Genomic DNA, 751212 nt, shown 5'->3' with positions numbered 1-751212 from the left:
GTTGGGGGTGGAGAGGTTGGGGGAGGGGGTGGAGATGCCTAGGTTGGTTAGGCCGTGATCTTTGAGGTCGGAGATAATTAACTTGCTGTTTCGGAGGGGGCTTCTGGACTTCAGCTTCAAGTGCTAGGGCGAAAGTAGTGATGCTCAAACGAAGATCGATTGTGGTTAGTTTCGACCGACAGCGATCATCCAGAACAGCCGCCTCTGGCGTGGGTAGGAGCGACAAGTGGCTACGATTTCTGATTTCGGTTTCGCCACCGTCAACGCTTTAGCGCCGTGCTGTCTGGTGTATTGCGGGGGGCACCTTACAGATGGGTCATAGCATGCCTGAAAAAAAATGTAGCTTCCTATTTCAAAAAGCTGGCAATGTGCAATCATGGGCGTTCAAAGGACTGCAACGTTATGGTGATTCATGCGAGTTAAAGATGTATATCTGTCAAAGTTGTATGGAATTTATAATCACCATATATACTTAGATAATGATGGTCTTACCATCATTCATGGGCCAAATGGTGTAGGCAAAACAGCCGTACTTAAATGTTTAAAGTTTATATTAGATTGGGATTTGGTCGCGCTCTCGAAGATACCATTCCGGCTCTGTCGCATCGAGATGGACAATGGTTTGGTAATTACAGCTCAGCGCCAATCTAAATTAGCAGAAAATAAAACTGGCGTGTTTACCGGTGCTGTTGATGTAACCTTCCAACGCCCCGATGGTTCAATCGAACATGCTCAGGGTCTCGATACTAAAATGCTAGAGTTCTCGGAAAGCGTTGCCGAGTCCAAGCCTTGGCTATCTAAGCTAAAGAAAGGTTTATGGAGGGATGTACGTGACGGAACACTTGTTGAAGCTCATGATGTAATTGCTGAGTATCTTCCCGGCGCGAAGAAAAAGAAAAGGGCTAATTCGGCATACTTCGATAGCGTCCGCAATACTCTGTCGGTAAAAATCATTGATACGCACAGATTGTCTGGGCTTGCAAGTGAGGCAAATGGTGGTGCGAAGATTTTAGAATGCGTTAGTGATATGGTTAAACAGATTAAAATTGTTAATGCTGAATATGCGAAGCGAGCGCAGGAGCTTGATCAAACCTTTCCCCATCGATTGATTATGGAAAATCAGGCGACATATAGTACCGCAGAAGTAAAACAGCGCTTGCTTCGATTTGAAACTCGGCAATCCCAATTGAGCACTATTGGGCTTTTAGCATCTCTGGAAGGGCCTGTGCTGCCGTCCGATATTGACGCTCTGTCGGATGCAAAGCTCGAGGCGATAAGCCTCTTCGTTCAAGATAGTGAGAAAAAACTCGACTCATTCAATGAGCTTGCAATTCGCTGTTCAGCACTTCTTAAATTGATCGAAAATAAATTCACAAACAAGAAACTGGCAATCCGTAAGGATGAAGGCTTGGTTGTGTTGGATTCTTTTAATGGTCATCCCATACCTATCGAAGCGCTTTCCTCCGGGGAGCAGCATGAGATAGTGATAACGTACGAACTTTTGTTCAAGACTCCCGCGAATACTTTGCTATTAATTGATGAGCCCGAAATTTCATTGCATGTCGCTTGGCAAAAGACTTTTATTGAAGATCTGAAGTACATGTCCAGCATTGTAGGTTTCGACGCTTTGGTAGCGACGCACTCACCATTTATCGTTGGTGATCACTACGAAATTATGCAAGCGCTGGATGATGGAGATCGTGGGGAATGATTTGTACAAGGGAAGTCGGAGATATAATTTCAGAAATAAACATGACTATTGCTGCCGAGCCAAAAACAATTTTTTGGCTTTTGGAGGGAGTGACTGATATTAGGTTTTTCAAGCCTAGAATCGGTGGCGATACAAGTTTAATTGATTGCAATGGTAAGTATAAGCTAATTGAGGTTGTAAAACGTATTAACTCCAGCAAAACCCTGCAGAATATTCGGGCCATGGGTATCGTTGATAACGACTATGACTGGCTTACAGGCTATCTTCTTCCAGATAATGTAATTTCAACAGAGCCGCGAGATCTTGAAGGCGTTTTGCTACGAGCCAATTGCATCGAGAATGTTTTGGCGGAATACGCAGATGCCAACGCAGTTAGGCATTTCACAAAAATGAACGGATCAGTAGTAGATGCAGTCTTGAGTCGGGCAATGATATTTGGGAAAATTCGAGCGGCTAATAGTTTGACCGCTAAGGTAAGTCTGAAAGAGTTTAAGCCTATTCAGTTCTTTAGAGAAAACTGGACCTATGACGAAGATGCAGCTTTAGCTCGCGCTGTTCGATTAGGTGTCTGTAGTAGTCTTGAAGATCTCAGGGCTGTTATCGCTAATTTACCTGAAGTCCCCGCATGGCACTATGTCCGCGGGCATGATGCAGTTGATATTCTTTGCGGTGGGTTGCGATCTGTACTTGGTGGCCGAAAGGGTGTGTGTGCTGCTCATATTGAGCCCGTCCTCAGGCAATCATTTAGTGATGAGGATTACTTGAAGACCGAAATATATAGATCTTCAAAGTTATGGCATGAGCAGAAAGGGCTAGAGTATCCTTGTCGCTTGTATCCATAAAACAATTAAAATGGGGGTGATTTATTTCAAAAAAATAAATCAGCCCACTTTTTAGTTAAAAAAACCATTTCGTAGTTGGGCTGATTGATCGTTTTTACATAAAACCGGAGCCTCTCACTGGAGCACCAAGAGCGACACCGTCCCACAGAGGATGATGGAAGTCTGGTCCGCTGGCTCCTAGATCTGAAATGTCATGACATATTTGATAACGCGCGCCGTCAGACGAAATCAATTCAATGCTGACTAGTTCATAAGTATTAAAAGCATAGTTAAAGTCAGATGGCAGCTTGAAATCGATAGGGTGGCTTATATTAATTGGCAGAATCCGCCCTGGGTCGAGAAGGCAAGAAGTTATCTCGGCATCGTACAAAATCGTGAACGATTGATTTGATCTCATATGCCCGCGCTTATCAGGTCCTCTGAGAATCTCAACAGATTTTACATATAGTGCCTGTTTTCCGGTGTTGCTTAATGTGTATCGAAGATGTCTTATCGCAGGGCTAATAAGTCGATTCTTAGGCGTGTCGTAAATATTGTCTCCAAGTTGCGCTAGAACTGACTCAGGTGTAAATGTTCTTTCGAGAAGTATCAGCATCGCGCTGGAAGGTTTGTGCAGTTGAGAAAAATATAGCGCTGCGAACGAAACAAGCAATGCGCCGCCTGAGAGTGCTAATGTCATTAAATCTTTCGCTTCCATCTATAAACTCCATTTGCACCCCGCTATAAGCAAAAAGGGGGGGGGCTAACTTTTTTCTATTTCAAAATGGCAATGAATAATAAATGCTGGGAAGTAATTTTTTAATATCTATAGCTGAAAATAATGGTTTTGATCGATTTTGTACAAGTAAATTGGTTCTCTTTTGCTCTCTTTTTTTGTTTTTTTGCTTAATCATTTTTTAATAATCTTACAAGAAATGGGGGCGGATTTACTTTCGGAAAATAAACCCGTCCCCATTTTCAGTAGAATTGCTAATCCGCGCTTGCTTTCTTAGCAATTCCCTCAAGGTTTTCTCGAATCTTATTTAATGCAGCATCTAATCCTCGTTCCCAGAGAACTGAAGGGCTGGCAACTACAGTTTTCCAGGAGGCGCTTTGATACTCCCACTTTATCTCACTGGTATCAATTTCTGTTTTGTTCCAGCCTTTTTGAGTAAGCGAGGCGGTTGAAGATAAGATCATAATTTCGGTATGTGAGTGAATTAACCCTATGTATGTCCTGTAAGAGGGTAGTGAGGGGTTGTTGGAATCTAAAGAAATTACTACGGCCTCAATCGGCAGTGCTTCGGTAGATATAATAAAATAAGGACGACTCCTTTCTACCGTAAAAGCCTTTCCTGTATCGCCATACCCCAATAAGTTCATTGGGTTGCTTATTTTAGCTGTGTACGTCTCATGCTGTATATCAATAAAATATTTTTTTCCCAGCCTTGATTTTCTCCAAAAGCGGAAAACAACTTGGTCTGCGGGAGGTCTACAAGTTTTAAGCTTGTTAGAATCGTTTTTTTGTAAAATTTGCTTACTAACGTATCTGAGATTTTCTTGCTTGCTAGTAAATCAAAGCTAGTCTCTACCGCTGCAATTGCATCTGCGTGATCTACATGATTAGAGTCATTCTTTGAAATCTCATACTTCAGTATCTCCTCTATATTTTTTTCATTATTAAGTGGAGATAAGTCAATGATCCGTGCAGCACTTAATTCACGCATTTCTTCTGTGACTGCGCTGAATGTCTCTAGGCCGGACCCCTGATTAACAAAGTATGGAGTCTGGCTAGGGATTGATGAGAAAGCATCTGCCAAAGCAGCTTGAATATCTCTGTAAAGAATATCGCCGGTTTGTTTTGATAATGCCGACTCTATCCACGCAAAAGGGGACTGATCTATTTTTAGATTTTTTCTATAAAATAAATCAGTCCCCTTTTGATTCCTTTTGATTCTTTTTATTAGTCCCCTTTTTATTTGCACGATCCCAGTTGCATGCAGATCTATTGCTTGAAGCACTTTTCGTTGTGATAGGTGATGAACCGTTGGTCAATCACATGTTCGGAAACCTCGGTGATGTCTTCAATACGTAGGCTGCGGGCGCCATAGTCAAGTTCGACGTGACAATTCGGACATAAGCATATGAGGTTTGCTTCGATATCCGGCCCATTATGTGGTGCGCCGAGCGGTTGAAGATGATGCGCCTCTGCATAAAATAGGCCGGTCGGTAACTCGATTGAATGCTGGCATAGCTGGCATTTGTAGTCGTGTAGTAGTTTTATACGTCGGGAGAGGAGGCTATCGCGGATGATGCGGCTCACTGTGGTTTCTACGCGACCCGGTGGCTCTGTTAAATCAATCGCTGGCGGGGTAGGAGGCGGTGGATCATTCGCTATAAATTGTGCCCAGTCGAACTCCTTCGCTTTCCTGATTTCGCTTTCCCACCACGGGTAGTCTTCGTCTCTTCGACCGAACAATTTGAAGTAGCCTGGTCCGGGGCGCATCTTCTCGGGGTCGCGATCGATAATTAACCCTGTAATTGCAGGCAGCTCCAATTCAGCTGTCCAAGCTGCCAAATTATTCAAGCCTTGCGCCTGCAAGCTTTCGCCAAATGTTCCGCGCTCCATCGCTAGCCCTAGATCATCGTGAATTTTTTTGTACCCCACATAACCCTGTGGTCTGCCTGGCGTTATCTGTGGGAGCTTGCCAACGAGATAATTCAATAGAATCCGTCCTTGGCGGTCGAGTGTCATGTACCAATCTCCTTGAAGGTTGTCGTATCGTGCCATGCACTGTATTACAGCAAGAGGAATTTTCCTATTGAGGCAATTTCCATATCGTGTTATGCGTCGGACGGTTCGGCTGAAAAAATTTGCTGAGAGAGCCTGGGTGTCGTTCGCTCCCGCCAAATTTGTAGGCCATTCGAACAAAAAAGGGGAAAAAAAGCGGACCAAAAAAAGGGGGGCGATCTATTTTTTAGTCATTTTTTGAAAAATAGATCCGTCCCTTTTCTAGTCCCCTTTCTACTTACCTTCTCAGCCTCCGCGGTATTACACAGCGCTATTCGCCTTTCGATGCCTGAGAAAGTAGACTCCTCATCTGTTCCTTGGCAGCGTCCGTGAAAGCCATTATTGGACGGGCGACTTCGATTTTGTCCCCAAACTTTATGGAGTATTTTTTTAGGTACTCGGGGTCAATTGATTCTATATACCGATAGCAGTTCTTGTGGTACTCCTTGAGCCCCAGGGAGAGTTGTTCATGCGCGTGAGCGTACACGAAAGTGTCAGACTGTATGAATTGCCAGTCATTGTTTTCCGATGCAAGCAGTTTTATTTCGTCGTGGCTAGTTTTTTTGTAGTATATCAATAGGTACTTTGGTGAAATAGGCAGCGCGATAAAGTCCCAGTCCACAACGGGGATGGCCGGAGAGTGTCCAAGTTGCGACGTGGATTTACCATCGTAATTTCTTTGGATGACAGGTACATCCCCAATAATAAAGCTATTGGCTGGATCTTTAAAGAACATTACAGTCATGTCTTTTTTGGCCAGCAAAGACTCGTATAGGCCCACTCCTTTTAAAATGGAGTTCAGGAAGTCAGCTTGCAAGTCATTTTTAATTACTGAGTAATCCCCGTTAAAAGCAACTGAAATATCTTCTTCGAATTCTTCTAATTGTTTAAGCGTAACCGGAACTCTCAAGATTTGTGCGGAAACGAATCTTCGTAAGTTTCTATGATCATCGGATGTCAATGTATTGATCGACGCGCCACGTATGATATTGTCTATGGCAACTATACCTAAGTCGTCAATTTCACCAAAAAAACTTTTTTCGATACATGGTCCTTCATTAGCATACCTGTACAAATATTGCTGCCTAGCTACTTTCCCTATGCTACTGCTTAGGGGCTTTCCTGAGTTTTTTTCAATGAAGTTGATCTTCTTCTTGTTTTTGTCGAATGAAAAATTTCTGAGTAAGCCTTGGGGTATGTAATGGTGCTTTTTTGGTGTTGACATAAATCTGTGCTTCCATGTCTGATTGTGTCGTGTGAACAAGAAAATTGTAGTGCATTAAACTAATGCGAACAGTAATCAAAGAGCCGTCTATTTGTCCAGCCTTTGGGGATAATAAACCTGGCATGCCGCCATTAGAGAGTATTGCAGTGGAGTTGCGATAACCATAGATGGAAAAAGGGGGCGAGGGAAAAGGGGGCAGATTTATTTTCAGAAAATAAATCAGTCCTCTTTGTTGAAAGCGGACGCTCATGAGCGGCCGCTCCCGACCCATTGAAGAATAATAAGTGGTTTATAAAAGCAGTATTTCTAGGTGGGGGTGTAAATTTGCTTTAAATCTTGTAGTCGTCTGTGCTCGTCTTTTAGTTCAGTGCTTAGTTCATATTTTACATCGTCTGCCATTTCTATAACCTTTGGTAAAAGGTCGCTGCGTAGAGTTTGTAGTTCATTCCAGAACTTAATAAAGTCCGGATCACTGCCGTCGCACTTCAGGTTGTTAAGTTGGGGGTTGGCCGTCAGGAAGTTTCGGATGTTTCTATTCATATCAAGAAGGATTTTCGAAGCTGTCTCTCCCGGCTTCATTTGCCCTCTTGCGTTAGTGATTCGTGAGCGAATTTCAATAAGTGACTCTAATACCTGATCTGGGTGCTCGACATCCAAGGCCTCAAAAAAGACTCGCTTTCCTTCGAGGAAGCCCAAAAAACTAATGCTCTGGGCTATGTTTCGGCTGCGAGCATACAATTCAAAGTGCACTAAATCGAAATCTTTTCCAACTAGTTTCTGGACGAACTCTGAATGTGTTTTTTTCCATTCGTTTAGCATGGCTTCTGTGTAAAAACTCTGATCGCCATCAATCTTGTCATGGCAAATTTTGCAAAGCCAAATGCCATTAGTTGCCGATTTAAGATCGTCGTTCGTTAACGCCGTGCTTGGTCGTGGGCCTGTCGCACTTGCTGCATTAATATGCGCCGCTTCTGCGATTGCCCTAGCTTTGCCACTGGAAGTTGAATAGGAGGTGAATCTGCAACAAGTTGGATTGGAGCAAAACAAATGAGCCTCAAATGCTATTTGTTTTACAGTGTTAGGTGAAAAATTTACGCGTTTATTTTTTGTTGGTTTTTTTTGGTTCTTTGGTTTTTGTGTTGAGGTTTTGTTTGCGGGAGAACTATTTTTTTGTGCCATAGTGGTCGCTGTAATCGTCTTGGTGGTGATTTGAGTTTTGGATAATTAAATTCGGTGTCTCCGGTTTGTGGGCATTAATACGTTTCTGTTTTTTAAGGGGTCTTGGAGTGTAAATATATAGGTCTATTAAAAATTAGCGCATGTCATGTTTTTCTTGGGGTTTCTCTAATGTAAACAAGGCGACTACCGCCCAATCTAAAAGAGTGAGACTTTAACGTGGTTTTTACAGATGATTCCCATTCGAAGTTTATGTAAGGAAATCTTTTGGTTAGCGTAAAATCTTCGTCAAATGTAAAAAACATTTCAGGAATGTTTTTTATGGGTTTGTATTTCAATAGAATCTTTGATCTCTCCCACTCCTGTCCAAGATTGCTAATGACATTCAAGGCGGTTATTGCCTGCTCATAGTTGGATAGTTTAGATCTAAGAATTTTTGCTAATGATAATTTTTCATTTTTTCTCAATCTGGATGACTCAATGAAAACGTAAGCTGAATATAGGTTTCTGAAGTAGTGGGATAGTCGGTTTTGATGGCCTGAATATGTTTTTTTTGAATCTTTATTTGATCTTTTTGCTTCAATTATTGCGTCGTTTACTTTCTTTATTTCTTCTTGATTGTAGTGTTTTAAGGCCTTTGTGGTAACTACGTGAGGGCCAAAAAAAGTATACGTGTATGCGATGTCTATTCGACTGTTAATGTCCCATTCAGCGCCGTTAATGGATACTGCTTTTGTAATCCTGTATATCGCGTAGAACTCACTTAATACAAGAACAAGGGCATCTCTTCCTTTGAATCCATTAACTTGCATGGAGGACACGATTTCTTCGTGGGTCCTTAACATTTCAGCGAATACTTGATATGTCTTCGATCTATACTCGGTATGTCGCGTTGCTCGCCACGTAAGAAACACCGCAATTAGAGTGAATGCGCCAATCAAAGTGCCCCAAAAGCCACCTATATAGTCACCAAGTAGGCCGTAGTATTGCATGGCGTCTGTTTTGGTGCCGTCGACGAAGCTGGGAATTATTTTACTTATATCCATTTCTGTTTCTCTGCTATTGACTTAGTAAAAGTTTCGAAAGTTCATATGGCCTTTCGTTATCGTGTATTGAGGTACATGCCCTGCCTAGCAAGCCTCGGGGAAAAGGGGGGGGCGGAAAAAGGGAACTGATTTATTTCAATGGCTTGTCCCTTTGCTTTTTTAACTTACGTCACCGCTATTTAGCGTCTGAAGGCACATCCGGACATTCATCGATCCACCGCGTAACCGTCATGTCTTCAAGCTGCTCACCAATGGTGTCGACGCGTAAACAGGCACCTTTCTTTGAATAGAACAGGATGCAGCGCGAGCTATCAAACGAGCAGGTGTCGAGTTCCAGGAAATTCCGAGCGGCCAGCTCGCGCTCGACTCCACTGTATTCATAGCTATCGTTGGTGTGCATCCGGGTTGGCTTCCATCCTTGTTTGATCAACTTGGACCTGGCCGACAACAAGGGCTCATCGACGGCGATGCCGGCTGGCCCATATTTGTCGTTTGGCACTTGCGGGCCACCGGCAAACGCCAGGCTTGTAGCCGTGCAATAGATTGCGAGCAGCAGGAGGGCCGGGGTTTTCATTTAGTCGTTCCTCCAGCTGATTTGTAGCTCGCCAAAAATTTTGGATACTCGGCGAACGGTTGAGGTGGGTAGTGGTTTTTCTTGCCTGGCCCTTCCGGGAGTGCCGCCCACCTTGTGGCCGCCTTCGGCATTGCACCCGGAATGTCTCCGGCCTTGATTTTGTCGATCACTCCGAGGGTGCGAAGAATGTCGACGGTAATAAGGTCCTGGGTATGGGGCGAAAAGTCCGTCAGTCCCTGTTTCTCGCCGTACTCGCGCCATGTGGTAACGTTGATTTGATACAAGCCCGATGCCGTAGTTTTTCCGCCGTAGCCGGCGCCCGGGTGGGTGGACTCGTCAGTGAACGTCCATTTTCCGGTTTTAAAACCCTCGGCCCAGCCATGACCGTATTTCGCGTGATAGTCACCGCCTTCGGCTTCGCCAATGGCGAACAAGTAGGCTTTGACGTTTTTGTCCTTTAAATACTCTTCGTTCTCGGCCCGTCGTTTCTGTTTTTTTGCGTCCAGCTCTACAGTTTTCGGGGTTTCGTCTTTGACGGGCGTCACCGCTCTGGTGGCGACGGGAGACATCTTCCGGCCATTTCTGCTTACGACTTCAGCCATGCCTTAGTCCTCCAGAAACAGTTGGATTGTTTCGGGCAGGTGCGAACTCACTACATGCGTGTAGCCCATCTCATCACTTACGCCGTGTTCCAGGCTGCCATCAGCGCGTTGAATGGCATATTCAAGATTGGCCAATGGTTCGCCCGACTCTTGATCAACCAATCTGAACTTGTCGCTGAAGTGCACTGGCATCGACGTCAGGCCGCTGAAGGGCGCGGATACGACGGTGTCGCCAATGATGACTGTGCCGGAGCCTCCTACAACCACGTTGCCGTGGCCACCGGTACTGCCCTGAGTCGCGGCATTCAGCCCATTGATAAAAACCGTAGAGCTGACCGCTCCAGTGATTGGGCTACCGCACGCGGATTTATCGGTCATCCGAGCGGCGGGAAGGCCGTCGAAATTGACATTGGGGGAGCCACTGACAATTGGATTTGTGCCGTGCCCCGGGAGCGGGCAACTGGTGGGATCCGTCACTCGGGCTGCAGGTTTGCCACTCACGGGAAGTTCCTTTTCAAAGATTCAGTTGTCCTTGGCCTGATTGGATTAGAAATTCCGGCCACTGAGAGAGTGCGAACATCAAACGTTTGGCAGAGCAGGAAAGAGTGCTCTGGAGGGGAAGAGCATCAAACTTCCGCCACCCATGTACGTTTGCGTCGCACAGGATGCCTGAGGCAAATGTTGCGCTCAACAATTCTTACAATTCTTTGGTTGACGGGTTGTGAGTGATCTTCAATCGAGTTGCCGGTAATGCGTTTGCGTTCGGATCGGTTGGAGCTTTTTGTACGGAGAAAAACGCATTTGGCCGAGGTCGTCAGTCACACCTGACAACCTCGGCCATTTTCTTTCCGGCTGTTGATCTACAGCGCTCAGCCGCTTACGCCTTCACCTCAACATGATCCAACGCCTGATTCACCGCCAACTCGCTCAACATCACCAACTGCGCAATTCCGATCGCAGTCTTGCGATGAGCAGGCTCCAGTGTGGCAGCGAAGTTATTGAGCATTTCGCTCGCCGATCCCAGTGATTCGCTGGCGTTGGCCAGCAGGGATTCGGTGTTGTACGCCGGGTTGGCCAGGTACATGGGGTCGTGTTTGTGGTGGCTGCCCATGATCCGTTGTTGCGGGGTGAGGTAGTGGTCTAGGGCGCGTTCGGCGGCTTCGTTGAGGGTTCGGGAGTCGGGGAATTTGTAGGGTGAAACCGGATCAGTTTCGGGGGGATTGGGTGTCGGTTTGAACATAGATGTAACTCCTCATGCTTCAAAAAGGGAGGCCATCCAATTTCGCTACCAAACGAAGGTGGCGGCCATGCTCAGGTTGGTAGACCGGCACATGAGGAACCCGGCGCACCCGAAGGTGCCCTGTGCATGACCACCATAAAGCCGAGACGAAACGACGCCGCGAATGGTGATGCTGTGCAACTCTCATGTGCGGGCTACCAAACCCGATCACTGGTTTTCAGTGACCCGGAAACGATAAGACCCGCACCCCAGACGCACAAGCCGGCGGATTCTGGCGTAGTCGTAGGCAATGACGCAAGGCGTTGTAGCCTTGAGGAAGTAACGATGGGTGTCTTTAAACAGCATTCAAAAAATCGGTTAAACAAGCTATCGGCACAGCGTCCGTTCGTGCAGTAGAGGAGGCAGTCAGTGATCGAGAAGGGTGAAAAACCAATACAAGAGAAATGACCGTTAGTCGTAAACATCCGAATACCTGTCAGATCTGACAGGTGACGCTTCCTGCTGCCCACGATTGAATCACTCCGTCAAACCAAACCCACGAAACGGAGTTACTGACATGTCTACATCCAAGTCCAATGCAACCACACTCGCGATCCTTTCTATCAGGGATACCAACGGTGAAGTACATCAAAACGGAACAACCTCTGATACCAGTGTGACAGTCGCAGGTCGAGCTGAACCTGGAAAGAAGTTGAAGTGCGCGATGGAACAATCCCGAAAGGTACTGCCCCTGCTAACACAGCAGGCGATTGGTTACTGGTCTTAAGTGGGCTTGCTCTGGGGGCACACATGATTACGGCCTCTGCTGACGGTTCTGTGTCAGCTCCCAGAACATTTACAGTGGTTCAACAGTAGAAAATAGATTCAATGGTTGTGAGTGAAGATCGGGAGATTTGAGGCGCGAGGTCCTCAAGGATTCCGATCTGTGCCTTATACATCGTGCCTGACGTTTTTGAGCAGGCTAGGGGGGTTCCGGGCGGCTGAGCAACGTTTCAAGCCGAGCCAAAGGGGGCCGATCCTGACCCCGATCAAAAACCTGCACCCCAACCTTGAGCAACCGCCCACTCTCTGCCGCTGCGATCACCTGCTCACACCGCAACAACAACCTCCCTTGATCACACTCCATCGCCTTAACCCCCATCGGCAATTTCCCTTCCAACCGAAGTTCAGCCATCCGACTCTGCGCCGCAATCATCGCAATCGAGCGATCCCGCAAAACCCCGCTGCTCTGCGTCATCAACCCCGCCACGCGCACGGCGGCGGACATGGCGACGGCGATGATCGCCAGCGCGACGAGCACTTCAATCAGGGTGAATCCGGCTTGCGGGGAGGGGGTGCGCATCGGGGGCTCGGGCAGTCGGGCGGCCCTTGACGCTAACGCCCGTGCTTGACGGCTTGACGACGAAAACACCCGAGGATTTTCAACATCCCTGACATATCTTCTTGCAACACTGCGCGTCGAATCGAATCAAGCCAGGGAATGACGAGATGGATATCGCGCAGTTCAAACAGCCCAGTCGACCGAGCCGGATGCCTCGTGGGCAGCAGGGTTTCACGCTGATCGAGATCATGGTGGTCGTGGTGATTCTCGGGATTCTGGCGGCGATGGTGGTGCCCAAGGTGCTCGACCGGCCGGATCAGGCGCGGGCGACGGCGGCGAAGCAGGACATTGGCGGGTTGATGCAGGCGCTGAAGCTGTATCGCCTCGATCACGGCACTTACCCGAGCCAGAGCCAGGGCCTGAAAGTGCTGGTGGAGCGGCCGGCCGATGCGAAGAACAGCAACTGGCGTTCGTACCTGGAGCGCCTGCCGAATGACCCGTGGGGTCGTCCTTATCAGTACCTCAACCCCGGTGCCAACGGCGAGATCGACATCTTTTCCCTCGGCGCCGACGGCCAGCCTGACGGCGACGGTGTGAATGCCGACATCGGTTCCTGGCAGTTGTAAGGCCGGTCATGAACAGCCAATCGAACCAGCAGGGGATGGCGATCATCAGTGCGCTGCTGATTGCGGCGGTGGTCGCGGTGATCGCTGCCGGCATGCTGACGCGCCAGAGTGTTTCGACCCGGGCGCTGGAAGCCGAACAACTGCGGGTGCAGGGCCGTTGGGTGTTGCACGGCGGGTTGGAGATCAGCCGGCAATTGTTGTGGGATGCGCGGCAGCGTGATCCGCTGACCCGACTCGATCAACCCTGGGCGCAGCGGTTGAACACCCAGGGTTTCGAAGGGCGGCTGGAGGACGAGCAGGGCAAGTTCAACCTGCGCAATCTGGTGGCCAACGAGCGGATCGATGACGCGCAGGTGCAGGCGTTCGAGCGCTTGTGCGAGTTGATCGGTGTGAACAGCGGCTTGAGCCGGCGTATCAGTCAGCGGGTGATCGGCTCTTATCCGCACCTGTTGAATGCGCAAGTGGTGGACAAGCCTGTGGCGAAAAACACTTTCGACAGCGGGCGCGCCACATCGCCGTCCGCGTCGCGCAAACCGCAATCGCCGACCTTGCCGATGCTGCGCACGCTTGAAGACTTGCGCAGTGTCGACGGGGTCAACGATGCGGTGTTGGCGAAGCTCGCGCCGTACCTGACGGTGATTCCGGCGACCACTTGGCTCAACGGCAACACGGCCACCGCGCCGGTGCTGGCGGCGTATGTGCCGGGGCTGTCGCTGGAGCGGGCGCAGGCGTTGATCAATGAGCGTGACGCCGGGCGCTGGTTTATCAATCGTGGGGATTTCGTCAATCGCCTGCGCCTGCCGCAACTGGAGATCACCAGCGTCAAGGTCGGCATCACCAGCGACTGGTTCCGGCTGCGCGGGCAGGCGCGGCGCGATCAGCGACGAGTGAGCCTCGATGCGTTGTTGCATCGCAGTGAGGATCGGTTGCCACAAGTGATCTGGTCGCGGGTGGGCGTATGAGCCAGTTGCGCGTGAGTTTGCCGCCGCTGGCGGAGCTGAGCCTCGACAGTGAAGTGGAGTGTGCTTGGCTGGATCGTCAGGGGCAGGTCACCCGCCAGGAACGCGTGCGGCTTGGTGCGCTGCCGAAGCAACCGCTGGTGTGCTTTCTGCACCCATCGGACAGCCTGTTGGCGAGCATCGATTTGCCGCCGCTGCCCGCGAACAAAACTGCTGCGGCGGTGCAATGTGCGGCGCAGGCCTTGATGCTCGGTGACAGCGCCGAGATGCACATTGCCCACAGCACCCGCAATGAAAGCGGCCAAGTGCAGATTGCCTGGGTAGCACGCAAGGATTTGCAGCACCTCGGGCAGTTCGGTTTGAACCTCAAAGGCCTGTACCCGGCGGCCTATAGCTTGCCGGTGATGGCGGGCGGCGTCGGTTGCTTGCACGACGATCATCTGTTGCTGCGCCACGGCCCGAATGCGGCGCAGGTGCAGCCGATGATCGACGAAGCGTGGCTGCTGGAAACCGGTCTGCCGGCGCACTGGATCGGTGACGGCGCGCCTGAGGCGGTGCAATCGACGTTGGCCGACATACAGCAACTCGCCGGCCCGTTGCCGAACTGGGGCCTGCACGGCGGCATTCAACAACCGGGCACCGAACCTCGTGGTTGGGGCAGGGCGCTCGGTTGTTGTGCGCTGGCGTTGGGGGTGTGGGTGATCGGTTTGAACCTGTACGCCGCTCGCGAGGCCGGGCAGGGCCAGCAGCTTAAGGCGCAGATGGCGCAGCGGGTGAAGCAGGCGTTTCCCGAGTTGCCGGTGATCCTCAATCCGCTGCAACAGGCCCGTCAGCAAATCGCGGCGCGCCAGCAAGGCGCGGTGGATGCGCCGGGGCAGGATTTCACGCGGCTGGTGTCGCAGGCCGGCAGCGGCATGCCGTCCATGGCCGGTGCGGTACAGCGGCTGGAGTTTGTCGACGGTGCGTTGCAATTGAGCTTGCTGCCCGAGGCCCGGCGTTCGGGCAACGACAAGGATTGGCAAGGCACGCTGGCCCAGGCCGGCATCAGCATCAGCCCGAATGACGACGGCTGGGTCCTGCGCCCGGCCGGCGAGGCGACCGCCGCCACCGACAACGACGACAGCAGCGGAGCCGAAGATGAATAGCCCATCGCTTGCGAAATACCGCGCCGGCTGGCAGCGCTTCAATACTCAGTTGCAGGCCCGTTGGCAGCCGTTGGCCGTGCGGGAAAAACGCATGGTCGGTGGGATGGCGGCGCTGTTGCTGGGGCTGTTTGTGTGGGTGGCGTTGGTTCAGCCGCCGCTGAAGAAGATCGCCGCCTCGCAAGTCGAAACCCCGAAACTGCGCGCCCAGGCCGAAGCGCTGGAAGTGCTGTTGCGCGACGTCAGCGTGCGCCCCGACGGGCAAAACCTGGAACAGACGCTGCAGCAAACGTTGCAGGCCAGCGGACTGGGCGGCCATTACCAATTGGCGGCCGCGTCCGCCGGCTGGCAGTTGACCTTCGACGCGGCACCGGCCGACGCCGTGCTCGACTGGCTGCTGAGCCAACCGCGGAATTTTTCACTGCAAGTGGTCGAGGCTCGCCTGCAACGCGCAGACGACGCCGCGACCGATGACACCGCCGGCACTCTGTCGGGCACCGTACGCATGGATCAGGCGCTGGGCGCTAAGGAAGCTTCATGAAGGGGTCAGGGTCCAAACGCATGGCGTTGCCGATGCTGTTGATGGCATTGAGCGCGTGCAGCAACACCACGCCACCGAATCAACCGCCGCTGCTGGTGGACAGCGAACTCGGCCGGCCGCTGGCCAACACCCAGCGCAGTGGCGACGCGGTGCTCGACCGCGAGCGTGCGCAGGCTCAGGCAAGACCTGCGCCGAAGCAATTGCACAACATCACCGAACGCGCCCGCAGCGGCGGTTCGGCGCGCGGCACGACGTTGCCGGCCAATCCGTTGGGCGATCAACCGGTGACGCTGAATTTTGTCGATGCGGATATCCAAGCGGTGGTGCGGGCGTTGTCCCGTTCCACCGGCCAACAGTTTCTGGTCGATCCTCGGGTCAAGGGCAACCTGACGCTGGTCTCCGAAGGCCAGGTGCCGGCGCATCAGGCTTACGACATGTTGCTGGCGGCGCTGCGCATGCAGGGTTTCAGCGTGGTGGATGTGGGCGGTGTGGCGCAGGTGGTGCCGGAGGCCGACGCCAAACTGCTCGGCGGGCCGATCTACAGCGCCGACAAACCGGCCGGCAACGGCATGCTCACCCGCACGTTCCGCCTGCAATACGAGAACGCGGTGAACCTGATCCCGGTGCTGCGCCCGATCGTTTCGCCGAACAACCCGATCAACGCTTATCCGGGCAACAACACGATTGTCGTCACCGACTACGCCGAGAACCTCACGCGGGTCGCGCAACTGATCCAGGGCATCGACACCCCGAGCGCCATCGACACCGACGTGGTGCAGATCCAGAACGGTATCGCCGCCGACATCGCGCCGATGGTGGCCGACCTGCTCGATGCGCCGGGCAACGACCCGACGCAGAAAATCGCAGTGATCGGCGACCCGCGCTCCAACACCATCATCATCCGCGCCGGCAGCCCCGAGCGTACGGAGCTGGCGCGCAACCTGATCTACAAACTCGACAACGCCCAGAGCAACCCGAGCAATCTGCACGTGGTGTATCTGCGCAACGCTCAGGCCGGCAAACTGGCCCAGGCCCTGCGCGGTTTATTGACCGGCGAGAGCGACAGCGGCACCAGCGACAATGCGCGCTCGGTGCTCAGCAACATGGGCAGCTCCACCAACTCGGGCGGTGGGCAAAACGGCCAGAGCGGTACGCAAACCAACGGCAGCACCTCGACCACCAACAGCGGCAGCACCGGCGGCAGTTACGCTCAGGGCAGCAGCGCCACCAGCGGCAGCGGCAATGCGCAAAGCAGCGAACAGAACGTTGCCTTCAGCGCTGGCGGTGTGACCATTCAGGCAGACGCGACCACCAATACCTTGCTGATTTCCGCGCCGGAACCGCTGTATCGCAACCTGCGTGAAGTGATTGACCTGCTCGATCAGCGCCGCGCACAAGTGGTGATCGAAAGCCTGATCGTCGAAGTCGGCGAAGACGACGCCAGCGAATTCGGCGTGCAATGGCAGACCGGCAACCTCGGCGGCAAAGGCGTGATCGGCGGCGCCAACCTCGGCGGCTCGGGGATCAACGTCAACGGCAAGACCAGCCTCGATGTGCTGCCGCAAGGCCTGAACCTCGGCTACGTCAACGGCACCGTCGATATTCCCGGGATCGGCAAGATTCTCGACCTGAAAGTGCTGGCCCGGGCCCTGAAGAGCAAGGGCGGCACCAACGTGCTGTCGACGCCGAACCTGCTGACCCTGGACAACGAAGCGGCGAGCATTTTCGTCGGCCAGACCATCCCGTTTGTCAGCGGCAGTTACGTCACCGGCGGCGGGGGCACCAGCAACAACCCGTTCCAGACCGTGACCCGTGAAGAGGTCGGTTTGAAGCTCAACGTACGTCCGCAGATTTCCGAGGGCGGCACGGTCAAGCTCGACATCTATCAGGAAGTCAGCAGCATCGACGAACGCGCCTCGGCGGCGGCCAATTCGGCGGGGATCGTCACCAGCAAACGCGCGCTCGACACCAGCATCCTGCTCGATGACGGGCAGATCATGGTGCTCGGTGGTCTGCTGCAGGACGGCTACAGCCAGAGCAATGACGCGGTGCCGTGGCTCTCGAACATTCCGGGGCTGGGCGCGCTGTTTCGCAACGAACGCCGCTCGATCACCAAGACCAACCTGATGGTGTTCCTGCGCCCGTACATCATCCGCGACAGCGCGGCGGGGCGCAGCATCACGCTGAACCGTTACGACTTCATGCGCCGCGCTCAGGGCGGTCTGCAACCGGAGCGCAGCTGGGCGATGCCGGACATGCAGGCGCCGCAATTGCCGGCCACTGCCCAAGGCGTGCCAGCACCGGTGTCCGGCCCGCGCGCGACGATCAAAGCGGTGCCGCTGCAATGAGCGCATTGCCTTACGCCTGGGCCAAGGCGCAGCGGATTCTGCTGCGCGACGGCGTGCTGACGGTGTGCCCGTCGACGCCGGGCTGGTCGATCAGCGAGGTGCGGCGGCAGTTCGGCGCGGCCAGGCTTGAGCGGGTGCGCGATGACGAACTCGACGGCTTGCTCGCCACGGCCTACGCCGACACCGGCAGCGCGGCGGCGGTGGTTGGCGCGGCGGAAAACGAAGTCGACCTCGACCGCCTGATGCAGGACATGCCGGAAATCACCGACCTGCTCGACACCCAGGACGGCGCGCCGGTGATCCGCATGATTAACGCGTTGCTCACCCAAGCGGCGCGGGACGAGGCCAGCGACATTCACATCGAACCGTTCGAAACCCATTCGGTGGTGCGCTACCGGGTCGATGGCACCCTGCGCGACGTGGTCTCGCCGCGCAAGGCATTGCACGGTGCGCTGGTGTCGCGGATCAAGATCATGGCGCAGCTCGATATCGCCGAAAAACGCCTGCCGCAGGACGGCCGCATTGCGTTGCGCGTAGCGGGGCGGCCGATCGACATTCGTGTCTCAACCGTGCCCACCGGTCATGGCGAGCGGGTGGTGATGCGTCTGCTGGACAAGCAGGCCGGGCGCCTGCAACTGGAAACCCTGGGCATGGACGCGCAGGTGCTGGCCAAACTCGATCACCTGATCCGCCAGCCCCACGGCATCGTGCTGGTCACCGGCCCGACCGGTAGCGGCAAGACCACCAGTCTGTATGCAGCGCTGGCACGACTGGATGCGAGCACCAGCAACATCCTCACTGTGGAAGACCCGGTGGAATACGACCTGCCGGGCATCAGCCAGATTCAGGTCAACGCCAAAATCGACATGACTTTCGCCCTGGCGTTGCGGGCGATTCTGCGGCAGGACCCGGACATCATCATGATCGGTGAGATCCGCGACCTCGAGACCGCGCAGATCGCGGTGCAGGCTTCGCTGACCGGTCACTTGGTGCTCGCGACTCTGCACACCAACGACGCGGTGTCGGCAGTCAACCGCTTGGTCGACATGGGCGTCGAGCCGTTTCTGCTGGCCTCGTCGATGCTCGGCGTTCTGGCCCAGCGCTTGGTGCGGCGGCTGTGCAATCAGTGCAAACAGGAAGACCCGGCGACGCCCGGCACCTGGCGCCCGGTCGGTTGTGCGGCGTGCAATCACACCGGGTACAGCGGCCGGACCGGCATTCATGAATTGTTCTGCATCGATGACGACATCCGCACCCTGATTCACCAAGGCGCAGGGGAGCAGGCGTTGCGTGCGGCGGCGAGCAAGGCCGGGATGTTCAGCCTGCGCGAGGACGGCGAGCGCTGGATTCGCAGCGGTGCCACGGCGCCGGAAGAAATCCTTCGTGTGACACGGGACGCCTGATGAATCGCTATCGTTTTGAGGCCGCCGATGCCAGCGGCAAGATCGAGTCCGGGCATTTGGAAGCGGAGAGTCAGGGCGCGGCGTTTGGCGTGTTGCGCGGTCGGGGTTTGACGGCGTTGTCGGTGGAGAAGGAAAGCAATGTCTCCCAGCATGGCGGCGGTGGATTGTTCAGCGCCAGGCTCTCGGATAACGATCTGGCGTGGGCCACCCGCCAGCTGTCGAGCCTGCTCGGCGCCAGTCTGCCGCTGGAAGCTGCGTTGAGCGCCACGGTCGAGCAGGCCGAGAAAAAGCACATCGCCCACACCCTCAGCGCCGTTCGCGCAGACGTACGCAGCGGTATGCGCCTGGCCGAAGCGCTGGCGGCGCGGCCACGGGATTTTCCGGAGATTTACCGGGCGCTGATCGCGGCGGGCGAGGAGTCCGGCGATCTGGCGCAGGTGATGGAGCGGCTGGCGGATTACATCGAAGAGCGCAACAACCTGCGCGGCAAGATTCTTACCGCGTTCATCTATCCGGGCGTGGTCGGGCTGGTGTCGATCGGCATTGTGATTTTCCTGCTGAGTTATGTGGTGCCGCAGGTGGTCAGCGCGTTTTCCCAGGCGCGGCAGGATCTGCCGGGGCTGACGCTGGCGATGCTCAATGCCAGTGATTTCATCCGCGCTTGGGGCTGGTTGTGCGCGGGCGTCATGGCCGGTGCGTTCTGGAGCTGGCGTCTGTATCTGCGCAATCCGGCGGCACGCTTGAGCTGGCATCATCGGGTACTGAAGCTGCCGCTGATCGGGCGCTTTGTGCTGGGGCTGAACACTGCACGGTTCGCCTCGACGCTGGCGATTCTCGGCGGCGCCGGGGTACCGTTGTTGCGCGCGTTGGAGGCGGCACGGCAGACCTTGTCGAATGATCGTCTGAGCCTGAGCGTCAATGAGGCCACCGCCAAGGTGCGAGAGGGTGTCAACCTTGCGGCCGCGCTGAAAGTGGAGAACGTGTTCCCGCCGGTGCTGATTCACCTGATCGCCAGCGGCGAAAAAACCGGTGCGCTGCCGCCGATGCTGGAACGTGCGGCGCAAACCCTGTCCCGCGATATCGAGCGCCGGGCGATGGGTATGACGGCACTGCTTGAGCCGCTGATGATTGTGGTGATGGGCGGGGTGGTGTTGGTGATTGTGATGGCGGTGCTGTTGCCGATCATTGAGATCAACCAGTTGGTGCAGTAGTAGTGTGTCTGTTGGTTGGATGTTGTCTGTGCGGGCGCTATCGCTGGCAAGCCAGCTCCCACAGATTTTTGTGTTGGGAAGAAAATTGCATTAACAACACCGACCACTGTGGGAGCTGGCTTGCCAGCGATAGGGCCAGTCAGAGCAATAAATAATTCAGCATTTTTGCAAAGGATTCTCCATCACCCGAGCCTCGATCCAGCCATCCTCGGGTTCTCCTTTCTGTCATCTGCAACGGCCCTTCAAGGGCTGTGGCCGATTCCCCCGAAAAGCTTGCCGTAGACACTCCGCATAACCCTGAAAACACCCGAGAAAATCCCTCGAAAATCAGCCTGCACCTCCCGAGGTTTTTTCCTTTATCTGTCACCGGAAACTGCGAATTTCTCAGTGCGACTTAACCACGGACCCCGCAATGCGAAGGTCGGCGGTGAGTCTTCCCAGTGTCATGCAAGACCCCTGAAAACCTGTGTTCACACCCAACGTTGAAAAGGAGATTCTTCATGTTCAAGCGCACTCTGATCGCAGCTTCCCTGACCGTCGCTGCCCTGGCTTCCGCCCAGGCCATGGCCGCCAACGTAACCGGTGGTGGCGCGACTCTGCCTGCCGCTCTGTACAAAGGTTCTAGCAACAGCATCCTGCCAGCCAACTTCAGCTACCTGGGTACCGGTAGCGGCACCGGCAAGACCGCTTTCCTGACCAACAACTCGGCACTGTTCAGCACCACCGGTTCGGTTCACTTCGCCGGTAGCGACTCGATCCTCAGCGCTTCGGAAATCAGCACCTACAACACCAACTTCGGCGCTTCGTACGGCCCGCTGATCCAGCTGCCTTCGGTGGCCACTTCGGTTGCCATTCCGTACAAGAAATCCGGCCAGACCGCTCTGAACCTGACCAGCGCTCAGCTGTGCGATGCCTTCTCCGGCGCCAAAACCACTTGGGGCGATCTGCTGGGCACTTCCGACACCACGCCGATCCGCGTTGTTTATCGCAACGTTTCCAGCGGTACTTCGGAAATCCTGACCCGTCACCTGAACGCGATCTGCCCGACCAAATTCGCCACCAACTCCACCTTCACCAATGCGCGTCTGCCAGCCGGTTCGACCCTGCCTTCGAACTGGGTAGGCGTGGCCGGTACTGCTGACGTGGCCACTCAGGTCAACGCCGTTGACGGCTCCATCGGTTACGTCGGTCCGGACGGTGTGAACGCCGCCAGCAACGCAGTGGTTGCTCGCGTCAACGGCGTACAGCCAACCACCGCCAACGTTTCGCTGGCACTGGGTTCGGCGGCTCTGCCAACCACCCCTTCGAACCCTTCGCAGTGGGTTCCGGTTGTTCCTAACCCAGCCAGCGGTTACCCGATCGTGGCTTACACCAACTTCATCTTCGGCCAGTGCTACAAGGACGCCAGCGTGGCCGCTGATGTCAAAGCCTTCCTGACCACCCACTACAGCAACCCGGGCAACAACGCTGCCACCATCGCTCACAGCTTCACTCCGGTTCCAACCAACTGGAAAGCGGCTGTGACTGCCAACTTCGTCACCAACACCTCGGGCAACAACCTGGACATCAACAACGCCAGCGTCTGCAACGCTATCGGCCGTCCTTTGTAAGCCTCGCTTCACGGCAATGAAATGGCAGCAGCCTTCGGGCTGCTGCCATTTTTTTTGGCCGATCTACACCTCGTTCATGAAGTTTGTGTGACATCCGTTCGGTCGCGGCCCCCGCCAACCGCCTATGTCGTAACAGCAGGGGCAAGCTGACCTGCGGCCTCATGTGGCAAACAAAAAGGATCTCGTAGTGATGCTCGCTCGCCCATCCCGTCGCAGTACCCGTGTTCAGCCTCAGCAGCGCATGGCCGCCGATCCGGCGCTGTGGTTGCTCAAGCCCCTGGCGCAGGCGATTGCCTTGTGCCTGGTGGCGGGCAGTGCCGAGGCGGCGACCACTTTCAGTTCGGGATGGTTCGCCGCCAAGGGCGCGGCGCAACAGGCCGCCGCAGCACGCCCGAGCGTGGGCGGATTGCCGGGGATGACGCCACCGCTGGCGCAGCAGCAAAAGGCCAATCAGCAGCTGCAACGCTCGATTCAGACCCTGAACAACACCGTGGCTGCGATTGCGGCGCAACAGGCGGCGCAGGCGGCCGGTCGTGCGGCGGCGCTGGGCACGGTGCAGTTTGTGCCTGATGGTCTGGGCGAGGGCGGTCTGAAGGTCGATAACAGCCTCACGCAAGGTTGGCAGAACGCCAAGGGCCCGCAGCAGACTCAGGTTGATGGCAAGACCACGGTGAAGATCGAGCAGACCGCCGACAAGGCGATCCTCAATTGGGAGACCTTCAACGTCGGGCGCAACACCACGGTCGAGTTCGCCCAACAGTCGAACTGGGCGGTGCTCAACCGGGTCAACGATCCGAATGCGCGGGCCAGCCAGATTCAGGGCCAGATCAAGGGTGACGGCACGGTGATGCTGATCAACCGCAACGGCATCGTGTTCAGCGGCACCAGTCAGGTCAACGTGCGCAACCTGGTGGCGGCGGCGGCCAACATCACTGACATTCAGTTCCGCGACCGCGGCCTGTATTTCGACAGCACCGGCAGCCAACCGACGTTCACCGAGGCGGCCGGCAAAGTGCTGGTGGAGCGCGGCGCGTCCATCGAGACCGCGCGGCCGGCCAAATCGACCGATGCCGGCGGCTATGCCTTGCTGCTCGGCAGCGAAGTGCAGAACGACGGCAGCATCAACACCGGCAAGGGCCAGACCGTGCTCGGCGCAGGGGATCGCTTTTACATCCGCAAAGGCTCGGGCACTGAGGGCAATGGCTTCTCGACGACGTTCGGCAACGAAGTCACGCCGGGCTTCAAGACCGGCAGCGCTGCCGGCAAGGTCAGCAACAACGGCCTGATTCAGGCCGCGACCGGCGACATCACCCTGACCGGCCATGAGGTCGTGCAAAACGGCGTGTTGCTGGCCAGCACCTCGGTCGCCACTCGCGGCACGATTCATTTGCTCAATCCGGCCACCGACACCCAGGGCAGCGTGACGCTGGGGCAGGGCAGCGCGACGGCGATCCTGCTCGACAGCAGCGATCTGACCGCCCTCGACAGTCAGCATCAGGCGGCGCTGACGGGCGTTACACCGAACAACCGGATTCGCAGCGATCAGTCGCGCATTGATATCCAGAGCGGCGGCAGCGTCGAGTTCCAGAACGGTTCGATCACCCTCGCCACGGGCGGCCAGGTTGCAGTGGCGGCGCAGCGTCGCAGTCTGGTGCGTGACGGCGCATTGATCGATGTCTCCGGTGCCATCGGCGTGAAAGTCGCGATGGAATCCAACAGCATCAAGATCAACGTCCAGGGCAACGAGCAGCGCGATGCTTCGGTCAATCGCGATAAAGGTGCGCTCAACAGCAATGACATCTGGGTCGATGTGCGCGAACTGGTCTACGTCCCGGCCGGCACCAACGGCTACGCCACGGATCGCTGGTACACCGCTGGTGGTCTGCTGGAGGTCGGCGGTTACCTCGGCACCCAGGGCCACAGCATCGGCGAGTGGATGGCTCAGGGCGGCATGGTCAGTTTTGCCGGCAATGACGTGGTGACCGAGAAGGGCTCGCTGATCAACCTGTCCGGCGGCACGCTGGACGTACAAAGCGGCGAGATTCGCCAGAGCTGGCTGCGTGGGGCCGACGGGCGCCTGTATGAAGTCTCAAAGGCGCCGGGGGATCTGCTCTACACCGGGCTGTACAAGGGCTATGAAGACAGCAGTGAGCGCTGGGGCCAGACGAGTTATTACTACAACCCGTTGATTGCACCGTCCAGGCGTCAGGAGTCGGGTTACACCGTGGGTCGTTATGCCGGGCAACTGGTGATCGGTACCCGCAACGCCGTGCTTGAAGGTCAGATGCTCGGCGAGGTTTATCAAGGCGAGCGCCAGACCCAGGCCCCGCGTGCGGTGCTCGATGGCTATGCGCAGAGTCAGACGGCGCTGGCGCGGCGCGGGCAGTTGATTGTCGGCAGTTATGACCCGGCGTACGTGGCGGCTTCCGGTGGTTTGCTCTACGGCCTCAACCCGTTGTTCGATCAGGTGCAGGTCGGCGGCGAACGTCCGCTGGCCGGCGATGATCGGGAGCTGACCGGCGCCGTATCCGATGCGCGCAGCGGCAAGCTGTTTCTTGATGCCGGGCAACTCAGCGACTGGCAATTGGGCGCACTGAAAGTGGCGGCCAAAGAACGGATCGACGTGCAAGGTGCCGTCACCGTCGACCATGGTGGCGACATCACCCTTTACGGGCCGCAGGTGCAGGTCAACGCGAACCTGACCGCGCGCGGCGGCAGCCTGCACCTGGGCAACGTGCTCAATCAGCTCAACACCGATCGCCTCACCGACACCCGGCTCGTCGCACCGACCGGCAAGGCCACCCGCGTGAGTGTGGCCGAAGGGACACAGCTGGATACGCGCGGTCTGTGGAGCAACCTGCGCACCAACCCGGATGATGCCGCGAGCCTGGCGTATCTGGATGGTGGCGTGGTGTCGATCCGCAGCAGCGGCGATATCGAAATCGGTGCCGGCAGTCTGCTGGACGTGTCTTCCGGCGGCGCGATTCTGGCCAACGGCAAGACGCGCGGTGGCAAGGGCGGTGACGTGACGCTGGAGTCCAGCGCCTTGTCTGCGCCGGGGGACAGCCACCTGACCCTGGACGGTCAACTGCGGGGCTACGGTGTGTCGGGTGGTGGCCGTTTGCTGATTCAGGCGGGCGACATCCTCATCGGCCAGTCCGGTAAACCCCTCGCCGACAACACATTGCAAGTGCAACCGGAGCTGTTCGACAAAGGCTTCTCTGCCTACAGCCTTATCGGCCTCAATCGCCTCGACGTGGCGGACAACACCCGCGTTGACGTGTTGATGCCGGTCTACCGTTTTGGTGACGCAGCTGCGAATCAGGTCAGTGGCACCGCGCCGGGGCAGGCGCTGGAATTGTGGACGCCGACGCTTTATCAGGAAAATCCGCTCAAGGCGCAACTGACCCAGCGTGCCGGCGCCAGTCTGGCTTTGCAGGCCGGTTCCAGTGAGGTCGCGCTGGTCGATCCGACTCGTAACACCCTGACCCTTGGGCAGGGCTCGCGCATCAGTGTCGATCCGGGGCAACGCATCAATCTGCGCAGCGCCGGTCAGCTCACGGTCGATGGCCAGTTGAATGCGTGGGGCGGCACGATCGATATCCGTCAGCAGCAATTCGGCTCGCTCGATGTCGCTGATTCCTCGCAAACGGCAGACAGGCAAACCCACAACCGCTCGATCTGGATCGGCGAGCACGCGGTGCTGGACGTGGCCGGTCGCGTGGCCACCGGCATCGATGCGCTGGGAAGGGTGTATGGCCAAGTCGGCAAGGGCGGCTCGATCATCATTGGCGGCGAAACCGATGCGAAGAAGGCCACGGCCACGTCGGCCGACGCTTATGTGATCGTGCGAAACGGTGCGCGACTGGAGGCCTCCGGCGCACAAGCGATGCTGGATATCGCCGGACAGGGACCGACGCTGGTTGCAACGGATGGCGGGCGAATTTCGCTGAGTTCCTACAACAGCCTGTTCATCGACGGCGACCTGCATGCTGCGGCTGGTGGTGCCGGCGCGGCGGGCGGGCGACTGGACATTGCGCTGGAGACACCGATTTATCTGAGCAGAGACGCGAGCAACGACGTTCGCGTGCCGCGCGAAATCGTCATCGGCCAGGACGCCGGCCCGTCGCTGTTGCCGACGGGTCTGCAAGCGGGCGAAGCTGCGCCTGCGTTGCAATACGGGCGTGCCCGGCTGGGCGCCGATCAGTTGATGTCCGGCGGGTTCGATAACCTGAGTGTGCTGAGCAACGGTCTGCTGTCGTTCGACGGCAACGTCGATCTGCACATGAATCAAAGCCTGAGCCTGTATGCCGGGGCCTTGTCGCTGGCCGACGGCGCGCCAGACAACGTACGGATCAACCTGTCTGCGCCTTACGTGCGTCTGTCGGGTACGGGCAAATATTTCGAGGCTCCCGGCAACATCCGGCCACGGGTGATGAACAATCCGACCACCGAAGTGGCGCCGGCACACTTCACCGCCACGGCAGACCTGCTGGATCTGGGCAACAGTCTGTCGTTCGGCACGGCCGGGTCAATCGTGCAACTGAGCGGCCCGGCACTGGAGGTCGGGCGGCGAGGTTTTGAACAGGTCACGCTCGACAGTCGGGGCGATCTGCGCTTTCTGGCGCCCACCGGCAACGTCGAGAAAACCGAACTCTGGACGCCGGGCGACCTGAACCTGCGTGCCGCGCAGATCTACCCCGCCAGTGATGTCACCGCCGAGGTGCGCGTGGGTTATCAGAGTGTCCAGCGTGACGCCAATCCTGAGCGGACCCTGCGAATCAGCAGTTCCGGGGCGGCGCCGGCCGTGTTGCCTTACTCGGTCTTCGGCAACCTGACGCTCGCCGCCGCGCATATCGAGCAGGGCGGGGTGATCCGCGCGCCGCTGGGCATGATCAATCTGGGTGACAACCTGGTCCTCAACACCCGGACACTGCATCTGTTGCCCGGCAGCCTTACGTCGGCCAGCGCCGCCGGGCTGGTCATGCCTTACGGCGGCACCACCGACGGCATCGACTTTCGCTACAACGGCAAGTCCGTGCTGCTTCGAGGGATCACCGCCGAAACCGCTGGCGTGACGCTCACCTCGAAGTACGTCGATGTGCAAGGCGGTGCGTTGATCGACCTGTCGGGTGGCGGTGATTTGCGCGGTGCCGGTTTCGTATCCGGGCGTGGCGGTTCCACCGATGCCCGCTACAACCCGCTGGTGCGCAATGCCAGTGACGGCACCTTCAGCCTGCCGGGCCTGGCCAGCAACCCGGTGTACGCCATCGTGCCGGGGAATCAGAGTGCTTATGCGCCGATGCTCGCCGAGGCGGGGGCGGTCGATCCGCGCATCGGCCAGCAGGTCACCATCGGGGCTGGCGTGCCGGGGCTGGCGGCGGGCACCTATACGCTGCTGCCCTCGACCTTTGCGCTGTTGCCGGGGGCCTTCCGGGTCGAGGTCAACGGCCAGGCGGCAGCGGGCGCAACCAACGCTGCGCTGCCACTGCGCAATGGTTCGTGGACGAGTTCGGGACGGATGTCGATTGCCAATACCGGCCTGCGTGACAGCCTGGCAAGCCAGGTCATCCTGACATCCGCCGATGTGCTGCGCCGTTATTCGCAGTACAACGAGACCTCTTTCAGTCAGTTCATCCAGAGCGATGCGACGCGCCGGGGCGTGCCTCGGGCCCTGGCGCCCATGGACGGCAAATCCCTGAGACTGAATCTGTCCCAGGGTGCCGCACCGGGTAACGCGCTCGATTTCCACGGTCAGGCGCTGTTCCAGCCGGCCACGGGCGGCGTCGTCGGGTCGGCCGTGGTGCACGGCGCGGCGAACTTCGAAATTCTCGGTGCGGGGCATTCAATCACTGAAGGTTTTGCCGGTGTGTCGCTGTATGCCGACAGCCTCAATTCGCTCGGCGCCGGCCGCTTGACCCTCGGCGCGCAACCGACGATCGATTACAACACGTCGGGCAACATCATCGCGTTCAGCGGTGATACTGCAACGATCACCTTGCGTGACGGCGCCGTGTTGTCGGCACCCGAAGTGCTGCTGCGCACCACCCGGGCCGATGGCGGTATCACCCTCGAAGCCGGTTCGGGTATCAACACTCTGGGGCGCGGCAAAGCGCCTTACGATTCCAGCACCGGCTTCATCTATAAGCCGGGTGCGGCGGGGTTGCTGGTGGTGTCGAACGGCTGGACCAATGTGCTGGCGCCAGAATTGACCGTCAGGACATCCGGCGCGGGCAACATTCTCATCGGCCATTGCTCGACGGCAACGTGCAACAACCCGACGCTGCTCTATTCCAACGGCAGCATTACCGCCGCCACTGACAAGCAATTCGAACTCGACGAAGCGGTACGCTTCGGCACCCGCCATCTGACGCTGGCCGTGGGTTCGGTCAATGCCGGCAGTGCCGAGGCCTTGAGTGCCGCCGGCAACCGGGTGCCGACCGGTCTGACCCTGAACCAGAATGTCTTGAATCGCCTGTTGCGGGGCGATACACAGTTCGGCGCGCCGGCGCTGGAAACCCTGAGCCTGACCAGTCGCGATGCATTCAATTTCTACGGCAGTGTCAGCCTCGATACCCTGGATCCGCAGACTGGCGTCAGCAAACTGCAAAACCTGATCCTCAGCACCCCGGCCATTTACGGCCTGGGTGAAAGCGGCGACGTGGCATCCATTCGCACCGCCAATCTGATCTGGAACGGTGCGCCTCAGGATCCAGGCGCGGTGATCACGGGCGGCGCGGGCACCGGTCGCGGCGCGCTTGATATTCAGGCGCAACGGATCGAGTTCGGCTACGGCCCTGATCCGCAGGCCAATGGCCTGGATGTGAACAAGCGGTTGGTGCTGGGTTTTGCCGACGTCAATCTCACCGCCAGCGATCGCATCACCGCCAACCACAAGGGCAGTCTTGAGGTCTATCAGGCGCAGGGCGCTTTCGATCCGGTCACCGGTTATGCCCACAGCGGCGGCAATCTCACATTGCGGACGCCGTTGCTGACGGGAGAGGCGGGCTCGGTCAACCTGCTCAAGGCCGGTAATAACCTGAACCTGACGGGGGCCGGCACAGCGACTGCCGCCAATGCACTGGGGGCGCAATTGACCCTTGATGCGCGCAATGTCTTGCTGGACAGCCGCATCGCCCTGGCCAGCGGCAAACTGGTGGTCAAGTCCGAGGACGATCTGACCCTCGCCAGTGGCGCGAATCTGGACATGGCCGGTCGCACGTTGCCGTTCAACGATGTGAACAAGTACAGCTGGGGCGGTGATGTGGCGCTGTACAGCCGCGACGGCAATATCCGCCAGGTGGCGGGCTCGCGAATCGATCTGTCGGCGCAGAACCATCAGGCCGGTAACCTGAGTGCCGTGGCCCTGGCCGCCGATGCGGGCATGGTCGATCTGCAAGGCGATATCCTCGGTGCCAGCAGCGGCTATTACGATGCCGGCGGCACACTGGTGCCGTACAGGGCCGGTGGCGTGGATATCCGCGCGCAGCACCTCAATGGCGATCCGAGCCAGCAATTCGCGGCCCTCAATCAGCGTTTGAATGCGGGGCAAGTCTTTGGCAGCCGCAGCTTGCAGCTCAAGCAAGGCGATCTGTTGATCGGCGACGGGCTCAAGGCTGGCGAGGTCAATGTCTCGGTGGACAACGGCAAGCTGACGGTGGCGGGTCTGATCGATGCCAGCGGCGAGCGGGTCGGCAGTATTCGACTGTCGGCGCAAAACGGCCTGACCCTGGCGGGCAATGCGGTGCTTGACGCCCATGGCCGTGTGTTGCGGGTCGACAGCTACGGCAAGATTATCGACGCCCCGAACCGGGCGATGGTCGAACTCAACGCCGGACAAGGCGTGCTGACCCTCGGCAGCGGTGCGCGCATCGATTTGCGCCATGGAACCGAAGCCGTTCTCGGCACTCTGCCGGGGCAGTCCGACGGGTTGCTGCGCGGCACGCTGGAACTGAACGCGCCGCGTCTGGGGGCGGATGACATTGCGATCGAAGCCGGCGGCGCACTGAGCATTCAGGGCGCCCGCTCGATTGGCCTCAACGCCACGCGCCGCTATACCGATGCCAGCGACGGCACGGACCCGTCGGCCAGTGGACGGCCGTATCAGGTGATCGATCAGGCGTACCTCGATCGCATTCACGGCGACAGCACGGCGTTCATCAATGCGGCGCTGGCCAACGGCAACTTGCTGAACAACAAACTCGCCGGCCTGAACAACGCCACTTATGCCGATGCCTTCCATCTGCGGCCCGGGGTCGAGATTGCCAGCAAAACCGCCGACGGTGATCTGGTGGTGCAGGGTGATGTGGACCTGTCCGGTTACCGTTACGCCAGCCTGAATCCGCACACGCAGAAGACTTCGGTCTACGGCTCGGGCGAGGCGGGTAACCTGGTGATTCGCGCGGGCGGCAACCTCGATATCCACGGCAGCCTCAACGACGGTTTCGCGCCGCCACCGGAGACTGTGGACGATGCGGGCTGGAAATTACTGTCGGGGATTCAGCCGTTCGGCGGCGATCTGATCGTACCGGGAGCGGGCGTTACGCTCGCGGACGGTACGGTGTTCCCGATCGGCGCCACGTTGAACTACGACCTCCCGTTGCAAGCGATGACGCTGGCCAGCGGCACGCTGCTGCCGACCGAGGCAACGCTGGCGGCGCCTTACACCTTCGGCGCCGGCACGGTGCTCGCCGGCTCGGTTCGCGATGCTTCGGGCAACGTGCTGTATGCCGCCGGTACGCTGCTCGCCGACAGCGTGACTTTGCCCGCGGGCAGCCGGTTGGGAGCGGGTATCCGCTTGAATGACGCAACGGCGCTGCAAGCCTTGCGCTGGCCGAAGGGCGTGCCGCTGCCGGGCAGCGTCGAGGCCGGCGACAACGGGGTCAAGGGCGTGCGCCTGAGCGGTTCGCTGGCTCTGTTGCGCGGCTCGCTGATTCCGTCGATGACCGATGTCGTGCTGGCGGACGGTACGCCGTTCATCGAGTTGCGGCCATTGACCGGTACGACCCAGGGGCGCAATTGGGCGGTCGCCAGCCTGTTGCCGGCCGGCAGTGCGTCATGGTCGATGCGCGTGGTGGCGGGAGCCGATCTGAGCGCCGCGGATAGCCGGGCGATCAAGCCGGTGTCCAGCGATGGCAATCTGCGCCTGGCCGACACCCATTACGGCCTGACCGTGACAGAGAAACCGCCGACCCTGGTCTGGGGCGAGGGCAACCTGGGCGGCTTCACGCCCGGCGACCCCGTCCCCGAGGATCAAATGATGTGGTGCGACTGGGCGCCGAACTCCTGTGTGCCGGCACCGCGTTGGGTATGGGCACCGGACAACTGGATGGGCATGCCGCCTGGCTCGCCGATGACCGACGATGAAGTGCTGTCCTGGTGTGGCGCATTCCCGGAACTGTGCGTGGAAAACAAACCGGGTACCACCGTAAAGACCCACACCCAGATGTTCAGCGTGCTGCGGACCGGCACTGGTGATCTGGACGTGCTCGCCGCCGGCGATCTGAGCATGGATTCGCCGTATGGCGTGTATACCGCCGGCACTCAGTCCCAAGACATCGATCCGCGCTTCAACCAGCCTCGCGGACGGCTGTCAGACAACGGCTCGGTATTGGGCAGTGCGGGCGGCGCTTACGAAAAATGGGTCAGTGGCAGCGACAGCCTGTATCAGGCCTGGTACCCGCAGATGGGCGGCAACCTGACCATCAATGCCGGTGGCTCGATTGCGGGCGATGTACTGGGGCGTCGTGGTTTGTCGCAAACCATGGACACCCGTGAGCAGGTGCCGAGTGTGGCCGTGGGCAACTGGCTCTGGCGTCAGGGCACCGGCAACAGTGAGGTGCCGACCGCGTGGTGGATCAACTTCGGCAGCTATGCGACGCAACCGTTGCCGGATCAAAGTGTTGATACCGGCCCGTACCTGGTCGGTTTCACCGGTTTCGGCACCTTGGGCGGCGGCAATATCAGCCTGCGTGCCGGGGGCGATGCCGGCATGCTCAAGGCGATGGGCGACGGTAACAAGACCAACCTTTATCCGCGCGGGCAGGGGCTGGTCGTGGCGGTCGGCAGCACCGGGCGCGTGGGCAGCGATGGCAGCCTGCAATTGACCGGTGGCGGCGACATGGACATCCGCATTGGCGGGGTGGTCAATCCTTCATTACAGGCCCGGGCCGGAGAGAACGGCATCGGTGTCGCACAACACGATCTGCAAGGTGCGTTGATCAACCTGCGCGGTGCTGCGCGACTGGCCAGCGGCGCGCTCGGCGGGATCAATCTGCAATATGGCGCCGAAGCCTCGACCCAGGATCCTCGCGAAGTTCGCCCGTTCGACCCGTTCACGTCCACGATGGGCAGCGCCTCGGGTGGGCTGGTGCTGATTCCTGGGGATTCGGGGATGAGTCTCAGCACGCGCGGCGATCTGGTGTTGGGCGGCGCGGCGGACCCGGGTCGGGTGCGCCTGCAGAACTCCACCCCGTTCACTACGCAAGACGGTGTCGTCCATGAGGGCGGCGGCTTGACGGGCTTCTCGTTGTGGACCGATCACACCGCCATTGACCTGTTTTCGGCAGGGGGCAATCTCACACCGAGCACTCAACTGGGCGAAGTCACAGGTCAGGGGCCTGTCACAGGGCGCAATACGTCGCCGACCGATGGACGCTTCGTGTACCCGTCGATTCTGCGGGCGGTGGCGGCGCAAGGTTCGATTTATGCCGGACCTTCTGCAGTCTACAGCCAAGGCAGTGGTACGGTGCCGGCAACCGGGTATTCGCTGTTGCTGGCACCCTCCAGCACCGGGCAACTGGAGTTGCTGGCGCAGGACTCGATCTACGCCGGCGGCTATGCGATCAATCAGTCGGGCGCCAGTCCGCTGTCCATCGCTACGCCGTTCGCGCCGGCCTTCAACGGTTACGGCAACCACACGTCGGCCACGCCGATCATGAGCAATCACAACAGCGACGGGGTGTCGCCGGACAAGAATCTGCGCTATCCGTTATTCGCTTTCGGCGCCAACAGCTACTCGGGCTTGGGCGACGTCCACGCACCGGCGCGGATCTATGCCTTGAACGGTGATCTGGTGGGTGTTCGCAGCGGTGAAACGCTGACGTTCAGCTTGTCGAAACGTACCTGGTACGAAGCAGCAGGCCCGGTCTGGATGCTGGCCGGGCGCGATGTCGTGGCGTCCGGCACTTTCCTGGGCAACCCCACGACCGTCTCTTCTGCTGAGATGGGCGTACCGCCGTCCGAAACCATCACCTCGACCGGCAACCTGTTCGTGCATGACGACCCTCGGGACGTTTCGCGGGTATCGACAGGGCGCGACATCCTCTACAGCAGCTTCGACATCGCGGGCCCCGGCGTCCTGGACCTCAATGCCGGGCGCAATATCCTGATGGAAAACCGCGCCAGCATCACCAGCCTCGGCTCGTTGGTCGCCGGTGATCAGCGACCGGGCGCCAGTGTGGTGTTGCAGGCCGGTGTGGGCGCGCAAGGGCCGGATTATTCGCGGTTCATCGCCCGTTACCTGAACCCGCAGAACCTTGCCGACCCGAACGCATCGCTCAACGGTCAACCGGGCAAAGTGGTCAAGACATACCTCGACGAGTTGCAGAGCTGGTTGACCCTCGGTTACGGCTTCAGCGGCAACGCCGAACAGATGCAAGCGTTCTTCGCCGCGCTGCCGAGCGCCGAACAAGCGATCTTCGCCCGTCAGGTGTACTTCGCCGAACTGCGTGCCGGCGGTCTTGAGTACAACGATGTCGACGGCCCGCGCAAAGGCAGTTACCTGCGCGGTCGCAACGCCATTGCTTCGCTGTTTCCGACTACCGATGTGGCCGGCAATCCGATCCGCTACGACGGCGACATCACGCTCTACGGTGGTGCCGGGGTGAAAACCCTCTTCGGTGGCGATATCCAGATGCTCACACCGGGCGGCGGCCAGGTGTTCGGCATCGAAGGCGCCGCGCCGCCATCGACGGCGGGGATCATCACCCAGGGTTCGGGCAACATTCAGCTCTACTCCCAGGGCAGCATTCTGCTGGGGCAGAGCCGGATCATGACCACGTTTGGCGGCTCGATCCTGGGCTGGTCTGCCGAGGGCGACATCAACGCCGGTCGCGGCTCGAAAACCACCGTGGTCTACACCCCGCCGAAACGCGTGTACGACACCTGGGGCAACGTGACCCTGTCGCCATCGGTGCCGAGCACCGGTGCCGGTATCGCCACGCTCAACCCGATTGCCGAAGTGGCGCCGGGGGACATCGACCTGATCGCGCCGCTGGGCACCATCGATGCGGGCGAGGCGGGGATTCGCGTCTCGGGCAACGTCAACATCGCCGCGCTGACGGTGGTCAACGCCGCCAACATCTCGGTGCAGGGCAAGGCGACCGGCGTGCCGGTGGTCTCGGCGGTCAACACCGGCGCAATCACTTCGGCCAGTTCCGCTGCGTCGTCGGCCACCCAGGCGGCGGAAGACGTCGCCCGTCAACAACAAGCCGCCTCGCGCCAGAATCAGGCCTCGGTGTTCACCGTGCAGGTGCTCAGCTTCGGCAACGAACAACTGGCCCCGACTCGCGACGGCGCCAGCCGCGCACCGACACCGGGTTACAACGCGAACAGCCCGGTGCAGGTGCTGGGCGCCGGGGCGCTGGATGAACAGGCGAAACAGCAGCTGACCGAAGAGGAGCGGGGACAGCTGACGTTGTAAAGGACTCTCGTGTAGTACGCTTCGGGCGGCCGTTTGGCCGCCCTTTTTTTATGTAGATGAGGTTCGTGGGTATTGTCGTCGGGTGTGGACTAACGTCAGTATTTTGATGCGCCCGTTCACTCGATAGACCAGCAGATAGTTCGGATTGACCACCATTTCCCGAGTGCCTGGCGCTCGACCGGATCGGTAACCATAAGGGATTGATGAAAGCCTTTGCGTTGCTGCACCAACCTTGTGCTGCAGAGCCGCTGAAGCGTTGGAGTTGTATTGTTCAACGTAATCGATAATGTCAGCCAGATCGTCCAGAGCTTGATCGCTCCATTCAAGCGGCAGCGCGTCGATTCTTGCGTCTCTCTTCTAATAGTTGGTCGAGCCGCACCATGGCTTCCTCATGGGGAATGCCCGGGCGAGGATCATCCAGTACAGCCTGCACCTTGGCACGAAACCAGCGATCGTAGCTCTCTGCCTCTTCTTCGGATTCGAAGTCAGAGTAAAACGGGGAATGCAATATGCTCATAGTGATCTCCGTGATCAATTTCAGCAGTCTAAGGGGGAAAGGGCCCATTGTCGTCACTGGCAGACGATGCACCCCATGAGCCCTGTAGGAACCATGGGGTAGCGGCGCCCAGTATCTGCAAGTCCCCCCTTTGAAATCTGCCGGACGTTTCCCACCGTTGTCCGGCAATCTCGACCGCCGCTGTAGGCCTATTCCCACCCTCTGTTTTTCAGGTTTCCAGCCTACAAATCCGCGCGCGCCTTCCTACAAATGCACTCAGAACGCATACGGAATACTCACCTTCGCCCACAACATTTCGCCCTCTGGCCGGTTCTCCACGTCGAATTCCTTGGCCCAGCGGATCTCGGCGCTGGCGTACTTGAGGAAGGTGAAGTGCAGCGCCGGGCCGATGGCGAAGACCTTGCCGCGCACGCCGTCGCTCACGTCTTCGCCGGCGAACTGCACGGTGTGGCCGAACTGTTTGTCGTCGGTGGTCTGCTTGAGGTAGTAACCGTTGATGCCGAGCATCAGGTCGTCGGTGATCTTGTAGCTGGCCGAGTAATCGAAGTGGAAGATCTGCCCGGACTTGTAGTCGGTGTCCTTGTTCTTCTCGTTGAAGCTGTAGGTGGTTTTCATCGACACCTCGGTGCGCTCGGTCGGCAGCCAGGTGAAGGAGAACAGCGGTTTGTAGGTGTAGAAGTTGTTACTGGTGTTGGCCAGCCGATCGACGCTGTATTCGCCGGTGGGCACGGTGATTTCCACGGCGGCGCCGAGGGTCAGATCCTTGCCCATGTCCCACAGGATGATCGGCGCGATGGTGGTATCGCCCATGCCTTCACGGGTGTCGCTCAGGCCGAACACCGAGACTTCCTGCTTGAGCCACGGCTGGGCGATGTAACCGGCCAGACGTCCGCCGAAAATCCGCACCGGGCTCAGGTAGTCGAGGCGCGGGATGACGGCAGTGGATTCGATCTCGACATTCGGCACCTTGCCGCCGAGCGAACTGATGTTGAGCTTTCGTGACTTGTAATGGTTGTAGTAGAGGTTGAAGGCGACCATGTTCTCCGGAAGGCTGTCGACCTCCAGCGGCAGCATGAAAAAGCCGTCGGTGCCGGGGCCGATGTTGTCGACGCCGGCTTCGGTGGCCAGCACCGGCAGGGTCGCGGCGCAGCCGAGCAGGCTCAGCGCCAGTCGCACAGGGAATGTCGCGCGATTCGGGGTCATGTCCGTCCTCATTATTATTGTGTTTTGGGCGCAACGCCGGCACGCAGGGTGCTCGGCCACGATAGAAATAAGCTCTTGTCGCACAACAGGGCAGGGTATTGGCGGACACGGAAGGGGGCTTCTGCGGACAGTCCGCCAACCCTGTGCTAACTTCCTTCGACATAACCGGTTACAAAAATAACAATTCAGCGTGATCCGGGATGTCAGCCTCCATGAACGTAAAAGTCCAAGACCCCACCTTCGAACTGGCGCTGGTGTCGCCATTTCTCCTGCAAACCCTGGCCGAAGTCGCCGCCAACAAGGGCGTCGAGCCGCAGAGTCTGTGCCGTGGCCTGGGTTTTGATTTCGACGACCTGCAGGATCCGGCGCAGCGGATTTCCTATCGCCAGGCCGTGGCGATGATCCAGCGTGCGCTCAAGGCTTTGCCCAATCAGGGGCTGGGGCTGTGGGTTGGCGCGCAGAACGTGCTCGGTACGCTGGGTCTGCTCGGGCATGTGCTGTCGCTGTGCAAGACCTTGCGCGACGCGTTCGAGATCGGGGTTCGGCATCAGCACACTTCCGGCGGGATCGTGGTTTCCAGCGTCGATGTGGTGGGCGATCAGGTCTATGTCGATGTTGAGTGCCGGCTGCCGTTTGCCGAGGTGCAGGTGTTTGCGGTTGAAGAGTTTTTCGCCAGCCTGCTGGTCTATGGCCGGGCGCTGGTGGGCGAGACGTTCAAGCCGATTGCCGTGGAGTTCATGCACGCCGCGCCGGATTACCTGGATGAGTACCGGCGGTTGCTGGGGCCGGAGGTGCGCTTCGGGTGCCTGCACAACCGCATGTTGATCGACGTGCAATGGCTGGATGTGAACCTGCCCAACCATCATTCGCTGGCGCTGCGTCAGGCGGTCAAGTTGCTGGAGCTGGAAGCGGCGCAGGTTCACCAGAAACTCGATCTGATCCAGGCGGTGGAGCGGGCGATTGCCCGTGACTTGAGCCGGGGCAGCCATATTGAAAAGATTGCCGGCGACTTGAACATGAGCAGCCGCACCTTGCGCCGGCGGCTGACTGAACACTCACTGACGTTTGAAGCATTGCTGGAGCAAGTGCGTCAGGCGCGCACCATGAGTTTGCTGGCCAATCCTGAGATGCCGATCGAGCGGATTACCGAGGAAGTCGGCTATAGCGATGTGCGCAGTTTTCGCCGGGCGTTCAAGCGCTGGACGGGGAAAAGCCCGAGTGCGTGGCGCAGTGCTTCGATTTGATCTGAGACCGATGGCCCTCACCCCAGCCCTCTCCCGGAGGGAGAGGGAGCCGATTGGGGGATATTCGAGAGATACGCCGACCTGAAAGTTTTTCAGCGAATCCCTATTCAACTCTGTCTTTCACGTCGCTGTATCTCCAACAAACAACCCGGTCAGTTCCCTCTCCCTCCGGGAGAGGGCTAGGGTGAGGGGGCCTTTGAGGCTACCCAACCCATTTCAATCCCCCACAAACCCTCCGCCTACAGTTAAACTCCGCGCTCTTTCCAAGGAGTCGACATGAGTTACTACCAGCCGGGCATTCTCGCCACCCCTGTTCCGCCGCAAGCACGTCACCTGTTTTTCGCCCTCGAGTCGGTTGAAGCGCTGCCGCAGGCGATCGACAACCTGCTGAACCTGGTGGACGGCAAGTCGGCGGTGGTCGGTTTCGGTGAGTCCCTGGCCAAGGCTCTGAAGGTGAACATCGACGGCCTGCGCAGCTTCCCGGCGCTGACCGGTGTCGGCGTGGAAAACCCGTCGACCCAGCACGCGCTGTGGGTCTGGCTGCACGGCGTCGACCGGGGCGATCTGCTCAACCGCAGCACCGCGCTTGAGGCCGCGCTGGCCCCGGCGCTGCGTCTGGTGCAGATGCAGGAAGCCTTTCGCCACAAGGACGGCCATGATCTCACCGGTTATGAAGACGGCACCGAAAACCCGCATGACGAAGCCGCCATCGCCGCCGCACTGCAAAGTGACGGCGCGGACGGTCTGGTCGGTGGCAGCTTCGCCGCGATCCAGCAGTGGCAGCACGACCTCAAGGGTTTCCATGCGTTGTCCGCCGAGGACAAGGACAACATCATGGGTCGTCGCCTGAGCGACAACGAAGAGATCGACGATGCCCCGGTGTCCGCCCACGTCAAGCGCACCGCCCAGGAAAGCTTCGCCCCGGAAGCCTTCGTCGTGCGTCGTTCGATGCCGTGGATCGAAGGCGACCGCGCCGGCCTGATGTTCCTGGCGTTCGGCTTCTCCCTCGATGCCTTTGAAGCGCAACTGCGCCGCATGAGCGGTCTGGAAGACGGCATCACCGACGGTCTCTATCGCATCAGCCGGCCGATCACCGGCGGCTACTACTGGTGCCCGCCACTGCAAAACGGCCACCTCGATCTGCGCGCACTGCGCATCGGCTGAGGCACAAGCATGAACGTGGTGCGTTGGGGAATGATCGGTTGCGGCAGCGTCGCTGAACGCAAGAGCGGGCCGGCTTTCTACAAGGCGCCCGGATCGGCGTTGGTGGCGGTGATGGGGCGACGTCTCGAAGCGGTGACCGAATACGCCGCGCGCCACGGCATCGCCCGGACGTACACCGACGTCGATGCCCTGATCAACGACCCCGAGGTGGACGCGGTGTACATCGCCACGCCACCCGACAGTCACCACGCCTACAGCCTGAAGGTCGCCGCCGCCGGCAAGCATTGCTGCGTGGAAAAACCCATGGCGCTCAATGCCGGGCAAAGTCGCGAAATGCAGCAGGCGTTCGCCGATGCCGGTTTGCACCTGTTCGTCTCCTATTACCGCCGTTCGTTGCCGCGTTTCCAGCAGGTTCGGCAGTGGCTGGAGCAGGGCCGCATCGGCCAGGTGCGGCACTTGAGCTGGACGCTGACCAAGGCACCATCGCCCAAGGATCTGGACGGCAGCGCAAACTGGCGCATCGATCCGGCGGTCGCCGGGGGCGGGTATTTTGCGGATCTGGCCAGCCATGGTTTTGACCTGTTCCAGTACCTGCTCGGCGACATCGTCGAAGTCGCCGGTTTCACCGCGCGTCAGGCCGGGTTGTACGCGGCGGAGGATGCGGTCAGCGCCAGTTGGCGATTCGCCTCGGGCGCACTGGGCATGGGTTGCTGGAACTTTGTTGCGGACCGGCGCGAGGATCGGGTCGAGATCATCGGCAGCCAAGGGCGAATCGGCTTTTCGGTGTTCGACGAGCATCCGGTCGAGCTGCATGCCGACGAGGACATCAGCCTGGAAATCCCCCATCACGAACACATCCAGTGGCATCACGTACTCGGTATGAATGCGCAGATTCGCGGTGAGTCCCGGCACCCGGCAATCGCCGCCGAAGCCCTGAAGACTGATTGGGTCATGGATCAGATCCTCAAGCGCCACTGAAGGCGCATCTAAGGTTATGCCCAAACAATATTTCTCAAGCTTGTCATAACGTCTCTAAGATCACGTCATAACTCGTTATAACAAGTGATCCCGTGATGACCGATAACGTTCTCTCTCTTGGCAGCGTACCGCTGCACACCCAACTGCGCGACGTGCTGCGCGCCCGGATTCTCGACGGCGAATACCCGCAAGACAGCCAGATGCCGTCCGAAAGCGAGCTTGGCACGCTGTTCAAGGTCAGCCGCATCACCGTGCGCCAGGCCCTGGGCGATCTGCAGAAAGAAGGGCTGATCTTCAAGATCCACGGCAAAGGCACCTTCGTCGCCAAACCCAAGACCTTCCAGAACGTCAGCACCCTGCAAGGTCTCGCCGAGTCCATGACCGGCCGTGGCTACGAGGTGATCAACCGCCTGCGCAGCTTCAAATTCATCGCCGCCGACAAACTGGTCGCCGAGCGTTTGCAGGTTGCCGAAGGCGAAACTGTTGCGCAGATCAAACGCGTACGGCTGATCAATCGCGAGCCGATTTCGCTGGAAATCACCTACCTGCCCAAGGCGGTCGGCGAGCGTCTGGAGAAGGCCGATCTGGTCACCCGCGACATCTTCCTGATCCTCGAGAACGACTGCGGCATCGCCCTCGGCCATGCCGATCTGGCCATCGACGCGGTGCTGGCCGACAGCGACCTGACTCAGGCGCTGAACGTCGAGGCCGGCTCGCCGATCATGCGCATCGAGCGTCTGACCCACGACGCCAACGGTCAGCCGCTGGACTTCGAACACCTTTACTACCGTGGCGATGCGTTCCAGTACCGCCTGCGGATCGACCGGCAAAAAGGGGCCTGAACATGACCCGCAATACTCTCGAACAGGAATACGACATCGTCGTGATCGGCGGCGGCACTGCCGGCCCGATGGCCGCGATCAAGGCCAAGGAAAAGAACAAGGAACTGCGCGTGCTGTTGGTCGACAAGGCCAACGTCAAGCGCAGCGGCGCGATCAGCATGGGCATGGACGGCCTGAACAACGCGATCATCCCCGGCCACTCGACGCCCGAGCAGTACACCAAGGAGATCACCATCGCCAACGATGGCATCGTCAATCAGGCGGCGGTTTACGCCTACGCCACCCACAGCTTTGAAACCATCGAGCAGCTCGACCGCTGGGGCGTGAAGTTCGAGAAGGACGAAACCGGCGATTACGCAGTGAAGAAAGTCCACCACATGGGCGCCTATGTGCTGCCGATGCCGGAAGGGCACGACATCAAGAAAGTCCTGTATCGCCAGTTGAAGCGCGCGCGGGTGAGCATCACCAACCGCCTGGTCTGCACCCGTTTGCTGACCGACGAGGAGGGCGCCGTCAACGGTGTGATGGGGTTCGACTGCCGCACCGCCGACTTCCACGTGATCAAAGCCAAGGCAGTGATCCTCGCTTGCGGCGCGGCCGGCCGACTCGGTCTGCCGTCCTCGGGCTACCTGATGGGCACCTACGAAAACCCGACCAACGCCGGAGACGGTTACGCGATGGCGTATCACGCCGGGGCCGAACTGGCGAACCTCGAGTGCTTCCAGATCAACCCGTTGATCAAGGATTACAACGGCCCGGCCTGCGCCTATGTTACCGGCCCGCTCGGTGGCTACACCGCCAACAACAAGGGCGAACGCTTCATCGAGTGCGACTACTGGAGCGGGCAGATGATGTGGGAATTCCACCAGGAACTGGAAAGCGGCAACGGCCCGGTGTTCCTCAAGCTCGATCACCTGGCCGAGGAAACCATCCAGAACATCGAGGAAATCCTCCACAGCAACGAGCGCCCGAGTCGCGGCCAGTTTCACGCCAATCGCGGCACGGATTACCGCACGCAGATGGTCGAGATGCACATCTCGGAAATCGGTTTTTGCAGCGGCCACTCGGCGTCCGGCGTGTGGGTCAACGAGCGCGCCGAAACCTCGGTGAAAGGCCTGTACTCGGCCGGTGACATGGCCGCCGTGCCGCACAACTACATGCTTGGCGCGTTCACCTACGGCTGGTTCGCGGGTCACAACGCGGCAGAGTTTGTCGCCGGGCGCGAGTTCTCTGCGCTGGACGCCGAGCAGATCGCGAAGGAAAAGGCCCGGGTCTACGCACCGCTGGATCGCGAACACGGTCTGCCGCCAGCCCAGGTGGAGTACAAGCTGCGGCGCTTCGTCAACGACTACCTGCAACCGCCGAAAGTGACGAAGAAGATGGAAATCGGCCTGCAACGCTTCAGCGAGATCGAACGCGATCTCGACGAAATGAAGGCCAACAACGCCCACGAACTGATGCGCGCCATGGAAACCAGCGTGATCCGCGACTGCGCCGAGATGGCCGCCCGCGCTTCGCTGTTCCGCGCCGAAAGTCGCTGGGGCCTGTACCACTACCGCGTCGATCACCCGCAACGGGACGACCGCGAATGGTTCTGCCACTGCCATCTGAAGAAGGGCGAAGACGGGCGAATGACCAGTTTCAAGAAAGCCGTCGAGCCTTACATCATCCCGCTCGATGCCGAGGAAATGCAGGCCTACGACCGCCTTCGGGTCGGTGCTTTCGCCGCTTGAGGCATCACTAGAGAGAGTCCGAACCATGGCCTACCAAGCCCAGGAAATTTTCTTCCGCTCCAATGCTCCCGTCACCGTGGACGAGGACAAATGCATCGCCGAAAAGGGCTGCACCGTGTGCGTCGACGTCTGCCCGATGGACCTGCTGGCGATCAACCCGGCCACGCAAAAGGCCTACATGGCCTTCGATGAATGCTGGTACTGCATGCCGTGCGAAAAGGACTGCCCGACCGGTGCCGTCAAAGTGGACATCCCTTACTTACTGCGTTGACTGAATGGACGCTATCGCTGGCAAGTCGAATCGTCGCACCGCAGCTCCCACAGGGATCTGCAGTGGGGCACAAATATTGTAGACACCGAAGAAACTGTGGGAGCTGGCTTGCCAGCGATGAGGCCACCCCAGACAGCACAAAAGCCATCCGTAAACCCCGGACGCTGGATTCACCCAACACCCCTCGTTTCCCACCGCGCCCTGATCGCGGCGGAGACGAACATCCTGTAAATGATTCGAGGGGATTCAACCATGTTGCGTGCAGCAATCGCCGGTCTGGTACTGGCTTCGTTCACCCTGTCGGCCTCGGCCGAAACCATCCGCATCGCCATTGGCACCCAGGACACCACCATCAACTGTGCCGCCGGCGGTCTGTTGATCCGCGAACTGGGCCTGCTCGACAAATACCTGCCTCACGCCGGCGCCTACAAAGACGCCAAATATGACGTGCAGTGGAAAAACTTCACCAGCGGCGCACCGCTGACCAACGAGATGGTCGCCGGCAAACTCGACTTCGGCGCCATGGCCGATTTCCCCGGTGCGTTCAACGGTGTGGCGTTTGAAACCGCGGGTAAACACAGCCTGTTCATCAGCGTGCTGTCGGGCAGCATCAAGGGCAGCGGCAACGGCATCGTGGTGCCGAGCGCGTCCGGCGTGCAGTCGCTGAGCGAGCTCAAGGGCAAGACCATTTCCGTGCCGTTCGCGTCCACCGCCCACGGCATGCTGCTGCGCGCGGTGGCGGAGCAGGGCTGGGATCCGCTCAAGGACGTGAACATCATCGCCCAGCCGCCGGAGGTTGCAGGTTCCGCGCTGCAGGCCGGCAAGATCGACGCCCACGCCGACTTCGTGCCGTTCGCCGAACTGTTCCCGAGCCGTGGCTTCGCCCGCAAGATCTACGACGGCGCCCAGGCCAATGCGCCGACCTTCCACGGTGCGCTGGTCGATCAGGCCTACGCGAAAAAGTACCCGGAAATCGTCGTCGCCTACCTGCGCGCCAGCATCGAGGCCAATCAACTGCTGGCCGCCGAACCTGAGAAATACAGCGAACTGATCGCCAAGGTCACCGGCGTCGATGCCGAGGTCAACTACCTGTTCCACGGCCCGCTCGGCGTGCAAACCCGCGACCTGAGCTGGAAACCGGAATATCGCCAGGCCGTGGGCACGGCCATCGATACGCTGAAGCTGCTGAAGAAGGCCGATCGCGGGCTCGATTTGAATACCTTTATTGACGATCAATACATCCGTGCGGCGTTCAAGGCTTCGAATCTGGATTACACCGCGCAACTGGGCAACTACGCGCAGACGCCGTTGAAGTCGGTCGATGCGGTGACCGGGAAAGCCATTTCGGATTTCAGTCATGTTGCGGAGATCTGGGTGCGGGGGGAGGACAAGGTCCGGCGGTATGCCTCGGCTGAAGAGGCGTTTACCGCACTGGCCGGCCTGAAGTCGGAAGGCAAGAACATCCGGGCGGTGTATGCGCAGGCGAGTGACAGCGGGATCAAGTTGCTGGCGGAGCAGGCGTGGTTTGCCAGTGATGCGAAGGGGCGGCTCAGCGCGTTTTTGCTCAAGGGCCAGGCGCAGCAATTTGCGTCGGCGCAGGGCGGGAAAGTCCTCGACTTCACGGATGCCACCACCCAAGCCGTGGCCACCCGTTAACTCAAACGTAGATCGTTCCCACGCTCCGCGTGGGAATGCCGCCATGGACGCTCTGCGTCCGCTTTGGATGTGACGCGGAGCGTCACGGGATGCATTCCCACGCGGAGCGTGGGAACGATCAGAGGTGATATATGTTTTCACGCTGGATCCCCCGAGCCGCCTCATTGCTGCTCTGCCTGCTCTTCTGGCAACTCGCCGCCAGCCACCACTGGAACCTCGGCCTCGTCACCTTCGCCAACGTCCCGACCCCGTTGGCCGTGATCGAAGCCGCATTGGGCCTCGGCGACTCCGGCAAGCTCATCCAGCACCTGACCGCCAGCCTCGGCCGGGTCTTCGCCGGCTACCTCGCGGCGCTGGTGATTGGCATCGCCCTGGGCCTGGCCATCGGCCGTTCGAAGTGGGCCGAAGACCTGCTGCTGCCACCGCTGGAAGTACTGCGCCCAATCCCCGCCGTGGCATGGATTCCACTGGCCATCCTGATGTTCCCATCCTCCGAACTGTCGATGGTCTTCATCACCTTCACCGGCGCGCTGTTCCCGATTCTGCTCAACACCGTGCACGGCGTCGAGGGCGTCGACCCGCGCCTGATTGCCTCGGCCAAAAGCCTCGGGGCCGGGCGTCGGGCGATCCTGCTGGAAGTGATCCTGCCGGGTGCCGCACCGAGCATCATCACCGGCCTCGCCATCGGCATGGGCACCTCGTGGTTCTGTCTGGTGACCGCCGAAATGATCTCCGGCCAGTTCGGCATCGGTTACTACACCTGGGAGTCCTACACCATCCAGAACTACGCCGACATCGTGGTCGGCATGTTGCTGATCGGCGTGTTGGGCATGGGCAGCAGCCTGCTGATCAAACGCCTGGGCGGGCTGTTCACGCCCTGGCATCGACCACGAGGAAAAGCCTGATGAGCGTGATGCAAACCCCGGAAGGGCGGATCGATATCCGCCAGTTATCCATCGTCCTCGGCGAAGGCCGGCAAGCGTTTGAAGCGGTGCAGGGGCTGGACTGCCAAATCGAGCCCGGCCAGTTCGTGTGCATTCTCGGCCCCTCCGGTTGCGGCAAGTCGACCTTGCTCGGCGCGCTGGCCGGGCATCTGCAGCCCCATGGCGGACAGTTGAAAGTCGACGGCACCGACGTGTCCGGCCCGTCACCGCAACGCGGCATGGTGTTCCAGCATCACACGCTGTTCCCGTGGCGCACGGTGCGCGACAACGTTGCCTTCGGCCTGAAGATGCGCGGCATCGGCAAAGTCGAGCGCCATCGCGCCGCCGATGAAATCCTCAAACTGGTCGGCCTCGAAGGTTTCGCCGAACGCTGGCCGGATCAACTGTCCGGCGGCATGCAGCAACGGGTGGAGATCGCCCGGGTGCTGGTCAACCGGCCACGGCTGTTGCTGATGGACGAACCCTTCGGCGCACTGGACGCGCTGACCCGGCTGAACATGCAGGAACTGTTGCTGGACATCTGGACGCGGATTCGCACCACCGTGGTGTTCGTCACCCATGACATCGACGAAGCGCTGTTCCTTGCCGACCGCTTGCTGGTGATGAGCGCACGGCCAGGGCGAATCATCGAAGACCTGCGCCTGGATTTCCCCCGGCCACGCACCACCGAACTGGTCACCAGCCACGAGTTCTCGCGCCTCAAGCGCCACTGCCTCGACCTGCTGCGCCACGACAACGACCGACCGCTGCCGCGCCTCAATCCGCTCGGCCTGCCTCCCGAAAATTCCTTGCCGAGATTTGCCCTGTGACCTCATTTTTTGCTGTGACCGATAACGACGACATTCTTGCCCTGCAACCACGCCTGACCGCCGATGACGCCGGTGTACGGCGGATTGCCCTGATCGATCTGGCTGACCTCGAAGAACCGGACGGTCTGCTCTGGCTGGTCGAACGTCTGGCCGAAGACCCCGCCGAAGAAGTGCGTGCCGAAGCGGCGCGTTTGCTGGAGGCCTGGGAAGACGAGCCGGTGGTTGAAGCGCTGTGCCAGGCACTGACGGATCCGTCGCCGGCGGTGCAGGCCGCTGCGGCGCAGAGCCTGAGTCTGCTCAAGACCGAAGCGGCGGGCAGGGTGATTCTACCGTGGACCGCCCATGCCGAAACCGGCGTGCGGATTGCCGCGTTCCGGGCCTTGCGCGAGTTGCGTTTCTCCGGCGCTGCGTCGGCCGCGATTCAGGCGCTGAACGATGCCGACGCCAGTGTCCGCCGCGAAGCCGTCGGCGTACTTGGCTGGCTCAAGCAACTCGACGCGTTGCCGGCACTGGCCCGCCTGGCGAGTGATGACCCGGACACCGAAGTACGTCGCGCCGCCACCGGCGCCCTGGGCCTGGCAAGTGACGCCGAAGTGCTGCCCGCATTGCGCCAGGCCTTGCAGGATCAGGCCTGGCAAGTGCGCGAAGAAGCCGCGACCACCCTTGGCAAGGTCGGCCATACCGACGCGGGCCCGGCGCTGATCGAAGCCTTGGCCGACGACTACTGGCAGGTACGCCTGCGCGCCACCCGCAGCCTCGGGCGCCTCAAGTACGTCGCGGCCCTCGACGCGTTGATCGACACCCTCGGCCATCGCATCAGCAACCTGCGCAAGGAAGCCGCGCTGGCCCTCGGCGAACTGAACGATCGCGGGGCCGTGGCCGCGTTGCAGGCCGCGCAGGACGACGGCGACCCGGAAGTGCGCAAAGCCGTGCGGATTGCCTTGAGTCAGCTGCAATGAATCCGCTGTCGGTCGGTAATTCCCAAAGCGAACACCAGTTACGGCTGAGCTGGCCGGATGGCCGCGAGCAGCTTCTCGACCATGCCGAACTGCGCCGCCAGTGCCCGTGCTCGCAATGCCGGGCGTTTCGCCTGCGGGGCTCGCCGCCCATGGTTGACCCGCGTGTGCGGGTCATCGAATTGAACGCTCAGGGCTACGGCCTGCAACTGGTGTTCAGCGATGGTCACCAGCGCGGGATTTACCCGTGGGCCTATCTGGCGCAGCTGGAGGGGATCACTGTCCCGCCGTCATCGCCGGCCGACAGCCATGGAAAATATCCAGCCCCGGCTGATACAGCGACGTCCTGACTTCGAACAACCCGAGCACCGAATGGAACAGGTTGTCATGGCTCAGATCCGGCTGGCTGCTTTTGCCTTGCAGGCAGCCACGGTCGATGCCCAGTTGCGCCAGGGTGTTGTTGCCGAACCACATCACCATCGGCACATGGGTCTGCGCTTCCGGCGCCAGCGCATAGGGCGCGGCGTGCAGGTACAGGCCGTTCTCGCCAAGCGATTCGCCATGGTCGGACACGTACAGCATCGACGTATCGAGATGGTCCTGATTGCGCTTGAGCAGCTCGATCACCTTGGCCAGGAAATGGTCGGTGTAGAGGATCGTGTTGTCGTAGACGTTGACCAGTTCGTCACGGCTGCAACTGCCTAACTGATTGGTGTGGCAGATCGGTTTGAAGCGCTCCATGTCCTTGGGGTAGCGCTCGTAGTATTCCGGGCCGTGGCTGCCGTCGGCGTGCAGGACGATGATCGCGTTGCCCTTGAGGCTGTCGATGTAGCCTTGCAGGTCGGCCAGCAGCGCTTCGTCGAGGCAATTGTTGCCGTCGCAGAACGGTCCCGGCTGATTCTTCGCGATGTCGCGGTTCGGCACCCGCAGGCAGGTGCCCTTGCAGTCGCTGTTGTTGTCCAGCCACAGCACCTGCACGCCGGCCCGTTGCAGGATGTCCAGCAGGCCTTCGTAGGTTTTGCCTTTCTTGTCGCTGTAGTCCTCGCGGGGGAACATCGAGAACATGCACGGCACCGACACCGCCGTCGAAGTGCCGCAGGAATGCACTTGGGTGAAATTGAGGATGTCGAGTTTGCTCAGCTCGGGGTTGGTTTCGCGTTCATAACCGTTAAGCGAGAAATGATCGGCCCGAGCGGTTTCGCCGACCACGAACACCATCAGCGATTTCTTCTCGCGGGAGGCCGCCTTGGCGCTCATCACCGCGTCTTCGCCGATGGCCTGCACCACAAAATGCTTTTTGATCCCCAGCCGTTGCTTGGTGTATTTGCTGATCGCGTAGATGTAGTTGGTCGGGTTGATGAAGTGGGTGAGCTTGTCTTCCTCGCGAAAGATCGGCGCGTAGGTCGAATAGAACGCGCCCACCGAAGCGCCGATTACCAACACACAGGCGACGATCACCAGCACCTTGTTCAGCAAGCCCCGAAAGAACGGCCGATACACCACCGGCCAGCGCCAGATCAACACGGCCGGCAACACACCGAGCAACAGCACGTAAGCCAGCAGTTTGCCGCTGAACAGCGCGGTTGCTTCCCCGGGATTGGTTTCGAACACGTTCTGGATCATCACCGTGTCGATGGTGATCCCGTACTCGTTCATGAAGTACGCCGCGCAGGCCGAGAGCAGGGCCACCAGAGTCAACGCCGGTTTCAGCGTCCAGCGAAACGAGACCAGCGTCAGCAGCAGGGTGATCGCTGCCCAGAGAAACAGCCCGAAAGACGCGAAAAACGCCAGTTTCTGTGCGCCTTGCAAGGTGATCAGCGTTCCCAGTGCTTTCCAGGTCGCCAGGTTGTACAGCGCCACCAGTGCCAGGGAAAACAGCAGCACCAGGCGGGTTGGAGTGATGGACGGTAAACGCAGTCCTTTGCCCAAAGCCATTTCGATACTTTCCTCTACGTCAGTCGAAAACCCATACGGTTACGCGCGTAACTGTAGAAGAGCATTGGTAAAAATTCCGTAAACATCCGGTAACAAAATCACGGTAAGTGCAAAAAAAACGTGGGCGCCAGCAGGCCGGCTCCCACGGACAACTGCGGCGGTTCAGAAGGATTTGCTGACGCTGGCGACGACCGTCGCCGTGCACACGTCCTTGAAGCCCCAACTGCTCAGACACTGGCTCTGCGAAAGGTCGGTGTCGATGTAGCTCAGGCCGAGCACCACGCCGGCCAGGTTGTGGGTCAGTTTGACTTCCCACTCCCGGTAGGACTCTTCGCTATGGCCGGACGCCGAATACATATGCGGATCCTTGAAGTCCATGTTGCCGTAGCGCAGCTTCAGCCCGGAATCGAACGGCAATTCGGTTTCATAGCCGATGTAGCTGTAGAGCGAACTCTGTTTGCTGTCGATGCCCGGCGCGTCACTGGAGTAATAGGCCGCGAGTTTCACGCCGTAGGCGCTGAGAGTCGAATACACCTCGCTCTGGTTGAACTGGCTCTCCTTGGGATACGCGTATTTGATGTAGCCCAGATCCAGGCTCACGGCCTCGGTCGCCTGCCACAGCCAACCGGCGTAGTAATCGACTTCCTGACGGGTTTTCAGGCCGCCACCGAAATCGACGTTCGAACTCCAGGCGCCAAGGTACAGGCCGCTGCTGTGGGCCAGGGTCAGACCGGCCTGCACGGCCGGGTCGTTCTGGGTCTGGGAGATGCCGCGGGTGCGGTAGTCGCTGGCCAGGGTCAGGTCGACCAGCACCGCGAAATCATCGTTCAGGGGGATTGAGTGGCTGCTCAAAGGCAGCAGGCTCAAGGAAGTGAGGGCGAGCAGGGGCAAGGCTTTCATGTGAAGTCCCGTTGTTGTGGTTGTTATGGGCAGGAAGCGGGCAAGGCTGCGCCGGACCCCGGCGACGGGCGCGGGGTCGGGCAGCGGGTACGGCGATTGTTATTAGAGGGTAGGGGCGTAGACCTGGCGGCCGGCGAACCAGGTTTGCAGGACCTGAGTGTCATGCAGGGCCTTGTCGTCGACGCTGAATACATCGCGATCGAGCACGATGAAATCGGCCTGTTTGCCGGGGCTCAGCGAGCCGATCTGTTGCTCCAGGCCGATGGTCCGCGCGGCGTTGGCGGTGTAGGCGTAGAACATGGTTTCGCGGTCCAGGCGTTCGTCGGCGTTGAGCACGCCCAGCGGCCCGGTGCGGGTGATGGCCTGGGCCATGGCGTTCCACGGGTTCGGCGAGGACACCGGCCAGTCGCTGGCGCCGGCAATCGTCGCGCCTTGTTTGAGCAGCGAATGCGCCGGGTATTGATAGCGAAAGGCGAGGGCGCTGACGTAAGGCTTGATCATGTCGGTGGTGTAGTCGTCGGCGCTGGCCCACAGCAGTTGCATCGAGGCAATCACGTTCAGCGGCTTGAAGCGGGCGAACTCCTTCGGGTTGACCATTTGCAGGTGGGTGATCGAGTGCGTTACGCCGCTCTGCCGGTCCTTGCGCGCCTGGGCGATGCCGTTCAGCGATTCGCGCACCGCGCGGTCGCCGATGGCGTGGATGTGCACCAGCCAGCTGCGCTGATCGATGGCACTGACCAGTTCGCCGAAGTGCTGCGGGTCGATCAGCAACTCACCCTGTTTGTGCGAGTTGCTGTAGGGATCGATCATCGCCGCGCTCTGGGCCGGGTATTCGATCACGCCGTCAGCGAAGATCTTGATCCCCGGCAGCGTCAGGTTGGGGATGCCCTGAAACTGCCGGCGAACCTTGTCGAGGGTGTCGAGATCGGCCGGAACGCTTTTCGGGTTGGCCACCAGCAGCGCGGCGACGTGGGCAGTCATGCCGCCGCTTTCCGACAGGGCCTTGTAGGCCGGCAGCACGCCGACGGTTTTCTCGGTGGGCTTGAGGGCGAACACCGGCTCGCCCGGCGCGGCGTTGGCGGCGGGGTCCATCCACGCGGTGATACCGAGGCTGTTGTTGAAACGCACCGCCGATTGCGCTGCCTTGAGCATGTCGGCCGGGCTCGGCACTGGCATTTTCGAGGCCACCCGATCCCAACCGGCGTCGACCACAAAGCCGTCCGGTTCACCGTTGGGCAGTTTGCCGATGGTGTCTTTTTCTGCGTCCGGCAGGGTTTTCAGCAGCGCGGCGTCGATACCCGCACGTTTGAGCATCACATTGTTGGCCCATGCGGTGTGGTGATCGCTGCCGGTGAACACCACCGGCACGTCGGTCCATTCGCCGTGGTTGAAGATTTTGCCCAGCGCTTCAGCCTTGGCCCAATACGCCGAACTCATGCCGGCCACGCTCAACACATCGCCATGCCGGGCCTTGCCGTCGTCACGCCAGCCGCGCAGGCGTTTTTCCAGTTCATCCAGACTGACTACGTCGTCTTCCATATTGGCCGAGACCATTTCCAGTCCGCCGAAAATCGCGTGGGAATGGCTGTCGATCAGGCCGGGCATCAACGCCTGACCTTTCAGGTCGATGACCTGGGTGCCGGGTTCGATCAAGGCCTTGATCTGCGCATCGCTGCCGACTTTCAGCACCTTGCCGTTCTCCACGGCCAGCGCCTGAACCTTCGCTTGAGCGCGGTCGGCGGTGAAAATATTGCCATTGAACAGCACCAGATCGGTGGCGGCCATGGCTTCCATCGAGGCAAAACTCATAGCGGCGATCAGCAGATTTTTTGTGAAAAGCGGGATGAATCTTTTCATTGAACATTTCCTTGTTATTGCGTCTGATGGCCAGATTAGTGGCTGCCAACGCCCGACAGAACGCCTCCCTCACGAAAAACGTTTTTGCCTGAATGGAAAAAGCATGGACAAGTTGGGTGCATTGAAAATGTTCGTGGTCACCGCGCAGCTCGGCAGTTTCAGCCGCGCCGCCGAGCAACTGGGCAAGACCCCGTCGGCCCTGACCAAAGCGGTCAATCATCTGGAATCTGAACTTGGGGCGCGGCTGTTCGAGCGCAGCACGCGGCGGATTCTGCTGACCGAAATCGGTCGGCTGTATCTGGAAACCGCACGCCAAGTGCTGCAACGGCTGGACGAGGCCAGCGAGGAAATCGAGCAGTTGCAGCACGGTCTGCGTGGCAGCCTGAAAATCACCGCACCGCTGGCTTACGGGCGAGCGTTTCTCGATCAGGTGTGTGACGGCTTTTTGCAGCAATACCCGCAGATCAGCCTGCAAGTGGATTTGTGCGACGAATTCGTCAATCTGCTGGAAAGCGGTTACGACCTGGCACTGCGCGAAGGGCACGATGATTTGCCGGGGTTGATCGCGCGAGTGGTCGGCAGCAATCGCCTGGCGCTGTGCGGCAGCCCCGAATACCTGGCGCGCAAGGGCTTGCCGGTCACGCCGCAAACCCTCGATCAGCATGAATGGCTGCTGTACCGGCATCCGTTGCTCAGTCGCGAATTCTGGTGGGCCGAGCGCGACGGCCAGCGCCTGAGCCTGGCGCAACCGGCAGCGCCGCTGTTGCGCAGCGACAATTACGACCTGCTGTTGGCCAGTGCCCTGGCCGGGCGCGGCTTGCTGCATACACCATTGTGGAGCGCTGCGCCGTACATCGCCGACGGGCGACTGGTGCGGGTCATGGCGGATTACGAGATCGACCCGGACAGCTTTGGCCCGCACATTCTGGCGGTGTACCCGAGTCATCGGCGGGCTACGGCCAAGGTTGTGGCGTTTATCGACTACATCGCAGGCTTTCTCGCCGAACGCGGTTTGAACTGACTCCGAGCTTCTGATCGTTCCCACGCTCCGCGTGGGAATGCAGCCCGTGACGCTCCGCGTCACTGGACGCGGAGCGTCCCTAGAGGCATTCCCACGCAGAGCGTGGGAACGATCAGTTACAGGGTTTGAGCTGACTGGCGGTGCTTGTCAGGAAAATCCCACAGGAGTACAAATGTACTCCATGACGACTCTGACTCCCCGCCGTACCGCCATCCTGACCTTTATCCGCGAACGCATCGCCGAACACGGTCAGCCCCCAAGCCTCGCTGAAATCAGCGAGGCTTTTGGTTTTGCCTCCCGCAGCGTGGCGCGCAAGCATGTGCTGGCGCTCACCGAAGCCGGGTTTATCGAGGTCAACCCGCATCAGGCCCGGGGCATTCGCCTGCTCGGGCAACCGGCGCGACCGGAATTGCTCGAAGTCCCGGTGCTCGGCCGGGTGGCCGCCGGTGCGCCCATCGGTGCCGATGCCGACCTGCACAATCGGCTGATGCTCGATCCCGCGCTGTTCTCCCGCACGCCCGACTACATGCTGCGGGTGCAGGGCGATTCGATGATCGAGGACGGCATTCTCGACGGCGACCTGGTCGGCGTGCGACGCAACCCCGAAGCGCTCAACGGCCAGATCGTGGTGGCGCGGCTCGACGGCGAGGTCACCATCAAACGCTTCGAGCGGGTCGGCGATGAGGTTCGCCTGTTGCCGCGCAACCCGGCGTATCAGCCGATTGTGGTGCGGGCCGATCAGGATCTGGCCATCGAAGGGGTGTTCTGCGGTCTGGTGAGGCAAGGCTGATGGGTGCCGTCGTTGCGCTGGATACGCTGTTCAATGGCGGCCAGGTCTGGAAGGGCCGGCCTGCGCCACCGGCCGCCAGCCCGCAACCCACCGGGCACGCGGCGCTGGACGCAGCGTTGCCCAGTGGCGGCTGGCCGGAAGCGGCACTGAGCGAAATCCTGCTGGCCGGGCCCGGTGTCGGTGAACTGCAACTGGTGTGGCCGACCCTGGCGCGGCTGTCGGCGGCGGGGGAGCGCATTGTGCTGGTGGCGCCGCCGTTTGTGCCGTACCCGCAGGCCTGGGCCAATGCCGGGGTCGATCTGCGTCAGTTGTCGGTGATCCGGGCCAGCGAACGCGATGCCTTGTGGGCGGCGGAACAATGCCTGCGCTCGGGCAGTTGCGGCGCGGTGCTGTGCTGGCCGCACAAGGCCGATGACCGCGCCTTGCGCCGTTTGCAGGTGGCGGCGGAAACCGGCCAGACCCTGGCGTTCGCGTGGCGCCCCTTGAGCGAAGCGGTCAACCCGTCGCCGGCCGCGTTGCGCATTGCCATCGATGCGCGGCCGGCGCAGTTGCGCGTGCTCAAGTGCCGGGGCGGTCTGGCGCGCAGCGCACCGATTGCCTTCACCGTGGGGCATTGAGGTCGCCATGCGCTGGGTTTGCATTCTGTTTCCGCAATTGGCCCTCGACGCCGTGCTGCGTCAGCGGCCCGATCCCGAGCAGCCGTTGGCGCTGCTCAGCGGCCCGGCCCAGCGCCGGGTGCTGCAAGCGGTCAACCCGGCGGCGCGGGCCCTGGGCTTGCGTCCGGGGCAGTCGATGACCGCCGCGCAGGCCATGAGCAAAGGGTTCGCCACTGTCGATTACGATTCGGCCGAGGTCGAGCACTGGCAGCAGTTTCTCGCCGCCTGGGCCTATCGCTTCAGCGCCCAGGTCAGCGTGCATTACCCGCGCACCGTGGTGTTCGAGATCGAATCGAGCCTCGGTCTGTTCGGTTCCTGGGCGCAGTTCGAGGCACGCTTGCGCACGGAGCTGACCGAGCTGGGTTTTCGTCATCGCATCGTCGCCGCGCCCAATCCGGTGGCGGCGCGGGTGTTGGCCAACGCCTACGACGGATTGGTGGTGCCCGACGGTGAAGCCCTGCGTCATCATCTCGGGCAATTGGCGGTCGACCGCATCGGCCTTGAACCGAGCGTGGCCACGGCGCTGTCGCGCATGGGCCTGCGTAACCTCCATCAGGTGCAGAACCTGCCGCGTCAGGCCCTGGCCCGACGTTTCGAGGCACCGATGCTCAAGCACCTGGACACGCTGTTCGGTGCACGGCCGCTGGCGCTGGCGTTCTACCTGCCGCCGGATCGCTTCGACGTGCGCATCGAACTCAATTTCGACGTGCAGTCCCATCAGGCGCTGCTGTTCCCCTTGCGCCGCCTGACGTCCGATCTGGCGGCTTTTTTGTGCGGGCGCGACAGCGGCGTGCAGCGCTTCGATCTGCACCTGGAACATGCGGGGTTGCCGGACACGCTGATCAAGGTCGGCCTGCTCAGCGCCGAACGCGATCCGGCGATGCTCTTTGAACTGGCCCGTGGTCGATTGGAGCAGGTGCAGGTCGAAGCCCCGGTGCGCGGTTTTCGTCTGCGCGCCGAGGACCTGCCGAGTTTCGTGCCGCAGTTTCAGGAACTGTTCGACGACCGTCCGCAGCAGACCTTGCCCTGGGAGCAATTGCGCGAACGCCTGCGCGCACGGCTGGGGGATGAAGCGGTACAGGGCCTGCGCTTTCAGGCCGACCATCGCCCGGAGTGCGCGTGGCAGAACGCCGACGACAAACAACGTTGCCCCGCATTGCCGGGCGTGCAGCGTCCGGGCTGGTTGCTGGGCGAGCCGCAGTCCGTGCCGGAAGGTTCGGCGCGCATTCTCATGGGCCCGGAGCGCATCGAGTCCGGCTGGTGGGACGGTGACGACGTGCGCCGCGACTATTACCTGATCCAGAACCGCGCCGGCCAGCAAGGCTGGGCGTACCGGGCAGTGGGTGAGGTCGGCCCGTTGTGGCTGCAGGGCTGGTTCGCATGAACCAGGGTTATGCCGAGCTGCACTGCCTGTCGAATTTCAGTTTCCAGCGCGGCGCGTCCAGTGCGCTGGAACTGTTTCAGCGCGCGAAAAAGCACGGCTATCAGGCGCTGGCGATCACCGATGAATGCACCCTGGCCGGGATCGTCCGTGCCTGGCAGGCGGCTAAATCCGTGGAGCTGCCGCTGATCATCGGCAGCGAAATCCGTATCGAGAACGGCCCGAAACTGGTGTTGCTGGTGGAGAGCATCGAGGGTTATCAGGCGTTGTGCGGCTTGATCACCCAGGCTCGGCGGCGTACCCGGAAAGGTCAGTATCAAATACTGCGCGAGGACTTCAGCGAACCGTTGCCGGGATTGCTGGTGCTGTGGGTGCCGGATGCGGTCGATGACGTGGAAGAGGGTCGCTGGCTGAAGCAGACCTTCGGCGAACGACTGTGGCTGGCGGTGCAGTTGCATCGTGGGCAGAACGATCAGCAGCGGCTGGCCGCACTGCTGAGTCTGGCGGATGAACTGCAGATTCCAGCCGTGGCCAGCGGCGATGTGCACATGCACGCCCGTGGCCGACGGGCCTTGCAGGACACCATGACCGCGATCCGTCACCACGTCCCGGTGGCCGAAGCCGGATTGCGCCTGCACCCCAACGGCGAGCGGCATTTGCGCAGCCTCGATGTATTGCGCGAGCTGTATCCACAGACCTTGCTGAACGAATCGCTAAAGCTGGCCCGGCGCTGCACCTTCGATCTGGGCGAGTTGCGTTATCAATACCCCAAAGAGCTGGTGCCCGAGGAACACAGCGCCAGTTCCTGGCTGCGCCACCTGACCGAACAAGGCATCGCCTGGCGCTGGCCGCAAGGCGCACAACCCAAGGTGCTCAAGCAGATCGACGATGAGCTGGAGCTGATCGCCGAACTCGGCTACGAAAGCTACTTCCTCACCGTGCACGACGTGGTGCGCTTCGCCCGGGAGCAGAAAATCCTCTGTCAGGGCCGGGGCTCGGCGGCCAACTCGGCGGTGTGTTTCGCTTTGGGCATCACCGAGATCGACCCGGACCGCACCACTCTGCTGTTCGAGCGTTTCATGTCGAGGGAGCGCAACGAACCGCCGGACATCGACGTGGATTTCGAGCACGAGCGCCGGGAAGAAGTCCTGCAATACGTGTTTCGTCGTTATGGTCGCCGTCGTGCCGCGCTGACGGCGGTGGTCAGCACCTACCACGCCTCCGGTGCGATCCGCGATGTGGCCAAGGCGCTGGGGCTGCCGCCGGACCAGATCAATGCGCTGGCCGACTGCTGCGGTCACTGGAGCGATGAAACGCCACCCGTGGAGCGCCTGCGCGAGGGCGGTTTCGACCCCGAAAGTCCGCTGCTGCACCGGGTGCTGAGCCTGACCGGGCAACTGATCGGCTTCCCCCGGCACCTGTCGCAGCACCCCGGTGGTTTCGTGATATCCGAGCAACCGCTGGACACGCTGGTGCCGGTGGAGAACGCCGCCATGGCTGATCGCACGATCATCCAGTGGGACAAGGACGATCTCGACGCCGTCGGGTTGCTCAAGGTGGATATCCTCGCCCTCGGCATGCTCAGCGCGATCCGCCGCTGTTTCGACCTGCTGCGCCGTCATCGCCATCAGGACCTGAGCCTGGCCACCATCCCGCCTGAGGATCGCCCGACCTACGACATGATCAGCCGCGCCGACACCATCGGCGTGTTCCAGATCGAGTCCCGGGCGCAGATGTCGATGCTGCCGCGCCTGCGCCCGCAAACCTTCTACGACCTGGTGATCGAGGTGGCCATCGTCCGGCCGGGGCCGATCCAGGGCGGGATGGTTCATCCGTACCTGCGCCGTCGGAATCAGGAGGAAGAGGAAACCTATCCGTCACCGGAGCTGGAAGTGGTGCTCAAGCGCACCCTCGGTGTGCCGCTGTTTCAGGAACAGGTGATGCAGATCGCCATCGTTGCCGCCGACTATAGCCCCGGCGAAGCTGACCAGTTGCGCCGCTCCATGGCCGCGTGGAAACGCCACGGCGGGCTGGAACCGCACAAGGAACGACTGGCCGCCGGCATGAAGAAAAACGGCTACAGCCCGGAATTCGCCGCGCAGATCTTCGAGCAGATCAAGGGCTTCGGCAGTTATGGTTTCCCCGAGTCCCACGCTGCCAGTTTTGCCTTGCTGACCTATGCCAGTTGCTGGCTCAAGTGCCACGAACCGGCGGCGTTCGCCTGTGCGCTGATCAACAGCTGGCCGATGGGTTTCTACAGTCCGGATCAGATTCTTCAGGATGCGCGCCGGCATCATTTGCAGATCCGCCCGGTGGATGTACGCGCCAGTGACTGGGATTGCAGCCTGGAGCCGATTGCCGGCGAGCAACCGGCCATCCGCATGGGCCTGCGGATGATCAAGGGCTTTCGCGAGGAGGATGCCCGGAGCATTGAAAAGGCTCGGGCGAGGGGGGCGTTTGCCGATGTCGCCGATCTGGGTGAGCGGGCCGGGCTCGACAGTCGCGCCCAGGCGCTGCTGGCTGATGCCGGGGCGTTGCGCGGCCTGGCTGGTCACCGCCATCGGGCACGCTGGGAAGTGGCTGGGGTGCAGAAACAGCTCGGGCTGTTTGCCGGGTTACCGAGTCAGGAAGAGCCGGATGTGTTACTGCCGACGCCGAGTGTCAGCGAAGACCTGTTCACCGACTACGCCACCCTTGGTACCACGCTGGGGCCGCACCCGCTGACGCTGTTGCGCAACGAGTTGCGGGCGCGGCGCTGTCGCAGTTCCCGGGAGTTGCTGGAGGTCGAACACGGCCGGCCGGTCAGCGTGGCGGGGCTGGTGACCGGGCGTCAGCGGCCGGGCACTGCCAGTGGCGTGACCTTCGTGACCCTGGAAGACGAGTTCGGCAACGTCAACGTGGTGGTCTGGCGCGATCTGGCCGAGCGTCAGCGGCAGGTGCTGGTGGGCTCGCAATTGCTCAAGGTCGATGGCCGCTGGGAGCGTGAAGGCGAGGTGCGGCACCTGATTGCCGGACGCCTGAGCGATCTGACTCCGCTGCTCAACGGCATCCGCGTACAGAGCCGCGACTTCCACTGACAACCCGAACTGATCGTTGATCGTTCCCACGCTCTGCGTGGGAATGCCGCCATGGACGCTCCGCGTCCACTGTGACGCAGAGCGTCACGGTATGCATTCCCACGCGGAGCGTGGGAACGATCAGCACGAGCAGCACGCGGAGCGTGGGAACGATCAGCACGAGCAGCACACGGAGCGTGGGAACGAGTAATAGCTTTCAGCGCTGTGGCCAAAACCGCTCGCCACCCCCCGGTGCCTCCGTCCACGCTTGCAACGAGCGGGTCGGCAGGTCGAAGTAGTCCCGGGTCCGTGCATAACCATGCCCGCCCATGCGCCCGATCGCATCCAGCCCCAATTGATCGATGTACAGGGTTTTCGGATCGATCAACTCGTCGCGCACATGCGCCATCAACACCTCGCCAAAAATGATCTCCCGCGACTGGCCGATGTTCAGCGCCATCATCCGTCGACATTCCAGCGCCACGGGTGCTTCGCCGATTCGCGGGCATTTGACCGAAGTGCCGGGAATCGCCGTCAGCCCTGCTGCGGTCAACTCATCGAAGCCCGGCGCGAACGGCACGGCGCAGACGTTCATGGCCTCCACCAAGGCGTCACTGACGATGTTGACGGTGAACTCCTGATTCATCTGGATATTGCGCGTGGTGTCCTTCGGGCTCTGGTCGCCGTAGTTCTCCACGCCGAGCGCGAGAATGGGCGGGTCCGCCGACAGCGCATTGAAAAAACTGAACGGCGCGGCATTGACCCGGCCTTCGCCGTCGATGGTGGTGACCAGCGCAATCGGGCGCGGCACCACGCTGCCGATCAGAATCTTGTACTTTTCCCGTGGGCTCAGTTGGCTGAAATCGAAGCTGTGCATGGCAGTGTTCTCTAAAGAAGTGGATCGATGGCGCTCAACGGCGCCTCGGCGCTGTAGTCGTCGGCGAACGCAATGGCCGGCTGGAACAGGGTTTTCCAGTCCGGTCGGCCAAAGGTCCGGTCGCTGTGGCTGCGCATCAGTTTTTCGTATTGGCGCTGGGCCTGACGTTGCAGAGTGGGGTAGTCGACGCCGATGACCTGACCGTCGTGCATCACGCAGCGACCGTCGATGTAACTGGCGATGCAGTCGTCGCCGCGCCCGGCCAGCAGCAGGTTTTTCAGTGGATCGAACAGCGGGCCCAGGTGCAGGCCGCGCAGGCTGAACACGGTGATATCAGCCTTGGCGCCGGGTGCCAGGCGACCGAGGTCATCACGGCCCAATGCCTTGGCGCCGCCGAGGGTCGCGGCGTTGTACAGGTCGAGGCTGCTGGTCAGCGATGGACCACCTTCCATGAGCCGGGCGATGTTCAAACCGTGGCGCATGTTGGCCAGCAAATCCGCCGGCCAGGTGTCGGTGCCGAGGGCAAAGTTGATGCCTTTGGCCCGATAGCGGCCGAACGAATTCAGCGCCTCGCCATCACGGGCGAACACCAGCGGGCAGTGCACCAGACTGGCGCCGCCGTCGATGACCCGTTGCAAGTCGTCATCTCCCGAGGTGTAAATGCCGTGGGGCAACAGGCTGCGCGGGTTGAGCAAATCCAACCGCTGCAACCAGCCCAGCGGCGTGGTGCCGCGCAACTGTTCGACCATCGCTGCTTCGCCGGGCGCCTGACAGCAATGCAGACGCATCGGTGCGTTCAGTTCGCGGCTCAAGGCGGACGTACGCTGAAGCAGCGCCGGGGTGCAGGTCTGGATGCGATCCGGCAGCAGCGCACCGCGAATCAACCCGGCGTGGGCGCCATCGAAATCCTTGAAAAACCGTTCGGCCGCGTCCAGCCCCGCCAGGCCCCGAGCCTCATCCCAGTGATGGGCGAGGGTGCCGTCGGCGCGCCAGTAACTCATGCCGCTCATGTAGCAGGGGCCGAGATAGGTGCGCAGTCCCAGTTCGCCGGCCACGTCGGCGACCGCCGCGAACTCGTCGTAGGTCTCCGCCCATTCGCGGTAGTACATCGAGGTGATCGGCATCGCTGTGGTGATGCCGTTGCGGATCAACTGGGTGAAGGCGTAGCGGTATTTGAAGACCTCTTCTTCCGGGCTGAACGACTCGTGCGGGCCGGCGGCCAGATACTCCGCCGACCACATCCGGCCCATGGCGCGCTCGTCGCCGTTATCCAGGGTCAGCACCGTGGAATCGAGATCGCCGAGGGCGTCGAGGTCGATGAAACCGGGACCGATCAGCGCATTGCCGTAGTCGATCCATTGATCCACCGGCCCTTGGTATCCGCGCCCGACAAACTCGATCCGTGAACCGGCGAACACCACTTCACCATCGCGCCACAGCACATGTTGCGTGCCGTCGAAACCGACCACGCAACCGGCCTTCAGGCCGATCCGTTTCACAGACGGCTGCCCAGCAGACGACCGCCGCTGGCGATCAGTTCGCCGCCGCGATAGACCTGACGCACTGGCCGCGCGACTACCGCTTCACCAAGGGTTTCGACCGGCATCAGCAGAAAGTCTGCCGGCCGGCCGATTCCAAAACCATACTCTTCAACACCCAATGCGCGGGCACCGTTCACGGTCGCCGCGTCGAACGCCGCCGCCAGTTCATCGTCCTTGCCCAGGTCAAAACGGAACGCCAGCAGCATCGCCCGTTCCAGCATGTCGCCATTACCCATCGGCGACCACGCGTCACGAATGCCGTCGGAACCGAGGCAGACGTTGACGCCTGCCTCGCGCAGCGCCAGAAATGGCGGCACCGCGCAGTCGGCCGGTGCCGAACTCATCAGCGAAATCCCCAGCGCCGCGAGGCGTTCGGCGACCGGTTTGACCTGACTCCACGGCAGCATGCCGAGGCAATAGGCGTGGCTGATCATCACCCGGTTCTGCAGGTTGAAACGCTCGGTGTAATCGGCGATCCGGGCGATCTGCCACAGGCCCAGTTCACCTTTGTCGTGCAGGTGAATATCGACGCCGCGCTGGAATTCGCGGGCCAGTTTGAACACGAAATCCAGTTGCGCGATCGGGTCGTTGTCGATGCCGCAGGGGTCGAGGCCGCCGACATTCTCCACGCTCAAGGCCATGGCTTCGCGCATCAGTTCGGCGGTGCCGGGTCGGCTGATCAGGCCGGTTTGCGGGAATACCACCAGTTGCAGGTCGATCAGGTCGCTGTAGGTTTCGCGCAGGTGTTGCATGGCCTCGACGTGGCGCAGGCCGAATTCCGGGTCGATGTCGACGTGGCAACGCATCGTCAAAGAACCCCGGGCGATGCAGTTTTCCAGCAGGGCGCCGGCGCGTTCGGCGATCGGCGCCTTGACTTCACGCAGGACGCGGCGCTCGTTGCTGATGTAGTCCTTGAGCGTCGGGCCGGCGCTGTTCGGGCGCCAGGGCTGGCCGTACAGGGTCTTGTCGAGGTGGACGTGGCTTTCCACCAGCGGCGCGGTCAGGAGCTGGTTCTGGCCGTCGATGTCGGTGGCGGCCAGTGGAGCATCGGAGGCCGGGCGGCGTTGGGTGAACTTGCCGTTTTCGATCAGCAGGTCTTCGGCGGGGGCGCCGTAGGGGCGGATGTTTCTGAGCCAGCGGGGGTGGGACATTTCATACCTCTGTTTCTAGGTTGTCTGGGCGGGCCTCATCGCTGGCAAGCCAGCTCCCACAGGGATTGGTGTCGCTCACAGATCCAGTGTGAGAGTTGGCTTGCCAACGATGGCCGCAACTCGGTCTTGAGTCAGGTGATCAACCCTTGAGCTTCGACCAGATCCGATCCTGCAGCTCCCGCGCCTTGTTGCTGCATTCCTTCTCCGGCCGCAGCCGCGAGGCGTATTCCTCGGGCATGTTGATCGCGTCCATGACCTTCCATTTCGCATCCAGCAACTGATCGCTCTGAATCCCGTTGGCATAGGCAATCGCGTTGGACACGGCCGCCGCGTTTTCCGGTTTCATCATCCAGTCGATGAAAATCTTCGCGTTGCCTGGGTGCGGCGCGCTTTTCGGTACGGCGAAGTTGTCCTGGAACATTGCCAAGCCTTCTTTCGGGTACACGTACTTGATGGTGCTCTTCTGCAACGTGGCGCGGGCCGTCGAGCCGTTCCAGTTCTGCATCATGATCACTTCGCCCGAGGCCATGCGGTCGACGGTGTTGTCGGAGCTGTACATCTTCAAAAACGGTTTCTGTTTTTGCAGCAGTTCGAGGATGCGTTTGGCGTCCTGCGGGTTTTCCGTGCATTCGTCGACATTCAGGTAATGACTGGCGGCGTTGATCACGCTGCTGGAGGTATCGAGGGCGGCGAGCTGGCCTTGCAGTTCCTTGCGCGGCTCGAAGAATTCTTTCCACGAATCATCGAGCTTGCCGCCCGGTACCCGTGCGCTGTCATAGGAAAACCCGGTGGTGCCCCACAGGTACGGCGCCGAAAACTTGCGGCCCGGGTCGAAGCTTGGGTCGCGGAACGGGCCTTTGACGTACTGGAAGTTGTTCAGGGTCGGCGCGTCGATTTCCAGCAGCAGGTCCTGCTTGATCAGCGTCTGCATGATCGACTGCGACGGCACGATCACGTCATACGCGGCGCCGCCGGCCTGCAACTTGGCGAGCAGGGTTTCGTTGCTGTCATAGCCGTCCATGGTGACCTTGATCCCGGTCTCCTTTTCGAACTTGGCCAGCAGGTCCACCGGGTAGTAATCAGTCCAGTTGTAGAAAAACAATTCCTTGGGCTCGGCGGCGTGGGCGCCGAACGCGATGAAACAACTCAGGGCCAGACCGGATACTGCCAGACGCATGTTTTTCACTTTCATGAGCGCGCTCCAGGTTTATTGTTGTTTGCCGCGTTGGCCGAGCCAGAAGGCCAGCACCACCAGCACGATGGAAATCACCAGCATCAGGGTCGAAATCGCGTTGATCTCGGGCGTTACCCCGGCCTTGATCGCCGAGAAGATGTACACCGGCAACGTGGTCGAACCGGGCCCGGCGACGAAGAAGGTCATGATGAAATCGTCGAGGCTGACCACGAACGCCAGCACCGAACCGGACAACACCGCCGGCCACAGCAGCGGCAGGGTCACGCGGCGAAACACCTGCCACGGATTGGCGTACAGGTCGTTGGCGGCCTCCAGCAGGCTCTTGTCCAGATCGTTGAGCCGTGCGCGGATCGGCAGGTAGGCGAACGGAATGCAGAAGCCGATGTGCGCGACGATCACCGTCATCAGCCCAAGCTTGATCCCCAGCGCCATGAACAGCAGCAGGGTGGCCACGGCGGTGACGATCTCCGGCAGAATCAGCGGCAGGTTGATCCCGCCCTCGACCATTTTCTGTCCGTAGAACGGCCGGTAAGTCGCCAGGGCTGCGAGCAGTGCAATCGTCGTGGCGCAGACTGTGGCGATGGTCGCGACGATGATCGAATTCAGCGCTGCGGTCTGGATCGATGGATTGGCCAGGATCCGCCCGTACCAGGCGAACGAGAACTCGGTCCACACCGTCGCCGAGCGGTTGGCGTTGAAGCTGTAGGCGATCAACACCAGGATCGGCACGTACAGGTAGGCGAAGATCAGCAGGCTGATTTCCCGGGTTGCGGGGAGTTTTTTCAGGTGCAGAGAGATCATGCTTTCGCTCCCCGGTTCAGGGTTTTCGCCGTGCTACGGCTGTAGAGGGCGTAGAGCACCAGGGACAACAGCAGAATCCCCAGCAACAGGAACGACAGCGAACTGCCCAGCGGCCAGTTGCGCGCGGTGCCGAATTGCTGCTGGATCAGGTTGCCGATCATCAGGGTCTTGCCGCCGCCGAGGATCGCCGGGGTGATGAAGGCGCCGAGGCTCGGCACGAACACCAGCAACGCGCCGGCAATCACGCCAGGCATCGACAGCGGCAGGATGATCCGGCGCAGCGCATGCCAGCGGTTGGCGCCCAGGTCATAGGCGGCTTCCACCAGACGCCAGTCGAGTTTTTCCAGGGTCGAGTAGATCGGCAAAATCATGAACGGCAGGAAGCTGTAGACCAGACCGACGCTGACGGCGAAGTCGTTGTAGAGCAGGGTGATGCCGCCGGCACTCGGGAACAGCGCGTTGAGGCTCTGGGCGACCCAGCCCTGTTCGCGCAGGATGATCAGCCACGCGTAGTTGCGGATCAGCAGGTTGGTCCAGAACGGAATGGTGATGAGCAACACCATCAGATTGCGTCGGCGCGGGGTCAGGCTCGACATCCACAGCGCCACCGGAAAGCCGAACAGAAAGCACAACACCGTGGTGCCACCGGCCTGGAACACCGAGCGCAACAGCGCCTGGGCGTAGACCCAGTTCAGCTCCAGTTCGCCGTCAAAACCTTCCTGGAAAAACAGCTGCACATAACTCTGCAGTTGCCATTGAGCCTGCCAGTCGACACCACCGTAGGTGTTGCGCGGCAGCAGGCTGATGTAACCCATGATCCCCAGCGGAATGGCGATCAGGGCGAGCAGGGTCAACACCACCGGGCTGAGCAACAGCGCGCGGTTGAGGGAGGGGGAAGTGCTGCTGACGCTCATCTCAGGCCTCCATCAACAGGCAGGCCTGGGGCGGCAGGTGCACTGACACGCTTTCGCCGACGACGCGACCACGGTTCAGGCCTTCGTTGTTTTCCCGCAGCATGACTTTGATGTCGTTGTTCAAGCGGCACTGGTACAGCGTCGCGGTGCCGACATACAGCACCGCTTCGATCACACCGCGCAGATGATGCGGCTGATCCGCTGCAACCAGTTGCGAGCGCTCGGGCCGGAATGCCAGCTGCACGCTGCTGCCATTGACGCCTTGGGGCGGGCAGGGGATTTCCACCGGCATGCCGTTGGGTACGAAGATGTTTTCGTTGTGTTCGCCGCGTTTGAGTTGGCCGGGAAGGAAATTGATGTCGCCGATGAACTGGGCGACGAAGCGGTGCTGCGGGCGTTCATAGATGTCGGTCGGGGTGCCGATCTGCAGGATCTTGCCGGCGGACATCACCGCGATCCGGTCGGACAGGGTCAGCGCCTCTTCCTGATCGTGGGTGACGAAGATGAAGGTAATGCCGGCTTCCTGCTGCACGCGCTTGAGTTCGACCTGCATTTCCTTGCGCAGCTTCAGGTCCAGCGCCGACAGCGGCTCGTCGAGCAACAGCACTTTGGGCTTCGGCGCCAGGGCCCGGGCCAGAGCCACGCGCTGCTGCTGGCCGCCGGATAATTGCGCCGGTTTGCGCCCGGCCAGGTGCTCCATCTGCACCAGCGCGAGCATTTCGTCGACCCGTCCGGGAATCGCCTTGCGATCAAGACCCTGCATCTCGAGGCCGAAGGCGATATTCTGCGCGACACTCATGTGCGGAAACAGCGCGTAACTCTGGAACACCGTGTTGACCCGACGCTTGAACGGCGGCAGGTGATTGACCGTTTCGCCTGCCAGACGGATCTCGCCGTCGCTGACGTGTTCGAAACCGGCGATGGTGCGCAGCAGGGTGGTCTTGCCGCAGCCCGAGGGGCCGAGGAGGGTGAAGAATTCGTTGTCGGCGATGTTCACCGACACGTTGTCGAGGGCAGGCGCGAGGCCAGGGTCATCAGAATACCGCTTGGATACGTTACGCACTTCAATGGCTATTGGTTGACCCATAATGGTGCAATCCTCTAATTATTGTATGCAATATCTGAATGCAATTTAGAAATACCCGGATTAATCTGCTGGCGCAACCCCCCATTTCCCTGACTGAGTCGCTCGTCGGGCAGCGCTGCCAGCATTGAAGGAGTTTTCAGATGACCGAGAAAAAACCGGAAACCACGGTCGACCGCGTCTACCAAGGGGTTTACGAGGCGATCAGCAAACGTTCGCTGCGTCCAGGGATGAAGCTGGGCGAGGCGTCGCTGGCAGAATTGTTCAATGTCAGCCGCACGTCGGTTCGCGCGGCGCTCAAGCAATTGGAGGCCGACGGACTGGTCACCACCGAGCCCAATAAAGGTGCGTCGGTGTCGCTGCCCAGCGATGAGGAAATCCGGTCGCTGTTCGAAACCCGGCGTCTGGTCGAGATCGGTATCGTCACCGAACTGTGCCGGCGCAAGGACTCTGCGGTGATGCAGGACTTGCGCGATCATTTGCTGCTCGAGGACGAAGCCCACGAAGCCGGCGACCACGAGCGACTGATCCACCTGCTGGGCGAGTTCCACATCAAGCTCGCCCGCAGCCTGAATAACCCGGTGCTGCTCGACTGGTTCCAGAAGTTGATTTCCCGCGCCTCGCTGTACGCCGCGGCGCTGGATGACGACAGCCACGAAGCCTGTCGCGACGACGAACACCTGCGCCTGATCGAGTACATCGAGGCTGGCAATCAGAGCGCCGCCATCGAGCTGACCTGCATACACCTGGACGGCATCCAGAAGGCGATTCTCGACGTCGCTGCGAAGCTCAAGACCGGCTACCATCCGCTCAAACATCTGATCGAAGTCTGAACGTCGAGCCGGGGTGAAATCGGCTATACCTCTAATGAAACCATCGTTGCCCGATGCGCTCGAAACAGACGGGCGCGACGTTTGATCGCGCAGCGATAGATCCGGATCAACCACAAGGCGTTGAAGCAGCTGATGCAGTTTTTATCCGATAGCCATGGGTGTGACGGCTGGCAAGGCGAGATGGCCGGGCGAATCCGTGCGTTCGACTGGAGCAGGACCGATCTGGGCCCGCTCGAAACCTGGCCGGCCAGCCTGTGCAGCACAGTGCAATTGATGCTGGCATCGCCGCTGCCGATGGTCATGCTCTGGGGCCATGCCGGCTACATGATCTACAACGACGCTTACTCACGATTCGCCGGCGGACGACATCCCTACCTGCTCGGATCGCCGGTGGAACTGGGCTGGCCGGAGGTGGCCGATTTCAACCGGCATGTGGTCGACACCTGTCTGGCCGGCGGCACCCTGGAATATCGCAACAAGGTCCTGGTGTTGCTGCGCGACGGCGTACCCGAGGATGTCTGGCTCGATTTGTATTACAGCCCGGTGGCCAACGATGCCGGTGTGCCTTCGGGCGTCATGGCGATGGTGGTGGAAACCACTGAACTGGTGCTGTCCGAACGCTTGCGTCAGGCCGCCGAAGACGCTTATCGCGCCGATAACGAGCGGGTGCGACTGGCATTGAATGCCGGGGCACTGCTCGGCTCCTTTGTCTGGGACGTCAGAAACAACGTACTGTCGGCCGACGAGCGTTTCGCCCGGACATTTTCCTATCCGCCTGATCAAGACCTGAGCAATCTGCCGCAGCATATCGCCGAAGCGCACATTCACCCGGACGATCGCAATTGGGTAAAGGAGTGTGTGGAGAATTCGGTCCGCACCGGCGAGCCCTACAACGCCGAGTACCGGGTGGTGCGTGCCGATGGCAGTTGTCTGTGGGTGCTCGCCAGTGGCGCTTGCGAATTCGACGAGCAGGGCCGACCGTTCCGTTTTCCCGGTGTGCTGATCGACATTAACGAGCGCAAGGCGGCTGAAGAGTCACTGCTCAAGTTCACCCGCAACCTCGAACAGCGTGTCGCGGATGAAGTCGAGGCGCGCCTCGCCGCCGAAGAGCAATTGCGCCAGTCGCAGAAACTCGAATCCATCGGCGGCCTCACCGGCGGCGTGGCTCACGACTTCAACAACCTGCTGCAAGTGATCGCCGGCAACCTGCACCTGTTGGCGCGGCATGAACCGGACAATGCCAACGTCCAGCGTCGGGTCAGCGCTTCGCTGGCGGCGGTGGAGCGTGGCGCCAAGCTGTCTTCGCAACTGCTCGCGTTTGCCCGGCGTCAGCCGCTGTCGCCGGCCGTGTGCAATCCCCGGCAAATCTTCGACGGTGTGGGCGAGTTGCTGCAACGGGCGCTGGGCGAAACCATTCAGATCGACGTACAACTGCCGGACGAACCTTGGCACATCAACGTCGATCGCAATCAACTGGAAAACGCCATTCTCAATCTGGCGATCAATGCCCGGGATGCCATGAAGGGCGAGGGCACGATTGTGCTCGGTGCCTCGAATCTCTCACTGGATCGGGCGTTCTGCTCGGGCAAAGGCATCGTGCCGGGGGATTTCGTCCGGGTTTCGGTCAGTGACAGCGGCGTGGGCATTGCCCCGCACATGCTCGAGCAGGTGTTCGAACCGTTCTTCACCACCAAGGCCGACGGCCAGGGCACCGGTCTCGGTTTGAGCATGGTGTTCGGTTTCGTCAAGCAGAGCGGCGGTCATGTCGAGATCGACAGTCGGATCGGCGAAGGCACGCGGGTGCAGTTGTACTTCCCGCGCAGCCTGCGCCCCGTGCTTGATGACTCGCCGAGCGTCAATTATCAGCAGGCGGGCGGTCACGAGACGATCCTGGTGGTCGAGGACAACGAAGCGGTGCGCACCTCGGCGGTCGAGCTGTTGCGCGAAGAAGGCTACCGCGTGCTGACGGCCGGCAACGGTGACGCGGCCATGCAGATGTTGATGGAAGGCGCTCGGGTCGACCTGATTTTCACCGACGTGGTCATGCCCGGTCTGATCAAGAGCTCCGATCTGGCGGCGTGGGCCAAGGTGCAAATGCCGCCGGTGGCCGTGCTGTTCACCTCGGGCCACACCCGCGACATCATCTCGCGCAACCACCAGCTCAGTCCCGACACCCATTTGCTCGGCAAACCCTATGGCCCCGAAGCATTGCTGCAGATGATCCGTTCCGTGCTCAGCACCTGAGCTCCAATCCCCTGACCAAGGCTGGCCGATGACTTCCAGACGCAATTCCAGTTCTGCCGCCGGCATGGTTCGCGTGCGCGGTGCCCGTGAACACAATCTGAAGAACGTGGACGTCGACATTCCTCGCGATGCACTGGTGGTGTTCACCGGCGTGTCGGGGTCGGGCAAGTCGTCGCTGGCGTTTTCAACGCTGTATGCCGAAGCCCAGCGACGCTATTTCGAATCGGTGGCGCCCTATGCGCGAAGGCTGATCGATCAGGTTGGCGTGCCGGACGTCGATTCCATCGAAGGCCTGCCGCCGGCCGTGGCCCTGCAGCAACAGCGCGGCACGCCGAGCACGCGTTCGTCGGTGGGCAGCGTCACCACGTTGTCGAGCCTGATCCGCATGCTGTACTCGCGCGCCGGCAGCTACCCACCGGGTCAGCCGATGCTGTATGCCGAGGATTTTTCACCGAACACGCCGCAGGGCGCGTGCCCGCAATGCCATGGACTGGGCCGGGTCTACGAGGTCACCGAGGCGTTGATGGTGCCGGATCCGAATCTGACCATCCGCCAGCGCGCCGTAGCCTCATGGCCGCTGGCCTGGCAGGGGCAGAACCTGCGCGACATCCTGGTGACCATGGGTATCGATGTCGATATCCCGTGGCGCAAGCTGCCGAAAAAACAGCGTGACTGGATCCTCTTCACCGAGGAAACACCAACCGTTCCGGTGTACGCCGGGCTGACGCCGGAAGAAACCCGCGTCGCCCTCAAGCGCAACATGGAGCCCAGTTATCAAGGCACCTTCACTGGCGCCCGGCGCTACATCCTGCATACCTTCACCCATTCGCAAAGTGCGCTGATGAAGAAGCGCGTGTCGCAGTTCATGATCGGCAGCCTCTGCCCGTTGTGCGATGGCAAGCGCCTCAAGCGTGAGGCGCTGTCGGTAACGTTTGCCGGGCATGACATCGGCGAGTTGTCGCGGATGTCTCTGTTGCAAGTCGCCGAGGTTTTGCGGCCGGTCGCGGACGCGAGCTGGCTGGAACACGCCGATGAAACCGGTGAAACCCTGACCCACAGCCAGACCCGCGAAGCCCGGCAGCAGCGCGTGGCCCATGGCGCCAGCGGCCACGCCAACGCGCCGGACGTGCGCCATACGCCGAACCTGTCGCTGGAAAAACGCCTGGCCGCGCAGCGCATTGCCGAGGATCTGCTGGAACGGGTCAGCACCCTGACCGATCTGGGCCTCGGTTATCTGGCCCTGGAACGCAGCACGCCGACCCTGTCGTCCGGCGAATTGCAACGCCTGCGACTGGCCACCCAACTGGGCTCGCAATTGTTCGGCGTGATCTACGTGCTCGACGAACCTTCCGCCGGCCTGCACCCGGCCGACGGCGAGGCCCTGTTCGAGGCCTTGCAGCGTCTGAAGGCCGACGGCAACAGCGTGTTTGTGGTCGAGCACGATCTGGACACCATGCGCCGGGCCGACTGGCTGATCGACGTCGGCCCGGCGGCGGGCGAAAAGGGGGGGCAGATTCTCTACAGCGGCCCGCCGCCGGGGCTGGCGGCGATCGAGCACTCGCAGACCCGCGCCTATCTGTTCGCCGAACAGCAACGGCCGACCCGCGCCGCGCGCAAACCTTCGGGCTGGCTGAAGCTCGACGGCGTCACGCGTAACAACCTGAATAACCTCAGCGCCGAGTTTCCGTTGGGCTGTTTCACCTCGGTCACCGGCGTCTCCGGTTCCGGCAAGTCGAGTCTGGTCAGCCAGGCGCTGCTGGAACTGGTCGGCGCGCAGCTCGGGCGCAGCGTCGGTGACGCCGAGCCGGAAGAGCTCAATCTGGAAGACGATACCCCGTCTGCCAGCACCGGCCAGGTCAGCGCCGGGCTGGAGTCGATCAAGCGTCTGGTTCAGGTCGATCAGAAACCCATCGGCCGCACCCCGCGTTCGAATCTGGCGACCTACACCGGGCTGTTCGACAACGTGCGCAAGTTGTTCGCCGCGACTGACGAGGCGAAAGCGGCGGGCTACGACGCCGGGCAGTTTTCCTTCAACGTCGCCAAGGGGCGCTGCCCGACCTGCGAAGGCGAGGGCTTTGTCAGCGTCGAATTGCTGTTCATGCCCAGCGTTTATGCGCCGTGCCCGACCTGCCATGGCGCGCGATACAACCCCGAAACGCTGGCCATCCTCTGGCAGGGCTTGAGCATTGCGCAGGTGCTGCAACTGACCGTGGATGAAGCGGTGGTGGTATTTGCCGAGCAACCGGCGATCCGTCGTTCACTGGAAGTGCTGCGCGACATCGGCCTCGGTTACCTGCGCCTCGGGCAACCGGCGACCGAGTTGTCCGGCGGCGAAGCCCAGCGGATCAAACTGGCCACCGAGCTGCAACGCAATCAGCGCGGCGCGACGTTGTACGTGCTCGACGAGCCTACCACCGGTTTGCATCCGCGAGACGTCGACCGCTTGTTGGAGCAACTGGACAATCTGGTGAGCGCAGGACACACGGTGATCGTGGTCGAGCATGAAATGCGCGTGGTGGCGCAGAGCGATTGGGTAATCGACATCGGTCCGGGCGCGGGGGATCAGGGCGGCCGGATCGTCGTGGCCGGGACGCCGCAGAAAGTGGCGGCGAGCAAGAAGAGCCGGACTGCGCCGTTTCTCTCCAGGGCTTTGAGCCGCTGACTGCGTCGCATGGGCCGGCCTCATCGCGGGCAAGCCCGCTCCCACAGAGTCTGAGGTGTTCACGAATTTGTGTACGGCACAAAAAACTGTGGGAGCGGGCGTGCCCGCGATGGCGGCGTATCAGGCACCGTCGAGGGTGCGACGCACCTTGTCCAGCAGTGCGCTGATTTGAAACGGCTTGACCAGCATGTCCATGCCGGCTCCGAGGAATACCTGCCGGTTGATCGCGGTTTCCGCATAACCGGTCATGAACAGGATCGGCAGCGCTTCGCGCCAGCCCCGGGCAACGTCCGCCAATTCACGGCCGGTCATGCGTGGCAGACCGACGTCGGTCAGCAGCAGGTCGATCGACGCGTCGTTCTGCAAGCGTTCCAGCGCCGTTTCGATATCACCGGCCTGGGTGCAGCGGTAACCGGCGTCTTCCAGCACTTCGGTGACGAACAGGCGTACCGCCGGCATGTCTTCGACGATCAACACATGTTCGCCCGAGCCTTGCGGATCAATGGTCACCGGGGCCACATCGACAGCGGTCGGATCGCTGGTGGCCGGCAGCATGATCGTCACTTCGGTGCCGCGTCGCGCGACGCTGCGGATGTGCGCATCGCCACCGGACTGACGGGCAAAACCGTAGATCGTCGACAGCCCCAGCCCGGTGCCCTGGCCCAGCGGCTTGGTGGTGAAGAACGGCTCGAACACCTTGTCGATCACGTTGTGCTCGATGCCGGTACCGTCATCGCGCACCGATAGCGCCACGTAGGATCCATCGGCGAGGTTCGGGTCGCCGTGGGAGTACGCCGCGTAAGTGCTGACCCAGATATTGCCGCCCCGTGGCAATGCGTCCCGGGCATTGATCACCAGATTGAGCACCGCACTTTCGAGCTGAATCGGATCGACCAGCGCGATGGCGGCTTTGGTGGTCAATTCGAGCTTGAGGGCGATGCGTTCGCCGATGGTGCGCACCAGCAATTCTTCGAGCGAGCGGACGTGTCTGTTGATGTCGACCGGACGGGTGTCGAGGGGTTGCTGACGGGCAAACGCCAACAGGCGATGGGTGAGCGAGGCCGCGCTCCTCGCCGAGTTCAGAGCCGCTTCGGCGTAGAACTGGACCTTGTCCGTTCGGCCATCGGCAACACGTTTCTGGATCAGTTCGAGGCTGGTGATGATCCCGGTCAGCAGGTTATTGAAGTCATGGGCGATGCCGCCGGTGAGCTTGCCCAGCGCATCCATTTTCTGTACTTGCAGCAGTTGCGATTCGGCGCGTACCCGGTCGGCGACTTCCTTGGCCAGTTGCGTGGTGGTGTCGTCCAGCTGCGCCAGGTGCGAGCGCTCGCGATGACGGTGTTCGGTGACGTCTTCGACGAACACCAGGCTCAGCTTCGGAGTCCGATAGGGCGAAATCTGCCATTCGGTCTCGCGGACCTCACCCTGCACGCGCATGTTCAGCGTGCCCTTCCAGCGCTCGCCGTCCACCAGTCGCAGGTGCAGTTCGTCGAGGATCGCGCTCTGATCCTCGGCAAAGCATTCGCTGAGGGTCTGCGGGTCGCGATTATCCTGGATCAGCTGGGAAAAGGCGTGATTGCACTCATGGACTTTCAGATCGGCATCGAGCACCGCGATGGGGGCTGAGACATTGACGAAGATCTCGCGGAAACGCGCCTCGCTTTCGCGTAACGCGTTCTCCGTGTCACGCACCCGCAGCAGGGTGCGTAACGTTGCCAGCAGCACGTCGGGATCGACCGGATGAATCAGGTAGGCATCGGCCCCGGCATCGAGGCCGGTGATGATGTCGCCGGTCTGGATCGACGCGGCGGACACGTGGATCACCGGAAGCAGGGCGGTGCCCGGGTCGGTGCGCAGTTTACGCACGATGTCGAACCCGCTCATGTCCGGCAGGTTGACGTCGAGGATCAGCGCATCGAGCGACTGACTGGCAATCAGGGCCAGCCCCTCGCCGCCGGTGCCGGCCTCGAGCACTTCGTAACCGTGGCGCTCCAGCCGTCGGCGCAAGGCATAGCGAGTGGCGACGTTGTCATCGACGATCAACAGACGGATGTCATGTTTCATCGACGTTCTCCTGGGCAAGTGCCAGCGGAATGATCACGAAAAAACTTGAGCCCACGCCCGGCGTACTTTCGACACCAACCTCACCACCGAGCAATTCAGCGAAGCGTTTGCACAGCGACAGGCCGAGCCCGGTGCCGCGCAGGCGTTTTTGCAGCGGTGAGTCGACCTGAGAAAAGTCTTCAAACAAGGTGCCGTGCAGCTCCGCAGCGATACCGATGCCGGTGTCGCTGACGGCGAACCGCACCTTGCCCTCACCCTCAAGACGCGCCGAGATCCGGACCTCGCCACGGGTGGTGAACTTCAGCGAGTTGGAAATGAAGTTGCGCAGGATCTGCGCCAGCTTCTTGTCGTCGGTGTAAAGACGCGGGAGGCCTACCGGCTCTTCGAAAATCAGGTCTACGGCCGTGGCATCGACAATCGGCCGGAACATCCCCCGCAGTGCGGCGAACAGGTCGAACATGTCGAACCACGCCGCAGAAATGCTGATGCGTCCGGCCTCGATCTTCGCCAGATCGAGCAGGTCGTCGACCATGTCGCTGAGTTCCCGGGCGGCGGTGCTGACAAACGCCACCTGCTTGTGTTGCTCGGGGCTGAGGGGGCCGTCGAGTTCGTCGGCGAGCAGGCTGTTGATGCTCAGGATCGAGCCCAGCGGCGTGCGGAACTCGTGGCTCATGTACGACAGAAAACGGCTTTTCAGGTCGGATGCCTGGCGCAGTTGTTCGGCCTGAGTGTCGAGTTCGGCGTACAGGGCCAGCACGCCCTGATTGGTTTCGTCGAGCTCTTCGCGCAACGCAGCGGTTTCGCTCTGCAACTGGGCGATCAACGCAGCCTGTTCGGCGTTGTTCAAGGTCGGGGACTCAGTCATGGGCGGACTCCAGGGCAACCACCAGCACGGTGACATCGTCGCGCCCGCGGCAGAAGTCGCGGTGCAGGACGGTGGCAATCACGGCGGGATGGCGATGCACCAGACCGGGGTAATCCTGAAGGTTCCAGCGGGACTGCAAGCCGTCGCTATACATGATCAATAGATGTCCGTTCACGTGAGCATAGTCAAAAGGCTGGGCTTTTCTGTATTGGCCACCGACGATGCCCGGATGCGAGGCCAGTCCGCGCGACTTGTCGGAAGCGATCAGGCTGGCACCGATGTTGCCGACACCGGTGAACGACAGACTGGCACGGCCGGCGTGAAACTGCGCGAATGCCACCGCGCCGCCCCGGCTACCGATCATCTCACGGTGCATGTCTTCCATCAGCAGCGTCGGCGCACCGAACGGATTCAAGGCAAAGGCCTTTTCACCGGCGCGGGCCGCACGCTCGGCGTCCTCGCCATGGCCCAGACCGTCGACCACCAGAGCACTGACGTCAGCGCCGTGGATCGCCAGATGCCAGACATCACCGCAGGCCGGGTCGTTGTGCAGCGAGTGTTGGCTGACACCATACGGCATATCCACCTGCCGGTCGCTGCGTGGGTATAAACGAGCCAGCAGCACCGCGCCGCGATGATCGGCAAAAACATCGAAGACATCGGCCTGGCGTGCCACGGCGCCCAGGCCGATGCCCTGAGTACCGCCGGTGGAAAAACCATCGGCCATGCACGCATCCAGATCAAAGCCCTGCGCCCGGTCGACTGCAATCATCTCGATGCCGTCGTCACCCTGACGCGGCAACAGACGCAAGTGAAGTTCGCCGTGCCCGGCATGCTTGAGCACATTGCTCGCCAGCTCCGTGGCCACCAGCGCGACGCGGCCGGCATCGCTTTCGCCAAAACCGTGTTGCTCGGCCAGACGCTGGGCCGTACGCCGGGCATGGCCGATCTGGCTGCTGTCCTCGATCACCAACACCTGGGTCAATGTCCCGCTGATGTTCATGTCCATCGGGTGATCGTTATGCGAGTGCCTTTGCCGGGCTCGGTGTCCAGTTCGAATTCATCTACCAGTCGCTTGGCCCCGGTCAGGCCCAGGCCCAGACCGCTGCCGGAGGTCCAGCCGTCGGTCATCGCCAGTTTGATGTCGGGAATACCCGGGCCTTCATCGCGAAAGGTCAGGCGCAGGCCGACCTTGTGGTTGTCATCGAGGATCTGCCAGTCCATGTCTCCGCCACCGCCATACACCATGGTGTTGCGCGCCAGTTCACTGACGGCGGTCACCAGTTTGGTCAGGTCGATCAGGCGCATGCCGCACTCGGTGGCCAGCTTGCGCGCCGTTTGCCGCGCCAGCACCACATCCTGCTCGATGTTGATCGGTTGGGTACCGCTGCTGCGCACGGTCATTGCTGGCGTACTCGTTCCTGCAGCAGTTTCATTCCGCGCTCGACGTTCAGCGCGGTGCTGACGCCCGGCAGGTAAAGACCGAGCTCCACCAGCGTGATCGCCACTGCCGGTTGCATACCGACCAGCATGGTTTCAGCGTCCATGATTTTCGACAGGCCGGAAATGGTGCCGATCATCCGGCCGATGAACGAATCGACCATGTCCAGCGCCGAGATGTCGATCAGCACGCCGCGCGCGGAGGTCTTGCTGATGCGCTCGGACAGGTCGTCTTGCAGGGTGAGGGCGAGTTGGTCATGCATGTCGACCTGGATGGTCACCAGCAGGAAGTCACCCATCTGAAGAATCGGGATACGTTCCATTGTTCAGACCGTCTTGGTGAGGGTGATGCCCAGACGGGTCAGGGCCAGCTTCAATGCGTCGGCCAGATTGGCTTTGGTGACCACGCCTTGCAGGTCGAGGCCCAGGTGCACGATGGTCTGGGCAATCTGCGGACGCACGCCGCTGATGATGCAGTCGGCGCCCATCAGACGGATCGCGGTCACGGTCTTGAGCAGGTGTTGGGCGACCAGCGTGTCGACGGTTGGCACGCCAGTGATGTCGATGATGGCGATTTCCGAGCCGGTGTCGACGATGCGTTGCAGCAGCGATTCCATCACCACTTGGGTGCGCTGTGAATCGAGGGTGCCGATCATCGGTAGGGCGAGCACGCCATCCCACAGTTTGACCACCGGGGTCGACAGCTCCAGCAGTTCTTCCTGCTGGCGCTTGATCACCGCTTCACGGGACTTCTGGAACGTGCGAATGGTGTACAGGCCGAATGCATCGAACAGTTCGGAGATTTCCCAAAGCTGTTCGGCGAGCAGGGCGGGCTGGTCCCGATAATGGTTTTGCAGCAGGGCGAACAGCGGGCCCTTGAGCGAGAAAATGAAGCTGGCGGTCTGCTGGGAATCCTGACCGAGCTGGGCGCGGCTGTGGGAGAGTTTTTCGAGGAACTGGCGCATGCCTTCCCAGCCCGGCGCGGCGATGTTGGTGCCGCTGTCGTTTTCCAGGCCACTGACCACCAGTTGCAGGAATTCGCCGGTCTGTTGCTGTATGTCGTGTTCTTTGAGGTTGCGCGTAGCGCCGGTGGTTTGAAGCCCGTTGATCCATTCGCCCAGCAGTTGAACCTGATTGTTTTTAATCGCATTAAGTGTGCTGTTCTGCAGTGCTGCCATGTGCCTGTTGCTCCATTGCGAATTGGGGGCCGGATCTTCGGAAAATGACCGGCGCGAAGTGAATGACCCTGGCCGTTCGAAATAGTTGTTCGTTCCCGCGAGGATATTTTTGATCTGCCGCAAGCAATGCACCGGTAACTCTAGTCGGCGTGGCCGCAAATGCTGATCTTTTGCTTGCAACAAGGCCCCAACGCAAAGAGGCCGCGTCCAATGGAGGCGGCCTCTTTGAGTACCTGGCGGTTACTTGCTGGGGTGTTTGGCCTGTAGCTCTTTGGCGGCGGCCAGGTGTTTTTCCAGACCGGGCAACATTTTCTGCGCAAAGGCTTTGAGTTCGGTGGCGCCTTTGACCTTGTCGTCGGTCACGGTGTTGGCTTGTTTCTTGAACAGCTCGATGGTTTCTTCGTGCGCCTTGACCTGATTGTTGGCATAGGCGGCGTCGAACGACTCATCACGGACTTCGAGTATTTTTTCCTTGGCCTGTTTGACCAGGGTCGTGGTGTCCGGCACCTCGATGTCGTTGGCCTTGGCAATTGTCGCCAGTTCATCGTTGGCCTTGCCGTGGTCGGTGATCATCATGTTGGCAAACGCTTTGATGTCGGCGGATTGGCTTTTTTCCAGCGCCAGGCGACTGGTTTCGATTTCGGCGATGCCGCCGGCCGCTGCGTTATCGACGAAATCGTTGTCGGTGGCGGCAAAGGCCGAACCCATGCCGGTGCTGAGGGCGACAGCCAGAAAGAGGTGACGCAGTTTGAATCCGTCCATTGGTGTTTCTCCACGCAGGTTTTTGTGAGCGTTATTCAATGGAGGAAGTTCGCCGACCAAAGGTTTTATCGCATTTGCGAAAGGGCGACGAACGGACACCGCTGGTCTGACAGGTGGTCGACAGAAGTGGCCAACCGAGGCCATTCTGATACCTGGCCAGCGCAATCGGTCGCGTTGGCTGCCGATCAACTGACGGAGGTGTTCCATGCCGGTGACCCATGATTTGTTACAGGACTTGAAACTGACAAAGGAAGAGATCCAGCAACGACGCACCGCGGATCCACATCTGGATGCACTGATCAACAAGTATTCCCAGGCGGACGCCGAAGTCGTCAAGGCCGAGACGGCGACCTCGGATGCACCCAGCGACGACACCCTGAAGAAACTCAAAGAGAAACGCCTGCAGGTCAAAGACAAGATCGTCGAGCAGTTGCAGGCCCGATCCTGACCGTCAGTCGCGCCACCGGCCCTCGCTGGTGAAACGACTGGAACGATAGCTGCGACCGGCACCTCGAATGTTCAGAGTCTTTACATCGCGACTCTTACCGAGGTGCCTTATGAAAGATCCTAAATTTCCCAGTGAAGAGCAGGGTGCATTCGACCCGGTTCCTACCCATCCCGAGCCCAACAGTCCGGCGCACACCGTTCGTAGTCCTGAAGAAGAACGCAAGAGCGAGGAAGTGCCGGAGGATGAGGATCCGGACAAGTTCGATCGATCCAGTAACTGATAGTCCGCCATCGCTGGCAAGTCGAATCGTCGCACCGCAGCTCCCACAGGTTTTGCGTCGTCTGCAGATTCCGCGATCAACGCAGTAACTGTGGGAGCTGGCTTGCCAGCGATGACGTCAGCCGATTCATCACAAATCTCAAAGCCTCACTTCAAGGCGGCGTCCAATGGCATCCGCGCCATGTGCGTGGCCTTCAGCGAGCCGAAATACAACCACTCGCCATACTCGCGCACGGTGGTGATCGGCGAGTAATTGCCGGCACTGGCGTCCTGCAGATTGGCGATCACTTTGCCGTCCAGATCCAGCCCCAACACGAACCCGCGTTTCTCCACCGGTTTGGGCAGCACGGTCATGGCCCGCACGATCATCTTGCGTACGAACGGGTGTTCAGCGGTGCGGTCGAGCAGCGGATTGCGCGGCGTGTACAGCGCCACCCAGAACCGATCCCGGCCATTGAAGGCGAGGTTGTCCGGCAGCCCCGGCAGGTTGTCGATGAACAGATCGTGAGTGCCGGCCTTGGGGCCGGTCAGCCAGTAGCGGCTGATGCGGTAGGCGCCGGTTTCGTTGACCAGCACATAAGCGTCTTCCGGGCCGAGGGTCACGCCGTTGGCGAACTCCAGCTTGTCCAGCAACAGGCTGGTTTTTCCGGTCTGGAAGTCGTAACGCAGCAGGCGTCCGTCGCCGCCATGTTCGATGATCGCTTCGCCATCGTGACCGTAACCCCAGCGACTCGAGGCGTCGCTGAAGTAGGCGTAGTGTCCGGACTTGTCGATCGCCACGTCATCCGTGAAGCCGAACGGCAGACCATTGGCTTCGGTGGTCAGCGCCACCAGCTGACCCTGTGCGTCGAGGGACAGCAAACCCTTGACCCCGTCGGCGATCACCAGCAAACCGTTGGGATGCCGCGCCAGCCCCAGCGGCCGGCCGCCGGTATCGGCCAGCACCTTGCGCTGCTGGCCGTCGAGGCTGGTGCGCAGCAGGCGACCGTCGTGCAGGCCGGTGATCAGAAAATCGTTTTCCAGCAGCAGCGCTTCCGGACCTTCGATATTGCTCGGCCCGACCTGTGCAACACCCTTGAGCCGCTGGTTGTCAGCGTACTGGCCTTCGCTCAGCGAGGGCGCTGGTTGCGGCGTCCATGCCACGGGCTCGACCTTGGTCGGCATGAGCAGCAGGAACGCCACAACGACGACGATCAGCAACAACACTGGATAGCGCCACTTCACACGTGAGCTCCTGCAGGGGCCAGGTGCCGGGTGGCCATGTCGCGCAGGGCGAGCATCGAAGTCGCCGATTCGCGCTCGATGCGACGCTTGAGCAGCAGATGGTTGGCGATGCGCAGGCCGATGCCCTCGAACTGGTAATCGAGGGTGCGCACGAACCGCGTGGCACCGTCGTGCGCCGAGCATTCATAGGTCAGCTGCAACGACAGACCCTGATCACCCTGAGCCCGGGCACACCAGCGCCGACCGGGCAGGTATTCGGTCACCTCCCAACTCAAATGCCCCTCGCGTCCCCCGGCATGGATGTCCTCGTCGAATCGCGCGCCGGCATGCAGCGCACCGCTCGGGCCGTCGATCTTCAGCGAAGACGGATGCCACTCCGGCCAGCGACTGACGGTGGCGGCGTAAGCGAGGACGGCGATCGGATCGCCGGCAATGTCGACGGTGTGCTGCATGCGGGTCATGGGCGTTCTCGAATCGGTAAGAGGGGCGGTTTCCGGCTCCCAGTAAAGGGTGCCGAACAGATAGTCCATCAACGGAAAAACGATATTGAAATTGCGCTCCTGCATGCGTTCGCGACGGTGGTGCAACTCATGCAGACGGCGCATCTGGCGGATCCACGGCAGCCGGGTCAGCGGGTTCTGCGGCGGCAGATGCTCGCAGGCATGAAACACCTCGTAAGTCAGGTAACCGAACACCATGCAGCCGCCAAACAACCCGGCGACGTTGCTGTTGACCTGCGCAAACAGCCACCACAGGGGCAGGGAGATTGCCAGCGTGTGCAGCACGATCAGCCAGGCCGGGAACAGGATCACCCGCCAGTCGCGGGCGCCGTCGTAGGTCATGTGGCCGGGGGTGAAGAAGCTGTGATGATCGCCGGCATGCCGGGCGTAGAACATCCGCGCGAAGCGCTTTTTGTGGTGACCGAGGTGGCGGTGCACCATGTACACGCCGAAATTGAAGAACAGCAGGGTCAGTGGCACGGCCAGCCATTCCAGCGGTTGCACCTGGTGCACGCTGCTCCAGAACGCGCCGATGGCCAGAACACCGAACAGCAGCACGAATGCGCCGTGCAGCCACGGGTTGTAGCGGGGATGGATCGCCGCCCGATAGCGGCTGCGAAATGCCTCGGTGGTCTGCCTCACTGCGCTCACCTGCGGATATTGTCGTTATCCCGGCAGCGTAGCCGATCTCGCCGTTTGTGCAGGGCCAACCTTCAGGTCACAAGTGCCATGCTCCGGTGTATGGCAGCCGTCAGCTCAACGGGTTCCAGCGCTGCGACCAGTCGTCATCGGCCTTGATCACTTCGCGCAGCAGATCGAATGCCTGTTGCAGGATCGCCGAGTCGCGGTCGCGGGAGTAGACGAGGTAGGTCGGATAGCCGAATTCCGGGGCTTTGGTCACCGGCTCCAGTGCGCCGCTTTCCAGATAGGTGCGCACCACCCGGGTCCGGAAATAGCCGCTGCCGCCGTTCTCGAGGATGTATTGCAGGGCCAGCGGGCCGAGGTTGAAACTCAGGGCGGCCTTGGCCTTTTCCGGCAGGGCGGCGTCGTGCTGGCGGCGGAAGTCCGGGCCCCAGTCGATGTACACGTAGGGCGCAGGGCGGCCGGGCGTGGTCACCAGAATCAGTTTTTCTTCCAGCACCTGCTCGACCTGCAGCCCCGGCCAGTATTCCGGTTGATAGACCAGCGCGGCATCGAGCACCCCCAGTTCGAGCTGGCGCAGCAGGTTTTCGCCGTCGCGGATGTCCATGCGCAGGGCGTGACCGGGGATTTTCTCGCGCAATTCGGCCGCCCAACTGAGCATCAGCGGGTTGCACAGGCTGACCTCGCCACCGATGTGCAGCACGTTGTGATAGCCCTCGGGCAAAGGCAGGTCGCGGCGCGCCGCTTCCCAGGTCTGCACCAGTTGATTGGCGTAGACCACGAAGGCCTCGCCGTTGGCGGTCAGGCGTGCGCCAGCACGGTTGCGCACGAAGAGAGTGCTGCCCAACTGGCTTTCGAGTTTCTGCACCCGGGCGGTGATTGCCGTTTGCGTGACGAACAGCTTTTCCGCCGCCGCGGCGAGGCTGCCGTGGCGGACGATTTCCAGAAAGGTGCGGGCGAGGTCGATGTCCATGGGCGGGCCGGTGGTTGAGGTGCGCGCATTGTACGGGCAGCCCCGGGACCGCGTCATTGTTCAGTCAGCCACTTCGACTTCATGCACCCGCGCCCATTCCTCCACCAACCGCGCCGGCGTACAGCAAGTCTTGCGCTTGTACACGAAGTTGCGGCACTTCTCGGCAAACTGATTGCGGTTGTACAGCATGTCTTCCTGCATCTCTTGCAGCTCCGCCTCGCGGCATTGGCGGATCAGCGCATGATCGACCCGCAGCTTGCGTTCGCGCACCGGCGCATAAGTCGGATCACTCAGCACACTGTTGGCCCGTTGCAGCAGCCACAGCGAAAACTCGTCCGGGCAGCGCGGGCCGATTTCCTGGACCATGCCCAGTTGCAGCGCCTGAGCAGCGCTGACCGGCAGACAGGCCTGGGTCAGTTGTTCGGCCATGGCCGGGCCGACGGCGCGGGGCAGGCTGTAGGTCCAGTATTCCGAGCCGTACAGGCCCATGCTCTTGTAGTGCGGGTTGAGCACGATGTCGGCGCGGGCAAACACGATGTCGGCCGCCAGTGCGAGCATCACACCGCCGGCACCGGCATTGCCGGTGACCCCGCTGACCACCAGTTGCCGCGCGCTGAGCAATTCTTCGCACACATCATCGATGGCCTGGATATTGGCCCAGGCTTCGGCGCCTGGATCTTCTGCGGCCTGAATCACGTTCAGGTGCACGCCGTTGGAAAAACTGCCGCGCCCGCCCTTGATCAACAGTACCTGCGTGTCGCGGGACTTGGCCCAGCGCAACGCCTCGACCATGCGCCGGCATTGTTCGGTGCTCATGGCGCCGTTGTAGAACTCCAGCGTCAGCTCGCCGACCTGGCCGGACTCGCGATAGCGGATCGGCTGATACGGCTCGTCGCTGAATGGCGCGTTGGCAATCGACCAGTCCAGCACCGGCACGTGCGCCAGTTGCCCGGCCAGTACATGCCGCGCCGGACGCTTGAAGGTTTCCTCGCCCGGTTGCGGTTTGCGTCGCAACGAGCCGATCCACAGGCTGTGATCACCGGTCGCCACCAGCACCGCGTCGTCGTGTACCGCGAGAATTTCGCCGGGCATGCCGGTGCGCTGGTCGAGGTGCGCGTCGTATACGTAATACTGTCCGCCGGCGAGACTGGCGAGTACGCCGGGCTGGCCGTCCGCCGCATCGATGCAGCGCTTGATGAAGCGCGAGCAGTCATGCCAGCTGAAGGTGCGGTCGTCCTGTTTCATGTTCGGCTGCAAACGCCCGCGCACTTTCGGATCGTTGTAATCCAGCGCCACCGGCACGAAGCCGTCGATGAATTTCTCCACCACTTCACGGATGCAACAGATCGCCGCGTCGCTGACCCGGCCGTTGTACAGCTCGGATTTGCGCAGCCCCGTTGGCAGGTTGAATTCGCAGGTGGCCCAGACCGGGCCGGCATCCATTTCTTCCACCGCTTGCAGGGCGGTCACGCCCCAGGACGGCAGCTCGCGCATGATCGCCCAATCCAGTGCGCTGGCACCGCGATCGCCGACGATGCCGGGGTGGATGATGACGACCGGGCGCTGCGGATTGCTCCACAGTGCGTGGGGCACACGGTCCTTGAGGAACGGGCAGATCACCAGGTCGGCACCGCTGTTTTCAATCTGTTCGCACACGGCGGCTTCGTCGGTGAACAGCACCACGCTCGGCGAGTGCCCGGCCTGGCGCAGGTCCAGCCATGCACGCTGAGTCAGGCCGTTGAACGCCGACGACAAAAGAATGATGTTGAGTGATCGCATGATTGTTCTTCCTTGAAAGGTCAGCCGCAGGCTCCCTGTGAGCCGTCCGTGGCTATCGATGGAGGCGCAAGGTTAGTGACTGGCGTGGCTCGCGCCACTGATCGAGATCAACGTTGTGTCAGCCAATATTGCCGTGGCGACGACGTGCCTTATTCTCAAAGGTTTGCTGATCCTGATTTTTTATTACTTCAAATGTCTCAGGCGCTATTGCACAGTCGCATCCCTGATCACCGCCGGAAGATCCCGGCGTATCCATGGATTTTCGCAGCGGGTGGAACCCGTTTTCAGGGAGTAACGCATGGGGAGTCACAACCCGCATTACCAGGTCATCGGGCAGATGTTCCAAAAGGACTACCGATGGCTGTGCGCGGCGGTCAGCCGTACGCTCGGTTGCCCGCACAGCGCACAGGACATTGCTTCGGAAACCTTTCTTCGGGTATTGGCGCTGCCCGATCCGCTGGCAATCCGCGAACCCCGCGCGCTGTTGACCACGATTGCCCGGCGGCTGGTCTATGAAGGCTGGCGCCGGCAGGATCTGGAGCGCGCTTATCTGCAAAGCCTGGCGCTGGCGCCGGAACCGGTGCATCCGTCGCCCGAGGAACGGGAATTGGTGATCGAAACGCTGCTGGCGGTGGATCGCTTGCTCAACGGCCTGTCGGCCAAGGCCAAGGCGGCGTTTCTCTACCACCAACTCGACGGCCTGACCTACAGCGAAATCGGCGAACGCCTCGGCGTGTCCACCAGCCGCGTGCAGCAATACATGGTCGAGGCGTTCAAGCGTTGCTATCAGGCGATGCAGGCATGAGGCCGGACGAAACGCTGATCGACGAAGCGGCGCAATGGATGGCGCTGCTGCAATCAGGGCATGTCAGCTTGCAGGAGCGCGCCGCCTTCGACGCCTGGCGCACGGCGGATCCACGGCATCAGCAGATCATCGAGCAAATGGGCGGCGGGCTGAGCCTGCTACGCCATTCGAACCTGCGCGGCTTGCCGCGTGAGAGTGTGTTGCACAGCCTGAATGCGCCGTCCAGTCGCCGTCGATTCCTCAGCGGCAGTTTGAGCGTGCTCGGTATCGCGGTGCTGGCCGGTTTGCTCGGTCGACGTTATGGCTGGTTGCCCGAGGCCGGCGAGTTGACTACCGGTACCGGCGAGCGTCGGGAATTCACGCTGGAGGATGGCAGCGCCCTTACGTTGAATGCCCGCAGCCGCGTGGTACCACGCTTCAACAACATCGAGCGTTTGCTGGACTTGCGCAGCGGTGAACTGCTGATCGATGTGGCGAAAAATCTGGCCCGGCCGTTTGTGGTCGAAACCGAGCATGGGCGGATGCGTGCGCTCGGGACCAAATTCCTGGTGCAGCGCGGTGACGATTCGACGCGGCTGGTGATGCTGCATTCACAGGTCGAAGTGGTCACCGCCAGCGGCGCGCGGCAAGTGGTGGAGGCGGGCGAAAGTCTGCTGTTCAACGCTCAGGAAATCCTCGCGCTGGAACCCGGCAACGGGCAGGAGAGTGCCTGGGTCCAAGGGCGGCTTGAAGTGCGTGATCGGCCCTTGAGCGAAGTCATCGACAGCCTGCGCAGCTACCGTCGCGGCATCCTGCACTTGAGCCCGGAGGTTGCCGGTCTGCGTCTCAGCGGTCTCTATCCGCTGGACGACAGCGACCGCACCCTGCAACTGCTGGAGCGTTCGTTGCCGATCCGTGTCACCTGGCACAACCCGTACTGGGTCAGCATTGAAGCGCGGTTATAAATCCATAACTTCCCGGTCTATCCGTCCCCCTATAAAAAGCGCCGTGCCGCTGCTCATTCCCTGCAGACGCCTTCAACAGGGAAGCCCCTCGATGTTCTCATTCAAACAACAACAATTGTCCCGCCTGACGCTGGCCATCGTGCTGGCGGCGGGCATGGGTCCGGTCGCCGTTCAGGCACAAGACGCCGCCGCTCAGGTCTTTACCTTCGACATTGCCGCAGGGGCCCTCGACGAGGTGCTGCTGGACATCTCGCGGCAGACCGGCGTGCCGATTTCCTTCAGCCAGAATCTGGTGCAGGGCAAGCGCAGCAGCGCGGTACGCGGCGCATTGGGTGGACGTCAGGCGGTGGAGAAAGCCCTGATCGGCAGCGGTCTGCAAGTCGAGCAGGGCACCCAGGGCCTGAGCATTCGTCAGGCCGATGCGCCGAACGCCGCGCCCGTGAAAGCCGCCGCTGTGGCGCCCGCCAGCAGCGCCGATTACCGCATGGAAAAAGTCACCGTCACCGGCTCGCGGATCGCCCGTGCGCAGAGCGATGGTGCAACCCCGGTCAATGTCATCACCCACGAAGAAATGGAGGCGCGCGGCTACAAGAACGTCTACGACGCCCTCGCCACACAAACCCAGAACACCGGCATGACCCAGGGCGAAGACTACGGCAACACCTGGCAACCGGCGGCCAGCGCCCTCAACCTGCGCGGCCTCGGCCCCAACCACACGCTGGTGCTGATCAACGGCCGACGGGTGGCCGATTACCCGACGCCGTATGACGGCAAGGTCAACTTCACCAACCTGGCGAACATTCCATCGGCGATCATTGAGCGCATCGAAGTGCTCAGCAGCGGCGCTTCGGCGATCTACGGTTCGGACGCGATTGCCGGGGTGGTGAACATCATCCTCAAAGACAAAATGAATGGCGTCGACGTCAATCTCAAGGGCGGCACCAGCGAGCGCGGAGGCGGTGACAACCAGCGCTTGCAGATCAGCGGCGGCGGCAGTTGGGGCGACTTTGACGGTTTGTTCGGACTTGAACTGACCCACCGCGATCCGATCTGGGCCGATGATCGCGGCTTCATGCAGAGCGGGCCGCTGGCGGATGTCGGCTATCGGCGCGACCTGACCAATAATCGCTATCTGGGGCCCGGCTGTGGCGCCTATCAGGGCACGTTCGACAACAAACTGTTCAACAGCGGCGGACGTTGCCGCACCGACCAGATGTACAACGATTACTGGACGGTGCAGACGCAAAAGGAAAACTACGACGGCTACACCCGTGGCACCTGGCATTTCAGCGACAGTGGTCAGGTCTTCGCCGACCTGATGTACGGCCTCGATCACATCCAGAACAACACACGCGGCCCCAGCTTCACCTCGCCGGACTTCATCAACCAGAACAGCGGCAATCTGGAGCGCTGGTACCGCCGCTTCGGCGAAGAGGAAATCGGTGGGCGCACCAGCAACAACAGCAAGTGGCGCGACACCTCGTGGACCGGCACCCTGGGCCTTTCGGACAAGATTGCCGACACCGGTTGGAACTATGAACTGGCGGCCAACCGCTCGGAATACAAAAGCGTGCGCACCACGCGTTACACGCCGCTGTCGTCGATTCAGGATTTCTACCTCGGCCCGCAACTGGGCATCCGCGACGGTTACCCGGTTTTCGCGCCGGATGCCTCGCGCCTCGACCGGCCACTGACAACCCAGGAGTGGGAGCAGTTTCGCGGCAATCTGACGCAGAGCAGCAAGTCGGTTTCCACCAGCTACAACGCGTCGGTCAACGGCGAGTTGTTTGATCTGCCGGCTGGCCCGGTGGGGTTCGCCGGGGTGCTGGAGGCGGGCAAGCAGGAATACCGCATCGATCCGGATGACAGCCTCAACGACGGCAGTTTCTACGGAGTGACCCCGGCGCAAAGCTCCGGCGGCTCGCGCAAGCGTTACGCGGCGGGGGGCGAGTTCAGCATTCCGGTCACCGACACGGTGCTGGCGACAGCGGCGGGGCGCTGGGACCAATACAAATTCAGCGGCCGCACCGAACAACAGAAAACCTACAACCTTGGCCTGGAATGGCGGCCGGTAAACAGCCTGCTGGTGCGCGGCAGCTACGGCACCAGTTTCCGCGCCCCGGACCTGAACTACATCTATCAGTCCGACAGCAACGGCTACTACCCGGCGCAGATCGACTATTACGGTTGCAGCCAGGGCGTGGAGGGCGCCTGTGATCGCGGGCGGGTCGATTACACCCAGAGCGGCACGGCGGATCTGGAATCCGAACGCGGCAAATCCTGGACCTACGGTTTCGTCTGGTCACCGTCGCGCAATTTCGATTTCTCCACCGATTTCTGGCGGGTGGAGATCGATGACCTGCTGACCACCGTCGACGAAAACCGTCTGCTGCAGCAAGAGAACGAATGCCGCAATGGCACCCAGGACATCAACTCGGCCAACTGCCAGTCGACCCTGGCGCGCGTCGATCGCAATCCCGGCAATGCGGCCGTCGATCCCAATCAGTTGCAGCGGGTGCGGGTGAATGCGATCAACGCCGCCAGCGAACGGGTCAGCGGCCTGGACTTCAAGAGCAACATCCGCTGGGGCGCCGGGCAGTACGGTGCGTTCAGTTCGGCGCTGGGCTACACCCTGGTGCTCTCGCATTACTACAAGGAATCGGACGAAGCCCCGACCCAGGACTGGCGCACCTCGCGTACCAACTACGACTGGCGCAGCAAGGTCAACGCCAGCCTGACCTGGGATTACCAGAAGGCCACGGCAACATTGATGGGGATTCGCTACGGCTCGGTCACCAACGGCGCGGGCGACGGGCGTCTGTCGCCGTGGACGGTGTTCAACGCCAGTGCACGCTACAAGCTCAACGACCGGGCAAGCGTCGGGCTGACCGTGAACAACGTGCTCAACCAGGTCAAGCATGACGACTCGGCGGGGTGGCCGTATTACCCGACCGGCAACTACGACCCGTACGGGCGCCAGTGGTGGCTGGATGTGAGTTATCACTTCGGGAGTTGAATACGTAATGACGCCCGACAACGTCCTACGGAAGTTGCCGGGTTTCATGTGAAAGCAGGGATATTTCCGACGACTTTTTCAGGTTGGTCGTCGGAAGCGTGATCTATAGCATCGGCGATGACATTGAAGTCGTTAACGGCCTGATTACTCAGGCCTCTGATAATGGATTGATCATGCGAACTGCACACCTCGAATACGAAACGCCGGCTTATTCCGCACGCCAACAGTGGCGCGATGACCGTGCCAGGTGCCCCATGGAGGATGTCGCGTTGCCCAGCGCAAAAGTAACCCGGTTGGCGGGCTTGAAGAAGGTTGAGGGCAAACCTGTCGAATTGCTCGTGCATGGCCGGAACATCGGTGATGACGCCCTGCTGATTGTTCACCTTACCGATGAAGGTTTCGAGTTGAACGACGTCGTCGACATGCTTTCAACCTCCGAGCTTTACCAGCAAGGCGACGTGGTCAAACTCATCACTGGCAAGTCGGTCAGAACGGTACGGCGGCTGCTGAAGGAAGGCAAACCGGTACGGCTTGACCCGCAGCAGAGTGTCATCGCCTACCAATATGCATTGGTGCTGGAGTTGGCCATTCGGGCCTTCGGGGGGCAACCACGGGCGGAGGACTGGCTGCAGAAACCCTCTACCTATTTTCACGGTCATGTGCCGCTGGAGTTGACCCTGCATCCATTGGGTTTTCAGATGGTCGAGCAGTATTTGCAGCAGCTTATCTACGGGGTTTACCCATGAACCCCTTGCCGTGGGACAAGCATTGGTATGCCTGGCGGCTGGATCCCGAGGTTTACGGAGGCACGTGGGACAGCGGGATTGGATCGAAGCTGAAAGGCGGTCGCTGGAATATACCCGGACGACGCGTCGTCTACGCCTCAGTCGATCCTTCCTCGGCCATTCTGGAGGTGGCAGCCAACCGCAGTTTTGATGCCCTGGACCGCGAACCTTATGTATTGACGTGCTTTGAGGTCATCAGCGACGCGAAGGTGAAAATCGTGCAGCCCGAAGAGGTGCCGAACCCTTACTGGCTGAGCCCTGCACAGCCTTCACCCAATCAGCAATTGTTCGCCGACGCGTTGCTGGCCGAGCACCCGTTTGTACTGATTCCGTCGGCGGCAACCCGCCATTCGTGGAACTTGCTGGTGAGCTGCGACCTGGCAGAAGGGCAGTTCAGGATGGTCTCGCAGGAGCGGTTCGGCCTCGATACCCGCTTACTCGCGGAAATGGCGTTGGTCTGATGAAGCGTCATGCTGCATTTTGCATAACCTCAGCACCCAACGGTCTAAATCGCGCCCTATAAATCGTCATCCGCCATCGCACATCCCTGCATAAACCAAAACGCAGGGATGGCTGTTCATGATCCATTTTTCACCCGTTAAATCCCCTTTGAGCCTGGCCTTGCTGCTGGCGATCAACACATTGCCGGCGATTGCTGCCGACAGCAGTGCTACAGAACCGACCACCCAGTTGCAACGGATCGAAGTCACCGGCACCGCGATTCGTCGGGTCGATGCCGAAACCGCTGTGCCTGTCACCATCCTGCGGGTCGAGGAATTGCAGAAGCAGGGCGTGACCACCACCGAAGAGCTGGTCAGCCGTATCTCTGCCAACCAGTCGTCCGTAGGCTCCGGGCGTTCGGTGGGTTCTTCCAGCGGCGGCGCGTCTTATGCGGACTTGCGTGGCATTGGCCCGAACAAGACTTTGGTGCTGCTCAACGGTCGGCGTCTGAGCAACAACGCGACCAATGCGATCAATGGCTCTGGCGTCGACCTCAACACCATCCCGTTCGCTGCCATCGACCGGGTGGAGGTGCTGCGCGATGGCGCCTCGGCGCTATACGGCACCGATGCCATCGGTGGGGTGATCAACTTCATCACCAAGACCAGCCTCACCGAAGGCCAGATCAGCACCAGCTACGACACTCCGACCCACTCCGGTGGCGGTGAAAGCCGTAACGTCAGCGGCAGTTGGGGTTTTGGTGATTTGCAGGATGATCGCTTCAACGTTTTCGGCGTGGTGAGCTACGACAAGCAGAATCGCCTGGCGGCCGACGATCGCGGCTACACCTATAACTACCAGCCGGGACGCGGACTCGATTACACCTCCGGCACGGCATCGCCCGCCAACTGGAGCCAGGGCAGTAACGCCACCAACCCGCTGGCCGGTTCCGGTTGCAATGCGCCGGGGCTGTTGTCACGCAACGGCATCTGCCGCCAGAGCCTGTGGAATTACCTGGATCTGGTGCCGGAAACCGAAAAGACCTCCGCGTTCGCCAAGGCCACCGGCAAGCTGTCGGATGATCACAACGTCAGCCTCGAATACTTCTGGGCGCGCAACGAAAACCGAACGCAGATCGGCCCCGGCACTTTGATGGGCAATCAGGTCAATCCCGGCACGGCGTTCTATCCGGGTAACGGTATTACGCCCGGCCCGAGCGGTTTTGCCCTCGACCCGACGCAACCGGTGGACGTGAACTGGCGTGAAACCGCCGTCGGTGCCCGGCAGCATGAAGATGACAACACCGGTCAGCGCCTGCTGTTGAGCTTCGATGGCACGCTGGTGGGGTGGGATTACAACCTCGGCGCGTCGTACAACCAGAACAAGGTGGTCAACACGATTCGCAGCGGTTACGTGAACGACCGCGCCGTCAGCCAGGGCATCGCCAACGGTGTGATCACCCCGTTCGGCGCGCAGACCGCTGCCGGTTCGGCATTACTGGCAGCCAACGGGGTAAATGGCGATTACGCGACGGCAGTGGGCCGGGTCAAGGCGATTGACGGGCGCATTAGCCGCGAGATCGGCGACTGGTTCGGTGCAGGGCCTTCGGCGCTGGCGCTGGGCGGTGAGTACCGCAAGGAAGATTTCCATCAGGATTTCGCCGCGTTTGCCGGCGACGTGCAGAGCCTGGGCGTCGATCCCAACGGCAGTGTGCAAGGCGATCGCAGCGTCTCGGCCCAATACGCTGAGGTCAACGTGCCGGTGCTCGACAGCCTTGAATTATCCGCCGCGGTGCGCCACGACAAGTACAGCGATTTCGGCAGCACCACCAACCCGAAGTACTCGTTCCGCTTCCAGCCCTTCAAGGAACTGGTGGTGCGTGGCGCCTACAGTGAAGGCTTCCGTGCGCCGTCGCTTTATGAGTTGTACAACCCGACGTTTACCTCGTTCACCAATGCCAACTACAACGACCCGCGCCTGTGCGCCGGTGGCAACCCGAGCAACGGCGGGATCGCCAACCGCGACTGCGCCCAGCAGTTCAATCGCACCTCCGGCGGCAACACCGACCTGAGCCCGGAAACTGCGCGCAACGTCACCCTCGGTTTCGTTTATCAGCCGTTTGATCGACTGACCACCGGGCTGGATTTCTGGTGGATCGACATCGCCAACCAGATCGCCGAATTCCCAGAATCGGCGGTGTTCGAAAACCCGGAGCTGTACCCGGAGCGCCTGATCCGCAAGCCTGATGGTTCCATCGATCACATCGTCACCGGCCTCGCCAACCTCGGCAAGATCAAGACCAACGGCGTCGACGTGAGCTTCGACTATCGTCTGCCGAGCACACCGTACGGCGATTTCGGCATCGGTCTGCAAGGCACTTACGTCACCCGTTACGACTATCAGCAGCAGCTCAAGGGCGACTACATCGACAAGCTCGGCGATTTTCGTGGCGGCGACTTTGCTTCGGCCGGCGCCGTGGCTCGTTGGCGTCACAGCCTGACCGGCAGCTGGAACTACGGTCCGCTCGGTGCCAGCCTGACCAACCGCTACACCAGCGGTTACCACGACTCGGATCGCGAGACTCACGACTACGTCGGCTCGTACAACGTCTGGGACGTGGCCGGCACATACACCTGGCGCAAGACCCTGGCGGTGACCCTCGGGGTGAAAAACCTGTTCGACCGCGAGCCACCATTCAGCAACCAGACCTACACGTTCCAGAGCGGCTATGACCCGAAATACGGCGACCCGTTTGGCCGCACGCTGTACACGCGGGTCAATTACAAGTTCTGAGAATGATCGGTGACGGCGGGTTTTAGTAACACATGGTTCTAAACCCCGCCCTATAAAAAGGCCCGGCCTGTTGCACATCACAGTCAGGCAGGCGCGTGGTGAAAGGATCTGCCCATGTTTTCCAGAGTCATTCTGTTCAGCGTCGGTCTGTCGCTGAGCCCGGCGCCGTTCGCGGCGCCCCAGCACGCCCTCACGGTCTACGGCGAAGCCCCGAAATACGCCCCGGACTTCCAGCACCTGGCCTATGCCAACCCCGACGCGCCCAAGGGTGGAACCTTGCGCCGCTCTTCGCTGGAGAGCGGCCCGTTCGATCACCTGATTCCCTACATCGACAAAGGCACCGGCGTTGCCGACATCGACGGCTGGCTCTATGCGCCGCTGGCCTACCGCAGCAAAGACGAGCCCTACAGCGTCTACGGTCTGGTGGCGCAACGGATGGAACTGGACGCGGACCGGCGCTGGCTGCGCTTTTACCTCAACCCCAAGGCACAGTTCGAGGACGGCACGCCGATCACCGCCGAAGACGTGCGCTACACCTTCGAACTGTTCACCACTCAGGGTAGCCTCAAATATCGCCAACAGTTTCGCGATGTCGCCGAGGTGCAGGTCGAGTCGCCGACCCAGGTGCGTTTCGTGTTCAAGAACAACGAGAGCCGTACCTTGCCGCTGGATCTGGCGACGTTGCCGGTGCTGCCCGAGCATTGGTGGCGCACACGCAATTTCGCCGATGGCGCAGGCTTCGAGATTCCGCCGGGCAGCGGGCCGTACAAGGTCAGCGCGGTGGATGCCGGGCGCAGCGTGAGGTTTCAGCGGATCAAGGACTGGTGGGGCAGGGATCTGCCGATCACTCGCGGGCTCTACAACTTCGATCAATTGAGCGTGGAGTTCTTTGCCGACACGGACGTGTCGCGACAAGTGCTCAAGGCCGGTGGCTTTGATTACAACCGCGAGTTTTCCGCCACCAGTTACACCATCGGTTACGCCGGGGCGGCGCTGGAGCAGGGCAAGTTGCTGCGTGAACACCTCGCACCCGGCGCCGCGCAAGGTGCCCAGGGATTTGCGTTCAACTTGCAGAAGCCGGTGTTTCAGGATCGCCGAGTGCGGCAGGCGATCGCCATGCTCTGGGATTTCGAATGGAGCAACCGGCAGATGATGCGCAGTATGTACCTGCGTCAGCGCAGCTTCTTTTCCCACAGTGCGTTGTCGGCCACCGAGCTGCCGGATGCCGAGGAACTGAAAATCCTCGAACCGTGGCGCGGCAAGATTCCTGATGAAGTCTTTAGCCAGGTATTCGAAGCGCCGCGCACCGACGGCAGCGGCAACATCCGCGCGCAACAATTGCAGGCGCTGAAACTGTTGGAGGCCGCCGGCTGGACACCCCGAGGCGATCAACTGGTGAATGCCGCCGGCGAGCCGCTGCGATTCACCTTTCTCAACGGCCAGAAGGGATTTGAGCGTCTGCTGCTGCCGTTCAAACGCAACCTGGCGCAGATCGGCATCGGTTTCGATATTCGTCAGGTCGACACCGCGCAATACACCAACCGCGTACGCAGCCGCGACTACGACATGATCGTCGTCGGTTACCCGGTGAGTCAGGCGCCGGGGCGCGAGCTGTTCAACTATTTCGGCTCCGACGGCGCTGATGATCCCGGCTCCAACAACTACATGGTGCTGCGCGACCCGGCGGTGGATGCGCTGCTTGAAGGCGTGGTGCAGGCCGACAATCGCGAGAGCCTGCTGCGCCACGCCCATGCGCTGGATCGGGTGTTGCAGTGGGGCTATTACTGGATTCCCAACTACTACCCGCCGGGGATTTCCACGGTGTGGTGGAACCGCTTCGGTCGCCCGGCAATTGCGCCGCTGTACGACGCCGGCCTCGACACCTGGTGGGAAATCAGCCCGACCGCGCTGACCGCGACGCAAATGCAGCAACAGCAAAAGGAGTACGCCCATGTGGGGTTATAGCCTGCGGCGTCTGCTGCTGATCGTGCCAACCTTGCTGGCGATTCTGCTGGTGAACTTCGTGATCGTGCAGGCCGCGCCCGGTGGCCCGGTCGAGCAGGCTATCGCCCGATTGCAGGGGATCGGTGTCGGTGCGGCGGTGGGTGCCAGCCATGTCGAAAGCATTGGCGGCGAGTCCCGCGCGACCCGTGGGCTGGACCCGAAACTGGTGGCCGAGATCGAGCGCCAGTACGGCTTCGATAAAAGCGCCGGCGAGCGCTTGTGGCTGATGCTCAAGAGCTATGCGCAACTGGATTTCGGCAAGAGTTTCTTCCGGGGCGCGACGGTGACCGAGCTGATCTGGCAGAAACTGCCGGTGACCTTGTCGTTGGGATTGTGGGCGACGCTGATCACTTATCTGGTATCGATTCCGCTGGGCATTCGCAAGGCCGTGCACAACGGTTCGGCGTTCGATGTCTGGAGCAGCGCGGCGATCATCATCGGCTATGCCATGCCGGGGTTTCTGTTTGCGCTGCTGCTGATTGTGGTGTTCGCCGGTGGTACGGCGCTGGACTGGTTCCCGGTGCGCGGGCTGGTCTCGGACAACTTCACCGAGCTGTCGCTGTGGGGCAAGGTTGCCGATTACTTCTGGCATCTGGTGTTGCCGGTCAGTGCGCTGGTGATCGGTGGCTTCGCGACGCTGACGATCCTGACCAAGAACAGCTTCCTCAACGAGATCTCGCGGCTGTACGTGGTCACGGCCCGAGCCAAAGGCCTGAGCGAACGCCAGGTGTTGTACGGGCATGTGTTTCGCAACGCGATGCTGCTGGTGGTGGCGGGATTGCCCCAGGCGTTGGTCACGGTGTTCTTCGGCGGCTCGCTGCTGATCGAAGTGATCTTCTCCCTCGACGGTCTCGGCCGCCTGAGTTACGAGGCAGCGGTGTCGCGGGATTACCCGGTGGTGTTCGGCTCGCTGTTCATCTTCACCCTGTTCGGGCTCCTGATAAAACTGCTGGGCGACCTGTGTTACACGCTGGTCGATCCGCGCATCGACTTCACCGCGAGGACTGCCTGATGCCGACGCTTTCTCCCATCGGACAGCGCCGCTGGGCGCGGTTCAAGGCCCATCGGCGCGGCTGGTGGTCGTTGTGGCTGTTTCTCGCGCTGTTCGGCCTGAGCCTGGGCGGCGAACTGGTCGCCAACGACAAACCGTTGCTGGTGACGTATCAGGGCGAGTGGTATTTTCCGGCGTTCAAGCGCTACACCGAGCAGGATTTCGGCGGCGAGCTGCCGTTCCAGCCCGACTACCGCAGCGCCCAGGTGCGTGAATTGATCGAGGGGCAGGGCGGACGGATGTGGTTTGCGCCGATCCCGTTCGGCTACGACACGGCTAACTACGACCTCACTGAACCGGCCCCGAGCCCGCCCACCGCCGAAAACTGGCTGGGCACCGACGATCAGGCGCGGGACGTGCTGGCGCGGGTGATATTCGGCACGCGGGTCTCGCTGTTGTTCGCCCTGGCGTTGACGGCGGTGAGCGCGTTGATCGGTATCGCCGCCGGTGCCTTGCAGGGGTATTACGGCGGTTGGGTCGACTTGCTCGGGCAGCGTCTGCTGGAGGTCTGGTCGGGGCTGCCGGTGCTCTATCTGCTGATCATTCTGTCTGGCTTCGTCGAGCCGAACTTCTGGTGGTTGCTGGGGATCATGGCCCTGTTTTCGTGGCTAAGTCTGGTGGACGTGGTGCGCGCCGAGTTCCTGCGCAGCCGAGGACTTGAATACGTGAAAGCGGCGCGGGCGCTGGGTGTCGGCGACGTGCAGGTGATCGTGCGGCACATTCTGCCCAATGCCATGAGTGCGACCTTGACGTACCTGCCGTTCATCCTGACCGGGGCGATTGCGACGTTGTCGGCGCTGGATTTCCTTGGTTTCGGCATGCCCGCGGGCAGTGCTTCGCTGGGTGAGTTGATCGGTCAGGGCAAGAACAATCTGCAAGCACCATGGTTGGGGCTGACGGCATTTTTTGCCCTGGCGCTGATTCTTTCTTTACTCGTATTCATCGGCGAAGCCTGCCGTGATGCCTTCGACCCCAGGACTTGATATGCGTAAACATCTGATCGAAATACGCGACCTGCGGGTAGCGTTCAAAGGGCAGGAAGTGGTGCACGGCATCAACTTCGACATTTGCCCGGGCGAATGCCTGGCGCTGGTGGGCGAGTCGGGTTCCGGCAAGTCGGTGACGGCCCACAGCATCCTGCAATTGCTGGACCCGAATATCACGCAGATCGACGGCAGCATCCGCTACGGCGGCGAAGAGTTGCTAGGGGTGCACGAGCGCTATCTACGGCAACTGCGCGGCAACCGCATCGCGATGATTTTTCAGGAGCCGATGAGTTCTCTAAATCCGTTGCACAGCATCGAGCGGCAACTCGGCGAAAGCCTGGCGTTGCACAAGGGACTGGCGGGCGCGGCGGCGCGCAATCGGATTCTGGAGCTGTTGGAATTGGTGGGCATTCAGCGTCCGCGCGAGCGGCTGAAAGCGTATCCGCATCAGCTCTCCGGCGGGCAGCGGCAGCGGGTGATGATCGCCATGGCTCTGGCGTGCGAGCCGCAATTGTTGATTGCCGATGAGCCGACCACGGCCCTCGACGTCACGGTGCAGCGCAAGATTCTGTTGCTGCTCAAGGAGCTGCAACAGCGGCTGGGTATGGCGCTGCTGATCATCAGTCACGACTTGAATCTGGTGCGCACCATCGCCCAGCGGGTGGCGGTGATGCGCGCGGGCGAAATCGTCGAACAGGCGAGCTGCGAGCAGTTGTTCCGTGCGCCGCAGCATCCCTACAGCATCGAATTGCTCAACGCCGAACCCGGTGGCGCGGCGTTGTGCCGTGATGCAGCGGAGGATTTGCTCAAGGTTCGTGATCTGCATGTGCGTTTTCTGCTGGGCGGCGGGTGGCTGCGGGCCAAGTCGTATCTGCACGCGGTCAACGGCATCGATTTGAACCTGCAGCGGGGCAAGACGCTGGGCATTGTCGGTGAGTCGGGCTCGGGCAAGTCCACGCTGGGTCAGGCGATCCTGCGTCTGATCGACGCCGACGGCAGCATCCGCTTCAAGGGGGAAGCGCTTGAGCAACTGAGCGGCAAGCGCTTGCGTCCGCTGCGCAAACGCCTGCAAGTGGTGTTTCAGGATCCGTTCGGCAGCCTCAGCCCGCGCTTGTGCGTGGAGCAAATCATTGCCGAAGGGTTGCAGGTGCATAGTGATATGACTGCTTTTGAGCGCGAACAGGCCGTGATCGAGGTATTGAAGGAGGTCGGACTCGACCCGGCGACGCGTCATCGCTATCCCCACGAGTTTTCCGGCGGGCAGCGACAACGCATCGCCATCGCTAGGGCGCTGGTGCTCAAGCCGGATCTGATCCTGCTCGATGAGCCGACCTCGGCACTGGATCGCACCGTGCAGAAGCAGATCGTCGCGTTGTTGCGCCGATTGCAGGAGGAGCACGGTCTGACTTATCTGTTCATCAGTCATGACCTGGCGGTGGTGCGGGCGCTGGCCCATGATCTGATCGTGATGAAGGATGGCGAGGTGGTGGAGCGTGGCGAAACGGCCGGGTTATTCCATTCGGCCCGGCACCCGTATACGCGGGAGCTGCTGGCGGCGTCGTTTGTGACACCGGTCACGGCAGAAACCGGCAGCCAGGAGGGCAGACTTTCACCCACGGAGCAGATCCGGTAAATTTCCCGGCTCCGCTCATACAAGGATGTAGATGATGGCAAAACCTGCCGCGCGCCTCAGCGATCTCAATGCCTGCCCGATCACTGGACACAGTACCAACCCCAGCACCAGCGGTTCACCCAATGTGAACATCAATGGCATGCCCGTGCTGCGAGTCGGTGATACCACCGCCTGCGGTGACTCGGTCACCGAGGGCATCGGCAACATCCTGATCAATGGCAAGCCAATCGCCTTTCTTGGTAGCGCCACTGCCCATGGTGGAATGATCATTACCGGCTCCGGTGACGTTTTTGTCGGCACGCAGGTGGGCGAGGCTCCATTCACCCCGATCGTTACAGTGCCTAAACATAGCGAACGCTTCCAGTTGGTGGACGAGAACACCGGCGATGCCATTCCCGATATGCTTTATTGCATCGAAACCGGTGATGGCCAGCGTTTGGTCGGCCACACCGATAACCACGGCAATGCCGCGCGAGTGTTTACCGCCAATCCGACCTCCATAACCGTGCAATGGGGCAAGGAAGCAGCTGCGCATCTGGATGCTTTGGGTATCGATTACTAAGGAGGGTGACGCGTGGCAGCACCGAAAAAGAAACAGGCCCAGACCACTGACCAGCATGGGACGACTCAGGTCAAAGGTACGCTCGCCCAGGATTATGTGACGGTGGTGGGGGCTTCCTACATCAGTTTCATGGCCAATATCCGTGGTCAGCGCGGCAACATGATGAACTTCATCAATCAGGGTATACGGCAAATAAAAAACTATCCTGAGCCCACACCGAATTATTCCGTGCAAAGAGCATTTCTCATCTTCAAGGATGAATACGATCCGAAACTTCTCGCCGAAGTCAAAAAGATCGTGACGGAACGCTATAAGGCCGAGTACCGCGAATACGACAATATCTCGCAACTGGTCGATTTTGTGGTTTCGCGCAAGCGCAGGGGGCGTGAAATCAAGCAGATGGATTTCTTCTCACACGGCGTGGTGGGTGCTATCGAGTTTGGTTATGAACTCGACAAGCGTGAAAGTTACCGCTTGCGCGACGCCCAGGCCCGAATGTTTACACCCGATGCATTCGCTTATGGAGCCAGGATCTATTCCTACGCCTGTCGTACCGGGCTGGGAATCGATGCTGATTTGACGGTGAGAGAAAACGAGGATCCCCACTACGAACGCAGTCTGGCGCAGATTATGGCGAATGCGACCGGTGCCGTTGTGTGGGCATTTCCGCGACGCAGTCTGTATGACCAGACCTATGGAACCGACGAGGATCGTCAGGCTGTCGAGAAAGCACCTGCCCGCCAGGAAGCCGACAAGGCGGCGAGCCGTGCTTATCGCAAACAACTGAGTGACTATCAGCGACGCCTGGCTGCTCATCGAACGGCGCAAAAAAATCCCGAAGCGCAGTTACCGCACGAAACCGCTCCCGTTGCTCCGAAAAAAACCTTGTCGGAGAGAGATGCTGCATTGCTCAAACAGGCTCAGGGACGAGATCAATACAACAGCATCCTTGGTTATCCTCTGGATGCCGAAGGCGCTGTCCACCCCGTTCGATCCGGTAATACACCGGATGGCGTTCCAAAAAAGCTATGCGAATACAAACCCGTCAAATGACGACCACAACACGACTATCGAAGTGTTTCGCCGTAACCGCCCTGATTCTTGTGGTGGCAGGCATTGGCTATTTTCTGGTTGGCAAGGAAGACGACATGTCCTCAAAAGTGATGATGAATTACGGACTCTGGAGCCCTGAAGACAATCGTTTCGATGCATCTCGCTGGTTCGAAAGCGGAATGTACCGCCGGCGCACGACAGGGACGCCAGCAGAAATCAGCGTCGACACGATGCTGCGCAACAAACCACTGCCTGTAACACGAGAGATGAATGAGGATCTGGTGGCGATTGCAGGGGTTGCGCTCGAGTATGACTTTCCCGAAATCAATACGGACTCGCTGATCAACCATCCGCCACAATTGACTCAACGTGTCAGATATTGGGTTAGCAAGTTCGATCAGCCTGACAAGCCAGTTGATCTATACAACCTTTATCTTGAATTGGATGGGCAACGTTTTGTGATCACTTTCAGCAGGGATGCGCAGACAGGTGATCTGATCGACAACAACAGTGCGCGAAAGGTTTCGGTTGACCAGGAAGCAGATGCTGAATACCTACAGGTATTCAGAGCGATGGACGAAGCTGAACGCCCTCGGCACTGACCGACCCGATTTTTTCAAACCATAAAAAAATCCCGTTACAAGTACGGGATTTTTTATCAGACAGGCTCCGCAATATCGGAGCCGCGATCTTACGCCGGAAACAGCTCGGACAGTTTCATCGACAGCATCATGTCGCCTTCAACGCGCAGCTTGCCGCCCATGAACGCCTGCATGCCATCGGTTTCGCCGCTGACGATGCCTTTGAGGGTTTCGCTGTCCAGCACCAGCGTGCAGTTGGCATCCGGGTTTTCGCCTTCCTGGATATCGCAGGTGCCGTCTTTGACGATCAGGGCGTATTGCTTGTCTTCGTCAGTGATGTTGAAACCGAAGACCAGATCCAGACCGGCAGCGGCGGCTGGGTTGAACTTGGCTTGCATTGCTTTTACGGCATCAGCTACGGAGGTCATGGTTCGATCCTTTTTGGTTGATTGCAGCAGGGTCACAGTAATCCGGACTCAGCGAAAGGTGATGAGTTCCGGGGCCTTCAGCAGTTGCAGGTGTGCATGACTGTTGAAGGAAGCCAGCGCCACCTCGCGACCGCGGAACTTCAGCTGGTTGAGCGAGGTGTTGACGATTTGCCAGTTCAGTTCAAAGGCCTGCCGGGCAGGCATTTGGGTAATCAGGTGAAGCAGGGCGGTGATCGTGCCACCGGAGGTGAACACCGCGATTTTCTGGGTGTTGTCGGCCTGTTCGAGAATCCGCTGCAGCCCGGCCTGGACCCGCTCGACGAAACCCAGCCAGCTTTCCAGCCCCGGCGTGTCGTAGGTGCCGGCGAGCCAGCGTTCGATGATCAGGGCGAAGATGCGCTGGAACTCGCCACGGTTTTGCGCGGCGTTACGCAGGATTTCCAGGGCTTCGGGCTCTTCGGGCAACATGGCCGGCAGCAGGGCGCGGATCACGGCGTCAGCGTCGAATTCGTTGAAAGCGGAATCGATTTCCAGAACCGGAACCGACAGGCCGACGGCGGCGAACTGTTCCAGCGCGCTGTTGGCCGTATGTTGCTGGCGTCGCAGATCGCCCGACAGGCAGCGGTCGAAGCTGATTCCGAGTTCGGCGAGGTGACGGCCGAGGATTTCTGCCTGGCGTACACCGGTCGGCGACAGGACGTCATAGTCGTCTGCACCGAAGGAGGCCTGGCCATGTCGAATCAAGTAGATGCTGCCCACGTCCGCGTCGTCCCGGTACGTTGAAGGTTGAGGCGAGGTTATGGGGATGATGGTGAGCTGTCAATGAAAAAACATACGCTTGTTTGAAATGCCCGTTCCAGCCTTGTTGCCAGAGGTTTCACGGCTGGCCGACGGGCCGGTGCATGGGTATGCTGGAGCCAATTCCCGCGTGTGTTTCAAGACCGCGCATCGTTTGAAGGAGTCACTGTGGAGTTTTTGACTGAATACGCCAGTTTCCTGGCCAAGACCGTAACGCTGGTCATCGCCATTCTGGTGGTGCTGGCGAGTTTTGCTGCGTTGCGCAGCAAGGGCCGGCGCAAATCTGCCGGCCAGTTGCAGGTCAGCAAGCTCAACGATTTCTATAAAGGCCTGCGTGAGCGGCTGGAGCAGACCCTGCTCGACAAGGATCAGCTCAAGGCCTTGCGCAAGGGCCAGGCCAAGTCCGAAAAGAAACAGAAGAAGAAACCCGACGCCAAACCGCGGGTATTCGTGCTGGACTTCGACGGCGACATCAAGGCCTCGGCGACTGAAAGCCTGCGCCACGAGATCACCGCGCTACTGACCCTGGCCACACCGAAGGACGAAGTGGTCCTGCGTCTGGAGAGCGGCGGCGGCATGGTTCACAGCTATGGTCTGGCCTCGTCGCAACTGGCGCGCATCCGGGAAGCCGGCGTGCCGTTGACCGTGTGCATCGACAAGGTCGCGGCGAGCGGCGGCTACATGATGGCGTGCATCGGCGAGAAGATCATCAGCGCGCCGTTTGCGATTCTCGGTTCCATCGGTGTGGTGGCGCAGTTGCCCAACGTCAACCGCCTGCTGAAAAAGCATGACATCGATTTCGAAGTGCTGACCGCTGGCGAATACAAACGCACCCTGACCGTATTCGGCGAAAACACCGAGAAGGGTCGGGAAAAGTTTCAGGAAGACCTGGACATCACCCACCAGCTGTTCAAGAACTTCGTTGCCCGCTATCGCCCGCAACTGGCGATCGACGAAGTCGCCACCGGTGAAGTCTGGCTCGGCATCGCGGCGCTGGACAAGCAACTGGTCGATGAGCTCAAGACCAGCGACGAATACCTGGCCGAGCGTGCCAAACAGTCCGAGGTCTATCACCTGCACTACGCCGAGCGTAAGAGCCTGCAGGAGCGCATCGGCATGGCGGCCAGCGGCTCGGTGGATCGCGTGTTGCTGAGCTGGTGGAGCCGGCTGACCCAACAACGGTTCTGGTGAATCGGGCATAAAAAAACGCCGGTCGAATGACCGGCGTTTTTTTATGCCCCGGGGAATTACCGGCGACGGAACAGCGGCAGCGGTTCGTCAGTGGCGGCCTGATAGGTCACCGAAAAGTCCTTCAGGCTTTCAAGGGCGTCGTACGGGTCTTTGTCCGCGCGCAGGGCGAAGGCATCGAAGCCGCAACGGCGCATGTAGAACAGTTGGTCACGCAGCACGTCGCCAATTGCTCGCAATTCACCCTTGAAACCGTAACGGTCGCGCAGCAGACGGGCGTTGGAGTAATTGCGGCCATCAGTGAACGCCGGGAAGTTCAGGGCAATTACCTGGAACTCATTCACGTCGTCACCGATTTCCTCGGCTTCTTCGTCGGCGTCCAGCCACACACCCAGGCCGCCATCGCGGGCCTTGAGCATGCGGGCGTGTTCACGCCACAGTTGCAACGGGACGATCAGGTCGTCGCAGTTGCTGATTTCGTCGATGTTGAAATCCTTGGGCAGCAGGTGCCAGGTTTCGTCGACGACCTCGTTGTTCTTAATGATTCGCTGCATAGACGCGTTCCTTGAAGAGGTCGATGCCAATACGCTGGTAGGTGTCGATGAAGCGCTCGTCTTCGGTGCGCTGTTCCACGTACACGTCGATCAGCTTGGAGATCACGTCCGGCATGTCTTCCTGAGCGAAAGACGGGCCGAGGATCTTGCCCAGGCTGGCGTCACGGCTGGCGCTGCCACCGAGGGAGACCTGGTAGAACTCCTCACCTTTCTTGTCCACACCGAGGATGCCGATGTGGCCGACGTGGTGGTGACCGCAGGCGTTCATGCAGCCGGAGATGTTCAGGTCCAGTTCACCGATGTCGAACAGGTAGTCCAGGTCGTCGAAACGGCGCTGGATCGATTCGGCGATCGGGATCGACTTGGCATTGGCCAGGGAGCAGAAATCACCGCCAGGGCAGCAGATGATGTCGGTCAGCAGGCCGATGTTCGGCGTGGCGAAGCCACTTTCACGCAACTCGCCCCACAGGGTGAACAGCTGGCTCTGCTCGACGTCGGCCAGAATGATGTTCTGCTCGTGGGACGTGCGCAGTTGACCGAAGCTGTAGCGCTCGGCCAGGTCGGCGACCGCGTCGAGCTGCTTGTCGGTGATGTCGCCGGGTGCAACGCCCGTCGGCTTCAGGGACAGGGTCACTGCCACGTAACCTGGCTTCTTGTGCGCCAGGGTGTTGCGGGTGCGCCAGCGGGCAAAGCCCGGATGTTCTTTGTCGAGGGCGGCCAGTTCGGCGTCTTGATTGCTCAGCGCCTTGTAGTCCGGGTCGACGAAGTGTTTTGCCACACGATGCACTTCGGCTTCGGTCAGGGTGGTCTGCCCGCCGCGCAGGTGTTCCATTTCGGCATCGACTTTCTGGGCGAAGACTTCTGGAGTCAGCGCTTTGACGAGGATCTTGATCCGCGCCTTGTATTTGTTGTCACGACGGCCATAGCGGTTGTAGACCCGCAGGATCGCGTCGAGGTAGCTCAACAGGTCCTGCCATGGCAGGAATTCGTTGATGAACGCGCCGACCACCGGAGTACGACCCAGACCACCGCCGACCAGCACCCGGAAACCGAGTTCACCGGCAGCGTTGTGTACCGGCTCAAGGCCGATGTCGTGGACTTCGATGGCCGCACGGTCGGAGGTCGAACCGTTGACGGCGATCTTGAACTTACGCGGCAAGTAAGCGAATTCCGGGTGGAAGGTCGTCCACTGACGAACGATTTCGCACCACGGACGCGGGTCGATCAACTCGTCGGCTGCGACACCGGCGAACTGGTCGGTGGTGACGTTGCGCAGGCAGTTACCGCTGGTCTGGATGGCGTGCATCTGCACAGTGGCCAGCTCGGCAAGAATGTCCGGGATGTCTTCCACCGCCGGCCAGTTGAACTGCACGTTCTGGCGCGTGCTGATGTGGGCGTAGCCCTTGTCATAGTCGCGGGCGATTTTCGCCATCATGCGCACCTGGCGCGAGGTCAGCTGGCCGTAAGGCACCGCCACGCGCAGCATCGGCGCGAAACGCTGGATATACAGGCCATTTTGCAGGCGCAGGGGGCGGAATTCTTCTTCGCTCAGCTCACCTGCCAGATAGCGTCGGGTCTGATCACGGAACTGCTTGACGCGGTCCTCGATGATCCGCTGATCGTACTCGTCGTATACGTACATATAAGTCCTGTTCTCAGGCTTTGGCCACTCGGAAAACGCTGCGTTTTCGCTTGCTGGAGTCCGATGGTTCCTCTGCAATTCGGCGCGCACGGCCGCGCACTCCCTGAAGGAGCCGGGGCAATATACCCGTTTGCAGTTATGCGCAAAAGTGATGTTTGAGTATATGGAAAGAACCAAATCGCCTAACGAGAATGGCTGTCAACTAACCCCTGTTTGTCGTGCGGTCAATCATCGTCTTAACTGTGGTCGAGTCTTTCTGCAATCACCGATAAAACCGACAAGAGGCGATGCAATGAGCAACCCAACCAAAGCAAGGAAAAGCGATAGCAGTGTCGATGCCTGGGCGATTCTGTTCCTGATCATTCTGGTCGTGGGAACGGCAGTATTCTGGGTCAGCCATCAGTAAAACGACGCTTCCGGGCCCGTCTCCGACGATTGTCGGACAAAAAGCGGGATCAGGCGCTAATGGCCGGCGATTGAATGGCTATAATGCGCGGCCATTTTTCCCTGGGCCCGGACGCTTCATGTTCAAGTTTCTCCACCTCGGTCTGCTGCTGTTCGGCGCGGTTTTCGGTACCTGCGCGCGTGCAGAGTCGGTGCTGTTCCTGAATCCGGGTTCGACCCAGGAAACGTTCTGGCTCAGCTACTCGCAGTTCATGCAAGCGGCCGCCCGGGACCTGGGGATCGACCTACGCATTCTCTATGCCCAGCGCCAGCCGGAACTGACCCTGGCTCAGGCGCGACTGGCCCTGCAGGGGCCTGAGCGCCCGGACTATCTGGTGTTCGTCAATGAACAGTACGTGGCGCCGCAGATCCTGCGCATGGCCAATGGCAGCGGCGTGAAGCTCTTTATGGTCAACTCGGCACTGACGCCCAACCAGAAGGCGATGATGGCCGATCGTGCCGATCGCATCGGCAGTCTGGTACCCAACGATGAAGAGGGCGGCTACTTGATGATGAAGGAGCTGATTCGTCTGCATCCGGCTGTCGCGCCCGGTGAAAGCATCGACCTGCTGGCCTTTTCCGGTCTGAAGATCACACCCTCGGCCCAACTGCGAGAAAAAGGCATGCAACGGGCACTCGCCGAGCATCCTCAGGTGCATCTGCGGCAACTGGTCTACGGCGGCTGGACGCAACAGCGTGCCTACGAGCAGGCCAGGCAATTGCTGGTCCGCTATCCCAAGGTGTCATTGGTGTGGGCGGCCAATGATGAAATGGCCTTCGGCGCGATGCGTGCCGTTTCGGAAGCCGGCAAGGTGCCGGGCAAAGACGTGCTGTTCAGCGCGGTCAACACCTCGCCCGAAGCGTTGCAGGCGTTGGTTGACGGGCGGCTGAGCGCGTTGCTGGGCGGCCATTTCACCCTGGGTGGCTGGGCACTGGTCGAGCTGCATGATCACGCGCAAGGTGTCGATCTGAATCAGTACGGCGGTCGTGACCGACAGATTCCGTTGCTGCAACTGATCGATCGGGATCATGCCCGCCGAATCCTTGCCATGGGCGCCTCACCGGACTATGGCGTGCACTTTCGCAAGCTCTCGGCGAAAGGCCGTCCGGTTTCCTACCGCTATCCGTTCAATCTGCAGACACTGATGCACTGAGCGAGTCAGACGCCGGCCAGATGCACCACCAGTTGAACGATGCCGAACAGCGTCAGGGCGAATACTGCCGTGAACGCAATGCCCAGAAAGATGAAATGACTCGGCTTGCCGTGGGTGAAATCCCTCGCCCGGTTCTTGCCGCTTTGCACCCCGAACGCCGCCGCCATGACGCTGTGCAGCATCTGCCAGAAGGTCGGTGGTTTGTTGTCGACTGGATCGTCCATACATCCCTCGTCTCAAAGTGTGCCTGTTGAGCATAGTCAATCGGCCGACAGCGCGCGAAACCGTTGGTAATGCCTTGGTGGCACCGGCATAACTATCTACTGCGAACGGTCGCCCGCGAAATGGTGTGCTGACGCCTCATCCCACAGGAGAGGCGCCATGCCACCGATTCCCGCCGCTGATATGAGACCCGCGGCCTCACAGAGCATCCACGGTCCGTTTCTTGAACAGGCCATTCCCGATTGGCTGACGGACGCCACGGCGCAGCGACGTGCGGAGCTGGGCAGCGCCAACGCGGCACTGACGCCCGGTTATCGCCAGGCCACCGCGCAGCAGCGTCGCGCGTTGAACGACGCCGTTGTCGCCAGTTTCGTCGCCCAGTCCCGGCTGGACCGACAACTGTCATCCCTGCAAGACATCGACACCTTTGCCAGACCTTTGCTGACCAAGGCATTGCAGGAGCAATTTGGCGTGGAGATGGATGTCGATGTGATTTATCTGTGCCTGAACAAACCGGTTCAAATGGGGATCCTTTCGATAGAAGTGGGTGTGTTCGAGTTCATGAAACTGCCGCTGCTGCAGGCGGCGCTGCATAACTTTGCAGCCTCGGAATGTGAGCCTGAGGCGTTCCACGATTCCTCCGGTTTCTTGATCGAGTGGTGGACATCCGGTGTGCTCCTTCCCCTGCAAACCACGTTGACCGTTCCCGGGTTCATCACGCTATGCCGTTCGCTGGACATCGGCGCCAAGTATCAGGCCTACCTCAGGGGCTATCTCCACGCCGAAGAGGTGCAAGCGACCCTGCGGGACAATTTCATCGGCGCCGCCAAGACTGATCTGCGCGCTGCTGCCGAGCAGGCGCTGCTGTGCAACGACATCGAGCCTGCCGACTACTCGATGATCCTGTCGGTCATCGATGGCAACCGTCATCCTCGCCTGGGCAACAAGAGCGTCTGGTTTCACGAACTGAGCCTGATGAAGCATCGTATGACTGGATGCGTCTGTTTCTCGATCAGCGAGAATGATCGCTATACAGACGATTTGCTGCTCTATATCCCCCATGATCCCCGGCACCCGTTGAAGCGTTATACGCGCAAGCAACTGTGGGACATGTTCAGGAAGCGCTTCAGCGAACGCGACAGCGGCTCGTCGGCAGAGTTTGTGCCGACGGCGTATCAGCGGTTTTTCAGCCGTTTCGTGGCTTATGCCGATCGCGCGGACTATTTCAGTCAGTTCACTCGCGATGCCTCGGACGCATCCGCCGCCGGGCGTGTTGTTCTCAAGCTCCTTACAATGCTCAATCCCTTCACCGGCTTCACATCCGTCCATGAATGGCCGCCCCTGCGCCAGCAACCGCTCCCGGAGGACGACCCTTATCTGGCCCCGGCAGTCATTCCCCGCGAGGGCGACGACCCCGCATCCGAAAACGTTGACCTGTGGAACTATCTTTTCGAGCAACACCGCGACCGGCTCACTGCCGATGCCCGCAGTCACGCCGTACCCACGGCTGATGTCGATGCGAAAGTGCGCAGTGAGAAGCTCGCGGCATTGCTGAACATCGGCATGCTGGTGCTGACCACGGCAGCAGGGTTTGTACCTGTTCTGGGCGAGATCATGACTGGCGTCATGGTCGGTCAGTTGCTGGAAGAGTCCATTGAAGGCGTCATTGACTGGAGCGAAGGGGATCGCCAGGCCGCCAAGGCACACTTGATCGATGTCGCGGAGAATCTGGTGCTGTTCGGCGTGCTCGCCGGGGCCGGAAAAAGCCTGGGCGGCGTCAGACCGGCAACGGCTGCACCCGTGGTGGAAAAACTGCATCCGGTCACATTGGCCAGCGGCGAAACCCGGCTGTGGCGTCCGGATCTGACGGCCTATGAAAGCCCCGATTGGCATCTTCACCAACACGAACCCAATGCCCTGGGGCAATTGACCGAAGGGGAAAAAACCTGGATCCGGATCGAGGGCAGGGCGTACGAGAAGCACTGGGACAGGACAATCAAGCGCTGGCGAGTGCGGCATCCCCGCGATCCCCACGCTTATCAGCCGCCGCTCAGCCACAACGGCGTCGGTGCCTGGCGCCATACGCTGGAGCGTCCGTTGTCCTGGGATCGGCTGACGCTGCTGCGCCGCATCGGGCATCGAACCGACAGTCTTTCAGACACGCAATTGCTGGCCATCGCCGATATCGGCGGTGTCAGTGACAACGCTTTGCGCAAAATGCATCTGGATAACCTGCCGCCGCCGCCCGAACTGGCCGATGCGTTGCAATTGTTTGAAGCGCCTCGCGGCACTGCCGCGCCGGACGCGCGAATCATCAAGCTGCAAACGGCGTGCCCGGGACTCGGCGATGCCGCCGCCCGCGAGGTGCTGGCTCATGCCGATGCCGACTCGCTGGCGATCTTGCAAACCTCCAGGCCAGTCCCTCGCCGTCTGCTGGAGGAGGCGCGCTGGCACGCAAGTCAGGGGCGGGCGAGTCGCGCGTATGCCGGTTTGTACCTGGAGCATCCTTCAGCCGACAGTGGGCGTCTGGCTTTGCAGTTGCTCGAGAAACTGCCGGGCTGGCCGGGTGATGTGCGACTGGAGTTTCGCGATCGGCATCGACAGGGCGGGCTGCTTGAGGCGATTGGCAGCGAATCGGCGGCACACCGGGTGTATCTGGTGAAACAGGGGCCGTTGTTCCAGGCATTCAGCGAGCAGGCATCGAGCGCTCGGCTCGATCGGTTTTTCCCCGCGCTCATGCGCGCTTTGCCACGGCAAACAACAGAGGCGCTGGGGATATTCGGGATGACGGACGGCGCCAGGCTACAACGTGCGATCATCGATTACGCCACCGCTCACCCGGAGCAGGTTCGCGCCTTCGTGGTTCCACCCGGCCAGGGCGTCCGTGCGTTCACACCGCCAGTGCGTCTCGAAGGTCGTCGACTGGGGTATTTCGCCAGTGGGGAGGGCGCAGTAGGGCGTTCGGGTGTCAATCCTTCTCTGGTGATCCGATTGCTCGACGTTTATCCGAATCTGGATTTGCGACAGGCCAACGGCGTCATCCTCAGAGCGATGAGAGAAGGCCAAAGCGACGCGCAGATCATGCAAGGGCTGGTCGAACGCGCGCTTGAGTGGGAGCGCCTTGAATCAACGCTCGCTCAATGGGCGGTTCCCGGTGCGCATGTCGAAGAGCGCTTGCGAGCTGTGCGTCAGTTGAAGCAATGCTGGCGCAATGCACCACTTGCTGCCGAAACCCCGGGTTACAGTCACCTCGAGTGGATCTGCGACGACCCGCTGCCACCCATGCCGGGGACTTTTCCTCATGTGAAATCCCTGCGTCTGCAATCGCGCCGTTCAGATGCTGCACAAATGCGTGGATTCCTGCGCGCGTTCCCCGAGATTCGCCATCTCGATCTCAGTGAATGTGCGCTGACCACCAATCCCGTCCCCACCGATACCCGCGTGAAACTGGTGGAGCTCAACCTGTCCGGCAATCCGCTGTATCGGCTGGACGTCTCGAACATGCCGAACCTTAAAGTCCTGAACCTTCAAGGGACGCAACTGCAACAATGGCCACGGGCAGCCGAAGAGCTTCGGGCGCTGCGCTGGCTGGATCTGCGCAACACCCGCATCACCACGCTGGCGCCGCAAATGCTTGCCCGTGACGAACTGTTGATCAATACCAATCTGACCGGTGCTCCCCTTACAGACGAAACGCAAGTCCGCCTGCGGGCGGCACAACAACGGGTCGAGTCGACCCTGGGGCTGCCGGAGGGGGCGTTGGCAAGGTTTGCCCTTGAACCGATACCCGACCCTTACCCGCACCCCATCGAGACGGGGTCGCGCGTGGCCTCGCGGTTGTTGCCGCTGCCACCGGCATTGCCCGCTGAAGAGCATCCAGGTTCCTTCATCGCTCGCCTGCAGCGAATCATTCCCGAGTTGTCGGAGCAGGAGGCCATTGAAGCGGTCGAGTACCTGCGCATCGGCGTCAGCGACGAACAAGTCAGTGCGCGGCTCGCTGAGTGGAACCGGCGGTTCGACGTGATGACCCGGGAGTTGAATGGCTGGATCTTCGTCCGGCGCAGTTCAGAACAGCGTTTCAGGCATCCGCGAATTTCATCGGAAGGTCGCGGGGACGCGGCACAAAAAATCATCGAGTGCTGGCGACTGGGTCTGCTCGGTGAGGCTGGCGAGGCCGATTATGTGCTGGATCTGGAAGGCACTCTCGGTGTGGGAGCGTTGCCCAGGCTGCCGGAAGCCTTTACCCATGTGGCGGGCTTGAATCTGCGAGGGCTGGAACTGAGCGAGCAGGGCCTCAACGATTTCCTCCTGTCGTTCACGCAAGTTGAAACCCTGGACCTGGCTGCCAATGCACTGGAGAACCTGCCGCAAGCCATCGGCGACATGCAGCGGCTTGAGCAACTGGATCTGTCCGCCAATCGCTTGCAGGACGGGCGCACTGTCGTACAGCGGCTGGAGTCGCTGCAGCACCTCAGGCGCCTGAGTCTGAACTACAACCGTTTCAAATCCTTCAACGCCGCGTCTCTGGAGGCGCTGGAGCTGCTGGAACTGAATCACAACCGACTCAAGGATTTCAACGCAGCGATCCCGCCCTGGCTGGAGCGGCTGCATTTGAACGGCAATGACCTGAAGGAATGGCCGGCCGGGGTGCTGCACGCCGAGCGTCTGCATACGCTGAAGCTGTTCGGCAATCCGATCAGGGATATTCCGGCACAGGCGTTTGACGGCCGCCATGATGAACTGCTTGCCGGAACACATTTATCGGGACACTTGCGATCATTGTCGACAGACAGTCTGCAACGGATCCGCGACCATGCTGAGCGAACGGGCGCTCAGTCGGTGCTGGGAATATCCCGGGAGACGCTTGAGCAATGGCTGGCTGATCGCGAGTGGGAGGAACCGGACGGTTCCTCCTCTTCCGACGACTCGGACCGAATCTGATGGCTCAGTTGTCGTAGCCCAGATTGGGTGCCAGCCAGCGCTCGGTCAGGCTCAGTTCCTGGCCTTTGCGCGAGGTGTAGCTCTGCACCTGATCCTTGTCGACCTTGCCCACGGCGAAGTACTGCGCCTGCGGATGGGCGAAATACCAGCCGCTGACGGCTGCCGCCGGGAACATCGCGTAGTGCTCGGTGAGGAACACGCCGCTGCGACCGGCACGCATTTCCTGTGCTTCAGGGTCGAGCAGGGCGAACAGGGTGGCCTTCTCGGTGTGATCCGGGCACGCCGGGTAGCCGGGGGCAGGGCGGATGCCGGAATACTGCTCTTTGATCAGCGCCTCGTTATCGAGGGCTTCATCCTTGGCGTAACCCCAGTGCTCTTTGCGCACTTGCTGGTGCAGCCACTCGGCGCACGCCTCTGCCAGACGGTCGGCCAGGGCCTTGACCATGATCGAGTTGTAATCGTCGCCGGCGTCCTGATAAGCCTTGGCCACTTCTTCGGCGCCGATCCCGGCGGTGGTGATGAAACCACCAACGTAGTCGGTCACTTCGCTGTCCTTCGGCGCGACGAAGTCGGCGAGGGAGAAGTTCGGTTTGCCGTCGGTCTTGATGATCTGCTGACGCAGGTGATGCAGGCGCGCCATAGGCTTGCCGTCATCGCCGTACAGCTCGATATCGTCGTCGTGCACCTGATTGGCCGGCCAGAAACCGAACACCGCACGGGCACTGATCAGCTTCTCGTCGATCAGCTTGGTCAGCATCTCGCGGGCGTCCTTGTACAGCGCGGTCGCCGCTTCGCCGACCACTTCGTCTTCGAGGATGCGCGGGAACTTGCCGGCCAGGTCCCAGGAGATGAAGAACGGCGTCCAGTCGATGTACTCGGCGAGAACGTTGAGGTCGATGTTGTCCAGCACGCGGGTGCCGGTGAAGGTCGGTTTGACCGGGGTGTAAGTGGCCCAGTCGAACTGCGGCTTCTTGGCGATCGCGGCGGCGTAGCTCAGGCGTTCGGTGCGGGCGCTGCGGTTGGCGGTGCGCTCGCGGACGTCGATGTACTCTTCGCGGGTCTTCTGGACGAAACCGGCTTTCAGTTCCTTGGACAGCAACTGCGTCGCCACCCCCACGGCGCGGGAGGCGTCGGTCACGTAGACCACTGCGTCGTTGCTGTACTTGGGCTCGATCTTCACCGCCGTGTGCGCCTTGGAGGTGGTCGCGCCGCCGATCATCAGCGGCAGGTGGAAGTCCTGGCGCTGCATCTCGCGGGCCACATGGACCATTTCATCCAGCGACGGGGTGATCAGACCGGACAGGCCGATGATGTCGCACTTCTGCTCCTTGGCCACCTGCAGGATCTTCTCCGCCGGCACCATCACGCCGAGGTCGACGATGTCGTAGCCGTTGCAACCCAGCACCACGCCGACGATGTTCTTGCCGATGTCGTGCACGTCGCCTTTGACCGTGGCCATCAGGATCTTGCCCTTGGCTTCCGGCTTGTCGCCTTTTTCCAGTTCGATGAACGGAATCAGGTGCGCCACGGCCTGCTTCATCACGCGGGCGGATTTCACCACTTGCGGCAGGAACATTTTGCCGGCGCCGAACAGGTCGCCGACGATGTTCATGCCGGACATCAGCGGGCCTTCGATCACTTCGATCGGGCGCGCGAAGGACTGACGGGACTCTTCGGTGTCTTCGACGATGTGGGTGGTGATGCCCTTGACCAGCGCATGTTCCAGACGTTTGTTGACGTCCCAGCCGCGCCACTCTTCGGTCTCGGCTTCCTTGACGCTGCCGTCGCCCTTGTACTTGTCGGCGATGGCGAGGAGGGCGTCGGTGCCTTCCGGCGTGCGGTTGAGGATCACGTCTTCAACGGCGTCGCGCAGTTCCTGCGGGATCTGGTCGTAGATCTCCAGCTGACCGGCGTTGACGATGCCCATGGTCAGGCCGGCGCGGATCGCGTACAGCAGGAACACCGAGTGGATCGCCTCGCGCACCGGGTTGTTGCCGCGGAACGAGAACGACACGTTGGACACGCCGCCGGAGCTCAGGGCATACGGCAGCTCGTCGCGGATGTAGGCACAGGCGTTGATGAAGTCCACAGCGTAGTTGTTGTGTTCTTCGATGCCGGTGGCCACGGCGAAGATGTTCGGGTCGAAAATGATGTCTTCCGGCGGGAAGCCGACTTCGTTGACCAGAATGTCGTAGGAGCGTTTGCAGATCTCTTTCTTGCGCGCTTCGGTGTCAGCCTGGCCGGCTTCGTCGAACGCCATCACCACCACGGCGGCGCCATAGCGCTTGCACAGTTTGGCGTGGTGGATGAACTGCTCGACGCCTTCTTTCATGCTGATCGAGTTGACGATGCCCTTGCCCTGAATGCATTTGAGGCCGGCTTCGATCACGTCCCATTTCGAGGAGTCGATCATGATCGGTACGCGGGAGATGTCCGGCTCGCCGGCAATCAGATTGAGGAAGGTCACCATGGCCTTCTTCGAATCGAGCATCCCTTCGTCCATGTTGATGTCGATCACCTGGGCGCCGGCCTCGACCTGCTGCAGGGCGACTTCCAGGGCTTCGGTGTAGTTGTCTTCACGGATCAGCCGGGCGAATTTGGCCGAACCGGTGATGTTGGTCCGCTCGCCGACGTTGACGAACAACGAGCTGCGATCAATGGTGAACGGTTCCAGACCCGACAGGCGGCAGGCCTTGGGAATGTCCGGAATCTGCCGTGGCGCGTAACCGGCGACGGCTTTGGCGATGGCTTCGATATGGCCCGGCGTGGTGCCGCAGCAACCGCCGACGATGTTGAGGAAGCCGCTCTGGGCGAATTCTTCGATGACCTTGGCGGTGTCCACCGGCAGTTCGTCGTACTCGCCGAATTCGTTCGGCAGGCCGGCGTTCGGGTGAGCGGACACGTGAGTGCTGGCCTTGTCCGACAGCTCTTCCAGGTACGGACGCAGTTCGCGGGCACCGAGGGCGCAGTTCAGACCGACCGAAATCGGTTTGGCGTGGGCCACGGAGTTCCAGAAGGCTTCGGTGGTCTGGCCCGACAGGGTGCGGCCGGAGGCGTCGGTGATGGTGCCGGAAATCATGATCGGCAACTCGAAGCCCAGTTCTTCGAATACGCCTTGCACGGCGAAGATCGCGGCTTTGGCGTTGAGGGTGTCGAAGATGGTTTCGATCAGGATCAGATCCGCGCCGCCCTCGATCAGGCCTTTGGTGGCCTCGGTGTAGTTTTCGACCAGCTCATCGAAGGTGACGTTGCGATAGCCCGGGTTGTTGACGTCCGGCGACAGCGAGCAGGTGCGGCTGGTCGGGCCGAGAACGCCGGCGACGAAGCGCGGCTTGTCGGGGGTCTCGAGGGTTTTCGCGTCGGCGACCTTGCGTGCCAGACGGGCGCCTTCTACGTTGAGTTCGTAGACCAGTTCTTCCATGCCGTAGTCGGCCATGGAAATCTGCGTGGCGTTGAAGGTGTTGGTCTCGAGGATGTCGGCACCGGCATCCAGATAGGCTTTCTCGATGCCGCCGATCACGTCCGGGCGGGTCAGCACCAACAGGTCGTTGTTGCCCTTGACGTCGCTCGGCCAGTCGGCGAAGCGTTTGCCGCGATAATCCTGCTCTTCGAGCTTGTAGCTCTGGATCATCGTGCCCATGCCGCCGTCTAGAATCAGGATGCGCTCTTTGAGAGCTTGCTTGAGAGCTTGAAGGCGAACGCTGCGATCGGACATTGGGACTACTCGAAAAAGACCATGACGAAGGGGCGGGATCATAACAAACCTGTGCGGTTTTAGAGCATGTGGCGCTTTTGCATGAATATCGCTCATGTTGGTACGGGCGTCATAACGGTAGAATCGCGGCGTTTTTTCTTCAGGATCAGGATCAGGGACATGTCGTACCGCGTCATCAGCATTGCATTGCTGTTTTTTAGCTTTGGCGCGGCGGCGCAGAGTCCCGCTGTTTCTTCTTCTATTTCCTACACTCGAGACATCCAGCCGATCTTCACCGAAAAGTGTGTGGCCTGCCATGCGTGCTACGACTCTGCCTGTCAGTTGAACCTGGGCAGCGGCGAAGGTGCGGCCCGTGGCGCGAGCAAGATGCCGGTCTACGATGGCGAACGCACCCAGGCGGCGCCGACCACCCGGCTGTTCTATGACGCCTTCGGCAAACGGGCCTGGCAGCAGAAAGACTTCTATTCGGTGCTCGACGCCCAAGGTAGTCAGGCCGCTCTGATGGCACGCATGCTGGAGCTGGGACACAAAACGCCGCTGACACCCAACGCCAAGCTGCCGGAAGACATCGTCTTGGGCCTCAATCGCGAAAACCTGTGCGCGATGCCTGCGGAGTTCGACGGCTATGCTGGCGCCCATCCGAAAGAGGGCATGCCGCTGGCGGTGACCGGGCTGACCGATCAGCAATATCAGACGCTGCAGCGCTGGCTCGCTTCCGGTGCGCCGATCGACGAGCAAGGCCTGGCGCCAAGCGCCAAGGAGGCGATGCAGATCGTCCAGTGGGAAAACCTGCTCAACCAGCCTGGCGCGCGGGAAAGTCTGGTCGGGCGCTGGTTGTTCGAACACTGGTTTTTGGCGCACATCTATTTCAAGGACGGCGAGCCGGGGCATTACTTCCAGTGGGTGCGTTCGCGCACGCCGACCGGGCAACCAATCGATCTGATCGCCACCCGTCGCCCGAACGACGATCCGGGCACCCAGGTCTACTATCGCCTGTGGCCGGTGCAGGGCGTGATCGTGCACAAGACCCACATCACTTATCCGCTGAGTGCGGCGAAGATGGCGCGGGTCAAGAGCCTGTTCTACAACGGCCACTGGCAGGTCAACGCCTTGCCGGGCTACGGTCCGCAGAGCCGGGCCAACCCGTTCGCCACCTTCGAGGCGATCCCGGCGCAGGCGCGTTATCAGTTCATGCTCGATAACGCCGAATACTTCGTGCGCACCTTCATTCGCGGCCCGGTGTGCCGTGGGCAGATCGCGACCGACGTGATCCGCGACAACTTCTGGGCGCTGTTCCAGGCGCCGGAACACGACCTGTACATCACCGACCCGAACTATCGCGGCCAGGCCACGCCGTTGCTGGCCATGCCGGGGCAGAACGACGATGTCGGCAGTGTCCTGAGCCTGTGGCACAACTACCGCAACAAGCGAAACCAATACGAAGCCCTGCGCCGTGACAGCTACGCCGACCTGCCGGCACCGAGCTGGTCGACCCTGTGGGCCGGCAACGACAACGCCTTGCTCAGCATCTTCCGTCACTTCGACAGCGCTTCGGTGACCAAGGGCCTGATCGGCGAGGTGCCGCAGACGATGTGGCTGTTCGACTATCCGCTGCTGGAGCGCACCTATTACCAGCTGGCGGTGAATTTCGATGTGTTCGGCAACGTCTCCCATCAGGCGCAAACCCGCTTGTATTTCGACCTGATCCGCAACGGCGCCGAACAGAACTTCCTGCGCCTGATGCCCGCCGATTCCCGCGAAGGCTACCTCGACGATTGGTACCAGAGCAGCGGCCAGTTCAAGATGTGGCTCGATTACGAAGCCATCGACGACGACAAGCCGACCGCGCTGAAACTCGACGAGAAAGACCCGAAACACGATTTCGCCATGCAGTTGCTGGCGCGTTACGGCGATCTCAACGCGCGTCCGGATCCGATCAACCGCTGCGAAGACGCCTATTGCTCGCGCCCGAACATCGACCCGGCGCTGCAAAATGCCGAACAGGCGCTGAGTCGCCTGACTTCGCGCCCGGCGGCGGGGCTGAAAGTGATCGATCAATTGCCGGAAGCCACCATGCTGCGGGTTGAAACCCGCAGCGGCAAGCGCGAGGTCTACAGCCTGCTGCGCAACCGCGCCCACAGCAACGTGGCGTTCCTGCTCGGCGAATCGCTGCGTTATCAGCCGGGGCTGGACACGCTGACGATCTATCCGGGCGTGCTCAGCAGCTACCCGAATTTCATGTTCAACGTCCCGGCGGATCAGGTGCCAGCGTTTGTCGATGCGATGGAAAACGCCAAGGATGCGCCGCAATTCGAGAAGATCGTCGAACGTTGGGGGATTCGCCGCAGTCATCCGCAGTTCTGGTTCTATTTCCACGACCTGAGCCAGTACATCCACGAGACCGAGCCGGTGGAAGAGGGTGTGCTGGACATGAACCGGTACGAGAATCTTTGATCGTTTGACGCGAGCCTGCTGTCCCAATTTATGACTAGACACAAAGTTCCTGTGGGAGCTGGCTTGCCAGCGATGAGGGCGGTCCATCCGGCATTTAAGTGGCCTGACACTCCGCCATCGCGGGCAAGTCGAGTCGTCGCACCGCCGCTCCCACAGAGTTCAGTGGTGGTTCAGAAAGAGTGACGGGAGTGGGCAATGTTGATTTCAGTGCAGGCCCTGCGAGCGCTCGCCGCGTGGGCGGTGGTCTGCCATCACTTCATGCAGATTTTCTTCGACTTCGAGGCGCGCGGGCCGATCGGGCAGCTGTTCATCGACAAGGGCGCCGTGGGCGTCGATATCTTTTTCGTGATCAGCGGGCTGGTGATTTTCCTGTCCACCGAAGGCAAGGCACTGCCGCCGGCGCGGTTTCTGTTGTATCGACTGTTCCGTATTGTTCCGGCGTATTGGCTCTACACCGTGCTGATGGCGGTGCTGGTGGTATTCGCCCGGCCGCTGCTGCCGGATCAAACGGTGGACTGGAGCCATTTGCTGTTGTCGTTGCTGTTTATCCCGACCGAAAACCCCGGCGGCTACGGGATCTATCCGACTCTGAATGTCGGCTGGACCCTGAATTACGAAATGCTGTTCTACGTGTTGTTTGCCTGGGCACTGTTGTTCCGGCTGCAAGTACGCCTGCTGGTGGTCGCGGCGCTGCTGTTTGCGGTGTGTCAGGCCTGGACCGGGTTTGGCTGGGTCAGCGAGTTCTATCGCTCGGACATCGTTTATGAGTTCCTGCTCGGGATCAGTATCGGCATGTTCTATCGCCGCGGCTGGATCGGACCGGCGCTCTGGCTGCCGTTGCTGGGGATCGGTGCGGCATTAGTGGCGATCTATCATCTGCCGCCGGAACCCCGATTGCTCAATTGGGGCGTGCCCAGTGCGGTGCTGGTCATGGCCAGTATGGCGCTGGAGCGGCATGTCGAACGCAACAGGCTGCTCAAACTGCTGGGCGACTGTTCCTACTCGGTGTATCTGATGCATGTGCTGGTGCTGTCGGCCGGTGGTTATCTGGCCCGGCGCTACGGAATCAACCCGTATTTGATGTTTATCGTCTGTGCGCTGGCCATTGCTATCGGTTCGTGGCTGAGCTACGAATGGGTGGAAAAACGCAGTTATCAATGGCTTAGGGCACGGATTGACGGCGAACCTGGCGCTTAGCCGATTTGCGAACTATTCCTACGTAAATAGTAGGACTTTGTGCCGCGCGCCGATTGGCGTAAACTCCGCCTCAAGCCTGCGAGGAGTCTCCATGACCGCTATTACCATTACCGACGCCGCCCACGATTACCTGGCCGATCTGCTCTCCAAGCAGAACACCCCGGGCATCGGCATCCGCGTTTTCATCACCCAGCCTGGCACCCAGTACGCCGAAACCTGCATTGCCTACTGCAAGCCGGGCGAAGAGAAACCTGAAGACACGGCGCTGGGGCTGAAAAGCTTCACCGCTTACATCGACTCGTTCAGCGAAGCGTTCCTCGATGATGCCGTCGTCGACTACGCCACCGACCGCATGGGCGGCCAGCTGACCATCAAGGCGCCAAACGCCAAAGTGCCGATGGTCAACGCCGACAGCCCGATCAACGAGCGCATCAACTACTACCTGCAAACCGAAATCAACCCGGGGCTGGCCAGCCACGGCGGTCAGGTCAGCCTGATCGATGTCGTTGAAGACGGCATTGCCGTATTGCAGTTCGGCGGCGGTTGTCAGGGCTGCGGCCAGGCGGACGTGACCCTGAAGGAAGGCATCGAGCGCACCCTGCTTGAGCGCATTCCTGAGCTCAAGGGCGTTCGCGACGTGACCGACCACACGCAGAAAGAAAACGCCTATTACTAAGGTGTTCGCTGCGGCATGAAAAACGGCGCCCCGTGAGCGCCGTTTTTTTATGCGTTGATCGTTCCCACGTCGAGGCGTCGAACCGTCCGCGTGGGAATGCAGCCCGGGACGCTCCGCGTCCCATTCACGGTCGATAAAGGTGCGCATGTCCCGCACGATACAGCGACGACTCACTGAAGTGATCGCTGCCCAACACCCGCCCGACCAGAATCAACGCCGTACGCCGAAAACCCTTCGCCGCCACCTTCTCGGCAATATCTTCCAGCGTCCCCGTCACCCAGTCCTGATCCGGCCACGTCGCCCTATGAATCACCGCGATCGGGCAATCCGCGCCGTAATGCGGCAGCAGCTCAGCCAGGAGCTTCTCCAGATGATTGACCCCCAGATGAATCGCCATGGTCGCCCCGTGCTGCGCCAAATTGCCGAGCTCTTCACCGGCAGGCATCGCCGTCTTGTCCGCATAACGGGTCAGGATCACGCTTTGCGAGATGTCCGGCAGGGTCAGTTCGGCGCCCAACAGCGCGGCGCACGCGGCGGTAGCGGTCACACCGGGAATGATCTCGAACGGAATATCCAGCTCTCGCAAATGACGAATCTGCTCGCCAATGGCGCCATACAGACTCGGATCCCCCGAATGTACCCGCGCCACATCCTGGCCCTTGGCGTGGGCGGTCTTGATCAGGTCGATGATCTGTTCCAGGTGCAGTTCGGCGCTGTTGACCACGGTTTCAGCGCAATGACCTTCCAGCACTGCCGTCGGCACCAGCGAACCTGCATAGATGATCACCGGGCAACGGCGGATCAGCCGCTGGCCTTTGACAGTGATCAATTCCGGGTCGCCGGGGCCGGCGCCGATGAAGTAAACGGTCATCGTTGGATCCTGTAAAAAAGGGGCAGGCGGTGCTTCACAAGCCTTTCAGATGAAGAATGCTCATGATCGAAAGCGGGGATTATCGGGAATTTACGCCGCGCCGGCCAATGCCAGAGTTGCCTGAGCGTACTTTTGCCGGGAAATCAGCAGTTTTGCCGGGCCGCTGATCAACTGTTCAGCGAGCGCCAGCGCGGCACTTTCCGCCACGCCGTAGCAACCGGTGCGTTCGAAGGCGATCTGTGAATGATGACTCAAACGTTGCTGATAACTGGCCAGTTCCTCGCTACTGAAATACAGCAACGGCAGCGCCAGCTGGGCGGCGAGTTCCTGCAATCCGGGTTCGTCACGCTTGAGGTCGATGCTGGCGAGCGCCTTGACCTTCTCGAGGTCAATTCGATGGGCCTGCAAGGCCTGATCAAGTAATGCACGCAGCGTGCTGGCCGGGCAGCCGCGCTGGCAGCCCAGGCCGACCACGAAGGTCGGCGCTGCGCTGTCATCGGTCATGCGTGGTACTGACCTTCGCTTTTGCGGCGGAACAACCAGGCGCTGATCAGGCCCAGGGCCAGCCAGAACGCGACGTTGGTCAGCTGCGAAGCGATTTTGAACTGGGCTTCCAGGGCTTCCGGAGCGAGCATCGAATGCACTTCCGGTTGCGGCGCGCCGATCACGTGCGGCACGGCAAGGATCGCCACACCGAGGATTTTCATCAGCCAGTTGCGACTGAACGCAATCAAGGCCAGGCCGACAGCGGTGGAGGCGGCGGTGCCGATCCACCACATCTGACGCGAGGCCAGATCTGCGGCTGCGGTGCCCGGCAGCTCAGGCGGCAGACCCATGGTCGGCGCGAGCACGAAAGTCGCGTAACCGGCCAGACCCCAGAGCAGGCCTTGCGAAGTCTTGGTCGGCGCACGCAGGGTGTACAGACCTGCCAGCATCAGGGCAAAACCCACGGCTACCACCAGATTGCCGCCGGTGGTGGAAGCCACTCGCTGCCAGCCGTCTTCCGGCTCCCAGGCCTCGACATCGTGGGTGTGGGCGGCGGTGCCGGCGGCGTGTTCGTGAACTTCGGCAACTGGCTCGGCTTTCTCGAAGGTTTCGGCCTGCAGAATCAGCGGCGAAACCCAAAAGCTTTGCAGCAGCGTCAGGAGCAAGGCGGCCAGCAGGCCGGTGAAACCTGCGGTCTGCGCAATACGCTTGATCATGTCGTCAGGTCTCAGTGGCACGGGAACGCGGCGCTGTGGCGGGTATCGTGAGCGGCGTTGTGCACCGCTTCGATGTGCGAGAAACCGGCGAAGTACACCAGGCAGGCACCGAGGATCGACGCGCAGGCGGCGGCGGCCAGGCGTTGGCTCAGTGTGGTGGTGCTGGAGATCTTGTCCGAATTGCTGCCGGTGCTGCTGATGATCGACATGGCGCTTCCCTCTGGAGTGTCAGCGGGCGGATAGAGCGCATGAAAACCCCTGCGGCCGGGCACGCAGAGGTTCGAACAGCGCCCGCCCACCGCGGGTTTGTTATGTTCAGTGGCGATGTCGCGCACTGTGTGTTGCGGGCCGGTCTCCGGGCTCACGAGGGGTTGGCGTCTGGCCGACCTGCAAGCGTCACCTTCCCATGCCGGGGCACAGTGGATCTGACGCTTCGCTCGTTTACCGTTGCGGGGGCAGCACCGGACTGACATGGCTTTAGAGTAAAGCACATGATTCACCGGTTTCCCGTTTCACCCTGTGAGGGGCACCCGTAACAAGTTGTGTAGGAGACCATGAGGGGGAATTTGAGTCAATTGGGATTGGGATTGGGATTGGGATTGGGATTGGGATTGGGGGCAGATCCGTTGCTGCGGTTATGGCTGCTTAGGGTTCCGCCCTTACGGCGGGTCACTTTTTCCAAACGCCGAAAAAGTAACCAAAAAGGCTGCACCCTGACGTACGGCCCTCGCTGTGGCTCGGGTTCCTTCGCTCCGGGATTGATCCGGGGGCATCGCCTACGGTTTGCTTCGCTGCACCTCCTCTCGATGCATGCGGCTGCGCCGCATGGTCGCTGCGCTCCCACCCCCGGATCAATCCCTCCACTCAGCCTGCCGACGGGCCCTGCGATCAAAAGCGGTACTCGAGCTAACGCTCATCGTTTTGAGTGGGGGGAGCAGGGCGTGTTTGGCTTTGGTTTTGTGGTGGGTTTACCCCTCACCCCAGCCCTCTCCCCTAGGAGAGGGAGCCGATTTTTGTGCTTTTCAAAGTCTGAGTTCAACGCGGTATCGCACGTCGGCGTATCTCTTCCAAACACCCCGATCAGTTCCCTCTCCCTACGGGCGGTCCGACGTTTCGGGAGGGCTAGGGTGAGGGGGCTCTTGATCTGGCCTTTGCTCTAGCTCTGGCTCTGGCTCTGGCTCTAGCTTTTGATCTTTAGCCCCTTCGGCAGGCCGAGCGGAGGTGTCCATCAGGGGGTAGGCGCGCAGCGCCGTGCGGCGAAGCCGCATACATCGAGAGGAGGTGCAGCGAAGCAAACCGTAGGCGATGCCCCCTGATGGACACCGTAGCGAGGGAACACTGAGCCTAAGCGAAGTGCCGTACGCCGGGGCAAAAGCCTTTTGGTTCCTTTTTGGCGTTTGAAAAAGGGACTCGCTGTAAGAGCGAAACCGCCAGCGGCAGCACCCGAAGCAACGGATATGCCCCCAATCCCAAAATCCACCAACCATTGACCCATCCCCACACCCTGCGTAGCCTTGCGCTTTCGAGGTTCTTCGGCCCACGCCGAAGCTAAGAAGGGAACGCGGTCCAAGCCGCGGCTGCCCCCGCAACTGTGAACGGTGCTGTTCGCTGCCACGCCACTGCCAACTCAATCCAGAGCCAGCGGGAAGGCGCAGCGAATACCGGGCCAAGGCCCGAACACCGTCAGCCAGGAGACCTGCCTCGTCACAGATTCTCACTTTCAACCGGGCGGGGTGATCCGGTGGCGAACTCTCCAGGCACGCACCCGCGTTGCCGGTCTCGTCCCGTATGCCCGCCACCTTGCCAAAGGGCATCCGATGAAAACACTGGCCAAACTCCCCGTCACCATCGTCACCGGCTTCCTCGGCTCGGGCAAAACCACCTTGCTGCGGCACATGCTCGACAACGCCCAGGGCCGCCGTATCGCGGTGATCGTCAACGAGTTTGGCGAGTTGGGCATCGACGGTGAAATCCTCAAGCAATGCACCATCGGCTGCACCGAAGAAGAAGCCACCGGCCGCGTCTACGAACTGGCCAACGGCTGCCTGTGCTGCACGGTTCAGGAAGAGTTCTTCCCGGTGATGCGCGAACTGGTGGCCCGTCGCGGCGACCTCGACCACATCCTGATCGAAACCTCGGGTCTGGCCCTGCCAAAACCGCTGGTGCAAGCCTTCCAGTGGCCGGAAATCCGCAGTGCGTGCACCGTTGACGCAGTGATTACTGTGGTCGACAGCCCGGCCGTGGCCGCCGGCACCTTCGCCGCGTTCCCGGATCAGGTTGATGCCCAGCGCAAGCTCGATCCGAACCTGGATCACGAATCTCCGCTGCACGAACTGTTCGCTGACCAACTGGCCAGCGCCGATCTGGTGATCCTCAACAAGGCCGACCAGACCAGCCCTGAAGACCTCGCGCGCGTCCGTCTGGAAGTCGCCGAAGAGCTGCCGCCCGCAGTGAAAATCATCGAAGCCAGCAACGGTCGCCTGCCGCTGGACGTGCTGATCGGCCTCGGTGCCGGTTCCGAAGAACACATCGACAGCCGCCACAGCCATCACGATCACCACCACGGTGAAGGCGATGACGATCACGATGACCACGATCACGACGCCTTCGATTCGATTTCCATCGAACTGCCGCAAGCCGACGAAAGCCTGCTGCTCGACGCGCTGACGCAACTGGTGGTTCAACACGGCATCCTGCGCGTCAAAGGTTTCGCAGCGATCCCTAACAAGCCGATGCGTCTGCTGATCCAGGGCGTGGGTACACGTTTCGACAAGCACTTCGACCGTCAGTGGGGCGCCGATGAGGTGCGCGTGACGCGTCTGGTGTTGATCGGTCAGGAGCTGGACGCAGCCCAGCTCGAAGCGCAACTGCGCGCCGCGCTCAGCGTTTAAGCCATGCACCTGCTCAGGACCCAGCCCGGCGGTTTCGTGTCGGACGACAACATTGCCGACCTTGGACAAACCCCTGCCGAGCTGGTGATCCTGTGCAGCGGCGATTCCAGCCTCGCGCTGCTCGCCGAAGCCGCGCAGCAACTGCCCGACGATTACCCGAGCGTGCGGCTGGCCAACCCGATGCAGGTGCAGAACCATGCGTCGGTCGACCTGTACGTCGATGAAGTGCTGCGCCACGCCAAGGTCATTCTGATTTCGCTGCATGGCGGCATCGCTTATTGGCGTTATGGCGTCGAGCGGCTGGTCGAGTTGTCCGAGCGTGGCGTGCAGGTGATTCTGGTGCCGGGCGATGACCGTCCCGACCCGGAGCTCAGCGACCTGAGCACCGTGGGCGCCGAGGATCGCGACCGTCTCTGGCAGTTCCTGCGCCAGGGTGGTCTTGGCAATGCGCTGGACTTTTTCCACTGCCTGGCCAATCGCTGGCTGGCGCGGGATTACGTGTGGGGCGAGCCGCAAACGCTGCCGCGCACGGCGATTTATCACCCGAACAAAAACACCGCCGCACTGAGTGACTGGCAAGCCGATTGGCTGCCCGGTCAACCGGTGTCGGCGGTGTTGTTTTATCGCTCGCATTTGCAAGCGGCGAACACGGCGTTTATCGACGTGTTCTGCCAACGGCTTCAGGCAGCCGGACTCAATCCGCTGCCGATTGCCGTGGCCAGTTTGAAAGAGCCCGGCTGCCTGTCGGTGGTCGAGGACTGGCTGGATGAGGTGGAGGCATCGGTGATTCTGAACACCACCGGTTTCGCCCAGTCCAGCCCGGAAGCGCCGCATTTGCGGCCGTTTCGTCGCAACATTCCGGTGATCCAGGCGATCTGCGCCCAGGACAACGAGCCCGGTTGGCGCGACAGCGAGCAGGGCCTCGGTCCGCGGGATCTGGCGATGCACATCGCGTTGCCGGAGCTGGACGGGCGGATCATCAGCCGACCGATCAGCTTCAAGGACCTGGCCTGGCGCAGCGAGCGCAGTCAGTCCGACGTGGTGTGTTATCGGGCCCAGCCCGAACGCATGGATTTTGTGGCTGAACTGGCGCGACGCTGGGTCGATCTGGCGCGGGTGCCGAACGCTGAAAAGCGCATCGCCCTGATCCTCGCCAACTACCCGACCCGGGACGGGCGCATCGGCAACGGCGTCGGCCTCGACACGCCGGCCGCCGCGCTGAATATCCTGCGAGCGTTGCAGGCTGAAGGTTATCCGTTGCCGGCCGAACTGCCGGAAAGCGGCACCGAGCTGATCCAGCAATTGCTCGGCGGCGTCAGCAATAACCTCGACACCCTCGATCAGCGCCCGTGCCAGCAAAGCCTGACGATGGACGATTACCTGACGATGTTCAATGCGCTGCCAGAAGCCAATCGCGCGGCGGTGCTGGAACGTTGGGGTTCGCCGCAAAACGATCCGATGTGCCGTGACGGGCGAATGATGATCGCTGGTCTGCGTTTCGGCCTGACCTTCGTCGGCATTCAGCCGGCGCGGGGTTATCAGGTCGATCCGAGCGCGGTGTATCACGACCCGGATCTGGTGCCGCCGCACGCGTACCTCGCGTTCTATTTCTGGCTGCGCCAGACCTACGGCGCTCATGGCGTGATCCACGTCGGCAAGCACGGCAACCTTGAATGGCTGCCCGGCAAAGGTGTGGGCCTGTCGGAGAACTGCTGGCCCGACGCATTGCTCGGGCCGCTGCCGAACATCTATCCGTTTATCGTCAACGATCCGGGCGAGGGCGCCCAGGCCAAACGTCGCACCCAAGCGGTGATCATCGACCACTTGATGCCGCCGCTGACCCGCGCCGAAACCTACGGCCCGTTGCGCAATCTGGAACTGTTGGCCGACGAGTATTACGAAGCTCAGTTGCTCGATCCGCGTCGTGCCCGTGAGTTGCAGCGCGACATTCTGCAACTGGTGCGTGACACGCAGATTGATCGCGAATTGCAGCTGGATGCCGCCCTCGACAGCGACGCCGATGCGGCGATCTGGCTGCCGCGTCTGGACACTTATTTGTGTGACTTGAAGGAATCGCAGATCCGCGATGGCCTGCATATCTTTGGAGAGTCGCCGACCGGGCGTCTGCGCATCGACACATTGCTGGCGTTGCTGCGGATTCCCCGTGGCGATGGCAAAGGGGCACAGTCGAGTCTGTTGCGGGCGCTGGCCAAGGCGTTTCAGCTGGGGTTTGATCCGCTCGATTGTGCGCTTGCTGATCCCTGGACTGGCCTGCGCCCAATGGAACTGCAATCGCTGAGCAATGAAGTCTGGCGCACGGCGGGGGATACCCGTGAACGTCTTGAACTGTTCGCCACCCAGCTGATTGAGCAGGCACTCAACCCAAGTCAAGCCTTGCACAGTACCTGTGGGAGCGGGCTTGCCCGCGAAAGCGGTATGTCAGTGAAAGAGGTATTGACTGACGCGACGCCTTCGTCGGATCGCCGCCCGGGGACAAGCCCGCTCCCACAGGGTCCTCACTGGTCTGAGGTGAGTGCCATTCTTGCTCATCTGCGCGAAGTGATCGCCCCACGCCTCGACGCCTGCGGCCCGGCCGAAATGCGCGGATTGCTCGACGCGTTGAGCGGCCGATTCGTCCCCGCTGGCCCAAGTGGTGCGCCAAGTCGCGGTCGCCTCGACGTGCTACCTACCGGGCGCAACTTCTATTCGGTGGACGTGCGCAACCTGCCGACCACCACGGCATGGCGCATTGGTTTCCAGTCGGCGACCCTGATCCTCGAGCGACACCTGCAGGACCACGGCGATCACCTGCGCCAACTCGGTCTCTCTGTGTGGGGCACCGCGACCATGCGTACCGGCGGCGATGACATCGCTCAGGCCATGGCGTTGATGGGCGTGCGTCCGGTCTGGGCCACCGGCAGTCAGCGAGTCGACGATTTCGAAATTCTGCCGTTGAGCCTGCTCGACCGGCCTCGGGTCGATGTAACGCTGCGGGTCTCCGGATTTTTCCGCGATGCGTTCGCCAACCTGATCCGCCTGTTCGACGCTGCCGTGCAAGCCGTGGCCGAACTGGACGAGCCGGACGACCTCAACCCACTGGCCGCCAAAGTGCGCGCCGAACGCGAAGCGCTGCGCCAGTCAGGGCTGGATGAGGATGCTGCCCGGCGTCAGGCCGGCTGGCGGATCTTCGGTGCCAAACCCGGCGCTTATGGCGCGGGCGTGCAGGGCGCAATCGACGATCGTCTGTGGCAAACCCGCGAGGATCTGGCCGAGGTCTACCTGAACTGGGGCGCCTACGCTTACGGCGGTTCCGATGAGGGCACCGCCGCCCGCGAGCAATTCGTTCAGCGCCTGAGCCAGGTGCAGGCCGTGCTGCAAAACCAGGACAACCGCGAGCATGACCTGCTCGATTCCAACGACTATTACCAGTTCCAGGGCGGCATGCTTGCTGCCGTGGAAAGCTTGCGTGGCGAGGCGGCGGCCAGTTATCACGGCGATCACAGTCAGCCGGATCTGCCGAAGATCCGCACCTTGAAGGAAGAGCTGAACCGGGTCATCCGCTCCCGGGCGGCGAATCCGAAATGGATCGACGGGGTCAAGCGCCACGGCTATAAAGGCGCGTTCGAACTGGCGGCGACGGTCGACAATCTGTTTGCCTTCGACGCCACCACGCAACTGATCGACGATCACCAATACGCATTGCTGGCCGATGCGTATCTGCTGGACCCGGCGACCCGCGAGTTCGTGCGCGAGCATAATCCCCACGCACTGCGCGACATGACCGAACGCATGCTCGAAGCGCAGCAGCGCGGAATGTGGCAGGAACCGGGCGCCTACAAAGAGGCCCTGGAAAACCTGCTTCTGGACATAGAAGAAGAGAGCTGAGACTGAACATGACCGACACCCCGCATTTCCCGCTCTCCGCCGTGGTCGGCGCCGATGATCTGAAACTGGCGCTGTACCTGACGGCCATCGACCCGAAAATCGGCGGCGTGCTGATCGAAGGCCCGCGCGGCATGGCCAAGTCGACGCTGGCCCGGGGTCTGGCGGATCTGTTGGCCAGTGGTCAGTTCGTTACCTTGCCGTTGGGTGCTACTGAAGAGCGATTGGTCGGCACGCTGGATCTGGACGCGGCGTTGAGCGACGGTCGTGCGCAGTTTTCTCCGGGTGTGCTGGCGAAGGCGGACGGCGGCGTGTTGTACGTCGATGAAGTCAATCTGTTGCCGGATCATCTGGTGGACCTTCTGCTCGATGTGGCCGCCAGCGGCACTAACCTGATCGAGCGCGATGGCATTTCCCATCGGCATTCAGCGAAGTTCGTATTGATCGGCACGATGAACCCGGAAGAGGGGGAATTGCGTCCGCAATTGCTGGATCGTTTCGGCCTTAACGTCGCGCTGAGCGGTCATACGGCGCCGGCCGAGCGGGGGCAGATCATTCGTCGTCGGCTGGATTTCGACAGCGATCCGCAGGCGTTCTGTGCGCAGTGGGAGGCTGAGCAGCAAGCTCTGCGCGAGCGCTGCGAGAACGCCCGCAAGGTTTTACCGGGCATCCCGCTGGATGATGCGGCGCTGGCACAGATCACCGAGCGCTGCTTCGCGGCGGGCGTCGACGGTTTGCGCGCCGATCTGGTCTGGCTGCGTGCCGCGCGGGCTCATGCGGCGTGGCGCGGGGCTGAAACCATCGCCGAGCAAGACATTGATGCCGTGGCTGAGTTTGCATTGCGTCATCGTCGTCGCGAGCAGTCTTCATCCCCCGCACAGCCACCGGCGCAATCGCCGTCCGGCACTCACGCCGAACCGAGCGAAGGGCAGGGCCAGTGGGGAGAAATGCCGGCTCCGGCCCTCGCTACCGGCGCACGCCGCGAAGTACCTGTCTGGCCGCCACACCTACAAAAAAAGCCTTAGGCATTCGCCCCCGATCCGACGCGGGGGCGAATGCCAGACCCCGCGCCGGACGCCTCGATAACGGTCGCCAGGGCAAGCGTCACGCGGCTCGCAGCGGCTCGGTGAACTGGCCGGGAACCTTGCTCAACGGTCGCCCGAAAACCAGAGCGGATTTGCTGTTTCAACTGCGCACCCGCACGCCCCATGAACTGTGGCTGGTGATCGTCGACGCCTCGGCCTCGACCCGTCGCCATCAGGCACTGAGCGATGCCAAGGGCGTGCTTGCGCAACTGTTCGACGACGCTTATCGGCAGCGCGCGTGTCTTGCGTTGTTGACCGCGAGCGGCGCGGCGCCGAAATGGCAGGTGCAAGGGCTGAAGGCTTCCAGCGGGTTGCGCGCGTGGCTCGATGGATTGGGCGCGGGAGGCGGCACGCCACTGGTGGCGGCGCTGACGGAAGCCGGGCATTGGCTGACGGTGCGGCGAAAGCGTTTTCCCGCCGAACAACAACGGTTGCTGGTGATCACCGATGGTCGTTTGAAAGACTGTCCGCAGCTGCCAGCGCTGGCGTGTCCGGGCCTGTTGATCGATATCGAGCGCGGACCGATTCGGCTGGGTCGCGCGAAACAATTGGCGACAGCACTGGGCGCCGATTACCGGCATATCGACGAGTTGATGTCGGTCTGAGGGCTATGCTGCACTGAGGCCCAATCACAAGGAGTGAATCATGCGCGTACTGGTCGCCAATCCGCAGGACGATTTTCGCGTCAAGGCCTACGCCGGCACCAACGGCGTGCTGCTCGCCATGGACCTCGCCGAACCCCGCCGCAAAGGCTTGCTGGGGTTTGCCATCGAAAAGCAGCAGGGCGACAAACCGTGGCTGTTCCTGTTCAACAGCCTGACCTTTCCCGGCAGGGCCCATACCTTCCCGCAGCTCCACGCCACGCCGAGCGATAAGGCGCCGCTACAGAAATTCCGCTGGGCCGATTACGCGGTCAATCCGGGCATGACGATTCACTACCGCGTGCACCTGGCGTATGGTAAGCCGGATGCGCCGCAACTGGGTGAAGCCCTGGAACTGACAATCTGCTCCGACGACGGTCATCCCGCCAATCAGGGCGTAATCTTCAACCGCGCCGTGGCCGCCAGTCAGGCGTTTCAGCGCAAATTTCCCGATCTCGACGCACAGATCAGCGCCAACAAAAACATGCCCATCGAAGCCTGGCCCGATGCGGCGCGTCAGTGGCTGGAGAACGGTCTGCTCGGGCGCCTGCAAGGGTTTATCGAGCGTGCGGTGGACGGGCAGTGGGCGCTGGACATCGCGATCTACGAATATCAGTTGCAAGCCATCATCGACACGGTGAACGCGGCGTTCGAACGAGGTGTTCAGGTGCGTGTGCTGTATCACGCCCGGCCCGACGACGAAGACACAACGATCAACGAAGCGAGCCTTGTGAAACTGCCGGCGAGCAGCAAGCGCGGGCGGGTCACCCACAATATTTTCCATAACAAATTCATCGTCCTCAGCCGCCTCGACGCAGGCGGCGAACGTCAGCCGCAAGCGGTGCTGTGCGGCAGCACCAACTTCACCGCCAACGGCGTGTACCGCCAGGCCAACGTGGTGCATGTGCTGGACGATTCGGCGGTCAGCGCGAGTTACCTGAAAACCTTCGAGCAGATCTGGGCCGAGCCGGCGGACGTCGGCGCCACCCGCGACTGGATCACCCAACACAACCCGATGAGCCCGGCGCAACCCTTGTTCGCCGGGTTTTCGCCGCGCACCGGCGGCGCCGATCTGCGGGAGTTCGTCGATATCATCGAGGGGGCGAAAAAAGACCTGCTGTTCGTCACCGCATTCGCCTTGCCGGACGCGATTCTCAACGCATTGCTCGGCCAGCCCCACGACGACATCCTGCGTTACGGCCTGCAAAACACAGTCAGCCGCATCACCGGGTTTCACGCCGACCGAACCGCCGAATTCGCCGCCACCGCATTGCTCAACACCGGGCTGGAAGGCTGGCTGCGGGAGAACATGAAAGGCCAGAAGGGCAACTTGCTGGTGCACACCAAAGCGGTGGTCTCCGACTTCACCAGCGACAGCCCGACGATCATCAGCGGCAGCCACAACCTCAGCACCTCTGCCAGCACCGGCAATGACGAGAACTACCTGATCATTCGCGGCGACACCGATCTGGCGGACCGCTATGGCCTGGAGCTGCTGCGGTTCTACGAGCACTACCGTTTCCGCTACTTCGCGAAAAAACTGGCGTTGAAGCAGGTGCAGCCGTTGGCGGCGGATGACAGCTGGACCAACGATTACTACGTCGAGGGCGACCTGCGCCGGTTGTCTCGCCTCAGGTTTGCCGGGCGTTAGCCCTTAACATCCGTTGGTTGCCGATGCTGACAGGGACGGCGATAAGCTGGCGGCGTACAGATTTTGAAATGATTTCCAGCTGTAGGAAAAGTCATCTGAGCCTGTACGCTTCAAGGCCTTTTTTCATTCAGGATTTGCATGAACACCCTCTCGGAGCCTCCCAGTTCTATTCCAGGAACCCCGTTCCCCTCGCGCCACGGCGCGGTCTTGACGCACTCGCAACATCCGGTCTTCCGACTACCGACTATCGTTGTTGGCGCAGCCTTCGAGCTTTCGCGCCGCACTTTGCCGTGTCCGGCAGCCTGAATTCACCGACGAGAGATAGAGACAGATTATGGAATGGTTAGCCGATCCCACGGCATGGCTGGGCTTGTTGACACTGATCGTGCTGGAACTGGTACTGGGTATCGACAACCTGGTGTTCATTGCGATCCTGGCGGACAAACTGCCGCCGCATCAGCGCGACCGCGCGCGGATCATCGGCTTGAGCCTGGCGCTGATCATGCGTCTTGGCCTGCTGGCGAGTATTTCCTGGCTGGTCACCCTCACGGCACCGTTGTTCGAGGTGTTCGGCAAGAGCTTCTCCGGCCGTGACCTGATCATGCTGTTTGGTGGTGTGTTCCTGTTGTTCAAGGCGACCATGGAGTTGCACGAACGGCTGGAAGGCCATGTCGGCGAACGTTCGACCAACACCGCTTATGCGCTGTTCTGGCCGATCGTGGCGCAGATCGTCGTGCTTGACGCGGTGTTCTCCCTGGACGCAGTGATTACCGCCGTGGGCATGGTCGATGAACTGGCGGTGATGATGATCGCGGTGGTCGTGTCCATTGGTGTGATGATCGTTGCCAGCAAGCCGCTGACCCGCTTCGTCAATGCCCACCCGACGGTGATCATGCTGTGTCTGGGCTTCCTGATGATGATCGGTTTTGCCCTGACGGCCGAAGGCCTGGGCTTCCACATCCCGAAAGGTTATCTGTACGCGGCCATTGGTTTCTCGATCCTCATCGAGATCTTCAACCAGATCGCCCGCGCTCGTCGCAAGCGCTCGATGCAGGGCTTGCGACCGATGCGTGAGCGCACGGCTCACGCGGTGATGCGTCTGTTGGGTGGTCGCAAACTGGCGGTGGAAGAAGTCGGCGAGGAAATCTCCGACTTGCTGGACAACGGTGAAGCGCCGAGCACGGAGCTGTTCGACCGTCGCGAGCGGGTGATGATCAGCGGCGTGCTGCAATTGGCCGAGCGACCGATTCGTGCCTTGATGACGGTGCGCGCCGATGTCGATCACATTGATCTGGCCGACGACGCCGAGGCTATTCGTACACGGTTGATGCATTCGTCCTACTCGCGCTTGCCGTTGATTCGTAACGGCGCAGTGGATGAGCCATTGGGCTTCGTGCACAAGAAGGAATTGCTCAAGGAGTATCTGGCCGGCAACGAGCCGAACCTTGAACACTTGGCGCGCAAGACCGTCAATCTGCTGGACAGTTATTCGATCCTCAACGCACTGGAACAAATGCGTGCGGCCTCGACCCACATTGCCTTTGTGGTGAACGAGTTCGGCGACTTTGTTGGCGTGTTGACCATGACCGATATTCTCGAGTCGATTGCCGGCGAACTGCCGGACGCCAGCGAAATCGCTGGCCCCGACGTGGTCGAGGAGCAGGGCGGGTTTATCGTCAACGGTGCGTTGAACCTGACCCGTATCCGCGAACACACCGGTTTTCGCGCCGAACCGACCGAGGATTATCAGACTCTGGCCGGGCTGGTGATGAGTCTGCTGGATCGCCTGCCGATGAAGGGCGATCGTCTGCAGCATGAAGGCTGGGGCATGACCGTGATGGCGGTGGAAGAGCGTCGCGTGACGCGGGTGTTGCTGGTGCGTGAGGCGTGACGGCACTTTCATGAAAGGTTCCACCGTTTTGCGCGGTGGAGGGTGCAAAGGGTGCGGAGAGTGTCACGCAGCCAGTTCAGGTCATGGGCCGATTTGCGCGGTACAGCGGGGTGACGGGTTTTGCCGAGGAATTGGGTGAAGTCTTGCAGGAGGGATTCTTCCGAACCGATGCCTTTCAGTTTTTTGACCAGAACGCCTTCCTTGTAGAACAACACGGTCGGTGTGCCCTTGACATCCGGATGTCGACACGACTGTGCGGTATCGAGCATGAAGATATCCATCCAGGGCCGAAAGGGCTTGGCGATCTCAAGAAAGACCGGGCCGGAAAATTCGCAGGCCCCGCAGCGTTTGTTGAAAAAATACAGGACGACAAGGCGCCTGGCTTTCAAGACCTTCCGATACGTCGGGGGCAACGCTGAATATCGAGTCGGTGTCATCGTTGGAGCCTCCTTTATTCGATGTGCTGGATGGTACGACGTTAGGGCGCGCGCGGCCGTTGCCGCAACTGTCAGAGTTGACAGGTGCAGCCCGCGCCCAATCGTGCATCGCGCACCAGGATGTGGCCTGGATACCCGCCCTGTGTGGCGCAAAGTAGCGAAGTGATTAATCAATGTTGGTTGCAGCGTTTCGCAGGTTTCTTCCATCCCTTTGATTCAAAACAAAATTCAATCCTTTGCAGATTCCCCATGAATCCTGTGGCACACTTTCTGCTGTCTATTCCGTAGTAACAAACCGTGTTCCGGTATAGCGGAATAAACAATCCTCTGGAGTGCTTGCCATGCATCGCCGACCTTCCTTGTTCAATGCGTGTGTTTTTGTTCTCGCGGCTTCGTCCGCTGTCATGGGTATGGCCCAGGCGGCCGACAGCAAGCTCGACAGCGTCCTGGCCCGTGGAAAACTGATTGTGGGCACCGGCAGCACCAATGCGCCGTGGCACTTCCAGGGCGCGGACGGCAAGTTGCAGGGCTTTGATATCGACATCGCCCGGATGGTGGCCAAAGGTCTGTTCAATGATCCGAGCAAGGTCGAGTTCGTGGTGCAGTCGTCCGATGCGCGGATTCCCAACCTGCTGACCGACAAGGTCGACATGAGCTGCCAGTTCATCACTGTCACCGCCAGCCGTGCGCAGCAAGTGGCGTTCACTCTGCCGTACTACCGCGAAGGCGTCGGCCTGCTGCTGCCGAACAACAGCAAGTACAAGGAAATCGAAGACCTGCAGGCCGGTGGTGACGGCGTGACCGTAGCCGTGCTGCAGAACGTGTACGCCGAAGAACTGGTGCATCAGGCGCTGCCCAAGGCCAAGGTCGATCAGTACGACAGCGTCGATCTGATGTACCAGGCGGTGAACTCCGGCCGCGCCGATGCTGCCGCCACTGACCAGTCTTCGGTCAAATACCTGATGGTGCAGAACCCTGGTCGCTACCGTAGCCCGACTTATGCCTGGAGCCCGCAGACCTACGCCTGCGCCGTCAAACGCGGCGATCAGGACTGGCTGAACTTCGTCAACACCGCCCTGCATGAAGCCATGACCGGCGTCGAGTTCCCGACTTATGCCGCGTCGTTCAAGCAATGGTTCGGCGTGGATCTGCCATCGCCTGCCATCGGTTTTCCTGTCGAATTCAAATGATCCCGTGAGAGTGGGGCGCCCTGATGCGCCCCGCTCAAGGTACTGCCGACCATGAACTATCAGTTGAACTTTGCTGCCGTGTGGCGCGATTTCGACACCTTGCTGGCGGGGCTCGGTCTGGGCCTCGAACTGGCGCTGGTGTCGATCGCCATCGGCTGCGTGATCGGCCTGCTGATGGCGTTTGCCTTGCTGTCCAGGCATCGCGCCTTGCGGGTGCTGGCATCGGTGTATGTGACGGTGATCCGTAACACGCCGATTCTGGTGTTGATTCTGTTGATCTACTTTGCGTTGCCGAGCCTGGGGATCCGGCTGGACAAGATCCCGTCGTTCATCATCACCCTGTCGCTGTATGCCGGGGCGTACCTGACCGAAGTGTTCCGCGGCGGCTTGTTGAGCATCCCCAAGGGCCAGCGCGAAGCGGGGCTGGCGATTGGTCTGGGCGAGTGGCAGGTGAAGGCGTATGTCACCGTGCCGGTGATGCTGCGCAACGTGCTGCCGGCGCTGTCGAACAACTTCATTTCGCTGTTCAAGGACACCTCGCTGGCCGCCGCGATCGCGGTGCCGGAGCTGACCTATTACGCGCGCAAGATCAACGTCGAAAGCTACCGGGTGATCGAAACCTGGCTGGTGACCACGGCGTTGTATGTCGCGGCCTGTTACCTCATTGCCATGCTGCTGCGTTACCTCGAGCAGCGTCTGGCGATCCGCCGATAGGAGGCTGCGATGTACCAATCCCCTAGTTGGTTGCATGAGTTGTGGATCGCTCGCGAAGCCTTGTGGCAGGGCTTTCTGACCAGCGTGCAGGTGTCGGCGCTGGCGATTCTGTTCGGCACCGTCATCGGCGTCTTTGCCGGGCTGGTGCTGACCTACGGCAAGTTCTGGATGCGCGCGCCGTTCCGCTTTTATGTCGACCTGATTCGCGGTACGCCGGTGTTCGTGCTGGTGTTGGCCTGCTTCTACATGGCACCGGCGCTCGGTTGGCAGATCAGCGCGTTTCAGGCCGGCGCACTCGGGTTGACGCTGTTTTGCGGCTCTCACGTGGCCGAGATCGTGCGCGGCGCGTTGCAGGCCTTGCCACGCGGGCAGATGGAAGCCGGCAAGGCCATTGGCCTGACGTTCTATCAGTCCCTCGGTTACGTGCTGTTGCCTCAAGCGCTGCGGCAGATCCTGCCGACCTGGGTCAACTCGTCCACGGAAATCGTCAAGGCTTCGACCTTGCTGTCGGTGATCGGTGTGGCCGAGCTGTTGCTCAGCACCCAGCAGATCATCGCCCGGACGTTCATGACTCTGGAGTTTTACCTGTTCGCCGGTTTTCTGTTCTTCGTCATCAACTACGGCATCGAATTACTCGGCCGGCACATTGAAAAGCGGGTGGCCCTGCCATGACTCAAGCTCAAGTTTCCAACCTCCAGAACGCTCAGCCCCTGCTGGACATCCGTGGCCTGCACAAACAATACGGCGCGGTCGAAGTGCTCAAGGGCGTCGATCTGAGCATGCAGCGCGGCAACGTGGTGACGCTGATCGGCTCCAGCGGCTCGGGCAAGACCACGCTGTTGCGCTGCGTGAACATGCTCGAGGAATTCCAGGGCGGGCAGATCCTGCTCGACGGCGAATCCATCGGCTATGACGAACTCAACGGCAAACGCGTGCGCCACCCGGAAAAAGTCATTGCCCGTCATCGGGCGATGACCGGCATGGCGTTCCAGCAATTCAACCTGTTCCCGCACCTCACCGCGTTGCAGAACGTCACGCTCGGCCTGCTGAAAGTCAAAAAGATGCACAAGGACGAAGCCGTGGTCCTGGCCGAGAAATGGCTGGAACGGGTCGGTCTGCTGGAGCGGCGCAATCACTTTCCCGGCCAGTTGTCCGGCGGTCAGCAGCAGCGCGTGGCGATTGCCCGGGCGATTGCGATGAACCCGAGCCTGATGCTGTTCGACGAAGTCACCTCGGCCCTCGACCCGGAACTGGTCGGCGAAGTGCTGAACGTGATCAAAGGGCTGGCAGAGGACGGCATGACCATGTTGCTGGTGACCCACGAAATGCGTTTTGCCTTCGAGGTTTCGGACAAGATCGTTTTCATGAATCAGGGGCGCATCGAAGAGCAGGGGCCTCCCAAGGAACTGTTCGAGCGTCCTCAATCGCCGCGGCTGGCGGAATTTCTCAAAAGCACGCGGTTCTGACTTTTCACTTTTTCAATCAGGAGAAACACCCATGAGCATTACTCGTTACGGCACCGGCAGCACCGCCGCTGGCGGCCAGCCGCGTCCATTCGCCCGCGCCGTTGAAGCCGATGGCTGGCTGCATGTTTCCGGGCAGGTGCCGGCGGTGGATGGCGAGATCATTGTGGGCGGTATCGTCGAGCAGACGCATCAGACCATGAAGAACCTGATCGCGATTCTCGAAGAGGCCGGTTACGGCCTGGAAGACGTGGTACGTGCCGGCGTATGGCTGGACGATCCGCGGGATTTCAGCAGTTTCAACAAGGTCTTCGGCGAATACTTCAAGCCCGAACACGCACCGGCCCGGGCCTGTGTGCAGGCGAGCATGATGGTCGACTGCAAGGTCGAGATCGACTGCATTGCGTACAAGAAGAAGGCTTGAGTATCGACCGCTCCTGCGCAGAGCGTGGGAGCGATCTTTCGCGATAAACTCCCGGCACTTTGAATGGGAACCACTGAAATGACCGAAGACACCATCAAGCGCCGGGCACGCGGTCTGGACCGGGCGTTCGATATCCTCGATTTCCTCAAGGAAATCGGCCAGCCACTGCGCCCGAATGACATCGCCAACGGCATCGGCAGCCCGAAATCCACGGTCTACGAACTGGTGGCGTCATTGCTCGAGCGGCGGATTCTGGAGCCGGTGGGCAAGGACGGTCACGTCTATCTCGGTCGTCAGCTGTACTTCCTCGGCCAGGCGCATTTGCGCCATTTCGACCTCAGTCGCGAGGCCGATCACGCCTTGCAGGAGATCGTCAGCCAGACCCGGGAAACCGCGCAGATGTGCCTGCTTAACGGGCGCAAATACACGGTGGCACTGATGAAGGAGGGCGAGCGGCATTTCCGCATTTCTTCCGATATCGGCGAAAACGCGCCAATCCCGTGGACCGCCTCGGGACGCCTGCTGCTGGCGCACTTTAGTGACCAGCAGATCAGCGACTTGATCGACCCCGACGACTTCATCCTGCCGGATGGCGAACGCCTGCCGATGGAAACCTTTCTGGCGGAAATCCGTCAGGCCGGCATCGACGGTTTCTTCTCCTTCGACAGTGTCGCCGACACCTTTACCCACTGCTTCGCCGCCCCGGTCAAAGACCCTCAAGGCGTTGCCATCTGCACCCTGTGCATCGTCGCCCCGCGTGCCGATGCCAAGAACAATTACAACGACTATCGCCGGGTCTTGATCGAGAGCGCCAACAGCCTCGCCCGGCGAATCAACGAATAACCGCGCCTGCCTGCGGGCGCGACTGTGAGGAGTTCGACCATGACGACTGCCAACAACACTGCTGCCGTGGAAAAGGGCGATGCTGCCCTCGGCGCGCAACTGGTGCGTGACATCAGCCTGCCCGCGCTGGTGCTGCACCGCGAAGCGCTGGAGCACAACATCCGCTGGATGCAGACGTTCGTCAGCAACAGCGGCGCCGAACTCGCGCCCCACGGCAAGACCAGCATGACCCCGGCGCTGTTTCGTCGTCAGCTCGAAGCCGGCGCGTGGGGCATCACCCTGGCCAGCGCCACCCAGACCCGAGCTGCTTACGCCCACGGCGTGCGCCGGGTGTTGATGGCCAACCAACTGGTCGGTACGCCGAACATGGCGCTGATTGCCGATCTGCTGGCGGCCGATTCCGGCTTCGATTTCTATTGCATGGTCGATCACCCGGACAACGTCGCCGATCTGGGCGCTTATTTCGCATCGCGCGGTGTGCGTCTGAACGTGATGATCGAATACGGCGTGGTCGGCGGCCGTTGCGGTTGCCGCAGCGAGCAGGAAGTCATTGAACTGGCCAAGGCTATCGGTACGCAACCGGCGCTGGCCTTGACCGGTATCGAAGGTTACGAAGGCGTGATCCATGGCGATCACGCCGTCAGCGGCATCCGTGAATTCGCGGCTTCGCTGGTACGCCTGGCCGTGCAGTTGCAGGACAGCGGCGCATTCGCCATTGCCAAGCCGATCATCACTGCGTCGGGTTCGGCGTGGTACGACCTGATCGCCGAGTCGTTCGAAGCGCAGAATGCTGGCGGGCGTTTCCTCAGCGTATTGCGTCCCGGCAGTTACGTGGCTCACGACCATGGCATCTATAAGGAGGCGCAGTGCTGCGTGCTCGATCGTCGCAGTGACCTGCACGAAGGGCTGCGTCCGGCGCTGGAAGTCTGGGCCCACGTGCAGTCGCTGCCGGAGCCGGGCTTCGCGGTGATTGCCCTGGGCAAGCGTGACGTGGCGTTCGATGCCGGGATGCCGGTGCCGTTGCTACGTTACAAGGCCGGTGTGCTGCCGGCGGTGGGCGACGATGTCGGCGCCTGCAAAGTGACGGCGGTGATGGACCAGCATGCGTTCATGACCGTGGCGCCGGGCGTGGAGTTGCGCGTGGGCGACATCATTTCCTTCGGCACTTCGCACCCATGCCTGACCTTCGACAAGTGGCGCGTGGGGCTGCTGGTGGACGAGCAACTGTCGGTGATCGAAACCATGGAAACCTGTTTCTGATGATCGCGCTCAGTCCTTTGGGTCCGAACACCCCGCGCATCGCCCTGATCGGCGAATGCATGATCGAACTCCAGCAACGTGCCGACGGCAGCCTGCAACAGAGCTTTGGCGGTGACACGCTGAACACGGCGGTCTATCTGTCCCGCGCGATGGGCGACAAGGCGCAGGTCGATTACGTCACGGCGCTGGGCGACGACAGTTTCAGTGACGCGATGTGCCGCATATGGGCCGACGAAGGCATTGGTCTGGATCTGGTCCAGCGCTTGCCCGGTCGTTTGCCGGGCCTGTATTGCATTCAAACGGACGCTGCCGGCGAACGTCGTTTCCTTTACTGGCGCAACGAAGCCGCTGTGCGCGACTGCTTCACTACGCCAGCCGCCGCACCGATTCTGGCGGCGCTGGCGGATTACGACGTGCTGTATTTCAGCGGTATCACGCTGGCGGTACTCGGAGCCCTGGGTCGGGAAAAACTGATCGAGACCTTGATCGAGGCCCGCCAGCGTGACGCGCGGATCGTGTTCGACAACAACTACCGCCCACGCCTGTGGGCTTCAGTGGAGGAGGCGCGAGCGGCGTATCGCAGCGTGTTGCCTCACGTCGATCTGGCATTGCTGACGGTGGACGACGAACAGGCGCTGTTCCATTTCGAAGACTGTGACGCGGTGTTTGCAGCGTACGCGCAGATCGGCACGCCGGAAGTGGTGCTCAAGCGTGGCGCCGAAGCGTGCTTGATCCGTTGTGACGGGGAAGCGTTTGAAGTCCCGGCGCAGAAGGTCGAGACAGTGGTGGACACCACGGCGGCGGGGGATTCGTTCAGTGCGGCGTACCTGGCCAGTCGTTTGTCCGGCGCAAGCCCGGCGCAGGCGGCGGATGCGGGACACCGCTTGGCCAGTCAGGTCATTCAAGTGCCTGGTGCGCTGATCCCCAAGGATTGATTCCGATCCCTGAAGGCGCTGCCGAAACTCGCGCCTTCAGGGTGCTGGATCAGTCGCGGTAAAACACCTGCACCAGGTGATACCCGAACTTGCTCTTGATCGGCCCGTGCACGGTGCGCAGCGGTTTCTTGAAGATCACCGCATCGATCGCACCGACCATCTGCCCCGGCCGCACTTCACCCAGATCGCCGCCGCGCTTGCCGGACGGGCAGGTCGAAAATTTCTTCGCCAGCACATCGAACGCTTCACCGTTGGCAATGCGCTGTTTGAGTTTTTCAGCCTCTTCGGCGGTTTTCACCAGAATGTGGCGGGCTTGGGCTTTCATCGTGCAATACCTGTAGCGGGGTGACGGCGGGCGCGGATTATGCCTCAAGTCACGGGTTTTGGCTGAGCATCGTGCGGATCTTGCCGGCCAGTTGCTCGATGGAAAACGGCTTGGCGACCATGTCCATGCCGTCCTCAAGGAAGCCCTGACGCTCGGCGGCTTTCTGCGCGTAACCGGTCATGAACAACACTTTGAGCCCCGGACGATGTTGACGGGCGATCTCCGCCATTTGCCGACCGTTCATGCCCGGCAGGCCGACGTCGGTCACCAGCAGGTCAACCCGCAAGTCGGATTCGAGCAACGGCAGGGCACCCTTGGCATCTTCGGCCTCATGGGCGCGATAACCCAGCTCCTTGAGCAGGTCCATGACCAGCATGCGCACTGCCGGATCGTCCTCGACCACCACCACGGTTTCGCCAGTGGCGACAGCCGGAGCCTCGGCAACCGCTTCGATTGCCGGCAGCTCCGCTTCCAGTGCATACAAACGCGGCAAGTACAGGCGCACGCAGGTGCCCTGGCCCGGCAGGCTGTCGAGGCTGACGTGCCCACCCGATTGCTGGGCAAAGCCATAAATCATCGACAAGCCGAGACCGGTGCCTTGCCCGATGGGTTTGGTCGTAAAGAACGGATCGAACGCTTTGGAACGTACTGAAGGCGTCATGCCGGTGCCGTTGTCGCTCACCGCCAGCATCAGGTAATCACCGGCCTTGACCGGTTCGAGGGTGGTGATGTCGTTGCCGTCGAGGTAGACGTTGGCGGTTTCGATCAGCAGCTCACCGCCGTCAGGCATGGCGTCGCGGGCGTTGATCACCAGGTTGAGCAGGGCGTTTTCCAGTTGACTGACATCGGTGCTGACCGGCCATACATTGTCGGCCAGGCGCAACTTGAGCTCGATCGGATCACCCTTGGTGCGGCGGATCAGATCTTCCAGCGAATGGATCAGCTCGTTGACGTCGAGGGTCTTGCGATCCAGCGACTGACGCCGGGAGAACGCCAGCAGGCGGTGGGTCAACGCGGCCGCGCGGTTGGCCGAGGACACCGCCGCATCGGTGAAACGGCCGATTTCATCGGCGCGGCCACTGGCGATGTAGCGTTGCATCAGGTCGAGGCTGCCGATGATGCCGGTCAGCATGTTGTTGAAGTCGTGGGCGATGCCGCCGGTAAGCTGGCCGACCGCTTCCATTTTCTGCGCGTGGCGCAGAGCGTCTTCGGCGCGCTCGCGTTCGAACATCTCGTTCTGCAAGCGCTGGTTGGCCTGAGCCAGTTGTTCGGTGCGCGCACTCACACGCTCCTCAAGGGTTTCATTGAGGTTGCGCAGGGCTTCTTCGGTCTTTTTTCGTTCGGTTTCGTCGATCACGAAGATGTAGAAACCGTTCACTGCTCCATCCGCACCGTGGCGCGGCAGGTAATTCATCAAGGCATGCCGTTGGCTGCCGTCGCGGTGCGGCGTGTACAGGCTGAACGAGCAGGGGCGACCGGCCAGGGCTTCGGCGATGTACGGCGCCCGCAGGAAATAGGCCTCTTCGCCGATCACCTCGCGGATCGTGCGACCGTACAGCTCCTGCGGCGTGAGCCCGTACCAGTCGAGGTACGCGGCGTTGTTCAGGCGAAAGCGTTCCTCGTGGTCGACATAACTGATCAGGATCGGCATGGCGTTGATGATCAGTTGCAGCTCGGTCTGACTTTGCCGCAATGCCTGTTCGGTGTGCTTGCGTTCGGTCAGATCCAGCGCAGCGCCGAGAAAGCGCGTCGGCCGACCATGATGATCCTTGTAGCAACGCCCGCGGGCGAACACCCAGCGCAGCTCGCCGTTGGCCTGCAGCAGGCGGTATTCCTCGGCGTATTCGGTGCCGTGGGTAATGCAATGCTTGATACTGCGGGCGATCATTGCGCGGTCTTCGGGGTGCACGCCGTGCAGATACTCGCTGATCGGCAACTGACCGGCCAGCGCGGGATCGACACCGTGCAACTGGGCGAAATGCGCGTCGGCAATGAAGCGGTCTTCGCCGATGTCCCAATCCCAGGTGCCCACCGCATCGGTGGCTGCCAGCGCCAGTTGCAGGCGCTCTTCGCTTTCGCGCTGGGCCTTGAGGCTGTCTTCGGAGCGTTGTTGCAGTTCCAGGGCAATGCGTCGCCGTTCGTTGGTTTCGATGGCGGTGACCAGAATTCCGGCCACCTGCGCGCTTTCGTCGCGGATCGGGCTGTAGGTCAGGTCAAGCCAGAAGTCGGACTCCTGGCCGTCCCGTTGCAGGGTGAAGCATCGTTCGCTGTAGGTTCGTACCTGGCCCTGTAGGACGGCGCTGTAAATAGGGTCGGTAAAGTCTCGGAGTTCCGGCCATATCTGGTGCGCTGGTTGTCCGAAAGCGTGCGGATGCTTGTTGCCGGCCAGCAGCGCGAAGCCGTCGTTGTAGATCTGGGTCAATTGCGGGCCCCACAACAGCAGCATCGGCATCGGCGAGTGAATCACGATGTCCACCGCGGTGCGCAGGCTCTGAGGCCAGGTGCCGGCGGCGCCCAGCGGGCTGCGGCTCCAGTCGGTTCGGGCTATCAATGTCTGGGCGTCGTTGGTGTTCGGTACAGCGTTCATCACATCAATCCTGAGCGTCGGTCGGTGAGGCGGCGTCTACTATCCTAGTGCGGTAGACGCTGTAAGGCACGTCGCGTCACGGCGCGGTCTTGTGTTCATTGAAAGCTTCGCAGGTGCTTTTGGCCATGGAAATCGACGCACTGCTCAAACAACTGGCGAGCCGTCACGGTTCGGATCTGTTCCTGTCCACGGGCGCACCACCCAGTGCGCGGTTCGACGGGGTGCTCACGCCCTTGAGCGAGCAGCCCTTCAAACCCGGTGAGGTGGCCACTATCGCCGTCTCCCTGATGGACGCCGAACAACGACGGGAGTTCGACCGGGATCTGGAAATGAACCTGGCGATTTCCCGCACCGGGATCGGCCGCTTCCGGGTCAACATCTTCAAACAGCGCAACGACGTGTCGATCGTGATCCGTAACGTCAAACTCGACATTCCGCGATTCGAAGACCTCAAATTGCCAGCGGTATTGCTGGAAACGGTGATGCTCAAACAGGGGCTGATCCTGTTTGTCGGTGCTACGGACTCGGGCAAGTCGACCTCGCTGGCGGCATTGATCGATCATCGCAATCGCCATAGCAGCGGGCACATCATCACCATTGAAGACCCGGTGGAATACATCCATCGCCACAAAAAGTCGATCATCAACCAGCGCGAAGTCGGGGTCGATACCCGCAGCTTTCACGCTGCGCTCAAGAACACCCTGCGCCAGGCACCGGACGTGGTGCTGATCGGCGAGATCCGTGACCGCGAGACCATGGAACATGCGCTGGCCTTCGCCGAAACCGGGCATCTGGTCCTGTCGACTTTGCACGCCAACAACGCCAATCAGGCGCTGGACCGGATCATCAATTTCTTTCCCGAAGAGCGTCGCCCGCAATTGCTGCACAGTTTAGGCAATCATTTGAAGGCCTTCGTTTCCCAACGTCTGGTACGCACGCTTGATGGCCAGCGACGGGCGGCAGTGGAAGTCATGTTGGGGTCACCCACCATTGCCGACCTCATTCGTCGCAATGAACTGGGCGAGTTGAAAGTCATCATGGAAAAATCCACAGAGCTGGGCATGCAGACTTTCGATGACGCACTTTACAAGTTGGTGGTTGAAGGTGTTTTAAGTGTGCAGGAGGCACTTAAACATGCGGACTCAATCAATAATTTGAAGTTGAAGTTGAAGTTGGAGCGCCAGGGCGAGACGCCCACTTCAAGTGCGGGTGAGTGGGGGTTGGCTGATTGAAGGGATTGATTTCAGCCTCTGTTTGTCTGATTGAAATGTTGTCTCATGAATAACGGCTGGAAAGTTTGTTGGGTGGAAGTAGGATCGCCTCCGCCAAGCAGGCATACATTGTTATTCATGAGGGAGCTATGAGCTATAAAACGAACGAGAAATTTTTCAAGTATGCAGCCGGTATAGACGCACAACAGCGCCTTGATGCTGATGCGTTAGAGCGCAATCTGGTAGTGGCGGAACTTAAGTTGAGTCTGGCGAACAGTGCGACAGACCAGAAAATTCTGGGATGGGACTACCAGATCGAATTGCAAAAGAACTCCTCTCTGGATTTGATTCATGCGCCTGGCAAGGCGCTCTTGAGTCGCTTGACCCAAACAGTTGCCATGCGAAGTCTGTTGCTGGGCCTGACGCAGCAGGACCGACCGCCGATTTGCGTTGCTCAGTCGGGAAAAATGGAAGTATTCGCTCCAGATGGCTGGATTGATTTCAAGGATCACAAGAATCGCGAAGGGTTGGGATTCGATCACTCGGTGTTGTCGCTGATAACGGATATCGCCAGGGAAACGGGTGGGTATGTATGGACAGACAACGAACTTACCGTGGAACAATGGCTGGGGTTTCATGGCTATGATGTGCCCACTACGGCCGCTCAGCTGAATAATCTGATTGCTTACTTTGAGTTCGATTTTCCGGAAGTTGATGAACTTGGGAACTATAACGGGCAACTCATCGTGGACGATCAATCATTCATTACGCTGTCTTCCGAACAATGCCTGGCGATCAAAAACGTCACGTCTCGGCAATTATCCAGTCAATCCAGGTTGTTGGACAGTTTGATGTCGGGTTCCCGGATCGGGGTTGCAGTACATGACAATGCAGCGGTGTTGTTAAAACAAGTCATTGGCCATTCGATATCGCAGGACTGGGCGCGCTCATGCCTGCAGCGGTTGGGCTGGTATGGCTCGCAGGCGGGGCAGACGATGTCCGAGTCGCAACTTGACCAGCTGTTGATAACCGCGCTGTTGCTGGATATCAATCCATTTATCGGCAAGCCGCAGAACAGAAAGTCTGTCGGCAGTTACGAGATGTACTCGCCCCGTTATCTCGGCAGGCCGGCATCGGTTGTCCTGGAGGGATTGCGTGATCATATGGTGAGCAATCAATGGGTCAGGCACGATTCGGCACCGCTGGCGATTCACTTGTGTCTGGCACAGGTTGCCCCTGAATTCATTGTCAGGCAGATTCCGACCTCCATCACGATCGGATCACTCGAGTGGGTGGCGTTCTGTCGGGGTGTCGCTTTGGTCGAAGCAGTCGTTCAAGGCGCTGCGCGTGTGATGACTTATGCGCAGATCATGGCGTATGCGCAGCTGGAGCCAGTCAGTCAGGCGCTGGCCGATGTGCATACGCTGGCATTGATCGATCCGATCGTGGACTGGGCGTTGATCAACGCAGTCGTCACTGAAACCGAGCTGAAGCAGGACGAGCAGGCGACAACGCAGCGGGCCATCGTCGCCTATCAGCAGTACGTGGCTAATTTCTCTCAGGTCAGCATTGCCTATTCCACGCCACTGCCTGACCGCAGGGCCATCGCCAGGGCAGCGCTGGAGCCTGCCACCCCGGGTTGCGACTTTCTGGAAAAGCCGCGGCTCAATCAGCGTCCTGGACTTGGGGCGTCCCCGACCACCATGTCGATGATCGATCTGCACATGTCCGGCGATCTCACAACACAGCAGTGGAACTTTCGCCCTGTCTTTCCAGACAGCAAGACGCCCGATCTGCTATCCCAGATCACCGGCAGCAGACCTGCACTTCACGATCCATCGGTCGAGAGCATTTACCGTCGCTATCCACAACTGCTGCGGTTGGTAGATAACAATGTCGAATTCATCCGTCAGCTGCGCAGTCATCTGGACCAGTTGAACGAAGCCCTGGCCACAACCCTCAAGCTGGCGCTGTCGCGGATGTCCTATTTCGACCTGCAGGATGTGCTGCGCGGTGAATTGACGTTTCTGACCGTACGCGACTCTGCCGTCATCACTCGTACCACTCCAATAGGCGGGCCGTTGACCCGAGAAGAGCCCGTCGAGAGCCAGGCCGCAAAGGATGCCGCGACGGGACGGTTCGGTGTTGTCATGTGTGCCACCCATGGCGGCAAAACGAGTTGCTATGAAGTGTTCACCCTGCGGGGTGAAATCCACCGTAACGATGAACTGGCCAGACTGATCGTCAGCAGTGGCAAGCTCCAGGCCCCGGCCCGGGTGGATTTCAAGGGCGATCTGAAGACCCATGTAGCACCGACTCCCAAACAGCGGTTGCCGATCAATATCAAGTGCTACATCGAAGGCGTGGCGAATGATTTCAAAGTCACGCGCAGCGAAGCGATTATCGACAAGTTGATTGTGTTGTCTGCACCGACCACGCCTTCAAAACCGAAAAACAGCGAGTACCAGAATTTCTCTGACCCGCGGATCGAGCAGATTTCGGCTCTTGTCGTGTCGCGGCATCCGTTGATGACTTTTGAGCAACTGCGGGCGGCCGCTACTGTGCCCACGGAACTCGAACGTGAGCGGGCAAAGGGTGAAGTGGTGGCAACCTACATCGTGGATCTCGCCGTGCCATTCAAACGCTGCATTCAGGACCTCAGTTCCGGCGAACACAATCTGGTGGTCGACGGCCTCTACGGTTGCGCCATGGATGCCATTGCACTGGTGGGCACCGTTGCGGGTGTTGCCAGCAAAACAGCTTCGATCGTGTCAAAGGCTTCCTCGCTGACCACCAGACTGGGGCACCTCGCCAAGCTGGCAATTGCTACCGGGATTGCCATTTTCAACCCGCTGGATGACCTGCCTTCAGTCGTGCGCGGCACGGGCAAGCTGGTCTATAAGGGCGGGATGCGTTTGAGTCGGCAGACTCAGGAAATCATTGCGCTGGCCAAATCACAGATGAGTCATATCAAAGGCACTCACAAATCCGGGCGACTGCTCGGTACCCGTCACAACGCGATCGTCGGACAAGGCACCTGGCGCCCGAAAGCGGTCAGTGCCGACACCCTGACCGTTCTGGCTGCACGCGAAGACTTCCATTGGTACGCACTTGATCGCACGGGCAAGGCCTGGGGGCCAAAGCTGAGCCATTTCGCGATCGATTCGCCTTTCAGGGTGAGCCAATTCCATAAAACACTGCCGATCAGTTACACCCGGGCCGTCATCGAGAACAGCTTGCCGAAGGCCAAGGCGAAGATCGAACAGGCGATCAAGGCCCTTGGCGATCATGATTTCACCAAGGAACGGGATTTCATCATCAAGGCCTTTCTAGGCAGCAATACCTCGGATGCCAAGGACCGGTTGTTGAAATACCTGAAGCTGATCCGCACGGACTTCGCCGGTTTTTCACTGAGCAATCTGATCCTTGACCCGTACAAGGACAACGGCAATATCGCCTCCTTCAATCCGCAGTTGTACCGGCAATGGATCGCCGCCAGTGCCAACGAGCGACCCAAGGTGATGTTCATGGAAATCTATACGCGCAATCTGAACGCTCATTTCATCGGGCACGCCTACAACCACGCTGTAGTGGCGGATGACCTGATTCACGAGATGCTGCACGGTGCAGCGCAGACTGAAGATGTCAGCTACGCCAGCGATACCGCCAAGAGTGGCGAGGCTGACCAGATGCTGAACGTTGCGTCGCTGCTCAATCTTGCCAGCGGCAGACTTGCGATGGATGAGGACGGCGCCACGACGCAATACCACTCGGCAGCCAAGGCCGTTGAAAACGCTGACTCACTGGCCTTGGTCATCTCGTTGCTTGGCCAGTACTACACCGACAAACCGGAATTCGAGCGCAACCTCTACACGCTTGAAGCCTGTCTCGCGACCCGTCGCACCGGTGCGATTGCCGACCCGGTGGTGCTGACCCTGAACCGACCTGAATGATCCGTCTGCATTACAGAACAGCGCTCCTGGCACAGGAACGCTGTTGTCAGCTGTTCAATTCCGGTCGATCGCGAAACTGCTCGAGCGCTTGCGGATTGGCCAGCGCGTCGGTGTTTTTCACTGGTTCACCGTGCACCACATTGCGCACGGCCAGCTCCACCACTTTGCCGCTGATGGTGCGCGGAATGTCGGTGACCGCGACGATTTTCGCCGGTACATGGCGCGGCGTGGTGTTGGCGCGGATCACCTGGCGGATCTGCTGTTGCAGTGCCTCATCCAGCGTTAGGCCGTCCTTGAGGCGTACGAACAGCACCACCCGCACGTCATCCTGCCACTGTTGGCCGATGGCGACGCTGTCCAGCACTTGCGGGACTTTCTCCACCTGACGGTAGATTTCCGCCGTGCCGATGCGCACGCCGCCGGGGTTGAGCACGGCGTCGGAGCGGCCGTGAATCAGCATCCCGCCGTGGGGCAGCTGTTCTGCGTAGTCACCCTGGGCCCAGACCCTGGGGAACTGGCTGAAATAGGATTTGCGCAGCTTTTCGCCCTCGGGATCGTTCCAGAGTCCGATGGGCATCGCTGGGAAGGGGCGAGTGCACACCAACTCACCTTTTTCGCCGATCACCGGTTGCCCGGCGTCGTTCCATACTTCCACTGCCATGGCCAGGCTCTTGCCCATGATCTCGCCCCGGCGTACCGGCGTCAGCGGATTGCCGTTGACAAAGCAGGACACGATGTCCGTACCGCCGGACATCGAGGACAGGCACACATCCGGTTTGAAGTCGCGATAGACGAAGTCATAACTCTGCGGCGACAGTGCGGAGCCGGTGCAGAGCAGGGTTTTCAGGTGGCTCAGGTCGTAGCTTTCACGCGGTTTGATGCCGCTGCTTTCCAGTGTGGCGAGGAATTTCGGACTGGTGCCGAACACGCTGACCTGCTCATCGTCGAGCAGCTCCAGCAACCGCTCGTTGTCCGGGTAAAACGGTGAACCGTCATACAGCACCACCGCGCTGCCGACCGCCAGCGCCGAGACCAGCCAGTTCCACATCATCCAGCCACACGTGGTGTAGTAGAACAACCGGTCGCCGGGACCCAGATCGACATGCAGCCCGTGTTCCTTGGCGTGTTGCAGCAACACGCCGCCGGTGCTGTGCACGATGCACTTCGGCACGCCGGTGGTGCCGCTGGAATACAGCACGTACAGCGGATGGTCGAAGGGCACCGGGACGAAGTGCGGTTCATCGCCCGGTTCGTAGAAGTCGTCCCACAGCGTGACGTTGGCGGGTGTCCGGTAATCCGTGGCATGGGCGTGAGGTCGCGCGTAGGGCACGATGATCAGCTGTTGCAGTGACGGCAGCTGTTCGAGGATTTCATTGACCTTGACGGTCTGGTCGATCTCCTTGCCAGCGTAACGGTAGCCGGCGCAGGTGATCAGCACCTTCGGTTCGATCTGGCCGAAGCGGTCGATCACGCCGTGGGTGCCGAAGTCCGGCGAGGAGCATGACCAGATTGCGCCGAGACTGGTGGTCGCGAGCATCGCCACCAGGGTTTGCCAGGTATTGGGCATGCAGGCCGCAACCCGGTCGCCAACCACTACGCCGGCCGCTTGCAGGCTGGCCTGAAAACCGGCGACCTGGTGGGCCAGTTCGGCCCAGGTCAGCAGTTCACGCTGGCCGTTTTCCCCGATAGCGATCACGGCGATGGCATCGTCGCGTCGGCTAAGCAGATGCTCGGCGAAGTTCAGAGTGGCACCGGGAAACCACTCGGCACCCGGCATTTTCAGGCCTCCGCGCAGAACGGCGTCCGGTTGGGTGTGAAAACTGATGCCGAAGAAATCCACGATCGCTTGCCAGAACGCTTCGCGCTGGTCGATCGACCATTGGTGCAGCGCAGGGTAGTCGTCGAGCTTCAGGTGGTGGCGCTGATTGATGAAGCGCCGAAAGCCGTCCATGCGGGACCGGGCAATGCGTTTCGCATCGGGCTGCCAGAGAATGTCGGACATGGTTTGCCTCTTATTGTTGGTCAGAAGGCTCCCACGACAGCGTGGGAGCGATCATTTGCACGCTTACTGCGCGAGCCACCCGCCATCGATATTCCACGCTGCGCCACGCACCTGGCTGCCGGCCTCGCTGCACAGGAACAACACCAGTTCACCCAGGTGTGCAGGCGTGACGAACTCCAGCGATGGCTGTTTTTCGGCCAGCAAATCGTGTTGCGCCTGCTGCGGGTCGACGCCCTTGGCTGCGCGATCATCGATCTGCTTCTGCACCAGCGGCGTCAGCACCCAGCCCGGGCAGATGGCGTTGCAGGTGACGTTGCTGGCGGCGGTTTCCAGGCCGACCACCTTGGTCAGGCCGATCACCCCATGTTTGGCTGCCACGTACGCGGCTTTGCCGGTGGAACCGACCAGACCGTGCACCGAAGCGATGTTGACGATTCGCCCCCAGCCCTTGGCGCGCATGCCCGGCAAACTCAGGCGAGTGCTGTGAAACACCGACGACAGGTTGATGGCGATGATCGAATCCCAGCGCTCCACCGGAAATTCCTCCACCGCCGCAACGTGCTGGATACCGGCGTTATTGACCAGAATGTCCACGCCGCCGAACTCGCGCTCGGCGTAGGCGATCATGTCGGCGATTTGCGCCGGGTCGCTGACATCCGCCGGGTGATGGCCGACCTTGCCGCCGAACTGTTCGACTTCGGCGATCACCTTCGACGCGTCGCCAAAACCGTTGAGGATCAGGTTGGCGCCAGCCTTGGCCAGCGTCAGGGCGATGCCCAGCCCGATGCCGCTGGTGGAGCCGGTAACCAGTGCGGTCTTGCCAGAAAGAGTCGTCATCAATACCTCACACAATGCCAGTGGCGTAGAAAGTGCCGATCACCACGAAAACCGCCAGGGTCTTGATCAGCGTAATACAGAAAATGTCCTTGTAGGCCTCACGGTGAGTCAGGCCAGTGACGGCGAGCAGGGTGATCACCGCGCCGTTGTGCGGCAGGGTGTCCATGCCGCCGCTGGCCATCGCGGCCACCCGGTGCAGCACTTCCAGCGGAATGTTGGCGGCGTGGGCGGCGCTGATGAATTGTTCGGACATCGCCGCCAGCGCGATGCTCATGCCACCCGAAGCAGAGCCGGTGATACTGGCCAGCAGGGTCACGGTGATCGCTTCGTTGACCAGCGGATTGGGGATGCTCTTGAGCCAGTCGGCCAGCACCAGAAACCCCGGCAACGAGGCGATGACGGCGCCGAAACCGTATTCCGAAGCAGTGTTCATCGCCGCCAGCAGCGCACCGCTGACTGCGCTTTTGCTGCCCTCGGCTAGCTTGCTTTTGATCGCTTTAAAACCGAATGCCAGCACCATCAGGATGCCGACCAAAAGGGCTGCCTGCACCGCCCAGATCGCCGTGAGTTTGGCGATCTCGGTAGTGACCGGCGCGGCCATGCCCGGCAGCGCGAGGCTGTGGGTCTTGCCGTACCACTGCGGAATCCACTGGGTGAACAGCAGGTTCATGATGCCCACCGCCAGCAGCGGCGACAGGGCGATCCATGGGTTCGGCAGTTTCAGGTCTTCGGCGGTTTCCGGTTCGTTGCGCAGTTCGGTGCCGTAGCCTTCACCGGCACGCTGCGCCTTGTTGCGCTGGCGTTGCAGAAACAGCATGCCGGCGCAGAACACGAAAATCGTACCGATCACACCCAGCCACGGCGCCGCCCAGGCGGTGGTGTTGAAGAAAGTGCTGGGGATGATGTTCTGGATCTGCGGCGTGCCGGGCAGGGCGTCCATCGTGAAGGAGAACGCGCCGAGGGCGATGGTTGCCGGGATCAGGCGCTTGGGTATGTTGCTCTGGCGGAACATCTCCGCTGCGAACGGGTAGACCGCAAATACCACGACGAACAGCGAAACGCCGCCGTAGGTAAGCAGGGCGCAGACCAGCACGATCACCAGCATCGCCTGGCGGGTACCGAGCAAGCGAATCGCTGCCGCGACAATCGAGCGGGAGAAACCCGAGAGTTCGATCAGCTTGCCGAACACGGCGCCGAGCAGGAACACGGGAAAGTAGAGTTTGATGAAACCGACCATCTTCTCCATGAACACGCCGGTGAAGGCGGGGGCGACGGCGGACGGGTCGGTGAGCAGGACGGCGCCGAGGGCGGCAATCGGAGCAAAAAGGATAACGCTGTAGCCACGGTAGGCCGCGAGCATCAGCAGCGCGAGAGCTGCCAAGGCGATGATCACACTCATGGTGTGCTCCTTCGATTGTTATTTTTGTGGGTGGAACGGGTGCAGGTAGAGGCGTAAGCGAGAACTGTGCCAGATTCTTAACTTGTTGAAATTAAAGGAATTGGTTTGATTTTTGGTGGCGGCTTTCAAGGTTTTGTCTCTGTTTTGAGACTTCTATGACTGAGAGGACGCTTTCGCGGGCAAGCCCGCTCCCACAGTTGAGTGCGTTACCCTGTGGGAGCGGGCTCGCCCGCGATGCTTTTGATGTTGTCTTGATTTGGAGAGCTGTGTCTCCTTATTGAGACTCTGCGATCCCCAGCGCAATCATTTTCTTGTACAGCGTCGAGCGACCCAGTCCCAGCCGCTCAGCCGCCTCGATCACCTTGCCTCCGCATTGCACGAGGGTGGATTGAATCAACTGCCGGTCAAAACGCTCCCGGGCTTGACTGAAGGTCTCGTTGATTGCCGGTTCAGGCAGGGGTGCCAGCGTTCGTTCAACCGGTGTAAACGTTCCAATTGCAGAGCGAATGTCATCCGCCGTCAGCATCAAGTCATCGCTGAGCAACGCTGCCCGCTCCAGTACATTGCGCAGCTCGCGGATATTGCCTGGCCAGGCATGCTGACCCAGCAGCTCCAGCGCTTCGCGGTTCAGTTCATGTTGACTGCGCAGTTCTTCAAGAATCGCCTCACTGAGGGCCGGCAGATCGTCCAGTCGTTCACGCAGTGGCGGCACCTGAATTGGCAATACGTTGAGGCGGTAATACAAGTCGGCGCGGAACTCACCGCGCTTGATCGCCGCCTCCAGATCCGTCGAGGTCGCGGCAATCACCCGCACATCGCTCTGGATCACGTCGTTGGAGCCTACGGGTTCGAACTCCTTTTCCTGCAACACCCGCAACAATTTGCTTTGCAAGGGCAGCGGCATGTCGCCGATCTCGTCGAGAAACAGCGTCCCGCCCTGGGCAATCTGCAACTTGCCGGTGCGACCCTTGCGGTCGGCGCCGGTAAAAGCACCGGGGGCGGTGCCAAAGAACTCGGCTTCAAGCAGTGCTTCAGGAATCGCCGCGCTGTTGACGCTGACGAACGCCTTGTGTGCCCGAGGCGAAGCGCCGTGGATCGCTTGAGCCAGCAACTCCTTGCCGCTGCCGGTTTCGCCCAGCAACAGCACCGGCGACTCGGCACTGGCGCTGCGACGGGCACGGCGTTTGACTTCCAGGCTGGCAGCGCTGGTGCCGATGAAGTGGGCAAAATTGTATTTGGTCTGCCGGGCGCGCAGCAGCGAACGGGTCGAGGCCAGCTCTTCCTGCATGCTCAGGTAGCGCTTGAGCATTGGCGACAGCGCGCGCAGTTCGTCGAACAGGGCAAAACCGATGGCGCCGATCACCGACCCGGCGTCGTCATGGATCGGCAGGCGCATCACCACCAGCGGTTCTTTCGGGGTGTCCTGCATGTCCAGCAGAATCGGCCGACCGGTGCGTACCACTTCACGCAACAGGCTGCCAGGGATCACGCTTTCGCAAGGCTTGCCGATGGCCCCGGCGGCGGAATCGAGCCCGAAGCGCCGAGCGTAGCGCTCGTTCATCCAGACGATGTTCGCGTCGCGGTCGACAATCACCGTGCCCTCACTGGATTGCTCGATGATCTCGAACAACGAGCGAATCGCCAGGGTGCGAACCCGTTGGTAATCCTTGAGGCTTTCGGTGGTGTTCATCTGACTGATCCTGAATGTGTGCCGCCAGGCCTGGCCCTATCGCTGGCAAGCCAGCTCGCACAGGGCTTTTGGTCGTTCACAAATGTCGTGTACCCCCGATAAACCTGTGGGAGCTGGCTTGCCAGCGATAGCCGCGACTCGGTTCAAAGGCATGCGCTGATTATGCCTATCCCGGATGCGCCGCCGCCAACAGCTCTTTGGTATAGGGATGCTGCGGTGAGTCGAACACGTCATGGCTGGCACCGCTTTCCACCACCTTGCCGTCCTTGATCACGATCATGTCGTGGGCCAGCGCCCGCACCACGGCCAGGTCATGACTGATGAACAAATAGGTCAGGCCGTGTTTTTCCTGAAGCTGGCGGAGCAGGGCGACCACCTGTTTCTGCACGGTACGATCCAGCGCCGAAGTCGGCTCGTCGAGCAGGATCAGCGCCGGTTTGAGCACCAGCGCCCGGGCGATGGCAATGCGCTGGCGCTGACCACCGGAAAACTCATGGGGGTAGCGGTGACGGCTTTCAGGGTCGAGGCCCACTTCCTTGAGCACGCGGATCACCTGATCGTCGCACTCCTCGGCGGTGGACTGGCAATGCACCTCCAGCCCCTCGCTGATGATCTGCGCCACCGACATGCGCGGGCTGAGGCTGCCGAACGGGTCCTGGAACACCACCTGCATCTGGCGGCGCCACGGGCGCATCTGTTTCTGGTCGAGGCCGTCGAGGGCTGTGCCCTGGAAACGAATGCTGCCCTTGGAGTCGAGCAGGCGCAGGATCGCCTGACCGAGAGTCGACTTGCCCGAACCGGACTCGCCGACGATGCCCAGCGTTTTGCCGCGCTGGATGTTCAGACTGATACCGTCTACCGCGCGCAGGTATTGCTTGCGCTGGAACAACCCGCCGCCGACGGTGAAATCAACTCGCAGGTCATCGACTTCCAGCACATTTTCGCGTTCGTCCCGGGGCAGCGCTTCGCCTTCCGGTTCAGCGTTGAGCAACACGCAGCTGTATGGATGTTTCGGTTCGGTGAACAGGGTTTCGCACGGCGCCTGCTCGACGATCTCACCGGCCTTCATTACGCATACACGCTGGGCGATGCTGCGGACCAGATTGAGGTCATGGCTGATCAGCAGCAGCGACATGCCCAGGCGCCGTTGCAAGGATTTGAGCAGCAACAGGATCTTGCGCTGTACGGTCACATCGAGTGCGGTGGTTGGTTCGTCGGCGATCAGCAATTCCGGCTCGCAGGCCAGGGCCATCGCAATCATCACCCGCTGGCGCTGCCCGCCGGACAGCTGATGCGGATAAGCCTTCAGTCGCTCTTTCGGTTTCTTGATGCCCACCAGTTCCAGCAGTTCGAGGATCCGCGCCTGAGCCTCTTTGCCGCCGAGGCCGCGGTGCAGCAACAGGGTTTCGCCGATCTGCTTTTCAATCGTGTGCAACGGATTGAGCGAGGTCATCGGCTCCTGGAAAATCATGGCGATGCGGTTGCCCCGCAGATCGCGAAGGGTCTTGGGATCGGCGCCGACCAGTTCCTGTCCGCGATAACGAATACTGCCGGTCGTTCTGGCATCGGATTCGGGGAGCAGTTGCAGGATCGAGTGGGCCGTCACCGACTTGCCCGAACCCGACTCGCCGACCAGCGCCAGGCACTCGCCGGGGCGGATGTCCAGGCACAGGTTGCTCACCACGGTCTGGCCATGGAAGGCGACGCTCAGATCACGGATTTCGATCAGGTTGTCAGTCATTTCAAGGATCCGTTCATGAGCGCGGGTCAAAGGCATCGCGCAACGCTTCGCCGATGAATACCAACAGGGAAAGAATCAGCGCCAGGGTGAAAAACGCGGTCAAGCCGAGCCACGGCGCTTGCAGGTTCTGCTTGCCTTGACCGATCAGCTCGCCCAGCGACGCGCTGCCGGCGGGCATGCCGAAACCCAGGAAATCCAGCGCGGTCAGGGTGGAAATCGCCCCGGTCAGAATGAAGGGCAGGTAGCTCAGGGTCGCGTTCATCGCGTTGGGCAGGATGTGCCGGACAATCACTTTGCGATCGCTCAAGCCCAGGGCCCGGGCAGCCTTGACGTACTCGAGATTGCGCCCGCGCAGAAACTCGGCGCGCACCACGTCCACCAGTGCCAGCCAGGAAAACAGCGCCATGATCCCCAGCAGCCACCAGAAGTTCGGCTCGACGAATCCCGAAAGGATGATCAGCAGGTAAAGTACCGGCAACCCCGACCAGACCTCCAGCAAGCGCTGGCCGAGCAGATCGACCCAGCCGCCGTAATAGCCCTGCAGGGCACCGGCCGCGATGCCGATCAGGGCGCTGACAAACGTCAGCATCAGGGCGAACAGGATCGACACCCGCGCGCCGAAGATCACCCGGGCCAGGACGTCGCGCGCCTGATCGTCGGTGCCCAGCCAGTTGACCGAAGTCGGCGGGCTCGGTGCCGGTTTGTTGAGGTCGTAGTTCGGGGTGTCGTCACTGAACGGAATCGGCGGAAACAGCAACCAGCCACCGTCCTTGCGGATCAGTTTCTGCACGTAGTCGCTGCGGTAGTCGGCCTGGAACGGCAGTTGTCCGCCGAACTCCTGTTCGGTGTGACGCTTGAACACCGGGAAGTACCACTGGCCCTGATAACTGACGACCAACGGCTTGTCGTTGGCGATCAGCTCGCCGCCGAGGCTGAGCAGGAACAGGCCAATGAATAACCACAGCGACCACCAGCCCCGGCGGTTTTTCTTGAAGCGTTCGAAACGGCGACGGCCCAGAGGCGAGAGCTTGAACATCAGGCATTCCTCGCGGCGAAGTCGATGCGCGGGTCGACCAGGGTGTAGCACAGGTCACCGATCAGTTTTATCAGCAGGCCGAACAGGGTGAAGATGAACAGCGAGCCGAACACCACCGGATAATCGCGGGACACGGCCGCTTCGTAACTCATGCGCCCCAGGCCATCGAGGGAGAAGATCACTTCGATCAGCAACGAACCGGCGAAGAACACACTGATGAACGCTTGGGGAATGCCCGACACCACCAGCAGCATCGCGTTGCGGAACACGTGTCCGTAGAGCACCCGGTTTTCGCTCAGGCCTTTGGCGCGCGCGGTGACCACGTATTGGCGGGTGATTTCGTTGAGGAACGAGTTCTTGGTGAGGATGGTCAGGGTGGCGAAACCGCCGATCACCAGCGCCGTGACCGGCAGCACCAGATGCCAGAAGTAGTCGGTGATCTTGCCCAGTGTCGACAGGGATTCGAAGTTGTCGGACACCAGCCCGCGCACCGGAAACCAGTTCAGCGAGGTGCCGCCGGCGAACACCACAATCAGGAACATCGCGAACAGAAACGCCGGCATGGCGTAACCGATGATGATCGCCGTGCTGCTCCAGATATCGAAATGGCTGCCGTGGTGCACGGCTTTGCGGATGCCCAGCGGGATCGACACCAGATAGGTGATCAACGTCGCCCACAGCCCGAGGGAAATGGTCACCGGCATTTTCTGCAGGATCAGGTCGGTGACCGTGGCGCCGCGGAAGAAGCTTTTGCCGAAATCCAGTTGCGCGTAATTCTTGAGCATCAGCCACAGGCGTTCATGGGCCGGTTTGTCGAAGCCGTACTGTTTTTCGATGTCCTTGATCAGTTGCGGATCGAGGCCGCGGCTGGCGCGGGACGTGCCGCTCATGGTCTCGCTTGCACCGCCGCCGACACTGGCGCCGCCAATGCCTTGCAAATGGGCGATGGCCTGTTCAACCGGCCCACCCGGTGCGGCCTGGATGATCACGAAGTTGACCAGCAGAATGATCACCAGCGTCGGGATGATCAGCAGCAGGCGCCGCAGTATGTAAGCCCACATCAGTGCGGCCCTCCGGGTCTGCCACGGCTGATTTTCTCGGCCGTCATCTGCTGATTGGTCAGCGGCGTGCTGCTGATTTCCCACCAGCTCTCGATCGCTTCGTCATTGCTCGCCTGCACGGTGGGAATGCCGAAACGGTTCCACCACACAGTGGACGTGCCCGGCGGGTAATAGTTGGGAATCCAGTAGTAGTTCCATTGCAGCACGCGATCCAGCGCATGGGCATAGCGCAGCATTTCAGGCTGGGTCGAGGCGCGGATCAGGCCGTTGATCAAGGTGTCGACCGCCGGGTTCTTCAGCACCATGTAGTTGTTGGCGCCGGGATCGTTGGCCGACGCCGAACCGAAGTAGTTCAACAGCTCGCCGCCGGGAGAAGTGGTGACCGGGTAGCCGGTGACGATCATGTCGTAGTCGCGGCTCATCAGGCGGTTGACGTACTGCGAGGAATCGATACGACGGATGTCGAGGTTGATGCCGATCTGTTTCAGCGTGCGCTTGTAGGGCAGCAGCAGGCGATCCATGCCGTTCTGGCTGACCAGAAAGGTGAAACTCAGCGGCTCGCCGCGTTCGTTGACCAACTGGTCGCCATCGGGTTTCCAGCCGGCCTGTTCCAGCAGCTCCAGCGCTTGCAGTTGTTTGTCGCGGATAATGCCGCTGCCATCGGTCTTCGGTGCTTCGAAAACCCGGGTAAACACCTCGTCGGGAATCTGTCCGCGCAAGGGTTCGAGAATCTTCAGTTCGGCGGCGTCCGGCAACTGCCGGGCGGCCAGATCCGTGTTGGAAAAGTAACTCTGCTGGCGGATGTACATATTGCGCATCATCTGCCGGTTGCTCCATTCGAAATCCCAGAGCATGGCCAGCGCCTGGCGTACCCGACGATCCTGGAACATCGGCTTTTGCAGGTTGAACACGAAACCCTGGGCCGACTGCGGCGCCTCGGTGGCCAGATGAGCCTTTTGCAGGCGACCGTCGCTCAGAGCGGGGCTGTCGTAACCGATGGAGTAACCGGTGGCGGAGAATTCTCGGTTGTAGTCATAAGCGCCACCGCGCAAGACCTGGCGAGCGACGTCGGTGTCGCCGAAGTACTCGATGCTGAAATGGTCGAAGTTGTACAGGCCACGGCTGACCGGCAGGTCCTTGCCCCACCAGTCAGGGTTGCGTTCAAAGGTGATGCTGCGCCCGGAGTCGACTTTTCCGACCCGGTACGGCCCGCTGCCCAGCGGCGGTTCATAGCCGCCACCGCCGGCGAAATCACGGGTCTTCCACCAATGCTCGGGAAACACCGGCAGGGTCGCGATATCGAGCGGCAGGGTGCGGTTTTCGTTGCTCTTGAAATCGAAGCGCACGGTGAGCGGGGCTTCCACTTCGGCGCCTTTGACGTCGGCAAACTGGGTGCGATAACGCAGGCTGCCCTGAGTCATCAGCAAATCATAGGTGTATCGCACGTCTTCGGCGGTGATCGGCTTGCCATCGGCGAAGCGGGCCTTGGGATTGATAAAGAAGCGCAGGGACAGGCCGTCATCCGAGCGCTCCATTTTCTGCGCCACGAGGCCGTATACGGTGTAGGGCTCGTCGAGCGAACGCTGGGCCAGCGGGGAATACAGCAGGCCGTCGATCTGGCTGACGCCGATGCCTTTGTCGATATAGGGCAGGACATGGTCGAAGTGGCCGATTTCGATGGCCGAGCGGCGCATGGTTCCGCCCTTGGGCGCCTGGATATTGGTGTAATCGAAGTGACTGAAACCGGGCGGATACTTTGCCGGTTCGCCATAGACGGTCATCGCATGTTGCGGTGCGGCGTCCACACCGGTGATCCCAAGCAGCAGGGTCACGGCAGTGAACATCAATGTCGGGAAAGCCAGTCGCATTGTCAGCCTTAAAGCCGGGTAATCGATAAGCGCAATTTGTACGCGAGCGGCGCGCCGTTCGCCAGCGGTGCGGTGTAACCAAAACAAAACGGCCCGCCATCAGGCGGGCCGTTGCACAGCAGGTCGGACCGAATATCAGTCCTGACGGCTGGTGACTTCCAACAGGTGGTAGCCGAACTGGGTCTTCACCGGGCCTTGCACGACGTTGATCGGCGCGCTGAACACTACGGTGTCGAATTCCTTGACCATCTGGCCAGGACCGAACGAACCCAGGTCGCCGCCCTGACGGCTGGACGGGCAGGTGGAGTTGGCCTTGGCCACCTCGGCGAAATCAGCGCCACCTTCGATCTGGGCCTTGAGTTCGTTGCACTTGGCTTCGCTGGAAACCAGGATGTGGCGGGCAGTGGCTTTAGCCATGGGGAAACTCTCCAATCAAATCAGTAAAGGGGGGAGCCTACCGGAATCAGTGGCCGATTTCTCGGCAAAGTTCCGGTCGCTTGTCTGATATCGCTAGAGATCAGCTGCTTGCAAACGCAAGGCGTGCTCCAGGTAAAGCCCGATCGAATCGTGTGCCATGGCATATTGCCCGGTGGTTCGTCGCAGAGTGCCCAAGTGGTCGAGTGGGTAGTCGGAACGGATCACGGTCCCCAGGTGAGAGCTGAAACGACCGACAAAGCCGTCGTTCTGCGCGGGTTCTGTAATGAAGTATTCGGACAGGGTGCTGCAGATACTCCGGACCGGGTCGAGTGTCGGCCCGTCAAGCTCCGCTACGACACCACTCCACGAATAATAACGAACGCCATTTACCCACTCGGGACCTTGGCCGCCCCAGGTTTTGGGCAGGCCCTGGGGGTATTTGTCATTAAAGTTGCACACCCCTTCCGTAGTCAGCGCACCCAGCGCGGCCAGTGCACTGCGTGGCAATGTCGTATGCCCGCTGAGCAGGGACAGAAAGTCTGCAAACCTTGTCGCCACATTCTGGGCCACGAGCTCCGGCAGTCTTCCCGGTATCAGCGCCTTGCGCAGGAAGTCGGCCAGTTCCGAGCCATGATTGGGCCCGCTGACCGACGTCACAGAAGCGACGCAGTGTGGGGCAAGCGCTGCAGCGTAGCGTGCTGTGAGTGCGCCCTGACTATGACCGATCAGGTTGACTTTGGTCGCGCCTGTGCCTCTTAACACGGAGCCGATTTGCGAGAGCAGCTGCTCCCCGCGAACTTCATTGTCATGGACCGCCGACAGATGAGGCACAAACACCTGCACGCCGGCCGCTTTAAGCGCCTGTTTAACGTCATGAAACAGTTCGAAAGGTCCAATGCGCTCGAATCCGAACAGGCCATGCACCAGCAGAATGGGATGATTGGTTGTCGCATTTAGTAGCATTTTTCGTCCTTGATCGCAGAAGATCGTCGATGTTTTCTGCGTGCCACTCTAAAACAGTCGTGCGGCTTGGGATGCCTGAAGATTCGCCGTCACGCGTTGGAAACTGGAGCAATGTGTGTGTGAATTTTCACTTCTGGACGAAATCCACTTCGGAACATTTAGACAGCTCTCGCCTCGTTGGAAGTCGTTTTCCCATATTTGCCTACCTCCTCCAGCGCATTTGACTCAGGCCTGAAACGTGATGAGCTGACATCGGGTCGATGATGAAAGGCTTTAAATAGAAGCCCTTCGACGCGGCGTTCAGGCGACGTGTCATTTCCAGGGAGTGGAGAGACGACTGATGAATGATGCACAAGCTACGGTTTTGCAGGAAAAGGCCACAGGGATGGAGGGTGAGAGCGTTCGGTCGTTCGGGCAGTGTCGGGAGGTTGAACGGGAGTTGCCGTTGCCGGCACCTGCACTGGATTCAGTAAAGGGTGCGGTCGTTGATCCGTCATTGAGCAGGGTTGTCATCAGGATCGCGCCCTGGCCTGGAATGGTCTGCGGGGACAGGGTGGTCTTGAGCTGGCATGGCCTTGACATGGAAGGTTTGCCGTATCGCCACGACATTTCGCGATCCGTCAGTGAAGGGCAGCTGGGCAAAGATATGGTTCTGGTCGTACGGGACGTTCATATCGCGGCGCTGGACGGGGGCTCTCTGGAGGTGTTCTGGACGTTGACCAGCGTCACGAGGCCGGAGCCTGTCGCTTCATTGCGTCTACAGCTGGATGTCGGGGACGTCCGCTACAGTCTGTTGCCAGCCCTCATCGAGGATGCCGTCGGAGGCAGTCTCGATCCGGCTCGCGTACCTGACGGAACGACGGCCATCCTTCAACCCTATGCCGGCATGAGTGCAGGCGACCGGGTACAACTGATCTGGGAAGGGCCTTCACCGGAGGCATCGTTTCGAGACATTCTCATCGTGGAATTCTTTAGTGTGGGTCAGCCCCTGGTGTTCGGTATCGCTCCAGAGTTCATCGGCCCGCATCTGGGTGGCGAGGTGGTGGTCCGTTACTGTATTGAGCAGAACACCGGAGCAGTGCGCGAGTCAGGTGTAACGCGAATCAGCATTGCGCCATTGGTGCGAGGTGAGCTGCCGGCTCCTCAGGTGCTTGAAGCGGATGACGGCGTGCTCGATTTGGAGGATGCCATCGATGGTGTCAGCGTGTTGATCAGTGATGCGCGAGTGGAGGAAGGCGAACTGGTTTATCTGAAGTGCGACGGCGAGTCATTTTTTCACCGTGACGACCGGGAAATCCTGAGGGGGATGGCCATGCAGCCTCTGGTGTTCATTGTGCCCTATCGGTTCTGGCGCGAGCACGTGGGTACCGTCGTGCGGCTATCGTACTCGGTCGAGCGGCTGGACGACGTCAGTCAGCAGTCCGGGGTGATGTTGCTGCAAGTGAAGGCGTGACATCTATTGTGAACCTTGTCCCGCCCTCCGGTAGAAAACGCAGCGGAGGGCGGTGCTCATCATCAGGCCGAGGCCTGTTTTCGCAGGCGATGCGCCGCTTCGAGCAGCAACTGCCCGGTGGCTTCGAACCCAAGGCAGGCATCGGTAACCGAAACACCGTATCGAAGCGACTCGCTCAACGGTTGGCATCCTTCAAACAGGTGTGACTCAAGCATCATGCCGATCAGCGAACGATCGCCCTGCAAGCGCTGCTCCAGCACATCGTTGAACACGCCCGGCTGGCGGAGCGGGTCCTTGCCACTGTTGGCATGGCTGCAATCAACCATGATCCGGCTCGGGATTTTCAGGCGATTCAGTTCGGCGTTGATTCGGGAAACGCTTTCACGGTCGTAGTTCGGCCCTTGGTGACCACCACGCAACACCAGATGGGTGTCCGGATTGCCCGGTGTCTGGATGATTGCCGGGTGACCCTGGCTGTCGACGCCGAAGTGGCGATGGGGATGAGCTGCCGAGCGCATTGCATCGACGGCAATGGCGACGCCCCCATCGGTTCCATTCTTGAAGCCGACCGGCATGCCAAGTCCGCTGGCCATTTCACGATGGATTTGTGATTCGGTGGTACGGGCGCCAATGGCGACCCAGCTCAGTAAGTCGTCGAAGTATCCGGCAGCCATGGGCTGTAGCAGTTCTGTAGCAATCGGGAGCCCGAGGCGGATAATTTCCAGCATCAATTCGCGCGATAGCGTCAGGCCGGCCGCCATGTCGTCGCTGCCATTCAGATGAGGATCGTAGGCAAGTCCTTTCCAGCCGACGGTGGTGCGAGGTTTTTCGACGTAGGCACGCATCACCAGCAGCATGTCATCACGGACTTCGCTGGACAGTTGCGCCAGCTTCGCTGCGTATTCGAGTGCTGATTTTGGGTCGTGAATCGAGCAGGGGCCGACAATCACCAGCAAACGCGGGTCATGGCCATCAAGAATCGCACGAACCGCCTGGCGGTGGGCGATGACTTGCTGGTTCAGCGCATTGCTCAGCGGCAATTGCTGTTTGAGTTGCAGCGCACTCGGCAGACGCAGGGTCAATGCTTCGTTGGCCGGGTTCAGGGTGGACAGTGGCAGGGCAGAAACGGACGAGTTCATATTCGGTTTTCCTGGGCGGAGGGCGGGTGCTTCCCGCTCACTCGGCCCTACTGGAGTGTTCGACAATTGGCCGGATTGGCTACGTGTGTTGGCTTGCCACCTGTGGGTGACCGATCGGAGGCGGCAGGCTGTCCCGAGCGGAGGCTGGTAAATCGCCAAGCGGTAAAACTGTCGTAACGGTAATAAGTGGCGTAGTTCATTGGCTGAATCCTCAAAGTGTCTGGTGTATTGCTGAAAAAAGTTCGGGCCTGAAAAAACAAAACCCCCGGTCGGGAGGCCGACCGGGGGTTGAGAAATCTCTGGTAGGCGACCCGTTGAAGTGGGCGCCGTGTTGGGTATCAGGCGCGCCAGTGGCTAAACCAATACCCAAAATAAAAGCTTGCTGGAGCAGTACAGGCGCCATTCACCCGGGCAGCCGCAACCGAGCGCAAGGCGCTGGCGGTACGAAGCTGTGAAAGGGTGTCGAACATGAGCTGTCTCCAATGAGTGCGCCGAGCTTACTAGAGGCTGTTGCGCGTCAGCAATCAGAAAATGCTATCGAACGTGCAAGAGGGCTTCTATGGGGTGAGCGCCCGCCAAGGTGTGACACACTCTGCTTTCTGAGCTTGGGCTCAAGGAAGGGGCATGAATTTGAATAAGATCGAGGCAGAAATGAGTTTTCAGTTGCGCCAGGCAACGTCCGCCGACCTGTCGTTTGTACGAGAGCTGACTTGCCGAAACATGCTTCGGTACTACATTCACTATGACTTGCTGTGGCAGGACGAGGCGTTCGATGTCGCCTGGGCAGGGCGCGAAAACTGGTTGATCCTTCGCGAAGGCGAATTGACGGGGTATGTCAGTCTCAGTCGTGATGCTCGGGCCGTGTATATCCGCGAATTGCAGATCGTCGAAAGCGCTCAAGGCCAGGGCGCGGGATCCTGGGCGATCGATCAGGTTAGTGCGATGGCCCGGCTGGAGCGCAGGCCGGCGCTGCGCCTGACGGTGTTCAAAAACAATCCGGCGCAAAACCTTTATCGAAGAAAAGGAATGTTGGTGCAGGGCGAGGACGAGTGTTTCCTGCGAATGCAGCTCGATTTGAGTACACCTGTGCTCTGAAACCCACGGCCGGCAAGCCCCCGATGAAGAATTGAAACTTTTTATATGTCGCTTGCCGCTAGGTCTGCCCGGCACTTTTTGCTAAGGTGTCCGGCATCCCAATAAGACCATATCGCGAGGTGTCTGCTTGATTAGGGTGCTAGTGGTCGACGACCATGATCTCGTTCGTACAGGCATTACACGTATGCTGGCCGACATCGATGGCCTGCAGGTAGTGGGCCAGGCCGAGTCCGGGGAAGAATCCCTCATCAAGGCTCGTGAGTTGAAGCCCGACGTGGTGCTGATGGACGTCAAGATGCCGGGTATCGGCGGCCTGGAAGCCACGCGCAAACTGTTGCGCAGTCATCCCGACATCAAAGTGGTCGCGGTCACCGTGTGTGAGGAAGACCCGTTTCCTACACGGTTGCTGCAGGCCGGTGCGGCGGGTTATCTGACCAAGGGCGCCGGACTGCCGGAAATGGTTCAGGCCATACGCCTGGTGTTTGCCGGCCAGCGCTATATCAGTCCGCAAATTGCCCAGCAACTCGCCATAAAATCCTTTCAGCCGACCAACGATTCACCATTCGATGCGTTGTCCGAGCGGGAAATCCAGATTGCGCTGATGATTGTCGGCTGTCAGAAGGTTCAGATCATTTCCGACAAGTTATGCCTGTCGCCGAAAACCGTGAATACCTACCGTTACCGCATTTTCGAGAAGCTCTCGATCAGCAGCGATGTCGAGCTGACGCTTCTGGCAGTTCGTCACGGCATGGTTGATGCCAGCCTCTGATCATGACTGAAACCTTCGATTCAGGCGCCTTTCTGTCAACCGTCAGCGGGCGTCCCGGCGTGTATCGCATGTTCGACAGCGATGCGCGTCTGCTGTATGTCGGCAAGGCGAAGAACCTCAAAAAACGTCTGGCCAGCTACTTCCGCAAGACCGGCCTTGCGCCGAAAACCGCAGCACTGGTCGGGCGCATCGCCCAGGTCGAAACCACCATCACGTCCAACGAGACAGAGGCGTTGCTGCTTGAGCAAACCCTGATCAAGGAGTGGCGGCCGCCTTACAACATCCTGCTGCGCGACGACAAATCCTATCCCTATGTCTTTTTGTCTGACGGGCAATTTCCGCGCCTGAGCATTCATCGCGGGGCCAAGAAGGCCAAGGGCAAGTATTTCGGTCCCTATCCGAGTGCCGGGGCTATTCGCGAAAGCCTCAGCCTTTTGCAGAAGACTTTTTTCGTGCGTCAGTGCGAGGACAGTTACTACAAGAACCGGACCCGTCCGTGCCTGCAATATCAGATCAAGCGTTGCAAGGCGCCTTGTGTCGGACTCGTCGAGCCTGAGGTTTACGCCGAGGACGTGCGTCACTCGGTAATGTTCCTCGAAGGGCGCAGCCACGCATTGACCAATGAGTTGTCGACGGCGATGGAAGAGGCTGCGATCAATCTCGAGTTCGAGCGTGCCGCCGAACTGCGCGACCAGATTGCGCTACTACGCCGGGTGCAGGATCAACAAAGCATGGAAGGCGGAACGGGCGACATTGATGTGATCGCCGCGTTCGTCAATCCTGGCGGTGCCTGTGTTCATCTGATCAGCGTGCGGGGAGGGCGGGTGCTTGGCAGCAAGAATTTCTTCCCCCAGGTCGGGATCGAAGAGGACGTTGCCGAAGTCATGGCGGCGTTTCTGGGGCAATACTTCATCAGCAGCCCGGAACGCGACTTGCCGAGCGAGCTGATCGTCAACGTCGTGCATGACGACTTTCCTGCACTGATCGAGGCCATTCAGGCGCTGCGCGGACGTGAGTTGAGCATCAGTCATCGGGTGCGTGGCACCCGGGCGCGCTGGCAGCAACTGGCCGTGACCAATGCCGAACAGGCACTGGGTGCGCGGCTGGCCAATCGTCAGCACGTTGCCGCACGTTTCGAAGCGTTGGCAGAAGTGTTGAACCTCGACGAGCCACCGCAACGGCTGGAATGCTATGACATCAGCCACTCCAGCGGTGAAGCCACAGTTGCGTCCTGCGTGGTATTCGGCCCTGAAGGGGCGATCAAGTCGGATTATCGCCGCTACAACATCGAAGGCGTGACGGCCGGCGACGATTACGCCGCCATGCATCAGGCCCTGACCCGACGTTTCAGCAAGCTGAAGGAAGGTGAGGGCAAGTTGCCGGATATTCTGCTGGTGGACGGCGGCAAGGGGCAATTGTCGATGGCGCGTGATGTGCTCAACGAACTGGCTGTTCCGGATCTGATCCTGCTGGGGGTCGCCAAGGGGGCTACCCGCAAGGCGGGATTCGAGACTTTGTATCTGAATGATGCAGCAAACGAGTTCACCTTGCGGGGTGATTCGCCGGCGCTCCATCTGATTCAGCAGATTCGCGACGAGGCCCACCGCTTTGCAATCACCGGCCACCGTGCACGGCGCGGCAAGACCCGCCGTACGTCAACGCTGGAGGGTGTAGCGGGCGTTGGGCCAACCCGGCGTCGGGACTTGTTGAAACATTTTGGTGGATTGCAGGAGCTGTCTCGTGCAAGCATCGAAGAGATCGCCAAAGCACCGGGGATCAGCAAAAAGCTAGCAGAGTCGATTTATGCAAACCTGCATAGTGAGTAGAATGCCCATTCACCTCGTAGCCAGTTGTGCCGATGAATATCCCTAATCTGATTACCGTTCTCCGCGTCCTGCTTATCCCGATCTTCATTCTGCTGTTCTACCTGCCTTACCAATGGAGCTATATGGCCTCAAGTTCGGTATTCGCCTTTGCGGCGGCAACGGACTGGCTGGATGGCTATCTGGCGCGACGTCTGGAGCAAAGCACGCCGTTTGGTGCGTTTCTCGATCCTGTTGCTGACAAACTGATGGTGGCTGTTGCCCTGGTGTTGCTGGTGCAAGAACATGGCAACCTTTGGCTCACTCTGCCGGCCGCTGTCATCATCGGTCGCGAGATCGTTGTCTCGGCGCTGCGTGAGTGGATGGCCGAACTGGGTGCCCGGGCTCATGTAGCCGTGTCGAATCTGGGCAAGTGGAAAACCGCTGCGCAAATGCTCGCACTGGTTATCCTGCTGGCCAACCCAAAGGTTTTCAGTTTCTGGGTTTTCGTTGGTTATGCATTGCTGATGGTGTCGGCAGGCCTGACCCTGTGGTCGATGGTTCAGTACCTTCGCGCTGCCTGGCCACATCTGAAGACCGATGTTGAAAAGAAATAAAACTTTTTTGAATCAAAGGGTTGACGGGGCATCTGGAATCTATAGAATGCGCCACACCAAGCGGGAATAGCTCAGTTGGTAGAGCACGACCTTGCCAAGGTCGGGGTCGCGAGTTCGAGTCTCGTTTCCCGCTCCAATTTGTACAACGTTTGTTGTTGCGCTACTGACAGCAAATGTTTTGAGGCCGAGTAGCAAAATGGTTATGCAGCGGATTGCAAATCCGCCTACGCCGGTTCGATTCCGACCTCGGCCTCCACTATAAACAAGCTCCGTAGATCCATGATTTACGGAGCTTTTTTATTTGCATTGCTCTGAAGGATTTAGTCTTTGAAACGGCAACTGCAAACTTGCTTCACCGGGAAGTGATGTATATATTTCCCCCTCTGCCGCCGACGTGCAGTTCCTGTCAGGACTGTGAATCGTCATCAGAGCAAAGCAACACCGCGCTACCGCCCGAATGGCGAAACTGGTAGACGCATGGGACTTAAAATCCCCCGCTCGTAAGGGCGTGCCGGTTCGATTCCGGCTTCGGGCACCATGAATATCAAGGGCTTGCATGACATACCTCATGCAGGCCCTTTTTTGTGCTCAGACAAACGCCTGCCCGCTAAACCCTCTAGGTAAACGCTGAAGTCCAGCCATTGCAGTCAACCGCTCGATCCACTCCGAGCGCCAGTCAGACGCCGTGTGGGCAACCCTGGAATGGCGCGCCGCGCGCCGCGCCGCGTTGCGCTGGTTTTTCCGCGCATCCTTATAGGCATCGGTATTGCGGCAACTACGGCATTTCACTCGATTGAGTTCGCTGCTGGAGGAGAGGTTGGCGCCCTTGTGCCCGCAAGCCAGATGCCCGTCGACTTTGAAATGAATGACCATGAGACGTCTCCTTGGTGACGTGTAAAGGTTTTGACCTTTCACGACCAGGGGCGTTCTTTCATGCGCCAGCCGAATCGACGAACTATCTGAAGCGTGGCAGCGGCCGGTCGATCGGTTTGAGCGATGACAGGGTGCTTCGAATCAGCGGAGTATCCTTGTCGATATCGTTCAGCCGGTCGCGGATGCGCAGAGCGGTCGGGTGTCCGCCTTGATGATCGACCCAGTCGGCGATCTCTTTGCAGGCTGCCGCGAGACGCGCCTCCCGAGCCTCGAGCAAGGTCAGGAGAGTGGTGATGGACTCTTTTTCGGACATGGAACACCTCCGTTCATTAAATCCGCTCGGTGCCAGCAAAAAGCCCGCCAAGCACGAGCCTTCTGCCGTTGGGGGCGCTGCTCCTTCAGCTGGTTTGAGTATAGACCCGTAAATGACAGCTATCAGCCCGACGACTCGGGGGCGGTCACTCGCGAACTCGCTGCGTTGAGCCGATGGCATTCCTTGCGGGCGTCTTCTTCCTGATCGTAGCCATCGCCGATGAAACCGCCTGTTCGCGTATCGCAGATGCGATACCAGCCCAAGGCTTCGGCGGGTTCATGGAGGCTTTCTCCGGCGCGCCGGCCGTGGATGACAATCTTGTTGCAGCGCTTCACGACGAATATGTCTTCCATGGCTTCACCGCGGCTGATTCGTATCAGATCAACTATAGAAGCCCTGACCAATCGTGCAAAAAATAGGCAAGTCAGTTCGTCGGGTACAGTTGCCAGGCTGATCGGTGCCAGCGCAAGTGATGAGTTGGATTCAACGCCTCAAGGAAATCCTGATCATGGGAAACGGCGACAATGGTGCCTGGAAAAGTCTGCAACGCTCGTTCGAATGCTTCCACCGAAGGCAGATCCAGATGATTGGTCGGCTCATCCAGCAACAATAACTGCGCAGGATCCGTTCGCCACAAGGCCAGCGCCAATGCGGCCTTCAAGCGTTCTCCACCGCTCAATGAGGCGCAGGGCCCAGTGGCGCGGTTCGCATCCAGTTGCAAGTGGGCGAGATAGCTGCGCAGGGTGCCCTCGCTCAGCGCAGCTCCCTGCGTCATCAGCTGCTCGGTGATGGAGCGCTGATCGTCCAGTTGCGCCAATTGCTGATCCAGGAATGCGAAGGGCACATGTGTTGTGGCGATTCCCTCCAAGGGTGCCAGTTCCCCGGCAAGCACCTTCAGCAAGGTTGATTTGCCGCAGCCGTTTGGGCCGCTGACAGCGATCCGCATCGGGCCGTGGATCGCAAGATTGAGGGCATCGCCCGGCAGCCACGGCAATCGGGCCTCAATCAGCGTGCAGATCTGACGGTTGTTGGGCACGGCGCTCCCGGGCAAGTTAATCAGCACGCTGTCCTCGGGTTGCACCTTGGCGTAAGCGTCGCGCACTTGGGCATCCAGCTCGGACTTGCGGTCCTGATGTCCCTGACGGACACGTCCCATGATTTCCCGGGCGGCGCCCTTGATCGCGACGTATTCGAAACTGGCAATGTTGGCGGACTCGGCGTTACGGCGGGAGTTGGCGGCGTGACGCTGTATCGTGTCGTGCTCGCGGCGAAGTCGAATCCGCTCGCGCTGGCGTTCGCTTCTGGCCTGTTCAAGACGTGCTCGCGCTGCGGCTTGATGGATCCGTTGATGCTCGCGAAATGCCGTGTAATTGCCGCCGAATTCGACAGCCCCCGATGCGTTCAACTCGACGATTCGAGACATCCGGTCGAGCAGTTGCCGATCATGGCTGACGACGATCAAACCGGTTTGCCAGCGCTCCAGTGCACTCATCAGCCATTGCCGTCCCGATGCATCCAGATGGTTGGTCGGCTCATCGAGAATCAGCAGCGGAGCCCGGCTTAAAAACGCGCCAATCAGGGCAACGCGCGCTTGCTGGCCGCCACTCAGGTGCGCGGTCAAATCAGTAAAGGCGACGTTGCTCAGTCCGGCGTCATCGAGCAGGCGGCGCAAGCGGTCCGCCAGATCCCATTGTTCGCCAATGAGGTCGAAATCCTCGACTGAGCCGCAGCCCCGGTTCATTCGCTCCAGCGCCTGAAAAATCGCGGCGCTGCCGGTGGTCTCGGCGACCGTCTCGCCGGGTAGCGTGACAAAGGTTTGCGCCACGTAGGTCGTCGCCACGGCGCGCGTTACGCTGCCACTGGTGGGGCGCCAATGTCCGGCAATCAGGCGCGCCAATACGCTTTTGCCCACGCCGTTGCGCCCGACGATGGCAGTCGGGGTGTGATCGAATTTCAGATTGAGTGCAGTGAAAATCGTCTCGCCATTGGCGAACTGAAAACCCAGCTGGTTCAGGGAGACGAGTGCAGGCGTACGCGAGACGTGAGTCATCGGCACCTCCAAAAAATGTTGTGAACACTGACAAGCGCCATGAACGGCGTGTCGCGATTACATTTTTGAAGGCTTAGTTGTTCACTTCTGCGGTCGTCCTGGAAAGGTAGGAGGGCGTAGCCTAGTCGAGACAGCCGAAGGCTTCAAGTCGCGTCAGCCTGTTCGACCATCCGTTCAAGGAACAGCGCCAGCGCGACTTCTTCCTTGCGCAGGCCTTTGCGGATGCGTGGTTTAGGCAGTTCTGCCAGCGCTCCGAGCATGAAATGTTCGACCACCGCCGGGTGGATGTAGCATTTGCGACAGACCGCCGGCGTGTTGCCCAGCTGCCGCGCAACTCCCTTTACCATCTCGACTACATGTCGCTTGGCTTCGGCTTCGGATTCCCATTGCAGCTCCCGCAGAACCGCCAACGCCAGAGCGCTGCCGGCCCAGGTCCGGTAATCCTTGGCGGTGAAGTCCGCCCCGGTCAGGTTTTGCAGGTAGGCGTTGACGTCGGAAGAGCTGACGGTGTGCCGCTCGCCGTTTTCATCCAGATACTGAAACAGGTTCTGCCCCGGTATCTCAAGGCAGCGCTTGATGATTCGCGCCAGGCGCCGGTCCTTCACCGTGATCTGATGCTCGATACCGCTCTTGCCGCGAAACTGGAACAGGATCGCGCTGCCGTTGACCTCGACATGCCGGCTGCGCAGGGTCGTCAGGCCGTAAGAGCGATTGTCCCGCGCGTATTGCGTGTTGCCGACGCGGATCAGCGTGGCGTCGAGCAGCGTGATGACCGTTGCCATGACTTTATCGCGGCTGAAACCGGGCGAGGCCAGCAATGCCTCCAGCTGTTTGCGCAATTTGGGCAGCGCAAGACCGAATTCGCGCAGACGCGAATACTTGTCCGCATCACGCACTTCGCGCCAACGCGGGTGATAGCGATATTGCTTGCGTCCACGAGCGTCGCGACCGGTGGCTTGCAGATGGCCGCGCGGGTCGGCGCAGATCCATACGTCGGTGTAGGCGGGCGGAACGGCCAGCGAGTTGATGCGTTTGATCTCGTCAGAGTCGGTGATGCGCTGGCCTTCGGGGTTGAAATAGGCAAATTTTCCGCGCAGTTTTTTTCGGCTAATACCGGGCTGGGTGTCATCGACGTAATGCAGATCCGAAGGCAATACCTCGGTGAGCGCAGTATCGGGCATGGCGGATTTCCTTCGCGGCAGATCAGGCTGTTAAAGCCATTGACCGCACGCCATGACGGTCGTGCCCGCGGATTTACGCCAGCACCGCGACGGCCTTGATCTGGGCCCACAATGACTGGCCCGGATGCACGCCAAGCTGATCCCGCGAATAGCGAGTGATGCGCGCCAGCAGCGGTGTGCCCCCGGCATCAAGGCGAATGAGTACGTGCGCGGCGTTATCGGCCGGCTGTTCGCTGACGACCGTGACCGGCAGGCGATTGAGGATGCTGCTGAATTCGCTGTTTTGCAGGGTCAGGCTGATGTCGCGCGCATGTACCTTGCAACGCAGTCTCTGGCCCGTCGTCATCGGCGCGTGGGTCACGCGAATGTTCAGTGACGAGTCCGGCAGTTGCAGGGTGAGCAATTGATAGTCGGCATCGTAGCCACTGACCTGGCCTTCGATGATCACGCCGGCGTTACTGTCCATGGCCAGGGGTAGGTCGAGTCGCGCCAGGGTTTCGCCAATCGGGCCGCTGGCCAGCGCTTTGCCGTCGCTGAGCAGCACCAGATGGTCGGCGAGCCTGGCCACTTCGTCCTGCGCGTGGCTGACATACAGGACGGGGATTTCCAGTTCGTCGTGCAGGCGTTGCAGGTAGGGCAGGATTTCGCCTTTGCGCTGACTGTCGAGGGCGGCCAAAGGCTCATCCATCAGCAGCAGTTGGGGGCTGGTCAACAGCGCGCGGGCGATGCCGACACGCTGACGCTCACCGCCGGATAAGTTTTGCGGGTGACGATCGAGCAAGTGGCCGATCCCCAGCAGTTCGGTGGCTTGGGTCATGTCGACCCGGCGCTGCGCCTTGGGAATGCGCTTGAGGCCGAACTGCAGATTGGCCAGCACCGACAGATGCTCAAACAGGCTGGCTTCCTGAAACACATAGCCGAGCGCGCGTTTGTGCGGCGGCACGAAAATGCCTTTTTCGCTGTCCTGCCAGACTTCGCCATTGATGCGGATAAGCGCCTGCGGCGCGCGTTCGAGCCCGGCGATGCAGCGCAGGCATGTGGTCTTGCCCGAGCCGGACTGACCGAACAGCGCCGTCACGCCGCGACCGGGCAGTTGCAGGTCAACATCGAGGCTGAAGCGCGGCCAGGCCAGTTTCAGACGTGCATCAATCATCGATCAGCTCCAGCCCGCGCGGGTCTTGCGGCTGGAATACAGCGCCAGCAACACCAGAAATGAAAACACCAGCATCGCCCCGGCCAGCCAGTGCGCCTGCGCGTACTCCATGGCTTCGACGTGGTCGTAGATTTGTACGGAAACCACCCGGGTCTTGTCAGGAATATTCCCGCCGATCATCAGCACCACGCCGAATTCGCCGACGGTGTGGGCGAAGCCGAGGATTGCTGCAGTGATGAAGCCGGGGCGGGCGAGGGGAAGAATTACGCTGAAAAAGGTGTCCCAGGGATTGGAGCGCAAGGTTGCGGCCACTTCCAGTGGGCGGGTGCCGATCGCAGAGAAGGCGTTTTGCAACGGCTGCACCACGAACGGCATGGAATAGAGCACCGAACCGATCACCAGGCCGGTGAAGCTGAAGGTCAAGGTGCCAAGCCCCAGCCACTGGGTGAACTGGCCAATGAACCCGTTTGGGCCGAGCGCCAGCAACAGATAGAAACCGATCACCGTCGGTGGCAGCACCAGCGGCAACGCAACAATCGCGCCGATGGGGCCGCGCAGCCAGGAACGGCTGCGTGACAACCACAGGGCGATCGGCGTGCCGACGACCAGCAGGATCGCGGTGGTCAGAGACGCCAGTTTCAGGGTCAGCCAGATCGCCGCGAAATCGGCACTCGTCAGCGCCATTTACAGCTGGTAACCGTAGGACTTGATGACAGCAGCGGCTTTCGGGCCTTTGAGGTAATCAACCAGCGCCTTGGCAGCGGCGTTGTCTTTGCCTTTGTTGAGGATCACTGCGTCTTGCTTGATCGGGTCGTGCATGCTCGCCGGAACGATCCACGCCGAACCGCTGCTGACCTTGCCATCCTTGTAGATCTGCGACAGCGCGACGAAGCCCAGCTCGGCGTTGCCGGTGGATACGAACTGGTAGGCCTGGGTGATGTTCTGACCTTCGACGATCTTGGCTTTGGTGGCGTCGGTCAGTTTCAGCTTTTCCAGCACCTGAGTGGCGGCCAGACCATAAGGGGCGGCTTTCGGGTTGGCGATGGACAGGTGCTGGTACTGGTTTTTCTTCAGGACGTCGCCTTTGGCGTCGACGTAACCTTCCTTGGCCGACCACAGTGCCAGGGTGCCGATGGCGTAGGTGAAGCGCGAACCTTTGACGGTGTCGCCTTCTTTCTCGAGTTTTTCAGGGGTGGTGTCATCGGCCGAGAGGAACACTTCGAACGGTGCGCCGTTTTTGATCTGGGTATAGAACTGGCCGGTGGCGCCATACGCAGCGACCAGTTTGTGCCCGGTGTCTTTTTCGAAATCGGCGGCAATCGCCTGGATCGGTGCGGTGAAGTTGGCCGCGACAGCGACTTGCACTTCATCGGCCTGTGCCGCGCCGATGGCGAATAACGCGAGCAGGGCAGGGGCAAAACGTGAGGCACGATTGATCATGTAACGGCTCCGTGGGTGGCAAGTGCAGTGGGCAGTTGTTATTGGATGGGAAGACTGCGCCGATGCGAGGGGGTGAAACGCTATATATAGAAATATATAGCGAAATGCCGTCAAACGGGAAGCACTGGATTAAAACCGGGCGAGGGCGCCACGCTCCTCACCCGTTCAGGTTCATCACCGGGTCAGTTTTGCCAGAGCGCCTTCAGCCAGTTGCCGGGTCAATTCGGCGGTGCCGAGGTCTTTGCCGAGCGTGAAAGCCTGGCCGGCCCATAGGTTGCTGAATTCGGCTTCGCCCTTCGCGCGCAGCGGCATCAAGGCCCCACCCGCCAGCGGAAAGGCAGGAGCCTTGTCCGACATCGGGCCCAGCTCGCGCATCACCCGATTGAGAATCCCCCGCGCCGGGCGCCCGGTAAACAGATTGGTCACCGCCGTTTCGCTTTCCTTGGCGGTGCGCAAGGCCTTGTGGTGCGACGCACTGACTTTCGCTTCCGGAGTAAACAGATACGCCGTGCCGACCTGAACCGCCGAAGCACCGAGCAGGAACGCTGCCGCCACGCCGCGCGCATCGGCAATCGCACCGGCGGCAATCACCGGCACACTCACGGCGTCGACCACTTGCGGCACCAGGGCAAACGTACCGACCTGGCTGCTCAGGTCGTCGCTGAGAAACATCCCGCGATGGCCGCCGGCCTCGTAACCCATGGCGATGATCGCGTCGCAGCCGTTTTGCTCCAGCCAGATCGCTTCGTCGACGGTGGTTGCCGACGAGATGATTTTCGCGCCGGTCGCTTTCACCCGATCCAGCAAGGTTTTTTCCGGCAGGCCGAAGTGAAAACTCACCACTTCAGGGCGAAATTCTTCCAGCACTTCGCAGGCAGCCGCATCGAACGGCGCGCGGTTGGACACCGGCGTCGGTGCATCGAAGTCGACACCCAGTTCGCGATAGTAGGGTTCCAGCAGGTTTTTCCAGTCACGTGCCTTTTGCTCATCGGCGGCCGGCGGTTGATGGCAGAAGAAGTTGACGTTGAACGGTTTGTTCGTGCCCTGGCGAATGGTCTTCAGTTCTTCGCGCAGTTGCTCGATGGTCAGCATCGCGGCTGGCATTGAACCGAGCCCACCAGCGTTGCACGTCGCGATGACCATGGATGAGTTAGTGGCTCCGGCCATGGGGCCCTGGATGATCGGCAGTTCGATGCCGAACAGGTCAAGAATGCGGGTATCAGGCCATTGGCTCATGGAATAGCTTCTCCGACGACAAAACAGGGCAGGGACGGTAGCTGCTGGTTTTTTTAACGCAAAGCCAACCCCATGACCAGCACAGATTTGTAGCTTTTACAGCTGGCACCGGGTCGGCATTCGGGCCCGATTGGCTAAAGGTCGAGTGGGGCAAAATGTTGCGATGTGCTATTCCAGTGCCTCGACATCCTGAATTTCACCGGTAAGAGGCAGTCATGTTTAAAGGCATTGTGATCGATAAAGACGACAGCGGTTATCGCGCCAACCTGCAGGAAATCAGCGACGAGCAGTTACCGGAGGGCGATGTGACAGTGGATGTCGCTTACAGCACGCTGAACTTCAAGGACGGTCTGGCGATCACCGGCAGCAGCCCGGTGGTGCGCAAGTTTCCGATGGTGCCGGGGATTGATCTGGCGGGCACCGTCGAAGTCAGCTCACACCCGGACTACAAGGTTGGCGACGCGGTGCTGCTCAATGGCTGGGGCGTCGGTGAAAGCCACTGGGGTGGCCTGGCACAGAAAGCGCGATTGAACGGTGACTGGCTGATTCCGCTGCCCAAGGCATTCACCGCCGCGCAAGCCATGGCCATCGGCACCGCGGGCTATACGGCGATGCTGTGCATCATGGCACTGGAGCGCAACGGCGTGACACCGCAACAGGGCGAAGTGCTGGTGACCGGTGCCAACGGTGGCGTCGGCAGCTTTGCCATCGCATTGCTGAGCAAGCTGGGCTACCGCGTGGTCGCTTCGACCGGTCGGGTGTCGGAGCACGAATACCTGAAACAACTGGGCGCTGGCGAAATCATTGATCGCGCCACCCTGTCCGAGCCCGGCAAGCCGCTGGCCAAGGAGCGCTGGGCGGGCGTTATCGATTCGGTCGGCAGCCACACGCTCGCCAATGCCTGCGCCAGCACCCAGGCCGAAGGCACCGTGGCCGCGTGCGGTCTGGCGCAGGGCATGGACTTTCCCGCCTCGGTCGCGCCGTTCATTTTGCGAGGCGTGACGCTGGCCGGGATCAACAGCGTGACCCAGCCCAAGGCCCGCCGCATCGAGGCTTGGGATCGCTTGGCGAAGGATCTGGATTTTGCCCTGCTGCCGCTGATCAGCCATGAAATCGGCCTCGGCGAAGCTATCGACGCGGCACCGAAGTTGCTGGCGGGGCAGCTCCGGGGGCGGGTCGTGGTGGATGTGAATCGCTGATCACTGTCGGGTTTTGTCTTCGCGCTCGAGCAATTCTCGCTTGCGCTCCACGCCCCAGCGGTAGCCCGACAGATTGCCGTCGCTGCGCACCACGCGGTGGCACGGAATGGCCACCGCGAGACTGTTGGCGCCACAAGCCTGGGCCACTGCGCGTACGGCTTTTGGCGAGCCTATACGCAGGGCGATGTCTGCGTAGCTGGCGGTGCTGCCGACCGGTATTTCCCGTAGCGCCTGCCACACCCGTTCCTGAAACGCCGTGCCGCGCACATCCAGCGGCAAATCCAGCCCTATGGCCGGCGTTTCAATGAACCCGACGACGCGCGCGATCAGTTGTTCGAACTCCGCATCGGCGCCGATCAGGTTGGCCCGGCGAAACTGGTCCTGCAGGTCGCACACCAACTGGTGCGGATCGTCCCCCAGCAGGATCGCGCAGATTCCGCGCTCGCTCTGCGCCACCAGAATGGCGCCGAGCGAGCACTGGCCGACGGCGAAGCGGATGTCGTTGTTCTGGCCGGCGGCCCGGAAGTCGCCGGGTTTCATGCCCAGCACCTGATCGGCCGCCTCGTAGAACCGGCTATTGGAATTGAAGCCGGCGTCATACAACGCCTCGGTCACCGATCCGCCGTCCGCCAGACGCTGGCGAACCCGGCGCGAGCGATGCGCGGCGGCGTAGCCTTTGGGCGTAAGCCCCGTTGCGGCTTTGAAGACCCGGTGAAAATGGAAGGCACTCAGGCCGGCGGTCTCGGCGAGATCGTTGAGCGCCGGCAGGCTGTCCGACGCTTCGATCTGGCGACAGGCTGCCGCAACGGTAGCGGCGTGCTGCGCTGCGACTTCGGTCTGATCCTTGCTCACTCGTCTGCTTGGGCGATAGCCCGCGGCTTCGGCTTCTTCGGCGGTGTCGAAGAACTCGACGTTCTGCGGTTTCGGCAATCGCGCCAGGCTGCTGGGGCGGCAATAGATGCCGGTGGTTTTCACGGCGTAGACAAACTGGCCGTCCGCCCGAGGGTCGCGTGCCACGACAGCGGCCCAGCGTGGATCGTCTTCAGTGTTCAGCGAGGTGGAAAGCGTTTTCATGATGGAGAGTCCGTTGACCTGTTGAATGTCAGGTTAACCAGTGCCACCGGCCGGCACACTCCGACCCTTGCGGTCAAACTTTGCAGGATTATCCAGCGGTGCGAAACGTGAGGTTGAAACGCTGTTCGCCAAGGCGCGGGTGGCGGCCAGGCTTGATCGGCAGGATGCCGTGATAGCGCAGTCGGTCGACACCGCCCCAGATCACCATGTCGCCGTGCAGCAGCGAGATTTTCTGGCTCCTGTCACCTCGCGCGAAACCGCCGAACAGGAACGTTGCCGGCAAGCCCAACGACAGCGAAACGATCGGCGCTTCGTAGGCATTTTCGTCCTTGTCCTGATGTAACGACATTTTTGCGCCTGGGACATAACGATTGATCAGGCAGGAATCCGGCATGAAGTCGGCAAATCCGGCGCGTTTCGCTGCTGCCTGGGCCAGTTCGCGAAACACCTCGGGCATCGCTGGCCAGGGTTGATGGCTCACGGGATCTTCGGATGAATAGCGGTAGCCGCTTCGATCGGTGATCCAGCCCAGTGCCCCGCAACTGCTGGTGGCCACCGACATGCTGAAGCCCCCGGGCGTCATCATGTGGCGCAACGGGGCGCAGGCGATGATCGATTCCAGGGCCGGCAATAGCTGCTCGATTTGCGGCAGGGCAAAACCGCGCAGAACCCAGGATTGCTCGCCGATCTGTTCGGCGCGCCGAGGTTGTTCGGATTCTGTGTCGGCGAACAGGTCGAAGGTGGTTTGCATGATCGTCAGGTCGCGTCGTGGAAAATGATGCCCAGAGTATGCCGTGTTCCGCTGTGCAGTCGGCTGACGCCGTGGCGCATGGTCACCCGATAGTCACCGCGCACACCTTTGACCGGTCGCTGATTGACGGCAAAGATCAGCGCGTCGCCTTTTCTCAGGTCCATCACGAGTGGGCGCGACTGCATTCTCGGACGTTGCTCGGTCATGACGAACTCGCCACCGGTGAAATCAGCCCCGGGTGCTGACAGAAGAATCGCCACTTGCAGCGGAAAGACATGTTTACCGTACAGATCCTGATGCAGACAGTTGTAGTCCTGCGGACCGTATTGCAGCAAGAGCGGGGTAGGCCGCAGTTGACCGGCGGCATGGCAGCGCTCGAGAAACTCGCTGTGTCGCTCTGGAAAACGTTCCGGCAGACCCATTCGCTTATGCCAGCGGTTGGCCAGAGGCACGAGCCGTGGGTAAAGCGCGCTGCGCAGGCGTTCCACCACGGGAGGAAGCGGATAGCGCAGGTATTTGTATTCGCCGCGCCCAAAGCCGTGGCGGGACATGATCACTTGTGACCGAAACGGTTCGCTGTGCGGGTAAAGCGCACTCAACCGATCGCAGGTCTGCGGACGCAGCAGCGTGCGGATGACGGCGCAACCGTCGTGATCCAGTTGCTGCTCCAGGGCAATCCAGTCGAGCGCTTCGAGCGGGGAGGCGGGTGAGGGTGACATGCTGATTCCTTGGCTCACATTCAGGTATCAGTCTGAGCCGTTCACCCGGCTGGAACACTCCGTCGCTTGCGGTCGAATTGTCACCCGGTTCTTACAGGGCCTTGCTGACGCTGATGTCGCTGATCACATCGTTGCTCTGGCCGTGCAGAGCATCCAGTGCTGCCTTGGCTTCTTCCGGCGTGCCGTTTTCCAGTTGGGCGAACTCGAAGCGGCGCTCACCGTTGAGTTTGTACTTGATCACGTATTTGGTCGTTTGGGCCACGTTGATGCTTACCTGTCTGCGTTGGCGGAATCGCTCAGCTGAGTTTGGAGCTCGAGCGGCGAATGATCTTGATCGAGTTTGTCAGCGTCGGCTTGCGGGTCACGCTGATCGCCCGGCGGCTGACGGTGTCGATGGTGATGTTCCAGAAACCGGTGCTTGGGGCCGTGATGCGGGCCGGGAACGTGTCGAAAGCACCGCCGTGATAGGTGTGGCGGCCGCCATTCTTGAAGCTGCGGAAGTTGGCGTCGTTCATTAAACGGATATTGCAGGTTTGCGAGCATTGAATGACGACGATGTCGTCTTCGTTGAGGTGCTCGCGCTGGTGAATGAATTTCATGGGCGCCTCCAGAAGGGCTTTTTCTACAAAATCAAAACGATAGCATTGTCGATTGGCGCAGTTTATCAGCCCGGACGGGTTATTATCCGGCCGTCGGGCGCCGCTTTGACAATTAAAAACAGATATTCACGTTTCATGTGGGTTTAATACAGCAGGCCTCGGAGAAAAACGGCATACATGCTGTCGGAAGGTCTTTATTGGAGGTTTTGTATGAAGTGGGGTGTGGTGATTCTGCCATTGGCATTGGCAATGGGTGGTTGCGCAAGCGTTTCGGAAATCAATGAAACCCTGCCGACCATGAACGTCATTTCCGGCAAGAAACCCCATGAATATGCTCAGTGCCTGGCCGAAAAGCTGTCCAGCAGCCGGGGCGCCTTGCAGGTGGAGCGGCACAAGGATGAAGTCAGAGTGATCGTTCCGGGCAAGCTGGGGTCAGGCCCGGCTGCGGTGTTCGACATCGAGGATCGCTCGGGTGGCAGCAGTATCAAGTTGCATGAGCGGATGTCCAATGTACCGCTGCGCCCCTGGGATGTGCGCAAAGCCGCCACGGCCTGCATCTCCGGCTGATAGACTGTCGGCCGTCAGCATTTGATGCCGTCACAGCGTTGCTGAGGCGGCATTCTCATTTCTGGAGAAGTGAATGAAGAGAGAGCAGGTGCGGGAGCGACACAAGGAAGGGCTCATTGCGGCGACCCATGTGATCCAGAACCCGGCGAATCCGGGGGAGTGGATCGTGTTTTTCAAGAAAAGCGCCGGTCGCAGTTACTTCCTGGTCGACGATAACGACGAAGTCGAATCCTTCAACCGGCTCGACGACCTGATCGAGGTCGTGCGCGGGTTGGGGATCAAGTTCGCCGAAATTCACATGTAAGGCTATTTACACACAACCACCACGCTGCGGTTTTTGTAGTTGCCGACGTCGACGCCCAGCGTCTTGTCGCTTTCCTTGGGTGCTGGTGTGCCGTCGGTGCCGACGATGCGATAGCCGGTCCCGGCACAGGACGCATCAGCCTTTTCATAACAGCTGGCCCAGGAATTGGCTTCACCGGAGCAGTCGATGCTCAAGCCTTGTTCGCCGTTGTTAAGGTAGGTGGTCTGCGAAGTAGCGCAGCCGGCCAGGGCTGCGAGCGCAATCAGGGGCAGGCAGTTGATGAAATGGCTTTTTTTCATGGCAGTGTCGTCTTCGAGGAGGAGGGGGCTAGACGCTATGACAGCGCAGGCAGGAAAAGGTTATAGCGTTTGGCCACTTCTTTGTGCGCAGCCCAAAAAAAGCCCTGCGTGAAGGCAGGGCCGGGGTTTGTCGTCGCCGATCAGTCTTGATCCTTGCCGCGACGTTTTGGTGCTGCAGGCGTGTAATCGAGCACCGCGGCTACTTCAATCGCCATCGCTTCAGTGGGCAAAGGCCCGGACACATCTTCGCCGTTGGCGGCAGTGATATGCCACTGGCCATCTTTCGCCTTGGCGACGGTGTATCCGTTGATGATTTTTGCTGCAGACATCTAGCGGCCTCGTTGGCTGGTTCAAAGGCCCCATGATAACGGTAAATCGGCAATTGGGCGCAGGTCGATGCGGCGTACCGAGATCTTTGGGCTAAGCTGATTGCGCAGCCTCTGTATGCGGATTGAACTATCCGCCAGATTATTTCTCTATGTTGACATCGGTTAGCCAGCGCGGGGCATTGTAAGGTGCACGCCGCCTGATTAGACTGCGCCGAAACTCGTACACACAGCCCTTTCAAGGACTTATATGATCAAGAAATGCTTGTTCCCAGCAGCCGGTTACGGTACTCGCTTCCTCCCAGCGACGAAGGCCATGCCCAAAGAAATGCTGCCGGTGGTAAACAAGCCACTGATCCAGTACGGCGTCGAAGAAGCTCTGGATGCTGGCCTGAACGAAATTTCCATCGTGACCGGCCGTGGCAAGCGCGCCCTGGAAGACCACTTCGACATCAGCTATGAGCTGGAAAACCAGATCAAGGGCACCGACAAGGAAAAATACCTGGTCGGCATCCGCAAGCTGTTGGACGAGTGTTCCTTTTCCTACACCCGTCAGACCGAAATGAAAGGCCTGGGTCACGCAATCTTGACCGGCCGCCCACTGATCGGTGATGAGCCGTTCGCCGTGGTGTTGGCGGACGACCTGTGCGTCAACCTCGATGGCGACGGCGTACTGACCCAGATGGTCAAGCTGTACAAGCAGTTCCGCTGCTCGATCATCGCCATTCAGGAAGTCGACCCGCAAGAAACCAGCAAGTACGGCGTGATCGCTGGCGAAATGATCCGCGACGACATCTACCGCGTACACAGCATGGTCGAGAAGCCAAAGCCGGAAGACGCGCCGTCGAACCTGGCGATCATCGGCCGTTACATCCTGACCCCGGACATCTTCGACCTGATCGAACAGACCGAGCCAGGCAAGGGTGGTGAAATCCAGATCACCGACGCCTTGATGAAACAAGCCCAGAACGGCTGCGTGATGGCCTACAAGTTCAAGGGCAAGCGTTTCGACTGCGGTGGTGCTGAAGGCTACATCGAGGCGACCAACTTCTGCTTCGAGAACTTCTACAAGACTGGCAAGGCTTACTGATAGCGCCTTATCTGCTTGCACGAAAAAGCCACCTTCGGGTGGCTTTTTCATTTTCCGCCCCTATATCGGCAGGAGTGCTTGCCCAACGGGCGACGACGGGTATGCTGATCGCCTGCCGAGGAGATAGAAATGGCCTACGATTTTGACCTTTATGTGATTGGTGCCGGTTCCGGTGGTGTGCGGGCTGCGCGTTTTGCTGCCGGGTTCGGTGCGAAAGTGGCGGTGGCCGAGAGCCGTTATCTTGGCGGAACCTGCGTCAACGTCGGTTGCGTACCGAAAAAACTGTTGGTGTATGGCGCCCATTTTGCCGAAGACTTCGAGCAGTCTTCGGGTTTCGGGTGGAGTCTGGGTGAAGCGGATTTCGATTGGGCCACGCTGATTGCCAACAAGGATCGCGAGATCAATCGTCTGAACGGCATTTATCGCAATCTGCTGGTCAACAGCGGTGTGACCTTGCATGAGGCTCACGCGAAAATCGTTGGTCCGCACGAAGTCGAGGTCAACGGTGAGCGATACACCGCGAAGAATATTCTGATCGCCACCGGTGGCTGGCCGCAGATCCCCGAGATTCCGGGGCATGAGCATGCAATCAGCTCGAACCAGGCGTTCTTCCTCAAAGAACTGCCCAAGCGTGTACTGGTCGTCGGTGGCGGTTACATTGCCGTCGAATTTGCCGGGATTTTCCATGGCCTGGGCGCGAACACGACGTTGTTGTATCGCGGGGATCTGTTCCTGCGCGGCTTCGACGGTTCGGTGCGTAACCATTTGAAGGAAGAACTGACCAAGCGCGGTATGGATCTGCAATTCAATGCCGATATTGCCCGCATCGACAAGCAATCGGATGGCAGCCTGAAGGCGACTCTCAAGGATGGTCGCGTACTGGAAGCGGATTGTGTGTTCTACGCCACCGGCCGACGTCCGATGCTGGACAACCTGGGGTTGGAGAACACTGATGTGCAGCTCGACGACAAAGGCTTCATCAAGGTCGATGAGCAATACCAGACCACCGAGCCATCAATCCTGGCGCTGGGCGATGTCATCGGTCGTGTGCAGCTGACGCCAGTGGCGCTGGCTGAAGGCATGGCGGTGGCGCGACGTCTGTTCAAGCCTGAGCAATACCGTCCGGTGGATTACAAGATGATCCCGACGGCGGTGTTCAGTCTGCCGAACATCGGCACCGTCGGCTTGACCGAAGAAGAGGCGCGGGAAGCGGGTCACGACGTCGTGATCTACGAAAGCCGCTTCCGGCCGATGAAGCTGACCCTGACTGACTGTCAGGAGCGCACGCTGATGAAGCTGGTGGTCGATGGCAAGTCCGACAAGGTGCTGGGCTGTCACATGGTCGGGCCGGATGCCGGCGAGATCGTGCAGGGTCTGGCAATTGCACTGAAGGCTGGCGCCACCAAGCGTGACTTCGACGACACCATCGGGGTACACCCGACGGCGGCCGAAGAATTTGTCACCATGCGTACGCCGGTCGGCGCTTAAGTCTTTTTCAGTTCTGCTGCGTCTGGCGCTGCCGCAACGGTGGTGGCCAGGCGCAGACTGTTTTGCGCCTTGGTCAATTCCTTCTCCAATGACTGATTGAGCTGCGACTGCTCGTCGACGTTCTGCTTGAGCGTCTGGCTTTCCAGCAGAGCCACGCGCAGGCGTTCCTGGAGGAGGGTGCGCTCGCTGTCGACTCGAGATGCTTGCTCCAGCAGTTGATCCTGACGCTGATTGCTGTGCTTGAGCTGATCCTGCATCAGACTCAGTTCGCGTACGGTGCCGCGATTCTCGGTCAGCAGACGTTCGTTGTCGCGGTGCAACTGAGTGATCTCGTCCTGACGTACCAGGGCGCTTTGCTGCGCCTGGCGCAACTCCATCTGCAATTGTTGCACCTGGCTTTCATGACGGCTTTGCTCCTGCTCGCGCTGTTCCTTGATGGCGTTGCGATAGTGCTCAAGCGCATCGCGGGCGTGCAGGTGCTTCTCTTCCAGCGAGCGGATCTGCTCGTCCTTGTCCTGCAGGCGCAATTCAAAATCCGCCAGTGCCTGATTCAGCCCGGCGTTGCGGGTCTGCTCGGTCTGCAGCATTGAGCGTGTATCACTCAGTGCTTCGGATTCCTTGGCTAGCGCGGCAGTCTGAATGTCGTGTTTCTTCTCCAGTTGCGCATGATCCTGACGAAGCTGATTCAGTTCGTCCTCCAGTGCCTGACGCTGTTGCTCGTACTGCTCGCGTGCCTGATCAATCGGCTCTTGCGCCTGTTCTTTCAGGCGTTGTGCAAGGCGCGTGACGAGCGCCAGCAGTTCGTCATCGATGGGTTCTGCCGACGGATCCGCTGGCTCGCTGCCATCATCCAGTTCTTTTAGATAGCGATGAATCGTGGTTTTTGAGCCCGTATTGCCCAGCTCGATGCGTACTGCATCGATACTGGGGTGTTCGCCACGGGCGAGGATCGCTGCGCGCGCGATCTGGACTACTGCTTTGTTAACGCCGCCACGGGCCATATCTGCTCCTATCATTTCGTACTGTGGTACATGCCACTAAAGTACGCAGTGTACCATGTTGAAAATAAAGTGAAATAAGCGCCGATAAACGGACGGGATATACTGGTATTACCCCATGTGAAACCCATAAAATCCGTTTCCGCACGAACCCTCAGTACGCCACGAGAAAATCAGCCCATGAGCGATATCGATCGCTACTTGCAAGCAGCAACTCGCGACAACACCCGCCGCAGTTATCGCGCGGCCATCGAGCACTTCGAATCCGGGTGGGGAGGGTTCCTGCCGGCCACAGCGGACAGCGTCGCGCGGTATCTGGTGGCGCATGCGGGCGTGCTGTCGGTCAACACGCTGAAGTTGCGTCTGTCGGCACTGGCGCAGTGGCACAACAGCCAAGGCTTCGCCGATCCCACCAAGTCGCCGGTGGTGCGCAAAGTGTTCAAGGGCATTCGCGCCCTGCATCCCGCGCAGGAAAAACAGGCCGAGCCACTCCAACTGCGCGATCTTGAGCAGACCGTCGCCTGGCTTGAGCAGGAAATGAAAGACGCCCGGGAACAACAGGACCGGCCGCTGCTGCTCCGAGCCTGCCGCGACCGGGCGTTGATCCTGCTGGGCTTCTGGCGCGGCTTTCGCAGTGATGAACTGTGTCGGGTGCAGATCGAGCATGTGCAGGCGCACGCCGGCAGTGGCATCACCTTGTACCTGCCGCGCAGCAAAGGCGATCGAGAAAACCTCGGGCAGACCTATCAGGCCCCGGCGCTGCTGAAGTTGTGCCCGGTGCAGGCATATATCGATTGGATCACCGAGGCAGCACTGGTGCGAGGATCGGTGTTTCGCGCCGTCGACCGCTGGGGCAACCTGAGCGAAGAGGGGTTGCACGCCAACAGCGTGATTCCGTTGCTGCGTCAGGCCCTGGAGCGGGCCGGGATCTCCGCTGAGCGCTACACCAGCCACTCCCTGCGTCGCGGCTTCGCAACATGGGCCCATCAAAGCGGCTGGGATCTTAAATCATTGATGAGTTACGTGGGCTGGAAGGATATGAAGTCCGCCATGCGCTATGTTGAAGCGAGCCCCTTTCACGGGATGGCCCGGATTACGGATAAGCCGCTGTCGCCGATATCGTTTTCTTCTATTAATACCTTCAGCTAATAGCGAAAACAAATCAGCAGCATCAGGTTTGCCAATGAGCCATCCGTCGAGTGACTGGGTAGGATTCACCCATCGAATTCACAACCCTGACGGAGAGTCATCAATGCCTATCATCAACAGCCAAGTAAAACCGTTCAAAGCTACCGCGTTCAAAAACGGCGACTTCGTACAAGTCTCGGACGCTGACCTGAAAGGCAAATGGTCCGTAGTGTTTTTCTACCCGGCCGACTTCACTTTCGTTTGCCCAACCGAACTCGAAGACCTGGCTGACAACTACGCCGCCTTCCAGAAACTGGGCGTAGAGATCTACAGCGTTTCGACCGACACCCACTTTGCCCACGCTGCCTGGCACAACACTTCGCCAGCCATCGGCAAAATCCAGTACACCATGATTGGCGACCCGACCCAGGTCATCTCCCGCAACTTCGACGTGTTGATCGAAGAAGCAGGTCTGGCAGATCGTGGCACCTTCGTGATCAACCCTGAAGGTCAGATCAAAATCGTTGAACTGAACGATGGCGGCGTTGGCCGTGACGCTTCCGAGCTGCTGCGCAAAATCAAGGCTGCTCAGTACGTCGCTGCTCACCCAGGCGAAGTTTGCCCGGCCAAATGGAAAGAAGGCGAGGCCACACTGGCTCCGTCCCTGGACCTGGTCGGCAAGATCTAAGTCTGTGACACACGCAATGCAGGGCGGGACTCCGCACCTACTCAAGTAAGCTGCACCGCCCAATAGAAAAGCCCGGGCGAGATTCGCTCGGGCTTTTTTTCGCCTCAAATAAAGTCAGGAGATCGCCCGTATGTTGGACGCCAATCTTAAAGCCCAGTTGAAATCGTACCTGGAACGGGTCACCCAGCCGATCGAGATCGTTGCATCACTCGACGACGGTGCGAAATCCCGTGAAATGCTCGACCTGCTGAAAGACGTTGCCAGTCTTTCGCACCAAATTACCTTGATCGACAGTGGCGACGATGCACGCAAACCGTCGTTCTCGATCAACCGCCCCGGTGCCGACATCAGCCTGCGTTTCGCCGGCATCCCGATGGGCCATGAATTCACTTCGCTGGTGCTGGCCCTGCTGCAAGTCGGCGGCCATCCTTCGAAGGCCAGTGTCGAAGTGATCGAACAGATCCGCTCGCTCAAGGGCGAGTTCAACTTCGAGACGTACTTCTCGCTGTCCTGCCAGAACTGCCCGGACGTTGTTCAGGCATTGAACCTGATGGCCGTGCTGAACCCGAATATCCGCCACGTCGCCATCGACGGCGCGCTGTTCCAGGACGAAGTCAACGATCGCAAGATCATGGCTGTGCCGAGCATTTACCTGAACGGCGAAAACTTCGGCCAGGGCCGTATGGGCCTGGAAGAAATCCTCGCCAAACTCGACACTGGCGCCATCGAGCGTCAGGCGGAGAAAATCAGCGCCAAGCAAGCCTTTGATGTGCTGGTGGTTGGCGGTGGCCCGGCCGGTGCTTCGGCGGCGATCTATGCCGCACGTAAAGGCATTCGCACCGGTGTGGCGGCCGAGCGCTTCGGCGGTCAGGTGCTGGACACCATGGCCATCGAAAACTTCATTTCCGTGCAGGAAACCGAAGGCCCGAAACTGGCGACCGCGCTGGAAGAACACGTCAAGCAGTACGACGTCGACATCATGAACCTGCAGCGCGCCGACAAGCTGATCCCGGGCAAGAATGGCGAGCTGCATGAAGTCCACTTCGCGAGCGGCGCGACCCTAAAGGCCAAGAGCGTGATTCTGGCGACCGGTGCGCGGTGGCGTGAAATGAACGTGCCGGGCGAGCAGGAATACCGCAACAAAGGCGTGGCGTACTGCCCGCACTGCGACGGGCCGCTGTTCAAAGGCAAGCGCGTGGCGGTGATTGGCGGCGGTAACTCCGGCGTCGAAGCGGCCATTGACCTGGCCGGTATTGTATCCCACGTCACTTTGCTGGAATTTGACGTACAGCTGCGCGCCGACGCCGTATTGCAACGCAAGCTGCACAGCCTGCCGAACGTCACCGTGATCACCAGTGCGCTGACCACTGAAGTCACCGGCGATGGTCAGAAGGTCAACGGTCTGCGCTACAAGGATCGCAATACTGACGAGCTGCGCACTGTCGAGCTGGAAGGGATCTTCGTGCAGATCGGTCTGCTGCCCAACACCGCCTGGCTCAAAGGCACCATCGAGCTGTCGCCGCGCGGCGAGATCATCGTCGACAACCGCGGTGAAACCTCGATCCCCGGCATCTTCGCCGCCGGTGACGTGACCACTGTGCCGTACAAGCAGATCGTGATTGCAGTAGGCGAGGGCGCCAAGGCTTCCCTCAGCGCTTTCGATCACCTGATTCGCACGTCGGCTCCGGCGTAAATCCCGGGCCTGAAAAAGAAAAACCCCATCAGCGATGATGGGGTTTTTTCTTTGCGGGGGTGCTTTCTACCCAGGTTCAGCTTTACAGCGGCGCCGGCTGGATGATCTCGACCCAGTAGCCATCCGGATCCTTGATGAACGCCAAGCTCTTCATGCGGCCATCGGTCAGGCGCTTCTGGAAATCGCAGCCAAGTTCTTCAAAGCGCGCGCAGGCAGCGACGATGTCCGGTACCGAGATGCAGATGTGGCCGAAACCGCGCGGGTCGGTGTTGCCGTTGTGGTAGGCGAAATCAGCGTCGTTCTCGGTGCCGTGGTTGTGGGTCAGTTCCAGAATGCCGGGAATCGACTTCATCCACTCGGTGCGGGCGGCGGCGTCGGCCGGAATCTGCGATTTGTCGACCAGGGCGAGGAAGTACAGGCTGAATTCCGCTTCCGGGAAATCACGCTTCTCTACCAGCGAGAAACCCAGTACGCGGGTGTAGAAATCCAGCGACTTGGTGATGTCTTTGACGCGCAGCATGGTGTGATTGAACACGAAGTGGCGGGTTGCGCTGTCCGGGGTGGCGGTGACGCCAGGGAAGGTGTTCAGTTCTTGCAGGCTCATGGGCCCTCCGTAAAAAATTGGGGCGAGTGAATGGGCGCAATGATACGCATGCCTGGCAGCATCGCCAAACCGAAAGCGCGGGCTTGCCCTGCGAGCGGGCGGGCCTCAGACTTTACGGCTCAATCCGCGAGTGCCTCTGGTAATGATCCGACCGTTCAAATCGCTGTTCGTTTTCCTGGGTTTTTCTCTGCTGGCGCTCCCGGCCTTTGCCGAGGCGCCGAGCATCACCTGGCCCGCCGGCTGGGAAGTCGAGGCGTTACCCGAAACCTCCCCGCAAGTCTCCCGTCAACGCGCGGTGAAGACTGACGCCAATGGCAATCAGGTCATGGTGATGGAGTTGACGATGACCCGCGTGGAAAGTGGTCATCAGGTCAACTTGCAAGGCGTATTGCTTGAGATGCGCAAGTCGGTGCAGAAAGACTTTTTCCAGAGCGGTTATCAGAGTGTCTGCAACAAGGTTCACGCGAGTACGCTGGGCTCGCTGACAGCGCTTGAGACCACTTGTACGGTGACTGAAAACGGCCGTCATGTGTTGTCGCAAACATTGGTTGCAGCGGTCGAGGCGGATAAAGCCTATGTACTTTCGTATGCAGGGCAGGCGGAGGTTTATAAGGCCAGCGGCGACGACATAGTGGCTGCGCGAAACAGCTTGAAATTCTAGTCGTCTGTTCGGGGTCAGTCTGGTGTTAGATACCGGAACTGATTAAACATAAAGTTAATCTCCGGCTAACGGGGCAACATTCGGAAGCATAGTTTCAGCGCGAGAGCGATTTGAAACTCAACTTGCCCGCCAGAAAAATCGTTGCATTTGTTAAATATTGTCCGAAAAAAAGCCCTGCATATGCAGGGCTTTCATGTTTGCAAGGGATTAACCGCGCAACCAGGAGTCAACGGTGGCTGCACCGTATTGTTCCTTCCAGGCCTTCAGGCCGCGGTGATTGCCACCTTTGGTCTCGATCAGCTCGCCGGTGTGTGGATTCTGATAGACCTTGACCACGCGAGCGCGGCGGGTTTTAGGTGCGGCGGTCAGTTGCAGACCGGATTTCGCCGGGTTCGGATCGAGAATGGCGATGATGTCTTTCAGGCCTTTGCCGTAGGTTTTCATCAGCCCCTGGAGCTTTTCTTCGAATTCGATTTCTTTCTTGAGCCCGGCATCGTTCTTCAGCGATTCCAGCTGCTTGAGCTGTTCTTGAAGGGCCTTTTCAGCTGCACGAAATTCAGCGAGTCTGGACAATATCTTTACTCCAATAGTGTGTTTGGCTGATACCAACCGCAAACAAAGCTATAAGCCAAGAGCCTCGAAGCGACTCGGTGATAATGGCTCACCTGCCCATCTTGCAACAGGTAAGAAAAATTGTAGTAGTTAATGCGGCAAGAGTAAATCCTGACTTTTTCTTCATGTAACAACAAGGCTGTTTTGTATCAATTTGGTGCGGACTGTCGGCGAGTCAGGATTTATCCAGAGAAGTTAATGATGAGTTAATGCTTCGATGAAGTCTGCAGCCGGCATCGGTTTGCCGAAAAGGTAGCCCTGCAAAAAGTTGACATGGTGGGCGGCCAGATAATCACACTGGGCTTGCGTCTCCACACCTTCGGCCACAATGCCCAAATCCAGCTTGGTCGAGAGCTCAATGATGGTGTCCAGAATGTGCCGGGACAGGGCATCTTTATCGATCATGGCGACGAATGTCTGGTCGATTTTGAGGAAGTCGACATTGAATGTTCTCAAGTAGCCAAGACTTGAATGGCCGGTGCCAAAGTCGTCGATCGCGATCTTCACGCCCATTGCACGCAGCTGCGCGAACAGTTGATGGGTAATGTCGGACGGCTCGATCAGTTCGCGTTCGGTCAATTCCAGGACCAGAGTGATGCTGCCGGGCCGAAAGGCTGACAAAAATTCACGGCAATCCTCAACCAGCTCAAGATCGCGGCAGTGGCTGGCGGTAATGTTGATGCCGATGTGGAAGGGCGCCTCGAAGGTTGGTGACAACGGCCCCAGTATGGCCGCGGTCTGCTGCATCAAGGCGCGGGTCATCGGTACGATCAGCCCGGAGTGTTCGGCAAACGGTATGAACAGATCCGGACGCACCAAGCCTTCCTTGGGATGGTTCCAGCGCATCAGCACTTCCGCGCCCGACCACCGTTTACTGTCACCGTGCACCACCGGTTGAAAGTACGGAATGAATTCTCCTGCCTCCAATGCCCGACGCATCTCGTGACTGGGCGACGTCGAGCGCTTCTGCAGGGTGTAGCCGATCACCCCCGATACCGCACCAAAGAACATCAGCAGGCTGAACAATGGCGGATACTCTTCTTTCATGTAACGCCAGGTTTCTCCTGGCGCAAAAGCGGCTGTTACCGAGAACGCATAGTGCGATGAGTGCAAGGTACTTTGTGCAACCGGCAGCGCGGGCAGGGCGCCTTGATGCACTTTGCCGTCGGCGCTGAGCCAGTTGTTGCCGACTTGCAGGAGCAACAGTGTGTGTCGGCCGATCAGACGCAGGATGTTGCTCAGGTGATAGCCGTCCAGCGTGGTGAGCGCGCCGCCGCGGCCTTCGCTCAGGCGATAGACCAGCAGCGCGGTGTCAGGCGTGACCGGGTTGCCGTTCATGAGCCACAATTTGCCCTGGGCGTAATCGCCCGGATTCACGGCCTCCTTGAAGTCACCGAACAGCGAACTGCAATAGAGATTGTCGTCCCACACCAGATTGGTCGAGCGCACGAACGGGCGCCGGGTGACTTGTTCGCGTAAAGCCAGCTTGACGGTCTCGCAGGTCTGGCCGGCCAAAGGCAACAGTTCGCGGGCGGCTTGGGCGGTGTTGTCCAGCATCAATTCGAACTGACGCAGGGCTTCATCGGCGGTGTGTTGCGAACTCTGCTGAAGGGCGCGTCCGGCCTGCATATAAAGAATCACACTGCCGAGTGCGATCGGCAGCAAGCCGCACAGCAAAGTCATTATTATCCGGGTGCTGCGCTTGCGGCGGGGCCTGACAGTCAGTGGCATGGGCGCATCCTGTCGCAATGGAGTGGGGCTCTAGATGGCAGGCGAAGCGTGCGCGCAAAGCCCAGGGTCTGAGCCCATGATAGATGGCCAATGACGCCTGCGCTGCTCAACGGTAATCCAGCCGTGTTGCCAGTTGAATGAATGCCAGCGTGGCGGGCGATGCCTGGCGCTGATCCAGTACCGCCAGTCCGACCTGTCGAGTGACCGCAGGGGATAGCAGTCGCTTGACATAGCGCGGGTCTGGGTCGGAAGGCAACGAACCTTAGGCTACCACGGTCATCGCATCGCCCCGGCCAACGGCATCGAGGGTGTGAGCAACTGCGCGTAGCGATAGCGAATGTTCGGGCTCTGCCGGGCGGCGTTGAATAGGCGCGGAACTTTCTGGCGGGCATCTGGCTGTGCAACAAACCCCTTGCAGCGGGCCGAAAAAAGCGGATTTTATAGAGAGGGCAGACAACCCTATTTACGCTGTGTAGAATCGGGTTACGCATACAATAATAATCGTCTTCTGGCAGCAGAAGCCTCGCCCGCAAGAGCCTTGGGTCGACAATGAAGATATTCGGGTTTCAACTGATCTACGGTGACTTCCTCGCCCGCAGTGTGCGTGGCATCTCCTGTGCGCCACCCATCGGTCTCAGCATTACTGACAAATAACTCTGGTTAATTGATAAGAATGATGAGGCGCCAACCATGGCAGATTTATACGAAAACCCAATGGGCCTGATGGGCTTCGAGTTCATCGAGTTCGCATCGCCCACACCTGGCACCCTGGAGCCGATCTTCGAGATCATGGGCTTCACCAAGGTCGCGACCCACCGTTCCAAGAACGTGCACCTCTATCGCCAGGGCGCGATCAACCTGATCCTCAACAACGAACCCCACAGCGTTGCTTCCTACTTCGCGGCCGAGCACGGGCCGTCGGTATGCGGCATGGCGTTCCGGGTCAAGGATTCGCAGAAGGCTTACAAACGCGCATTGGAGCTCGGCGCCCAGCCAATCCACATCGAAACCGGTCCGATGGAACTGAACCTGCCGGCGATCAAAGGCATTGGCGGCGCGCCGCTTTACCTGATCGACCGTTTCGGCGAAGGCAGCTCGATCTATGACATCGACTTCGTGTTCCTCGAAGGCGTTGACCGCAACCCGGTCGGTGCCGGCCTGAAGATCATCGACCACCTGACCCACAACGTGTATCGCGGTCGCATGGCCTACTGGGCTAACTTCTACGAGAAGCTGTTCAACTTCCGCGAAATCCGTTACTTCGACATCAAGGGCGAATACACCGGCCTCACCTCGAAAGCGATGACCGCGCCGGACGGCATGATCCGCATCCCGCTCAACGAAGAATCGTCGAAGGGCGCCGGGCAGATCGAAGAGTTCCTGATGCAGTTCAATGGCGAAGGCATCCAGCACGTGGCGTTCCTCACTGACGACCTGGTCAAGACCTGGGATCAGCTGAAGAAGATCGGCATGCGCTTCATGACCGCGCCGCCGGACACCTACTACGAAATGCTCGAAGGCCGCCTGCCGAACCACGGCGAGCCGGTGGATCAACTGCAATCGCGCGGCATCCTGCTCGATGGCGCATCGGACAAGGAAGACAAGCGTCTGCTGCTGCAGATATTCTCGGAAACCCTGATGGGGCCGGTGTTCTTCGAATTCATCCAGCGCAAAGGCGACGATGGTTTCGGCGAGGGCAACTTCAAGGCACTGTTCGAATCGATCGAACGTGACCAGGTGCGTCGTGGCGTTCTCGCTACCGAGTAATCCGCATCAGATGTAAAAAAGCCCGGCCTGCAGAAATGCAGGCCGGGCTTTTTATTGCGCGTCTTAAGGGCGCCGTTGGCGCATCAAATGCTTGAACCCTTCGAACACCAGCACCACCACGGCGAGCCAGATCGGGATGTAGGTCAGCCATTCACCGGGTTTGATGCTCTCGCCGAGCAGCAGCGCCACACCGAGCAGCAACACCGGTTCCACGTAACTCAACAAACCGAACAGGCTGAACGGCAGCAAGCGGCTGGCAATGATGTAGACCACCAGCGCCGACGCACTGATCAGGCCGAGCAGCGGAATCAGCCACGTCAGCGCCGGGTACTGATCGAACACGCCGAAACCCTGTTCGCCGCCGCGCACAAACCAGTACGCCACCGGCAGCATCAGCGTCATGTCGACCCACAAACCGCCGAGGTTGTCGGTCTTGAGGTATTTGCGCAGCACGAAATACAACGGGTAACCGACGACCACCACCAGCGTCGCCCAGGAAAACCCGCCGACCTGATACAACTCGTTCAACACCCCGAGGCTGGCAAAAAACACCGCGACTTTTTGCAGGTACGACAGGCTTTCGCCATAAGCGATGCGTCCGGTCAGCACCATGGCCAGCGGCAACAGGAAGTAGCCCAGCGACACGTCGAGGCTGTAGCCATTAAGCGGCGCCCACATGAACAACCACAACTGCACGCCGAGCAGCGCTGACGAAACGACCAAGCCACCGATCAACTTCGGTAGCGCAGGAATCCGACGCAGCAGCTCCAGCACCCGCCGCCATTCGCCGGACAACAACATGAACACGGTCATGCAGGGCACGGTCAGCAGCATCCGCCAACCGAAGATTTCCACGCCGCTCAACGGGGTGAGCAACGAGGTGTAGTAATACATGACGGCAAACAGCGTCGATGCTGTCACCGATAAAACAATGCCTTTAGACAAACTGTCCTCGCGGGTGTGATGGTGAAACGGGGCGCGCAGGATACGTGGTTTTTGTGGTGAATATTGGCCGAGTGATCAATATTTCCAACATTCGACACAGGTCCCGTGAGAGCGGGAACCTGTGTCGAAGCATAGGTGCTTAAGCCTGATGCGGTTTGCGCCCCGACACAAAATGGCTCACATCATTAAACCCCGGCGTAGACGCATGCCCCGGCGTCACCAGCGAGTCGATAAACGCCTCATCCTCGGCCGTAATCTTCACCGCCTGCGCCTTGGTGTACGCATCCCACTGTTCTTCCGTGCGCGGCCCGACAATCGCCGACGTCACTGCGCCGTTGTTCAACACCCAGGCAATCGCAAACTCGACAATCCCGACCCCACGCTCCTGGGTGTATTGCTGAATCTGCTGGGCAATGCGCAACGATTCCACCCGCCACTCGGTTTCCAGAATCCGCTTGTCTTGCCGTCCGGCGCGGCTATTGGCGTCCGGGGTCACGTCCGGTGCGTACTTGCCGCTGAGCACGCCACGGGCCAGCGGGCTGTAAGGCACGACGCCGAGGCCGTAAGTCTGAGCGGCGGTGATCTGCTCGGTTTCGGCCTGACGGTTGACGATGTTGTACAGCGGCTGGCTGATCACCGGGCGATCGACGCCGAGTTTGTCCGCCACGCGGATCACCTCGGCAATCCGCCAACCGCGATAGTTCGACAGGCCCCAATAACGGATCTTGCCCTGGCGAATCAGGTCGCCAATCGCCGAGATCGTCACTTCCAGCGGGGTGTTGTGGTCTTCGCGGTGCAGGTAATAGATGTCGAGGTAGTCGGTGCCGAGCCGGGTCAGGCTGGCCTCCAGACCATTGAAGATGTGCTTGCGGCTCAAGCCGCTGCGGTTCGGCACGCCATCCACCGGGCCGAAACCGATTTTGGTCGCCAGCACCCATTCATGCCGATGACGGGCGATGGCTTCGCCGACGATCTCTTCCGAGCGGCCGTTGGTATAGACGTCGGCGGTGTCGATGAAGTTGATGCCCTGATCCCAGGCCTTGTCGATGATGCGCAGCGAGTCTTCTGCGCTGGTCTGCTCGCCGAACATCATCGTGCCGAGAGTGAGGGTGGACACCTGCAACCCCGAGTGACCCAGTGTGCGATAGCTCATGCCGAAATCCTTTTGTCGGTGGGAAAGCTTCCATCAAATACCAGAAGCGCCCGGCGCGGCAAAGTGAATTTATCGCCGCAACGCCTCGCAACGCTCGCGCAAAAACGCCTGCAACACCTTGACCCGTTCCGACACCTGCACCCGGTGCGGGCACAGCAGATTGAACGGCACGCTCTCGCCCAGCCAGTCATCGAATAGCGTCAGCAGCCGCCCGGCACGCACGTCTTCGGCCACGTCGAGCCAGGCCTTGTAGGCGATCCCGTGCCCGGCAAGCGCCCAGCGGCGGGCGACTTCGCCGTCGTCGCTGAGGTAGTCGCCGCGCACTTCGACCTCGACCGTTTCGTCCTCGCGATGGAAGCGCCAGGTGTTATAGGGCCGGCCGTTGCGCAGGTAGAGCAGGGCGCTGTGCTCGCTCAATTCGGCAGGATTTTGCGGTGTACCGTGGCGTTCCAGATACGCATGACTGGCGCAGGCCACGCGGCGATGCTCAGGCAGAATCGGCAACGCCACCAGCGTCGAATCACTCGGCACGCCAAAGCGCAGCGCCACATCCACCGTCTCGCGAAACAGATCCGCATGCCGGTCGTTGAGCAGCAATTGCAGTTGAATGTGCGGGTGCTCGCGCTTGAAACCGTCCAGCCACGGCAGCAACACGTTGCGCCCGAAGTCCGACGGCGCCGCCAGTTGCAACACGCCGCTCAGGCCTTCGGTCTGTTGCTTCAGCGCCTGTTCGCCCTCGGCCAATGTGGCCAGTGCCAGGCGCACGCTTTCCAGATAGCGCCGGCCCTCTTCGGTCAGACGCATGCTGCGCGTGGAGCGGGCGAACAGGCGGATGCCGAGGCGGGTTTCCAGGCGTTTCAGCGCAATGCTGGCGGCGGCCGGTGTCAACTCCAGCGCCCGGGCGGCGGCGGAAATGCTGCCGGAGTCGGCGGTACGGACGAAGATCTCAAGATCCAAAATCGAACTCATTGGTAAAAATCCTTTAAAGATCCTTCCGATTTACCGGGATTTTTCTGCGATTGGCAACCGGGGAAGATGCAATCTCCTCAAACCCACCGGAGAACTCCCTTGAAACCACTCGACAACCAGACTGTTGTGGTCATCGGCGGCAGCAGCGGCATTGGCGCCGCCGTCGCGTCGAACGCCGCGGAACGTGGCGCCCGTGTTTATTCGGTCGGGCGCCGTGTTGAAACGTCCGAAACCCATGACGGTGTCCGTCACGAAACTGCCGATGTCACCGATGACGCTTCGCTGCGTCAACTGTTCGAACGCATTGGCGCCCTCGATCATCTGGTGATCACCGCCGGGCCGAGCGTCAGCGCCAAGCCTCTGGCCGACAGCGATCTGCTCCAGGCGCAGCAGGCCTTCGACGTGAAATTCTGGGGCACCTTGCGCGCCATTCAAGCGGCACTGCCGTACCTGAGCGAGCGGGCCAGCATCACCCTGACGTCGGGTTTGCTGTCGCGCAAATTCGTAGCGGGGCAATTCATCAAGACCACGTTGAATGGCGCGCTGGAAGCTCTGGCCAAACAACTGGCCAAGGAGCTGGCGCCGCGCCGGGTCAACGTGATCAGCCCCGGCGTGACCGACACTGAAGCGTACGCCGGCATGGATGAGATCCAACGCACCGCGATGTTCGCCCGTACCTCGGCGGCGCTGCCGGTAGGCCGGATCGGCACGCCACAGGACCTGGCCGCCGCGTTTATGCTGGTCATGGAAAACGGCTTCATCAGCGGCAGCATCATTGATGTCGATGGAGGTGGATTGTTATGACCTGGCACTTCGATCACCTGGCGTTCAATGCGCCGGACGGGCAACCGATTCAGGACGCCTTCAATGTATTGCTGGGATTGACGCCAGGGCGGCGGCCTCCGTTTCCGTTTCCCGGGCGGTGGTTGTACCAGGATGGGGAGGCGTTGGTGCATGTGATTGAGCAGCCGGCGCTGGATGAGGCGGCGTTGAGTCATATTGCGTTTCGTACGGATGAAGACGCGGCGGTGGTTTTGAAGCGGGTGCAGGGCAGTGGACTGCCGTATCAGGTGGGGCAGGTGCCGGAGGATGGGATCTGGCAGATTTTTGTGCAAATGCCGGGGGGGGTGGTGCTGGAACTGGATGTAAAAACAAGCATTCTGTGACTCTCGTTCCCACGCTTTGCGTGGGAGCGATCTGAAATCAAGCCATAATTTTTTGGCTGCGGTACTTTTCACATCCAGCATATTGTCCTTTGGTTTTTGAACTTTTCAGTTCGATCAGCGCACTTGGCTATAAATGAGTGTTGGTTATTCCAAAATGCACGTGGAGACTGTCAGAACTGACAGTAGAAATTTTCTTCGCGACATACCAAACTTTATTCAAGTGCCAAGTGTTATTGCGATCAGTATTTCACCTGATATCAAACGTGCAAAATTTACTTCACTGAGTAAAACAGCCAGCCTGAATCGATCTACGTCAAAAGGAATAAATCATGCCTGTCAAACAGAATCAGCCACCGGCACAACTTCCGGCGCCCCTGCCAAATGCCCTTGCAACGGCTCTTGGCCCTGCCGCTCCCATGTTTCCGCCCGGGGTGCCAAAAGCCGCCTCGGCACCGATACTCGACACCTCGAATCGTGTTGTTCAGCACGCTCTTCCGGTTTTTGCAAGGAATGGGCAAACGCTCACTATATATTTGTCAAATACGACCCAGAACCAGTCCTGGACTCTTCACAGTGAGATACTAGATCAAAAATTGTTGTCAGCTATATTCAATGATCAGAACGGTATATACAGGTGGTCGGGGCTCTGGGGCGCGCTAACCAGTAATCAGGTCCCACTAGGGATCTATGACATAGTTATCACATATGCGACTTCTCCAACTTCGCTAGTCATCGTTTCGGCACCGTTAAACATTACGTATTTTTAATTAAGGCAAAAAGCCAGAGCGGGGACTGAGCCGGACAGCACGGCAAGGTCGTAATTAAAGATGCTGGTGAAGTCCAGTTATTTTGAAAGTTGATCAGTAGAAACAAGAAGCCTGCCTTTGTGGGGTATGTGAAAGCCAGGCAATCTGACCGATGTATCCAAAAATGCTCCCGTATTAAAGAAACGGAGCATTTTCGTCATGGGCTGCTCGGTGGCGGATTTATTTTTCGGAATCTTTTGTGCGTTTAAGTCTGGTGTTTAAGGGACACGTTCAGACACGCACCTCAGGCTACACAACCTTGCGCCGTTGCCTACGACTGCGCCAGAATCCGCCGGCTTGTGCGCTTATGGGCCGGGTTTTATCGTTATCCCGTCGCTGAAAAACAGCGATCGGGTTTGGTAGCCCGGATCTGACTTGTTGCGCAATTCACCGTATTCGGACGCTTATCCGTCCGTGCTTTTATGGTGGCCATGCGTGGGGCGTTTTCGAGCGCGCCGGTTCTCCAAGTCACCGGTCTACCAACCCGTGCATGGCCACCACCTCTTCGTTTGGTAGCGAAGTTTGATGGCTCCATTTTTCTGATTTGGAGATTCAAACGTGATCAAACCAACACCCAACCCACCCGAAGCCGATTCAACGTCCCCCTACGAAACCCTCGACTCCAAGAAATTCCACGAAGCCGCCGAACGCGCCCTCGACCACTACCTCAATCCGCTGCTCCCCAGAAAACCGTTGCTCAAACCCAACACCCGCTACCTCATCGCCCCCGGCATCGACAGCGAAGAATTGCTGGCCGACGCCTGCGAAACCCTGACCTCGGCCAAAATCATGGCAACCGACTTCGCCGGGCTGGTGGACGGCTCGCATCGGCATGTGCTGCTGGGGATCGCGCAACTGATCATGCTGGGGGAACTGGCGGTGAATCGGGCGCTGGATAATCTGGAGTTGAAGACAGAAACACCGCTGTAGCCAGATCCTTAGCCTGATCGTTCCCACGTCGAGGCGTCGAACCGTCCGCGTGGGAATGCAGCCCGGGACGCTCCGCGTCCCTTCCAGAGCTGGAACGCGGAGCGTCCCTTGAGGCATTCCCACGCGGAGCGTGGGAACGATCTAAATGAAAAACGGCCCGTAATGGGCCGTTTCTGTATTTCGACTAATGCTTAAGCCCGCAACGTTCGCGTCATCCGCAACGCCAGCAAACTCCCGCCAACAATCACACCCGCCAGCAGATAAAGCGCCGCGTCGGTCGACCCGGTGCTGTCCTTCACCCAACCCACGAGGTAAGGGCTGAGGAACCCGGCCATCTGTCCCATGGAGTTGATCAACGCCAGCCCACCCGCCGCAGCACCCGCGCTCAACATGGCAGTCGGCACCGGCCAGAACATCGGCAGACCGGTCAGCGCACCCATGGTCGCAATGGTCAGACCGAGAATCGCAATCGCCGGATTTGCCGCGAAGTTCACGGCGATCAGCAGGCCGACAGCGCCCATCAACATCGGCACCACCAAATGCCAGCGGCGTTCTTTACGCAAGTCTGCCGAACGACCCACCACCAGCATGAATACCGCCGCCAGCAGATACGGAATCGCACTCAACCAGCCAATTACCAGGTTGTCGCTGAAACCGAGGTTCTTGATGATCGACGGCAGCCAGAAGTTGATCGCGTACACGCCGCTCTGGATGCAGAAGTAGATCAGGCCGAAGGCCCAGATCGCCGGGTTCTTGAACACGGCGATCAGCGAATCGGAGGTGGTTTTCGGTTTGTTCGCCAGGTCTTCGGCCTGATCCGCTTCCAGCACCGCACGCTCATGCGGGGTCAGCCATTTGGCGTTGGCGAAGTTGTCGCTGAGCAGGAAGTAGGCGAGTGCGCCCAGCACCACGGTTGGAATGCCTTGCAGCAGGAACATCCACTGCCAGCCGGCCAGACCACCCTGGCCGGCGGCGAAGTGATTGAGGATCCAGCCGGAAAACGGGCTGCCGAGCAGGCCCGACACCGGAATCGCCGACATGAACAGCGCCATGATCCGGCCACGGCGGAAGGTCGGGAACCATTGCGAGAGATAGAGCACAACACCCGGGAAGAACCCGGCTTCGGCGGCGCCAGTGAACAGGCGCAGGGTGTAGAACTGGGTTGGCGTGGTGACGAAAAGCAGGCAGGTCGACAGCGTGCCCCAGGTGATCATCATTAGCGCAATCCAGCGCCGTGGGCCGAACTTGGTCAGCGCCAGGTTGCTCGGTACGCCGCACAGCACGTAGCCGATGAAGAAGATACCGGCACCGAGGCCGTACACGGTTTCGCTGAATTTCAGCGCATCGAGCATCTGCAGTTTGGCAAATCCAACGTTGACCCGGTCGAGGTAGTTGAACAGGTAGCAGATGAAGATGAAGGGGATCAAACGCAGGGTGATGCGTTTGTAGACGGCATTTTTATCGTCAACGATGGTCTGGGCGGCAGCAGCGCTCTGCGACATGGCGGCTCTCTCTTTATTATGATTTTTTGCGATGCAAAGGGTAACGTTGATCGCCCTGAGAGTCTCGGCCACCTTTGGCCGGATTGTCTTTGTGCCTGAGCACAGGGTTTGCTGCCAGACCCTGTGCGGGTGAACAACCGTCCGCGCCTGTTTTCAAGGATTTCAGCCCTTATGTTCGAACTCGATCACGACCTCGCCCAGGACATCGTCGACCGGGCCATGGCCATTTTGCCGTACAACGTCAACGTCATGGACAGCCAGGGCTTGATCCTCGGCAGCGGCGAGCCGGAGCGGATCAACACCCGCCACGAAGGCGCGCAGCTTGTTTTGGCAAACGGACGGGTGGTGGAGATCGATGCGCAGACGGCGGTGCATCTCAAAGGCGTGCAACCTGGGATCAATCTGCCGCTGTTGCTCGATCAGCGCTTGATCGGCGTCCTTGGCATTACCGGCGAACCGGAGCAGCTGCGCACTTACGCCGAACTGGTGCGCATGACCGCCGAAATGCTGGTCGGCCAGCGCAATCAGCAATCCGAACAGCAATGGCGGCGGCAACGTTGCGATGATTTGCTGGCCTTGCTGCTGAGCGAGGCGGGGGATTCGCCAAGGCTGATCGACGAGGCCCAGCAACTCGGGCTCAAGCCGCAACTGACACGAGTGCCGTATCTGTTCGAACTGGGTCTGGAACACGGGCCGGGGCAAACCGTCGAGGCGCTGAGTGCCTGGCTGATGTCGCGTTATCCGGACAGTTGGTGCGTGAGTTCGGCCAAGTCGTCACTGCTGTGGTGCCGGCCGGCGAGTCAGAACGTCGAGCATGATCGACTGCTGGAAAAACTCGATGGCCTGGGCTGGAACATCCTGCGCATTGCAGTCGGCGGACAGGCCGATGGGCTGGTCGGGCTGCGCCGTTGCTATCGGCGGGTCGGCGACTTGCTCGCCTATGGCCGCGAAGTGCTGCCGCGCTCACGGTTGCTGACCCTCAATCGCTATCGCTTGCCGGTGATGCTCTGGCGCCATCGCAACGACGATGCGCTGGATGAATTGCTCAAACCGTTACGCAAGGTCATCGCCAAGGACAGCAACGGCCAGTTGCTCGCGACCCTGCGCAGTTGGTGCGATCACGACGGGCAGAGCCAGGCCTGTGCCGATGCCTTGGGGATTCACCGCAACAGTCTGCGTTACCGGATGGAGCGGATTGCCGAGTTGAGTGGGGTCGATCCTCTGAAACTCGATGGCATGCTGGCGCTGTATCTCGGGGTGCAATTGCTGCCACAGACTGAATCGACTGCATGAGGTGTTCGTGAGGGCCCTATCGCTGGCAAGCCAGCTCCCACAAGTATCCGGGCGTGCACAAAATATGTGAACGATGCAAAAACCTGTGGGAGCTGGCTTGCCAGCGATAGGGCCGGGACATTCACCATCCATTCCAGAGCCTTTGTGAAAATGAACAATAAACGCCAATCCAACTTGTGCAGCGGACAGGCGTCAACGGGCAAGGCGACTGGCAGCATGAGGGGCATTGGAACTGGAGAAATCGCATGAAAATCGTCATCGCCCCCGATTCGTTCAAGGACAGCCTGAGTGCTCAAGGCGTTGCAGAAGCCATTGCGCTGGGCCTGGCGCAGGTCTGGCCGCAGGCGACGCTGGTCAAATGCCCGATGGCCGACGGTGGCGAAGGCACGGTGGAGTCGATTCTCGCCGCGTGCGAAGGCGAACTGCGCCGCACCCGCGTGCGTGGACCGTTGGGCGCAGCGGTCGAAGCCGCGTGGGGCTGGTTGCCGCACAACCGCACCGCAATCATCGAAATGGCCGAAGCCAGTGGATTGCAATTGGTGCCGCCGGGGCAGCGTGACGCATGCATAAGTAGCACGTTCGGCACCGGTGAACTGATCCGCGCGGCGCTGGATGCTGGCGCACAACGGGTGATTCTGGCCATCGGCGGCAGCGCCACCAATGACGGCGGCGCCGGCGCGATCCAGGCGTTGGGGGTGAAGTTGCTGGATACTCAAGGGCAATCATTGGTGCCGGGCGGATTGGCGCTGGCGCAACTCGCACGACTGGACCTGAGCGAACTCGACCCGCGACTGGCGCACGTCCGGTTCGACATCGCCGCCGACGTCAACAATCCGCTGTGCGGCCCCCACGGCGCCTCGGCGATTTTCGGCCCGCAGAAGGGTGCATCCCCGGCGCAAGTGCAGCAACTGGATCAGGCCCTCGGCCACTTCGCCGAACTCTGCGCGCAAGTGCTGGGCAAGGATGTTCGGGACGAGCCGGGCAGCGGTGCTGCCGGTGGATTGGGCTTTGCGGCCAAGGCGTTTCTCGGTGCGCGATTCCAGGCCGGTGTCGAAGTGGTCGCCGAGCTGGTCGGACTGGCCGACGCAGTAAAGGACGCAGATCTGGTGATTACTGGAGAAGGGCGCTTCGATGCCCAGACCCTGCGCGGCAAAACCCCGTTTGGCGTCGCACGGATCGCCAAGCAACACGGCGTACCGGTGATCGTCATTGCCGGCACCCTCGGCGAGGGCTATCAAGCGCTCTACGATCACGGCATCGACGCTGCATTCGCCGTCACCAGCGGCCCGATGACCCTCGAACAGGCCTGCGCCGAAGCACCGCGTCTGTTGCGCGAACGTGCCACCGATATTGCCCGCGTCTGGCGCATTGCGACTCCGGCCTGACCTGTCGCTCATCATGTAAAACAACGGGTGTTTCACCGCTGAAACACCCGCAACACTTTGAAAAATATTTCATCTTTCCCTGCAAATTTCCTCAAGCCTGGCCGATACAGAAATCAGGCGCACACAAGATTTTCCAAAACAGTGACGCCGGACTGACGCCCACTCCAAGGGCCAGTGATCACGGCATGGACGCTCGTAGTTTCAATCATCCGAGAGTCCTCCTATGTCCTTGCGTAATCTGAATATCGCGCCCCGTGCCTTCCTCGGTTTTGCCTTTATTGCCTTGCTGGTGATTGTGCTCGGCGTGTTCGCCGTCAACCGCATGTCGATCATCCGTCAGGCTTCCCTGGAAATGGACTCTACGCAGTTGCCAAGCGTCACCCAACTCGCGGTGGTTACGGAGAACGTGCTGCGCCTGCGGATTCTCTCGTTCCGCATTTTGGTCAACCGCGACCCGGCCGGTTTGCAGGAAGCCCAGACCCGCATCGGTGTGCTGGTGGACAAGGTGCGCACTGCTCAGGCCAGTTACGCGGCATTGCCGGCCGGTCCGCAGGAGCGCGCGTTATATCAGGAGTTTTCGACGACCCTCGACAACTACGTGCAGGCGCAAAACCAGATGATGGAGCTGTCGCGCCAGGACAAACTCGACGAGATGCGCGCCCTGATCAATACGAAGATCAAGGACGGCACCGACAAGATGGGCGAACAACTCAACAAGCTGATCGCGATCAACGCCGCCGACGCGAAGACCGCTTCCACTCAGGCGGGTGAGTATTACAACAGTGCCATTACCGGCATCATCGCCGTGTCTGTAATTGCCGCGTTGTTGACCGTATTGCTGGCCTGGCTGCTGACCCGCAGCATCGTCACCCCGCTGAACCGCGCCGTCGCTGCCGCGCAAACCATCGCTGGCGGCAACCTGACCAAAGCCATCGAAATCGACGGCAAGGACGAACCGGCGCGCCTGCTTGAAGCGCTGGCGGCGATGCAGACCAACCTGCGCAAGACCATCGAGCAGATTGCCGGCTCCGCCACGCAACTGGGCGCCGCCGCCGAAGAGCTCAGCGCCGTGACCGAAGAGGCCTCCCGTGGCCTGCAACAGCAGAACGACGAAATCGAACAGGCCGCCACCGCCGTCAACGAAATGACCGCAGCGGTGGAAGAGGTTGCGCGCAACGCGGTTTCGACTTCCGAAGCCTCGAACCAGTCGACCCACGCCGCCCGTGAAGGTCGCGATCAGGTGGTGAAAACCGTCGACGCGATCCAGACCATGACCCACGACGTGCAAAACACCGCGCAAATGATCGAAGGCCTGGCCGCTCAGGGGCGCGACATCGGCAAGGTGCTGGACGTGATCCGCGCCATCGCCGAACAGACCAACCTGCTGGCGCTCAACGCCGCCATCGAAGCGGCCCGTGCCGGTGAAGCGGGACGCGGTTTCGCCGTGGTAGCGGATGAAGTTCGCGCCTTGGCCCATCGCACCGCGCAATCGACCCAGGAGATCGAAAAAATGGTCGCCGGCATTCAGAACGGCACCGGTGAAGCAGTCGAGTCGATGCAGCAAAGCAACCAGCGCACCCAGACCACTCTGGAAATGGCTCGCGCCGCCGGCGTCGCGCTGGAGCAGATCACTCAATCGATTCACCAGATCAACGAGCGCAACCTGGTGATCGCCAGCGCCTCGGAAGAGCAGGCGCAGGTGTCCCGCGAGGTCGACCGCAACCTGGTCAACATTCGCGACCTGGCCACCCAATCGGCCGCCGGGGCCAACCAGACCAGCGCCGCGACCCACGAACTGTCGCGCCTGGCGGTGGATTTGAATGCGATGGTGGCGCGCTTTGTGATTTGACCTAGGGTGAAGGCTGGAGACCGCGCAATCAGGAGACGTACATGCGCTATTCAGCCTTGACCCAACGAATCGCCGGGGAGGGAGCAGCAGCCTGGCGGATTCACGACCGAGCGCTGGAGCTGCGCGCCGAAGGCGTCGATGTGTTGCTGCTGTCGGTGGGTGATCCGGATTTCGATACGCCGCTGCCGATCATCCACGGCGCCATCGACAGCCTGCTGGCGGGTGATACCCATTATTCCGACGTGCGCGGCCGGCTGGAGCTGCGCACGCTGATCGCCGAGCGCCATCGGCGCAGCAGCGGTCAGGACGTGGATGCCGGGCATGTGATCGTGCTGCCCGGCGCGCAATGCGCGGTGTATTCGGTGGCGCAATGTCTGCTGGATCCGGGTGATGAGGTGATCGTCGCCGAACCCATGTATGTCACCTACGAAGGCGTGTTTGGCGCTTGCGGCGCGACCGTGGTGCCGGTGCCGGTTCGCCCTGAGAACGGTTTTCGCGTTGACCCGGTGGATGTCGCAGCGCGGATCACTCCGAGGACGCGGGCCATGTTGCTCAACAGTCCCAACAATCCTTCCGGTGCGAGTCTGTCGCTGTTGATCTGGCAGGAGCTGGCGGCCCTGTGCGTCCGTCATGACCTGTGGCTGATCAGCGACGAGGTCTACAGCGAATTGTTATACGAAGGCGAGCACATCAGCCCGGCGAGCCTGCCGGGCATGGCCGAGCGCACCGCGACGATCAACAGCCTGTCCAAATCCCACGCCATGACCGGTTGGCGCATCGGCTGGATGATCGGGCCGAAACCGTTGGCCGAACATCTGGTGAACCTGTCGTTGAGCATGCTGTTCGGTCTGCCGGACTTTGTGCAGAAAGCGGCGCAGATAGCGCTGGAGAAAGATCTGCCGGAAGTGACGCAGATGCGCGAGGAATACCGCTTGCGTCGGGATCTGGTGTGCGAGCGCTTGCGCGGCTGTCCGGGGTTGTACCCGATCAAACCGGATGGCGGGATGTTCGTGATGGTCGATGTGCGTCAGACCGGGATCGGAGCGCAGGACTTTGCCGAGCAATTACTGGAGGGGTATGGGGTTTCTGTGCTGGCCGGTGAGGCGTTCGGGCCGAGTGCGGCGGGGCATATTCGCATCGGGTTGGTGGTGGACCGGGTGCGGCTGGCGGATGCGTGTTCAAGGATTGCTCTTTGTGCTGCGCAGCTTCTGCAAGTGCGCAGTGCCTGACCGCTTACGCTGATCGTTCCCTGAGGGTTTACTCCTGATCGTTCCCACGCTCTGCGTGGGAATGCCTCAAGGGACGCTCCGCGTTCCAGCTCTGGAAGGGACGCGGAGCGTCCCGGGCTGCATTCCCACGCGGAGCGTGGGAACGATCAACGTGAAGGATTCACCAGGTTGGCGGGTTTTTCACCGGCCAACGCCGCCAACAGATTCTCCACCGCACACCGCGCCATCGCTTCGCGCGTCTCATGGGTCGCCGAACCCATGTGCGGCGTCGCCACCACGTTGTTCAGCTGCAACAACGGCGAGTCATGATTCAGCGGCTCGCGCTCGAACACATCCAGCCCCGCCGCGCGAATCCGGTTATGCCGCAAGGTGTCGATCATTGCCGCCTCGTCTACAACCTTGCCCCGTGAGATGTTGATAAAGATGCTTTCCGGGCGCATCAACGCAAACTGTTCAGCACCGATCAAACCTTCAGTCTGCGCCGTCAACGGCAGGGTCAGGCAGATAAAATCCGCCTGCTGCAACAGGTCCTCAAGGCTGCGGTACTGCGCATCGAAGCGCGCCTCGACCGCCGGTTTGCGCGACTGGCTGTGATAGATCACCGGCATCCCGAACCCGAAATGCCCGCGCTGTGCCAGCGCCTCGCCGATCCGGCCCATACCGATAATGCCCAACGTCTTGCCGTGCACATCGGTGCCGAAATGCGCTGGGCCGATGCTGCGATGCCAGTGGCCGCCGCGCACCATGTTCGCCAGTTCGACCACGCGCCGTGCGGTGGCCAGGATCAGTGCGAAACCGGTGTCGGCGGTGGTTTCGGTGAGCACGTCCGGGGTGTTGGTCAGCAGGACCTTGCGCCGGGTCAGGTAGTCGATGTCGTAGTTGTCGACACCCACCGAGACGCTGGAAATCGCTTCGAGCTGCGGCGCCAGATCGAGTAGCGACGCGTCGAGTTTCAGGCTCGCACCGAGTAATCCGTGAGCACCGGGCAGGGCGTCGCGCAGTTTCATCAGACCTTCGGCGTCGAGGCTGTCGATCAGTGTCACCTCGACCTGTTCCTCAAGGCGCGCCATCAGTGCCGGCGACAGTTTTTTGTACAGCACAACCTGCTTTTTCATCGCAGTCATCTCTCCATCAATTCAGGAATGGGCCGGCTGCGGACGCGGTGCGACGCGCTTGGCCGTCACCCGGTCGCTGGCGCCGGGCTTGAGAAAAATCGTCAGCACCACCGAGAGCATCAGCGCGCCACTCATCAACAGATACGAAGCGCCGGGCGAACCGGTGGAGCTGTTCAGGTAACCGACCAGATACGAACCGCCGAACGAACCGAGCGCGCCCATGCTGTTGATCAGCGCCATGGCGCCGCCGGCAACGTTGGCCGGCAGAATCTCCGGGACGATGGCGAAGAACGGCCCGTAGGGTGCGTACATGCAGGCGCCGGCAATCACCAGCAGCGTGTACGACCACCAGAAATGCTCAGCGCCCAAGGCGTAGGAGCCGTAGAACGCCACCGAAGCAATCAGCAGCGGCGGCCAGACGAAGCGTTTGCGCTTTTGCAGTTTGTCCGAGCCCCAGGACACCAGCAGCATCCCGATCACTGCCGCCAGATACGGGAGGGCCGACAGCCAGCCGGCCTCGATCATGTCCATCTGCGCGCCGGCCTTGAGGATCGACGGCAGCCACAGCACGAAGCCGTAGACGCCGATGCTCCAGCAGAAGAATTGCAGCGCCAGAATGATCACCTTCGGCGAACGAAAAGCTTCTGCGTAGTTCTTCACCGCTTTGATCCCGACCTGTTCGGCGGCGAGAGCGCTTTCCAGATCGTGCTTCTCCTGATCGCTGAGCCACTTGGCCTGGGCCGGACGATCATCGGCCAGCTTCCACCAGATAAACGCCCAGAACACCGCCGGCAGGCCTTCGATGATGAACATCCAGCGCCAGCTGAAATGCTGCACCAGATACCCGGAAACCACCGACATCCACAGCATCGTTACCGGGTTGCCGAGGATCAGGAAGGTGTTGGCTCGCGAGCGTTCGGCACGGGTGAACCAATGGCACAGGTACACCAGCATCGCCGGCATCACCGCCGCTTCGACCACGCCGAGCATGAAGCGGATGACGATCAGCCAATAGGCGTTGGAAACCACGCCGGTCAGCGTGGCGAGCCCGCCCCAGAGAATCAGGCTGACGAAGATCAGCTTCTTCACGCTGTGCTTTTGCGCGTAGATCGCGCCGGGCACCTGGAAGAAAAAGTAACCGAGGAAGAACAGCGCGCCGAGCAGCGAGGACAGGCCCGGCGTGATCATCAGGTCGGCGGCCATCCCGGAGGCGGCAGCGAAGCCGTAATTGGCGCGGTCCAGGTACGCCAGGCTGTAGGTGATGAACACGATCGGCATGATGTACCACCAGCGGCGGGTGGCGAGGGTTGCGGTTTTCATGGTCTTGCTCCTGAGCTTGTTGTTTTTGTCGCAGCAGGTTCAATTGATTGGTTGTTGCTCGTTCCCACGCTCTGCGTGGGAACGCCTCCGGGGACGCTCCGCGTCCCATGTGACGCAGAGCGTCACGGGCTGCATTCCCACGCGGGAGCGTGGGAACGATCAGCGGTGAGTTCGGATCGGGTCGGCAAACCCTCCATGTCACCCCGGCTCTGCACCGCGCGACTGCCAATCCAGTTGGCGCGCCTGACCGCCTCGGGAAAACTCTGGTGCTCCAGCAGGGCGCTGATCATCCCGACCGCAAAACCATCGCCGGCGCCCACCGTATCGACCACGGTTTTGACCGGCACCCCGGCGACAAACCCCTGATCCAGGTGGGTGCGGTAATACGCGCCCTGAGGCCCGAGCTTGATCGCCACGGCTTCGGCACCCTGATCGAGATAGAACGCGGCGATATCCGCCGGGTCTTCAAATCCGGTCAGCAGGCGGCCTTCGCTCAACCCCGGCAAAACCCAGTGAGCGAGAGCGGCGAGTCGGTTGATCTCGGTGATCATCTCCCGCTCGCTGGCCCACAGGCTCGGGCGCAGGTTGGGGTCGAACGACACGCTGCGCCCGGCATTGCGCATGCGGGTCATCAGCTCACGGGACATTTCCCGTGCCGACCCGGACAGCGCCGGCGGAATCCCGGTGGCGTGCAGATGCCGGGCGCCGAGCAGTGTCGGGGTGATCGACTGCGGCGACAGATGACTGGCCGCCGAGCCACGACGAAAGTACTCGACCGTCGGATCGCTGCCGTCATCGTTGCGCGACTTGAGCTGGAAACCAGTCGGGTGAGCGTTGTCGACTTCGACATGGCTGCAGTCCAGGCCTTCGCGGGCCAGGGTTTCGACGACAAAGCGTCCCAGTGAATCGGCTCCGACACGGCTCAGCCACGCCACCTTGAAACCCAAGCGCGACAATCCTATGGCAACGTTGCTGTCGGCCCCGGCAATCCGTTTGTGAAACTGCTCGACGCAGGCCAGATCACCGCTTTGTTCGGCGACAAACATGGCCATGGTTTCGCCGAACGACAGAATATCGATCTCAGACATGAGCAGGCTCCAGGCGGGACTGACCGAGGCGGGCGAGGGCGGCGACGTGTTCGGTGGTCAGCTGCACCAGATCATCGCCCTGCAACGGGTATTCGGCGGCGCGCATGACCCCTTGGGCCATGTGCCGCAGCAGTTGTTCCCACAGATGCAGGTCGGTGGCGGCGGGCGGCACGGCCACCAGTTTGCCGTCGGCACGGCGGGCCACGGCTTTGCAATGCACGTAACCGACGTGACGGCCCAACAGTCGTGCGGCGCTGATGGCGGACTGGTCTTGCCACTGCCAGTTGCCGATGTCGAAGGTCATCTTGATCGGCAGGTTGTGTTGCTCGACGGCCGCGAAGAAACGTTGAAACGGTTCGATGCGCCCGCCGTGCAAGGTTTGATCGTTCTCCACCAGCAGTTGCACCGGGCTCTGCGCGAGGATTTGCCCCAGCGTCTGCAGATCGTTGTTGTCGGTGAAGAAACCAAGGGAAACCTTCAGCCACTTCGAGCCGAACGCTTCAGCGTTCTGCAACGCAGTGATGAGTTCGGGGTTGGGCCTTGATTGACCGGCCAGCCACAGTTCGGTGGGCGAGGAATAGATGCTTTGCAGGCCTTGAGCTTGTGTGGCGGTGGAGAGTTGTTCGGGGACTTCGATGGTCAGCAGTTCTTCGCGCCATTCAATGCGATTGGCGCCGGCAGCGGCCAGCACTTCGATGAACGAAGCCTGGCCACGGCGGCGAACGAGGTCGGCGCCGTAGCTGGAAAGGCTGATGGAAACGGCAGGTTTATTCATTGTTATCTACCTCTGAAACCGGTTTCATTTTTGTTCAAAAAAAATCAGTAAATTGTGTGTCGTTCTTTCGGGCCTCATCGCTGGCAAGCCAGCTCCCACAGATACGGGATCGTTCACGAAACTCAAGTACACCCGATTACCTGTGGGAGCTGGCTTGCCAGCGATGGGGCCTGATCAGTCAGCCGATTTCCCTTGGGTTGAACCGCGCTCAATCAGCACCGGCGCAAAATCCAGCGTCCGCGCCGCTTCATCATCTCCCCGCAACCGCTTGAGCAAGCACTCAAACGCCCGCGCACCAATCTCCTCCGTCGGCTGAGCGAGGGCGGTAATCCCGCTGCCCACCAACGGATACCAGTCCAGATCATCCAGCGCGATCAGCCCGACATCCTCGAACAACCGGCAGCCAATCTCGCGCAGTGCCAGGGTGCAAGCCAGCGCCGCCACGCCATTGGCGCAGAACAGGGCTTTCGGGCCGTTATCAGGTGTGTTCAAAAAGGTTTGAAGATCATTCGCAAGGCTCGAACCGGTTTCCAGCACCGTGCCGTTCATGCGTTGGCGCTGGCCAATCTGTTGCTGAAAACTGCTGACCCGCTCGATCCGCGAACTGGTGCCGTCATAGGCTTCGGTCACCAGCAGCACATCGCGATAGCCGCGCTGCTGCAGATGTTCGAGCGCCATTTCGACGGCTTGCGGGTTGTCCAGCCCGACCATATCGCTGTTCAGCCCTTCGACCTTGCGATCGACCAGTACCAGCGGCATTTCCCGCTTCAACTCATCCAGTTCATCCCGATGATGACCCAGGGTGTTCACGATCAGCCCTTCGATGTTGTAGGAGCGCAGTAGCGCCAGGTGCTGACGTTCCTGCTCGTCATCGCGGTCGGTGTTGCACACCACCAGGCTGTAACCGTGCCGGCGGCAGGCGGTTTCCACGCCGTGCATCACGGCAATCGAATAAGGGTTGCGGATATCGGCCACCAGCATGCCGATCAGGCGCGTGCGGCCGCGTTTCAGGCCTCGGGCCATTTGATTGGGGCGATAGCCGAGTTCGGTAATTGCCTGCTCGATGCGCTGGGCGATGGCATCCGAGAGCAGGGCGCGGTCGTCACCAATGAAGCGCGAGACGCTGGCCTTGGACACGCCTGCGTATTCGGCGACATCGAGCATGGTGACGCGGCTGCGCTGGGCGGCGGAGAAATCGTTCACGGATGGGTCTTCTTATTGTCTGAAACCGGTTTCAGAAAACACCATTTGTATAGCAGCCGTCAACTGATGTCTTGGGAATGAAGTTGAATCTGCTTCACGGTTTCCGACGGACGGTGGTTTTACCTGTCAGATCTGACAGTAGGCAACCACTGGATACGGGCGCTTAATTTCTTGCACGTGAAGGGCGAATGAAGAGCGAGAAGTGATCCATGTCAGCAGATGATCCCCGCGCCACAAGCAACGATCTCTTCGCAGGCATTTTACTCGATCTGCCTGGATTCGAAGGCGTCGACCCGTTGGATCCAGCCGGGACATTGCCGCCGGATGCGAAGCAAAACGGAATTGTCTGCATCATCAATATCTGGCCAGCGTTTCCTACACTTCCAAATACGCGTATTGATCGTGTCGAGATCTTTATCGTCGGCAATCCGAATTTCGTTGCATGGGCCGAATATGGTGCTGCCGACTATGCCCCCGAGTTTCATATTCGAATCAGGCCGGATTTGCTTCCCGATCTGCCTACATTTGAAATTTATTACACCGTGCGCTCGGTCAACCAGACAACGTCGCAACCACGGCGCCTGACGTTTGCGATTACACCGCCACCTCAGTTGTTGAAAGAAGCAACCTTTCCCGATGCAACTCTTTGGGGATATATAGGCTGTAAAAAAAACAACCCTCTGGATCCAGATGCTTTATTTATCTGGGAGGGAATACGCATTCTGATTCCATTCAATGACCTGTTTCAGCGAGGCGATGTGATCAGTCTTGCCTGGCAGGGATGGAATTCGTTGAATGGATCGGGAGCTGCGTTAACCCCCGAATTTTTTTTTACCGCTCCGGTAACGGATGTGGCCAACAAACGGCCGGTCTTGATCGTAATAAGACCGTTCACTGCACACATCGAACCTATGCGTGAGAACCATTCAGCGACGGCTAAATATCTGTTAGTGCGAAATGGAATTCCAGAATTCAGTTCTTTTACGGGTCTGGTGAAAATAGACAGAGTGATTCCTGGCACGAGTGGTTTTTGTTCGGATGCAAGCTGGATGAAATAAACATGTTGTTGTAACAGAAAGGCGACTGCTGTCGGCGATAACGCCCTTGTCGATGAAGGAAGTATTGATATCCATTGTTCAGAGTACTGGAGAACACACATGACAAGTTTTCAAACTGGAACCGCGGGGCAGGGTGGTGGGACCCTTTCTGCTCCTTTACCTGAATTGCCAGATGGCCGAGGCCCTGACCGGGATATCGTTCCCGTTACTGCCATTCCGGTGGGCGGGTCGCTTCAGCTATTACTGGATACAACCGTTCCTGATAACCGGCAAAATGGCGATCAGGTCGCAATAGATATAACGCGAACCCAGCCGCCTGCCGTTCCGACCCCCGCAGACTACACAAGGCTGCCACGAGTGACCCTGCCGGATATGCCGGTACGACCGGACAAATTTGCGTATTCAGTGCCCACGGAATATCTGGGGGAGGACGCAACACCCCCCGGCCCGACTACGTTCTGGGTGCGCTGCGTGTACTATGAACGTGGCCTGAACGCATTGACTTCGGCTTTCGTGCCGTTTCGGATTGACCGCACGGCACCCTGGCAAGAAAAACCGATCCAGACTCCGCCCAATCCTGGACAAAGGCCCGGCGTCAAATTAGCCCCGAGAGTGTCATTTCCCAATGCCCCTGGCGATCTGGACGATGCGTGGGCAGGTCTTCCGGAAAGCGCAAAGGGGTTGTTGGTTGCCATCGACACCACATATACCAATGCTCAACCGGATGACCACGTGCAGCTGTATTTCGCCAATCAACGAACCAATCCTCCGCAGGTGCCGCCTTTCTTCGAAGGTGACATGCCCGTCGATGGCGAGGTGTGGATTCCGATTGACGAGTTGAGGAAGATCACCAGCGGCAGGGCTTTCATCTGGTTCAGGATTCTTGATGTTGCAGGCAACGAAAGTGCGTGGTCAGTAAGTTTCAAAAACACTCGCTTTCTGCCGCTGCCCGAATTGGGGCCACTGCGCGTACCGACAAACGATGACGGTCTGATCGACCTGAACGATGCGCGTGCAGGTGTTACTGTCGAAGTCGATCGGCCGGTGAACGCACTCAATGATGATGAGGTGAGCCTGAAATGGGGAAGTCAGGCTGCCCAGGACCTGGAGTTCGGCACCCTGAACAAACTGGTTTTCACTATTCCATGGGCCGCTTTGAGCAAAGAGTATTTCGAGAATCAGACCGGCGCGAATTACGAGGTGCCTGTTCAGGTCAAAGCCGATTTGATGCGTAACTTAGTGTCTGTCAGTGAGGTGGATACGAGAGCAAACACTGACTTCTCGACGCACCCGCCTTATACCGTCGACCCACTTATTCCACCTCCAGTCGTCAATCCCGAGTTCCGAAAGGCTATCGTGCGGGGACAAGCCCCTGTTACCGATAACTTGCTGGGCCCACATGATGCCAATCAAACTGCCACGATATACATTGATGTCTCACCTGTTACTCCGGGTACTACCTTTCCAGACCCGGAAGATGGTGATCTGGTCACCGCGTATTTCCTCGGAGATGCGGGCGAAGTCGTCGTCGGCTCAATGCCGATGGACGTTACAAATATCAATACAGAGATTGAACTCCCTTTGCTTTATTCCATTGTCGGTCCCGGCGGTCTGGGGAAGAAGAAAGTTTGGTGGGTATATGAGAATCCCGGTCGCAACAACATTCAAACTTCGGCCGAAACCGATGTGACGGTCAATACGGTGGTCATTAATCTTGATCCGCCAGAGTTTGTTCGGCCGCTTGCAGACGGGACTGCCGATCCGTTCATTATTTGCGAAAGCCTGACCGTATCGGCCGATGATCATGTGGCCAGATTCCGTATTCCGCCAAACAACCACTTTGTCGACGGTATGCCTATCACGTTCAACTGGCGCGGATTCCGGACGGAGGATTATCAAACGCCGGCACCGTCCGATACGGAGTACACCGAAACCCGGAATATCAACGCGTCTGAATTGATCGCCGGGATGATTTTTGATGTCGGGCCTTATGATCCGGTGATCCGGGATGTACCAAGGCCTCCACCCGCTACTCCGGATCCTTCAGACTTCTACGCGGGTTATGTAAAAGTCTGGTATTCGACACCGACAGTTCCTACATCCGGTGTAACGGAAATGACGGTCTATTTGCTCAACGCAGACTTCCTGTACTGCGAATCAGAGCCGGGTTGGGATCCAGAGCCATAGCATCAATGCCAGGGCTGCATTCACCGGGAGAACAGTGCTCTCCCGGCGAATGCGGTTGCTCTGTCTTCGAAATTGCTGATAGCTCTTCATTCGGCAGGGATGAACCCTACCTGTAAAGAGGATTAGTCCTACATAGATGATTCGAAGTTGTAGGTATTCTCCGACGCCGCCAATGACGGACGTCTGATGGATCCATGCTGCGAACCGTCGTTCTCCCGTCCCGACAAATCTCAGAGAGAAGTTGTTATGAAGTTTGAAAAGATACCGGGATTGACGTTCATGAAATTTACTGGTGTGCTCACTTATGCAGTGGTGATAATGACCACTTCAGAGCCCGCTAATGCCCGTAATCTTCAACCGGGAGAGGTGGCGACCGTTTCCACAGGCGCTACACCCGAAGCCTGGTTTGTTCCCACGACCGCTACGCTGAATATCAACGGCGCCAGTGCACTGGATATTCAAGTCGGTGGCGGAGCTCTCAATGGCGATAACGCCACGACATCACAGATTGATGCCTCGGCAGGCGCTCGAGTCGACCTTGGCGGATCAACTGTTACCAGCACAGGTTTTGAAGCTGCGTTGGCGTTGACTGACAGCCTGGCCACCCTCTCGAACAGCACGTTGATCAGCCAGGGCGCTGCACTGACGCTGGCCCGGGATCTGCTGACCGCTGTGGGATCTACCGCCACTGTCACTGGCAGTACTTTGCATGGCGGGACATTCGGTGCAGCGGTAACTTCACTCAGCACATTGAATCTGATCAATACTCAAGTGAGCGCAACGGATGCGGACGGTATCGGGTTGGCCCTGTTTGGCGGGAATGCCAATGTAAGTGCCCGCAGCAAGATTACCGGCGGTCTCAACGGGGTCACTTTCGGGCAGGACACCGTAGCCAATCCCGGTGATGTCACTGGTCGAAGTCATTTAATACTGGATGACGCGACCGTCGAGGGGATCAGTGGCGCGGCAATTACTGTCGATTTGGCAACACCTGCTGGTCAGCCAGTGCTGATCGATGTCAACAACGGCTCTCGTTTGATCGGGGGTAATGGCAATATCCTCGAAGTAGTCGATGGAGCCGCTGCTCAGTTCCAGGTCGACAACAGTAAATTGTCCGGCAACATCGAAGTCGCTGAGGGGGGCATCGCCAGCGTTTCGTTGAGAAACGCCGCGACATTGGATGGCAACCTGATCAATGTCGATTCGGTAAAGCTTGATACCCAAAGCGTTCTCACCGGTAAGATCCAGGGCACCGGTGCGGGAGCGGTGGTGCTGGACAACAATGCCCGATTCACGGGTGCTGTTTCCGGTGTCAGCAGCATGTCGGTCAGCCGTGGTGCCGAATGGAACATGGCCGGTAGCAGTAACTCGGTCTCGCGCCTGGACATGCAGGGCGGTGCAGTGCGTTTTGGAACAGACCAGGCCTATAGTCAGCTGGATATAGCCACCTTATCGGGCAACGGTCAGTTTTTTATGCGCACGGACGTGGGTACTGCTCAGACGGATTTTTTGAATGTCACAGAGTCGGCAACGGGCCAGCATGGTTTGGTGGTGGAGGCTACCGCCAGCGAGCCCGCCAGTGGGGCGCTGATCAAAGTGGGGAACATCGCTTCCGGAGATGCGCAGTTTTCCCTGCAAAGTGGACAAGTCGATATTGGCGCCCTGGCCTACAAGCTGGTGAGAGAGGGCGAAGGGCTGTATCTGCAACCCGATGGGACCACACCGAGCACGGGTTCTCAAACCGCTCTTGCGATCTCCGGAACGGTGCCCACGGTCATTCAATCCGAGATGACCACCCTCAATACTCGCCTCGGAGACCGGCGCATGGCCGGCACTCAGCCCAGGGCACAATCGGAAGGGGCATTGAGCTCGAATGCTCAAGATTCGTCATCCGGTCTCTGGATTCGAACCTACGGTAATCAGTACAACGTAAAGAGCGCTTACGGTAACGGTTTCAATCAACACCAGACAGGTGTCTCGGTAGGGGTGGACAAAGCATTGCCATTTTGGGACGGCCAATGGTTGATCGGTGTCTTTGGCGGCTACAGCAACACGCGTCTGGATTTGGCGCGAGGCAGTTCCGGTACGATTGACAGTGGTTATGCAGGTCTTTACTTGACCTGGTTTGATCAAGCGACAGGTTATTACGTGGATACCGTCGGCAAGATCAACCGGTTCAATAACGATGTCAAAGTCACCTTGAGCGACGACACTCGAACCAAAGGCAACTTCAAAAACCTGGGTTTGAGCGGGACCGTGGAAGTCGGCAAGCACATTCCCTTGAACCACGGTTATTTCATTGAGCCTTCCGCGCAAATAGGTTTGGCAGCCGTCGAGGGCAAGCGCTACCACTTGGACAATGGCTTGCAAGTAGACAGCGACGAGACTCGTTCGGTGCTCGGCAAGGTCGGGATGACGGTGGGGAGTGAGCTCACGCTGGACAATGGCAGCAAGCTGCAACCACGCCTCCGTGCCGCTGTCAGCCACGAGTTCGTCAATAACAACCGCGTCAGTGTCAACGACACCAGTTTCAATAATGACTTGTCCAGTACCAGCCTGGAATTGACCGGGGGAATGAACTGGGTTCCGGTCAACAAAAAATGGCAGGTTTATGCGGAGGTTGGCACCAGTCGCGGTACGAAAGTTGACCAGGAGCTGGGGGGGAGTGTGGGGTTGAGTTATAACTTCTGAATGGGGTCGAAAATAGAAAGGAAGCTTGAAAGCTTCCTTTTTTTATGGGCTGTTGGGCGAGTTATCTTCGGATCTTGCTGAGGTCAACGATAACGAGGAACTCTCCAGAGATCGGAAACACATTGTCACCATCTGAACCGCCATGATCAAACAAACCCGTCCACGTTGCGGTCAGGTTTTTTTCGGTTTCATCGTATTGAAATGTGATGGTACCGCTTTCGGCCATGTGTAGGTCACCGTTCACCGGGTTGGAGTTATAGGTCACTCGGACATCGTCCATATTCTTGGATAGTGAAGCCGTTCCTGGCGCGGGCTTCGAGGAAAAGACAAATTCGATTGTCTGTGTCATTCCATTTTCTGTGTGCCCGGCTCTGAGCCAGTAAAACAGACCATCGGGAAACGCTTTTAACTCGAGTACAGGCACAGAGGTTGAGCGAAATTCTTTGAATGGCGGGATCTTGACGTGTCTGAAGCCTGGATTGGCATCGCCATTGATGGTGGCCGACAAGTACGGTTGTGCGGTAAGCGTTGGCGCGTAGGCTCGGGCTGCGAAGCTCATGAGTTTATCTCCATACAGAATGGTAAGAGTCATCCAAAGACTGACCGGTCCTACTTCTGGATGTTGTATGGAAGCTCAAAGAGGATGCGGCTGTAAACTGTCAGAGTTGACAGGTTACAGCCGTTTATTTTTGTGATTTTTTAGACTTCCTTTATTTCGGTTTTCATTCTGAGGTTTTCATTCAAAACCGACGAAAACACTGATGTTTTGGGCAACTCAACCAAACAAGCCGGCGGCGATGTTGATTGAAAACCCCAGAATCGCGGTGTTGAACACAAACCCGATCAACGACTGCGCCAGCACGATCTTGCGGATCTCCCGCGTGGCCACGCCGACATCCGCCGTCTGCACCGCCACGCCGATGGTGAACGAGAAGTACAGAAAATCCCAATAGTTGGGCGTCGTCAGGCCCTCGGCAAAACGCAGCGCCGGTTCCTTGCCATCCCAGGTATAAAACAGCCGGGCGTAGTGGACGCTGAAAATGACCCCGATCAGCAACCATGAGCCGATCACCGTCAACGCGGTAAAGCCGTAGTGCAGGAGCTTGTGGGAAGTTTGCAGGTCCTTGCTGCCGACCAGTTCCAGCGTGATGGCCGCCAGACTGGCCAGCGCCGCGATACACACCACGAACAACACCAGCCCGGCATTTTCATCCTCGACTTCGGCGATGCGTCTGACGTCCGGTGCTTTCGCGCGGGCTGTCAGCCAGAACATCAGGATCAGATAGGTCCAGACCCCGGCATTCCAGCCTATGAGGATTTTGCTGATGACGGAATCGGCGGGTACCAGCAGACCGACGGCAAGGCCGAACAGGGCAGCGGCAGAGAGGCGAGGGTGGGTGCGGGCAAGGAAGCGCATGGGGACTCAATGGCCAGGGTGGTTCAGACACCTTAGCCCAGCGCGGCGACCTGTGGCCACCGCGCAGGGAATGGTCAATCAATCAGGCTTGGCGATCCTGCGTACAAGTTTGATCACAACTACGAAGAACACCGGCACAAAGATTACCGCCAATGTGGCCGTAATCATCCCGCCAATCACCCCGGTACCAATCGCCTGCTGGCTCGCCGAACTCGCGCCCGTGGCAATCGCCAACGGCACCACACCCAGAATGAACGCCAGCGAAGTCATCACAATCGGCCGCAACCGCAGGCGCGCCGCTTGAAGCGTGGCGTCAATCAGGTCATGACCTTCGTCATACAGGCTCTTGGCAAATTCGATGATCAGAATCGCGTTCTTTGCCGACAGGCCAATGATGGTGATCAGGCCGACCTTGAAGAACACGTCGTTGGGCATTCCGCGCAGGGTCACCGCCAGCACCGCGCCGAGTACACCCAGCGGCACAACGAGCAACACCGATGTCGGAATCGACCAGCTCTCGTACAACGCAGCCAGACACAGGAACACGATCAGCAGCGAAAGCCCGAGCAGAATCGGCGCCTGACTGCCGGACAAACGTTCCTGCAGCGACAGACCGGTCCATTCCTGACCCATACCTTTCGGGCCTTGTGCGACTAGCCGTTCAATTTCCGCCATGGCTTCGCCGGTGCTGTGACCGGGTTTTGGTTCGCCGGAAATCGAAATCGCCGGGTAGCCGTTGTAGCGGGTCAATTGTGCCGGGCCTTGAGTCCACGTGGCTTTGACGAACGCCGACAACGGCACCATTTTCCCGGCGTCGTTGCGCACGTGCATTTTCAGCAGGTCATCGACCTGACTGCGGCGATCGCCTTCAGCCTGCACGACTACCCGTTGCATGCGCCCCTGATTGGGGAAGTCGTTGACGTACGAAGAGCCGATGGCGGTGGACAGCGCATTGCCAACGTCTGCGAACGAAACTCCCAGCGCATTGGCCTGTTTGCGGTCCACTTCCAGCTGCACTTGGGGGGCTTCAGCCAGGGCACTTTCACGCACGTTCATCAGGATTGGGCTTTTCTCGGCGGCGGCGAGCAGTTGGGTGCGCGCTTCCATCAAGGTTGCATGACCGAGGCCGCCGCGATCCTGCAGGCGGAACTCGAAGCCGCTGGACGTGCCGAGGCCATCCACCGGCGGCGGCAGCACGGCGAAAGCCACGGCATCCTTGATCTGGCTGAGGGCGATGTTGGCGCGGTCGGCAATCGAACTTGCCGAGTCGTCGCTGCCACGCTGCGACCAGTCCTTGAGCGTGGTGAACGCCAACGCAGCATTCTGGCCGCTGCCGGAGAAGCTGAACCCGAGAATCACGGTGCTGTCGCCCACGCCCGGTTCGCTGGCGTTGTGCGCTTCGATCTGCTCGACCACCTGCACCGTGCGGTTCTTGCTCGCACCGGGTGGCAGTTGAATGTCGGTGATGGTGTAACCCTGGTCCTCGACCGGTAGAAACGAGGAGGGCAGCCGCGCGAAGCACAGACCCAGACCCACCAGCAATACAACGTAGATCAGCAGATAGCGTCCGGTGCGTTTCAGTGCGTAGCCGACCCAGCCCTGATAGCGATCAGTCAACTGCTCGAAGCGGCGATTGAACCAGCCGAAGAACCCGGTTTTCTCGTGGTGTTCGCCTTTGGCGATCGGCTTGAGCAGCGTTGCGCACAACGCCGGGGTCAAGGTCAGGGCGAGAAACGCCGAGAACAGGATCGAGGTGGCCATCGACAGTGAGAATTGCCGGTAAATCACGCCCACCGAACCCTGCATGAAGGCCATCGGAATGAACACCGCGACAAGCACCAGCGTAATGCCGATGATCGCGCCGGTGATCTGGGTCATCGCCTTACGCGTCGCTTCTTTCGGCGACAGGCCTTCAGTAGCCATGATCCGCTCGACGTTCTCCACCACCACGATGGCGTCGTCCACCAGAATGCCGATGGCCAGCACCATGCCGAACATGGTCAGCACGTTGATCGAGAAGCCCAGCGCCAGCATCGTCGCAAAAGTACCCATCAACGCTACCGGCACAACCAGCGTCGGAATCAGGGTGTAGCGGATGTTCTGCAGGAACAGGAACATCACCGCAAATACCAGCAGCATCGCTTCGCCAAGGGTGTAGACCACTTTGGTGATCGAGACCTTCACGAATGGCGACGTGTCGTAAGGAATCTTGTATTCCACGCCGGCCGGGAAGTAGCGCGACAGCTCATCCATCTTCGCCCGGATCAAGGTCGCGGTGCTGAGGGCGTTGGCACCCGGCGACAGTTGCACACCGACGGCGGTGGACGGCTTGCCGTTAAGACGGGTGCCGAACTGGTATTCCTGGCTGCCGATCTCGACCCGCGCCACATCCTTGATGCGCACGGTGGAGCCGTCCGGGTTGGCCTTGAGCACGATGTCGGCGAACTCTTCCGGTGTCGAAAGCTGACCCTTGACCAGAATCGTCGCGGTGATTTCCTGAGTGCTCGGGTTCGGCAGATCGCCGATGCTGCCGGCCGAGACCTGGGCGTTCTGCGCGACGATGGCGGCATTGACATCGGCCGGTGTCAGGTTGAAGCCGATCAGCTTCTGCGGATCGACCCAGATCCGCATCGCCCGCTCGGCGCCGTACAACTGGGCCTTGCCGACCCCGTCGATGCGCTTGATCTCGTTCATCACGTTGCGCGCCAGGTAATCGCTGAGTGCCACGTCGTCGAGCTTTCCGTCGCTGGAAGTCAAAGTGATCAGCAACAGGAAACCGGCGGAGACCTTCTCCACCTGCAAACCTTGCTGATTGACCGCTTGCGGCAGGCGTGACTCGACTACCTTCAGGCGATTCTGCACATCAACCTGCGCCAGTTCCGGGTTGGTGCCCGGCTGGAACGTGGCTTTGATCGTGGCACTGCCGAGGCTGCTCTGCGATTCGAAATACAGCAGATGATCGGCGCCGTTGAGCTCTTCCTCGATCAGGCTGACCACGCTTTCGTCGACGGTCTGCGCCGACGCGCCCGGGTACACGGCATAGATTTCGATCTGCGGCGGCGCGACATCGGGGTATTGCGCCACCGGCAATTGCGGGATGGCCAGCGCACCGGCCAACAGGATGAACAGCGCGACGACCCAGGCGAACACCGGGCGGTCGATAAAGAACTGCGGCATAGAAGAGCGTCCTGCTTACTGACCAGAGGTCTGGGCAAGTGGAAGAGGGGTGTCGTCGATCTGCACCACTTCGCCCGGACGGGCGTGTTGCAGGCCTTCGATGACAATGCGGTCGCCGGCCTTGAGGCCGCCGGTGACGATCCAGCGGTCGTTCTGTACCGCGCCGAGCTGTACCGGCTGCTGGGCGACGCGCATCTGGTCGTCGACGGTCAGGACCTGCGCCACACCGGCGCTGTCACGTTGCACCGCGCGTTGTGGCACGGTCAGGCCATGCTGGATCACGCCTTGTTCCAGACGCACGCGAACGTAGCTGCCCGGCAACAGATCGAGATCCGGATTGGGGAACTCGCTGCGCAGGATGATCTGACCGGTGCCCGGATCGACGGTAATGTCACTGAACAGCAACTTGCCCGGCAGCGGATAGAGGCTGCCGTCGTCCTGGATCAGCGTGGCTTTGACCTGATCCTGGCCGACCTGCTGCAACTGGCCGGAACGGAATGCCCGGCGCAACTCGTTGAGTTCGCGGGTCGACTGGGTCAGGTCGGCGTGGATCGGGTTCAGCTGCTGGATCAGCGCCATGGGCGTGGTTTCGTTCTGGCCGACCAGCGCACCTTCGGTGACCAAGGCACGGCCGACGCGCCCGGAAATCGGCGCGGTGACGGTGGCGTAACCGAGGTTCAGCTTCGCGCGCTCGACGGCTGCCTTGTTGGCGGCAACGTCAGCGGCGGTCTGCCGGGCATTGGCGCGGGCGTTGTCGTAATCCTGAGCGCTGATGGCCTTGTCGTCGATCAACTGGGCGTAGCGCTGCTCCTGCAGTTTCGCCTGGAACGCGTTGGCCTCGGCCTTGCGCAGGGCGGCTTCGGCGCTGTCGAGGTCAGCCTTGAACGGCGCCGGATCGATGCGGAACAGCACGTCGCCCTTTTTCACGTCGCTGCCTTCGCGATAGGTGCGTTGCAGCACGACCCCGGCCACCCGAGCGCGGACTTCGGCGATGCGCGGGGCGGCAATCCGCCCGCTCAGTTCGCTGCTGATCGACAGGGGGCGCGCCTCAAGGGTTTCAATCCGCACGGTGGCCGGCGGCGCCTGTTCCTCGGCGTTGGAGGATTTATCACAGGCACTCAGCGTCAGCGCCAATGCGATCAGGCCGAGCCCGGCCAGCAGATTCTTCGACATGTACAACCCCCAATATTGATCTGCGCATCCTACGGACAGTCGCAGAGGGTAGCGGTGAAGCTTTGTAGGTGCTGTGTGAAATTGTGTAAGGGTTTTGCTCGGGGACGAGTGAGGGCGTATATCCTTTACGCCTTGATATTTATTGCGACAGATATGCCGTCTTCGCGGGTAAGTCGAGTCGTCGCACCGCCGCTCCCACAGTGATTGTTGGTTTTCACAACATCTGTTTTCACACTGGACCTGTGGGAGCGGGCTTGCCCGCGAAGAGGCCCTGCCAGTCGCCACAGCACTTTCTGGATCATCAATGCCCAACATTCTTCTGGTCGAAGACGACACCGCCCTCGCCGAACTGATTTCGAGCTACCTGGAGCGCAACGGCTATTCCGTCAGCGTGATCGGCCGCGGCGACCATGTGCGCGAACGGGCGCGGCTCAATCCGCCGGATCTGGTGATTCTCGACCTGATGCTGCCGGGCCTCGACGGTTTGCAGGTCTGTCGCTTGTTGCGCGCCGATTCGGCAACGCTGCCGATCCTGATGCTCACCGCCCGCGACGATAGCCACGATCAGGTGCTGGGCCTGGAAATGGGCGCCGACGATTACGTGACCAAACCCTGCGAGCCACGGGTTTTGCTGGCGCGAGTTCGCACCTTGCTGCGGCGCAGCAGCCTCGGTGAGCCGATGACCGCCAACGACCGGATTCTGATGGGCAACCTGTGCATCGACCTGTCGGAGCGCACGGTGACCTGGCGCGAACAGCCGGTTGAACTGTCCAGCGGCGAATACAACCTGCTGGTGGTGCTGGCTCGTCACGCCGGGGAAGTGCTGAGCCGCGACCAGATCCTGCAACGCCTGCGCGGTATCGAGTTCAACGGCACTGACCGTTCGGTGGACGTGGCGATTTCCAAGCTGCGACGCAAGTTCGACGACCACGCCGGCGAGGCGCGCAAGATCAAGACCGTGTGGGGCAAGGGGTATCTGTTCAGCCGTTCCGAGTGGGAATGCTGATTCGATGTTCAGAATCCTGTTTCGCCTCTATCTGGTGACAATCGTCTCCTACAGTGCGGCGATCTATCTGGTGCCGGATCTGGTAGTGATGGCGTTCAAGCAGCGATTCGTCACTTACAACCTCGACTATTCCCGAGGCCTGCAATCGCTGATCACCAAGCAGTTTCGCGCGGTGCCGCAGGATCAGTGGCCGGCACTCGCGGCGTCGATGGACAAGGATTTCCAGCCGCTGCACATCGTGCTTGCCCGTATCGATGACCCCGGCTTCACCGCCATCGAGAAAGAACGTCTGCGACGCGGCGAGAACATGGTGCGGGTCGGCGACTGGGGCTGGCGCACGCTGGCGGTCACGCCGCTGAACGACGAAATGGCGGTGCAGATGGTGGTGCCGCCGGATCCGATGGACGTGAGTCTGTTGTACTGGAGCATCAACGTGCTGATCGGCGCGAGCCTGCTGGCGTGCCTGTTGCTCTGGTTTCGTCCGCACTGGCGTGATCTGGAACGCCTCAAGGGCACGGCCGAACGCTTCGGCAAGGGCCATTTGAGCGAGCGCACGCAAATCGGCCCGAGTTCCAATATCGGCAGCCTGGCCCACGTGTTCGACACCATGGCCGGTGATATCGAAAACCTGCTCAATCAGCAACGGGATCTGCTCAACGCCGTGTCCCACGAGCTGCGCACGCCGCTGACCCGCCTGGACTTCGGCCTGGCGCTGGCGCTGTCCGACGACTTGCCGCAAGCCAGCCGCGAGCGCCTGCAAGGGTTGGTCGCGCATATTCGTGAACTCGATGAATTGGTGCTGGAGTTGCTGTCCTACAGTCGCCTGCAGAATCCGGCGAAGTTGCCGGAGCAGGTCGAAGTGTCGCTGGACGAGTTCATCGACAGCATTCTGGGCAGCGTCGATGAAGAACTGGAATCCCCGGAAATCGTCATCGATGTGCTGCTGCACAATCAGCTGGAACGCTTTTCCCTCGACCCGCGCCTGACGGCCCGCGCGATTCAGAACCTGCTGCGCAACGCCATGCGCTACTGCGAAAAGCGCATTCAGATTGGCGTGCAGGTTTGTCCGAAGGGTTGTGAGATCTGGGTGGATGACGACGGCATCGGCATTCCGGAAGATGAGCGGGAGCGGATTTTCGAGCCGTTCTATCGACTGGATCGCAGCCGCGATCGGGCGACCGGCGGGTTTGGCCTGGGCCTGGCGATCAGCCGCCGGGCGCTGGAAGCGCAGGGCGGGACGTTGACGGTGGAAGGTTCGCCGTTGGGTGGGGCGCGGTTCAGACTTTGGCTGCCAACCCCCATGTAATGCTCGTTCCCACGCTCCGCGTGGGAATGCATACCGTGACGCTCCGCGTCACAGTGGACGCAGAGCGTCCATGGCGGCATTCCCACGCAGAGCGTGGGAACGATCAGTGCGCTGGGTGGAAATTAGAGGATCTCAGTGGACTGGATCAACCCGACCCCGGCCACCTGCATCCGCTCGATCGCCGTCGCCAGCGAGCCATTCAAATCAATCGCCCGGCACGCATCCAGCACCACAAACGCATTGAACCCCGCCGCCCGAGCATCCAGTGCGGAGAACATCACGCAGAAATCCAGCGCCAGACCGACCATGTACACCGTGTCGATACCGCGTTCCTTCAGATAACCGGCCAGGCCCGTGGTCGTGACGCGATCCGCTTCCAGAAACGCCGAATAACTGTCGATGTCCGGGTTGCAGCCCTTGCGGATGATCAATTGCGCGTGGGGCAGATCGAGTCCCGTGTGAAACTCGGCACCGCGTGAACCCTGAATGCAGTGATCCGGCCACAGCGTCTGCTCGCCGTACGGCAGTTGAATCACGTCATAGGGCTGGCGGCCTGGGTGGCTGGAGGCAAACGACGCATGCCCGGCCGGGTGCCAGTCCTGTGCGATGACCACTTGCTTGAACTGCCCGGCGAGCCGGTTGATCAACGGAACAATCAAATCACCTTCCGGCACGGCCAACTGGCCGCCGGGAATGAAGTCGTTCTGCACGTCGATGACCAGCAGGGCTGTACGTGGCGAAATCGGCATAAATCCATCCTTCTGGGAAAATCACCCGAGCAGCATAGTGACAAAATTCTTTAAACGTTCAGCCGGGTCTTAAACATTTTTGCCATGTCCTCCAGCTCGGAAGCCGGGTGGTGGCCGATCAGCATCCAGGCGTGTTCGCGTTCGGTCCAGTACACCACGTTCATCCCGTGCCGACGTTCATGGGCCAGCGGCTGGCTGCCGCTGTTGGTGCGCGTGACGCAAAGCGCCAGCGGGCCGTGGGTGGCGTCGAGCCAGGTCATCTGGGCGATGGGCACTCCGTCGTACTCGAGCAATTGCGCGCGTTTGAACTGCGCGCCGGGCAGTTTCAGTTTCGCCGGCGACAGGTTTACGCCCAGCCGCGCGTCGACGGTTCGCAACTGCGCCTGTTGCGAGGCTTCATCGGTGGGCAGATGTTCGAGGGTCTGCGGCACATACAGCGCCATGTAATCGCCCACCCGTTCGCGCCAGTTGTGCGATTGCTGAGTTTGCCAGGCCAGGAACAAGCGGTCCGTCGCGACACCTGCAAGCGCCACGCCCGCTGCCGCTGCGCCGATGAACCAGCGCCGGCTGAAACCGGGTTTCTGCGGTGACGGCGCGGCATCGAGCCGGGCCTGCAAGCGATCGAGCGGCGCCTGTTGCGCCAGTTCGTCGTAGGCAGCCTTGAACGGCAGGTTGCTGCGGCTCAGCCATTGCACCCGCAAACTCAGCAGCGGATCGTCGGCGATGAGGCTGTCGAGCTGGCTGCGCTGTTCGCGGTCCAGTTCATCGTCCAGATACGCCACCAGTTGCTCGTCGGAAGGCGCATTCATTGCCGATCTCCTGCGGGGCTCTTCGGTACCGCTTGCAGCGGCGGGTATTCGGCCAGTTTCAGGCGCGCGGTGGCCAGCCGGCTCATGACTGTGCCGATCGGCACTTGCAGGATCTCGGCAACTTCGCGGTAGGACAGCCCCTCGACGTAAGCCAGATAAACCGTTTCGCGTTGGGTTTCCGGCAACGCATCGACCCGGCGGATCACCTGCGCCGCCATCACGTGGGTCTGCGCGGCGTATTCGCCATCGAACGTCAGCTGGCTGTCGGCGTCCGCCACGCCCTGGCCCTGGCGCACCCGGCGGGCGCGCACTTCGTTGAGCCAGATCGAATGCAGAATGCTCAGCAGCCAGCGATCCATGCGTGTGCCGGCCACATACTGCCCCGAACGCTCCAGCGCCCGCACGCAGGTGGCTTGCACCAGATCCTCGGCCACGTGCCGATTGCGCGACAGCAGCAAGCCGTAACGCCACAGGCGCGCCAGGTGTTGCCCGAGTTCGGCTCTGAAGGCCTGATCGCTGAAAATGTTCGCCTCCGCGTGTCGTGTCAGGTTTTCGATGAATCGTTGATGGCTTCGGCCAGGTCCCGGTATTCCTCGCAGGTCGTGCCGCAGATCTTCTGGATGTGCTGCAGCTGTTCCTGCGCCAGATCGACGCGGCCCTTGATGACGTAAGCCTCGCCCAGGTATTCGCGGACCTGCGCGTACTGCGGATCAAGCTTCACCGATTGCAGGTAATAACCGATGCCTTCGTCGGTGCGCCCCAGTTTGCGTGTGGCGTAACCGCGATAGTTGAGAGCCTTGGCGGTGTTCGGTTGCTCCAGCGTATCGAGCAGGGCCAGGGCTTCTTCATAACGGCCGGCCTTGGCCAGACGGTAGGCGTAGTCGGTCCGGTCGGCGTCGGGCACCAGATGGCTGGTCTGCATCACGCACTTCTGCGTCTTGGTGTCGAACACCTGGCCTTTCGGGCAGTTGGGTTTCTGCACCGGCTCGTCTTCATCGCCGTGGGCCAGGGCCAAAGGGCTGGACAACATCGCGGCCACCAGCAACGGGGCGGCGAACATAACGGAACGGATAGTCATGGGCAAGGCTCCACAGGGGGTCATGTTTCACTTTGAACACCACAGGGTGAACATTTATTCATTGCTTTGTCAGGCTTTGTTAAAGGAAAGCCCTTTTTCCGGCGCTATGCTGGTCATCGTTCGTCGTTGATCTGCAGTTCTACCATGGGAGTTTGGCCATGAAAGATCAGGTTCACCACTCGGCCGCCAGCGGCTACAAGACCGCTGCCGACACCTACGTCAAAGGCCGGCCCGACTATCCGCCGGCGGTCAGCGATTGGCTGACAGGCACACTGGGCCTCGATGGCCACAAGACCGTTATCGACCTCGGCGCCGGCACCGGCAAGTTCACCGGACGGCTGGTGACGACCGGCGCCCAGGTAATCGCCGTGGAACCGGTGGCGCAGATGCTGGAAAAACTGTCGCTGGCCTGGCCGCAGGTGCTGGCCGTCAGCGGTACGGCAACGGATCTGCTGTTGCCCGATGCCTCGGTGGATGCCGTGGTCTGCGCGCAGGCCTTTCACTGGTTTGCCAGTCGCGAGGCGCTGGATGAAATCGCTCGGGTCCTCAAACCGGGCGGCAAGCTGGGCCTGATCTGGAACCTGCGCGACACCCGGATCGACTGGGTGCCCAAGCTGGACGCCATCGTCAATGCGCTGGAAGGCGATACACCGCGCTTCTACACCGGCGAGTGGCGCAAGGCCTTTCCCCATCCGGGTTTCGGGCCATTGCAGGCGCAGCACTTTCAGCATGGTCATACAGGCTCGCCGGAAGATGTGATTTTCAACCGGGTACGCTCCACCAGTTTCATTGCCGCGTTGAGCGATCAACAGCGCGCGAAGATCGACGAGCAGATTACTCAACTGATTGCCGGCGAGCCGCAACTGCGGGGCAGGGAGGTGGTGACAGTGCCCTATGAGACCGCCGCCTTCGTCGCGGTGAAGAACGGCTAGAGTCCCGCATTTGGCCGAACCGCCGTGCTGATGCCTTGTTATAGTTCGGGCCTCATTTTCAGCCCGGTAAAGGATTTCTGCCATGACTCAATACACCGCCTTCAGCGTCGAACTGGCCGACAACATCGCCCATGTGCAGATCAATCGTCCGGAAAAGATCAATTCGATGAACGCCGCGTTCTGGAGTGAAATCGTCGAGGTGTTCCAGTGGATCGACGACACCGACGAAGTGCGGGTGGTGGTGCTCAGCGGCGCTGGCAAACACTTTTCCTCGGGCATCGACCTGATGATGCTGGCCGGCGTGGCCAATGAGCTGGGCAAGGACGTCGGCCGTAACGCGCGCCTGCTGCGCAAAAAGATCCTGACCCTGCAAGCCTCGTTCAATGCGGTCGACAATTGCCGTAAACCGGTACTCGCGGCGATCCAGGGTTATTGCCTGGGCGGCGCTATCGACCTGATCGCCGCCTGCGACATGCGCTACGCCGCCGAAGACGCGCAATTCTCGATCAAGGAAATCGACATCGGCATGGCGGCTGACGTCGGCACCCTGCAACGGTTGCCACGGATCATCGGTGACGGCATGCTGCGTGAACTGGCTTACACCGGTCGCACCTTTGGCGCCGAAGAAGCGCGCAGCATCGGCCTGGTCAATCGCGTCTACAGCGACAAGGACGGCTTGATCGAAGGCGTGATGGACATTGCCCGGGACATCGCCGGCAAGTCGCCGATCGCGGTCACCGGCACCAAGGAAATGATCAGCTACATGCGCGACCATCGCATTGACGACGGTCTCGAGTACGTTGCCACCTGGAACGCCGCCATGCTGCAATCCAACGATTTGCGCGTGGCCATGGCCGCCCATATGAGCAAACAGAAACCTGAATTTCTGGATTGAGAAACCATGACATCTCGCTGGACCACTGCAGTACTGGACACCGATCAACCCGGCGGCTGGGCCGTGGCGCGCAGCCCCGAGGGTTTCCTGTTCGATGACAACGGCGCGCTGTTCCCCCGGGAATGGCTCAAGCGCCAGGACTTGTCGATCCTGGCCGAGCACGGTATCGGTCATCTCGATGGCGAGCCGGTGTATCTGCTGGAACTGCACAGCACCAGCGAGGTGCCGGGCTGCAACTGGAAAGGCCTTCGGGCGTTCATGCTCGACGGCGATCACACGATCTACAAAGTGCTGGGTTACGCGGCGCAAATCGGGACCTGGGCCCGTGAGCACCGGTTCTGCGGCAACTGCGGTCAGGCCATGACCCAGGTGCCACGGGAGCGGGCGATGTATTGCCAGCCCTGCGATCTGCGCAGTTATCCGCGAATTTCGCCGAGCATGATCGTGCTGGTGACCCGTGGCGATGAAGTGCTGCTGGCGCGCTCACCGCGTTTCGTCACCGGGGTCTACAGCACGCTGGCCGGGTTTGCCGAACCGGGTGAGTCGGCCGAGGATTGTCTGATCCGCGAAGTGCGCGAAGAAGTGCAGATCGAGGTGAAGAACATCCAGTACATGGGCAGCCAGTGCTGGCCATTCCCGCACTCGATGATGCTCGGCTTCCATGCCGAATACGCCGGTGGCGAGATTGTCTGCCAGGAGGACGAAATCGAAGACGCCCAGTGGTTCAACGTGCACGATCTGCCGCCGTTGCCGGCGTCCAAATCGATTGCCCGATACCTGATCGACGTCTACGTGGCGCGGCGCTTAGGCCACGCTGAACCAGTGTTGCCAGGCTAGACGCACGGTCAACCCCAGTACCACGGTGATGAACACCGGACGAATGAACTTGGCGCCGCCGCTGATCGCGGTGCGCGCCCCGAAGAACGCGCCAACCATCACCGACAGGCCCATGCTCAGGCCGATGATCCAGTCCACTTGCCCGGAAAACACGAACACCGACAGCGCCGCAATGTTGCTGACGAAGTTCATGCTGCGCGCCACGCCGCTGGCCTTGACCAGATCGATCGGGTACAGCAGCAGACTGCTGACGGTCCAGAACGCACCAGTGCCGGGACCGGCCACGCCGTCGTAGAAACCGAGGCTGAAGCCCTGGGTCGATTGCCACTTCTTTTTGATCGGTGCGTCGCTGTCCAGCGGCGCTTTCGGCGTGCCGCCAAACAACAGGTATAGGCCACAGGCGAAGACGATCACCGGCAGCATCTTGTTCAGCCATTCGGCGGGCAGGTAATGGGCGACGATGGCGCCGGTCAGCGCACCGACCAGCGTGCCGACGATGGCGTGCATCCACTGCTTGGGATGGAACAGCTTGCGTCGGTAGAAGGTGAAACTGGCGGTGGCCGAACCGAAGGTCGAACTCAGCTTGTTGGTGCCCAACACAAGGTGTGGCGGCAAACCGGCCGTGAGCAGCGCAGGCGTGGTCAACAGACCGCCACCGCCGGCGATGGCGTCGATGAATCCGGCAATGAAAGCGACAAGGGCCAGAACGGCCAGGGTGGTGAGGTCAACGCTGAGTTCGAAAGGCATGGAATCGGCTTATTTCGGCAGGGCGCAGAGCTGGGCTGCGGGGAGGGCAGTCATGTTACTCATTTCCAGGTGTTGCGGCGACCCATATGGCCTCATCGCTGGCAAGTCCTTTCCCCGACTGTTCAACTGTTGCCCACCGAACAGGCACCCAACAAATCACCCTCCCACCATGCATGCCGATTGCCTGCATCCCCAATAAAACCGGGCCTCCTGTCGCTGGCACGCTTGCTGCTCTAGCTCACTCATCTTCATCAACTGTCCCGAGGACACGCCAATGAGTCAGCAAGCCGTTAAATTTGCCTACTGGGTGCCGAACGTCAGCGGTGGGCTGGTGGTCAGCAAGATCGAGCAGCGCACCGACTGGGGCATCGACTACAACCGCAAGCTGGCGCAACTGGCCGAAGCGGCGGGTTTCGAATACGCCCTGACGCAAATCCGCTTCACCGCCGGTTACGGCGCCGAGTTCCAGCATGAATCGGTTGCTTTCAGCCATGCGCTGCTCGCGGCCACCAGCAAGCTCAAAGTCATCGCCGCCATTCTGCCCGGGCCGTGGCAACCGGCGCTGGCGGCCAAGCAGTTGGCGACCATCGATCAACTCACCAACGGCCGGATTGCGGTGAATATCGTCAGCGGCTGGTTCAAGGGCGAATTCCAGGCCATTGGCGAGCATTGGCTGGAGCACGACGAGCGCTATCGTCGTTCGGAGGAGTTCATCCGTTCATTGCGAGGGATCTGGAGTCAGGACAACTTCACCTTCCGTGGCGATTTCTATCGCTTCGACAACTACAGCCTCAAACCGAAACCGCTGGGCCGCCCGGAAATCTTTCAGGGCGGCAGCTCCCGGGCCGCGCGGGACATGGCGGCACGGGTGTCGGACTGGTATTTCACCAACGGCAACAGCGTCGAGGGCATCAAGGCGCAGGTCGACGACATTCGCGCCAAAGCGGCGGCAAACCATCATTCAGTAAAAATCGGGGTGAATGCTTTTGTGATCGCCCGAGATACCGAGGAAGAAGCCAAAGCGGTGCTGGCGCAAATCATCGATCAGGCTGACCCGGAAGCGGTGAATGCCTTCGGTGATGCGGCGAAACAGGCGGGCAGGGCGTCGCCGGAAGGTGAGGGCAACTGGGCCAAATCGACCTTTGAAGACCTGGTGCAGTACAACGACGGCTTCAAGACCAACCTGATCGGTACGCCGCAGCAGATTGCCGAGAGGATCGTCGCATTGAAAGCGGTGGGGGTTGATCTGGTCTTGGCGGGGTTCCTGCATTTTCAGGAAGAGGTGGAGTATTTCGGCCAGCGGGTGTTGCCTTTGGTGAGGGAACTGGAAGCCAAAGCGCAATCGGTACAAACCGCTGAAGTCGCCTGAACACCAAAAAACTGTGGGAGCTGGCTTGCCAGCGATAGTGGTCTGTCAGTCAACTCAGGTGTTGAATGTTCAATTGCTATCGCCAGCAAGCCAGCTCCCACAGGGATCAGGTCGATTTCAAGTTACAGACCCAGTTCCGACAACCCCGGATGATCATCCGGGCGCCGGCCCAGTGGCCAGTGGAACTTGCGTTCGCTTTCCTTGATCGGCATGTCGTTGATGCAGGCATAACGCTGGAACATCAGACCGTTGTCATCAAATTCCCAGTTCTCATTGCCGTATGAACGGAACCAGTTGCCCGAGTCGTCGTGCCATTCATAGGCGTAGCGCACGGCGATGCGGGTGTCGGAGTAGGCCCAGAGTTCCTTGATCAGGCGGTAGTCCAGTTCCTTGGCCCATTTGCGGGTCAGGAAACCTTTGGCTTCTTCGCGATTGTTGGCGAATTCGGCGCGGTTACGCCATTTGGTGTCCAGGGTGTAGGCCAGCGACACGCGCTCCGGGTCGCGGGAGTTCCAGCCATCCTCGGCCAGACGAACTTTTTCAATGGCGGATTCACGGTTGAACGGTGGCAATGGCGGACGAACTTCGGCTGCAGTAGACATGTTTGTCTCCCGATCTATTAACAGTTAAACAACGTGTCAGGCTTATTAAGGCGTTACAGGTCCAATAACTTTCGCGCCATGCATTGCGCATTATCGGCGGCACTGTGATCACCCATCACAAGCGCTATGGTAATGGCACCGTCAATCAGGATCAGCAGCTGTTTGGCCAGCAGTTGCGGGTCCTCGGCACCATGTTCGGTACACAGCTCGCACAGGTAGTCGAGCAGTTTCTGTTTGTGGTCTTTGGCGACCCTGCGAACCGGATCCTCGGGATCGCCGGTCTCGCCACTGGTATTGATGAAGGCACAGCCCCGGAAGCCTTCCGAAGCGAACCAGCCCTTGAGCACGGTAAACAGGTTGAGCAGGCGGTCGGCCGGGGTTTCGGCCTGATCGACGGCGCTTCTGTACCAGTGCATCCAGCGCACGTCGCGGCGTTGCAGGGCGGCGACGGTCAACTCCTCCTTGTTGGCGAAGTAGCGGTAGATACTCTTTCTGGAAACACCGGCGGTTTTCACCAGAAGATCCATGCCGGTGGCCGCGATGCCACTTTTGTAGATCAACTTTTCGGTGACATCCAGAATGATGTCTCGGGTCGTGTCGTTGCGTGTGATTTCGTTCATGTGGCGAACAGTAGAACGATCGTTCTCCTTGGTCAAGCAGTTATTTTATGATCGCTCACTTGATCGTTCCCATGCTCTGCGTGGGAATGCAGCCCGGGACGCTCCGCGTCCCTTCCAGAGCTGGAACGCGGAGCGTCCCTTTAGGCATTCCCACGCAGAGCATGGGAACGATCATTAAAGGAGCGTGGGAACGATCAATCAGGCGGGAAGACCCAAAGGAGTTGATGGTGTAAGCTCTCGGGTTCTTCGGATTCGACCCATTGCGAGCCCTATGCCGTTGCTTTTCAAACGCTCTCTGCTGCCCAAACTGCGCAGCTTTCCGCTGACCGCCGAGGCCGTGACGATCCTGCCCGGTGCCGCCGATTTCCGCCGTTGCCTGCTGGAGAAAATCGCCCAGGCGACCCAGCGCATCTACCTCGTCGCGCTTTATCTGCAAAACGACGAAGCCGGCCAGGAAATTCTCGATGCCTTGCACGCCGCCAAACTCAAGCGGCCCGAGCTTGAAATCGCGGTGGTCGTTGACTGGCTGCGGGCCCAGCGCGGCTTGATCGGGGCCGGCAAGCAGCCGGGCAACTCGGCGTGGTATCAGGAAATGACCCGCACCCACCAGAGCGTGGTGCCGGTTTACGGCGTGCCGGTGCAGACCCGCGAGCTGTTCGGCGTGCTGCACCTCAAAGGCTTCGTGATCGACGATTGCGTGGTCTACAGCGGTGCCAGCCTGAACAACGTCTACCTGCACAAGTTCGACAAGTACCGTTTCGACCGTTATCACGTGTTGCAGAGCCGCGAACTGGCGGATTCGATGCACCATCTGGTCAAGCACGGCCTGATCGAATCCAAAGCGGTGCATCGCCTCGATCTGCCGAACCTGCCAACCACCCGCAGCCTGCGTAACGACATCGGCGACCTGCGCAGCCGTCTCAAATATGCGGCGTACGACACCAGTGCCGGCAGCGCGGCGCATACCGGCCTGTCGGTCAGTCCGTTGCTCGGCGTGGGCAAGAACAACCCGCTGAACCGGGTGATTCTGGAACTGATCGCCAGCGCGCAGAAGCAACTGACCATCTGTACGCCGTACTTCAACCTGCCGCTGGGGGTGATCCGCGAGATCAACCGGGCGCTGGCGCGTGGCGTGAAGATCGACATCGTGGTCGGCGACAAGACCGCCAACGACTTCTACATCCCGCCGAGCGAGCCGTTCAAGGTGATCGCCGCGCTGCCGTATCTGTACGAGATCAGCCTGCGCCGCTTCGCCAAGCGGCATCAGCGCAACATCGACAGCGGCCAGTTGAACCTGCACCTGTGGCGTGAAGGCGACAACAGCTATCACCTCAAGGGTATGTGGATCGACCAGCGCTACACGCTGCTGACCGGCAACAACCTCAATCCGCGGGCGTTCCGTCTCGATCTGGAAAACGCCTTGCTGATCGATGACCCGAAAGGCGAGTGGCTTGAACCGCGCCGCGTGGAGCTGGAAAACATCTTCGAACACACCACGCGGATCGCACGTTTCCAGGATCTTGAAGCCCTGCCGGATTACCCGGCGGGCGTGGCCAAGTTCCTCAAGCGCGTGAGCCGGGTGCGGGTCGAGCGGTTGCTCTATCGCATTCTTTAAAACCGGTCCACAAAAAATCCCCCGAACGCAGCACGCGTCCGGGGGATTTTTTTATGCGCGGACTCAGTTCAGACCGAGCTTGCCACGCAGTGTCGACAGGTCTTCCGCCAGGGTATTAACCGGGCCGACCAGCGCCTTGCGGTCGTTGTCCTTCACCTTGTCGTAAGTCTCGAAACCACCGTCCCTGGTCTTGTACTTGGCCAGGATCTTGTCCACGGTCGCGAAGTTCTTGTCGACTTTGGCGACGAAGGCCTTGTCCTGTTTCTCGATCTGCGGACGGAACAGGTCGACGATTTTCTTCGCGCCGTCGATGTTGCCCTGGAAGTCGTACAGGTCGGTGTGGCTGTAACGATCCTCTTCACCGGAGATCTTGGTCGCGGCGACTTCTTCGAGCAGCGCAGCCGCGCCGCCGACGACTTTCTCCGGCGGGAAGGTCAGGCCGGCGACGCGGGTCTGCAGGTCTTTCACGTCCTTGTTCAGGCCATCGGCCAGGGCGTCGAGATCCTTGGTGCTCTTTTCCGAGAACAGCGAGTATTCGATGCGGTGGAAACCGGTGAAGTCTTCGGCTTTCACGCCTTGCTCGTGGTCGTCGACGCGGGAGTCGATGGACGCGTCGAGGTCACTGAACAGCTCGGCGATCGGCTCGATCGACTCATAAAAAACGCGGGTTGGCGCGTAGAGCTTTTGCGCGGTGGCCAGGTCGCCTTTTTTCACCGCGTCGGTGAACTGCTGCGTGTGGCTGGCCAATTCATCCAGTTGTTCGGTGACGTAAATCTTGTAGTCCGACACCGGCCCCACCAGATCCAGTGGCGCGGTCGCGGCGAACGCCGACAGCGAGGTGTTGAGCAAACCTAAGGTCAGCAATAACGCGAGTGGCGTCTTTTTCATGGGGGCGGCTCCTGTTGAATGCTATGCAGTTGTTTTTGGTTGAGTAGCGTCGAGCAGCGAACGACCGATGAAGTCCTTGTCGCCCGTGACACCCGGCAGGGTGAAGAAGTAACCGCCGCCGACCGGCTTGAGGTATTCCTCCAGCGGTTCGCCGTTTAGGCGGGTCTGCACGGTGATGAAACCTTTTTCCAGATCCGCCTGGTAACAGATGAACAGCAGGCCCATGTCGAGCTGGCCGTTCTTGTTCACGCCGTTGGAGTAGTTGAACGGCCGGCGCAGGATCAGGTTGGCCTGGCTCGCGGCGGTGCGCGGATTGGCCAGGCGAATGTGCGCGTCGAGCTTGGTCAGCTTGCCTTCCGGGTCCTTGCTGTAATCCGGGGCTTCGGTTTCATGGCTGGCGCCCATCGGCGCGCCGGTGGTTTTCACCCGGCCGATGATGCTTTCCTGTTCCTGCAACGGCGTGCGGTCCCAGCGTTCGACAAAGTTGCGGATGATCCGCACCGCCTGATAACTGCCATGGGCCGCCCAGGCCGGTTCGTCGCTGCCCGGTTGCACCCAGACAATGCGATCCATGGCCTTGCCGTCGTTGGAATCCGGGTTGGCCGAACCGTCGCGAAAACCCAGGAAATTACGCGCCGATTGCGCCGGCACGCCGGGCTTGGCCGGGGCTTGCGGCGGCACGCTGCCTTCCTGCTTCCAGCGCACCAGCAGCAGGTCCGGCAGGTTTTTCACGATGTCGCGCAGGGCGTGGATGTTGGTGTCGGCGGTGTTGGAGCAGAACTGCAGGCTCAAATCGCCGTGGCAGCAATCGGCTTCCAGCGCATCGTTGGGGAAACCGACCATGCGCACCAGACGCTTGGGTTTGGCGGCGGCGAGGCCGAAGCGCTCGTCGAACAAGGATTCGCCGACAGACACGGTGATGGTCAGGTTGTCCGGTGTCACCACCGGGCCGAGGATGCCGGAATCCGGTGGCGGCAACTTCTGATCGATCTGCGCCACCGGGCCGCCCTTCATCAGGAATGCGATGCGCTCGTTGAGGGTGCGGAACAGACGCTCCAGATCTTCACGGTCGCTGGCCAGCACATCGAACGACACCAGCATGCCGGCCGCCGGACGCGGGGTGACGATGCCAGTCTGGTGCACGCCATGGAAATCGTGGTGATCCTGGGTCTTGTCGCTGCTCGGCGCTTCGGTGACTTGCGCAGGCGCGGCGGCCATCGCCGGGCAGCTCAGGGCAGTACCGGCCAGTGCGACGCCGGCGGCGCCCATGCCCATCAGTACGCGGCGACGTTGCAGGTTGAAGTGTTCGGAATCGTTCATCGGTAGTCGTCTTCTGCTTACAGGCCGGAGAGGCCGAGGGCGGGGTCAATGGCGTCGAGGGCGTCGGCCAGGGCCTTGGCCTTGTCGGCGATCTGCTTGCGTTGCTCACCGTTGACGGTGTCGTAACTGGTGTAGCCGTCCTTGACCTTGAAACCGTTCAGCGTGGTATCGAAATCAGTCAGCGCACCGTCGATTTTCGGCAGCAGGTCGGCGGCGGATTTGCTCAGCAGCGGGCGCAGCAGTTCGACGACTTTGCGCGCGGTTTCCTGATTGGCCGCGAAGCCGTTGAGATCACTGTGACTGTAGCGTTCCTCTTCGCCGCTGGCGGCGCGCACGTCGGCGAGGGTGTTGAGGTTGCGCACGACGATTTCCACCAGTTGCTCCGGCGGCAGCGACTGGGCCAGCAGTTGTTGTTTCAGCGTGGTGACGTTGTCGAGCAAGCCTTGGGCAATCGGTGTCAGCCCGTCGAGTTTGCGTTGCTGGAACAGCGCGTATTCGAGACGGTGGAAACCGACGAAGGCCGGATCCTGCTCGCGTTTTTCGAAGTAATCGGCGCGGGCGTTGATGCTGTTGTCCAGCTCGGCCAGGCGTTGTGCGGCCGGGGCCAGACGCTGATACGCGGCGCGGGCCGGCAAATACAACGCCTGGGCCTGGGCCAGATCGCCGCTATCGATGGCTTGATTGAGCGCCGTCACGGCTTTGATCAGCGCGCTGCCCTGGCTGGCCAGGTAGACGCGGAACTCCGACAGCGGCCCGACGAAGGCAACCATCGACGGCTTGGCCTTGGCGGCGGCATCCGAGGCGGCGGTCGGCGTCACGTGCAGGGTGCCGCGCGGGTTGCTCAGCAGGCCACAGGTGATGGCGTAGTCGCCGGGTTGCAGGTTGGCGTTGATCACCTGGCTCAGGCCCGGCGCGATGTTCTCGCGCTCTTCGATCACCAGCACTCCGTCGAGAATTTCCCATTCCACTGCCCGGTCGGAGCGGTTGACGATGCGGAAGCTGGCGCGGCCGGCCGGAACGGTGAGGGCGTTCGGCTCGCAACTGTGCGGATGGATGTTGACCACCACTTCGTCACGGTTGTGCTGACGTTTGGCGGCGGCCATTTTCGAGGCGTAGTAGAACAGGCCGCCGGCGGCGATCATCACGACCACCGAACCGGCCACCGCCCAGCGCAAGGCGCGGGGAGGCGAGGCCTGAGGAGTATTAGGCTTTGACATGAAGGCCCTTATTGGCTGGAAACGGAAGACGATTGGGCAGCGGGTTTGGGTGCTGGCATGAAGAACATGACCAGCGCCACCAGCAGATAAATCAGGTACGCGCCGAGGGTGCTGACGGTCGGTGCATCCTGATAACCGAACATGCCGGCCAGCACCGAGCCCAGCGGGCCATCCATCGGCAGCGTCGCGCTGAAGTCGAAGAGCACGGTTTGCAGGTGGTTCCACACCCCGGCTTCATGCAGGGCCTGCACCGAGTTGGCGAGAATCCCGGCGGCGACCACGAGGATGAACAGCCCGGTCCAGCGGAAGAACGCCGACAGGTTCAGGCGCATGCTGCCGCTGTAGATCAGGAAGCCGACGATCACCGCCAGAATCAGGCCGAGCAGGGCGCCGATCGGCGCGGCCGGGCCTTCGCTCTGCTGGAACACGGCGAGCAGGAAGAACACGGTTTCCAGACCTTCCCGGGCGACGGCGAAAAACACCATGGCAATCAGCGCGATGACCTGATGCTTCGACGCGGTCAGCGCATGATCGAGGGAGGCTTGCAGTGAATGCTTGATCGAACGCGCCACCTTGCGCATCCAGAACACCATTGAACTGAGAATGCCCACGGCCACCAGCCCGACCACGCCTTCGAACAGTTCCTGCTGCTTTTGCGGGAATTCGGCGCTGACCAGTTCCAGGCCACCGCCGACCAGCAATGCCAGCGCGGCGGCGAGAAAAACCCCGATCCACACCGCCGGCATCCACTGGCCACGGCCGGTCTGTTGCAGGTAGCTGGCGATGATGCCAACGATCAGCGCGGCTTCGATGCCTTCGCGCAACATGATCAAAAAGGGAACGAGCATTCGGCGATCACTGTGTAACGAAATGAGGTTACAAGTTGTAACATAATGAAAGTCATTCTCACATGGCATTCATTGACATTTAGCTGAACCGGAGCTGAACGAGTCTGAACATCCACGCCACCGAGTCAGCTGCGCTAAGATGCCCGCCACTCGAACAACAACAGGATTGCGCGCGTTCCATGTCGGAAAAAGACACCATCGCCATTCAACTGGTGCGCGAAGCACTGCTGCAAAGTTGTGCTCCGGGCGTGGCCACGGACGAAGTCTTGAGCAAGGTCGGGATCGATCCGGCGTTGCTGGCCACCGATGACGCCCGTGTGCCGGCCAGCCAGTACGCGCGGTTATGGCGCCTTTTGGCCAGGCGCGGCGATGACGAATTCTTTGGCATGGACCCGCGCAAGCTGAAATCCGGCAGCCTGGAATTCCTCTGCCGCAGCGCCATGGCCCAGCCGAACCTGGCGGCCGGGCTGAGCACGGGGTTGAGTTTCCTGTCGTTGATGCTCGAGCGCCTGCCGGCGCAACTGGTGCATCAGCAGAGTCTGGCGGAGATCGTTTTGCTGGAAGACGACCCGGAACCGCGCCGCGCTTTCACCTATTTCACCTACTGGATGATCGTCCACGGCGTGGCGTGCTGGCTGGCGGGGCGGCGAATTCCGATCCTGGCCATCGAGCTGCGCTGCCCGGCGCCGGATTTTTGCGATGACTATCGGGTGATGTTCTCGGAAAACCTGCGCTTCGACCGGCCGCGCACGCGGATGATCTTCGCCGCTGACGTGCTGGATCTGCCGATCAAGCGCAGCGCCGAGGAATTGAAGCGCTTTCTGGCCCATGCCCCGGCCAACATTCTGGTGAAGTACCGCGACCCGGAAAGCCTTGCGAGCCGGATCAAGCAGGATCTGAGGCAATTATCCGCAGATAAGTGGCCGGAAACCGACGCGCTGGCCCAGCAGTTGTGCATGTCGGCCTCGACCCTGCGTCGGCGACTGGCCGAGGAAGGGCAGACTTATCAGGGCTTGAAGGACAGCGTGCGCAAGGAGCTGGCGATCACCTGGCTGGCCGAGCCTTCGATCAGTTTTGCCGAGATCGCCACGCGGCTGGGGTTTGCCGATGCGAGTTCGTTCTACAAGGCGTTTCGCAAGTGGTCGGGGACCAATCCGGGGCATTACCGCAGCTTGATTCTCAACGAAGCGGTCTGATCCACCACAGACTCACCGCCCACCGCCAACTCTCGTTCCCACGCTCTGCGTGGGAATGCAGCCCGGGACGCTCCGCGTCCCTTCCAGAGCTGGAACGCGGAGCGTCCCTTGAGGCATTCCCACGCAGAGCGTGGGAACGATCATCGCGGCACGGCGTGGGAGCGATCAAAGTCCGGAACCTTGGCCAAACCAGTCATCCACTTTGAGGGCTTTGACCATTGCCGCAGGCGGCGTGCGGCGCGAGTATTCCTCTGTTGTTTACGGTTCCCCAACCTAATAAGAACAGAGGGATTCTGGCAATGCGCGATTACTTGTCTGCCACCGCACAGTTTGATTATCAGCACACCGTGGACGCCGCACTCAGCGGCACGCTCGAGGCGCTCAACGCCTGCGTCGAATGTTGTGACCGACACGCGCTGCCGGGGCGCATTGCGCTGTTCTGGGAAGGCCGCGATGGCGCCAGTGCGACGTACACCTTCAGCGACCTGCAGGACAAAGCCGCGCGTTTCGCCAATTTCCTTCTCGCCCAGGGCGTGCAGAAGGGCGACAAGGTCGCCGGTCTGCTGCCGCGCAACATCGAACTGCTGATCACCGTGTTCGCCACCTGGCGCATCGGCGCGGTATATCAACCGCTGTTCACCGCGTTCGGCCCCAAAGCCCTCGAGCATCGCCTGAACAGCTCCGGCGCCAAAGTCGTGGTCACCGACGCCGCCAACCGATCAAAACTCAGCGAAGTCGCCGACTGTCCGACGCTGGTCACCGTTGGCGGTCCGAAAGGCCAGGGCATCGTTCGTGGCGATTTCAGTTTCTGGGCCGAGCTGCCCAATCATTCAAATGTCTGCGAACCGCTGATGCTGACCGGCGAAGACCCGTTCCTGCTGATGTTCACCTCGGGTACTACCGGCCCGTCGAAGGCGCTGTCGGTGCCGCTCAAGGCCATCGTCGCGTTCCAGAGTTACACCCGTGACGCCGTGGACCTGCGCCCGGAAGATGCGTTCTGGAACGTTGCCGATCCGGGCTGGGCCTACGGCATCTATTTCGGCGTCACCGGCCCGTTGTCGATGGGCCATCCGATCACGTTCTACGATGGCCCGTTCACCCTCGAAAGCACCTGCCGGGTGATCAACAAGTACGGCATCACCAACCTCACCGGTTCGCCCACCGCGTATCGCCTGCTGATTGCCGGCGGCGACGAGTTCGCCAAGTCGATCAAGGGCAAGCTGCGCATCGTCAGCAGCGCCGGCGAGCCGTTGAACCCGGAAGTGATCCGCTGGTTCGCCGATAACCTCGGCGTGGTCATTCACGACCACTACGGCCAGACCGAACTGGGCATGGTCCTGTGCAATCACCACGGCCTCGAACACCCGATCCACCTCGGCGCTGCCGGTTTCGCCTCGCCGGGCCATCGTATCGTGGTGCTTGACGAGCAAAACAACGAACTCGGCGTCGGCCAGCCCGGCATCCTCGCCATCGACCGCACACAGTCGCCGATGTGCTGGTTCGCCGGCTATGAAGGCGTGCCGACCAAGGCCTTCGTCGGCAATTACTACCTGAGCGGCGACACCGTCGAGTGGAACCCGGACGGCAGCATCAGCTTCGTCGGCCGCAGCGATGACGTGATCACCACTTCCGGCTATCGCGTCGGCCCGTTCGACGTGGAAAGCGCACTGATCGAACACCCGGCCGTGGTCGAGGCGGCGGTGGTTGGCAAACCCGATCCGGAGCGCACCGAACTGGTCAAAGCCTTTGTCGTGCTCAACCCGCAATACCGCGCCGAACCAGCGCTGGCCGAAGAATTGCGCCAACACGTGCGCAAGCGTCTGGCCGCGCACTCGTACCCCCGTGAAATCGAATTTGTCAGCGAGTTGCCGAAAACCCTAAGCGGCAAATTGCAGCGCTTTATCTTGCGCAACCAGGAAATCGCCAAGGCTCAAGAGGCCGCGGCGCACAACGTTTCAGCTTGAATCAGGAAGTCAGTCATGCAGATCGAGAACAAGGTTTTTATCGTCACCGGCGGCGCGTCCGGCCTGGGTGCCGCCACCGCTGAATTGCTGGTGAACGCCGGCGCCAAAGTGATGCTGGTGGACATGAACGCCGAAGCCGTTGCCGCCCAGGCCCAACGCCTGGGCGCGCAAAGCGTGGTGGCCGACATCAGCAACGAAGCCGCCGCCGAAGCCGCCGTGCAGGCGACCGTTAAAGCCTTCGGCAGCCTCAACGGGCTGGTGAACTGCGCCGGCATCGTTCGCGGCGAGAAGATTCTTGGCAAGAACGGCCCGCACGCCTTGTCCAGCTTCGCCCAGGTGATCAACGTCAACCTGATCGGCAGTTTCAACATGCTGCGTCTGGCAGCCGCTGCGATTGCCGAAAGCGAAGCCAACGCCGACGGCGAGCGTGGTGTGATCATCAACACCGCTTCCGTTGCGGCGTTCGACGGCCAGATCGGCCAGGCCGCGTATTCGGCGTCCAAAGGCGCCATCGCCAGCCTGACTCTGCCTGCCGCTCGTGAACTGGCGCGCTTCGGCATCCGCGTGATGACCATCGCCCCGGGCATCTTCGAAACCCCGATGATGGCCGGCATGACCCCGGAAGTGCGCGACTCGCTGGCCGCTGGTGTGCCGTTCCCGCCGCGCCTGGGCAAACCTGCCGAGTACGCCGCGCTGGTGCGGCATATCATTGAAAACAGCATGCTCAACGGCGAGGTGATCCGTCTCGACGGCGCCTTGCGCATGGCCGCCAAGTAAGGAGGATTTCCCATGACCATCTCCAACGATCCGATTGTCATCGTCAGCGCCGTCCGCACCCCGATGGGCGGTTTTCAGGGCGAACTGAAAAGCCTGACCGCGCCGCAACTGGGCGCCGCTGCAATCAAGGCGGCGGTTGAGCGTGCCGGTGTCGCCGCCGGTGTGGTCGATGAAGTGTTGTTCGGCTGCGTGTTGCCGGCCGGTCTCGGTCAGGCGCCTGCGCGTCAGGCTGCGCTGGGAGCCGGGCTGGACAAATCCACCCGTTGCACCACGGTCAACAAGATGTGCGGTTCGGGCATGGAAACCGCCATTCTGGCCCACGACATGCTGCTGGCCGGCAGCGCCGATGTGGTGATCGCCGGCGGCATGGAAAGCATGTCCAACGCGCCGTACCTGCTGGATCGCGCCCGTGCCGGTTACCGCATGGGCCACGGCCGGGTGCTGGATTCGATGTTCCTCGACGGCCTCGAAGACGCCTACGACAAGGGCCGCCTGATGGGCACCTTCGCCGAGGATTGCGCCGAAACCAACGACTTCAGCCGTGAAGCGCAGGACGCCTTCGCCATCGCCTCGACCACCCGTGCCCAGCAGGCGATCAAGGACGGCAGCTTCAAGGCCGAGATCGTTCCGCTGACCGTGACCGTTGGCAAAGAACAGGTTGTGATCAGCAACGACGAGCAGCCGCCAAAAGCCAAACTGGACAAGATCGCTTCGCTGAAACCGGCCTTCCGCGAGGGCGGCACCGTGACCGCTGCCAACTCCAGCTCGATCTCCGACGGCGCCGCTGCGCTGGTGCTGATGCGTCAGTCGCAAGCGCAGAAACAGGGTCTGAAACCGCTGGCGGTGATTCACGGCCACGCAGCCTTCGCTGACACCCCGGGCCTGTTCCCGGTGGCGCCGATTGGCGCGATCAAGAAGCTGATGAAGAAAACCGGCTGGTCGCTGGATCAGGTCGATCTGTTCGAAGTCAACGAAGCCTTCGCCGTGGTCGGCATGGCGGCGATGACCCACCTGGAAATCCCGCACGACAAGCTCAACATCCATGGCGGCGCCTGCGCCCTGGGCCACCCGATTGGCGCGTCCGGCGCGCGGATTCTGGTGACCTTGCTCTCGGCCCTGCGCCAGAAAGGCCTGAAACGCGGCGTCGCGGCGATCTGCATCGGCGGCGGGGAAGCCACGGCGATGGCTGTCGAGTGCGTCTGAACCCGAGTTAAGGATTTGCCATGATTCCCAATGACGACCAACAACAAATCCGCGACATGGCCCGGCAGTTTGCCGAGGAACGGCTCAAACCGTTCGCCGCCGAGTGGGATCGCGAGCACCGCTTTCCGAAAGAAGCCATCGGCGAAATGGCCGGGCTGGGCTTCTTCGGCATGCTGGTGCCGGAGCAGTGGGGCGGTTGCGACACCGGTTACCTGGCCTACGCCATGGCCCTGGAAGAAATCGCCGCCGGCGACGGCGCCTGCTCGACGATCATGAGCGTGCACAACTCGGTGGGTTGCGTGCCGATCCTCAAGTTCGGCAACGACGACCAGCGCGAACGCTTCCTCAAGCCGCTGGCCAGCGGCGAGATGCTCGGCGCGTTCGCGTTGACCGAACCCCAGGCCGGTTCCGATGCCAGCAGCCTGAAAACCCGCGCTCGGCTGGAAGGCGATCACTATGTGCTCAACGGCTGCAAACAGTTCATCACTTCCGGGCAGAACGCCGGGATCGTGATCGTGTTTGCCGTGACTGATCCGAGTGCCGGCAAGCGCGGGATCAGCGCGTTCATCGTGCCGACCGACTCGCCGGGCTACAAAGTCGCCCGCGTCGAAGACAAGCTCGGCCAGCACGCCTCGGACACCTGCCAGATTCTGTTCGAAGACGTGAAAGTGCCGGTAGCCAACCGGTTGGGCGAGGAGGGCGAGGGCTACAAGATCGCCCTGGCCAACCTCGAAGGCGGGCGCGTCGGCATCGCTTCGCAATCGGTGGGCATGGCCCGCGCCGCGTTCGAAGCGGCCCGCGATTACGCCCGTGAACGTGACACTTTCGGCAAGCCGATCATCGAGCATCAGGCCGTGGCGTTCCGCTTGGCGGACATGGCGACCCAGATCGCCGTGGCACGGCAGATGGTGCATTACGCCGCCGCCCTGCGCGACAGCGGTCAGCCGGCACTGGTCGAGGCGTCGATGGCCAAACTGTTCGCCTCGGAAATGGCCGAGAAGGTCTGCTCGATGGCATTGCAAACCCTCGGCGGTTACGGTTACCTCAACGACTTCCCGCTGGAGCGCATCTACCGCGACGTGCGGGTCTGCCAGATCTACGAAGGCACCAGCGACATTCAGCGCATGGTCATTTCGCGCAATCTTTGAAAAGGAATCTGCACATGAGTTACGAAACGATTTTGCTGGAAACCCATGGCCGCGTCGGCCTGATCACCCTCAATCGCCCGCAGGCGCTGAATGCCCTCAACGCGCAACTGGTCAGCGAAGTGAATCGCGCGCTCGATGGGTTTGAAGCCGACGCGAACATCGGCTGCATCGTCATCACCGGCTCGACCAAAGCCTTTGCCGCCGGCGCCGACATCAAGGAAATGGCCGATCTGACCTACCCGCAGATCTACATGGACGACCTGTTCAGCGACAGCGATCGCGTGGCCAACCGGCGCAAGCCGATCATCGCCGCGGTCAACGGTTTTGCCCTCGGCGGCGGCTGTGAGCTGGCGCTGATGTGCGACTTCATCCTGGCCGGCGACAACGCCAAATTCGGCCAGCCGGAAATCAACCTCGGCGTGCTGCCGGGCATGGGCGGCACCCAGCGCCTGACCCGCGCGGTGGGCAAGGCCAAGGCCATGGAAATGTGCCTGAGCGGCCGCATGATCGACGCGGTGGAAGCCGAACGCTGCGGCATCGTCGCGCGGATCGTGCCGAGTGCCGAGTTGCTGGACGAAGCGCTGAAAGTCGCGGCGGTGATCGCCAGCAAATCGCTGCCGATTACGATGATGGTCAAGGAAAGCGTCAACCGCGCGTTTGAAGTGAATCTGACTGAAGGCGTGCGCTTCGAACGCCGCGTGTTCCATGCGGCGTTTGCAACGCAGGATCAGAAGGAAGGGATGGCGGCGTTTGTGGCCAAGCGGCCTGCCGAGTTCCAGGGCAAGTAACGCGGCGTATTCACTGACGCCATCGCTGGCAAGCCAGCTCCCACATTGGATCTGAGGTTTACACCAATCTCTGTGGGAGCTGGCTTGCCAGCGATGCTTTTGCCTTTTAGAGCTGATAGTTCTTCAACTCCCGAGCAATCACCATCCGCTGTATCTCGCTCGACCCCTCGTAAATCTGGGTAATCCGCGCATCCCGGTAGTACTTCTCAACCGGGTAATCCTCCAGATACCCATACCCGCCATGAATCTGAATCGCTGACGAGCACACCTTCTCGGCCATTTCCGAAGCAAACAGCTTGGCCTGTGAAGCCTCCGACAGACACGGCTTACCCGCCGTCCTCAGCCGCGCCGCGTGCAGGATCATCAAGCGTGCTGCGTTGATCTGCATCTGCATGTCCGCCAGCAGGTTGGCGATGCTCTGGTGCTCGACAATCGCCTTGCCGAACTGCACCCGATCACGGGCGTAACCCAGTGCAGCTTCAAACGCCGCACGGGCGATGCCCAATGCTTGCGCGGCGATACCGATACGTCCGCCTTCCAGGTTGGAAAGGGCAATCGCCAGACCTTTACCGCGTTCACCCAGCAGATTGGCTTCGGGAATGCTGCAGTTGTTCAGGGTCACCGCGCAAGTGTCGGAGGCGCGGATGCCCATCTTGTGTTCGGTGCGATCAACGATGAAACCCGGCGTATCGGTCGGCACCAGAAACGCCGAGATCCCGCGCTTGCCCAGATCCGGATCGGTCACCGCAAACACGATCGCCAGTTTCGCCCGCTTGCCATTGCTGACAAATTGCTTGGCGCCGTTGATTACCCATTGGCCGTCGCGCAGTTCGGCGCGGGTGCGCAGGTTGTGTGCTTCGGAGCCGGCCTGGGGCTCGGTCAGGCAGAAGCAGCCGATCACCGCACCGCTGGCCAGATCCGCCAGCCAGGTCTGTTTCTGTTCTTCGCTGCCGTAATTGAGCACCGGCCCGCAGCCCACCGAGTTGTGGATGCTCATGAAGGCGCCGGTGGCGCCGTCGCCGGCGGAAATCTCTTCCACCGCCAACGCATAGGCCACGTAGTCGACGTAAGTGCCGCCCCATTCCTCCGGCACCACCATGCCCAGCAGGCCGAGTTCGCCCATCTTCGCCACCAGACCGTCATCGATCCAGCCGGCCTTTTCCCAGGCTTGCGCGTGGGGGGCGATTTCGCCACGGGCAAAGTCCCGGGCCATGTCGCGGATCATTACCTGGTCTTCAGTCAATTCGAGATCGTGCATGGCTCAGCTCCCGCTCTCAGCGAAACCGTGGAAGAAACTCGCGACCTGTTCGGCGTGCAGTGCAGCCAGGGTCGGCGGATTCCAGCGTGGTGATTTGTCTTTGTCGATCAGCAAGGCGCGGACGCCTTCGATCAGGTCGCCGCGTTCGAACCATTGGCGATCCAGATGCAGTTCGAGGGCGAAGCAGTGTTCCAGGCTCAGGTGGCGGCCGCGACGCAGCATTTCCAGGGTCACGCCCATGGCCAGCGGCGAGCGAGTTTCCAGCAGGTCGGCGGTGGTGGTCGCCCATTCATGGCTGTCGGCGACGGTCACGGCGCGCAGTTGCTCGACAATGCTCGGCACGTCCGGCAACGCGAAGAAGTGGTCGATGGCCGGGCGCAAGGCTTCCAGCGGCGCATCCGGCAGGGTTTGCACGGCGTGGCGGGCCAGCAGGTTTTGCAGGTCTTTAAGCGGCGTGTCGTGCCACTCCAGGTGATCGAGTTGTTCGTCGAGGATGCCGAGTTTGCTGCTGTCCAGATACCAGTCGGCCAGCCCGCAATACAGCGCATCCGCCGCACGGATCTGCACGCCGCTGACGCCCAGATAAATCCCCAGCTCGCCGGCAATCCGTGGCAGGAAATAACTGCCACCGACATCCGGGAAATACCCGATCGCCACTTCCGGCATCGCCAGACGGCTCTTCTCGGTGACCACCCGCAGATCGGCGCCTTGCACCAGACCCATGCCGCCGCCGAGGACGAAACCGTCCATCAGCGCCAGCACCGGTTTGCGGTAATGGTGGATCGTCAGGTCGAGGGCGTATTCCTCGACGAAGAAATCTTCGTGCAGCGTGTCGCCGCTTTTGTGGCTGTCGTACAGGGATCGAATGTCGCCACCGGCACAGAAGGCTTTCTCGCCAGCACCGCGCAGCACGACCGCGTGGATATCGGCATCGGCGGCCCAGGCGTCCAGGTGTTGCTGGAGCTGGCGCACCATGTCGAGGGTCAGGGCATTGAGGCCGGCGGGGCGGTTGAGGGTCAGATGACCGATGTGATTGCGAACCTCGGCCAGCACTTCGTGCGGCGTGGCATCCATGGACGAAGTCCGCGGGGATGAAGCCTGAGCAGTCATCACTAACTCCCTGCTTTTATTGTCTTTATTCGAGAAGCTCGCGCGCGAGCGTTACCGGATCGTAACAGTGCAAATTTGCCGTGTACAACGGGGATATGTGCATGGGGTGTCTGCATTTTTGCCTTGTCTGGAAAGCGGCTTGCAGACGCTGACTCGAGTCCCTTTCATTACTCTGCGCGAAGCTGTGCCTGAAGGGTTCGGGCGCAAAGCAGCAGTGCTCGTCGGGCCTCATCATGGGCGGCCGGGTAGTTCATGAAACCGTGGCGCATCCCTGAAAACTCTTTGTGTTCGACAGTGACACCCGCGGCCCGCAGTTGCGCAGCGTAAGCACGGCCTTCATCGCGCAGGACATCAAGTCCGCAGGTGATGATCATTGTCCGGGGCAATCCATGCAGCGAGTCACTGAGCAGGGGCGACAGCCGTGTATCCACGCGCGATGTTCCGGGTGGCAGGTATTGGCCGAGGTACCATTCGAGCAGGTCGACAGTCAGTCCATATCCTTGCCCGAATCTCGTGTGGGAGCGGCGGCGAGTGTGACAGTCGAGCAAAGGGTAAAGCAGCAGTTGAAAGCATATACATGGCTTGTCACATTTAGCGTCGCGCTGGCTGATGACGGCGGCCATCCCGCCTCCTGAACCACCCCCTGCGACTGCAATGCTTGAAGTATCCAGCTTGCAATCGGCGCCTTGACGTGTCACCCACTTGAAAGCTGTCCAGCAGTCTTCCAGAGCTGTCGGAAACAAGTGTTCCGGAGGGCGGGCGTAATCAACGGCGACGACGGCGCAACCAGCCCACTCACACATCAACCGACAGAACCCGTCATGCGTGTCCAGGTCTCCCGTGACCCAACCACCGCCATGGAAGAAAACCAGCACGGGAAACGGCCCCTTGCCTGGTGGCGCGTAGAGACGCAGCGGCAGTGACCGGCCATGGCTTTCGATCGCCAGATCATGAACGCAGGTGACTTGCGCCTGACGCAACGCCGATCTGGCGTCCTCTACAGTCAACGAGGTTTCATCCACGGCCGCAGCCCTTGCCCGAACGGGCCTCTGCCTCGATCTCGATAACGTATTCAGGGCTGACCAGTCGAGAGACTTCCAGCAACATTGTCGTCGGTGGATGCCCTTCGAAAAACGCTTTGTGCGCCCGCGCGATTTCTGGCAAGAGATCCATGTTGGTGGTGTACATGCGCGTGGCAATGATGCGGGTACGATCCTCACCCAGTTGCTTTAGCGCCTGTTCGATGATTTTCAGACATCGCCGTGTCTGGGCATAGGCATCGCCGGGTTTGAAGGGCTTGCCGTTCTTGCGAAATGCCACCGTACCTCCGACCAGAATAGTGTTACCAGCCTTCACGGCTCTGCAGTAACCGGCAAGGCGTTCCCAAGGTGCTCCGGAATAAACACGTTTGAATTTCATGGTTCAGACTCCTGTTCCCAGATCGACCGGAAGCGTCTTCAACCCCCGGAACTGCAGGTTGCTGTTGCGCCACGTGGCAGGCCGCCGCGCGATGAGGTGCAAGTGGGGGAAGCGTTTCAACAGCGAGCTGAATACAATCTCGGCCTCAAGTCTGAACAGCGCCGTGCCCATGCAGAAATGTTCACCTCTTCCAAACGTCAGGTGCTCGTTCTTCGCACGACGAATGTCGAATTTGTCGGGATCGGGGAATTTTTCCGGATCACGATTGGCGGAGGCCCGGATCAGGTAAACCAGCTGTCCTTTTTTCATCGTGACGTCATCGATGGTGACGTCTTCCATCAGCAACCGATGGCTCAGGGAGCCGGCAGGATCGAAGCGCAGCATTTCTTCAATGAAGGAGCCGATCAATGTCGGGTCTGCCAACAGGGCTTCGAGTTGTTGGGGATGCTTCAGTAAATGCAACAGGCCGAGGCATAGCTGGTCTGCGCTGGTGGTATAACCCGCCACCAGAATGAACACGATCTGTGCCAGCACTTCATCAAGACTGGCGTCGCTGTTCTGGCCACTCTCCAGTACCCGGCTCACGAGATCATTCCTGGGTTGCCTGCGCCGTTGTTCAATGAGCTCAGCGAAAAAGGCGTACATTTCCTTGATGCCTTCCAGAGCCTGGTCCGGCCCCTGATCCGCGTCCTGGCTGCCGCCTAGAAACATGACGATGTCTCGTGTCCAGCGGCGAAGCCTCAATGCCTCGTCATCCTTCATGCCGTAAAGCCTGGCCAGAATCAGGGCGGGGACCCGGTCGAAGAGCGCGGTCTTCAAATCGGTCTGTCCGTGCAGGCGGGACAGCTCTCGATCAGTGATGTCTTGAATGATTGTCCGCAAGGCCTCGATGGAGCGAGGGGTGAAGGCATTGCCCAGCAAGTGGCGACTGGCCTTGTGAGTATCGCCATCCTGGGAATACATCCACCTGGACGCCAGCTTGATGAATTCGTTCAGATGCGTGCGCTTGTTTTCAGGTACACGTGCGTTGATCAGTTGTTGCATGCGGTTTGAAGAAAATCGTCGGGAATCGGCCTGTGCGGCGATGACATCGCAATAACGGGTCAAAAACCAGGCCTGTAAGTGTTCGCACCAGTACACCGGCTGATGTTTTCGCAGCCACGTATACGCCCGGTAAGGGTTACGAATCGTGTTGCGGTTCGAGAAGTCCGGCTTGTTGTCGTACAGCGGTTTTGTGAAGTGCTTTACGTAGTTCTTTTTGTCGATGGGGGCCCTGACCAGCTCTGACGGCGGTTTGAGCAGCTTGTTTAACAAGATCAGTTGAGCTTCGGTGGCGTTCTGCTCCAGCTTGGTGCTGGCAACAAGCTCCCATTCGTAAAGTTTCGGCGAAAAGACGTGGACGATGTCTTCGAATATCTCGGATGACACGAGCGGATGGTGTTTACCCTCATTGATGATCAGATCCAGCGCTCGAGCATAGGTGAGCGCAACCGCCTGGCGATGGGAAAAATCGCCGGCACGGCGACACTGATCGACAATCAGCGATTCAATTCGCTGGGCGATGTTCTCGTTGGCAAATCGTGGCCGGTTGATGGCGTCCCGTGCAACCTGACAGCACAGGATGTTGTTATCGCCCGCGAAGGTGGTGCTGATGCCGTGATCCATGACCAAAGTGACAATTCGGTTGTGATGGTGGAAGCCTTGCGAACCACAAAGCTCCCTGCATGCACTCATGACTTCGAGCCCCAGCCAGGTGCCGACACTTTTGACGACAGCGGCGAGAATATGCAGCTCCTTTCGCCGTGCTGGCTGATGCCAGCACGCTTCGAACCGCGACAGAACCGCCTGCTCCAGCAACTTCAGGGCCAATACCTTAAGTTGTTCGGCATACAGCCGTTGTCGGAAAAGTGCCTTGGTCAGGAGAGACTGGCTTCCCTCGTTCCCCTTGACCAGGCGATGGCAAGCGAAACGGTACGCCAGATAAACACACATGCTGGCGGCACCACGGGCGCCAGCGATGAGGAACAGGCGCTCCTGGATGAATGTCTGCATAGCGCTTTTCAGGCGATCCTTTGGCGGGATCTCACTGCTGAAAACGCCTTGCGCAGAAAACCTGGCATAGTGTTGCATCAGTGCGTCGAGTGGCAGCTTCATGTTGCAAAAACGGATGCCGGCAACTTGATTGGCGTGAATCCCTCCCTTGGGATCGCAGGTGGTGATCCTGACACCTGGCAGGAGCGGGCCATTCTCTTCCTCGCGAATTCGTACCCGAAACCAGTGCAAGCCCTCATCCACACCCTTGACGATCAGACGTCCCAGCACCATGACCACCACCGCCGCGTGCAATGCGTTGCCTATCCAGAACTTGCAGGACTGCGGCGTGGGTGAGTTCAAAATCAGGCAATGTTTGTGTGGGTCGTAGTTGATCGTGGTTTGCAGGTTAGCCACATCGGAGCCGCTGGCGATCTCCGTGCAACCAAAGGCGTAAACCGCTTTCAGTTGGCAGATTTCCTGGTGGTACTGCGCAATCTGGTGCTGACTGCCGTGTGCAAAAAATGCGTCGCCGGCAATGAAGTGGTCGACGATGCAGGCAAGCAGGGAGTAATCCACGGCACCGATCAATGCTGCACGTTCAAGCATCAACCGGAATTCAGACTGACGGGGTTGGCTCAGCCACATGGCATTGGTCATGAGACCGTTGCCGATGATTGCGCGCATCCGATCGATATTCAGATCCATGTATTCGCGCAGAGACACGCGATGGCGCTTTTCGGGGTCGAACAGGGGCTTTTGCAGCAACTTCAGCAATGGGTCGCTCATGAAACGGTCCTCTCGCAGATTTCGAAACCATGGATTCGAAAACCACCAGATTCACGGAGCTGGCGAAAAACACACGTGCCCGCATGCTACAGGCGGGGCATTTGGGCGGACTGCTGGTTACGCAGAAATGCGGTGTTTGAGGAAAGTAACGTTTCAGTCAAAGCGCAAAGCCAGCTCGCTTCTCAACAACGTTGAGCGTTTTTCCATAGCCAGACTACCGATGTCATCGCTACTGGACATTACAGCGGGCCAGACTTCCAAGTGAAAGGCAGACAAATCTGTGCGGTACAAAGCTGAAAGGTAGTCGTTGGTCATGTCTTGGCAAGGGCGTTCGACAACCTTCGGTCGGATCACGTATTACCTGCGACCACCCAGCACTTCACCAATGCTCCGCCGCTTGGCGTGCCGTTCACTGGCATGAATCAACTGTTCCAGATCCTCCGGCGTGACATCGATAAACGCCTCCATGTCCGCCAGTGCCAGTTTCAGATCCTCGGCCGTAATGGACTGAATATCCACCGGCGCCACGGCCGGCGCCGGTTCGGCGGGGCGTTTCGGGTAGCGGATGCGGGTGAGGTTGTTGTAGGCCAGTGCGGCCAGCAGCAGGCAGGCGGCGCTGAGCATCACCGGTTCCAGGGCTTTCCAGTCCATGGCGATGGTCATCGGGTCGGCCAGCACCATGGTCAACGCGACGGCGCCGGCCGGTGGGTGCAGGCAGCGCAGCCAGCACATCAGGATCAGTGCCATGCCCGCCGCCAGGCACGCGCTGCCGAGGGTTCGGCCGAGGACGTGGGCCACCAGCAACGCGACCACGCCTGCACACAGGTAGCCGCCGATGATCGACCACGGCTGGGCGAGGGCGCCGGAGGACACCGCGAACAGCAACACCGCCGAGGCGCCCAGCGGGCCGATCAAGTGGTGAGCCACTTCAATGCCGAACACCTGACTGCACGCCCATACGCTGAACAACGTGCCCAGCGCCATGCCGATGGCGGCGCGGCTCCATTCGGTGGGGCGGGTGTTGATGGCGGCGGGCAACCAGCGAGCGAGCATGCAGAATCGATCCTTTGCGAAATTCAGGGCAAAAAAAAGGACTTGTCCGTAAGCGCGGAAAGTCCTTCGAAGTGTTCCAACTATTGGGGGAGGAACGCGCACAGTGTGCCAATCAATCACGATGCTGACAAATTCATATAAATGCAGTTTCAGTGCATTATTTGTGAAGTAAAGCCACGCGCCGCCCGCTCATGAAACACAGGAAGCCGCCCATCGCCGTCAGTGCGCTGAGGGCGTAGAACATGGTCGGCGCCGGCGTGTGCATCAGCAGGAAACCGCAGATCACCGGGCTCAGCGCGCCGCCCAGCGCCGCGAGGTTCTGCGCGCCGTAATAGCTGCCGCGCAGTTCTTCCGGGGCCAGGGTGTCGACGAACAGGAATTCCGACGGGTAAATGATCATCTCGCCGAGGGTGAAGATGAACATCGCGATGCACCAGCTCACCAAGCTGTCGGCCAGGCTGAAACCAATCAAACCGAGGATGAACAGGCTGGTACCGGCGGCGATCCAGTAGCGCAGTTTCTCCCGGTTGAGGAAGCGGCCGATCTGGTACTGCAACAGGATTACCGCGATGGCGTTGCAGGCGAGCAGGGCGGCCATGGTTTGCAACGCGCGCTGCGAATCCTCGACCACCAGCAGGTATTGCGACAGGTACAACGTGAAACGCCCGTGAACCACGGTGCTGAGCAGGCAGCCGCAGGTGAACATGATCAACGTGCGGTCGTTTTTCAGGGTGATCAGGGTTTTCAGAAAGCTTTGCGGCTGGCCGATGGCGGCGACCGGGCTGGCATCCTTGGGAATCCCGATCATCAGGAAGATGCTGCCGAAAGCAATGCCGGCGGCTATCAGGAACGGCGCAATCGGGTAGACCCCGGCGATGACCACGCCGAGCATCGGGCCCGTGGCGTAGCCGATGTTGGTTAGCGTGTAGCGCAGGGAAAACGCCTTGGCCCGCTGACCCATGGGCAGGTTTTCACTGAGGATCGCCTTGGAGCCGATCAGGAACAACGCCGAGGCGGTTTCAGTGATGACCAGGGTGGCGGTCGTCAGGTACAGGTCTTTGGCGAAGGTCAGCAGTACGAAGCCGATGGCGCTGGAGAGCATTGCCAGAATCAGCAACCGGCGCTTCTCGAGCCGGTCGATGATGTAGCCGCCGTAAAGCGCAAGCAGGGTGGCGATGAACACCGCGATGCCCAGCAACAACCCGACGTCCTGTTGGTTGAGGCCGAGCTTGTTACTCAGGAACAAGGTGAGCAACGGACTGGTGATGGCGCGGCTGACGACGATGGTCAGCGAGACGATCATCAGGCGGCGGATAACGAGCGAGTAGGTGGCCACGGAAAATCAAATGTCCTTATTCAGATAGTATTTTGCTCGACTGGAAACCGCGTGGCCTCATCGCTGGCAAGTCGAATCGTCGCACCGCAGCTCCCACAGGATATTTCGGTGAACACAGATGCTGTGTACGAAACAAAATCCTGTGGGAGCTGGCTTGCCAGCGATGAGGCCAGTTCAAACGACACATTCATTCCATCAGCCACCGTTCCAGACCAGCCACCGAATCCAGCGTATCGAGCCGCCGCAGTTGATCGAGCAAGACTTCGGCCGTTTCCTGCGCCAACACCCGCAACGCCAGACTGAAAAACTTCTCCTCCAGCGTCGCCTCGCTCAGCGGATTGCCCGGCGCGCCCAGCGGAATCTCGACACACAGACTCGCCTCACGCCCGTCGCGGGTTCGCACGACGACCACCGGCTCGCCATCCTCCGACAGTCGCTCATCCACTTCAAGGCGAATGCGCGTCAGCCAGTGGGCAATGGGCGGATCGTTGCGCGGCTGTTCGTCGTAAGCCTCCAATCGGCAATGACCGTGCACCAGTCGCGCGGCGAGGGCGTAGGGCAGGCTCATCTGCGCAGCGGCCAGACTGCGGGTGTCGCGGCCGCCGCACATGTCGAGCAGAAACCCGCACAGGTTGACCTGCACGTCCTCCACCTGATCCGCGCTGACCTGCAATTGCTCCAGCAACAATCCGAGTGCATCGATGGACGAATGGGTGCCACGACATGCGGCGTAGGGTTTGATCGAACAGCGCGCGAGTTTCCACACCTGGCCCAATTCGGCATCCAGCGCATCCGGTTGCGAGCTGCCCGGTGCGAGGGTTTTGAGAAATCCACCCCAGACATCCTCGAACAACACCGACGGCCCGCTGACGCCTTCGCGGGCAAAACGCGCGGCGAGCAAGCCACCCTCGGCCGCCCGGCCACTGTGCAGTTTCTTGCTTTGCGAACCGTCATGGATGAACGCCCACAACCCACCGCTGAAACTGCCAGCGATGCCCAGCGTCGACACGGTTTGCCCGACATCCAGTGTAAATATCCGCGCACAGGCCGCCGCCGCGCCGAACACGCCGCAAGTGGCGGTGGAATGCCAGCCGGCGCCGTTGTGCGCCGAATAACTGCCGCAGGCTTCCAGCACCCGCCGGCCGATTTCGTAGCCGATCACCACGGAGGTGATGAACTCACGACCGTCCACCGCCCGATCCACCAGCGACAGCGCGGCCATCACCGCCGGCAGCACTACCGCGCCGGAGTGATCGCACCCGCCGGTGTCGTCCAGCTCCAGCGCGTGGGCGGCGATGCCGTTGAGCAACGCCGCATGCCCCGCACCGACGCGCAACGACGAACCCCAGACCAGCGCGGTGCCCGGCTCGGCGCCGAACACCTGCCGCGCCTGAAGCGCCACCGCACTGTCGGCCCCGGCCAGTGCTGCACCAAAGGTGTCGAGAATGTGCCGCTTGGCCTGTTCCACCAACGCTGGCGGCAGATCTTCAAACCGCGTTTCGACGCAAAACCGCGCCAGCCGCTGCATGCGTTCCGTCATTCGAGGTAGTCCCGATAATGGCGCTCATACACCGACGCCGGATGATCCTGCGCGACCGGCGCCGCCGTTTGCGCCCACCACTGCGCGACTTCGGCACCGGTGGCGATCCACACGTCGTCGTGTTGCTGAATGCCCTGTAGCAATTCGCGCAACACGCCGATGCGCCCGGGCGTAGCGATGATTTCCGGGTGCAGGCGCAGCACATAGCACAGGCCGAAACGGTGGAATCCGGCGAAGTCCATTTGCAGGTTGCCCAGGGTGTGGCTGTAAGAGGCGATCCGCGATTGCGCCGGCGGCACGGCCGGGCTCAGGTTGAAGGCGAAGTAAGGCTCGTCTTCCAGTTCGTAATGCAGCGGCAGCTCGACCACTTCCGGCGCCGTCGGATGCAAGAACGGCAGGTCATCGCCACGCCAAGATGACGACCAGAGAATGCCGTGATCTTTCAAGGCTTCGATGAAGCCCGGCGCGCCGTTACCCGCAGGAATCCGGAACCCGGTGGGATGCACGCCGGTTAATGTTTTCAGCGCTGCACAACCCTTGGCGACTTCCGCGCTCTGCGCCGGCAGATCCAGCGTGTCGTAATCCTGGTGGCGGTAACCGGCGCAGGCGATTTCATGGCCGTCAGCCTGAATCGCGGTGATCTGCTGCGGGTTTTCCTCGGCGACAATGCCGGGCACGAACCAGCTGCTGCGCACCCCGAGTGCCCTGAACAGGCCGAGCAATCGCTCGACGCCGCGTTGGGTGCCGTAGCGCCACACCGACAGTGTCTTGTCGCGCCCGGCGACTTCTGGGGCCTGAGTGAGAATGCCGTGGATGTCGTTGTAATCGACGGTCAGCACCACCGCGCAGCGTTTGCCGGCGGGCCAGAGTTTGCTGGAGTCAGCCATGGTGATGCTCCTTCAGCCACCAGCGGGCAACGTCGCGGCACGTGGCGAACCACACGTCATCGCGCTGGCGCATGTGTTCGAAGAGTTTCTCCAGCAACAGGATGCGCCCCGGTTTGCCGGTGATTTTCGGGTGGAACAGGGTGGTCAGGCACAGGCCTTCGTCCATCGCCCCGTCGTACTCGCGCTGCCAGTTGTCGAGGGTCAGCTCGTAGCTGGCGGTGCGGTCGAGGCCGGACGGGAAGTTCGGTGCGCGGGTGTAGGCGAGGGAGGCGTAGTCATCCATTTCCCAGCGGCCGGGGATTTCCACCAGCGGGGTGTCGTGGCCGGGGACGTTGACCAGGTATGGGCGATCATCGCCGCGCATGCTGCTGGAATAGATGACGCCGTTGTCGGCCAGCATCGCCGGGGTTTCGGCGCGCCAGTCGCCGGAAGGGGTGCGAAAGCCCTCGGCGCGGATGTGCAGGTATTGCCAGAACACGTCGCGGGATTTGTTCATCACGGCCTGCTGCTGGTCCAGCGTCAGGGCGTAGAAGGATTCGTGTTTGTAGCCGTGGTAGGCGACTTCATGACCGCGCTCGACGATGGCCTGGCACTGTTTCGGCCAGTTTTCCACGACCCAGGCGGGAACGAAGAAGGTGGTCGGGATCTTGAAGGCGTCGAGCAGGTCGAGCAGGCGGGGCAGGGCGCGGTAGGGGCCGTAGCCGCCGAAGCCGAAGTATTCGGGTTTGTGCCAGATCGAGTTGTTGAGCATGGCGTCGCCGGTCGGGCCGTCGAGGTCGAAGGCCAGGGCGAGGCAGGCTTTGTGCTGGTCGGGCCAGGTGGGTTGCAAGGAGGACATCGATAACTCTCCAACTGTTCACGACCCCTGTGGGAGCTGGCTTGCCAGCGATGAGGCCGGTACATTCAACATTGATGTCGACTGATCGAGCGCCATCGCGGGCAAGCCCGCTCCCACAGAGGAACCAGTTACTTGCCGGCGTTAATGGTCACGTCCTTGATCGCACCCAGCTCCAGATCCCACTTCTTCAGGATCGCGCCATAGCTGCCGTCATCCACCATGCTCTGCAACGCCACTTTCACCGCTTCACTCAGCTCCGGCTTCTTCTTGCTCACACCCAACCCGGTGAACTGCACGGAGATCGGCTGGCCGACCGTCTTGTACATGTCCTTTTCCTGAGTCTTGAGGTACGACAGGGTTTCGCTGCCCTGCATCGCCGCATCGATGCGGCTCTGGCGCAGTTGCGCACGGGCGTCGGCCGAGCCTTCGGTGCCGATCACGTTGATTGCAGGCTTGCCTGCGGCTTCACAGTTTTCCTTGCTCCACGCAGCGATTTCCGCCGGGAAGGTGGTGCGGCGGCTGGTGCCGACTTTCTTGCCGCACAGGTCGATGATCTCGTTGGTCGCCGCGTTCTTCTGCAAGGTGTAGAACTGCGGGCCGCTGGTGAAATAGTCGACGAAGGTCACGCTGGCCTGACGCTCGGCGGTGTCGGTCATGCCCGACAGAACCATGTCCACGCGCTCGGTGGTCAGGGCGTTGATCATTTGCTCGAAGCCGGTTTCCTGCCACTTGATCTTCACCCCGAGGCGTTCGGCCAGGGCGTTGCCCAGGTCGTAGTCAAGGCCGGTGAGCTTGTTGGTGGCCGGATCCTTGAAGTCCATCGGCGGATAGTTGGGCATGATCGCGACGACGATCTCGCCTTTTTCCTTGATGCTGGCCGGCAACTCGGCGGCCACGGCGAAACCGCAAGACATCAGGGAGGTGAGTACTGCTGGAATGACGAAGTTCTTCATGGACGTTCTCTTATGAGTGTTGTGAAGGCCAAAGGGGCCTCAGGTTCGAACGGCAGAAATGAAGCTTTGGGTGCGCGGGTTTTGCGGACTTATTAGTATTTCTTCGGGGCTTCCAGCCTCCACGATCTGCCCGCCGTCCATGAACACCATGCGGTTGGAAACCTCCCGGGCGAAGCCCAGTTCATGGGTGACGACGATCATGGTCATGCCGGTCTGCGCCAGATCGCGCATCACCGACAGCACCTCACCGACCAGTTCCGGGTCGAGTGCCGAAGTGGGTTCATCGAACAGCATCAGCTTGGGGCGCATGGCCAGGGCGCGGGCAATGGCTACCCGTTGCTGCTGACCGCCCGACAGTTCGATCGGGTAACTGTCGCGCTTGTCAGCCAGGCCGACCCGGGCCAGCAGTTCCAGGGCTTCTTCGTGCGCCTCCTTGGGCGAACGCTTGAGCACCTGGCACGGGCCTTCGATGATGTTTTGCAGCACGGTCATGTGCGGGAACAGGTTGAAACGCTGGAACACCATGCCGGTGGCCAGGCGCTGGCGGGCGATCTGTGACTCGTTGAGTTCGTGCAGCTTGTGCCCGACCACGCGGTAGCCGACCAGTTCGCCGTCGACCCAGAGGCCGCCCTTGTCGATCTTTTCCAGCTGGTTGACGCAGCGCAGCAGGGTGCTCTTGCCCGAGCCGGACGGACCGATGATGCACAGCACTTCGCCTTGCTCGACCTCGATGTTGATGTCCTTGAGCGCGTGGTACTGGTCGTAATATTTGTTCAGGCTCACGGCCTTGACGATGCTTCTCATGACGTATTCCTCAAGAACGCTTGCCGGCGCCGCGAGCGAAACGACGCTCCAGACGGCTTTGACCAAAGGACAGGACGGTGACGGTGGCCAGGTACCAGATACCGGCGACGATCAGCAGCTCCATGACCCGGGCGTTGGCGTAGTAGATGTTCTGGGCGTTGTAGAGCAGTTCCGAGTACTGGATGACGCTCGCCAGCGAGGTCATTTTCACCATGCCGATGAATTCGTTGCCGACCGGCGGAATGATGATCCGCATGGCCTGGGGCAGGATGATCCGGCGCAGCGCTTGCAGGCGCGGCATGCCGATCGACTTGGCCGCTTCGTACTGGCCGGTGTCCACCGACAGCAGGCCGGCGCGCACCACTTCAGCGGTGTAGGCGCCCTGGTTGATGCTCAAGCCGAGCAGGGCGGCCACGAACGGCGTCATCAGGCTCACGGTGTCGAGTTCGAACAGACCGGGAATGCCGATGGTGGGGAAGATCAGCGCCAGGTTGAACCACAACAGCAGTTGCAGAATCAGCGGCGTACCGCGAAACAGCCAGGTGTAGGTCACTGCCACGTAGCGCAGGATCGGGTTGGCCGACATGCGCATGATTGCCGTGATCACCCCGAACACGATGCCCAGCGCCATGGCCAGCACGGCCATGATGATCGTGTTGAACAGGCCCCACATGATCGCTTCGGAGGTGAGGAACTGGCCGATGTACGACCATTCGATCTTGCCTTCGGCGAAGGCCCGCACCAGACCGATGATCGCGATGACGATCACGGTGGCGAAGAAAATCCGCCCGTAATAACGCCGTGGCACATGCTGGTACTGGGTAATGTCGAACTGGTTTTCCGCCAGTTTGCGCTCCGCCTGGAGTCGTTCTGCCTGAGTCTGGCTCATGGTGTTTCTCCGAACTGTACTTTCAAATCCAACACTGGCCCTTGTGGGAGCTGCGGTGCGACGACTCGACTTGCCAGCGATTGCGTTGGGTCATCCAGCATCAATATCGACTGGCTGGACGCCATCGCTGGCAAGCCAGCTCCCACAGGGACCGCGGTGGTGTCTTAAAGGCGGAAGCCCTGGTAGTTTTCGGTCCACTGTTGTTGCGCGGCGAGGGCGGTTTTCAGGCGGCCGATCTGCTCGCGCACCTGTTGCGGCGCGGTGCCGCCCCAGCCGCTGCGGGCCGCGATGGCGGCTTCCAGGGTCAGGCTGTCACGCACGTCTGCCGTGAGGCGCGGGTCGATCTCGGCCAGCAATGCCGGTGAGGCTTCCCACAATTCGAGGTCGTGTTTCTCGCAGGCCTGCACCAGCGCGCCGGTGATTTCGTGGGCCTCCTTGAACGGCACGCCGCGCACCGCCAGCCAGTCGGCGACTTCGGTGGCGAGGGTGAAACCCAGTGGTGCCTGACGGCGCAGTTCCTCGACGTTGACGGTCATGGTCGCGACCATCCCGGCCATCGCTGGCAGTACCAGCAGCAGGGTGTCGACGCTGTCGAGCACGCCGTTCTTGTCTTCGCTGAGGTCGCGGTTGTACGACAGCGGCAGGGATTTGAGCGTCGAGAGCAGACCGGTCAGGTTGCCGATCAGACGCCCAGCCTTGCCCCGGGCCAGTTCGGCGATGTCGGGGTTTTTCTTCTGCGGCATGATCGAACTGCCGGTGGCGTAGGCATCGTCCAGATCGACCCAGCGGAACTGGCGCGACGACCACAGGCAGAACTCTTCGGCCAGACGCGAGATGTTGATCCCGAGCATGCTGGCGATGAACAGGAACTCGGCGACGTGATCGCGGCTGGCCACAGCGTCGATGGAGTTTTCGCAGACCCCGGCATAACCCATTTCCTTGGCCGATTGCTGCGGCTGACGAGCGATCGCGGAGCCGGCCATGGCTGCGGCACCGAGGGGCGACAGCGAAGTGCGGGCGTCCCAGTCCATCAGTCGCTGCACGTCACGCAGCATCGATTGCGCGTGGGCCAACAGGTGATGGGCGAACACGATCGGTTGCGCTTGCTGCAAGTGGGTGAAGCCCGGGCAGATGCTTTCGACGTGCTGCTCGGCCTGATCAACTAGCGCCGTTTGCAGGGCCAGCACTTCCACGGCCAGGGTGCGGACGTGATCACGCAGGAACAGGCGCAGGTCGTTGGCGGTCTGGTCGTTGCGCGAGCGGCCGGCGCGGAGCTTGCCTCCCAGCGCGCCGAGGCGTTCGGTCAGCAGGCGCTCGATGAAGGTGTGAACGTCTTCATCGTCCAAGGTCGGGGCGATGCGCCCGGCGGCGAAATCGGCACCGATGCCGTCCAGGGCTTCGATCATCGTGCGGGTTTCCTGCTCGTCGAGCAGACCGGCACGTTGCAGTTCCCCGGCGTGGGCCTTGGAGCCGGCCAGATCGTACGGCGTCAGCCGGAAATAGCGCTCGGGGCAACGGGACAGGGCCGCCAGGGCTGCGGACGGGCCGCTTTTGAAACGGGCGCCCCAGAGACGGTCGGTGGTTTGAGACATTTGTTGTTTTCCTCGTCGGTAACGCGAACTGAAATCGGTGTGCCGGGCCTGTCGAACACGCTGAAAAGTGAGCAGACGGAATCAGGCCAAAGCAGTTTTCTAGAGGGCAGTTGCAAAGAGACAAGAGCTGATCGAAGTGTCAGCTTTTAATGTTTGGCGATCAGTGAGTTGGCACTGATGTTCGGAATTTTCTGGCGGTTGCCAAGGCTGGTTTTCTGTGATCATTATTATTAGCCGGCGATGTTTTTGTTGTTGGACACAGATTGTTGAACATTGCGCCAGAGGTAAATCAGCATTATGGAAACCCCACTTTCCAATTCCGGAAACCCACCGGTCAAAACCGCTCACCGGGCACCTTTGGCCCTCAGCGGACTGGATTTCAAACTGCTCAAGGTGTTCAAGGCGGTGGTCGAGGCCGGCGGCTTCAGCGCGGCGCAAAACGAGCTGAATGTGGGCCTGGCCGCGATCAGCAAACAGATCTCCGACCTGGAAATCCGCATCGGCATGCGCCTGTGCACCCGGGGGCGCGAAGGGTTTCACCTGACCGAGGAGGGGCGTCTGGTGTATCAGGCGTCAATCGATCTATTTGCCTCGGTCGACAACTTTCGTGACCGGCTTAGTTCGGCGCAGAACGAACTTATCGGCGATCTCGGAGTGGGGGTGATCGACAATACGATTAGCGATGATAATTCACCGTTAGTTGCCGCGCTTAGAAAGATAAATGAACATTCACCGAAGGTAAGGTTTCAACTTCAGGCGACCCAGCTGGATGAAGTGGAAAGAGGCGTAGTTGAAGGGCGCTTGGTTGCCGGAATAGTCCCGGTATATCAAAAGCGCGAAGAGTTCGATTATTACCCGCTCTATGAAGAACGCTCGCAGGCCTACTGCGCGGTCGGCCACCCGTTGTTCGACATGCCGGCGGAGCAGATGGGCGGCAATGTGCTGCAGGACTACGAGTGCATCAACCACCGTTATGCGATCCATCGCGATAAGCTCAACTTCGCCCGCTACGACAGTTTTTCCGCTTCGGCGACCCAGGTCGAAGCGGTGGCACTGTTGATCAAAACCGGGCGTTTTGTGGGCTTTCTACCGCAACACTATGCCGCCACGCTGGTGGCCGCCGGGCAGTTTCGCGCGGTGTGCCCGGAGCTGATTCACTTCGACACGCCATTCAATCTGATCCTGCGGCACAACACCGTGCGCAGTCCGCTGGTCAAGGCGTTTGCCCAGGCGCTGGGGGTTGATCTCAAGGCGACGGCGTGAGCATCAGGCGCATGGCGCAACGTCGCTCGCCGGGCAATCCATGAGCGATTTCATCGCGCAATACATGCTTCAGACGCACGTCGATGTCGTTGGCGTTCAATAACGCAAAACCCATGCGTAGATAGAACGGTGCATTCCACGGCAGATCACGAAAGGTAGTGAGTGTCACCGCTCGAAGTTGCCACAGACGCGCCTGTTCAATCGCCGCCAACAGCAACTTGCGACCGACGCCCCGGCCCTGAAAGTGTTGGCTGACGGACAGTTCCTCAATGTGCAACTGTTGGTCGACCGTCACCGCCCTTAAAAAACCTGCAAGTTGCCCGTCGTTGTTTGGCGCGACCCACATTTCACCGCGCTCGATGGCCGGTAAATGCGCTGTTGCCTGAGGTACGTCGGCATCCGCCAGCCAGGCCAGTGACGGGTCGAGGCGAAACAACTCGGCGGCCGAACGCTCGATGGCGGGGAGGACGATGGCATCGGCTGCCAGGGCCTGTCGCACGGTAAAGGTCATCAGTCAGCGGTCCCTGTGGAAATCACGTCACGCAGGTTAAGGCGTCAGCCACAGCAACACATAATCGTTTTTGTCGAAACGCCCGCTCAGCACCGGTTGCAGCGCCCCAAGCGGTGTGCCTTGCAGGGCTTGATAGTCGCTGCGATCCATCATCAGCCACGCCGGCCCCTTGAGTGCTTCGAGCGCTTGCGTGGTTTCAGTGAACAGCGGTTGCAGATCCTGCTCGACGTTGACGATGAACTTGATGGCCTTGGCGTCCTTGCCCATGCCGTGCAGCACCAGCGGTGCGGGTTGCTCGTGGATCCGCACCATGGCGGCCTGGCTGAAGGATCGCGTGTCATACAGCTGGCGCTCCACCGGCTCGAACACCAGCGCGTACGCCGCCCAGACCGCCAGCACGGCGCTGAACGCGAGGACTTCGGTTCGCCAGCGCGGTAGCCACAACCGTGACAACGCGGCCACTTGCAGCAATCCGAGCACGACCAGTACCGGCGTCAGGCCGGTCAGCGACTCGGGAAACCGTCGCTTCGCTACCCATAACAGGACGATCAACAATCCGGGAATCAACAACCACAGCCCCTGTATGCCGACACGCAGCCAGGCAAACACCCGGCCATGCAGCACCTGAAACGGATACGCCGCAATGATCGCCGCCATGGGCAGCATCGGCAGCAGGTAACGGGCCTTTTTCGCCTGTGGAATCGACAGCCCGACCATCACGATCAACCCTGCAGCGGCGCAGTATTGCACCAGTCGCAAAGCCTGGCCGCGTTGCCGGGTCATGCTCAACCATGCCGCCGCCAGCGCGAGCAGTGCCAGCGGATAGGCCAGCGCGTAGTTGCCCAGGGAGCTGGTGAAGTAATACAGCGAACCGCTGACGCCTTCGCTGCCGTCCATGCGCCCCATGAACTGCATGCGGATCACGTCCTGCCGAAACGCCGGCCCGCCGCTGACCTCCGCCAGCCACAACAACAGCCCGACGCAGGCCGCCAGCAGCAGCGAAGCCAGCACCCCGAAGAGCAACAGGCGTGACCATTGGCGATCCAGCAGGTAGTAGCTGCACAGCATGCCGGTCGGCACCACCAGTCCGATCGGCCCGCGAATACCGAACCCCAGCAGCAACAGAATGAACACCAGCGGCCAGCGCCGACCGGCAGCGAAATGGTCGTGGGCATAGCCGAGGTAGAACACCGAAAACGCTACGGCGGCGAGCATCAGGTCCTGCGACACCGCGCGCGTTTCGGTGATGAAGGTGCTGGTGAGCATCAGCAACGCGATGCTGACGATCGCCCAGCGCACGGACGAGGGCGCGAGCAATCGATACATCAACGTCACGATCACCGCGCCGGCAACCGCGCTCGGCAGCCACGCTGTCAGGCTGTTGACCGTGCCGAACGGCAACGACAACAGCCAGATGAACAGCGTCGACAGCGCCGAATAATCGGCGTACGGCTCACCATAAGTGGTGGGAAACACGCTGGGCCCGTGTCGCAGCATTTCCTGGGCGAACAACACGAAGCGCGAGTCAAAACCGATGGGCGCCTGCCCGTACACGCCGGCGATGAACAGCAGAAACGCCAGCAGCCCTGCGATCAGGGACTGCCGGCGCAGGGCAGGGGTTAAACCGATCAAGCCACGTCCGAGGCGTGCGGCCACTGATGCAAAGGAATCGGCAGGGAGCGCGATTCGCCACGGCCCATCGGGAAATAATGGAAGCCGTTTCGGGCCAGGCGTTCAGCGTCGTACAGATTGCGACCGTCGAAGATCACCGGGGCCTTGAGGCGTTGTTGGATGAGGTCGAAATCCGGCGCCTTGAACTGCTGCCATTCGGTACAGATGATCAGTGCATCGGAACCGGCGAGAACCGATTCCGGGGTGCCCATCAGCATCAGTTTTGATTCGTCCGGGTACAGATGCTGGGTTTCCTGCATCGCTTCCGGATCGAATGCCCGAACATTGGCGCCAGCGGCCCACAGCGATTCGAGCAAGACCCGGCTTGGCGCGTCGCGCATGTCGTCGGTGTTCGGCTTGAAGGCCAGGCCCCAGACGGCGAAGGTCTTGCCGCGCAGTTCGCCCTTGTAGAACGCGTTGATGCGTTCAAACAGCTTGTGTTTCTGCCGCTGGTTGATCGCTTCCACCGCTTGCAGCAGATCGCTGGAGCAGTGCGCTTCTTCGGCGCTATGGATCAGCGCGCGCATGTCTTTGGGGAAGCACGAGCCGCCGTAACCGCAACCGGGGTAGATGAAGTGATAGCCGATACGGCTGTCGGCGCCGATGCCCTGGCGCACCGACTCGATGTCCGCGCCCAGGTGTTCGGCCAGTTCGGCGATCTGGTTGATGAAGCTGATCTTGGTCGCCAGCATGCAGTTGGCGGCGTACTTGGTCAGTTCGGCGCTGCGCAGGTCCATGAACATGATGCGATCGTGGTTGCGGTTGAACGGCGAGTACAGGTCACGCATCACGTCGCGCACTTCTTCGCGTTCGCAGCCGATGACGATCCGGTCGGGCCGACGGCAATCGGCGACCGCCGAACCTTCCTTGAGAAATTCCGGGTTTGACACGATATCGAACTGCAGCAGGCGCCCGGCCTTGACCAGGGCTTTGTCCAGGTGCGTGCGCAAGGTATCGCCGGTGCCCACGGGTACGGTGGACTTCTCCACCAGAATCAGTGGCTGCTCACGGTGCCGGGCCACCGCGTCGCCCACCGACAGCACGTAACGCAGGTCGGCCGAGCCGTCTTCTTTCGACGGGGTGCCGACGGCAATGAACGCGACCTTGCCGTGCTGCACCGCGAGTTTTTCATCGCAGGTGAATTGCAGGCGTCCGGCGTCCAGGCCTTCGCGGACCAGACTGGCCAGCCCCGGCTCGAAGATGCTGACGTGACCCTGGCGCAACAGCTCGACTTTTTTCTCGTCGATGTCCATGCACACCACGTCATGGCCGACCTCGGCCAGCACGGCGGCCTGCACCAGGCCGACATAACCGCTACCAAACACTGTGATTTTCATGGCGAACTCCTCAATTCGGGCGCACGGGCCGGACGAGTGTTGATGGTGATGACCCCGAGCATGACCAGCGCCACACCCAGTGATTTGGAGAAACTGAAGGATTCGTTGAACAGCGGCAGGCTCGCCGCCAGCAGGTACACCAGCGCGTAGCTGATGCTCAGCAGCGAATAGGCCCGGCCCAGCGGCAGATCGCGCAGGGCAGCGAGCCAGCAGAGCATCGACAGCGCATAGGCGAAGATCGCCGCCAGCACCACGACCAGCGCGACTGAGTCGACACCGGGCAGGGCCAGCCACTGATCCGGGCGGGGCAGGCGCGTCATGCTCCAGCGCATGCTCAGTTGCGCCCCGCTGACCAGCAGCACGCTGGCCAGGGCGAAGAAGATTCCACGGCACCGGTTCATGACTGTTGCCCCAGCAGCGCCACGCCACCAATCACCAGCACCACACCGAACCAGTGCTGAGCGTCGACGGGCTCCCTGAATACGAAGCGAGCGATCAGGGTGATGATCACGAAATTGAGGCTGAGCATCGGGTAGGCGATGCTGACCGGCAGGCGCTGCAACACCAGCAGCCACACCAGCAGGCCCGCGCCGAGGGCGAGCAGGGCCAGCCATAGCCACGGCGAGCGCAATTTGCGCGACCACGACAGGCTCGCGCCGCGCCAGCTCTCGACGGCAAATTTCTGCGCGACCTGGCCCAGGCAGGTCAGCAGGCAGGCGAGCAACAGCAACCACAGGCTCATGACGCCTCCTGCGGAAGAATCATGATCACCAGGTTGCCCTGCTCATAACGAACGCCGTCCTTGGGCAGTCTGTCGAGTTCGTCCAGTTCGTCTTGCCCCTTGACCCGCATCACCACGCCGACCGCACCGGTCTTGCGGGCTTGGCGCATCCACTGCTGCACCTGATCGGGATCGACCCGTTGTTGGATGCCGTCAGGATAGGCAAGGCCATATTTCAATTCGCCTATCGTGTTGTACAGCGCCACCTGCGGGCGTTTGAGGCGCCAGGACAGGGCCGACGCGGCGCCCAGGTCGTTGCTCAACAGGTGAGTGGCGCTCGCCAGTTCCGCTTGGTGGGCGAGGACGAACTGGTCGGGCATCTTGTTCGCCACCACCGATTTGGGCAGTGCCGCCGGCAGCAATGCGATCAGCAGCAGACTGCCCACCGCCGGCGCCGCCCAGCATTGCAATGGGCGGAAGGCCTGCAGCAGATTGCTGATGATCCAGCCGGTCAGGGCGATGAACACCAGCACCAGACTGTGCAATTCGTGGTCGTACAGCGGACGCTTGAGCTGCACGTAAACCAGCCCGATCAGCGTGACGATGCCCAGCAACAGATTCAGTAGACCATTGAGGCCCAGTGCCCGGCCTTGCTCCAGACGCAAGCGATCGGCCAGCGCGTGGCCCAGCAGCAACGCCAGCGGCAGCAGGCACGGCAGGATGTAGGTCGGCAGCTTGCCGTTGCTCAGGCTGAAGAACAGCAGCGGCATCAGCAGCCACAGGCCGAGAAACGCGATGCCGGTTTCGCGGCGGGTCTGCCACGCCTGCTTCAGCGCCACCGGCAGCATCCCGACCCACGGCAGACTGAAGGCCACCAGCAGCGGCAGATAGAACCACCACGGCGCGTCATGCTGCGCATCGTCCCCGGCAAAGCGGCGGATGTGTTCGTGCCAGAAGAAGAATCGCCAGTAATCCGGTTCCTGACCATGAACCGCCAACACCCACGGCAGGCTGACGATGATCGCCACCGCGATGGCCACCGGACCGTACAGCAGCAATTCCTTCCAGCGCTTTTGCCAGAGCATCCACGGCAACGCGATCAGCACCGGCAACAGCCAGGCGAGAAACCCCTTGGTCATGAAGCCCATGCCGCAGGCCAGACCCAGCACCGCCCAGCCGGCAACCCGCTGACCATTGGAACGGCTGTCGAGGGCAAACCACAACGCCACCAGACTCAGGTTGACCCAGAAGGTGAATTGCGGATCGAGGTTGGCGTAACCGGCCTGGCCAGCGACGATGACGAAACTCATGTAGAGCAGGGCGCAGATGAAGCTTTTGCGCGGCTCGTTCCACAAGCGTCGGGCGATGAGGAAGCACAGCAGCACGCTCAACCCGGTGCTCAGAGCCGAAGCAAACCGCACGCCGAACAGGTTTTGCCCGAACACGGCCTGCCCGATGGCAATCATCCAGTAACCGGCCGCCGGTTTTTCGAAGTAACGCAGGCTCATGAAATGCGGCGACACCCAGTTGCCGCTCAGCAGCATCTCCTGGCTGATCTGCGCATAACGGGTTTCATCGGGAATCCACAAACCATGGCTGCCCAGCGGCAGCAGATAAGCCAGCAGAAAAATCCCCAGCAACAGCGGCAATGCCCAGCGTTTGCTCATGCGCCTTGCACTCCCAGCCAGCCTTCGCGGCCTTCGAGTGCGCCGCGTTGCACACGGCCGACGGGCAGGGTGTTGAGAAACTCGGGCAGCAAATCGCCCAACGGTTGGAAGTGAATGTTTTGCTGGCGTGCCTCGGCCAGCAGTCGACGAAAATCATCGGCCATCAGAATCCCTTCTACTTCGGCGTGAATGGTGTAGACGTTGAGGTTTTCAGGGCGGAACCGGTCGAGGATGAAGGCGTTGAAATCCTTCGCTGCCACGCTCGGTCCGACCACTTCATCGAAGGTCGGCAGGTCCACCGGAATCTGCGGCGCACCGACTGAGCCATCGGCCAGCAACGGACGGAACACCCGCTGCCCACGGCAATCGCTGTTGTAGCGAAAGCCGAAGGCCTGCTTGGCTTCGATCACACGCTCGTCCGCGCGCCAACCGGCGGCGGCCGAACAGGTGACCTTTTCGCCAAGGATGTCGCCCAAGGTGTCGACGCCCTGACGGATCTGCTCGATCAGTTGCGCATCGCTCCAGCGCCCGGCATTGGCCTGCCAGCCGTGGTGATCCCATGCGTGCAGACCGACTTCGTGGCCGGCGGCCCGGGCCTGACGCATCAGGTGCCCGAGGTCGCGACCGATCGGCTTGCCCGGCCACGCCGTGCCGGCCAGCAGGATGTCCCAGCCGTACAGGCCGGCGGCGTTGGAGCGCAGCATCTTCCAGAGAAACTGCGGACGGATCAGGCGCCACAGATGCCGGCCCATGTTGTCCGGGCCGACACTGAAGAAAAACGTCGCCTTGATCTGCGCCTCGTCGAGCATGTCGAGCAGACGCGGCACGCCTTCACGGGTGCCGCGAAAGGTGTCGACATCGATGCGCAAACCGGCCTGCATCAACGCTTGCTCTCGATTTCGGCCATGGCCTCACGCAGGAAAAAGTCCAGCGTGTTGCCGATGGTCTCGCGCATTTCCACGGTCGGCGTCCAGTCCAGCAGGCGCTTGGCATTGGCGATGCTCGGCTTGCGGTGCTCGACGTCCTGGTAACCGGCGCCGTAGAACGCCTTGCTTTCCACGTCGCGGAAACCGGCGAACGGCGGGAAGTTGCTGCGCAGCGGGTGAGCCTCGAACTGGCGCAGCAGTTCTTCGCCCAACTGGCGGATGCTCGCTTCGTTGTCCGGGTTGCCGATGTTGATGATCTGGCCGTTGCAGACGTCGTTGTCGTTATCGATGATCCGCGCCAGTGCCTCGACGCCGTCGGCGATGTCGGTGAAGCAGCGTTTCTGCTCGCCGCCGTCGAACAGACGGATCGGCGTGCCTTCCACCAGGTTGAGGATCAACTGGGTAATGGCGCGGGAGCTGCCGATACGTGCCGAATCGAGGCGATCCAGCCGAGGGCCCATCCAGTTGAAGGGACGGAACAGGGTGAAGTTCAGGCCCTTGGCGCCGTAGGCCCAGATCACCCGGTCCAGCAGTTGCTTGGACACCGAGTAGATCCAGCGCTGCTTGTTGATCGGGCCGACGATCAGGTTCGAGCGGTCTTCGTCGAAGTGCTTGTCCTGGCACATGCCATAGACTTCCGAGGTCGACGGGAAGATCACGCGCTTGTTGTACTTGACGCAGTAGCGCACCAGTTTCAGGTTTTCTTCGAAGTCGAGCTCGAACACCCGCAGCGGGTTGCGCGTGTATTCGATCGGCGTGGCGATGGCCACCAGCGGCAGCACCACGTCGCATTTCTTGATGTGGTACTCGATCCACTCCGAGTGAATGCTGATGTCGCCTTCGACGAAGTGAAAACGCGGGTGGCTGCGCAGGCGGTCGATGGCGTCGGAACCGATGTCCAGGCCATAGACTTCGTAGCGCTCGTCACGCAGCAGGCGCTCGGACAGATGGTTGCCGATGAAACCGTTGACGCCGAGGATCAGCACCCGTGTGCGGCGCGGGCCACGGCCGGACTCGGCACCGCGCAGCAGCGAACCGTCCACCAGACCGAGTTCATTGGCCAGTTGCGGGCCGCTGAGGTACAGGCCGTTGTCGTTGCGCTGGCCGGCGTTGATCACCAGCGAGTCTTCACCGCAGGCGATGCGCAGCGGATCGACACTGATGACGCGGCCCGGCGCCTGACCTTCGTTGCCCTTGACGACTTCGGCACTCCAGACGATCAGCTTGTGCTCGCCCACGGCGCAGAAGGCGCCGGGGTAGGGCTGAGTCACGGCCCGCACCAGGTTGAACAGTTTTTCGGCCGGTTGCGCCCAGACCAGTTTGCCGTCCGCCGGGGTACGGCGACCGAACACGGTGGCTTTGGATTCGTCTTGCGGGGTCTCGGTGATTCTGCCCTGAAGCATCGCTGGCAGAGCATCGCGCAGGAGGTCGCTGGCGGCGATCCGCAGTTTGCCGTGCAAGCTCAGCGCGGTGTCGCTGCGTTCGATGGCCACGCGTTGCTGGGCCAGGATGGCGCCGGCGTCGGCGCGTTTGACCATGCGGTGCAGGGTGACACCGGTTTCGGTTTCGCCGTTGACCAGCACCCAGTTGGCCGGAGCGCGGCCACGGTAGCGCGGCAACAAGGAGCCGTGCAGGTTGAACGCGCCTTTTTTGGCCAGCGCCAGCAGGGGCTCGCTCAGCAGGTTGCGGTAGTAGAACGAGAAGATGTAATCCGGGTCGAGCTTGGCGATCCGTTCGATCCACAGCGGATGGTTGGCGTCTTCCGGTGCGTGAACCGCGATGCCTTTGTTGGCGCACAGTTGTGCAACCGAGGCGTAGAAGGCGTTCTCCTTGGGATCATCGGCATGGGTAAACACCGCCGCAATGTCATAGCCACTGTCGAGCAGGGCTTGAATGCCGGCGCAGCCAATATCGTGGTAAGCGAAGACAACGGTTTTTGCGCTCATGAGAGAACCTGATCGGACGTGGAGTTGGAAGTGAGGCCGTCAACGGTGATGGCGGGGGCCGGCGTGGCGGGATGGCCGCGCAGGACTTTTTCAATGAAGAAGCGTGGACGGGCGCGCACGTCGCTGTACATGCGGCCCAGGTATTCGCCCAGCAGGCCCATGCCGATGAACTGGCCGCCAGTGAACACGAACAGCACGGCGAACAGTACGAACAGGCCATCGCCGGCCCATCCGGCGCCAAACGCCAGGCGCATGAAGATCAGCGCCGCCGCGAACAGCACGCCGAGCCCGGCCATGGCGAAACCGACGATGCTCAGCAGCCGCAGGGGCGTGGTGGTCATGCAGGTGATCAAGTCGAACATCAGGTTGATCAGGCGCATCGGGCTGTACTTCGAATCACCGTGCTCGCGCTCGGCGTGGGCCACGGGGATTTCCGTGGTGTGGCGGGCGAAGCTGTTGGCGAGGATCGGAATGAACGTGCTGCGTTCGCGGCAGGCGAGCATCGCGTCGATGATCGTGCGGCGGTACGCGCGCAGCATGCAGCCGTAATCGCTCATGGCAACGCCGGTGGAGCGCTGCACGGCGAGGTTGATCAGTTTCGAGGGGTAGCGACGCAGCGCCGAATCCTGACGGTTGCCGCGCACGGTGCCGACCACGTCAAAGCCCTTTTCGGCCTCGGCCACCAGCCGCGGGATTTCTTCCGGCGGGTTCTGCAGGTCGGCGTCGAGGGTGATCACCACGTCGCCCTTGCACTGTTCGAAACCGGCCATGATCGCCGCGTGCTGACCGTAGTTGCGGTTGAGGATGACTGCCACGAACGGGCTGTCTTCGACTGACGCGGCGTCTTCGAGCAGTTGCGCGGAGGTGTCGCGGCTGCCGTCGTCGACCAGCACGATTTCGTAGTCATGACGCAGTTGCTGGCAGGCGGCTTGGGTGCGGCGCAGCAGTTCCGGCAGGCTGTCTTCTTCGTTGTAGACCGGGATGACGATCGACACGCAATGAATCGGATAAGGTCTCACGGGCGTTTCCCCATCAGGTGTTCAATGGCCCCGACGACCCGGTCCAGATCCTGGTCGGTCATGTCGGGAAACAAGGGAATCGAGCACAGCCGCGCCGAGTTCCACTCGGTGTCGGGCAGGGACAGGTGCGGATCACGCTGGCGATACCAGGTGTGCAGGTGGGTGGCGATGAAGTGGATGCCGGTGCCGATGCCTTGCTCCTGCAAACCCTTCATGAAGGCTTCGCGGTCCATGCCGCAGCGTTCGCTGTCGATACGCAGGATGAACAGATGCCAGGCGTGCTGCTGGGCGTATTGCGGCACGGCCAGCGGTTGCACCGGCAGGCCTTCGAGTTTTTGCAGGTATTGCGTGGCCAGTTCGGTGCGACGGGCGTTGATCGCGTCCAGACGCTCGAGCTGCACCAGGGCAATCGCGGCGTTGATGTCGGCCAGGTTGTATTTGAAGCCAGGCTCGATCACCTGGGCCTGGGGTTTGCGGCCATGGGTCAGGCGGTCGTACGCATCGACGCCCAGACCATGAAACTTGAGCATGCGCACGCGGCTGGCCAAAGCTTCATCATCGGTGACGAACATCGCGCCTTCGGCGCAGGTCATGTTCTTGATCGCGTGGAAAGAAAAGATTGCGGTGCCTTGCGAGCCGACGTGACGACCCTTGTAGCGGGTGCCGGCGGCGTGGGCGGCGTCTTCGATCACGGCGATACCGTGCTTGTCGGCCAGGGCGTAGAGCGGGTCGAGATCAAAAGCGGCGCCAGCGTAATGCACCGGAATGATTGCTTTGGTGCGCGGCGTGATGGCGGCTTCGATGCGCGCGGCGTCGGTCATCAGGGTGTCGCGGTCGACATCGACGAACACCGGCGTGGCGCCGAGCAGGGAAATCATGTTGGCGGTGGACACCCAAGTCTGCGACGGGGTGATGACTTCATCGCCGGGGCCGATTCCCAGTGCCAGTAACGTTACATGCATGGCACCGGTGGCCGAGGAAAGTGCCACGGCATGACGACTGCCGACGTACTGGGCAAACTGTTCTTCGAGGGCCTGGTTTTTCGGCCCGGTGGTGATCCAGCCGGAGCGCAGGACTTGCTCCACGGCGGCAATTTCTTCATCACCGATACTGGGGCGGGAGAAGGGGAGAAACGCCTGACTCATGCACACCTCATTGCAAAGAAAAAAGAAATAGATCCACAGAAAAATCGGATCCAATCAAAGCGTAGACGCGAAAAAATCCCTTGCATCAATAAGTTGCCAAGACGACATAACGTCGGGTTCGGTTGACTTTTCAGGCATTGCCCGGCAGCTTGGGCGGCGCCGGCACAGGACTCAGTGGAATTAAGGTTATGCCCGTTTTTGTGAAAGGAACATGAAAAACCGGTCGGCGAATCGTTTATCTGAAACCCATACAGCCACTGTTCAGACTTCTACCGTTTATCGCGGTTTTTAGTAGAAAAGTCCTACGGAAGTGTTCCCCTTATATTAAGAATGTTGCAGTTGTTAGTTGCTGTGTTGAACTGTTTTTACTCAAGGCCCGACGTTTGATTGACTTACCCGTTGCATCCCCCGACCCCCTGAAAACCAACCCGATGACTGTATATCTGGCGCGTCTGGCTCCCTCCAGCCAACTCACCATGCGTTACGTTTTACAAGATGCCGCCGACCGTCTCGGTTTCGAAGACATGAACGTCGAAGAAATTCCCTGGCATGCGCTGCAACCGGAAGATGTGGTTGCATTAGTCGCTGCATTGCGCGCCGACAATTACGCACCGAATACTTCTTCGCTGTATGTAAACGCCATTCGCGGTGTAATGAATGAAGCCTGGCGCATGAGCCTGATCAGCCAGGAACATCTATTGAAAATGCGCTCGGTCAAAGGCATTGCCGGCACGCGACTGTCTCAGGGGCGCAATCTGAAGCGCACGCTGATTCATGAATTGATGGAAGTCTGCGCCGCTGATCCACGGCCACAAGGTTTGCGCGATGCGGCGGTGATTGCGTTGTTGTACGGCACTGGCATGCGCAAGTCGGAGTCGGTGGATCTGGATCTCAATCAGGTCGATTTCAACGAGCGCAGTTTGTGTGTCACCGCCAAGGGCAATAAACAACTGATCAAGTACGCGCCAGCCTGGGCGTTCGCCAAGCTGAATGCCTGGCTGGAATTTCGTCGCTCGGAACTCAAGGAAGGCGAGAGCGACGACGCGTTTCTGTTCAACCGCATTCGCCGTGGCAGCCACATCACCCGCGAGCGCATCACCAAGCACGCGATCTATTACATCGCCCGCCAGCGCGGCACCCAGGTCGGGGTGAAGATCATGCCCCATGATTTCCGCCGTTCGTTCATCACCCGAGTGATCGAAGAACACGACCTGTCGATTGCCCAGAAGCTGGCCCACCACAGCAATATCCAGACAACCGCCAACTACGACGTGCGCGACGACAACGAGCGTCGCCGCGCGGTGGATCGTTTCGACTTGTAGGCAGTGCGTTTCGATCAGGAGGCGGGCGGGCAGCCGCGTGAGCCGGCGGACGCCTGGCTGATCAACGCGGCCAGACGTTTGACGTTGTTCTGCTGGGCGATCACCAGATCGTCGATGGTCGGCCCGGACGGGGTTTGCAGCAGCGAGCGGCAGGCGAGCAGGGCGTCGTCACCGGTGTTGGCCTGGCGCAGGCGCCATTTGACGTCGATCAGCCCGTACTGCCCGGGAATCGAATCGAAGCGTTGCACATCAATGCGCACCGAGGTTTTGCGCGGACCGCCGGCATTGCTCAGTTGATCCACCATCGCGCTGCGCAATTCATCACTGAGGCTCGCGCCCCACCATTCGGTCTCAAGGATCGCCAGGCCGCTGTTGCCCTGGCGGATCACGATTTGCGGCCGGTCGACCTGGGGCGGCACGCTGATGCCTTCGATGGTGATTTCCGAGCCGGCGCGGCCGGTCATCGGTTGCGTCGGTGTCAGGGTGTGAAAGCTGATCGGAGCGCTTTTACAGGCGCCCAGCAGCAGGCCGATCGCGAGCACGGTGAACTTCAGCTTTAAAGCCATGGGACAGCTCCTGTGCTCAATTACGCGGCGGCCCTTTGAGGTCCAGCGGCGCGGCGTTGTCGGGGCGGCCGCGAATCAACGATTCCGGATGACGGCCCAGATAATCGGACAGCTCACGCAGCGAACGGGACATGCGCCCAAGCTCGTCGAGAGTCTCGGTCAGTTGTTCGCGTTGCGGCGAATCTTCGGCCAGGGTCGAGCTGGCCGACTGCAGGGTCTTGCTCAGGTCGGCGAGGGTGTTCTGCACGCCGGGCAGGGTCCTGGCATTGAACTGGGTCAGGCCCTTGCGCAATTCCACGAGGTTGCTGTCGAGGTTGCCGGCAATCCGCTCCACCGGCAGTTTGTTGAGCTTGTCGATCATCGCTTCGAGTTTTTCCTGCAACTGTTCGAGGCTGCCGGGGACGGTCGGAACGCTGATCGGGCGAGCGGTGGGGTCGAACGCGACTTTTTCGGCTTTGGGGAAGAAATCCAGCGCGATGTACAACTGGCCGGTCAGCAGATTGCCGCTGCGAGCCTGGGCACGCAGACCGTTGTCGATAAAGGTGCCGATCAGGCGCACGGCAGCGGCTTCATCGTCCGGATTGTGGTCGAGTACCTTGAGCATCTTGATGTGGGCCTGGCCGAGGCGCTGCGGGTAAATCACGATGCCGACGTTGAGCGGGAAGCTGCGCTTTTTCGCGTCGAAGTCCAGGTTGACGCTCACCACCCGGCCGATCTCGATGCCGAGGAATTCCACCGGCGCATCGACTTTCAGCCCACGCAGGGCCTGATCGAAACGCAGGGTCAGGTACTGCGCTTTGCCGTTGGGCGGGGCGAGGGCGGTTTGCTGGTCTTCAAACAGGTCGTAGGTTCTTTCTTCGGCAGCGGCAACGTCGTTGGGGCTGTACTCCGGCGCGCGGAAGGCGATGCCGCCCACCAGCAAGGTCGACAACGATTCGGTTTTCACCGCAAAACCGTTGGCGCCGACGTTGACATCAATCCCGCTGGCGTTCCAGAACCGGGTGTTTTCCGTGACGTAGGCGTCGTTTGGCGCATGGATGAACACTTCGATGTTCACTCCTTTGCCATCGGCATCCAGAGCGTAGGCCACCACCTGGCCCACCGGGATCTTGCGGTAATAGACCGGCGAGCCGATATCCAGCGAACCGAGGTCCGAGGCATGCAGGTTGAAGCGTTTACCCGGTTCGCCGTAGGTGATCGGCGGTGGGTTCTCAAGGCCTTTGAAGTGCTTCGAACGCGAGTTGGACTGACCGATGTCGGCGCCGATGTAGTCACCGGACAGCAACGTGTCGATGCCCGAGACGCCGCCCGCACCGATGCGCGGGCGCACGACCCAGAACTGCGAGTCTTCGCGGGTGAAGGTTTCGGCCTGCTTGGCCAGTTTGATCGTGGCGTTGACGCTTTTCTGGTCGTCGCTCAGTTCGACATCCGTGACCTGGCCGATCACTACGTTGCGGTATTTGACTTCGGTCTTGTTGGCGGTCAGGCCGCTGCCGGTCTTGAAGGTGACGGTGATGGTCGGGCCTTCCTGCATCAGGTTGTGCACCACCAGCGAGAGGCCCACCAGCACCGCGACGATCGGCACGATCCACACCAGCGAAATGCTGAAACGCCGGGTCTTGATCGGCGCCTGGCCGGGCGCTCGCGGTTGATCGGCGGCTGACGACTCCATCCATGACCTCCAGGGTGTGTGGGCACTGAGCGTCAGGAACGCAAAAGCACTTCATCAATATAGAAGTGCTTCGCGATAGAGCAAATGCGCGGGGCGCTTTAACCGGCAGGCCTCATCCCAGCAGCTCCCGCAGGCGATACCAGAACATGCCCAGTGCCAGCAGTGGCGAGCGCAGCGCCGGGCCGCCGGGGAAGGTCATGTGCGGCACATTGCTGAACACGTCCATGCCCTGACTGTGGCCGGCATGAATCGCTTCGCCCAGCAGCCTGGCGCACCAGTGGGTGACGTTCAGACCGTGACCGGAATAGCCCTGGGCGTAGAACACGTTCGGGTGCTGCTTCAAACGACCGACCTGCGGGAAGCGGTTGGCGGTGATGCCGATCTTGCCGCCCCACTGATAGTCGATGCGCACATCCGCCAGTTGCGGGAACACCTTGAGCATCTTTGGTCGCATGTACGCGGCGATGTCCGCCGGGTCCCGTCCCGAATAATGGCAGGCGCCGCCGAACAGCAAGCGCCGGTCCGCCGAGAGCCGGTAGTAGTCGAGGCCGACTTTCTGATCGCACAGCGCCAGGTTCTGCGGAATCAGCTCGGCGGCGCGTTCCGCCGACAGCGGTTCAGTGGCGATGATGTAACTGCCAGCGGGCAGCACTTTGCCGCTGAGTTGCTGTTCAAGTTCATCCAGATGCGCGTTGCAGCCGAGCACAAGACTGCCGGCGCGTACCGTGCCGCTCTGGGTGCGGACTTGAACGGTCGAACCGTGGAGAATTTCCAGCACCGGGCTCTGCTCGAAAATCCGCACCCCGAGGGACGCCGCCAGCCGCGCTTCACCCTGCACCAGGTCGAGCGGGTGCAGATGGCCTGAGCCCATGTCGATCAGGCCGCCCTTGTAGACCCCCGCGTTCACTACTTGCTGACGAATCAGCTCAGGGGCGACCAGCCGCGTTTCATGGCGGTAACCCAACTGCGCCAGGCTTTCCTGCTCGGCCTTGAAGGCGTCGAACTGCGCCGGGGTGTTGGCCAGCTCGCAGAAGCCCCAGCGCAGGTCGCACTCGATGGCGTTGTCGGTGATGCGCTGGCGCACCAGCTCCACCGAATCGATCCCGGCCCGGTGCAGGTAGCGCACGCCTTCGCTGCCGACATGCCGGGCGAAGCCTTCGACGTCATGGCCGATCCCGCGAATCAACTGCCCGCCATTGCGCCCGCTGGCGCCCCAGCCGATGCGCCGGGCTTCAAGCAGGATCACCGAGAGTCCGCGCTGCGCCAGTTCAATGGCCGCGTTGACGCCAGTGAAACCGCCACCGATCACGCAGACGTCGGCGATCAGATCACCCGCCAGTTCCGGATAGGGTGTGCTGGCCCGGGCCGATGCGGCGTAATAGGAGTGTGCGTGTTCCTGGGTGTACTGATTCATTTGTTCGACTTCACTTTGCTCCAGGACCGGGTCATCAGACGCATGATCGACTGGGGCGGGGTAGAGGAGATGTATAGCTTGTCGAGGACTTCCTGGGACGGATAGACCTCGGGATTGTTGACCAGCTCGGGATCCATGTATTGCTTGGCCGCCGGGTTCGGGTTGGCGTAGCCGACCGAGGCGCTGACCTTGGCAATCACTTGCGGATCGAGCAGGTAATTGATGAAGGCGTGGGCTTCCTTGGTGTTGCTGGCATCAGCGGGAATCGCCAGCAGGTCGAACCACAGGTTCGCGCCTTCCTTGGGAATCGAGTACGCGATGTTCACGCCGTTCTTGGCTTCCTTGGCGCGGTTGGCGGCCTGGAACACGTCGCCGGAATAACCGAAGGCCACGCAGATGTCGCCGTTGGCCAGGTCGGACACGTATTTCGAGGAATGGAAATAGGTGATGTATGGCCGGATGCTCAGCAGTTTCTCTTCGGCCTTCTTGTAGTCTTCGGGTTTCTCGCTGCGCGGGTCCATGCCCATGTAGTTGAGGATCGCCGGGAACACTTCATCGGCGGAGTCCATCATCGACACGCCACACTGGGTGAGTTTCTTCAGGTTTTCCGGTTCGAACAGCACGGCCCAGGAGTCGATGTGATCGATGCCCAGCACTTGCTTGACCTTGTCGACGTTGTAGCCGATGCCATTGGTGCCCCACAGATACGGCACCGAGTGCTGGTTGCCGGGATCGTTTTTCTCAAGCAGGGCCAGCAGTTTCGGGTCGAGGTTTTTCCAGTTCGGCAGTTGCGAGCGGTCCAGTTTGAGGAACGCACCGGCCTTTACCTGACGGGCGAGGAAGTGGTTGGACGGCACCACCACGTCATACCCGGTGCGGCCGGCAAGCAGTTTGCCTTCGAGGGTTTCATTGGAGTCGAAAACGTCGTAGATCACCTTGATCCCGCTGGAGGACTGGAAGTCGGCGAGGGTGGTTTCGCCAATGTAATCGGTCCAGTTGTAGACGCTGACCTGGGGTTGGGCGAAGGCACCGGCACTGCACGCCAATGCCAGTGCGGCGGGAATCAGGGATTTCAACAGACGCATATCGACACCTCTTCGAATTATTGGATTTTTCAGGCGAGTACGGTCCTTGTGCTGATCGTTCCCACGCTCCGCGTGGGAATGCCTCAATGGACGCTCCGCGTCCGCTCTTGGGACGCAGAGCGTCCCGGGCTGCATTCTCACGCAGAGCGTGGGAACGATTGTGGGTTGGTTTTTGTTGTTTTAATCAGACGCTCAGCAACAGGAACTCCCGCTCCCAGGAACTGATCACGCGCTTGAAGTTTTCATGCTCGGCGCGTTTCACCGCGACGTAGCCGCGCACGAACTTGCTGCCCAGGTAGCGCGCGACGGTGTCGCACTCTTCCATCTGGGTCAGGGCTTCTTCGATGGTGATTGGCAGGCGCAGGTTGCGGCGCTCGTAGGCCCGGCCTTCGACGGCCGCGCTCGGTTCGATGCCTTCGACCATGCCGATGTAGCCGCACAGCAGGCTCGCGGCGATGGCCAGATACGGGTTGGCGTCGGCGCCGGGCAGACGGTTTTCAACTCGCATCGCCTCAGGGCCGGAGGTCGGCACCCGCAGGCCGACGGTGCGGTTTTCTTCGCCCCATTCGACGTTGACCGGTGCCGAGGTGTCCGGCAGGAAGCGGCGGAACGAGTTCACGTTCGGCGCGAACATCGGCAGCACTTTCGGGATGTACTTCTGCAGGCCGCCGATGTGATGGCGGAACAGGTCGCTCATGCTGCCGTCGGCATTGGCGAAAATCGGCTGGCCGCTGGCGATCTCGACCACGCTCTGGTGCAGGTGCATGGCGCTGCCGGGCTCGTCGCCGATCGGCTTGGCCATGAAGGTCGCGGTCACGTTGTGCTTGAGCGCCGCTTCACGCAGGGTGCGCTTGAACACGGTGATCTGGTCGGCCAGATCCAGCGCGTCGCCGTGGCGGAAGTTGATTTCCATCTGCGCCGGGCCGTCTTCGTGGATCAGCGTGTCCAGGTCCAGGCCTTGCAGTTCGCACCAGTCGTAGACATCTTCGAACAATGGATCGAATTCGTTGGCCGCATCGATGGAGAACGACTGACGACCGCTTTCGGCGCGACCGGAACGGCCCAGCGGTGCCTTGAGCGGCAAGTCCGGGTCTTCGCAGCGCTGGGTCAGGTAGAACTCCATTTCCGGCGCCACGATCGGCTTCCAGCCTTTGTCGGTGTACAGCTGCAGGACTTTCTTCAACACGTTGCGCGGCGACAGCTCGATCGGGTTGCCGAACTTGTCGAAGGTGTCGTGGATCACGATGGCGGTCGGCTCGATGGCCCACGGGATCACGTACACCGCGTCGCTCACTGGCTTGCAGACCATGTCGATATCGGCCGGGTCGAGCAGGTCGTAGTAGATGTCGTCGTCGACAAAATCCCCGGTTACCGTTTGCAGCAGCACACTTTCCGGCAGGCGCATGCCTCGCTCATGCAGGAACTTGTTGGTCGGTGCAATCTTGCCGCGGGCGATGCCGGTCAGGTCGCTGACCACGCATTCCACTTCGGTAATCTTGTGATCTTTCAGCCATGTGAACAGCTGATCGAAAGGGGCATTCATAAAGACCTCGTCGTTGGTTTTGTTGACGCGGGGGAAGTGCGATTTCATCTTTCGCAGGCTTCCCCTGTGGCGCGTTGACGACTATCTTGGGCGGGCCTTGTTGTTCCATCTATCCACTTTCAGCAGCACCAAAGCGCACCAAAAGAGTGCGCAAGGTCTCCCATGACGACGTGTAATCCGCTACAGGTTCAAGCGTTCAACACCGCCGATGTCACCGAGCAAATCCGCGCCACGCCGGGTTGGGTTCAGCATTACCAGCAAATGTCGCCAGGGCATTTCGCCGGGCAGATCCGCTATCTGGATTTGCAGGGTGTTGAGGTTTACGAAGAACAGATGAACACCCGGGTCGAGCAGAATTTCAGCGCGCCGCAAGGGTCGCTGGCGTTCTGTTTCGATCGCAGCGACAACGCGCTCTATCTGCTCAATGAAGAAAGCCGCAACATCTGGATCACCCCGGAGAACTACCAGGAAATCGCTGTGGTGTTCGGCCCGGAGTTCGTCCGCCGCAACGGCCTGGACATGGCCAGGCTGGAAGGTTTGTTCATGGCGCCGCTCAATGGCGCGCAGAACGGATTGTTCAGTCGCTGGTTAAGCTCGACTCTCACGAAGTTGTCGCAAACCCTTGATCAGCCAAGCAAAGAAGCGCTGACCCAGCAGTTGCTGGAGGACTGCCTGTTCATCCTCGACAACGCGAGCGTGTGTCTGGACGGTGGTGGCTTGCAGCGTCGCGCCGAAGAGCGAATCACCCTCAAGCGCGTGGGCGAGTGGGCAGCGGATTCGCCGGAAGAAACCGTCAATCTGCTTGAGTTATCGCGGGTCGCCGGAGTTTCCGTGCGCCAGTTGCAGCAGACCTTCAAGGCCTACACCGGGATGTCACCGAGTCATTGGCTGCGTTTGCGCAGGCTCAACAGTGCGCGGCGGGAACTGCTCAAGCGTTCAGCGGCGGACACCACGGTGGCGGAGGTCGCGATGAACTGGTCGTTCTGGCATTTGGGGCGTTTTTCAAGCAGTTATCGAGCGTTGTTCAAGGAGTTGCCGAGCGAGACGTTGAAGCGCTCGTCGTCCTCCTGACAGATGCATGCCTGAAATCGCCGGAAAAGAACGTGGTTTCACGCCAGCATATTAATTAGAATCACTCTCATTTGTATCCTTCAGGCAGGATCTGTTGAGATGATTGAAGCGGCGAAGCCACCGGAACACAGCCTGCACGACCTGTATCGCGACCATCGAGGCTGGCTGGAAAGCTGGCTGCGCCGACGCATGGGCAATGCGTGGGATGCCGCTGACCTGAGTCAGGATACGTTTCTGCGGGTGCTCGGCAGTTCGCAAGCGCTCGTCGATATGCGTGAGCCCCGCGCCTATCTGCTGACGGTCGGCAAGCGACTGCTGAGCAATTTCTACACCCGGCGCAGCCTCGAGCAGGCCTATCTGAATGCTCTGGCACAGCTCCCTGAAGACTGCGTGCCGTCCCCGGAGCAGCGCTGGATTCTGCTGGAAACCCTACAGGCGCTTGATGAATTGCTCGATGGCCTGCCGCGCGCCGTACGCCGGGCATTTCTGTGGAGTCAGCTCGAAGGCCTGGGCTACCGCGAAATTGCCGAACGCCTGCAAGTGTCCGAACGCACCGTCAAGCGCTACATGGCCCAGGCTTACGAACACTGTCTGCTGGTGGACATGTAATGCGCACGGCACCGTCGAGCGAGGCCCGTGAGGTCGCACGGGCCGCTGCACAGTGGTTGGCGTTGTTTGAATCCGGCGAGGCGACGGACGCCGATCACGCCCGATTGCAAACGTGGCTTAACAGTCACAGCAGCCACGAAAACGCCTGGCAAAAAGCCCAACTGTTGCGTCAACGCTTCTGCGAACTGCCCCCGGCGCTGGCGATGGCCACCCTGGACCGAGCGGATCCAGCGCGGCGTGCAGCGCTCAAACGCATGCTCGGCGTCGCTGCTCTGGTGCCGGCGGCCTGGCTGATCAGTCGTCAGTTGCCGCTGGATGTCTGGCGTGCGGATTTGCACACCGGTACTGGCGAACGCAAGAAATTGCCGCTGGCCGATGGCAGCTCGCTGCAGCTCAATACCGACAGTGCGGTGAACGTCGATCTTGCGGCCCGTCAGTTGACCCTGGTGCGCGGTGAAATGGCGTTCCAGGTGTCGGGCAGCGCGCCATTGACGATCCGCTCGCCATACGGTCGGATCACGGTCAGCGGCAGTGAAGTCTGCGTGCGGCTCGACGAGCGCACTTGTCAGGTTGCGGTGGTCAGCGGGGCTGTGCAGCTGCAACCCCTGCAAGGGCCGGGATTGACCTTGCATGCGGGGCAACGGATCAGCCTGCAAGCCAGTGGTGCTGGCCCGATTGGCACCTTCGACGCCATGCTGCCGGACTGGCGCAGCGGTGTTCTGATGGCGCAAAACCAGCCGCTTGGGGATTTTCTGCGTGAGCTGGGCCGGTATCGATCCGGATTGCTGCGCTGGGATCCGGCGCTGGAAACCCTGCGTGTCACTGGCAGTTTCCGTCTCGACAACACCGATCGCGTGCTGACCCTGCTGGCCGCGAGCTTGCCGCTGGACGTGCAATCTCGTACGCGTTACTGGGTCACTTTGGTGCCACGGAAAAATATCGGTTGAAGCCTGTCCCTTTTTTTCTCCTCGCTGGTCATTTCAGTCAAGTGAACTGAAAACGAGAGCTTCTCCCCATGTCCGCAGTATTTCCCAGCCGTATGCATCCATTGTTGCAGTTGAGCCTGATGCTGAGTCTGAGTACCAGCCCGTTGGTGATGTCCGAGAGCCGGGCCGACGACGCCCGTCGTAGTTATCAAGTCCCGGCCGGCAGCCTGAGTGCCGCGTTGACCCGCTTCGCGGGACTGGCCGGCGTCAATCTGTCAGTGGACCCGGCGCTGGTCAGCGGGCGCAGCAGTTCGGGACTGGCCGGTGATTTCGGGGTGGAAGAGGGCTTCGCCCGACTGCTTTCCGGTTCTGGCCTGCAACTGCAACCGGTGGGCGAGCAAGCCTACATTCTGGTGCCAGCGCCCGAGGGCGGCAGCCTGCAACTGGCGCCGACCTCAATTCTTGGGGCCCAGGACGCAAGTGGCGGGGATGTCTTCGCCGGCGGCGAGGTGGCGCGACGGGGTTCGCAAGGTTTGCTGGGCTCGCGGGATTTCATGGAAACACCGTTCAGCATGACCACCTACACCAGCGAGGCGGTCAAGAATCAGCAGGCGCGTACCCTGGGCGATCTGATCGCCAGCGATCCCTCCGTCCGCGCAACCAACCCGGCCGGAGGCCGCTACGAGCAATTCACCATTCGCGGTTTCAGCCTCTTCAACAGCGATGTCGCCTACAACGGCCTCTACGGCGTGCTGCCCACTTACACGATCGACATGGAAATGGCCGATCGCGTCGACATCCTCAAGGGCCCGAGTCAACTCATCAACGGTATCTCTCCGCGCGGCAGCGTCGGTGGCGGCATCAACGTCGTGCCGAAACGCGCGACCGACACGCCGATTACTTCATTGACCGCCAACTACGCGTCGAACAACCAGGTCGGCGGCGCGGTGGATGTCGGCCGGCGGTTTGGCGAAGACAATCAGTTCGGCCTGCGCTTCAACGGCGTGAAACAATCCGGCGATACCGAGTGGGATCATCAAAGTGTCGATCGTGACATGGCAGTGCTGGGCCTGGATTTTCGTGGTGAGCGCCTGCGCCTCTCGACCGATGTCGGGCACACGGAACGTGACACCGATGCGCCGCAGGAGCGGGTCCAAGTGGGCGCCAATGCGCGGGTACCGAGCGCCAGTGATGTGCGCCATAACTACGCGCAACCCTGGAGCAAGGCACGCACCAAAGACACGTTCGGTACGATCAACGCCGAGTTCGATGTCAATGATTCGACGATGCTGTACGGCGGCGTCGGCGCGCGAAAAAGCAATCACGATTTTCTTCGGCACGCGGTTTCGGTGACCAACAATGCGGGAGACTTCAGCGTCCAGCCCCGGGATTTCACCCGTGACGAAAACGTCCGTACGGCAACGGCCGGTGTGCGCAACTGGTTTCACACCGGACCCGTGAGCCACGAGATCAATCTGGCCGCCAGCTATTTCTACATGGACTTCGAAAACGGTGGCGCGCGTTACGCAGCGGCTCCGAGCAATCTCTATCACCCGGTGGAAACGCCGACGCCGGTGCGCCCTACACGGCAGGACCCCGAGGTCTACACCGAGAACCGCTTCAGCGGCGTGGCGCTGGCCGACACCCTGGGTTTCTTCGATGACCGCCTGCTGCTGACGCTTGGTGCCCGCTGGCAGCGCGTGAAGGTTGATGACTGGTCCGACAACGTCAAGGGCGACACCGCCTACGATGAGGAAAAGGTATCGCCCTCGGGTGGTCTTCTGTTCAAGGCCACCGAAAATTTGTCGCTGTACGCGAACTATATGGAAGGCTTGAGCCAGGGCAAGATCGCGCCGTCGACCTCCGTGAACGAGGACGAAATCTTCCCGCCGTTCATCAGTCGACAGGTCGAGGTGGGCGCCAAGTACGACGCCGGCTCGTTCGGCCTGACCGCGGCGGTGTTCCGGATCAAGCAGCCGGCTTACGAAACCAACGCCGTCACGCGGGTGTTCGGCCCCAACGGCAAACGGCAGAACGACGGTGTGGAACTGTCTGTGTTCGGCGAACCGCTCAAAGGCTTTCGACTGCTGGGTGGCGTCATGTATATCGACAGTGAACTGACCCATACCACCAACGGCACGTTCGACGGCAATCGTGCACCGGCGACGCCCAAGTACAACGTCAACCTGGGCGCCGAGTGGGACGTGCCGAACGTGCAGGGGCTGACATTGACCGGGCGGGGGATCTATTCCAGCTCGCAGTATCTGGATCAGTCCAACAACAAGGAAATTGACGCCTGGGAGCGCTTTGATGTGGGCGCACGGTACGCGTTCAGGGTCGACGAAAAGACCATCACGCTACGGGCCAACGTGGAGAATGTGGCGGACAAGCGTTACTGGAGCTCCGCCGGGGCTTCGGATGACAGCGAGCCGGGTTTGACGCTGGCGACGCCGCGAACCTATCTGCTGTCGGCGACGGTGGATTTCTGAGCGTTGAATTCAGCGAGCGCGCCGGGATTGGTCACGGGTAGCCGGCGCCAGTTGAAGTGCCCGTCATCCTCGTGACGGGCGCACACTAACCAATCCGGTTCTTGCGCATGATCGAAAAATTAAGCGCCGCAGCGACACACAGCCAGGCCAGATAGGGAAACAGGATCAACCCGGTGATCACGTCCAGGCGCAAGGCCAGGATCACCATCGTTGCGACGACCAACCACAACAGCACGAGGATGATCATCGCGGCAACGATCCGCTGCGCGCCGAAGAACACAGGCGTCCACAGTGTGTTCAGCGCAATCTGCGCCGCCCACAATGCCAGCACCTGTTCGCTGCCGGGAATCAGGGTCAAGCGGTAGCCAACCCAGGCCAGCAGCAGGTAGATCGTCGTCCACGCCACCGGAAACACCCAGTTGGGTGGCGTGAACTTCGGTTTGTTGAGCTGCGCGTACCATTGGCCGGGCTGGAAAACCATGCCGGTGGTGGCCGCCGCACCGCAGGCGATCAGGAAAATCAGGAAAGTCACCATTTCTTACTCCTTGGCCGCAGCCAGTCTGCCTCGGTTAATCCGCCGCAGCGGTCGTTCATTCGGATCTTGAGCACATCAATTCACTGACCCGCGCTACCAGTGTGTCGACCGCGAAGGGCTTGGTCAGCACCTGCATGCCAGGGCCAAGTTGACCGGCGCCGATCACTGCGTTCTCCGCATATCCGGTAATGAAGAGCGTGGTCAGGTTCGGGCGGATCTCCCGGCCGGCATCCGCCAGCTGCCGGCCGTTCATGCCACCCGGCAGGCCGACATCGGTGATCAGCAGGTCGATGCGCACGTTCGATTGCAACACCTTCAGTCCGGCAACGCTGTCGCCCGCCTCAAGCAGGTTGTAGCCGAGATCGCCGAGCACTTCGGTCAACAAGGCGCGCACGGTGGGTTCATCGTCGACCACCAGAATGGTCTCGCTGGCCTTGGGCACCACCGCCGGTGCGATGTGCTTGTCATCGTGGCTCTGCACGGGATCGCCACGGTGACGAGGCAGGTAGATGCACATCGTGGTGCCCCGGTCGACCTGCGAGTGCACGCGCACCTGGCCGCCGGATTGCTTGGCGAACCCGTAGATCATTGACAACCCCAGCCCGGTGCCCTGGCCTAGCGGTTTGGTGGTAAAGAACGGGTCGAAGGCCTTGGCGATGACATCGGCCGACATGCCGGTGCCGGTATCGGTGACACACAGACACACATACTCGCCCTCGGGCATGTCCAGCGCGCCGGCGGTCTCGGCGTCCATGATGCGATTGGCGGTCTCGATAGTGATGCGTCCGCCGTCGGGCATTGCATCGCGGGCGTTGATACACAGGTTGAGCAGGGCGTTTTCCAGTTGACTGGCATCGACCAGTGTCGGCCAGAGCACCGGCGAGCCGATGGTTTCCAGGAGAATGCTCGGGCCCACCGTGCGCTGGATCAGTTCGGTCATGCCGGTCATCAGCGTGTTGACGTCGGTGGGCCGCGGATCGAGGGTCTGGCGTCTGGAGAAGGCCAGCAGGCGGTGGGTGAGGGCGGCGGCACGCTTGACCGCGCCTTGTGCAGTCACCATGTACTTGTCGACTTCGCTCAAGCGGCCCTGATTGATCCGCGCGCCCATCAACTCCAGCGCGCCGGAAATGCCGGCCAGCAAGTTGTTGAAATCGTGAGCGAGGCCTCCCGTCAGTTGGCCGACCGCTTCCATCTTCTGCGATTGACGCAGTTTCTCCTCAGCCTGCATCAACTCGGCGGTGCGCGATGACACCCGTTGTTCGAGGGTGTCGTTGAGCGAACGCAACGCGGCAATAGCCCGGTCGCGCTCCGCCTCGACGGTGCGGCGCTCCTCGACATCAATCAGCACGCCGGGAAAGCGCAGCGGCGTTGCGTCCTCTGCACATTCAACACGCCCGTTCGCCTCGATCCACTGGTATCTGCCGTCCTCGCGCCGTACACGGTACTGATGGGAATAAGCGCCTCCACGACTAATGGCTTCGTCGATTGCCGTGGTCAGGCTATCGCGGTCGTCGGGGTGCACGCTGGTGATCACTTGTTCGAGGCTTAGGCCTTCACGCCCCAGTGCCGGGTCGAGATTGAACACCTGGGCGAAGCCTTCGTCGATGGCAAAACGGTCGGTCAGCAGATCCCAGTGCCAGGTGCCGATAATGGCGCCGGCCGCGAGCGCCAGTTGCACGCGCTCGACGTTCTCCCGGGCGATCGCCTCACTGGCTCGCAAGCGGTCTTCTGCCGCGCGCCGCTCGGTGACGTCGTTGAACAGGATCGCGATCTGCCGGTCGGCCGGGTCACCGACCCGCACCGCGCGCACGTCGAACCAGCGCTCGAAGGTATTGGCGTAGTTCTCGAAATTCGCCGGCTCCCCGGTCTTGGCCACGTGGCCGTAGGTTTCGAACCAGAAGCGTTCCAGATTGGGCGCGAATTCGGTCACCCATTTACCGCGCAGGTTGACCCCGCACTGGCGCTCGAACGCCGGGTTCGCCTCGACGAAGTAGTAGTCGACTGGCTCGTCGTTGGCGTCGAATTTGACTTTGACGATGGCAAACGCCGACTCGATGGTTTCCAGAATGGTACTGAAACGCTCTTCACTGCGGCGCAACGCCGTTTCGGCACTGCGCGAGCGCGTGAGGTCAAGCATCGCGCCGATCATGCGTTCGGCCTGGCCGGATTGATTGCGGATCAAGTGCCCGCGATCGAGCACCTCGGCATAGGAGCCGTCCTGACAGCAGAACCGATACTCCGCACTCCATGTCGTGCCGTCGCCTTCGATGGCGGCGCGGATCGATGCCTGCACCCGCGCCTGATCCTGCGGATGGATCCGCGAGAACCGCCAGTCACCGTTGGGATCAACGTTCTCCAGCGCGAAACCGTACGCCTGTTGCAACGCCTGGTTCCAGATGATCTGGTTGGTTTGCAGGTCCCAGTCCCACACCGCATCACTGGTGGCCATGACGGCCAGTCGATAGCGTTCCTTGGTTTCGATTATGGCGCGCCCGTACAGATGCTCCTGAGTACGGTCGCGGAGAATTTTCACGAAGCCCAAATGAGTCTGGTCTTCATCGTAGAGCGGCATCAGCTCGCCAGAGGCCCAGAATCGCTCGCCGTCCTTGCGCAAATGCCATCGCTCATCGTAGGCACGGCCTTCGGCAAGGGCGCGCTGCATTTCCTGTTCGACCCGGCCGGCGGCGCGGTCCTCAGGTGTGAAAAAGCAGGCCGCGCTCTGGCCGCGAACCTCTTCGGCGGACCAGCCCAGCACGTTGGTTGCGCCGCAGTTCCATTCCGTGATGTATCCGCCGAGGTCAGTGACGACCATCGCGAAATCCACTGCACTCTCGAAAACCGCGCGCTGCCGCGCCTCACTACGAGCGAGCGCGGCCTGACTGGCGTGCAGTCGCGCCGTGATGTCGCGCTCATTGTCGACTTCAGTGCTCTGCAAGGCGGCGCGTAATCGCTTGACCTCGGACTCGAGCGCTTCGCGACTAAGGTGTTTGAGGGTGTCCATCTCACCTTCTTGGTTGAATTTTTCAGGGGCCGATTTCAGAGGGTCGGACATGCCCGACAGGTGCAGTCAATATCGGGAAGCGTTGTGGCTGCTGATCCGTTGACAGGTTGCTTCGTCGTTAAGTTTCACTGATGGAGCAAGGTCGTATCGGGCTAGCACTGATTTCAAAACGATTCGCCGTTATCCAGCCGCGCCAACAATGCCTGGCCGCGTTGCCAGAGTGCCTGTTGTTTGGTTTCCGGCATGCGGTCGAGGTTCCTGTACATCATGCTCATGCGCTGATTGCCGCGCAGCAGCTCACCGTGGCGCATCAGGAAATGCCAATACAGCGCATTGAACGGGCAGGCATTGTCCGCCGTGCTTTCGCTGACCTTGTACGCACAACCGCGGCAGTAATCCGACATGCGATTGATGTACTGGCCGCTGGCGCAATAGGGTTTGGAACCGAGAAAACCGCCATCGGCATGCATGACCATGCCCAGCGTGTTGGGCAGTTCGACCCAGTCAAAGGCGTCCATGTAGATCGCCAGATACCACTCGCAGATCTGGCTCGGCGCGATGCCGGCGAGCAGTGCGAAGTTACCGGTGACCATCAGCCGCTGAATGTGATGCGCGTAGGCGTGCTGCAAGCTTTGCCCGATGGCGTGGCGCATGCAGTTCATCTGGGTGTCACCCGTCCAGTAGAACTCGGGCAGTGGCCGGCTGTTGCCGAACGAGTTGCCCAGTGCGTAATCCGGCATTTTCAGCCAGTACACGCCCCGCACATATTCCCGCCAGCCAATCAGTTGCCGGATGAAGCCTTCGGCGGCATTGAGCGCAACGCTGCCGGCCCAGTACGCCGACTCCACATCGCTGCACAGCTGACGCAGATCCAGCAGGCCGATGTTGAGCGCCGCACTGATGCGCGCATGAAACAGAAACGGCTCTTCACTGGCCATTGCGTCCTGGTAATCGCCAAACCCCGCCAGACCATAATCAAGAAAATACGCCCAGAGTGCCTGCGCATCGGCATGGGTGACGGGATAGTTGAAGTCATCGAGCGCGCCGTAGTGCTGGCTGAAGCGCGCCTTGACCAGTGCCAGTACATCGCGGGTGATGGCGTCGTTTTTGAACCGTGCCGGGTAGGGCGCTTTGACGCCCTTGGGCAGGGCCTTGCGATTCTCGGCATCGAAGTTCCACGCGCCGCCCACTGGTGAGCCGTCACCATTGAGCAGCAAGCGGCTCTTGCGACGCATCTCACGGTAGAAAAACTCCATGCGCAGCTGTTTTTTGCCCTCGGCCCATGCGGCAAATTCTTCGCGACTGCACAGAAAACGCGTATCGGCGTGCCAGTGGATGGGCAAACCGCATTCCTTGATCGAGTGCTCCAGTCGCCAGTCGCCACACTCGGTGATGTGCACTTGCTCGGCCTGCAACAACGCTTGCCAGCGCTTCAGCTCACCGGGCACCGAACCGCTGTTATCGGGATCATCCAGGGTCACGTATTCAACCCGCGTACCCTGATCCCGCAACGCCTGGGCGAAATGGCGCATGGCGCTGAAGATCAGGGCAATCTTTTGTGGATGGTGGGGCACATGACTGGCTTCTTCCATGACTTCAACCAGCAACACGGTGTCGCGCTCGGCGTCGAGTGCGTGTAATGAAGCCAGATCGAACGACAACTGGTCGCCCAGTACCAGACACAAGCGGCGGGTAACGTTCATTCAATGGAGCTCTGCGTTTTACGGTTCATTGGCTTGATTCGGGGCCTTGGCGGCGGAAGAACAAAGTCACCTGACCGACTTCCACCCCGAACTTGGACATGCTGGTGCGGTTGATCAACGTGTCCTCGTCCATCAAGTACATCCAGTCGTCCATGCTCATTTCATAGGTCGAGTCGTCGACCGGTACGTTCAGCCGATAACGCCAGTGAAGTGTGTTGCCCGCCACCTGGCCTTGGGCAACCCCTACGACATCACCGGCGCGGCCGCTCCAGCGTCCCTGGCCCTCGGGCGTCAATGTCCATACGCGGTGTTGGCGGGTGCCATCGCTGTACAGAAAGCGCTCGTCGAGAATCAGGTTGTTGCCTTCGCGACGGCTGATAATGTTGACTTCGAAACGCTTGGTCACTTCGCCGCCGCGCTTCTGAAACATTCCCCAGGCCTTGACGGGCTGGCTGAAAAAACGCTGCAGATCGAGGGCTGGTTGTTGATCGGCATAACGGCTGACATCCACGCTGGTGCAGCTTGCGATGCTGAGTAGCAGTGTCAATAACAGCACTAATCGAGTCATTGCTTTACTCCCTGATGGCAGAGGGGGTCGAGGGACCGCGCTGGAGATGCTTTCTTGTACGCCATGAAGCGCGCGTACAGGGTTGCGGCCGTCTAATTTCGCTCTCCCGCGGCAGTGTTGCGCGGCATGGCGGATCAGCACCCAAAATAATTGTACGAAGGTGGTAATTCTGTATAGGTTTTGTTCACGATAGGCGGAAAAAAGCCACCTGACAATCAAGCGGCAATTTTTTCGCGCAAATGCGCAGAACCGACATCACAAGCTGAAGGTTTGCCTGGGTAGCGGGGAGAGGGCGCGAATAGTGTTCACTGTGGTTTGCGGTGCTGTTGCCAGCAGGCGGAAAAAGGCCCGGATTCCTCCGGGCCAGTCATGCTCATCAGTGCGAATCCGCCTCGCTCGCGGCCTCGGCAGCGGATCTTTCCCTGCGCTTCTGGAGCCAACTGTAGAACGCATGCACGGGATGAAGGACGGCGGTGAGTACGCCGAGCAGCAGGATGGTGAAAAGGATGATCAGCGGGATGCTTTCGTGCGAGAACATGGTGGGTTACTCCTGTAGTCACTATGTCGTAACCCGCAGACTAGACGCATCGAATCCTGTTTTTGATGAATGAATGTTCATCCTTGAACGCTTCGGGTGTGTTACGGCGAATCTTATGGGTGCATTGTCAGAATGATTTTCCCGACAGTCCTTGAAGTCTCCATTCGCCGGTGGCATACGCCAGTTGCACGGCGCGGGATTGAATGCCGCGCATCCCTGGTTGCGCGGCAAGATAGTGTTTCGATATTCAGCAAACGATCAAGAGCATAACGGCGTGCTCACAACGCAAACGCAGTCCCGCGAGTATTCACAAAAAGCGAGTAGATCGAGTGACTGCTTGCCATGAACAGCCTGTTCCCTTCGCGCCCCCCGAAGCACAGGTTCGGGCAGCGCTCTGGCAGCGAAATATGCCCGATGGCCTTGCCCTGTGGGTTGAAAACCCGCACGCCGTCGAGTTTTTCCAGGTCGGCCCTGGGATCTCCATTGCCGCCCCAGCCGCACCACAGGTTGCCCGCTTCGTCGCACTTGATACCGTCGATTGCCGCATAGTCCAGCCCCTCGATGTGCTTGCGACGCTCGCCCAGTGTGCCGTCTTCCTTCACGGCAATGGCCCAGATCAAGCGATTGGGTTTGGCGCGACCTTCGACGACATACAGGGTTTTCTCGTCGGGAGAAAAGCACAGACCATTGGGGCCGTTCAGGTCGTCGATGACCCGAGTGACCTTTCTGCTCTCACCGTCGATGCGGTAAACGGCGTGGGGTTGGCTCGGGGTGATTTTGTGGCCTTCGTAGTTGTTGCCGGTCTGGAATGGCGGATCGGTAAACCAGATCGATCCGTCACTTTTGCAGACGATGTCGTTGGGCGAGTTGAAGGGCTTGCCCTCGAAGCTGTCGGCTAGCACGGTGGTCGTGCCATTGTATTCAGTGCGCGTGATGCGGCGGCCTTCGCTGGTGGTGGTAGAGCCTTCGCAGACGATAAGCCGCCCTTGGCGATCCCGGCACATCCCGTTGGAAAAGTTCGAGTGTTCACGGTACACGGTGAAGGTTTCGGTGATTTCATCCCAACGCATGATGCGATTATTGGGGATGTCGCTGACCAGCAAATAGCGGCCATCGCCGATCCAGACCGGTCCTTCGGCCCAGCGCATCCCAGTGGCAAGTTTTTCCACACTGGCGTTGAAAATACGCAAGTCGAGGAAGCTGTCGTCGAGGATGTGAATCAGTGGATCCGGGTAGCGTTGACTCAACGGTTCGGCGGCTTCAGCGAGACTGGGCAGCAAGGCAGAGCCGGTGGCGAGCGTGGCGGAAACAGCGAGGGATTTTTTCAGGAAGCTGCGGCGGGTATTGCCCTTTACCTGTTCAAGGCTTTCATGCTTGGCGGCCAGGGATGAGTCCATGTAGCGATCTCCGTGGTTTTATTTTTGTTGGGAGGCGTACTAATAACCCGTGATAGGACATCGTACAAGTTAATCATTTTCCAACCCCGACAGGGCTTGGCGTTGGAGGCGCGTCGGTTAAGGCTGAGGGCCAGGATTCCATATAGCCCAAGCGCAGCTTTTTATTCCCAAAACGAAGTTCATATTAATTTTATAGTGCGTTTTAATCTAATCAGGTTTTTCCTGATTGGAGCATTCGCACTTGAAGATCCCTACACATTTGACACTTGGCCTGGCGCTCGCCGTCAGTTGCTCTGCAGCATTCGCGGGGCCCACCCTTGATCGCGTGACGCAAAAAGGTGAACTCACCGGTGTCCTGATGGAGAGTTACCCGCCGTTCTCTTTTCTCAACGACCAGAACCAGCTCGACGGCTTCGATGTGGATGTCGCTAAAGCTGTGGCCGAACGTCTTGGGGTCAAGCTGAAACTTGAAACGCCTTCCTGGGACGTGATTGCCGCCGGGCACTGGAACGGTCGATACGACATCTGCGTGTGCTCGATGACACCGAGCAAGGCGCGGGCCGAAGTGTTCGACTTCCCCGTGGAGTATTACCAGTCGCCGGCGGTGATCGTGGTCAATGCAAAGGACAAGGACATTGCCACTGGCAAGGACTTGTCCGGCAAAAAAGTCGGTGTGATCAGTGCGTCGACTTATGAGGCCTATCTGAACAAGGATCTGGTCATTGAAGGCGCCGAGGACAAACCGTTGAGCTATCCATTCGACAATGTCCAGATCGCCCCTTACGACAACGAAACCGTTGCCTTCCAGGATCTCGCACTGGGTACCGGCGTGCGCCTGGATGCCATGGTCACCAACCTGATCACCGCGCGTGAACGCATCGCTCAGGATCCGCGCTTCAAGATTGCCGGAGATCCACTGTATGCCGAACCGAACGTCGTGGCGGTCGAAAAAGGCGATCCGCAATGGAATGCGAAAGTCACCGAAGTCATCGCACAACTCAAGACTGACGGCACGCTGAGCAAAATATCCCGCAAGTGGATCGGTTCTGATATCAGCCAATGACAGCCATCAATCCGCATCCGGCCAAAGCGGCTGTCAGCTCGCAAAAGCAGCCGCCACTGACACGTCAGCTATTCGGCTTTCGCACGCGCCTGTATCTGACGTGGGCGGCGCTGTCGGGTCTGGGCGTGTGGTTTTTCATGCGCTTCGATCTGAAGTTTTCGATCATTCTGGAGAAGTTGCCCAACCTGGTCGGCCTGCATCTGGGCCCGAACGGGTTCTTGCAGGGCGCTGCGCTGACGATATTCCTGTGTTTCTGCTCGATCTGGTTTTCGTTATTGCTGGGCTTTGTCACCGCGTTGGCCAGGCTGTCGAGCAGCGCCGTGGCGTTTGGTATCGCCAGCTTCTACGCCTCGTTCTTTCGCGGCACGCCACTGTTGATCCAGATCCTGTTGATCTATCTGGGGCTGCCGCAGTTGGGCGTGGTGCCGGGTGCAATCAGCGCCGGGATCATCGCGCTGTCGCTCAACTACGGGGCTTATCTCAGTGAGATTTTTCGTGCGGGCATCCTCGCAGTTGCCCCGGGTCAGCGCGAAGCAGCCGCCGCACTGGGCCTGAGGCCGGCCGCGACGTTCATCCACATCATCCTGCCGCAAGCCATGCGCACGATCATTCCGCCGACCACCAGCCAGTTCATTTCGATGCTCAAGGACTCTTCCCTGATTTCGGTCATGGGGGTCTGGGAAGTGATGTTTCTGGCGCAGTCGTACGGGCGTTCGTCCTACCGTTACATTGAAATGCTGACCACCGCAGCCGCCATCTACTGGCTGTTATCCATCGGTCTCGAACTGATCCAGCATCGCCTCGAACGCCATTACGGCAGAGGCTTCAAGCATCAGCGCTGAGCCATTTCGTTAAATGATTTCTTGCAGGAACCCCAATGTCCGATCCTAAACCTCTGCTGTTTGCACTCTATGAACAAGCCAGTGTCGGGTGCGGCGGTGCACCGAGCCTCTGGACGCACCCGGCTGACGAACGCCTGGCGATCAATTCGCTGGGCTACTGGTCAAACCTGGCGCGGATTGCCGATCAGGCGCACCTCGATATGTTGTTCTTTGGTGATGTGCTGGGTTTCTACGATGTGTTCGGCGGCAATGCCGATGCGGCGATGAAATGGGCGGTGGAGGCGCCGGCCAACGATCCGTTGATGATCATTCCGGCGTTGGCGGCCGTGACGGAAAACCTGGCGTTTGGTGTCACGGTGACCACCAGTTATGAGCACCCGTTTACCCACGCCCGGCGCTTCAGCACGCTTGATCACCTCACCAATGGGCGAGTGGGGTGGAATATCGTCACCTCTTACCTGTCCAGCGCCGCCCGCAATTTCGGGCTGGAGCAAATGATCAAGCATGACGATCGCTATGAGCGCGCCGAAGAGTTTCTCGATGTGGTGTACAAACTCTGGGAGGGCAGTTGGGCCGACGACGCCGTGGTGGCCGACAAGGCCCGCCAGCTGTATGCCAGAGGCGACCGGGTGCGACCGATCAATCACGAGGGTGCGCACTATCGCGTGGCCGGGCCGCACCTGACCGCTCCGTCTCCGCAGCGCACACCGTTGCTGATCCAGGCGGGCTGGTCGGGACGCGGTCGAGAATTCGCCGCCAAGCATGCGGAACTGATCTTCATCGCCAAATCCAACCCGCAGGAAATCCGTCAGGGCCTGGAAGACATCTGGGCCCAGGCGCAGGCGCGAGGACGTCAACGTGAAGACGTGAAATCGTTGACGGTGTTGCGCATCGTCACGGCCAAAACCGAAATCGAAGCCCAGCGCAAATACGACGAGCTGCAAAGCAACTATCACTTGCAGGCACAACTGGTCAGTTACGCCGGCGACACCGGCATCGACATCAGCCGCTACGCCGACAGCGATGCACTCTCGACGCACACCGAAGGCCTGACCTCATACGTGATGCGCCCCGATGGCAGTGGCAAGCCGCTGACGGCGGGTGATGTGAAAAAGCGCTTCGCCAGCGTTACTCGTGGCAGCGACCTGATTCTCGTCGGTACACCGCAGCAAGTCGCCGATCGCATCGAAGAACACGCGCGAATTTCCGGCACCAGCGGCTACATGCTCAACCCGTTGATCAGCCCGGGCAGCCTTGAGGACTTTGTCGAACTGGTGATTCCCGAACTGCAAAAGCGAGGGCTGTACCGGACTCAACCGCAAAGCGGCACCTTCCGTTCGCGGTTACGGGCAGATCACTCCAGCCACCTGCCTGACTCGGCCTATGGGGCTTCGTTCCGCTTCGACAAGGCGCTTTAGGGGAGGGGGGAGTCACGCGTCGTGCTGGGCGCAGTGACTCTCATAGAGCTTGCTTGACGTAGGCTTGCCGGGCGATGGATCACCATTCGTCAGCAAGAGGCCGTGCATCTTCTTGACAGTCAAGTCGTCGGAGGAAATACTCACCAAAAATTCATATAGATGACTAGATAACAAGGTAAATAAAGTCGATGAATTCTCTTTCCAGCGATGTTCGCCTGCCGCTTTACCAACGTCTGCGTGACCACTTGGCTGAGCAGATTGCCAACAATCGCTGGCGCCCGGGGGAGGCTATTCCCACCGAAGCCGCGCTCTCCGCGGAGTATCAGCTGTCCACCGGTACCGTGCGTAAAGCGGTCGACGCGCTGGTCAGTGAGGGCATTCTGGAGCGTCAGCAAGGTCGAGGCACCTTCGTTCGCCGGCCTCAATTTCAATCTTCGTTATTCCGTTTCTTCCGTTTTCAGACTGCTGCTGGTGAACGTAAGGTACCGGAGAGTCGCATCCTGTCGATCGAACCGATGATTGCGCCGTCGGCGGTGGCGCAGGCGCTAGGGCTGCCACCTGACGCGCCGGTCATTCGGATTGTCCGAGTACGTCTGCTCGATGTTCAGCCGGTGCTCGCCGAAGAAATCTGGCTGCCGCGCAGCCGCTTCCAGCCGCTGCTGGAGATTGACTTGAGTCGTCAAGGGCCGCTGCTGTATCCGATCTACGAAGAGGTATGCGGTCAGGTCGTCGCCTATGCCGAAGAAACACTCACCGCTGAATCAGTGAATGAGGTGCACGCGCGATTGCTGCAAGTACCAATCAGCAGCCCCGTGGTGGTGATCGAGCGTCTGGCGCGCGATTACGCGGGTACGCCCCTGGAGTGGCGCCGCTCCCGAGGGCATGCCGAACACTTTCGCTACAGCGTGGATATTCGCTAACCCCGTGCCTGGTTAGCGGATCGTTCAGCGGCGAGACGGTCGCCGCTGGTTTGATCGTTTTGTTTGAGATGACTGGCCCCGAAGCGGCGCGGTTCGCGCTCGGCTGCCTCACGTTCCGCCTATAAGGATAAGAATCATGTTCAGCTGGTATCGCCAAATCACTCCTCGGGAGCGCAAAACGTTTTGGGCCTGCTTCGGCGGATGGTCCCTCGACGCACTGGAAGTACAAATGTTTGGCCTGGCGATTCCAGCGTTGATCGCCGCGTTCGCCTTGACCAAGGGCGATGCGGGGCTGATCAGCGGAGTGACTCTGGTCACGTCAGCTATCGGCGGTTGGGTAGGGGGGACGTTGTCCGATCGCTACGGCCGGGTGCGTACGCTGCAGTGGATGATTGTGTGGTTCTCCTTTTTTACTTTTCTCTCCGCGTTTGTCACCGGCTTCAACCAGCTCTTGATCGTCAAGGCACTGCAGGGTTTCGGCATCGGCGGCGAGTGGGCAGCGGGTGCAGTATTGATGGCCGAAACCATCAATCCGCAGTATCGCGGCAAAGTGATGGGCACCGTACAAGGTGCCTGGGCTGTGGGTTGGGGGCTGGCCGTCGGAGTGTTCACACTGATTTATTCCCTCGTGCCGCAGGACATGGCGTGGCGCGTGATGTTCCTGGTTGGGCTGCTACCGTCGTTTCTGATTATCTGGGTGCGTCGTAATGTGGAGGAGCCCGACAGCTTCCAGCGTCTGCAAAAAGAAAACGCCATCCCGCAAAGTTTTTTCAAATCCCTGGCCGGCATTTTCCGGCCCGATTTGATCCGCGTAACGCTGTTCGGCGGTCTATTGGGGCTGGGTGCGCACGGTGGTTATCACGCGGTGATGACCTGGCTGCCAACGTTCCTCAAGACTGAGCGTAATCTGTCCGTACTGAATTCTGGTGGCTACCTGGCGGTGATCATTTTTGCGTTCTGGTGTGGATGTGTCGTCAGCGGCTTTTTGATCGATCGGATTGGCCGGCGCAAAAACATCGTCCTGTTCGCGCTTTGCTGTGTCATCACGGTGCAGAGTTATGTGTTCTTGCCGCTGACCGATACCCAGATGCTGTTCCTGGGGTTCCCGCTCGGCTTTTTTGCGGCCGGTATTCCCGCAAGCCTTGGCGCGTTGTTCAACGAGCTATACCCGGCAGACGTGCGCGGCGCCGGCGTCGGCTTCTGCTACAACTTTGGCCGAGTGCTTTCCGCGGTGTTCCCGTTCCTCGTCGGTCACATGAGCGACTCCATGTCCCTTGGATCTGCGATTGGTATCGACGCAGGGATTGCCTATGGCGTGGCGGTGATTGCGGCACTTTGTCTGCCGGAAACCCGTGGACGCAGCCTCGAAGCTTCGAATACATCGGTGGCAGTCACGATCAACGGCAACGAGAGTGCGCGGGCCTGACGCCCATTACCTTCTATTAGATGAACGCTATGACCGATACCTGCTCTATACCGATCACCGGCATCGACTCCCATGCTCATGTGTTCAGCCGTGATCTGAATTTGATCGGTGAACGGCGCTATACCCCTGATTACGACGCCACGCTTGAGCAGTATCTGACGCACTTGCACGCTCATGGCCTGAGTCATGGCGTATTGGTTCAACCGAGCTTTCTCGGCACCGACAATAGCTACTTGTTGGCGGCGTTGAGGCAAGCGCCGCAGCAGTTGCGAGGGGTCGTGGTGCTGGAGCCAGGCGTCAGTCGCGCCATGTTGAATGAGATGGATCAGTTGGGTGTGGTCGGCGTCCGTTTGAACCTGATGGGCAAGGCGTTACCTGATTTTCGTAACAGTGCCTGGAGAGCGTTTTTCAGCCACATTGCTGATCTTGACTGGCATGTCGAGTTGCATCGGGAGGTAAAGGATCTGCCGGGACTGATCCATCAATTGACGCCGTACGGTTTGAAGTTGGTGATCGATCACTTTGGCCGGCCGAATGCCAATTCGGGCATCGATCAGCCCGGGTTTTGCGAGTTACTGGAGTTGGGGTCGAAAGGTTCGATCTGGATGAAAGTATCGGGAATCTATCGTTTCGGAGGTACGCCGCAACAGAACATCAATTTCGCTCGAATGGCATTACCCCTGCTGGAACAAAGTTTTGGCCTTCGCCAGTTGGTGTGGGGCAGCGACTGGCCGCATACGCAGCATGAGCAAAGCATCGGTTTTCGCACCGTAGTCGATCAGTTAAAGGCCTTGGAGTGCTCGAGGCAGGTTAGCGATTCGCTGCTTGTGCAAGCCCCTCGAAGGTTATTCGGTTTTGCAAAAGGCAAAAGCTGAGACTTGCGCCTGCATTCGCAGATGTCCATTCATCTCACCTATTTAAATGAATACCTACAGAACGTTCGACGTACGACGTTGCAGTAAAACCTATCGTGCCTCATCGAGAAGTTCTGTGTAGTAGCAGCATATTCCAATTACAAAAGAGCAGATTCCATGGACACGTCATCCAATGCCGAAGTTGAAAGCACCCAAACGATGTTTGGTTTATCGCGTGCAACGACAGGCGTTACGGTTTCAAACTTCTCTTTCAAATCTGACTGCAGTTTGAGCGTCAGCCCAACCGAGATCCTTTCATGACTCCCTTAGATATAGACCTCTTACTGACCGCATTGGTGAGCGTCCTGGTGCTGGTGGGGCTCATCGTGTCGCGTCTCAAAATGCACCCGCTCCTGGCCTTGTTAGTGGTGTCCGTAGGTGTTGGCTTTGCAACCGGTATGGAGCCGGAAGCCATCGTCTCCCACGTGATGACCGGCGCCGGAAAGACACTGGGGGCAGTAGGGGTCGTCATCGCACTTGGAGCGATGCTGGGCAAAATTCTTGCTGACGCAGGCGTCACAGAGCAGATCGCCGAGGTCATCCTCAAGCGAACATCGGATCGAATGATCCCTTGGGCCATGATGATGGTTGCATTTGTAATTGGCATTCCCATGTTTTTCGAGGTGGGCCTGGTGATCATGCTGCCGCTGATCTTCAGCGTGGCGCGAAAGCTGGAAAGTCAGGCTCGCTTCAAAGGTTCAGCGTATGTGTATGTGGGGGTTCCGGTGATTGCGGCACTTGCAGCCATGCACGGGATGGTGCCGCCGCACCCTGGCCCCTTGACGGCCATCGCGGCGCTCAAAACCTCGGTTGGGCCCACAATGCTCTATGGTTTCCTTGCGGCAATTCCTGCAATGATCTTGGGCGGCCCGCTTTATGGCGCATTCATTTCGCCGCGTATGAGTACTCGGCCGGATCAGGTTTTGCTGGATCAGTTCACCCTGGCTGAAAAAGCCGACGATCAACCAAGCACCAGTGTATGGCTTGGCGTGCTGGCAGCCTTGCTACCGGCGATCCTGATGCTGGTTCATGCCGTCGCCGAGATGCTATTACCCAAGGGCAATGCGATCCTGAAGATGGCCAGTTTCTTGGGCAATCCCTTGATAGCCATGCTCCTGGGCGTGCTGTTCGCAGGGGCGAGTCTGGTACTCGCGCGATGTGGCGATGCGGGGCAATTGCGCGAATCCCTGGGCAAGAGCCTCAAGCCAATCGCTTCAATCATCATGATCATCGCCGGCGGTGGTGCCTTTCAGGAGTTGCTGACCAGCGCCAAGGTGGGCGATGCCATTGTGCATCTGACTCAACAGTCTGCGTTCCCTCCGCTGATCCTGGGCTGGTTGATTGCGATGCTGCTCTCGGTATCTACCGGTTCAGCCACTGTAGGTATCGTTGGCGCTGCTGGCTTGCTGGCGCCGCTTGCAGGTGCTGATCCAGGCCTCAACCTGCCTCTGCTTGCCTTGTCCATCGGCTGCGGCTCGCTGTTCTTCAACTATGCGAACCATGCGGGCTTCTGGATGGTGAAGGAATCCTTCGGCATGACGATGGGCGAAGCAACCAAGACCATTTCGGTGGTTCAATCCATCGTAGCTGTGGTCGGTTTGATTGTGGTGTTGATGTTGAATGCGGTTATCACAGTGGTTTGAGTCAGGATCTGTTCGCAGGTAGTGAATCTGCCCGGGCGTGTTCTTCAAGCCTGCACACATCACCCAACGAATCACGTTGCATCGACTGCAAGTTCTTTTCAATGGTTTCGCACAGAGCCTCCATTTGAATCTGGTGTTCGCTGTGGCGAAACGGGCTTTGCAGATCGGTGCCGATGCGTTCGATGGCCAGCAGCATGAATCCCACCACGGTCGACGCCAGCGGCGTGAACCAGCCCAGGGATTCGACCAGTCCCACCGGTACGATCAGGCAGAACAGCGAAATAAACAGCCGCGGAAAATAGACGTAAGGGTAGGGCAGCGGGGTATTGGCGATCCGCTCCATGCCGCCCTGACTGTTGGACAGGTCGACCAGCGTCGACTCAAGCCGCGCCAGGCGAATACTGTCCAGATGCCCGGCCTTGTATTCCTTGGCGAGCAAAGTCGCGGAGCCGGTGAGGATATCGTTGGCAAAGTTATTGGTCGTGCCACTGCGGGCGAACTCTTCGGCGGGAATAAACGCCCGCACCTCGTCGGGACAAGGCTGGCCTTGCAGATGCGCGGCGAGGCAGTTCACATACGCGACGTGGCGGCGCAGCAGAGTGGATTTGACCGGATTCACCTCGCCGCCGACGTCGTCCAGCAGCGTTAGCACCTGCCGGGCGAAGCTGCGGGAGTTGTTGATCATCGCCCCCCACAACGTCCGTGCTTCCCACCAGCGGTTGTAGGCGCTGCTGTTGCGAAAACTGATCAATACGATCAACGCCGAACCCAGCAAGGTCAGCGGCATCAGCGGCAGGTTCAGCTTGGCGTTGAGGAACAGCATGAAGTCGACGGTGACGGCGATGTCCCACAGCAGCAACCAGAACAGAGACCAGCCCACGTAGCCCAGGGTCTTGATGATCAGGCGGTATTTTTTGACGATGGCAGCTTTCAAACGGAAACCTCGTGTCGAGCAGTTTGCTTAAACGCTTAAGCTCGGACGACGCCTGGCATCGGCAGTTCCATGGTGAAGCAGCCAACCGTCAGTCAGTCTGCGAAGCCCGGCCATCTGAATGGTCAATGCTTGCGAGAAAAATCCTCGTATCCCGATTGGACCGCAGATGAACCACGCGGCAAGCTGATGCCGGCGTCGGCCTATGGCGCCTCGTTCCGTTTCGGCAACGCTGTTTGACGGGGACGGGAAGATTCGCCGCGAGCGCCGCGTGCCCCGGGCGCGGAACACTCCATCAAAACCGGGCTGAGTCTGCTGCTGCACGTCAGCCCGTCGATGAGTCGATCAAGCGTTGACCGGCACGGCTTTGGGCCTGCGATACAGGATCGTTGTCGCTGTGCGGCACGTCCAGCCGTCGGCACGCAACAAAACCAGATCGCTTTGAAAAGCACCTCCGGAAAACCGGGCGGGAAGGCCTAAGCTCATTCCAAAAAGATATTTATTTAATCTTTTTAAGATCGTTTAGCTTTTAGCAAAGGAAACGTGCAGCGCCTCGCTTGCGGCGTTTTTTTGCCTCAGGCCAACCCTGTCCGCAGTCATTGCCTGAGTCTCCTGTCCATTTTTTCTACCCTGAACGGCCACATATCTGGCCGTCAGCGGTTCGTTGCCCGGAGCCCTCGTGACACTTATTCAAACCTCTTTGGCAACGGTACAGGTCGACTTGCCTGAACGATTGGCCCCACCCATCGACGATAGCGCCGAGGAGGGCGATGTTGTCCTCGAACTGCGAGGCGTCACTAAAGCTTATCTGCGCAAAGGCGGGTCGCCGTTGCCGGCTGTCAACCATGTCAGCTTGAAGGTCCGGCGCGGCGAAGTGCTGTGCCTGATGGGCACCTCCGGCAGCGGCAAATCGACCTTGCTTCGCCATATCAATCGTTTGATCGAACCCACCAGCGGTGAGGTCTTGATTGAAGGTCAGGCTATCAGCGGCCTGAGCCACAAAGCGTTGCGGGATTTGCGCTCGCGGCGAATCGGCATGGTGTTCCAGCATTTTGGTCTTTTGCCCCATCGCACGGTGCTGGACAACGTTGCGCTGCCTCTGGAGCTGCGCGGCGAATCCGAGGCCGTCCGGCATGCAGCGGCCACGCGACAGTTGCAGGCGATGGGCCTGGAGGGATGGGGCGAGCATTATCCCCACGAGTTGTCCGGCGGTATGCAGCAACGGGTCGGTCTTGCGCGGGCATTGGTGACTGATCCGGATATTCTGCTGATGGACGAGCCTTTCAGCGCACTGGATCCGACCATACGGCGCGACCTGCAAAGCCACTTTCTGGCCTTGGTCCGCGAGCGCGGGATCACCACTTTGCTGGTCACCCACGATCCTGCCGAAGCGGTCCGTCTCGCTGACCGGATAGCGGTATTGCGCCAGGGACGTCTGGTGCAGTCGGGCACCCCGAAGCAGCTGCTCGAGACGCCGGCCGATGCTGAGGTCGCGGATTTTTTCCGCGATTGCCTTCCTGCCGCACCGGTATTGCACGATGCCGGTGGCGCGGTACGTCAGGCTCCCGAAACGGCACCGAAGGAGCAACCGGTTCAGCCGGGCTTGCGCGGCTGGCAAGCCCTGTTGCTCGGGCCGGCTGCGCTGGCGGCGCGGGGCCGAGGCGGGTTGTTCTGGCTCGGGTTCGCCGCAGAACTCGCGGCCCTGGCCACTGCGGTGCAAGGCATTGCGAGCGCATCCTGGATATCGGTCGTGGCGGGATTGGCCGTGCTGGCGGCCAGTCGTTTCACCGCGTATTCGCTGAGCCGTCAACCGGTGCGGCGCGCCGTTTCAAGTTGGGCGTTGCCGCTGGCGGTGCTGCTGGTCAGTCAGGCATTGGTGATCTGGCGGGTGTTGACGCCCGATACCACCCAGGCGCTTTTGCAGTTCCCGGCCAGCCGCCAGGCGCTGTTACTGACCGCCCAGAGCGTGGATGACTTTATCGGTTGGTCACAGGTGACGTTCGAGAGCGCTTTTGTCGGCGTGATCGTTGCGGTTCGCACGGTCATTGAAGGAATCGAAACCCTGCTCGGTTGGCTGCCCTGGCCGGTTTGCGCACTGGCGCTGGTATTGCTGGCCTGGCGCTCGGCGGGCCTGGCCCTGGCGCTCACCAGCAGCGCAGCGTTGTTGTATATCGGCCTGTTCGGGTTCTGGGAGCGGACAATTGCCACGCTGGCGCTGGTTGGTTCGTCGGTGCTGATCGCACTGGTGATCGGCGTACCCACCGGCATTCTGCTGGCGAAGCGGCCATTTGCCCGCAGGCTGCTCACGCCTTTGCTGGATGTCATGCAGACCCTGCCGACCTTTGTCTATCTGATTCCCGCTGTGGCGTTCTTTTCGGTGGGCAAGACCCCGGCGGTCATTGCGACGGTGATTTTTGCCCTGGCACCGATGATTCGTCTGACGTCCCTGGGCATTCAGGAAGTCCCGAAGGATGCCGTGGAAGCGGCAATCGCCCATGGAGCAAACCCCTGGCAGACCCTGATCAAGGTGCAACTGCCGCTGGCGCGACGATCCCTGTTGCTGGGGATCAATCAGACTATCGTCATGAGCCTGTCGATGGTGGTGGTTGCTGCCCTGATCGGCGCTGGAGGGTTGGGTTACGACGTCATGACGGCGTTGCGCAATATCAAGGGCGGCGAGGGCGTGTTGGCCGGCGTGGCGATCGTGCTGTGTGCATTGATCCCCGATCGAATCATTCAATCGAGCTTGCGCAAGCAAGACCATCTGCATAACTGAACAGTGAGACTTATCGTGGCAAAACATCTATTGCGTAACCTGAGTGCGGCCGCAGTGCTGGCTTCCCTGATCGTGCCGGCCAGCGTGATGGCCAAGGACAAAATTGTCATTGGCGAGCAGAACTGGACGGGGGCCATCGCCATTCAACACATTCTGGGTGAGGTGATCAAAACCCGTCTGGACGGTGATGTGTCGTATCTGGCCGGGGACGTGCCGGTGCTGTTCAGTGCGGCGGCCAAGGGCGACGGTTCTGTGGATGTGCTGACGGACATCTGGCTGCCCAATCAGTCCGCGGCTTGGGCCAAGTACGTCACCGACGGCACCCGCTCACTGGTACCCAATGCTCATCCTTATACCGGTGAACAAGGCTTCTACATTCCCGGTTATCTGCAGGACAAGTACGGCGTCAAATCGATCTACGATCTGAAAAAACCGGAAGTGGCCAAGCTCTTCGAGCCTTTGGGCGGCGGCAAGGCCGAACTGCTGGTGGGGCCGGCGGGCTGGGAGTCGACGTATATCGGCCAGATCAAGGCCAAGGATTACGGCTTCGCCGATAAATTCGAATCCGTGTCGACGGAAGCCTCGGTGACCTACGCCAAACTGGCCTCGGCTTACAAGGCGCAACGCGGCGTGGTGTTCTACGCCTACACCCCTGACTGGATTTTCTCGGCCTATGATCTGCGTCGCCTGGAAGAACCCGCGTTCGATGGCTACGCCCAGGACAACAAAAAAGAAGATCCTCTCTACAAGGCAGATGGCTGCTGGAAATTCGTCAGCCCGACCGTCGATCCTGACTGGCTGAACAAGAGCCACATCACCTGCGCCTTCCCGGATGCCAAGGTGTACGTCCTGGCTTCCACCGCACTGCAAAAGCGCGCGCCGAAAATTGCCGAGTTTCTGCAAAATTTCGCTATCGACCCAGCACAGTTGAACGGTTTGATCCAGAAGATCGAAAAGGAGAAACAGCCAGCAGACGTCGCCGCCAAGGCCTGGGTTCAAGCCAATCCTTCTACTGTTGACCAGTGGGTTGCAGGGCAGGCGCAGCAAGTGAGTTCAGCCCAATGACCAGAGCGAACGTACGTGTGCTCGATGGCGGCATGGGGCGCGAGTTGAAGCGAATCGGCGCACCGTTCCGTCAACCGGAGTGGTCGGCCCTCGCGCTGATCGAAGCGCCTGAGTATGTACTGCAGGCGCATCAGGCGTTCGTGACAGCGGGCGCGCGGATCATCACCACCAACAGCTATGCGGTGGTGCCTTTTCATATTGGCGATGAGCGATTTGCCGAGCAGGGAAGAGCGCTGGCTGAGCGCGCCGGACGGCTGGCGCGGCAGGCCGCCGGCGAAAGTACCGATGAGGTCACCGTGGCCGGGTCGTTGCCGCCGGCGTTGGGGTCGTACCGGCCGGATCTGTTCGATCATCAGCGTTCAGTAGCGATCCACCGCGAACTGATTGCCGGATTGCAAGCGCACGTCGATGTGTGGCTGGCCGAAACGCAAAGCTCCATTGCTGAAGTGCGGGCGGTGGTCGAAGCCCTCGGAACGGATCCCGCGCCACTCTGGGTGTCATTCACGCTGTTGGACGAAGAGGGCCGGGAACCGCGATTACGCTCAAACGAGGCCGTTGCCGATGCGGTTCGGGTGGCGGCTGAGCTGGGGGCCAAGGCGGTGCTCTTCAATTGCAGCCAGCCGGAAGTGATGGCCGCGGCCTTGATTGAGGCACGCGCTGTGATTGAAAACCTGGATCATCCTGTCGAACTGGGGGTTTATGCCAATGCTTTCCCCCCTGTCAGTGCCAAAGCCGAGGCCAATAGCGATTTGTTGGAAATTCGGCGCGATCTGGGCCCTGAGTCCTACCTGGACTGGTCGAAATCATGGGTTGCCGCAGGGGCCAGCATTGTCGGCGGATGCTGTGGGATCGGCCCGGAGCATATCGCCCAGTTGCATTTGCACCTGCAGTATCTAAAGGGTGAGGAGGCCGCGCATGAGTGATTTTTCAGGCGACGCTCTGTCAGAGCAGGCGACATTCGGTGCCGGCTGCTTCTGGGGGGCGGAAGCCTCATTCCGGGCATTGCCGGGTGTGCTCGACACCCGTGTCGGGTTCGCTCGGTCAGACCAGGGCGACGCCACCCTGATCGAAGTCGTGCAAGTCGACTTCGACCCCCGACTCATTTCCTACAGCCGTCTCGTCGAGCACTTCTGGACACTGCACGATCCCACGTCAGTCGACCGGCAGGGTGCGGACGTCGGGGCGAAATACCGTTCCGCGCTGTTTTTCAACAGTGCCGAGCAGGCCCAACTGGCGCTTGTCGCCAGGCAGCAGCTGGATGCCAGTGGCCAGTTGGGCAAGCCAGTGGCTACGGTGATCCTGCCACTGGGTGAGTTTCAAAAGGCGGATGAAGAACATCAGCGCTACCTAGAAAAGCATGGTGGCAGCGCCTGTTCCATTTGATGCATATGTCAAGTCGGCTCCAGGCAGCCGACGCGCGCTGGGCGTTATGGCGGTTGGCCGACTCGGTTAGCGACGTGCATAACGGCGTGGCATCCTGGCATAACCTCCATGGCTGCGGTCTCGCTGATCGCAGCCTGCATGTCTGGTTTTCGGGGGCTGGTGACATCATGAACATTTCTAACATGGCATCTGGTTTAACATAATATACATTACACGTAACAAAGTGTTACGACGCCAGCCCGGTTGCGCACACCATTTCAATCTCCAGCATCGCTCTCAAACTGTGAGGATCAGGTAAAAATTAGAAAATGGCATTTAAAGACTATACCTCCTTCAAAATCAACAAGATGCGCCTACACCAAGTTCAAGATTCGTCAAATTTTCCAACGATAGTTTAGCGCTAACCGATTCAGGGCTCTTATCGATTTTATCCGTTGTTTATCATTTGACGCGTCTAAATCAACTGTCTTCGATTCAACGGCATACAATTGAGTACCGATAATTAAACATTAGAACGAATCACCAGGCGGCATTTAAAAACTATAGTCGGTTATAGGCCCCATAACCGCTCTAGCACGGTAGTTTCAGCTGTCACAGCCCAAGCAGTTGCCTACGTAAATCCTAGACTTTTACCAAGGCTGGGCATCGTTAGCGATCCGTAGTTTCCGTTCCATTGCTTTTTACTAGTCCTCGGAGGTAATTTTTAGGACGGTTTGGCAACTTTGAGCATTCCTTAAAAAATGGAACCCGAAGACCTTAAACGTGTAAAGGCTTTCAGATCAAAGTTTTGGCCGAGCATGATTACCTCATGCATAAAAACTTCTGATCCCATAAATGTGGAATCTGCAACCTCAGTCAGCCCAATCACAAGTCGAGCTCGCCCGATTAGTACGTATAAGCGACACCGTGGCGATGTGAGTCGCGGATTCGCCTATTCGTTTGATTAAACGAGCTTTTTGGGGGCCGGCTCGCTTGTTTACGGTATTACTTACGTGGCGGATCCATCCGAAAGCACATCGTAGTGTGAAATCTGACGCATCCAGAATGGGGTTTTAGCCCCCGCTTCGCCCGCCGTGTCTGGGAGCTCAAAGCTCGGAAATTTTGTTCGAACCCTGGGGTTTGCCAGTCGAGATATTTGCTCCGATGATCGTTCGCGTTACGACGTCAACAGCGACCGCTATCATCGGATACGATAGGCGTTGCCCGCCCTTATCTACCAATAAAACGTCAAGATTAAAAGTGCAACTTTCAACAGGCTTCTCCATTTTCTGCACCCTGCTAGATTAGGTCGGAGCTTTTCAGAGCGTTATGGAGCCTCATGTCTGACGAATGACTTGCGCTCTTTAGAGTAGTCTATGCGCCACAATGCGCCAGAGGCACGTTGCAGGTTCTAAATGGAGAATATTGGCTAACTCAACTAAACATCCATTTAGTTGAGTTATTATTCATGTAAAATTCGACCGTGAAAGCAACCAGGAACCTCCATTCGTTCTAGCTCCTTGTTGCTTTCATGACTCGGCTGTTACTCATATCCCGACTTTTCCCTCGCAACATGTACTGAAGGCTGAACGTGCGCTTCGCCTGCTTCTCAATAAGCCAAAGGAAGCGTCAAGTCTTGACTGACGCCTCCTTCGAATGCCTTGGTATTCAACGATTGGCAAAGTACATTGTCACTTCAAAGCCAATGCGCAGGTCGGTATAGCTGGGTTTGGTCCACATAGTGCGTGCTCTCTCGGTTGTTTAATTGATAAAAAGCAGCATCCGTCCTTGTCCGCTGCGTAAACCTCGTGTTCGTTCAGAGATTGCCAGCCACCGGCTCCTTACCCTCATGAGCGTCCCAAGCCTGGTTGATCAGGTAGGCAAAAACGGCCTTGAGCTGATCATCGGTAAAATCCGCAAACGCTGGCATGCCGCCGCCTGCCTTGGAAAGTAAGCCCTGGCGCACGACGGCTTCGAAGAATTCGTAGCTCGGTGGTGGTGCGTAGATGAGGTTGGGCACACGGCCGCCAGCAGCGTTGCCGCGAAGACCATGGCACTCGATGCAACCGCTGCCCTCGAACAGTTTGCGGCCAAGGGGTGTCAGTGCTTCTGGCTGCCGGGGCGTGAGCGGCGCAGGTACCTTTTGCACTTGTGCGAACCCCGGGTAGTCCTTGACGCCGCCTAACTTGAACGCAAGTAGCCGTGGTGTAGTTCTGGCCTTCGGCGCAGAAGCCGCGTCTGCGTTCAGCGACCCCGTCGCTGCGGCGGTGCCAGTACCGGTCGCCAGCAGAACGTATTGTTCGCCATCCACCATGACGGTCGACGGTGCAGCCCGCACCGCACCACCGATCTCGTGACTCCACAGTGTCTTGCCCGTCGCCGCATCGAGCACCTGCAAGCGCCCGTCGCCAGTGCCTTGGAATATGAGACCACCGGCCGTATGCAGCAGACCGCCGTTGGTAGGCATCGGCAAGCGCGACCGCCACTTCACGCTATTGCGACGGACATCCCAGGCAACGGTTTCGCCGTAGGTTTCGTACTGGCCATCGGCAGAGCGCTGGATAGGCTCGAACGACTGGCCGCCTAGCGCAGAATCGGGATCATCTCTGACCAGGGTCGGCTGAGACATGGCAGGAATGAACACCGTCTCGTCGTCCGGATTGAAGGCCAGCGCTTCCCAGCCATGGGCACCCAAGCCATTGGGCAACTGCATGTACTGCTTGGCGTCATTGAGCCAATACTGCCCTTCCCGCTTCATGATCGGACGACCATTGGCATCCAGTCCTGAAGCCCATTCCATCGGCATGTAGGCACCGCCAGAAATGAACTTGCCGGTTTGCGCATCCAGGGCATAAGCGAAGCCGTTTTTCGGCACGCTCAGCACCGCCCGTTTCGACTGCCCATTGACGGTGATGTCGGCAATCATGATGCCGACGCTGGAGTCATAATTCCAAGCATCCTGTGGGGTTTGCTTGAAATGCCATTTGTACTCGCCCGTGCTGGCATCCAGGGCCACGATGGAGTTGGTGAACAGCTCATCGCCGGCCTGTTCGCCACGCTTGGATGGATCGAACGGTGCCGGCCCCCCTACCCCTATGTAGACCAGATTCAACTGTGGGTCATAGGTCATCGCATCCCAGGCACTGCCACAGCCGTGGGTCTTCGAGTACCAGTCTTTACCCCAAGTCTTGGCCGCATTCTCATACAGCGCCGATTGCGGCTTCGAGGGATCGTCAGGCACCGTGTAGAAACGCCAGCGATGAGCGCCGCTCTCGGCATCGAAGGCGTCGACATAGCCACGGGTGGTTCCGGTATCGAGGCAGGCATTGCCGGTGAACACCAAGCCATTGCCCACCCGTGGCGCCGCAGTAATCGCGTACATGTCGGCGGAGTCGCACGATGTCGCTTCCCACACTTTCTTGCCCGTGCGCTGGTCGACCGCGATCAGGCGGCAGTCACCCGAAGCTATGATGACATTGCTCCCACTCAGTGCCACCCCACGATTGAATCGACGCCCCCAATAGCCTGCAAATGAAGAGCCCTGCTGCGCATTCTCATCTTTGAAGTTCCAGATCAACTGACCGGTCTTTACATCGTTGGCAATGATCTGGCCGTTGGGTGCCCCTTGAAAAACAATACCGTCCTTGACCAGGGGGTTGCCCACCAGACCGTCACTGACCGGAAGGTCCACCCACCAGGCCAGGCCCAGTGAACTGACGGTTTCCTTGTTGATAGCCTTCAAAGACGAGGAATGCTGCATCTCGCTGGAGTTTCCAAGAAACTCCCAGTCTGTATTGGGTTTCTCAACCGGTTGTTCGTTCAGCTCGCAACCCGCAAGCGATGCAAACAGTGATGCGACGATTATTATTCTCATGCAACCCTCTGCCCTTATAAGCACCCATACCTGGATGACTGATGTGTCATCAATCATCCCATCGGTCCGGCAACCATTAGCGAACTGATCATATGACCTGATCAGTTGACCAGTTTCGGCCTGAGTATTTGATCAGCAATGCCGCGAGCGCGCTACAAGAATTTTTTAAGGCTTATAAATCAATTAGATAGGATCTTATCGAGCGCTGATATGCACCGTTTCAGGCTTCCCGCAGCGAACCACCGGACACCATGTCCAGCAGTTTGGCCATCACCTCCGACGCCCCTCCCTGCAAAAAATACTCGTCATGGCTGACCTCGAATCGCTGCGGGTTGATATGTGCAACCATTGCCCTGTACCTCAACGCATGCAGGGGCAACTCGGCGGCTGGGTAAACCAGCCCCGATGTTCCAACCGACAAAAACAGGTCGCACGTTTGGGCGGCATCCTTAGCCGCAGCCCATGCGGCCTCCGGCAGTATCTCCCCGAACCAGACAACACCGGGGCGAATGCATCCCCCGCACACCGCACAAATGGGTGGATCGATCCTGGAGCCGCCCTCGGCGAGCGATACCGAAGGCAGCGGTTCAGAGTGCTGCGTGTGGCAGTCAATGCACCGAGGATTGTGCAGGCTTCCATGCAGGTGAATCACACCGTGGCTACCAGCTCGCTCGTGAAGATCGTCAACGTTCTGCGTGATGACCGTCACCTTGGGTACGAGATTGGCCAGTTGAGCTATCGCTCGATGGGCAGTGTTTGGGCTCGCCTCAACCACCTTCATGCGCCGCCATTCGTACCAGCCCCAGCAGAGGCCTGGATCTGCACGAAATGCTTGCGCCGTTGCCAGCTTTGCTGCGTCAAAGCGCTCCCACAGGCCTGTCAGGGCGTCGCGAAATGTCGGGATACCGCTTTCTGCAGAGGCTCCAGCCCCTGTAAATACCACTACGTGCCTGGCGGCGCGCAGCCCTTGGGCAACCAGCTCTATCGACATATCTATCCCTGCCATGACGAATTGAAACGACGCGATCGGCGCATGAAGAAGGCATATGGAATCGTGGTCACCAAGCGTGCGGATCACCGCATTCTCATATCAAGAACGAAGCCCCCGTCATCAACATCCCGAATATCAACAGCGCCGTAGTCACCCGCGTACTGACCCGAAGCGTGGGTTGATGCTCGATCACCTTGCCAATCGCGAAGTACAGCCGCTCAAGAATCTGCTGCTCATCAAGATCTTTCGATTCGAATATCGAGTCGATCACCGACCCCGCATTCGGAAACGGATCGTGCAGGAACGGCGCTGCGTCAAATGCGCTTTGCTGCAAGGCCCGAGCCGAGAGCATGGCGGACGCGACCAGTGAACCCAGCGCCGTGATGGCAGCTCCCGCCTCCAGCAGGGTGATCATGTCGAGACTGGCCGAAACGCTGAAGCGCAGTATCGCGCCGTACAGCGTGAGCACGCCTGCCAACGCACCGAGCGACAGCGTGAACATCAACCGCAGATACACCGTCACTAAGCCCCGTGAGACGGATATTTGCTCAAGGTAGATTTTGACGAGCGTCTCGATGGTCAAGCGGCGTGCTTCAAAGGCAAAGCGACGTTCTTCTGCCGGGGTTACGGGTTGCATGAAGGCTCCTTGGAAACAGCAAAACAGGTGATCAGCTGAGTGAAGCAAACACTCATGAAGCGCTGTCGTCTTCGTTGAGCGGTGTGTTCCAGATCAACAACTCAAGCGCGGCGGCAATCTGGATGCGGTGGTCGGCAAACTCGATGGGCAACAGATCCTGAGCGCGCTCCAGGCGACGCAACAATGTATTGCGGTGAGTGCCCAGCACTTCGGCGGTCTGGGTGATGTTGCAGCCGTTGGCCAGAAACGCATGCAGCGCACGTTGAAGCACGGTGGATTCGGTCGCCAGCCGGCCAAGGGTGTTCACGACAAACTGTTTGGACGCTCGGGCATCCTGGGTCATCAGCGAAACCATCCGCACCTGATCGATACTGGTGATCGGCGGCGCGCCCGCCAACCTTCCCACCAGACTCTGCGTGGTCAGCGCTTCCAGGTGCGAGCGACGAAAGCCATTCAATCCCGCTGCGGGAGAACCGATAGCTGCGCGTATCCTGGGGAACGACTCCACCACACCTTGCAACAGGCCCTGATCCAAAGGTTTCGCCGCGCTGGCCCAGACCCACACGGTGGCCGGCCCGGCCAATACCACGAGGGGCGCGGTGGTTCCGGTCAGGCGAGCCAGAGCCCGCGCCATCTCTTCCAACGGGCGGATTTCAGCATCCTGGACTTCGCTCCAGATGACGTAGGCCGAGTGTTTTTGTTGCAGGGAGTAGCCCAGGCGCTGGCTCAAATGCTCAGTGTCCACATCACGGCCATCGAGCAAGCGGCTGACCAAGCTGCGCTTGTCGATCTGGTCGTGGTGGGTCAAGGCGCTCTTTTCTTCCAGGACGATCTGGGTGATCACCCGCATGTTGCCGGCAATGAACTCTGAGATGGAACGGGACGAGACCTCCAGCAGTTCTTCAAGCAGCACCGGATCCTGCGTCAGCCCGAATGCCATTTTCATCCACATTTCCCACGCCGCGCTTTGCGTCGTTCTGGCGGAGTTCATGAGGACCTCAGACAGGCCTCTGCGCGCAAGCTCGCGGGCGGTGTCCACCATGTCGGCGGACACATACGTTTCAACCGGTTCTCCTGGACGCTGCATGTTGGCATTCGCCCAGTGCAGCAGCTCTGAGCGATTGGCGCGCCGGCATGCCGCCAGAATCACCGGATCTTCCAGCAGCTTCTCATCCTCCGGGGATGAAAACAGTGACTGGTTCAGGCGCTCGATCCACTCCGGCGGCAGGCTCTGCGCCCTCTCCGCGCCTTTGCGCATCAGTTCGCGAACGGCTTGCGAAGGCCGTGGCCAAGGGGAAGCAGTGCTATTCATGTGATGTTCAATTAAACCCAAAAAAGCCGTTGGAATGGTGCACTTTGTATCTTGTCGAACAAGCCCGGCAAAAATAGCATGAGCCTACTGCCTGAGCCAAACAACCCTGAAGAGGCGCCCTGCTTCTCCCCACTTGTTGCGAATTTAGTGCAGTAAAAATCGTAATGGCCGGACTGCTCAGTGACACACTTTTATAAGTCACTGACAGCGAACCCGCCTGCGCGAAAAACGTTCCTCTTACTTGGAGTCGCTTCAATGTCCAGCGATCGCAATGCAACCAGCAGTCTGCCTGTCGTCAGCCGATCCCATTCAGCGCAAGAAATCGCCTCGCTCAGCGATCACGCCGGCGCGGTCATCATTCGAGGCTACATGACGCCCGAGCAAGTGGCGCGCATCAACCATGAACTGGACGCGCCACTCGCGGCCCTGGACGCCGGTTCGAAACATGAACATCAGTTGGTCAAGGATTTTCATGGTTATCAAACTAAGCGGCTCACCAACCTCATCACTTACAGCAAGACTTTTCGTGAAGAGATCCTGGACGACGACCTCTTTCACGAAATAGGCCGCGCACTTTACGAATCGAAGTGCGGTGACTGGTGGTTGACCACCGCGCAACTCATCGAGATCGGACCGGGCAACACCGCGCAAATGTTGCATCGGGACTCGGCTCAATATCATCCGTTTGTGGCCATGGACAAACATGCACCGCGAGCCATCACCAACCTGATGCTGGCACTCACCGACTTCACTGAGGAAAACGGAGCGACACGGATAATTCCGGGAAGCCAGGACTGGGACAACTTCGAGGATGTGGGATCGCCCGAGATGACCATCCCCGTCGAACTGAACGCCGGTGACGCCGTGCTGTTTGGCGGCAAAGTGGTTCACGGTGGTGGCGCCAACGTCACCACCGACCAGTTCCGCCGTGGCCTGACGATCCCGCTGCAGGCTTCGATCCTTACGCCCGAGGAAGCCTATCCACTCATCGTGCCGCTTGAGGTGGTCAGAACCCTCTCCCCTCGCGTGCAGAAGATCATCGGTTTCCGCTCGCAATACCCCCTTGCCAGTCCGGGCCTGTGGCAGCATGACTACGCGGATCTGGCGGACTATCTCAAGCTCTGACGGATGCAATGTCCGGGGGAAGGCCACCGCCTCCCCCCGAATCACTTTCAGTGCCCGGTCGAGGACGTGAGCAAGACACCCCGACGGGAAAACAGAACCGGCGCACCTTGCGAATCGAGCAGCGCCGCTGTCAGCGAAAGACCTTCCACCGACTGGCTCTCCTCGAAGCGCTCTCCCCCATCACTGCTTTTCAGCATCAGCCCGTCCAGTCCCACCGCCAGTACCGTGTCACCGGACAACGCCACGCCAGTGACGGACCCTTTGCTCTGCGTCGGTACCTTGCGAAAACCCCTGCCCTCGGTCGAACCGTGCATCAGCGTCCCGCGCTGGCCACCGACCAGCAAGCTGCCGTCGGCCAACACGGCACCGGACCACAGCGTGCCGTCGTAACCGGTGCTGATGTATGTCCAGCTTTTGCCCTCATCCTCGGAACGCAGAAGCTGCCCGTGTTCGGCGGTGGCATAGAGCTTGTGTTGGCCATCGGCAAACAACCCCATCAAATTGAGATCGGCCTTCTTCGAACCCGGCGGCGCCTGCAGCGTTTGCTCGTTCCATGTCAGCCCACCGTCATCGGTCGTCAGCACCAGCGACCAGAGCCCCACGGCGACACCCTGCTGTGCATTGAAGAAATGCACGGCGAACAGCGGACGATCCTCTTCATTGGACATCCGCTGGATCTGCCAGGAGTCGCCGCCGTCCGCCGTGACCAGAATCACACCCCAATGCCCCACGGCCCAGCCCTGTTTGGCATCGATGAACGACACCCCCGTCAACGGCGTGGACACCGGCACCGAGCCGGCCTGACGAAAGCTGTTCCCGTGATCATCCGACAACAGCACGATCCCATGATCGCCGACAGCAACCACCCGCTCGCCAGCCCAGGCAGCATCGAGCATGGTTGCGCGGCTGGCATGTTCCGACTGCAGCGCCGGCACCACCGGCAAGTGCGAAGCCTGCAAGGCAAACGGCGGCAGCAGCGTGGCGATCAACACGCCGATCGACAAAAAACCATTACGCATGACTCTCTCCTCAGTGCATCAGTGCGCCGATCATGCGCACGGGGCGCCTGCGCGGGAAAACCTGCTCCAGCCAAACCGCAAAGGCCGGCAGCACCGTCATGGCCATGACCATATTGACGATGAACATGAACGCTAGCAGCTTGCCCATGTCCGCCTGAAACTTGAGGTCGGAAAACGCCCAGGTGGCGACGCCGATCGCCAGGGTGATGGCAGTGAAGATCGTGGCCATGCCGACCTCGAGCAACGCATGTTCGACGGCTTTGGTGATGGGCTGACCGTAGGCCTGGTGCAGTTGCAGGCGGTTGTAGATGTAGAAGGCATAATCGACGCCGATGCCCACCGCCAGCACCATCACCGGCAACGTGGCGATGGTCAGGCCGATCTGCAACTCCTTCATGAACCAGTAGCCGATGAAGGTGCCGATGGTCAACGGCAGGCAGCAGACCAGCACCGCGCGCCAGTCGCGGTAGACGACGAAAACCAGCAAAGCGATGGCCGCATAAACGTACAGCAACATCGGCGTTTCGCTTTTTTCCACTTCTTCGTTGATGGCAGCGAGAATGCCGGCGTTGCCTGACGCAAGGCGAATCGTGACGGCGGATGACGGGTTTTCGCTACGGAAGGCCTTGGCCGCTTCCACCACCCGGTTGATCGTCGTGGCCTTGTGGTCAGCCAGGTACAGATGCACGGCAGACATGCTGCAATCGGCGCGCATCAGTCCGGGCGTGCGCGCAACTTCGGTTGCCAGCGCGGCGTAGTTCATCGGGTCGATGGGCACCGCGCCCATTTTCGGGTTGCCTTCGTTGTAGCCCTCGTTGAACTGGCGTAGGGTCGAGGAAAACGAGGCGACGGACAATACACCGGGCACGCCCTGCATGGCCCAGACGAAACGGTCCTGGTATTGACCCACAGTGACGTTCTCGCAGGCGGCCTGGCTGCCTTCGTCGGCGTTGTCGTGGTTGGCCTCGAACACCACGCTGAACCAGTCCAGGCCGATGTCGTAGTTGCTGGCGATGGACACAGCGTCGCGGTTGAAACGCGAGTCTTCGCGCAACTCCGGAGCGCCGGCCTGTAACGTGCCGACGACCCGATCGTGGCTTTGCCAGATCGCCACCACGAAGACCACCAGAGCCACGCCCAGCACCCACTGCGCGTTGCGCCGCTCGGCGAGTCGGCTCAGACCATGTAGCCAGCCGGTTCGACGCTGCCGGGAGACTTCCTGCGCGGCGGCATACTTGTCATCCACCTTGAGCATGGACGCCACCAAGGGCAGCATCACCAGGTTGGTAATGATCTTGTAGGCCACACCGAGCGAGGCGGTTATCGCCAGCTCGCGCACCATCGGAATGGGGATCATCAGCAACGTCACGAAGGACACCAGCGCCGTCACCAGCGCCAGAGTGCCGGGCACGAGCAGGCCGGTGAAACTTGAGCGCGCCGCCTGCTCGGCGCTCTTGCCGACGGCAATCTCACGCACGATGTAATTGATCTGCTGCACGCCATGGGAAACCCCGATGGCGAAAACCAGAAACGGCACCAGCACCGCCAGCGGATCAAGGCCGTAGCCCAACAGGCGCAGGCTGCCGAACTGCCACACCAACGACGTCAGTGAGCAGACCAGAGCGAGCAAGGTGAAGCGCAGCGAGTGGCAGTACCAATAGACCGCAGCCGCCGTCAGCAGCAACGCCAGCAGACAGAACTCCAGCACCGCCGACGCGCCATCGGCGATGTCGCCGATCTGCTTGGCGAAGCCGATCATCTGGACTTCGAAATCACCGTCCTCGAAGCGCTGGCGGATTTCCTTCTCCAGCGCATGGTTGAACGCCACGTAATCCAGATGGGCGCCGTTGGCGTCGAACTCATTGAGTTCGGCGGTGATCATCGCGCTGCTTTGATCGCGCGAGACCAGCGTGCCGATGAAACCGCCTTGCGCGCTGGAGTTGGCGATGGTCGCGATGATTTCATCGTCCAGATGCTCGGGCGTCACCGTCCCCGGCACCAAAGGGTCGGCGCGAAAGCCCTCTTCGGTGATTTCGTTGACGAAGGCATTGGGCGTCCACAGCGAACGCACGCTGCTGCGGGACACGCCGGGCAGGAAGGTGATCGCCTGGGTGACGTCGTACAGCCGCTTGAGGCCCGGCGCGCTCCAAATCACGCCGTTGCGGGCCTTGACCACGATCGTCAGGCGGTTCGCGCCCATCAGGTCGTTGCGGTAGGCCTCGAAGGTCTTGATGTATTCGTGGCCGATGGGCAGTTGCTTTTCAAAGCCTGCATCCATGCGCAGCTGCACGGCGAACCACGCAATGATCAGGGTAAAGACGGCCAGGCTCGCCAGCACCAGCCGACGATGCCCGAACAGGACGCCCTCGACGCGCGGCAGCAGGCCGCGCTTCCTTGCTTCAGTCAATTTCACAGAACCATTCACGGCTGGCCTCACAATGAGCGGGAGATCGCGATGCCGACATAATCTCGGTCACGGTAGAGCTGGTCGTAAGGCTTATCGCCGCCCATGAACTTCGCGTAGTTGAGGGAAACCTGCCAACTTGCCGGGTTGCGCACGAAGTTGAGGTACAGGTTCATGCTGCTGGCGTCTTCGGTGAAGGTCGCGGTGAGGTTCGGCGTGCGTCCCCCCAGCGAGCGTGAATAGAAGATGCCGGGCGTGACCTGCCAGCCCGGCAGCAACGTGCCGTCGTAGGTCAGGCTCATGTCCAGATTGATGCCCGAGGACGTCTTGTCACCGTGAGCCTTGGGCGGGATCGCCGGGTTCAGTTGCCAAGTGTTCAGGCCGGACGCGAGTGGCTCGCCGTTGACCTCGTCATGCAGCCCCGGGTACTTGATGACCACCAGTTCCGTCAGCAAGGTGCCGGTGCTGGCCCCGGTGAAGTCCAGCAACGTCGGCGAGTTGGACGGCGTGAAGCTGTACAGGCCGGTCAGGTGCCACTGGAATTTCTTTTCGTCCTTCCAGCATTTGCCGCCGTTGTTCGCGCACAGGTCAACGACCGGATTGAGCATCACCGAATCCTTGGGACGGTACGACAGCTCCGTGCCGACCGCCCAGTCGCCGATCGGCATGTTCGCGCTGACGCCGTACAGCATGCGGTCTTCCTGGTACTCCCAGGTGGGTGCCACTGCGAACGTATTCGGGTCGAGCACCGCCACGCGCAACGACGGCAACTTGTCGTGGTAGCGCAACACGTAAAACCCGTAGTTGATGTCGCTGTCTTCTGGCTGCCAGCGCAGCGAAATGCCCCACTGACCGCTGTCACGGGCCTTCTTGTCGGAGAACCCGTAGTCGCCCATGCCCTTGCCCAGGCCATTGGTCGTGGACCAGTAGCTGCCAACCGGCGGCAGTTCGCTCTTGTTCCAGCCGAACTGGTAGTAGGTCTCGATGTTCACCCCCGAACCCAGGCCAGAGGCAACGCTGAGCATCGGCGCCGGCAGCACCGCCTCCTTGAGCTGGACGCCGGGGCGTGCCAGGGCCTGATAGTCGTAAGCGTTGGTGTTGTTGATGCCGCCGGCCACGAACAGGCTTTCGCCCCAGTTGATCACCTGGTTGCCCAAGCGCGCCCGAACGCGCTGCTCACCCACATCGAAGCCCTTGCTCACCCATAGGTCGAGCAGTCGGGCCTTGAACGCAAGGTCGTCATGGGCCGAATCGCTGAGGCCATCGCTGCCGACGCTCGCGGGGGTGTTGAAGGACTGGGTGCCGGTGGTGTCGGTGGCGGCGAAGTCGCGGATCCAGCTGCCGCGCGCCATGAAGCTGACATCGTTGGGCATTTTGAGCAGTAGCTCATGCGTGCCTTTGAGGTAGTTGGTGAATAGGTCTCCGCGGTCGTAGTTCAGGTCGCCCTGGTCGGCGACGCCCGAGCTCTGGGCAAGGCAGCCGGAGGGCGCGTTGTGCCCGGTGATGCCCTGATTGATAAGGTTGCAGCCGCGCGACTCAGTGCGCAGGCCCATGCCTGCGGTGATCGTGGAGTCGAACGAGCCATGGATCGTTTCGGTTTCAAACGTGAAGCCCATTGCAAATGGGGTGACGCACGCGATGACAAGGCCTGAAGCTTTCGTAATTGTTTTTTTCATGCTGGCTCTCGATCTGACGACGTTCGTTAGCGTTCGCTGATGGCGCGCAGGTTATCGGAGGTAAAGAAGTCCCTTTTCAGGCGAGGGCTGGCGTTCTCCTCTGTGAGCCAGCGGATGTCGCTCTTGCCCGCACCGACCGTGGTCATGTCAAAGAGGTAGCGACCGTCCACCAGGTTGTACTGAATCTGGGCCTCGACGTCGCAGGCACCGGTTTCGAACACTGGTGTGGAGAGCCCTTCGCGCACTTTCCAGATCTGCCCTTGCTTGTCGTAGTCAACGGCCATCAATGCGTTCCAGCTGTCCTCGTCGATGTAGAACAGGCGCTTCGGTGCTTGGTGACGCATGCCCTGGCGCACGTTGGCCTCAACGACCCACACCCGATGCAGCTCGTAGCGGCGTGCCTGAGGCGCGACCGAGTCGTTACCGGCGAAGACTTCAACCTTGGCGGAAGTGTCATAGGCGCCGAACACGTTGTAGGGCACCAGCAACTCCTGTTTGCCGACCAGCTTCCAGTCGAAGCGGTCCATGGTGCCGAAGAACACGTTCCCCTCATCGACGGTGTACTGGTTGTCGAGGCCGATCTGCGGCGCGTCGTAGGAGTACGACGGCATGCGCCGCACACGACGCTGGCCGGGGAAGTAGTAGAACGTCGTGGCCTGTTCGCCGGCGACGGCGGTCTGCACCGCGGATTGACCAGCCAGTGCCGCCGGCTCCAGGTAGTTGAAGAAGGTCGCGTTCTCCAGGCGGCCGACGGACGAGAACAGCGCACTGCCCTTCTTGCCCCATGGCGTGAAGAAGAACGTGTCCACCGATTGGCGTGACCACTCCCCGCCCTTGCGCGGCGAAATGCCCGAAACGGCCCGCGGGATTTCGACGCCGACACCGCGGTAACGCATCTTCATGTTCCACATTACCTCAGCGCCGGTTTTGGGCATGGGGAACGGTATGCCCGGAACATGGGCTTCCTCAAGGGCGAGACCCGCTGCGTCGAGTTTGGCGAAGCCGATGTTCTGTCGGGTGTTGTCGGCAACGAAGTCCGGCGCGCCGCAGCTCCGGCGGGTCGGATAGACATCCATGCGGTAGCCGGGGATCTTCTTGAACAGCTCAAGCTGGCCAGGGGACAACTTGGCAGCGTATTGCGCGACGTTGTTGACATCAACGCTGTACAGCGGTTTGTCGCCCTTGAATTTCCAGAAATCGCCACGGACCTGGCCGTAGCTCCAGCCCGATCCTTGCGGGCCGGGCTGTGTCCAGGCGGGAATGTCTCCGCTTGGACTGGCCGCGACTTCGCCGCCCAAGGGGGTCAGCTTGGTCCCCAGTATGGCAGGGTCCACGCTTTCGGCCTGAGCCGAAAACACCACGGTCGCTGCCGCGATCCCCGCGATCATCTGCCGGATCGCAAAGCGGGAAAACAATGCGCCTGTTGGATGCTCAATCACGTTATTCATTGTAAGTTCCTCAGAAACGAAGTTGGGTCGCAAAGCAACTGGATCACTATCAAAGATGCCGAAACAGATCACTCATGCTGACGATCGGATGTTTGGCCGGTGGTGCGGATAAAGGAATTACAAACTGTATTTTCCATAGATATAAAGTGCCCATAATCAAGGCAACTCCAAGGCAAACGAATCCAGTCCGGCGCATATCAAACCTCCAGCATCAACTTTTTATTTTTTGAACCTGATGATGGTTCTATCGACTTTCCCGCTCCTGCGGATTTTGGTTTAAAGGGGACTCAAGAGTGATCGCGAGGCAATTTTCCGGGTTCTCTCCAGTGCGCCATACGCGTAGTACGACTGCACCATCGAATAGGACCAGGTTAGAAAAGCGCTAGTCATGAAGACCAACTTGCTGTCGTCCCCGGCGATGGGAAAAAAATCGTACCTAAGCGCCACGACCAGTCCGGCCACCCCGCCCAAGGCGGTTGCCAGTGCGTGTGCTATGGCGCCGGCGCGTACCAGCCGCCACGTGAAATAGCATAGGTACAAGGTGTAGAGGGACCACATGATCACGTAGAAATAAGGAAGCGCCGCTTGAGTGACGTCGGACAAATAGTAGAACGCCGTTGCGGCAAAACCTGCTACAAACAGGAAGACGTCCTGCGCGCGCGATGGTTTGTAGTTATGGGTAACAGCCATAAGTCCCATCGCGGCAATAATTGGCACCCCCACTCCACGGGAAAAAGCGTCGAGAAAAAGTGCGACGTTATAGTTGCCTTTCCAGCCAGTCGCAATATAAGTCGTGAAATTTGACGCCGAGATTCCGACGATCAAGAACTCCAAACCCAGCAAATAATTTCCTTTCCTGATGAAGCCCGTTCCATAACATAGTCCTGAAATCACTAGGACAATGCATGAGACCAATGCACAGATATCGACAAGTTCCAAAATGGCAGCCTCTTTGAGTGTTATTACGCCGCGCCTTCTACTACGTTTCAGTTGTTCCGGCCGCGCTCTTCAAGCACTTTGCGGTTGGTGCGCTCATCCATCCATTTGGCCGTCGCGAAGGCCGCTTTCAACGCACACCATTGCAGCGGCTCGGGCAGCGTCGAAGGCGTCTTGTGCTCCAGCGCCGTAAGGTGGGAGGGGTCCGTACCGTTGATCCGTGCGGCGAGGTAGGCTCCCATCAGCGATTGCGAGGCCAGTCCGTGGCCGGAGCAGCCTGCCGCATATAAGATGTTGTGTTTCTCGCCCGTCGTACCTACGACGGGCAATGCGTCGTAGGCCGCACTGATGTACCCGCTCCAGCTATGCTGGATGCCCAGGCCCTGTAACGTCGGAAACCGTTCGCGTAGCGCGCGTACCAATGCGGCATAGGCGTTGTCGTCAGGCACATTGGGCGTCTTCGAACCGTAGGCGTACCCCAGTTGTTTCGTGGTCAATACCATCGTGTTGTGGGCCGTCAGCCGGTGGCTCTCCATCGTGTAGTGCGGCGTGATTAGGCCTTCGCGGTTCTTCCAGCCCAAGGACGCCAATTGCTCCGCTGACAGCGGCTGGGTTTCTATCGCCGACACTCGAATCGCCGCCACCTTTTTGCGCAACAGCCCCAACTGAGGGGTGTAGGCATTGGTGGTCAGCACCATGATCGGTGCAGTGGCGTTGCCCGAAGCGGTCTTGCAGGTAATGAGCGGCCCTTCGTTGTAGGACAGCAGTGGCGTGCGTTCATACAGTTTCACGCCAGCGGCAAGTGCTGCACGGCGCAGGCCGTTGATGTACTTGCCTGGGTTCAGGGTGCCGCCGCGTTGCGCGCTGCCGAACAGAAAAGCGGGCGGGATTTCACGAGCACGCATTTCGACCCGGTCGATGAAGCGCGTCACCGAGCCCAGCTCATGCCCGAGCTTCATGTTTGCGCGCAGGCGTTTTTCCTGGGAAGGATGGACCGCTGCGCGAATGACGCCCGAGGGCGTGTAGTCGCAGTCGATGCCCAGCGCCGCCAGGCGCCCTTCCACATAGGTCACCCCGTCGTCATAGAGCCGAACGAACTGCCTGGCCCTTTCCACCCCGACGCGTTTGACGAACAAGTCGAACTCAATGCCCATGCTGCCCAGCAGATAGCCCGCGTTGCGTCCACTGGCACCGAACCCGGCGAACTCTTGCTCCAGCACGATAACCTTGGCTCCCTGCGCATTGAGTTCGAGGGCCGTAGACAGGCCGGCGAACCCGGCGCCGACCACAATCACATCCGCGTGTTCGTCGCCTTTGAGTTCCGGTTGCAGGTCGGCGGGACGTTCCACCCATCCACCCAGATTGCGAAATTTCATCGGTCTGGCCCCTATGTTGTCGATTGCCTTGTTCAAAACATTCATGTGTTTTCACTCTTGTCTTCGGGCACGACGGCACGCTCCATGAAAATGAAGTGCGCAGTTGTCTGTCGGTCAGCGTGCCGACCATTTTTGTGAAGCTGGGCCTGTCACCGCATGGCGCGAGTACGCTTAAATGCCTTTCCCGACCTCGGAGAACGTCTCCAGCGCCAGCAGTTCTTGTGGATCGCGCATCTGGCCGTCGACCTCGACCCAGCCGAGCAACGTGCTGCTCGCGCTCCAGCCCAGCAGGCGTTGCAGTTCATCGGGGAGTTGCCGGACGCGCTCGATGGGGAGCGAAAGGAAATGGTTTTCCTCCAGCCGCAAGAAGGCCAGGTCATAGGCCATGGTCAAGCCGGTTCGAGGATGCGCGGAAATGTTGGCGCCACCACCGTGGTAGACCGAGCCCAACCACAGCAGGGCAGAACCGGCTTTCATTTCGCCCGCAACGGTTTCCTCCTGAGTCGGCATTCGCTCGTCGTCCCAAGTGTGGCTGCCGGGAATGACGCGGGTTGCTCCGTTTTCTTCGGTGAAATCGGTAATGGCCAGCATCAATTGCAACCGGGCTTCGCGACCGAACTGAGGGTGGCGCCACAGGGATGTGGCATCATCGCGATGGAGTGGCTGCAGGCCCTGCCCAGGACCGATCTGGATCGCTTGGGTCATGCTGAGCTGGATATTGGGTTCGATTTCGATACGGTCGCTGCCCACCCACACGTGGGTCGGGGTCTGCAGGATTTTTTTTGCCGTTTCGATGAACAGAGGGTTCAGTGCAACCTCTACGGCGGTATCACTGCGTTCGAAAAGGCGCGCCACGCGTCGAGTCAGGGTGCCCGCAAAGTAGGGATCGGCACCGCAAGGCGTGATGTTCAGATAACGGTCGAGTTCTTCTTTCAAAGCCAGCAAGGTTTGCTGCGATACAAAGTTGGAGATGATCACCCCACCATCACGATTAATAGCTTCAACTACGACTTCAATCGATTCGTTACTGTTCAACGTTTTGAGTGTTCGTCTTTCCATTTTCAATTCCCACCATCAAGAAGAAATTCGATCAATCGATCAGATCAAATGATCAGGTCATTTGATTAAGGCAATTCGCATGCCATTTTTCAAAACTGCTTTAAATCGATAAAGTTGAAGGCGTTGATCTTCTGAGTTGTCTATAAGCGATACCAGGCTACTCACATTCCCTTGAATTTTGCGCTGCCGTGTCACTTCAATACGGGTACTTACGAAACACTTGTCGGGCGAAGAAGAAAACATTCATTCAGGCTAATTCGCTCATGGATTGAGACCCGGCCATGCGTTAGCATCTCTCCCCACAAATATTGAACCGGGTTACCGACGGGAACACCGAATAAGGAGGCTGAGCTTATGGCCAGAATGGGCGCGGAATTGCGTAGACAGGATTTCATCGAGGCCACCGTGAAGGTGATCGCGGAGTACGGCGCCGCCAACGCTACGACCCGCCGAATCGCTGCGCAGGCCGATTCTCCATTGGCGTCGTTGCACTACACCTTCCACACCAAGGACGAATTGTTCTATGCGGTGTACGAGTCGCTGATCAACACGCCGCGCCAGTCACTGGAGGTAACAGCAGGTGGCACCGCCGCAGAAACCGTGGGGGAAACGCTGCGCCAGGCGATCAACTGGTTCATGACCCACCCGGATCTGGCCATTGCCCAGTCCGAACTGTTCGCCTGGTCCCTGCGCAACAACCCGGCCATGGCGACCCGGATCTATGCCGATGCCGGCCAGGCAACCGAGCAGACCATCGCAAAGATCGAGGGTGTGAGGCTGGACAGCACCGCGTTGAACACCGTCAGTCGACTGTTCATCAATCTGCTCGATGGGCTGTTGATCGCTTGGTCCGCCCACGGCGACACGGAACGTTTGAAGGCGGAAACCGACACGGCCTGCCAGGCACTGGAACTGCTTGTGGCAACTTTTGAAACGTTTCCTAAGGCGGTCAGCGCCTGATCAAAATCTGATGCGCAACTCTTTCGCTTGAACTATTCAAATGAAAGAGTTGCGTCTGCTCTTGCTGTTTTGCAGGGATGAGCATTCATAATTGTAAAGGAGCATGAGAAAACTTTAGTTCAGCATCAAAGTTATAAACGACATGCCATTAAACAAAATAATTGTTGAAGCACGGCAGCCGACAAAAAAATAAAAATGCGAATCTGCTTAGTTAAAAAGAGGGGAGCCAAACCGCACTCCCCTAAATGAGACAAATGCTTGTTAAAGCATGTGCCCTGCCAATAACGAAACGAGTGTGCCATTCAGTAAGTTGGGAAAATCGTGCCCCATCCCCGGCAGAAGCACCAACTTCGATCCGGCAATAGCCTCAGCGGTGGCAAATCCTCCGCTGGTGGAAACCATCAGGTCTTTGTCCCCATGGATGACCAACGTGCTGCATCGAATCTGCTGCAGTTCCTGAGTGCGATCACCGGAATTAATGATGGCGCCGATCTGCCTTGCTGTTCCCACATTGTTCAGCTCATCCCCTCCGCGACCCCAGGCTTGTGCGGCGTAACAGCGCAGGCTGTCTTCGTTCCACTCCAGCGTGGAGCCGATGACACGCATGATGTCCACGTAATCGCGCACGCTTTCCTGCTCGTCCCTAGGTGGACGACGCAAAAGCTTCATCAGTGCCTTGAGTGCGGGCTGCCCCACGCGCAGCGATCCGGTGGTGGAAAAAATCGAGGTCAGGGTTTTGACCCGCTCCGGGTAACGCGCCGCCAATATCTGGGCGATCATGCCGCCCATGGACATCCCCACCACGTGCGCTGCTTCCAGTTGCAGGCTGTCCATCAGCCCGAGCACGTCATCAGCCATGTGGCCGAGGTCGTAGCCGTCGGTGGCCTTGCGGAAAAACTGCTGCAAGACCGTCGGCGGCGTCGCATCGGTGAAGAACGATCGCCCTGAATCACGGTTATCCAACGTGATGACGCGCAGCCCTTGGCTGACCAGGCCAGCGATGATCGCCGGCGGCCAGTAAGTCAGTTGCAATCCCAGACCCACCACCAGAATCACGGCTGGGTTGGTTTCAATCCCGTAACTGCGGTAACAGAGACTTCCCTTGCCGGGCAATTCACAGAAATGATCCTTGCTCATCGACCGTCACTCTCCATTGCCAGGCCGACGCTTTCTGGCTGACGGATAACGGGTGCCGAGGTGAACTTGAGGCAGTCTTCAGCCACCGTTCCGCGACGCAGCAATTTGACGTCGCGAAAGTAGTCCATCGACATGATCCAGGGTTCGCAAGGCCCCTGGCGCGGCATGCCGTCCAGGGCGCGCTTCACGTAGCCCGCACCAAAATCCAGCAGCGGACGGGTCTCGATGCCTTCGGGTGCCTGAGGCTCACAGACGGCATGACCCTGCTCGTCCATGAAACCCAGCAGGCGACAGAAGTGGTCGCACAGCAGGCACACCTTCAAGGTCCAGGACGAGTTGGTGTAGCCCACCGCAAAGGCGAAGTTCGGCACGCCGGACAGCATCATGCCTTTGTAGGCCAGGGTCTGGCTCAGCGTCACCGGTTGTCCGTCCTTGTGCAGCGTGATGCCGCCAAACATCTGCACGTTGAGACCGGTAGCCGTAACGATGATGTCCGCCTTCAGCTCCTTGCCGGATTTGAGCAGCACGCCCGATTCGGTGAATCGCTGGATGTGGTCAGTCTCCACAGAGGCCTTGCCCGAACTGATGGTCTTGAACAGATCCCCTTCAGGCACCGAGCACAGCCGCTGATCCCAGGGGTCGTAAGGCGGATTGAAATGCACATCCACTGGGAAGTCCTTCGGCAGTTCCTTGCGGGTGAGCCACATGAGCAGCTTGCGGGAAAGCTTCGGAAAGCGTTGGCAGAAGCTCCAGAACCCCAACGTGATTTTGGCGTTCTTCCAGCGGGTCAATGAATAGGCAGCCTGGGCAGGCAGCACCTTGCGCAGGAAGGCGGCTACGCCATCCTTGGCAGGCTGATTGATGATGTACGACGGCGTGCGCTGCAGCATGGTGATGCTCGCTACCTTGTCCGCCATGGCTGGAATCAACGTCACCGCCGTGGCACCGCTGCCGATCACGACCACATGCTTGCCGGCGTAATCCAGATCTTCCGGCCAGTGCTGCGGGTGAATGATCTGGCCCTTGAACTGCTCCGAACCTTCGAAGCGCGGGCTGAAACCCTGGTCATAGCGGTAATAGCCACCTGCGCCGAACAGCCAGCGGCACTGAATGGTACGCGTGACACCCAAGTGACCATCCTCGACCTGAACGGCCCACAGGCCTTTGTCGCTCTGCCAGTTGGCCGACACGACTTTCTGCTGGTACTGGATCAGCGGCGCCAACCCGTACTCATCGACCGTCTCTTTCAGGTACTCGAGAATGTCCTCGGCATCTGCCAGGGACTTTTCTTTGGTCCACGGCTTGAAATCGAAGCCGAAGGTGAACAGGTCCGAGTCGGAGCGGATGCCAGGGTAGCGAAACAAATCCCACGTTCCCCCGGCCCGCTCACGAGACTCAAGAATCGCAAAGACCTTGCCCGGCTGGTTGCGGCGCAGATAAGCCGCGGCGCCGATTCCGGACACCCCGGCGCCCATGATCAGGACGTCCAGCGGCTCGGTGGGAAGAACTGCGTGGGAAGACATGTCGCCTCCTGTTGTTGTTATAGAGACCTGATCAGTTGATCTGATCGTGCGATCATCGTAATTCGCGCCATCACCACGGAACAAGGTACAAAAAGCACCACGAATTGACTTCTTTGATGCGATTTGCACACTCACAAAGCAAAAGGCAAAACCGCTCCGATTTACGCTCACGCATCAGGGCTTTTTGTTTCATGCAGAATTTGAAGGGCTTTGGGACTGTAGCTGACCGGAAGAAAGCGGCATCACGCCGCAAGCGAGCGCCAAGCGGGAAATCGGGGGGGATGTCTGGAGGAGATGTTGCGAGGAGATGTTGCGAGGAGGAACTGACCACGCACCAGACTGAGCCGCTGGCACGTGGTCTCATGCATCGGCCGTTACAGCTGGGCCTTGCCCACCAACGGAATGCGTGATCCGGTATCCAGTATATCCGCCGCATCCAGTTGCTCTTCAATCTGCAGGAAGCGCATGGCGATGATTGGTGACATCTTGTCGGCGACCTCATCGATGTAGCGGTTCAGGATCATCTGCCGCTTGACGTGCAGGCTCTTGTAGGTCTTGATCATCTTCGACGCATCGTCATCGGTGACAGCCCCGGAGCCGTAAGCCCGCGCATACCCAAGCAGCAACTGGAACGTATCCCGGTTCAAGCCATCCATTTCGCCCCGGTAAAGGGTGTAGATCGGCCAGAAAGTTTCGGCCTGCGCGCCATCGAGCGCCATGTTGGACTCCACCATTCGCTTGCGCTTGTAATTCTGGGTTTCGAGCTGGTTGTTGATCTTCTCCTTGTTCTCGCTCATCACTTGGTGCACCGACGGCAACGGTTCCTGAGCCGGTGCGGCATGCGCGCAACCGACAACAAACAAAGCGGCAAAAATAAGGTGCCTGGACATCAGTTGACTCCTGTTGCGTTAATCAAAAAATACGGCGCGATCACTGCTCGGCCACCTTGAGAGAAATCTTCGGCGCCCACTCCAGCCAACGCTCATCGACGGCCTCGAATAGGGCGAAGGTCTGGCCCGGCCGGGCCGGTTCACCCATTTGTCCATTCTCCGGCGTGGCGAAGGCGATGCCGCCTGCCACCATGGCCTCCAGGGATTCGGTGCGCACCGAAACGCCCTTGAACAGCCCCGCTTCGATCCCGACCCCGCTGGCGTTCCAGAAACGGCTGCCGCTGTGCACCAGCGGCGCGTAACGCGGCTCGATCAGCACGCTGATCAACACCCGGTCCGCCTGCGGCCCCAGCGTCATGTCGACCACCTTGCCCACCGGCATCTTGCGATAGTTCACCGGGCTGCCGAGCTTGATCGAGCCTTTGTCCGCCGCGCTCAGGGTCAGCCGCAAACCGCTGCCCTGCCCCAACAGATTCGGCGCATCGGTCAGGGTCTGGAAATGTGTCTGACGCTCGCCCGGACGAGCACCGGCCAGCGCTTCGATGTAGGGACCGCTGACCAGCGTGCCGAGGTTTTCCGTGCGCAGCAGGCCCAACGCCGGGCGCTCTACCCAGAAGCGCGTACCGCTGCGGGCGAACGATTCGCCGTTGGGCAACAGGCGCACCTTGAGCTGTACCCCGGACAGGTCGGCCTTCAGATCGACGCTCTCGACCTTGCCGATCGTCAGTCCCTTGAAACGGATGGGCGTTCCTTCGCGCAGGCCATCGCCATCCTCCACGCTCAGCTGAATCTCCATACCTTGGGCCAGTGCGGCGTCTTCGTTGTCGTAGAGGGCGAATCGCCGATCCTTGCCCGAAGCCGGCGCTTTCAGATCCGGGGTGTCGAAAGCGATGCCGCCGTTGATCAGGGTCTGCAGTGACTCGCTCTTGACCTTCAGACCGGTCAAGTCACCGCTCAGGGTTACGCCGCTCGCGTTCCAGAACCGCGTGGAGCTGTTCACCAGACGTGAAAACTCGGGCTCGACGTTCACCCCGATCATCACCTGCCGGTTGTCCCCCGACAGTTGATAGCTCTGCACGCTGCCGACACGAATCTGCCGATAGAGCACGGGCGCGCCGACCTCGACCGAACCCCGCTTGTCACTGGTCAGCACTAGGTGCAGGCCCGGCGCATCCGTGTCCATGACCGGCGCCTTGGTGCGGACGCTGAACTCGCGTCGCGGCGCTCCGCTCTTGGCAAAGCGCACGGCAATGTAGTTGCCCTTGACCAACGCATCCAGGCCGGTGATCCCGGCCAGCGAGATGTTCGGCTTCACGGTCCAGAACTCGGTTCCCTCCAGCAACATGGCCTCGACCCGCGGGTCCATCGCCAGTTCGGCCGTGGCGCCGCTGAAGTCCTGGTTCATGTCGACGCTCTTGACCAGACCGACCTGCACGCCGTTGTACATGACCTGCGTCTGCCCCGGCTGGATGTCGCTCAGGTCCTTCATTTTCAACGACACTCGCAGGCCGACCTGGGCGGCGTCGTAATCCTCATACAGGCGAAAAGGCTTGCTGCTGTCCGTGGGCGGGCTGTCGCGGTGATTGTCCGGCGTGGCGAAGGCAATACCGCCGGCAGCCAGGGTCAACAGAGATTCGCTGCGCACCTTGAATCCCGACAAGCCGCCGGAAATCGACAGGCCGCTGGCGTTCCAGAAGCGCGTGTGCTTGCGCACCAGATCCGCGTAGGCCGGCTCGATGTGCACCTTGATCTCGATGGTGCGCTGATCCTCGGCCAGCTGAAAATTCTTCACCTGACCCACCAGAATCTGCTTGTAGAACACCGGGCTGCCCTGCTCCAGGGAGCCCAGGCGGTCGGCCTTGAGGGTGATGTGCAGGCCGGGGACTTTCTCGGACATGGGCGGCGGCTCCTTCAGGGCCGTGTAGGTACGAACGCCTTGGTCACCCTTGTCGCCCTTGGCCGGATCGACGGCGATGTAGACCCCGGAAACCAGCGTCTCCAGGCCGGTGACGCCCGCCAGCGACACCCGTGGCTTGACCAGCCAGAAGTGGGTGTCTTCGTTCAGGTAGTGCTGGGTTTCCTTGGTCATTTCGATGGTGGCGAGCACGCCCTTGATGTCGTCGCTGACATTCAATTCCACCACCTTGCCAACCGCGATGCCCTTGTACAGCACCTCGGTTTTCTTGGCCTGGATGCCGTCGCCGCTGTCGAAGCGCACCTGGATGATCGGGCCGGCTTCATCGTAGGCACGCCAGGTCAGCCAGGCGCCGATGACCAGGGCCAGCAGCGGCAGGATCCAGATCGCCGACCAGTTGGAGGTCGGGCGTTTCGTCGGGATGGGGAGGTCACTCATGTTCATTGTCCGCGTCGGTGTTGTCCCAAAGGAGCCGGGGGTCGAAAGTCAGAGCGGCGAGCATGGTCAGCACCACCACGCCGGCGAAGGCGGCGGCGCCGAGGTTGGCCTCGATGCGCGCCAGGTTGCCGAAGTTCACCAGCGCCACCAGGATGGCGATGACGAAGATGTCCAGCATCGACCAGCGCCCCACCCACTCGATGAAGCGGTACATGACGATCCGCTGACGGGCGGACATCGGCTGGTGTCGCTGCACCGAATAGAGCAGCAGCGCAATCCCGGCGAGCTTGAACGTGGGCACCACAATGCTGGCCACGAACACCACCAGAGCGATGGGGATCATCCCCAACTGCAGTAGGCTGACCACGCCGCTCATGATGGTGGCCGGCGCGCCCTTGCCGAGGACGCTCACCGTCATGATCGGCAGCAGGTTGGCCGGGACGTAGAGAATTGTCGCGGTGATCAGCAAGGCCCAGGTGCGCCGGATGCTGTCAGGGCGACGCTCATGCAGCAGAGCTTCGCAACGGCTGCAATGCGCCGACTGCGGGCCGTCGATGGGATTGAGTTGATGGCATTCGCCGCAGACCTGGATGCCGGCATCGATCGCACGCATGGCTACCCTGCCTTCGCGGCGTTCGCCGAAACATTGTCGACAGACATCGGATGCCCTTCCTGGGCCCGTGAATCTCCCCGCCCGATTGCGCGCACTGTGTCCATGACTCACCTGAGGCTTGATTGAAAACGGCGCGAATGCTACTTTTTAATCCATATTGAGTCAATTATGACTCATATGATTTATTATTACCTTGGCTTGCCTTTCCTGAGACCCTGCTCCCCGATGTCCGCCCTATCTGCTCGGCGCTTGCCGGACCTTCCTCTGGAAGCGTTACTCGCGTGTCATGAGTGCGACCTGCTCATGCGCCGCGACGCCCTCGCACCGGGTGAGAAATGCTGTTGCCCGCGCTGCGGCTTCGAACTGGCCGTGCATCGCCCCCACTGGCAGAGGCGATCTCTCGCGTTGGTACTGACTGCCCTGCTCCTCTACATCCCGGCCAATTTCCTGCCGATCATGTACCTGACCCTGCTCGGGCAGACCCGCAGCGAAACGGTCTGGGGCGGCGTGCTCGGACTGTTTGAAAGCGACATGCAGGGGGTCGCCGTGGTCGTGTTGCTGAGCAGCATGGCCATCCCGCTGCTCAAGCTGCTGTGCCAGTTGCTGGTGCTGTTGAGCGTGCGATTCAAGGTGGCGCGACGGGCCGGCCTGCAGCTGTACCGCAGTTATCACCACCTGCGCGAATGGGGCATGCTTGAGGTCTACCTGTTCGGGATCCTGGTCTCCATCGTCAAGCTGGTCGACATCGCCGACCTGAGCCTGGGCATCGGCCTGGCCTGCTTCGTCGCGCTGCTGCTGACCCAGATCTGGCTGGACCTGAGCATGCCGCCCCACCAGGTCTGGGAGGCGCTGTCCGACGACTAGCGCCGGGCAGCGCCCGCCGTCAGATCAGGCCTTGCAAACGAGCCCACTCCGTCGCGTCGTGCAGCGTTTTGCCGAATGCATCGAAGATGGCGTGAACGTCGTCTGCTGTGGTGATCAGCGGCGGGCAGAACGCGATCGTGTCGTAAATGGCACGCACGATCAGCCCGTGCTTGTGGGCCTGCCTGAAGACATAGCTGCCCAGGATCCCCGGTTGGCTGAACGGCTGCTTGCGCGCCTTGTCCGCCACCAGTTCGATCCCGCCCATCAGCCCCACGCCCCGGAAATCGCCCACCAGCAGGTGATCGGCGAAGGCTTGCAACTGCTCCTGGAAAGCGGGCGCCAAGCGCTGGACATGCCCCACCAGATCGCGCTCTTCGATGATGCGGATATTCTCCAGCGCTACAGCGGTGGCGACGGGATGGCCGCTGGCGGTCAAACCGTGCACGAATGAACCCAACCGCTCGCTCTGACGGATCAGCACGTCATGGAGGGCATCGGACATCAGCAGCGCCGCCAGCGGCTGGTAGGACGAGGTGAGCTGCTTGGACAGCACCATGATGTCGGGCTGAATCCCGTACAGCTCGCAACCGAACATCGCACCGAGCCTGCCGAAGCCGGTCACGATCTCGTCGATCACCAACAGGATGTCGTAGCGTTTGCATACCGCCTGGATCGCCGCCCAGTAACCCTTGGGTGGCGGCAGCACCCCACCTGCGGCGATCAATGGCTCGCCGATAAACGCGGCGATGGTTTCGGGACCTTCCGCCAGAATGTGTCGCTCCAGCTCTTGCGCCAGGCGCAATGAGAACCCCTCTTCCGACTCCCCCGGTTTGGCGAGACGATAATAATTCGGACAGGTCAGGTGGTGCACCGGAATCGCCGGCAGATCGAAATCGCGGTGGATCGACGGAATGCCGGTCAGGCTGGCCGACGCGACGGTGGTGCCGTGATAGGCCTGCTGGCGGGAAATGAACTTCTTCCTGGCGGGTTTGCCCCGTGCGTTGTTCACGTACCAGATCAACTTCACCACCGAGTCGTTGGCCTCGGAGCCGGAGTTGGTGAAGAACACATGGTTCAGATCGCCGGGCGCCAGTTCAGCCAGTTTTGCCGCGAGCGCCGCGGCTGGTGCATTCGTCTTGTGGCTGAAGGTGTGGTAGTACGGCAGCTGATTGAACTGCGCCATCGCGGCATCGGCCAGACGCTTTTCGCTGAAGCCCAAAGCCGCGCTCCACAGGCCCGACATGGCTTCAATGTAGGCGTTGCCCCCGTCATCGAACACCCGTATGCCCTCCCCCCCCCTGGCGATGACGAAAGGCCCCTCTCACCCTGCAGCTCCAGGTTGGTGTAGGGGTGGATCAGTGCGCATAGGTCGTCACGCACGGTTGGAGTCACACTGTTCATTCAATCGTTTTCCTGGTTCGACGGGTTGACGACAGCGCCCCACCGCAACGCCGGCCTCAACCTGCGCTGCCATGGAGCCTCACCGCTTTACTGGCCCAGTGCAGCAGCGACCGATTCAGTGAAAATCTTCAGGCCTTCAGCCAACTGATCGGTCGGTGTATTGATTGGCGGCATCAGCTTGATGATTTCCCCGTTCGGGCCGCAGCGGTCAGCCAGCAGGCCCGCCCGCAGGGCGCGTTGCTGGGCGTCTTTGGTCAGGGCGACGTTGCCGCGACCAAAGTCGATGCCGGCCACCATGCCTCGGCAGCGGGCACCGACGACGCCGCCGATTTCGGCGATGTCAGCCACGCCCCGCTCCATCAGCGCCATGTTCTCGGCCAGCAGCTTCAGGAACGCTTCTTCGTGCCAGTAACCGAGTGCGATCTGCGCCGTGAGGAACGCCAACTGGTTGCCGCGGAACGTGCCGATGTGATCGCCCGGCTGCCATACGTCCAGCGCCGAGCGGATCAGCACGATGGCCATCGGCAGGCCGAAGCCGCCAATGGATTTCGCACACGTCACCAGATCCGGCTGGATCCCGGAGCGCTCGAATCCGAAGAAGTCGCCGGTACGGCCACAGCCGGCCTGAACTTCGTCACAAATAAGGAACACGCCGTGATCCGAAGTCCACTGGCGCAGCCGTTGCAGCCAGAGATCCGAAGCGGCATAGACGCCCGCCTGAATCTGCACCGATTCCACGATGACCGCCGCAGGCAACTCCGTGCCGCTGGCTTGGTCGTCGGCGAGACGTTCGAGAAAACCGATGCTGTCGAACGCGCCGTACGGGCTGTCCTCGTAGGGCACGAAAATCACCTCGGAGGACAGCGCGGCGCCGCGTCGGGTGCGGTTTCCGGTGACGGCCAGAGCGCCGGCTGTCATCCCGTGATACGCCCCGTAAAAAGAAACGACCTTGCTGCGCCCGGTGGCCTTGCGCGCCAGTTTCAGGGCCGCCTCGACGGCGTCTGCACCGGTTGGGCCGGTGAACTGCACCTTGTAATCCCAGCCGCGCGGATCGAACAGGTCGCGCTTGATCGACTCCAGGAAGCGGCGCTTCATGCCGGTGTGCAGGTCCAGGGCGTGGGTCACGCCGTTGGCCGACAGGTAGTCGATCAAGGCATCGCGCATGCGCGGGTCGTTGTGGCCGTAATTGAGGGCGCCGGCCCCGGCGAAGAAGTCCAGGTAATCACGGCCATCTTCCGCGTGGATCTTGCTGCCCAGGGCGGTATCGAACACCACGGGCAGGTCGCGGCAATACATCCGCACGTTGGATTCGAGCTTTTCGAAGGTTTCAATATTGTTCATGCGTAGCCTCTTGCAGTGGGCCGAACGCCGCCGGTTAACGGCGGCTCCGGGGGATTCACAATCCCTTGTGTCAATGGAATAGAGGGAAACCTAGGCCAGGGCCTCCGGCACGGGGCTGCGGAAGAAACCGGTGCGGCACGCCAGGTAAACGACGCCGATGCCCAGCCAGGCGCAACCCAGGATCAGCGCATCCTTGTCCAGACTGATAAGCATCCAACCGGCGCTGATCACGCCGATGACCGGCAGGATCACGCCGCGCAGCAGTCCGGCGCCGTCCCGGTATACGGCATTGAAGGTGAGCCGCAACGCGCACAGGTTGACCGCCGTGAACGCGACAAAAGCGCCGAAATTCACCAGGGACGTGGCGGTGGCAATCGTCAGGGCGAAACCCACGGTGCCGAACGCCCCGGACAGCAGGATGTTGAACACTGGCGTGCGCAAGCGTGGGTGCAAGGTGCCGAAGAGCTTGCGCGGCAGCTGGTTGTCCCGGCCAAGGGCATACAACAGTCGGCCAACGCTCGCCTGAAACGACAGCCCCGCCGCGAAGTGCGCAATGATGATCCCCGCCAGCACTGCGGCGAAGAACACATCGCCGCCGATCATCCGGGCGATCTCGAACGCCGCGCCGTCCACGTTGGCGAACGCCATGGAGGGATGCGTCAGGTGCATGAAGTACGACGAACCCACATACAGCACCCCGCCAATCACCGCGACCAGCAGGATCGCCCGCGGAATCGTCCGGCGCGGATCCTTCGTCTCCTCGCTCAACGTGGACAGTGCGTCGAAGCCCAGGAACGAATAGGCGGCGATGGCCGCCCCGGCCATGGTCGTAGCGAACGGCACGTCTGCGTTGAAGAACGGCCTGCTCGACAGCAGCCCGCCAGGGCCGTTGGCTGCGACGATGTAGTGCCAGCACAGGCCGATGAAGACCGCGATGATCGCCATCTGCACGACCATCAGCATGATGTTGAACCGGTTGGCCACCTGGATGCCCAGCACGTTCAGCACCGTGCTGGAGACGATGAACCCGACGATCCACACCCACTGCGGCACATCCGGGAAGGCCATGTTGAGGTAGCTGGCCCCCAGCAGCCAGATCAGCATCGGAATGAAGAAATAGTCGAGCAACGCCGACCAGCCCACCATGAACCCGAGATTCGGGTTCAACATCTTGCGGGTGTACGTGTAGGCCGAACCGGCAGCCGGGAACACCTTGACCAACCGGCCATAGCTCAACGCCGTGACGATGACGCCCAGCGCCGCGATCGCATAAGACAAGGCCGTGGTGTTCTGGCTGGCCTGCGAAATCACCCCGTAGGTGCCGAACACGATCAGCGGCGCCAGGAACGCCAGACCGAAGAGCAGTACGGAAAACGGGCCCAAAGCGCGCTTCAACGAAGCATCGGAAGTTGATTGGCTCATGATCGGCGCCCTTAACCGGTGAAGGCGTGCGCGGCGACGATGATCCCGTGATACGTCTCCACGGTCATGGCCTTGGCATTACTGGGGTCCGAGAAGTTCTTCTTCGACTTGTCGGCGATGGTCAGGAAATCTTCTTCACGCACCCCGTTCACGTCGGCGAAGCGAGGGATGCCCAGCGCCTTGCTCAACTGGAACAGGTACTCGACCGCCGCTTGAGCGGCGCTGGCCGGCGCCAGGGTCGGATCGATGCCGAGTGCGTAGGCGACCTGGGCGTGGCGCAGAATGTCCGCATCGATGTTGTGACCGAACACAAACGGCAGGAAGATCGCGTTGCCCACCCCGTGCGGTGTGTCATACATGCCGCCGATGGCTTCGGAAATGCAGTGCACGCTGCCGACGTCGGCGTTGCCGAAGGCCATGCCGGCGATCAGGCTGGCCACCAGCATCTGTTCGCGTGCTTCGACATTGTCCGGTTCCTGTACGGCGGCCTTCAGGTGTTGGCTGATCAGACGAATGGCATGCAGCGCCAGGCCGTCACTGATCGGGTTCGACACCCGGCAGGTGAAGGCCTCGATGGCATGCGTCAGCGCATCCATGCCGGTCGCGGCGGCGATGGCCGGTGGCAATGTCGCGGTGATGTCCGAGTCGAGCAGCGCCAGTACCGGGCCGATCCGGTAATCCAGCAGGTTCATCTTAAAGTGGCGCGCGGTGTCGGTGATCACCGAGAAACAGGTCACCTCGCTGCCCGTGCCCGCGGTGGTCGGGATCGCCACGATCGGCAGCACCCCGTGCGTGAGTTTGAAGGAACCTTCGTAGTCCTCGATCCGCCCGTCGTGGGTCAGCAGCACGCTCAAGGCCTTGGCGGCGTCCATCGCGCTCCCGCCGCCGATGGCCAGCAGGCCGTCGATGCCTCGGCCCCGCAGTGCCTGCGCCGTGCGGTTGATGTCATCGCTGCGGGGGTTGGCCTTGACGTCCGAGATTTCCTCAAACGTTATGCCCGATGCTTCCAGACTGGCGTAGATGCCGGTCAACAGCCCGGCGGCCTTGACCCCGGCGTCCGTCACGATGAGGACGTGTGCAAGGCCCAGTTCACGCAGATGTTCGCCTGTACGCTCGCGCAGGCCAGGCTCCATGACGACTTTGGTGGGGAGTAGGAATTGGAATTTCATACGTACCTCTTGCCGGTCAGGCTCAGTTTTTGTCGTTGTTCAGGTTCTCGGCAGTAACATCTTTCGGGCTGTACGTCCTGCCCGGATCCCGGCGCGCTCAACGCCGGGTCACGTCCTGTGCAGATCTTGTTGTTATTCGATGGCAGCGATCAGGGTCCGGTGTTGGCGGTCTCCTGTTGTCGTGCCCACTCACGCAGCACGAATTTCTGAATCTTGCCGGTGGCGGTCTTGGGCAGCGCCGTCAAGGACACATGCCGCGGCGCCTTGAAGTGCGCCAGGCGCTCGCGGCACCAGCGGATCAGGTCGTCGCCGCTGATGTCGGCCTGCGCGTCGTTGCGCAAGGTGACAAAGGCATGCGGGGTTTCGCCCCAGCGCGGATCGGGCCGCGCCACCACGGCGGCCTCGATCACCGCCGGGTGCTGGTAGAGCACTTCTTCGATTTCCAGCGAGCTGATGTTTTCGCCGCCGGAAATGATGATGTCCTTGGCCCGGTCCTTGATTTCCACATAACCGTCCGGGTGCAGCACGGCCAGGTCTCCGGTGTGCAACCAGCCGTTGGCCAGGGCGTCGCGGGTGGCCTGCGGGTTGTCCAGGTAGCCCTTCATGACCGTGTTGCCACGCACCACCAGTTCGCCCAGGGTCGTGCCATCGGCAGGCACCGGGCGACCGCTGTCCATGGCCAGCACCGTGGCCTCTTCGAGCATCGGGTGGGCGACGCCCTGACGACTCATGAACCGAGCACGGGCCTCCGATGGCAGCTCGTCGACGCCCGGCTGCCACAAACAGAGGGTGCTGGGGCCGTAGCTTTCGGTCATGCCGTAGGCGTGTGTGATGCTGAAGCCGCGCGCCTCCATCGCTGCAATCACTGTACTGGGCGGCGCCGCCCCGCCGGTGATCACTGACACGCTCGCGGCCTTGTTCGAATGACCGCCCTGCCCGGCATGAGTCAGCATCGACATCACCACCGGGGCGGCGCTCAAGTGCGTCACCCCGTGCTCGGCGATGGCGGCATGGATCTCGTCGGCCTGCACCTTGCGCAGGCACACATGGGTGCCGCCGGACAGGGTCACCGCCCAGGTGTGGCTCCAGCCGTTGCAGTGGAACATCGGCAAGGTCCACAAGTAGACGCTGCGCGGGCCGAGCTGAAAAATCAGCGCCCCGGCGCAGGCATTGAGATAGGCGCCGCGGTGATGCAGAACCACGCCCTTGGGGTCGCCGGTGGTGCCCGAGGTGTAGTTGATGGCGATGGATTGCCATTCGTTCTGCGGCGCGGTCAACGGTCGGCCGGGATCACCCTGGGCCAGGAAACTTTCGTAATCCAGGTTGCAGTCCAGGTCCTGACCCGGTTCTTCAGCCTGGTCGTCGTCGATGCCCACCAACAGCGGCGGCGTATCGAGCAGATCCAGGGCCTGCCGGATCACCAGGCCAAACTCACGGTCGCAGAGCAGCACCCTCGCGGCACTGTGTCGCAGGATGAAAGCAATGCTGCGCGCCTCCAGGCGGATGTTGATGCACACCAGCACGGCACCGGCACCGGGCACGCCGTAGTGCGCCTCGAGCATTTCGGGCACGTTCGGCGCCAGGATGGCCACTCGGTCTCCCGGCTGTACACCGACGCGTTCCAGGGCGCTGGCCAGTGCGCGGCTGCGCTGGTGCAACTGGCCGTAGCTGTAACGCCGCTCACCGTAGATCACCGCATCGCGCTGCGGGTACACCTGCGCGGCGCGTTTGAGGAACGACAGCGGCGACAGCGGCACGTGGTTGGCTTCGTTGGGGGCCAGTCCGTGCTCGAAGGTCGAAGTCAGCATGAGCGCCCCTCCCTCAAGACATCGTCAAGGCATTGCACATCCATACACACCTCCTGTCCGTTGCTGGTTCCTGTTGTTCTTGCGTTCGGGCGCCTCACAGGCTGCTGCACAGATGCCCTGCGTCGACCACGATCTCAGCGCCGCTCATCGCCCGGCCCGCATCACTGGCAAGCAGCAGCAAGGCGCCGTCCAGATCCTGCGGTTGACTGAAGCGGCGACCGGGAATACGCAGGCGCAGCTTTTCGCCGGCCTCGCTGGTGAGAAAGTCTTCGTTCAGATCGGTCATCACATACCCCGGCGCCAAGGCGTTCACGCGGATCCCGTGGCGCGCCAGCTCAAGGGCCATGGCGCGGGTCAGGTGGGCCAGGCCGGCCTTAGCCGCCACATACGGCGCGATGGCGCCCGCCACCCGGCTGCCAAGAATCGAGGTGACATTGATCAGGCTGCCGCCCTGCCCGGCGGCGATCATCCGCCGGGCGCTTTCCTGGGCCACGGTCCAGGCGCCCTTGAGATTGGTGTCGAGCACGCAGTCCCAAGCCTGGTCGTCGCAGTCCAGCAAGGGCTGGCTGTCGCTGACCCCGGCGTTGTTGACCAGCACATCCAGCGGGCCGGCGGCATCGAGCACGCGGCAAACGTCATCGCGGCAGGTCACGTCGAGGGCAAAAGCTCTGGCCCGCCCGCCATCCTCCTCGATGGCCGCCACCAGCGTCTGCAACGGCGCAAGGCGCCTGGCCGTCACTACCACCTCAGCGCCGGCGGCGGCCAGGGTCATCGCGAAGTGACGGCCAAGGCCGCTGGAGGCACCTGTGACCAGGGCGCGACGCCCCTCCAGATCGAACAGTCGGGCAAGAGACGGCTGCATCACCGATCCACCAGACGTTGGTCGAGCAACTTCTTCGCCAGACTCATGCGGTGCACTTCGCTCGGGCCGTCGTAGATGCGAAACGGACGGATGTCGCGGAAGATCCGTTCCACCACAGTCTCCCCTGTAACCCCACGCCCGCCCAGGACCTGCACGCAACGGTCCACCACCCGCCACAACGCTTCGGCGCTGATCACCTTGGTCATGCTCGAATCGACGTTGCCGCGCCCGCCCTGATCCAGCACCCAGGCGCAGTGCCAGATCGCCAGGCGCACCACATGCAGATCCATCAGGTTGTCCGCGAGCATGAAGCCCACGCCTTGGTGCTCACCCAGTGGCTTGCCGAACGCATCGCGGATGCGGGCGTAGTCGCAAGCAATGTCATGGGCACGGCGAGCGGCCCCCAGCCAGCGCATGCAGTGGGTCAGACGCGCCGGCGCCAGACGCACCTGGGCGTAACGAAAACCTTTGCCGATTTCCCCCAGCACGTCGCTTGCCGGTATGCGCAGGTTGTCGAAACGCAACTGCCCGTGGCCGCCGGTGAAGCAACTGTCCAAAGAGTCCAGCTGACGTTCGTGGACAATCCCTTCGCGCTGCATGTCAGTCAGGAACATGGTCGCCGTACCGTCCTCCATGCGCGCCATGATGATGGCGAACCCGGCCCCCTCGGCCCCGGTGATCAGCCATTTGCGGCCATTGATCAAGTAATCGTCGCCGTCGCGGGTGGCGGTGGTGCGCAGCATTGAAGGATCGGAACCCGAACCCGGTGCCGGTTCGGTCATGGCGAAGCAGGAACGGACATGCCCCTGCACCAGAGGCCGCAGCCAACGGTCCTTCTGTGCATCGGTGGCCACCACGTCCATCAGATGGATGTTGCCTTCGTCCGGGGCATGGATGTTCAACGCCACCGGGCCCAGCGGCGAATAACCCGCCTCCTCGAACACGATTGCCTTGGCCGCATGGCTCAGACCCAGACCGCCCATCTCGGGGCTGGCATGGGGCGTCAGCAGACCGGCGGTCCGTGCGCGAGCCTGCAGCTCCACACGCAGCGCATCGCTCGGCCCGTGGGCGCCCTGGCGCGGATCGTTCTCGAACGGGATCACTTGCTCGGCGATGAATTCGCGGGTTTTGCGCTGCAGTTCAAGCAGCTCGCCCGGGAGGGTGAAATTCATGGTTATCCTTCTTTCTACTTGGCAGTCGGGAATGGATCGATGCGCAGCACTCACGGCACAGCTTTGGGGTTGCTGATCGCCAGTCGGGCGAGTGCCATCTGGCGCAGCGCCCGGGTCAACGAGCGCTGGTTTTGCGTTGAATCGTGACGGCCCTGGCGGATGTCGCGGGCCAGTTGTCGGCGCGCTTCATGCAACGGCGCCTGCGTGTCGCCGGTCAGGCTGCTCAGCAGAGCCAGCTCTTGACGGCGGGCATGGGCTTGCAGACAGCTTTCGCGAGAGGCGATGGCCATGGCATTGGCGATCATTCGTGCCGGGTAACGCAGCTCCCCCGGCAGCGCAGGCAGCAGCTGTTCCAGCAGGGTCTGCCTGGCGATTTCCAGCAGTTCATGGGCATTCGGCTGGCTCATGGCGCGTCTCCATCGGTCAGTTCCAGGATGTCGAGTTCGAGCTCCGGCAGCAGGCATGCGGTCAGCGCCAGTTCAAGGGAAGACTCGTCGCCGGACAGGTGGCGTTGACCTTGCTGCAAGGCGATCACGGCCCAGCGCAATGTCGCCATGACTTGCCAGTAATGCAGTTGGCTGGGTTCGATGCGCAGCGGCGACACCTCGTGATAGCCGCTCAGGAAATCGTCGAGCTTGCCAATACCACCCGCTTCCAGATCAGGCCGGCTGAAGCGCCAGCAACGGGCGGTGAACCAGCCAAGATCCTCGCAAGGGTCGCCCCAACCGGTGAACTCCCAGTCGAGCACCGCTTCAAGCCCCCGTTCGCTGGCCAGGTAATTGCCGGTACGGTAGTCGCGGTGCAGCAGGCAAAGGTCGTGGGTGTGCGGTGCATTGAGTTCACACCAACGCAGCCCCCACTCCAGTACCGGATAGGCCTCATTGAGGGTGTCGAGGTAACGGCGATAGGCGCTGATCGTGCTCAGGGCCGGCGACTCTTGCGGCACCGGCAGAAACGCCAGCGCCGGACACGGCGGTCGCAGCTGATGCAGATGAGCCAGGTTGGCGCCGAGTTGAGCGGCCAACCGCGTCTGGCCTTGGGGGCCAGCGTCGGCGCTGAGTAGGCGTCCTACTGCAACGCCCGGCACATGTTCCATCAGGAAAAACACCCGCCCATGAATGCTCGTGTCGCGGCATAGCCAGAGTGGCCGCGGCACTTTCACCCCGGCCTGATACACCGCTTGCAGCACCGCGAACTCTTGCTCACGGCCAAGGCTGGCCGGCAATGCCGAGAGCGCATCGCTGCGCAGCACCCAGCGCCGCGCACCGGCCCATGGACCGCCATCGATCTGTAATTCAAGCAGCCAGTTTTCCTGGATGGCGCCGCCGCTCAGGCGTTTATGGGCGCCGATGACCACTCGCGTGGCTTCCGCTTGCTGTCGGATGAACTCGACCAGAGGCCGAGCATCGGTCTTGGCTGTGGACGCATTATCAGCCTCAGTTCTGTTTTTGGAACTGCTCATGGATCGAAAGGCCCCGTTTGTACTTTTTAAAGTTGTTGGGTCACCTAGAGCAATGCTTGGGCCAACTTTGCCGCGATGGGCTGCAAGGCACGCCGATCGGGAGTTTGAGGTCAATGGAGATGCGGCATCGACTGAGTAAGCATTTCACAGATGAAAGGTTTTGATTCAGTATTGCGACATTTCAATTCTGAACAGGTCTCGCCATGCACTCCTCCGCCTCCAGGGTCGTCGTGCTGATCAGCCATTTGCAACGTCCTCGGCAACGCAGCCGCCTGGCCCAGGTGGTGGCAGGGCTTACCGGGGATTACCCCGACACCCGCATTGAAGTGCTCGACACTTCGGTGTCCGAAGCGCTGCAAACCGCGCGCGAGCTCGAACAGCGTGGTGAAGCCGACGTGTTCGTCTGCGCCGGTGCAACGGCCGCCTACCTGCGCAAACATTTGGCTCGACCGGTGTTGACAATGCACGTCGGTGGCGATGACCTGTTGCGTGCGCTGGGGCAGGCCCGCGAGCATTCACCGCAAGTGGCCTTGGTCAGCTACAACAGCATCAACCATGACTTGCAGGCCATGAATGCGCTGTTCACCGTGCAGGTTCACCAAGCCGCCTACACCACGCTGGAGCAAGCCCGCGAAGCGGTCGAGCATGCCGCCCGACTGGGCTGTCGCAGCATCATCGGCTCCTCGACAGTGGTGGAGCTGGCGCTGCAGGCCGGCCTGCACGGCGTGCTCTCGCTTAGCGAGGACACCGTACGTAAGGCCCTGGAAGAGGCTCTGGGCATCCTCGACAGCCAACGCATCGAGATCGCCAAACGCCGTCATTTGAACGCCGTGCTGCAGCACATCCCCACCGGCGTGGCGGCGGTAGACAACCATGGCGTCGTGCAATCGCTCAATCCGGCCCTTGCCCATTTGCTCGATCTACCGGCCGGCGAAGCGCTGGGCCGGCCCTTGCAGCAACTGTGTCCCGAACTGGACTTGCCGCAAGCATTACGGGATGGCAGCGGCGAGGAAAACCGGGTGATCAGGCTCGGTTCCCATGCCGTGGTCAGTAACCTGCTGCCCATCCTTGAGAGCGGTGAGCGCACTGGCCTCGTCCTGACCTGCCAGGACATCACTGCCGTGCAGCGCGCCGACCAACGCATCCGCTCCACACGCCGGCCAGGCGCATTCACGGCCCGCTATCGGCTTGAGCAACTGGCCGGCAACAGCCAGGTCAACCGCGACATGTTGCAATTGGCCAAGCGGTTCGCCGTTAGCCACTCGACGATCCTGATCACCGGCGAGAGCGGCACAGGCAAAGAACTGCTGGCCCAAGGCATCCACAACGAGAGCCCTCGGCGGCAGGGCCCGTTTGTCGGCATCAACTGCGCGGCGTTTCCGGAATCGCTGCTGGAAAGCGAACTGTTCGGCTACGAGGAAGGCGCGTTCAGTGGCTCACGCAAGGGCGGCAAGCCCGGCTTGTTCGAAACGGCGCACCGCGGCACGCTGTTTCTTGACGAGATCGGCGACATGCCGGTGTCGTTACAGACCCGCCTGCTGCGCGTGCTGCAAGAGCGCGAGGTGCTGCGCCTAGGCGGCACCGAGCCGATTTCCATCGACGTGCGGATCATCGCTGCCACCCACAGGAACCTACGCGCTGCAATGGATGACGGTGACTTTCGCAGCGACCTCTACTACCGGCTCAACATCCTGCGCTTGCAGACCACAGCGTTGCGCGACCGGCCCGAAGACATCGCCCTCATCTGCCAAGGTATCAGCCAGCGCCTGCTGGTACAGGGCCAGCCGCCGGGTGCCGCCGACATTCCGACCGCCCTGCTTCCGCACCTGATCCGTTATGCCTGGCCGGGCAATGTCCGGGAACTGGAGAACGTGATCGAACGGGCGATGCTCTCCGCTCGCGAGCTGCTGCACGGCGATGGCCTCGACGAGCATTACCTGGCCCGCGTGTTGCCGGAACTGTGCGAATGCCCAGCCCTGACGCCGGCTCCGAAAGCCTCTTCACGGGAATCGGATTTGCACATGATCGGCAAGACCGCGCAACTGCGGTATGTACAGGAGACGCTGGACAGTTGTCAGGGCAATCTCGATGAAGCGGCACGCCGCCTCGGCATCAGCCGGACCACATTGTGGCGACGGCTACGATCCGTGCAGTGAGAATTGAGAAAAAACTGTCTCAGATGAAATGCTTTGCTCGATTTCTGTTGTTTTCATTGCACCAATGAGCTTTTTCTGCACAATTCGAGGCACTGAAATTCGATCCGAGACCGAGTGATGTCCACCCTTACGCCCCAAGACGAACGACTCATCAAAGCGCTGGCCCTCGCCATCGTTGATCGCCCACGTGCGACGCTCAAGGAGCTGGCCGAATCCGCCGGCGTCAGCAAGGCTACGTTGCATCGCTTCTGCGGCACCCGTGACAACCTGGTGCTGATGATGGAAAGCCACGGCGAGACCGTTCTCAACCAGATCACCTCCACGACCAATCTGCTGGACGAAGAGCCTGCGCAGGCGCTGCGCAGTCTAGTCAATGCGCACCTGGCGCATCGTGAAATGCTGGTTTTCCTGCTTTTTCAGTATCGTCCCGACACGTTTTCGGACACTGATGAAGGCAACCGCTGGCATTTCTATCTCGATGCCCTTGATGCATTCTTTCTGCGCGGCCAGCAGTTGGGCACTTTCCGTATCGATATCACGGCGGCGGTCTTTACCGAGCTGTTCCTGACCATGATCTTCGCCATGGTTGATGCCGAACGCCGTGGGCGCGCCGCCAGTGCCAACTCGGCCAACGTCGTGGAACAGATGTTCCTGCATGGCGCTGCCAATCTCGCCCGTCCTCAATAACGTTCCACCAAGCAAAAAAAAGCCCCGCGACCTCTCGGTTCACGGGGCTGAATGGCTGGACGTGCCAACCCAAAGGAGCTGTTGTCAGGACTTGTCCGGCGACCAGCCTCCTCCCAGCGAGCGGAACAGATCGACCAGGGCAATTTGCCGCTGAGTGCTGACCTCGATAAATGCCGTTTCATTGACGAAACTGGTGCGCTGGGCATCGAGGTAACGCAGGTGACTGTCGATGCCAGCTTCATAACGTGCCTTGGCCAGTTTTAGGGTTTCGCTGCTGGTGTTGGCCAATGCGCGTCGGGCTGCTTCTTCCCGGCGCAGGGTGTCGGTGGCGGCCAGTGCATCCGCGACCTCGCGAAACGCCGTCTGAATCGTGCCCTCATAAGCCGCCACCGCCGAGTCCTTGCGCGCTTCCGCCAGGCTCAGGCCGGCACTGTTGCGCCCGGCATCGAACAACGGCAGCGACAGGTTCGGCACAAAACTCCAGGACCGCGAGCCGCCGTCGAACAAACCGGACATTTGCGCGCTGGACGTGCCGAAGCTGCCGGTCAGGCTGATACGCGGAAAGAACGCCGCCCGAGCAGCGCCGATGTCGGCATTGCGCGCCTGCAATCGGTGCTCGGCGGCGAGGATGTCCGGTCGGCGCTCGATCAAGGTGGAGGTGGTGTCGGGCGCAATGTCCTGAACCAGCATCGGCTCCGTCGACAGCCGTTCAGGAATCGACTTCGCTGCATCCTTGGTACCGAGTAACAGCACCAGCGCGTTGAAGGCCTGCTGTTTCTGCCGCAGATTGCTTTCCTGTTCGGCGCGGGATTGCTCGACCAGCCCCAGCGCTTCCTGATAGTCCAGCGCTGTAGCCGTACCGTTCGAGCGGCGCTGACTGATCAGCGCGAAGGAATATTCGCGGCTGATCAGGGTTTGTTGCGTCAGATCCAGACGACGCTGGGCGCCATCGTGAATCAGATAAGCCTGGCTGACTTCGGCGATCAGGGCGATTTGCGCGGCGCGGGCCGCCTCTTCGGTGGCCAGATACTCCTGCAACGCAGAGTCAGTGAGGCTCTTCACCCGGCCAAACAGATCCAGCTCGTACTCCGGCAGCGACACGCCGACCTGATAACTGCTGGCAACCCCCGCCAGGCCATTGCTGGCCAGATCCGCCGGCAGGCGCTGACGATTACCGGAAGCGTTGGCATTCAAGCCCGGAACCCGGTCGGCCCGCTGGATGCGGTACTGCGCCCGGGCTTGCTCGATGTCCAGAAGTGTCTGGCGCAATGAACGGTTGTTGTCCAGCGCGATTACCACCAGGCGGCGCAGTTCGGGATCGACGATAAACGTCTGCCACGCCAGTTGATTGATCGGACTGCCCTGCTTCGTCGCCTCTCCCGCCCAATGTTCCGCAACCGGCGCAACTGGACGTTCATAAGTCGGTGCCAGCGAGCAACCGCCCAACAGCATGGCGATCACCAGCGTAGAGAATGCTGAAATACGCATGGAATCACTCCTGAGCCAAAGCGGGTTGTTCGACAGGCGCGGGTTTGCTGCGCAACCGCGACAGCACCCAGACAAAACAGATCGGTACGAACAGCACGCCCAGCAATGTCGCGCTGAGCATCCCGCCGATCACACCGGTACCGATGGCACGCTGACTCGCCGCCCCTGCCCCGGTGGCCAGTGCCAGCGGCACTACACCGAGAATGAACGCCATGGAGGTCATGACGATCGGACGGAATCGCAGGCGTGCGGCCTCGATGGCGGCGTCACGCAGGCTGTAGCCCTTCTCCCACAGCTCCTTGGCGAATTCGACGATAAGGATCGCGTTCTTCGCCGCCAGACCGATGATGGTGATCAGACCGACCTTGAAGTACACGTCGTTGGGCATGCCGGCGACCATCACCGCGAGTACCGCACCGATGGCACCAATTGGCACGATCAGCATCACCGTCAACGGAATTGCCCAGCTTTCATACAGCGCGACCAGCAACAGGAACACCACGAGAATCGCCAGTGCGAACAGTTGCGTCGCTTGACCACTGGAAACCTTTTCCTGATACGACAGCCCCGTCCACTCGTAACTGAAACCTGCCGGCAATTGCGCGGCGATTCGCTCCATTTCCGCCATGGCTTCACCGGTGCTGTAGCCCGGCCCGGCGTCACCGACAATGCGGATCGACGGATAACCGTTGTAGCGCACCAGTTGCACGGGGCCTTCTTCCCAGTGCGTGGTGACGAAGGCGCTCAGCGGCACCAGATTGCCGGCGCTGTTGTGCACGTACAGTTTGAGCACACTTTCTGGGGTCATCCGGTCGCCCTGCTCGGCCTGCACCACTACACGTTGCTGACGACCAGAGTTGGTGAAGTCGTTGATCACTTCGGAGCCGAATGCGGCGGACAACGCACTGCTGATCGACTCGAAACTCACGCCCAGGGTGCGGGCCTTGTCACGGTCGATCACTACGCGCAATTGCGGCGACTCGGCCAGGCCTTCCATCATGGCGTAGAGGATTTTCGGGTTGCCGTGGGCCTGACCGAGCACCTGGTCACGGGCGGCGAGCAAGGCTTCGCGGCCGAGGCCAGCGCGATCCTGCAGACGCAGTGCAAAACCGCCGGAGTTACCCAAGCCATCAATCGGTGGCGGTGGCACCGCCATCACGGCGCCGTCGTTGGTCACGGCAAATTGTTCGTTCAGCGCCATGACCTCGGCCATCGCCGATTGATCTTCGCCACGCAGCGACCAGTCCTTGAACACCGGGAATGCAAGCGCCGCGTTATCGCCCATCCCGGAGAAGCTGAAGCCCGAAACCAGGAAAATCGACTGCACCGCGTCACGGGAGGCGAGGTAGCGCTCAAGCTGTTCGCCGCTCGCTTCGGTACGGGTACGGGTTGCGCCCGGCGGCAACTGGACGTCAACGATCATGTAGCCCTGGTCTTCCACCGGCACGAACGACTCCGGCAAACGCAGGTAGAAGTAACCGAGCATCGCGATAATGCCCACGTACACCAGCATCATCCGCCCGGCACGGGCGACCAGTCCATTGTTGAGGATCGAGTAACGCTCGGTGAGCCGCGCGAAGCCACGGTTGAAGGCGCCAAAGAAGCCGCGCTTTTCATGGTGCCCTTGAGGAATCGGCTTGAGTAGCGTGGCACACAGCGCCGGCGTGAATGTCAGCGCGAGGAAACCCGAGAACAGGATCGACACCGCCAGCGACACCGAGAACTGCTGGTAAATCACACCCACCGAACCGGACATGAACGCCAACGGCATGAACACCGCCGACAGCACCAGGGTGATACCGATGATCGCACCGGATACCTGGCCCATGGCCTTGATCGTGGCGTCGACCGGCGACAGGCCCTCTTCGGCCATGATTCGCTCGACGTTCTCCACCACCACGATGGCGTCGTCCACCAGAATGCCGATGGCGAGGACCATGCCGAACATGGTCATCATGTTCACCGAGAATCCCAGCAGGTACATCATTACCAGCGTACCGAGCAGGCACACCGGCACCACAATCGATGGAATCAGCGTGTAACGGATGTTCTGCAGGAACAGGAACATCACCAGGAATACCAGCACCATCGCCTCGATCAAGGTGTGAATCACCTTCTCGATGGCGACGTCGACGAAACGCGAAGTGTCGTAGGGAACGGAGTATTCAACGTCGTCCGGGAAGTATGCCGACAGCTCGGCCAGGCGTTCCTTGACGGCGGTCGCGGTCTGGATCGCGTTGGCACCGGGGGACAACTGGATCGCTGCCGCCACGGCCCGTTTGCCGTTCAGGCGCGAGTTGAAGTTGTAGCTTTCCTGGCCGATTTCCACGCGGGCGACGTCGCCCAGCTTGACCGTCGAGCCGTCCTCGTTGGCACGCAGGACGATGCGGGCAAATTCTTGCGGATTATCCAGCGTGCCTTTCACCGCCAGGGTCGCGGTCAGCTCCTGCTGGCTGCTGCTCGGCGTGCTGCCGAAGCTGCCGGCCGGCACCTGCACGTTCTGCCCGCGAATCGCGGTGCTCACATCGTCGATGGAGAGCCCGTAACCCACCAGTTTCTGCGGATCGATCCAGACCCGCATGGCGGCTTCGGAAGAGAAAAATTGCAACTTGCCCACACCCGGCAGCCGGCGCAGTTCGTTGTTGATGTTGCGCGCGGCGTAGTCGCCCAGCGCTGTCGTGTCGGTATGCCGGGAGCCTTCCTTATAGTTGAGCGCGTAGATCAGCAGGAAACCAGCGCTGGTCTGCTCCACCTCCAAACCTTGGGTAAGCACGGCCTGGGGCATGCGTGCTTCGGCCTTTTTCAGGCGGTTTTGCACATCGACCTGAGCGAGCTGCGGATCAGTCCCCGGCTGGAACGTCACCGCAATTTCGGCAATGCCATTAGAGTTGTTGGTCGACTCGAAATACAACAGGTTCTTGGCACCGTTCAGCGACTCTTCGATCACGCTGGTGACCGAGTCCACCAGCACTTTCGCCGAGGCACCAGGATAAGTCGCCGTCACCTTGATCTGCGGCGGCGCAACGTTGGGATACTGCGCCACCGGCAGCATCGGGATGACCAGCAGGCCGGCCAGAGAGATGAACAACGCCACCACCCAGGCGAAGTTCGGGCGTTTGATGAAAAACAGAGACATCAGGAAATCCTCGCGGCGACGGCGCCCTTACTGTTGCGGTTCAGGCGACTGAGCCCGGGTCTGTGACTGACCAGGCACGACCTTGGCTCCGGGTTGCAAACCGGCAAGACCTCCAACAATTACTTGATCGCCCGCCTTCAACCCTTCGCTGATCTGCCAGCGCGAACCCTGCATGGCGCCGGTGACCACACTGCGCGCTTCGACCCGCTCGTCTGCACCGACCACCATCACCTGGGCAGAACCATCGCTGCCCCGTTGCACCGAACGTTGCGGCACGAGAATGGCCTGGCTGTCGGTGCCCTGTGGCGTACGCACCCGGACATACATGCCCGGCAACAGCACGCCGTCGGTATTGGCGAATTTGCCGCGCAACGACACGTGCCCGGTACCGCGATCCACCGCGACATCGGTAAACATCAGCGAACCCTGACGCTCGTAGTTGGTACCGTCGACGCGAATCGACAGTGCCTTGTTGTCGTCAGCAGAGAGTTTCCCGTCCTTCAGCGATTCGCGCAGGCGCAGCGCGTCGGCAGCCGATTGGGTGAAGTCGACATACACCGGATCCAGTTGCTGAATCCGCGCCATCAACGTCGCGTCCCCCTGCCCGACCAACGCCCCTTCGGTGACCAACGCACGGCCGACACGGCCGGAAATCGGCGCCGTCACCGAGGCATACCCTAGGTTCAGCCGGGCACTTTGCAGATCGGCCTGGGCCGAACGCGTAGCTGCCTGAGCGCTGCGTAGATCCGCCATGGCGCTGTCGAAATCCTGTTGGCTGACCGCTTCGATCTTCACCAGCGGTTCATAGCGCTTGACCCGGGCCTGAGCTTCAAGTGCAACGGACTGGGCGCGGGCCAGTTCACCTTCGGCCCGTGACAACGCTGCGTTGAGCGGTGCCGGATCGATCTGGAACAACAGATCCCCGGCTTTCACATCCGCGCCCTCTTCAAAACGCTTCTGCATCACGATGCCCGGCACCCGGGCGCGCACTTCCGCGACGCGCATAGGTTCTACCCTGCCCGGTAGCTCTGATGTCAGTGCCAAAGGCTCGGTCTTCACCGCCACCACTTCTACCGGGCGTGCCACTTCCGCCACCGCCGCTTGTTCACTTGCCGGCCCACACCCGGCCAACGCAATGGCGACTGCCAGCGAACCCGCCATTCCTACCGCACGCAAACTGCCCATAACTCACCCAAGGCTTGATCGAATTTAGCGCGAATGCTACGTTTCATTGCATTATGAGTCAATAATGTCTCATGTGAGTATTTTGTGAATCTTGTATGACTGTCGCCAAGGTCCCGTGATGAACTCGATTTCCCATGATGAACAGCTGCTCAAGTCGCTGACCCTGGCCGTGGCCAACCGGCCGCGGGCGACGATGAAGGAACTGGCGCAACAGGCAGGCGTGAGCAAGGCCACCCTGCACCGCTACTGCGGAACTAGGGAAAACCTGACGGCCAAATTGGAGGAGCACGCCGAGGGCACGCTGAAGCTGATCATCGACAACGCCGGCCTACAGCACCTGGAACCGCTGGAAGCGCTGCGGCGATTGATCCGGGAACACCTCGCCCACCGCGAGCTGCTAGCCTTTCTGATGGCGCAATACCGACCTGACTTCCTCGACCTGGAACAGGGTGGCATGCGCTGGCTGTTTTATCTGGAGGCGCTGGACGGGTTCTTTTTGCGAGGCCAGCAGGCGGGGCTGTTTCGCATCGACATCACCGCGGCGATTTTCACCGAGCTGTTCATATCGCTGGTCTACGGGCTAGTGGATGCCGAACTGCGCGGGCGTGCGGCCCATGCGGATTCGGCACGGGTTGTTGAACGGATGTTTTTGAATGGGGGGTTGGCTGGCGAAGAGTGCTCTAAGCAATTCTCTGCAGGTGGAAAAACACTTTAGTGTTCTGAGGTATGTGGCGATCGACGGCCGTTTTTGGCCAAAAGCGGACGTTTGGCGTAGAGGAAAAAAACTATCCCCTTCATCCCTCTTGAGCATCGACCGGAATGACATTGGCACCTTTGTTAGCAAAGCGATATGACGAGCACGCTTGCCTGCAGCCTTTTTCATCTCAGCCTCTGTTTTGCCGACCATGCGCTGCTTCGACGAAAAGATATGTTATGGGCTGGTCAACTTCGGATTGGCAAGCATGTTCTCCTTGGTGTCTTGGTCAATGATATTGCGCAACGCTTCGAATAGTGGCGCGGTATTCGTATATTCTTTGCCATAAGCAAGATTGAATTCGTAATCGAAGTCCGGTGGATTCATGCCTTGGTTGTGCTGAAGCATTGTCTCCAGTTTGTCCAGAGCCTTGACGGCTTTCGCTTCTGGAGATGACGCGTTTTCGTAATCATCCCAGAGTGCCAGTATCTCGGATCTTAGCGATTCATCCAACGGTTTGGTCAAGAGTAATAGGTCGCTTCTTTCTTGATCGCTTTTATTGGGAAATGAGTCTTTATCAACGGCGGGAATGTCTCCACTGATGGCTTCTCCCAAGTCGTGAATGACACACATCTTGAGCATTTTCAGCCTATCAAGATTGGTCAAGTAATCCCCAAAGACCAAGGCCATCAAGCAAAGGCGCCAGCTATGCTCCGCCGTACTTTCTTTGCGCCCAGAAGAAGTGTGAGCGCTTCTGAGTACGTCTTTGAGCTTCTCCGCTTCACGGAGAAATTCGAGACGTCCTTTAATTTTTCCGATGTCCATGAATATCTCTGGCTCTGTCGCCGAGCAAGGTGTTGCTCAGCCATTCACATCAGACTAGATCTCGAGAGCAGCAGCGTCCACGCATAAAATATTCCGGACGACGCTGTCAAAGCGACTCAACCAGACGCGCTGCTGTTCCGTCGGAAAGAGAGATACGTGTCCAGCGACACAGACTTTGGCAGATCGGCACGATAAGCGAATCATTATTGCCCGTAAGAAACTCCAGCGCCGGAGGGGCAAAGCCCTCGCGCCAACCCAGTTTATCCAAGTCTGATTCTTTGGTCAGAATACTGGGCGTAGCGAAGCGCCATAGTGATTGTCCCAGCAGCTCGCTGACAGGCCTCGCGAACTGGGATTCTCGTGCAGATGAGCAAGCAAATAGACGGTGCGTCAGATCACAAATGAGATGAACTGGGCGTTTGCTTTCACGAACCATTCGGGCCAGCGCCTGATCCGCATCTGAAGTGAGGCGCGCGGCTAACAACTGCTCAAGCTTCTGTTGTGAGAGGGGGTCCAACTCCAGTACGCCATTTTCCCAACGTGAAATCGTCGATTGAGTGACGCGAAACAACTCCGCTGCGCAGGACTGTTTGACCCGGTGCAACTGGCGCCATCGCCTCAGCATGAGGCCAGGCAAGACTGGCTTTGGCAGCATTTCAGACATTTTGTATCAGAGAAAAACGGAAGGATTTCCAGTCTGAGCCATGCGACACCTGTCTGCAAATAAGTCAGATCAAATACAAAATTGGCGCTGTGTGCGCGAGCTGCGGATACTCCCCCGCAGAATGAATGAGTCTCGCCAATAGCAATCTGTCAGAGTGACCGTCTATGACCCGTAGCTGTCACCTGAAAAGTTCGCTTCCGGCCAGAAGCGGTCTTTGGGAACGACGCTTTAACATGTTGAAATCGCACCAGGTTAATGATTAGGTTGTTCATTTTCAGGAAGCATTTGTGAATGCCTGTTTTTGAGATTTTGCCGCTGGAAGCAATCGGCCCCGCACGGCTTGGCGCTTCACGTACCGCAGCAAGGGAAGCAATGTCTGTGAGTGGATTCCAGCTGGAGTGCTCCAATGGCCGCGTCGATTATTTCTGCGAATCTTCAATCCAGCTTGAGTACGGCCCTAGCGATGAAGTCCAGTTCATAGGCGTTTCCTGGAGCTCTCAACTCAACTTCACGTTTAAAGGGGTTGATGTTTTTGCTATCTCTGCGGCTGAGTTGTTCTCACTGATGGCTGCCTCGGACGATTCTGGCCCCCATGAGTTCGACCGTTACGAGTACTGCTTTCCGAACCAAATACTCACGCTTTGGGATGCTGATGAACAATATGACCGTCAACGCGGAGAAGAACGTGAGGTGTGGGGCCAAGTCGGGATCGGCAATGATGCGTATGTGGCAGCCATCGAAGCTATTGAGAAAAAGCTGTAACTGGCTCGCAGGAGTGGCGTATTGAAACGCTGCGATGGTGATAATCACTTTGGGCGACCGGTAGCTATGAGTCGATAGAAGCCTGTTATGACCGGCAGAGTTGGGTCGGTGGTTGCCCTTCTTGACAGGCGGGTTTCGGCCAAAAGCTATCGCTGAGAACGCTTCTTTAGTGCCAGAAAATAGTAGAAGGTAGTGTAGGCTATTCGCTGTTAGAGAGCACTCTCGCTGCCCTGCGAAGCTGCCAAGACATATGAGAAGGGACTTACCTCGATGGATGCTCATTCTGTAATCGCTAGAAATTCTTCTGACTGCGAGGAATACGACGACTATTCGTTTATAGGGCGATTGCACGAAGAATCAATCTGGGCTCACGATGACTACTGGATGCTGGAGTGGGCGCTATATCAACTCGCAATGGGCAAAAGCCCCTCCCAAGAGCTCTCTAGGCGGATTTTCCGCATATTCAGTTACACCTTTCTGTTATTCGGCTGCCACTTAGATCGTCGAGACAGTTTCAAGATTGAAAACCTCAAAAGGAAGGAGGTTTACGATCTTCGTGAAAGAATGCAGCTGGTTTTCGAAGGTTTTTTCGCTGGTAGAATGCCGGCAACCAGCATTTTTTCCGACCCCAATCCTCTGCTCGTCTCCAACCATCAAAGTTGACTGTTTCGGTTCGGTTTCAGCCGGTCGCGAAAGGCTGAAATCGGCCAGAAGCTGCCTCCTAGAAAGCTAACGCTGAGTGGTCACTCGTCAAACAAGGTCCAGCCATGGCAAATGCCGGCAAAGTCTTTAGCCGTAAAAAATAATGTCAGTTCCTTTGGGTCAAATTCTTTGTAAAGCCAATGCCCAGAAATCGGTCCTCTCGTTATCACGTATTCCAAGCGGTATTTTTGAACAGGCCCAAAACTGAAGGAGCGCGAATTCAACTCAAACCTGTCACCTCTGTTGAACGCCCATAGCTTTTCAACAAGGCAGTCATCAAGCACCACCTCTCCCGCTACCTCAACGAGATACTTTGAATGAAGTTTCTGTTGAAGCCTAACGCTTCTGGCCATACATCAACCTACCTATGAGCAGTCCGAGCATCGGCGCAATAATACTGGAACATGATGGTGGCCGCTTTGGGTTGAGAAAAGTTAGCCTTGGGCGTCCGCTTTTGGCCGAAAGCGCCCGCCCATGAACGGCTGCTTCTGGACGAATGAGGTCGATTTGAGCTCCGGGTTAGGTGCGACCTCCTTACGCAGGGCGCAAGCGGAAAAGTATGGCTGCCGTTCACCAAAATAATCCCAATAAATAAAATACAAAAAACAAAAGCAGGATATCTGACCAGCACACAAATGAGAGTAAATTCACAAGTTCTTCAACACTGACATGATCGCCACTAAGGGCAGAATAATTGGAAAATCTTTTGCGTGCAGACTTGTTTAGGAATGTTCTGATGGCTTTCATAAAAGCGGGCCGGGTAATTTATTCGAAACTTAAATTTAGCGACCTATTAGCTCATGAAATCAGATGCCCGCCTGCCGATATTCCTTTTTTTGCTATCCGCCACCTTCTCGACGACATCAGGCGCAGCCAGTTGTACGACCTCGACCCTTGAAACGATGCTTAGCATTCCCGACATGACGGTGCGGCACGACACACCGATTGGCGCCGAAATCGGCACAACTGTTGTGACCGGACCTATCAACACCTTCAATTGCACCAGCGGTTTCACCCACCAAGGGTTCTATGTGAAAGGCTTCGGACTGGCGTCTTCGCAAATCAACGGCCTGAACATCTACAAGCTTGGCGGCACGGACTCCGGCATCGGTTATGCGGTGTACGGCGAGCCCATCGACACCTGCAAGGGGTTCAAGCCGGTGACGGGCACAAGCGATATCGGCGGTGTGGATGTGCAGCGTCTGTGCCAGGCGCTCAATGGGACGTTTCCGACTCAGCCCATGCAGGCCGTTTTGAAACTGGTGTTCTATAAAATCGGCACAATCGAGCCAGGCAAAATGGCGTCTCAAATCGTAGGTGGCTTCGCCTTGATCAATAACCACACCACTTGGGTCACTCCGGAGTCACGTGTGCGGTCTTCCGCCTTCACCGTCAGCACGCTCGGCTGTTTCGTCGACAAGACCGACATCAGCGTGCCGCTGGGAGAGGTCGGCATGAAGCAACTGGCGAGCGCGGGCACGACAGCGGCAGAACAAGCGTTTTCAATACCCCTGAGCTGCGACGTCGGCACCAAAGTGAAATTGACCCTCAGTGCCGACAGTGCGGGCGTTTATGACAACACCAAGGGTTTGCTCAACCTCGCCAACGCCACCTCCGCCGAGACTGCCCAAGGGGTGAAGGTCCAGATTCTGTCCAATGAAACGCCCGTCACCTACGACAAGGCGCTGGATATCGGTACGCAAACCGCCACCGGCGCATTCACCATCGCGCTCAAGGCTCGTTATTACCGCAGTGCCGAGACGTTGAAATCGGGAACGGCCAACAGCAGCGTGACCTATACGATTACTTACGAATGACAGGCGGGTCACCCGACTCGCCAGTTTAAGAATCGTCTGATGTGCCCCTCTACGCTGCCCCGCTAGGGTGGCCGGATGAAACTTAAGAACTACCTGCACCAGATCAATCCGCTGCTGTCGACGCCGAATGCCGCGCGGCGCCTGCTGCGTATTTTCGGGCTGGTGTTGCTCATCGGCATTCTCAGTGGCGTCTACAGTTTTCTGTTGCTGACCTTCAACGCCGAGGTATCACGCCGCCGCAGCCACATGAGCAGCGCCATTGCCGAAGCGCACACGTTTTTCACCACCCGTGAGGCGCTGCTCGAAAGCCTCAGCCTGTCGGCCATCCGCAAGCCCCACGGTGTCAAACCGCAAGTATCGCCCGAGGAAGTGCATATAGCCCTGGGCTCCCAACGTGGCAAACAGTGGAGTATTTGGCTGACCGAGCGCATCAAGCAGTACCTCGTCAACAAGCAGGTCAACCTGCTCTACGTCAACAGTGGCGACGAGGTGCAGGTCCAACGCCTGTATACCGCCACGTCGACGGTCGCGGATTTCCCGCCGGCAATGCTGGCGCGTTTGCATACCCTGATCAGCGACCACACCGCCACGCGGGGTGAACTCTGGCTGACGCACCATTCGGCCAGCCATTCCCAGTTGTACATGTTCGTTCGCCTGGATACCCGTGACGCCGCCTCAGGCTGGCTCGGTCTGGAAATGGACGGTCGCGAAGTGTCGGGCGCTCTGGATGATCAAAGCGCCGGGCAGTTCATGATGTTCAACGCCGACGGCATGCTGGTGTTCAGCAACAGTGAGCCGGCGCAGCTCGGTCAAAACCTGCTGCAGATCCAGCGACAGAATTTTTTCGGCTTCGTCGGTGGAGGCTGGCTGCCCGATCATCTGGTGATGCGCAAACAACTGAAATCCTCGGACTGGCAATTGGTCTACTCGATCGACCTGCGTGACGTCGTGCTCGCGCTATGGCCACGACTGCTCGGCGCTCTGCTCTTTTGCCTGTTCAGTATCAGCTTGGTGTGGCTGTTGATCCGGCGTCTGGAATATCGCTTTATCGCCCCGACCATCAGCCGCATTCAGGCGCTGGTGGAAAGCGAACTGTTCAGCAGTGATGTGATTCAGACGGCACCGGTGGCCCTGTGCGTGTTACGGCGCACCAGCGGCCAGGTGGTCCTGGAAAACACCTTGTCGCAACAATGGTTGGGGCCGGGTGGTGAACGGGAGCGACTCAGTCCGCGCTGGATCCATCAGGCCTTCGATGCGCCGGATCCGCAGGTCACCGATTATTTCGAAACCGCCGACGGGCGTCACTTGTACCTCAGTTGCGCGCCAACCCGCTACAAGGGCGAAGACGTGTTGCTCTGCGCTTTCAGCGACATCAGCACTCGCACACAAATCGAAGAGGCGCTGGAGCAGGCGCGGCAGTTAGCCGACGCCGCCAACGAAGCCAAGACTCTGTTTCTCGCCACCATGAGCCACGAAATTCGCACGCCATTGTATGGCGTCCTCGGCACCTTGGAATTATTGGCGCGCACCGATCTGGACGCGCAACAAACCGACTACCTGCGCACCATCGAAGGCTCGTCGGCGACGCTGTTGCAGCTGATCTGCGACGTGCTGGATGTGTCCAAGATCGAAGCTGGGCAACTGGCGCTTGAGCTCAGTGAGTTTTGCCTGCACGAACTCGTTCATGAAGTGATTCAGGGCTACGCCGCGGCGGCCCATGGCAAAGGGCTGGACCTGTACGCCGTCATGGATCCGAAGCTGCCGGAACGGGTGATCGGCGACGTGTCCAGGATCCGGCAGATCCTCTACAACCTGTTGAACAACGCGGTCAAATTCACCGACACCGGGCGCATTGTGCTGCGGGTGATACCCCTGGGCCGCGACGCAGAACGGGTCAGCCTGTTCTGGCAGGTATCGGACACGGGCAGAGGCATCACCCAAGAAGACCAACTGCGCATCTTCGAGCCTTTCTACCAGAGCCGCGGCCACACCAACGTCATCGCGGGGACCGGGTTGGGGCTGCCGATCTGTCAGCGTCTGACGCATTTGATGAACGGCAGTATTCGCGTGGTCAGTGAGCCTGGCCTGGGCAGCAGTTTTTCGCTGACCCTTTCGCTTGAAGAGCCTTCGACGCCGATGTTGCCGACCAGCTTCCCCCCTCTTCTGCCGAGAGTCGTCTACGTGGTGTCGCCGATCCGCGAACTGGCGCAGTCCATGAATGGCTGGTTGCGCCGATGGGGCGCTCGCCCCCAGCTTGACCGACCTTCAAAGGCAGCCATCAGCCCCGGCAGCGTGTTGCTTGAACTTCACCCCGGGGCATTCGATCAGTGCCTGGATGCCGAGTGGAACGGCGCCCGGGTGATCGCCACCGCGGACGGTTACAACGACCCGCAATGGGGGGCCGAGGGCTGGGTGGTCAACCTCAATCACCTGCAAGCGATCCATCAAGCGGTCAGCCGCGCCCAGGGCGTGTCGGTCAATCGCCCCGAAGTTCAAGCCCCGAAGCGACCACTGAAAACCTTGCATCTGCATGTGCTGGTTGCCGAAGACAACGTGATCAACCAATTGATCCTGCATGACCAGTTGCAGGAACTGGGCTGCACCGCAGCGCTGGCAAGCAATGGCGAAGAAGCGCTGGCACTGTGGCGCAAAGGCCACTTCGACGTGATCCTGAGCGACGTCAACATGCCGGAGAAAAACGGCTACGAACTGGCACGTGAGTTGCGGCGCCTGGGCTGCACGGCGCCGATCATCGGCGCGACCGCCAATGCCATGCGCGGCGAAAAAGCCCTGTGCCTCGAAGCCGGGATGAACGATTGCCTGGTCAAACCCTTCACGCTGCAGGCCTTGTACAACCAACTGGCGCCTTACCAAAGAATTCCGTCATGAAACCCTTGAGCATTCTGGTCGTTGAAGACCACCCGTTTCAGCAACTGTACTTGCAGAACCTGTTCTGCGAGCTGGGCCCGTTCGATGTGCAATTCGCCGAGGAAGGTCGCGCGGCGCTCGACTGCCTGAAAAGGCAGGACTTCGACCTGGTGCTCACCGATCTGTTGATGCCGGGCATGGACGGCGTACAGTTCATTCAGGGTCTCGCCGCCTCGGGGTCGCGCCCGGCGCTGGCAATCATGAGCGCCGCCTCAAGACGCATGCTGACCAGTGCCAGCCTGGCTGCGCGCAATCTGGGCGTCAACGTCATCGGCCTGATTTCCAAACCGGTCAAGGCCGCGGCGCTGCGCAACCTGACCGATCAATTGGGCAGTCTGCGCCAGACCACCCTGCCCCTCTCCGGCCCGCGCATCGATCATCCGTCGATTGTCGAGGCGCTGGAAAACGGCGAGCTGCAGGCATGGTTTCAACCGAAGAAGTCGCTGGCCAACGGGCGCATCGTCGCCGCCGAAGCGCTGGTGCGCTGGCTTCATCCCGAACAGGGCGTCTTGCTCCCGGGCATGTTCCTGCCGGCCTTCAAGGCGTTCAATCTGGAGGAAGGCCTGCTCTGGCTAATTCTCGGGCAAGCGATCAAGGCCCAGGCGCAGTGGCGCACTCAGGGATACGTGATTCCGGTGTCGATCAACCTGCCGACCCATTTGCTAAACAGCCCCGACCTGGCCGATCGCATTCTTGCCTTTGTGCTCGAGCACCACGGGGTGCCGGCGATGATCTGTTTTGAGCTGATGGAATGCTCGATGCCCGAGGACATCAGTAATTTCTACGCCGGCGCCTGCCGCCTGCGCATGAAAGGCTTCGGTCTCTCCCAGGATGACTTCGGTCAGGGCTACAGCTCCTACATGAACCTGGTCTCGACGCCGTTCACCGAGTTGAAGATCGATCGTGCGCTGGTACAAGGCTGTAACGACAACGAGGAATTGGCCCAGGCGCTGACCAGTATCGTCACCCTGGGCCGACAATTGGGCCTGACCGTAGTGGCCGAAGGCGTCGAAACCGCACAAGAACTGGCAGTCTTGCGTAAGATCAACTGCACTCAAGTGCAGGGCTTCATCATTTCCCATGCCGTGTCGTCCCAGGACTTTCAGCAATTGCTGACGCGGGACGGTCCCGCCTTGACGGATTGATCACCCGGCTTTGCACAGCCACCGGTGCTCAACGCTTATCCCGGCATTCTCAGCAGGCTCGCTTTATGACTCAACCAAACACTCATCTGGAGAAACTGACCAGCAGCTCGTTGCGGATAAACACGGGGCTGGTGGTGCTCTGCGGGTTGGCGTCGCTGCTGATTGGTCTCAGTGCGTGGGGTTTGCACCGCATGGTCACAGAGCAGCGCGATGCCGTGCAGTTCCACTTTGCGCGGCTGATGGAAAACATCGGCGAACAGGATGTTTTCCTCAGCGCCATCGTTCGTGAGGCCGATAAGGGCGTCCCGCTGGACACCCATTTGCAGTTGTTCCAGCAAACGCCGCTGTTGAAGGAGGGAGCCGATATCTACAAGGCTCAAGAGCACTCCTTTTCCCTGCCGTTCAGCGTGAAGATCAACCCGGCGGCCATCGACACTCAAGCGCGAGGAGGCGTTTTCGCGTTGGGCGCCCATCTGGCCAGTTACTACAGCTCGTTTTGGTCGGCCTCGCACTATCAGTCGCCGCAGGTGTTTCTGTTCAACGTCCCGGACAATTTCGATATCGCCGTACCGGCTGCCGGGAAACTGCGCGGGGTCGGACAAATCCAGGGCGGCACCTTCGGCCAGGTCATGGCGCACGTCCTGCAGACGTTGCACGACGCCAACCCCCGACCTCTGGACAATGAGGTCCACTGGGTGCGCTACGACGCCCCGACCGAGGGTTCCGAGCCCCGCTCGGTGCTGGCGTACGTCAATGTCGATTTGCCGCCGAGCCAACTGAACATCGGCGGCGCCAGTTCCTGGGTCGTGGTCGCGTCGTTGCTGAATCTGTCGCAGATCAACGACATCGAGCGGATCATGGAGTGGTCGATCTACGACAGCTTCACCCTGACTGCGCCCAATGGGACCTTGCTGTTGGGTGCCGAACCGCCCGGAGCGGACTTGCGTGACGGGCTCAATGTTCGGCTCGACGGGCTGGTCTTCAAGATTTCCAGCGCTGGCGCGCAACCGTGGACGGCGGTGTATATCGTCGGCTTCACCAACTTCATCGACTACGCCTGGTGGCCGCTGATCGGTCTGCTGATGCTGATGCTTGCCGCCATCGGCGGCAGCTGGACATTCAATCGCTGGTACAAGACCCGCGTGGTCATTCCCGCACATCAGGCTCACGAACACATCGCCGAAAGCGAAGTGTTCAGCCGGGCAATCATCGACACCGCGCCGACCGGCCTGTGCGTGGTACGGCGCAGCGATCATGAAATCCTCCTGGAAAACCGCTGCATGCAGCAATGGCCGCGCAGCGACCGGCTGATTCGCGCCCTCAATCACAAGCGGCCGCTGACCCGCGCCGGCGAGACCGATCTGCAGGTTGAAGAACGGCATTACCACGTCGGGTGGGTCGACGCCCGTTACCGCGGCCAGGACGTGTGGATCTGCGCCTTCCATGACGTCACCCGACACATCGATGACGCAGCCGCCCTGGAAAGCGCCCGACGTGCCGCGGACTCGGCCAACGAAGCGAAAACCCGCTTTCTGGCCACCATGAGCCATGAGATCCGCACGCCGCTGTACGGTGTGCTGGGCACGCTCGAATTGCTGGGGCTGACCGAACTGGGCCCCCGCCAGCAAGAATACCTACGCACGATCCAGCGCTCGTCGACGACCTTGTTCCAGTTGATCAGCGACGTGCTCGACGTCTCCAAAATCGAATCCGGGCAAATGACCATCGAAGCCAAGGACTTCTGCCCGCTGGAGCTGACCGAGGACTCGCTGCGCGCCTACAGCGCTTTTGCCCAGGCCAAGGGCTTGCAGCTTTACGCCTGCATCGACCCGGCCCTCCCCGACCGGGTACGAGGCGACCCGCTGCGCATCCGCCAGATTCTCAATAACCTGTTGAGCAACGCGATCAAGTTCACCGACAACGGGCGCGTGGTGCTGCGGGCCAGGGTGGTGGATCACAAATCCGGCGTTGCACAGGTGCAGTGGCAGGTCAGCGATTCCGGGATCGGCATTTCACAGGCGCAGCAGGTGCAACTGTTCGACCCGTTCTATCAGGTGCGCGATGCCTCCAGCGAAGCCGGTGCGGGCCTGGGCCTGGCCATTTGCTGGTGGTTGTGCGAGTTGATGGATGGGCAACTTAAAGTCGTCAGTGAACCGGGGCTGGGCAGCAGTTTCTCGTTGCAACTGGGGCTGGCCTGCGTGGAAGGTGAGCTGACCGATTGCCCGGCGTTCGTCGCGCAGGCGCCGACACTCTACGTTCGGGCGCAGGCGCCGGAACTGGCGCAGCATTTCTGCGACTGGCTGACGCGCCTCGGACAGGACGCGCAGATCATCCATCCCGACAACCACCACGTGCCCTGCTCCGCGGCGCTGTTGCTGGATGTGATGCCGACCGGCGAGGCATCGCGCTGGCCCGGTCCTCGCGTCGTGGCCATGGCCGACGGTCCCAATCCGCCGGCGTTCACCGCCGACGGCTGGCGTGTCGATGCCCACGATGTTCGCGCCGTCGCCTGGGCTGTCCACTACGCTCGACAAGGCGCCGATTCGCAACGTGGTCCGGCGCTAAAGACGCCCGCACGACGCCTGGAGCTGAATATCCTGATTGCCGAAGACAATCCGATCAATCGGGCAATCATCAAGGAACAACTCGAAGCGCTGGGCTGTTCGGTGGTGGCGGCGGCCGACGGCGAACAGGCGCTGCACCAATGGCTGCCGGACGTGTTCGATCTTGTGCTGACCGACGTCAACATGCCGGTCATGAACGGCTATGAACTGGCCAAGGCGCTGCGCAGCAACGACCCGCAATTGCCGATCATCGGCGTCACCGCCAACGCCTTGCGCGACGAGGGTGAACGCTGCGCCGCCGTGGGCATGAACGCCTGGCTGGTCAAGCCGCTGAACCTGCACACGCTGCGATCGCAATTGCTCAAACACTGCAAAATCGCCGAGCCGTTGCCACTCGATGCGCCGGCAGCGGTGCCCGATTCGCCAGCGCCGGAGCAGCCCCTGCAGCTGTCGCCGAAAATGCGCGCCCTGTTTTTCAGCACCCTGCAGCAAGACATCGAGACAGTACGCGCCTTGCTGCACAACGACGATGCGCACGGACTCGCCCAGCAGTTGCACGGCATGGCCGGCGCACTGGGCGCCGTGCAGGCGAGCGGCCTCGCGCAGACGTGCGTGCAGTTGGAGAGCCGATTGCACGGCCAGTGCGTCACGCCTGACCTGGCCCGCGATATCAACGTTACGCTGGAGCGCCTGACCACGATGCTCGATGCTCTGGCGTAACCCGATTGAATTCAATAACACATCAGGGATAGTCGAACATGGCCACACTCAACGTCGTGATCGCGGATGATCACCCCATCGTTTTACTGGGTGTACGTGAGCTGATCGAACGCGATGACCGATTTCACGTCGTCGGCGAGGCGGTCTGCTCCAATGAGCTGATCGAATTGTTGCAGCAAAAGCCGGTTGATCTGGTCATCACCGATTTCAACATGCCTGCCGATTCGCCCTATGGCGACGGCCTCAAACTGGTGGAGTACCTGGGGCGGCATTTCCCTGACGTGAAGATTCTCGTGCTGACCATGATTTCCAGCCCGTTGATCCTGACGCGCTTGCATGAACTGGGGGTGGTCGGCGTGATTCAGAAAAACCAGCTGCACGACGACATACAGCGGGCCCTGAATTCGATCGCCGGCGGGCGCACCTTCAAAAGTGCGGTGCCTGAACCTGTCAGCGTCATGGAATCGAACCTGGCGCTGGACGAGAGGCTGTCTCGGCTCTCACCCAAGGAATTTGAAATCCTGCGCATGTTTGTCGCGGGACAAAGCGTCACCGCGATAGCACGAAGCCTGTCCAGAAGTGCAAAAACCATCAGCACGCAAAAAATCTCGGCGATGCGCAAACTTGAAGTGTCCAGTGATCAGGATCTGTTGACGTATTGCCTGGAGAACAAGGTTTTTCAATAACTCGCCTGGTTTAACAACTTGTCAGAAAGTTGTTCTAGGAATCGTCTGATGTCAGGTGTTACCCCCTCAGTCTTATATTCCGGATCGTGTTCTCCAACACAACTCATTCACGATCTAATGGATATCGACATGAAAAATCTTTCGCTGACGCTGCTGACACTGTCCATGCTTTCGGTTGCCGGACAATCCTTTGCAGCCGATCCCGTCACACCGACCAAAGCGGGCAGCGGCACCATCAACTTCACGGGCGTCATCAACAACGACGCATGCTCGGTCGAAAATATCGGCCTGAATAAAACCATTTCGGTACCGATGGGTGAAGTGTCGATCAAGGACATGGGCACCGCTGCCGCGCCAAAAGGCAGTGGCCGACTCAGTGCAGAAAACTTCGATATGAAGATCAACTGCAACGCCGGCACCAAGGTCGCGATGATCTTCGAACCGACCAAGGGCGCCGGCTCAGGCATCGTGACCGGTACTAAAGTGCTGAAACTGACCGATGGCGTTGGCGCTGCGAAAAACATCGGTATTGCCTTGCTCGACGCCAATGGCGATCAGATCGACCTGAGCTCGCCGGCCGCCGCCAAAATCGAAAACACTCTTCAAGACGGCAGCGCCACCCTGAAATTCTCCGCCGCCTACGTGACCACTGCCGATCCGAAAACCGCCGTTGCCGGCCGTGGTGACGCCACCCTGCCGTTCACCCTGCAATACGAATAAACCGCGCTCCAGGCTGACACTGTGCGGGGCGCGAGCGTCCCGCCTTTTTCTCATTTCCAGGCAATTTCGCATGTTTAAACGACACGTCCTTTCCCTGTGTATGGGCCTGCACTGCGCACTGATGGCAACGCAGGCGAACGCCGGTATCTCGCTGAGCGCGACCCGCGTTGTATTCGATGGCGATCACAAGGAAGTCAGTATCAAGGTCCGCAACAACGGCGACGACCTGTTGATCCAGTCTTGGATCGACAATGACTCGCCGGCGGCGGCGCCTTTCGCGGTGACGCCGCCGCTGGCGCGCATCCTCGCCAATGAGCAGCAGTTGCTGCGAATCATCTACGAAGGCACCGGCATGCCATCGGACAAGGAATCGGTGGTGTGGCTGAACGTTCAGGAAATCCCCCAGGCGGCCAAAACACAAAACACCCTGCAGTTGGCGGTGCGTCAACGCATCAAGGTGTTCTTCCGCCCGGCGGGCCTGGCCGGTAAGGCGTATCTGGCACCGACTCAGCTGCGTTGGCAGATCGGTGAACGCAACGGGCACGCCATGCTGACAGTCAGCAACCCGAGCCTGTATCACGTCTCGATGTCAGAGGTGTCCGTGCAGTCGGGTCAAAACAGGGAACTGGCGGTCGACTCAATGATGATCGCGCCGGGGGAAACCAAGACCCTGACGCTCAAAGGTAACAGCCACTCCACTTATACGACGCTCATCTTCTCAAGTATTAATGATTACGGCGCCCAGGATCGTTACAGCGCGACGTTATCGGGCAATACCGCCGTCAACGCCAAAGCCGCGCAGTAACACGCTCGCTTCACCTCTTGATTCCGACCATCAATCAAGTCTTCGTTCTCTGTAGCAATATAGGGCTGGGTATGTCTGTCTTCCCGCACAGTGATGTCACTTCGCTGAATAAACACGGCTGCCCGAAATACTCGGGATTCAATGCACTGTATCTGGCCATGCTGGTAAGTCTGCCGAATCTTGCAACCGCCGATGATGCCGTTGTTGCACCGCAGCAGGATCAACTCGCCCAGTTCAACACGTCCTTTTTAAAAGGCGTCGGATCAAACGTGGATTTGAACCTGTTGCTTTCGGCCAGCCGTGTTCTGCCGGGCAACTATCGCGTCGACGTGTACAGCAACGACGTATTGGTGGGCCGCCGAGATATCGATTTTCGCCGTTCACAAAAGACCGGCAGGGTCGAGCCCTGCCTGACGCTGGACCTGCTGCAGCAGCTGGGCATCAACATGAGCAGTCTCGAGGCGTCCGGGCAGCTCAAGCCGCAGGCGCCTGACACGTGCTACGACCTGCCAACCCTGATCGATCAGGCGACCGTCAACTATGACGCCAGCCGCCTGCGGCTTTCCATCAGCATTCCGCAGATCGCCATGCAACGGGGCATGCGCGGGTACGTCGATCCGGCCTTGTGGGACGCGGGTGTCCCGGCGGCGTTCATCAACTATCAACTGAGCAGTAACCGAAACAGCACCGATGCGTCGACGACAATCTCCAACAACCTGGGTTTGCGCAACGGCATCAACCTAGGCGCCTGGCGCCTGCGCAACGAGTCGAACATCAGCAGCCGGACCGGTCAGCCGAACACCTTCAAAAGCAACCGCAGCTACGTGCAGCATGACGTCACGGCATTGAAGGGACAGTTCAGCGCCGGCGACATCTTTTCCGACTCGCAGCTCTTTGACAGCGTGCGCTATCGCGGGCTGAAGCTGGACTCCGACGACGGCATGCGCGCCGACAGCGAGCGCGGCTATGCGCCGGTGATCCGTGGGGTGGCGCACAGCAACGCCACAGTGGAGATCCGCCAGAACGATTACATTCTCTACAGCACCAACGTGCCGTCCGGGCCGTTCGAAATCAGCGATATCTACCCGAGCGGCTCCAACGGCGACCTGCAGGTAACGATCATCGAAGCCGACGGCTCACGGCATGAAACCCGCCAGGCGTTTTCCAGCCTGCCAGTGATGGTACGCAAGGGCCAGGTCAACTACAGCGTTTCGGCCGGTCAGTACAAAAGCAATACCGAGGGGCTGGCCGAACCGAAGTTCGTCAGCGCTACCCTGGCCTATGGCATGACCAGCAACCTGACGGGCGTTTTCGGCATGCAGGCCACCGACCGGTTCAAGGCCATGTCGCTGGGCATGGGGCGCAACACGGCGTATGGCGCGGTGTCATTCGACTTGACCCACTCCTCCAGCGAGGCGCGCGGCCAGACCACCGACGGCAACAGTGTGCGGATGCTCTATGCCAAGACCTTTACCGGCACCGACACCAACTTCACCCTTGCCGCCTACCGTTATTCGACCGAGGGTTACCGCACCCTCACCGAGCACGTCGAAGATCAAAGCAACGAGCAGCAACGCCGTGGCAGCTCCAAGACCCGTACCGACCTGACCGTCAGCCAGAGCCTAGGCCGAAATCAGCAATTCGGCAGTCTCTATCTCAACGCGACTGATCAACGCTACTGGGGGCGTGGCGGCTCACGTAGTCTGTCCGCCGGCTACAGCAGCAGCTGGGGCGATGTCACCTACAACCTCGGCATCACTCAGACCCGGGACGTGGGCAATGACGGCCCGTCCAACAATGACACACAGATGAACCTTTCGCTGTCATTCCCGCTCGGATCCACGCCGCGCGCGCCACGGGCGTTTCTCTCGACCAACCGGCAAAAATCCAGCGACAGCAGTCAGTTGGGTGTAAACGGCTATCTCTCGGAAAACAGCGACACCTTCTACTCCCTGCAGGCGGGCACCAGCAGCAACGGCGGGCAGTCCGGTTCGGCGAGCATCAGTTCGCGTACTTCGTTTGTCGACGTCAATGCCGGTTACAGTCAAGGGCGTGGCTACACCTCGCAGAACCTGAGCCTCGCCGGCTCGGTGGTCGCCCACGCCGGCGGCATCAACCTGGGGCAAACTCTGGGCGAAACCTTCGCCCTCGCCGAAGTACCGGGTGTACCGGGCGGCGTCAAGATCAGCAGCTACAGCGGCACCGAAACGGGCCGCAATGGGTTTGCGGTGATACCCAACACGCAACCCTACCGAGTGAACTGGGTCAGTCTGGACACGCAAGACCTAGGCGCTGACGTGGAGATTGAAAACGCCACTCAGCAAGTCGTACCGAGGCGTGGTGCCGCTGTCCTGCTCCGCTACCCTTCACAAACAGGACGGCGGGTGCAATTCGAGCTCTTTGATGCGCTGAACAATCGGCTCCCCTTTGGCGCTATTGTGGAAAATGATGTCGGAAAACAGCTCGCCATTGCCGATCCTTCCGGCAAAGCTTTGGCTCTGGTACGGGACTCAAGCGCAACACTGACAATCAGGTGGGCAAAGGAGCAATGCCAGGCCAACTACAGACTGTCCGCACGAGATAAAGCGCTTAACTTTGAACGAGTTCCGTTGAAGTGTATTCCGTAAAAAGATTATCAATTAGTGTAGAAGCGTCTTGTCATGCACCGTCCGCTTTTGGCCGAAAGTAGTCCGTTACAAAAGCGAGCACGCCTGAACCTATAGAGCGTGAGGCGCTCGCGCGGGGGGAGCTAAGTGAATGGAATGCCTACGCCATGCCAATGGCGTGACTCCTTCGTTTCGGGTGAAGGTAGTGCAAAAGTGCGCCTGATCAGAGAAACCACAATCAAGGCTAATTTGCGTCAGACTGAGACGAGTTTCTTGAATCAATTGCTTTGCTTTGCTAATACGCTGTTGTCGAATCCACGCTTGGGGGGATACGCCTGTGGTTCGCTTGAAGGCGCGCGAGAAATGACTTCGTGTTAGAGAGCAGGCGCTGGCAAGCTCGGTCACTTCAACTGATTCGTTAAGGCGCACAAGAATCATTTTTTTCACCAAGCACTCACGCCAACGAGTCAAACCTCCCTTGATTTTCTGTCTATTTTCAATACTTTGCGTAGAAACTAAATTCTGATCGGAATGGGCCATAAAAGCTGTCCACAACTCGGGAAGCTTAATCATTCAAGGCAGATTGGTGATTGACGAGTTAATCGTTGTTAATTCTGCTCTCGTGAATTAGCGGCGTTTTCAAGCGTTATGTCGAGCGGCCGCTTGCGGACGTCCGCTTCTGGCCGGTTAGCAAGCCTCTTCTTGTCAGCCATCCTTGTCCTTCGACACGTGGAGGACTAATCATGAACACCTTCGCTACCTACAGCCGCCAGCCTTGGAACAAAGGAAAACTGGTCGGGCAGAAAGCTCCACTCAGACTGAGAGATATCTGGGCCATCCGGGTAAGGCTTCAAATTGCAGAACGAACCCGTGATCTTGCGCTCTTCGATCTGGCCATCGACAGCAAGCTTCGGGCCTGCGACTTAACCAAGCTTCGTGTGCGCGACGTCGCCCATGGCGAGCACGTATCATCACGCGCCATAGTGATGCAGCAGAAAACGCTGCGGCCAGTGCAGTTCGAGATCACCGAACAAACACGGTTTGCTATCGCGGCCTGGATACACCAGGCCCAACTCCGGAGCGAGGACTGCCTTTTTCCGAGTCAGCTGCATACCTCAGACCATCTATCAACACGTCAATACGCACGTATCGTCAAAGGCTGGGTGGAAGCCGTTGGCCTTGATCCAGCCATGTATGGCACTCACACAATGAGGCGTACGAAGGCATCGCTGATCTATCGCAGAACGAAGAATCTGCGAGCGGTTCAACTGCTGCTTGGCCATACGAAGCTGGAGAGCACCGTTCGATATCTGGGAATTGAAGTCGACGACGCCCTGGAGATGGCGGAACAGACCGAGGTTTGAATATGCATAGCGACGGTCGAGCTCTGACCGTCGCTATCCGGCCAGAAGCGGATGCTCGTGGCCGTCTTCGCTGATTGGACCCGGGATCACAAAGGCTATTCACTCACCAACTGAATGACTGTCTTGCCCTTGCCACGGCCTTCGGCGACCTGGCGAAAGGCCTCGTTGACGTCTGGCAGCGCAAAGTGGTGCTCATCCATGCGAATCGTCAGCTGACCTGCGTCGGCTAACGCGGCGGCTTCGCGCAGAATGGCGCCATGGTGTTCGCGGCCTTTCCCGGTGAGCAGCGGCGCCAGGGTGAAGACGCCCGAATACGTTGCGCTTTTGAACGACAACGGCGCCAAGCTGTGCTGGCCCCAACCCAGGCAACTCAGCACGTGCCCGGTATAAGCTTTCACGGCCTTGAATGAAGCATCCAGTGTGCTGCCGCCGACGGTGTCGTAGACGATGTCGAAACCTTCACCAGCCGTGTAGTGCTCGACATAGTCCTCGACGCTCTGTACCTGATAGTCGATCGCCGTAGCCCCCAGTGAGCGAATGAAGTCGAGACTAGCCGCCGACCCGGTGGCGTAGACGTCGGCACCGCGAGCCTTGGCTAGTTGCACAGCCATTTGGCCGACGCCACCGGCGCCGCCATGGATCAGCACACGCTGACCGGCGCGAACATTGGCATGATCGACCAGACCTTCCCATGCAGTGATGAATACCAAAGGCAATGCAGCCGCCTCACGCATGCTCAGGGCGCGTGGCTTGGCAGCGATCAGCCGGGCATCCACGGCGATGTACTCGGCTATGGTGCCCTGGGCGCCGCCGATCCCGCCGGGCATGCCGAAGATTTCCTGACCAACGATGAAACCCTCGACCGCTCCGCCCAGTTCGACAACCGTACCTGCGAGGTCCAGGCCGAGCACTGCTGGCAGGGTCTGGCGGGCATGCCCCTGCGCCGGCAGCGATTTTGGTGTCTAGCGGGTTGACCCCGGCGGCGTGAACCCTGACCAGTACCTGGCCCTGGCCGGGGACCGGGCGGACGATTTGGCGGACAGCCAAAGGGGCCTGAGCGGATTCCGCGACAGCGGCGAGCATGGTGTGAGTCATGACGGATACCTCTGATTGAGTTGACACCTGCAGATTGCAGCGCTTTCATCATTCCGATAAGAAGCCAAGTCGGCATATGACTTATTCCAGAAGGAGGCCGAAACGACGATGGACCTGTTCGATAGCATGCGCACGTTCGTTCGCGTCGTGGAGCGCGGATCTTTTTCCGCGGTGGCTCGCGAATTGAATATGGGCCAGCCAGCAGTCAGCAAGCAGGTGCGCGCGCTGGAGGAGTACCTGGGCGGATCATTGTTCGCTCGCAGCACCCGGTATCTGGCCCTGACCGATCAGGGGCAACGTTTTTACAACCATTGCCAGGAAATTCTTGGTCACCTGGAAACTGCCACTCGCGACTTCACCAGCGGTCAGGAGCAGATCGCCGGCCCTCTGCGCGTCGCCGCGCCGGTCAGCTACGGGAGGTTATGCATCGCGCCGTTGATAGGGACTTTCCTGCAGCGCCATCCCGATGTCCGGATCGATCTACGGCTGAGTGACCACAACGAAGACCTGCTCAAGGAGAACATCGACTTGGCGATTCGCATTGGCGTGGTGAAAAGCGAGGGATTGGTGGCAGTGCCGCTGGGCACAAGTCCGCGGAGGGTTTACGCCGCGCCCGACTACTTGGCTCGGCGCGGCGTGCCAGATGTGCCCGAGGAGCTGACAGGACACAATTGCATCGGTTTCACCTTGCTCGAGCATTACGATAGTTGGCACTTCCTGCACATCGCGCAGGAGCTCAATGTAGCATCAAGGGCAACGTCACCAGTAACAGCAGCGAGGCCATCCGTGAAATGGTTCTCTCAGGCTTGGGTATTTCCCTATCACCAGAGTGGTTGTTCACATCTGACGTAAAGCAGGGCAAGGTGCGTACCGTGCTCGACAATTATCAGGCCAGTGCTCTGCCTGTCAGCGCCGTGCTCAGTCGTGAGCGTCGACGTTCAGCGCGGACAATGGCGTTCATCGATTTTCTCCGCGAGCATTTATTGTAGAAACGTCTTGTCATGCATCGTCCGCTTTTGGCCCATTGCTGCCCATTGCGTGCGCGGTCTGGCTCTAGAGCTGGCACCGGTGCGAGTCAACACGCGGTCGCCGGGCCCGATCAACAACCCGATTCTCGGCAAGGCACTGGGTGAGGGGCGTGAGGCATTTATCGCCTCACTTGAGCAGGTTCTGCCCCTACATCGCCTCGGCACAGCAGAAGAGGCAGGCGCGGCAGCGGTGTTCCTGATGTGCAACACCTTCATGAACGGCGCCGTACTCAACATCGACGGCGGCGCACGCCTGGTTTGATCCTGCCCACCTTTTTGGAGAGCCTGAACATGACATCGTTATTTGATTCGGAGCGATGACAGCCGATACCCAGCGGTTGGCCGCGCGCAGCTTCCGCTATCAGCAACCGGCTACCCCGCAGTACGTCAACCCAAAGAACCAGGATGTCGCGGCATCCGAGTTGTTCGAGCGCTACCGGGAAGGTGCATTGGGGCCGCTGACGCTCCCACGTTATCGGTTGGAGGAGTCGGCTGAGGCCCATCACACGATTATCCAGCGCAAGCACAGCGGCTCGAGATCCTGCTGATGCTCTGGCCGTGCGGCATGAATGCCACAGGGCCGGCACAAACCGTTCCTGGCAGCATGGCGCCCGGACAGTTGGAACAGATGGGTGCGCTGCTGCCTGCGGCAAACCCGCTGCGCTTGAACAGCAATGGCAGAGCAGAGGCATTGGCGCCCTGATCTGCCGTCAGACGCCCTTGCTAGTCGCTACATCGACCATCTGATCCCCCACCAGCTCGCAACGACGGCGCCGATCAGTCCTGCGATCAGTAATTCCAGCCTGTCGAACTTGTCGAGCAGGCGCGGCAATAACTCCATGCGCTCGACTCCGTGTGCATGATGGAAACTAAAACCTCTACAAACGAATAGTTCACGTATAGATAAAATCACATTAAATGTGAGCAAAATCATCAATTTAGGAATTGTCAGACGATTCTTTGAATTTTCTCTAACAGCAAAAATCACTACCTCATGAGCCAAAAAGGAGCGGTAACTCGTGAGTTCGGTAGATATTTTTGTGATTGAGTACAAGCTCCATGGAAGACCGAAGTCTTTTGTCATCCGCACCAAGCTGATGAACAACGCAGAGGCTTGGCAGTGGGCGAGCTGCGACGCGGGTATTGCTCCGATACCCAAACCCGGACGCCCTCCTCTCAAGCGGTTCACAAAACCCATGGCAGAACGATTTGGAATCGCCGACGTAAAGTGGCGGGCCACTACTGCCGTCACCTGGGAGGACATCGGAGCGACGCAAATGGAGAAATAGTGCATCGCAGGGAGCGCTCTACATGTCGATAGAGCGCAGCTCAAACGAATAGGAGGACACATGAAATCCAGATCCAGATCCATAACCACATCCGATTGGTACGCAGCGACCGGGCGCAGTAATGAACTGTTTCAAGAGGCTGATCGACTCAATGCCATCGCCTACGAACTGCTAACCCATGCGGCCGACTCCCCCGAGGCAATGGAACGCTACAAAGACGCCAGAGATGCCGCGGATGCCAAAACGCTAGAAGGCAAAAAAGCTTGGGACGAGGCGAGAGGGAGACTTAACAGGCGTCAGTAAAAAAGCCCGCGCTGGGCGGGCAAAAGGGAATCCACTCGTTCAGGCCCCAGATTCAGGGTCGCTGGCGGGCATGCCGCGAAGCTCCTTCACCTCGCCGTCCTGGACATCTGTTGTGCCAGTCTTCACAGACACCGGGGCACTTGCGCCACTCCCGGCTTCCGGGTGTTCTGCAGATACAGGGTTTGTCGCGGCTACGTCCGTCATATTTTCATCAACGGTGCTTCGTCATCCGGCGGTAGCGGTACCGCCGAATCTTCAGGCCGAGGATCATGATCTGTTTCATTGTCATTCAACGTTTCACTGCCTGTTGCGATTGATTGCCTGGTGCATTCTCGTAGATTTCCATGATGCCTCTACGATCGGTGCACGGAAGTCCGTGCTTAAACGTGTGGAGAGTCAGGTCGCGACAAGTGCCGGTCATTGGACGAATGGCTGATCCGAGCGGCTTTATGCAAAAGGTCCTGATAGGAACGCTCGTCTTTCCGAGCTGTCGCCTGAGACCTTCTCAACCTCAACAACCTAGTAGAAAAATTGAAATAACAGCCTGATCACCCGGTCAAGAAAGATGAACGCAGTGAATCTGACGAGGTAACAGCAATGACTATCCAAGCAGAGACACTCGTACAACTGACCGAAGCGCTGCAGGAGCGTGGAATGATGCTGGTTTCAGATGTTCACTTCACGCGGGCGCCGTACCGCTACAAACATCGCTGGATCTGCATCGTCGAGTGACCATGCGCGCTGCCGGCGTTCTGGACGAAAATTCCAGCGCCGGCGCCTTTTCCCGCCGCGCCGCTTTTCAGCTGGTTCAGGATTCGAGCGGATCCCCCGGTGCATGACCATCCAGCGCAGGCATGGGATCAATTGCAATGCCCGCTACAGCGCTAATCCATTCCTTATAAGCAGCACTTTGAAGCGAGAGCGCTTCATCCCACTGCGTGCCGTAAATCTCACCCGCACCGACCAACATCATTAATCGCGTGGTCGCAGCATCGAGCTCGACCAAAAGGACATGGGCGCGGAATCTGAAGTCGTCTGACGGAATCATGGCTGTGCTCTATAACGGGGGCTGTCCTAGAGCCGGTGGGAAGATGGATTCTTGCAGGAGTTTCACGCAAAAACCTGTACATGCATGATTCTTTTGTACATCCGATACGCGGCAAGTTTCATCACTGAAACCGCGATCGACGAACTGTATCCGGCAATTTGCCAGCTTGTCGGTGTGCGGCGGGCGGGGAATGCGCAGGCCCAACGGCTCTGTCAGAGTGATAAGCAAAAGCCCTGATCATTCAGGACTTTTCGCTTCCTACAGGCATCAAGTCTGTTCAACCTTTGCAGATCGTCTGGGCCTGATCAGCCCTTGCTGTGCTCCGGCGACGAAGGCCCTTTGGTAATGCCGCGCGGCCCCGACACGCCCCAGATCACCACGCCAAGCAACGGCACGAGGAAGATCAGCGCGGCCCAACCGGCCTTGGTCGCGGACGGCTTGTCGCTGCGCATCACGCTGTTGAGTGCCCAAAGGTCCAACAGCAGGAGCAGGACCGCAGCGGCGATCCACAGATATTCGGTTTGCATGATGTTTTCCTCCATGTTGCTCTGAAACGCCACGGCATGCTTAATCGCCGTGGCGTTTTATATGGAGCGCTTCAACCCCTCATTTTTTTTCGAGGGTCGCCGCCTGATTACCGCCCTGTTCGGCAATCTTCGTCAGCTTTTCATCGGCGCCCTTTTCTTCTGCTAGCGTGGCTTGCAGCAAGGTGACGGCATCCTCGAGTTTCAGGTGTTTGGCCATCGCGATCAGCGTGCCGTAGCTGGCGATTTCGTAGTGCTCGACTTTCTGCGCCGCACCGATAAGCGCCGCGTCCAGCACCGCGCCTTTTTCGATTTCGTCGAGCAGCTCCTTGGACTCTTCGACCAGTCCTTCCATGGCTACGCACTTCATGCGTTTGAGTTTCAGCCCGGCCAGTTCCACCAGTTGGTCGATGCGTTCGATCTGGCCTTGGGTTTCCTCAAGGTGCGAGGTGAAGGCTTCGGCAAGCAGCGGATTGGTCGCGGCGCGCGCCAGGCGCGGCAAGGCTTTGGTGATTTGCTTCTCGGCGCTGTAAACGTCGGACAGCTCATGGATGAACAGGTCTTCAACAGTTTTTCTAGCCATTTCTAACTTCCTTCAGATGTTGGATAGTGTTTTGGGCGAGACGTTCAGCGTGTCCGCCAATGTGGCTTTCATTACAGGTGACTCACCCTGCCGAGCAGGTGTTCAAAGCATTTTTCGATTCATGGATTAAGTGTTATTGGTTCAGCCCAAAGCGGTATCGAGGAACATCATCACGCCGAAGCCCAGCATCAAACCGAGCGTCGCCGGCGTCTCGTGACCATTGCGGTGGGTCTCGGGGATGACTTCGTGCGACACCACAAAAATCATCGCCCCCGCCGCAAGCCCCAGCGCAATCGGATAGCCCAAGGCAAAGCCACTCGACACGCCCAGCCCGACCACCGCCCCCAGCGGCTCCATCAAACCGGAGCCGATCGCGATCAGTGCGGCGCGCCAAGCCGAGATCCCGGTGACGCGTAAGGCAAGCGCAACCGCGAGACCTTCGGGGATGTCCTGTATGGCAATTGCGGTGGTCAGTGGCAGGCCGACTTTCATGTCGCCATTTGCAAAACTGACGCCGATGGCCATGCCCTCCGGCAAGTTGTGCAGGGTGATCGCCAAGACAAACAGCCAGACGCGATTGATGCGTTGTGCATCGGGCCCGCGTCTGCCGATCTGCTGATGTTCGTGAGGCACGAAACGATCAAGACCGACCATCAAGCCAACGCCCAGGGCCAGTCCGCATACGACCACGCAGGCTGCCAGCAACGGATTGCCACACAGCGCTTGCGCGGCCCCGATACCCGGCAGGATCAGCGAGAAGGAACTGGCGGCCAGCATCATGCCGGCGGAGAAGCCGAGCATGATGTCCTGAGTGCGTGAGCTGATATCGCGCAGGATGATCGCCACTACCGCACCTAACGCGGTCGCACCGAATCCTGACAGGCCACCCAAGGTGGCCAGGCGCAGGTTTCCCTTGTCTGCGCCGACCAGCGCGGCGTAACCGCTAAACAACAGCAGGCCGGCGACCAGCAGCAGCGTTGCCCAGAACAAGATGCCCGGCCAACCTCCGCTGGACACCATGCTCCAGCCGTTGCGCTGCGGCGTTGGCGCCGACGATGAGCTGAGTGACATGTCTCCTCCTAACGTCCGGTAGAGCGTTTGCCGCTGGAGTCGAGCATGGATTGGCGCAACGTCTGGGCGATCCGCTGCGCGGTTCGATCAAACGACGTGACGCTTGCGTTAAACCAACTGGACAGCGACTGCGCCAGGTCGCTGCTGGAAACCCCGGAGTTCTGATTCATGTGCGGTACCTCGGATCTTATCGATTGAAAAACCGCACGCCGTTGCGGCATGCGGTTCCGCTCATCACGCGTCGGGTTGCCCCTGAACACCCGCGCCCAGATCGGCGCCAGTGATCGGGTTGCTGTCCGGGTCGGACATGGTTCGCGCTTTCATATCCAGCAGCAGCGCCTCTTCCTCGGCACTGAGCTGAACGCTGGCGCTGCCGTCGCCGCCATCCACCGCAGGCTCTGGACTTTCCACGAACTCCCAGTCATCGCCATGGTTCCATGGACCGCGCATGCTGCCCTCCCCTTGGGACATGTTGAAGTACACGTTGGTGAACTCCGGCATGCCGGGTTGTTTGCCCTGCGGGAAGTTTGGCTGGATCGCATGAAGGGCTTTTTCGAAGGACAACTGGTGCGCAATTTCGCGGGTCATCAGGAAGCCCAGCGCTTCCTTGACGCCGGGATCGTCAGTGACGTTCATCAGCCGTTCGTAGACGATTTTTGCCCGGGCTTCGGCGGCGATGTTCGAGCGGAAATCCGCTGTGGGTTCACCGATCGTATCGACATACGCAGCCGTCCATGGCACACCGGCCGAGTTGGTCAGCGGCGCGCCGGCACCGTACAGCAGACTGGTTATGTGCGAATCGTTGCCGGCCCCGTTGATGGCCCGGTACAACTCGCCCTCTTCTTCCACTCCTTCGGCCACTCGGCCTTTTGCGCCCTTGTTGAGCATGACGATGATGGAGCCGACGATTTCGAGGTGACTCAGCTCCTCGGTGGCGATGTCCATCAACAGATCCTTGCGACCCGGATCATCCTCGGCCAGCGCTTGAGTGAAGTAGCGCGAGGCTGCCGCCAGTTCGCCTTGAGCGCCGCCGAATTGTTCGAGTAGCAAGTTCGCCAGTCCCGGATTGGGTTCGGCAACACGCACGGTGTATTGAAGTCGCTTGTTATGTAAGAACATGACAAATACCTCAGGTTGTGTGAGATGAGATTCGTTATAAATTGCGTCACACAGTTCTGAATCGATACCGCGAACTAAAATTTCATTTTTTTGATCAAGGGCGACGAGTGGAAAACTGGAAAAGTTCTATTTATTTCTAACTTGCTGAATCAATGAACAATTGAGCACTGCTTTTAACGTTCCAAAATTATTTCTATCGACAATATTCACCTCGAGTTGTACAAAAGCAAATCTACTGTACAAGAAAAAGTCAATAACTATGGCCCTTTGCCTTGATTCCGAAGTTTAATATTTCGAAAAAATCAGGATGCAGACATGCCGCTTTCTTTCGATCCGCGCTTCAACGATCTTCTCCAGCGCCTCATTCTCATGGCGCCGCCCGTGGGCCAAATCAATCTGAATATGCTCGATTCCATTGAGCCTGAGGCGATTGCCAACCCGGACGAACTGGTTGCGACAATCATCGAAGTCAGCACCCGACTCGCTGCAAAAAAATCTGACGCGCCCGACCATTTTGTAGAACTATTGCTGAAGCTGGAAAGGATTAATGCGCTGCCTCACGACAAGGCACAGCACTTCACTGATCGTGTGCTGGCGTATAGCAGAGACAATAGATAAGCACGCAAAGACAAGTCGAAACCGAGACGTTTAAATTGCACTCGGATAAAAGTGCCTTCCGACTTATGAAGGCTATAAACAAGTCACCCGCAATTAAGTCTGCCAAGTGATTAGTCAAGTCTCGTTGGGAATCACCGAAATCTTCCCATTGCGCTCAATGATCGCAAACTTGATCTGCTCAATTCGTTCGATACCCTGACTGGAACGCGCGGCTTCCATGACATCCGCCTCGATCATCCGCGCATGCCGCAAACGCCGGTGCAGCAGTTTGCCGTTCTCGACGATGATCGTCGGTTCGCCGTCGATCAGCCGCGACACCCAGCCCGACCGCTGTTTGAGTAGAGAGAAACCGACGTCGATGGCGATCAGCGTCACGATCACCAGCATCGCGTTGGTCAGGGAGAAATCATCGCCCAGCAAAGCCTGCTGCGTGGCCTCGCCGATGATCATCAGCAGGACGAAATCGAAGGTGGTCAGGTCCGCCAGCGAACGCCGGCCGGCGATCTTGAACAGCACCATCAAAGCCCCGTACATCACCGCCGCACGCAGTACCGAGTCCATGGGTCACCTACGGAAAAATGAATTGAGAAAGCGTGACGCCGGCGGAGCCTGGCGTACTGATGTGGCTGCGATACAAGCCCAGGCCGTCGCCGCGCAAGCTCAGGTAAAGACTCACCTGGCCTTGCTTGTCGGCCTGCAGCCAGAAGCGCACGCCATCGGCCGCACTGCGACTGCGCAGCGGTTCCGGTTGCAGAGTGTCGATGCTGAAGCCCTGCAGCAGATCACCGGCCAGCTCAAGCTCCACCGTCGCTTCCGGCGCCGCTGTGAGGCTGATGCGCATTGAGTTGGTCGAACCGTTACGGTGGAACATTTCATACTGCACCCGGACGTGGCCATCCTCGGAGCGTACGTCGCGGCTGCTGATCAGGCCTCTGGAAAACAGTCCCGCCATGGCCAGCACCATCAGCAGCACCAAGGCATACCAGCCGCAGCGCTCGAAGCGCCAGACCTTCAGTTGATAGGGCATGTCTTCGCGAAACGGCACGTCCCGGCTGCGCAGATCAGGGTGGTCGGCATCGTCAGTCATCAACCGGACTCCTCGTCTCCTGCAGTGCCGCACGGTGAAATTGCTGTATCCCCTGCAGCGCGTACTCCGTGGCCTGGTTTTGCACCTCACAGCGACTGCCGGAAAAACGCATTTGCCGAGAGTAGACAAACTGCCCGGCTGCGCACTGAAAGGCCCAGGCGAAGCACACTGTTCCGGCAGGGATACCGTCGACGTCCTCCGGGCCGAGAATGCCGGTGGTCGCCACCGCCACATTCGTCCTGCTGTCATGCAACGCTCCCACCACCATCTCGCGGGCGACCTCGACGCTGGTCAGGTTGAAGCGCTCGATGGTCTGCGGGTTGACGCGCAACAGGCGCTGTTTGGCCTGCGGCGAGTACACCACGTACCCACACTCAATGAATTCACCACTGCCTGGCACCTCGGACAATAACGTCACAATCATCCCCGCCGTACAGGACTCGGCGGTGGTCAGGAGCAGTGAATGTTCGCGCAGATAATCAACAGTCGCTTCAGCAATGGACATGGCAGACTTCCAAAAACAGAACTGTCCGGTTGACCGTGGCGAGCGTATTTGAGTTTCGCTCGCTTATCCGCACGGCCGATCACTTGTCCGACTCGGCCGCCTTGTCTTTCTGGATCTGCAGCGACGCCTTGCTTTTGTCGCCGTCCTTGTTCGGCGCATCATTGGAACCTTCGAAACAGCCCTGCAACAGCAGCACTGAACAAAGCCCCAAACAGGCACAGATGGTTTTCATGATCGTCTCCCGCTCAATGATCCCGTGGCGAGGGGATCTCGCCACAGGTCTGCTTGCTTACACGGCCGGCACCAGCGGCGCCGTGCCGTCCGCTTCGGCCAGCGGCACATCGCTGCGGCCCGGTGTCAGGATGACCTTGCGGCAGTCTTCCTGTTTTTTATCAAAGATCTTGTAGCCCTCGGCCGCCTGCTCGAGTGACAGCCGATGGCTGATGATCGCGTCCGGTTGCAGGCGCCCGGTTTCGATATACCCCAGCAGTTCGGGCAGATAGCGCTGCACATGGGTCTGGCCCATCTTGAAAATCAGCCCCTTGTCGAAAGCATCACCAAACAGGAAGCCGTGGATAAACCCGGTATACACCCCCGGCACACTGACCGTGCCACCACGGCGCACCGCTGCGATGCACTGACGCAACGCCTTGCCGCTGCTGCCTTCGAGCTTGAGCGTGGCCAGCACGGTTTCGGTGGTGCTGCCCTTGGCCTCGAAGCCCACCGCATCGATCACGCCATCCACCCCACGGTTGCCGGGCGTCTGGCTGATGATGGTATCCGCCGGGTCGTCGTCCTCATCGAAGTTGATCGGGATCACGCCGTAGGTGCGCTGCGCATAGGCCAGTCGGTAGGCATGGTGATCGACCATGAAGATGCGCTCGACGCCAAGCATGCGCGCACACGCCGCGCTGAGCAGGCCGACCGGTCCGGCGCCGTAGATCGCCAGACTCGAACCTTCGCCGACGCCGGAATTGATCACCGCTTGCCACGCCGTCGGCAGAATGTCGGACAGGAATAAGACCTTCTCGTCTGCCAGCGTTCCCGGCACCTTGAACGGCCCAGTGTTGGCCTTCGGCACTCGCACCAGCTCGGCCTGACCGCCCGGAACCCCGCCGTACATTCGGCTGAAACCGAACAGCGCCGCCGGCGGTGGAATACGCTTTTTATTCATCGCCGCGCCCAGCCCGGCATTGGTGGTTTCACATGCTGCGTACAGCGCATGCTGACAGAAGAAACAGTCGCCGCAGGCAATCACAAAGGGGATCACCACCCGATCGCCGCGTTGCACCGCCGTCACGGCCGAACCGGTTTCCTCGACAATGCCCATGAACTCATGGCCGAAGATGTCGCCGTGCTCGACCGTGGGGACCTTGCCCCGATACAGGTGCAGGTCCGAGCCGCAGATGGCCGTGGCGGTTACTCGCAGGATGATGTCATCGGGTGCTTCAAGGATCGGATCCGGCACGGTCTCGACTCTGACGTCGTGGGCGCCTTGGTAGGTCATAGCTCGCATGGTGGAATCCTCTGGCGATGGAAGAATTGAAGAACAGCCTCTTCAAGTTCCGAAGGACTCAGCCAGCGCGAGTTCACTCTGTTTTGCATATTTCTGGATCAGTGGGACGGCGGCACCCGGACTTTGCCACTGAACACCCGGAAGCCATAGGTGTTGTAAATCAGGGTGACCGGCACCAGCAGCGCGAACCCCACCAGTACGAATATCTGACTGTTGCGACTCGAGGTCGCCGCTTGCAAAGTCAGGTCGGGCGGAATGATCAACGGGAACAGCGCGACCAGCATCAAGCCGAACGCCAGAACACAAACGCCAAGCGCGGCAAACAATGGCAGGCAGTCAAAGCGGCTGCGAAACCCTAGGAAAAAACCTGTCAGCAACGCGGCAGCGGTGAAGGCTGCCGGCAATCCGATCAAGGGCGAGATCAGGCGCTCGGCATATTGCGCATGCAGCGTCGATGTCCACAGCACCAGCACAATTAGCAGCCCGACCGTGACCCACGCCAGCACCTGCGCCTGACGTGCCGAGCGCTGCTGCAGTTCATCGACGGTCCGCCAATACAGCCAGCAGGCACCCAGCCACGTATAACCGCACACCAACAGCAGACCGCAAAACAACGGGAACGGACCGAGCCATTCCCAACCAGTGCCGCTGTATTGCCCGCCAGCGTGCGGAACGCCCTGCACCAGCGTACCGAGCACCACCCCCTGCGCCATGCCGGTCAGCAGCGAAACGCAGAGCAGGCCGGCATCCACCAGACGTTTCATCCGTGCGCTCGCGGCGTGATCACGAAACTCCAGGGCCATCGCGCGCAAGATCAACGCCAGAAACATCAGAATGATTGGCAGATACAGCGCCGGCAGCAGAATCGCGTAGGCCTGCGGAAACAATGCCAGCAACCCGCCTCCCCCGAGCACCAGCCAGGTTTCGTTGGCGTCCCAGATCGGCAGGATGCTCACGGCCATGGCGCGTCGGTGATCGCTGCGGCGAGTCAATCCCAACAGCACGCCAACCCCGAGGTCAGTGCCGTCGAGCAGCACGTAATTGATCACTGAGAACGCCAGGGCGCCGGCGCACAGCAGCGTGATCGCGTCAGTGTCCATGAGACTGTTCCTCAGGAGCGTCCGATTTCGTCGGGCAGGGTTGGCTGCGGACCGGGTTCGCCATGGTGCGGTGGCTCGCGCAACAGCCGCAGCAACACCCACAGCCCCACCGTGAAAATCACCAGATAGAAACCGAGGATCAGCCAGGTTGAGCCGAGCACCTGCGCCCGCGATACCGAGGACAGGCTGTCCTCGGTGCGCAGTAGCCCGTAAACGGTAAACGGCTGCCGGCCGACTTCGGTCACCACCCAGCCACTGAGCATCGCCAGAAACCCCGCCGGGGTCAGGAACGCGCTCGCCCATAACCAGCGCCGCGAAACATACAATCGCTGGCGCCAGCGCAGCACCAGACTGACCACCCCTTGCGCGAGCATCAGACATCCCAGCCCCACCATCAGTCTAAAGGCGAAGAACACCGGCGGCACCGGCGGAATGTCCTGCGGTGCAAATTCGTCGAGCGCGGCGATGGTGCTGCTCAGGTCGTGGCGCAGGTACAACGACCCGATACGCGGGATCGCCAGCTCCCAGTGATTGCGGTGCTCGTCCATGTCCGGCCAGGCGAAAATCCGCAGCGGCTCGCCAGCGCCTTGCACCGGGCGGGTCCACGAACCTTCGATGGCGGCGACCTTTTGCGGCTGCAGCTGCAAGCTATGGCGGCCGTGCAGATCACCGACCACGATCTGCACCGGCGTCAACAGCGCGATTACCCACAACGCCATGGACAATTGCACCCGGGCCCGCGGGTTATGCGCAGCCTTGAGCAACTGCCAGGCGCTGACGCCAGCGACGAATGTCGCGGTGCCGAGAAGCGCTGCCAGCGTCATATGCGCCAGGCGATAGGGAAACGAAGGGTTGAAAATGATCGCCCACCAGTCCGCTGCGTGAAAGCGCCCGTTCGCGTCGAGGGCGTAGCCGGCAGGCGTTTGCATCCACGAATTGGCCGACAGGATCCAGAACGCGCTGATCAGCGAGCCGACCGCCACCGCGCAGGTGGCGAAGAAGTGCAGACGCGGGCCAACCTTCTTCATGCCGAACAGCATGATGCCGAGAAAACCGGCCTCGAGAAAAAACGCCGCAAGAATTTCGTAAAACATCAACGGCCCGATAATGTCCCCGACCTGCGCCGAAAGCCGCGACCAGTTCAGCCCGAACTGGTACTCCAGAATCAGTCCGGAGGCCGTGCCGATCGCCACGGTCAAGGCAAAGACCTTGAGCCAGTAGCGGAAAATATCCAGATAGACCTCGCGCCCGCTCCTGAGCCACAAGCCTTCGAGCACCATCAGGAAATTCGCCAGGCCAATGGTGAACGCCGCCAGCACAATGTGGAAACTGATAGTGATCGCAAACTGCATGCGCGCGGCCATGAGTGCGGTATCGGCGGTTTCCATAGCACTCGCACCTCGTTGGTCAGCCTTGCTGCGCAATACCCGCCGAAGCACCTGCCAGAGCGTTCCGGTCGAAGATGTCGACCATTTATCAAGCACCGGAGCGCTTAATGCCGACCAGCTAAGAAGTAGAAAGGCTAGAAGATAACCTGTGGCGAGGGAGCTTGCTCCCGCTGGACTGCACAGCAGTCCCTGCTCTTGAGACAAAGAGGGGCCGCTTCGCGGCCAGCGGGAGCAGGCTCCCTCGCCACACGTACAGCGTTCACACTTAACTGACTGGCATTAGTCAGAGCGCTGTCTTTTCGAACCCTTCGTTAGGGTCTAGTCTTAGACCCGGCTTCGTCCGACGCCAGACGCCTCCGCCTGATTCAAGGACAATGATGAGACTGCACGAGTTCATCCTGACGCATATCGAATAGATTCTTTCTGCCTGGGAGCGCTTTGCCCGCGCCGTGGAAACCGCTCTGCCGCCTATGGATTCCAAGGGTTTGCGCGAGCATTCGGAGCACATCCAGAGAACCGTCGACGAAGATATACAAAGACCCCAGAGGAGCGGCAGCAGATCGCCAAATCACTGGGCCATGGTCCCGATGCGGAAGGCGATTCACCGGCCCAGAACCATGCAATGACGCGGTTTGTCGCGGGGTTTTCCATGGATCAGATGGTGTCGGAATATCGCGCGCTGCGCTCGAGTGTGCTCAGGTTGTGGCTGGCCCAACAGCGCGTGGATGACGTGCACGATGTGCAAGACATCATCCGCTTCAATGAAGCAATAGACCAAGCGCTCGTGGAGTCGATTGCGAGATACGGTAAAGCCGTGGAGAGCACGCGCAAAACTGTTTTGGACGTACTCGGTCATGACCTGCGATCACCGCTTGGGGCTGTATTGATGGCTAGTGACATGCTGCGTAAAAACGTCAATATGACTGACAGGGATCGGAGGCTGGCAGAGCAAATCAATGCGAGTGTAAGTAGAGCCAATCACATGGTCGGCGATTTGCTCGACCTGGCCCGCTCAAATCTCGGCTCGGGTATACCAGTCAATCCAGAAGAGACTGATCTATCGATTGTGTGCTCCGCTGTTGTTGAAGAGTTACGCACCGCGTTCCCTCAGGCACAGATCGTTTCGAATGTGAGTGAACGAGTAGCGGGGAGTTATGATCCGCGCCCGCATACAACAAGTTTTCACCAACCTGATCGGTAATGCGGTCAGACATGGTGACTCACTGCAACCCATCCTTGTGACTTTGTCTCAAGATGACCATTGCTCAGTCTTCAGCATGCAAAATCGGGGCGAACTCATACCTGCAAGCGTAATACCCCATCTTTTCAATCCCCAGGCGCGTTACTCAAGCTATGCAGCAACTGAAAAAGGATCGACCGCCGGCTTGGGGCTGGGACTGTTCATTGCGTCTGAGATCGTGACAGCCCATTGAGGAAAAATCGGGGTGGTTTCGACACCTGAGCAGGGCACTATCTTTAGTGTTCAGCTCCCAATCTTCCAGTGATCCATCTCACGTTATCTAGCTGGAAGCTCGTCACCGTCTACACTCAAGTTTGACCCTCATGACCTCTTCATACCCGCGTCCCCTCGGGCGGTTTGTTTATCGCATATCATATCCATTCTCTGCGGATAACGTTCAATGAATGACAGCTTATGGGCAATAACCAATGTTCATGGCCGACCGCTTTCGGCCAGAAAAGGACTGTTGAGATCGACACCTTCCGGTCATGAGCTGCCATTGGTGCCCCGCAGAATTGCCATTAGTAGCAAGTCTAAAAACTGCTTTAGGCCGTAGAAGGCGGTCAGATCTGTGACCTACGGATAGGGTGTTGGCTATCCTCGGAGCGGCTATCTATAGCGGCACGCAAATCATTCCAAGGCTTAAGTTCATTATCTGCGCTAGGGCATTTAGGCATATGTGCAAAATTGGTAGCGCCATCTGCTTCTGCTTGCCCAGCTCCGCAGGCCCTGCAAACAACCATTCCTTTGTTTAGAGCCCATTTTTTACTCCATGAAACGAGCAGTTCGGAGGTAGACATCAAAGACACCGGAGTAATTGTACAAAAATAAAATTCTGTACAATTATTCTGATTCCTCCTCCTGAAATGTCAACCCGTTGTCTACATTTTCCAGTTGGCCGATTGCAGGCCGCGGTAATAGGTGGCAACAAGCCAATGGCGGACGCTCACAAAACGACCACTACCGGCCAGAATCGGACATTGGCACGCGCCTGCTGACGGCCAGTAGCGGAAGATCGCGAGCGACAGCTAGCGGTCAAAAGATGATGCTTGTGGAACGTCGCTCTGCTCGGCCTGAAAACCTATTCAACTCACTATGCGATTGCCGGTAACAATGTAATGAATGTCAGCGCCCAGAGAGTGTATGTTGGCCAAATAGTCAGCTTTTGGGATTCGCACTCCTCGCTCATATTTATACTGAGCATCAGTGTTTACACCACCAACAGCTCCGAAATGGTGTTGAGTCATCTTCAGCTTGATCCGTTCCTCGCGTAACCGGTCGCCAATAGTGCTTGGACCCGTTCCGATGATTTCCTTGGCTCCTCGCCTAGTCACACTTGCCTGTTTGAAAGCGTCATCAATCTCCGAAGTGATCCCTTGAACAGCTTGTAACGCATCCTGAATGCGCTTCACTGCTTGCACTCCACCAACTTTTTCAACGGTAGCTAGCAGCCCTCGTAGCGCATCTGCGAAGCCTCGCTGGTTTTTGTGCAAGCGTTCAATTATCTCTGCTAGAGAATGCTTTGTAGGCATACCGCCTCCTTGTGCGCATAAGTCGGGATGCTATCAGCACCAGAGGAGGACGTGATTGGAGAGTGGGCCTGCCGCCGTGAATTTATCGCCATTGGGTCGATATCCGTGGTGCGCAACCGGCAGCTACCGGCCAATAGCTGCCGCTAGTAAAAGAAAAGCGAGCACCCCGTTTTCTATCTGAGGGAGCGAATAATCATTAGAATTTTATTGTAATCGTTGTAACGAGTCCTAATTTAAAAAAGCGACTTCACTTCGTGAAAATCGTAGCACTCTAGAACAGGCTGACTGATCAGCATGAAAGGTGCTTCTGTATGATTGACAGATTTCAGTCATCGAACGGCTCATATGCTCGACCTTGTTCGGTTAGCTCATAAACACCATCACCAACATCTACGATTAGTTTCATTTTCATGAGTTCATCTATTGCATCAGTAAGATGATGCTCGTCAGGTAGTGTTTGGCCCAGAGTCACGTTTTTCATTGTCAAAGTGAAAAAATTGCCTTGGACCTTTGAGATTATTTGGGATGATTTTCTAATCGCAATTTCCAGTATGGAGTCGGCCATTCTTGATGGGGGTTTTCTGGAGTTTAAATCCATATCAGCCTCTACCGATTCTAAACGATCTGAAACCGCACCTAAAATGTTAAGCGCATCACTCACAGATTTTACGATTGTCAGGCTTTTCCCACAATTAACACTAGCGAATTCATCCCTAAGAATCTTCTTGTTTTCTGTGAACGTCTTATCGTTTGATACGATTATCAAATCCTCATCACAGAATTCAAGCAACTCCTCCCACAGTAGCTCGTCGCAAACCGAGTGTCTATCAGGTGATATTGGCGGATTTCCTAGTATCTTCCGCGTTTTAGCCTTGGTGATAAGCTTCTCTTCCGTTTCTATAAAAGTGCAAATTTTAGTAAGGTTTTCGTATGCATCAAGCACAGGATCGTCTCCCGGCTTAGGTTCAAGCATTGCGTTAATCTTCCTCTCCAACTCTTTTCCAAGCTTGTGAACCTCGGATTGTAGACGCGTTGCTTTTTGATGCTCAACCATGTCTCGCACCACCGCCGTGGTGAAGATCGAGATGGATGAGGTTTTCTTAATCTCTTTAGCAAGATTAATTAATTGCGCCGTTCGATTTCGCTGAAACTCTCTATACCCTTGCTCTGAAATTATGAGTTTGTCTTTTAGTTTTTTTAGCTCTTCAAATAAAGACAACCTATCACGCGCACCTCGATAAAAATCAAGATATATATTCGTATCAACAAATAGCTTTGTCACTTTCATTCCTCGCCAGCAATTAAATTACAGTTCCTTCCAAAAAAAGGAGCATATATCCCACACCAGTAAAAACTTTCTAAAAGGGTGAGCTAGGCCTCCGTCGGGCAGAGTATTGCAGTATCCATACTCCTCGCGACTTATACGTGTATTACAGGGGATTGAGGGCATGGAAGCGGGATCTGGACTCCCAACAGACGTTTCCAGCAAGGGCATTAAGACTGTTATCACCTGATTACAGCATCTCTAAAGGTATGAACAGTATCAATCGCTGCACAACGCAAAAAGATTAGGAGACATTGACGGTAGCAATGGTACGTAAATGTCTACTCACGGACGTAGGCTTTTGGCCGGAAGACGTCAACCACAAACGACCGCTTCCGGCCGAAAGCAGTCGCTGATGCATGATTATTAATACCTAAACTAACAGCGCCATGTACTGGAAAAACTGGTGCTTTACTGACCATTAACGATTACGTATGTAGAAGCGAACCATATAGAGTCTTTTCCATTAATTTTATTCGCCCCTGATATATTAATATTCGAACTGAAGCTGCATTGTTGAATATCAGCTCCTTGCGCAGCATCTTTTGAGGACAAGGCTGAAAAAGTCACATAGTAAACACCGGGCTCCTTAACCGCAGCGAAGAAATTTAGATTTCGTTCGGATGCAATTGGAATCCTCAAATCGAAAAGAGGGCTATTTTTCACTTGTGGATTGTTGGATATTTTCTCATAGAGCAGAGGGAAAATCGTTTTATCAGCCCGCGCTTGCCCCTCAAAATTGTATGAGATCCTGCTTACTGATAGAGAGTCCGGACAAAGTTTAAAGTAGATAGCTTCGTTACTGCTATTTTTAATAGTTACTGTAGGGGTTAGATAATACCCATCACTAGCTTTAACCACTGAAACTTTTACAGATAAAAATGTAGACTCTGTATCTTTAATTCGCTTTTGGATATCCGCAAGCTCTGCCAAAGCCCGATCTTTCTGCTGTAGTGCGTCAAAGGTATATGCCCCCCAGAGAAGTGTTGCAAGCGCGCAAGAGGCTATAACAAAATTATTATAAGCTTGATGATGTCGTAAAAAATCGTACACGCGTGCGTGCAGGACGACTCTAAAATTATATATGGCAAACGCTAGGGCGATTAATGCCCCAAAACAGATAATCCATACCCACATGGTCGACATAATCCCTACCTGCTTGAGTATCGCGGAGTGCCATCTTGAGGGAACAGTTCCGGAGAAGGTTCTTGGTCTACGAAGGATCGATTCTGACCAGCAGGCTTCACCCAAAGCGCCTGCTTAACAGCTTCCAGATCCACATTGTCCTTAACAACTGGAAGGTTTTGCGTAATCACCGGAGTTACATCTTCCTTGATTCTCTCCAGCTCCGCATCTGCGAAAGCAATGGATTGATTAAAAAGCAGCGCCAGCCCAACAAGAAAAGCAACACCTGAGCGTAGTGAATTTGATTTAAAACCGTACCATATATCTCCAGGCGACATCATCACCTGTTGCGAAGTAAGGACTAACAAACTTTCTCGATCAAAACGCTTCATCACATCGAGAAGAGTTTCTAGAGTTACTTGATCACTTGAAAGATCAAAGCCCTCTTTATCCCCAATCATCAGAGACAAAACCTGAAGCCTATCCATAACTTCTGACAAGTTTTTTAATGAATGATGACTAAGGTCGCCAGCCTGATTGACGCGAAGACTACTATAATATGTTCCATCACTTACAAAAAAAGCACTCAACCAATGATGGATTTCTTTTGAGTTATCCCCCAGAGAAAATATTGCTTGGTAAGCGTGAAAGCTTTTAGCCAAAGTTACGGGAATTTTACTGCGCTCAATTGGATCGCCCCACGTTACAGATCTTCTAACGATGAATCGTTCAGAGTCAGAAAACGCTTGACTAGCAACGTAAGGATCTCCGCTAATTATTCCAGGATAGATATTAGATCCCGACAAAGTAAATACTACATCGCCAATAGCCATCTCTTTTAAAAAAGAAAGGACTTGTCCCCGCACATTGATCGTTAGATTTGGCTCTATTGCATCACAAATTGTGAAGACATCTTCACCCTTAGCTTCACGAAGAACCTCAAAGACATCTTCGTCAGGGGTAGAGTTATCAAGATGCGCCATTGCAATGCAGCCCATCTCGAGGAAATTGTTGATAAATCTATACCTGGATCCAGGTCTCACTACCCAGCACTTTGACTTCAGATTTGCGTGTCTAACAACAATATCGGAATCTTGTAGATCGTCCATGGTGTGATTTAACCCGTCTATTTTTTTGCGTACAAATTGGCGATGATAACAAAACTATAACGCCCATAAGATAATGTCAATATGCCTGCTCTAAAAATCGATGTCTTGTATGCTATAGAGGGCCAGATTCTGTTGTCGCACAATGCCGAACTACGAGCATAATTAATCCGTTGATTTTAAATAAATATCAACCCAGCATATTGGTGACTCAACGGTGGCGACGGGCGCGCCGCAAAACATTGCAAATAATTTTACTTTATTCTTTTTCCTCTTTGCCTAAGCAAGTCCGAAATGATTTTCCCTGTATATTTCCCCCTCATTTTTGCGACAAACAGAGGTTCAATATCTTGAGCAAACCCCATCAACCCTTGAAGATGGAGTATTGACTCCTCATCTAATTTATTTTGCACATAATGGTGAATCATCGAGCTAATTAATCGCTTCTTATCTCGACCTAAAGAAACATTGTTATCATTGGTTATAATTAGCCCAGTAATTCGGCGCTGCCTTTTCTTAGAGGCATACACTGTTTTTTCCGAATTTATTTTAAGTCTTGGATAGGGAATATTTTCAAGCACCTCCAAAATGAAGGCTTCCACGTCAAACATTACACCCTTATCATTCGTTGAGAACGTCAAATCATCGGCATACCGGGAATAGACTATACTTCGATCCCTGCACCAACCTTCCATTGCCAGATCAAAATAATACATTATTGAATTCGACAAAATTGGCGAGCTTGGAGCTCCAATACTTAGAGCAAGCCGCGAAGTAGATCGCTCTCTAACGCAACTGACTCGCGCGATATCCTTTATGCTTTGCGCTGTTAATTTCCCACATAGCACGTAAGACAAATGCTTTATCAAATCCAATTCAGTTATGGATCCGAAAAAGTTTGAAAAATCAAACTTAGCAATATAACTATTTTGCCTATGCCGCTCTGCGTTGTCCTTTATGCTTGAACCCTGTTTATATGCTGCAGCGCATTCGTGAACCGGAAGCTGAGCAAACAAACTTTCGATAAGAATACCTTGTATTACTTTGGTTTCTTTAGCGGGCTGTGCAATAGGCCTCATGCCACCAGATTTTTTGGGTATAAAATAACGTTTGTATGCATATGGTGCTCTTACTATCAGTCGAGCTACATCATGCTCAGACAAGGATAACACTTCTGACATATGCTTGCGAAAGTCATACAGGATCATTTATGGCCTCCCAGTTTCGCACGATCAATCGCTCTGTTTCGGTTCCTTTCTGCCGCTGTTATTTTATAATAATCAACACATTCAACACGCAATCGCAAAGGGTCAACAGCCATACCTGACTTTAAGACGAAGCGAAGGCTATGGAAAGTATCATCATCACATGCATAAAACGTTGAATCACTATACTCAATCTTTCTTACAAGTCTGAATTCCTGAAGAAGAAAAAGCTTTCGCCTTAGGTCGTCCCTATGCACCTCACGACCTAAGCTTCTTATTGAATCAATCAGCTCTTTTTCCTTAAGGGCGACAAACAATCTGAGCAATTCATAAATCAGCACAATAAGATGAATATTATTATGAACATTGAACGCCTGGGTTTTTTGAAGCTCTAATATTTCCGCAGCAATATCCTCAAGAACATCGCTTACTACATCATCAGATATGTCATTTGGAAATTTTGGACTCCAAGGATAAATTTTTACTCCTGTGCCATGCTTTTCTTTAATATGGCGAAGAATACCAAGATTGATAAATGAGCTAGCACCCGCATATTCTTCAGGAACAAAAACAATCAATTTTTTATTGAAGTCTGGCAACTGTGAAAATGCTCCCAGCTCAGCAATCGCACCTTCGCTTTCAACTGCGATAGCCACCAATGAGCACACACTACCGAGATCGGCTTCGAAATCCATCAGGTTTCTGAAGACACCATCTTCGTGCCAAGACTTTATTTCTTCGGGGCGGAATATATGCGGTGACACAGCCATTTGAAGCGCTTTGCGCTTCACTGCATCGCGAAGAGAACGGACTGGAGGCTCGTCAGCGTCCGCATGTTCCTTTTCCGGAACATGTCCCCCGCAAAGTAAAACGATTGGATTTTTTGAGAAATGAACCTTGCTCTGCTCAAGATCAACGTCTGCAAGAATTCTTTGTCGCGGATCCATGCGATGTGGGCTCTTTACCAAGAATCAGCCGCAGACAAGATCTGTGGACCGGAGTGAGCGAAGCGAGCGTAGGGCCGCAGATCTTGTCTGCGGAATAAAACAACGCAATGTAATTGAGTCTGGCGAAGCGCCTGACTAAGCAATGATGGAAACCATCAAGCTATGAACGCGTAAAGAGATGTCGAATCTAGATCAGAGTGCCATCACTGTCAACGGCTCGGTATTCTCCCCCAATCTTCATAAGACCAGACTGCTTTAGCGCAGGAGGTAGCCCTGCGGTCGCGTGCGAAGGTCCTCTTATGGCCGGTAGCGGTCGCTTGCCGACGTCCGCTTCTGGCCGATAGCAGTCGTTCTGTGGAACGAAAGCACCTCACTCTTGGCGATTATGTATTTTGGAACTTTTTCTGACTCGAGGCTTGCGCGCGACCTTAGGTAGCTCGCGCATATGAATCAACTGCCGCTCCAATGTTTCAGCCCTCGCGAACTGCGCGGTAGCCCTTTGCTGCGCTTGGCTGAGTTCGCTCTGAGACAGCTCCAGTTTTCGCTGAAGATCGTCACTCTTTCGGCTAGCGGCTTTTAACTGATTTGCAGCAGCCTTGCCCTCCTCCCGCGCGCGATCAATCTCGCGGTGAGCCCGATCTTCAACCCCGCGTACGTAGGTCTCTTGCGCGACACGCTCCAGCTCGGCCTTGAGTCGTAAAGCCTGCAGTTCCTGCTGCAATGCCTGATTATGCTGCTGGGTCTCGCGCCGCTCGTGCGCCACGCTCTCCCGCTGCTGTTGCATGTCTTCGATCTGTGTCTGACGTTGGGACAACAGCAGTTCCAAGTCAGCCAAACGTAGTTCGGCGGCCTGACGTCCCGCCACCGCCTCCGCCACCTGCTGGCGCGCCTTGGCCATGTCCTGACGCGCTTGATCTTCCGCCACCGCCATGCGTTCGCGCTCATCATTCAGCATTAGGCGCTGTTCGGCCAACGCTCGTTCGGCAACACCCTGCGCCAGGTGAATTGCCTGCTGCCACACCGCGACAAAGGCCTGTGATACCTCGCTTGGCAGCGTTGGCAGGCGAGTTTCACCGTTCAGCCGCTCGGCCAGGCGTGCCCACCATTGATCGAGCAACCCACCGACACGCGCCGGGCTGCCACGGCCCAGTTCCAGGCGTACCCGCTCCACCGTCGGCCGTTCACCCCGGGCCAACACTGCGTCCGCGGCGGCAAACACATCGTGTTCCGGTACTCCTACTGCCATGGCTGATCTCCGCGTATATTACGTCTGATAATTAAATGTTATCCGACGTTATTTTTTACATATTGGAATTATCATACGTTGAACGTATTAAACATTACAGATCAGTTGAGGCTGGTCGACGAAACGCCCCTAGACCCGCAAACCCTGGCGCTCCACGCCAAGGAAGCCGCGGCGGCGTTTATCGCCGCCGGCACCGCGGTCAATACCGTGCGCAGTTATCGCAGCGCCCTTGCCTACTGGTCGGCCTGGCTGCAGCTGCGTTATGGCCGGGCGCTGGGCGATGCGCCCCTCCCTTCGCCCGTGGCGGTGCAGTTTGTCCTCGATCATCTGGCTCGGCCATTGGCCGACGGCGGCTGGGCGCACCTGTTGCCGCCCGGCATCGACGCCGCCTTGGTCGCCGCTCGGACCAAGAGCAGGCTGGGGCCGCTGGCGTTCAACACGGTCAGTCACCGCCTGGCGGTACTCGGCAAATGGCACCGGATCAAGGAGTGGGACAGCCCGACCGAAGCGCCGGCGCTGAAAACCCTGCTGCGGGAGGCACGCAAGGCGCAGTCACGCCAGGGCGTGAACGTACGCAAGAAGACCGCGATCGTGCTCGAACCGTTGCAGGCGCTGCTCGCCACCTGCGATGACGGCGTGCGCGGCATTCGTGACCGCGCCCTGCTCCTACTGGCCTGGAGCGGTGGCGGCCGGCGACGTTCGGAAGTGGTCGGCCTGCAAGTCGGTGATGTACGCCGACTGGATGCCGACACCTGGTTATATGCCTTGGGCGCGACCAAGACCGATACCGGTGGCGTACGCCGAGAGAAACCGCTGCGCGGGCCGGCCGCCGCTGCGCTGACCGCTTGGCTAACCGCGGCGCCGGCCGAGTCGGGCCCGCTGTTTCGCCGGCTGTATAAAGGCAATACGGTGGGACGCACAGGATTGTCGGCCGACCAGGTGGCGCGCATCGTCCAGCGCCGGGCGAAGTTGGCTGGCCTGGAGGGCGATTGGGCAGCACATAGTTTACGCTCAGGCTTTGTTACCGAGGCGGGCCGTCAAGGCGTGCCGCTGGGCGAGGTTATGGCCATGACCGAGCATCGCAGCGTTGCCACGGTGATGGGCTACTTCCAGTCTGGTTCAATGCTCACGAGCCGCGCAACAACCCTTCTGACCTCAACCGGGATAGCCCAGGTTGACAGTGACAAGAGTGTAAATTCCGATTCCGACCCGAAATAAATTTCCAAGAAAGGCGGCGGCGCTCGAAAGCTCCACTTGAACCTTAGGCACCTGTCCACATTCCATGAATCGTGGACAACAGTTGATGAAGCTAAACTGAAAAGTCAACTAGCTAGTACTTTTGTTTTTCCGACGCACCGCGCTTCGCTGTACGTCCGATTGCAGGTCATGCATCGCTAACCAACAGTGAAGAGCACCTCGTCGCAGCCGTCTTTCGAGGAATTATCGTCGATGTCATAATATTCGCCACCTTCGGACAACGTATACACCACACAGGGCCTACCGTTCCGCGAGCGCCGAACAATTTGCTGTAGGCTCTCCATTCGCCACCCTTCAGAGTCATTCAGCCAGCTCGGACTCGCCAACCAAACGCCCTTGATGGCGAACGTAGGGCCGACCAAGGCGCTAAGAGCCTGGAGCTCGTCCATTTCCCACACCAAGGTTAGTCCACTCCGTAGCCCTGCTTCGACAGCGTGCCGCTCCTCTATGGCGACGCAAAACCAAGGCTCGTCAGATAAGTACTCAACACTCCTCCAGAGACGCCCCGCCTTGAGCATCCGGCCTGCTGGGTGTTCAAAATGATCGAGGGTTAAAAACATAGCGCACCAGGCAGTTTAAAATGAACACTATAGATTGTAGCCCTATAGGACTCTAAAAGGCTTCATCGTTCCTTTTGCAGGAACGAAAAAATGGAACTGAAGCAGGCATTTGGCGTGGCACTGAGACTGTTAAGGCAAAAAAACGGCCTTTCACAAGAAGACTTTTCAGACGTGAGTAGCCGAACCTATCTCAGCACACTGGAGCGAGGGCTTAAGAGCCCAACACTGGATAAAGTCCAGGACCTAGCCGGCGTATTGGACGTCCACCCGCTTACAGTCTTGACCAAGTGTTACCTTACGCAGGACCCAACCATTTCACTGGATGAGCTCTTCGGCCAGATCAAGAAAGAACTGTAGGTTCCGCACGAACGGATTCGCATCCGTAGATGGCAATCAGACAGCATCATCTCAAGTAGTGCTTGACGTGACTTAAAAACAATCGGAGTACAGGAAACATCCCTAGCACTTCATCATCAAACACGCGACGTATAGCCTCGTACGCTATATTAGGATAGGGGGCCACCTCTATACCCCAGATCTTCGATGGATGAAAACCAGCGATATTCTGAAAAGAGGCACGCAGTCTGAATCCGCCTTAAATCGCGTTCAGAAAAAACATCGAAAAGATAGCCGAGCAGAAACATCGCTATCATGCGCTGATATGGAGTACTCACGCCCACCCCCTTGCTAATACGCGCGCCAAAGGTTATCACCATGAGCAACACGATCCCGCCCGGTACTGAAATATGTACGCGCCAGCCCCCCCCCCCGCGCCCTCCAGGAAGGGTGAGATGTAAAAAATATTGCAGCAGATAATCAGTCCCTCTCACCATTAACGGACTAAAAGGTAATGCGTCCGTGGCGCGAAGATAACGTGCCGGGGTTCGTAAGCCGCAAAGCCATGACTGTACTTTGATGCCGAGATCTGTGCCGAGAAGCGCGATTGGGACGCCACCCCACTGCCGTGCCCGGGGGTAGTAGGGGTGATGTGGATCGAGTACTTGCTCTCGATTGGCAAACGTGCACCATGATTTTATGGATGGGACGGGATTCGATAAGTGCACCAACAGCAATCGATGCCTCATGCAAAATGGGGCGCTCACATAACACCACGTCTTTCGCCAGACAGGCAGGCCATAATTGCGTATATGTTCTCGTATACAGAGAGGGCAATAACTGAGCCGAAAACCAGTATGAAGCACCAAAGTGGTATCTGGCTTGAAGTAAGCGCTGATCAGATTTGGCGCACCCTGCAAGTGATGGCAAAGCACGAAGAAATCTCTGCTGGAAAAATCAAAATCGTAGTCGATATCTTCATCAAGCGAACAATAGGTTTCAGCCATTTCTTGTGTTATGCCGCGACAACCTTTATTTAAACTACAACGAAACAGCCACGAAGTTAACGTTTCGTCCGGAGCCGCGCGCGGATACCCTATCAGTTTCATGGCCTCGTTTAATCTCCTAAACATTCAAACTATTCAAAAGCGCAACGATGCAGGCTGACTATCCTGGAATATTCGGCGGTCTCGGTATCACCCCATGCACATAAGCGGAGTGCTGAATGCCCATTAAAAACGGTTCGATACGCAAGCGAACAGGGCGCGGTAGACGTGAAAATAACTTCCCTATATTGTCATATTCACTTTTTGTCGCACAGGGCGGACAGTAATATCCAAGCTCTTCTATATTTTTGTACCACTGATAACCAGATACGTTGGCAGCTTGAGCTAAACAACCAATTTGCTCTCGCTGAAATAGTTCAAAAACCCATCCGACCCATACGAGTGCGATCATTCGCTGGTACGGCGAGGCTGTGGCCGCACCCACCTCCATCGCCGTGGAATAGTCAATCTCCCCATGAATTGTATTTTGACTTGAATTGGAGAAACAGAAACGTGCAGGTCCAGGGGGGCGAAAAGTACTTTTGGCGGTCAAAAATATTTTCATCAGATTGTGCACTGTTCGGATAAGCCATCGAGTCTCGATAATTTCATCGCAACCCGGAAACTTACAGGTGTTGCAAGACTCTAGCATATTGACCCAAAGCTGAACCTGTGAACCGAGCTTTACCAATAACTTGAGGTTTGACGTCCCTCGCCACGAACTAAGATCTGCCTCAGGACGCGAACGACTTTCTTGGTGATGGGAAGCAAACGCCTGCCAAGGCTTATCGAAGCCTAAATAGCGACCATTTAGAAGCAATAACTGCTCGTGCCGACAACAAAACGGGGCGCACACATAACACCAAGATTTCCTCCAGGCTGGATAACCATACATCGCCACATCAGACCTCAAACAATGCAAACAAAAAGCGAATCGCTGGTGCGGGGAAAGCAGAAGGCTTGTAGCTGGATTGAAGTGGCTGGACTCAATGCCGACAGGCCAGTGTAGAGAGCTCTCCAATTCAAAAAATGCGGAACTTCTAAAGTCAAAATCCGCATCGCCAGTTAGACCGCACATCTGATAGTAACGTTCGCCCTTGCTTTCACTGAGTGGGCGACATTGAGGGTTCAGCGCACACCGAAAAACCCAAGACATAAATGTCTCATCTTCAATAGGAGGTGGCCACGTAGTCGACTCGAGCATGCTCACCCTCCCGAACCAAATTAACTTAACATTTATACGCCCAAGGGTTTAAAATTGCTTCCTGCATCGACTTAATCGAAACTTCCTCTTCGCCCCGTGATACAGCCAATATGGCGCCGTACTTTATCATCTTGACGATATTATCGGTTACTCCACCCGAATTGGTAAGTATGAATTTCACCTTGTCTGCTCCATAAAGCATTGAGGGCTTTAACAATGGGATGTTTTCTTCCAGAGCAGCCAAAAACTCACGGAAATTCTCGGACTTGGTCCATTTTTGGATTTCATGGATATGGTAGCGCCTGGACAACTGGGTATCATGCAATAGCGCATTTCTGGCCAGCGACGTTCCAAAACCAATCACTGATAACGAATAGGGCTCACCGGATAGCCCTTTCAAGATAGACAATATTTTTAGTTGTTCGCTGCGATTGGATATCAGTGCGTCGTGAAATTCATCGATCACAATGGCGCGAACTTTCCTTAACTTCACAAATTCCGCTAGCTCCTCCGGCACATTTGGCTTTAACCGGCTACGAGCTGAACGTGGTATACCCATGGCCTCCAACAAATGGTCTCTGAAGCTAAGGTTACCGGGATTTTCATTGAGCGCCATAAAAATGATCTGCTCCTCCCAATCCTTAGAGATCAGTTTAAGTTGGCGAATGATACTGGATTTGCCACTCCCTCCCTCCCCACACACCAACATACAAGGCGCAAGCGACTGACTAGGAGCCTGAACGATGTTTTTTATCATATTTAATATCTGTATGGATTGAGGGCAATCTATCCATACATCCTGTTGTATCGCCCTTATTCGCTCGGGAGCACTCATCTGCAAAAGATGACGCTTGGATGCTTTCACGTGATCATCATTCACTTAAACATCCTCGCTGGTGTAGGGTCTTGGCTTTTTCGAATAATCTAAATTGTCGTCGTACAGATCTTCCGCAATAAACTCCCTGCACGATTTCTGCCCGACATCAGTCAAATACTTCTGGTATTCCTTTATCGCAGCGGCTTGCTTTTTGATTTTTTTGGTCGTCCGGGCACTTCCTTGAATGAGCGTCTCATTTTGTTGGAAAGTTTTTGCGACCACCTCTTCCGATATCCATGCTAATTTTTTAGAATTACCAGCACTCAGCAGGTGCTCCTCTAAACTCAAATGGGATCCGGTTAGATCACTGTAGTTAGCCACTACATACTCGCCATTCAACTCCACCCATATAGTCAAGAGCGACAGCGGATCAAATTTTATCAAAACATTCTTAGTGCCTACGAACGGATTAAATCCAGGCGACCAGTAATACCGACCTTTAAAGGCGATACCTTTCGGTGATATACATCGCCGAACGCTTGGCATGAAATTCAATCTGAACCTCAGTGGCTCATGAATTAAAGGGGGCATTTTAATACTGCCGTCTGCATTTGCGAAGGCTTTATTCCAACAATCCCCAGGAGTCTGTTTGATTCCTCGATGCATGGTGGCGTGATAGATTACAACCTGTCCGGCAAACCATTTTGCGAACTCGCGGAGTGACAGGACAGATTTCCTTTCGCTGTCATAACCCTTACGCTGCTGGACATTTGAAAAGGTTGTGCCGGATAAGAAATGAACATTACTGGTCATCAGTGTACCGATAAGTCGTTCTACCGCCCCTCCGTAGTGCTTTTTCCCCGGAGGTCTAAATTCAGTTTTAATCCCATAAATTGAGCAGGCACGTTCTAGCGTGAGTGATCTGAATTCAACGGCATTGTCCATTTGGAGTACCTTCGGCACACCATAAAATGGATAAAGTAAATCTGAATTCTCGAGGCCTATTTGTTTCAGGTAGTGCTGTTTTGGAAAAGCTGCGTGGGTGATTGCGCAGGCAACGGAGACGGCCGATGGGGCATTAAATCCAATATAGTAGCCCAGCAAAACTCTGGTATGCACATCAATCACGACCGTGAGCCAGGGCCGACCAATTGGGATTCGGGACTCCTCGTCACAGAGTATTATATCAACTAGTGTATGATCTATTTGGGCCACTGCCAGTGGACCTGTTGTCGTTTGAGCCCCCGGTTTGGCGCCGTAGACTTGAGCTGCAGCTTCCGAGCCAAATCGCTTTGCATGAAGTGTCTTTCCGTCCAGCCTTTTTATCCTTGCGGTGACGGTTCCTATGCTGGGGATTGGCTCATGGTTTTCCACGCATGAAAAACGAACTTCAGACCAAACTTTGGCGTATGTGAGTCCTTTCCCAACTCGCTTTTTGTCTATCGCCCGCTGTATGAGTGCTTCAACCTCAGCAGAAATTTTTGACTCGCCTTTCTTTCTGCCTTTCCGCTTGGGCAACAGTGAGGCTATTCCGATATTTTCGTCATACGTCTTCAAAATTTGATAGAACCTTGCCTTTCTCACATTACAAACGCTTACTGCCATTTCGATCGTAATTTCTTTTGACAGATACTGCGATATTGCCAGAAATCGTTCTTCGGCGATTTTGATTTCCTTACTCGATGCACTTTCCAGAAAATCAATGAGATTATCTATTGGTACTATAGAGTCGTTACACTGTGCGGGCGGTAGCAACACAATGTTATCAACGGGTACCGAAAGCCTCCTCTTGTCTTTCAAACGCAAAATCTCGACCTCTGAAGGCGGCGTGCATTTGATAACCCTCGCCGGTTCTCCGGCGACGAGTACCATTAAACCTACTTCTAATGTAGAAAATTGCATTTGATAAATCCTTCGTGTAACACACAGGAAAGCCTCACCAAAAAAAGATATTTGATAATTGGAATTTGGCAACCTCAAAACTCAACTTTTTCTAACACTAGAATAGTAGATTTGATTTTATTCATGTTTATCATAAGGTTAATTCAATACTGCCCCCTCCATTTTACGAGTATTTATTTCCTAGCGCTGAAGTGCTAAAAACTAAAGAGCATTCACAGTGTCATTTTTCAATGGTAAACAGTGTCACATTTCAATGAATCCATTAGAAAAAATACACTGCTTCATTACTTTACATTGCCCCCCCCACCTCATCCCGATCGTCCACCTCCATACAGTGGCACTGACAAGCAGTTGCACCGGTGCTGTGCATGATGAATGTCTTATTAACGCTACGTAATCACCGAGCAAGCCCACTCGCCCACCAAAAAAACATGTCTTATCTCTATGTTCAACTTCGCAATTATGTATTTGATGAATTCCACAGAGGAATTGTCAGCTACGATGCTAACGTGACTAGTCATTTGTGTCAGATTCGACCAACGAACCTTGCAGCCATGGTCACCAGAAAGCGGGAGAAGGCCTGCGGTATAAAGAGGCAGTTGCATCCCCGCGCTCGCTGTGGCGCCCTGCGCACTTGGTTTTTCCAGCCTCGAGAAATTATGAATTTTTGCATAATTGCGCATAAAACTTGTTTTATGCAATTTTTTGCCAAGATTGAACCACAGCCAACATGTAAACTCTAAAATATTTCATTACTACGTCTTTTGGCGTTCGCCTTCTAATCGCTCCCAAGCATCCCAACCACCACTCTGGCTACTGCAACTCGTTTGTCTTGTTACTGCCTCCTTCATCAACAAAGCTAACGTAATGCATCAAACGTCAAATATGCGCGATTTGACCCCGCGTGCATTTGACTCGACCACTGCTTAGCGATGCTTCTGTCCACCGAGGCTATTGGATGCATTCCCGCCAAATTGAGATCTCAGAAATCTGCATCTGTGATGCGTGGGGCTATTAGCGTCGGCTCGACTGATCAGTATTGGTGATTTAAATCCAGCCACAGTAAGACACGTGACAGATCACAAAAAAACCATTTAAAAGTAGAGTTTTGAGAAATCACGCGGTTTTTATTCTAGCTTTTAATTGATAAAATCAATTTTACCTAAGCTCATCAGTAGGTTAATAATTTATAACTTTTAGCTGGCGCTCACACAAACGACCTGATCCTTGATGCCTGCAGATCCTCTATTTGAAATGTGCCGCTCTCAATCCTCGTCACGCGTCAGCATTTCAATCAGCGCTCGATGCTGCGGATACTGCGTTGTGAGTTTCCGTCGATTCCCGATTTCCATATCGGCGAAATCAAACCCTGGTGAAACCGCTTCGCTGATCAAACCAAATCCGTTCTCGCCATTCAGCAGTCTGGAGGCTTTCCAGATTCCGCCCGGTACGTGTAATTGCAAATGTTGTCCGGCCAGAACATCACTGCCCATCACCAACGTCTGCAGTGAGCCGTCTGCAAGGATCAGGCTGTATTCGATGGCGTCACCCAGATGGAAATAATGCAGGATGTCGGACTGATTGAAATGAAACTGGCCCACTGGCGATTCCGCAGTCAGCAAGTAGTAGATCGACGTCATCAGAAATCGTTGGCCACCTTCGGTTTCGAGCATGTCACGATGGTCGGCCTGATAGGTTCTACGAAAGAAACCACCTTCGACGTGAGGCTCAAGGTCCAATACAGCAACCAGATTTGACGCAGTAATCAGGCGTGGATTCATGACCTGCTCCGTGGGGATTAATACGTTGCGTAATAACTCTACTAAACGATCATTTAGTGTAGTTAGCTTCAATTCGCAGCTTAATCGAAGGTAATCCCCTCATTTTTTGTCGCGTTGACATGCCGAAGGCCCTTCTGCGCAAATCGCCGGGGATATATTTCGCGCTCCAGAAAACCAGCTTATCGCCGGTACCTTTTATTCATGTCTGCGACCCGTGGCCGGGACGAAATTTTCCCCCGTCCCGCCCTGTCTGTCGCCCTTAGATCTGACCACCATTGCGCGCAGCGACGGCAACGGTGGTCGGTGAATCGGACAGTGGAACGAAGCGTCGAGTGGCTCCATCCAGCGCATCGATGCAACCCGCTTCGATGTCATAGACCCAGCCATGCAAATTCAAGCGTCCTTGCTCAAGTGCAAGCGCCACCGATGGATGGGTGCGCAGGTTCGCCAGTTGGGCGATCACGTTTTCACGAACGAGGCCATCGAGCTTGTCGCGTGGTGTATCGAACTCATGCGCGGCATTGATCGCTTTCGCGGCGTCCGAGTGACGAAGCCAGTTGGCAACGGCCGGAAGATGATCCAGACACGTGCAGCGTGAAATCGCGCCCATCGCTCCGCAATCCGAGTGGCCGCAGATCACGATGTCCCGTACCCCGAGCACTGCAACCGCATATTCGACGGTGGCCGAAACACCACCCGGTTCAGGACCATATGACGGCACAATGTTGCCGGCGTTGCGGATCACGAACAACTCACCCGGCTCGCGCTGTGTGAGCAGTTCAGGCACTACACGACTGTCCGAGCATGTAACGAACAACGCCTTTGGGTTTTGCTCTGTCGCGAGCTGCCTGAAAAGCTCGACGCGTTGTGGATACACCTCGCGCTGAAACCGCAGAAAGCCATCAATAATGTCACGCATAAAGTCCTCCAAAGCCTGATTCCGGATGCCGAGACGAGCACTCGATGCCTTCGCGCCTCACTGGGTCGTGATTATCGCAGACGTTGCAGGCGAGTGCGCGACATCACATCACTCGAGCTTCGTTTCAAAACCTGTTACGACCAAAACCCCCTGTGCGGTTCAGCCGCCTCCCCCTCCAGCATCGGCCCCAACACACTGACCTTACGTTGCCCCTTGGCGAACACCTCGCGGCACGGCAGCGAGAACGTCGGATTCTCCGGATGGTCCCCCGTCAGTCCCAGCAATGCATGCTCCGACAAGGCATAGACCACCCGTCCGATCCCCGTCCAATACACCGCGCCGGCGCACATGCAGCATGGCTCGGCGCTGGTGTACAGCGTGCACAGTTCCAACGCCTGCGGCGACAGCAGTTTTGCCGCTGCCGCCGCTGCCACCAACTCGGCATGCTGCGTTGGATCACCTTCCGGGGGCATCGAGTTGTTCCCCGCTTCGACAATCACCTTGCCGTTGCGGTCGGCCACCAATGCCGCGAACGGATGGCGACCTCGTTGCTTCGATGCCTCGGACAAGGCAATGGTCTGGCGCAGTAACGTCAGATCAAGCGCGCTGATGCCAGCCGGGATGAGTTCAGTCAATTGATTCATGGGTAACTCCTGGGCAGTGGAAAACAAAAGTCAGTCGGCCAATTCAGCCGATGTAGCGCCGATGGTTTCGGTCGATTTTTTTTCATCGTTGAGCAGAACGTTGAGGACGATGGCGGTGATCGCTCCGAGGAAAATCCCGCTGTCGAGCACCAGTTTCAGGGTCGGGCCGACGTGTTCGAACAGCGCCGGAAAGGACATCGGCAGCACCCCGACACTCACTGACACGGCGACGATAATGCCGTTGCGCGTGCCCTCGAATTGCACCCGTGACAGTTCCTGAATCCCCGCCACCGTGGTCATGCCGAACATCACAATCGCGCAGCCACCGAGCACCGGCGTCGGCACCGCGGCGATCAATGCGCCGAGTTTCGGGAACAGGCCCATCAGCACCATGATTGCCCCGGCAGCGGCCACGACGAAGCGGCTTTTAACGTTGGAAAGCGCAATCAAACCGGTGTTCTGGGTGAAGGCGTTGTAAGGAAAGCTGTTGAACAAGCCACCGAGCATGGTCGACAAGCCATCGGCGCGAAATGCGTTGCCGAGGGTCTGTTGCGTGGTCGGTTTGCCGGTCAATTTGCCGATCGCCAGACAGTTGCCGGTGGTCTCGGCCATGATGACCAGCATCGCCAGGGTCATGATCAGAATCGGTACCGGCGCGAATTCCGGCGCGCCGAACGCCATCGGCGCACTCAGCTCAAACCACGCCGCTTCGCTGACCCGATTGAAGTGAGTCATGCCGCAAGCCGCTGCGATCAGGCTGCCGACAAACAGGCCAATCAGCACGCTGAGGTTGCCGATGAAGCCCTTGAATCTGGCGTAGATCACCAGCGTCATACTGACCGTGGCCAAACCGAGCAACAGGTTGGCGGGATTGCCAAAATCTGCCGCATCGGGATTGCCACCGCCCAGCCAGATCGCCGCGGCCGGCATCAGCGAGATGCCGATAATGGTGATCAGGCTGCCAATCACCACCGGCGGAAAAAACCGCAGCAATCGGCTGAACACCGGTGCCAGCGCAATGGTGAGAAAACCCGCCGCGATCACCGCGCCGAAAATCTGATTGAGGCCGAACTCCTTGCCGATCATGATCATCGGCGCCAGGGCGATGAACGAGCAGCCCTGAATCAGCGGCAGGCGGGCGCCGAACTTCCAGAAACCGAGAGTTTGAATCAGCGTCGCCACACCAGAGGTCAACAGGTTCGCGTTGATCAGCAACACCACCTGCGCCGAGGTCAGTCCCATCGCGCTGCCAAGAATCAGCGGTACCGCCACCGCTCCCGCGTACATCACCAGAACATGCTGCAAGCCAAACGTGAACAACTGTCGCAGTGGCAAAACCTCGTCCACCGGATGAATGCGTTGTGTGGTCATTTCACACGCTCCTGAAGGTGCGGCATCTGTTGAGATTGCGGGCATGCCCAAGGCGTTTGAAAGGTGCATCCGCCCCGGAGATCGTTTGAAGCGGGGCCATATTTGAACGTTTATTGCGATGAAACAAATTAGCAACCATCGCTTTTTCCGATGGCACGAATCTGGCTTCCGTTAGCCGCTCCAAACCTTCATTTTCGAACCGGGAGTTCTACGCTTGCGCTTCTCACTCGATCAACTGCTGATGTTCGTCCAAGTGGTCAAAAGCGGATCGTTTTCCGCCGCCGGGCGCAAACTGGGCAAGACCCAATCAACCATCAGCGCAGCGATTGCCAACCTCGAAACCGACCTTGGCGTCGACCTGTTCGACCGCAGCAACCGCAGCCCTGCCCTCACCGCCAGCGGCCACAAATTACTGGTGCAGGCCGAAGCCGTGCTCGAACGCTGCATGACCTTCGAAGCCCACGCCGACTGCCTCTCGGACAACGTAGAACCCAGCCTGACACTGGCCATTGAAACGCCGTATGGCCCGATCATGCCGGTGCTCAAAGCCTTCGAAGCAGCCTTCCCCTTTGTCGACCTGATCATCCGTCATCCGGTCCATGGCGACGTCAGCGAGCTGGTCAGCAGCGGCGAAGCGGTACTCGGTGTGGCGTTCTCGCAGCCCGGCTACCCCAAGGAGCTGGCGTTCCAGCAACTGGGCAAACTGATCATGCTGCACGTCTGCCATCCCCGGCACCCATTGGCGCAACTCGAAAACGTCACGTTAGAGGATCTGCACGTCCATCGCCGCCTGGCCTTCAGCGCCCACGCGAGCAAACTGCCGAGCAGCGAATACCTGCGTTCGACCCAGCTGTGGCAGGCGGAAAGTTATCTGGCGTTATTGGAGATGGTCCGCGCCGGACTCGGCTGGGCCACCCTGCCCCGCCAACTCATACAGCGTGAACTGGCCAAGGGTGAGCTGGTGGAACTGCAGCTCTCGGCGTATCCGCATACGGACTGGCAGATTGGTGTGGATTTGCTCTGGGCGCGGCAGCGGCCGCTGGGTAAGGCGGAGCGATGGCTGAAGGAGAAGTTGCAGGGCAACAAGGTGTATGAACGGGATCGCAACGGGCAGACCACCACGCTTTGAGGTCAATGTAGATGGAACAAGTCGCCTTACGCCTGCCCGAAGCTTTACCAATCCCCTGCTTCAGATTTGCGATAAACCACCATCGACCATCAGCTCCACGCCGTTCACGTAGCTGGCGTCGTCCGAGGCGAGAAATAGTGCCGCGCTGGCAATTTCTTCGGGTTGCGCCATGTAGCCCAATGGCGTGATTTGCTCGACGTGCTGGCGCAGCGCGGCGATGTCGCTCTCGCTCATTTTCAGCCCGTTGTCCATCAACGGCGTGCGGGTGAAACCAGGGCTCAACACGTTTGCGCGGATTTTGCGGTCCTTGAGCTCATTGGCCCACGTGCGTGCAAACGATCGCACCGCCGCCTTCGACGCGTTGTACAGACTCAATCCTTCCATGCCGTTGCTGGAGCAGATCGAGGCAGTCAAGACGATGGACGAAGCGTCTTTCATCAACGGAAGAAGCCTTTGAACGCTGAAGAAAACGCCTTTCACGTTCACGTCGAACATGGCGTAGTAAGCAGCCTCGCTGGTCTCTCCGAGCGGATTTTTCTCACAGATCCCGGCATTTGCGAACACCGCGTCCAGCCGGTCGTCGCGCGTTTGGATGGTCGCTTTGAGCGTATCGAGATCGGCCTGAAGCGAGACATCGGAAACCACCGCGACAGCTTTGTCGCCGAGTCTGGCAACTGCCGCCTCCAGCCTGTCTGCTGCCCGTCCAGTGATGTAAACGCGTTTGGCGCCCTCGGCGATCAAGGCTTGCGCGATGGAAAACCCGATCCCTGTGGAACCGCCGGTCACGACGGCAACCTGATCACTGAATTTACCTGACATGTCTGACTCCTCGGTCGTTGATGAAGGGAATGTCTGAAACGACCTGGCTCATGGTGAGCGTCAACGGCGCAGAACGGCACTGACACGAATCAACGTTGGCCGTGCAGTTTTGTAAGGCGAAAACGCAGGAGCGATTCCTTAAATTGGGACCCGGCGACCTGGTCCAAGCAGGCGCGAAGCCTTGCCCTTCGGTCGTCGTCAAACCTGAGTTTCCCTACAGGATGCCTGTCATGTCTCGAATCGAAATCGAAGTGCCCGAACCCCGGCGCTGGTTGATGTTTGCCATCTTGCTCGTCGGAGCGTTTCTGCCGCCCCTGGATTTTTTTATCGTCAACGTTGCCCTGCCCTCGATACAGGAGGATCTGGGGACAGGCTCCTCTGCCGAGCAAATGGTGATTTCCTCCTATGCAACGCTCTATGCCGTGACGCTGATTACCGGCGGACGACTCGGCGATCTGTACGGCCGCGGGCGGATGTTTTTCCTTGGCCTGTTGGGCTTCGCCGCCGCGTCGCTGATGTGCGGCCTGGCGGTTTCGCCGTGGATGCTTATCCTCGGACGCGCCTTGCAGGGTGTGACCGCCGCCGTCATGGCCCCTCAGGCACTTGCATCGGTGCAGGCGATTTTCCCAGTGTCGGAAAGACCATTGGCATTGAGCATTTACGGGGCCGTATTTGGACTGGCGTCTGTGATCGGTCAGGCATTGGGCGGTTTTTTGATTGAAGTTGATTTGCTGGGCATGGGATGGCGCGCGATCTTCCTGGTCAACCTGCCGATCGCGTTGCTGGTGATTGCGTTCGGCATCCGCGTGCTCAAAGAAACCCGTGCGCAGCACGCGAGCAAGCTGGATCTGGTGGGCACCGCGTTGTCGATGCTGACCCTGACCACCCTTGTGGTGCCGTTGATTGAAGGCCGCGAGGCGGGATGGCCGTGGTGGGCCTGGCTGTCGTTGGCCGCCAGCCCTGTGCTGGCGGTAGTGTTCTGGCGCTACGAGAACCGCTTGCACCGGGCCGGGGGAACGCCCATCCTCGCCCCGGCCGTACTGAATGCACCGGGCCTGGGGCGAGCGCTTCTGGTCGCGCTTTGCTTCTATTCAATCGGTGTGTTTTTTCTGATGTTCTCGATGTACATGCAAAGCGCATTGCATATGAGTGCACTGCACGCCGGCCTGATCTTTCTGCCGTTTGGCGCGGGATTTCTGCTCGGTCCCCTGTCGGTTCCGCTCCTCAGGCGCGTCCTCGGGGGCTACGTGAATCCGGTAGGCATGGGACTGGAAGTCGTCGGATTACTATGGCTGGGCTGGCTCGTGTCAGTGACACCGACTACCCTCGCCCCGCCCTTCACTTCCATGACGGTCATCCTGTTCCTGATCGGTCTGGGACAGGGGCTCGGCCTGCCGACGTTGATGCGCATGGTCACGGGCCGGGTAGCGCCGGCGTATGCCGGGATGATTGCAGGCATTACCAGCGCCACGCTGCAGATCAGCACATCGCTGAGCGTCGCACTGATTGGCGGTGTGTTTTATACCTTGCTGGGAGAACCGGCGACGGCGGTCAGCATCACTCATGCGTTCACGATCGCTGTTCTGTGCATCGCCGTTTGCCTGGCCGTAGGGGCAGCGATAAGCCTGACGTTAGCGCGCGAGCCAGCGACGGTAGCGCAAGCCTCGGCTGTTCGCCCGACCTGAGGCATGCTACCCCGCACCGATCATGCTGGAGGCAAGTTCAGCCAGTGCGCGCAGCCGGTCCATCTGGCGCAGGTCCTGGTGATACCCCATCCAGATGTCCCGCCCTGGCGGTGGCTCGTCCTCATCCAGCAGTCGCAGTCTCGACACGGAGTCACCGAGGACGCGGGGCAAAACGGCAACGCCCAGCCCCTTTGCGCACATCTGTGCCTGAACCGTACGGCTGCTGCTGGTGAACACGGTGCGGGCCAGCGGATAGCGTTGCTGCAGCCATTGCACGTCCGGGTAATGGGCCTGGGCGATGTTCATCAGGATCAGGCCCAACCCCTCGCCGTCCGGCTGCGGCGCCGGGGCATGCAATGCGGCGTAGAGCCCGTACGGCAGGGTCGTCAGCTTGCGGTGGACGATGTCAGGTTCGGTGAAAGGCACGATCCGGAAGGCGATGTCGGCATCCCGGCGGGCAAGGTCGAACAGCCGATGACCGGCTATGACTTCGGGAACGATCAACGGATAGCGCTGAACCAGTTCGCTGAGAACTGGCGACAAAACATGGCAGGCGAACCATTCGGCTGAGGATATCCGCAACAGGCCTTCAGGCTGATCACCATGCCCCGCCAGACGCCGCTCGATGGCCAACGCGCTGTGTTCCATGTCCTGCGCGAGACCGAGAATCCTCTCGCCACTGTCCGTGAGCACCAGCCCTTGAGCGGTCCGCAGGAAAAAGGCTTGCCCGCTGGTTTGTTCAAGCACCTGCAAGCGCCGTCCGACCGTCGGGTGACTGACCCCCAACTCCCTGGCGGCTCCGCCCAGCGAGCCGCTGCGGGCAATCGCCAGGAAGATCCGCATGTCACTCCAGTCCATGCCCTCGCCCCGTACAAAAATGAACATTGAGTGATCAGCTTATAGTTCAAGTAGATGGCTGTTCATGAATTTCGATTCAATCAGCCGATCCGATCAGCCTCGCGACAATGACTTCAAACGCTCCACCAGCGCGGCTTCGAAAATGATGTACAGCCTCTCGGCATCGCCGGCACGCAAGGCCCCGCCGGTTTCCAGTCCCAGTACAAACCCATCCGCCCGCGCCCCGGCCTTGACAGCAATGATCATCGAGTCTGCCCGGACAATCTGCGCCAGCAGTCGATCCGCTTCTCGCTGAATCTTGTCGCCCAACACCACGCCTTCCACATTGCCACCCAATACGTTCAATTAGACATCCAGTACATGACCGCGATAACCGCTGAAACCCAGATGATGGTCAATACAATCGAGTAACCAGCCAGTTGCTTGTCCATTTTCACCACGGCATCAATATGAATCTGAATGATGGGTCAGGATCGTCCGGCTCGCAACGGCAGCTCGTCCCCTTCATCCATCGCACTCCGGGTAAATGTCCGGACTCCGATTCGTAACAGAACCCCTTTCAGCGACAAGGGTCTGCTCTCTTACCTGTCCTCGGAAATCTATCCAATGTCCGCGCAACGCAGTCTCGTCATACTCGCTCGGGGCGGATACGCCGCTCGCGGAGTGCTTTATTTGATTATCGGCATATTCGCGTTATTGGCAGCCCATGATTCGACAAAACCCAAGGACAGTCACAAGAGCCTGGAAGCCTTGCTGAGCCAGCCGTTCGGCTATTTTCTGGTGGGCCTTGTGGTGACGGGCCTGCTTGCGTTTGCAGCCTGGCGTGTCCTGCAAGCGATACGCGATGTCGATCATCACGGCACGCAGCTCAAAGGTCTGGTGATTCGTGCAGGCCTGTTTGCAGGGGGTCTGGTCAACGGTGCTCTGGCGTTTTTTGCATTGGGACTGCTTGTGAGCGGTAGCCGCCGTTCGAGCCATTCCGCAGAGCAAACCAAGGATTGGCTGGCGCATCTTTTGTCGTGGGAACACTCGAATCTGTTGTTGTACCTGATTGCGCTCATCCCGCTGGGAGTTGGCATTGCTCACATCATCAAGGGCTGGAAGGCCTCGTTCGAGAAGTATTTTGAGGCCGACGAAGAGGTCATGCGCTATGTCCGTCCGGTATCTCGATTCGGCCTGATCGCCCGCGGCATCGTGTTTATGGAAATTGCTTTGCTGCTGGCCTTCAGCGGTTCCGCTTATCAAGCCATGGACCCGCCTGGCATGAAGGAAGCACTGGACGCGCTGCAGAATCTACCCGCTGGATGGCTTGTGTTGATGGTGATGGCCCTGGGGCTGATTGCGTTCTCGGTTTACAGTTTCTCGGAAGCGTGTTGGCGCAAGATCAATATGGATGTGCTTCAGTAACTGAAGTCATGCCCCAACTCACGCTGCATCCATTCCAGAAACCGCCTCACCCGTGGAAATCCCGCATGCGCCTTCGGGAAAACCAAGTGGTGTGCGGTGATCGGGGCACTCAGCCCGGGAATGACTTCGACCAACTCGCCGCGCGCCAGGTAGTCCTGCGCCAGCAGCGTGCTTTCCAGTGCAAATCCAAGCCCGTGGCTGGCGGCTTCGAGGGTCATGTAGGAGCGGTCGAAGCTCAAGGTATAGGGGCTTTCAGGGCGCGACAGCCCGTGTTGAGCAAACAGTTGCGGCCACTTGATCAGCGTCGCCTCCGACAGGATCAGGTTGCAGTCCAGCAAGTCGGCGACGGCGCGGATCGGGCGTTTTTCCAGAAGTTTGGGCGATGCGAGGACTGCGATTTTTTCGTTGCGCAACGTGCGCACTTCGAAACTTGGCCAGTTCGGCATGCCGTGGCGGATGTCCACGTCGATCTTGTCCCGACTGAAGTGCAGCGATTCATAGGAGCATGAGAGATTGAGCTGAATGTCGGGATGGCTCTCGCGAAACTGTTCCAGGCGCGGCATCAGCCACAGCAGGCCGAAGCTGGGTGACGAATGTAGTCGCAGGCAGTCGAGGCTGACATCACTGGTCGCGCGCTCTGTTGCCACCGCCAGGCTGTGCAGGATGCCGGAAATCTCGGACAGGTATTGCTCGCCTACCGGCGTCAACGTCACCCCTCTGGCCGTTCTGAGGAACAGCTGGCGCCCGATCATCGCCTCGAGTTTGGCCAGTTGGTGACTGACTGCCGAGGGTGTCAGGTCCAGCACTTCGGCCGCACGCGCGACGTTTCCAAAGCGCGCAGTTTGCTCAAAGGCCTGAATGGCTTTCAGGGGTGGAAGGATCGGCGGAGCTTCGCCAGATGAACTCATGATGAGGGTTGTTCCGCTGCAAGTGGCTGAGGCCGGGCGTTCGGCTATTCAAACACCACAACCGCATGTTGGCGAGTGCTGAATTTTTTTCAGCATCCAGTGAAGTTTGCGTTATTGCTCAGGGTCGTTACGGGAGACAAGCTGAGTCATCGGTTCTGCACGGACCGACTCAATAACAACAATCAGAGGTTTCTCCCATGCTTCTTCAAGGCAAAGTCGCGATCATCACAGGTGCTGCCTCCGCACGTGGTATCGGCCGCGCGACAGCTACGACCTTCGCTCAACATGGCGCCCGGGTGGTGATTCTGGATCTGGACGCATCCGCTGCCCGCGATGCCGCTGCCTCTTTGGGCGAGGGCCATCTCGGCCTGGCTGCCAACGTCGCCGACGAGTCTCAGGTGCAGCAGGCTGTCGCGACCGTCATCGAACACTTTGGCCGGATCGACATACTGGTCAACAATGCCGGCATCACCCAACCCCTCAAGACCCTCGATATCCGCCCCGGTGATTACGACAAGGTGCTGGACGTGAGCCTGCGCGGTACGTTGCTGATGTCTCAGGCGGTGATTCCGCTCATGCGCCAGCAAGCCAGCGGCAGCATCGTGTGCATGTCTTCGGTTTCCGCGCAGCGCGGCGGCGGCATTTTTGGCGGGCCTCATTACAGCGCCGCCAAGGCCGGTGTGCTGGGTCTGGCCAAGGCCATGGCGCGTGAGCTGGGGCCGGACAACGTGCGCGTCAACTCCATCGCCCCCGGCCTGATTCACACCGACATTACGGGCGGCCTGATGCAGGACGAACGCCGCCACGCGATCATCGACGGCATTCCGCTGGGGCGCCTGGGCGAGGCGCAGGATGTGGCCAATGCGGCGCTGTTCCTGGCCAGCGACCTGTCCTCCTATCTGACCGGCATCACCCTGGATGTGAACGGCGGCATGCTGATTCACTGACACACGTTGCGGGCCTCGCGGCCCGTGCGGTTCTGGATCGATGATACGGCCGGGCAGACTTGCCCGGCGGTCAATAAAAACAAGAGATCAGACCATGACTACCCTGTCGCTCGAAGCCGTTTCGGCGGTGCGTTCCAACGCCTACCGTAAAACCGCCTGGCGCCTGATGCCGTTCCTGATGCTGTGCTACCTGTGCGCCTACCTCGATCGCGTCAACGTCGGCTTTGCCAAACTGCAAATGATGAACGATCTGGCGCTCAGCGAAACAGTCTACGGGCTGGGCGCGGGCATGTTTTTCATCGGCTACTTTCTCTGCGAAGTGCCCAGCAACATCATCCTGCACAAGGTCGGCGCGCGAGTGTGGATCGCGCGCATCATGATCACCTGGGGCATTGTCTCCGCCCTCTTCGCCTTCGTCGAAACCGCCTGGCAGTTCTACGCCCTGCGCTTTCTGCTGGGCATTGCCGAAGCCGGCCTGGCGCCGGGTCTGCTGCTGTACCTCACCTACTGGTTTCCGTCCTACCGGCGTGCGCGCATGACGGTGTTGTGGTTCATCGCCATCCCGTTGTCGGGCATGGTCGGCGGCCCGCTCTCCGGGTGGATCATGAACCACTTCGCCGGCATGCACGGCTGGGCCGGCTGGCAATGGATGTTTGTGCTGGAGGCTGTGCCTACGGTGGTTGTCGGACTGCTGGTGCTCAGCTACCTCAAGGATGGCGTGCATCAGGCCAGTTGGCTCAACGACGACGAAAAAGCCCTGATCACCCGTGAGCTGGCGGAGGATGACCAGCAGAAAGTGACGCATGCATCCGTGGGCGAATTCATTCGTGACCGTCGCCTCTGGCTGCTCGCGGGGATCTATTTCTGTGTGGTGATGGGGCAGTACGCAATTACCTTCTGGCTGCCGACCCTTGTGCGTAATGCCGGGGTCTCCGATCCGATGAAGATCGGTTTGCTGACCAGCCTGCCCTACCTCTGTGCCATCGCCGCCATGTTGTTGGTCGGACGCAGTGGCGACAAACATCGCGAACGCCGCTGGCATCTCATCGTCCCGATGATCGCCGGGGCCATCGGCCTGACCCTCGCGGCGCTGATGGGAGGCAATGTGATGCTGTCCATTCTCAGTCTGTGCCTGGCGGCTTCCGGCATCCTGTCCGCGACCTCGCTGTTCTGGATGCTCCCGACCACGCTGCTCGGCGGTGTCTCCGCTGCCGCAGGCATCGCCGCCGTCAACAGCTTCGCCAACCTTGCCGGCTTCTGCTCGCCCTACCTGATTGGCTGGATAACCACACTCACTGGCTCCAGCGCTATCGGCATGTATCTGATCACCGGCGTATTGCTGGTCGGCGCCTCGCTGGTCCTGCGCATTCCCGCCGCCCTGGTCAATCGTTGATTCACAGGAGAATTCACCATGACTGCCAACCTTTCATTCACAACACCCCAGACGCTGGCCGAGCGCGCCCACAACATTCGCCGCCATGCCTTGCGCATGGGCCAGGTGCAAGGCCAAGGCTACGTCGGCCAGGCCCTAGGTGCCGCCGACCTGCTCGCGGTCGCCTACTTCCATGCGCTGAGCTATCGCCCCGAAGACCCGGCGTGGGAGCCGCGTGATCGGTTCTATCTGTCGATCGGTCACTACGCGATTGCGCTTTACGCGGCGCTGATCGAAGCCGAGATCATCCCGCTTGATGAGCTTGAAACCTACGGTTCGGATGACAGCCGATTGCCGATGTCGGGCATGGCCGCCTATACGCCGGGCATGGAAATCACCGGTGGCTCGCTGGGTCAGGGGCTGGGCATCGCCGTCGGGGCCTGCTTGGGTCTCAAGCGCAAGGACTCGACATCGTTCGTCTACAACCTGCTGTCGGACGGCGAGCTGAACGAAGGCTCGACCTGGGAAGCCGTGATGTCGGCCTCGCACTGGAAGCTCGACAACCTGATCGCCATCGTCGACGTCAACAACCAGCAAGCAGACGGCCATTCCAGCGAGATCCTGTCGTTCGAACCCATCGTTGATCGCTGGCAAGCGTTTGGCTGGTTCACCCAGCGCGTCGACGGCAACGACCTGAACGCACTGGTCAAAGCCTTCGATGCCGCCCGCCACCACCCTGGCACCCAACCTCGGGTGATCATCTGCGACACCACCATGGGCAAAGGTGTGCCCTTCCTCGAAAACCGCGAAAAGACCCATTTCATCCGCGTGGACGAACACGAATGGGATCTGGCACTGACCACGCTTGAAGAAGGAAAAAACCAATGAGCAACGCCGCCAACACACCGACTTCGACTGGCGAACCGATCAAGAAGCGCCTGACCACCTCGGCGATGATTGCCTCGATCGCATCAGAAGGTCAGGTCACCAGATCTGCACCTTTCGGACATGCATTGGCTGCACTGGCGGATCAGCGTCCGGACATCGTCGGCCTCTCCGCTGACCTGTCCAAGTACACCGACCTGCACATTTTCGCCAAGGCCCACCCGGATCGTTTCTATCAGATGGGCATGGCCGAACAACTGTTGATGAGCGCTGCCGCAGGCATGGCCCGCGAAGGCTTCGTGCCGTTCGTCACCACGTATGCGGTGTTCGCCTCGCGTCGCGCCTACGACTTCATCTGCATGGCGATTGCCGAGGAAAACCTCAACGTCAAAATCGTTTGCGGATTGCCCGGCCTCACCACCGGCTACGGCCCCAGCCACCAGGCCACCGATGACCTGGCGATCTTCCGGGCGATGCCCAACCTGATGATCGTCGACCCTTGTGACGCGCTGGAAATCGAACAGGCCGTGCCCGCCATTGCCGCGCATCAGGGCCCGGTCTACATGCGCCTGCTGCGCGGCAACGTGCCGCTGGTGCTGGATGAATACGGGTATCAATTCGAGATCGGCAAGGCCAAGACCCTGCGCACCGGTAACGATGTCCTGATCATCTCGACCGGTTTGATGACCATGCGCGCATTGGAGGCCGCCAAGGCGCTACAGACCGATGGCGTCGATGTCGCGGTGCTGCATGTGCCGACGATCAAACCGCTGGATGAACAGACCATTCTCGCCGAGGCCCGCAAGTCTGGCCGGCTGGTGGTTACCGCAGAAAACAGCTCGATTATTGGCGGGCTGGGTGAAGCGGTTGCCGGGGTACTGCTGCGCAACGGAGTGACGCCGACGTTCAGGCAGATCGCATTGCCCGACGCGTTCCTCGACGCCGGCGCACTGCCGACACTGCATGATCGCTACGGCATTTCCACCGACGCCGTCTGCGCGCAAATCAAGTCCTGGCTTTGACTGCTGCCTGATCGGGGCGCTTACGGATGAGCGCCCCGATCAGCTGGATTCTCTTGGCCGATCCGCCTGGCATCCCTTCGAACCGCCTGCGGCGGAACGCCAAACCCTCGCATGAATACTTCGCGCATGTGGCGACGGTCTCGAAACCCCGTTTCCTTCGCCACGCGGTCCAGGCTGTGACGACTTTGCTCGATCATCACGCGAGCGGCCTCCAGACGCAGGCTTTCCACGGCTTTGGCCGGTGACTGGCCCGTCTCGGCGGTAAATACCCGGGTGAATTGTCTGGGACTCAAGTGCACGACGTCGGCAAGTTCCTCCACGCTGAGCGGGCGGCTCAGGTGCGTACGCGCATACTCCAGCGCACTTTGAATACGGTCCGACTTTGGAGCAAGCGTGAGCAGTTCCGAATGCTGGGACTGCCCACCCGAGCGCCGTTGATGCATGACCAGTTTGTGCGCCACCGACCGGGCCATGTCGGTGCCCAGATCCTTTTCCACCATGCCCAGCGCCATGTCCAGCGCGGCTGTCATGCCTGCCGACGTCCAGACGGGACCGTCGACGATGAAGATCCGGTCTTCCTCGACCTCGATTCTTGGATGCAGCTCACGGAGCTTGTTCGCATAGGACCAGTGGGTGGTCGCCCTTCGATCGTCCAGAACCCCTGCCTGCGCCAGAACGAACGAGCCGGTGCACAGACCTGCTGTGCGTCGGGCTCCATCGACGAAGGCGCGCACGCTGGCCAGCACCTCTTCACCTGGCGGGTTCAAGGGGGTCAGCGTACCGGTAATCATCCACGTGTCGGCCAATCCCGGGGCGCCCAGAGGGAGCGTGTCGATGTACATGCCCAACGAAGAACGCACGGTTCCACCGCCGATCGAGAAGTTCTGGACCTTGTAGATCTCTTCCCCTGCAACGATGTTGGCGAACTCGAATACAGCCTGGGTTGCCAGGGACATCACCTGAAAACCCTCGGTAATCAGATAGCCGACGCGATGCATGACTGAACTCCTTTTTGAATGTCCTTAAACACTACCATATACGTCGTTTAAGACATCAGTCCCCTCCTTCATCATGGCTCCACACACAACCCACGGAGCTTGATCATGACGCAACAATACAAAGGCACTGCGCTCATCACCGGCGCGTCCACCGGAATCGGCTCGATTTACGCCGAACACCTTGCCCGCCGGGGTTACGACCTGGTGCTGGTGGCGCGCAACCGCGAACGTCTGAACGCACTGGCCAGTCGTCTGACCAGCGAAACCCGGCAGAACATCGAAGTGTTGCAGGCCGATCTTGGCCGCCCCGAGGACCTCGCCAAGGTAGAACGCAAGTTGCGTGAGGACGCCAGCATCACCTTGCTGGTCAACAATGCCGGCATCGGCACCCATACCGGCCTGCTGGAGAGTGATGTCGAGCGGATGGCCGAGATGATCACGCTGAACGTCACCGCCCTTACCCGCCTGACCTACGCCGCGATTCCAGGTTTTGTCGCCCGTGAACAAGGCGCCGTGATCAATATTTCCTCGATCGTCAGCCTGGCGCCGGAGCTGCTCAACGGCGTGTACGGCGGCAGTAAGGCCTACGTCACCGCGTTCACCCAGTCCCTGCACAAGGAACTCTCGGATAAAGGCATCCGGATCCAGGCCGTCCTGCCCGGCGCAACCGCAACGGACTTCTGGCAAATCGGTGGATTGCCTGTCGAACATCTGGATCCGGGCATCGTGATGTCGGCCCAGGACCTGGTCGCCGGCGCTCTGCAGGATTTCGACAACGGCGTGCTGATCTCCATCCCCTCGATGCACGACCTGCAAGGTTACGAGCGTTACGAAGCCAGCCGCCAGGCCTTGTTCTCCGAGCTCTCGAGCAACCGGCTCGCACCGCGCTACAACGCCAACTGATCGCTAAAGCCATCTGTCGTCAAGCTGCCAGCCCTCCCTGATGGAAGGCTGGCAGCTTTGTATTTTCCGCAAAATGCGGAAAGTCTTCCTGCGATCTGCTTCTGTCTGAAGAAGGTCTTCGTGCATAGCCTGTCACTGCCTTCTCGCGCTCACTGATTTATCGCGACTCGTGCTTGAAGGCTCCTCACATCACTGGCGCTCAAGGACTTGAACATGAACAGATTATTTAAAATCGCAGGCCTGGCCCTTGCGGTATCCGTAAGCGGCTTGGCCGTAGCGCAAAGTGATACGGGCAAAGGCGCCGCCATCGAACGTGTTTACGCGTTCAATGGGGCCATGCCGACAGGCGTGACGGTGACGAATACCTGAAGGTCAACTACGCGGACTATTTTCTTCACGATCACGAAATTCTGTAGGGTGCGGACGAAGTTTTTCAGCGTAATGGGAAAAATGATCATTGCCCAGCCGTCGCTCAGACGGCGGCGCTGTTAGCCATTAGTCTAATCAGCCCAGGCACCGGCGTAATCAATGCGCGAGCCATGCCTGTCATAAATCCCACTTTCCCTGACAGAAAAGCGACTTTCAACCGCATTTCAATATCGCTTGCAGCCTAACAGGCGCAAACCGTTCTCTGATCCGACGCTCCGCTGAGCAGCAAACTACACTTCATGCTGATTTAGTGATTTAACTAGGTAGTTACCTAACTATATAATGCTCGCCTCATTTCAACGGGACATTCAACGTGAAGCAGAGTCAACGCCTCTCGGGCATATCAACATTCATTCTGGTCGGGCTCGGCGTGATCATCGCCCTGCTCGGCCTGGCACTGGCTGCTGGCGGTGTGAAATTGGTCAGCCTGGGAGGCTCCTGGTACTTCCTGGTGGGTGGTCTGGTGATGGCCGTCTCCGGTCTGCTGATCGCGCGGCGCAAGCCTGCCGGTGCCTGGCTGTTCGCGGCGTTTCTGGTTGGGACCGCCATCTGGGCCGTGATCGATGCAGGGCTGGTGTTCTGGCCGGTGTTCTCGCGCCTGTTCATGTTCAGCGCGGTGGGTCTGGTGGTTGCGCTGGTCTATCCGCTGCTCAAGCGCGCCAATGGTGACGTTGCAGGTCGCGGTGCTTACGGCGTTGCGGCTGTTCTGGCGGTTGGACTGGCCGTGGCTGCCGGCAACATGTTCGTCGCGCACCCGACGGTCGCCCCTACCGGCACTGGCCCGGGCCTGACGCCGGTCGAGCCGGAGAAGGCGCAGAAGGACTGGGCCCACTACGGCAATACCGAAGGCGGCAGCCGCTTCGCCGCGCTGGACCAGATCAATCGCAGCAACGTCGACAAGTTGAAAGTCGCGTGGACCTACCATACCGGCGACATCGCCGAGAGCGACGGCAACGGTGCCGAAGACCAGCTGACTCCGCTGCAGATCGGCAACAAGGTGTTCATCTGCACCCCGCACAACAACCTGATTGCGCTGGATGCCGACACCGGTAAAGAACTCTGGAAAAACGCGATCAACGCTCAGTCCAAAGTCTGGCAGCGTTGCCGTGGCATGGCGTATTTCGACGCCAGCGCCGCCGTCGCCAAGCCGTCCAGCTCGCCAGTGAGCGAAACCCCGACCGCTCCGGTCGCCAACTGCACGCGTCGCTTGCTCACCAACACCATCGACGCCCGCCTGATCGCGGTCGATGCCGACACCGGCGAGTTCTGCCGGGGTTTCGGCAACAGCGGCCAGGTCGATCTGAAGGCCGGTCTGGGTGATGTCCCGGACAGCTACTATCAACTGTCCTCCGCGCCGCTGATGGCCGGCACCACTGTGGTGGTTGGCGGTCGTGTGGCCGACAACGTGCAAACCGACATGCCAGGCGGCGTGATCCGAGGTTTCGACGTCATGACCGGTGCCATGCGCTGGGCTTTCGACCCGGGCAATCCGCAGGATAAAAAGGCACCGGCCGATGGCAAAACTTATGTGCGCAGCACGCCGAACAGCTGGGCGCCGATGTCCTATGACCCGGCGACCAACACCGTATTCCTGCCGATGGGCAGTTCGTCCACCGACATCTATGGTGTCGAGCGCAGCAAACTGGATCACACCTACGGCGCTTCGATCCTCGCGTTGGACGCCAACAGTGGCGAAGAAAAGTGGGTATTCCAGACCGTGCACAACGACCTCTGGGACTTCGACCTGCCGATGCAGCCAAGCCTGATCGACTTCACCAAGGACGGCAAAACCGTACCGGCGGTGGTGATCGGCACCAAGGCCGGGCAGATTTACGTGCTCGACCGCGCCACTGGCAAACCGTTGACCGAAGTAAAAGAAGTGCCGGTCAAGGCCGCCAATATCCCCAACGAACCGTACTCGCCGACCCAGCCGAAATCGGTGGGCATGCCGCAGATCGGTGCCCAGCACCTGACCGAATCGGACATGTGGGGCGCCACGCCTTACGACCAACTGCTGTGCCGGATCGATTTCAAGTCGATGCGTTACGATGGCTTGTACACCGCGCCGGGCACTGACAAATCCCTGAGCTTCCCGGGTTCGCTGGGCGGCATGAACTGGGGCAGCATCTCCACTGACCCGGTGCACGGTTTCATCTTCGTCAACGACATGCGTCTGGGTCTGTGGATTCAGATGATCCCGTCGCAGAACAAGGCTCAGGCGTCTTCCGGTGGCGAAGCGCTGAACACCGGCATGGGTGCCGTGCCGCTCAAGGGCACGCCTTACGCCGTGAACAAAAACCGCTTCCTGTCGGTCGCCGGCATTCCGTGCCAGGCCCCGCCGTTCGGTACGTTGACCGCCATCGACATGAAAACCCAGAAAGTCGCCTGGCAAGTTCCGGTCGGCACCGTTGAAGACACAGGTCCCTTGGGCATCCGCATGCACCTGCCGATCAAGATCGGTCTGCCAACCCTCGGCGGCACGCTGTCGACCCAGGGCGGCCTGATCTTCATCGCCGGCACCCAGGACTTCTACCTGCGCGCCTTCAACAGCGCCAATGGTGAAGAAATCTGGAAAGCGCGTCTGCCGGTCGGCAGCCAGGGTGGCCCGATGACCTATGTGTCGCCGAAAACCGGCAAGCAATACGTGGTGATCACCGCCGGTGGCGCTCGTCAGTCGACCGACCGTGGCGACTACGTAATGGCTTACGCCCTGCCGTAAACCGTCGCGTTCGCCTTCGTTTCACTTGTGCGCGGCACCTTCGGGTGCCGCGTTGTTTCATGTCCTTCGCTCTGGATTTGCGCAATGTCATTGGCTGTTCGCTTTTCTCACGCCGGGGTTTTCACCGGCATGCTGTTCGGTCTCACCTGCGGCGCTGCCCTGCCCGCCCTTGCCGATACCGATTCGAACGTATTTACCCGCAGTACCCTGACCGGCGACTGGGGCGGCCTGCGCCACCAGTTCGATGAAGACGGCATCAAGTTCACCGGCGATTACACCGGCGAAACCGCCTACAACGCCGACGGCGGCCTGCATCGCTCGGCGCGTTACTCGCAAAACATCAAGCTCGGCGCACAGTTCGACCTGAGCAAACTGTACGGCGTGGACAACGCCGGCAAGGTTCAGCTGACCATCAACGATCGACGCGGCAACAGTGCCTCCGAAGACCTGGTCGGCAACCGTCTGCCGATCCAGGAAAACTACGGCGGCCTCTACACCCGCCTGACCGAGCTCAGCTACGAGCGCAGCCTGTTTACCCCGGCGCTGAACGTCAAACTCGGCTACATGGCCATGGGCAATGACCTCGGCGGCCTCGACAGCGGCATTCTCTGCAACTTCATGAACGCCGGTTTCTGCGGCCATCCGCTGAACATGTCCGGTGGCAGCGGCTGGACCAACTACCCCAACGCCCACCTCGGTGTGCGGGTGAAATACGACCTCTCCCCGGCCTGGCAACTGCGCGTAGCCGCGTTCAATGTCGACCCGGAAAGTAACGGCAACTCCAGCCGTGCCTGGCACCTGGGCCCGAAACACACCACCGGCACCGTGGTGCCGATCGAACTGGTCTACAAGCAGGCCGGCAAACTGCCCGGCGAGTACAAGGTCGGTTATTACTACGACAGCTCCGACGTCAAACGCATCGGCAGTGACAAGGAAGTGTCCGGGCGCGGCGGCCATTATGTCCTGATCGACCAGGCCGTCTGGGCTTCGGAGGTCTCTGAAGGTCGCAGCCTGCACGCCTTCGGCCAATACTCGGCGGCCAGCGAAGCGGCCTCGCCGTTCAGCAAGTGGTACGGCACCGGCCTCGTTCTGTACAAGCCTTTTGAGGGCCGTTCGCGTGACACGGTAGCGCTTGGCTACGGCCGCGCAGTGCCGAACCCGCGCAGCCGCGATGTGCTGCAAGACGCAGCGCTGGACAATGGCGCCGCGTTCCCCAACCTGGACAGCGCCGAACAATTGATCGAACTCGGCTACGGCTACCAAGCCACTCCATGGCTGACGCTGCGCCCAAATGTGCAATACATCATTGAGCCGGGCGCGTTCTCCGGCCAGGACATCGACAATGCGTTGGTGTTTGGATTGCAGGTGAAAGCCGCGCTCTGACACCATCCTTTGCCGACCACAAAAAAAGCACCCGAAGGTGCTTTTTTTGTGCGTGCCGTCAACGGAATCAACCCGCGAAGCTGGCCCGCGCTGCGTGCAGTTTCTTGTAGCTCTCGATCAGGCGCAGGTGCCGATCCAGCCCCTCCAGCTTCATGCTGGTCGGCGTCAGGCCGTAGAAGCGCACGCTGCCATTGACCGAGCCGATCGCCGCATCCATGCGCTCGTCGCCGAACATGCGGCGGAAGTTGGCTTCGTAGTCTTCCAGCTGCAGATCCTCGTCCAGCTCCATTTCCAGCACCACGTTGACCGCTTGATAGAACAAACCGCGCTCGACGGTGTTGTCGTTGTACTGCAGGAAGGCTTCGACCAGATCCTTGGCCTGCTCGTATTTCTGCAAGGCGAGGTAGATCAGCAGGCGCAGTTCGAGAATGGTCAACTTGCCCCATGGGGTGTTGTCGTCGAACTCGATGCCGATCAGGGTGGTGATGTCGGTGTAATCGTCCAGCTCGCTGTGTTCCAGGCCTTTGACCAGGTTGCGCAGGCCGACTTTGCTCAGGTTGTGCAGGTTGAGGATGTCGGCCCGGAATTGCAGCGCTTTGTTGGTGTTGTCCCAGATCAGGTCTTCTACCGGATAGATCTCCGAATAATCCGGCACCAGAATGCGGCACGCCTTGGCGCCGATGTGCTCGTAGACCGCCATGTAGACTTCCTTGCCCATGTCTTCAAGGATGCCGAACAGCGTTGCGGCCTCTTCGGCGTTGGAATTTTCGCCATTGCCGGAGAAGTCCCACTCGACGAATTCGAAGTCGGCCTTGGCGCTGAAGAAGCGCCACGACACCACGCCGCTGGAATCGATGAAGTGCTCCACGAAGTTGTTCGGCTCAGTCACGGCCTGGCCCGAGAAGGTCGGCTGCGGCAGATCGTTGAGGCCTTCAAAGCTGCGGCCCTGCAGCAATTCGGTGAGGCTGCGTTCCAGCGCCACTTCGAAGCTCGGGTGCGCGCCGAACGAGGCGAACACGCCGCCGGTGCGCGGATTCATCAGCGTCACGCACATCACCGGGAATTCACCGCCCAGCGACGCGTCCTTGACCAGCACCGGGAAGCCCTGCTCTTCCAGCGCTTGGATACCGGCGAGAATGCTGGGGTATTTCGCCAGCACCTCTTGCGGCACATCCGGCAGGGCCATTTCGCCCTCGAGGATTTCGCGCTTGACTGCCCGTTCGAAGATTTCCGACAGGCACTGCACCTGCGCTTCGGCCAGGGTGTTGCCGGCGCTCATGCCGTTGCTGAGAAACAGGTTTTCGATCAGGTTCGACGGGAAATACACCACCTCACCGTCGGACTGACGCACGAACGGCAGCGAGCAGATGCCGCGCTGGGTGTTGCCGGAGTTGGTGTCGAACAGGTGCGAGCCACGCAGTTCGCCGTCACGGTTGTAGATGCCGAGGCAATAGTCGTCGAGGATTTCCGCAGGCAACTCATCCTTGGCGCCGGGCTTGAACCAGCGCTCGTCCGGGTAATGCACGAACTCGGCATTGGCGATCTCTTCGCCCCAGAACTGGTCGTTGTAGAAGAAGTTGCAGTTCAGCCGCTCGATGAACTCGCCCAGCGCCGAGGCCAGCGCGCTCTCTTTGGTCGCACCCTTGCCGTTGGTGAAGCACATCGGCGACTGCGCATCGCGGATGTGCAGCGACCAGACGTTGGGCACGATGTTGCGCCACGAAGCGATTTCGATCTTCATGCCCAGGTCGGCCAGAATCCCCGACATATTGGCGATGGTCTGTTCCAGCGGCAGGTCCTTGCCGGCAATGCAGGTGCCCGCGCCGGACGTGGAAGCCGGCATCAGCAGGGCCTGGGCATCGGCGTCGAGGTTCTCGACTTCCTCGATCACGAACTCCGGCCCGGCCTGCACCACCTTCTTCACCGTGCAACGGTCGATCGAGCGCAGGATGCCCTGGCGATCCTTTTCGGAAATGTCCGCCGGCAGCTCGACCTGGATCTTGAAGATCTGGTTGTAGCGGTTTTCCGGATCGACAATGTTGTTCTGCGACAGACGAATGTTTTCGGTCGGGATGTTGCGGGTGCTGCAGTACAACTTTACGAAGTAAGCCGCGCACAAGGCCGACGACGCCAGGAAATAGTCGAACGGACCCGGTGCAGAGCCATCGCCCTTGTAACGGATCGGTTGGTCGGCCACCACCGTGAAGTCATCGAACTTGGCTTCGAGTCGGAGGTTGTCGAGAAAGTTGACCTTGATTTCCATGCGGGTTACCAGAATAGCGGGCTAAACAAATTGGCCGCCATTATCCGGCTTTTGAGCGTGAAGTCTTGTGCTTTGCGCAATCAATCCTGAGCCGGCCGACGGAACATGACGCTTGTTCACACATTCAACTCAGCACATGCGCTCAATCGCCGGCAGCCGATCCGCGTGAGCATGGCGTCACCTTCCGCCAATCCTGGTTGCTGACAAATGATGGTTTTATCCAAGCCGCGCCTCGCGCTCGCCTTAATGATTGGCGGGCTCGCCGATACCGCGTGCGCCAGCGGATTTCTCGACGACGCCAAGACCGAAGTGCTCAGTCGCAACTTCTACCTGAGCAACGATTACCGCTCACCCTCACCCGCCGGTAAGAATTACAAACAGGAATGGGCTCAAGGGTTTATCGGCACTTTCGCATCCGGTTTCACGGACGGAACCGTCGGGGTTGGTCTCGATGCCCACGCCTTTTATGGGCTGAAGCTCGATGGTGGCAAGGGCCATTCCGGTACGGGGCTGTTGCCGGTGGACAGCGACGGTCGTAGCGAAAGCGACTATTCCAGCGCCGGCGCTGCATTGAAGCTCAAGGCCTCGAACACCACCCTCGCCTTCGGTGAAATGACCGTGGAAACGCCGGTGTTCGACACCTCGGACAAGCGCCTGCAACCGGAGTACGCCACGGGTTTTCTGCTCGACAGCCGCGAGATCGAAAACGCGCGCGTCGTGGCCGGGCGCTTCACGGCGTTCAAGAACCAGGACAGTTCCTCCGGCAGAGGCGATTTCCAGGGTTATGGCGCCAGCACCCGAGGCGAAAGCATCAGTTTTGTCGGCACCGACCTGTTCAGCGACAGCCCGGTGGGCGGCGCGCTGTATGCGTCGGATCTGAGCGACACTTGGCGCCAGTACTACGCCAACCTGCATTTCAAACAGTCCGGTCTATTGCTCGACGCCAACGTCTACCACACCCGCGATACCGGACAGGCACTGGCCGGCGACATCGACAACACCGCGTTCAGCCTCTCGGGCAAATACACCTTCGGCGCCCACGCGGTGATGCTCGGCTGGCAACGCATCAATGGCGACACGCCCTTCGACTTCGTCGGTGGCGACTCGATCTACCTGGCCAACTCGATCAAATACGCCGACTTCAACGGTGCTCACGAGCGCTCCTGGCAAGCGCGTTACGACCTGGATCTCGGCGCCTTCGGCATTCCCGGGCTGAATTTCATGACCCGTTACGTTTCCGGCAGCCACATCGACGGCACCCACGCGCCCAAGGGCGGCGCCTATAACTCGTTCGACGCGGACTCCGGTGAATTTCAGCCTCAGCAAGGGGACGGCGGCAAACACTGGGAACGCGACATCGACCTGCGCTACATCGTCCAGTCCGGCGCGGCCAAGGATCTGTCGCTGCAGCTGTCTCAAGTTTCGCATCGGGCCAACAGCGCTCAGGCAGGCGATGACATCGACCGGATCTACGTGGTGATCCAGTACCCGTTGGGCTTTTGAGGGAAATTGGCGGAAGGCAGCCGGAGTCGAACCTGCCCGGGAACGGATGCCGTCCCCAACCGGGTTTGAAGCCCGGCCGCGCCACCGGGCGCGATTGCCTTCCTTGAAATCAGTCGGCGCCGGGGTTGGCCAGCGCACTGTCGGTGCGGATTTGCCGGCCTTCGCCGACGCGCCGGGTCAGGCCCAGCCGATCGAAGTATTCAAGGATCTGAATACTGCGCTTGCGTCCCAAGCCTAGCGCATCGCGGAAGGCCGTGACTTCGATCTGCGGATTTTCTTCGGCCAGGCGCAGCAGCACCGCCACCATTTGCCGCAGCGTGATGTCGCTGACAAACAGGTCGCGCACCACTTGGTGCATTACGCCAAGACGCGCCAGTTTGCGCAGCAGCAAACGCACGATCGCATCTTCCTGACCGACGACTTTCGCCACGTCACGTACCCACGGTGGATCGAAACCGGCCTGCTCGAACAATGGCTGCAGCGCCTGCCACAGGGTTTCGTCGTCGGTGCTCAGGCGCACTTGATGGTCGGGCAAATGCAGCCACGGGCCGCTGGCGGCCAGTGAACCGGCGCCGAGCAGTTCTTCCAGCAGGCTGATAAAGGTCGCGCGTTCGAGGCTCAAACCGCTGAAACGCCGCAGACGGTCACGATCCGGGCCCATCTGATCGGGCTCCAGCTCATGAAAGCGCGCCAGTTGCTCCAGCAGGGTGAACTTGAGCATGCCCCAGCGCTGCGCATTGAACAGCACCGGCCCCTGACGGGTTTCGATCAGGCGGACGTTGTCCGGCAGCGTCCAGCCGTCACGCGGACGATTGAACTGGCGCTCCAGGCGTTGCGGGTCGAGGCCGCTTGCGCTGTATTCCAGCAACGTCGGCAAAGCCTGTTCCAGCTCGGAGCTGATCGCCAGCACTCGCAGTTGCGCCAGCCGTTCCGGACTGCGCCGTTGGCGGGCCGGGGCGAAGGGGTCAAGGACGCGCCCGCCGCCGAGCGTTCGCTGGGCGCTGGCGTCACGCAGGATCAGCGGATCACCGTGGACGCCGTGCACCGGAGCGTTCGTCAGCAGTTGCGCAAACATGCGCTCGCCGGGCGCCAGGCTTGAACCTTCCAGCAAGGCGACCCGCGCGATCACGTCCTGCGTGCCGAGGTGCAGGTGCACCGGCTGGAAATGCTGGAAAATCCGCTCGCCCGGCAACAACCGGAATTCGATATCCAGCCGCTGGGTCGGTGCGTGCAGCCATTCGGCGAGCAACCATTGGCCGCGATGGATCTGCCCGAGTTCCAGACGATCCGCGCTGATGTTCAGGGCCACGCGCTGGCCGGCGAAGGCTTGTTCGGCGATCTGATTCTGCGCGTGCAGGCCCCTGACCCGCACGGTTTTGCCCGCCGGCCCGAGACTCAGCTTGTCACCCACGGCGACCGAGCCCGAAAGCGCCGTTCCCGTCACCACGATCCCGGCGCCGGCGACACTGAACGCCCGGTCGATGGCCAGGCGAAATCCGCCTTCGCGACTGCGCTCCTCGCCTTCTATCTGCAGCAACGCTTCGCGCAGCGCATCGACGCCCTCACCCGTCAAGCTGGAAACCGTCAGCAACGGTGCTTCGGTATAGGGCCCGGGTGCCAGCAGGCTTACAACTTGCCTGCGAACCTCTTCCACCCTGCCCGCCTCGACCCGATCACACTTGGTGATCGCCACCAGCGCCCGTGGAATGCCCAGCAGTTCGACGATCGCCAGATGCTCGCGGGTCTGCGGCATCACGCCGTCATCCGCCGCCACCACCAGCAACACCAGATCGATGCCCTGCGCGCCGGCGAGCATGTTGTGGGTGAATTTCTCGTGCCCCGGCACGTCGATGAAGCCGGTCAGCCCGGCGCCGGGCGCCAGTTCGGCGTACCGATAACCGAGGTCGATGGTCATCCCGCGCTCACGTTCCTGCGGGCGGCGGTCGCCGGTTTGCCCGGTCAGCGCTTGCAGCAGTGACGTCTTGCCGTGGTCGATGTGCCCTGCCGTGCCGACGATCATGTTTGCAACTGCCCGAGTTGCGCCAGCCACGCCGGTTCATCGTCGAGTTGCCGCAGGTCCAGCCACAGCGCGTCGTCATCGATGCGCCCGAGCACCGGGATCGGCAAGGCGCGCAACGCGGTTTCCAGATTCAGCAGGCAACGTCCGCGCAGGCGTTTCGATACCTGTGGGCGCAGGCACAACGCTGCGCTCGGCAGGCGCGCCACCGGTTGGCTGCCGCTGCCGATCATGCCCAGCGCCGGCTGCGCCGTGACGATCCAGCCCTCGCCCAACAGTTCGGACAAGGTCGGTCGCAGGCGTTCGGCCTGGGCCAGAATCTCGGCTTGCGGTCGGGTCAACAGGCGCAGGCTCGGCAAACGCTCGGCCAGACGATCCGGGTCGCGATAGAGCCCGAGCACCGCTTCGAGTGCGGCCAGCGTCAGTTTGTCGACCCGCAACGCGCGTTTCAGCGGGTTCTTCTTGATCTTCGCGATCAAGTCCTTGCGCCCGACGATCACCCCCGCCTGAGGCCCACCAAGTAGTTTGTCGCCGCTGAAGGTGACGATGTCGGCGCCATCGAGCAGCGCCTGACGCACCGTCGGTTCCGCCGGCAAACCCCAGCGGGTCAGGTCCAGCAGACTGCCGCTGCCCAGGTCTTCCAGCAGCGGCAGGTCATGCCGATGGGCCAACGCCGCCAGTTCGGAGGTCGGCACCCGGGCGGTGAAGCCTTCGATGCTGTAGTTGCTCGCGTGCACGCGCATGATCAGGCCGCTGCGTGGGCTGATTGCCGCCTCGTAGTCGCGTGCATGGGTGCGATTGGTGGTGCCGACCTCGTGCAGGCGCATGCCGGCGCGGCTCATGATGTCGGGAATGCGAAACGCGCCGCCGATCTCGATCAGTTCGCCCCGGGAAATGATGCCTTCCTTGCGCGCGCCGAGGCTATTGAGGGTCAGCAGCACGGCGGCGGCATTGTTGTTGACCACGGTCACGGCTTCGGCGCCGGTCAGCTCGCGGATCAGGCCTTCGATCAGATCATCGCGGTCACCGCGCTTGCCGCTGGCCAGATCAAATTCCAGATTCAAGGGATAGCGCGCCGCCAGTTGCACGGCGTCAATGGCTTCTTCGGGCAGCAAGGCGCGGCCGAGGTTGGTGTGCAGTACCGTGCCAGTCAGGTTGAACACCCGGCGCACCTGGCTGCGCTGCTTCAGCGCCAGACGCTCGGCAACCCTTCCGGCCAGCGCTTCAGGGCTGATTTCAATGACGGTCAGTTGCCCCGCCACCACCGCTTCGCGCAAGTCATCCAGTAACTGGCGAAACCCCGTCAACAGCGCCTCACGCCCGTAACGCTCGGCCAATGGCTGGCACGCCGAGTGGCGCAACAGGCTGTCAATCGACGGTAACCGCAGGGCAACACTCACGGACATCAGGCACTCCCGAAATCGAAATACGCCTGATGATGTTAGACCACCCTGCTTCTAGCGCAGCGCGGCTCGCTGAACCGGTACATAGGTTTGACTCAAGTCCGTGGCCCAGCCATCGAGTACGGCTTTCACGTTATCGGGCGTCATGACCTGTTTGTCGTTCTCAAGCGGCACGCCCTTGCCCTTGCGCACCACTTCGGCCACGACCTCGCCGGTGGAACCGTCCTCGAAGGACACTTCCGTGGCGATCTCACTGTCCCGGTCACGAATGCCGGTGGCGCTGCTCACCCCGGCCGCAACCAGCGTCACCGGCAGCCATTCATAAAAACGCAGACCCTGAGTACTGGCGGCGACCTGGGTGATGGCCGGTTTGACGATCAGCGTGTTCGGGCCGGGTTTCGACACCAGCGGCAGCACCTTGCCCAGCTCCAGCCTGAGGGCTGCGTCGTAATAATGCGTCACGCCCGACAAGGTGCTTTGTGGAATGCGCGACGAAGGCTGGGGCCGTGGATAGAACTGGCTCGGCGCCAGGTAAACCTGGGTGTAACGGCCCCTCGCCAATGCCGGGCTGACCCAGCTCAGGATCGTCTGCCCCGAAGCGGTCTGCCCTTCCTTGAGCACGCTGTAATCCCGCAGAAATCCGGCCTGCGGCTCGGTCGGTAGCTTCTTGCTGCTGCACGCCGACAGGCTGAGGGTGGCGGCAAACAACACGGCCAGTGAGCGATGGCTAGTCATCAATGGTGTTTCCTTGTTCAAGCGTGGACGTGGTTGTGCGGGGTGTTGTCGGAGCATTCGATGCGCAACTGGCCGTGGGTCATGATCCATTGGATGAATTCGGCGGTAGGAATCGTGTGCAGGTATTCGACCCAATGGGCCTCGGTCGGGCTGAACCGTTCGAAATAGCGGCGCAGGATCAACTGACTCTGATCGTTGGCCAGCCCCAGGCACGTCTCCTGGAACAGGATCGGCGTGTCCGGGCCCGGTGCGGTGGTGCGCTGGGTCAGGATCAACGGGCGCACGGCGCCATGGTCCCGGGTGATGTAGCCGCTGTTCATGTCCTTCATGTTGAGCCCCCTTGGTTGGAAGGCCTGCAGAGTGCCTGCGGATGTTTGCCCGACGATGTCCGGCTGATGTCCGCGCTGAAGGAATGTTGCAGGATTGAAATATATGACCGGCGCATCGAAATGGTTTTAGATGCGCTTCTTTTGGGTTCATGGATTGCGCAAACGTGAGCAGATTGCTGATCGTCGATGACGACGGGGAAATTCTGTCCTTGCTGAAGAAGTTCTTCGTTCAGCACGGCTATCAGGTCGATGTCGCCGCCCATGGCGAGGCCATGTGGGCGGCCATTGCGCAGGCGCGGCCGGACACCATCATCCTCGACCTGATGCTGCCCGGCGAGGGCGGCCTGAGCCTGTGCCAGAAGGTCCGGACGCAGATGGGCATTCCGATCATCATGCTCACGGCGATGGCCGAGCTGAGCGACCGCATTGTCGGCCTCGAACTGGGCGCCGACGATTACCTGACCAAACCCTTCGCCCCGCAGGAACTGCTGGCCCGGGTGCGCGCCCTGCAACGTCGGGTCGGTGAGAACACGCCGTCCGGCACCGAGCCTTCACGGCCGGTCATGGCCTTCGCCGGTTGGCATCTGGACATCACCTGCCGCGAACTGCGCTCGCCGGAAGGCGTGATGATTCCGATGTCCGCTGGCGAATTCGACCTGTTGCTGGTGTTGCTCGAACACCCGCAACGCATCCTGACCCGCGAACAACTGATCGACCTGACCCACGGCCAGGGCCACGACGCCTATGACCGCAGCATCGACGTGCAGATCAGCCGGCTGCGGCGCAAGATCGAACCGGACAGCAAACGCCCGGACCTGATCCGCACCGTGCGCAACGGTGGTTACATGTTCACCGCCAAGGTCAGCCGCTCATGATCGGCCGGATGCTGCGGCGCGATACCCTCAGCCGGCGGATTGCCCTGACAATCGTCGCGGCGATGCTCGCTTCGCTGCTGCTCAACGCGCTGTTCGTTCAGGTCGCGGGGATCTGGGCCCGGCCGCCGATCGAGCGCACCGGGCTGCTGGAACAGATTGCCGCTACTACCCGAGTGATCGAGGCTGCGCCGGCAAACCTGCGCCCGCAACTGGCCAGTGCCGCCAGCAGCCCGATACTTGAGGTGTTGTGGAAACCCCGTCGGGTCGACTTCGGTCTGCCGGGGGACGGCGAACAGGTCGAGGCCGGAAAAGTGCCGGCGCTGCGGCAATTGCTCGGCGATGACCGACAGATCGATGTGTTCAACCCCGATGACTGGCCCGCCGGCAGCCCTCGCGCGCATTACATGGCGCTGGTGCGGCTGGCGGATGACAGCTGGCTGTCGTTCACGCCGCCGGAGCGCAGTTGGGGCTTGAGCCTGAACGTGCGGATTGCCGTGATCGTTGCCTTGGGGCTGGTCGCCACCCTGTTGGTCGCCTGGCTCGCCACGCGGCAACTGGCCCAGCCGTTGCAGCGCTTTGCCCATGCGGCGCGGCGTTTTGGCGGGGATCTGAAAGCGCCGCCGATTCATCTCGAAGGCCCGCACGAAATCCGTCAGGCCATCGTCGCGTTCAATACGATGCAGGCGCAGATCCAGCATTTCATCGGCGAGCGCACCCACATGCTCGCCGCGATCTCCCACGATTTGCGCGCCCCGCTGACCCGGATGCGCCTGCGCAGCGAGTTCATGGAAGACCTCGACCATCAGGGCAAACTGATCCGCGACATCGAGGAAATGCAATCGATGATCAACGCCGCCCTGGCGTTCTTCCGGGAAGACACCCACCTGGAACAATCCACCACGTTCGATCTGTCGGAGTTGCTGCAAACCATCGTCGATGACTACCGCGATCAGCACATCGACATCGACTTCAGCGGTCCGGCGCATGTGGTGTATGACGGCCGGCCGCTGGGCATCAAACGGGTCATCGTCAATCTGCTGGATAACGCGGTGAAATACGGACAGCGACCCAGTGTGGCGCTGAGCAGCGATGACACATCGATCCGCATCGAGGTCATTGACGAAGGACCGGGAATTCCTGAGGACGCGCTGGAGCGGGTGTTCGATCCGTTCTTCCGACTCGAGACCTCGCGCAACCGTGACACCGGTGGCGTAGGGCTCGGTCTCTCGGCGGCACGAGGAATCATTCGTGAACAGGGTGGCGAACTCAGTTTGCGTAACCGCCGCAGCGGCGGCTTACGCGCACGGGTTGAGTTGCCGCACCGCTGAGGCCTATTCGTCGCCGGGTGCCAGCAACAGATTCGGCGCCAGGCGCTGATAGCCGTCCTGAGCCAGGCGCATGTCGAGCAGCAGACTGCCCAGATCCGCCGACAGCGCCTCGCCCTCCCCGTCGTTCTCCAGATACAGCAACTTCAAATAGCTGTTGCAGCCCGGACAGACTTCGGCGCGCAACGGCGCCTGATTGGCGGCGTGACGGTCATCCTCAAGGCTCAGGTATTCCAAGCCTTTGCTCTGTTCGCAATACACGCACTTGACCCGCACCACATGCCATTCGCAGGCGCACAGCGAACACACCAGATAACGCAGGCCGTTGTGTTTGCCACGATGGCGGATCACCCCGGCCATGGCCGGCGAGCCGCAGGCCGGGCACTGACTGAGGCTATCGCCGGGCGTCAGTTGCAGGTTTGGTGCGCTGAGCAGCCAGTGACTCCACGCCGCTTGCAGCGCCGCCCCGAGAAACGGCACCAGCGCCGCCGGCACCAGCGAATACTGGCCGCTGACCAGCGCCACGGCCCAGGCGCGCCACTGGCCTGGGCTGGCGATGCGCAGCGTGGTCACGGCCTCGACCACCGCCGGTTGCTCGGGGACGACATAACGCTGGAGCAAAGCCCCGAGATACAGCTGCCAGGTGTCCTCGCGAATCAGGGTGTCGGCGGCGAACGGCGGCATGCCGTGTTGCCGGCAGACTTCCAGCCGCTGTTCATCAAGCGGCGCGGTCGAGGGCGGATCATCGAGGATTTGCTGTTGGACACGGCACAAACCGGCGATCAAATGCAGGTAATCGGCCAGCGGATGCCCTTCGGCCAGACGCTCGAGACGCTGGGCCCGCAACAGGAACAGGTTGTGCGGCGGCAGGTGCAGAAACGGCGGCGAACTGGCCGCCGCTTCGATTTCTCCGGGTTCAAGGATGGTTGGCAAACGTCAGCCCTTTTTCGTGACCGGTCGCTCTGGCGGATCTTTGCTCTCCACCTCGCGATACCAGAGTGCATGGTGTTTCCTGGCCCAGGCGCGGCTGACCCAGCCGTGCATCATTGCGTCCACCGAGCCCTTGATCCAGATCCCGGCGTAGATGTGCACGATGATGCTCAGGATCAGCACAAACCCCGCCAGAGCGTGCAGCAGCATCGCCCAGCGGATCGTGGTGATGCCGAAGTAATGACTGAAATACGCGCGCCAGATCACCAGCCCCGTGAACAGCAATCCGAGCATGCACAGCAGTAAAGTCCAGAACAGCAGCTTTTGCCCGGCGTTGTATTTGCCCACCGCCGGCACGGTTTCCTCGTCGTTGACCAGCACCCGGTCGATGCGCCGCAGCCATTTCCAGTCGTTGTCGATGAAGAAGTTGGAACGCCAGAAGCGAAACACCAGACCGAGGAAGAACACGAACATCAGCACGCCCATGAACGGGTGCAGGATTCGCGTCCACGGCCCGCCGCCGAACAGATGGGTCAGCCAGAACATCGACGGATGAAACAGCGCCAGCCCCGATAGCCCGGCCATGAAGAACAGGATCGCCACCAGCCAGTGATTGGTGCGTTGGTTGGCGGTGTAGCGCAGGATCGTCTTGTTGCTCATGGCCGGTCCTCCCCGCGTGGGTCGAAGGTGTGCACCGCCGGATCGACAACGTGCACCGAGGTGTCGGGCGGTTCGGGATGTTCATCTTCCTCGACCCGGTTCGGGCCGATCCGCACGTAATGGAAGAACCCGGCCAGCACCGCCGCGCCCATGGCCAGCAGGCCCAGCGGTTTGCTGATGCCTTTCCACAAGCCCACCAGCGGGCTGATCTCGGGGTTGTCCGGCAGGCCGGCGTAGATTTTCGGGGTGTCGGCGTGGTGCAGCACGTACATGACGTGGGTGCCGCCGACACCTGCCGGGTCATACAGGCCGGCGTTGTCGAAGCCTCGGCTTTTCAGGTCGACGATGCGTTCGGCGGCGTGGGTCTTCATGTCGTCCTTGGTGCCGAACACGATGGCGCCGGTCGGGCAGGTTTTTACGCAGGCCGGTTCCAGCCCTACCGCCACCCGGTCCGAACACAGGGTGCATTTGTAGGCCTTGTGATCCTTTTGCGAAATGCGCGGGATGTTGAACGGGCAGCCGGTGATGCAGTAACCACAACCGATGCAGTGATCCTGATCGAAATCGACGATGCCGTTGGCGTGCTTGATGATCGCGCCGGGGCTGGGGCACGCCGCCAGGCATCCGGGCTCGGCGCAGTGCATGCAGCCGTCCTTGCGGATCAGCCATTCGAGGTTGCCGGCGTCGGTTTCGTGCTCGGTGAAGCGCATCAGCGTCCATGAATCGGCGCTCAAGTCCTGCGGGTTGTCGTAGGTGCCGTGGTTGTGGCCCACCTCGTCGCGCAGTTCGTTCCATTCCGAGCACGCGACCTGACAGGCCTTGCAGCCGATGCACTTGGTGGTGTCGATCAGCTTGGCCACCTGTTCCTGGCCGCGTATCGAAGGCGCCGGCGTGGTGGTGGCCGAGCGGGCAATGATGTCTTGGCTGGCCATCTAAAGATTCTCCATCAGAGCTTCTCCACGTTGACCAGGAATGACTTGGATTCCGGGGTCTGTGTATTGCCATCGCCGAGAAACGGCACGAGGGTGTTGGTCAGGTAACCGTGGCGAGTCAGGCCGGTGAAACCCCAGTGCAGCGGAATGCCGATCTGGTGCACCACCTGGTTGTTGACCTGCAACGGCCGGATCCTTTTGGTCACCACCGCCACCGCTTCAATGAACCCGCGCTTGCTGCTGACCCGCACCCGGTCGCCGGCAGCGATGCCCTTCTCCTTGGCCAGCACTTCACCGATTTCCACGAACTGCTCGGGCTGGGCAATCGCGTTCAACTTGCAGTGCTTGCTCCAGAAGTGGAAATGCTCGGTCAGCCGGTAACTGGTCGCTGCATACGGGTAATCCTTGGCCACGCCGAGGCTGCCCCACACCGAATCGAAGATCCTGGCCGCCGGGTTGCTGGTGGCTTTCTTGTTTTCCGGGTGCAGCGGGTTGATGCCGATCGGCGTTTCGAACGGCTCGTAGTGCTCGGGGAATGGCCCTTCGTTCATCTTGTCGACGGCGAAGAACCGCGCCACGCCTTCGGGGTTCATGATGAACGGGTTCATCCCGGCTTCCGGCGGCACGTCGGCCTTGTAGTCCGGCACGTCGGTGCCGCCCCAGGCCTTGCCGTTCCACCAGACCAGGCGCTTTTTCGGATCCCAGGGTTTGCCGGTGACGTCCGCCGAAGCGCGGTTATAGAGAATCCGCCGGTTGGCCGGCCAGGCCCACGCCCAGCCTTGATGCTGATGCATGCCGTAAGGGTCGTTGTTGTCGCGGCGGGCCATCTGGTTGCCGGCTTCGGTCCAGCTGCCGCAGAAGATCCAGCAGCCGGACGCAGTGCTGCCGTCATCCTTGAGCTGGGCGAACCCGGCCAGTTGCGAATTGCCCTTGATCGCCGCACCCGTGGCGTCGGTGAAATCAGTGGTGGCGTAGCCGTTGACCTCTTTGGCGATTTCTTCCGGCGAGGGTTCTTCGGCAATCTTGTACGGCCACGACAGCTTCAACAGCGGATCGGCGAATTTGCCGCCCTGGGCCTGATAACGCTCACGCAGGCGCAGGAACAGCGCGCTCATGATCTGCACGTCAGTGCGCGCCTCGCCGGGGCCATCGGCACCTTTCCAATGCCATTGCAGCCAGCGGCTGCTGTTGACAAGCGAACCGTCCTCTTCGGCAAAACAGGTGGTCGGCAGGCGAATGACTTCGGTCTGGATATCGGCGCTCTTCACATCATTGAACGGCCCGACGTTTTCCCAAAACTGCGAGGTTTCGGTGGCCAGCGGGTCCATCACCACCAGCCATTTCAGTTTGGCCAGCGCCGCCATCACCCGGTTCTTGTCCGGCAGAGCGGCAATCGGGTTGAAGCCCTGACACATATAGCCATTGACCTTGCCCTGCCCCATCAGATCGAACACCTTGAGGATGTCGTAGTTGGGGATGTCGAGTTTCGGCAGGTAGTTGTAGGCCCACTGGTTTTCGGCGGTGGCATTGGCGCCGTACCAGGCTTTCATCAGGCTGACGTGGAACTTGCTGTAGTTCTGCCAGTAGGACAATTGCCCCGGCCGCAACGGTACTTGTGTGCGTTTATGGATGTAGGCCGCGTAATCCTGCTCGGCATCGGTCGGCAAGGTCAGATAACCCGGCAGCGCGTTGGACAGCAGACCGAGGTCGGTCAGGCCCTGAATGTTCGAGTGCCCGCGCAAGGCGTTGACCCCGCCACCGGGCATGCCGACGTTACCGAGCAACAGTTGCACCATCGCCGCGCTGCGGATGATCTGCGAGCCGATCGAGTGCTGGGTCCAGCCCAACGCGTAAAGAATGGTCATGGTCTTGCCCGGTGCCGAGCAGGTGGCGATTTCCTCCCAGATTTTCTTCATGGCATCGACTGGCATGCCGCAGATCTGGCTCGCCAGGTCGATGTTGTAGCGGCTGTAATGCTGCTTCATCAGTTGATAGACGCAGCGCGGGTCCTGCAGGGTCGGGTCGACTTTGACGAAGCCGTCATCCCCCAGCTCGTAACCCCAGGTGGATTTGTCGGTATAGCTGCGTTTGGCCGCGTCGTAACCGGTGAAGAGCCCGTCCTCGAAGCCGAAACCGGCTCTGACGATGAACGACACGTCGGTGTAGTTGCGCACGTATTCGTGCTGGATCTTGTCCTCGGTCAGCAGGTAATTGATCAGCCCGCCCATGAACGCGATGTCGCTGCCGGTGCGAATCGGCGCGTAGTAATCGGCCACGGACGCGGTCCGGGTAAACCTCGGATCGACCACAATCAGCCGCGCGGCGTTGTGCGCCTTGGCTTCGGTCACCCATTTGAAGCCGCAAGGGTGGGCTTCTGCTGCGTTGCCACCCATCACCAGGATCAGATTCGCGTTGGCGATATCGGTCCAGGTGTTGGTCATGGCTCCACGGCCGTACGTCGGGGCAAGACTTGCCACCGTCGGGCCGTGTCAGACACGCGCCTGGTTATCGAACCCCAGCATGCCGAGACTGCGAATCACCTTGTGGGTGATGTAGCCCGCTTCGTTGGACGCCGCCGACGCCGCGAGGAATCCGGTGGTCAGCCAGCGATTCACCGTTTGGCCCTGGGCGTTCTGCTCGACGAAATTGGCGTCGCGGTCGGCCTTCATCAGGTCGGCGACGCGGTCGAGGGCTTCGTCCCAGGTGATCCGGGTCCATTCGCTGCTGCCGGGCTTGCGCACCTGCGGGTACTGCAAGCGGCCGGGGCTGTGAATGAAGTCCAGCAGGCCGGCGCCTTTCGGGCACAGCGTGCCGCGATTGACCGGGTGGTCGGCGTCGCCCTCGATATGGATGATGTTTTGCGCAACGTTCTTCGCCGCGTCGCCCTGGCTGTACATGATCAAGCCGCAACCGACCGAGCAATACGGGCAGGTGTTGCGGGTTTCATGGGTGTGGGCAAGCTTGAAGTGGCGCACCTGCTCGGCGAAGGCCTGCGTCGGGGCCATGCCCAACGCGCCCAGGCTAGAGCCTGCAAGGCCGATACCGGCGACCTTGAAGAACTGACGACGGCTGAGATCCATCGTGCACTCCTGATCAGGTGGAACCCGGTACTTGAGCCGGGTTTGTTCTGGACAATCACGGTGGCGGCACACAGGTACCGACTTTTTCACTGTAGACAATGCCCCCGCCGCCTGTGTGAAAACCGACCGTCGGGCAAATATATGAATATTTGTGGGAGCTGGCTTGCCAGCTCCCACAGGTAATGTGGCTCCCGCAGTACTTGGGGTTTATCATCGCCGGCACGACCCATCTCCGCCTTCAGAGACCGCGCATGACTTTCGATTTTGATCAGGTATTCGACCGCCACGACACCGGCAGCACCAAGTGGAGCCGCTATCCGGCCGACGTGTTGCCGATGTGGGTCGCTGACATGGATTTCGCCGCGCCGCCGGTGGTCATCGAGGCGCTGCAACAACGCCTGTTGCACCCGTTGGTCGGCTACAGCGTGGCTCAGGACAACCTGCGCGAGGCCATCGTCGCCGACCTCTGGAACAAGTTCGCCTGGCGGGTTCAACCCCAGGAGCTGATCTTCCTGCCGGGCGTGGAATCGGGTTTCAACATGGCGCTCAAGGCGCTGGTGCAACCGCAGCAGAACGTCGTGGTGCAAACCCCGAACTACCCGCCGCTGCGCCACGCGCCGGGCCATTGGTGCCTGAACAAGGTCGAGCTGGAATTCAACGCCCAGGCCGACGGTAGCTACGCCACCCCGCTGGACGCCTTGCGTGAATCCCTGCACGGCGGCGGTGCCCTGCTCCTGAGCAACCCGCACAACCCGATCGGCAAGGTCTTCGGCCGCGAAGAACTGCAAGCGGTGGCGGACATCTGCGTGGCGCAGGACGCCTGGATCATCTCCGACGAGATCCATGCCGAGCTGTGCTACGACGGCCGCGTCCACATTCCGACTGCGTCCCTGAGCCCGGAAATATCCCGCCGCACCATCACCCTGATGTCGGCAAGCAAGGCCTACAACATCGCCGGCCTCAAGACTTCGTTCATGATCATCCAGGACGCGGCCCTGCGCGAACGAGTCAACCACGCCCGTTGCGGCATGGTCGACAGCGTCAATCCGCTGGGCATGGAAGCAACGCGCGTGGCCTACAGCGAGGCCGGCCCGTGGCTTGAAGCGCTGAAACAATACCTGCAAGCCAACCGTGACTGGCTGGTGGACGCCGTGCGCAACCGCTTGCCCGGCGTGACCCTCAATGTGCCGCAAGGCACGTACCTGGCCTGGCTCGACTGTTCGGCGCTGGACCTGGACGACCCGCAAAAATTCTTCCTGGACCACGCCCGCGTCGGCCTCAGCCCGGGCCTGGATTTTGGCGATCAAAGCCAACAGTTCGTGCGCCTGAACTTCGGCTGCCCGCGTTCGATGCTGGAAGAAGGCATCGCGCGGATGGAGCGCGCCCTCAAGTCCCGCTAATCAAGTCAGGGCAAACCCGAGCGTCAATCAGATCGAACTCAGCGCAAACGGGCCGGGTCAACCGGCCTACTTGCCATGAGACCCGGAGATTGACGATGACCGACTATCCAAAACCCCCGTTCCCGAAACAGGCGCAACCGGTTCCCGGCTCCCAGCGCAAGATGGAGCCGTATCCTGATTGCGGCGAACAGAGCTACACCGGCTCCGGCCGGTTGGCCGGCAAGATCGCCTTAATCACCGGTGCCGACAGTGGCATCGGCCGTGCGGTGGCCATTGCCTTCGCCCGCGAAGGTGCCGACGTAGCCGTCGCCTATTTAAATGAACACGAAGACGCCAAGGAAACCGCGCGCTGGGTCGAACAGGCCGGCCGCCAGTGCCTGTTGCTGCCCGGTGACATTGCGCAGAAATCCCAGTGCCAGGCGTTGGTGGATCAAACCGTCGAGCGCTTCGGCCGCATCGACGTGCTGGTCAACAACGCGGCTTTCCAGATGACCCACGAAACCTTCGAGGAGATTCCTGACGACGAATGGGTGATGACCTTCGACGTCAACATCACCGCGATCTTCCGCCTGTGTCAGGCCGCCATCAAACACATGGGACCTGGCTCCTCCATCATCAACACCAGTTCGATCAACTCGGACATGCCAAAACCCTCCCTGCTCGCCTACGCCACCACCAAAGGCGCGATCGCCAATTTCACCGGAGGCCTGGCGCAGATGCTCGGTCCGCGGGAAATCCGCGTGAATTGCGTGGCGCCGGGGCCGATCTGGACGCCGCTGATTGTCTCGACCATGCCCGATGAGGAAGTGCAACATTTTGGCGAGCAAACGCCACTCGGGCGTCCCGGACAGCCAGTGGAAGTCGCGCCGATCTACGTGCTGCTGGCGTCTGACGAAGCCAGCTACATCACCGGCCAGCGCTACGGCGTGACAGGCGGCAAACCGATGCTCTGAGCCGCTTGCCAGAAAAAGTGAACCGCTGGACAAGGCGACCTCTCCATACCTTCATGGCCCATTCGGGTTGCGAGAGATCAGGAGGTCGTCATGTCCGCACCTATCGTCAAGCTCTTTACCCAGCCTAACTTCGCCTGGACCGATATCCGCCGCGAAGAAGAGGCGCATCCGCGTCATTACCTGGCCCATTTGCTGCTGCTGGCCCTTGTGCCGGCGGTGTGCCTGTTCATTGGCACCACCTATGTCGGCTGGAGCCTGGCAGTCGGTGAAACCGTGAGACTCAGCAGTGCCAGCGCACTGCAACTGAGTATTTTGCTGTACCTGACCATCGTGATTGGCGTGGTGATCATCGGCGGATTCATTCGCTGGATGTCGCGCACTTTCGATGCGCGGCCGACGCTCAATCAGTGCATCGGTTTCGCGGCGTACACCGTCACCCCGTTTTTCATCGCCGGTATCGCCGGCCTGTACCCGAGCCGCTGGCTGGCGGTGCTGGTGCTCGGCGCAGCGTCGATCTATTCGACATTCCTGTTGTTCGTCGGCCTGCCGACTTTCATGCACGAGCGCAAGGAACAGGGTTTGCTGTATTCGGCCAGTGTGTGGGGTGTCGCGCTGCTGGTGCTGGTGACGTTTTTGGTGTCGATGATTCTGCTGTGGTTCAACGTGCTGACGCCGGAATACCTGCGCACGACTGCAGGTTAGGCCGGTCATGTCGGGGCGGCATCGAACTGACCTTACGGGCCGCGCGTCATGAGCTTCATCATCTGGGTGGCGGTGCTCGGTGCCGTGCTGCTGACCCTGGCGCTGACGTCGTCGTACCTGCGCTGGATGCCGGTCACCACCTCCGCTGTCTGTTTGCTGCTGGGTGTCGGCATCGGGCCGGCCGGGCTCGACCTGCTGAAACTGCCGTTGAATGAAGCCTCTTTGTGGATGGAGCACCTGACCGAAGTCGCGGTGCTGTTTTCCCTGTTCGTCTGCGGTTTGAAGTTGCGTTTGCCGTTGCGCGACAAACGCTGGCGGATTGCATTCGGCCTGGCGGGCCCGGTGATGGTGCTGACGATCATTGGCGTCTGCCTGTTGCTGCATTTTGGCCTGGATCTCGATTGGGGGCCTTCGCTACTGATCGGGGCGATTCTGGCGCCGACCGACCCGGTGCTTGCGGCGCTGGTGCAGGTCAACGATGCGCGGGATGTCGACAGCGTGCGGTTCGGCCTGTCCGGCGAGGCCGGGCTCAATGACGGAATCGCCTTTCCGTTCGTGATCCTCGGGCTGTTGCTGCTGCACGGTGAAGGGTTTGCCGCCGAGTGGCCCGCCTGGGTTATGCGCAGCGTGCTCTGGGCGGTTCCAGCCGGTTTGCTTTGCGGGTACTGGATGGGCCGTGGCATCGGTCGACTGACCCTCTCGCTACGTATCCGCAACGATGACAGCACTCTGAGCCCGAATGACTATCTGGCCCTGGCGTTGATTGCGCTGGCGTATGTGGTGGCTGAATCCATCGGCGGCTATGGCTTTCTGTCGGTATTCGCCGCCGGCCTCGGCTTGCGTCAGGAGGAAGTCAAATCCACCGGCGCCCACCAACCGCCCGCCGAGCACATGGTGCAACCGGTGGTCGGTCATCAGAACGTCGAGCCGCAGCAGGCGGTGCACGGCAACACCGAGCGGCTGGAAGACAGTCAGGTCGCCGCCGGGATCATGATGGGCGACATGCTCGCGTTCGGCGGTCTGGTGGAACGGGCGATGGAGGTGTTTCTGGTTACCCTGCTGGGTGTGGTGCTGGTCAGCCACTGGGACTGGCGGGCACTGCTGGTTGGCGGCGTGCTGTTTTGTGTCATTCGCCCCGTCTGCGTGGGGTTGATGCCGTGGGGGGCGTTGCTGGCAGGACGCCAACGGTTATTGATCGGTTGGTTCGGCATCCGCGGCATCGGCAGTCTGTTCTACCTCTTCTACGCGCTGAACCATGGGCTGGGAGACAACATGGCCACATTGTGTACCGACCTGACCCTGTCGGTCGTGGCCCTGAGCATTCTGCTGCACGGCGTCAGCACCCAGCCGATCCTCGCGCGCTATGCGCGGCATAAAACACACAAACCCTGAACTCACTTCATCGACCGGGCAATGATCTCCACCAGATTCAGCTGATTGAACGGTTTCGACAGTCGCGGCAACCCCGCTGCAAATCCTTCGAGGCGTTCGGCATAGCCGGTGGCGAGGATGATCGGCAGATCCGGCTTGAGCAGGCGTACGGCGTGAGCCAGTTGCGCGCCGCTCATTTTCGGCATGGCCATATCGGTGATCATCAGATCGATCACCTCGCCCCGTTCGAACAGCTCCAGGGCCCGGGCGCCGGAGGTGGCACTGACCACCCGGTGACCAAGGTCTTCCAGCAGCAGAACCGTGCTGGTGAGTACCAGACTGTCATCATCGACCACCAGCACGCTAAGGCGCGGCACGGTATCGGTGGACGCATTCGAGCCAATCGATTTGGCCGCGGCGCCTTCGATGGCGACCGGCAACCACAGTTCAGCGGTGGTGCCCTGCCCCTTGGTGCTTTTCAGAATGAAGCGGCCACCCAATTGCTCGATGAATCCATGGACCATCGACAACCCCAGACCAGTGCCTTTGCCCAGCCCCTTGGTGGTAAAAAAAGGATCGGTCGCCGACGCCAGCGTGTCAGCGTCCATGCCTTCACCGGTATCGCTCACTCGCAGACAAACATAACGCCCGGCCGCCAGCGTTGAATCGTTCTGTTCGATGACCACTTCGGCTTCGGCACTGAGGGTGACGCTGCCGCCCTCGGGCATGGCATCGCGAGCATTGGTCGCCAGGTTGAGCACCGCCAGCTCCAGCTGATTACTGTCGGCCAGCACCGCTTGCAGGTCTTCGGGGAACTGCGTTTCGATGCGGATCCCCGGCCCCAGTGAACTGCGCAACAGCCCGGTAATGCCCTGTACCAGTTGCGGAATCTCGACAGGTTCGGTCTTGAGTTCCTGACGCCGGGCGAAGGCCAGCATGCGCTGGGTCAGCGACACGCCGCGCAATGCGCCCTGGGTGGCGTTCTCCAGCAGACGGCTGACTTTCGGGTCATCGCCGACCCGTTTGCGCACGATTTCCAGGTTGCCGAGGATCACCGTCAGCAAATTGTTGAAGTCGTGGGCAATGCCGCCGCTGAGTTGGCCGATGGCCTGCATCTTTTGCGCCTGGAACAGCGCCTCGCGGGTTTTCTCCAGGGCCTGTCGTGCCTGGGTGGCTTCGGTGACGTCGCGGGTGATCTTGGCAAAACCGAGCAAAGTGCCGGTGTCGCCGCGAATCGCATCGACCACCACATGCGCCAGAAACCGCGTGCCGTCCTTGCGCTGGCGCCAGCTCTTGCTTTCGAACCGGCCCTCGCGCACCGCCGTCTCCAGGGCACGCTGGGGTTCTCCGGCTTCCCGGTCTTGCGGGGTGTAGAACATCGAGAAGTGCCGGCCGATGACCTCCTCCGGCTTGTAGCCCTTGATCCGCTGCGCACCGGGGTTCCAGTTGGTCACCCGACCTTCAGGGCTGAGCATGTAGATCGCGTAGTCGGTGACGCCCTGCACCAGCAGACGAAACTGCTGTTCGCTCTGTTTGAGGGTTTCTTCGGCCATCTTGCGGTCGGTCAGATCGCGGGTGATCTTGGCAAAGCCGAGCAATTGCCCGCTCGGACTGAAAATCGGGTCGATCACCACATGGCACCAGAAATGCGTGCCGTCCTTGCGTACCCGCCAGCCTTCACCCTCGAACCGGCCTTCGCGAATCGCCGTGTCCAGCGCCCGCTGCGGCAAACCGTTGGCGCGATCTTCGTCGGTGTAGAACCTTGAAAAGTGCTCGCCAAGGATCTCGGCTTCTTCGTAACCCTTGAAGCGCTTGGCGCCGGAGTTCCAGCTGGTAATGATCCCCTCGGGGTCGATCATGTAGATCGCATAATCGACCACCGCATCGATCAGCAAACGAAAGCGCATGTCTTCGATTGCAGCGCACTTCTTGTTCTCGCTCATCAGGCTTGGCTCAAAGCAAATTCTCAATGACAGGAGTATGCGTCAAACCGGTGGAATGGACAGCTGCAAAAGCATACCGGGCAGGGCAAGGGACAGCAGCTCATCGCTGGACATATCTGACGATCCTGGCGTAAAGCGCATTGAAGAGGAAATCCGGTACCTGCGTCGCGTATTGCGTTGCTTTGGACAAGGCCAGATGGCTCTCCCTGACCATTTCATTACGCTCGCTTTCGCCATTGACCGATTTGCTGAAAATACGCTGATAGGCCTCGTAGCTGTAAGGCGTGAATGTCGAGGACATGGAGAGCCTGTTCTGGCTGTCCAGGCTGTATGTGCTGTGCGCGCGCAGGACCCGATCCTGCAAGGCCCCCAGGCCGCGTTCGTACAGAAAAATCTGCGATCCGCTGACTTTTTTGGCGGCCGCCTCCAGCGTGTACAGCACCGCATGAGCGTTACCAAGGCTGGTTTTCAGCACCGACGGTTTGACGAAACGCTCGAGTTCGCCCTTTTCGAGGCTTTTGAGCCCGCGTCGAACCCCGGAAATAAAGGCAAAGGGGTAGTTGCAGGCGACCACGTGCACTTCCAGCTGATAGCCGGCATTGGCGGCGTACTCAGGCAAGGCGGCAAATTCGATGGTGTCGAATGCGCACTCCAGAATGATGTTGAGTTTGTCTTTGAAGGCTCTTTCGAAAATCTTCTGGCACAGATCGCGGACGAACGTCTCTGTGTGTTCGTAGGCATGCAATACGCCGATTTTGATCATTTCCTCATATTGCGGATGCTTTTCCCGATACTGGGGAAGGTAAAGGCGAACATGGTTTTGATAGCGACCGGAAGGCAGCAGGCTTTTTTCCAGAAGGTAGGTTTTGCCCGAACTTTGCACGCCGGCAGTGACCAGCATCCGGGGTGTGGTCTCGGCCGTTACTGCGGAAAACAGCGTCGGGCTGAGGGTATCGAAAGCGGCAGTGACCTGCTCCGGCGTGTAGGTGTAGTGATAGGCAGTGGTGACAGACATGCAGTGATTTCCTTATCTCGTCTTGAGGGATACCGGTGACCGGCCCTTTGACTAAAGACCGGTTTTCTGACCTCATCAAAGACAAGATATTTACAACGTATGTCACTGTTTTATAGATGATTATTCCTACAGCCTGCGGTGAAAATCGCCCTGTTCAAAGTCCCGAAAACGTACGTCAACCCGACAGGTTTCCTGCGCATTCACTCCCTTCCAGCGACCACCAGCGCGGCAGCAACTGCCGAATCCGGCCCTCGGCAAAGCGATCATCGATCAGCATCACCACGCCGCGATCCTGCTGGGTGCGGATCACCCGTCCGGCGGCCTGTACCACTTTCTGCACGCCGGGGAACAGATAGGTGTAGTCGTAGCCGGCGCCGAAGATCGCGGCCATACGGCGTTTCATCTGTTCATTGACCGGGTTGAGCTGAGCCAGCCCGAGGGTGGCGATGAACGCGCCGATCAGCCGCGCGCCGGGCAGATCGATGCCTTCGCCGAACGCGCCGCCGAGCACGGCGAAGCCGATACCCTGACTGTCGGCGGTGAATTGATCGAGAAACGCCTGACGCGCCCCTTCGTCCATGCCTCGGGATTGCTGCCACCGGGTGATGTGTGGGTGCCGCTCGGCCAGCAACTGCGCGACCTGTTGCAGGTAATCGAAACTGCTGAAGAACGCCAGGTAGTTGCCCGGACGTTCACTGAACTGGCGGGCGATCAGCTCGACAATCGGTTCCAGCGACGCTTGCCGGTGCGTGAAACGGGTGGAAATCCGGCTGACGATCTGCACCTGCAATTGCTCGGCGCTGAACGGCGACTCGACGTCGATCCAGACCGTGTTGGCCGGCGTGCCGAGCAAATCCGCGTAATAGTGGCGCGGGCTGAGGGTGGCGGAAAACAGCACGCTGCTGCGCGCCGCCGTCAGGCGCGGGCCGATGAACGCCGCCGGCACCACGTTGCGCAGGCACAGTTGCGATAACGGGCGTTTGCGTTCGAGGTCACGTTTGCTGATGTCGAACAGGTAATGCGCGTCGAACAGTTCTGCCACCCGACCGAATTGCAGCATCTCGAAGTAGAAATTCTGCAATCCGCTGTCGAGTCCTTGCGGGTGATCGTTGAGGTAGTCGCCGATGCTCGCCGTGCAGGAAGAGAGAGCCTGCAGCAGTTTTTCCGGCGCCTTGTCGTAGGCCTGATACGGCGACAACTGGTCATTGTGCAGGGCGTTCCATTCGCGATTGACCCGTTGCAACGATTTTTTCAAGGCCTCGGGCGCGGTTTTGCGCACGCTGCCCAGTGTTGCCTGATCGAGCGTCGCGCTGTACATCTGCCGCCCGCGCTCGACCAGGTTGTGCGACTCGTCCACCAGCACCGCAACGTTCCATTGATTGAACTGGGCCAGACCGAACAGCAGCGCGCTGAAATCGAAGTAATAGTTGTAGTCCGCCACCACCACGTCGGCCCAACGGGCCATTTCCTGGCTCAGGTAATACGGACATACCGCATGTTGCAAGGCGACCTCACGCAGCGCGGCCTGATTCAGCAGGCGCAATTGGCTGGCGGCTTCGCGGGCAGCGGGCAAACGGTCGTAAAAGCCCTGGGCCAACGGGCAGGATTCACCGTGGCAAGCCTTGTCCGGGTGTTCGCAGGCCTTGTCCCGGGCGACCATTTCCAGCACTCGCAGGGGCAAGGTTTCGCTGTGATCGAACAGCACCTGCGCCGCATCCAGCGCCAGTTTGCGTCCGGGCGTCTTGGCGGTAAGAAAGTAGACCTTGTCCAGTTGCTGCGGCGCCATGGCCTTGAGCATCGGAAACAGGGTGCCTAGGGTCTTGCCGATCCCGGTCGGGGCCTGCGCCATCAGGCAGCGACCGGTGCTGACGGCCTTGAACACCGATTCGGCGAGGTGACGCTGACCGGGGCGAAACGCGGCATGGGGAAACCCCAATTGCTGCGCCGCCCGGTTGCGCGCTTCGCGGTGAATCATTTCCTGTTCGGCCCACGCCAGGAACAAACCGCACTGTTGTTCGAAGAACTGCCGCAGCGCATCGGCGCTGAACGCTTCGACCAGACAGGTTTCCTTTTCCGTGACGATGTCGAAATACACCAGCGCCAGATTGATCTGCTCCAGCTGCAAGCGACAGCACATCAACCAGCCGTAGATTTTCGCCTGGGCCCAATGCAGCGCGCGGTGGTTGGCCGGCTGTTTGCTCAGGTCACCGCGATAGGTTTTGACTTCTTCCAGGCAGTTCTGCGTCGGGTCGTAGCCGTCTGCCCTGCCCTTGACCTTCAATGGCCCGAATGCGCCCTCCAGCGCCACTTCGCTTTGGTAGGCGTCGTTGCGCCGGGACGCCACGGTGCGATGCCCGGCGATGCCCTCCAGCGCGGTCGGTGACGGGGTGAAGCGCAGGTCGAGGTCACCGGTTTTCGCGGTGAATTCGCACAGCGCCCGCACCGCAATGCTGTAGCTCAAGCGTCCTGCTCCGCCCATTGCACGTAACACACGGCGACCGGCATCCGGTGCGTGTTGCAGAACTCCAGCCAGCGTAGCTGGTTGTCCTGCAAACGATCGCCGGGGCCTTTGACTTCGATCATCCGGTAGGTCTTGTGCTGCGGCCAGAACTGGATCAGGTCGGGCATGCCGGCGCGATTGGCCTTGATGTCCAGCAGCAGACGGCTGAACCAGTGCTTGAGGTGTTCGGCCGGCAGACAGGCCAAGGCCTGCTCCAGCAGTTCTTCATTGAGCGCGCCCCAGAACACGAACGGCGACTGCACGCCCCATTTGGCGGTGAACCGCGCGCGGATGGTGTCGGCATAACGGCCATCGTCAAGTTCGGCCAGACAGGTCCGAAACAGCTCGGCGCGGCGGGGCTGGAAGTCTTCATTGAGCAGATCCACCGGCCCGCGCTGGAACGGGTGAAAGAACGCGCCCGGCAATGGCGCGAAGATCGCCGGCCAGCACAGCAGGCCGAACAGTGAGTTGATCAGGCTGTTTTCCACGTAATGCACCGGCCCCGTTTCTTCGTGCAGGTGCGCCTGAACGTGATATTCCACCGACAATGCCGGATCGAGACGCGGCAGGTGCAGATCCAGTCGTTCCACCATGCCCGGCGCCGTGCGTTTGATCGGCGGCCCGCCGAGCTTGCGCCGCAAACGCGGCAATATCCGTTGCAAGCCCTGCTGTTCGGTGGCGGTTTCCGGCGCCTGTTCGGCAATGACCGCCAGTTCCAGGGCCAGCGCGTATTCGGCGCTGCGTTCCAGCACGCGGATCATCCGCAACCGCGCGCCGGGATAGGCGCAGTCGCGATAGATCTTCAGCGCCAGGGCAAACTCGCCCAGGCGCTCGCAGTATTGGCCGATCTGGAACAACAGCTTGCCGCGCCGACGTTGCAGCCACGGGTTGTCAAAATGCAGCGCCGCGACCTGCTCGACGATCGGCTCCAGCGGCTCGCCAGCTTCGAAATACAGCTGGCAATCGTGCAGAAACAGGCATGCATCGACGTCGGCACGGCTGCGCAAGCCCCGGGAATCGGCGCTGAATTCGACTTTTTCGTAGGTGAAGATGCCAAGGTCGGCGAGTACGAACTCCGACCAGTCCTGATAGAGGTTGCCGAAGAACATCAGGCGAAAACGATCACACAGGTCCATCAGCGTCAGGCTGAACAGCCGGTCCGCCAGCGCCGGGCACCATTGCCGGAAACTGCGGGGCTCGGGGAATTGTTCGTGCAGCTGCGGCAGCCAGTCGACTTTCTTGCCTTTGGGCTGGTCGATGGCCGGGCCGAAGGCTTGCAGAATCTCGGCCTTGAGCAACACCTCGAATAGATCCGCCATCGACAACGGCGCCTGTTCATCGAGCCAGCCGTGATCCAGCAGCGGTTGCGCCGCCTCGGTGATGTCGCCGATTTCCGGATAATTCAGCTTGCCGGCGCGAAAATGCACGCCCTTGCGCATCACCATCCGCACCAGCAATCCCTGGGATCCGCGCGGCAGTGCCGTGAAGTCGCGAATGAAAGCGTGTTCCGCTTCGCTCATCACATCGGCATAACGAAGCTCAAGCCAATCAAGCACCTGGCGGAAGTTGTTGAGGTAATAGAACGGGTCGTCGAGGGGATTGGCAGTCACGGTAATTTCGGGGCCATGGCAAGCGAGTACTGGTTATGCGTACAGATACCAGCCTGCCCCGGCGGGCGCAAACGGAAAAAGATCAGTGGCACATTCATTACGGTTTTTTTCAGGTGGCCATCGAACTTTTCCGGGCGTAATGGCACCAACCGCGTTAGAGGCCGACAATGGTCGAAATGAACAGGAATGCTTGCTTATGAAAATCAAGACTCTCGGAATTCCGTTGGCTGTTGCAGCCTTGCTGACCCTGGCCGGTTGCTCGACCCCGACAGTGGTGACCTTGCAGAACGGCACCCAGTACCTGACCGAAGACATGCCCGATACCAAAACCGAGGATGGCTTCTACGAGTTCAAGGATATTTCCGGCGCCAAAGTCCGCGTACGTGCCGACGAAGTGGCCACGGTGCGCAAGGAAGACTGACGGATAAAACATCAAAAAAGGCTGCGTTCCTGTTGGAGCGCAGCCTTTTTTGCATTTGTCAGCGGGGTAATGCCATGCCCGGCAGGGAGCCGTCGCAACTGAAGGGGCGTTCGCCGCGGCGAACCAGTTCTTCCTGCAAGCGCTGGCAGCGCTGACGCTCCTGTTGCGCCATGCGGTCGATGCTCAGGTTGCCGGTCATTTCCGGCTCATGGTCTTCGCCGATGCGAACGGTCACGAACGGTTGTTCGGGCTGGATATGAAAGCGGCTTTTTTTTTCGACGGGTTTGGCGTCTTCGCTTTTGGCCGGCTCTGGCAGTTGATCGGGTGTCACGCCATAGCGGCTCAGAATCGAGCTGTGAGGCAGATCGGCCCAGGCATTGGCCGACAGCAGCACAAGCCCCGCAACACCGATATACCCCTTGAAACCTTTCACGTGTGAATCTCCTGTACTCGTTGGCGACCTTTAGATGACGAACGTTGCCGTCATGGCTTTAGGCCGCATTTCCTGTTGGTGCAGGGATTGGAGTCGGGGAATGGCTGGCGAGTCACTTTTGCTATGGGGAGGGAATACGCTCCCTCCCCACCTTGTCGTCAGGCGATCACGATCCCGTCGGCACTCAGGCTGTTCAACGCTACCCCGACCAGCGTCACCGAATCAGCACCGAATTTCAGCACCGTATCCTGCCCCACCGCCGTGGCATGGGCGCGGAAGTCGTCGCCCGGCAACACGCCCTGCACGCCGAGGAACACCAGTTTGTCGTTGGCGGTGTAACCCACCACGCGATCCTGGCCGAATGCGCCGTTGAACAGGAAGGTATCCGCCCCGCCACCCGACTCCATCAGATCATTACCGGCACCGCCGACGAACACATCGTTGCCCGCCCCGCCGATCAGATGGTCGTTGCCGTCCAGCCCGAACAACCAGTCACCGCTGGCCTTGGCCTTGAGGGTGTCGGCGCCGCTGGTGCCTTTCACGCTCGACTCGTATTGAGTGACGTTGTTGCCGACCTTCAAACCGGTCGCTGTGACGCTGTGGGTCACGTCGTCCTTGAACAGGCCCCAGAGAAAGCCCGGCTCCTTGGTGACGATGCTGCCGATGTCGCGGGTGATGCTGATCCCGCCGTTGGCATCGCGGATGTACAGGTTGCCGGCGCCGTCGTTGGCGAAGTCGAACTTGTTCACCGACTGTTGCAAATCGAGGGTGTTGTTACCGGCACCGCCGAGGATGACGTTGTAGCCCCCGCCATCGCGGAAGGTGTCGTTGCCGGCGCGCCCCTCCAGATAATCGTTGCCGCTGCCGCCCTGGATCAGGTCGTTGCCGTCGCTGCCGATGATGAAGGTGCTGCCCTTGTGGGTTTCGGCGTTGCGGTTCAGGTCCTGCACCCAGGTGTTGGCCCGCGCCGGATCCGACAGGTTGGCGACGATGATCGTCGAGTCCTTGCTGGTCAGGTCGTAGAACTTCGACTCGATCACCCGGTTCATGCCGTCGCCATAAGCGGTCGGCAGGTGCGAGATCCAGGTCGGAATGTTGACGATCGAGAACGGCAGCACGTTCCACGCCGCCGAGGCGTAATGGTCGTTGAAACTGACGATGTTGTCGGTCGCCGACTCCTTGGGTGCGTCATGCACGCCAAGCGAGGCACCGGTGAAAGTCGAGCCGTCGAGGGCGCGGAACACCGGGTCGTTTTCATAGCCGACGTTGAGCACCTTGTCGGTGCTGCTCTGGGTTGGCGAGGCGTAGGCGATGTAATTCGAGTCCTGGAAGAACCCGCCCCATTTGCTGGTGCTCAAGTCCGCCATGCTGTTGACCGCCAGCCCGCCGAGGCTGTGGCCGCTGACCAGCACGTCCTTGCCGCTCAGGCCGTTGGCCTTGGCAAAGGCCACCACAGCGTTCATCAGGTTGCCGAAGGCTTCGCCGACGTAGTTCCTGGCGTAATCCTTGGGGCCGAACGCGGCGAGCAAGTCGTTGATCACGTCACCGATGGAATCGCCGATCAGGATTTCCCGCGGGCCGCTGGTGCCACGAAAGGCGATGCCGATCTCCGTGAGACGGCCCTGAGCGTCGTATTTGCCGAGGATTTCCACCTGAGCGCTGGTGTAGCCGGCCTTTTCGCCGAAGAAGGTGCCGCGCGCGTCGGTCTTGCCCTCGTAACCCAGTTGCGAGGCGGTGATCGGGGTCCAGCCGGCTTTTTTCACCGCGTCGAGTGCGGCTTTTTCCGAATCGGGATTCCACGGAATACCGGGGATCACCCCCTGGGAATCCGTGCCGCCGATCAGCGCGGTCACCAGCGTGGCCGGCAAGCCGAGGCCGAAGCCGTTGTGCTGATAACCGACGGCAAAGCCGTTATCGAGGTTGTGATAGGAATACAGCGTAATGGCCATGGCATCGCTGAACAGCGCCTTGGATTCCGCCGTACCGAAGTTCTTGTAGTCATACACACCCATTGCTGTTGCCTCTCTTTTTGTTGGAATTGTTCAGAGATAGCTCACAACCAGAACGCCCCTCCCGAGGCGCCCCGGAGCATTTCAGTACAACTTTCGTTTGTCAGGCGAAGACGAAACTCGAATCCGACAGGTTAGCCACACCGACCCCGATCAGCGTCACGGCAAAGTCGCCAATCTTCAGCACGGTATCGCTTCCGGACTGCGACGCGTGTTGCTTGTAGTCGTAGCCCTGCCCTGCGCCTTCGACGCCCATGAACACCAGTTTGTCGCTGTCCTGGTAGCCATTGATCGCGTCGAAGCCGAAGGCGCCGCTGAACAGGAAGGTGTTGTTGCCACCCACCGCGCTCATCACGTCGTTGCCGGCACCGCCGACGAAGGTCACGTGGGCCTTGTCGCTTTGCAGGTGATCGTTGCCGCCCAGGCCGAACAGCCAGTCGCCGTCGGCGGTGGCTTTGAGGGTGTCGCCCATGGCGCCGCCGCTGAGCGAGTGGTTGTACTGGGTCAGTTCGGTACCGTTGGCCAGGCCTTTGGCGGTGACGGTCCAGGTGATTTCCTTGCTGCCCCACCACGAACCCGACTCTTTGCTCACTAGCGCGCCGATGTCGCGGGTCATGCTGATGCCGCCGTAGGCGTCACGCACGTACAGCGTGCCGTCGCCGTCGTTGGCGAAGCTGAAGTTCTGCAACGGCTTTTGCAGCTCGAAGGTATTGTGGCCCTGGCCACCGAGCAGGATGTTGAAACCGCCGTCATCACGGAAACGGTCATCGCCGCCCAGGCCTTCGAGGAAGTCGTTGCCCGCCCCGCCCTTGAGCCAGTCACCGCTGTCGGTGCCGATGATGAACGTGCTGCCGGTGTGCGGCTCGCCGCTGCGGCCCAGATCCTCGACCCAGGTCTTGCCCCGCGACGCTTGCTCAAGGTTGGAGACGATGATCGTCGAGTCCTTGTGCGTCAGGCCGTAGAACTTCGACGCGATCACCCGATTCAGGCCGTCGGCATACCCCAGCGAGCTGTGGGCCGACCAGTTCAGCGGGTTGGCGATGCTGAACGGCACCAGATTCTGCGCGGTGGACGCGTAGTTGTCGTTGAAGTTGACGATGTTGTCAGTGGTCGAATCGTGCGGTTTGTCGTGCTTGCCCATCGACGCGGTACTGAACGTGGTGCCGTCGAGCACGCGGAACACCGGGTCGTTTTCGTAGCCGATGTTCAGCACATTGGTGCCGGTGCTGCTCTGGGTCGGCGAGGCGAACGAAATGTAGTTGGCGTCCTTGAAAAAACCGCCCCAGTTGCTCGCGCTCAACTCCGCCACGCTGTTGACCCCGAGACCGCCGAGGCTGTGGCCGCTGATCAATACGTCCTTGGACGCAATGCCATGGGCGACGGCGAAAGCCGCCACCGATTTGAGCAGGTTATCGAAGGCGTTTTTCGCGTACTGGGTGGCGTAGTCCGACGGGCCAATGGCAGCCAGCAGGTTGTTTTTCATGTCGCCGAAGGTGTCGCTGTAACCCAGCCCGCCGGTGCCGCGGAAGGCCACGCCGATGCCGATCAGCTTGCCCGCGGCGTCGTACTTGCCGAGCACTTCGGCTTCGGCGCTGGTGAAGCCGTCCTTCTCGCCGAAGAACGTGCCCTGTGCTCCGACCTTGCCCTGATAGCCCAGCGCCGTGGCGCCGATCGGCTTCCAGCCTGTACCGGGCAAGGCCTGCCCGGTCGGCGTGTAGGCATACAGCGTCAGGGCGATGGCATCGCTGTACAGCGCTTTGCCGTCGGCATTTTTGTAATCGAACAGTCCCATGTTGTGCTCTCTCTTCCTTTAAAAAACGGCAGTTCTCGAAAGAACTGCCGTTACCCCTTAGAACTGCCAGTCCAGCGTCAGGCCCACGCCGTGGTCCTTTTCGTTGGAGCCGATCAGCCCGTTGTAGTCCAGGTTGACCCGGACATCGCGATTGAGCGCCAGACCGGCGCGTACGCCGACCACCGCTGCATCTCGATCCATCGACACACTTTGCACGGTGAACGCACTGTTGCCATTGACGAAGGCCAAGCGACTGTCAGCATCCACGCTGCTCAAGTTGTGCTGCCAGCCCAGGCTTGCACCCAGTTCCAGCTGGTGTTTCTCCGACAGGGCAAACGTGCGTTTGGCCCGCACACCGAGGGTCGACAGCACCACATCGCGGTTGTCTTCGCCGCCCTTCAGTGCGGCGGCATCACCCTTCTCGGTGAAGCTGTCGCTGTTGAGGTGCACGTAGGCCAGATTGGCGAACGGCTCCAGGTTCATCGGTTGCAGGCCCAGGTCGTAGGCCGCTTCGGTGAACAGTTGCGCGGTGGTCGCATCGCGCTTGGTTTTCTGTTTGCCGCTGACGCCACCGAACTGCAGGTCGCGTTTGACGTCGATGCGGTGCCAGCTGTAGGCCGCACCGGCAGTCAGACGCAACGCATCGATCTGATGCCCCAGGTACGCGCCCAGGTGATAGCTGTCGACCGAGGCGGACGAATGTGTCCCGTCTCCCATGCTCAACGAGCTGTCGCTATAACCGGTAACGAAACCCAGACGGGTATCTTCAGCGATCAAGCCGTCGACCCCGGCCAGCAGGCCGCCAATGGAGCTGGTGGAATCGGCGTATTTCGACCCGCCATCGCTCTTGCCCCACGCGCCCAACACTTTCAGCCAGGCGTTACTGCGGTCATCGGTTGGCGCGCCGGCATCGAACAGATCACGCTCGCGCAGACGTTCGCCCACGGCATCGCGCAGGTAGCGGCTGTCGTTGATCAGCAGCGTGCCGATGGCCGGGTGAATCTCGCCGGACAGTTGCTGGAAGGCCTCCTGCGCAGCGGCCGCCGACGGCGACAGCAACAGGGTTTCGAACAACGCATTGCCGGCGCCGAGGCGTTCGGCGGCAGCACCGACTGCGCGCTGGTTCGGGGTCAGGCCGACACTGGCGAACGAGGCGCCGTTGCGGCCGACGTCCAGTTGCACACCGCTTGCCGAGTACGCCAGGGTGCCGCCGAGGAACGCGTAGTCGGGCAGCACTTGGCCGAACTGCCCTTCAATGCCGCCCGCTGCCTGCAAGATGTTGAACTGGGTGCCGAGCAGGCTTTTCACTTCGCCGGTGGTCAACAGCGTCGGGCTGTTTTCCAGCGACATGGTTACGGTCGCGCCTTCGATCAGCGCTTTGCCGCCGGCGACGATCCGGTCGCTGCTGGTCGGCGACACTTCCACCGCATAGGTCGAACCTGGTGCGAAGGTCACGTCACCGGCCACGTTCAAGGTGCCGATGGAGTTGCCCGGCGCCACGGTACCGCCGCGGTTGGCGGTCAGCGCCGCGATCCGGCCGTTACCGCCAAGGATGCCGCCGTCATTGACCGTCACCGCCGATTGCAGCGAGCCATTGATTGCCAGTCGCCCCTGATTGACCAGGGTCGGGCCGCTGTAGGTGTTGTTGCCGGTCAGCACCAGAGTGCCGATGCCTTGTTTGGTCAGACCGCCATGGCCGGAGATGTTGTTGCGCCAGGTGTCGAGCCCGCAGGTGATGTCGTTGCACACGCGCTCGGTGGGTTTGCCCGCATCGATGATCGCGCCGATGCCCGGCAGATCGGCCACGAACTGGCCGGAACCGTAGGCGCCCTGGATGCGGAACTCTTCGGGAATGTCCTGCTCGGTGACGAACATCGCCGGGCCGTCGATGCCCTTGCGCAGGTTGATCATGCCCCAGCCGTACAGGGCGTCGATGCCCGGTGCGCCGAGGTCGGTGGCCGTGGTGCGCAACACGCTGGCGACCTGATCGCCGGTCATGTACGGGAAGCGCTCCATCAGCACCGCCATGGAGCCGGCCACGTGCGGCGCGGCCATCGAGGTGCCGTTGTAGTTCTTGTAGCCGGTGGTCAGGTTGTCGGCGTTGGTGCCTTCGATGATCGAACTGTAGATCTGCGTGCCCGGTGCCGAGACGCAGAAACTGGCGGTGTAGCCGCAGCGCGAAGAAAACGTACTCATGATGTACGGATTGGCGCTGGTCTGATCCGGGTTCCTCTGCAATGCGGCGACGGTGATCCAGTTCGGCGCGATGTCCGGCACGAAGTAACCGAGGCCGGCGATGGCGTCCGGGTTGTTCAGGTTGTAGTCGTTACCCGCCGCGAAGATCGTCACGATCCCGCTGCGTGCAGCGGCGATTGCGCCGTCGTAGGCGCCGCCGGGTTTGGTGCCCAGCAGTGTGCGGATCTCGTTGAACTGCAGTTGCGCGTCGTTGACGGTGAAGTGCGGATACGCCGGGTCACGGCCGCCGAGGTCGAAACGGTCGGTGATGCCGATCCCCCAGCTGTTGTTGATGATCCGCGCGCCGCTGGCGATCAGCGCATCCCAGCCGCCCTTGTACACCGCACCGTCGTTGCCGCGCACGATGCCGTCTTCCGGGCCTGGGTCGCCGTTGTCGGCGCTGATGATCTGCGCGCCAAACGCCACACCGTGCATCGGTCCGCCGTCTCGGCTGCCGGCGGCGATCCCGCCGACGTGGGTGCCGTGGGCGCCAAGCTTGCCGTCGGAACCGACCGAGGGCGAGCCGTCATAGCGGAACGCGTCCCCGGCTTTGACCGGAATGTAGGGGTCGGTGTATTCGCGGATCCCCGAGGTCACCAGGGTGATGACCTTGTTGCTGCCGGAAAACTCCGGATGCGCAGCGTAGACCGGTTGGTCGAAGATCCCGAGCTTCACGCCTTTGCCGGTGTAGCCGGCGGCGTAGGCGTAATCCGCGCCGATGGCGCCGAGGCCCCAGTCGGCCTTGAACTCGGCACTGCGCCAACTGCCCGGATCCCCTGCCCGGCCGCTTTCCACGTAAGGTGCCGCGTATGCGCTGCCCCAGGTGGTCATCGCGCAGAGCAAGGCAAAGTTCAGAGTTTTCAGGCGAAAGCCTCCACCCGATTGCGCGGGGGTGTTGTTGTTTTTCATCCAGCGACCTTCCTTAGTGATGTTGCGAAAAATCCGTGTGTTCAGCCCCGTGATCGTTCCCACGCTCCCGCGTGGGAACGCAGCCCGTGACGCTCCGCGTCACTGGACGCGGAGCGTCCCTAGAGGCATTCCCACGCAGACGGTTCGACGCCTCGACGTGGGAACGATCATCCGTGTGTCTAGAACTGCCAGTTCAGACTCAGGCCCACGCCGTGCTGCTTCTCGCGGCTGGCCAGTTGTCCGGTGTAATCGAGGTTCACCCGCACGTCGCGGGTCAGCGCCAGGCTGGCCTGCACGCCGATCAGCGCAGCGTCGCGCACCAGTGGCGAGCTTTCGACCGTGTACGGCGCGCTGCCGCTGGCGAAGCGCAAATGCTGCTCGGATTCGATGTCGGTCAGGCTGCGCTGCCAGCCCAGATGCCCGCTCACGTCCAGCTTCTGCGCGGACGGCAGGTCAAAGGTCTTGATCGCCCGCACGCCGAGGGTGCTCAGCACCGCGTCGCGCTGGTCGTCGCCGCTTTTCAGCGCGGCGGCGTCACCCTTCTCGGTGAAGCCGTCGGTGTTGATGTGCACGTAAGCCAGGTTGGCGAACGGCTCCAGGGCCAGCGGTTGCAGGTTCAGTCGATAGGCCGCTTCGCCGAATACCTGAGTGGTGGCGGCATCGACTTTGGCTTTCTGCTTGGCGCTGACGTTGCCGTACTGCAAGTCGCGTTTTACATCGGCGCGATGCCAGCTGTAGGCCGCGCCGGTGCTCAGACGCCAGGCACCGATGTCGTGGCCGGCGTAGGCGCCGAGGTGATAGCTGTCGACCTTGGCCGAGGAATGGGTGCCCGAGCCCATGCTCAGCGAACTGTCGCTGTAACCGGTGACCAGACCGATGCGGGTCTGCTCGTCGACCGCGCCGTCGACACCAGCCAGCAAACCGCCGATGGAAGTGCTGTAACCGGCGGTGTCGTGGCGCGAGTCGGTTGTGCCCCAGGCGCCGAGGGCCTTGATCCAGCCATTGCTTTGCGTGGCTTGGGCGTCATGCAGGCGTTCGCCGATGGCATCGCGCAGTTGCCGGCTGTCGTTGATCAGCATCGAGCCGAGGGCCGGGTAGATTTCGCCACTCAGCTGTTGAAAGGCTTGTTGCGCGTCGCTGGCGGTGGCCGACAACAGCAGACTTTCGTACACGGAATTGCCCGCGCCCAAACCCTCGACCGCCGTGGCCACGGAGCGCTGATTCGGTGTCTGGCCAATGCTGGCAAAAGACGTCGCGTTGCGCTCGACGTTCAAGCCAATGCCGTTGCCGCTGTAGGCCAGGCTGCCACCGATGAACAGATAATCCGGCAGCACTGCACCGAACCGGCCCTGAATACCGCCCGCCGCTTGCAGAATGTCGTACTGCCGGCCGAGCAGGCTTCTGGCTTCGGTGGTGCTGAGCAAGGTCGGGCTGTTTTCCAACGACAGACTCACGGTGGCGCCGTTGATGGAGGCGGAGCCGCCGGCGACGATGCGGTCGCTGCTGGTTGAAGACAGTTCCACGGCGTAAGTCGAACCGGGCGCGAAGGTTACGTTACCGGCCACGTTCAAAGTGCCGATCGAATTGCCCGGCGCCACGCGGCCGCCGCTGTTGGCGGTCAGTGCGCCGATCCGCCCGGAGCCGCCGAGGGTGCCGCCGTCATTGACGGTCACGGCCGAGGTCAGCGATCCGTTCACCGTCAGCAGACCGCCATTGACCGTGGTCGGCCCGCGATAGGTGTTTTCACCGGTCAAAATCAGTCGCCCGTCGCCGGACTTGATCAGGCTGCCTTGATAAACCCGAGCGGAAGCTGCTGCGTCACGGGCCATGCCCACGGCGTAATCAGTCTGATCCTGCTGGCTGGCGCCGGCCGGCACGCCGCTCTGCCAGCCTTTGTTTTGCAGGGTTTGCTGCCAGGTGCTGTGTTCGGCGAGGTCTTCGCCCTGGCGCTGGATCAGCGCCTTGTCGCTGATGTCGTTGCTCCAGACATCGCTTTGCCCGGCCGCCAGATTCGCGTTGAAAGCACCAAGCAATTGCCCCGGCCCGCGCATCGCCCGGTACAGGTTGGCCACGCCCCAGCCGACTCGTTCGGTCGGCGCGTCAGTCACCGAACCATCGAGTTGAGTGGCGGTGGTCAACAGCACTTCGAGAGCCTGCTGGTTGTTCATGTACGGGTAGCGTTCCATCACCAGCGCCAGTGCGCCGGTGGCGTGCGGGGCGGCCATCGAGGTGCCGGATTTGATCGCATAACCGCCGTCGGGAATGGTGCTGTCGATCTTCGCCCCCGGCGTGGTGATGCACCAGTATTTGGCGATGCCGCACTGGTTGTACTTTTGCTGATTGCTTTGGTCGAGTCCGGAGACCGCCAGCCAGTGGCCTTCCAGGTCTGGCTGAAAGTACGGCAGCGCCGAGCGCACGCTGGCATTCGGGTAGCCGCTGTTGCCGGCGCTGAACACGTTGATCACGCCACCACGGGAAACGTCTGCCGCCGCATCCAGCCAAGTGCCCTTGTTCCAGTGCTGGGCGTAAGCGGCGTGCAGGTCCGCGAGGGTTCGGTAACTGACATCCGGCGGCTGGCTGCCCCAGCTGTTGTTGATCGCTCGCACGCCGGCATCGGCCAGAGCGTCGTACACCGCTTTGAAGTAGCGCGGATCGGGGTTGGGGCCGAACAGAAAACTGTCGTTCTTGTTGGTGTTGCCGACATATATCTGCGCGTTGTATGCCACGCCATGCATACCGGTGCCATCGCGGGACGCGCCCATGGTGCCGACCACGTGGGTGCCGTGTGAATCGTTGTTCGGGTTGAGGGTGCCGTTGACGTTGAATAGCGAGCCATCGAGGTAGCTGCCGCTGGCCAGTACCGGGTGATAACGGTCGCTGGCGAACTCGGGATGGGCGGCGTCGAAGCCGGAGTCCAGCGCGCCGATTTTCACCCCCTTGCCGGTGATGCCGACGGCGTAGGCCTGATCGGCCTGCATCCGGCCAAGGCCCCAGTCGCGCAGGAATTCGGCGCTGCGCCAACTGGCCGGATCGCCGGGTTGTCCGGATTCTAGGTACTGCGCCTGAGCCTGGGTCGAAGAAATCACAAGCAGCAGGGTGCCGACCGAAATCGGCTTGATGCGTACGTCCATGTTCACCACTCACTTTTATTGTTTTATGCAGGTTTATTCTGCGGTGTTGCCCATTCCCCTCACCCCAGCCCTCTCCCCAAGGAGATGGAGCTGACCGAGGTGTCTTGCGTCATACATCGACCTGAAAAAACCGGGTCGATGCTGGATTCGGTGACGCCCGATCAGGTCGGTGTACCTCCAAAATATCCCCCGATCAGTCCCCTCTCCCTCCGGGAGAGGGTTAGGGTGAGGGCCGGTCTGAAGCCATGCACATCAACGCCGAGCCACACCAAACGCCTCATCCACCCGCGCCAGATCCTGTTCGCTCAAGGTGCCCGCGTAGTAATGCAACTTGGTCCAGGCCATAAGGTAGTCATAGCGGGCCTGGGCCAGATCACGGCGGGTGGTAAACAGTTGTTGTTCGGCGTTCAGGGCGTCGAGATTGGTGCGCTCGCCGCCGAGAATGCTTTGTTTGGTCGACACCACCAGCGCTTCGGCCGAGGCCAGGGCCTTTTGATAGGCGCGCAACTTGTTGACCCCGGACAGACACGCGCTGAACTGCCGGCGCAATTCGATCAGCGTCTCGCGGGTCTTGCCGTCCAGTTCGTATTCGGCCTGTTCCATGGTGCGGCTGGCCTGACGGGTCGAAGCCGACACGCCGCCACCGGCATACAACGGCACGCTGACTTCGAAACCGATGGTGTTGGTTTCGTAACGCTGGTTGTAGGTGTTGCCGCTTTCCGACTCGTTCTGGCGCATCGTGGCATAGGCGCTGACTTTCGGCAGGTGCCCGGCGCGGTTGCGCTCGACTTCGTACCGCGCCACTTCCACCGCCTGACGCTGGGACGCAAGGTTCGGGTTGTTGCTGACTGCCAGCTCATGCCAGGTGTCGTAGTTGGCCGGTATCAAGGCGAACGTCTGGAAGTTCTGATCCAGCGGCGCCAGATCACTGATGTCCATCGCCGGCACGCCTACCAATGCGCCCAGCTCCCGTAGCGCGGCATCCTGCTCGTCGCGGGCCTCGATTTCCTCGGCGGTCGCCAGTTCGTAACGCGACTCGGCTTCAAGGATGTCCGTACGGGTGCCCTCGCCCTGCTTGAACATATGCTCGTTCTGCTGGAACTGCTGCTCGTAAGCCTTTTTCTTGGCCTGCGCGATGTCGATCTGATCCTGGGCAAACAAGGCCTTGGTGTAGTTATCCAGTACGCGAACCAGCAGCTCCTGGCTCTTGCCGCGAAAGTTCTCATCGGCAAACAGCGACTGGGCCACGCCCTTGCGATAGGCCGCGTAGGCTTCGTAGTCGAGCAACGGTTGTTGCAGGGTCAGGCTTGAGCCGTAGCTGCTGTAATTACGCTCATCGGTGCGATTGCGCGCGCGTTCGTCGAGGGACGTGGCCTTCGACGAGTTGCGGCCCTTGTTGTAGTTGTAACCCAGTTTCGGCAACAGGCCGGCGCGGCCGATGGCACGGTTTTCGAGGCCGGCATCGCGCTCCTTGATCGCACCGAGGAACACCGGGTCATTGCGCAACGCCTGTTCGTAGATCTCGAACGGCCCCATGGCCGCCACTGCACTGTTGCCCGCGAGCAGCGCGAACGCTGCCGCCAGCATGGAAAGCTTATTCATACAGCCGAACATCCTTATTCTTCGGTCAACGCGGAACCGGCGCGGTCGAGCAGCGGCTTGAACAGGTAGTTGAGGAGTGAACGTTCGCCAGTGCGCACGAACATTTCCGCCGGCATGCCGGGCTTGATCACCAGCCCGTTGAGTTTTTCCATGGCCTGATCGCTGACGCTGCTGCGCAGCACGTAGTACGGCACGCCGGTTTTCTCATCGACCATCTGGTCGGCGGAAATCAGGCTGACTTCGCCGGGCACCCGTGGCGTCTTGCTCTGGTTGAATGCGGTGAACAGGATGTCGACCGGCAAGTGCGTGCCGACCTTGTCGATCAGGTTGATCGGCAGGTGGCCTTCGACTTCCAGGCGCGTGCCTTGCGGGACGATTTCCAGCAGGGTTTCGCCCTGACGCACCACGGCGCCTTCGGTGTGTACGCCGAGGTTGACTGCCACGCCATCGGCGGTGGCGAGGATTTCGCTGTGTTGCAGGTCGAAACCGGCGGAGGTCAGTTGCTCGGACAGCGTGACGCTTTTCAGTTGCGCGTCAGCCAGTTGAGTGCGGACTTCCTTCTGGTACTCCTCGCCGTGCTGTTGCAGCTTCAGGCGGGATTCAAGAATGCCCTGCTCTACCCGGCCACTTTCGCCAGTGTTCTCGGCCAGTTGCTGCTGCACCTGCGACAGCTGACGCTGATATTCCATCAACCGGTTGCGCGGGATGTAGCCGTTGTCGGCCAGCGGTTGCAGGTTGCTCAGTTGCTGTTGCAACGAATCGGCCTGCGCGTTGAGGTCAGTACGGGCGCGGCGCATGCCCGCCAGTTGCGCAGTGGCGCCTTCGATGCTGGCACGCAGGGCGGCCTGCTCGCGGGCAAACGCTTCGCGACGACTGCTGAAGAGTTGCCGTTGCCCTTCCAGCACCAGTGCCAGGCGCGGATCGGCGTTGTCGCTCAGTTCTGCCGGAAAGGTCACTTGCTTGAGGTTGTCACGCTCGGCCTGCCAGCGCGCGAGGCTGGCCCAGGCCATGCGGTATTGCGCCTGCAGCGACTGCACGTCGGCGGCGACCTGGGTCTGGTCGAGGCGGAACAGCGGCTGGCCCTGCTTTACGATTTCGCCTTCGCGCACCAGAATCCGGCTGACCACGCCGCTGCTCATCGACTGCACGGCTTTGCGTTTGCCCGACACCACCACAGTGCCTTGTACCGGAATCCCTTGATCCAGCGGCGCCAATGCCGCCCAGGTGAAGAAACTGCCGGCACCGACCAGCGCCAGAATCCAGCCCATGCGGGCGAAAAACTTTGCGTCGCGCTCCGGGCGCTCGGTGATGTAGTCGTGTTCCATCGTGGCTTCATTTTGCGTGTTCATGCTCGCGCTGCTCATACACCCGAATTCCTTGTCGTCGGCTGATACTGTCGGCTCATGCTGAGCCCGGCCGGTGCCTGCGCAGGTTTTTCATTTTGTTGTGGCGCGTTGCCGGACAGCGCCTTGAGCACATCGTGGCTCGGGCCAAAGGCTTGCAGGCGACCGTCGTTGAGCACCAGCAGCTTGTCAGCCTGGGCCAGTACCGAAGAACGGTGGGTCACCAGCACCACAGTGGTGCCCTGGGCCTTGAGCTGCACAATCGCGCTGGACAGCGCGGCTTCGCCGACGGTGTCGAGGTTGGAGTTAGGTTCATCCAGCACCACCAGGCTCGGGTTGCCGTACAACGCACGGGCCAGTGCCACGCGCTGTTTCTGCCCGCCGGACAAACCGCTGCCGTCCTCGCCCAGTTGCGTGTCGTAGCCTTGTGGCATGCGCAGGATCAGTTCGTGCACCCCGGCCTGTTGCGCGGCGGCCACGACCTTTTGCGGATCGGCTTCGCTGAAGCGGGCGATGTTCTCGGCGATGCTGCCGCTGAACAGTTCGATGTCCTGCGGCAGATAGCCAATGTACGGGCCGAGCTGATCGCGGTTCCAGCGGTGAATATCAGCGCCGTCCAGACGCACTGTGCCACCGAGGGCGGGCCATACGCCGACCAGCACACGCGCCAGGGTCGATTTGCCGGAGCCGGAAGCACCGAGCACGCCCAACACTTCACCGGCCCCCAAGCTGAAATTGACCATATGCAGGGTTGCGGCGCGCTGCCCCGGAGGACCGGCGCTGACTTGTTCGAAAGTGATCTGGCCTTTCGGCGCCGGCAGCGCCATGGCGTCGTCACTTGGCGGGAAGGCCTGCAGTAGCGCATCGAGGCGGCGGTAAGCCAGCTTCGCCCCGCTCCACTGCTTCCACACGGCAATCAACTGGTCGATCGGGCTCAGCACCCGGCCCATCAGGATGGAGCCGGCGATCATCATCCCGGCGGTCATGTCGCCCTTGATCACCAGCAGTGCGCCGAGGCCCAGCACCAGCGATTGCAGGCACAGACGCAGGGTCTTGCTCAGCGAGCTGATCACCGCGCCGGTGTCGCTGGCCTGATTCTGCAGGCCAAGGAAGCGCGAGTGCACCTGGAACCAGCGCTTGCGCAAGGCGCCGAGCATGCCCATCGCCTGAATGGTTTCGGCGTTGTGCAGATGGCTGGTGGCCAACTGGCTGGACTTCTGCGAGAAACCGGCGGCTTCGCCCAGCGGCTTTTTGGTCATGTATTCGTTCAGGCACGCCAGCGCGATCAGCAGCAGCGCTCCCGCTGTGGCGAGCACGCCGAGCCAGACGTTGAACAGGTAAATCACGAACAGGTACACCGGGAACCACGGCGCATCGAAGAACGCGAACAGCGCAGGCCCGGTGACGAACTGGCGAATGTGGGTCAGGTCGCCCAGGGACTGTCCGGCGTTACCCTCGCCCTTGAACAGATTGCGCTCGAACGCCGCCTGATAGACCCGCAGATTGAAACGGCGCTCGAGCTGGCTGCCGATGCGGATCACGATAAAGCTGCGCACCACCTCCAGCAGACCGATGAAGGCGAAGAAACCGACGACCATCAGCGACAGCATCGCCAGGGTGGTTTCGTTCTGCGAAGACAGCACCCGGTCGTAAACCTGAAGCATATATATGGAGGGCACCAGCATCAGCACGTTAATCAGTGCGGTAAAGCATCCGACGCTGATCAGAATGCTTTTATAGTCACCTAATGCCTTGAATAAGGGAGCGGTGGCTGGGGCCTTCGCCATCTTCATTGATTATTCCTGAAATGGTATTTCCCGCCCTGCTTGGCGAGACTTCAATTAATTGTCCGCATGGCGTGCGGGACATAAACCGCCAGTACCTGCTTACACTTCAACAACAACTTCGGCGATTAAAACCGGTCTGCGAGTTATTGCACTGTCGCTTATAACTGTAACGGGGCGCTTTATATTTAAACGGTCAGTCGGTTTCGGTCATTACGGCTGCTGCGAGGAACGCTCAAGTGTAATCACCAGGCCCGACTTCAAAGTGCTCAGATAAAGCCCTTCACGTTGTCGGCTGAAAAACTGGATTCTTGAGCCTTCCTTGCCGGTGATCGACAGACCGTCCGGATCGGGAAACCAGCCGATGGCGGCATCCTGCAACCACGCGCTCAGGCAATCGGCGCCCTTGCCCAAGGTCTGGTTCGCCTCGAGGTCGATCTGGCAGGTGTTCGACGGCTTGTCTTGCAGGGCTTGCGCTTCGGGGCTGTCACTGCGGGCGCTCAGGGTTGCCTGCCACTGCCCGGCAAATACCGATGGGTCTTCAAGTCTGAGGCTGCTTGCCATGGTTGTTTCTCCAGAAATCATCAGCATCGGCAACAGATACGCCGCCGCTTTGCGGGTAATAGCGAATTGGATCATAGGAAATTTCACTCCGGCACGTAGCCTTGCTTACCGGCCATGGCGATGCAAGTAAAGAAAACGGCGCATCACGCGCCGCTTTCCCGTGTTACGTCACGCCACGATGTCGCTGGTGGCTGCCTGGCCAACGGTACTGACCTGGAAATCAGCCACGCCGTGCCCGGAGAAGTCCACCGACAGCAGGCTGTTGCCACCCGAGGAAGTCAGGACCGCATCACCCGCCGCACCGGTGAAGGCGCTGACGAAGTGCAGGCCGGCGCCCTTGGTGATACCGGTCAGGTCGATTTTGTCCAGACCGCTGACGAAATCGAGGATCTGATCGATCGCACCCGGCTTGGAGTCGGAGCTGGCCGCGAACACAAAGGTGTCCGAACCCGCGCCGCCCCACAGCTTGTCAGCACCGCCGGCGCCCCAGATGATGTCGTTGCCGGCACCGCCTTTGAGCTCGTTGGCCGCGCTGTTACCGATCAGCAGGTCGTTGCCCGAACCGCCAATGGCGTTCTCGATGGTGACGCCCTTGGCGATGGACACGTTGCCCACCAGGCCGCCAACGTCGGAGAACGAGGCTTCATTGAGGTTGATCTTCTGGTTCTGGGTGAAGCCCGAGAAGTCGAAGGTGTCCTTGCCGCCCGCATCCCACACCGAGAACACCAGCTTGTCGGCCGACGACGAGGCGCTGAGGAAATCGCGACCTGCGTTGGAGTTGAAGCCGTAAGTGGTATCACCGGTACGGGTGGTCAGGTTGGCTCCGTAGAGCTTCTGGATCGCTGCGATGTCATCCATCAGCGGGCCGGAGGAATAGGCTTCCACGCCACCCTTGCTGAAGTTCTGACTGGTGTTGCTTTCGCTCCAGTAGCTCATGACGCTGTAGCCGCGGGTGTCTTGCCCGTAGGTGGCGTCGTTGTAGGTCGGGTTGCCGTTGCCGGCGTTGTAGTCGCCCGGGTGCGCCAGACCAAGGGTGTGGCCGATTTCGTGGGTCAGGGTCTGACGACCGTAGTTGTTCAGATCCGGATTCTTGTTTTGCGTGTAGCCACTGTTGATCAGGTACCACGACGTGCCGTCATAACCGGCGCCGGTGCCTGGCAGATAAGCGAACGCTGCAGCGCCATCCTGGCCACCGCTGTAGTTACCGAAGGTCATGTGACCGTCACCGCCCGAGGCTTTCTCGGTGAAGGTCACGTTGGCCACATCGGCCCAGGATTGCATGGCGAGCACGGCCTGGGCTTTTTGTTGGGTACTGAACTGACTGAACCCGCTGATCCCGTGCTTGTTCATCGTGCTGGACGATGCCGAGGTCAGGAACGTGTAGGTGAGCTCGATCTTGCCGCTGCCATCCTTGTCCTGATAGGCAGCGCCGTCGCGCAGCAGCTGGGTGGCGGCCTGGTCGACGGAGAAGGAGGGTTTGCCATTGACCGTGAGGTTGCCGCCACGATCGTACTGATGGCTGAAGCTATTGATCTGGTTATACGCCGTGCTGGTCGCTGCCAGAGGTTGCGGCGCCGCGCCCAGCTGGAAAGCCTGTTCGGCGGTATCAACAGCGTTAGCTTTTACTTTCGACATAAACACACTTCCTTGTTTAGCAATGGAACAGTTTTTGTCCGATAGCGACAACCCCTGGCGAGATTGTCCTATCACTCGCCCAATGAAGGCGTAAGAAACCTGACACAATTTGAAATCTGTCGTCTAGCGTTTTTTCGAGATCAAATTGAACTGTTCCGGGAAACTCCCGTAAACAAAGCGCGTGCCGCCGAAAGAATGTTGTAAGTTTGGTGAGCCTGCCTAATTGTCTGACGATTTCTTATTTAAATATTAAATATCGGTAAGTTGTTTTTTGTTAGCAACGTCTCACTTTGCTGCACTTTATCAGTGCGATGCCAGTGTATTGATATCAAGTAATTCCGACAGAACATAATCAGGCGAGGGCTGTGCCGCCCTCGCCTGTTTTTCTTCAGCTGCCAGTACGAATCTTGTTCCACACCCGCGTGCGGATCCGGTCGATGTTCAGCGGCATCGCTTCCAGCGCGAACAGCTTGCCCATCATTTCCGGGCTCGGATACACCTTGGTGTCATTCTTGATCGCCGGGTCGATCAGGCTATCGGCCTGCTCGTTGCCATTGGCGTAGTGCACGTAGTTGCTGATGCCGGCCATCACGTCGGGCTGCAGCAGGTAGTTCATGAATGCGTAGCCGGCCTTCTCGTCCGGCGCGTCGGCGGGCATGGCGACCATGTCGAACCAGATCGCGGCGCCTTCCTTGGGAATTTCGTAACCGATGTCGATGCCGTTCTTCGCCTCTTTGGCGCGGTTTTCCGCTTGCAGGATGTCGCCGGAGAAACCGACAGCCACGCAGATGTCACCGTTTGCCAGGTCGCTGGTGTACTTCGAGGAGTGGAAATAGCTGACGTACGGCCGCACTTTCATCAGCAGCGCTTCGGCTTTTTTATAGTCTTCCGGATTCTTGCTGTGGTGCGGCAACCCCAGGTAATTGAGCGCTGCCGGTAGCAGTTCCGGGCCGTTGTCGAGGATCGCCACGCCGCATTTCTGCAGCTTTTCCATGTATTCGGGTTTGAAGATCAGGTCCCAGGAGTCCACCGGCGCGTTGTCACCCAGCACAGCCTTGACCTTGGCGATGTTGTAGCCGATGCCGGTACTGCCCCACAGGTACGGAAAGCCGTGTTCGTTGCCCGGATCGTTAGTCTGCAAGGCCTTGAGCAACACCGGGTTGAGGTTCTTCCAGTTGGGCAACTGGCTCTTGTCGAGCTTCTTCAGCGCACCGCCCTCGATCTGCCGCGCCATGAAATGGTTGGAGGGAAACACCACGTCATAACCGGATTTACCAGTCATCAGCTTGCCGTCGAGGGTTTCGTTGCTGTCGTAGACGTCATAGGTGACGCCGATGCCGCTGGCCTTTTCGAAGTTCTTGGCGGTGTCCGGTGCGATGTAGTCGGACCAGTTGTAAACCTTGACCGTATCCGCAGCCTGAGCGAGGGAAACGGCGAGCATCAAAGGTGCGAGCGCGAGGGTCTTTCGGATCATGGATCGATTCCTGTATTGGCTATTGTTGTTGGCAGGCAATCAAAAGGATCAAAACGTCAGAAAATCAGGACATAGGTCTTGCGCACGGTTTCCTCGATGTCCCAGATCCCGAGCGTATTGGCCGGCAACATCAGTGCGTCGCCACCTTGTATGTGCAGGGTTTCGCCGCCGTCGTCCGGGGTGAACGTGCAGCGACCGGAAATGAAATGGCAGAACTCCTGAGCGGTGATCTGCCGGCGCCAGCGCCCCGGGGTGCATTCCCAGACCCCGGTTTCGACGCCGTCGTCGCGCTCGACGCTGGTGGTCGATGCAATCGCTACCGGCGTGCCGAGCGGTACGGCCACCGGATTGGACTCATCCAGTTGCAACGTGGCGGTGTTCTTGAATTGGGTGATGCTCATGGCGTTACCTGTCTCGTAGTAAAACGTTTAGTGCATGAAACCTTCCATGAATCCGGCCACCTGGCGGGCAAGCTTGCGCCGCCAGGGTGCGGTCGCCGGATTGGCCAGGGTCTGGTCTTCGTGGACGAAGCTTTTGATGATTGCGTTGTAGCCGAGCCAGCGGCACGGCTCGGGCTCCCACGCTCGCAGTGCGTGGATCCCGCCATCGGGCAACACCCATGGCTGATGCGTCAGCTCGGTGTCGCGCTCAAGAATCAGATCCGCCAGCGTCCGTCCGCCCAGATTGGAGGCGCCGACACCCTCACCGCCATATCCACCGGAAAGCGCGATGCCGTTGGCCCGGTCACACAGCATGTGCGGTTTGAAATGCCGGGACATGCCGAGGTTGCCGCCCCAGGCGTGGGTGATCTGCACGTTTTTGAGCTGCGGGAACAGTTCGCCGAACAGGTAGCGACGCAGCTCGACTTCATCGCGGGTCAGGTCGAAGTTGTGGCGCAGCTTGCCAGCGAACTGATAACCGCCACGGGCGCCGAAGATCAGCCGGTTGTCGGCACTGCGCTGGCCGTAAGTGACCTGACGGCTGAACTCGCTGAAAGCCTGGCCTCGGCTCAGGCCGATTGCGTCCCAGGTCGCGGCGGACAACGGCTCGGTGGCGACGATCAGGCTCTGCACCGGTAATTGATAACGGCCCAGCGGCGGCAGCGTGACGGAATAACCTTCGATGGCCGGGACGATCCAGCGGCTGCGCACGCCGGCCTTGTCGGTACGAAGGCTGCCGGCCTGCCAATGGGTCACCGGGCTGTTTTCGTAGATTTTCACCCCCATCCTTTCGACGGTTCGCGCCAGGGCGCGCACCAGTTTCGCCGGGTGAATGGTCGCCACGTGCGGCGCGAAGATCGCGCCATAGGGTTTGGCGATTCGCAGTTGCTGCGCCAGTTGCTCCGGGCTTAGCCAGCGGTAATCGTCGTCGGTCAGGCCCTGGGCGTGGAGCTTTTTCAGGTAGTCGCGAAGACTGGCTTCCTGCTCGGGATAGCGCGCGGCGCAGTACAGCACCCCGCCCTTGCGGTAATCACAGTCGATGCCTTCGCGTTCGAGGACGATTTCCACTTCATCGGGAATGCTGTGCAACAGGTCGAATGAAGCACGGCGTTGTTGTGGCGACAGCCCTGCCAGCAGGCGATCCTCACCCAACAGATTACCCATCAGCCAGCCGCCGTTGCGACCGGACGCGCCGAACCCGGCGGTTTGCGCTTCGATGATGGCGATGTTCAGGCTCGGCGCCTGTTGTTTCAGGTAGTACGCAGTCCACAGTCCGGTGTAACCGGCGCCGATGATCGCCACATCGACGTCCAGGTCCTGCGCAAGCGACGGGCGCGCGGTCAGCGGCTCGTCGAGTTGATCCATCCACAAACTGATAGTGCGCCACGCCGGCATGCAAGACTCCGCCAATCCAGGTTTCGATGGCGTCGATCCTAGAGGCAGAACTCAGGGATTGTCTTGCGCGCGTGTCCGCAAAGAAATTTGCTTCGCGTAGGCCTTGGGCGACTGGCCGGTGTGCTGGCGAAAGCAGCTATAGAAAGCCGACAGCGAATTGAAACCGGCGGCGAAGGCCAGTTCATCGATGCGCAGCGGCGGCGTGGCGTTGTCCAGCGCCTGCAACAGATGTTGCAGGCGCGCCTGATTGACGTAGCGGTAGAAGCTTTGCCCCAGCACCTGATTCAACAGGTAGGAAATCTGGTTACGGCTGTACCCGCACTCCTTCGCCACCCGTTGCAGATCGAGTTCCGGATCGAGATAAGGCTGCTGACGCTGGAAGTATTGTTGCAAGTCATCGGCCATGAAACTCAGCTGACGGGGCGACAGGCCTAGGCGACTCGTCGCCGGGCGCTGGCGGGTTGCCGTCAAGCTGTCGGCCTGTTCGCGCACCAGCGACGCATATTCGTTGACCCGCCAGATCTGTCCGTCCTTGACCGTGATCGCTTCACTGGAGCGAAACGACACCAGCCCGTTACCACCGCGCAACGTCACTTCGTATTGAATGAAGGCGGTGTTGCCGTCGATACGGATGCGGTCGCAATGCTCCAGCGCTTCGTCGGACTCGCGCGGCATGCTGACCCGGACGTACTCGCGCAACTCGTCGAGGCCGAGCACGCGGTTCTGGAAGAAATCGTTGTACTGGATGTCCGGGTGGTACAGCGCCATGACGCCATCCAGGTCCCGGTGTTTCCAGCACAGGTGATAGCGCATGACCGTTTCGGCCGTGGCCCGGCTCTGTTCCGGGCCGTCATCATCGGCGTGCATAAGAGACTCGTGGAAAAAGAATCGAGCTTGCCCAACTTCTGATGTTGCTTCAATAACCGACAGTGATAGCACTTTGCCGAAGATGGCGATGGACAGTGACTTACATCAAAAAAATCCCGGCAATCGCTAAATCGACTGAAAATTCTCACAGGAACTTCACATCCAGATGCTACTTTTAAAGGCAATCACCGGTTGGGCCAATGACGGCTCTTCCCACCTACCATGAGCGAACGGAAGCGCTCGATGAAGAAGGCGGGCAACACATGAATAAAGGGTCAAGCAAGGTCACGTTTCCCAATGCCTGCCAGCTGATGCGCTGGCATTTTCATCCCATGGGTTTCGAGGCGACCATGGATGCGCCGGGCAGTCTGGTCGCGCGTCTGTTCGATCGGGCCAGCGGCGAAACCCTGATCGCGATCGCCGGCATCCCCTGTGCCACAGTGATGAACGCGGCGGATGTGGAGCGAATAATCGAAGCCGTCGAGGACGAGCTGGAGGCATTCATTCCTCCGGAATCTCTCAAGAGTTATGCATAACTAGCTGATTTAAAATAAAAAGCCCGCTTTGCGCGGGCTTTTTCTTGGGCATTGGATTCAGGCCGTTTTCTTTTCCGGACGATGATCGACGAAGAACGGTTTGCCTTTGGCAACCCGGTCGGAAGCTCGAGGCATGTTGACTGCCTGCGTGTCTTGCGGCTCGACGTACCAGTAGCAATGGCTGACTGCGCGAGTGATGCCGACGTAGGCCAGGCGCAGGATTTCGTCTTTTTGCGCACTGTCATAAGGCTCGCTGTCGCCGGCCTTGCCCAGTCCGGCCATGCGATACACCTGATTCTTGTATGGCGAACTGGTCAGGTGCTGGCAATCGCCCAGCAGAAAAACCGCGTCGGCCTGCAGACCTTTGGCGCTGTGATAGGTCAGTTGTTTCAGTCGGCGGGACTCGTACGGCAAGCTCGAATCCACATTAACTACAGACTGAATATGCTGCTCTATCAATAATTTATCGCTGCTTTTTCGATATAGCATCAGGATTGAATCGCCCTTGCGGTAGTGTTCCGCCAGGCGCTGGCCGAGTGCCTGATCGTCGCGCTCCAGCACGTTGACTGGCTGCAACGGCCTCTCCTCGCCGCTGGCCTTGGCCTTCTTGCCCGGGATCGCCGGCGCTGCCCGGACGATGTGTTCCGCCGCGTCGATGATGTGCTGATGGCTGCGATAGTTGTCGCTGAGCATCACCCGGGTCGTTCTCGGCGACGGGAATTCCTTGTTGAATTCCATGAAGTAGCTCGGCGAACTGCCGCGCCAGCCGTAGATCGATTGCCAGTCATCGCCTACGCAAAGCAACGAGGATCGCTGCGCGCCTCGTCCGACGTGCATGGACGGGCCGCGACTACGGATTTCCGAGAGACTGGCGCGAATCCACGAGACGATTTGCGGCGAAACGTCCTGAAACTCATCGATCATCAGGTGCGACATTGGCCGCAACAGCTCATCGCTGAGCAGTTTGAAGTTTTCCGGTGAATGCTCGCTGAACAGCGCGAACATCCGGTTGTAAGTCATGACCGGCGGCTTCTGATCCAGAAGGTGATCTTCCAGCGCTCGCCAGAACAGACTTAAAGCCTCGAAGAAAAACCGGTCCGGATCATCCTTGGCGAAACTCATGCGGCCAACGGCGTCCGGCACATCCAGGCCCAGGTTCTCGATAAAACCGGCGGCGGCGACAAAACAGTCGAGCAACGGCGCGGACGCCAGCTCGCCCTTGACCTTGTAATCGAAGCCGGGACCGGCGCTGACATCGCCTGCTAGCGTGGCCAATAAACGCTTTGAAGATTCGTAATTATCCAGCCAAATCAGTGGCTTGCGACAGAAAGCTTGAAACAGGGTGCGCTTGACTGCCCACTCTGCACGCACCGTCAGCTTGGCGTTGGGACGGCAGACCTGCGGGTTTTCCCGAGGGTCGAAACCCAATACAACCCAGGCATCCAGACTTGGGATGTAGCCGTGGCAATGGAACGATGCGCCGTTGATTTCGAATGTCTGGCGGCTGGGCTCGATGCCCTTGATCGGCCAGGCGCCCGCACGCAGCCACATGTCCTCGATCATGTCGCACAGCTCTTCATCGCGGCGAGCGGCCAGCTCTGTCACGGCCACGCGCTTTTGCACATCCGGATGATCGCGTTCCAGCTCCTTGAGCTGCAAGGCGTGCCGGGACAGCGGCTGGATCAGTTGCGCAAAGCGCGGGTCTTCTTTGTAGAGACGGTGGTAACACGCGTTGAGCTGCTGGCGCTGCGCGTCGTTGATACGCAGATCGAACGGATTGCTGTCGACGTCTTCTTCCCCACCCTGCGGGCGGTGGCTGAGGTTTTCGAATGCCTGCAAGCGCTCGAACCCCGGCAGGCTGCGAACCATCGGCAAGATCCGCGAGTGGAAGGTGCGCACCAGATCCCGCGCGTCTTTCTGACTCAGTGCCCGGCCCCACAACGCGAACAGTTCGATCAGTTTTTTGATGAAGTCCCTGCGCGACTCGCGGGTGAAGGTCACCACGGTCATCGAATCGAGCTCGAAGCCCAGATAGTGAGTCAGCAGCAGGATCCGCAACACCAGCGTGGTCGATTTGCCGGCTCCGGCGCCGGCAATCACCGAGGTTGACGGGGTATCGCTGAAAATCATCTTCCATTGCGCAACGCTCGGCTGGGCGTGGGCTGGCAACAGACGCGCAACGTCGGCTTTCATGCGTTTCTTCAGTTCTGCGCCGAGCGGCAGGCGCCAGTCGTCGAACAGATGATTATCGATACCCGGAGGACGATGCTCGGTATTACGGCTGTCGCGGATCAACAAAACCTGGCGGCCTTCTTCCAGCCCGTCCGCCTTGCCTTCCTTGTACCCGTAATCCACGCCGGCGGTATGTCCGCTGCGAAAGCCATCGGCCTGACCATGCAGCCACGAGGCTCGGTGCTGGGCGCGCAGTTGCGTCAGGCCGTGGCCTAAGAAACGCGCCGCCAGGCGTTTGAACCAGGGCATCTCGGCCAGGGGGCGAAGTTCGGGAGGAAGATCGGGGGTGTGTTGCGCCACGCTGACGGACTCCGGATGTGAGGCTGTGGGGGGCTATGGTGTCTGCATTTGCTTTTTTGTTCTAGCGAAATGCTTACAGGTCATTGGTTTAGGCGATGAATTGAAGGTGGGATGAGACGGTTTCGAGCTTTTTATATATCCATTGATTCGATTGGAATGCCGCACTTTTTACGCTTTTTATCGATGTTTGACTGATAGATGATGCGTGCCATCAATCACCGGTCTCGCTTCGTGGCTCAGGCATCACGCCCCATGACGAACCTTTTGAGGAGACGATCATGCTTGAACTCAGACCCTTCAGCTCGCTGGGCGGCGCCCATCACGGCTGGTTGGATGCCCATCACCATTTTTCGTTCGCCGAGTACTACGATCCGCAACGCATGAGCTGGGGCAACCTGCGCGTGTGGAACGACGACATCATTGCCGCGGGTACGGGCTTCCCGACTCACCCCCACCGCGACATGGAAATCATCACTTACGTGCGTGAAGGTGCGATCACCCACCAGGACAACTTGGGCAACAAGGGCCGCACCGAGGCTGGCGACGTGCAAGTGATGAGCGCCGGCACCGGGATCGCCCACAGTGAATACAACCTGGAAGCCACGGATACCAAGATATTCCAGATCTGGATTCTGCCGACCGAAACCGGCGCGCCGCCGTCCTGGGGCGCCAAACCGTTCCCGAAAGGCGACCGGGAAGGTTTCGTAACGCTCGCCAGCGGCAAGACTGGTGACGACCAGAGCCTGCGCATCCGCGCCGACGCGCGTTTGGTGGCGGCCAATATCAAGGCCGGTGAAACCGCTGAATATCGCCTTGATGCCGGACGCCGGGCGTATCTGGTTCCCGCTACGGGTGTCATTGAAGTCAACGGCTTGCGCGCACAAGCTCGAGACGGTGTGGCAGTGGCTGATGAACAGGTGTTGACCGTCACGGCGCTTGAAGACAGCGAGATCGTGTTGGTGGATCTGGCCTGATCGGCGAATCGCGGGTACAAAAAAGGGCGACCTCAGGGTCGCCCTTTTCCGTTGCCTGGATTTACTGGGTGCTGATCGCACCGTCTACCAGCATTTGCGCTTCAGCCACCAGTTGCTTGAGGTGGTCGTCGCCGATAAAGCTCTCGGCGTAAATCTTGTAGATGTCTTCGGTGCCCGACGGACGTGCGGCGAACCAGCCGTTTTCGGTCATCACCTTCAGACCGCCAATGGCCTGATCGTTGCCCGGCGCTTTGCTGAGAATGCTCTGGATCTTCTCGCCCGCCAGTTCGGTCGAGGTGACCTGCTCCGGCGACAGTTTGCTCAGCAGGGCTTTCTGCTCTGGATTGGCCTTGGCGTCGACACGCACCGAGAACGGCTCGCCCAGCTCGTCGGTCAGCGCACGGTAGGCCTGGCTTGGGTCACGGCCGGTACGGGCGGTCATTTCAGCGGCCAGCAGGGCTGGAATCAGACCGTCCTTGTCGGTGCTCCAGACCCCGCCGTCCTTGCGCAGGAACGAGGCGCCGGCGCTTTCTTCGCCGCCAAAACCCAGCGAGCCGTCAAACAGACCATCGGCGAACCATTTGAAGCCGACCGGCACTTCGTACAGGCGACGACCCAGACGCTTGGCCACGCGATCGATCAGACCGCTGCTGACCACGGTTTTGCCCACGGCCGCATCGGCGCGCCACTGCGGACGGTTCTGGAACAGGTAGTCGATCGACACGGCCAGGTAGTTGTTCGGTGCCAGCAGGCCGCCGGACGGCGTGACGATGCCGTGACGGTCGTGATCCGGATCGCAGGCGAAGGCCACGTCAAAGCGTTCTTTCAGACCGATCAGGCCTTGCATGGCATGGCTGGACGATGGGTCCATACGAATCTGCCCGTCCCAGTCGACGGTCATGAAGCGGAACGTCGAATCGACTTCCTTGTTCACCACGTCCAGGTCCAGACGATAGTGCTCGGCAATCGCCGACCAGTAGCGCACCCCTGCTCCGCCCAGCGGATCGACACCCAGGCGCAGTTTGGCGCCGCGAATGGCATCGAAGTCGATGACGTTGATCAGGTCGGCCACGTAGGTGTTGACGTAGTCGTGACGGTGGGTGGTTGCGGCCTTGAGCGCCTGCTCGTAGCTGATGCGTTTGACGCCGGCCAGTTTGTTGGCCAGCAGTTCGTTGGCCTTGGCTTCGATCCACTTGGTGATGTGGGTATCGGCCGGGCCACCGTTGGTTGGGTTGTACTTGTAACCGCCGCTCTGAGGCGGGTTGTGCGACGGCGTGATGACGATGCCGTCGGCAAGACCCGTGGTGCGACCACGGTTGTAGCAGAGAATGGCGTGAGAAACCGCCGGGGTCGGGGTGTACTCATCGCCTTCGGCGATCATCACGGTCACACCGTTGGCCGCCAGCACTTCCAGGGCACTGGCCCCGGCCGGGGTCGACAGTGCATGGGTGTCGATACCGACGAACAACGGCCCGGTGATGCCCTGGGCTTCGCGATACAGGCAGATTGCCTGGCTGATGGCCAGAACGTGCCACTCGTTGAAACTCAAATCAAAGGAACTGCCCCGGTGCCCGGAGGTGCCGAACGCCACGCGCTGGGTGGAAACCGAGGCGTCGGGTTGCCCGGTGTAATACGCCGTAACCAGTCGCGGGATGTCGACCAACAGTTCTGCCGGTGCCGGTTTGCCCGCAAAAGGACTGAGTGTCATGCAAAACCTCTGAAATAGAGTGGTTCAGGAAATTGAAACCGAGTTTACTGGCAGTTCGTCCAGAGTGCGATGGGGTCTATTGCATACAGGCCGGGTGTTTTCGAGCATCCGCCCGCGGAGCCAGTCGTAACGCATCCCCAAGCAGTCCGACAAGTCTTAACAACTCGTGTTCGGCGCTGCCCGTCACGCTCACGCGCATGTATTGCGCGTGCAGCCCCTGAAGGCTGAACAGCTCCCCCGGCGCAATCAACACATGCTGCTTGAGCAAGCGTTGAAACACCGTGTCCATCGCAATCGGATGTGCAGAATGCAGCCAGATCGTTGCGCCTCCCTGAGGTTCGACGATCTGCACAATGTCGCCCAGACGCTCACGCATCAAATCGATCCATTGCGTTCGACGCTCCCTGAGCAAGTGCTTGAGCACCGGCAGATGCTGGTCGACTCGCCCGCTCGCATAGAGCCGGGCAATGGCCTTCTGGCGGATCGGCGACAGACGAAACGAACGCAGCAGGAAATGACGCTGCAGGTCTGCGCGCCACTGTCGCGAGATGACAAAACCGTAGGGCGCTTCGACCCCGATGATTTTTTCGAACATGGAAAAAACCAGCAGACGGTCGGGATCCACCAGCTCACGCAGGGGGTCCCCTTCAGCGTCGTCCAGCAATTCGCCATGACAATCATTTTCCAGCAGCCAGGTGCCATGACTCAGGAGCAAATCCGCGATGGCCTCACGGCAGGCCGGCGGGATACGGCTGCCGTGCGGCATGTTCAATCTGGAGGACAGCAGGATCAATCGCACCCGCTCGCTCTCAAGCAACCTTTGGAGGTTCTGCGGATCGCAGGCGCCGTCCGGCTGAAGCGGCAGCTCGATCACCCGAACCTCGGCGGACTGGAACAGGCGCAGGATCATCCAGTCGCATGGCGACTCGACCACCACCGTCGAGTGACGCAGCTCAAGGACAGCGATCAGGATCTCCAGCACCCCACGCAGATCGGCACCGATATAGACGTCCTCGGCGTGCCAGCAATGGTCGGCCGATGAGGTGTAGCGGGCGGCGAGCAGCGTGCGCAGCTCCAGTTCGCCGCAAGGCTGGGCCGGCGTCTGCAAGTGTCGTGGATACTGGCGCAACAGCTCTCGTTCAAGCATCAGCAAAGGCCGGTCAAGGGGCTGGATCGATGCCGGTTCATCGGCACTCAGTACCTGCATCCCGGTGCACCTGGCGTTGACGTAGACCGTTTCCAGCAAATCACTGCCGCGTCCGGGCGGCATGACCACCGATGTCGGCTGTGCGAAATATCCCGACTTGGCCACGGAATAGACCCGGCCTTCTTTTTCCAGCAATGCGTAGGCGTATTGAATGGTCGAGATCGATACGCCAAGCCGCTCGGCCAGCTGCCGTAACGATGGCAGTCGAATCGCGCCTTCACTACCCGGTTCGCTGATCAGTTGCGTCAGGTAACGATAGACCGCCTGATAGGCAAAATCGGATCCTCGCGACTCACTCATGAGCGGGCGCCTGCAAGCAGATCCCCGTGGTCGAGCAATACAAACACACTCAACCTTCCGCCGAACGGTCGCCCAGCGTGACTTCATGCTCGGGCAACTCGGGCGCTTTTGCGAGGTGATCGCCCATCGGGACCGCTTCCATTGCGTACAACCGGCTGATCAGTCGAAGGGGCAAGCCGCTGACATCTGTCATCCACTGCAGCACCTGCTCCGGCGCATGCAGGCCCTGCATGGCGCGGTGCAGCTCCGGCATGGCGACCAGCATCCCCGGATGACAGGTGCGCAGGAATCGCTCAAGGCCGGCGCCTGCGTTGATGAAGGGTGCGAACAACAGGCACACCAGTTGCGGCTCATCAAGGTCGAAGTTCTTCTGCAGGGCAGCCGCCGCCAGCGATCGGTGCTCTGCGAGATCAGCCAGATTGGCGAACGCGGATTCAAACCGCTCACAAACCTGCTCCGGCGTGTTCCTGCGACGCATCGTCGCCAGGCATTGCTGTTGATACTCCGAAACCCCGGCTTCATAGGTGCGCCCTTCGATGTAACTGGCCTGCAACCCTTTCAGATAGGCGCCGATCAAAGGATCGGCACACTCGCCGGTACGCGCTTCAAGCATCAGGTCGTCTGCCTGAAACCCGAGGAAGTCGCTGAGCAAGGGCCACCGCTCTTCCATTTTGCCCACCACCATATCGTCGATACCGATATAGCTGGTACGGCGACAGGCTTCGAATTCACCGAGCGGTCGCCACGGCACCCGGTCGTCCTGGCTATAAAGCTCGCGATAGCAATCACCGCCAAGGCTGTCGAGCAGACAGAACAGCTCTTCGAACCCGCCACCCTTGCGCGACAACTCGCCCAGGCCAACCTTGCGGACCGCCCGCTCCAGCCCATCCAGAAACTGCTCCTGACGGAGTGCGTTGTCGCTGCTGATCAATGCGTCGACCCCGTTGTTCCAGCGGGCGACCTGACCGTAGAACTCGGCGGTGCTCAGGTACAGGTCATCCCATAGGGTCAGCGCCTCATCCCATCCGCGGCGGTGCCCCACCATCAGCAGATTGAGTCTGCCGGCCTCGCGCCCCTCGTCGCAGACAGGCGCCAGATGGTTGAATGGCAGGATCTCGCGATGATCCACCATCAACAGCTCGACTCTCGGGTCGTCATGCAGAAACAGCGCACTGAAACAGCGATGCAGGTTGTGCAATGCCGAAGCCGGTACGCCATTGCTGCGCAGGGTAGCGACCCGCAACTGAAACGTGGCCGGTGCACGCCCGGCAATGCTCAGCTGGGCTGCACGTAAAAGGGCCAGGCTATAGCAACAATCGCGCGTGCCCGATTGAATCGCCAACACCTTGAAATCACCGATGCGATCCATGCCCCCGGCAGCGACCGCCAGCCTCTGGATCAGCAACTGCAACGCCGTGCGTTCAGCACGGGAAAAGAAACTCAGCAATCGTTGCAATACTTGCTGGTAGACATAATTCATTGCCTGATCATGGATCGTGCTCATCAGTACTTCACCCGGTATCAAAGGTTTATATCGCGCGATCACGAATGGTGAACGCACAATCATTCTTCATTAATTAATAGACGCTGAAATGCTAACACTTAAGTTTTTGTAGTTATTTGAAACAGTTGAGCGCGCGGCACTTTTGCTTGACCAACGGCAAGCCTGAAAGCCGCGCCGTTACTGGGCCCTTCGCGAGAACGCGTTTTCCTAGGAAACTTCTTACAAGCCCCTGCACATGATGAGCACAAGAAAAAAAGAAAGGATTACATGGCACCCCTACAAACATTAAACAAAAGTTTGAGGCGCGATGATAAACAGCCGCTTGATATTGCACGGAGCAAATAGAATGCACAGACATAGCTCATTCCTTGAGATGAAAGTAGTCATTCAATTATCAGGGTCTGGAGGGCAATTAGAAGATACAGATCGAGAGTAAAAACCAGTTCAGTTGCTGAACGTCCCCAGGTGTCTGACCCAGGGATTCTCGGTGTCTGAAGGATAAAACGCACAAGAGTCCGTGGGGCCACGGACTCTGATCGGGAAGGTCAGGCAGTTTCGATTTGCAAGGCAACCCGCTCGCGGCATGGGCACTCGTCCATGTAGCGGTGAGCTTCGACAAACTCGTTGAACGGGAACACGCGGGTCTTGAGCGGCAGCAGCACACGGTCGGCAGTGAGCTGGTTGATATCACGCAAGGCACGCTGCAGGGCGACGTGATCCTGAATGATGCCGAGCTCCGGCTTGCCGGTGAAATTGCCGATGCAATGCACGAAAAACTGAATGTTCTTCTGGAACGCTGCGCACGCTGGGAACGGCGTCTGGTTGCCTCCCTGCAAGCCGTACAGCACCAGACTGCCACGGGGTGCCAGCACATCGCCGAGCAGCGACATCTGTGGCCCGCCGAGACCGTCGAACACCACGTCGACACCACGGTTGTCGGTGATCTTGTTGATGCGCATCAACAGGTCTTCTTCTTCGGTGACGATCACTTTCTCGGCACCGAGAGACAGCAGGTACTCACGTTCCTCCGCCGTTTTGGTGGCGGCAATCACCCGCACACCCAGTGCTTTGCCCAACTGGACGAAGGATGGGCCGGCACAGTGGCTGGCGTCGGTCACCAGGGCGAACTGCCCGGGTTTGACTCGTGCCAGGTCAACGTAGCCAAAATAGGCGATCAACAGCGGCGTGTAATGCACGCTGGCTTCAATCGGGCTGAGCACGTCCGGATAACGGGTCAGCGCGGTGCGCGGCAGAACGATCAGTTCGCCGTAGACCGGGTAATCGTTGGGGCTTTCGGCCGGGAAGCTGGCCACCTTGTCGCCCACTGCCAGATCTTCGACGCCGTCGCCGATGGCTGTGACCACACCGGCCATTTCATGGCCCAGGCCTGAAGGCAGGCGCGCCTGGGACGACGCCAGATTCTGACGCCAGAGCGTGTCATACCAGCTGATGCCGATCGCCTCGACACGCACCTGCACTTCGCCAGGACCTGGCTGAGCAGCCGCATGCTCTTCGCATTTGAGCACCTCGGCCGGACCAAACTTGTGAAAACGGATCGTGCGGGACATCGCAAACCTCGTCAAAGTAACCTCTAATGCCATGAACTCTATCTGGGCTTTCCAGCCACGACTATCAGTGGCTATTAATAGTCGACATGCCTGTCATTGATTCCGCAGCATGGCCAGCATTGAAAAAATCCATGAAAAAACTGCTGCCACCTTCTCAGTAAAGCTGAATTACCCGGTGCAGAGTACCAGCCTTTCCCCGTAAGATTCATGCCGGCCATTGTTCTCATATGGCCACTCTCGTCAAGCTTGATGACTCTGCCAGGACTCCAGATGAATCGTAATGACCTGCGTCGTGTCGACCTCAACCTGTTGATCGTGTTTGAAACGCTGATGCATGAGCGCAGCGTGACTCGTGCAGCGGAAAAGCTGTTTCTCGGACAACCGGCGATCAGCGCGGCGCTCTCGCGTCTGCGCAGCCTGTTCGACGATCCTTTGTTTGTGCGCACCGGGCGCAGCATGGAGCCTTCCGCCCGCGCGGTGGAAATCTTCGCCCTGCTCTCCCCGGCCCTGGACTCGATTTCGACCGCCGTCAGCCGCGCGGCGGAATTCGACCCGGCCACCAGCACCTCGGTGTTTCGCATCGGCCTGTCGGACGACGTCGAGTTCGCGTTGTTGCCGATGCTGCTCAAGCGCCTGCGCGCCGAAGCGCCCGGCATCGTGCTGGTGGTACGCCGCGTCAACTACATTCTGATGCCGGGCCTGCTCGCCTCCGGCGAAATCTCCATCGGCGTCAGCTACACCACCGATTTGCCGGCCAACGCCAAACGCAAGGTTCTGCGCCGCAGCGCCCCCAAACTGCTGCGCGCCGATACTGTGCCGGGCCCATTGAGCCTGGATGATTACTGCGCTCGTCCACATGCGCTGGTGTCGTTTGCCGGTGACCTCAGTGGTTTCGTCGATGAGGAACTGGAAAAACTCGGGCGTAAACGGCACGTGGTATTGGCCGTGCCGCAGTTCAACGGCTTGGGTACGCTGCTGGCGGGCACCGACATCGTCGCGACCGTCCCCGATTACACAGCGGAAGCCCTGACTGCCGCTGGCGGCCTGCGCGCCGAAGACCCACCGCTGCCGACGCGCACGTTCGAGCTGCACATGGCCTGGCGTGGGTCGCAGGATAATGATCCGGGGGAGCGGTGGTTGCGGTCGCGGATTCAGATGTTCTTTGGGGACCCTGACAGTCTCTAGGCTTCCTTTGCGGCATCTCCTTGTTACGGACGGGTTCGAAACGGTTTGGCAATCCGGATCAAAGGTGCAACGCGGGCTTGGCCTGGCGAACGCCATGGACAGTAGGCACGCGGACACGCAGCGCAATCAGTAACGCGGCCAGCAGCATCAGCATGGCCGCCGCCACGAATACGGCGGCACTTCCTCCAAGGCTGAACATCGCGCCGCCAGCAGCCGCGCCCGTTGCGATGGCGGACTGCACAGAGGCCACCACCATGCCCCCGGCGCTTTCCGCCTGATCAGGTACCGCGCTGGCGACCCAACCGCCTGCCCCGGCACCGACGCCGGCAACAGCACCAACGCCAGTGCTGCGACGCCGACCAGCGCGGGCATCAATACCAGAGTGGCCAGAGGGTGGCGCTCCAGCAGCCTCCCGGCCAACAGCGTGCCGACGAAGTTCGCCACGCCGAACCCCAGCAGCATCAGCGACAGCCCTTGCGGACCGATGCCGGTAGTTCCTTCAAGAAATGGCCGAACATAAGTGAACATCGCAAAGTGCCCGCTGTGCACCAGTACACAACCGAACATGCCCATGGCGATGCCCGGGCGCAGCAATACCTCCAGAACGGTGCGCAGTCTTGCCGGCCGGCGCGGTGCAAGGCACGGCAGCGTGAGCGACTGGAAAGCCAGGGTCACCATGCCTACTGCCGCCGCTGCAAAGAACGCGCTGCGCCAGCCATATAACCCGCCCAGATAACTGCCCAGCGGCACCGCAACGACCGTCCCAATCGCTATGCCGCTGAAGATGATCGACAACGCCCGAGGCAACAAAGCACTCGGCACCAAACGCATCGCTACCGCTGCCGCCATGCTCCAGAACCCGCCAAGGGCAATACCCAGCAAGATGCGCATCAACAACAGCACCGCGAAGCTGGAGGAAACGGCGACCAACAGATTCGACGCCACCATCAACGTGGAAAAACCCAGCAACACCCAACGTCGATCGATGCCGCGGGTCAGGCCTGGCACCAACAGGCCCGCGAACAGCGCCACCACGGCTGTCACCGTTACCGCCTGGCCAGCCAGCGCTTCGGACACTCCCAGATCGTTAGCCATCAGCGTCAACAAACTCGCCGGCAGGTATTCAGCGGTCAGTAACCCGAACACACCCATTGCCAACGAGAAGACGGCCATCCACGCGGGCGTCGAAGGTTCCAAGTCCGCGCCGACGCCGCAATGGCGGTCGGATACGGTGTTACTTAAACAGTCAGTCATTGCACGGATCTCCCAATGTTCATTGCGAGCCGAAGTCTAGGCGCCGGAAATCGGATGATCTATGATCCAAAGTCTCTACTTTTTGATCAAAACACCTGAACAATGTCTGCAGATCAGTTTGCTCTCTCCTCGGACCTCATCAATGAACTATTGCGCGGCATGCGCCTGCGTGGCGTTGAATACCGGCGTATCCAGGCGGGTCCCACTTTTGGATTGAGCTTCGCGCAAAAGCCTGGGCACGCCTGGTTCCACTTCATGGCCGTGGGCAATGCGGAACTGCGAATGGAGGACGGCAACACCTACGCGCTGTCTGCCGGCAACGCCGTGTTCATCTCCCATGGTGCGACCCATCAACTGCTTTCCCATCCGGACGCGCCTGTTCAAGACATCGACGGTCTAGACGGCGAAACCTTGGGTGACACCATCAGTGCGGTGGATACCGGAACCGATGCCTGCCCCACGCCGAGCACTCTCTTGTTCAGTGGTTGCATGGAGTTTGAACTGGGCAGTATCCATGGGCTCGGCCGGCTGATGCCGGGCCTGATGCTGATTGATGCCGGCGGCCAGCGTTACCCCGGGCTGGTACCGATCCTGACCGCCATGGAACGGGAGGTCAGCGCCGCCCGTGTGGGGTTCGCCGGTATCCTCGCGCGGTTGGCCGACGTGGTGGCCGCCATGGTTGTTCGCGGCTGGGTGGAGTGCGCCTGCGGCAATGCTTCCGGGCTGATCGCCGCCTTACGCGATCCACGCCTGGCCGGTGCACTGCTTGCGCTCCATCAACAACCGGGCCGCGACTGGACCGTTGCGCAGTTGGCAGAGCACTGCAATACCTCGCGCTCGGTATTCGCGGAGCGCTTCCAGGTCACGATTGGCATGACTCCACTGCGCTACGTGACCGAACTGCGAATGCGGCTTGCAAGCCAGTGGCTGACGCTCGAAAGGCTGCCGATTGAAGAGGTGGCGCAGCGCTTGGGCTATACATCCCAGGCTGCTTTCAGTCGTGCATTCAAGCGCATTACGGGCAGGACACCGGGTTTGAGTCGCAAGGCGAGGCAGCCCGCGACTACTTGAAGTCCAGCGCAAGGAGTCAAGGATCCGCGCCTCTGAGTCACTTGCCGCCGGTTACGTCGAGGAATGTACCGGTCACAAATGATGCCTCTGCGCTGGCCAGCCACAAAATGGCCCGCGCCACCTCGTCTGGCTGCCCGCCCCGGCCCATCGGGATTGAGTCCTTGACCCGATCGACCCGCCCCGGTTCGCCGCCGCTGGCATGCATGTCGGTATAGATGTGGCCCGGGCGGACACAGTTGACGCGAATGCCCTCACGGGCCACCTCCTTGGCGAACCCGATGGTGAACGTTTCCAGCGCCCCCTTCGATGCTGCGTAGTCAACATACTCATTTGGACTGCCCAGACGCGCCGAAGCCGACGAGACATTGATCACCACGCCTCCCGCACCACCGTGCCGCAGAGACATGAGCTTCACAGCCTGCTGGGCGCACAGAATCGGCCCGAGCGCATTGACCGCAAAGATGCGTTGCATGCGTTCGAAACCCAGATCCTCAAGGCGTGACTGCTGCGCCAGCACGCCTGCGTTGTTGACCAGGACATCAATGCGCCCGAACGTGCGGTCGATCGCGGTAAAAAGACTCGCAACCTGCTCGGGATCGGCACTGTCGGCGCGCATCGCCAACGCCTTGCGCCCCATCGCTTCTATATCTGCCGCTACCGCCAGCGCAGCAGACTCATTGGCAACGTAACTGATCGCCACGTCGTAGCCCTGCTCGGCAGCGAGTCGGGCGGTGGCGGCGCCCACTCCTCGGCTGCCACCGGTAATCAGAATCAGCGGAGCCTGCGAGACGTTAACCATGAAACTACTCCTGAGCAGATGAAGCCGAGTCAGCCGATGATGATCGCGCCGCTGGCGATCACCACACAGGCCAGCATCCGGCGGACGGTAAGTGTTTCACCGAGGAACAGGTAGCCAAGCAGCGCCGCAAACAGCACGCTGGTTTCACGCAGGGCTGACACCGCGCCCAGCGGGGCTTCGTTCATCGCGTAAATAACGATTGCATAGGCAATCAAAGAGACCAGCCCGCCCATCGCTGCAGCGGGCATTCCGGGCCGGATCGAAAACAGGCTGCGGGCATCGCGCAGACCGATGTACACCGCCGGCATCAGTACGCCCCACAGAGCGCTCATCCACACCGTGTAGGCAAGCGGCGCACCGGAAAGCCGGGCGCCAATGCCGTCGACCACGCTGTAAGCCGCGATAAAACCACCGGTGCCCAGCGCATAAGGCAGGCTGGGCACCGACAGGCTGCGCCCCCGGAAGGCCAGCGAGATGATTCCGCCTGACACCAGCGCAATGCCGAGCAACTGGCCGGGGGTTATGGTTTCGCCGGCAAACAGCGCAGCGCCGAGCGTGATCAATGCAGGCGATGAGCCGCGCGAAATCGGATAAATCTGTCCCAGATCGCCGACCCGGTAACTGCGCACCAGAAACAGGTTGTAACCAACGTGCAGCAATGCCGACAGCAGCGCATACCCCCAGCTTTGAGGCGCAGGCGCCGCCATGAATATCGCGGCAACTGCACAGACCATCGCGATGGCAACGCACATCACCGTCATCGACCAAAGCCGATCGGCACCGCCGCGCAGCAATGCATTCCAGCCGGCGTGCAGCAGCGCGGCGAACAGGACAAGGAGGACGAGATGATTAGGCATTGGCCATTCTAGACAGCCTGAGCGGCCGGATTACAGAGAAGACTCCTCATTGCACCATGAGTGATTCTTCATGCCCTAAACCTGTCCGCCTTGCACTTTAAGCGCCTCACCGAGCAACCATTCGCGAAAACTCTCAATGTGCGGCTGCGTCTCAACGCCCTTGGGGCAAACGAAGTAATAAGCGAGCGGTGACTGAAACGGCACATCGAACAGCCGCACCAGACGGCCGTCGTCGATTTCCTTCTCGACGTGCCCGCTGCGCACCAGAGCAATGCCATGGCCGAGTAAAGCCGCCTCCACCGTCATATTGGTATCGCCAAACCTGACGCTTTCCCGCAGCGGGGAAAACGCCAGCCCGACGGACTGGAACCACGCTTCCCATTTCGGCGCCAGTTCGGCGCCGTCACGAGCCAGCAGCGGCAACTGCAGCAAATCGGCGGGACTGCCCGGCATTCCGACGCGTTGCAGCAGTTCGGGACTGGCCACCGGAAAAACCTGCTCACCGAACAAAAACTGCGAATAAAGACCGGGGTAGTTGCCCTTGCCCAAGCGGATCGCGACATCGGCTTCGCTGCTGGCGAAATGGATGACCTTGTCCGTGGTGTCCAGCGACACCAACAGTTCCGGGTGCTGGCGGGCCAGGCTCGGCAAGCGTGGCAGCAACCATTTCAACGCAAAGGAATACGTCGTACTGACGCTGAGCCGGACCCTGCCCTTTTGCTCACGCAGATCAGCCAGCGTCGCCTCAAGGCTCATGAAAAACTCGCGCACAATCGGCGCCAGGGTAGCGCCCGCAGGCGTAAGGCGTAACGACTTGCCCCTTTCAAACAGCTGCAAGCCCCATAGATCTTCCAGGTGTCGCAGCTGGTGGCTGACCGCGCTCTGGGTCACATGCAGTTCCTGCGCGGCGGCGGTGAACGTCGGGTGTCGGGTCGACACCTCGAAAGCACGCAAGGTCGCGGTCGGGGGTAGATCTCTCATAAGTAATGGGTCCGGGATCGGCAAAAATCGAAGTATGAATATCAAGTCATGTTAGAGCGAAAGTTCAGTGGTTGCCTCTTGCGCGTAACGGGACTCGCGATGATTGCGTATTGCTCCAGCAGCCGGGCGAGGTTTGAGTAAGCAATCGCCAGATGATCCGCCCCGAGCCGGCTCATCGCTTTTGCTGTGCGCCGTGCCTGTGCCGCGCTGATCGCCGGGACATCTGCATCGCGAGCCATCCGCCGAATGCCGGTACGAGCACATTGGGCGACGGCAGAGTCAGCGCCCAATTCGCAGGTTTTGTGATGCAGTTGGTTCAATTGCCTGCTCAATTGCAGTGACAGCCAGCCTGCTCGGTCATCGAGCGTGCTCTCGGTGCCAAGCAGATTTTTCAGTGTGACGATTCGATGCTGTTGTTGCGCTTGCCACTGCGGGTGATTGACAGCGCCTGCACGGCGCAGCAGTGACCGAACGCCCCGGTGGATCGAACGCTTCAGTGCTCGAACATCCCGGGCTCTGTCTCTCGGCATTATCTGGAAGGCCAACAGGCAGATGGCCATGGCCACGAACCAGGCGAGCGACTGATTCGCGAAATCAGCGAAATCATAGATTGCGGTTCCGCCCGTACTCACCAAGGTGTTAAAGCCGATCAGGTATGCAACCCCTTGCAACGCGTTGCGAGGCAGGCTCGTTGCGTGAATCCCGAACGACCAGAATGCCGCCAGCGACAGCAGCAACAGAGGGAAATCGTTGATCTGCGGCAGCAGCAGAAACTTGCACAGCGCAGCTGCGATCACGGCATAGAACGTACCCCGGATAAAACCGGCCATGCCTTGTTCAGGCGCGGGAGCGGTCGCCAGCAGCGTGCAGCAGGGTCCAACGACCGCCAACAAAGTGGGGCCCTGATCCCAGCCGCTGAGGTACCAGACTGCGCCGGTGGCCAACAGGGCGAGCAATGCTCTGCAGCCGTTGCGCGCGGCATCGGCGTAGTTGCGGTGGAAACTCACGGCCCTTACCGGTTCTCGGCGACGGTGATCGAGGCTGGAAAAGTGCTGCAAGGCTGCGCTCAGGTCGGCCAGTTGTTCGCCGAACGAACGTGGGCCTGGGGTTGCCCGCTTACAAGCGTCCACCCGAATACGCAGTTGGTCCACGATCAGGGCACAGGCGCGATAGTCTCCATCGGCATCGATCATCCGCTGGCTCAGCGCGTGCAACCCCGAGCTTGTTTGGGCGAGTAATGTCGCGTCGTTTTCCAAGCAGTGCCGGTCGTAGTGCATGTCGAGCACCACGGCTTGCAGGTGCGCCAGCCCTGCCTGAATGGCCGGTTGCCGCGCGCGAAGCAGCACAGACTCACCACGTCCGAGCCCTAACAGATCGTCCACTTTGCCGATATCAATGGCGAGCTGATGAGCCTGTGCAATCCGCTCGACACCCTGTTCGCCCGAGAGGCGCATCGCGAGTAGCCTTGCGCTGCGGGCACAGACCTCGGCGAGCGTGCGCCTGATGGTGTTTTCCATGGTTCTCGGACTGAACAGCGTGACCACCAGGCTCAGGCACAGCACGCCGAGTGCCACTGCTGTGCCGCGAGTCATGATGTGCTCGAAAGCCTTTTGCGGCGCGACAATGGCCGGCCCCAGCGCCAGGCAGACGGTATAACCGGCCACCACGGCGGCAGTGGCCTGGTAATGACGCAACACGGTCATCGTCGCCACACAGAAGCCCAGCCAAAGACCGATGCCCAGCAAGAACAGCAGCATCTGTTGCGCAAACAGCCCGGTCAGGACGCAGGCCGCGAGCAAACCTGCCAGCGTTCCCAGCATCCGATAGAAGCCCTTGCCACGAACCGCGCCTTGTACCGGTTGCACCAACAGCAACACGGTGGAAGCGCCCGAGAACGGCGAGTCCAGATGCAGCTCAAAGCCGAGCCACAGCGCCAATCCTGCCGCCAGGACGCCGCGTAATACGTAGGCGAAAGTGGCAGACATCCAGGGCCGAGGGATGGCCGCGAACAGCCGTATTGTCAGACGGGTCATCACATGAACGCCTGCAACCAATGGATCAGGCGCCAGCGCGGCAGCCCGTCGGGCTGCGTGACTTCGACGCTGGCGGTCATGCCCGCTGCCAGCTCCACGCCTTCCGGTACCTTGTCCAGTTCGATGCGCACCGGCACCCGTTGTGCCAGGCGAATCCAGCTGAAGGTCGGGCTCACCTCGGGCAAACCGCTGTCGTTGCGCACTTCATTGGTGTCCGCAATTCCTCGGCCCATGCTTGCGACATGACCTTCGAGCACCGGCGCGAAGCTCATCAGTTTGATCGACACCGGCGCACCGATACGCACTCCCGGCAGCTTGGTCTCTTCGAAGTAACCGGTGATCCAGAAACTGTGGCCGTCGACCACGAACAGGTTGGTATGCCCAGCCTCTGCGTAATCACCCGGATGCAGCCGCAGTTGCGTGACGTAGCCATCGACCGGCGAGCGGATCGTCGTGCGTTCAAGGTCGAGTTGTGCCTGCTCAAGATGACTGCGTGCCGCATCCAGCCGCGCTTGCGCCACCGCCAGGTCACGTGCGGCGTTGTCGACCTCTTCCCGGGCGATGGCCCCGGCCAGTTGTGCACGACGCTGGTATTGAGCGTTGCGCTGGTCGAACACGCTGCGTGACTCAGCCAACTCCGCCCTGCGCTGCTGCAGGGCCAATCGATAAGAGCGCACATCGATTCGATACAGCAGATCGCCCTTGGCCACCCGTTGGTTATCGCTGACCACCAACTGATCGATTTGCCCGGACACCTCCGGTGCAATCCGCACAACCTGCGCACTCACGCGCCCGTCCCGCGTCCACGGCGCCAGGACGTAAGCGCGCCAGAGTTGCAGGCAGAACATCAGGGCCAATGTACCCAACACGAGAGTGACGACAGGCTTGAGCATTTTGACTGCAGACATGGCGAACCTCGCTCAGTAATGGACGACCAGCGTCGACAGGACGATGAGCGAGACGAAGAAACGTGCCAGCGCGGGGTGCCACACTTTGTCCAGCCAATGACGGGTCAGACGTTCGATCAGGGTGTAGGCCAGGAACGCCACACCGAGGTAGATGAACAAAGGAGGAAAGTAGAGGTTGGCAATGGCGATTTCGTTAAGCATGGCGGGCATCCGGTTTGCAGATTTTCAGCGTTCGCCCGGAGTGGTCGGACGTGTCGAAAATGCTAGGGAATCACCGCACTTGCCGATATTGAGCAGACTGCCAAAATATAATCAAATCCAGACAACCTGCGACGTCTTCCATGGCCGAAACCCATCCCTTGCCTGTCGATCAGTTCGAGTACGACAACCTCGCGCAGCCTGCCGTCGCGCTGATGCTCGCCCCCCAGCGCAACGACAGTGAGTCCGCCGAACACACGCACCGCAAAGGACAATTGGTCGTGGCTTACCGCGGCGGCATTGTCTGCACGGGCGAAAATGGTGTGTGGATGGTCCCTTCAGGTTTCGGTGTCTGGATTCCCGGCGGTATTTCCCACAGCAACCGCGTAACGGCCAACGGTCAGGTGTGTTTTCTGTTCGTCGAACCCGACGCCGCCTCATTGCCCGATCACTGCTGCACATTGGCGCTGTCGCCGCTGATTCTGCAGTTGATCCTGCACCTGAGCGATCAGGCGCAGGATTACCGCGCTGACTCGCGCACCTCGCGGCTGGCCGGTGTGCTGCTTGAAGAGCTTGAACAAGCGCCGACCGAGCAGCTCTACCTGCCGCTGCCCGCTTCCAAACCATTGCGCAGGATCGCCCGAGCCTTGGCCCAAAACCCTGCCAACCGCGCCACCATGGCCGATTGGGCACAACAGGTGGCGATGAGCGAACGTTCGCTGGCCCGGCTGATAAAAGCCGAAACCGGACTCACTTTTGGCCAGTGGCGCAAGCAATGGCAGATCATCGTCGCGCTGCAAAGCCTGGCCGAGGGGCTATCCGTGCAAAGAACGGCGGAAGCGCTGGGCTACGAATCGGTCAGTTCCTTCATCAGCATGTTTCGCAAGACTCTGGGCAGCTCCCCCGCACGCTATCTGCGCAGCACCCCTATATCAGCGTTGGCTGATCGTTCAGCGTGAAGGATGCCGGGACCTGGCAACCTCGGCCGGGTATTTAATCGCCGCATAATCCTCACCGCGCAATTTCGCCTGCGACAGTTGCCGATCACGCAACACAGAATTGTCATCGAATCAATTGATAGCCTCCTAACGAAAGGTGCATGCTAGAGGGCTTTCCTCGGGCTTATATCATTCCGAATGATAGTTACCTTCGTGTCATTCGATTCGTTTGCCATCTACCCGCCGAGCATCATCCGCCCATCTTCAATACATTGGCGGATGCATCCATGGAACAATCACTCAAACATTTGCGCTTCCCGTTGGCTCTGTTGGCCGTGCTGGTGATGAGCGCGTGCGGCAAGACTCCGGAAACCGCCGCCACCATGCCCGCTGCCAAGGTCAGCGTGGCCAAGGTGCTGGAACAACCGGTCAACGAGTGGGACGAATTCACCGGGCGCCTCGAGGCGCCGGAAACCGTTGAAATCCGTCCGCGGGTCTCCGGCCAGATCGACGAAGTCGCCTTCACCGAAGGTGCGCTGGTCAAGAAAGGCGACCTGCTGTTCCAGATCGACCCGCGTCCGTTCCAGGCTGAGGTCCGCCGCCTCGAAGCTCTGGTTGCCCAGGCCCGCGCCAACGCCACCCGCAGTGAAAACGAAGCCGGCCGAGGCGAACGCCTGCGTGCCAGCAACGCCATCTCCGCTGAACTGGCCGACTCGCGCACCAGCGCTGCACAGGAAGCTCGCGCCGCTGTCGGCGCCCTGCAAGCGCAACTGGATCTGGCCAAACTCAACCTGAGCTTCACCCGCGTCACTGCGCCAATCAGTGGCCGCGTCAGCCGTGCCGAGATCACCGCGGGCAACCTGGTGACTGCCGACACCACCCCGCTGACCAGCGTGGTGTCCACCGACAAGGTTTACGCCTACTTCGACGCCGATGAGCGTGTGTTCCTCAAATACACTCAACTCGCCCGTCAAGGTCAGCGCGGCGCGACCACCCCGGTGTACATGGGCCTGTCCAATGAAGACGGCAACCCGCACCTGGGCCAGATGAACTTTATCGACAACCAGGTCAACCCGAAGACCGGCACCATCCGTGGTCGCGCGGTGTTCGACAACAGCGACGGCAGCTACACCCCGGGTCTGTACGCACGCCTGAAACTGGTCGGCAGCGGCACCTACAACGCCATGCTGATCAACGACGAAGCAGTCGGTACCGACCTCGGCAAGAAGTTCGTGCTGGTGATGGATGGCGACAACAAGACCGCTTACCGCGCCGTTGAGCTCGGTCCGAAGATCGAAGGGCTGCGTATCGTGCGCAGCGGCCTGAACAAGGACGACACGATCGTCGTCAAGGGTCTGCAACGGGTTCGCCCTGGCTCCCCGGTTTCGCCTGAAGTGATCCCCATGGCCAGCGAGCAAACCATTGCCGCTCTCGCTCAACAACGACAAGCGCTGGAAGCCAGCAACCTGCCCAAAGTCGCACCTGCCAAAGGCGCGCCGGGTTCGGTTGTGAAACTGGCTGCTGCGACCCCACGCGGTTAAGGGACGACAACTCCGATGAATTTTTCCCAATTCTTCATTTCACGGCCGATCTTCGCAGCGGTGCTTTCGCTGTTGATCCTGATCGCCGGTGCGATTTCGCTGTTCCAGTTGCCGATCAGTGAATACCCGGAAGTCGTGCCACCGACCGTGGTGGTGCGCGCCAACTTCCCGGGTGCCAACCCGAAAGTCATCGGTGAAACCGTGGCGGCTCCTCTGGAGCAGGCCATCACCGGCGTCGAGAACATGCTGTACATGTCCTCGCAATCCACCGCTGACGGCAAGATCACCCTCACCATCACCTTCGCTCTGGGCACCGACCTGGACAACGCGCAGGTGCAGGTGCAGAACCGCGTGACCCGGACCGAGCCGAAGCTTCCCGAGGAAGTGACGCGCATCGGTATCACCGTCGACAAGGCTTCGCCCGACCTGACCATGGTTGTGCACTTGACCTCGCCGGACAAACGCTACGACATGCTGTACCTGTCCAACTACGCGATTCTCAACATCAAGGATGAGCTTGCTCGCCTCGGTGGTGTGGGTGACGTGCAGCTGTTCGGTATGGGCGACTACTCGCTGCGGGTATGGCTCGACCCTAACAAGACCGCTTCGCGCAATCTGACGGCAACCGATGTGGTGACCGCGATTCGCGAGCAGAACCGTCAGGTAGCCGCCGGCCAATTGGGCGCGCCCCCTGCGCCGAATGCCCAGAGCTTCCAGCTGTCGGTCAACACTCAGGGCCGTCTGGTCTCCGAGGAAGAGTTCGAGAACATCATCATTCGCGCAGGTGACAACGGTGAAATCACTCGCCTGAAGGACATCGCCCGCGTTGAACTGGGTTCCAGCCAATACGCCTTGCGTTCGCTGCTGAACAACCAGCCGGCCGTAGCGATCCCGATCTTCCAGCGTCCGGGCTCCAACGCCATCGAAATCTCGAACGAAGTTCGCGGCAAGATGGAAGAACTCAAGAAAAGCTTCCCGCAAGGCATGGACTACAGCATCGTCTATGACCCGACGATCTTCGTGCGCGGCTCCATCGAAGCGGTGGTTCACACCCTCTTCGAAGCACTGATCCTCGTGGTACTGGTGGTGATCCTGTTCCTGCAGACCTGGCGCGCCTCGATCATTCCGTTGGTCGCGGTGCCGGTATCGTTGATCGGTACATTTGCGGTGATGCACCTGTTCGGCTTCTCGCTCAACGCCCTGTCGCTGTTCGGCCTGGTATTGGCGATCGGTATCGTGGTGGACGACGCCATCGTGGTGGTGGAGAACGTCGAGCGGAACATTGAACTGGGGCTCAACCCTTTCGATGCGACCAAAAAAGCCATGGGCGAAGTAACCGGCCCGATCATTGCCACGGCACTGGTGCTGTGTGCGGTGTTCGTACCCGCCGCGTTCATCTCGGGCCTCACCGGTCAGTTCTACAAACAGTTTGCATTGACCATTGCCATCTCCACCGTGATCTCGGCCTTCAACTCGCTGACCCTGTCGCCAGCGCTGGCCGCTGTGTTGCTCAAAGGTCACGACGCACCGAAAGACCGCTTCTCGCGAGTGCTGGACAAGATCTTCGGTGGCTGGCTGTTCCGTCCGTTCAACCGTTTCTTCGACCGTGCCAGTCATGGCTACGTCGGCACCGTGCGCCGGGTCATCCGTGGCAGCGGCATCGCCCTCTTCCTGTACGCAGGCCTGATGGTGCTGACCTTCTTCGGTTTCTCCAGCACCCCGACCGGTTTCGTACCCGGCCAGGACAAGCAATACCTGGTGGCCTTCGCGCAACTGCCGGACGCCGCGAGCCTGGACCGCACTGAAGACGTGATCAAGCGCATGTCCGACCTGGCCCTGAAACAGCCAGGCGTGGAAAGTGCCGTAGCGTTCCCGGGCCTGTCGATCAACGGCTTCACCAACAGCCCGAACGCCGGCATCGTGTTCGTGACCCTGAAACCGTTCGACGAGCGTAAAGACCCGAGCATGTCCGCCGGTGCGATTGCCGGTGCCCTGAACGGCCAGTACGCCGGGATTCAGGAAGCCTATATGGCGATCTTCCCGCCGCCGCCGGTACAGGGGCTGGGCACCATCGGTGGTTTCCGCCTGCAAATCGAAGACCGGGGCAACCTGGGCTACGAAGAGCTGTACAAGGAAACCATGAACATTATTGCCAAGAGCCATAACGTTCCGGAACTGGCCAACCTGTTCACCAGCTACACCGTGAACGTGCCGCAGGTCGATGCCGCCATCGACCGGGAAAAAGCCAAGACCCACGGCGTGGCCGTCAGCGACATCTTCGACACCCTGCAGATCTACCTGGGTTCGCTGTATGCCAACGACTTCAACCGCTTCGGTCGTACCTATCAGGTCAACGTTCAGGCAGAGCAGCAGTTCCGCCTCGAATCCGACCAGATCGGTCAGTTGAAAGTACGCAACAACAAAGGCGAAATGATCCCGCTGGCGACCTTCATCAAGGTCAGCGACACCTCGGGTCCGGATCGCGTGATGCACTACAACGGCTTCATCACCGCTGAAATCAACGGTGCGGCAGCCCCGGGCTACAGCTCCGGCCAGGCCGAAAAAGCCATCGAGAAACTGCTCAAGGATGAACTTCCGAACGGCATGACCTACGAGTGGACCGACCTGACCTACCAGCAGATTCTGTCCGGCAACACTGCGCTGTTCGTGTTCCCGCTCTGCGTACTGCTGGCGTTCCTGGTGCTCGCGGCTCAATACGAAAGCTGGAGCCTGCCACTGGCAGTGATCCTGATCGTACCGATGACCCTGCTGTCGGCCATCACCGGTGTGATCATCTCTGGCGGCGACAACAACATCTTCACTCAGATCGGTCTGATCGTACTGGTGGGACTTGCCTGTAAGAACGCGATTCTGATCGTCGAGTTTGCCAAGGACAAACAGCAAGAAGGCCTGGATCCGCTGGCAGCTGTACTGGAAGCCTGCCGCCTGCGTCTGCGGCCGATCCTGATGACCTCGTTCGCGTTCATCATGGGTGTTGTGCCACTGGTGTTCTCCAGCGGTGCCGGTGCCGAGATGCGTCATGCCATGGGTGTGGCAGTGTTCTCCGGGATGCTCGGTGTGACCTTCTTCGGTCTGCTGTTGACCCCTGTGTTCTATGTGCTGATCCGCAACTTCGTGGAGCGCAGCGAAGCTCGCAAAGCGGCCAAGGCGCAAAATCTTCAAAAGCCACTGGAGGCGCACCCATGAGTCTGAAAGTCTTCCTGCCGAGCCTGCTGGTGCTGGCCCTCAGTGCCTGCGCCGTCGGCCCTGACTACAAGACCCCGACGACGGAGGCGGCGAACATCACGTCCGCCACCGACGGCGCCGCCGGCCAGAAGAACTTCGATCGTTCGAAATTCGAAGGCATCTGGTGGCAGCAGTTCGACGATCCGACCCTCAACCAGTTGGTGACTCAATCGCTGCAAGGCAACCGTGAACTGCGCGTGGCATTCGCCCGCTGGAAAGCCGCCCGGGCGATCCGCGACGATGTCAGCAACGATGCGATGCCGACCATCACCAGCCGCGCCAGCAGCGATCTGGCCAAAGGTCAGGTCCCTGGCCAGACCACTAAACGAGTCAACAGCGAACGCTATGACCTGGGACTGGACATGGCCTGGGAGCTGGACCTGTTCGGCCGCATCCAGCGCAATCTGGAAGCCAGCGACGCCGACCAGCAAGCGGCTGAAGCCGATCTGTATCAGTTGCAAGTCACCATGATTGCCGAACTGGTGGACGCTTACGGTCAACTGCGCGGCGCTCAATTGCGGGAAAAGATCGCCCTGGCCAACCTGAACAACCAGCAGGAGTCACGCAAGATCACCATCAGCCTGCGTGACGCCGGCGTGGGCGATCAGCTCGATGTTGAACGAGCCGATGCCCGTCTGGCGTCGGTCGAAGCCAGCGTGCCACAGTTGCAGGCGGAACAGGCCCGGCAGAAAAACCGCATCGCCACCCTGCTGGGTGAACGTCCGGACAAACTGACCGTCGACCTGAGCCCGAAAGATCTGCCGTCGATTGCCAAGGCTCTGCCGATCGGTGATCCGGGCGAACTGCTGCAACGTCGTCCGGACATCCTCAGCGCCGAACGCAAACTGGCTTCGGCCACGGCGCGTATCGGTGTGGCCAAGGCCGATCTGTTCCCACGAGTCAGCCTCAGCGGTTTCCTCGGCTGGACGGCTGGCCGTGGTTCGCAGATCGGTTCCTCGGCGGCCAACGCCTGGGCGCTAGGCCCGAGCATCACGTGGGCAGCGTTTGATCTGGGCAGCGTGCGGGCCCGTCTGCGCGGCGCCGATGCCGATGCCGAAGGCGCACTGGCGACCTACGAGCAGCAAGTATTGCTGGCCTTGGAAGAGTCGGAAAACGCCTTCAGCGATTACGGCAAGCGTCAGCAGCGTCTGATTTCGCTGATCCGTCAGAGCGAATCGAGCCGCAAGGCTGCCGACCTCGCCGAGATTCGCTACCGCGAAGGCACCACCGATTTTCTGGTGCTGCTCGACGCCCAGCGTGAACGCCTGAACGCCGAAGACAGCCAGGCCCAGGCCGAAGTGGATCTGTACCGCGGCATCGTCGCGATCTACAAGGCTCTTGGTGGTGGCTGGCAGCCAGAGACGGTCGCCAGCAAGTAACAGTTTTTTAAAGAGCTCCTTTGGTTGGCCGCAACCAACCAAATTTTTTGCCCCGCGTATCATTCGGTCGCGGGGCTTTTTTGCGCCTGTCTTTCAGGGTTTTCCAGCACCGTAACTGTCGCTGTGGTGCCGGCTCTCAGTCGGTCCTTACCTGAATATTCGGGATCGATACCGATCCGCACCGGTACTCGTTGCGCCAGTTTTACCCAGGTGTAGCTGGGATTGATGTTGGCCAGCAACCGACTGCCCGGCGCGTTTTCCCGGTCAGCAATGGCGAAGGCGATGCTCTGCACGGTACCGCCGAATTTTTCCCCGCTCATCAATTCGATCCGCACCCGGTCACCCTCCTCGATCCTTGGCAGCTTGGTTTCTTCGAAATAGCCGCTGACATAAAAGGAGCTGCTGTCCACCAGCGCCAGCAAGGCACTGCCGGCCACCGCGTAATCCCCCTGACGGGTCAACAAATTGGTGACATATCCGCTGACCGGCGCTTCGACTCGGGTACGTTGCAGATCCAGTTCAGCCTGGGTCAGTGCGGCAATCGCCAACTGCACGTTGGCTTCGGCCAGGCCGAGATTCGCCTGATTGCGCAACAGATCGGCCTGGGCCACCGCCACGTCGGTGCTGGACTTCTCCCACTCTTCTCCGGAAATCGCGAACCCCTGCTTGAGCGTACGTCGCCGGCGCTCTTCACTCTGGCGCTGCTTGAGCAATGCTTCGCTGGCGACAATGGCCGCTTGCGACTGACCAAGCGTGGCCTTTGAGACCTCCACCGAGCGTTTCGCATGCTCGACGGCGAGGCTGTAGCGAGCCGGGTCGATCTCCAGCAACAACTGCCCCTTGTCGACATGCTGGTTGTCCTGCACCGCCAGCGTGACGATGCGGCCCGAGACGTCCGCTGACAGCGTCACCACATCCGCCCTAACCCGCGCATCCCGCGTCCACGGCGCCCGGGTGTAATGTTCCCAGGCGAACCAGCCAAGCACGATTGCCAGCAGCACCACTGCCAATGTCGTCAATCGAGTGAGCAACGTCTTCAAGGTTTCAGGCTCCCATCAACAGAATAAAGGTGGCGCATACACAGGCGTACAAGGCGCCTTCGAACAGGGCCTCATGCCAGACAAAGCGCAGGACGCCGAGCCGGCGCAACCCCCAGTCGAGCAGCAGAAAAACCGGTATGGCCAATAGCAGGGCCTGAGCAATGGGGGGCAGGTAAACGCCGCCGATCTCGAAATCAATGGGCAAGGACGGGCTCTCCTTCAGAACGGTCGGGCTGCAAATGCTCGCCATGTCGCTCCAGAAACGACACCACGATCAACAGGGCCACACGCATGCGAAACACCGACCACAAGTGTTCATGGGTGGCGACATGCAAGGCATCCAACTCATCGCCAAGCGCATGCAGCGTGGTCAGCAACGGTGTCAGGCGCACGTCCGGTCGGCCGGCGACGAAACGGCCGGTCTGACGCAATGCCGTCGACAGTTCTTGACCGAAAGCGTCCGTGAGCAATGTGTTGTTCTGTGCCTGTTGCCTGAGCTGGTGCATGGCCACACCCAGCGCCACGCAGGCGAGACTGATCTCATACAGACGTTGCATGTCCCGATCATTGGCGGCCGGCAACACGCCCTGCATCGAGGTCAGACGATCGACCATTCGACTTTCGAAGGCAAATTGCTCTTCGTCGCTGGCCGGGCTCTTGGTCAATTGGTAGACCTGCTCCCGCGCTTCGTTGTAGAAGCGCCGGATGCGCAGGGCCGGGCGGAACGGGAAAATCCAGGCGTAGACGATCAGAGCCAGCATCGCCGCGCTGACGTAGGCTCCGGCAAATTCGAACCATTGGATGGCGGTGTTCTGCCCGGTGCCGACGTTCTGCGGCCCGAGCATCAGGAAACTCGACAGGCCCAGGCCCATGCCGATACCTGCGGTGGCCGGGCTGGACAGTCCGACTGCGATCACATACAGCAAAGGCGCGAGCAGCAAGGCCAACATTTCGAAATCATTGATCGCCGGGACCAGCATGAACTGATAGAACGCCGATACCACCAGTGCCAGCCCCAACCCTCGGGCGTAACTCTGCGCGGCGATCAGGGGGCGCGGAAACGTCGCCATCAATGAACACAGAATCCCCACCAGAATCATCCCGCCCCGCGCGCCGTCCCAGGCGGTCTCGATCCAGATCAATCCGGCCACCAGCAACGCGCTGAAGGCGCGGATGGCGTTCATCGTCGCGAGGGTGAAATCCAGGTGCAAGGGGCTGGACTGGCCGCGGAACATGCAACTGGCTTCCCGCCCCTCCTGTATCGCGTCGCTCAACTCGAGAATCTGTTCCAGTTGTTGCAACAGCCGCGCCTGTTCCCAGCGCAACGCCCAGGCCAGCGAGCGCAGGGTTGCACTCATGTCTTCCGTCAGTTGTTCGGCCTTGTAGGCAAGTCCTTCGAACTGTTGTTGCAGCGCAACGAACTGATGTCGCGCCTCGGCTGGCAATGAGCGTCCTTGCTGTGCGAGCTGATCAAGAAGTACCAGCTCCTCGGCGCGCAATTGCTGGATATCCAACGGTAGATCGCCCTCCCAGCGTTCGGTGAGCAATTCCCGCTGATGACGCAACGCGGTCAGGCGCGAGGTCAGCAGCATCAGTTGATTACCCAGCAAGAGCACCAGATTGTTGGCACTGCGCAGGCGCGGGGCGTCGAAGTATAAATGCCGGCGCAGTCCTTCGAGGGCGCTGATTTCCCCCAGCAGTTGCATTTGCCGGCGCTGAAAGTCCGCTTCGCTTTCTTCGGTGCGCAACACGGCGGCAGCATGGGTAGCAGCCAGTCTGATGACCTGATCGACCTTCGCGAAATAGTTGCGTGATACCGCTTCGGGCCGCGCCGTCAGCAGGCTGACCACGCACACGCACGCCACCGCCAGCAAGGTTTCGGTAACCCGGGTGACCGCCAACAGAAAAGTGCCGTCCTGATCCGGAATCGCCAGCAGCGCCACTACCACGGCGGTATAACCGCTGAGCACGAACGCCTGGGAGCTGGTGTAACGCAGCAACGTGCCGCCGGCCGTGCACAGGGCCAACCACAGCGCCAGGGTCGTGATGAACGGCAACGGCGCCTGGGGGAAAATCGCCATCAGCACCACCGCTACCACCGCGCCAAGGGTCGTCCCGATGATTTGCCCGAAGCTGCGTGCCAGCGCCATGCCGGCCAGTGGCTGGCTGATGATCACCACCGCCATGATCGACCATTTCGGTTGATCCAGATCGAACAGGAACGCCAGGTACAAGGTCAGCAATCCGGCGACGATGGTGCGCAAACCGAACAGCAGCACTGCCTGGCTGGGGTGGATCACCGCTCTGAAGTAAATGAACAGGGATTGCATGGATAGCCTCGTCGAAACAACTTCTGAAAGCGTAGACACTGCATGGAGGGCATGACGGCTAACAGGGTGGACACGGGCTGTAGGTCGATTCAACGCTTGCAGTAGGTCATATCGGGCAGAGAGTTTGACTCACGGCGCGAGCTGACAGAAGCTTGCGACCTCCGCTACAAAACGAAAGTTTCGGAAATTCGCATGTCTCAGTCTCGCCGTTATTTGCTCATCAGCCTCGGCCTTGTGCTGGCCCTCTGCGTGGCCTGGCTGTCATTGCGCAGTACCGCGCCCGTGGTGCCGGAAGCGATCAAGCATGGTTACAGTGAAGCGCTGACCGCTGCTCGCGCCGGCCAGCCGGGGGCCGCGCGGGTTTTGTACCAGCAACTGGGACGTCCGGACCTGTCGGTCAAACGTCGCGTCTGGCTGCATGCGGAGTTGCCCAATTACCCGAGCCCCCAGGCCCTGAAACTGGCGGATGCCGATCTGCAAAACCAATCGCCGGAGGTCCGGCTGGCGGCAATAAAAAGCGTGACCGGCCTGGTGCCGGGCGGCCAGCGCAGTCTGCTCCTGGGCCCGTTGCTCGACGATGAGGATCAAACCGTACGCTTTGCTGCGATCAACGCCCTGCTCGGTTTGTCTCCGGATCAACTGGGCCTGTATTTTGCCCCGCTCCAGCAAGGCATCGACATGTGGGAGCAGGCGCTCAAAAGCCAGCCGGAAAGCGCCGCCAACTATGCGCAGCTGGCGCGCCTGTATCTGCACAACGCCGAACTGAAACAGGCACAGCAAGCACTGGAGCTGACCTTGCGCCTGGATCCCGGCAACCTTCCGGCGCTGGTAATGCAGATCGAAGTGCTCGACCGTCAGGGACAGAGCGATGCCGCCCGGCAACTGCTGGCCCGACAGCTGAAGGCCCAGCCCGATTCGGCCTATCTGCAGCATGCCCTGGGCCTCTGGCTGCTGCACCACGATCAACGCGAATATGCCCTGCTCGGCTTGTCCAAAGCCGTGGAACTGGAGCCCGACAACAAAGACTATCGCTACGACCTCGCCACCACCCTGCACAGCGCCGAAGAACTGGAAGCGGCGCAAAAGCAGTTGCAGGAAATCGTCCAGCGCCATCCTGCCGACCGCAAGGCGCGGGTGCTGCTGATCAATTACTGGAAAGAAAGCGGCCAGTTGCAGAACGTACAGATTCTGCTCGCTCAGCTCGAACAGATGAACCCGGACGATCCCTCGTTGCAGCAAGGCCTCTAGCGGTAATCTGGACACATCCGGCAAGAAACTCGGAACCGTGGTCTCGGCAAAGGGTCAAGTAATCAGGTAGTGCAAAACGGCGTCCGGCGCCCGCTGCCTCGTTTCCCCTAGTCATGAGAGGGCATTTTTTGTCTACATCGAACGCGTTGATCAGTGCAAAAGCCGCCACCGGCATCGAAGGGTTGGACGATATCCTGGCCGGTGGTTTGTCCCGCAGTCACGTTTTCTTGCTGGAGGGCGAGCCTGGAACCGGTAAAACCACAGTCGCGTTGCATTTCTTGCTGGCCGGCGCCCGTGCCGGCGAACGTTCGTTGTACATCACGCTGTCCGAAACCGAGCGCGAGTTGCGTCAGGGCGCGGCATCCCATGGTTGGGAGCTGAACGAAAATATCGAGATTTTCGAGCTGACTCCCCCGGAAAGCCTGCTCAACGCCGAGCATCATCAGAGCCTGCTCTACTCCTCCGACCTTGAACTGGGCGAGGCAACCAAACAGATTTTCGAAGTGGTCGAGCGCTTCAAACCCACCCGGGTCGTGCTGGACAGCCTGTCGGAAATTCGCCTGCTGGCGCAAAGCTCGCTGCGCTACCGTCGACAGATCCTGGCGATCAAGCATTACTTCGTGCGTTACGACGCTACGGTACTGCTGCTGGATGACCTGACCACCGAATCCCTCGACAAAACCGTTCACAGTGTCGCCCACGGCGTGATCCGCCTTGAAGAACTGACCCCCAACTATGGCGCTGAACGTCGTCGCGTGCGGGTGATCAAGTACCGTGGCCAGAAATACCGTGGCGGCTTCCACGACTTCACCATCATGGGCGATGGCGTGCACGTCTTCCCGCGTCTGGTGGCGGCGGAGCACCGCGGCGATTACCCACGGCTGCAACTGTCCAGCGGCATCCAGGAAATGGACGCCTTGCTCGGTGGCGGTATCGAAACCGGGTCCAGCACGCTGATTCTCGGACCGGCGGGCACGGGCAAATCCTTGATCGCGATGATTTTCGCGGCGGCGGCCGTGGCGCGTGGTGAAAAGGCCGCCCTGTTCATTTTCGACGAAGAGCTGGGCTTGCTGTTCGAGCGCATGAACAACATCGGCATTGACCTCAAGGCTTTGCAGGCCACCGGCAATCTGCTGATCGAACAGGTGGACGCCGCCGAATTGTCCCCCGGCGAGTTCTCTCACCGGGTGCGACGCTGCGTCGATGAAGGTGACATCAAGACCGTGGTGATCGACAGCATCAACGGCTATCAGGCCGCGATGCCGGAGGAAAACGCCTTGGTGCTGCACATGCATGAACTGTTGCTGTACCTGAACCGCAAGGGCGCCGCGACGTTCATGACCGTCGCCCAGCATGGGCTGGTGGGCGACATGCAGGCACCGGTCGACATTACCTACCTCGCCGACACGGTGATTCTGCTCCGCTATTTCGAAGCCCTCGGCAAGGTTCGCCGGGCAATTTCGATTATCAAGAAACGTACCGGCAGCCACGAATCAACCATTCGCGAGTACCGTATTTCCAAGCGGGGCATGACCATCGGTGAACCGCTGGACGCCTTCCAGGGCGTACTGCGCGGCGTGCCCACCTACCTCGGCGCAAGCAACCCGCTGCTTAAGGATGAAAACTTGTGACCGTCACCGTGCCGCTGTCGGAACGAGCACTGATCCTTGCGCCCCAGGGGCGCGACAGCCAGGTGGCGCTGATGATCCTCAACGAGGCCGGCTACGGTGGTCTGATCACGCCCGATCTGGCTACGCTCTGTGCCGAACTTGAACCCGGCGCCGGGTTACTGCTAATCGCCGCCGAGGCCCTGCGTGGCCCGGAGCTGGAATCCCTGCTGTCATATCTCGATCAACAGCCCGCCTGGTCAGACCTGCCGATTGTGCTACTGACACACCATGGCGGCTCAGGACAGGGCCCCTCGTCGCAGCTCAGCAAGTTGTTGGGCAACGTGACGTTTCTCGAGCGCCCTTTCCATCCGGTGACCTTGGTCAGCCTGATCTCCACGGCCCTGCGAGGGCGACGACGACAATACGAGGCCCGCGATCGCCTGATCGACCTGAGCAATAGCGAGCGGCGCCTGCAATCAACCCTCGAAACCCTCGAGCAACAAGTCGAGGAACGCACGGCGCAACTGCGGCACAACGAAGAAGCTCTTCGTCAGTCACAAAAGATGGAAGCGGTCGGTCAACTCACCGGCGGTATCGCCCACGACTTCAACAACATGTTGACCGGCATCATCGGCAGTCTCGAACTGCTGCGTCGGCGACTGGCTCGTGGCCGTCTTGACGACCTCGACAGCCTGATCGATCTCGGGGTGACTTCGGCCAACCGCGCCGCCGGCCTGACCCATCGTCTGCTGGCGTTTTCCCGTCGCCAATCGCTGGATTCCAAAGCCGTACAGATGAACGATCTGGTGCAATCGATGGGTGAACTGCTGCAGCGCAGCCTCAACGAAAGCGTTCAGCTGGACATGCGCCTGGATGAAGAATTGTGGGTGGCCGAGGCGGATCCGAATCAACTGGAAAGCGCCCTGCTCAATCTGGTGATCAACGCGCGTGACGCGATGCCCGATGGCGGCAACCTGGTGGTCGAGACCGGCAATCAGGTGCTTGAGCGGGATTTCACCGACGCTTACAGCAACCTGGAACCCGGCGATTATGTCGTTTTGAGCGTGACGGACAACGGCTGCGGCATGCCCGAAAGTGTGATCAATCGCGCGTTCGACCCGTTTTTCACCACCAAGCCGATCGGCCAGGGTACCGGCCTGGGCCTGTCGATGATCTACGGTTTCAGCAAGCAATCCGGCGGACATGTCTCGATCGACAGCAAAATCGACGAGGGCACTACCGTCAGACTCTATCTTCCGCGCTTCAAGGGCGAATCATTGCCTCACGCGCCAGCGCATACGGAGCAGGCGCCCGACGCCGTGGAAGGCGAAACCGTCTTGATCGTCGAAGACGACCCGGCCGTGCGCGTGCTGGTCAGCGCGGTATTGAGTGAATTGGGTTACAGGTTTGTCGAGGCCGGCGACGCTGACGGTGCCATGCCGATTCTGGATTCGGAACAACGCATCGATCTGCTGATCAGTGACGTCGGCCTGCCCGGCATGAACGGACGTCAATTGGCTGAAATCGGCCGGCAATACCGGCCAGACTTGAAGGTCCTGTTCATCACCGGTTATGCCGAGCACGCTGCGGTGCGCGGCGGGTTCCTCGACTCCGGCATGCAGATGATCACCAAACCGTTCACCTTCGATCTGCTGACGGCGAAGGTACGGGAAATGATCAAGAGCTGAGGCGGTTCACGCCTCAGGCCAGCAGTTCCTGAATCTTCTCCTGCAACACATCCAGATCGAACGGTTTTTCCAGGATCGGCGCCCGGCGAGTGATGGGGCTGCCGGTCTCGCGGATTTCCTGCGGATAGCCGCTGATGAAGATCACTTTCAGATCCGGGCGCAATTTGACAGCAGGCTCGGCGATCTGCACGCCCGAGATGCCGCCCGGCAAACGATAATCGGTAATCAACATGTCCAGATGCGGCTTGCTCGCCAGAATCTCGAACGCCTGCTCGCCGTTTTCGGCCTGCAATACGCGATAGCCCTGGCCTGACAGATAGTCTGTCAGGACCATCAGGATCACCGGTTCGTCCTCGACGACGAGTACTACATCTTGTGCATCTACGCTCATGGGAAGCCTTTGTTCGGTCAATAGCTGCTGATACGACCGTGTGGTCACTCAGAGGTTGCGTTTGTTTCGCCGTTTTCCTGGAGCGGCAGACAAACGCGAAACAGGGCGCCCTCGTTGATCTTGCTTTCGACGACGATGGAGCCGCCATGGGCGGCGACGATCTGCTCGGAAATGAACAGACCCAGCCCGAGGCCGGCCACCACCGTCTTGGCGGAAACCCGTTCGAACTGTTGAAAAATGCGTTTCTGGTTCTCCTCGCTGATGCCGATGCCCTGATCCTGAACTTCGACCCGGGCTTCGCTGCCTTCGCGATAGACCCGTACCTGGATCGGGCTTTTGCCGCCATAACGCAAGGCGTTGGTCAGCAGGTTCGACACGACCTGCTCGATGCGAAACTCGTCCCAATGCCCTTCCACCGGCTCAGCCGCTGTGAAGCTGACTTCCGTCTCGGCAGCTTCAATCTGCTGGCCGAAGTTTTGCAACACATTGCCTACCAATTGCGCGAGATTGAAACGAGTCGGTCGGATCGACAGCTTGCCTGTGCGGATCCGCGACACGTCGAGCATGTCTTCAATCAAGCGAATCAGGCTTTTGATCTGACGTTCGTCACGGTCCACCATCGCGTGCATCTTGTCGAGGGTGAACGCTGCCGCGTTGTCGCGGGCCAGATGCATCTTGCGCAACTGGGTTTCGAGGATAAGGCCGTTGAGCGGTGTGCGCACTTCATGGGCAACGATCGACATGAAATCGTCGCGCATGCGCACTGCCTGCTCCAGTTCGCCCTGGGTGCGCTGCAGTTGCTGCAGCAGCGCTTCCTGTTCGCGACGACTTTGCTCGAGGGCTTCGACCTGTTGCTTCATCGCCTTGCTCTGGCGGTACAGGTCGACGAAGACGTTGACCTTGCTCTTCACCGCATGGATATCCAGCGGCTTGTGCAGGAAGTCCACCGCGCCGCTTTCATAGCCCTTGAACGCGTAATTGAGTTCACGGCCGGCGGCGCTGACGAAGATGATCGGGATGTTCTTGGTTTTCTCGGTGCCGCGCATCAGTTCGGCCAACTCAAAACCGTTCATGCCGGGCATCTGTACGTCGAGAATGGCCATGGCGAATTCGTGTTGCAGCAGCAGCGACAGCGCTTCGTCCGCCGACAACGCTTTGTAGACGGTGCGGTCCTCGCGTTTGATCAGCGCTTCGAGGGCCAACAGGTTCTCGGGCAGATCGTCGACGATCAGCAGTTTTGCCTGGATATTACTCAGCATGCGATTCGTTCCAGCTCGACAAGCAGACGGCCGATGCCGTGTATGGGAAGGATGTAATCCGGTTGGTGCGTTTTCAGCGCCGCGCGAGGCATGGTGGCGACTTGCGCCTCTTCAGGGTCCTGCACGATGGTCAGCCCGCCCTGAGATTTGACCTGTGCCAGCCCCCGTGCGCCATCGTGGTTGGCGCCCGTCAGCAACACCGCCGCCAGCGCTGGCCCGTAAACATCGGCAGCGGACTCGAACAGGAAATCGATCGAAGGGCGCGAATGGTGCAAGCGGTCTTCAAGGCTCAGTGACAGGCTGCGATCCTGCTCCACCGACAAGTGATAACCCGGCGTGGCGAAGTACACCGTGCCGGGCGTGATGTCCTGTTTGTCGATGGCTTCGGCGACCGGCAGCTCCAGCCGCCGGGCAAACACCTCGGCGAGCTGGCTGCGACGCTCTTCCGGCAAATGCAGCACGATAATGATCGGTAACGCGAACCCGGCCCGCAGCGAGCCGAGCAAGGTCAGCAAGGCCTCGACGCCACCGGCGGAAGCTCCGACCACAATCGCCTCGACCCGAGGCAAATCCGCTGTACTGATCATGATTTGCGATAGATCCGCTCTTGTTTCACCAACGGTTCGAACTGGTTGGAATAGCTGGAAAAGTCCAGGGTTTCCTTGCTGCCCAACACCAGAAAACCGCGATGGCACAACGACTCATGGAACAATCCAAACGCTCGATCCTGAAGTTTTTTGTTGAAGTAAATCAACACGTTACGACACGAAATTAATTGAGTTTCGGAGAATACACTATCGGTCGCCAAACTGTGATCGGCGAAGGTCACGTTCTCGCACAGGCTCTTGTCGAAAATCGCGTAGCCATAGGCTGCAGTGTAGTAGTCGGCAAACGAGTGCTGGCCGCCCGCCTGCTGATAATTGGCGGTGTACGCACGCACATTCTCCATCGAAAAAATCCCTTGCTTGGCCTTTTCCAGCGAGCGCGGGTTGATGTCGGTGGCGTAGATGATCGTGCGGTCGAGCAGGCCTTCCTCGCGCAGCAGAATCGCCATCGAGTAGACCTCCTCGCCGGTACTGCAACCGGCGATCCAGATCTTGATCGACGGATAGGTCTTGAGCAGGGGCACCACCTCCTGACGGATCGCCAGGAAGTGCGACGGATCGCGGAACATCTCGCTGACCGGAATCGTCAGCAGTTGCAGCAACTGCATGAACGCCGTCGGGTCGTGCAGGACTTTCTCCTGCAAGGCCGAGATGGTCGCGCATTCGAACTGGCTCAATGCGTGCTGCACGCGGCGCTTGATCGACGCGCCGGAGTAATCGCGAAAATCGTAGCTGTACTTGAGATAAATCGCCTCGATCAGCAATCGCAGTTCGATTTCACTGTTCCGTTCAACGGGATGACTACGTTCCACTAAATGCGTTCCATCTTGGGTAACCACACGCGAATCAGCGAGAACAGGCGATCCAGGTCGATGGGCTTGGCCAAATAATCATTGGCGCCCGCCTGCAGGCAGCGCTCCTGATCGTCCTTCATGGCCTTGGCCGTCACCGCGATGATCGGCAGCTTGCGCCAGCGCGGATCCTTGCGGATTTCCATGGTGGCTTCATAACCATCCATTTCCGGCATCATCACGTCCATCAGCACCAGGTCGATGTCCTCGACTTCATTCAGTTTTTCAATCGCTTCACGACCGTTACGGCCGATCACCACGACTGCACCCTTGGTTTCCAGCGCACTGGTCAGGGCGAAGATGTTGCGTACATCGTCGTCCACCAGCAGCACTTTACGGCCTTCGAAGACCTTGTCGCGGCTGCGGGCGGTCTTGAGCATCTTCTGCCGTTCATGGGACAACTGCGATTCGACTTTGTGCAGAAAGAGTGTGACCTCGTCCAGCAGACGTTCTGGCGAGCGGGCGCCCTTGATGATGATCGAACGCGAATACTTGCGCAGTTCGGCCTCTTCGTCGCGGGTCAGGTTACGCCCGGTATAGACGATGACCGGCGGGAACGAGCAGATGTCCTCGGTGGACATACGCTTGAGCAGATCATTGCCGAGCATGTCCGGCAGCTTCAGGTCGATGACCATGCAGTCGAAGATCGTCGTGCGCAGCAGTTCCAGCGCGTCCTGCGCCAGGCCCACGGCAGTGATTTCGATGTCGTCGTCGCCAATCAGGCGGGCGATGCTTTCCCGTTGCAGATCATCGTCCTCAACCAGCAGCACGCGTTTGACCTTCTGGGTCAGCTTCGCTTCAAGACGGGCGAACACGTCCTTGAGCTCTTCGCGGGTGGTCGGTTTCACCGCGTAACCGATGGCACCCATGTGCATCGCCGCTTCGACGCGATCCTCCACGGAAATCACGTGCACCGGGATATGCCGGGTTTCGGCGTGTTCTTTCAGGCGTTGCAAAACGGTCAGGCCCGAGTGATCCGGCAGGCGCATGTCCAGCAGGATCGCGTCCGGCACGAACTCTTTCGCCAGGTCATAACCTTCATCGGCACCGTGGGCGACCAGGCACTGATAACCCAGTTCATGGGCCAGGTCGTAGAGGATATGGGCGAAATTCGCTTCGTCCTCCACCACCAGAATGCAGCGGCTATTGAACGGCGCTTTATCGCGGTCATCGTTGAAGCGCGGAATCTCGACAGAGGCCAGCGGCGAAACCGCTACAGCGGATGCCATGACCGGAGCTGCTGCTGGCGGGCTGAACGTCAGCGGCGCGACAGGCGCGTCGCCCGGTTCGCGGTAGTGCTGCGGCAGCACCAGGGTGAAGACGCTGCCCTGCCCCGGCGTACTGCTGACGCTGATCGAGCCGCCCAACAACGTCGCCAGATCCCGGGAAATCGACAGGCCCAAGCCAGTGCCGCCGTATTTGCGGTTGGTGGTGCCGTCCGCCTGGCGGAAAGCTTCGAAAATGCTTTCCTGTTGATCCGCCGCGATCCCGATCCCCGAGTCGCGCACGATAAAGGCGATGCGATCGTCTGGCTGGCCGGAGATGGTCAGGCTGACCGCGCCGTTTTCGGTAAATTTCACCGCGTTGGAAAGCAGGTTCTTGATCACCTGTTCCAGACGCTGGCGGTCAGTGAACAGCGTACTCGGCGCATCGGGTTGCAACTGGACACTGAATGCGAGTTGCTTGTCTGCCGCCAGCGGTTCGAACATCCCGCGCAAGCCATCGGCCAGACGTGCCACGCTGGTGTTTTCCGGCACCACTTCGAGTTTGCCGGCTTCCACCTTGGAAATGTCGAGAATGTCGTTGATCAGGTTGAGCAGATCGTTACCGGCGGAATAGATCGATTCTGCAAACTTGACCTGTTCGGCACTGAGGTTTTCCTGCGGATTTTCCGCCAACAGCTTGGCCAGGATCAGCGAGCTGTTCAGCGGCGTGCGCAGTTCATGGGACATGTTGGCCAGGAACTCGGACTTGTATTTGCTTGAACGCTGCAATTCCTCGGCACGTTCTTCGAGCTGCACTTGGGCCTGATTGAGCTCATTGTTCTTCTGATCCATGGCGTCACGCTGCTCGGCCAGGGTCTTGGCCTGTTCGGCCAGTTGCTCGTTGGTCTGCTCCAGCTCCACTTGCTGGGTTTCCAGATGCGCCTGGGACTCCTTGAGAATCCGCGACTGTTCTTCCAACTCTTCGTTGGCGGTTTTCAGCTCTTCCTGCTGCACCTGCAACTCTTCGTTGAGTTGCTGGGTTTCGGCCAGCACTTCCTGCAAACGCTGACGGTATCGCGCCGCTTCTATAGACGTGCCGATATTGCCGGCGATCAGTTCCAGCAACGCCACATCACGGTCGGTGAGTGGACGCAGGAAACCCAGCTCGATCACGCCGTTGACCCGGTCGTCATCGCTGGTCGGCACCACCAGAACGCTGTGCGGGAGACCTTCGCCGAGGCCGGAACTGACCTTGAAGTAGTCGGAGGGCACCGAGTCGAGACGAATCAGCCGAGCCTGCTGGGCGACCTGCCCGACCAGACCTTCTTCGCTGTAAATCGATTGGTTCTGTTGTTCCTGTTCGCGGGAGAAACCGTAAGTCGCCACGCGTTTGAGGCCGCCATGCTCCTCGCGCACATACAACGCGGCCACGGCGCTGCCCAGATACTGGGCGCAGAACTGCAGGATATTGCGCCCCAACAGATTGACCGTCAGTTGCCCCAGCACTTGTTCGGCGAGCTGGGTCTGGCCGTTGCGCAACCAGGCTTGCTGTTCCAGACGTTTTGCACTGGCCTCTTGCGCCGCCAGGGTCGCGGCATAGCTTTGCGACAGATTGAGCAAATCGCGCCTGCCGACATAGGCCAGCAGACCGCTGATGCCCGCCACGAACAGCAGATAAAGACTGATGCTCCAGACCGTGGTGCGGCGCACGTCTTCGTTACGGGAGGCACGCAGCAACTGTTCGGTTTCAATCACATCTTCGAACTGCTTACGTATCTCGTCGGTCAGGCGCTTGCCCTTCCCCGCTTTGACCGCCGACTTGTAATCGCCACTGGCGCGTTGCAGATCGATCATCGACTGCGCGTAATTCGCCCACTCGATTTGCAGCGCCTGAAGACGGCGCAGGCGGTCGGTCTGAGCCGGATTGTCCGCAGTCAGTTCGAGCAAGGTATTCAAAGCCACAGCGATGCGAGGCTTGGCCGTCTCGTACGGATCGAGGAAATGCTCGTCGCCGCTGAGCAGATACCCGCGCATGCCCGTTTCCAGGTCCACCGTGAGTTTCACTGCTTCGTTGGCGTTATTGATCACCCGGTCGGTGTGCTCCACCCACTGGATAACCGACAACAAATAAGTGATCAGCGAAACGAAGAACACGGCACTGATGACGCCGACGCCCAACGGCAGACTGACGTTGCGGCTCAGTAGTTTGCGAAACCGTTGCTCATCAACCGAAGACGGAGAGGACATGTGGCAGCCTTGTCGAACTGTTGAAAACCAGAGAGTTTGCCCCAAAAAGGCGGTATGGATCCATTTTTCTCACTGCTTTAGTGCTGTTTTCCTACATTTGCCTACGCCGAATCGCGGGCCAACAGGTATCCTTGCCCGCCCGTTTGCGCCTATTCTTTTTTGTATCCACTCGGGAACTTGTGGCCATGCGCCACTTACTCATGCAAGAGCCCGGCATTTTTGATCGACCGGCGCCCCACCCCATTCTTGAGAGCCGCCATTATGTCCATTACCACGCCCACCATTCTTGTAGTAGAAGACGACTCCATCGTGCGCATGCTGATCGTCGACGTGCTGGAGGAATTGGAGTTCGGGGTTCTGGAGGCCGATGGCAGCGAACAGGCGCTGGAAATCCTCAAGGATTTGAATCAGCACATCGACCTGATGATGACCGACGTCGGCTTGCCCATCATGGATGGCCGTCAACTGGCTACCGAAGCCCGCACACTACGCCCGACTCTGCCCATCCTGTTCGCCAGCGGTTACGCAGAGACGATTGAAGCGCCTGCGGACATGCACGTGATCGGCAAACCGTTTTCAATCGATCAGTTACGAGACAAAGTCAAAGCCGTACTTGAGTGTTCCTGAAAGTTTCAACTTCCATTGCCGACTATTCAAAGGGCGGATCCCGGGTCTGCCCTGACCAACTTAGAAACCAACTACAACTATTCATCAGCCGCAGAACAAAATTATTCTGCGGCCGTTCCGTAGTTGTGTTTTTTACGCACCACAAACTTTTGCATAACTGCCGAGGACAACTAATTCAGAATATAAACCAAGGATAAATTGCTTATGCAACTTGCACAGGGCACAAGCCTGCTGGATATAGACGACGCTGCATTCGATTTCGGGAATGTTGCCTCGCGTCGAAAGCTTGATCAAACAGAAAAATCCAGCATTGCTTCAAGCCTCTCTACCCTTGCAGGAAAACGCCCGGACACTGAACTCATCGACTTGCGCGACACCACGGTGCCCCGTTTGTCCGGCACGACGTTTGATAATGCCCTGGAATTTGCCCGCGTCGCTTTGTCAAAGATGCTTGAAACCGAGGACTTTGCTTTCCTTGCGCAGAAACATTCCCTGCCTGATGACACTGTTGTCTGTATTGATGAGCAGGCCAGGCTCAGGGTCCTGATCAAGGATGGATGGGTTGATATCACCAACGACTCCGCCATTAGCAGCGACTTGCTCAATGACATCCTGATGTTGGGGGACTGCGCGGTAAAAACCGGCGGCTGTGTTTTTTCCGGAGAGTTTTTTGCAGTCGAACAGTGGCTTCGCTTTCATGAATACACCCTGCCCGGCAATGTTGAACAAGTGCGTAATCTGGTTGAGTTTCTTCAGTTCGAAATTCCGCAAAGCCCGGATACAGCCGATTTTTATCAATTGCTGGGGGAACCCGTCGACTCGCCTTTTCACCTGTCGGCAGAGGCACGCAAAACCATCACGCTGGTCACTGACGAACTCACGCAAGGTCAGTCCAGTCTGTTGAAGTTCATTGCCACGGAAGATCTGCGCCAGGTGCCTGAAGTTGGTCGGCGCGAACGCGCGGCCGACCACCTGGAACGCTTTCTCGATTCGCCGAAAGCCAGGATGCTGGGTGAAGTTCTGCATCAGCGGCTGCAATGGCACCTGGAACAAGCTGACCGGGAAGTGGCGAAACGACAAATCAAATGTCTGGCAGCCACCGCGTTGATTCTCGATCTGAAAGTCGATGTCGAACGGCATGCGAAAACAATCGCCGGGTTTGCTCTGTATCAACCGGACAATGCTTTGAGGACCCCTTCGCAGGTGGTGCAGGCATTTGAAAAACAACTGATCGTCGAAACGCAGCTGGAACCTGAACTGGGGCCTTTGGCCGCACACCTGTTGCTGGCGGGCGCGGCACCCCAGTTCCTCGTTCAGCAAATGCCCGTCGAAGTGACGATCGGCAAGCCTGGATGGGTCATTCTGTCCCAGGCGGTCGCACTGATTGAGCTCGCCGCGCCCGGCGCTTCGCGTCTGATGACCTACGCCCGGGTGAAGGCATTTTCTGAACTGGCGCCCGTCAGTAGCGCTCAACGTGCGATGCACGAACTGGCAACCATCACACCGGTTATCCAGTGGGCAATGCTCAACGGTGTCTTGCCTGCGACGACCGAAAATGAATATGACGTAGATGCCTTCATCATCGCCGCCAACCGTTTCAGCGAATATGCCGAAGCATTGAATGAAGTCGAAACAGGTATTTCGGTTGTTCCGCCTGATCGACGGGAGTTGGCACTGCAAGCGCTGAAACGCGTTTTGCCGGCAGGCGATTATCTTGAACAACGAGTATTCAAAGCCAGGTTCGACCCGTCATTGGGTGAACGCAATATTCTGGAGTGGTTACTGCTTTATCATCCTGTCAGCCTGAGTAATGCAAACGGCGAACATTCAAAAATAGAGAGACTCCGTGTTTCCATCCTCGACCTCTACCTGTCAGGTGATCTGGTCGTTGACGGCAAGTTGACGGACAAGTTCATAACCACCGAGGCATTCAATCCCCCCGCTAACGCCTTCTCACGGCTCGGCGAACTGGAACCAATCGACTCGCTGTTCGACGAGGTTTTTGAGCAATACCATCAAACTTTGCAGAAGAGCCTCCAGTCCATCATCAAAATGGCAGTGTCAAACTTGCCCAAACGTGACAGGACAATGCTGGCCAATGGTTTCATCACGTTATATACCGTTCGAAAGTCGGTAAACACGCTCAATCCATTTGAAGAAACCCAACGCCATCGCAATGCTGCCAAGGGGCGTTACGGCATTATTCTGGGCTGCCAAAACGGTAAGGCATTCCATTGTTATGAACTGTTCTCTCTCAGGGGACTTTGTCGCGAGCGTCCGGAGCTGGCCGACATGTTGCGTTCCACCGGGGTTGTGTATGAAGAGCCTTCACTGTCCTACAAAGGCGCGGACACGGACTTTCAGCCCAAAAAACCCGAGCGCCAATGGCCTCTTGACCTCGATGCCTATCTCAATGGCAGCGAGCCGAAACACGGTGTGAAGTCTGGCGCGGTCGTGGAAAAGCTTTGGCATTTCACCCTGACGTCCGAGGCAGTGCATCCGGTCCCGCTTTTCTTTTCCGCAGCCTTCCAATCCTTGGCGCAGGGGGTACTGGGCAATCACCCGGTGGCCACTCGTGACGAACTGTATTCATCGTTGTACGCAAAGACCGAACTGCAGCAAATACGCGCCGAAAATGATCAGGTGAATGAAGCCATCATCAATGTCATCGTGCCTTTCAAGAAATGTGTAGAGGACCTGCGATCCGGTGACGCGTCTCAAGTAACCGAGGGCATCGGCGGCTGCATTCTCGACGGTCTGGCGTTGCTGGGACTGGTTGTCGGCTTCGGTGCCACGATTGCCGGCATCGCTGGCAAGACCACCTCGACGACCGCCAAGGCTCTGAGCATTGCCAAGGCAGGGGCGCATTTTTCGGTGTCCATTTTCAACCCGCTGGACGGGTTGCCGACGTTGGCTGTGCAAGGTGGGCGCCTGGCCAAAAAGGGCGTGCTGCTTCTGAGCAAATACGGGCTGAACACTCTGGAAACCGCCACCGGCCAGTTGCGCAAACTGACTGGAAGCGCGCAATCCTACGATCTGGTCAAGGCTGCGCAGAAATCAGACCTGTTTCAGGGTACCTGGAAGGCTGCGAATAATCCGGGGGATGCGGTCAGTCTGTTGGCACTTCAGCGAAACAGTGACTGGTATGCACTGAATCACAGGGTTGGCGGTGCCTGGGGACCCAAGTTGAGAAACCTTAAAGCCTCGCCCTTGGCGCCGCTTCGCCGACTCTTCGGTCGCTCGAAACCCTTCAGTTATACCCGGGCCTATGTGAAAAGAGCCCTGCCGACAGCCAAATCAAAACTCGATAATGCTGTTCTGATGCTCCTGGATAACGACAACGCTGACATGCGCGCGGTGCTCAAGCACGTCTTTGGCAATGATTCCGATGAAGTACTCAGGCATGTGAAAGCCAATTTGCACAACATGCGCAACGATCTGGATTACGTCACGCTTGCCAACATGTCGTTCAAAAAAGGCTCGGAAGCCAACGCTGCGTTGCGGCCGCCGGTTTACAGGCGCTGGAAGGCCAGCGTCCTCGACGGCTCGTACTTGAAAAACCCTCCGGAGCGATTTCTGGTGATCTACCCCGACGGACTGGACGACTATTACCGTATGGCCAAGTACGACGATGGCCGGATTGGAGATGTGTTGGTTCATGAAATGGCTCACGGCGCGCCGGACACACTGGACTTGTATTACGGGCAATTGAAACAGGCCGGCGCCGGGCCTGCCGATATGGACGTGGCCGGATTGCTGGATTTCGCCAAGGATGCTCACAAAGCGCACCCTAAAAACCTTTCCAATCCGCATTTCCGGGCCACTCATGATGAGGGCTTCGAGTTGTTGGGGCTTATTGAAAATACGCTGCCGTCGCTCGTTAAAAAGCATCCGGCATTGCTCAACGCCGATTCCTACTCACTGGCGGTATCAATGCTCGATCAGGCACGGACACACCGGGAAACGTTCTTGCTCAATCTCGCTCGCATTCAGAACGGCTTGAAAAACACCAACAGGCTCGGCTTCATCGACGGCTCGGTGCGACTCAAGCTGAGCAAGGCACCGATCTGATAAAAAGCGGATTGGCAGGCGCGCGCATTGTGTTCTAATTCGCGCGCCTTTTTTTGTCCCTTTGTCCCAGGAATCGTTACTCATGAGTCAGCCCGCAACCAAAGTCCTCGTCATTGGTTACGTCTGGCCGGAACCTCGCTCCTCCGCCGCGAGCGGGCATGTGATGCAGATTCTCGAGACGTTCCTGCGACAAGGCTGGCAAGTTACCTTTGCCAGCCCGGCCGGTACCGGTGAGCACCGTGCCGATCTGACTGCGCTGGGCATTCAGGAAGTACCGATCGAACTGAACAACAGCAGTTTCGATGTGTTTATCAGTGAACTGGCCCCGGACATCGTGTTGTTCGACCAGTTCATGATCGAAGAACAGTTCGGTTGGCGAGTGGAGAAACACTGCCCCGATGCCTTGCGCGTTCTGGAAACGTCGGACCTGCAGAGCCTGCGGCATGCTCGACACCAGCGCTTGAAAGATCGACTGAAGCTCAGCGACGACGCCAACGATTTCCAGGGATTGTTTGCCCCGGCGCTCGCCGAAGAGTTCGAACTGATGGCCGAAACCGATCTGGCCAAGCGCGAGATCGCCGCGCTTTATCGTTGCGATCTGAACCTGATGATCTCGCCAGTGGAAATCGAGTTGCTGGTGCAACAGTTCAAGCTGCCACCGGAGTTGTTGCACTGGTGTCCGTTGATGGTCGAACCACTCGGCACACCGTCAAAACCCTTCGAGGAGCGCGAGCACTTCCTCAGTATCGGCAATTTCCGTCACGCCCCGAACTGGGACGCCGTTCTGTGGCTGAAGACGACAGTCTGGCCGCTGATTCGCGAGCAACTGCCCAAGGCGCAATTACATGTCTACGGCGCGTATACGCCGCCCAAGGCAACAGCGCTGCACAATGCGTCCCAGGGTTTTCACATCATGAACTGGGCGGAGGATGCATTGCAGGTCATGTCCGATGCCCGGATTTGCCTGGCCCCCCTGCGTTTCGGCGCCGGCATCAAGGGCAAGCTGATCGATGCCATGCTCTGCGGAACGCCCAGCGTGACGACGCCGATCGGTGCTGAGGGTATGCTCACGGATCATCTCTGGCCAGGAGCCGTGACGCAGTCGGCGCGGGCGTTCGCCGATGCAGCGGTTCAGCTGTACAAGGACGAGGGGCTGTGGCAAACCGCTCAAACTCAAGGCAGCACGCTATTGCGTGATCGCTATCAACAATCGATTCATGGTCCCGCCCTTATTGAGAAAATAGAATATTGCCGTGAACATCTGGCGCAACTCAGAAAAAACAACTTCACAGGCAGCATGTTGCGTCATCATGCACACAAGAGTACCCAGTACATGGCGCAGTGGATCGAAGCAAAAAACCGGAACAAATGAGATGACGGAAATCTATAAAAACAATCACCAACAACTTGCATCAACCCACCAATAGCCATTAAAAAAGTTAAACGCTATAAACATCCTGCAAGCGCCATTCAAATAAAAACTTGAATTGCCAACAACTCTTTAAATCACGCAGGATGCATAAATGAGCAACAATAACTGGATGGGCTCAACGCCCGCCATTGATACACTGACAATCGCTGAACTGACATTGCCCGGCACCCACAACGCAGGCAGTGACTGGCGCGCCGACTACCCGTTCTACCCGTCTCGCCATTGGCTGGTATGTCAGCACGATACCTTTTACGCCCAACTGCACCATGGTTCCAGAGCGCTGGATATTCGCCTGAGCTACGAAGCCAGTGCCGAAGGTCCAAAAAAATTCATCCTTCACCATAATGGTTTTCGAAACTCTCGGACATTAGGGCAACTGATCAACGACGTAGAACTTTTTCTGCAAAAAAACCCAGACGAATTCATTGTTCTTGATTTTCACAAACTTGATGGCAAAGACTTCGACCACGACTACTTCAATAAAATAATGAGCAGTTTTCTCGGGCATCGACTTATCCCACGCTGGAACGCGGCGCTGAGCCTGCGAGAGCTGAAGCGCGCCAGCACGCAACAGCGAGTGTTTGCCGCCGGTCCAGGCATAGAACTTGATCACACGATATTCCACGAGTATGTAAGCCATAAGTGGTCAGGCACCGATACGACTTCGCCTGACGAGCTGAGGGCGTTCATCGGTAGTGTCATGCAGAATCCACCGGGCTCCTGGCGTCCCTGGTCGTTGTCCGCCACCAGTTATACCTACCTGGGCGGTCCCGTCGACATCCATGACCAGTTGAACGAATGGTTCGATCTGGACAACAGTGACTGGGCATTGAAGTGCAATATCATCAATGTCGACTTCATCGAAGAGTCGGACCTGGTAGAGATTTGCCGGATTGCCAACCTGATGAAAGCCCGGGAAAGGGCGCTCTGAGCGGCAATGGAAACTGGCGCAACCGACGAGGAACGAGGCATGATCACCGGGCGATAACAATAAAAGCGCTCTGCCATGACCCGAACAGCCCGCGTGACTGACCCTTCTTATGAGCTGATGGATGACCACAACGGGTTGTCCATCATCTATCGCCAGCACGGTTTCCCCTGCCCGCTGGTGCGCTGGCATTTTCACAAGGAGTACGAACTGCACCTGATCGTCGCCAGTTCGGGCAAGGTGTTCATCGGCGACTACATCGGCAACTTCTATCCGCAGACCCTGTTCCTGACCGGCCCGAATCTGCCGCATAACTGGATCAGCCAGGTGGCCGAGGATGAAGTGGTCGAGAAGCGCGACATGCTGGTCAACTTCACCGATGAACTGTTCGAAAGCGGCCATCAGGTATTCGCCGAACTCAAGACCCTGGCGCCGCTGCTCGAGCGTGCGCAATACGGCATCGAATTCCGCTCGCCGCAGACAATTCGTCAGGCCATGACCCTGATGCAACGCATCGCCGATTCAACCGGCATCACCCGTCTCGGGCACTTTTTCATCCTGATGGAATTGCTGGCGGCCTGCGACGACTATCAACTGCTGTCCGGCGCAACCACCCCGCAACTGGCCGACGAGCACAACATCGACCGCACCAACCGCGCGGTGGATTACATCTTCGCCCACTACGCCCGCGAACTACCCCTTGAGGAAGTCGCCGAGCACCTGGGCATGAAACCCACCTATTTCAGCCGCGTGTTCAAGCAGGCGACCGGGCGCAACTTCATCGAATTCGTCAATCGCCTGCGCATCAGTAAATCCTGCGAGTTGCTGGCTGATGGCGACAAGCCGGTGACCGAGGTGTGCTTCGAGTCGGGCTTCAATAATATTTCCAATTTCAATCGGCGCTTTCAGCAGCTCAAAGGCATGACGCCTTCGCATTACCGGCGGCTGGTGGTGCAGCGCCTGACCGAGCAAAACCACGGCTGAGCAGGAAAATCTGTACGGTTTCGCGCCTCTCGCCCTGCTGAAACGCCCTTCCCTGCGTTTATCGCGCCAATCCAGAGTGCAAAAAAGTATCGATTCGAGTGCTAGGGATGATTTGTCAGCCCTGCGCCAGAAGGCTGTAATCAGTGCACATTCTTCCCCCGCCGGAAGAACACAAAAACAATAACTGTCCTTCTGCCCCCGCCGGGTGCAGAAAAGGAGTGCACGATGCAACCCACTGCAAAAGCTCTGCTGGCCCTCACCTGCATGACCCTCAGCAGCGTCAGCCTTGGCGCCCAGACCCTGACCATTGCCACCGTCAACAACAGCGACATGATCCGCATGCAAAAGCTCTCGAAAACCTTCGAGACCGAGCATCCGGACATCAAGCTCAATTGGGTGGTGCTGGAGGAAAACGTACTGCGTCAACGCCTGACCACCGATATCGCCACTCAGGGCGGTCAGTTCGACGTGTTGACCATCGGCATGTACGAAGCCGCACTCTGGGGGGCCAAGGGTTGGCTGGAGCCGATGAAGGATCTGCCGGCCAGCTACGCCCTCGACGATGTGTTTCCGTCGGTGCGTGAAGGCCTTTCAGTCAAGGGTTCGCTGTACGCCCTGCCGTTCTACGCCGAAAGTTCGATCACCTATTACCGCACCGACCTGTTCAAGGACGCCGGCCTGACCATGCCGGAGCGCCCGACCTGGGAACAGATCGCCGGCTTCGCCGAAAAGCTCACCCACAAGGACAAGGAACAGTACGGCATCTGCTTGCGTGGCAAAGCTGGTTGGGGGGAAAACATGGCGCTGATCACCACCGTGGCCAACGCCTATGGCGCGCGCTGGTTCGATGAGCAATGGAAACCGGAATTCAACGGTCCGGAATGGAAAAACGCGCTGAACTTCTACGTCGACACCATGAAGAAATCCGGCCCGCCGGGCGCCTCCAGCAACGGTTTCAACGAGAACCTCGCCCTGTTCAACAGCGGCAAATGCGCGATCTGGGTCGATGCCAGCGTCGCCGGCTCGTTCGTCACCGACAAGACCCAAAGCAAGGTCGCCGATCACGTCGGCTTCACCTACGCGCCGCATCAGGTCACCGACAAAGGCTCGGCCTGGCTGTACTCGTGGGCGCTGGCGATTCCGACCAGCTCCAAGGCCAAGGACGCCGCTAAAGAGTTCAGCGCCTGGGCCACTTCCAAGGAATACGGCGAACTGGTCGCCAAGACCGACGGCATCGCCAACGTACCGCCTGGCACTCGCGCCTCGACCTACAGCGACGCTTACATGAGCGCCGCACCGTTTGCCAAAGTCACGCTGGAATCGCTGAAAGCGGCCGACCCGAGCAAACCGACCCTCAAGCCGGTGCCGTACATCGGCATTCAACTGGTGACCATTCCCGAGTTTCAGGGGATCGGCACACAGGTCGGCAAGCTGTTCTCCGCCGCACTGATCGGCCAGACCACGGTCGACCAGGCGCTTACCGCCGCCCAGCAAACCACCGAACGCGAGATGAAGCGGGCGGGTTATCCGAAGTAACTCGCCACTAAACCTGTGGGAGCTGGCTTGCCAGCGATTAGCGATATAACGGCCGACAGCAATGTTGACTGTGCTGGCCCCCATCGCTGGCAAGTCGAATCGTCGCACCGCAGCTCCCACAGGGATCGCGTCAATGTCAGGAAGGTTTTCTCTCCTGAACATGTACCTGCACCCAAACGGTTGTGATCACCATGAATACTTCAACTGCCAAAGCCCACATCGACCTGTCGCAGCCCCGGCGCAAAAGCCGCGTGGCCAATCCCGGCTGGTTTCTGGTCAGCCCTTCGGTGGCCCTGTTGCTGCTGTGGATGATCGTGCCGCTGGGCATGACCGTCTATTTCTCGATGATCCGCTACAACTTGCTTGACCCGGGCACCAACGAATTTGTCGGGCTGGAAAACTTCACCTACTTCCTGACCGACTCCGGCTTCATGCCCGGCGCCACCAACACTTTGCTGCTGGTAGGCAGCGTGCTGCTGATCAGCGTGGTGTTCGGCGTATTGATCAGTGCGCTGCTGGAGGCCAGCGAGTTCTTCGGTCGCGGCATCGTGCGGGTGATGCTGATTTCGCCGTTCTTCATCATGCCCACGGTCGGTGCGCTGATCTGGAAGAACCTGATCTTCCACCCGGTGTCCGGGATCCTCGCCTACCTCTGGAAACTGTTCGGCGCGCAGCCGGTGGACTGGCTCGCTCACTACCCGCTGCTGTCGATCATCATCATCGTCTCATGGCAATGGCTGCCCTTCGCGATCCTGATCCTGATGACCGCCATGCAGTCCCTCGACCAGGAACAGAAAGAAGCCGCCCGCCTCGACGGCGCCGGCCCGATCGCGATCTTCTGGCACCTGACCCTGCCGCATCTGGCACGCCCGATTGCCGTAGTGGTGATGATTGAAACCATCTTTCTGCTGTCAGTGTTCGCGGAAATTTTCACCACCACCAACGGCGGCCCCGGCTACGCGTCGACCAACCTCGCCTACCTGATCTACAACCAGGCGCTGGTGCAGTTCGACGTCGGCATGGCCTCGGCCGGCGGCCTGATCGCCGTGGTCATCGCCAACATCGCCGCGATCATTCTGGTGCGGATGATCGGCAAAAACCTGACTGACAAAGCCTGAGGCCTGCCATGACTCTTCAACAATCCCGCCGGCTGCAAAGCCTGCTGCTCGGCACGCTGGCCTGGGCCATCGCGATCATCATTTTCTTCCCGATCTTCTGGATGGTGCTGACCAGTTTCAAGACCGAAATCGACGCCTTCGCCACACCGCCGCAGTTCATCTTCACGCCGACGCTGGAGAACTACCTGCACATCAACGAGCGCAGCGACTACTTCAGTTTCGCCTGGAACTCAGTGGTAATTTCCTTCAGTGCCACCGCCCTGTGCCTGCTGATCGCGGTGCCGGCAGCCTACTCGATGGCGTTCTACGAAACCCAGCGCACCAAAGGCACGCTGCTGTGGATGCTCTCCACCAAGATGCTGCCGCCGGTGGGTGTGCTGATGCCGATCTACCTGCTGGCCAAGAGTTTCGGTCTGCTTGACACGCGCATTGCGCTGATCGTGATCTACACGCTGATCAACCTGCCGATCGTGGTCTGGATGGTTTACACCTACTTCAAGGACATCCCCAAGGACATCCTCGAAGCCGCCCGCCTCGACGGCGCCACCCTCGCCCAGGAAATGCTCCGCGTGCTGCTACCGATCGCCAAGGGCGGCCTGGCTTCGACCGTGCTGCTGTCGCTGATCCTGTGCTGGAACGAGGCGTTCTGGTCGTTAAACCTGACCTCGTCCAAAGCCGCGCCGCTGACCGCGCTGATCGCCTCCTACTCAAGCCCCGAAGGCTTGTTCTGGGCCAAGTTGTCGGCCGTCTCGACCCTGGCCTGCGCGCCGATCCTGATCTTCGGCTGGATCAGCCAGAAACAACTGGTGCGCGGCCTGTCGTTCGGCGCCGTCAAATAAGAATTCGCAAGAGGAGCGCCACCATGGCCAACCTGAAAATCAAGAATCTGCAAAAAGGCTTCGAAGGTTTTTCCATCATCAAGGGCATCGACCTTGAGGTGAACGACAAGGAATTCGTGGTGTTCGTCGGCCCGTCGGGCTGCGGCAAATCTACCCTGTTGCGACTGATCGCCGGCCTTGAAGAGGTCAGCGGCGGCACCATCGAACTGGACGGGCGCGACATCACCGAAGTCAGCCCGGCCAAGCGCGATCTGGCGATGGTGTTCCAGACCTACGCGCTGTACCCGCACATGACCGTGAAGAAAAACATGTCGTTCGCCCTCGACCTGGCCGGCGTACCGAAAGCCGAAGTCGAGAAGAAAGTCGGCGAAGCGGCGCGGATTCTCGAACTCGGGCCGATGCTGGAACGCAAGCCAAAACAGTTGTCCGGTGGCCAGCGTCAGCGCGTGGCCATCGGCCGGGCAATCGTGCGCAACCCGAAAATCTTCCTGTTCGACGAGCCGCTGTCCAACCTCGACGCCGCCCTGCGGGTGCAGATGCGCCTGGAACTGCTGCGCCTGCACAAAGACTTGAAAGCCACAATGATCTACGTGACCCACGATCAGGTCGAAGCCATGACCATGGCCGACAAGGTGGTGGTGCTCAATGGCGGCAAGATCGAACAGGTCGGCTCGCCGCTGGAGCTGTATCACAACCCCGCCAACCTGTTCGTCGCCGGTTTCCTCGGCACGCCGAAAATGGGCTTTCTCAAAGGCCAGATCGCGCGCATCGACGGCGCGAGTTGCGAAGTCTCGCTGGACGCCGGCACCCGCATTACCCTGCCGTTCAACGCGGCGAACCTGAGCGTCGGCAGCGCCGTGACCCTGGGCATTCGCCCGGAACATCTGGAACTGGCGCAAGCGGGCGACTGCACCCTGCAAGTCACCGCCGACGTCAGCGAACGGCTGGGCAGCGACACTTTCTGCCACGTCAAGACCAACGCCGGCGAAGCCCTCACCATGCGCGTGCGCGGTGATCTGGCGAGCCGTTACGGCGAACAACTGAACCTGCACCTGGACGCTGCCCACTGCCATCTGTTCGATGCCGACGGCGTGGCGCTGACTCGCCCGCTGCGCGCGGCCGCCTGATTTCGAGACTGACCCGATGAAACTGAACCAGCAAAACCTCAACCGCCTGGCCGCCGAAGTGAAACTGCCGGCGTACAGCCTCAGCGACACCCGCCAGGGCATCGCCCACATTGGCGTCGGCGGCTTCCATCGCGCGCATCAGGCGTATTACACCGATGCGCTGATGAACACCGGCAAAGCGCTGGACTGGGCGATTTGCGGCGTCGGCCTGCGCGCCGAAGACCGCCGCGCCCGGGACGATCTCAAGGAGCAGGACTACCTGTTCACCCTGTTCGAACTGGGCGACAGCGACGACACCGAAGTCCGCGTCATCGGCGCGATTCGCGACATGCTGCTGGCCGAAGACAGCGCCCAGGTGCTGATCGACAAACTCGCCGATCGGCAGATCCGTATCGTCTCGCTGACCATCACCGAGGGCGGTTATTGCATCGATGACAGCAACGGCGAGTTCATGGCGCACCTGCCGCAGATTCAGCACGACCTGACGAACCCGCAACAGCCGAAAACCGTGTTCGGTTTCCTCTGTGCCGCGTTGGCCAGGCGACGTGCGGCGGGCATTCCGGCATTCACGGTGATGTCGTGCGATAACCTGCCACACAATGGCGCCGTCACCCGCAAGGCACTGTTGGCCTTTACTGCTTTGCTGGATCCGGACCTCCACGACTGGATCGACACCAACGTCAGTTTCCCCAACGCCATGGTCGACCGCATCACGCCGATGACCAGCACCGCGCATCGCCTGCAACTGGCGGACAAACACGCCGTCGACGACGCCTGGCCGGTGGTCTGCGAACCCTTCGTGCAATGGGTGCTGGAGGACAAGTTCGTCAACGGCCGCCCGGCGTGGGAAAAGGTCGGCGTGCAATTCACCGACGACGTTTCACCCTACGAAGAGATGAAGATCAAACTGCTCAACGGCAGCCATCTGGCGCTGACTTATCTGGGCTTTTTGAAGGGTTACCGCTTCGTTCACGAAACCATGAACGACCCGTTGTTCGTGCGCTACATGCGTGCCTACATGGACCTGGACGTGACCCCGCAACTGGCGCCGGTGCCGGGCATCGACCTGACCGAGTACAAGGACACGCTGGTGGCGCGGTTTTCCAATCAGGCGATTGCCGATCAGCTTGAGCGTGTTTGCTCGGATGGGTCGTCGAAGTTTCCCAAGTTCACTATTCCCACGATCAATCGGCTGATTGCCGATGGGCAGGAGACCAAACGCGCGGCACTGGTGGTGGCGGCCTGGGCCCTTTACCTGAAGGGCGTGGATGAGAATGGCGACACTTACTCGATTCCGGATCCTCGGGCGGCGTTTTGTCAGGGGTTGGTGGCGGAGGATGCTTTGATCACTGGGCGGTTGTTGGGGGTCGAAGAAATCTTCGGTACGGTGATACCCCGTTCGCCAGAGTTTGTTGCGGCGTTTGAGTGGTGTCTGAACAGCTTGCGAGAAGAAGGCGTCACACAAACCCTGGAAAAGATTCTCGCCATCTGATCGTTCCCACGTCGAGGCGTCGAACCGTCTGCGTGGGAATGCAGCCCGAGACGCTCCGCGTCCCCTTCAACAGCGGACGCAGAGCGTCCATTGAGGCATTCCCACGCAGAGCGTGGGAACGATCTTTATAAGACAGGTTCACTCATGAACAACCAACAACTGTTCCTCGGCATCGACTGCGGCACCCAAGGCACCAAAGCCATCATCCTCGACGCCACCAGCGGTCAGGTGTTGGGCCAGGGCGCCGCCGCGCACACGATGATCAGCGGCGCCAACGGCCGTCGCGAACAAGACACCGCGCAATGGCTGGAAGCCTTCGCCCTCGCCACCCGCCGCGCTTTGCTGGCCGCGAATGTCGACGGCCAGGCCATTCTCGGCGTGGGCGTCTCCGGCCAGCAACACGGCCTGGTACTGCTTGACGACCAAGGCCAGGTCCTGCGCCCGGCCAAGCTCTGGTGCGACACGGAGACCACACCAGAGAACGATCAACTGCTCGCTCACCTGGGCGGTGAACAAGGCTCGCTGGAACGCCTCGGCGTGGTCATCGCGCCGGGCTACACCGTCTCCAAACTGTTGTGGACCAAGGCGCAACATCCGGATGTGTTCTCGCGTATCGCGCGAATCCTGTTGCCCCACGACTACCTGAATTTCTGGCTCACCGGCCGTGCGTGCAGCGAATACGGCGATGCGTCCGGCACCGGCTATTTCAACGTGCGCACCCGCCAATGGGATTTGCAGTTGCTGCGTGACATCGATGCCAGCGGTCGTTTGCAATCCGCGCTGCCAGAGCTGATCGACGCCCATCAAGCAGTCGGCACGATCCTGCCCGCAATCGCCGAACAGCTGGGCATCAACCCCAACGCGGTGGTGTCCAGCGGTGGCGGCGACAACATGATGGGCGCCATCGGCACCGGCAATATTCAGCCGGGGGCGATCACCATGAGCCTCGGTTCTTCCGGCACGGTGTACGCTTACGCCGAGACACCGAAGGTCAGCCCGGATGCGTCGGTCGCGACCTTCTGTTCCTCGAACGGCGGCTGGCTGCCGTTGATCTGCACCATGAACCTGACCAACGCCACCGGCGCGATCCGCGAACTGTTCAACCTCGATCTCGACGCGTTCAATGCCTTGGTGACCCAGGCCCCGATCGGCGCCGGGGGCGTAAGCATGCTGCCGTTCCTCAACGGCGAACGCGTGCCGCCCCTGCCCCACGCCACCGGCAGCCTGCACGGCCTGACCATCGATAACCTGACGCAAGCCAATCTGTGCCGCGCCGCTGTCGAAGGCACCACCTTCGGCCTGCGTTATGGACTGGATCTGTTGCGCCAGAATGGTTTACAAAGCCGCAGCATTTGCCTGATCGGCGGCGGTTCGAAAAGCGCGGTGTGGCGGCAGATCGTCGCCGACATCATGAACACCCCGGTGATTTGCACCGAGCAAAGCGAAGCCGCAGCCCTCGGCGCGGCGATTCAGGCGGCGTGGTGCAAGTCGTGGTCGAACGGCCACGAAGACACCCTGGCGGACCTGTGCCAGCGCTGCGTGAAGCTCGACCTGAACAGTGAAACCCTGCCGGTTGCCGCGAATGTTGCGGCCTTCCAGCAAGCCTATGAACGCTATCGACTGCATGTCGCAACCTTATAAAGAGCAAACAACTATGTACCTGGTGTGTGGCGAAGCGCTGTTCGATTTCTTCAGCGAAGACGATGCCGGCGGGCAGGCCTCGAAAGTCAATTTCAAGGCGATTGCCGGTGGCTCGCCGTTCAACGTGGCCGTGGGCTTGCGTCGGTTGGGCGTGGATTCGGCGCTGTTCGCCGGGTTGTCCACCGACTACCTCGGCCGGCGCTTGCAGCAAGTGCTGCAGGATGAAGGCGTAAGCCCGGATTACCTGGTGGATTTCGCCGCACCGACCACCCTGGCGATGGTCGCGGTGGGTGCCAACGGCTCGCCGCACTACAGCTTCCGTGGCGAAGGTTGCGCCGACCGGCAGTTGAATCAGGCGCACCTGCCGACGCTGGGCCCGCAAGTGCGCGGCCTGCACTTCGGTTCCTTCTCGCTGGTGGTGCAACCGATTGCCGATACCTTGCTCGCATTGGTGCAACGTGAAAGCGGCAAACGCCTGATCAGCCTCGACCCGAACGTGCGCCTCAACCCCGAGCCGAACATCGACCTGTGGCGTGAACGAATCGCTACGCTGGTGCCGTTGGCGGACTTGATCAAAGTCAGCGACGAAGATCTGAGCCTGCTGTATCCCGAGCAGGATCCGGCGCGCGTCATCGAAGGCTGGTTGCAGCATCGCTGCCAGGTGGTGTTCCTGACCCGTGGCGGTGAAGGCGCGACCGTGTTCAGCCGTGCCCACGGTTCATGGTCGGTGCCGGCAAGCTCGGTGAAGATTGCCGACACCGTCGGCGCCGGCGATACCTTCCAGGCCGCTTTGATCACTTGGCTGACCGAGCATGAGCTGGATTCGGTGGAAGGCGTGCAGCACCTGAGCCGCGAACAGATCGACGGCATGCTCGGGTTTGCCGTACAGGCCGCCGCCCTTACATGCAGTAAAACGGGTCCGGATTTGCCTTATCGCCACCAGTTGACCTGACCGCGTAGACTGGCGCCCTTTTTTGCACGACGGGATGACGGCTTTTGAATTCGGGGCGCGAGGTTGGACTGTTGGTATTGGCGGCACTGCTGACCGGTTGCGGAACATCGCCACCGCGTTCGCCGGAAAACCTCTGCGAGATTTTCCGGGAAAAAAGTGATTGGTACGACGCAGCGCAAGTCACGCAAAAGCGCTGGGGCGTACCGATCCAGGTGCCGTTCGCGATCATGTATCAGGAGTCCGGCTACCGCTATGACGCCAAGACGCCGCGCAAATACCTGTTGTGGGTGATCCCGTGGGGCCGGGTTTCGACGGCCTCCGGCTATGCCCAAGCCAAGGATGAAGTCTGGTCCGACTACCAGAAAAGCACCGGCCGATATAGCGCCGACCGCGAGGACTTCGACGACGCCATCGACTTCGTCGGCTGGTACATGGACAAGACCACCTCGATCAACGGCGTGTACAAGTACGACGCCTACAATCAGTACCTCAACTACCACGAAGGCTGGGGCGGCTTTCGCCAGAAGACCTACGCCAGCAAGGCGTGGCTGATGCCGGTGGCGCGCAAGGTGCAGAACCGCTCGGACATGTACGGTCAGCAATACGCAGCGTGCAAGGACGATTTGAATCGCGGGTTCTGGAGCCGGTTCTGGCATTGGCTCTGACTCTCAGTGCTCTTTAGGACGCCTTCGCGGGCAAGTCGAATCGTCGCACCGCAGCTCCCACAGGGATTTAGAGTGACCACAATTTAGTCAGCACCCGGGAAACCTGTGGGAGCGGGCTTGCCCGCGAAGGCGTCAGCTCAGACACCGCCAACCTATGGGTTACAACACCGAAAAGTTGTAACTCACAATCAACCGTGTCTCATCCACATCCCGAGCGAACTTCTCGTAGTTGGTGCGGTAAGTCGCATTACGCAACCGCAGGCTGACATCCTTGAACGTCCCGGTCTGAATCACGTACTTCAACTCGCTGTCGCGTTCCCACTCTTTGCCTTCCTGATCGCTGCCAGGCACCTTGATGTGGTCGCCGTTCACGTAACGAGTCAGGAAACTCAAGCCGTTGATGCCGATCGCCTTGAAGTCATAGTCGTATCGCAGCTGCCAGGAACGTTCCTGCGCGGCGGCGAAGTCGTTGACCTGCACGTAGTTCACCAGATACGGATTGCTGCCATCCAGATACGGCATCGAATTGTCGCCGTTCATGCGCTGCCAGCCGGCACTGAAGGTATGACCGCTGATGCCGTAGGACAGCATGCCGCTCAAGGCGCGGTTGTCGATGGAACCGGCTTTTGCATCACCGCTGTCGGCGCTCTTCAGCAAGCGCAGATCGGCTTTCAGCACACCGTCACCCAGTGGCTGATTGGCCAGCAGCCCCACGAAGTGCTGGCGATAGATGTCTTCCAGCTCGGCGTAGTGGTACTGCGCAGTCAGGCGATCGTTGATCTTGTAGTCGAAGCCGTACATGTCGAAATGATCGGCGGTGGTGTTGCAGGCATAGCGCTTGTTCTTGCAGTGCACGCGGATGTCTTGCGAATCGGTCGAATCCCGGGCGGTGTACTTGTCCAGCCGTGCGGCCATGAAGGTCAGGTCCTTCACCTCTTTGGAGGTCAGCATCGCACCGTTGAACATGGTCGGCAGCAGACGGCCGTCGTTGTATTTCAGCAGCGGCAGATCCGGCAGCAGCGCGCCGTATTTCAGCACCGTATCCGAGACTTTGACCTTGGCGGTCAGACCCATCTTCGCGTACTGACCTTTTGAACCGCGCGGGTTGTCGCCGCTGGACGGCAGCAGGCCGCTGTTGCTGCGATCCGGGCTGGAATCGAGCTGGAAACCCGCCATGCCCAGCGCATCGATCCCGAAACCGACGGTGCCTTCGGTATAGCCCGATTGCAGATTGAGAATGAAGCCCTGCGCCGACTCTTCACGCTTGGACGCGCCCTGATCACTGGAGGTGTGCCCGTCACGGAAATCGCGGTTGAAGTACACCGTGCGCGACTCGATCTTCGCCGTGGTGTCTTCGAAAAAACCGCTGGCCTGGACCTGCGCGGTAAAACCGGCGCACAGCACAAAGGCTCCGAAGCCAAGCGACTGGCGCGGGGTGATGAGGGGAAATGGGGGACGCATTGAAAACTCCAACAGAACAACGAATGCGCAGAAGCGCAAACAATCAGAAATAGCTCCCGTCCCGGGTCGATAAAGAACCAGGAGGCAGTGAACACGCGGGGTGAGCGGCAATGATGGCAGATGGCTTTGACGTGCCACAGACGACTTTAGTCTGAAACTGACTGGTTGTTCCCGGATGCCGGATGCGGCCTTCGCGGCAGATCGGTCCATCCGTAAGTGCCTGTTTTACCGGGCCCAACCGTGGGCCTAAGGGTTTTCCCTATGGGATCGGAGCACTGCCTCTACGGCATTTGCGCCTTGAACGAGGCCGTTTAATCCTGCACCATCCGCCCACGCTAATCCAAAGGACGGAAATCAAGGCATGCTGGACGCCAACGCTACCCACATTACCCTCACGCTCGAAGGCGCTTCCGCCGACCTGCAAGTCCTCAGTTTCACCGGTCGCGAAGCCCTCAACGAACCGTTCCGTTTCGACATCGAACTGGTCAGCGCCCGTCCCGACCTCAACCTTGAAGAACTCCTGCACAAACCTGGCTGCCTGACCTTCGGCGCCACTGGCGAGGGCAAGATTCACGGTCTGGTGTATCGCATCGAGCAAGGCGATTCCGGCAAGACCCTGACCCGTTACAGCCTGAGCCTGGTGCCGCAACTGGCCTACCTACGGCACAACCATGACCAACAGATCTTCCAGCAACTGACGGTGCCGAAGATCATCGCCCGCGTTCTGGAAGATCGCGGCATTCTGGCCAACGCCTATAGTTTCCAGCTCAGCGCCGTATACCCGGAACGCGACTACTGCGTGCAGTACGACGAATCCGACCTGCATTTCATCCAGCGCTTGTGCGAAGAGGAAGGCATCCACTTCCACTTCCAGCACAGCAGCAGCGGCCACAAACTGGTGTTCGGCGATGACCAGACCGTGTTCCGCAAACTGAAACCGGTCAACTACCAGCAAGACTCCGGCATGACCGCCGACAAACCGGTGATCAAGCGCTTCAACCTGCGTCTGGAAACCCGTACCAGCCGCGTCAGCCGCCGCGACTACGATTTCGAGAAACCGAAGATCCTGCCCGAAAGCGCAGTCAAATCCGCGTTCATGCCGGATCTGGAAGACTACGACTACCCAGGCCGCTTCACCACACGCGAGCGCGGCAAGTTCCTCTCGACCCGCGCGCTGGAGCGCCATCGCAGCGACTACAAACTCGCCGAAGGCAAAGGTGACGAGCCGACGCTCACGACCGGCCACTTCATGACCCTGGCCGAACACCCGCGCGCCGAATGGAACGATCTGTGGCTGCTGCTGGAAGTCTTCCACGAAGGCAAACAGCCGCAAGTGCTGGGCGAAAACGTCACCAGCGACGTCACCGACAACAAGAGCGATTTCCACCAGGGCTACCGCAACTCGTTCGTGGCCACCCCGTGGGACGCCCACTACCGCCCTGCCCTCGAACACCCGAAACCGAAAGTCCTCGGCAGCCAGACCGCGATCGTCACCGGCCCCGCCGGCGAAGAAATCCACTGCGACCAGTACGGCCGCGTGAAAGTGCAATTCCACTGGGACCGCGACGGCCAGGCCGACGACAAGACCACCTGCTGGCTGCGCGTCGCCAGCGGCTGGGCCGGCGCAGCCTACGGCGGCATCGCCATTCCACGGATCGGCATGGAAGTGCTGGTGACCTTTCTTGAAGGCGACCCCGACCAGCCGCTGGTCACCGGCTGCCTGTACCACAAGGAAAACGTCGTTCCGTACGATCTGCCGGCGAACAAGACCCGCAGCACCTTCAAGACCCTGAGTTCACCGGGCGGCAAGGGCTACAACGAATTTCGCATCGAAGACAAGAAAGGCGCGGAACAGATCTACATCCACGCCCAGCGCGACTGGGACGAGAACATTGAACACGATCAGAAGATTCGGGTTGGCAACGAACGGCATGACACCGTTGAAGCCAATGTTTTAAGTGAATTCAAGGTCGAGGAACACCGCATCACCCACTTGGATCGCAAGAGCGAAATGCGCGCCAACGACCACCTGACTGTCGGCGTGACCCAGCATGTGAAGGTCGGCACCGGTCAGTTTGTCGAGGCGGGGACGGAGATTCATTACCACGCCGGCGAGAAAGTGGTGATCGAAGGCGGGATGGAGCTCACGGCCAAGGCTGGCGGCAGTTTCGTTAAGGTTGATGCCGGTGGTGTGACAATCAGTGGTGCCGAGGTGAAGGCCAATACCGGCGGCGCGCCCGGCGCCGGCACCGGGATCGCAATTCTGCCGCCGCTGATACCACTCATTGCAGATCAGGCCAGAGCTGGAAGCGTGCTTAAAGCGAAAGTGATAGAAGAGCGTTTTGACGAACAACTAAAATTCGTGACGAAACTTGGTAAACCCGTCAAGTCCGTCAAGACAGCACTGATTATCCCTTCAGAAACAGCACCGCAAATATCAAAGAGCGATGCTGACGGGCTTCACCCAAGAGTGCAAACAGATTCCAAGGAGCCTGTGCAGGCTCACCTTGTATGGGACGAGCTGTCCGTTCCGTCTGGTGCCGATGATTATGAAGCGAGCCGGAACAAATGAGCACGCCACCGATTACTACATTCACCACCAACGACAAAAAATGTTCTGTACATGAAGTTGTCCTTGGTTGCGAAAAATTGTGGGCCATGGGGCAAGAAGAAGCGATACGACGCCTGAGCAAACAACGATCCTCAAGCTCAGGAAAGTACGAGCTGATCTCTGACTTCAGTGCACGGGCCGCTAGAATTGCGGCTGCTTATGCCGGCTTCTACCTCGAATCTGGCGAAGATGGAAAACCAGAACTAAAAGGCCGATTCTACTGGATGGGTTTGGCCGCTTTTGCAAGCAAGCAAGTTAAGTGTGGGCTGGACTTTATTCCCAATGATCCTTATCTCGCACTCACCCCGCCGATCGTACAGCCTCCCTTACGAATTGGTAAAAACTCCCTAGGGAAGGGAAATTTCTGGTTATTTCAAGATATTTTTGTTTGGCATTGGTTTTACGCAAAATATAAAGATCAGTTTGATGAGTGTGCTCCAGAGCGCAACGCGCGGAGCTGTGAAGGCCAGATAAAAACCAACATCGACAGCTTGCCCTGGGCAGATGACGCGCTGCCAATACTAAACAACCTGGCTGTAACCAGTGACGTTGTTAAAGGTTTTAAAGCAATAAAAGCAACCGAGGAGCTTTCTCAGGGACCCGCAAGAAGAAATGCCCAGCTGACCTCCTTGCTGGCCATCGCCGACCATGAACAACGTCGTATCCTGCAACCGTTGATTTATGAAAGCACTCCATTTAGAGCAACATTAAAAATGCAAGCTGGTTTCGAGTGGGCACCATTTGTACCGGTACGAGTCGCTGCGCTAAGTACTGCTTGCGATGTTGAGAATCCAGAGCTCAGAGTCCAGATGTCGGAAGGCGATCTCTACGACGAAACAGATCGAATGGAGTTTATTGGGTCCATCGCCAAGCAATACCACAAGCTCATGGGAGAACGAGAAAGCTACATGGAAGGCCAAATCAAAACGATTGCCACCTGGTCAAATGCCAAATGAAATTTTTATGGGTGTTTTTTTCAGGCCTGCTACTTGCTGCTTGCAACAATGGTGATTCCAACATGACAAATACACAAAGCCACATCGAAATAGAGCTACACGACAAAATAGAAAATATTGTACAAAGTACGCCATTAGAAATCTCCCAAGAATGCCTGAGCGAGTTAGATCTCTGCTGGTACAAGTTTAAAAGATCAGCAAATGAAAAAGACCTGCCTACCGTAACAGTAAAAAATTCAAGCACCTCACTTACAATTGAAAAAGCTACAAGCTTCACCATGGTGATAGACAAAAAAATCGGCGACACCATTGAAAACGTTGACATCACAGTGAGAGGCCTCCCTGACAACAGCCCGCATGAAAAACAAAAAGACTTCATTTATGACTTGCTAAAAAAAATAAAATCAGCTGGCTGGAAACACTATTTCTATCCAGGGGACCCTAGGATTTCCGGGTCTGAGATAGGAAAAATTCCCTCACCAGACGACGTATTGGGGCACTTGGTTTCCAGCCATCCCTGGCTGGACCCGGATTACGAGCTTGACATTGATCGCTGGCTGAAAATTGAATCATTTTACAATTGGTATTTTTACAATGATGGTGTCTATCTGACTTTTAAAGCCTGGCGCCGTGATTCCAAAGACACCCCGGACAAGACGGGCACATATTTACTATCGATGGAGTTCCTGAGCGAGCGCGACTTCTGGTCTTCAGGTTTTACCAAAGATGAAGAAAAGGCAAGATGGAAAGAGCTGTTGCCTGCTCAACTGAAGCGAGACCATGATGCGCGTATTGCTGCTGAAAACAATGCTCGTGCTGCGGGAATAGAAATCGATGAGAACTATAAAGATCCTGTTATAAAAGCAATTCAGTGAAATAGGCGTATGCACTGACCAACGAAAACCGTGGTGAATTTTCTTTGAAGTGCCTGCGCCTGCACATCTTTGTTTCCTTTCTTGTGGCGTGCTCGACTACTCATGGTGCTTCTATGCCCTATGAGGCTTGGCGACTGGGTTTCTCTGCACCCCACTATATGGAGGTCTGGATCGAGACGACCGACGTTGTAGATATCAAAGGCCAGGTTTATAGACGCGCGATGAGCGGCAATGCGGCTATCCAAAATTCACCTGGCAATTTAAGAAAACCAAAGGGCTGGCCGGAAAAGCCCGGTTGGGGCAAGGGAAAATATGTCACCGGCGCAGATCTCCCCAAAAAAATCTACGTTCGGTGGCAGTCTTTGGTTGAACCTCAAACCTATCAAATGGGCATAGACATCCCAGAGTCGGCTAGAGAAATCATGCGAAAAGAGGAGAACGCCTACTGCGCTGCCGATGGAAAATGGATTACAGGTTATCGAGAAGCTTTGGTCGTCGGACTTGCTCCAGGTGGTGTTGCCAAACTCTGGGCCCTCGGCCCATGCCTGACACCTGTTGAAATCACTCGCGTTCACGCTGAAATTGATCCGCGTGGTCCTTACGAAGGAGAGTCCGGAGGAAAACATCGTCCACTTTCCGCAGTGTCGAAAGCCTATGTTGAAAAATTTGGCGTGCCATATGGCTCTTGGTAATCAGAAAATAAGAAAACCATGGCCCCCTCTCATCCTTGCACTTGCGTGCCTCCCCGCTTTCGCCGAAACGAAGAAAACGCTACTGGACTGCCCGCTTTCAGATGGAACCACTGCCTCACTGCTGTCCGCTTCAAATGAGGACGGGCAGCGACTCTTCGTAAAACTCAACAACCAGACAGAAACTGCCTTCACTGACATGTCCGACTCGGACTTCGTCGGTGAAATTGCATTGGCAAAATGCACGGGCTCCGTTTTGATCTACGCCATGAACTATGGCTCTCCCTATTTGAAGGGCGCCGTTTTACGCAAGAATCCAGACAGCGGAACGCTGGAACGCATCGATTTTGCCGAAAAGGCCCTGCCGGTTTCTTTGTACCTGAGTGCTCGGGAGATGCGCCTGGTCATTCCCAACGATGGCTATGAAATCCCCGAAAAATTTGTCGTTTACGACTACATCACCCCAAAAGGCCAGCCGGAAGAACCCAAGGGAGTGAATACGGTACCCGATAAAAAAGGTTTCAAAGTCATCGATCTCAAATAATGACTCTGCGTTGGGCTTCGCGTTCTATTCGATCGTAGGGTCACTCCCCGTGAGAGTCTAAATTGCTCTGTTAGCTACTTTGAACCGGCGAAAGCACGGGCAGATAATTCAAGTTTTCTGCCCGTGAATGCTAGGCCGTCGCTCTAAAAATCAAACCGGCGCCTGCCAGTTCAACATTTTCTGCTGCGCAACCTGCAGCAGATCACTGCCATCCTGCGTCAGCAGGTACAGCGCATGGGTGATGTGGGGAATGTCCTGCACATCGGCGTGTTTGAAGCACAGGCAGTGCAGGGTTTCGAGCAGGTCGGCAGCGGCGCGGATGCGTTGCACGGCGGCTTCGAAGAGGTCTTTTGGGTTGGCTTGGGTGTCGATGACCAGCGGTGCGCTGTCAGTGACGCCGCTGTTGAGCGGGAGGTAGCGGGCGGAGCTTAATTTCAGGATTGGCATTGGAATTACTCAAGGCAGCTTGAAAGTAACCGCCAGCACCGTGACCAAACGATGGGGAGGCGGACTGTGTACAGGCTTGGTCAACCGAGAACCACCTGACTCGGCTCGCCCGAAGGCGACCCTGCACACAGCCGCCACAGCAATGCACTCCGCGGACACGAATGTCCGTCGGGGCGAATAATGGCACACATGCACAGGTGATTACGTTAGGTGACCAAACCTAAGTCGCTGATTTTGCAGCGACGCCAAACCATAACCGCCCCACTCCAGCCCCCGAAAGCAGATAAGGCATCCACCCTTGTAGGAATCCGCCGAGACTCCCCCGCGAAACAATCCCCGCCCAGACAGCCGGCGTTCAGCCCGGTTAACCATCGCTTAACGCCGTGGTCAAAAACTTTACTGAACCGCACATCCTCAGCCTCAGGCTGACGCCGAGTGCGGCAGGTTTGGCTGGCGATCCGCCGAACTCCATTTCCGTCGCACCGGAGTCCATCATGAACATTCGTCCGTTCCTGCTCACCACCGCCCTCGCCTGCACCGCGTTTGCCGGGCTGGCCCAGGCCAATGACACTTCCAAGGCTGTTCCCTATGAATACGGCATGCCGCTGCATGTCGCCAAAGTGGTTTCCCTGACGGAGCCGCCGACGCAGGAGTGCAAGGTCATCACCGCCGACATGAAGTACCTCGACAACACCGGTAAACCGGAAGAAATCAGTTACCGGAAATTATCTGACGCGTGCAGCTTCCAGAACTGACAGAAAGCTCTGATTTGCGGCTTTGCGGTAGGCGAGCACGGGTCTCGAGGGGTATGCTCGGGGCCCTCCTCACTGCCGCAAGGATTCGCCATGCAGTTTTCATTTCGCACGCTCTCGACCATCACCTTTTGCCTGTGTTTTCTGCTTTCTCTTGCATGGGGCCTGGCGCCACAGGTGTTGTTGGCGATCTGGAGCATCGAGTATTCAGAGGCAGCCGGATTCGTCGCACGGCGCAGTGCAGTGCTGTTTGCGGCTTTGGGGGTGATGTTTTATCTGGTGCGCAACGCGCCCGTGTCGATCGCGCGCAATGCGCTGAGCAACGGCTTTATCGTCGGCTGTTTTGGCCTGGCGGTGCTGGGGTTTGCTGAATGGCTCAACGGCCACGCCGGCCCAGGGATTCTGCTCGCGGTGCTGGTCGAGTTCGCGCTGGGCCTTGGCTTCTTGCAGGCCCGGCGCGTGACGGTCGAACTGGGTGAAACAGTCGGTTAGACGACTCGGGATCGCGGCATTGCATGATGGCTTGTCGATTGTTGCGCAAGATCCGAGCGCAACCCGGCGATCAGGCCGTTGATTTCGCGACAGCTGTTCAAGTGACTGGCATCGATGCCGCTCACCTGCAGCTCAACCTGATCGGTCTGGTGATCGCCATACACCTTGACGGTCATCGACAGATCCGGGGACAGCGTGCATTGGCAGCGTTTCGGTAGAAAGCTGCTTTCAATGATGTTGCGGAGTTCCAAGGCAGACAGAAACATGGCGAAACCTCTCCTTACTGTGAGACTGCCAATCAAGTATTCACGTCGACCGTTGCCACGGTTCCCACGGGTGTGTCCCCGCTGAATCCCTGGGTGTGACAAGCGGCTGTACTGCGAAATGCCCATTGGAGTGTAGGCGCCCGAACTCGGTGCGCTGCACCAAATCAACGCATAAAACGTGCCTTTTATCAGGTTGCATTCACCTCCTTGCAAATCAAAGGCTTGGGAAAAAGGCAGGCCACTGGCCAGTTGCAAAATGCAAGATTCGATCGTGCAGGCACTGCAATTTGCATGCGGCTGGCGGTTTGCATTCATCGCCCTTGGCAGTGAGAATGCCCGTCAACCAACGTACACCCGCCAGGAGGCTTCAATGGGAAATTTCACCGTCCGCGCGACGGCCGGCCTGATGCTCGCCAGCCTGTCCACCCTCACCCACGCAGCCAAACTTGAAGACACCGCGCCTTATCCGAAGGCCGAAGCGGGCTTCACTCGCCAGGTCATTCACCTGCCGCAGCAGGCCCAGGAAGAAAACTTCAAAGTCGAAATCCTCGCCGGCAAGACCCTCGAAGTCGACTGCAACCGCCAACGCCTGGGCGGCGCCCTCGAAGAGAAAAACCTCGAAGGCTGGGGTTATCCGTTCTACCGCCTGGAAAAAGTCAGCGGCCCGATGAGCACGCTGATGGCCTGCCCGCCCGGCACCCAGAAAAAACGCGCGTTTGTACCGGTGATCGGTGATGGCTTTACCGTGCGCTACAACAGCATGCTGCCGATCGTGATTTACGCACCGCAGGACGTCGAAGTGCGCTTCCGCATCTGGTCGGCCTCGGACAAGATTGGCGTGGCAATACCTGAATAATCTGCAAAGGAGCCGCAGCTTTGATTACCTGCCACGTCAGATACGTGATTGACCCCTATCAGTTGGACGCATTCGAAGCCTACGCCAAGACCTGGCTCGCTATCGTCGAACGGCTGGGAGGAACGCATCACGGTTACTTCCTGCCCTCGGAAGGCGCTAGCAATATCGCGTATTGCCTGTTCAGTTTCCCGTCGCTGGCGGATTACGAAAGTTACCGCCACATCGCTCTGACCGACCCGGAAAGCACGGCACTGGTGGCCGATCTGGTCGAAAAGAAGTTCATCATCAGCTACGAGCGCAGTTTTCTTCGCCCACTGCTGCCCTGAACGCTTCAACGCCGTTGGCAGGATGTACAAGGACGCGCGCAAGCGCGGACAGTCGGCCTGGTCGGTGGTGCCGTATCTGTTGCTGACGGCGGTATTTGTTTCGGTCGGGCCGTTGTTGTACCTGGTGGTCCGGGGCTTGCAGGATCGCAAGCGTTCGGCGCCGGTCATTTCGCCAGACGCCTGAGCCCGAACAGCATCCCGCCCGCCCCCAGCAGCATCGCCGCCAGAAACAACGGATACGACACCCACCACGGCGTCCCGGCGGTCATCATGCTGAACTCCGACATGCCGCCGATGCTCGCAATCAGGTTGAGCGGCAGGAACACCACGTTGATCAGCGTCAGTTTGCGCAGCAGGTTGTTCATGCTGTTGTTCATCAGGTTGCCCCGGGCGTCGATCAGCCCGGAGAACACCGTCGAATAGATTTCCGCCTGCTTGTAGCACTGATTGTTTTCGATGATCAGGTCGTCGATCAGGCCGATGGCTTCGCTACCGAAATGCTGTTTTTCCGCGTGATTGCGCAGCCGCGTGAGCACCGCGCCGTTGCTGTGCAAGGCGTTGATGTAATAGATCAGGCTTTCGCTGAGGTTGAACATCTGCACCAGATGCTGGTTTTGCATCGAGGCGTTGAATTTCTGCTGCAACTCCCGGGCGACCAGTTTGATCACCTTCAGATGCCCGAGGTAGTGATGGATGTTGTTGAACAGCAAGTCCAGCAACACATCCAGCGGCGTGTTCAATGGCTGGCGTGTGCCGACGCCGTGCAGCGGCGTGTCGTCGGTCGCGATCACCAGCAACTGGCCCGGCGAGAACAGCAAGCCGCAGGACGAAACCTCAAAGGCCAGGCTGCCACCGCCGGAATAGTTTTCCGGGCGTTTCCAGATCAGAAACAAGTGATCGGGGTGAAACTCGATCCGTGACACCTCGTCCGGGTCGAGCGCCGAAGCCAGCGCGTGTTCATCGAGTTTGAAGTGACTGTGGAGCAAGTCGCGCTCGGCAGCGTCGGGGTCGCTGAACAGCATCACCTCGGCGTCCAGCCGCTCGACCCGCTGCAAGGCGCCGTGATTGAGTGCAAAGCTGTTGATCATCGGCCGGTCACCAGGCCTGACCGCGGCGTTTCAGCTCAAGACGCCGCACGAACTCTTCCAGTACCAGCGAATACAGGTCGTCCTGCAGGTAGGCGTCTTCGATGCCGGCGTCGAGGTTCGGGTTATCGTTGACCTCGATCACCACCACTTTGTCGCCGGCCTGTTTCAAATCGACGCCATACAAGCCATCGCCGATCAGGTTGGCGGTCTTCACCGCCAGTTCCACCACCGCGCGCGGCGCCTCGTGGATCGCCAGCGTGCGGCATTCGCCGTTGACATCCTGGCCCTTGGCCTTGTGGTTGTAGATCTGCCAGTGGCCTTTGGACATGAAGTACTGGCAGGCAAAGATCGGTTTGCGGTTGAGCACGCCGATGCGCCAGTCGTACTCGGTGTAGAAGAATTCCTGGGCCAGCAACAGCACCGAGTGTTCGAACAGTTCGGCGGTGGCCTCCAGCAAGGCCTGCTGGCTCTCGACCTTGATCACGCCACGGGAGAAGCAACCGTCCGGGATCTTCAGCACCAACGGAAAACCGAGGCGTTCGCCGACCCGCTCGAAATCTTCAGGTCGCTCCTTGTAGAGAATTTCCGTGGCCGGCATGCCCAGTTGATGGCTGTTCAGCAGGTCGGTCAAGTAGACCTTGTTGGTGCAGCGCAGGATCGACGTCGGGTCGTCCATCACCACCAGCCCTTCGCTTTCGGCCTTCTTGGCGAAGCGATAAGTGTGGTTGTCAACGCTGGTGGTCTCGCGGATCAGCAAGCCGTCGTACTCGGCCAGCCTTGCGTAATCCTTGCGCTCAATCAGCTCGACATCGATGCCCATGCCCTTGCCGACCCGCACAAAGTTTTCCAGCGCGCGGGCATTGGACGGTGGCAAGGCTTCCTGCGGATCATGCAGGATCGCCAGGTCATAACGCGCCACTTGCGGCGAACGCGGAACACGCCAGATTTTGCGACTGAAGCCGTCCAGCGCATTGGCAAACTGATCTTCCTGATCGTCGCGCAACTTGTGCAAGGCGCCGGACTTTATGCCTTCGATGTGCCAACCGTTAGTTCGACGAAACTCAACTAACAGAATCGGACATGGAAATACTTCAAACAATTGCCGGGCCAGATCCTGCAACGGCTCGATATGGGTTCTGCCGAAATAAAGTGTCAGCGTAAAGCCTTCGGTATCGCTGTAGAGGTGATGGCTGAGGGCTTTTTCCAGAGTTTTATCCAGGTCGTCCAGCGCCAGGCCGTAAAGGGATTTTCGGGTCAGTTCGCTGATGGTCCGCACCGACGGAATCACCTTATGGCCCCTGGCTTCCGCCAACAGTGAGCAGTAGTAGCCGTGGCCCAGGTACTTGTAGCTGCGGCACAGGTTGATCACCTGCACTCGTTTTCCCGGTTCGTTATCGGGTGGTTGTTCGAGGTATTCCTGGGCTGTCAGGATGTCTTCGCTGGGGAAATACGAGGCCCAGTCTTCCTTGCGTTCGACGATGATCAACACTTGACTAGACGTTCTGATCTGCGGTTTTAAATAAGTTGCCGGTGGCAAACTTTGACTGGATACTTCGCGCCAATGACCCTGTACCGCTGACATAGAAATTGATCCGTTGGAGAACAAGACCTTTTCTATTAAGCACGAAGTTTTTCGAAAGTCCCGTTTCGTTACGCAACTTTTACGGTGGTCATATGAATGCTGTTTTTCGCCTGGCGGTCGTTGAGGATTTGCCCGCGTTGCTGACGCTGGAGATGCACTGTTTCACCACGGACCGGCTCACCCGCCGCAGTTTCCAATGGATGATCACCCGGGCCCACGGGCAATTGTGGGTGGCCGAACGCGACGGTCAACTGGCCGGTTATGCGCTGGTGCTGTTTCATCGCGGCACCTCGCTGGCCCGCCTGTACTCCATTGCGATTGCCCCCGAGGCACGCGGCGGCGGTCTGGGAAAACAATTGCTGCAACGGATCGAGGCCTGCGCGCTTGAGCACGACTGCGCCTATCTGCGGCTGGAAGTGCGCACCGACAACCCCACCGCCATCGCCCTGTACGAGCGCAACGGCTACCGGCGCTTTGCGCTGATCCATGACTACTACGAGGATCACGCCGACGCGTTGCGTCTGGAGAAACGCATTGTCCAGCACCGCGACTCACGCAACATCAAGGTCCCCTATTACCGACAAACCACCGATTTCACCTGCGGCCCGGCCTGCCTGCTGATGGCCATGGGAGCATTGCAGGCCGATCGCTTATTGGAGCGGCGCGAAGAGTTGCAGTTGTGGCGCGAGGCAACCACGGTGTTCATGACAGCTGGCCATGGCGGTTGCAGCCCGCAAGGCCTGGCATTGGCGGCGTGGCGCCGGGGTTTCAGAGTGCGTTTGCAACTGAGCATGAGCGGGCCGCTGTTTCTCGACGGCGTGCGCGATGCGCATAAAAAAGACGTCATGCGCCTGGTGCATGACGAGTTCATGGCGCAACTGAATGACACCGATGTCGATCAATCCATTGGCGTAACGATGGACGTACCCGCACTGCTGGCCAACGGTGGCCAGCCTCTGGTGCTGATCAGCAGCTATCGCCTGACCCGCTCGAAGTCGCCGCACTGGGTGATCGTTACCGATTGCGACGAAGACTTCGTCTACCTGCACGACCCGGATGTCGACCACAGCCAGCATCGCCAGCCCATGGACTGCCAGCACGTGCCGGTCAGCCATGGGGAGTTCGAGAAAATGTGCCGCTTCGGTCGTGGCAAATTGCGGGCGGCGGTGGTGCTCTACGCCCGGACTACTTGAGTCCGACCTTGTACAGCGAACCGTTGGACTCATCCGTCAGCACATACAGGTAACCGTCCGGCCCCTGACGTACATCACGGATCCGCTGTTTCAGTTCGCCCAGCAAGCGTTCTTCATGCACCACCTTGTCGCCGTCGAACTGCAAGCGGATCAGCTCCTGCGTCACCAGCGCACCGATGAACAGATTGTGCTGCCACGGCTTGAATCGATCGGCATCGTAAAAAGCCATACCGGTGACGCCCGGGGATTTTTCCCAGACATGGTGCGGCCCGACCGTGCCTTCGGCGGTCTTGCCCTTGGCTTCCGGGATCGGTTGCATGGAGTAGTTGATGCCGTGGGTCGCCAACGGCCAGCCGTAGTTCTTGCCGCGCTCGATGATGTTCACCTCATCGCCGCCGCGCGGGCCGTGTTCGTTTTCCCACAAGGTGCCGGTCCACGGATTGAGCGCGGCGCCCTGGGGATTGCGGTGGCCGTAGGACCAAATTTCCGGGCGTACGCCGGACTGACCGACAAAGGGATTGTCATCGGGCACCTTGCCGTCGGGGTAGATCCGCACGACCTTGCCTTGCAGCTTGTCCAGATCCTGTGCGGTCGGGCGGTCGTTGTTTTCGCCCAAAGTGATGAACAGATAACCGTCCCGATCGAACACCAGTCGCGAACCGAAGTGGTTGCCGACCGACAGTTTTGGCTCCTGGCGGAAAATCACCTGGAAGTCCTTCAAGGTTTTCAGGTCATCCGACAGGCGCCCGCGCCCCACCGCCGTTCCTGCCTTGTCACCCGCACCGCCGCCTTCGGCGTAAGACAGGTATACAAGGCGATCCTGTTTGAAGTCCGGTGACAGCACCACGTCGAGCAATCCGCCCTGCCCCTTGGCCCAGACATCCGGCACACCGGTGATCGGCGCGGACAGTTTGCCGTCAGCGTCTACCACACGCAGGTTGCCGGGGCGTTCGGTCACCAGCATGCCCTGGCGATCCGGCAGGAAAGCCAAGGCCCATGGGTGTTCAAGGCCTTGGGTAATCGTCGTGACTTCGAGGGTGCCCTGTTCGCTTTGCAGCTCTTTGGAAGCGGCAGCGAACGCCGGGGCGGCGATCAGTGCACTGGCACACAGGCCGGCCAGAAGGGTTTTACGCAACATGCACGATTCCTTTTGTTCGTGTGAAGGGCTGACAGAAACGGTTCTGCCATTCAACGGTTGCTCCCGCTGTCACGGGCTGGAGGATTGAGAATGAAGGTCGGTGGCTTGCTCGGGACCGAGCGCAGCGGCTGGCCATTGCCGATGCCGCGATTTTCCAGGGTCGGCGGACGCGGCACGGGAACGGTGTTCGGCCCGCGAACGGGCGGAGTGCCGGGCTGGGTGCCCTGCATGCTGTTGGGGTTCGCCCGGCGGATCGGGCTGTTGTAGGGATTGTTGCTGTTGCCGGTCGGACTTTGTGCCAGCAACAGCGATGTATGGCTTATTGCGCCATCGGCGTGAACCAGCCCGCCACTGAGGGCGAGCAACGCAATGCCAAGCAGGAAACGGTTCATGAACGGCCTCTTTCGGTGCGCAGGGACTAGAGCCTTCGAGTCCACGCTACGCCGTGGGTTCGCATTTGTTAACCCGTCACCGCTAAACAAGATGTAACACGGCTTGACCTGACGTTTAGCGGCACCCAGCAAACAACGGAAACTTTTACGTCGGGCCACGGGTCACCCGAACATCACTCGGAGAACAGCACATGGCTCGGGCAATCTGGAAAGGCGCAATCAGTTTCGGTCTGGTCCACATCCCCGTGGCGCTGGTCTCGGCGACGTCATCCCAAGGCGTCGACTTCGACTGGCTCGACAGCCGCAGCATGGACCCGGTCGGCTATAAACGGGTCAACAAGGTGACCGGCAAGGAAGTCACCAAGGAGCACATCGTCAAAGGTGTGCAGTTCGAAAAAGGCCGCTATGTGGTGCTCAGCGAGGAGGAGATACGTTCGGCGCACCCGGTTTCGACCCAGACCATCGACATTTTCGCCTTCGTCGACAGCGAGCAGATCCCGTTGCAAAACATCGACACGCCTTATTACCTGGCCCCGGACAAGCGCGGTGGCAAGGTCTACGCCTTGTTGCGTGAAACCCTGAGCAAAACCAAGAAGGTCGCCCTCGCCCGCGTGGTTTTACACACGCGTCAGTATCTGGCGGCGTTGATGCCCCTGGAGTCGGCGCTGGTGCTGGTGAAGTTGCGCTGGCCGCAGGAAGTGCGCGGCCTGGACGAACTTGAGCTGGGCAGCGAAGTGACCAAGCCGCAACTGGCCAAGGGCGAACTGGACATGGCCAAACGGCTGGTGGAAGACATGACGGCGGACTGGACACCCGAGGATTACAACGACGAGTTCGAAGACAAGATCATGGCGCTGGTGGACAAGAAGGCCCATGAAGGCAAGATCGAAGACGTCGAGACGGTTTCCGGTGAAGAAGAGCGCAAATCGGCCGATGTTATCGACCTGACCGAACTGCTCAAACGCAGTCTCGGCGGGAAAGCCCCGGCCAAACCGGCGAAGAAGACCGCCAGCAAGACAACACCGGCGAAGAAGACCAAAAAGGCCTCATGAAAATGAAATCGGGCGACTGTCTTTCAACAGTCGCCCGACTCATCAGATCAGAATGAAGATCGCCAGCAGACCGCCGAAGATCGCCCACTTTTCCATGTAATAGAGTTTGCGATTGCGCTTTTTCAGCTCTTTGCCGCGCAGGCGAATCTTGTAGATTTTGGTAAACAGGCGATTGATGCCACCGGTGCGGTCACCCGCATCGTTCGGTGCACCGGCCGCCGACATCACGGTGCGGCTGAACCAGCCGTTGAACGCCGCTGCCCAGCGATACTTCATCGGACGCTCGACGTCACAGAACAGGATGATGCGGTTCTGGTCGGTGGTGTTTTCCGCGTAATGAATGAAGGTCTCGTCAAACATCACTGCTTCGCCATCACGCCAGTGATAGCTCTCGCCATCGACGTTGATGTAGCAACCGGCATCGTTCGGCGTTTCCAGGCCAAGGTGGTAGCGGTACGAACCAGCATACGGGTCGCGGTGACGCACCAGTTTCGAGCCCGGTGGCAACTCGGCAAACATCGCAGCCTTGATCGAGCCGATGCTCTGCACCAGCTCAGTGGTGCGCGGGCACAGTTGCAGCGCCGACGGGTGGCTGTCGCCGTACCACTTCAGGTAGAAACGCTTCCAGCCGGTCTTGAAGAACGAGTTGAAACCGACGTCGTCGTACTGATTCGAGCGCTTGATCTCGCCAGCGCGCAGCAGGTTGCGGCCTTCCTCGCGAATTTCTTCCCAGTGGGCCTGCAACGGGCTCAGATCGGGAAAGTCCTTCGGATCGAGGTACGGCGTGTTGGGCTTTTTCGAGAACAGATAAAGGAAGCAGTTGATCGGTGCCAGAAACGAAGAGTGATCGCTCAGTTGACGACCGAGTTTGTGTCGTACGCGCCCGCGCAAGTGCACGTATGCAATGGAAATGACATATACAGCGGCAATGATGAGTTTCACGAAAATCGTCACACGTCAGAAGTGAACAAACTGCGCGCCTTTCGGGCTGTGGCCCAAGGTCTGTGGCAGTGGTCTGAAATCAAAAAAAACGTCCCGGTGGCGCATCCTTGAGCCCATGCCGGACAAGGCACTGGGTGAATGGATGGCATTTTAGCCACAGTTTGTAACCAATAGTGAACCTTCATCTGTGAAAAACTGTCTCGCGATTGCTCCAAACGGCAATCGGAATGTCAGCGCCCTATCGTTTAAAGAGCCAGACCAGTACAATCGCCGCCAAACTTTACGCGCCCCCTTGGTTGATGACGGGATAGTCCCGCCTCAGCGCACTTCGACTCGGGCCAAGCGCTCCGGCTGCACCCTCGCTACTCAGCACGCTTCGCAGGAAAAACCTTTGATTTCTACAGCTAACATCACCATGCAGTTCGGCGCCAAGCCGCTGTTTGAAAACGTTTCGGTCAAATTCAACGGCGGCAACCGCTATGGCCTGATCGGCGCCAACGGTTGCGGCAAGTCGACCTTCATGAAAATCCTCGGCGGCGACCTCGAGCCGTCCGGCGGCCAGGTCATGCTCGAGCCCAACGTACGCCTGGGTAAACTGCGCCAGGATCAGTTCGCCTACGAAGAATTCACCGTGATCGACACCGTGATCATGGGTCACGAAGAGCTGTGGAAGGTCAAGGCCGAGCGCGACCGCATCTACTCGCTGCCGGAAATGAGCGAAGAAGACGGCATGGCCGTGGCCGAGCTGGAAACCGAATTCGCCGAGATGGACGGCTACACCGCCGAATCCCGCGCCGGCGAACTGCTGCTGGGTCTGGGCATTCCGCTGGCACAGCATTTCGGCCCGATGACCGAAGTTGCGCCAGGCTGGAAACTGCGTGTTCTGTTGGCTCAGGCACTGTTCTCCGATCCGGAAGTGCTGCTGCTCGACGAACCGACCAACCACCTGGACATCAACACCATCCGCTGGCTGGAAACGATTTTGACGGCGCGTAACAGCACCATGATCATCATTTCCCACGACCGTCACTTCCTGAACAGCGTCTGCACCCACATGGCCGACCTGGACTACGGCGAGCTGCGTCTGTTCCCGGGCAACTACGACGAGTACATGACCGCGGCGACCCAGTCCCGCGAGCAATTGCTGTCGGACAACGCCAAGAAGAAAGCCCAGATCGCCGAACTGCAAACGTTCGTCAGCCGCTTCTCGGCCAACGCCTCGAAAGCCAAGCAGGCCACTTCCCGCGCCAAGCAGATCGACAAGATCCAGCTGGCCGAGGTCAAGCCATCGAGCCGCGTGAGCCCGTTCATCCGTTTCGAACAGACCAAGAAGCTGCACCGCCAGGCCGTGACCATCGAGCAGATGTCCAAGGGCTTCGACGGCAAGACCCTGTTCAAGAACTTCAGCTTTACCGTTGAAGCCGGCGAGCGCGTGGCGATCATCGGCCCGAACGGTATCGGCAAGACCACGCTGCTGCGCACGCTGATGGGCGAACTGACCCCGGACGCAGGCACGGTGAAGTGGACCGAAAGCGCGGAGCTGGGCTACTACGCACAGGACCACGCCCACGACTTCGAAGAGGACGTCAGCCTGTTCGACTGGATGGGTCAGTGGACTCAGGGCGAGCAAGTGATCCGTGGCACCTTGGGTCGCATGCTGTTCTCCAACGACGAGATCCTCAAGTCGGTGAAGGTGATTTCCGGTGGTGAGCAAGGTCGCATGCTGTTCGGCAAGCTGATCCTGCAAAAGCCGAACGTGCTGGTGATGGACGAACCGACCAACCACCTGGACATGGAATCGATCGAGGCGCTGAACCTGGCGCTGGAAAACTATCCGGGCACGCTGATCTTCGTCAGCCACGACCGTGAGTTCGTATCGTCCCTGGCCACGCGTATCATCGAGCTGAGCCCGAACGGCGTGACCGACTTCAGCGGCACCTACGACGATTACCTGCGCAGCCAAGGCGTAGTGTTCTGAGTCGAATCGAGCGGTAAATAGAAAGCCCTGTCCTTGTGACGGGGCTTTTTTTTGCTCATTGCTGATCGTTCCCACGCTCTGCGTGGGAATGCCTCAAGGGACGCTCCGCGTTCCAGCTCTGGAAGGGACGCGGAGCGTCCCGGGCTGCATTCCCACGCGGAGCGTGGGAACGATCAGCGTAAGGACGTGGAAACGATAGTTAGCCTGCTTTCTTTTATTTCAGCGCCACGCCATGATGCGGACTCTCCCACCGCCGCCCGCGAACGAGTCCTCATGTCTGCGCAGCAACTGCCACCGCAAAGCTCCATGGCGATCACCCTGCAGATCGTTTCCATCGTTTTCTATACCTTTATAGCCTTCCTCTGCATCGGCCTGCCGATTGCGGTGCTGCCCGGCTACGTGCACGAACAACTGGGTTTCAGTGCCGTGATCGCGGGGCTGGTCATCGGTTCGCAATACCTGGCCACCCTGCTCAGCCGGCCGATGGCCGGACGGATGTCGGACACCGTCGGCACCAAACGGGCGATTGTGTATGGCTTGTCGGGGATTGTGCTCAGCGGTGTGCTGACGCTGATTTCGACGCTGCTGCAGAGCTTGCCGCTGTTGAGCCTGTCGATCCTGATTGTCGGTCGCTTGCTGCTGGGGATCGCCCAAGGTCTGATTGGCGTCGGCACCATCAGTTGGTGCATGGGCCAGGTCGGTGCCGAACACACCGCGCGCTCGATTTCCTGGAACGGCATCGCGTCCTATGGTGCGATTGCCATCGGCGCGCCGCTGGGCGTGGTGATGGTCGCCGATTATGGTTTCGAGAGCCTGGGCATTGTGTTGTCACTGCTCGCGGCCGGCGCCTTGCTGCTGATCCGTAACAAACCGTCGGTGCCGGTGGTGCGCGGTGAACGGCTGCCGTTCTGGGCGGTGTTCGGGCGGATAGCACCGTTCGGCGCCAGTCTGAGCCTGGCGTCGATTGGCTACGGCACGCTGACCACCTTCATCACCCTGTATTACCTCAATCGCGGCTGGACCGGCGCGGCGTACTGCCTGACGGTGTTCGGCGTATGTTTCATTCTGTCGCGGCTGCTGTTCATTTCCGCCATCGGCCGTTTCGGCGGATTCACCTCGGCAATTGCCTGCATGACTATCGAAACCGTCGGCCTGGTACTGCTGTGGCTGGCGCCTTCGACCGCGTACGCCTTGATCGGTGCCGGTCTGGCAGGATTCGGCCTGTCGCTGGTGTACCCGGCGTTGGGTGTCGAGGCGATCAAGCAAGTGCCCAACTCCAGTCGCGGCGCCGGGTTGAGTGCCTATGCGGTGTTTTTCGATCTGGCGCTGGCGATTGCCGGGCCGTTGATGGGTGCGGTGGCGCTGAACCTGGGGTATTCGTGGATTTTCTTCAGTGCGGCCATGCTGTCCGTAACCGGACTGGCGTTGACCCTGCTGCTCAAGCGCCGGGCCATGGCGTAAGCGCTCACTGATCCGCCGTCTGCATCCCCGCGCGGGTCGGCCGGCCCAAGGCATGGGAGAAAAACCGTCCGGCCTCGGATATCAGGTTGCGGTGGATGTCTTCGCGGTCCACGCCATCGGCATCGGTGCACAGGGCCGGCATCGCACGAATCTGTTCCTCATTGCATGGCGCCATGAACACGAAGTGCCCTGCCCCAGCCAGCAATTTGAAATCCGGTGCCGTTGGCAGTTTGCGCGCCAGAGCGGCGGCGTTTTTGTCGAAGGCCACCAGTTTGTCGCCGTCACCGCTGTAGAGCAGCACCGGCACATGCACATCGGCCAGCGTATGGCGACCGAACTTCAGGCTCAGCGGCGCCATCAGCAGCAACGCATGCACGCGCGGATCGGCCACCGGTTGCAGATCGTCGCGGTCAACAATCAACTCACCCTGAGTGTTGCAGGCGTCGCGGTCATCCGGACGTTCCTGGCAATAACGGCGCAGACGATCCAGATCCGGCTGCGCGCCGGACAGAATCAACGCCGTTTCCCCACCCGCCGAATAGCCGATCACGCCAACCTGTTCGGCGTTCACGTACGGCGCGAGCATGCGGTCGCCCAACGTCGCGGTAATCGCTTCGGAAATCTGGATCGGCCGGCCATAAAGATTGCTCAACGTGCCGAGGCGGCTGTGATCCCTGGAGTTGTCGCCGGGGTGAATCACCGCCACCACCACAAAGCCCTTGCGTGCCAATGATGTGGCCAAATCGTGCAGCGCCAGTGGCGTGCCGGTGTTGCCGTGGGACAGCATCAGCATCGGGAAACGGCCGATGGCGACTTTGGTGTCTTCGCCGGCCTCGACCGAATAGCCTTCGAGCAGGCTCATGTGTTCGCGGTCGCTGGAGGGATAGAACGCGATGGCGCGCATCGGCTGCAGGTCGAGCGGATCGAGAAACGTCATCTCGTGATAACCGACGCTCCAGCGCGGATGTTGCCCAGGCGCAGCGTGCACTGAATTCAGGCTGCCGAGCAGGCAAATCAGTAACGCTGCACAAAGACGCATCATGGGATGCCCCACCCTGTTGTTACTCAATCGAAAGATCCGTTGTGTTCGACGTCCGAGATTCCGAGGTTCGGTGATCCGGCGCGACGTTGCACTCAGACGTTGATCATCGGACTGCATAACCCGGGCCAGATTATGTAACAGTCAGAAACAAAAAACTCCGTACCTGGCCCTTGCAGAACCAGAATACAGAGTTTTTTGGGGTTTTCCTGAACAGCAGCTGTTCTTTATGCAAGCCTTACGCGGCGGCGAACAACTGCTCGTCGATTTTCGCTTGAGCAGCGCTCATGGCGTTGTTGCGTACTTCTTCGCCATAGGCCAGGCCTTCGGCACGAACCACTTCGATGTCGGTGATGCCGAGAAAGCCGAAGACCAGTTTCAGGTAGTCTTCGTGGGCCACGCCCGAAGCCTGACCGGCGTGGATGCCGCCAGCGGTGGACACGATCACCACTTTCTTGCCACCGCACAGGCCTTCAGGGCCGGCTTCGGTGTAACGGAAGGTCTGGCCGGCGACGGCGATGCGGTCGATCCACGCTTTGAGCTGGGTCGGCACGGTGAAGTTGTACATCGGGGCAGCGACGACGATGGCGTCGGCGGCGATGAATTCGGCCAGGGTGGTGGCGCTCAGTTCGGCTTCGTGCTGTTGTGCGGCGTTGCGCAGTTCAGCGGCGGTGCCGGCGGCAACCAGAGTGGTCGACGAGAAGTGGCTGATGGCGTCGGCGGCCAGGTCGCGGTAAGTCACGACAGCGCTTGGCTCGGCAGCTTGCCAGGCTTTAGTGACTTGACTGCTCAACTGACGGGAAGCGGAGTTGTCGCCCAGAATGCTCGAATCGATGTGCAGCAGTTTCATGTGGAATCTCCTGGAATGAATCGCCGGTGGCGACGGAATGGAGACAATCCTACCGACGAAACCAATAGCTGATTAGACGGCAACAATGCGATAGTTTGTCCCACTGATAGAACAGTCGGATTTCTCCATGCAAGACCTCAACGATCTCTACTATTTCGCCAAAGTGGTGGAGGCCGGCGGATTCGCCGCCGCCGGCCGCTTGCTCGGCATTCCCAAGTCACGCCTTTCGCGGCGCATCGCCGAGCTGGAAGAGCGCCTCGGCGCACGTCTGCTGCAACGCACCACTCGCCAACTGAAGCTGACGGCGGTCGGCGAACGCTATTTGCGTCACTGTCAGGCCATGCTGCTGGAAGCGGAAATGGCTGATGAAACAGTGGCCAGCATGTCCAGCGAGCCCCGAGGACGCTTGCGGGTTTCAAGCCCGACGGGGCTGGCTCATGAAATGTTGCCGGTGGTGATCAGCAATTTCCTTGGCAAATATCCTCAGGTGCAACTGGAAGTCACCTTGATCAATCGCCGGGTCGACCTGATTACCGAAGGCATCGACGTGGCCCTGCGCGTACGCGAACACGGCGATGAAGAACCGATGCTGGTGACCCGCCGCTTGCGTCAGGCGCAAATGGTGGTGGTGGCGAGCCCTTCCTTTGTCCAGGGTCTGGAAATCAATCATCCGCAGGATTTGAAAAACCTGCCGGTGCTGGGCGCTCTGGAAGCCGATCGCATGGTGCATGTGCGCCTGCTCGATCAGCACGGCAAGAGTTGTGATCTGGCGCTGGAAGCCCGGCTGGGGATCGACGATTTCATCGTGCGCAAGGCGTGTGTGCTGGCCGGCCAGGGTTTCACCCTGTTGCCGATGATGTATTGCGAAGCGGAGTTGAATAACGGCACGCTGGTGCAATTGTTGCCGGACTGGTCACTGCCCGGCGGCTGGCTGCAAGCGGTGTATCCGCATCGGCGCGGGGTGATGCCGGCGGTGCGCGCGTGGATCGATCATCTGGTCGAATCGTTCAATGCCTGTGGAGAACGGCTGTTATGAAACAAGGGAAGATGAGCGAGAAGGACGTCGCAGAGTTCTGCCTGGCCCTGCCCGGTGCCCGGGAAGACTACAAATGGGGTGGCGTGCGGGTGTTTTCGATTGCCGGCAACAAGATGTTCGCCTTGCAGGGATTGCGTGGTGATTCGCTGGCGTTCAAGGTCGACAAGGATCTGTTTCTCGGTCATTGCGACCGGCCTGGCATTCACCCGGCGCCGTATCTGGCCCGGGCGCAGTGGATCATCATGCACCCGCCCTACCCGCTGGGCGCCGAGGAATTGCAAGGCTTGCTGCAGCGTTCCCATCAACTGGTGGTGAGCAAGCTGCCCAAGCGCGTGCAGGTCGGTTTGCTGCTCTAGAACAGCGCCAGCAGGTTCGAACCCAGAAACAATTGATCGATCCAGAACACCTGGTGCAACGCGACGATCATCCAGAACAGCACCTGAAAAGACACCTTGCGCGTCTTGTGCCGGAAGACCTGCTGGGCGATCAACGCACCCGGCCAGCCTCCCGCCAGTTCTACCGCGTGCAGGATGTTTTCCGGTGTGCGCCAGGCGTCGGCCCGCGCCTTGCGCTTGTCCGCCCAGTACAGAAAAAACGCCAGCACGCTGACCAGCCCGTAAGCCGTCAGCGGCACGAGAGAAATCCCGCGCAGCCACATCGACAACGAGCCGAACAGTGGCAGCGCGCAGACGATCAGCAGCACCACCAGCTTCAATTTCAAGTGCTGGATATTGCCACCGGAAGGACCGCGATCCGGGCGGCGTGCGCGCGAGTCACTCATGGCTGAGCGGCCGTCCAGTCGACCCAGCCAAACTGCCACGTTGCCAGAATCACCAGACCGAAGACGATCCGGTACCAGGCAAACGCTGCGTAGCTGTGGCTGCCGATGAACTTGAGCAGGCCGCGCACCGCGATCATGGCGAAGATAAACGCGGTGACGAAACCGATCGCGAACACGGGAAAATCTGCCGGCACGAACAGGTCGCGATACTTGTAGCCCGAATACACCGCCGCACCAACCATGGTCGGCATCGCCAGGAAAAACGAAAACTCGGTGGCAGTCTTGCGCGACAGGCCGAACAACAGGCCACCGATGATGGTCGAGCCGGAGCGCGAAGTGCCGGGGATCATCGCCAGGCATTGGGCGAAGCCGATCTTCAGCGCATCCGTCCAGCGAATGTCATCGACCGTTTCGGCGTGCACTTCATGCTGACGCTGCTCGGCCCACAACATCACGATCCCGCCCACCACCAGCGCGGCGGCCACGGTGATCGGGTTGAACAGGTAATGGTGAATCAGGTCGGCGAAGATCACGCCCAGCGCCACGGCGGGCAGGAAGGCGATCAGCAGGTTGGCGGTGAAACGCCGGGCGCTCGGCTGGGTCGGCAGGCCAATGACCACGTCGAGAATCTTGCGGCGGAATTCCCAGACCACCGCGAGAATCGCACCGAGCTGGATGATGATGTTGAACGCCATGGCCCGCTCGCCTCCGAAATCGAGCAAGTCGGCAACAATGATCTGGTGTCCGGTACTGGAAATGGGCAAAAACTCCGTCAGCCCCTCTACAACTCCTAGAATCAGTGCCTGCAAGGCCGTCCAAAGATCCATCAATCCCCCAGAGAGCGATGCACAAAGGCATGCCCCGATAGTATTTTTTACGTTCACTGCGTTCAGCGTAGCTGGTTAAAGCTGTACCGATTCCGCACGCACAGGATCCACACGAAACAGTCAAAATTCCGTGAAAAATCAATTTGGATTCAGGTTTTCACGCGCGGGGCCGAAATCCTAACAGACAAGCCGTAATAGCGCTGCCGCGTTCTACGACTTGGGTCGCGTATGCCCGGTCACCGAAACGTGGTTGGATGCTGGCGGTGGTTTATTACAAGAAAAAGAATCCGGAGTGACAGCGTTATGAACAGCTTGCGCAGTGTGTCGATCAGCCGACGCTTGTGGCTCATCTTGATTGTGGCCGTGGTCATGCTGTTGACGTTGGGCGTGTTGATGCTCAAGCAGATCCATGATGACCTCTACCATGCCAAGGCCCAGAAAACCCAGCATGTGGTGCAGACCGCCAGCGGTTTGCTGACGTACTACCAGAGCCTCGAAGCAGCAGGAACCCTGACCCGCGACGTAGCGCAGAAACAGGCGCTGACCGCGATCCGTGGCCTGCGTTATGACCAGAACGATTACTTCTGGATCAACGACCTCACGCCCGTGATGGTCATGCACCCGACCAATCCCAAGCTTGAAGGCCAGAACCTCTCGGCTATCCGCGACCCTGACGGCTTTGCGGTGTTCAACGAAATGGTCGCCATCGCCAAGGCCAAAGGTGCCGGCATGGTCAACTACCGCTGGCCCAAGCCGGGCGCCAGTGAACCGGTGGCCAAGACGTCGTACGTGAAACTGTTCGAGCCTTGGGGCTGGGTGATCGGTTCCGGCGTTTACGTCGATGACGTGCAGGCCGAGTTCCAGGGTCAGGTGATCAAAGCATCGGTAGTCGGGTTGGTCATCGCGGTGATCATGGCGCTGCTGGTGATTCTGATTGCCCGCAGCATCGTTCGTCCGTTGCAGGAGACCGTGAACGCCATGGCCAACATCGCCAGCGGCGAAAGCGATCTGACCCGCAGTCTCGATACCCACGGCCAGGACGAAGTCACTCAACTGGCCCATCACTTCAATGCCTTCACCGCCAAGCTGCGCCGAGTGATCGGTGACTTGCAGGTGTCGGCCAGCGCATTGGGCCAATCATCCAGCGAACTGGGCAACGATGCGGCGCAAGCGCAGCAACGCAGCCAGCAGCAGTCGCAGCAGATGGAGCTGGTGGCCACCGCGGTCAACGAAGTGACCTACGGCGTGCAGGACGTGGCGAAAAACGCCGAGCACGCGGCCAGCGAAATGCGTGACGCCGAGGCTCAGGCCCAGCAAGGCCAGGTCAACATCGACGGCAGCCTGCAGCAGATCGACAAGTTGTCAGGCACCATCGATCAGGCCGTCGAAGTGATTCGCACGCTGGCGACCGAGAGCACGCAGATCGGCAGCGTGCTGGAGGTGATCCGCTCGATTGCCGAGCAGACCAACCTGCTCGCCTTGAACGCCGCGATTGAAGCGGCTCGCGCCGGTGAACAGGGTCGCGGTTTTGCGGTGGTTGCTGACGAAGTACGTTTGCTGGCTCAGCGCACGCAGAAGTCCACGGCGGAAATCCAGACGATGATCGAACGCCTGCAAAATCATTCCGAAGCCGCCGTGAAGGTGATCGGCGACAGCAGCAAGGCTTCGCAACTGACCATCGAACAGGCCGGCCTGGCCAGTGCGAGCCTGAATGCCATCGGCCAGGCCCTGCGCAACCTCAATGGTCTGAACGCCTCGATTGCCAGCGCAACGCTGCAACAGGCGCACGTGGTCGAAGACATCAACCAGAACGTCACCCAGGCGGCGGGCCTGTCCCACAGCACCGCGCTGGCGGCCGAGCAGTCGAGCGTGGCCAGCGTGAAACTCGGCCAGCTCAGCGAACAACTGAACGGGCTGCTGCGCCAGTTCCGAGTCTGATCCCTGCAACAGGTGGGAACTCGTTTCCCACCTGTTTTTCGGTACAATCCGCTCCCTCATTTATTCCCCCAAGGATCCTGCATGTCCGGGCTAGAACTGTTTGCCGCCGCCCTCGGCGTGATCGCCGTGTGGCTCACGGTCAAACAGAATCCGTGGTGCTGGCCGATCGGGCTGGTCATGGTGTCGCTCTACACCTGGGTGTTCTTCGAGGTGAAACTGTATTCAGACATGTTGCTGCAGGTGGTTTATGCCGGACTGCAAATCTATGGCTGGTGGCAATGGACCCGAGCCGGGACGATGCATGACGGGCGCGAGGTCAGTCGGCTCGACACGCGCTCGATAGTGCAGGGACTGGCCATCGGCACTGTCGGCAGTCTGCTGCTGGGCGCTGCGATGGCCCATTGGACCGACGCGGCGCAACCGTGGCTCGACGCAGCGCTGACCGGTTTCAGCCTGGTCGCACAATTCTGGATGGCTCACAAGCGTCTGCAATGCTGGGCGTTGTGGTTCGTGCTGGATGTGATCTTCGTCGGCCTGTTCCTTTATAAAGGGCTGTACCTCACGGCGGCGCTGTATGCCCTGTTCACCCTGATCGCGGTGCAAGGCTGGCGCGAATGGCGTGCCGACCCGGCGTTGCAACGATGAAAGTGATTGTCCTGACCGGCCCCGAGTCCACCGGCAAGAGCTGGCTGGCGGCCGGAATCCAACAGCAATTCGGCGGTTTGCGAGTGGACGAGTACGTGCGCTGGTTCATGGAGCAGAACCCTCGCGATACCTGCCTGGCCGATATTCCCGAGATCGCTCGCGGCCAGTTGCAGTGGGAAGATGCGGCACGCGCGCAGCAGCCGCGCCTGCTGATTCTCGATACGCATCTGTTGAGCAACATTCTGTGGAGCCAGACCCTGTTTGGCGACTGCCCGCCGTGGCTGGAAGGCGAATTACTGGCCCGTCATTACGACTTGCACCTGTTGCTCTCTCCCGAACAGATCGAGTGGACGGACGATGGTCAGCGCTGCCAGCCTGACCTGGATGAACGGCTCGCGTTCTATCACGCCACTCGAACCTGGCTGCAGAAACATCATCGGCCCTTGCAGATCATTCAGGGCAACTGGGCCGAACGCCAGCAGCAAGCCTTCAAAGCGGTTCGCGACCTGCTCGCGAACTGACCCGGTTTTCGGGTTGGTTGACCCGGTGCATCCCCTGTTTTGGGGTCAAAGTGTCCGTTCCTGAAACACTCCTGCGGATGCAAAGTGCCCGTCTCAGCGCCCTTCATCCCTTTGTCATGCGACTTGTTACGCAATTGAAACACCTGCGCGCAAACCCTTGTTCCAGAGCTTTGCAACGGCATAAGGGGGTTGCGAAGGCAGTGACTTGTTTCAACGATGAAACAGCTTTTGTATCGGGCCTGCGCTCGTCAAACCCAACGCATTGAAATTTAAAGACATTTCAAAAGCGGCACAGCTTTCGCTCTCTCCTTCACAACGCTGAACAGGCTCAGCCCACTGAAGAAGGAATTGCCGTCGTGGGGAATATCAATAAAGCCTTCACCTGCCTTCTGCTGATCGGATCAGCCGCCAGCACTTTCCTCAGTTTCAACGTTCAGGCCGAAGGCAATGGCGTGATCGTGCTCAATCGTGACGTCCAGCCGATCCCGATCGGCCGCAGCGGCGGCAAAGACCCGTATCCCACCACCGTCAATGCCAATCCTTCGGGCCGCATCGGTCAAGCAATGACCAGCACCGAACTCAACGACGGTGAATTTGCCAGTGTAGCCAGCGGATCCTCGATTCGCGGAAGTATCACTACCCCGACTTCGAACATCCCCGGCATGAACACTGTGACCAATCCGAATGGCTTGCCTGGTATGGGAGGCGGTCACGGCGGCGGTGCCGGCGGCTCGATCTCCAATACCGTCAACCGTGCCATGAGCTCCGGTCTTGCCCCTCTGACTCGCATGGCTGGAGGCCAATAAATGAATCGCTCTCTGCTCTTGCTCGCCCTCCTCGGCTGCACCAGCGCTATGGCTGACCCGAGTTCCGTGAACAACGCGAACATTCAGGAAACCGGCATCCAGTACCGCGGCAACTACAACGTCAACCAGGCTGCCGGCGACCAGATGCAACAGACCAACACCAAAGCGATCGCCATCGGCACCAGTGCCAGCGCGACCACGAGCGTCATTCAGCACATCAATACGCCCGCCGACCGCACTGGCAATGCCAGCGCCAACATCGGCGGCAACTCTTTCACTAACGGCAACGGGATCCTGGGCGTGAACCAGGGCGCCGGGGCCAATAACCAGATGGCCAACGTGACGCGCGTCAGCATCAGTGCTGCCCCGCAGAGCGTTGACGATAGCGCCCTTTCTCAACAGAACGTGGCGTTGTTACCGAGCTCAGGAGCAACTGGTACCTCACCCGGCAGTCGCCAGGTCACGACAAGTGATCAGGCCTTCACCGGCAGCCGAGGGGTAATCCAGGTGAACCAGAGTGCCGGGGTGGGGAACCGAATGGCTAACACCCTGAGCATCCGGGTCGCTGACTGACCCAAACAACAAAAGCAGTGCAATTAGAAAGTACCAACACTTAACCAACTAATAAGCACGGAGAAACACCATGAAACCTACAATGGCCCTCAAACCACTGGTTTTCGCACTCGCAGCAGTGATGGCAATCGCAGCACAGGCAGGCGGTCGTGATGATAATCACGGTCATGGTAACGGGCATGGCAACCATGAACCAAAAGGCCCAACCCTGGAACAACTGCTGCAAATCGGCGCTGGCGCCGGGGCGGCAGTGCTCGACACGCAAAGCAGCTCTGGCAACCTGGTCGGCAACCAAGGCACCAAAAATGATGCCTCCGTCCGCGACTCGGCCAATGGCACCAACGGCAACGTTGGCATGAACAACACCGCCGGCGATGGCAACCAGCAAGACAATGCCGCCGCTCTGGCCACTGCCGATGAAAGTTTCATCTTCGGCTCTGCGGTGTCGGTCTCCAGCGCAACTCAAGTCAACACCAACAACGCCGTTGCGAACTACTCCACCACCAACAACGCCAACCTCAACAACGTAGGTAACGGCGGTTCCGGCAACATTGGCGTGAACAACAGTGCCGGCAACTTCAACCAACAGAAAAACAACCTGGCAATTGCTGTATCGGGTGGTCGTGTAGCTAACGCCGCTGCTGCTGCGAACCAAACCTCCACTGGCCTGACCGTAGCCAACAACGGCACTCAAACCTACAAAAAAGATACCCTCACCGGTACTTTCGCCGGGGCTGGCGCGTTCTACGCGAAGGGCACTGCGAAAATCGAAGACGACGATCACGGTCATGGCGGATATGGCAATAACGACAGAGGCCATGGTGGCGACAAAGATCAAAAAGCCAAATTCGAGGCAGTGGGCGTATTCGGCCTGGCAGGTGTGACCACTCAACAAGTGATGACCCCTGATGGCTGGAAAAACCCTGTGACCAACAACGCTTCCATCTCCAATGTTGGTAACAACTTCTCGGGTAACGCTGGTTACAACAACGCCGCTGGTGTTGGCAACCAACAAAGCAATACGCTGTCCATCGCCGCAGGTTGCAAATCCTGCATGTAATCGCGATCGAAACGAAAGCCCCGGAAACGGGGCTTTTCCTCAGTCCGCAAAGGCGTATCGATCATGCGTAAGACTGCCCTCCTCGCTCTGCTTTGCTTCTGTGGTCTGACCCAGGCTGCCCAGATGCCCGTTGCTGCCTTGCCTGGCGGCACGCTTGTCTACAAGAACGTGCAAAGCATTCGTGAGCGCAAGTTTGCCGACATCGTTGAACAGAAAACCGACTTCAGTTGCGGCGCCGCCGCTCTGGCGACGGTATTGCGCCAGGCTTATTGGCTCGACGTCGATGAAGAGCACATCATCAAAGGCATGCTGGTCAACGCTGACCAGGACCTTGTCCGTACTCAAGGTTTCTCCATGCTCGACATGAAGCGCTACATAGAAAGCATCGGCATGCGCGCCAGGGGCTACAAGATTCCACCGGAAAAACTCGACGCAGTCACGATCCCGGTGGTGGTACTGATGGAAATTCGCGGCTACAAGCATTTCGTGGTGATGCAGCGGGCGGACAAGGATTGGGTTTACATCGGAGACCCGGTTTTAGGACACAAACGCTACTCCCATGATGACTTTGTCAAAGGTTGGAACGGCATTGTCTTTGCCATCGTCGGCCCCGGATATGACAAGGCCAATGCCTTGCGCAGCCCTCCGGTACCGGTGACGGCCAAGAACAAGCTGGATGCCTTCAACCCGGTCAAAGATGCTGAATTGATGGACTTCGGGTTCATACAGAGCGACTTCTTTTAATCGCCGATTACAAGATTGGGGCTGGATGTCCCGGGAGCAGCAGATGAAAACCTCATACTGGCTGGCCGCCGCCTGTCTGGCAGCGAGCGCATCAGGCTATGCCAATGCAGGATTCAAACCCATCGAAATCAAGGACCAGGAGCTCGCAGAGCTGCGCGGTCGTTATGTCATGCCGGGGCGGATCATCAGCTTCGGCGTCGTCATGAGCAGTACCTGGCGCAACGCCAGTGGAGATCTGATCGGGGCATCGGCCACGATGCAATTGCAGGCCGCTTCGATAAAACCTGAATTCTACGTCTCGACCATCAAGGAACACGGCAACGGCAATACCCCGGAACTGGGGACGGGCTCGGTCGTGGGTGGCGCGGGACTCAACTCCAGCCAGGGCGTAACGCAGAGTGTGCGCGCCGCTGGCGATGGCAACGCCGCCTACAACAACGTTGCGATCAACGTCAAAGAAGCCAGTCAGGCACCCGCCCTGGCGCCCGCCCAAGGCCAGGCCTTGATGGCCGGCCAGACCATTTCCGGCAGCAACGGTGCCGGCAGCGTCGCGGTTTCAGCCACAAATGGCGGTGTGCAAATGGCCATTCAGGCCTCCGGCAATCAGGGTACAGCCTTGCAACAGGTCGCCCAGGGTGGACTGTTGCAAAACACCCGTCTGCTGGGTAACGCGAACGTAGTCAACAACCTGACACAACTCAACGTTGTCCTTAACAATAACGGCATGAGTGCCGGCGCACTGGACTGCAACCTGACTCAACTCAGGGCACTACGCAACATCGGATATTGAACTACGCTGAGTCTCGATCATTGGGCTTAAAGGGACGGCTTATTCATGTATCGATCAGTATCACTGCGTGCCGCTGTATGTTTGAGTACTCTTCTACCGGCGGCAATGCTGCAAGCAGCACCTGATGCCGATGTCGAAGCCCTGAAACAGGAACTTCTGGAGCTTAAGCAACGATACGAAGTACAACAGAAAGCCCTGGCGGTGCTCGAACAGCGGGTCCGGCAGGTCGAAGAACAACCTGCCTCTCCACCCCCAAAACGCCTGGCCAAATCGCCTTCGGACATGAAAGGCAACCGGGTCGCCACCGGCACCGGGGCTGCAGCGGCTTCGGGGGGCGCCGCCGGGGGTAGCGGCGCATCCTATGGCCAGTCACTGGCCGACGATTCGCAACCGGCACAGAGTGTGTCCAACCTGTACGACGAAGCCAGCGGTTTCTTCGGCGGCGGCAAGTTCAGCTTTGAAACCGGCGTGACCTATTCGCGCTACGACACCCGCCAGCTGATTCTCAACGGTTTCCTCGCCCTGGACTCGATTTTCCTCGGCAACATCAACCTCGACCGGATCAAGGCCGACACCTGGACACTGGATCTGACGGGCCGCTACAACTTCGACAACCGCTGGCAGTTCGACCTGAACGTGCCGGTGGTCTACCGCGAATCGACCTATCAGTCCGGTGGCGGCAACGGCGGTGCATCCAACGTCACCACCGAACAGGACGTCAGCCGCGACCCGACTCTCGGCGACGTCAACTTCGGCATTGCGTACAAGTTCCTGGACGAGTCGGTCAACACCCCGGACGCCGTGGTTTCCTTACGGGTCAAGGCGCCTACGGGCAAGGACCCGTTCGGGATCAAGCTGCGCCAGACCGATGCCAACTCGAACCTGTTCGTGCCTGACACCTTGCCTACCGGCAACGGTGTCTGGTCGATCACCCCGGGCATCTCGCTGGTCAAGACGTTTGACCCGGCCGTGCTGTTCGGCAGTCTGTCCTACACCCACAACTTCGAGGAGTCGTTCGACGACATCAGCTCCACGGTCAACCAGAAAAACCCGGGCAAGGTTCGCATCGGCGACAGCTTCCAGATTGGTGCAGGTGTTGCCTTCGCACTGAACGAGAAGATGAGTATGTCGTTCTCCGTGTCTGACCTGGTGCAACGCAAGAGCAAGCTGAAACAGGATGGCGGGGATTGGGAATCGGTGGTGTCCAGCGACGCCAACGCCGGTTACTTCAACGTCGGCATGACCATCGCGGCCACCGACAACCTGACCATTGTGCCCAACCTGTCCATCGGCATGACGGACGATGCCCCGGACTTCTCCTTCAGCCTGAAATTCCCGTACTACTTCTAGACCGCGACATCATGAAAAGGCCCGCTGCGACTTGCATCGCAGCGGGCCTTTTCAGCTTCCTGACCTCAGGAAGCACCGCGCCCTAGCGGATCTGGTGCTTGTGCAGCAAACGATAGAAAGTCGGCCGGGAAACCCCCAGCACTTTGGCGGCAACGCTGAGATTGTCGCTGTGCCGGTTCAGCACATCACACAACGCCTGGCGTTCGGCGCGGGTCTTGTAGTCTTCCAGGGTGCCCATCGGTGCCGCGATCGACTGCTGGCTGATCAGCCCCAGGTCACGGGCTTCGATTTGCCGCCCTTCGGCCAGCACCAGGCCTCGACGCACCCGGTTGGCCAGTTCGCGGACATTGCCCGGCCAGTCGTGTTTGCCCATGGCGATCAGCGCGTCTTCACTGAAGCTGCGCGGACGACGGCCGGTTTCATGGCTGTAGAAATGGGAAAAGTGGTTGGCCAGCATCGACAGATCGCCGTGGCGCTCGCGTAACGGCGCGGTCACCACTTGCAGCACATTGAGCCGGTAGTACAAGTCTTCGCGAAAGCGCTTCTTCTCGATGGCGGCTTCGAGATCAACGTGAGTCGCCGCCAACACCCGCACATCGACCGGAATCGGCTGACTGCCACCGACCCGTTCAATGTGTTTTTCCTGAAGAAAGCGCAGCAGATTGGCTTGCAGTTCCAGCGGCAGATCGCCGATTTCATCGAGAAACAAGGTGCCGCCGTTGGCCGCTTCGATACGCCCGACCTTGCGCTGATGGGCGCCGGTGAACGCGCCTTTCTCGTGGCCGAACAGTTCGGACTGGATCAAATGCTCGGGAATCGCCCCGCAGTTGATCGCCACAAACGGTTTGCTGTGGCGTTGCGACTGCCGGTGCAGGGTGCGGGCGACCAGTTCTTTACCGGTACCGCTTTCGCCGCGAATCAACACCGGCGACTCGGTGGGGGCCAGTTTGCTCAGCAGCTTGCGCAGCTCGCGGATCGGTTTGCTGTCACCCAGCAGCTCATGTTCCTGCTGATCGACGTGTATCGTGCCCTGACCGCGCAGGCGCGCCATGCCGAACGCGCGGCCGAGGGTGACCTGCACCCGCGACACGTCAAACGGCAAGGTGTGGAAATCGAAAAACCACTCGCAGACGAAATCACCGACGTTCTGCAAACGCAGCACTTCCTGATTCAACACGGCGATCCATTCGGTACCACTGCGGCTGATCAGCTCTTTGACGGCTTCGGGACGTTCCAGATGAAAAGGCTGTAAACGCAACAGGCCTACATCGCACGTTCGGTCGGCGGCATTTTCCAGGCTGCAACTGTCGACGTCCCAACCTGCAGCACGTAAACCCGGCAATAATCGGTGACAGTCGTCGCACGGGTCGACGACCAGTAAACGTCGTAATGCAGGCGCTTCGTTCATGACTGTTCCTTGGCGCCAAATTTTAGGAAATGATCGTAAAAACAGTCATTTGGCAAACCTGACTGTTACATTAGCAAGAATTTGACGGCGTCTTGTATCGATTGCTTATAGGTATACAAGTGAAGCGGTTATAAGAAGCGGCTTTATTAGTTAGCTATCGACTTGATTCTTTCGCCAGGCTTTCAAAATCTCTCTGAATATTGAGTGTATGAAAGAAAGTCGAAATTTCTTCAGATTCCGTGTGACCTGTCAGCGGGTTGCGTGCATCAGTACAAGTAACTCGCCGAACGGTCAGCCCAACCGACGGCACATCACTTGATTGGGCACTATAGAGAGAAGACCCCAATGAACGCCCCGCTCCGTATCAACGAAGCTCTTTTGATCGCCAACCGCGCATTCAAACCTTTCCAATGCGTCGCCTGGGCACCGCAAGACGGGAATGGCGAACTCTGCCTCACCGTGATCGACCGCACCAATTCCCACATCGGTCGCACCCAGATCCCGAGCAGCGCCTACTCCGATCCGGCGCAACTTGAACACCTGCTGCAACAGGCCCGCGCCGAACTAAGCGAAGAAGGCTATGCGTTGCAATCCTGGTCGATGCCGCACTGATATTTGTGGGTAATGCGGATGACGTTCAAGTCATCCGCCCTCTTCTGCTAGTTGCGAATCCATTTCCAACTTCAGTCTTTCTGTACAACTTTCTTCAATACTTTCGCGCCTGAATACTTGGCAGGCTTGCGACTGGTTCAAAAAGACACTGTTCTGGCACAGTGCGACCCTCCACCTGTTAATTCTGTCAGTTGTACTTGCGCGTATTCAGGGATTGAATGTCTCCCTCATGCAGTTACCCGTTCCGCCTCCCGGAAATCGGTCGACTCGCAAGGAGAAGCATGCATGTCAACCCAGACCGCTATCGCACTCCCGACGCTAGCGAATAACGCCGGACAACTCGACAAGACCTTTTCCAGCAACGGCCTGGCTCAGGTTTATTTCGCCGGCAGTACGTCCAGCCTGATCCAGAGCGTGGCGCTCGACGCGCAGGGCAGGATCCTGGTCGCCGCCAAGGTGGGCACTGCTCAAGGCAGTTGTTTCGGTCTGGCCCGTCTGCTTGAGGACGGCTCGGCGGATCTGGGGTTCGGCTTTCAAGGCAGCGTGATAGGCCGGTTCGCTGCCGGTTTCGAAGCCACCGGCGGCAAGGTTCAAGTCTTGCCCGACGGGCGGACTCTGCTGGCGGGCCTGCACTACGAATCAGAACATCGCACCCTGCCCGCCCTGGCGATGTTCGATGCCCAGGGCCGACCTGCCCCGGACTTCGGCGACAATGGTCGGCAAATCGTCCGCCTGCCCGGTGACCTCTCCATGGGCGCCCGCGATGCATGGCTGCCACCGGGCGTTCCGGGCGCAGAAGCCTGCGACTTCGCAGTGCAACCGGATGGCCACATCCTGCTGATCGCCAATCATCACTTCGAGCTGGCCGATCACGTCGGCATGTTGATCCGCCTCAAACCCGACGGCAGCCTGGACCCATCCTTCAATGGTCGCGGCTTCGTCATGGTTCGCCACTTGCTGCTCAATACCTGGCTGGGCAGCGTGCTGCTGCAAGAAGACGGAAGAATCGTGGTGGGCGGCTCCATCGACTTTCCGCAGGAAGGCCTGCTTGCACGCTATCTGCCGGACGGGCAGCTCGACGAACGTTTTGCGGTGGACGGCTTCATGGCCTTCAAAGTCCAGGGACGCAGTGCTCTGGTCAATCAAGTCATCGAATCAGCGGAGCATTTGCATTGTTTTGGCAGCAGTCGCGATCCGATCCGATGCATGGCCCTGTCTGTCCACGGCAACGGTCGCCCCGATTTGCACTGCAATGACGGTCAGCCGCATCTGCTGGATATCGGACCCAGCGGCTGCCAGTGGAGCGCGGCGCAGGTAATGCCGGACAGTCGCATCGTTGCGGTTGGCGCGACGATCGGCGGAGTTGAAGCCGACTTCATCATCGCCCGCTATCTGGTCGACGGCCGCCTGGATCGAAGCTTCGGTTCCGGCAATGGCTGGTTGCGCACGCGACTGGGCCGCAGCCTTGATACCGCCACATCAGTGGCGATACAGCCCAATGGCGCGATTCTGGTGGGCGGCTATTCGCTCGATGGCAACTACCGCGCAGTAGTGGCGCGCTATCTGAATCACTGATGCGAATCTTCCCACACTTGATCTTCCCCATGGCTTACGGCAACTTGCGCGCTTCTTAATACAAGGAGCAGCTGATGTCCGGTTCGATGGCCCAGGCGTTCGCGCACAATTTTCTCGGGCATTCGCCCCGCTGGTACAAGGCGTGCATCGTCGGGTTTCTGATGCTCAACGCACTGGTGCTGTGGAGCGTCGGCCCGGTCGCCGCTGGCTGGTTGCTGGTGATCGAGTTCATTTTCACCCTCGCCATGGCGCTCAAGTGCTACCCGCTGATGCCCGGCGGCTTGCTGCTGATCGAAGCGCTGCTGCTGAAAATGACCACGCCCCAGGCACTGTACGAAGAGTTGCAGCACAATTTCCCGGTGATTCTGCTGTTGATGTTCATGGTCGCCGGCATCTATTTCATGAAAGACCTGTTGCTGTTCCTGTTCTCGCGCCTGTTGCTGGGCGTGCGTTCGAAGGCGCTGCTGGCCCTGATGTTCTGCTTTCTGTCGGCATTTCTTTCGGCGTTTCTCGACGCACTGACCGTCACCGCAGTGATCATCAGCGCCGCCGTCGGCTTCTATTCGGTTTACCACCGGGTGGCTTCCGGCAACGATCCGCGCCAGGACAGCGAATTCAGCGATGACCGGCATCTGCCCCAACTGCATCACGAGGATCTGGAACAGTTTCGCGCCTTCCTGCGCAGTCTGTTGATGCACGGCGCCGTCGGTACTGCACTGGGTGGCGTCTGCACCTTGGTTGGCGAACCGCAGAACCTGTTGATCGGCCACGAGATGGGTTGGCACTTCGCCGAGTTTTTCCTGAAGGTCGCACCGGTTTCCCTGCCGGTTCTGCTCGCGGGACTGGTGACGTGCGTGTTGCTGGAGAAACTGCGCTGGTTTGGCTACGGCACGCTGCTGCCGGATAACGTACGTGCCGTGCTGGCCAACTACGCCGCCGAAGACAATGCCGAACGCACCCCGCGTCAACGCGCCGCCCTGCTGGTGCAAGGCTGCGCTGCGTTGATCCTGATTGCAGGTCTGGCATTCCATATCGCGGAAGTCGGCCTGATCGGCCTGATGGTGATCGTGCTGATTACCGCCTTCACCGGGATCACCGACGAGCACCGTCTGGGCAGCGCATTCAAGGACGCCATGCCGTTCACCGCGCTGCTGGTGGTGTTTTTCGCCGTGGTCGCGGTGATTCACGACCAGCAACTGTTCGCGCCGCTGATCCAGTGGGTCCTGGCACTGCCGGCCGAACAGCAACCGGGGATGCTGTTCATCGCTAACGGCCTGCTGTCGGCGATCAGTGACAACGTGTTCGTTGCCACGATCTACATCACCGAAGTGAAGCAGGCGTTCCTGTCCGGGCACATGAGCCGCGAGCATTTCGAGACACTGGCGATTGCGATCAACACCGGCACCAACCTGCCGAGCGTGGCGACGCCCAACGGTCAGGCGGCGTTTCTGTTCCTGCTGACGTCGGCGATTGCACCGCTGGTACGGTTGTCGTACGGGCGGATGGTGTGGATGGCGTTGCCTTACACCGTGGTGATGGGGCTGCTCGGCTGGTATGCCGTGAGCTACTGGCTGTAGAAACAACAACGGGAGCCCTGGGGCTCCCGTTTTTTTATACATAAATCAGCGCGGCAAGATGTACTGCTCGATGGCTTGCGCCACGCCATCCTCGGTGTTCCGCCCGGTCACCACGTCGGCCTGACGTTTCACCGCGTCCTCAGCCTGGCCCATGGCGATCGAGAGACCGGCAACATGGAACATCGCCGGATCATTGCCGCCATCGCCAATCGCCGCCGTTTGCGCCAGCGGCACACCGAGGTGTTCAGCCAGCGTGACCAGCGCCGAGCCCTTGTTGGCCTCGACCGCCGTCACGTCCAGATACACCGGCTGCGAACGCGACACCTGCGCCATGCCCTCGACCTTCGGCAGCAACCGCGCCTCCAGTTCGATCAGCAGCTCAGTGTTGTTGCTGGTCGCCACAATCTTGTCGATGCGCTCCAGATACGGCTCGAAGCTCTCCACCACCACCGGCGGATAACCGAGCCCATGCTGCTCGCGCGGCACCATCGGCCCGTGCGGATCCTTGAGCAGCCAGTCGCCACCGCTGAACACCCAGATTTCGACATCCGGCTGATCGGCGAACAGTGCCAGTGCGGTCAACGCTGCCGTGGCCGGCAGGTAATGCGCGACCAGAATGCTGCCGTCCGGATTGACGATCGTGCCGCCATTGAACGCAGCGGTCGGCAGATCGACGCCCAGGGCTTCGATTTGTTGCAGCATCGCTTTGGGCGGCCGCCCCGTGGCGAGACTGAACAACACGCCCGCTTCGCGCAGCGAACGAACCGCGTCGATAGTGCGCTGACTCAGGCTGTGATCGGGCAACAACAGCGTGCCGTCCATGTCGCTCAACAGAAAACGGATCGGCTCACTCATCCGAGACCATGCCAGACGCGACCATCGCGAGTCAGCAGATCATCGGCGGCTTTCGGCCCGTCTTCGCCAGCGGCATAACTCTGCACGCTCGCGTCCTGTTGCCAGGCGTCGAGGAACGGCTGCACCGCGCGCCAGCCGTTCTCGATGTTGTCAGCACGCTGGAACAGCGTCTGGTCGCCGGTCAGGCAGTCATAGATCAGGGTTTCGTAGCCGGTGGACGGCTGCATTTCGAAGAAGTCCTTGTAGGCGAAGCCCAGTTCGATGTTGGCCATGTTCAGCGCCGGCCCCGGCCGTTTGGCCAGCAGGTCGAACCACATGCCTTCGTTGGGCTGGATCTGGATACGCAGATAGGTCGGCTGCAATTCATCGACCTCGGTATCGCGGAACTGCGCATACGGCGCCGGTTTGAAGCAGATGACGATCTCGGTGTCGCGCACGCTCATGCGTTTGCCGGTGCGCAGATAGAACGGCACGCCGACCCAGCGCCAGTTGTCGATCATCACTTTCAGCGCCACGTAGGTTTCCGTGGTGCTGTCGGGAGAGACGTTGTTTTCATCGCGGTAACCGGCCACCGGTTTGCCAGCGACTTCGCCGGCGCTGTATTGGCCGCGTACCGAGTTTTCTCGCGCTTCCTCGATGGTCCAGGGGCGAATCGCGCCGACCACCTTGGCCTTCTCGCCCCGCACCGCATCGGCGCCGAACGCGGCCGGCGGCTCCATCGCCACCATGGCCAGCAACTGGAACAGGTGATTGGGCACCATGTCCCGCAGGGCGCCGGTGTGTTCGTAAAAACTGCCACGGGTTTCGACGCCGACGGTTTCGGCAGCGGTGATCTGCACGTGATCGATGTAGTGGTTGTTCCAGAACGCTTCGAACAGGCTGTTGGAGAACCGGCTGACCAGAATGTTCTGCACGGTTTCCTTGCCCAGGTAGTGATCGATCCGGTAGATCTGCTTTTCCGACATGACCTTGAGCAGGCAGGCGTTCAACGCCTCGGCGGTTTGCAGGTCGGAGCCGAACGGTTTTTCGATCACCACCCTTCTGAAGGCTTCCGGGGTTTCTTCGAGCAATCCGGCGCTGCCGAGACGGCGCACCACTTCGCTGAAGAAACGTGGCGCGGTGGCCAGGTAGAACACCGCATTGCCAGTGCCGCTGTCGGCGATTTTCGCCGCCAGGGCCGAATAAGTGCTGTCGTCCAGGAAATCGCCCTGGACGTAGCTGATGCCTTTGGCGAGTTTGGCCCACAAGGACGGATCAAGCATCTGATCGCCCTTGCCGACCTTGGCTGCCACCTCGGTGCGGATGAAGTCTTCAAGCTTTTGCGCGAAGGCTTCATCCGTGATGGCGTTGTGGTCAACGCCAACGATCCGCAGGCCATCATCCAGCAGGCCGTCGCGACTCAGGTTGTACAGCGCCGGCATCAGCAGGCGCTTGACCAGATCACCGTGGGCGCCGAACAGAAACAGCGTGGTCGGTGGCGCGGGTTCTGCCTTGGATTTCCTGCGGATCGTATGGGTCATTTCTTCGGTGTCTCCACGTGGCCGCCGAAGCCGAAGCGCTGGGCCGAAAGAATCTTGTCGCCGAAAGTGCCCTGGCCGCGGGAGCGGTAGCGCGAGAACAGCGAGTTGGACAGCACCGGTACCGGCACCTTCTGTTCCATGGCCGCTTCGATGGTCCATTGACCTTCGCCGCTGTCAGCCACGGAGCCGGAGAAACCGTCGAGTTTCGGGTCGACCGCCAGGGCATCGGCGGTCAGGTCGAGCAGCCAGGACGACACCACGCTGCCACGACGCCAGACTTCGGCGATGTCGGCCACGTTCAGGTCGAAACGCTGGTCCTGCGGCAAAAACTCGCTGGACTTGGTCTTGAGGATGTCGAAGCCTTCGGCGAAGGCCGCCATCATGCCGTACTCGATCCCGTTGTGGATCATCTTGACGAAGTGACCGGCACCGGCGGGACCGGCGTGGATGTAGCCGTGCTCGGCGCGGTGGTCATCGGACTTGCGGTCCCTGGTGCGCGGGATGTCGCCCATGCCCGGCGCCAGCGAGGCGAACAGCGGGTCCAGACGCTTAACGGTCTCGGCATCGCCGCCGATCATCATGCAGTAACCGCGCTCCAGGCCCCAGACGCCGCCGGAGGTGCCGACGTCGATGTAGTGCAGGCCTTTCTCGGCCAGGGTCTTGGCCCGACGGATGTCGTCCTTGTAGTTGGTGTTGCCGCCATCGATGATGGTGTCGCCCGCCTCGAGCAGATGGCTCAGGGTTTCGATGGTGTCTTCAGTCGGTGCGCCGGCCGGCAGCATGACCCACACCGCACGCGGCTTGGCCAGGCCTGCGACCAGTGCAGGCAGATCGGCGACGCCGGTAGAGCCCTCGGCGGCCAGGGTGTCGACAAAGGCGGTATTGCGGTCGTAAACAACGGTGGTGTGACCGTTGAGCATCAGACGTCGCGCAATATTGCCGCCCATGCGGCCCAGTCCAATAATCCCGAGTTGCATGTGCTGATGCTCCTTACTACAAATAAAAGTGTGTCAAAGGTTATAGCCCAACGTAACTCCTGGAGCTTAGTCCAGAGCGTCGGTGTGAAGTTTCCGGGCATTGTGCCCGATCCAGACTGATAACGTCGGGAAACGTGCCGAAGACACAACGACCATGAAAAATAAAAAAGTTCCATTCACGAGCAAAAGAAATCAAAATCGGCGCCGATAGCAGATCAAGGCTCCAAACCGGGGGCTGATCTGCAGTTGAGACACGCCATTTGCGAGGTGAGCAATGGGCACAGTACACACAGCAATGCCGCCACAAACCCTGTACGTCACTATCCGTCGCGATGAATTGCGGCAGTTGAAAGATGAACGCGATCAGCTCAAGCAGGAACTCGCGCAATTGCGCCTGCTGACCCAGGGCGCCGAGCCACAGCCTCTGCCGCGCGTACAGCGCTCGCCCCACGCCTGATCTCCCCCGCCCGCTTCGGGAGCGGCCATCGCCGTTCCCGACATGCTGCACCTCTGGCCCTTTTCGGCAACTAACAAAGTTTTCACATCCGCTTGTTGATACTCCGGCGCATTCTGGCCGTGCGTGTGTGCACGGCCTCCGTTCGTCGGGTTCATGCGCCGGTTGCATGAAGCGCCCGGCGGTGGATGTGACGACTGAGCTGGAGTGCTGAATGGCGGTGTTCAAACGCAGCAAAACGACTGCGACAGGTTTCGACTGGGCCGGTTTCATCTGGCTGTTCGTGTTCTTCTGGTACTTCTCCGGTATCACCCAACTGCTGATCCAGTTGACGGGCACCTCAGGGTTCACCGGGTTCCGCCAGGCTTTCGTGATGAGCGCCGTGTGGCTCGCGCCGATGCTGCTGTTCCCCAAACGCACCCGCCTGCTCGCCGCCGTGATCGGCTTGGTGCTGTGGGCCTGCTCGATGGCCAGCCTGGGTTACTTCTTCATTTACCAGCAGGAATTCTCCCAGAGCGTGATCTTCATCATGTTCGAGTCGAACGTGTCCGAAGCCGGCGAGTACATGACCCAGTACTTTGCCTGGTGGATGGTTCCGGCGTTCCTCGCGCACACCGCGTTCGCGTATTTCCTGTGGACCCGCCTGCGTCCGGTGTACCTGCCCCGTGGTCAGGCATTCGTCGCTGCCATGGCGATTCTGGTGGCCGTGATCGGTTACCCGCTGGTCAAGCAGACGATGCGCACCGGCAGCTTTGCCCAGGGCTTCGAAAAATTCGAAACCCGCATCGAGCCGGCCGTGCCTTGGCAGATGGCAGTGGCGTATCACCGCTATCAGGAAACCCTGGCCGACATGCAGGGCATGCTGCACAGCGCGAGCAAGATCCCGCCACTGAAAAATCTCAAGGACGCGGGCGCCAACCAGCCGGCGACCCTGGTGCTGGTGATCGGCGAGTCCACCAACCGCCAGCGCATGAGCCTCTACGGTTACCCGCGTAAAACCACGCCGGAACTGGACAAGCTCAAGGATCAACTGTCGGTCTTCGACAACGTCATCACCCCGCGCCCGTACACCATCGAAGCGCTGCAACAGGTGCTGACCTTCGCCGACGAAGAAAACCCGGACCTGTACCTGTCCACGCCGTCGCTGGTCAGCATGATGAAGCAGGCTGGCTACAAGACCTTCTGGATCACCAACCAGCAGACCATGACCAAGCGCAACACCATGCTCACGACCTTCTCCGAACAGGCCGACGAGCAGGTGTACCTGAACAACAACCGCAACCAGAACGCCGCGCAGTACGACGGTGATGTGATCGAGCCGTTCAACAAGGCCCTGGCCGACGCGGCGCCGCGCAAATTGATCGTCGTGCACTTGCTCGGTACGCACATGAGCTACCAGTACCGTTATCCGCCGAGCTTCGACAAGTTCCAGGATCGCAACGGCGTTCCGGCCGGTGTGCGTGACGATCAGGTGCCGACTTACAACAGCTACGACAACGCGGTGCTGTACAACGATTTCGTGGTATCAAGCCTGATCAAGGACTACGCCAAATCCGATCCGAACGGCTTTTTGCTGTACCTCTCCGACCACGGCGAAGACGTGTTCGACTCGGTGGGCCACGGCACTCTGGGTCGCAACGAAAACAAGCCGACGGCGCCGATGTACACCATTCCATTCATGGCCTGGGCCTCGCCAAAGTGGCGTGAAACCCACAACTGGAACTTCACCGGGGATTTGAGCCGGCCCTACAGCAGCTCACACCTGATCCACACCTGGGCGGATCTGGCCGGTTTGAGTTTCGATGAGCTGGATCGCAGCAAGAGTCTGGTCAGCGACAGCTTCAAGCCGCGTCCGCTGCTGATCGGCAACCCTTATGAACGCGAACAGCGGGCCCTGATCGACTTCAGCCTGATGAAGCCGAAAAAACCCGCCGCCACAGAAGTGGTGCTGCAGCAGTAACGAGAAGGGCCGGAAACGGCCCTTTTTTCGTCTGACTGAAACACCTTCAAATAATAATATTTCTCGTTTGGTACTAAATCGCCCCCTTCACCTTCGTCTTTGAACAAACGGAATTTTTCCCTCAAAGACAAGGAGTCGGCTGCGATGTTCGCGCCCATCACCCGTTCCATGACCCTGACCCTTGGCCTGTGCAGCGTTGCATTGAGCCCGGATCTGCTGGCTGAAACCGACACGGAAAAACAGTCGCCCGCCGCTGCCCCGGCACTCGAGCTGGCGTCCATCAGCGTTACCGCCCAGGGTCTTGGCAGCACCACTGAAAACACCCACGCCTACACCACTGGCGCCATGAGCACGGCGACGCGGTTGAACCTGTCGATCAAGGAAACCCCGCAATCGGTGTCCGTGGTCACCCGTCAGCAGATGGATGATTTCAAGCTCGGTACATTGTCCGAGGCCATGAGCCAGACCACCGGCATTGTGGTGCAGCACAACGATTCGGATCGGGTCAGCTACTCATCCCGCGGCTACTCGATCAACAATTTCCAGATCGACGGGATGCTCAACACCTTCCAGTACATGAAGTCCGATTCGGACACCATCATCTACGACCGCATCGAGGTCGTGCGCGGCGCCACCGGCCTGACCACCGGCGCAGGCGACCCGTCGGCGACCATCAACATGGTGCGCAAGCGTCCGACCGCGCAGTGGCAGGCTCAGGCCGGCGCCAGCGGCGGCAGCTATGACGATTACTACAGTTACGTCGATGTCGGCGGCCCGCTGGCCTTCGACGGACGGTTGCGCGGGCGCAGTGTGCTGGCCTATCGCGACCAGGGATCGTTTCGCGACAAGTACGCCCTCCAGCGGGAAGTCGGCTACGGCATTCTCGAAGCGGACCTGACCGATTCCACCGTACTGGCCGTCGGCTATGACTATCAGGACAAACAGGTGCAAGGCTCCTCATGGGGCACCTTGCCGTACTGGAACGCCGATGGCAGCAAGGCCGGACTCGGACGCTCGACCAACATGGCGACGTCCTGGAGTTCCTGGCCGCTGCGCGACAAGACCGCGTTCGCCACCCTCGATCAGACCCTGGCCGGCGACTGGCACCTGAAAGCCGCCTACACCCACCGCAAGAGCGACACCGACGGCAAGGTCTACTACGCCGGTGCCGGTTTTCCCGAGCCTGATCGCAGCGGCATGACCGCCTACACCTCGCACATGATTGGCCCGCAGCGGATGAAGGCGTACGACTTCAACCTGTCCGGCCCTTATTCACTGCTGGGTCGCGAACATCAGATGATGATCGGCTATGGCGAAGCCGAACGCAGCTCCAGCTCGCCCTATACCGCAGACGGAGCTGTTGCACGCGACTACAGCACCATCCGCGACTGGAAATACATGGGCGACATCGCCAAATTCCCGGACACCGTGACCGGGCTCACCAGCGCCAAAGACAGTACGCAACAAAAAGCAGGTTATCTGGCGACCCGCCTCAGCCTGACGGACGAGTTGCACGCCGTACTTGGCACCCGCTACGGCAGCTGGAAGGCGTCAAAAACGGCCAACACCTTCGACGACAACCTGCGACTGGAAAGCGTCGATGCCAGCCGCCAGCAGCACAACGACATGTGGACGCCCTACGCCGGTCTGCTCTATGACCTGACGCCGGAATACACCGTTTATGTCAGTTACACCGACATCTTCAAACCGCAGACCTACCGCGACGCCAACCGCAAGTTCATCGAACCGATCGTCGGCAGCAACTATGAAGTCGGGCTCAAGGGCAGCCTGCTGGACGAACGCCTGAATCTGGCCACCGCCATTTTCTGGAGCAAGCAGGACAACGTCGCCGAAGTCGATGACTCGGTTCTGCCTGATCCAGTAACCCAGGAAGAGTTCTACAAGTCCGGTGGCAAGGGCAACAAGGTCAACGGTTTCGAAGCCGAGGTTTCGGGTGAGATCCTCGACGGCTGGAACATGACCGCCGGCTACACCTACACCCACTCGGTCAACGGCGAGAAACAACGCAGCAACACCAATCAACCGCTGAACCTGTTCCGCCTGTCCACAGCCTATCGCCTGCCGGGTAACTGGAACGCTCTGACGGTGGGCGGCGCGGTGAATTGGCAGAGCGACGTCTACGGCAACTCCAATCGCCCGGTCGGACGCGGCGCCAATGGCCGGATCATCACCGAGCGTGCGCGGATCAGTCAGGACGCCTACACGGTGGTGAAGCTGATGTCGCGTTATGAGTTCGACAAGCACCTGTCGGCGTCTCTCAACGTCGACAACCTGTTCGACAAGAAGTATTACGACAACGTCGGTTTCTACAACGGCGTGTTCTGGGGCGATCCGCGCACCGTGACGCTGAGCCTCGACTGGAAACTCTGACACCCTTCCCTCGCGACCTGCACGCGTCACTCACGCGTGCAGCGTTCGTCCAATACCCCGTCAATCCTTACACTGAACGAGCGTTAACCCTTGGTTAATGCCCTCGGTGGACACTGCGCCCCGAGGCTTAGATTCATGGACGAACGGCTCCGACATTTTTCGTAGGAGGCACCATGAAAACCACGACTGCAATCCTTGCCGGTCTACTCACCCTCGCATCCGCCAGCGCATTCGCTGAAGGCGGCGCCGAGCGCATGAGACATTACTGGGCCAATTTTCCGGTCCACTCTGCACAAAGCCAGCAGGCTGATACGAAGTCTGACGAACTCAAGGTTCCGGACGACCAGACCGCCCAGGTCACCGAGTCCTATCGCCCTTGAGCGAACGCTTTACCGATGGACCTGCGATGGCTCGGCTCTGGCCTCGCAGATGACAGTTGGGCGCCCTTTCCGGGCGCCTTTTTTTATGCCTGCAGATCTTGGATCGGCAGAATCCGAGACATCAGTGGCCCCAGATAAGCTCTTCGGTCCAGCCCAGTTCGGCAAAATCCTCGGCTCGCAGACTGGATTCGCCGGCACAGAAAAACTCGTCCAGTTGCGGCGGTTTCACCGAGGTGCCACTGAGCATCGCGTGGACCTGGCCACGGTGGTGGATCTGGTGCTCGAACAAATGCGAAATCATCCGCAGACGACTGTCGTGCTGCGGCGTGTCGCGGGCGATGGTAACGATGCGCCCAAGATCGGCATCGCGCAGTTGCTCGCAGTAGGCGATCAGCCGCCGGTCGACATGGGCCTGTTCGCGGCGCAAGGCCTGCGCCTCGGTGAAGGGCTCGTCAGCGTTGAAGAACACGTAGCAATCGGGATGCGGTTCGTCACCGCGCAACTCACGCTCCAGCGCGTCGACGTAGAACCAGTCGCAGGTGAGGATGTGATTGAGGGTCAGGCGGATGCTCGGGAAGAAACTGACCCGTGGCGCCGCCAGCTCCGCGTCATCAAGCTGGCTCCAGGCCTTGGCCAGTCGATGGTTGGCCCAGGCATTCTGATAGGCCATGGTCAGCAAATGGTGGGACAGTGGCTGAGTCATGTCGCGCCCTCCGTGTTTTCAGATCTCGGCGAAGCGTTGCAGCTGCATCTCCTGCAAGCGGCTGAGGGTCCGGCGGAACGGGAATTCCAGGTAGCCCTCGGTGTACAGCGCGTCCATCGGCACTTCGGCCTCGATGTACAGCGGCACCTTGCGGTCGTAGCACTCGTCGACCAGCGCGATGAACCGGCGCACGCCGTCGTCATGCACCGACAGTTGCGGCAATTCGCGATCACCGGCCATCACCCGCTCCGCGCCATCCTCGGTGCCACGGGCGATCCGCCCTTCGCGTTTTTTCGCGCTGAGGTTCGGCACCTCGCTCAACAGGATAGCCCGGTAGGTGTCGCACAGCGCGATGAAATCCATGGCGGCGAACGGTTGCTCGCACAGGTCGGCGTAACGGCACCACAGCACCGAATCGCTGGCCTGCACTACGTTCAGGGCGCGGTAACCCACCGGCACCGGTTCGGCACTGACGGTTTGCCCGGCGGCCAACGCGTCGAACACCTGGCTTAGTGCGCTGCCCTGCCCCGGTGATGCGACCCAGTAACGCTGCTCGATGGCGCCGGGGTGCAATCGGTGATCTTCGGCGCCATTCACCGCAACCACTTGCATGTGCTGTTTGATCGCGGTGATCGCCGGCAGGAAGCGGTCGCGGTTGAAGCCGTCGGCATACAGCTGATCCGGCGGCAGGTTGGAGGTACAGACCACCACCACGCCTTCGTCGAACATCACCTGAAACAAGCGCCCGAGAATGATCGCGTCACCGATGTCATTGACGAACAACTCGTCGAAACACAGCACCCGCACCTCGGCCGCCAGCTCACGGGCCAGCGCCCGCAACGGATCGGCGATCCCGGTCAACTGAAAGGAGCGCTGATGCACCCAGCCCATGAAGTGATGAAAGTGCTGCCGCCGCGCCGGCACCCGCAGGCTTTGATGGAATTGATCCATCAGCCAGGTCTTGCCGCGCCCGACCGGGCCCCACAGGTAAACGCCGGTGACCGAACGGGCACCGGCGTGCAGGGCTTCATGGCATTTTTGCAAGGCCCAGACCGCGTGTTCCTGGGCTTCATCCTGGATGAAGCCCTTGTGGTCGACGGCGTATTGCCAGGCGCTCAAAGGGGAGTCGAAAGTCATGCGCGGCAGTATGCCACGATGGCTACAGGGAAATATCCAGCCGAGCGATTTTGCCCTGTTCGTTGAGGCGGAACGTGTAGCGCAGCTCCAGCGGGCTGCCGGGGAACGTTCCGGAGATCAGCCCTTGCACCAGCACTTTACCGGTGCGCTGCTGGACGCCGAGTACTTCGACCCGTGGCTGATAGCGCTGGGCGGTGTCCTGCATCCAATTGGCAATGGCCTGCGGGCCGACCTGATGATGGCCTTCATCGAACACATGGGCATCCTCGGCAAAAAAACTGCCGACCCGGGACGTATCGCGAGCATTGGCGGCGTTGATGTACTCAACGATGGCCGGGGCGAGTATCGAGGTGGGGTGGAACATGGTTACAGCTCCTTTTTTCGGGTTCTGTCGCCATCCTAGAACAGCCCTGCGTCAATTCCTGTCAGGAGTGAAACGGCCGTTTTCGTCCAGTTGCATCTGCCGTTGCCAGATGCGCAACAGGTCGCTGCGACGCCCCGGATAGCGCTCGCCCTGCAGGCTGGCGGCGGCAATCCGGTCGGTGCGAAAGGTGCGATAGGCGCCGCGCAACTCGCACCACGCGACGATGATCCGCACCTCGTTGAGAAAGCCCAGCGCCAGCGGCCAGATCAAGCGCTGGCTCTGCACCTGCTGCGCATCGGCGTAATCGATGTGCAGCTTGGCCTGATCGCGGATCGCATGGCGGAAAACGTTCAACGGCACCGCGTTCTGCGGAAAGCCGTAGCCCGGCGGCCCGGGCATGACCGTCGGATTGCGCAGCGCCTCCTGGGCCTGCGGGTCCAGCACGGCAGCGATTTTCGCCAGCGCGTCGGCGGCGGCTTTGCTCAGCACCTCATCCCCACGCTGATCGACATAACGCAGGCCCAGCACGATGGCTTCGGTCTCGTCGGCGTTGAGCATCAGCGGGGGTAGAAACAGGCCGCTGCGCAACACATAACCGATGCCCGCCTCGCCGTGGATCGGTGCACCGAGTGCGGTCAGTTCGGCGATGTCGCGATAGAGCGTGCGTTCGGAGATTTCCAGCTCGGACGCCAGCGTCGCGGCGGTCACCGGGCGTTTCTTGCCACGCAGCACTTGCAGCAGGGTCAACAGGCGAGTGGTTCGCGACACGGTGAGAGGCTCCGGACAAAAGTTTGCCGGAGCTTAGCAGAGCCTGGTGTCAGAAATTGTCAGGAGTTTTCACCAGACTCGGAGGGGATCACGCGTCGACTTTGTGCCGGGCCGCGTACAGGCAAAGCATCTCCATGGCCAGGGTTGCCGCCGCCAGCGACGTCACGTCCGCGTGGTCGTAAGCCGGGGCCACTTCCACTACGTCCATGCCCACCAGATTGATCCCGCGCAGGCCGCCAAGGATCTCCAGCGCTTGCACCGTGCTCAACCCGCCGCAGACTGGCGTACCGGTGCCCGGTGCGAAGGCCGGATCCAGGCAATCGATGTCGAACGTCAGGTACACCGGGTTATCCCCGACTCGCGCACGAATGGCCTCGACGATCGCTTCGCAGCCGCGCCGATGCACTTGCCGCGCGTCCAGCACCTGAAAGCCCTGATGATCGTCATTGGTGGTGCGCAAGCCGATCTGCACCGAACGCGCCGGATCCACCAGCCCTTCCCGCGCCGCATGCCAGAACATGGTGCCGTGATCGACCCGTTTACCGCCCTCGTCCGGCCAGGTGTCGCTGTGGGCATCGAAGTGGATCAGCGACAGCGTGCCGTGCTTGCGCGCATGCGCCTTGAGCAGCGGATAACTGATGAAGTGGTCGCCGCCGAAGGTGAGCATCGCGCTGCCGGAGCTGAGAATGTGCTCGGCGTGGGCCTCGATGCTTTCCGGGATGGTGTGCGGCGAGCCGTAATCGAAGTCGCAATCGCCGTAGTCGATCACCGCCAGATGATCGAACGGGTCGAACGCCCATGGCCAGTGCCGTTCCCAGGCAATCCCGGTGGACGCTGCACGAATCCCGCGCGGCCCGAAACGCGCGCCCGGACGGTTGCTGGTCGCGGTGTCGAACGGCACACCGCTGACCGCCACGTCCACGCCGCGCAGGTCGCGGCTGTAGCGCCGGCGCATGAAACTGGTGATCCCGGCATAGGTACTTTCGGCAGCGGTGCCGTAGAGGCTGTCACGGGTCAGGGCCTGATCGTTTTGCATGGGCACGTCCATCGGTGTGTTCCTGTTGTTATGAAGGGCTATTGGCGGCTACGGAAAGTGGTCCACAAGCGCGTGCGCTGGCGCATGTCCTTGAGGCTCATGCTGCGGTCGGCGTACAGCCGCTCGCGCACGTCGGGTTTCGGGTAGATGTCCGGGTCGTTGCGCACCGCTTCATCCACCAGCGGCGTGGCGGCCTGGTTGGCGGTGGCGAAGAACAGCGTATTGGTCAGCGCCGCAACGGATTCGGGGCGCAACATGAACTCGATGAAGGTGCGCGCGGCCTCGGGATGCGGCGCGTCTTTGGGAATGGCGAGGTTGTCCTGCCACACCAGCGTGCCTTCCTTGGGAATCCGGTAAGCAACCTCAAACGGCTTGTTGGCCTTGCGCGCCTGATCGGCCGCCATGCTTGCGTCACCGTTGTAGGTCAACGCCAGGCACACGCTACCATTGGCCAGATCATTGATCTGCCGGCCGGTGGCGACGTACAGCACCGAGGGCTGCAACTGCTGCAACAAGGCGTCGGCGGCGGCCAGATCGGTCTTGTCGGTGCTGTAGGGATCCTTACCGAGATAGTGCAGCGCGAGGCCGATCACTTCCTGCGGCGAGTCGAGAATGGCGATCCCGCAATCCTTGAGTTTGCTGGCGTATTCAGGCTTGAACAGCAGATCGAGGCTGTTGAGCGGCACGTCCGGCAGCCGCTGTTTGACGGCCTCGACGTTCATGCCCAGGCCGAGGGTGCCCCAGGTGTAAGGCACGCCGTAGCGGTTGCCGGGATCGACCGCCGCCAGTTTTTCCAGCAGATCGGGATCGAGATTGGCGTAACCCTTGAGCCCTTCGTGGGGAATTTCCTTGAGCGCTCCAGCGGCCAGACCTCGGGCCAACACGCTGGACGAAGGCACCACCACGTCGTAACCGCTGCCGCCGGTGAGCAGCTTGGTTTCCAACACCTCGGACGTATCGAAGGTGTCGTAGCGCACGTGAATGCCGGTTTCCTTTTCGAAGCGCTGCAAGGTTTCCGGTGCCACGTAATCGGCCCAGCTGTAAAGATTGAGCGTCTTCTCTTCGGCCTGGGCGGCGATGGAGACGGTAAGCAACAACGCGGGGAAACACAGCTTGAAGACGGGAGCCATGACGAACACCTGACCGAAGGAAGTGGTGGCAGGATGCGCCGTCGGATACATTCGAGAAATACCAAGTTTGTTAACCTGACTTTATCCCGGAGTAATGTGATGCTCGGTCAACTCCACGATGTCGATCTTCAGCTTTTGCGGCTGTTTCTCGGCGTGGTCGAATCCAACGGCTTCAGCGCGGCGCAGGGTGAACTGGGCCTGAGCCAGTCGAGCATCAGCCAGCAAATGGCCAAGCTGGAAACCCGCCTCGGCTACCGGGTGTGCAACCGGGGCAAGGGCGGCTTCAGCCTGACACCCAAGGGCGAGCAACTGTTGATTGCCGCCCGGGCACTGTTCGATTCGATCGAAACCTTCCGCCATCAATCCAACGGCGTCGCCGGGCGCTTGATCGGCGAAGTGCGGCTGGGTCTGTCGGAAGCGGTGGACCAATCGGTGCTGCAACGGGTGGCCGATGCGATCCGGCGTTTTCGCGAACGGGACGAATCGGTAAGGATCGAGCTGATCAGCGCCATGCCCGGCGAAATGGAGCGTCTGCTGCTGCAACAGCGGCTGGACCTGGCCATCGGTTACTTCTCCCAGGTGCAGAGCGCGTTCGACTACCGCGAATTGTTCAGCGAAACCCAGCACCTGTACTGCGCGCCCGGCCATCCGCTGTTTACCGACGAGGCGCCCGATGATGCGGCGTTGCAGGCCTGCGACCGGGTCGATCACCCGTACAGGTTTCTGCGCAGTGACGAGCCGTTCCAGGGCAAGGTCTGCTCGGCACGCTCGGAGCAGGTCGAAGGCACCCTCGCCTTCATACTGTCAGGCAAACACGTCGGTTATCTGCCCAACCATTACGCGCGCCAATGGCAGGACAAGGGCCTGTTGCGGCCGGTGCGCGAAGGCGAGTTGAGCTTTGACGTGGCGTTCCATCTGGCCCGCCATCGGGCGCAAGTGCCCGGCGATGCGCAGAAGGCTTTTGAAGAAGACCTGCTGTCAGCCTTTGGTCGAACCTGAGCATTTTTTGGAACGCGGAGCGTCCCCGGCTGCATTCCCACGCAGAGCGTGGGAACGATCATGCGTTGCCCTCGCTCCCCTCTTACGGCATCCTGCGCACCCATTTTCCGACCCGGCCCCGCATTGCGGCACGCAAACCACCATGACCGTCTCTGAAAAAGCCCCGCGCAACAACGATCTGATCTACGGCCTCAACGACCGTCCGCACTTCACCGCAACGGTGTTTGCCGCCCTGCAACATGTGCTGGCCAGCTTCGTCGGCATCATCACCCCGACCCTGATCATGGGCGGCGCCCTCGGCCTGCAAAGCGAAATCCCGTACCTGATCAGCATGGCGCTGTTCGTCTCGGGCCTTGGCACCTTTGTTCAGGCCAAGCGCTTCGGCCCGGTCGGTTCGGGGCTGCTGTGCCTGCAAGGCACCAGTTTTTCCTTTATCAGCGTGATTCTCAGCGCCGGTTTCATGGTCAAGGCCCGGGGCGGCGGCACCGATGAGATTCTGTCGACGATCTTCGGCGTATGCTTCTTTGCCGCGTTTATCGAAGTGGTGCTGAGCCAGTTCATCGGCAAATTGCGCATGCTGATCACCCCGGTGGTGACCGGCACCATCATTACTCTGATGGGCCTGTCGCTGATCAAGGTGGCGATGACCGACATTGCCGGCGGCTTCGGCGCGGCGGATCTGGGCGCGGCCAGTCATGTATTCCTGGCAGCGCTGGTGCTGGGCACCATCGTGGTGTTGAACCGGGTTGACGTGCCGTTCCTGCGGTTGGGCGCGATTGTTATCGGCCTGACCCTCGGCTACGTGGTGGCGTGGCTGATGGGCACCGTGGATTTCGCCAACCTGCCCGAAGTGCCGGTGGTCAGCGTGCCGGTGCCGTTCAAATACGGTTTCAACTTCGACTGGGTGGCGTTCGTGCCGGTGGCGGTGATTTTCCTGGTGTCGCCGCTGGAAGCGGCCGGTGACCTGACTGCCAACTCGATGATTTCCCGGCAACCGGTGAAAGGCCCGCTGTACATTCGCCGGATCAAGTCCGGACTGCTCGCCGATGGCCTCAACTCCGCGATGGCGGCCGTGTTCAACAGCATGCCGATGGTGACTTTCGCCCAGAACAACGGGGTGATTCAGCTCACCGGCGTCGCCAGCCGTTACGTTGCGTTTTTCATTGCCGGTCTGCTGGTGCTGCTGGGGCTGTTCCCGATGATCGGCGCGGTGCTGCAACTGATGCCGAAACCGGTGCTCGGCGGCGCAGAGCTGGTGATGTTCGGCACCGTGGCGGTGGCCGGGATCAAGATCCTCGCCGAGGCCGGCCTGCATCGGCGCAACATGCTGATCGTGGCGATTTCCGTGGGCATGGGCCTGGGCATCGCCGCCGTGCCGGAAGTGCTGCGCGAACTGCCGCAGGCGTTGCGCAACATCTTCGAATCGCCGATCACCGTCGGCTCGCTGTGTGCCATCGTGCTGAATATCTTCCTGCCGGAAGAATTCATCGAACTGGAAGAAGATGACTTCGACCCGGAAGCCTCTATCCTTCAGGTCATGGAAAACCCCGACCTGCCGGCCAAAGCTGAACCCGCCGCGCCGGCCGCTGTCGCACAGTTGAACCGCTGATCCTGTCCGCTCGATAAAAAAAGGGCTGATACGGCAACGGTTCAGCCCTTTTTCAGTGAGAGAGCATCAATGCGCCGCTTCCACGCCGTCATCCTGTCCCTGCTTCTGCTCTCCCTCAGCGCCTGTGCGCTGTTCCCCAACCGCGACCCGGTGAACATCAACGTGGTCGGCCTCGAACCGCTGCCGAGCCAGGATCTGGAAGTGCGCTTCGCGATCAAGCTGCGGGTGCAGAACCCTAACGAAACGCCCATCGACTACAACGGCATCGCGCTGGATCTGGAGGTCAACGGTCACTCGCTGGCGTCGGGTGTGAGCGATCAGACCGGCTCGATTCCACGGTTCTCCGAAACCATCGTCAGCGTCCCGGTGAGCATTTCCGCGTTCTCGGTGCTACGCCAGACCCTCGGCCTGAGCCAGACCCAAACCCTCGACAACCTGCCCTATGTGCTGCGCGGCAAACTGGCCGGCGGGTTGTTTGGCACGATGCGCTTTGTCGATACCGGCAAGCTCAGTCTGCCAAGGGCCAGTGCTGCCACCTGGTAAACCGCACCGTCGTCAAGCGGTGAAACGCACACCGGGTTTCGCCCGCTCGTCGACGCTCAACTCGAACACATCCGGCCGTGCATAGTGGCCGACCACGTCGTAGTCGTAGCGGGCGCGCACCAGTTCTTCGGTGTCGATCTCGGCGGTGAGCAAGCCGGCCTCGCCGCGCAACGGCCCGGCCAATACGTCGCCCATCGGCCCGACGATCACGCTGCCGCCGGCGATCAGCGGTCGATCCCCCGACCAGTTGGCGATCTCCACACCCAGTTCATTCGGCGAGGCCTGGACCTGGCAGGCGCTGACCACGAAGCAGCGCCCTTCATGGGCGATGTGACGCATGCTGACCTGCCACATCTCGCGTTCGTCCACGGTCGGCGCACACCACACTTCAATGCCCTTGGCGTACATCGCCGTGCGCATCAGCGGCATCATGTTTTCCCAGCAGATCACCGCGCCGAGCTTGCCGACCTGAGTGTCGAGCACCGGCAGCGTCGAACCGTCGCCCTTGCCCCAGATCAGCCGTTCGGTGCCGGTCGGCATCAATTTGCGGTGCTTGGCCACCAGGCCTGCCTGCGGATCGAAATACAGCGCCGTGCAATGCAAGGTGCTGCCGGCCCGCTCGATCACGCCGATCACCAGATTGGCCCCGGTACGCGCCGACAGCCCGGCCAGCGCTTCGGTTTCCGCCCCCGGCACATCGATGGCGTTGGCGAAGTAACGGGCGTAGGCCTCGCGCCCTTCCGGCAAGCGATAACCCAGCTGCGTGCCGAAGCCCTCGCCTTTCGGGTAACCACCGAGCAAGGCTTCGGGCATTACCACCAGCGCGGCACCGGATTCGATGATCGCGGTTTCCCAGCTGAGGATCTGTTCCAGGGTTTCAGCCTTGCCACCGGGCAAGGCGCCGATCTGCAGGGCGGCAACGATTGATTTGGGCATGGCGGTCACTCCGTGAAGTTCAGGTGTTGCTGATTCTCCGACGCCACGGGATCATGAATAAAGACCGATCCACTGCTGAATGATATGAGCCAGATGAATATCGCAACCGTTGACCTCAACCTGCTGAAAGTCTTCGAAGCCCTGCATGAAGAGTCCAGTGCCAGCCGCGCGGCGTTGCGTCTGGGCGTGACTCAGTCGGCAGTCAGCGCAGCCTTGCGCCGGTTGCGCGAGGTGTATGGCGATCAATTGTTCGTGCGTACCGGACGGGGTTTGGCCCCGACGCTCAAGGCCAACCAGTTGAAACCGGTGGTCAGCGATGCCCTGAACAAATGTCGGCAAAGCCTGGCCATGGTCGACCCGACCGCCAATCACTACGACGGACGCTCGGTCACTGTGGGCCTCTCGGACGACTTCGAGATCGCTTACGGCCGGCGGCTGATCGAGGAAATCGCCAGCCGCGCGCCGAAACTGCGGCTGATCTTTCGCCAGACCCACAGCCAGATCGTCGCCCGGGCGCTGATGGAGCGCAGCATCGATCTGGCAATCACCGCCGGCGGATTCGCCGAACGGCTGCTCAGCCGTCAGGTGTTGGGTGAAGGGGGTTATGCGTGTCTGGTGGATCCGGCGAGCCTGGCGCCGGGCCAGCAGCAGATCGATCTGGAGGAGTTTGTCACTCGCGAGCACCTGCTGGTGTCGTCGGGCGGTTTTATCGGGATCACCGATGAAGGGCTGGCAGCGCTGGGCCGGACTCGCCGGGTCTGCGCCTCGACCACGCATTTCGCCGCGTTGCCGCACCTGCTCAAGGGCAGCGATGCGGTGGCGACCATTCCGACCCACGCCGCGCAGGCCATTGCTTCAATGAGCGGGCTGGCGCTGTTGCCCTGCCCGCTGGCGCTGCCGCGCTACCCGATCGAACTGGGCTGGCGCACCAGCACCCAGATCGATCCGGTGGTACTGACGGTGCGCGAAGCGATAGGCGCCAGTTTCAGAACCGAGTGATTACTTGTTGGCCGCCATCAGGCGATTGACTTCACTGCGCACCATGTTGGCGAATTCCGGCGGCGACATGCCGTCCAGTTCGGCGCGCACGAATTCGGCCCATTTACCCTTGCGCTTGGAGCGCTCGCCAAACAATCGTGCGGCTTCGCCCTTGGCTTTGCCCAGATTGTTCTGCCAGAGTTCGAACAGTCGGGATTTTTCATCTTCCAGCGCGGCGCGCTCTGCGAGGGATTTGTCGGCCAGATTGAAACTCATCGGGAATTACCTGCTGCATGAAATGGCGACATCTTACACGCTGGACGGAAACCTCTGACGCTGGTTTTTGCTCCGGATGGAAAATCGCTGCAACTTTTCAAGGCGCGCCACACTCCATTGTTCACTGTCCATTCACCTGCAAGGAGTCACCCAATGGCCCGGAAAACCGCCGTTCAAGCCGCCGAAGACCAAATCAAGGACCAGGCCTTCAGCGAACTTCAGGCGCTGATCGAAGAGTCGGAAAAACTGCTCAAGAGCAGTGCCTCGCTGGTCGGCGAGGAAGCGGAGACCCTGCGCGGGCAAATCGCCCAGAAATTGCAGCAGGCGCTCGATTCGGTCACCAGCGTGCGTGACCGCACCAAACCGGCGGTGGACGCCACCGAGAGCTACATCGGCGGGCATCCGTGGCAGACCGTGGCGATTTCCGCCGGGTTCGGTCTGGTGGTCGGATTGCTGCTCGGTCGCCGCTGAGCGCGAACAAAAAAGGCGAGCCCTTGGGCTCGCCTTTTTCATGCCCGGCAAAAACTTACTCGCCGGCCAGTTCACGCAACTGCGACAGGGTCTGTTGATCCAGCTCAATCCCTTTGGCCAATGACTTGGCCCGCTGCAAATGCCGCCGATCACCCGGCAAACGCTTGAGCCCTACCCCGTGCATCTGCCGCACCAGTTCCTGACTGCGTTCGGCGAAGCTTTGTCCGGCGGTCTTGCTCGGGTCGATCACGATCAAAAGCTGACCGGTCCACGGTGTCTTGGCCCCCGGATGGTTTTTCCAGTCGAATTCGAACGAGAAATTGCCGCCAGTCAGCGCGGCGGCCAGCAGTTCCACCATCATCGACAGCGCTGACCCCTTGTGTCCGCCAAACGGCAGCAAGGCGCCGCCTTCCAGAATCGCCTTAGGGTCGCAGGTCGGCTGGCCGAGGCTGTCGACGCCCATGCCTGCCGGCAGTTTTTCGCCCTTGCGTGCAGCAATCTGCACGTCGCCATGGGCGATGGCGCTGGTGGCCAGGTCGAACACGATCGGCGCACCGTCGGCCCGTGGCGCGGCGAAGGCGATCGGGTTGGTGCCAAACAATGGCCGGTCGGCGCCGTGCGGCACCACGCAGGTCATGCTGTTGACCACGCTCAGCGCCACCAGACCTTCGTCGGCGAAAGGCTCGACATCCGGCCACAGCGCGGCAAAGTGATGGGAATTGCGGATCGCCAACACCGCGATCCCGGCGCTGCGGGCCTTCTCCACCAACAGTGGACGCGCCGCCGCCAGCGCAGGCTGGGCAAAACCGTTGTCGGCATCGACGCTGACAAACCCGGAAGCCACATCCTCGACTTTCGGTACAGCCTTGCCGTTGACCCAGCCGCTGTTGAGCGTTGAGACATAGCCGGGGATCCGGAATACGCCGTGACTGTGCGCACCGTCCCGCTGGGCATTGGCGCAATTGGTGGCCAGGGTTCTGGCGACTTCGGCCGAGGTGCCGTGACGGGTAAAAATCCTTTCCAGCAGTTGAGTCAGCTCGTCCAGGGACACCGTGGACGAGACCGCATGATCGTGTGGCGCAGACATCTGAAGCTCCAGAGTAATTATTGGAGGGAACAACAGCGAACGAACAACCCGCAACCGGATTAACCACATGCAGCCGGTAGCCTGTCAACCCCGTGATGCGGATCGCACCTGACGCAATATCCATGTACCACCAGCCGATCCCGGCCGCCTTTCAATCTTGAGCCTCAAACCTTCCGTGCGTGCAAACGCCCTCAGCGAGACTCGACGATGTCAGCCCCAACCCCTCCCTTGTTATTCCCCGAAGCCATTGATTCACCGGGACTCTGGCCCGAACTGGGCAAGGCACACGGCCTGCGCGAAAAGGATTTTCGCTGGCTCGCCCATGCCCGGCTGGCGTCGGCTGCCCTGCGCAGCCAGCAGACGCCACCCATGCGTGCCGAACGCCTGCTGCTGAATGTCGCTAACCAGACTCCCCAACCGCTGCCCGGCGCCTTCATGCTCGGGGAGACACCGGATGACAAGGGTGTGATGCTCTACACCCCGTACGACGGCCTCAAAAAACACCACAGTCAGCAATCCCTGAAGGTGCAACTCGAACGACGCCTCAACGACGCCGATGAGCAGGAGCCTCTTTTGGCATTTCTGGCCGAGCCCCAACGCAAGCGTCTACTCGACGCCGGGCCCCTTTCGGTGAGCTTCAGCGTTATCGACGGGGATATATTCGAAGAGCAGCGCGCAAGCCTCGAGCAAGGCCAGGCATTGAACACCGAAGCTCTGTGCGCCGAACTGCAAGCCATCGCCACGCTCACGGACATGCTCGAAGCCATACTCGATAACGTGCTCAAGCCTCATTTCGGGAATTTGCGACAAACACATACACGTGTCAGTTTCCGTCCGCTTGCCAGTGACAGCGCCCGCCCCATGGAATTGACCGACAGGCACTGGCCCGAATCCATGAGCCTGAGTGAGGCCGTACTGGCGTATTACCGACATCAGCACTGGCCGGCGGGCCGGCAACCGGTGTTTTCCAATCCGGGCAGAAAACCGGCAATTGACGATCAGACCGTCTGGGAAGACGTCGTCAAGAACACTTCGGGACGGTTGCCGGTGCTGCTGTTTCGCGAACTGGAAGGTTTCTGGGACGCCCCCTCCGCCGTTGGCACCACCCGTCGTGTCTTCTTCGCTCGAGTGCTGGAAGACCAGGCACGCTGCGAATGGATGCTCAAGCGCGAAGCCGGGATCCTCGATCGCGAGCAGTTCAACACCGTGCATCAACTGATACGCCCGGTTTCGTCCGCCGCCCGTTTTCCTGTGGTGGAGAGCGTACGGCTGTGGGAACACGCCGCCAATTACGTGGAACTGGCGGGTTCGCTGATGATCAGCGAACCTCACGCGTTTCTTTATACGCCCGCCCAGGGCCTGCAATTGCTCGAGGACTACGAAGATCTCAAGCAGACGCTGCAGGACAAATTTCTCGCCAGGGGTCACGAAGACGAGCTCTTCGGATTGTTGAACCTGGATGAGCAAAATCGCTTTCTCGGTTTCGATCAACCCAAGGTATCGGGAGAACGGATCGTCGGGGAAATCTTCAAAATCCTGTTCGAGTCGATCATCACCAAGCAACGACAGAACATCGAATATGCGTTGCAGGTGTTTCGACACAGCGACGGTGCCGTGAACCTTCACGCGCTGTTCGACAAAAGTCTGGATATCCGCTCGATGATCCATGAACGGTTGTTGCAGCGGGACACGAGGGGACGCTGGAGCACACACCCGGTGATCGCCGGCGACCGGCAACCCTCTGCTGTGCTCACGGAGAAGGCCCTTGCGGCGGTGAAGACCTTCCGTTCGGTTGAGGGTCCCCTGGTCAACCGGCTTGCCAGTCAACCCATGAAGAATCGGGCCATCCAGCGTTACTGGCTGGAAACCATGAAGCCGGATCTGGCACACGCCTGGTTTGTCGGCATTAACGGTGAGGCCAGGCTCCGCCGATTGAATGCAACTCTGCCGGCCTGGGCTGAAGCGATCGTCAATACTGTGATCAGCGCCGACCGCCCCACCCGCACGCAGCGCGAGGCGCTCAACGGTTTCCGCCCGGATGCCTATTCGCTCACACTCGAAAGTCCCGGTGAACGCCATCTGGTGCGCCTGGCACATTGCATCCTGTTAACCGAACGTGGAGGCCTCGACGAACAACACTCGGGGTTTGCAGTGCTATGGACGCCTTCACAGGGGCTGGAGGTTTTCGACAGCGTGGCCAGTGTCCGCAGGCAGTTGAACCGGCGACTCCTCGACGGTACACAACGCCTTGCTTTGCTGGAAAACATCCTTGCATCACAGTTCCAGACCCATCAGCGATATACCCTGGGACCGCTGCTTTTCATTGGCGGCAACGTGCTGCTTGATCGCATGGAGTCGAGCATCGAGCATTACCTGGATCGATGCGAACAGGTGCGCTCACGGATCACGGACCAGACCCGCCTGGAAAGGGCTCTGGAACAACTGCGCGGGACGACGATCAACACCAACCTGCCTCTGGCAGCCAGCCATGCGCAAGCCATCGCCACCGCACAGACATTGCCCGCCTGGCTGGGAATGGCGCCGGTAATGGAACAGAAAAGGCACGTTGAATTGCTGGAACAGTGGTACCAGGGCGTTTCGAACGATCAGGATTACCTGACGGGCGTGCCGACTTTGGTCAGCCACGTAGAACAGACGCTCGCGACCTTGCTCGGCCAGCGCTTTGCGGGGCATCGGCTCGATCCGCGAGAAATGGAAATCACCCCTCACCTGGCGTTGGCCGGCCCCCCGCAGACGCTGGTGGAATTCGCCCTGAACCACATCAACGTCGCCCAGGGAACGGGCTTTCGGGTGTCATCGAAAAACCGGCAGACGATGCCGGCCGGGCTGGATCAGGGAGCGGTGACGCAATTGCTGCTTTCACTGGCGATACCGACAAGCTTCAGCGCAAAAGTGGCCGGTTCACTGTCGATCGACACGGCCGAAGGTCGTGAGCGCAAGCAGCGCTTTTTCCGTCAGCTGCCCTGGCAACTGATGCAACAGGCCCATGCCCTGAAACTGCAGCAACGGCTGTGTGACACCGCCTTCGATTACGTACGTCAGGTGCTGGACATGCCCGACGGTATTGCCCGGGCCGCCGCAGAGGTGCCGGCCATTGCCTGCCCGCTTTCGCTGATCAAGACCGAAGGCACGCCAGCGGTCATCGTTCCCGGAATGCATGTGTTCACGGCCGGCGGCGAAAACAGAGAGCCACTGGTGCTCTACGCCCCCTATGACGAACAGGTCTTTCACGAATTCGATGACGAAAAATCGCTGATAGCGGCGTTGAACGTCCCCGGACATTTGCAGAACCTCTTGCTGCGCCGCCTGCCAGAAGCCGAGCGCGCGCTGTTTCGCAGCCTGCTGGAATCCACACTGGGGCAGACCAGTGAAATGAGCCTGGACTTGCGAGCAATCACCGGCAACCTGCTGGAGTACCTGTACACCGACAATCTCAAGTTGCTCACCCAACTGCTGGGGACCCAGAAACAGAGCGAAGCGCAGACTGACTGGGAGACAGCAAAAGTTCTGCTCAGCGATGAAATCAAACAGGTTCCCGGTTTGCTGCCGGGCAAGCTTGCCGTCATCCCTTTTCTCTGGAAAGCGTACGACGAGTTCAAGGACTCGGCCGAAGCACTGCAGGATCATCACTGGAAACGCGCGCTGCGGTCTTTTATCGGGGGGGCGGCGCAAATGGTGATGATGGGGCTTTTGCCGCAGATGTCGGCCGAGACCTCCATCGCCAGTGATGCCGTCGAGCAGCAAAGCACAGACGCAGCCGAAACCATGGCGAAAAACATGGAAGAAACGACCACGCCGGATAGGGCCGACATCGAACCCACTTCGCCTCGACGCACGCAGCTGGGTCCTTTCGAGGCGAGGGAGGTGGCGCTGGAGGATCTCGTCTTCAGCCCCAGGCTGAACACCTACCGGGATGTGTCGAACAACCGCCATTACGCCGTGATTGAAGGCAAGGTCTACCCGGTCGTTCAGAAGGGTGAAGCCTGGCAACTGCGCAGCCCGGATCAATCCGGCCCGATGATTCAGATCAGCGAATCACGCCAGGTCATCATTTCACCTGGTCAGACCGTTCACTACGGCCAGGCCATCAGGAAACTCGCCGAACGCACGACCATTACCCGATTGCGCCGCAATATGTTGAACATCGAAGCCCACGGGATGAATGAGATTCGCCTCAAATACCCGCAAAAAGCCCAGGAGTTGGTGCATGCAATCGACCTCGCCCGGCGCTATGCCTTTTATTGCCTGCATAATCTGGTTCCGCTCACCAGGGGTATAGCCAACCCCCGGGTCAGCCTTTTTCTCGAAGGCTTTTTTGATGTGCCGAAGATTACCGGCGAAATGCTCAAAAAAATCGGCACCGCCATCATCCCCATCTGCAAAGCCCTGGTGGACCCCGCTGATGAGTTGTTGGAAACAGAGCGCTTCGTCGTCGGTTCCAACAAGTATCTGCCCGATGTGATTGCGTTTGTCCTGGATGGCGACCAGAAGCGATTGGTGCACTTCACCGAACACTTTTTCGACCAGCAATTGGACGCATTCAAACCTTTTATGCAGGTGCCATTCGATGTCGACGGGCATGCCCAGGCATCCACCTTGATTCACGAGTTTTCCCATCAATTCAGCAAGACGATGGATATCGCAACATTGCGTGCACGTGAGCCGTTCTGCGACCTGATATCGACCCTCACTCCGGATGGCTTGAGGTTGTACGAGGATCTGGAGTTCGATCAGAGCTCAGCCTTGTCACTGAGTACGCCACGAGAGCAACTGTTTGCCGAATGGAACACCACCCTCAAAACCTGGATGGGGATCGACAAGATTGCGGACATGCAACTGATCTACGATGAAGTCCTGCAACTGACCGGCGCCAAAAACCTTCCTGAAGCGCGCAACGCCTTCCTTGATCGACAAAATCCCGACGTTCGCATCAAGGTGATCCTGCGCAATGCCGACTCCGTCACCCGGCTGATCTGCGAAATCGGGCGGCAACTCGACCCCATGCAATCGCCCTGAAACAGACGAAAAAAATGCGCAGGTGCAACACCTGCGCATTTAGTGCCTTTGGGAGCCGAATCAGTCCTTCTGATCCCGCAGCACATTGCCCGAAGCCCCATCGATACGGAATTCGTACACAACGCCATCGGCCTTGCGCCCTTCCCCTTTCCAATAACCGTCGTTGTCGGCCTCGATTTCGTAGACTTCGACATAACCGGCCTTGGTTTTCACGATCTCGATGGCTTTTTCAATGGTGATCCATCCAGCGCCCGGGCGGTCGGCCAGGGCTGCTCCGGCGCTCAGAAGACTGGCAGTCGCGACGCAAGCGGCGAGGGTTCGTTTGATCATTTTTCACTCCATTTGTGGATACTGTTCACGGGCAAGTCCTGGTTTTTTGGGGCGCCTGCGCGCAAAAAAGTTCCACGTTTTGATGGGTAAATGCCATGACGATGTTCTCGGCACCTTCCCCTGAAGGTTAGAATGCGCGAAATCAGGATGAGTCAATGACCCAGAACACCCTCTCGGAAGCCGAATACGATGCGATCACCGATGCCGCCGCGCATTGGTGCATGCGTCTGCATGCCGTCGACTGCACTGCTGAAGAGCGCCAGGCGTTCGAACAATGGCGTGATGCGCACCCGCTTCACGCGTTCGAGTATGAGGCGATGCTGGAAATCTGGGAGGTGGCTGAGCACTTGCCGCGCCCGGAACCCGCACCGGTCGTGCCGATTCGCCAACCCGCCAGCTCATGGCGCCGGTACGCAGTGGCGGCTTCGGTCTGTGCCCTAGCATTGCCGCTGGCCGCCTGGGCCGGATGGAACCTCGGCTGGCTCCCCAACAGCTATCAGCATTTTGCAGCGACCGACAATGTCCGCCATGTCACCCTGGGCGATGGCAGTCAGGTCGAGCTGAACCTCAACACCGAGCTGACCTACAGCAATTACAAGGACGAGCGTCGCGTCACGCTGAAAAAGGGCGAGGCGTTCTTCGAAGTCAGCCATGACCTTGGCCACCCCTTCATCGTCAGGGCGGCCGAAGGCAGGATTCGCGTCACCGGCACCCGCTTCAACGTCTGGATGTATGAGGATCAGGTCAAGGTGAACCTGATTGAGGGCTCCGTGCTGGTCACCAGCAACGCCCGCCTGAGCGGCGACGGCTTGCGCCTGGGCCCCTCGATGCAGGCTCGCTACAAGCACGGCGACGACATGCCGCAAATCAGTCAGACCTACGCCAACGACAATTCGCTGGCCTGGCGCAGCGGCAGACTGGTGCTCGACAACCTGTCGCTGAACGAAGCGTTGCCGCAGATCAATCGCTATCTGGACAAACCCCTGATGCTCGCCGACAACTCGACCGGCTCGATCCGGGTCGGCGGGATCTACAACATCAAGGAACTGAACAGCTTCGCCAGTACCCTGCCCAAAGTCTTGCCGGTCTTCCTGACCCGCAACAAGGACGGCAACCCGGTCATCAATCCGATGCCGCAACAGCCGCCAAAAAACTGAAGGCCGTTCCCGTGAGGGAGCGGCCTTCTGCTTTGGCGGTTGTAGACGGGTTGAACAGCTGATTACTGCGCCGCCACTTTCCCCGTTTTTTCCAGATCATCGCGTACGGTCTGCACCTGATACTGCGGATCGGCCTTGATCTGCTGCTCGGTGAATGGCAAAACGCTCCACTGTTTTTTCGAGAAGGCCTCGGTCTGGTCACGAGAATATTTCGACGCCGGATCGCTGGACAGCGAGAACGCCAGCAGGCCCTGGGCATGCGGCCCTTTGTCATCGAACGTCACGACTTGCAGGTAACTGGTGCCGCTGACCACTTCGAGCCTGCCATCTTCACGGGGCACGCTCTGAATGGCGTTGTAAATGCCCAACGTTCCGGGGCCACCGTGGATCGGCGTTTGCTGACCGCCACTGCTGACCACCTGCACATCGCCCCAACGGGTTTTCTTGGTCAGGCCCATTTTGGCGGCCGTCGCGGCCGACGCCAGCATTGCCTCGCGCAATGCCTTGGCCACTTCCGGCTTTTCAATAGCCAGCCCGCGCGGTGTGTGTTGCGCATCCTTCGGATCGAATGCCACGCGCCAGGCCTGCGGCGATTGCTGCATCGCTTGCATGATGCTCTGGAAATACACCAGGCCAACGCCCGACTCCAGATTCGCCCGGCCGTCCCACGCTTTCAGGCTGCTGCACACTGATTTCAACGCGGCTTCAGACTGGGAAGCGCAGAACTTCAACAGATCCGGTACTACCTGAGTCGCGAGAAACACCTGATCGTCCATCACCATGTGTTGCAGGTCCTGCACCGACACCGGCCCTTTTTTGCTCAGGGTCGCCAGACGATCGAGCGCAAAGCGCGAACGCAGGCCCAGTGGCAGCCCGTCCTGGCTGATCAGTGGCGAGTAACCAGTCAACGGTTGCGCCGGATTGGCCAGCCAGGCCGAGTCGTTGGAGTGCTGGACGAAGTCCTTGCGCAACAGCTGTGGCAACTGGCTGGAGGCGTAAATGCCCTTCTGTGCGGCTTGCGGGTCGATGTCCCAGGCGCAAGCGCTGTTGGAACCGTCGAGCACGATCATTTTCAGACCGGCGCGCGGGTCGCTGCACTTGGCCAGTTTGTCGGTACTGACGTTTGGTACCACCGACAGGTTCATGTACAGCGTCTGGCCTTTGTCATCCACCGCCAGGGTGTTGACCCACGGGATGCCCTGGATCGTGTGCACCGAATCCTGCAGATCCTTGAGATTGCCGGCGCGATTCATGGCGTACCACTGCGTCAGCACCCGGTCGTTGTCCAGGTTCGCATCGCGCAGGCTATAGGCGTACTGGTTGTCCCAGTCGAGCTTGCCGGGCCACTGCACGATCGGGCCGAACTGTGAGCTGTAGACGTCACGGGAAACCGGCACGACCTGGCCGTCCGCCTGTTTGACCTGCGCCGTGACGGTCTGTTTGCTCAGCGGCAACGACTGGCCGTCGAGCAGGTAACGGGTCGGATCCTTCGGATCGAGTTGCAGGCGATACAGGGTGAAATGCTTGGACGAGTCGACGGTGTGGGTCCAGGCCAAGTGCTGGTTGAAACCGATGTTGATCATCGGCAGACCCGGCAGCGCCGCGCCCATCACATCGAGCTTGCCCGGAATGGTCAGGTGCATCTGATAGAAGCGCATGCCGCCGATCCACGGGAAATGCGGGTTGGCCAGCAACATGCCGCGGCCATTGAACGAGCGCTCGCTACCCACCGCCACCGCGTTGCTGCCGCGGTCCAGCGCGAAGCGTTGCTGGCGCGTTTCAGCCAGTTGGTAAGCCCGGACATCGTTTCCAATCTGCGCAGTGGCCTGCGGGGGTGTAGCACCTGCCAAGGCTTCGGCGAACTGACCGACACCGCCCTCGACCAGCAGGCGACGGGTCAACTTCACCAGGTCTTCGGCGGCGATATCGCGCACCCACTCACCCTGGCACTGTTGCGGCAGCCCCTGCTGGCGACGCTCGGCCAGGTAACGGTTGTAGCCGGCGGCATAACCTTCCACCAGATCACGGACTGCGACCGGCTGCGCCTGCCAGAACGCATTCACCGCTTGCGGGGTGTTGAGCCACTGGAAGAACACATCGCTGATGCGGTTCTCGCGTTCTTCGACCGTCAATTGCTCCGGCCCGAAGTACCGCGACCGCTCGCCATTGACTGTCACGATTTCGTTGGCCAGCAGGCACAGGTTGTCCTGCGCATAGGCGTAACCGATGCCGAACCCGAGACCGCGTTCGTTTTCCGCGCGAATGTGCGGTACGCCAAAGCCTGTGCGACGGATATCCGCGCCGGTCTGAACGGACGGGCTGAACGCCTGCGCCGACAGACTCAGCCCGAGAAACAGGCCGGCAAGGGTCAGTCCGGTGAATTGCCTGGAAATAGTCACGCTCGCTCCTGATCGAAAAATCGAAGAGCGAACCGCCCGCCATCGTGAATACATCGGGCCCGGCTCGCTCTGAAATCACCCACGCGTCACGCGCAATGAGCCTGTCCAGAAAACGAAGCCGCGGGAAAAAAATTTAGTCGGTCACACACCCGTTTCGTGCCGCAATCACGGGGAAAAGACGAAACGACGACAAATTTTCTACATTTTTCGCTTCATGATTTGTCGAGCTGAAACGTCTTGTTTAGAGAGAGCACGAAAAACCTTTCCTGATCAGGCTCTGAAAGGAGAAATCGCATGTACCACCCACCCCTACCATCGGAAGGTAGCCAGACCCCACAAGGAGCGCCCATGGGTTCGCACGCCGACGTATTCGGGCAACGGGTCGAGCGTCATGGCAACGAACGCATCCGTTTGCTGCTCAAGAGTTTCGGCCTGCGCACCAGCCTGATTCGCCTCAAAGTCATCGACACCCTGCTGGTCGCCGCCGAGGAAGACCGTCGCCTGGGTGTGCGTGGCGTGCATAGCCAACTGCTGGATCTGGACATTCCGTTGTCCTTCCTCAGCGTTCGTGAAGTGCTCAAGCGTCTGTGTGCCGAAGGCGTGATCACATTCAACGACGACAAGAGCTACAGCCTCCATCCCCAGGCTGCCGCGGTGCTCAACAACGATTGAAGCACCCGGCAGAGGCCGTCAGGGCTTGACCTTGCGGCGCATCACGCCGTTGATCACCACGACTACCACCGCCACACCGATGGCGATGTACTGGAACGTTTGCTCGCTGAGCTTGCCGGCGTTTTGCAGCCAGGACAGGCCGAGCATGATCAGCAGTACGGCGACGGCGATCAGAATCGAATATATCAAGCGTTGCTTATGGGTCATTACAGGTTCCTGAACCGTTGGAATGTATCGGGTTTGTATCGGCGTTGATGCCATGCACATACCGTTTGACGGGGATGCGCCGCTGTAAACGGGGTCTCATGTTACAGCCGATGAAGAGCTTTGGCTTCAAACGGCGTTAACCATGAGGATCCTTGAAATGCTACGTCGAATCACCTGGCTGATTCCTGTCCTTGCACTGCTGACGCTGAGCGGCTGCATCATCTTCCCCCACGGCGGCTGGCATGGCGATCATCGCCACTATGCGCCGGCAGGCCCGGGCTACTACTACCATCGTTAAGCCATTTCCCTGAGCGACAGGGCGACAGACGACCGCTCAAATACAACAATGTATGTAAGACGAATCAAAATGCCCACGCAAATGTGGGCATTTTTTGTAGGACTTTATTCTCCTTAAGGTAAGGCAATTCCAACGCGCTTGTAGAAGTTCTGCCATTCGCAACATCATGCAAAGCCAGGTCACGGATGGACATACCAATGGCGTAGGAACAATCACTCCCCGTCCCTACCCTTTGCGCTCCTTCTCCACTGCCGTGGTTGCGCATGCAAAGAACTCTCATCAACCTCCCGCCACTCCGGGCGCTGGGTTTCTGTCTGGCCATTACACTGTTCGAATGGTTGACCTATATGGCCAGCGACATGGTCATGCCGGCCATGCTGAACGTCACTCAGGATCTTGGAGCCGATACCGCTCATATCCCCAACGCATTCAATCTCTATCTGATCGGCGGGGTCTGCCTGCAATGGCTGATCGGCCCGTTGTCCGACCGGTTCGGCCGACGCCCGCTGTTATTGGCCGGTTGTGCGCTGTTCGGTGCAACCTGCGCGGCCACCGTCGCCACGCCCGGCATCGAAGTGTTCAACGCCCTGCGACTGTTGCAAGGCATGGGCCTGGGATTTGTCGTGGCGGTCAGCTACCCCGCGTTACAGGAAGTCTTCTGCGAGGCGGATGCGGTGCGACTGATGGCATTGCTGGGTAATGTCGCACTGCTTTCGCCCCTGCTCGGTCCACTGCTCGGCAGCCTGCTGCTGGAATGGCTGAGCTGGCGCGAGCTGTTCCTCGGTCTGGGCCTGATCGCAACACTGACCTGGATCGGACTGTATGCCTGCATGCCGGAGACGATCGGCGTAGTCCGCCACGACGGCGGCCAACAAGCGCCGATCCCATTCTCGCTCGGCCAGCTGAGCAGCCGTTATCTCGCACTGCTGCGCAATCACCGGTTCGTCGGCATCTGCCTGGCTCTCGGGCTGATGAGCCTGCCGCTGATAGCCTGGATCGGACTGGCGCCGCTGCTGCTCGTCCAGTTGCTCGGCCTGACCACACGGGAATATGCGCTGTGGCAGATTCCCGTGTTCTCGGCGGTCATTGTCGGCAATCTGATCCTTGATCGATTGCTGGCTTCGCGGGATCTGCCGCAATTGATTCGTCTGGCGCTCTGGCCATTCTGCCTGGGTTTGCTGACCTTGATCGCCGCGGCACTGACCAGCCTTTCCCTTGCCGGATTGATGACCGGCCTTGCGCTGTATGCCGTGGGACTGGGCATGAGCAACGCCGCGCTGTACCGCCTGGCACTGTTTTCCAGCGATGACAGCAAAGGCCTGGTTTCTGCCTCGATCGGCATGATTTCGATTGCGGTGATGGGTGTCGGCGGTTCATTGATTGCCGCCATCGGCGGCGGTACCCGCCTCGAATCCTTCGCCATTTGGGCGGCGCTGGGCGGCCTGCTCAGCCTGCCTCTGCTGTACCGGTTTCTGCCAAACGTCCCGACAGACTCCGCTTCTTCAACATAACGCCAAGGACGCATGATGAACCCTTTCCCCTACAGCGACGCGCTCTGCGCGTTGACGCAACCCTATTGCCCGGATTCCGTGCCGGACGGGCTGTTTAACCAGGCCATGGCCGAGATCAGCCGGTTTCATAGCCAGCACACCCCCGGCTACGAACACTGGCTGAACGCCAATGGCTTGATCGTGGACGACCTGGAGCACCTTGATGACTGGTCTCGGCTTGCGCCCATTTTTGCCAGTTTCTTCAAGCGACAGCCCTTGCTCAGTGCCACCGGAGTGGACGCACTGGAACTCACGTCTTCCGGGACCAGTGGCGAGAAAAGCCGCATGCGTTATGACCAGCGCAGTCTGGGCGCGGCCCAGAACATGGTCGGGCAGATCTTCCGGCACTATGACTGGGACACCCCGCACACCCCATGCAATTACCTGCTGCTGAGCTATGAACCCGAAGGCAGTATCAGCCTGGGCACATCGTTTACCGATCAGTTTCTGTGCCGGTTTGCGCCCGTCAATCGCGTGGCCTACGCACTGCGCCGCACAGGCGGCGGACATGAATTCGACGGCTTCGGCGTGATTGCCGCCTTGCAATCCTTCGCCGAAGAAGGCTTGCCGGTGCGCATCTTCGGCTTCCCGGCCTTTCTCTGGCAGACCCTGCAACGCATGCAGGCCACCGGGGTGGCGAACCTGCAACTGGCAGAAGGCTCGCTGACGCTGTTTGGCGGCGGCTGGAAAACCCAAATGGCACACGAAATTCCCCGTCAGCAACTGTATGAACGCATTCATCGCCAATTGGGCATCGAGATATCTCGCTGTCGTGACGGTTATGGCGCCGTCGAGCATGCGGTGCCGTATCTCGAGTGTGCTCACCATCATTTCCATGTACCGGTCTATTCGAAGGTTTTCGTGCGTCATCCCTCCGATTTTTCAGTTCAGCCCTATGGGCGTCAGGGCTTGCTGAGCTTTGTCTCGCCCTACATTTCATCAAGCCCGGCACACGCGGTGGTCATGAGCGATCTCGCCACCCTGCATCCTGGCGCCAGTTGCGGCTGTGGTCTATCCACCGACTGGTTCGAACTGCATGGCCGTGCGGCCACCACGGCCGGCCGAAGCTGCGCGATGGCTGCCTCTGAATTATTGGGGACGCACTGATATGTACCTGATCAACGGAAAACTTCACGACGACTGCACCCTCGACGCCGCACTGCAAGAGCTGGACCTGGATTTGCCACAACGATTGGCCAAGGCGCTCGATACAGCGACCGTGCTTGGTGCAGCAGCCACTTTTGCCGAGCGTCTGCAAGACCCGGGCATGGCAATGCCCATCGGTCCCGAGCAACGCCAGACACTGATCGAGTTCTGCCAGCCGGATGCGTTGCGGCGCAAGCTTGAGCGCGAACTCGGCGAGCAACCGGGCAGCCTGCGTCGCCTCGACTATCACCCGTCACGCTTTGAACGCTGGAGCCCGCTGGGACTTGTGGTTCACATCACCCCCGGCAATGCACCGTTGCTGGCCTTTTGCGCGGTGATCGAAGGCCTGCTGGCCGGCAACGTCAACTGGTTGCGTCCCAGCAGCAGCGATCAGGGGATGACGGCCCAATTGCTTCATGGACTGGCACAGTGTGATGCGACCGGTCAGATTGCCGGACATGTCGCCGTCATTCCGGCAGGCACCGCACAGATGGGTCAATTGTGCCGACGGGCCAACGGCGTCTCCGCGTGGGGCGGTGAATCCGCGCTGCAAGCGATCCGCCAGCAACTGGCGCCCGGCTGCCGCTGGATCGACTGGGGCCATCGCATCAGCTTCATCTACCTGACGCCGGCAGCGGTCACGCCAGAAGCGCTGGACGCCGTGGCCGATGAAGTCTGCCGTCTGAACCAGCAGGCCTGTTCCAGTCCGCAATGGCTGCTGGTGGACAGCAACGACGAAAACATCCTGCGCGCCATCGGCGATGACCTGGCCGAGGCGTTCGAGCGTCGATCCCGACACTGGCCGGTCCTGCTGCCTTCGATTCAGGAGGCCTCGGAAATCACCACCCGCACGGCGATGGCGCGACTGGCCCAGAGCTTCTCCGAGGTCGACGGCCAGGTCTGGCAGACACCGGACTGGCGCGTCATCTGGACCCACAACCAGCAACTTGCGCCCTCGCCGCTGTTTCGCAGCCTGTTGCTCAAGCCACTGCCACGGGCGCAGGTCAGCGAGCAGCTGTTGCCCTGGCGCAACGTACTGCAAAGCGCCGGGCTGATGTGTACAGAACACGAAATGGCTGAGCTGGCTCAAACACTGATCGCTGCGGGTGTCACGAGGATCACTCCGGTGCAAGCGATTCACGACGGCTACGAAGGCGAACCCCACGACGGCGTGTATGCGTTGCAGCGCCTGAGCCGTCGCGTATCGGTAAGCCTGCCGGCCACGGCGCTGGCAACCCGTGCCACGCTCGATCCTCTGCCGACACCACCCTCGGTGGCCAATCTGCCGATCATGAGCAAAGACGCCTTTGTCACCCGCCCCATCCACCCGGCGGCGCGGTTGTATTTCCGCTCCGGCGGCAGCAGCGGCGCCCCGGCGTTGGCCGGTTACAGCTACCGCGATTTTGATCGACAGATGCGCGCCAGCGCCGACGGACTGTTCGCAGCGGGCCTTGATCCGAAACGCGACCGGGTAATGAATCTGTTCTTCAGCGGCGGGCTGTACGGCGGTTTCTTCAGTTTTTCCAAAGTACTGGAGATGCTGGGGGCCACGCACCTGCCGATGGGCGCGCCGGCCGATGACGATTACAGCGAGATCGCCCGGTTGATCATCGATCAGCGTGTCACCGTGCTGGTCGGCATGCCCAGCACGCTGCATCGTTTGTTCCTCAACGAGCAGGCACGGCTGAGTGCCTATGGCGGGATCGAAAAGGTCTTCCTCGGTGGCGAACACCCCGGCAAGCAAAGCCTCGCACTGATGCGTAGCTGCGGCGTCAGGCTGATCCGCTCGGCCATTTACGGCAGTGTCGACGCCGGACCGCTCGGCCATGCCTGCCCCGCCACCGGCGATGGCGTGTTTCATCTGATGAGCGATATCCAGCATCTGGAGATCGTCGAATTCGAGGCTGATCGACCGGTGACCGACGGCGAAACCGGGCGTCTGGTGTTCACCTCCATCGAGCGCGAAGGACAGGACATTCAGCGCTACGACGTCGGTGACAGCGGTCGCTGGATTCCCGGTGTGTGTGAGTGCGGGCTGCCCACGCCACGTTTCGAGCTGCTGCAACGTCATGGCAGGCTGATGCGCATCGGCACGGATTTTATCTGCCTGTCGCAATTGGCAGAGCATCTGCAGACCGAATTTCAGTTGATTCTCGAACATGCCCCGGACGGCCTGGAGCGCATGCGCTTTCGCTGCCCACGGCAACCTGATGATGTACAGCGTCGCCTGCTGGACTATCCGACCTTGGCCACGCTCATCCAGACAGGGCTGCTTAGCGTGGAAGTGGAGGTCTGCGGCAGCGACCGGTTCACCCGCAACAAGCACAGCGGCAAGACGCCTCTGCTGATCGACAACCGGGGCATTGGCCCCAGCGCAGACAGGCAAGGAGCGGAACATGAACACACGGTTTGAACTGCAAGAGCTGGTCACGTTTGCACGACAGCATTCCGGTTTTTATGCGCGTCACTTCGCCGAACTTCCCCAGCCGATCACATCACTGGAACAACTGCCGGTGATCGACCCCGTGGAATACTGGAAAGGCAGTCATGACCTCGACCAGTGGCCTGTACTGACGGCACCGCTGAATGACGCACTGGTTTTCAAGACCGGAGGCACCACCAGCGCCGGCAAGTTTTCACTGTTCCGGCGTGAGGAATGGCGGACGCTGGTAACGGACTTCGGCCGCAGTCTCGGCGCCCGGTTGAGCGCCGGAGACCGGGTCGCCAACCTGTTTTTTGTCGGTGATCTGTATGCCAGCTTCATCTTCACCCACGACGCGCTGGCACATGTGCAAACCGAGGTCGTCGAGTTTCCCTTCACCGGCCATGTCGACTCGAACATCCTGGCCGATGCGATTGCCCGGCACCGGATCAACGTGCTGGCGGGTCTGCCGGCACATCTGCTGAGTTTCGCGGCGTGGCTTGAGCAACATGACCGGGTCCTGGCAGGCGTCACCGCCCTGCTCTACGCCGGTGAAAGCCTGTTTGACGCCCAGTTGCAACGGCTGGCGCGGGTTTTCCCCAGCGCCGGCGTAGCCTCGATCGGATACGCCAGCGTGGACGCCGGATTCATCGGTAGCAGTCATCGTGACTGCGCCATCGGCGAACATCGGGTTCCCGAATGTCACGCAGTGCTGGAAATTCTCGACGAGCAGACCGGTGAACCGATCGAAGAATGCGGTCGTGTCGGACGCCTGGTGATGACCAACCTCACGCGCCGGTTGATGCCGTTGATCCGCTACCCCGTCGGTGATCGCGCGTGCTGGCGAGAGTCGTCCGGCGCGCCCCGGCGCAAGTTCGCGCTGATGGGCCGCTGCGCCGACAGCCAAAGAGTGCGCGTGGGCATTCTGACTCTGCTGCCGCAATCGATCGGCGAAACCGTGCGGCGCGTTACCGGCAGCGACGATTGGCAACTGCTGATCGAACAGGACGGCGCCATGGATATCCTCAGCCTGCACTGGGCACCGGACGCCCTGTCACCGGCAAACGCTGAAGCCGAACAGACGCTGCACAGAGCCTTGATCGAAGACTATCCGTTGATCGAACAACTGAGCGCCGATCGCCTGATGGCGTTGCGGATTCGCTGCTGTACGGTTCAAGAACTGGTATGCCATCCACGCTCCGGCAAACGGCAGCGCGTGCTGGACCGGCGCATCTATAACGGCTCCGGCCAGGAGCGTTGCTGATGGAAACGATCACCCTGCGCGGATATCGCACCAGTGACGCCCAGGCGGTCAGTCGCCTGTTCAGAACTATCTATGGTGACCACTACGCCCAGCCGCATGTTTACCTGCCCCGCATGATCAGCCAGAACCATGCCGACGGCCGCTGGCACTCATTGGTGGCGGTGGCGAACGATCAGGTGGCGGGCCACGCCACGTTGATTCTCGACAAGCAATCATCCATCGCCGAACTGGCGCTGAGCGTGGTGGATCCTCAGAACCGTGGCCAGAACATTGCAACGCAACTGAGCCGGCGCTTGCTGACGCATGCGCAGGCGCTTGGCTATCGGGGTGTCACGATCAAGCAAGTGACCCATCACCCCTATTCGCAAAAAATGGCCGCCCGCCTTGGTTTTCAAAATACCGGCTTGTTGCCCGATCACGCACCGTCACCCTTTGGCGGCGTGCTGACCGAATCGCTCGTGCTGGGTTACGTCCCTGTCGACGGCTTTCAGCGGCCACTGCCGGCCTTGACCTGGCCAGACGAATGCCGTGAGTTCATGCAGCAGTTGTGCGACGTGTTCGGAACGCAATTGAACGTGGCGCCGTGGATCGGCGCTCCAGCGCAGCTGGAACAGCGCTGGGGGCGATATGACGGGGTTTTCAGCGAAGTGGATGAGAGCTTGCTCAAACAGCTGCAGCAACTGCCCACCCATTGGCTGATATCGATCCGGCTCAGGCTGGCCCAGGGTTTCGACACTGCCTGGCGCCGGTTATCAACGACGGGTTTCGTGTTCAGCGGACTGGCGCCCGATGACAAAGGTGAGGGATGGCTGGCGTTGTTTCATAGAGGGTTCCAGCCAAAATCACTGACACTGCATTGTCCGCACATGCAGCGGCTGCATGACGACATGCAGCAACGGATCGCCCCGCTTGCGGATTTTCAGATTTGCGGCAACCGCCCATAAACGAAAAGGCCCGCTCCGTTACCGGTGCGGGCCTTCTGGTCACGCCTTGGCGCTGACGCCAGCGTCGGTCGGAGGCTTGCGCTCGCCGCCCTGCCCGTAGGTCTGCAGGTTCTGCAGTACATAAATGGCTTTCTTGTACTCGGGGATCAACGTATTGGCGTACTTGTTGCCCTTGAGATTGTTGGTCTGGATGGTATCCAGTTGCGTCGCGAAATACTCCAGCGCATTGAACTTGGCGTCCGGATCCTTCTGAATGCCGAAGCGATCAAACTTGTCGCCGGCGTTGAGCAGAGTAATGGACGTGACTTCGGAAATCAGGCCACGGCTGCGCAGCATTGCACTGAGGCTGCCCAATTGTTTGGCCGAAACATTGGTGGGATCGAAACCCTTGATGTTCTTGTGCAGCCCCTGCTTGTCCATCTCCGCGATGCTGATTGCGTTGGGGTCCTTGCCAACCTGGGCCAGCATCTGCTTGACCTTGACACTTTGAGAAACCGGTTTGCTCGAGCTTCCTGTGTCTCGAACCAGCAAACCCGCCTTGGGTTGCCAGGCACCGGTATAGCCGATAGTCATGAGCAAGCTCCTTGCGAGGAAAACATGAAAAATTCCTTGATGAACGACTTTTGAGTTGCCCGGAGTATCGGCCGGCAACCTGATGGCTCCAACTCATTTCTGCACCTTTTTACAATTTTTGTACATTCACGATACAAACCGATAACAGCTCCGGAAATACGGGACCAGAGCGTTCATGACAATGTGATGAAAGTGGGTTTATCGCTCTAATGTTCGGGACAGTTACTTCTCATGTATCAGGCCGGATACGTTCCACCGGTCGGGATTGTAGCTTTTAGGACGCAAGTACCTAAAGCTTCCCGAAGTCGCGACGATACGTTAGGAAACCCGCGCTGTTTTTTCCCTGCCCACAATAAGAATCCCTGCTCAAGGACCGGTTTCCATGCCCGCATTCCGCACCATTCAGGCTCGCTACACGCTGTTTCTGGTTCTGTTCATTCTGTTGTTGTCGGTGCTGACCGTGGTCGGCATCAGCCAGTTGGTCGCGCCCAAGCTGCGCCATACCGAAGAACAGGTGGTGCTCAACCGCATTGCTGAAGTGGCCGAACAGATTCAGGGCGAATTGAACAAGGTTCAGGCGCAACAGCGCAGCATCACCCAGACCATCCCGCTGCTCGACAGCGCAGCCATCGACACCGTATTGCCGGGGCTGGTGGATCAATACGGCGAGCTCAAAGTATTCGGCGGCGGCATCTGGCCGTTGCCCGGCCAGCGTGAGGCCGGACGCAACAAGTTCAGTACGTTCTGGCACCGCGACGCCTCCGGCAAGCTGGCGGTGAACACCTTCTGGAACAGCGACGCTGCGCCCAACTATTACGACCAGAGCTGGTACAAGGGCGGCATGCAGACCCCGCGCGGCCAATGCGCCTGGGCCGCTGCTTATAAAGATGATGCCAGCGCCGAGCCGCGCACCAACTGCGCCATGGCCATCCAGAAAAACGGCAGCGCCTGGGGCGTGTCGACCATCGACGTGACCCTGGGCTTCTTCAACGATCTGGTGGCGCGCAAGGAAAAAGACCTCAACGCCGAAATGCTGATCGTCGAGGCCGACGGCAAGATCATCAGCAACAGCTCGCGCATCAGCGGGCCGATTGTGCTGAAGAACATCAGTGAACTCGCCGGTGGCTCGACCTTCGCCAGCCAGGTCAAGGCCGGGCTGCAAAACCGCGATCAGGCGCAGCGCGTCGAGTTCGACAACCACGGTGAAGCCAGCACCTTCTTCATGCGCCCGATCGAAGGCACCCCGTGGTTCCTCGCCACCGCCCTGCCAACCAAAATGCTCACCGCCCAGCGTGACGATGTGCTCAGCAGCCTGAGCCTGTTGCAGATTCCGCTGGTGATCCTGCTGGTACTGTTGCAGGTCTACGCAATCCGCCAACTGGTTTCGCGCATGAAAGCGCTGAAAGCCAACATCGATTCGCTGTCCAGCGGCGATGCCGACCTGACCCGGCGCATCACCATTCGTGCTGAAGACGAACTCGGTGCCATCGGGCACTCGGTCAACACCTTTATCGCCTACCTGCAGAACATGATCGGCGAAGTGACCCAGGCCACCGGCGCGATGGCCTCGAGCCTCGACAGCCTGCAACGCACCTCGGCGCACACCAGCCAGATTCTGGCGCGCCACGCGTCGGAGACCGACCAGACCGTTACCGCGATCAACGAAATGAGTTCGACCGCCGAAAGCGTCGCGCAAAATGCTGCCGAAACCGCTGCCTTCACCCAGCGCGCCAATGAAAACGCCGACCGTTCCCGCATCGTGGTCGGTGAAGCGTCAGGCAGCGTAGTGGCGTTGATCGACGAAGTGGCCAGCGCCACCCACAAGGTCGAAAGCATGCAGCAGGATGCCCAGCGCATCACCGAAATCCTCGGCGTGATCGGCGCCATTGCCGGCCAGACCAACCTGCTGGCACTCAATGCCGCCATCGAAGCAGCGCGGGCCGGTGAACAGGGTCGCGGTTTTGCCGTGGTGGCGGACGAAGTGCGTGCCCTCGCCGCCCGCACCCAGGCCAGCACCTCGGAAATCAACGAGATGTTGAGCCGTCTGACCCAAGGCGTCAGTTCGTCGGTCAGCGCCATGGAAAACACCCAGGCCAGTTGCCAGTCGGCCGCCGATGCCACCACCCGGGTCAACAGCGGGCTGGACGAAATGGCCGGTGCGGTCAGCCACATCAACAGCCTCAGCACCCAGATCGCCACCGCCGCGGAACAGCAAAGCGCGGTCACCGAAGAGATCAACCGCAGCATGGTGCAGATCCGCCACATGGTCGATGAACTGGTGGAAAGCGGCCAGGCCAGCGAACTCAACACCCGCCAGTTGCTGGAAGCCAATAGCCGGGTGAGCGCGATCATGGGCCGCTTCAAGGTTCGCTGACCGTTTTGTCATCTTGCGCTCAGTGGCCTGTCAGCTTTGATCTACGATCATGTTGGCAGGCCTGCCTCGTATCACTTGGAAACACTCCGTTGATGCCAGGCAGGAAAAACCGGTCAAAATGCCTTCCTTTTTGACCGTTCTTCCTCTGAGCCGAGAGCCCTCCATGCGAAACCATCTGCGTCTGGCCGCCCTGAGCGCGCTGTTCATTTCCTCCCTGGCGCAAGCCGCCGACCTTATCCCGATCGAAGTCCACCGCGACGCCAACTGTGGCTGCTGCAAAAAGTGGATCAGCCATCTGGAAGCCAATGGCTTCAAGGTCGAAGACCACGTCGAAAGCGACATGAGCAGCTTCAAGCAGCAGCACGGCGTGCCGCCGCGTCTGGCGTCCTGCCACACCGCGATCATCAACGGCAAATTCGTCGAAGGCCATGTTCCGGCGGAACAGGTGCTGGCCCTGAGCAAGCGTGACGACCTGCTGGGCGTCGCCGCGCCGGGCATGCCGATGGGCTCGCCGGGCATGGAAATGGACGGCATGAGCGACGCCTATCAAGTGATCGGCCTGAAGAAAGACGGCGCCGACGTGGTGGTGGCGGATTACCCGGCCCATTGATGACGGCGGGTTATCTCGGGCTGTTCATGGCCGCGTTTGGTGCGGCGACCCTGTTGCCGCTGCAATCGGAAGCCGTGCTGGTCGGGCTGCTGGTCAGCGATCGTTACTGGCTTTGGGGCCTGCTGGCCGTGGCGACGCTGGGCAATGTCCTCGGTTCGCTGGTGAACTGGTGGCTGGGGCGCCGTCTGGAACGATTTCAGGATCGGCGCTGGTTTCCGGTCAGCCCCAGGCATATGGAGCGCGCCCGTGCTCACTATCAGCGTTACGGTCACTGGTCGCTGCTGCTCAGTTGGTTGCCGGTGATCGGCGATCCGCTGACGTTGATCGCCGGGGTCATGCGCGAACCTCTCGGGCGATTCCTGTTGATCGTCACTCTCGCCAAAGGCGCCCGCTACGGGGTGCTGGCGATGCTCACCCTGGGCTGGCTCGGTTGAACGATCGGGCCCGGGGATTGCCTGTGTTTAACGTCGACCTAATCCGGCCGTTCCAGCATCGGCCGATTTCTTGTGGAGTTGTCCTATGTCTGTGTCGCTGACCCGCTGGCTACCCGGCCTGTTGCTGACCGCCGCCCTGCCCCTGCTTGCTCACGCCGAAGGGCCGCAATACGGCCCGGAACTGCAAGGTTTCGATTATCCCTACACCCTCAAGCACTTTGCCTTTCAGTCCCAGGGCAAGTCGCTGCAGATGGGTTACATGGACGTCGCCGCCTACGGCAAGGCCAACGGGCGCACCGTGGTGCTGATGCACGGCAAGAATTTTTGCGGCGCGACCTGGGACAGTTCGATCAAGGCCCTGAGCGAAGCCGGTTACCGGGTGGTTGCCCCGGATCAGATCGGTTTCTGTACCTCCAGCAAACCCGATCATTACCAGTACACCTTCCAGCAACTGGCAGCCAACACTCAGCAGCTGCTCAAGGCGCTGGGCATCCAGAAAGCCACCCTGCTCGGCCACTCCACGGGCGGTATGCTCGCCACCCGTTATGCGCTGCAATATCCGGATCAGGTCGAGCAACTGGCGCTGGTCAATCCGATCGGTCTGGAAGACTGGAAAGCCCTCGGCGTGCCTTATCGCAGCGTCGATCAGTGGTATCAGCGCGAACTGAAAGTCACCGCGCAGGGCATCCGCGACTATGAACGCACGACCTATTACGACGGTCGCTGGAAACCCGAATTCGACCGTTGGGTGGACATGCTCGCCGGCCTGAGCAACGGCCCGGGCAAGACTCAGGTCGCATGGAACTCGGCGCTGATCTACGACATGATCTTCACCCAGCCGGTGTACTACGAGTTCAAGGACCTGAAGATGCCGACCCTGCTGCTGATCGGCACCTCCGACACCACCGCCATCGGCAAGGACATCGCGCCGCCCGAAGTGAAGGCTAAAATCGGTAACTACGACGTGCTGGGCAAGCAGGTAGCGAAACTGATTCCTCAGTCCACGCTGGTGGAATTCCCCGGCATGGGCCACGCCCCGCAGATGGAAGAGCCGGCGAAATTCCACGAGGCACTGCTCGGCTGGCTGGACAAAACCAATCCCGTTCGTTGAAGAGGTAACGCTGATGGCGGTGCAGATTGCGGTGATCGATGACTGGCAGGACGTCGCGCGGGGCGTAGTTGACTGGTCGATGCTCGACAGTCTCGGCGAAGTCACCTTCGTCCATGAGTACCCGGCGGACAACGCCACGCTGGCCGAGCGTCTGGGCCGGTTCGAGGTGATCTGCGTGATGCGCGAACGCACGCGCTTCGATGAAGACCTGCTCAAACGCTTGCCGAACCTGAAGCTGCTGGTCACCGGCGGCATGCGCAACGCGGCGCTGGATATGCCGGCCGCCGCCCGTCTCGGGATCAAGGTCTGCGGCACCGACAGCTACAAGCACGCGGCGCCGGAACTGACCTGGGCGCTGATCATGGCTGCCACCCGCAATCTGGTGAACGAGGCCAACGCTCTGCGCGCCGGTCAGTGGCAGCAAGGCCTCGGTGGCGACCTGCACGGCAAGACCCTCGGCATTCTCGGGCTCGGTAGTATCGGCCAGCGGGTGGCGCAGTTCGGTCAGGTGTTCGGCATGCGTGTGATCGCCTGGAGCGAAAACCTCACCGCCGAGCGCGCTGAACAGGCCGGTGTCACCTATGTCAGCAAGCAGCAGTTGTTCGAACAGGCTGACGTACTGTCGGTGCACCTGGTGCTCAGCGATCGCAGCCGGGGTCTGGTCGATGCGCAGGCGCTGGACTGGATGAAGCCGACCGCCCTGCTGGTCAACACGGCGCGCGGGCCGATTGTCGATGAAGCGGCGCTGATCAAGGCCTTGCAGAAACAGCGCATCAGCGGTGCGGCCCTCGACGTGTTCGATCAGGAACCGCTGCCGGCACTGCACCCGTTTCGCACCCTCGACAACGTGCTGGCCACGCCCCATGTCGGGTATGTCAGCCGCCAGAACTATGAGCTGTTCTTTTCGCAGATGATCGAAGACATTCAGGCCTGGTCAACCGGAGAACCCGTGCGCCTGCTCAACTGAGCCTGCTCACCTTCGCGGGCAATTCCTGCCCGCGAGGCAGCACCCGCTGACCACCTGCCAACACAAGTGTCCGCACCGCAACAGTGCATTCGCACGTTTCCGGCGCCCGAAATCGTGACCGCCCGGTCACCATTTTGCATCATCGACGTCGCCTGACATGCACTTCGTCGGGGCGCACCCCCTCCCGAAGCCACGGATTTCGTGAGCCTGCAACAGATTGTCGAACAATTCATCCGATCGCCCTGGCCCGCTCTAGGATCTGGCCTAGACTGGATTTCGCGGGGTAAAACCGGCCGGTCACAAAGTCAAAAATTCGTCGAAACTTTTGCAGATCGCGGCGGGTCATCTGATAGGCAGGGCCAAAGCGACTGGTTCAAGTCTTGCAATGGCCACCTCACCCATTCTGCTTGCACGTGTCGGGTAGTGTTTGCTCACCGATGCGTGGCGTGTTTGCGCCCGGCCACAGGACCTGGCCATGGACATCGCATGTTCAAGACAAGAATCAGATCAAAAAGACGGGAGATTCATATGATCAGTGCGGCATTGGAAATTCAGGGAGAACGGGCTCATCAGCCGATGGGTGAATCGAGCACTTTAAGCGTTCCCGGCAGCCGATCGATCAGCGTCCCGATCACCAAGACACTGACGCCGATAGCCAGTCAGAACCCCAACAAGAAAAAAGTATTGTTCGTGACCTCGGAAATCGCCGACCTGGTAAAGACCGGCGGTCTGGGAGACGTTTCTGCCGCCCTGCCCCGTGCAATGGCGCATCTGCACGACGTCCGGGTGTTGATCCCGGGTTACCCGCAAGTCATGAACAGCGAGAATCCGATCCACATCATCGGCGAACTGGGTGGCCACGCCGCGCTGCCGCCCTGCAAGATCGGGCGCATGGACATGCCCGACGGTCTGGTCATTTATGTGTTGATCTGCCCTGAACTGTACGCCCGTGACGGTGGCCCGTACGGCGCCAACAATGGTCGCGACTGGCCGGACAACCATATCCGTTTCGCCCGTCTGGGTCTGGCCGCCGCCGATATCGCCGCCAACCTCGCGCAAATCCACTGGTGCCCGGATCTGGTGCATGCCCACGACTGGCCGGCCGGTCTCGCGCCTGCCTACATGCACTGGCGCGGGCAACGCACGCCGACCCTGTTCACCATTCATAACCTGGCCTATCAAGGCGTGACCAGCCTCGGCTCTTGCCCGGAGCTCGGGATTCCCGCCCATGCCCTGCAACAGGAAGGCATGGAGTTCTACGGCAAGATGTCGTTCCTCAAGGCCGGCATGGCTTATTCGAGCCACATCACCACGGTCAGTGCCACTTACGCGCAGGAAATCACTACCCCGGATTTCGGCTGCGGTCTCGACGGTTTTCTCGCCGCCAAGACCCAGCAAGGCTTGCTCAGCGGCATTCCCAACGGCATCGATGAGAGCTGGGACGCTGCCACCGACCCGCACCTGTTCGCGCCATTTGCCATCGGCGACTGGGAAGGCAAGGCCATCAACGCCGCCCACGTGCGCGAATTGTTCGGCCTGAACGAGTCCGAAGGTCCTCTGTTTGCAGTGGTCTCGCGACTGGTCTATCAAAAAGGCCTGGACCTGACCGAAGCGGTGTCGGAATACATCGTGCAGAACGGTGGCCAGATCGCGATCATCGGCCGTGGCGAGCCTGAAGAAGAACAGGCCATGCGTGAACTGGCGCTGCGCTTCCCCGGCCAGATCGGCGTGCGCATCGGCTTCAATGAAACCGACGCCCGACGCATGTTCGCCGGCAGCGATTTCCTGCTGATGCCATCGCGTTATGAACCGTGCGGTCTGAGCCAGATGTACGCCCAGCGTTTCGGCTCGCTGCCGGTGGCGCGCAACACCGGCGGGCTGGCCGACACCATCGAAAACGGTGTTACCGGTTTCCTGTTCAATGAATCCACCGCCGACAGCTACCGCGAGGCCCTGAGCCGAGCGTTCAAGGTGTTTGCCTTTCCCGAACTGCTCAACGCCATGCGTTGCCGGGCGATGGCCGCACCCTTCAACTGGTGCAAGGCAGTCGAACCTTACGCCGAACTCTACGAACGACTGGTGGCCAAGGCGCTGGGTAAAACGCACCACAAATAACCAGGGAGGTTTTCAACGATGCCGTCACGGACACCTGAAAGCTGGCCCCACGGCGCGATCATGCTGGATGCCGAGCACACCCAATTCGCGCTGTGGGCGCCGGATGCATTTTACGTCAGCGTCGAGCTGGACAACGGCCAGTCCCTGCCCATGCTGCCCCAGGGCGAGGGCTGGTTTGTCATCAAGACCCGCTGCCCTGCCGGCAGCCGCTACCGTTTCAACATCGATGGCGAACTGGAGGTCCCCGACCCGGCCTCCAGGGCGCAGGACGGTGATCTCGACCGCCACAGCGTGGTGGTCGATCCGCACCGTTATTCCTGGCGCAACACCACGTGGCAAGGGCGCCCCTGGAATGAAGCGGTCATTTATGAACTGCATGTCGGCGCGCTCGGCGGATTTGCCGAAGTCGAGCAGCATCTCTCACGCCTCGCGGAGCTCGGCATCACCGCCATTGAACTGATGCCGATCGCGCAGTTTCCCGGCGATCGCAATTGGGGCTACGACGGCGTGTTGCATTACGCGCCACAAGCCAGTTATGGCACACCTGAACAACTCAAACATTTGATCGACAGCGCCCACGGTTATGGCCTGGCGGTGATCCTCGACGTGGTCTACAACCACTTCGGCCCCGACGGCAATTACCTGCATCGCTACGCCAAAGGCTTTTTTCGCGAAGACAAGCACACCCCATGGGGCGCGGCCATCGATTTTCGCCGTCGGGAAGTGCGGGACTTCTTCGTCGAAAACGCCTTGATGTGGCTGCTGGAATACCGTTTCGACGGCTTGCGCCTGGATGCGGTGCATGCCATCGAAAGCCCCGACTTTTTGCCGGAACTCGCACGTCGCATACGTCAGCAGATCGACCCGTCCCGGCATGTGTGGCTGACCATCGAAAACGAACTCAACCAGTCCAGCCTGCTTGAGGAAAATTACGACGCGCAGTGGAACGACGATGGCCACAACGCCCTGCATGTATTACTGACCGGTGAAACCGACGCCTACTACGCGGACTATGCACTGCAACCCACCGAACAACTGGCCCGCTGCCTGAGCCAGGGTTTCGTGTTTCAGGGTCATATCACGCGCCACGGCGAACCCCGTGGCGAGCCAAGCGAGCATCTGCCATCCACTGCTTTCGTGTTGTTCCTGCAAAATCACGACCAGATCGGCAATCGCGCCTTCGGCGAGCGCCTGCATCAATTGGCCGAGCCGCGCGCGGTGGATGCTGCGACAGCGTTGTTGCTGCTGTCGCCGATGATTCCCCTGATGTTCATGGGCGATGAATACGCGGCCCAACAGCCATTTCTGTTCTTCACCAGCCACCATGGCGAACTGGCGAAACTGGTGCGCCAAGGTCGGCGTAATGAGTTCGCGGCATTCAGTGCCTTCTCGGATCCGCACAAGCGTGAACAGATTCCCGACCCCAACGCCGAGCAGACCTTTCACGCCTCACAACCGCGCCTGACGGGTAACGGCACGCCTCGGCAACAGGCGACGCTGGCGTTGTATCGCCAGCTTCTGCAACTGCGCCATCAATACATCATTCCCAACCTGTCCGGCACTCAAGCCCTCGGCGCCCAAGTGCTGGGGCCTGGCGCCGTCAGCGCACGCTGGCGCCTGGGCGATGGCAGCGAGCTGCGAATCGACCTGAACCTCAGCGATACGCCAGTGGTCAACCTTCCACAGACCGAGTCGGTGTGGCTGTTTCGCCAGCCACCCGACACAGGCCTGTTGGATGAGGGGCAACTGCCCCCGTATTGCGCGCTCGTCAGCCTCACGGCCGCAACCCCTTTGCCCCCCTTGGATGGAGAGCGCCTATGAGTGATGCGCAACTGGAAATTCTCGCCAGCCGAGCCGGCCTTGCCGTCGACTGGATCGACGCCAACGGGCGAGCGCAAAAAGTCGCCCCGGCGGTGCTGCGCAATGTGCTGATCGGCCTCGGTCACCCGGCCGGAACGGCTCAGGAAATCGACGCCAGCCTGCTCGAACTGCAACAGGTACAGGAAAATCGCCAGCTGCCCCCGCTGCTCACTGCCGATGTCGGCGTGGGCGTGGATCTGGCTCGCTATTTCGAACCCGAGACCCCTTGCGAAATTCACCTGGAAGACGGCTCGCGCCTGAGTCTCAAGCTGGATGCCGAGTCCGTATTGCCCGGCGAGATACCGGTCGGCTATCAGCAAGTGCACATCGCCGATCAGCAATTCACCCTGGCCGTGGCACCGGAACGCTGCTTCAGCGTAGGTGATGCCGTGGACAGCCCGATCCCGCGCGCGTGGGGCCTGAGCGTGCAGCTTTATGGACTGCGCCGCGCCGGCGATGGCGGTTTCGGCGACACCCAGGCCCTGGAAGAACTGGCCCGGGTGGCCGGTGAACGTGGCGCCGATGCCTTGGCGATCAGCCCGCTGCACGCGATGTTCAGCGCCGACACCGGGCGCTACAGCCCTTACTCGCCGTCCAGTCGGCTGTTTCTCAACCCGCTGTACGCCGCACCGGGCGCGATCCTCGGCGAGCGCGCGCTGCGCGATGCGATTGACGCGGCCGGGCTGACCGAGCAGTTCGAGCAACTGGAAAACCTGAAACTGATCGACTGGCCGAAAGCGGCCGACGCCAAACTGAAACTGCTGCAAGCCTTGTACGACGGCTTCATAAGCGGCGAACACCCGTTGCACGCCGACTTCTCCAGCTTTCGTGATGCCGGCGGCGAAGCGCTGGAAAACCACTGCCGCTTCGAAGCCATCCAGGAAATGCGCGCGGCCCGTGGCGAGAGCCTCGACTGGCGCCAATGGCCGGAGCACTGGCACGACCCGCGCGGCGCTGCCCTCGGCGCATTTGCCGAGGAATACGCCGAGCGCATCAGCTACTTCGCGTTCTGCCAATGGTTGATCCACCGCTGCCTGGAGCGCGCCCAGACCGCCGCCCGCAGCGCCGGCATGGGTATCGGCCTGATCGCCGACCTGGCGGTGGGTGCCGACGGTGCCGGCAGCCAGGCCTGGAGTTTTCAGGACGAGTTGCTCGCCTCGCTGACCGTCGGCGCGCCGCCGGACATCCTCAATCGCTCAGGCCAGGGCTGGGGCATTTCCGCGTTTTCCCCGGAAGGTCTGGTGCGCAACGGCTTTCGTGCGTTCATCGACATGCTGCGCGCCAACTTCGCCCACGCCGGCGGGCTGCGCATCGACCATGTCATGGGCCTGCAACGGCTGTGGGTGATTCCCAACGGCGCGGTCCCGGCGGACGGCGCCTACCTGTATTACCCGGTGGATGACCTGCTGCGTCTGCTGACCCTCGAATCCCATCGTCATCAAGCGATCGTGCTTGGCGAAGACCTCGGCACCGTGCCCGATGGCCTGCGGGAAAAACTCATCGCCCGCGCCATGCTTGGCATGCGCGTGCTGTTGTTCGAGCAGGACAACACCCATTTCAAACCGATCCTCGACTGGCCGGACAACGCCCTGGCCACCACCAGCACCCACGATCTGCCGACCCTCAACGGCTGGTGGCACGGCCGCGACATCGACTGGAATGCGCGACTGGGACTGATCGACGCCAACGGCGAAATCGACTGGCGCCGTTACCGCGAACGGGAGCGTGAAGGCCTGCGCAATGCCCTGAGCCAGGACCCGCAAAACTTTCGCGAGGAATCCCACGAGGCCGATCAGGTGGTCGACGCCGCGGTGCGTTTCCTCGGCCACACCCGTGCGCCGCTGGTGCTGCTGCCGTTGGAAGATGCGCTGGGGCTTGACGAGCAGGCCAACCTGCCCGGCACCATCGACACCCACCCCAACTGGTCGCGCCGCTTGCCGGCCACCAGTGAGACGCTGCTCGACGGTGTCGACGCCGCAAGACGCCTGGAACTATTGGCGTGTGCCCGCCTTCAGGCAGCCGAGCGTGACCAATGAGTGCATTGCCTATCCAGACCCTGCGCGCCACGGTTCGCCTGCAATTTCACCGAGGCTTCACCCTTGATCAGGCGGTGCCGCTGGTGCCGTATTTCTCTCGACTCGGCATCAGCCACATTTATGCCTCGCCGCTGCTGGCCGCGCGCGCCGGCTCCATGCATGGCTACGACGTGGTCGATCCGACCCGGGTCAATCCGGAACTCGGCGGCGAACCAGCCTTGCGTCGTCTGGTCGCCAGCCTGCGCGAGCACGGCATGGGGCTGATCCTCGACATCGTCTCCAATCACATGGCGGTCGGTGGCGGTGACAACCCGTGGTGGCTCGACTTGCTGGAATGGGGCCGACTGAGCCCCTACGGCGAGTTCTTCGACATTCAGTGGCACTCGCCCGACCCGCTGATGGAAGGCCAGTTGCTGCTGCCGTTTCTCGGCAGCGACTACGGTGTCGCATTGCAGGACGCGACTCTGCCGCTGCTGTTCAATGCCGAGAGCGGCACTTTCCATGTCGAGCATTACGAGCATCACTTCCCGATCTGCCCTACTGATTACGGCGAACTGCTCAGATCCAATGACGCCCCGAACGATACGCTCAATGCGCTCGCCGACCGTTTCAGTACGCTGAGCTATCAGACCGACGCCCGCGCGCTGGCCCTGCCGCTCAAGGAAGAACTCCAGCAACTGGCCAGCGACCCGCACATTCTGCAAGCCATTGAGCGCAACCTGACGCACTACGATTCGAAGACCGGAGAAGGTTTTCAGCGCCTGCACCAATTGCTGGAACGGCAAAGCTATCGCCTGGCGAGCTGGCGCACGGCGGCGGATGACATCAACTGGCGGCGCTTCTTCGACATCAACGAACTCGGCGGTTTAAGGGTCGAGCGTCCGGCAGTGTTCGAGGCCACCCACGGCAAGATCTTCCAGTTGATCGGCGAAGGCCTGATTGACGGCCTGCGCATCGACCACATTGACGGCCTCGCCGACCCGCGCGGCTACTGCCGCAAGCTGCGCCGTCGTCTTGACCATCTGGCGCCGGGCCGGCACTTGCCGATTTACGTCGAGAAGATTCTCGGCGACGGCGAAACCCTGCCCACCGACTGGTCCGTGGACGGCAGCACCGGTTATGAATTCATGAACCAGTTGTCGCTGTTGCAACACGACCCGGACGGTGAACATGTGCTCGGCGACTTGTGGCAACGCCGCACCGAGCGCTCGGCCGCGTTCATCGAAGAAGCGCAACTGGCGCGCCAGCAGATCCTCAACGGTTCGCTGGCCAGCGATTGCGAAAGCGTTGCTCAGGCCCTGCTGCAAGTGGCGCGCGACGACCTGATGACCCGCGACCTCACGCTCGGCTCAATCCGCCGTGTGTTGCAGGCGTTGATCGTGCACTTCCCGGTCTATCGCACCTACATCACCCCGATGGGCCGCTCGGCGCGCGACGAGGTGTTTTTCCAGCAGGCCATGGACGGTGCGCGGCAGACATTGAGCGAAGCCGATTGGCCAGTACTGGACTCCGTAGCCGGTTGGCTTGGCGGCCAGCCATGGCGGCGCAAACCTCGTGGTCGCTCGCGCAAGATTCTGAAGCACGCCTGCGTGCGCTTTCAGCAGCTCACTTCCCCGGCCGCCGCCAAAGCGGTGGAAGACACCGCGCTGTATCGCTCGGCGGTGCTGCTGTCGCGCAATGACGTCGGTTACAACACCGAGCAGTTCAGTGCGCCGGTCAGCGACTTTCACGCGGTGAACCAGCAACGTCTGGCGAGCTTCCCGGACAACCTGCTGGCCACCGCCACCCACGACCACAAACGCGGCGAAGACACCCGCGCGCGACTGGCCGTACTCAGCGAACGCAGCCACTGGTACGTCGAGCAGATCGAGCTGTGGCGCGCCCTCGCCCGGCCGCTGCGCCATGACGATCAGTTGCCGTCGTCGGCGGACGAATTGATCCTCTATCAGGCGCTGCTCGGCAGCTGGCCGCTGGACTTGCATGACGACGATCAGGCCGGGTTTGCCGATTACGCCAAGCGTGTCTGGCAGTGGCAGCAGAAAGCCCTGCGCGAAGCCAAGCTGCAAAGCAGCTGGAGTGCGCCGAACGAGGCTTACGAAAACGCCGCTCAAGCGTTCACCGAACAATTGCTGCTGGCTCCCGAAGGAGAACTGCTGCGCGGGGCGCTGGCCAAGACCGTCAACAGCATCGCGGCGGCCGGCGCCCTCAACGGTCTGGCGCAAACCTTGCTGCGCATGACCGTGCCGGGGGTGCCGGATCTGTATCAGGGCAACGAGTTCTGGGATTTCAGCCTGGTCGATCCGGACAACCGGCGGCCAGTCGACTATGCCGCCAGGCAGCAGGCGCTGGAAGCACCAGGGCCGGTTCAGGAACTGTTGGAGAACTGGCGCGACGGGCGAATCAAGCAAGCATTGATCGCCGAGGTGCTGCGCCTGCGCGCCGACGACACCGAGTTGTTTCGCCGTGGTTCGTACCAGGCCCTCGAGGTACTGGGCAGCCAGGCGCACAACGTGCTCGCGTTTGCCCGCGAGCATGGGGAGCGACGGATCATCGTGATCGTGCCGATCCGTTGCGCAACATTGTTGGAAAACAGTGCTGTGCCGATGGTTGATGCGCTGCGCTGGGGCGATACACGGGTGGTTTTACCGTTCGACGCCTCTAACGAAAATCTGAAGGGACTTTTTTCGAGCACCGCAGTCACAAAAAACAGGGAGCTGCAGGTCAGCGCCGCGCTGGGGGATTTCCCGGTCAATCTGCTTATCCAACACGTCTAGCAGCATGAGTTCAGTTCAGGAGCATTGCGATGAGTACCGACGATAAACGCATCCGCGAATTCGCCTATCAGATCTGGGAATCGGAAGGTAAACCCGAGGGCCAGGACGCCCGCCACTGGGAGATGGCGCGCAAACTGGCCGAAGCCGAGGCATTGGCGCCGAAAAAATCGCCGAAGGCTGCCGGCAGTAAAACCGCCGGCAAGACCACCACCAGCAAAGCTGTCGAGGGCAAGGCAACTGCCGCCAAACCCAAGGCCACGACGGCCAAGGCCAAGCCTGCCGGTGCCGCCAAAGTGATTCCCCCGGGCGAAAAAGCCGCCGAGAAAAAGCCCCGCGCGCCGCGCAAGCCGCCTGCGGTCTGACGCTCCCCGAACCATTGATTTGAATAACCGTGTGGCGGGTTCGCTCGCCACCGAGGGCTTACTCGTCCTCGAAAAACATCTACCCCCCGATTTTTTGCAGGAGCACCTATGACCCGTCCAAAGAAAGCCGAGCCCGCCGCGCACGCCGAACCCTCGCGCATCCGTGAAGGCCTGCCCTTCCCGCTCGGCGCGACCTGGGATGGTCTGGGGGTGAACTTTGCGCTGTTTTCCGCCAACGCCACCCGCGTTGAACTGTGCATTTTCGACGATGCCGGCGAAGTTGAACTCGAACGCATCGAACTGCCGGAATACACCGATGAGATCTACCACGGCTATCTGCCCGATGCACATCCGGGCCTGATCTACGGCTACCGGGTCTATGGCCCGTACGACCCGGCCAACGGCCACCGCTTCAATCACAACAAGTTGCTGATCGACCCCTACGCCAAGCAGTTAGTGGGCGAGTTGAAATGGTCCGAGGCGCTGTTCGGCTACACCATCGGCCATCCGGACGCCGATCTCAGCTTCGACGAGCGCGACAGCGCGCCTTTCGTTCCCAAGTGCAAGGTCATCGACCCGGCCCACACCTGGGGCCACGACCACCGCGTCAGCGTGCCGTGGGACAAGACCATCATTTACGAGACCCATGTGCGCGGCATCAGCATGCGCCACCCTTCGGTGCCGGAAAATGTGCGTGGCACGTTTGCCGGGCTGATGGTCGACGATGTGCTTGAACACATCCGCAAACTGGGTGTGTCGACCGTCGAACTGTTGCCGATCCACGCTTTCGTCAACGACCAGCACCTGCTGCACAAAGGCATGACCAATTACTGGGGCTACAACAGCATCGCGTTCTTCGCCCCGGATCCGCGCTATCTGGCCAGCGGCAAGATCGCCGAGTTCAAGGAGATGGTCGCGCACCTGCACGACGCCAATCTCGAAGTGATTCTCGACGTGGTCTACAACCACACCGCCGAAGGCAACGAGCAAGGCCCGACCCTGTCGATGCGCGGGATCGACAACGCCTCGTACTACCGCTTGATGCCGGACGACAAGCGCTTCTACATCAACGATTCCGGCACCGGCAACACCCTCGACCTGAGCCATCCGTGTGTGCTGCAGATGGTCACCGACTCGCTGCGCTACTGGGCCAGCGAAATGCACGTCGACGGTTTCCGTTTCGATCTGGCGACCATCCTCGGCCGTTATCACGACGGTTTCGATGAACGCCACAGCTTCCTCGTGGCCTGCCGCCAGGACCCGGTCCTGCGCCAGGTGAAAATGATCGCCGAGCCTTGGGACTGTGGTCCCGGCGGCTATCAGGTGGGCAAGTTCCCGCCGGGCTGGGTCGAGTGGAACGACAAGTTCCGCGACACGGTGCGCGCGTTCTGGAAAGGCGACGACGGCCAGCTCGCCGACTTCGCCAGCCGCATGACCGCGTCCGGAGAAATGTTCAACCAGCGCGGTCGCCGGCCTTATTCGTCGGTGAATTTCGTCACTGCTCATGACGGCTTTACCCTCAACGACCTGGTGTCCTACAACGACAAGCACAACGAGGCCAACGACGAAAACAATCAGGACGGCAGCAACAACAACCTGTCCTGGAACCACGGCGTCGAAGGGCCCACCGACGACCCGGAAATCAACGCGCTACGCCACCGGCAGATGCGCAACTTCTTCGCCACCCTGCTGTTGTCACAGGGCACACCGATGATCGTGGCCGGCGACGAATTCGCCCGCACCCAGGACGGCAACAACAATGCCTACTGCCAGGACAGCGAAATCGGCTGGGTCAACTGGGACCTGAGCGAGGACGGCAAGGCGCTGCTGAAATTCGTCAAACGCCTGATCAAGTTGCGCCTGGCGTATCCGATCCTGCGCCGCGGGCGTTTCCTGGTCGGCGAATACAACGAAGACATCGGCGTCAAGGACGTGACCTGGCTTGCGCCGGACGCCACCGAAATGACCACCGAGCACTGGCATGATGCGCAGAACCGCTGCATGGGCATGCTGCTCGACGGTCGTGCCCAGGAAACCGGGATTCGCCGCAAGGGTGGCGACGCCACGCTGCTGCTGGTAGTCAACGCCCATCACGACATCGTCAACTTCACCTTGCCGGAAGTACCCGAGGGCAGTTTCTGGACGTGCATGATCGATACCAACCAGCCAGCGATCCGTGGCCAGGAGCGTTTCGAGTTCGGTCATGAGTACTCGGTCACCGGACGCTCGCTGCTGCTGTTTGAACTGCAACGTGAAGAAGAGGACTGACATGGACTTGTCCGCCTATCTCTCACGGCATGCCAGGGACTACCGCGACACGGCTGCTCTTGGTCTGTGTTTGCGGCAAATGGTCGAAGCCGGCCTCGATCGCCTGCCGTTGCCCGGCAGCGGTCGTACGCTGGAGCGCTGGCAACGGCTGTCCGAGGTCGGCGGGCATGATCTGGGGCTGTGCAAACTCTACGAAGGCCATACCGATGCCTTGGCGATCATCGAGCAACTCGGTGGCTCGCCGACGCCCGGCAGTACGTGGGGCATGTGGGCGGCCGAACCACCGCAGGCGCGGGTTCGGGTCAGCCGTTCGGGACATATGGTGCAGCTGGATGGGCGCAAGGCCTGGTGTTCCGGGGCGGCGGTGCTCAGCCACGCCCTGCTGACGGCATGGGATGAGGAGGATCGTCAGCAACTGGTCGCAGTGGCGCTCGATCAACCGGGCGTCACCGTCACCGATCAGGGCTGGCAAGCGGTCGGCATGGCGGCCACCGGCAGTGTCGAGGTGCTGTTTGACGAGGTCGAGGCTCAGGCGATCGGTGAGCCTGGCGACTACCTGCAACGGCCGGGATTCTGGCAGGGCGGGATCGGAATCGCCGCGTGCTGGTACGGCGCCGCCAGGGAGATCGGCGAACGCTTGCACCTGCACTGTGCGCGGCGTGAAGAGCCCCACGCGCTGGCCAGTCTCGGCGCCGTCGACAGCGCCTTGCACGGCGCAGCTCAAGCGCTGCGCGTCAGTGCTCTGGACATCGACAGCGATCCCCACGGCAACGCCGAGTTGCTGGCCCGCCGTGTTCGCGCCGTGGTCGAGGATGCCGCCGAACAGGTAATCCGCGAGACCGGTCGGGCACTTGGGGCCGGGCCGTTCTGCAAGGATCCGCACTTCGCCCGGCTGATGGCCGATTTGCCGGTGTATCTGCGTCAGAGCCACGCCGAACGTGATCTGGCGGCACTGGGCCAACTGATTGCACAGCAACCGCGCGAGGGTTGGGCCCTATGAAGCGCAATCCGATCGTCGGCGAAGGAACCTCCCTGCACGAATGGCAGGGCTCACGCCATCTGGCAGCGGTAGACAGTGTCGACATTCTCGACTTGGTACCACCGGGATCGCGGGCGGTGGTGATCGCGCCGCATCCGGACGACGAGGTGCTCGGTTGCGGCGGACTGTTGCAAGGGCTCGCAGCGGCGGGACGCACCCTGCAATTGATTTCGGTCACCGATGGCAGCGCCAGTCATCCGGGCTCGGAGCGCTGGCCGGTGGAGCGCCTGAGCGTCGTGCGCCCGCAGGAATCCGCCGAAGCCCTGCGCCGCCTCGGACTGCCCATGCACCAGTTGCAGTGGCTGCGCGGCGGCTTCCCCGACACCCGGGTCGCCGCGCGCGAGTCGATGTTGTGTGACTACCTGACCCGCTACCTGCAAGCCGATGACGTGATCTTCACCACCTGGCGCGAAGACGGCCACAGCGACCACGAAGCCGTAGGCCGCGCCAGCGTCGAAGCGGCTCGGCGCGTGGGCGCGATTTGCCATGAGCTGCCGGTCTGGACCTGGCACTGGGCAACCCCGGAAGACGCCCTCGTGCCCTGGGAGCGGGCGCGCAAGATTCTGCTCAGCCCGGAGCAAATCGCACGCAAGCGTCACGCGGTGCACGCCTTCGCCAGCCAGCTGGAAGGCGATCCCGAAGCAGGACTGGCTCCGGTGCTCGCGCCCTACGTCATTGATCGACTGCTGCAACCTTTCGAGGTGGTCTTCTTATGAGTGTCGAAGATCGCTACTTCGAAGGCCTGTTCGCGGGCAATAACGATCCCTGGGGATTTCGCCAGCGCTGGTATGAGCAGCGCAAACGCCTCGTGACCCTGGCAGCACTGCCCCGCCCGCATTACCGGACGATCTTCGAACCCGGTTGCGCCAACGGCGAACTGAGCGCCGCGCTGGCCGAACGCTGTGATCGGCTGTTGTGCTGCGACACCAGCGCCGCCGCGGTCAATCTGGCGCGCACCCGGCTGAGCCTGTTCGACCACGCCGACGTCCGTCAATGTCGGTTGCCTGGCGATTGGCCGGCGGAAAAATACGACCTGATCGTATTCAGCGAAATCGGCTACTACCTTGACCGGGAGGATCTGACGGAAGTCATCCGTTGCATCAGCGATTCGTTGGCGGCGGACGGTCAATTACTGGCCTGTCACTGGCGCCCGCCCATCGAAGGCTGCCCGCTCAATGCACGACAGGTTCACGACCTGATTCACGAACAGTTGCACCTGCCGCGACTGGTCCTGCATCAGGAAGCGGATTTTCTGCTGGAAGTCTGGAGTCGCGAACCGCGTTCGGTGGCCGCACTGGAGGGTTTGCGATGATTGGCATCCTGATCCCGGCACACAACGAAGAAGAGTGGCTCGATGACTGCCTGCTCGCCGCCTTGCGCGCCGCCGAGCATCCGATGCTGGCCGGTGAACCGGTGGAGGTCCTGGTGGTGCTCGACAGTTGCACCGACCGCTCGGCGCTCATCGTCAGCCAGTACCCCGTGCGGGCGCTGAGCATCGAGGCGCGCAACGTCGGCCAGGCGCGGGCCATCGGCGCTCAACAATTGCTTGAGCGCGGTGCGCGCTGGATCTCCTGCTCGGATGCCGACAGCCGCGTCGCCGAGGACTGGCTGGTGCAGCAACTGGGGCTGGGCACCGATGCCGTATGCGGCACGGTGACGGTCGAGCAGTGGCATGACACGTTCGATGAGGCCGCACAGATTCGCTATCACGGTCATTACCAGGCCTGCGAAGGACACCGACACATCCATGGCGCCAATCTGGGCGTCAGTGCGCAAGCCTACGTGCGCGCCGGCGGCTTCGAACCGTTGTCCTGTGACGAAGATGTGCAGCTGGTGCGCCAACTGGAGCGTTCAGGGGCCAGCATCGCCTGGAGCCATCGCCCGCAAGTCATCACCAGCGCCCGTCTGGATAGTCGTGCACGGGGTGGTTTTGGCGACTATCTGCGACAGTTGGCACAGACTGAATAAAAAAAAGCGGATCAGATTGATCTGTGACGCGACGAACCGCCCGTCTTGAGCAATACTCTGCTGCGCAGCAATCCAGGGTTCGGAGCGCTGCCGGGCTATCCACCAGCCTTCACGGGTCGTACACGCTTCGCATGGCGCGCACGACTGAGGGCGAGACACAACAAGGACGTATCACTCATGAAACCGTTATCCCTCAGCGAAAACGGCCTGCCGGCGCAGATCTGGAACAGCGCCCCGCAGCTCGACAACATTCCCGTCATCAACACTCACACATTAGTGCCACCCGGCGCCCGCGCCGTGGTCATTGCCCCGCATCCCGGCGATGAAGTGGTGACCTGCGGCGGCCTGCTGCAACTGCTTTCCAGCCTGGGGCATCCCTTGCAACTGCTGTCGATCACCGATGGCAGCGCCAGTCATCCGGGCTCGCGACAGTGGTCGGAGAAACGCCTGAGTGTGTTCCGCCCCCAGGAAAGCGTCGAAGCCCTGCGCCGTCTCGGTTTGCCGATGCACAGCCTGAAATGGGTGCGCGGCGGGTTCACTGACAACGCCCTGCTCGATCAGGAACATCAGCTGACCGATTTCATCGCCCGCTACCTGCGCCCCGGTGATGTGGTTTTCAGCACCTGGCGCGAAGATGGCACCGCCGATCATGAAGTGGTTGGCCGGGCCAGTGCCAAGGCTGCGCAACTGGCCGGCGCGACCTATCATGATGTGCCGGTCTGGGCCTGGCACTGGCCGGAACGGGATCAGGCGCAGATCCCGTGGCATCGCGCGCGCAAGCTGCGGCTCGACACCTGGACGGTCGCGCGCAAGAGCCACGCCACCCATGCCTACGCCAGCCAGCTCAACGGCGAACCGGCGATCGGTATTGCGCCCCTGCTGCCCAAGTCGATTCTGGAACGCATGCGCCTGCCTTACGAGATCGTCCTGGTCGATTGACGGCGGACGCGGGCAGCCACTCAAAGTGAACTGCCCGCGCCCGGATCAGTCGCATGAACAGGCCGTCATGATTCAGAGGAGTGAACGTGTCCAGCGATCCCAAGCGTCATGCCGTCGACGCACAGACCTCCACGCCGTCCGACATCCATCGCCTGCGGGTGCTCACGGTCAACACGCACAAGGGTTTTACCGCGCTCAATCGACGTTTCATCCTTCCGGAGCTGCGTGAAGCGGTGCGCAGCACCTCGGCCGATCTGGTGTTTCTGCAGGAAGTGGTCGGCGAACACGAGCGACACTCCAGCCGCTACAACGAATGGCCGCAAACCTCGCAGTACGAATTCCTCGCCGACAGCATGTGGAGCGACTTTGCCTACGGCCGCAATGCGGTGTATCCCGATGGCCATCACGGCAACGCCCTGCTCTCGAAATACCCGATCCGCGAGTACCGCAACCTCGATGTTTCGATCACCGGTCCCGAACGGCGCGGGCTGTTGCACTGCGTCCTGGATGTGCCGGGTCATGCCGAAGTACATGCCATCTGCGTGCACCTGAGCCTGCTCGAAAGCCATCGGCAATTGCAGTTGCAGCTGCTCTGCCAATTACTCGAATCCCTGCCCGAGGATGCCCCGGTGATCATCGCCGGCGACTTCAATGACTGGCAGTTGCAGGGCAATGTCGCCCTCGCCCGTCGCGACTACTTGCACGAAGCCTTCGAACGCCATCACGGCCGCCCGGCCAAGACCTACCCCGCGCGTTTCCCGTTGCTGCGACTGGACCGGATCTACCTGCGCAATGCCAGCAGCCACGACCCGCAGATCCTCGGCAGCAAACCGTGGACACATCTGTCGGATCATTTGCCGCTGGCTGTCGAAGTGCATTTATAGCGCAATACTGACAGCCGTCCTCACCCGTACAGCGATGCGAAACCGGTTGCCGATCCCGGTCTGGCAGACCGACTGTCGGTTACAAAACGTCTCTGCCTCGCGGCTTGCGCAGCGATTAGGCCTACAAACAAGAACTTAGATAAATGCGCAAAAACAGAAGCTTGCATCATCCGATTTGACTCGACCGCTCATCGTTCAATTTCTTGACGCAACGACTCATGTCTTCTTAGCTCTACCTTACTACCCCCGGAAATACTACTCGGGGCGAGCCTCAGGTCACTCGTCAAAACGGACGGCCTCGGGCTCGCCACGCTCCATTCGGTCGCCCCTCGTTCGGGGTAGGAGAGACGCCAAGGCGAGATACTGCATGCGCTAGCAAGGTAGACCTCCATGAAAACCTCACTCACCTCACAAGAGATCAAAGTTACCTTTTGCACCGTTTCAAGTTCTATCTTGCTGTGCTCGTCCATGGAGGCGCAGGCGGGTCCTGCCGAGGACGAGACCACGTCCTGGTATCGCCAGGACATTCCGGTCATGACTCTTCCCGCCACGGTCGTGACGCCGGGGCCGCAACGTCTGGGCCCGCAGCCGGACCTGCGAGGCGCGAAGCTGATCACCGAAGACCTCGCCCCTTCGGCCTGGGAGCAGCTCTACGGAGAGACCTCCCGCCAGGCGCAAACCGATGCACTCAGCCAAGGCTTCGCCATGCCCGGCACTGGCGACTTCAAAGGCCCCGCCGTGCTGACCCTGAAAAGCAGCAGCGGCCACACCCAGCAGGTCGGCCTGATCGGCGGGGTCAATCAGATCAAGGCCAATGGCAGCGGACTGATCACCAGCCGCGCCCTCGCCGATCCGAACACCGACACCCTCAACCTGCAAGGTCAGAGCCTGGGCGCCTACTACAGCTTGAGTGGCCCACAGGGCTGGCACGTTGACTTGTCGGCCAGTGGCGGTCGGGTCAGCGGTTTCAGTCGGAACGAGCAAGGTGCACGCCTGGCCACCGAAGGCAGCGCGATGACGCTGTCGGTAGAAGGCGGATTCCCGATCGGTCTGGGTGAAAACTGGGTGGTTGAACCGCAAGCGCAATTGATCAACCAGCGCATCACTCTGGATACGCCGTACGCAGGCTCGGGCAACGCCTCTTCCAGTGACATTACATCGTGGAGCGGCCGGGTCGGTGCGCGCTTGAAAGGCAGCTACGATCTGAACGGGTTGCCCGTTGAGCCCTACGTGCGCACGAACCTGTGGCACACGGTGTACACCGGCGACACGGTGACGCTGGATCAGGTGGACAAGATCAGCAGCAGCCGCAAGTCCTCGACTGTGGAAGTCGGACTGGGACTGGTGGCCAGAATGACGCCGACAGTGAGCCTGTATGTCAGTGCCGACTACAGCAGTGATGTGGACGACAACGACCTGAACGGGTTGATTGGCAGCCTGGGGGTCCGGATGCGCTGGTGACTTCTTCTGCATGATCGTTCCCACGCTCTGCGTGGGAACGATCTCGCGTGGGTCAGCCCTCGGGCTTGAGGATCAAAACTGCCAATGGCGGCAAATTCAGCTCCAGCGACAACGCCTGCCCATGGCTCGCGACCTCTTCGGTGAACGCCCCGCCCCCGTTGCCGTAGTTGGAACCGGCGTAGGTGTCGGCGTCACTGTTGAGCAACTCCTTCCAGCGCCCGGCAAACGGCACGCCCACGCGGTAAGACTGACGCGGCACCGGGGTGAAGTTGGCCACCACCAGCACCGGCGTGCCGTCCTTGCTCCAGCGCAGCCATGCGTAAACGCTGTTGATCGCATCGTCGCCGATCAACCACTGAAAGCCTTGCGGCGCATCGTCCTGCTCGTGCAGCGCCGGCTCTTCGCGATACAACCGATTGAGGTCGCTGACCAGTTTCTGCACGCCTTTGTGTTCCGAATATTGCAGCAGATACCAGTCCAGCTGCTGATCATGATTCCACTCGCGCCACTGGCCGAACTCGCAACCCATGAACAACAGTTTCTTGCCCGGATGGGTCCACATGAAACTCAGGTACGCGCGCAGATTGGCGAACTTCTGCCAGCGATCGCCGGGCATTTTGTCGATCAGCGAATGCTTGCCGTGCACCACTTCGTCGTGGGAAATCGGCAGGATGAACCGCTCGGACCAGGCGTAGACCAGGCCGAAACTCAACTCGTTGTGGTGATGGGCGCGGTACACCGGATCCTGCTGAATGTAGTGCAGCGAGTCGTGCATCCAGCCCATGTTCCATTTGTAGGCAAAACCGAGACCGCCCTGTTGGGTGCTCTGGCTGACGCCCGGCCACGCCGTGGACTCTTCGGCGATCACCAGCGCGCCCGGCGCTTCCAATGCCACCACGTCGTTCAAGTGCCGCAGGAAATCGATGGCTTCCAGGTTCTCGCGACCGCCATGACGGTTCGGCACCCACTCACCGGCCTTGCGCGAATAATCACGATAGAGCATCGACGCCACAGCATCGACCCGCAGCCCGTCGATATGGAAATGCTTGAGCCAGTGCAACGCCGACGCCAGCATGTAGCCGTGCACTTCGGTGCGGCCAAGGTTGTAGATCAGCGTGTCCCAATCCTGGTGGAAGCCTTCCAGTGGATTACCGTATTCGTAGAGCGCGGTGCCGTCGAATTGCGCAAGGCCATGGGTATCGGTCGGGAAATGCGCCGGCACCCAGTCGAGAATCACACCGATGCCGGCCTGGTGGCAGGCATTGACGAACTCGCCGAACTGCTCGGGTGTACCGTATCGCGCACTCGGAGCGAACTGCGACAGCAACTGATAGCCCCATGAACCGCCAAACGGGTGCTCCATGATCGGCATCAGTTCGATATGTGTGAAGCCCAGTTCCTTCACATAGGGAATCAGCCGCTCGGCCAGTTCCGGCCACGTGTACTGGCGCGCCACTTCGCCCAGATCGTCGAGTTCGCATTGCCAGGAACCGGCGTGCAACTCATAGATCGACAGCGGCGCATTGTGCTGCTGATGTTCGCGGCGGCCGCTCATCCAGTCGTGATCTTGCCAGTCGATCTGCAACGGTGCGGCGACTTTTGACGCAGTGTCCGGCGGCAGACTGGTGGCCAGTGCCATCGGGTCGGCCTTCAGCGGCAGAATGCCGTGGGCGCCGAGGATTTCGTACTTGTACAGTTCCCCTGCTTGCAGGCGCGGAATGAACAATTCCCACACGCCAGACGGATGCCGCAGGCGCATCGGATGCCGCCGCCCGTCCCAGACGTTGAAATCGCCGACCACCGACACCCGTCGGGCATTCGGTGCCCACACCGCGAAACGCACGCCATCAACGCCATCGACGGTTTTCAACTGCGCACCGAGGCAACTGCTGAGGTCGCGGTGATTGCCTTCGGCAAACAGGTACAGGTCCATTTCACCGAGCAACTGACCAAAGCTGTAAGGATCTTCCGCGACCTGCTCGCCACCGGCCCAGCGAGTACGCAACAGGTATGGCCGCGCGTGCTCGAAATGGCCGACAAACAGCCCCGGCGTTTCGGTGGCGTCCAACGGGCCGAGCTCTTCGCCACTGTTCTTGTCCAGCACCGAAACACTCAACGCACCAGGCAGATACGCCCGGATAAATTGCCCGCCGGCACCATCGCCGTGGGGGCCGAGAATGGAAAACGGGTCGTGATGTTCTGCACGCACCAAGGCATCAATGTCTTTTGCAGTGGGCAGCAATCTTTCTTTAGCGCGACCCTGTTCCTTGTTCGAGAAACTCATGACTACTCTCCACCAAGATCGGAAAAGGGTTTTAGCCCCGTCAATAACCCGTACAGACCGTGCAGCGGCACGGGCAGCCAGGTGGGGCGATTTTCGGCTTCATAGGCCACTTCGTAGGCCGCTTTCTCCAGACCGAACAACGCCAGCGCGGCGTCGGCACCTTCAGGATCCTGCCAGGCATGATCAAGACTAGCTGCCGCTTGGCGATATGCCTGGAGAAACGCGTCCCGTGCTTCACGCAAGTACCGCTCCGTGACCCGGCGACGCGCGGCTTCAGTCTCGGGACTGTTGTCGACGTTGTGCACGTTCAGGGCCATGGCTGCGGCATAGTCGAAGGAACGCAGCACCCCGCTGACGTCCTTGTACGGGCTGTGCTTGCCTCGGCGCTCGCTCAATGGCCGCGCCGGTTCACCTTCAAAGTCGATCAAGTACGCATCACCCTTGATCACCAGCACTTGTCCCAAATGCAGATCGCCGTGGACACGAATCCGCAGCCCGCCAGCCGAACGTTTTGCCAGTTCCTGCACATGGGCCAGAATGGTTTTTTTGTGCTCGAGCAGCCGAGCCACAAGCTTCTGATCCGCCGCATCAAGTTCGCCCTGATGCTGTTTGAGCAGCTTCAGCGCATGCTCGACCTGCGCCGCGACATCCTTACCCGTCGCCTGCGCATCCTTGGCCGAACTGACTTGCGGCGCGAAGTCCCGGTTGTCGCTCGGCGCTGCCAGCACCTGATGCATTTCCCCCAGACGCTGGCCGAGCATCCCGGCGAAATCCTTCAGCTCACCCAAGGCGTTGTAGTGCTGCGCCTGCTCGGACACGGCGTCGGCCAGCTCGTCGCGCAGCGCCCGTTCGAGGTTGTTCTGCGTCCATTCCCAGGCATCGCCCTGATTGCTCAGATAACCCTGCGCAATCATCAGCAGGTTGTCCTCGCCATCGATGCCACGGCGAATCACCGAGCCCAGCAGCGGAGAGATATTGGCAAATCCTGCAGCGGTCAGGTAAGCGCTCATCTCCAGTTCCGGGTGTACGCCGGACGCGACTTTTCGGATCAGCTTAAGTACCAGACTGTTGCCGATCACCACCGAACTGTTGGATTGCTCGGCAGACAGGTAGCGCACTTCGGATTCAGCACCCAGGCCGAGTGTTTCCAGATGCGGCGTTGCCTCGAAACGGATCTCGCCGTCACTGGATTCGAGCACCGTGCCGCCCTGCATGCCTTGCAGCACCGCGCGAACAAACGCTTCAAGGCTGAAAGCATCGGTGATCAACCCGACCTGGCGCACCCGGCGCACTCGGGCCAGGGCAAGTTGTTGCGGCAACGCCGGCCCGACCTGATCTTCGGCAATGAAGCCGAACGGCAATTGATAACGACTGGTCTGCCCGCCGCTCTGCACTTCGATTTCGCTGAACAGCACCGGATGCTGTGCATCGCCGAAGCGCACGCCGTAGGCCAGCTTCACGTGTTCGATGGCAGTGTCCTTGCCGGCGAACCAGCGGCGGTTCTGCAGCCAGCTCGGCAGAATCGCCTGCTCGAGGGTGGCCCGGGACGGCGCTTCGAGCAGCTCTTCCATGCGTTTTTTCAGTACCAGCGTGGTGAAGTCCGGCAGGCTCTGCGCCGGTTCGACGTGCCAGCTCGGCATCTGGTTTTCCGCCGCCAGGCCGAACCAGTAAAAACCGTAAGGCGGCAGGGTCAGCAGGAAACTCAACTGGCCGATGGGCGGGAACGCATTCCCGCCGAGCATCTCCACCGGCACCATGCCAACGTAGGCCGACAGGTCGAGCTCCACAGCCTGAGCACTGCGCGACACGTTGGCCACGCACAGAATGATTTCGTGCTTGCCGTCCGGCCCGGTGTATTCACGGGTGTAGGCCAGCACCCGGCGGTTGGCCGGCGAAAGCATTTTCAGCGTGCCGCGCCCGAATGCCTTGGATTGCTTGCGCACCGCCAGCAGGCGGCGAGTCCAGTTCAGCAGCGAATGCGGGTCACCGGCCTGGGTTTCGACGTTGACCGATTGATAACCGTATTGCGGGTCCATGATCGGCGGCAGTACCAGACTGGCCGGATCGGCGCGGGAGAAACCGCCGTTGCGGTCGATCGACCATTGCATCGGCGTGCGTACACCGTCGCGGTCGCCGAGGTAGATGTTGTCGCCCATGCCGATTTCATCGCCGTAATACAGGGTCGGCGTGCCGGGCATCGACAACAGCAGACTGTTCAGCAGCTCGATGCGGCGGCGGTCACGCTCCATCAACGGCGCCAGACGGCGGCGGATGCCAAGGTTGATCCGCGCACGACGGTCAGCGGCGTAGTAGTTCCACAGGTAGTCGCGCTCCTTGTCGGTCACCATCTCCAGCGTCAGCTCATCGTGGTTGCGCAGGAAAATCGCCCATTGGCAGTTGGCCGGGATTTCCGGGGTCTGACGCAGGATGTCGGTGATCGGGAAGCGATCTTCCTGGGCCAGCGCCATGTACATGCGCGGCATCAACGGGAAGTGGAACGCCATGTGACACTCGTCACCATTCACGCCCTCGGCGTCGGTGTCACCGAAGTACAGCTGGGTGTCTTCCGGCCATTGATTGGCTTCGGCCAGCAGCATGCGATCGGGGTAGTTGGCGTCGATCTCGGCACGGATCTGCTTGAGGACGTCGTGGGTTTCCGGGAGGTTTTCGTTGTTGGTGCCGTCGCGTTCGATCAGGTACGGAATCGCATCCAGGCGCAGGCCGTCGATGCCCATGTCCAGCCAGTAGCGCATCACCGACAGCACGGCTTTCATGACTTGCGGGTTATCGAAGTTGAGATCCGGCTGGTGCGAATAGAAGCGGTGCCAGAAGTACTGACCGGCCACCGGATCCCAGGTCCAGTTGGACTTTTCGGTGTCGAGAAAAATGATCCGGGTGCCGTCGTATTTCTGGTCGTCATCCGACCACACATAGAAGTCCCGCGCGGCCGAACCGGGCTTGGCCTTGCGCGCGCGCTGAAACCACGGGTGCTGATCGGACGTGTGGTTGATGACCAGCTCGGTGATGACCCTCAACCCGCGTTTATGCGCCTCGGCAATGAAACGCTTGGCGTCGGCCATCGTTCCGTAATCGCTGTGGACGCCTCGGTATTCGGCGATGTCGTAACCATCGTCGCGACGTGGCGAGGGGTAGAACGGCAACAGCCAGATGGTGTTGACGCCAAGATCGGCAATGTAATCGAGTTTGGCGATCAGGCCGGGAAAGTCGCCGATTCCGTCGTTATTCGAATCGAAAAAGGATTTGACGTGAACTTGATAGATGACCGCGTCCTTGTACCAGAGCGGGTCCTTGATGAAGGTGGCTGCCTTGGGTTTCTTCGCCATGTGAAACTCCTGTTGAATTCAATAAGGGCGTCCTGCGCAGATCGCTGATCGTTCCCACGCTCTGCGTGGGAATGCATACCGGGACGCTCCGCGTCCCAAAGCGGACGCAGAGCGTCCATGGCGGCATTCCCACGCGGACGGTTCGACGCCTCGACGTGGGAACGATCAGGAACCGATCAAGTCGATCAGGAAGAAGTGATCCGCCAGATTCCGAACGGCTGATACGCCGGGTCGATCCGCATGAACTGGTACTTGCCGTGCCAGTCCCAGCGATGGCCGTTCATCAGGTCTTCGCCGTGGGTGGTGGCATCGTCCGGCAGGCCCATTTCCCACAGCGGCAGCTCGAAATTCGCCTCTTGCACGTTATGCGGATCGAGGCTGACGGCGACCAGAATGAAGTTGCTGCCGTCTGCGCTGCGCTTGCCGAAATAAAGAATGTTGTCATTCCAGGCGTTGTAGATCTTCAGGCCCAGATGACTGTGCAGCGCCGGATTCTGCCGGCGGATGCGGTTGAGCTGGGCGATCTCCGCAATGATGTTGCCGGGCTGGTTGAAGTCGCGGACGCGGATCTCGTACTTCTCCGAATCAAGATATTCCTCCTTGCCCGGCACCGGCGCCGATTCGCACAGCTCGAACCCCGAATACATGCCCCACAGGCCCGAGCCCATGGTCGCCAGCGCCGCGCGGATGAGAAATCCGGGACGTCCCGATTCATGCAGGAACGCCGGGTTGATGTCCGGGGTATTGACGAAGAAATTCGGCCGGTAGCACTCGCGCCACGGCGACTCATTGAGCTCGCTGAAATAGGTCGCCAGTTCGGCCTTGGTGTTGCGCCAGGTGAAATAGGTGTAGCTCTGGGTGTAACCGACCTTGCCCAGCCGCGCCATCATCGCCGGGGTGGTGAAGGCTTCGGCGAGGAAAATCACTTCCGGGTACAGGGTGCGTACATCGGCGATCAACCATTGCCAGAACGGCAGCGGTTTGGTGTGCGGGTTGTCGACGCGAAAGATCTTCACGCCCTCCTGCACCCAGCCGACCACAATGTCGCGCAACTCGACCCACAGGCTCGGAATTGCTTCCGGCGCATAGAAGTCGACGTTGACGATGTCCTGGTATTTCTTCGGCGGGTTCTCTGCGTATTTGATCGTGCCGTCCGGCCGCCAGTTGAACCAGCCCGGATGCTCCTTGAGCCACGGGTGATCCTGGGAGCACTGGATGGCGAAGTCGAGGGCGATTTCCAGACCGTGGTCTGCGGCAGCAGCTACCAGCCGACGGAAGTCCTCACGGGTGCCGAGCTGCGAGTGAATCGCTTCGTGGCCACCCTCCTCGCTGCCGATCGCATACGGGCTGCCGGGATCGTCCGGGCCGGCGGTCAGGGAATTGTTGCGGCCCTTGCGATGGCTGCGGCCAATCGGGTGGATCGGCGTGAAGTACAACACGTCAAAACCCATGTCCTGAATCATCGGCAGGCGCGAGTGCACATCATTGAAGGTGCCGTGGCGGGCGGGATCGTCGGTGATCGAGCGGGGAAACAGTTCGTACCAACTGGCGAATTCCGCCAGTTCGCGCTCAACGTCCACCGGGAATTCCGCACTGATGCTCAGGTAGGCGCGGTGATCGGCCTCGGCCATCAGTTGCGCACTGCGCGAGTGCAGGAACAACGCAACCTGCTCGGTTTCGAGCAGTCCGGACAATTCGTGGTGCAAGGCTGCCAGTTGTTCGCTCAGCTGACCTTCGCTGCGCTCGGCAGCTTGCTGCACCATGGTGCGTCCTTCTTGCAGCTCGAGGCTGACCGGAACGGCGGCGGAGTGTTTCTTCTCCAGTTCGTATTGAAAACTGGCGAACTGGTCGATCCAGGCTTCGATCAGAAACAGATATCGGCCCACGCGCTGTGGCTGGAAAACGCCTTTCCAGCCGTTATTGCCCTGATCGGACATGACCTCGGTTTGCCAGGTTTCATCGCCCTCTTCGCGCCAGCGGATGCGCACCGCCAGTTTGTCGTGACCGTCAGCGAACACCTTGCTGGTGACGACGATCTCCCGGCCTGCGATTGCCTTGACGGCGAACTGTCCGCCGTCGAGGGTCGGCGCGGTGTTTTCTATGACGATGCGCGGCAGCAGCAGGGCCTGCGACAGCGGTATATGCGGGTTGTAGCTCTGTTCCGAGGGTTTTTCAGCAGTCATTGAGCATCTCTCCTTAACGCCCCAAGGACGCTCGTTTGCCTGTTTGGCGGTCACGGCCGGGCCTGCGCCCGATGATGAACTCTCTCAGGTTCCGAGCGACTGACGCCGGGAAAAGTTCACAGGGATTTGCCCCGCCACAAAATCGGATCGATTTCGCAGTGAAGTGGTCAATCCACTTAAGCACTTCCCACGCCAAGTGCCACACGGAGGTTCACCCGATGACTATCCCGATTCCAGCCGAAACACCCGATCCGAACATCGACAAACCGACCCTGCCCGAGACCGAGCCGCAACCGATTCCCGAACAGGAACCGCCTGGCTCCACGCCCCCGCCCAAGGAAGAACCGCCGACGACCATGCCGCCGGTAATCGTCTGATCAGCGCGGGTCGTTGTGGTCTTTCTCGATGCGGTCTTTTTCGATGTGATCCTTTTCGAAGACTCTGACGATCCGTGGCATGACACTGAAGATCCCCAAAGCGAGCAACGTACTGAGCAGCGCCGTCGCCTCGCGGCCCAACCCGGCCGCGACGCCGATGGCGGCGGTCATCCACAGGCCGGCGGCGGTGGTCAGGCCCTTGACGTGGCCTTCGTCACCTTCGTGGTTCTTGAGGATGGTGCCGGCGCCGAGAAAGCCGATCCCGGCAATAACACCTTGTACCACCCGGCTCATGGCGTCGGCCTGGGACCCGGACAATTGCGGCACCAGTACAAACAGCGCCGCGCCGAGTGCCACCAGCATGTGCGTTCGCACCCCGGCGGCCTTGCCCTTGTGTTCACGTTCAAAGCCGAGAATCCCGCCCAATATCGCCGCCATCAGCAGGCGCACGGTGATCCGGGTCAGCTGCGAGGCGTCGCCGATGTCGGCGAATTCCGCTTGCAGGGTTTCCCACACTTCATGCCACCAGGCGTTCATCGTCCAGTCCTTGTAATGAATTGATAAAGGATGGACAGCGCCGACCATTAATCGGTTGCGTAGAACGATCGGCGCAGCGCAAGCCCTAAAGGTTCAGATCCCCTGTGAAAAAGGACTACCCCATGCCCCTTCGTATCGATGAAAGCAATCCGGACTCGAAAGTCTGTTTTTTCACCGTGGAAAATGGTGAGGAGATTCGTATCTGCGACACGCTGGAAGTCAGGACAGATAGCGAAAAAGCCATGTCGTTCGTCGAGGTGGAAGGACGGCGCATCTACGTTACCGAAGCCGAAGCGGATGCATTGACCGTCGCAGGCGCCCGGGATGGACGCAAACACCTGAAGGCCGACGACAGTGATTCGGTGATTTGACTGACCCCGGTCAAGAACCGGCTCAGGCGTCTGGGATAGGCATCTGCGCCTTGGCCTGCGGGCTGCTTCAAGTTGTCGCAGGCGTGCGTGCAAATGTCATCTGATACGCTTTTTATTGAAATACCTGAGTCTGTTATGCAAACAGATCGACGCTCATAGTTCATCGGCCTGATGGAGGCTGATGAGCGAACGACCATGAGCGAACGAATCCCCGTCCGAACCGTAGAAGCATCTCCCCGGATAAAAAAAGTACCGGCGCGCCCAATGAAGGCGAAACACGCCACCAGCGACAACCAGATCTTCACCCGCAGCTTCACCGGCCTGTTCCGCACCTTGCGCATGAGCGGTGCGGGGTTTCTGTTCCTGCTGTTTTTCGGCACGGTGTGGCTGAACTGGGGCGGTCGTCAGGCGGTGCTCTGGGACCTTTCCGAAAGCAAATTCCACATCTTTGGCGCAACCTTCTGGCCGCAGGATTTCATTCTGCTGTCAGCGCTGCTGATCATCGCCGCGTTCGGCCTGTTCGCTATTACTGTGTTCGCCGGCCGGGTCTGGTGTGGCTACACCTGCCCGCAGAGTTCGTGGACGTGGATCTTCATGTGGTGCGAGAAGATCACCGAGGGCGAGCGCAACCAGCGCATCAAGCTGCAAGCGGCACCGTGGAGCCTGAACAAACTCGCACGGCGTGCGGCCAAGCACACGCTGTGGCTGGCGATCAGCGTGCTGACCGGGCTGACCTTCGTCGGCTATTTCACCCCGATCCGGCCGCTGGCCGAAGAACTGCTGACCTTGCAGATCGGTGGCGTCAGTCTGTTCTGGGTGCTGTTTTTCACCGCCGCCACCTACATCAATGCCGGTTGGCTGCGCGAAGCGGTGTGCATGCACATGTGCCCGTATGCGCGGTTCCAGAGCGTGATGTTCGACAAGGACACCCTGACCATTTCCTACGACGCCGCCCGTGGCGAAAACCGTGGCCCGCGCAAACGCGAGGTGAAACCGGCCGAAGCCGGCCTCGGCGATTGCATCGATTGCCAGTTGTGCGTGCAGGTCTGCCCGACCGGCATCGACATCCGTGACGGCCTGCAAATGGAATGCATCGGCTGCGCGGCGTGCATCGACGCCTGCGATTCGATCATGGACAAGATGAATTACCCCCGCGGCCTGATCCGCTACACCTCCGAGCGTGAATTGCAGGGTGGCAAGACGCACTTGCTGCGCCCGAGATTGATCGGCTACGTCGCGGTACTGGTGGTGATGATCGGCGCCCTCGCTCTGGCGTTGGTCGAACGGCCAATGGTGTCGCTGGACGTGACCAAGGACCGTGGTCTGTTCCGTGAAAACGGTCTGGGCCAGATCGAAAACATCTACACCCTCAAGGTCATCAACAAGACCCAGCAACGCCAGGACTACAACCTGAGCCTGGTGGACGGCGACGGCTTCCAGTTGCAAGGCAAGACCGAGCTGAGCCTGGCGCCGGGCGAGATCGTCGATGTGCCGGTGTCGGTGGCAATGACCACGGAACGCGCGGCCAGCAGTTCGCAGACCTTGAGCTTCAAGATTGCCGACAGTGATGAGCCTGAGATTTATAGCGTGGCGAAGAGCCGGTTTGTTGCGCCGATGAATCGGTGAGCCGTTAGAATCTCCCCCCTCACCCCAGCCCTCTCCCCCGAGGGGGCGAGGGGGAAAGGGAGCAGATCTCAGTTGCTTGCAAACCCGAGTTCGACTCCGGACTTTCAAGTCGGCGTAACTCAAACAAACAACTCGTTCAGTCCCCTCTCCCTCCGGGAGAGGGCTAGGGTGAGGGGGCTTTTCCCTGACACTCTACACATTCAACCAGCACCAAGGCCCCCGATGAAACGCTACGAAAAATTCGCCGACGACATCGCTGAACTGATCCGCTCCGGCGTCCTCGGCCCCGGTCAGCGGGTGCCGTCGGTGCGCTACGCAAGCCAGACTTACGGCGTCAGCCCGTCCACGGTGTTCCAGGCCTACTACCTGCTGGAACGTCGCGGCCTGATCCGCGCCCGGCCGCGCTCCGGCTACTTTGTCAACACGCACGCCCCGAGCCCGTTCTCGGAGCCGGTGATCAGCAGCCAAGTCAACGAGTCCACCAAGGTCGACGTCAGCGAACTGGTGTTCTCGGTGCTCGAGTCGATCAAAGACCCAAGCACCGTGCCCTTCGGCTCGGCATTCCCCAGCCCGACCCTGTTTCCGCTGCAACGCCTGTCCCGCTCGCTGGCCAGCGCCGCCCGGGAGATGGACCCGCGCATGGTGGTCACCGACATGTCGCCGGGCAACCCGCAACTGCGTCGGCAGATCGCCCTGCGCTACATGGTCGGCGGCCTGATGCTGCCGATGGAAGAACTGCTGATCACCAACGGCGCCCTCGAAGCGCTCAACCTGTGCCTGCAAGCGGTGACCGAACCCGGCGATCTGGTGGCCATCGAAGCCCCGGCGTTCTACGCCAGCCTGCAAGTGCTGGAACGGCTGAAACTCAAAGCCGTGGAAATCCCTGTTCACCCGCGCGACGGCATCGACCTCGGCGTGCTCGCCCAGACGCTCGAGCGGCACCCGATCAAGGCCTGCTGGTGCATGACCAGTTTCCAGAACCCGATGGGCGCGACCATGCCCGAGGCCAAGAAACAGGAACTGGTGGAACTGCTGAAACAGCATCAAGTGCCATTGATCGAAGACGACGTCTACGCCGAACTCTATTACGGCCAGCAGGCGCCGAAACCGGCCAAGGCCTTCGACACCGAAGGGCTGGTGATGCATTGCGGCTCGTTCGCCAAGAGTCTGGCCCCCGGCTATCGCATCGGCTGGGTCGCCGCCGGGCGCTACGCGCAAAAGATCGAACGGCTGAAGCTGATGACCTCGCTGTGCGCCTCGATGCCGGCCCAAGCGGCCATCGCCGACTATCTGCAACACGGTGGCTACGACCGTCACCTGCGCAAACTGCGCTGCGCCCTCGAAGAACAGCAAAGCGCGATGCTCGCGGCCATCGCCCGTTACTTCCCGGCGCAGACGCGCGTGAGCCAACCGGCCGGCGGCTACTTCCTGTGGCTGGAACTGCCACCACAGATGGACTCGTTGAAGTTGTTTCAGATGGCGTTGGCGCAGGGGATCAGCATCGCGCCGGGGCCGATTTTTTCGCCGACCCAGCGCTTTCGCAATTGCATCCGACTGAACTACGGCAGCCCGTGGACCGAGGATACGGAGAAGGCGATGGAGACCTTGGGGCGGATTGTGCGGTCGTTCTGAAAGACCGCTGATCGTTCCCACGCAACCAGTTCAACGCCTAGACGATGATCGTTCCCACGTCGAGGCGTCGAACCGTCCGCGTGGGAATGCCTCAAGGGACGCTCCGCGTTCCAGCTCTGGAAGGGACGCGGAGCGTCCCGGGCTGCATTCCCACGCGGAGCGTGGGAACGATCATAGAGGTCTAACGCCCGCCGCCGAGATCGACGAAAGTCCCGGTGGCATACGAGGCCTTGTCCGACAGCAACCAGACAATTGCCTCAGCCACCTCATCCGGCCGTCCGCCCCGGGCCATCGGGATCGCCGACTCCAGCTTGCTGACCCGATCCGGATCGCCGCTCAAGGCGTGGAAATCGGTATAGATGTAGCCCGGACGCACCGCGTTCACCCGAATCCCCTCGCCCGCCACCTCCTTTGACAGACCGATAGTGAACGTATCCAGCGCGCCTTTGGACGCTGCGTAATCGACGTATTCGTTAGGCGAACCCAGCCGCGCGGCGACCGAAGAAACGTTGACGATGCTGCCGCCCTGCCCGCCGTGTTTGGGCGACATGCGCAGGATCGCGTGCTTGGCACAGAGAATCGGCGCCAGCACGTTGGTTTTCATGATTTTGAGAATGCGGAATTCGGACATTTCGTCGACCCGGGATTTCTGCCCCACGGTGCCGGCGTTGTTCACCAGGGCAGTGACCCGGCCCAGCTCTGTGTCGACCCGATGAAACAGCGCGATCACTTCGTCTTCGATACTGACGTCAGCACGGACGGCAATGGCCGTGGCGCCGCGTTCCCGAACCTGATCGAGCACATGGTGGGCGGCCTGTTCGTCCGTCTGGTAATTGATGCAGATCCGATAGCCTTGCTCGGCAGCCAACAGCGCGGTGGCGGCGCCAATTCCACGACCACCGCCGGTGATCACAATGACTTTATCCATGCTGGCCTTTCCCCCGATACACACGTAACAGTCGGGGCAAGAATAACCGTCATTGCAGGGTTTTGCATGACCTGCGATTAGCGGCTCAGCTCACCGCCAATGGTTTGCCGCGCGCGACATCCTGCAGAAAGCGATCCGCCGGCATCGGGTGACCGAGCAGATAACCTTGCAGTGAATCGCAGCCCAGTTGCGTGAGGAAGTCCTGTTGCGAGTCGGTCTCCACTCCTTCAGCCACGATGCGCAGACCGAGTGCCTGACCGAGGGCGACGATTGCCGAAACGATCGCCGCATCGTCGCTGTCATGTTCCAGATCACGGACGAAACCGCGATCAATCTTCAGCTCGTTGGCCGGCAGGCGCTTGAGATACATCAGGCTGGAATAGCCCGTGCCGAAATCGTCGATGGACAGATCGACGCCCATGTCGGACAGCTCCTGCAACACCGTCATGCTCGCATCGGCGTCGCTCATGGCGGTGGTTTCGGTGATTTCCAGGGTCAGGCTGTTGGCCGGCAAATGGTGGGTGGCCAGGGCCTTGGCCACGCTGCGCACCAGTCCGGCGTGGCAGAACTGCAACGCCGACAGGTTCACCGCGATCCGCCATTCGGTGTGGCCCAGTACATACCACTCGCGCATCTGCCGGCAGGCTTCGTTGAGCACCCACTCGCCAATCGGAATGATCAGACCGGTTTTCTCTGCCAGATCGATGAACGTGTCCGGCATCAGCATGCCGTGAACCGGATGCTCCCAGCGCAACAACGCTTCGGCACCGACCGGGTGACCGTCAGCGGCGTGGAATTTGGGTTGGTAATGCAGGCAGAACTCGCTGTGCTCCAGTGCTGCCCGCAGGTCCTGCAACAGTTGCAATTGCTTGCGCGCGTTACTGTTCATCGAAACGTCGAAGAAGCTGTAACCATTCTTGCCGCCGCCCTTGGCGTGGTACATCGCGGCATCAGCGTTCATCAACAGTTCCTGGGCGCTCTCCCCGTTGCCGGGGTACAGGGCGATGCCGACGCTGGCAGAAATCTGCAGCTCATGTTCGGCGACCCGGAACGACTGTGCGATCAGGCCGACCTGACGTGCCGCCAGGCCCAGTGCATCGTTGGGTTCGGCCAGACGCACCAGCAGGACAAACTCGTCGCCGCCGATCCGCGCCAGCGTGTCGAGGCTGCGCAAATCTTCACGCAAGCGCACCGCCACTTCGCGCAGCAACTGGTCCCCCATGTGGTGACCGAAAGCGTCATTGACCGGTTTGAAGCCGTCCAGATCGATGAACATCAGCGCAAAGCAGCCACCCTGCTCATTGACCTTTTTCATCGCCTGATTGATCCGGTCGTCCAGCAACATCCGGTTCGGCAGGCCGGTCAAGGGGTCGTGCAGGGCCAGTTGGGTGAGTTCGCGGTTGGCCACGGTCAACGAATGGGCCAGATCAGCCGTGCGGGCTTCAAGACGCGCGTCGAGAATCGAAGTCAGCAGCGCAATGGCCAGTACCGCCAGCGTGGTGATCAGCACCAGATTGTCGAGGCCGTTGCCGTTCAGGCCACCGAGCGCCGCACCGCAGAAACTGCCGTCGGGAAACCGCGCCGCCGCCATCCCGGTGTAGTGCATGCCGACAATCGCCACGCCCATGACAATCGCCGCACCTGCGCGAAACAGCCGCACGTAAGGTGATTGCTGACGCAGGCGGAAGGCGATCCACAACGCTGCTGCCGAGGCGCCGACGGCGATCAACAGCGAGGCGCCAAACAGCGTCGGATCGTAGTCGATGCCCGGTTGCATGCGCATCGCGGCCATGCCGGTGTAGTGCATGGCGCTGATGCCGGCGCCCATGATCAACGCGCCAAAGGCCAGCTGCCAGGCCGGCAGTTTCGGCTGGCTGACCAGCCACAGGGCAAAACCGCAGGACAGCACGGCAATCAGCAATGAGAGCGCCGTGATTGAAATGTCGTAACCGAGGCTGATCGGCAGCTTGAATGCCAGCATGCCAATGAAGTGCATCGACCAGACGCCGATGCCCATGGCAAACGCCCCTCCGGCCGTCCACAAATGCACGGCGCGGCCCTTGGCAGTAGCAATGCGCCCGGTGAGGTCGAGCGCGGTGTAGGAAGCGAGGATCGCCACACACAGCGAAATGAAAACCAGCGTGAAGGAATAGCTACCGATGAGCATGAGGATTCTCGTGACCACCCCGCCGTACTGCGTCCGTTCTCGGCGGGGCCAAATGCGGCGATTGTACTGATTGCGCGGAAGAACGCACTGACAAAGTAATCAAATGGCCATCAAGCCGATGAAACGCTTGTTTGATCGTCTGACAAGACTCTGGAGTGCTGCTTTGACAGAGCGTCCGCCCTCGCCCGCAGATCGTTCCCACGCTCTGCGTGGGAACGATCATGGCGCTGCGTCAGCGGTTATCAGTGGTTTCCAACTGCCCATCCCACCCACCACCCAACGCCGCAATCAACTGCACGCTGGCAATCAAACGGCTCTGCAACACGTTCAACACACTGCGCTCGTTGCTCAACGCCGTGGCCTGCACCGTCACCACGTCGAGATAAGCAATCACCCCGGCCTTGTACTGATTTTCGGTCAGGCGCAACGAATCCCGTGCCGCTTCGAGGGCTTCCTGACGCACGGCCGCTTCATCCTCGTAAACCTTCAACTGCACCAGATAGTTTTCCACTTCGCGGAAACCATCGAGCACGGTCTGGCGGTATTTGGCCACGGTCTGGTCGTACACTGCCTCGGTGCGATCGACTTCGGCCGAGCGGATGCCGCCATCGAACAGCGGCAGGGTCATTTTCGGCCCCACCGACCAGAAGCGGTTCGGCAGGCTGATCAGGTTCTGCGAGGTACTGCTGCTGTAGCCGCCGCTCAGGCTCAGGCTGAAATCCGGGTAGTACGCAGCCTTGGCCACGCCGATGTTGGCGTTGGCAGCGATCACCGAGCGCTCCGCCGAGGCAATGTCCGGACGGCGTTCGAGCAACTGCGACGGCAGGCTCAGCGGGATCTGCGGGAGCTTGGGAATGTCCTGAGTCTCGGCAATGTTGAATTCGGCAGGCGGCTGGCCGGTCAGTACCGCGATGGCGTTTTCGAACTGCGCCCGTTGCCAGATCAGGTCGACCAGATCGCCCTGGGTGGTTTTCAGCTGGGTCTGTGCCTGCGCCACCGCGTCACGCCCGGAAACCCCGGCGTTGTATTGGTTCATGGTCATTTTCAGCGAGCGCTCGTACGCCGCCACTGTCGATTCGAGCAGGCGTTTCTGCTGATCGATCACCCGCAATTGCAGGTAGTTCTGCACCAGCTCCGACTGCTGGCTCAGACGCATCGCCGCCAGATCGGCGTAGCTCGCCTGGGCACTGGCTTCATTGGCTTCCAGGCCCCGACGCAATTTGCCCCAGACATCGGCTTCCCAACTCACGCCCAGTTGCGCGTTGTACGTGTCACGAATGCCGCTGGAGGAACTGCTCAGGCTCGAACTGCTGCTGCCGGTGCCCTGGCTGGAGCGGGTCTTGCCGGCACTCAGATCAACGCTCGGATAAAACGCCCCGCGTGCACTGCGCACCAAAGCCTGGGCCTGACGGTACTGGGCCTCGGACTGGGCGACGGTCTGGTTGGAGCTGTTGAGCTTCTCGATCAGTTGGTTGAGCTGACGATCGCCATACAGCTCCCACCAGGCGCCGCGTGCCAGGGAATCGCTCGGATTGGCCTGACGCCAGCCTTCGGCTTCCTTGTACTGGGCGATTTCGGCGGTCTGCGGGCGCTGGTAGTCCGGGCCGACGGCGCAGGCACTGAGCATCGCCACGCACAGAGACAGGCTCAGCAGACGCGAGCCGCGGACACTGGCCAGTTGGATAAGCGAACGGTCATTCATAGCGGAGTTTCCAGAGCGGCATCGGTGCGCACGCCACGCCACCTGTTGAAACGATGGCGCAACTTGTCGAGATAGAGGTAAACCACAGGCGTGGTGTAAAGGGTCAGCACCTGACTGAAAATCAGCCCGCCGATGATGGTCAGGCCCAGCGGTTGGCGCATTTCCGCGCCTTCGGCCCGGCCCAACAGCAACGGCAACGCGCCGAGGATCGCCGCCAGCGTGGTCATCAGGATCGGCCGCAGGCGTTGCAGACAGGCGCTGCGAATCGATTCCAGCGGCGCCATGCCTTGATGGCGTTCCAGTTGCAGCGCCAGGTCGATCATCAGGATCGCGTTCTTCTTCACCACCCCGATCAACAGGAACAGCCCGAGCAGCGAGATCAGGCTGAACTCGCCGCCCAGCACATAGATCGACAGCAACGCGCCGACCCCGGCCGATGGCAGCGTCGACAGAATCGTCAGCGGGTGAATGTAGCTCTCATACAGCACGCCCAGCACCAGATACACCGCCAGCAGCGCACCGAGGATCATGAACGGCTGGCTCTTCTGGGTGGCGGCGAATGCATCGGCGGTGCCGGCCATTTTCACGATCACGTCTTCCGGCAGACCAAGCCTGGCAATCGCCCGCTCGATGGCGGCACTGCCCTGCTCCACCGTCACGCCTTCGGCCATGTCGAAGGAAATGCTCTCGGAAGCAAACTGGCCTTCGTGACTGACCCGGTCGTCTTCCAGGCTGTTTTCATAATGAGCGAAAGTCGACAGCGGAATCCGCGCACCGTCGGCGGTGATCACCTGAACCTGCTTGAGCGTCACCGGATCCTGGGCGTATTTCGGATTGACCTCCATCACCACCTGATACTGGTTGAGGCTGTCGTAGATCGTGGAAATCTGCCGCTGGCTGTAGGCGTTGTTGAGCACCGCCGTGACCATTTCCATGTCCACGCCCAGGCGTTTGGCCTGATCGCGGTCGACAATCAATGTCACCTGCTGCGCGCCCGCGCCTTCCCGGGCGTCGATGGCCGTCAGCTCGGGCAAGGCCCTGAGCGCGGTGACCACTTTCGGGTACCACTCGCGCAACTCACCCAGATCACCGCTTTGCAGGATGTAGCTGTACTGCGAAGTGGTCTGCTCGCGACCGCCGCCGAACTGCAAGTCCTGGTCGGCCATCAGCATCAGTTGCGCACCGGCCACCTTGGGCATTTCCTTGCGCAGACGCTCGATGACCTTCTGTGCCGAGATATTGCGCTCCTTGATCGGTTTCAGGCGCACCAGCATGAAGGCGTTGTTGGTGCCGTTGGTGCCACCAATGAACCCGGCCACACTCTCGACCGCTTCGTCCTTGAGCACGGCGCGGCGGAACGTCTCCATTTTCGGCTGCATCACACTGAACGACAGGCCGTCGTCACCGCGCACGAAACCGATCAACTGGCCGGTGTCCTGCTGCGGCATGAAGGTCTTCGGCACCACCACATACAGGGCGACGTTCACTCCGACGGTGATGATCAGGCTGAGCAAGGTCAGGCGACGGTGGCGCAATACCCAGTCGAGGCTGGTGGCGTACTTGCCGACCATCCAGTCGTTGGTGCGGCGGCTCCAGCGTTGCAGGCGGTTTTCCTCACCCGGCTTATGGGGTTTGAGCCAGCGGGCGCAGAGCATCGGGGTCAGCGTCAACGAAACCACCAGCGACACCACGATGGCCGCCGCCAGGGTGATGGAAAATTCGCGGAACAGGCTTTCGATGATCCCGCCCATGAACAGGATCGACAGGAACACCGCCACCAGCGAGACGTTCATCGACAGCAGGGTAAACCCGACTTCCTTGGCCCCGAGGTACGCGGCCTTCATCGGCTTGACGCCTTCGTCGATGTGCCGGGAAATGTTCTCCAGCACCACGATGGCGTCGTCCACCACCAGCCCGGTGGCGAGGATCAGCGCCATCAGCGACAGGTTGTTCAGCGAGAATCCGTAGAGGTACATCACCGCAAAGGTGCCGACCAGCGACACCGGCACCGCCAACGTCGGAATCAGGGACGCGCGGAAATTACCGAGGAACAGGAACACCACCAGAATCACCAGGGCCACGGCAATCAGCAGGGTCATTTCCGCTTCGTGCAAGGTGGCCTTGATCACCGGCGAGCGATCCATCGCCAGGTTCAGTTTGACGCTGGCCGGCAGTACCGCCTGCAACGCTGGCAGCTGCGCCTTGATCTCGTTGACCGTCTCGATGATGTTGGCGCCGGCCTGACGGTTGATCACCAGCAACACCGCCGCGTCATCGTTGAAAAAACCACTGTTGTAGCGGTCTTCCACGCCGTCGCTGACCTTGGCCACATCTTTCAGGCGCAGGGCCGCGCCGCCGTTGTAGTGGATGATCAGCGATTCGTAATCCTTGGCTTTCTCCAGTTGATCGTTGGCCTGGATCTGCCACAGACGCTGATCGTCCTCGACCGAGCCCTTTGGCCGGCGCACGTTGGCTTCGGCGATGGTCTTGCGCACATCGTCCAGCGCCACGCCGTACTGGTTCAGCGCCTGGGGTTCGAGTTCGATGCGCACCGCTGGCAACGAGCTGCCGCCGATCTGCACTTCACCGACGCCCTGCACCTGAGACAGGCTCTGGGACAGGATGGTCGAGGCCAGGTCATAGAGCTGGCCTTTTTCCAGTACGTCCGAAGTCAGCGACAACACCATGATCGGTGCCTGCGACGGGTTGACCTTCTTGTAGGTCGGCATGCTGCGCATCCCGCTCGGCAGAAGGTTGCGCGAGGCGTTGATCGCCGCCTGCACTTCCCGCGCCGCGCCGTTGATGTCGCGGTCGAGATCAAATTGCAGGATGACCCGGGTCGAGCCCTGGCTGGAACGACTGCTCATGGTGTTGACGCCGGCGATGGCGCCGAACGAGCGCTCCAGCGGCGTGGCCACGGTGGACGCCATGACCTCCGGACTGGCGCCGGGCAGGCTGGCCTGCACCACGATCACCGGGAAATCCATTTGCGGCAGCGGCGACACCGGCAGCAGGCCGAAGCTCACACCGCCCAGCAGCATGATCGCCAGGCTCAGGAGCATGGTCGCCACCGGGCGCTTGATGAAAGGACCGGACAGGTTCATGGCTGTTCCACCGGCTCCACGGCCGAAGGAGCACGGCCCCAGCGCCGGCCGAGACGATCGAAGTACAGGTAGATCACCGGGGTGGTGAACAGTGTCAGCACCTGACTCACCAGCAACCCGCCAACCATCACCAGACCCAGCGGTTGACGCAATTCAGCGCCGGAGCCGGTGGCCAGCATCAACGGCACCGCGCCAAACAGCGCCGCCAGCGTCGTCATCAGAATCGGCCGGAAACGCAACAGCGCCGCCTGATAGATCGCCTGCTCCGGCGCCATGCCCTGGGTGCGTTCGGCGTCGAGGGCGAAGTCGATCATCATGATCGCGTTCTTCTTCACGATACCGATCAGCAGAATGATGCCGATGATCGCGATCATCCCCAGGTCATTGCCACTGAGCAGCAACGCCAACAAGGCCCCGACCGCCGCCGACGGCAAGGTCGAGAGAATGGTGATCGGGTGAATGTAGCTCTCGTAGAGCACGCCGAGCACGATGTACATGGTCACCACCGCCGCCAGAATCAGCAGCAAGGTGCTCGACAGCGATGCCTGGAACGCTTCGGCGGCGCCCTGGAACTGGGTCTGCACGCCGATCGGCATGCCGATGTCCTTCTGCACCTGCTCAATGATGTCCACCGCATGCCCCAGCGCCACGCCGGGTGCGAGGTTGAACGACATCATCACCGCCGGGAACTGGCCGATGTGGGTGATCGCCAGTTGCGCCTGCCGTTCCTCGACGTGGGCCAGGCTCGACAATCGCACCTGACCGCCGTCGGTGGTCTTGACGTGAATCTGATCCAGCGCCTGCGGGCCGATCTTCTCCCCGGCCTGAGCCTGCAGCACCACGCGGTACTGACTGGCCTGGGTGTAGATGGTCGAGATCTGCCGCTGGCCGAACGCGTCGTACAGCGCATCGGTGATGTTCGACACCGACACGCCCAATCGTGAAGCGGCGTCGCGGTCGATCACCAGGAACACCTGCAAGCCCTTGTCCTGCAAGTCGCTGGCGACGTCGGTCAGTTCCGGGCGCTGGGCCAGGGCCTCGACCAGACGGCCGCTCCACAGGCTGAGCAATTCGGAATCCGGCGACGACATGCTGAACTGGTATTGGGTACGGCTGACGCGGTCTTCGATGGTCAGGTCCTGCACCGGCTGCATGAACAGGCGGATGCCCACCAGTTTGTCCAGTTGCGGTTGCAGGCGGGCAATCACTTCAGTCGCCGTCAGATCCCGCTGGCCATGGGGCTTGAGGTTGATCAGCAACCGACCGCTGTTGAGCGTGGCGTTGTCGCCGTCGACACCGATGTAGGACGACAGGCTTTCCACCGCCGGATCTTCCAGAATCACCTTGGCCAGCGCCTGCTGACGCTCGCCCATGGCGGCAAAGGAAATCGACTGCGGCGCTTCGGAAATGCCCTGGATCACCCCGGTGTCCTGCACCGGGAAGAAGCCCTTGGGCACCACCATATAAAGGAACACGGTCAGGGCCAGTGTGCCGATGGCCACCAGCAGGGTCAGCGGCTGATGCTTGAGCACCCACTGCAACTTGCGCCCGTAAGCGGCGATCATCCAGTCGATGAACGCACCACTGGCGCGGTAGAAACGGCCCTGCTCATGTGCTTCCGGCTCACGCTTGAGCAGACGCGCGCACATCATCGGCGTCAGGGTCAGCGAGACCACCAGGGAAATCAGGATCGCCACCGCCAGGGTGATGGCGAATTCGCGGAACAACCGCCCCACCACATCGGCCATGAACAGCAGCGGAATCAGAACCGCAATCAGCGACAGGGTCAGGGAAATCAGGGTGAAACCGATCTGCTTCGCGCCCTTGAGCGCGGCCTGCATCGGACTGTCGCCCTCCTCGATGAAACGCGCGATGTTCTCCAGCATCACGATCGCATCGTCGACCACGAAACCGGTGGCGATGGTCAATGCCATCAGCGTCAGGTTGTTGACCGAGAAACCGGCCAGGTACATCACGCCGAACGTACCGATCAGCGACAGCGGCACGGCCACCGACGGAATGATCGTCGCACTGGCGCGGCGCAGGAACAGGAACGTCACCATCACCACCAGCGCAATGGCGATAAGCAACTCATGTTGCACATCGGTGACGGAGGCGCGGATGGTCTGGGTGCGGTCGGTCAGCACGACCACGTCGAGACCGGCCGGCAGGTTGTCGGTGATGCTCGGCAGCAGTGCCTTGATCCGGTCGACCACCTCGATCACGTTGGCGCCCGGTTGACGCTGGATGTTCAGCAGAACAGCCTGATTCTGGTTGGCCCACGCCGCCAGACGCTCGTTTTCGGCACCGTCGACGATCTGCGCGACATCCTTGAGCCGCAGCGGCGCGCCGTTGGCGTAGGCCAGGATCAGGTTGGCGTAATCCTTGGGCGACGTCAGCTGGTCGTTGGCGTCGAGCATCGACACCCGGGTCGGGCCGTCGAAGTTGCCCTTGGGCTGGTTGACGTTGGACGCACTGATCAGCGTGCGCACGTCCGACAGGTTCAGGCCATTGGCCGCGAGGGCCTCCGGATTGACCTTGATCCGCACCGCCTGACGCTGGCCGCCGGCGATGCTGACCATGCCGACGCCGCTGATCTGGGCGATTTTCTGCGCCATGCGCGTATCGACCAGATCATTGAGTTTGGGCAGCAGCATGGTTTTCGAGGTGATGGCCAGGGTCAGCACCGGGGTGTCCGCCGGGTTGACCTTGTTGTACACCGGCGGCGCCGGCAAGTCGGTCGGCAACAGGTTGGTCGCGGCGTTGATCGCGGCCTGCACCTGCTGTTCGGCGACGTCCATGTTGATGTCGAGGCTGAAACGCAAGGTCAGCACCGACGCTCCGCCGGAGCTGGTCGAGGCCATTTGCGTCAGGCCCGGCATCTGCCCGAACTGGCGTTCCAGCGGCGCGGTGACGGCGCTGGTCATCACGTCCGGACTGGCGCCCGGATACAGGGTCATGACCCGGATGGTCGGGTAATCGACCTGCGGCAAAGCCGAAACCGGCAGCAGGCGATACGCGATCAGACCGGCCAGCACGATGGCCAGCATGCTCAGCGTGGTGGCGACCGGACGGAGGATGAACAGGCGCGAAATGTTCATGCGCCCTTCTTGGCCTTGTCAGTGACCGTGGCGTCAGGCGCGGTGGCGGCGGACTTGCCTTGCAGGTGTTCGGTCGGGGTGGTCGGCACATCCTTGCTCTCGTTGACCACTTCCACTTCGCTGCCTTCCTTCAGGCGGTCGGTGCCTTCCAGCACCACCCGGTCGCCGGCCGCGAGGCCTTCGGTGACCACCGTGTTTTCGCCGTCGCTGGCACCGATCTTCAACTGGCGGATGGTGACTTTCTTGTCACCGTCCAGCGCGTAGACGAAAGTGCCGTTGGTGCCGAACTGAATGGCCGCCGACGGCGCCAGCACCACACCCTTCAAGGTGTCAGCCAGCAAGTGAACGTTGACGAACTGGTTGGGGAACAGCGACTGATCGCGGTTTTCGTAGCGCGCCTTGAATTTCAGCGTGCCGGTGGTCACGTCGATCTGGTTGTCGAGGCTTTGCAGCACGCCAGTGGCCTGCAGTTTGGTGTCGCCGCGATCCCAGGCTTCGGCCGGCAGTTTGGCGCCGCTGCGATAGCGGGCGAGCACGGTGTCCAGACTATTTTCCGGCAGGGTGAAGGCGACACTGATCGGTTGGGTCTGAGTGATGACCGCCAGGGAGGTCGTGTCGTTGGCCGCCACGAGGTTGCCGACGTCAAGTTGACGCAGGCCGACGCGACCGGCGATCGGTGCACGGATCTTGGTGAATTCGAGATTGAGCTTGGCGTCGTTGACCGCCGCCTGATTGGTTTTCACGGTGCCGAGGTATTGGCCGACCAGCGCTTCAGCGGTGTCCAGCGTCTGCTTGGCGATGCTGTCTTCCTTGTACAGGCCGCGATAGCGCTCGACGTCGACCTGAGCGTTTTTCAATTGCGCCTGATTCTGCAGCAAGGTGCCTTCGGCCTGGAGCAAGGCGTTCTGGTACGGGCGCGGATCGATCTCCGCCAGCAGGTCGCCGGCCTTGACCATCTGCCCTTCCTCGAAATAAATCTTCACCAGTTCGCCACCGACCCGGCTGCGCACATTGATGGTGTTGAGCGCCGTCACCGTGCCCAGGGCCTTGTAGTACAGCGGGAAGTCCCCGGTGACTGCCGGCGCCACGCGCACCGGAATCGGCCCCGCAGCGCCGCCGAAGCCCGGACGCATCATCCCCGAACGACCGGTGTGGCCGGCCTGCGCCTTCTCGCCGCCCTCCTTGTGGGTCGAACCGGACGGCCAGAATTTCCAGCACAGACCGGCAATGACCAGCAGGACAAGCAGGCTCAACAGCCAGCGACGGGAGTTTCGGGAAGACGATTGCATGGACTGATTAACCATTGGGCGCGTGGGCTTCTTTTACGGGAGGCTGAACGATAAGCACTGGCCGGGATTTAGCAAAGCAGCTTTACCGGCAATTTACCTTCCACTTACGTTTCAAGGTGTGAGGCAAAACACTGATACACAAATGAAAACGGCCTGGACAGGGCCAGGCCGTTAACAATTGTAAAGCGCTTGTTTCAGAACACTTATTTCAATACAGCCAGTGCCGCATCGTAGTCAGGCTCTTCTGCAATTTCCTTGACCAGTTCGCTGTGCAGGACGTTGTCGTTTTCGTCCAGAACAACCACCGCACGGGCGGTCAGGCCTTTCAGCGGGCCGTCAGCGATGGCCACACCGTAGTTCTGAATGAACTCGGCGCCACGCAGGGTCGACAGGTTTTGTACGTTTTCCAGGCCTTCGGCACCGCAGAAGCGAGCCTGGGCGAACGGCAGGTCAGCCGAGATGCACAGCACCACGGTGTTGGCCAGCTCGTTGGCCTGGGCGTTGAACTTGCGCACGGAAGTGGCGCAGGTCGGGGTGTCGACGCTTGGGAAGATGTTCAGCACTTTGCGCTTGCCGGCGAAGTCTTTCAGGGTGACGTCGGACAGATTGCCGGCTACCAGGGAAAAGGCTGGCGCCTTGGAACCGGCTTGTGGCAGTTGGCCGTTGACTTGAACCGGGTTGCCTTTGAGCGTGACTTGAGCCATGAACGGAGTCCTTCTTAACGTTGTTGGGAAAGCATGCAAGAGGCGGAAGTTAACCACGAAATTGTCCGACGACCTATGCCTGAACCGAAATTGTCATGTGTTGGCACACAAAACTGGATACACGCTCTCCAGTGCCGGCCACAGCCGTGTGTCCAAAGGAAGTGAAGCTTGTGAAAGCGACAATCTGCGGCTTTTCTTTAACGACCTGTCGATTCAGACCCCGGCCGTTCGACTAAGCCATGAATCCTTCACTCACCTGCGGAGAAACACCATGCGCTTCATGATCATTGTCAAAGCCAGCCACGACTCCGAAGCCGGCGTGATGCCCAGCGAGCAATTGCTGACCGAAATGGGCAACTACAACGAACAGCTGGCCAAGGCCGGTATCCTGGTTTCTGCCGACGGCCTTCACCCCAGCAGCAAAGGCGCCCGCGTGCGCTTCAGTGGCGAAAACCGCAGCGTGATCGACGGCCCGTTCGCCGAGACCAAAGAGCTGATCGCCGGTTACTGGATCTGGGACGTGAAATCCAAAGAAGAAGCCATCGAATGGGTCAAGCGCTGCCCGAATCCCATGCCCGGCACTGAATCGGAAATCGAGATTCGCCAGGTGTTCAGCGCGGAAGATTTCGGCGCCGAGTTCACGCCGGAACTGCGAGAGCAGGAAGAACGCATACGCGAGCAAGCCAAAAAACACTGAGCCCCCCGAATCGAGAACGTGAGCATTTTCTGCATGGCCGAAGACGACTGAGCAAGACACGGGGACTTTTCGACGCGAAACAGGTAGGGTGCGCAACATCACAATGCCACCACTGGATCGCGTCGCGGGTTTTATGGAGTTGTCATCGCAATGAGTTGCTGGACCGTCCTTGGCCTGTCGGCCGACGCCGATGTGCGCGCTATCAAACGCCAATATGCCGTCCTGCTCAAACAGACCCGCCCCGACGACGACCCCGAGGGCTTCCAGCGGCTGCGCGATGCCTATGAGCAGGCGCTGGCGTACAAGGAATGGCAGCAGTATCACGAGCAGAATCAGGATGAAGAGCAGGAACAGGGCATTGAAGAATCCTGGGACCTGAGCGGCCTGACCGTGGTCGAGGTCGATGCCCTGCAATTGGCGACCCGTTCGCTGGACGGGCTCAGCGTTGAAGAGCTGAATCATCGCCATGCCGTCACCCTCGAACAGGGTTGCGCGCATTTCTTCGAAGACACGGTGCTGCATCATTGCATTGAACACCCTGAGACTTCGCAGACGCTGGTGGACTGGGCCATCCCGACCTTCTTCTGGTTCAGCGCCTGGCAACGCCTCGAGCTGGACGAGATATCGATCGACCTGTTGCTGGATCAACAACGCGCGCGTATTGCGCAACCGATGCGTGATGCCCTCGAACGGGAAGACGTTGAAGGTTTCCTCCAGGCCTACGAGCGTTGCGGGGAGCACAACTGGCTCGCGAATGCACTGCAACAGGAATGGTTCAACCGGATGCTCAGCCATTTGCTGCTGGATGCGCCAGTCTGGTCTCCCGAGCTTTTCGAACGGGTGCGCGCCGGTCAAGGCTGGCACGGCTGCACCGCAAATCCCTGCCCTGACGGAGAATGGCAACGCCTGCTGGCTCGTCAGAATGCGCCGCTTTTCCTGGCTCACCAGCAACAACTGGCCACGGAGCCCGCCGTCACCCCCGAGCACCGCGCCGCCCGCCTGCTGCTGGGCACCGGCTCGTTCAGCGCCCGCCGCGCACTGGCCCGACGCCTGCACGAGGACGACTGGGCGCAGTGCCGCAAGTTGAGCTCCGAGCTTTACGCCAACCACCCCAAGGTCTGCGCACAGATGCCCGGCGGCACAGCGTTTTTCTGGCGCGACTGGGAACTGAGCTTCAATGACTGGCCGACCTACGTGGGCGTGGTGCTGGCCTGCCTGATCGGCGCGTTCACCCATTACATTCCGCTGGGCATTCGCCTCAGCGGGCTGATCAATATCGTCATGATCTCGACCGTGGTGTTCGGCGTGATTGTGGCCGGGCTCAATTGGCTGGTGCACAACGTTGCCCATCGCGTATGGCGGCTGGATGACCGGCTCAGCGCTGGCCTCTGCCCGCGCTTCCTCAAAGACTCGCCGCCATTCGGCGTACTGCGCGACTTCATGCCCGGCGCGCTGATGGTGGCCGGGCTCGGCTGGTTTTTCGGCCCGATTGCCGGCGTGGTGTACGCCGCGACCCTGGCGACCTTCGGACTGGTGCGCCGCTGGCAGTCCAGGCCCCGGGTGTCCTGGGAAGAGAGCCGTCCGGCCATGAAGGTCGGCGTGACGATCTTCGGCATTCTGGTGCTGGCCCTCGTGCTCGGCGTATTCAAAGTGGTCGCCAGCCAAGGCACGGTCAATCGCAATCAGGGCCTGCAACCCTGGACCGAACGCCTGTGCAGTCGCTTGCCGGCCACCACCGCCGAATGCAGCGCACCGGCCACCGTCGAACAGTGGTACGGCAAGGAGGCCCGCCCATGAGCTCGAGAATGATGTTTTGCCTCGGTATTTTCTTCGCGCTGGTGATAATGGCGCTGACGAGTGCGACCCGTCCTTTCCTGCAACTCGATCTCTGGCTGGACGGGCGCGATGCGCCGGTCACCGCCCAGGCCAATGCCCTGAGCCCGGTGATCGCCTGCGTCAACCGGATCGACGTGCAATGGCGAGCGGCCTACGACCGCTACAAGAACCCTCAACCGCCCTTGCCCCGCGACCAGCGCTGGTTGAAGAGCCTCAATGATTTCGACGACAGCGACGCATTCAATGTGCGAGACATTCAGCGCGATGTCTGCGGTCAGGGCCTCACGGAAAAACTCGAACTGTTGGCCTGGCAGCCTGAACTGGCGCGACAAACCAACGAGTATGTCCAGGCACTGACTCACGTCACGACCATCATTGCACCCACGCGGTTTTACCGAGAGGCGAGTTTCGTCTCCAGCTCGCAACAGCCCTCCACTGGAGAGCTGGCGGCGATCGAGCGCGTTTCACAGGAATACATCGGTGCTTCCACGGCTTTGCGGCAAAGCCTGCTGTCCCTCGATGCCGCGCAGCGTCCCGAACAGCTCAAGCTGATCGAAGCGCGTCTGGGCAGGGACATTCACTGGTACTTGCTGGCGTACATGATTCAGGCGCGGGAGACCGTCGACGTGCTCGACGAAGCGATGAAAAACCGCACCCTCACTCCGAAATTGTTGGCCGATACCACCGCGAAGCTGCAACAGGCCTGGAACCGCCGCGAACCCTGGCTCGCACCGCGCACGGGTGGATTCCAGAACAAGACCGATGCCGCACGGGACCTGTGGCTGCGCATCGGCGAGCCGGGGCAAAACTATCTTGAGGCATTGAACACCCTGCAAGCCGACTGGCACAACCACGCCAAGCCCGAACGTTTGAGCGAGGACTACTACGCCGTGACCCGCCGTTACGACGGTTTGCTCAGCCATTACAACCGACTGGCGCGCGCCAGCTTCTGACGCCGTGCGCACGCCGGATCGCCCTCAGGGACGACCCGGCGTGCCGGTCTTACTTGGCCTTGAGCTTGAGGTAGGACTGATGCAGATCCGAGGCCCAGCCATCGATCACGCTTTTCACGTCATCGGCCTTCATCACCTGCGAATCGTTTTCCAGCGGTTTGCCGGTGCCTTTGCGCACCACCTGCGCCGCCACCTTGTTGGTGCCGCCATCGAGGAACACCGCTTCGGTCGCCAGCGTGGTTTCCTGATCGCGAATGCCGCTGGCGGTGCTGACCGCTGCCGCCACCAACGCCACCGGAATCACTTCATAGGCATGCAGGCCTTCGGTCTTGCTGCTGACGGCGGTGATGGCCGCGCGCACCACAATCACACCCGGCCCGGGGCCCGAGGCCAGCGGCAGGGATTTGCCCAGTTCACGCTTGAGCGCCTGATCGTAGTAGCTGGTGATGCCGTTGAGGGTCTGCTGCGGAATCTTCACGGTGGGTTGCGGTTTGGGATAGAGCTGGGTCGGTTCGACGTAGAAGCTGGTGAATTTGCCGATGTCGACTTTCGGGTCGATCCAGCGCATCACTTCGGCCCCCGACGGGGATTTGGCCTCCCTCAGCTGGCTGTAGTCCTTGAGGAAGCCTGAGTACTCGTCGGGTGCGACGGTTTTGCTGGAGCAACCCACCACGCCCAGCGTGGCAATGCACAGGGTGCTCATCATTACGGCTAGCTTCATGCTGTAACTCCTGTCGGAAGGCCGAATTTATTGCGTCGGGGGAGTTACAGGTATAGCTAAATTCGCGCCGTTTGCGATCAGAAACCCCAATATTGCACAACGTCAGTTCCGGACCTTTGAAAGGTCCGGACCATCACGGGTGCTCAAGGCTTTCTTCTACCAGCTCGAAGTCTCGCCACTCCTCAACGCCATTTCCCGCCGGCTGTTGGCCCGCATCGCCTTGATCAGCGATACCGTGCCCACCAGCAAAATCGCCGCACCGAACAGAAAATCAATGTTGTACAGCTGGAAATCCTGCACCGGCCCCACCAGCACCGTGCGCACCACGCCGATTCCCACCAGCGTGGCGAGGAAGTCGATCCCCGGTTCATCGCGGTAGAACACCAGCAGCAACGGCAGGCACAGCACCAGCAGCATCAACAGCACCACGACCTTGAACGAGCCTTTGCGCTCGACGCTGAACGCGCATTCGTGGGGGCCGTAGGCCTTGTAATCCTCGTCGCGGATCATCGAGTTTTTCTCGTTGATGTAGTCGGCGCGGTTGTACTTCTGGATCGGCGTGAAGGTGTTGGACATCTCCATCAGCGTGGTGATGTTCTTGAAGCGCAGGTCGATGCGCTCGCTGCCCTTGAGGTAATACAGCACCGGTTTGTAGCCGTAGCGATAGGTGTCGAAGGGAAATTCGGTGACCCGGCCCTGGACGCTGATCGGGCGCGATTCTAGTTCGGCGAAGGCGCTCTTGTCGGTCGAGGCCAGGTTGCGGCTCAGGGGCAGGACTTTCACCTGTTCGAGGAAGATCGGCGTGACACCGAACGACCACTGCAAAGGTTCCAGGCGCAGACGCAGTTCGTTGCGGCCCAGGTCGTAGCGGTTGAAGGTGCGCTCGGAGACCACCACCGCGCCGCTGAGCATGAACTCGCCGCGCAGGTTGTTGGTGATGCGCAGGGTCAGCTGATCCTTGCCCAGCAGCGCCGCTTCGGTGTTCGGCGGCGTGCCGCACCACGCGGTGCTTTCGCCGACGCCACCGAGCTGACCGCCACGGTTTTCGTTGAATACGTAGATGTAACCGGCCCACAGCGTCACCATCAACAGCAACGCGGTGATGCCCAGAATTTTTTTGCCCGGACTCACTGATCAGACTCCCTTCTTCGTTCCGTCGTCCAGCCGAAAACCCGCTGGCGACGGGGACTCTACCAAAAGGCCACCATCGACCCAAGGAAAAATCCCCGATTCATCAGGGTTCTAAGGGTTTCCCCTGCATCACCGGCGCCGGAACAACGGTCGCGGCTCGATCACCGAGCGCCCGTACAACACGCTCATCCCGGCCAGGCCCTTGAGCGCATCCTCGGCGGATTTGTCCTCGCGCACGGCGAAGCTGTCGAAACCGCACTGGCGCATGTGGCTGAGCTGGTCGCGCAGTACATCGCCGATGGCGCGCAACTCGCCTTTCCAGCCGAAACGACTGCGCAGCAGATAGGCCTGGCTGTAGGCGCGGCCGTCGCGAAAGCTCGGGAAGTCGAGGGCGATCAGGGGCAGCGAGGCCAGCCATGGCAGCAGGCTTTCAACGCCGTCGTCCGGGCCCAGCCAGACCGCGTGAGTCGAGGGTGATTCGAGCCAGTGGGCCAGCGGCAGAATCAACATTTCAGTACTGTCAGCCGTTTCGGGCGAGCGGATCAGCGTCCACGGATCATCGAGCACGATCCGCGCCCCACTCGCCTCCATGCGCAACAGATTGTTCATGCCGGCACCTCCAGCGCTTTCGGGTAGACCCGTTCCTTGAACGGCTCCAGTCCGATGCGCGCCACGGTATCGACGAACAGTTCTTCGGCCTCGCGATAACGGACGAAGGTGCCGATGATCCGCTCGATCACCTGCGGCACTTCGGCGGCGCTGAACGACGGGCCGATGACTTTGCCCAGTGCGCTGTTTTTGCCCTGCGCGCCGCCGAGGGTGATCTGGTACCACTCGCTGCCGTTTTTATCGACGCCGAGAATCCCGATATTGCCAATGTGGTGATGGCCGCAGGCGTTCATGCAGCCGGAGATGTTCAGGCTGATGTCGCCCAGATCATGCAGGTAATCGAGGTTGTCGAACCGCGCCTGAATCGCCTGGGCAATCGGGATCGATTTGGCGTTGGCCAGCGCGCAGAAATCACCGCCGGGGCAAGCAATGATGTCGGTCAGCAGACCGACATTGGCGGCGCCCAGCCCCTGCTCTTTCGCCAGTTGCCACAACGCGAACAGCTCGGACTTGGGCACGTCCGGCAAGACGATGTTCTGCTCGTGGGCGATGCGGATTTCGCCGAAGCCGAAACGCTCGGACCAGTCGGCCACGGCCTGCATCTGCGCATCAGTCACGTCCCCCGGCGGCGCGGCCAGGCCCGGTTTGGTCGACAGCACCACGCTGGTGTAGCCCGGCACTTTATGCGGTTGCACGTTGCGCGCGACCCAACGGGCGAACGCCGGGTTCTCCGCCAGGTGCGTGCCGAAATCCAGATCGGTGCCCGCCAATGTACGATAGCTCGGCGGCACGAAAGCACTGGCGACCCGCTGGTATTCATCCTCGGTCAGTTGCGCCGGGCCGTCCTTGAGGTGTTGCCATTCCTCCTCGACCTCTTTGGCGAACGCTTCGATACCCAGCGCCTTGACCAGAATCTTGATCCGCGCCTTGTACTTGTTGTCGCGCCGGCCGTGGCGGTTGTAGACCCGCAACACCGCCTCGACATAGGACAGCAAGTGTTGCCACGGCAGGCCATCGCGAATTTGCAGACCGAGAATCGGCGTGCGCCCCAGACCGCCGCCGACGATCACCCGCAGCAGCATCTGGCCGTCGCGACCGGGGTAAAGGTAGAGGCCGATGTCGTGCATCATGATCGCCGCGCGATCCTGCGTCGCCGAGCAGATGGCGATCTTGAACTTGCGCGGCAGGAACAGGAATTCCGGGTTGATCGTTGACCATTGCCGCAGGATTTCGGCCAGCGGACGCGGGTCGATCAGCTCGTCCGCCGCGACCCCGGCAAAGGCTTCGGTGGTGATGTTGCGCACGCAGTTGCCCGACGTCTGGATCGCATGCATGTTGACCTGCGCCAGACGTTCGAGAATGTCCGGCACTTCGTGCAGTTCGATCCAGTTGAACTGCATGTTCTGCCGGGTGGTGAAGTGGCCGTAACCACGGTCGTAATCCCGGGCGATGCTCGCCAGTGTGCGCATCTGTTCGGCGCTCAAGGTGCCGTAGGGAATCGCCACCCGCAGCATGTAGGCGTGTTTTTGCATGTACAGGCCGTTCTGCAGGCGCAGCGGCAGGAACTCTTCTTCGCTCAACTCCCCGGCCATGAAGCGCTCGACCTGATCGCGAAACTGCGCAACGCGCTCGAACACCAGCGCCCGGTCGTAATCATCGTATTGATACATGCAGCGGCTACCTCATCAGTTTTGATCACGGTCAAAACACAGGATTTTTTACGACTATGGACGAGCGGCGCAGCACGCAACAGATTCACCTGAACGCATAAAAACCGTATCAGGGCGCGTCAGATGGCCGCAGGCAGCGCCTTGATCTGATCCGCATAAATGAACAATTCCTGAGCCTGTTTTGTTTCCGGTGGGGTTTCTACAGTGCAGCTCGTGCCAGACCGGGTGGCCTGGCAAGACTTTGCAACCGTGGATGAACTGACCATGAGCACAGCAACAATCGGACAGGCTTATAACTACAAGGTCGTCCGCCAATTCGTCATCGCGACTGTTTTCTGGGGTGTCGTGGGCATGGCGATGGGGGTATGGATCGCCTCGCAACTGGTATGGCCGGACATGAATCTGGACCTGCCGTGGACAACCTTCGGCCGCTTGCGACCGTTGCACACGAGCCTGGTGATTTTCGGTTTCGCCGGCAGCGCGCAATTCGCCGCCAGTTACTACGCGGTGCAGCGCACCTGCCAGGTGCGGCTGTACTCGGACAAACTTGCGGCCTTCACCTTCTGGGGCTGGCAATCGGTCATCGTGATCATGCTGGTCACCCTGCCGATGGGCTACACCACCACCAAGGAATACGCCGAGATCGAATTCTCCGGCGCCGTTTGGATGGCGGTGGTCTGGGTCGCGTACGCCATCGTGTTCTTCACCACCGTGGTACAGCGCAAAACCAAGCACATCTACGTCGGCAACTGGTTCTTCGGCGCGTTCATCCTGGTGATCGCCATGCTGCACGTGGTCAATCACCTGTCGATTCCGGTGGACTGGTTCAAGTCCTATCCGGTGTATTCCGGCGCCACCGACGCCATGGTGCAGTGGTGGTACGGGCACAACGCGGTGGGGTTCTTCCTGACCACCGGGTTCCTCGGGATGATGTATTACTTCGTGCCCAAACAAGTGAATCGGCCGGTGTATTCGTACCGGTTGTCGATCGTGCATTTCTGGGCGCTGATCACCCTGTACATCTGGGCCGGCCCGCACCATTTGCACTACACCGCGCTGCCGGACTGGGCGCAGTCGCTGGGCATGGCGATGTCGCTGATCCTGCTGGCGCCGAGCTGGGGCGGGATGATCAACGGGATGATGACCCTGTCGGGCGCCTGGCATCAGTTGCGCACCGACCCGATCCTGCGCTTCCTCGTCCTTTCACTGGCGTTCTACGGCATGTCGACCTTCGAAGGCCCGATGATGGCGATCAAGACCGTCAACGCCCTCTCCCACTACACCGACTGGACCATCGGCCACGTACACGCCGGGGCGCTGGGCTGGGTGGCGATGATCACCTTTGGCGCGACCTATCACATGGTGCCCAAGGTCTTTGGCCGTGAGCGTATGCACAGCACGCCGCTGATCAACCTGCACTTCTGGCTGGCGACCATTGGCACGGTGCTGTACATCGCGTCGATGTGGGTCAATGGCATTACTCAAGGCCTGATGTGGCGGGCGATCAACGAGGACGGCACGCTGACCTACTCGTTTGTCGAGGCGCTGCAGGCCAGTCATCCGGGGTTCATCGTGCGCTTTGCCGGCGGGGTGTTCTTCCTCAGCGGCATGTTGCTGATGGCCTATAACGTGTGGCGCACAGTGCGGGTTGCCGACGTTGCACTCGCCCACCGTGAAGCGCAGATCGCCTGATCAAGGGAGCTGGCCATGTTCGATGTTTTGTTGAATGTATTGGGTGTGCTGTTTCTGTGGCTGGCGGTTGAGTACTGCTTGCGCCATGAGACGAGCGAGAGCCTGGATGAGGCGAGTCTGACGCCGTTTGCGGATGATCCGGAGGTGGCGCGGCGAGTTGAGATGGCTACCGGTAAAACCGTGAAAGCGGTGGCGCCGGAGGTGGCGAAACCGGGGTGGATCAACCTCGAAATGTGAGCTACTTCCGTTGATGTTGATCGTTCCCACGTCGAGGCGTCGAACCGTCCGCGTGGGAATGCAGCCCGGGACGCTCCGCGTCCCTTCCAGAGCTGGAACGCGGAGCGTCCCTTGAGGCATTCCCACGCAGAGCGTGGGAACGATCAGGTAGGGAGTGGCTTTTGATCTTAGGTGCGGTCTCGGGGAATCAGGCTCTGCAATTGCTGCGCGAGAAAATTCGCATCGAAGGCAAAGGTATCCGGATCCTTCAACCCATTGGTCTTGCGCCACTGCCAATCACCATTGGGCAGTCCCACCAACGAAACACTCCCATACCGCGCCGCCGTCAACCCCATCACCGCCAGCGAAATCTGCCCACCACTGCCCATCACGTCCGGTACAAACTCCACCGGTTTGCCGGCAATCACGATGCTCAATTTTTCAGTCTTGAAGGTTGAGGTCTCAACCGGAATGCTCGGCCCGAACGCCACATAAGCCTCCCGACTCACCTCCAGCAAACCCGGCGCCTGCACCGGCTCCAGCCATTGCTGAATCTGTCCGAACAACTCGGTAATCCGGGTGGCCCAGGTCGCTGACTGCGTCTCGAACAATTGCTTCTTGTGCGCTTCGCTGTCGGCATAGTGGCGAAGCATTTCGCCCAGTTGCTGTACGTCGTCCATTGCGGTGTTCCTTCAAGGAAGCGGTGCTGCGGACGTCGAGCATGGCAGATGCCGATGACGGCCGTGCAAGTCATTTGCCTGCACGGTCGCCTGATCGACCATTGACGGACAGAAGGTCAGCGTTTGCGCAGACGCGCCATGCTCAAAGTGTCGACCCATTGCCCGTCACGCACGGCGTAATCGCGGAACAGGCCCTCATTTTCGAAGCCGAACTTGCGGTAGAGCCCGATGGCCGCCTCGTTGTCGGCGTACACCGAAAGCTCGACCCGGTGCAAATTCATCCCGGGTCACGGCCGGGTCGTTATAAAGCGCGGTGATGCCCTCGACGTGGGATTCGTTGAAGCGCTCGAGATGAATGGCGGGGTTGTGCTCAGGCATGAAAGATCCCTCCTGGATCAGTGCGTGGCCGGTCACTGTAAACCGCTTCTTCACGGATTCGCCATGACTGTTTAAAGCCGTTGACCGAAACGTCCGGCAAGCCACAACGCCTTGCGCCATTGCCTACGCATCCGCCAGAATCCGCCGGCTTGTGCGCCTTGGGGGTGGGCTCTATCGTTTCCGGGTCGCTGATGAATCAGCGATCGGGTCTCGCAGCCCGCGACCTCTAGACGCACAGCACCCTCCAGCTTTATGGCGGCTGTACGTGGGAGACCCTCGGGTCTGCCGGTTCTAGAGTCCCGGTCTGCGACCCGCGTATAGCTGCCACCTCTTCGTATCGCAGCGAATCGTGGCGGCTCCATGACTCTGGAGATTCAATCATGATCAAACCAACGCCAAACCCACCCGAAACCGACGCCACCTCGCCTTACGAATCGCTGGATTCAAAGACCTTCCACGAAGCCGCCGAACGCGCTCTCGATCACTACTTCAATCCCCTGCACCCCAGAAAACCACTGCTCAAACCCAACACCCGCTACCTCATCGCCCCCGGCATCGACAGCGAAGAACTGCTGGCCGACGCCTGCGAAACCCTGACCTCGGCCAAAACCATGGCCACCGACTTCGCCGGTTTGGTGGACGGCTCGCATCGACATGTGCTGTTGGGGATTGCGCAACTGATCATGCTGGGGGAGCTGGCGGTGAATCGGGCGCTGGATAATCTGGAGTTGAAGGCTGAGGCGCCGCTTTAGTTCGATGATCGTTCCCACGCTCTGCGTGGGAATGCAGCCCGGGACGCTCCGCGTCCCTTCCGGAGCTGGAACGCGGAGCGTCCCTTGAGGCATTCCCACGCAGAGCGTGGGAACGATCTACTGATCCTGGCGAGACTTACTCGAACCACTCCTGCCGCTCATTGAACGTTCGTTGAATCAACTCAACCAACGTCTGTACTTCAGCCACATCCTGCGATGCGGAATTAATCGCCAACCACGCCTGCAACCGCATCGCCTCGTCAAACAACCCCGGCAGCGCCACCAATCCGCGATCAAACCGGCTCATGTACATCGGCAGCAAACCGATGCACGCGCTGCAGCGGATCATCTCCAGCATCAGCTCGTAAGACTGCATCTGCACCACCCCGGCCAGGCGCTGTTCGACCAATTCATTCCACGGTCGAAAGCTGTCGATCTGCCGGTCGTGCTGCCATTGCACCAGCATGAAATCGGCGAGGTCGTCCGGACTTTCTGGCCGCGCAGTCACGCGGGAGTAGCGCTTGGCGATGTGCGGCTGATATTCCAGTTGTGCAAGGCGTTGCGGTTCGCTGGTGGCGAAGGTCGGGCCGGGGTGCGGGGTGTCTCCGTGGGCGAGCCACAGCACGATGTCGGCGCTGACGGCGCGCAGGGCCAGTTCGCTGTCGAGGGCGATGATCTCAAGGCGCACGCTGGCGTTGCGGCGCAGCAGTGCGATGAGGTCGCGACCGAGGATGTCATGCAGGATCGATTCGGCGACGGCCAGCCTGATCAGCGGTTGCTCGATCACCGGCAGTTTGCGTTCGTGAGCCAAAGCGATCAGCTGCGCCTGCAATTGCTGGCCTTCGCGAGTCAGGCTGAGCGCGCTCCCCTGAAAGCTGAACAGCGCGCATTGCAGTTGCTGTTCGAGTTGCGCCAGCTGTTTGCGCAGCAGGGTCGAGCGCACGTTGAGGCTGCGGGCGGCTTGCATGAAGCAGCCGCAACGGGCGCTGACCAGAAAGTATTGGGCGACGTCGCCGTCGAGGATTGCGGCCTGCGCCAGCCAGGGTTCGTCCTTGTCCCGGGGCCAGCGAAAATCGGCGCTGCTCGGTCGTGCTGCGGGTTCGGTGAATGACATCGATGACTCCCTGTCGATCTTTGTTTTGATGTGCCGCAAGCCAGTTTTCTGAATCCAGTGATTTCCCTGTGGGAGCTGGCTTGCCAGCGATAGCGGAGTGTCAGACACCACATAAGTTGGATGTGATTACCTCATCGCTGGCAAGCCAGCTCCCACAGGGACTTCGGTGATGCTGAAATCAGCGTTTTTCCTCCAGCACCTTGTTGAGCTCGGCCCCGTCGATACTCAGCGTTGCGGTGTTGAGCATGCCGTCCAGATAGGCTTGGGCGATCTGTTCCTGACGCTGTGCCCGCAAGGCCTGGGTCAGTTGGTCACGCAATTCGTCGAGGGTCGCGGTGCGGGCCGGTTGTTGTTCGGTGAGTTTGATCACGTGGAAGCCGGCGCTGCTTTGAACGGGATCGGAAACCGCGCCAACCTTGAGCCGCGCCACCGCACCACGCACTTCCGGCACCAGTTGCTGCAACGGTTGCAGGCCGGTGTCGCCGCCGCGTTCGGCCGTGAGGCGATCCTGGGAAAACTCTTTGGCCAACGCCGCGAACTCCGCCGGGGTTGCCTGGGCTTTCTTGCTCAACTCCGTCGCCTGCTTGCGCACGGTTTCAAGATTCTGCGGCTCATTCACCCCAAGGAAAATCTGGCTCACCCGATACAGCACCGGCGTCTGCCAGTTGGCCTTGCCCGCGTCATACGCCTGCTGCAACTCGGCAGCGCTCGGGTAATCCGCCGGCACTTTACTCACCGACTGCAAATAGTCGCGGAACACGATCTGTTCGGTGGCGGCGCGGGTCTGCCGCACCACGTCCGGGCGCTGCGCCCAGCCCTGGGCGTCGGCCTGTTCCAGCACGGCTTTTTCGGCCAGGCGTGAACGAATCCAGCGCTCCAGCGCCTCACGATTGCCACGCAGTTGCTCGCGAGTCTGTGGCGGTACGGCCGCCAGCAACGCCTGCAATTCCTCCGGTGAAACCTGCTGATTGCCCAATCGCGCCACCGCAGGCCCACTGTTCGCTGCAATCACCGGCGCCGGTTGCTGGGCGGCGACCGGGTCATTGCCCGGCCGCACCACCAGCGCCACGGCCACCACCAGCAGCGCCACCGCAGCGGCGCTGATTACCATGGCAGGCTTTGTCACAGCGCGACTTCCTCTTGCTCAACCTTTGGAGCCTGGGCGGCAGCAGCGTTCTGGGTGAAATCACGCAGATACACGATGAACTCCTGAAGCAGGCGATCCCACAATTCCAGGTTGCCGCGCAGGTGATCGTTGCTGACACCCGCAGCCACCACCACGTCCATTTCCATCACCAGAAACTCACCCTGCAACGACAACCGGGCAAACCGGCGGGTCGCATTCCACTGTTCGGCCACACCCACCGGCAATTCACCCTGTACCCGTAGCGCACAGCTGAAGGTGAAGTCGACGTAACTGCCCTGCTCCGCCACTGCCGGGTTGCCGAAACGCACCGCATAACCGATGCCCTGACTGGCGCTGAGCAACTGGACGATGCCGTTCTGTTCGGTCTGGTTGACGCGGTAACCGGCGGCTTGCAGCACTTCGGTCAGGGATTGCGGGGATACGTGGGAGATCAATTGAGTCATTACTTCTTCCTTGTCCATGAGTCTTTTAATCAGTGCGCAATCGCGGCTTGCGGCGCATCGAATTGAGTCTTGTACAGTTCGTCGCCAAAGCCCTGAGCCAGTTCATCGAACTTGACCCGGGCGCTGCCGGCGAAGGGCTGGCGGATCTTCATCACCTCGGCCACATCGATGTTTTCGTAGGCGGTGAGAATCTGCTTGGCCACGCCATACATCTGCTGATTCTTGACCGAACATTGCTGCACTTGTGTGTCACGTTCAGTCAATTGCGCTTGAAGCTTAGACCGTTCTGCCTCTTTGGCACGGGCCATGACCAACAGCTCTTCGTAGGCCTTCTTGAACTTGCCGGTCTGCTCGTTGCTGGCCGCGACTTGCGCCTGGGCCTGGCTGTGCAGGCTTTGCTGCTGCCCGGCCAGTTGCTCGACAAGGCCTTTGGCCTTGGCCAGTTCGGCGGTCAATTGCTTGATTTGTGCCTGCGCAGCCTTGGCTTCGTTCTGCGCCGCCAGTTGCGCGGCGCTGGCCTGGGCCTGTTGGCTTTGCAGGGTTTGCAGCTGTTGGGTGGTGCTGCGCAATTGCGTGCGCAGGCGTTCTTCCATGCCTTCGGCGCTCGCCCCGGTAGCGATCAACATCCCGAGTCCAAGCCATAAAAAGCGGATTTTCATAACCCTCTCCCGGCGCTTTAGAAGCGCGTGTTGATCTCAAGCTGCATGACGTCGATGTCGAACGGCGCGCCATACACCGCTTCCGAACTCAGCCAGCGACCGGTGGCGTAGACGTTCTTCGCCAGACCGTAATTGCCGCCCAGGAAGTAGCCCTTGGCGTTGGTGCCGCCGAGGTGGAACGACGAATCGTTGAAGCCGTCCGGCAAGGCATCCGGCTGGATGTACTTGTAGCCGGCGAACAGGTTCCAGTCGCCCTGCTTCTTCAGCTCCAGCGCGTTGCCGAGGGTGAACTGGACCATCCACGCATTGGCACCGCTTTCGATGCTGCCGTTGCTGTCGAGGTTGTTGACGATCTGCCCCGCCGAGCGCTTGCGCATGTCGCCTTCGTCGTAACCGAGGTTGTGGATGTAGTTGCCCTGGCTGCGCAGTTTGAAGTCTTCCGGCAGGTCGGCGTCCCACACCACGTTGAGGTCCAGCAGGTTGAACTCGGACGCCAGGCCGACGAATTGCGGCTGCGGCGTGGTGGTCGGGTTGAGCGGATTCGGCGTGATGTCGCGCAGCAGGAACACGCTGTTGCCCTTCTGCATGAACGCCGCGCGGGTGCCGTCGCTGTCGCAGCCCGGCGCGCCGGCCCACGGTTCGCAAGGGCTGGAGCGCTGGCCTTCGATATCGTCGAAGCGGTAGTAGGCCAGCGCACCTTTCAAGCGGTTGTTGCTGTTGATCGCCCATTTGGCGCCGATCTGCGCGCCGTACAGCCATTTGTTGTCACTTTCTTCCTTGTCGAAGCCGTTGCTGGTGGTGGTGTCGTTGGTGTAGTCCACCGGGAACGCGCCGACGGTGCCGAACACGCCCCAGTCGCGGCTGAGCTTGTGGTCGAAAATCGCCGCCACGCCGTCGAAGTTCAGGTCGTTGGAGTACAGCATGTCGGTGGACATGAACGGGTTGGCGAAACGGCCACCGGTCAGGGTCAGTTCATCCGACGGCTTCCAGGTCAGGTAACCCTGATCGAGCCAGATGTCTTTTTTCGAGAAACCGCCGCCGAGGTTCTGGGTGGTCGACACCGGGTTGTTGTCCGAGCCGGTGCCGATGCGGATGCCGGCGGTCCATTGCGGCGAAATCTCCGCTTTCATGCCCAGTCGGGCGCGCAGGCGGAACAGGTTTTCGCGGTCTTCGCGGGTGTTTAGCAACGGCGGCAAGGCCGTGCTGCTGTTGGGGTTCACGTCGTACGGGCCGTTGTTGTTGAGCTTGGCGAAGTCGACGATTTCGTTGCTGTTGCTGCCCGAGTAGTAGCGCGATTCGTCACGCAGACGGATGTCGCCGTCGAAGCTGATGCGCGACGCCCAGTCCGGGAAGGTGTTGGGCGCGGCCCAGTTTTCCTGTTTGGCGGTGGCCATGACTTCGGCCTTGACCTGATCGCGGATCTGGTCGCGCACCGCGGCCGGCACGTATTGCACCCGCACATCGCCCGGTGCGGCGACCGGCCCGGCGGCCACAGCTGTAGACGCGGCAGCCTGCTTGGCCTGGGCCGCTTCGTTCTGGGCCTGGGCGATCAGCGCGTCGGCCTTGTCCTGTTTCAGAATGCCCTGCTCGACCAGCAAGCGGATCAGATTGATCGTGGCGTTCTCCGAGGGCGCAGGCGCTGCCGCGGCCTGACCGACCAGGGTCGCGATGACCATGCCGACCGCCAGGGACAATCGATTCACGTTGGAAATCATCTGCACACAACTCCTTTTCATACAGCTTTATGAATTCGGTTAACCCGGACGCCGCCCTTGCAGGGACATGCGCACAGGCAAGGTGATGGAGGCCGGCGGCCGTTCGCTCAGGTGGGGCGCGTTACGCAAGGCGGCCAGCACCTGACTGTCAATCTCGGGGTTGCCGCTGGACTTGATCAGCTCGACCCGGGTGATCTCGCCGACGCTGCTCAGCCACACATCGGCCTGCAGCGAAAACGCGAGGTTGCGCAGGTCGGGGTTCTCACGCAGCAGCTTCTGGAAAGTGAACGCGAGGAACTGGCTATACGTGCCGTTGCCCAGTCGCCCACCGCCGGAACCGGCCATGCCGCCGCCCTTGCCCGCGCCGATATTGAACGCGTCGCTGCCGCTCTGGGCGTCGCCGTCGATTTGCATCGGGTTGGCCAGGTCGTCCGCCGGCGATGGCGGCGCCTCTTCCTCGGGTTTCACTTCCTGCGGCTCGGGCGTCGGCTCGGGCTCGACGATTTTTTCTTCCACCGGGGTTTCCGGCTCCGGCGGTTTTTCCGGCGGCGGAGGTGGCGGTGGCGGCAACGGAATGATCGTCGGCACCTTGGGCGCCTCCCGGCGGATGCCGCTCATGTCGTTGGCCCACTGCCACAACAGAAACGCCGCGACGGCGCCCAGCAGCAGCCCGGCGCCCCACTTCACGTAACGCAGTGGCGACTTCTTCACCGGCAAAGGCTCGATTGGCAGTTGTGCAGTCATCACTCAGCCCTGCGTCGGTTTGCCGGTAACGAGACCGACCTGGGACAGTTCGAGCCGGCGCAGCAGGTCCAGCACTTCGATGACCTTCTGGTACTGCACCGTGGCGTCGCCGCGCACGATCACCGGGAAGTCCGGGTTCTGCGCCTTCTCGATGCGCAGGCGCTCTTCCAGTTCAGGCAACGTGACCGGATAGGCGTCGAGGAACACCTGGCCGCCGTCGTTGACCGAAATCGCCTTGGTCTTGGCCTCGGACAGCGACACGGCGGCGCTGGCCTTGGGCAGGTTGATCTGGATCCCGGAGACCTGCGCGGTGGCGGTGAGGATGAACATCACCAGCACCACCATCAGCACGTCCACCAGAGGCGTGATGTTGATGCTGTCCACTGCGGCATCTTCGTCATCGTCGTGGGAGGCATTTACGGACGCCATGTCAGTGCTCCTCAGGCCGGTACGGAGTGGTTGGCGTGATGGCCGCGCTGATGCGCCGCTTCACTGGACTGGCCTTCGCCGTGCATCTCCGCCAGGCGGGTGATGAACTCGTCGACGAATACGCGCATGTCGGCGCTGACTTCCTTGTTGCGGGTGATCAGGCGGTTGTAGCCGAACAGCGCCGGGATCGCGACGAACAGGCCCATGGCGGTCGCCAGCAAGGCTGCGGCCATACCCGGCGCGATGGCGTTGATGTTGACGTCGCCGGCCATGGCCGTGCCGAGGAACACCACCATGATCCCCAGCACGGTGCCGAGCAGGCCGATGTACGGGCCGCCGGCGATGGCGTTGGACAGGGTCGAAAGTTTCGAACTCAGTTGCTGGTTTTCCCGGGTGCGCACGCCGTCCATCGAGCAGCGGATCGCTTCGATGGTCGCCGCCGAAACCGACGAGGTATCGGCGCCCTGCTCGCGGCGGGTACGGATCTCCTTCACTGCCACTTGATACAGACGCCACAGCGGCGAGTGCTGCAGGCGCAGGGCGAGTTGAGTGTCGTCGGCGAACATTTCCAGGCGGGTGCCGACCTTGGCGAATTGCACGCGGAAGTCTTCGTTGGCAGCAGTGACGCGGCTCAGGGTGCGGTTCTTGCGCAGCATGATGATCCACGACTGGAACATCATCAGCACCAGCACCGCGATGATCACGCAGGCATCCACCGGCACCGCGTTGAGCAGGAAGCCGAGGCTGCCGAAACCGAAGCCGGACTGTTCTTCATCAACGCCATAGGCGACCAGTTTCGACTCGGCGCCTTGCGAAGTGGCGTCGGCCAGCAGCAGCGGCGCCGGACGGGCGACTTTCGACAGGCGCAGTTCATCAATGGCGCCCACGAATGGCTGGAACGCGCTCGGGGAAAGATCAGCACCAATGGCCATGACCGAGTTGAACGCCGGCATCGCCTGGGCCAGTGCCGCACTTTCGCGACCGTTGATGTACAGCGTCACTTTCGCGCCTTCGGCGGTCAGCGCGACGTGCTGCCATTGGCCCGGATTCAGCGGTTGCGTGGCGACGGCGCGCTGGCCGTCGATGTCCACGAACGGCACGCCCTGATTCACACCGACCAGCAGGCTGTTGCTGCCCTCGCGGCGAGCCAGGATCAGTTGCTCGCCATTGGCCTGATCCAGTCGCAGCCAGGCACTGAAGGTGAACGCGCTGCCAGCGTTGTGCTGCAACGACGGACTGGCCGGCAGCAGCAACGGCTGGCCGCTGAACTGCAAGGCCCGCCCTACTACGCCGTCAATGCTTGCGCCGGTCGCACTTTGCGCGGTGTTGCCGTAAGCGGTGGTGTCTTTCGCCGGAGTGCCGGTGGCGCCGTCGAAGTGATAGAGCGCGGTGTAATTCGGATCGAACGTCAGTTGGCCGTTGCCGGTGGCCGGAGCCTTCTGGTTGCCGTAGTACATCCAGATGTCCTGACGCTGACCGCCCTCGACATTCGGCACATCGACCCAGATCAGCGCCATGCCCATCAGCGCGTCGAAGCTTTCGATCTGGTGGTTGAGCACGGTCTTGTCATCCGCGGCGACGAAGCGCAGGTCCGAGCCGTCCTCTTTCACGCCGTCGAAGGTGAAGTTGCCGGTGTGCAGGCGTACCAGCAGCGCGGTGCGGCCCAGGGCCTGATTGATCGCGGCGCCTTGTGGCGTGGTATCGACGGCGATCTGTTTGCGGTAATGCCAGTCGTCCTGCCACCAGGCCTGAGCCGTGGCCGGGAGCACGAAGCCCAGGCAGATCAACAACGAAAGGAATAGGCGCTGCATGAAAAGTGCTCCTTGTTAGAAAGTGGCCTGAAGGTTGAAGTGCAGGCGCGATTCCTGTTTCGAGGTGTTCGGCCCTTCGAGTAGCGGGTAGCCCCAGTCGAGGCTGCCGGACAGCCATTTGCTCAGGCTGGCGCGGGTGCCGAGACCGACACTGGCCAAGGCGTAGTTGGCGTCCTGATCCGGCAGTTCGTCGCGCAGATAGAGTTGCGCGCCTTCGGCGAATGCGTAGAAGCGCCAGTCCTGCATCCAGCCGCCGACGTACTTGGCCAGCGACGGTGTGCGCAGCTCTTCGCTGAGCAGGAAGCCGTCATCGGCGGTGCGTTCGGCGGCCAGATAACCGCGCACCGAAGTCGCGCCGCCGGCGGAGAATTGCTCGTTGGAAACCAGCGGTCCCGACGCCAGCTGGAACGCGGCTTTGCTTGCGCTCTGCCAGTCGCTGTCGAAGGTCCAGGTGAAGTTGGTATCGCCCTTGAGCACGGCGAAACTCGGGTTGGCGCGGTAGCGTTTGTAGTCGAAGTCTTCGTCGGAGCTGCCGTAGCCGAAGAGGCTGCGAGTGGCCGCGACCAGGCTCAGGCCGAGGCCGAGCTGGCTCTTTTCGCTGTAGCGATAGCCATTGTAGGCGAAGGTGAACGGCGCGTATTTGAGCGGCACCTTGTCGCTCTCGCCGGACAGGGTCAGGCGTTCGTCGAAGTCCTTGAAGTCGATGCCGGCCGACAGCGAGTTCGACCAGTTGCCGCTGGACGGGATCGTGTAGATCGCCGATACGCCGTAGGAATGGCCCTTGCCGAGCACGTTGCTGCCGCCGAGGGTGGCGACGTTGCTGTCGGACTGGTAACCGGAGAACTGCACGCTCCAGCGCTCGGTCAGCGGTGCGGTGTAGGAACCGGACCAGACCTTGGCGTTGTCGGTGTCCTGCGGCGCGGTGAAGAACGTCAGGTTGACGCTGTGGCCGAGTTGCCAAAGGTTGTTGTAACCAAGACTGGTGACGGTGCGCAGTTTTTCGGTGTCGGCGCTGTAGTCGTTGTTCAGACCCACGCTGGCAGTCCACGGGTTCTGGTCTTCGACCTGCAGGTCCACGTCCATGGTGCCGGGGCGCTGACCTTCACGCACCAGCGGCATCACCTGGCGGCCCGGGGTCTTGTTGAGTTGCGCCAGTTCGCCCTGGACCCTGGCGAAGTCCGGTACCTCGCCTTCCTTCAGCGCCGGGACGTTGTCGCGGATATCCAGCGGCGAATAGTGTTTGGCGCCGACCACGCGGACCCGGCCGACCTTGGTTTCGCTGACTTGCAGGTAGACGATGCCGTCGGCCACCGCCTGCTCCGGCAGTTCGACGAACACCGATTGATAGCCGCGTTCCTGATAGGCCTTTTGCAGGGCATCCCGCGCGCCTTCGATGTCGCTCAAGGCTTTTTGCGGGCCGAGGAAGGGGTACACCGCTTCTTCGATCGCCCGCGCATCGAGCACGGTGTTGCCGCGCACGAAGTATTCGTTGACGTCCACCAGACGCTGCGCCGCTGCGTTCCCGGCCTCATCGGCGAACGCCGGCTGCGCGCCGGCCGTCACCAGCAGCCAGCCCCACAGCGCCAGCCGTGACGTGAAAATCTGCTCCACACTACCCCCTGAAATTCGCGATGACCTGTTGGCGCTCATGCGCCTTGCGTGTGCGTCAGTTACTGGCGTTCTTGATTGCTGAAGTGCAGGCCCCGGTGTGCTTGCCCAGCCAGGTGTGCAGCAGCGCGAAGTTCAAGGAGAACTCGGGCATTTGCAGCAGCGCGCCGCAGAACACTTCACCGATGATTTTCTGGATGAGCTGCACCGCACGCGGCTCGTTGAGCAGCGTGGCGATGTCGCGACTGAGGACGTTGAAGCTCCAGACTTTCTGGTTCAGGCCCAGGCCGACGAACCAGCGGAACAGCAGGTTGTAATTGAGCTGTTCATAGAGCTGCTGCTCGCTGGGCACCGAATACAGCAGTTGCAGGAGCAGGATGTGCATGACCGTCTGCGGGGCGATCAGCATGCCGGGCCGGGCATTGAGTTCGTGCAGGAGATCGCGGTGGGCATCGAGCAAGTCATCGATCTGCGGGCGCAGCAGCACCAGCGAATGCCCCGGCGGAATGTAGCTGGAAACCTCTTTCAAGGCGCCCTGCCAGTCATCCTGCGACACGATCCAGACCCACGGCGCGCCGTAGCGATACACCGAAACCGGCTTCTTGCGCGCGGCTTCGACGATCTTCGACAGGCGTTGATCGAGTTCCTGCATGCCCACTTTCGAGTAGCGTTCCATAGTCCCCATTGCCTCACTCCCGGCGTCCCGCCTCGGCTTGTGAAAAGCGCCCCTCAGGGCCCCTCAAGCGCGTTACATAGGCATGACCGGACTGGCGATGTGCTACCGAACTTTTGTCATAAAAGCTTCATTACGGAAGTTGATCGGGGAATTGCAGACACCACAAATACTGTGGGAGCTGCGGTGCGACGATTCGACTTGTCAGCGATGGCGTCAGGTCAGCAACATTTACTTAGCTGACACACCGTCATCGCTGGCAAGCCAGCTCCCACAGGGTTATGGGGTGTTTTCAGAAAAACATTCCGTCAGGTGTAGACGGGCCAGATGTCGACGATCTTGCCACCACGCACCGCCAGCAAGTCGCCGAATTGCAGGAGGACGGCTTCGGTCTGGGTCGGGCGCAAGAACACCTGATCCTCCACCGTCAGCCCCACGGCATTCGAGCCATTGACCATCTCCTGATTCGAGCTACGGCCGTAAGCACCATTGCTCTGCAATCCGGGCGGCGACTCAAACTCGGCCATCCAGTTGCCACCGTAGATGAAGAAGGTCTGGCGCTGATTGGCGTCCCACCACGAAAACAGTTTCGACTTGTCATCCAGCGCCGGGATGTTCACCGCCCCCGTGCTTTTCAACACCGGGGTGGCGATGTACGCGGCCGGTTCATGTTCGACGAGCGACGGCAGATCGTAATGAGTCGGCTTGAGCATCGCCGTACCCACCGACACTTCACTGCTCAGATGTTCGTTTTCATGCATGCGATAACTCGGGCTGCCGGCAGTGTTCAGGCACAAGCCGTCATGCCACAGCGCCGGATACTGCTGCCGGGTGAAGTCGACGCAGCGTTGATAAATCACCATCACCTTGGCGAACAGTTCCTCGGGCGAACCGAGAGTCCCCGGCACGCCCATGCCCACGAACGGGTCGTAGCCCATGAACCCGGCGAACTCCAGGTGCTGCGGATTGGCGGCGATCAGCGCGAGCATCTGCCCCAGCACGTTCAGATCACTGACACCGCCCCGGTGCAGGCCGACGTCCAGCTCGATGTTGATCCGCATCCGCGTGCCCAGTCCCTGGGCCAGCGCGAGGTATTGCTGCAGACGTTCGGGGTTGTCGATCAGCCATTGCAGCTGCTTCGCCGGGTCGAACGGGCCTTTGTGGGTCTGGTAGAAGATCTCGGCGGAACGCACCGGCAGCGGCTTGCCGAGCAGAATGTCCGACTGCGGGAACGTCACTGCATCGTGATTGAGAAACGGCTGATGAAACGACATCAGTCGCTGCGTCCCTGCCCGTTGGCCGATGTAGCTGAGCAACCCCGGTGACGGCAGCGACTTTTCCACCAGCCGCAACTGCTTGCCCGCGCGCTTGACCGAGCGCATCACCACGTCAATGTTGTGGTCCAGCCGATCCAGATCGATCAACAACACCGGGCGCATCGGGCCTTTGCTCTTAAGCTCATTGTTCAGCACCCGGAAATAGTCGCTGTAAGGCCCGCCGCGATCCCCCGGCCGCAACCATGCCCCCACGCCCACCAGCAAAGCGCCGACACCCAAAGTCCCGAGCACGAAATTACGTCGATTGACCGCCATCAGCTCACCCCCAGAATCGACGACAGATGCCCGTTGAGAAACTTGCCGTTTGGGTCCAGGGCCTGGCGTATCTGAATGAACTCCTGCCAGCGCGGGTACAACGTCTGCAACGTGCGGGCATTGAGCGTGTGCAACTTGCCCCAGTGCGGACGACCGTTGTACTTCCAGAAGATCGGCTCGACAGCAGCGAAGAAGTTGTGATGGTCCATCTGGTAATGCTGGTGAACCGAGATCGAGCAGCTGTCGCGGCCTTCGAACATGCTCAGCGGAATGTCGTCGGCCTTGACGTAGCGGTACTCGATGGGAAACCAGGTGCGCAGGTCCTTGTCGCGGATCAGTTTGAGAATCTCCCGCAGGCAGGCCGGGCCGTGTTCGGCGGGCACCGAATATTCCATCTCGTTGAAACGCACGGTGCGCACGTTGGCGTAGATGTCGAACGAGTCGCCGACCCGATCATCGAAACTCGCCAGATGCCGCAGGCTGTTGAGCAGCGAACTGCGCAGGTTCGGGAAATCGCTGCCGTACTTGTCGATCTTCTCGATCAGGGTCACAAATTCGTTGCCGCCCTCCTCTTCGGGCGGAATCGGCGGCGTGGGCGGGTCGGTGGTTTCGTTGAGGGCGATCGACAAGGCGTAGTCGGAATGGGTGACGACGAGCATTTCCCAGTGCTGGTTTTCGCTTGTGTTCTTGTCGATGTCTTCCAGCAGCTCTTCGGTCTTGGCGATCCACTGGGTTTCCCGCAGGCGATAGGCCGGACGGTTTTGCAGACGGATTTTGGTCGCCACGCCCAGCGCGCCGAGGGACACTCGAGCCGCGGTGAATACCTCGGGATGACGCTGGCTATCGCAATCCAGCACCTCGCCGTTGGCGGTCACCAGCTGCATCCCGCAGACGTGGGCCGAGTAGGACTGGAAGGTTTTGCCGGTGCCGTGGGTGGAGGTGGAAATCGCCCCGGCGAGGGTCTGGTAATCGATATCGGCCATGTTCTGCAGGGCCTGGCCGATGTCCTTGAGCGGCGTGCCCATGCGCGACATCGGCGTGCCGGCAGCGAATTCGGCTTGCAGGGTTTTCGGGTCGTGATCGAGCAGGCCGTTGAAGTAGCTCAGGGACAGTAACGTGCCATCGGTGGGCACCAGCGCGCTGAAGGAATGCGCCGAGCCGACCGGGCGAATCTTGCCCGGTGCCTGCTGAATCACTGCGGTCAGTTCATCCAGATTCTTCGGTGCCACTCGCGCCGCCGGCAGGCAACTCTGCCCGCCCGACCAGTTGCGCCAGGGAATCAGCCGAGGTGCGCGCATCAACTGGCCCAGCGCCGGATTGCAGGCCAGCGCGCTGAACGCGCCGACGATGCTTGCCCGTTGCAATAACTGCCGGCGTGTCAGATCTATCGGCATGCCAGGATCCTTATTGTGGGAGCGGCTGATCGGCCATGAAGCCGATCAACTGAAGGAATTGTTCTTCCGAGCACTCGACGCACTGGCCCATCGGCGGCATGCCGTTGTAGCCGTTGATGGCGTGGTCGAGCAGCGTGTCGGCACCCTGCTGGATGCGCGGTTCCCAGGCCTTGCGGTCACCGGTCAGCGGCGCATTCGCGGAGGGGTTGGCGTGGCAGAGCTGGCAGCTGTTGGCGTAAATCTGCGCCAGCGCCGGGTCTTTGGGAATGGTGTTGTTGGTGCTGGCCGGGGGTTTGGGGTCTTCGCCGCAGCCAGGCAGCGTCATGGCCAACGCCAGTAATAATGTGAGTCGGATTGCCCGCATAACGGCCTCGCTTATTGTTGTGGTCACACCTTAGGGCAGGCGGGTCGGCGGGTTGAGGGCATTGCGGGACATTGAGGGGGGCAAACGGGGCCAGCCCATTACCTGAAGACGATCGTTCCCACGCTCCGCGTGGGAATGCAGCCCTGGACGCTCTGCGTCCGCTTGGAACGCGGAGCGTCCCTTGAGGCATTCCCACGCAGAGCGTGGGAACGATCATGTGGGGATGCCCGCTCTGCTGTGCGGTTTTGGGTGACATTCGCGTGACATTTGCGGGTTTAAATTTCAGCGCATTCAGGCGTATAACCTGTTGAGACTTTTTGATCTGCATGCGGACATCAACACGGGGTAGCGACATGACCACAGCAAACATCCTTGGCAACCTGTTCCCTTCTGTCAGCGACATCCCGGAAAAATACCGCCTCGACGGTCAGGTCGAGCAACGCGAATACCTGGTCGATGGCCAATTGCGCCGCTGGGACGGCCCGCTCGCCACCGTGCGCAGCCCGGTCTACCTGCACGGCGATAACGGCGACGAACAAGTGATCCTCGGCAGCACACCGCTGCTGGACGCCGACACCGCCCTCACCGCCCTCGACGCCGCCGTGCGCGCCTATGACCGAGGCCAGGGCCTGTGGCCAACCCTGCGCGTGGCCGAACGCATCCAGCACGTCGAAGCTTTCCTCGGGCGCATGCGCCAGCAACGCGACGCCGTGGTGAAACTGCTGATGTGGGAAATCGGCAAGAACCTCAAGGACTCGGAAAAAGAGTTCGACCGCACCTGCGACTACATCGTCGACACCATCAATGCGCTGAAAGAACTCGACCGCCGCTCCAGCCGTTTCGAGCTGGAGCAGGACACCCTCGGCCAGATCCGCCGCGTACCGCTCGGCGTGGCGCTGTGCATGGGCCCTTACAACTATCCGCTGAACGAGACGTTCACCACGCTGATCCCGGCGCTGATCATGGGTAACACCGTGGTATTCAAACCGGCCAAGCTCGGCGTGCTGCTGATCCGTCCGTTGCTTGAAGCTTTCCGCGACAGCTTCCCCACTGGCGTGATCAACGTCATCTACGGCAGCGGCCGCGAGACCGTCAGTGCGCTGATGGCCAGCGGCAAGATCGACATCTTCGCCTTCATCGGCACCAACAAGGCCGCCAGCGACCTGAAGAAACTGCACCCGAAACCACACCGCTTGCGCGCCGCGCTGGGCCTGGATGCGAAGAACCCCGGGATCGTCCTGCCAGAAGTCGACCTCGACAACGCAGTCAGCGAAGCGGTTACCGGTTCGCTGTCGTTCAACGGCCAGCGCTGCACCGCGTTGAAGATTCTGTTCGTGCATGAAGATGTGGTGGACAGCTTCATCGAGAAATTCAACGCCAAACTGGCCAGCCTCAAACCGGGCATGCCGTGGGACAACGGTGTGTCGCTGACACCGTTGCCGGAGTCGGGCAAGGTCGATTATCTGCACGGGCTGGTGGCTGACGCGCAGAGCAAAGGCGCCCAGGTGGTCAATCCGAATGGTGGCGAGTCGCGGGAATCGTTCTTCTACCCGGCGGTGCTGTACCCGGTGACGCCGCAGATGCGCGTTTATCAGGAAGAGCAGTTCGGGCCGGTGGTGCCGATTGTGCCGTACCGTCACCTCGATACCGTGATCGACTACGTGCTGGAATCGGACTTCGGTCAGCAACTGAGCATCTTCGGCACCAACCCGGTGGCGGTCGGCCGACTGGTCGACACCTTCGCCAACCAGGTCGGGCGGATCAACCTCAACGCCCAGTGCCAGCGCGGGCCGGACACCTACCCGTTCAACGGTCGCAAGAACTCCGCCGAAGGCACGCTGTCGGTACACGATGCACTGCGGGTGTTTTCGATCCGCACCCTGGTGGCGACCAAGTTCCAGGAATCCAACAAGGATCTGATCAGCGAAATCATTCGCGGACGGGATTCGAACTTCATCGCCACCGACTACATCTTCTGAGGAGGAATCAGCGCTGAGCACTTTCAGCCCCCACCGCTGGCCGCCGCTGTTGCGGCGGATCCTGCGGCCGTTGCTCGACCCGTATCGACGTTATCGCCATGCTCGAACGATTCACGCGGTGCGGGTCGCGTTGGGGTTGCTGGCGACAATCCTGCTGACCACCGGCATCAATCTGCCCCACGGCGAATGGGCATCGGTGACCATGCTGGTGGTGATCGGCGGTTTGCAGCATCACGGCAACATCGGCAAGAAAGCCGCCGAGCGCGCCACCGGCACCTTGATCGGTGCCGGCGTCGGTTTGTTGATCGTGGCGCAACAGGCGTGGCTGGGCATGCCGTGGCTGACCTATTTTGCGATGGCAGTGGTCTGCGGATTTTTCTCGTATCACGCCATCGGCAAGGGCGGCTACACCGCCCTGCTCTCGGCCATTACCGTGTTCATTGTCGCCGGGCATGGCGACAACCCGATCACCGACGGGCTGTGGCGCGGGGTCGATATCCTGATCGGCATCGCCCTGGCCCTGGCCTTTTCCTTCGCTCTGCCGCTGTACGCGGTGTACTCGTGGCGCTACAACCTGGCCGACGCGCTGCGCGATTGCGCCACGGTGTACGGGCGGATCATCGGCGGCAAACCGGTGACGGCCGACGAACACTTGAAGTTGATGAGCCGGCTGAACGCGGTGATGGTGCAACTGCGCTCGCTGATGCCGTCGGTGTCCAAGGAAGTCAAAGTCTCGATGACTGAGCTGGACGCCATCCAGCGCAACCTGCGCATGTGCATCAGCACCCTGGAAATCCTCGGCAACATTCGCCCGGATGCCAACGACCCCGACGCCATGGCGCATCTGCAAGCCGCGCTCAAGACTGAGCACCGGCACATTCGCGTGCAATTGATCGGCATGGCCCGGGCGTTGAAATCCGGCGCATCCCAGCGGCTGGGGCGCCCGGTGGAGTTGCCGGACGCCAGTCTCGATACGCCGGTCTACAACGCGCTGGATGGCTACCGTTTATTGACCCGGCAACTGGCGGCCAACATCGGCGAGATGCGCCAGCGCCTGGCGAAGACTGCGCCGCGCTGGAACATCTGAGGCTTACTGCGCGGCCAGGCGCCGCGCCTTCAATCCCCAACCCTGTTGCATGCCCGCAGCGGCCAATAGAATCGCCGCCACGCCAATCCATTGCAGGGTTTGCAGTTGATGACCGAAGGCAAACCAGTCAACGAAAATCGCCGCGATCGGGTAGATGAATGACAGCGCGCCGGTCAATGCGGTCGGCAGCTTCTGGATCGCGCCGTAGAGCAACACGTACATCAGACCGGTGTGGACGATGCCCAGTGTCACTAGACTGGCCCAGGCACTCGGTGCCTCGGGCATCGCTGAAAAATGGGCGAATGGCGCGAGCAACAGCACGCCGGTGCAGACCTGGATCAGCGCAATCAGGTGCGGCGGCGTGCCGGTCAGGCGCTTGATGATCAACGCGGCGATGGCGTACAGAAACGCCGCCCCCAGCGCCAGCGCGATCCCCATCAGGTAATCATTGCCACCCTCGCCCTGCCCGCCGTGGGCACTGACGATGGCCAGCATTCCCATGAAAGAAATCGCCAGCCAGAACATCTTCTGCAGGGTGATCCTCTCGCCGAGAAACAGCGCCGCCAAACCCACCAGCATGAACGGCTGCACGTTGTAGACCGCCGTGCCGATGGCAATCGAGGCCCTTGAATAGGAGGCGAACAGCAGCACCCAGTTGCCGACGATTGCCACCCCGCTGAGCACCGCCAGCAGGAATGTGGTGCGGGTCAGAATGCCTGGGCGAAGAAAGCCGAACGCAGCGCAGATCAGCAATAAGGTGCCGGCGCCGAACAGGCAGCGCCAGAACACCACGTCCAGCACCGGTTGCCCCGACACCAGCACGAACCAGCCGATCGTCCCGGATATCAGCATGGCGGCGGTCATTTCGAATGAGCCGCGACGGATTGTTTTGTCCATCATCTATCTCCTTAATGTGTGGCAAAAGTATGCCAAGCGAGATCGGGGCCTCTCCAGCGGAAAAAGCAGGCTAAACTCGGTTTCTGCCTTTTTTATCAAGGGTAGTTTGTGCCATTCGCCTAATGCGGGAGTTTCTTGTATGACCGACGATATCGACCAGATCCTGATCGGGGCCCTGATGGAGGATTCGCGGCGCTCGCTCAAGGCCCTGGCGCAAATCAGCGGGTTGTCATCGCCGAGCGTGGCCGAGCGCCTGCGGCGGCTGGAGGAACGCGGTGTGCTCAAGGGTTACACCGTTGAAATTGACCCGAAATGCTTCGGTTATCAGTTGCAGGCGATTGTCCGGGTGCGGCCATTACCGGGGCAGTTGCAGGAGGTCGAGCGGCAGATTCTGTCGATTCCCGAGTTCACCGAGTGCGACAAGGTGACCGGCGAGGATTGCTTCATTGCCCGTTTGCATGTGCGCTCGATGGAACAGTTGGACACCCTGCTTGATCGGCTGAATACGCTGGCGGAAACCAATACCGCGATCGTCAAGAAGACCCCGGTGAAACGTCGATTGCCACCGATGGCCTGAGCGGCGTAGTTTGAGTCTTTTCCGGCGAAGGATTGGCGGTATGAAAATTCAGGCAATGATGCTGGCTGTGTTGATGCTGGCCGGGTGCGGGACGGTGCAGACCGTGGCGTTCAGCGATAAGTTTTCCACCGACCAGTTGAAGGCTAAAAAATCCTACTGCGGCGCTGTACCGCGCATCTACAGTGGCGTGACGTACGACTTCTGCATGCTGCACGCCGAAAAGCCGGATGACGTCGATGCGTTCAACTACAAGAACGCTACACCGGGTCTGCTGGTGGACGCGGCCGTGTCGGGAGTGCTCGATACGTTGCTGCTGCCCTACACGATCTACAAGCAACAGGCTGATGGCAGCATCGAGATCAATTGAGCGCCTGCTTGCGTTTTCGCAGGCAACAAAAAACCCGCTTTCGCGGGTTTTCTGTTTATAGCGGTGCAGCGATCAGTCGTCGCGGCTCATGATGCCGAAGATCTGCAACAGGCTGACGAACAGGTTGTAGATCGATACATACAGGCTGATGGTCGCCATGATGTAGTTGCGCTCGCCGCCGTGGATGATGGCGCTGGTCTGGAACAGGATGCAGACCGACGAGAACAGCACAAAACCTGCGCTGATCGCCAGTTGCAGGCCGCTGATCTGGAAGAACATGCTCGCCAGCGTCGCGCCCAGCAGGACGAAGAAACCGGCGGTGATGAAGCCACCGAGGAAGCTCATGTCCTTACGGGTGATCAGCACGTAGGCCGACAGGCCACCGAACACCAGTGCGGTCATCGCGAACGCGGAGCTGACCACTTCAGCGCCGCCCTGCATGCCCAGGTAACGGTTGAGGATCGGGCCGAGCAGGAAACCCATGAAACCGGTCAGGGCAAACGCCGACACCAGGCCCCAGGCAGAGTCACGAAGCTTGTTGGTGAGGAAGAACAGACCGTAAAAACCGATCAGTACCACGAAAATGTTCGGGTAGCCGACCCGCATCTGCTGGGCCACGAACGCCATCACACCGCTGAATGCGAGGGTGAGCGCCAGTAGACCGTAAGTGTTGCGCAGGACGCGGCTAACCTCTAGCTGCTCAGCCTGCACGCTGTTGTGAACTGCGTAATCCTGTTCGCGCATGGCGACACTCCTGTTGGTTTGAAACGTTCAGTCGCAAAGATCATAACAGACGCTCTGTAACAAGCCATGCACAGAGTTTGACAGTGTGTTTCATTCAGGTATTATGGCGCCCGCAACGCAACGGAGGTGTGGCCGAGTGGTTTAAGGCAACGGTCTTGAAAACCGTCGACTGTAACAGGTCCATGAGTTCGAATCCCATCGCCTCCGCCATCTTATGTACGACAAAGCCCTGATTATTCAGGGCTTTGTCGTTTCTGGCGTTCCAGAAATTCTGATGACATCAGGATGTTTTCCACAAACCGCAACTTTCACTGCCTTCTCCAGCGTTCTGCCGAACATAAAACACTCTTCATGTAATACGGGAATTCATCAAGATGACCCTGGCCGTGATCATGGCATCTGACTGATAGCTATCAGCCGAATGCTGCCCCCTGCGGACGACTGTCCTGGCCGAAACCATTTCATCTCCCACGACTGCCTTTGAACCGTAGCTCCCGCTCAATAATGGATAAGCGCGTCATCAAAGGAACTAGCCCAATATTGAAACGTCTGTTTGAATTACGGCATGATGCCAGCCAGCAAAAAGGCCGATGGCGCAGCTGATAACAACACAAGAATGGAGTGCGCGATGAGCCAAACCGACCAAATTTTTTCCTATTGGTGGAATACATCAGGCCCTTGGGTAGAAGAACCCAACGTTCGCAGGAGTGGCACAAGCGGAGTGCAGCGAGTTCTGCATGACGGTGCGACCGTGTACGTTAAGCGTCAGACGGGTCATTTGTTTCGCAGCCTGAGATATCCTCTGGGGCGCCCCACCACCTTGCGTGAAGGCCGCGCGCTCACAAAGTTACTCCATCTTGGGGTCAACGCCCCTCAACCGGTTTACTACGGTGCGCAAAAAATCAAAGGGGTCTGGCACGGCATCTTGGTCACCAAAGACTTGAACGGTTTCCAGGATTTGGAATCCTGGTACAACGAAGGCGCAAAAAACCAATACACGCCCAAGCAACTGGACAATGTGCTTGAAATACTCGCGTCGTTAATGGCACGAATGCATCTCGGCCGCTGGCAACATGGCTGCATGCGCTCAAAGCACATTTTTATCAAAGTTCGCAATTCGTCGAGCGATCCCGAGTTCGAGCTTGCGCTGCTCGATCTCGAGAAGTCCCATGGGCGAATCAGCTCATTGCAGGCAGCTCGGCACGACATTTTGCAACTCAGGCGCCATTCCTATTGGAGCGAACCGGAGTGGCAACACTTTCTTCGTCATTATGAAAAGCACCTGGGTCGACCAGTAATCACTCAGGGCCGCTCTTGAGAGCCCAACGAAGGCGGCAGGCGCTCACAGCACATGAATGTCTGCGTCGATCTGCCAGGTGAACCGGTGAATGCAGGGTGTGTGCCCGGCCCCGCCCAACTCATTGAAGGCTCTACTCTACTGACTCAGCTACCATCCAGTTTTTCGAAAGCACAGGCCACGCCGGACCGGGATCGGAACGGTCGAGAACGATTCGGCGCACATTGACTATCCGCGCGGCGCCGGGTGGTGAGGCTGGAAGCCATCTTTATATACGACAAAGCCCTGATTATTCAGGGCTTTGTCGTTTCCGCGATCAGGCCTCGATTTTCAGCACTGATGGCTACTCCGGTTTGACTGTTGCAGCCGGCGGCCTGGCGTCAGGACCGATTTTGAACCAGATCGAGTACATCGCAGGCAGGAACACCAGCGTCATGATGGTGCCGACGAGCGTGCCGCCAATCAGGGTATAGGCCAGCGTCCCCCAGAACACCGAGTGTGTCAGGGGAATGAACGCCAGGATCGCCGCCAGGGCCGTCAACAGTACCGGTCGCGCACGTTGCACCGTGGCTTCGACGACAGCGTGAAACGGATCCAGCCCTTCTTGAGCGTTGTGATGAATCTGCCCGATCAGAATCAGCGTATTGCGCATCAGGATCCCCGACAGCGCAATCAACCCGACCAGCGCATTGATGCCAAACGGCTGATTGAAGATCAGCAGTGTCGGCACCACGCCAATCAAGCCTAACGGCGAGGTGAGGAACACCATGATCATCGCCGAGATCGAACGGACCTGCACAATGATGATGACCAGGGTCATGGCGATCATGATCGGCAACAACGGCAGGATCGCCTTGCCAGCCTTGCCGGACTCTTCGATCGCACCCGCCTGCTCGATCCGGTAACCGGAAGGCAGCTTGTCGATGATCGGCTGCAATTGCTTCAGCAGCGCACTGGAAACATCCGGTGGCTGCAAGTCTTCGGCAATGTCGCCGCGCACGGTGATGGTCGGGGTGCGATCACGCCGGCGCAGGATCGGATCCTCCATGCGCACATCGACCTCGCCGATCTGCGACAACGGGATTCGCTGCCCCGAGGCACCGACCAAGGTGAAGCCTTCGATTTGCTGTGGATCGAGCCGGACATCGCCCGCTGCCCGCCCCATGACCTGCACGGAACGAATATCTTCACGCACCGCTGTAATCGGTACTCCGCTGAGCAGGAACTGCAATTGCTGTGCAACCGCAGTCGATGTCAGCCCCACTGCCTGTAGACGATCCTGATCCAGGTTGAAATGCAACGACGGAGTCAGCGGCCCCCAATCAGTGTTCACGGTTCTCATCATCGGGCTGTCCTGCATCACACCCCGCACCTGCTCGGCGATCACGCGCAACTTGGCCGGATCAGGCCCCATCACCCGGTAGGCCACCGGAAACGGCGAGTAAGGACCAAACACGATTTGCGTTGCCCTGAGACGCGCCTCCGGGGCGAGCCCTTGAGCCACCGCGTCACGAAAACGCAACTTGAGGGTTTCCCGTGCTTCCTGACTGTCGGTCAGTACAACGATCTTGGCGAACGACGGATCGGGCAGTTCCGGTGCCATCGCCAGGAAGAAACGCGGTGCACCCTGGCCGATATAGGCCGTGACGATTTTCGCCTCATCCTGCTGGCGCAGCCAGGCTTCGACCTTGGCGGCCGTGGCGCTGGTCTGCTCGATGGAAGTGCCGTAGGGCATTTGCACTTCGATCATGACTTCAGGACGGTCAGAGGTCGGGAAGAACTGTTTCTTCACCAGGCCCATGCCCGCAGCGGCCACAAAGAACAGCACAATGACCATGCCCGCGACCAGCCATTTGCGCGCAATGACCCGGGTCAGAACCCGGCGGAAGCGGTTGTATCGCGGCGTGTTGTAGATCGCCGCATGTCCACCCTCCACCGCCTTGATATCCGGCAACAGTTTCACGCCCAGATAAGGGGTGAACGCCACTGCCACGACCCACGAAGCGATGAGAGCGATGCCCACGATCCAGAACATGTTGCTGGTGTATTCGCCGGCCGTGGACTGAGCAAAACCGTTCGGCAAAAAACCGATCGCCGTCACCAGGGTTCCGGACAGCATCGGCGCCGCCGTGTGGCTCCAGGCATAGGCAGAGGCCTTGATGCGATCGTAGCCCTCCTCCATTTTCACCACCATCATTTCAATGGCGATGATCGCATCGTCGACCAGCAAACCAAGCGCCAGGATCAATGACCCGAGGGTAATACGGTCAAAATTTTTGCCGGTGGCCGCCATCACCACAAACACGATCGCCAGAGTCAAAGGAACCGCGGCGGCGACCACCACGCCGACACGCCAGCCCATGCTCAGAAAGCAGACGAGCATGACCACCAGCAGCGCGACGAAGAACTTGACCATGAACTCGCCGACAGCGGAGTCGATATTCACTGCCTGGTCGGTGACTTTCGAGAGGGTCATACCCAAGGGCATTTCCTCATTGATCCTGACGGTCTCGGCATCCAGCGCCTTGCCCAGATCAAGACCGTTCCAGCCTTCACGCATCACCACGCCGAGCAACAACGCCTCTTCGCCGTTATTGCGCACCAGGAAGGTAGCCGGGTCTTCATAACCGCGTTCGACCGTCGCCACATCAGACAGCTTGAGCGTCCGCCCCTGCACGACCACAGGGGTGTCACGGATTTTCTGCAGTTTGTCGAACGCACCATCGAGACGCAGAAAAACCTGTGGCCCGCTGGTGTCGATTGATCCGGCCGGGGTCAGTGCGTTCTGACTGTTCAGCGCGGCGAAGATGTCCTGCGGTGACAAGCCCAACGTGGCCAACCGGTCATGCGAAAAGGAAACAAATATCCGTTCGGCTTGTTCGCCGATGATGTTGACCTTCTTCACCCCCGGCACATGCAACAGGCGCTGGCGCATGGACTCCGCATCGCGGATCAGCAGACGCTGCGGCTCGCCCTTGGCTTTCAGGGCGAACAGCGCAAAGGTCACGTCCGAATACTCGTCGTTGACCATCGGCCCGATGACGCCCGCCGGCAACTTGATTGCTTCATCGTCGAGTTTTTTACGCGCCTGATAGAACTCTTCCTGCACTTGCGAGGGCGGCGTGCTATCGAGCAACGAGACCATCGTGAAAGCGAGCCCTGGCCGCGTATAGGTTTCCGAGCGGTCGTACCATTTGAGTTCTTGCAGGCGTTTTTCCAGTGGCTCCGCCACCTGATCCTGCATCTCCTGTGCGGTCGCCCCCGGCCACGCCGTGATGACGGTCAACTGCTTGACCGTAAACGGAGGATCTTCGGCACGCCCCAGCTGGAAGAACGCCAGGGTGCCGGCAACGGCGATCAGGAAAATCAGAAAGACCGTGATCGAACGCTCGCGAACGGCGATGGCGGAAAGGTTGAATCGTCCTTCGCTCATGGACGACTCCCGGCAACGGTCGCCGCATCAGGCACGGACATTCTTACTGCTTCACCTTCGCGCAACAGGTGAGCGCCCAGCGCCACAATCTGTTCGCCGACCCGAAGCTCGCCAGCCACTCGCGCCAGATCATCGCTCAAACCCAGCACTTTAACCGGACGCCAGGTCACGGTTGGCGGTGTCCCGGCGATGACCCACACGCCAGGACCTTGACCCGCGTCGTAAAGCGCAGCGATGGGCACTTGCAACGATGCGGCGGGTGTCGAACCCTCGGCGATTCTGAGGGTGACTGTCGAACCTATCGGCGCATTGGCCAGCGCGCCTTCCAGTACATAGCGGGCCTCGAACGTACGCGTCGTGCGGTCCGCCGAATCCGAAAGCAACCTCAGTTTCGCGGTCACAGCACCCGAGGCGTCGCCATAGAGCGTGGCTTGCGCGGTGGATCCTGCTGCGGGACGCAACGTCTCGGGCAAGTGCACGATGGCCTCGCGTTGCCCTGCCCGCGCCAGTCGAACCACCGGTCGTCCGGGACTGACGACTTGTCCGGGTTCGGCGAGTGTTTCCACCACAACGCCGTCGGCATCGGCGACCAGCACCGCGTAACCGGAAGCGTTGCGGGCAACGTCCGCTTGCGCTTCAGCGGCGCTGAGTTGGGCCTTGGCCGTGTCTGCGGCGGCTTTGATCTGATCGTAGGCCGAAGCGGAAATGGCGCCGGCGCTGACCAGAGTGCGATAACGAGCTTCATCATCGGCTGTCTGCCTGGCGCGGGCCCGGGCGGCGATGACCGACTCCTGCTGCGCGCGGGCTTGCAACCCCAAGTCGATGGGGTCGAGCCGCATCAGCGGCTGCCCGCGTTTGACGGTCTGCCCCGTGTCAACCAGACGTTCAAGCACCTTGCCCGATACGCGAAAACCCAGGTCGCCCTGAATGCGCGCCGTCACCACCCCCGTAAAAGATCGGGAACCGTCGCCCGCAGCCTGAACGGCGGTGAACCTGACCAGAGGCGCCTGTGTGCGCGGGTCTGCAACGGAGGTGACATCACCGCACGCCACCAGGGCGAGTGGCAACAGGCATGCGGCGATGGGAAAAATTCGGAGCCGGCGCATAGGTACCCTTACTGAAAATAGGATGATCATCATATTCTCAGTCTTGTGACCATTAACGTCAACAGTCACAAACCATGAACTGTCCGGCGCTTCAGTTTTATCACTGACGCCACAATGATATTTATAACCCGTTCAATCAAATCGATCGCCCTTGATTGACAAGATGTGACCAATATTTAATATGGTCACAAAAATTGTAAAGGAACGACGATGCCTCCCCTCCGCCCGATTGCTCTTTTGGTTACCGCCAGCCTCATGGCAGGTTGTGCGGTGGGCCCGGATTACCATCGTCCAGACGCCCCGCTTTCAGATCATTACCTGGGGCAGTCTGCTGTCGAACCGCGATCAGGATCGACACCGGACAGCCTTGCCGCCTGGTGGGAAAGCTTTAACGATCCGCTACTGAGCAACCTCATCGACCAGGCCTTGCAGCAGAATCTGGATCTTGCACAGGCATCAGCGCGCGTCACCCAGGCCAGGGCCGGCCTGGGGGCCGCCAATGCAGCACTGCTGCCCTCGGCGAATATCAGCGCACAGGCGGCACGCGCTTATCAGTCCGTAGAGACACCACTGGGCCAAGTCTTGAATTCAACACCCGGCTATGACCGTTACGGCAATGCCTACGAGGCCAATCTTGAGGCGGGCTGGGAAGTCGATGTCTTCGGCGGACTGCGCCGCGGGCGTGAGGCGGCACTGGCTGAGTATCAGGCCTCAGCAGCCGGTTTCACGGCGACGAGGTTGGCGATCGCTGCGCAAACGGCCGATATCTACATCACCCTGCGCGGATTACAGGCGCGGCTGGACATCGCCAACCGGCAAGTCGACACCCGCCGCGCATTGCTGGAGAAGGTTCAGTTGCTTTACGGCAAGGGGCTGGCCGCGGAGTATCAGGTGCGCCAGGCCGAGGGTGAATTGTCGCAAGTCCAGGCGAGCGTTCCGGTACTGCAAAGTGGTCTGGAGGCGGCCATGAATGCGATGGACGTGCTGCTCGGCACGCCTCCCGGCACTCACCGCACACAACTGGCACCTGAGGGCGAGATTCCCGATGTGCCGTCGCTGACTGCGCTGGGCACACCGGCAGATCTGCTGCGGCGCAGACCGGATCTGATCGTGGCCGAACGCCGCCTTGCGGCCTCCAACGCGCGTATCGGCGAAGCGATTGCCGAGTACTACCCGAAATTTTCCCTCAGCGCCTTGCTCGGCAGCGCGACTGCCGTCTCCGGCGGCAATCTTTTCACCAGCGGCGCGAGCCAGTCGAGCGCTGTACTGGGTCTGCGCTGGCGGCTTTTCGACTTCGGACGCATCAACGCCCGGATCGATCAGGCCAAAGGCCAGGAATCTGAAGCATTGGCCGCCTATCGCCAGTCGGTACTGCGCGCCACCGAAGATGTAGAGAACGCGCTGTCCTCACTGGTGAATCGGCAAACTCAGACCACCACCCTTACCGGCGGCGAAGCGGCGCTGACTCAAGCTCGCCAGTCCTCGTTCACCGCCTATGAAAAAGGCACCGCCAGCCTGATCGATGTCCTGCACGCCGACGAAACACTGTTGCAGGCCTCCGACGCCAGAGCGCAAGCGCGGACCGAATCGGCCCGTGCGGCGGTGGCGGTATTCAAGTCGCTCGGTGGAGGATGGCAACCCGTTGAGCCGGGTTCTGTAGCGGCGCGCTGAGCAGCAACCTCAGATCGCTTCAAGAGTCGGGAGACTCGCGCACTCCCGACCCGCATTTGGCTTGATAGCGCTCAACTAGAAGCGATAACTGACCGACGTACCGAACCCGCTGGCACTGTTCTTGTACCTGGCACGGTAGGCCCCCCTCGCTGCCGAGGTGTCGTTGACCTCGACGCTTTCCTCCCAAAGATAGGAATACGCGAGATCGATCGTGACATTGTCCACGGGTGTCCAGCCGGCGCCGAAGCTGACAACCTTACGGTCGCCCGTCGGAATGCGCGGCCCCCGATTGGTGTTGTTGGCGGGTGACTGATCGACCGAAAACCCGCCACGCAGCACCCATTGGTTATTCAATCGATAGGCCGCACCGATCGCGTGAGCCCAGGTGTCATGCCAGTTCTGCTCTTCGCTGATCGTCCCCAATTGGCCGCTCAGCAACGGCGGCAAGCCGCTGTTCTCAATGGTCAGTTCCTTGAAGCGGCTCCAGCGTGTCCAGGTGCTGCCCACATAGAGCGTCCAGTCGTTGTTGAATTGATGCGTCAGCGAAAAGTCCACCGACTCCGGCGTGTCCACATCCAGCGATGCGTCATAGCTACGGCCGCTGACGCCCAGCACGCTGAAGATGCCATCGGTGACCTTGGTTTTGGCGTCCAGGTGGTAACTGACTTTGGAGTGATACGTCAGGCCCAGGCGGGTCTGATCGGTCGCCTGCACCAGCACGCCAATATTGAAGCCCAGTGCGGTGTCATCGCCGGTGCTTTTGAGTTTGCCGTCGTTGCGCCCGGGGCTGAGTGGGTTGGGCACCATACCCGATATCTCTCCGCCGATACGATTGATGGTCGGCCCGAATCCGATCGACACCTTTTCGTTAAAGGCGTAGCTGATGGTCGGCTGAAAGGTCAGCGTGGTGACTTCACTCTTGTTGGCGTAATAGCGGCCGGCAAAACCACTGCCGTAGTCGGTGATCAGCCCGAAAGGCACATAAAACCCGACGCCGAATGCCCATTGCTCATCGATCGGTTTCACGTAATACCCCATCGGTACCGTGGTGGCGGGCACCATGTCGCCGTCTTCCTTCCCCCCAAACGTACTGCGTGTCTGGCTGATGTCCGATTTGGCGAACAGCGTCGCCGCCCCCACGCTCACCTGCTCTCGTTTAAGCCGCGCCATGCCTGCCGGGTTACCGTAGATCGTACTGGCGTCTTCGGCGGATGAAGATCGCCCGGCAAACCCGGACCCCATCCCGCTGATGCTTTGTTCGTTGAGGGCAAAACCACCGGCCAACACATTGGAGGACACCAGCGCGACCGCCAGGCCGACGGGATTCTTGAGCATTATTTTTTTCATTATCTGGACTCTATGGGATCACTGAAAAACAACATCGAGAACGACAGCGAAGCCATACTATCCAAGTGACCATTTCAGTCAATGGTCACATTAAGCAAAAATCAAAGCCGTACCGGCACGCATGTGCCGGTAACAGGAAACCTGGTTGGGGGATGTCGCGCTCTGGCTCAGCTCACCTGAACAGGTGATCGGGGTTGGGTCAGGGCATCAGGCTACGCAGAATGAGGTTGGAGGTCAGCGTGGGCGCAACCTCGATAAAATCCAGATTGTGCTGCAGCAGCAACGGGTTTACGAAGGGGCGCAAGGCCAGATGAATCGCCTCGACGGTCTCGTCCAGCGGGGTCTTGCGCTCGAACTCTCCGAGCTCTCGCCCTTCACGCACGATGTCGAAGATAAAACGCTTGATCTGCTCCTCGTACATTTGGGCGCTGGGCCAGCGCTCCGCCGCGGAAAATGCCGCAATGTCGTAGAGCTTGCGGTCATTGAAGAACAGGTCCACACCCGTGGCAATCACGGTTTTCACCAGTCGGCGGAAACGCTCGGTCGGCGAAATCCCCTCTGCGTTAACAGCCTGCTCTACCGCGGCAACGATTTGGCCCAGACAATTCGAGCAGATCGCTTCGCCGATCGCCTGCTTGGAATCAAAGAACTTATAGATGTAAGCCTTGGAAAAACCGATGGCCCTGGCCAGATCGGAAACCGTGGTTTTGCCATAGCCGTATTGGCTGAAGTGTTCATTGGCTGCCGCGACAATCTGATCACGAATCTCGTGATCGACTGGGCCACGTGGGCCGGGCGAAGATAGGGATGGCTGATTCATGGGCGTAGCTTACTCACCCTGTCGAGGACTTACAAATCGTGACCAACGGAGTACATGGTCACGAAAAGCCGGCTGATCGGCTGATAACAGGCTGACGTTCAAGTCATCGCGAAGGGCGGATCGGCCCTTCTACGGTGTTTCCACTTGATCGACCGGCAGCACCGGTAATGAAGCAAACATTTCAGCGCGGCAAACGTCAAGAATTTCGTCCGCCAATGCCGAATCATCCGGGCAAGCGCGTGACAGGACAATCGCGCCGACCGCCCGCGACAGCAGGTCGATCATTTTCTTTCTCCCCTCGCCCTCTGCGGCATCCGTGCCCACAGGATATTTTTCCGCCAGGGTTTGCAGGATCTGTTCAATGCCTGCGGCAAACGTTGCCTTCACATCGTCCGACTGACGCGCCGCGTCGCCACACAGTGCGGCCATCGTGCAACCGCTGCCGCGTCCGTCGCGATGTTCTCGGTTCACGTAGACGTTGATGAAACCGGGCACGTCGAGCGCCTGGGCGCCGGTCAACGATTTGCCAAGACTGCAGGCCGAGGCTTCGGCCATCAGGTCAGCCTTCGAGCCGAAGTGCTTGTAGAAGCCTCCATGGGTGAACCCGGCAGCCGCCATGAGATCGGCCACACCGACGCCATCAAAGCCACGCTCACGGAACAGCTCTGAGGCCGTTTCAACGATGTGTTCTCGATTGGCCTGCGCCTGGGCCTTGGTCACTCTCACGTGCAATACCTCGTGTTCAGCGGGAATTCCTGCGTCCGATGATACATAGATGTTGGCCATAATCAAAACAGTTGACAGTTTAGATTTCGATCATCATCCTAATTTCACACCCCCACCGATCTCCATCAACGGGCACGGAAGAATCATCTGATGACCAAGCAGACTCTGTTCACCCCTTACACCCTGGGCAGTCTCACGCTGTCGAACCGCGTCGTTCTTGCACCGCTGACACGCAACCGCGCAGGCCAGGGCTTTGTCCCCAGCGAATACGCGGCCGCCTATTACAGCCAACGCGCCAGCGCCGGTCTGCTGATCAGTGAAGCGACGCAGATTTCCCGACAGGCTCAGGGTTATCAGGACACCCCCGGGATCTATACACAGGCGCAGATAGACGGTTGGCGCACAGTCACCGATGCCGTCCACGCCAAGGGTGGAAAAATCTTCCTGCAGCTGTGGCATGTCGGCCGCGTCTCACACGTTGACCTGCAAGAAAACGGCGCCGCACCGGTGGCCCCTTCTGCGCTGCGTGCCGCGACCAAAGTGTTCGTCAACAACCGCTTTGAAGACGTCTCCGAACCCCGCGCCCTGGAAACCAGCGAACTGCCGGGGATCGTCTCCGATTTCCGCCAGGCTGCGGCCAACGCAGTCGCCGCCGGGTTCGATGGCGTGGAAATTCACGGTGCAAACGGCTATTTGCTGGATCAATTCCTCAGGGACAACGCCAATCTGCGCACCGACGCTTACGGCGGTTCGATTGAAAACCGTGCGCGTCTGTTGCTCGAAGTGACAGCGGCGGTCGTCAATGAGATCGGCGCGGATCGCACCGGTGTGCGCCTGTCTCCCGTGTCGCCGGCCAACGGCGTGGCCAGCAGCGATCCGCAGGCGCAATTCGATTACGTCGTCGAGCAACTCGACGCCCTCGGCGTGGTTTACCTGCACGTGGTCGAAGGCGCGACCGGCGGCCCGCGCGACGTAGCCCCCTTCAATTTCGACGCCCTGCGCCAGCGCTTCAAAAACACCTATATCGCCAACAACGGCTATGACCTGGACCTGGCGACTGCGCGGCTGGCCGAAGACCAGGCCGATCTGATCGCCTTCGGTCGCCCGTTCATTGCCAACCCGGATCTGGTGGAGCGCCTCAAGCAGGGCGCGCCGCTGTCCGCGTTCAATCCCGCCACCCTCTACGGCGGCGGCGCGGCGGGCTACATCGACTACCCGACGCTGGCTGAATCGAGCGTCAGCGCAAGCTGAGCGCGTTCTGTTTCTCACCTCCTGAAAAAGAGATACCCCATGAGCACTCGCCCTACTGTTCTCATCACCGGCGCCTCCACCGGCATTGGCGCCGTCTATGCCGAACGCTTCGCCAGACGTGGCCACGATCTGGTACTGGTCGCCCGCGATCAGGCTCGCCTGGACACACTGGCAGCGCGCCTGCGCAGCGAGCACGACGTCGCCGTCGATGTCATCCCGGCAGACCTGACCCAACTCGCCGATCTGACCACCGTTGAAAGCCGCCTGCGCGACGACGCCCGTATCGGCATTCTCGTCAATAACGCCGGCGCCGCGCTGTCCGGCCACTTCGTCGACCAAAGCACCGACAGCGTCGCGCAACTGGTGGCCCTCAACACGACGGCGCTGGTACGGCTTGCCAGCGCCATCGCCCCACGCCTGGTCAAGGCCGGCGACGGCGCGATCATCAACATCGGTTCGGTGGTAGGCCTGGCGCCGGAGTTCGGCATGAGCGTCTACGGTGCGACCAAGGCCTTCGTGCTGTTCCTGTCCCAGGGCCTGAGCCTGGAACTCTCGCCTCAGGGCGTCTACGTGCAAGCCGTGCTACCCGCCGCCACCCGCACGGAAATCTGGGATCGCTCCGGCGTCGACATCAACACCCTGAGCGAAATCATGGAAGTGGGTGATCTGGTGGATGCCGCACTGGTCGGTTTTGATCGTCGCGAACCTGTGACCATCCCACCGCTGCACGAAGCCGAGCGCTGGGATGACCTGCAGGGCGCACGTCAGGGCCTGCTGGGGCAAATCCGTCAGTCTGCGGTTGCCCAGCGCTACCAGACGCCACAGTGATTTTTTGCTAGCGAGCATTCGCGCCGGATTCAATGCAGGCACAGGGCATTGCATCGAATCCTGCTGGCTTGCCGGAGTGACAATGAGTTCAATGCAGACAAATTCCCGCTCCGGTTCGCCAACGTCATTCATCGACGCGGCGAACCAGTCGATCACGGTCAACGGCATTCCCTTCGCCTACCGCGACACCGGGCCCGCAACCGGCGTGCCCCTGGTACTGTTCAATCATTGGGGCGCGGTGCTGGACAACTTCGACCCCGCGATCATCGATGGCCTGGCGCAAACCAGACGCGTCATCACCACCGACTATCGCGGCATCGGCAACTCAGGCGGCACCGCGCCACTGACGGTGGGTGAAATGGCCGACGATGCCATCCGGCTGATCAGGGCGCTGGGGCTGAAAACCGTGGATGTGCTCGGTTTTTCCCTCGGAGGTTTCGTCGCTCAGGACATTGCCCTCAAGGCGCCTGACTTGGTACGCCGGTTGATTCTGACCGGTACTGGACCGGCGGGGGGCATCGGCATCGACAAGGTCGGCACAGTGTCATGGCCATTGATCCTCAAAGGCTTGCTGACCCTGCGCGATCCCAAGTTCTACCTTTTCTTCACCTCGTCGGCCAATGGGCGACGGTCTGCCTCGCAGTATTTAAGACGCCTCAAGGCACGCAAGAACAATCGCGACAAGGGCCCGACGCCACGCGCTTTCATGCGGCAATTGAAAGCCATCACGGCGTGGGGCAGACAACCGCGGCAAGCGCTTGGGCGCTTGCGCACACCGACGCTGGTCGTCAACGGCGACAACGACATCATGGTGCCCAGCGTTAACTCGTTTGAACTGGCCAGGCTTATCCCCGACGCACAGTTGGTGATTTATGAGGATGCCGGGCACGGCGGGATTTTCCAGCATCACACCGACTTTGTGGCCAAGGCGCAGGCGTTTCTCGATGCTTGATCACGTCACGCAGCAACACCGCAACCCACCGACTACCCTCCGTACAACCAGCAAGAGCCGCACCACGATGAAAGCATTTCTGATTGATGGCTATGGCAAGAACCCCGGACGCATTGGCGAAGCGCCCGCCCCCGCAGTCGGTGCCCACGACGTGTTGATCGAGGTCCATGCGAGCAGTGTCAACGTGCTGGATTCGAAGATCAGCAAAGGCGAGTTCAAGCTGATCCTGCCCTACGCCTTTCCGTTGATATTGGGCAATGACCTGGCGGGGGTTGTGGTTGAGGTCGGCCCGCAGGTGACACGCTTCAAACCGGGAGACGAGGTATACGCTCGCCCGCCCGAAGCGCGAATCGGGACGTTCGCCCAATTGATCGCCGTGAACGAAAACGCGGTCGCCCTGAAACCAGCCAATACCGACATGGCGCAAGCCGCATCCCTGCCCTTGGTTGCACTGACCGCCTGGCAAGTACTGGTTGAAACCGCCGGGCTGCAAAAGGGCCAGAAAGTGCTGATTCACGCGGGCTCCGGCGGCGTCGGCAGCATTGCCATTCAGCTTGCCAAACACCTCGGTGCGTTTGTCGCCACAACCACCAGCACCGCCAATGTCGGATGGGTCAAGGCGCTGGGGGCCGATCTGGTGATCGACTACACACAGCAGGACTTCGAAAAAGTGCTGCAAGACTACGACGTTGTGCTGAACAGCCTCGGCGCCGACGTGCTGGAGAAGTCACTCAAGGTCCTGAAGCCCGGCGGCCAACTCATTTCCATCTCGGGCCCACCCACTGTGCAGTTCGCGCGAGAGCAAGGATTGTCCTGGCCATTGCAGCAAGTCATGCGCCTGCTGAGCCTTGGCATTCGTCGCAAAGCGCGCAAGCAGGATGTCAGCTACGCGTTCGTGTTCATGCGGGCCAATGGCGCTCAACTGCAACGCATCACGTCGCTCGTGGAGGACGGGATCATCAAACCCGTGGTCGATCGTTCCTTCCCCTTTGAATCAACGGCCGAGGCATTGAAGTACGTTGAGCAGGGACGCGCCAAAGGCAAGGTCGTTGTTTCGCTCAAATGACCAAGCCGCAGACTCATGAATCGACCGTAGAACCTGCACAGCTTTTACTGCTTGAGCGCTCATCATCCGAAGTGATTTCGCCAGAGGAGCAGCAAGCGCTTCAACCGGATGATGCGCAGGCTCAGCCGCCCGTTATCGTTTGGCGCAGTTTGATGCTTGAGCCATAAGGCGAAACCGGTTGCAGGTGATCTCGTCAGGCTGTCGCGTTCGGCTCGACAAGATGAATTTGCGTGGCATTGCGTCCGGCCAGCCAGGCCAGCACAGACGCGGCGACCAGAACAGCGGCGCTAAGCTCGAAGGTGGCTTTGTAGCCGCTCAAATCAAAGGCCAGACCGCCAATGATTGCGCCGCCGGCGATCGCGAGTTGAACGATGGCTACCAGCAAGCCGCCTCCCGCTTCAGCATCATCCGGGAGCGTCTGCGCCAGCCACGTCCACCAGCCAACCGGCGCAGCTGTGGCGACCAGTCCCCAAAGTCCGAGCAACACGGCGGTCAGCAGCGGTGATTTACCGAAGCTGACCAACGCCAGCGCGATCACCGCCATGATCAGCGGAATGGCGGTCAGCGTGCGGTAGAGGCCGCGGCCCATAAACCGTTCGATCAGAAAGGTGCCGACAAAACCTGCCAGCCCCAGGCCCAGTAGCATCAAAGACAATGTTGAAACACTGACACCGGTGACCCCTTCGAGAAATGGCCGCAGGTAAGTGAACAGCATGAACTGGCCCATGAAAAAGACGCTGACGGCGACCATGCCCAAAGCCACTGGCAATTGCCTCATCAACCGCAGAACGTTGCCGCTACCTGCCTGGCGTTCGGCCTTGAAGGACGGCAGGCTGATCAGCAGCCACACGGCGGCAAGCACCGCGACCGGAACCACACAGAAGAATGCACCGCGCCAGCCGATCAACGAGCCGAGAAAGCTGCCCGCCGGAGCGGCGATGACCGTGGCCAAGGCGTTGCCGCCATTGACGATGGCTAGCGCACGGGAAACTTGTTCAGGCTTCACCAGGCGCATTGCAGTCGCCGCCGACAGCGACCAGAAACCACCAATCGCAATCCCGATCAACGCACGTCCGAACATGAACGACGGGTAGCCCGGGGCGAGTGCGACGACCGTTCCGGAGACGATCATCAACAAGGTCAGGCAAAGCAGAAGCTTCTTGCGTTCGATGCGAGCGGCGACCGAGGCAATCAACAAGCTGGTGATCAAGGCAAAGGCACCTGACACGGAAATCCCCTGCCCGGCCTGACCTTCGGTGATGTGCAGGTCCGCCGCAATCGGCGTCAGCAGGCTGACGGGCATGAACTCGGAAGCGACCAGAGCGAACGCGGCCAACGACATGGCCAGCACGGCGCTCCAGCCGCCTGTTCTTTTAGAAGGATCTGTAGAAGGAAACGTCATGGAAACTACCTGTGGTGCGAAAAACGTGTGGGGTGTGATGCGCAGGGGCAAACAGTTTGTCGCCCGTCCGGGCACTGCCCCCTGTAACAGATAGACACATTCTCCCGGTCAATCCGGTGCTTCCCTAGCGCATTCCTCTTGAATGCTTGCCTGATCCTCTGGCGATGCAGGGTGATGGATAGGAAACGTCTCGCGCGCGCATTAGAGTTCGGTCAAAGGAGTGAGCCCACATGATCCCGACCCCTCTGCCCCAGGAATCACCTTTGGCACGGCACATCGACCCGCACGTGCGCGCACCGGGCGACTTCGCCACGTCGATACCCGGGCTCTCGCTGTTTCGTCGCGACCAGCCGGCGCCCCCCGTTGTGTGCATGATCGAGCCCAGCCTGATTCTTGTGGGCCGCGGCGAAAAGCGCCTGTGGGTGGGTGGTCAGGGTTACAGCTATGACCCGTCGCGGTTTCTGGTCACTTCACTGGATCTGCCTGCCAACTCCGAAGTGATGCTCGCCAGTCCTGAACAGCCCTGTGTCGGCCTCGTGCTGAAGCTGGATGTCAGCATGCTTGCCGAGGTCATTACCAAGAGCGGCTTGCCTGCGAAACGCCAGCCATCAACGGGTACGGGCGCTGCGATTGGCAGCCTGTCGTCTGCCCTGGAAGACGCACTCGATCGCCTGCTGGCCCTGCTCGATGAACCCGAGGCGATCCCGGTCCTGGCACCGCTGATTCTGCGGGAAATCCACTACCGGTTGCTGCACACCGACCAAGGCCCACGACTGCGGCAGATCACTGCCGTAGACGGTCAGGGTTATCGCATCGCCAAGGCCATCGACTGGCTCAAGGTCAACTACACCGATGCCCTGCGCATCGATGATCTGGCCGCGCGGGTGCAGATGAGCGCGCCGACCTTTCACCATCATTTCCGCCAGCTCACCGGCATGAGTCCGCTGCAGTACCAGAAATGGCTGCGGCTCAACGAAGCCCGCCGACTGATGCTGGTCGAGCGCCTGGACGTTTCGCGCGCGGCGTTTGCAGTCGGCTACGAAAGTCCTTCGCAGTTCAGCCGCGAATATGGCCGGCTGTTCGGCACCGCACCGAGCCGCGACATGGCCCTTTTGCGCGGGCAGCCATTCGAGGCAGCAGCGCTCGGCACAGTCGCGAATTGAACCAAAACCGGTGAAGCGCCCCGCCGCGTCTCACCGCTCATAACAATGCACGTCAACCGATGATCAAGCGGGTGAACCATGGAACTACGAATCAACCAGAAGACCTATCAGGTCGATGCCGACGCCGATACGCCCTTGCTGTGGGTGATCCGCGATGATCTGGGCATGACCGGCACCAAGTACGGCTGCGGACTGGCGCAATGCGGCGCCTGCTCGGTGCTGGTGGACGGCAATGTGGTGCGTTCCTGCGTCACGCCGGTAGCCGGTGTGGTTGGCCGGGAGGTCACCACGATTGAGGCCATCGAAGCCGATGAAGTGGGCAAACGGGTGGTCTCGACCTGGGTCGATCTGCAAGTCGCCCAGTGCGGCTACTGCCAGTCCGGGCAGGTGATGGCTGCCACCGCGCTGCTCAAGCAGAACCCCAAACCGAGTGATGCGCAGATCGAGGCGGCGATGGTCAATCTGTGCCGCTGCGGTACTTACAACGCCATTCATGCCGCCGTGCATGAGCTTGCCGGCAAGGGGGACGCGTGATGAACGTTCGTATCGACCCTTCACAACACGCTTCAATACTGGATCTGCATGAACCGATCAATGTGTCGCGCAGACGTTTTCTGACCGGTACCGCCGTCGGCGCACTGGTGCTCGGCTTCGGTCTGCCGCTCGGTGCGACACGGGTACAAGCGGCAGCGGCAGCGACGGCCGAGCGTGGCACCCAAGTCCCGGCGTTTCTCGAAATCCGCCCGGACAACCGCGTGCGTCTGCTCTGCCCGTTCATGGAAGGCGGGCAAGGCACGTTCACCGCCATGGCGCAGATCGTCGGTGAAGAGCTGGATGCCGACCCGGCGACCTTTCTGGTCGAAGCCGCGCCTCCCGGCGAAGCCTACGTGGTGATGGAAAACGGTATGCGCATCACCGGCGGCAGTATGTCGGTGCGCATGAGTTACCCGGTCATGCGCCGCCTCGGCGCCCTTGCCCGCGCCATGCTGTTGCAGGCCGGCGCGCAGCAACTGGGCGTGCCGGTGAGCGAGTTGAGCACCGAGCCGGGCAAGGTCGTGCATGCCAAGTCCGGGCGCTCGTTGGCCTACGGTGAACTGGCCGAGCGTGCGATGGATCTGCCGGTTCCCGATCCGGCCTCGGTGAAGCTGCGTGATCCGAGTCAGTTCCGCTGGATCGGCAAACCGGTGAAGCGTCTCGATGCCTACGACAAATCCACCGGCAAGGCGCTGTACAGCATCGATCTGAAAGTCGACGACATGCTGCATGCCGCCGTTCAACATGCCCCGCGCCTGGGGATGACCGTGGGCAACTTGCGCAACGAAGACCAGGTCAAGGCGATGAAAGGCGTGCATTCCGTGCACCGTCTGCCGGGCGCTGTAGCGGTGGTCGCCGAGCGCTGGTGGCACGCCAAACGTGCCGTCGAGGCGATCCAGGTTGACTGGCAAGAGCCGACGGCCGACAGCAAAGTGCGGCCGATGCCCGCCGACTTTTCCAGCGATGCCTGGTTCAAGCGCCTCGCTGAAGATAAAAGCCCCGCCAGAGATGATGAACATGAAGGCGATGTGGCTTCGATTCTCAAGGAGACCAAGACCCGGATCGACGCCACTTACCACAACCAATACCTGAACCACGGACAGCTGGAGCCGCCTTCAGCACTGGCCCGATTCAATCCGGATGGTTCGCTTGAGGTCTGGTTGCCGAATCAGGCGCCGGACATGTTCCGCGCCGATATCGCCAAACGCACCGGGCTCGATCCGTCACGCATCACCTTGCATTCGCCGCTGTTGGGCGGGTTCTTCGGTCGGCATTTCCTCTACGACTCGGCCAGTCCCTACCCTCAGGCCATCGCGCTGGCCAAAGCGGTTGGGCGCCCGGTCAAACTGATCTGGAGTCGCGAAGAAGAGTTCCTGCGTGACGTGCTTCGACCGGTGGCAGCGGTGAATTTCCGCGCCGCGCTGGACAACGACGGCTGGCCACTGGCAATCGAAGCGATCAGTGCCACCGAAGGCCCGACCGAGGCCCTCGCCGGCAAGCAAGGTGAAAAGCTCGATCCGACCGCGCTTGAAGGCTTATCGGGCAAGTCCTATGCGATCCCCAACAAGCGCATCGCACAGATTTACGTCAAAGGCCCGGCGATGCTCGGCTACTGGCGTTCGGTGGGCAATTCCCTCAACGACTTCTTCTATGAATCGTTCCTCGATGAACTGGCCGACAAGGGTGGCAAAGATCCGTTCGACTTGCGCCTGCATTTGCTGCGCGGCAACCAACGGTTGACCACCTTGCTGCAAGCGGTGGGTGAACTGTCGGGCGGCTGGAAGCGCGGCCCGTTCACTGCCGAGGACGGCAGCCGACGTGCGCGTGGGGTGGCCATGGCTTCGCCGTTCGGTACCGAGACGGCGGTGATCGCCGAGGTGTCCATCGAGAACGGCCAGGTCAAGGTGCACGACATCTGGCAGGCGATTGATCCGGGCAGCATCGTCAATCCGGCGATTGTCGAGGCTCAGGTCAATGGCGCCGTAGCGCTGGGACTGTCGCAAACGCTGATCGAGGAAGCCGTGTGGGTGGATGGCAAACCCCGGGCGCGCAACTACGACTTGTACCCGATCCTGCCGCCTGCGCGGATGGCACGGGTTCATGTGCGTGTGGTCGAGAGCGGGGAAAAAATGGGTGGCATCGGTGAACCGCCATTGCCTGCGGTCGCGCCCGCTGTCGCTAACGCGGTAGCAGCGCTGACCGGTCAGCGGGTGCGCAGCCTGCCCTTGAGCCGACACACTTTCACCTGATCAGCGCCGGAGCGTTCATGAATAACAGCCGATTCGCAAGAACCGCTGGCTGGCTGGCCGTGCCGTGCCTGGTCGCGGCAGGCCTGCTGGCCTGGTATGTCACCCGCGAGCCTGTCTCGCGCCTGGAAAACCATCAGATCGCCGTGGCCGACATCGATCCGGCGCTGGTGGCCCGTGGCGAATACGTCGCCAGGCTCAGCGATTGCGTGGCCTGTCACAGCGTGCCGGGCGGCGCGCCGTTCGCCGGAGGGCTGGAAATGGCCACGCCGCTGGGCTCAATCCATGCGACCAATATCACCCCGGACACGGAAACCGGCATCGGTCACTACAGCCTGGCGGACTTCGACCGTGCCGTGCGCCACGGCGTGGCGCCCGACAGTCGCCGTCTGTACCCGGCGATGCCCTACCCGTCCTACGCCAAGCTCAGTGATGAAGACGTACGAGCGCTGTATGCGTTTTTCATGAAAGGCGTGGCGCCAGTCAAACAGGCGAACATCCCCAGTGCGATTCCGTTTCCGCTGAACCTGCGCTGGCCGATTGCACTGTGGAACGGTGTGTTTGTCGATGCCGAACCTTATGTGACTAAACCGTTGCAGAATGAACGATGGAACCGCGGCGCTTATCTCGTTCAGGGCGCCGGGCACTGCGGCAGTTGCCATACACCGCGCGGCCTGGCGTTCAACGAGAAGGCACTGGACGAGTCCGGCAAGCCATACCTGGCCGGCGCCCTGCTCGATGGCTGGTACGCACCGAGCCTGCGCGATGACCACAACACCGGGCTGGGCCGCTGGAGCGAGCAAGAGATCGTGCAGTTCCTCAAGACCGGTCGCAACCAGCACGCGGTGGTCTACGGCTCGATGACCGAGGCGTTCAACAACTCCACGCAGTTCATGAGCGACGACGATCTGACGGCCATTGCCCACTACCTGAAGTCGCTTCCGGGAGATCGCGAACGGGATGGCGCGCCTTGGCAGTATCAAGCGGTTTCGGCAGCGCAACGTCTGGAATCGCCCGGTGCACAGACCTACGTCACGCGCTGTGCGTCGTGCCACGGTCTGGACGGCAAGGGTCAATCGCAATGGATGCCGCCGCTGGCCGGCGCGACTTCGGCACTGGCCAGGGAAAGTGCCTCGGCAATCAACATCACTCTGAATGGATCGCAACGAGTGGTGGCGGCCGGCGTGCCGGATGCCTATCGCATGCCGGCCTTCCGTGAGCAGCTGTCGGATCAGCAGATCGCCGAAGTGCTGACGTTCATGCGCAGCACTTGGGGCAACCAGGGGAGTGCCGTTGATGCGCAGACGGTGGGCAAGCTACGTGAGCACACCGATCCGGCCAGCAGCAGTCCGATCATCCTGCAGATGCGCTAGAGGAGAGATTGATAAAACATCGACTTGCGGGTCCCGCGCACGGCGCGGGACTGGCTAGCCTCCAGACTGCTCAGTGTGGACTGGCGGTCGGGCGAACCACAATCTCACTCACATCAACATCGTCAGGCTGCTCGATGGCATAGGCGAGCGCTCGCGCAATGGCGTCTGCATTGAGTGCCACACGACGGAAGGCTTTCATTTCCTCGCGTGCCACCTCATCGGAAATCGTATCGGCCAGTTCGGACTCGACCACACCCGGGCACACCACGGTCACCCGGATCTTGTCCGTTTCCTGGCGCAAGCCATCCGAGATAGCCCTGACTGCGAATTTGGTCGCGCAGTACACCGCCGCTGTCGGAGACACCGCCAGGCCACCAATGGACGAGATATTGATGACCTGCCCGAAGCCCTGCGTCTGCATGTCCGGCAAGACGGCGGCAATACCGTGCAGCACACCGCGAACGTTGACATCGAGCATCTGGTTCCATTCATCGACCTTCAACGAAGCCAGCGGAGACAAAGGCATCACCCCCGCGTTGTTGATGATCACATCGACCTTGCCATGTTGCGTCTTGGCGAATGCCACGAAGGCGTGCATCGATTGCAGATCCGTAACGTCCAGTGCGCAGGCACTTGCCGAGCCACCTTCGGCCTGGATCTCGCTGACCAGTCTGTCCAGACGCTCGGTCCGGCGGGCGCCGAGAACCACATGCGCGCCTTTGGCAGCAATCAACCTGGCCACGGCTTCGCCAATACCACTGCTTGCACCGGTAATCAGGACGACTTTGTTTTGAATGTTCGACATATCCGTAGCTCCTGCTGTCTGCATTGAAGTTCAGCACCGACCGCTGAAGACGCGTTCGTTGCTGCGGGGTACGTCGAAAAGATTAAGGGCGCGGGCCTCGTCGGCGCGTGCCGAAACCTGCGCAACTTTTGCCTATTCGTGTCTGTGTGCATCGCCTGCAAATTTGTAGCGTAGGGGCGCTCAGGCCCCACGGAACTCGCTGGGCGTTACGCCCACTTCGCGACGAAATACCTGCGAGAAATGACTGGGGCTTGAGTAGCCGACCTCCAGCCCGATGTCGATGACGCCAAGACGGGTCTCCAGCAACAGGTGCCGCGCGCGAGCCATGCGCAAGCGGATGAAGTACTGCGACGGCGAAAGCCCAGTCGCCCGCTTGAACAGGCGGCTGAAGTGGTACTCGCTCAGCTCGGCAAGGCTGGCCAGTTTGGCCAGGCTGAATTCATCGCTCAGATGCGCGCTCATCGCGTCGGTGACTTTACGCAGTTTGTAGGCTTGCAAGGCGTTGACCCGACGCCCGGGCTGGCTTTCAGCCAGATAGCTGCGCACCAGATGCACGGCCAGCGCCTGTGCCAGCGAGCGGGCGAAAAGAGCGCTGGGCGAGCGCTCCAGAAGCAGTTCGGTGCGCAATTGCTCCATGACAAACGCGACGCGCTCGTCCCGGGCCCCTGAAACATCGCGCAAACGCACAGACCCTGCGTGCTGACCCGACAGCTCTCGAGACGCTTGCTCGATCAGCGGCAGGCCGAGATAAAGATGCATGACTTCGAAGGTATCGCCTCCATGCGTCTGCCAGCGCATTTCATACGGCTCATCGGAGCTGGTAAGGAAAAAATCGCCGGCACTGACCTGCGCAGCTTCCCACTCGCCACCCAATGCGCGCTCCTCCACCCTCGCCGCCCCGGCCAGAACCAGAACGAGCAACGGCTCCACCACTGCCGGCACGAGAATGGGTTCGGTAACGCTGCGATGGGTGAACAGCTGAATCACAACATCCGTGATTTCCGGCCGCGAGGGTAACGCCTGCGGTTCGCCTGGCAGGAACTCACCCATCGACTCGCCGGTGATGCGCAAGTCTCGAGAAGATGTCGACATCGGTTCCTGGGAGGTGCGCCCGGTATTTGTCATGAACTCGTCCTTTTCAGATTTGGCTGTGCCAAGACACACAGGTCTCGGATGCTTGCCCGCACGCCGTGTCACGGTGACCGGCTCGATGATATCGGGGTTTTTCCGTGGGTTGAATCGCGCACCGAACCTCCCTCACTGACATTCAGCGCAAAACCCCGACAGCGTGGGCAATCTCACGAAAGCCGACTTCGCTTCGCTGCGAGACAGTAGGCCCGTCGCCGATGACAGCGCCTCGCCGGCGCCAACACGGCTTATCCCTACTCGATCAAAAACGCTGGAGAACATCATGACCGACTTCAAGAACGGCACCCCAAACGAAGTGGCCGGTAAAGTCGCGCTGGTCACTGGCGCGGCCAGTGGCATCGGCAAGGCCATCGCACTGCTGCTGCACGCCCGCGGCGCCCAGGTCATTGCTGAAGATATAAACCCTGAGGTGGAAGCACTGGCCCGCCCCGGCCTGGTCCCCCTGGTGGCCGACATCACTCAGGACGGCGCGGCCGAACGCGCGGTCGCCCTGGCCGTCGAGCAATTCGGTCGGCTGGACATTCTGGTCAACAACGCCGGCATCATCATCAACAAACTGGTCATCGACATGACGCGCGAAGACTGGGAACGCATTCAGGCGGTCAACGCCACGGCGGCCTTTTTGCATAGCCGGGAGGCGGTGAAAGCGATGATGCCCACCAAGTCCGGATCGATCGTCAACATCGCGTCCTACGCTTCCTATTTCGCCTTCCCCACCATTGCCGCCTACACCGCTTCCAAAGGCGCGCTGGCCCAACTGACGCGCACCCTTGCGCTTGAGGTCATTGGCCACGGCATCCGCGTCAATGCTGTCGGTGTCGGCGATGTGGTGACCAACATCCTCAACGATGTCGTCGACGATGGCCCTGCCTTTCTCGCCCAACATGGCGAAGCGGCACCGATCGGCCGCGCCGCCCAACCGGAAGAAATCGCCGAAGTGGTCGCCTTCATCGCCTCGGATCGGGCCAGCTTCATGGTCGGTTCGGTGGTCATGGCCGACGGCGGCATGACGGTCACGGCTGGCTGAGCCGCAGCACAAATGCGCCGCAGGACACGCCCGACCAACCCGAGAGGATCAGGCAAATCTGCGGCAGTTTCGTCCTAACACCGCTGCGCTCGGCTACGTAATCTGAAAGCACGCAACGGATGCACACACAGGCCACGGCAGGCCGCTCAGATGAACAACGTCAATGAGGACTGAACAATGAAAAACGCAAAACGGCTTTCCCTTTCACTGGTGATCGGCGCGATGGTGGCCTGCGCGATCAACCTTTCCTCGAGCAGCCTGTACCTGGCCGCTGACGGATCTGACCGCACGCCCGGCATGCGCGTCACTGAAGGCGGCAGTGATCGCACTCCAGGGTTCCGCGTTGCCGCTGATGGTTCGGACCGCACGCCAGGCATGCGCGTAACTGAAGGCGGCAGTGATCGCACTCCGGGTTTTCGCGTTGCCGAAAACGGCTCTGATCGCACGGCTTTGGGTCGTATCGGCTCAGTCTGAAAATCCGGGGAGAAAAGTGATGAAAGATGCCAAAAAAACCACTCAGGACCATCGTTACGCAGGCATGTGGGTCACCGCAGATGGATTCATCCGGCATGAGCTTCTGACGACTGGTCGTTACGACGAGGCCCGTGGTAAAAACAAGAGCGCCTATCAGGGCCGCTACGAACTGGTTGGTGATTACATCCAGTACTGGGACGACACCGGCTTCACCGCTGATGGCCACTTTCATGACGACGTGCTGTATCACGCCGGAATGATCCTCTATCGGCAATGAGTACTTTGATGATGTCGGGTGAATATCGTCTGCCCGGGCAGTTCCGGGCAGACGCTCATGAACACATGTGAGAGCCTTGAAATGGAACAAAGCGATGCTTTCATCCTTCAAAACACAGCCATCTACCGTGACGAACTGGTTCGCCTGCTGACTCAACGCTTTACCACACCCGGGATCTATGAGACCGCCATAGCTCCGCTGCATGTGATTCGTTTCGATGCACCTTCGGAGCTGATCCATACCGTGCACAAACCGGCACTTTGCCTGATCGTGCAAGGACAAAAGGAAATCAGCCTGGGTGACGATCATTACCTCTACGATCCGCTCAGTTATCTGGTGGTCTCGGTGACGCTCCCGGTTGCCGGGCGCGTGCTGAAGGCCAGTCCGCAAGCGCCTTATTTGTGTATCCGGTTCGATTTCGAGGCCACGGAAATTGCCCAGGTCATCGCCGACGCGCCGCCGGCGGGCGTACCGGACGAGCCGGAACTGGGCCTTTTCCTTGAAAGGGTCGATGTGCCCCTGCTGGAAACCATGCTTCGACTGGTCCGACTGCTGGACACCCCGAAAGACATCGGCATGCTGGCACCTCTGGCCCTGCGGGAGCTGTATTACCGCCTTCTACGCGGCATGCACGGCCGTCGTCTGTATGAGCTTGCCCTCGGCGACTCGCAAACACGTCGGGTTACGCGGGCAATCGATTGGTTGAACAACCACTACACCCAACCCTTGCGCATCGAAGAACTCGCCCGGGTCGCCAATTTGGGCAACTCCACATTGCATCATCGTTTCAAGGCAGTGACCGCCATGAGTCCGCTGCAGTATCAGAAACAACTGCGCCTGCAGGAAGCCCGCCGGCTGTTGCTCGGCGAAGGGCTGGATGTGGCGAGCGCCTGTTATCGAGTGGGCTACGAAAGCCCGTCGCAATTCAGCCGGGAATACAGTCGCCAGTTTGGCTGCCCACCTTCCAAAGATGCCAGCCGCACGCGTCGCACGGGGTAAACCCCGCACGTTGACGCAGACGCCGGGAACGGTTTCCGCCGGGATCGAGAAAAAGGCAGGCAGACCCAAGCCTGCCCCTGTGCGCAATGCACAGCGATGGCTGTAAGCGGTCAATGCGTATCGCCTGACGTGATACGCGACAGGAACCAGTGGCCTGGCTCAGGCTACAGAGCGATACAAAAACGCCGCCGCACGACACATCCCGGGTACATGCCAATGCAAAAGTGTGGGCCATCGGAACCTTCGCTGTCCGACCTCACCCATCACTCAGGCAGGTATTTCCATGATCAATCAAATCGACACCGTGCTGTACACCGGCAAGACCCGCACCACCGGCGGGCGCGATGGCGCATCGCGCAGTTCGGACGGCAACCTGGACATCAAGCTCTCGCCACCCGGTTCAAATGGCAGCGGCACCAATCCGGAACAGCTGTTGGCAGCCGGCTGGTCGGCCTGCTTCATCGGCGCCATGGGCAAGGCAGCTGCGGCACAGAAGATCAGGCTTCCAGCGGATGTGGCGGTCGAAACCGAAATCGATCTGGGCAAGACCGGTGATGCGTTCTTCCTTCAGGCACGCTTGAGTGTCAGCCTGCCGGGGCTGGAGCCTTCGGTTGCCCAGGCGCTGGTGGACGCGGCGCATCAGACCTGTCCTTACTCAAAGGCCACTCGCGGCAACATCGACGTCACCCTGCGGCTGATCTGAATCAGCCCTGTTTGATCCTGCAAACCGCCCGATGCACGGCTTCGGGCGGTTTTTTTTACAGGGTTGAGCGATGCCGTTCCTCCGGTTCAAACAACCAGAGGTGCGAACGGTCATTGAACGATTTACGCGAACGAGTTCCGCGTCGATCAGGAAAACCGCGCGGTGCAGGTGTTCGTACCAAACTGCCCGCAGGCTTCCTGCTATGAAGCCTCCGGCGAGATCCGCAGCGAGGGTATCGACTTCGAACTGCAAGGCGCGCTCACCGACAACTGGCAGATCGGCGGCGGCTACACCTACGCCCGTACGCACACCATCAAGGATGAGGCGAATCCGCAGAACGTGAACAAGCAGTTCGACACCGACACACCGGAACACCTGTTCAAGCTCACCACCCGCTACAACTTCCAGGGCCCACTGGAAAAACTGCGTGTGGGCGGCAACATCTCCTGGCAGAGCCGCATGTACAACGACATCGAACTGCTCGATGGCAGCAACTACCGCCTCAAGCAAGGCGCGTACGCCGTGACCGACCTGATGGCCGGCTACCGGCTCAATGACAACCTCGACCTGCAACTCAATGCCAACAACATCTTCGACCGCAAGTACTACTCCACCATCGCCAACTCCGTCAGCTACGGCGGCGACAGCTATGGCACGCCGCGCAACATGATGCTGACGGCCAAGTACACCTTCTGACTTGTCCAGGCGCAGGGACGCGCCACCCCGCCAACGTGCCCCCCCTTCATGCCCTGCATACCAAAGCGTTAATTTCAAAAACCCATGTCTGGTGGTCAGTCGTACCCCTTTGCCCAAAGATTGCCTTCGGCCAGGGCTGCAGCCTTGCGCCGCCTGTGCAACTTCTTTAACTCAATGGGTGTTCAAAATGACTGACGAGAAAAACGGAACCACCCGTCGTGGCTTGATCACGACGGGTGCCATGGCCGCTACCCTGGCGGTGGCATTGCCGGCGCTGGCTACGCAGCAGACACCGGCATCCGCGTCAGGGGGCAGCAAAAGCGCCGGTAACGGCAGCGATTCGGGAATGTTCACCGTCAAGGATGGCACGCAGATTTTCTACAAGGACTGGGGCCACGGCCAGCCGATCGTTTTCCACCACGGCTGGCCCCTTTCGAGTGATGACTGGGACACGCAAATGCTGTTCTTCCTCAACAAGGGCTTTCGCGTCATCGCCCATGATCGACGTGGCCATGGTCGCTCCTCGCAAACGGCCATGGGCAACGCAATGGACACCTACGCCGCCGACGTTGCCGAGTTGATGGCGCACCTGAACATCCGCAACGCCGTGCACATCGGCCACTCCACCGGCGGCGGTGAAGTGGCGCGCTACGTGGCGCGGCATGGTCGCGGCCGGGTGGCCAAGGCCGTGCTGATCGGCGCTGTAGCGCCCATCATGCTGCGCACCGCAAAAAATCCCGGAGGCCTGCCGATGGAGGTGTTTGACGGGTTGCGCAAGGCACTCGCGCAGAATCGCAGCCAGTTTTATCGTGACTTCCCGAGCGGACCGTTCTACGGCTTCAATCGCCCAGGTGCGAAAGTGTCTGAAGCGATCGTCGAAAACTGGTGGCGCCAGGGCATGAACGGCGGGATCAAGGCGCAGTACGACTGCATCAGCGCGTTCTCCGAAACCGACTTCACCGATGACCTGAAAAACATCGATGTGCCGACCCTGGTGCTGCACGGTGAAGATGACCAGATCGTGCCGATCACCAATTCGGCTCACCTCTCAATCAAATTGCTCAAGCACGGTACGCTGAAAACCTACCCCGGCCAGCCCCATGGCATGTGCACCACCCACGGCGACACCATCAACGCGGACCTGCTGGCGTTTATCAATGCATGAGGTTCCAGGGCCGCGCCCTCACGACAAGCCAAGTACAGCCCCCTGAAAAGAAAAGCTCCGATCGAGTCGGAGCTTTTCTATTGGGCGAATCACACAGCCGTTGCAGTTATCTACCGGGCCATCATCAACGTCTGATCGACGGGCAACGCCGGGCGTAATTTTGGCACTACCTGCAACTCAATCGGCGTGCCAAGAAATGCCTGGCAACGCGAACGCAGCCAACGCTGAGCGCAATCGTTGTGCGCAGCGGCACGCCAGACCATGGAAAGCTCCCGCGATGGCAGCAACAGAGGGGCCGGCTCGGCCCTGATGCCATTCACCGAGGCCATGGCCCTGGCCACGTAATCCGGGACGATGACCAGCATGTCGCTCTGCGCCAACAACCTTGGCAAGGCGCTGAACTGCGGCACCGCCAGCACCACTTTGCGCCGACGTCCGAGCAGGTCCAGCGCGTGGTCGGTGTCATCCCTGGCCTTGCCCATGGACGACACGATGGCATGCGGGCGCTCGCAGAACTCATCGAGCGCCAGCAGGCCCGGGCGGGTATCCGAGCGCAGGAGCATTGGCCGGATCGACCGTAGACTCTTGCGTCGAGCGTTGGCCGGCAGATCGAGCGTAGGGCTGATGCCCAGAGAAATCTCGCCATTGAACAGCCGCTGCGACATCTGCTGCTGATCGACGCGCAGCACCACCAAGGCAATATTCGGCGCCTCGCTACGAAGCTTGCGCAGCAGTCGCGGGAGCAACGCGTATTCGACATCGTCGGACAGGCCGACCTGAAAGGTCACCTCGCTGGTAGCTGGGTCGAAGGGCTGGCAACGGCTCAACGCCGCGACAACACCATCCAGCGCCGGCGTCAGGTTGGCGAAAATTTCCTCGGCCCGCCTTGTCGGCTCCATCACCCTCCCCGCACGAACGAACAACGGATCGTCGAAAAGCACACGCAAACGCCCCAGCGCTGCACTGATGGTCGGTTGACCGAGAAACAGCTTCTCGCCGACCCGGCTGACGTTGCGCTCATGCATCAGCGTCTCGAAGACCACCAGCAGATTAATGTCGACACGACGGAGTTCATTTCTGTTCATGAAGTTCACCACCCGGCACGCGGCCATTGAAATCGACGGAGAGCTGATAAAGGTTAAGGGCGCGCCTGCCGGACGTCTGTGGTACTTGGGGACAGCGGGATCATGCGTTAGGTGAGTGTTTTGATACTTGTGTATGAACCGTTTGAAACCGATAGCTGCATGGGGCCGCGCAAAGACCGGTGCAATGGCCGTTTTTTCGGGTTTTTTGTCCTAGCTGACGGCGTGCTGCGCCACTACGATGCTTAACCGTCTATCTACTCACGCCCACACCTGCGCAACGTGTCGCACGGCGCTATCGCCAGCGGGACCGTGTCTCTGGTCGGGCATCAACCCGCACGAGCAAACACCGGCCGCCCGGCCAAGGGATTCGCCACAACGTCACAACCTTTTGGGAAAAGAGCAATGAACAACAATCCCATCAGCAACAACCCCAGCGAGCCGGTGGTATTCATCGTCGACGACGATGCCGCGTTGCGCGAATCCCTCGGCAGCCTGTTGCGCTCCATTGGTCTGCGGGTGGAGCTGTTCGGGTCGGTCGCCGAGTTCATGACGTATCAACGTCCGGACACGCTGAGTTGCCTGGTACTCGACGTGCGCCTGCAAGGCAGCAGCGGGCTGGATTTCCAGACTGAACTGGCCACCGCCGGAATCAATGTGCCAATCGTGTTCATCACCGGACACGGCGATATCGCCATGACCGTGCGCGCGATGAAAGCCGGCGCGGTGGACTTCCTGACCAAACCGTTTCGCGAGCAGGACCTGATCGATGCCGTCTGCGCCGCACACTCGCGGGACAAGCAGCGTCGCGAGTCAGGGCGGCATGCCGATGAGCTGCGCGCCCGTCATGGGACGTTGACACCCCGGGAGCAGACGGTCATGGCTCTGGCGGCCTCAGGCTTGATGAACAAGCAGATCGCCGGGGAAATCGGCCTCAGTGAAATCACTGTGAAGATCCACCGGGGCCAGGCCATGCGCAAGATGGGCGCGCGCTCATTTGCCGACCTGGTGCGCATGGCCGAAGTCATCGCGGCGCTGCCTGCACATCGGTGACCGAATGAAACGATACGGTATGGCTCAAGCCGCCGTGGCTGGCCGGCACAATCAACACTCAAGTTCCGAACAACTAACACTTGCGTATATCCGGTTCATACGCAGTCATACTGCAAATGACCCAATGCAGCAGTGCCAGCGTAGAAGTCTTCGAATAAGATCTTTATTCAAATAACCATTACTCAATACAACGATTGGTGAATGACAGACAGTCGCCAACAACCGTCATGCCTGAAAAACAACTTCAGACTTTTTAACCTCTTCATTAATACGCCTTTCATAGCGTTTGCCTGCTTCATCGAAAGAACACGACCTGCCGTCCGATAGCAAAAATCTGGAAGAATAAATGTCTATCATCAAACGTCGCGCACAACTTCTTTGTTCAGACGCCTTCGCCTGGCTTTGCGGCATAGCGGTCGGCAGCATGATCTATATCACCAACGCGTACCTCGATCTGGACGTTGCGCCGACGTTGTTCTACATCACGCTGGTATTCATGTCAGCGAACATCTTCCCGGTACCGGTATTTCTTGCCGTCGCGTTGGGTTGCCTCACGCTGCTGACGGCCGACTTCCTGGTCGATGAAGGTTATCGCGATCACCGCAGCATCGCCGGATTCGTCAGGTGCCTGATCGCGCTGACGACCATTTCCCTGCTCGCGTTGCGCAGCAAACGCGCCACTGAAACGCTGCGGCGCAAGGAAGCGTTCTTTCTGGGCGCACAGAAACTTACCCACACCGGCAGTATCGGTTTCATCATCGATAAAAAAGTCAGCGTTTCATGGTCGCAAGAGTCGTCGCGTATTTTCGAGTACTCGCCGGACATCACCCCGACACTGGCGCTGGTCAAGTCACGCACTCATCCAGACGACCTGCCGGTTATCGATCAGGTGCTGGAACAGTTTGCGCGCCGGCAAGAGTTGGTCGAAGTCGAGCATCGGCTGCTCATGCCGGATGGTCGGATCAAGCACGTGCAGATGATCGCCAGCCCGTTGCCCAGACATCGCGGGCGCACGCAATACGCAGGGGCGCTGATGGACGTCACCGCCAGCAAACAGTCGGAAGAGGCGTTGTTTCACTCGCAAGCCACCCTCGCCCACGTCACGCGCCTGACTTCCATGGGCGAACTGGCCGCGTCGATTGCCCACGAAATCAATCAGCCGCTGGCAGCGGTCATCACCAGCGGCGAATCCTGCAAACGCTGGATCAACCGGCCCGAACCCAACCTGGAAGAAGCCCGCCGTTCGCTGGACCGGATCATTCAAAACTCGGTCAGGGTCTCCGATGTCATCGCCTGTATTCGAGCGTTATCGCGACACAGCGAGGTGCAGCGCAATGTCGAAGTGTTCGACGACATCGTCAGTGACTCGCTGACGCTGATGCAACATGACATCAGCTTCCATGAGGTTCGCCCGCATGCCCGACTGGGCACTCATGGTGCGCGGATCAAAGGTGACCGGGTACAACTGCAGCAAGTCATCATCAATCTGATCATCAACGCCTGCCAGGCCATGGCCAATGTGCTTGACCGCGCCCGGACGCTGCGGATCACCACCTCGATCCTGCACAACGAGGCCGTGCTTGAAATCGCCGACTCCGGCGTCGGCATTGCCGAGGACATCCTGCCTTCGCTGTTCGACCCATTTTTCACCACCAAGCCCACCGGCCTGGGAATGGGCCTCTCGATTTGCCGTTCGATCATTGAATTCCACGGCGGCCGCATCTGGGTCAACAGCACCGAGGGCGTCGGCACGCAGTTTGTGTTTGCGATTCCATTGGCTGCGCTCGAACACGATCAATGACAACCATCCACCCCTGATGTCGCGCGGTGGCGATATGGAGACCCGCATTGTCTATCCAACGTACAAACCCCGGCGCAGAACCCGAAACTCCGGTACACGAACGAACCGTCGTTTTCGTGGCATACCCGCAAATGGGCCTGCTGGATCTGACCGGCGCGCAGACCGTTTTCTGGGCGGCGACGTGCGGACTGGCGCAACTCGGGTTGCCCGGTTATGCCTTGCACACCGCGAGCCTGCAAGGCGGGCCGGTGCAGACCGGCGAAGGCCTGGTGGTTCAAACCCGGCGGCTGGATGAGCTCGGCGACGAGCCGATCAATACGTTGATCGTTCCGGGTTCGGCGTCCATTAGCCAGGCGTTGCGAGACAACGCGCCGCTGATCGATTGGTTGCGCGCCACGTCAGCGACGGCCAACCGTACGACGTCGATATGCAGCGGTGCTTTTTTCCTGGCTCAGGCCGGACTGCTCGACGGCCTGCGCGTGGCGACACACTGGTTGATGGCTGACATGTTCGAGCGGCTGTTCCCCAGGGTCGAGCTGGATCGCGAGGCCATCTTCGTCCACCAGGCATCGGTGTGGACCTGCGCCGGCGTCAGCGCTGGGATCGATCTGGCGCTGGCAATGGTCGAGGCCGATCACGGTCGCGAGCTGGCCATGCAGGTCGCCCGGCGCATGGTGGTGTACTACCGACGCCCGGACAACCAGAAACAGTGGAGTCCGCTGCTGCAATCACAACATTCAATCGCGCACGAGCGCTAGCCGGAGACGGTGGTCATGAACGCACCGCACAAACTGTATTTGGTCAGTCACCCGCCCTGCATCACCCGCTATGGCACGCACACATCGTTGTCCACCGCTGAGCGCGTGGAGATTATCGACGCATTGACGCAGACCCTGAGCGCGACGCTGAGCATTCTGGCGCGGCTCAGGCACAGCCAGCAGACACTGCACGCTGTCAGCTTTTTACCGGTGCAGACGCTGTTGCGCAGGCTGTTGAATGCCAATACCCGTTACGCCGACTTTCTCGTCACCGGCATCACCGACCTGGGCGGCCATGCCCAGCGCGACGCGCTCTACCACCTCAATGAGGCTCCCGAACCTTTATGCTTTGCCGACTGCCTTAAAGGCATTGACCGCGCCCTGCGCCGACTGCGGGCCGCCGATGCCTTGTTCCGCGACTGTCGTGCCAGCGCAATTGCCAACAACGACTGCGCCAGCCGACAACTCTTTGAAGCCTGCACTCGACATAACAGTTACTTTCTTTCGTTAATCAACAACCATTTATTTTCTGAACACTGATTAACTTTCGCAACTAACAAAAAAACCAACTAAACATACCCACGTATACTATTCCACAATTTTTGAAAGCGTATCTTGCAAGTATGGCGGGCGCGACAGACACCCGCAAAGAACGCAAGGTTTCCCATGTTCAACTCAGCTATTGTTTCAGTTGTCGATGATGACGAACTTGTTCTGGTTTCAATGGACAGTTTGTTGCGGTCTTGCGGTTATACGGTCAAGACATTCAACAGCGCTTTTGCATTTCTTGAATCGAGCGCGCCAGAGCAGACCGGGTGCCTGATCTCGGACATTCAGATGCCCGGCATGTGCGGGGTCGAAATGTACGAGGCGCTGGCGGCCAGGAAGATCCATATTCCGACGATTTTCATCACTGGCAAACCGGGCCTGCCCCCCGAGTTCAGTGCGCGGGTGAAGACGCCGGAAGGTTATTTCTCCAAACCGTTCCATACCGGGGCATTGCTGGCCTGCATCGAACAGGCGCTGATGCGCCGCCGTTGAGCGGCCCTGACGAATAACTGGATGCAGAGCCGCCGCTGCCCGACCAACAAACCTCAAAGCAAAAAAGGCCCTGCAAGTTCATCACTTGCGGGGCCTGATTTTTATCGAGCCCGGCCGAATGCAGCCGGGCCGCCGACAGCCGATCAGTAATCCCAGAACGCTGCAATCCAGCGGAACGCATCGCCATCGACCGCCACTCGACCTACCGACGGGAACGGCAGATGGGTGGCAACAAACCACTCGCCACTAGCCGCCGCTTCGCGCATCAGACGCATACGAACACGCACCGACTCTTCAGGATCATGCTCGAAACCGTTGTGCCATTCCGGATGCTCGAAGGCCACCGGAAACAGGGCGTCGCCAGCAAAGGTCAGGCGTTCGCCGCCCGAGTTGACGTAGACAATGCTGTGCCCCGGCGTATGCCCGCCGGTGAGTTTCACCACCACCCCCGGCGCCACTTCGTATTCATCCTCGAAGGTGCGCACCTGGCGGCGGTAATCGTTGATGAACTGATTGGCCGTCGCGCGCAGAACGTCAGGCACTGGCGCCGGCATGACGGTCTGGGTGAAGTCCGGCGTCTCCCAGAACTCGACCTCTTTTGCCGAGACGTGAATGCGCACGTCCGCACGCAGCCGGCTCTTCACCTCGTCGACCAGCAGACCGCCGACATGGTCCATGTGCATGTGCGTGATCACAATGTCAGTCACGCTGGCCAGATCAATGCCCGCCGCTTCCAGGCGTTTCGGCAACTGGCCGGCCCGGGGGAAGCCGGGAAACTGCCCGCCCAGCCCGGCGTCGACCAGAATGATCTGCTCGCCGCTGCGCACCACCAGCACGTTGAGTGCCCAGTCAAACGCGTCCGGCCCCAGGAACATGTCCTTGAACCAGGCGGCGCGAGCCTGCGGGTCGGCATTTGTGGACATGGTCGAGGTCGGCAGCGGCAGCACGCCGTCGCTGATCACCACCACGTCGATGTCGCCGACCTGCAGTGCGTAGCGCGATGGCACCAGCTCCTGCGCCGGAGCGAATGGCTGGCGGGTGACGGACGCCTGCCGGTCATCGGTTGCGTTGGTTTGATTGGAGTGATTCAGATACGTTGACATGGTCGCTTTCCTCTTGGCTGAGTCAAAATTTCCCGGACGAATGCCCTTGCTGGCGCAAGCGCTGAATGGCGCGCCTTGAAATCGAGTGTGCATCGCGACCACGACGTCCAACACCATACGCGGGTATAGGGCTTGAACCACATCGACCGAGTAACGCCGCTGCTGAGGTGGCTGTGGCCCATACCAATGTATATTCGCGCTCCTGCCCGCAAACACCGAAACTACGGCGCACCGGATCGCCGAAAAGCGGGCGATCATCAGGTCCCTGAGCAGTCATGAACTCTATTTTTCACCAACCCGACCCTCTCACCTGCTTGCTCGCGCAACCGCGCACGCTGGTGTTCCTGGCGTATCCGCAGATGGGCTTGCTGGACCTGACCGGCGCACAAACCGTGTTCTGGGCCGCGTCCAAGGCCATGGCCGAACGCGGCTTGCCTGGCTACGCGTTGCACACCGCAAGCCTGGACGGCGGATTGATCGCCACCGCCGAAGGGCTGTCGGTCAACACCTTGGCCCTGCGCACCTTTGACGAGACAACCATCGATACGCTGATCGTGCCCGGTGCGCCGAACATCCGTCAGGCCATGCTCGACAATGTTGCGTTGGTCGACTGGCTGCGCGCGGCATCGGCCAAGGCCAGACGCACCGCCTCGGTGTGCAGCGGCACTTTTCTGCTGGCCCAGGCCGGGCTGCTGGAAGGCTTGCGCGCAACCACCCACTGGGGCATGTGCGACATGCTCAAGGGTGGTTTTCCGAGTGTCGATGTCGACCTTGATGCGATCTACATCCAGCAAGGCAACGTCTGGACTTCCGCCGGGGTCACCACCGGAATCGACATGGCGCTGGCGCTGGTCGAGGCCGATTGCGGCCGCGCCGTGGCGTTGAAGGTGGCGCGTGAGCTGGTGGTTTTTCTCAAACGCCCTGGCGGTCAGGCGCAGTTCAGCCAGTTGCTGCAAGCGCAGATCGACGACAGAGGCTGCTTCGAAGAATTGCACCTGTGGATCAGCGAAAACCTCGGCGACCCGCAATTGAGCGTCGAATCGCTGGCCCGACAGGCGCAGATGAGCCCGCGCAATTTCGCGCGGGTCTACAAACGCAAGATCGGCCGCACGCCGGCCAAGGCACTCGAGCTGTTTCGCCTGGAAGCGGCGCGACGAATGCTCGAAGACTCTCAGCGCAACATCGACCAGATCGCGCAGTTGTGCGGGTTTGGCGACGAAGAACGCATGCGCGACACCTTCTACCGTCACCTCTCGGTTTCGCCCCGGGAATACCGCAGCCGGTTCTCGCGCTGACGTCACACAGCGCAATGGCGCCGGGCTCGCAGACGTTCAAATACTGTCGCTATACACACGTATAAGTACGCCGCCGAACCGAGCGGCGTATCGTGCGGCAATGGCGGGCGTCCTCGACGGGCTACCCGAGATCAGCCCTGGTAAAGCAATGTCCCACACCGCTGTTGTATCGGTTGTCGATGATGATGAGTCCGTGCGCATGGCGCTGGACAGCCTGTTGCGCTCGCACGGCTACACCGTGCAGTTGTACCCGAACGCGGAGGCTTTTCTGGCGATGAAGGCGCCGCCCCGCCCCGGCTGCATCATCTCGGACATCCAGATGCCCGGTCTGTCCGGCATCGAGATGTACGATGAGCTGTGCGCCCGAGGCGTGCGCATCCCGATCATTTTCATCACGGGTTACCAGGGGCGTCCGCCAAGGGTCAACGCCGCATTCCCCGAGCCCCTCGCCTATTTCCCTAAACCCTTCCCGTGCGGCGAACTCATCACCTGCATCGCAAGCGCATTCAATCACGCCGTTTGACGGCCCTCTTTCTATACCTGTGTATACCCCACCCCATACCTAAGCATGTCGGCACTGACCCTATGTAGAAGTGTCTCGCCGCACCTTCCCCGATAGCATCTTCCCCAGCGAATCGAACCGGCTCTGCGGTTGTTCACAACCACCTGCTTCGTGCAGAGCGGCAGACGGTCACGCATGAACGGACAAGCCGTTCAACGACCAGAATTTCCACAGGAGTCATCCGATGAAACAGCACATTTTAGTGATAGGCGCAGGGTTTGGTGGAGTCTGGAGCGCCCTGAGCGCCGCACGTCTGCTGGACCAGCATGATCGTAACGACGTGCAGATCACCGTCCTCGCACCCCAGGCAGAACTGCGCATCCGTCCGCGCTTCTACGAGCCGGATGTCCACAACATGAAGGCGCCGCTGGGTGAACTGTTCGATGCCGTGGGCGTGAAATTCGTCAAAGGCATCGCCGACAGCATCGACACCGCCGGCAAGCAAGTGATCTACAGCGATGCCTTCGGCACACAAAGCACGCTGAGCTATGACCGACTGGTGCTGGCCGCCGGCAGTCGCGTGATTCGCCCACCGCTCAAAGGCATGATCGAACACGCCTTCGATGTCGATCAGATCGAAGAAGCAGCACGCCTCGAAGCCCATATCAAGTCGTTGAAGGACCAGCCGTCGAGCGCTGCGCGTAATACCGTGGTGGTCGCCGGTGGTGGTTTTACCGGGATCGAAACCGCCACCGAAATGCCGGCCCGCCTGCGTGCCGCACTGGGTGACGATGCGCCGATCAGGGTCATCGTGGTGGATCGCGCGCCGCAAATCGCCGCGACTCTGGGTGACGGCATTCGCCCGTCCATTGTCGAAGCGTCCCGAGAGCTGGGCATTGAATGGGTAGTCGACGCCTCGGTCGCCTCGGTGGATGCCGGCGGCGTGACTTTGGCTGACGGCAAACGGATCGAGTCCAACACCGTCATCTGGACCGTTGGCTTCCGCGCCAGCCCGCTCACTGAACAGATTCCGGGCAGCCGTGATCCGCAAGGTCGCCTGCACGTCGACGGTCACCTGAAAGTGCTGGGGCACGTGGATGTCTTCGCTGCCGGCGACGTCGCTTATGCCGCTACGGATGATCTCGGAAACTACGCCGCGATGTCCTGCCAGCATGCGATCAGCCTGGGCCGTTATGCCGGCAACAATGTGGCCGCTGACCTGATCGGTGTCGCGCCGATCACCTACCGCCAGCCCAAGTACGTGACCTGCCTCGACCTCGGTGCCTGGGGCGCGGTGTTCACCGAGGGCTGGGACCGTCAATTGAAACTGGTCGGGCAAGAGGCCAAGGACCTCAAGACCCAGATCAACACCGTGTGGATCTACCCGCCGGCCGCCGATCGTGCAACCGCACTGGCCGCGGCCGACCCATTGATTCCGGTGGCCTGATCACCCGACGGTTCACACTTCCCTATCGCTGCGCATTCCCAGGCGCCCGCCACGTTTTTTTTGGCGGGCGCTTTTTTATGCAGAACTCACAAAGCGTCGGGCGGCAATAAACGGCACTCTAGCGTTGAGTCGATGGCTCCGCTGCCAGAATGTCTTCCAGAAAATCAATGAACACATTGATACGGCTGGAGCCCCGGTGATTGGGCAGATACAACGCATTGATGCAGCAGCTCGCATTACCGGGGTTGACTTCATAACCTTCCAGCAGTCGCGTCAACCGCCCCGCCTCGACATCGGCGCGCACCAGCCAGTCGGCCAGCAGGGCCACACCGCGCCCTGCCACCGCCGCTTCGCGCAGGATGTCGGCGTTGTTGCTTTGCAGGCGGCCATGCACATTGAGCTGGATGGTTTCCTCGTCGCCCTGGAACGTCCAGTGCTGGTGCGCAGCGCCGTAGTCGAAGCGCAGGCATTGATGCTCGAGCAAGTCTCGCGGATGCGCCGGCACAGCGTGACCGCTCAGGTAATCCGGACTCGCCACAATCCAGCGCTGGAATCCGCCGACGCGCTTGCTGACGATATCGTCACTGACCACCGATGATCCCAGGCGCACCGAGACATCGATCTGCTCACTCAGCAGATCGCTGACCTGATCGCTCAACGACACACTGATTTCAAGCCCCGGATGGCGGTCGAGCAATTCCCCCAGTTGCGGTGCAATGATCTGTCGGCCGAATTCCACCGGCACACTGATGCGCAGGCGTCCCTGCGCATCGCTGCCACGGTCGGCGACAACCGCGTCGGCCTCATCGATGGCATCGAGAATGGCCACCGCTTTCTCGAAATAGGTTTGGCCGGCGACCGTCACGCTGGTGTTGCGTGTCGTGCGGTTGAGCAGGCTGGCGCCCAATTCGTGTTCCAGCCCTGCCACCTGGCGTGTCACCGAAGAGGTAGAGATGCCGAGTTTGCGCGCCGCCGAGGAATAACCACCGCAACGGACGGTTTCAACGAACATCTTCAGTGCCAGCAACTTGTCCATAAGTGGAGCCCGATCGAAAGGAAACGGTGATGATTGTGCATCACCGTTCGCCAATCGTCTTGTAGGACCGTGCTTCATCGGACTCAGCGGTGCCTGCGGTTCAGGCATCGGCCTTGCGGCTCAGGAACAGCGCCAAAGCCAGTGCTGGCAGCAACGCCACGGACACGGCGGACAGGTTCCAGCCGAAATGCTCGTAGAGCGGACTGGCGACCAGCGATCCCAGAGCACCGCCGACGAAGATGCTGGTCATGTACACGGCATTCAGGCGGGCCCGGCTGTGCGGATCGATGGCGTACACCTCGCGCTGGCCCAGCACCATGTTCAGTTGCACGGCGAAGTCCAGCAGCACCGCGCAAATCACCAGCCAGACATAGCCGCTGCCCGGCAGCGCGGCGATCAGCAACGAGGCTGGCGCCAGCAACAGTGCCACGAGCGTCCCGCGCCGACCGTGCCCGGCATCGGCCAGGCGCCCGGCAATCGGCGCTGCGACCGCGCCGACAGCGCCAACCAATGCAAATATCGCCACCTGTGCCTGACTGAAACCGTGGTGCCGCATCAGCTCGATCGGTGCAAGGGTCCAGAACAGGCTGAAACTGGCGAACAGCAAGCCCTGATACAGCGAACGCTGACGCAGAACCGCGTGCCGACGGGCCAGCGCAAACACCGAGCCGATCAGCGCAGCGTACGTCGCCTGATGGCTCGGGACGCGGCGCGGCAAGGCAATCGCCATGATCAGGGCGATGACAGCCATCAGCGCCGCTGCGCTGAAAAACACACCGCGCCAGCCGAACACTTCCACCAGCAGACTCGACAGTGGCCGCGACAGCAGAATGCCCAGCAACAGGCCGCTCATGATGTTGCCCACCACCCGCCCACGGGTCGCCTCGGGCGCCAGATGCGCGGCCAACGGCACCAGAATCTGCACCGCCACCGAAGTGAGGCCGATCAGCAACGACAGGACCAGGAACATCGACGGCGAGTGCGTCAGGCCGGCGCACAACAGGGTCACGCTCGCCGCCAGGGTAAAGCCCACCACCAGCCGACGGTTTTCCATCAGGTCGGCCAGCGGCACCAGCAACATCAGGCCCAATGCATAACCGAACTGCGTGAGGGAAACGATCAGACTGGCATTGGCACTGGACAGGCCGATCTGCGGCGCGATCAGTTCGACGATCGGCTGAGCGTAATAAAGGTTGGCCACGACCGCGCCGCAGCAGAATGCCAGGAACGCGACCATCAGGCCGGAAAGAGAAGCGGATGGTTCGGCCTTGGCCGCCGCTGCCGGATTGCCCGTAAGCATGATGACACCTCGATGAGTTTGGAAAAGTGACGCCAAGGCTAAGGGCTGCTTCGGCCTTCGAGTATCCACTCCTCGGGCAATTGAGTGATGCGCCAAATGCAACGCCCCCCGGCGTTGCACTTGGCGCAACGTGCTATTGCGCGGTCCGGCAATACCCGGACGCATGCACCTTCTCTACCCTTGGGCACCTGGCGCAGAGCTTTGCATCGGCGCCCTTCCCCGGTCGTTCAAGGAGTTGTCGAAGATGCCAAATCTGTCCCTCACGCCCACCGCGTGCTTCTTGGGCAACCGCTCATGAACGGCCATTTCATGAGATCCAGAACGCTGTGGATCAGCGCAGCAGCCCTCGCGTCGATCGGGGCAATCGCGGCCCTGGCGCTGATGTGGCGGCCGGCAATTGCGCCGGTCGAACGCCCGCAAACCTTCGACTCCGCGCAACGGCAACGCGGCGCACGAGTGGTCGAGGCTGGCGACTGTGCGGTGTGTCATACGCGGCCCGGCGGCCAATACCTGGCTGGCGGACTGCCGCTGGTGACGCCGTTCGGCACGCTCTACAGCACCAACATCACCCCGGATCCACAGACCGGCATCGGCCAATGGTCGCTGCCGGCCTTCGAGCGGGCGATGCGTGAAGGGATCTCCCGCGACGGCCACTTCCTGTACCCGGCCTTCCCTTACGTTCATTACCGGCGCATGAGCCAGGACGACATCGCCGACGCCTATGCGTACCTGATGAGCGGCCCGGCCGTGGACTCGCCACCACAACAGAACCGCATGAACTTCCCGATGAACATCCGGCCACTGGTGTCGTTCTGGAACCTGCTGTTCCTGCACGGAAAGCCGCTGACGCCGCTGGCGGAGCAATCGCAGGCGTGGAGTCGCGGACGCTACCTGGTCGAGGGGCCCGGTCACTGCGCGGGCTGTCATTCGCCGCTGAACCTGATCGGCGCCGAGAAATCCGGCGAAAACCTGGCCGGCGGCAGCGTGGATGGCTGGGACGCGCCGTCACTGCTGGGCATGGCGCACCGGGCAACCCCGTGGAGCAGCGAACAATTGGTGAGTTACCTGCGGGCCGAAGTAGTGGACGGACACGGCACGGCGGCGGGCCCGATGCGCCCGGTCAGTCTCGGTCTGGCGCGCTTGCCCGCGGAAGATGCTCAGGCGATTGCCGAGTACCTGCTGAGTCTGCCGGCGAAAACCGCGATCAACGAAATTCCGAGCGCCAGCGCTGAACCTGCGGATCGATCCTCTGGCGCCCTGCTGTTCGCCAGTGCCTGCGCCGGCTGCCATGCCCAAGGCGCGCCGATGCGTGATATCGACGGACGCCCGGCACTGGATCGCACCTCGGCGCTGCAGGCCGCCAGCCCGCGCAACTTTGTGAAAACCGTACTCGAAGGCATCCCGGCAGAACCCGGCCAGCCGGGGCCGGTGATGCCATCGTTCGCCGCCAGCCTCGACAACGCTCAACTCAACGCCCTGGCCGTCTACCTGCGCCATCAGGCCAGCCCCAACCAACCCTGGACCGACCTTCCTGCCACCCTCCAAGCGCTACGTCAGGAGACGAAATGACTCAGATCACCCTCAACGTCAACGGATCCACCCAGGCTCTCGAACTGGAGCCCGACATGCCGCTGCTCTATGCGCTGCGCAATCACCTGGGCCTGAACGGCGCCAAGTACGGGTGTGGCCTGGGCCAATGCGGTGCCTGCACCGTCATCGTCGATGACCGACCGGTGCTTTCCTGCCTGACACCCTGCGCCGGCCTCGAAGGTAAAAAGGTGCGGACGGTCGAGAGTCTGGGAACCGCCGAACACCCCGGCTCCCTGCAGCAAGCGTTCATCGACAAGCAGGCCGCTCAATGCGGTTACTGCATCGCCGGCATGTTGATGCGTGCGCAGTCTCTGCTGGAAAGCAACCCGCACCCCGACGAACAGACCATTCGCGAGCACATGTCCGTCAACCTCTGCCGCTGCGGCACGCACTTGCGCATCATCGACGCGATAAGCCTTGTCGCCCGGCAAAACGGGAGTGCGCAATGACCACGATCAATGAGGTCGATCAAAGTCGCCGCGCGTTCCTGCGCGGGGGTGCGCTGCTGGTGGCGTTTGCTTTGGTACCGGTCTCGCGCCGCGCCCTGGCCGACACCGAAGTCGACACTTTGGGCACTGTCGTGCTGGCGCCGGACCTGCCCGGCAGCCTGCGCACCAACCCCTGGCTCGATGCCTGGATCCGCGTCGGCCCTGACGGCATCACCGTCTACACCGGCAAGGTCGAACTGGGCACCGGGGTCAAAACCGCGTTGCTGCAAATTGCCGCTGAACGCCTGGAGGTCGCCCCGACCGCGATCAACTTGCTCACCGCCGACACGGCACTGACGCCGAACGAAGGCTACACCGCCGGCAGCCACACGATTTTCGACAGCGGCACCGCGCTGTTCAACGCGGCGGCGCAAGTGCGCGAGATGCTGCTGGAAGCGGCCGGGCGCAGCTGGAACGTTGCGCCGGAACTGTTGACGACTCGGGACGGCATCATTCTCGGCCCAACCGGGCAACGCATGTCCTACGCCGACGCCGTGCAGCAGGTCGATCTGCACCGCTACGCAAAATCCGCATCGCCCTCGATGCCGCCGGCGTCGTTCAAGCTCATCGGCCATTCGCTGCCACGCCTGGACATCCCGGGCAAAGTCAGTGGCGGCGCTGCATTCGTGCAGGACATTCGCCTGCCGGGCATGCTCCACGCCCGGGTCATCCGCCCGCCACGTCCCGGCTGCACGCTGGAAGCCATCGATATTGATTCGATCAAAACGCTGTCGGGGGTGGTGCAGGTGATTCGCGACGGCAATTATCTGGCCGTGGTGGCGCGGGATGAATGGCAGGCGATCAAAGCCATGCGCCACGGATACGCTTCGGCGCGCTGGAGCGGCGGACAGGCGATTCCCGAATCGCGGGACATCCACACCTTGCTCGAACGTCTGCCTTCACGGCGTTATCCGATCAGCCATGAAGGCACGCCCCAAGGCGCCACCGACAACCAATACCGCGCCCGGGTGACCAAGCAATATTTGATGCATGGCTCGATCGGCCCGTCCTGCGCCGTGGCCTGGTTCAAGGACGGCACCCTCACCGTCTGGACCCACACCCAGGGCGTATACCCGCTGCGTGCGGGGATCGCCGAGATGTTGCGTTTGCCGCCCGAACGCGTGCGCTGTATCCACACCGAAGGTTCCGGCTGTTACGGCCACAACGGCGCAGACGATGCCGCGGCCGACGCAGCGTTGATTGCCATGCGCGTGCCGGGCACGCCGGTGCGGGTGCAATGGATGCGCGAGCAGGAAAACCTTTGGGAGCCGTACAGCTCGGCGATGGTCACCGAAGTGCAAGCCAACCTGGACGCACAGGGTCGGCTGCAGGACTGGAACTATGAGCTGTGGACCACCCCGCACAACGAACGCATCGTCAACGCCGGGCGCTTGCTGCCCGCACGCCTGCTGGCCCGGCCGTTCGCTTCCGCACCCTCGGTGCCGATCGCCCAGCCCGAAGGCGACGGCGATCGCAACGCGGTGCCGCTGTACACCGTGGCCTCTTCGCGGATCGACATGAACTTCGTCACCGAAATGCCGTTCCGCACCTCGGCCATGCGCTCGCTCGGCGCGCACATCAACGTCTTCGCCATCGAAGCCTGCATCGACGAGCTGGCCGCCAAGGCCGCAGTCGATCCGGTTGCCCTGCGCCTGGCACACCTGACCGATCCTCGGGCACGGGCTGTTGTGGAAAAGGTTCGCGATGCCGTCGGCTGGCCGCAAAAAAGCAGTGAACCCGGCGCAGGCCTTGGTTTCGCCTTCGCACGCTACAAAAACATCATGGGTTACTGCGCCATTGCCGTGCGTTTGCGGGTGCATCCGCAGACCGGCGAAGTGCAGATCGATCACGTTGTCACGGCGGTGGACGTGGGCCAGATCGTCAGTCCCGACGGTCTGCGCAACCAGGTCGAGGGCGGGATCGTGCAGTCCACCAGCTGGACGCTGTATGAAAAGGTCGCCTATGACGCCGGCGGGATCCGCAGCTACGACTGGAGCGGCTACCCGATCCTGCGCTTCTCGCAAGTACCCAAAAAGGTCGACGTTCACCTGCTCGACCAGCCGGGGCAACCGTTTCTGGGGGCCGCCGAAATCGTCCAGGGCCCCATGGCGGCTGCCATCGGCAACGCCGTGGCGAACGCCACCGGACGGCGCTGGCTCAACCTTCCGCTGACCCGCTCGCAACAGCCTTCCTGACCCGCGCCACGTTGCATTTCACGCAATGCAGCGTGGCGTCGCGCGTGGATTATCAAGCACCGGTCAGCCGCTTAACGTAGGGCCATCCGGTGTCGGGCCAAATGTCCCGACACCGCCCTGCCGATCCTTTTCGAAGACTGGAGAACCCCCATGACGCAACATCTGTTCCGCCCCATCGCCCTCGGCCCCTACACACTTCCCCACCGGGTAGCGATGGCGCCGTTGACCCGCTCCCGTGCCGGGCAACCGGGCGACATTCCGACGTCCATGAACGCCGAGTACTACCGGCAGCGGGCGAGCGCCGCGCTGATCATCACCGAGGCGACGCAGATTTCCCGTCAGGGCCAGGGTTATGCGTGGACACCCGGCATCTACAACGATGAACAAGTGCAAGCCTGGCGCGAAGTCAGCCGCCAGGTACACGAGGCTGGCGGGTTGATTTTCATGCAGCTCTGGCATGTGGGCCGCGTATCGCACCCAAGCTTTCAACCGGACAACGCACTGCCGGTGGCGCCGAGCGCATTGCCTGTACCGGGCAAGACTTTCATCGTCGATGCCGAGGGCAATGGTGTGTGGGGCGACGTGCCAGTGCCGCGCGCACTGCAGGTTTCGGAAATCGCCGACATCATCAGCGATTACCGCCGCGCCGCACGCAATGCGCTGAACGCCGGGATGGATGGCGTGGAAATTCACGCCGGCAACGGCTATCTGCTGGACCAGTTCATCAACAGCAACAGCAACCAGCGCACCGACGGTTATGGCGGCACCCTGGAAAATCGTGCGCGCCTGTTACTCGAAGTGGTGGCGGCCGTGGTCGACGAAGTCGGTGCCGACCGTGTCGGCGTGCGCCTGACCCCGATGGGCCGTTTCATGGGCATGGGCGATGAATCGCCGGAGGCCACATTCGGCTACATCGTGCGCTCGTTGAACCGCTGGAAGCTGGCCTACCTGCACCTGGTCGAGCCGGCGGTGGTCGGCACCGTCAAGGACGAAAATTTCGACCCGCGCTGGGACGCGATCATCGCTCAGTTGCGGGATGCGTGGGGTGGCGTGCTGATGATCGCCGGCGGCTACGACCCCGAGTCGGCGGAACGGGCCCTGGCCGACGGTCGCGCCGACATTATCGCGTTTGGCCGACCGTTTCTGGCCAACCCCGATCTGCCTCGGCGAATCCGCGAAGGCCTGACGCTCAACGCACCGGACCCGAGCACGTTCTTTGGCGGCGATCAGCGTGGCTACACCGACTACCCGGTTTACGCCCACTGATACGCTGAACAGCGGACGCAAAAAAGGCCTGCCACACCGGCAGGCCTGTTCGTTTCAGCGACCGTTACTGCTTGAGAATCAGCAGCGGTTCGCCCTTCTTCACAATGTAAGTCGCCAGCTCCGAGCCCTTCTCGTTGCCGACGTTCTTGGCGATATGCGCCACGCCCGCCGGGATGAACAGCGAATCACCCGCCTTGAGCGTCACCGGCGCTTGGCCTTCGAGCCGGTACTCGAAGGTGCCGCTGATCACGTAAGCCACTTCCACACCCGGATGCGCATGGTTGGGTGACGTGACGCCCGGTTCGAAATCGACGCGGGCCTGGATCACCTCGCGATCCGCAGCACCCAGGTCCTGACGAACCAGATCGGTACGGCTCAGGCCTTGTTGCCAGCTCTTCGCCGGGGCGGCGGATGGGGTGTCAGCCGCGTGGGCGAGGCCGGTCATCGAAACGAGTACGGCGGCAGCGGTCATCAGAAGTGTGCGGCGCATGGTGTTGTCCTCTTGGAAGTAGTGATGTGTTGGCCACTACTTTGGGCGAGGCCTGTATGCGGGATGTGTCCTGATGACGGGGTTTGTTACCCGACTGTATACGGCGCTGGAATGGATACACGTTCATACAAACGGGCTTGCAGTCAGGCGCCCGACTCCGGATCGCTCGCCGGCAGGCCACGCGCTTCTTTGTCTTCATCATCCTTGGCGCTGCTCTGCGGATCGGCGTCGGCGCTTCCCGAGCCGTTGCCGTCCTGCGGATGCTCAGAACCCACCGAATTGTTGGCCGCCACATCGCTCATATCTTCTTCCAGTGGCGCTTCATCGTCCGGCGGCAAGGGGACTGGCGACTCGTCTTTGCGCGGATCATGGCCGGTTTCGTTGTCGGTGGTGCGGGTCACGGCCTGTTGTGACAGGTTGCCGGGTGCATTTTCATCAATGTCCATGGGGTTCTCCGTTCTGCTGCGGGATAGGGGTACCTGAACGTGTGAAACAAGCGCGTGCGGGTTAGTGCCCGGCATTGGACGAATGGCACCCCGGTTGCCGAATGCCCCAGCGCTTCTATAGTGAAGGGGGTTCAAGCCCTCCTCCCGTCGAGCGCCCCATGGCCAGCACCGATCAACTGATCATCTGCGAGCATTGCGACTGCGTGTACGAAAAAGTCACGCTGGCCAGACACCAGAAGACCCTCTGCGTGCGTTGCGGCGCCGTGCTCCAGCGCTACAACAACCTGAGCGTGGAGCAACGGCTGGCCCTGAGTTTCACGGCGGCGATGCTGTGGCTGTTCGCCAATTTCTACCCGGTGATGAGCATCAGCATGAAGGGTCTGAAAAACAGCGCGACCCTGTGGGATTCAGTGCTGGCCCTGAGTCAGGGGCCGATTACCTTCATGGCAATGGTCGCGGCGATCTCGATCATCATCGCCCCGGCCTTTCAGTTGGTTCTGTTGATCTGGGTCTTGAGCTTCGCCCTCGCCTCGCGCCGTTCGCCGGGGTTCAAGCTGTGCATGCGCTGGCTGGAAACGCTGCGGCCGTGGAGCATGCTCGAAGTGTGTTTGCTTGGCGCGATGGTGGCGGTGTTCAAACTGGCGGGCATGCTCGACGTCATTCCCGGTATCGGCCTGTTTGCCCTGGCCGTGCTCAGCCTGTTGCTGATCCGCATCGCCGGGCGCGACGTGCGCGAACTGTGGGACATCCTATGAAACGGCCACCGACTGCCAGCGAACTCAACCTGTGCCTGTGCCACAGCTGCGGGCTGGCCTGCGACATGACCGGCGAGCCGCACCAATGCCCGCGCTGCGACGCGCCGCTGCACCGGCGCAAGACCAACTCGCTGACCCGCACCTGGGCCTACATGTTCGCCGCGCTGGCGTTTTACGTGCCGGCCAATCTGCTGCCGGTGATGAACACCACCCTGCTCGGCAGCGGCGCCGACAGCACCATCATGAGCGGCGTGCTGGAATTCTGGGAACACGGTGCGTGGGACATCGCCGTCATCATCTTCGTCGCCAGCATCGCGGTGCCGGGGGTGAAATTCGTGGCGCTGACCTTGCTGCTGGTCACCGTGCAACGAGACAGCCATTGGGCGCGCAAGGAGCGTTCGAAGCTGTACCGATTCGTCGAATTGATTGGCTACTGGTCGATGCTCGATGTGCTGGTGGTCGCACTGGTGGCGGCGCTCGTGAAATTTCAGGCGCTGGGGGATATCGAGCCGCGCGTAGGGATTCTGTTTTTCGGCCTGGTGGTGGTGTTCACCATGCTCTCGGCCATGAGTTTCGACCCACGGCTGATCTGGGATAACGCGCCGGACGATGAAACGGAAAAACCCCGGCACTCGACTGAACAAGTGCCGGGGCATCAAGCAACTTAAATCAGATCTGCGCAGTACCGCCGTCAACGAACAACTCGATGCCGTTGACGAAGCTGCTGTCATCCGAGGCCAGGAACAGTGCAGCCTTGGCAATCTCGCTCGGCTCGCCCAGACGCCCGATCGGCACGATAGACGCCAGTTGATCGAACAGCCCCTGAGTGTGTTCCGCCGGCACCAGCCCTGCCAGACCTGGGGTGCGCACCGGGCCAGGGCTGATGGCGTTGACGCGGATACGCCGTGGTTTCAGGTCCAGCAACCATGAGCGGGCGAAGTTGCGCACCGCCGCTTTACTCGCGCTGTAGACGCTGAAGTTCTCCGTGCCCTGCACCGACGTGGTCGACGAGGTCAGCAGAATCGAGGCGCCATCGCGCAGCAGCGGCAAGGCCTTCTGTACGGTGAACAGCGTGCCCTTCACGTTGGCGTCGAAAATCCGGTCGAAGTGCTCTTCAGTGATCGAGCCCAGCGGCAGCATGTCCCCGCCGCCGGCGTTGGCGAACAGAATGTCGAGGTGCCCGGCCTTGGCGGAAATCTCGCTGTAGATGCGATCCAGATCCTCCAGCTTCGCCACATCGCCCTGAATGCCGATGGCCCGTGGGCCGATGGCGGCGACCGCTTTGTCCAGTTCGGCCTGACGACGGCCAGTGATGAATACCGTGGCGCCCTGAGCGACGAATTCCTGCGCCGAGGCCAGGCCGATGCCGGTGGTGCCGCCAGTGATCAGTGCGATTTTGCCTTCAAGTCTGTTGCTCATGATGAATCTCCAGTAACCGTTTCGAGGTAGGTGACGGGTCGTAGGTGAGCCGTTGGAAGCGACTTTAGGCCGATCGATTGAATTGAAAAATCCGCAAAATCGGTTTTGTTTGTGCACAGACATGCACAATACTCAGCCGTGTCCAATCCACTGAGCCCGAACCGATGAATCAGTTAATGGCGATCCGCACCTTCGCCCGCGTCGTGGAAAGCGGTTCGTTCACCAAAGCCGCCGACTCGCTGAACCTGCCGAAAACCACGGTCAGCAAACTGATCGGCCAACTGGAAAACCACCTCGGCGTGCGCCTGCTGCAACGCACCACCCGCCGCCTCACCGTCACGGCCGACGGCGCTTCCTATTACCAATTGACCCAACAACTGCTGCATCAACTGGACGACATCGATCAAGGCTTCAGCCAGGCCCAAGGCCTGCCGCGCGGCAAGATCCGCGTGGACATCGGCGGCTCGACCGCGACGATGCTGGTGATCCCCGAACTGCCGAAGTTCTTCGAACGCTACCCGGACATCCAGATTGACCTGGGCGTCAGCGACCGCCCGGTGGACCTGATCAGCGAACGGGTGGACTGCGTGATTCGCGGCGGCCAGCTGACCGAACAAACCCTCGCCGTGCGCCGCCTCGGCGAAGTGTCCTGGACCACCTGCGCCACGCCCAGCTATCTGCAACGCCACGGCACTCCGAGCCACCCGCTTGACCTGGCCAGCCATCAGCTGATCGCCTACCGCTCGGCCTCCACCGGGCGCATCCTGCCGTCGAACTTCCAGCGCAACGGCGAACGCCATCAGATCGAAGGCAAAGGCCTGATCAGCGTCAACGAAAGCAACGCGCACCTGGCGGCCGGCCTCGCCGGGCTGGGGATCATCCACACCTTCAGCTACACGGTCAGGACCGCCATCGAGCGCGGCGAACTGGTGCCGATCCTCGAGGACTGGCGTCCGCCAGCGTATCCGTTTCATGTGCTGTATCCGCCGAACCGGCATTTGAGCAATCGGGTGCGGGTGTTTATTGATTGGTTGGTGGAGCGGTTTGCGCAGGTTGACTGAGCCCCGAATCCGACGAGGAACGGGTTTGTTCATGCTGACGCCATCGTCGGATCGCCGCCCGGACCAAGCCCGCTCCCACAGGGTTTGCGCCGTCCTTGTGGGAGCGGGCTTGCCCGCGATAGCGTCGGTCCAGACACCTTCATTCCTACCGGCAAGACGCGCCGTTTCGTCTAACCTGACGTTGCACCCGACGATAACCGCCCATCGTCGGCGCACTGATCTTGATGCCCACGAAACGGAGAATTCCATGCTCAAGCGAACCCTGGCACTGACCGCTGGTCTGGCCCTGTCCCTGTCCGCCGTGCTGGCGCAAGCCGCTGAGGTGTTGAAGGTCAGCGCGATTCCCGATGAAGCCCCGACCGAACTGCTGCGCAAGTTCGAGCCGCTAGGGTCTTATCTGGAGAAGCAACTGAACATGAAAGTCGAGTTTGTGCCGGTGGCCGACTACCCGGCAGTGGTCGAAGCATTGGCCACCAACCGTCTCGATCTGGCCTGGCTCGGTGGCTTCACTTTCGTCCAGGCGCAGTTGAAAAGTGATCCAAAGGTCATTCCGCTGGTGCAGCGAGAGCAAGACGCGCAGTTCACCAGCAAATTCATCACCGCCGACCCGAACGTCAAAAGCCTCGCCGACCTCAAGGGCAAGACCTTCGCCTTCGGCTCCGTGTCGTCCACCTCCGGCAGTCTGATGCCGCGCTATTTCATGCTCAAGGACGGCATCAAACCGGAAAGCTATTTCAGCCGCGTCGGCTACTCCGGCGCCCACGACGCCACCGTCGCCTGGGTGCAGGCCGGCAAGGTCGACGCCGGAGTGCTGAACGCCAGCGTCTGGCAGAAACTGGTGGACGCCGGCAAGGTCGACACCGACAAGGTCAAGGTCTTCGCCACCACTCCGGCCTACTTCGATTACAACTGGACCGTGCGCGGCACCCTCGATCCGGCGCTGGCGGCGAAGATCAAGAAAGCCTTCCTCGACCTCGACCCGGCCAACCCCGAGCACAAGAAAATCCTCGACCTGCAAGCCGCCAGCCGTTTTATCGAAACCAGCCCGGACAATTACAAAGGCATCGAGGAAGCCGCCCGCGCCGCCGACTTGCTGAAATGACGCTGCGCCTCAAACAGGCTTTTCTGCACCACACCAATGGCGTGGAGGCTCTGCGTGGCGTGGATTTGCAGATTGAGGCCGGCGAGCAGGTGGCGATCATCGGCCCGTCCGGCGCCGGCAAATCCAGCCTGCTGAACCTGCTGGCAACCGCCATTAGACCCAGCAGCGGCGACATCGAAGTGCTGGGCGAGCGCGCCTGGCATTTGTCCGCCCGCCAACGGCAACGCCTGCGTGCGCGCATCGGTCTGGTTCATCAGGCGCCACCGCTGCCGCCCCGACAGCGGGTGGTGACGGCGGTGCTGGCCGGCAAACTCGGCCAATGGAGCCTGGGCAAAAGCCTGATCAATCTGCTGCACCCGCTCGACGTGCCCGGCGCCCGCGCAGCCCTGGCAAAACTCGACCTGGCCGACAAACTCTTCAGCCAATGCCAGCAACTGTCCGGTGGGCAATTGCAGCGGGTCGGCATTGCTCGCGTGCTGTATCAGGCGCCGGAAGTGCTGCTGGCCGACGAACCGGTCTCGGCGATGGACCCGGTGCTGGCCGGGCACACGCTGTCGATCCTGTCGCGCCATGCTCGTGAGCATAACGTCACGCTGGTGGCGAGCCTGCACGCGGTGGAACTGGCGCTGGCGCACTTCCCCCGGATCATCGGTTTGCGCGAGGGGCGGATCCTGTTCGACTGCTCGTCCGCACAAGTCAGCCGCGACATGCTCGACACCCTCTACGCCAACGAACAACTGCAATCCCCGGCGCCCGCCGTCACCCCACTGATTGTGCAGATTCCGCGATGCTGAGCGCCGACACCCGCGACCCCGCCGCGCTACCCCGGTTGCTGCTGACCGTACTGGCGATTGCCTTGCTCTGGCCCGGCATTCAGCTCAGTGAACTGGATCTGGGCGTGCTGTTTCATGCCGACAGCCAGAGTGAAATGGGCCGCTTCGTGTCGATGTTCTGGCCACCGGCCCATGACCGCGAGTTTCTGCAATTACTGCTCAAAGCCACCCTGCAAACCCTGGCCATCGCCACCGCCGGCATGGCCCTGGCCCTGCTGTTGGCGGTGCCGGCCAGCCTGCTCGCCAGCCGCGCCCTGTCGCTGACCGCCGCCTCCCGCAGCGGCCGCCCGAGCCTGTTGGGCCGCCTGCTGCGCTGGCCGGTGCGCGGGCTGCTGATCTTCCTGCGCAGCGTGCCGGAAATCGTCTGGGCGCTGCTGTTCGTGCGCGCCGTCGGCCTCGGCCCGGCGGCGGGCGTGCTGGCCATCGCCATCACCTACAGCGGCATGCTCGGCAAGGTCTACGCCGAAATCTACGAATCCACCGACCAACGACCGGCCCACGCCCTGCTCCAGGCCGGCAGCGGCCGCCTCGCCAGCTTCGCCTACGGCGTACTGCCCAACGTCGCCGCAGAACTGCTCTCCTACACCGTCTACCGCTGGGAATGCGCCATCCGCGCCTCAGTGGTCATGGGCTTCGTCGGCGCCGGCGGCCTCGGCCAACAGATCGACCTGTCGATCCGCATGTTCGCCGGCGGCGAAGTCGCCAGCATGCTCCTGACCTTCCTCCTCCTCGTCCTCGCCGCCGACCAACTCAGCCGCCTGCTGCGCTGGAGGCTGGCATGAAACGCCTGATCAATTCGGTGCTGTTCCTCGCCATAGTCGTGGCCGTTATCGCCTCGTTTACCTACCTGGGCCTTGATCTTGAAGAACTCGGCAGCGCTACCAGCGTGAAACAGATGGGCCTGTATGTGGCGCGCTTTCTTAGCCCGGACCTTAGCGCTGACTACCTAAGCGCCATCTTGCGCGGGTCGATGGAAACGTTGGCCATGTCGGCCCTCGGCACCCTCCTCGCCGCCGTGCTTGGACTGCTATTAGCGCTCCCCGCCGCTGGCCGATTTGGCTGGTTTTTTCAGAGCGCCGCCCGCCTGGTGCTCAATGCACTGCGCGCGATTCCTGAATTGGTGTGGGCTGCGTTGATGGTGCTGGCGGCTGGGCTTGGTCCGAATGCCGGGACATTGGCCCTGGCCCTGCACACCACGGGCGTGTTGGGGCGGTTGTTTGCTGAGGCGCTGGAGAACACGCCGCCGGAACCGGCGGATGCAATTCGGTTGCAGGGGGGAAATCCGGTGACGGCGTTCTGCTACGGCACGCTGCCGAATCTGGCGCCGCAGTTGCTGGCGTATTGTTTGTATCGGTGGGAGAACAATATCCGGATGGCGAGTGTGCTGGGGTTTGTGGGGGCTGGGG

Annotated in this window: 630 protein-coding genes, 5 tRNA genes, 11 pseudogenes and 2 riboswitches; of the genes and pseudogenes, 312 read left to right on the top strand and 334 right to left on the bottom strand. The window is 60.1% G+C overall.

Annotation, left to right across the window (positions count from 1 at the left end):
- The first annotated feature begins 412 nt into the window (after positions 1–412).
- Positions 413–1711, top strand: coding sequence for an AAA family ATPase (locus CAF77_RS06785; protein ID WP_085654198.1), 1299 nt, complete (start codon positions 413–415; stop codon positions 1709–1711).
- A gap of 41 nt (positions 1712–1752) precedes the next feature.
- Entirely contained in the window at positions 1753–2553 is an 801-nt protein-coding gene (locus CAF77_RS06780) for a DUF4435 domain-containing protein (protein ID WP_170928925.1), read from the top strand.
- 94 nt (positions 2554–2647) lie between these two features.
- Here the strand turns inward: CAF77_RS06780 and CAF77_RS28865 are convergent, their stop codons facing one another.
- The 13 genes from CAF77_RS28865 to gspI all read right to left on the bottom strand — a co-directional run bounded on the left by CAF77_RS28865 (position 2648) and on the right by gspI (position 12528).
- A complete protein-coding gene (locus CAF77_RS28865; RefSeq protein WP_139831567.1) occupies positions 2648–3250 on the bottom strand; it encodes a hypothetical protein in 603 nt (200 codons plus the stop codon).
- Positions 3251–3522: 272 nt separating this feature from the next.
- Positions 3523–3915: a hypothetical protein gene (locus CAF77_RS28860; protein WP_139831566.1), complete on the bottom strand. Its 393-nt coding sequence runs from the start codon at positions 3913–3915 to the stop codon at positions 3523–3525.
- An 8-nt stretch (positions 3916–3923) separates the two neighbouring features.
- Entirely contained in the window at positions 3924–4553 is a 630-nt protein-coding gene (locus tag CAF77_RS28855) for a hypothetical protein (protein WP_139831565.1), read from the bottom strand.
- On the bottom strand, positions 4538–5287 hold the full coding sequence (locus tag CAF77_RS06775; RefSeq protein WP_218190057.1) for an HNH endonuclease: 750 nt from the start codon (positions 5285–5287) through the stop codon (positions 4538–4540). Before CAF77_RS06775 ends, CAF77_RS28855 begins: the two co-directional genes overlap by 16 nt.
- Before the next feature lie 307 nt (positions 5288–5594).
- On the bottom strand, positions 5595–6548 hold the full coding sequence (locus tag CAF77_RS06770) for a DUF4238 domain-containing protein (RefSeq protein ID WP_085654195.1): 954 nt from the start codon (positions 6546–6548) through the stop codon (positions 5595–5597).
- A complete protein-coding gene (locus tag CAF77_RS28850) occupies positions 6457–6798 on the bottom strand; it encodes a hypothetical protein (RefSeq protein ID WP_139831564.1) in 342 nt (113 codons plus the stop codon). Before CAF77_RS28850 ends, CAF77_RS06770 begins: the two co-directional genes overlap by 92 nt.
- A 56-nt stretch (positions 6799–6854) precedes the next feature.
- The gene (locus CAF77_RS28845) at positions 6855–7727 is read right to left on the bottom strand and encodes a hypothetical protein (protein WP_139831563.1); all 873 of its coding nucleotides are present in this window, start codon (positions 7725–7727) and stop codon (positions 6855–6857) included.
- Positions 7728–7870: 143 nt separating this feature from the next.
- Positions 7871–8536: a putative phage abortive infection protein gene (locus tag CAF77_RS06760; RefSeq protein WP_256576134.1), complete on the bottom strand. Its 666-nt coding sequence runs from the start codon at positions 8534–8536 to the stop codon at positions 7871–7873.
- A gap of 409 nt (positions 8537–8945) precedes the next feature.
- The gene (locus tag CAF77_RS06755) at positions 8946–9344 is read right to left on the bottom strand and encodes a hypothetical protein (RefSeq protein WP_085654192.1); all 399 of its coding nucleotides are present in this window, start codon (positions 9342–9344) and stop codon (positions 8946–8948) included.
- Complete coding sequence (locus CAF77_RS06750) at positions 9341–9946, bottom strand: hypothetical protein (protein WP_218190056.1); 606 nt, start codon at positions 9944–9946, stop codon at positions 9341–9343. The genes CAF77_RS06755 and CAF77_RS06750 overlap by 4 nt, the downstream gene beginning before the upstream one ends.
- A gap of 3 nt (positions 9947–9949) precedes the next feature.
- The gene (locus tag CAF77_RS06745) at positions 9950–10447 is read right to left on the bottom strand and encodes a PAAR domain-containing protein (RefSeq protein ID WP_085654191.1); all 498 of its coding nucleotides are present in this window, start codon (positions 10445–10447) and stop codon (positions 9950–9952) included.
- A gap of 376 nt (positions 10448–10823) precedes the next feature.
- Positions 10824–11186, bottom strand: a complete 363-nt coding sequence (locus CAF77_RS06740; RefSeq protein WP_007959368.1) for a DUF6124 family protein — start codon at positions 11184–11186, stop codon at positions 10824–10826.
- Between the two features lie 961 nt (positions 11187–12147).
- Positions 12148–12528, bottom strand: a complete 381-nt coding sequence (gspI, locus tag CAF77_RS06730) for a type II secretion system minor pseudopilin GspI (RefSeq protein WP_011334562.1) — start codon at positions 12526–12528, stop codon at positions 12148–12150.
- A gap of 146 nt (positions 12529–12674) precedes the next feature.
- Between gspI and gspG the strand changes: the two genes are divergently transcribed.
- From gspG to CAF77_RS06685, 9 genes are all read left to right on the top strand, one after another.
- On the top strand, positions 12675–13133 hold the full coding sequence (gene gspG / locus CAF77_RS06725; RefSeq protein WP_011334561.1) for a type II secretion system major pseudopilin GspG: 459 nt from the start codon (positions 12675–12677) through the stop codon (positions 13131–13133).
- Positions 13134–13141: 8 nt separating this feature from the next.
- A complete protein-coding gene (gene gspK, locus CAF77_RS06720) occupies positions 13142–14095 on the top strand; it encodes a type II secretion system minor pseudopilin GspK (RefSeq protein ID WP_085654190.1) in 954 nt (317 codons plus the stop codon).
- Positions 14092–15237, top strand: a complete 1146-nt coding sequence (gspL, locus tag CAF77_RS06715; RefSeq protein WP_085654189.1) for a type II secretion system protein GspL — start codon at positions 14092–14094, stop codon at positions 15235–15237. The genes gspK and gspL overlap by 4 nt, the downstream gene beginning before the upstream one ends.
- Positions 15230–15775 carry a type II secretion system protein GspM gene (gspM, locus tag CAF77_RS06710; protein WP_085654188.1) on the top strand — a complete coding sequence of 182 codons (546 nt, stop codon included), beginning with the start codon at positions 15230–15232 and terminating at the stop codon, positions 15773–15775. The genes gspL and gspM overlap by 8 nt, the downstream gene beginning before the upstream one ends.
- Positions 15772–18123 (top strand): type II secretion system secretin GspD, encoded by a 2352-nt coding sequence (gspD, locus tag CAF77_RS06705; protein ID WP_085654187.1) that lies wholly within the window; start codon positions 15772–15774, stop codon positions 18121–18123. The genes gspM and gspD overlap by 4 nt, the downstream gene beginning before the upstream one ends.
- Positions 18120–19526 carry a type II secretion system ATPase GspE gene (gene gspE, locus CAF77_RS06700; RefSeq protein ID WP_064381210.1) on the top strand — a complete coding sequence of 469 codons (1407 nt, stop codon included), beginning with the start codon at positions 18120–18122 and terminating at the stop codon, positions 19524–19526. Before gspD ends, gspE begins: the two co-directional genes overlap by 4 nt.
- Positions 19526–20737: a type II secretion system inner membrane protein GspF gene (gspF, locus tag CAF77_RS06695; protein ID WP_085654186.1), complete on the top strand. Its 1212-nt coding sequence runs from the start codon at positions 19526–19528 to the stop codon at positions 20735–20737. Before gspE ends, gspF begins: the two co-directional genes overlap by 1 nt.
- Before the next feature lie 500 nt (positions 20738–21237).
- Positions 21238–22347 (top strand): substrate-binding domain-containing protein, encoded by a 1110-nt coding sequence (locus tag CAF77_RS06690; protein WP_085654185.1) that lies wholly within the window; start codon positions 21238–21240, stop codon positions 22345–22347.
- 190 nt (positions 22348–22537) lie between these two features.
- Complete coding sequence (locus tag CAF77_RS06685) at positions 22538–35050, top strand: filamentous haemagglutinin family protein (RefSeq protein ID WP_085654184.1); 12513 nt, start codon at positions 22538–22540, stop codon at positions 35048–35050.
- 48 nt (positions 35051–35098) lie between these two features.
- On the opposite strand, the gene CAF77_RS06680 is transcribed toward CAF77_RS06685, so the two are convergent.
- The 3 genes from CAF77_RS06680 to CAF77_RS06670 all read right to left on the bottom strand — a co-directional run bounded on the left by CAF77_RS06680 (position 35099) and on the right by CAF77_RS06670 (position 36770).
- Positions 35099–35335, bottom strand: coding sequence for a type II toxin-antitoxin system RelE/ParE family toxin (locus tag CAF77_RS06680; RefSeq protein ID WP_234420633.1), 237 nt, complete (start codon positions 35333–35335; stop codon positions 35099–35101).
- Between the two features lie 37 nt (positions 35336–35372).
- A complete protein-coding gene (locus tag CAF77_RS06675; RefSeq protein ID WP_011334551.1) occupies positions 35373–35567 on the bottom strand; it encodes a hypothetical protein in 195 nt (64 codons plus the stop codon).
- A 255-nt stretch (positions 35568–35822) separates the two neighbouring features.
- Complete coding sequence (locus CAF77_RS06670) at positions 35823–36770, bottom strand: transporter (RefSeq protein ID WP_085654183.1); 948 nt, start codon at positions 36768–36770, stop codon at positions 35823–35825.
- A gap of 212 nt (positions 36771–36982) precedes the next feature.
- On the opposite strand from CAF77_RS06670, the gene CAF77_RS06665 reads away from it, so the two are divergent.
- The 11 genes and pseudogenes from CAF77_RS06665 to CAF77_RS06615 all read left to right on the top strand — a co-directional run.
- Complete coding sequence (locus CAF77_RS06665) at positions 36983–38014, top strand: AraC family transcriptional regulator (protein WP_085654182.1); 1032 nt, start codon at positions 36983–36985, stop codon at positions 38012–38014.
- Between the two features lie 276 nt (positions 38015–38290).
- On the top strand, positions 38291–39178 hold the full coding sequence (locus tag CAF77_RS06660; RefSeq protein WP_085654181.1) for a Dyp-type peroxidase: 888 nt from the start codon (positions 38291–38293) through the stop codon (positions 39176–39178).
- Between the two features lie 9 nt (positions 39179–39187).
- Positions 39188–40156, top strand: a complete 969-nt coding sequence (locus CAF77_RS06655; protein WP_064381225.1) for a Gfo/Idh/MocA family protein — start codon at positions 39188–39190, stop codon at positions 40154–40156.
- A gap of 95 nt (positions 40157–40251) precedes the next feature.
- Positions 40252–40998, top strand: a complete 747-nt coding sequence (locus tag CAF77_RS06650) for a GntR family transcriptional regulator (protein WP_085654180.1) — start codon at positions 40252–40254, stop codon at positions 40996–40998.
- 2 nt (positions 40999–41000) lie between these two features.
- Complete coding sequence (locus CAF77_RS06645) at positions 41001–42731, top strand: fumarate reductase/succinate dehydrogenase flavoprotein subunit (protein ID WP_085654179.1); 1731 nt, start codon at positions 41001–41003, stop codon at positions 42729–42731.
- 25 nt (positions 42732–42756) lie between these two features.
- Positions 42757–43002, top strand: coding sequence for a ferredoxin family protein (locus tag CAF77_RS06640; RefSeq protein WP_003225615.1), 246 nt, complete (start codon positions 42757–42759; stop codon positions 43000–43002).
- Between the two features lie 252 nt (positions 43003–43254).
- On the top strand, positions 43255–44658 hold the full coding sequence (locus CAF77_RS06635) for an ABC transporter substrate-binding protein (RefSeq protein ID WP_085654178.1): 1404 nt from the start codon (positions 43255–43257) through the stop codon (positions 44656–44658).
- A 131-nt stretch (positions 44659–44789) separates the two neighbouring features.
- Positions 44790–45563 (top strand): ABC transporter permease, encoded by a 774-nt coding sequence (locus CAF77_RS06630; RefSeq protein ID WP_085654177.1) that lies wholly within the window; start codon positions 44790–44792, stop codon positions 45561–45563.
- A complete protein-coding gene (locus CAF77_RS06625) occupies positions 45563–46411 on the top strand; it encodes an ABC transporter ATP-binding protein (protein WP_064381233.1) in 849 nt (282 codons plus the stop codon). The genes CAF77_RS06630 and CAF77_RS06625 overlap by 1 nt, the downstream gene beginning before the upstream one ends.
- The gene (locus tag CAF77_RS06620) at positions 46408–47370 is read left to right on the top strand and encodes a HEAT repeat domain-containing protein (RefSeq protein WP_064381236.1); all 963 of its coding nucleotides are present in this window, start codon (positions 46408–46410) and stop codon (positions 47368–47370) included. The genes CAF77_RS06625 and CAF77_RS06620 overlap by 4 nt, the downstream gene beginning before the upstream one ends.
- A pseudogene (locus CAF77_RS06615) lies at positions 47367–47636 on the top strand (DUF971 domain-containing protein); the annotation flags it as partial. The gene CAF77_RS06620 and the pseudogene CAF77_RS06615, both read left to right, overlap by 4 nt.
- A gap of 7 nt (positions 47637–47643) precedes the next feature.
- On the opposite strand, the gene CAF77_RS06610 reads toward CAF77_RS06615, so the two are convergent.
- The 3 genes from CAF77_RS06610 to CAF77_RS06600 all read right to left on the bottom strand — a co-directional run bounded on the left by CAF77_RS06610 (position 47644) and on the right by CAF77_RS06600 (position 52059).
- A complete protein-coding gene (locus CAF77_RS06610; protein ID WP_064381240.1) occupies positions 47644–49302 on the bottom strand; it encodes a phosphoethanolamine transferase in 1659 nt (552 codons plus the stop codon).
- Positions 49303–49464: 162 nt separating this feature from the next.
- Complete coding sequence (locus CAF77_RS06605; RefSeq protein WP_064381243.1) at positions 49465–50202, bottom strand: TorF family putative porin; 738 nt, start codon at positions 50200–50202, stop codon at positions 49465–49467.
- Between the two features lie 102 nt (positions 50203–50304).
- A complete protein-coding gene (locus tag CAF77_RS06600) occupies positions 50305–52059 on the bottom strand; it encodes an amidohydrolase (protein ID WP_064381245.1) in 1755 nt (584 codons plus the stop codon).
- A 103-nt stretch (positions 52060–52162) separates the two neighbouring features.
- Here CAF77_RS06600 and CAF77_RS06595 point away from each other — a divergent pair, with 103 nt between their 5' ends.
- From CAF77_RS06595 to CAF77_RS06575, 5 genes are all read left to right on the top strand, one after another.
- Positions 52163–53080 carry a LysR family transcriptional regulator gene (locus tag CAF77_RS06595; protein WP_064381246.1) on the top strand — a complete coding sequence of 306 codons (918 nt, stop codon included), beginning with the start codon at positions 52163–52165 and terminating at the stop codon, positions 53078–53080.
- 172 nt (positions 53081–53252) lie between these two features.
- Complete coding sequence (gene lexA / locus CAF77_RS06590) at positions 53253–53870, top strand: transcriptional repressor LexA (RefSeq protein WP_064381249.1); 618 nt, start codon at positions 53253–53255, stop codon at positions 53868–53870.
- The gene (gene imuA / locus CAF77_RS06585) at positions 53870–54487 is read left to right on the top strand and encodes a translesion DNA synthesis-associated protein ImuA (protein WP_064381251.1); all 618 of its coding nucleotides are present in this window, start codon (positions 53870–53872) and stop codon (positions 54485–54487) included. The genes lexA and imuA overlap by 1 nt, the downstream gene beginning before the upstream one ends.
- A 7-nt stretch (positions 54488–54494) precedes the next feature.
- A complete protein-coding gene (locus tag CAF77_RS06580) occupies positions 54495–55910 on the top strand; it encodes a DNA polymerase Y family protein (protein ID WP_064381254.1) in 1416 nt (471 codons plus the stop codon).
- Positions 55907–58984 (top strand): error-prone DNA polymerase, encoded by a 3078-nt coding sequence (locus tag CAF77_RS06575; protein WP_064381256.1) that lies wholly within the window; start codon positions 55907–55909, stop codon positions 58982–58984. Before CAF77_RS06580 ends, CAF77_RS06575 begins: the two co-directional genes overlap by 4 nt.
- 196 nt (positions 58985–59180) lie before the next feature.
- Here CAF77_RS06575 and CAF77_RS06570 read toward each other — a convergent pair whose 3' ends face one another.
- From CAF77_RS06570 to CAF77_RS06540, 7 genes are all read right to left on the bottom strand, one after another.
- The gene (locus CAF77_RS06570) at positions 59181–59840 is read right to left on the bottom strand and encodes a flavin reductase family protein (RefSeq protein WP_064381260.1); all 660 of its coding nucleotides are present in this window, start codon (positions 59838–59840) and stop codon (positions 59181–59183) included.
- 11 nt (positions 59841–59851) lie between these two features.
- On the bottom strand, positions 59852–61339 hold the full coding sequence (locus CAF77_RS06565) for an amidohydrolase family protein (protein ID WP_064381262.1): 1488 nt from the start codon (positions 61337–61339) through the stop codon (positions 59852–59854).
- Positions 61336–62532, bottom strand: coding sequence for an amidohydrolase family protein (locus tag CAF77_RS06560; RefSeq protein ID WP_064381263.1), 1197 nt, complete (start codon positions 62530–62532; stop codon positions 61336–61338). The genes CAF77_RS06565 and CAF77_RS06560 overlap by 4 nt, the downstream gene beginning before the upstream one ends.
- A 139-nt stretch (positions 62533–62671) precedes the next feature.
- A complete protein-coding gene (locus CAF77_RS06555; RefSeq protein WP_064381265.1) occupies positions 62672–63724 on the bottom strand; it encodes an extracellular solute-binding protein in 1053 nt (350 codons plus the stop codon).
- Positions 63725–63739: 15 nt separating this feature from the next.
- Positions 63740–64528, bottom strand: a complete 789-nt coding sequence (locus CAF77_RS06550) for an ABC transporter permease (protein WP_064381267.1) — start codon at positions 64526–64528, stop codon at positions 63740–63742.
- Positions 64525–65442, bottom strand: coding sequence for an ABC transporter permease (locus tag CAF77_RS06545; RefSeq protein WP_064381269.1), 918 nt, complete (start codon positions 65440–65442; stop codon positions 64525–64527). Before CAF77_RS06545 ends, CAF77_RS06550 begins: the two co-directional genes overlap by 4 nt.
- A gap of 1 nt (position 65443) precedes the next feature.
- Positions 65444–66529 carry an ABC transporter ATP-binding protein gene (locus CAF77_RS06540; protein WP_064381271.1) on the bottom strand — a complete coding sequence of 362 codons (1086 nt, stop codon included), beginning with the start codon at positions 66527–66529 and terminating at the stop codon, positions 65444–65446.
- Positions 66530–66669: 140 nt separating this feature from the next.
- Between CAF77_RS06540 and CAF77_RS06535 the strand changes: the two genes are divergently transcribed.
- The 3 genes from CAF77_RS06535 to CAF77_RS06525 all read left to right on the top strand — a co-directional run bounded on the left by CAF77_RS06535 (position 66670) and on the right by CAF77_RS06525 (position 72265).
- Entirely contained in the window at positions 66670–67359 is a 690-nt protein-coding gene (locus CAF77_RS06535) for a GntR family transcriptional regulator (RefSeq protein WP_064381273.1), read from the top strand.
- Between the two features lie 132 nt (positions 67360–67491).
- A complete protein-coding gene (locus tag CAF77_RS06530) occupies positions 67492–69603 on the top strand; it encodes a PAS domain-containing sensor histidine kinase (RefSeq protein WP_064381275.1) in 2112 nt (703 codons plus the stop codon).
- Between the two features lie 28 nt (positions 69604–69631).
- Positions 69632–72265: an excinuclease ABC subunit UvrA gene (locus CAF77_RS06525; protein ID WP_064381277.1), complete on the top strand. Its 2634-nt coding sequence runs from the start codon at positions 69632–69634 to the stop codon at positions 72263–72265.
- Positions 72266–72385: 120 nt separating this feature from the next.
- Here the strand turns inward: CAF77_RS06525 and CAF77_RS06520 are convergent, their stop codons facing one another.
- The 7 genes from CAF77_RS06520 to CAF77_RS06490 form a co-directional block, all read right to left on the bottom strand.
- A complete protein-coding gene (locus tag CAF77_RS06520) occupies positions 72386–74329 on the bottom strand; it encodes a response regulator (protein ID WP_064381279.1) in 1944 nt (647 codons plus the stop codon).
- Positions 74319–75194 carry a sensor histidine kinase KdpD gene (locus CAF77_RS06515; protein ID WP_011334521.1) on the bottom strand — a complete coding sequence of 292 codons (876 nt, stop codon included), beginning with the start codon at positions 75192–75194 and terminating at the stop codon, positions 74319–74321. The genes CAF77_RS06520 and CAF77_RS06515 overlap by 11 nt, the downstream gene beginning before the upstream one ends.
- Positions 75187–76197, bottom strand: coding sequence for an ATP-binding protein (locus tag CAF77_RS06510; protein ID WP_064384089.1), 1011 nt, complete (start codon positions 76195–76197; stop codon positions 75187–75189). Before CAF77_RS06510 ends, CAF77_RS06515 begins: the two co-directional genes overlap by 8 nt.
- On the bottom strand, positions 76194–76598 hold the full coding sequence (locus CAF77_RS06505; protein ID WP_011334519.1) for an anti-sigma regulatory factor: 405 nt from the start codon (positions 76596–76598) through the stop codon (positions 76194–76196). The genes CAF77_RS06510 and CAF77_RS06505 overlap by 4 nt, the downstream gene beginning before the upstream one ends.
- Positions 76595–76957 carry an STAS domain-containing protein gene (locus CAF77_RS06500; protein WP_011334518.1) on the bottom strand — a complete coding sequence of 121 codons (363 nt, stop codon included), beginning with the start codon at positions 76955–76957 and terminating at the stop codon, positions 76595–76597. The genes CAF77_RS06505 and CAF77_RS06500 overlap by 4 nt, the downstream gene beginning before the upstream one ends.
- Positions 76958–76960: 3 nt before the next feature.
- Positions 76961–77812, bottom strand: coding sequence for an STAS domain-containing protein (locus CAF77_RS06495; RefSeq protein WP_064381281.1), 852 nt, complete (start codon positions 77810–77812; stop codon positions 76961–76963).
- A gap of 240 nt (positions 77813–78052) precedes the next feature.
- Positions 78053–78574: a DUF4142 domain-containing protein gene (locus tag CAF77_RS06490; RefSeq protein WP_064381282.1), complete on the bottom strand. Its 522-nt coding sequence runs from the start codon at positions 78572–78574 to the stop codon at positions 78053–78055.
- Positions 78575–78779: 205 nt separating this feature from the next.
- Here CAF77_RS06490 and CAF77_RS06485 point away from each other — a divergent pair, with 205 nt between their 5' ends.
- Both CAF77_RS06485 and CAF77_RS29305 read left to right on the top strand, forming a co-directional pair.
- The gene (locus tag CAF77_RS06485; RefSeq protein ID WP_039768852.1) at positions 78780–79022 is read left to right on the top strand and encodes a YdcH family protein; all 243 of its coding nucleotides are present in this window, start codon (positions 78780–78782) and stop codon (positions 79020–79022) included.
- A gap of 109 nt (positions 79023–79131) precedes the next feature.
- Positions 79132–79302: a hypothetical protein gene (locus CAF77_RS29305; RefSeq protein ID WP_170928923.1), complete on the top strand. Its 171-nt coding sequence runs from the start codon at positions 79132–79134 to the stop codon at positions 79300–79302.
- A 146-nt stretch (positions 79303–79448) separates the two neighbouring features.
- Here the strand turns inward: CAF77_RS29305 and CAF77_RS06480 are convergent, their stop codons facing one another.
- The 4 genes from CAF77_RS06480 to CAF77_RS06465 all read right to left on the bottom strand — a co-directional run bounded on the left by CAF77_RS06480 (position 79449) and on the right by CAF77_RS06465 (position 84419).
- Positions 79449–80465 (bottom strand): SMP-30/gluconolactonase/LRE family protein, encoded by a 1017-nt coding sequence (locus tag CAF77_RS06480; RefSeq protein ID WP_371915535.1) that lies wholly within the window; start codon positions 80463–80465, stop codon positions 79449–79451.
- A 56-nt stretch (positions 80466–80521) separates the two neighbouring features.
- On the bottom strand, positions 80522–81667 hold the full coding sequence (locus CAF77_RS06475; protein ID WP_064381286.1) for a sterol desaturase family protein: 1146 nt from the start codon (positions 81665–81667) through the stop codon (positions 80522–80524).
- A gap of 109 nt (positions 81668–81776) precedes the next feature.
- Positions 81777–82640, bottom strand: coding sequence for a LysR family transcriptional regulator (locus CAF77_RS06470; RefSeq protein WP_041475306.1), 864 nt, complete (start codon positions 82638–82640; stop codon positions 81777–81779).
- Between the two features lie 60 nt (positions 82641–82700).
- Positions 82701–84419 carry a hydrogenase maturation protein gene (locus CAF77_RS06465; protein ID WP_064381288.1) on the bottom strand — a complete coding sequence of 573 codons (1719 nt, stop codon included), beginning with the start codon at positions 84417–84419 and terminating at the stop codon, positions 82701–82703.
- Positions 84420–84717: 298 nt separating this feature from the next.
- On the opposite strand from CAF77_RS06465, the gene CAF77_RS06460 reads away from it, so the two are divergent.
- The 13 genes from CAF77_RS06460 (at position 84718) to CAF77_RS06400 (ending at position 101094) form a co-directional block, all read left to right on the top strand.
- Positions 84718–85224 carry a sigma-70 family RNA polymerase sigma factor gene (locus CAF77_RS06460; RefSeq protein ID WP_011334510.1) on the top strand — a complete coding sequence of 169 codons (507 nt, stop codon included), beginning with the start codon at positions 84718–84720 and terminating at the stop codon, positions 85222–85224.
- The gene (locus tag CAF77_RS06455; protein ID WP_064381289.1) at positions 85221–86168 is read left to right on the top strand and encodes a FecR domain-containing protein; all 948 of its coding nucleotides are present in this window, start codon (positions 85221–85223) and stop codon (positions 86166–86168) included. The genes CAF77_RS06460 and CAF77_RS06455 overlap by 4 nt, the downstream gene beginning before the upstream one ends.
- Before the next feature lie 91 nt (positions 86169–86259).
- Complete coding sequence (locus CAF77_RS06450) at positions 86260–89184, top strand: TonB-dependent receptor (protein WP_064381291.1); 2925 nt, start codon at positions 86260–86262, stop codon at positions 89182–89184.
- 254 nt (positions 89185–89438) lie between these two features.
- A complete protein-coding gene (locus CAF77_RS06445) occupies positions 89439–89930 on the top strand; it encodes an antitoxin Xre/MbcA/ParS toxin-binding domain-containing protein (RefSeq protein ID WP_011334507.1) in 492 nt (163 codons plus the stop codon).
- Positions 89927–90430 (top strand): RES family NAD+ phosphorylase, encoded by a 504-nt coding sequence (locus CAF77_RS06440; protein WP_011334506.1) that lies wholly within the window; start codon positions 89927–89929, stop codon positions 90428–90430. Before CAF77_RS06445 ends, CAF77_RS06440 begins: the two co-directional genes overlap by 4 nt.
- A 118-nt stretch (positions 90431–90548) precedes the next feature.
- Positions 90549–93203, top strand: coding sequence for a TonB-dependent receptor (locus CAF77_RS06435; protein ID WP_064381293.1), 2655 nt, complete (start codon positions 90549–90551; stop codon positions 93201–93203).
- A 114-nt stretch (positions 93204–93317) separates the two neighbouring features.
- Positions 93318–95168 (top strand): extracellular solute-binding protein, encoded by a 1851-nt coding sequence (locus tag CAF77_RS06430; protein WP_085654176.1) that lies wholly within the window; start codon positions 93318–93320, stop codon positions 95166–95168.
- Positions 95155–96219, top strand: a complete 1065-nt coding sequence (locus tag CAF77_RS06425) for a microcin C ABC transporter permease YejB (RefSeq protein WP_064381296.1) — start codon at positions 95155–95157, stop codon at positions 96217–96219. The genes CAF77_RS06430 and CAF77_RS06425 overlap by 14 nt, the downstream gene beginning before the upstream one ends.
- On the top strand, positions 96219–97241 hold the full coding sequence (locus CAF77_RS06420; protein WP_064381298.1) for an ABC transporter permease: 1023 nt from the start codon (positions 96219–96221) through the stop codon (positions 97239–97241). Before CAF77_RS06425 ends, CAF77_RS06420 begins: the two co-directional genes overlap by 1 nt.
- 1 nt (position 97242) lies before the next feature.
- Complete coding sequence (locus tag CAF77_RS06415) at positions 97243–98877, top strand: ABC transporter ATP-binding protein (protein WP_064381299.1); 1635 nt, start codon at positions 97243–97245, stop codon at positions 98875–98877.
- Between the two features lie 34 nt (positions 98878–98911).
- Positions 98912–99439 (top strand): PAAR domain-containing protein, encoded by a 528-nt coding sequence (locus tag CAF77_RS06410; protein WP_064381302.1) that lies wholly within the window; start codon positions 98912–98914, stop codon positions 99437–99439.
- Positions 99440–99451: 12 nt separating this feature from the next.
- On the top strand, positions 99452–100492 hold the full coding sequence (locus tag CAF77_RS06405; protein WP_064381304.1) for a hypothetical protein: 1041 nt from the start codon (positions 99452–99454) through the stop codon (positions 100490–100492).
- A gap of 95 nt (positions 100493–100587) precedes the next feature.
- Positions 100588–101094, top strand: a complete 507-nt coding sequence (locus CAF77_RS06400) for a hypothetical protein (protein WP_064381305.1) — start codon at positions 100588–100590, stop codon at positions 101092–101094.
- Positions 101095–101183: 89 nt separating this feature from the next.
- Here CAF77_RS06400 and CAF77_RS06395 read toward each other — a convergent pair whose 3' ends face one another.
- Together CAF77_RS06395 and CAF77_RS06390 are read right to left on the bottom strand one after the other, a co-directional pair.
- Complete coding sequence (locus CAF77_RS06395) at positions 101184–101501, bottom strand: SCP2 sterol-binding domain-containing protein (protein WP_007959502.1); 318 nt, start codon at positions 101499–101501, stop codon at positions 101184–101186.
- Positions 101502–101549: 48 nt separating this feature from the next.
- Positions 101550–102260 carry a histidine phosphatase family protein gene (locus CAF77_RS06390; RefSeq protein ID WP_064381308.1) on the bottom strand — a complete coding sequence of 237 codons (711 nt, stop codon included), beginning with the start codon at positions 102258–102260 and terminating at the stop codon, positions 101550–101552.
- Between the two features lie 207 nt (positions 102261–102467).
- On the opposite strand from CAF77_RS06390, the gene sohB reads away from it, so the two are divergent.
- The gene (gene sohB, locus CAF77_RS06385; RefSeq protein ID WP_064381309.1) at positions 102468–103490 is read left to right on the top strand and encodes a protease SohB; all 1023 of its coding nucleotides are present in this window, start codon (positions 102468–102470) and stop codon (positions 103488–103490) included.
- Positions 103491–103546: 56 nt separating this feature from the next.
- On the opposite strand, the gene CAF77_RS06380 is transcribed toward sohB, so the two are convergent.
- Together CAF77_RS06380 and CAF77_RS06375 are read right to left on the bottom strand one after the other, a co-directional pair.
- Positions 103547–104041 carry a DUF934 domain-containing protein gene (locus CAF77_RS06380; protein WP_007959510.1) on the bottom strand — a complete coding sequence of 165 codons (495 nt, stop codon included), beginning with the start codon at positions 104039–104041 and terminating at the stop codon, positions 103547–103549.
- Positions 104025–105683, bottom strand: coding sequence for a nitrite/sulfite reductase (locus CAF77_RS06375; protein ID WP_064381311.1), 1659 nt, complete (start codon positions 105681–105683; stop codon positions 104025–104027). Before CAF77_RS06375 ends, CAF77_RS06380 begins: the two co-directional genes overlap by 17 nt.
- 524 nt (positions 105684–106207) lie before the next feature.
- Between CAF77_RS06375 and CAF77_RS06370 the strand changes: the two genes are divergently transcribed.
- Entirely contained in the window at positions 106208–107281 is a 1074-nt protein-coding gene (locus CAF77_RS06370) for an ABC transporter substrate-binding protein (RefSeq protein WP_064381313.1), read from the top strand.
- Positions 107282–107286: 5 nt separating this feature from the next.
- On the opposite strand, the gene CAF77_RS06365 is transcribed toward CAF77_RS06370, so the two are convergent.
- On the bottom strand, positions 107287–107505 hold the full coding sequence (locus CAF77_RS06365) for a DUF2970 domain-containing protein (RefSeq protein ID WP_007959515.1): 219 nt from the start codon (positions 107503–107505) through the stop codon (positions 107287–107289).
- A 157-nt stretch (positions 107506–107662) separates the two neighbouring features.
- On the opposite strand from CAF77_RS06365, the gene CAF77_RS06360 reads away from it, so the two are divergent.
- Positions 107663–112444: a dermonecrotic toxin domain-containing protein gene (locus tag CAF77_RS06360; RefSeq protein WP_064381315.1), complete on the top strand. Its 4782-nt coding sequence runs from the start codon at positions 107663–107665 to the stop codon at positions 112442–112444.
- Positions 112445–112448: 4 nt separating this feature from the next.
- Here the strand turns inward: CAF77_RS06360 and metH are convergent, their stop codons facing one another.
- Entirely contained in the window at positions 112449–116159 is a 3711-nt protein-coding gene (gene metH, locus CAF77_RS06355) for a methionine synthase (protein WP_011334495.1), read from the bottom strand.
- A gap of 159 nt (positions 116160–116318) precedes the next feature.
- Between metH and CAF77_RS06350 the strand changes: the two genes are divergently transcribed.
- The 3 genes from CAF77_RS06350 (at position 116319) to nfuA (ending at position 120486) form a co-directional block, all read left to right on the top strand.
- Complete coding sequence (locus CAF77_RS06350; protein WP_064381317.1) at positions 116319–118613, top strand: fatty acid cis/trans isomerase; 2295 nt, start codon at positions 116319–116321, stop codon at positions 118611–118613.
- Between the two features lie 195 nt (positions 118614–118808).
- Entirely contained in the window at positions 118809–119810 is a 1002-nt protein-coding gene (locus tag CAF77_RS06345; protein ID WP_064381319.1) for an acyltransferase, read from the top strand.
- 91 nt (positions 119811–119901) lie between these two features.
- Entirely contained in the window at positions 119902–120486 is a 585-nt protein-coding gene (gene nfuA / locus CAF77_RS06340; RefSeq protein ID WP_007959519.1) for a Fe-S biogenesis protein NfuA, read from the top strand.
- A gap of 124 nt (positions 120487–120610) precedes the next feature.
- Here the strand turns inward: nfuA and cobM are convergent, their stop codons facing one another.
- The 4 genes from cobM to CAF77_RS06320 all read right to left on the bottom strand — a co-directional run bounded on the left by cobM (position 120611) and on the right by CAF77_RS06320 (position 122768).
- Entirely contained in the window at positions 120611–121357 is a 747-nt protein-coding gene (gene cobM, locus CAF77_RS06335) for a precorrin-4 C(11)-methyltransferase (protein WP_085654174.1), read from the bottom strand.
- 90 nt (positions 121358–121447) lie between these two features.
- Positions 121448–121861, bottom strand: a complete 414-nt coding sequence (locus CAF77_RS06330; protein ID WP_011334491.1) for a cobalamin biosynthesis protein — start codon at positions 121859–121861, stop codon at positions 121448–121450.
- Positions 121858–122559, bottom strand: coding sequence for a CbtA family protein (locus tag CAF77_RS06325; protein WP_064381323.1), 702 nt, complete (start codon positions 122557–122559; stop codon positions 121858–121860). Before CAF77_RS06325 ends, CAF77_RS06330 begins: the two co-directional genes overlap by 4 nt.
- A gap of 11 nt (positions 122560–122570) precedes the next feature.
- The gene (locus tag CAF77_RS06320) at positions 122571–122768 is read right to left on the bottom strand and encodes a CbtB domain-containing protein (RefSeq protein ID WP_064381325.1); all 198 of its coding nucleotides are present in this window, start codon (positions 122766–122768) and stop codon (positions 122571–122573) included.
- 119 nt (positions 122769–122887) lie between these two features.
- Positions 122888–123108, bottom strand: a riboswitch (cobalamin riboswitch).
- A 959-nt stretch (positions 123109–124067) separates the two neighbouring features.
- Positions 124068–124278, top strand: a riboswitch (cobalamin riboswitch).
- 98 nt (positions 124279–124376) lie between these two features.
- Here CAF77_RS06320 and cobW point away from each other — a divergent pair.
- From cobW to CAF77_RS06290, 6 genes are all read left to right on the top strand, one after another.
- Entirely contained in the window at positions 124377–125450 is a 1074-nt protein-coding gene (gene cobW / locus CAF77_RS06315) for a cobalamin biosynthesis protein CobW (protein WP_064381326.1), read from the top strand.
- A 3-nt stretch (positions 125451–125453) separates the two neighbouring features.
- Positions 125454–129335, top strand: coding sequence for a cobaltochelatase subunit CobN (gene cobN / locus CAF77_RS06310; protein ID WP_064381328.1), 3882 nt, complete (start codon positions 125454–125456; stop codon positions 129333–129335).
- An 8-nt stretch (positions 129336–129343) separates the two neighbouring features.
- Positions 129344–130357, top strand: coding sequence for an ATP-binding protein (locus tag CAF77_RS06305; RefSeq protein ID WP_064381331.1), 1014 nt, complete (start codon positions 129344–129346; stop codon positions 130355–130357).
- A gap of 101 nt (positions 130358–130458) precedes the next feature.
- Positions 130459–131022 carry a VWA domain-containing protein gene (locus CAF77_RS06300; protein WP_084776954.1) on the top strand — a complete coding sequence of 188 codons (564 nt, stop codon included), beginning with the start codon at positions 130459–130461 and terminating at the stop codon, positions 131020–131022.
- Positions 131023–131062: 40 nt separating this feature from the next.
- Positions 131063–132709 carry a phospholipase D-like domain-containing protein gene (locus CAF77_RS06295; protein WP_064381334.1) on the top strand — a complete coding sequence of 549 codons (1647 nt, stop codon included), beginning with the start codon at positions 131063–131065 and terminating at the stop codon, positions 132707–132709.
- A gap of 334 nt (positions 132710–133043) precedes the next feature.
- Complete coding sequence (locus CAF77_RS06290) at positions 133044–134600, top strand: TerC family protein (RefSeq protein WP_064381336.1); 1557 nt, start codon at positions 133044–133046, stop codon at positions 134598–134600.
- Positions 134601–134608: 8 nt separating this feature from the next.
- Here CAF77_RS06290 and CAF77_RS06285 read toward each other — a convergent pair whose 3' ends face one another.
- Positions 134609–135037: a co-chaperone YbbN gene (locus CAF77_RS06285; protein ID WP_064381338.1), complete on the bottom strand. Its 429-nt coding sequence runs from the start codon at positions 135035–135037 to the stop codon at positions 134609–134611.
- 341 nt (positions 135038–135378) lie between these two features.
- Here CAF77_RS06285 and CAF77_RS06280 point away from each other — a divergent pair, with 341 nt between their 5' ends.
- The 8 genes from CAF77_RS06280 to CAF77_RS06245 all read left to right on the top strand — a co-directional run bounded on the left by CAF77_RS06280 (position 135379) and on the right by CAF77_RS06245 (position 141866).
- Complete coding sequence (locus CAF77_RS06280; RefSeq protein ID WP_064381340.1) at positions 135379–136227, top strand: transporter substrate-binding domain-containing protein; 849 nt, start codon at positions 135379–135381, stop codon at positions 136225–136227.
- A gap of 51 nt (positions 136228–136278) precedes the next feature.
- Positions 136279–136941, top strand: coding sequence for an amino acid ABC transporter permease (locus tag CAF77_RS06275; protein ID WP_007960243.1), 663 nt, complete (start codon positions 136279–136281; stop codon positions 136939–136941).
- A gap of 9 nt (positions 136942–136950) precedes the next feature.
- The gene (locus CAF77_RS06270; protein WP_011334481.1) at positions 136951–137613 is read left to right on the top strand and encodes an amino acid ABC transporter permease; all 663 of its coding nucleotides are present in this window, start codon (positions 136951–136953) and stop codon (positions 137611–137613) included.
- Positions 137610–138407: an amino acid ABC transporter ATP-binding protein gene (locus CAF77_RS06265; protein WP_064381342.1), complete on the top strand. Its 798-nt coding sequence runs from the start codon at positions 137610–137612 to the stop codon at positions 138405–138407. The genes CAF77_RS06270 and CAF77_RS06265 overlap by 4 nt, the downstream gene beginning before the upstream one ends.
- Before the next feature lie 31 nt (positions 138408–138438).
- Positions 138439–138828, top strand: a complete 390-nt coding sequence (locus CAF77_RS06260) for a RidA family protein (RefSeq protein WP_007912330.1) — start codon at positions 138439–138441, stop codon at positions 138826–138828.
- Between the two features lie 78 nt (positions 138829–138906).
- Positions 138907–139671: an IclR family transcriptional regulator gene (locus CAF77_RS06255; RefSeq protein ID WP_064381344.1), complete on the top strand. Its 765-nt coding sequence runs from the start codon at positions 138907–138909 to the stop codon at positions 139669–139671.
- A 39-nt stretch (positions 139672–139710) separates the two neighbouring features.
- Positions 139711–140931, top strand: a complete 1221-nt coding sequence (locus CAF77_RS06250; protein WP_064381345.1) for an amino acid deaminase — start codon at positions 139711–139713, stop codon at positions 140929–140931.
- Complete coding sequence (locus CAF77_RS06245) at positions 140931–141866, top strand: sugar kinase (RefSeq protein WP_064381347.1); 936 nt, start codon at positions 140931–140933, stop codon at positions 141864–141866. Before CAF77_RS06250 ends, CAF77_RS06245 begins: the two co-directional genes overlap by 1 nt.
- A 49-nt stretch (positions 141867–141915) precedes the next feature.
- Here the strand turns inward: CAF77_RS06245 and CAF77_RS06240 are convergent, their stop codons facing one another.
- Positions 141916–142191, bottom strand: coding sequence for a peptidylprolyl isomerase (locus CAF77_RS06240; protein ID WP_007952044.1), 276 nt, complete (start codon positions 142189–142191; stop codon positions 141916–141918).
- Positions 142192–142240: 49 nt separating this feature from the next.
- Positions 142241–144778, bottom strand: a complete 2538-nt coding sequence (locus CAF77_RS06235; protein ID WP_085654173.1) for a PAS domain-containing protein — start codon at positions 144776–144778, stop codon at positions 142241–142243.
- A 125-nt stretch (positions 144779–144903) separates the two neighbouring features.
- On the opposite strand from CAF77_RS06235, the gene CAF77_RS06230 reads away from it, so the two are divergent.
- Both CAF77_RS06230 and CAF77_RS06225 read left to right on the top strand, forming a co-directional pair.
- Positions 144904–146010: a PilT/PilU family type 4a pilus ATPase gene (locus tag CAF77_RS06230; protein ID WP_085654172.1), complete on the top strand. Its 1107-nt coding sequence runs from the start codon at positions 144904–144906 to the stop codon at positions 146008–146010.
- Between the two features lie 128 nt (positions 146011–146138).
- Complete coding sequence (locus CAF77_RS06225) at positions 146139–149942, top strand: hypothetical protein (RefSeq protein ID WP_085654171.1); 3804 nt, start codon at positions 146139–146141, stop codon at positions 149940–149942.
- A 46-nt stretch (positions 149943–149988) separates the two neighbouring features.
- Here the strand turns inward: CAF77_RS06225 and CAF77_RS06220 are convergent, their stop codons facing one another.
- The 10 genes from CAF77_RS06220 to CAF77_RS06175 form a co-directional block, all read right to left on the bottom strand.
- Positions 149989–151944 (bottom strand): acetoacetate--CoA ligase, encoded by a 1956-nt coding sequence (locus CAF77_RS06220; RefSeq protein WP_064381357.1) that lies wholly within the window; start codon positions 151942–151944, stop codon positions 149989–149991.
- A gap of 63 nt (positions 151945–152007) precedes the next feature.
- Positions 152008–152781, bottom strand: a complete 774-nt coding sequence (gene hbdH / locus CAF77_RS06215; RefSeq protein ID WP_007952053.1) for a 3-hydroxybutyrate dehydrogenase — start codon at positions 152779–152781, stop codon at positions 152008–152010.
- Between the two features lie 7 nt (positions 152782–152788).
- A complete protein-coding gene (locus CAF77_RS06210; protein WP_085654170.1) occupies positions 152789–154180 on the bottom strand; it encodes a GntP family permease in 1392 nt (463 codons plus the stop codon).
- Positions 154181–154454: 274 nt separating this feature from the next.
- A complete protein-coding gene (locus tag CAF77_RS06205; protein WP_064381360.1) occupies positions 154455–155870 on the bottom strand; it encodes a sigma-54-dependent Fis family transcriptional regulator in 1416 nt (471 codons plus the stop codon).
- Positions 155871–156036: 166 nt separating this feature from the next.
- Positions 156037–157611, bottom strand: coding sequence for an ABC transporter ATP-binding protein (locus CAF77_RS06200; RefSeq protein WP_085654169.1), 1575 nt, complete (start codon positions 157609–157611; stop codon positions 156037–156039).
- 13 nt (positions 157612–157624) lie between these two features.
- The gene (locus tag CAF77_RS06195; protein ID WP_007952058.1) at positions 157625–158647 is read right to left on the bottom strand and encodes an ABC transporter permease; all 1023 of its coding nucleotides are present in this window, start codon (positions 158645–158647) and stop codon (positions 157625–157627) included.
- Positions 158647–159708 carry a microcin C ABC transporter permease YejB gene (locus CAF77_RS06190; RefSeq protein ID WP_007952064.1) on the bottom strand — a complete coding sequence of 354 codons (1062 nt, stop codon included), beginning with the start codon at positions 159706–159708 and terminating at the stop codon, positions 158647–158649. Before CAF77_RS06190 ends, CAF77_RS06195 begins: the two co-directional genes overlap by 1 nt.
- A complete protein-coding gene (locus tag CAF77_RS06185) occupies positions 159708–161576 on the bottom strand; it encodes an extracellular solute-binding protein (RefSeq protein WP_064381363.1) in 1869 nt (622 codons plus the stop codon). The genes CAF77_RS06190 and CAF77_RS06185 overlap by 1 nt, the downstream gene beginning before the upstream one ends.
- Positions 161577–161711: 135 nt before the next feature.
- Positions 161712–161993 (bottom strand): peptidylprolyl isomerase, encoded by a 282-nt coding sequence (locus CAF77_RS06180; protein ID WP_007952068.1) that lies wholly within the window; start codon positions 161991–161993, stop codon positions 161712–161714.
- 93 nt (positions 161994–162086) lie between these two features.
- The gene (locus CAF77_RS06175; RefSeq protein ID WP_064381365.1) at positions 162087–162956 is read right to left on the bottom strand and encodes a triacylglycerol lipase; all 870 of its coding nucleotides are present in this window, start codon (positions 162954–162956) and stop codon (positions 162087–162089) included.
- Between the two features lie 340 nt (positions 162957–163296).
- On the opposite strand from CAF77_RS06175, the gene CAF77_RS06170 reads away from it, so the two are divergent.
- Entirely contained in the window at positions 163297–164409 is a 1113-nt protein-coding gene (locus CAF77_RS06170; protein WP_223290679.1) for a hypothetical protein, read from the top strand.
- Positions 164410–164471: 62 nt separating this feature from the next.
- Here CAF77_RS06170 and CAF77_RS06165 read toward each other — a convergent pair whose 3' ends face one another.
- The gene (locus tag CAF77_RS06165) at positions 164472–165548 is read right to left on the bottom strand and encodes a 3-deoxy-7-phosphoheptulonate synthase (protein WP_064381367.1); all 1077 of its coding nucleotides are present in this window, start codon (positions 165546–165548) and stop codon (positions 164472–164474) included.
- Between the two features lie 651 nt (positions 165549–166199).
- Between CAF77_RS06165 and CAF77_RS06160 the strand changes: the two genes are divergently transcribed.
- From CAF77_RS06160 to CAF77_RS06130, 7 genes are all read left to right on the top strand, one after another.
- Positions 166200–166643, top strand: coding sequence for an N-acetyltransferase (locus CAF77_RS06160; RefSeq protein WP_064384091.1), 444 nt, complete (start codon positions 166200–166202; stop codon positions 166641–166643).
- Positions 166644–166770: 127 nt separating this feature from the next.
- Entirely contained in the window at positions 166771–167412 is a 642-nt protein-coding gene (uvrY, locus tag CAF77_RS06155; RefSeq protein ID WP_032829778.1) for a UvrY/SirA/GacA family response regulator transcription factor, read from the top strand.
- 2 nt (positions 167413–167414) lie between these two features.
- Entirely contained in the window at positions 167415–169238 is a 1824-nt protein-coding gene (gene uvrC / locus CAF77_RS06150) for an excinuclease ABC subunit UvrC (protein WP_064381369.1), read from the top strand.
- A 32-nt stretch (positions 169239–169270) separates the two neighbouring features.
- Positions 169271–169831, top strand: coding sequence for a CDP-diacylglycerol--glycerol-3-phosphate 3-phosphatidyltransferase (pgsA, locus tag CAF77_RS06145; protein WP_064381371.1), 561 nt, complete (start codon positions 169271–169273; stop codon positions 169829–169831).
- Between the two features lie 60 nt (positions 169832–169891).
- Positions 169892–169967, top strand: a tRNA-Gly gene (locus CAF77_RS06140).
- Positions 169968–170013: 46 nt separating this feature from the next.
- Positions 170014–170087 (top strand) — tRNA-Cys (locus CAF77_RS06135).
- A 195-nt stretch (positions 170088–170282) separates the two neighbouring features.
- Positions 170283–170369, top strand: a tRNA-Leu gene (locus CAF77_RS06130).
- 50 nt (positions 170370–170419) lie between these two features.
- Here CAF77_RS06130 and CAF77_RS06125 read toward each other — a convergent pair.
- The 9 genes from CAF77_RS06125 to CAF77_RS06085 all read right to left on the bottom strand — a co-directional run bounded on the left by CAF77_RS06125 (position 170420) and on the right by CAF77_RS06085 (position 178077).
- On the bottom strand, positions 170420–170704 hold the full coding sequence (locus CAF77_RS06125) for a hypothetical protein (RefSeq protein WP_064381373.1): 285 nt from the start codon (positions 170702–170704) through the stop codon (positions 170420–170422).
- Between the two features lie 82 nt (positions 170705–170786).
- Positions 170787–171017, bottom strand: a complete 231-nt coding sequence (locus CAF77_RS06120) for a hypothetical protein (RefSeq protein WP_039768768.1) — start codon at positions 171015–171017, stop codon at positions 170787–170789.
- Between the two features lie 122 nt (positions 171018–171139).
- Positions 171140–171370, bottom strand: a complete 231-nt coding sequence (locus CAF77_RS06115) for a hypothetical protein (protein WP_084776956.1) — start codon at positions 171368–171370, stop codon at positions 171140–171142.
- A gap of 71 nt (positions 171371–171441) precedes the next feature.
- Entirely contained in the window at positions 171442–173067 is a 1626-nt protein-coding gene (locus tag CAF77_RS06110; RefSeq protein WP_064381377.1) for an ABC-F family ATP-binding cassette domain-containing protein, read from the bottom strand.
- Positions 173068–173210: 143 nt separating this feature from the next.
- On the bottom strand, positions 173211–174248 hold the full coding sequence (locus CAF77_RS06105) for a DNA topoisomerase IB (RefSeq protein ID WP_064381380.1): 1038 nt from the start codon (positions 174246–174248) through the stop codon (positions 173211–173213).
- A 73-nt stretch (positions 174249–174321) separates the two neighbouring features.
- On the bottom strand, positions 174322–175401 hold the full coding sequence (gene modC, locus CAF77_RS06100) for a molybdenum ABC transporter ATP-binding protein (protein ID WP_064381382.1): 1080 nt from the start codon (positions 175399–175401) through the stop codon (positions 174322–174324).
- A 3-nt stretch (positions 175402–175404) separates the two neighbouring features.
- Positions 175405–176085: a molybdate ABC transporter permease subunit gene (modB, locus tag CAF77_RS06095; RefSeq protein WP_064381383.1), complete on the bottom strand. Its 681-nt coding sequence runs from the start codon at positions 176083–176085 to the stop codon at positions 175405–175407.
- On the bottom strand, positions 176086–176841 hold the full coding sequence (gene modA, locus CAF77_RS06090) for a molybdate ABC transporter substrate-binding protein (protein ID WP_064381385.1): 756 nt from the start codon (positions 176839–176841) through the stop codon (positions 176086–176088). It lies immediately after the preceding gene.
- Between the two features lie 174 nt (positions 176842–177015).
- Positions 177016–178077, bottom strand: coding sequence for a nitronate monooxygenase family protein (locus CAF77_RS06085; protein WP_064381387.1), 1062 nt, complete (start codon positions 178075–178077; stop codon positions 177016–177018).
- A 215-nt stretch (positions 178078–178292) separates the two neighbouring features.
- Between CAF77_RS06085 and CAF77_RS06080 the strand changes: the two genes are divergently transcribed.
- Positions 178293–179276: an MDR family oxidoreductase gene (locus tag CAF77_RS06080; RefSeq protein ID WP_064381390.1), complete on the top strand. Its 984-nt coding sequence runs from the start codon at positions 178293–178295 to the stop codon at positions 179274–179276.
- Here the strand turns inward: CAF77_RS06080 and ada are convergent, their stop codons facing one another.
- From ada to CAF77_RS06060, 5 genes are all read right to left on the bottom strand, one after another.
- On the bottom strand, positions 179277–180350 hold the full coding sequence (ada, locus tag CAF77_RS06075) for a bifunctional DNA-binding transcriptional regulator/O6-methylguanine-DNA methyltransferase Ada (protein WP_064381392.1): 1074 nt from the start codon (positions 180348–180350) through the stop codon (positions 179277–179279).
- A gap of 88 nt (positions 180351–180438) precedes the next feature.
- Positions 180439–181101: a DNA oxidative demethylase AlkB gene (gene alkB, locus CAF77_RS06070; protein WP_064381394.1), complete on the bottom strand. Its 663-nt coding sequence runs from the start codon at positions 181099–181101 to the stop codon at positions 180439–180441.
- Positions 181102–181106: 5 nt separating this feature from the next.
- Entirely contained in the window at positions 181107–181820 is a 714-nt protein-coding gene (locus tag CAF77_RS06065) for a 2OG-Fe(II) oxygenase (RefSeq protein ID WP_064381396.1), read from the bottom strand.
- A gap of 91 nt (positions 181821–181911) precedes the next feature.
- Positions 181912–182082, bottom strand: coding sequence for a hypothetical protein (locus tag CAF77_RS29300; RefSeq protein ID WP_170928922.1), 171 nt, complete (start codon positions 182080–182082; stop codon positions 181912–181914).
- A gap of 34 nt (positions 182083–182116) precedes the next feature.
- Positions 182117–182419: a DUF1883 domain-containing protein gene (locus CAF77_RS06060; protein WP_064381399.1), complete on the bottom strand. Its 303-nt coding sequence runs from the start codon at positions 182417–182419 to the stop codon at positions 182117–182119.
- Positions 182420–182629: 210 nt separating this feature from the next.
- Between CAF77_RS06060 and CAF77_RS06055 the strand changes: the two genes are divergently transcribed.
- Positions 182630–182986 carry a hypothetical protein gene (locus tag CAF77_RS06055; RefSeq protein ID WP_064381402.1) on the top strand — a complete coding sequence of 119 codons (357 nt, stop codon included), beginning with the start codon at positions 182630–182632 and terminating at the stop codon, positions 182984–182986.
- Positions 182987–183059: 73 nt separating this feature from the next.
- On the top strand, positions 183060–183290 hold the full coding sequence (locus CAF77_RS06050) for a hypothetical protein (RefSeq protein WP_011334337.1): 231 nt from the start codon (positions 183060–183062) through the stop codon (positions 183288–183290).
- A 2-nt stretch (positions 183291–183292) separates the two neighbouring features.
- Here the strand turns inward: CAF77_RS06050 and CAF77_RS06045 are convergent, their stop codons facing one another.
- Together CAF77_RS06045 and CAF77_RS06040 are read right to left on the bottom strand one after the other, a co-directional pair.
- Positions 183293–183589, bottom strand: a complete 297-nt coding sequence (locus tag CAF77_RS06045) for a hypothetical protein (protein WP_064381403.1) — start codon at positions 183587–183589, stop codon at positions 183293–183295.
- Positions 183590–183729: 140 nt separating this feature from the next.
- Positions 183730–183918, bottom strand: coding sequence for a hypothetical protein (locus CAF77_RS06040; protein ID WP_041475286.1), 189 nt, complete (start codon positions 183916–183918; stop codon positions 183730–183732).
- A 247-nt stretch (positions 183919–184165) separates the two neighbouring features.
- On the opposite strand from CAF77_RS06040, the gene galU reads away from it, so the two are divergent.
- Positions 184166–185005: a UTP--glucose-1-phosphate uridylyltransferase GalU gene (gene galU / locus CAF77_RS06035; RefSeq protein WP_039768735.1), complete on the top strand. Its 840-nt coding sequence runs from the start codon at positions 184166–184168 to the stop codon at positions 185003–185005.
- 129 nt (positions 185006–185134) lie between these two features.
- On the top strand, positions 185135–186493 hold the full coding sequence (gene gorA, locus CAF77_RS06030) for a glutathione-disulfide reductase (protein ID WP_064381405.1): 1359 nt from the start codon (positions 185135–185137) through the stop codon (positions 186491–186493).
- On the opposite strand, the gene CAF77_RS06025 is transcribed toward gorA, so the two are convergent.
- Positions 186490–187494 carry a DNA-binding protein gene (locus tag CAF77_RS06025; RefSeq protein ID WP_064381407.1) on the bottom strand — a complete coding sequence of 335 codons (1005 nt, stop codon included), beginning with the start codon at positions 187492–187494 and terminating at the stop codon, positions 186490–186492. The genes gorA and CAF77_RS06025 overlap by 4 nt on opposite strands.
- Positions 187495–187671: 177 nt before the next feature.
- Here CAF77_RS06025 and CAF77_RS06020 point away from each other — a divergent pair, with 177 nt between their 5' ends.
- The 3 genes from CAF77_RS06020 (at position 187672) to ahpF (ending at position 191000) form a co-directional block, all read left to right on the top strand.
- The gene (locus CAF77_RS06020) at positions 187672–188640 is read left to right on the top strand and encodes a site-specific integrase (protein WP_085654168.1); all 969 of its coding nucleotides are present in this window, start codon (positions 187672–187674) and stop codon (positions 188638–188640) included.
- 103 nt (positions 188641–188743) lie between these two features.
- Positions 188744–189307, top strand: a complete 564-nt coding sequence (gene ahpC, locus CAF77_RS06015) for an alkyl hydroperoxide reductase subunit C (protein ID WP_007958941.1) — start codon at positions 188744–188746, stop codon at positions 189305–189307.
- Between the two features lie 130 nt (positions 189308–189437).
- On the top strand, positions 189438–191000 hold the full coding sequence (ahpF, locus tag CAF77_RS06010; RefSeq protein WP_085654167.1) for an alkyl hydroperoxide reductase subunit F: 1563 nt from the start codon (positions 189438–189440) through the stop codon (positions 190998–191000).
- 82 nt (positions 191001–191082) lie between these two features.
- Here ahpF and gloA read toward each other — a convergent pair whose 3' ends face one another.
- Positions 191083–191604, bottom strand: coding sequence for a lactoylglutathione lyase (gene gloA, locus CAF77_RS06005; protein WP_064381412.1), 522 nt, complete (start codon positions 191602–191604; stop codon positions 191083–191085).
- 142 nt (positions 191605–191746) lie between these two features.
- Between gloA and CAF77_RS06000 the strand changes: the two genes are divergently transcribed.
- Positions 191747–192265 (top strand): DUF4946 domain-containing protein, encoded by a 519-nt coding sequence (locus tag CAF77_RS06000; protein WP_064381414.1) that lies wholly within the window; start codon positions 191747–191749, stop codon positions 192263–192265.
- Between the two features lie 207 nt (positions 192266–192472).
- Here CAF77_RS06000 and CAF77_RS05995 read toward each other — a convergent pair whose 3' ends face one another.
- The 3 genes and pseudogenes from CAF77_RS05995 to CAF77_RS29475 all read right to left on the bottom strand — a co-directional run.
- The gene (locus CAF77_RS05995; protein ID WP_064381416.1) at positions 192473–192838 is read right to left on the bottom strand and encodes a histone-like nucleoid-structuring protein, MvaT/MvaU family; all 366 of its coding nucleotides are present in this window, start codon (positions 192836–192838) and stop codon (positions 192473–192475) included.
- A 234-nt stretch (positions 192839–193072) separates the two neighbouring features.
- Positions 193073–194608 (bottom strand): EAL domain-containing protein, encoded by a 1536-nt coding sequence (locus tag CAF77_RS05990; RefSeq protein ID WP_064381419.1) that lies wholly within the window; start codon positions 194606–194608, stop codon positions 193073–193075.
- A gap of 106 nt (positions 194609–194714) precedes the next feature.
- Positions 194715–194986 (bottom strand): annotated as a pseudogene (locus CAF77_RS29475) (LysR substrate-binding domain-containing protein); the annotation flags it as partial.
- A 312-nt stretch (positions 194987–195298) separates the two neighbouring features.
- On the opposite strand from CAF77_RS29475, the gene hppD reads away from it, so the two are divergent.
- Complete coding sequence (gene hppD, locus CAF77_RS05980) at positions 195299–196375, top strand: 4-hydroxyphenylpyruvate dioxygenase (protein WP_011334325.1); 1077 nt, start codon at positions 195299–195301, stop codon at positions 196373–196375.
- Between the two features lie 63 nt (positions 196376–196438).
- On the opposite strand, the gene rarD is transcribed toward hppD, so the two are convergent.
- The 3 genes from rarD to CAF77_RS05965 form a co-directional block, all read right to left on the bottom strand.
- Positions 196439–197320: an EamA family transporter RarD gene (gene rarD / locus CAF77_RS05975; protein ID WP_064381420.1), complete on the bottom strand. Its 882-nt coding sequence runs from the start codon at positions 197318–197320 to the stop codon at positions 196439–196441.
- A 139-nt stretch (positions 197321–197459) separates the two neighbouring features.
- Positions 197460–198473 (bottom strand): aldo/keto reductase, encoded by a 1014-nt coding sequence (locus CAF77_RS05970; RefSeq protein ID WP_064381423.1) that lies wholly within the window; start codon positions 198471–198473, stop codon positions 197460–197462.
- A gap of 69 nt (positions 198474–198542) precedes the next feature.
- A complete protein-coding gene (locus tag CAF77_RS05965; protein ID WP_064381426.1) occupies positions 198543–199442 on the bottom strand; it encodes a LysR family transcriptional regulator in 900 nt (299 codons plus the stop codon).
- A gap of 66 nt (positions 199443–199508) precedes the next feature.
- On the opposite strand from CAF77_RS05965, the gene CAF77_RS05960 reads away from it, so the two are divergent.
- The 3 genes from CAF77_RS05960 (at position 199509) to CAF77_RS05950 (ending at position 202344) form a co-directional block, all read left to right on the top strand.
- Entirely contained in the window at positions 199509–200246 is a 738-nt protein-coding gene (locus tag CAF77_RS05960) for an SDR family oxidoreductase (protein ID WP_064381428.1), read from the top strand.
- On the top strand, positions 200243–200608 hold the full coding sequence (locus CAF77_RS05955; protein ID WP_064381429.1) for a hypothetical protein: 366 nt from the start codon (positions 200243–200245) through the stop codon (positions 200606–200608). The genes CAF77_RS05960 and CAF77_RS05955 overlap by 4 nt, the downstream gene beginning before the upstream one ends.
- A 1364-nt stretch (positions 200609–201972) precedes the next feature.
- A complete protein-coding gene (locus tag CAF77_RS05950; RefSeq protein WP_064381431.1) occupies positions 201973–202344 on the top strand; it encodes a DUF6124 family protein in 372 nt (123 codons plus the stop codon).
- A gap of 191 nt (positions 202345–202535) precedes the next feature.
- On the opposite strand, the gene CAF77_RS05945 is transcribed toward CAF77_RS05950, so the two are convergent.
- On the bottom strand, positions 202536–203846 hold the full coding sequence (locus tag CAF77_RS05945) for an MFS transporter (RefSeq protein WP_064381434.1): 1311 nt from the start codon (positions 203844–203846) through the stop codon (positions 202536–202538).
- Positions 203847–204017: 171 nt separating this feature from the next.
- On the opposite strand from CAF77_RS05945, the gene CAF77_RS05940 reads away from it, so the two are divergent.
- The 4 genes from CAF77_RS05940 (at position 204018) to CAF77_RS05925 (ending at position 209602) form a co-directional block, all read left to right on the top strand.
- On the top strand, positions 204018–205139 hold the full coding sequence (locus CAF77_RS05940; protein WP_064381435.1) for a sugar diacid recognition domain-containing protein: 1122 nt from the start codon (positions 204018–204020) through the stop codon (positions 205137–205139).
- 245 nt (positions 205140–205384) lie between these two features.
- The gene (locus CAF77_RS05935; protein ID WP_064381437.1) at positions 205385–206524 is read left to right on the top strand and encodes a glycerate kinase; all 1140 of its coding nucleotides are present in this window, start codon (positions 205385–205387) and stop codon (positions 206522–206524) included.
- 223 nt (positions 206525–206747) lie between these two features.
- Positions 206748–208373 carry a methyl-accepting chemotaxis protein gene (locus tag CAF77_RS05930; RefSeq protein WP_064381440.1) on the top strand — a complete coding sequence of 542 codons (1626 nt, stop codon included), beginning with the start codon at positions 206748–206750 and terminating at the stop codon, positions 208371–208373.
- Positions 208374–208414: 41 nt separating this feature from the next.
- Entirely contained in the window at positions 208415–209602 is a 1188-nt protein-coding gene (locus CAF77_RS05925; protein WP_064381442.1) for a pyridoxal phosphate-dependent aminotransferase, read from the top strand.
- A 146-nt stretch (positions 209603–209748) separates the two neighbouring features.
- On the opposite strand, the gene CAF77_RS05920 is transcribed toward CAF77_RS05925, so the two are convergent.
- From CAF77_RS05920 to CAF77_RS05900, 5 genes are all read right to left on the bottom strand, one after another.
- Positions 209749–210717, bottom strand: coding sequence for a D-glycerate dehydrogenase (locus CAF77_RS05920; RefSeq protein ID WP_064381444.1), 969 nt, complete (start codon positions 210715–210717; stop codon positions 209749–209751).
- 21 nt (positions 210718–210738) lie between these two features.
- Entirely contained in the window at positions 210739–212037 is a 1299-nt protein-coding gene (locus CAF77_RS05915; protein ID WP_064381445.1) for an MFS transporter, read from the bottom strand.
- A 122-nt stretch (positions 212038–212159) separates the two neighbouring features.
- A complete protein-coding gene (locus tag CAF77_RS05910) occupies positions 212160–213125 on the bottom strand; it encodes a sugar kinase (protein ID WP_064381448.1) in 966 nt (321 codons plus the stop codon).
- Positions 213118–213900 carry a sugar phosphate isomerase/epimerase gene (locus CAF77_RS05905; protein ID WP_064381450.1) on the bottom strand — a complete coding sequence of 261 codons (783 nt, stop codon included), beginning with the start codon at positions 213898–213900 and terminating at the stop codon, positions 213118–213120. The genes CAF77_RS05910 and CAF77_RS05905 overlap by 8 nt, the downstream gene beginning before the upstream one ends.
- A gap of 174 nt (positions 213901–214074) precedes the next feature.
- Positions 214075–215103: a LacI family DNA-binding transcriptional regulator gene (locus tag CAF77_RS05900; protein WP_064381452.1), complete on the bottom strand. Its 1029-nt coding sequence runs from the start codon at positions 215101–215103 to the stop codon at positions 214075–214077.
- 209 nt (positions 215104–215312) lie between these two features.
- Between CAF77_RS05900 and CAF77_RS05895 the strand changes: the two genes are divergently transcribed.
- The 3 genes from CAF77_RS05895 to CAF77_RS05885 all read left to right on the top strand — a co-directional run bounded on the left by CAF77_RS05895 (position 215313) and on the right by CAF77_RS05885 (position 221039).
- Entirely contained in the window at positions 215313–216161 is an 849-nt protein-coding gene (locus tag CAF77_RS05895; protein WP_084776958.1) for a hypothetical protein, read from the top strand.
- Positions 216162–216260: 99 nt separating this feature from the next.
- Positions 216261–218348 (top strand): hypothetical protein, encoded by a 2088-nt coding sequence (locus CAF77_RS05890; RefSeq protein ID WP_064381455.1) that lies wholly within the window; start codon positions 216261–216263, stop codon positions 218346–218348.
- Between the two features lie 246 nt (positions 218349–218594).
- Positions 218595–221039, top strand: coding sequence for an autotransporter outer membrane beta-barrel domain-containing protein (locus CAF77_RS05885; protein ID WP_064381457.1), 2445 nt, complete (start codon positions 218595–218597; stop codon positions 221037–221039).
- Positions 221040–221100: 61 nt separating this feature from the next.
- On the opposite strand, the gene CAF77_RS05880 is transcribed toward CAF77_RS05885, so the two are convergent.
- The 4 genes from CAF77_RS05880 to CAF77_RS05865 form a co-directional block, all read right to left on the bottom strand.
- Positions 221101–221598 (bottom strand): hypothetical protein, encoded by a 498-nt coding sequence (locus CAF77_RS05880; protein ID WP_064381459.1) that lies wholly within the window; start codon positions 221596–221598, stop codon positions 221101–221103.
- 216 nt (positions 221599–221814) lie between these two features.
- Positions 221815–222456, bottom strand: a complete 642-nt coding sequence (locus tag CAF77_RS05875; protein WP_064381461.1) for a DUF1345 domain-containing protein — start codon at positions 222454–222456, stop codon at positions 221815–221817.
- 78 nt (positions 222457–222534) lie between these two features.
- On the bottom strand, positions 222535–225633 hold the full coding sequence (locus CAF77_RS05870) for an efflux RND transporter permease subunit (protein ID WP_064381462.1): 3099 nt from the start codon (positions 225631–225633) through the stop codon (positions 222535–222537).
- 15 nt (positions 225634–225648) lie between these two features.
- Positions 225649–226806 carry an efflux RND transporter periplasmic adaptor subunit gene (locus CAF77_RS05865; protein ID WP_011334302.1) on the bottom strand — a complete coding sequence of 386 codons (1158 nt, stop codon included), beginning with the start codon at positions 226804–226806 and terminating at the stop codon, positions 225649–225651.
- A gap of 304 nt (positions 226807–227110) precedes the next feature.
- Here CAF77_RS05865 and CAF77_RS05860 point away from each other — a divergent pair, with 304 nt between their 5' ends.
- Both CAF77_RS05860 and CAF77_RS05855 read left to right on the top strand, forming a co-directional pair.
- Positions 227111–227812, top strand: coding sequence for a response regulator transcription factor (locus CAF77_RS05860; protein ID WP_007960391.1), 702 nt, complete (start codon positions 227111–227113; stop codon positions 227810–227812).
- Positions 227813–227816: 4 nt separating this feature from the next.
- The gene (locus CAF77_RS05855) at positions 227817–229118 is read left to right on the top strand and encodes an ATP-binding protein (RefSeq protein ID WP_064381464.1); all 1302 of its coding nucleotides are present in this window, start codon (positions 227817–227819) and stop codon (positions 229116–229118) included.
- A gap of 122 nt (positions 229119–229240) precedes the next feature.
- On the opposite strand, the gene pncA is transcribed toward CAF77_RS05855, so the two are convergent.
- The 4 genes from pncA to CAF77_RS05835 form a co-directional block, all read right to left on the bottom strand.
- Complete coding sequence (gene pncA / locus CAF77_RS05850; RefSeq protein WP_064381465.1) at positions 229241–229867, bottom strand: bifunctional nicotinamidase/pyrazinamidase; 627 nt, start codon at positions 229865–229867, stop codon at positions 229241–229243.
- A 50-nt stretch (positions 229868–229917) separates the two neighbouring features.
- Positions 229918–230676 carry an anti-sigma factor gene (locus CAF77_RS05845; protein WP_064381466.1) on the bottom strand — a complete coding sequence of 253 codons (759 nt, stop codon included), beginning with the start codon at positions 230674–230676 and terminating at the stop codon, positions 229918–229920.
- A complete protein-coding gene (locus CAF77_RS05840) occupies positions 230673–231158 on the bottom strand; it encodes a sigma-70 family RNA polymerase sigma factor (protein WP_139831562.1) in 486 nt (161 codons plus the stop codon). The genes CAF77_RS05845 and CAF77_RS05840 overlap by 4 nt, the downstream gene beginning before the upstream one ends.
- A gap of 62 nt (positions 231159–231220) precedes the next feature.
- Entirely contained in the window at positions 231221–231754 is a 534-nt protein-coding gene (locus tag CAF77_RS05835; protein ID WP_011334294.1) for a tetratricopeptide repeat protein, read from the bottom strand.
- Between the two features lie 158 nt (positions 231755–231912).
- Here CAF77_RS05835 and CAF77_RS05830 point away from each other — a divergent pair, with 158 nt between their 5' ends.
- The 3 genes from CAF77_RS05830 to nudC all read left to right on the top strand — a co-directional run bounded on the left by CAF77_RS05830 (position 231913) and on the right by nudC (position 234418).
- Positions 231913–232686 carry a class I SAM-dependent methyltransferase gene (locus CAF77_RS05830; protein ID WP_064381468.1) on the top strand — a complete coding sequence of 258 codons (774 nt, stop codon included), beginning with the start codon at positions 231913–231915 and terminating at the stop codon, positions 232684–232686.
- 82 nt (positions 232687–232768) lie between these two features.
- Entirely contained in the window at positions 232769–233581 is an 813-nt protein-coding gene (locus tag CAF77_RS05825; protein WP_011334292.1) for a crotonase/enoyl-CoA hydratase family protein, read from the top strand.
- 6 nt (positions 233582–233587) lie between these two features.
- Positions 233588–234418, top strand: coding sequence for an NAD(+) diphosphatase (gene nudC / locus CAF77_RS05820; RefSeq protein ID WP_064381471.1), 831 nt, complete (start codon positions 233588–233590; stop codon positions 234416–234418).
- Here nudC and CAF77_RS05815 read toward each other — a convergent pair.
- Positions 234386–235165, bottom strand: a complete 780-nt coding sequence (locus CAF77_RS05815) for a TSUP family transporter (RefSeq protein WP_011334290.1) — start codon at positions 235163–235165, stop codon at positions 234386–234388. The two genes, nudC and CAF77_RS05815, sit on opposite strands and share 33 nt — an antisense overlap.
- 274 nt (positions 235166–235439) lie before the next feature.
- On the opposite strand from CAF77_RS05815, the gene sfnG reads away from it, so the two are divergent.
- A complete protein-coding gene (sfnG, locus tag CAF77_RS05810; protein WP_064381473.1) occupies positions 235440–236534 on the top strand; it encodes a dimethylsulfone monooxygenase SfnG in 1095 nt (364 codons plus the stop codon).
- 122 nt (positions 236535–236656) lie between these two features.
- On the opposite strand, the gene CAF77_RS05805 is transcribed toward sfnG, so the two are convergent.
- Both CAF77_RS05805 and CAF77_RS05800 read right to left on the bottom strand, forming a co-directional pair.
- Entirely contained in the window at positions 236657–237136 is a 480-nt protein-coding gene (locus tag CAF77_RS05805; protein ID WP_039768666.1) for a nuclear transport factor 2 family protein, read from the bottom strand.
- Between the two features lie 53 nt (positions 237137–237189).
- Positions 237190–237756: a TetR/AcrR family transcriptional regulator gene (locus tag CAF77_RS05800; protein WP_085654166.1), complete on the bottom strand. Its 567-nt coding sequence runs from the start codon at positions 237754–237756 to the stop codon at positions 237190–237192.
- A gap of 271 nt (positions 237757–238027) precedes the next feature.
- On the opposite strand from CAF77_RS05800, the gene pssA reads away from it, so the two are divergent.
- Complete coding sequence (gene pssA / locus CAF77_RS05795; RefSeq protein WP_064381477.1) at positions 238028–239371, top strand: CDP-diacylglycerol--serine O-phosphatidyltransferase; 1344 nt, start codon at positions 238028–238030, stop codon at positions 239369–239371.
- 63 nt (positions 239372–239434) lie between these two features.
- Here the strand turns inward: pssA and efeO (CAF77_RS05790) are convergent, their stop codons facing one another.
- Genes efeO (CAF77_RS05790) through efeU form a run of 4 tightly spaced genes read right to left on the bottom strand, consistent with a single transcriptional unit; the run spans position 239435 to position 243644 of the window.
- Complete coding sequence (gene efeO / locus CAF77_RS05790) at positions 239435–240259, bottom strand: iron uptake system protein EfeO (protein ID WP_064381478.1); 825 nt, start codon at positions 240257–240259, stop codon at positions 239435–239437.
- Between the two features lie 21 nt (positions 240260–240280).
- Positions 240281–241579: an iron uptake transporter deferrochelatase/peroxidase subunit gene (gene efeB / locus CAF77_RS05785; RefSeq protein ID WP_064381479.1), complete on the bottom strand. Its 1299-nt coding sequence runs from the start codon at positions 241577–241579 to the stop codon at positions 240281–240283.
- 17 nt (positions 241580–241596) lie between these two features.
- Complete coding sequence (efeO, locus tag CAF77_RS05780) at positions 241597–242796, bottom strand: iron uptake system protein EfeO (RefSeq protein WP_064381480.1); 1200 nt, start codon at positions 242794–242796, stop codon at positions 241597–241599.
- 8 nt (positions 242797–242804) lie between these two features.
- Complete coding sequence (gene efeU, locus CAF77_RS05775; protein WP_064381482.1) at positions 242805–243644, bottom strand: iron uptake transporter permease EfeU; 840 nt, start codon at positions 243642–243644, stop codon at positions 242805–242807.
- 179 nt (positions 243645–243823) lie between these two features.
- On the opposite strand from efeU, the gene CAF77_RS05770 reads away from it, so the two are divergent.
- The 6 genes from CAF77_RS05770 (at position 243824) to CAF77_RS05745 (ending at position 250720) form a co-directional block, all read left to right on the top strand.
- Positions 243824–244840 (top strand): AraC family transcriptional regulator, encoded by a 1017-nt coding sequence (locus CAF77_RS05770; RefSeq protein ID WP_064381483.1) that lies wholly within the window; start codon positions 243824–243826, stop codon positions 244838–244840.
- 299 nt (positions 244841–245139) lie between these two features.
- On the top strand, positions 245140–246804 hold the full coding sequence (locus CAF77_RS05765; protein WP_064381485.1) for an AMP-binding protein: 1665 nt from the start codon (positions 245140–245142) through the stop codon (positions 246802–246804).
- Between the two features lie 15 nt (positions 246805–246819).
- Positions 246820–247581 carry an SDR family NAD(P)-dependent oxidoreductase gene (locus CAF77_RS05760; RefSeq protein WP_064381487.1) on the top strand — a complete coding sequence of 254 codons (762 nt, stop codon included), beginning with the start codon at positions 246820–246822 and terminating at the stop codon, positions 247579–247581.
- A gap of 12 nt (positions 247582–247593) precedes the next feature.
- Positions 247594–248784, top strand: a complete 1191-nt coding sequence (locus CAF77_RS05755) for an acetyl-CoA C-acyltransferase (RefSeq protein ID WP_064381489.1) — start codon at positions 247594–247596, stop codon at positions 248782–248784.
- Positions 248785–248804: 20 nt separating this feature from the next.
- A complete protein-coding gene (locus CAF77_RS05750; protein ID WP_011334278.1) occupies positions 248805–249932 on the top strand; it encodes an acyl-CoA dehydrogenase in 1128 nt (375 codons plus the stop codon).
- Between the two features lie 14 nt (positions 249933–249946).
- The gene (locus CAF77_RS05745; RefSeq protein ID WP_064381493.1) at positions 249947–250720 is read left to right on the top strand and encodes an enoyl-CoA hydratase; all 774 of its coding nucleotides are present in this window, start codon (positions 249947–249949) and stop codon (positions 250718–250720) included.
- A gap of 106 nt (positions 250721–250826) precedes the next feature.
- Here the strand turns inward: CAF77_RS05745 and CAF77_RS05740 are convergent, their stop codons facing one another.
- The 14 genes from CAF77_RS05740 to argH all read right to left on the bottom strand — a co-directional run bounded on the left by CAF77_RS05740 (position 250827) and on the right by argH (position 267219).
- Positions 250827–251978 carry an acyl-CoA dehydrogenase family protein gene (locus tag CAF77_RS05740; RefSeq protein WP_039768643.1) on the bottom strand — a complete coding sequence of 384 codons (1152 nt, stop codon included), beginning with the start codon at positions 251976–251978 and terminating at the stop codon, positions 250827–250829.
- Positions 251979–251981: 3 nt separating this feature from the next.
- Complete coding sequence (locus tag CAF77_RS05735; RefSeq protein ID WP_064381494.1) at positions 251982–253088, bottom strand: enoyl-CoA hydratase/isomerase family protein; 1107 nt, start codon at positions 253086–253088, stop codon at positions 251982–251984.
- Between the two features lie 167 nt (positions 253089–253255).
- Complete coding sequence (locus tag CAF77_RS05730; RefSeq protein WP_064381495.1) at positions 253256–254110, bottom strand: alpha/beta hydrolase; 855 nt, start codon at positions 254108–254110, stop codon at positions 253256–253258.
- Positions 254103–254507, bottom strand: a complete 405-nt coding sequence (locus CAF77_RS05725; RefSeq protein ID WP_064381497.1) for a RidA family protein — start codon at positions 254505–254507, stop codon at positions 254103–254105. The genes CAF77_RS05730 and CAF77_RS05725 overlap by 8 nt, the downstream gene beginning before the upstream one ends.
- A 3-nt stretch (positions 254508–254510) precedes the next feature.
- Complete coding sequence (locus CAF77_RS05720) at positions 254511–257327, bottom strand: cytochrome P450 (RefSeq protein WP_085654165.1); 2817 nt, start codon at positions 257325–257327, stop codon at positions 254511–254513.
- Between the two features lie 357 nt (positions 257328–257684).
- A complete protein-coding gene (locus CAF77_RS05715; protein ID WP_064381500.1) occupies positions 257685–258380 on the bottom strand; it encodes an HPP family protein in 696 nt (231 codons plus the stop codon).
- Positions 258381–258537: 157 nt separating this feature from the next.
- Positions 258538–259716 carry an MFS transporter gene (locus CAF77_RS05710; RefSeq protein ID WP_064381503.1) on the bottom strand — a complete coding sequence of 393 codons (1179 nt, stop codon included), beginning with the start codon at positions 259714–259716 and terminating at the stop codon, positions 258538–258540.
- Between the two features lie 187 nt (positions 259717–259903).
- A complete protein-coding gene (locus CAF77_RS05705; protein ID WP_064381506.1) occupies positions 259904–261256 on the bottom strand; it encodes an MmgE/PrpD family protein in 1353 nt (450 codons plus the stop codon).
- Positions 261253–262143, bottom strand: a complete 891-nt coding sequence (locus CAF77_RS05700; protein WP_064381507.1) for a polysaccharide deacetylase — start codon at positions 262141–262143, stop codon at positions 261253–261255. Before CAF77_RS05700 ends, CAF77_RS05705 begins: the two co-directional genes overlap by 4 nt.
- On the bottom strand, positions 262136–262981 hold the full coding sequence (locus tag CAF77_RS05695; protein ID WP_011334267.1) for a polysaccharide deacetylase: 846 nt from the start codon (positions 262979–262981) through the stop codon (positions 262136–262138). Before CAF77_RS05695 ends, CAF77_RS05700 begins: the two co-directional genes overlap by 8 nt.
- A gap of 128 nt (positions 262982–263109) precedes the next feature.
- Positions 263110–263934, bottom strand: a complete 825-nt coding sequence (locus tag CAF77_RS05690; protein WP_064381508.1) for an ABC transporter substrate-binding protein — start codon at positions 263932–263934, stop codon at positions 263110–263112.
- A gap of 39 nt (positions 263935–263973) precedes the next feature.
- Complete coding sequence (locus tag CAF77_RS05685) at positions 263974–264738, bottom strand: amino acid ABC transporter ATP-binding protein (protein ID WP_064381510.1); 765 nt, start codon at positions 264736–264738, stop codon at positions 263974–263976.
- A gap of 10 nt (positions 264739–264748) precedes the next feature.
- The gene (locus tag CAF77_RS05680; RefSeq protein WP_011334265.1) at positions 264749–265627 is read right to left on the bottom strand and encodes an amino acid ABC transporter permease; all 879 of its coding nucleotides are present in this window, start codon (positions 265625–265627) and stop codon (positions 264749–264751) included.
- A gap of 164 nt (positions 265628–265791) precedes the next feature.
- Positions 265792–267219, bottom strand: coding sequence for an argininosuccinate lyase (argH, locus tag CAF77_RS05675; protein WP_011334264.1), 1428 nt, complete (start codon positions 267217–267219; stop codon positions 265792–265794).
- A gap of 297 nt (positions 267220–267516) precedes the next feature.
- Here argH and CAF77_RS05670 point away from each other — a divergent pair, with 297 nt between their 5' ends.
- On the top strand, positions 267517–268482 hold the full coding sequence (locus CAF77_RS05670; RefSeq protein ID WP_064381512.1) for a LysR family transcriptional regulator: 966 nt from the start codon (positions 267517–267519) through the stop codon (positions 268480–268482).
- On the opposite strand, the gene CAF77_RS05665 is transcribed toward CAF77_RS05670, so the two are convergent.
- Genes CAF77_RS05665 through arnB form a run of 10 tightly spaced genes read right to left on the bottom strand, consistent with a single transcriptional unit; the run spans position 268466 to position 279425 of the window.
- Positions 268466–268993, bottom strand: coding sequence for a GNAT family N-acetyltransferase (locus CAF77_RS05665; protein WP_064381514.1), 528 nt, complete (start codon positions 268991–268993; stop codon positions 268466–268468). The two genes, CAF77_RS05670 and CAF77_RS05665, sit on opposite strands and share 17 nt — an antisense overlap.
- 36 nt (positions 268994–269029) lie before the next feature.
- Positions 269030–270625: a glycosyltransferase family 39 protein gene (locus CAF77_RS05660; RefSeq protein ID WP_064381516.1), complete on the bottom strand. Its 1596-nt coding sequence runs from the start codon at positions 270623–270625 to the stop codon at positions 269030–269032.
- Positions 270622–272001: a UDP-glucose/GDP-mannose dehydrogenase family protein gene (locus tag CAF77_RS05655; RefSeq protein WP_064381517.1), complete on the bottom strand. Its 1380-nt coding sequence runs from the start codon at positions 271999–272001 to the stop codon at positions 270622–270624. Before CAF77_RS05655 ends, CAF77_RS05660 begins: the two co-directional genes overlap by 4 nt.
- Positions 271998–272402 carry a 4-amino-4-deoxy-L-arabinose-phosphoundecaprenol flippase subunit ArnF gene (arnF, locus tag CAF77_RS05650; RefSeq protein WP_064381519.1) on the bottom strand — a complete coding sequence of 135 codons (405 nt, stop codon included), beginning with the start codon at positions 272400–272402 and terminating at the stop codon, positions 271998–272000. The genes CAF77_RS05655 and arnF overlap by 4 nt, the downstream gene beginning before the upstream one ends.
- Positions 272399–272743, bottom strand: coding sequence for a 4-amino-4-deoxy-L-arabinose-phosphoundecaprenol flippase subunit ArnE (gene arnE / locus CAF77_RS05645; protein ID WP_064381521.1), 345 nt, complete (start codon positions 272741–272743; stop codon positions 272399–272401). Before arnE ends, arnF begins: the two co-directional genes overlap by 4 nt.
- On the bottom strand, positions 272740–274389 hold the full coding sequence (gene arnT / locus CAF77_RS05640; protein WP_064381523.1) for a lipid IV(A) 4-amino-4-deoxy-L-arabinosyltransferase: 1650 nt from the start codon (positions 274387–274389) through the stop codon (positions 272740–272742). The genes arnE and arnT overlap by 4 nt, the downstream gene beginning before the upstream one ends.
- Positions 274386–275270 carry a 4-deoxy-4-formamido-L-arabinose-phosphoundecaprenol deformylase gene (gene arnD, locus CAF77_RS05635; RefSeq protein ID WP_064381525.1) on the bottom strand — a complete coding sequence of 295 codons (885 nt, stop codon included), beginning with the start codon at positions 275268–275270 and terminating at the stop codon, positions 274386–274388. Before arnD ends, arnT begins: the two co-directional genes overlap by 4 nt.
- The gene (gene arnA / locus CAF77_RS05630; protein WP_064381527.1) at positions 275270–277261 is read right to left on the bottom strand and encodes a bifunctional UDP-4-amino-4-deoxy-L-arabinose formyltransferase/UDP-glucuronic acid oxidase ArnA; all 1992 of its coding nucleotides are present in this window, start codon (positions 277259–277261) and stop codon (positions 275270–275272) included. The genes arnD and arnA overlap by 1 nt, the downstream gene beginning before the upstream one ends.
- Positions 277258–278280 (bottom strand): undecaprenyl-phosphate 4-deoxy-4-formamido-L-arabinose transferase, encoded by a 1023-nt coding sequence (arnC, locus tag CAF77_RS05625; RefSeq protein WP_064381528.1) that lies wholly within the window; start codon positions 278278–278280, stop codon positions 277258–277260. Before arnC ends, arnA begins: the two co-directional genes overlap by 4 nt.
- A complete protein-coding gene (gene arnB / locus CAF77_RS05620) occupies positions 278277–279425 on the bottom strand; it encodes a UDP-4-amino-4-deoxy-L-arabinose aminotransferase (protein WP_064381531.1) in 1149 nt (382 codons plus the stop codon). Before arnB ends, arnC begins: the two co-directional genes overlap by 4 nt.
- Before the next feature lie 431 nt (positions 279426–279856).
- Here arnB and xerC point away from each other — a divergent pair, with 431 nt between their 5' ends.
- Positions 279857–280747 (top strand): tyrosine recombinase XerC, encoded by an 891-nt coding sequence (gene xerC / locus CAF77_RS05615; RefSeq protein ID WP_011334252.1) that lies wholly within the window; start codon positions 279857–279859, stop codon positions 280745–280747.
- Positions 280748–280761: 14 nt separating this feature from the next.
- Here the strand turns inward: xerC and CAF77_RS05610 are convergent, their stop codons facing one another.
- The 5 genes from CAF77_RS05610 to CAF77_RS05585 form a co-directional block, all read right to left on the bottom strand.
- The gene (locus CAF77_RS05610; RefSeq protein WP_064381533.1) at positions 280762–281313 is read right to left on the bottom strand and encodes a membrane integrity-associated transporter subunit PqiC; all 552 of its coding nucleotides are present in this window, start codon (positions 281311–281313) and stop codon (positions 280762–280764) included.
- 16 nt (positions 281314–281329) lie between these two features.
- Positions 281330–282985: an intermembrane transport protein PqiB gene (locus CAF77_RS05605; RefSeq protein WP_064381535.1), complete on the bottom strand. Its 1656-nt coding sequence runs from the start codon at positions 282983–282985 to the stop codon at positions 281330–281332.
- 112 nt (positions 282986–283097) lie between these two features.
- A complete protein-coding gene (locus CAF77_RS05600) occupies positions 283098–284399 on the bottom strand; it encodes an FAD-binding oxidoreductase (protein WP_064381537.1) in 1302 nt (433 codons plus the stop codon).
- Positions 284396–285484 carry a polyamine ABC transporter substrate-binding protein gene (locus CAF77_RS05595; RefSeq protein ID WP_064381539.1) on the bottom strand — a complete coding sequence of 363 codons (1089 nt, stop codon included), beginning with the start codon at positions 285482–285484 and terminating at the stop codon, positions 284396–284398. The genes CAF77_RS05600 and CAF77_RS05595 overlap by 4 nt, the downstream gene beginning before the upstream one ends.
- Before the next feature lie 184 nt (positions 285485–285668).
- Positions 285669–287027 (bottom strand): glutamine synthetase family protein, encoded by a 1359-nt coding sequence (locus CAF77_RS05585; protein WP_064384094.1) that lies wholly within the window; start codon positions 287025–287027, stop codon positions 285669–285671.
- Between the two features lie 162 nt (positions 287028–287189).
- Between CAF77_RS05585 and CAF77_RS05580 the strand changes: the two genes are divergently transcribed.
- The 4 genes from CAF77_RS05580 to CAF77_RS05565 all read left to right on the top strand — a co-directional run bounded on the left by CAF77_RS05580 (position 287190) and on the right by CAF77_RS05565 (position 292122).
- Entirely contained in the window at positions 287190–288098 is a 909-nt protein-coding gene (locus CAF77_RS05580) for a helix-turn-helix domain-containing protein (RefSeq protein WP_064381543.1), read from the top strand.
- A gap of 99 nt (positions 288099–288197) precedes the next feature.
- Positions 288198–288707 (top strand): sigma-70 family RNA polymerase sigma factor, encoded by a 510-nt coding sequence (locus CAF77_RS05575; protein WP_064381544.1) that lies wholly within the window; start codon positions 288198–288200, stop codon positions 288705–288707.
- Entirely contained in the window at positions 288707–289654 is a 948-nt protein-coding gene (locus CAF77_RS05570) for a FecR domain-containing protein (RefSeq protein WP_064381546.1), read from the top strand. The genes CAF77_RS05575 and CAF77_RS05570 overlap by 1 nt, the downstream gene beginning before the upstream one ends.
- A gap of 68 nt (positions 289655–289722) precedes the next feature.
- On the top strand, positions 289723–292122 hold the full coding sequence (locus tag CAF77_RS05565) for a TonB-dependent receptor (protein WP_064381549.1): 2400 nt from the start codon (positions 289723–289725) through the stop codon (positions 292120–292122).
- Positions 292123–292207: 85 nt separating this feature from the next.
- Here CAF77_RS05565 and CAF77_RS05560 read toward each other — a convergent pair whose 3' ends face one another.
- The 6 genes from CAF77_RS05560 to CAF77_RS05540 all read right to left on the bottom strand — a co-directional run bounded on the left by CAF77_RS05560 (position 292208) and on the right by CAF77_RS05540 (position 299864).
- Positions 292208–292654: a TspO/MBR family protein gene (locus CAF77_RS05560; protein WP_064384095.1), complete on the bottom strand. Its 447-nt coding sequence runs from the start codon at positions 292652–292654 to the stop codon at positions 292208–292210.
- Positions 292655–292712: 58 nt separating this feature from the next.
- Positions 292713–295658 (bottom strand): PAS domain-containing protein, encoded by a 2946-nt coding sequence (locus CAF77_RS05555; protein ID WP_064384096.1) that lies wholly within the window; start codon positions 295656–295658, stop codon positions 292713–292715.
- Positions 295659–295822: 164 nt separating this feature from the next.
- Entirely contained in the window at positions 295823–297361 is a 1539-nt protein-coding gene (locus CAF77_RS05550; RefSeq protein ID WP_064381551.1) for a cryptochrome/photolyase family protein, read from the bottom strand.
- Between the two features lie 25 nt (positions 297362–297386).
- Positions 297387–297929: a DUF3833 domain-containing protein gene (locus CAF77_RS05545; protein WP_064381552.1), complete on the bottom strand. Its 543-nt coding sequence runs from the start codon at positions 297927–297929 to the stop codon at positions 297387–297389.
- A gap of 376 nt (positions 297930–298305) precedes the next feature.
- Positions 298306–298467, bottom strand: a complete 162-nt coding sequence (locus CAF77_RS29295) for a hypothetical protein (RefSeq protein WP_170928921.1) — start codon at positions 298465–298467, stop codon at positions 298306–298308.
- Positions 298468–298745: 278 nt separating this feature from the next.
- On the bottom strand, positions 298746–299864 hold the full coding sequence (locus CAF77_RS05540; RefSeq protein ID WP_064381554.1) for an SMP-30/gluconolactonase/LRE family protein: 1119 nt from the start codon (positions 299862–299864) through the stop codon (positions 298746–298748).
- Positions 299865–300105: 241 nt separating this feature from the next.
- Between CAF77_RS05540 and CAF77_RS05535 the strand changes: the two genes are divergently transcribed.
- The 7 genes from CAF77_RS05535 (at position 300106) to CAF77_RS05505 (ending at position 308090) form a co-directional block, all read left to right on the top strand.
- Entirely contained in the window at positions 300106–300927 is an 822-nt protein-coding gene (locus CAF77_RS05535) for an ABC transporter substrate-binding protein (protein WP_064381557.1), read from the top strand.
- Positions 300924–301769 carry an amino acid ABC transporter permease gene (locus CAF77_RS05530; RefSeq protein WP_064381558.1) on the top strand — a complete coding sequence of 282 codons (846 nt, stop codon included), beginning with the start codon at positions 300924–300926 and terminating at the stop codon, positions 301767–301769. The genes CAF77_RS05535 and CAF77_RS05530 overlap by 4 nt, the downstream gene beginning before the upstream one ends.
- A 35-nt stretch (positions 301770–301804) precedes the next feature.
- Positions 301805–303187: an LLM class flavin-dependent oxidoreductase gene (locus CAF77_RS05525; RefSeq protein WP_064381560.1), complete on the top strand. Its 1383-nt coding sequence runs from the start codon at positions 301805–301807 to the stop codon at positions 303185–303187.
- 188 nt (positions 303188–303375) lie between these two features.
- On the top strand, positions 303376–304107 hold the full coding sequence (locus CAF77_RS05520) for a GntR family transcriptional regulator (RefSeq protein ID WP_064381562.1): 732 nt from the start codon (positions 303376–303378) through the stop codon (positions 304105–304107).
- Between the two features lie 136 nt (positions 304108–304243).
- Complete coding sequence (locus tag CAF77_RS05515; protein ID WP_064381563.1) at positions 304244–305533, top strand: MFS transporter; 1290 nt, start codon at positions 304244–304246, stop codon at positions 305531–305533.
- 29 nt (positions 305534–305562) lie between these two features.
- On the top strand, positions 305563–306408 hold the full coding sequence (locus CAF77_RS05510; RefSeq protein ID WP_064381566.1) for an amidohydrolase: 846 nt from the start codon (positions 305563–305565) through the stop codon (positions 306406–306408).
- 296 nt (positions 306409–306704) lie between these two features.
- Entirely contained in the window at positions 306705–308090 is a 1386-nt protein-coding gene (locus CAF77_RS05505) for a GntP family permease (protein WP_064381568.1), read from the top strand.
- Between the two features lies 1 nt (position 308091).
- Here the strand turns inward: CAF77_RS05505 and CAF77_RS05500 are convergent, their stop codons facing one another.
- The gene (locus CAF77_RS05500; protein WP_064381570.1) at positions 308092–309024 is read right to left on the bottom strand and encodes a bestrophin family protein; all 933 of its coding nucleotides are present in this window, start codon (positions 309022–309024) and stop codon (positions 308092–308094) included.
- A gap of 718 nt (positions 309025–309742) precedes the next feature.
- Here CAF77_RS05500 and CAF77_RS05495 point away from each other — a divergent pair.
- The 4 genes from CAF77_RS05495 (at position 309743) to msrA (ending at position 314245) form a co-directional block, all read left to right on the top strand.
- On the top strand, positions 309743–311797 hold the full coding sequence (locus CAF77_RS05495) for an ATP-binding cassette domain-containing protein (RefSeq protein WP_085654207.1): 2055 nt from the start codon (positions 309743–309745) through the stop codon (positions 311795–311797).
- Between the two features lie 87 nt (positions 311798–311884).
- Entirely contained in the window at positions 311885–312862 is a 978-nt protein-coding gene (locus CAF77_RS05490; protein WP_223290694.1) for a glycine betaine ABC transporter substrate-binding protein, read from the top strand.
- Positions 312859–313785 (top strand): homocysteine S-methyltransferase family protein, encoded by a 927-nt coding sequence (locus tag CAF77_RS05485; RefSeq protein ID WP_064381573.1) that lies wholly within the window; start codon positions 312859–312861, stop codon positions 313783–313785. The genes CAF77_RS05490 and CAF77_RS05485 overlap by 4 nt, the downstream gene beginning before the upstream one ends.
- Positions 313778–314245: a peptide-methionine (S)-S-oxide reductase MsrA gene (gene msrA / locus CAF77_RS05480; RefSeq protein WP_064381575.1), complete on the top strand. Its 468-nt coding sequence runs from the start codon at positions 313778–313780 to the stop codon at positions 314243–314245. The genes CAF77_RS05485 and msrA overlap by 8 nt, the downstream gene beginning before the upstream one ends.
- A gap of 1647 nt (positions 314246–315892) precedes the next feature.
- Here msrA and pqqA read toward each other — a convergent pair.
- The 5 genes from pqqA to CAF77_RS05455 all read right to left on the bottom strand — a co-directional run bounded on the left by pqqA (position 315893) and on the right by CAF77_RS05455 (position 321038).
- Positions 315893–315964 (bottom strand): pyrroloquinoline quinone precursor peptide PqqA, encoded by a 72-nt coding sequence (gene pqqA / locus CAF77_RS05475; RefSeq protein ID WP_063607997.1) that lies wholly within the window; start codon positions 315962–315964, stop codon positions 315893–315895.
- 76 nt (positions 315965–316040) lie between these two features.
- Complete coding sequence (locus CAF77_RS05470; protein WP_085654164.1) at positions 316041–318155, bottom strand: PQQ-binding-like beta-propeller repeat protein; 2115 nt, start codon at positions 318153–318155, stop codon at positions 316041–316043.
- Positions 318156–318318: 163 nt separating this feature from the next.
- Positions 318319–319089, bottom strand: a complete 771-nt coding sequence (locus CAF77_RS05465) for an NAD-dependent deacylase (RefSeq protein ID WP_085654206.1) — start codon at positions 319087–319089, stop codon at positions 318319–318321.
- Positions 319090–319183: 94 nt separating this feature from the next.
- Positions 319184–319726, bottom strand: coding sequence for a hypothetical protein (locus CAF77_RS05460; RefSeq protein ID WP_085654163.1), 543 nt, complete (start codon positions 319724–319726; stop codon positions 319184–319186).
- 52 nt (positions 319727–319778) lie between these two features.
- Positions 319779–321038, bottom strand: coding sequence for a CdaR family transcriptional regulator (locus CAF77_RS05455; RefSeq protein WP_218190055.1), 1260 nt, complete (start codon positions 321036–321038; stop codon positions 319779–319781).
- A gap of 255 nt (positions 321039–321293) precedes the next feature.
- Here CAF77_RS05455 and CAF77_RS05450 point away from each other — a divergent pair, with 255 nt between their 5' ends.
- A complete protein-coding gene (locus CAF77_RS05450; protein WP_085654162.1) occupies positions 321294–322163 on the top strand; it encodes a phytanoyl-CoA dioxygenase family protein in 870 nt (289 codons plus the stop codon).
- Positions 322164–322210: 47 nt separating this feature from the next.
- On the opposite strand, the gene CAF77_RS05445 is transcribed toward CAF77_RS05450, so the two are convergent.
- The 7 genes from CAF77_RS05445 to CAF77_RS05415 all read right to left on the bottom strand — a co-directional run bounded on the left by CAF77_RS05445 (position 322211) and on the right by CAF77_RS05415 (position 332081).
- Complete coding sequence (locus CAF77_RS05445; protein ID WP_085654161.1) at positions 322211–323182, bottom strand: YCF48-related protein; 972 nt, start codon at positions 323180–323182, stop codon at positions 322211–322213.
- 10 nt (positions 323183–323192) lie between these two features.
- Positions 323193–325607, bottom strand: coding sequence for an RND family transporter (locus CAF77_RS05440; RefSeq protein WP_256576120.1), 2415 nt, complete (start codon positions 325605–325607; stop codon positions 323193–323195).
- An 8-nt stretch (positions 325608–325615) separates the two neighbouring features.
- Complete coding sequence (locus CAF77_RS05435; protein WP_371915532.1) at positions 325616–327262, bottom strand: DUF1302 domain-containing protein; 1647 nt, start codon at positions 327260–327262, stop codon at positions 325616–325618.
- Positions 327263–327288: 26 nt separating this feature from the next.
- Positions 327289–328710: a DUF1329 domain-containing protein gene (locus tag CAF77_RS05430; RefSeq protein WP_085654159.1), complete on the bottom strand. Its 1422-nt coding sequence runs from the start codon at positions 328708–328710 to the stop codon at positions 327289–327291.
- A 276-nt stretch (positions 328711–328986) separates the two neighbouring features.
- Complete coding sequence (locus tag CAF77_RS05425) at positions 328987–329634, bottom strand: hypothetical protein (RefSeq protein WP_085654203.1); 648 nt, start codon at positions 329632–329634, stop codon at positions 328987–328989.
- 62 nt (positions 329635–329696) lie between these two features.
- Positions 329697–331067 carry an FAD-binding oxidoreductase gene (locus CAF77_RS05420; protein ID WP_085654158.1) on the bottom strand — a complete coding sequence of 457 codons (1371 nt, stop codon included), beginning with the start codon at positions 331065–331067 and terminating at the stop codon, positions 329697–329699.
- Between the two features lie 126 nt (positions 331068–331193).
- The gene (locus CAF77_RS05415; RefSeq protein WP_085654157.1) at positions 331194–332081 is read right to left on the bottom strand and encodes a phytanoyl-CoA dioxygenase family protein; all 888 of its coding nucleotides are present in this window, start codon (positions 332079–332081) and stop codon (positions 331194–331196) included.
- Positions 332082–332435: 354 nt separating this feature from the next.
- Between CAF77_RS05415 and CAF77_RS05410 the strand changes: the two genes are divergently transcribed.
- On the top strand, positions 332436–333041 hold the full coding sequence (locus tag CAF77_RS05410) for a TetR/AcrR family transcriptional regulator (protein ID WP_085654156.1): 606 nt from the start codon (positions 332436–332438) through the stop codon (positions 333039–333041).
- A 261-nt stretch (positions 333042–333302) separates the two neighbouring features.
- On the opposite strand, the gene CAF77_RS05405 is transcribed toward CAF77_RS05410, so the two are convergent.
- The 5 genes from CAF77_RS05405 to CAF77_RS05385 all read right to left on the bottom strand — a co-directional run bounded on the left by CAF77_RS05405 (position 333303) and on the right by CAF77_RS05385 (position 339557).
- Entirely contained in the window at positions 333303–334178 is an 876-nt protein-coding gene (locus CAF77_RS05405) for an alpha/beta fold hydrolase (protein WP_085654155.1), read from the bottom strand.
- Positions 334175–335701 (bottom strand): NAD(P)/FAD-dependent oxidoreductase, encoded by a 1527-nt coding sequence (locus CAF77_RS05400; protein WP_085654154.1) that lies wholly within the window; start codon positions 335699–335701, stop codon positions 334175–334177. Before CAF77_RS05400 ends, CAF77_RS05405 begins: the two co-directional genes overlap by 4 nt.
- 374 nt (positions 335702–336075) lie before the next feature.
- Positions 336076–336591, bottom strand: a complete 516-nt coding sequence (locus tag CAF77_RS05395) for a transcriptional regulator (protein ID WP_085654153.1) — start codon at positions 336589–336591, stop codon at positions 336076–336078.
- 40 nt (positions 336592–336631) lie between these two features.
- Positions 336632–338944 (bottom strand): PqiB family protein, encoded by a 2313-nt coding sequence (locus CAF77_RS05390; protein ID WP_085654152.1) that lies wholly within the window; start codon positions 338942–338944, stop codon positions 336632–336634.
- Positions 338937–339557 carry a paraquat-inducible protein A gene (locus CAF77_RS05385; RefSeq protein WP_085654151.1) on the bottom strand — a complete coding sequence of 207 codons (621 nt, stop codon included), beginning with the start codon at positions 339555–339557 and terminating at the stop codon, positions 338937–338939. Before CAF77_RS05385 ends, CAF77_RS05390 begins: the two co-directional genes overlap by 8 nt.
- A 225-nt stretch (positions 339558–339782) precedes the next feature.
- Between CAF77_RS05385 and CAF77_RS05380 the strand changes: the two genes are divergently transcribed.
- Positions 339783–340421 carry a paraquat-inducible protein A gene (locus CAF77_RS05380; protein WP_085654150.1) on the top strand — a complete coding sequence of 213 codons (639 nt, stop codon included), beginning with the start codon at positions 339783–339785 and terminating at the stop codon, positions 340419–340421.
- A gap of 19 nt (positions 340422–340440) precedes the next feature.
- Here the strand turns inward: CAF77_RS05380 and CAF77_RS05375 are convergent, their stop codons facing one another.
- From CAF77_RS05375 to CAF77_RS05335, 9 genes are all read right to left on the bottom strand, one after another.
- Positions 340441–341700, bottom strand: coding sequence for an aminotransferase (locus CAF77_RS05375; protein WP_256576118.1), 1260 nt, complete (start codon positions 341698–341700; stop codon positions 340441–340443).
- A gap of 209 nt (positions 341701–341909) precedes the next feature.
- Positions 341910–343163, bottom strand: coding sequence for a diaminobutyrate--2-oxoglutarate transaminase (locus tag CAF77_RS05370; protein WP_085654149.1), 1254 nt, complete (start codon positions 343161–343163; stop codon positions 341910–341912).
- Between the two features lie 90 nt (positions 343164–343253).
- Entirely contained in the window at positions 343254–344585 is a 1332-nt protein-coding gene (locus tag CAF77_RS05365; protein ID WP_085654148.1) for an APC family permease, read from the bottom strand.
- 11 nt (positions 344586–344596) lie between these two features.
- Positions 344597–345754: an iron-containing alcohol dehydrogenase gene (locus tag CAF77_RS05360; protein WP_085654147.1), complete on the bottom strand. Its 1158-nt coding sequence runs from the start codon at positions 345752–345754 to the stop codon at positions 344597–344599.
- Between the two features lie 149 nt (positions 345755–345903).
- Positions 345904–347562 (bottom strand): AMP-binding protein, encoded by a 1659-nt coding sequence (locus CAF77_RS05355; RefSeq protein ID WP_085654146.1) that lies wholly within the window; start codon positions 347560–347562, stop codon positions 345904–345906.
- A gap of 94 nt (positions 347563–347656) precedes the next feature.
- On the bottom strand, positions 347657–348424 hold the full coding sequence (locus CAF77_RS05350) for an SDR family NAD(P)-dependent oxidoreductase (RefSeq protein ID WP_085654145.1): 768 nt from the start codon (positions 348422–348424) through the stop codon (positions 347657–347659).
- A complete protein-coding gene (locus tag CAF77_RS05345; protein ID WP_085654144.1) occupies positions 348424–349596 on the bottom strand; it encodes an acyl-CoA dehydrogenase family protein in 1173 nt (390 codons plus the stop codon). Before CAF77_RS05345 ends, CAF77_RS05350 begins: the two co-directional genes overlap by 1 nt.
- Before the next feature lie 50 nt (positions 349597–349646).
- Complete coding sequence (locus CAF77_RS05340; RefSeq protein WP_085654143.1) at positions 349647–350003, bottom strand: DUF6285 domain-containing protein; 357 nt, start codon at positions 350001–350003, stop codon at positions 349647–349649.
- The gene (locus CAF77_RS05335; protein WP_085654142.1) at positions 350000–351058 is read right to left on the bottom strand and encodes a phosphotransferase family protein; all 1059 of its coding nucleotides are present in this window, start codon (positions 351056–351058) and stop codon (positions 350000–350002) included. The genes CAF77_RS05340 and CAF77_RS05335 overlap by 4 nt, the downstream gene beginning before the upstream one ends.
- Positions 351059–351261: 203 nt before the next feature.
- On the opposite strand from CAF77_RS05335, the gene prpR reads away from it, so the two are divergent.
- A complete protein-coding gene (gene prpR / locus CAF77_RS05330; protein ID WP_085654141.1) occupies positions 351262–353214 on the top strand; it encodes a propionate catabolism operon regulatory protein PrpR in 1953 nt (650 codons plus the stop codon).
- Positions 353215–353331: 117 nt separating this feature from the next.
- Positions 353332–353901 (top strand): TetR/AcrR family transcriptional regulator, encoded by a 570-nt coding sequence (locus CAF77_RS05325; protein WP_085654140.1) that lies wholly within the window; start codon positions 353332–353334, stop codon positions 353899–353901.
- Between the two features lie 84 nt (positions 353902–353985).
- On the opposite strand, the gene CAF77_RS05320 is transcribed toward CAF77_RS05325, so the two are convergent.
- From CAF77_RS05320 to CAF77_RS05310, 3 genes are read right to left on the bottom strand one after another with little or no spacing between them, the layout of a single operon-like run.
- Positions 353986–355389 (bottom strand): efflux transporter outer membrane subunit, encoded by a 1404-nt coding sequence (locus CAF77_RS05320; RefSeq protein ID WP_085654139.1) that lies wholly within the window; start codon positions 355387–355389, stop codon positions 353986–353988.
- Between the two features lie 4 nt (positions 355390–355393).
- Positions 355394–358525, bottom strand: a complete 3132-nt coding sequence (locus CAF77_RS05315; protein WP_085654138.1) for an efflux RND transporter permease subunit — start codon at positions 358523–358525, stop codon at positions 355394–355396.
- 27 nt (positions 358526–358552) lie between these two features.
- Complete coding sequence (locus CAF77_RS05310) at positions 358553–359710, bottom strand: MexC family multidrug efflux RND transporter periplasmic adaptor subunit (RefSeq protein WP_085654137.1); 1158 nt, start codon at positions 359708–359710, stop codon at positions 358553–358555.
- Between the two features lie 118 nt (positions 359711–359828).
- Here CAF77_RS05310 and CAF77_RS05305 point away from each other — a divergent pair, with 118 nt between their 5' ends.
- Positions 359829–360425 (top strand): TetR/AcrR family transcriptional regulator, encoded by a 597-nt coding sequence (locus CAF77_RS05305; protein WP_085654136.1) that lies wholly within the window; start codon positions 359829–359831, stop codon positions 360423–360425.
- A 216-nt stretch (positions 360426–360641) separates the two neighbouring features.
- On the opposite strand, the gene CAF77_RS05300 is transcribed toward CAF77_RS05305, so the two are convergent.
- Complete coding sequence (locus tag CAF77_RS05300) at positions 360642–361229, bottom strand: HD domain-containing protein (protein ID WP_085654135.1); 588 nt, start codon at positions 361227–361229, stop codon at positions 360642–360644.
- Between the two features lie 106 nt (positions 361230–361335).
- Positions 361336–361893 (bottom strand): helix-turn-helix transcriptional regulator, encoded by a 558-nt coding sequence (locus CAF77_RS05295; RefSeq protein ID WP_085654134.1) that lies wholly within the window; start codon positions 361891–361893, stop codon positions 361336–361338.
- A gap of 291 nt (positions 361894–362184) precedes the next feature.
- On the opposite strand from CAF77_RS05295, the gene CAF77_RS05290 reads away from it, so the two are divergent.
- Together CAF77_RS05290 and CAF77_RS05285 are read left to right on the top strand one after the other, a co-directional pair.
- A complete protein-coding gene (locus CAF77_RS05290) occupies positions 362185–362655 on the top strand; it encodes a hypothetical protein (protein ID WP_085654133.1) in 471 nt (156 codons plus the stop codon).
- Between the two features lie 270 nt (positions 362656–362925).
- Positions 362926–363318: an Imm41 family immunity protein gene (locus CAF77_RS05285; protein WP_085654132.1), complete on the top strand. Its 393-nt coding sequence runs from the start codon at positions 362926–362928 to the stop codon at positions 363316–363318.
- An 80-nt stretch (positions 363319–363398) separates the two neighbouring features.
- On the opposite strand, the gene CAF77_RS05280 is transcribed toward CAF77_RS05285, so the two are convergent.
- Positions 363399–363710, bottom strand: a complete 312-nt coding sequence (locus tag CAF77_RS05280) for a hypothetical protein (RefSeq protein ID WP_085654131.1) — start codon at positions 363708–363710, stop codon at positions 363399–363401.
- 447 nt (positions 363711–364157) lie between these two features.
- Between CAF77_RS05280 and CAF77_RS05275 the strand changes: the two genes are divergently transcribed.
- From CAF77_RS05275 to CAF77_RS05240, 8 genes are all read left to right on the top strand, one after another.
- Positions 364158–365174 (top strand): fimbrial protein, encoded by a 1017-nt coding sequence (locus tag CAF77_RS05275; protein ID WP_139831559.1) that lies wholly within the window; start codon positions 364158–364160, stop codon positions 365172–365174.
- A gap of 75 nt (positions 365175–365249) precedes the next feature.
- The gene (locus tag CAF77_RS05270; RefSeq protein ID WP_085654129.1) at positions 365250–368063 is read left to right on the top strand and encodes an ATP-binding protein; all 2814 of its coding nucleotides are present in this window, start codon (positions 365250–365252) and stop codon (positions 368061–368063) included.
- Complete coding sequence (locus CAF77_RS05265) at positions 368060–369247, top strand: EAL domain-containing protein (RefSeq protein WP_085654128.1); 1188 nt, start codon at positions 368060–368062, stop codon at positions 369245–369247. The genes CAF77_RS05270 and CAF77_RS05265 overlap by 4 nt, the downstream gene beginning before the upstream one ends.
- Positions 369248–369312: 65 nt before the next feature.
- Positions 369313–372531: a hybrid sensor histidine kinase/response regulator gene (locus tag CAF77_RS05260; RefSeq protein ID WP_085654127.1), complete on the top strand. Its 3219-nt coding sequence runs from the start codon at positions 369313–369315 to the stop codon at positions 372529–372531.
- A 38-nt stretch (positions 372532–372569) separates the two neighbouring features.
- Complete coding sequence (locus CAF77_RS05255) at positions 372570–373217, top strand: response regulator (RefSeq protein ID WP_085654126.1); 648 nt, start codon at positions 372570–372572, stop codon at positions 373215–373217.
- A gap of 129 nt (positions 373218–373346) precedes the next feature.
- Positions 373347–373937, top strand: a complete 591-nt coding sequence (locus tag CAF77_RS05250; RefSeq protein ID WP_085654125.1) for a fimbrial protein — start codon at positions 373347–373349, stop codon at positions 373935–373937.
- Positions 373938–374007: 70 nt separating this feature from the next.
- The gene (locus CAF77_RS05245) at positions 374008–374742 is read left to right on the top strand and encodes a molecular chaperone (RefSeq protein WP_085654124.1); all 735 of its coding nucleotides are present in this window, start codon (positions 374008–374010) and stop codon (positions 374740–374742) included.
- A gap of 65 nt (positions 374743–374807) precedes the next feature.
- On the top strand, positions 374808–377369 hold the full coding sequence (locus tag CAF77_RS05240) for a fimbria/pilus outer membrane usher protein (RefSeq protein WP_371915534.1): 2562 nt from the start codon (positions 374808–374810) through the stop codon (positions 377367–377369).
- A 90-nt stretch (positions 377370–377459) separates the two neighbouring features.
- On the opposite strand, the gene CAF77_RS05235 is transcribed toward CAF77_RS05240, so the two are convergent.
- The gene (locus tag CAF77_RS05235) at positions 377460–377888 is read right to left on the bottom strand and encodes a helix-turn-helix transcriptional regulator (RefSeq protein WP_085654201.1); all 429 of its coding nucleotides are present in this window, start codon (positions 377886–377888) and stop codon (positions 377460–377462) included.
- Between the two features lie 203 nt (positions 377889–378091).
- Here CAF77_RS05235 and CAF77_RS05230 point away from each other — a divergent pair, with 203 nt between their 5' ends.
- Positions 378092–378712, top strand: a complete 621-nt coding sequence (locus tag CAF77_RS05230) for a tyrosine-type recombinase/integrase (protein ID WP_085654123.1) — start codon at positions 378092–378094, stop codon at positions 378710–378712.
- A 95-nt stretch (positions 378713–378807) separates the two neighbouring features.
- Here the strand turns inward: CAF77_RS05230 and CAF77_RS05225 are convergent.
- Positions 378808–379807 (bottom strand): annotated as a pseudogene (locus tag CAF77_RS05225) (zinc-dependent alcohol dehydrogenase family protein).
- 108 nt (positions 379808–379915) lie between these two features.
- Between CAF77_RS05225 and CAF77_RS05220 the strand changes: the two are divergent.
- The 6 genes and pseudogenes from CAF77_RS05220 (at position 379916) to CAF77_RS29460 (ending at position 383159) form a co-directional block, all read left to right on the top strand.
- Positions 379916–380796: pseudogene (locus tag CAF77_RS05220) on the top strand (LysR family transcriptional regulator).
- A gap of 7 nt (positions 380797–380803) precedes the next feature.
- Positions 380804–381097 carry an SDR family oxidoreductase gene (locus tag CAF77_RS05215; protein ID WP_256576115.1) on the top strand — a complete coding sequence of 98 codons (294 nt, stop codon included), beginning with the start codon at positions 380804–380806 and terminating at the stop codon, positions 381095–381097.
- 55 nt (positions 381098–381152) lie between these two features.
- Positions 381153–381383: a hypothetical protein gene (locus tag CAF77_RS05210; protein WP_176243894.1), complete on the top strand. Its 231-nt coding sequence runs from the start codon at positions 381153–381155 to the stop codon at positions 381381–381383.
- Between the two features lie 471 nt (positions 381384–381854).
- Entirely contained in the window at positions 381855–382124 is a 270-nt protein-coding gene (locus tag CAF77_RS29470; RefSeq protein ID WP_085654122.1) for a DUF6555 family protein, read from the top strand.
- Between the two features lie 60 nt (positions 382125–382184).
- Positions 382185–382427 carry a hypothetical protein gene (locus tag CAF77_RS05195; protein WP_085654121.1) on the top strand — a complete coding sequence of 81 codons (243 nt, stop codon included), beginning with the start codon at positions 382185–382187 and terminating at the stop codon, positions 382425–382427.
- Positions 382428–383024: 597 nt separating this feature from the next.
- Complete coding sequence (locus tag CAF77_RS29460; protein ID WP_256576113.1) at positions 383025–383159, top strand: hypothetical protein; 135 nt, start codon at positions 383025–383027, stop codon at positions 383157–383159.
- Between the two features lie 76 nt (positions 383160–383235).
- Here the strand turns inward: CAF77_RS29460 and CAF77_RS05185 are convergent, their stop codons facing one another.
- From CAF77_RS05185 to CAF77_RS05165, 6 genes are all read right to left on the bottom strand, one after another.
- The gene (locus CAF77_RS05185) at positions 383236–383475 is read right to left on the bottom strand and encodes a hypothetical protein (RefSeq protein ID WP_085654120.1); all 240 of its coding nucleotides are present in this window, start codon (positions 383473–383475) and stop codon (positions 383236–383238) included.
- A gap of 305 nt (positions 383476–383780) precedes the next feature.
- The gene (locus CAF77_RS05180; protein ID WP_085654119.1) at positions 383781–384002 is read right to left on the bottom strand and encodes a PLDc N-terminal domain-containing protein; all 222 of its coding nucleotides are present in this window, start codon (positions 384000–384002) and stop codon (positions 383781–383783) included.
- 79 nt (positions 384003–384081) lie between these two features.
- Positions 384082–384582 carry a ferritin-like domain-containing protein gene (locus CAF77_RS05175; RefSeq protein ID WP_085654118.1) on the bottom strand — a complete coding sequence of 167 codons (501 nt, stop codon included), beginning with the start codon at positions 384580–384582 and terminating at the stop codon, positions 384082–384084.
- Between the two features lie 141 nt (positions 384583–384723).
- Positions 384724–385602, bottom strand: a complete 879-nt coding sequence (locus CAF77_RS05170) for a ZIP family metal transporter (RefSeq protein WP_256576130.1) — start codon at positions 385600–385602, stop codon at positions 384724–384726.
- Between the two features lie 59 nt (positions 385603–385661).
- Complete coding sequence (locus CAF77_RS29290; protein ID WP_170928919.1) at positions 385662–385823, bottom strand: hypothetical protein; 162 nt, start codon at positions 385821–385823, stop codon at positions 385662–385664.
- A gap of 64 nt (positions 385824–385887) precedes the next feature.
- On the bottom strand, positions 385888–386772 hold the full coding sequence (locus CAF77_RS05165) for a manganese catalase family protein (RefSeq protein ID WP_085654116.1): 885 nt from the start codon (positions 386770–386772) through the stop codon (positions 385888–385890).
- Positions 386773–387087: 315 nt separating this feature from the next.
- On the opposite strand from CAF77_RS05165, the gene CAF77_RS05160 reads away from it, so the two are divergent.
- Positions 387088–387390: a hypothetical protein gene (locus tag CAF77_RS05160; RefSeq protein WP_085654115.1), complete on the top strand. Its 303-nt coding sequence runs from the start codon at positions 387088–387090 to the stop codon at positions 387388–387390.
- Positions 387391–387504: 114 nt separating this feature from the next.
- On the opposite strand, the gene CAF77_RS05155 is transcribed toward CAF77_RS05160, so the two are convergent.
- The 7 genes from CAF77_RS05155 to CAF77_RS05130 all read right to left on the bottom strand — a co-directional run bounded on the left by CAF77_RS05155 (position 387505) and on the right by CAF77_RS05130 (position 392986).
- On the bottom strand, positions 387505–387951 hold the full coding sequence (locus tag CAF77_RS05155; RefSeq protein WP_085654114.1) for a DUF421 domain-containing protein: 447 nt from the start codon (positions 387949–387951) through the stop codon (positions 387505–387507).
- 7 nt (positions 387952–387958) lie between these two features.
- Positions 387959–388477: a hypothetical protein gene (locus tag CAF77_RS05150; protein WP_085654113.1), complete on the bottom strand. Its 519-nt coding sequence runs from the start codon at positions 388475–388477 to the stop codon at positions 387959–387961.
- Positions 388470–388982: a CinA family protein gene (locus tag CAF77_RS05145; protein ID WP_085654112.1), complete on the bottom strand. Its 513-nt coding sequence runs from the start codon at positions 388980–388982 to the stop codon at positions 388470–388472. Before CAF77_RS05145 ends, CAF77_RS05150 begins: the two co-directional genes overlap by 8 nt.
- A gap of 79 nt (positions 388983–389061) precedes the next feature.
- Positions 389062–389214, bottom strand: coding sequence for a hypothetical protein (locus tag CAF77_RS29285; RefSeq protein ID WP_170928918.1), 153 nt, complete (start codon positions 389212–389214; stop codon positions 389062–389064).
- Positions 389215–389271: 57 nt separating this feature from the next.
- Positions 389272–390498, bottom strand: coding sequence for a zinc-dependent alcohol dehydrogenase (locus CAF77_RS05140; RefSeq protein WP_085654111.1), 1227 nt, complete (start codon positions 390496–390498; stop codon positions 389272–389274).
- Positions 390499–390596: 98 nt separating this feature from the next.
- Entirely contained in the window at positions 390597–391598 is a 1002-nt protein-coding gene (gene cydB, locus CAF77_RS05135) for a cytochrome d ubiquinol oxidase subunit II (protein WP_085654110.1), read from the bottom strand.
- Positions 391599–391609: 11 nt separating this feature from the next.
- Positions 391610–392986, bottom strand: coding sequence for a cytochrome ubiquinol oxidase subunit I (locus CAF77_RS05130; RefSeq protein ID WP_085654109.1), 1377 nt, complete (start codon positions 392984–392986; stop codon positions 391610–391612).
- Between the two features lie 649 nt (positions 392987–393635).
- Between CAF77_RS05130 and CAF77_RS29660 the strand changes: the two genes are divergently transcribed.
- Positions 393636–394187, top strand: a complete 552-nt coding sequence (locus tag CAF77_RS29660; protein ID WP_371915530.1) for a sensor histidine kinase — start codon at positions 393636–393638, stop codon at positions 394185–394187.
- The gene (locus CAF77_RS29655; protein WP_371915529.1) at positions 394141–394419 is read left to right on the top strand and encodes a sensor histidine kinase; all 279 of its coding nucleotides are present in this window, start codon (positions 394141–394143) and stop codon (positions 394417–394419) included. The genes CAF77_RS29660 and CAF77_RS29655 overlap by 47 nt, the downstream gene beginning before the upstream one ends.
- Before the next feature lie 892 nt (positions 394420–395311).
- On the opposite strand, the gene CAF77_RS05120 is transcribed toward CAF77_RS29655, so the two are convergent.
- The 7 genes from CAF77_RS05120 to CAF77_RS05095 form a co-directional block, all read right to left on the bottom strand.
- On the bottom strand, positions 395312–395758 hold the full coding sequence (locus tag CAF77_RS05120) for a helix-turn-helix domain-containing protein (protein ID WP_085654108.1): 447 nt from the start codon (positions 395756–395758) through the stop codon (positions 395312–395314).
- A 325-nt stretch (positions 395759–396083) separates the two neighbouring features.
- Entirely contained in the window at positions 396084–397040 is a 957-nt protein-coding gene (locus CAF77_RS05115) for a PIN domain-containing protein (RefSeq protein WP_129972574.1), read from the bottom strand.
- Positions 397041–397493: 453 nt separating this feature from the next.
- On the bottom strand, positions 397494–398228 hold the full coding sequence (locus CAF77_RS28825; RefSeq protein WP_129972575.1) for a hypothetical protein: 735 nt from the start codon (positions 398226–398228) through the stop codon (positions 397494–397496).
- A 5-nt stretch (positions 398229–398233) separates the two neighbouring features.
- Positions 398234–399316 (bottom strand): hypothetical protein, encoded by a 1083-nt coding sequence (locus tag CAF77_RS28820; protein WP_129972576.1) that lies wholly within the window; start codon positions 399314–399316, stop codon positions 398234–398236.
- A gap of 251 nt (positions 399317–399567) precedes the next feature.
- Positions 399568–400521, bottom strand: a complete 954-nt coding sequence (locus CAF77_RS05105) for a retron St85 family RNA-directed DNA polymerase (RefSeq protein ID WP_085654107.1) — start codon at positions 400519–400521, stop codon at positions 399568–399570.
- Positions 400518–401465, bottom strand: coding sequence for a retron St85 family effector protein (locus CAF77_RS05100; protein ID WP_129972577.1), 948 nt, complete (start codon positions 401463–401465; stop codon positions 400518–400520). Before CAF77_RS05100 ends, CAF77_RS05105 begins: the two co-directional genes overlap by 4 nt.
- Before the next feature lie 370 nt (positions 401466–401835).
- Positions 401836–402711 (bottom strand): DNA-binding protein, encoded by an 876-nt coding sequence (locus CAF77_RS05095; protein ID WP_085654106.1) that lies wholly within the window; start codon positions 402709–402711, stop codon positions 401836–401838.
- Positions 402712–402789: 78 nt separating this feature from the next.
- On the opposite strand from CAF77_RS05095, the gene CAF77_RS05090 reads away from it, so the two are divergent.
- Positions 402790–403929 (top strand): site-specific integrase, encoded by a 1140-nt coding sequence (locus CAF77_RS05090; protein WP_085654105.1) that lies wholly within the window; start codon positions 402790–402792, stop codon positions 403927–403929.
- A 689-nt stretch (positions 403930–404618) separates the two neighbouring features.
- Positions 404619–404885 carry a helix-turn-helix domain-containing protein gene (locus tag CAF77_RS05080; protein WP_085654103.1) on the top strand — a complete coding sequence of 89 codons (267 nt, stop codon included), beginning with the start codon at positions 404619–404621 and terminating at the stop codon, positions 404883–404885.
- Positions 404886–405034: 149 nt separating this feature from the next.
- Here the strand turns inward: CAF77_RS05080 and CAF77_RS28815 are convergent, their stop codons facing one another.
- The 8 genes from CAF77_RS28815 to CAF77_RS05045 form a co-directional block, all read right to left on the bottom strand.
- Positions 405035–405973, bottom strand: coding sequence for a TniQ family protein (locus tag CAF77_RS28815; RefSeq protein WP_170928917.1), 939 nt, complete (start codon positions 405971–405973; stop codon positions 405035–405037).
- A 58-nt stretch (positions 405974–406031) separates the two neighbouring features.
- Positions 406032–407114 carry a hypothetical protein gene (locus tag CAF77_RS28810; RefSeq protein WP_139831557.1) on the bottom strand — a complete coding sequence of 361 codons (1083 nt, stop codon included), beginning with the start codon at positions 407112–407114 and terminating at the stop codon, positions 406032–406034.
- Positions 407115–407139: 25 nt separating this feature from the next.
- Complete coding sequence (locus CAF77_RS05070) at positions 407140–407994, bottom strand: TniB family NTP-binding protein (protein WP_085654101.1); 855 nt, start codon at positions 407992–407994, stop codon at positions 407140–407142.
- Entirely contained in the window at positions 407995–409833 is a 1839-nt protein-coding gene (locus tag CAF77_RS05065; RefSeq protein ID WP_085654100.1) for a Mu transposase C-terminal domain-containing protein, read from the bottom strand.
- A gap of 1265 nt (positions 409834–411098) precedes the next feature.
- Positions 411099–411614 carry a cupin domain-containing protein gene (locus CAF77_RS05060; RefSeq protein ID WP_064381577.1) on the bottom strand — a complete coding sequence of 172 codons (516 nt, stop codon included), beginning with the start codon at positions 411612–411614 and terminating at the stop codon, positions 411099–411101.
- Positions 411615–411873: 259 nt separating this feature from the next.
- Positions 411874–412533 (bottom strand): carbonic anhydrase, encoded by a 660-nt coding sequence (locus CAF77_RS05055; protein WP_011334144.1) that lies wholly within the window; start codon positions 412531–412533, stop codon positions 411874–411876.
- Between the two features lie 134 nt (positions 412534–412667).
- Entirely contained in the window at positions 412668–413177 is a 510-nt protein-coding gene (locus tag CAF77_RS05050; protein WP_064381580.1) for a nucleoside deaminase, read from the bottom strand.
- A gap of 30 nt (positions 413178–413207) precedes the next feature.
- Complete coding sequence (locus tag CAF77_RS05045) at positions 413208–414548, bottom strand: nucleobase:cation symporter-2 family protein (RefSeq protein ID WP_064381582.1); 1341 nt, start codon at positions 414546–414548, stop codon at positions 413208–413210.
- 214 nt (positions 414549–414762) lie between these two features.
- Here CAF77_RS05045 and CAF77_RS05040 point away from each other — a divergent pair, with 214 nt between their 5' ends.
- Entirely contained in the window at positions 414763–415677 is a 915-nt protein-coding gene (locus CAF77_RS05040; RefSeq protein ID WP_085654099.1) for a LysR family transcriptional regulator, read from the top strand.
- A gap of 60 nt (positions 415678–415737) precedes the next feature.
- Here the strand turns inward: CAF77_RS05040 and CAF77_RS05035 are convergent, their stop codons facing one another.
- Entirely contained in the window at positions 415738–416496 is a 759-nt protein-coding gene (locus tag CAF77_RS05035; protein ID WP_085654098.1) for an SDR family NAD(P)-dependent oxidoreductase, read from the bottom strand.
- Positions 416497–416726: 230 nt separating this feature from the next.
- Here CAF77_RS05035 and CAF77_RS05030 point away from each other — a divergent pair, with 230 nt between their 5' ends.
- Positions 416727–418181, top strand: coding sequence for an MFS transporter (locus tag CAF77_RS05030; RefSeq protein WP_085654097.1), 1455 nt, complete (start codon positions 416727–416729; stop codon positions 418179–418181).
- 6 nt (positions 418182–418187) lie between these two features.
- Here the strand turns inward: CAF77_RS05030 and CAF77_RS05025 are convergent, their stop codons facing one another.
- Both CAF77_RS05025 and CAF77_RS05020 read right to left on the bottom strand, forming a co-directional pair.
- Complete coding sequence (locus CAF77_RS05025) at positions 418188–419039, bottom strand: LysR family transcriptional regulator (RefSeq protein WP_085654200.1); 852 nt, start codon at positions 419037–419039, stop codon at positions 418188–418190.
- Positions 419040–419132: 93 nt separating this feature from the next.
- On the bottom strand, positions 419133–419363 hold the full coding sequence (locus CAF77_RS05020; protein WP_011334137.1) for a hypothetical protein: 231 nt from the start codon (positions 419361–419363) through the stop codon (positions 419133–419135).
- 282 nt (positions 419364–419645) lie between these two features.
- On the opposite strand from CAF77_RS05020, the gene CAF77_RS05015 reads away from it, so the two are divergent.
- Positions 419646–420446 (top strand): DUF1206 domain-containing protein, encoded by an 801-nt coding sequence (locus tag CAF77_RS05015; protein ID WP_064381591.1) that lies wholly within the window; start codon positions 419646–419648, stop codon positions 420444–420446.
- Here CAF77_RS05015 and CAF77_RS05010 read toward each other — a convergent pair.
- Positions 420440–421354, bottom strand: coding sequence for a LysR substrate-binding domain-containing protein (locus tag CAF77_RS05010; RefSeq protein ID WP_011334135.1), 915 nt, complete (start codon positions 421352–421354; stop codon positions 420440–420442). The two genes, CAF77_RS05015 and CAF77_RS05010, sit on opposite strands and share 7 nt — an antisense overlap.
- Before the next feature lie 197 nt (positions 421355–421551).
- On the opposite strand from CAF77_RS05010, the gene CAF77_RS05005 reads away from it, so the two are divergent.
- The 4 genes from CAF77_RS05005 (at position 421552) to CAF77_RS04990 (ending at position 425580) form a co-directional block, all read left to right on the top strand.
- Positions 421552–422301, top strand: a complete 750-nt coding sequence (locus CAF77_RS05005; RefSeq protein WP_064381592.1) for an SDR family NAD(P)-dependent oxidoreductase — start codon at positions 421552–421554, stop codon at positions 422299–422301.
- Between the two features lie 94 nt (positions 422302–422395).
- Positions 422396–423694 carry an MFS transporter gene (locus CAF77_RS05000; RefSeq protein WP_039768386.1) on the top strand — a complete coding sequence of 433 codons (1299 nt, stop codon included), beginning with the start codon at positions 422396–422398 and terminating at the stop codon, positions 423692–423694.
- 18 nt (positions 423695–423712) lie between these two features.
- Positions 423713–424561, top strand: a complete 849-nt coding sequence (locus tag CAF77_RS04995) for a transketolase (RefSeq protein ID WP_064381593.1) — start codon at positions 423713–423715, stop codon at positions 424559–424561.
- Complete coding sequence (locus CAF77_RS04990; RefSeq protein ID WP_064381595.1) at positions 424558–425580, top strand: transketolase family protein; 1023 nt, start codon at positions 424558–424560, stop codon at positions 425578–425580. Before CAF77_RS04995 ends, CAF77_RS04990 begins: the two co-directional genes overlap by 4 nt.
- Positions 425581–425600: 20 nt before the next feature.
- On the opposite strand, the gene CAF77_RS04985 is transcribed toward CAF77_RS04990, so the two are convergent.
- Entirely contained in the window at positions 425601–426578 is a 978-nt protein-coding gene (locus tag CAF77_RS04985) for a GlxA family transcriptional regulator (protein WP_064381598.1), read from the bottom strand.
- A 105-nt stretch (positions 426579–426683) separates the two neighbouring features.
- On the opposite strand from CAF77_RS04985, the gene CAF77_RS04980 reads away from it, so the two are divergent.
- The 4 genes from CAF77_RS04980 to CAF77_RS04970 all read left to right on the top strand — a co-directional run bounded on the left by CAF77_RS04980 (position 426684) and on the right by CAF77_RS04970 (position 432012).
- Entirely contained in the window at positions 426684–427481 is a 798-nt protein-coding gene (locus CAF77_RS04980) for an SDR family oxidoreductase (RefSeq protein ID WP_064381600.1), read from the top strand.
- A gap of 213 nt (positions 427482–427694) precedes the next feature.
- A complete protein-coding gene (locus CAF77_RS28805) occupies positions 427695–427850 on the top strand; it encodes a hypothetical protein (RefSeq protein ID WP_176243893.1) in 156 nt (51 codons plus the stop codon).
- Between the two features lie 373 nt (positions 427851–428223).
- Positions 428224–430629: a glucose/quinate/shikimate family membrane-bound PQQ-dependent dehydrogenase gene (locus CAF77_RS04975; RefSeq protein WP_064381602.1), complete on the top strand. Its 2406-nt coding sequence runs from the start codon at positions 428224–428226 to the stop codon at positions 430627–430629.
- A gap of 84 nt (positions 430630–430713) precedes the next feature.
- On the top strand, positions 430714–432012 hold the full coding sequence (locus CAF77_RS04970; RefSeq protein ID WP_064381606.1) for a carbohydrate porin: 1299 nt from the start codon (positions 430714–430716) through the stop codon (positions 432010–432012).
- A gap of 67 nt (positions 432013–432079) precedes the next feature.
- Here CAF77_RS04970 and CAF77_RS04965 read toward each other — a convergent pair whose 3' ends face one another.
- Positions 432080–434275 carry an OsmC domain/YcaO domain-containing protein gene (locus CAF77_RS04965; protein WP_064381607.1) on the bottom strand — a complete coding sequence of 732 codons (2196 nt, stop codon included), beginning with the start codon at positions 434273–434275 and terminating at the stop codon, positions 432080–432082.
- A gap of 210 nt (positions 434276–434485) precedes the next feature.
- Between CAF77_RS04965 and CAF77_RS04960 the strand changes: the two genes are divergently transcribed.
- The gene (locus tag CAF77_RS04960; RefSeq protein ID WP_139831568.1) at positions 434486–435778 is read left to right on the top strand and encodes an OprD family porin; all 1293 of its coding nucleotides are present in this window, start codon (positions 434486–434488) and stop codon (positions 435776–435778) included.
- 7 nt (positions 435779–435785) lie between these two features.
- Here CAF77_RS04960 and CAF77_RS04955 read toward each other — a convergent pair.
- From CAF77_RS04955 to CAF77_RS04935, 5 genes are all read right to left on the bottom strand, one after another.
- Positions 435786–435881: transfer RNA gene (locus CAF77_RS04955), tRNA-Sec, on the bottom strand.
- 6 nt (positions 435882–435887) lie between these two features.
- Entirely contained in the window at positions 435888–437798 is a 1911-nt protein-coding gene (gene selB / locus CAF77_RS04950) for a selenocysteine-specific translation elongation factor (protein ID WP_085654095.1), read from the bottom strand.
- On the bottom strand, positions 437795–439201 hold the full coding sequence (gene selA, locus CAF77_RS04945; RefSeq protein WP_085654094.1) for an L-seryl-tRNA(Sec) selenium transferase: 1407 nt from the start codon (positions 439199–439201) through the stop codon (positions 437795–437797). Before selA ends, selB begins: the two co-directional genes overlap by 4 nt.
- A gap of 51 nt (positions 439202–439252) precedes the next feature.
- Complete coding sequence (locus CAF77_RS04940) at positions 439253–439933, bottom strand: DUF3313 domain-containing protein (RefSeq protein WP_085654093.1); 681 nt, start codon at positions 439931–439933, stop codon at positions 439253–439255.
- A 17-nt stretch (positions 439934–439950) separates the two neighbouring features.
- On the bottom strand, positions 439951–440262 hold the full coding sequence (locus CAF77_RS04935; protein ID WP_007951398.1) for a hypothetical protein: 312 nt from the start codon (positions 440260–440262) through the stop codon (positions 439951–439953).
- Between the two features lie 149 nt (positions 440263–440411).
- Here CAF77_RS04935 and CAF77_RS04930 point away from each other — a divergent pair, with 149 nt between their 5' ends.
- Positions 440412–441137 carry a response regulator gene (locus tag CAF77_RS04930; protein ID WP_085654092.1) on the top strand — a complete coding sequence of 242 codons (726 nt, stop codon included), beginning with the start codon at positions 440412–440414 and terminating at the stop codon, positions 441135–441137.
- On the top strand, positions 441134–442465 hold the full coding sequence (locus tag CAF77_RS04925) for an ATP-binding protein (protein WP_085654091.1): 1332 nt from the start codon (positions 441134–441136) through the stop codon (positions 442463–442465). The genes CAF77_RS04930 and CAF77_RS04925 overlap by 4 nt, the downstream gene beginning before the upstream one ends.
- Positions 442466–442468: 3 nt before the next feature.
- On the opposite strand, the gene fdhE is transcribed toward CAF77_RS04925, so the two are convergent.
- The 4 genes from fdhE to fdnG are packed head-to-tail and all read right to left on the bottom strand — an operon-like array spanning position 442469 to position 448064.
- Positions 442469–443395, bottom strand: coding sequence for a formate dehydrogenase accessory protein FdhE (gene fdhE, locus CAF77_RS04920; protein WP_085654090.1), 927 nt, complete (start codon positions 443393–443395; stop codon positions 442469–442471).
- A 3-nt stretch (positions 443396–443398) separates the two neighbouring features.
- A complete protein-coding gene (locus tag CAF77_RS04915; protein ID WP_085654089.1) occupies positions 443399–444052 on the bottom strand; it encodes a formate dehydrogenase subunit gamma in 654 nt (217 codons plus the stop codon).
- On the bottom strand, positions 444049–444984 hold the full coding sequence (gene fdxH / locus CAF77_RS04910) for a formate dehydrogenase subunit beta (RefSeq protein ID WP_085654088.1): 936 nt from the start codon (positions 444982–444984) through the stop codon (positions 444049–444051). The genes CAF77_RS04915 and fdxH overlap by 4 nt, the downstream gene beginning before the upstream one ends.
- A gap of 14 nt (positions 444985–444998) precedes the next feature.
- Positions 444999–448064, bottom strand: coding sequence for a formate dehydrogenase-N subunit alpha (gene fdnG / locus CAF77_RS04905; RefSeq protein ID WP_139831556.1), 3066 nt, complete (start codon positions 448062–448064; stop codon positions 444999–445001).
- Between the two features lie 251 nt (positions 448065–448315).
- On the opposite strand from fdnG, the gene CAF77_RS04895 reads away from it, so the two are divergent.
- The 4 genes from CAF77_RS04895 (at position 448316) to CAF77_RS04880 (ending at position 452511) form a co-directional block, all read left to right on the top strand.
- Positions 448316–449464 (top strand): MalY/PatB family protein, encoded by a 1149-nt coding sequence (locus tag CAF77_RS04895; RefSeq protein WP_064381631.1) that lies wholly within the window; start codon positions 448316–448318, stop codon positions 449462–449464.
- A 95-nt stretch (positions 449465–449559) separates the two neighbouring features.
- Entirely contained in the window at positions 449560–450417 is an 858-nt protein-coding gene (locus tag CAF77_RS04890; RefSeq protein WP_064381632.1) for an SDR family oxidoreductase, read from the top strand.
- A gap of 90 nt (positions 450418–450507) precedes the next feature.
- Complete coding sequence (locus CAF77_RS04885) at positions 450508–451119, top strand: Yip1 family protein (protein WP_064381634.1); 612 nt, start codon at positions 450508–450510, stop codon at positions 451117–451119.
- 48 nt (positions 451120–451167) lie between these two features.
- Positions 451168–452511 (top strand): sodium:proton antiporter, encoded by a 1344-nt coding sequence (locus CAF77_RS04880; RefSeq protein WP_064381636.1) that lies wholly within the window; start codon positions 451168–451170, stop codon positions 452509–452511.
- Positions 452512–452513: 2 nt separating this feature from the next.
- On the opposite strand, the gene CAF77_RS04875 is transcribed toward CAF77_RS04880, so the two are convergent.
- The 4 genes from CAF77_RS04875 to CAF77_RS04860 form a co-directional block, all read right to left on the bottom strand.
- On the bottom strand, positions 452514–454433 hold the full coding sequence (locus tag CAF77_RS04875; protein ID WP_064381638.1) for a PAS domain-containing sensor histidine kinase: 1920 nt from the start codon (positions 454431–454433) through the stop codon (positions 452514–452516).
- A gap of 100 nt (positions 454434–454533) precedes the next feature.
- Positions 454534–455448, bottom strand: a complete 915-nt coding sequence (locus CAF77_RS04870) for a zeta toxin family protein (protein WP_064381640.1) — start codon at positions 455446–455448, stop codon at positions 454534–454536.
- Between the two features lie 175 nt (positions 455449–455623).
- Positions 455624–457909 carry an ATP-dependent DNA helicase gene (locus CAF77_RS04865; protein WP_064381642.1) on the bottom strand — a complete coding sequence of 762 codons (2286 nt, stop codon included), beginning with the start codon at positions 457907–457909 and terminating at the stop codon, positions 455624–455626.
- Complete coding sequence (locus CAF77_RS04860; protein WP_085654087.1) at positions 457906–459558, bottom strand: VRR-NUC domain-containing protein; 1653 nt, start codon at positions 459556–459558, stop codon at positions 457906–457908. The genes CAF77_RS04865 and CAF77_RS04860 overlap by 4 nt, the downstream gene beginning before the upstream one ends.
- A 196-nt stretch (positions 459559–459754) precedes the next feature.
- Between CAF77_RS04860 and CAF77_RS04855 the strand changes: the two genes are divergently transcribed.
- Positions 459755–459979, top strand: coding sequence for a YgdI/YgdR family lipoprotein (locus CAF77_RS04855; RefSeq protein ID WP_039768348.1), 225 nt, complete (start codon positions 459755–459757; stop codon positions 459977–459979).
- Between the two features lie 58 nt (positions 459980–460037).
- Here the strand turns inward: CAF77_RS04855 and CAF77_RS04850 are convergent, their stop codons facing one another.
- The 14 genes from CAF77_RS04850 to CAF77_RS04785 form a co-directional block, all read right to left on the bottom strand.
- Positions 460038–460412, bottom strand: coding sequence for a hypothetical protein (locus CAF77_RS04850; protein ID WP_064381646.1), 375 nt, complete (start codon positions 460410–460412; stop codon positions 460038–460040).
- 158 nt (positions 460413–460570) lie between these two features.
- Complete coding sequence (locus CAF77_RS04845; RefSeq protein WP_064381647.1) at positions 460571–462424, bottom strand: polyurethanase; 1854 nt, start codon at positions 462422–462424, stop codon at positions 460571–460573.
- Positions 462425–462524: 100 nt separating this feature from the next.
- A complete protein-coding gene (locus CAF77_RS04840) occupies positions 462525–464213 on the bottom strand; it encodes a hypothetical protein (protein ID WP_064381651.1) in 1689 nt (562 codons plus the stop codon).
- 57 nt (positions 464214–464270) lie between these two features.
- Positions 464271–467357: an autotransporter serine protease gene (locus CAF77_RS04835; protein ID WP_085654086.1), complete on the bottom strand. Its 3087-nt coding sequence runs from the start codon at positions 467355–467357 to the stop codon at positions 464271–464273.
- A 179-nt stretch (positions 467358–467536) separates the two neighbouring features.
- Entirely contained in the window at positions 467537–470488 is a 2952-nt protein-coding gene (locus CAF77_RS04830; RefSeq protein ID WP_064381655.1) for an autotransporter serine protease, read from the bottom strand.
- A gap of 252 nt (positions 470489–470740) precedes the next feature.
- Positions 470741–472102, bottom strand: a complete 1362-nt coding sequence (locus tag CAF77_RS04825; protein WP_064381657.1) for a TolC family outer membrane protein — start codon at positions 472100–472102, stop codon at positions 470741–470743.
- Between the two features lie 2 nt (positions 472103–472104).
- Entirely contained in the window at positions 472105–473454 is a 1350-nt protein-coding gene (locus CAF77_RS04820; RefSeq protein ID WP_085654085.1) for an HlyD family type I secretion periplasmic adaptor subunit, read from the bottom strand.
- On the bottom strand, positions 473451–475226 hold the full coding sequence (locus CAF77_RS04815; protein WP_064381661.1) for a type I secretion system permease/ATPase: 1776 nt from the start codon (positions 475224–475226) through the stop codon (positions 473451–473453). Before CAF77_RS04815 ends, CAF77_RS04820 begins: the two co-directional genes overlap by 4 nt.
- Before the next feature lie 204 nt (positions 475227–475430).
- The gene (locus CAF77_RS04810; RefSeq protein ID WP_159085215.1) at positions 475431–475856 is read right to left on the bottom strand and encodes an AprI/Inh family metalloprotease inhibitor; all 426 of its coding nucleotides are present in this window, start codon (positions 475854–475856) and stop codon (positions 475431–475433) included.
- Between the two features lie 93 nt (positions 475857–475949).
- Complete coding sequence (locus tag CAF77_RS04805) at positions 475950–477416, bottom strand: serralysin family metalloprotease (RefSeq protein WP_064381663.1); 1467 nt, start codon at positions 477414–477416, stop codon at positions 475950–475952.
- A gap of 388 nt (positions 477417–477804) precedes the next feature.
- On the bottom strand, positions 477805–478890 hold the full coding sequence (locus tag CAF77_RS04800) for a polyamine ABC transporter substrate-binding protein (RefSeq protein ID WP_064381664.1): 1086 nt from the start codon (positions 478888–478890) through the stop codon (positions 477805–477807).
- 56 nt (positions 478891–478946) lie between these two features.
- On the bottom strand, positions 478947–479291 hold the full coding sequence (locus CAF77_RS04795) for a cupin domain-containing protein (protein WP_011334089.1): 345 nt from the start codon (positions 479289–479291) through the stop codon (positions 478947–478949).
- Between the two features lie 27 nt (positions 479292–479318).
- Positions 479319–480725 (bottom strand): FAD-binding oxidoreductase, encoded by a 1407-nt coding sequence (locus CAF77_RS04790; protein WP_064381667.1) that lies wholly within the window; start codon positions 480723–480725, stop codon positions 479319–479321.
- A gap of 51 nt (positions 480726–480776) precedes the next feature.
- Positions 480777–481592 carry a helix-turn-helix domain-containing protein gene (locus CAF77_RS04785; RefSeq protein WP_064381669.1) on the bottom strand — a complete coding sequence of 272 codons (816 nt, stop codon included), beginning with the start codon at positions 481590–481592 and terminating at the stop codon, positions 480777–480779.
- A gap of 263 nt (positions 481593–481855) precedes the next feature.
- On the opposite strand from CAF77_RS04785, the gene CAF77_RS04780 reads away from it, so the two are divergent.
- The gene (locus CAF77_RS04780) at positions 481856–482128 is read left to right on the top strand and encodes a DUF1652 domain-containing protein (protein ID WP_011334086.1); all 273 of its coding nucleotides are present in this window, start codon (positions 481856–481858) and stop codon (positions 482126–482128) included.
- A 57-nt stretch (positions 482129–482185) separates the two neighbouring features.
- Here the strand turns inward: CAF77_RS04780 and CAF77_RS04775 are convergent, their stop codons facing one another.
- On the bottom strand, positions 482186–484660 hold the full coding sequence (locus CAF77_RS04775; protein WP_064381671.1) for a UvrD-helicase domain-containing protein: 2475 nt from the start codon (positions 484658–484660) through the stop codon (positions 482186–482188).
- A gap of 278 nt (positions 484661–484938) precedes the next feature.
- Between CAF77_RS04775 and CAF77_RS04770 the strand changes: the two genes are divergently transcribed.
- On the top strand, positions 484939–485634 hold the full coding sequence (locus tag CAF77_RS04770; protein ID WP_064381673.1) for a pirin family protein: 696 nt from the start codon (positions 484939–484941) through the stop codon (positions 485632–485634).
- A gap of 61 nt (positions 485635–485695) precedes the next feature.
- On the opposite strand, the gene pgm is transcribed toward CAF77_RS04770, so the two are convergent.
- The 4 genes from pgm to CAF77_RS04750 all read right to left on the bottom strand — a co-directional run bounded on the left by pgm (position 485696) and on the right by CAF77_RS04750 (position 491921).
- Positions 485696–487342 (bottom strand): phosphoglucomutase (alpha-D-glucose-1,6-bisphosphate-dependent), encoded by a 1647-nt coding sequence (gene pgm, locus CAF77_RS04765; protein WP_064381675.1) that lies wholly within the window; start codon positions 487340–487342, stop codon positions 485696–485698.
- A gap of 76 nt (positions 487343–487418) precedes the next feature.
- Positions 487419–488849 carry a PLP-dependent aminotransferase family protein gene (locus CAF77_RS04760; RefSeq protein ID WP_064381676.1) on the bottom strand — a complete coding sequence of 477 codons (1431 nt, stop codon included), beginning with the start codon at positions 488847–488849 and terminating at the stop codon, positions 487419–487421.
- Between the two features lie 49 nt (positions 488850–488898).
- Positions 488899–490353, bottom strand: coding sequence for a hypothetical protein (locus CAF77_RS04755; RefSeq protein ID WP_064384099.1), 1455 nt, complete (start codon positions 490351–490353; stop codon positions 488899–488901).
- Between the two features lie 545 nt (positions 490354–490898).
- The gene (locus CAF77_RS04750) at positions 490899–491921 is read right to left on the bottom strand and encodes a zinc-dependent alcohol dehydrogenase family protein (RefSeq protein WP_064381679.1); all 1023 of its coding nucleotides are present in this window, start codon (positions 491919–491921) and stop codon (positions 490899–490901) included.
- A 270-nt stretch (positions 491922–492191) separates the two neighbouring features.
- Between CAF77_RS04750 and CAF77_RS04745 the strand changes: the two genes are divergently transcribed.
- On the top strand, positions 492192–493106 hold the full coding sequence (locus CAF77_RS04745) for a LysR family transcriptional regulator (protein WP_042610061.1): 915 nt from the start codon (positions 492192–492194) through the stop codon (positions 493104–493106).
- A 58-nt stretch (positions 493107–493164) separates the two neighbouring features.
- Here the strand turns inward: CAF77_RS04745 and CAF77_RS04740 are convergent.
- Positions 493165–494360 (bottom strand): annotated as a pseudogene (locus CAF77_RS04740) (MFS transporter).
- A 102-nt stretch (positions 494361–494462) separates the two neighbouring features.
- Between CAF77_RS04740 and CAF77_RS04735 the strand changes: the two are divergent.
- Positions 494463–495431, top strand: coding sequence for an AraC family transcriptional regulator (locus tag CAF77_RS04735; RefSeq protein ID WP_064381684.1), 969 nt, complete (start codon positions 494463–494465; stop codon positions 495429–495431).
- A 37-nt stretch (positions 495432–495468) separates the two neighbouring features.
- On the opposite strand, the gene CAF77_RS04730 is transcribed toward CAF77_RS04735, so the two are convergent.
- The 6 genes from CAF77_RS04730 to CAF77_RS04705 form a co-directional block, all read right to left on the bottom strand.
- The gene (locus tag CAF77_RS04730; RefSeq protein WP_064381686.1) at positions 495469–496230 is read right to left on the bottom strand and encodes an SDR family oxidoreductase; all 762 of its coding nucleotides are present in this window, start codon (positions 496228–496230) and stop codon (positions 495469–495471) included.
- 29 nt (positions 496231–496259) lie between these two features.
- Positions 496260–497087, bottom strand: a complete 828-nt coding sequence (locus CAF77_RS04725) for an EamA family transporter (RefSeq protein ID WP_064381687.1) — start codon at positions 497085–497087, stop codon at positions 496260–496262.
- Between the two features lie 75 nt (positions 497088–497162).
- Complete coding sequence (gene gcvA / locus CAF77_RS04720) at positions 497163–498068, bottom strand: transcriptional regulator GcvA (RefSeq protein WP_064381689.1); 906 nt, start codon at positions 498066–498068, stop codon at positions 497163–497165.
- A gap of 41 nt (positions 498069–498109) precedes the next feature.
- Complete coding sequence (locus tag CAF77_RS04715; protein ID WP_064381690.1) at positions 498110–500101, bottom strand: FUSC family protein; 1992 nt, start codon at positions 500099–500101, stop codon at positions 498110–498112.
- On the bottom strand, positions 500101–501009 hold the full coding sequence (locus tag CAF77_RS04710; protein WP_064381692.1) for an HlyD family secretion protein: 909 nt from the start codon (positions 501007–501009) through the stop codon (positions 500101–500103). Before CAF77_RS04710 ends, CAF77_RS04715 begins: the two co-directional genes overlap by 1 nt.
- 12 nt (positions 501010–501021) lie before the next feature.
- Positions 501022–501210 (bottom strand): DUF1656 domain-containing protein, encoded by a 189-nt coding sequence (locus tag CAF77_RS04705; RefSeq protein WP_064381693.1) that lies wholly within the window; start codon positions 501208–501210, stop codon positions 501022–501024.
- Positions 501211–501350: 140 nt separating this feature from the next.
- On the opposite strand from CAF77_RS04705, the gene CAF77_RS04700 reads away from it, so the two are divergent.
- From CAF77_RS04700 to CAF77_RS04685, 4 genes are all read left to right on the top strand, one after another.
- Positions 501351–502166: a helix-turn-helix domain-containing protein gene (locus tag CAF77_RS04700; protein ID WP_064381695.1), complete on the top strand. Its 816-nt coding sequence runs from the start codon at positions 501351–501353 to the stop codon at positions 502164–502166.
- A gap of 266 nt (positions 502167–502432) precedes the next feature.
- Positions 502433–503686, top strand: coding sequence for a multidrug efflux RND transporter periplasmic adaptor subunit MexE (gene mexE, locus CAF77_RS04695; RefSeq protein WP_011334072.1), 1254 nt, complete (start codon positions 502433–502435; stop codon positions 503684–503686).
- Between the two features lie 15 nt (positions 503687–503701).
- Positions 503702–506893 carry an efflux RND transporter permease subunit gene (locus CAF77_RS04690; RefSeq protein ID WP_064381697.1) on the top strand — a complete coding sequence of 1064 codons (3192 nt, stop codon included), beginning with the start codon at positions 503702–503704 and terminating at the stop codon, positions 506891–506893.
- Entirely contained in the window at positions 506890–508311 is a 1422-nt protein-coding gene (locus CAF77_RS04685; protein ID WP_064381699.1) for an efflux transporter outer membrane subunit, read from the top strand. The genes CAF77_RS04690 and CAF77_RS04685 overlap by 4 nt, the downstream gene beginning before the upstream one ends.
- 59 nt (positions 508312–508370) lie before the next feature.
- Here CAF77_RS04685 and CAF77_RS04680 read toward each other — a convergent pair whose 3' ends face one another.
- Genes CAF77_RS04680 through CAF77_RS04670 form a run of 3 tightly spaced genes read right to left on the bottom strand, consistent with a single transcriptional unit; the run spans position 508371 to position 511681 of the window.
- Positions 508371–509351, bottom strand: a complete 981-nt coding sequence (locus CAF77_RS04680) for an HlyD family secretion protein (protein ID WP_064381701.1) — start codon at positions 509349–509351, stop codon at positions 508371–508373.
- Positions 509352–509355: 4 nt separating this feature from the next.
- Positions 509356–509556 (bottom strand): DUF1656 domain-containing protein, encoded by a 201-nt coding sequence (locus tag CAF77_RS04675; RefSeq protein ID WP_064381702.1) that lies wholly within the window; start codon positions 509554–509556, stop codon positions 509356–509358.
- Complete coding sequence (locus tag CAF77_RS04670; protein ID WP_064381703.1) at positions 509546–511681, bottom strand: FUSC family protein; 2136 nt, start codon at positions 511679–511681, stop codon at positions 509546–509548. The genes CAF77_RS04675 and CAF77_RS04670 overlap by 11 nt, the downstream gene beginning before the upstream one ends.
- A gap of 192 nt (positions 511682–511873) precedes the next feature.
- Here CAF77_RS04670 and CAF77_RS04665 point away from each other — a divergent pair, with 192 nt between their 5' ends.
- The 3 genes from CAF77_RS04665 to CAF77_RS04655 all read left to right on the top strand — a co-directional run bounded on the left by CAF77_RS04665 (position 511874) and on the right by CAF77_RS04655 (position 516227).
- A complete protein-coding gene (locus tag CAF77_RS04665; protein WP_064381705.1) occupies positions 511874–512929 on the top strand; it encodes a tetratricopeptide repeat protein in 1056 nt (351 codons plus the stop codon).
- Between the two features lie 128 nt (positions 512930–513057).
- Positions 513058–514560 carry an ATPase domain-containing protein gene (locus CAF77_RS04660; protein ID WP_064381707.1) on the top strand — a complete coding sequence of 501 codons (1503 nt, stop codon included), beginning with the start codon at positions 513058–513060 and terminating at the stop codon, positions 514558–514560.
- A complete protein-coding gene (locus CAF77_RS04655) occupies positions 514557–516227 on the top strand; it encodes an ATP-binding protein (protein ID WP_064381709.1) in 1671 nt (556 codons plus the stop codon). Before CAF77_RS04660 ends, CAF77_RS04655 begins: the two co-directional genes overlap by 4 nt.
- A gap of 13 nt (positions 516228–516240) precedes the next feature.
- On the opposite strand, the gene CAF77_RS04650 is transcribed toward CAF77_RS04655, so the two are convergent.
- Genes CAF77_RS04650 through CAF77_RS04630 form a run of 5 tightly spaced genes read right to left on the bottom strand, consistent with a single transcriptional unit; the run spans position 516241 to position 522785 of the window.
- Positions 516241–516618 carry a response regulator gene (locus CAF77_RS04650; protein WP_085654084.1) on the bottom strand — a complete coding sequence of 126 codons (378 nt, stop codon included), beginning with the start codon at positions 516616–516618 and terminating at the stop codon, positions 516241–516243.
- Positions 516619–516662: 44 nt separating this feature from the next.
- Entirely contained in the window at positions 516663–517877 is a 1215-nt protein-coding gene (locus CAF77_RS04645; RefSeq protein WP_085654083.1) for a hybrid sensor histidine kinase/response regulator, read from the bottom strand.
- Complete coding sequence (locus CAF77_RS04640; RefSeq protein WP_085654082.1) at positions 517871–518464, bottom strand: chemotaxis protein CheB; 594 nt, start codon at positions 518462–518464, stop codon at positions 517871–517873. Before CAF77_RS04640 ends, CAF77_RS04645 begins: the two co-directional genes overlap by 7 nt.
- Positions 518461–519294, bottom strand: coding sequence for a protein-glutamate O-methyltransferase CheR (locus tag CAF77_RS04635; protein WP_064381715.1), 834 nt, complete (start codon positions 519292–519294; stop codon positions 518461–518463). Before CAF77_RS04635 ends, CAF77_RS04640 begins: the two co-directional genes overlap by 4 nt.
- Positions 519294–522785, bottom strand: coding sequence for a response regulator (locus CAF77_RS04630; RefSeq protein WP_085654081.1), 3492 nt, complete (start codon positions 522783–522785; stop codon positions 519294–519296). The genes CAF77_RS04635 and CAF77_RS04630 overlap by 1 nt, the downstream gene beginning before the upstream one ends.
- A gap of 261 nt (positions 522786–523046) precedes the next feature.
- Here CAF77_RS04630 and CAF77_RS04625 point away from each other — a divergent pair, with 261 nt between their 5' ends.
- The 13 genes from CAF77_RS04625 (at position 523047) to CAF77_RS04565 (ending at position 540197) form a co-directional block, all read left to right on the top strand.
- The gene (locus tag CAF77_RS04625; RefSeq protein WP_085654080.1) at positions 523047–523412 is read left to right on the top strand and encodes a response regulator; all 366 of its coding nucleotides are present in this window, start codon (positions 523047–523049) and stop codon (positions 523410–523412) included.
- 204 nt (positions 523413–523616) lie between these two features.
- Entirely contained in the window at positions 523617–527483 is a 3867-nt protein-coding gene (locus CAF77_RS04620) for a hypothetical protein (protein WP_139831555.1), read from the top strand.
- Between the two features lie 82 nt (positions 527484–527565).
- Positions 527566–528855, top strand: a complete 1290-nt coding sequence (locus tag CAF77_RS04615; RefSeq protein ID WP_085654078.1) for a glycosyltransferase — start codon at positions 527566–527568, stop codon at positions 528853–528855.
- Positions 528856–529006: 151 nt separating this feature from the next.
- Positions 529007–529846: a hypothetical protein gene (locus tag CAF77_RS04610; RefSeq protein WP_064381727.1), complete on the top strand. Its 840-nt coding sequence runs from the start codon at positions 529007–529009 to the stop codon at positions 529844–529846.
- 75 nt (positions 529847–529921) lie between these two features.
- A complete protein-coding gene (locus CAF77_RS04605) occupies positions 529922–530827 on the top strand; it encodes an AraC family transcriptional regulator (protein WP_011334055.1) in 906 nt (301 codons plus the stop codon).
- A gap of 225 nt (positions 530828–531052) precedes the next feature.
- The gene (locus tag CAF77_RS04600; RefSeq protein WP_064381729.1) at positions 531053–532363 is read left to right on the top strand and encodes a sugar ABC transporter substrate-binding protein; all 1311 of its coding nucleotides are present in this window, start codon (positions 531053–531055) and stop codon (positions 532361–532363) included.
- A gap of 191 nt (positions 532364–532554) precedes the next feature.
- Positions 532555–533481: a carbohydrate ABC transporter permease gene (locus CAF77_RS04595; protein WP_011334053.1), complete on the top strand. Its 927-nt coding sequence runs from the start codon at positions 532555–532557 to the stop codon at positions 533479–533481.
- Between the two features lie 8 nt (positions 533482–533489).
- Positions 533490–534320, top strand: a complete 831-nt coding sequence (locus CAF77_RS04590; protein WP_007957423.1) for a carbohydrate ABC transporter permease — start codon at positions 533490–533492, stop codon at positions 534318–534320.
- A gap of 23 nt (positions 534321–534343) precedes the next feature.
- Complete coding sequence (locus CAF77_RS04585) at positions 534344–535447, top strand: ABC transporter ATP-binding protein (RefSeq protein WP_085654077.1); 1104 nt, start codon at positions 534344–534346, stop codon at positions 535445–535447.
- Positions 535448–535463: 16 nt separating this feature from the next.
- Positions 535464–536939 (top strand): mannitol dehydrogenase family protein, encoded by a 1476-nt coding sequence (locus CAF77_RS04580; protein WP_085654076.1) that lies wholly within the window; start codon positions 535464–535466, stop codon positions 536937–536939.
- A gap of 144 nt (positions 536940–537083) precedes the next feature.
- Positions 537084–538580 carry a xylulokinase gene (gene xylB, locus CAF77_RS04575; protein ID WP_085654075.1) on the top strand — a complete coding sequence of 499 codons (1497 nt, stop codon included), beginning with the start codon at positions 537084–537086 and terminating at the stop codon, positions 538578–538580.
- A 13-nt stretch (positions 538581–538593) separates the two neighbouring features.
- Positions 538594–539532: a carbohydrate kinase gene (locus tag CAF77_RS04570; protein ID WP_064381734.1), complete on the top strand. Its 939-nt coding sequence runs from the start codon at positions 538594–538596 to the stop codon at positions 539530–539532.
- 44 nt (positions 539533–539576) lie between these two features.
- Entirely contained in the window at positions 539577–540197 is a 621-nt protein-coding gene (locus tag CAF77_RS04565) for a hypothetical protein (RefSeq protein WP_064381735.1), read from the top strand.
- Between the two features lie 159 nt (positions 540198–540356).
- Here CAF77_RS04565 and CAF77_RS04560 read toward each other — a convergent pair whose 3' ends face one another.
- Positions 540357–541658 (bottom strand): OprD family porin, encoded by a 1302-nt coding sequence (locus tag CAF77_RS04560; protein ID WP_064381736.1) that lies wholly within the window; start codon positions 541656–541658, stop codon positions 540357–540359.
- A 361-nt stretch (positions 541659–542019) separates the two neighbouring features.
- Here CAF77_RS04560 and CAF77_RS04555 point away from each other — a divergent pair, with 361 nt between their 5' ends.
- The 5 genes from CAF77_RS04555 (at position 542020) to CAF77_RS04535 (ending at position 547333) form a co-directional block, all read left to right on the top strand.
- Positions 542020–544230, top strand: a complete 2211-nt coding sequence (locus tag CAF77_RS04555; RefSeq protein WP_084776966.1) for a type VI secretion system tip protein VgrG — start codon at positions 542020–542022, stop codon at positions 544228–544230.
- Complete coding sequence (locus tag CAF77_RS04550; RefSeq protein WP_064381737.1) at positions 544227–545225, top strand: DUF2515 family protein; 999 nt, start codon at positions 544227–544229, stop codon at positions 545223–545225. Before CAF77_RS04555 ends, CAF77_RS04550 begins: the two co-directional genes overlap by 4 nt.
- Positions 545222–546100: a hypothetical protein gene (locus CAF77_RS04545; protein WP_064381738.1), complete on the top strand. Its 879-nt coding sequence runs from the start codon at positions 545222–545224 to the stop codon at positions 546098–546100. Before CAF77_RS04550 ends, CAF77_RS04545 begins: the two co-directional genes overlap by 4 nt.
- Positions 546101–546213: 113 nt before the next feature.
- Positions 546214–546792 (top strand): DUF2931 family protein, encoded by a 579-nt coding sequence (locus CAF77_RS04540; protein WP_371915528.1) that lies wholly within the window; start codon positions 546214–546216, stop codon positions 546790–546792.
- Positions 546779–547333, top strand: coding sequence for a hypothetical protein (locus tag CAF77_RS04535; protein ID WP_223290680.1), 555 nt, complete (start codon positions 546779–546781; stop codon positions 547331–547333). Before CAF77_RS04540 ends, CAF77_RS04535 begins: the two co-directional genes overlap by 14 nt.
- 150 nt (positions 547334–547483) lie before the next feature.
- On the opposite strand, the gene CAF77_RS04530 is transcribed toward CAF77_RS04535, so the two are convergent.
- The gene (locus tag CAF77_RS04530; protein WP_025109577.1) at positions 547484–547780 is read right to left on the bottom strand and encodes a hypothetical protein; all 297 of its coding nucleotides are present in this window, start codon (positions 547778–547780) and stop codon (positions 547484–547486) included.
- A gap of 494 nt (positions 547781–548274) precedes the next feature.
- Here CAF77_RS04530 and CAF77_RS04520 point away from each other — a divergent pair, with 494 nt between their 5' ends.
- Both CAF77_RS04520 and CAF77_RS04515 read left to right on the top strand, forming a co-directional pair.
- Entirely contained in the window at positions 548275–548535 is a 261-nt protein-coding gene (locus CAF77_RS04520; RefSeq protein ID WP_064381740.1) for a DUF2790 domain-containing protein, read from the top strand.
- A 90-nt stretch (positions 548536–548625) separates the two neighbouring features.
- Positions 548626–549024: a hypothetical protein gene (locus CAF77_RS04515; RefSeq protein WP_064381741.1), complete on the top strand. Its 399-nt coding sequence runs from the start codon at positions 548626–548628 to the stop codon at positions 549022–549024.
- On the opposite strand, the gene CAF77_RS04510 is transcribed toward CAF77_RS04515, so the two are convergent.
- Positions 549021–549290, bottom strand: coding sequence for a DUF1652 domain-containing protein (locus tag CAF77_RS04510; RefSeq protein ID WP_064381742.1), 270 nt, complete (start codon positions 549288–549290; stop codon positions 549021–549023). The two genes, CAF77_RS04515 and CAF77_RS04510, sit on opposite strands and share 4 nt — an antisense overlap.
- 370 nt (positions 549291–549660) lie before the next feature.
- Between CAF77_RS04510 and eco the strand changes: the two genes are divergently transcribed.
- The 3 genes and pseudogenes from eco to CAF77_RS04495 all read left to right on the top strand — a co-directional run.
- Positions 549661–550146 carry a serine protease inhibitor ecotin gene (gene eco, locus CAF77_RS04505; RefSeq protein ID WP_064381743.1) on the top strand — a complete coding sequence of 162 codons (486 nt, stop codon included), beginning with the start codon at positions 549661–549663 and terminating at the stop codon, positions 550144–550146.
- Positions 550147–550166: 20 nt separating this feature from the next.
- Positions 550167–550472, top strand: coding sequence for an NIPSNAP family protein (locus CAF77_RS04500; protein ID WP_064381744.1), 306 nt, complete (start codon positions 550167–550169; stop codon positions 550470–550472).
- Positions 550473–550494: 22 nt separating this feature from the next.
- A pseudogene (locus tag CAF77_RS04495) lies at positions 550495–550656 on the top strand (DUF2834 domain-containing protein); the annotation flags it as partial.
- Here CAF77_RS04495 and CAF77_RS04490 read toward each other — a convergent pair.
- Positions 550637–551560 carry a magnesium transporter CorA family protein gene (locus tag CAF77_RS04490; protein ID WP_064381745.1) on the bottom strand — a complete coding sequence of 308 codons (924 nt, stop codon included), beginning with the start codon at positions 551558–551560 and terminating at the stop codon, positions 550637–550639. The pseudogene CAF77_RS04495 and the gene CAF77_RS04490 overlap by 20 nt on opposite strands.
- Before the next feature lie 7 nt (positions 551561–551567).
- A complete protein-coding gene (locus CAF77_RS04485) occupies positions 551568–553142 on the bottom strand; it encodes a RimK family protein (RefSeq protein WP_064381746.1) in 1575 nt (524 codons plus the stop codon).
- A gap of 92 nt (positions 553143–553234) precedes the next feature.
- Here CAF77_RS04485 and CAF77_RS04480 point away from each other — a divergent pair, with 92 nt between their 5' ends.
- Positions 553235–554335 carry a GNAT family N-acetyltransferase/peptidase C39 family protein gene (locus CAF77_RS04480; protein ID WP_085654074.1) on the top strand — a complete coding sequence of 367 codons (1101 nt, stop codon included), beginning with the start codon at positions 553235–553237 and terminating at the stop codon, positions 554333–554335.
- Here the strand turns inward: CAF77_RS04480 and CAF77_RS04475 are convergent.
- Together CAF77_RS04475 and CAF77_RS04470 are read right to left on the bottom strand one after the other, a co-directional pair.
- Positions 554328–555473 (bottom strand): PQQ-dependent sugar dehydrogenase, encoded by a 1146-nt coding sequence (locus tag CAF77_RS04475; RefSeq protein ID WP_064381748.1) that lies wholly within the window; start codon positions 555471–555473, stop codon positions 554328–554330. The genes CAF77_RS04480 and CAF77_RS04475 overlap by 8 nt on opposite strands.
- A 50-nt stretch (positions 555474–555523) precedes the next feature.
- Entirely contained in the window at positions 555524–555865 is a 342-nt protein-coding gene (locus CAF77_RS04470; RefSeq protein ID WP_064381749.1) for a hypothetical protein, read from the bottom strand.
- Positions 555866–556056: 191 nt separating this feature from the next.
- Here CAF77_RS04470 and CAF77_RS04465 point away from each other — a divergent pair, with 191 nt between their 5' ends.
- On the top strand, positions 556057–556917 hold the full coding sequence (locus CAF77_RS04465) for a Ku protein (RefSeq protein ID WP_064381750.1): 861 nt from the start codon (positions 556057–556059) through the stop codon (positions 556915–556917).
- Between the two features lie 42 nt (positions 556918–556959).
- Here CAF77_RS04465 and lpxO read toward each other — a convergent pair whose 3' ends face one another.
- Complete coding sequence (lpxO, locus tag CAF77_RS04460) at positions 556960–557859, bottom strand: lipid A hydroxylase LpxO (protein WP_064384101.1); 900 nt, start codon at positions 557857–557859, stop codon at positions 556960–556962.
- Positions 557860–558250: 391 nt separating this feature from the next.
- Between lpxO and CAF77_RS04455 the strand changes: the two genes are divergently transcribed.
- Together CAF77_RS04455 and CAF77_RS04450 are read left to right on the top strand one after the other, a co-directional pair.
- Positions 558251–559837 (top strand): ABC-F family ATPase, encoded by a 1587-nt coding sequence (locus CAF77_RS04455; RefSeq protein ID WP_085654073.1) that lies wholly within the window; start codon positions 558251–558253, stop codon positions 559835–559837.
- A 273-nt stretch (positions 559838–560110) separates the two neighbouring features.
- Positions 560111–561298 carry an MFS transporter gene (locus tag CAF77_RS04450; protein ID WP_064381752.1) on the top strand — a complete coding sequence of 396 codons (1188 nt, stop codon included), beginning with the start codon at positions 560111–560113 and terminating at the stop codon, positions 561296–561298.
- A gap of 4 nt (positions 561299–561302) precedes the next feature.
- Here the strand turns inward: CAF77_RS04450 and CAF77_RS04445 are convergent, their stop codons facing one another.
- Both CAF77_RS04445 and CAF77_RS04440 read right to left on the bottom strand, forming a co-directional pair.
- On the bottom strand, positions 561303–562340 hold the full coding sequence (locus CAF77_RS04445) for a hypothetical protein (RefSeq protein ID WP_064381753.1): 1038 nt from the start codon (positions 562338–562340) through the stop codon (positions 561303–561305).
- A gap of 235 nt (positions 562341–562575) precedes the next feature.
- Positions 562576–563187: an FMN-dependent NADH-azoreductase gene (locus CAF77_RS04440; RefSeq protein WP_064381754.1), complete on the bottom strand. Its 612-nt coding sequence runs from the start codon at positions 563185–563187 to the stop codon at positions 562576–562578.
- Between the two features lie 127 nt (positions 563188–563314).
- Here CAF77_RS04440 and CAF77_RS04435 point away from each other — a divergent pair, with 127 nt between their 5' ends.
- Both CAF77_RS04435 and CAF77_RS04430 read left to right on the top strand, forming a co-directional pair.
- Positions 563315–564223: a LysR substrate-binding domain-containing protein gene (locus tag CAF77_RS04435; protein WP_064381755.1), complete on the top strand. Its 909-nt coding sequence runs from the start codon at positions 563315–563317 to the stop codon at positions 564221–564223.
- Positions 564220–564579: an MmcQ/YjbR family DNA-binding protein gene (locus CAF77_RS04430; protein WP_064381756.1), complete on the top strand. Its 360-nt coding sequence runs from the start codon at positions 564220–564222 to the stop codon at positions 564577–564579. Before CAF77_RS04435 ends, CAF77_RS04430 begins: the two co-directional genes overlap by 4 nt.
- Here the strand turns inward: CAF77_RS04430 and CAF77_RS04425 are convergent.
- Together CAF77_RS04425 and CAF77_RS04420 are read right to left on the bottom strand one after the other, a co-directional pair.
- A complete protein-coding gene (locus tag CAF77_RS04425; protein ID WP_039768201.1) occupies positions 564576–565004 on the bottom strand; it encodes a DUF1294 domain-containing protein in 429 nt (142 codons plus the stop codon). The two genes, CAF77_RS04430 and CAF77_RS04425, sit on opposite strands and share 4 nt — an antisense overlap.
- Positions 565001–565831 (bottom strand): undecaprenyl-diphosphate phosphatase, encoded by an 831-nt coding sequence (locus CAF77_RS04420; RefSeq protein WP_064381757.1) that lies wholly within the window; start codon positions 565829–565831, stop codon positions 565001–565003. The genes CAF77_RS04425 and CAF77_RS04420 overlap by 4 nt, the downstream gene beginning before the upstream one ends.
- Positions 565832–566134: 303 nt before the next feature.
- On the opposite strand from CAF77_RS04420, the gene CAF77_RS04415 reads away from it, so the two are divergent.
- The 9 genes from CAF77_RS04415 (at position 566135) to CAF77_RS04375 (ending at position 574258) form a co-directional block, all read left to right on the top strand.
- Entirely contained in the window at positions 566135–567769 is a 1635-nt protein-coding gene (locus CAF77_RS04415) for a methyl-accepting chemotaxis protein (protein WP_064381758.1), read from the top strand.
- A gap of 81 nt (positions 567770–567850) precedes the next feature.
- Positions 567851–568414 carry a nicotinamide riboside transporter PnuC gene (gene pnuC / locus CAF77_RS04410; protein ID WP_064381759.1) on the top strand — a complete coding sequence of 188 codons (564 nt, stop codon included), beginning with the start codon at positions 567851–567853 and terminating at the stop codon, positions 568412–568414.
- Positions 568411–568935, top strand: coding sequence for an AAA family ATPase (locus tag CAF77_RS04405; RefSeq protein WP_064381760.1), 525 nt, complete (start codon positions 568411–568413; stop codon positions 568933–568935). Before pnuC ends, CAF77_RS04405 begins: the two co-directional genes overlap by 4 nt.
- 356 nt (positions 568936–569291) lie before the next feature.
- Entirely contained in the window at positions 569292–569741 is a 450-nt protein-coding gene (locus CAF77_RS04400; RefSeq protein ID WP_064381761.1) for a hypothetical protein, read from the top strand.
- Positions 569742–570314, top strand: a complete 573-nt coding sequence (locus CAF77_RS04395) for a hypothetical protein (protein WP_064381762.1) — start codon at positions 569742–569744, stop codon at positions 570312–570314.
- A gap of 70 nt (positions 570315–570384) precedes the next feature.
- Positions 570385–571374 (top strand): hypothetical protein, encoded by a 990-nt coding sequence (locus tag CAF77_RS04390; RefSeq protein ID WP_064381763.1) that lies wholly within the window; start codon positions 570385–570387, stop codon positions 571372–571374.
- Positions 571375–571437: 63 nt separating this feature from the next.
- The gene (locus CAF77_RS04385; RefSeq protein WP_007957477.1) at positions 571438–572118 is read left to right on the top strand and encodes a C39 family peptidase; all 681 of its coding nucleotides are present in this window, start codon (positions 571438–571440) and stop codon (positions 572116–572118) included.
- Between the two features lie 43 nt (positions 572119–572161).
- A complete protein-coding gene (locus CAF77_RS04380) occupies positions 572162–572908 on the top strand; it encodes a hypothetical protein (protein ID WP_064381764.1) in 747 nt (248 codons plus the stop codon).
- A gap of 45 nt (positions 572909–572953) precedes the next feature.
- Positions 572954–574258, top strand: coding sequence for a transporter (locus CAF77_RS04375; RefSeq protein ID WP_039768189.1), 1305 nt, complete (start codon positions 572954–572956; stop codon positions 574256–574258).
- 82 nt (positions 574259–574340) lie between these two features.
- Here CAF77_RS04375 and CAF77_RS04370 read toward each other — a convergent pair whose 3' ends face one another.
- A complete protein-coding gene (locus CAF77_RS04370; RefSeq protein WP_064381766.1) occupies positions 574341–575666 on the bottom strand; it encodes a sigma-54 dependent transcriptional regulator in 1326 nt (441 codons plus the stop codon).
- A gap of 345 nt (positions 575667–576011) precedes the next feature.
- Here CAF77_RS04370 and CAF77_RS04365 point away from each other — a divergent pair, with 345 nt between their 5' ends.
- The 3 genes from CAF77_RS04365 (at position 576012) to nhaB (ending at position 579430) form a co-directional block, all read left to right on the top strand.
- Entirely contained in the window at positions 576012–576278 is a 267-nt protein-coding gene (locus tag CAF77_RS04365; RefSeq protein ID WP_064381767.1) for a hypothetical protein, read from the top strand.
- A gap of 285 nt (positions 576279–576563) precedes the next feature.
- Positions 576564–577853 (top strand): hypothetical protein, encoded by a 1290-nt coding sequence (locus tag CAF77_RS04360; RefSeq protein ID WP_085654072.1) that lies wholly within the window; start codon positions 576564–576566, stop codon positions 577851–577853.
- A 74-nt stretch (positions 577854–577927) separates the two neighbouring features.
- Positions 577928–579430, top strand: coding sequence for a sodium/proton antiporter NhaB (nhaB, locus tag CAF77_RS04355; RefSeq protein ID WP_085654071.1), 1503 nt, complete (start codon positions 577928–577930; stop codon positions 579428–579430).
- 45 nt (positions 579431–579475) lie between these two features.
- Here the strand turns inward: nhaB and CAF77_RS04350 are convergent, their stop codons facing one another.
- The 3 genes from CAF77_RS04350 to gnd are packed head-to-tail and all read right to left on the bottom strand — an operon-like array spanning position 579476 to position 582782.
- Complete coding sequence (locus CAF77_RS04350; protein WP_085654070.1) at positions 579476–580285, bottom strand: Cof-type HAD-IIB family hydrolase; 810 nt, start codon at positions 580283–580285, stop codon at positions 579476–579478.
- On the bottom strand, positions 580282–581805 hold the full coding sequence (zwf, locus tag CAF77_RS04345; RefSeq protein WP_085654069.1) for a glucose-6-phosphate dehydrogenase: 1524 nt from the start codon (positions 581803–581805) through the stop codon (positions 580282–580284). Before zwf ends, CAF77_RS04350 begins: the two co-directional genes overlap by 4 nt.
- Positions 581802–582782: a phosphogluconate dehydrogenase (NAD(+)-dependent, decarboxylating) gene (gnd, locus tag CAF77_RS04340; RefSeq protein ID WP_085654068.1), complete on the bottom strand. Its 981-nt coding sequence runs from the start codon at positions 582780–582782 to the stop codon at positions 581802–581804. The genes zwf and gnd overlap by 4 nt, the downstream gene beginning before the upstream one ends.
- 274 nt (positions 582783–583056) lie before the next feature.
- On the opposite strand from gnd, the gene CAF77_RS04335 reads away from it, so the two are divergent.
- The 4 genes from CAF77_RS04335 (at position 583057) to CAF77_RS04320 (ending at position 587967) form a co-directional block, all read left to right on the top strand.
- On the top strand, positions 583057–583239 hold the full coding sequence (locus tag CAF77_RS04335; RefSeq protein WP_007957508.1) for a DUF6026 family protein: 183 nt from the start codon (positions 583057–583059) through the stop codon (positions 583237–583239).
- 211 nt (positions 583240–583450) lie between these two features.
- A complete protein-coding gene (locus tag CAF77_RS04330) occupies positions 583451–585196 on the top strand; it encodes a phosphoethanolamine transferase CptA (protein ID WP_085654067.1) in 1746 nt (581 codons plus the stop codon).
- A 144-nt stretch (positions 585197–585340) separates the two neighbouring features.
- On the top strand, positions 585341–587587 hold the full coding sequence (locus CAF77_RS04325) for a TonB-dependent siderophore receptor (RefSeq protein WP_085654066.1): 2247 nt from the start codon (positions 585341–585343) through the stop codon (positions 587585–587587).
- Between the two features lie 173 nt (positions 587588–587760).
- Positions 587761–587967, top strand: a complete 207-nt coding sequence (locus tag CAF77_RS04320) for a hypothetical protein (RefSeq protein ID WP_064381776.1) — start codon at positions 587761–587763, stop codon at positions 587965–587967.
- A gap of 121 nt (positions 587968–588088) precedes the next feature.
- Here the strand turns inward: CAF77_RS04320 and CAF77_RS04315 are convergent, their stop codons facing one another.
- The 6 genes from CAF77_RS04315 to CAF77_RS04290 form a co-directional block, all read right to left on the bottom strand.
- Positions 588089–588670: a DinB family protein gene (locus CAF77_RS04315; protein WP_085654065.1), complete on the bottom strand. Its 582-nt coding sequence runs from the start codon at positions 588668–588670 to the stop codon at positions 588089–588091.
- Between the two features lie 18 nt (positions 588671–588688).
- The gene (zapE, locus tag CAF77_RS04310) at positions 588689–589807 is read right to left on the bottom strand and encodes a cell division protein ZapE (RefSeq protein WP_085654064.1); all 1119 of its coding nucleotides are present in this window, start codon (positions 589805–589807) and stop codon (positions 588689–588691) included.
- A 22-nt stretch (positions 589808–589829) separates the two neighbouring features.
- Positions 589830–590171: a nuclear transport factor 2 family protein gene (locus CAF77_RS04305; RefSeq protein WP_007957516.1), complete on the bottom strand. Its 342-nt coding sequence runs from the start codon at positions 590169–590171 to the stop codon at positions 589830–589832.
- Positions 590172–590222: 51 nt separating this feature from the next.
- The gene (locus CAF77_RS04300; protein ID WP_085654063.1) at positions 590223–590939 is read right to left on the bottom strand and encodes a YafY family protein; all 717 of its coding nucleotides are present in this window, start codon (positions 590937–590939) and stop codon (positions 590223–590225) included.
- An 88-nt stretch (positions 590940–591027) separates the two neighbouring features.
- Positions 591028–591987 (bottom strand): agmatinase, encoded by a 960-nt coding sequence (gene speB / locus CAF77_RS04295; RefSeq protein WP_064381781.1) that lies wholly within the window; start codon positions 591985–591987, stop codon positions 591028–591030.
- A gap of 26 nt (positions 591988–592013) precedes the next feature.
- Positions 592014–593105: a polyamine ABC transporter substrate-binding protein gene (locus CAF77_RS04290; protein WP_085654199.1), complete on the bottom strand. Its 1092-nt coding sequence runs from the start codon at positions 593103–593105 to the stop codon at positions 592014–592016.
- Between the two features lie 99 nt (positions 593106–593204).
- Here CAF77_RS04290 and CAF77_RS04285 point away from each other — a divergent pair, with 99 nt between their 5' ends.
- From CAF77_RS04285 to CAF77_RS04275, 3 genes are all read left to right on the top strand, one after another.
- Positions 593205–594104, top strand: a complete 900-nt coding sequence (locus tag CAF77_RS04285) for a LysR family transcriptional regulator (RefSeq protein ID WP_064381782.1) — start codon at positions 593205–593207, stop codon at positions 594102–594104.
- A 142-nt stretch (positions 594105–594246) separates the two neighbouring features.
- On the top strand, positions 594247–595713 hold the full coding sequence (locus tag CAF77_RS04280) for a nucleobase:cation symporter-2 family protein (RefSeq protein ID WP_064381783.1): 1467 nt from the start codon (positions 594247–594249) through the stop codon (positions 595711–595713).
- A 69-nt stretch (positions 595714–595782) separates the two neighbouring features.
- Complete coding sequence (locus tag CAF77_RS04275) at positions 595783–596256, top strand: LEA type 2 family protein (RefSeq protein ID WP_064381784.1); 474 nt, start codon at positions 595783–595785, stop codon at positions 596254–596256.
- Positions 596257–596268: 12 nt separating this feature from the next.
- Here the strand turns inward: CAF77_RS04275 and CAF77_RS04270 are convergent, their stop codons facing one another.
- Positions 596269–597192, bottom strand: coding sequence for a carbon-nitrogen hydrolase family protein (locus CAF77_RS04270; protein WP_064381785.1), 924 nt, complete (start codon positions 597190–597192; stop codon positions 596269–596271).
- 84 nt (positions 597193–597276) lie between these two features.
- Between CAF77_RS04270 and CAF77_RS04265 the strand changes: the two genes are divergently transcribed.
- The gene (locus tag CAF77_RS04265) at positions 597277–598191 is read left to right on the top strand and encodes a LysR family transcriptional regulator (RefSeq protein WP_064381786.1); all 915 of its coding nucleotides are present in this window, start codon (positions 597277–597279) and stop codon (positions 598189–598191) included.
- Here the strand turns inward: CAF77_RS04265 and CAF77_RS04260 are convergent, their stop codons facing one another.
- Positions 598192–598446: a hypothetical protein gene (locus CAF77_RS04260; protein ID WP_007957535.1), complete on the bottom strand. Its 255-nt coding sequence runs from the start codon at positions 598444–598446 to the stop codon at positions 598192–598194.
- A gap of 153 nt (positions 598447–598599) precedes the next feature.
- Here CAF77_RS04260 and CAF77_RS04255 point away from each other — a divergent pair, with 153 nt between their 5' ends.
- The gene (locus CAF77_RS04255) at positions 598600–598917 is read left to right on the top strand and encodes a YqjD family protein (RefSeq protein WP_007957537.1); all 318 of its coding nucleotides are present in this window, start codon (positions 598600–598602) and stop codon (positions 598915–598917) included.
- A 55-nt stretch (positions 598918–598972) separates the two neighbouring features.
- Here CAF77_RS04255 and CAF77_RS04250 read toward each other — a convergent pair whose 3' ends face one another.
- Positions 598973–600004, bottom strand: coding sequence for an Ldh family oxidoreductase (locus CAF77_RS04250; protein WP_064381787.1), 1032 nt, complete (start codon positions 600002–600004; stop codon positions 598973–598975).
- A 606-nt stretch (positions 600005–600610) separates the two neighbouring features.
- On the bottom strand, positions 600611–601216 hold the full coding sequence (locus tag CAF77_RS29455) for a hypothetical protein (RefSeq protein ID WP_256576108.1): 606 nt from the start codon (positions 601214–601216) through the stop codon (positions 600611–600613).
- On the opposite strand from CAF77_RS29455, the gene CAF77_RS04245 reads away from it, so the two are divergent.
- The gene (locus tag CAF77_RS04245; RefSeq protein WP_256576106.1) at positions 601163–605041 is read left to right on the top strand and encodes a dermonecrotic toxin domain-containing protein; all 3879 of its coding nucleotides are present in this window, start codon (positions 601163–601165) and stop codon (positions 605039–605041) included. The genes CAF77_RS29455 and CAF77_RS04245 overlap by 54 nt on opposite strands.
- A 60-nt stretch (positions 605042–605101) precedes the next feature.
- On the opposite strand, the gene CAF77_RS04240 is transcribed toward CAF77_RS04245, so the two are convergent.
- Positions 605102–605371, bottom strand: coding sequence for a PepSY domain-containing protein (locus CAF77_RS04240; RefSeq protein WP_011333983.1), 270 nt, complete (start codon positions 605369–605371; stop codon positions 605102–605104).
- A gap of 155 nt (positions 605372–605526) precedes the next feature.
- Here CAF77_RS04240 and CAF77_RS04235 point away from each other — a divergent pair, with 155 nt between their 5' ends.
- A complete protein-coding gene (locus tag CAF77_RS04235; RefSeq protein WP_064381789.1) occupies positions 605527–606528 on the top strand; it encodes a FecR family protein in 1002 nt (333 codons plus the stop codon).
- A gap of 62 nt (positions 606529–606590) precedes the next feature.
- Here the strand turns inward: CAF77_RS04235 and CAF77_RS04230 are convergent, their stop codons facing one another.
- Positions 606591–608927 (bottom strand): acylase, encoded by a 2337-nt coding sequence (locus CAF77_RS04230; protein ID WP_064381790.1) that lies wholly within the window; start codon positions 608925–608927, stop codon positions 606591–606593.
- Between the two features lie 294 nt (positions 608928–609221).
- On the opposite strand from CAF77_RS04230, the gene CAF77_RS04225 reads away from it, so the two are divergent.
- Positions 609222–609599: a hypothetical protein gene (locus tag CAF77_RS04225; RefSeq protein WP_064381791.1), complete on the top strand. Its 378-nt coding sequence runs from the start codon at positions 609222–609224 to the stop codon at positions 609597–609599.
- 18 nt (positions 609600–609617) lie between these two features.
- Here the strand turns inward: CAF77_RS04225 and CAF77_RS04220 are convergent, their stop codons facing one another.
- Positions 609618–609806, bottom strand: a complete 189-nt coding sequence (locus tag CAF77_RS04220; RefSeq protein WP_007957552.1) for a hypothetical protein — start codon at positions 609804–609806, stop codon at positions 609618–609620.
- 157 nt (positions 609807–609963) lie between these two features.
- Between CAF77_RS04220 and CAF77_RS29280 the strand changes: the two genes are divergently transcribed.
- The 6 genes from CAF77_RS29280 to CAF77_RS04195 all read left to right on the top strand — a co-directional run bounded on the left by CAF77_RS29280 (position 609964) and on the right by CAF77_RS04195 (position 617430).
- Positions 609964–610104 (top strand): hypothetical protein, encoded by a 141-nt coding sequence (locus CAF77_RS29280; protein WP_170928916.1) that lies wholly within the window; start codon positions 609964–609966, stop codon positions 610102–610104.
- 263 nt (positions 610105–610367) lie between these two features.
- Positions 610368–611615, top strand: coding sequence for an MdfA family multidrug efflux MFS transporter (locus tag CAF77_RS04215; protein ID WP_064381792.1), 1248 nt, complete (start codon positions 610368–610370; stop codon positions 611613–611615).
- Between the two features lie 15 nt (positions 611616–611630).
- A complete protein-coding gene (locus tag CAF77_RS04210) occupies positions 611631–612761 on the top strand; it encodes an acyl-protein synthase (protein WP_064381793.1) in 1131 nt (376 codons plus the stop codon).
- 1 nt (position 612762) lies between these two features.
- Entirely contained in the window at positions 612763–615213 is a 2451-nt protein-coding gene (locus CAF77_RS04205) for an aldehyde dehydrogenase family protein (protein ID WP_064381794.1), read from the top strand.
- Positions 615197–616486, top strand: a complete 1290-nt coding sequence (locus CAF77_RS04200) for a phenylacetate--CoA ligase family protein (RefSeq protein WP_085654062.1) — start codon at positions 615197–615199, stop codon at positions 616484–616486. Before CAF77_RS04205 ends, CAF77_RS04200 begins: the two co-directional genes overlap by 17 nt.
- The gene (locus CAF77_RS04195) at positions 616486–617430 is read left to right on the top strand and encodes a GNAT family N-acetyltransferase (RefSeq protein WP_064381795.1); all 945 of its coding nucleotides are present in this window, start codon (positions 616486–616488) and stop codon (positions 617428–617430) included. Before CAF77_RS04200 ends, CAF77_RS04195 begins: the two co-directional genes overlap by 1 nt.
- A gap of 39 nt (positions 617431–617469) precedes the next feature.
- Here the strand turns inward: CAF77_RS04195 and CAF77_RS04190 are convergent, their stop codons facing one another.
- Positions 617470–618003 carry a hypothetical protein gene (locus CAF77_RS04190; protein ID WP_064381796.1) on the bottom strand — a complete coding sequence of 178 codons (534 nt, stop codon included), beginning with the start codon at positions 618001–618003 and terminating at the stop codon, positions 617470–617472.
- A 382-nt stretch (positions 618004–618385) separates the two neighbouring features.
- On the opposite strand from CAF77_RS04190, the pseudogene CAF77_RS29650 reads away from it, so the two are divergent.
- The 19 genes and pseudogenes from CAF77_RS29650 to CAF77_RS04100 form a co-directional block, all read left to right on the top strand.
- A pseudogene (locus tag CAF77_RS29650) lies at positions 618386–619516 on the top strand (cache and HAMP domain-containing protein); the annotation flags it as partial.
- 333 nt (positions 619517–619849) lie between these two features.
- Positions 619850–620377 (top strand): annotated as a pseudogene (locus tag CAF77_RS29645) (methyl-accepting chemotaxis protein); the annotation flags it as partial.
- A 163-nt stretch (positions 620378–620540) separates the two neighbouring features.
- Positions 620541–620987 (top strand): DUF411 domain-containing protein, encoded by a 447-nt coding sequence (locus CAF77_RS04180; RefSeq protein WP_007957572.1) that lies wholly within the window; start codon positions 620541–620543, stop codon positions 620985–620987.
- On the top strand, positions 620987–621421 hold the full coding sequence (locus tag CAF77_RS04175) for a YqaA family protein (protein WP_064381798.1): 435 nt from the start codon (positions 620987–620989) through the stop codon (positions 621419–621421). The genes CAF77_RS04180 and CAF77_RS04175 overlap by 1 nt, the downstream gene beginning before the upstream one ends.
- An 85-nt stretch (positions 621422–621506) precedes the next feature.
- Entirely contained in the window at positions 621507–622532 is a 1026-nt protein-coding gene (locus CAF77_RS04170) for an alpha/beta fold hydrolase (RefSeq protein WP_064381799.1), read from the top strand.
- Between the two features lie 13 nt (positions 622533–622545).
- Positions 622546–623499, top strand: coding sequence for a D-2-hydroxyacid dehydrogenase family protein (locus tag CAF77_RS04165; protein ID WP_064381800.1), 954 nt, complete (start codon positions 622546–622548; stop codon positions 623497–623499).
- A gap of 528 nt (positions 623500–624027) precedes the next feature.
- Positions 624028–625614, top strand: a complete 1587-nt coding sequence (glgA, locus tag CAF77_RS04160) for a glycogen synthase GlgA (protein ID WP_064381801.1) — start codon at positions 624028–624030, stop codon at positions 625612–625614.
- Between the two features lie 18 nt (positions 625615–625632).
- Positions 625633–627435, top strand: a complete 1803-nt coding sequence (treZ, locus tag CAF77_RS04155; protein WP_064381802.1) for a malto-oligosyltrehalose trehalohydrolase — start codon at positions 625633–625635, stop codon at positions 627433–627435.
- Positions 627432–629510 (top strand): 4-alpha-glucanotransferase, encoded by a 2079-nt coding sequence (gene malQ / locus CAF77_RS04150; protein ID WP_064381803.1) that lies wholly within the window; start codon positions 627432–627434, stop codon positions 629508–629510. The genes treZ and malQ overlap by 4 nt, the downstream gene beginning before the upstream one ends.
- Entirely contained in the window at positions 629507–632284 is a 2778-nt protein-coding gene (locus CAF77_RS04145) for a malto-oligosyltrehalose synthase (protein ID WP_064381804.1), read from the top strand. The genes malQ and CAF77_RS04145 overlap by 4 nt, the downstream gene beginning before the upstream one ends.
- 29 nt (positions 632285–632313) lie before the next feature.
- A complete protein-coding gene (locus CAF77_RS04140; RefSeq protein ID WP_064381805.1) occupies positions 632314–632646 on the top strand; it encodes a DUF2934 domain-containing protein in 333 nt (110 codons plus the stop codon).
- 108 nt (positions 632647–632754) lie between these two features.
- Positions 632755–634914, top strand: coding sequence for a glycogen debranching protein GlgX (glgX, locus tag CAF77_RS04135; RefSeq protein ID WP_064381806.1), 2160 nt, complete (start codon positions 632755–632757; stop codon positions 634912–634914).
- 1 nt (position 634915) lies between these two features.
- Positions 634916–635914, top strand: a complete 999-nt coding sequence (locus tag CAF77_RS04130; protein ID WP_064381807.1) for an acyl-CoA dehydrogenase family protein — start codon at positions 634916–634918, stop codon at positions 635912–635914.
- On the top strand, positions 635911–636669 hold the full coding sequence (locus CAF77_RS04125) for a PIG-L deacetylase family protein (protein WP_064381808.1): 759 nt from the start codon (positions 635911–635913) through the stop codon (positions 636667–636669). The genes CAF77_RS04130 and CAF77_RS04125 overlap by 4 nt, the downstream gene beginning before the upstream one ends.
- Positions 636666–637265 (top strand): class I SAM-dependent methyltransferase, encoded by a 600-nt coding sequence (locus CAF77_RS04120; RefSeq protein WP_064381809.1) that lies wholly within the window; start codon positions 636666–636668, stop codon positions 637263–637265. Before CAF77_RS04125 ends, CAF77_RS04120 begins: the two co-directional genes overlap by 4 nt.
- A complete protein-coding gene (locus CAF77_RS04115; RefSeq protein ID WP_064381810.1) occupies positions 637262–637921 on the top strand; it encodes a glycosyltransferase family 2 protein in 660 nt (219 codons plus the stop codon). The genes CAF77_RS04120 and CAF77_RS04115 overlap by 4 nt, the downstream gene beginning before the upstream one ends.
- Positions 637922–638098: 177 nt before the next feature.
- A complete protein-coding gene (locus tag CAF77_RS04110; RefSeq protein WP_064381811.1) occupies positions 638099–638860 on the top strand; it encodes a PIG-L deacetylase family protein in 762 nt (253 codons plus the stop codon).
- An 86-nt stretch (positions 638861–638946) separates the two neighbouring features.
- Positions 638947–639744 carry an endonuclease/exonuclease/phosphatase family protein gene (locus CAF77_RS04105; protein WP_064384103.1) on the top strand — a complete coding sequence of 266 codons (798 nt, stop codon included), beginning with the start codon at positions 638947–638949 and terminating at the stop codon, positions 639742–639744.
- A 390-nt stretch (positions 639745–640134) separates the two neighbouring features.
- Positions 640135–641205, top strand: a complete 1071-nt coding sequence (locus tag CAF77_RS04100; protein WP_064381812.1) for an autotransporter outer membrane beta-barrel domain-containing protein — start codon at positions 640135–640137, stop codon at positions 641203–641205.
- A gap of 52 nt (positions 641206–641257) precedes the next feature.
- On the opposite strand, the gene glgB is transcribed toward CAF77_RS04100, so the two are convergent.
- From glgB to CAF77_RS04085, 3 genes are all read right to left on the bottom strand, one after another.
- Positions 641258–643489 (bottom strand): 1,4-alpha-glucan branching protein GlgB, encoded by a 2232-nt coding sequence (gene glgB, locus CAF77_RS04095; protein ID WP_064381813.1) that lies wholly within the window; start codon positions 643487–643489, stop codon positions 641258–641260.
- Positions 643490–643491: 2 nt separating this feature from the next.
- Positions 643492–646833 carry a maltose alpha-D-glucosyltransferase gene (gene treS / locus CAF77_RS04090; RefSeq protein ID WP_064381814.1) on the bottom strand — a complete coding sequence of 1114 codons (3342 nt, stop codon included), beginning with the start codon at positions 646831–646833 and terminating at the stop codon, positions 643492–643494.
- Between the two features lie 185 nt (positions 646834–647018).
- A complete protein-coding gene (locus CAF77_RS04085) occupies positions 647019–649016 on the bottom strand; it encodes an alpha-1,4-glucan--maltose-1-phosphate maltosyltransferase (protein WP_064381815.1) in 1998 nt (665 codons plus the stop codon).
- A gap of 218 nt (positions 649017–649234) precedes the next feature.
- Between CAF77_RS04085 and CAF77_RS29275 the strand changes: the two genes are divergently transcribed.
- A complete protein-coding gene (locus CAF77_RS29275; protein WP_170928915.1) occupies positions 649235–649393 on the top strand; it encodes a hypothetical protein in 159 nt (52 codons plus the stop codon).
- Here CAF77_RS29275 and CAF77_RS04080 read toward each other — a convergent pair whose 3' ends face one another.
- A complete protein-coding gene (locus tag CAF77_RS04080) occupies positions 649394–649930 on the bottom strand; it encodes an MgtC/SapB family protein (RefSeq protein WP_041475257.1) in 537 nt (178 codons plus the stop codon). It abuts the gene before it with no gap.
- A gap of 122 nt (positions 649931–650052) precedes the next feature.
- Between CAF77_RS04080 and CAF77_RS04075 the strand changes: the two genes are divergently transcribed.
- From CAF77_RS04075 to mapR, 3 genes are all read left to right on the top strand, one after another.
- Positions 650053–650301 (top strand): DUF3203 family protein, encoded by a 249-nt coding sequence (locus CAF77_RS04075; RefSeq protein ID WP_011333950.1) that lies wholly within the window; start codon positions 650053–650055, stop codon positions 650299–650301.
- Positions 650302–650496: 195 nt separating this feature from the next.
- The gene (ccoG, locus tag CAF77_RS04070) at positions 650497–651927 is read left to right on the top strand and encodes a cytochrome c oxidase accessory protein CcoG (RefSeq protein WP_064381816.1); all 1431 of its coding nucleotides are present in this window, start codon (positions 650497–650499) and stop codon (positions 651925–651927) included.
- A 222-nt stretch (positions 651928–652149) separates the two neighbouring features.
- Positions 652150–653559, top strand: a complete 1410-nt coding sequence (gene mapR / locus CAF77_RS04065) for a GntR family transcriptional regulator MpaR (RefSeq protein ID WP_085654061.1) — start codon at positions 652150–652152, stop codon at positions 653557–653559.
- Positions 653560–653740: 181 nt separating this feature from the next.
- On the opposite strand, the gene CAF77_RS04060 is transcribed toward mapR, so the two are convergent.
- From CAF77_RS04060 to tpx, 7 genes are all read right to left on the bottom strand, one after another.
- On the bottom strand, positions 653741–654487 hold the full coding sequence (locus CAF77_RS04060) for an SDR family oxidoreductase (protein ID WP_039772394.1): 747 nt from the start codon (positions 654485–654487) through the stop codon (positions 653741–653743).
- Between the two features lie 85 nt (positions 654488–654572).
- Entirely contained in the window at positions 654573–656654 is a 2082-nt protein-coding gene (locus CAF77_RS04055; RefSeq protein WP_064381818.1) for a bifunctional diguanylate cyclase/phosphodiesterase, read from the bottom strand.
- A 232-nt stretch (positions 656655–656886) separates the two neighbouring features.
- The gene (locus CAF77_RS04050) at positions 656887–658356 is read right to left on the bottom strand and encodes an efflux transporter outer membrane subunit (protein ID WP_064381819.1); all 1470 of its coding nucleotides are present in this window, start codon (positions 658354–658356) and stop codon (positions 656887–656889) included.
- Positions 658353–661460 (bottom strand): efflux RND transporter permease subunit, encoded by a 3108-nt coding sequence (locus tag CAF77_RS04045; protein ID WP_064381820.1) that lies wholly within the window; start codon positions 661458–661460, stop codon positions 658353–658355. Before CAF77_RS04045 ends, CAF77_RS04050 begins: the two co-directional genes overlap by 4 nt.
- Entirely contained in the window at positions 661457–664561 is a 3105-nt protein-coding gene (locus tag CAF77_RS04040; RefSeq protein ID WP_007955054.1) for an MdtB/MuxB family multidrug efflux RND transporter permease subunit, read from the bottom strand. Before CAF77_RS04040 ends, CAF77_RS04045 begins: the two co-directional genes overlap by 4 nt.
- Positions 664558–665865: an MdtA/MuxA family multidrug efflux RND transporter periplasmic adaptor subunit gene (locus CAF77_RS04035; RefSeq protein ID WP_064381821.1), complete on the bottom strand. Its 1308-nt coding sequence runs from the start codon at positions 665863–665865 to the stop codon at positions 664558–664560. Before CAF77_RS04035 ends, CAF77_RS04040 begins: the two co-directional genes overlap by 4 nt.
- 188 nt (positions 665866–666053) lie before the next feature.
- On the bottom strand, positions 666054–666554 hold the full coding sequence (gene tpx, locus CAF77_RS04030) for a thiol peroxidase (RefSeq protein ID WP_064381822.1): 501 nt from the start codon (positions 666552–666554) through the stop codon (positions 666054–666056).
- A 271-nt stretch (positions 666555–666825) separates the two neighbouring features.
- On the opposite strand from tpx, the gene CAF77_RS04025 reads away from it, so the two are divergent.
- From CAF77_RS04025 to CAF77_RS04015, 3 genes are all read left to right on the top strand, one after another.
- Positions 666826–667251 carry a YciI family protein gene (locus tag CAF77_RS04025; RefSeq protein WP_085654060.1) on the top strand — a complete coding sequence of 142 codons (426 nt, stop codon included), beginning with the start codon at positions 666826–666828 and terminating at the stop codon, positions 667249–667251.
- A gap of 150 nt (positions 667252–667401) precedes the next feature.
- Positions 667402–669048, top strand: a complete 1647-nt coding sequence (locus tag CAF77_RS04020) for a J domain-containing protein (protein WP_064381824.1) — start codon at positions 667402–667404, stop codon at positions 669046–669048.
- The gene (locus CAF77_RS04015; RefSeq protein WP_085654059.1) at positions 669045–670040 is read left to right on the top strand and encodes a DUF3829 domain-containing protein; all 996 of its coding nucleotides are present in this window, start codon (positions 669045–669047) and stop codon (positions 670038–670040) included. The genes CAF77_RS04020 and CAF77_RS04015 overlap by 4 nt, the downstream gene beginning before the upstream one ends.
- Before the next feature lie 49 nt (positions 670041–670089).
- On the opposite strand, the gene CAF77_RS04010 is transcribed toward CAF77_RS04015, so the two are convergent.
- The 4 genes from CAF77_RS04010 to CAF77_RS03995 form a co-directional block, all read right to left on the bottom strand.
- Positions 670090–670761: a DUF3313 domain-containing protein gene (locus CAF77_RS04010; protein WP_011333935.1), complete on the bottom strand. Its 672-nt coding sequence runs from the start codon at positions 670759–670761 to the stop codon at positions 670090–670092.
- A 156-nt stretch (positions 670762–670917) separates the two neighbouring features.
- The gene (locus CAF77_RS04005) at positions 670918–671892 is read right to left on the bottom strand and encodes a hypothetical protein (RefSeq protein WP_064381826.1); all 975 of its coding nucleotides are present in this window, start codon (positions 671890–671892) and stop codon (positions 670918–670920) included.
- A gap of 129 nt (positions 671893–672021) precedes the next feature.
- Complete coding sequence (locus CAF77_RS04000; protein ID WP_064381827.1) at positions 672022–672501, bottom strand: DUF934 domain-containing protein; 480 nt, start codon at positions 672499–672501, stop codon at positions 672022–672024.
- Positions 672498–674171: a nitrite/sulfite reductase gene (locus CAF77_RS03995; protein WP_064381828.1), complete on the bottom strand. Its 1674-nt coding sequence runs from the start codon at positions 674169–674171 to the stop codon at positions 672498–672500. Before CAF77_RS03995 ends, CAF77_RS04000 begins: the two co-directional genes overlap by 4 nt.
- A gap of 264 nt (positions 674172–674435) precedes the next feature.
- Between CAF77_RS03995 and ccoN the strand changes: the two genes are divergently transcribed.
- Positions 674436–675863, top strand: coding sequence for a cytochrome-c oxidase, cbb3-type subunit I (gene ccoN, locus CAF77_RS03985; protein ID WP_064384104.1), 1428 nt, complete (start codon positions 674436–674438; stop codon positions 675861–675863).
- Between the two features lie 15 nt (positions 675864–675878).
- Positions 675879–676100, top strand: coding sequence for a hypothetical protein (locus tag CAF77_RS03980; RefSeq protein ID WP_064381829.1), 222 nt, complete (start codon positions 675879–675881; stop codon positions 676098–676100).
- A gap of 167 nt (positions 676101–676267) precedes the next feature.
- Here CAF77_RS03980 and CAF77_RS03975 read toward each other — a convergent pair whose 3' ends face one another.
- Together CAF77_RS03975 and CAF77_RS03970 are read right to left on the bottom strand one after the other, a co-directional pair.
- Entirely contained in the window at positions 676268–676759 is a 492-nt protein-coding gene (locus tag CAF77_RS03975) for a hypothetical protein (RefSeq protein ID WP_064381830.1), read from the bottom strand.
- A gap of 116 nt (positions 676760–676875) precedes the next feature.
- A pseudogene (locus tag CAF77_RS03970) lies at positions 676876–677137 on the bottom strand (GNAT family N-acetyltransferase).
- Positions 677138–677517: 380 nt separating this feature from the next.
- Here CAF77_RS03970 and CAF77_RS03965 point away from each other — a divergent pair.
- Complete coding sequence (locus tag CAF77_RS03965; protein WP_064381831.1) at positions 677518–677889, top strand: DUF6124 family protein; 372 nt, start codon at positions 677518–677520, stop codon at positions 677887–677889.
- A 136-nt stretch (positions 677890–678025) separates the two neighbouring features.
- Here CAF77_RS03965 and CAF77_RS03960 read toward each other — a convergent pair whose 3' ends face one another.
- From CAF77_RS03960 to CAF77_RS03900, 13 genes are all read right to left on the bottom strand, one after another.
- Positions 678026–679003, bottom strand: a complete 978-nt coding sequence (locus CAF77_RS03960) for a LysR family transcriptional regulator (protein ID WP_064381832.1) — start codon at positions 679001–679003, stop codon at positions 678026–678028.
- A gap of 178 nt (positions 679004–679181) precedes the next feature.
- Positions 679182–680114 (bottom strand): peptidylprolyl isomerase, encoded by a 933-nt coding sequence (locus CAF77_RS03955; RefSeq protein ID WP_371915533.1) that lies wholly within the window; start codon positions 680112–680114, stop codon positions 679182–679184.
- An 11-nt stretch (positions 680115–680125) separates the two neighbouring features.
- A complete protein-coding gene (locus CAF77_RS03950; protein WP_064381834.1) occupies positions 680126–680593 on the bottom strand; it encodes a YbjN domain-containing protein in 468 nt (155 codons plus the stop codon).
- A gap of 29 nt (positions 680594–680622) precedes the next feature.
- Complete coding sequence (locus CAF77_RS03945; protein ID WP_064381835.1) at positions 680623–681252, bottom strand: hypothetical protein; 630 nt, start codon at positions 681250–681252, stop codon at positions 680623–680625.
- 17 nt (positions 681253–681269) lie between these two features.
- Positions 681270–682967, bottom strand: a complete 1698-nt coding sequence (locus CAF77_RS03940; protein ID WP_064381836.1) for a putative porin — start codon at positions 682965–682967, stop codon at positions 681270–681272.
- A gap of 39 nt (positions 682968–683006) precedes the next feature.
- Positions 683007–683711, bottom strand: coding sequence for an energy transducer TonB (locus CAF77_RS03935; protein ID WP_064381837.1), 705 nt, complete (start codon positions 683709–683711; stop codon positions 683007–683009).
- A 3-nt stretch (positions 683712–683714) separates the two neighbouring features.
- Positions 683715–684140, bottom strand: coding sequence for a biopolymer transporter ExbD (locus CAF77_RS03930; RefSeq protein WP_007955109.1), 426 nt, complete (start codon positions 684138–684140; stop codon positions 683715–683717).
- A gap of 11 nt (positions 684141–684151) precedes the next feature.
- The gene (locus CAF77_RS03925) at positions 684152–685951 is read right to left on the bottom strand and encodes a DUF2341 domain-containing protein (protein WP_085654058.1); all 1800 of its coding nucleotides are present in this window, start codon (positions 685949–685951) and stop codon (positions 684152–684154) included.
- Between the two features lie 15 nt (positions 685952–685966).
- Complete coding sequence (locus CAF77_RS03920; RefSeq protein WP_064381839.1) at positions 685967–687562, bottom strand: ShlB/FhaC/HecB family hemolysin secretion/activation protein; 1596 nt, start codon at positions 687560–687562, stop codon at positions 685967–685969.
- 55 nt (positions 687563–687617) lie between these two features.
- Positions 687618–688244: a transposase gene (locus CAF77_RS03915; RefSeq protein ID WP_064381840.1), complete on the bottom strand. Its 627-nt coding sequence runs from the start codon at positions 688242–688244 to the stop codon at positions 687618–687620.
- 296 nt (positions 688245–688540) lie between these two features.
- Positions 688541–689749: a DSD1 family PLP-dependent enzyme gene (locus tag CAF77_RS03910; RefSeq protein WP_170928929.1), complete on the bottom strand. Its 1209-nt coding sequence runs from the start codon at positions 689747–689749 to the stop codon at positions 688541–688543.
- A gap of 74 nt (positions 689750–689823) precedes the next feature.
- A complete protein-coding gene (locus tag CAF77_RS03905) occupies positions 689824–691152 on the bottom strand; it encodes a D-arabinono-1,4-lactone oxidase (RefSeq protein ID WP_170928928.1) in 1329 nt (442 codons plus the stop codon).
- Between the two features lie 76 nt (positions 691153–691228).
- On the bottom strand, positions 691229–691582 hold the full coding sequence (locus tag CAF77_RS03900) for a cytochrome c5 family protein (protein WP_064381843.1): 354 nt from the start codon (positions 691580–691582) through the stop codon (positions 691229–691231).
- Positions 691583–691935: 353 nt separating this feature from the next.
- On the opposite strand from CAF77_RS03900, the gene CAF77_RS03895 reads away from it, so the two are divergent.
- Together CAF77_RS03895 and CAF77_RS03890 are read left to right on the top strand one after the other, a co-directional pair.
- A complete protein-coding gene (locus tag CAF77_RS03895; RefSeq protein WP_064381844.1) occupies positions 691936–693561 on the top strand; it encodes an NADP-dependent glyceraldehyde-3-phosphate dehydrogenase in 1626 nt (541 codons plus the stop codon).
- Between the two features lie 46 nt (positions 693562–693607).
- Positions 693608–694648, top strand: coding sequence for an FUSC family protein (locus tag CAF77_RS03890; protein ID WP_170928927.1), 1041 nt, complete (start codon positions 693608–693610; stop codon positions 694646–694648).
- Positions 694649–694651: 3 nt separating this feature from the next.
- Here the strand turns inward: CAF77_RS03890 and CAF77_RS03885 are convergent, their stop codons facing one another.
- Positions 694652–695545 carry a DMT family transporter gene (locus tag CAF77_RS03885; RefSeq protein ID WP_064381846.1) on the bottom strand — a complete coding sequence of 298 codons (894 nt, stop codon included), beginning with the start codon at positions 695543–695545 and terminating at the stop codon, positions 694652–694654.
- A gap of 139 nt (positions 695546–695684) precedes the next feature.
- Between CAF77_RS03885 and CAF77_RS03880 the strand changes: the two genes are divergently transcribed.
- Positions 695685–696122 carry an Lrp/AsnC family transcriptional regulator gene (locus CAF77_RS03880; RefSeq protein ID WP_064381847.1) on the top strand — a complete coding sequence of 146 codons (438 nt, stop codon included), beginning with the start codon at positions 695685–695687 and terminating at the stop codon, positions 696120–696122.
- A 40-nt stretch (positions 696123–696162) separates the two neighbouring features.
- Positions 696163–696489, top strand: a complete 327-nt coding sequence (locus CAF77_RS03875) for a YceK/YidQ family lipoprotein (protein ID WP_064381848.1) — start codon at positions 696163–696165, stop codon at positions 696487–696489.
- A gap of 72 nt (positions 696490–696561) precedes the next feature.
- Here CAF77_RS03875 and CAF77_RS03870 read toward each other — a convergent pair whose 3' ends face one another.
- Entirely contained in the window at positions 696562–697233 is a 672-nt protein-coding gene (locus CAF77_RS03870) for a Bax inhibitor-1/YccA family protein (protein ID WP_007955123.1), read from the bottom strand.
- 122 nt (positions 697234–697355) lie between these two features.
- On the opposite strand from CAF77_RS03870, the gene CAF77_RS03865 reads away from it, so the two are divergent.
- Positions 697356–697443: transfer RNA gene (locus tag CAF77_RS03865), tRNA-Ser, on the top strand.
- Between the two features lie 418 nt (positions 697444–697861).
- Positions 697862–698551, top strand: a complete 690-nt coding sequence (locus CAF77_RS03860) for a lipopolysaccharide kinase InaA family protein (protein ID WP_084776971.1) — start codon at positions 697862–697864, stop codon at positions 698549–698551.
- A gap of 322 nt (positions 698552–698873) precedes the next feature.
- Here CAF77_RS03860 and CAF77_RS03855 read toward each other — a convergent pair whose 3' ends face one another.
- Together CAF77_RS03855 and CAF77_RS03850 are read right to left on the bottom strand one after the other, a co-directional pair.
- On the bottom strand, positions 698874–701963 hold the full coding sequence (locus tag CAF77_RS03855; protein ID WP_064381849.1) for an efflux RND transporter permease subunit: 3090 nt from the start codon (positions 701961–701963) through the stop codon (positions 698874–698876).
- Positions 701960–703069, bottom strand: a complete 1110-nt coding sequence (locus tag CAF77_RS03850) for an efflux RND transporter periplasmic adaptor subunit (protein ID WP_064381850.1) — start codon at positions 703067–703069, stop codon at positions 701960–701962. Before CAF77_RS03850 ends, CAF77_RS03855 begins: the two co-directional genes overlap by 4 nt.
- Before the next feature lie 210 nt (positions 703070–703279).
- Here CAF77_RS03850 and CAF77_RS03845 point away from each other — a divergent pair, with 210 nt between their 5' ends.
- A complete protein-coding gene (locus tag CAF77_RS03845; protein WP_064381851.1) occupies positions 703280–704740 on the top strand; it encodes an efflux transporter outer membrane subunit in 1461 nt (486 codons plus the stop codon).
- Between the two features lie 75 nt (positions 704741–704815).
- On the opposite strand, the gene CAF77_RS03840 is transcribed toward CAF77_RS03845, so the two are convergent.
- From CAF77_RS03840 to CAF77_RS03830, 3 genes are all read right to left on the bottom strand, one after another.
- Entirely contained in the window at positions 704816–706087 is a 1272-nt protein-coding gene (locus CAF77_RS03840) for an OmpP1/FadL family transporter (protein ID WP_064381852.1), read from the bottom strand.
- Positions 706088–706286: 199 nt separating this feature from the next.
- Positions 706287–706907, bottom strand: a complete 621-nt coding sequence (locus tag CAF77_RS03835; RefSeq protein WP_064381853.1) for a TetR/AcrR family transcriptional regulator — start codon at positions 706905–706907, stop codon at positions 706287–706289.
- 129 nt (positions 706908–707036) lie between these two features.
- Entirely contained in the window at positions 707037–707633 is a 597-nt protein-coding gene (locus CAF77_RS03830; RefSeq protein WP_170928926.1) for a TetR/AcrR family transcriptional regulator, read from the bottom strand.
- Between the two features lie 150 nt (positions 707634–707783).
- On the opposite strand from CAF77_RS03830, the gene CAF77_RS03825 reads away from it, so the two are divergent.
- From CAF77_RS03825 to CAF77_RS03810, 4 genes are all read left to right on the top strand, one after another.
- A complete protein-coding gene (locus CAF77_RS03825; protein WP_064381855.1) occupies positions 707784–708884 on the top strand; it encodes an alkene reductase in 1101 nt (366 codons plus the stop codon).
- A gap of 39 nt (positions 708885–708923) precedes the next feature.
- The gene (locus CAF77_RS03820) at positions 708924–709712 is read left to right on the top strand and encodes an SDR family oxidoreductase (protein WP_064381856.1); all 789 of its coding nucleotides are present in this window, start codon (positions 708924–708926) and stop codon (positions 709710–709712) included.
- An 82-nt stretch (positions 709713–709794) separates the two neighbouring features.
- Entirely contained in the window at positions 709795–710664 is an 870-nt protein-coding gene (locus CAF77_RS03815; protein WP_064381857.1) for an alpha/beta fold hydrolase, read from the top strand.
- Between the two features lie 67 nt (positions 710665–710731).
- Positions 710732–711730, top strand: coding sequence for an NADP-dependent oxidoreductase (locus tag CAF77_RS03810; RefSeq protein ID WP_064381858.1), 999 nt, complete (start codon positions 710732–710734; stop codon positions 711728–711730).
- A 193-nt stretch (positions 711731–711923) separates the two neighbouring features.
- On the opposite strand, the gene CAF77_RS03805 is transcribed toward CAF77_RS03810, so the two are convergent.
- The gene (locus CAF77_RS03805; protein WP_064381859.1) at positions 711924–713132 is read right to left on the bottom strand and encodes an MFS transporter; all 1209 of its coding nucleotides are present in this window, start codon (positions 713130–713132) and stop codon (positions 711924–711926) included.
- Positions 713133–713362: 230 nt separating this feature from the next.
- On the opposite strand from CAF77_RS03805, the gene CAF77_RS03800 reads away from it, so the two are divergent.
- From CAF77_RS03800 to CAF77_RS03785, 4 genes are all read left to right on the top strand, one after another.
- Complete coding sequence (locus tag CAF77_RS03800) at positions 713363–714295, top strand: AraC family transcriptional regulator (RefSeq protein ID WP_064381860.1); 933 nt, start codon at positions 713363–713365, stop codon at positions 714293–714295.
- Between the two features lie 78 nt (positions 714296–714373).
- The gene (locus tag CAF77_RS03795; RefSeq protein WP_011333895.1) at positions 714374–714829 is read left to right on the top strand and encodes a (2Fe-2S)-binding protein; all 456 of its coding nucleotides are present in this window, start codon (positions 714374–714376) and stop codon (positions 714827–714829) included.
- Positions 714829–717078, top strand: coding sequence for a molybdopterin cofactor-binding domain-containing protein (locus tag CAF77_RS03790; RefSeq protein ID WP_064381861.1), 2250 nt, complete (start codon positions 714829–714831; stop codon positions 717076–717078). Before CAF77_RS03795 ends, CAF77_RS03790 begins: the two co-directional genes overlap by 1 nt.
- 17 nt (positions 717079–717095) lie before the next feature.
- Positions 717096–718448: a cytochrome c gene (locus CAF77_RS03785; RefSeq protein ID WP_064381862.1), complete on the top strand. Its 1353-nt coding sequence runs from the start codon at positions 717096–717098 to the stop codon at positions 718446–718448.
- 70 nt (positions 718449–718518) lie between these two features.
- Here CAF77_RS03785 and CAF77_RS03780 read toward each other — a convergent pair whose 3' ends face one another.
- Positions 718519–719253: an SDR family oxidoreductase gene (locus CAF77_RS03780; protein WP_064381863.1), complete on the bottom strand. Its 735-nt coding sequence runs from the start codon at positions 719251–719253 to the stop codon at positions 718519–718521.
- Positions 719254–719433: 180 nt separating this feature from the next.
- Positions 719434–720378 carry an AraC family transcriptional regulator gene (locus CAF77_RS03775; RefSeq protein ID WP_064381864.1) on the bottom strand — a complete coding sequence of 315 codons (945 nt, stop codon included), beginning with the start codon at positions 720376–720378 and terminating at the stop codon, positions 719434–719436.
- Positions 720379–720664: 286 nt separating this feature from the next.
- On the opposite strand from CAF77_RS03775, the gene CAF77_RS03770 reads away from it, so the two are divergent.
- The 7 genes and pseudogenes from CAF77_RS03770 (at position 720665) to CAF77_RS03740 (ending at position 725743) form a co-directional block, all read left to right on the top strand.
- Positions 720665–721429, top strand: a complete 765-nt coding sequence (locus tag CAF77_RS03770) for an SDR family NAD(P)-dependent oxidoreductase (protein ID WP_085654057.1) — start codon at positions 720665–720667, stop codon at positions 721427–721429.
- A gap of 177 nt (positions 721430–721606) precedes the next feature.
- Positions 721607–721903: a hypothetical protein gene (locus CAF77_RS03765; RefSeq protein ID WP_085654056.1), complete on the top strand. Its 297-nt coding sequence runs from the start codon at positions 721607–721609 to the stop codon at positions 721901–721903.
- Positions 721904–721922: 19 nt separating this feature from the next.
- Positions 721923–722180, top strand: a complete 258-nt coding sequence (locus tag CAF77_RS03760; protein WP_039773158.1) for an Atu4866 domain-containing protein — start codon at positions 721923–721925, stop codon at positions 722178–722180.
- Positions 722181–722261: 81 nt separating this feature from the next.
- Positions 722262–723179 (top strand): AraC family transcriptional regulator, encoded by a 918-nt coding sequence (locus CAF77_RS03755; protein WP_064381866.1) that lies wholly within the window; start codon positions 722262–722264, stop codon positions 723177–723179.
- 283 nt (positions 723180–723462) lie between these two features.
- Entirely contained in the window at positions 723463–723882 is a 420-nt protein-coding gene (locus tag CAF77_RS03750) for an organic hydroperoxide resistance protein (RefSeq protein WP_064381867.1), read from the top strand.
- Between the two features lie 135 nt (positions 723883–724017).
- Positions 724018–724578, top strand: a pseudogene (locus tag CAF77_RS03745) (TonB-dependent siderophore receptor); the annotation flags it as partial.
- Positions 724579–724924: 346 nt separating this feature from the next.
- A complete protein-coding gene (locus CAF77_RS03740) occupies positions 724925–725743 on the top strand; it encodes an alpha/beta fold hydrolase (protein ID WP_199913023.1) in 819 nt (272 codons plus the stop codon).
- A 110-nt stretch (positions 725744–725853) separates the two neighbouring features.
- On the opposite strand, the gene CAF77_RS03735 is transcribed toward CAF77_RS03740, so the two are convergent.
- The gene (locus CAF77_RS03735) at positions 725854–726828 is read right to left on the bottom strand and encodes a LysR family transcriptional regulator (protein ID WP_064384106.1); all 975 of its coding nucleotides are present in this window, start codon (positions 726826–726828) and stop codon (positions 725854–725856) included.
- A 402-nt stretch (positions 726829–727230) separates the two neighbouring features.
- Here CAF77_RS03735 and CAF77_RS03730 point away from each other — a divergent pair, with 402 nt between their 5' ends.
- The 5 genes from CAF77_RS03730 (at position 727231) to CAF77_RS03710 (ending at position 731478) form a co-directional block, all read left to right on the top strand.
- Positions 727231–727878 (top strand): response regulator transcription factor, encoded by a 648-nt coding sequence (locus tag CAF77_RS03730; RefSeq protein WP_064381870.1) that lies wholly within the window; start codon positions 727231–727233, stop codon positions 727876–727878.
- A 346-nt stretch (positions 727879–728224) separates the two neighbouring features.
- Positions 728225–729679: a sensor histidine kinase gene (locus CAF77_RS03725; protein ID WP_085654054.1), complete on the top strand. Its 1455-nt coding sequence runs from the start codon at positions 728225–728227 to the stop codon at positions 729677–729679.
- A gap of 116 nt (positions 729680–729795) precedes the next feature.
- Positions 729796–730437: an AraC family transcriptional regulator gene (locus CAF77_RS03720; protein ID WP_371915527.1), complete on the top strand. Its 642-nt coding sequence runs from the start codon at positions 729796–729798 to the stop codon at positions 730435–730437.
- Positions 730438–730452: 15 nt separating this feature from the next.
- Complete coding sequence (locus tag CAF77_RS03715) at positions 730453–730977, top strand: hypothetical protein (protein WP_085654052.1); 525 nt, start codon at positions 730453–730455, stop codon at positions 730975–730977.
- A 126-nt stretch (positions 730978–731103) separates the two neighbouring features.
- On the top strand, positions 731104–731478 hold the full coding sequence (locus tag CAF77_RS03710) for a response regulator transcription factor (RefSeq protein ID WP_064381874.1): 375 nt from the start codon (positions 731104–731106) through the stop codon (positions 731476–731478).
- Positions 731479–731621: 143 nt separating this feature from the next.
- Here the strand turns inward: CAF77_RS03710 and CAF77_RS03705 are convergent, their stop codons facing one another.
- Positions 731622–732581 carry an MBL fold metallo-hydrolase gene (locus tag CAF77_RS03705; RefSeq protein WP_011333876.1) on the bottom strand — a complete coding sequence of 320 codons (960 nt, stop codon included), beginning with the start codon at positions 732579–732581 and terminating at the stop codon, positions 731622–731624.
- Between the two features lie 275 nt (positions 732582–732856).
- On the opposite strand from CAF77_RS03705, the gene CAF77_RS03700 reads away from it, so the two are divergent.
- The 3 genes from CAF77_RS03700 (at position 732857) to CAF77_RS03690 (ending at position 735825) form a co-directional block, all read left to right on the top strand.
- Positions 732857–733876 carry a GlxA family transcriptional regulator gene (locus CAF77_RS03700; RefSeq protein WP_011333875.1) on the top strand — a complete coding sequence of 340 codons (1020 nt, stop codon included), beginning with the start codon at positions 732857–732859 and terminating at the stop codon, positions 733874–733876.
- A gap of 148 nt (positions 733877–734024) precedes the next feature.
- Complete coding sequence (locus tag CAF77_RS03695; protein ID WP_170928914.1) at positions 734025–734399, top strand: response regulator transcription factor; 375 nt, start codon at positions 734025–734027, stop codon at positions 734397–734399.
- Between the two features lie 223 nt (positions 734400–734622).
- On the top strand, positions 734623–735825 hold the full coding sequence (locus CAF77_RS03690; RefSeq protein ID WP_085654050.1) for an NAD(P)/FAD-dependent oxidoreductase: 1203 nt from the start codon (positions 734623–734625) through the stop codon (positions 735823–735825).
- A 118-nt stretch (positions 735826–735943) separates the two neighbouring features.
- Here CAF77_RS03690 and CAF77_RS03685 read toward each other — a convergent pair whose 3' ends face one another.
- Both CAF77_RS03685 and CAF77_RS03680 read right to left on the bottom strand, forming a co-directional pair.
- Complete coding sequence (locus tag CAF77_RS03685) at positions 735944–736861, bottom strand: LysR family transcriptional regulator (protein ID WP_085654049.1); 918 nt, start codon at positions 736859–736861, stop codon at positions 735944–735946.
- Positions 736862–736961: 100 nt separating this feature from the next.
- On the bottom strand, positions 736962–738161 hold the full coding sequence (locus CAF77_RS03680) for an MFS transporter (RefSeq protein ID WP_085654048.1): 1200 nt from the start codon (positions 738159–738161) through the stop codon (positions 736962–736964).
- Between the two features lie 309 nt (positions 738162–738470).
- On the opposite strand from CAF77_RS03680, the gene CAF77_RS03675 reads away from it, so the two are divergent.
- The 4 genes from CAF77_RS03675 (at position 738471) to CAF77_RS03660 (ending at position 743700) form a co-directional block, all read left to right on the top strand.
- Complete coding sequence (locus tag CAF77_RS03675) at positions 738471–739730, top strand: c-type cytochrome (protein ID WP_085654047.1); 1260 nt, start codon at positions 738471–738473, stop codon at positions 739728–739730.
- Complete coding sequence (locus CAF77_RS03670) at positions 739727–740200, top strand: (2Fe-2S)-binding protein (protein WP_085654046.1); 474 nt, start codon at positions 739727–739729, stop codon at positions 740198–740200. The genes CAF77_RS03675 and CAF77_RS03670 overlap by 4 nt, the downstream gene beginning before the upstream one ends.
- Positions 740197–742434 carry a molybdopterin cofactor-binding domain-containing protein gene (locus CAF77_RS03665; protein ID WP_085654045.1) on the top strand — a complete coding sequence of 746 codons (2238 nt, stop codon included), beginning with the start codon at positions 740197–740199 and terminating at the stop codon, positions 742432–742434. Before CAF77_RS03670 ends, CAF77_RS03665 begins: the two co-directional genes overlap by 4 nt.
- 150 nt (positions 742435–742584) lie before the next feature.
- Positions 742585–743700 (top strand): alkene reductase, encoded by a 1116-nt coding sequence (locus CAF77_RS03660; protein WP_085654044.1) that lies wholly within the window; start codon positions 742585–742587, stop codon positions 743698–743700.
- A gap of 64 nt (positions 743701–743764) precedes the next feature.
- On the opposite strand, the gene CAF77_RS03655 is transcribed toward CAF77_RS03660, so the two are convergent.
- Positions 743765–744190 (bottom strand): cupin domain-containing protein, encoded by a 426-nt coding sequence (locus CAF77_RS03655; protein ID WP_085654043.1) that lies wholly within the window; start codon positions 744188–744190, stop codon positions 743765–743767.
- 254 nt (positions 744191–744444) lie between these two features.
- Positions 744445–744636, bottom strand: a pseudogene (locus tag CAF77_RS29640) (hypothetical protein); the annotation flags it as partial.
- Between the two features lie 158 nt (positions 744637–744794).
- On the opposite strand from CAF77_RS29640, the gene CAF77_RS03645 reads away from it, so the two are divergent.
- Both CAF77_RS03645 and CAF77_RS03640 read left to right on the top strand, forming a co-directional pair.
- Positions 744795–745391, top strand: coding sequence for a paraquat-inducible protein A (locus CAF77_RS03645; protein ID WP_085654042.1), 597 nt, complete (start codon positions 744795–744797; stop codon positions 745389–745391).
- The gene (locus CAF77_RS03640) at positions 745388–746059 is read left to right on the top strand and encodes a paraquat-inducible protein A (RefSeq protein WP_085654041.1); all 672 of its coding nucleotides are present in this window, start codon (positions 745388–745390) and stop codon (positions 746057–746059) included. Before CAF77_RS03645 ends, CAF77_RS03640 begins: the two co-directional genes overlap by 4 nt.
- A gap of 1 nt (position 746060) precedes the next feature.
- On the opposite strand, the gene CAF77_RS03635 is transcribed toward CAF77_RS03640, so the two are convergent.
- Complete coding sequence (locus CAF77_RS03635; protein ID WP_011333861.1) at positions 746061–746810, bottom strand: SDR family NAD(P)-dependent oxidoreductase; 750 nt, start codon at positions 746808–746810, stop codon at positions 746061–746063.
- 164 nt (positions 746811–746974) lie between these two features.
- On the opposite strand from CAF77_RS03635, the gene CAF77_RS03630 reads away from it, so the two are divergent.
- The 5 genes from CAF77_RS03630 to CAF77_RS03610 all read left to right on the top strand — a co-directional run.
- Positions 746975–747871 carry a LysR family transcriptional regulator gene (locus CAF77_RS03630; RefSeq protein ID WP_064381885.1) on the top strand — a complete coding sequence of 299 codons (897 nt, stop codon included), beginning with the start codon at positions 746975–746977 and terminating at the stop codon, positions 747869–747871.
- Between the two features lie 247 nt (positions 747872–748118).
- Complete coding sequence (locus tag CAF77_RS03625; protein WP_085654040.1) at positions 748119–748973, top strand: putative selenate ABC transporter substrate-binding protein; 855 nt, start codon at positions 748119–748121, stop codon at positions 748971–748973.
- Positions 748970–749767 carry a phosphonate ABC transporter ATP-binding protein gene (locus CAF77_RS03620; RefSeq protein ID WP_085654039.1) on the top strand — a complete coding sequence of 266 codons (798 nt, stop codon included), beginning with the start codon at positions 748970–748972 and terminating at the stop codon, positions 749765–749767. Before CAF77_RS03625 ends, CAF77_RS03620 begins: the two co-directional genes overlap by 4 nt.
- Positions 749761–750588: an ABC transporter permease gene (locus tag CAF77_RS03615; protein ID WP_085654038.1), complete on the top strand. Its 828-nt coding sequence runs from the start codon at positions 749761–749763 to the stop codon at positions 750586–750588. Before CAF77_RS03620 ends, CAF77_RS03615 begins: the two co-directional genes overlap by 7 nt.
- The coding region (locus tag CAF77_RS03610; RefSeq protein WP_085654037.1) for a phosphate/phosphonate ABC transporter permease at positions 750585–751212 on the top strand (628 nt) is incomplete at its 3' end. The genes CAF77_RS03615 and CAF77_RS03610, both read left to right, overlap by 4 nt.

Source organism: Pseudomonas sp. R15(2017), from assembly GCF_002112685.1.
Lineage (GTDB): Bacteria > Pseudomonadota > Gammaproteobacteria > Pseudomonadales > Pseudomonadaceae > Aquipseudomonas > Aquipseudomonas glycinae.
The sequence above is the reverse complement of the archived record's forward strand: the minus strand, read 5'-3'. Positions and strand labels throughout refer to the sequence as shown.

Bases quoted from the DNA above. Each gene is read 5' to 3' on its own strand.
- CAF77_RS06785 (WP_085654198.1), top strand. From the start codon at position 413: ATGCGAGTTAAAGATGTATATCTGTCAAAGTTGTATGGAATTTATAAT.
- CAF77_RS06780 (WP_170928925.1), top strand. From the start codon at position 1,753: ATGACTATTGCTGCCGAGCCAAAAACAATTTTTTGGCTTTTGGAGGGA.
- CAF77_RS28865 (WP_139831567.1), bottom strand. From the start codon at position 3,250: ATGGAAGCGAAAGATTTAATGACATTAGCACTCTCAGGCGGCGCATTG.
- CAF77_RS28860 (WP_139831566.1), bottom strand. From the start codon at position 3,915: ATGAACTTATTGGGGTATGGCGATACAGGAAAGGCTTTTACGGTAGAA.
- CAF77_RS06775 (WP_218190057.1), bottom strand. From the start codon at position 5,287: ATGACACTCGACCGCCAAGGACGGATTCTATTGAATTATCTCGTTGGC.
- CAF77_RS06770 (WP_085654195.1), bottom strand. From the start codon at position 6,548: ATGTCAACACCAAAAAAGCACCATTACATACCCCAAGGCTTACTCAGA.
- CAF77_RS28850 (WP_139831564.1), bottom strand. From the start codon at position 6,798: ATGAGCGTCCGCTTTCAACAAAGAGGACTGATTTATTTTCTGAAAATA.
- CAF77_RS28845 (WP_139831563.1), bottom strand. From the start codon at position 7,727: ATGGCACAAAAAAATAGTTCTCCCGCAAACAAAACCTCAACACAAAAA.
- CAF77_RS06760 (WP_256576134.1), bottom strand. From the start codon at position 8,536: ATGCAAGTTAATGGATTCAAAGGAAGAGATGCCCTTGTTCTTGTATTA.
- CAF77_RS06755 (WP_085654192.1), bottom strand. From the start codon at position 9,344: ATGAAAACCCCGGCCCTCCTGCTGCTCGCAATCTATTGCACGGCTACA.
- CAF77_RS06750 (WP_218190056.1), bottom strand. From the start codon at position 9,946: ATGGCTGAAGTCGTAAGCAGAAATGGCCGGAAGATGTCTCCCGTCGCC.
- CAF77_RS06740 (WP_007959368.1), bottom strand. From the start codon at position 11,186: ATGTTCAAACCGACACCCAATCCCCCCGAAACTGATCCGGTTTCACCC.
- gspI (WP_011334562.1), bottom strand. From the start codon at position 12,528: ATGCGCACCCCCTCCCCGCAAGCCGGATTCACCCTGATTGAAGTGCTC.
- gspG (WP_011334561.1), top strand. From the start codon at position 12,675: ATGGATATCGCGCAGTTCAAACAGCCCAGTCGACCGAGCCGGATGCCT.
- gspK (WP_085654190.1), top strand. From the start codon at position 13,142: ATGAACAGCCAATCGAACCAGCAGGGGATGGCGATCATCAGTGCGCTG.
- gspL (WP_085654189.1), top strand. From the start codon at position 14,092: ATGAGCCAGTTGCGCGTGAGTTTGCCGCCGCTGGCGGAGCTGAGCCTC.
- gspM (WP_085654188.1), top strand. From the start codon at position 15,230: ATGAATAGCCCATCGCTTGCGAAATACCGCGCCGGCTGGCAGCGCTTC.
- gspD (WP_085654187.1), top strand. From the start codon at position 15,772: ATGAAGGGGTCAGGGTCCAAACGCATGGCGTTGCCGATGCTGTTGATG.
- gspE (WP_064381210.1), top strand. From the start codon at position 18,120: ATGAGCGCATTGCCTTACGCCTGGGCCAAGGCGCAGCGGATTCTGCTG.
- gspF (WP_085654186.1), top strand. From the start codon at position 19,526: ATGAATCGCTATCGTTTTGAGGCCGCCGATGCCAGCGGCAAGATCGAG.
- CAF77_RS06690 (WP_085654185.1), top strand. From the start codon at position 21,238: ATGTTCAAGCGCACTCTGATCGCAGCTTCCCTGACCGTCGCTGCCCTG.
- CAF77_RS06685 (WP_085654184.1), top strand. From the start codon at position 22,538: ATGCTCGCTCGCCCATCCCGTCGCAGTACCCGTGTTCAGCCTCAGCAG.
- CAF77_RS06675 (WP_011334551.1), bottom strand. From the start codon at position 35,567: ATGAGCATATTGCATTCCCCGTTTTACTCTGACTTCGAATCCGAAGAA.
- CAF77_RS06670 (WP_085654183.1), bottom strand. From the start codon at position 36,770: ATGACCCCGAATCGCGCGACATTCCCTGTGCGACTGGCGCTGAGCCTG.
- CAF77_RS06665 (WP_085654182.1), top strand. From the start codon at position 36,983: ATGAACGTAAAAGTCCAAGACCCCACCTTCGAACTGGCGCTGGTGTCG.
- CAF77_RS06660 (WP_085654181.1), top strand. From the start codon at position 38,291: ATGAGTTACTACCAGCCGGGCATTCTCGCCACCCCTGTTCCGCCGCAA.
- CAF77_RS06655 (WP_064381225.1), top strand. From the start codon at position 39,188: ATGAACGTGGTGCGTTGGGGAATGATCGGTTGCGGCAGCGTCGCTGAA.
- CAF77_RS06650 (WP_085654180.1), top strand. From the start codon at position 40,252: ATGACCGATAACGTTCTCTCTCTTGGCAGCGTACCGCTGCACACCCAA.
- CAF77_RS06645 (WP_085654179.1), top strand. From the start codon at position 41,001: ATGACCCGCAATACTCTCGAACAGGAATACGACATCGTCGTGATCGGC.
- CAF77_RS06640 (WP_003225615.1), top strand. From the start codon at position 42,757: ATGGCCTACCAAGCCCAGGAAATTTTCTTCCGCTCCAATGCTCCCGTC.
- CAF77_RS06635 (WP_085654178.1), top strand. From the start codon at position 43,255: ATGTTGCGTGCAGCAATCGCCGGTCTGGTACTGGCTTCGTTCACCCTG.
- CAF77_RS06630 (WP_085654177.1), top strand. From the start codon at position 44,790: ATGTTTTCACGCTGGATCCCCCGAGCCGCCTCATTGCTGCTCTGCCTG.
- CAF77_RS06625 (WP_064381233.1), top strand. From the start codon at position 45,563: ATGAGCGTGATGCAAACCCCGGAAGGGCGGATCGATATCCGCCAGTTA.
- CAF77_RS06610 (WP_064381240.1), bottom strand. From the start codon at position 49,302: ATGGCTTTGGGCAAAGGACTGCGTTTACCGTCCATCACTCCAACCCGC.
- CAF77_RS06605 (WP_064381243.1), bottom strand. From the start codon at position 50,202: ATGAAAGCCTTGCCCCTGCTCGCCCTCACTTCCTTGAGCCTGCTGCCT.
- CAF77_RS06600 (WP_064381245.1), bottom strand. From the start codon at position 52,059: ATGAAAAGATTCATCCCGCTTTTCACAAAAAATCTGCTGATCGCCGCT.
- CAF77_RS06595 (WP_064381246.1), top strand. From the start codon at position 52,163: ATGGACAAGTTGGGTGCATTGAAAATGTTCGTGGTCACCGCGCAGCTC.
- lexA (WP_064381249.1), top strand. From the start codon at position 53,253: ATGTACTCCATGACGACTCTGACTCCCCGCCGTACCGCCATCCTGACC.
- imuA (WP_064381251.1), top strand. From the start codon at position 53,870: ATGGGTGCCGTCGTTGCGCTGGATACGCTGTTCAATGGCGGCCAGGTC.
- CAF77_RS06580 (WP_064381254.1), top strand. From the start codon at position 54,495: ATGCGCTGGGTTTGCATTCTGTTTCCGCAATTGGCCCTCGACGCCGTG.
- CAF77_RS06575 (WP_064381256.1), top strand. From the start codon at position 55,907: ATGAACCAGGGTTATGCCGAGCTGCACTGCCTGTCGAATTTCAGTTTC.
- CAF77_RS06570 (WP_064381260.1), bottom strand. From the start codon at position 59,840: ATGCACAGCTTCGATTTCAGCCAACTGAGCCCACGGGAAAAGTACAAG.
- CAF77_RS06560 (WP_064381263.1), bottom strand. From the start codon at position 62,532: ATGTCCCACCCCCGCTGGCTCAGAAACATCCGCCCCTACGGCGCCCCC.
- CAF77_RS06555 (WP_064381265.1), bottom strand. From the start codon at position 63,724: ATGAAAGTGAAAAACATGCGTCTGGCAGTATCCGGTCTGGCCCTGAGT.
- CAF77_RS06550 (WP_064381267.1), bottom strand. From the start codon at position 64,528: ATGATCTCTCTGCACCTGAAAAAACTCCCCGCAACCCGGGAAATCAGC.
- CAF77_RS06545 (WP_064381269.1), bottom strand. From the start codon at position 65,442: ATGAGCGTCAGCAGCACTTCCCCCTCCCTCAACCGCGCGCTGTTGCTC.
- CAF77_RS06540 (WP_064381271.1), bottom strand. From the start codon at position 66,529: ATGGGTCAACCAATAGCCATTGAAGTGCGTAACGTATCCAAGCGGTAT.
- CAF77_RS06535 (WP_064381273.1), top strand. From the start codon at position 66,670: ATGACCGAGAAAAAACCGGAAACCACGGTCGACCGCGTCTACCAAGGG.
- CAF77_RS06530 (WP_064381275.1), top strand. From the start codon at position 67,492: ATGCAGTTTTTATCCGATAGCCATGGGTGTGACGGCTGGCAAGGCGAG.
- CAF77_RS06525 (WP_064381277.1), top strand. From the start codon at position 69,632: ATGACTTCCAGACGCAATTCCAGTTCTGCCGCCGGCATGGTTCGCGTG.
- CAF77_RS06520 (WP_064381279.1), bottom strand. From the start codon at position 74,329: ATGAAACATGACATCCGTCTGTTGATCGTCGATGACAACGTCGCCACT.
- CAF77_RS06515 (WP_011334521.1), bottom strand. From the start codon at position 75,194: ATGACTGAGTCCCCGACCTTGAACAACGCCGAACAGGCTGCGTTGATC.
- CAF77_RS06510 (WP_064384089.1), bottom strand. From the start codon at position 76,197: ATGAACATCAGCGGGACATTGACCCAGGTGTTGGTGATCGAGGACAGC.
- CAF77_RS06505 (WP_011334519.1), bottom strand. From the start codon at position 76,598: ATGACCGTGCGCAGCAGCGGTACCCAACCGATCAACATCGAGCAGGAT.
- CAF77_RS06500 (WP_011334518.1), bottom strand. From the start codon at position 76,957: ATGGAACGTATCCCGATTCTTCAGATGGGTGACTTCCTGCTGGTGACC.
- CAF77_RS06495 (WP_064381281.1), bottom strand. From the start codon at position 77,812: ATGGCAGCACTGCAGAACAGCACACTTAATGCGATTAAAAACAATCAG.
- CAF77_RS06490 (WP_064381282.1), bottom strand. From the start codon at position 78,574: ATGGACGGATTCAAACTGCGTCACCTCTTTCTGGCTGTCGCCCTCAGC.
- CAF77_RS06485 (WP_039768852.1), top strand. From the start codon at position 78,780: ATGCCGGTGACCCATGATTTGTTACAGGACTTGAAACTGACAAAGGAA.
- CAF77_RS29305 (WP_170928923.1), top strand. From the start codon at position 79,132: ATGAAAGATCCTAAATTTCCCAGTGAAGAGCAGGGTGCATTCGACCCG.
- CAF77_RS06480 (WP_371915535.1), bottom strand. From the start codon at position 80,465: ATGCCGACCAAGGTCGAGCCCGTGGCATGGACGCCGCAACCAGCGCCC.
- CAF77_RS06470 (WP_041475306.1), bottom strand. From the start codon at position 82,640: ATGGACATCGACCTCGCCCGCACCTTTCTGGAAATCGTCCGCCACGGC.
- CAF77_RS06465 (WP_064381288.1), bottom strand. From the start codon at position 84,419: ATGCGATCACTCAACATCATTCTTTTGTCGTCGGCGTTCAACGGCCTG.
- CAF77_RS06460 (WP_011334510.1), top strand. From the start codon at position 84,718: ATGGGGAGTCACAACCCGCATTACCAGGTCATCGGGCAGATGTTCCAA.
- CAF77_RS06455 (WP_064381289.1), top strand. From the start codon at position 85,221: ATGAGGCCGGACGAAACGCTGATCGACGAAGCGGCGCAATGGATGGCG.
- CAF77_RS06450 (WP_064381291.1), top strand. From the start codon at position 86,260: ATGTTCTCATTCAAACAACAACAATTGTCCCGCCTGACGCTGGCCATC.
- CAF77_RS06445 (WP_011334507.1), top strand. From the start codon at position 89,439: ATGGAGGATGTCGCGTTGCCCAGCGCAAAAGTAACCCGGTTGGCGGGC.
- CAF77_RS06440 (WP_011334506.1), top strand. From the start codon at position 89,927: ATGAACCCCTTGCCGTGGGACAAGCATTGGTATGCCTGGCGGCTGGAT.
- CAF77_RS06435 (WP_064381293.1), top strand. From the start codon at position 90,549: ATGATCCATTTTTCACCCGTTAAATCCCCTTTGAGCCTGGCCTTGCTG.
- CAF77_RS06430 (WP_085654176.1), top strand. From the start codon at position 93,318: ATGTTTTCCAGAGTCATTCTGTTCAGCGTCGGTCTGTCGCTGAGCCCG.
- CAF77_RS06425 (WP_064381296.1), top strand. From the start codon at position 95,155: ATGTGGGGTTATAGCCTGCGGCGTCTGCTGCTGATCGTGCCAACCTTG.
- CAF77_RS06420 (WP_064381298.1), top strand. From the start codon at position 96,219: ATGCCGACGCTTTCTCCCATCGGACAGCGCCGCTGGGCGCGGTTCAAG.
- CAF77_RS06415 (WP_064381299.1), top strand. From the start codon at position 97,243: ATGCGTAAACATCTGATCGAAATACGCGACCTGCGGGTAGCGTTCAAA.
- CAF77_RS06410 (WP_064381302.1), top strand. From the start codon at position 98,912: ATGGCAAAACCTGCCGCGCGCCTCAGCGATCTCAATGCCTGCCCGATC.
- CAF77_RS06400 (WP_064381305.1), top strand. From the start codon at position 100,588: ATGTCCTCAAAAGTGATGATGAATTACGGACTCTGGAGCCCTGAAGAC.
- CAF77_RS06395 (WP_007959502.1), bottom strand. From the start codon at position 101,501: ATGACCTCCGTAGCTGATGCCGTAAAAGCAATGCAAGCCAAGTTCAAC.
- CAF77_RS06380 (WP_007959510.1), bottom strand. From the start codon at position 104,041: ATGCAGCGAATCATTAAGAACAACGAGGTCGTCGACGAAACCTGGCAC.
- CAF77_RS06375 (WP_064381311.1), bottom strand. From the start codon at position 105,683: ATGTACGTATACGACGAGTACGATCAGCGGATCATCGAGGACCGCGTC.
- CAF77_RS06370 (WP_064381313.1), top strand. From the start codon at position 106,208: ATGTTCAAGTTTCTCCACCTCGGTCTGCTGCTGTTCGGCGCGGTTTTC.
- CAF77_RS06365 (WP_007959515.1), bottom strand. From the start codon at position 107,505: ATGGACGATCCAGTCGACAACAAACCACCGACCTTCTGGCAGATGCTG.
- CAF77_RS06360 (WP_064381315.1), top strand. From the start codon at position 107,663: ATGCCACCGATTCCCGCCGCTGATATGAGACCCGCGGCCTCACAGAGC.
- metH (WP_011334495.1), bottom strand. From the start codon at position 116,159: ATGTCCGATCGCAGCGTTCGCCTTCAAGCTCTCAAGCAAGCTCTCAAA.
- CAF77_RS06350 (WP_064381317.1), top strand. From the start codon at position 116,319: ATGTCGTACCGCGTCATCAGCATTGCATTGCTGTTTTTTAGCTTTGGC.
- CAF77_RS06345 (WP_064381319.1), top strand. From the start codon at position 118,809: ATGTTGATTTCAGTGCAGGCCCTGCGAGCGCTCGCCGCGTGGGCGGTG.
- nfuA (WP_007959519.1), top strand. From the start codon at position 119,902: ATGACCGCTATTACCATTACCGACGCCGCCCACGATTACCTGGCCGAT.
- cobM (WP_085654174.1), bottom strand. From the start codon at position 121,357: ATGACCGTTTACTTCATCGGCGCCGGCCCCGGCGACCCGGAATTGATC.
- CAF77_RS06330 (WP_011334491.1), bottom strand. From the start codon at position 121,861: ATGACCGATGACAGCGCAGCGCCGACCTTCGTGGTCGGCCTGGGCTGC.
- CAF77_RS06325 (WP_064381323.1), bottom strand. From the start codon at position 122,559: ATGATCAAGCGTATTGCGCAGACCGCAGGTTTCACCGGCCTGCTGGCC.
- CAF77_RS06320 (WP_064381325.1), bottom strand. From the start codon at position 122,768: ATGTCGATCATCAGCAGCACCGGCAGCAATTCGGACAAGATCTCCAGC.
- cobW (WP_064381326.1), top strand. From the start codon at position 124,377: ATGAAAACACTGGCCAAACTCCCCGTCACCATCGTCACCGGCTTCCTC.
- cobN (WP_064381328.1), top strand. From the start codon at position 125,454: ATGCACCTGCTCAGGACCCAGCCCGGCGGTTTCGTGTCGGACGACAAC.
- CAF77_RS06305 (WP_064381331.1), top strand. From the start codon at position 129,344: ATGACCGACACCCCGCATTTCCCGCTCTCCGCCGTGGTCGGCGCCGAT.
- CAF77_RS06295 (WP_064381334.1), top strand. From the start codon at position 131,063: ATGCGCGTACTGGTCGCCAATCCGCAGGACGATTTTCGCGTCAAGGCC.
- CAF77_RS06290 (WP_064381336.1), top strand. From the start codon at position 133,044: ATGGAATGGTTAGCCGATCCCACGGCATGGCTGGGCTTGTTGACACTG.
- CAF77_RS06285 (WP_064381338.1), bottom strand. From the start codon at position 135,037: ATGACACCGACTCGATATTCAGCGTTGCCCCCGACGTATCGGAAGGTC.
- CAF77_RS06280 (WP_064381340.1), top strand. From the start codon at position 135,379: ATGCATCGCCGACCTTCCTTGTTCAATGCGTGTGTTTTTGTTCTCGCG.
- CAF77_RS06275 (WP_007960243.1), top strand. From the start codon at position 136,279: ATGAACTATCAGTTGAACTTTGCTGCCGTGTGGCGCGATTTCGACACC.
- CAF77_RS06270 (WP_011334481.1), top strand. From the start codon at position 136,951: ATGTACCAATCCCCTAGTTGGTTGCATGAGTTGTGGATCGCTCGCGAA.
- CAF77_RS06265 (WP_064381342.1), top strand. From the start codon at position 137,610: ATGACTCAAGCTCAAGTTTCCAACCTCCAGAACGCTCAGCCCCTGCTG.
- CAF77_RS06260 (WP_007912330.1), top strand. From the start codon at position 138,439: ATGAGCATTACTCGTTACGGCACCGGCAGCACCGCCGCTGGCGGCCAG.
- CAF77_RS06255 (WP_064381344.1), top strand. From the start codon at position 138,907: ATGACCGAAGACACCATCAAGCGCCGGGCACGCGGTCTGGACCGGGCG.
- CAF77_RS06250 (WP_064381345.1), top strand. From the start codon at position 139,711: ATGACGACTGCCAACAACACTGCTGCCGTGGAAAAGGGCGATGCTGCC.
- CAF77_RS06245 (WP_064381347.1), top strand. From the start codon at position 140,931: ATGATCGCGCTCAGTCCTTTGGGTCCGAACACCCCGCGCATCGCCCTG.
- CAF77_RS06240 (WP_007952044.1), bottom strand. From the start codon at position 142,191: ATGAAAGCCCAAGCCCGCCACATTCTGGTGAAAACCGCCGAAGAGGCT.
- CAF77_RS06235 (WP_085654173.1), bottom strand. From the start codon at position 144,778: ATGAACGCTGTACCGAACACCAACGACGCCCAGACATTGATAGCCCGA.
- CAF77_RS06230 (WP_085654172.1), top strand. From the start codon at position 144,904: ATGGAAATCGACGCACTGCTCAAACAACTGGCGAGCCGTCACGGTTCG.
- CAF77_RS06225 (WP_085654171.1), top strand. From the start codon at position 146,139: ATGAGCTATAAAACGAACGAGAAATTTTTCAAGTATGCAGCCGGTATA.
- CAF77_RS06220 (WP_064381357.1), bottom strand. From the start codon at position 151,944: ATGTCCGACATTCTCTGGCAGCCCGATGCGAAACGCATTGCCCGGTCC.
- hbdH (WP_007952053.1), bottom strand. From the start codon at position 152,781: ATGACGACTCTTTCTGGCAAGACCGCACTGGTTACCGGCTCCACCAGC.
- CAF77_RS06210 (WP_085654170.1), bottom strand. From the start codon at position 154,180: ATGAGTGTGATCATCGCCTTGGCAGCTCTCGCGCTGCTGATGCTCGCG.
- CAF77_RS06205 (WP_064381360.1), bottom strand. From the start codon at position 155,870: ATGAACACCACCGAAAGCCTCAAGGATTACCAACGGGTTCGCACCCTG.
- CAF77_RS06200 (WP_085654169.1), bottom strand. From the start codon at position 157,611: ATGACTGACAACCTGATCGAAATCCGTGATCTGAGCGTCGCCTTCCAT.
- CAF77_RS06195 (WP_007952058.1), bottom strand. From the start codon at position 158,647: ATGTTCAAGCTCTCGCCTCTGGGCCGTCGCCGTTTCGAACGCTTCAAG.
- CAF77_RS06190 (WP_007952064.1), bottom strand. From the start codon at position 159,708: ATGTGGGCTTACATACTGCGGCGCCTGCTGCTGATCATCCCGACGCTG.
- CAF77_RS06185 (WP_064381363.1), bottom strand. From the start codon at position 161,576: ATGCGACTGGCTTTCCCGACATTGATGTTCACTGCCGTGACCCTGCTG.
- CAF77_RS06180 (WP_007952068.1), bottom strand. From the start codon at position 161,993: ATGGCTAAAGCCACTGCCCGCCACATCCTGGTTTCCAGCGAAGCCAAG.
- CAF77_RS06175 (WP_064381365.1), bottom strand. From the start codon at position 162,956: ATGCTACTAAATGCGACAACCAATCATCCCATTCTGCTGGTGCATGGC.
- CAF77_RS06170 (WP_223290679.1), top strand. From the start codon at position 163,297: ATGAATGATGCACAAGCTACGGTTTTGCAGGAAAAGGCCACAGGGATG.
- CAF77_RS06165 (WP_064381367.1), bottom strand. From the start codon at position 165,548: ATGAACTCGTCCGTTTCTGCCCTGCCACTGTCCACCCTGAACCCGGCC.
- CAF77_RS06160 (WP_064384091.1), top strand. From the start codon at position 166,200: ATGAGTTTTCAGTTGCGCCAGGCAACGTCCGCCGACCTGTCGTTTGTA.
- uvrC (WP_064381369.1), top strand. From the start codon at position 167,415: ATGACTGAAACCTTCGATTCAGGCGCCTTTCTGTCAACCGTCAGCGGG.
- pgsA (WP_064381371.1), top strand. From the start codon at position 169,271: ATGAATATCCCTAATCTGATTACCGTTCTCCGCGTCCTGCTTATCCCG.
- CAF77_RS06125 (WP_064381373.1), bottom strand. From the start codon at position 170,704: ATGGTCATTCATTTCAAAGTCGACGGGCATCTGGCTTGCGGGCACAAG.
- CAF77_RS06120 (WP_039768768.1), bottom strand. From the start codon at position 171,017: ATGTCCGAAAAAGAGTCCATCACCACTCTCCTGACCTTGCTCGAGGCT.
- CAF77_RS06115 (WP_084776956.1), bottom strand. From the start codon at position 171,370: ATGGAAGACATATTCGTCGTGAAGCGCTGCAACAAGATTGTCATCCAC.
- CAF77_RS06110 (WP_064381377.1), bottom strand. From the start codon at position 173,067: ATGACTCACGTCTCGCGTACGCCTGCACTCGTCTCCCTGAACCAGCTG.
- CAF77_RS06105 (WP_064381380.1), bottom strand. From the start codon at position 174,248: ATGCCCGATACTGCGCTCACCGAGGTATTGCCTTCGGATCTGCATTAC.
- modC (WP_064381382.1), bottom strand. From the start codon at position 175,401: ATGATTGATGCACGTCTGAAACTGGCCTGGCCGCGCTTCAGCCTCGAT.
- modB (WP_064381383.1), bottom strand. From the start codon at position 176,085: ATGGCGCTGACGAGTGCCGATTTCGCGGCGATCTGGCTGACCCTGAAA.
- modA (WP_064381385.1), bottom strand. From the start codon at position 176,841: ATGATCAATCGTGCCTCACGTTTTGCCCCTGCCCTGCTCGCGTTATTC.
- CAF77_RS06085 (WP_064381387.1), bottom strand. From the start codon at position 178,077: ATGAGCCAATGGCCTGATACCCGCATTCTTGACCTGTTCGGCATCGAA.
- CAF77_RS06080 (WP_064381390.1), top strand. From the start codon at position 178,293: ATGTTTAAAGGCATTGTGATCGATAAAGACGACAGCGGTTATCGCGCC.
- ada (WP_064381392.1), bottom strand. From the start codon at position 180,350: ATGAAAACGCTTTCCACCTCGCTGAACACTGAAGACGATCCACGCTGG.
- alkB (WP_064381394.1), bottom strand. From the start codon at position 181,101: ATGCAAACCACCTTCGACCTGTTCGCCGACACAGAATCCGAACAACCT.
- CAF77_RS06065 (WP_064381396.1), bottom strand. From the start codon at position 181,820: ATGTCACCCTCACCCGCCTCCCCGCTCGAAGCGCTCGACTGGATTGCC.
- CAF77_RS06060 (WP_064381399.1), bottom strand. From the start codon at position 182,419: ATGAAATTCATTCACCAGCGCGAGCACCTCAACGAAGACGACATCGTC.
- CAF77_RS06055 (WP_064381402.1), top strand. From the start codon at position 182,630: ATGAAGTGGGGTGTGGTGATTCTGCCATTGGCATTGGCAATGGGTGGT.
- CAF77_RS06050 (WP_011334337.1), top strand. From the start codon at position 183,060: ATGAAGAGAGAGCAGGTGCGGGAGCGACACAAGGAAGGGCTCATTGCG.
- CAF77_RS06045 (WP_064381403.1), bottom strand. From the start codon at position 183,589: ATGAAAAAAAGCCATTTCATCAACTGCCTGCCCCTGATTGCGCTCGCA.
- CAF77_RS06040 (WP_041475286.1), bottom strand. From the start codon at position 183,918: ATGTCTGCAGCAAAAATCATCAACGGATACACCGTCGCCAAGGCGAAA.
- galU (WP_039768735.1), top strand. From the start codon at position 184,166: ATGATCAAGAAATGCTTGTTCCCAGCAGCCGGTTACGGTACTCGCTTC.
- gorA (WP_064381405.1), top strand. From the start codon at position 185,135: ATGGCCTACGATTTTGACCTTTATGTGATTGGTGCCGGTTCCGGTGGT.
- CAF77_RS06025 (WP_064381407.1), bottom strand. From the start codon at position 187,494: ATGGCCCGTGGCGGCGTTAACAAAGCAGTAGTCCAGATCGCGCGCGCA.
- CAF77_RS06020 (WP_085654168.1), top strand. From the start codon at position 187,672: ATGAGCGATATCGATCGCTACTTGCAAGCAGCAACTCGCGACAACACC.
- ahpC (WP_007958941.1), top strand. From the start codon at position 188,744: ATGCCTATCATCAACAGCCAAGTAAAACCGTTCAAAGCTACCGCGTTC.
- ahpF (WP_085654167.1), top strand. From the start codon at position 189,438: ATGTTGGACGCCAATCTTAAAGCCCAGTTGAAATCGTACCTGGAACGG.
- gloA (WP_064381412.1), bottom strand. From the start codon at position 191,604: ATGAGCCTGCAAGAACTGAACACCTTCCCTGGCGTCACCGCCACCCCG.
- CAF77_RS06000 (WP_064381414.1), top strand. From the start codon at position 191,747: ATGATCCGACCGTTCAAATCGCTGTTCGTTTTCCTGGGTTTTTCTCTG.
- CAF77_RS05990 (WP_064381419.1), bottom strand. From the start codon at position 194,608: ATGCCACTGACTGTCAGGCCCCGCCGCAAGCGCAGCACCCGGATAATA.
- hppD (WP_011334325.1), top strand. From the start codon at position 195,299: ATGGCAGATTTATACGAAAACCCAATGGGCCTGATGGGCTTCGAGTTC.
- CAF77_RS05970 (WP_064381423.1), bottom strand. From the start codon at position 198,473: ATGAGCTATCGCACACTGGGTCACTCGGGGTTGCAGGTGTCCACCCTC.
- CAF77_RS05965 (WP_064381426.1), bottom strand. From the start codon at position 199,442: ATGAGTTCGATTTTGGATCTTGAGATCTTCGTCCGTACCGCCGACTCC.
- CAF77_RS05960 (WP_064381428.1), top strand. From the start codon at position 199,509: ATGCAATCTCCTCAAACCCACCGGAGAACTCCCTTGAAACCACTCGAC.
- CAF77_RS05955 (WP_064381429.1), top strand. From the start codon at position 200,243: ATGACCTGGCACTTCGATCACCTGGCGTTCAATGCGCCGGACGGGCAA.
- CAF77_RS05945 (WP_064381434.1), bottom strand. From the start codon at position 203,846: ATGTCGCAGAGCGCTGCTGCCGCCCAGACCATCGTTGACGATAAAAAT.
- CAF77_RS05940 (WP_064381435.1), top strand. From the start codon at position 204,018: ATGTTCGAACTCGATCACGACCTCGCCCAGGACATCGTCGACCGGGCC.
- CAF77_RS05935 (WP_064381437.1), top strand. From the start codon at position 205,385: ATGAAAATCGTCATCGCCCCCGATTCGTTCAAGGACAGCCTGAGTGCT.
- CAF77_RS05930 (WP_064381440.1), top strand. From the start codon at position 206,748: ATGTCCTTGCGTAATCTGAATATCGCGCCCCGTGCCTTCCTCGGTTTT.
- CAF77_RS05925 (WP_064381442.1), top strand. From the start codon at position 208,415: ATGCGCTATTCAGCCTTGACCCAACGAATCGCCGGGGAGGGAGCAGCA.
- CAF77_RS05920 (WP_064381444.1), bottom strand. From the start codon at position 210,717: ATGAAAAAGCAGGTTGTGCTGTACAAAAAACTGTCGCCGGCACTGATG.
- CAF77_RS05915 (WP_064381445.1), bottom strand. From the start codon at position 212,037: ATGAAAACCGCAACCCTCGCCACCCGCCGCTGGTGGTACATCATGCCG.
- CAF77_RS05910 (WP_064381448.1), bottom strand. From the start codon at position 213,125: ATGTCTGAGATCGATATTCTGTCGTTCGGCGAAACCATGGCCATGTTT.
- CAF77_RS05905 (WP_064381450.1), bottom strand. From the start codon at position 213,900: ATGAATAAACCTGCCGTTTCCATCAGCCTTTCCAGCTACGGCGCCGAC.
- CAF77_RS05895 (WP_084776958.1), top strand. From the start codon at position 215,313: ATGTCAGCAGATGATCCCCGCGCCACAAGCAACGATCTCTTCGCAGGC.
- CAF77_RS05890 (WP_064381455.1), top strand. From the start codon at position 216,261: ATGACAAGTTTTCAAACTGGAACCGCGGGGCAGGGTGGTGGGACCCTT.
- CAF77_RS05885 (WP_064381457.1), top strand. From the start codon at position 218,595: ATGAAGTTTGAAAAGATACCGGGATTGACGTTCATGAAATTTACTGGT.
- CAF77_RS05880 (WP_064381459.1), bottom strand. From the start codon at position 221,598: ATGAGCTTCGCAGCCCGAGCCTACGCGCCAACGCTTACCGCACAACCG.
- CAF77_RS05875 (WP_064381461.1), bottom strand. From the start codon at position 222,456: ATGCGCTTCCTTGCCCGCACCCACCCTCGCCTCTCTGCCGCTGCCCTG.
- CAF77_RS05870 (WP_064381462.1), bottom strand. From the start codon at position 225,633: ATGCCGCAGTTCTTTATCGACCGCCCGGTGTTCGCCTGGGTCGTCGCG.
- CAF77_RS05865 (WP_011334302.1), bottom strand. From the start codon at position 226,806: ATGTCGAAGAATCTGCTGGCCGGGCTCGGCCTGATCGCATTGGCGCTG.
- CAF77_RS05860 (WP_007960391.1), top strand. From the start codon at position 227,111: ATGCCCAACATTCTTCTGGTCGAAGACGACACCGCCCTCGCCGAACTG.
- CAF77_RS05855 (WP_064381464.1), top strand. From the start codon at position 227,817: ATGTTCAGAATCCTGTTTCGCCTCTATCTGGTGACAATCGTCTCCTAC.
- pncA (WP_064381465.1), bottom strand. From the start codon at position 229,867: ATGCCGATTTCGCCACGTACAGCCCTGCTGGTCATCGACGTGCAGAAC.
- CAF77_RS05845 (WP_064381466.1), bottom strand. From the start codon at position 230,676: ATGAATGCGCCTTCCGACGAGCAACTGGTGGCGTATCTGGACGATGAA.
- CAF77_RS05835 (WP_011334294.1), bottom strand. From the start codon at position 231,754: ATGACTATCCGTTCCGTTATGTTCGCCGCCCCGTTGCTGGTGGCCGCG.
- CAF77_RS05830 (WP_064381468.1), top strand. From the start codon at position 231,913: ATGAAAGATCAGGTTCACCACTCGGCCGCCAGCGGCTACAAGACCGCT.
- CAF77_RS05825 (WP_011334292.1), top strand. From the start codon at position 232,769: ATGACTCAATACACCGCCTTCAGCGTCGAACTGGCCGACAACATCGCC.
- nudC (WP_064381471.1), top strand. From the start codon at position 233,588: ATGACATCTCGCTGGACCACTGCAGTACTGGACACCGATCAACCCGGC.
- CAF77_RS05815 (WP_011334290.1), bottom strand. From the start codon at position 235,165: ATGCCTTTCGAACTCAGCGTTGACCTCACCACCCTGGCCGTTCTGGCC.
- sfnG (WP_064381473.1), top strand. From the start codon at position 235,440: ATGAGTCAGCAAGCCGTTAAATTTGCCTACTGGGTGCCGAACGTCAGC.
- CAF77_RS05805 (WP_039768666.1), bottom strand. From the start codon at position 237,136: ATGTCTACTGCAGCCGAAGTTCGTCCGCCATTGCCACCGTTCAACCGT.
- CAF77_RS05800 (WP_085654166.1), bottom strand. From the start codon at position 237,756: ATGAACGAAATCACACGCAACGACACGACCCGAGACATCATTCTGGAT.
- pssA (WP_064381477.1), top strand. From the start codon at position 238,028: ATGCCGTTGCTTTTCAAACGCTCTCTGCTGCCCAAACTGCGCAGCTTT.
- efeO (WP_064381478.1), bottom strand. From the start codon at position 240,259: ATGAAAAAGACGCCACTCGCGTTATTGCTGACCTTAGGTTTGCTCAAC.
- efeB (WP_064381479.1), bottom strand. From the start codon at position 241,579: ATGAACGATTCCGAACACTTCAACCTGCAACGTCGCCGCGTACTGATG.
- efeO (WP_064381480.1), bottom strand. From the start codon at position 242,796: ATGTCAAAGCCTAATACTCCTCAGGCCTCGCCTCCCCGCGCCTTGCGC.
- efeU (WP_064381482.1), bottom strand. From the start codon at position 243,644: ATGCTCGTTCCCTTTTTGATCATGTTGCGCGAAGGCATCGAAGCCGCG.
- CAF77_RS05770 (WP_064381483.1), top strand. From the start codon at position 243,824: ATGTCGGAAAAAGACACCATCGCCATTCAACTGGTGCGCGAAGCACTG.
- CAF77_RS05765 (WP_064381485.1), top strand. From the start codon at position 245,140: ATGCGCGATTACTTGTCTGCCACCGCACAGTTTGATTATCAGCACACC.
- CAF77_RS05760 (WP_064381487.1), top strand. From the start codon at position 246,820: ATGCAGATCGAGAACAAGGTTTTTATCGTCACCGGCGGCGCGTCCGGC.
- CAF77_RS05755 (WP_064381489.1), top strand. From the start codon at position 247,594: ATGACCATCTCCAACGATCCGATTGTCATCGTCAGCGCCGTCCGCACC.
- CAF77_RS05750 (WP_011334278.1), top strand. From the start codon at position 248,805: ATGATTCCCAATGACGACCAACAACAAATCCGCGACATGGCCCGGCAG.
- CAF77_RS05745 (WP_064381493.1), top strand. From the start codon at position 249,947: ATGAGTTACGAAACGATTTTGCTGGAAACCCATGGCCGCGTCGGCCTG.
- CAF77_RS05740 (WP_039768643.1), bottom strand. From the start codon at position 251,978: ATGCACGATCTCGAATTGACTGAAGACCAGGTAATGATCCGCGACATG.
- CAF77_RS05735 (WP_064381494.1), bottom strand. From the start codon at position 253,088: ATGACTGCTCAGGCTTCATCCCCGCGGACTTCGTCCATGGATGCCACG.
- CAF77_RS05725 (WP_064381497.1), bottom strand. From the start codon at position 254,507: ATGAAATTCAAACGTGTTTATTCCGGAGCACCTTGGGAACGCCTTGCC.
- CAF77_RS05720 (WP_085654165.1), bottom strand. From the start codon at position 257,327: ATGAGCGACCCATTGCTGAAGTTGCTGCAAAAGCCCCTGTTCGACCCC.
- CAF77_RS05715 (WP_064381500.1), bottom strand. From the start codon at position 258,380: ATGCTCGCTCGCTGGTTGCCCGCCGCCATCAACACCCGCCCCACCGAA.
- CAF77_RS05705 (WP_064381506.1), bottom strand. From the start codon at position 261,256: ATGACGGAACGCATGCAGCGGCTGGCGCGGTTTTGCGTCGAAACGCGG.
- CAF77_RS05700 (WP_064381507.1), bottom strand. From the start codon at position 262,143: ATGGCTGACTCCAGCAAACTCTGGCCCGCCGGCAAACGCTGCGCGGTG.
- CAF77_RS05695 (WP_011334267.1), bottom strand. From the start codon at position 262,981: ATGTCCTCCTTGCAACCCACCTGGCCCGACCAGCACAAAGCCTGCCTC.
- CAF77_RS05690 (WP_064381508.1), bottom strand. From the start codon at position 263,934: ATGAAGAACTTCGTCATTCCAGCAGTACTCACCTCCCTGATGTCTTGC.
- CAF77_RS05685 (WP_064381510.1), bottom strand. From the start codon at position 264,738: ATGAGAAGCATCGTCAAGGCCGTGAGCCTGAACAAATATTACGACCAG.
- CAF77_RS05680 (WP_011334265.1), bottom strand. From the start codon at position 265,627: ATGAGCCAGACTCAGGCAGAACGACTCCAGGCGGAGCGCAAACTGGCG.
- argH (WP_011334264.1), bottom strand. From the start codon at position 267,219: ATGTCTCAAACCACCGACCGTCTCTGGGGCGCCCGTTTCAAAAGCGGC.
- CAF77_RS05670 (WP_064381512.1), top strand. From the start codon at position 267,517: ATGGAAACCCCACTTTCCAATTCCGGAAACCCACCGGTCAAAACCGCT.
- CAF77_RS05665 (WP_064381514.1), bottom strand. From the start codon at position 268,993: ATGACCTTTACCGTGCGACAGGCCCTGGCAGCCGATGCCATCGTCCTC.
- CAF77_RS05655 (WP_064381517.1), bottom strand. From the start codon at position 272,001: ATGAAAATCACAGTGTTTGGTAGCGGTTATGTCGGCCTGGTGCAGGCC.
- arnF (WP_064381519.1), bottom strand. From the start codon at position 272,402: ATGAACCGGTGCCGTGGAATCTTCTTCGCCCTGGCCAGCGTGCTGCTG.
- arnE (WP_064381521.1), bottom strand. From the start codon at position 272,743: ATGAGCCTGTGGTTGCTGTTGCTCGCCTGCCTGCTGACCTGCCTGGGC.
- arnT (WP_064381523.1), bottom strand. From the start codon at position 274,389: ATGAGCAAACGCTGGGCATTGCCGCTGTTGCTGGGGATTTTTCTGCTG.
- arnD (WP_064381525.1), bottom strand. From the start codon at position 275,270: ATGCAGGCCGGTTTGCGCATCGATGTCGACACCTTTCGCGGCACCCGT.
- arnA (WP_064381527.1), bottom strand. From the start codon at position 277,261: ATGAGCGCAAAAACCGTTGTCTTCGCTTACCACGATATTGGCTGCGCC.
- arnB (WP_064381531.1), bottom strand. From the start codon at position 279,425: ATGAGTCAGGCGTTTCTCCCCTTCTCCCGCCCCAGTATCGGTGATGAA.
- xerC (WP_011334252.1), top strand. From the start codon at position 279,857: ATGACTGTATATCTGGCGCGTCTGGCTCCCTCCAGCCAACTCACCATG.
- CAF77_RS05610 (WP_064381533.1), bottom strand. From the start codon at position 281,313: ATGGCTTTAAAGCTGAAGTTCACCGTGCTCGCGATCGGCCTGCTGCTG.
- CAF77_RS05605 (WP_064381535.1), bottom strand. From the start codon at position 282,985: ATGGAGTCGTCAGCCGCCGATCAACCGCGAGCGCCCGGCCAGGCGCCG.
- CAF77_RS05600 (WP_064381537.1), bottom strand. From the start codon at position 284,399: ATGAATCAGTACACCCAGGAACACGCACACTCCTATTACGCCGCATCG.
- CAF77_RS05595 (WP_064381539.1), bottom strand. From the start codon at position 285,484: ATGCGTCTGTTGAAATCCCTGATTCCCGCCGCACTGGCATTGGCGTGC.
- CAF77_RS05585 (WP_064384094.1), bottom strand. From the start codon at position 287,027: ATGAATGCCCCTTTCGATCAGCTGTTCACATGGCTGAAAGATCACAAG.
- CAF77_RS05580 (WP_064381543.1), top strand. From the start codon at position 287,190: ATGACGACGTGTAATCCGCTACAGGTTCAAGCGTTCAACACCGCCGAT.
- CAF77_RS05575 (WP_064381544.1), top strand. From the start codon at position 288,198: ATGATTGAAGCGGCGAAGCCACCGGAACACAGCCTGCACGACCTGTAT.
- CAF77_RS05570 (WP_064381546.1), top strand. From the start codon at position 288,707: ATGCGCACGGCACCGTCGAGCGAGGCCCGTGAGGTCGCACGGGCCGCT.
- CAF77_RS05565 (WP_064381549.1), top strand. From the start codon at position 289,723: ATGTCCGCAGTATTTCCCAGCCGTATGCATCCATTGTTGCAGTTGAGC.
- CAF77_RS05555 (WP_064384096.1), bottom strand. From the start codon at position 295,658: ATGGACACCCTCAAACACCTTAGTCGCGAAGCGCTCGAGTCCGAGGTC.
- CAF77_RS05550 (WP_064381551.1), bottom strand. From the start codon at position 297,361: ATGAACGTTACCCGCCGCTTGTGTCTGGTACTGGGCGACCAGTTGTCG.
- CAF77_RS05545 (WP_064381552.1), bottom strand. From the start codon at position 297,929: ATGACTCGATTAGTGCTGTTATTGACACTGCTACTCAGCATCGCAAGC.
- CAF77_RS29295 (WP_170928921.1), bottom strand. From the start codon at position 298,467: ATGTTCTCGCACGAAAGCATCCCGCTGATCATCCTTTTCACCATCCTG.
- CAF77_RS05540 (WP_064381554.1), bottom strand. From the start codon at position 299,864: ATGGACTCATCCCTGGCCGCCAAGCATGAAAGCCTTGAACAGGTAAAG.
- CAF77_RS05530 (WP_064381558.1), top strand. From the start codon at position 300,924: ATGACAGCCATCAATCCGCATCCGGCCAAAGCGGCTGTCAGCTCGCAA.
- CAF77_RS05525 (WP_064381560.1), top strand. From the start codon at position 301,805: ATGTCCGATCCTAAACCTCTGCTGTTTGCACTCTATGAACAAGCCAGT.
- CAF77_RS05520 (WP_064381562.1), top strand. From the start codon at position 303,376: ATGAATTCTCTTTCCAGCGATGTTCGCCTGCCGCTTTACCAACGTCTG.
- CAF77_RS05515 (WP_064381563.1), top strand. From the start codon at position 304,244: ATGTTCAGCTGGTATCGCCAAATCACTCCTCGGGAGCGCAAAACGTTT.
- CAF77_RS05510 (WP_064381566.1), top strand. From the start codon at position 305,563: ATGACCGATACCTGCTCTATACCGATCACCGGCATCGACTCCCATGCT.
- CAF77_RS05505 (WP_064381568.1), top strand. From the start codon at position 306,705: ATGACTCCCTTAGATATAGACCTCTTACTGACCGCATTGGTGAGCGTC.
- CAF77_RS05490 (WP_223290694.1), top strand. From the start codon at position 311,885: ATGGCCAAGGACAAAATTGTCATTGGCGAGCAGAACTGGACGGGGGCC.
- CAF77_RS05485 (WP_064381573.1), top strand. From the start codon at position 312,859: ATGACCAGAGCGAACGTACGTGTGCTCGATGGCGGCATGGGGCGCGAG.
- msrA (WP_064381575.1), top strand. From the start codon at position 313,778: ATGAGTGATTTTTCAGGCGACGCTCTGTCAGAGCAGGCGACATTCGGT.
- CAF77_RS05470 (WP_085654164.1), bottom strand. From the start codon at position 318,155: ATGATTGATGACACATCAGTCATCCAGGTATGGGTGCTTATAAGGGCA.
- CAF77_RS05465 (WP_085654206.1), bottom strand. From the start codon at position 319,089: ATGTCGATAGAGCTGGTTGCCCAAGGGCTGCGCGCCGCCAGGCACGTA.
- CAF77_RS05460 (WP_085654163.1), bottom strand. From the start codon at position 319,726: ATGCAACCCGTAACCCCGGCAGAAGAACGTCGCTTTGCCTTTGAAGCA.
- CAF77_RS05455 (WP_218190055.1), bottom strand. From the start codon at position 321,038: ATGAATAGCACTGCTTCCCCTTGGCCACGGCCTTCGCAAGCCGTTCGC.
- CAF77_RS05450 (WP_085654162.1), top strand. From the start codon at position 321,294: ATGTCCAGCGATCGCAATGCAACCAGCAGTCTGCCTGTCGTCAGCCGA.
- CAF77_RS05445 (WP_085654161.1), bottom strand. From the start codon at position 323,182: ATGCGTAATGGTTTTTTGTCGATCGGCGTGTTGATCGCCACGCTGCTG.
- CAF77_RS05435 (WP_371915532.1), bottom strand. From the start codon at position 327,262: ATGAAAAAAACAATTACGAAAGCTTCAGGCCTTGTCATCGCGTGCGTC.
- CAF77_RS05430 (WP_085654159.1), bottom strand. From the start codon at position 328,710: ATGAATAACGTGATTGAGCATCCAACAGGCGCATTGTTTTCCCGCTTT.
- CAF77_RS05420 (WP_085654158.1), bottom strand. From the start codon at position 331,067: ATGAATGTTTTGAACAAGGCAATCGACAACATAGGGGCCAGACCGATG.
- CAF77_RS05415 (WP_085654157.1), bottom strand. From the start codon at position 332,081: ATGGAAAGACGAACACTCAAAACGTTGAACAGTAACGAATCGATTGAA.
- CAF77_RS05410 (WP_085654156.1), top strand. From the start codon at position 332,436: ATGGCCAGAATGGGCGCGGAATTGCGTAGACAGGATTTCATCGAGGCC.
- CAF77_RS05405 (WP_085654155.1), bottom strand. From the start codon at position 334,178: ATGAGCAAGGATCATTTCTGTGAATTGCCCGGCAAGGGAAGTCTCTGT.
- CAF77_RS05400 (WP_085654154.1), bottom strand. From the start codon at position 335,701: ATGTCTTCCCACGCAGTTCTTCCCACCGAGCCGCTGGACGTCCTGATC.
- CAF77_RS05395 (WP_085654153.1), bottom strand. From the start codon at position 336,591: ATGTCCAGGCACCTTATTTTTGCCGCTTTGTTTGTTGTCGGTTGCGCG.
- CAF77_RS05390 (WP_085654152.1), bottom strand. From the start codon at position 338,944: ATGAGTGACCTCCCCATCCCGACGAAACGCCCGACCTCCAACTGGTCG.
- CAF77_RS05385 (WP_085654151.1), bottom strand. From the start codon at position 339,557: ATGCGTGCGATCGATGCCGGCATCCAGGTCTGCGGCGAATGCCATCAA.
- CAF77_RS05380 (WP_085654150.1), top strand. From the start codon at position 339,783: ATGTCCGCCCTATCTGCTCGGCGCTTGCCGGACCTTCCTCTGGAAGCG.
- CAF77_RS05370 (WP_085654149.1), bottom strand. From the start codon at position 343,163: ATGAACAATATTGAAACCTTCGAAAAGCTCGAATCCAACGTGCGGATG.
- CAF77_RS05365 (WP_085654148.1), bottom strand. From the start codon at position 344,585: ATGAGCCAATCAACTTCCGATGCTTCGTTGAAGCGCGCTTTGGGCCCG.
- CAF77_RS05360 (WP_085654147.1), bottom strand. From the start codon at position 345,754: ATGAAATTCCAATTCCTACTCCCCACCAAAGTCGTCATGGAGCCTGGC.
- CAF77_RS05355 (WP_085654146.1), bottom strand. From the start codon at position 347,562: ATGCTGACTTCGACCTTCGAGCACGGACTGGCCCCCAACGAAGCCAAC.
- CAF77_RS05350 (WP_085654145.1), bottom strand. From the start codon at position 348,424: ATGCAGCCGTCTCTTGCCCGACTGTTCGATCTGGAGGGGCGTCGCGCC.
- CAF77_RS05345 (WP_085654144.1), bottom strand. From the start codon at position 349,596: ATGAATTTCACCCTCCCGGGCGAGCTGCTTGAACTGCAGCGCAAAACC.
- CAF77_RS05340 (WP_085654143.1), bottom strand. From the start codon at position 350,003: ATGAGCCAGCCGAATGCCCATGAACTGCTGGAAATCGCCAGGCAGACC.
- CAF77_RS05335 (WP_085654142.1), bottom strand. From the start codon at position 351,058: ATGAGCAGTTCCAAAAACAGAACTGAGGCTGATAATGCGTCCACAGCC.
- prpR (WP_085654141.1), top strand. From the start codon at position 351,262: ATGCACTCCTCCGCCTCCAGGGTCGTCGTGCTGATCAGCCATTTGCAA.
- CAF77_RS05325 (WP_085654140.1), top strand. From the start codon at position 353,332: ATGTCCACCCTTACGCCCCAAGACGAACGACTCATCAAAGCGCTGGCC.
- CAF77_RS05320 (WP_085654139.1), bottom strand. From the start codon at position 355,389: ATGCGTATTTCAGCATTCTCTACGCTGGTGATCGCCATGCTGTTGGGC.
- CAF77_RS05315 (WP_085654138.1), bottom strand. From the start codon at position 358,525: ATGTCTCTGTTTTTCATCAAACGCCCGAACTTCGCCTGGGTGGTGGCG.
- CAF77_RS05310 (WP_085654137.1), bottom strand. From the start codon at position 359,710: ATGGGCAGTTTGCGTGCGGTAGGAATGGCGGGTTCGCTGGCAGTCGCC.
- CAF77_RS05305 (WP_085654136.1), top strand. From the start codon at position 359,829: ATGAACTCGATTTCCCATGATGAACAGCTGCTCAAGTCGCTGACCCTG.
- CAF77_RS05300 (WP_085654135.1), bottom strand. From the start codon at position 361,229: ATGGACATCGGAAAAATTAAAGGACGTCTCGAATTTCTCCGTGAAGCG.
- CAF77_RS05295 (WP_085654134.1), bottom strand. From the start codon at position 361,893: ATGTCTGAAATGCTGCCAAAGCCAGTCTTGCCTGGCCTCATGCTGAGG.
- CAF77_RS05290 (WP_085654133.1), top strand. From the start codon at position 362,185: ATGCCTGTTTTTGAGATTTTGCCGCTGGAAGCAATCGGCCCCGCACGG.
- CAF77_RS05285 (WP_085654132.1), top strand. From the start codon at position 362,926: ATGGATGCTCATTCTGTAATCGCTAGAAATTCTTCTGACTGCGAGGAA.
- CAF77_RS05280 (WP_085654131.1), bottom strand. From the start codon at position 363,710: ATGGCCAGAAGCGTTAGGCTTCAACAGAAACTTCATTCAAAGTATCTC.
- CAF77_RS05275 (WP_139831559.1), top strand. From the start codon at position 364,158: ATGAAATCAGATGCCCGCCTGCCGATATTCCTTTTTTTGCTATCCGCC.
- CAF77_RS05270 (WP_085654129.1), top strand. From the start codon at position 365,250: ATGAAACTTAAGAACTACCTGCACCAGATCAATCCGCTGCTGTCGACG.
- CAF77_RS05265 (WP_085654128.1), top strand. From the start codon at position 368,060: ATGAAACCCTTGAGCATTCTGGTCGTTGAAGACCACCCGTTTCAGCAA.
- CAF77_RS05260 (WP_085654127.1), top strand. From the start codon at position 369,313: ATGACTCAACCAAACACTCATCTGGAGAAACTGACCAGCAGCTCGTTG.
- CAF77_RS05255 (WP_085654126.1), top strand. From the start codon at position 372,570: ATGGCCACACTCAACGTCGTGATCGCGGATGATCACCCCATCGTTTTA.
- CAF77_RS05250 (WP_085654125.1), top strand. From the start codon at position 373,347: ATGAAAAATCTTTCGCTGACGCTGCTGACACTGTCCATGCTTTCGGTT.
- CAF77_RS05245 (WP_085654124.1), top strand. From the start codon at position 374,008: ATGTTTAAACGACACGTCCTTTCCCTGTGTATGGGCCTGCACTGCGCA.
- CAF77_RS05235 (WP_085654201.1), bottom strand. From the start codon at position 377,888: ATGGCCCATTCCGATCAGAATTTAGTTTCTACGCAAAGTATTGAAAAT.
- CAF77_RS05230 (WP_085654123.1), top strand. From the start codon at position 378,092: ATGAACACCTTCGCTACCTACAGCCGCCAGCCTTGGAACAAAGGAAAA.
- CAF77_RS05210 (WP_176243894.1), top strand. From the start codon at position 381,153: ATGACAGCCGATACCCAGCGGTTGGCCGCGCGCAGCTTCCGCTATCAG.
- CAF77_RS05195 (WP_085654121.1), top strand. From the start codon at position 382,185: ATGAAATCCAGATCCAGATCCATAACCACATCCGATTGGTACGCAGCG.
- CAF77_RS29460 (WP_256576113.1), top strand. From the start codon at position 383,025: ATGACTATCCAAGCAGAGACACTCGTACAACTGACCGAAGCGCTGCAG.
- CAF77_RS05185 (WP_085654120.1), bottom strand. From the start codon at position 383,475: ATGATTCCGTCAGACGACTTCAGATTCCGCGCCCATGTCCTTTTGGTC.
- CAF77_RS05180 (WP_085654119.1), bottom strand. From the start codon at position 384,002: ATGCAAACCGAATATCTGTGGATCGCCGCTGCGGTCCTGCTCCTGCTG.
- CAF77_RS05175 (WP_085654118.1), bottom strand. From the start codon at position 384,582: ATGGCTAGAAAAACTGTTGAAGACCTGTTCATCCATGAGCTGTCCGAC.
- CAF77_RS05170 (WP_256576130.1), bottom strand. From the start codon at position 385,602: ATGGTGTCCAGCGGAGGTTGGCCGGGCATCTTGTTCTGGGCAACGCTG.
- CAF77_RS29290 (WP_170928919.1), bottom strand. From the start codon at position 385,823: ATGAATCAGAACTCCGGGGTTTCCAGCAGCGACCTGGCGCAGTCGCTG.
- CAF77_RS05165 (WP_085654116.1), bottom strand. From the start codon at position 386,772: ATGTTCTTACATAACAAGCGACTTCAATACACCGTGCGTGTTGCCGAA.
- CAF77_RS05160 (WP_085654115.1), top strand. From the start codon at position 387,088: ATGCCGCTTTCTTTCGATCCGCGCTTCAACGATCTTCTCCAGCGCCTC.
- CAF77_RS05155 (WP_085654114.1), bottom strand. From the start codon at position 387,951: ATGGACTCGGTACTGCGTGCGGCGGTGATGTACGGGGCTTTGATGGTG.
- CAF77_RS05150 (WP_085654113.1), bottom strand. From the start codon at position 388,477: ATGACTGACGATGCCGACCACCCTGATCTGCGCAGCCGGGACGTGCCG.
- CAF77_RS05145 (WP_085654112.1), bottom strand. From the start codon at position 388,982: ATGTCCATTGCTGAAGCGACTGTTGATTATCTGCGCGAACATTCACTG.
- CAF77_RS29285 (WP_170928918.1), bottom strand. From the start codon at position 389,214: ATGAAAACCATCTGTGCCTGTTTGGGGCTTTGTTCAGTGCTGCTGTTG.
- CAF77_RS05140 (WP_085654111.1), bottom strand. From the start codon at position 390,498: ATGCGAGCTATGACCTACCAAGGCGCCCACGACGTCAGAGTCGAGACC.
- cydB (WP_085654110.1), bottom strand. From the start codon at position 391,598: ATGGACACTGACGCGATCACGCTGCTGTGCGCCGGCGCCCTGGCGTTC.
- CAF77_RS05130 (WP_085654109.1), bottom strand. From the start codon at position 392,986: ATGGAAACCGCCGATACCGCACTCATGGCCGCGCGCATGCAGTTTGCG.
- CAF77_RS29660 (WP_371915530.1), top strand. From the start codon at position 393,636: ATGGATCAGATGGTGTCGGAATATCGCGCGCTGCGCTCGAGTGTGCTC.
- CAF77_RS29655 (WP_371915529.1), top strand. From the start codon at position 394,141: ATGATCCGCGCCCGCATACAACAAGTTTTCACCAACCTGATCGGTAAT.
- CAF77_RS05120 (WP_085654108.1), bottom strand. From the start codon at position 395,758: ATGCCTACAAAGCATTCTCTAGCAGAGATAATTGAACGCTTGCACAAA.
- CAF77_RS28825 (WP_129972575.1), bottom strand. From the start codon at position 398,228: ATGTCGACCATGTGGGTATGGATTATCTGTTTTGGGGCATTAATCGCC.
- CAF77_RS28820 (WP_129972576.1), bottom strand. From the start codon at position 399,316: ATGGACGATCTACAAGATTCCGATATTGTTGTTAGACACGCAAATCTG.
- CAF77_RS05105 (WP_085654107.1), bottom strand. From the start codon at position 400,521: ATGATCCTGTATGACTTTCGCAAGCATATGTCAGAAGTGTTATCCTTG.
- CAF77_RS05100 (WP_129972577.1), bottom strand. From the start codon at position 401,465: ATGGATCCGCGACAAAGAATTCTTGCAGACGTTGATCTTGAGCAGAGC.
- CAF77_RS05095 (WP_085654106.1), bottom strand. From the start codon at position 402,711: ATGGCAGTAGGAGTACCGGAACACGATGTGTTTGCCGCCGCGGACGCA.
- CAF77_RS05080 (WP_085654103.1), top strand. From the start codon at position 404,619: ATGGAACTGAAGCAGGCATTTGGCGTGGCACTGAGACTGTTAAGGCAA.
- CAF77_RS28815 (WP_170928917.1), bottom strand. From the start codon at position 405,973: ATGAAACTGATAGGGTATCCGCGCGCGGCTCCGGACGAAACGTTAACT.
- CAF77_RS28810 (WP_139831557.1), bottom strand. From the start codon at position 407,114: ATGCTCGAGTCGACTACGTGGCCACCTCCTATTGAAGATGAGACATTT.
- CAF77_RS05065 (WP_085654100.1), bottom strand. From the start codon at position 409,833: ATGCAATTTTCTACATTAGAAGTAGGTTTAATGGTACTCGTCGCCGGA.
- CAF77_RS05060 (WP_064381577.1), bottom strand. From the start codon at position 411,614: ATGAATCCACGCCTGATTACTGCGTCAAATCTGGTTGCTGTATTGGAC.
- CAF77_RS05055 (WP_011334144.1), bottom strand. From the start codon at position 412,533: ATGCGTGACATTATTGATGGCTTTCTGCGGTTTCAGCGCGAGGTGTAT.
- CAF77_RS05050 (WP_064381580.1), bottom strand. From the start codon at position 413,177: ATGAATCAATTGACTGAACTCATCCCGGCTGGCATCAGCGCGCTTGAT.
- CAF77_RS05045 (WP_064381582.1), bottom strand. From the start codon at position 414,548: ATGACCACACAACGCATTCATCCGGTGGACGAGGTTTTGCCACTGCGA.
- CAF77_RS05035 (WP_085654098.1), bottom strand. From the start codon at position 416,496: ATGTCAGGTAAATTCAGTGATCAGGTTGCCGTCGTGACCGGCGGTTCC.
- CAF77_RS05030 (WP_085654097.1), top strand. From the start codon at position 416,727: ATGTCTCGAATCGAAATCGAAGTGCCCGAACCCCGGCGCTGGTTGATG.
- CAF77_RS05025 (WP_085654200.1), bottom strand. From the start codon at position 419,039: ATGGACTGGAGTGACATGCGGATCTTCCTGGCGATTGCCCGCAGCGGC.
- CAF77_RS05015 (WP_064381591.1), top strand. From the start codon at position 419,646: ATGTCCGCGCAACGCAGTCTCGTCATACTCGCTCGGGGCGGATACGCC.
- CAF77_RS05010 (WP_011334135.1), bottom strand. From the start codon at position 421,354: ATGAGTTCATCTGGCGAAGCTCCGCCGATCCTTCCACCCCTGAAAGCC.
- CAF77_RS05005 (WP_064381592.1), top strand. From the start codon at position 421,552: ATGCTTCTTCAAGGCAAAGTCGCGATCATCACAGGTGCTGCCTCCGCA.
- CAF77_RS05000 (WP_039768386.1), top strand. From the start codon at position 422,396: ATGACTACCCTGTCGCTCGAAGCCGTTTCGGCGGTGCGTTCCAACGCC.
- CAF77_RS04995 (WP_064381593.1), top strand. From the start codon at position 423,713: ATGACTGCCAACCTTTCATTCACAACACCCCAGACGCTGGCCGAGCGC.
- CAF77_RS04990 (WP_064381595.1), top strand. From the start codon at position 424,558: ATGAGCAACGCCGCCAACACACCGACTTCGACTGGCGAACCGATCAAG.
- CAF77_RS04985 (WP_064381598.1), bottom strand. From the start codon at position 426,578: ATGCATCGCGTCGGCTATCTGATTACCGAGGGTTTTCAGGTGATGTCC.
- CAF77_RS04980 (WP_064381600.1), top strand. From the start codon at position 426,684: ATGACGCAACAATACAAAGGCACTGCGCTCATCACCGGCGCGTCCACC.
- CAF77_RS28805 (WP_176243893.1), top strand. From the start codon at position 427,695: ATGAACAGATTATTTAAAATCGCAGGCCTGGCCCTTGCGGTATCCGTA.
- CAF77_RS04970 (WP_064381606.1), top strand. From the start codon at position 430,714: ATGTCATTGGCTGTTCGCTTTTCTCACGCCGGGGTTTTCACCGGCATG.
- CAF77_RS04965 (WP_064381607.1), bottom strand. From the start codon at position 434,275: ATGGAAATCAAGGTCAACTTTCTCGACAACCTCCGACTCGAAGCCAAG.
- CAF77_RS04960 (WP_139831568.1), top strand. From the start codon at position 434,486: ATGGTTTTATCCAAGCCGCGCCTCGCGCTCGCCTTAATGATTGGCGGG.
- selB (WP_085654095.1), bottom strand. From the start codon at position 437,798: ATGATCGTCGGCACGGCAGGGCACATCGACCACGGCAAGACGTCACTG.
- selA (WP_085654094.1), bottom strand. From the start codon at position 439,201: ATGTCCGTGAGTGTTGCCCTGCGGTTACCGTCGATTGACAGCCTGTTG.
- CAF77_RS04940 (WP_085654093.1), bottom strand. From the start codon at position 439,933: ATGACTAGCCATCGCTCACTGGCCGTGTTGTTTGCCGCCACCCTCAGC.
- CAF77_RS04935 (WP_007951398.1), bottom strand. From the start codon at position 440,262: ATGAAGGACATGAACAGCGGCTACATCACCCGGGACCATGGCGCCGTG.
- CAF77_RS04930 (WP_085654092.1), top strand. From the start codon at position 440,412: ATGGATTGCGCAAACGTGAGCAGATTGCTGATCGTCGATGACGACGGG.
- CAF77_RS04925 (WP_085654091.1), top strand. From the start codon at position 441,134: ATGATCGGCCGGATGCTGCGGCGCGATACCCTCAGCCGGCGGATTGCC.
- CAF77_RS04915 (WP_085654089.1), bottom strand. From the start codon at position 444,052: ATGAGCAACAAGACGATCCTGCGCTACACCGCCAACCAACGCACCAAT.
- fdxH (WP_085654088.1), bottom strand. From the start codon at position 444,984: ATGGCCAGCCAAGACATCATTGCCCGCTCGGCCACCACCACGCCGGCG.
- CAF77_RS04895 (WP_064381631.1), top strand. From the start codon at position 448,316: ATGACTTTCGATTTTGATCAGGTATTCGACCGCCACGACACCGGCAGC.
- CAF77_RS04890 (WP_064381632.1), top strand. From the start codon at position 449,560: ATGACCGACTATCCAAAACCCCCGTTCCCGAAACAGGCGCAACCGGTT.
- CAF77_RS04885 (WP_064381634.1), top strand. From the start codon at position 450,508: ATGTCCGCACCTATCGTCAAGCTCTTTACCCAGCCTAACTTCGCCTGG.
- CAF77_RS04880 (WP_064381636.1), top strand. From the start codon at position 451,168: ATGAGCTTCATCATCTGGGTGGCGGTGCTCGGTGCCGTGCTGCTGACC.
- CAF77_RS04875 (WP_064381638.1), bottom strand. From the start codon at position 454,433: ATGAGCGAGAACAAGAAGTGCGCTGCAATCGAAGACATGCGCTTTCGT.
- CAF77_RS04870 (WP_064381640.1), bottom strand. From the start codon at position 455,448: ATGTCTGTCACCACTGCCTATCACTACACCTACACGCCGGAGCAGGTC.
- CAF77_RS04855 (WP_039768348.1), top strand. From the start codon at position 459,755: ATGAAAATCAAGACTCTCGGAATTCCGTTGGCTGTTGCAGCCTTGCTG.
- CAF77_RS04845 (WP_064381647.1), bottom strand. From the start codon at position 462,424: ATGGGTGTGTATGACTACAAGAACTTCGGTACGGCGGAATCCAAGGCG.
- CAF77_RS04840 (WP_064381651.1), bottom strand. From the start codon at position 464,213: ATGGGACTGTTCGATTACAAAAATGCCGACGGCAAAGCGCTGTACAGC.
- CAF77_RS04835 (WP_085654086.1), bottom strand. From the start codon at position 467,357: ATGAAAAACAACAACACCCCCGCGCAATCGGGTGGAGGCTTTCGCCTG.
- CAF77_RS04830 (WP_064381655.1), bottom strand. From the start codon at position 470,488: ATGGACGTACGCATCAAGCCGATTTCGGTCGGCACCCTGCTGCTTGTG.
- CAF77_RS04825 (WP_064381657.1), bottom strand. From the start codon at position 472,102: ATGTTCGGCTGTATGAATAAGCTTTCCATGCTGGCGGCAGCGTTCGCG.
- CAF77_RS04820 (WP_085654085.1), bottom strand. From the start codon at position 473,454: ATGAGCAGCGCGAGCATGAACACGCAAAATGAAGCCACGATGGAACAC.
- CAF77_RS04815 (WP_064381661.1), bottom strand. From the start codon at position 475,226: ATGAAGATGGCGAAGGCCCCAGCCACCGCTCCCTTATTCAAGGCATTA.
- CAF77_RS04810 (WP_159085215.1), bottom strand. From the start codon at position 475,856: ATGATCCAATTCGCTATTACCCGCAAAGCGGCGGCGTATCTGTTGCCG.
- CAF77_RS04805 (WP_064381663.1), bottom strand. From the start codon at position 477,416: ATGTCGAAAGTAAAAGCTAACGCTGTTGATACCGCCGAACAGGCTTTC.
- CAF77_RS04800 (WP_064381664.1), bottom strand. From the start codon at position 478,890: ATGATCCGAAAGACCCTCGCGCTCGCACCTTTGATGCTCGCCGTTTCC.
- CAF77_RS04795 (WP_011334089.1), bottom strand. From the start codon at position 479,291: ATGAGCATCACCCAATTCAAGAACACCGCCACGTTGCAACTGGATGAG.
- CAF77_RS04790 (WP_064381667.1), bottom strand. From the start codon at position 480,725: ATGCCGGCGTGGCGCACTATCAGTTTGTGGATGGATCAACTCGACGAG.
- CAF77_RS04785 (WP_064381669.1), bottom strand. From the start codon at position 481,592: ATGCACGCCGATGATGACGGCCCGGAACAGAGCCGGGCCACGGCCGAA.
- CAF77_RS04780 (WP_011334086.1), top strand. From the start codon at position 481,856: ATGAATAAAGGGTCAAGCAAGGTCACGTTTCCCAATGCCTGCCAGCTG.
- CAF77_RS04770 (WP_064381673.1), top strand. From the start codon at position 484,939: ATGCTTGAACTCAGACCCTTCAGCTCGCTGGGCGGCGCCCATCACGGC.
- pgm (WP_064381675.1), bottom strand. From the start codon at position 487,342: ATGACACTCAGTCCTTTTGCGGGCAAACCGGCACCGGCAGAACTGTTG.
- CAF77_RS04760 (WP_064381676.1), bottom strand. From the start codon at position 488,849: ATGAGTGAGTCGCGAGGATCCGATTTTGCCTATCAGGCGGTCTATCGT.
- CAF77_RS04755 (WP_064384099.1), bottom strand. From the start codon at position 490,353: ATGAGCACGATCCATGATCAGGCAATGAATTATGTCTACCAGCAAGTA.
- CAF77_RS04750 (WP_064381679.1), bottom strand. From the start codon at position 491,921: ATGTCCCGCACGATCCGTTTTCACAAGTTTGGTCCGGCCGAGGTGCTC.
- CAF77_RS04745 (WP_042610061.1), top strand. From the start codon at position 492,192: ATGAATCGTAATGACCTGCGTCGTGTCGACCTCAACCTGTTGATCGTG.
- CAF77_RS04735 (WP_064381684.1), top strand. From the start codon at position 494,463: ATGTCTGCAGATCAGTTTGCTCTCTCCTCGGACCTCATCAATGAACTA.
- CAF77_RS04730 (WP_064381686.1), bottom strand. From the start codon at position 496,230: ATGGTTAACGTCTCGCAGGCTCCGCTGATTCTGATTACCGGTGGCAGC.
- CAF77_RS04725 (WP_064381687.1), bottom strand. From the start codon at position 497,087: ATGCCTAATCATCTCGTCCTCCTTGTCCTGTTCGCCGCGCTGCTGCAC.
- gcvA (WP_064381689.1), bottom strand. From the start codon at position 498,068: ATGAGAGATCTACCCCCGACCGCGACCTTGCGTGCTTTCGAGGTGTCG.
- CAF77_RS04715 (WP_064381690.1), bottom strand. From the start codon at position 500,101: ATGACCCGTCTGACAATACGGCTGTTCGCGGCCATCCCTCGGCCCTGG.
- CAF77_RS04710 (WP_064381692.1), bottom strand. From the start codon at position 501,009: ATGTCTGCAGTCAAAATGCTCAAGCCTGTCGTCACTCTCGTGTTGGGT.
- CAF77_RS04705 (WP_064381693.1), bottom strand. From the start codon at position 501,210: ATGCTTAACGAAATCGCCATTGCCAACCTCTACTTTCCTCCTTTGTTC.
- CAF77_RS04700 (WP_064381695.1), top strand. From the start codon at position 501,351: ATGGCCGAAACCCATCCCTTGCCTGTCGATCAGTTCGAGTACGACAAC.
- mexE (WP_011334072.1), top strand. From the start codon at position 502,433: ATGGAACAATCACTCAAACATTTGCGCTTCCCGTTGGCTCTGTTGGCC.
- CAF77_RS04690 (WP_064381697.1), top strand. From the start codon at position 503,702: ATGAATTTTTCCCAATTCTTCATTTCACGGCCGATCTTCGCAGCGGTG.
- CAF77_RS04685 (WP_064381699.1), top strand. From the start codon at position 506,890: ATGAGTCTGAAAGTCTTCCTGCCGAGCCTGCTGGTGCTGGCCCTCAGT.
- CAF77_RS04670 (WP_064381703.1), bottom strand. From the start codon at position 511,681: ATGCAATCCCTGTTCATTTACTTCAGAGCGGTGATCCACCCCAGCCAG.
- CAF77_RS04665 (WP_064381705.1), top strand. From the start codon at position 511,874: ATGTCTCAGTCTCGCCGTTATTTGCTCATCAGCCTCGGCCTTGTGCTG.
- CAF77_RS04650 (WP_085654084.1), bottom strand. From the start codon at position 516,618: ATGAGCGTAGATGCACAAGATGTAGTACTCGTCGTCGAGGACGAACCG.
- CAF77_RS04645 (WP_085654083.1), bottom strand. From the start codon at position 517,877: ATGCTGAGTAATATCCAGGCAAAACTGCTGATCGTCGACGATCTGCCC.
- CAF77_RS04640 (WP_085654082.1), bottom strand. From the start codon at position 518,464: ATGATCAGTACAGCGGATTTGCCTCGGGTCGAGGCGATTGTGGTCGGA.
- CAF77_RS04630 (WP_085654081.1), bottom strand. From the start codon at position 522,785: ATGTCCTCTCCGTCTTCGGTTGATGAGCAACGGTTTCGCAAACTACTG.
- CAF77_RS04625 (WP_085654080.1), top strand. From the start codon at position 523,047: ATGTCCATTACCACGCCCACCATTCTTGTAGTAGAAGACGACTCCATC.
- CAF77_RS04620 (WP_139831555.1), top strand. From the start codon at position 523,617: ATGCAACTTGCACAGGGCACAAGCCTGCTGGATATAGACGACGCTGCA.
- CAF77_RS04615 (WP_085654078.1), top strand. From the start codon at position 527,566: ATGAGTCAGCCCGCAACCAAAGTCCTCGTCATTGGTTACGTCTGGCCG.
- CAF77_RS04610 (WP_064381727.1), top strand. From the start codon at position 529,007: ATGAGCAACAATAACTGGATGGGCTCAACGCCCGCCATTGATACACTG.
- CAF77_RS04605 (WP_011334055.1), top strand. From the start codon at position 529,922: ATGACCCGAACAGCCCGCGTGACTGACCCTTCTTATGAGCTGATGGAT.
- CAF77_RS04600 (WP_064381729.1), top strand. From the start codon at position 531,053: ATGCAACCCACTGCAAAAGCTCTGCTGGCCCTCACCTGCATGACCCTC.
- CAF77_RS04595 (WP_011334053.1), top strand. From the start codon at position 532,555: ATGAATACTTCAACTGCCAAAGCCCACATCGACCTGTCGCAGCCCCGG.
- CAF77_RS04590 (WP_007957423.1), top strand. From the start codon at position 533,490: ATGACTCTTCAACAATCCCGCCGGCTGCAAAGCCTGCTGCTCGGCACG.
- CAF77_RS04585 (WP_085654077.1), top strand. From the start codon at position 534,344: ATGGCCAACCTGAAAATCAAGAATCTGCAAAAAGGCTTCGAAGGTTTT.
- CAF77_RS04580 (WP_085654076.1), top strand. From the start codon at position 535,464: ATGAAACTGAACCAGCAAAACCTCAACCGCCTGGCCGCCGAAGTGAAA.
- xylB (WP_085654075.1), top strand. From the start codon at position 537,084: ATGAACAACCAACAACTGTTCCTCGGCATCGACTGCGGCACCCAAGGC.
- CAF77_RS04570 (WP_064381734.1), top strand. From the start codon at position 538,594: ATGTACCTGGTGTGTGGCGAAGCGCTGTTCGATTTCTTCAGCGAAGAC.
- CAF77_RS04560 (WP_064381736.1), bottom strand. From the start codon at position 541,658: ATGCGTCCCCCATTTCCCCTCATCACCCCGCGCCAGTCGCTTGGCTTC.
- CAF77_RS04555 (WP_084776966.1), top strand. From the start codon at position 542,020: ATGCTGGACGCCAACGCTACCCACATTACCCTCACGCTCGAAGGCGCT.
- CAF77_RS04550 (WP_064381737.1), top strand. From the start codon at position 544,227: ATGAGCACGCCACCGATTACTACATTCACCACCAACGACAAAAAATGT.
- CAF77_RS04545 (WP_064381738.1), top strand. From the start codon at position 545,222: ATGAAATTTTTATGGGTGTTTTTTTCAGGCCTGCTACTTGCTGCTTGC.
- CAF77_RS04540 (WP_371915528.1), top strand. From the start codon at position 546,214: ATGCCCTATGAGGCTTGGCGACTGGGTTTCTCTGCACCCCACTATATG.
- CAF77_RS04535 (WP_223290680.1), top strand. From the start codon at position 546,779: ATGGCTCTTGGTAATCAGAAAATAAGAAAACCATGGCCCCCTCTCATC.
- CAF77_RS04530 (WP_025109577.1), bottom strand. From the start codon at position 547,780: ATGCCAATCCTGAAATTAAGCTCCGCCCGCTACCTCCCGCTCAACAGC.
- CAF77_RS04520 (WP_064381740.1), top strand. From the start codon at position 548,275: ATGAACATTCGTCCGTTCCTGCTCACCACCGCCCTCGCCTGCACCGCG.
- CAF77_RS04515 (WP_064381741.1), top strand. From the start codon at position 548,626: ATGCAGTTTTCATTTCGCACGCTCTCGACCATCACCTTTTGCCTGTGT.
- CAF77_RS04510 (WP_064381742.1), bottom strand. From the start codon at position 549,290: ATGTTTCTGTCTGCCTTGGAACTCCGCAACATCATTGAAAGCAGCTTT.
- eco (WP_064381743.1), top strand. From the start codon at position 549,661: ATGGGAAATTTCACCGTCCGCGCGACGGCCGGCCTGATGCTCGCCAGC.
- CAF77_RS04490 (WP_064381745.1), bottom strand. From the start codon at position 551,560: ATGATCAACAGCTTTGCACTCAATCACGGCGCCTTGCAGCGGGTCGAG.
- CAF77_RS04485 (WP_064381746.1), bottom strand. From the start codon at position 553,142: ATGTCAGCGGTACAGGGTCATTGGCGCGAAGTATCCAGTCAAAGTTTG.
- CAF77_RS04480 (WP_085654074.1), top strand. From the start codon at position 553,235: ATGAATGCTGTTTTTCGCCTGGCGGTCGTTGAGGATTTGCCCGCGTTG.
- CAF77_RS04475 (WP_064381748.1), bottom strand. From the start codon at position 555,473: ATGTTGCGTAAAACCCTTCTGGCCGGCCTGTGTGCCAGTGCACTGATC.
- CAF77_RS04470 (WP_064381749.1), bottom strand. From the start codon at position 555,865: ATGAACCGTTTCCTGCTTGGCATTGCGTTGCTCGCCCTCAGTGGCGGG.
- CAF77_RS04465 (WP_064381750.1), top strand. From the start codon at position 556,057: ATGGCTCGGGCAATCTGGAAAGGCGCAATCAGTTTCGGTCTGGTCCAC.
- CAF77_RS04450 (WP_064381752.1), top strand. From the start codon at position 560,111: ATGTCTGCGCAGCAACTGCCACCGCAAAGCTCCATGGCGATCACCCTG.
- CAF77_RS04445 (WP_064381753.1), bottom strand. From the start codon at position 562,340: ATGATGCGTCTTTGTGCAGCGTTACTGATTTGCCTGCTCGGCAGCCTG.
- CAF77_RS04440 (WP_064381754.1), bottom strand. From the start codon at position 563,187: ATGAAACTGCTGCACATCGATTCGAGCATTCTGGGCGACAACTCCGCT.
- CAF77_RS04435 (WP_064381755.1), top strand. From the start codon at position 563,315: ATGCAAGACCTCAACGATCTCTACTATTTCGCCAAAGTGGTGGAGGCC.
- CAF77_RS04430 (WP_064381756.1), top strand. From the start codon at position 564,220: ATGAAACAAGGGAAGATGAGCGAGAAGGACGTCGCAGAGTTCTGCCTG.
- CAF77_RS04425 (WP_039768201.1), bottom strand. From the start codon at position 565,004: ATGAGTGACTCGCGCGCACGCCGCCCGGATCGCGGTCCTTCCGGTGGC.
- CAF77_RS04420 (WP_064381757.1), bottom strand. From the start codon at position 565,831: ATGGATCTTTGGACGGCCTTGCAGGCACTGATTCTAGGAGTTGTAGAG.
- CAF77_RS04415 (WP_064381758.1), top strand. From the start codon at position 566,135: ATGAACAGCTTGCGCAGTGTGTCGATCAGCCGACGCTTGTGGCTCATC.
- pnuC (WP_064381759.1), top strand. From the start codon at position 567,851: ATGTCCGGGCTAGAACTGTTTGCCGCCGCCCTCGGCGTGATCGCCGTG.
- CAF77_RS04405 (WP_064381760.1), top strand. From the start codon at position 568,411: ATGAAAGTGATTGTCCTGACCGGCCCCGAGTCCACCGGCAAGAGCTGG.
- CAF77_RS04395 (WP_064381762.1), top strand. From the start codon at position 569,742: ATGAATCGCTCTCTGCTCTTGCTCGCCCTCCTCGGCTGCACCAGCGCT.
- CAF77_RS04390 (WP_064381763.1), top strand. From the start codon at position 570,385: ATGAAACCTACAATGGCCCTCAAACCACTGGTTTTCGCACTCGCAGCA.
- CAF77_RS04385 (WP_007957477.1), top strand. From the start codon at position 571,438: ATGCGTAAGACTGCCCTCCTCGCTCTGCTTTGCTTCTGTGGTCTGACC.
- CAF77_RS04380 (WP_064381764.1), top strand. From the start codon at position 572,162: ATGAAAACCTCATACTGGCTGGCCGCCGCCTGTCTGGCAGCGAGCGCA.
- CAF77_RS04375 (WP_039768189.1), top strand. From the start codon at position 572,954: ATGTATCGATCAGTATCACTGCGTGCCGCTGTATGTTTGAGTACTCTT.
- CAF77_RS04370 (WP_064381766.1), bottom strand. From the start codon at position 575,666: ATGAACGAAGCGCCTGCATTACGACGTTTACTGGTCGTCGACCCGTGC.
- CAF77_RS04365 (WP_064381767.1), top strand. From the start codon at position 576,012: ATGAACGCCCCGCTCCGTATCAACGAAGCTCTTTTGATCGCCAACCGC.
- CAF77_RS04360 (WP_085654072.1), top strand. From the start codon at position 576,564: ATGTCAACCCAGACCGCTATCGCACTCCCGACGCTAGCGAATAACGCC.
- nhaB (WP_085654071.1), top strand. From the start codon at position 577,928: ATGTCCGGTTCGATGGCCCAGGCGTTCGCGCACAATTTTCTCGGGCAT.
- CAF77_RS04350 (WP_085654070.1), bottom strand. From the start codon at position 580,285: ATGAGTGAGCCGATCCGTTTTCTGTTGAGCGACATGGACGGCACGCTG.
- zwf (WP_085654069.1), bottom strand. From the start codon at position 581,805: ATGACCCATACGATCCGCAGGAAATCCAAGGCAGAACCCGCGCCACCG.
- gnd (WP_085654068.1), bottom strand. From the start codon at position 582,782: ATGCAACTCGGGATTATTGGACTGGGCCGCATGGGCGGCAATATTGCG.
- CAF77_RS04335 (WP_007957508.1), top strand. From the start codon at position 583,057: ATGGGCACAGTACACACAGCAATGCCGCCACAAACCCTGTACGTCACT.
- CAF77_RS04330 (WP_085654067.1), top strand. From the start codon at position 583,451: ATGGCGGTGTTCAAACGCAGCAAAACGACTGCGACAGGTTTCGACTGG.
- CAF77_RS04325 (WP_085654066.1), top strand. From the start codon at position 585,341: ATGTTCGCGCCCATCACCCGTTCCATGACCCTGACCCTTGGCCTGTGC.
- CAF77_RS04320 (WP_064381776.1), top strand. From the start codon at position 587,761: ATGAAAACCACGACTGCAATCCTTGCCGGTCTACTCACCCTCGCATCC.
- CAF77_RS04315 (WP_085654065.1), bottom strand. From the start codon at position 588,670: ATGACTCAGCCACTGTCCCACCATTTGCTGACCATGGCCTATCAGAAT.
- zapE (WP_085654064.1), bottom strand. From the start codon at position 589,807: ATGACTTTCGACTCCCCTTTGAGCGCCTGGCAATACGCCGTCGACCAC.
- CAF77_RS04305 (WP_007957516.1), bottom strand. From the start codon at position 590,171: ATGTTCCACCCCACCTCGATACTCGCCCCGGCCATCGTTGAGTACATC.
- speB (WP_064381781.1), bottom strand. From the start codon at position 591,987: ATGGACGTGCCCATGCAAAACGATCAGGCCCTGACCCGTGACAGCCTC.
- CAF77_RS04290 (WP_085654199.1), bottom strand. From the start codon at position 593,105: ATGGCTCCCGTCTTCAAGCTGTGTTTCCCCGCGTTGTTGCTTACCGTC.
- CAF77_RS04285 (WP_064381782.1), top strand. From the start codon at position 593,205: ATGCTCGGTCAACTCCACGATGTCGATCTTCAGCTTTTGCGGCTGTTT.
- CAF77_RS04280 (WP_064381783.1), top strand. From the start codon at position 594,247: ATGACCGTCTCTGAAAAAGCCCCGCGCAACAACGATCTGATCTACGGC.
- CAF77_RS04275 (WP_064381784.1), top strand. From the start codon at position 595,783: ATGCGCCGCTTCCACGCCGTCATCCTGTCCCTGCTTCTGCTCTCCCTC.
- CAF77_RS04270 (WP_064381785.1), bottom strand. From the start codon at position 597,192: ATGCCCAAATCAATCGTTGCCGCCCTGCAGATCGGCGCCTTGCCCGGT.
- CAF77_RS04265 (WP_064381786.1), top strand. From the start codon at position 597,277: ATGAGCCAGATGAATATCGCAACCGTTGACCTCAACCTGCTGAAAGTC.
- CAF77_RS04260 (WP_007957535.1), bottom strand. From the start codon at position 598,446: ATGAGTTTCAATCTGGCCGACAAATCCCTCGCAGAGCGCGCCGCGCTG.
- CAF77_RS04255 (WP_007957537.1), top strand. From the start codon at position 598,600: ATGGCCCGGAAAACCGCCGTTCAAGCCGCCGAAGACCAAATCAAGGAC.
- CAF77_RS04250 (WP_064381787.1), bottom strand. From the start codon at position 600,004: ATGTCTGCGCCACACGATCATGCGGTCTCGTCCACGGTGTCCCTGGAC.
- CAF77_RS04245 (WP_256576106.1), top strand. From the start codon at position 601,163: ATGCTCAAGCGCGAAGCCGGGATCCTCGATCGCGAGCAGTTCAACACC.
- CAF77_RS29455 (WP_256576108.1), bottom strand. From the start codon at position 601,216: ATGCACGGTGTTGAACTGCTCGCGATCGAGGATCCCGGCTTCGCGCTT.
- CAF77_RS04240 (WP_011333983.1), bottom strand. From the start codon at position 605,371: ATGATCAAACGAACCCTCGCCGCTTGCGTCGCGACTGCCAGTCTTCTG.
- CAF77_RS04235 (WP_064381789.1), top strand. From the start codon at position 605,527: ATGACCCAGAACACCCTCTCGGAAGCCGAATACGATGCGATCACCGAT.
- CAF77_RS04225 (WP_064381791.1), top strand. From the start codon at position 609,222: ATGTACCACCCACCCCTACCATCGGAAGGTAGCCAGACCCCACAAGGA.
- CAF77_RS04220 (WP_007957552.1), bottom strand. From the start codon at position 609,806: ATGACCCATAAGCAACGCTTGATATATTCGATTCTGATCGCCGTCGCC.
- CAF77_RS29280 (WP_170928916.1), top strand. From the start codon at position 609,964: ATGCTACGTCGAATCACCTGGCTGATTCCTGTCCTTGCACTGCTGACG.
- CAF77_RS04215 (WP_064381792.1), top strand. From the start codon at position 610,368: ATGCAAAGAACTCTCATCAACCTCCCGCCACTCCGGGCGCTGGGTTTC.
- CAF77_RS04210 (WP_064381793.1), top strand. From the start codon at position 611,631: ATGAACCCTTTCCCCTACAGCGACGCGCTCTGCGCGTTGACGCAACCC.
- CAF77_RS04205 (WP_064381794.1), top strand. From the start codon at position 612,763: ATGTACCTGATCAACGGAAAACTTCACGACGACTGCACCCTCGACGCC.
- CAF77_RS04200 (WP_085654062.1), top strand. From the start codon at position 615,197: ATGAACACACGGTTTGAACTGCAAGAGCTGGTCACGTTTGCACGACAG.
- CAF77_RS04195 (WP_064381795.1), top strand. From the start codon at position 616,486: ATGGAAACGATCACCCTGCGCGGATATCGCACCAGTGACGCCCAGGCG.
- CAF77_RS04190 (WP_064381796.1), bottom strand. From the start codon at position 618,003: ATGACTATCGGCTATACCGGTGCCTGGCAACCCAAGGCGGGTTTGCTG.
- CAF77_RS04180 (WP_007957572.1), top strand. From the start codon at position 620,541: ATGCGAAACCATCTGCGTCTGGCCGCCCTGAGCGCGCTGTTCATTTCC.
- CAF77_RS04175 (WP_064381798.1), top strand. From the start codon at position 620,987: ATGACGGCGGGTTATCTCGGGCTGTTCATGGCCGCGTTTGGTGCGGCG.
- CAF77_RS04170 (WP_064381799.1), top strand. From the start codon at position 621,507: ATGTCTGTGTCGCTGACCCGCTGGCTACCCGGCCTGTTGCTGACCGCC.
- CAF77_RS04165 (WP_064381800.1), top strand. From the start codon at position 622,546: ATGGCGGTGCAGATTGCGGTGATCGATGACTGGCAGGACGTCGCGCGG.
- glgA (WP_064381801.1), top strand. From the start codon at position 624,028: ATGATCAGTGCGGCATTGGAAATTCAGGGAGAACGGGCTCATCAGCCG.
- treZ (WP_064381802.1), top strand. From the start codon at position 625,633: ATGCCGTCACGGACACCTGAAAGCTGGCCCCACGGCGCGATCATGCTG.
- malQ (WP_064381803.1), top strand. From the start codon at position 627,432: ATGAGTGATGCGCAACTGGAAATTCTCGCCAGCCGAGCCGGCCTTGCC.
- CAF77_RS04145 (WP_064381804.1), top strand. From the start codon at position 629,507: ATGAGTGCATTGCCTATCCAGACCCTGCGCGCCACGGTTCGCCTGCAA.
- CAF77_RS04140 (WP_064381805.1), top strand. From the start codon at position 632,314: ATGAGTACCGACGATAAACGCATCCGCGAATTCGCCTATCAGATCTGG.
- glgX (WP_064381806.1), top strand. From the start codon at position 632,755: ATGACCCGTCCAAAGAAAGCCGAGCCCGCCGCGCACGCCGAACCCTCG.
- CAF77_RS04130 (WP_064381807.1), top strand. From the start codon at position 634,916: ATGGACTTGTCCGCCTATCTCTCACGGCATGCCAGGGACTACCGCGAC.
- CAF77_RS04125 (WP_064381808.1), top strand. From the start codon at position 635,911: ATGAAGCGCAATCCGATCGTCGGCGAAGGAACCTCCCTGCACGAATGG.
- CAF77_RS04120 (WP_064381809.1), top strand. From the start codon at position 636,666: ATGAGTGTCGAAGATCGCTACTTCGAAGGCCTGTTCGCGGGCAATAAC.
- CAF77_RS04115 (WP_064381810.1), top strand. From the start codon at position 637,262: ATGATTGGCATCCTGATCCCGGCACACAACGAAGAAGAGTGGCTCGAT.
- CAF77_RS04110 (WP_064381811.1), top strand. From the start codon at position 638,099: ATGAAACCGTTATCCCTCAGCGAAAACGGCCTGCCGGCGCAGATCTGG.
- CAF77_RS04100 (WP_064381812.1), top strand. From the start codon at position 640,135: ATGAAAACCTCACTCACCTCACAAGAGATCAAAGTTACCTTTTGCACC.
- glgB (WP_064381813.1), bottom strand. From the start codon at position 643,489: ATGAGTTTCTCGAACAAGGAACAGGGTCGCGCTAAAGAAAGATTGCTG.
- treS (WP_064381814.1), bottom strand. From the start codon at position 646,833: ATGGCGAAGAAACCCAAGGCAGCCACCTTCATCAAGGACCCGCTCTGG.
- CAF77_RS04085 (WP_064381815.1), bottom strand. From the start codon at position 649,016: ATGACTGCTGAAAAACCCTCGGAACAGAGCTACAACCCGCATATACCG.
- CAF77_RS29275 (WP_170928915.1), top strand. From the start codon at position 649,235: ATGACTATCCCGATTCCAGCCGAAACACCCGATCCGAACATCGACAAA.
- CAF77_RS04080 (WP_041475257.1), bottom strand. From the start codon at position 649,930: ATGAACGCCTGGTGGCATGAAGTGTGGGAAACCCTGCAAGCGGAATTC.
- CAF77_RS04075 (WP_011333950.1), top strand. From the start codon at position 650,053: ATGCCCCTTCGTATCGATGAAAGCAATCCGGACTCGAAAGTCTGTTTT.
- ccoG (WP_064381816.1), top strand. From the start codon at position 650,497: ATGAGCGAACGAATCCCCGTCCGAACCGTAGAAGCATCTCCCCGGATA.
- mapR (WP_085654061.1), top strand. From the start codon at position 652,150: ATGAAACGCTACGAAAAATTCGCCGACGACATCGCTGAACTGATCCGC.
- CAF77_RS04060 (WP_039772394.1), bottom strand. From the start codon at position 654,487: ATGGATAAAGTCATTGTGATCACCGGCGGTGGTCGTGGAATTGGCGCC.
- CAF77_RS04055 (WP_064381818.1), bottom strand. From the start codon at position 656,654: ATGCTCATCGGTAGCTATTCCTTCACGCTGGTTTTCATTTCGCTGTGT.
- CAF77_RS04050 (WP_064381819.1), bottom strand. From the start codon at position 658,356: ATGAATGACCGTTCGCTTATCCAACTGGCCAGTGTCCGCGGCTCGCGT.
- CAF77_RS04045 (WP_064381820.1), bottom strand. From the start codon at position 661,460: ATGAACCTGTCCGGTCCTTTCATCAAGCGCCCGGTGGCGACCATGCTC.
- CAF77_RS04040 (WP_007955054.1), bottom strand. From the start codon at position 664,561: ATGAACATTTCGCGCCTGTTCATCCTCCGTCCGGTCGCCACCACGCTG.
- CAF77_RS04035 (WP_064381821.1), bottom strand. From the start codon at position 665,865: ATGGTTAATCAGTCCATGCAATCGTCTTCCCGAAACTCCCGTCGCTGG.
- tpx (WP_064381822.1), bottom strand. From the start codon at position 666,554: ATGGCTCAAGTCACGCTCAAAGGCAACCCGGTTCAAGTCAACGGCCAA.
- CAF77_RS04025 (WP_085654060.1), top strand. From the start codon at position 666,826: ATGCGCTTCATGATCATTGTCAAAGCCAGCCACGACTCCGAAGCCGGC.
- CAF77_RS04020 (WP_064381824.1), top strand. From the start codon at position 667,402: ATGAGTTGCTGGACCGTCCTTGGCCTGTCGGCCGACGCCGATGTGCGC.
- CAF77_RS04015 (WP_085654059.1), top strand. From the start codon at position 669,045: ATGAGCTCGAGAATGATGTTTTGCCTCGGTATTTTCTTCGCGCTGGTG.
- CAF77_RS04010 (WP_011333935.1), bottom strand. From the start codon at position 670,761: ATGAAGCTAGCCGTAATGATGAGCACCCTGTGCATTGCCACGCTGGGC.
- CAF77_RS04000 (WP_064381827.1), bottom strand. From the start codon at position 672,501: ATGAACAATCTGTTGCGCATGGAGGCGAGTGGGGCGCGGATCGTGCTC.
- CAF77_RS03995 (WP_064381828.1), bottom strand. From the start codon at position 674,171: ATGTATCAATACGATGATTACGACCGGGCGCTGGTGTTCGAGCGCGTT.
- ccoN (WP_064384104.1), top strand. From the start codon at position 674,436: ATGAGCACAGCAACAATCGGACAGGCTTATAACTACAAGGTCGTCCGC.
- CAF77_RS03980 (WP_064381829.1), top strand. From the start codon at position 675,879: ATGTTCGATGTTTTGTTGAATGTATTGGGTGTGCTGTTTCTGTGGCTG.
- CAF77_RS03975 (WP_064381830.1), bottom strand. From the start codon at position 676,759: ATGGACGACGTACAGCAACTGGGCGAAATGCTTCGCCACTATGCCGAC.
- CAF77_RS03965 (WP_064381831.1), top strand. From the start codon at position 677,518: ATGATCAAACCAACGCCAAACCCACCCGAAACCGACGCCACCTCGCCT.
- CAF77_RS03960 (WP_064381832.1), bottom strand. From the start codon at position 679,003: ATGTCATTCACCGAACCCGCAGCACGACCGAGCAGCGCCGATTTTCGC.
- CAF77_RS03955 (WP_371915533.1), bottom strand. From the start codon at position 680,114: ATGGTAATCAGCGCCGCTGCGGTGGCGCTGCTGGTGGTGGCCGTGGCG.
- CAF77_RS03950 (WP_064381834.1), bottom strand. From the start codon at position 680,593: ATGACTCAATTGATCTCCCACGTATCCCCGCAATCCCTGACCGAAGTG.
- CAF77_RS03945 (WP_064381835.1), bottom strand. From the start codon at position 681,252: ATGAAAATCCGCTTTTTATGGCTTGGACTCGGGATGTTGATCGCTACC.
- CAF77_RS03940 (WP_064381836.1), bottom strand. From the start codon at position 682,967: ATGATTTCCAACGTGAATCGATTGTCCCTGGCGGTCGGCATGGTCATC.
- CAF77_RS03935 (WP_064381837.1), bottom strand. From the start codon at position 683,711: ATGACTGCACAACTGCCAATCGAGCCTTTGCCGGTGAAGAAGTCGCCA.
- CAF77_RS03930 (WP_007955109.1), bottom strand. From the start codon at position 684,140: ATGGCGTCCGTAAATGCCTCCCACGACGATGACGAAGATGCCGCAGTG.
- CAF77_RS03925 (WP_085654058.1), bottom strand. From the start codon at position 685,951: ATGCAGCGCCTATTCCTTTCGTTGTTGATCTGCCTGGGCTTCGTGCTC.
- CAF77_RS03915 (WP_064381840.1), bottom strand. From the start codon at position 688,244: ATGGGGACTATGGAACGCTACTCGAAAGTGGGCATGCAGGAACTCGAT.
- CAF77_RS03900 (WP_064381843.1), bottom strand. From the start codon at position 691,582: ATGCGGGCAATCCGACTCACATTATTACTGGCGTTGGCCATGACGCTG.
- CAF77_RS03895 (WP_064381844.1), top strand. From the start codon at position 691,936: ATGACCACAGCAAACATCCTTGGCAACCTGTTCCCTTCTGTCAGCGAC.
- CAF77_RS03885 (WP_064381846.1), bottom strand. From the start codon at position 695,545: ATGGACAAAACAATCCGTCGCGGCTCATTCGAAATGACCGCCGCCATG.
- CAF77_RS03880 (WP_064381847.1), top strand. From the start codon at position 695,685: ATGACCGACGATATCGACCAGATCCTGATCGGGGCCCTGATGGAGGAT.
- CAF77_RS03875 (WP_064381848.1), top strand. From the start codon at position 696,163: ATGAAAATTCAGGCAATGATGCTGGCTGTGTTGATGCTGGCCGGGTGC.
- CAF77_RS03870 (WP_007955123.1), bottom strand. From the start codon at position 697,233: ATGCGCGAACAGGATTACGCAGTTCACAACAGCGTGCAGGCTGAGCAG.
- CAF77_RS03860 (WP_084776971.1), top strand. From the start codon at position 697,862: ATGAGCCAAACCGACCAAATTTTTTCCTATTGGTGGAATACATCAGGC.
- CAF77_RS03855 (WP_064381849.1), bottom strand. From the start codon at position 701,963: ATGAGCGAAGGACGATTCAACCTTTCCGCCATCGCCGTTCGCGAGCGT.
- CAF77_RS03850 (WP_064381850.1), bottom strand. From the start codon at position 703,069: ATGCGCCGGCTCCGAATTTTTCCCATCGCCGCATGCCTGTTGCCACTC.
- CAF77_RS03845 (WP_064381851.1), top strand. From the start codon at position 703,280: ATGCCTCCCCTCCGCCCGATTGCTCTTTTGGTTACCGCCAGCCTCATG.
- CAF77_RS03840 (WP_064381852.1), bottom strand. From the start codon at position 706,087: ATGAAAAAAATAATGCTCAAGAATCCCGTCGGCCTGGCGGTCGCGCTG.
- CAF77_RS03835 (WP_064381853.1), bottom strand. From the start codon at position 706,907: ATGAATCAGCCATCCCTATCTTCGCCCGGCCCACGTGGCCCAGTCGAT.
- CAF77_RS03825 (WP_064381855.1), top strand. From the start codon at position 707,784: ATGACCAAGCAGACTCTGTTCACCCCTTACACCCTGGGCAGTCTCACG.
- CAF77_RS03820 (WP_064381856.1), top strand. From the start codon at position 708,924: ATGAGCACTCGCCCTACTGTTCTCATCACCGGCGCCTCCACCGGCATT.
- CAF77_RS03815 (WP_064381857.1), top strand. From the start codon at position 709,795: ATGAGTTCAATGCAGACAAATTCCCGCTCCGGTTCGCCAACGTCATTC.
- CAF77_RS03810 (WP_064381858.1), top strand. From the start codon at position 710,732: ATGAAAGCATTTCTGATTGATGGCTATGGCAAGAACCCCGGACGCATT.
- CAF77_RS03805 (WP_064381859.1), bottom strand. From the start codon at position 713,132: ATGACGTTTCCTTCTACAGATCCTTCTAAAAGAACAGGCGGCTGGAGC.
- CAF77_RS03800 (WP_064381860.1), top strand. From the start codon at position 713,363: ATGATCCCGACCCCTCTGCCCCAGGAATCACCTTTGGCACGGCACATC.
- CAF77_RS03795 (WP_011333895.1), top strand. From the start codon at position 714,374: ATGGAACTACGAATCAACCAGAAGACCTATCAGGTCGATGCCGACGCC.
- CAF77_RS03790 (WP_064381861.1), top strand. From the start codon at position 714,829: ATGAACGTTCGTATCGACCCTTCACAACACGCTTCAATACTGGATCTG.
- CAF77_RS03785 (WP_064381862.1), top strand. From the start codon at position 717,096: ATGAATAACAGCCGATTCGCAAGAACCGCTGGCTGGCTGGCCGTGCCG.
- CAF77_RS03780 (WP_064381863.1), bottom strand. From the start codon at position 719,253: ATGTCGAACATTCAAAACAAAGTCGTCCTGATTACCGGTGCAAGCAGT.
- CAF77_RS03775 (WP_064381864.1), bottom strand. From the start codon at position 720,378: ATGACAAATACCGGGCGCACCTCCCAGGAACCGATGTCGACATCTTCT.
- CAF77_RS03770 (WP_085654057.1), top strand. From the start codon at position 720,665: ATGACCGACTTCAAGAACGGCACCCCAAACGAAGTGGCCGGTAAAGTC.
- CAF77_RS03765 (WP_085654056.1), top strand. From the start codon at position 721,607: ATGAAAAACGCAAAACGGCTTTCCCTTTCACTGGTGATCGGCGCGATG.
- CAF77_RS03760 (WP_039773158.1), top strand. From the start codon at position 721,923: ATGAAAGATGCCAAAAAAACCACTCAGGACCATCGTTACGCAGGCATG.
- CAF77_RS03755 (WP_064381866.1), top strand. From the start codon at position 722,262: ATGGAACAAAGCGATGCTTTCATCCTTCAAAACACAGCCATCTACCGT.
- CAF77_RS03750 (WP_064381867.1), top strand. From the start codon at position 723,463: ATGATCAATCAAATCGACACCGTGCTGTACACCGGCAAGACCCGCACC.
- CAF77_RS03740 (WP_199913023.1), top strand. From the start codon at position 724,925: ATGTTCACCGTCAAGGATGGCACGCAGATTTTCTACAAGGACTGGGGC.
- CAF77_RS03735 (WP_064384106.1), bottom strand. From the start codon at position 726,828: ATGAACAGAAATGAACTCCGTCGTGTCGACATTAATCTGCTGGTGGTC.
- CAF77_RS03730 (WP_064381870.1), top strand. From the start codon at position 727,231: ATGAACAACAATCCCATCAGCAACAACCCCAGCGAGCCGGTGGTATTC.
- CAF77_RS03725 (WP_085654054.1), top strand. From the start codon at position 728,225: ATGTCTATCATCAAACGTCGCGCACAACTTCTTTGTTCAGACGCCTTC.
- CAF77_RS03715 (WP_085654052.1), top strand. From the start codon at position 730,453: ATGAACGCACCGCACAAACTGTATTTGGTCAGTCACCCGCCCTGCATC.
- CAF77_RS03710 (WP_064381874.1), top strand. From the start codon at position 731,104: ATGTTCAACTCAGCTATTGTTTCAGTTGTCGATGATGACGAACTTGTT.
- CAF77_RS03705 (WP_011333876.1), bottom strand. From the start codon at position 732,581: ATGTCAACGTATCTGAATCACTCCAATCAAACCAACGCAACCGATGAC.
- CAF77_RS03700 (WP_011333875.1), top strand. From the start codon at position 732,857: ATGAACTCTATTTTTCACCAACCCGACCCTCTCACCTGCTTGCTCGCG.
- CAF77_RS03695 (WP_170928914.1), top strand. From the start codon at position 734,025: ATGTCCCACACCGCTGTTGTATCGGTTGTCGATGATGATGAGTCCGTG.
- CAF77_RS03690 (WP_085654050.1), top strand. From the start codon at position 734,623: ATGAAACAGCACATTTTAGTGATAGGCGCAGGGTTTGGTGGAGTCTGG.
- CAF77_RS03685 (WP_085654049.1), bottom strand. From the start codon at position 736,861: ATGGACAAGTTGCTGGCACTGAAGATGTTCGTTGAAACCGTCCGTTGC.
- CAF77_RS03680 (WP_085654048.1), bottom strand. From the start codon at position 738,161: ATGCTTACGGGCAATCCGGCAGCGGCGGCCAAGGCCGAACCATCCGCT.
- CAF77_RS03675 (WP_085654047.1), top strand. From the start codon at position 738,471: ATGAGATCCAGAACGCTGTGGATCAGCGCAGCAGCCCTCGCGTCGATC.
- CAF77_RS03670 (WP_085654046.1), top strand. From the start codon at position 739,727: ATGACTCAGATCACCCTCAACGTCAACGGATCCACCCAGGCTCTCGAA.
- CAF77_RS03665 (WP_085654045.1), top strand. From the start codon at position 740,197: ATGACCACGATCAATGAGGTCGATCAAAGTCGCCGCGCGTTCCTGCGC.
- CAF77_RS03660 (WP_085654044.1), top strand. From the start codon at position 742,585: ATGACGCAACATCTGTTCCGCCCCATCGCCCTCGGCCCCTACACACTT.
- CAF77_RS03655 (WP_085654043.1), bottom strand. From the start codon at position 744,190: ATGCGCCGCACACTTCTGATGACCGCTGCCGCCGTACTCGTTTCGATG.
- CAF77_RS03645 (WP_085654042.1), top strand. From the start codon at position 744,795: ATGGCCAGCACCGATCAACTGATCATCTGCGAGCATTGCGACTGCGTG.
- CAF77_RS03640 (WP_085654041.1), top strand. From the start codon at position 745,388: ATGAAACGGCCACCGACTGCCAGCGAACTCAACCTGTGCCTGTGCCAC.
- CAF77_RS03635 (WP_011333861.1), bottom strand. From the start codon at position 746,810: ATGAGCAACAGACTTGAAGGCAAAATCGCACTGATCACTGGCGGCACC.
- CAF77_RS03630 (WP_064381885.1), top strand. From the start codon at position 746,975: ATGAATCAGTTAATGGCGATCCGCACCTTCGCCCGCGTCGTGGAAAGC.
- CAF77_RS03625 (WP_085654040.1), top strand. From the start codon at position 748,119: ATGCTCAAGCGAACCCTGGCACTGACCGCTGGTCTGGCCCTGTCCCTG.
- CAF77_RS03620 (WP_085654039.1), top strand. From the start codon at position 748,970: ATGACGCTGCGCCTCAAACAGGCTTTTCTGCACCACACCAATGGCGTG.
- CAF77_RS03615 (WP_085654038.1), top strand. From the start codon at position 749,761: ATGCTGAGCGCCGACACCCGCGACCCCGCCGCGCTACCCCGGTTGCTG.